This window comes from Bradyrhizobium sp. NP1, assembly GCF_030378205.1.
Classification (GTDB): domain Bacteria; phylum Pseudomonadota; class Alphaproteobacteria; order Rhizobiales; family Xanthobacteraceae; genus Bradyrhizobium.
In genome coordinates, this window is record NZ_CP127385.1 from 281,268 (window position 1) to 1,195,522 (window position 914,255).

Genomic DNA, 914,255 nt, shown 5'->3' on the forward strand with positions numbered 1-914,255 from the left:
TCTTGAAAAGGCGCGAATCAGCCAGGGGCGGCAAAAACTGTTGTAAAATCAGGATTTAGTCCCAGTGCGCCGCTCGGCGGCAGTAGTGTCCCGGTTCTCCCATTGGCCTTCCGTTGCAAGCTCGCGCATTCGCTTTTTGCGGCGTTGATTCTCGCGGCAACAGGCGCCGCCTGTCAAATCCGGGCGCCAGCGCGGCGGATTTGACGTTCGCTATCCCCCGCCGCGGGGATGCGAATACTAGAGGCGGACCAGCCGGGCGGCGTAGAAGCCGTCGAGCCCGCCAAGGCGCGGGTCCTCGTTCGGCAAATGGCAAGGCAAGGTGCGCAGATCGCCGCCCGCCGTGATGATCGAGGCCAGGCCTGCCACCTCGCCGGCCTCGATCGGCGCCCGCCGCAACGAGGATTCGCTCGAAAGCAACGCGGCAATGACTTGCTCGCCCTCCTCGGGTTCCAGTGAACAGGTGCAGTAGACCAGCGTGCCGCCGGGCTTGAGCAGCGTGACCGCCTTGCGCAGCAGGCGCTGCTGCAAGGTGGTCAGGGCCGTGAAGTCGGATTCCTGCCTGAGCCACGCAACATCCGGATGACGGCGGATCGTCCCGGTCGAGGTGCAGGGCGCGTCGACCAGCACGCCGTCGAAACCTTCGCCATTTCCTTGCGCGTCGCCCTGCCATTCGACGGCGTCGGCGACGATGGTCTCGGCGGGAAGCGCGAGCCGCGCCAGGTTTTCGCGCAAGCGCGCCACGCGCGCCGGCGAACGATCGATCGCGGTCACGCGCGCGCCGGCCAGCGCAAGCTGCGCGGTCTTGCCGCCCGGCGCGGCGCAGAGGTCGGCGATGCGCTTGCCGCTGACGTCGCCGAACAGGCGCGTCGGCAGCGCCGCGGCGGCGTCCTGCACCCACCACTGGCCTTCGCCAAATCCGGGCAGCATGGTCACCGAACCCGACAGCAGCGTGCGCACCGTGCCGGTCGGCAAGACCTCGCCGTGCAGGCGGGCGGCCCATTGCGCGGGGTCCGATTTCACGGTGACGTCGAGCGAGGGCTCATGCGCAAGCGCGAGCGCCATCTCGCGCGCGGTGGCCTCGCCATAATGCGCGGTCCAGCGCTGCAGCATCCACGGCGGGATGTCGAGGGCCTGTGGCTTCAGCTCGTCGATGATCGCGCGGCCCTCGCGCGCGCAGCGGCGCAGCACGGCGTTGACGAGGCCGGCATATTTGGCCGCGCGCCGGTCCGATTGCACGAGACGCACCGAGAGGTCGACCGCGGCATGATCAGGCACGTCCATCCACAGGATCTGCGCGGCGCCGATCAGCAGCGCGCTCTGCGCGCGCGGCGCGTCGGTCGGAACACCGCGGTCGAGCAGCCGCGCCAGCAGTGCGCCAAGCGTGCCGAGCCGCCGCAGCACGGTCGCGACCATCCGGCGCATCAGCGCGCGGTCGCGATCGGCGAGCGACTTCAGCGCGGGATGGGCGGCTGCGCCGTCGAGCTGGTCGTCAAGCGTGCGACGCCGATGCAGGACGCCATCCAGAATGTCCGCCGCGACCCGCCGCGCCGCAAGACCAGGCACTTCGGATGGGCGGGCAAATCGCTGAGCAGGCATGACGCGGGAAAGTCTCTGAGAGGGAAAAGCGCGCGGCGCTAGTTTCGAAAGAACACTAGCAAATTCCTGGTGCTGGTGTGGTGATTCGGAAGTTCTCTTGACGAATTCGCGGCACAGGCGAAGAGAACTGCGGAACCACCACAGCAGGCGCTGTGGGCTGGAAACGCAGCTTTGGCATGCGAATATGCCAAATATAAGAATCGTCTCTTCCGATTCCAGCACCGTGCTACGATCTAGATGACGAAAGCGCCACGACGCATGGGAGGTTGCCGTGACTGATGACCCCGCAGCACCAACGATGCAAGCCGCGCGCAAGCCGCTTTCGCCGGCGGCCCAGCGTGCGCTTGCGGAAGCCGAGGCGCGTCGGAAGGCCGCAGCCGCCGAGGCGAAGCCGATGCAGAAGGAGTTTCAGGGACCGAAGGGCCCGGAACCCACACGCTATGGCGACTGGGAGAGCAAGGGCATCGCCTCGGATTTCTGAAACCGCGCGACTTGCCGCCGCGACAAAATGAAAAGAGCCGCGCAGCGCGCGGCTCTTTCGATCTCAAGTTCCGGCGTGCCGGATCAGCGCGTGACGACGACCGTCGTGCCGACCGAGACGCGCTGATAGAGGTCGGAAATATCCGTGTTCAGCATGCGGATGCAGCCATAGGAAACGAAGCCGCCGACCGAGCCGGGCACGTTGGTGCCATGGATCGCATATTCGCCGCCGGCCAGCGTCATCGCGGCGACGCCCATCGGGTTCTTCGGCGAGCCGCCGGGGATCACGTCGGGCATGAACGGCTTGTCGCGCTTGACCTCGGCGGGCGGCGACCAGGCCGGGTTGCGATACTTGCCGTCGATCTGCGTGGTGCCGGCCCACTGCTTGCCGGACTTGCCGACGCCGACCGGGTAGCGCATCGCGTGCCCGTCATCGAGAATGAGATACAGGTGCCGTTCGTTGGTCCTCACCACGATCGTGCCCGGCGAATAATCGCCGGTCCGCATGGTGACCAGTTCCGGGCTGGCCTCGGCCGCACCCGCCATCATCAGGCTTGCCCCCAAGGTGGCCGCGAGCGCCACCGCGATCCTCATCGACATTGCCTTCTCCGTTTCACCTCGTCTCGCCCCCCAACGGAGCGTCAGTTCATGTAAAGCCGGCCGAAGCCGGACTGCCCAAGTCGGTCGTCCAAGTCGGTCATCTAGTTCAGCCGTCCGGGCATTTTTAACCGCAGGCGCTAACCGGATGGTTTCCGCAACGCGTGCCCGGTCTCATTTGGCAGCGGGGAACAAAGGAAATGTCGCAATCAAAGTAAATGACCTGAAAACAACACCCGCGGCGAAAAAAGCCGCGGTCCGCGTTCGGCCGCCATCAGGCGCCAAAACCGCCGCAAAGCGGGGATTGCGCGCGCGAGCGGGCATTCACATTTTCAAGAGCTGGATTTGAAACAGCCGATGCTCGAAGGGCGCGCCTCGCGTGCGAGCGCGCGCCCAGCGAATCATACGCCAGAGCCGGACTACTACGCCGAAGCGCCCTTCTTGTTCTGGCGGTTCTTCACGAGATCGTCGACCACGGCGGGATCGGCCAGCGTCGAGGTGTCGCCGAGGCTCGACGGCTCGTCCTCGGCAATCTTGCGCAGGATGCGGCGCATGATCTTGCCGGAGCGTGTCTTGGGCAGGCCCGGCGCGAACTGGATCAGGTCGGGGGACGCGATCGGCCCGATGTCCTTGCGGACCCAGGCGACCAGCTCCTTGCGCAGCGCCTCGGTCGGCTCCTTGCCCGCCATCAGCGTGACATAGGCATAGATGCCCTGGCCCTTGATGTCGTGGGGATAGCCGACCACGGCGGCTTCGGAGACCGCCTCATGCGCCACCAGCGAGCTCTCGACCTCGGCGGTGCCCATGCGATGGCCGGACACGTTGATGACGTCGTCGACGCGTCCGGTGATCCAGTAATAGCCGTCGGCGTCGCGGCGGCAGCCGTCGCCGGTGAAGTATTTGCCCTTGTAGGTCGAGAAATAGGTCTGCTCGAAGCGGACGTGATCGCCATAAACCGTGCGCATCATTCCCGGCCAGGGCCTGGTGATGCAGAGATTGCCGCTTGTCTCGCCTTGCAGCGTCTTGCCGTCGGCGTCGACAATTTCCGGCACCACGCCGAAGAACGGCCGTGTCGCCGAGCCGGGCTTGAGCTTGGTCGCGCCGGGCAGCGGCGTGATCAGGATGCCGCCGGTCTCGGTCTGCCACCAGGTGTCGACGATCGGGCAGCGGCTGTCGCCGACCACGCGGTAGTACCACTCCCAGGCTTCCGGATTGATCGGCTCGCCGACCGATCCGAGCAGCCGCAGGCTTTGGCGGGAGGTCTTCTTCACCGGCTCGTCGCCGCCCTGCATCAGTGCGCGGATCGCGGTCGGCGCGGTGTAGAAGATGTTGACCTTGTGCTTGTCGACGACGTTCCAGAAGCGCGAATTGTCCGGATAGTTCGGCACGCCCTCGAACATCAACGTGGTGGCGCCGTTGGCGAGCGGCCCATAGAGGATGTAGCTGTGGCCGGTGACCCAGCCGACGTCGGCGGTGCACCAGTAGACGTCGCCGTCATGATAGTCGAAGACGTATTGATGCGTCATCGCGGCGAATACGAGATAGCCGCCGGTGGTGTGCAGCACGCCCTTGGGCTGGCCGGTCGAGCCCGAGGTGTAGAGGATGAACAGCGGGTCCTCTGCGTGCATGTGCTCGACCGGGCATTCGGCGGTCACCACCTTGGCCGCCTCGTGGTACCAGAGATCGCGCGACGGCTTCATGTCGACATTGGCGCCGGTGCGCCGGACCACGACAACCCAGTCGACGCCGTCGACCTTGGCGAGCGCCGCGTCGACATTGGCCTTTAGCGGCACCTTGCGACCGCCGCGCAGGCCCTCATCCGCGGTGATGACCACCTTGGACTGGCAGTCCTCGATGCGCTGGGCGAGGCTGTCAGGCGAGAAGCCGGCGAACACCACCGAGTGAATCGCCCCGATGCGCGCGCAGGCCAGCATCGCGTAGGCTGCTTCCGGAATCATCGGCAGGTAGATGGTAACGCGGTCACCCTTCTTGACGTTGCGGGTGCGCAGGATGTTGGCCATCCGGCAGACCTCGTCATGCAGCTGCTTGTAGGTGATGTGCTTCGACTGCGAGGGGTCGTCGCCTTCCCAGATGATTGCGGTCTGATTGCCGCGCGTATGCAGGTGGCGGTCGATGCAGTTCCAGGCGGCGTTGAGCACGCCGTCCTCGAAATATTTGATCGAAATATTGCCCGGGGCGAACGACCAGTTCTCGATCTTGTGCGGGGCCTTCATCCAGTCGAGGCGCTTGGCCTGCTCGGCCCAGAAGCCGTTGGGGTCCGACACCGAGCGGGCATACATCTCGCGGTACTTGGCGTCGTCGACGAAGGCGCGCTTCGCCCAGTCAGCGGATACGTCGTAAACTTTCTCGGACATCGTCCCCTCCACTCAACCGCAAGCCGCGCACCGATGCAGGAACTACAAATCGGCGCCACCAGGCCCGACCGCGTTGTGATTGTTGGCCTCGATTATGCGTCGCCCGGCATCTCCGAAACAAGGCGGACCTTGGTCGGCTTTGCCCGCTCGCGTGTCCTTTGCGTTTACCGTCGCGGTCACAATCGCGTTTTGATCCAACCCAAAATCAACGTTATTGGGCGAATAGGTGCCATGAAAGGTATCTAATAACCGCGACCGTAAGATTTCGGACTCGCCATGCCGGCCTTGACCCCCTAAATGGCCACCCCGAGCCCCCGGAGGGCGGCCGGAACGAAGCCGCGTCAGACGGCATTACCGGAAAAGACACGGAGCAAGGCGTTTTCGACCATGGTGGATCAGCAGAATATCGTGGCTACGCGGCCCGTTTCCGCCGATCCTGCCGTGGCACTGGCACAGGCGCTGGGGCAATGGCCCAAAACGCCGGCCGAGAAACCGCAGCTTGCCGGCAAGACCTCCGTCGAGGAACTGGCCCACGAACTCGGCCTGAAGCTCGGCGATCAGAACAAGCTCACCATCCGCCGCATCCGGCGGGGCAAGGGCTATTCCTTCGTTCGCGCCAATGGCGCCCATATCCGCGATGCCCGCACCATCCGCCGCCTGCACGCCATGGCGGTGCCGCCGGCCTATGTCGAGGTGCGCTACTCGCCCGATCCGAGCTCGCATCTGCAGGCGGTGGGACGCGATGCCGCAGGCCGCCTGCAATACCGCTATCACGCCGACTGGGAGAAGGTGCGCGAGCAGCGCAAGGCGCATCGGCTCGCGAAACTCGTGGCGGCGCTGCCGAAGATCCGGCGCAAGGTGTCGGCGAATCTCTCCGGTGACGAGCCGACCCGCGAATTCGCACTGTCTGCCGTGATCGAGCTGATCGCGCGCACCGCGATCCGGCCCGGCAACGAATCCTATGCGCGGCTGAACGGCACCCGTGGGGCCACCACGCTGCTGAAATCCAACGTCATGCTGGAAGACGACAGCGTCGTGCTGACCTTCAAGGCGAAGGGCGGCAAGGCGGTGCGCAAGGAATGCGACGCCGCCAAGCTGGTGCGCGCGATCGCCATTCTGCGCACCCTGCCCGGCCGGCGCATGTTCCAGTACCGCGACAATTCCGGCACCGTCCGCACGGTCTCGACCACGACGGTGAACGGCTTCCTGCGCGAGATCGCCGGCATCAAGATTTCGCTGAAGGATTTCCGCACCCTGATGGCTTCCGCCGTGGTGCTGGAGTCGCTGTCGCGGATTTCACCGGCGAAGAGCGCGCGCGGCCGTAAGAGGCAGGTGCTGGAAGCGATCCGCGCCGCCGCCGACCAGCTGTCGAACACGCCCGCAATCTGCCGCAAGAGCTACGTGCACGACACCATCGTCACCGCGTTCGAGGACGGCATCCTCGAGCGTTTTGCGGAAACGATGAAGGGCCAGCGGACACCCAACAAGCGCGAGCAGCTTCTGGCGCAGGTCGTTACCGCGGCCGCAGCGGTGTAGCCGTCGCGCGGAACATCTTGCAAGGCCGGACGTTCGGCCCTGATGCCGGAATACTTCTTCAACATCGAGAACGGACATCCGTCGCAAGACGAAGTGGGTGACGTCCTGAAGGACGACCAGGCGGCCTGGCAGGAGGCGATGCGCCGGGCCCGCGAGATCGAAGATGTGTTGCGGCCTGGCGGGGCATGGCAACTGGAAGTGCGGACCCGAGACGGGCCTCTGTTTCGCGTCAGGATAACGACGGAATGGGTGCGATAAGGCGCGGCGCGGTCAGGCCAGCTTCGGGTAGACGCCGCTCAGCACTTCATCAAAATAACGCCTCAGCCACGCGTTGCAGTCGCATGACCTGGCATAGAGCCCATGGCGATCACGCACGACGATTGATCCACGGCGTGTCTCGAGTATCCCAGCAGCCTTGAACGCCTGGAGCACGCGGCTGGCATAGCTGCGCCCCACCCCCAGCATGGTCGCGAGCTGCTCATGCGTGAGGGGAACGGATTTTTCGCCGGTCCGCTCCATCGTCGCGAGAATCCACTTGGCCGCCCTCTGCTCGATGGAATGCGCCGCGTTGCAGGCGGTGCTTTGGAAAGCCTGCGCCAGCACGCAGTCGGCGTACCGCGCAAAGACTTCAAGGAACGATTGCGATTGACGCCTTGCCGCCTCGAATTTGCTGGCTCGCAATCGGTAGAACGGGCCGCCGACCTTCACGACGATGCGCGCCTGGGCCAGCCGGCTGCGGTTGGCAGCGCCGCCGATGACGCCTTCACGGCCGACGAGCAGGGCCTGAACGTCGCGTCCATCCTCCAGCGAGAGGACGAACGACGCAAGGCTCGGCCCGGCCGGAAAATACAGCGTATCGAGCTCGTCGCCCGAATTGTACAGCAGTACGTTGGGCGCGAGATCGATCGGCTCGATCAGAGACGAAATCAATCCGTAGTCGCGGTTGGCGAGGTGGCGCAGCAAATTATTGGCCGGCCGTTCGCTTGAGCCGACCAGCTTTCTTGGAAAGCGCGTTTTGACCAAACCCCGATCCCCATCCCCTTTCCCTGGCGCGGAAAGGGAATGCCAACTGTAGTGATTCGGCCGCACGCGTCGGTTCCAAAGTGGACACAACGCCATTTCGCGGAATTCAGTCCGGGTGCGCCGGGTGAAGAGCATGCCGCGCAGCGGCCGGTTCCTGGGCCGCGCGGCTCCGGCGACCGACCACGAGATCGATCCGCTCGCTCGGCGCGCTCCGGCTATTTCCTGTTTCGGCTCTTGCGCTCGGTCGCCGGTGTCAGCGGCGGTATGTCCTCGGCCATCTGGATGCAGGTGAGGAGATCGAGATAGCCTTTTGTGCCGAGCGCGCGGGCTTCGCTTTGGCAGCGCGTGCGAATCGCAGGTGATGTCGATCCCCACACCGCATCCAGCCTCTGCCTGGCATCCTTTTCATCGCGGACGCAATCGGGCACGGGCTGTGCCTCGGGAAGCTGCATCAGCCTGTCCTGTGCCGACCTGCCTTTGCACAGCGCGTCCACGTTCACTTCCGGCAGGCGGTCGGAAACCGGTGTCAATGGGGCGCCGAGCAGTGTCATCGAAAGCAGTGCGACCTTCATGCAAACCTCCTCCGTTGAGGGGTACGACGAAGTATATAGGCGTTCCGCGTTGCCGATGGTTCCCGGTGGTCGATCACAATCGGGGGGCGTCGGTCGCGGGCCGAGCTACAGCCCGCCCATCTTGCAGACGAGCTTCCATTCCTCCGCCGTGACGGGCTGAACCGAGAGGCGCGAATATTTTACCAGCGCCATGGCGGCGAGCTTCTTCTCCGCCTTGATCGCGGCCATCGTCACCGGCTTCGGCATCGCCTTGTCGGCCTTGATGTCGACGCAGACGAATTTTCCGGTCTTGTCGGTCGGATCGGGATAGGCCTCTTTGATAATCTCGGCGATCCCGACGATGTCCTTGCCCTCGTTGGAATGATAGAAGAACGCCTTGTCACCCTTCTTCATGTTCACGAGGTTCTGCCGCGCGGTGAAGTTGCGCACGCCGGTCCAGGCCTCGCCCTTGGCGCCTTTCGCCGCCTGCTGGTCCCACGACCAGCTCGACGGTTCGGATTTCACCAGCCAGTAATTCATCGTGCCACCACGCGCCCTGTTTGCCAGCCGCCATATCAAGACAGGGATCGCGGCGGCGTCAAGCGTCGCTAGGTCGTGTTGAACGCGAGCGACGAAATCCGGCGCGCGGCGAAATCGAGGAAGGCGCGGATCCGCGGCGCCAGTAGCCGGGCGCTGGGATAGACGAGGTGGATCGGGATCGGCGCCGGCTCGTAGGCTTTCAGCAGGCGCACCAGCGATCCGCGCGCGATGTCGTCGGCAACCTGGTAGGACAGCGCGCGCGTCAGCCCCATACCCTGCCGCGCCAGCAGGATCGCGGCCTCGGCCCGGTTCACCTCGAGCCGGCTCGGCACGCCGACCTTGCGCGGCTTGCGATCCCTGCCCTGAAAGATCCAGGCCGCGGGATTGGCATGATTGACGAATGACACCGCGGCATGGCGAGCGAGCTGCTCCGGCGTCCGCGGGGTGCCGTGTCTGCGCAGATAGTCGGGGCTTGCCACCACGACCCGGCGCAGCATGCCGACGCGCTTGCACACCAGCGAGGAGTTTTCCAGGTGCCCGATGCGCATCGCGACGTCGATCCGTTCCTCGACCAGATCGACCAGCCGGTCCTCCAGCGTCATCCGCACCGTGATCTCGGGATGCGCGTCGAGGAAGTCGCGCACGACCGGCGCGACGTGACGGTTGCCGAACGAGATCGGCGCGGACAAATGGATCGGCCCGCGCAGCCGGCCGCCCTCGCCGACCGCGTAGCGAATCGCCTCGTCGAAATCGCCGAGCAGGCGGCGCGCCTGTTCGACCAGCCGTGCGCCGCTGTCGGTGAGCGACAATTTCCGCGTCGTCCGCTGCAACAGGCGCGTGCCGAGCCGCTGCTCCAGCTCGGCGATGATCCGCGTCGCCGAGGAGGGCGAACGCGCGAACTTTCGTCCGCCGGCGGCGAAGCTGCCGGCATCGACGATGGCGAGGAAAAGGCGGAGCTGGTCCAGGTGATCCACGCGCGGCTCCATTCTGCTGAAATTCAGAATAATCCATGCCGCAGATGACGCATTGTGCCGATCAACGATGTCGTGATTTCTCCATGCCGGGGAAGGCAAGGAAGCATCATGCGCACCAGTCGCCGAAACCTGCTCGCCGCCGGCATCGCCGCCGCGTCGCTTGCCGCGCCGGCGGTGCGCGGCCTTGCCGGCCGCCGCACCGCGATCAAGGCGGTCGCCTTCGACGGCTTTCCGATCATCGATCCGCGCCCGGTGTTCGCGAAGGCCGAAGAGCTCTTTCCGGGCAAGGGCGAGGCGCTGAGCCAGATCTGGCGGACGCGGCAGTTCGAATACACCTGGCTGCGCACGCTCGGCGCTCGCTACGCCGATTTCTGGCAGGTCACCGAGGAAGCGCTGTTGTTCGCGGCGAAGGCGCTGAAGCTGCAACCGGGCGTCGCCGAGCGCGCGCAGTTGATGCAGTCCTATCTCGCGCTGCAAGCCTGGCCCGACGTGCGGCCGGCGCTGATCATGTTGCGCGATGCCGGCATTCGCATGGCGTTTCTCTCCAACCTCACCGCGGCGATGCTGGATGCGGCGGTGAAGAATTCCGGTCTCGAGGGCTTTTTCGAAGGCCACCTCACCACCGACAGGGTGCAGGCGTTCAAGCCCGATCCGCGCGCCTACCGGATGGCGCTGGACGCGTTCAGGCTCGACAAGGAGCAGATCGCCTTTGCGGCGTTTGCCGGCTGGGACGCGGCCGGCGCCAAATGGTTCGGCTATCCGACCTTCTGGGTCAATCGCGCCGGTGCCGCCGGCGAAGAACTCGGCGTGGCCGCGGACGGTGTCGGTGCGGGCCTCGGCGATCTCGTCGACTTCGTGCTGGGCTGAGGCCGTATCACTCTTCCGCCTTGAACGGCCGCGTCAAGAGGCCTTCGATCGCGGCTTCGATGGTGATGGCGCCGGAAAGGATCGCCGCGACCGCCTGCGACACCGGCATGTCGACCTTGCGCGCGGCCGCAAGCTCCCCCAGCACGGGGGCGGTGAATTCGCCTTCCGCAAGCTTGCCGGCCGGCTTCGGCTCGCCGCGCCCGAGCGCAAGCCCGAGCGCGAAATTGCGGGACTGCGGCGACGAGCACGACAGGATCAGATCGCCGAGCCCGGAGAGGCCGACCAGGGTTTCCGAGCGCGCACCGAGCGCGCGGCCGAACCGCGCCAGCTCGGCAAAGCCGCGCGTGGTCAGCGCCGCCTGCGCGGACGCGCCCAGTTGCCGCCCGACCACGATGCCGGCCGCGATCGCCAGCACGTTCTTCGCGGCGCCGCCGATCTCGACGCCGCGGACGTCGGAGGTGTGATAGGGCCGGAACGTCGCCGAGCCCAGCGCCTGCACGAGCCCGGCGGCGAGAGCCTCATCATGCGCGGCAAGCGTCACCGCGGTCGGCAAGCCCAGCGCGACATCGTCGGCAAAGCTCGGACCGGACAGGATCGCGGGCACCGCGTGCGGCGCCGCCTCAGTGATGATCTCGGTCATGAATTTGTGCGTGCCGCGCTCGATGCCCTTGGCGCAGGCGACGACGGGCGTGTCCTTCGAAAGATGCGGGCCGAGCGCAAGCAGGGCGGCGCGCAGATGCTGCGCGGGCGTCACGACGAGGATGATGTCGGCGCCGCCCGCCAGCGCGATGTCGTTGGTGACGGCAATGCCGGGCGCAAGCGTCGCGCCGGGCAGTCGCGGATTTATCCGGCTGGTCGCAATCCGTGCCGCATGCGCCGCATCGCGCGCATAGAGCGTGACATCGCGCCCGGCGCGCGCAGCGACCGTCGCCAGCGCGGTGCCCCAGGCGCCGGCCCCGATCACGCCGATGGACTGGAATGATGACATCGGTCAAAAACCTGCGCGCGTGTTCGCATAACCCGCCGGCGCGCTCGCGTTGGCATCGAGCAGCCAGCGCGCCCGCGGCGGCGCGTCCATCGTATCGGTGAGTCCGAGCGCAAGCCGCTCCGCGCCCGCCCAGGCGATCATCGCGCCATTGTCGGTGCACAGCGCCGGCGGCGGGATGATCAGCGTGGTCTCGGCTTTCGCCGCGACATCCTGCAGCGCGCTGCGGATCGCCTGGTTGGCCGCGACACCGCCGGCGGCGACCAGCGCGCGGGGCGCGCCGAACCGTTCGCGGAACAGTCTTACGCCGACGCTCAGGCGGTCGGCGGTCGATTCCAGCACCGCGGCCTGAAAACTGGCGCAGAGGTCGCGGACGTCCTGCGCTTCGAGCGGCATCAATCGGCTCACCTCGTTGCGCACCGCCGTCTTCAGACCCGAGAGCGAGAAATTGGCATCGGCGCGGCCGAGCATCGGCCGCGGCAAGGCAAAGCGCGCGGGATCGCCGCCCGCGGCCGCACGCTCGACTTCCGGGCCGCCCGGATAGGGCAGCGCGAGCATCTTCGCCACCTTGTCGAAGGCCTCGCCGATCGCGTCGTCGACGGTCGTGCCGAGCCGGACGTACTGCCCGACGCCGGTCACGGCGACGATCTGGGTGTGGCCGCCGGAGGCAAGGAACAGGCAATAGGGAAATGCGAGCGCGCAGGTGAGCCGCGGCGTCAGCGCATGCGCCTCCAGATGGTTCACCGCGATCAGCGGCGTGTCGTGCACCATGGCGATCGCCTTCGCCGTGGTCAGCCCGACGATGACGCCGCCGATCAGCCCGGGACCGGCCGCAGCCGCGACGGCGGACAGTTCGGCATAGCCGACACCGGCCTCCTTCATCGCTGATGCGACGAGGCGGTCGAGCACGTCGACATGCGCGCGCGCGGCGATCTCCGGCACCACGCCGCCGAAGCGGGCGTGTTCCGCGATCTGCGAGCGCACGATGTTGGACAGGATGCGGCCCGATCCGTCCGCCTGGCGCTCGACCACGGCGGCGGCGGTTTCGTCGCAGGTGGTTTCGATGCCTAACACCAGAATCGGTCTGTCGCTGTCCAATTTTGCGCCCTTGCCTTAGCGTCTAAAACGGCGTTTCCCTGTTTCGGTAGCATTGCCGGGTCGCCAAGCGCAATCGGCCAGCTTTGTCCTTCTGTTGCCTGCGGAGCCCCTGGATTTCATGGCCATCCTGATCACCCGCCCGCAGCCCGATGCCGATGCCACCGCCGCGCGGCTGCGCGCGCGCGGGCTCCAGGTTCTGCTGGCGCCGGTGCTGCGCTTCGAGGCGCTCGCGCTGCCCCAGGAGGCCGAAGAGGACTGCGATGCCGTGATCGTCACCTCGGCCAACGCGCTCCGCGCCATCAAGCCGCAGCTTGTCGACAGCCGGCTGACCAGGCGGCCGCTGTTTGCGGTCGGCGGCCACACCGCGGAAGCGGCGCGGGAGGCGGGTTTCACCAAGGTGTTTTCGGCCGAGGGTGACGCCGTGCGGCTGCGCGACCTGCTGCTCGCCCGGGTGCAGGCGAAGGCGCTGAAGAAATCGAGCGTGCTGCTCTATCTTGCTGGCGCGGACCTGTCGCGCGATCTCGCCGGCGAATTGGGCGAGCGCGGCTTCACCGTCGTCACGCAGACGACATACCGCATGGTGCCGGTGGCAAAGCTGCCGCGCGAAACCTGCGAGGCCTTTGTCGCGAACGCGATCGAGGCCGTGCTGCATTATTCCCGGCGCGGCGCGCGGGCGTTCCTGGATGCCGCCCGCGCCGAGGGCGTGGAGATTTCCGCGCTCGCGATCCCGCATGGCTGCATCTCGGAGGCAGTCGCCGCCGTGCTGCGCGAGGCCGGCGCCACGCAGGTCATGGTCGCGGCCGCGCCGGATGAAAATGCCTTGTTTGAGACGCTTCGGCGTGCTTTGCGCTCCGGATTGGCGTAAGACGGCGGCCGGAATCGGCTGACCAAAAATGGGCCGCCCGGAACGATTAGGGAACCGCGATGGTCGATGACAATTCGCAGGACACGAAGGCCACGCCCGAGGCGGCGCGCGCCAAGCGGACGCCGCCAACCATCGATCTCGAGGCGACCGACGTCTCCACGCAGGCGCCGGCGACCCAGGCCGCGCAGCGAGAAGAGGCCGCGCCGCGCGAAGAAGCCGCACAGCGAACGGAAGGCGCACAGCGCGAAGAAGCCGCGGCCGAGGCGGCGGCGGCGAGCGAGGTGGAGAGCTCCCGAGACGACGTGCCGCAGGCATCTGCGGAAGGACCGGCTTCGATCCCGCCTTCAGCGCCGCCTTCCTCGATCTCGCCTTCTTCGATCTCACCTTGGGTGATCGCGCCATTTTCCGGCGCGGTTGCCGCCGCGCTGGTGATCGCGGTCGGCTGGATGCTGGGCTGGCCGCAAGTGCAGGTTGTGCCGGCCGCGCCGCCGATCAACCCGGCCGCGATCGACGATCTCGGCAAGCGCGTGGCAAGCCTCGAGAGCAGGCTCGCCAAGCCGGCAACCGATACCGCGGCTGCGGCGCGGCTCGATGCGCTGGACAAATCGGTTGCCGCGTTGCGCGGCGACGTCGCCAATCTGCGCACGCAGTCGGAGAAGCTCGCCACCGTCGCCAGGCCTGCCGACGCCTCGGCCGATCTTTCTGCCCTCAATGAGCGTATCGGCCAGCTCGAGCGCACCAGCCGCACGCAGAGCGCGGCGCCGGAGAAGAATGCCGAGAGCAAGCCGGCCGACGACTTGCCGCTGCGGCGGCTGGTCGCGGCCGCCCTGCTCGATATCACCGTGCAGCAGGGCCATCCTTTCGCGGCGCTGCTCGCTTCCGCCAGGGCGCTCGCGCCCAATCCGGATGCGCTGAAGCCGCTCGACGCCTTTGCCGCAACCGGCGTGCCGAACCCGTTCCAGCTCAACCGCGAGCTCTTGGCGCTGATCCCGAAGCTGACGCCTTCAGCGGGAAGCACCAGCCCCGAGTCCGGACTGATCGATCGCCTGCAGGCCGGCGCCTCCAAGCTCGTGCGTATCGAGCGCACGGACGCGACCGGCAACGACCGCAACGCCGTCGTGGCGCGCGCCACCGCGGCCGCCCTGCGCAACGATTCCGCCGAGGCGCGCCGCGAATTGCTGACGCTGCCGCCGGCCGACCGCGCGCCTGCGCAGGCCTGGATCGACAAGGCCGACGCCCGCGATGCGGCGCTGTCGGTCTCACGCAATTTCGCCTCCGAAGCGATGGCGGCGCTCGCAAAGCCGGAACAGTAGGGTTTCCATGGTCCGGATAATCCTGTTCCTGGTGCTGATCGCGCTCGCGGCGGCGGGCGCGGCCTGGATGGCCGACCAGACCGGCGACATCGTGCTGTCGTGGGGCGGCTACCGCATCTCGGCCACGCTGCCGGTGTTCGCGCTCGGGCTCGGCATCCTCGTGGCTGCAGCCATCATCGTCTGGTCGATCATCACGATGCTGTGGCGCATGCCGCGGCGCATCCGGCACGGTCGGCGCGAACGTCGCGCCGCGCGCGGCCGCAACGCCATCACGCAAGGGCTGCTCGCGGTCGGCCATGGCGATGCGTCGGCCGCCCGCCAGCATGCCGAAATGGCGCGCCGCCATGCCGGCCATGATCCGCTGGCGCTGCTGTTGCATGCGCAGTCGGCGCAACTCGACGGCGACCGCGATGGCGCGCGAGCGGCTTTCCGCGCGATGGCCGAGCGCGACGACACCCGCCTGCTCGGCCTGCGTGGCCTGTTCATCGAGGCGCAACGCGCCGACGACGCGGTGGCCGCGGTCATGATCGCGGAAGAGGCGCTGAAGCTCGCGCCGTCCTCGCCCTGGGCCTCGCATGCGGTGCTCGGCTTCTGCTGCGCCAAGGGCGACTGGAACGGTGCGCTGCGCATCCTCGACAACAACCAGACGGCCGGGCTGATCGACAAGGCGACCTATCGCCGTCAGCGCGGCGTGCTGCTCGCGGCGCGCGCGCTCGACCTCGAGACGGTCGATCGCGACCTCTCTCGCGAGAGCGTGATGGAAGCCGTGAAGCTTGCGCCGACGCTGGTGCCGGCCGCGGTGCTCGCCGCGAAATATGAGAGCGAGGCGCATCAGGTGCGGCGCGCGATGCGCCTGGTCGAGGCGGCGTGGCTTGCCGAACCGCATCCCGATCTCGCGGACGCCTACGCGCATGTGCGGCTCGGGGATTCCGCGAAGGCGCGCCTGGTGCGTCTGGAGACGCTGGCCGCGAAGACGCCGGGCCATATCGAGGGGGCGCTGGCGATCGCGCGTGCCGCGATCGATGCGTCCGAATTCGGCCGCGCTCGCGCCGCGCTGGCGCCGTTTACCGACAATCCGACGCAGCGCGTGGCGCTGCTGATGGCCGAGATCGAGCGCAGCGAGCACGGCGACAGTGGCCGTGCGCGGGCCTGGACGCTGCGCGCGGTGCGCGCCCGCCATGATCCGGCCTGGACTGCGGACGGTTATGTCAGCGACCGCTGGCGGCCGGTGTCGCCGGTTACCGGCCGGCTCGATGCGTTCCGCTGGCAGACCCCGGTCGCAAGCCTGCCGTCCGACCAGGCCGGTGCGATCGAGCCCGCGCCGTCGGAGGACGCGCGGCTGGCGCCGCCGGCCGCGCCCAGCGCGCTCGCGCCCAGCGAGGGTCTCGCCGAGCCGCCGCGCGAGGTCGAGGAGGCGCCAAAGCCGGCGGAAGCGCCGCCCGCCCCTGCCCCGGCCGAGCCCGCGTCCGTGCCGCCGCCTGCCGCCGCGCCACCTGCCGCAGCCGAATCGCCGCAGCCTCTGTTCCGCGCCCGCGCCGATCTTGCCAAGCCGGCGGCGCCGATTCCGGCGGTGATTCCGATCATCCGCCCGCCCGACGATCCCGGGATCGACGAGGAAGCGCCTCCGGACGAGTTTTCCGAGCAAATCGCGCCGGCCAAGGCGCAGGCCGGCGGCTGGCGCGGGTTCCTGACCCGCTGGGGCGGCTGATCGCGGACGGCCGGCGGGCGTTTTCCTTGCCAAGGTTCGCCACGCCCGGTATCAGGTGGCCCGCGCCGGATGTTTTCCGCACCGCGCCCGGTCGCCGCAATAGCTCAGTTGGTAGAGCACGTCATTCGTAATGACGGGGTCGGGGGTTCGAGTCCCTCTTGCGGCACCACCATATCACGCTGAAATCACTGACAAATTACTGCGCGATTTCAAGTGAGCTGGGCGCTCGGCTTTGTCAGCGAGAAGACTGCGAGAAGCCGCCACTGAATCTTTCGAGGCGTGCTCCGTTCGATCTTTCCAGACACACACAGGGACTCGGCTCCAATACTTGGCGATGCCGTTCCTACGCGCGTCTGCCTTGAAGGCGCGGCTGGTCGATCCATATTTTGGCGACCGGCACCAAGGAGATCAACGTGCTTACGCTCGACAATCTGCCGAACACTGTCCCCTCCAAACATCATGACAATGACCTTGGAGGGGCGCCTAACGCCGCCGATGGGTCTATCCGGAGCGACCGGTGCCCGGGCGAGCGCAGCGCCTACTTTGTCACGTGGCCCGCGCATGAGGGCACTCGCTTCGTGCCTGTTAGGGTCGGCACCGAAGAGCTGGCGCGCATTTCGGGCGAGACGTTCGTGATCAACAGCGAGAAGATCACGGCCGCGCTGGTGAAGCACCGCGCCCTCATCGAGCAGCGCGCTAACGAAAGGCTCGCGGCGCAGCCCGGCGCCAGCGAGATCACACTAGACATCGGCAGCCTCGGCTAAGGTCGTTACACTTGGCTCGCGTCCTACGCTGACTAGCGCCAAGCTGAAAACATAAAGGCTCCCAGATCGGGAGCCTTTTGCATTACATGCCCGGAATGCCCAGCTTTTGTAGCTCGCTCTTGATGTAGCCCTTTGCGATTTCCTTCACAAATTCGAAGGTCCAGCTCCCGACCTTATCGGTGGCCTCTTTCGTCTTGTGCCAAATTTTGGGATCACGAACCGCATCGAGATAGTCATGCCCCTGCCACGACAGCCGCGTGAACGTAATACCGATCATGGGTTGCGAGTCAGAAACCTCGACCAAACCGCGCTCCTGCAACAGCTGCAGATGATAGGCGATGTCCTCTTCGGAATAGCCCTCGACTGCAATACGCGGATCGTTCGGCTGGATTGTTTCCGCGCCGGACATTTCCATCGGCAGGGCTTCGAGCTTCAGAAGCAGCTCCCTCACCAATCCAAGATCGCGCTTCATCCGTTGCTCCTGTCATTCGTCGTAAACGAGCCGGTGCAGCCGATCTAGCGACAAGTTCAGCCGTTCTATGTGATCGCAAATCTGCCCGGCTCTGTATTGCTGCTCTTCGTTCGTCAGCTCTTCGTTCAGGAACAACTTTATTTCGTTCCTGATATTCTGCTTCCCGAAATCCTCGTGGTTGAGAACGTCGTCAATGGCTCTGGCGATCGCGCCGCCGCCGAGCTTGTTCCGTAGCTTCTTCAGCAAGACGATAGCGGCCGTGGCTTCGTCCGCGCTGTTGCGAAGTTTGCTGCGAAGCGATTTGTAGGTTTGTGACGTTCCTTTGCCATCAGCAAACACTCGCAACTGTTCCAGCACGCCGTCTTTCCAGAACCGCAGCCTCCCGGATTGTTTCGCCGCGCCTCGTTCGTCACGTGTGGCCCACAGCCCCATGACAAACTTCAACAGCGCATTCACCTCTGCCTTGTCAGGCTCAGGCATTTCTAACCCCCCTTAAAATCCGACTTTCCGGGGATTGCACCATAGCTACCCGACAACTTACAAGTTTTAAGCCGCTTAAACGGGAGGTTTTCGTGGGACGGATCACTATCGCTGCTATTGTTCTCGCATTTCTACCGGGCGGCATGGCCGCATCCGCGGCTTCCCTGAACTCCTGCGCGAACCTCGACATCCTGGGCACCTACGATCGAAGCGGGCTTCAAGAAAGCGACTACGGCATCTCGGCCGTTGGGACGTTTAGGATACAGAACGAGCCGGACGAGAACTCGCAGCCCAACTTCAACCTCACCATGGTCAACTGCGATAAGCAGACCGATGAGAACGGCCGACAATCCCTTACATGCCACGTCGCAAAGGTCGTCACCTGGGCCAAGGAAGAGAAGCCCAATACCGACAATCCCAACTGCTCTCTCGATCTAGACATGGCCGACTACACCATGCACCAGCTCCAGAAAGGCGTATTAGTCGGCGCCGAAGATTCCACCAACTGCTTTCAAAGCATGCTCACGATCGATCGGAACACGAAGCGTGTGTACATGAATTTCACAAGAACGAAGTACGCGGACAACTTCGATAAGATAAAGCCGGGCACTTGCGGTCAACCGCCACGAACGCAGGTCTTGATGAACTGCACCTATTGGGCGAGGTCCCGCAAGAATGGTGCGACACCGTCACGCTACTGCGACTTCAGCGGAGCGGGAGACAAATAAACGCCGCCGTTCTCTCCCGAGCGGTCGAACGCATTCGAGCGGCCGCACCACAAGAAGGTCTGGACCGAGGCGCGCATCATCAGCGAGCTGCATCGCCACGGCATCTACTGGTAAGCGCGGAAAAAACAAAGGCGCCCTGCGGATTTTGTCCGAGGGCGCCTTTGTCGTCTGTTCCTGGCTTGCGGGCGTTATTGCGAAACCGTCTGCACCACGCTGGAGACCGGGCGTGAGGAGACGGCTGCCGGCACCTTCAATTCCTTCATCAGCGCCTCGTCATATTCGGGCAGACTCGCAAACTGCGTCTTCGCCTTGATCTGCACCACCTTGTAACCGCCGGCCTTGAGCTGCCGCAGCAGCGTCGGCAACGCTTCGGCCGTGTGCTTCTGGAAGTCGTGCATCAGGATGATGCCCTTGCCGGTCTTCTCCAGCTTGCCCATCACGGTCTGCACGATCTTCTCGGGCGTGCTGGTCTTGCGGAAATCGAAGGAGTCGAGATCGCAGGAGAACATCGCGATGTTGCGAGAGCCGAGATAGGCAATGGTCGCCTGGTTTTGCTGGAGCTGCGGGAAACGGAAGAACGGCGCCGGATTGGTGCCGAGCGCGAACTTGACCGCGCTGAAACCCTTCTCGATCTCGTCCTTCGCCTGCTGCTCCGTCATCTTCTTCGAGTTGAGATTGGCGTGCGACCAGGTGTGCGCACCCACGGTGTGGCCGGCGGCCAGCACCTGGCGCAGGATCTCGGGATGATAGGTCGCGTGCTTGCCGATCGAGAAGAACAGGCCCTTGGTGCACTCCTCGTCGAGCGCCTTCAGCACGGCGGGCGTGTTGCCTGGCCAGGGGCCGTCGTCGAAGGTCAGCACCACCTCCTTGTCCTGCAGGAAGTCGAGCTGCTTGAATTGTTCGAAGCCGAAGCCCGGTCCTCCCGTGGTGTCGATCTCGACCACGCGGGAAACGCCGAGCGCGTCCGGGTTGGCGCAGGCCGCCGTCCTGGGAGCGACCGGCGCGGCGGCGGGGGCAGGCGCCGGCGCGCTCTCTGCGACCATCTGCCGGCCCGAGAGCGATGCGGTGACCGCGACGTCGTCCTTCGGCATCAGCCTGGCTGCGGCCGGCGACAGGGGATCGGATTTTCTGGCGGCGACGGTCTGGGGGGCCGCCGCATCGGCGCGCGGCGCCGCTGTCCAGAACCACACGCCGGCGATCACGACCGCCGCAACAATACTGGCCAGCATCAGGCCCAACGCACTACGCATCGCCACTCTTTCCCGAGAAAACGCAACCGACTGAATTTTCGTGCCCGACCATTAATGCGAAGGAAGTGTTAACGCCCTCCCAACACGGCCTGCTTTTGTGACGGGAATCCAAAGGGTCGCATTTATGTGACGGGTATCACACCGCCTCTTCACTGTGTGACGGGCCTCACAGTCGCAACCGGCGTTCGGCTGCATCGTAGCTCCCATCAGAACACGCCGCGCCTTCGCGCTAGCCGAGGTCGCCAAGCAAGGGAGCCTCAGATGACCACGTCCTTCTCCAGCACTGTCCGCCGAGCCGGCTTGATCCTGGCTTTCGCCGCTTCGCTGTCGGCACTGTCCTCCACCGCGAGCTTCGCCTTCTCGTCCGAAGCGCAGCAGATGTGCACCGGCGACGCGTTCCGCCTGTGCAGCTCGGAAATCCCCAACATTCCGAAGATCACTGCCTGCATGTTCAAGCACCGCACCGAGCTCTCCGCCGGCTGCCGCGCGGTGATGGACCGCGATCTCGCCGCGCAGCGCGGCAAGAAGCTCGCCACATCAGACGGCGCCAACTGATCTCGCGGCTGCTCTCATCGAGGCGGCGCAGGCTGAATGGCCTTGCGCCGCCTTGCGTTATCCCCATGTCATGCTGCCCAAATCGGGTGCGGATGCTAGGATCGCAGCGCCTGAATGCCGCTTGTTGCGTTCAATGCCGGAAAGAGACGTGATTATGACCAGGTTTCTACTCGCCATCCCGCTCGTTGCGATGATGGCTCTCGCGGCCCATGCCCAGACCGGACACGACGCCTGCGCGCGCGATGTCAGCCGCTTCTGCCGCGCCCACATGAATGAGGGCGATCAGGTCGTGCTGGCCTGCCTGAAGCAACACCGCGCCCGGCTGTCCAAGGCCTGCGACAAGATCCTGACCGAGCACGGGCAGTGACGCGCCAGCGTCATTCCGGAGCGCGAAGGAAATGAGCGCATCCGGAATCTCGAGATTCCGGGTCTGATGCTGACGCACCATCCCGGAATGACCGAACGAAAAGTTACGTGCTGCTGCCGGCGGCGCTGGCGACGACCGGCAGCACCTCTGACGTGGCGCGGTCGGGCGTCTCTTCCTTCCAGCGCACCGATCCGAACGGCCGCTCCAGCATGCGGCGGATGCGGATCGGATCAGGCCCGATGTGGAAGGCCATCGCCCGCTGATGCAGCTCCCGCTCGTCGCGGGTCGCGCGGTTGCGCTGGCGCAGGTAATCTAGCCAGGTCGGACAGTGATAGCGCTCGGTCCACAGTTCCGGCTCGGCGATGTCGCGCGCGATCGACCAGCCATAGGCGCCGTTGCGCTGCCGGGAAAGCTGCACGTCCTGCATCACATTGTGGAAGGCGCGGGCGTTTTCCTGCGCGACGCGGTATTCGATCTCGACCACCAGCGGCCCGCTGCGCCCCGAGAGTGACAGCCGCACCTCGGGATCGGCGAGCAGTTCGGCGGCCTCGTTGCGACCGCCGACAGGGGGCATCCGCAGCCACAGCCCGATCAGGGGCGAGATCAGCATCAGCGCGGCCGAGGCCAGCAGCGCGGTTTCGACGCCGGCGACATTGGTGAGGTGGCCCCAGCCCCAGCTTCCGATCGCGATGCCGCCGGAGATCGAGGCCTGGAAGGCGGCAAGCGAGCGGCCCGCGACCCAGCGCGGCGCCGAGAGCTGCACGCCGATGTTGAACAGCGCGACCGCGAGCATCCACACCGCGCCGGCCAGCACCAGCGCCGCCGCCGTCAGCACCGGCTCGCGGCTCAGCGCGACGCCCGCGATCGCAAAGCCCATCGAGATCGCGCAGGCGCGCACCGCGGCTTCGCCGCTCAGGCGCTTGCGGATTTCGCTGATATTGAGCGCGCCGAACACGGCGCCCATGCCGAAGGCGCCGAGCATGATGCCGTAGGTCTGCGCGCCGCCATGCAACAGGTCGCGCGCCACCAGCGGCATCAGCGCCGAGATCGAGCCGCCGATCAGGCCGGTGACCAGCGTGCGCAACAGCACGATCTTGATCGGCGGCGAGTTGCCGATATAGCGCACGCCCGAGACAATGGCGCGGTTGAGCCGTTCGCGCGGCAGGCGCGACGGCTCGTGGACCCGCTCCCACAGGAACATGACGATCAGGAGCGGCAGATAGAGCAGCGCGTTGGCCGCGAATGCCGCGACCGCGCCGGCGGTGGCCACGATGACACCGCCGATTGCAGGTCCGAAGCTGCGGGCGATGTTGTAGCTGATGCCGTTGAGCGCGACCGCCGACGGCAGGACTTCCGCCGGCACCTGCTCGCTGACCGAGGACTGCCAGGCCGGGCCGAACAGCGCCATGCCGCTGCCGACGACGAAGCACAGCGCAAGCAGGATGTTCGGGGTGACGAGGCCGAACCAGGACAGCAACGCCAGCGCGGTGGCGCCCGACAGCGAGATCGCCAGCGACACCAGCGCCACGATGCGCCGGTCGTGCATGTCCGCGATCGCGCCCGCCGGCATCGAGATCAGCATCACCGGCAGCATCAGCGCGGTCTGCACCAGCGCCACCTTGTCGGCGTCGTCAGTCATCTGCGTCATCGCCCAGGCCGCGCCGACGCCCTGGATCAACAAGCCGAGATTGGAGAGCAGGCTCGCTAGCCAGATGCGCCGGAACACCCCATATCGCAGCGGCGCGGCGACCCCGTCGGCGGCGAAAATCGAGCGTTTCGGCTGGTCGGTCATGGGCGGTTCCGTTGGCCTGCCGTAGGAGGCGGCGAATCCAACAAATGCCCGCGAAAGCCATGGCCTGTCCAGTACTTAAGCCGCCATCAATAAGGCCAAAGCACCGCTAAAATACGGACCCGCGGGCACTGCTTGTGCCGGGGGAAAATGCACACCAATCGTGAGGGCCTCACGTGAGCATCGCCGAAGTCCATGACGCACCGCCGCCTGCCCGGGCGCCGCTGGTGCCGCCGAGCCCGCCCCGCGCGCCGGAAACCATGGGCTTCTTCACCCAGATCAGAACGATGCGCGTGAGCGCGATCGCAACCTGGAGCCAGCGCGCCTACGAGGCCGATATCCTGCAGGGCGGCTTTCTCGGCCGCAGCAGCTTCATCTTCAACACGCCGGACGCGATCCGGCACGTGCTGGTCGACAATTACGAAAACTACCGGCGCACGCCGGTGGGCTATCGCGTGCTGCGGCCGATGCTGGGCGAAGGGCTCCTGATCGCCGAGGGGCGCGCATGGAAGCATCAGCGCCGCACGCTGGCGCCGGCCTTCACGCCGCGCGCGGTGTCGACGCTGGTGCCGCACATGATCGCGGTGACCGACGAAACCGTCGCCGAGCTGAAGCGAATGACCAGCCGCCCGATCGACCTGCGCGAGACCATGCAGCGCATGACGCTGGAGATCGCCGGACGCACGATGTTCTCCTTCGAGATGGACCGCCACGGCGCGACATTGCGCGACTTCGTGATGGAGTACGCCGACACGCTCGCAGCTCCGCATCTGCTCGACGTGGTGCTGCCGTTGTCCTGGCCGAGCCCGCGGGATTTCGGCCGGGCGCGCTTCCGCAAGCGCTGGACGCGCTTCGTCGCCATGCTGATGGCCGAGCGGCGCGCGAGCGGCAAGACCGAGGGCGCGCCGCCGCGCGACCTGTTCGACCTGATGGACACCGCGCGCGACCCCGAGACCGGCGCGGCCTTCAGCGAGACGCAGCTCGGCGACGAGGTCGCGACCATGATCCTCGCCGGCCACGAGACCACGGCGACCGCGCTGTTCTGGACGCTGTATCTGCTGGCGCTCGATCCTGCGACCCAGCAGCAGGTCGCCGACGAGGTGAAGGGGGTCGCGGCTGCGGGCGCGCTCGACATCGAGCGGCTGAAGCTCACCCGCGCCGTGATCGACGAGACCATGCGGCTCTATCCGCCGGCCTTCCTGATCGCGCGCGCGGCGATCGGGCCCGACACCGTGGCCGGGCGGACGATCCGCAAGGGCGACGTGATCCTGATTGCCCCGTGGATCCTGCATCGGCATGAAAAGCTCTGGCGCGAGCCCAATGCCTTCATCCCCGCGCGCTTCATGCCGGGCGCGCCGCCGCCCGACCGCTTCGCCTATCTGCCGTTCGGCGTCGGCCCGCGGGTCTGCATCGGCGCGCATTTCGCGCTGGTCGAGGCGACCATCGCGCTGGCCAAGCTGATCGCGAATTTCCGGGTCGATCTCCTGGACAAGGAACCGGTCGTGCCGGTCGGCGTCGTCACCACCCAGCCCGACCGGTCACCCATGTTTACCCTCACATCGCGCTAGTGCCGCCGATCTAAAGTTCCTGCACCGGGTGGGGCGAGATGGTCTCAGGAACGTCAGATCGAAAGCGGCACTGGAATCATAGATTTGCGAGTGCCCTTTGCTTTCCGAAGTTCGTGCACGAACTCGCGGCGATGCATCGCGAACTTCGGAAAGCGGGCACTAGGCCGCCGATCGAAGGACTGGCTGGTGCGAAGAAAAAACGTCAAGATAGTGCGCTAGAATTTGATCGGCTCGGGGCCGGGCCCCTATGGGCATTGCGGCCCCTGCCGGGTGATCCCATCTAATTGCTTGGCATGAGCGACATACAGGCCCAGATCTCGGTATTGAAGCAGACGGCCGATCCGGCGGTCGCCGAAGCCATTTCGCGCCTGATCGCAAACGGCGAGGACCACGAGCTCAACCGCATCAACGTGCTGGATTTTTCAAAGCGGGCCGGCCTCGACGAGGAGCAGGCGATCTCGGGCTTCCTGCACGCATCGCGGATGGGCCTGTTCGATCTCACCTGGAACGTGCTGTGCCCTGGCTGCGGCGGCGTGCTGGATGCGCATTCGACCCTCAAATCGCTCCGCCATGACGACTATCACTGCGGGCTGTGCGCCTGCGGCTATGAGGCCTCCGTCGACGAGCAGGTCGAGGTCGCCTTCACCGTCAGCCCGCGCGTCCGGCGCATTGCCGCGCATGATCCGCACAGCCTGCCGCTGTGGGAATATTTCAAGCAGGTGTTCTGGAGCTCGGGCATCGATCTCAACAAGGATTCGTTTGCCGCGCTGACCGACGAAGTCACGCTGGATGCGCTCGAGCTGCCGGCCGGCGAGAAGGCCGTGCTGTCGCTGCAACTGCCGTCCGAGTTCATCATCGTGTTCGAGCCGGTGACGCACGCGGCGCATTTCATCGACGTGCAGGGCGAGCCGACCAAGGAGCGCCAGCAATTGTCGCTGGTCTACAACAAGGCGCATCCGCCGACCGGCAACATGACGCTGCGCCCCGGACCGTTGCGGCTGTCGCTCGACAACCAGGCCGACGTGCGCGTGCTGCCGTCCGTCTTCATCGCAGGCGACGCGCTGCATCGGCTTTTGGGCAAGCGCCGGCCGTTCCTCACCGCGAAGCGGATGCTGTCGAACCAGACGTTCCGCGACGTCTTCAAGGCCGACAACCTCAATGTCGATCAGCGCCTCAAGATCACCTCGCTGACCTTCCTGTTCACCGACCTGAAGGGCTCGACTGCGCTCTATGAGCGGGTCGGCGACCTCGCCGCGTTCGATCTGGTGCGCGCGCATTTCCGGGCCCTGCTGGAGATCATCTCCTCGGAGAAGGGCGCCGTGGTGAAGACCATCGGCGATGCCGTGATGGCGACCTTCATCCGGCCCGAACATGCGATCGTTGCGGGCCTGCGCATGCGCGCGGCGATGGAGAAGCTCAACGCCGAGCGCGGCACCACCGATCTCGTGGTCAAGATCGGGATTCACGAGGGGCCGTGTCTTGCGGTGATGCTCAACGAGCGGCAGGACTATTTTGGCCAGACCGTCAACATCGCGGCCCGCGTGCAGAGCCTGTCGACCGCGCAGGAGATGCACATTACCGGTCCTGTGATCGATGCCCCTGCGGTTGCCGAAATCCTCGACCGCGAAGCGATCAGGCCGATCCCGAAGGAAGCGGCGCTGCGCGGGATCGCCGACAAGGTGCTGGTCTACGAGATACCTTGATCTTTTAGGCACGAGCGACCATTGCCGATCGGTAATTTCAGCGCGGCCGTGTTCCGATTGCGCTTGCGGGCTTTTCCACTCATATATCCACGTGTGGCGTGGATCTGGCGTTCGCGCCCTACCCGTCATCGATGTTAGAATCGGACCATCAGGGCCGCCGCGACGGACGGCCCGTATCATCTGGCAGGAAGCGATGCTCGACGGACTCCGCCAATTCATTGCCGACGTCGTTTCGCCGCACGGCAACCGCGCCTTCGACGATGCCGGCTATCGGCTGGCGGCGACCGCGCTCCTGATCCACGTGATCTCGCTCGACGGCGAGCCGTCGGCGGCCGAGAAGCGCAAGCTGCACAGCCTGATCGAGAGTCACTTCGGCCTCGATCGCGGCGCAGCCGACCAGCTCATCGCTTCGGCGACGCTGGTTGAAGGCGAAGCGGTCGACCTCTACCATTTCACCAGCGTCATCATGCGCGAAGTCGACGAGCCCGGCCGCATCCGCATCGTCGAGATGATGTGGGAGCTGGTCTATGCCGACGGCCAGGTCAGCGAGTTCGAGGACAATGTGGTGTGGCGCGCCGCCGACCTGCTCGCGGTGTCCTCGCGCGACCGGATCGAGCTCAAGCATCGTGTTGCTGCCGCGCGCCAGCCGTCCGAGAGCTGAGCCTCTGCGCCGGGCCGTCTTTTCGGCTCGTTACGCCTGAATAACCAAACTTTAATGTTCGGGGTCGCGGGGCGCCGGGACACGCGAAAAATCAGGCATTCCAAGGCGGTTATGCCGGTTTACCCACCATGAGATGCCCGGGGGCGGCTTGCCTCGGGGTGCACGCCTATGCTCTCGTGCCGCCGCAATCGGATATTTCCCTGTTGATTTAAGAGCGGCAGATCGTGACGGAACGTGTGACGCTGATTACCGGTGCCTCATCGGGTATAGGCGCGGAGTTGGCGCGTGTTTTCGCGGCCCACGGTCACCGCGTGGCGATTGCTGCGCGACGTTTTGATCGCCTGACGGCGCTTGCGGCCGAGCTCGGCAGCGCCGGTGGTGGGCCGCCCATCGTGATCGCTTGCGACCTCGGACAACCCGGTGCCTGCGACAAAATCGCCGCCGAGCTCGACGCCCAGGGCGTGGAAGTCGAATATCTCGTCAACAATGCCGGCTATGGCGTGTTCGGCGAAGCGATCAAGAAGGACCGCGCCGAGCAGCTCGGCATGATCGACGTCAACATCCGCGCGCTCACCGACCTGTCGCTGCGCTTCGCAAGCAGCCTGATCCGCCATCGCGGCGGCATTCTCAATGTCGGCTCGGTCGCGGGCTTCCTGCCCGGTCCCGGAATGGCCGTGTACTACGCCTCGAAGGCTTACGTGGTGTCGTTCAGCGAGGCGTTGCGCGCCGAGCTTGCTCGAAGCGGCGTCCGCGTCACCGCGCTCTGTCCGGGTCCGGTGCCGACCGAGTTCCAGGACCGCGCCGGCTTCCAGCCGGGTTTCGACTCGGCCGTGCTCAATGTCTCGCCAGCCAAGGTCGCCAAATTGGGCTATCGCGGGCTGATGGCGAACAAGCGCATCGTGCTGCCGGGCTGGGGCATCCGGCTCGTGCCGTTCCTGCTGCGGCTGTTTCCGCGCGGCTTCATCCTTGCCGCCGTCGCCGGCTTTCAATTGCGCAAGCGCTGACCGTCGCGCGGCCTGCGTCTGGCCCGCGACTTGCTTCGCACCTCCGTGTGCGCGAGCTCACGGGCCGTTAACGCTCCGTTAGCTAAAATACGGCTCAAATTGCCAAGCGAAATCCAATGTCGTTCCGGTCAAACAGGAATATTGGACAAACCGTCGTGCCCTTTCCGGTACGGCAGCCGGCTGCGCCTTCGCATCAGGCCGGCCGGCTGCCGGTCCTGATCGTGCTGCACCAGGAAAGCTCGACGCCGGGCCGGATCGGCAACGTGCTGCGGGCGCTTGGCTATCGGCTCGATGTCCGCCGCCCGCGCTTCGGCGATGGACTGCCGGAAACCCTCGATGGCCACGCCGGCGCGGTCATCTTCGGCGGTCCGATGAGCGCCAATGATGCCGACGACTACATTCGTACCGAGATCGACTGGATCGAAATTCCACTGCGCGAGCAGCGGCCGTTTCTTGGCATCTGCCTCGGCGCGCAGATGCTGGCGCGGCAGCTCGGCGCACCTGTCGCGCCGCATCCGGCAGGAATGACCCAGATCGGCTACTACCCGATCCGCCCCACCGCGGCCGGGCGGCGTCTCTGCGCCAACTGGCCGGCCCGCGTCTATCACTGGCACCGGGAGGGTTTCGCGCTGCCTTGCGGCGCCGAGCTTCTGGCCGAAGGCGACGATTTTCCGGTCCAGGCGTTTCGCGCCGGCGACGCGTTCGGGCTGCAGTTTCATCCCGACGTGACGCTGGCGATGATGCACGGCTGGACCACGCGTGGCGAGATGGACTTGCCCGGCGCGCAGCCGCGCCACCTGCACTTCGAGGGCCGCGCGGTGCATGATGCGGCCGAACGCGCCTGGCTTGCCGAATTCATCGACAATTGGCTGCGTCTGATGCCGCTGTCGGTGATGTCGCAGGCGGCGGAGTAACGGCTTCACAGCCGCGGCGAATTGCCAAGGCGGATCTTTGGCAAGGCTGATCTGTGGAGAGAGCCCGTCTTCGCCCCTATCGACGTCGACGCGCTACGCCGCGCCGCCCGCTTCGCCTTTCAACGCTTGTGGGTTGTGCCACGCGAAGCCCGAAGGGCGAAGCGTGGTGGAGCCAGGCGGGATCGAACCGCCGACCTCATCATTGCGAACGATGCGCTCTCCCAGCTGAGCTATGGCCCCATCGCGGCCGCTTATGCTGGAAAGCGGCCGACAAACGGGGTCATTTACCGTCCGGCCCAAGGTCAAGTCAAGAACGCGGGCACGCGGTTTTCGCGATCATTTGCCCGCCAGTTCCCTTGTTTGGAAGGGGGGGAACCGATATCTACGCGGAAGGCCCATTTCGCGACCGAAACCCCCCTCGAGCCCTCATGCGCGCCCTCCTCGATATCATCCTCATCGTCCTCGATCTCTACATCTGGCTGTTGATCGCTGCTGCGATCCTGTCCTGGTTGATCGCCTTCAACGTGGTCAACACGCGCAACCAGTTCGTCTCGGCGGTCGCGGAGTTTCTCTACCGGATCACCGAGCCGGTGCTGGCGCCGATCCGCTCGGTGCTGCCCAATCTCGGCGGCCTCGATATCTCGCCGATCATCCTGATCCTGATCATCATGTTCATCCAGCGGGTGATCACCTATTACGTCTATCCGAGCGTGTTCTGATCGGCTGCGGACGGTCGATGCTGCGCTCGACGCTTCGATCGACGTTTCCCTGGCGCTACTCGGCCGGCGGCATCAGCGTGGCGTTACGGGTGACGCCGCGCGGCGGCCGTGACGATATCGACGGGATCGAGACCCTGGCCGACGGCCGCAGCGTGGTGAAGATCCGCGTGCGCGCGCTGGCCGAAGGCGGCGAGGCCAATCGCGCGGTGATGGAGCTTTTGGCGAAATCGCTGGGCGTGCCCAAGGCGCGGGTGAGGCTGCTGTCGGGTGCGACCTCGCGGATCAAGCAGGTCGCGGTCGACGGCGACCCCACGGCGCTCGGCGAGGCCTTGCGCGTTCTGACTGCGAAGGAGTGAGATGACCGCCAAGATCATCGATGGAAAAGCGATCGCCGCCGAGCTGCGCGCCCGCGCCGCCGGCGAGGTGGCGCGGGTCAGGCGCGAGCACGGCCTGACCCCGGGGCTTGCCGTCGTGCTGGTCGGCAACGATCCCGCCAGCGAAGTCTACGTCCGCAGCAAGCACAAGCAGACGCAGGACGCCGGCATGGCCTCCTTCGAGCACAAGCTGCCGGCCGACGTGCCGCAGGCCGAGCTGCTGGCGCTGATCGACAGGCTCAACCGCGACCGAAACGTGCACGGCATCCTGGTGCAGCTGCCGCTGCCGAAATCGCTTCACACCGAAACCATCATCAACGCGATCGATCCGGCAAAGGACGTCGACGGCCTGCATCCGCACAATGCCGGGCGGCTCGCCGGCGGCTTTGCGGCGCTGGCGCCGTGCACCCCGCTCGGCTGCATCATCCTGAGCAAGAGCGTGCACGCCTCGCTGGAAGGCATGAACGCGATCGTGATCGGCCGCTCCAACCTGGTCGGCCGCCCTCTCCTGCAGCTCCTGCTCAATGAAAACGCCACGGTGACGATCGCGCATTCGCGCTCGCGCGACCTGCCCGCGCTCACCGCGCGCGCCGACCTCGTGTATGCCGCGGTCGGCAAGCCGGAGATGGTGCGCGGCGACTGGATCAAGCCCGGCGCCACCGTGATCGACGTCGGCATCAACCGGATTCCCGCGGCCGACGGCAAGACGCGGCTGGTCGGCGACGTCGCCTTTGCCGAAGCATCCCAGATCGCAGGCGCGATCACCCCGGTCCCGGGTGGCGTCGGCCAGATGACGGTGGCGTGCCTTCTGGTGAATACGCTGCGCGCAGCCTGCGCGATCGCGGGCGTGCCGAAGCCCGCGGTGTGAGTTTGCCTTCCCGCTCTCCCCGTTCCTGCGCGGAGAGCTGAGGAGCCGCGGCCCCTACCCTTTCCTCGCCCGCGCGATGCCTTCCTCGATCAGCCGGTGCGCGTCTTCAGCGGGGCCCCAGCGCAGCACCTTCACCCATTTGCCCTGCTCGAGATCCTTGTAGTGCTCGAAGAAGTGCTGGATCTGCGCCAGCGTGATGTCGGGCAGGTCGCTGTAGCTCTTCACCTTGTCGTAGCGCTGGGTCAGTTTCGACGAGGGCACCGCGATGATCTTCTCGTCGCCGCCGGCCTCGTCCTCCATCAGCAGCACACCGACCGGCCGCACGCTGATGACGGCGCCCGGCACGATGGCGCGGGTGTTGGCGACCAGCACGTCGCAGGGATCGCCGTCGTTGGACAGCGTATGCGGGATGAAGCCGTAATTGCCGGGATAGCGCATCGCCGTATAGAGGAAGCGGTCGACCACCAGCGTGCCCGCTTCCTTGTTCATCTCGTACTTGATCGGCTCGCCGCCGACCGGCACCTCGATGATGACATTGACCTCGCGCGGCGGATCGATCCCGATCGGGATGGCGTCAATGCGCATGGCTGGCTCCGTACAGCTTGAGAGCTAGAGAGAGCGTCTGGACGCCGAAGGGTCGGTCAGTTCGTCCAGGCGAAGGCGACCTTGTCGAGCGACTTGGGCCCGAACTTCTCGGAAGAGCGCGCCACCATGCGGCCGCCAAGCGCGCGATAAAACTCCGTCGCCGGATCGTTGTCGGAGAGCGCCCAGACCACCATGCTCTTCAGCCCGCTCTGCAGCAGGTCGCGCTTGGCTGCAGCGAACAGCCGGCGGCCGAAGCCGAGGCCCTGAAACTCGGGGCGCAGATAAAGCTCATAGATCTCGCCGTCGAAGTGCAGGCTGCGGGCGCGGTTGCGGCCGTAATTGGCATAGCCTGCGATCTTGTCGCCGAACACCAGCACGCTGACGCGGCTGCCCTTGCGGATCGCGCTGTCCCACCAATGCGGGCCGCGGCGGTTGATCAGCTTTTCCAGTTCGGCGCCGGGGATGATGCCCTGATAGGCCGAGCGCCAGGCTTCGTCATGGGTCGACGCCACCGCTGCTGCGTCAGCGGGCTTGGCCGGCCGGACTTCGATCAGGGTAGTGCTCATGGTTGCCAATCAAAGCAAGTCGTCGGGCTCGCTTCAAGGTCTATCCTTAATTATCGATTAACCTGTGGACTTTTTGCATCAGTTTTTGGGGTCGGATGTACCGAAAAAGGACAGAACGTCACCCGTGGCGGTCAGGGCCGCAGCCGACAGATGTGCAAGACATCAGCACCAATCTGCACGCGCGGTTTTTCTCTCACGGAAATATGCGCTGGATTTGATTCGCCGTGCGGTGTCTGGTCACGAAATCCTTGCAGGGCCCTGGGGGCCTCCCGATCCATGAACTTGTTCACAATTCGCCTTTTGGTGGTCTGTCTAGGTCTTGTCGCGCCAGCCGTGCTGGCGCAGCCGCCGCTCGGCCCGGCGGGTGCCGAAGGCGCGCCGGATCGCGAACAGCCCTGGCTGGTGCCGACGCCGGATGCCGCGACGCCGGCGCATGCAATGCTGTTCCGCCCGCCGGGCGAAGGGCCGTTTCGCCTTGCGTTGATCGCGCATGCGACGACTCAGAACGTGTTGCGACGCGCGCAAATGCCGCAGCCGGAATATCGCCCGCTTGCGGCGTACCTCGTCGCCCGCGGCTTCGCCGTGCTGGTGCCGGAACGGCTCGGCCATGGCGCAACCGGCGGCCCTTACCTGGAGGACCAGGGCGGCTGCGACGAGGCGGACTATGCGCGCGCCGGCCGCGCTACCGCGGAGCAGATCGCCGTGGCGCTGAAGTTTGCGCTCGCGCAGCCCTTCATTCGAAACGACGGCGCGGTGATTATCGGCCATTCCGGCGGCGGCTGGGGCGCGCTGGCGCTTGCCGGCGAGGACACGAAAGGGATCGCTGCGATCATTGCATTTGCGCCGGGGCGCGGTGGCCATGCCAACGATATGGAAAACCGCGTCTGCGCGCCGCATACGCTGCTTGCCGCGGCGGGCGAATTCGGCCGCGCGGCGCGCGTGCCGGTGACCTGGCTGGTCGCGGCCAACGACACATATTTTTCGCCTGACCTGTCGAGGCGGCTTGCGGACGCTTTTCGCGCAGCCGGCGGCAAGCTCGATTTCCGCATGCTGGGCGCTTCGGGGAGCGAAGGCCATTGGCTCGCCGAAACGGAAAGCGGCGTGATGCTTGCCGATGGCGCGCTCGATAGCGCGTTGCGCCTGGGCCAGCCGGCGGCGGCGAAAAAGCGATGACGGGATGAGCCCTGATGAGCCGATGGCCCGACGATGATGTAATCCTCTATGACGGCGTCTGCGTGTTCTGCTCGCGCTGGATCCGCTTCGTGATGACCCGCGACACTGTGGCGCGCTTCCGCTTCACCCAGATCCAGTCGGCCTACGGCACGCGCCTCGCGCAGGCCTTCGGCATCGATCCCGCTGATCCCGACACCAACGCCGTGATCCATGGCGGCATCGCTTACTTCAAATCCGATGGCGCGCTCACCGTGCTGTCGAGCCTGCCGGGCTGGCGCTGGACGCGCGCCCTGTTCGCGGTGCCAAGGCCGCTGCGCAACGCGGTCTATAACCTCGTCGCGAAGAACCGCTACCGGATCTTCGGCAAGTACGAGACATGCTTCGTGCCGGATGCCGACATGCGGGCGAGGGTGATGGAGTAGGGAGATGCGGTAAGGTCGCCTATCAAGTTTGTGTTGACGACACAAACTTCATAAACTCTTTCAAATTCATAAGCCATCTTTGCTGAGTTGGTTTGTACGTTTCGTGCAAGGAACTCGGCAAGACAAGCTGCAATTGCTTGGCCTTCATTTCCGACGTCTGACTTTCGGATATTCCAGGCTCCAAGGTGAAGAGATGCTTGCGCTCGATACGCTTTGCTTCAGAGAGCACCTGACGCCATCTATCCTTGCAGGTGGATTTTGAACCAAGCATCACCAGCTTCGAGGCCGGAAACTTCGAGTTTACGTACTCGGCAGTCCCGGGGAAAAGAAAGTCGGGCTTGTTGTTGTTCTCCGTCGTGGAGCCGCGCTGAAATCTAAGGGAATTTGACTTGAATACAGCGGCCAAGTGGTGCTCAAGCGCAAAACCTACCCTCGACTTTCTTCGATTTTGGACACTCAACGAAAAGCTTACGAACTCGTCGACGTCCGCTTTCCTGCCCCTCATAAATCCTTGTTGAATTCGTTGGCCTACGATGTAGCGTTCGAGCGTGCGGAACAAGCGTTCCTCAAATTCGATCCAGGTCGCTAACGCATGGTCTGGATCAGCCTTAGGGTCGGTTTTGGGAGAATGCTTCCTGGCGAACTCTGAGAAATCCGCTGTCAACGGAAATTCAGGGCCGAACTGTTTGAGGAGAGGATCCAGCCATTCGTCCTCTGTGAGGATCGCCTCAATACCTACCAGTTCAAGAATATAGCGGGCGGTGAATGATAGTTCTTGGCCACGTTCGCGCCTGAGGTCGCGCTTGCTTGTATCAAAGCGGTCGCTCTTAGCCTTGAGTCCAAAAAGCCAAAAAAGCTGCTGCTCTGTGGCGCTGCCGCTGGCGCAACTGACTGCAAGCAAAGGGCCTTTCTTTGGCAAGCAAAAGAAAAGTGTGTCACCGGCACGAGCTCTTCGTACGACTTCCTCGGCGGCCGCCGGATAATACAATCTGTATTCCGGCTCTCTATGAGGCTGATTTTTGCGGCTGTTATACCAAGTGCCTTCGAGGTCGAACCGTGCAGGGGGCGAATCGTCTTCCAGCCAAATATAGGTGACAGGAATTTTTTGCTTATTATCTGGCGAGCCGAGAAATTCTCGGAATGCGTCCACTCCCTGATACTCATGTCCTCGCGAAGTTTCGGGGTCCACCTCAGTTCCGGCCAAGGTCTTTGCAGCTGCTCCAATAAAATATTCGGACAAATAGCCGCTTTTCATTTCGTGACCGTTCCCCGCAGCTCTATGCATTTTCGTTGCGAGCAGAGCCAGCAGGATATCTTGCCAGTGAGCAAGTCGGCTGGGATTGCTTCGCGGCCCTTGAGAGCGCACTCCCACACGAGACCGATGCGCCAGTTCGTTCCAAGAAGAGCGGCAAGCGCTGCCGCGTCAACCATTCGATTCCGCTCGATCTTCTTTCGCCAGAATTCCTTTCGAGTTTTCGGCCATTTGAACAGATGACAACCATGCCCGTGCCAGAAGCATCCGTGCACGAAGATTACCGCCCGGTGCTTGGGGAAGACAAGGTCCGGCTTTCCCGGTAGGCGTTTGTCGTGAAGGAGATAGCGGAAGCCTCTCGCATGGAGGCCTCGCCGGATGATCATTTCGGGCTTTGTGTTCTTGCCGCGGATGCCAGCCATCATCCGGCTTCGGACCTCGGCCGAAACAACGTCAGCCATAGACGAAGGCCTGGTCCTTCTCCCGAACGAAGGGAAGCTCGGGTTGTCTTGCGGGTTTCTTGATCGCCCGATGCTCGACAGCTGCAAGGATGTGTGGCTTCATCAGTTCGGCCACCGCTTTCACGACCGGGACCACAACAGCGTTGCCGAATTGCTTGTAGGCCTGCGTGTCCGATACAGGGATACGGTAGTCCGACCCGTCGACGTGCTGGAAGCCCATGAGGCGTGCACACTCGCGCGGGGTTAGCCGTCGCGGTCGCTTGTTCGACTGTGCGATCAGCACCTCCGATCCGTCCTTGAAATATCGAGCCGAGAGCGTGCGCGCCACATCGCCTGGCCCGAACAGGCTATAGCCAAACCCGTTGCCCTTTGCCTGGTGCTTTTCCTTGTAGTCTTTCAAATAGTTCCAAAGATGTGCCGTTAACGTGTACTTCGGATCAACGCTTTCGTTAGGATCCAGGATTGATCGCAACTTCGGGCCCTCTTCGGGGACGGGTAGTTGATCGAAATCAAACTTGCTACTCTTGCGAAATCCGACAATGAAAATGCGCTCGCGCTTCTGAGGGACCCACGGCGCCGAGCTGATGACGCGATGGTGGACTTCGTAGCCGAGCTCGTTTCGCAGAACATTGACGATTGTCGCAAACGTTCGTCCTTTGTCGTGGCGTTGAAGGTTTTTCACGTTCTCCAGCAAAAATGCCGAAGGCTGATGATAAGCAATGATCTGCGCGAGATCGAAGAACAACGTTCCTTGCGTGTCGCAGAGAAAGCCATGTGGCCGTCCCAGTGCGTTCTTCTTGGACACGCCTGCGATCGAGAATGGCTGACATGGGAAGCCGGCCAGCAGAACGTCATGCGCCGGGATCAGAGACGGATCCTTCGAAAACTCCCGGATGTCGCCAGCTATCGGGTGATCGCTACCGAAATTCTCGCGATAGGTCATCTGGCTGTATTTGTCCCATTCGGACGTGAAAACACACTGGCCCCTAATGGCATCGAAGCCCAAACGTAGGCCGCCAATTCCTGCGAACAGATCAATGAACTTGAACGCTGCGGGCTTCGGTCGCTTTTCCGGCAGTTTCGCAAGATGCTCCTGAAGCCATTTGATTGCGATTGGAGACGGGCGCGACTCGCCATTCTCGTATCGAATGATGGTGCGTTCTGTGACCCCTAACAGGTTAGCCGTTTCGCTCCGGGATAGTCCTGTCTTGAGCCGAAGTTCCTCGAACTCAACCGAATGATGGGAGCGGGCCATACGACATTCCTCGCTGGGACGACAATTGACAACCTGTCAGCGATTCTTCCCAGAAAGTATAGTTGTTCATGGTATGTTCCGTCAAATCTCAACTGTCTCGGACGGCCGCCAGCACTTCCTTGGCCGCGCGCTCGCCACTGTCCCGTGCGCCGTGGGCGGTGGAGAAGAAGTGCGGCGAGGTGGCCTCGCCCGCGAAGAACAGTCTGCCGTCCACGGGGGTGGCGAGCATGGCCCGCTTTCCCGCGTGGCCGGGCAGGGCGTGCGAATAGGAGCCGCGCGCGAACGGATCATGCGCCCAGCGCGACTCCTTCAGCGGCTTCAGCTTGCGCCTGATGTCGTTGCCCAGGAACGAGACGATCTCGTCGATCGCGTATGCCGCGATCGCGCCGTCGCCCTTGTCCTCCAGCGCTCTTGCAAAACGGCCGCCGAAAAAGCCCTCGATGCAGGGCTGGCCGAACGGGCGCAGATGATAGGTGCCCATCTCGGTGCGCATGGTGGCGCCGCGCAGATTGCCTTCCTTGGGCAGCGCTTCGGGCTCCTCCAGCGCCAGCGTCACCTTGTCGGCGAGGCCGAGCGGCAGCGCGGCCGCGGCATCGACCTTGGCCGGCAGCGCGGGCGAGAAGCGGATCGCCTGATCCGCGATCAGATTGGTCGGCACGGTGACGATGACCTTGCGCGCGGTCAGCGTGCCCCGTGATGTCCCGATGCGGATGTCCTGGCCTGAATAATCGATCAGGGTGACGTTGCAGGAAAGCGCCAGCGGGCAGGGCGCGCCATAGGCCGCGATCAGCGCACCATAGCCGCGGCGCACCCGCCAGTTGATGTTGGTGTCCACATAGGCGTCGAGATCGAGGATCGAGACCTGGTCGAGCTCGCTGCCGTTCACATAGGTCGAGATCGCGTCGATCATCGGATTCCAGCGGTTGCCGGGCTCCAGACAGCGGCTTGCCGGCGTATCGCGGCCGCTGCGCGCCGCCTGCTCGACACGATCATAGAACGCCTCGAGCGCCCGCATGTACTCGTCGCGCTCCTTTTGCGGAAACGCCTTGCCATAGGCGCGCTCGCGCCAGGGCGGCAGCGTCTTGTCGACCGCGAAGCCGAGATGCGCGGCGATCGGCACGAAGGAATTCTTGTCCGCCGAATGCAGCCAGCCGCAGCCGAGGTCGAACACCACGTCGGGCGCAGCCTGGATCGTATGCGCGCGGCCGCCGACGCGCTCGCGCGCCTCGAGCACGATGAGCGACAGGCCGGAATCCTTCAGGGCGTTGGCGGCGCCGAGGCCCGCGGCGCCTGCGCCGACGATGGCGACGTCAACGGAGGAGGGGAGGGAGACCATGACTCGGCTCTAGCACGTTCGGCGGTGCGCCTGAAGTCGCCACCAGTTTAGCCGTCATCACCCGCCTTGTGCGCAACCGCGCACTGGAGCGGGTGATCCAGTATTCCAGAGACAGCGGTGATCGAGCCGATAGGCCGCGGCGTACTGGATGCCCCGCATCCGCGGGGCATGAAAGGATTACGCCACTGCTTCCCTGGCCTTTTCGGCGCGCTTGCGGTCGTTGGGATCGAGGAACTTCTTGCGCAGGCGGATCGATTTCGGCGTCACCTCGACGAGCTCGTCGTCCTCGATATAGGCGAGCGCCTTTTCCAGCGTCATCTTGATCGGCGGCGTCAGACGCACCGCCTCGTCCTTCGAGGTGGTGCGGATGTTGGTGAGCTGCTTGCCCTTGAGCACGTTGATCTCGAGATCGTTGTCGCGGGTATGCTCGCCGACGATCATGCCCTTGTAGACCTTCCAGCCGGGCTCGATCATCATCGGCCCGCGGTCTTCCAGCTTGAACATGGCATAGGCGACCGCCTCGCCTTGCTCGTTGGAGATGAGGACGCCGTTGCGGCGACCCTGGATCTCGCCCTTGTAGGGCGAGTAGCCATGGAACAGGCGGTTCATGATCGCGGTGCCGCGGGTATCGGTGAGCAGTTCGCCCTGGTAGCCGATCAGGCCGCGGGTCGGCGCGTAGAACACCAGCCGCAGCCGGTGGCCGCCGGAGGGCCGCATCTCGATCATCTCGGCCTTGCGCTCGCTCATCTTCTGCACGACGACGCCGGAATGCTCCTCGTCGACGTCGATCACGACCTCCTCGATCGGCTCCAGCGTCTGGCTCGTCGCCTCGTCCTTCTTGTAGACGACGCGCGGACGCGACACCGAGAGCTCGAAGCCCTCGCGGCGCATGGTCTCGATCAGGATCGCGAGCTGCAACTCGCCGCGGCCAGCGACTTCCATGGAATCCTTGTCGGCGGCTTCCGTGACGCGCAGCGCGACATTGCCCTCGGCCTCGCGCAACAGGCGGTCGCGGATCATGCGGCTCGTGACCTTGTCGCCTTCGGTGCCGGCGAGCGGCGAGTTGTTGACGATGAACGACATCGACACGGTCGGCGGATCGATCGGCTGCGCGGGAAGCGGCGTCTCGACGGAGGGATCGCAGAAGGTATCGGCCACCGTGCCCTTGGTGAGGCCCGCGATGGCGATGATGTCGCCGGCTTCGGCTTCCTCCAGCGGCACGCGCTCGATGCCGCGGAAGGCGAGGATCTTGGTCAGCCGGCCCTGCTCGATCAGCTTGCCGTCGGCGGAAAGCACCTTCACCTGCTGGTTCGGCTTGATGCTGCCCGAGGTGATGCGGCCGGTGATGATGCGGCCGAGATAGGGGTTGGCTTCGAGGATGGTGCCGATCATGCGGAAGGGACCGGCCTCGACCTGCGGCGGCGGCACGTGGCGCTGGATCAGGTCGAACAGCGGCTGCATGCCGGCCTCTTTCGGGCCTTCCGGGCTTTCCGCCATCCAGCCCTGCTTGGCCGATCCGTAGAGAATCGGGAAATCGAGCTGCTCGTCGGTGGCATCCAGCGCCGCGAACAGGTCGAACACCTCGTTGATGACCTCCTGCGGACGCGCGTCGGGACGGTCGACCTTGTTGATGACGACGATCGGCTTCAGGCCGACCTTCAGCGCCTTCGACACCACGAACTTGGTCTGCGGCAGCGGGCCTTCCGCGGCGTCGACCAGCACCAGCGCGCCGTCGACCATGTTGAGGATGCGCTCGACCTCGCCGCCGAAATCGGCGTGGCCGGGCGTATCGACGATGTTGATGCGGGTGTCCTTCCACTGCACCGAGGCGGCCTTGGCGAGGATGGTGATGCCGCGCTCGCGCTCCAGGTCGTTGGAGTCCATGGCGCGCTCGGCGACCTTCTGGTTCTCGCGGAACGTGCCCGATTGCTGCAGCAGGCGGTCGACGAGGGTGGTCTTGCCGTGGTCGACGTGGGCGATGATGGCGACGTTACGAAGGTTCATGGCGATTTCTTCGGGTCAGTTCTTGGGGTCAATTCTTGCTTCAACAGACAATGGGTTTGACGCGATCACACGGGATAACCGGGATCTTTGCCTCGCAGATGACGCCTATAACCCTGAATTTTGCGGGCCCTTGCGACCCAAAAAGCAAGCCCGGCCAAAGGGACCGGGCACAGCTTCGCTCGTTGCGCTGCAATATAGTCAGAAAACGCTAAAAAACAATGGCTTGTTTGCCAGCCTAGGTCCCTATTTTCACTGCCCCGGCAAGCGATTTTGCGGGTCTCGGCCACCTTTTTGCGGCCGCGCTTGCAGGCGCTGCCTTACGCCGTCGCCGCTTCCTCCGTCGGATAGACCCCGCGCAGCACCTCCTCGAAATGGTTCTTCACCGATTCGTTGCAGAGGCAGGCGCGGATCTTCAGCGCGTCGGGATTGCGCACCAGGATCGAGCCGCGTCTCGTTTCCAGGATGCCTTCCGCCTTGAAGGACTGTATCACCCGGCTGGTATAGCTGCGTCCCACCCCGAGCAGGGTCGCAAGCTGCTCGTGGGTCAGCGGCACGCTGCCGTCGCCGTTGCGCTCCATCGCCGAGATGATCCATTTCGCGGTGCGCTGCTCGATGGAATGGATCGCGTTGCAGGCGGTCGACTGGAAGATCTGCGCCAGCATGCAGTCGGCATAGCGCGCGAATACGTTGCGCAAGGTGTTCGACTTCACCTTGGCGGCGTCGAGCTTGCCGACCGATAGGCGGACGAAGGGTCCGCCGAACTTGACCACGATGCGGGTGTAGGCCGGCAGATAACCCTGGCTGACGATGCCGCCGATCGCGCCCTCGCGGCCGACCAGGATTGTCTCGACGTCGCGGCCGTCCTCGTTCGGAACGAGATAGGTGGCAAGGCTCGGCCCGCACGGGAAATGCACGACGTCGACATTGTCGCCGGGATTGTAGAGCAGGTCCTCGGCCTGAGCCTCTACGCGCGCCAGTTGCGGCTCGATCAGGCTGTAGTCGGCGGCGCTCAGCCAGCGCAGCAAATTGTTGTAAGGGCGATCACCAAGTTTCGAGATGTTGGATTGTCCTGCGATCATTGGAAAACACTCCCCCTGCCGCCGACAAGCATAGCTGTCAGCAGCCGGAACTTATGTTCACAAGTGCACAGACAAAGAGAACGGCGATGTGGTGCTTAGGTTCCCAGACCGAGCCTCGCAAAGTGCGCCCGATCAGCGGGCCCCTTTGCCGACCCGAGAGCCCCCGAGACCATGCAAGCCTCCTCTGCCGGTGCCCTGCCGGATGACGTCTTGATCGTCGAGGATGACCCGATCATCGCCCTCGACTTCGAAGACAGGATTCTCGGCTTCGGCGTCAAGGCCGTGCGCACCGCCGGCAACGTTGCCCGCGCGCTCGTCGTGATTGCCGAACGTCCGCCCGGCTTTGCGCTGCTCGACGTCGGCCTTGTCGGCGAAAACAGTTTAGCCATTGCCGCGCGGCTCGACGCCCTGAAAATCCCGTTCGCGTTCGTGACCGGCTATGGCGCCGACACAAAGATCCCGCCGGCCTTCGCGAGACGGCCGCGATTGCCTAAACCCTGCTCGTCGGACGCGCTGCTCGCCGTGCTGCAACGCCACGCTGTGCGCGGGGGCTAGGACAGGCCCGAAAGGCATTGGAAGTGCCGCGCTCTCCCCCGCCGCGGAGAGGGCAAGCGAACGTGCGGGTCGCCCTAAACCAGCTTCGGATCGAGCGTGGTCGACCATAGCGCGACGTCGGCGCGGTCGCGCAGCGTCACCGTCATCTGGCCAGACGCGCCGTCGATCTTCACATGGCCGAAGAACTGCATGCCGGCCGACGGCGGCAGGTTCTGCTTGTCGAGGCCCGGCGCCTTGATGAAGCGCACTTCGGGGCCGAACGTGTTGTCGAGCTCGTTCGGACCGAACGTGCCGGCATGCAGCGGGCCTGAGACGAATTCCCAGAACGGCTCGAAATCCTGGAATTGCGCCTTGTCCGGGTTGTAGTAGTGCGCCGCCGCGTAATGCACATCGGCGGTGAGCCAGACCGTGTTGTGGATCGGCGCGGTCTTGATGAAGCGCAGGATGTCGGCGATCTCGAGCTCGCGGCCGCGCGGCGGGCCGTCGCCTTGCGCGAACGCCTCCGAGCCCTTCCTGTTCGTCGCATCGTCATAGACGATGAGCGAGAGCGGCATGTCGGAAGCGATCACCTTCCAGGTGGCGCGCGAGTTCAGAAGCTCGCGCTTCAGCCAGGCCATCTGGTCGGGGCCGAGGAAATAGGCGTCGGGACCGTAAGCCGTCTGCTGGTTCGGCCCGTTGGGCCCGCGGTAGCTGCGCTCGTCGAGCATGAAGACGTCGAGATGCGGGCCGTAGCTCAGCGTGCGGTAGACCCGGCCCGGTTCCACGATGCTTTCACGCATCGGGTACATCTCGTGGAAGGCGCGCGCGGCGCGCGCCGCGAGCAGCGCGATGTTGCGCTCCTTGTAGGCCGCGGGCAGGTCCTTCGAGGCCGACCAGTTGTTGGTAACCTCGTGGTCGTCCCATTGCACGAAGATCGGCACCTCGGCGTTGAAGGCGCGCAGGTTTTCGTCGAGGAAATTGTACTTGTGGGCGGCGCGGAACTCATCCAGCGTCTCGGCCACCTTGGCCTTTTCGGGGATGGTGAGGTTCTTCCACAGCTTGCCGTCGGCGAGCGTCACTTCCGAGGGAATGACGCCATCGGCATAGATGGTGTCGCCGGAATGCAGGAAGAAATCCGGCCGGTGCTTCTTCATCGCCGAGAAGCTGAACATACCGCCGTCGTCGGCGTTGATGCCCCAGCCCTGGCCTGCGACGTCGCCGCCCCAGACGAAGGAAACGTCGCGCCGGTCGGCGGGCGCGGTGCGGAAGCGGCCGACCACCGGCTCGCTCATGATCTCGACATGCGAGAGATCGCGAAAACGCACGCGATAGAAAATGTCCTGACCGCCCGGCAGGTTGTCCACCAGCATCTTGGCGGTGAAATCGCTCTCGGGCAGGGCCGCGATCGGCGGCAGCGCGCGGGCATCCTTGAAGGACTCGGTGGTCGCGACCTCGATCAGCATCTGCGAGGGGCGGTCGGCGCGCGCCCACACCACGCCGCCATCGGCGCCGACGTCGCCGGACTGCACGCCGTGGGTGATCGCCGGCCGATCGGCAGCGCGCGACAGATAGGGCATTGCGATGGCGCTGATGCCGCTCGCGGCCGCGGTGGAGAGGAAGCGCCGGCGCGTGACGCCGTGCAGCTTCTGGCGGGGAATTCGGCAAGAAATTCGGCAAGAAATTCGGATCGTCATGCGAGCCTCCGTCACCGGCAGGATGCGCCGAGGGTGCCGAAAGACCTAGAAAGATTATGTGACGCCGCGATTACAGCAAACGATTGTTCACGCGCGCCCGCGGGCGCAAAGCCTCAAAGATGGGCAAGGATGTTGAGCAGGCGGCCAAAGGGATCTCGAACGTAGAACCGCCTGACGCCCCACGGCTCGGAGGCCGGGCCATATTCGATCGCAACGCCCTTGTCGGTCATCCGGCGATAGACGGAATCGAGATCGTCGACCTCGATCGAGAGGTCGGGCACGGCGGTGCCGGATCCGCCTTCCGTCGCCACGCTGAGCTGCGGCGTCATCGTCGCTTCGGAGGCAAAGGTCATGATCCAGCCGTGATCCATGACGAGGTCGAGCCCGAGCAGATCGCCATAAAAGGCTTTTGCCCGGCCGAGGTCGGATGCGGCGATGTTGGCGACGATGCGCTTGACGGCCATGCCTGGCGTTTCTCCCTAACCGGCTCGCGGCACCGAACCGATCCGCAAACGCGCCCCCTGAAGCGGGAGCGAATGCCGGAATCGGACCACTAGGTGCCGGTGGCGCGGAACGGGGCGCCCGGTGTGGCTCGCAGGTTCTGCGACAGGCTGAGCAGGAGCGCCTTGCGGTCGGCGACCGCGTTGTGGAACTGCTCGAGCGCGATGTTGAAGGCGGTGAGCGCGCCATCGTCGATCGCGCCATGGTCGTAGCACAACAGCGTATCGCGCAGGATGGTGTCGGCTTCGTCCTGCATCTGGTCGAGCTCTTCGGCGGTCTCGGAGCGCCGCGCGGCGGGGATCATCTCGAGCAGGCGTTCGCGCAGATGGGTGTTGCTGTCGCGCTCGTCCTTCTTCAGGTAACCGGCGAACCAGGCGCCGATCGAGCCCATCGCCGACAGCGCCATCAGGCCCCACCAGATGTAATCGCTGTAGCGGTCGAGGAAGGTCTTTTCCTCGCCGTCGACGAAGGCCGCCGCACCCGGATGCACGGGGATCGCGGCATCCTTGTCGGTGTCGGGCGTCTCGATCTTGGCCGCCAGCGGGAATTCGGTCAGCAATTGCTGGCGCACCGCGAACAGCTGGCGCGCGAAGGTAGCAATCGTAGCGTCCGAAATTCCTTTGCGCGCCACAATGTGGTGGGCGAAGCTGATGGTCTTCACGTCGTCGTCGGGCCGGTCGGGCGAGCCGCCGAAGGCGCCGGCCGGGATTTCCGCGGCCTCGTAGACCGGATGGTTCTGTGCGATCGCTTCCGCCGTATCGACGGCGAGGAATGTCGGCGTGCCACCGTCCCTGGTCGATGCCGCGATCGCATCCGCCGTGATCTTGCTGTTGACGGGGCCGGCGGCGAGATAGGCATCGGCGCGCTGGTTGCGGATCGCCTCCGCCGCTTCCGTCGCGGGGAACTGCACGATCTCCACCTTGTTCGGATCGACGCCGTATTGCTGCAGGATCACCTTGAGCAGGTTGACATTGGCCTGGGTGCGGCCGACCACGCCGACGCGACGGCCGGCGAGCTGCGAAACCTTGGTGATCTTCGCGCCCTTCTTGCCTTTGCCGCGCGGCGGCACCCAGAGCACGGCGACGTTCTTGCGCAGCGTTGCGACCGCCTGCGCGTTCTTCGGCACGTCGAGGTCGCCGCGGACGATGGCGAGATCGACCTTGCCCTCGGCGAGGTCCTGCGCGCTTACGGTTGCGCTCTCGGTCTGCACCGGCCGGAGGCGGACATAGCCGCGGGACTGGGCGAAGGCCTGCGTCAGCGCCTGCACGACCTTGACGTCATCGCTGTTGGGCGGGCCGACCGCGATGCGCAGGGTGACGGGGCGTATCGCGAAGTAGTAGCCGCCGGCGAGCGCGCCGATGATCGCGAGCAGGCCGGCCACGGTGATGAGCATCGCCCGCCGCGCCGCCGAGCGGCGCGAGGTCGAAGGCAAAACGTCGGCAGGTTCGGGGCCGCTCGTCATCGATCTGGCAAACAACCGCTTCAGGCTCGGTTTCATCGTCCCAAATGTAGGGCCGTGCAATAGTCTAGCAAATTCCGGGATAAAGCGGGATTACAAGCCCGTCATGGTTACCGGGAGGCGGAACAGGACCCGGAACCGGCTGCAAATGTTAGGATAGGGGGCAAACCAGCCCAAAACAGGAGGCGATCATGGCCGGACGTCTGTCAGGGGAGATGCGGAAAGCGGCGCTACAAGGCGTTCCCGGCTGGTCGGAAACGCCGGGGCGGGACGCCATCGGACGGACCTTCACCTTCAGCGATTTCAACGAGGCCTTCGGCTTCATGGCGCGCGTGGCGCTGGTCGCCGAGAAGAGCAACCATCACCCGGAATGGCGAAACGTTTACAAGACCGTAGAGGTGGTGCTGTCGACCCACGATGCCGGCGGGCTGACCTCGCGCGACATCGAGCTGGCGAAGGCGATGAACGCGATCGCCGCTCAGCTCGGCATGTCCTGATCGGGCGGGCTCGAGCCTTGCGGCGCGGCGGCGACATCCCCAACTGCCAGGGCGGCGGCTCCGCAAATGATGCGAATGTCAGAACCGGGACACTAGCGCGTGCTGCGGCGATCTGCCGCCGGCGGGGAAGGGAGCAATGGCTTCAGAACACAGCGTAGGCTTCGAGCCGGCCGACCGGCTCGCCGAGGACCGCGAGAGCGTGCGCCGCCGCTTCTGGATCAAGTTCAAGCGCGTGGTGGCGCACCTGCCGTTCGCGGAAGATCTGCTCGCCGCCTATTACTGCGCCTTCGACCGGCAGACGCCGCGGCATGTGCAGGCGGCGCTGCTCGGCGCCATCGCCTATTTCATCCTGCCGTTCGATTTCATTCCTGACATGCTGCCGGTGCTCGGTTTCACCGACGATGCGGCGGTGCTGGCAACTGCGATCCGGCTGGTCGCGAGCCACATCACGCCGGATCATCACGCCGCCGCGCGCGCCGCGCTCAAGCGCGGCCTCGATGCGGAAAGCGAAGCGGGATCGCGGTGACGCAGCGAGTTCAGGACAGCGACCATCCGGTCATCCGCTGGCTGATGACGGAGGCGCGCAGGCATGCCGAGCCGAACGCATTCCTGGAGGCGTTTGCGCAAGCGCTTCGCGACGCCGGCGTCGATGTGGCGCGCATCACCACGGGCGTGCCGATCCTGCATCCGCAGATCTTCTCCTTCAGCGGCCTGTGGGAGCTCGGCAAGGGCACCAGCGAGCGGCTGTATCGCGCCGGATCGGCGACGTCACCGACGCTGCTCAACAGCCCGATCCGCATCGCGTATGACGGCGGCGGTCCGGTGCGCTGCGATCTCGCGGCGCCCGCGCGCGAGGGCGAGTTTCCGATCCTCGCCGACCTGCGCAGCGAGGGCTATACCGACTATGTCGTCCATGCTGTGCCGTTCGCCGACGGCAGTCACAAGGCGCTGTCGTTCGCCACGCGGCGTCTAGGCGGCTTCACGGCCGCCGACCTCGCGCTGTTCCAGGCGATGATCCCGGCGGTCGCCTTCAATCTCGAGGTCCAGGCGCTGCGCCGCACCGCGCGCACCTTGCTCGACACCTATGTCGGCAGGCAATCCGGCGGCCGCGTGCTCGACGGCCAGATCCAGCGCGGCAGCGGCGAGACCATTCGCGCGGTGATCTGGCTCTGCGACTTGCGCGGCTTCACGAAACTTTCCGAGGCGCTGCCGCGCGACGCGCTGATCGACCTGCTCAACGCCTATTTCGGCCCGATGTGCGATGCGGTTGCCGCGGCGGGCGGCGAGATCCTGAAATTCATCGGCGATGCGATGCTGGCGATCTTTCCGATCGGCGGCGACGTCGGAGCGACATGCCGCGCCGCGCTGGCGGCCGCCGATCGCGCGCAGGCGCAGCTTTCCGAGGAGAACGGCAGGCGTGCGCAGGCCGGCCTGCCGCGCATCGAATACGGCATCGCGCTGCATCTCGGCGACGTCATGTACGGCAATATCGGCAGCGACACCCGGCTCGATTTCACGGTGATCGGGCCGGCGGTCAACCTGACTGCGCGCATCGAATCGATGTGTCGCGAGCTCGGACAGCAGGTGCTGCTGTCGTCCGATTTCGTGCGCGAGGGCGGCATCGCCGCGCGCCCGCTCGGCACCTTCGCGCTGAAGGGCGTCGCGGCCGCGCAGGAGATCTTTGCCGCGGCCGGCTAAAGCGCGATGAGATCAGGCTGAATCGTCATCGCGCTTTAGATTCTTGATCGAGCATGATCTCCGCGCAAACGCGTTCCGCGTTTGTCGCGAGGGAAAACGGCTACACACTTTTCCGGATCATGCTCTAGTTCTTCTCCCGCGAGCGTGCGGGCGCGGGCGAGGGCGCCGGGGCTTGCGCCTGCGAAGCCTGCGCATTGCGCTGGGCCTCCCAGGCCTGGAACTGCCTGAACAGCGCTTCCTTGTCGGACTCGGATTGCACCTTCGCCGCGGCGGCCGGGTTCTGCTGCAGGAAGGTGTCGAAGCGTTCGCGCGCCAAGGGCTGCAAATTGTTGCGGTCGAGCCATTGCTGCGCCGCCGGCAGCCGGTTCCAGCCCTGCAGCGGCGCCGACAGCGAAACTTCCTTCCACTTGGGATGGAACGGCGGCTTCTGGAAGGTCGGGAACTTGCCGAAGAAGGCGTCGACGAACGCTGCCAGCTTGCGATAGCGGTCGCTGTTGGGCGCCCAGTTGTAGGCCGCGAGCACGGCGGGCACCGCGATGGTGTCGACCTTCTCGCCCTCGGCGATCAGGTTCGGATAGTCCTTCGCGGTCATGGTCGCCGGCAGGTAGTCGCCCTGCAGCGGCTTGGCGTAGTCGACCGTGACGAGGTGGAAGCGGCCGTCATTGGTGAAGGTCGAGACCGACTTGTACGGCTTGCCGCCGACCACGATCACCGCGTCGACCTCGCCGGTCTTCAGCTTCTCCATCGCGATGCGCTGCTCGATATAGACGAAGTTCGCCTTCAGCCCGAGCCGCTCGAACACGGTGAGCGCGGTGACGAAGGTGCCGCCATTGGGCAGGTCGACGCTGACGGTCTTGCCGGCGAGCTCCTTCAGCTCGCGCACCGATTTCGGGGCGATGACCTGCATCTCCTCGTTGTAGAGCTTGGTCACGTAGGTGAACTGCTTCTTGATGTCCTTGGCGAAGCCCTTGCGCTCGAGATAGTCGAGCGTGTCGGCGCGCACGATGCCGAGGTCGACGCCCTGCAGGAACAGGATGTCGGCGACGCTCTGCACGGATCCGCGCCCGACGATGGGAAGTACGCGCAACTTGTTTCCATCGTCGAGCACGGAAGCGAGATCGGCCCCGAACTGCACATAGGTGCCGCCAATCGTGCCGGAAATCAGCGTCACGGTATTGGCGTTCAGCGCCTGTTTTGTCTGCGCCGATCCGAACTGGAAGATGGCCTTGAGGCTTTCGCTCACCTTGGCCGGATCATATTCGCTCTCTTCGGCGCGCGCGGCGAAGCCGCACGCAAGCAACACGGCAGCAAGTGCCAGTCCGATCAGACGTCGCATGTTATCCCCACTTGAAAGCGATTCAGTTTTGCATCTGGCTGAGGCGGCGCTGCGCTTCGGCCGAGCCGAGCTGCATCGCGCGCTGGTACCAGCTCTTCGCCAGGGCGAGATCAGGCACGATGTTGCGCGCGTCCTGGGTGCCAAGCACGACGGGGTCGTAGGTCTGCGCCAGCAGCAGCGCCGCGCCCGCGTCCTGTGCGTCGGCGGCGCGCTCGAGCAAGAGCCGCGCCGGCGGGATGTCGCCGGCGGCGAGCAGGCCCTTGGCGCGGCTCATCAGCGTGGCGAGTTCGTCGGGATCGAGCCTGCGCACCTGCGGCACCTGCGGCGCGGTCACGGTCGGCGCCGCCGCCACGACCGGCGGCGCTGCGGCCGGCGCGCGGTTCTGCAGCGCGCTCTGGTAGGCGTTGGTGATTTCGTCGCGGCTGGGCGCCATCGCGATCGCGACATTGCGGCCGGCCGGCGGCTGTACGTTCGGGGTCTGCGCGCCCTGCGCCGGCGCGGCCTGCGGCGATGCGCCGGCGGTCTGGCTCGCCGGTCCCGACAGCCGCGTTGGATCCTTGAGCTGGATATCCTTCGCCGTCAGCTGGACCGAGTCCGGCTGCGCGGCGGCGGACGGTCCGGGCAGCACCGCGGCGAACGATGCCTTGGCGTCGACCACGATGCCGCGCATGTCGTCCGAGGTGAACAGCGCGAACAGCACGGCGACCGCAGCGGCGCCGATCACGCTCGCCAGGATCTTGGTGGACAGGGAGAACCTGCGGGCCTTCAGGGGAGCGCCGAACTCGGTCGGGTCCGGATCGCCATCGGGATCGGTGAGGAAGAGGGGGATCGAGTGGTCCCGCGACGAGCGCCCGAAACGATAGGCTCCGAGCGGCGCACCATTGGTGTCCTCATCATAGGCTTCGACTTCGGTTTCGTACGACCGAAATTGTGATGGCTCCATGGTGATGCTCCCCGCAACTGACGCAACATCAGAGCTGCCCCAACAATGCTTCTTGTTATTATTTTTAAAGCCGTAGGCGCCCCGCTACTGGCGCCATAAGTCGCAGGTTGAATCGGCCTAAAAGACGACTACGGCGGGCGTGAATTGGGAGAGATTTGGGTATGATTGCGGCGCGGGCGCGGAAGACACCTGTAAATTTTATGGATCGGGAATGACGCTGCGCGGCGGCGCAGCGCGAGAAGTTGAATTCCTACAAGCACTAACGACGCGCGCATGCGCGCATGCGCACGCATGACGGAATGATGACGTCTCATTCCGGCACAGCGGGCGCGCGCCGGTCGAACGAGGCGACAAGAAGGTCAGGGATGCAGGATCACCTTGCCCATCGCCTTGCGGGTGGCGAGCACCTTCATCGCTTCGGCGGTCTCGGCCAGCGGGAAGGTGCGGTCGACATGGGAGGAGATCTTGCCCTCCGCGGTCCACTGCACGAGCTTCTCGAGGTTGGCGCGGTTCTTGTCGGGGTTGAGGCGCGCCCAATGGCCCCAGAACACGCCGCGGATATCGCAACCCTTGAGCAGCGCGAGGTTGAGCGGCATCTTCGGGATGTCGCCGGCGGCAAATCCGATCACCAGGAAGCGGCCGCCCCAGGCGATCGAGCGCAGCGCGGCTTCCGCGTAACTGCCGCCGACCGGATCGAAGATGATGTCGACGCCCTTGCCGTCGGTCAGCCGCCGCAGGCCTTCCTTCAAATCTTCCTTGGCGTAGTTCAACCCGAGCTCGGCGCCGTGCGCCTTGGCAAATCCGATCTTCTCCTCCGACGAGGCGCAGGCGATCACCTTCAGCCCCATCAGCCGGCCGAGCTCGCAAGCCGCAAGCCCGGTGCCGCCGGCGGCGCCCAGCACCGCCAGCGTCTCGCCCGGCTTCGGGCTCGCGCGGTCTTCCAGCGCATGCAGCGCGGTGCCGTAGATGATGATGATGCCGGCGGCGCGATCGAAATCGAGCGCGTCGGGAATCCTGACGATGGCATTGGCCGGCAGCGCGATCTTCTCGCGCGCGCCGTTATGGCCGCAGGATGCCACCACGCGGTCGCCGGCCTTCAGGCCGGTGACGCCGGCCCCGACGCTTTCGATCACGCCGGCGACTTCGGCGGCCGGCGAGAACGGGAACGGCGGCTTGATCTGGTACTTGCCCTGGATCATCAGGAGGTCGAAGAAATTCAGCGCCGCTGCCTTGATGCGGATCACCGCCTCACCCGGTCCGGCCACGGGATCGGGAACGTCTGCCAGCACGAGCTCGTCAGGCTGGCAGTATTGCGAGCAGAGAATGGCTTTCATGGACGCACCTCGTCGGTAAGCGGGACTTCTGGTTTCATGCCGGATTTGGGCTCGCCCGACAATCGAAACAGACTATGAATGTCAGGATCGGACCACGCGCGGAAGGAATCAAACGATGTTTGAAAAGGGCCTGCTGGCGGGCAAGCGCATCCTGGTCACCGGTGGTGGCAGCGGGCTCGGCGCCGCCATGGGCCAACGCTTCCTCGCGCTCGGCGCCGAGCTCGTCATCTGCGGCCGCAGGCTCGAGCGGCTGGAGGAGGCCGCCGCCGGCATGCGCGCGGCGACCGGCGGCAAGGTGACCGCGATCCGCTGCGACATCCGCGACGGCGCTTCGGTCGATGCCATGATGACCGCGATCTGGCAGGAGGCGCCGCTCGACGTGCTGGTCAACAACGCGGCCGCAACCTTCATCGCGCAAACCGAGCTGCTGTCCTTTCGGGCCGTGGACGCCATCCTCGCGCCGACCCTGCACGGCACGATGTACTGCACGCTGGCCGCCGGCCGCCGGTGGATCGAGGGCAAGCACAAGGGCGTCGTGCTCTCGATCCTCTCCACATCGACCATCACCGGGCGCGCCTTCACCGTGCCGTCGGCGATGGCGAAGTCGGCCATCCTCGCCATGACCAGGAGCCTCGCGGTCGAATGGGGACCGAAGGGCGTGCGCACGGTCGCGATCGCGCCCGGCAGTTTTCCGACCGAGGGTGCCACGGGCCAGCTGCGGCCCGATGGCCGCGACGAGGGGTGGGCGAAGCGCAACCCGCTCGGCCGCACCGGCGAGCACCGGGAGCTGGCCGACCTCGCGAGCTTCCTGATCTCGGATGGCGCGGCCTACATCAACGGCGAGATGGTCGTGCAGGACGGCGGCGCGCATCTGCGCAGTTCCGGCGCAGAGGATCTGTTGCACTGGACCGACGCGCAATGGGAACGGTTGCGGGCGGCGCGGGCGAAGGACTGATCGCCGCAGCCGGAGGCAGCGCAGGCGAAGGACTGATCGCCGCAGCCGGAGGCAGCGCAGGCGCGCTTCCCAAGCCGGACTTTCCCGGCTATCCATCGCGCTGTGCATTGTGGCCGCGGGCCATCTTCCAGTCACAATGATGCGGGAACCAACCAAATCATGTTTCGGCGGGTGCTGGCGGCTTTGACGGCGGGGTTGTTGGTGTGCGGGGCGGTGAGCCTCGCGCACGCCCAGGGTGCGCCGCCCAAAGCCCCGAAGGCTGCGCCCGCCAAGCCGGAGCCGGTCAAGCCGCCGGCGGCAGCGACAGGCGGCGCCGAGCCGACCCTGCTCGGCCAGTTCGGCGGCTGGGGCGCCTATACGGCGACGCCGAGCGGCAAGAAGGTGTGCTTCGCGCTGGCCAAGCCGACCGCCTCGAAGACCAACCCGCCAAACCGGCCGCGTGACCCCGCCTATGCCTTCGTCTCGACGCGGCCTGCGGAGAAGGTCTTCAACGAAGTCTCGATCATGATCGGCTACACGCTGAAGCCCGGCTCCGAATCGACGCTCGCCGTCGGCGGCGCGACCTACGCAATGTATACCCAGGGCGACGGGCTCTGGATCAAGAACGCGGCGGAAGAGGAGCGGATGGTGGAAGCCATGCGCAAGTCGGCCGATGCGGTGGTCAAGGGCGTCTCCGCCAAGGGCACCGAGACGGTCGACACCTTTTCGCTAAAGGGGCTGGCCCAGGCGCTCGACAAGATCGCGCAGGATTGCCGGCGCTAGCGTGGTCGCAATCGCAGCCGCAATTATTATATAAACAGGTTCCAGGCGCCGGCACCGTCGTGGCCCGGCGTGACGGCGCAAGATCGCAGCAATCAGGCTCATCGAATGCAATCGACTGTGGACCCACGGAACGTTTCGCTGCCGCTCGAGAAGACGCCGCTCGAAACCTATGTGCCGCCGGCAAAGCCGTCGCTGATCGGTCTGTCGCGCGAGCAACTGGCCGAGCGGCTCGGCGACATCGGCGTGCCCGCGCGTCAGCGCAAGATGCGCGTGCAGCAGCTCTGGCACTGGATCTACTTCCGCGGCGCCGAAGACTTCGACGCGATGACGTCGGTCTCGAAGGAGACGCGCGCCCAGCTCGCGGCGCATTTCACCGTGGCGCGGCCGGAGGTCGTCGCCGAGCAGGTCTCCAGCGACGGCACGCGCAAATGGCTGTTGCGGCTGCCGAGCGGCGAAAAGCTCGAGAGGCCGCACGAGGTCGAATGCGTCTACATCCCGGAGACCGATCGCGGCACGCTGTGCGTCTCCTCCCAGGTCGGCTGCACGCTGAACTGCGCGTTCTGCCACACCGGCACGCAGCGGCTGGTGCGCAACCTCACCGCCGGCGAGATCGTCGGCCAGGTGATGGTGGCGCGTGACCGCCTCAACGACTGGGCCGACCGCGAGACGCCGGCCGGCAACCGCCTCGTCACCAACGTCGTGATGATGGGCATGGGCGAGCCGCTCTACAATTTCGACGCGGTGCGCGATGCGCTGTTGATCGTGTCCGACAATGAAGGCATCGGCATCTCCCGCCGCCGCATCACGCTGTCGACCTCGGGCGTGGTGCCGAACATCATCCGCGCTGGCGAGGAGATCGGCGTGATGCTCGCGATCTCGCTGCATGCGGTGCGTGACGAATTGCGCAACGAACTCGTGCCGCTGAACCGAAAATATCCGATAGAGCAGCTCTTGCAGGCCTGCCGCGACTATCCGGGCGCCTCCAACGCGCGCCGCATCACCTTCGAATATGTGATGCTCAAGGGCGTCAACGATTCGCTCGACGATGCCAAGCTGCTGGTGAAGCTGCTCAAGGGCATTCCGGCGAAGATCAATCTGATTCCATTCAACCCCTGGCCCGGCACGGCCTACGAATGCTCGGACTGGGACCAGATCGAGAAATTCTCCGAGTACATCTTCAATGCCGGCTATTCCTCGCCGGTGCGCACGCCGCGCGGCCGCGACATCCTCGCGGCCTGCGGGCAGCTGAAATCCGAAACCGAAAAACTGTCGGCGCGCGAGCGGCAGGCGCTGCGCGCCATGGCGATGACGGACTGAGCGTGGCCAGGATGACCGACCTCGTCATGGCCGGGACAAGCCAGGGCGTGACGCCGCACAGCCTGGCGCTGCGGCTTCCCAAAGATGGAAATCCTGCATGGCGCTGATCGGCCGCATCGTGGTCATCCTCGTCGCGTTCCTCATCGCCTGCTTTGCGGCGGGCATGATCGTGGTCGCTGCGATCCTGTTTCCGGAGTTCTCCGATCTCGGCGCGGGTCCGGTCGATGACGGCGCATTGAACGTCATCCTGGGCTTCGGCTTCATCTTCGTTTCCGGCTTTGCGCTGTTGCCGGCGATGATCGTCGCCGCGATCACCGAGGCATTTTCCATCCGCAGCCTGCTCGCCTATGCCGTCGGCGGCGGCCTGGTCGGGCTTGCCTGCTATCTCGGCCTCGTGCCGTTCGACACCGATACGCTGCAGTTCGAGGGCATCGTGCGGCGGCATCTGGAGATCATGACCGGCGCCGGCATCGTCGCCGGGCTGGTCTACTGGATGATCGCCGGCCGCAACGCCGGCGCATGGCGCGAACCGCCGCGGTCGCTCAAGCCTCCGCCGCCGCTGCCGTCGAACACGCCGCAGCCGCCATCGCTGTGAGACTCCGTGTACGCAGTTCTCCCCCTCCAGGGGAGGGTGAGTCGCCGCCCGAGCCTTCCCTTGATCGCCACCCTCCGCTAAACCGCGAGCCATGAACCGGACCGGGCTTTTCATCGCGCTGTCGCTGTCGCTCATCGTCGGACTCGTGTTCGGGATCTATCCCGAGCTCGACCTCAAGCTTGCCGCGCTGTTTTATGATCCCGCCACGCGATCCTTCCCGCTTAAGCTCGACCACCTCGCGGCCTTCACGCGCGACGCCGCGATGTGGATCGCCTGGGCGCTCGCGCTGCCCGCGATCGTCGCGTTGGTCGTCAAGCTGATCCGCCCCGATCGGCCGCTCCTGATGTCGGGACGGGCGATGCTGTTCCTGCTGCTGACGCTCGCGATGTCGGCCGGCGTGCTCACCAATCTCGGCTTCAAGAGCCATTGGGGCCGGCCGCGCCCGGTGCAGGTGACCGAGTTCTCGGGCGAGCTGCCCTTCGTGCCGTGGTGGGATCCGCGCGGGAAGTGCGGGCGGAACTGCTCGTTCTTCTCGGGCGAGGGTGCCACCGCGTTCTGGACGCTGGCGCCGGCCGCGCTCGCGCCGCCGGCCTGGCGTCCGCTCGCCTACGCGGCGGCGACCGTGTTCGGCGTCGCGACCAGCGCGCTGCGCATGGCGTTCGGCGGCCACTTCTTCACCGATGTCGCAATCGCCGGCCTGGTGACGTTCCTGGTGATCTGGCTCGCCCATGGCGCGATCTACCGCTGGCAGCGGACGCGGCTTTCGGATGCTGCGATCGACGCCGCGCTGACGCGGTTCGCCTGGCCTGGCTACCGGATGCGGCAGCGCTGGCGCGGGCGCGAGGTAGGCCCGAGGCCCGCGACGTGAGCGACTTCAGCCACCATTAAACGCGTGCCCGGCGGCGCGAAATTTGATATTCGCGCACTTGAGCGGCAAACCACACCAGAATTCCGACCGATTGGATGCTTCATGAGTACGATCCTGAAAAGCCTTCCCAAGGGGGAAAAAGTCGGCATCGCTTTCTCGGGCGGCCTCGACACCAGCGCGGCGCTGCTGTGGATGAAGCAAAAAGGCGCCCGCGTCTTTGCCTATACCGCCAATCTCGGCCAGCCTGACGAGGCCGATTACGACGAGATTCCGCGCAAGGCGCTCGAGTTCGGCGCCGAAAAAGCCCGGCTGGTGGATTGCCGCACGCAGCTGGTCCACGAGGGGATTGCCGCCATCCAGTCCGGCGCCTTCCACGTCTCGACCGGCGGCATCGCCTACTTCAACACCACGCCGCTCGGTCGCGCCGTGACCGGCACGATGCTGGTGTCGGCCATGAAGGAGGACGGCGTCAACATCTGGGGCGATGGCTCGACCTACAAGGGCAACGATATCGAGCGGTTCTATCGCTACGGCCTTTTGACCAATCCGAGCTTGCGGATCTACAAGCCCTGGCTCGATCAGCAGTTCATCGACGAGCTTGGCGGCCGCGCGGAAATGTCGGCGTTCATGACCGCCAACGGCTTCGCCTACAAGATGAGTGCCGAGAAGGCCTACTCGACCGACAGCAATGTCCTCGGCGCGACCCACGAGGCCAAGGATCTCGAGCGGCTGGACAGCGGCATCAAGATCGTCAACCCGATCATGGGCGTGCCGTTTTGGCGCGACGACTGCGCCGTCAAGGCCGAGAAGGTCGCGGTGCGGTTTGTCGAGGGCCAGCCCGTCGCGCTGAACGGGCAGACGTTCGCCGACCCGGTGGCGCTGTTGCTCGAGGCAAACGCCATCGGCGGCCGGCATGGCCTTGGCATGAGCGACCAGATCGAGAACCGGATCATCGAGGCCAAGAGCCGCGGCATCTACGAAGCGCCCGGCATGGCGCTGCTGCACATCGCCTATGAACGCCTGGTTACCGGGATCCACAACGAGGACACCATCGAGCAATACCGGGTCTCTGGCCTGCGGCTTGGCCGATTGCTCTACCAGGGACGCTGGTTCGATTCGCAGGCCCTGATGCTGCGCGAAACGGCCCAGCGCTGGGTGGCGCGCGCCATCACCGGTGAGGTGACGCTCGAGCTGCGCCGCGGCAACGACTACTCGATCCTGAACACCGAAAGCCCCAACCTGACCTATCAGCCGGAGCGGCTGAGCATGGAGAAGGTGGAGGATGCGGCGTTCACGCCGGCGGACCGGATCGGCCAGCTCACGATGCGCAACCTCGACATCGCCGATACCCGCGACAAGCTGAAGCTCTACACGGATACGGGCCTGCTGGCCGCCGGCGAAGGTGCCTACATCCCGAGGCTCGACAGCGACAAGGGCTGAACCCGCGCGGCGCGCTCGGCGACATCTCCGCCGCGAAACGCGACCAAGAAAAAAATGGCCGGGATTGCTCCCGGCCATTTTCACTGGCTCTTGCCTCAGCGCGGCGGCGCGATGCCGGGCGGGGGCGGCGGCAGCGAGGCGGTGCCGCCATTCAGCAGCGGGGTGATGCGGCGGACGGTGACGCGCCGGTTGATACGGCTCGGTCCGTCGGTCTGCTCCTTCAGGTACTGCCTGCCGTAGCCCTGCGAGGTCAGGTTCTCCGCGGGCACACCGAACTGCTGGGTTAGCAATTCGGCTGCGGACTGGGCACGACGGTCCGACAATGACAGGTTGTCGACGTCGTTGCCGACCGCGTCGGTGTGGCCCTCGATCAGGAACACCTCGCGCGGGTTGCGCTGGATCGCGCGGTTGAGGCCGTCCGCGATCACCTGCAACTTCGCGGCCTGATCGGGCGGGATGACCCACGAGCCGGTATCGAAGGTGATGGTGTTGACGTCGATGCTCGGCATCCGCATGCGGACGTTCGGGCTGTAGCGGATCTCGTCCAGTGAATAGCGCCGTTCGATCCGTTCCACCGGCGGCGCCTCCATGGTGTCGTAAATCACCTGCGGCTCGGCCTCGTCCGCATCGACGATGTAGCGGTCATAGGGGATGTTGACCACCGGCGGCGGCACGTCGACATAGAAGCCGCCGACCGCGCGCGGATCGCGATAGCTGTTGTCGATGATGATGATCTCGCGGCCCGCCGGGTCGCGGCGGACCCGCCGCAACAGCTGACCGTCGCGGCCGACCACGGTGATGATCTCGCTGCCGTCAGGACGGATCACGACGGTGCGCGTTTCGCCGCCGATGGTCTCGGTGCGGATATCGCGCGCACCATAGCGGAAGCGATACAGATCGTCGCCGCGGACATACTCCTGCCCGCCAGGGTCGCGGATGATGATGCGGTCCGGCTCGGTGTAGATGGTGCGGCCGCCTTCGACGACCTCCTGCCGGTGGCTGCGGAGGTCGGAGATGGTCGAGCCGATCACTACGCCGGCCACCACGCCGGCACCGACCGCGGCGCCGACGGCGAGCGGCGTCAGGTTGTCATGCCGTGGCGGTGGCGGCAGCGGTGCGGTGACCGTCGGCGCGGTTCGGAACGCCGGCGTAACCGTCGGCGCGGCGTATTGCGCCTTGTCGGCCGGTGGCGTCGCGGCAGCCGAGCCCGGGACAACGGTCGGCGCTTGCGCGTTCGGACGACCCGCGGGTGCCGCGGCCCCGCCTGGCAAAGGCGATCCGGTTGGCGCGGGGGTCGCGCCCGGCGCGGGCTGCGTGGCGGTCGGGGCCTGGGTGCTCGGACGACCCGCGGGTGCCGCGGCCCCGCCTGGCAAAGGCGATCCGGTTGGCGCCGGTGTCGCACCGGGCGTGGGCTGCGTGGCGGTCGGGGCTTGGGTGCTCGGACGACCCGCAGGTGCCGCGGCCCCGCCTGGCAAAGGCGATCCGGTTGGCGCCGGTGTTGCACCGGGCGTGGGCTGCGTGGCGGTCGGGGTCTGGGTGCTCGGACGACCCGCAGGTGCCGCGGCCCCGCCTGGCAAAGGCGATCCGGTTGGCGCCGGTGTCGCGCCGGGCGTGGGCTGCGTGGCGGTCGGGGCCTGGGTGCTCGGACGACCCGCAGGTGCCGCGGCCCCGCCTGGCAAAGGCGATCCGGTTGGCGCGGGGGTCGCGCCCGGCGCGGGCTGCGTGGCGGTCGGGGCCTGGGTGCTCGGACGGCCCCCAGGTGCTGTGGCTCCTCCGAGCGAAGGCGATGCGGTCGGTGCCGGCGTGGGAGCCGTGGTCGCCGGCGCCATTGTGCCTGGACGGCCGCCGCCTGCCGGTGGTTGCGGCGATTGCTGCGTCTGCGGCGGGGTCGTCGGCTGGCCCGGTCGCTCGCGAAGTTGCTCCCTTTCGCGGAGCTGCTCGCGCTGCTCCTTCATCATCTGGCCGGACGGCGGCATGGGCGGACCCTTCGGCGCGCCTTGCGCCGGGCCTGCGGCCGGCGGAGTCGGAGTATGCGTCGGCGCGGGCGCAGGGGGCGGCGGCGGGGTGTGCGGCGCTGCGGCCGGCGGCGCGGGAGGCGCTGCATGCGGAGGCGGCGGCGGGGGTGGTGGAGGTGTCGGACGGGTCGGGGCTGCCGGCGGCGCTGAAGGATGCGGCGGAGCCGCGGCCGGGGGCGGCGCGGGCGGAGCAGGTTGTTTGGGCGGCGGGGCCGCGGCGGGCGGTGGTGCCTTCGGGGCGGCGGCGGGCGGCGGTCCCTTCGGTGCTCCCGGCGGCTGCTTCGGCTTTCCGTCCGGTCCGACTTCGCCCTGTGGCGCGGCCGCCTGTGCCACGACAAGTGGCGCTCCTTGCGCATGGGATGGCGCGCTTGCAAAGGGCATTGCCGAAAGAGCAGTCGTGGCAAGCAGCACGAGACGAAGTTTGGTCATGGTGATGTCGGTCCTTGGGAAATCCTTGGCAATCGAAATTGCCTGGCGAGAGGTCGCGACTAACAGCCAGCCGTGGGGCTGGATTGTGGCGGGTTACACACGCAAAACGCTATTCGAATCACCCAGTCGGTTCCGTGAACCCGTCGTTCATGGCGCATTCAGGCCGCGCTTTCAAACCGCGATTTTCGCTGTTTCACGGCGCAAACGGGGCGAAGGTGGCGCGCGACCCAGGCGAAATGTCGCACCATCATCCGTCGTCCGTCGCCGGATTGGGTGTGCGCGGGCCGTTCGGGCCTCGCGTGGGCAATTCCTCCGGCGTCTTCCCCGGCAGCTCGTCGGGTCTCGGCGGTTCGCCGGGCTCGCGCACCGGCGGTGGAATGTCGGGTCGCGGGTTGCCAGGCGGGCTTTCCGGCGGCGGCTCGGTCGGGGTGCCCGGTGTCGTCGGCGGTACTTCCGGTGGTTCGATCGGCATCGCGGTCAACGATGCCGGCGCGCCGAAGTTCCGCGCGTGAGCCTAGTCGGGCCGGTGGCAGACGGCCTCGATATTGTGGCCGTCCGGATCGCGCACGAAGGCGCCGTAATAATGCGCGTGGTAATGCGGGCGAATTCCGGGCGGGCCGTTGTCGCGGCCGCCCGCGGCGATCGCGGCCTTGTAGAAGGCGTCCACCGTGGCGCGGTCCTTGGCGAGAATCGCGACGTGCATCGGCCGGCCCGCTTCAGGCTCGCCGCCGATCCAGAAATCCGGCTTGCCGTCGGCGCCGAAACCTGCGGCCGGCCCTCCGCCGGTCAGCTCCGCGGGGACCTCCATCACGAGGCCATAATCGAGCGGCGCCAGCGCCTGCAGGTAAAACGCCTTCGAGCGCTCGTAGTCGGAGACGGGAAAGCCGATATGGTCGATCATCGAACGCTCCTGACGGGAAAACTAGCCGCGCACCAACAGCGTGTTGCTGCGCGTCCGGCCACCTTCCGCGTAGCCTCGCGCGCGCATGTCGGCGATGCAGTCGTCGCGCCATTCGTCGCGCGACAGATGTTCGATCACGACCGCGCGCGGCCACAGCGTCTGCGGCGCTTCCTTGAAGAAGCCGGTCAGCACGCGATCCTCGAAACCCTCGACGTCGATCTTGAGCGAATCGACTTTTGCGGTTCCGGCATCGGCAAGGATGCGTGACAGCCGCCATGACGGCACCCTGATGGCGCCAGCGCCGGCCGCAGCCGTGACGATATGGCTGGCGCCCAGATTGTCGCCATCGGTCTCGATCATCAGCTCGCCATCCTCGGGGCCGGCCGCCGCGGCCACCAGATTGACCTGGGTGAAGCCGGACGCCTTGTTGTTGAAGGCCAGCCGCGCGAACGTCACCGGATGCGGCTCGACCGCGATCACCTTGCCGCTGCGCCCGACATGGCGCGCCAGCGCCAGCGCATAGGTGCCGACATTGGCGCCGATGTCGACGAAGACGCCGCCCGTGGGCGTGTGCTCGCGCAGGAATTCCAGCTCTTCGAGATTGTAATCGGGATTGAACAGGGCGCCGCGTTCGGTCGCGCTGCCCTGGTGATAGAAGCGGAACGAGGCACCCTGATATTCGACGTCGACCGGACCGCCGCGGAACAGGTTGACGAGCCGCGACATGGTCGGGCGGAACGCGCCGCGCTTCAGCCGCGTGCGCTGGGCCAGCGAGATCAGCGCGGCCTGGGCCGCATTCGGCGCCAGCGCGCCGAATGGCGGTGGCGCGGAATCATGGTCGGGGGTCACGCGGTATCCTCATCTCGCTCTCCGTCGGGAGAGGTGCGGTCCGCGCCGCGCGATGCGCCGCGCCGGGCCGGCAGACCTTATAGTCGAGATGGAATGCGAGTTCATCCCCCGATTCCGTCGCCTTGAAGGCAGCGCGCGTCAGGCCGCTTTGGGCGGCGGCGCTTTGCGATGACGCAGGAAGCGGCTGAGCAGCCGCCTTTTGCCCTTGCGCGGGATCAGGTCGACGTCGCTGACGAGCTTGGCGCCGCCCTTGCGCCGCTCCAGCACGATCTTGCGGCTGTGAAAGGCTTCCAGTTCCGTGCGGTGCGCGACGCTGACGATGGTCGCCCTGGCAAGCTCGCGGGTGACCATGTCCATCATCCGGTCCTGGCTCTTCTCATCCAGTGCCGAGGTCGCCTCGTCCAGCACGACGATGTCGGGGTTGTGCAACAGCAGGCGCGCAAAGGCGAGGCGCTGCTTCTCGCCGCCCGACAGCGTCTGGTCCCACGGCGCCTCTTCCTCGATCTTCTCCTTCAGGTGATCGAGACCGACCTTGTGCAGCGCTTCGCCGATCTCCTGCATTGTCCAGTCCTCCGCCGCGCCGGGATAGGCGACCGCGCGCCGCAAGGTGCCCGACGGCACATAGGGCCGCTGCGGCAGCATGAACAGGCGCCGGTCGGGATGGAAGTTGACGCTGCCGTCGCCCCATGGCCAGAGCCCGGCGATCGCGCGCACCAGCGTGCTCTTGCCGGTGCCGGATTCGCCGGCGACCAGCAGCCGCTCGCCGGGCTCGATCACCACTTCGGTCTCGCCGACCACGGCGGTGCCGTCATCGAGCGTGACCGAGAGGTCGCGCAGCTCGAGCATCGCCTCGCCCTCGGTCTCGCCATGCTTGATGCGCCCGATGCCGTCGCCGCGCTCGGCGCGCTCAAGCGCATCGAGCGACATCATCAGCGAGGCGATGCGGCGGGCGCAGGCGTTCCAGTCGGCAAGGCGCGGGTAGTTGTCGACCAGCCAGCCGAACGCGCTTTGCACGATGGTGAAGGCGGACGCCGCCTGCATCACCTGGCCGAGCGTCATCGAGCCATCCAGGAATTTCGGCGCGCACAACAGGATCGGCACCACCGGCGCGATCAGGCTCGATCCCTGCGACACCAGGGTGGTGCGCATGTGCTGGCCGGCGAGTCGCGCCCATTGCCGCAGCACGCGGGTGAAGTTCTCGTCGATGCCGCCGCGCTCCTCCTCCTCGCCGCCGAGCAGCGCGATGCTTTCGCCGTTTTCGCGCACCCGTGTCAGCGTGTAGCGGAATTCGGCCTCGGCCTGATTCTTGTCCTCGGATATCTGCACGAACCGGCGGCCGATGATCATGATCGAGCCGGAGGCGATCGCGGCGTAGAGCACGGCGGCGATGACGAGAAAGCCCGGGACCGTGACCGTCGATCCGCCGAGCGTGATCGTGAGCGCCCCGCCGATGGTCCAGAGCACGACGATGAAGGTGGAAGCCGACAGGAAGGCCGAGGTGACGCCGGCCATGAAATCCACGGGCGAGTCGGTCGCGATGCGCAGATCCTCGGCGATCCGGTATTCGGGGTTCTTGTGGTCACCGCCGACCAGATTGAGCTGGTAGTAGCGGCCGCTGGCCAGCCAGCGCGAGATGACCGAATGGGTCAGCCAGGCACGCCAGCGCCGCTGGATGCCCATCCGCACGAACACCTGCGCGACCGCAAGCGCAACGCTGCCGATCGCGAGCGGGAAGAACAGCGCGGTGAGATGGAAGACGGTCGCCGCGTCGCGCTTCTCGATGGCGTCGAAGATGGCGCGGTTCCAGACGTTGATGCCGTATTGGAAGCCGACATTGGCGACGATCAGCGCGCAAAGGCCGATCGAGAACAGCCACGCCAGCCGGTCGCCGCTCCGGCCCCAATAGCCGCGCGCGCTGATCCAGAACCGTTTCAAAAGATAGGCTTTGCGCGCCTCCTCGGCCTCTTCCGGCGTCATCGCCGGATCGGGTTCGACGATTTCCGGTGGCGGCGGCTCGACATGGTCGCCGTCCTCCGCGACGACCTCGACGAACTCGCTTTGCTTCGCCTTTCGCTTCGCTTCTGGTTCGCGCTTTTCGGATGTGGTTGCCGGGCTGCCCATGAAGCGCCAACGCGAAGGGAATTCAAAAGGTTCCCGCCGGGTTCCGCGGTCGACTATTCGGCGGCGCCGTCCTCGACCTGCCGCATCCGGCTCGCCCGGTGCAGGGCGCGCGAGAGCTGGTCTGCCGAATACGGCTTTTGCAGCAGCTCGAAGCCATAGCTGCCGCTCCGCGCCAGCGTATGGCTGTAGCCGCTGGTCAGCACGATCGGGATGTCCAGGTTGCGGCGGCGGATTTCCTGCGCGAGATCCAGTCCGGTCATGCCCGGCATCACGACGTCGGAGAACACCACGTCGAAGCGGCGGGGATCGCGCGCCAGCTCGGTGAGTGCGTCGACGGCATTGTCGACCAGCATCGTGGCATAGCCGAGCTCGGCCAGCGCGTCGGTCGCGGAACGGCCGACCTCGATATTGTCCTCCACCACCAGCACCGACATGCCGTCGCCGCCGAGCGGCGGCGCCTCGTCGGCGGTCAGCCGCTGCGGCGCCTCGATGCCGGGGACGCGCGGCAGATAGAGGGTGAAGGTGGTACCGCGGCCGATCTCGCTTTCGACGATCACCTCGCCGCCCGACTGCTTGGCAAAGCCGAATACCTGCGACAGGCCGAGACCGGTGCCCTGGCCGACTTCCTTAGTGGTGAAGAACGGCTCGAAGATGCGGCCATGAAGCTCCGGCGGGATGCCGACGCCGCTGTCCCGCACCGAGACCGCGACAAAGCCGTGCGGACTCACGGGATGCGCCGCCGGGCCCGGGATCGCGGATGCGGCGGCCACCATGATCGCGAGCTCGCCTTCGCCGCTCATGGCGTCACGGGCATTGACCGTCAAGTTGATCAGCGCGGTCTCGAACTGGCCGGCATCGGCATAGATGAAGCAGCTCTCCTCCGGCACGCGAACGACGACCCGGATCGGCGAGCCCATCAACGTCGCGAGCATGTCGCGCAGCGCCTCCACCCCCTTGCCGACGTCGAACAGCTCGGGCTTCAGCGTCTGCCGCCGCGCAAAGGCGAGCAGTTGCGCGGTCAGCTTGGCGGCTCGGTCGACGGTGTTGGCGATCGCGCCGATGTAGCGCTGCCGGCGCTCCTCAGCCAGATTGGGCCGCTGCAGGAGATCGACCGAGGAGCGGATCACGGTGAGCAGATTGTTGAAATCATGCGCCACGCCGCCGGTGAGCTGGCCGAGTGCCTCCAGCCGCTGGCCGTGCTTGAGCGCCTCCTCGGCCTCGTGCCGCCGCGCCGCCTCGGCATAGAGCCTTTGCGTCCGCCGCAGCGCCAGCGCGAGCAGCCCGAACACCAGCACAGTCGCCGGCACGCCGACGATCAGATACTGGCTCACCGTGGCGAGCCAGCGCGAACGGATCGCCCCGGTCTCAAGCCCGGCGCTGACATAGATCGGATATTCGGCGAGCCGCTGGTAGCCGACGCGCCGCTCGATGCCGTCGGCCGGCGAGGTCAGGGTGATGATGCCGCCCTTCGGGCTTGCCGAGATCTTTCGACCGACCGGACCGTTGCGATCGAGGCGGAGGTTGCGTTCGGCGGACGGATAGCGCGCCAGCACGGTGCCGTCGGTGAGGCCGAGCGCGAAGAAGCTGCCGGCGTCGCGCCCGATCCTGGCATAGAAATTTTCGAAATATTCGGGGAGCACGGAGGCCTGCACCACACCGATGAAGCGGCCGTCCTCGCTCGGGCGGCGCCGGCTGACGCTGAAAAATGCCGCGCCCTGATAGGGCAGGCGCGGCGTGAGCGTGGCGCCGATGAAGGTGCCGACCTCGCCCGAGGCATGCGCCTTGAAGTAGTCCCGATCCGAGAAATCGACCGCCGGCGCGGGATCGAGCAGGCTGTTGGCGAGCGCTGCGCCGCGCGCATCGAAGATCCAGATCGACTTCATCTGCGGCATCGTCTCGACCAGCTGCTTCAGCCGGGCATGCAGGGCGCCCTGGCGCGCGCGGATTTCCTGGTCGGAAAGCCCGCGGACCATCTCGTTGGCTTCCGACAGGCTGCGGTCGATGGTCTCGAACACCTTGAGCGCATGCTCATGCGCGACGTCGAGCGTACGCGCGATCTCGCGGTCGGCGGTATCGCTGGTCGAGAGGTAGGAGACGGTCGAGGCGAAGATGAAAAGCGCAAGGGGCAGCGCCAGCGATGCTGCCATCATCCACTGCAGCAGTCTCAGCGAATTGCGTTGCTCGGTCTGCACGGCGCTCCGGCTCCGAAGCGGACCTTACTTCAAACCTTCGCGATGAATAAAGCGCCCGCGCACAGGGAATATTTTGCTTTGCGCGTGGAGAACGGGGGCAATGCCCCGCATTGGGACAGCCGCCGCGGGGTCGGGCGGCCGATGGCCGGAACGGGGCCGGCCATCGGGAAGGGCAAAAGCTACATCTGGCGCTCGACCAGCTTCAGCTTGAGCTCGGCGATGGCTTCCGAGGGGTTGAGACCCTTCGGGCAGGCCTTGGCGCAGTTCATGATGGTATGGCAGCGGTACAAGCGGAACGGGTCTTCGAGATCGTCGAGTCGCTCGCCCGTCGCTTCATCGCGCGAATCTTTGACCCAGCGCGTCGCCTGCAGGAGCGCGGCCGGACCCAGGAAACGCTCGCTGTTCCACCAATAGCTCGGGCAGGAGGTCGAGCAGCAGGCGCAGAGGATGCACTCGTAAAGGCCGTCGAGCTTCTCGCGGTCCTCGTGGCTCTGCCTCCACTCCTTCTGCGGCGTCGGCGATTTGGTCTTCAGCCATGGCTCGATCGAGGCATATTGGGCGTAGAAATTGGTGAGGTCGGGCACCAGGTCCTTGATCACGGGCTGGTGCGGCAGCGGGTTGATCTTGACCGCGCCATCCCTCACGTCGTGCATCGATTTGGTGCAGGCCAGCGTGTTCTGGCCGTCGATGTTCATGGCGCAGGAACCGCATACGCCCTCGCGGCAGGAGCGGCGGAAGGTCAGCGTCGGATCGATGTGGTTCTTGATCCAGATCAGGCCGTCCAGCACCATCGGCCCGCAATCGTTGATGTCGACGTAGTAGGTGTCGACACCCGGGTTCTTGCCGTCGTCCGGATTCCAGCGATAGACGCGGAATTCGCGCGTCTCGGTGGCGCCGGCCGGCTTCGGCCAGGTCTTGCCGCCGGATATCCTCGAATTCTTCGGAAGTGCGAATTCAACCATCTTAGGGAACCTTCGCTGTCGCCGTTGCTAGTACACCCGCGCCTTCGGCGGGATGTACTGCACGTCATTGGTCATGGTGTAGTCGTGCACCGGGCGATAGTCGATCCTGGTCTTGCCGCTCTCGTCGAGCCACGCCAGCGTGTGCTTCATCCAGTTCTTGTCGTCGCGTGCCGGAAAATCCTCGCGCGCATGGGCGCCGCGGCTCTCGGTCCGGTTCGCCGCCGAATCCATCGTGACCACCGCCTGCGCGATCAGGTTGTCGAACTCCAGCGTCTCGACCAGGTCCGAATTCCAGATCAGCGAGCGGTCGGAAACCGAGATGTCGGAGACGCCGCTGTACACCTTGTGGATCAGGTTCTGCCCTTCGTGCAGCACCTCGCCGGTGCGGAACACCGCGCAGTTGTTCTGCATCACGTGCTGCATGCCCTCGCGCAGCTTCGCGGTCGGCGTGCCGCCGGACGCATGGCGGAAATGGTCGAGCCGGCCGATCGCCATCTCGGCCGAGTTCGCCGGCAGTTCCGGCTGCTTGGCGTTGGCGGAGAGCTTCTCGGCGAGCCGCAACGCCGCGGCGCGGCCGAACACCACGAGGTCGATCAGCGAGTTGGAGCCGAGCCGGTTGGCGCCATGCACGGAGACGCAGGAGGCTTCGCCGATCGCCATCAGGCCCGGCACGACAGCATTGTCGTCGCCGTTCTTCTTGGTCAGCACCTCGGCGTGATAGTTGGTCGGGATGCCGCCCATGTTGTAGTGCACTGTCGGCACGATCGGGATCGGCTCGCGGGTCACGTCGACATTGGCGAAGATCTTCGCCGATTCGGAAATGCCGGGCAGCCGCTCGTGCAGCACCTTGGGATCGAGATGGTCGAGATGCAGGAAGATGTGGTCCTGCTTCTTGCCGACGCCGCGGCCCTCGCGGATCTCGATGGTCATCGCGCGCGAGACCACGTCGCGCGAGGCGAGGTCCTTGGCCGAGGGCGCGTAGCGCTCCATGAAGCGCTCGCCTTCGGAATTGACGAGATAGCCGCCTTCGCCGCGCGCGCCTTCGGTGACGAGGCAGCCCGAGCCGTAGATGCCGGTCGGGTGGAACTGGACGAATTCCATGTCCTGCAGCGGCAGGCCTGCGCGCAGCGCCATCGCCCCGCCGTCGCCGGTGCAGGTATGCGCCGAGGTGCAGGAGGCATAGGCGCGGCCGTAGCCGCCGGTGGCCAGGATCGTGGTCTGCGCGCGGAAACGGTGCACCGTGCCGTCGTCGAGCTTGAGCGCGATCACGCCGCGGCAGGCGCCCTGATCATCCATGATCAGGTCGATGGCGAAGAACTCGATGTAGAATTCGGCCGAATGGCGCAGCGCCTGGCCGTACATCGTGTGCAGCATGGCGTGGCCGGTACGGTCGGCGGCGGCGCAGGTGCGCTGCGCCTGGGCCTTGCCGTAGTCGATGGTCATGCCGCCGAACGGCCGCTGATAGATCTTGCCGTCTTCGGTGCGCGAGAACGGCACGCCCCAATGTTCGAGCTCGTAGACCGCTTCCGGCGCGTTGCGCACCATGTATTCGATCGCGTCCTGGTCGCCGAGCCAGTCCGACCCCTTGACGGTGTCGTACATGTGCCAGCGCCAGTTGTCCGGGTGCATGTTGCCGAGCGCGGCGGAGATGCCGCCCTGCGCTGCGACCGTGTGCGAGCGGGTCGGAAACACCTTGGTGATGCAGGCGGTGCGCAAGCCGGCCTCGCTGCAGCCGACCACCGCACGCAGGCCTGCGCCGCCGGCGCCGACCACGACGACGTCGTAGGTGTGGTCCTCGATCGGATAGGCTTTTCCGTTGGTGGCCGGGCCACCGCCGCCATTGGCGGCCTTGCCGTTACCATCAGCGGCCATAACTCATACTCCCGACGACAGTTTGAGGATGGCGTAGATCGAGGCCAGCGCCACCGCGATCGAGAAGAAATTGTTGGCCATGATGGCGGCAAGTTTCAGCTTCTCGTTGTGAACATAGTCCTCGATCACCACCTGCATGCCGATCTTCATGTGCCAGGTGCTGGCGACGATGAAGAGCAGCAGGATCAAGGCGATCGGCACCGAGCCGAGGATCTGGGCCGCGCCCGCCTGGTTGCGGCCCATCAGCATCAGCACGACCACCACCATGGGCACGATCAGAAGCGTCATCGCCACCGCGGTCAGGCGCTGGCGCCAGAAATCGCCCGTGCCCGAATGCGAAGCGCCGAGCGCGCGCACGCGGCCGAGCGGCGTGCGCATCGAGTTCGAGGTGTTCGGCGTGCTCATCGTCCGCCTCCGATCACGTAGGCCGCGATCCACACCAGGACGGTCAGCGAAATCCCGCCGATCAGCGCGCCCCAGGTCAAGGCCTCCCGTTCATTGGCCTTGAAGCCGTAGCCGAGGTCCCAGACGAAATGCCTGATGCCGCTGAGCAGGTGATGCAGCAGCGCCCAAGTGTAGCCGAACACGATCAGCCGGCCGATGAAACTGGACGTGAAGGCCTGCACATGCGCGTAGGCGCTGGGGCCGGAGGCCGCCGCGATCAGCCACCAGGCCAGCAGCAGCGTGCCGAAATACAGTGCAATGCCGGTGGCGCGATGGACGATGGAGAGCGCCATCGTCAGCGTCCAGCGGTAAGTTTGCAGATGTGGCGAAAGCGGTCGTTCGATCCTGGCGGTCATGGCGGCTTTTGCTGGTGCGGCCCGCGGAGGGGCGGCTTCGGGGATCGCGAATTTAGGGTGAGCCTTATTTACGGAGTCGAAAGAGTCAGCGCAACGATCAAATGCCGCGAAAACGAACCGGCGTTCACTACTAGAGGGCCGATCGGGCCAAGTCATCAGCGGGTTGGTATACCAGGCGGGTCGAGCCTTCGCAAAAGTCGAATCGTCATTCTGTTATTGCGATAGGCTCGTTCGCATTCCCGAATGGACTGGCGTTTCGCCACTGTGCAGCCAGGTAGTCGACAAAGGCCCGTGTCTTGCGCGAAGCAGGCCGCGACGGCTGAAACAGCAGGTGCAGCGGGGCCGGGGGACGCTCGTATTCGGCAAGCACCCGCGCGAGGCTTCCCGCGGCGAGATCGCGTGCCACCTGCCAGGACGGCGCTCGTGCCAGACCAGCACCGTCCCGCGCGGCTGTCACCAGCGCTTCGAGGCTGTTCACCCAGAGCTTACCGGCCATGCGAATTTTGCGGCCACTTTTCGTGCCGTCGGCAAAGCGCCATTCGGCCACGCCGGGCGTCTCGGAAAACAGCAGGCAATCATGGCGGGCGAGATCGCCCGGCACGGTGGGCGTGCCGCGCCGCGCCAGATAGGCCGGCGAGCCGCAGACGATCATCTGCACCGTGCCGAGCTTGCGCGCCACGATCGCAGAGTCCGGCAGGTGGCCGATCCGCAGCGCGAGCTGGACGTCTTCCTCGATCATGTCGACCTCGCGGTCGACCAGCAGCAGATCGACCGAGAGCGAAGGATGGCGGCGCAGGAATTCGGCAAGCAGCGGCGCCAGCAACTGCCGCCCCATCAGCGTCGGCGCGCTGATCCGGATCCGCCCGGCGGGCTGGTCGCCATCGCGCGACAGCGCGGCCTCGACCTCGCTGATCTCGCCCAGGATCGCCTTGGCGCGCTCGTAGAACAGGCGGCCGTCGTCGGTCAGCGCGAGGTGGCGTGTGGTGCGCAGCAGAAGCCGCGTGCCAAGCCGCTCTTCCAGTGCTGAAATCTGGCGGCTGACCGCGGTGAGCGAGCTCGGCAGCGAGCGCGCCGCGGCCGACAGGCTGCCCTGCTCGACCACCCGCACGAAGGTTGCCATCGCTGCAAGCCGGTCCACTCGCTACTCTTCCGCCAAACGCAAGATAGTATCACAGATAGCGATAATACTCCCTGACAGCGCAAGGATCTATGATCGTAAGCTCCAGGCAAAAGAGGGTATGCGAGATGGCCCGGGCCAATCATCCGAAGCAGACGCGGCGCGCCCGGGCTGTCGACCAGCTGGTGCTGCTGCTGACGTTTTCGCTGGGCGGACTTGCTGCCGACTGCTTCGCCCTGCGGCTTCAGGGCGCCGGCGCATGGCTGATCCCTGCCGAATTCGCCTTGATTGTCGGTGCGCCTGCGTTAGCAGCGTTGGCTGCGCTGTCGTGCCGTGGCAGCGGATCCCGATGAAAGCGCGGCTGGGGGAACCATCGTGACCGGGCTCGGCCTGTCCGAAATCGTCGAACTGGCGCTGCTTCTCGTTGCAGTCGGCGCGCTCTCAGGCTTTCTCGCCGGCCTGTTCGGGATCGGCGGCGGCGCGGTCCTTGTGCCGGTGTTCTACGAATGCTTCCGGCTCGTCGGTGTGCCGCTCGAAGTGCGCATGCCGCTTTGCGTCGGCACCTCGCTCGCGGTGATCATCCCGACCTCCATCGCCGCGTTTCGCGCCCAGTACCGCCGCGGCGCCGTGGACATGGCGGTCTTGCGGCGCTGGTGGCTGCCGGTGCTTCTCGGCGTGCTGGTCGGCAGCATCACCGCGCGTTACGCGCCGGAGCGGCTGTTCAAATATGTGTTCGTCGCGGTGGCGTGGTCGTCGGCGGCGCGGCTGCTGCTGGCGCGGACGGGCTGGAAGCTCGGCGAGGACCTTCCGCGCGGCGTCCTGATGCGAGTCTACGGCCTCGTGATCGGCCTGCTCTCGACCCTGATGGGCGTCGGCGGCGGCCTGTTCGGCAATCTCGTCATGATGTTCTACAGCCGGCCGATCCACCAGGCGATCGGGACATCCTCCGCGCTTGCCGTGCTGATCTCGATTCCGGGTGCGCTCGGCTACGTCTATGCCGGCTGGCCGGTGGCCGCGCGCTTTCCTGACGTCGGTGCGCTGCGTCTGCCGTTTGCGCTCGGCTACGTCTCGCTGATCGGCGCCGTGCTGGCGATGCCGACGACGCTGGTCACCGCCCCGCTCGGCGTGAAATGCGCGCATGCGCTGTCGAAGCGGCAGCTCGAGATCGCCTTCGGCCTCTATCTCCTGATTGTCGGCGGTCGCTTTGTGGTAAGTCTGATCTCCGGGCAATAGCGGATCGCAGCGGCGCGTGCGCGCCGCGCGGAATTTTCCGGAGAGGGCCAGAATGAGGCGACGCGAGTTGATCACGCTGCTCGGTGGGGTCGCGCTCGCATCGTCGATGGCTCCCTTGGCGCTCCGTGCGCAGCCTGCCTCCATGCCCGTGGTCGGCTATCTCGGTAGCGGTTCTGCGGACGATCAGAAGAATCTGGTGGCGGCGACGCTGCAGGGCCTGAAAGAGGCAGGCTTCACGGCGGGCCAGAACGTCAGCGTCGAATTTCGCTGGGCTGACGGGCGCTACGATCGCCTGCCGGCGCTTGCCGAGGAACTGGTCAAGCGGCCGGTCGCGCTGATCATCGCCGCCGGCGGCAGCGATCCCGGCCGCGCCGCGAAGGCCGCGACCTCGACCATTCCGATCGTGTTCATCACCGCGGCCGATCCGGTCAAGACCGGCCTTGTCAGCGGGCTCAACCGCGGCGAAGGCAACGTCACCGGCATCAGCATGATCGGCTCGACGCTGGAAGCCAAGCGGGTCGAGCTTCTGCACGAAATGCTGCCGCGAGTTGAGGCGATCGGGGTGATGATCAATCCCGGCTATCCGGCCGCGAAGGTGCAGGCGCAGGAGGTGGAGGAGGCGCGGGCGCGGCTTGGTCTGCGCACGGTCGTGGTGAACGCCGGCACCGCTTCCGAGCTCGATGCGGCGTTCGCGCGCTTTGCCGAGGAGAAGGTCGGCGCCGCGCTGGCCTGCAACGATCCGTTCTACGGCTCGATGCGCGATCAGATCGCCGCACTGGCGCTGCGCTACCGCCTGCCGTCGATGTCTTTCCGCCGCGAATATGCCGAGGCCGGGGGCCTGCTCAGCTATGGACCGCATTTCGCCGAAGGCTATCGGCAGACCGGCGTCTATGCCGGGCGGATCCTGGCCGGCGCAAGGCCTGCCGATCTTCCCGTCATGCAGCCGACGAAATTCGAGCTGGTCGTCAATCTGAAGACCGCGCGGGCGATCGGGCTCGCCATTTCCGAATCGTTCCTGCTGCGCGCCGATGACGTGATCGAATGAGTTGAAGTCCGCGGGGGCTGGTCCGCGGCAGCCGCGGAAGGATTGCGCGAGATGTGGCGCTCCCCCGTCACTTCCCGCCGTAAATATCCTTGTAGGTCTCGCGCAGAATATTCTTCTGCACCTTGCCCATGGTGTTGCGCGGCAACTCGTCGACGACGAAGACGCGCTTGGGCATCTTGAACTTGGCGAGCCGCCCGTCGAGTGCCTTCAGGAGGCTGGCCTCGCTGACGCCGGCGCCCTTGTTGCAGACCACCACCGCCGTGACACCCTCGCCGAAATCGGCATGCGGCACGCCGATCACGGCGGATTCGACGATGCCCGGCATGGCGTCGATCTCGCTTTCGATCTCTTTCGGGTAGACGTTGAAGCCGCCCGAGATCACGAGGTCCTTGCCGCGGCCGAGAATGTGCACATAGCCCTGGGTGTCGATCTTGCCGAGGTCGCCGGTGATGAAGAAGCCATCGCCGCGGAATTCGGACTTGGTCTTCTCCGGCATCCGCCAGTAGCCGCGGAACACGTTGGGACCCTTGACCTCGATCATGCCGATTTCCTCGCGCGGCAGTTCCTTGCCGGTCTCGGGATCGGTGACACGGACGGAGACGCCCGGCAGGGGATGGCCGACCGCGCCGGGGACGCGATCGCCGTCATAGGGGTTCGAGGTGTTCATGTTGGTTTCGGTCATGCCGTAGCGTTCGAGCACGGCGTGGCCGGTGCGCGCGGCCCATTCGCGATGGGTGTCGGCGAGCAGCGGTGCCGAGCCCGAGATGAACAGGCGCATGTGCTGCGTCGTCTCACGCGACAGCGCCGGGTTCTGCAAAAGCCGTGTGTAAAAGGTCGGGACGCCCATCAGCACGGTGGCGCGCGCCATCAGCTTGATGATGAGGTCCGGATCGAATTTCGGCAGGAAGATCATCGAAGCGCGCGCGAACAGTGTCACGTTGCTCGCCACGAACAGGCCGTGGGTGTGGTAGATCGGCAGCGCGTGGATCAGCACGTCGTCTTTGGTGAAGCGCCAATAGTCGACCAGCGTCAGCGAGTTCGAGGCAAGATTGTCGTGGCTCAGCATCGCGCCCTTGGACCGCCCCGTGGTCCCCGACGTGTAGAGGATGGCCGCGAGATCGTCGTTGCCGCGCGCAACCGTTGCGAATTCCGTCGGCGCCTTGTCGGCAGCTGATGTCAGCGAGCCCTGGCCGCTCGCATCCAGCGTTTCGACCCTGCCGCCGACCTTCGCCGCGATTGTGCCGATGCCTTCCGCCTTGGCGGGATCGCAGACCACCAGCGACGGCTCGGCGTCGCTGATGAAATAGTCGAGCTCGTTCAGCGTATAGGCGGTGTTGAGCGGCAGATAGACCGCGCCGGCGCGCACCGCCGCGAGATAGAGCACGAGGCCCGGGACCGATTTTTCGGTCTGCGCCGCGACGCGGTCGCCCGGCTTGACGCCGCGCGCAACCAGCACATTCGCCATCTGCCCGGTGCGCGCGATCAGCTCGGCATAGCTGATGCGCTTGCCGTCATGGGTTTCGATGGCGAGCCGGTTCGGATCATCGAGCTGATCGAACAGGCGTGAAAACAGGTTGGCGTTGGCGGCTGGCTTCATGCAACATTCCCGCAAGGGCCTGAATTGGAGGGCTGGATTAGCAAAAACGCCCCTCACAAGGCAACGGAGACGGTGGGCATGACAAATGGCGGCAAACGCGTGGCCTGGGTGACCGGCGGCGGCAGCGGGATCGGGGAGGCCGGCGCTGAAGCGCTCGCAAGCGACGGCTGGACGGTGATCGTCTCGGGCCGGCGCAAGGAGGAATTGGACCGGGTGGTGGCGAACATCACCAAAACGGGCGGCAGGGCCGAGGCGATGCCGCTCGACGTCAGCGTCGCCGCCGACTGCGCCAAGGTTGCCGACGCGATCGTGGCCAAACATGGTCGCATCGATCTCCTGGTCAACAGCGCCGGTGTCAACGTGCCGAAGCGAAGCTGGGCCGACATGGAACTGGAAGGCTGGGACAAGCTCGTCGACATCAACCTCAACGGCGTCCTCTATTGCATGCGCGCGGTGCTGCCGGCCATGCGCAGGCAGAAGGACGGTTCGATCATCAACGTCGCGTCCTGGGCCGGCCGCCACGTCTCGAAGATGCCGGGCCCGGCCTACACCACGACCAAGCATGCGGTGCTGGCGTTGACCCATTCCTTCAACATGGACGAATGCGTCAATGGCTTGCGCGCCTGCTGCCTGTCGCCGGGGGAGGTCGCGACCCCGATCCTGAAGCTTCGGCCGGTTGTGCCTTCGGCAGAGGAGCAGGCCAGGATGCTGCAGCCGGAGGACTGCGGACGTACCATCGCTTTTGTCGCGAGCCTGCCGCCGCGGGTCTGCGTCAACGAGATCCTGATCAGCCCGACCCATAATCGCGGTTTCATTCAGACGCCGGCGAACAGGGATTAGCCCCTTACCTTCCCCCTTACGGGAGAGGGTGGGAGATTCCCGGCATGCGCCGGGACGACAGCGCAGCGCGTACACACGGTCGCGGCCCGCCAAAGTTTCAGGCATCACAAAGAATTTTTGTTCGAAACCGCCTCCCGAAACCTCCCGTAGCTCGCTGCGACGACGACGCCAGGCGATCACGCAAGCGCCGTTGTTGCCACCCATCGCCGGCGGCTGTTCGCCGGCAGCTCAGTTCATTCGGGAGATGATCCATGTCGAAGCGTATTGCACTTCTGTCGGCCGCCGCACTCGGCGCGCTGGCGCTCACCGCCACCATCGCACTGCCTGTCAGCGCGCAGGAAAAGACCGTGATGGTCGGGGGTGCTGCGATGTTCCCCTCGAAGAACATCATCCAGAACGCCGTCAACTCGAAGGACCACACCACGCTGGTTGCCGCGGTGAAGGCGGCCGGCCTCGTCGGCACGCTGGAGGGCAGGGGCCCGTTCACTGTGTTCGCGCCGACCAACGCCGCGTTCGGCAAGCTGCCGGCCGGCACCGTCGACAACCTGGTCAAGCCGGAGAACAAGGCGACCCTGACAAAGATCCTGACCTACCACGTCGTGCCCGGCAAGCTCGAGGCCTCGGACCTCACCGACGGCAAGATGCTCAAGACCGTCGAAGGCGAAGAGCTGACCGTGAAGCGTTCGGGCGACAAGGTGATGATCGTGGACGCCAAGGGCGGTTCCTCGACCGTGACGATCTCCAACGTCAACCAGTCGAACGGCGTCATCCACGTGGTCGACACCGTGCTGATGCCGGCGTCCTGAGCCCGGCCCGCTGCCGTCTGGTCCCCCGCGGGACACGGTCCCGGACGGGGGCGCGCAGGGAAGCGAGCCGGTCGCAACCGGCTCGCTTTTTTGTGACCGCAAAAGAACCCGCGGCATGAATGTCGGGGCATGGGGTTTGAGTAACGAAACCACCTTTTGCGGCGTATAATCGCCAAAGCAGTCGAGAACGGAGCCGCCATGTCCAGCCTTGCAGCCGCCGAAAGCCACGCCACGCGCGAGCCGGCCAGGGTGATTCAGCCCGCCTGGGTGCGGACCATGCACTGGATCAACGCGTTCGCGATGATCCTGATGATCATGTCGGGCTGGCAGATCTACAACGCCTCGCCGCTGTTTGATTTCCGCTTCTCGTCCAACATCACGCTCGGCGGCTGGCTCGGCGGCGCGCTGCTCTGGCATTTCGCCGCGATGTGGCTGCTCGTGATCAACGGCCTCGTATATTTCATCGTGGGGCTGGCCACCGGCCGCTTCCGCAGAAAACTGCTGCCGATCACGCCTGGCGGCGTGCTGTCCGATCTGAAGGCCGCGCTGACCTTCAAGCTGTCGCATGACGACCTTGCGAAGTATAATTACGTGCAGAAGGTGCTCTATGCCGGCATCCTGCTGGTCGGCGTCGTCATCGTGCTGTCGGGCCTGTCGATGTGGAAGCCGGTGCAGCTCCATTGGCTGGTGTCGCTGTTCGGCGGCTACGACGTGGCACGCTTCGTCCATTTCGTCTGCATGTCGCTGATCGTCGCGTTCCTGATCGTCCATGTCGTGCTGGCGCTGCTCGTGCCCAGGAGCCTGCGCGCGATGATCATCGGCCGCTGACCGAAACCGAGGATATCCATCATGGCCCGCAAGCGTTCCCTCCTCATTCCCGGTGTCGACAAGCGCCTCCTTATCAAGGATGCGATCAAGGTGATGCCGGACCTGTCGCGCCGGCGCTTCCTCACGGGCGGCGCGAGCCTTGGCGCGCTGACCCTGCTCGCGGGCTGCGACGTGGTCGATTCCTCTTCCGCCGAGGAGGTGCTGAAGAAAGTCTCGAAATTCAACGACGCGGTGCAGGCCTGGATGTTCAATCCCGACGCGCTGGCGCCGGAATTCCCGGAGAGCGCGATCACCAGGCCGTTCCCGTTCAACGCCTATTACGATCTCGACGATGCGCCTGAAATCGACGGCAAAGACTGGAAGCTCGAGGTGCGCGGCCTCGTCGACAACAAGAAGTCCTGGACGCTGGAGGAGCTCTACAAGCTGCCGCAGGTCAAGCAGGTCACGCGCCACATCTGCGTCGAGGGCTGGAGCGCGATCGGAAGCTGGACCGGCACGCCGCTGCGCGATTTCCTGAAGCTGATAGGCGCCGACACTCGCGCCAATTATGTCTGGTTCCAGTGCGCCGACCGCGAGGGTTACAACTCGCCGCTCGACATGCGCACGGCGCTGCATCCGCAGACCCAGATGACGTTCAAGTTCGCCGACGATATCCTGCCGCGCGCCTACGGCTATCCGATGAAGATCCGCGTGCCGACCAAGCTCGGCTTCAAGAATCCGAAATATGTGATCTCGATGGAGGTCACCAACGACTACAAGGGCGGCTACTGGGAAGACCAGGGCTACAACTCGTTCAGCGGAAACTGACGCGTAGCGTCATCCTGGGCAAGCGACAGCGCCGCGGGCTATGCGACCTTCAGCTTCCGCTGCAGCGCGGTCAGGATCGCGCCGGCGACCAGCATCGCGGCGGAAACATTCAAGGCATAGGAAAGGCTGCCGAGCGCGTCGGTGATGGCGCCGACCGCGACCGGCCCGAGCGTCTGGCCGATGCCGAACGCGATCGTCATCGCCGCGATCCCGGCCGGCCAGGCCGAAGGTGGCGCGTTAAGGCGCACGAAGGCAGTGGTCGAGCCGACCACGGCGAAGAACGCGATTCCGAACATGAAGGCGGAGACCGCCAGCAGCGCCATCGAATGGCCGAATACCGGCAAGGCCGCGCCGGCCGCATTGACGACGAGGATGATGGTGGTCGCAAGTCCGCCGCGGTCGAGCGCGAGCACGCGCCGCCACACCCACGGCGTCGGCAGCGCGCTGATGCCGATCAGGCCCCAGAACAGGCTTTGCGCCGCCGCGCCGCCGCCGCCGTCGCGCACATAGGCGATCATGAAGGTCATGTAGGCGATGTAGCCGGCGCCGAACAGGAAATAACCCGCGAGATAGGGCAGCGTGCGCAGGATCGGAAACCCATTTCTCGCCACGCCGTCGATGCGTGCGCCATCGCCAAGCGGCGTCGTCATCAGCGGCAGAATCAGGACGGCGGTGAGCAGCGTCATCGCCCACCAGACGATCCACCACGAGCCCGGGCCGCAGGCCTGGAGCAGGAAAGGCGCGATCAGCCCGGAGGCGAGGATGCCGATCCCCGGGCCGGCATAGAACAGGCTGAGCAGGAAGTTCGCCCGCTCGGGCCGCGACTGCGCGATGCTGGCCGCAAGCGCACCGCCGCCGACGAAGCCGATCGCGGCTCCGAGGCCGGCCAGAAGCCGCGCAAAGCTCAATACGATGAAATTGCCGGAGACGGCGCACAGCGCGAGCGAGATGACGGCCGCGATCGTTCCCCAGCGCAGGCTCGCGGCGAGCCCAAAGCGGCGGATGACGGCCGAGGCGGCGAGCGCGCCGACGAGATAGCCGACCGCGTTGATCGTGTTCATGAAGCCGGCTGCCGAGTAGGACCAGCCGAGCGAATCGCGCATGTCGGGCAGCACCAGCGAATAGGCGAAGCGCCCGATGCCGAGGCCGATGGTCGGTGCCAGCGACAGGATCAGGATCAGCCGCGCGGGATGCGCGTAAGTCGGTGGCGGGGAGGGGGCTCTCACGCAATGCTCCGAGTACAGATGCATTGTGGCAGGCAGCGCCGGATTTGCCCAGCATGCAATCGGCAATGGTGTGTTGCCGATCGCGCAACGGGCGCTAGTGGTCCGATTCTAACATTCGCCTCCCATCTGGGAGGCGCGCTTGCGAATGTTAGAATCAAAGGACCACTAGCAAATTGTCTTAATGCTAGTGGAGCTTTGGATTTGACGTTCGCATAAGGGAATCGCGGCAAATGGGCAGCGAACGTCAAATCCGCTCCACTAGCTCACCAGCACCAGCACGACGCCAACCACCGTCAGCATCGTGCCGACGACGATGCGGCCGGTGATCGTAATATGTCGTAGCATGATCGCGCTGAGCACCAATGTGACGAGCGGGTATACCGCAACTAAAGGTGCCACCAGCGTCACCGGCCCGTTGCGCACGGCGAAAAACAGCGTCAGCGCGCTCAGGCCGTTACTGATGCCGGTGACGGCGAACCAGAGCCGGCCGGACCACGGCGCCTGCTCGATGAAGCTTCCCTTGCGCACGCGCTGCACGGCCAGCACGACAATCGACGACATGACGTAGCCGATTAGGCTGCCCCAGAGCGGGCTCGGCCAGATCTGGAGCGCGAGCTTGGCGATCGGCGGCACGATGCCGCGCACCAGCGCGCTCGCGAGCGGCAGCAACAGCGCCCAGCTTCGCCAGTGGCCGAGGTCGCGCGGCCGCGTCACGCTGATCACCACGGCGCCGATCACCGCGATGACCATGCCTGCCAGCTGCGAGGTCCGCAGCGGCTCGTGCAGCAGGGCGACCGCGAGCGCCACCGCGAACAGCGGCGCGAGGTTGCCGAGCGTCGAGGTGATCACCGGCCCCAGCGCGCGGTTGGAGGCGAAGGTCAGGAAGGTCAGCGCGGCCGGGAAGAACAGGCCGATCGCGGCGAAGAGCGGCAAGCCACGCCAGACCACCGGCTCGCCGGCGAGAAGCAGCGGCGACAGCAGGATGAACAGGAGCGTGAAGGAGGGAACGCTGATCGAGGCGCCGGACAGCGGCTCGACCGAACGCAGCCCAAGCTGGGCGGTGACCACCCCGGCCCCGAGGAAAAAGGCGGAGGCAAAGGCGAACAGGATGGCTGAGGTCATGCGGTCCGTCTTGCTTGCCTTCTTCGGGGGGCGGCTTGTGCCAAAAACGGTCCGATTTCAGCCCAGCGCCAGCGCCTTGCCAATCCGCCTCCGGCGCATTAGCACTCCGCGCGCGACGAATAAGGAAACAGACCATGGCGACCCACAAGCTCCTGCTGCTCCCCGGCGATGGCATCGGCCCCGAAGTGATGACCGAGGTCAAGCGCCTGATCGACTGGCTCAACGACAAGGGCATCGCCCGCTTCGAGGCCGAGCAAGGGCTGGTCGGCGGTACCGCCTATGACGCGCACAAGGTTGCCGTCACCGACGAGACCATGGCCAAGGCCAAGGCGGCGGACGCGGTGATCTTCGGCGCGGTCGGCGGGCCGAAATGGGACAGCGTGCCCTATGAGGCGCGGCCCGAGGCCGGCCTGCTGCGGCTGCGCAAGGATCTCGGCCTGTTCGCCAATTTGCGGCCGGCGGTCTGCTACCCGGCGCTGGCGGAAGCCTCCAGCCTCAAGCGCGAGGTGGTCGAGGGCCTCGACATCATGATCGTGCGCGAGCTCACCGGCGGCGTCTATTTCGGCGAGCCGAAGACCATCACCGATCTCGGCAACGGCCAGAAGCGCGCCGTCGACACCCAGGTCTACGACACCTACGAGATCGAGCGCATCGCGTGCGTTGCCTTCGACCTCGCGCGCAAGCGGCGCAACAAGGTCACCTCGATGGAAAAGCGCAACGTCATGAAGTCGGGCGTGCTCTGGAACGAGGTGGTGACCCAGGTTCATGCGCGCGAATACAAGGACGTCACGCTGGAGCACCAGCTCGCGGATTCCGGCGGCATGAATCTCGTGAAATATCCGAAGCAGTTCGACGTCATCGTCACCGACAATCTGTTCGGCGACATGCTGTCCGACATCGCCGCGATGCTGACCGGCTCGCTCGGCATGCTGCCGTCGGCCTCGCTCGGCGAGGTCGATGCCAAGACGAAAAAGCGCAAGGCGCTGTACGAGCCGGTGCACGGCTCCGCCCCTGATATCGCGGGCAAGGGCCTTGCCAATCCGATCGCGATGCTCGCCTCGTTCGGCATGGCGCTGCGCTACTCCTTCGACATGGGCGCGCTCGCAGACCAACTCGACGCGGCGATCGCCGCCGTGCTGGCGAACGGTTTGCGCACCGCCGACATCAAGTCTGACGGCACGACGCAGGTATCGACGCGCGAGATGGGCGAGGCGATCCTGAAGGAGCTCCAGAAGCTGCACGGCTGAGCCGAGCGTCTCGCGAAGCAAAAATGAGAATGGCCGGGACAAGCCCGGCCATTCTTGTATCGATCGCTTGCGTCAGCGCTAGTAGAGCGGGAACCTCTGCGGATACCATCCGCCCAAATCGGACGGCGTGCTGAGCGGCTGCCGGTCGATCGGGCGGTTGTTGTTCTCACGCCCGAACGACGGGTACCCGATGTCCGGCGGAAAGGCATAGTCCTGGAATTTGCGATCGCCCGGCAGCACCTCGGTACCGGCGTCGAGCCAGGAGCGTTTGCTCACATAGATGCGGGTACGCGGCCCCTGCTGATAGGAGACGTTGGGGCCGCTCTGGCGGTAGACGCGGTTGTCGCGCCGGTCGGCATCGCGCGGCGACTGTGCGTTGGCACTTGCGGCAAAGCTCGCCGCCACCACGGCGCCTGCCGTCAACAGCAGCGCGAGCTTGCTCGCGGCAGCGAATTTCCAGGTCATCACGTCCATCCTCATGGGCTTGCTGATTGGGCTTGCCCAATCGATTTGCCGCCATCTTACCCGGCGCGGGCGCAAGATCACTATGTCCAATGCGCCACACCACGTCATATAATGCGGCGCCGATCGCTAAAGTTACATCAAAACAGGGCATTAAGCCGTGTCCGGGCGGGCTTGCGGGGGCCGCAGCCGCTACAAGGCGCCACGCAGATGCGGGTCGTCGGCGCCGGTCACCCAATCCGCCGAAAGCATCGGCGCCGCAGCCGGCGCGCAGGCGGCGCGCTTGAGCTCGGCGCGGGCGAACATTTCCGCAAGTTTCGGGTCATTGCCTGACGTCAGCAGCATCAGCCGGTTCAGCGTGCAGGCGATCGCCGCGCGCTGCGCCGGCAGGCCAGCCTGGCGGCACGAGAAGCCCGCGATCTGCAGATCGGGCGCCTCGAAACGCTTGACGAAGCCGACGCAGGCAGGCGCCGCCTCCGCTTCGTCCGTTCGCCTGAACAGCGCGACCTGGCCGAACTTGCTGTCGACCACGCCGGCGGGCTCGAGCGCAGCCCCGTTGGGCACCATTCGCGCCGCCACCGCGGCCCGCGGCGGAGTGGAGCGGTCGAATTCCCCGCCCATGCGGTAAAGTTCGAGCTCGCCGAGCGGCCTGTCGGCCTCGCCGGTCCAGCGGAAGATGTCCTTGCGGCCGCCGGCGGGGTGCCGAAGGATAGTGTAACTCGCTGATTTCTCGAAAAGATCAAGCGAGGTGACGGCGAATGCCGGATGCGAGCGGTCAGCCACGGCCCAGCCGGCGTCGGCTGCCGGCTCGGCAGCGATCACATCGATCCAATGGTTGAAGGCATAGAGCGCGAGGATGCCGACGAGCCCCAGCGTCCCCATATAGGCGACGAGGCGCGCGAGCGTCGCCACGACTTCGTCGGTGAAACTGGTCAGGGCGGGGTGGATCCGGTCCCTAGAATGGAAATTGGCCCGTTCTGGCCCAAAGGAACGCATCAAAACGCCTGAACGCGTGCTACCGTTGCCGCTGCCGTTGCCGTTGTCTTGGCGGTGGTTCTCGCATAGAAGCGCTGCCGCTTCCCTTTCCGCTATCAGCGGCGAAACGGCATTTTTCCTCGGAGAGTGAACGATGGGTTACAAAGTCGCGGTGGTCGGAGCGACCGGCAATGTCGGGCGCGAAATGCTTGCGATCCTCGACGAGCGCAAGTTCCCCGCCGACGAGGTCGTGGCGCTGGCCTCGCGTCGCAGCGTCGGCGTCGAGGTCTCCTATGGCGACCGCACGCTCAAGGTCAAAGCCCTCGAACACTATGATTTCTCCGACGTCGACATCTGCCTGATGTCGGCGGGCGGCTCCGTATCGAAGGAATGGTCGCCGAAGATCGGCGCCGCCGGCGCGGTCGTGATCGACAATTCGTCGGCCTGGCGCATGGATCCGGACGTGCCGCTGATCGTGCCGGAGGTGAATGCGGACGCGGCCGCGGGCTTCACGAAGAGGAACATCATCGCCAACCCGAACTGCTCGACCGCGCAGCTCGTGGTGGCGCTGAAGCCGCTGCATGATGCCGCCACCATCAAGCGCGTCGTGGTCTCGACCTATCAATCGGTGTCGGGCGCCGGCAAGGACGCGATGGACGAATTGTTCTCGCAGACCAAGGCGGTCTACACCAACGACGAGCTGGTCAACAAGAAATTCCCCAAGCGCATCGCCTTCAACGTGATCCCGCAAATCGACGTCTTCATGGAGGACGGCTACACCAAGGAAGAGTGGAAGATGATGGCGGAGACCAAGAAGATCCTTGATCCCAAGATCAGGCTTACCGCGACCTGCGTGCGGGTGCCGGTGTTCGTCGGCCATTCGGAAGCCGTCAATGTCGAGTTCGAGAAGCCGATCACGCCGGACGAGGCGCGCGACATCCTGCGCTCGGCGCCGGGCTGCCTCGTGATCGACAAGCACGAGCCGGGCGGCTACGTCACGCCCTACGAGGCGGCTGGCGAGGACGCGACCTATATCAGCCGCATCCGTGATGACGCCACGGTCGAGAACGGGATCGCGTTCTGGTGCGTCTCCGACAATCTGCGCAAGGGTGCGGCGCTGAACGCGATTCAGATCGCGGAAGTGCTGATCAACCGCAAGCTGATCAGCGCCAAGAAAAAGGCGGCGTGAGCTGGCTCTAGCAATCGGTACGTTTCATGACCGAACAGCCGGTGGCCGATCGGCCGGATCCTGCGCTCAAGCGCGTCGAGAGGGGCTTTGAGAGCCTGATCTTCAACAGCCGCTGGCTGATGGCGCCGTTCTATTTCGGCCTCGTCGTGAGCCTCGCCGTGCTGCTGCTGAAATTCTGCATGATGCTGTGGGAGTTCGTCGTGCATGCGCCGGGCTCGAAGGAGTCCGACATCATCCTCGGCGTGCTCAGCCTGATCGACGTGTCGCTGACCGGCAATCTGATCGTGATCGTGGTGTTCTCCGGCTACGAGAACTTCGTCTCCAAGATCGACGGCAGCGGCCATCCCGACTGGCCGGACTGGATGACCAAGGTCAATTTCGGCGGGTTGAAGCAGAAGCTGCTTGCCTCGATCGTCGCGATCTCGGCGATCCAGGTGCTGAAGGCCTTCATGAACATCGACACCGTGTTCGAGCCGAGCAAGCTCGCCTGGCTGGTCGGCGTGCACCTGGTGTTCGTGATCTCGGCCTTCATGCTCGCGATCTCCGACCGCTGGGCCGGCGGCGATCACGGGGGTGAGTAGCGAACAGGGAATAGCGAATTGAGAGCAGGGAATAGCGATTCCGCTATTCGCTACTTGCCCAGTTCCCGAACGCTCAAGAATTCCTTGGTCTCGCGGTCGAGCACGAACAGCGAGCCCTCGGCGACGCCGAAATAGGCGCCGTGCAGCTTCGTCTCGCCCCGCTGCACGCGTTCCCGCACGAACGGGAAGGTCGTCAGGTTTTCCAGGCTGCGGAACACGGCCGCCTTCTCGATGCGGACGGTGAAGTCCTGCATGCTCTCGTGGTTGCGCTGCTCGACCACCTCGCCCGGCTTGATGAACATCGCCATCCAGCGGCCGATGAAGTCGCCCGGCGACAGCGGCTCGATCTTGTCGATGAAGGCGCGGATGCCGCCGCACTGGGCATGGCCGAGCACCACGATATGCTTCACCTTGAGCACGTTGACGGCGTATTCCAGCGCCGCCGAGACGCCGTGCGCGCCGCCGTCGGGCTCATAGACCGGAACCAGATTGGCGACGTTGCGCATCACGAACAATTCGCCGGGGCCGGCATCGAAGATCACTTCCGGTGATACCCGGGAATCGCAGCAACCGATCACCATGACTTCCGGCGACTGCCCCCGCACCGACAATTCGCGGTAGCGGGTCTGCTCGGTCGGGAGCCGTTGCGAGGCGAAGGTGCGGTAGCCGTCGATCAGCCGCTGCGGAAACGATATCATGCCCCCTGCTAATCACATGGCAATGACCGGAACAAGGCTTCCGCGTAACAGTTCGAAGTGTTATCGCCAGAGTTCCGAAGAGCCCAAGCCTCCAGAGCTCAATCTCCGGAGCCCAAGCTCCGCAAGACCAAAGGGAGCCGCCATGACCCGCCCGCGCCGCAGCCTCCTGTTCATGCCGGGATCGAACGCCCGCGCACTCGAAAAGGCGCGCAACCTGGCCGCCGACGTGCTGATCCTCGACCTCGAGGATTCGGTCGCCCCCGACACCAAGGCCAAGGCGCGCGACCAGATTGCGGAGGCCATTGCCGCCAAGGGGTTTGGCAAGCGCGAGATCTGGATCCGCACCAACAGCCTGGATGCGCCTTGGTGGAACGACGACGTCGCCATGGCCGGCAAGGCCGGCCCTGACGGAATCCTGGTGCCGAAGGTTTCCAGCCCCGAGGACCTCCTGGCGATCGGCGGCCGGCTCGGCGAGATCGGGGCCGCTTCCTCGATCAGGGTCTTTGCGATGATCGAGACCGCGCGCGGGGTGCTCGACGCCGACAAGCTCGCTGGCGCCTCGCGCGATCCCAGGACGCGGCTCGCCGGCTTCGTGTTCGGCCCCAACGACATATCGCGGGAGACGCGGATCAGGATGCAGCCGGGCCGCGCGGCCATGATCCCGATGATCTCCCGCTGCGTGCTGGCGGCGCGCGCGTTTGGGCTGGAGATCTTCGACGGACCCTACAGTGATTTCGCCAATGTCGACGGCTTTGCGCTGGAATGCGCCCAGGCCCGCGATCTCGGCTTCGACGGCAAGACGCTGATCCATCCGAACCAGATCCAGGCCTGCAACGCCATCTTCACGCCGCCGGCAGAGGAGATCGCCCGGGCGCGGCGCATCATCGCGGAATTCGAAAAGGCCGAGAACGCATCGCGCGGCGCAATCCAGATCGACGGCCAGATGGTGGAGCGCCTGCATGCCGAGATGGCGCGGCGCACGATCGCGATCGCGGATGCGATCGAAAAGATGGCGAGCTGAGCCGGCTATCTATTCCCGCAGGAGTGCGGTCAGGCGCTTCTCGCTGTCGGCGGGCTCGCCGATGAGTGCGATCGTCGACGCGTTGGGACAGTAGTCCTCGTAGTGCTCCGCCGAGGTGCCGGCGATGATGTCGTGGTCGCATCGTACCTTGTGAGCGCATATGGCGCAGACGCGTTCCATGTCGCGCAGGATCAGCGCTTGCGTGCGCGCCAGACCCTCCTCATCGAGGCCGAGCGCGGCAAGCAGTTTCGGCAACTCGTCGGCGGCATGCGGCCCCTGCCACACCAGCTCGCCGAGTTCGCCGGGCGTGACCCTGAGCTCGCTGGCGATGCGGTCGAAATCGGCGCGGTCGATCTGGCGCATTTCGTTGAGCTCGCGCCGGTGCTTCAGCCATCGGGCGAACGTCTCGGTCAGCATCTGCACCACGGGATAGGGCTTGCTCTGCGCGGTCATGGGACACCTCCGGTCGGCAGCACCGGCACATTGGATCACCCGGTCGCCGGCACCGCGTTGCGCTGGATCAAATTCGCAGGCCGACGCTGCCGCCTATCGTGCGCCGAACTTTTCGGCGGCCCAGGCATAAAGGCTGCCCGGAACGGGCGCCGAATTGCCGCGGCCCTTGGGCGAGATATGCAGTCCGATCACGGCGGGATCGGCGAGCAGCGGGGCAAAATCGCTGTTCTCGAAAAACAGCCTGGGCTCGGCGTGCACGGCATAGAAGCTGCGCTTCGGCAGCGCGTTGTTCAGCGCGCCGGTGCGCCGGGCGAGTGCGGTGAGCGAGGCCGGTCCGAAGATCGCGATGCGCAAGTCGCAGACGCGGCTCGATCCGCCGGTGAGGCGGCGCAGCCCAAGGATGACGCGATGCCGCAGCGCCAGCCAGTCCGGCGCAAGCTCGTCCTGCGCCATCAGCCTTTCGAAGGCGATGACGATGGGATGATCAGCGGGCAGGTACAGCACGGAATTGCCGAGCTGGCGCGGCCGTTCCCAGGCAAAGTACGGCTTTGCCGGATCGATCTCGACCGGCTTCACCAGCAGCACGTCGGCGTCGAGCCACAGCCCGGCGCGCAGCGCCATCAGCCGCATGCGGAAGAAGTCGGAAAATTGCAGGATGGTCCAGTCGCGCCAGGAGCCGTCGGGCTCGGCGGGACGCAGCTTCTGCGCGAAGGCGCGCGGCAGGATCGCTTCGGCATCGGCATTGCCGACGCCGTCGGGCAGACCGGCCATCGGATCGAAGCTGTAGACGGTGACCTTGTGCCCGGCGGCGACCTGCGAGCGCAGGCACAGCAGCCGCAGGCGATCGAGCCGGCCGTGCCAGAAGGTGACGACGTCGGGCAACATGCGTCACCTAGAGCGCGACGGCCGCCATCGCGCTGTTTCAGGCCCAGGCGCGCTCGCGCTTGGCCTTTGCCTCGTAATCGTCGATCGACGATTTCTTTTCCATGGTGAGGCCGATGTCGTCGAGGCCGTTCAGCAGGCAATGCTTGCGGAACGGATCGATCTCGAACTTCACCTTGCCGCCGTCGGGGCCGCGGATCTCCTGATTGGCGAGATCGATCGTGAGCGTCGCATTGGCGCCGCGCTCGGCATCGTCGAACAGCTTGTCGAGATCGGCCTGCGAGACGCGGATCGGCAAAATGCCGTTCTTGAAGCAGTTGTTGTAGAAGATGTCGCCGAACGAGGTCGAGATCACGCAGCGGATGCCGAAATCGAGCAGTGCCCACGGCGCATGCTCGCGGCTCGAGCCGCAGCCGAAATTGTCGCCGGCGACCAGGATCCTGGACTTGCGATAGGCCGGCTTGTTGAGGATGAAATCCGGATTCTCGCTGCCGTCGTCCTTGTAGCGCTGCTCGGAGAACAGCCCCTTGCCAAGGCCGGTGCGCTTGATGGTCTTGAGGTACTGCTTGGGGATGATCATGTCGGTGTCGACATTGATGATCTTCAAGGGCGCCGCAACGCCTTCCAGCGTGGTGAACTTGTCCATCGTTCGCGCTTCCGGTTGAGAAACTACTATCAGGAGAGGTGTTTATCGCGCCGGAGACCGCAAGTCCAAGGTCAATTGCGCATAAGAGAGCGGCGCTTTTGCCCGAAACAGCGCCGAAATCAGTCCGCGTCGGCCTCGATCCGCGCCATGTCGCCGTCGGACAGCCCGAAATGGTGGCCGATTTCGTGGACCAGCACGTGGCGCACGATATGGCCGAGCGTCTCCTCATGCTCGGCCCAGTAGTCGAGGATCGGCCGGCGATAGAGCCAGATCATGTTGGGCAGGCGGGCGACGTCGCCATGGCTCTGCAGCGGCAGGCCGGTGCCCCGGAACAGGCCGAGCAGGTCGAATTCGCTCTCGCAGCCCATTTCGTCGAGCACTTCGTCGGTCGGAAAATCCTCGACGCGAACGATCACACCCTCGCACAGCTCGCGAAAGCGCCTCGGCAGGCGTTCGAAAATCTCGTGCGCCATCGTCTCCATGTCGGCGAGGGAGGGCGCTTTCCGGTCTTGCCACATGCCATCCTCTTAGCGCGGGTTTCGCCGTCATGCCTATCGCATTTACGAAGAGTTGACGCGGCTTTTGAAAACGGAGACGGTGCGGTCCCTCGAAAAGGTGTGGGTGGGCGCAATGACGGGTATCAGGACGGCAGCGATCGTGGTTGCGGTTGCAGGGGTGTTCTCGCTGCCGGCTACGGGCGCGAGGGCGCAAAACGCGCCGGCCGGAATTCGCCTCGCCCAGGCGGTGCCGCCCGATGCCGCGCCGCGTCCGGTGCGCCGGCCGCCGACCCGGCTGCGCGTCCACCCGCGTTACGAAGAGCCGTGGCGCGACGAGGTCTACCCGAGCTACAACCCAGGGCCGAACGCGGTGCGCGAATGCAGCACCGCCTATGTGCAGGAATACCGCCCGAGCGGTACCGTCATCGTGCCGCGCGTCAGCTGCTACTGGCGCCGCGGCTGATCGAGCCGCCCGCGCCGCCAGACGAGCAACGCCGCGCCGAACAGAACGACGGAAGCGCCATAGACCAGCAGCGCCATCGCAAGTTTCGTGGGGCGGTTTGCGGGAGCCGTGTTGTTCTCGTTCGGCGAAACGGGGGCACTCCAATCTTCAGCCCCTTTTGCGCCAGCGCCGTCGAGAATTCTAAGGAGTTCCGGGCCCCCTGCCGTTTCAGCGGGGCAATTGCTTTGGCGGTAACGGCTGAGGATTCAGTGCATTGGGCCGTTCCTTTGGTGGCAACGGTTGCGGGTTCAGCGCGTTAAGCCGCTCCTTTGGCGGCAGTGGCTGCGGATTCAATGCGTTGGGCCGTTCCTTTGGCGGTAACGGCTGCGGATTCAGCGCCTTCACGCCGGAATCCCCGCGTGCTTGCCCGCCGACAATGATGATCGCTTTGCCGGACACGGGATCGCGCTCAATTGACCGCGGAGCCGGCGCATTCCGTAGCGGCTTGTTGTCGGCCAAGGCTGCCGGAAGCGCGAAGAAAAGACTGGCGCAGGCGAGGGCCGCAAGGCCGATTGGCCCCGCGTGCTTTCTGGCTATGGAGCGAACTCTGGCGGTCATTTGACGGTCCCTTTCACAAACATGGGCGCCCATCTTGGCTGCTTGGCCGCCGGTTCGCGTCAACCATGTGGTGGAGGTGCTTTTGCGGCTTCGACAGGCTGTTGCCGTTGTCGAACAATCGCCAGAGCGACAGGAAACAGGTCAGTCGAACGGATCAAAGTCTTCCATGAGCACGCGCACCAGTTGTGCCTGCCGTTTCGTGTCGGTCTTTTCGAAGATGCGGATGAGATGGGTTCTGACCGTGGCGATAGATATTCCTAGGCGTGCAGCCACAGCTATACGGCCTCCACCATCTGCAATTTCCAGCGCCACTGCCGCTTCTGTCGGAGTAAGGCCCCATCGGGTTGCCGCGCGGCGCTGGCGTCGGCACCGTTCTTCACGAAGGTCGATGACAAGCAGGAACGCGGCAGGAGGCACGAGGCCAAAATTGAGTGACGCGGCTGTGACTGGCTCCGGCACCGGCATGGCGAGCACGCGCAGGCCCGGACCGCCATCTGCCGCTGCTATTTCCACCGGCGAGCATGGCCGTTGGAGGGTTCGTCGGGCGCTGGCATTGATCGCGTGGGCGAGTGCTCGCGCATCTCGCAGCCGGCGGGCCCTGAGCCGGCCTGCCTTTGTGAAAAGCCCTTCCGCCCGCGCGAGGGTAGCCTGTGCGGGATCGTTGGCGAAGACCACGCCGCCGCTACTGTCGAGCGCTATCACGCCAGTGTTGAGGCGTGCTAGCGCGCCTGACGCGCAAGCCTCCGCCAACGTGTGACCTGTCAGCCTTTCGCCGACACGCAGCGCCATTTCCACATGCGGTGTCAATGCGCGCATGGCCGAGATGGCTTCGGAGCCAAAATCCGGCCGTCCTCGAAGCCGGCCGACGGCGAGATAGAAGCGTCGCTGGCGCGCACTGGCCGGCGCGGACACCACGCCGTAGAAAGCGCCGGCTGGACGCACAACCTCGTGATAGAAGACTGACTCTGCAAACTCACGATCGGGCATCATCGCCGAACTCAGTACCACTGCACCGGTCGGCAGCTTGTCCGCCCACCGCGGCAGCGTGGTCAACGGGACTCCTTGGGCGAACGGGATGGCGATGTCCGTGGGTCCGCTGGCAGCGATCAGGTTGCTGTTGCCGGTTTCAGTGTCGTGGTGGAACAGGAAACAATGCTCGCCATCTACTGCTGCGGCGACTTGGGAGAGTGCTGCCGTCCAGTCACCGCCCAGAAGTGGCGTTTCGTGGATTTTGTTCACGGCGGTCAGTAGTCTTTCAGCAGGCGCCAACCTTCTCCCCCGATATTCAACAAGAACGAGGGAGAAGACTACGGAATCAATTTCTTTCGGTCCAGACAACCGTGAGGCCGCAAACACTGGTGGGTTACGGTTCGCAGAAGACGCGCGCTCTTTTTTGATGCGCACCGCTGGTGGGTACGCTCTTTACCGCGTGAAAGCCCGCAGTGCCGATCCGACAGATGGAGCGGGCTCGTGGACATGCGTCACCCGCCCGGTCGAAACGCCTTGCAGCCGTCTTCGAAAATGTCGAATCGCTTGTGGCAGATGTCGATGCGCGGCGCTTCATCTGCGCCGTCCCTGACTTGGTCGATCCGCCAATAGACCGGCTCGGGCTGGCCCACGTCGAATTCGGCGCGGCCCTCGCAATAGCGCGAAGCGGCAATGTAGGTCGTCGCCGTCGCATGGCGATTGGCTGAGGCTGGCGGGCGTCCGAGCAAAACCTCCCGCGGGTTTAGGCTCACCATCTTACGTCGAGGTGGGGCCATCTGTTCGGCGTTCTTGAAGTGCTCATGAATTTGACTGAGCACTCTATTGTCGGTGCATGGGAGCGGATCGGAGGCAAGGGCCGGCGTCGCAAAGAGGATCGTCGCGGCAAGTGTCAGAGCCTTGACGCTAAGGCCGGGAATACCGTTGCCTTCAAACATTCCGCGAAAGGAATTTGTCGAGCCACCGCGATGAGGTCGATGGACCTTGGCCGAACTCATTTTCCTGGAATCCGTTCTGTGCATTGCATGCCTTCGCCACCGATTTGCGTACCGCCAGCTATCGCCATGGGAGAATTGCCAAAACGGGACCGAGTCCGGAACGCGCCAGGTACACTATCAGGGAGCAAAGTCCGCTGCGCATCAACCATCTGGTCGATGCATGCACGTTTCACTTCCCGGGGTCTGATCCATAGCCCTCCCGGATTCGCCAGTGCCTGCCGCGACATGGTTGAACGCAATTGCGCCGAATCTGATCGCAAGGCGGGCCATGATCATCTCCGATGATTCGATCAAGACAAAATGCGCGCGCGTGACGCGGGTTTTTGCCGCGCCTGAAATGATCAGGAGGGTCGGAACTGGAATACGTCACGGGCATTGACGTTCCCGGCGCAGCATCTCACTCACCTTACCTCGCTCATTCCAAATCTTGCTCTGCGTCGCGACGAAACGGCGGATCGTTCGATCCGCCGAATGGCTGCTGGCGTGAGATATCGGGGGATTCTCAGGAGAACATCATGCATGTGACGAAAGTTCTGGGTCTTGCGGCGGTCGGCGCGCTGCTCACGATCGCCGCACCGTCGGAACGGGCACAGGCCTTGTCGCTGATCAATCCGGGCGCGGCCGCGCAGGTCCAGGACGATTCCAGGCTCGGCACCACCGAGGTGCGTTGGCATCGCCACCACCACGCGGGCCGCTGGCATCCCCGTCGCGGACATCGCTGGCACCGTCATCACCGCCGCTGGTGATCGACGCGAGGCAGGCCCGCTCATCAGGCGGGCCTGTTTTTGCATCGGGCGTGGCTGGGGTCAGTGGCCAAAACCGTTCGCCAGCAGCACAGTGGCCTGCGCGCCCGCTTTGCGGTCCTTTGAAATCTCCAGATAATCCGGCGAGTCCGCAAACGCGTGGAACTGCGCCTCGTCCGGAAACGACATCAGCACGACCTTGTCGCGGTCCCAGCTTCCTTCGACCACGCGCGGATGTTCGTCCGCCGACAACAGGCGTCCGCCGAAATTCCGGAACACGTCGAAAAACCGGGCCTGGTAGCGATCATACGCCGCGCGATCCGTCATCTTGAGCTGCACGATCACATAGACCGTCATCGTTTCTCTCCCTCTCGCGAGGCGCGACGTCGCTACAGTTTGTGTGCGCAACGCCAATTGATGCGATTCCACCATCCATCATTCGCGTCGTCCGCATTATTGTAATGCAGGGAGCGATGACAAATGAAGATGCGGAAAGCGGGTCTTTTCCGGCCCTGAGTTTTCGCGCCTGCATTATTGGGCTCACATGAAATGCAAAGGGCGCCCGAGGGCGCCCTTTGCATGTCCGTCTCGCGACGCCAGCGTCAGACCCAGTCCTTGATCTTCCAGGACCGCATCTTCCACGGCGTCAGGTTTTCCAGCCGCCATCGTGCGAAGCGCGCCGGGGGCCAGTTGCTCAGCGCCTTCTCTTCTTTCTCAGGGGTGGGCGCGATGACGCGGGGCGCGGCGCGGCGGCGGTTCTGCCGCGTCGCCTCGCTGATCATGTCGATGAATTCCGGCTTGTTGGCCATGGCAGCGGTCCTCGCGAAAGCCTTGCGTTTCGCTAGCACCAGTCTGCGCCTTGCTGCTTAACGAGGCGTTGCCAAAGCGCGATGGCTTTGAATCATCATCGCGCTTTTGGCTGCTTCGCGCTTATGGTTTGCGGGTGGCCTCCGCGCAAACGCGTTCCGCGTTTGTCGCGAGGGAAACCGGTTCCCGCTCTTCCGGGTCATGCGCTATCGCCACTCCCTGACGTCGACGAAGTGGCCGGCGATCGCGGCGGCCGCGGCCATCGCGGGCGAGACCAGGTGGGTGCGGCCCTTGAAGCCCTGCCGGCCCTCGAAATTGCGGTTCGAGGTCGAGGCGCAACGCTCCTCCGGCTTCAGCTTGTCCGGGTTCATCGCAAGGCACATCGAGCAGCCCGGCTCGCGCCACTCGAAGCCGGCCTTGATGAAGATTTTGTCGAGGCCCTCGGCTTCCGCCTGCTCCTTCACGATGCCCGAGCCGGGCACGATCATGGCGTTGACGTGGGCGCTCACCGTCTTGCCCTCGGCGATCTTGGCTGCCGCCCGCAGATCCTCGATGCGGCCGTTGGTGCAGGAGCCGATGAAGACGCGATCGAGCTTGATGTCGGTGATCTTCGTTCCCGGCGTCAGGCCCATATATTTCAGCGCGCGATGCTTGGAGAGCCGCTTGGCCTCGTCCGCGATCTTGTCGGGATCGGGTACGGCACCGGTGATCGAGATGACGTCCTCGGGTGAGGTGCCCCAGGTCACGATCGGCGGCAGCTTTGCCGCGTCCAGCCGGATCTCATGGTCGAAACGCGCGGCGTCATCGGAGCGCAGCGTTTCCCAGTAGCGCATCGCCGCATCCCAGGCGGCGCCCTGCGGCGCCTTGGGGCGGCCGCGCAGGAAGTCGAACGCCTTCTGGTCGGGTGCGACCAGGCCGGCGCGCGCACCGCCTTCGATCGACATGTTGCACACCGTCATGCGGCCTTCCATCGACAGCGCGCGGATCGCCTCGCCGGCATATTCCAGCACATAGCCGGTGCCGCCGGCGGTGCCGATCTCGCCGATGATGGCGAGGATGATGTCCTTGGCGGTGACGCCTTCCGGCAATTTGCCGTCGACGACCGCGCGCATGTTCTTGGCCTTCTTCTGGATCAGCGTCTGGGTCGCCAGCACATGCTCGACCTCAGAGGTGCCGATGCCGTGCGCGAGCGCGCCGAACGCGCCATGGGTCGAGGTGTGGCTGTCGCCGCAGACGATGGTGGTGCCGGGCAGGGTAAAGCCCTGCTCCGGGCCGATCACATGGACGATGCCCTGGCGCTTGTCGAACTCGTTGTAATATTCGATGCCGAATTCCTTGGCGTTCTCCGCCAGCGCCTTGATCTGCTCGATGCTCTCAGGATCGGGATTGGGCTTCTTGCGATCGGTGGTGGGAACGTTGTGGTCGACGACCGCGAGCGTCTTTTCCGGCGCACGCACCTTGCGATGCGTGGTGCGCAGGCCTTCGAAAGCCTGCGGCGAGGTCACCTCATGCACGAGATGGCGGTCGATATAGATCAGGCAGGTGCCATCCTCGGCTTCGTGCACCAGGTGATCGTTCCAGATCTTGTCGTACAGTGTTGTCGGTTTGGACATGAGCTTCAGCTCCGAAAGAAGTTTGGCTTGGACGGTGAGGCGCGAAGGCGCGCCGGCAACAAGGAGAGCGCTGCGTCAGAACGCGCGCGTAAGTTCCGCGGTCGCCGAGGTCGCGAACCGTCCGAAGAAGCGGCCGGGCAGGCGGCAGCGATCGTCAATCACGACGCGCCGGCACAGCATGCTGGTCTGATCCAGAACCATTCGATATTTCTAACACAGCCGTCGGGCGCGCGACAATCGAGCGGTCGGCGGCCCTGATCCCAAATCGTCATTGCCGGGCTTGACCCGGCAATCCATTGTTCTCGAGCAAAAGCCCTTTATCGATGGATGCGCGGGTCAAGCCCGCGGATGACGAGTCGAGCGCTACGGCATCCATAAGATAGGGTGGCGCAACAAAAAAAGCGCGGAGCATGCCCCGCGCTTTTCGAAAAGTTGAAAACTGTCGCGAAATCACTCGCCGACGGCGGTCGGGCGATCCTGCTTCTCCACGATGCGAGCGGATTTGCCGCGGAGGTTGCGCAGATAATAGAGCTTGGCGCGGCGCACCTTGCCGCGACGCACGACCTTGATCGAGTCGATCATCGGAGAGAGCAGCGGGAACACGCGCTCCACGCCCTCGCCGTAGGAGATCTTGCGCACGGTGAAGCTCTCGTTGATGCCGCCGCCGGAGCGGCCGATGCAGACGCCTTCATAGGCCTGCACGCGGGTGCGGTCGCCTTCGACCACCTTCACGTTGACGATGACGGTATCGCCAGGCGCGAAATCCGGGATTTGCTTGCCGGCCGACATCTTGTCGAATTGCTCTTTCTCGAGCTGCTGGATGAGGTTCATTGCAATCTCCATCGGCGGCGCGCCCAGCCGAACCGGGGGCTCGCGCTTGATCCTGCCGTCACTTGCGGAATTGGGCGCTCCTATACGGCATAGCGGCGCGCTTGTCACCCATCTGTCTTGCTTTTTGGCGGTTTTTGGCTGGCGCGCGCTGCCCAGAGGTCCGGGCGCCGCGCCTTTGTCAGGGCCTCGGCCTCGGCCTTGCGCCAGGCCGCGACCTTGGCGTGGTCGCCGGAAACGAGGATTTCCGGGATGGGGTGGCCCTCGAAGACCTGCGGGCGCGTATATTGGGGGTATTCCAGTAAGGAACCGGCAAAGCTCTCCTCCAGGCCGGATTCCTGCTTGCCCATGACCCCCGGCAACAGCCGGACGCACGCGTCGATCACGGCGAACGCCGCGATTTCGCCGCCGGAGAGCACGTAGTCGCCGATCGACACCTCCTCCAGCTGCCGGGCGTCGATGACCCGCTGGTCGACCCCCTCGAAACGGCCGCAGATGATCAGCGGGCCGGGGCCGGCGGCGAGTTCCGCAACCCGCGACTGGGTCAATGGCCGACCGCGCGGGCTCATCAGGAGGCGGGGGCGATCCGGTGTGGTTCCGGCCGCGTCGATGGCGGCCGCCAGCACGTCGGCGCGCAGCACCATGCCGGGGCCGCCGCCGGCGGGCGTATCGTCGACACTGCGGTGACGGTCGGTCGCGGACTCCCTGATGTCGCGGACCTCGAGGTCCCACACGCCGGACGCCAGCGCCCGTCCCGCCAGGCTCGCGCCAAGCGGGCCCGGAAACATGTCGGGGAACAGGGTCAGCACGGTCGCGCGCCAGGCAATCGCCTGCGGGGTCTCAGGTCGTGAGCTCGTCATGGCCACAAACTGGCCTGCCGGGCCTCCGTGGTCAAACCGGACCTCAGGTCGAGCCCGCCTGCTTCGGCTCTGCCGCGAGCGAAGGTGCAAGCACGATGGCGATCGGGAAGATCGCAAGCGCCGTGATGGCTGTCGCGACAGTGGCGGCGCCCGCGCCGAACGCGTCGCCGACGAGGCCGTAGAGAATCGGCGAGAGCGCACCCGATCCGATCGTCCCGGTGTAGAACAGCGCAAAGGCGTGCTCCGTGCGATGGGCGGGCGCGAGTTCCGGCACGGTGCCGTAGAGAACGGACGACGTGCCGTTGAGCATCACGCCGAGCAGCGGCAGCAGCACCATTGCGGGGCCAAGCGGCAGCGCGAGCACCGCAAGAATGCCGATCGCGGTGCCGCCTTCGGTCAGCAGCACCGTGCGCAGCACGCCGGCGCGCGCACCCAGCCAGCCGCAGACGAACTTGCCTGCGGCGCCGCCGACGAACACCAGCGCGAGCGCAAAGCCCGTCGTCGGCAGCGAAGCGCCTTTCGCATGCAGCAGAAACGGCAGGAATGTCAGCAGGCCCATGCGTACCGCGGTATCGAGCACGCCAATCGAAAACAGCAGCCAGAAGCCGCCGCGTCCGCCGGCCGAACGGCGGGAGGACGACGCCTCTTCGGTCCGCGCCCTGCCGACCGGCGGCATCAGCGCGCCGATCGCAATCGCCACACACAGTCCGACCAGCGCCAGCACGAGCAGCGCATGCCGCCATGGCATGATGATCAGAAGCAGCGACGTCAGCGCCGGCAACGCCGCCTTGCCCAGATCGCCCGAGAAATTGTAGATGCCGAGCGGTCCTCTGGCCGCGGTGCCGAAAGCCCGGGCGACTGCGGCAGACGCAATCGGATGCTGGGTGCTTGAACCGGCGCCGGACACCGCGAGCGCAAGGCCGAGCCCCACGACGCCGCCTGACAGGCCGGCGATCACGTAGCCAAATGCAGCCAGCGCGGTTCCGAGCATCAGAACCGTCTTGCCGTCGATCCGCCCGGCGAGCCATCCGACCGGAATCTGCAGTCCCGCCATGGCTCCGGCATAGAGTGCGCGCATCAACGCCAGCAGGCTGTAGCTGAGCGCGAACTCGCTCTGCCAGATCGGCAGCAGCACATAGATCAGGTCGGTATAGCCGTCGTGGAGCGCATGGTTGAGGCCGGTGATCGCGAGCGTGCGTCTGGCGTGGGGCTGGGTGGCGCTGCCTTGCTCGCCCGCCGTCAGTTCGCTCATCTGGCCGTGCCCCCCGCGGTCACCCGGCGTGAGTCGCGCAGCGATAAAAATTTTAATGTAGAGGGAGCGATCATTTCCGGATTCCGACATTGGCTGGCCAGAATCCTATATGAAGTGCTTTGCCCGACTGTCACAAACCAGTAATAATCACCCATGCGTTAGAAAAATTAACTTATCAAGATGCCCCAGCGACGCCGAGAACTGCCACCACTCAATGCCGTCAGGGCGTTCGAAGCCGCGGCCCGGCACGGCAGCTTCAAGGAAGCGGCCAGCGAGCTTGGCGTCACCCAGGGCGCGATCAGTCAGCAGGTCCGCCTGCTGGAGAACTGGCTCGGTCAGCCGCCGCTGTTCCAGCGCATGACGCGGCGTGTGGTGCTGACGGCGAGCGGCGCGGCGCTGCTCGCCGACGTCGGCCCCGCGCTGGACCGGATCGCCGCAGCCGTGCGGCAGCACGCCGGTCATGCCGGCAAGCCGCCTGCCGCGGTGGTCCAGGTCAATGCGCTCGCAACCTTCAGCCTGCGCTGGCTGTTGCCGCGGATGACGCGGTTTCGCGCCGAATACCCCGACATCGAGGTGCGTCTGACCACGTCGAGCGATCCGGTGGACGCGCTCTCGGATTCTTTCGATATCGTGATCCGCGGCGGCCCGGACACGTTCCACGGCTTCGTGTCGCGGCCTTTGCTCGCCGAGCGCCGGTTGCCGGTGTGCAATCCCTCGCTCCTCGTCGAACGGCCATTGACGGAAGTCGCCGATCTCGCCCGGCACACGCTGCTGCATGTCACGTCGATGCCGCGGCTGTGGCGCGACTGGCTCGCGACGGCGGGACAGGCCGGGCTGGAGCCCAGCGCCTCGCTGACATTCGATCACTTCTATCTCACCATCCAGGCGGCGATCGACGGCCTCGGCGTCGCCATGGGGCCGACCGCGCTGGTCGCCGATGATGTTGCGGCCGGGCGTCTGGTCGCGCCGTTTCCAAAGGTGAGCCTGCCGGCGCGAACCTATTTCGCCTATCTGCCGGAGACGCATCGCCCGGATTCTCCGAGCGTCGCGTTCTGCGACTGGCTGGAAGCGCTGGGGCGCGAGACAATGGTGCCGGACGGATAGCCGGCGCAATCGTCCAGCCGCTCAGGGCGCGACCGCGGTGAGATCGAGGCCCTGCATCAGCGCCGCCGCCTCGACCGCGCGACGGAAGTCGGCGAGCGGGAAGGTCGTGACCGCGATCTTCTTCAGCTCGAGCAGGCCGTCGGCGACGAGCCGCGCGAGCTCGCCGGGCGCGGTGCGCTCATACATGAACTGGCCGACCACCTCCCAGTCGTTCGCCAGCATCTCGCGGAACGACAATTCCAGCGGCACCTCGGCGCTGCCCATCAGCACCAGCCGTCCGCCGCGCTTCAGCGTCCGCAAGCTCGACAGCGTCGTCGACGTGCTCTTGGCGGCGCCGAGCAAATCGAGCGCGACGTCGGCGCCGCCGCCGGCGGCGTGGCGGATGATGGCCGGGTCTTTCGCGGCATCGCCTGACACGACGGCGGGAATCACGCGCGAACCGAAGGCATCGCGCAGGCCTTCGAGCGCCTCGCGCTTGCGGCCGACCGCCACCACACGGCCCGCGCCGAGCGCGACCGCGAGCATCACCGCGCCCGAGCCGAAATAGCCGGTCGCACCGTTGATGATGATGGTGTCGCCGCCGCGCAAGCCGGTGCGCTGCAGGCCGCCGAACGGAACGATCAGTTTTGCAAGCCCGAGCAGCTCTGTCGCCGGACGATCATCGAGCGCGGCAAGTGGCGTGACGCAGGCCGCCGGCCAGTGCGCGATTTCCGCGAACACGCCGTCGCGCCAGCGCGCCTGCAGCGCCAGCGCCGCATCGCTGGTCACGGTCGCGGTGAGCCCGATCAGGATCTGTGGCTGCTCGCGGTCCGGCACGTCGCCGCGCAGATGCGGGCTCAGGAAGACGCGGTCGCCCGGCGCGACATGCGTGACGGTGTCGCCGACCGCGACCACCCGCGCGATCGCATTGGTGCCGGGCACGAAAGGCATCGGGGGCAGGCTGTAGGGCACCGCGCCCGACAGCACGCGGCCCATATAGGACAGCACCATGCCGGCCTCGATCCTCACCACCACGCCGTCGGGCGCGGGGTTTGGCGTCTCGACGTCGTCGAAGCGGAGGTCGTTATGGGCGTGCAGCCGCCAGGCCTTGTGGGTGCTTGTCATTGTGATCATTCCAGTGCGACGTCGTTCCGGACAAGCGCGCCAGCGCGAGTCGGGATCCGTAATCGCCCATGTTAATGCTGCACGAAGCTAGGGCAACATCCGGAACGGCAACAAAGACGCGTGATGATGGGTCCCGCTTTCGCGGGGACGACGTTTCGACGGAGCACGCGACATCGCGAGTCACGCCGCGTCCGGCGCGTCGCCCTCGATCTCCTCGGGCAGCTCGATCACAACGCGTCCGCCGGCGAGATCGACCGTCGGCACCACGGCGTTGGAGAACGGCAGCAGCAGGGTTGCGCCGGCGGGCGGGGCGATCTCGATGATATCGCCGGCGCCGAAATTGTGGATCGCGACCACGCGGCCGAGCGGGGCATCCGCGGTCGTGACTGCGGCAAGCCCGATCAGGTCGGCGTGGTAATATTCGTCGTCATCGGTGGCGGGCAATTTCTCGCGCGCGACATAGAGCTCGAGGCCATTGAGACGCTCGGCCGCCTCGCGCGTGGTGATGTCCTTGAAGGTCGCGACCAGATGGTCCCTGGCCTCGCGTGCCTGCGCCAGTTCGAACTGGCGCGAGCCGTCCCTGGTCGAGAGCGGCCCGTAGCGCTTCACCGCGAACGGGTCCTCGGTGAAGGTCCACAGCTTCACCGCGCCGCGCACACCATGCGCGGCGCCGATCCGGGCGACGCAGATCCTTCTGTCTGCCGCGTCGTCAGGGCTGTTCGACTTGCCCACCCGCGAAATGCGGTCTTACGCCGGCTTGGCGGCGGCTTCGGCCTGCGCCTTGCGTTCCTTGCGCGGCACGGCCTTCTGCGGGTTCTTGCGCGCTTCGCGCTTCTTGACGCCGGCGGCGTCGAGGAAGCGCATCACACGGTCGGACGGCTGCGCGCCCTTGGCGAGCCAGGACTTCACCTTGTCCATGTCGAGCTTGAGGCGTTCCTGGTTGTCCTTCGGCAGCAGCGGGTTGAAATGGCCGAGACGCTCGATGAAGCGGCCGTCGCGCGGAAAACGCGAGTCGGCGGCGACCACATGGTAGACCGGGCGCTTCTTGGTGCCGGCACGGGCGAGACGGATCACGACGGGCATTCAGTTTTCTCCTTCAAAAGCCTGTTCGCTGTTCAATTGATTTCGGTGTCACTTCTTCTTGCCGGGAAAGCCGAGACCGGGCAGCGTCGGCTTGCCGGACATGCCGGTGAGCCCCGGCAGGTTCGGCAGCCCGCCGCGCAAGCTCGGCGGAAGATCCTTCGGCAGCGCCGGCATGCCGCCTTGTGGCAGACCGCCGGGCATCTTTTCGGCGAGCGCCTTCAACTGCTCCGGCGTCGGCGCCGGCGTGCTGCCGCCAAATCCCATCGCCTGCGCGATGCCGGCAAGCGGTCCGCGCTTGCCCGAGCTCATCGCCTTCATCATGTCGGCCATGTTCCGGTGCATCTTGAGCAGCTTGTTGACCTGCTCGACGTTCTGGCCGGCGCCGGCGGCGATGCGCTTCTTGCGGCTCGCCTTGAGGATGTCGGGGCTCTTGCGCTCCTGGCGCGTCATCGAATCGATGATCGCGACCTGGCGCTTGATGATCCTGTCGTCGATCCCGGCGGCGGCAATCTGGTTCTTCATCTTCGCGATGCCGGGCATCATGCCCATAAGGCCCGAGATGCCGCCCATCTGCGCCATCTGCAGCAGCTGCTCGCGCATGTCGTTGAGGTCGAACTGACCCTTGCGCATCTTCTCGGCGGCGCGCGCGGCTTTCTCCGCGTCGATATTGGCCGCGGCCTTCTCGACCAGCGAGACGATGTCGCCCATGCCGAGGATGCGGCCCGCGATACGCGCGGGGTGGAAATCCTCCAGCGCATCGGTCTTTTCGCCGGTGCCGATCAGCTTGATCGGCTTGCCGGTGACCGCGCGCATTGACAGCGCGGCGCCGCCGCGGCCGTCGCCGTCGACGCGCGTCAGCACGATGCCGGTGAGCCCGACGCGGCTGTCGAACGAGCGCGCGAGGTTGACGGCGTCCTGGCCGGTCAGGGAGTCCGCGACCAGCAGCACTTCATGCGGGTCGGCGGTGGTTTTGATCTCGGCCGCCTCCGCCATCATCTCTTCGTCGAGCGTGGTGCGGCCGGCAGTGTCGAGCAGCACGACGTCGTAGCCGCCGATCTTGCCGGCTTCGAGCGCGCGCCGCGCGATCTGCGGCGGCTTCTGGCCTTCGACGATCGGCAGCGTCGGAATGTCGAGGTCGCGGCCGAGCACGGCGAGCTGCTCCATCGCGGCCGGGCGATAGACGTCGAGCGAAGCCATCAGCACCTTGCGCTTGTCGCGCTGGGTCAGGCGGCGGGCGAGCTTCGCGGTGGTCGTGGTCTTGCCGGAGCCCTGCAGGCCGACCATCATGATCGCGACCGGCGGCACCGCATTGAGATCGATGGTGTGACCTTCGGAGCCAAGGGTGGCGACCAGTTCGTCATGGACGATCTTGACCACCATCTGGCCGGGCGTGACCGACTTGACGACGGTGGCGCCGACCGCCTGTTCCCGGACGCGCTCGGTAAAGCTTCTCACGACGTCGAGCGCGACGTCAGCCTCAAGCAGCGCGCGGCGCACCTCGCGCATCGCGGCGTCGACGTCGGCCTCCGACAGGGAACCGCGTCCCGTGAGCCGGTCGAGAATGCCGCCAAGCCGTTCCGACAGATTGTCGAACAATGCCTTCGTCCTTTGCCTATCAAGGCAGTCGCTTCACTAACCAACGTCATGCCCCGCGAAGGCGGGGCATCCAGTACGCCGCAGCATTTCGGCCCAAACCGATCTGCTCTGGGATACCGGATCACCCGCTCCAGTGCGCAATTGCGCACAAGGCGGGTGATGACGACTTATGTCTCCCGGCGCCGAACGCCAGGACGATACTCCAAACACGTTTGCGCCCGAGGGCGCACAGCGCTGTCGGGCGTTGACCTCCGGCCTCCAGGACCGGGCGGTGGCTCGAAAAGATAAGACCTTTCCGATTGAAGTGGCGCGGTTAAATAGCCGGATCAGCGAAAAGTCAAGCAAACTCGCCGTAAAGCGCGGATTTTTGAGGGTTCCCAGCCCCTTGCCGTATCAGCGATTTTGGGGCCAATCGGGGCATGATTATCAGCCGCCGTCGCCTGCTGGGGCTGGTCGCCGGTGCGGCCGCCCTGATTGGCGTGCCTTCCTTCTGGTTCTCCCGCATGAAAACCTATTCCGGGCCGGTTTCCGACCATTTCGACGGCTTGCGCTTCTTCGATCCCGACGGTTCCCCACCCAAGTCGCTGCGCGAGGTGCTGCGCTGGCAGCTCGGCTCCGGACGGCAGCGCACCGACTGGCCTGTGTGGGTGCCGAGCCCCTATGCCGATACTCCGCCGGCACGCGTCGACGGCGCGCGGGTGCGGCTGTCCTTTGTCGGGCATGCGAGCTGGCTCTTGCAGACCGCCGGCCTCAATATCCTGATCGATCCGGTGTGGTCGGAGCGCGCCTCGCCGGTCGCCTTCGCCGGGCCCAAACGTCACAACGATCCCGGTATCGCGTTCGACGCGCTGCCGGAGATCGACGTCGCGCTGGTATCGCATGGCCATTACGACCATCTCGACGTCGCGACGCTGTCGAGGCTTGCCGCCAAATTCTCGCCGCGCGTGGTCACGCCGCTCGGCAACGACGTCACGATGCGCGAGGCGGATGGGGCGATCCGCGCGGAAGCGTTCGACTGGAACGCCCGCGTCGAGCTCGGTCCTGGCGTGGCTGTGACGCTGGTGGCGACGCGGCACTGGTCGGCGCGCGGCCTGTTCGACCGCAACAAGGCGCTGTGGGCGAGTTTCGTCCTGGAGACGCCGGCGGGAAAACTCTACGTCGTCTGCGATTCCGGTTACGGCGACGGCGGGCATTTCCGCCGCGTCGCCGCAGCGCATGGGCCCTTGAGGCTCGCGATCCTGCCGATCGGCGCCTATGAGCCGCGCTGGTTCATGCGCGACCAGCACATGAACCCGCAGGATGCGGTGAAGGCGCTGTTCGATTGCGGCGCAGCGCAGGCGCTCGCCCATCACCACGGCACCTTCCAGCTCACCGACGAGGCGATCGACGCGCCGGTCATCGCGCTTGGCGAAGCACTGGACGAGGCGAAGGTCGCGCGCGAGCGCTTCGTGGCGCTGAAGCCGGGACAGGTTTACGAAATCTAACGGCGCCGCGGACGGGGGCTCGGCTTCACCTCTTCCACGGGGGGGAGGTGAAGAGCGTTGGCGGAAGCTGCGGCTACGGCCCCGCCTGCTTGATCGCCCAGGTCACGTTCACGCTGACCGACAGCGTCTCTTCGCCCTGCGCCACCGGCGTGGGCGCAAATCCGGATGCGGCCACCTTGGCGCGGAACATCGGCTGGGGAGCTGAGCCGAGCTCAGCGATGCTCAGGGGCGCGCCCAGCGTGACGCCGGCGGCCTTGGCGTAGATCTCGGCCTTGCGCCGCGCGTCGGCGATCGCCCTTTCGCGGGCGTCGTCCAGAAGCTTCGAGGCTTGCGACACCGAGAAGCTGAGCCCGCCGATGTCATTGGCTCCGGCGCCGACCAGCGTGTCGATGATGCCGGCGACCTTGGTGACGTCGCGCAGCCTGATGGTCACGTGGTTGCTGGCGTGGTAGCCGACGATGCTCGGCGGCGCCGTGGGGGACGATGCGTTGCGGTTGGCGAATTGCGGCTGCAGCGACAGCCGCGAGGTCTGGTAGTCCTTTTCCTCGATGCCCGCGCCCTTCAGCGCCAGCAGCACCTTGCCCATCGTCGCGTTGTTGGCGTCGGCGGCCTCCCGCGCGGTCTTGGCGTCGGTGGTGACGCCGGCGTCGAGCTGCGCCTGATCGGGCGCCACCGACACGGTGGCCTCGCCGGTCACGGAGATCGCCGGCGGCAGATCGGTGGGCACTTGGGCGAGGGCGGGCGCGGTGAGGAGGGATGCGAGCAGGGTGCCGGCAACGGGAAGGCGAAATTTCATGGGGCTCACTTCAGGGGCACATAGACGTTGATCACGAGCTTGTCTTCGGCGGTCTTCAGGGGATCGGTGAGATATTCCTCGATGAAGGTATCCTTGGCTTCGAGCTTCTTGTCGTCGAGGTGATTGGTGATCGCCTCATAGGTGTTGTCCATGTTGTCGTAGGAACCGCGATGGACGAATTTGAGCGCCTTGCCTTCGGGCGACTTGCCCATGCTGGTGTCCTTGCCGAGATTCTTCGGCTCCTGCTCGACCGGAATTTCGGCGAGATAGGTGAAGCCGGTGTCGTCGGTCGAGGTGTAGACGATCATGGCATTGCCCGCTGGCTTGATGCCCTGCTTGTCGAGCAGCGCGTTGAGCGACTTGAACGACTCGATCAGGGTGTCGAAGGCGGAATCCCAGTTGGCGGTGCCGCGGTGGATCACGACCTTCTTGGCTTCCAGCGTGGTCTGCTCGCCGAAGGGATCGGCGGCCTGCACCGGTGCGGTCGAGGGGCTGGGGGCCGCGGCCGAGGGTGAGGCGGCCGGCGCCGGGCTTGCGGCGGGGGCCGGCGTCGCCGACGGGGCGGGCGTGGGCGATGCCGCCGGCGACGGCGTGGCGCTGGGCGCCGGGCTCGCCGATGGCGGCGGCGACTGCGCCCATCCGGCCGGCAGCGAAAGCCAGATCGCGACGGCCGGGATCAGGGCGGCCATGGCAAGTCGGGGGAAGAAAGCGCTGCTCATCCAATGTTCTCCATGGCCAATTCTTCTGTCCCGGGCGAGTTGCAAGCTTAACACGCGGCCTTGATTTTCGTCCCATGACAGATCGGTCATCTGCTCCGCGCACCGGCTATGGACTTGCAGCAATCCTGCGGCACCAATCGTCGGGGGCCTACTTCCACGAACCGCGGAAAGCAAGGGCGCCAGCAAATTCATGATTCCAGTGCCGCTTTCGATTTGACGTTCCTGCATTGGTTGCCTCGAGTCCGAAACAGGAACGTCAAACCGGCGGCACTGGTCAATCCCGCATCATTCGCCATATAAGGCAGGCAGAAATTGGATATTTTCATGAGCGCGCTTGCCAACCACGCCTTCGCCAAGATGAACGGCATCGGCAACGAGATCGTTGTCGTGGACATGCGCGATTCCAAGGCCGTCGTCACCTCCGACGACGCGCGCGCCGTGGCTTCGCCCGCCGGTGTGCCTTACGACCAGCTCATGGTGCTGCAACCGCCCCGGCTTGCCGGCACCGAGGCCTTCATCCGCATCTACAACAATGACGGCTCGGAAGCCGGCGCCTGCGGCAATGGCATGCGCTGCGTGGTGCGGCGGCTGTTCGAGGAGACCGGCCAGGCCGCGGCCACCTTCGAGACTCGCGCCGGCCTGTTGAACTGCTGGCAGGGACCGGCGGCGGACCTCTACACGGTCGACATGGGAGCGCCGAAATTTTCCTGGCAGGACATTCCGCTGGCGGAGGAGTTTCGCGACACCCGTTACATCGAGCTGCAGATCGGCCCGATCGACGCGCCGGTCCTGCATTCGCCGTCCGCCGTCAGCATGGGCAATCCGCACGCGATCTTCTGGGTCGACGACGTCAACGCCTACGATCTCGCGCGTTTCGGGCCGCTCTTGGAGAACCATCCGATCTTCCCGGAGCGCGCCAACATCACGCTCGCCCATATCGTCGACCGCGACCACATCACGATCCGCACCTGGGAGCGCGGCGCCGGCCTCACCAAGGCCTGCGGCTCGGCGGCCTGCGCCACGGCGGTGGCGGCGGCGCGGCTCAAGCGCGCCAACCGCATCGTGCAGATCACGCTGCCCGGCGGCGACCTCTCGATCGAGTGGCGCGAGCGCGACGATCACGTGCTGATGACGGGCACCGCGACCTTCGAATATGAAGGCCGCTTCGATCCGGCACTGTTCGCGATCTGACCATGGCCATCGACGTCGTCACCTTCGGCTGTCGCCTCAACGCCTACGAATCCGAGGTGATTGCGCGCGAGGCGGCGGATGCGGGGCTGACCGAGGCGATCATCGTCAATAGCTGCGCCGTCACCAACGAGGCGGTGGCGCAGGCGCGGCAGTCGATCCGGCGCTTGAAGCGCGATCGGCCAAAGGCGCGCATCGTCGTCACCGGCTGCGCCGCGCAGACGCAAGGCGCGGTGTTTGCCGAAATGGCCGAGGTCGATCGTGTCGTCGGCAATGACGACAAGATGCGCGGCGAGACCTGGCGCGCGACGCGGGAGGCGCTTGCAGCTCCCGGAGGCGGCAAGATAGCCGTCAGCGACATCATGGCCGTCGCCGAGCTGCCGCGGCAGAAGGTGGTGGCTTTTCAGCGTGGCCTGCCGCGGGCCTTCGTGCAGGTGCAGAACGGCTGCGACCATCGCTGCACCTTCTGCATCATTCCGTTCGGTCGCGGCAACTCGCGCTCGGTGCCGATGGCCGACGTCGTCGACGAGGTCAGGGCGCTGGTCGCGCATGGCCATGCCGAGGTCGTGCTGACCGGAGTCGATCTCACGAGCTTTGGAGCGGACCTCGCCGAGGCGCCGAGGCTCGGCGCGCTGGTCAAGCGCATCCTGCGCGAGGTGCCCGAGCTGAAGCGGCTGCGCCTCTCGTCGATCGACTCGGTCGAGGTGGACGATGACCTGCTCGACGTCATCGCCGGCGATGCGCGGCTGTTGCCGCATCTGCATCTGTCGCTGCAGGCGGGTGACGATCTTGTCCTCAAGCGGATGAAGCGCCGGCATACGCGCAAGGATGCGATCGCATTCTGCGCGCAGGTGAAGCGGCTGCGGCCGGACATCGCGCTCGGCGCCGACATCATCGCGGGCTTTCCGACCGAGACGGAAGGCATGTTCGCCCGTTCGCTCGATCTGGTCGGGGAATGCGATCTCACCTTGCTGCACGTCTTTCCCTATTCGCCGCGGCCGGGCACGCCGGCGGCGCGCATGCCGCAGGTCGTTGGCGGCGCGATCAAGGAGCGGGCGCGGCGCTTGCGCGCGGCGGGCGAGGCGGCGCTGCAAAGGCGGCTGGCGTCCGAGGTCGGCGCAACGCGCGAGGTGCTGATCGAGAGCGCGACGGTCGGCCGCACCGAGCATTTTCTGCCCGTGGCGATTGCCGGCGAGAACCCGGGCACGGTGAAGCGGGTGAAGATCGCGGGCCATGATGGCGCGCGGTTGACGGTGTGAGAGACCTGTCGTCGCCCGGCTTGACCGGGCGACCCAGTACGCCGCGGCCTCTCGATCGATCACGACTGATTCTGGAGTACTGGATCATCCGCTTTCGCGGATGATGACGACGGAGTTCGTGGAACGGCCGCGCCGCGCGCCTCACTCCCCGTTCCACCCGCATGCCCGCAGCCGCTCCTGCATATGTTCCGGCGGCGGCGCCACCACGCGCACCGGCTCCTTGTTCCTGGAAATCGGGATGCCGATCTGGCGCGAATGCAGGTGCAGGCGCGGCTCGCCGAAGCGCGGCCCGTTGCCATAGATGTTGTCGCCGACGATCGGCCAGCCCGAGGCGGATGCGTGCACGCGCAATTGATGCGTGCGGCCGGTAACCGGTTCCATGGCAAGCCAGGCGAGACCCTCGCCGCGGCCCAGCACCTTCCAATGCGTGATCGCCGCCTGGCCGTCCGGGTCCGGCTTCTGCCACCAGCCGCGCTCGGCATTCATGCGGCCAAGCGCAAGCTCGATGGTGCCTTCGTCCTCGCGCGGCCCGCCCTCGACCACGGCCCAATAGGTCTTGGCAATCTTGCCGTGCTTGAACAGCAGGCCGAGGGAAGCAGTTGCCTTGCGATGGCGCCCAAGAACCAGGCAGCCGGAGGTGTCCTTGTCCAGCCGATGCGCGAGCACCGGCGGACGCGGCAACCCGAACCGCAGCGCATCGAAGGAAGTTTCCAGATTGGGGCCGCCCTTGGGCCCGCGATGCACCGGAAGGCCGGCCGGCTTGTCGATCACCAGCATCAGCCCGTCGCGATGGAGCACGCGCGCCTGGATTTCCGCCGCGGTCAATGCGGGGACCTCGATCGGTCGGTCAAGACTATCGTTCATGGCTCGAAACGGCTAACACACCGGCGCCATGAACGATACCACTGCGGGAACCCCGAAACAGAGCTGGTGGCAGCGCCTGAAAGGCGGCCTGAAGCGGACCTCGAGTTCGATCGGGACCGCCGTCACGGATCTCGTCACCAAGCGCAAGCTCGACCGCGCCATGCTGGACGAGATCGAGGACGTGCTGTTGCGCGCCGATCTTGGAACCGCGGTCGCCGCGCGGATCGCGGAGGCGGTCGGCGCCGGCCGCTACGACAAGGCGATCACGGCGGACGAGGTGAAGGAGGTGGTGTCGAGCGAGGTCGAGAAGGTGCTCGCGCCGGTCGCGCTGCCGCTCGTCATCGACGCGGCGCGAAAGCCCTTTGTCATTCTCGTGGTCGGCGTCAACGGCTCCGGCAAGACCACGACGATCGGCAAGCTTGCGGCACGTTTTTCCGCGGAGGGCCGCAGCGTGATGCTGGCGGCCGGCGACACCTTCCGCGCCGCCGCGATCGAGCAGCTCAAGGTCTGGGGTGAACGCACCAAGACTCCGGTGATTGCGGGCGCCCAGGGCTCGGATTCCGCAAGCCTCGCCTTCAACGCGCTGTCGGCCGCGAGCGAGCAGAAACGCGACGTGCTGCTGATCGACACCGCAGGGAGACTGCAGAACAAGGCCGAGCTGATGAACGAGCTCGAAAAAGTGGTCCGCGTCATCCGAAAGATCGACGCGTCGGCGCCGCATGCGGTGCTATTGGTGCTCGACGCCACCGTCGGGCAGAACGCGCTGTCGCAGGTCGAGGCATTCCACCGCACCGCAGGGGTCACCGGCCTCGTGATGACCAAGCTCGATGGCACCGCGCGCGGCGGTATTTTGGTGGCGCTGTCGGAGAAGTTCAAGCTGCCGGTGCATTTCATCGGCGTCGGCGAAAGCGTCGAGGACCTTTCGCCCTTCACCGCGCGCGATTTTGCCCGCGCGGTCGCGGGGATGGAATCGTAGGTTTTTTCTTGTCATGCCCCGCGAAAGCGGGGCATCCAGTACGCCGCGGCGCTGAACGCGACTGAGAGATTTCGGCGTACTGGATCATCCGCGGATGATGACCACAACACAGGGTATCAAATGGACAAGACCCAGCCGCACCCGTTGTTCAAGCTTGCGACCGAGCTTGGCCCGCTGATCGTCTTCTTCGTGGCGAACGCGAAATACCAGCTCTTCGTGGCGACCGGCGCCTTCATGGTCGCGATCGTCGCGTCGATGGTCGCATCCTACGTGGTGACGCGCCACGTGCCGATCATGGCGCTGGTCACCGGCGCGATCGTGCTGGTGTTCGGCACGCTCACCCTGGTGCTGCACGACGAAACCTTCATCAAGGTCAAGCCGACCATCATCTATGGCCTGTTCGCGGCCGTGCTCGGCGGCGGGCTGTTGTTCGGCCGCTCCTTCATCGCGCTATTGTTCGACCAGATGTTCAACTTGACGCCGCAGGGCTGGCGCATCCTCACCGCGCGCTGGGCGCTGTTCTTCCTGGGGATGGCTGTTCTCAACGAGATCGTCTGGCGCACCCAGAGCACCGATTTCTGGGTCGCGTTCAAGGCGTTCGGCGTGATCCCCATCACGATGATATTTGCGATCGCGCAGATGCCGCTGACCAAGCGTTATCATGTCGAGCCGGTGTCGCTGGAGCGAAGCGAGGCGGAAGCGGGCGATGTGAGCCAGGGGTGAGGCTAAAGTGCGATGAGATCAGGTTGAATCGTCATCGCGCTTCAGGTTCTTGATTGAGCATGATCTCCGCGCAAACGCGTTCCGCGTTTGTCGCGAGGGAAAACCGCTACACACTCTTCCGGATCATGCTCTAGGAGCCCGCCTTCAGCGCCTTGTCGATCTCGGCCTTCAGCACGGCCTCGATATTGTCCGGCGTGATCGGGCCGACCAGCTTGAACAGGATGGTGCCCTCGCGGCCGATGACGAAGGTCTCCGGCACGCCGTAGACGCCCCATTCGATCGCGGCGCGGCCGTTGCCGTCGACACCGACGATGCCGAACGGGTTGCCGTAGCGGCCGAGGAAACGCCGCGCATTGTCGGGCGCGTCCTTGTAGTTGATGCCGATGAGCTGCAGCCGCTTGTCCTTGGCAAGCTCGGTCAACAGCGGCGCCTCGTCATGGCAGGGCACGCACCACGACGCCCAGACATTGACGATGCTGACCTTGCCCTTGAGCGTGGCGGGATCGAGCCCCGGCACGGCAGCGCCGTTGCTGGTGAGGCCTTCGAGCGCCGGCAGCGCGGTCTGCGGCGCCGGCCGGCCGATCAGCGCGGATGGAATCCGCGAGGGGTCGCCACTGCCGAGCCGCAGCCAGAACAGCACCGCAAGGGCGGCGAACACCAGGAGCGGCAGCGCCATCAGCCAGGGCCGGCGCGGCGGCGGCGACGTCTGAGCCTCGGTCATTTCATGTCCATGGTGCTGCGACGGGATCGCCTGACCACGCCGCTTTCCTCCAGCTCGCGCAGCCGCAGCCGCTGCTGCCGATAGTCGACCGCGATCCAGCCGATCAGGATCAGCACCATGGCGGCGACCATTGCATAGGCGGCAACGATGAAGGCGGCATAGGGGCCGAGCGAGGTCATGTTGCGGCGGACTCCCTCAGCTCGGCCGCGCCCGGCAGGCTCTGGCTCGCCTGCAGCATCTGCAGGCCGCGCACGCGGCGGCGCAGGATCTCGTTGCGCATCGCCGCCATCAAGAGCGTCACGAACAGCAGCGAGAACGCAACCGCCATCACCAGAAGCGGGACCAGGAAGGCGCTGTCGAGCGCGGAGCCGCCGAGCCGCAGCACCGACGCCGGCTGGTGCAGCGTGTTCCACCAGTCGACGGAAAACTTGATGATCGGGATGTTGATGGCGCCGACCAGCGTCAGCACCGCGGCGGCGCGTGCCGCGCGCGAGGGATCTTCCACCGCGCGCCACAGCGCGATCAGGCCGAGATACATCAAAAACAGGATCAGCACCGAGGTCATCCGCGCGTCCCATTCCCAATAGGTGCCCCACATCGGCCGGCCCCACAGCGATCCCGTCACCAGCGCAAGGAAGGTGAAGACGGCGCCGATCGGGGCGGCGGCCTTGGCGGCGACGTCGGCGAGTGGATGACGCCAGACCAGCGTGCCCAGCGCGGCCACGCTCATCACGCTCCAGACGAACATCGACAGCCATGCATTCGGCACATGGATGAACATGATCTTCACGGTCGCGCCCTGCTGATAGTCGTCGGGCGCCATCGCCGACTGATAGAGGCCGAGCGCCAGCAGGATCGCCGTCGCGCCCGCAAGCCACGGCAGCATGCGCGCGGTCAGCGTGAGGAATTTGGAAGGATTGGCGAGGTCGATCAGCGTCATGGCACCCTGATAGTCTGCGGCTCGGCGGCAGGCAATCTACTAGTGCCCGCTTTCCGAAGTTCGTGATCTATCGCTGCGAGTTCGTGCGCGAACTTCGGAAAGCAAAGGGCACTAGCAAATCTATGATTCTAGTGCCGCTTTCGATCTGAAGTTCCTAACGGATGATCGCAGCGGGCGGCGTAGGAACTTCAGATCGGCGGCACTAGAAAATCTCACGCGAAAGTTGATCGGCCTCAATCGCGCGTTCCAAAGTTTGTCAGTCGCCGCGGCACTGCACTAGTCCAGTCCGTGGCGCAGGCTCGCGCCGGCCGCCAGCGGGCCGACCACGAAGGAGACCAGCGACAGCGCGCACAGGATCGAGAATGGCGCGCCGAAGGCGAGCGGTTCCGTGATCGCGGCCTGCGACGCCGCAACGCCGAAGATCAGCACCGGGATCGACAGCGGCAGCACCAGCACCGCCAGCAGGAGGCCGCCGCGATGCATGGTCACCGCGAGCGCGGCCCCGATCATGCCGGTGAAGGTCAAGGCCGGCGTTCCCGCCAGCAGCGTCAGCGCCACGGCGCCGGTGGCACGCGCGTCGAGATTGAGCAAAAGACCGAGCGCCGGCGTTGCCACGATCAGGGGCAGGCCGGCGGCGAGCCAGTGCGCCAGCGCCTTGGCGGCGCAGGCAAGTTCCAGCGGGGTGCGGCTCATCGCGATCAGGTCGAGCGAGCCGTCGTCATGGTCGGCGGTGAACAGCCGGTCCAGCGTGAGCAGGCTCGCCAGCAGCGCACCCAGCCAGAGGATCGCAGGCCCGAGCCGCGCCAGGAGCGCAAGATCGGGCCCGAGCGCGAACGGCATCAGCACCACGACCGCCAGGAAGAACAGGACGCCGATCAGGGCGCCGCCGCCGATGCGCAGCGCAATCCTGATGTCGCGGCGGATCAGGGCGGCGAGCGCGGTCATGCCGCACCCCCGATTCGCAATTCACGCGCCGCGATGCCGAGTGGCCCATGGGTCGCCGCGACGATCAGGCCTCCGCGGGCGAGGTGATCGCGCATCAGGCCGGTGACGAGGTCCTGGCCGACGGCATCGAGGGCGGTCGTCGGCTCGTCGAGGAGCCAGATCGGGCGCTTGACCGTGAGCAGCCGGGCGAGCGACAGCCGCCGCCGCTGGCCGGCCGACAGGAATGCGGCCGGCAGGTGCGCGGCATGGCCGAGGCCGACCGCGGCGAGGTTTTTTGTGGCGTCGGTCGCTTCGCCGCCCAGGAAATCGCGCCAGAAGACGAGGTTTTCCGCGACGCTGAGCGCCGGTTTCAGCGCGTCGCGGTGGCCGAGATAATGCGCCTGCTCGGGCAATGTCAGCTCGGCCTCTCCGCCCTCGAGGCGGATCGCCCCCGCGGCCGGCACCAAGAGGCCCGCGATCAGCCGCAGCAGCGAGGTCTTGCCCGACCCGTTGTGGCCGGTGACCGCCAGCGCCTCGCCGGCGGAAGCCTCGAAATCGAGGCTGGAAAACACCTCGCGGCCGCCCCGCACACACCGGATCCCGCGTCCTGAGAGCCGCATCCTGTCCCTTCAGAGCCCTGCAAAATGTGGGGCTAGCGCATCAGAATTTGTGGGTCGCACTGTGCGGCAGCTCGATTGTCGGTGTGGCGGCGGGTTTGGAAAGGTTCTATAAGCCCGGAACTTGATGCAGCACATGCTTTGCGGCTGCAAGCCATCAGGCCAACCCCCGCCGACGGTGTTATAATACCCTTTGCCGGGTATAGCTCAATTGGGATTTCCACATGACCTCGCTCGACAGCTTCAAATGCCAGAAGACCCTCAAGGTTGGCGGCAAAACCTACGTCTATTACAGCCTGCCCGCCGCCGAGAAGAACGGTCTGAAGGGAATTTCCAAGCTTCCTTATTCGATGAAAGTGCTCTTGGAAAACCTGCTGCGCAATGAAGACGGGCGCACGGTCAAGAAGGAAGACATCCAGGCGGTCGCGAAGTGGTTGAAGAAGCGCACGCTCGAGCACGAAATCGCGTTCCGCCCGGCGCGGGTGCTGATGCAGGACTTCACCGGGGTGCCGGCGGTGGTCGATCTCGCCGCGATGCGCAACGCCATGCAGGCGCTCGGCGGCGATGCCGAGAAGATCAATCCGCTGGTGCCGGTCGACCTCGTCATCGACCACAGCGTGATCGTGAACTTCTTCGGCGACAACAAGGCCTTCGCCAAGAACGTGGTCGAGGAATACAAGCAGAACCAGGAGCGCTACGAATTTCTGAAGTGGGGCCAGAAGGCGTTCTCGAACTTCTCCGTCGTGCCGCCCGGCACCGGCATCTGCCACCAGGTCAACCTCGAATATCTCGCGCAGACCGTCTGGTCGAAGAAGCAGAAGATGACGGTCGGCAAGAAGACCGGCACCTTCGAGGTCGCATATCCGGATTCGCTTGTCGGCACCGATTCGCACACGACGATGGTGAACGGCCTCGCCGTGCTCGGCTGGGGCGTCGGCGGCATCGAGGCCGAAGCCTGCATGCTCGGTCAGCCGCTGTCGATGCTGCTGCCTGACGTCGTCGGCTTCAAGCTGAAGGGCCAGCTCAAGGAAGGCGTCACCGCGACCGACCTCGTGCTGACCGTGACGCAGATGCTGCGCAAGCTCGGCGTGGTCGGCAAGTTCGTCGAGTTCTTCGGCCCCGGCCTCGATCATCTCTCGGTGGCGGACAAGGCCACTATCGGCAACATGGCGCCGGAATATGGCGCGACCTGCGGCTTCTTCCCCGTCGACGCCGCGACCATCGATTACCTGAAGACCTCGGGCCGCAAGTCGGATCGCGTCGCGCTGGTTGCCGCCTACGCCAAGGCGCAAGGGTTGTTCCGCACCAGCAAGTCGGCCGATCCCGTCTTCACCGAAACCCTCACGCTCGACCTCGGCGACGTCGTGCCGTCGATGGCCGGGCCGAAGCGCCCGGAGGGCCGCGTCGCGCTGCCCGCGGTGTCGGAAGGTTTCGCCGCCGCGATGGCGAGCGAGTACAAGAAGGCGACCGAGGCGTCGCAGCGCTATGCCGTTGAGGGCCGCGCTTTCGATCTCGGCCATGGCGACGTCGTGATCGCCGCGATCACCTCCTGCACCAACACCTCGAACCCGAGCGTCTTGATCGGTGCCGGCCTGCTTGCGCGCAAGGCCGCCGCGAAGGGATTGAAGGCAAAACCCTGGGTGAAAACCTCGCTCGCGCCGGGCAGCCAGGTGGTCGCCGAATATCTCGCCAATTCGGGGCTGCAGAGCGATCTCGACAAGGTCGGCTTCAACCTGATCGGCTTCGGCTGCACGACCTGCATCGGCAATTCCGGGCCGCTGCCGGAAGAGATTTCGAAATCGATCAACGACAACGGCATCGTCGCAGCGGCGGTGCTGTCGGGTAATCGCAATTTCGAGGGTCGCGTCAGCCCGGACGTGCAGGCGAACTATCTCGCCTCGCCCCCGCTGGTCGTGGCGCATGCGCTTGCGGGCTCGGTAACGAAGAATCTCGCCACCGAGCCGCTCGGCGAGGGCAAGGACGGCAAGCCGGTCTACCTCAAGGACATCTGGCCGACGGCGAAGGAGATCAATGCCTTCGTGAAGAAGTACGTCACCGCCACGATCTTCAAGAAGAAATACGCCGACGTGTTCAAGGGCGACACCAATTGGCGCAAGATCAAGACCACCGACAGCGAGACCTATCGCTGGAATATGTCGTCGACCTATGTGCAGAACCCGCCCTATTTCGAGGGCATGAAGAAAGAGCCCGAGCCGGTCAACGACATCGTCGATGCCCGTATCCTCGCGATGTTCGGTGACAAGATCACCACCGACCACATCTCGCCGGCCGGCTCGATCAAGCTGACCTCGCCCGCGGGCAAGTTCCTGAGCGAGCATCAGGTGCGTCCGGCCGACTTCAACCAGTACGGCACGCGCCGCGGCAACCATGAAGTGATGATGCGCGGCACCTTCGCCAACATCCGCATCAAGAACTTCATGCTGAAGGGCGCCGACGGCAACATCCCGGAAGGCGGCTTCACGAAGCACTGGCCCGACGGCGAGCAGATGCCGATCTACGACGCCGCAATGAAGTACCAGGCCGAGGGCGTGCCGCTGGTCGTGTTCGCCGGCGCCGAATACGGCAACGGCTCGTCGCGCGACTGGGCCGCGAAGGGCACCCGCCTGCTCGGCGTGCGCGCCGTGGTCTGCCAGAGCTTCGAGCGCATCCACCGCTCCAACCTGGTCGGCATGGGCGTGCTGCCGTTGACCTTCGAGGAGGGCACCTCCTGGCAGTCGATCGGATTGAAGGGCGACGAGACCGTGACGATCCGCGGCCTGCAGGGCGACCTGAAGCCGCGCCAAAAGCTGACGGCCGAGATCGTTTCCGCCGACGGCACGCTGCAGCGTGTGCCGCTGCTCTGCCGCATCGATACGCTCGACGAGCTCGACTACTATCGAAACGGCGGCATCCTGCATTATGTGCTGCGCAAACTCGCGGCCTAGCTCCTCAAAACGAGGCGAATGTCAGACCCGGGACACTAGCGCGAATTTGTGATCGGCGGCTCACCGCGAAGTGAGTAGCGAGCCCATCGAAGGCGGCCTATCAAGGGCCGCCTTTGCGCGTCTGGAGCAGGGTTTTCGCGTTAGAATCCCTGCTCCGTACGACTACGGATACCAATCGTAAACCCTAACGGCGATATGGCCGGCGGTGCCGTGCAGCAATGACAGGGATGATGGCTAGCAAGCGTATTTCGTTGTGGTCCGGCGCGCTCAGTGTCTGCGCGATCATCGCAATCATTCGTCCGGCCGAGGCCGATCCGCGCGCCGTCGTCGAGCTGTTCACCTCGCAAGGCTGCTCGTCCTGTCCGCCCGCCGACAAGATCATCGGAGAGCTCGCCAAGGATCCTTCCGTCATCGCGCTGAGCATGCCGATCGACTATTGGGACTATCTCGGCTGGAAGGACACGCTGGCCGACAAGCGCTTCTCGGCGCGGCAGCGGGCCTATTCGCAGATGCGCGGCGATCGTGAGGTCTACACGCCGCAGGCGGTTATCAACGGTTCGGTGCATGTGGTCGGCAGCGACCGTGCCGGCATCGAGGGCGCGATCAGCGACACCAGCAAGAGCAACGGCGTGATGTCGGTGCCGGTGACGATGTCGATCTCCGGAAAGGACATCAACGTCTCGATTGCCGCGAGCGAGGGCTTGGCGGCGAGCCATGGCGAGGTGTGGATCTGCTCGATCTCGAAGGCGGTGCCGATCGCGATCGAGCGCGGCGAAAATCGCGGCCACGAGATCACCTATCACAACGTGGTCCGCAACCTGGTCAAGATCGGCGACTGGAACGGTGGCTCCGGAAGCTGGACGGTGCCGCTGGAAAACATTTCCCGCGACGGCGTCGACGCCGCGGCCGTCTATATCCAGGACGGCAGCCGCGACCGGCCCGGGCCGATGCTCGGTGCCGCCTTCACCTCCCTGCACTGATTCGCTCCCGCATTCATCCTGGCGCGCCGCGCGGCTTGCGCGAGCTGCGTTTGTTTGCGTGATGGCTGGCGGAGCGCGATGCGCAAGCGCGCTTGCGCCAAGCTGCGCCGGCCGCGATGTAATGCTTGCTGAAAAAAGAAAAGGACCAACTCGCGTTGGCCCTCTGGAGGATGTTTTGTGCGACAGGCCCGGCTCCGACAATCCCGGGGGGCTGGGGGCTGAGGAATCCGGAACCGAAAGAACCGGGCCAACGCACACTCGCTTTATTGCAAGTTAGGACGGCGGGCGCTTGGCGGAAGTGGGGCGGCATTATGATTCCGCTAACGATCACGTGACGGTCTAAGATGAAGTAGTTTCACGCAAAATCGCGCTCCCGCATCGGGATTTGTTTTCACATGGTCCGCGATTCGAGCCCGAGGGCGTGGCTGCGGAGCCCTGTTGTCCATCCCCGAATCACGTGCGTGCAGGCCTCGCCGAATCATGCCCTCGCCCCTCGTTCGGATCGGACAATTCGCCGCGTCCGCCTGGGCCCATTCGATTGGCGCCCCCTTGCAGCCACCCGCGGTTGGCGCGATCATGTCAGCGACATGACAGGAGGCGCTCCATGAATCTGACCTCGGAGGATGCCGACCCCAGCGAGAGTCGCGCAGCGGCACGTGTTGCCGCTGCGGGGAGCGTGCCAAACCGCGTGACGTTCAACCGGCTCGAGCTCAATCGGATCCTCAATCTCTACGGCCGCATGGTCGCCGACGGCGAATGGCGCGATTACGCCATCGACTTCCTGAAGGACCGCGCCGTGTTCTCCATCTTCCGCCGCGCTTCCGAAGTCCCGATCTACCGGATCGAGAAGGATCCGCGGCTCGCGCGCAAGCAGGGCATGTATAGCGTGATCTCGGCGACCGGGCTGATCCTGCGCCGCGGCCACGAGCTGGACCGCGTGCTGCTCGCGATCGACCGCAAGCTGGCGCTGGTCTAGGAGTCGGAAGGAATCGTCGTGGCGCCTTCGCCGAGCGCGAGCTGCATCATCACGGTGTCGAGCCAGCGGCCGAACTTGAGACCGACGCTCGGATGCGTGCCGATCATCTGAAACCCGCATCGCGCATGCACGCCGATCGATCCGGCATTGGCGGAATCGCCGATGACGGCGATCATCTGGCGAAAGCCGAGGGCCTCGCATTCGGCGATCAGGCGCTTCAATAGCTGCTGCCCGACGCCGCGGCGGTGGACGGCGGGATCGAGATAGATCGAGTTCTCGACCGTGAAGCGGTAGGCCGGCCGCGGCCGGTAGGCGCCAGCATAGGCGTAGCCGGCAATGCTGCCCTCGAGCAGGGCGACGAGATAGGGGTAGCCGCCGTCCGCCAGCGCCCGGAAGCGGCGTGTCATTTCCGCAAGGTCCGGCGGCACCAGCTCGAAGGTCGCGGTGCCCTTGCGTACGGCGTGGTCGTAGATCGCAGTGATGGCGGGGAGATCCGCCTCGGTGGCGGGCCTGATTTCGGGTGCGGACATGGCTTTGAGGATAGCAGCGGCGCGGCGCCGATCAACGCTTCTCCACAAGCCTGCGGACGTGCCGCCCAAGCAAAAGCCCCGGCCGCAAGGCCGGGGCTCCATTGGTCCGCCTACTACGGGAGGCTCCGGTCAGTCTCGCTGACCGAGGAGCTGCAGGAGCAGCGTGAACAGGTTGATGAAGTTCAGGTAGAGCGACAGCGCGCCGGTGATCGCCGCACGTTCCGCTACCTCGCCGCCGGCCGAGGCGTAGCCGTAGATGTAGTCGTTCTTCAGCCGCTGGGTGTCCCAGGCGGTGAGGCCGGCGAAGATGAAGACGCCGATGATCGAGACGAAGAACTGCAGCGCGGAGCTTGCCAGGAACAGGTTCACCAGGCTCGCGATGATCAGGCCGAACAGGCCCATCAGCAGGAACGAGCCGAGCCCGGTCATGTCACGCCGCGTGGTGTAGCCGTAGAGGCTGAGCGCGCCGAACGAGGCCGCCGTGATGAAGAACACCCGCACGATCGAGGTGTGGGTGTACACCAGGAAGATCGAGGACAGCGAAACGCCCATCAGCGCCGAGAACACCCAGAACAGCATCTGGGCGGTCGACGGAGCGAGGCGGTTGATGCCGGCCGAGATCACGAACACCATGGCGAGCGGCGCCAGGATGAACAGCCATTTCAGCGGGCTCACGAACATCGCGTAGCCGAACGGGGTCAGGAACGCGTTGCCGATCTTGGCGGCAGCACCCGACGGGTCGTTGGTCACCGCCGCCATGTAGATGCCGAGCGCGGCCAGGCCCGTGATGGCCAGGCCGATCGTCATGTAGTTGTAGATGCGCAGCATGTATGCGCGCAGGCCGGCATCGACCGTCGCGGCGTCAACGCGCCCGGCGGCCCGGCCGAAAGGAGAAGCGTAGTTACGGTCTAGGTCCGACATGGTCGAATTCCCGTTGGTTTGTCCGGCGGAGCGCAAGGGCTTTGCGGCGCCGGCATGAAATCTATCTCAGACGGTCCAGTTTGCAGACATTAATTTTGCGTCATCAAGCCGGCGTCTGAACCCATGCTCCATGTGGGAGACTAGCACATCCGCTGCAAGCTTTCCCGCGCGGCTGAATGTCGCTCTGAGGCCCGACTTTACGAGCCAAAACGCCGCATTAGTCCAGTGGCAGGGCACGCCCCGGGAACGCTCAATTTGTCACAAATTGCGCAGCACGGCGGCGGGTTTCTGGTTCAACGCCAGCCAGGTGCCGGCCAGCCCCAGCCCCACGGTGACGAGCAGAGCGGCGACCACGACAACGGCCGCGCTGCCGGCCTGCCAGACGAAGCTCAGCGTCATCAGCCGGGTCACGATCAGATAGGCCGAAAGCGAGCCCGCGATCACCCCGAACACCGCGGTGGCGAGCCCGATCATCAGGTACTCGAGGGCGTAGGCGCCGAGCAGGCGGGCGCGGGTGGCGCCGAGCGTCTTGAGGATGACCGCGTCGTAGACACGGTGGCGGTGGCCGGCGGCCAGCGCCCCGCCCAGCACCAGGATCGCCGAAATCAGCGTCACGGCGCTGGCGCCGCGGATCGCCAGCACGAGATTGGTGACGACGGAGCCGATCGTTTCCATCACCTCGCGCACCCGCACGCTCGTCACCATCGGGAAGGCGTCGGCGACCGCCTTGATGATGCGGGCATCAGTGCCGGCATCGGGGCGGGCTTCGGTCAGGGTCGCGATGTGGGTGTGCGGGGCGCCCTTGAAGGCATTGGGCGAGAACACCAGCACGAAATTGATGCCGAGCCCCTGCCAGTCGATGTTGCGCAAATTGGCGATCCGCGCCGGGATGTCGCGGCCAAGCACGTTGACGACGACCTCGTCGCCGATCGAGAGCCGCAGGCCGTCGGCGATCTTCTTCTCCATGGACACCAGCGGCGGGCCGGCATAGTCGGCGCCCCACCATGCGCCCTCGACCACCTTGGAGCCATTCGGGATCTCGCCGGTGTAGGTCAGCCCGCGGTCGCTCTGCAGCACCCACTCGGCATCGGTCGTGGGTTTCAGCTCCTCCGCCTTGACGCCGCGCGCGGCGACGATCCGCCCGCGCAGCATCGGCACGTCCTCGATCGTGGCGTCCGCTATCGTCTGCTTCAGGAAGGTGTCGAACCGCGCGGCGTCGCCTGCGGGAATGTCGATGAAGTAGAACGAGGGGGCGCGCTCCGGCAGCGCGGCCAGGAACTGCCGGCGCAGATTGCCGTCGATCTGGGTGATCGTGACCAGCACCGCGAGCCCAAGTCCCAGCGACAGCACCACCGACGGGGTCAGCGCGCCCGGCCGGTGGATGTTGGCGATCGCAAGCCGCAGCATGGTGAAGCGCGTGCGCGGCAGGCGGCGGGCAATCGCCATCAGCAGCGCGGCGACCGCTCGCAGCAGCGCGAACACCAGGATCGAGGCGACGACGAAGATCGCGGCCGTGCGCCGGTCATAGGCGAGCCCGATCACCACGGCGACCAGCAGCGCAATCACCAGCGCCATCAGTGCCAGATAAGGCCAGCGGGGGCGATGCCACGCCGCCGCAACCGCCTCGCGGAACAGCGCCGCGACCGGCACGTCATGCACGCGGCCGAGCGGCCACAGGCCGAAGGCGAGCGCGGTCAGGAGGCCATAGACGAAGGACAGCGCCAGTTCGTCCGGATGCAGCGCCGGCACCACCGGCAGCGGCAGCAGGTTGCCGAAGGCCCCGACGATGGCAAAGGGCAGCGCCGCGCCGACCGCCAGCCCGATGACCGAGCCGATGCCGGCGAGCACGACCACCTGTGTCAGATAGATCGAAAACACCGCCCGTCCGGTGGCGCCGAGCGCCTTGTAGGCGGCGATGACGTCGCGCCGGCGGTCGATATGGCTCTTCACCGCATTGGCGACCCCGACGCCGCCGACCAGCAGCGCCGCGAGCCCGACCAGCGTCAGGAACTGGGTGAAGCGGTTGATGGTGCGTTCAAGCTGCGGCGAGGCGTTGCCGCGGCTGCGGATCTCCCATCCGGCTTCGGGCAGCGTGGCGCGGGCATCGTCGATCAGTGCGGTCATCGCGCGCTCGCCGCTTGCACTGTCGGGCAGCTTCACGCGGTAGCTCCAGCGCACGAGGCTGCCCGGCTGCACCAGGCCGGTGGCCTTGAGCGCTGCCTGGCTGACCAAAAAGCGCGGACCGAAGCCGACACCGCCCGCCAGCTTGTCCGGCTCGGCATCGACGGCGCTGCGGATCTGGAAGGTGGCGTTGCCGATGCTGACGCGGTCGCCGACCTTGAGCTCGAGCCGCGCCAGCAGCGTCGGGTCGGCCGCCGCGCCAAACGCGGTGCCGCTCGAATCCTGGCGCTCGGCAAGCAGGTCGGCGACCGGCAGTTTCGGCGCCAGCGACAGTTCGCCGAGCAGGGGATAGGCCGCGTCGATGGCCTTCATCTCGACCAGCGCGACGCGGCCGTCGGCGGCGCGCGCCATCGCGCGCATGGTGGCCGCGGCCGACAGCTCGCCATGCGCACGCAGGAACGCGATCTCCTGCGGCTTCGCTTCGCGCTGGAACAGCACGAAAGCGACGTCGCCGCCGAGCAGCGTGCGGCCTTCTCGCGCCAGCCCCTCGCTCAGGCTGGCGGCGACCGAGCCGACGCCGGCGATCGCCATCACGCCGAGCGCGATGCAGGCGATGAAGACGTAGAAGCCGCGCAGGCCGCCGCGCAGCTCGCGCAACGCATAGCGCAGCGGCAATGAGGCGGTGTGGCCGCGGTCGAGGCGTTCGGCGATGACGCTCATCGTGCGGGGCGTCGCGGCGGCGTTTCGCTGTCGATCCGCCCGGAGCGCAGTCGCACCACGCGGTCGCAACGCTGGGCGAGCGATTGGTCGTGGGTCACCAGCACCAGCGTCATGCCGCGCTCGTCATGCTTGGCGAACAGGAGATCGACGATCTGCTTGCCGGTGGTCTCGTCGAGATTGCCGGTCGGCTCGTCGGCGACGAGGATCGCGGGGTCGGGCGCCAGCGCGCGCGCCAGCGCGACGCGCTGCTGCTCGCCGCCGGAAAGCTGCGTCGGGTAATGATGCAGACGGTCGCCGAGCCCGACCGATTGCAATTCCGCGGCGGCGCGTGCCGCCGCATCAGCGGCGCCGGCAAGCTCCAGCGGCACCGCGACGTTCTCCAGCGCCGTCATGGTCGGGATCAAATGGAAGGACTGGAACACGATGCCGACCTGCCGCCCGCGGAAGCGCGCCAGCGCGTCCTCGTCGAGGGCATTGAAAGGCGTGCCGTTGACCACCACCTCTCCGCTGTCGGGTCGTTCCAGTCCCGCCATCACCATCAGCAGGGTCGACTTCCCAGAACCGGACGGCCCGATCAGGCCGAGCGCTTCACCCGATGCGACACGAAGGCTGATATCCTTCAGGATATGGACACGCGCGGCGCCGGCGCCGAGCGACAGATTGATGTTCGAGATCGAAATGGTGTCCGGCTCGGTGCCGGTCAAAGACGAGGATTCGATGAGGCTGTCCATGGTTGCGTCATATGGCACTTCGGCGCCCCGGGTCGAGGGCTTCAGGCGTCTGTTCGCGCACATGCTCGTGTTGACGGTCGCGTTGATGACGGCGTTGGGCGCGTCAACGCCCGCGATGGCGGCGGCGTCCCGGCCGATCAAGATGGTGGTGCTCGGCGATTCCCTGAGCGCCGGGCTTGGTCTTTCGGGCCCCGAGGCGTTTCCGGCGCGGCTGCAAAAGGCATTGAAAGCCAAGGGGATAGATGTCGATATGGTCAATGCCGGGGTGTCCGGCGACACCGCCTCTGGCGGCCGCGACCGGCTTGACTGGTCAGTGCCGGAGGGAACCGAGGCTGTTATCGTCGAGCTCGGCGCCAATGATGCCTTGCGCGGCCTCGATCCCGCGGTGACGCGCGCGGCCTTGAGCGACATCGTGGCGCGGCTGAAGGCGCGCAAGATCGCGGTGATGCTGTGCGGGATGCTGGCGCCGCCGAACTACGGCAGCGACTACGCCGCGCGCTTCAACGCGATCTATCCGGATCTCGCCAAATCCTTCGGCGTGCCGCTTTACCCGTTCTTCCTCGAGGGCGTCGCCGCCGACAAGAAGCTCAACCAGGCCGACGGCATCCATCCGACCGCCGAAGGCGTCGACATCATCGTCAGGAACGTGCTGCCTACGGTCGAGGCATTTCTCGGATCGATCGGTGGGCAGCGCAGTTGAAACAACAGGCGGGATTTTCCCCGCATTATCCCGGAGGTTTCCGATCCGTTAACGTGTCGTGCTTCGCAGAGTCATATAAGTCGGGTAAAAAATAGAAGCCGGTGATTCGTCACCGGGCCTTGTTAAGGGGCCTTGACCGGTTCAGCCGGTCGCGCCCAAGCATCGGGAGTCCGAACGATGCCGCGTTTGTTCACTGGACTGGAAATCCCGGCCGAGGTCGGGCACACGCTTTCCGGCTTGCGGGGTGGCCTCCCCGGCGCCCGCTGGATCGATCCCGAAAATTATCACGTCACCCTGCGCTTCATCGGCGACATCGACGGCATTTCCGCCAACGAGATCGCCTCGATGCTGTTCCGGGTCAACCGCAAGCCGTTCGAGGTCACCGTGCAGGGCCTGTCGAGCTTCGGCGGCCGCAAGCCGCGCGCGGTGGTCGCCAACATCGCGCCGAGCCGGCCGCTGATCGAGCTGCAGGCCGAGCTCGAGCGGATGATGCAGCGGATCGGGCTCGATCCCGAGGGGCGCAAGTTCACGCCGCATGTGACGCTGGCGCGGCTGCATGATGCGTCGAGCCAGGATGTCGCCGACTACCTTTCGGTGCGCGGCTATTTCCCGAGCAAGGTGTTCACCGCCGAGCGCTTCGTGCTGTTCTCCTCGCGCGCCTCGACCGGCGGCGGACCCTATGTGATCGAGGACGCCTACGCGCTCTGTGCGTGAGACTATCACCGCTGTCATCGCCCGGCTCGACCGGGCGATCCAGTATTCCAGGACGGCTCGGCCTTGATTGAGAAGCTGCGGCGTACTGGATGCCCCGCTTTCGCGGGGCATGACGTCTTCGGTGGAACGGGACAGTATCGCGCATACCCCATAGCCGCATTCACGGCTTGCAATTTTTCCGCGGCTGGGCCGTAAACGGGGCCATGCTTTCGACCGCTGAATCCTCCTTTCTCTCCCACTATTACGCGCTCGTGTCTTCCGGCGCGATCGAGCGCGATCCGGCGCAGGCCGAGGTCGCCGCGGCCTTTGCCGCGCTGGAGACACGGCTGGCGACCTACAAGCCCGCGCGCAAGCAGGGCCTGCTGGGCCGGCTGTTCGGCGACAAGAACGGCGGGCCGCCGCATGGGCTTTACGTTCACGGCGAGGTCGGGCGCGGCAAGACCATGCTGATGGACCTGTTCTTCCAGCAGAGCGTCGTCGAGCACAAGCGCCGCGCGCATTTCCACGAATTCATGGCCGACGTGCACGAGCGCGTCCACAACTACCGGCGCAGCATCGCGCGCGGCGAGCTTGCGGACGCGGATGTGATTGCGCTCACCGCCCAGGCGATCTTCGAGGAAGCCTGGCTGCTCTGCTTCGACGAATTCCACGTCACCGACATCGCGGACGCGATGATCCTCGGCCGGCTGTTCGCAAAACTGTTCGAGCTCGGCACCGTGGTGGTCGCGACCTCCAACGTCGCCCCCGACGATCTCTACAAGGGCGGGCTGAACCGGGCGCTGTTCCTGCCCTTCATCGCGCAGATCGAGGAACACATGGAGGTGCTGCGGCTCGATGCGCGCACCGATTTCCGGCTGGAGAAGCTCGCCGGCGTCAAGATGTGGCTGGTGCCTGCGGACCGCGTGGCGGATGCCGCGCTCGACAAGGCCTGGGTGAAGCTGAGCGGCAACGCCCCCTGCAAGCCGCGCGACATTTCGATCAAGGGCCGCACCCTGCGCGTGCCCTGCTCGTCGCATGGCGTGGCGCGGTTTTCCTTCGCCGATCTCTGCGAGCAGCCGCTCGGGGCTTCCGATTATCTCCGGCTTGCGCGCGACTACCACACCATCCTGGTCGACCATATTCCAGTGATGGACTTTCCCCAGCGCAACGCCGCCAAGCGCTTCATCACCCTGATCGACGCGCTCTATGACAATGCGGTGAAGCTGATGGCCTCGGCTGAGGCCGAGCCGGTCGCGCTGTACCGCGCCACCGAGGGGTTCGAGGCCAACGAGTTCAAGCGGACGGCCTCGCGCCTGATCGAGATGAGCTCGGAATCCTATTTGGCGCTGCCGCATGGGCACAAGGATTCGGCCGCGAGCGGCTCGACCACCGGGCTCGTGGAAACCTGATCGAGCCGAGATCGCGATCCGGCCCTTTCATCTCCTGAAACGACCGGCTGCTCGCGCATGAGATCGCCGGGCCAGGCTGGCGGCATGCCCTGACCGAAAATGCGGCAAGGCCGTCAATCAGGCGCGGGCGCGACTTGAACCGGTGAGGCGAAAGGGCTAACCAAACGCATCTTTTCCACCTCTCTTCCCGGCTCGGGTCACAAGGACACAACGGGTTCAAAGGAAACCACTCCCATGGCGCGCGACAAGATTGCTCTGATTGGCTCCGGCCAGATCGGCGGAACATTGGCTCACCTCGTCGGCTTGAAGGAGCTCGGCGATGTCGTGATGTTCGATATCGCTGAAGGCGTGCCGCAGGGTAAAGCGCTGGATATCGCCCAATCCTCTCCGGTCGACGGCTTCGATGCCGCCTTCACCGGCGCCAATTCCTACGAGGCGCTCGACAACGCCAAGGTCTGCATCGTCACCGCCGGCGTGCCGCGCAAGCCCGGCATGAGCCGCGACGACCTGCTCAGCATCAATCTCAAGGTGATGGAACAGGTCGGCGCCGGCATCAAGAAATACGCGCCCGACGCCTTCGTCATCTGCATCACCAATCCGCTCGACGCCATGGTGTGGGCGCTGCAGAAGGCCTCCGGCATGCCGCACAAGAAGGTGGTCGGCATGGCGGGCGTGCTGGATTCGGCGCGCTTTCGCTATTTCCTCGCCGACGAGTTCAACGTCTCGGTCGAGGACGTCACCGCCTTCGTGCTCGGCGGCCATGGCGACACCATGGTGCCGCTGGTGCGCTACTCCACCGTCGCCGGCATCCCGCTGCCCGACCTCGTCAAGATGGGCTGGACCTCGCAGGCGCGCCTCGACGAGATCGTCGACCGCACCCGCAATGGCGGCGCCGAGATCGTCAACCTCCTCAAGACCGGCTCGGCCTATTATGCGCCGGCCGCCTCCGCGATCGCGATGGCCGAGAGCTATCTGCGCGACAAGAAGCGCGTGATGCCCTGCGCCGCCTACCTCAACGGCGAATATGGCGTGAAGGACATGTATGTCGGCGTGCCCGTCGTGATCGGCTCGAAGGGCGTGGAGCGCATCGTCGAGATCGACCTCGCCGGCAAGGAGCGCGAGGGCTTCGACAAGTCGGTCGGCGCGGTCCAGGGTCTGGTCGACGCCTGCAAGAAGATCGCGCCGGATCTTCTCGGTCGCTGATTTCGTTCGGTTTTCGGTCGGAGACGGCTCTCGCCCGGCTCCGACCCTTGCAGTTTTTGTGGTATATGGTATGCCAGCTTCAAAAGAAGCCGGCACGATCGCCGCACGAGGTTTGGGGAGCGTCCTGAATGAATATCCATGAATACCAGGCCAAGGCGCTGCTGAACGAGTTCGGGGTTCCGATCTCGAAGGGCGTGCCCGTGCTCAAGGCCGAAGACGCCGAAGCCGCCGCCAAGGCGCTGCCGGGTCCGGTCTGGGTGGTGAAGAGCCAGATCCACGCCGGCGGCCGCGGCAAGGGCAAGTTCAAGGAAGCATCCGCCGGCGACAAGGGCGGCGTGCGCATCGCCAAGTCGCTCGCCGATGTCGCGCAGTTCGCCAGGCAGATGCTGGGCGCAACGCTGGTGACGGTGCAGACCGGGCCGCATGGCAAGCAGGTCAACCGCCTCTACATCGAGGACGGTTCCGACATCGACAAGGAGTTCTATCTCTCGCTCCTGGTCAACCGCGAGACCTCGGAAGTCTCCTTCGTGGTTTCGACCGAAGGCGGCGTCAACATCGAGGATGTCGCGCATAACACGCCGGAAAAGATCGTGAGCTTCTCGGTCGACCCCGCAACCGGCATCATGCCGCATCACGGCCGCACGGTCGCAACGGCGCTGAAGCTGTCCGGCGATCTCGCCAGACAGGCCGAGAAGCTGACGAGCCAGCTCTATGCCGCCTTCGTCGCCAAGGACATGGCGATGCTGGAGATCAATCCGCTTGTGGTGACCAGGCAGGGCCAGCTCCGCGTGCTGGACGCGAAGGTGTCGTTCGACGACAACGCCTTGTTCCGCCATCCCGACGTCGCCGCGCTGCGCGACGAGACCGAGGAAGACGCCAAGGAGATCGAGGCGTCGAAATACGACCTCAACTACGTTGCGCTCGACGGCACCATCGGCTGCATGGTCAATGGCGCGGGCCTGGCGATGGCGACGATGGATATCATCAAGCTCTACGGCATGGAGCCCGCCAACTTCCTCGACGTCGGCGGCGGCGCCACCGTGGAAAAGGTGGCTGCGGCCTTCAAGATCATCACGTCCGATCCCAACGTGAAAGGCATCCTGGTCAACATCTTCGGCGGCATCATGAGATGCGACGTGATCGCGGAAGGCGTGGTCGCCGCGGTGAAGCAGGTCGGGCTGAAAGTGCCGCTGGTGGTGCGGCTCGAAGGCACCAATGTCGAGCAGGGCAAGAAGATCATCCGCGAATCCGGCCTCAACGTGGTGCCGGCAGACAATCTCGACGACGCCGCACAGAAGATCGTGAAAGCCGTCAAGGGAGGCTGACGATGGCCGAGGACCATCTCGCTGCGCCGACACCGCTACCAGAGCACAGGAAGCTTGCAGTGTTCGCCGGCGAATGGAACGGCGAGGAGACGGTGTTCCCGTCGCGCTGGGTCGCCGGCGGTCCCGCCACCTCCCATGTGGTCGCGCGCATCGACCTCAACGGCTTGTATCTGATCCAGGACACCCGCCAGACGCGCGACGGCAAGGAAAGCTTCGCCACCCACGCGCTCTTCACCTACGACCGCGAAGACCGGCTCTACAAACTGTTCTGGCATGATTCCCTTGGATATTACCCGCCATCGCCCGCCTCCGGCGGCTGGGCGGGCAAGGTGCTGACGCTGGTGCGCGGCTCGCTGCGCGGCAATGCGCGCCACGTCTACGAAGTCGTCGACGACGACACCTATACCATGAAGATCCAGTTCTCGCCCGACGCGGAAGGATGGTCCGACGTGCTTACCGGCATCTACCGGCGCATCCACTAGTTTACACTCGTTCGAAAGCAGCCTGTCCCATGTCCATCCTGATCGACAAGAACACCCGCGTTATCTGCCAGGGTTTCACCGGCAAGAACGGCACCTTCCACTCGGAAGCCGCCATCGCCTACGGCACCAAGATGGTCGGCGGCGTCTCGCCGGGCAAAGGCGGATCGAAGCATCTCGACCTGCCGGTGTTCGACACCGTCGCCGAGGCCCGCGAGAAGACCGGCGCCGATGCGTCCGTGATCTACGTGCCGCCGCCGGGCGCCGCTGACGCGATCTGCGAGGCGATCGATGCGGAAATCCCGCTGATCGTCTGCATCACCGAAGGCATTCCGGTGCTCGACATGGTTCGCGTGAAGCGCTCGCTGTCGGGCTCGAAGTCGCGCCTGATCGGGCCGAACTGCCCGGGCGTGATGACCGCCGGCGAGTGCAAGATCGGCATCATGCCGGCGAACATCTTCAAGCCGGGCTCGGTCGGCATCGTCTCCCGCTCGGGCACGCTGACCTATGAGGCGGTGTTCCAGACCACCCAGGAGGGTCTCGGTCAGACCACCGCGGTCGGCATCGGCGGCGATCCGGTCAAGGGCACCGAATTCATCGATGTGCTGGAAATGTTCCTGGGTGATCCAAAGACCACCTCGATCATCATGATCGGCGAGATCGGCGGCTCGGCCGAGGAGGACGCCGCCCAGTTCATCAAGGACGAGGCCAAGCGCGGCCGCAAGAAGCCGATGGTCGGCTTCATCGCCGGCGTCACGGCACCCCCCGGCCGGCGCATGGGCCATGCCGGCGCGATCATCTCCGGCGGCAAGGGCGATGCCGGTTCCAAGACCGCGGCCATGGAATCGGCCGGAATCACCGTTTCCCCGTCCCCGGCCCGCCTCGGGCATACCCTCGCAGAAAAACTGAAAGCTTAATTCAGTCCTTGGTTCTTTTCGGCGCGAACATTCGCCCCAAATAGGGTAAAGGGTTCGCAATCAGGCTGGTCTGCCGGGATCGGCCATAAGCGCCGCTTCGCTTGAAGCGCGAACCGAATCGCCAGGACCCCAGCATGTCTCGTCAGGACGCGAACGCCGCCTTTGCCCTTTCCTCGTTTTTGCAGGGCACCAACGCCGCCTACATTGATGAGATCTACGCCCGCTACGAGAAAGACCCGAACTCCGTCGATGCGGAGTGGCAGGAATTCTTCAAGAGCCTGAAGGATCGGCCCGAGGACGTCCTCAAGAATGCGGAAGGGCCGTCCTGGGAGCGCGACAACTGGCCGCTCGCCCCGCAGGACGAGCTGACGTCCGCGCTCGACGGCAACTGGGTCGAGGCCGAGAAGGCGGTCGGCGGGAAGCTCGCGGCCAAGGCCAAGGACAAGGGCGCCGAAATCACCGCGGCCGAGCTGCATCAGGCAACGCGCGATTCGGTGCGAGCGCTGATGCTGATCCGCGCCTATCGCATGCGCGGCCATTTCCACGCCAAGCTCGACCCGCTCGGCATCGAGGCGCCGCGCGACCGCGAGGAGCTCGATCCCCGCACCTATGGCTTCACCGAGGCCGACTACGACCGCAAGATCTTCCTCGATCACGTGCTCGGCCTGGAATACGGCTCGCTGCGCGAGATCGTCGCGATCTGCGAGCGCACCTACTGCCAGACGCTCGGCGTCGAGTTCATGCACATCTCGAATGCCGCGCAGAAGGCCTGGATCCAGGAGCGCATCGAGGGCCCGGACAAGGAGATCAGCTTCACCCGCGAGGGCCGCCGCGCCATCCTCAACAAGCTGGTCGAGGCCGAGGGTTTCGAGAAATTCTGCGACGTCAAATTCACCGGCACCAAGCGCTTCGGTCTCGACGGCGCCGAATCGCTGATCCCGGCGCTGGAGCAGATCATCAAGCGCGGCGGCAATCTCGGCGTGAAGGAGATCGTGGTCGGCATGCCGCATCGCGGCCGTCTCAACGTGCTCACGCAGGTGATGGCCAAGCCGCACCGCGCGCTGTTCCACGAATTCAAGGGCGGCTCGGCCAACCCCGAGGACGTCGAGGGCTCCGGCGACGTCAAATATCACCTCGGCGCCTCCTCCGACCGCGAGTTCGACGGCAACCGCATCCATCTGTCGCTGACCGCCAACCCTTCGCATCTGGAGATCGTCGATCCCGTGGTGCTCGGCAAGGTGCGCGCCAAGCAGGACCAGCACGGCGATCCGCCGGACCAGCGCATCTCGGTGCTGCCGCTGCTGATGCATGGTGACGCCGCCTTCGCCGGCCAGGGCGTCGTGGCCGAATGCTTCAGCCTGTCGGACCTGAAGGGCTATCGCACCGGCGGCTCGCTGCATTTCATCGTCAACAACCAGATCGGCTTCACCACCTATCCGCGCTATTCGCGTTCCTCGCCCTATCCGTCCGACGTGGCGAAGATGATCGACGCGCCGATCTTCCACGTGAACGGCGACGATCCGGAGGCCGCGGTGTTCGCCGCCAAGGTCGCGATCGAATTCCGCCAGAAGTTCCACAAGCCCGTCGTCATCGACATGTTCTGCTACCGCAGGCATGGCCATAACGAGGGCGACGAGCCGGCCTTCACCCAGCCGGTGATGTACAAGAAGATTGCCGCGCATCCCTCGACGCTCGATATCTACGCCAAGCGGCTGATCGCCGACGGCGTCGTGACCGAGGGCGAGGTCGAGAAGGCCAAGGCCGACTGGCGCTCGCGGCTCGATGCCGAGTTCGAGGCCGGCGTCGGCTACAAGCCGAACAAGGCCGACTGGCTCGACGGCAAATGGGCCGGCTTCAAGATCGCCGACCAGGAGGAGGACGCGCGGCGCGGCGTCACCGGCGTCGACATCGCGGTTCTCAAGGACATCGGCCGCAAGATCACCAAGGTGCCGGACGGCTTCCGCGTCCATCGTACCATCCAGCGCTTCCTGGAAAACCGTGCCAAGGCCATCGACAATGGCGTCGGCATCGACTGGGCGACCGGCGAGGCGCTGGCGTTCTGCTCGCTGCTGCAGGAAGGCCATCATGTGCGGCTGTCCGGCCAGGACTCCGAGCGCGGCACCTTCTCGCAGCGCCATTCGGTCCTGATCGACCAGGAGGACGAGAGCCGCTACACGCCGTTCAACCATCTCGGCGGCGACCAGGGCCATTACGAGGTCATCAACTCGCTGCTGTCGGAAGAGGCCGTGCTCGGCTTCGAATACGGTTATTCGCTGGCCGAGCCCAATGCGCTCGCGATGTGGGAAGCGCAGTTCGGCGATTTCGCCAACGGCGCGCAGGTCGTGTTCGACCAGTTCATCTCCTCGGGCGAGCGCAAATGGCTGCGCATGTCGGGCCTCGTCTGCCTGCTGCCGCATGGCTATGAGGGCCAGGGGCCGGAGCATTCCTCGGCGCGGCTCGAGCGCTATTTGCAGCTCTGCGCCGAAGACAACATGCAGGTGGTCTATCCGACCACGCCGGCCAACTATTTTCACGCACTGCGCCGTCAGCTGCATCGCGAGATCAGGAAGCCGCTGATCATGATGACGCCGAAGTCGCTGCTGCGCCACAAGCGCGCGGTCTCCCGGCTCGACGAGCTTGGCAAGGACGCCACGTTCCATCGCATCCTCTATGATGACGCGCAGATGCTGCCCGACGAGAAGATCAAGCTCGTGCCCGACGGGAAGATTCGCCGCGTCGTGCTGTGCTCGGGCAAGGTCTATTACGACCTCTACGAGGAGCGCGAGAAACGCGGCATCGACGACGTCTACATCATGCGCATCGAGCAGCTCTATCCGGTGCCGCTGAAGGCGCTGGTCGTGGAGCTTTCCCGCTTCAAGAGCGCCGAGATCGTCTGGTGCCAGGAGGAGCCGCGCAATATGGGCGCTTGGCACTTCATCGAGCCCTATCTCGAATGGGTGCTCAACCAGATCAACGCCCCCAACAAGCGTCCGCGCTACGCCGGTCGCGCCGCGGCTGCCGCAACTGCCACCGGGTTGATGTCAAAGCATCTGGCGCAGCTCCGCGCGCTGCTCGACGACGCATTGAACTGATCACTTGCCATCCGTCATGCCCCGCGAAAGCGGGGCATCCAGTACCCGGTGCCGTTCCACCCGATCACGACCGTTCCGGCGTACTGGATCGCCCGCCTTCGTGGGCGATGACCGTCAAATTTCGATTGAGGAAACAGACCATGACTGAAATTCGAGTTCCGACGCTCGGCGAGTCCGTGACCGAGGCCACCATCGGCCGCTGGTTCAAGAAGGCAGGGGACGCCGTCGCGGTCGACGAACCGCTGGTCGAGCTCGAGACCGACAAGGTCACGATCGAGGTGCCGGCACCCTCCGCCGGCGTGCTCGGAGAGATCGCGGCCAAGGACGGCGACACTGTTGCGGTCGGTGCGCTGCTCGGCCAGATCAATGACGGCGCGGCGCCCGCCGCGAGACCTGCGGCGGCGCCGGCAAAGCCCGCGGCCGCTGCCCCGCCGGCCGCCGCCGCTGCGCCCGCGCCGGCTGCGGCGCCCAAGGCGCCGCCGGTGGACGCTCCGCTCGCGCCCTCGGTGCGCAAGCTCTCCGCCGAAAGCGGCATCGATGCCTCGACCGTGCCGGGCTCCGGCAAGGATGGACGCGTGACCAAGGGCGACATGCTTGCCGCGATCGAGCGCGCCGCGTCAGCGCCGACGCCGGTCAGCCAGCCGGCCGCGGCGGTGCAGGTCCGCGCGCCGTCGCCGGCGGACGATGCCGCGCGCGAGGAGCGCGTGAAGATGACGCGGCTGCGCCAGACCATCGCGCGCCGTCTGAAGGAAGTGCAGAACACCGCCGCCATGCTGACGACCTTCAACGAGGTCGACATGACCAACGTCATGGCGCTGCGCGCGCACTACAAGGACGCGTTCGAGAAGAAGCACGGCGTCAAGCTCGGCTTCATGGGCTTCTTCACCAAGGCCTGCGTGCAGGCCTTGAAGGACATTCCGGCCGTCAACGCCGAGATCGACGGCACCGACCTGATCTACAAGAACTACTACCACATCGGCATCGCCGTCGGCACCGACAAGGGCCTCGTGGTGCCCGTGGTTCGCGACTGCGACCAGAAATCGATCGCCGACATCGAGAAGGCGATCGCCGATTACGGCCGCCGCGCCCGCGACGGCCAGCTCAAGATCGAGGAGTTGCAGGGCGGCACCTTCACCATCACCAATGGCGGCATCTACGGTTCGCTGATGTCGACGCCGATCCTGAACGCGCCGCAATCCGGCATCCTCGGCATGCACAAGATCCAGGAGCGCCCGATGGCGATCGGCGGCAAGGTCGAGATCCGCCCGATGATGTATCTGGCGCTGTCCTACGATCACCGCGTCATCGACGGCAAGGAAGCGGTGACCTTCCTGGTGCGCGTCAAGGAAAGCCTCGAGGATCCGGCCCGGCTCGTGCTCGACCTGTAAGGGCGGGGCGGGCATGCCGTTTGATTCGAAAGACAGGGTCGCCGTCATCACCGGCGGCAGCCGCGGCATCGGCCGGGCCACTGCGCTCGCCGCCGCGGCGCGCGGCTTTCGGATCGTGGTCGGCTATGCGGCGAACCAGGCCGCGGCCGACGAAGTCGTCGCAACCATCGAAGCAAAGAACGGCAAGGCCATCGCGGTGAAGTGCGACGTGGCCGAGGAAAAGGACATCCTCGCGCTGTTTGAGGCCGCGGACAAGTTCGGCGCGCTGGCCGCGCTCGTCAACAATGCCGGCATCGTCGGCGAGACCGCGCGCGTCGACGAGATGAGTGCCGAGCGCATCCAGCGCATGATGGCGGTCAACGTCACCGGCAGCATTTTGTGTGCGCGCGAAGCCGTCAAGCGCATGTCGACGCGTCATGGCGGCAAGGGCGGGGTGATCGTCAATCTATCCTCGGTCGCGGCCAAGCTCGGCTCGCCCAACACCTATGTCGACTATGCCGCTTCCAAGGGCGCGATCGATTCATTCACCGTCGGCCTCGGCCATGAGGTCGCCGGCGAGGGCATTCGCGTTGCGGCTATCCGTCCCGGGCTGATCGACACCGACATCCACGGATCCGGCGGCGATCCCGACCGCGCCCACCGGCTCGCGCCCAGCGTCCCGATGAAGCGGGTCGGCACCGCGGAAGAAATCGCCAACGCCATCGTCTGGCTGATGTCGGACGAGGCGTCGTACGTCACCAGCGCCATCCTGGATGTGTCGGGCGGGCGCTAAGAGCTGTCACAGAGCTAGGTTACAGGATTTTCCATCATGGCTTACGATCTCGTCATCATCGGCACCGGCCCCGGCGGCTACGTCTGCGCGGTCCGCGCAGCGCAACTCGGCATGAAGGTCGCCGTGGTCGAGAAGAACGAGCTCGGCGGCACCTGCCTCAATGTCGGCTGCATGCCGTCGAAGGCGCTGCTGCATGCCTCGGAGATGTTCGAGGAAGCCGGTCACTCCTTCGCCAAGATGGGCGTCGTCGTTCCCGCGCCGAAGCTCGATCTGCCGTCCATGATGAAGTTCAAGCAGCAGGGCATCGACGGCAACGTCAAGGGCGTCGAGTTCCTGATGAAGAAGAACAAGATCGACGTGATCCACGGCAGCGGGCGGATCGTCTCCGCCGGCAAGGTCGAGGTTTCAGCCGACGGCAAGACGCAAACTGTCGAGACCAGGAACATCGTGATCGCGACCGGCTCCGACATCGCGCGGCTCAAGGGCATCGAGATCGACGAGAAACGCATCGTGTCGTCGACCGGCGCGCTGTCGCTCGACAAGGTGCCCGGAAGACTCCTGATCGTCGGCGCCGGCGTGATCGGGCTCGAGCTCGGCTCGGTGTGGCAGCGGCTCGGCGCGCAGGTCGCCGTGGTCGAGTTCCTCGATCGCATCCTGCCTGGCATGGACGGCGAGATCGCGCGGCAATTCCAGCGCCTGCTCGAAAAGCAGGGTTTTGCGTTCAAGCTCGGGTCGAAGGTCACCAGCGTCGACACCTCGGGCAAGATGTTGCAGGTGAAGGTCGAGCCGGCCGCGGGCGGCGCGGCCGAGACGCTGGAAGCCGATGTCGTGCTGGTCTGCATCGGCCGCGTGCCCTACACCGAAGGGCTCGGGCTGAAGGAAGCCGGTGTCGCACTCGACAGCCGCGGCCGCGTGGAGATCGACGGGCATTTCGCAACCAATGTGCCGGGCATCTATGCGATCGGCGACGTCGTCGCGGGTCCGATGCTGGCGCACAAGGCCGAGGACGAGGGCGTTGCCTGCGCCGAGATTCTGGCGGGGCAGGCCGGCCACGTGAATTACGATGTTATACCAGGCGTCGTGTATACCACGCCGGAGGTCTCTGCCGTTGGCAAGACCGAGGAGGAGCTGAAGCAGGAAGGCATCGCCTACACCGTCGGAAAATTTCCGTTCACCGCCAATGGTCGTTCCAAGGTCAATCAGACCACCGATGGATTCGTGAAGGTTCTCGCAGATGCGAAGACCGATCGCGTGCTTGGCGTACACATTATCGGCATCGAAGCCGGCGAAATGATTCATGAGGCCGCAGTCCTGATGGAATTTGGCGGCGCCGCCGAAGACCTGGCGCGGACCTGCCACGCCCATCCGACGCGATCGGAAGCGATCAAGGAAGCGGCGCTTGCGGTTGGCAAGCGCGCGATCCATATGTGATCGACGCCCGGCTGCCGGCATGATTCGGAAGACCGCTTTTCCGACAAGATCATGCCCGAGACAGAAGGAGGCCGGGTCGGGACAAGATATGCTGCGCCGTCTGCTACAGCCGCTCTGGATCCTGCTTGCGATCATCTTCCTGATCGAAGCATGGTTGTGGGACCATCTCGAGCCGATCGTGGCCTGGGTGGTGTCGTTGATCCCGCTGCGCGCATTCAAGCAGTGGCTCGCCGAGCGGGTCGACACGCTGCCGCCGGCGATGACGCTGATCGTCTTCATCGTGCCCGTATTGCCGCTGTTTCCGCTCAAGCTGGTCGGGGTGTGGCTGCTCATGCACGAGTACTGGCTGAGCGCCGTCTTCACCATCCTGTTCGCGAAGCTCGTCGGCGTCGGCGTCACCGCCTTCATCTTCGACGTCACCCGGCCGAAGCTTCTGGAGATGGCGTGGTTCGAGAAGCTCTATGACTTCGTGATCGCGCTGCGGGCCAAGGCCAAGGAGCTGGTCGATCCGGTCAAGCAGAGGATTCTTGAGCTGATGCATGGCGACGGCTGGTCGTCACGCATGCTGCGGCTGATCCAGCGCTTCCGCAAGAGCGTGCAGCAGGCGCGCTGATCGCGGTGCCATCCCGCCTCAATGCAGATGCAAGAGATGCGGCATGAACAGGCCGAGCGCGGTCATGCCGAGCCCTGCCAGCATCAAGAGGCCCGAGACCCAGGCCAGCACCGCCATGCCCGTGATGATGGTCGCCGATGCCAGCACAATGCCGATCTGGAACGCGGCCGAAGCCAGCTCGAAATGATGATATTTCGCGGTGGCCTCGTCGCGCTCATGCTCGGCATGCTTGGCGCGCTCGGCGAGCTGCTCGGTGCCCTCGCCGGTCTCCGGCTCGGAGCGGTAGCGCGCCGCGGTCTTCTGCCAGTCGTCGATCTGCTTTTGCAGCGCGGCCTTGGTGGCGTCGTCGGTGGCGGCCGCAAGGCCCAGTCTGCCCTGGTCGGCCGCGGTCTGCACCGTGGTGCGGCGGATGCTCTTGGCCTGGAAGAAGGCCCACAGGTTCGAGGCCTCGACGTTCTTGCTGATCGATTCGGTCTGCGCGCCCTTGCCGAGGGTCTCCGACAGCGCGAGGAAAAGCGCAATGACGGCGATCAGAAGCGCGATCTTCCTGTTCTCGCCGGAAGCATGCTCGGCGTGCTCCGCTTGCTCCATGCTTTCATGTGCGCTCATCAATCCCTCCTGCCAGTTCCGAAAGATACGATTGCCGAACAATGTTTTCGGCGCAAGAGGGCAGGCGAAGGTGACAACAGGATGTCAGGGCCTGACCCCGAACGTTCAGGCCGCCGCCGTTCAGTTGCGGTTCAGTTTCAGGAGCGCGGATGCGTGTTGCGATAGACCTCGAGGAGCCGCTCGCTGTCGATCCCGGTATAGACCTGGGTGGTCGAGAGCGAGGAATGTCCGAGCAGCTCCTGGATCGCGCGCAAGTCGCCGCCGCGGGACAACAGATGGGTCGCAAAGGAATGTCGCAGCGCGTGCGGCGTCGCACTGTCCGGCAGGCCGAGCGCGCCGCGCATCCGCTCCATCGCAAGCTGGATGATGCGCGGACTGAGCGGCCCGCCGCGCGCGCCGACGAAGATCGGCGCTTCCGGTGCCAGGCCATGCGGGCACATCGCGACATAGTCGGCGATCAGCGCCAGCACGTTCTGCAGCACCGGTACCATCCGCGTCTTGTTGCCTTTGCCGGTGACGACGAGCACGTCGCCTTCGCCGGGCTTCGGCACGTCGCGGCGCTTGAGGCCCAGCGCCTCGGAGATGCGCAGGCCCGAGCCATAGAGCAGCGCCATCACCGCGGCGTCGCGCGCCAGCACCCATTGTTCGCGGGTTTCGCCGGCGCGCTCGTCGGCGTCAGCGAGGCGTCTGGCGGCTTCGATGTGGATCGGCTTCGGCAGGCTCTTTCCGACCTTCGGCGCGCGGATCGCGGACAGCGCGCCGAGCTTTCCCCGGCCTTCGCGTTCCAGGAAACGGCCGAACGAGCGCAGGCCCGCCAGCGCCCGCATCAACGAGCGTCCGCCGATGTTGTCGGCCCGCCGCATTGCCATGAAGGCTCGGATGTCGCTCGCCTCCAGCAGCGAGAACCGCGCCAGCGTCACCCGCGCGCCCCAATGCTCGCAGAGAAAGTCCAGGCACTGCCTGAGGTCGCGGGCATAGGCTTCCAGCGTCTTCGGCGACAGCCTGCGCTCGGCGCGCAGATGCGACAGCCAGCGCGCCATCTCGGCCGAGACGGTTTCGTCGGCGCTTTCGAGTTCAACCGGTTGAACCGCGGTGGCTGATCGGGTCATGCTGGCTCGAGGGCGGCTGATTCCGCTCCGTTATATCGCACCCCCTTCGTTTAGCCTTCGCTAACTTGCCCGCCGATGGATCACACGACGCGCCAGGCCTCCTCTTCCGCTTCGTCGACCGGCATGGTCGACGTGCTGGTTCCGGTCGCGCTCGACCAGACCTATTCCTACCGCGTGCCGCGCGGCATGGTGCTGAAGGCGGGCGACGTGGTCGCGGTGCCGCTGGGACCCCGCGAGGTGGTGGGCGTGGTCTGGGCCGAGGACGCAAAGCCCGACCCGCGGCTGCACAACCGCCTGAAGGACGTCGGCGAGAAGCTCGACGTCCCTCCCTTGAAGGGGGAACTGCGCGCGCTCGTCGACTGGGTCGCCAACTACACGCTCTCGGCGCGCGGCATGGTGCTGCGCATGACGCTGCGCATGGGCGAGAATCTCGGCCCCGAGCGGACGCGGGCCGGCGTGCGGCTGGTGGGCCAAGCGCCGCGGCGGCTGACGCCGGCGCGGCGGCGCGTGATCGACGTGCTGTCGGACGGCCTGCTGCACGGCAAGGCCGATGCGGCACGCGAGGCCGGCGTCTCCATCGGCGTGATCGACGGCCTCGTCGACGAAGGCACACTCGCGGTCGAGGCGCTGCCGCCGGCGCCGCCGCCGCCACCGCCCGATCCGCAATTCGCCCAGCCCGAGTTCACCCGCGAGCAGCGCAGCGCGGTCGATGCGGTGCGCGCGCTCGCCGCCAACGGCAGCTTTCATGTCGCGCTGCTCGACGGCGTCACCGGCTCGGGCAAGACCGAGGTCTATTTCGAGGCGGTGGCGGAGACGATCCGGCGCGGCAGGCAATCGCTGATCCTGATGCCGGAGATCGCGCTCACCGGCCAGTTCCTCGATCGCTTCACGCAGCGCTTCGGCGTGCGGCCGATCGAATGGCACTCGGAACTCACGCCGCGCACCAGGCAGCGCAACTGGGCGGCGATCGCGGCCGGCGAGGCGCCGGTCGTGGTCGGTGCGCGCTCGGCGCTGTTCATGCCCTACGCCAATCTCGGCCTGATCGTGGTCGATGAGGAGCACGACCAGGCCTACAAGCAGGACGACGGCGCGCATTATCACGCCCGTGACATGGCGGTGGTGCGCGCGCATATCGCGAAAATCCCGATTATCCTCGCCTCCGCCACGCCTTCGGTGGAAACCGAAGTCAATGCGCGCAAGGGGCGCTATCAGCGCGTGCTGCTGCCGGCGCGGTTCGGCGGGCAGCAGATGCCGCATATCGAGGCGATCGACCTGCGCCGCGAGATGCCGCCGCGCGGCCGCTTCATCTCGCCAAAACTGGCCGAGGAGATCACCCGCGCGGTCGAGCGGCGCGAGCAGGCGCTGTTGTTCCTCAACCGCCGCGGCTACGCGCCGCTGACGCTATGCCGTGCCTGCGGCCACCGCTTCGCCTGCACCATCTGCGACGCCTGGCTGGTCGACCACCGCTTTCGCCAGCGCCTGGTCTGCCATCACTGCGGCTTCTCGATGCCGCGCCCGGAAGTCTGCCCGCATTGCGCTGCCGAGCAGTCGCTGGTCGCGGTCGGTCCCGGTGTCGAGCGGTTGCAGGAGGAGGCGGCCAACCTGTTTCCGGGCGCCCGCACCATGGTGCTGTCGAGCGATCTCATCACCTCGATCGAGACCATGCGCAGCGAGCTGAACGAGATCGCCGAAGGCCGCGTCGACATCATCATCGGCACCCAGCTGGTGGCGAAAGGCCATCACTTCCCGCGGCTCAACCTGGTCGGCGTCGTCGATGCGGATCTGGGCCTCAGCAATGGCGATCCGCGCGCGGCGGAACGCACCTGGCAGCTCCTCAACCAAGTGGTCGGGCGCGCCGGTCGCGATCAGGGTCGTGGCGTCGGCTATTTGCAGACCCACCAGCCAGATCATCCCGTGATGAAGGCGCTCGTCGCCTGCGACCGCGAGGCCTTCTACGCCACCGAGATCGAGTTGCGCGAGCGCACGCTCTATCCGCCGTTCGGACGGCTCGCGAGCCTGATTGTCTCCGCCGGCGACCGTGCGAGCGCCGAAGGCTTTGCGCGCCGCCTCGTCGCCGTTGCTCCGCGCGAGGAAGAGGTACAGGTGCTGGGGCCCGCGGAAGCGCCGCTGGCGGTCATCAAGGGCCGCTATCGCTTCCGCCTGCTGCTGAAATCGCTGCGCGGCTTCGATCTGTCGGACTATCTGCGGCGCTGGCTTGCCGGCGGTCCCAAGCCCAAGGGCAACCTCAAGCTCGAGGTCGACGTCGACCCGCAGAGTTTCCTCTAGAGCGTTTTCGAGCGAAGTGGGTACCGGTTCGCGTGAAGAAAACGCGTCGAAACTAGAATCTGGAGCATCGGTTCTGATTCCATCAGAACCGAACATGCTCTGGGGCACACAACAGGGCCTGCCGTCATTGGCGACGGCAGGCCAGTTTATCGCGCCCGTCAATCGGGCTCGTCCGCCTGGGCGGACGCAACGATCGATCATGCTGGGCGGATGGAACGCGTCGCTTGGGCGGACGCTTTAGGAGACGACCTCGGCGGTGACGCGGCCGACGCCGACACCGGTGAGGCCGACGGCGCGCGCGGCGGCGGTCGAGAGGTCGAGAACTCGGCCGCGGATGAAGGGGCCGCGGTCATTGACGGTGACGACGACGGTGCGGTCGCCATGGGTGACGCGGAGCTTGGTGCCGAACGGCAGCGAGCGGTGAGCGCAGGTCAGCTTGTTCTGGTCAAAGCGCTGGCCCGAGGCGGTCTTGCTGCCGGACTCGTTGCCATAGAACGACGCCATGCCCGAGAAGCTGCGGCCGGTGCCGGAACCCGACATTATCGACGCATTGGCGTCGCGCCACTGGCCGGCGGCGCGGCTTTCGGCCGCGACGTGACGGCCGTGGTGATGGTGGTGATAGGCATGGTGGTGATGCCGGGATTTGGCCGACGCCGCGGTGGCGGTTCCCCCGACGAACAAAGTTGCGGCAACAACAGCAAGCGCCGTGCGCGACCGGGTTAGCTTTCCCGGTGCCGTCTTCTTGGATTTCAGCATTCAAAGACCCTCAGATAGTATTGCCACATAGGTGGCAAATGGAACCCCCGTCCCGGTGCAGTGGTCGCCGTTTGGTGACGCAATGAGGCGTGAATTGGGCAGTATTTCCTGTTTGTCTCGTGCTGAAATATCTTGTTACCTGATAAGGTATATGAACAAAGGTTCCGTAATCTTGGGCGTTAACGAATTTTTAACGACGTCGTTACTTTGAAGTACTTAAAATTGAAGTCGTCGCCGGGCTCCGCGAGGTCTTCGTCAAGTAATGGCCGGCATCAAGGACCCGTGCGGTTCCAGGAAAATTGCCGCATCGCAGCATGGGTCCCATGCAGGAATGGGTGGAACGGCTTTGGCGCTGCCTCGGGGCGCGGAAGCGGCCTGCCGCGCGCCAAGGGACACCAAGGGACACCAAGGGCGCCAACGGACACCAAGGTCGAAATTCAACTGAGGGGTTGGGCCGCGAACGAAGGCGGCCTGCGTGCCGGCGTGGCCTGCGCCATCGCGTCGCTTCGCGCGCGGCGTCATGTTGCACCTGCGCGTACGCTATGTTAGCAAAGCCGCGATTTTTTTGATCCCGGCACTCCTCAGCGTCGGTCGAAAATCGAAGTCCCGCTTGAATTCCAAGGGCTTGAATCGCTAGGCGCCGCGATCGCGGCGATGGTTTTTCCCTTGCGAATTTGACAGCTAAAAGAGCGAATTGTGGCTGCTGAAGATCCGTCCGTTTCGGGAGTGTCCGGCCGTTATGCAACGGCCCTGTTCGAACTGGCCCGCGAGCAGAAATCAGTTGACGCAGTGAAGGCCGACCTCGATCGGTTCGAGGCCATGCTCAACGACAGCGCCGATCTGAAGCGTCTGGTGCGCAGCCCGGTATTTTCCGCCGAGGCGCAGCAGAAGGCGCTCTCCGCGGTGCTCGACAAGGCCGGAATTTCCGGCATTTCCGCCAACTTCCTGAAAGTGCTCACCGCCAACCGGCGGCTGTTCGCGATCGCCGACGTGATCCGCGCCTTCCGAGCGCTGGTCGCCAAGTTCAAGGGCGAGGCGACGGCCGACGTCACGGTGGCGGAGGCGCTTTCGGAAAAGAATCTCGACGCCTTGAAGGTCGCACTGAAGTCGGTGACCGGCAAGGACGTCGCGCTCAACGTGAAAGTCGATCCTGCGATCATCGGCGGCCTTGTCGTCAAGCTGGGCAGCCGCATGGTCGATAGTTCGCTTCGCACCAAACTCAATTCGATCAAGCACGCGATGAAAGAGGCAGGCTGATGGACATCCGCGCCGCGGAAATTTCCGCGATCCTCAAGGACCAGATCAAGAATTTTGGCCAGGAGGCCGAGGTCTCCGAAGTTGGGCAGGTGTTGTCCGTCGGCGACGGCATCGCCCGCGTCTACGGTCTGGACAACGTCCAGGCCGGCGAGATGGTCGAGTTCGAGAACGGCACGCGCGGCATGGCGCTCAATCTCGAGACCGACAATGTCGGCATCGTCATCTTCGGCGCCGACCGTGAGATCAAGGAAGGCCAGACGGTGAAGCGCACCCGCGCCATCGTCGACGCGCCGGTCGGCAAGGGCCTGCTTGGCCGCGTCGTCGACGCGCTCGGCAATCCGATCGACGGCAAGGGTCCGATCCAGGCGGTCGAGCGCAAGCGCGTCGACGTCAAGGCGCCCGGCATCATTCCGCGCAAGTCGGTGCACGAGCCGATGGCGACCGGACTCAAGGCGATCGACGCGCTGATTCCGATCGGCCGCGGCCAGCGCGAGCTGATCATCGGCGACCGCCAGACCGGCAAGACCGCGATCGCGCTCGACACCATCCTGAACCAGAAGCCGCTGAACGCCACCGGCGACGAGAAGATCAAGCTGTACTGCGTCTACGTCGCGGTCGGCCAGAAGCGCTCCACCGTGGCGCAGTTCGTCAAGGTGCTCGAAGAGCAGGGCGCGCTGGAATATTCCGTGATCGTCGCCGCGACCGCCTCGGACCCGGCGCCGATGCAGTACATCGCGCCGTTCACCGGCTGCACCATGGGCGAGTATTTCCGCGACAACGGCATGCACGCGGTCATCATCTATGATGACTTGTCCAAGCAGGCCGTCGCCTACCGCCAGATGTCGCTGCTGCTGCGCCGTCCGCCGGGCCGCGAAGCCTATCCGGGCGACGTGTTCTATCTGCATTCGCGCCTTCTGGAGCGCGCCGCCAAGCTCAACGACACGCAGGGCGCCGGCTCGCTCACCGCGCTGCCCGTGATCGAGACCCAGGCCAACGACGTGTCGGCCTACATTCCGACCAACGTGATCTCGATCACCGACGGCCAGATCTTCCTCGAGACCGACCTGTTCTTCCAGGGTATCCGGCCCGCGGTGAACGTCGGCCTGTCGGTGTCGCGCGTCGGATCGTCGGCGCAGACCAAGGCGATGAAGAAGGTCGCCGGCAAGATCAAGGGCGAGCTCGCGCAGTACCGCGAAATGGCGGCGTTCGCGCAGTTCGGTTCCGACCTCGACGCTGCGACCCAGCGCCTGCTCAATCGCGGCTCGCGCCTGACCGAGCTCCTCAAGCAGCCGCAGTTCTCGCCGCTGAAGATGGAAGAGCAGGTCTGCGTGATCTGGGCCGGCACCAACGGCTATCTCGATCCGCTGCCGCTCAACAAGGTGCGCGCCTTCGAGGACGGCCTGTTGTCGCTGCTGCGCGGCAAGAACGTCGAGATCCTCAATTCGATCCGCGATACCCGCGATCTCTCCGACGACACCGCCGCCAAGCTGAAGTCGGTGGTCGAAGGGTTCGCGAAGACGCTCGCCTGAACAAACGCATCGCCCGGCACCGGCCGGGCGTGACGAACGGAGGCTTGCGGTCTGATCGACGGGATCGGACCGCCGGGGTGAATCAAGAATGGCGTCACTGAAAGACATGCGGGTCCGCATCGCCTCCACCAAGGCGACGCAGAAGATCACCAAGGCCATGCAGATGGTCGCGGCCTCCAAGCTGCGCCGCGCGCAGAGCGCCGCGGAAGCCGCGCGCCCCTATGCGGAGAAGATGGCGGCGGTGATCTCCAATATCGCTACGGCTGCGGCGGCCTCACCCGGCGCGCCGGCGCTGCTCAGCGGCACCGGCCGCGATCAGGTGCATCTGTTCCTGGTCTGCACCGGCGAGCGCGGCCTTTCCGGCCCCTTCAACTCCTCGATCGTGCGGCTCGCGCGCGAGCGCGCGCAGGCGCTGCTTGCCGAGGGCAAGGAGGTCAAGTTCTTCTGCGTCGGCCGCAAGGGCTACGAGCAGCTCCGCCGCCAGTTCGAAAAGCAGATCGTCGAACATCTCGACCTGCGCGGCGTGCGTCAGCTGGCCTTCGGCAATGCCGAGGACATCGCCGGCAAGGTGCTCGCCCGCTTCGACGCCGGCGAGTTCGACGTCTGTACGCTGTTCTACTCGCGCTTCAGGTCCGTGATCGCGCAGGTGCCGACCGCGCAGCGGATCATTCCGCTCGTGGTGGAGGAAGCCGGCGCCGGCAACGGCAACGGTGCGTCGACTGCTTACGAATACGAGCCGGAGGAGGACGAGATCCTCACCCGCCTGTTGCCGCGCAACCTCGCGGTGCAGATCTTCCGGGCACTGCTCGAGAACAACGCCTCGTTCTACGGCGCGCAGATGACGGCGATGGACAATGCCACCCGCAACGCCGGTGAAATGATCCGCAAGCAGACGTTGATCTACAACCGCACCCGTCAGGCGATGATCACGAAGGAACTGATCGAGATCATCTCCGGCGCCGAGGCAGTCTGAGGGAGGACGACATGGCATACGTCACATCGGCTACCACCAAGGGCGGACGCAACGGGCGGGCGATGCTCGACAATGGCGCTCTCGCGCTGGCGATGGCGCTGCCGAAGGATCTGGGCGGCGCCGGCGATGGCCACAATCCGGAGCAGCTGTTCGCGCTCGGTTATTCCGCCTGCTTCGGCCAGGCGATCCTCGTGGTCGCCAAGAAGCACGGCATCGACGGCCAGGCGGCGAAGGTCACCACCGACGTGACGTTGAATACCGATGGCGGCTTCTCGCTCGCCGTCGAATTGAAGGTTTCGATCCCCGGCGCCGACAAGGCCAAGGTGCAGGCGGTGGTCGAGGAAGCTCACACGGTGTGCCCCTATTCGAAGGCCACCAAAGGCAACATCCCGGTCAAGCTGACCGTGGTCTAATTCGGATCGAAGGAGAGAGCGTAAATGGCTACAGCAGCCAACCAGATCGGTCGCGTGACGCAGGTGATGGGCGCCGTGGTCGACGTCCAGTTCGAAGGCCAATTGCCGGCCATTCTCAATTCGCTCGAGACCAAGAACGGCGGCAGCCGTCTCGTGCTCGAAGTGGCGCAGCATCTCGGCGAATCGACCGTGCGCACCATCGCGATGGACACCACCGAGGGTCTGGTGCGCGGCCAGGAAGTCACCGACACCGGCCAGCCGATCGAGGTGCCGGTCGGCCCCGGCACGCTCGGCCGCATCATGAACGTGGTCGGCGAGCCCGTCGATGAGGCCGGTCCGATCAAGGCGGAAGCCAAGCGCGGCATCCACCAGCCGGCGCCTGCATACACCGAGCAGTCCACCGAGGCCGAGATTCTCGTCACCGGCATCAAGGTCGTCGACCTGCTCGCGCCCTACGCCAAGGGCGGCAAGATCGGCCTGTTCGGCGGCGCCGGCGTCGGCAAGACCGTGCTGATTCAGGAGCTGATCAACAACGTCGCCAAGGCCCACGGTGGTTATTCGGTGTTTGCCGGCGTCGGCGAGCGGACCCGCGAGGGCAACGACCTCTATCACGAGTTCATCGAGTCCGGCGTCAACAAGAAGGGTGGTGGCGAAGGCTCGAAATGCGCGCTGGTGTACGGCCAGATGAACGAGCCGCCGGGCGCCCGCGCCCGCGTCGGCCTCTCCGGGCTGACGGTCGCCGAATATTTCCGCGACCAGGGCCAGGACGTGCTGTTCTTCGTCGACAACATCTTCCGCTTCACCCAGGCCGGCTCCGAAGTGTCGGCGCTACTCGGCCGTATTCCTTCGGCGGTCGGCTATCAGCCGACCCTTGCCACCGACATGGGCGCGCTGCAGGAGCGCATCACCACCACGACCAAGGGTTCGATCACCTCGGTGCAGGCGATCTACGTTCCGGCCGACGACTTGACCGACCCGGCGCCCGCCACCTCGTTCGCGCATCTGGACGCCACCACCGTGCTCTCGCGCGGCATTGCCGAAAAGGGCATCTATCCGGCGGTCGACCCGCTCGACTCCACCTCGCGCATGCTCTCGCCGCTCGTCGTCGGCGAGGAGCACTACAACACCGCGCGCATGGTCCAGCAGGTGCTGCAGCGCTACAAGTCGCTGCAGGACATCATCGCCATTCTCGGCATGGACGAGTTGTCGGAAGACGACAAGCTGACGGTGGCGCGCGCCCGCAAGATCGAGCGCTTCCTGTCGCAGCCGTTCCACGTCGCCGAAGTCTTCACCGGCTCGCCCGGCAAGTTCGTCGAGCTCGCCGACACCATCAAGGGCTTCCGCGACCTGTGCCAGGGCAAGTACGACCACCTGCCGGAAGCCGCCTTCTACATGGTCGGCACCATCGAAGAGGCGGTCGAGAAGGGCAAGAAGCTCGCCGCCGAAGCGGCGTAAGCATTGGCATGTCGTCATTGCCGGACTTGATCCGGCAATCCATCAAAATGTCCTAGCTGATGGACCCGCGGGTCAAGCCGCGGGTGACAGCGGAAAGAACGGAAAGTCCATGGCCACCTTCCACTTCGATCTCGTCTCCCCCGAAAAGCTCGCCTTCTCCGGCGAGGTCGATCAGGTCGACATTCCCGGCGCGGAAGGGGATTTCGGCGTGCTGGCGGGGCATGCGCCCGTCATCGCGGCGATCCGGCCCGGCATCCTGACGGTGACGGCCGGCAGCGAGCGTCAGAAGATCATCGTGCTCGGCGGGCTCGCCGAGGTTTCCGAAAAGGGCCTCACGGTGCTTGCCGACGTCGCGACCTCGATCGAGGAGCTCGACCGTGCGCGGTTTGCCGAGACGATCTCTGAGATGGAAGAGAAGCTCAAGGAGCATGAAGGCTCCGAGCTCGATAACGCCCTCGAGCGGCTGGATCACTTCAAGAGCATCCAGCAGGAGCTGACCAGCACCGCGATGCACTAGCTGGAGCCTTACCGGTTCTGACTGAATCAGAACCGGACCCTGGAGCGAGCTGGCCCTTCTTCGAATCGCAATCTCGCTCCATTTTTTGTTTGAGCATGATCTCCGCGCAGGCGCGTCCCACTGGTGTCGCGACTGAAAAGCGGTGTCCACTTTTCCGGATCATGCTCCAATATCCTGTTTTGACGCGCTTCCTTTGTGCGAACCCGCACCTGCCCCGAATCACGTTGCAAAGCTCGCGCCCGTTGCGAGCTTTTGATTCGTCGCTGCAGCCCCGAACTCGGCGATGTCCGCGTTGAGGGTGCAATCCCCGACGGCGCATCCCGAACTTCCGTGTCATCGCCCGCCGTCAGCCCGGTGCGTTCCTCCACCAGTACGTGACCCCGTTCTGCAAGCCTGCGGACGTCGTGTTCGGGCGCCGCCTCACGCCGGCGTTCGTCGTCAGCTCGGCTGGCGTTGCGGTCCCCCGCGCCTTGCGCCCTCCGATGGAGGGAGTATTTGCTGATATCGGCACCAAAAGAAGAGATATTCAAAAATATGGCTTGAAATATTAAAAAACTAAATGTACAGCTAAAGAAATTGAATTGGAGATGCCCCCTTTGCCGCCGAGAAAAGCAGAAGACTGGCAAGCCCTTACCGGACTTACCCAGGGACGATCCTTCGTTGTCGAACGGGTTCGTCTGCTGGAGTCCGGCATTGCGATCGAAGGCGCATTCGATCTGCCCCAGCTTGCTCGCCTGTCGGCGGAAGATCAGATCTTCGTGGCGGCCTTCCTGCGCAGCCACGGTTCGATCAAGGAAATGGAGACGGTGTTTGGCGTCAGCTATCCCACCGTGAAAGCGCGCCTGAACCGCATCGCAAGCGCGCTCGAATTCGTCGATCTCGATCCCAAGCCTCCGCATGCCGACGTGATCGAGCGTTTGAAGCGCGGCGAGATCACGGCCGACGAGGCGATCAAAATTCTGGAGGGACAAAAATGATGCAGTTGCACGAACCGGCCAGCAAGCGGAGTACGGACCAGTTCGCCGTCCGGCCATTGCGAGGGGTTGCCGCGCCGAGGCGCTTTCGCCTGTGGCTGCCGCTCACGCCGCTCCTGATATTGCTGTCGCCCCTTTTGCTGCTGGCGCTCTTCGTCGCCGCCTTTCTGCCGTACCCCTTCGGGGTCAATCCAACCCACGTCGTGATCGAGGGCGTCCGCACTTTGCTGGCGCTGCACGGCACCCGTGTCGAGGTCCAAAGTCCGGACGCCCTGATCCTCATCAATATCTTTTAGGAGAATGCCCATGACGGAAAATCGTCGCTCCATTCTGCAGATGCTGTCCGAAAACAAGATCACGCTCGACCAAGCCGATCGTCTGATTGCGGCGCTCGATCAAGGGCACGCCGATGCCCCGCAAAGCTCGGATCCGCGCGCCGCCGGCTACGGCCGGCCGCGTTCGAAATACCTGCGCGTCGTCGTCGACACCGACGAGGATGATGGCGGCCCGACCAAGGTCAATGTCCGCGTGCCGATGCAATTGCTGCGCGCCGGCGTGAGACTCGCCAGCATCATCCCGCCGCAGGCCCGCGACAAGGTGAATGCCGCCATGGCCGAGAACGGCGTGCCTTTCGATATCAATGCGCTGAAGCCGGAAAACCTTGAGGAGTTGGTCGAGCAGCTCAACGACCTCACGGTCGATGTCGACCAGGAACGTACCAAGGTCCGGATTTTTTGCGAATAGATGTGCGCGGTCCGGGCCAGCTGGCCGCAAGTCCGGTCATGACAATGATCCGATTCATTCCAATCGGATCATGGTCAATGCTGCTCGTACATTCCGCGCCGGACTCGCCAAAATCCGAATCGATGCAGCGTCTCCAACGGTATGACGGGCGCTGAACACGGTTGCGCCAGGCGGCATCTGGCGGCATTGTGCGCCGGCAGATCGTGGTCCGGGGCTGGCCCTCATGAAGCGCAAGATCGCGGCGATTTTCGCGGCCGACATTGCCGGCTACTCGCGGCTCGTCGCCGAGGACGAAGAAGAGACGCTGCGCCGGCTCGCTGCCTATCGCGCCGTGGTCGACGATTTCATTGCGAAAGCAGGCGGGCGGATCTTCAACACCGCCGGTGACGCGGTGCTGGCCGAGTTTCCCAGCGCGGTTGAAGCCGTGCGCTGCGCGATCGACATCCAGGAAAGCCTGCGTACCCGCAACATGGCCTATCCGCCAAGCCGGCAGATGAGCTTCCGTATCGGCATCACCATCGGCGACGTGGTCGAGCGCGACGGCGACCTGCTTGGCGACGGTGTCAACATCGCGGCGCGGCTGGAAGGGCTCGCCGAGGTCGGCGGCATCTGCGTGTCGCGCGCGGTGCACGAGCAGGTCGCCAACAAGCTGTCGGTGCACTTCGCCGATATCGGCGAGCAGGAGGTGAAGAACATCCCGACGCCGGTGCACGCCTATATGGTCGCGATGCGGCGCGAGGACGGCAGCTACGCCGCGCCGCAGGTGAAGAAGCCGATGACGAAGGCGGCCGCCGCGGCGCCGAGCTGGGCCTGGCCGCTCGCGGTCACCGTGGTGTGCCTGGTCGCGATCGGCGTGGCGGGCTTCCTCTATTTCACCCGGCTCGAGATGACCGCGACAAAGCAGCCCGCGTCCACGGCGACGGGGGTCGCCCAGTCGGCCACGGCCGCAGCGGTCCCTTCATCGACGCCCGCGCCCGCGCCTTCACAAGCCGCGTCGTCGCCGGGGCGATTCCCGGCGGATAGCGTTCCCTTCGTCACCGACCGGGCCCGCCTTGTGCTCGCCAGCGACTATGCGCCGGCGGCAGATTTCAAGGCGCTGGCGCTCAACCTCAATGGCGTGACCGGTTTCGTCGCCGGGCAGAAGAGCGAGGAGGAAGCCAGGGCTGCCGCGCTCGACCAGTGCCAGAAGCGCGCCGATGCGACCCAGTCGCCGCGCCGCTGCGAGATCTACGCGGTCGGCAACACCGTGGTGTATCAGCACGGCAAGCCGCCGATGCCGCCGCAGCCCTGGATCAGACATGATGCCTCGATCGAGCGTCCCTTCGTCGGCAAGGACCTGCCGCTGGCGCGTGATCCCGGCCGCTCGCGCGTCGAAAACCTCTATCCGAATGGGCGCAAGGCGCGATCGATTGCGCTCGGCCCCGGTGGGCAATTCTTCTTCTACACCGGCGCCGACACCATCGAGGAATCGGCGCGCCGCACGCTCGAATCCTGCGGCGCGATCGCGGGCGTCGCCTGCATGATCGTGGCGGCCGACGACATGTTCGTTGTTCCGATTCCGGCCACGATGCGCACGGTCGGCTTGTTCCACGCCGCCAACAATGGCTCGATCGTGGCCGACGAACGCGACGAGGTCACGCGCCGGCTCGCCGAGGCATCGTCGGGCTGGACGGCGGTCGCGGTCGGCGCCGCCGGCCGCCCGGGGCTCGGCCTCAAGGCTGCCGACGAGCAGAAGGCGGTCAACGACGCGCTTGCCAATTGCGTCAAACGCGACAGCGATTGTCATGTCATCGCGATCGGCCCGTTCGCGGTCGGGCCGAACTAGGTCCGTTCCGTGAAAAGATGCGCCTTCTGACTCCCTCCCCCTGAAAGGGGGAGGGCTGGGGAGGGGGGCTTGTCGCACATGAGCGGACAAATTGATCCCTTCCCGGTTTGCTCTCGCGAGCAAACCGACCTCCCCTTTTCAAGGGGAGGTTAAGAACATCGCTCACCCCGTAAACCGCGCAAATTGCTCCGCCACCGTCCGATAGACCTTGCGGCGGAACGGCACGACCAGATCGGCGACGCGCGAAAGCTGCTCCCAGCGCCAGGCATCGAATTCCGCGGGCTGGCCGTTGCGCGGGCTGAGCGGATCGATCTCGTCGTCGCGTCCCGTGAAGCGCAGCGCGAACCATTTCTGGCGCTGGCCGCGGAATTTCGCCAGCCGATGCGAGGGTGGCCCGTCATAGGGCGGGAATTCGTAAGCGAGCCAGTCGGTCTCGCCGAGATAATCGGCCTTGCGAACGCCGGTCTCCTCCCAGAGCTCGCGGAAGGCGGCCTCGCGCAGATCCTCGCCCTCATCGACGCCGCCCTGCGGCATCTGCCATTCCAGGCCGGGCAGCACGATCTCGGGCCCGTCGTCGCGGAAGCGGTGGCCGATCAGCACGCGGCCGTCCGCGTTGAACAGCGCGATCCCGACATTGCGACGATAAGGCTTTTCGGCAGTCATGGCATCCGCTGAAACGAGTTTGCGCGGACAGACTATAGAGAGCGACCTGAGCCGAGTCAGCCACGCATGTCCGGCGGATGCATGAACCTGACGGCGGGTTATGCGCGGCTACGCCGTGCGATTGATCTGGGTTGCCGTCGATGTCGCGAGCGCATCTGTCTGCACGAGCTGGATCGATCCGCTCGTGAAATCGATCGCGATGGTGACGGAGCCCGAATGCACGGCGGCCGCGCTCTTCGAGATCGAGCTTGCGCCCGACGTCGCGGTCACGCTCGCGGCGGCTGCATCGTTCTGCGTGAAGGTGACATATTCCACATTCCCGACCTGGGAAGACTGGGCGCTCAGGCCGGGCCGCAGACCCTGGAAGCCGGATATTTCGCTGCTCATGCCGCTACGCTTGTCGAAAAAGCTCACGCCGTTCGGCCCGTTGATGGCCGTGCTGAAAGAACCGGTCGTGGCATTCGCCGATACTGAAATCGCGAAGCCGCCGAGGTTCACCTGCTTCGAAAAGCTCGTGGCCGGTTGCACCGGCGCGGCGTCGTCCGGTCCGCTCAGCTGCGCCTGGCTGGCGGTCAGCTTCTGGAAGGCCACGTCGACGCCGCTCGCGGCGCCGTTGCCGGTCGCCGGCTGCGCGGCGTTGCTGCCGTTGCCCTGCTCCCCTGCAACGAACGACCGTAGCCGCTCGGCCACGTCCTGATCGGCGTTGGCCCTGGCCAGAATGGCCTTCACCTTGTCGGAGAGCTGGATTTGCGGCGCGGGCCCACGGTCGGTGCCGGCCGCTGCCGACGCGGGCGGAGAGGAAGTGTCGCTCGGTGCTGGAGAGGCGGCCCGGATCAGGGCCGAAATGTCGTTGCCGTAGGACGACGCAGTTCCAATCGCGCTCATGGCTGTCTTCCGTTCTGCCGGGTTTATGGGCGAGTCGCGCGCCGCAGAGTTTCCGCAGACAGTGTGAACAGATCGTTGCCAACGGGCGCGGATCGGCGCCCCTGCGACAATCGATCACCGGGAGCCGGCGAGCCTGGAAAATTCCTTGACCACGCGCTCATAGACCGGGCGCTTGAACGGCACGATCAGCTGCGGGAGGTTCTTCATCGGCTCCCAGCGCCAGCTCACGAATTCGGCCTTGTGGCCGCCGCCACCGGGATTGGCGACGTTGATCTCGTCGTCGGCGCCGGTGAAGCGCAGCGCGAACCATTTCTGGCGCTGCCCGCGGTAGCGCCCTTTCCAGGCGCGCCCGGCCACGGTGCGCGGAATGTCATAGATCAGCCAGTCCGCGATCTCGCCGAGCTTCTCGACCGAGCGGACGCTGGTCTCCTCGTAGAGCTCGCGCTTGGCGGCCTCCCAGGTGTTCTCGCCCGGATCGACCCCGCCCTGCGGCATCTGCCAGACATGGGATTCGTCGACATGCTCGATGCCGCCGGCGCGGCGTCCGATGAAGACCAGCCCGTCCGTGTTGAGCAGCATCACGCCGACGCAGGTTCGGTAGGGCAGGTCTTCGTAGCGCGCCATTCCGTCAGTGCCTCGTGCTGGTCCGCTCCAAACCGGTCTGTCTGGGCCGCGGGCAAAAATCCCGGTAGCCGATTGATCCTTAGCTGGATTTTGATTTCAGCATCGCGGTTGTCAATGGCACAAGCATGATGCCCCGGCCTTCCAGGCCCTTGATCCAGGCGCCGATCCGCTCGATCGAGACCGGCAGCGCGGAGGCCGTTCCGAGCGCGACGCCGCGCTCCCGGGCGAGGCTTTCGAGCTTGGCCAGCGCCCGCTCGATCTCGGCCGCGGTCGGCACCGCATCGATGGCGACGTCGCCCTTGGCGAAGGGCAGCGCCTGGCCCGATGCCAGCAGCGGGGCGACGCTGCGCGGCGAGGAGCCGTCGTCGAAATAGCCGAGGCCGCGCTTGGCGGCTTCGCGGATCACCGGCTGCATCACGGCGTCGGTCGCCACAAAGCGCGCGCCCATGAAGTTGGCGATCCCGGCATAGCCCTGGAAGCGGCTCAAATGCCAATACAGCCGGTCGAGATTCTGCTCGGGCCCCAGCGTTGCCAGCAGCGTCTGCGGTCCGGGATCGTTGTCGGGGTAGTCGAACGGCTCCATCGGGATCTGCAGGAAGATCTCGTGGCGCTGCGCCCGCGCCCGCTCGGCGAGCTTGCCGGGGTCGGAGCCATAGGGCGTGAACGCCAGCGTCACCGCCGACGGCAGCTTCATGATGGCGTCGGTGGTCTTGGCGGCACCGACGCCGAGCCCGCCGATCACGATGGCGACCGCGGGCATCTTGGCGGCGCGGGCGCGGTCGGCCTCGGCGGCATAGGCGGTGAACGGCTTCAGCCCGTCGGCCATGATCGGGATCATGCCGTAGCGCGATTTCTCCAGCAGGCGCTGGTCGATGCCGGCCATCATGGCAGGCGCCGCCGCTTGATCGGCTTCGGCCTTCTCGGCGCCGCCGATCACCACGTCCTGCCGCTTGCCGCTGGAGCCGTCGATGATGGTGACGGTCTTCTGATCGCCCTTGGGCTCGCTGGCCTGCGGCGTCGCCTTGGTCTCGCTGGCGGCTGGCGCGGCCTCCGGCTTGCCCTGGTCGGGTGTGCCCTTCTGGCGGATGGCAACCCGGGCCATCGGCTCGCCGCCGAGCGGGTCGTCACTGAAGATGGCAAAGCCGGCAAAGGCGACCAGGAACAGGCCGAGCACCACGGCGAGGGCCTGCATGGCCGTAAAGGGCAGCCGGAACCGACGCTTCCGGGGCGCCGTGTCCTGTCCGAGCGGGGTGCTCAGGTCGTCGGCCGTGTCAGTCATGAACCCTTCCCGAATCACCGTCGAAGATAGCACGGCAGGAAACGGCGGCAGCCCCGGCAATTGCCGGAACCGGACCACGGCGGCCCGGCGCAAACAAAAAGGGCGGCCAAACGGCCGCCCTTTCTTATCGCTCAGGCAATGGCGCTCAGTTGGCCGCCTTGTTGGCGGGCTTGTCGACCTGCGCCTTGTCACCGGTTGCCGGCGTCGCGGGGGTCGGCGTCGAAGCGCTCGCCTTGATGCCGTGCAGGAGGTCGTCGGCCATCTTCAGCGCCTTGTCGTCCTTGGCATCCGGCGGCACGTAGGATTGCGAGCCGGTCTTCTCGTCGCCATCGGACTTCAGGTGGCCGCGCAGCGAGGCCTCGCCCTTGGTGTCGGTGCGCGCCTTCAGCTCTTCCGGCACGTCCTGCAGCACCTCGATGTCGGGCACGATGCCCTTGGCCTGGATCGAGCGGCCGGACGGCGTGTAGTAGCGTGCCGTGGTCAGCCGCAGCGCGCCGTTGCCGCTGCCGAGCGGGATGATGGTCTGCACCGAGCCCTTGCCGAACGAGCGCGTGCCGACCAGGGTGGCGCGCTTGTGGTCCTGCAGCGCGCCGGCGACGATTTCCGACGCCGAGGCCGAGCCGCCATTGATCAGCACGATGACCGGCTTGCCCTTGGTCAGGTCGCCCGGATGGGCGGAGCGGCGCTGGGTTTCCTCGGCGTTGCGGCCGCGGGTCGAGACGATCTCGCCGCGCTCCAGGAAGGCGTCGGAGACCGTGACGGCCTCTTCGAGCAGGCCGCCGGGATTGTTGCGGAGATCGATGATGTAGCCCTTCAGCTTGTCGCCGATCTGGCTCGAGAGATTGGCGACCTCCTTCTTCAGGCCCTCGGTGGTCTGCTCGTTGAAGGTGGTGATGCGGATATAGGCGATGTCGTCGGCCTCGACGCGCGCGCGCACCGAACGGACGCGGATGTTGTCGCGCACCAGCGTGACGTCGATCGGGTTGTCCTGGCCCTTGCGGACGATCTTCAGCTTGATCTTGGTGTTGACCGGCCCGCGCATCTTCTCGACGGCCTGGTTCAGCGTCAGGCCCTGCACCTGCTCGTCATCCAGCATGGTGATGATGTCGTTGGCCATGATGCCGGCCTTGGAGGCGGGCGTGTCGTCGATCGGCGAGACGACCTTGATCAGGCCGTCTTCCATCGTGACCTCGATGCCCAGCCCGCCGAACTCGCCGCGGGTCTGCACCTGCATGTCGCGGAAGCTCTTGGCGTCCATGTAGCTCGAATGCGGGTCGAGGCCGGCCAGCATGCCGGAGATCGCGGACTCCACCAGCTTCGAATCGTCGGGCTTCTCGACATAGTCGCTGCGCACCCGTTCGAACACGTCGCCGAACAGATTGAGCTGACGGTAGGTGTCGGAGGTCGCGGCGCGCGCGCTCGAACCCATCAGCACGGCGCGCGGCTGGGTCACGAAGAGCGTCAATGCCGCGCCGGTGGCGGCGCTAAGGAGGATTACTGAAGTCTTGCGCATCATCCGCGAACCTTCTCGCCTTCATTTGCGGCCCACCATGGGCCTGGATCGATTGGAGTGCCGTCCTTACGGAACTCGACATAGAGCACTGGCTGGCTCGCATTAGCCGCGAGAATAGACGCAACCTGAGAGGTCGTCCCCATGGTCGCCACCGGCTCCCCAGCAAGCACGAATTGACCGATGCTGACCGAAATGCGCTCCATCCCGGCGATCAGCACATGATACCCGCCCCCGGCATTGAGGATCAAGAGTTGTCCATAGCTCCGGAATGGACCGGCGTAAACAACCCAGCCGTCACAAGGTGTTGTGACCTGCGCACCGGGTTTCGTTGCCAAAGAAATGCCTTTTTCTATGCCGCCCGCGCCGTCGGAATTGCCGAAATCCCGCAGCCTGGTGCCGTTAACCGGCAGTGCAAATAAGCCCTTGGCGGAGGCAAAGGCAATCGCCGGGCTTTTACGGGCGGGGTCCTTGAAGGCCGCCATGTTCGGCTTGCCGTCGACGGCGGCCGGCGCCCCCTTGAGGCTTGCGGTCGCCGCCGCCCGCGCGGCGCTCTTCAGGTCCTGCTCCATCTTGGCGATCAGGCCCTGCAGATTGTCGACCTGCTTCGACAGCGCCACCGCGCGCGTGGCTTCCGTATCGAGATCCTTTTCAATGCCGGCCTGCTGACGCTGCCGCTCGTCAACCAGCGCGGCGAGCCGGGTCTGGTCGCTCTGCAGCTTGTCACGGTCGGTTGCCAGGCGGTCGCGCTCGGCGGCGATGGTCTTGCGCAGGCCGATCAGTTCGCCGAGGTCGGCGGCAAGCTTCTCAGCGCGCGTGCGCAGCTCCGGAACCACGGCCCCGAGCAGCATCGCGGTGCGTAGCGATTGCAGCGCATCCTCGGGGCGTACCAGGAGCGCCGGCGGGGTGCGGCGGCCGGCACGCTGCAGCGCCGCCAGCACCTCCACGATCTCGGAGCGGCGCGCCTCCAGCGCGGTTCGCGCCTGCTGCTCGCGCCCGTCGAGGACGCGCAGGCGCGCCTCGGCGTCGCTGATCCGGGTCTCGACGCCGCGCACCTGGGCCGCGACGTCGATCAATTGCTGGTTGAACTTGCTGCGGTCCTGCCCGACCGCGGCGATCTCGGCCTTGAACTTGGCCTGCGCCTCGGCGGCGTTCTTCTGCTGCAGCCGCGCGGCCTCGAGCTCCTGCTCGCGCTGGCGGATCACGTCAGGCGAAATGGCGGACGCGGGCGCGGCGGTGGGCGTCGCGTTTTGTGCGGCGGCCTGTGAGGTGACGGCAGCGAGGGGGACCGTGGTCAGCAGGAGAGCGGGAAACGCAGCGCAAGCAAGCCGGCCCATGGCATCGGGAGCGAACCGGAAGCGCCGCGCTGACCGCATCGATCGTCCTGCTCTCTGGCTCGCGTTCTCTAGGCGCGGTGATAGGGATGGCCGGCGAGGATGGTCGCGGCCCGATATAGCTGTTCAAAAAGCATGACGCGCACCATCTGGTGCGGCCAGGTCGCCGCGCCGAAGGCGATGGTGAGGCTCGCCCTACGCCGCAATTCGGGCGAAAGTCCGTCCGCGCCGCCAATGGCGAAAATCGCGTTATTGGTCCCGCCGTCGCGCCAGCGGGCGAGATAGCGGGAAAATGCTGCGCTGTCGACGTTCTCGCCGCGCTCGTCGAGCGTCACCAGCACCGATTTCTCCGGGATCGCCGCCGCGATTGCCGTGGCTTCTTCGGTCATCCGCGTCGCCGCGTCGCGCGCGCGGCTTTCCGCAATTTCATGAATCTCCAGGCCGCGAAAGCCGAGCTTGCGGCCGATCTCTTCGAAGCGCTCGCGATAGCGATCGGCGAGCTCCCGTTCGGGACCCTGTTTCAACCGGCCGATGGCGATGACGACGATGCGCACACGCATACCCTAGCATGCGCTCCGCCGATTCTCATCGGCACCGAGAGGCCTAGTTCGCCTTCGCCGCGGTCGGGCCTTGAGTCCACAACCTCTCGAGGTTGTAGAATTCGCGGACCTCGGGTCTGAACACGTGCACGATCACGTCGCCGGAATCGATCAGCACCCAGTCGCAGTTGGGCAAGCCCTCGACATGGAGGCTCTTGATGCCGTTTTCCTTCAGCGTCTTGGTGACGTTTTCCGCGATCGCGCCGACGTGCCGGTTGGCCCGGCCCGTGGTGATGATCATGTAGTCGGAAAATGCCGATTTGCCGCGAAGGTCGATGGTGACCGTTTCTTCCGCCTTCATATCTTCGAGGCGGGAGAGGATCATATTCAGCGTCTTGTCGGCGTCGGGTTGCGCCTTCAAGGCCGCAGCTTGGGTCGATGTTTTACGCGCGGTCTTAGACACCTTGGGTAAAACAGACTTGGACAATACAGATGTGGCCAGGGACCATTCCTTTCACTGTATCGCGGGCGGCCGAATCCTTGCCGCCCGGCTACCATACTACGCATGTGGGGTTAAAGGTTTCAATATTCCAGAGATTGATCGCTTTAGCCCCGCATTCAGCTGCCCGTGCGCCAGCTCCCGTCCGGGTTCCGCAGGCCTGACGACGACAGGTTCATTTTCAATCCGGTGAGGAATACCCAGGCCGGCGGAGGCAAATCGGCAAGCCGCCCGGCCTCGTTCTCGGGGATGCGGTAGGGCGCGAGCGCCTGCGCCGCAGGTGCGGCGAGAGCGCGGAAACTTTGCGGCGGGCGATCGATCACGGCGATCGGCATCTGGCCGGCGATGCGCTGCCAATGCTGCCAGCGATGGAATTGCGCGAGGTTGTCGGCGCCCATGATCCATACGAAGCGCAGGCCCGAAAGACGCCGGCGCAAATAGTTGACCGTGTCGACAGTGTAGCGGGTTCCGATGACGGATTCGAGACAGGTCACGTCGATCCGCGGATCGTCCGCGAGCGCGTGGGCGGCATCGCTGCGCGCCTGCAACTCGTGCAGCGCGCCGTTGTCCTTGAGCGGATTGCCGGGGGTGACCAGCCACCACACGCGGTCGAGCCTCAGCCGCTTGAGCGCGAACAGGCTGATGGCGCGGTGGGCGAGGTGCGGCGGGTTGAACGAGCCGCCGAGCAGCCCGATGCGCATCCCGTCGGTGTGGAGCGGAATGGCCTTGGCGACGACGGGCGCTTCTTTCAACGGAGCCACCGCGGAGCTTCGCCTGAAAACGCTGCCGGGATCACGGACGCGTCTGTCCGGTGCCGTGAACGCGGTATTTGAAGCTCGTCAGTTGCTCGGCGCCGACCGGGCCGCGGGCGTGGAATTTGCCGGTGGCGATGCCGATCTCGGCGCCGAAGCCGAACTCGCCGCCATCTGCGAACTGCGTCGAGGCGTTGTGCAGCACGATCGCGGAATCCACCTCGTTGAGGAATTTTTGTGCAGCCTTGGCGTCTTTCGCCACGATCGCGTCGGTGTGGTGCGAGCCGTGGTCGCGGATATGGGCGATGGCCGCATCGACGCCGTCGACGACGCGCGCCGCGATGATGGCATCGAGATATTCCGTGTCCCAGTCTTCCTCGGCTGCCGGCTTGACGCGCGTATCGGCGCGCTGCGCGGCCTCGTCGCCGCGCACCTCGCAGCCCGCGTCGATCAGCATGTCGATCAGCGGCTTGAGATTGCTGTCGGCGCCCGCGCGGTCGACCAGCAGCGTTTCGGCCGCGCCGCAGACGCCGGTGCGCCGCATCTTGGCGTTCAGCACGATCGACTTCGCCATGTCGAGATCGGCGGAGCGGTCGACATAGACGTGGTTGACGCCCTCGAGATGCGCGAACACCGGCACGCGCGCTTCCGCCTCGACGCGGGCGACGAGGCTCTTGCCGCCGCGCGGCACGATCACGTCGATCGCACCGTTCAGTCCGGTCAGCAAGAGCCCCACCGCCGCGCGGTCGCGAGTCGGAACCAGGGTGATGGAAGCTTCGGGCAGGCCCGCTTCGCGCAGGCCCTGCGCCAGGCATTGATGGATCGCGCGGCAGGAGCGGAAGCTGTCGGAGCCGCCGCGCAGGATCACGGCGTTGCCGGATTTCAGGCACAGCACGCCGGCATCGGCCGCGACATTGGGGCGGCTTTCGAAGATCACCGCGACCACGCCGAGCGGCACACGGACGCGCTCGATGGTCATGCCGTTGGGGCGCTGCCAGCTCGCGGTGACGACGCCGACCGGATCGGGGATTTCGCGCACGGTTGCGATGCCGTCGGCCATCGCATCGATCCGTGCCGGCGTCAGCGTCAGGCGATCGATGAGGGCGCCAGTGGTGCCGGCGGCGCGCGCCTCGGCGACATCCTCGGCATTGGCTGCGAGGATCGCGTCCGCATGCTGTCGGATCGCGCGCTCCATGGCTTGCAGCGCCCGGTCCTTCTGCTCGGGCGGGGCGAGCGACAGCACCCGTGCGGCGGCGCGCGCGTTCGTCGCGAGCTCGGTCATCAGGGCCGTCAGGTCGGCATCGCCTTCAATGGCCTTCAGGGGCGCGGTCATGTCGTGGTGCCTTGTTAAGGTCATGTCCTAGCACGGAAATCGCACGCTTGGCGAGCCGCGGACCGGCATGGCAGGGCCGCGCATCCTCGGCCAATGGCCGACCGGGCCCCGCGGTTTGACGGCCAAAGACGCCGTTCGACCGCGGCTGCGGGGGTCGGACTTACCCCGCCTTGGTGTGGCGCGGACCGATCACGAGGTCATCGCGGTGGATCATCTCGGCGCGGCCGGAAATGCCGAGGATCGCCATCACGTCCGGCGAGGATCGGCCCTTGATCTTCTCGGCGTCCTCGGCGTCGTAGGCGACGAGGCCGCGTCCGACCTCGTGGGTGTCGGGGCCGCGCACCACCACAGCATCGCCGCGGGCGAACTGGCCCTCGACGCGGATCACGCCGGCCGGCAGCAGGCTTTTGCCCGCGCGCAGTGCCGAGACCGCGCCGGCATCGATGGTCAGCGTGCCCTTCGGCTCCAGCGAGCCCGCGATCCAGCGCTTTCGCGCCGTCACGGGGTTTGCGGGGGTCAGGAACCAGGTGCAGCGTCCGCCGCCGGCGATCGCCCTCAACGGATGCTCGATCTTGCCCGAGGCGATCAGCATATGCGTGCCGCCGGTGGTCGCGATCTTCGCCGCCTCGATCTTGGTGCGCATGCCGCCACGCGACAATTCGGATTCCGCCTCGCCCGCCATCGCCTCGATCCCGGCGGTGATGCTTTCGACCACCGGCACCAGCTTCGCATCGGGATTGCTTCCGGGCGGGGCGTCGTAGAGCCCGTCGATGTCGGAGAGCAGGATCAAGAGGTCGGCGCTCGCCATGGTGGCGACGCGGGCGGCAAGCCGGTCGTTGTCGCCATAGCGGATTTCGGTGGTGGCGACCGTGTCGTTCTCGTTGATCACGGGCACCGCGCGCCACTCCAGAAGCTTGGCGATGGTCGAGCGCGCGTTGAGATAGCGGCGGCGCTCCTCGGTGTCCTGCAGCGTCACCAGGATCTGGCCCGCGCCGATGCCGCGGGCACCCAGCACTTCCGACCAGATCCGCGCCAGCGCGATCTGTCCGACGGCGGCCGCGCCCTGGCTCTCTTCCAGCTTCAGGGCGCCGCGCGGCAGCTTGAGGCGGCTGCGGCCGAGCGCGATCGAGCCGGAGGAGACGATCAAGACCTCGCGGCCCTCGCGGTGCAATTCGGCGATGTCGTCGGCGAGCGCGGCGAGCCAGGACGAGCGCACGTCGCCGGCCTGCGAATCGATCAACAGCGAGGAGCCGACCTTGACGACGATGCGGCGGAATTTCTTGAGCGAAGGACGGGCCATGGTGGCAGGAGAAGAGATGGTTTGGCTGGGAGCGTCAGTGTCTAGCATCCGCGTTCGGCGGCAGCTAGCGCCGAGCTTGGTTCATTGCGGCGGCTTCGGCCGGTTTACGGCCATTGGGGGAGGCTCACGGCGTGGCCGGCGCCCACGGTTCGTCGCTGCCCTTCGCCTTGGCCGTGACGGGAGCCTCGCCGATCACCTGCACCAGCGCGCGCAGGGCTTCCTTGACGCCTTCACCGGTCGCGCCCGACACCAGCAGCGGCGTCTTCTTCGCGGCGCGTTTCAGGCGCTCCTTCTGCTTCTTCAGCGTCTCGGCGTCGACCGCGTCGATCTTGTTGAGCGCGACGATCTCGATTTTGTCGGCAAGCTGGCCGCCATAGGCCTCGAGCTCGGTCCGCACCGTCTTGTAGGCCTTTCCGGCATGTTCGGTCGTCGCATCGACGAGATGCAGCAGCACGCGGCAGCGCTCGACATGGCCGAGGAAGCGGTCGCCGAGCCCTGCGCCCTCATGCGCGCCCTCGATCAGGCCGGGGATGTCGGCGAGCACGAATTCGCGCCCGTCCACATTCACCACGCCAAGCTGCGGATGCAGCGTGGTGAAGGGGTAGTCAGCGATCTTCGGCTTGGCCGCGCTGACCTTGCTGAGGAAGGTGGATTTGCCGGCGTTCGGCAGGCCAACGAGACCGGCGTCGGCGATCAGCTTCAGCCGCAGCCAGATCCAGCGCTCATCGCCCGGCTGCCCGGGATTGGCATGGCGTGGCGCGCGGTTGGTCGAGGACTTGAAATGCGCATTGCCGAAGCCGCCATTGCCGCCTGATGCGAGCACGAACTTCTCGCCGAGCTTGGTGAAGTCGTGGATCAGCGTCTCCCTGTCCTCGTCGAACACCTGCGTGCCGACAGGCACCTTCAGCACCACCGGCTTGCCATTGGCGCCATGGCGGTCCTTGCCCATGCCGTTGACGCCCTTCTCGGCCTTGAAGTGCTGCTGGTAGCGGTAGTCGATCAGCGTGTTCAGCCCGTCGACCGCCTCGATGACGACGTCGCCGCCGCGTCCGCCATTGCCGCCGGAAGGGCCGCCGAACTCGATGAACTTCTCGCGCCGGAACGCGACGCAGCCGTTGCCGCCGTCGCCGGAGCGGACATAGACCTTGGCTTCGTCGAGGAATTTCATGCCTGCTTAGGTAAGCCAGCGGCGGCGGCACGGCAACCCGGGCGGCGATGGAACATCGCGGAAAGCCTTAATTTTCGGCCTTTTTTGCGGGCCGGCGCGATATTCGGCGGCTCGGTCTGATATAGTTTGCCCAAGACGCATCGGGGCGGGGATCGAATGGAGCGGCGCGCGGTTCTCCGGCTTGTCGGCGGCGCGGCGTTATGGCCGCATCTGGCGCACGCCGATCCGCGGCCGCATCGGATCGCCTTCGCGCATTCCGGCATTGCCGCCGACAGCCTGACCGAGAGCGGCGGGCCATTCTGGGTGCGGCGCTTCTACGAGACCCTGCGCAAGCTCGGCGACGTCGAGGGCGGCAACCTGGTCGTCGAGCGGTTTTCGGCGGAGGGGCATTCCGAGCGCTTCGTGCCGGTTGTGGCCGAGGTCGTCGGCCGCAAGCCCGACGTGATCGTCGCCAACCTCAACGATTTCGTCAAAACCTTCATGGCGGCGACCACCAGCATCCCGATCGTTGCAATCACCGGCGATCCCATTGCGACCGGCATGGTGACGAGCCTGGCGCGGCCCGGCGGCAATCTGACCGGTGTCAGCATCAACGCGGGAATCGAAATCTATGCCAAGCGGCTGCAGCTTCTCAGAGAGGCCGTGCCTTCGGCTGCGCACATCGGCCACCTGCTGTCGGGCTCATGGGACAATGGCGGCGCCGCGCTCGGCGAGGCGGCGGTGCGTCTCGGCATACCGGTGACGCCGTTCTTCATGCCGGTCGTGAACGAAGCGGAGCTCGGCCGCACCTTCGCCGACATCGCGCAGCAAAAGATCGACGGCATCGTTGTCGATGAGGGCGGCAGCTTCCTCGCGCTGCGCGCCATGATCGTGGCACTCGCGGCCAAACACCGCGTCCCGGTCATCTACCCCTATCGCGACTATGTGGATGAGGGCGGGCTGATGGCGTTCGCGCCCGACCTCGGCGAGCTTGCCGAACGCATGGCGAGCGACGTGCACCAGATCTTCAACGGCACGAAGGCCGGCGACATCCCGTTCTATCAGCCGAGCAAATTCCAGCTTCTCTTCAACCTGAAGACGGCGAAGGCGATCGGCCTCGACCTCTCTGCCAACCTGATTGCGCGCGCCGACGAGGTGATCGAATGAGGCGGTGCCGAATACCTGCAGCCGTCATGCGCGGGCCTGACCCGCGCATCCATCAGGAGAGCGAATCTTTTTGAAATGATGGATTGCCGGGTCGAGCCCGGCAATGACGGAGAGAGCTAGCCAGGTCTTCTGCGGATCAGGAATTTCTGCAATCCCTCCAGCACCAGCTCGCGGCGCTGGTTGAACACGGTGCTGCGCAGGGCGACGACCCCGGTCGTGCGGCCGGGCACGAGTTCGCTGACCTCGAGTGCCGGATAGATCGTGTCGTCGGCATAGACGGGTTTCAGGAAACGGCTCGACTGTTCGAGGAAGCCGACCAGCGATTCCTCGACCAGGAAAGGAAACAGCCCGGCGCCGGGTGCGGTGTGGATCAGCGTCTGGAAACCGTGGGCGAGCAGGTTCGGCATGCCGCGGGCGCGGCAATATTCGACGTCGTAATGCACCGGATGGGTGTCGCCGCTCGCGGTCTGGAACGCGGCGAATATCGCCGGTGTCATGGTGCGGCTCGGAATGGTGAAGCGCTCGCCGAGCACGAAATCCTCGAACCAGCGCTGCTTGGCCACCATGCGATGCGTGGATGGATCGAATTGGGTCATACCGCTCTCGTAGGCGATTTCGGTCAATTCATCGGTAACGCGGCACAGCCGCTGCGGCAATTGATACAAACCGTCATGCCCGGGCTTGTCGCGGGCATCCACGTCGTTAAAACGGTGCGGCGCCAAGGCGTGGATGGCCGGGCCAGGCCCGGCCATGACGAAAGAGCAAGAGAAAAGCGCCGCATCCGCCGATGAGCCTCCTAGCCAAATTTTCCGCCGGCGCCGACGACCGCTCCGCCCGCCTTGCCGGCATCGGCCTGATGCTGCTCGCGATCTTCATGTTCTGCATGGGCGACGCGATCGGAAAATTCATGGTCGCGACCTATTCGGTGGGGCAATTGCTGCTGTTGCGCGCCTGCGCCGCCTTTGCCGTGCTGTCGCCGATCATCTGGCGTCAGCGCGCGCAATTCCGCAATCTCGAGCGGCCGCGCCTGCAGCTCCTGCGCGTGCTGTTGTCCTCGCTCGAGGTCGCGGCGTTCTTCCTCGCCACCGTCTATCTGCCGCTTGCCGACGTCACCACCTATTACCTCGCCTGCCCGATCTTCGTCACCGCGCTGTCGGCGATCGTGCTGCGCGAGCGCGTCGGCTGGCGGCGCTGGAGCGCGATCCTGATCGGCTTCTGCGGTGTGCTGATCGCGCTGCGACCCTCGACCCAGACGATAAGCTGGCCGGCGCTGATCGCGCTCGGCGGCAGCTTTTCATTTTCCGTGTTGTTGCTGATCACGCGCTCGCTGCGCGCGACCCCCGATGTGGTGATGGCCTCGGCGCAATTCGCCGGCACCTTCCTGCTCGGCGCGGTGATGGCGCCGTTCGGCTGGGTCACGCCCGACGCGGGCAGCCTCGCGCTGTTCGCGCTCGCCGGCTGCATCGCGGTCGGCGCGCTGCTCTGCGTCAACCGCTCGCTGAAGCTCGCGCCGGCGAGCGTCGTCGTTCCCTATCAATATTCGATGATCGTGTGGGCGGTCCTGTTCGGCTTCGCGGTGTTCGGCGACGTGCCGTCACCCGCCACCATTGCCGGCGCCGCCATCATCATCGGCGCCGGGCTCTACATCTTCCTGCGTGAGCGCAGCATGGGACGCGAGGACACCGGCGTCAGCGCGCCGGGGTAACCACTATCGCGCTTTTCGCGTCGAGCTGGTCCAGTTCTTCAGCGACGACCAGACGCCGCGAGAGAGGCGGAAGCGGTCGACCGGGCTCGACGAGCCCAGCGCCTCGAAGCGGTGCAGCTCGACGCCGGTCCACTGGAAGCCGCACTTCTCGAGGATGTTGCGCGAGCCGGGATTGCTGACGCGGGCACCGGCATGGAGCTGGTCGACGTCGAACTCCTCGAAATAATAGTCGATCACCGCGCGCGCGGCCTCGGTGCCAAAGCCCTGGCCCCAATGCTCGACGCCAAGCCAGTAGCCGAGCTCGGCGATATCAGCCTCGCGCCAGTTAATGCCGACCATGCCGAGCGGCATGTGGTTGCTCTCGATCAGAAACGCGATTTCGCGCCGGTCGGCGGCCGTGGCACGCACGAATTCAACCGCATGATCCTGGTGGTAGGGATGCGGCAGGCGGCGCGTATTCTCCGCGATGCGGCGATCGTTGGCGAGCCGCGTGATCGCTTTTACGTCCGCGAGCGTCGGCCGACGCAACGTCAGCCGGTCGGTCTCGAGGACGCAGCTACTTGCCTCGTGCAAGGTCGGGGGTGAGATATCCTGCAGCATGTCGGACTCCATCAGCATCAAAATCAAAAGGGGAGGCCGGTTTCCCGCCTCCCCTCTGGAGTCCTTCCATGAACTCCGCCGGTTCAACAGGATCCGGCGGACTTGGATTTTTTGTCCACCGTCACTCGGCCGCAACATCCGTCATCGGGCGAACCGATATGAACGTACGGCCGTTGGCTTTGGCATGAAACTCGACGTGACCCTCGATCTTCGCGAAGAGAGTATGGTCGGTGCCCATGCCGACATTAAGGCCGGGATGCCAGGTGGTGCCGCGCTGACGCGCAATGATGTTGCCGGGAATCACGCGCTCGCCGCCGAACGCCTTCAGGCCCAGGCGCTTCCCCTTGGAATCACGCCCGTTTCGCGATGAACCGCCTGCTTTTTTGTGAGCCATGGCCCGTCTCCAAACTTGTCCGTATCTCTAGATCAATTCCTTGACGGAATCATCTCACTTTTTGTCACGCGAAATTTTCCGCGTCTTACGCCTTGTCGCCGTCGCCCTTGGCCTTTTTCGCCGCCGGCTTGGCCGCAGCCTTGCTCGTTGCGGCCTTGGCGCGCGGTTTCGCCGCAGCCTTGGTCTCGGTCTTGGCCGCCGCCTTCTTGGCGGGCGCCTTCTTCGCCTTCGGCGAATCGTCTTCGCCCTCGGCGACCTTTGCGACCTTTTCCCTCTTCGGCCGCGGACCGATCGTCGGCTTGGCGTTGTCGGCGAGGATCTCGGTGATGCGAAGCACCGTGATCTCGTCGCGATAGCCGCGCTTGCGGCGCGAATTCTTGCGGCGACGCTTCTTGAACGCGATCACCTTTGGGCCGCGCTTGTGCTGCAGCACCTCGGCCGCAACGGAAGCACCCGCTACCGTGGGCGCGCCGAGCACCGGCGTATCGGCGCCGAGCACGAGAACTTCGCCAAGCTGCACGATCGTGCCGACGTCGCCGGCGATCTTGCCAATCTCGAGTACATCATCCGGAACGACACGGTACTGCCGGCCGCCGGTCTTGATGACTGCGAACATCGTTTGATTCCTTCGTGTTCGATCCCGTCCTCGGACCAGGTCCGGGCCGGCTTTTTGTTCAGTCGTTATGGATTTCCGAGTTTCGCGCGGGATGCGGGAGTGACCCCGGCCGATTCCACGCAAAAACAAGCGGCGCGAGAAATCCCGCGCCGGATGGAGCGGACTTATAGCGGCTGAACGGCGGGAGTCAAGGCAAACGGAGCGAAAAACCGGCCAAAACTGAGGGGTTTGGCTGACTTTGCGGCCTCCGGACCCCTTCGCCTGGGCCTGGGGCGGCCTGAAACAAAAGGGTTCCACGGCCGTTGTCACCCAAGCATTCCACGGGTCAGGGGTCCAGATGGCCGAAGATGTCATTACCACCACGGGCATCGCCCGCCACGGCGCGGCGCGCCTGCCTTCAGTCGACGTTGATGGTTTCAATATCGAACTGAAGGACGAGGAGGGTTTTCTCGGCGACCGCGCCTCCAAGGGCGCATTCCGGAAGATCCTCGACCACTGGCGCAAGCCGCTGCGCAAGACCGGCAAGGACCCCTTCGGCGACGAGCCCTCCGACGAGATCAGCAAGAAGACGCTGGACGAGATACTGGTCGGCGACGACACTGAGGCTTCCGCCGTGGTCCACAGCGCGATCGAGGAATTCGCGCAGGAGCTCGCCTATGTGACGCGGCGGTTTTTGAAGACCAAGGCCTGGGCGAAGACCGAGCGCATCATCGTTGGCGGCGGCTTTCGCGAGAGCCGGCTCGGCGAGCTTGCGATCGCGCGCACCGAAATCATCCTCAAGGCGGAGGATTTCAAGGGCGACCTGCAGCCGATCCGCTTCCACCCGGACGAAGCGGCGCTGATCGGCGCGCTGCATCTGGCCCCGTCCTGGATCTTCGAGGGCCATGACAGCATCCTTGCCGTCGACATCGGCGGCACCAACATCCGCTGCGGCGTCGTCGATACCCGCTGGAAGAAGGCGCCGGATCTTTCGAAGGCGACGGTGTGGAAATCCGATCTATGGCGCCATGCCGATGACGAGCCGACCCGCGAGGGCGCGGTCAAGCGGCTGGTCAAGATGTTGAAGGGGCTGATCGAGCTCGCGGAGACGGACGGGCTGAAGCTCGCACCCTTTATCGGCATCGCCTGTCCCGGCGTGATCAACGAGGACGGCTCGATCGCGAAAGGTGCGCAGAACCTGCCGGGAAACTGGGAGAGCAGCAAGTTCAACCTGCCCGCGAGCCTTGCCGAAGCGATCCCCGAGATCGGCGGTCACGATACCGCGGTCGTGATGCACAATGACGGCGTGGTGCAGGGGCTTTCCGAGGTGCCGTTCATGCAGGACGTCGAGCGCTGGGGCGTCTTGACCATCGGCACCGGGCTCGGCAACGCGCGCTTCACCAACCGGCACAAGGAGAACGGCAAGAAGAAGGATCGTGACGAAAAGGAGAAAGACAAGGAAAAGGAAAAAGAGAAGGAAAAAGAGAGGGCAAAATAGCTCAGGCCGCGTTCGGCTGGCGCGCGCCGGGTCCGGGGTGCACATGCACTCCCTTGGGGTCGAGCGGTTCGCCGCATTCCGAGCAGACCATGACAGGATCGAACAGCTTGCCGCATTTCCTGTGCTCGTGAAGCAACGGCCGGCCGCGCGAATCCACCATGTGGACGTTGCCCCAGTTCACGATCGCCATGATGATCGGGTAGAGGTCGAGCCCCTTCTGGGTCAGGATGTATTCATAGCGCTTCGGTGAATCCTGGTAGGGAATCCGCCGCAGCACGCCGAAGCGCACCAGCTTCTTCAGCCGTTCGGCGAGCAGGTGCCGCGTGATGCCGAGCGAGGTCTGGAACGCCTCGAAGCGCCGCTTGCGCAGGAAGCATTCGCGCAGGATGAGCAGGGTCCAGCGGTCGCCGATGACAGCGACGGTGCGTGCGAGCGAGCACGGCTCCTCCTCGAGCGCATCCCATTTCATCTTCATCTCCAGTCACTTGGGCGGACCGCGATCGGGACCCGATTCCTCATAATTCTAAATCGGAACTGATGCCCCTTCAACCGGCCTCGTTCTGAAATTATTATACGGCCGAAAGAGCGAGATTGACAGTTCTAAAAAAGAACTATAGGCATTCCAAATAGCCCGCGTTCACCGCCCGGCCCGAGGGATCAAGCCATGGCAAACCAGCTCAAGGTGGAATTCCATTTCGATTTCGGCAGCCCGAACGCCTATCTCGCCGCTCTCGTGCTGCCTGCGATCGAGGCGCGCACCGGCGTCAAGTTCGACTACGTGCCGGTGCTGCTTGGCGGCGTCTACAAGGCGACCGGCAACAAGTCGCCGGGCGAGACGCTGCGCGGCATCAAGAACAAGCCGGAATTCCAGCAGCTGGAGACGCAGCGCTTCATCCGCCGCCACGACATCACGACCTTCAAGTTCAACCCGTTTTTCCCGGTCAACACCTTGATGCTGATGCGCGGCGCGGTCGCCGCGCAGTTCGAGGGCGTGTTCGAGCCGTATTTCCGCGCCGGCTATCATCACATGTGGGAAGCGCCGAAGAAGATGGACGACCCCGCGGTGTTTCGGGACGCCTTCATCGCATCGGGGCTCGACGTCGACCGCCTGATCGCGCGTGCGCAGCAGGACGACGTCAAGAAGAAGCTGATCGACAACACCGGCGACGCGGTCGAGCGCGGCGAGTTCGGCTCGCCCACCTTCTTCGTCGGCAATGAGATGTTCTTCGGCAAGGACCAGCTCCGCGACGTCGAGGAGGAGATCGTGGCGCAGAGCCGTGGCGCTACCGGCAGGACGGCCTGATCCGGATAAAGCCGTGTGCGCGCTGCGGCGGAGCCCCGAGATGCGACCGATCGAAATCACACCAGCCGAGATCCTCGAAGGCCTGCCCGGCCGCATTCATGCGGTGATCGACGCCCACGTCGCCGCGGCGCCGGATCGCACGGCCCTGATCGAGGATGAGGAAAGCCTGAGCTACCGCGAGCTCGACCGCGCCGTGCGCGGCACTGCGGCTGCGCTCGCGGCGCTCGGCATCCGGGGCGGCGATCGCGTCATGATCGTGAGCGAGAACTGCATCGCGCTCGCCTGCCTCCTGTTCGCGGCAAGCCGGCTCGACGCCTGGGCGATCGTCGCCAATCCGCGGCTGTCGCCGCGCGAGCTCGACCAGATCCGCGAGCACAGCGGCGCGCGCCGCATCTTCTTCACGGCTGATGTTTCGGCGGAAGCGGCCGCCCATGCGCAGCGCTATGACGCCGCGATCCGCGATGTCGGCCCGCTGTTCGGCATCGGCGTCTCGGCGCTCAATGAAGCGGCCGTGGCCGAGTCGGTCGAGCCCGATGGCGGCAGGCAGGTCGCGGTGCTGATCTACACGTCGGGCACGACAGGGACGCCGAAGGGCGTGATGCTGACGCATCGCAATCTGCTGGTCAGCGCCGGGACGACCGCGGCGGTCCGCCGGATGACGCCGGACGACGTGCAATATTGCGTGCTGCCGATCTCGCACATCGTCGGCATCTCGCTCCTCATCATGAGCCTGATGACCGGCGCGCAGGTGCGGCTCGCTGCCCGGTACGACACCGCCGCGCTCGCGAAGGCGATCGCGGAAGAGGGCGTCACCATCGTCAATGGCGTGCCCGCGACCTATCAAAGGCTGCTGGAGTACAAGCGCCTCGCAGGGTTGGCGACGCTCGCGCGCGGCGCGCTGCGCCTGATCGCGGTCGCAGGCGCGCCGCTCGATCCCGACCTGAAGACGCGGGTCGAGGCCGAGCTCCACCTGCCGCTGCTCAACGGTTACGGCATCACCGAATGCGCGCCGGGGATTTCCGGCGTCCGCATCGATCACCCGCGACCCGACCATGGCGTCGGTCCCTTGCTGCCCGGCATTGAGGCGCGGCTGGCTGCTCGCGACGGCGCGCGCGTCGCAGGCGGCGAAGTCGGCGAACTCCATGTGCGCGGGCCCAATGTGATGCGCGGCTATTACCGCGCGCCGGAGCTCACCGCCAAGGCGATCGATGCGGATGGCTGGTTCAACACCGGCGATCTCGCCCGTTTCGAGGGTGATTGCCTGTTCATCGTCGGACGCACCAAGGAAATGATCATCCGTTCCGGCTTCAACGTCTATCCCGCCGAGATCGAGGCGGTGATCGCGAGCCACGACGCCGTCGTGCAATGCGCGGTGGTCGGCCGGCCGGTCGAGGGAAACGAGGAAGTGGTTGCGTTCGTGCAATTGCTCAAGGGCTCGCGTGCCGGCCCGCAGGAATTGATGGCGCATATCGCGCCGCAGCTCACCTCCTACAAGCGGCCGTCGGAGATCATCGTGCTCGATGCGTTGCCGGCGACCTCCACGGGGAAAATCCTCAAGCACAAGCTTGCCGAATCGCTGCGCGGCGCTTGAGCAACAACCTTCTCGCGGCTGGAATGCACCATCGCTCGACCTGACGGATCTGGAGGCAACCATGCAAAAGCGAAATGCGACCGCAGCCGTGATCGGCGCCGGCGACTATATCGGCGGCGGGATCGCCAAGAAATTCGCGTCCGAAGGCTTTACGGTGTTCGCCGGACGGCGCAACGGCGACAAGCTCGCGCCGCTGGTCAAGGAGATCGAGGCTGCAGGCGGCGAGGTCCATGCGCGCTCGCTCGATGCGCGCAAGGAAGAGGAGATCACCGCCTTCCTCAACGATGCCGACAAGCACGCGCCACTCGAAGTCTGCATCTTCAATGTCGGCGCCAATGTCAATTTCCCGATTCTCGATACCACCGAGCGGGTGTTCCGCAAGGTCTGGGAGATGGCCTGCTATTCCGGTTTCCTGGCGGGGCGCGAGGCGGCGCGGCTGATGCTGCCGCGGGGCAGGGGCAATATCTTCTTCACCGGCGCCACCGCTTCCTTGCGTGGCGGTTCGGGCTATGCGGCTTTTGCCTCCGCCAAGTTCGGCCTGCGCGCGGTGGCGCAGGCGATGGCGCGCGAGCTCGGTCCGAAGCACATCCATGTCGCGCATCTGATCATCGATGCCGGCGTCGATACCGAATGGGTGCGGCAGCGGCGGCTGGAGGCGCTGGGGCCGAATGCGCTCGACGACCCCGATCTCCTGATGCCCCCGGATTCCGTCGCCGATTCCTACTGGCAGCTCTACCAGCAGCCCCAGAGCGCCTGGACATTCGAGCTTGAAATCCGCCCCTTTGGTGAGAAATGGTGAGGGTGCCGGTCTGGCGGCAGCGATAACGGGAGGACCATGTGAAGACAGCGATCACCGAACTGTTCGGCATCCAGCATCCGATCATCCAGGGCGGCATGCATTTTGTCGGCTTTGCCGAGCTGGCATCGGCCGTCTCCAATGCCGGCGGGCTCGGCATCATCACCGGCCTCACGCAGAAGACGCCGGAGCTGCTGGCGAAGGAGATCGCGCGCTGCCGCGACATGACCGACAAGCCGTTCGGCGTAAACCTGACCTTCCTGCCGACCTTCGCGGCGCCGCCTTACCCTGAATATATCCGCGCCATCGTCGAGGGCGGGGTGAAGATCGTCGAGACCGCCGGCCGCAGTCCGGAAGCCTACATGCCGGCACTGAAGGCGGCCGGCATCAAGGTGATCCACAAATGCACCTCGGTGCGGCATTCGCTGAAGGCCGAGAGGATCGGCTGCGACGCGGTCTCGGTCGATGGCTTTGAATGCGGCGGCCATCCCGGCGAGGACGATATCCCGAACATGATCCTGTTGCCGCGCGCGGCGGAGGAATTGAAGATTCCGTTCGTCGCCTCCGGCGGCATGGCGGATGCGCGCAGCCTGGTCGCGGCGCTGGCGCTCGGCGCGTCCGGCATGAACATGGGCACGCGCTTCATCGCGACCAGGGAAGCGCCGGTGCATGACAATGTGAAGCAGGCGCTGGTCAAGGCGTCCGAGCTCGACACCCGCCTGATCATGCGCGCACTGCGCAACACCGAGCGCGTGCTCGACAACGCCAATGTCGACCGCCTGCTCGAAATCGAGCGCGAGAAGGGGACGAGCCTCAAGATCGAGGACATCCACGACCAGGTCGCCGGCATCTATCCCAAGGTGATGATCGAGGGCGACATGGATGCGGGCGCCTGGAGCTGCGGCATGGTGGTCGGGCTGATCCACGACATTCCGAGCGCGAAGGAGCTGATCGACCGCATCATGGCGGACGCGGACCGCATCATCCGAACCCGCCTGATGGGCTTTCTCGACGGCTCCGTGGGATCGCAGTTGCGCGCGGCCGCTTCGTGAGCACCGCCGGGTCTCGGGCGTGAGGTCAAAGCGGAGCGACGTTCCAGGGAGCAACCAATGCGCAACGCCGGCAGCTATCAGTACCCGCAGATGGACTCGGTCGTCTACGGCAAGCCCGCCGCCGAGGCGTTGCGCGAGGAGGCCGAGCGTCTCGGCGCCCATCGCGTCTTCCTGATCGCAAGCCGCACGCTGAACACGCAGACCGACGAGATCGAGAAGATCCGAGCCGGCCTTGGCGATCGATATGCCGCGACCTTCGATGGCGTCCCGCAGCACACCACGCGCGAGGTGGTGGTCGAGGTGGCGTCGCAGGCAAAGCAGGCGGCCGCCGACCTCGTCGTCGCGGTCGGCGGCGGCTCGGTGGTCGATGCGGCGAAGATCGTGCTGATGTGCATGGAGCACGATATCTTCGAGCAGGACGGGCTCGACGGCTTCGAGACCACCCCGGAGCGCCGCTTCGGCGCATTCCGCAATCCGAAGGTCCGCATGATTGCGATCCCGAGCACGCTGTCCGGCGGTGAGTACAATTCCGGCGCGCTGGTGACCGACGCGCGTCGCAAGCTCAAGCAGATATTCAATCATCCGATGATGATGCCGCGCACCATCATCCTCGATCCCGCCATCACCCGATATACGCCGGAACCGTTGTGGCTCGGCTCCGGCACGCGCGCGATGGACCACGGCATCGAGGCGATCTGCTCGATCCGCGGCAACGCGCTGGTCGACAACGTCTGCCTTGCCGGGCTGCGCTATCTCCATGATGGTCTGCTGCGGAGCAGGGAAAATCCCGACGACGCGCAGGCGCGCATCGACTGCCAGCTCGGATCTTGGCTGTCGGCGTTTGGTCTGCAGGCGCGCGTTCCGATGGGCGCGAGCCACGCCATCGGCCATGTGCTCGGCGGCACCTGCGACGTGCCGCATTATTTCTGCACGGCGGTGATGATGCCGAGCGTGCTGCGCTACAATCGGCCTGCGACCGAACAGGCGCAACGGCGGATTGCGGAAGCGCTGGGCTCGCCGGGCATCGAGGCGAGCGAAGCGTTTGCCGGCTTCATCGCCAGGCTCGGCCTGCCGCGGCGGCTTTCCGATGTCGGCGTGCGCGAGGATCGCTTCGCCTTGATCGGCAACAACGCGATGCTCTCGATCTTCACGCGGTCCAACCCGCAGCCGATCCGCGCGGCGGACGACGTCGTCGAAATCCTGAAACTCGCGGCGTAAGGCGGCAAGGTTAACGGTTCCGTCGTAACCTTGATAGGTTAGGTTAAAATCGCAATCGCGTTGCGGCTGCCGCACTGCGCGCTACCGTCGTTTCGTCGCATCAACCTGACCGGCGAAGCCGCCCTTCCCCGGCCAGCATTTCAATGACGCGGCACGGGACCGCCAGTTTTTACCGCGTCTGGCGGTCCCACCAGCCGCGCATCGCTTTTCATCCATGACAGCGAAAAGGCGCGCGCCTTCAGCGCCAGCCGATCCGCGTGAAGAAGCGCGCGATCTCCTCCGCCGCGCGGCCGGGATCTTCCCGATGCGGAAAATGCCCGACGCCGGCAAGCATCGAAAGGTCGAGGTCGGCGAAGGTCTCGTGCAGGCGATCGGTCCAGGCATAGGGAAACAGCGGATCGTGCTCGGCCCAGCGCACGCAGGTCGGCACGGTGATCGGCGGAAGCGGCGGCACTTCGTCCTTCATCATCGCGACGCGTCCGGCATGGGCCGCCCGGTAGTGCGCAAAGCCGCCTGCGAGGTTGCCGGGCTTGAGGAAATTGTCGGTGAAGCCGTCGAGCACGTCGTCGAAGGCGTGCTTTTGATACGACCAGTCTTTCAGGAAGTGCCCGATATAGAGACGGCAGCTCTCGCGCGTCGCGCCGACCAGCGCGGGCGCCATCGCCATCTGGTGGAAGGATTGATACCAGATGTGGTTGAGCCGGTCCGGCGCGCCCATGCGCGCGCCAATGCCTGGATAGACGAAGTCGAAGAAGAACAGCCCCTTGATTCGATTGGACGCGCCGCGCGCGAGCGGCTGCATGGCCGCGCCGCCAACATCATGGCCGACGATGCCGGCGGCCTCGATGCCGAGCGCGTCCATCAGCGCCAGCATGTCGCTCGCATGCTGGTCCGGACCGTAGGGGCCGTCCGGCTTGTCGCTGTCGCCGAAGCCGCGCAGGTCGGGCGCCAACAGCGTGAAGCGGTCGGCGAGATGCTGCATCACCGGTTCCCAGGTCAGCCAGAATTCCGGCCAGCCATGCAGGAGCAGCAGCGGTGCACCGCTCCCGGTTCGCGCAACATGGAATGCGGCGCCGTTGGCGCGGATGGTCAGATGCTCCATGGCGGGCTCCCTTCGCTTCCCGTGGCTTTCCGTGCGTTGATTTTCCTCACCAAATTCTGGCCGCGATGAGCGGAAATCTCCATTCACCGCCTTGTGTCATCAGCCATCCTCGCCTAGAACACGGCCCCGACCACCGGGGGTAGCCCCGATTTGGCGCCTTGGAGAGGTGGCAGAGTGGTTGAATGCACCGCACTCGAAATGCGGCATAGGTGCAAGCCTATCGGGGGTTCGAATCCCTCCCTCTCCGCCAGTCCTTCGCGCAGCTGAGACCTGTCGAGCACCTGAGAGAGGGGCAGGACTCAAGGCAAGGCCATCAAGCGCAAGCTGCTGCGCCGCCGTGCCCCATTGACCCCATCCCGGCACGTCGACCCTCGAAAGCCCGATCGCTCACGAATTTTTCCGCCAGTTGCGCCGTCCCGTAATGGAGCCGGGCAAATCTCCCCGAACCCGACGAACTGGTTGGCGGTAGTTGCGCGACACCGACATGCCCGACCTCGCGAAGGGGGCGACATGAAATTGCGACCTGTATCCCTCCTCAGTCGGCCCCTTGCACTGGCTGTCAAGTATAATATGATCATCGTCATATAAGGCGTGCCCGCCGGTGCGGGCCCCGGGGATGGTCGCTGTGAAACAGCCCTCAAGGTGAGGGCCGCCCGCGGTTTGGCCGGTAATAGTTGCAGTATCCGCCCCGTGCGGATTCTGTGGCGACTTGGAAAATTCGATGAAGAAGCAGCGTCTGCCTCCGCTCAATGCGCTGCGTGCTTTCGAGGCAACGGCCAAGCATCTGTCCGTCAAGAAGGCGGCCGAGGAATTGTACGTCAGTGCGGGCGCAGTCAGCCAAATGCTGAAAGCGCTCGAACTGCATCTGGGGGTGACGCTCTTCAAGCGAGTCAATCGCGGCATCCTCCTCACCGATGCGGGCGCGGAATATCTCCCGGCCATCCGCAACGCGTTTCGGCAGATCGCAGAAGCGACGTCCTCCCTTGCCACCGCTTCGGGCGCAGGAACACTGAAAATCAGCACGACGGCGGCGTTCGCCTCGTCCTGGCTGGTGCCTCGCCTCAAGCACTTCCAGGAGCAATACCCGGAAATCGACCTGCAGGTGCAGACCGGCCAGGCGCTGGCTGACTTTGCGCGAGGCGGGGTCGATCTCGCCGTGCGGCATGGCCTTGGACGTTATCCGAACCTGCGCAGCGAGCGTCTTTTCGCGATCGAGGTCGTCCCGGTCGCTTCGCCCGAGCTGGTCGCCGAGCTCGGGCTTCCTGCCGAGCCGTCGGCGCTCGCGCGCTGGCCACACGTCCACGATGCCGGACGCAGGGATTGGCAGCTCTGGCTGGAGGCGCAGGGCGTGCCCATGACTGGTCCGCCCCGCGGACCGGCCTTCGACGACTCTGGCCTGCTGCTTGCGGCCGTGCGCGACGGGCAGGGCGCAGGCCTGTTGCCGGCGGCGATCGTCGCGCAGGACCTCGCCCGCGGCCGCCTCGTCAAGCTCGCCGAGATCGTCTGGCCCGAGGCATTCGCCTATTATTTGGTTTATCCCGAATCCAACGGCGAGCTGCCGAAAGTCGCGGCTTTTCGCTCGTGGATTCTCGATGTGGCTACGGACGAGAACCTCGCTGCGTGAAAACCTCTGTGCTTCGCCGATCGCTGGCGCTCGCCTTGAGCGCCCGTTCGCGATGCCGGCGCAGCTTCACACGAGCTAACGCGAACGTTTAGAAATTCTCCGTTGTCAATCGGCGACCACGAAACGACTGTGCGGCCAACAAAATCCGAGACAGGGAGGTTGGATTGCACGCGCTTCGTCAAAATCTATCGACAGCTCCAGACATCAAGGCCGCTCCGCTCCAGGCTTATCGGCATCGGCCGGTTCGCTTCATTGAACTGTGGCGTCCGGTCGACGACTGGAGCCTGAAGGTCTACGGCATCAATGCCGATCAGGCACGCAACACCGGAGCGACGATCCTGGATGCGCAGCTTCTGGCCGCGGCCAAGAGCGTGATCGCCGGAACACTTCGACGCCAGGAATTCGCAAGCGAGAGCATCCACAAGGCCGGCTACGTCATCCTGCACCAGGGCGTGCTCGGCAACTGGCTCCTGCTCGACTGGTGGTCGCACCATATCCTCTGGAATCAGCTCCTGTTCAGGTCTGAGACCGTCAAGGCGCCAACCTTCACGCCGGTGACGAACGGCATCACCGGCTGCGTCTGGGAGATCGGCCTCATGGCGTTCGAGCGCGACGCCTGGGTTCGTCTGGTTCTGCAGGCGGGCGAAGCGGTCTCGCGCGGAGAGGCACTCAAGGCCTATTTCGCCACGACCTTCAACGGCGACATCTAGGCATCGGCCATCGCCGTCCCAGCGGCGAACCCGATTTTTGCGGCTTTGGGAAAACAGGAGTTGGAGAGAACATGTCATCGATCGCAGTGGCAAACGAAGCAGCGTCGCACGTCCTGACCGAGCAGGACGCGGCCACGATCCTGCGGCGCTATCAGGAGCTCTGGAATCGCGCAGCGCTCGACGAGCTGATGGAAGGATTTACCGACGACATCGTCGTGGAGTTCGCGGACCTGCCGACGATCCGCGGCAGGAGTGAATTGGAGAAAGTGCTGCGCGCCCGCCTCGCCCGACAGAAGGGCTATCGTCTCACAAAGGCGGTTCGCTTCGTGTCGCAGGCGACGATTGTCGGCTCGTGGACGGCCGACTGGACCGACAGCACGACCGGACGCCAGATGAAGGGCAGAGGCATCGAGTTCATCGAGATGCGAGGCAGCAAGTGCGCGCGCTGGGAAGCCACGTTCAACGCGTGGGATGCGGAGGCACCGGTGCGCTCGATGTTCACCTAGGTCGCCGAACAGGCGGCCGATTTCCGGCAAATTGTTTCGATCGGAACAGGCCCGGGGCGAGGACGCGGCGTGCGTCCGCGCGCCGAGCCTTGATCGAGCGCGAGATTTCGGGTTTCAGACGGGAGCAGTCTTTCAATGCAAGAGAGCATCGGTCCGGACATTGCGGACGGCGCCGCCAGAGCGGCCCGACATCGCTTCAGGCGTGGTTCGGCGTTCGCCGGAGGCCTGCTGCTGATCTATTTCACATTCATCTCGTTTATCGGATTTGCGCCGCAGCTTGCCGGCGCCCTGCTGCAGCCCGGCTTGAGCGTCGCCTTGCTTCTCGGCGTCGCGGTGATCCTGTTCATGTGTGTCCTGAGTTTTGCCTACGCCGCGACGACCAATGCCGACGATCGGGCGATCGCGGAGCTGGAGCGATGAACACGGCGGAAGGCTTCGCACAAATCTCGATCGTGCTGTTCCTGGCGATCGTCGGGGCAACGCTTGTCGTCACCTATTGGGCGTTCCGGAAGTCTGCCGGCGTGGAGTCCTTCCTCACCGCGGAGAACCGCATCACGGGCTTCCAGAACTCGCTGGCGCTCGCCGGAGACTATCTCAGTGCCGCAAGCTTCCTCGGCATTGCGGGCATGGTCTCCCTGTCCGGCTTCGACGGCCTGGTTTATTCCGCCGCCGCGCTGGTGGGCTGGCCGATCATGCTGTTCCTGATCGCGGAGAACATGCGCCGGCTCGGCCGATACACGTTTGCCGATGTGGTCGCTTACCGGTTTCGGCAGGCGCCGGTACGAATTGCCGCCGGGCTCACGACGCTGATCATCATCGCGTTCTACACGATCGTGCAGATGGTTGGCGGCGGCTACCTGATCAGGCTTCTGTTCGATCTCGACTACGAGCTCGCCGAGCTGATCGTGGGCGTCGTCATGCTGGCTTACGTCCTGTTCGGCGGCATGCTCGCGACGACATGGGTGCAGATCATCAAGGCCGTGTTGCTGCTCGCCGGTGCGACGGGGCTGGCTGTTCTGGTGCTGGCCCAGTTCGGCTTCAATCCGGTCGAGCTGTTCCGGTCGGCGGCGGAGAGCTACGGCGAAGGCGTGCTCGGCCCCGGACGCTTCCTGCCGAACCCATGGGACACGGTGTCGCTCGCATTGGGCTACGTCTTCGGCGTGGCGGCGCTGCCGCATGTCCTGATGCGTTTCTATACCGTGCCCGACACAAGGCAGGCCCGTCTCTCCGTCGTCTTTGCAACCGGGTGGATCGGCTACTTCTACCTGCTGACCTTCGTCCTCGGATTCGGCGCGATGACGCTGGTCGGAATGGACGCGATCAAGGTCGTCGACAAGGGCGGCAACATGGCCGCGCCGCTGCTGGCTGCTGTGGTCGGCGGGGCCGGATACATGGCGTTCATCTCGGCGGTGGCATTCGCAACGGTGCTCGCCGTGGTCGCCGGACTGACGCTTGCGGGGGCGGCCGCCGTTTCGCACGACCTCTGGACCATCGTCATCAGGAAGGGTGCCGCTTCGCCGAAGGAGCAGATGCTGGTCGCGCGACTGACCGCGATCGGGCTCGCCGTTCTTGCGGTCGCATTCGGCATCCTCTTCAAGGAACAGAACGTCGGCTTCATGGCGGGGCTGGCGATCGCCATCGCCGCCGCGGCGAATTTCCCCGCACTGGTCCTCGCCCTGTTCTGGCGCAACTGCACGACGCAGGGAATCGTCGCCAGCGTCGTGACAGGATGCCTGAGCTCGATCCTTCTCATCTGTCTTTCGCCGACCGTGCAGATCGACATCCTGCACCACGCGGAGGCCTACTTTCCGCTGCGAAATCCCGGCCTGCTGGCGATTCCCCTGTCTTTCGTGGTCGGGGTCGTGACTTCAATCTGCACGCGCGACCGGCAGGCGCGAGAGCGGTTCGATGAAATGCAGTCCGTCGGTGCGGGGAATAGTCCGCGGATGGCCGGTGTCGTCGCGGGCCCCGCCGATCGGGCGAGGACAGTCACCTGATGCACTCCCGTCGGTCGTCGCGTTCCGCTCGGCTGGCAGCTATGTTCAAAATTGCCTCGCCAGCTCTACCGCCTGTCTCTTTCCGGCGTCGATCATGTCCACCGCGCGGCCGTCCCAACTGTGTTCGACGGTAAGATTTACGACACTGCGAACGCCTATGAACCGCAGCCAAAATTCAACGTAACCGCTGAGATATTCGAAGCCTGGCTGAGAGACAGTTTTGAAGCCGGCCGCGTCGCTTTGTCCCCTGACATACGCAACGAAAGCCTTATCAATGCTCAATGACGGCCCATAGAACTCTCCGTCGAACGTAAACAGCATGTTTCTTTGACAAGACAGATCAATCAGCTGCTTGAGTTTGTAAGGGACAGAGAAATTCCACATCGGCACGCCCAGGACGATGCGGTCCGCCCGTTGGAAGCGTGAGGCCAGCTCTCTGATCTTTTCCCATGTTGCCGCTTCGACTGGCGTCATCGATTCGCCGGAGACACCCTTGTATTTTGCGTCGATTGCTTCCGCGTCGAACTCGGGAAGTTGCTCTTGCCAGATATCCAACCTGTCAATTGTGACGTCGCGAACGCGCTCTTTATATTCCGAGAGGAATGCATTGACGACAGCGGTGGACGCAGATTTTTCCTTTCGCGGCGAGGTCACTATGTTCAAGATATTCATTTTCGTTGCCCTTCTCACGTAGGATGTACAGATCTCAAGCTATTCCGGCCGAGCTCAACCCGTGGAGACATCTGCGGCAGGCTCAGCCGCGTGGCCTGATCGACGCAGCAGGAAAGCGCGGGAGATTCGGTTCCACCTCGTGCAAGACGAACAGGATGTCCTGAGGCGCGAGGTGCAGGCGCTCGCCGAACAGTCTGACCGCTTGGTCCGCAAGGGTGGCGGCGGTTGCTGTCGGCCTCCCGCTGGAGATGACGACCTCAACGACCATGAACCGATCGGTTCTGTCCGTTGCGTAGTCGGGGAAGCGGGGATCTACCAGGAGGTCATCCCGGTCGACCTCGAGAAAGCGGTGAAAGCGGTCGGCTCGGTGATAGCCGGCAGCCACCCGAGCTTCCAACATTGCCTCCGATAAGCGGGACTTGTCGGTTGCGCTGAGGCCGCGCCGGACGGTGAATGTTACAAAAGGCATCTCCAGTCTCCACGGTTTAGGATGTACCAACTGCGTTGATGCGCTGAGTGAGCGCCCGCCTTGGCCCAAGCCTGATCTCATCTCGCTCCAATAAGAGGCGCGCAGCGCGGCGATCCACCCTGCGCGCCCCTTCAGCGCGGACTCACGAGAGGAGCGTGGCCCCGAAGCCAATCTCGACCTTCATCAGTTTGGAGACAGGGCAACCGGTCTTTGCTTTTGCGGCGATTGACTGAAACGCGGCCTGGTTGATTCCTGGTATCTTCGCGGTGACGGTGAGATGGACTGAGGTGATGGAAAAGCCGTCGCCGTCCTTGTCGATGACAACTTCCGATTTGCTGTCGATTTGCTCCGGCACGAAGTGCGCCATGCCGAGTAGTCTAACGAACGACATGGTGAAGCAGGCGGCGTGAGCCGCCCCAAGCAGTTCCTCCGGATTGGTGCCCGGGTTTTCACCGTAGCGGCTGAAGAGCGTGTACGGATAGGTTTCCAGCGCACGGCTCTCGGTCGAGACCGAGCCCTTGCCTTCTCGTAGGTCGCCGTTCCAGGTGGCAGATCCAAAGCGTCTCATGGCTCCTTGCTCCTTTCGTGCTGTGCATGTGCTGGATTCGTCAGGCTTGCTGGCCGGCCGCTTCCAGGATCAGCCGCGCAATTTCGTCGGGGTGGGAGATCAGCGAGAGATGGCTCGCCCTCACCTCGATGGTTTTCGCGCCCATTCGCTTGGCCATGAAGCGTTCGAGATCCGCATTGATGGTGCGGTCTTCGGTTGAGACTGCGTAGTAGCTCGGCTTCGAGCGCCACGCCGCGTGCGTGGTCTTGCCCGTGAGCAGAGCCTTGTGGAACGGCTCCTGCACGGCGTAAAGCACTCTGGCCTTCGCCTCCGGCAGGTCGCCGGCGAAATCGCGCAGGAAAGCCTCCTCGGAAAGCCGTCCTTCATCGCCATCGAAGACGATGCCGGCGCTCGCGGGCGGCGTCGGATAGGTCTTGGCCAGCGCCGTGTAATCCTCGTTCGCATCCGGCGCCCGCGCCGCCACGTAGACCAGCGCCGAAACGTTCGGATGCATGCCCGCCTCCGTGACGATCATGCCGGAAAAGGAATGGCCGACCAGAACGGTCGGGCCATCCTGGCGCGCCAGCACGCGCTCGGCGGAAGCGACCGCTTCGGGCAGCGTCGTCAGCGGGTTTTGCACGGCGGTGGCATTGAGTCCCGCCGCCTGCAGCCGTGCGATCACCTCCGACCAGCACGATCCGTCGGCAAACAGACCATGCACGAGCACGACGTTGCGGGCCTTCGCTGGCGTTGAGTTTGCGGCCATGCCACGTGCGGAGATCAGCGAAGCTGCAGCACCGGTCACGAGGGCGGCGGAAAAAGCGCGTCTGTTGATCATCATGATATCTCTTCCTTCAAAGGATAGGTGAGAATGTCTGGTTGCATGGCGTGGCGGCGCAGAGCGGCGCCGGACGCCTGAGATTCCGATATCGTGTCGCCGTTCACCGCCTTTCTGTCGCCCTGCCCTGCATGGGCTCAAGCTTTGAGCAGCGTGTCGACCTCGGGCGAACGCACGATGGTCCCGTCACGCACGAAGGCGTCGTGGTTGTCCTCGATGCTGTCGTGGTCGTAGAGATAGTTGACCATGATGCCGAAGGATTCCTGGATGCCGCGTGGCGCGTTGTTGCCGAGCCAGTTGACACGTTCGAGCCGCGCGCCGTTGCCGAGGTGAAAGCGCGCTACCGGGTCGATGCGTATCGAGGGTCGCCGCGTCAGATAGCGGGCGCAAAGCCGCAGCAAGGGCGCGCGTAGCTTCTCGCTCCGCGCCGGGTCATGCCACCAGCCGTCGCGTTCGAGTTCGGGCAACAACGCGGCGTCGGGATCGCTTCCTTCCGCAAGCCGCTGCATGAGCCAGCGCCGGAAGCCCGGCACCGGCGACAGGGTGGAGAAGCGCGTTAGTTGCGGAAACTCCGCCTGCAGCTCTTCGACCACCTGCTTGATCAGGAAATTGCCGAACGATATGCCGCGCAGGCCGTCCTGGCAGTTGGAGATCGAATAGAAAATCGCGGTGTCGGCGCGCGCAGCCTGCATCCGTGCGGCCTCTTCATCCGTCTCGAGTGCGAGCAGCGGCGGCATGGCTGTGGCCAAGCCCTGCACCAGTGCGACTTCGACGAAGATCAGCGGCTCGCCGGGAAGTGCCGGATGGAAGAATGCGAAGCAGCGGCGGTCGGGCGCGAGACGCCGCCGCAAATCATCCCAGCCCTTGATCTCATGCACCGCCTCGTAGGCAATCAGTTTTTCCAGCACCGCTGCCGGTGACTGCCAGTCGATGCGCCGCAGCTCGAGAAAGCCGCGGTTGAACCAGGAGGCGAAGAGATGCTTGAGGTCGGCATCGAGCAGCTTCAACTCCGGCTCGTCGTGCAGACGCGCGGTGAGTTCGCTGCGCATCGCGATGAGCGCGCCGGTGCCGCCGGGCGCCATGTTCATGCGCCGCAGCAGCTCCTGCCGGGGCGGATCGGCGGCCCGCGCGAGAGCGGCTGCGGCTTCCGCCGTGCCATCGGCGAGATAGCGCTCCGCCGCCGCGCGCAGCGCCGCTCTATCGGGCTGAAACTCCGTCGCAAGATAGCGCTGGAAGCTGTGCCGGTCGTCTGCATCGAGAGCGCGCAGAACGTGGTGAAGTTCGCGGGAGACCTGCGCGCCGGACGCCTCGCTGCGTTCCGATTGCAGTGTCGCCGCGAGCTGTTTCGCGCGATCGACCGGCGCGGGATTCGCGTTCGACAGGCCGCTTGAGGTTTGCATCTTCTGGCTCATGGTTGTCTCCCGTCTTCAACCGTGGAGGACTGTGGCGGGGCGGAATCTCGCCGGCGGCACGTAAAGTCCGCCTGACGCCGTCACGAGGTCCTCGATGGTTTGGGCCGCGAGCCAGTCGCGGGTTGCGGTGCTGACGTCGATGCCGAGATCGGAGGGGAACATCGCGATGCCGCGGCGACGCAGGACGTCGGTTATTTCGGACGACTGTCGCTTGCCGAACTCGGTATCGCCGGCGACGGCGCGCAATGCCGCTTCGCGTTCCTGCGGCGATCGGCAACGCAAAAGGTTGGCCACGCCACGTTCGGTCACGACGTGGGTGACGTCGTCGCCATAGATCATCACCGGCGGTAGCGCGAAACCGGCCGAGGCTGCGAGGTCGAACGCGTCGAGCCGGTCGACAAAGCTCGGTGCGCCATTCGGCTGATGGGTCTGAACCATCTGCACCACGAGCTTGCGTCCGCGCAGGCTCTCGCCCGCTTCCTGGCCGGCGCGCAGCCAGGTGGGACTGTCGTGGCGGCGGCCGCGTGGGTCGGCACCCATGTTCGGCGCGCCGCCGAAGCCCGTGATGCGGCCCTTGGTAGCCGTCGAGCTATTGCCCTGCGCGTCGATCTGCAGCGTGCCGCCAATGAAGAGGTCGCAGGCATATTGACCGGCGGCCTGGGCGAGCGCGCGGTTGGACCGCAGATTGCCGTCGGCGCCAACCGGGAATATATCGGCGCGGCTCGAGACATAGCGTTCCATACCCAGCTCGGAGCCGAAGCAATAGACGCTGTCGACGAAGCCGGCTTCGATCGCGGGGATCAGGGTCGGGTGCGGGTTGAGCACGAAATGCCTGGCGACCTTCCCCTTCAGCCCGCGCTGCGCGGCGTAGGTTGGCAGGATCAGCTCGATCGCCGCGGTTGCATAGCCGATGCCGTGATTGAGCCGTCGCACCTGGTAGGGCTCGTAGACGGCAGCGATCGCCATCATCGCCATCAGCACGTTCTCGTTCCTGATCTTGGCGGGATCGCGCGTGAACAGCGGATCGATCAGATACGGCTTCGGGCTCGGCACGACGACATCGATCCAGTCGCCGGGTACGTCGACCCGCGGCAGGCGGTCCACGATCTCGTTGACCTGCGCGACCACGATGCCGCCGCGGAACGCCGTCGCCTCGGTGATGGTCGGCGTGTCTTCGGTGTTGGGGCCGGTGTAAAGGTTGCCGTTGCGATCGGCCTTGTCGGCGACGATCAGCGCCACCCGTGGCGTCAAGTCCACCAGCATGCGGGCGTAGAGTTCGAGATAGGTGTGGATGGCGCCGATCCTGACCGCGTTCGCAGCGACGAGTTCGGCAAGCTTGCGGCTTTGCGGCCCCGCATAGGAGAAATCCAGGCGGTTCGCGATACCGCGCTCGAACACGGCGAGATGGTCGGGCAGCGCCAGCACAGACTGCACCATGTGCAGGTCGTGCACCCGCGCAGGATCCACCTTCGCCAGGGCTGAGGCGAGAAAATCCGCCTGCTTCTGATTGTCGCCTTCGATCGTCACCCGGTCGCCGGGTTCGATAATTGCCTCGAGCAGCCGCGTGGCGAGATCGGCGGGGCAGACTTTTCCGTTCGTGCCTCTGAGCGCGGCAACCCGCGCGAGACGGGAAGCGCGATCCGTTCCGCGTCGTACCGTGTCCAACATGATGGACCTCCTTCGCTGTCCTTGAAGCGAGAGGTAGGAGGCCGTCATTGATTATAGGAGCGATATTTTATAATATGATTGATCGCAAAACAGGATCAATCGCATGCTGGATTTCGAGCTGTTGCGCGCCTTCGTTGCCGTCGCTGATTGCGGCGGCTTCCACCGTGCCGCGGAGCGGCTCAACCTGACCCAGTCGACGGTGAGCCAGCAGATCAAGCGGCTTGAGCTCGAGACCAAACGGCCCTTGTTCCGGCGGACCACGCGTAGTGTCGCACTGACCGACGATGGCGAGATGCTGCTCGGCGACGCGCGGCGCCTGTTGCAGCTCGAGGAAGCGGCCCGTCATCGACTGGCGGCGCCGCGGCTGTCTGGTACCGTGCGTCTTGGCGTGGTCGAGGAGGTCGCCGGCGGCTCGCTGCCTTCGGCGCTCGGCCGCTTCGCCACGCTCAATCCGGGCGTGAAGCTCGAGGTGCAGATCGGCGTCAGCGCGGAGTTGATCGAGCAACTCAATGCGGGGCGGCTTGACGTCGTGTTCGCGAAGCGCCCGGTCGGAACCTCGAAAGGGCGTCTGGTGTGGCGTGAGCCGCTGGTCTGGGCCGCGGCCGAGACGTTTGACCTTGTTCGTGGTGCGGCGCTGCCGCTGGCCCTGTATCGCGAGCGATCGGTTTCTCGCGAGATTGCGCTCGCCGCGCTCAATGACAAGGAGGTGATCTGGGAGATCGTCTATACCAGCCCCAGTTTGACAGGCGTGCGCGCGGCGGCGCTCGCGGGCCTCGCCATCACTCCGCTTCCCGTCAGCGCGCTGATCGCGGGCTTGCGCATTCTCGGTGCGGAGGAGGGGCTGCCGCCTCTTCCTGACCTTGAGTTCGCGATCTACGAGAAGGCGCGGCCCGACAAGGCCGCCGCGGCACTTGCTGCGGTTCTGCTGACGCTTGCACAGGGACCCTCACGCCCGGCGATCTGAGATGAACCGGCACTGCAATCGTCGAGAGCCGGCTGTGGGACAATCGCGTCCTTGCGGGGACGCCCGGCTCTGGCACGAAGCGGTCATTCAACAAAATTGGCGATGTCGGTTATGTGGCATCGACGGAAGTCCGGCAACCCGGCATCCCTTTTGAATTTGCCGGCGTTCAGGCTGCATTCACTGACCACGGTCCACGCTCGGCGTAGGAATCCGCGAGCCCGCAGCCGGAGCCATCATTCAGCCTGATAGGCGGCTATCCTGTCGCCCGCGACTGATCAAGCCAAGGAGCCATCACAATGAAGCCCCTTCGATCATCGCTTTTCGCGCTCATGCTGGGCGCGGCCATCCCTGCGCATCTGATCGTGCCGGCCCACGCCCAGGTCGCGGTCGATGTCAGCGTCGAGATCGCGCCGCCGCCGCTTCCCTATTACGAGCAGCCGATCATTCCGGCGGAGGGCTATATCTGGGTGCCGGGCTACTGGGCCTGGGATCCGGCCGAGGGTGACTACTACTGGGTGCCCGGCACCTGGGTCGAGCCGCCGCAGCCCGAGCTGTTATGGACGCCGGCCTATTGGGGCTGGGTCGGCGGCCGCTACCTCTTCCATCCCGGCTATTGGGGACGCGAGGTCGGCTTCTACGGCGGCATCGACTATGGCTACGGCTACACCGGCGAAGGCTATTACGGCGGTCGCTGGGACCGCGGCGTGTTCTTCTACAACCGCACCGTCAACAACGTCACCAATGTGAGGATCACCAACGTCTACAATCAGACGGTGGTCGTCAACAACACCGTCAATCGCGTCAGCTTCAACGGCGGCAATGGCGGCACCACGGTGCGGCCGACGCCGCAGCAGGAAGCCGTCGCCCGCGAGCGCCATGTCGAGGCGACGCCTGTGCAGCGCCAGCATGTCGAGGCCGCGAGCAAGGACCGCGCGCTGTTTGCCAAGCAAAACCACGGCGAGCCCGCGGTGGCGGCGACGCCGCGCGCCGGCACGCTGCAAGGCGAAGGCGTCACGCGCGCGAGCCGCACACCGGTCGGGCCTGCGACTGCGCCCAACCGCGAGCCGGGCCGCACCGAGCAGCCGTCGCCTCAGGGGCATGAACTGCCGCGTCCGGGCCAGGACCTGCCGCGCCCGGCGGAAGCAGGCAAGGAACTTCCGAAGGCGGAAGGGCGTCCACCGGCCGAAGAGCCGCGTCGTCTGCCGCAGCAAATGCCGAAGGGGGAACCCGCGCGTCCGGCCGAGATCAATCGCGAGGCGCCAAAGGTAGCGCCGGGGCGTCCGGCTGAAATGAACCGCGAGCCGTCGCGGGTCGAGCCGCGACCCGAGCCGAGGGTCGAGCCGCGCCGGCCCGAGGAACGGCCGATGGCACCCGCGCCGAGAGTCGAAGAGCGGCGGCCACCGTCGCCTCCGCCGCAGGCCGCACGGCCGCCCGCCGAGCCGCCGCGCATGGCGCCGCCGCCGCGGCCCGCCGCACCGCCGCCGCGTCCACCGGCCCGCGAGGAAGAGAAGCGCTAGAGCATGATCCGGAAAAGTGTGTAGCGGTTTTCCCTCGCGACAAACGCGGAACGCGTTTGCGTGGAGATCATGCTCAATCAAGAACCTAAAGCGCGATGACGATTCAACCCGGGACATGCGCAACGCCTGTCCGCACGGCTTATTGAGCGAGCAGATCCTGCCAGTCAGCGGGCACCTTTCCACGCGGCCCGGGGACCGGCTGATCCGGGGGATGCGATGAAGGGGGACGCAGCTCAGGGCCGGCGAAGAACTCGTTCGTCCGGTAATCGTAGAACCACTCCTCGCCGGGCTCGAAGCTGCAGATGACCGGATGACCGGTTGCCCGAAAGTGCTTCGTGGCGTGCTGGTTCGGCGAGTTGTCGCAGCACCCGACATGCCCGCATTCGGCGCAGCGACGCAGATGCAGCCACCATTTGCCTGTTCTCAGGCATTCCGCGCAACCCGTGCCGCTCGGCTCCGCATCGAGATTGATGCCTCTGTCGCTGGACGTCATGGCTGGCCTCCTAGTTCGGTCATGAGCGATGATAGCGTCATTCGCGTCCGCCGGCCATGGAGACGGCGCCGCCAGCACGCAGCGTGTCGGTGTCGATCCCGCGACACCATCGGCCAACGAAAATTTCGTTACCCGGATGCACTTCATTGTGAAGCGGCGGCCCGCCGCCCCCGCGTAACGGTCCGCGCGGCTCTCGCGTAGGAGCTGTCACGAACGCAGTGCGCAGCGATGCACTGCGATGATCTTGTCGAGGGAAGAAGTGGTTCACATGAAACCGTCGTTCAACATCGCCGAGAGAGGCGAGGGGTCTTACGCCCTGCTGGCGATCCTGCGCTGGGTCATCGTCGTGATCTTCGTGTCGTTCGGCATGCAGAAGTTCACGCTGCAGTCGGCCCAGGGCATCGTCCAGTTCATCAGCAACAGTCCGTTCATCTCCTGGCTGTCGGTATTCGGCTTAAGGGGCGAAGCCTATGTGCTCGGTGTCGCCGAGCTCGGCATCGCGGCGCTGCTTGTGGCGGGCGCGTTCAGCCCGATCCTGTCGGCCGCCGGTGCGCTGATGGGGGTGATCACCTTTGCGATCACCTGGTCGTTCTTCTTCACGACGCCGGGCGTCGTGCAATGGAGCTGGTCGACCGACCCGATGGCCTGGAATCTGGCCGGCGAGTTCATCTTCAAGGATATCGTTCTGCTCTGCGTCTGTGCGGTGCTGTTGCTGGCCTCGCTGCCGCGGCGCCACCGCGCTTTGGCGTGAAAAGAGAGCCGCGGGTCGCTCGACCCGCGGTCCGTATCATGCACGAGGCGGCGCCGGCCGTGCTCGCTCAGTCTTCCCGCTCGAAATGCGGCGGCGAGAAGTAGCCGGGCGGGAAGTGGAGCTGGAAGCGGCCGATCGAACGGTAGTCGCCCAGATTGTTGCTGGGCTGCGGCGTGTTGTAGCCGGCGAACACGATCGTCACGGTCCGCTCGTCGGTATAGACGGCTTGCGGATCATAGGCGCGGCCGGAGAAGAAGTTCGTGGTGAAGCCTTCGCCCGGCGGCACGAACGGCGCGACCTGCGCCGCGGTCAACGCGTCGGCGCCGCCCGCGTTTACCAGCGGCGCGTTCAGCGGATATTTGCGCGGGCCTGCCGGATCGACCACCATGTCGGTGGACAGGATCGGATTGTCGAAGCCGCGCACCACATGCCACTTCAGAAGGTCCTGCGCCGAGCGAACCGGACCGTCGGTCTCGGCGTAACCGATGAAGTGGAAGCCGTCGGAGTCGTTGTCGAGGCAGTTGCCGGCGCCGAAGAACATGCCGTAACGGCCGTCCGCGATGCGCAGGATGCTGCCGCTGCCGAGCCAGCGGATGCCGTTGAGCGCGACCGTGGTCGGGTCCTGCAGGCCGTTCGCCGCACCCGCATCGGTGAAGTTGATGCCGTCGGTCGTGGTGGCGACGCGGATCGTGATCACGTCGTGGTTCGTCTTGCGCGGCTTCTTGTTGACCAGGTTGGTCAGGGCGAAGGCGGGCGTCGACGGGCACACCTGGCTCGGCGGGAAGCCGGCGTCGCCCGGCGTCAGGCTCTTGGCCACATAGATGACCGCGGTCTTGTCCTCCATGTGCACCGCGCCGAGGATCGCGTCCGGCGTGACGAGGCCGGCGGTCGTGGTGGCGCTGGCTTCCAGTTTCGGATAGCCGGCGGAGCCGAGCGGGCTGACATAGCCGAAATCAGGCAGGCCGCGCAGCGGCTCTTCGGATTCGCGATGCAGGCGGTGGACGACAAGCTGGTCGCTGTCGATATGGCCGTTGGCGCGGTTCAGATGATAGATGTGCTGGGTGCCCTTGACGCGAAGGACGAAGGCGTGGCCGAGGCCGTTGTCGGCGGCGTTGGCGTTCGACGAGCCGTACGGCGTCTTCTGGCCGTTGACGTTCACGTTCAGATTGTCGGGATCGGTCGCATCGAACGGGCAGTAGGGATTGAGCGCCAGCGCCTTGCCGGTGAAGATCCAGCTCTCGCCCCAGTCGGTCGAGATCGCCGACACCGTCGCCTCTTCCTGGTTGCGCGGACGATAGTCGAAGAAGCCTTCGAGCACGTCGCCGCGACGGCGCACGAACGGGAAATAATAGGGCTGCATCACGCTTCGCTCGTGATTGATCGTGTGCTCGCCGTTCACCGCGCACAAGTCCGCATAGGGCGTGCCCGACAGCGCGGGATTATAGGGCGGCGTCAGCCCGGCCGCCGGCACGATGCCGGAGGCATCATGGTGGAAATGCCGGCCCGCTTCATGCAGCGTCCACGGTCCGCGGTGAATCGACGATTGCCTGAGGCTGTTCGGAACGTAGGAAATCGTGGGGTCTGCGGCCGCCGCCGATGCGGCGGCAAGCAGTGCAATGGCGGCTGCCGTGCCAAGGCGCAAGCTTGTCATCATGAAAAATCCTTCGGGGAGTTGCGTGACGCCACGGCGAGACTTCGCCGAGCAGGGCGCTTCCTAGCAGCCACGACCCACGGGCCTGTGACAGTTTGTCGTAGCCGCCGTCTTGTCCACGCAAAGTGCGGCGTCAGCGCCTCGATGTCGTCAAATCTTCATCGCTTTATCGCGCCTGCTTCACACCGTCGTCAAACGCGAGCCGCGCGTGCCCGACGGCGCGAATGCCGCAGTCATCCTTCCGAAAATGGCCATCGACTATTTCAGTGATCGCTGGTCGCGGTCACCATGGGAAATAGGCGCCAGATCACGCAGCGGAACCCGCCCCGGCGTGAAGGTCGCGCGCGAAACATGGGCCGCCGGTCCCGCCGAACACGGCCCTCAATCACGGAATATCACCACCCTGATTTGCTTCGTTCACATTTCGTTTTGTCCCGCTAGACACGGTCGGCCCGTGCCCTACTTGCCCTGCCAAGAGAGCCATCTGCCAGAGCCATCTGCCCATTGTCGTCGACGGGCAGGTCGTCGGCGGCGTTGGCGCCAGCTTCGACGCCGCGGACCATGACGCGGAGATTGCGCGCACGGGCCTTGCGGCACCGACGCCGCAAGACAGCGGCGCGATCGATCGCGGCAGGCGGCGCTCTGCAGCGGTCCCGGAGGGTCGTCGAACCAATGCGTGTACGCTTAGAAGGAAAACTCACATGTCGTCAGAGAACCAGTTGCCCGATCAAAATCACCGACCTGCCGCCGCGCAAGCCGACAGCGAAACGCGCGGCGCGGATAGCCGTGCCTTAATGACACGGTGTGCCGTGAGCGCATGCGTCGCTATCGTCTCGACGCTGCTTTTTGTAGGGTCGCAGGCCGCCTGGGCGCAGAGCGCCGGCGCGTCGGCGGCCAATTCAGCCGCTTCGGAGCTGACGGCCGTGGATTACAATTTCGTGGCCGAGGCCAATCTCGGTGCGCCCTTTCAGATCGACTCAGGGCGGGTTGCCGAAGCAAAGGCGACCACCGGCAGCATTCGCGATTATGCTCATCTGATGGTGGTCACCCACATCCCGGTCGTCGATGCCCTCAACAAGATCCTTCAGCAGAGGCATATCAGCGCTCCCGCCAACACGCTGCTGGATGGCGCCTATCACGCCATGGTCGCGTCACTGAAGGCCGACGATGGCGCCGCGCTGGATCGCGACTATGTCGAGGGCCAGGTTGAATATCAGAAGGGTAACGCGGCCCTGTTCCGGAACGAGATCCAGAACGGTTACGACCCGCAGCTCAAGGAATTTGCGCGGGCGACATTGCCGAAGATCGAAGACCATCTGCAGCGCGCCCTGGTGCTGGCCAGGGATGCCAAGCTCGGCAAGGCTGCGTCGGGCTGAATTGTCCAGCGCGGGGCGCCGGCGCGCTCAAAAGCGAAAGCGCACGCCAACGGTTGGATCGATGTTGTTGCGCTGGAGGAAGCCGAAGGCCAGGCCGCCATTCACCTGGTTGAACATCACGCCGAAATAGGCATCCCATTTCGGCGCAAACCGCCAATCGACCGCAGCGGAAATCGCGTCATAGGTCCCGGCGCATTGCGCATGCTGGCTGCCGAAGCACGGAGCCGGCCCGCCGGCGGCGGTGCCGAAATAGGAATTCTGGATGTAGTGGTAGTAGCCGCCGATCACGTCGAGCTGGTCGGTCACGGCGTATTTCGTGCCGATCCACATCACCTGCAGGATCTTGTTGCCGAGCCCGTTCACGCCGAAGGCTGCATTGTTGATGTTGGTGTTGTTGAACGCGGTGCAGCCCGCGCAAATGAAGTTGCCTGAGACATCCGTGAAAGCGGCCTGCGGATCGTTGGGCGCGGAATAGCGGATATATTCGTAGCCGGCGAACAGCTTCAGCGCGCCGGCCGTATATTTGGCGACGAACATGCCGGCATCGTTGTTGGAAATTGTCGCGGTCAGGGTCTGCGGCAGGAACGGCGGGATGGGAGTGCCGAACGCGTCATTGCTGCCCGGCGCGAGCCCGATCGCCGCGGAATCGCGCACATGGCTGAAGATGGCATCGACCGCGAGCACGCCCCTGCCCCAGGTCGGGATGTCGGCGCCGACGCCGAACTGATAGGCGCCGTTGGAGCCGTTGTTCTCGGCATAGCCGCCGACCTGCCACAGCGCAGCCATCCGGAAATTGTTGAAATTGACCCGGTATTTCACCGAGGTCGAATGCCTGCAGTTTTCGGTGTTGCCGCCGCCGCAGGTTATTCCCTGGAAGCCGATCGGCGAGAAGGCATAGGAGGCGCCGAACGGATCGTAGTCGAACACCGCATCCAGCGTCAGCGAGTTCTGTCGGAAGAAGGTCAGCGTTCCGTAAGTGGGCGAGCTGACGCCGACATAGCCCTGGCCGTTGTAAAACTGGCCCGCGCGACTCGAACTGGCGAAGGCGGTTTGCTGGTTTTGCGGGATGCCGGCGTTCGCGGCAACCGATCCCGGCCCGTCCGAGAGCCGCAGCGAATAGGGGTCGAAGCCGGCGTCCAGATCGAATACGACGGAAAAGTCTCCGCCGATCGATTCCTTTCCCTTGATGCCGATCGTGGAGTTGCTCAATGCGTTGGGCGCAAGGCTCCATTGCGCGGACCTGTTCTGCTTCTGGATCACGTAGGAGGCGCCGACCGCGGATCGCGAGTCGAACGGCGCGCCGTGGCTCTGCCAGCCGCCGCCCATGTCGACGATGCCGAACAGCGTGATGCCGTGCCAGGTGAGCTGGCAGTTGGTCGTGATGAAGTCTTCGGGATTGGCGCATGGAGGCGGCGTGGCCGCCAGATCCGTCGCCGCTGCCGGCGTCTTGGTCGGCAGGGCGTCGGCGGCCCACGCATCCACGGCGGTCAGGAGGGCGACGGCTGCGAAAAGCAACGTGACACAAAAACCACGCCTTGCCACGAGAAAGCTCCCTGTGACCGGGAATCAGGCCGATATTCAAGCCTGCCTCGCTGATTAGTTGCTCGCAAGCAACGTTTGCCCGCGCCTCCCGCGCACCAAGAAAATTTTCGTGACCGTGATCGCCGCGCCACTATTGGAACCCGAGGCGTTCCGGCGGCTTTTGCGCTGACGCAAACCTTACGCCGGTTCCTGCGACTAATCTGCGTCAAGATCGTTTGTTGCTTTGGACCGTGTGGGAGCGCGCGTATGAAGAAGGACGATGTGACATGTTCCGAATGCGGGGCCGGCTTTCGCCGGCTCGAATTGTCATCTGAGCCTGGAAACAAGGGCGAATACCGCTGCCCGGCCTGCGGCGAGGTTCTGGAGGTGTTCGACGGAAGCCATTTCGTTGCGTACCGCCTCACGATCGAGCCTTGCGCGCGCGCAATGAAAGACTAGACGCCGGGGCAGCCGCGGGCCCCATCGAGGGAACCAACCAGGCGGATTCCGGCGTCCGTCAGCGCCTTCGCGCCGCGAAGCGTGCGCGCAAGGCGCTCGCGAAAGCGTCCGCCACCGGCTCGAGCCGGCCGAGCGGATGGCTGCGGATCATCACCACGTCGAGATGCATCTGATGTCCGCGCAGCGAGAGGCTGCGCAGCGCCTTGTTGCGCGGATGCCGCGCGACCGAGCGGCGGGTGGCGAGCGCAAGCCCGAGCCCGCGCGCCACCAGCGATAGCTGCAGGTTCTCGTCCCTGACCTCGGAGTGCTCGCCGAGCGCGAGGCTCTCGCGCTGCAGCGCCGCGTCCAGCACCTCGCGCGTGCCGGTTCCCTTCGGCTTGACGATCCAGGGCAGGCGCGCGAGCGCGGCGAGTGTCGGCCGTCCACCGATCGCGGAACCCTTTGCGGCGACGAAGACAAGCGGCTCGCGTCCGACGATCGCCCCCCTGACCTCGACCGGCAGCGGCAGGTCCGGCCGGGTCGGAATCACCGCGATGTCGAGGCCGCCCTGCCGCACCATCTCGATCAGCGCGGGGTGCCAGTCGGTCCGCAGGCTGATCGAGACATTCGGAAAGTCCTGCCCGATGCCGTGCACGCAGGCGGCGATCTCGTCGTCGGCCAGCACATAGCCGACGCCGATGCGAAAGTTTCCGGACGGTGGATGGTCCGGCGCGAGGCCGGCCTTGAGGTCGGCGACATCGCGCAGGATCGCGCGGCAGCGCTGCAACAGCGCGCGGCCGGCCGGTGTGATCGCGGGCGGCTTGGTCCGCCGGTCGAGCAGCGCGGTGCCGAGCTGCTGTTCGAGCCGCTGCAGCTGACGCGTCACCGCCGACTGCGTCAGGTTGAGCCGCGCCGCCGTGGCCTGCACGGTGCCGGCATCGGTGAAGGCGACGAAGGCGCGCATCTCGCTGAGCATGATTGCCGTTCCGGAATAATCATCATGAGTATTATTCGCTTTGAACATAGCGGCGCAGGCGGCAGGATGGCAACCGCCGTCAGCCGGTGAGGTCAATCCGGTCAAACGCCGGCGGAAAGGCTATTGCGATGCTCGTTCAGGTCGCGTTGAAAAGGTTGACGAACGCGCCACCGCGGATCGCCTCGGTCGTCGAGGCCGCGATCGAGCAGGCGCTGCCGGAGGAGACGGCGTTCTGCTTCGTCCAGGGGGCGCTCGAAGGCGAGGCAGGGGTGCAAGCCGCCCCTGGCGGCCCGCATCTCGCGGTTCTGATCCATGCCGGGCGGGGCTATGCGGCGCGCGACAAGCGGCGCCTGTTCGGGCGCATTCTCGACGGGCTCGAGTGTGAACTGGCGATCGCGCGCGCAGATGTCGTGATCGGCATCGTCGAGACGCCCGCTGTCAACTGGTCGGCAGGTTATGCCGAGCGGCAATGGCTGGAAGGGTTGAGCTACCGCCTGCCCTGACAAGGGGTTCGTGGCGCCTCACGGTCTTGTGCGAGAACAGCGCAACGCAGGCCTGCCGCAGCCAGCGGTGGCCGGCGTCGCGGTGGTAGCGCTCGTGCCAATATTGCGCGACCATGATCGGCGGCATCGACAGCGGGGGGCGGAAGGCGACGAGCCTGAGCCGTTCCTTGAGCGCTTCGGCGAGATTGGATGGAATGGTGGCGATGCCGTCGCTGCCGGCGGCGACCAGCGCCGCGGCGATGAAGCTCGGCAGTTTCAAGAGCACGCGCTCGGGCGCGATCGCGGCTTCGATGCTCTGCTGCGCGATCTGATGCGCGGCATGTCCGGTTTCCGAGGCGGTGACGAGGATGTGCTGCGCGGCGCGGAATTCGCCTGGCCGCGCGAGGTGGTCGCGCCTGGGATGGTTGCGCCGCGCCACGCTGGTGTAGCCGTCGGTGTAGAGAAGCTGACGGCGCAGGTCGCGCGGCGCCTTTGCATAGGCGCCGAGCGCGAGGTCGGCTTCGCCGGTCGAGAGCCGTGCCTCGAAATGACGGGAGTCGAGCGGCAGCGCCTCGAGCTTCAGCCTCGGTCCGCTGGCCGCCAGATGCGCGGTCACGGCGGGGAGGAACAGCAGCATGCCGACGTCGCTGACCAGCAGCCGGAACAGGCGGCTGGAAAGGCGCGGGTCGAACGGCGCATGCTCGGGATCGAGCAGGCCCCTGGCGCCGCTCAGGAGATTGTTCAGGGGCGCGAGCAGCTCTGCGGCCTTGGGCGTCGGCCGCATCATTTGCCCGTCGCGCACCAGCAAGGGATCGTCGAGCTGGGCCCGCAGCCGCGCCAACGCCTTGCTCAAGGTCGGTTGCGTGACGCCCAGCCGCGCGGCCGCCCGGGTCAGGCTGCCTTCGCCCAGCATCGCCTGCAGCAAATGCAGGTCGCGAAGCTGCAGGTCGAGATAATTCCCGTTGGGCATGGACGTCATTCCCGATTAGGCATCGCGGCATCGTGGTCCGCGCTCTAGGCTTGGTCAAGGCCGCCGGCGACGCATCGCGGGCCAGCGAAGGAAGACATCAAGGGGACGAAGACGTCACAGGAACAAGGAGCGGACCATGCCGAAATTCAAGATCGAGCCGCATTTCCGGTTGCAGGAATGGGTCGCCGAGGAAAAGGGCTATTTCCGCGACGAAGGTCTCGACTACGAGTTCAAGGAATTCATCCGGTCGAGCGACGGGGCGCACCACGCCACCCACGGGCAGAGCGGCGCTTTCCAGAGCATCGAGAAGGGCCGCGAATCCAACATCACCTGCGCCTGCCATTGGACCGTCAACGTCGCCGCCTCGCGCGGCCACACCAAACTGTTCGCGGATGCCTATTCGGTGGCGCCATCGGGCATCTTTGTCGCGGCGGACGGCGCGATCGCCTCGCCCGCCGATCTCGCGCACGTGCCGATCTCGGTCGGCTACCAGTCGGGCAGCCACTACGCGACCATCCAGGCGCTGGAGGGTTACCTTTCGCGCGAGGAGATCAACCTGTCGTTCGACGAGGGCATGCTGTTCAGCCGCATGGAGGCGTTCTTCGAGGGCGGGACGAAGGCCGCGACGCTGTTCGGCGGTCCCTATTACTTTGCCGAGCAGCTCGGCTACCGCAAGATCATCGACACCACCTTCATGATCGGCGCGATGGTCAACGGCGATCCCGACATGGAAGACGTGCGGCGCTACTTCCAGGCGCTGCGCCGCGCCCAGCGCGACATCGATCTGCGGCCAGAGCTCTATACGCATTACTACAAGATGGAATTCCCCGAACGCTTCCACGCTCGAATGGATACGCGGCGCTGGGGCCCGGGCGAGCGCATCGTGTTCGAGCCTTACAGCCGCCAGGTCTTCGAACGCTCCTTCGGCTGGATCGCCGAGCACGGCATCTTCGAGCCCGGCAGCATGGGCGCGGGCGACTACGACAAGGCGGTGGTCTCGCTCAGTGCCGGCTGATGCAGCCACGCGCGGCTGCGGTTCGGCCCCGTGCGCGGCGCGCGGGGCTGAACCGGGTTTTCTTGCGAGAAGCGGTTACTGCGCGATCGCCTTGTCGTGCGCGGCAAGCCCGACCGCCTTGTAGTCGTAGGTCGGATAGAACTCGGTGCGATAGGCGCCCCAGGCCATGGTCTCGAAGATGCGGTTGACCTCGCGCAGCCGCGAGGCCGGCAGGCGCAGCGTCACCACCTGGCCGATCCCCATCATCACATACCAGCTCACCACTTCGACGCCGGCGGGCGGAAACGCCTTGTAGTAGCCCTGCCGCTCGAGCTGCGCGTTGAGTTCGCCGAGCGGACGCGACTGGTCGTGCTTGAGGAAGATCGTGAGCATCACTGCGTTGTCGGGTGTCGGCGTCGCCGCGTCGGTCGGCGTGGTCTGTGTCCGTGCCGATGAGGTCAGGGTCAGGCCTCCGGCCAGTACGGCCATCGCCAGCAACAATCCGCGTCTGCCACGCATCGCTATTCTCCCTTGGGAATGTCCCCCGCCTCCAGGGTCTTTTTAGGCGATCATTGCGACAGAACGCCTGCCTGTAAACGCCGAACCGTCTTCGCGGTGCCGGCGATCAGAGAGGAGCTGCCCAATCTTGTCGCAGCGCGATTGTGAGACAGCTCACAAGGGATTGGTGGCCGCGGCGCTATGGATGGGGACGGCAGGGCCAGTCAGCTTCGAGGGCCGGGCGATGAACATGCGGCGAATGGCGTATTGGTGGTTCAGGTTCGTCGTCTCGGGCCGCTTCATCGCGACGTTCTTCAACCTGCGGCGCACACGGAGCCTCGAGAGCTCGGTCCGGCAGCCCGGTGAAGCGGCCGAATCGAGCGCCGCTAGCTCTGGCCGATCAGCTTGAGGCAGGAATTCACGGAATGGCTCACCGCGTCGCGCCCGCGCCATGCCAGATGGCCGAGGCGGCGCATCAGCGACCCGCCGCCGCGCAGGCTGCGCGATCCCAGCACGTGGCCGACCTCGGGCGGGAAGCGGCTCACCTCGGATTCGATCAGCGCGGCGATGCTGTCCATCAGGTGGCGCAGGCGCCGACCCCAGTCGGAATCGTCGAGCTCGTTGATCCGGGTCTGCAACGCGTATTCGGCCTCATAGATCGCGACCAGGATCTCGCGCGCCACCAGCACGCGGTTCCGGCGCAGCGCCATGCGCAGCGTCGAACGCGCATCCTCGATCTGGTCGAGCGCCATCGAGACGGTGATGGCATAGGGCGTCGTGGCGATGTCGGCCGCTTTCTTGCTGGCGGCCGCCCGGGTCGCCAGGAAGATCAGTTGCCACGGCGTCTTCAGCCGCCTGGCGACCATCGCGAGCCCGAACGGCAGCGCGTCGGCATGCTCCTTCTTCAGGCCGTTCAGCAGCGTTCCGACCTTGCCCTGGATCGCCTCGTCGAAATTGTCGATCTTCACCGGCAGCGCCGCGTCGAATTTCGTCAGCGTCTCGCGCGCACGCAGCACGATCATCATCTTGGTGAGGTCGCGATAGGCTGATTGTGCGGCCGTGTAGGTCGCGAGCTTGGCGCGCGTCTGCTCGGCGCTGTCAGGCGAGGCGAGCGCGTTCTCCAGATATTTGACGACCTTGGTCTGGAAGGTCGCTGCCGCCTTGCGCAGCTCCTTCGGCTTGTCGGAGGTGGCGAGCTTGCCGACCTCGTCGACATAGTCGCGCGCCATCGTCGGCAGATCGCGGATGATCCACTCCCAGATCGGCAGCAGCGAGCCGCGCGGTATCCTGCCGGCATTGTCGTGCTCGGGCGCGCCATCGACCAGCACCGGCTCGAGCGGCGCGAAGAACAGGCGCGCGGGATCGCTGATGCGGCTCTGGCTGCTGCCGTCCTTGCGGAATTCGGCGCGCAGCTTGGCCTGGATGTCGCTGGAGCCCGAGATCTCGACGCCGCAATGTTCGAGCCGCTCCAGCTCCGCGAGCAGACAACTCCGCGTCAGCGGACTGAGCCGCTGCAGGAAGTCCCAGATCCGCTCGGTTTGCTTCATGGCGCGCGAGGTCCGCAGCTCGATGGCGACCGGGAGTGGTCGGCCGATGCGTGGAGGCATTTGCGCGCTCCCAACCGCAACAGCAGCCAACGGTAATTTCGTAAATATTGGCTTTAGCCGTACCGTAAAAATACGGAATGCAGGCGACCTCGCGCGCACCGGATGGAGCGGCAGGGCGGTCAACAGGCGGGCTCGCCGAGGGCGCGGCGGCACGGGAACACCGTAATCTTACTGGGCACGAATTTAACTGCGGATCCGCCTCAGTTCCGTTAAACAACTGAGATGCCGCACGAAAAGCGCTTGCCCGATTCGACCGTCGCGAAGTGGATCGAATCCGGCACGCCTCTCAGCGAGGCAGACCTTGCCAATTTGCCGCTCGCCGTGCCGCTCACCGGTGAAACCGCCGCGGCGATCCTGCGCGAGCTCAACGGGCCGCTGACGGCACTGTTGCTCTATATGGGCGAAATCAAGCTGCACAGCCGGCGACTGATCGAGGCCGACGGCGATCGCAGCTATTTGCAGCAGATCATCGAGAATGCGCTGCAGCAAACCATGCGTGTCTGTGCCTTTGTCGAGCGGCTTTCCGGGGCGCAGCTTGGGGCGGCGCGTCCCGCTGCAACCGGCGATGACGATCGCAATGTTCCGCGCGCAGCACCGGCATCAGTCGCCGGCCGCAAGCCGCTCACCCGGCGCGAGCGCGAGGTCTTGAAGCTGATCAGCGAGGGGCACACCAACAAGCAGGGCGCCTTGCGCATGCGCATCAGCCCGCGAACCTTCGAGAGCCATCGCGCCGAGGTGATGCGCAAGCTCGGCGCGCGCAATACTGCGGATCTGGTCCGCGCGGCGCTGCTCTACCGCGAGGATTGAGGGCCCGCGGTCGGCCGGCGGTCGATGCGCAGCGGTCCGCGACGGCTTGACGATTTCAGCAATAATCTTCGGCGAACAGGCGTTCGGGCGGCACGAGCCGTGCGCTCGACGGCGGGGTTTGCTTCGGCGCGCTCGGAACGATCGTGATGGTCCAGCGCGGCGGAATGCTCGCGTTCATCTCCCGCACGGATCGAACATAGCCTGTCACGGTGGCGCCGCCGCTCCTGACCGTGGTGGTCCTGCCGTTGAACTGAGCGATACGGAAACGACGGGCTTCCTTCTGGTCGGCCGTCTCGAACGTGAACATGATGCTCTCCTGTGGCGGCGGCATCATCGTCATTCATGGTTAGCCATGTATGAAAATCACCAGCCGTAGAAGTACGGCCGCAATCGTCCGCGGGGGGCCGGCTCATGGCGTCGGCAGCCGCCGCCGATACGCGGTCTGACGGCCTCGTGGCATTCCCAGGCGGAGCGCCGCAGCGCCGCGCTGATGATCTCGATATGTCCGCGGCAAGCTCGTGCGGATCAGAAGGTTGCGCATGGCTGCACTGCGATCGGCCACAAGGCGGAACTCCGCGAGGTCCCACTATGCGGCAGGAACACCTGCGAGGGAACCGCGCCGGCTTCGATCAGCATCGCGTTCCCGGCGCTTGAGATGCGGCTGCAGCGCGCGGAAATCGGTGTCGCAGAGCGCTTGCAGCAGGTGGTTGGGCGGACGCTTCGACATCGTTGTATTTTCGCAAGTATGCAATTCGGATAAAGCCTATACATTGTACCGGGCAGACACGCGGGTCGCTTTGCAGCCGAAATGGGATTACGCAGCGATTCACCGCAGCAATCATGAGCGGAGGGAAGCATGCCGCGTATTCTCGTCGTCGATGACGATCCGCTGGTCTGCAGCGCGGTCCAACTCTGCCTGGAGCGTCAGGATTTCGAAGTTGTGATCGCTGATGGCGGGGAAGCGGGACTGCGCGCGCTTGAGGGCCAAGCCTTCGACCTGATGCTGGTCGACATCTTCATGCCGCACATGCGTGGCTTCGAGTCGATCAGGATCTTTCACGAACGCGCCCCGGCGGTTCCGCTGGTGGCGATGTCCGGCTACGCCTTCGCCAGTCTCAATGCGCCGGCGCCCGATTTCCTGAAGATGGCGCTCGAGCTCGGCGCGTCGCGATGCCTGCGCAAGCCGTTCACGCCGGCGGCGCTGCTGATGGCGGTGAGGGAGTGCCTGTCGGAGACGGACGCGCGCGGGCAGCGCGACGCCGGCTGAGCGGAGCCGCGCCGCCTCGCACGTGCGCATGCCGGTCTGCCGCGCCGGTAGGCCCCGGGCCGGTGCGTCGATCCTCCGTTGCTGCCGTAGTTGTACGGACCGCGGCTTAACCAGTCGGTAGGGTTAAGTGTGCAGGGTGGCCGGCGCGCTGCACATGTAACCGTGCAGCGGTTCTAGTTGCGTCTGTCCAGAAGGATATGAGTATGACCGGCATTGTGCTTTCGGCCTCGGTTCGCCAGAACCTGCTTTCGCTGCAGTCCACCGCTTCGCTGCTTGCTACCACTCAGAATGACCTCGCCACCGGCAACAAGGTCAATTCGGCCCTCGACAACCCCACCAACTTCTTCACCGCCCAGTCACTGAACAACCGCGCCAGCGACATCGGCAACCTGCTCGACGGCATCGGCAACGGCGTCCAGGTGCTGCAGGCCGCCAATAGCGGCATCACCTCGCTGCAGAGCCTCGTCGACAGCGCCAAGTCGATCGCCAACCAGGTGCTGCAGAGCCCGCTCGGCTACTCCGCCAAGTCCAGCATCACCTCGGCCGCCATCACCGGCGCCACCGCCAACAACCTGCTCGGCACCACCGGCACCAACGCCACCGTGACCGGCACCGCCGTCAACAACAACCTGACCTCGGCCGTCGCCATCACCAGCGCCACCACGCTGTCGGGCGCCGCCAACACCGACTCGCTGTCGTCAGCCATCTCCACCGGCGACACCCTGGTCGTCAACGGCACCACCTTCTCCTTCGTTGCCGGCTCGACCTCCACGGGCACCAATATCGGCGTCGGCGACACCGTTGCCCACCTGCTCTCCGCGATCGATACGGTGACCGGCGCCACCACCGCCTCCAGCGTCAACAGCGGCAAGATCACGCTGTCCACCGGCACCAGCCAGAACCTGGTGATCTCCGGCACCGCGCTTGGCAAGCTCGGCTTGACCGCCGGCACCACCAATGTCGGGCCGCCCGCCTTGTCCGGCGAGACCTTGACGATCAACCCCACGGGCGGGGGAACGGCGACCTCGATCACCTTCGGCACCGGCAACGGCCAGGTCTCGACGCTGAACGGATTGAACGCGGCGCTGGCCGGCAACAATCTGCAGGCGACGATCGATGCCGCGACCGGCAAGATCAGCATCACCACGACCAACGACGAGGCATCCTCGACGATCGGCACGATCGGCGGCTCGGCGACCTTGAGCGGCGCGGCCTTCAACGGGTTGACCCCGGCGGCGCCGGTGGCCGATCCGAACTCGCAGGCGCAGCGTGCGAGCCTGGTCGCGCAGTACAACAACGTGCTGGCGCAGATCAACACCACGGCGCAGGACGCCTCGTTCAACGGCGTCAACCTGCTGAACGGCGACACGCTGAAGCTCGTGTTCAACGAGACCGGCAAGTCGACGCTGAGCATCTCCGGCGTGACCTTCAACGCCGTTGGCCTTGGGCTGTCGACGCTGACGGCAGGCACCGACTTCCTGGACAACGCCTCGGCCAATAAGGCGCTGACCACGCTGACGACGGCCTCCTCGACGCTGCGCTCGGAAGCTTCGACGCTGGGTTCGAACCTGTCGATCGTGCAGATCCGCCAGGACTTCTCCAAGAACCTGATCAACGTGCTGCAGACCGGTTCGTCGAACCTGACGCTCGCCGACACCAACGAGGAAGCGGCCAACAGCCAGGCGCTGTCGACCCGCCAGTCGATCGCGGTCTCGGCGCTGTCGCTCGCCAACCAGGCCCAGGCCAGCGTGCTGCAGCTGCTGCGCTAAACCGCATAATATTGAATCGAAAGCCAAACGGCGGGGGAAACCCCGCCGTTTTTGCGTTGGCCGCACCGTGCGCGCCCCTCCGTATTTCCACGGACCATGAAATTAACGGAAATGAACAAGCCGGGCCGCTATCGCTTAGCCGAGGCGCAATCCGTCCGCCGCATGAGATCGGCAAGGAGGGTCAAACATGAAAACATGCCTCGTGGTCGACGATTCCCGTGTCGTGCGAAAGATCGCCCGGCAGATCCTGGAGAAACTCGATTTCGCGATCATCGAAGCCGCCGATGGCGAGCAGGCGCTGCAAGCCTGCAGGGATGCCCTGCCGGACGCCATCCTGCTCGACTGGAACATGCCCGTGATGGATGGCTACGAATTTCTCGGCCGTCTGCGCGACCTGCCAGGCGGCGAGGGGCCGAAGGTGGTGTTCTGCACCACCGAAAACAACATCGAACATATCTCGCTGGCGCTGCGCGCGGGTGCCGACGAGTACATCATGAAGCCGTTCGACAAGGAAATCGTCGCCGCGAAATTCATGGAAGTCGGCTTGCTGCAATCCGCCGGCCCGTCCGCCTGAATCCGAAGCGTTTGCGTCAAGAGAGGCCGTCGTGATCCCGTCCGACTATGAGTATCTGCGCAAGTTTCTCAAGGAACGTTCCGGTCTCGATTTGTCGGATGACAAGCAGTACCTGATCGAGAGCCGCCTGCTTCCGCTCGCGCGCAAGTCCGGCCTGCCCGGGATCGGCGAGCTGGTGCAGGCGATCCGCGGCGGCGCCGCGCCGCTCGCAGGCCAGGCGGTCGAAGCCATGACCACCAACGAGACGTTCTTCTTCCGCGACAAGGCGCCGTTCGACCATTTCCGCGAGCTGATCATGCCGGAGTTGTTGCGGGCGCGCACATCCCGCAAGAGCATCCGGATCTGGTGTGCTGCATCTTCGACCGGCCAGGAGCCCTATTCGCTCGCGATGTGCATCAAGGAGATGGGGCTGGCCATGGCCGGGTTCCGCGTCGAGATCGTCGCGACCGACCTCTCCGAGGGCGTGCTCGAAAAGTCGAAGGCGGGCCTGTACAGCCAGTTCGAGGTGCAGCGCGGCCTGCCGATCCAGCTTCTCGTCAAATACTTCAAGCAGAGCGGCGAGCTGTGGCAGATCAGCCCGGATATCCGCGCGATGGTCCATCACCGGCGTTTCAATCTGCTGCACGACTTCACGCAACTCGGCACGTTCGACGTGATCTTCTGTCGCAACGTGCTGATCTATTTCGATCAGCCGACCAAGGACAACATCTTCCGACGGCTTGCCGGAACCATCGAGCGCGACGGTTTCCTGGTGCTCGGCGCGGCCGAGACGGTGGTGGGCCTGACCGGGGCGTTCGAGCCGCAGCCGGAACGCCGCGGCGTCTATCGGCCGAGCGCGACGCAGTCGGCAAGGCTGGCGGGCAAGCCCGCGGCCGCGCCGCAACTGGCAGCGCTGGCGGGGATCTAAGTGATGGCGGAGGACGGCAAGATTCTCGACCGCGTGACCTTCAGCCGCGGCTACGACGTTTGCATCATGGCCATCGACGGCACCTGGCGGCGCAATTGCCAGCTCAACGCGATCTCCGACAACGACGCCATGCTGAGCGTCGAGGGTTCGATCCAGGGACTCAATCTGAAGGAGTTCTTCCTGCTGCTGTCGTCGACCGGCCTTGCCTATCGTCGCTGCGAATTGATCAAGGTCAACGGCGCGGAGATGGACGTTCAGTTTCTGAAAGCCCGGCAGGGAAAGCGGAAGGTGCGCGAGGCCGACGCATAACGCGCGCGTGAGCACGGCGTGAGCGGCTGATGGAGATAATTGTGCCCCGGCGGCGGTGGCCGGCCACCGGCGCGACCGGCCTTGACGTCGGATTCACGCGGTTCCCGCGTTCCTCAGGAAATGCAGTGCGGCGGTGAGGCGCTCGTCCGACATCTTCAACGCTGCGTGAGCCTTCTCGTAAGGCAGCGTGAGATCATCAAGCACGAAGACGTCGGCCGGTTCCTCGGCAGCCGCGGCTTCGCGCGCAATAGTCATTTCGACCAATGCGAGGCTGGCCTGCACGCGGCCGACCAGAGAGGTCAGATCGGCGACCACCGATCGGTGGCTGGCATCTGGCCGTCCATCCGCCGGCTCGGTCGATTTGTCTCGCTTTTCTTGCATCGATGCGCTCCGATCTCGCGTTGTATGGCGTGCGTTGCTACTTGTGCGTTAAGTCGTGCTCCCGTACAAATACGGACACGCCGAATTCCGCACGGCGAGCGGGTCGGCAGTGCGTCTGATTTTCGCTGTCTATGGGCGGTGGCACATGGCCGAAAAAGCAGCCTCGCGTGGTGAGGTCTTCGTCGTCGACGATGATCCTGCGGTTCGCGACACCCTATCCCTGGTGCTGAAGGCGGCGGGCTATGATGTGATTTGCTTTGCGGACGGCGCGGCGTTGCTCGCGGTGGCAAGGAGCCGAACCCCGGCCTGCATCCTGCTCGACGTGCACATTCCCGGCAAATCCGGTCTCGACATCCTGAAGGAACTGCACGGCGAGGAGTATCCGGCGCCGATCTTCATCATCTCCGGACAGGGCGACATCCCGATGGCGGTCAGCGCCATCAAGCACGGCGCGCTTGATTTCGTCGAGAAGCCGTTTCGCGGTAGCGAGATCGTGATGCGTCTCAATGAGGCGATCACCGCCTATCAGCGCCGCCAGCAGGAAGCCGCGATGCCGAAAGTCGCGTCGCTGCATTTTCCGGGACGCGAGCCGTTGACGCGGCGCGAGCGCGAGGTGCTGGAACAGTTCACCGCCGGCGCGTCGAACAAGGAAGCCGGCCGCCAGCTCGGCATCAGCCCGCGCACCATCGAGGACCACCGCGCCAACATCATGAAGAAGCTCGGCGCCCGCAACGCCGCCGACCTGATCCGAATCGTGATGACTGCCCAGCGCGCCTGAGGGCGCGTCGCGCTCACTCCGCGAACGGCCGCTTCGGCGCTTCGAGGCAGCCTTTGACCGCGGCAAGCAGATCCGCCGGCTTGAACGGCTTCGGCAGGCTTGCGATCGCCCCGAGCCGCGTCGCTATTTTCAGGAAATCGGGCGCCGTCGCCGGATCCCAGGACAGCGGCCGGCCGGATACCATCAGGATCGGAAGCTGCGGCCGGCGTTCGAGGATGTGGCGCATCGTCTCCAGCCCGTCCATTCCCGGCATGAAGATATCGAGGATGAGCAGGTCGAACGGCTCGGCCTCGCATAGCGCAAGGCCGCGCGATCCGTCGTCGGCCGCCACCACGCGATGGCCGGCACGCTCCAGCACGATCCGGATGGTGGCCTGCACCGCCGGCTCGTCGTCCACGATCAGGATATCCGCCAACGCCAATTTTCTCCGGGGTCGTCCCATCGCCGGCAGGTTGCAGCATTGCACTGAAACCGGCGACGCGCGCAAGCGCGAACGCGTTCGACCATCGTCGCGTTGCCAAGTTCGCGGACTTTGCTTTCCTGTACAAGCTGCCGGGCAGACGCATGCCACCGCCGAGGGGTGCGCGATTTGGCTTCGATGGCGCCAGCTGCGAACGCTCGCGCTCCCCTCATGATGCAGCGCACCAGGAGCCGCGCCTCACCCCGCACCGCCGGGCTTGCCCGCTTCCAACCCCTGTGGGATGACGCCTGCTAAAGCATGATCCGGAAAAGTGGGTACCGGTTTTCCGAAGAAGATCATGCTCAATAAAGAGCTAAAGTGTGATGGCGATTTGAAGCCATCGCGCTTTAGGCCCTCGACGATGACGGATTCCGCCATGACGAAAAAGAAAGACCCGCAGACGCTGCGCAGCGCGCGCTGGTTCGCGCCCGACGATCTCCGCTCCTTCGGTCACCGCTCGCGCGCCATGCAGATGGGCTATGCGCCGGAAGAGTGGAAGGACCGCCCGGTGATCGCGATCCTCAACACCTGGTCGGACGCGCAGCCCTGCCACATGCATTTCAAATCGCGGGTCGACGACGTCAAGCGCGGCGTCCTGATGGCCGGCGGCTTCCCGCTCGAGCTGCCGGCGCTGTCGCTGTCGGAGTCGCTGTTGAAGCCGACCACCATGCTCTATCGCAACCTGCTGGCGATGGACGCCGAGGAATTGCTGCGCGGCCATCCCGTCGATGGCGTCGTGCTGATGGGCGGCTGCGACAAGACCACGCCGGCGCTGCTGCTTGGCGCCACCAGCATGAACCTGCCGACGATCTATTTGCCGGCCGGCCCGATGCTGCGCGGCAACTGGAAGGGCAGGACGCTCGGCTCCGGCTCGGACGCCTGGAAATATTGGGACGAGCGGCGCGCCGGAAAAATTTCCGAAAGGGACTGGGTCGATGTTGAGGCCGGCATCGCGCGCAGCTACGGCACCTGCATGACCATGGGTACCGCCTCGACCATGACGGCGATCGCGGAGGCGATCGGCATGAGTCTGCCCGGCGCCTCGTCCGTCCCGGCGGCGGACGCCGGCCACATCCGCATGGCCTCCGAATGCGGCCGCCGCATCGTCGAGATGGTGTGGGAGGACCTCACGCCGCGGAAGATCCAGACCAGAAAGGCCTTCGAGAACGCGATCACGGTCGCGATGGCGATGGGCTGCTCGACCAACGCGATCATTCATCTGATCGCGCAGGCGCGCCGGGCCGGGTGCGACATCTCGCTCGACGATTTCGAGAAGGCGAGCCGCAAGGTGCCCGTGATCGCCAATGTCCGGCCCTCCGGCGACAAATATCTGATGGAAGACTTCTTCTATGCCGGCGGCCTGCCGGGCCTGATGAGCCGCATCCGGGATCATCTTCATCTCGATTGCCTCACCGTCACGGGCAAGCCGGTTGGCGACAACATCGCGCACGCCGAGGTCCATGACGACGACGTGATCCGCACCGTGGACAACCCGATCTACCGGGAAGGCGCGCTCGCCGTGCTCAAGGGCAACCTCGCGCCGGATGGCTGCGTCATCAAGCCGTCGGCTTGCGATCCGCGCTTCCTCAGGCATACCGGGCCGGCGCTGGTATTCGACGATTATCCGTCGATGAAGAAGGCGATCGACGATCCCGATCTCGACGTATCAGCCGATCACGTACTGATCCTGCGCAATGCCGGGCCGCAGGGCGGGCCCGGCATGCCGGAATGGGGCATGCTGCCGATCCCGACAAAGCTCGTGAAGCAGGGCGTGCGCGACATGGTGCGGATTTCGGATGCGCGGATGAGCGGCACCAGCTACGGCGCCTGCATCCTGCATGTCGCGCCGGAATCCTTCATCGGCGGGCCGCTGGCGCTGGTGCGGAATGGCGACCGCATCATGCTCGACGTCGCTTCGCGCAGCATCAATCTCGACGTGCCGGAGGCCGAGCTCGCAAAACGCCGTGCCGAGTGGACGCCGCCGGAGCGACGCTACGAGCGCGGCTATGGCTGGATGTTCTCGCGCCACATCCGGCAGGCCAATGACGGCTGCGATTTCGATTTCCTCGAAACCGGCTTTGGCAAGCCAGTGGAAGAACCGTCGATTTATTAACCGCCCGTCATTCCGGGGCGCGCGCAGCGCGAACCCGGAACCTCGAGATTCCGGGTTCGCTTCGCGCCCCGGAATGACAGCAGGATCAGCCAAATGTCAAAACTCAGCGACGCCACCCGCAACAAACTGAAGACCGTGTCGACCGCGACGGTCGCGACCGCGCTCTACAAGCGCGGCTTCCGCATCCAGTGCATCCAGGATGTCCACCCCTTGAGTCCCGATCAACCGACCATGGTGGGGGAAGCCTTCACGCTGCGCTACATGCCCGCGCGCGAAGACCTCAACAAGCTCGAGGTGTTCCGCGACCGGTCGCATCCGCAGCGCAAGGCGATCGAGGATTGCCCGCCCGGCGCGGTGCTGGTCATGGACAGCCGGAAAGATGCCCGCGCCGCTTCCGCCGGCGCGATCCTGGTGACGCGCTTGAAGCAGCGGGGCTGTGCCGGCGTCGTCACCGATGGCGGCTTTCGCGATGCGGCGGAGATCGCCAGGCTCGGCTTTCCCGCCTTTCACCATCGGCCGAGTGCGCCCACCAATCTGACGCTGCACCAGGCGATCGAGATCAACTGCCCGATTGCTTGCGGCGACGCGCCGGTGTTTCCCGGCGACGTCATCCTCGGCGACAGCGATGGGGTGATCGTGATCCCCGCGCATCTCGCGGACGAGATCGCGGATGAGACCTTCGAGATGACGGCGTTCGAGGATTTCGTCACCGAGGAGGTGCGCAAGGGCCGCGGCATTTTCGGACTCTATCCCGCCACCGACGAGCAGACGCTGAAGGATTTTGCCGAGTGGCGGAAGAAGATGGGAAGGTGATACTTACTTCACCTCTCCCCGCGTGCGGGGAGAGGGAGAACTCACACCTCGCCCCGTTCCGCCATCCCGACCGCCCACAGCGCAAACGCATAGACGATCGCGACCTCGTCGAGCCGGTCGAACCGCCCCGACGCGCCGCCATGGCCCGCGCCCATGTTGGTGCGCAGCGCGACCGGGCCGCCGCCGGTCATGGTGGCGCGCAGCCGCGCGATCCATTTCGCCGGCTCCCAATAGGTGACGCGCGGATCGGCGAGCCCGCCCATCGCGAGGATGGCCGGGTAGCTTTTGGCCGCGACATTGTCGTAGGGCGAGTAGGAGAGGATGGTGCGGAAATCCTTCTCGCTCTGGATCGGATTGCCCCACTCCGGCCATTCCGGTGGCGTCAGCGGCAGCGAATCGTCCAGCATGGTGTTGAGCACGTCGACGAACGGCACTTCGGCGACGATGCCGCCGAACAACTCGCCCGCCCGGTTGGCGACTGCGCCCATCAGCATGCCGCCGGCGCTGCCGCCATGGGCGACGAGGCGCTTTTCGCTGGTATAGCCGGCATCGATCAGCGCACGGGCGCAGGCCGCGAAATCATCGAAGGTGTTGGTCTTCTTGTCGCGCTTGCCGTCGAGATACCAGCCCCAGCCCTTGTCGGTGCCGCCCCTGACATGCGCGATGGCGTAGGTGAAGCCGCGATCGACCAGCGACAGGCGGTTGGCGTTGAAGGACGCCGGCATCGCGACGCCATAGGAGCCGTAGCCATAGAGCAGCAGCGGCGCCTTGCCGTCGCGCGTGAAGTCGCGCCGGTGCAACAGCGAGACCGGCACCTCGGCGCCGTCATGGGACTTCGCCATGATCCGCGTGGTGACGTAGTCGGAAGGGTTGTGTCCGGAAGGGATCTCCTGCCGCTTGCGCAAGGTACGCGTGCGCTTGGCCATGTCGTAGTCGTAGACTTCGAGCGGCGTCGTCATCGAGGAATAGGAGAAGCGCAAATTCGTCGTCTCGAATTCGTAGGAGCCGAGCGTATCGAGCGAATAGGCGGCCTCGTCAAAGGCGATGGCGTGCTCCTCGCCCGTCCTGAGATCGCGGATGACGATGGAGGGCAGCGCATTGGCGCGCTCCAGCCGCACCATGTATCCCGAATAGAGGTCGTGATCGATCACATAGATGCCGGGGCGATAGGGAATCAGGTCGCGCCAGTTCTTGCGTTCGGGCGAGCGAAGCGGCGCGGTGACGATCTTGAAATCGATCGCGTTGTCGGCATTGGTGAGGATGAACAGCTCTTCGCCGCGGTCGGCGATTGCATATTGCACGCCGGTCTCGCGCGGCGCGATCAGCCGCGGCGGTGCGTCGGGATTTTCGAGATCGATGATGCGCTGCTCCGATGTCTCGTGGTCGCCGCCGGCGATCACGCAGAAGCGGCCGCTGGTCGACTCATGCAGATGGGTGAACCAGCCGGGGTCCTTTTCCTCGTAGACGAGGATGTCGTCCGATTGCAGCGTGGCGAGGCGATGGCGCCAGACCTGCATCGGGCGGTGGTTGTCGTCGAGCTTGACATAGAAGAAGCTCTTGCAGTCCGCGCTCCACACCACGCCTCCGTCGGTTTCCTCGACGAGGTCGTCGTGGTCCTTCTTGCCCTCCCAGTCGCGCACGCGGATCGAGAAATATTCCGAGCCCTTGGTGTCGGCGCTCCAGGCCACGAGGCGATGATCCGGCGAATGGCGGCTGCCGCCGAACTTGAAATAGTCGTGGCCTTTCGCAAGCTCGTCGCCGTCGAGCGCGATGGTCGCCTCGCCGCCGTCGCGCGGCATGCGCGCAAACAGCTCGTGCTGGCCGCCCTCGCGGAATTTGCGGAAATAGGCGAACGGGCCATCCGGCGATGGCACGCTGGAATCGTCCTCCTTGATGCGGCCGCGCATTTCCGCAACCAGCTTCTTCTGCAGGGCAGCGGTATGGCCGAGCAGGCCTTCGGTAAAGGCGTTCTCGGCCTCCAGGTATTTGCGGATGTCGGGATCGAGCACCGCGGGATCGTGCAGAACCTCCTGCCAGTTCGGGTCCTTCAGCCAGGCGTAATCATCCGTGATCGTGATGCCGTGGCGGCTGAAGGAATGCGGCCGGCGCGGCGCGACGGGTACCGGGGTCTGTTTTTGCAGGGTTTCTGTCACGTTGGTTCTCGTCTTTTCCCGCTTGCTCTCAGCCGGCCTGATATGGGCTCAAACCGCGGAAATTGCCAGAGCGCGGGGCGGGCGGGTCAGTTGTTCCGCAGTCGCGCACCCGCATTGGCGCCGAACATCGGAATGCGGTTCACCGCCAGCACCACCACGAAGGTGATCACCAGCATGGCGATGCCGAGCACGGCGATGGCGGCGAGGTCGCCGCTTTCGTTGAGATCGTAGATCAGGACCGAGATCACCTTGGTCTGCGAGGTGAACAGCACGATTGCGGCGGACAGCTCGCGCATCACGCCGATGAAGATGAAGCACCAGGTCGCGATCACGCCGGTGCGCAGCAGCGGCGCGGTGATCTGCACCAGCGAGCGCAGCCGGGTGGCGCCGAGGATGCGGCTTGCGTCTTCCAGCTCGGGGTGGATGGTCGTGAACGCCGCCTGCAATTGCTGATAGGCGGAGGGCAGGTTGATGGTGAGGAACGCGATCAGGAGGATCCACAGCGTGCCGTAGAGCACGAAGGGTGGCCGCGTGTAGCTTAGGAACAGTCCGACGCCGAGCACGATGCCGGGCACGGCGACGGGTGCGGTGGCGAGGAAGCCGAGCGCGCGCCAGCCGGCAATCACACGCCGCGTCGTCACATAGGCAATGATGAGCGCGAGCGCCGTGCCGATGGTCGCGGTCGCGGCGCCCAGGATCACGGTGTTCTTCAGTGCCAGCCCGGTCGACGACAATTCGGTGAAGACGAAGACGATGTTGTGCAGGGTCAGTGTCGAAGGCGTCGCGAGCGTGGTGGCGTTCGGCGAGAACGCGGCGTTGAGCAGCGCGAAATAGGGCAGGAACACCGGGCTGAGCAGCAGCAGGAGGCAGAACGCCAGCGCGGCCCACCGCCACGCCTTCAACTCGACGCGGCGGGGCGCGCCATATTTGCCGCCGACCACCGAGTAGCCGCGGCGTCCGAGGATGAATTTCTGCGCCTGCAGGAGCAGGATGGTGAGGAGCAGCAGCGGCACCGCGGCGGCCGCGGCCAGCTCCAGCTTCGGCGGATACTGGAACAGGCTCCAGATCTTCGTGGTCATGGTGTGGAAGCCGGCCGGCAGCGCCAGGATCGCCGGCGAGCCGAACAGCGTCATCGCCTGCAGGAAGGCGATCAGCGCACCCGCCACCAGCGCCGGCAACGCCAGCGGAATGGTCACGCGCCGCGCCGTGGTCCAAGCCTTGCCGCCGAGGATCGCGGAAGCGTCCTCCAGTTCGCCCGGCATGGTGTCGAGCGCGTTCGCAACCAGCACGAACACAAAAGGAAAGGTGTAGCAGGAGATCACGAAGACGATCCCCGCCATCGAATAGATGTTGAAGAGATAGGTGTCGGACTCCGCGCCCGTCAGCGTCCGGTAGAGCTGATTGAGCAGGCCCGAGTTCGGTGCGGCGAGCAGCTCCCAGGCGACCGCGCCGAGGAAGGGCGGCGTCACGAAGGAAGCCGTCACCAGCGCACGGATGATCTGCCGCCCGGGCATGTCGGTGCGCGACACCAGCCAGCTGAGGGGAGCAGCGACCACGCAGCAGATCACGGCCGAGCTCACGGCGATGATCGCGGTCGTTGCCAGCGGATCGAGGAAGTCGGGATCGGTGAACAGCGTGACGAAGTTTTGCAGCGTGAAGTGCCGCGCCTTGTCGGTGAGGCTGAACACGCCCAGCCACGACATGGGTAGCGCAATCAGGATGATCAGGCAGGCGGCCACCAGCCAAAGCACCGGCTTTGTGAAGTCGATGCGGGGTTTTGCAGGCCGCTCTGTTATCTGGATTGTTGTCATCTCGTCGCCTTCGATCCAGAGCTCGCGCAATGTCTCTGACTCCCTCCCCCTGAAAGGGGGAGGGGGGCAGCCGAGACGATACACGGTGACCCCCTCCCGTCGCTTTGCGACGACCTCCCCCTTTCAGGGGGAAGTTAAGAACGTCCGGTCGCACGGCTGTCTACATTCCTCACACCCGAAACAGCTTCGCATAACGCGCCTTGATCTCCTCGGCGGCAGCCTCGACGCCTGCCGGGTCCTCCTGCATCAGCTTGATGTCGGAAAGCTTGCGCCGGCCGGGCTTCGAGGTGACCTGCGCATGGACGGAATATTGCGCGGTGAAGTCGGTGAGGAACTGCTGGGTTTCGCGCGTGTGCAGCCAGGCCTGCAGCAGCCGCGCGGCGCTCGGATGCGGCGCGGAGGCAAAGACGCCTGTCGGTCCCGAGACGGTCGGCGTGCCCTCCGTCGGATAGACCGGCTCGACCGGCTGGCCTGCTTCCTTCAGCAGCACGACATTATATTCATTGCCGTCGGCCATGACGCCGCGCTCGCCGAGCGCGAGCTTTTTCGGCGGATCGGTCGAGGACTGCACCTGCATCACGCGCTGTTTCGCCAGCTTCTCGTAATAGCCCCAGCCGAGCGCCCTTATCGTCTGGAAGGTCGCGGTCATGATGGTGCCGCTATAGGCGGGATGGCCCTTCACCATCTTGCCTGCCCATTTGGGATCGAGCAGGTCGGCGAAGCTCTTCGGCGCCTCCTCCGGCTTCACGAGGCTGGTGTTGTAGGCGATCGAGGACAGCCATATCCTCGTGGTCGCGAACATGCCGTCGGCGTCGCGATAGTTGTCGGCAAAGAATTTCGCGACGTCCTCCGGGACGAACGGCGCGAGCCATCCGCTCTTCTTCCACGGAATGAAGTGCGAGGCGTCGGCGCTGTTGACGACGTCGGCGGCGTGGATGTCGGAGGCAAATTCCTGCGCGATGCGCTGGAACAGCCGCTCGGAGCCGGCACGCTCGATCTGCACGGCGACGCCGGGATAGGCCGCCTCGAACGCCTTGCCGAGCTTCTCGCCGATCGGCAGGTCCATCGCCGAGTAGAGCACGACCCGGCCTTCCTTCTTCGCGGCCTCGACAAGCTCCGGCGTGATCGCGACCGGCGGCGGCGCCTCTGCGCGCGCAGGTTCGGCGAACACGGTGCCGAGCGCGAGCGCGCCTGCGCCCTTCAGCACATCACGCCGCGACAGCTTTTTCTTCATCACGCGCTCCCCTCTCAGCGGCTCAGCGCCCGGCAGCGCTCCGGCGGCAGCGTCAGCCAGACCTCGCTGCCTTTGGAGACCGCGGTTTCCGGCGCCGTCGTCACCCGCAGCGTCGTGCCGTCGGCGCTCTCGACCAGGGTGTCGCGGCTGGCGCCGAGATAGACCTGCCGCATCACGACGGCCTTTACCGTGTTGCTCGGGTCGGCCGGCGCCGACGTCGCAAGCTTGATGTCGTGCTGGCGGATCGCGACCGCCGCCGCCTGGCCCGCGGACAGTTTCGCGCCGACCACGCGCATGGTCGTGCCGGCAAAGCCGATGTGATCGGCGTCGCGCGCCGTGCCCTTGATGACATTCGCGGCACCGATGAAGCGTGCGACGAATTCCGATTGCGGGCGGTCGTAGATGTCCTCGGGGCTCCCGAGCTGGTCGATCTTGCCGCCATTCATGACCGCGATCAGGTCGGCGGTGGTCATTGCTTCCGACTGGTCGTGGGTGACGTAGACCGTCGTGTAGCGGTATTCGTCGTGCAGCCGCCGGATCTCGAAGCGCATCTCCTCGCGCAAATTCGCGTCCAGGTTCGACAGCGGCTCGTCGAGCAGCAGCGTCTGCGGCTCGACGATCAGCGCGCGCGCCAGCGCCACGCGCTGCTGCTGGCCGCCGGACAGCTCGCCGGGATAGCGTGCGGCGAGCGGCTGCAGTTTCGTGGTGGCGAGGATCGCGTCCAGCTTCCTTGCGATGGTGTCGCGGTCGAGCTTGCGCAGCTTGAGGCCGTAGGTGATGTTGTCCGCCACCGTCATGTGCGGCCACAGCGCGTAGCTCTGGAAGATCATCGACATCTTGCGGCTCTCGGGCGGCAGGGTGCGCGCCTTCGAGGACACCACGCGATCGCCGACATGGATCTCGCCGTCGGACGGCTCGAGGAAACCGGCAATCAGCCGCAAGGTGGTGGTCTTGCCGCAGCCGGAAGGGCCGAGCAGGCAGACCAGCTGGCCGTGGTCGATTGTCAGCGAGACCTGGTCGACGACCGCAAGCGCGCCAAAGCGCTTGGTCAGGCCGCGCAATTCAACCGACGCCACTCAGATCCTCCCGCGCTTATTTTCTTGGAGCCCGAGTATAAGCACTAAAAGTGATGAGGGGAAAAGGTCTGGGGAACCTCGTCCTTCGTAGGATGGGTTGAGCAACGCGAAACCCATCGCGCGTTGGCATCTGCAGGATGGGTTTCGCTTGCGCTCAACCCATCCTACGGCGCCGCTTCGAAAGCCGGGCTAAGGCTTCACACTTTCGCCGAGCCAGTCGATCGCGGCCTCCACGCCGCCCCTGCCGTGGGGGATGTCGAGCGCGTTGAGGGCGACCTCGATCACCCCGAGCGTCCCCAAAATCATCGGCGCGTTGACATGGCCCATATGGGCGATGCGGAACGCCTTGCCTTGCAGCTCGCCGATGCCGACGCCGAGCACCACGCCGCATTTCTCCTTGCAGTAGCGCAGCAGCTTCACCGGATCGTGGTCGCTGCCGACCAGCACGGTCGTCACCGTGTTCGAGCGCTCGGCGGCTTCCGGGATGTTGAAGCCGAGGGCCTGCCCCTCTGCCCACACGGACACCGCGCGGCGGACCGCCTCGCCAAGCAGGCGGTGGCGTTCGAAGGCGGCAGGCAAGCCTTCGGCGAACAGCATGTCGATCGCCTGGCGCAGCGCGAACAACAGATGCACCGGCGCGGTGCCGGCATATTTGCGGTAGTGCTCGGTGCCCTCGCGCTCGGTCCAGTCCCAGTAGGGCGTGCGCAGATTGGCCTTCTTGTGCGCTTCCCGCGCGCGCTCGTTGGCGGCGACGAAGCCGAGCCCCGGCGGCGTCATCAGGCCTTTCTGCGAGCCGGACATCGCGACGTCGATGCCCCATTGATCCATCTCGAACGGCATGCAGCCAAGCGAGGCCACGGTGTCGACCATGAACAGCGCGGGATGGCCGGTCGCCTTGATCGTCTTGCCGATCGCCGCGATGTCGTTACAGGCGCCGGAGGCGGTGTCGACCTGCACGGCGAGGATCGCCTTGATGCTGTGGCCCTTGTCTGCGCGCAGCCGCGCTTCCACCGCTTCGGGCCGGATTGCGCGGCGCCAGTCGCCCTTGAGCACCTCGACCTCGGCGCCCATCGCGCTCGCGGCCGCGCCCCAGTTGATCGCAAAGCGCCCGCTTTCGAGCACCAGCACCTTGTCGCCGCGCGACAGCACGTTGGAAAGGGTCGCCTCCCAGGCGCCATGGCCGTTGGCGATGTAGATGTAGGATTTGCCCCTGGTCGCGAACAGTCTTGACAGGTCCCGCAGCAGGCTGTCGGTCAGATTGACCATCTGCTCGGAATAGATGTCGAGCGCCGGGCGGTGCATCGCCTGCAGCACCTCGTCGGGCATGGTGGTCGGCCCCGGGATCGCCAGGAACTCGCGGCCCGCACGAACGGTCATGTGGTGATTTTCCTTGTTGGGCACGTCATGGATGCAATCTATCGGTACAAATTTCAAGCGGAGGAAGTGCCTATCTGGCATTCGTAAAAGGAGCTCGCCCGCAAAATCCTGCGCATGTCAGGGCCGGGGGGCCAGCGTCTGCGTGATGCTGCGCCAGATCTGGTCCTTCAGCGCGGTGGCCGGCGGGCTCGGGATGATCGTCACGCTGCCGGTCTGCTTCTTGCAGTCCGCGACCAGCCGCAGGACCCAGACCTCGCCGTCGGTGAAATAGGGATCGCCGCCGCCATTGCGCCCGGTCAGCGTCAGCCCGACGCCCGTCACCTGATATTTGGCGGTCACCATGCCCGCGGTCTCGAGGTCACGCGCAAGCTGCTCGCGCTCGGCGTCGATGTCGGGATCGATATGGTGGGTGATGGCGCCGGTGAAATGGCTGACGCCGACGCCCTTGTCGAAGGTCGCATCACCGAGCCAGACCGGGCGGTTCTCCTGGCCGTGATCCAGCACCTTCCAGAACCGCACATGGTGGCGGCGGTCGGCGCTCTTGCCGGCCGGCTTCTCGAAGGCGAGGTCCTCGCGCCGGTCCAGATAATAGAGCGGGCTCACCGGCGCATCCGGATAGGCTCGGTCGAGCAGCACGCTTCCTGCGATCTCGATCGAGGAGCGGAACGTCACGGGATCGGCGGGAAACCAGCCCGCGGCGTTCATCGCGCACAGCACCTCCTTCTCGTCGCCGATCAAGCCGACATTGATGGCGTCGCCGGGAATCCCCTGCGCAGTGCGCGTCACCATCGGAAGACTCGCGAGACCCTTCTGGTGCTCGTAGTGGGTCCAGAATGCGGGCAGCACGAGATAGGCGATGAGCGTGTAGACGAAGACGATCGCGATCAGGCTCGACAGCACGCGCGCGAGCCTTGCGTTTTCGCGGGCGTTTTCACGGGCATCAAGTTGGTGGTCGCTCACGGTCGGCACAGGCGCTTCTGCTCCCTCTCCCCGCTTGCGGGGAGAGGGCTGGGGTGAGGGGGCATCTCCACAGGCCACGCACGTGGAAAGTCCCCCTCACCCGCATCGCTGACGCGATGCGACCTCTCCCCGCAAGCGGGGCGAGGTGAACGAGCCCGCGGACGAACCGATTTAATCAAACGCAATCGCGCCTCAGTCTGACAATCCCCACCCTCTCACCGCCGGGTCTCGCGGCAGCCGGCGGCCTCGGCCTCCTCGACCGAGCAGAACCAGCGCGTGCCCTTTGAGATCTTCATCTTGATCTGCGCGTACCAGCGGCTGGTCGGCTGGTGATAGATGCATTCGCCCGCGCTGTTGACGTTGCCCTTGATGGTGCAGTCGGGCGACGGCGCGACCGGGCCTGACGCCGAGGCGAGCAGGATCGCGTGGGAATTTTCCGGCGGCTTGGTGGCGCCGAGGATCGCGGTCTTCTTGTTGCGCACGCGCCAGTCCCATGGCGCGATGAAGGCGCCCTGCCACATGCCGGCCTGCGCCTCGCGCGCGGCCTTCTCGTCGGCCGAGTAGTCGTGGGAATAGCGCGTATACGCCAGCGCCCAGCCGCTTTGCACCAGCCATTTCTGGATGTCCTCGCCCTCGACCTCGCAGCGCGCCACGCTGCGGCCGCGGCGGTCGGTGCGCTGCACGTGGCAGGTCCAGCTCTTGCCGTCGACATGCTTGATCAGCTCGTCGCGCGCGGCGATCCCGCAGGTCCAGCGCTCGCCCTGCTTGTTGAGGCAGAGCTGGTCGACCGAGGGCGCGTCGACGCCGCCGAGCCGGATGCGGGCATTGCCGATGTGGATCTGGTCGCCGTCGCGGATCTTCGGCACGCCGGTGATGTCGGCGGCATGCGCCGCCGGTGCCGCGAGCAGGCATGATGCAGCAAGTAGGCAGGTCGTCGGTTTCATCGGCACTCCCCAGGGCCCATCGCCGGCGAATTTTGCGGGCAATTTCGCTTCTCTGCCAGCCTTCACCAATGCGTGAACTTTCAACTTCCCGTCATTGCCTCGTCGTTTTTCGCTCCTCGCAATGATGGTTGCCGCTGCGCGCTATGCACGCTGCGCCATCATGCGCCCGCGCGCCAGTGCCAGGCCCATCAGCACGAAGGCCGAGGTGACTTCCGCGCCCCCGACCAGGATGCGGGTCGGGGTCTTCATCTTGTTCCACTCATAGGCCTTGAACGGGCCGTGGCGGCCGCCTTCGCCGAGCTGGCTGACGATGCAATGAAGCGCCGGCGTGAAGGTCTCGACATCCGCGCCGAGATGGCTGAGCGCGATCAGCGCGAGCGCCGCGTCGAACACGTTCATCTCGCGCGCGACGATCTCCTCCTCGACATAGGCGAGCACGCGGATGCGGATGAAATCGAAGCTGCCATGCGGATCGATCGCGGCGCGCGCGGCATGCGGCAGCGCCATGAACGCCGCGTAGCAGCGGCCGAAATAGGCGGAATAGAGCTCCGGCAAATAATAGATGTGCGAGCGCGGATTCCTGAACGCGCCGCTTTCGGCCAGCCGGCGCTGGAAGCCGATGATGCGCTGGACCGTCTGTAGCCGCTGCGGCGTCTTCAGGACCTTCCAGCGCTCGAGGTTGCGGAAGGAGACTTCCAGCACATCGAGGTTGAGCGTGGGATCGAGGTCGTTGCCGTACGGCCGCTCGCCGGCAAGGCTGTCGATCCAGGTGGCGATGCCGCCTTCATAGTCGATGTTGTCGTTGAGCGGCACCGTCACGCGCGGCTCGTTGTCGCCTTCGCGCACCTGGTAGCCGGCGTAGAAGTCGAGCAGCGGCTGCTCCAGCACGGGATCGGTCGAGCCGGCCTGGGTGGCGGCCGAGAAGGCGCAGGCCGTGGTGTCGCAGTCGGGCACGTAGACGCCGAAGCCGAGATCCTGCTTGATCTGGGCGAAGAAGCGGGAAAAGCGCGGATGCGGCAGCGGCGCCAGCGCGGTGACGACGTCGAAGCGCCGGCCATCGTCGCTGCGCACCTCCTCGCGGCTGATGCGCAGGCAGAAATCCACCATGTCCGTGATCGCGAGGCGCGCGGCCTCCGCTTCGCCCGACGACGCCAGCCCGCTCTCGATGTAGCCGAGCAGCGCCTCGGTGAAGAAGGCGTCGTAATAGGCCGAGCGGTGGCGGATCTGCATCGGCTCCCACATCGGCTCGGCGATGCCGCGCCACGGCGGATTGATGAGCCGGCCGGCCGCCGAGCGGGCGATGAAGACGCGCGCGAGGTTGAACAAGAGCGTCGAGTTCTTGTAGCCGCGCGACTGCAGGCCCGTCAGCGCCATCAGGAATTCGCGGCCGCGCAGATCGGGATCGCCGATCAGGTTGAAGGCGGCATAGGTCGGGATGAAGCCGTTCTTCTTGTATGAGCGCAGCAGGTGCGCGGCGCAGGTCCGGATCACGGCTTCGATGCGTGCGAGCGGCGGGGCGGCCGCGCCATCGGCCAGCGGCGGAGGCTGCGGGTGGTCGAGCGCGATGGTGTCGATGAGATCGGCGACCGGCCGGCCGACCGCCTCCCAGTCCGGCGTCGCCTGGTCGCGGGCAAGCGCCAGCGCGGCGCGCAAGCCGCTCAGACGGGCCGGCTCGGCGAGTTCGGGCAGCCCGGCCCGGCGCAGGATGGTCCGCAAAGCGGGGTTGCCGAGCGCGGTCCGGTAGAATTTCGAAAGGTGCGCGTCGCCACCCTGGTGGTGCAGCAGGATGGGGTCACAGACGTCGAAAAGCGACGGCCCCTCTTTCCGCATCGTCAGTGCCCGGTAGGTGGCACCGGCGAAACCGTGAAAACTCATGGGAAGTGTCTTTCCGCGCGACGTCTTTGAAGCGCGCGCAGGGCGGGGCCGCCCGGTGAGGCTCAAAAGAGTAGGTTCAAAAGCTACACCCGTGGCCGGGAATTACAAATGTGACGTCCGTCACGGCACGGATCGTTAACTTTGCGGCGGGATTGGGCGACCGGATGGAACCCTTTTGGCTCGGTCGTCCTGCCGGAAGAGAGGAAAATCTTAACGTAATTTCAATGGCTTGAACGGCATCCAGATTGCTTGTTGCGGGATCGGCCGGGGGAGGTTAAGGGTTTGTTTGTTGCGGCGCCGCAAATTGAGCGCATTTCGACGACACACCCCTGCAACCCCTCAAACCTAAGTGACGTTGACGCGACCAATAGGGCCCGCGCCTGTGACCAGGATTGATTGTGATGAACCTGAGTAAGCTTTGCCTGTCCCGCCGTTCGCTTGCCATCGCCGCCGCGCTGGCCGGAACGGTGTCGCTCGTCATCGGCGCGCATGCCGCGCTGAGCCTGCGGGCGCTGGATGCCGCGAAGGCGGTCTCGACCGAGCAGGCGGCAGATGCCGCGAGCCGCCCGTCGCGGATCGCGCTCGTCATCGGCAATGGTCACTACCCCGATGCCAACATCCCCCTGGTCCAGCCGGTCAACGATGCGCGGGCGCTGTCCGGTGCGCTGCGCCGCGACGGCTTCGACGTCGACATGGTGGAGGATGCGACCCGCGACGACATGGTGCGCGCGGTCGAGCGCATGAAGTCGAAGATCAGGCCGGATTCCGTGGTCATGCTGTTCTTCGGCGGCTATGGCGTGCAGGTCGGCCGCGAGAGCTACATGATCCCGGTCGACGCCACGATCTGGAAGGAGAGCGACGTCCGCCGCGGCGGCGTCTCCATCGAGTCCGTGCTGTCCACGATGAAGGAGCAGGGCGCCCGCGCCAAGCTGGTCGTGGTCGACGCCTCGCGCCGCAATCCCTATGAGCGGCGCTTCCGCGCCTTCTCCCATGGGCTGGCGCCGATCAACGCGCCCGACAATGCGCTGATCCTGTCGTCGGCGACGCCGGGCAAGGTGATCGACGATGCCAAGGGCGACAACTCGGCGCTGGTCGCCGAGCTCTTGAGCAATCTGTCCGCGCAGGCCGGCGGCGCCGAAGCCGTGTTCAACAAGACCCGCGTTGCGATCTCGCGCGCCTCCGAAGGCGAGCAGGTGCCCTCGGTCTCCTCCTCGCTGCTGGAAGACGTCCGCCTCGGCGCCAACGGCGGCTGAGCGCCGACCGATCGGTCATCGTCCGCGAAAGCGGACGATCGAGTACGCCGCGGCGGTCGGGGTTGACCCGGCTCTCTAGCCGCCGGCGATACCGGCAAAGAGATCATCCCAATTTGGATTGTGCTCTTCAATCAGGCGAATCTTCCACGCCCGATTCCACTTCTTGAGTCGCTTTTCGCGTCTGATCGCGTTCTCGGGGTCGTCGAACTGCTCAAAGTAGACGAGCCTCACGACGTCATATTTTCCCGTGAAGCTCTTGGGCGTCCTTAGCCGATGTTCCGCGACGCGACGGGCAAGGTCGTTGGTGACGCCGATATAAAGCGTTCCTCCGATTTTGCTGGCGAGAATGTAGACGTAGAGGTTGCGCGCTCCCATCGGTCGCCGCTGGAATACTGGACGCCCCGCATGCGCGGGGCATGACGACGCGGTGAGGCCCACGCCTACTTCGCTTCCGCGCTCGCCATGATCGGCCGCACCGCATCGCCCTCGCGCAGGATTGCGCCGGCGCGCGCCACCACGACGTCGCCTTCAGCGAGCCCTTCGCGGATCTCGATATCGCTGCCGGACAACAGCCCGACCTCGACCCGCTTGGTCTCGACCCGCTGCCGCCGCACCACCTGCACCACGGTGCCGCCGTTGCTGTAGAGCACGGCGGTGAGCGGCACGGTGACGCCGCAGCTCTGCCCGGTCTTGATCAGCGCGCGGCCATAGGAATTGACCAAAAGCCGCCGGTTGGTGGTGAGCGATATGAAGGCCTGGCCGAGCTGGCTGTCGGGCTGCACGGTCGGCGCCACGCGGCGCACCTTGCCCTCGATATAGCCGGCGCCGGGGATGCGGACGTCGGCGGTCTGGTTGGCGGCAAGGCGCGTGACATCCTGGGTCGGCACCAGCCCGACGAGGTCGTATTCGTTGCGGGCGATGATCGTGAACAGCGCCTCGCCGCGCGCCGACGCCAGCGCGCCGATGGTTGCCGTCGACGAGGCGATCAGGCCGGCGACGGGTGCGGCGACCTGAACCGAGCCGCCCTCCGGCAGCGTCAGCCGGGCCAGCGTCTGGCCCGCGGTGACGGTGTCCCCGGCATCGGCCATCACCTCGGCGACCTTCAGCCCCGGCCGCTCGGGCCGCACCGCGGTCTCGTCGCGCGCGATGATGATGCCGGAGACCTCGACGATGTTGTTGAAGCAGGATTTTGCCGCCTTCAGCACCGTCACCGCCGGCCCCTTCGGCGCGTCTTCCTCGGCGGCGCGGGCGGGGAGGGCGGCGGCGCAGAGCAGGGTGGCGGCGAGGCAAGCCGAGCGGAAGAAAGAAACGTCGCGCGCGCTGAAAGGGGTCATCAGGCATTTCCGTGCGGTTCTATGGGTATTTGGATAGCAGATGGACGGAGGGGGGCAAAGCCGGAATGGCGTGATGCGGTGTCACAGCGGGGCGTCAATAAGCGTCGATCGAAGCCAGGTCGCTCTGCACCGGGAGACGAATTTTCGAAAGCGCTTCAACGCGATTCTACCCGTCCAGTCCTCATGCGAAAAATAATCCGCTTGTCGCGTCGGGCAAATCAGTGGCTTTGATCGGCGCGTCCCGCCTCCACAAGAGGGGCGTATCGCGATCGTCACGGACGTAGGAAGCGGGATGCGATGGACGCGGCGGTGTTGAAAGACGAGTAACACCTGCGCGGACGGCGAAGTCGTGTGGTCCTGGCGCCCCGACGCTGGCGCTAAGCTTGCGGATGGCGACGTCGGCCCTGTCGGGTCCGACGCGCCGAGATCCCGCAGGCGACGGTGGCAAGAAAGCCCGGTCACCGGGGAGAGCACGAAGCAAACCGTTAAAACCATTCGCGCAGGGAAGGCCGGCATGATCCGGTCAAGCCTGTGGTGACTAACTCGTGTGCTTTCCATTTTTTGCACGCGAGGCTGCGGGTGCGACCAGCATCCGGCTTTCCCTGCGCCCTCTATTCTCCGAGGGACAAGAATTTCGCATCGCTCGGGCGCGAAACGCGTCGCGGGGATGATGCTGCACACCCTCCGTTGTTTGAAAATCGAATCCGGCAACACGCGGCTCGCGCACGCGCCTGTCATCGCCCGCGAAAGCGGGCGATCCAGTATTCCGAGAATCCTGTGATGAACCGAGAGGCCGCGGCGTACTGGATACCCCGCATGCGCGGGGTATGACGACTGAGGGCGTCAACCCGCTGCGCTTACTTCCGCCTTCGCGCCGCTGCCGACGACGCATCGACGACGTTGTCGACCTCTTCGCGCCAGCGCAGGATCTCCATCGCCAGCACCGGGTGATTAAAACCCTTGAGCTGGAGATCGTCGAGCGGTCGCGCGTCGACCCACGGCTCGACCATGCCATAGACCCGGCGCGAGACCACGATCTGCCCGGCATTGGCCTCGTCGCACAGCCGCGAGGCGAGGTTGGTGACGCTGCCGATCGCGGCATATTCCAGCCGCTGCTCGAAGCCGATCTGGCCGAGCGTCGCATAGCCGAGCGCAATCCCGAGCCCAAATCCCAGGCTGTGTCCGCGGTTCTTCCACTTCTCGGTCAGGAGCCCGATCCTGTCGCGCATCTCGCAAGCCATCTTCACCGCGCGCTTGGTGTGGTCGGGAAATTGAATCGGCGCGTTGAACAGCACCATCACGCCGTCGCCGGCATAGCGGTCGAGCGTGCCTTCGTAGCGGAAGATCAGTTCGCCGAGCGCAGCGTGATATTCGCGCAGCACGTTCATCGCCTCTTCCGGCTCGGTTGCCTCCGTGAATGCGGTGAAGCCGCGCAGGTCGCAGAACACGACGGTGACCTCGCGGCGGTGGCTGTCGAGCAGCGCGTCATGGCCGTCGGAGGAGGCGATCAGCTGCGCGACCTGCGGCGCGAGGAAGCGCTCCAGCCGCCTGATGCGCTCGATCTCGGCAAGCTGCGTCTCGACGCGCTCCTCCAGCGACCTGTTCCAGTCCTTGAGCTCAACGGTCTGCGCCTGCAACTGGCTCGCCTGCTGCTGCACGGTGGCGGCCGCCGCGGCGAGCTCACGGCCCTTGTGGTCGACCTCGGTGAAGAGGCGCGCGTTGCGCATCGCGAGCACTGCCTGGTGCGCGAAGGTGCGCATCAGGCCAATCAGGCTCAGTGGGAAGTCGCCGGCGGCGCGGTGCAGCACGACGAGAGAGCCGAGCACGCCCTGCTGGTCGACCAGCGGCACCACCAGCACGGCGCGGAAGCCGGCTTCAGGCGCGACGTCGCGCAGCAGTGTGTCGGCGGCGGCATCGAGATCGGCGATCGCGATCGGCTCGCCCCTGGCGGCGGCCTGCCCGAGCAGGCTCGCATCCGCCTCGATGGTGCGGTGGTCGCCCTGCGCTTCGCGGTCGATACCGTTGGCCTCGACCAGCGTGAACTGGCGCGCGGCTGCATCATAGCCATAGATCAAGACGGCGTCGGCATGGGTGATCTCGAGCGCACGGGCCGCGATCGTCGGCAGCACCGCGTCGAGGTCGAGCGAGGAGGCGACTGCGCGGCCGACCTCTTCCAGCACCTTCAGCTCGTTGATCGACTGCGCAAGGTCGCGGGTGCGCTCCTCGACCTTGGATTCCAGCCCCGCATAGGTCTCCTGCAGCTGGCCCGCCATGCTGTTGAACTGGTCGGAGAGCTCTTCCAGCTCATCCTTGGTCTTGATGTCGATGCGGTGACTGAAATCGCCGGCGCCCAGCCGTCGCGCGCCGGTGCGCAGCGCTTCGATCGGAATCAGCATGCGCCGCGCCAGCAGCGTGCCGGCCGATATCGCGATCAAAAGGCCAAGCCCGATCAGGAGCGCGATGCGCACGAGCTGGTCGCGGATCGGCGCCAAGGCCTGCGCGGTCGGCTGCTCGAACAGCACGGTCCAGCCGAGCTTCGGCACCGCGCCGGAGGCGGCCAGCACGGCGTGGCCGTCGCTATCGGTGCCGGAGGAGGGCGCTCGGCCGCTCGATGCAAGCAGGCTTGCGACCTGCGGCAGCTTCGCGAGGTCCTTGGCGAGGTCGGGGCCTTTCGAGGAGCTCGCCAGCACCTTGCCTCTGGCGTCGACCACATAGGCAAACGCGTTCCTGCCGACCTGGGCGTCGGACAGGAAGTCGGAGAGGAAGCGCAGGTCGATCTCGGCGACGGTGACGCCGGCATTGAAGCCGGAATGGGCGACCGCGATCGACATCAGCGGCCGGTCGCCCTTGAAGGTGGCCGGCTGATAGCTGACGCCGCGCGCCACGGTCTCGGTGAAGCCGAGGTCGCGCGAGAAGTCGGCGTTGCTCGCGACCGCGACCTGGGTGCGCGACAGGCGGAGCTGCTCGCGGCCCTGGCCGTTGAGCTGCGACAGCTGGCTGATCGCGGAGACCTGGTTGAGCAGCTGGGCATAGTCGGCGCGGCGCTGGTCCAGCGTCACGACGCTGGCGCGGGTCACCCAGCTGATCTGCCGCTCCAGCTCGGCGACCGACTGCTCGATGCGCTTGGCCACGGCCTCCGCCTTCTCGGCCATGGCGTCGGTCAGCGTGGCCTTGGTGGCGCGGTAGCTGATCCAGGTCTCGGTCGCGCCGTTCACCGCGAGCACGAACACGACGAGGCCGACGAGGGAGACGACATATTTGGCGAACAGGCCCTCGCGCAGGAACCAGATCGTCTGTTTGACCCCGCTCATCCGCTTCCTCTGCGCCAATGCCCTCAAGCCATGCGCATGCCATGCCGCCGGAAGCCGCCGCGGCAGGCCCCTGCGGGCACGGGTTTAGCACAGATCGGACGGGACCGGCGGGCCCCCAGCGACGTGATTGGCGCCGGAAGCGACGTGGTTAAGGACTACCCTGATGGGAGTACGGCTATTGCCGGTTGAACAATTGCCTGAGCACATCGTTCATCGGCTGGCTCTCCTGCTGCGCCGGGGGTTCGGCGGGCTGGTCGGTCCGCGGCTGCGAAGGCTGAGCTTGCGGCGTGGGCGGGGCACCTTGCGGCGGCGCCGGGATGCTGCGGTCACGGCCGCTTCCCGTGCTGCCGCCGAGGCCCTGGATCAGATTGCCGATGGCGCCGCCGAGGGTGCCTAGCGCGTCCGATCCGCTGCCGCTGCCCTGGTTGGTGCCGCTGCCGCCCTGCGACTGGTTGCCGCCGAGCCCGCCCAGCCCGCCGAGCAGGCGATCGAGGCCGGCGCCGCCCGCACCGAACAGGCCCTTGCCCATCTCGCGCAGCTTGGCATAGGCGGCATCGGGATTGTCCAGCATGCCCTGCATATCCGGATAGATGCGCGGTTCGGACCACGAGCCGTCGATCATCACGGGAATGCCGAAGGCGACCGGATCGGAGGTGCGGCCCTGCCCCTGCGTCGTCAGCACGAGCTTCGGCTCGACGCGAAAGGCCATCAGCTTGGTGCCGAGATCGACGGTGCCCGCGCCGGTCACCTTGACCAGCGGGCCGACCAGGTTGAGGTCGGTGGTCTGCGCCTGGCCGCGCTCGATGCGGAACGAGGCCGACAGCTGCGAAAGATCGGTCGCCTCTTCGCGCGACTCCTGCCAGCCGGACAGCGTGCCCGTGGTCAGCGAGCGGATCATCTGCGCGACATTGAGGCCGCGGATCGCGCCGTCCTGCAGGTTGATGAAGGCGGTGCCGGACAGGTTCGACAGGATCGCGCGCTGGCTCGTGCCGTTGGAGCGCACCGCGATCTTGGCCTGCATCCTGCCGTCGAGCCGGTCGAAATCGGCAAGGCTGCGCAACAACGGCAGCGCGCGCACGCCGACGAAATCGGCATGCATCGCGTAGCTCGGCTCGGTTCGCGAGGCGTCGATGATGGCTTCGCCGGTGACGTTGCCGCCATAGGCGCCGAGATTGGAGACGGAGGTCTTCAGCACGCCGCCGGCGAGCGCGGCGTCGATCACGGCCGGGGCGAAATGCGAATCGCCGATGTTGAGCTCGGCGGCGGAAATGCGCGCCTGGGCGTCGACGTAATTCAGCCCGATCAGGCTGATGGGCGCGTTGCTCCAGGGCTGGTTGATCGGCGATGCCGGCGTCTTCGACACCGCAACGTCGAGCTTCTTGAAATCGAGGTCGAGCTTGACCAGCGGCTTGCTTGCGCCATCGACCGAGGCCCAGCCGTTGAAGGCGGCATCGCCGAGCGTGCCGCTGATGGCGTTGATCATCACGACCGAGCCGCTCAGCCGCGCCTCGGCCTTGCCGGTCAGCGGAGCCTGCAACAGGTCGGGCGCGTCGAGGGTGAATTCGAGCGGAACGGTCTGCCGTTCGCCTGGGCTCGCCGGCAGAGCGGCCTTGATGTCGTATTTCAGCGCCCCGCTGCCGGCGCGCGCGTTGCCGCTCGCCGCAAGCTTGCGGTCGGCGCCGAGCGTGGCGTGGGCATTGATGGCGTCGATGCGGTTCTCGACGCGGTCGCGCGCATTGGAAAACACCACCGCGCCGTCGGTGATGGTGATGCGGTCGATCGCAAACCCGTCGAGACCCGCGCCGGACGCAGTGGACTTGCTCGTTGCGGCATCACGCAGGCGATCGCGCAGCAGTGGCACCGACAAGACAGGGCGCCTGATCGCGAGTTCCCGGATCTCGGGATGGCCCGACCACAGGCTCGACAGCGCCACGCCCGCCTCGATGCTGTCGATGGAAAGCCGGCTCGACGTCTCGCGCTCCTTCGGGTCCTTCAGCGTGACGTCGCCCATGGTCACGGTGAACGACGGCCACAGGCTGATCCGGGTCGCGCCCGCGATCGCGATGCGGTAGCCGGTCGCGCGCTCGACGCGGTCGGCGATCGCCGAGCTCAGGAAGCCGGAGGGGATGCCGATGATCAGCAGCAGCACCAGGATGACAAGGACGGCAGCGGCGGCGGTGCCGGCGATTTTCAATGCTCTCATGTCGACGTTCCAACCGCATGGTTCCGCCGGCGCAAACGCCAGCCGAACCGATCGATCGAGCTTATCCGCAAAGCGGAGGCCGCTCAAAAACGCTCAAAAATAAACAGGGGGTGCTGCAAACAACTGTGACTTATGACACACTTCTGGCATTGCGGAATCCTGTAAATCGAATTTTGAACATTGAAGGTATTGCCATGAGCAAGCAGGCCGAATTTGCGGTCATTTTGAAGATGAATGCGATGTTCGCGGATCTCGGCGCGGACGAATTGCAGCGGATCGCGAACCTTTGCCACACCCAGCATCTCGCGGCCGGCGAGGTGCTGTTCCAGAAAGGCGACGCCGGCGATGCCCTGTTCGGCATTCGCCGCGGCCAGATCCGGATCGAGACCGGTGCCGCCGACGGCAGCCGTCTGACGCTGAATTTCATGGGGCCGGGCGATCTGTTCGGCGAGGTCGCCGTCCTCGACGGACAGAACCGCACCGCGGACGCGAGTGCGGCCGAAGCGACCGAACTGTTCGTGCTGCGGCGCGAGGATTTCCTGGCTTTCCTCGAGCGCGAGCCCAAGGTCGCGATCAGGATCATCATGCTGCTGTGCCAGCGTATCCGCTGGCAGAGCGAGCGGATGGAGGAATCGGTTCTGCAGCCGCTGCCGATCCGCCTGGCGCGACGGCTCTGTGCGCTCGCGGCCGATTTCGGCTCGGAGGTGCATATCTCGCAGGAGCAGCTCGGCGTGTTCGTTGGCGCCGCGCGCGAAAGCGTCAACCGTCAGCTCCAGACCTGGCGCAGGGACGGCATTCTGGACCTGCAGCGCGGCCGCATCCTGCTGCAGAACCTGAACCGGCTGACCGCAATCGCCCGCAACGAATAGCCCAGGTGGCGCCGACGGCCTGCCGCGCCTGATGCGAAAGTAGGCAGGGACTGGCATACCAATAAGCTTGCGTGCCACCGTGAAGCGGTCATATCGTACCCCGCAACCAGACGGGGGAACTCGCAATGACAACAACGGCGGTGGATACGCGTCGGTCGGTGGCATCGACGCGCTGGATACAGCTTGTGCTCGGTTTGATCGCCATGATGTCGATCTCCAGCCCGCAATATGTCTGGACGCTGTTCACCAAGCCGTTCCAGGACTCGATCGGCGTTCCGCTCTCGGCGATCCAGGTCACCTTCACCATCCTAATCGTGCTGCAGACCTGGTTGTCGCCGGTACAGGGCTATCTCATCGACCGCTTCGGCCCGCGAATCCTGATCGCCGTCGGCTGCCTGCTGTCCGGTCTCGGCTGGGTCACCTCCGCTTACGTCAACAGTCTGATCGGCCTCTATCTCACCTATGGCCTGTTCTGCGGGATCGGAACCGGCATCGTCTATATCGGCATCATCGGGCTGATGGTGCGCTGGTTTCCGGATCGCCGCGGGCTTGCGACCGGCGTCGTCGCCGCCGGCTACGGCTTTGGCGCGATACTGACCACGTTCCCGATCGACACCATGATGAAGGACGCGGGCTATCAGCACACGCTGCTGGTGTTCGGCATCATCCTCGGGCTGATTGGAGCTGCGGCGGCGCTTGCCATGCGCATGCCGGGCGAGGGCGATACCTTGCCGGCCGCGCCGGCCACGGCCGTGCAGACCGGCACGCCGCCGGACCAGATGCTGCGCAACAGGATCTTCTGGCTGATGTTCGTCATGATGACCATGATGTCGACCGGCGGCCTCATGGTGATCTCGCAATTCGCGGCGTTCTCGCGCGACTTCGGCACCTCCAATGTCGTGGTGTTTGGTCTCGCCGCGCTGCCGCTCGCGCTCACGGTTGATCGGCTGACCAACGGACTGACGCGGCCGTTCTTCGGCTGGGTCTCGGACCGGATCGGCCGCGAGAACACCATGGGCATCGCGTTCCTGCTCGAGGCCGCTTCCGTCACGATGATGGTGCTGTTCCGCGAGAACGCGCTCGCCTTCGTCATCCTGTCGGGCGTGGTGTTCTTCGGCTGGGGCGAGATCTTCTCGCTGTTCCCTTCGACGCTGACCGATACCTTCGGCGAGAAATACGCCACCACCAATTACGGCTTTCTCTACATCGCGCAAGGCGTGGGATCGATCCTCGGCGGCCCGCTCGCCGCACTGTTGCGCGAGCAGACCGGAAGCTGGATGCCGGTGTTCGCGATCATCATCGCGATGGACGCGCTGACCGGGCTTCTTGCGCTTGGCGTGCTCAAGCCGATGCGGCACGCCTATATGGCCAAGCCCGGGCGCTGACCCGCGGCCGCGAGGCGATCCGCGAACCGGTTCGCTATTCGGCGGCCGGCGCGATCGTCGATGCGGATTGGGCTGGCGGCGCCGGCGGCGGCTTGTGCTGGTCGTCGCCATGGTCGGCGCTCGAGACGATCAACCTTCGGCCGAGGTGCCAGATCAGCGAGCCGAGATCGTCCATCACCATGAACATCGCCGGCACGAACACCAGCGACAGGACGGTGGAGAACAGGAGCCCGCCGATCACGGCGAGCGCCATCGGTGAGCGGAACTCGCCGCCTGCGCCAAACGCCAGCGCGCTCGGCATCATGCCGGCCACCATCGCCACCGTGGTCATCACGATCGGCCGCGCCCGCTTCTGGCCGGCGTCGATCATCGCTTCCTCGCGCGGCTTGCCGGCGCGGATGGATTCGATCGCGAATTCCACCAGCATGATCGCGTTCTTGGTGACGATGCCCATCAACATCAGGATGCCGATCCACACCGGCGTGGTGAGCTGCTTGCCGGTGAGCAGCAGCGCGGCGATGGCGCCACCGATCGACAGCGGCAGCGAGAACAGGATGGTGATCGGCTGCAGGAACGTGCCGAACAGCAGCACCAGCACCGCATAGACCATCATCAGGCCGGCGGTGATCGCGGTGGCAAAGCCTTCCGACAATTCGTTGAGGCTCTCGGCGTCGCCCGACGGGCTCACCTTGACGCCCTTCGGCAGGCTCTTCATGACCGGCAAGTCGTAGATCTTCTTGGTGGCGTCGCCGAGCGCCGCCGAGCCGACGAGATCGGCGGCGACGGTCGCCTGCCGCTCGCGGTCGTAGCGGTTGATGCTGGTCGGCCCCTGGTCGAGCTTGATGTCGGCGATGACCGAGAGCGGCACGCCGCCCTTCTCGCCGTGCTCGCCGAGCGGCACCCGCAACTGCTCGAGCGTCTTCAGGTCGCTGCGCGCAGCGTCCTCGAGCTGGACCCGGATCGGCACCAGGCGGTCGCCGGCGTCGAACTTGGCGAGCGCGGGGCCGACGTCGCCGATGGTGGCGACGCGGATGGTCTGCGACAGGCTCTCGGTGGAGACGCCAAGTCGGGTCGCGAAATCGGCACGCGGCCGGATGCGCAGCTCAGGCCGGTCGAGCGAGACCTCCGAGATCACGTTGGAGATGGTCGGAATTCGCTTCATCTGGGTCGCGAGTTCGCTCGCGACGTTGTTGACGATGTTGCTGTCGGCGCCGGTAACGACCAGCGAGATCGCGCGCAGGCCATTCTCGTCAAGGAACCAGTAGCGGATGTCGGGAACGTCCTCGAGCTCCTTGCTGACCTCGAGCTCGAGCTGGCGCTGGGTGATCTTGCGTTCGGCCTTCGGCGTGTAGTTGATGATCAGCGCGGCGCGGCGAACCTCCTGCGTTCCCGGCGGCACGCGGCCGCCGTCGACGAATATGCTCTTCACCTCCGGCCGCTTGCGCAGCCGCGCCACGATATCCTCCGTGACCTTCTCGGTCTGGGCGAGCTGCGAGCCCGGCGGCAGCTCCATCGCGAGCAGCGAGCGCGCGGTGTCCTGCGCCGGCAGGAAGCCCTGCGGCAACAGCTTGATGCTCCAGATCGAGGCGGCAAAGATGGCGAGGCCGATCAGGACCGTGATGAAGTGATGGTGCACCGACCAGGTGACGAGCTTCGTATAGGCCCTCAGCAGGCGGCCGGGCTGCGGCTCGTCGTGCGGATGATCCTTCATGAAATAGGCGGCGAGCATCGGCGTGACGAAGCGCGCGGCGAGCAACGAGAAGAACACCTGCACCGAAACCGTGATGCCGAACTGCTTGAAGAACTGCCCGGCGATGCCCGACATGAAGCTCGCGGGCGCGAAGATCGCGATGATCGTGAGCGAGATCGCGATCACGGCAAGCCCGATCTCGTCAGCCGCCTCAAGCGCGGCGCGGTAGGGCGACTTGCCCATCCGCATGTGACGGACGATGTTCTCGATCTCGACGATGGCGTCGTCGACCAGGATGCCGGTCGACAGGGTGATCGCGAGGAACGAGACGAGGTTGAGCGAGAATCCCAGGATGTCCATCATCCAGAACGCCGGGAAGATCGACAGCGGCAGCGAGATCGCGGCGATGATGGTGGCGCGGATGTCGCGCAGGAACAGAAGCACGATGACGACGGCGAGGAAGGCGCCCTCGAACAGGGTCGAGATCGCGGCTTCGTAGTTGCCCTTGGTGAAGTCGACCGAGGTGTCGATCAGCTTCAGGTCGACGTCGGGATAGGCGGCCTTCAGCGCGTCGATGCGCTTCTGCACGAGGCCCGCCACCACCACGTCGGAGGCGCCCTTGGAGCGCTTGATGCCGAGCGCGACCACCGGCTCGCCGTTGAAGCGGGCGAAGGTGCGACGGTCGGCGATGGTATCGGTGACGGTGCCGAGGTCGTCGAGGCGAACCTCGCCGCCGCCGAACAGCGCGATCATGGTGCCGGCGAGATCGTTCAGCGTCTTGGCGCCGGCCAGCGTGCGGATCGCCTGGTCGTTCTTGCCGATCTCGGCGCGGCCGCCGGCGAGGTCGACATTGGTGCCGCGCAGGCTCTGGCTGACATTGACGGCGGTCAGCCCCGCGGCCTGCAGCCGATCGGGATCGAGCGACACCAGGATTTCGCGCTCGACACCGCCGATGCGCTCGACCTGCGCCACGCCGCGCACGCCCTGCAGCGCGCGCTTGACGACGTCGTCGACGAAATAAGAGAGCTGCTCGGGCGTCTTGCCCGGCGAGATCGCCGCATAGGTCACGATCGGCAGGCCGATGACGTCGACACGCTGGATCAGCGGCTCGTTGACGTTCTGCGGCAGGTTGGCGCGCACACGGGTGACCGCGTCCTTGACGTCATTGAGCGCGCGGTCGGTGTTGGTCTCCAGCGCGAACTGGATCGTGGTCACCGACAGGCCGTCGGTGATCGAGGAGGAAATATGCCTTACGCCCTCGACGCCGGAGACGCCGTCTTCGATCGTCTTGGTGACCTGGGATTCAAGCTCGGATGGCGCCGCGCCGAACTGCGAGACGGCAACCGAGATCACCGGGATGTCGGCCGAGGGCAGCCGCGTCACCGCGAGCTTGGTGAAGGAGACCCAGCCCAGCACCAGAAGGATGATCGAGAAGACGACCGACGGGAGCGGGTTGCGGATCGACCATGCCGAAATATTGAGCGCCATCAGCGTACCCGTCGATCGATTTCATCGGCGAACACCGTCTTGATCTGGTCGCCGTCATGCAGCGAAGAGCCGGCGTCGGCCACGACGACTTCGCCGACTTCCAGACCTTCGAGGATTTCGATGTTGGTGTCAGACACCAGCCCGACCCGCACCCGTCGCGTCTCGACGGTGTTGCCCTTCACCACCTGCACCGTGAGATGGTCGATCGCGGTGCGCGGCACCGCGACGCCGCAAGAGCGCTTGGCGTCGATATTGGCGCGGGCGAACATGCCGACCTTCAGCGAGGGATTGTTGGTCAGCGAGATCCTGACATGGCCGAGCTGCGTGGTGCGGTCGATCTGCGGCGAGACCACGCGGACCCGGCCGACCAGGTCCGGCGCGTTGTCGCGGCTGACGCGCGCCGTCGCGCCGGGGTTCAGCTTGAGCATGTGCGCCGCCGGCACCTCGGCGTCGAGCTCGATTTCGTTGTTGATCGCGATCCGGAACATCGGTCCGGCCTGCGGCGAGGCGGGCGCTCCGACGATGGTCTTGACCTCGGTGACGAGGCCAGCGGCGGGCGCGCGCAGCGAGACCGGCGCGTTGGGCCGCTGTGGTGGCGGGCTCAGCCGCGCCATTTCCTGGTTGTCGGTGACGGTGTCGCCTTCGCGGACGAACAGGTCGGTGACCCGGGAGCCCTCCTGATCGGCCCCGACCACGGCCTCGCGGCGCGGCACGATGAAGCCGGTCACCCGCACCAGGTCGGAAAAACAGGCATTGGTCGATTTGGTGACGACCACCTGGGCCTGGCCCGACGTATCCTTTTCCTCGGGGCGCGGGCGATGCTCGAGCCACCAGAGGCCCGCCGCAACGGCAAGGAAGAACGCCACGCCCCCCGCAGGCTTGAGGTATCCGGAGAAGTTCATCGCCCGATCAACCAAGACCTTCCACAACAGGAAACAGGGACGTGGCGGCCCGCATTGATGCGGCGCGCATGGTCCCCGAAATGAACGAACGTCCCGCAGGCGAGCGGGACGCGTGATCGCGACGATACTTTACCCTGCGTCACGGCCGTCACAAGCGTGTTTACTTGGACGCGGTCGCCTTGTTTTCCATGTTCACCACCTGCACGCGGCGGTTCGCCTCCGCCATCGGCTGGCTCGGATCCTTCAGTTTGGTTTTGCCATATCCGACGGTGACGAGGTCGGGCGAAGCGATGTGGAAATTGTCCACCAGGTAGCGCTTGACTGCGTCGGCGCGCCGCTCCGACAGATCCTGGTTGTAGTTGTCGCTGCCGGCGGCATCGGTATGGCCGGCGACGATGAACGTCGAGCCTTTCAGGTCGGGATTGGTCAGCGCCCGTCCCAGCGCCTGCACCGAACGAACTGATTTCTGGCTGATATTGGCCGAGTTGTAGTCGAAGGTGATTTCCAGGTCGATATTCGGCTTGGCCTTGGCGATGGTGGCGATTTCCTCGCGCTCCGACGTCGTCAGCGAGCGCGTGGCGCGGCCGCGGATCGAGCTGACGAACTGGGTCTCGGCGGCGCTCGGCGCGGGGTCGGATTGCGGTCCAACCGACAGCCCGCGGGTCAGCGGCTTCTTGGCCGGCGCCAGCGCCTTGATGATCTGGTCCTCGGTGACGTCGTCGGCGGCCACGGCCCTGGTCATGCCAAACGACAAGGTCGCACCGAGCATCACGATCGACACAATCGCGGTGAGAGTTGTCCCAGACATTCGTGACATTGCCAGTCCCTCCTGCGCTGCCCCGCGCGTTGAAAAAAATGATCCAAAAAGCCGCGACCGGTGCCGACACCGGAGCCCATTTCGCGATGTCACTCTATTTGTCTGCGGCGTCCGCTGCTGGTTCGACGGGCAGGGCGCCGACGGCCTAAAAAACTCAACGGACCCCGTAACTTTCGAACTCCTGGACGATATTCGGGTCCATGGCCTTGGCGTTGGCAATATCCAGATTGCCTTCGGAAACCGAGCCGTTGCGCTGCTTGGCAAGGCCGCGTCCGTACAGGGAGGAGGTCAGCCGCGGGTTGATCTTCAGCGCCGCGTCGAAATCAGTGATGGCGTTCTTGGTCATGCCCGCCTTCAGGTTGACCAGGCCGCGGCTGTCCAGCGCATCGACGAAGTTCGGCCGCAGCCGCAGCGCCTCGTTGCAATCCTTCAGCGCCGCCTGCAGGTCACCGGTCACGGTCCTGACCCAGCAGCGGTTGTTGAGCGCCTCGACGTCGCGCGGGTTGATCCGCAGCGTGTCGTCGAAATCCTTCATCGCGAGGGTATACGCGCCCTTGCTGGCATAGACCTGGCCGCGTCGGTAGAGCGCGCTGACGTCGTCGGGATTTTCGCTGATCTTGGCGGTCAGGCTCTTGATGGTCGGATCATCCGCGAGCGCGGGCGCGCTGGCGGGAGGCGTGGGGGCATTGCCGCTATTGCTCGGCGGCGGCTGGACCGGCGGCACGGCTGCCTCGACCTGCGGTTTCGGCTGCGTGACGTCGGCCGGCGGCTTGGACGGCGCCGCGTCGGCCGGCGGCTTGGCAGGCGTCGCCGCGGTCTGGGGCGGCAGAGCCGGAGGTTGCGGAGGCGCCGGGGGCCGCGGCGGGTCAGCCTGCGGAGAGTTGCTGGCGACGGTCGGTCCCGGGCGGGAACCGCCGGAACCGGGGATGAAGGAGAAATCCTCCGCCAGCGAAGAGGAAATCCACGGCACCTGCTCGCTGCGCGAGGCGCGGGTGACGCCGACCCGGGTGCGGTTGAGCGTCTCTTCCGCCATCAGATCGGGTACGCGGATTTCCTTGAGCAGCTCCTGCACGAACAGGCTGTGGTCGCCGCCATTGTCGGAGATCACCGACGACAGCGCCGCCGAATACATCACCAGCGTTCCGTTGGGTGCAATGACGGGCGCAAGCCCTGCGGAGAAGCTGCGGAAGCGCCGCTCGAACGGATTACGCCTGGAGGCGTCGATCAGCGCGATCTTGACGCCGGCGCCACGGTTGTTGATCTCGCCCAGGACCGCCTCGAGGCTGAAGCCGTCGCGGCGGACATCCGCCTCGGTCCAGATCTGCGCATCGACCGGGATCAGGTAGCTCTGCCGGCTCGACTGCACGCCGAAGCCGGAAAAAAAGATCAGGGCGACCGAGCCCGGCTTGATCTTGCCGTACAGGCGATCGAAGGCGCGGCGCATCCCGTCGCCCGTGAGGTTCTCGCCGATCTCGACAGTGAAGCCGTCGCGCTTGAGCTCGTCGGCGACGTCGCGGGCGTCGTTGATCGGCTCCTTCAACGGGGTGTCCGCGTCGGGATATTTTGCATTGCCGATGACGAGCGCATAGCGGTCCCCGGCTGCCTGGGACGGGATGGTCGGGGTAATCGCGAAAATCAGCGTAAGGAGCAGTGCAAGGCGAGTTTTCATACCACGGCTATCCAGCAGCCCAACAGGCGCCGAAACCAGCTCGCGCCGCGGCGACCTTACTCTAGCGGAACGGCATTATCAAACCGGCCTCCGGCACCGTCAACCGCTCGCGAAGTCGTTGTTATCGCGACAATTAACCGCGATGTGACACGCCTGTTGCGGGAATAAAAGGAGGCCGGACAGCCGCGTCGGACGCGGCCGCGCGCGCCACCTTTTCGCGGCCGCAGCAGCGACCATCCGCGAGCCGCCGTCATGCGATTGTTCCCTCGCGTCCTCGCTGCCGTCTGTCGGGCCGGCCGCTCGCCGCGCGCGGTTTGACGTCCGCCCGTTGCGGTGGCTTGGTGCCGGGCTGCCGACGCCAACAGGACAACGGTGACGACGATGGGAAACGCCTACGAAATCTATGCCATCCGCTACGCGACGATGTCGCCGCGGACGCCGCATCTGAACTTTCTGGTGCCCGATCCGCACGAGACCACGGCGCAGGATCTCGACTATTTCGTCTGGCTGATCCGCGGAGGCGGCCGCGACATCCTGGTCGACACCGGCTTCACCGCGGAGGAGGCGGCGAGGCGTGCGCGCAAGCTGACGCTTGACCCGATCGAGGCGCTGGAGCGCTTCGGCGTCGCTGCCGGCAGCATTCGCGATATCGTGGTCACGCATCTGCACTACGACCACGCCGGCAATCTCGACCGCTTCCCCAACGCGCGCTTTCACCTGCAGGATCGCGAGATGAGCTATGCGACCGGCCGCTGCATGTGCAATGGCGTGCTGCGCCATCCGTTCTCGGTCGAGCACGTCACCCAGATGGTGTGTCACGTCTATAGCGAGCGCGTCACCTTCCATTCCGGCGACGGCGAGGTCGCGCCCGGCGTTACCTTGCACCGGGTCGGCGGCCATTCCGATGGTTTGCAGGTGGTGCGGGTCGAGACGGCGCGGGGGCCCGTGGTGCTTGCGTCCGACGCGGCGCACTACTACGCGAACCTGCACAAGAAGAGCCCGTTCCCCATCGTCTACAATGTCGGCGACATGGCGCAGGGCTGGGAGATCGTCGAGCGGCTCGCCGGCCATCCCGACCGCTTCATCCCCGGCCACGACCCGATCGTGAGCGAGATCTATCCGCGCGCGAGCGACAAGGTCGATGCCTTCGCGCTGCATCTGGCGCCGTCGCGCTCGTTCGCGAAATAACCGCGGCTAGATTCGCAACAGCGCGGCGGGGCGCGCCTCGCGGTACTGCGCGGCAAGGCGGATGGCTGCGTTGGGCGCGCCGAAGCCGGAATAGCTCCTGCGCTGAACGATCTCGAAGAAGAAGCGTTCGTCGAACACGCGCGTATAAGCCTGGAAGAATTCGCCGCTCGCGTCGCGATCGTAGAGGATGTGATTGTCCCGCAGGGCGCTGGCCATTCCCGGCGCGAAGTCGTATTTCGCCTCCAGATCGTCATAGTAGTTGCCGGGGATGTCGAGCAGCGCCGCGCCGCGAGCACGGATGCGTGCAACCGTCGCGAAGATGTCGCTCGAGGTGAACGCGATATGCTGGACGCCGGAGCCAAGATGTTCGGAAATGAAGCGCGCCGATGACGTGCGCGTCGCGGTCGATCCATTGAGCACGATGCGCACGCTTGCATCCGAATTGATGAAGGCCTGGCTCTGAACGAGCCCGACGGGATCGGCAACCTCGTGCTGCGGCAGGCGTTCAAGGTCAAGAACGCCGCCATAGAACAGCGCCCAGGACAGCATGTCACCATGCGGCATCGATTGCGAAATATGGTCGACGGCGGTGAGCGAGTTCGCCGCTGGCTCGGCTGCGACAGCCTCGAAATCCCGGTTCCAGTTCTCGCCGTCGCCGCGAACGAAATAGAGCAGGCTGCCGCCGACCCCGCGGATCGAGGGAATTTCCAGTTCGTCCGGTCCGACCGGCTGTCGGAACAGCGCGGCCTTCAAGGTCTCGGCGCGCGACATGACGGCGGTGGGATCGTCGACCTTCATGGCGATGGCGCAGACGCCCGAGCCGTGGGTGACGTAATGGGAGCGGGCAAAGCCGGTCTGCTCATAGTTGACCACGAGATCGATATCGCCCTGCGACCAATGTTCGACGCTCTTGCTGCGGTGCCTGCCGGTCAGCGCAAAGCCGAGTTGCGACAGAAGATTGGTCAGTTCTTCGCCGTGCGTGCGGTCGACGGCAAATTCCACGAAACCCATGCCGCGGGTTTTCGTGCGCGGCGGGACCCTTGCCGATGATGGCGCGTGGGCGTCTTCCAGCAGCGCGAGCGAGCGGTAGCCGTCGATGGCGACGTTGGAGGCGAGCCCTGCGCGAAACGCGTCATTGAAGATTTCCAGCGACAGCGGGCCGCAATAGCCGGTCGCCGCAAGTGCGTCCATGAAATCGCCGACCGGCAGGTCGCCCTGCCCGGGGAACGAGCGGTGATGCCTGCTCCAGGACAGCACGTCGAGCTCGAGCTGCGGCGCGTCGGCAAGCTGAACCAGGAAGATGCGATCGCCGGGAATCGAAGCGATCGCCGAGAGCGGGAAACGTGGCGCGAGGGTGTGGAAGCTGTCGAGCACAAGGCCGACATTGGGATGGTCGGCGCGCCGCACGATTTCCCAGGCGTCGCGATAATCGCTGACGTGCCTCCCCCAGGCGAGCGCCTCGAAGCCGACCCGAAGTCCGCGCGCTTTCGCGCGCTCGCCAAGCTCGCGAAAGTCGGCGGCGGCGCGGTCGATGCCGCCGAGCGCGGCCGGCGAGACGTTGCTGCAAACCAGCAGAAGGTCGGTGCCCAGCTCGCGCATCAGGTCGAATTTGCGCATCGCGCGCACAAGATTGCGCGCGCGCTGCGGCTCGGGCATGCCCTCGAAGTCGCGGAACGGCTGGTACGCACAGATCGAAAGCCCGAGATCGCGACAGAGCGCGGCGACGTCGCGCGGCCGGCCGTCGAAGGCCAGCAGGTCGTTCTCGAAAATCTCGACCGCGTCGAATTTGGCGGCGGCAATGGCGCGCAGCTTCTCTTCGAGAGTTCCGCTGAGCGAGACGGTCGCGATCGCCCGTGTCACCATCGAATCATCCCCGAACTAGTAGTGGATCTTCGCCACCGCGCGCAGCTCGTCGGCCGTCGTGGTGGAAAAGCCGAAAAACTCCAGATACGCCGGAATTTGCTCGAACAGCATGTCGGTGCCGACCTGGACTTCGCAATCGCGCTGGCGCACGGCGGCAAGGAACGGCGTGATCTCCTGCTTCATCACGACTTCGCCGACCAGCGTGTTGGGCGAGATCCGGGCAACATCCATCGGCAGCGGGTCGCCCGCGTTCATGCCGAGCGGGGTGGCGTTGACGACGATGTCGAACCCGGCCGGATCGCTGGACCCGACGATGACCTTCAAATTCGGGTAGTGCGCGCGGATCCGCTCCGCCAGTCCCGTCATCGAAGGGGCATGGGCGTCGTAGAGCGCGATTTCCCGGACGCCGGCCTTGGCAAAGGACGCGGCGATCGCCGATCCGACGCCGCCATTGCCGACCACCAGCACGCGTGCCGGGGCGAGCGCGCGTCCCTTGCGCAGGACGCTGCGCACAAAACCCTCGCCATCGAACATGTCGCCGATCAATCGTCCGTCGGGGTCGAGGCGCACGGCATTGCACGCGCCCGCCACCTTCGCGGAGACGGATGCCTCGTCGAGCAATGCCATGGTCGCGACCTTGTGCGGCATCGTCACCAGCGCGCCGATAATGTTGCTCAGCCGGAACAGCGGCCTGAAGAAGGATGCGTAGTCGTCCGCCTTGCATCCCATCGGCACGACCACGGCGTTGATGCCGCGCTTCTCGAACCAGGGATTGTAGATCATCGGCGCCTTGAACGACCCTGTCGGATAGCCGATATGCGCGATGAGTTTGGTGTAGCCGTCGATCATAGAGCGTTCATTCAGCGCTGTTTGCGGTTGCTAGCTGTTTGCGGTTGTTAGCTGCTTGCGAGTGACGGCGCCGGGCCGCCGGTGTCCGGCTCGCTCCGGGCGCGCAGGCGATCATATTCGTCCTTGGGCAGCGGCGTCGCGTCGGGATTGCCGAGGTCGTTCAGGCGCAATCGGTAGGTTTCGCGCGCCGAGAAGGCTGCGATCGCGGCGATTGCGGCAACGCCGAGCGTGATGGCGCCGATCTTCAGCGGGATGCCGGTCGAGCCCGGAGGGGCCACGGCCGTGAACAGTGCCGGCAGGAAGGCGCTGATCGCGGTGCCGATATTCTGGCCGATCGCCATCGCGGACACCCGATAGCGGGTGCGGAACAGCTCCGGGTAGAACGCCGGGAATACGGCGTTGTAGCCCTGATAGACTATTCCCCACATCAGGAGCGAGGCGATGATCGCCATCCAGACGTCGTGGATGCTGATGGCATAGAGATAGGCGAACGACAGCAGCGCGGCGACCAGCGAGCCGATGATCATCGGCGGACGGCGGCCGATCCGGTCGGACAGCGCGCCGACGAATGGAATGAACAGCACGGCGAGGATATTCCCGGCCACGGGGATCCAGAGATAGATCTCCTTCGCAAAGCCGATGCCGTAGGCCGGCTGCACCGCGTAGGCCGCGCCGAAGATGGCCGCGACGACGGGGATGACGTTCATCAGCGCCATGCAAGCCACGCGCAGGATGTCGGCCCAGCTGCTCCTGAAGGCCTCGATGATCGGCGTCCGGGCGACCTTGCCCTCTTCCTCGGCCCGCTCGAAGGCCGGGGTCTCGTTGACCTCGCGGCGGATGATGTAAGCGGCGACGATGACGACGATGCTCATCAGGAACGGGATGCGCCAGCCCCAACTGTTGAAGGCTTCGCTCGGCAGATAGGCCGCGAGCGGCAGGAACACGGCGGCGGCAAAGATCTGGCCGGCCTGCACGCCCTGCAGGCTGAAGCTCGCATAGTAGCCACGCCGGCCGAACGGCGCATGTTCGAGGATCATGGAGCTCGCGCCAGAGATTTCGCCGGCCACCGCAAAGCCCTGGATCAGGCGCAGCGCAACCAGCAGGATCGGCGCCCAGATGCCGACCTGCTGGTAGGTCGGCAGCACGCCGACCAGCATGGTCGACGCCCCCATCACGAACATGCAGAGCAGGAGCACGTTGCGCCGCCCATGGGTGTCGCCCCAATGGCCGAGCACGAAGGCGCCGATCGGACGGGCGACATAGCCGACGCCGTAGGTCGCGAGCGACGCGATGATCGCAACGGTGGGATTCTGGGATGGGAAGAAGATCTGCGGGAACACCAGCGAGGCCGCGGTCGCATAGATGAAGAAGTCATAATATTCGAGCGCGGAACCGATCCATCCGCTCGCCGCCGCCCGCTTCGACTGGCGCAGATGCATTGGATGACTAGCCAATTCGGTCATGTTTGCTTCCTCCAGCGCTTGTTGTCGGCAGCCCTTCGACGGGCCTTTTATTTGCGATGGACCAGACCATATCGCCGTGACCGGCTAACACAATTACTCATTTATGCGACGAACTTAACCTCATGTTATTTTGCGGGCGACGCGCCTTTTGCCCCGGTCCGACCGCTTCCATCTCCGCGCGCAGGCAGGCGATGAAATGCGTCGCGTAAGGCGAAAGCGGCGCGCCGCGCTTGATCGCGATGAAGGTGTCGAACCGCGTTGGCTCCGTGATCTCCAGGATGCGCACGCCGGGGATGTTGCCATGCGCGACCGAAAACTGGTCGATCACGGCAATCCCGAGCCGTGCCTGCACCAGCGAGCAGACTGTATTGCCGAAGCGCGCGCGGATCGTGATGTCATAGGGCAGTTTGTTGCGCGCAAACAATTCCGCCATGATGCGTCCATAGGGATCGGTCGGCTCGATTCCGATCAGCGGAAACCGCGTCATCTCGGCCGCCGAGATTTTCCTGCGTTCGGCGAGCGCGTGGCCTTCCGGCACGATGCAGAACAGCCGGCCGGAGGCGAGCGGCAGGAAATCGAGCGCGGGATGATCGAGCCGGTAGCTGATCGCGGCGCAGTCGCCCTTGCCGAGCAGGAGGTAGTCGATCGCCTCTTCGATCTTCAGGATGTTGATGTCCATCCTCAGGTCGGGATAGCGGCGCCGCGTCTTCTCCACCGCGCGCGGCACCATCACCTGTGCGATGCTGGGCACCGAGCCGATCCGAAGCTCCGACAGGTCACCGCGGCCGATCTTGCCGATGACGTCGGTCAGATCATCGACCTTCTTGTAGACCGCGTTGATCTGCTCGAAGATGAGTTGCGCATCCGCCGTCGGGAAATAGCGGCCGTTCTGCCGCGTGAAGAAACGGATGCCGAGCGAGCGCTCGGTATATTTGATCAGACGGCTGATGCCCGGCGCCGAGACGTTGAGAAGTTTTGCCGCGCCGCTGATCGTGCCCGAGATCATCACGGCGCGAACCACTTCGATCTGTCGGAGCGTCATCATCGCCCGTCAGGATAACGCAACAGCCGGGTTGCTCAATACGCCTCTTTCTCGTCCGCCTCCCTGCTGGTCTGGACGAGGCCGAGGCTTTTCTCGACCTTGCCGAGCAGGCGGGCGAATTCCTTGCGCTCCTGTGCCGAGAGGCAGGTCAGGATCTCCCGCTCCTTGCGCAGGAGCCGCGGGATCAGGTCTTCATAGAGGATGCGGCCCTTGCGTGTCAGGCGCAGGCGGAACTCGCGGCGGTCGGCCTCGTTCTCGACCCGCTCGATGACCTCGCGTTCCAGCAGCGCGGTGACGGCGCGGCTGATGGTCGATTTGTGCGTGCGCGTGCAGTGCGAAATGTACTGCGCGCTGCAAGGTTCGCGGCGGAAACCGAGCGTCGCCAGCACCCGCCATTCCGGAATGTCGAGGCCGTAGCGCGCGGCGTATTCGATCGACAGTGCGGCCGAGACCTCGGCCGCGAGCCGGTTGAGGCGGAACGGCACGAAGCCGAACAGGTCCAGCCGCTCTTCGTCGTCGCGTTCGTCGCGCCCCGGATCGATCGCAGCCGCGGACCGGGCCCGGGACGGCGCTCTCGGCAGGGCCCTTGACGAATCTTTTGGCAATTCCTTTGGCAAAGAATCGCTCCGAATTGAGTTGACGGCCGGGCGGGTCCGGCTAAAATAGTTGCAAGTGAGACTAATTTAGCAGACCCGCTTCGTCCTGACCAGAGCCTTGAGGTTTTCGCGCATGGCGCAGGCCAACGATAAGGCAAAGACCCAGTTCGGCTATCGCCGTCACCCCGATCAGGACCGCGCCGCGGCCGCCGTCGCGGAGCACGCGATCGTGGTGATCGGGGCAGGTCCGATAGGGCTGTCGCTGGCGATCGATCTCGCGCAACGCGGCCAGTCCGTGGTGCTGCTCGACGATGCCGACCGTATCGGCGAGGGCTCGCGCGCGATCTGCTTCTCCAAGCGCTCGCTGGAATTCTGGGACCGGCTCGGGGTCGGCGACCGCATGGTCGACAAGGGCGTGGTGTGGAGCGTCGGAAGAATCTTCCACGGCGATTCCCAGCTCTACCAGTTCAACCTGCTGCCGGAGGAGGGACACAAGCGGCCGGCCTTCATCAACCTGCAGCAGTTCTATGCCGAGGCCTATCTGGTCGACCGGGTCGAGGAGCTGCCGGCGATCTCGTTGCGCTGGCGCAACAAGGTCGTCGGGCTCGAGCAGCGCAACGATTACGTCGCGCTGACGGTCGCGACGCCGGACGGGGCGTACCGCCTGCACGCCTCGTATGTCATCGCCTGCGACGGCGCCCGTTCCTCGCTGCGGCAGATGGTGGGTGCGGATTTCGCCGGCCAGGTGTTCGAGGACCAGTTCCTGATCGCCGACGTGAAGATGAGCGCGGCGTTCCCGACCGAGCGCTGGTTCTGGTTCGATCCGCCGTTCCATGCCGGCCGTTCCGCGCTGCTGCATCGCCAGCCCGACGATGTCTGGCGCATCGACCTGCAGCTCAATCGCGACGCCGATCCGATCGCCGAGAAGCGGCCGGAGAACGTGCGGCCGCGCATCGCGCGCATGCTCGGCCACGACAAGTTCGAGTTCGAGTGGATCTCGCTCTACAAGTTCCAGTGCCGGCGGATGGATCGCTTCATCCATGGCCGGGTGATCTTCGCCGGCGATTCGGCGCATCAGGTCTCGCCGTTCGGCGCGCGCGGCGCCAATTCGGGCCTGGAAGATGCGGAGAACCTCGCCTGGAAGCTCGATCGCGTGCTGTGCAAGGCCTCGCCGGCGAGCCTGCTCGAAACCTACCACATCGAGCGCAGCGCGGCGGCCGACGAGAACATCCGCGAATCCACCCGCTCGACCGATTTCATGGCGCCCGCCACGCCGCAGGAGGCGCGGCTGCGGCGCGCGGTGCTGTCGCTCGCCAAGGAAACCGAGTTCGGCAAGCGCATGGTCAATGGCGGCCGCCTCTCGGTGCCCTCGGTCTATGAGACGCCGCTGTCGACGGCCGATGCCGATGCCTGGGAAGGCGGGCCGCGGCCGGGCACCTCGATGCCCGATGCGCCGGTCGCGAGCCGCTCCGGCAACGTCACGTTCCTGACCGACGCGTTCATCGCGCAAGGAACCGGCTTTGCGCTGCTCGAGTTTGGAAACGGGGTGGCGGTCGATCGGCCCGAGGACCTCGGCGCGATCCGCATCGGTGACGATGACGGGCTGGTCGATGCGCAAGGCGTGGCGTGCGCCCGCTACGACGCCGCGCCGGGCAGCGCCTATCTGCTGCGGCCGGACGGCTATGTCGCGGCGCGTTTCCGCAAGCCCACCCGCGCGGCGCTCGAAGCGGCGCTGGCGCGCGCCGCGGGCCTGCAGTGAGGGTTTCGGTCATGGCGCTGTCCACACGTTCCAATTTCGCAAAGCCCGATGACGCCTTCCGCGCCATCGTGGAAGCGCACCGGGGCCTGAGCGAGGCGGAGAGCGCCGATTTCGATGCGGCGCTGCTCCTGATCCTTGCCAACCATATCGGGGACATCGGCGTGCTCAATGAGGCGCTCGCGCTCGCCAGGCGCGGGATGCTCGATGCGCGGCAGCAGCAGCAGCAGCAGCAGCAACAGCAACAGCAACAGCAACAGCAATACGACGAAGGGTTCTTGTGATGGCGAAGGGTTTTGCGTCCACCGGCGATCTCGCCGAAAAGAAGGTGACCTTTTCCGAGATCGGTCCCGATCTCTATGCCTTCACCGCCGAGGGCGATCCGAACTCTGCCGTCATTGTCGGCGAGGACGGCTGCCTCGTGTTCGACGCGCAGGCGACGCCGGCGATGGCGAGCAAGGTGATCGAGCGTGTGAAGAAGGTCACCGACAAGCCGATCAAATATGTCGTGCTGTCGCATTACCACGCGGTGCGCGTGCTCGGGGCCTCGGCCTACAAGGCGCAGGCCATCGTCGCCTCGCAGGAGACCTATCGGCTTGTCGCCGAGCGAGGCAAGCAGGACTGGGATTCCGAATATGGCCGCTTTCCCCGCCTGTTCCAGGACGCGCAGAGCATCCCCGGCCTGACCTGGCCGACGCTGACCTTCGAAGGCCAGATGTCGCTCTATCTTGGCAAGCGCGAGGTGCGGCTGATGCAGCTCGGCGCCGGCCACACCTCGGGCGACATCGTCGCCTGGGTGCCCGATGCCGAGGTGATGTTTTCCGGCGACCTGATCGAATACCACTCCGCCTGCTACTGCGGCGATGCGCATTTGCGCGAATGGCCGGCGACGCTGAACGAGATCCGCGCCTTCAATCCCAAGGCGATTGCGCCCGGCCGCGGCGACGCGCTGAAGGGGCTTGCCACCACGCGCGAGGCGATCGCGATGACGCGCGACTTCGTCACGACCCTCTATAACGCGGCCGAGCAGTCGGTCGCCAAGGGCCGCAGCCTGAAGGACACGATGGCGGCGACGCGGGCGGTGATGGACCCGAAATTTTCGAGCTTTGCGATCTACGAGCACTGCCTGCCGTTCAACGTGTCCCGGGCCTTCGACGAAGCTTCGGGGATCGACGATCCCGTGATCTGGACCGCCGAGCGCGACCGCGAAATGTGGACCGCCCTGCAAGGAGGATGACCATGAACATCAACACCTCGCCTGACATGATCGTGAAAAGCTCCGCCCAGGTGACGCCGGGTTACATGTCCGGCTTCGGCAACAGTTTCGAGACCGAGGCGCTGCCCGGCGCGCTGCCGATCGGGCGCAACTCGCCGCAGCGCGCAGCCTACGGCCTCTATGCCGAGCAGCTCTCCGGCTCGCCCTTCACGGCGCCGCGCGGCACCAATGAGCGTTCCTGGCTCTACCGCATCCGCCCATCGGTGAAGCATTCGGGGCGGTTCGCCAAGGTCGACGCCGGCCTGTGGCGCTCGGCGCCCTGCCATGAATACGACCTGCCGATCGCGCAACTGCGCTGGGATCCGACGCCGCTGCCGAAGGAAGAGGTGACGCTGCTTCAGGGCATTCGCACCATGACCACCGCGGGCGACGTCAACGCCCAGGCCGGCATGGCCGCGCACGTCTTCCTGATCACCAAATCGATGGTCGATCAGCATTTCTACAATGCCGACGGCGAGATGATGTTCGTGCTGCAGCAGGGCAATGTCCGCTTCGTCACGGAATTCGGCCGCATCGACGCCGAGCCGGGCGAGATCGTCGTGATCCCGCGCGGGGTGAAATTCCGCGCCGAGATCCCGTCTGGTCCGGCGCGGGGTTATCTCTGCGAGAACTATGGCGGCGCCTTCACGCTGCCGGAGCGCGGTCCGATCGGCGCCAACTGTCTCGCCAATGCGCGCGACTTCCTGACGCCCGTCGCCTGGTATGAGGACAAGGACACGCCGACCGAGCTTTACGTGAAATGGGGTGGCTCGCTGTTCAGGGCCGAGCTGCCGCATTCGCCGATCGACGTCGTCGCCTGGCATGGCAACTACGCACCGTACAAATATGACTTGCGCCATTTCTCGCCGGTCGGGGCGATCAGCTTCGATCATCCCGATCCCTCGATCTTCACGGTGCTGACCTCGCCGTCGGAGACCGCGGGCACCGCCAATATCGATTTCGTGATCTTCCCGGAGCGCTGGGCGGTCGCGGAAAACACCTTCCGTCCGCCCTGGTATCACATGAACATCATGTCGGAGTTCATGGGCCTGGTTTATGGCGTCTATGACGCCAAGCCGCAGGGCTTCACGCCCGGCGGCATGAGCCTGCACAATTGCATGCTGCCCCATGGTCCCGACCGCGACGCCTTCGATCATGCGACCAACGGCGAGCTGAAGCCGGTGAAGCTTTCGGGCACGCTCGCCTTCATGTTCGAGACCCGCTATCCGCAGCGCGTCACCCAATATGCCGCCACCGCGGCGACGCTGCAGGATGACTACGCCGACTGCTGGAAGGGCCTCGAGAAGCGGTTCGATCCGAAGAAGCCGTAAGCGCATTGGTCATCGCCGGGCTTGACCCGGCGATCCATCACTCTTCAAAGATTGCCCTTAAAGATGGATGCCCGGCTCAAGCCCGGGCATGACGACTGGAGAATCAATTGCCACATCCCAACGACCCAAAACTCCGTTCCTTCGTTCCGGTCGACCCGGCCTCGCACTTCCCGATCCAGAACCTGCCCTACGGCGTGTTCTCCGCGCGGGACGGGCTCGCGCCACGTGTTGGCGTTGCGATCGGCGACCACGTGCTCGACCTCTGGGAGCTGGCGCAGGATTGCCGCTTCGACCTCGTCGAGCCCGCGGTGTTTGCCGCTTCCAGCCTCAATCCCTTCATGGCGCTGGGGCCGCAGGTCTGGTCGAAGACGCGCGCGCGGATCAGCGAGCTGTTGCGCGCCGACCATCCGGAGCTGCGCGACAACGACGATTTGCGCAAGCGCGCGCTGGTGCCGATGAAGGACGTGAAGCTGCATCTGCCGATCACGGTCTCGGGCTACACCGATTTCTATGCGTCGAAGGAACACGCCACCAATGTCGGCGTCATGTTCCGCGGCAAGGACAACGCGCTGCAGCCGAACTGGCTGCACATGCCGATCGGCTATAACGGCCGCGCCTCCACCGTCGTCGTGTCGGGCACCAGGGTGCGCCGCCCGCGCGGCCAGTTGAAGCCGCCGAATGTCGAATTGCCGAGCTTCGGGCCGTGCAAGCGGCTCGACTTCGAGCTGGAGATGGGCGTCGTCGTCGGACAGCCGTCGAAAATGGGCGAGATGCTGACCGAGCAGCAGGCGGAGGCGATGATCTTCGGCTTCGTGATCCTCAACGACTGGAGTGCGCGCGACATCCAGCAATGGGAGTATGTGCCGCTGGGGCCGTTCCAGGCCAAGGCGTTTGCGACCTCGATCAGCCCGTGGGTGGTCACGCGCGAGGCGCTGGAGCCGTTCCGCCTCAACGGTCCTGAACAGGCGCCGGCGCCGCTGCCCTATCTGCGCCAGACCAAGCCCAACAATTACGACATCGAGCTCGAGGTCGACCTGCGCGCCGGCGAGATGAATGAGGCGAAGATCATCTGCCAGACCAACTTCAAATACATGTACTGGTCCTCGGTGCAGCAGCTCGTGCACCACGCTTCCTCGGGCTGCGCGATGAATGTCGGGGACCTCTTAGGGTCCGGCACCATCTCGGGACCGGAGAAACACCAGCGCGGCAGCCTGCTCGAAATAAGCTGGAACGGCACCGAGCCGGCCGATCTCGGCGGCGGCGTGAAGCGCTCCTTCCTCGAAGACGGCGATTCGCTTCAGATGTCCGGCTGGTGCCAGGGCGACGGCTACCGCGTCGGCTTTGGCGCGGTCGAGGGCACGATCGCGCCGGCCGAGTGATTGCTCTTAACCTCCCCTTGAAAGGGGAGGTCGATTTGCGTGTCAGCGCAAATCGGGAGGGGATGACTTGACGGTGGTCGACCCCCACCCCAACCCTCCCCCTTGCAGGGCGAGGGAGCAGAGCTGCTGCGCTAAACTCTCACCGCTCCTCGGGCCGGATATCCCTGATCCGCGCCACATGCGCGGCGATGTCGTCGAGCGGATATTTCAAATGCACGCGCTTGTCTGACGGCAGCTGTTTTGAGACGCACGCGCCTGACCGCCATTCCCGCGACGGGCGGATCGGACGCGGCACGAAACCGCCGCCGCAATTCGGGCAAACATTGTTGAGTCTGGTCTCGACACAGTCGGCGCAGAACGTGCATTCGTAGGAGCAGATGCGCGCCTCGGTCGCCTGCGGCGGCAAGTCCTTGTCGCAATATTCGCAGTTCGGTCGCAGTTGCAGGGCCATGATACTCTCCGGCGCTAACGAAGAATGATCGCAAGTCGTGGCAGCGTTTCGAATGACGAAATTCCCTCGAATTGGGCCACCACCCTTTCTCTGCCGTGCGAGGCGAAGCGGAGCGGTCAGTCTTGCAGAACGCGCAGTGGCAGCTTCGCGCTCTCCTTCAGCCGGTCCAGCACGATCGATGAGCGCACATGCGCCACGCTCTGGTGCGGCATCAGCACCTCGTTGACGAGATCGGACAGGCCTTTGAGGTCACGCAGCACCACCTTCAGCACATAGTCGGCGTCGCCGGTCAGCGAATAGGCCTCCTGGATTTCGTCGACGCGATTGACCAGCGCGCGAAACTTCTTGGCGTTGTCGGGCGAGTGGGTCGCGAGCGTGACGTGGATGAAGCCGACGAGGCCAAAGCCGAGCGCTTCGCCCGCGAGGTCGGCGTGATAGCCCGCGATCACCTTTTCCTGCTCCAGCCGCATCCGTCGCCTGGAGCACTGCGAGGCCGACAGGCCGATGCGCTCGGCGAGCTGCTGGTTGGTCAGCCGGCCGTCGTCCTGCAGCGCGGCCAGCATCTTGAGGTCGAAGGCGTCAACCGAGATCATGCGTAAAATACCAGTTATGTGCACGAAACGTGCATAATATAGCCTAAAGTGATCCCATTTGCACACACTTTGCGCGTCCGATGGCTCAGAATTCTCCAAAGCAAGGGAGATTCGCCATGGGTCCGTTTCCGCACGACGCGCCGGCCGCCACGATCACCGCCGACAACCCGATGGGCACCGACGGTTTCGAGTTCGTCGAATATGCCCACCCCGATCCGCAACAGCTGCATGCGCTGTTCAAGCTGATGGGTTACATCGCGGTCGCGCGGCACAAGAGCAAGAAGATCACGGTCTACCGCCAGGGCGACATCAACTATCTCGTCAACGAGGAGCCGGGTACGCACGGTTTCGACTTCGTCGCCGCGCACGGACCGTGCGCGCCATCGATGGCGTTTCGCGTCGTCGATGCCAGGCGTGCCTATGAGCGCGCGATCGCGCTCGGCGCCGAGCCCGCAGAAATCTCCTCGGGCGAGAAGACGCTGGACGTTCCCGCCATCAAGGGCATCGGCGGCAGTCTTCTGTATTTCGTCGATCGCTATGGCGCCAACGGCTCGGCCTACGACGTGGAGTACGAGTGGCTGGGGGCGCGCGACCCACGCCCTGCGGGCGCCGGGCTCTATTACATCGATCATTTGACCCACAACGTCCATCGCGGCCGCATGGATGTGTGGACCGGCTTCTACGCAAAACTGTTCAACTTCCGCCAGATCCGCTTCTTCGACATCGAGGGCCGCGCCTCCGGCCTGTTCTCGCGGGCGCTGACCAGCCCCGACGGCAAGATCCGGATTCCGATCAACGAGGATGCCGGCGACTCCGGGCAGATCGAGGAATATCTCAAGGTCTATCGCGGCGAGGGCATCCAGCACATCGCCTGCGGCGCGCAGGATATCTATCGCACCATCGAGACGCTGCGTACGGCCGGCCTGCCTTTCATGCCGTCGCCGCCGGATACCTATTACGAAAAGATCGATGCCCGCTTGCCCAAGCACGGCGAGGACCTCGCGCGGCTGCAGAAGAACGGCATCCTGATCGACGGCGAGGGCGTCGTCGCGGGCGGCCACACCAAGGTTCTCTTGCAGATATTCTCGGCGAACGCGATCGGGCCGATCTTCTTCGAGTTCATCGAGCGCAAGGGCGATGACGGATTCGGCGAGGGCAACTTCAAGGCGCTGTTCGAATCGATCGAGGAAGACCAGATCCGCCGTGGCGTGCTGAAGGCCGATCGCGCGGCGTAGCGCGCCGTCGTCCCGGCCAGCATCGTAGGGTGGGCTAAGCGAAGCGAGCCCACCGCCTTGCCGATACGCCGAGATCATATGGTGGGCACGGCGCAACTGCGCCTTTGCCCACCCTACAATTCTTGCATCAGACTCTACCGTCCCGCCTTCCACGCGTCGATCACGCCGGTGATGTCGGCCGCCGTCGCCTCGCGGATCGTCGACGGCGTGCGCGAGAAGCGCGGCGCCGGCGCCGGCTGCGTCACGCCATGGCGCTCGACGAAGACGCCTCGCGCCGCCATGTGCGGATGATCAGGGGCTTCCTTCATGGTGAGAACCGGCGCAAAGCAGATGTCGGTGCCCTCCATGATCGTGCACCAGTCGTCGCGGGTCTTGCGCTTGAAGACTTCGGTGAGCTTCTCGCGCAGCGTCGGCCATGCCTTGCGGTCCATCTGGGCGTCGAACGCGGCGTCCGAAAGCCCGGCGTGCTCGCGCAGCAATCGATAGAATTGCGGCTCGATCGAGCCGATCGAGATGAAACGGCCGCAGGCGCATTCGTAGACGCCGTAGAAATGGGCGCCGCCATCGAGAAAATTGCTCTCGCGGCCGCCGTCCCATCGTCCCATCGCAGCGAGATCGAAAAACATCGCGAGCAATGACGCAGCACCGTCGCACATCGCGGCGTCCACCACCTGGCCCTTGCCGGATTTCGACGCTTCCAGCAGCGCCGCGAGCACGCCGACCACGAGATAGAGCGCGCCGCCGCCGAAATCGCCCACCAGATTGAGCGGCGGTATAGGTCTTTCCTTCGGCCCGATCGCCGCCAGCGCACCGGTCAGGGAGATGTAGTTGATGTCGTGGCCGGCGGCCTGCGCCAGCGGGCCTTCCTGGCCCCAGCCGGTCATGCGGCCGTAGACGAGCTTCGGGTTTCGCGCGAGCACGACGTCGGGACCGAGGCCCAGTCGCTCCATCACGCCGGGCCGAAAGCCTTCGATCAGTGCATCGGCGTTCGCCAGCAGCTCCAGCGCCTGCGCCACCGCGGCCTTGTCCTTCAGGTCGAGCTCGATCACCTTGCGGCCGCGGCCAGCGACCGACTTCAGGTTCTTCCCGGCGCGGACGCGATCGAGCGTGACGACTTCCGCGCCCATGTCGGCCAGCAGCATGCAGGCGAACGGGCCGGGACCGATGCCGGCGAATTCGACGATGCGGAAGCCGGTCAGCGGGCCAGCGCTGCGGGTTTGCGATTGCGGGGCCGATTTGTCGAGCACGGTCTTTTTCCTGACAGCGTTTCCTGGCGGTCCAATTCTAACATTCGCTCCCCACTTTGGGAGCCACGTTTGCGAATGTTAGAATCAAAGGACCACCAGCAGATTATAATTGCTAGTGAAGTCCTGGACTTGACGTTCGCATGAGCGGACTGCGGCAAATGGATAGCGAACGTCAAATCCGCTCCACTAGGGTGAAATTGTCCCGCCAAGCGGCAACGGGGGCAAGCGCCTTTTGCGACAGAATATGACCCAAAAACGAAAGGCGGCGCGCATCGCTGCGCGCCACCACCGGCGGAACTTGCGTCGAGTGGCTATCCGGCCGCGGCGACCGCGCGCTGCGCCATCACCTTGATCAGGTTGGCGCGATAGGCCGCGGAGCCGTGGATGTCGCTCAGCAGGCCGTTGGCGTCGATCTTCACATTGTCGAGCGCGGATGCCGACCAGTTCGACTTTAGCGCGTTTTCGATCGCGCCAACCCGAACTACGCCATCCTGCGACGCGCCGGTCGCGGCGACGCGAACGTCGCCCGACTTGGTCTTGGCGACGAACACGCCGGTCAGCGCGAAGCGCGAGGCGGGATGCGGAAACTTGGCATAGGCCGCCTTGGCCGGAATCGGGAACGACACGGCGGTGATGATCTCGCCATCCTCGAGGGCGGTGGAAAAAAGCCCCTTGAAGAAATCGTCGGCCGCGATCGAGCGCTTGTTGGTCTTGATGGTGGCGCCGAGCGCGAGCACCGCCGCAGGGTAATCGGCCGCCGGATCATTGTTGGCAAGCGAGCCGCCGATGGTGCCGCGGTGGCGCACCGCGGGATCGCCGATATGGGAGGCGAGCGCGGCAACCGCGGCGATCGCCTTCTGGGCGGCCGCGCTCTGCGCCACGTCATAATGCGTGGTCGCGGCCCTGATCGTCAGCGCATCTCCGGACGCCTCGACCCCGATCAATTCCTTGATCCGGCCAAGATCGATGACGTCGGACGGCGAGGCCAGCCGCTGCTTCATCACGGGAAGCAGCGTGTGACCGCCGGCGAGATACTTCGCTTCCTTGCCCTTGGCGAACAGCGCCGCCGCTTCGTCGACGGAGGCGGCGCGATGATAGGTCGTCTCATACATGGTGGTGCTCCCTGGACGCTGCGCATATCGCAGCCGTTGCACTTTCTTTTTCGCCCCCCTGAAAGGGGGAGGTCGATTTGCGAAGCAAATCGGGCGGGGGTCAATTTGTCTGTCGGACCCCCTCCCTGACCCTCCCCCTTGCAGGGGGAGGGAAAGCACTCAGGCGCCGGCGTGGATCGCCTGCCAGACGCGGTCCGGCGTCGCCGGCATTTCCAGCCTGTTGTGTCCGATGGCGTCCGTGATGGCGTTGATCACGGCTGCCGAAGCGCCGATCGCACCGGCCTCGCCGCAGCCCTTGATGCCGAGCGGATTGCCTGGACACAGCGTCGTGGTGTGCGAGAGCTTGAACGACGGCAGGTCGTCGGCACGCGGCATGGTGTAGTCCATGAACGAGGCCGTGACCGGCTGGCCGTTGCCGTCATAGACCGCGTGCTCCAAGAGCGCCTGTCCGATGCCCTGCGCGAGCCCGCCATGGACCTGGCCCTCGACGATCATCGGGTTGATGAGCCGGCCGAAATCGTCGGCCGCCACGAAGTTGACGAACGAGGTCTTGCCGGTTGCGGGATCGACCTCGAGCTCGCAGACATAGGCGCCGGCCGGGAAGGTGAAGTTGGTCGGATCGTAGAAGGCGGTCTCCTTCAGGCCGGGCTCCATCCCGTCGGGCAGATTGTGCGCGGTATAGGCCGCGAGCGCGACCATCGGGAAGGCGATCTTCTTGTCGGTGCCCGCCACCTTGAACTCGCCGTTCTCGATGACGATGTCGCCTTCGGAGGCCTCCAGCGCATGGGCTGCGATCCTCTTCGCCTTGGCCTCCATCTTCTCCATCGCCTTCAGGATCGCGGTCAGGCCGACCGCGGCCGATCGCGAGCCATAGGTGCCCATGCCGAACTGCACCTTGTCGGTGTCGCCATGGACGATCGAGATCTGATCGATGGGGATGCCGAGCCGGTCGGCGACAAGCTGGCAGAACGTGGTCTCATGGCCCTGGCCATGGCTGTGCGATCCCGTGAGGATCTCGATGGTGCCGACCGGGTTGACGCGCACCTCGGCGGATTCCCACAGGCCGACGCCTGCGCCGAGGCTGCCGACCGCCTTCGACGGCGCGATGCCGCAGGCCTCGATGTAGCAGGAGACGCCGATGCCGCGCAGCTTGCCGTCCTTCATGGCCTTGTCCTTGCGCGCGGTGAAGCCGGCATAGTCGATCGCCTTCATCGCGGCGTCGAGCGAGGCGTTAAAGTCACCGGCGTCGTAGGTCATGATGACGGGCGTCTGGTAGGGGAACTGGGTGATGAAGTTCTTCCGGCGCAGCTCGCACGGATCGACCTTCAACTGCCGCGCCGCCGTCTCCATCATCCGTTCGATCAGGTAGCTCGCCTCGGGGCGCCCGGCGCCGCGATAGGCGTCGACCGGGGTCGTGTTGGTGTAGACGGTGATCACCTCGGCATGGATCGCCGGGATCAGATATTGTCCGGACAGCAGCGTCGCATAGAGATAGGTCGGCACCGAGGACGAGAACAGCGACATGTAGGCGCCGAGATTGGCGTAGGTCTTCACCCGCAGGCCGAGGATCTTGTTGTCCTTGTCAAAGGCCATCTCCGCCTTGGTCAGGTGATCGCGGCCGTGCGCATCGGTGAGGAAGGCTTCCGAGCGGTCGCCGGTCCATTTCACGGGACGGCTGACCTTCTTTGAGGCCCAAAGCGCCACCATCTCCTCGGGGTAGATGTAGATCTTGGAGCCGAAGCCGCCGCCGACGTCGGGGGCGATCACGCGCAGCTTGTTCTCGGGCGCGATATTGTAGAACGCCGACAGCACCAGACGCGCGACATGCGGGTTCTGCGAGGTCGTGTACAGCGTGAAATGCTCCTCCGCCGGATCGAAGCTCGCGATCGCCGCGCGCGGCTCCATCGCGTTCGGCACCAGGCGGTTGTTGGTGAGCTCGAGCGTCACCAGGTTCGCCGCCTTGGAAAACGCGGCGTTGACCGCCGCCTCGTCGCCGAGCGTCCAGTCGTAGATCACGTTGCCCGGCGCCTCCGGGTGCAGTTGCGGCGCGCCCGGCTTGATCGCGGCGCGGATGTCGGCGACCACAGGCAGTTCCTCGTAGTCCACGACCACGGCCTCGGCCGCGTCGCGGGCCTGGTTCTTGCTCTCGGCGATCACGACCGCGACCGCCTGGCCGACGAAGCGCACGGTTTCCGGCGCCATCGCCGGCCACGCGCCCATCTTCATCGGCGTGCCGTCCTTCGAGGTGATGGCCCAGCCGCAGATCAGGTTGCCGATCTTGTCGGCGACGAGCTCGCTGCCGGTCAGTACCGCAACCACGCCCGGCATCTTCATCGCAGCCGACGAATCGACGCGCTTCACCTTGGCGTGCGCATGCGGGCTGCGCACGAAATGGGCATAGGTCATGCCGACCATCTTGACGTCGTCGACGTAGCGGCCCTTGCCGGTGATGAAACGCCTGTCTTCCTTGCGCACGACGCTTGCGCCAATGCCTTCAACGCCCATGTCCTAGTCCTCCCTCGCGGAGATCGGTTGCCCGCCTGCTTCCATCGAAGCAAAGGCGGTTTGAAGTTGGGATGCGGCGGCGCGCTATTCGGCCGCCTGCGCGACCTTCATGCGCGATGCCGCATCCAGCACCGCCTTGACGATGTTGTGGTAGCCGGTGCAGCGGCAGATATTGCCTTCGAGCTCGTGGCGAACGGTCGCCTCGTCGAGCTTGCCGCCATAGCGATGGACGATATCGATCGCCGACATGATCATCCCCGGCGTGCAGTAGCCGCACTGCAGGCCGTGATTGTCGCGGAACGCGGCCTGCATCGGATGCAGTTCCTCGCCCCTGGCAATCCCCTCGATGGTGGTGACGCTGCAGCCGGCGGCCTGTCCGGCCAGCACCGTGCAGGATTTCACCGCGCGACCGTCGATATGCACCACGCAGGCGCCGCACTGGCTGGTGTCGCAGCCGACATGGGTGCCGGTGAGGTTGAGATTTTCACGCAGCAGATGGACCAGCAGCGTGCGGTCCTCGACATCGACCGACACCGCCTTGCCGTTTACCGTCAGTTTGATCGTGGACACGCTTACCTCCCGGGATGTTCTTGGTTGTGCCGATTAGATGCAGCGGTGCGGAACTTTGCAACTGGGATTTTTGTCACTGACCCGCCCCGGCCTTCGTCAGCCTGTCGTCAGCGAGGGGGCCGAGATTTATTCCCGGAGCAAAGCCTGCCGTCCGGCGGCCGCGGACCGTCGCACGGCAGGTGTCGTCGGCGATCACGCCTTGCGATCTGCGCCGCCGGCCGCAACCTGCGGGTGAAAGTTTACTTCGTTTTATCCATTCTACCGTAGTTTTACGCACGCAGAGATTGGGTGCGCCCGCGCCCCGCTCTGGGCTGGGTTCGACCAGGAACATTCGGGGGTTGGGGTGGGAAAGTCCGTGGGTGTGGGGTCGCGGTGGCTGAGGCTGCCGACCCTGCGGTTTCGTGGCAAGGTTCTGGCCGGTTTCGGCGTCGTGCTCGCCATTTCCGCCGCCAGCATGGGGTTCGCCTATCTCGGCTTCGAGCGGGTTTCGGACGGGGTCGCCGCCTATCGCAACAGCGTCGCCGAGGCTGATCTGGCGCGCAATATCGATCGTGAGCTGATCTCCTACCGCTCGGCCGCGCGCTATTACATCCTGACCGGCAGGGAAGAGGACGCGGCGTCCGCGCTTGCCGCGGAAAAGAGCCTGAAGGAGGCGATCGACCAGGCGCTCAGCGATGCCCGCGACCGCGCGCGCCGGGAAAGCGTCAGGAAGCTGGCGGACGAATTCAAGAATTTCGTCTCGACCTTCGCCGACATCATCAGGGTCAAGCGCGAGAGCGCCCAGCTCGTGCAGAACCAGCTCAGCCGCGGCGGCAACATGTTCCGCTACAAGCTCGACGACATCGCCGGCACCGCCTCCGAGACCGAGTCCCAGGCGATCGAGTTCGGCGCCAAGCAGGTCACGGCGCAGTTCCAGGCGGCGAGCGCACTCGCCAACACTTTCGCCATCAACTCGGACAAGACCGTCGCCAACAGCGCATTGGCGCGGCTCAAATTCGTCGGGAATTCGCTGGCGGCAATCTCCGCGACCGACGAGAAGCTTGCCGCCGGGCTGAAGGAGGCGACAAAACTGCTCGACGAATACAGGCAGGCCCTGAGCACGCTGATCGAGAACACCCAGACGATCGAGGATCTCGTCACCCAGATGTCGGGCGCGGCCGGCGCGATCATGCAGGGTGCGAGCACGATGAAGGCCGACCTCGTGGCCGACCAGCGGCGGCTGGAGGCGGAATCGGACGCGATCATCGCGGCAACCGAGCGGCTGATCATCATGCTGGCGGCCGGCGGCTTCCTGCTTGGCGGCGTGCTCGCTTTGCTGTTGGGACGGGGCATCTCGCGGCCGATGATCGCGATGTGCAAGGCCATGCACGAGCTCGCCGGCGGCAAGTTCGACGTCGTGCTGCCCGGGCTCGGGCGCAAGGACGAGATCGGCGAGATGGCCCGCGCCGTCGAGGAGTTCAAGCTGCAGGCGATCGCCAAGGCCGAGCGCGATGCCGCGGCGCAGGACGCCCACAACAAGGAGGCGGGCGCCGCGCGCCGCGCCGAGCTCATCCGTTTTGCCGACGATTTCGAGTCGACCGTCGGCAGCATCGTCTCCAACGTGTCGGCGTCCGCAGTCCAGCTCGAATCCGCCGCCGGTACCCTGACGCGTACCGCGGAAACCACGCAGAACCTGTCGAGCGAGGTTGCCGGCGCGTCGGAGGAAGCTTCCGCCAGCATGCAGTCGGTCGCGACCGCGACCGAGGAATTGTCGGCCTCCGTCGACGATATCGGCAAGCGGGTGCGCGATTCCAGCCGGATCGCGGAAGCCGCCGTGGTGCAGGCGCAACAGACCGACGAGCGGATCGGCAAACTGTCCTGCGCGGCGCAGGAGATCGGCGACGTCGTCAAGCTGATCACGGCGATCGCGGAGCAGACCAACCTGCTGGCGCTGAACGCGACCATCGAGGCGGCACGCGCCGGCGACGCCGGTCGCGGCTTTGCGGTGGTCGCCTCGGAGGTCAAGTCGCTGGCGAGCCAGACCGCGAGGGCGACCGAAGAGATCTCGAACCACATCTCCGGCATGCAGGACGCGACGCGCGAATCGGTCACCGCGATCAAGGCGATCGGCAGCACGATCGGGCAGATCTCGGCCATCGCCACCTCGATCTCCGAAGCGGTGGCGCAGCAGAGCTCGGCGACCCAGGAGATCGCCCGCAGCGTTCAGAACGTGGCCCAGGGCACGCAGCAGAGCGCCGCCAGCATCATGCAGGTCAACCGTGGCGCCACCGAAACCGGATCGGCCTCGGAGGACGTGCTGAGCTCCGCGAGCACGCTGTCGACCGAGAGCACGCGGCTGCGCGCCGAGCTCGACCGCTTCATGGCGACGATCCGCGCGGCGTAGGCCGCGTGGCTCAAACCCTGCCTGCTTACGCCCTGCCGAACTGATGCTTCAGCTCGACCTTGGCGCGTTCCAGTCGCGCGCGCTCGGTTGCCGGCAGGGATTTGCCGGCCCGGTTGATATAGAAGATCAGCATCGACAGTGCCGAGCGATAGGCGCCGGCCTTGCGGCGCGTGCTGCGTTCCGCCGACCGCTTCAGCGAGGCCGCGATCTTCCGGGCGCTGGTCTGCTTGAACACGCCGCGCTCGAGGTCAAGCGCGTCGCTCTCGCGCGTCACCCGCTGCGACCAGCGTTTGGGTCCGGTTTTTCGCGCGCTTTTGCGCGTCGTTCGTCGCGCATTCTTGCGCGGCGCCTTGCGTCGTTCCGCCATGGGCTGCTCCTGCGCTGCAGGCGAAGAACGTCAGGCCCGCGGGCAGGGTTCCCGAGGCGTGGCGTTGGAACCCGCTCCGAGGGCGAGCGTTAACGGGTCTGGCAGGCATAGCGGCTTCCGCCCCGCGGGCGGATAGCCCTCGAACCGCAAACCCCCCGCCGCCTCGCATCGGTCCGATCACATGGAGTTGCAGCACAATCCGGCATTGAGTCTCGGCGCCGCTGTCGCTGCGCCCAAGGAGCGCGCCGACGAGCGGGTGATCGAGACCACGATCCCCGCGCGGCTCGACAGCCTCGCCTGGAGCGGCTTTCACACCCGCGTGGTGCTGGCGCTCGGCATCACCTGGGTGCTCGACGGGCTGGAAGTGACGCTGGCCGGCGCGCTGTCCGGCGCGCTGAAGCAGAGCCCGATGCTGCATTTCACCAATTTGGAGCTCGGCGTCGCCAACAGCGCCTATCTCGCCGGCGCCGTGCTCGGCGCGCTCGGCTTCGGCTGGCTCACCGATCGCATCGGGCGCAAGAAGCTGTTCTTCATCACGCTCGCCGTCTACCTATCCGCGACCGCCGCCACCGCATTGTCCTGGAGCGTCGCGAGCTACGCGCTGTTCCGCTTTATCACCGGCGCCGGCATCGGCGGCGAATACACCGCGATCAATTCCACCATCCAGGAGCTGGTGCCCGCACGCTATCGCGGCTGGACCGACCTCCTGATCAACGGCAGCTTCTGGATCGGCGCCGCGATCGGCGCCGTAAGCGCCATTGTGCTGCTCGATCCAGCGGTCACCGGCCCCGATGTCGGCTGGCGGCTCGCCTATTTCACCGGCGCGGGCCTCGGCCTGATCGTCTTCGTGATGCGGATGTGGATTCCGGAAAGTCCGCGCTGGCTGATGATCCATGGTCATCCCGACGAGGCGCACGCCATCGTCGCAGACATCGAGCGGTCGGTCATCGGCCACGCCCAGGATCCGCGCACGCGCGACTGGCCCAAGATACGCCTGCGGATGCGCAACCACACGCCGCTCTCGGAGGTCGCGCACACGTTGTTCGTGACCTATCGGCAGCGTGCGCTGGTCGGCCTCGTGCTGATGTCGGCGCAGGCGTTTTTCTACAATGCGATCTTCTTCACCTTTGCGCTGGTGCTCACCGATTTCTACGGCATCGGCACCGACCAGGTCGGCTGGTACATCCTGCCCTTTGCCGCCGGCAATTTCTTAGGTCCGCTGCTGCTCGGCCGCCTGTTCGACACCATGGGCCGTCGGATCATGATCACCTTCACCTACGGCATCTCCGGCCTGTTGCTCGCGCTGTCGGGATATCTGTTCTCGATCGGCGCGCTGAGCGCGCAGGGCCAGACCGTCGCCTGGATGATAATCTTCTTCTTTGCCTCGCCGGCGGCAAGCTCGGCCTATCTCACCGTGAGCGAGAATTTCCCGCTGGAGGTGCGCGCGCTTGCAATTGCGCTGTTCTATGCGATCGGTACCGGAATAGGCGGCGTCGCCGGCCCTGCGCTGTTCGGCGCGCTGATCGACAGCGGGTCGCGCGCCAGCGTTTTCGCAGGCTACCTGTTCGGGGCGGCGCTGATGATCGCGGCGGCGGCGGTTGCCTGGGCCTACGCGGTCGCGGCCGAGCGCAAATCACTGGAATCGGTTGCACGGCCGCTCGCCTTTTTGGAGTAGAGTGTCATGACCGAAGAACTCGCCGAGTTGCCCGTGGCTGACGATCTCATGCCGGAACAGGACGAAGCGCCGGAAGCCGTTCCGGTGCCGCATCTGCTCGTGCCGCATCTCAACACGACGGCGATCCTGCTCGACATCGACGGCACGCTGCTCGACCTGATGCCGACGCCGCGCGAGGTCTGGGTCCCGCCGGGGCTGACGCAGACGCTGGGCGGCCTGCTGCAGCGGACGTCGGGTGCGCTGGCGCTGGTGAGCGGCCGTTCGCTAAACGACATCGACCTGATCTTCGCGCCGGAAGAATATCCGGCCGTAGGCGGCCATGGCGCCGAGATGCGCCTGAACCGCGAGGGCGAGGCGGCTGCCACGCACGCGCCGCCGCTCGACAAGGAGTTGAAGCGCCGCCTGGCCGCGATCGCGAAGCTCAGTCCCGGTATCCTGCTCGAGGACAAGGGCTACTCGCTGGCGCTGCATTATCGGCTCGCCCCGCATGCGGAGAAGGCGATCTATGAGGCGGTGTCGCTGATCCGGGCCGACCTGCCGACCGCGCCAATCGAGGTGTTGCCCGGCAAGGCGGTCTGCGAGATCAAGCATTCCGGCTTCACCAAGGCGAGCGGCGTGCGCGAATTGATGACGCATGCGCCGTTCCGCGGCCGTCGCCCGCTTTTCATCGGCGACGACGTCACCGACGAATCAGTTTTTGCGATCATGCCTGACTTCGACGGCCTCGCATTCTCGGTCGGCCGTCGCGTCAAGGGCGTGGCGGGGCATTTCGACGAGCCGGAAGACGTGCGGCAGTTCCTTGCGCGCCTGCTTGCGGATGCCAGTGGCCCGACTCCATTCGCCTGACGAATCGCCGCAACGTCGGCAGCGGATGTCGAATCCACCGCTGGCGCCACCGCGAGGCCATAATCGATTCGGCTTTTTCTTGATTTTTCACGGCTTCATCGGGGCGCGCAAAATTTTGCGCGCGTTTCGCGTTGTTCCCGCAACGATTTTTGTATTCAGAAGAGAAGTTCGGGTTCCGCTGCGCGCGGCCCGATTTTGGTTTCAATTCGCCCGGAGACTTAAAGGAACCATATTGATGAATGCCAGTTAAACACGACGCCCGTCAGGAGGGGACCTGTGAACCTCGTCGTTGTCTCGAATCGTGTCACACGCGGCAAAGCCAATGAGCCGATGACCGGCGGCTTGGCGGCTGCGCTGCTTCCGGTCGTGGAAAATTCCGGCGCGATCTGGGTGGGTTCCTCCGGCCGTGTGCGCGAGGGTTCCCAAAAGGAACCGTTCGCCGAGGTCGAGGCGCTGGGCAGCGGCGCGCTCGCGATGCTCGACCTGCCGGCCGCCCATTATGGCGGCTACTACGAGGGCTTCGCCAATTCGGCGCTGTGGCCGGCGCTGCATTCGCGCAGCGATCTGATTCGCGTCTCGAACGGCGATTATCTCTCCTATCGCGAGGTCAACGCCTTCATGGCGCGGGCGCTGTTGCGCTTCCGCAAGCCAGATGTCGCGTTCTGGGTGCAGGACTATCACTTCCTTGCGCTCGGCGCGGAGCTGCGCGAGCTCGGTGTCACCGAGCCGGTCGGCTTCTTCCTGCATACGCCCTGGCCCGCGCAGGCGGTGATCGAAGGCGTGCCGCATCATCGCGAGCTGATCGGGGCGATGCTGGCCTATGACCTGATCGGTTTCCAGACCGAGGAAGACTGCCGCAATTTCGTGAGCTATGTCCGCGCTGATCTTGGCCTCGAGGTTCGCAACGGCGTGGTGATCTCGCACCATGGCCGCACCCGGCTCGACGTGTTCCCGATCGGGATCGACGCGGAGAAATTCGCTGCGGCTGCCGCGCGGGCGGTATCGCACCCGGACGTGTCACGGCTGCGGCGCAGCCTGAACGGCGAGAAGCTCGCGATCGGCGTCGACCGGCTCGACTATTCCAAGGGCCTCGTCAACCGCATCGTGGCGTTCGACCGGATGTGGACCGAGCAGCCGCATCTGGCGCGCGCGGTATCGCTGTTGCAGATCGCGACGCCCTCGCGCGGCGGCATCGAAGCCTATGGCAATCTGCAGAGCGAGGTCGCCAAGCTCGTCAGCGACGTCAATGGCCGCCATGGCGAGGTGGACTGGACGCCGATCCGCTACCTCAACAAGGGCTACAGCCAGGCGGTGCTTGCCGGCCTCTACCGCACCGCGCAGGTCGGCGTGGTGACGCCGCTGCATGACGGCATGAACCTGGTGGCCAAGGAATATGTCGCCGCGCAAAACCCGGCCGATCCCGGCGTGCTGGTGTTGTCGAAATTCGCCGGCGCCGCGAACGAGCTCGACACCGCGCTGCTGGTCAATCCGCACGACGTCGACGGCATGGCGCGCGCGCTCGCGATGGCGCTGGCGATGCCGTTGACCGAACGGCGGATGCGCTGGGAGGCGATGATGGCGAAGCTGCGCGCGCACACCATCGATCACTGGCTCGCCGATTTCGTCGCGGCGCTGGAGGGGTGCAAGTCCACGAGGACGATCGCCGATCCGCGGCTGGTGGAATCGCGCGCCTTCTGGCGTCCGCGCACGGCCAGCGGCGGCAATTCCCCGAAGCGTCAATTGCAATAGGGCACACCGTCAAGCCGGGCAGCGCGTCTGCGCGCTCGGGTTTTCCATGGGCACCATGCCCTTGCCCTGGCCGACGAACACGCCCGGCCCCACCACCACAGACGATTTGTTGCCGATGATGACGCTGGGATGTTGCGAGGCGATGCTCGATCGCGTGCCGTCCGCCCAGATGATCGCGTCACCGGCGAAGGCGCCGCGCCGGCCGTCGTCGCAAGTGACGTCGGTGCCCTGACGCGTGCAGTGCTGGGCCATAGCCGGCGCGGCAAGGCCCGCGACAAGCACCGTGGCCAGGATCGAAACTGCCGTCCGCTGGATGATGACCATGCCGCGCTCCCGCCCTGCCTCGAGGAATCCTTGAATCGTCGTGTGTCGCGTCACTTTGGTTCAAGCGCCTGATGGTGTCGAGCGGAGCGCCGACGAAGGTAATTCTCGTTAAGAATCAGTAAGTTGAGGAAATGTCAGGGGCGGTGGTCGCAGTCCCTTGCCAAATGCATTCCGGCCCTTCATGAGAGGGGCCGCCGGAGAGATGGCCGAGTGGCTTAAGGCGCACGCTTGGAAAGCGTGTGTGCGGGAAACCGTACCGTGGGTTCGAATCCCACTCTCTCCGCCAACCCCATTCCAGCTCCATCGCCGTATAGGGCGCATTATCCCTCGAAATCCCGTTGTTTTCGCGCCGGCTTCCACTGCAGGGTGTCCCGGAGAATCGGTCAAAAAGGCTTCAAGCGGGCATGGAGAATGGATTTTTCTCCACACCCTTTGTACCTCTTTCAAGCGGTATATCGCCGATACTCTAACTCCGGCAATGACTTTGGGCGTCGTCGTTTCGAATCCCTATCCCTCAACCAACTCAAAATCCGCCGTCTGCGAGTTCGATACCTGCTTGCGCAGCCATCCACTCCGGCGTTTAGTCTTGACACCCGGAACTGCGGGGCTTCGCGAATTCGTTTCCGTCTCCGCACTTCCAATTCGCGGGGCCGGGAGCGTGAATTGCCGAAAGTCTCCGACCAATTCCGCGAAAACTCCCGTTTTGGGAGACTTAGGCCGGAGACTTTGGTTCGATCAGCCACTGCGTGGTGATCGACGCAGTCCGTTCTTGGAATGGTAAGCTTTCCACAAAAGCTTATCAGCCCGATAGTGGAATGATGCTAGGTTGCGACAGCTCGTCAGGCTCCTAACCTGAAGGTCATAGGTTCAAATCCTATGCCCGCAACCAATCCCTTGCCGCGCCCCAATTACCGCTTAAATAAAGGCCTCGCGCCGCGAATATTGCTCGCGCGCACAATACCCAATTCAGAAAATGGATTCCCGGGGCGGGATGCCTTGACCGACACACTTGAACAAAAATCGGCCTCTACCGAACTGACCGGCGGCGCGGGGTTTACATACGAAGACACGGTCGTCGCCTATTACCTCGCGCATCTGCTCCGGAACGAGCGCGCGGCAGGCCAGTCTGGCATTGTCACCAGCGTCGCTGTTCAGCGGCAAGGCCACGGCCATCCCATGGATGATGTCATCGTTGGTCTCGACCATGCCGGTACGAATAAATCGCTCGAACTTCAGGTTAAGCGCTCCGTCACCATCAGCGGCGCCGATCAGAAATACAAAGAGATCGTCACGGCGGCTGTGAAGACGCAAGCTGCCGCTACCTTCATCAAAAACTCGGACGCGAGTGGATTTGTCGTCGAGCATGTCACGGACTCGACCTTCCGCAGCCTTTCACGGCTGATCGCCAGAGCAAAGGCGAGCCCAGACGCCAAAGACTTCGAACATTATTTCGCGCCGGGCGGCACGGCGGGTGCTGACGACAAGGGACTGCGCGAAGCGTTGTTGCCCCTTACCGGGGCGGCCAATCTGGAGGAGGAAGTCAACTTCTACCGGAATTTCGCCGCGCTCCATCTGGCTGGGCTGGAAGATGGCGGTGCGCTCCGCCTAGAGATCGTCAATCGTCTGCAAGAAATCGTCGCGGATAATGTCGACGGTCAGGACATTCTTCTTTTTGACCGCCTCTGCCGCATCGCGCGCGAAGGCGCGGCGAACGCCGCCAAATGGACGCGTTCGTCCCTGCTCGCCCAACTGAAGGGCTCGGTGCGGCTGAAAATTACACCGAACTTCAGCGACGACATCAAGCGGCTGAATGCCGCCTCGCTCGATGCGCTCAACGATGTGTCCGAAACGGTCGATGACGTTCATGTCGCGCGCGACGGTTTGCAAGAGAAAGTCGCGAAGCAGCTGGAGAAGCATCGCGTTGTTTCCATCGGCGGCCTGCCGGGTTGCGGCAAATCTGCCGTTCTGAAGCACTTCGCAGCCAACGCCGCGAAGTGGGGCCCGATCCTCTTTCTCAAGAATGACCGGCTACTTGGAACGAGCTGGACGACATTCGCGACAGCGCTCGGTCTGCGCCACGCCAGCGCGTCCGATCTTCTCGCCGAAATCGGTTCTTCAGGTACGCCCATCCTTTTTATCGATGGCATCGATCGTATCCGGCCAGACCAGCAACACATCATCACCGATCTCATCCGCGCCATGGAGGCCGACCCGAACCTCCAGCACTGGAAGGTTCTCGCGAGCTCGCGCGATCAAGGTCTCGAAGCCTACCGGAATTGGTTTCCCCGGCAGTTTTACACCGCGAACGGCATGGGCAGCGTTTCGGTGAAGGGGTTCTCTGAAGAAGAGGCGGAGCGACTAGCTAAATCGAAGCCCAATCTGGGCCGCCTTCTATTCAGTCCCAGCCAAGCCGTGGAGCAGATCGCGCGCCGTCCGTTTTTTGCGTCCGTGCTTGCCAAAGCCATTGCGCAAGACGCCGAACCGAAGACCGAAGCCGATCTGATCAACGCGTGGTGGCTGCGCGCCGGACATGACGCCATGGCCGAAACGGTGCCGCAACGCCAGCGCGCGCTCATCGACCTTGCTGAAAAAGGCGTGCGTAATCTCGGCAAGGAGATCTTGGTCCGCGATCTTAAGCCGGAGACCGTCGCTCAACTGACTGCGTTGGAGGCGGATAACATCATTCGTCTTGAGCGCGCAGGCGCGATGGTTTCATTCACGCACGATATCTTCTTTGAGTGGGTTTTCTTCCGGCTGCTCATCGAGCTCGGCGACACATGGCCTTCGGCGCTTTCCGCCGCCGGCGAACCGCCATTGCTCGGTCGCGTGGTGGGTTTGCTGGCTCAAGACGCGCTCACCGAACCCGGACGTTGGACCGCCGGATTGGCCCAGCTGGAAAGCTCTTCTTTGCGCGCCCAGTGGAAGCGCGAATGGCTCACGGCGCCGCCCTTCACGAACACATTCGAGAAGGCCATCGACGAGTTCACGCAGCGTGTCGAAGCCGACGACTTCGCTTTGTGCGAAAAGCTGTTCGTGTGGTTTCAGGCGCAGCACACCGTGCCGAGCCCCATGATCATGCAAGGGGCGATCAAGATTGAAGGCATGGACTCCATTCGCTTGGCCGATCTACTTGGATGGCCTTCTGACGGTGAAGCATGGGGACGCCTTATTGACTGGATCATCGCGCGTCATGACAGGCTCCCACCGCGTCTTTTCCCGCAAGCGCTCGAGGTTTTAGGGGTTTGGCAGAACGCGCTATCGGACATTAAGAACAAACGCTCGAAGGGCATTCTGGCGACGTGCAGTTCGTGGCTCGTCGATCTCGAAGCGGAAATCTACGCCGAAGGCTATGCGCGCCCGCGCAGCAAATGGGACGTCCTCGGCCACGAAGCGCAGAAGAGTCTCGCGACCGGGTTGCGTAACATGCTTCTCCGATCCGCCCGAAGCTATCCCGAGTTCGCGGTCGCTCTTTTTGAACGCGCCGCCAACAATGAGCACATGCTGCGGCCCGCATTTGACGATCTGATGGGCTTTACGCCGGTCATGGCGGAAGTTGCGCCGGAGGCGGTTGAAAAGGTCGCTGAAGCCAAGCTCGTGCAAGAATTGCCGCAGGACGAGTATGACCGGCTCCGCCGCGAAGAAGCTGAACAAGCAAAGTGGCGCGAAGAGATCAGGGCAATTCCGGAGGAGAAGCGCACGCGCCATCAACAGATGGCGTTGTCGTCGGTCCACTTTCCGACGAGCATGTCCGACTTCCGATTGGATGACGTCGGCCTCGACGCCCACAATCATTATTTCCACCCTTCATCGGCGCTGCACGAACCGTTCGCCAGCCTGCTCGCGAAGAGCCCCGCCGTTGGCCTTCGCTTCATCAAGAAACTTACGAACCACGCGACCGCCGGCTGGCGTCAAGTCCATAAGCTCAGCCGCCGCAAACACGGCACGCCGATTCCTGTTGTCCTAGACTTCCCGTGGGGCAAGCAGGAGTTCTGGGGTGACTGGCACGTATTCGGCTGGGGTCTTGGTATGCTGGGCTCCGAACTGCTCCAGTGTGCCTATCTGTCGCTTGCCTATTGGGCCTTCAAGGAGATCGAGAAAGGCCGCTCCACCAGCGACGTGATCAAGGAAATCCTCGAAGGCAGCGAGTGCTATGCCACGCTGGGCCTTTGCCTACGCCTTGCCATCGAGACGTTCGAAGTTTCTGAAACGACGCTGCCCATCGTCACGTGCCAGCGATTGTGGGAGCATGATATGGCGCGGCTCATTCAAGAGCCGCAGAAGGACGTCGACCTTTTCGGGTTCGGTTTCCTCACGAAATTGACGGGTGAAAAAGCGAAGGCGAAAGCGTTCCTCGAAAGCCGCGAATACCGCAAACACGATGTGCATGAACTGGCGATGCATTTTGCCATCAGCAGCGACACGAGCCTGCGGGATCGCTTCAAGAAGGCGCTGGCGGCGTTCCCGGAAAACCTACCGTTCGAGCTCGAAGAAGAACGCGAACACCCGAAGGTGGCGCATCAATTGAAGGAGAAGGCCGAGCTTTGGTCCGGCCTTGGCAATATCGAGAATTATCGGCGCTACGAAATGCAGGGCGATCAAGTTGCCATCGGCTATGAGCCGCCGAAACCGCTGCCCGAAGCCACGCAACAGAAGGCCGCCAAGGCCTCAGAGTCCTTGGGCCAAACGCATGTACTGAATTGGGCCATGAAATCCTTGAATGAAGGCAAGCCTGCCGAGGGCTGGTCGTTAGATAAGGCAGTCGAATACGCCAAGAAGCACGACCGCAACGACCTCTTCGACGAGCGCGCCGATGTTGGGCCCCACGCGGTCCAAAGCGGCGTCTCCGCTATCGCCGCGTGCGTTATCCGATATGCCGATAAAGATTCGGCGGATCGGCCATGGGCGTGGAATGTGATGGACCGCGTTCTGAAGATGCGCGAGCCCGGGGATTATCGGGGGTCGAAGATTCCGTGGCATCCGTCCTTTCATCTTATTTCCGCGCTGTTCCACGACCGCAAGAGTGGCGCGTCCCGTTCGGAATCGTCAGCCAGCCTCATTGAGCTTGCGAGCCATACGAACGAAGATGTGCAGCTCATGGCTTTCCAAGCCCTCTTTTTGGACCCGGACCCGCATGTGAAGTGGGTAGCCGTGCACTTCGCGTTCGACCTCGCGCATTACATCGATCCCATTCAGAACGAGACGACCTTTGAGCGCGATGACACGGAAGATCGCGACGCACGCAAGGCCGCTGTGGCGAAGGCGTTGAATGCCCTTGGTGTTGAAGCCGAGACGGGCTTCGAGCCGTTGCCACCGGCATGGGTGAAGGCACCGAAGCGCAACAGAGGTGAAGGAGATTATTGGACCGACCCCAAGCGCTCGTTTGACGGGCAATATGCCGCCAAGCTCTTCGCGCACTTTCCGCTTGAAGAGTGGTGCCGGTCAGATGTTTACCGCGCGAAAATCGGACCGCTCCTCGTCGATCTTGCGCGCTGGACGGCCGACCGGCTGATGCCATCGTGGGACGATAAGAAGCGCCGCGACAAACAAACGAATTTGTTCGAATGGGACCGCGCCTTAGGCACCATGTTCGCGGGCGTCTTACCGTTTTTCGATCTGCAATGGATTCGCGAGCACTTTCTTAAACCGTTCTCGCAGGACGACGAAGAGGCGTTGCGCGTGCTTGCAGAGTTCGCGGACAGCACTGTTAGACGGCATGTCCTGGAGGCCAAAGGCATCCCCGCCAATGCACTGCCCGTCCTCCACGACTGTGTGCAGCGCGTGATCGACGACAGAACGTTTAACCCGAACGGTTACCGTGCGGGGGAAGTGCACGGCTATGACATGCCGATCCTCATCAAGGCGCTTCTGTTTGTGAACATCGAAGCCGAATGTCCGGGCGCAGCGCGGTTCGTCAACGGCGATTGGAGTGACATCGCGGTCATCATCCCGCTCGTCACGAAGCTCATGAAAGCGACCGGCTGGTCAACCTTCGTCATGCAAAACTACCTGACCCTGTGCGAGAAAGCCGGGGCATCATACGCCCTTGATGCGTTTATCGATCAGTCCGGGGCGGCATTGGACTCTATCGAATACGCAAAAGGCAGTTGGGTCGGGACATCACTGCCTGCGCGGCTCGCGGCAATCATCCAGTGCCTCGCAGAAGCGAACTACCCCCTCGAAGTTAATCGTGCACGCGGCCTCTTAAGGCTTCTCGACGCGCTGATCGACCTTGGCGACCGGCGTAGCGCGGCGCTTGAACAAGACGAGGCATTTCGTCGTGTTCAAGGGTCAGTTCGTTGAGCCTCATCTAAAATTAGGTGACAGCGTTCTATTATAATCATAATTTTTGCAGAGAATAACGTCTAGAGTCCGGACAAAGGTAGCTTAAGTCCGCAGCTCTGGATCGTCTGAATGGTGCGTGTCGCTCGTCTCGCTCGGCCTGTTCAGGTGGGGCGGCGACTTCATGACGACTTCTTGAGTTGGGCGGCATGTTCCATAACATTCGAACCGCGAATCTCAGGTGCGCTTGAGGAAGAGGGCTTCCTGCTTCTGCCATTCGACGGGGAATGGCTTGAGGAGCTTCGCGAGATCTAAGCCATCCGGCAGTCGCCCCAACAGGATCGCTTCGCTAATGGTGGGCGACAGCAAAGTCAGGCGCAGGACGCGGCCGAGATAGGCCTCGTTGATTTTTTCTGCTTTTGCGAGATCGCGTACGCTTGCAAACAATTTTCCTTCGAGCATGCCACGCCAGCGGTGGGCGCGTACGAGCGCCTTAACAACCGTGCTATCGACGCGGGCTGGAGGCGGCGACCAGGGCGCCGCGTTTGCCGGTGTAACGACCTTCTTCCGACCTCCAGTTCGCCGCATCGAGATCGGTATGCTGATAATCATCGTGCGGCCATCTTGGCTTAGCTTGGGTCGTTCGACCGCGCCCACCGTAATTGTGATGGGCTTCATCATTCGGCGGCCTGCTGAAATTTAGTGGGTGCTAGCAGTTCGCCGTGGAGTGAGGTCAGGCCCTCTATCTTCAAGGTTATGTCCAGGCGGTCAGGACGCACATCGACGCGTTGCACTAAGAGTTCGACGATACGGGCTTGCTCAGCTGGAAAAAGCTCCTCCCAGAGTTCTTCGAACTGAGTGAGGGCAGAGCGAACTTCAGCTTCTGATACCTCGCGGCCGAGCTTCTGGGCGGCGCGCCAGGTTTGAACGATCACCTCGGGGGTCCGTATGAGGTGGCGAACCTGCTCCAGAACGATGCGCTCAATTTCGGCAGCTGGCACCAGCCGTACCGGGCAGTCGGCCCCACCCCCACGCTTCATGGCCGTCTGGCTGATGTAGTAGCGATAAAGCCTCCCGCCTTTGCGGGTATGGGTCGGCGACATAGCGGCGCCATCAGGTCCGAAGAGCAGGCCTTTAAGGGGAGCGGGGATCTGGGCCCTGGCATTGCCCGACCGCTTGCGTGGGCTAACTTTGAGGATGGCATGGACTTGATCCCATAGCGCGTGGTCGGTGATCGCCTCATGTTCGCCGGGATAAGAGGTGCCCTTGTGGACCGCCTCGCCGATATACACGCGATTGTTCAGGAGCTTGTAGAGGACGCCCTTGTCCAACACGTGGCCGTAGCGATTGGTTGCGCCGGCAGCGACCAGCTCGCGGGCCAGGAGGGTCGCGGATTTCAGCTGGACGAACCTTCGAAAGATCGACCGTACCCGCTCCGCGTCTTCTTCGTGGATGATCAGCTTCCGATCGCGGACTTCGTAGCCAAGCGGCGTCCAACCGCCCATCCAGATCCCCTTCTTGCGGGAGGAGGCGACCTTGTCGCGGATACGTTCCCCGATAAGCTCCCGCTCGAACTGCGCAAAGGTCACCAGGATGTTCAGGGCCATGCGGCCCATGGCGTCCTTGGTATTGAACGACTGGGTCACTGATACGAAGGTGACGCCTTGCCGCTCGAACAGCTCGACGAGATTGAGGAAGTCGAGCATGGACCGGGAAAGTCGGTCGATCTTGTAAACGACAACCACGTCGATCCTGCCGGCCTTGACATCGGCGAGCAGCCTCTTCAAGGCCGGCCGCTCCAGGGTGCCTCCAGAAAAGCCGCCGTCGTCATAGTGGTCGCCGACCAAGATCCACGCCTCGGCCCTTTGGCTGGCGACATAGGCCTCACAGGACTCCCTCTGCGCATCAAGCGAGTTGAAGTCCATGTCGAGGCCTTCCTCGCTGGACTTGCGCGTGTACACGGCACAACGCAGTTTCCGGGCGGGCCCGCGCATGTCGTTAGAGGCCGAGTGCCGGACGTCGGGGCGGTCACGGTCGACACCGCGGTGATGGCGGGAGCGGGAAGGGCTCATTTCCCAGCCTGTGAGGTTTTGAGGCCAAAGAACACCCAGCCATTCCATTTGGTCCCAGTGATCTCACGGGCGACCGAGGACAGCGATTTATACGGACGTCCCAGGTACTCAAAATCGTTGGTTCGCACAGCGACGCAGTGCTCGACGCCTTCCCATTCCCGGATCAGCTTGGTCCCCGCAACCGGGCGAAGCATTGGGCGCGCCTTGCGTTCGGCCGGGTCCTGGTCGGCATATTGCTTGGCCATTGCCTTGAGCCGATCCAGGGTCTCCCGGGAAAGCGCGCCATAGGCCAATTCCTGGATGCGGTAGGCGAGTCGGCTTTCCAGGAAGCGGCGGTTGTAGGCGGGGGGCTCCGTGTCAAACAGCTCGCGCCAGCGGGCCTTCAGAACGGCAGCCGGGGCGCCCCTTAGGGCCACCAATTGGGCCAAAACCGAGTCCTTCACGCCCCATCCCCTTTCTCTAGGATGGGTTCATGACCGCTCCGATCGACCAAACAGTGAAGCAAACTTTCTCCGTCAGATCGGAAACTTTCACTGGACTTCCGGGCCCTCAGGCGCACTAGGGCAACCGCCAACAATTCGGCAATTTCCGAAATTCGATCCGCCACCGGCATGCTGCCGGCAGTAACGCTCATTGCCGTTCAGCCCCAGCCGGGGATCCGCCGCAACCAGTGAGCCAAGTGTCGATTTCGCTCTTGTAATAGTAGATTAGTCTCCGACCGCACCGATGATACGGAGGACCCTCATTTCGCATTCGCCATTTCGCCAAGGTTGAACGGCTAAGCTGCAAATATTTGGCGGCCTCGCTCGCCCATAGCCTGTCACGTGGATTATCGATCGTCATGACACACCCTGTCGCCTCTGATTCTCCGTGGCGACAGTGTGAAGATCTAAGTTCCTCTACATCAGGGTAAAAAAAGGAAGGTATTTGTACCCGGCTTCCGCTCCTGCAGCCCCTGAAGGCCCAGGCTCTTCAGAAAAGGATCGTCAAACCAAGCCCCTATAGCGTGCGAAGGATCTTTAAGGGCTTTCTCCACTTTCTTATAGCTTCTGCGGACACCATGAGCGGTAACGTGTGCGTCCCGACCTTTAAGCAAGATAGCGGCGCACTCAAAGGTGTCCTGTTTCAACCATTCATCGCGCTTCTTATGACTCCTCATAAAACCAACTGTCACTTTGCGCTTACGACAGGCGTTCAGAGCGGCATCGTCTTGCCTGGCCCGCGAGCGAATTCTTCGCACTTCCATGACTGCGTCCCAACGTTCGGTGTCTTTTAGGTCTTGATGGAAACGTGCAAGGAAGCTTGCATTCGAACCCCGCCTGCTCGTTTTCTCCCGCTTCAATAACTCGATCATGAGTGAGGCTGCCGCCGCACAAGCCATTCAGGCGGGCAGACTTGATGCGTCGCGCAGTAGTCCATCGCGCGTGCTGTCGCGACTTCTTTGTGCTCGGTCATCCTCCTGAACTTGTCGAGTTCCCGCAAATCGAATTCCAAAAGCCCCTGATCGGCGTCGCAGCATCGTCTCATCGCTAGCCCCTGTCGAATCATTTGATGAGCCAGGAGTCTAAGCGCTTTTCGCCAAAAGGTAGCAGCAATGGCAGCTGGAAAACGCTGATCACCAACTTCCATTGCGAATTTTCACGTGAAACGTTTCGTTCTGCGTAGTCCTCAGGGTATTCATTGCTCAAACTCAAACGATCTTTTCTTCGCCTATCGAGCGCAAGACAGATCGAATCAGCTCGCTCTTCCTGACCCGCGAGAAGCGTCTTGGCCTGGGTGCAACCTCGCTTTTGGAAACAAACTGATTTCTGATCCAAGCAAAGCAATCTTGGTCACAATGTCATGTCTGTATCGCTCATGCGATAATCCCACCGCAATAAACGAAAGGGATGATCGTGGAAGCGCGGCCGAATGTCGGAGCCGACTATGGACAAAAGCGGAGCGTCTCTCGGAGTGACGTCCTCCAGAATGAGCCGCTAGCCGATCGAGTAAGCCGAATGAAGCGTCGATGGCTCAAGCGCGTAATGTTCGACCGCGCTGTCGGTTCATCTGAGAAGTGCTTCGCTTATCTCGTAGTTGACCGTCTAAATTGTGTGACGCTGGATTGTTGGCCCAGTCAGAAATTGATCGCGGATCAATTCGGATGGAGCATAAAAACGGTCCATAGGGTGGCGCTTGCCCTGGAAAGGCGGGGCTATCTGCGCATCATCCGAAATACCAAAGGCTCATATCGATACACGCCCGTGTTTCTGCCAGAGGATCAGGACAGATCTGTCAGCGCCTTGAGACAAAACTATCCGCCAGTGCCGGACAAGAATGTCGACGAATCCTTCTTAAGTATCCTCAATAATCAATCCTCCCCAAGCGCCGGCGTATCGGAGTTCGGCAAAGCTTCGAGGAGATTTGCTGCTTCCAGATACGACAACAACCAGCGCGGCCGTTACGAGACAGAACTTGCCAAAAGGCTTGGCAATGGTGGCTTCGAGATCCTGGAGCGGCTTGCCGATCATGACGATGCGATCGTTGAAAGGCTTTGTCGCGCTCTTGCAGATGCCGAATTGGGCGAGCGTGAACTTGCAGCCGCTCGTTTGGCCTCGCAGCAGATGCCCAGAAAGCGGAGGGCGAACTGATGCATGGTCAAGTTCAACGTGTATGCCATCGTTTGCGTGAAGAAGAGTCCCATGACATATCAGTCGTCGGGAGATCTCCGACCAACGGTGGCGATATTGCGTCGGAGTGGAAGCGCTTTGGAATCGCCATGAGAGGGAGGGCGGCCAGCCTGCGAGAGGGTAGGGGGTTTAATTCCTTCGGAAGAGGCGGCCCATTTACCGCACCTGGTCTCATGCGCAGATTTTTTTTGGGTCCCCAAACTTTTGAATTTTTTTCTCGAAATCAAAGTTTTCAAACGTCCCGGCAGCGAATTCCTTCGACGAAACAAAACTCATCGATCGGACCAGCCCCCGCTTTCGACCATTTATTTCTGACCATCCCCCGGCGGTCGCATCCGAAAAATTGTCGCGAAATTCCCGGGGGGGGGGAGGGTTGCCATGAACTGTAGGGGGACGGCATGAACCAAGTCGGATTGGACAGCGAAGAGCCCGCAAAAGATGAGCTTCGCATCGAATATTGGCCGATCGAGCGATTGATCCCGTCGGCACGTAACGCGCGTACTCACAGCACGTCGCAAATCGCTGAGATTGCGGGCAGCATCCGGACATTTGGCTTCACGAACCCGCTGCTGGTTGGCGAGAGCGCGGACATCGTTGCCGGCCACGGTCGACTTGCGGCTGCGCGGCTCCTGGGTTTGGCCGAGGTACCGGTCATACCTCTGCGAGGGCTCAATGAAGTCGAACGCCGGATGCTCATGCTTGCCGACAATCGCATTGCGCTGAACGCCGGGTGGAATCTGGAAATGCTCAAGCTGGAGCTCACAGATCTCAGCAAACTTGGCGCGGATTTGAAAGGTCTCGGCTTCAACGAGCACGAACTCGAGAGAGCACTAGGCGGATCGGCAGGATTGGTCCCCGAGGATGCAGTGCCGGAGTTGACCGAAGCCGGGGTGTCCAAGACAGGCGATATCTGGCTCCTCGGTCCTCACCGTATCGGCTGTGGCGATTCGACGGACGCTGCCTTCGTGTCCTCTGTTATGGGCGATGGTCTGCCGAACCTGATGGTGACTGATCCTCCCTACGGCGTAGAATACGATCCAGCCTGGCGGCACCGGCGAGGCCTCAATCACTCTGCCAAGAAAGACAAAATCCAAAACGACGAGATTGCGGATTGGACGCTGGCCTGGAATTTGTTCCCGGGAGAAATCGCCTACATCTGGCACGGGGCCCTACGCTCAACGATTGTCGCCGAAAGCCTGTTCAAGGCAGGCTTCACGATTCGTACTCAGATCGTCTGGGCAAAGGAACGACTGGTCATGAGCCAGGGAGATTATCACTGGCAACATGAGCCATGTTGGTATGCCGTACGAAAGCACGGCAATTGGACAGGCGACCGAAAGCAAACAACGCTTTGGAACATCCCGACTTCGGGCCAGGACGCTGAAACCAAGCACGCCACGCAAAAGCCGGTCGAATGCATGCGGAGGCCAATGCTGAACAATTCGAGCCCCGGCCAAGCGGTGTATGAGCCGTTCCTGGGGAGCGGCACGACATTGATCGCTGCCCAATCGTGCAACCGCGTTTGCCTCGCGCTGGAGATCGATCCCCTGTTTGTCGACCTGGCCATTCGCCGATGGCAAGCCTTTACGGGCGAAAAGGCCATACGCGAAACTGATGGCGCGGCTTTCGATGCCCTCGTTGCGAGGCCCCATCCACAGCAATCCGATTCGTCCTCTTCGCTGGATCAAACCTTCTGATGCGCGGTCGCCCTCCGAAACCAACGAGGATCAAGGCTTTGACAGGCAACCCAGGAAAGCGCCCGCTGAACATGCACGAGCCTCGACCCGAACCAGCCTTACCGGATTGTCCTCCGGAACTCAGCCCGACTGCCCAACGCGAATGGGTCCGGCTAACGGCGGAACTGGCAAAGCTCAATCTCATAACCAAGCTTGACCGCGGGGCGCTCGCTACCTATTGCGGCGCCTACGCGATGTGGGCGGAGGCAACGGAGCAAATCAACAAATATGGGGCTATGGTGAAGTCTCCGACTGGCTTTCCAATTCAATCCCCGTATCTCGCGATCGCCAATCGGCAGGCTGAGATCATGATGCGCATCGCGTCCGAGTTCGGGTTCACCCCTGCAAGCCGAAGCCGAATTTCCGCGCCGCCACCCGATCAACTTCCACTATTCGAAGGCCCAGGCGAGGCCTCTGACCCTTAGCTCAAGCATACGTCCGGTTTGGGGATATTCAGGATTCTTCGAGGGCAGTCTCCTTTCCAGACCGACGTCGGCTTTGTGGATAAATGCGGACCCATTCGGTCCGACCTGGTACTTCCGCTTGTGGCCCTAACCGGACCTCTCCCGATCCGCGCCTGCACGGCCCTAGAAATTCAGCGTCGAGCGAAGGGCGATGACCCACGCGTTCGGTCGGAGCTTGCCATCGGGGTTAAGGACGCCGCCACCCGGCTGGATGATGTATTGGAGTTCGGGTTGCAGCGTCCACCACGGTCTCAGTTTTGCTTGATACATCATCTCGATCATCGTTTCGCTGCTGCGCACCGGAAAGAAGAAGTTTCCGAACAGTGCGGTATCGGCATCCAGCCCGCGCGCGTTGTCGCCGATGTGCGCATAGGCAAAGGCAATGCCGACCTTGTCGTCGGGACGCCCCGACATCGGGCCTTTGTAAAGCAGGCCGCCGTCGGCATAGAAGTTGATCAGGTTGCGGTCGTTGGGAACGCCGCCCGCGCGAAGGAATGCGGAAAGGCCTTGGTCGTCGGTGCCGGGAACGCGGTAGAGCGTCTGATCGATCACGCCGTAGACGCCGTAATCGCCGGTGTGCTCCAGCGGGATGCCGGTAGATTGCGGGCTCGCCAGCGAAAGCCCGGTGATGTCGAAGCGCGGATCGCCGAAATGCGAGCTGGTGTGGTACCAAGCCCCAATGCGGTAGGCGCCCGGAAGCCCTGGCGCGTCCTTGCCCTGATTGGGCAAATAGCTCGCCTCTGCGATAACAAAGGCGCCCCCGCTAAAGCTGAAGACCGTTCCAGTGGGGAGCGGAACCGCTTGATTGGAGCCGTTGCCACCGCTGGGATCGCCGCTGAAGACAGCAGCTTGCAGCATTATATCGTCGCGCGGCTTCACGCGCACGCGAATGCCCGGGGCGGGCAAGGGATAGGCAGGTCCCGAGGCCGGCAGGTTGGCGGCCAGAAAAGTGGGCCAGCTGATGCCATTGTTGATGAAGTTGGACGCCGTATCGCTCTGCAGGAACTGGCTGTCGCCCAACATCAGCCCGGCGCGGACGGACCAGAGGTCGCCGGGGGCGTTGTGCTCGTACCAGAGCGCATACAGCCGCGCGACCGGTCCAGCCTCGAGATTCGATACTGCCAGAATGTTGCCGAGATAGGTCGAACTGAAGAACGGACCATGGGTGACAAGGCCGTGGATGTGGATTCGGTCACCCTCCCACCCTAAAAGCTTTTGCAAGTCGAGGTCGACCTGCGGCTGGAAGATACCGATCGCGACCGCGCCGGTCTTGATCCCGCCGCTGACGTTGGCCAGCAAATCGTTGGTGTAGCTAAAGGTGAAGGTGACGCCGAGGCGCTCAAGATAAGACCGCGTGCCACCCCAATCGCCCGTCAAGTATGACTGGCCCGGCGTAGCCGGATTGTCCGATCGCTGCGCTTGTGCCCAAGCCTTCGTCCCCAGTTCGTTGAATGGGCCAAGCCAACAAAGCACGCCCGCCGCCAACGCCCATCGACGCTGGCCGATAGTCGGCATGACCCGGCTCCAGGAATTCATGACCCGGCTCTCCCGGCTTCAAGAACTCATCGGACACGAACGTGATCGGTTATTCAGACGATTGTGCGGCCGTTGCGCAGAGCGCTGCAAGCGGACAGGTCGGGGCTGTTGCCAGAAACGGTCGTCAATGAGCGGCGTGACGACGGAAACGGATCGTCAAGTGGCAATGCCCTGATATCTGAACTCCGTCATCATGCCGGTGGCCTGGTGGTAGAGATTGTGACAGTGGAACGGCCATCGCCCTGGATTGTCGGCGTCGAAAGCGATCCGGACACGGCCCATCGGCATGACCAGAACAGTGTCGCGGACGGCTCCCTGCATCGGCCGACCGTCGATCGCGATCACCTGGAACGCATGGCCATGCAGATGCATCGGATGCGCCATCATCGAGCGGTTGACCAGATCGATCTCGACACGCTGCCCTTTGCCCAGCATGAGCGGCGTAACCTGCGGCCAATACTCTCCGTTCATGGACCATGCATAAGGCTTCATTCCGCCGCCGAGAGCAATCGTATGGATGGTATCCGCTGGGCGCGGCGGCAGCGGTTGCACCGCTGCAAGGCGGGCCTCCAGCGAATGGTCGACCGGCGGCGCGGTTTGCGCGCTCTCCGCGATCCGCGGTATGCGCGCCCCGGTCGTGGCGAGGATGATGCCGGTCTGCCGACCGTCGCCTTCCAATCGCGCAAGTATCGGAAACGCGCCGACCTCTGGCAGATCGATCAGGATGTCAAGGCGCTGGGCCATTGCAATCGGGAAGCGGCTGCCCGCGACCGGATGCACGGGCTGGCCGTCGGTCGCGACCACCCGGCCGACGAGGTCGCCGAGATCGACCCAGAACTGGCTCGAGGACGCGCCGTTGATGACGCGGAGCCGGATTCGGCCGCCACGCTCGACGCGCACGACCTCCGGATCGGCGAGCGTTCGATCGTTGGCGAGGAAGGCGTCGTAATGAACGTCATTTAAATCCATTCGCATGCCGCCCGGCCCCGACATGGCCATTGCCGGCATGTCCATTCCTGACATGCCCGGGTCGGGCGAGGCAGCTATGTTGCTCATGCTTGCATATCGCGCATTGCTGCCGACCGTGCGACCTGGAGCCTCCGCCATCTTTTGCAGCATGGCCTGTATCGCGGCTACGTTCGTGCCGGTGAGGCCGGCGAGCACGTCCTCCGGCGTTCGGAAGGTGAAGTCGTGCAGCATGAGGACGACTTCCTGCCGGTCTTCGCGAAGCGCCGCGGCGTCATGAACGATGAGCGGCGCGGTCATCAGACTCTGCTCCTGCATGTCCTGATGCGAATGCATCCAAAACGTGCCCGGAATCGGAGCGTAGTCGTAGGCTTGAATCGCACCGTTCGCGATCGGTGGGCTCTCCGGCCACGGAAAGCCGTCCTGCGTCCAGGGCGGAAGCTGCCCATGCCAATGCACAAGGGTGCGCGTGCCGGTCTCGTTCGCGAGGTCCACGCGGAACCGTTCGCCGGGGTCGAGGCGAAGCCCGGGACGGCCATCCGGACCGATAAGCCCGAACACCTTGGCAGGCCGACCATTCACATCAATAATACGCGTTCCGGCGACGAGCCGTTTCCCAGGAGAGGCTGCAGCGCGTCCCGCGCCCGGGAGAATGGGTAGGGCCGCGGCGGCGAGCGCCGCCTTCAGAAAGCGACGCCGGGAGAAGGGATCGACTCGCAAACGCGAGTCTTGGCCCGCCGCGGCGGCAACTGGATGATTGGGAACAGGGGCGTCCTGCACAAGCATGTCATCGACTCCATCTCGCTACGATACCCCCATGGGGTATCTGAGGCGCCCAGGAGACGACAACAACACTTCATGCCATCACCATCGCTTGAAGGAGATCGAGCGCGACACTGGCTCCAAACTATTCGGGAGGTCTGACGTTGTGGTCTGATCTTGCCAGGGATCGCTTCGAGCAGGTCGAGTTACTCCTGCACGAGCTCGCCATGGCATCTGCCATGGGAGGGGAGGATGGGCTTCACGCTGTCTGCATCGTGTTGTGGCCGGAGTTCGAATCTCTTTAGGGGCGCCGCTCGCGAAGGAGCATTCGCTCCTGCTGTCTGGCTTTTGGAGGTTCCATCGCCGTGGCGCGCTGACAAGGCGTTCGCGGGCAATCTTAGGGAAGTTCACGAAGTTTTGCGTCAATCTTCTCGTGATCTTAGCCCTCTTCCATATCCGCGTTCCCTACTTCGCTTTTTGGGGGCAACACACTAAGACGCACAGCCGCATGCGCAAACACGTGTGAAATCATTCTGGTTTCCCACATAGAAACCGAGAAGCAGGATGCCGCTGCCAGACCCCGCCAAGGCCGGGCGTCGTCAAGTCTGAGGCGGATAACCGCTAGGAGGAACGACAGGAGTGTCTATGCGGGATCAAAATGCGCCGCCGTCTCGCCTGACGCGGCGAGGAGCGCTGCGCGGGTTGGGTGTCGCCGGTCTCTCGCTCATGTCCTCGCGGGCATTTGCGCAACAAACGGTCGACCTGCATGTGCCCGGCGGACCGAGCACGCGCTTCATCACAACATCCTATCCGCAAAAGGGCCGAATGATCCTGCAGCGCTCGAGCCCGCCGTGGCTTGAGACACCGTTTGAAGTTTTCGACAAGGGCGTCTTCACGCCAAACGATCAACACTATGTCAGCTGGCACTGGGCGACCTTTCCCGGTGACGTCAACGTAGACAGCTATCGCCTGACCGTGCGCGGTCATGTCAATCAGAACCTATCGCTGTCGCTTACTGATATTTTGCACAGCTTTCCGAGAGTGGAGATCGCTGCGGTAAATCAATGCGCCGGAAATTCGAGGCTTTACGCCACGCCACGCGTCGCGGGCGCTCAATGGGCAAACGGCGGGATGAGCAATGCGCTCTGGACCGGCGTGCGGCTCAGGGACGTGCTTGATCGTGCCGGCGTAAGAGCGGGCGCCATACAGGTTCGCTTTGGCGGTCTGGACGAGCCAGTGATGTCGGGCGCGCCGAAATTTTTGAAATCGATCACCATCGATCACGCTCGCGATGGCGAGGTGATGATCGGATTTGGCATGAACGGCGAGCAGCTTCCATTGTTGAACGGATTCCCGCTGCGCCTCGTTGTACCAGGTTGGTGCGCAGTCTACTGGGTCAAGATGCTGAACGACATCGAAGTGCTGGATCGGCCTGACACCAACTACTGGACGGCGACTGGCTACCGTGTGCCCGATACGCCGCACAACACCGTCGAGCCCGGCGAGGCCGGCGCCAAATTGGTGCCGGTGACCCGCAATGCTCCGCGATCATTCATCACCAACATCTGCGACGGCGACAAGTTATCAGCGGGGTCACCAACATCGGCGCGCGGCATCGCCTTCGGCGGCGATTGCGGTGTCGCCCGCGTCGATCTGTCGATCGATGGTGGCAAGAGCTGGCAGCCGACCCAGCTTGGTGCCGATCAAGGCAAATACGGCTTTCGGCCATGGCAGGCGCAGTTCACGTTGCCGGCGCGTGGTCCGCACACGCTTATGATTCGTTGCACTAATACGAACAACGAGGCGCAGCCCGACTTCCGCGTCTGGAATCCGGCCGGCTACATGTTTAACACCATCGAGACCACTCACGTGGTCGCGACCTGAAGAGGCCAGGGATGTTGCGTGCAATTCTGCCGATGATCGCCGCCTTGGGCCTTGCCCTGTCGCTCTATCCAGTCCAGGCGGCAAGCATCACCGCGTTGAAGTCGCTGAAGCTGGATGTCCCCACCAGCGACGCCATGTTTCCGCCGGGTCCGGGATCGGATGCCATGAACAACAATTGTCTCGCCTGCCACTCCGCCGATCACGTGTTGAACCAGCCCTCGCTTTCCAGAGAGGCCTGGCAGGAAGTGGTGAACAAGATGATCACGGCCTACCGGGCTCCGGTGAGCCCTGAAGACGCCAAGGCCATTGTCGACTATCTGGCTCGCACTAAAGGGACCTCATGAATCGGCAGACCGGCCTGCAAGCTACGCGAACAGATGCGGGGCCATACCGGCACCCTTTAGACAACCCGCCCTTCTGCATCTCAGGCGAGGCTGTGGGCGCGCTGCCTTCGACGAACCAAACGACGCTGGTCAATTGCTTCGGTGCATGAATCCGGAGGTGGCCCTTCGCGACATATTATGCCACCACGCCAGCTTGATCCTAACGGGACAAAGACGGACGTTGCCTTCGTCGCGTCTCGCCAACAGGCTTATAAGTACACGGCCTAATTGAGATACGCAGGCATGACGACCGACGAAACTGACCTTAAATCCTTGATGCTTGCCAGTCTCGACGGCCACGCGGCTTCGCACCGCGCGCTGTTGGGCCAATTGAGCGGCCGATTGAGGGCCTATTACCGGGGCAAGCTTGCCAGAATTGGGAGAGGTGCGGCAGATGCAGAGGATTTGGTTCAGGAGGCGATATTGGCAATCCACCTGAAGCGACATACCTACGACCCGGCCGAGCCTTTGACGCCGTGGGTGCATGCAATAGCGCGCTACAAGTTGATCGACTTCCTGCGTCGGACCCGCACGTCGCCTGCCGATGTGCCAATCGACGAGGCCGACACCATCGCGGCGAACGACGACAATTCAGACGTCGAGAGCAGCTTCGACGTCAGGAGGCTGATGGAGCAGCTGCCGAAAAACATGCGATATTCCATCGAGGCCGTGAAGCTGGAGGGATTGAGCATAGCTGAAGCAGCAAAGCGATGCGGCATCTCGGAATCGGGGGTCAAAATGAGCATTCACCGAGGGCTCAAGACGCTGGCTGCCATGATTGCCCGGGAATCACAAGCATGAAGACGGATGAGCTGGTCACCCTCCTCGGCACAAACCTTGAGCCGGTCGATCGCAGGTCGATCGCGCGGACGCTTTATGTTGCCCTCGCCGCGGGTTCGATTGTTGCCTTGGGTCTTTCCCTCATTGGCCTGGGCGTGCGCTCGGATCTCACAACGGCCCGCGCCTTCATTTTTCTCGTTATCAAGCTCGCTTTCGCATTCGGGATCGTCGGTCTCGCGCTAGTTTACCTGACAAAACTGGCGCGTCCGGGTGGGGAGCGAAAAACTCGGTCACTCCTGGTCACTATGCCGTTCCTGGTCATCGTGGCGCTTGCCGGGATCAGCCTGGCGCTGTCGCCCAGCTCGCACTGGGAAAAGATGATCGTGGGCGATCAATGGTTGGAGTGCCTGATCTCCATACCGATCATTGCGATAGTTCCCTTCACGATCTCTATGTGGGTCGTGCGAAGAGCTGCGCCGACGGACCTTGCTCGTGCAGGTGCTTTCGCCGGTCTCGCCGCAGGCGGGATGAGCGCAATGGCATATGCGCTTCACTGCACCGACGACTCATTGCCGTTCATTGCGGTTTGGTATGGCGGCACGATCGTGCTGTGCATCCTGGCAGGCGCCATATTGGGACCGCGGCTTTTGCGTTGGTAGTGGGATATGCCTGGCTTCACGTCAGCGTGAGTCTGTGACCGCCAGAGAATTCGCTCCGAACTCATCATTAGAAGCGCAATCACGCTCTTCGAACAAATGATGGAGCCGGATCATGCTAAAGAATAGCCTTCTCACGCTTTCGCTTCTGTTGCCGCTGACGGCGATATCTGCAACAGCGAACGCGGGTGCGACGATCACAGCCACGCGCCATTGGGCTAGGCAGAGCGTGCAAGACAGAACTACAAGTGCGCGAAGCAATTTTAATTCTGCATTCGCCTACGATCAAACAGCGTCACGTTTGCAACCCGTAACCGTCTTCAACGAAGGTGGGTCCGCGTGGCGTTATCAGGGAGGCCCACACCCGCGGTGATGTTCACCAGGAGGAATAGTTTGAGGCACAATGCGCGTCCTTTCTGCAAAAGCGCATTGTGCCGCTTCGAAGTGGGGGACGAGGCGACCAGAAAGAGTGCGACCGAGCTTAGGGCAGCCGGATTGCTTCCCAAGCCCATCGATTTCGACCTCCTGCGCCCGGAGATCGACCAGCGCCTAGAGGGAGCTACCTAGTCCGCTTGTGGCCCTTTTGCGACATGCTGACCGCCATAACGAATGTCCGCGTTCGAGGGGAAAGCGGAAAACATATGCTCGCACTGAGTTCTTCTCTGTTTGACTCATAGGCGACATCGGTCGCGCAATTTTGCTGTGATGCACAACACAACCCTCGTTCTGGTAGCGTGTAGCCCTTGGTCGGGGGGAAATCCCATGAGGCGGCGGGATTCATTGCGACCCTTGTGAGCACGATCGCCGCATGGCCGTTTGCGGGCCTCGCTCAGACTGCGTCAAAAGTGTATCGCATCGGGATCCTCAGTACCGATGGACCCGTCGACGCGAAGAGCATTTTTGACGCGATGCTGCGTGCTTTAGCGAGTCACGGCTACATACCCGATCGCAATATGGCGCCCGAAATCCGCGCTAGCGGGATCCACTCTGAACAGCTGCCACAGCTTGCCAAGGATCTCGTGGCGAGCAACGTTGACGTGATCCTTACCTTCAGCTTTCCGGCAGCCATGGCCGCCAAGAACGCCGTGCGGCAAACCCGTTGGACCGGCCGAAAGGAAGCCGGAATGGGTCCGGCGGAGGCACTTTTCATCGCACAACTCGTGGTGTTGCTAGTCGGGCGCCGAAAACGCCAACTGAAGACTTCAGGTGGGCTTTGGGAAGGTCAGTCGCGCCTCAAAGCCGCCGCGACGACCGATCGCAGGAGACATGAGCGTTAGGCTGCCGCCGATCTGCTTCATGACGCTGTCGACAATTGCGAGCCCAAGGCCGCCCCCTGCGCCGACTGCGCATCCACGCACGAAGGGTTTCTTCAGAGTTTCGAGGGTCTCTGATGGAATGGCGGCGCCGCCGTTAAGCAGGCGGATCTGCCGGTCGCGGCCGATGACGATCTCGATCGGCTCATCGGGAGCGCCATAACGGACGGCGTTCTCGATCAGGTTGCGCAGTGTTATACCGAGAACATCCAATTCCCCCTGTACGATAAATTCGTCTGGACATTCGGCGGTCACGACGAGTCTGTCGCCCACGTCCTCGCGTCGGCGAAACTCATCGACCAAGACTTGTAAGACGGTCAATATATCAATGCGTTCACGCAGCGTCGCGACGCCTGCTCCGGCCCGGGACAGCTGCAGCAATTTTTCGGCAAGGCTGCTGAGCCCTTTTATCTGGTTGACGATTCGCGCCGCGCGCCCTCCATGCGGCGTCCCGGCGAGCTGCGCCGATAGCAGCTGCATCTGCGCCAGCACGGCCGCGATCGGGGTCCGCAGCTCGTGCGCGCTGTTCGCCGCGAATTGGCGTTCGGTAGCCAAAGCACGCTCCAGTCGCTCCAGGAGCCGGTTCACTGCCCCCTCGATCGGAGCGAGCTCGGTGGGCAGGCCCATATCTGGAATCTGCGACAGATTGGAGCCGTCGCGACGGCCGATCTCGCTCCGGAGCCGGTCCAGCGATCGCATGCTCCGGAGCACCGCCCAGCGGATCAAGAACCAGGACAGCGGCAAGAACAGCAATAGCGGCCCGACCGTAAGTGCGACGGCTCGCCGCAGCGACTCGGAGCGGTGCATGGCAGGCTCGCCAACCTCGATGAAATAGTCATCGACAGCCGCCGGCTGAGAATAGACCCGGTACTGCGGGACGTCGTGAAAGCCGGCCTGGCGCGGCACCGGAAACGGCGTCTCGGGCGCGTTCTCGGAACGCATGACGATCTCGCCGGCCGGACCGACGATCTGATAAGCCAGGGCTCTTGCATCCATGGTTGCGACCAGGCGCTTGGCCATCTGCTGCATGGCCTGCGGTTGCTGGACGGCATCGTAGGTGGCGGGCAGCAGCCGCTGTGCGACCTCCTCGATCGCGTCATCGAGCCTCTCGTGGACCTCGAATACCGTCAGCATGCCCGCGGCGACGCTGCCCAGCAGCCACAGCCCCGCCATCGACGAGGCCAACATCCAGATCAGCCGTGAGACCAGACTCTTGCCCGCCACGCCCTAGTCTCCCAAACGGTAGCCGAGACCGCGTATCGTGCGAATGAAATCTCGCCCGAGCTTGCGGCGGATGCGGCTGACATAAACTTCGATGGTGTTGCTTTCGATTTCCTCGCCGAAGGCGTACAGCGCATCCTCGATCTGTTCCTTCGATATCGTCGATTGCCGTCTTCGCCCCAGAACTTCTATCACCGCCCACTCCCGAGCGCTCAGTTCGACCGGCCGCCCCTCCAATCGTGCGATCTTCGCTTCCCACTCCAGTTCGACCGGGCCGACCTGAAGCACCGGCACTGATTTGCCGAAATACCGGCGGCTGACGGCGTCCAGACGCGCGTTCACTTCGTCGAGGTCGAACGGCTTGACGATGTAATCGTCGGCGCCCGCCTTAAGTCCTTCGATCCGGTCACTGACGAGGTCGCGCGCGGTGAGGATGACGACCGGCAGCGCATCGCCACGGCGGCGAAGTTTGCGCAGGAAATCCAGGCCGCGCCCATCCGGCAGGTGCAGATCAAGCAGCAGCGCGTCGTAGGGTACTGTGCGCACAGCGTGCTCAGCCGGTTCCAGCCTTTCGAACCAGTCGACGGCGTGTCCTGCCGCGCGGACATGCTCCTGCACAGCCGATCCGAGATGCGGCTCGTCCTCAATCAGCAAGATTCGCATGGGTCCGCTCACTATCCTCGTGAAGCGTTGTTGAAGGAAAAAGCTGAAGCCAACCTGAACGCCAGGGAGATAAGCTTCAGGCCCACGTCAGAAAAGCCCGCTAACGATGCCGATCAACGGTTTTCTTCGGAGCGGGAAATGATCCATACAAGCCTGTCACGCACAGCTCACGCATTCGCGATCAATGGGTCGGAGGCCGGTCATGGCCTTTTGCCTCTTCGTCGGGCATTGCCGCTTACGCAACGCCGATTGCTCCTCAGTGTCGCGACGATCGCTATCGCCGTAGCCGCGGGATTTGCGGCGGGCCGCTCGTTGCCGTCCGCATCGACCGCCGTGCCCGTGAGCGCCCCGGCGGCAGTTGCCGCCGATCCGGAGCTGCCGGCCACAATCACTCTCTCCGAGCCGAAGCTCGCGAACCTGCAATTGCAGATCGGGCAGGCGAAGTCCGGTCCGCTGGTTCGTGCCGTGTCGGCGACGGGTAGCGTCGGCTACGATCAGCTCCACCTTGCCCGCATCAGGCCCATGGCGCGCGGCCGGATCGAGGCGCTCGATGTAAACGCCGGCGATCGGGTCGTAGCAGGTCAGCGGTTGGCAGTCCTCGACAATTTCGACCTCAGTGCCGCCCATAGCAGGGTTCTGAGCGCCGAGGCTGCGCTCAGTCAGGCACAAGCGCAACTCAGAGCGGCAAATGCTGCTTACGACCGCGCGACAAACCTTATTCGCAACGACCTCGTGACGCAGGCCGAGGTCGAGGCTCGGCGCGCCACCGTCGCCACCATGGAAGCCGATCTCCGCACCAAGCAAGCCGAGTTGCAGCAGTACCAGGAGGAAGAGGCGCGGCTCTTGCCGGTGCGGGCCGCCACCGCAGACGCAAACCCCTCCAGCGATCAGCCGACGCTCGGCTCGCGGGGCGCCATTGTCGCGCCACTCGCCGGCGTGGTTGATTCGGTCTCCGTTGCTAAAGGGGAAATCATCGATCCGTCGACGTCGATATTGACCGTGTCAGACCTCTCGACCGTTTGGGTCCAGGCCGACGTAGCGGAGAGGGATCTCGGCGCGGTCAAGGTGGGCGATGCGGTCGAGGTGAGAGTGAGTGCCTTTCCAGGTCGCGTTTTTACCGGCCGTGTCACTTACATCCCCGACCAGATCGAGACGGCGACGGGGATGGCCAAGGTGCGCTGCGAGATCCCCAACCCGGACGGTGCGCTGCGCGTCAATATGTTCGCGACCGTCACCATCCTCTCACCGCAGGGCGGCGACGCTGTCTTGGTGCCGAGCGAAAGCCTGCAGGAAGTCAACGGGCAGAGCGTCGTGTTCATTCCGACAGGAGATCGCCAGTTCGCCTGGCGTGCGGTTCGTGCCGGCCCGGTCGCAAACGGAAAGACCCAGATCGCGAGCGGGCTCGCGGCTGGCACCCCGGTCGTCGGCGAGGGCAGCTATTGGCTCAAGGCGGCTCTGATGCAGTCCACCATTCCGGACCAGGGCTGAGGGAGACATCACCGTGATCAACAGGATCGTCGATGCCGCCCTCGGCAACCGAATGGTCGTGCTCATCCTCATCGCCGGGCTTGTCGCAGCCGGTCTTTTGAGCATGCAGCGCCTGCCGTTTGACGCCGATCCGGATATCTCGCCGCTGCAGGTGCTGGTGACGACCCAGGCTCCGGGTTTGGCCCCGCCGGACGTGGAGCGTTCGATCACCATGCCGATCGAGCTGGCCTTGCAGGGTCTGCCGGGCATGATGAGCTACCGTTCGATCTCGCGCTATGGGCTGTCCGTCGTGTATGTGAAGTTCGCCGACGGCGGCGACATCCTGACCGACCGCACGCTGGTTGCGCAGCGGCTGAGCCAGACAGCGCTGCCCGCAGAGGCAGGAACGCCCAGGCTCGGGCCGCTGTCCGACGGCCTCTCCGAGATCTACCAGTTCAGGGTCGAGGGCAAGAACTACTCGCTCATGCAGTTGCGCTCGATCTTGGATTGGCAGGTCGCACCGCAGCTCAAGCAGGTCCCGGGCATCACGGAGGTGAACGTCAACGGTGGCGAACTCAAGACCTACGAGGTGCGCGTCGGCGAGAGCGCATTGACGCGATTTGGCCTGTCGATCGAGGACATCTACAACGCGGTGGCGCAGAACAACCGCGCTACCGGCGGTGCGACGATCGCGCACAACGGCGAGCAGGCTGTCATCCGCGGCGAAGGACTGCTGGAATCGATCGGCGACATCGGCAATATCGTGCTGCGCACCGCAGCGGGCGGTTCGCCGCTATACGTCACGAACGTCGCCGAGGTGGTGGAGGCGCCGATGCCGCGGCTCGGTGCGGTGACCAGCCAAGGCAACGGCCAGGCGGTGGTGGGCGTCGCACTCATGACGCTGGGCGAGAACACGCGCGTGGTCGCGCAGCGGCTCGGCACCGCCGTGGAACAGATCAACAAGACGCTGCCGCCCGGTGTCAGCATCGCTCCCTATTACAATCGCGCCGATCTGATCGATCGCGTTCTGGAGACGGTGGCCCACAACCTGGCTGAGGGCGCCTTCCTGGTCATCGCCGTCCTGTTGTTGCTGCTGGGCAATTTCCGCGCGGCCATCATCGTGGCGCTGGCTATCCCGCTCTCGATGCTGGCCGCCGTCACCGCGATGTATTTCACCGGACTGTCGGGCAACCTGATGAGCCTCGGCGCCATCGATTTTGGCCTCCTGGTCGACGGGGCGGTGGTGATGATCGAGAACATCGTGCGCCGCCGCGCCGAGGCGCCCTCCGTTCCCGCGGCGCAGGTGGTGCGCGAGGCCGCGCACGATGTGGCCCGACCGGTCGCCTTCGCCGTCGCGATCATCACGTTGATCTATCTGCCGATCCTCAGCCTGCAGGGCGTCGAGGGCAAGATGTTCCGCCCGATGGCGCTGACGGTAATGTTCGCGCTAGTCGCATCGCTGGTGCTGACGCTTACGCTGATGCCGGTGCTCGCTTCGTTCTTCCTGCGTAAGCCGATCGCCGAACGGGACAGCCGCATCATCGGAGTCGCCCGCCGCGGTTATGCGCCCGTGCTCGCGAGGACGACGCGCCATCCCGGAATCACCATTCTCGTGGCCGCCGTGATGCTGGGCGGCGCGCTCGCGATCGGCTCCAACTTCGGCGCGGAGTTCCTGCCTCGCCTGGAGGAAGGCGCGCTAACCGTCACCACGACCAAGCTGCCCGGCATCTCGCTCGAATCCGCGATCGCCACCCAGACCATGGTGGAGAAGACGTTGAAGAAATTCCCCGAGGTAGAGACCGTTGTTACACTTGGGGGCAGTTCGGAAATCCCAACCGACCCCATGGGGGTCGAGCAAAGCGACACCTTCATCATTCTCAAGCCGAAGCCGGAATGGCGGACCGCGCAGACGGAGGCGGGGCTGATCGAAGCCTACAAGGAGGCTCTGGATCAGAGCGTGCCCGGCATTACGCAAAGCTGGGCGCAACCAATCGAAATGCGCATGGACGACCTCTTGCAGGGCGTGATGGCAGACCTTGCCATCGTCATCCACGGGACCGACACGGCTACGCTCCGCGACCTTGGCGACCGGGTGGCGCGCGTGGTCTCAAGCGTCCCCGGGGCGGCCGACGTGCAGGCAAAACAATCGGTTGGCCAGCCCTATCTCCGCGTCATCGTCAATCGCGGCGAGATAGCGCGCCGCGGGTTCAATGCGACCCAGGTGCTGGACCTCGTCGAAGCGCTGGGCGGACGCACTGTCGGCACCATGAAGGACGGCGACGAGCGATATAATATCCGCGTCCGGCTCGCCTCGCAGGACCGTGACAGCATCGAACATATCCGGGCGCTGCGTGTGAACAACGGTGCCGGCGTTTCGGTTGCCCTCGGCGATCTGGCCGATATCCGCTGGGAGCCAGGTCCTGCCCAGATCGAACGCGAGCAGGGCAAGCGCATCATCAAGGTGCAGGCTAACGTGCGTGCGCGGCCGCTCGCAAGCTTCGTGGCCGACGCGCAACAGGCGGTTGCAGCTCAGGTCCATCTGCCGCCGGGCTATACGATCTCCTGGGGTGGGAGCTTCCAGAATCTGCAGGAGGGCATGGCGCGGTTGTCGACCGTCCTGCCGGTGGCGCTCGCCGTCATCTTCCTGCTGCTCTATCTGATGTTCGGCAGCGCGCGGCTCGCGACGCTGATCTTCTTCAATGTACCGTTTGCGGCCGTCGGCGGGATCTTCGCTCTGGCGCTGCGAGGCATGCCATTCAGCATCTCGGCCGCGGTCGGCTTCATCGCCTTGTTCGGCATTGCCATTCTGAATGGCGTCGTGATGGTCAGCTATATGGAGGAACGGCGCAAGGAAGGGCTCACTGCTGCAGCAGCGGCTTGGCAAGCTGCAATGACGCGGCTCCGCCCGGTGCTGATGACGGCGACCGTTGCCAGCCTCGGCTTCCTGCCGATGGCACTTTCGACGAACTCCGGCGCCGAAGTGCAGCGCCCGCTCGCCACGGTCGTCATCGGTGGCCTGATCAGTGCCACCTTACTTACGTTGCTGGTGCTCCCTGCGCTCTATCCCTGGTTCGGCCGTTTGCGGCACTCCGTTCGCGTCGCCGCAGACTATTCGTCGTATGCGCCGCGGCCGGCAGAGTGACGACACTCTTGCCAGGTATTCATCCTGACAATCAGCTGACAATGCCGGTCAGTTTGCCGACGGCTCATATGAGCTATCAATCGCGCCTGAGCCGGTCACCCCTTGACCTGCGTCAACGGCCACCGACCGGCCGGTCATTATCAGTTCAGATGGAGAGTTCACTATGCGTGTTCGAAACTCGACGCAAGATTATGGCGCGATCGCAATGGCGCTACATTGGGCAGTCGTCGTCCTAGTCTTGGGCGCATGGCTCATTGGGCAGTTCGGAGACGAACTGCCTCGAGGAGCGATTCCTGATAGCGGCCTGTTCGTTCATATGTCACTCGGCCTCGCCATCATCGGCCTCGTCATCGCTCGCCTGTTCTGGCGTCTAAGCGATCCGCCCCCCCCGCCAGAAAAGTCTCCGCTCGGCGCGTGGGGCGAGTGGGCGAGCAAAGCCATTCACTATCTGATCTACGTGGTGCTCATTGCGGTGCCGATTGCAGGAATCGTGGTGCAGTTTGCGCGGGGGCATGCGCTGCCGATTTTTGGCCTGCTCGAAATCGCGTCGCCGTGGCCTGCTGATCACGTCTTTGCGCACGATATCAAGGAAGTTCACGAAATACTCGCCAACGGCATGCTTGCACTGATCGGCCTTCGGCGCTCGCCCATCACTACATTTTCCGGGATCGGACGCTGTTGCGGATGCTGCCTGTCACACGGTCTTGAGCCCTTTGGGGCAGCTAGCTGCGAGCCGATCGGCCATTCGAGATCATCATGCCTGCCACGCCGCACATCGAGAAGCATTTCACGGCATTGGAATCGGTGCGCGATGTGGTGATCGGCATGGCCGATGGTCTGACCGTGCCGTTTGCACTCGCGGCCGGCCTTTCGGCCGCGGTGGTCAGCACGGATTGTCATTGTCACCGCTGCCCGTGTCGTTTGCAGATTGTGAGCCCTTGCTATGCTGACAACCTCGCTGAGCTCAACGCTGAGTCCGGATCATTTGAAAAGGCTTGCGGAGCCCGCCCCGACGCAGTCATGCGCACGCGCGCGACCGAGGTCCGCTTTGAAGGGCAAAAGCGATTGTCCAGGAGGGTTGGGGCTGGTCAAAACTCGAACAGCGCGCCCGTGGTGGTCACCGTACCTCGGTATTTGTCATCGGTCACGGCGGCACCGCCCTTCTCAAATCAGCCCAGTCGCCTTCTTCCAGACCGAACACCAAACTGGCGCTCTGCCAACGGTATCCAATCTGACCGCCAACCACCCCGCTGATCTCGCGATTTCCTGATCGCACTTGCTGAAGGCTTCCGGATTCTCGAATCCAATCGAAGACCCTGCTTCCGCGCCTCGGCCTGAACGATATCGGCGCGCTGCCACGCGGAAAGCTTCGTACCGTCGCAAGAGCAGAAGGGGTAAAATCCCCTAGGTCCACACCGAGGAGCAACAACATGAAGCAACACATCCCCGACGAACTTTCCACCAGGTTGATCGACCGGAGTTCCTTCGTGATCATGGGCAACGCGATGCCGCCCCGAGATCCTGATGAAAACGAAGTAGACGAGGAGGAAGAAGAGGAAGAGGACCTCGCCGACGAACCGCCGCTCGTGCGCGAGCCGGACGAAGACTAGACTAGCCTGTAGTTGACAGTCGGCGTTATAGTATCTCCCATGAATTGGGATGCGAAAGACGTAGCGCTGCTCAAAAAACTCTGGGCCGTAGGACGGAGCGCCGCGCAGATCGCCCGCCGTCTAGGGTGTAGCCGTAACGCGGTCTGCGGCAGGCTAACTCGTTTGGGCCTGAAGCGTGGTCACAAGCCGCCAACAGCAAAACCCAAGATAAGGCCGGTCCCGAAGCGAAAGCCGGCGTGGTCGGCCGCCTGTGCCCGCCCGGCGGCAAAGAAGGTGTCGCGGAAGACGGTTGGGAGGCAGCCTGAGGAATTCAGCAAGCGCCAGCTTTACGCCATGCTAGCTGAAGCGGTCAGGAATACGGGCTAACGGGCCCACCCGCGACATCGTTGCGGCGCTGCCTCCGACCGGTTCGACCCGTACAGCACGACTGTGGTTGAACCTACGCGAACTGTCTCCGTTCACTCGGAACACGCATCTAGTCAACGTTCAAACGGAGTCTCCCATGTCCCCAACTACTGCAGCGAAGGACCACGTTTATAAGGTCCTAGAACTTGTTGGATCTTCCGAGAAAAGCATCGAGGATGCCATTCAGAATGCGATTTCTCGCGCGTCGAAGACCATTCGCGAGATGAAATGGTTTGAAGTCTCGGAGACCAGGGGGCACATCGAAAAAGGGTCCGTTCGCCATTACCGGGTCACGTTGCGCGTCGGATTTACACTAGACGACTAGCCTTAGGCTGCGTCGAGATAGCCGATGCATACGATCTACTGAATCGGGCCGGCTTTTCTACGACCCAGGTGTGGTCAAAACTTTAGGCTCCCATCCCTGTCGACTGGCTCCCTGGCTCATGCGCAAAAAGTTGCAACTAAATACAAAAAGCCCACCGAGAAAATTTTCGAGGTCCGGTATCGGGGGTGAAGCCGACGTTGATCGAAATGGGGAATGTCTGGTTTTGACCCTCCTCGGACTTCCTGGCATGTCCGCTCAATGTCCGCCGGAGAAACGAGAAGCGAGATGCTCGGCGCGAGTCTGTCAGCCAAGCGGTCACATTGGCACGGGGTGGAGGGCAAGCTCGATATTCGGACAAGTCACATCTTGACGGCATTCGCGAAGAGCATGTCACCCCACTCGTACAAAGGCCGCATAAAGTCAGATTGGGTGTGGATTGCTCGACCTTTGCGATCGCGCCATTTTCGTCCGTAGGTATCGAACGGAAAGTGTCGCATGTAGTATTCGCAGGTCTCTTCCCAATGGTCGACCGACAACGACTTACCATAGTGCTGGCAATAGAGACCGGTCGCCACGCGTTCTACGCCGCCCGGCTCTCGCGCATGGTGCTTCGCGAAGATGACCTCCAGCCGGTTTCGCCACAACATCAGAATGTCTCGCCGTTCCGGGCCGAAGAAACGACGAAAGTCCAACAGTTCGCGATCGGCTTGATAGGGTGCATGATCGCCAGGGGTCATATAGGCGTCGAACAGTTGAACCCGCACGCCGTCGTATTCGTTAGAATGCGTTCCTTCCATGAATCCGCGTAGATCTCCGGTAACGCGCTCATCCGCATCGAAGCAAAACATCCAGTCGAACTGCAACAGCTCGCGTGCCGTCTGCAGCAAAAGTCCGCGATGTCGACCCTCGGCAATCCGGCGTGCCTCGATGTCCGTTTCCCACGACCGATTTGCCACAATCACAGCGACTTTTGGGTGTCCGCCAAGAATCTCCAGCGTTCGATCCGTACTCGCGTCATCATAGGCGACTATCGCATCGACGTGCTTGCTAACGTATTCCAGTGTGTCTCGGAGAATAAGCGCTTCATTGCGAACGCGGGTGATTCCGATCAAAAAATGCTTATGACCCAATAGGCTTGTGTTGCAAGCAACGATTTGTTCGCCGTCGCGGAGCTGCCAACTATTCGTGTCCGGCATGATCGCCACCACCTAGCTGCGATAAGGAATTGGCACCAATGATGGTGGGCGGGCGCAGTAACGGCAAGGGTTAAGAATCGTAGGGCCAATGTTGCCGGCGGGACGCCGCCAACGAGAGATTGCAGAAAATCAACCCCGCGGCGCTGTTGGGCGAGGCGTCCAAAATGGAATGTCGCCTGTTGGCCTATAGCGTCGACATTCGAACGTCTTCTTTCCCGCCACTTATGGCGTCTATCAGCGCGGTCATGGGCCATGCAGGAGCGGCCCCAACGTCAGCGTCCTCTTCGTCCAAAGCTCGGACGAAGTTGCCGGGCGGTCCTCGCCGGGGTCTCGGCCTCAGTCAAATCGGACGCCAAATGCCCGCGCTGCTTAGCTTTACATTTCTGGATCTGAAATGCGGGTCAGCATCTTCACGTGCGGTCCCGCCCGTTTGAAGATCGGCTCCCAAAAGGCATAGGCCTTCTCGGCGAAACTCGCGCTTATGCTGAACTTCGTGAGCGCCCCCCGATATGCGGCCTGTCGCCGGCAGCCCTGCCCCTCGACAAGGTGCCAGATGAATTGAGCGACCTGGCGCGCGTACGTGCTCGGACGACCTCGGTGGTTGGGTACGATCTCAAGCCGCATGGTCCCGGTGTCGCGCGTCTCCGGTTCGGTGATATTGGCAAGCCAGTTGAAGATTGATGGATCAATGCTCGCGGCATAGCCGTCGCGCTTGAGCTGCTGATTGATCATAGAGAACGCGCTGGCGGCTTCTCTGAAGCATTCGCTCAGGATGAAGTTCGCCTGATTCTCCAGCTTGCCGCTCTGAAGATCGTCCAGCAATCTGACCGCCTCGTCAGTGAGCCGCCGCATGTATCGCGGTTGCGGCTGCCCTGCGGTGTCGGCTGGTTCCTTCTGCACAATCAATCCGACCGCATCCGCGCGGAACTCCGTTGCGACTTCTTTGAGAACGGTCAAAAAATTGCTTTCAAGACTGGAGCCGCCGGTGTCTTTCGACGCCGCTTCGCTTCCCACCCCTGCCTCTACGAGGTCCTTTGCATGGTCCAACGCAGCATTCAGGCTGGCTTTGATGTTTTCAAAAGCTCTGTTTTGATAGTCCTTGGCAATCTTCCCCATCATCTCGGTGGTAGTGTCGGAATCTAGGAGTTCGTCCTTGCGCGGCGCCGCCGCATTCCGAGATTCAAGCACCGCAACGGGACTCGGAGCCATCGCTTGCCTTGCAAGGATTGTTTGATCAGACGTCTTCTCGCCTGTGTGCTCCGATCGCGGATTGGAAGCAGCAATCCCGCTGGACAACACAAACAGGCCATCGTCAACGGCTCGGCTCGCCGCCGCGGTAAGCTCCACGAGCGAGCGTCGCGCACAGCGCGTATGGCTAGCACGCCGCCGTTTTTGCGTGTGGATCATGATCTAACGACCCCTCGACAAGCTTTTTCAAGACCCAGCGCCACAGCTCACGAACTTCCTCCGAGGCTCTTCCCTCTTGTGCAAACTCGGTCACGCCCAATCCCGTCCCCAGCGCGTCCTGGTGGTCGTTGCGCTGTCCGACGTAGGGAAGCGCTAGCACGCCGAGCGAATTGAGCGAAGTTGCAGCTTCGCTCAAACGGCAGCCCCGCGGTGGCGTCTGATTGAGGACGAACGCAAATCGGCGCTTGAACCTACGAATAGCAATCAGCGTCGGTACTGCAGCTTCGATGTCGGCGGGACTCGGACGCGTCGGGATCAGGCAAAGATCGGCCTTCGTGATGGCGTGCGTGGCCAGCGCATTGTTCGTGGCGGCAGTATCGATGATCGCAAGCCAGATCCCCTCAGCTTCGAGGCGGACCAGCGCCCTTTCTATCTCGGCAGGATCGGCGACCCGAACGACCCGTGGAAAGGGATTGCCGCGCCGCTCCTTCCATTTTGAAATCGTGCCTTGTGGATCAGCCTCGACAAATGCGACGCGCTCCCCGTTCTCCATTGCCGCGACTGCAAGTCCGACGGCCAGCGTGCTCTTGCCGCTCCCGCCTTTTTGGGTGACCAGAGCAAGGACGTACATCTCCTGTGCATCCTCGATAAACAACTACATGAAACCCACGTGTCGTCGAAAAAATTGGGCCTACTAATCGATTGACCTACCACTCCCCATCGTGAATCGCATCAAGAGCGAGCGTGGAACTCACAACCAAATCGACGCCCCAGCCACTAACACCAGGGCGCCCAGCCTGTCCCTCACGGGCTTCCGGTTGGTCATCGCTGACCACGCCGTGGGGCTTCCCGTGTTTCGTGCGCTTTCCTTGTGCACATGCCGCCGCCACTACCCCGGCACAGCGTCTGAACGTATCCTTCGCTCATTTCATCCAGACTTATCAGTCTTCCCCGAAAGGGTTGTCGGGTCGACCTGTGCATTGTCCTTTTCGAGGATTGCTCGGCGTTCACTCGCGTTGCGGCCTGCACACTCGCGCTGTCACCAATTCGCGACACGCTAATCGAAGGCTTCAGCCACTTCGTTACCTCCATGACTGCTCCGATTGCTTCCGGCTGGAGCGATTGCCGGGTGGGGCTTGCACCCACTGGAAAGCGCCGCCTTTGCACGGCGCACACCCACAGCGGACCTCGGACATTCGGTCGCATTCTCTTCTGGCTGAGACAGCCATGGGAGCTATCGCGAATTGCGGCTGATCCGTTATGATGCTGTTCTCTATGCAGAGCCGACCAATGGCTGCGCATGAACGAGAAAGACCTGCCGGGAGGAAGAGCCATGTGGCACCTCATTCGGTCCCGCTCCGAGCTGCAAAGGCAAGTAACCGAACTCGTTGAACAGCAGGCGGCAATCTCGGAGGTGCTGCGCGCCGTTGCGAACTCGCCCCACGACTTGCAGCCAATCTTGGACACGATCCTCATCAATGCCGCGCGCCTCTGCCGAACCACGTTCGGCGGTTTCGTCCTCTTCGAGGGAAAAGACTATCGGACAGTTGCGCGAATAGGTCCGAACCCGGTTTATGCCGAGCGGAGGCCGTTAGGCTCGTACGACCAGTACGCGGGCAATCCCCTCCTCGTGCAACTCAACGAAAGCAGGTCGCCAGTCCACATTGCTGACTTGGCAGCCGATCAGGCTTATCTTCGGCGCAACCCTCTCGTCGTGGATCTGGTCGAATTGGCGCACGTTCGGACGTGCCTGCTCCTGCCTTTGCTCAAGGACGATGAGCTAATCGGGGCGCTCGGGATGACCCGCGAGCAGGTGCAGCCGTTCACGGACAGACAGATTGACTTGGTTAGGGACTTCGCTGCGCAAGCCACCATTGCCTTGGAGAGCACCCGTCGCGAGCGGCAATATCGCGAGATGCAGAGCGAACTGGCGCATGCCAACCGCGTCGCTACCATGGGCCAGCTCACCGCCTCGATTGCTCATGAAGTCAAGCAGCCCATTGCGACGGTACGCATGAACGCCGCTGCTGCACTGCGGTTTTTAGACAAAAGCCCACCCGATGTGGCGGAGGTGAGGGAGGCGCTCACCTGCATTGTGAACGACGCCGATCGAACCAGCGACATCGTCGACCGGATCGGGTCTCTCATCAAAAAAGCGCCACCCGGAAGGAGGTCGTGGACCTCAATGCGGCGATCCTGGAGGTGACCGCCCTAACCCGCAGCGAAGCGGTCAAGACCGGCATCACGGTGGGCACGCATCTGGCGGGCGAGTTGCCACGCATCCAATGCGATCGGGTGCAACTGCAACAAGTGACGTTGAACTTGATCGTCAATGGCATCCAGTCGATGAGTAGCGTTGAGGACGGCAACCGCGAGTTACACATCAGCACCGTGAGTATCGAGCCGGAGGGCGTGTGCGTCGCGGTGCGGGATACCGGCCATGGAGCCTGCCGCGTCTCTTTGAACCCTTCTACACGACGAAGCCCGACCGCATGGGCATGGGCCTCTCGATCTGCCGCTCGATTATCGAACCCCATGGTGGTGCGAGCCGCGGGGCGCTCTCTTTCAGTTTACGATCCGCGCTGACTGAGCCGCCATCCGTGATCGATGTCGCTTATTGGCCCATCGCGACGGATTTGGCAGGTCTCGCTCAGGTCTCCTTTCGCAGGCAGAGCTGACATGATTTACTCGCCGAGCGTTACGGCTCGTGACCCATCTGCGGGCCGGCCGTTCCGGGTCGTGGCCAATAACTAATTTCCCCCACAAGGTGTTATAGTCCTGCCGGTAGCCCGTGCTTGGCTTGGGACATATGAAGCGGCCTGACTTGCTCGGCCGCGTGGCGGCCGAGCACCTGCCGCCGCGATGAGGTGCCTACTGCTAATGAGGTGCTAGCGAAGATGTTAACCTCCGGAGCAAAGACACATCGGGTGTGCGCCACATCCCTCGCGGCACTATTGCTCCTATCGTATATTTTCGCGGTAGTTGCTGCGCGGGCCGTCGAGGAAGACACTGGCGTCGGTCCACCGCCCGCGCTGGCGCCGGGGCAGGCACCGCCTCTGCCCAAGCCGGGCCCGTTAGCCGAGCCCCGTTTATCAACTCAGGTCGGCTTCCCCACGGTTTTGACCAACTATGTTATCTCGCCGTCCACGCTCAGACCTGCCAGAGTCGCATTGGGTCAGAAGCTGTTCTTCGAGCCTCGGCTCTCTGGCGACGGCACGGTCGCCTGCGCCACCTGCCACGATCCGGCGCGGGCCTTCACCGACGGCAGGCCCGTGTCAGTTGGCATCCATGGCCGCGTCGGCCAGCGCAACGCCCCAACCGTGTTGAATGCGCTCTATAACAAGACGCAATTCTGGGACGGCCGGGTCAATACGCTCGAGCAGCAGGCTGCGCTGCCGATCACAAATCCGTTCGAGATGGGCTCGGCCAGTATCGGCGATGCCGTGTCCAGGATCAACGGCGACAAGGACTATCAGACTCAATTCATGCAGGCCTTCGGCCGGGACGTGAACGAGCAGGATATGCTGAGCGCTATTGCAGCCTACGAACAGACGTTGGCTTCCTTCGATTCTCCCTTCGACCATTTTATCGCCGGAGACGCCAACGCCGTCAGCGACTCGGCCAAGCGCGGATGGGAATTGTTCCACGGTAAGGCTCGTTGCCACCTCTGCCACGCTTTGACGGACAATCAGCTGGATACAACCCTCTTCATGGATAGCGATTTTCACAACATTGGCATCGGCATCCTCCGACATCACGTAGCCCCTTTGGCGCAGCAGGCAGAGCGCGAGCTGGCGCAAGGACATCTTGCGGCTATCGATACCGCAGCGATCACGAGCGAGATGTCGGTCCTCGGGCGCTTCCTCGTGACGAGAAAGGAGAGTGATATCGCGTCGTTCAAGACGCCGGGCCTGCGAAATGTTCTCGTGACCGGGCCCTACTTCCACGACGGGTCGATGCAAACGCTGTGGGATGTAATGGATCATTACAACAAGGGTGATGGGATCACTAACCCCTGGCTCGACAAGGACATGCAGCCGTTGGCGCTGACGGAGCCGGAGATCGATGACGTGGTAGCGTTTCTTGCCTCACTGACAAGCCAGCAATACAAGGTAATCGCGGACCAGGAATATGCACGGCAACTCGCTCTATCCAAAGTGAGCCGCCCTCAGCGGGATGCGGCGCGGGCTTTCGGCCCGAAGCCGAAGCAGCCTGAGCCGCCCCCCTTCTAAATGTATTCGGCTGGCTTGCAGTGACCCTTGCGCGACGGGGCTAAACCACCGCGCAAGAGCCCTCTCATGTGCAGATGCTATGAGTGGAGTGAGCTGCGCTCAATCTGTTGCGCTTTTGCTGGATACCTCGGTGAGCCTTCTTGAATGTGAGATCGCATAGGAGGAGGAGCGGAAGCTCAGGATCGGATCATTGGTTGGTTCGATACCATCGGCCATCAGCATGGGATCGAAATTGATGTTGTAGGCTCCCGATATCTGATCCGGCGACGAGGAGGTCAGCGTCAACGTACCTGCCCTGATCTCACGCCTCTCTGACGGCCAGAGAATTGTCGGATCGTCTTCCGGATCGCCGGGTTCGCCGATCGTCACAATCATGTGCCAACGAACGGGGCCTTGCTCCAAGCGAACACGAAAGGCCTCATCGAGAAAATCATGCGGCTTCCGCGCCAGCTGTGCGTCCGTCAGCGTCTTCTCGCCGTCTTCCGGCATGAAGCGCCAGCGCACGTTCGTTGACCGTTCATTGTGGTCGATGAAGCGGAAGGTATGTATCCCATAGAAAGCAGTATTGGCGTAGCTCGCGGGAGGATTGTTCGTCTCCAGGAAATGAAACTGCGCGGCTTGGTCGGGATGCTGTTTCATGAAGGCAGCAAGCTTGCCGGGATCGGCTTTGCCCGTGTGCACGTCCTTGGCGAGCGCCAGGAACTTGTCGAGAAAGGTGGACGGCGTTCTTGCGAAGAACATCGGGGTATGAATCATCGTCATGTGCTGCAAGGCTCCGCCCTTGAGCCGAAATTCGAGCCCGATCCCACGCGGGCTGCGCTCGGAATCGGATGCTGACGGATCGCCCCCGGCGGTCGAGAACCTGCCGATCACCTCGATCCTGTCCCCGGCAAACAGCCCCGACCGCGAGAGATCTGCAGCCTCCTTGGTCCCGACGAAGTAGCCGACGGCACCCAATCCCTTCGTATGATTTCGCCTTTTGCCTTCGTGCCGACCGTACGCTCCCTCCAGCGCGTCGTTCACGGCCACAGCAGTAAGCTCCTCTCCGCCCTCAGCCGCGACCGGCAACGGGGCCTCGCCGGCACTTGCCTGACGCGGTTGGAGGGCATTTACGACAGATCCAAGAGAAAGCCCGCCAACGCCGGCGAGTAAGCTTCTACGCGAGGTAAACATTGTTCGTCACTCCATGGTGTGTGATTGAGATTGGCTTGATGAGCCCACCGTGCGTGGTCTCCACAGGTGGTTGTTGCGGTGTGACGCGTGGAGACGCGTCCTATTCCATCGCGTCGCGCGAGATTCTCGATCAGCGAAACGCAACTCTGAAAAAACGTAGTGATCGCAAACGCGCGGCTTGATCACATGCCCGTTAGCGCAGGATTATTCGTTCGCCGCACGTACAGATTGGAGTTGATCAAACAGAGTGGCCAACACGAGGAAGAAGAGGGTATGAGCTAGCGCGCACCAAGCCATCCCAGCCAACGTGAAGGCCAATCCCTACCGCTCCCACTCCGCGGTGGAGTTCAAACGGACAACGCGATCGAGCAAGGAGCCGCGGACCATGTTCGTGATCCGCCCTCAGGTGGCGCTACCCAGCGCAGAGTATCAGGCATCCGGGGAAAAACGCGACCTTAGATGGGTCTGCCGCCTGCATATTTTCTATCGGCACGCGGATTGCGGAATCGAACGGTTGAATAGCGCCGCATCACCCAGCTTGCAATCGGCCAAGTTCGTTATCCGATAAGTCGCTTGCGAAGTCGGTTCCCCAACGGGCGTCTCGTGCCTTTTTCGGAATCTTGAAATGAAATTTAATTGGGCTGGCTCGTTGGTAGCTTACATGGCCGTCAATTCACCCGAGCATTCGGATAGTCCCAATATGAAGCTCGTTTCCGACGACGAAGGCAGTGCAGTTTGGCAATTCTCGACGGAGCGCCGTGCGCGCCGAAAAAGCGGGGCCTTTTTCGAAAGAGCCGCCGGGCAGAAATTGCCCAGTCGTCGCGATCCATCCTTTCGTGACTGCAAGTAATCCCAAATATCCGGCTGTCTCGCGCGATCAGCCACGATCCGCGCGATTGGTAAGTTTCGCTGTGCGACCTACCTCGATGGTGTCATGTCCCGATAAACGAAAATAGGCCGCTCGAATGTGGATCGTTCAAATCGCGCTGAGGCGCCCTTACACATTTATTGTGCTGGCGGTCGTCATCGCGATTTCCGGCTCGCTCGCGGCGCTGCGTACACCGATCGATATATTCCCAAGCATCGACATTCCCGTCGTCAGCGTCGTCTGGACATACAACGGGATTCCGCCAAAGGACATGGCCGATCGGGTCATCTACTACTACGAACGTCAGCTGACAGCGCAAGTCAGCAACATCGAGCACATCGAGTCGCAATCGCTCAACGGCTACGGGACCGTCAAGATTTACTTCCAGAAAGGTGTCAACATCGGGTCAGCGCTTGCGCAAGTGTCGTCCGCCGCACAGACCGTTCTCAAGCTGTTGCCGGCCGGCACCACCCCACCCTATGTGCTCAGTTACAACGCGTCGAGCGTTCCGATCCTTCAATTGGCCCTATCGAGCAAGAAACTGCCCGAAGACAAGCTCTTCGACCTCGGGCAGAATTCCATTCGGCCGCAACTCGCGACTGTCAAAGGCGCCGCCCTGCCGTCACCATACGGCGGAAAAATCCTCCAGGCGCAGGTCGACCTCGATCAGCAGGCGATGCAGGCCAATCATGTGTCGGCCGACGACGTGGTCAACGCCATCTCGGCACAAAATCTCGTGCTTCCCGCCGGCACGGAGAAGATCGGCAAGTTCGAGTGGAGCGTGGCGCTGAATTCCAGCCCGACGATCGTGGACCGGATCAACGATCTCCCGGTGAAGAAGGTCAACGGCACGGTTATCTACGTTCGCGACGTGGCGTATGCTCATGAGGGCTCGCCGCCGCAAACGAACCTCGTTACCATCAACGGCGCACGGGCCGTGCTGATGTCGATCCTGAGCGCAGGTGGCGCGTCGACCCTCGACATCATCTCCGGAGTCAAGGCGCAGCTGCCCAGGATCATGGCTGGGTTGCCGGCCGGCCTCCATCTTCATGCCGTCGGGGATCAAGCGCCGTTTGTCCGGGCCGCGATCACCGGCGTGGTGCGCGAAGGCGCCATAGCCGCAGCCCTGACCGCGCTGATGATCCTGCTGTTCCTCGGCAGCTGGCGGTCGACCCTGATCATCGCGGTTTCCATCCCGCTGGCGGTGCTGGGCGCCGTCGGAACTCTATCGGCGATCGGCGAGACGTTCAACGTCATGACGCTCGGCGGACTCGCGCTCGCGGTCGGCATTCTCGTCGACGACGGAACCGTGACGATCGAGAACATCAACTGGCATCTCGAACAAGGCAAAATGGTCGAACCTGCCATTCTTGCTGGCGCCCAGGAGATCGTGGTGCCGGCCTTCGTATCGCTGCTTTGCATCTGCATCGTGTTCGTACCGATGTTCCAGCTCGGCGGAGTCGCCGGTTACCTGTTCAGGCCGCTGGCCGAGGCGGTCATTTTCGCCCTGCTGTTTTCGTTCCTGCTGTCGCGCACGTTGGTGCCTACGCTCGCCAGCTACCTGCTGCGGCCGCATGCTTCAGGTCATGGCGACGCTCAGACCGGCAGCGCACGTGCGCCATCGCGTAGCCGCAATCCGCTGAAGCGCTTCCAGGCCGGATTCGAGCGTCGGTTCGAGCGGGTGCGCGAGGTCTATCGTGGTCTCCTGGCGATGGCGATCAGCCGTCCGAAAGCCTTCGTCGCCGTATTCCTGGCGTGTGTTCTGCTGTCGTTGGGGCTGGCCCCCTTCCTCGGCCAGAATTTCTTTCCGTCCGTCGACTCGGGAACCATCCTCATGCACGTACGCGCCCAGGTTGGCACGCGGATCGAGGAGACCGCGCGCCTGTGCGACCTGGTCGAGCGGAGCATTCGCCAGACGATCCCGGCGGATCAGATCGATACGATCACGGCCAATATCGGGTTGCCCATCAGCGGCATTAACGTCGCCTACGGCAACACCGGGACGATCGGTCCCGAGGATGCGGACGTTCTGATTTCGCTCAAGAAGAACCACTCGCCGACCGCTTCCTACGTCAAGACCTTGCGGACCCTGCTGCCGAACAAATTCCCCGGCACGACCTTCGCCTTTCTGCCGGCCGACATCGTTGCCCAGATCCTCAATTTCGGTCAGCCGGCGCCCATCGATCTGCAAGTGACCGGACCGAAGCAGGAGGCCAACTATGCCTACGCGACCGCGCTCCTCAGCCGCATTCGCAAGATCCCGGGCATCGCCGACCCGCGCATCCAGCAATCCCAGAGCTACCCCCAGATCAATGTCGCGACCGATCGAACCCTGGCGGACGAGGTGGGGATCACTCAGCGCGACGTCGCAAACAGCCTGCTCACCACGCTATCCGGCAGCGGACAGGTGAAGCCGAATTTCTGGCTCAACAATGCAAACGGCGTGACATACCCGATCGTGGTCCAGATGCCACAGTATCGCGTGGACACCATGTCGGAACTCGACAATGTACCCGTGACATCGTCGAAGACAGAAACGCCGCAGTATCTCGGCGGGCTTGCCAACACGACAATCGGTCCAAGCGCCGCGGTCATATCGCACTACAACGCCCAGCCGGTGATCGACATCTACGCCGCCGTGCAAGGCCGCGACCTCGGTGCTGTCGCCTCTGATATTCAACGCATTCTGCGGGATACGAAGAGGGACGTCCCGCCCGGCTCCTATGTGGCGGTGCGCGGACAGGTCCATACGATGACCACCGCCTACCATCAGCTGTATTTCGGCCTCATCGGCGCGATCGTGCTGGTCTACCTGGTGATCGTGGTCAATTTCCAGTCATGGCTCGATCCATTCATCATCATCACTGCTTTGCCCGGCGCGCTCGCCGGCATCGTGTGGATGCTGTTTGCCACCGGCACCACGCTGTCGGTTCCTGCCCTGACCGGCGCCCTGATGTGCATGGGCGTTGCGACAGCGAACAGCGTCTTGCTCGTCAGCTTCGCGCGCGAGAAGCTGCACGAGGGCTATCAGGCCAAGGCCGCGGCTCTCGAGGCGGGCTTCACGCGCTTTCGTCCGGTCCTCATGACCGCTCTGGCAATGATCATCGGCATGTTGCCGATGTCTCTCGCCTTGGGCGACGGCGGCGAACAGAACGCTCCGCTCGGGCGCGCGGTCATCGGGGGTCTGCTGGTCGCGACCTTCTGCACGCTATTCCTCGTTCCCACCGTGTTCAGCCTGTTGCACTCGCGTCGCGGTCGCGCGCCCACTGAAAAATCCGATCCCATCGCAGCAACACCCGCGCCCTGAGCTGGAGCATAGCCATGTCAGACCACCACGATCAGCGTTCGGAGGAAGTTGCGCAGCTCCCTCGCTTGCGCAAAAGGCTCGGCTCTTTGGGCTTTGCCGCTGCCGCCGCTGCGTTGGTCGTCGCGACATGGGGGATCTTCAGCAGGGATGAACATGCGAGGGCGGTCGCGACATGGACGCAGGCGGCGGCGATTCCGACCGTCGCGATCGTGCATCCCAAGCAGGACACGGCAGACCCAGAGCTCGTTTTGCCCGGCGATGTCCAGGCATGGTACTCAGCGCCCGTCTATGCGCGGGTCAACGGGTACCTCAAGATGTGGTATTTCGACTACGGCGCCCGGGTCAAAAAAGGACAAGTCCTTGCCGAGATCGAGACACCGGAAATCGACGCTCAGTTCTCCGCAGCCAAGGCCAAGCTGAGATCGGCGGAAGCGGTGATCAAGGTCAGGGACGCCGAAGCGCACTTCGCCGATACCACCTTCGCGCGTTGGCGCGATGCACCCAAAGGCGTCGTTTCGGTGCAGGAGCAGCAGTCGAAACAGGCGGACTACCAGAGCGCGGTTGCGCGCCTCGACGCGGCGCGCGCCGATGTTGCAGTCGCTCAGGCCGAGGTCGACCGGCTGCAAGCGCTGGAGAGCTTCAAGCAAGTGACGGCGCCATTCGATGGTGTCGTGACCGCGCGCGAGACCGACATCGGCGCGCTCATCAACGCCGGGAGCGGGATCGCTGGCGGAAGCGGCCCCGAGTTGTTCCGCGTCGCGGACGTCCACAAAATGCGTGTCTACGCAAAGGTTCCGCAGCGGATGGCGAGTTCCATTCCTGTCGGCATGAAGGCTCAGCTCCACCTCCCGCAATATCCTGACAAGGTCTTCACGGCGACCGTCACGAACACGTCAAGCGCGATCGATGTGACCTCGCGAACCTTGCTCGTGGAGATGCACGCGGAAAATCCGGACGGGCTGTTGCAGCCCGGCACCTTCGCCGAGGTTCACTGGAGCCTTCCGAGTAATCCCGATCTTATCCGCATTCCGACGAGCGCATTACTGTTCAGGCAGCATGGTCTGGAAGTCGCTGTGGTCGGGCCCGAAGACAAGGTCGTTCTGAAGCATGTCACCCTCGGACGAAATCTGGATACCGAGGTTGAAGTTCTGCGGGGCCTCTCGCCTTCCGACCGCGTCGTCGACAGTCCCCCGGATGCGCTTGCAAGCGACGATGTCGTGCGGATCGCGGGCAACCAAACTCCCGGTAACGACGAAACTGCCCTTCGCTGAAATGAGCGCAAGCTTGCACGGGGCGAGCTTCCGCCCTGTGGCGTTGCGGCAACATGCCCACGAAAACGGCCTCAGCGCCTAGAAATAGGGGCAGGGCATGGTAGTTTCACGATGAGGGTCGCAGCAGAGGATAAAGCGGAAAGCGCGCTTCTATTGCGCAGAGGGCGAGGGAGTTGGGGTGGGCGGCCGCTAACCGATCGGTGCGGTGGCCCGCTCCGATGGGGAGATTCGCCCGATGCGGAAACGCTGGCTCTCACTCCTCGCGGCCGCCGCGGCCGGCCTTTCGGGCTGTGCGGTCGGCCCGGACTATCAACCGCCCGACATTTCGGTACCGAGGAGCTTCGGAGCAGCTTCGAAGATATCGAGCTATGCAGGGCCGCCAACGGCTGTGACGTCAAGCAGCCGGTGGTGGCAGAACCTCAACGATCGGCGGCTGAATGCGCTCGTCGAGCGGGCAGTCGCGTCCAATCTGGATATCGAAGCGGCGCTGACGCGTGTGCAAAGGGCGCGGACCGAGGAAATCGTCGCGTTCAATTCCCTCCTCCCCAAGGTGGGCATCAGCGCCGGCATCGCGGCAGGTACAGGCACCGACCTCACCAAGGGACGCGTTGCCGATTCACTTCGAGCGGGCTCGAACGCGACCGGTCTGCAAGCGCTGTCGCGGATCGCCGGTTTCGACGGCGGATGGGAGCTCGACCTTTTCGGGAAATATCGGCGTCTTCTCGAGGCGGCACACGGTGATACCGAAGCGCTGGACGAGATGCGCCATGCGGTTCTGATTACCGTCATCGCCGACGTCGTTCGCAACTATGTCGAGCTTCGTGCGCTTCAATCCCGTCTGGAAACGCTGCGGAGCGATGTGACGGCCGCGCAGAAGGTGCGAGATGTGGTGCAGACGCGGTATGATCAGGGCTTGACGAATGAACTCGACGTCGCTCAGGCCAAGCGGGAATTAGCGACTCTTGAATCAAGGCTGCCTGAGTTGACCGCGGGAATCAACGCCGCCGAAAATCGGATGGCGGTGCTGCTTGGCACCTATTCGGGAGCAATCGTTCCGGAATTGCGACGGCCCGGAAGAGTTCCCCACATTCCCGAACGCCTGGGGTCCGGAACGCCCCTCGACCTGCTGCGGCGGCGGCCCGATATCCGGCAAGCCGAACGTGAAGTCGCCGCGGCGAACGCGCGGATTGGCGCGTCCATCGCCGACCTCTTTCCCACCGTTGCCGTCACCGCCGGTTTTGGAGCGCAGGGCGGGCCGCTGCTGCAAAACAGCGCGCCGCCAATTCATGGTCCGATCTGGTCGATCGGGCCGAGCGGCTACTTGCCTTTCCTCGATTTCGGACGCCTGGATGCGCTCATCGATGCGCAGGAACTGCGAACGGACGAACTCCTGCTGAAATACAAGAAGACCATCCTTGTAGCGGTCGCGGAGGTGGACGATGCAATCAAGGGATATCGGGCAGCGCGACAAACGTTAAGGGATGTGGAAACCGCGCTTGCAGAAAGTCGCCATGCGCTCGATCTCGCCACGGGACGTTATGAACGCGGGCTGACCGAATTTCTGAACGTCGTGGATGCCGAACGGCAGCTATACACAAGGGAAGACGAGAGGATCGTTGCCCAGGAGGCGGTCGCCTTGCAGTTTGTCTTATTATACAAGGCGCTCGGCGGCGGTTGGGAGCGCTATGATCTGCTGCCGCCGATCCGCCAGCCCGATCCGGCGATCGTCGCGATGTTCCGCCGACTATCGAACCAATGGCAGTAGCGAACTTGGCTGTCGGATCAGCGACATTGCTCGGTTTGGCAGCATAGGCGTGTCGGCAACTCCGAGGGCCCGGCCGCCAGCAAGCCGCCTGCTCCATTCCCAAGGGGCCTATCTCGGCGAGCCTCCTGCTTCATCAGCGGTCAGAGTTCGGCTCGGCACATCTCCTCACCCGTGAAACGAGCAACTCGGAGAAATTCAGCCTTTGTTAGCGTCGAGGGATTTGCTTTGTTATCGCCTTCGCTGTCTTAGCGGGCATCGAACTGGTCCTCGGCTTCTTGGAGCTTTGCTTGTTTCGATCGGAAGAACTGGCGCGTGGGTCGCCTTGATCCAGAAGTTCGAGCGGACACAACAATCACGAAGACCGCCTATCACGGCGCCACCGAGCTTGGCCAGTTCCACATCCGATCTACGCGGTGTTGCGGCAGAGCCACAGACAATGATTTTGTTCACGAGCCGCGCCTAGACTAAAGCGAGTCAATTGCGGCGCACGCCGCCAAGAGGCAGGCTTAGCCACGAGCAGGGGGTGCTGATCGCCAGGGGCTTCCTCATGGCAAAGCTTGCTGTTTTTGCCGCGTTCCTCCTCGCAGCTGTTGGCGGCTCATACACCGTGGATGCGTCGGCCGCTGACGACATGCCGACAAAGGCACCGTCAGCCACGACGCCTTCGACAGCCGCGCCGCCTCCATGCGCCGACCCCGCAGATTTCATCACCACCAACTGTCAACTCACCTGGCATGGCATCACGCTCTTCGGCGCTGTGGACATGGGGTTTGGCTGGCAAAGCCACGGCGCGCCTTTTGACCCGCTATCCGCTGTCACTTCCTCATACCTGATCCAGAAACAGAACCAGGGATCAATGTGGACCCGTGCAGCCAACGCGATGAGCAACTCATTCATTGGCATCAAAGGAACCGAGCCGATCGGCGGGGACTTTTCTGTCGTGTTCGATCTCGATGCCGGTTTCGACCCCTACTCCCTGCGCCTCTCGAATGGACCGGGATCAATTGCCGCGATGAATGGCGTTCCCCAAAATCTGCAAGACTCCTACTCCGACTCGAGCCGGGCGGGCCAGTTTTACGACGGCCAAGGTTACGTCGGCATCAGTTCTCCGACCTATGGCACACTGACTGTTTTCCGACAGAACTCACTGACCTTGGATGCCGTCTTCGACTACGATCCGTTTGGCGCCTCCTACGCCTTCTCACCAATCGGCTTTCAAGGAATAACCTGCGGCGGCGGTAATACCCAAAACTGCAGAAACTCAACGTCGCTGAAATATCGAATCAACATCGACCACTTCCGGGCAGCGGCGCTGTGGCAGTTCGGCGGCTACGGCGAGAACAACGCCTCCAATGGAGCATACCAGTTTCAAGTCGGCGCCGATATCCCGACGTGGGGCAAAGATGTGCTCTCGGTCGACGCCATCTACAGCCATGTCAGAGATTCCGTGGCGCTCGCCCTTGCGCCTGGAAGCAATAACGCCTTTGGGATGCCGATCCCCCCGTTCTTGCCGCAGACGCTGACGGCGACGATCTCCGACAATACCGCCGCGATGTTCGTAGCCAAATACACGACCGGGGCGCTGAAACTGTATGCCGGTTACGAATACATTCGATATACGGCGCCGAGCGATCCACAGACTGCCTTCACCGATATCGCGGGAACCTTTCTTTGCCAGGGCTGCGAGGCGTTCAACAACACGAATATCAACAATACGGCCTTTGGTATGAACGGCCTTGGTAACAAGGTCTTACAGGTCATGTGGACCGGTGCGAAATACGCCGTCACGGATAACTTGGATGTGATCGGTGCTTATTACCATTACATTCAGAATTCCTGGTTCGGCACCGCCACTGGGGGGCCCGCCTTCTGCTCCGATAGCTCGCACCCGCAATGCGCCGGGACGTACGATGCGATTTCTGTCGCAGTGGATTGGAGATTTGCGCCAAAGTGGGATCTCTATTTTGGCATGATGTTCAACCAGGTGCATGGCGGGTTGGGCTCCGGCTTCTTCCAGCACAGCAACATCGATCCAACAGTCGGGGCACGCTTCCGCTTCTGACGGCGAAGGCGTGGATCATGTCGTGTGCCAAAGCAATGTCGAAAGTCTCGCGATGAGATGTAGGAAAAGAAGCCAGAACCAGTAGTTGCAGAAAAAGTCTGGGCCTGCTGCTGGGGTGGGCGGCCGCTACCTGGTCGGTGCGGTGGCCCGCTCCGATGGGGAGATTCGCCCGATGCGGAAACGCTGACTCTCACTCCTCGCGGCCGCCGCGGCCGGCCTTTCGGGCTGTGCGGTCGGCCCGGACTATCAACCGCCCGACATTTCGGTACCGAGGAGCTTCGGAGCAGCTTCGAAGATATCGAGCTATGCAGGGCCGCCAACGGCTGTGACGTCAAGCAGCCGGTGGTGGCAGAACCTCAACGATCGGCGGCTGAATGCGCTCGTCGAGCGGGCAGTCGCGTCCAATCTGGATATCGAAGCGGCGCTGACGCGTGTGCAAAGGGCGCGGACCGAGGAAATCGTCGCGTTCAATTCCCTCCTCCCCAAGGTGGGCATCAGCGCCGGCATCGCGGCAGGTACAGGCACCGACCTCACCAAGGGACGCGTTGCCGATTCACTTCGAGCGGGCTCGAACGCGACCGGTCTGCAAGCGCTGTCGCGGATCGCCGGTTTCGACGGCGGATGGGAGCTCGACCTTTTCGGGAAATATCGGCGTCTTCTCGAGGCGGCACACGGTGATACCGAAGCGCTGGACGAGATGCGCCATGCGGTTCTGATTACCGTCATCGCCGACGTCGTTCGCAACTATGTCGAGCTTCGTGCGCTTCAATCCCGTCTGGAAACGCTGCGGAGCGATGTGACGGCCGCGCAGAAGGTGCGAGATGTGGTGCAGACGCGGTATGATCAGGGCTTGACGAATGAACTCGACGTCGCTCAGGCCAAGCGGGAATTAGCGACTCTTGAATCAAGGCTGCCTGAGTTGACCGCGGGAATCAACGCCGCCGAAAATCGGATGGCGGTGCTGCTTGGCACCTATTCGGGAGCAATCGTTCCGGAATTGCGACGGCCCGGAAGAGTTCCCCACATTCCCGAACGCCTGGGGTCCAGATAGTCCGCGCGTCCCGATGAAGAGCCTGCGCGTTGCCGCAGTGAACATAGGAGCACGATTATGAAGTTCGTGTTGGTGAACGAACGAACACTCCCTGGAGGATCAAAATGCGTCCATTGTGGAAAAGCGATAACAGTCGGCTATCTTCGGGACCTGTCTTCTCGGCTGCCGTATTGCGACCAGGCTTGCTTTATCGAGGGAAACATCCAAAGCACGCTGACGATTTTCCGCTTAGGTACAGGTTATCGATAAGTTATCCTTGCAGCTTCGTCAGTTGATAACTTTCGCCGAAACCCTAGCCGCCTCGGGGCACCAGCATCGGTGGTGACATCGCGGCCGGACGAGAACTCGCAGGGCATAGCGTCGTCCTTTTGTGATCAGTTCGATGTCGGGCGGGTCGATGTTTTCGATAAAGCCTGCCGCTGTGACTCAGGAGCTTCCCCGAGACGAACGAGCATACGTTTGATCCTTGGCAGCATTAATCGCCCTAGCTTGTGGAGTAAGGTGACATAAAGCAGGGCAGCTCATTCCGAGCCTCGGTCAGAGAGTGTCACAACGACATGCGTGGCTTATGCAGCAGGAGAAGATATCATGTTCGATATGGCCAACCTCAAGAACCTTAAGGAACTGGACGAAGGAAATCCGCAGGCGATGAAGGCTTTTTGGGCCTTCGACAAGGCCGTATTCCAGGAAGGCGAAGTCTCCGTACTGAACAAGCAGCTGATGGCCGTTGCGGTCGCGCTCACCACGCAGTGCCCTTATTGCATCGAAATTCATGCCAAAGAGGCGCGAAAGGCTGGAGCAACCGACGCCCAACTCGCCGAAACGGCTGTTGTTGCTGCCGCCATTCGCGCAGGCGGCGCGATCACGCACGCCGCACATTTGTTTGGTCCATCAGAGTGAGGGCTGGCCGCACCGGGTTAGAATGAATTACGCGTCCGGAAGTGATGGGGACGTCGCCGCTGTGCAGCCTCGAGGCGCGTTCGATGCCATACGGCCCTAGCACCGGCGGCCTTCACACCTCAGGAGCGGATTTGCAAAGGCGAAAACTTGGCAAACAGAAAACTTAGAGTCAGGCCAATTGCTACCAGGCTGTCAGGCGCAGCTTCGTTCGCGCCAGCATCAAGTCCCGTCGCCCCGGGAAGCCCATGAAGCCGGAGGAAACCGCAATGTCGCTTCAACCCAAGCTCCATACTTCCCACGCCGGTTCCGCGTTTCGGGGTCGATACCCAGGCGCATGCAGGTTTCGCTTCGCGATCTTTCCTTCATTCGCAAGACGCTCATCTCGCTGGCGATAATTTTGTCGATCTTTTGGGTTAGCGTTGCGCTGGCGCAGCATCAAACAGGCACACACCGCGTCCGCGTACCGGCGGCCGAGAGCGACGAGCAGGGGTTTGTCGTCGATAGCGAGCTGGCACTAAGCAAAATGAGCCTGGATATTCCTGTCGATTCAACGGGAGACGTCGATCGCGACTTCGTCGCCATTATGATGCCCCACCACCAAGGAGCCATCGACGTGGGACGCGCCGAGCTCAAATGCGGTCGCAATGAAGACGTTCGACGCATCGCGCAAAGCATTATTGCAGAGCGAGAGAGCGAGATGTCGGCCATGCGTGCGGCTGTTGGACAGCTAGTACCTGCGGAGAGCAGCGGCATGCCGATAACGTCCGAGCGCCCGCCCAGCACGGGCATTCAGGAGAAGTAGATGAACGCGCGTCCGCCAGGTAATTCCTGTCGACGACAGGCCGTGCTGTGCTTACGAAATGTTGTTGGCAGGAGACATAAGCGACACGCGACGCGAGATACCAAATGCGCCGCGGTCGTCGTTTGTGTCAACTCGCAATCATAACGTCCCAATCGAATACTCGAGATCTGCGCGCACTGGATGATATTGCTTCAACGCAATGTTCCGAAAACGCGTCCAACAATCACGTGAGAACCATCAGAGGCCAGCGCGGGGAATTCCGGAAGAGCGATTGATACGATCTGGCATATCGTTGAGCGTCGCAGCCATTCATGATCTAAAGTCAGCTTCGTACAGTCACTCCGCAGTTGTTGCTCAACGCAACACAAGGAGTGTCTCCATGTCATATCTTCCTGTTCCTACTCACAATCCGTCCGCGACTTCACTCAAGACGATAGCCGCAGCTGCTGTTGTTTTGGTTCTGGCAAGCAGTCCGGTGTTCGCGCAGGCCGCTATGCAGGAGCCTGGCGCGTTCTCATTCTATCATCCCTATCTCGATGTGTTGAATGGAGGCGCACCTACCCCCGCTGCCAGGTTGATTTTGGAACCGCCGGCCGTCATACGGGCGTATGCCGCGAGGGAGAGCGGCATCTACTCCGCGCGTGCACAGCGACGTCGATCCTACAGGCGATAAGAATGCGGCGCCGTTTGAGTGCTTACTGGCCAGTCGTTTGACCAAGGAATAAACGGCTGAGCGATCTATGCTAAAGCGGGCCGGAACAGCGCACCCGACCGCACGAGGAGCCCGCAATGGCACTCAAAATCGAAGACTATGCAATGATCGGCGATTGCAAGACCGCAGCCCTGGTCGGCCGGAACGGTTCGATCGATTGGCTCTGCTGGCCAAGATTCGATTCAGCCGCATGTTTCGCTTCCCTACTCGGCGAATGCGAAAACGGGCGATGGCTCATTACTCCAAAAGAAGAGCCGATCGCGGTGTCGCGACGCTACCGCTCCGGAACTCTAGTCCTTGAAACAGAATTTCGCACCAAGAGCGGTCGAGCGACGCTAGTCGACTTCATGATACCCGGTGACGGCGCTCATCTCGTGCGCATTCTTGTCGGTCAGCAAGGCCGGGTCGATTTTCGCAGCGAATTTGTGGTGCGCTTCAACTATGGGGCGACGGTGCCGTGGGTCAACCGTCTGGATGACGGCGGCATCAGCGCGATCGCCGGTCCAGAGCGTGTGGTCCTGCGCACCCCAGCCGCACTCTTTGGCGAGGATCTGAAAACAGTTGGTGAGTTCGCGATCGAGGCCGGTCAGTCAATCCCGTTCGTGCTCTCATACGGGCCGTCGTTTCAAAATCACCCGCCGGAAGTCGATGCCTTCGATGCGCTGGAGCGGACGCAAGCATTCTGGCGGAAATGGAGCGATCGGTGTCCAGAGGTCGGACCCTGGACCGAAGCGGTCAAACGTTCGCTGATTACATTGAAGGCTTTGACCTTCGCGCCGACGGGGGGAATTGTCGCCGCTCCCACCACCTCGCTGCCGGAGCTTATCGGGGGCGTGCGGAATTGGGATTATCGCTATTGCTGGTTACGCGATGCGACCTTCACGTTGCTGGCCCTCATGTACCTCGGATACTACGACGAAGCGCGGGCATGGCGAGACTGGCTCATTCGCGCGGTTGCAGGCAGTCCGGAGCAGGTGCAGATCGTCTACGGAGTAGGAGGCGAGCGCTGGCTCCCGGAGCTGACCGTTCCATGGCTCGCCGGCTACGAAAAATCCGGACCAGTACGCATCGGAAACGCCGCTTACGATCAGCTTCAGCTTGACGTTCTCGGCGAGGTCGCCGACGCGCTGTTTCAGGCCGGAAAAGTGGGAATAGGCCTGACCGAACGTGGCCGCGCGCTGCGACCCATCCTGTTGGAGTATCTCGCGAGGGTCTGGCGCGATCCGGATGAAGGCATTTGGGAGGTTCGCGGCGGTCCACAGCATTTCGTCCATTCGAAGGTCATGGCCTGGGTCGCGTTCGATCGTGCCGCACACGGTTTCGCCGCCGAAGAAGCATCCGAAGCCGCTCGACATTGGCGGGTGGTCGCAGACGAAATCCACGCCGAGGTGTGCGAGCGCGGGTTCGATCCTGATCTCGACAGTTTCGTGCAGACGTTCGGCTCGAAGCGGCTCGATGCCAGCTTGCTGCTGATCCCGCTTGTCGGCTTTCTGCCGCCTACCGATCCGCGCGTGAAGGGCACGCTTCGAGCGATCGAGGAGAAGCTGCTGGTCGGAGGCGAGTTCGTTCTGCGGTACGAACCGGAGAATCCCGGAGACGGCCTGCCGGCCGGAGAAGGAGCCTTTTTGGTGTGCAGCTTCTGGCTCGTCGACAACTACATCCTGCAAGGGCGGTATGCAGAAGCCTGCGAACTCTTCGATCGATTGTTGTTACGCTGCAACGATGTGGGTCTGCTTGCCGAAGAGTTCGACCCTGGCGCCGGCCGTATGCTGGGAAATTTTCCGCAGGCCTACAGCCATGTTGGCTTGATCAACTGTGCCTTGAATCTTAGCCGCAAAAGGTGCCCCGCCGAGGAGCGCGCAGAGACGCGGCCGCCAGAAACGGTCGCGACGGGACAGATATAACGGCCTAGCCCAGGTTCGGTCAGAGGTCATGAGCAATGGTCGAACCCATGAAGCCGTCCTTCCGATTTATCCTTGACGGCGAACGTGCCGGCGGTCGTCGTGTTGCTCTTCTCAAAGGAGACGATGCCCGTGCGCCGATGTTCGCGACGATTGGACCAGAGAGCCAGCCACCTCTGTGCGAGCGCCCAGCAGCAGTAGGTTGCTGCTCACCTCCTGTGCCAATCGGTTTAGGCATCTACGAGCTCACTTTCCTCGATGGACGCGTATCCGCCCGACTGGCGCCGGATCACCTGCGGCGGTTGCCCGTAGGCGCGGAGAACGGCACGTCGCATTCGGTTGCGATCACCGAATCCGGTCTGTTGCGCGACAACGTCAAGGGTGTGGTTGGTATCCTCCAACAGCGCGCGCGCCCCTTCGAGGCGGAGGTTCTGGACCGCTTTGGCCGGTGTCTGGCCGGTTTCAACCTGGAAGGCGCGGCTGAACTGGCGCGGTGAGAGATGCGCGACCTCGGCAAGATTTTCCACGCTCAGCCGGCTGGCAAGATTGCGCCGAGCGTAGGTAAGTACTGTCTGAATCCGGTCGGATTTCGGTTCTAGTTCGAGGAGCGAGGAGAACTGCGACTGACCGCCGGCCCGACGATGGTACAGCACAAGCCTTCGCGAAACAGTGCGCGCCGCTTCAAGGCCAAGATCCTCTTCGATCAGAGCAAGCGCAAGATCGATACCGGCAGTCATGCCGGCTGAAGTCCACACCGGTCCGTCAGCGATGAAGATCCGGTCCTCTTCGACCCGCGCTTTCGGATAGCGCGCCCGAAGCTCGGCGGCGCGAACCCAATGGGTTGTCGCACGCCGCCCGTCGAGAAGCCTGCTTCCGCGAGGACAAATGCAGCGTGGCAGGTTGCAGCGATCCGGCGGCAATGAGTCCGCGCATGGCGGATGAACTCGATCATCTCGGGGGACGCATCCACCATGCTCGCACCCACCTACGCAAAAGAACGCGGTTGGCGCAACGTTCGGCTGCTGTCCTCACGCAACAATACCTTTAATCGCGACTACCATGCGGAAACATCGGACGGCGTGCAACTTGCGGTCCTGCATGTGTTCGCACGCGATCAGGACGGGATCCGCCACCACTGGGCGAGCGAGGGGATATTCAAGCGCGGCGACACTAGTCCCCTCGACCCCGTCTGGGCAATCTACGGCGTTCTCGATTTGACGCGCGAGGGACGCGGAGACAACGCTGCCTACCCCAACCTGCAGTACTAGGAAGTCTTCGATTCCCGCCGGTTTCCGTTCAGGGGGCTCTGTAACCGGGTCGCTCGGAACCCAGTGCGCAACGGCGATGCATGCTGCGCCGCCATCGCCTTGAACATACGCTCGCACCAAGATCCAGCAGCCACACTCCGGCAAGGCGAACGTACTGCTCGCGTTGGTGGCGCTCGCCTAACCCGGCTCCGGGCTCGCGGATCCGCTCACTCAGGGCGTTCGACTGGGGCGTGGCGCGATGTCGGACGTTGCCATGGGCTCCTGGGGTCTGCCGTTTGGCTGGCTGCCAGCCGCGGCTGGCTGTGGGCCGGTATAGCCATCTCCGGTCTGACCGGGGGCGTCGGGTGCGCCGGCCCCTTTTCCAAAGGACCTAATCTGCCTGGGCCCCTAGACTACTCTGGGCTACGTGGAGAAGGTTCGATCCCAGTTCCTCTCCCTCCGCCAGCGAGCTGTTCGCCACTGTTCGCAAGCGTACATGTCATTCAAAATAAGCCAGCAGAATAAGGGGTTTCTCGGCTTTACACGGCCGCACGCGTCCGCCAGAATCCGCAAATCACTTGTGGGTAAGGTTGGGGTAGGACGTGGCGAGAACGGTCGGAAAGCTTACAGCGCTGAAGGTCTCGCGGCTCGCTGAGCCGGGCATGTACCCCGATGGCGGCGGCCTATATTTGCAGGTGACGGGGGCCGGGGCGAAGTCCTGGATTTACCGGTTTTCACTGCACGGGCGCGCTCGCGAGATGGGCCTGGGATCGCTGAACGCCATATCGCTGGCGGATGCCCGGCTGGCGGCAGCAGCGTGCCGACGCCAGCGCCAGGAGGGCGTCGACCCGATCGAAGCAAGAAATATCGAGCAGGCACGTGCGCGTTTGGACGCCGCTAAATCTGCGACGTTTGAGTATTGCGCCGAAAGGTACATTGCCGCCCATGAAACAAGCTGGCGCAACGGAAAGCACCGCGCGCAATGGAAGTCGACGCTCTCAACTTACGTCTATCCGGTCTTCGGCTCCCTTCCTGTCGGTGCGGTTGATACCGCCCTTGTCAGCAAGGTTGTCGAGCCGCTGTGGAGCACCAAGCCGGAAACGGCAAGCCGAGTGCGGGGCCGGGTTGAAAGCGTGTTGGATTGGGCGAAGGTCAACGGTTTCCGGCAAGGCGAGAACCCCGCAAGGTGGAAAGGGCATCTGGAATTTGTGTTGCCGAAGCGATCCAAGGTAAAGCGCGTCAAGCACCACCCTGCTTTGCCCTACGATGAAATCCCGGCCTTCATGGCGGAGTTGCGCGAGCGCGAAGGGCAGAGCGCCAGGGCGCTGGAATTCCTGGTGCTCACCGCCGCCCGTACCGAAGCCACCATCGGCGCGCTACACAGCGAAGTCGACTTCAACGAAAGAGTGTGGACGGTGCCGCCGGACCGTGCGGGCACGAAGATGATGGAGGAAGACCCCAAGCCCCGCCGCGTCCTGCTATCCGATCGTGCGATCAAGCTACTGAAGTCTTTGCCGCGGGAGGAAGGAAACCCGTATCTGTTCATCGGCGGGAACGTTGGGAAGCCGCTCAGCAACATGGCCATGCTGGAATTGATGCGCGAAATGCGCCCTGGCTTCGTACCGCACGGCCTGCGCAGCACCTTCAAGGATTGGTGCGCCGAAACGACCAACTATCCCAATGAGGTTTCTGAGGCGGCGCTATGGCACGCTGTAGCCGACAAGGTGGAGGCCGCGTATCGGCGCGGCGATCTCTTCGAGAAGCGACGCCGGTTGATGGCTGAATGGGCCAAGTACTGCACGGGGCAGGGCGCGGTGAAGCGGGGGACAGTCGTTCGAATCCGCGCCGCCGGCTAGCGGTGCGCCGGCCGGCCAGCGTCGGCGAAACACCCCCCTCGATTTTTTCCGGCGGGGCAGAACGAAATCTCGCTGCCCCACACCTTCAGTCGTTCCGAAAATTTTTCCGGCTGCCGAGTCCGTGCCCCCCAAAAAATTTTTGAAATTTTGCAAGCCTCAAGTTTTCGGAGCGTTAGTTCGCGGCCTCAACCTGTGGATAAGAGCGGTTGACGGGCAACGACCCCCCTTACGATCCCTGGCATAATGGGAGATCGTTCAATGGCGAAACGCAAAAGCCCTACCGACTGGCAAGGGATTGCGAAGGTTATCATGGCTATCGCTGCGCTAGTCGCTGCGTTCGGGCCCTACTTTGAGCAAACGTTGAAAATTTGGAGAGGTGGCGGCTAACCAAAAGGTGGGCCCGCTATCCAATGCCGCGAGGGCTGGGTGAAGCCCACGGAGGCCCCAAAGCTAGGCCACACGCGCGAATTAAGATCAGCACAGGTGAAGGGTTTGAGATCGACCAGCCTTACCGGAAGCTCCGCCAACACCGGTAGCGTCGCCCACAACAACGTGCAGCCGCTGCCACGATCGAAACCATCAGCGGTCTCTATATTCAGCCCATATCTGCCATTGCTTGACGGCGGCGCCTTCGGTTCGGTCTTCGGCGCTGTGCCGCGTTCCCTCGTAGTATCCGGTGGCAACCCAAACCGATTTTGATTTCTGACGCGTGCTTACGGCGTAAGGTTTGCCGAAAACGCTCACCATGGTTGGCCCTAGTGGGGTAGATACGGGAACAATTCCGGCGGCCGCCGCCCGCAAGGCCTCAAGCGGCTGAGCGCTCGGAACGACAAAGTCCTTTGGCATTTCGACGAATACGTCTCGCGTGGACAACTTCATTAATCCGGCGAAATGACGCTTCCGTCTTGGGACCGCTTTCTCTGCATGTTGGCAGATTGCATGCAGCGTGACCGGTTGGAAAAAAAGCTCTAGGTCGGAAAGTTTCGCCAAAATCAATTCCGCCCGACGAATTAGGCCGTCGATTTCGGTCCTAATTAGGCCTATGGAGGCGGCGACCCTTTGAGCGTCGCCAGTCAGCGACATCGTGACGGCGGCAGTGGCATTCATCAACCGATCAAACTCGGCGCGGACGTCAGCGGGGGGCAAGCATAGGTGCTTAGGCATTGGAGCGCCCTCAATCCGTGCACCATTGGCCCGTTGTAGTGTTTCGAATACCCAAGGCATGTGATCCCGTAGGCGGTCGCTAACGGTAGAAAATGCTTGCAACACGTTCGATGAGGAAATGCGGTCGAGCCAATCGGCGAACTGTGCGATCGAACTGCGCATCTCTCGCACACGTCGCAGCGCATCCCGGCGACCGATAGCCGCTTCGAAATCCGCGGTGTATTTGTCGAAATCCTCATCGTAGATTGTTTTGGCGCAAATCCAACCCACCATGAACCGAGCGCCGTCGACATTCATCACGAAGCCCGCCTTGTGCTTATGGCTGCCGTGTACGCAGGCGAATTCGGGAACATCCATGCCCCGGAGATCGTATTTGAATTCGACATGCGCGTCTGCGTAGTTAGCTGGAACCTGTGTTACCAAGCCTTCGAGTACTTGCGGGTTGTCGATTTCAAGATCAAGATCGATCAGCCGATCATCGCTAACGCCGGCCCAGTGGCTGGGTTTGCCAGAAGTCTTCGCCTTCGTTTCAGGCATCAAATCCTCGCGTTAATTTGGATCGTTCGATTGATCAACATTGAACTCCAGCTTCAACGGTAAATCCGTCATCGCATAGTGGATGAACTGATCACCTAAAGCCGTTAGCTCGTACTGCTCCTCATCATCAAATGCAGACTTCATTGGCTTAATGGTGCCCTTCGGACTGGGCGGCGCTTTGCGTTTTGCGAGAAACTGCCCGCTGTAATCCGTCTCTCGATGCTGCCGGGTGATGCCTCCCATGCTCAGATCGCGGATGATGAGCCGGAACAGGTCAGCATCGGACGAGTCTTCGCGAACGGGCTGGCGACCGAGCTTGCGCCAGATGCCGCCGCGTGTGATGCCAGCGCTGTTAAATATCGCCCCGATTACCAAAAAGTGCAGCTCGGAATAGTCGCTGATCCAGTCAAGGAACAATTTCACGACGTCATCGCTGGCGATAGTCGTTCCCGCGGCGTTCGACAGGATGTTCCGTATATAAATCCGCTTCTGCTCACTCTCGGTGCCCGCCCAGTCGCGGAACGCCTTGCGCAGCAACGCTTGATACGCTGGGCTCTTGATCCGCTCCGATACCTTTTCATCGTTCATATCGATGCGGGCGGTGATTTCGAGGATTGTCTGTTCCTTCTCGCGCATCTCCGCCTGCAGCATTGCGATCATGTGGTGCAGGAACTCATTGACCCGGTTCTGATCCCGCTCCGACCAGGCACTTGCAGCAGCCGCAAGAACTCCGCCAGCGAATGGAATCGCGCCACTTGCGACATTCAGGATCATGCGCGTGAGACCACTGCCTTTGCCTCCCTTCGGGAGCTCGGGCACGCCCTTCAATCCGTCGTCTTCCATAGATCGCGCTTTCTAGTTGTTCACGCGGAAGCTCCGACCCTTATCGCGGGCGTCTTCGGCTTCGATCTGTGCCTTTCGCTGGCTTGCGGCCTGCTGTACGGCCTGTTCGAGTTGCGGTTTCGCGCTTTCGTATTCTCTGCGCAGGATCTCCAAATTATGTTCGACTTGCTTCTTGAATTCCTGAACCTTTGCCTCCGCGTTGTCGTCGTCCGGCACGCCGATCGTCACCGCGTTACGCCCGATTGTTGCTCGATTGGACAAGAATGTCCTGGATGACGGCGCAATTCGCAACGTCTCTGCCTCGCCCACGAACGGAATGCTGACGTCTAGCCAAGTCATCTTGACCGTGCGGACGTCGCCCCACATGTCCTGCCGCCGCGTTTCCTCACTTCGGCGCTTCGCTGTAATCTCACCTTCAAAGCGTGCAACGTCGATTTTGTACTTGTCGACGATTCCCTGCAGCACGCCGCCCAATGACGGGTCCTTGAACAAGTTACGGCTGAGCTTCCTTACTTCTTCGACGGCGGCTTGGGTCTGGTGTTGCCAAACCGCATAAAACGACTTCTGAAACAGTACTTCTTCCATTTTGTGTGCCTCACTATCGCGATGCCGCACCCGCGCCCGGGTTGAATTTCAAGTCGCAACTTCTGATTCGCGGGGCGCGTAGCACTCTACCCGATTCTCTGCCAGTTTCTCTATTTGTTCGGCTAAGATTTAACCCGCTTCCACAGTCGGTGCGCGTCCGCTCAGGAGCGTCGTGGCGCTTGGACTGTCGCGCGCGCCACGGCTACGGAGATCGGTTCTCGCAGCAGCCAACGCAGAACGTCGAAGAGAGAGGGCTTAAGGAACGGGGCGGGCTTCGGATGTTTTTAAACCGAGCTCCACCAAGCGGCGTATGGCCTCGGAGCGACTTGAGACTTCGTTCTTCGTCGCCCAAGCATCGATCTTGCCGGTAAGGTCCTCTGGCAACCGAACAGCAGAAACTGGGTCATGACCTGTCGCCGGCCGCCCACGCGATTTTTTGTTTACACTAATTGACTTCTTCATATTTCTTGTTTACACAAAATAAGCGCGATGGAAAAGTAGAAAGTACCAGCCTGCGCCCCATTCATTCATCCGGAGCCTTAAGATGCTGGCGCTTTCGCCTGAAGCTGAGAATATCGAGCCCGCCCCCACCACGTGCAGCGGCGGCGCATTTGGCGACCCATGCCATCTGTGGGTAGCGATCAATCAGGCGCTCGGTGACATTGACGATTGGGCGGAGCGTTACACGCGCTGCACGTTCGCTGACCGCGAGCGTGGCACGGCGCTCTTGGTCGAAAAGGTCGGCAATGATCGGCTCCGGGTTTGCCGGCAGAAACAGCGCGCGACGCTGGGCCTTCAGAACGCGGCTGTGTGGTTTCTTACGCTTGACGCTGGTACCGTGTGCGACGTGACGTTTGACGGCGCGTCGGCCGATATCGAGGCCATGGAAGAGCTTGCGGACTTGCTGTGGGCTTTCCACCGTCTCGCCGTTGAAGACCGGGTGCCTGTGCTGAGAGAGTGAGCATGGAGAACAGCGGTGATGCTTCAGCGGCTCAGAGGGCGTCCTCTGAGCCGCGACGGACCTACACGGTGCGGGAAGCGGCAGCGATCTTGGGTGTTGGCGCTGCAACTCTCTACCGCGCTATCGAACGCAAAGAGGTGCCTTTCATCGGCATTGGAAGGCGCCGGCTGATTCCGCGCGTTTGGGTCGACCAGCAGGTTGAAAAGACGGCTTGAGCGCGAAGGCGGCTGCCGCGGTGAGCGTCTAAGCCTCACAGATCGTGCATCCCACAAAAATATTTTTGCTGCCACCTCCGAAATTTGCGCCTCCAAGCAACATCAGAATTGCTCAGGCGAATTTTGAAAGCGTGGCCGCTGACAGTTGAGTTAAAGTAAAGTTTCGTCGTCGCCACGGCTTGGTTCGGCGCGTGGCACGTTGACAGGACAAGCGCGCCGATGTTTGTTCTCGTCCGCCCGTACACCATGCTGTCGGCAATAGCGCTGCGCGATCAAGCGATCGGCGCCCCCGGACCAATCCAAATGCTGCCCATCACCGTAACCGTAAACGACGCCTGTAAGGTGTCGGGCCTCGGCCGCACGAAACTTTACGAAGCGATCAAAAAAAATGAGCTCGCTGTCTGTAAAGTGGGAACCCGCACGCTCATCAAATACGATCAACTGAAAACCTGGCTCGACAGCAAGACTGTGGCAAAGGTGGCCTGAGAGCCGAGCCGAATGACTTCCGGAAACCATCGGGCGCCTGCCCGGCGTACCGCCAGAGAACGTGGAGGGTGCGTTGGTGGGCTTGCCTTAGATGCGCTCAACATAGCTGCGCGAAGTACGCCGGGTCGTATGGCGCTAGAAATAGCTGCGGCCACAGACCATAATTGGTTCGCTCAGCATCCGTCGCGCGCTACATATGTGCGCACCGTGCTGGACGGTGAGTTTGCTGACGCGGCGCCGGCAGCGGATTGGATTGTAGCGGTCAGAAAGTTGAGCGACGGCGACTTCGCGCGAGCCTACTTCCCTTGCCCTGACAATTTGACTGAGCCAACCGCACGCGTTCTCGCGCTGCTGGTCGACGGGGTGTTTGAACGGATATCGGAGCGCCGCAGCGTGGCGACCGCCTGAGCGCGCCCCAACAACTGTACTGAAGGAAAGGAATTCATAGGGAGACTTTTGGACCACCAGCAAAAAAGCGACGGCGATAGGCCGCTACTCTCCGACAAGAGCGGCTTCAGAAAATGGGCGGAAGCTGGCTTCCTGTCTGATCTCTTGCCGATCATCCCGCCGCACGCGAAGATTTCCTCGGGCTCACAGGTCAAAGACCGGCACCGCGGCAAAACCCCCGGAGTGCGGAATTCGGACGGCACATGGTCGGGGCTCGGTGGCAAATGGCCCGAAGAGCGGTTTTCAACCGTAGCCGAATGTAAAAAATATATCCTGTGGGGCGCCAGCGTCGGGCTACAGGGCCGCAAGTTTCCAGGGCTCGATATCGACGTTGAGAGCGAAGCGATGGCCGGCGCAATCGAGAGCCTGGCCCTTGAGCATTTCGGAATGGCGCCCGTGCGCGTGCGCGAAGGCTCACCGCGGCGCCTCATGGTGTACCGCGTCGCCGAAGGGCACGACACCATTCGAAAGACGCGCTTGGCGTGGAAAGACGCGCAGGGCGTGAAGCACGCCGCCGAGCTCCTGGCGTTCGGCCAACAGTATGTTGTTGAGGGCCCGCACCCGAAGGGCGGCGCGTACCTCTGGCGCCACAACGAAAGCCCGTGCGACTGCGGACCGGCGGAGCTCGCGGAAATCACCAGCGACGCAATCGACGGATTTTTCACGGCGCTGCGGGGGCTGGTGCATAAAAAGGGGTGGGGCGAAATCCAGAAAGGCGCGCTTGCCGGTTCGGGCGTGCCGAGCACGCGCAAGGGTTTGGACGACGCGTCGCTGTGGGCCTCAAAACCGTCGCTGGTGCTTGAAGCGTTGCAGGTATGGCCGAACAGCCCCGACACGCTGCCGTCTCACGACGACTTCGTGACTGCGCTAGCGGCGATCAAGGCGGCCCTCGGGCCGAAGCGGGAAGACTACTATTCGGACGTTCTGGCATGGGCAATGAACAACGACAGCATTCGCCCCGACTACGTGCGCAAGCGCTGGGATAGCATCAACGACGCGGCGCTTGGCGCGGCCTGGCTGTTTGCCACGGCCAAGGCAACGGGCAAATTCGACGGCGAAGCGCAAGAGGATTTTGACGAAGACGGCGATGCGATGATTGCGCAGACGCCGCTTGAAAAGATGATTTCGCGCTATGTGTGGGTTCAGCAGCTAGAACGCTATATCGAATTGGAGACGGGCGCCGCGCTTTCGGGCCGCGCGCTTAACGCTGCCAACGTTCAGATTGCGGCTTTCGGAAACACGGGCGTGAAGAGCGCGGAAGCGCATTTCCAGAACGCGCGCGGCGCGAAGAAAGCGCAGATTGCCACGTTCCGCCCTGGGCGTCCTGTGCTCATCGAAGATGAAAACCAAAGCGGTGTAAAGGTGCGCGCGGTGAACCTCTGGCGCCCCTCGCCCGTCGCGCCGCTTGAGGGCGTGACAGACGAAATGGTGGCGCCGTGGCTTGAGCACGTCACCAAGCTTTTCGGTGAGCCTGGCGACCCCGCGCGCGAGCACTTCCTAAATTTCTTCGGCTTCGTGATGCAGCACCCGGGCGTAAAGATCAACCACGCGCCCGTCATTCTGGGAAACCAGGGCGTAGGTAAAGACACGGTGATAGCGCCTGTGCTGCGAGCGGCCGGCCGACACAACGTCTCTTTGGTGAAGCCGCAGGAGCTCGCGAGCGAATTCACGCAGTTCCTTCAGGCGCAGATTATTGTGGTTTCGGAAATGATGAACTTCGCAAAGCGGGAGATTTACAACCAGCTTAAAGACTGGATCGCCGCGCCACCCGACCACGTGGTGATCAACAAGAAAAACCAGCAGCCGTTCGCCATCCCGAATACACAGACATGGATTTTCTTCACCAACTATGACGACGCCATCGCGCTGGACCCGGACGACCGCCGGTTTTGGGTGCATCGCTGCCATCTTGAAGAGCCGCTCCCGGAAACCTACTACACGGCCTTTTATCGCTGGATCAACGAAGAGCAGGGCGCCGCAAAGGTGGCCGGCTGGCTGAAGAGCCGCGACGTATCCACGTTCAATCCCGGTGCCCGGCCGCCGACAACGGATGCAAAGCAGCAGATGTTGGACCGGGCCCAGCCTCCTGCGCTTAGATGGTTGCGCGCCCAATTCGGCGAAGGCGAGCCTATGCACGGGCGCACGATTATCACCGCGGAAGGCCTCATCACCGTTGCCCGAGAAGACTTTGCAGCCCCCGACGGGATCGACCGCCATGCGGTCGCGGCGCTGAAGGCGGAGGGGTTCAAGGCAGTGCGCCGCGTCAGGATAGGTTCGAAAGTCCGGCAGGTGTGGGCGAAGGGCAGCGCAGATTTGCTGGCGCAGTTACCGCCCGAGCGGCTCCGTGAGCGCCTTGAAGCCGAAGGCTCACAGACGGAAAGGACCGGAGCATGACTGCCGTCGCGGGTATGAAATTATATCGACCGGAGTTGAGTTTTTGTAAGTCGATGCCGCTCGGGCTTCATTTTGTGCGGGCATGTTCTGCCTCTGTGTGGGCGAGCCCTCACAGCGTAAGAGTCTATGTTGCAAGCACAATCCATGCTTCTGTTCCGGTGTTCCGGCTATTTTTCAAGTCAGTGATAGAAGCAAATAGGAGGGTATATAGGCCGGGCCGCTCCGCGGCTGTGATGGCTGACGAAACCCGAGTGCGGATTTTGCCCTCACACCGGAACAGCCTCAAAACGCGGCGTGCTAACACGCCCGAACACGCCGGGTGCTCGGCATGAATGAAGTCGCCGAGAGAGACACAGGCGGGCGGTGGCTACCCGGCTTCACGCCCAACCCCAGCGGCCGGCCCAAGATCGTAGAAGAGATCAAGAGCCTTGCGCGCCAACACGCTCCAGAGGCGTTCAAGCGCGTCTGCGAGCTCGTTGGGAGCGAGGATGAGCGGACGGCGCTCGCCGCGGCTCAAGAAATTCTGAACCGCGCGTATGGGCGCCCGACGCAGGCGATCGAACAGACGGTGGAGTACCCGGACATCAAGCAACTCTACTTGCAGGCCGTGCAGCTTGCGAACGGCCATAACGCCAAGGTGGTGGAAGGCCGGACTATTGATGGAGAGATCGAATGGTGAAGCTGTCTGCCACGTCTAACGGCGTTCCGTTCGAATTCTACTTTCGCGACCCGGTCAAGCGGTCTCTGCAAGACGCTATTGCAAATCTTGGCCCTGCCGGGATGGCAGAGCTTGAAGCGGAGATTGATCGCCAGCTTGCTGAAGGTATTGCCCAGGCAGAGGCGCGCCGGCCGGGCGCTCTCGCACTCGCGCTTGCCTCACTGGTCGAGGGAGGTAGTAGCCATGCCTATTCCATCCACCCCGGGATGACTAACGGAACAGATTTGCTGCGCGAGCGCATGGAGGCGAGGGGCGCTCGTTATGACGATGGGCGTACCGCAAAGGCGGTGTGGCCGGAAATCCGCGATCAAGTCTTGGTGCAGGTTACGCTCTACTTCGCGCGCATCGCCACAGGGGAGCGATTTGCCAGGAGACCGAGCGCCCATTCTGCGCGAGGCCACCGGATAGTTGAAAAGCTGTGGTTCATGCTGCGTGCTCTCGACCGGGCTGCGCCCGATCCAACAGGGTATTTCGACCGTTCGATTTACGATGCGCGGCCGGAGTTTCGAAAGTGAAGATGCCCCCCGACATCGCAACACCGGACTTGGATCGTATTCGCATCACACCGTCGCGCGCCATTGCGCACGTGCTTGCTCAATTGAGTCTTGAAGAGCTCGCAGCCTATGAAATGCGAGTTATTGATGTGACCGCCGAAGAGATATCGAGCCACGAACGGAAAGCGCCCGGATATCTGGCAAGCAGGATCATTGCGCAGGTCGATGAGCGCCCGCTTCTGGCGTGTGCGGTTCCTGCGTACGTGGTAGGCGGTAGGGAGTTTCTTAGTGGCGGAGAAGGCATTGATTGGCCGGATGCACGCGAGGAAGCCGCGGCGCAGATGAGACTCTGTTTCTCGCGGATTGCAGCGGGGCACCGGCCGCATGTGGTCGGCCACCCAAGACACGACGTCCGAGTATTGAAGTTGGTGCAGGCATTCTGGTTTTCTTTTTGGATCAAACAACAGGCCGCCCTTGCCCGCGACAACTGAATGAGCAAGTGCACTTGCTCGAATTGGCGTCTGCTTCCTCAAGGCAGGAAGAGACCTAGGCGCCGCTAACATAGGAGACCAGGACTAAGAAACACAGAATGGCTGATACCTTCACCGCGTTCCTGAACATGACGCTGCCGGAAATCGGCGCGTCAGACGACACGTGGGGCGATAAGCTCAACGACAATCTTGATATAATCGATGCACTGTGCGGCCCCTCGGGCGAAGGAACGCTCATCACCCGGGACGCCAACGACGACGCGCTTGTCACTGGCGTGAGCCTGAAAAAGGCCGCCGGCAACGCGCGGCTAATCAAGATCAGGTCGGCGGACTTGTTGCGCTGGGATATCGGCGCCGACGCCACCGCGGAGGGTGGCAGCAACGCCGGCTCGCTCTTCAAGATCAACCGCTATGACGATCTTGGCTCGCTGCTCGGAACCTCGCTCACGATCGCGCGCGACACGGGGGCCGTGACGTTTGAGGTTACGCCGAAGGTTGGCGGTAACGACGTGATCCACAAGGGCAACATTTCGAATATCCCGCTGCCGATCGGCACGCCAATCCCGTGGCTGCTAGATACGCTGCCGTCGTCGGGCTATCTATGGATGAATGGTCAAACCGTATCCCGCACGGTCTACTCTGATTTGTTCACTTTGCTGGGGGTCAAGTTTGGGGTCGGCGACGGTTCTACAACATTTGGGCTGCCCGATTGGCGCGAAGTCGTCCCCGTCGGCAAGAGCACGATGGGCGGGTTGAGCGCACGCGGCCTTGTTACCCATTTGACGCTCACCGATCCGGCCGCCGCGCCGGTTGGCGAAGCGAAGCACGTCATGGCAACTGGTGAGCTCATCGAGCACGATCATGCCGTGTACCTGAAGGACAACCAGCACACGCATGGAGTGTCTGGTGGAACCATCGCTGGTACAGGCTCCTACGCATACTCAGCGAACAACATCGCTGGGCCGCAAGGCACTGCGACCATCGTCATCAACAACGCGTCGTCCAACATCACCATCGGTTCTGTCAGCGGCACGGCCAACGACAACAAGACGGCAAAGGCTGGCAGCGCAACGCCGGCGGGAATGAACGTGATGCAGCCTTCCACGGTCTGCAATTGGATCATCAAAGCGCTGGCATGACGCTCGACGGCTGAAGAAGGCCCGGCGCGTCGCGCCCATCCGTAGGCCTGACCGCGGGTCCACGAACCAGCAGTCGCTTTTGCTTCAGGTTTCATTTAGCCTCGCCTGGCATTCCGTTTGGCGAGGTCTCCCATGGATACTCTCGGTCAATTGCTAGAAAAACGTATTGAGGCCGAATTTGGCTGGGTACGTCGGACTGAAATCACAGTGCGGGCGTTGGCGTGTCTCGCAGTTTTCCTTGCCGGCTTGGCCCTAGCGATCGGAGCGTGGCAGCCGACGCCCGAACGCGCGCTCCAATGGACGCTGGCGCTCACGTTTTTGTGGACGAGCGCGCATTTGCTGCGATCAATTGTCGGGGGCTTGGCTTCACTGAACGAAGCGAAATCGGAGCGGCTTCGTGGGTAGATTTGTGGGTAGTTCCGTAAAATCGCCGAAAATGTAAATATCATCAATCAATTAAAACGGACACTCTCTCCGCCACTATAAATAAGCTCGCCGTACCTCGAGCTTGGAAAACTGCAAAAATCCCGCGGAATTTGCTCGGCTCTTCGTCCCGGAGAATTTGGCTGGCCGCCTCAGTTGCTCTCGATCGGCGCTGGAGAATGGATTTTTCTCCAAAGCCTTCGTACCGTTTCAGTTAGTCCGACACCTGATTTTGTTGAAATTAGAACGGATTCCAGGCCGCGCGTTTTGAATCCCTCTCCCTGAACCGACAGCATCAGACTACGGTGTGGGATATGCGATCGTTCCGGGCGCGCGATATATGCGCAATTTGGCATCCGGCAGCAGCTTCTATGAAGCGCTACGCGGATGCCAAGTTGTGTGCCGGACATCACCTCGTCGCACCATTAAACTTGATGTGCCGGCTCGGCCGGAGACATCTCAGGTTCCAGAACGGTGGCGGTGTCGACTTCGTCAGTATCCTCGAGCCCGCCTCAGCTCGCGACTCTGAAGTCGAAAGCACCTTCGGGCGAGCAGTGGATTCACGAAATCAAATACGACGGCTACCGGGTCCAGATTCATCTGAACCGCGGAAAGAAGAACGCGTATACGCGCAACGGCCTCGACTGGACGAAACGGTTTTCCACCATTGCCGGCGCGTTCGATATTCCTGGGCGGGCGATCATCGATGGCGAGGTGGTGGTCGTCCGCGATGGCCGAACTAATTTCTCCGAATTGCAGGCGGAACTGGCCGCAGGTCGCCAGGATCGTCTGGAGTACTACGTGTTTGATCTGCTATGGCTCGATGGCGAGGACCTCCGAAAAAGGCCGCAGCTTGAGCGCAAACGTCTGTTGCGAGAACTGTTCGATGAGCACAGCATCGAGCAGCCGATCCATTTCAGCGAGTATCTCATTGGCGATGGCCAAAGAATGTTCGAGCACGCCGCCAGGCTGAACTTTGAAGGCATCATCTCAAAGCGAACGGATGCACGGTATCGGTCAGACCGGAACGAGGCCTGGTTCGAAATCAAAACGGTCCAGAGGGGCGAATTTCCCGTGGTCGGATTCGTCAAAGACCCTTCGGGCGTTGCTGCGCTCTATCTCGGCAAGCGGGAAGGCAAAGAGCTCATCTATATGGGCAAGGTCGGGACGGGATGGAATCGAACGATCTCCGCTCAAATCCGCAAGCAGCTCGAGACTGTCGTTAGCCTCAGATCCAAGTTCACGAAACCGGTCCGCAAACTAAAAGCGACCTGGGTCGAGCCGTATTTCGTTGCCGAGATCGAATATCGCGATATCACGTGGGAAGGGCTGTTACGGGTCCTTTAAAGGGCTGTCGAAGCGTTAGGCGTGGAGACGGATGCGCGGCGGATCGGCCATTGGCCGGGTTATTCCATAAACGCCTAGTTTGCGAACGCGTCAGGTAAACAGAACCTGGTCGGGAGTTTGCCAGCCCGCGGCTGATGTTCCCGCATTGCACTTCCCCTCCGAATCCCTGATTCTCAAGGCGAGGGGCGATTCGTGCTTCAAGCTGCGATAACATATCTGGAAGGACTGAACCCGGAGCAGCGACGCGCCGTCGAGCATGGCGTGCGGCAAAACGAGACGGTCGGACCGCCCCTCCTGATTATCGCCGGTGCTGGATCCGGCAAAACCAACACGCTGGCCCATCGGGTTGCGCACCTGATCGTCAACGGTGCCGATCCTCGCCGCGTCTTGCTGATGACTTTCTCTCGCCGCGCCGCTGCAGAAATGGCCCGCCGGGTCGAGCGGATTGCGCGCAAGGTCCTGGGCGACAATTCGTCTGTCCTGACCGATGCCCTCGTTTGGGCGGGCACGTTTCACGGCATTGGTGCTCGCCTATTGCGGGAATACTCGGAACGGATCGGCCTAGATACCGCCTTCACCATACACGATCGCGAGGATTCTGCTGATCTGATGAACCTGGTTCGACATGAGCAGGGATTTTCGAAGACCGAACGTCGCTTTCCGGCCAAGGGCACATGCCTTGCGATCTATTCCCGATGCGTGAATGCGGAAAAGCCGCTTGAGCAGGTGCTGGGCCAGTCCTTCCCCTGGTGCGCCAGCTGGGCAGCTGAACTGAAGCAGCTTTTTGCAGCCTACGTCGCGGCGAAGCAGGCTCAGCAGGTGCTCGACTACGATGATCTGCTTTTGTATTGGGCCCAGTTGATGTCTGAAGCTGCGTTTGCGCAGGAAATTGGCAGCCGCTTTGATCATGTCCTGGTCGATGAGTATCAGGACACCAATCGCGTTCAATCAACGATTCTGCTGGCGCTAAAGAATGATGGCGAAGGTCTGACGGTCGTCGGCGACGATGCGCAGTCGATCTACTCATTCCGTGCCGCGACCGTGCGCAACATTCTCGACTTCCCCGATCAGTTCTCGCCGCGCGCCGAAATCATCACACTGGACCGAAACTACCGCTCGACCCAGCCGATCCTGGCTGCGGCCAATGGCGTGATCGGGCTCGCAAAAGAACGCTTTACAAAAAACCTCTGGACCGATCGTGTGTCATCACAAAAGCCGCAGCTTGTTGCGCTGCGCGACGAGGCGGACCAGGCCCGTTACGTGGTCGAGCAGGTTTTGGCCAATCGAGAACAGGGCTGTCTGTTAAAGCAGCAGGCTGTGTTGTTCCGCACGTCCTCGCACAGTGGCTCGCTCGAAATCGAGCTGACCCGCCGCAACATTCCTTTCGTGAAATTCGGCGGGCTGAAGTTCCTGGAGGGCGCCCACGTCAAGGATGTTCTGGCCATCCTGCGCTTGGTCGAGAATCCGCGGGACCGCATCGCGGGCTTTCGGACCCTCCATCTGCTTCCGGGCGTGGGGCCTTCCTCGGCGCAGCGCGTTCTCGACAGGATGGCCGATTCCCCTGATCCGTTGGCGGTGCTGATTGATATGCCGCCGCCGGCGCGCGCCGGCGATGACTGGCTCACCTTTGTCGAGGCGGTTGCGAATCTTCGCGTCTCGCGATGGCCGAGTGATCTCGAACTCGCCCGCGCGTGGTATCAGCCGCATCTAGAGCGCATTCATGAAGATGCAGAAGTTCGACACGCCGATCTGATCCAGCTCGAGCAGATTGCAAGCGGCTATCCTTCGCGTGAACGTTTCTTGACCGAACTGACACTCGATCCGCCGGACACGACCAGCGATCAGGCCGGCGTTCCGTTGCTCGACGAAGACTTTTTGATCCTGTCCACGATCCATTCGGCGAAAGGCCAGGAATGGAAATCCGTCTATGTTCTTAACGTCGTCGACGGCTGCATCCCGTCCGATCTTGGCGCCGGCACCACTGAGGAACTGGAGGAAGAGCGACGTCTGCTCTACGTTGCGATGACTCGCGCCAAGGACGATCTGCATCTCCTGGTCCCGCAGCGCTTTTTTGTTCGTGGCCAGAATGCGCAAGGCGATCGTCACCTCTATGCTTCGCGAACGCGGTTCATTCCTGAGGTGCTATTGCCGCTGTTCGAGAGGTGCAGCTGGCCGAAGCCGGCTGGAGCTATGAGCGTAACCGGAGGTCGGGTTGCCCCTCGCATCGATATCGCTGCGCGTATGCGAGAGAGGTGGCGTTAGCGGTTATCACCGGCTCGGGTGGGCCGAAGGCCTACTTCTTCCATAATCTCTGATCAGCGAATGATGGTTGCCGCGTAACCGCGCTAACTAAGATGGGATCCTGTCGGCTCCCGTTTGAAGGCGTTAGCGGTGGCTCGCCGTCGGCGCGCTCAGGGGCGCATGATCAGAAGTGCTGCCGGGTTCAAACCGGAGCGTTAAACCAGCAGCCGAGGCCGTCGTACTTGCGGCGCTAGTTCCTGCCTGGGAACTCTCAAAAGAGTGCCCTTGTCCTATTGCTGCCGTAAGCCGCTGACATGGTGCGCGCAAAGCAAGGTCAAGAGAGATGCCATACACAATTTTTTTCAGCACGATGAACACGCAACCCGTTTCGGCCGCCGATGCCAAGACGGCTGTTGAGGCGCTCGCGATCATCGGCGCCCTCCAAAGGAGGAGCGAGGAGATCAAGTTCATAACCTCACCTCATGAAGGCGAGATCGGTGTCGAGATGCTTCGGGTTTTGGCAAAGGAGGAAGAAGAGGAGCTGCCCGCGAGCGCTTGATTCGTAGTTTCTAGGAGGCACAGGGATGGCAGAAGTGCCCAACTCTGTGCGATCCGAAGGCCTCCGGAGGACTACAGCTTCGGGGGGCCACATAGCGAACGGCTCGCGCTGTAACGCGATGAGGCTGTCGAGCGGGCGATCAGACTGCTCGAATTTCTAATGTAAGGTTTGGAGGCGTGCGCCGAGCTTTGCTGGGTTGCAATAGCTATCAATCCCGCTCCACCAGCTGGGCTGGGGGCCATTGGTAGCCGCGGGGCGCGAGCCAGAGGCCAACAAGATCACTTGGGTGCAGGGGTAGCGCGCGGTATGCGCAAGGCCCTGTCTTTGACGAACTCAACCGGAAACTGCAGCTACCCTGACCTATCAGCCCCAGCAACATCGATATTCCGCCGCTGTCTCAGCAAATGGGGTTGGCACTGTTGAAGCGATGCATACGGTCATGCGAACACTCGAAAGACTTGGGATTTTGTTGGCGTGTGTCTACGTCGCCTGGCTGGTCTTTATCGACCCGAGCTACTTGGCGTTCAATGATGACGAGCCGCTCCTGATGGCTACGCTCGCTGTCAGCATCGCAGCCACCTTATCTGGCGCGGCCTGCGCGGCCTACTCGGCTTGGACCAAATAACCTGAAGGCGGGCGGCACTGATCAGCCTACGCCTGCGACAATTGTTTTCTCCCAGACTTGCCCCGTCGCAAATGGCGGGCTCTCTGGGCGGCGGGCCCGGCTAAATCACACTCGCCGCGCAAAACCCGATCGCCACGGCGGCGCGATCAAGGCGATCGGGGTGACGATCGACCTCGTCAGTGGAATAACAACCTCGATCTCGTCCGCGGTCGAGCAGTAGGACGCTGCAACTAAAAGCATTGCAACGGGCGTGCAGGCTGCCGCCCAAAGTATTCTCAACGTCTCCGAAAATGTCGAGCGTGTAGCCAAGACTGCGCGGGAGACTGGAACGACGTCAGGCTTGATGCTCAAATCAACCCAGGAACTTCCAGATATGAGCTCTCACCTCAAGAACGGCTGCCGTATGTGGTGCCAACAGTATCCGCCAGAAACGGACTACCGGTTTGGGACCTGCCGCCGACACTGAGGCATGACGGCCTTAACGTCGCCCGTCAAAACGTCTTTGTGACCTTGCTCAATTGGGGTGGACGATCCGGGTCAAACCCCCATTCTCGAGCGAGACGTTCAATTGCGCGATAAGCTGGAACCAACATGGCGATCGCGTCAGTTGCGGGGTCGTCGTCCCCGAGCCACGGCAGCGTGCTGCGCGGACCGCCGCACAGATGCACCGCAATCCCGCTCTCGCGCAACTCCGTCGCGAGTGCATCTACTGTGGCAGCAGTTTCATCCCTCAGGCGCATCATGATCACCGGTGTTCTCGATGACAACGCCGCGCGAGGCCCGTGTTGCAGCTCGGCAGCGCTGAATCCAAGAGCGGGCAACCGCAGGATTTCGGCAAGCTTCAGTGCAATTTCGCGAGCCGACCCCAGGCCAAAACCTCGTGAAGCGACAAATACGGCGGATGCTCCGGCGAGATCGTCGGACATTTCGCGCCAGTCCAGCGAGAGCGCGCGGCGAACGCGCTCTGGTAGTCGGTCGAGCGCCGACCTGAGCGCTGCATCATCGGCCAATTCCGCAATGAGTTCAGCGGCTGCTGTCATCGAGCCGATCACCGTCTTGGTCGCGGCGACGGAATGTTCAGGGCCCGCTCCGATTGGCACCACGAACTCGGCGGCTTCCGCTACAGGAGAGGGCGTCGTATTGACAATCGCAACAGTGCGAGCACCCGCGGCTCGCGCAGACTCCGTTGCTGCGACCAGATCGGGGCTGCGCCCTGATTGCGAGATCACGAGGAACAGGGCATTTCGCAAACTCAGCGGCTTGCGAAACGCCGTGCTCACCGAAGGAGCGCTGGCCGAAACCGGCAGGCCGAGCCGCGTTTCAATGAGGTAGCGGACGAACACCCCAGCGTGGCCGGAACTTCCGCGACCGCAAAAGACGGCGAGCGGCGCCGCTCCAATATCCAGGCGTCTTGCAACGTCGGCGATGGCATGGCGTCTGCGGAGGATTTGCGAGACGACATCGGGGCTTTCGCAAGTCTCTCGCATCATCGCGGAAAAAGTAGGTCCAATGTCGCTCACGGGCTGCCTATTCAACTCCAGGCCAGACTGTCAGGCCGCTCCGTTCCTCAGCTGAGATCGTCAAATACACGACGGAGGTTGCCTTTGTGGTTCGCAAGGATGCTCGCAGCTTCCGTCACCTCATATCCCAGTACCACGAGGGCAGCCATCTTGATATCCCCATCGGTCTGCGCGAGCGCAGAAGCAGCTTGCGCTTCGCTGCAGCCGGCAATACGGGCAACCATAGCCTCCGCGCGACGCTTCAGCTTCGCGTTCGTCACCTGCATGTTGACCATCATGCCGCGATAGACGCGGCCGAGGCGCAGCATGATGCCGGTCGAGATCAGGTTGAGCACGACTTTCTGCGCGGTGCCCGCTTTCATCCGGGTCGATCCGGCGATCAATTCTGGTCCCGTCTCGACCATCACCGGATACTTCGCTGATGTAAGCAGCGCAGTGCCGTGATTGTTGGCCACGCCTATGGTGACCGCGCGGGACATGCCTGCCTGCTGGAGCGCAGTGACGGTAAACGGGGTCGTGCCACTGGCGGCCACCGCGATCACCACGTCGTGCGGCGAGAGGCGCGCAGCATCGATTTGCTTGACTGCATCGGCGACGTCGTCTTCGGCACCTTCGACGCTGGCGACGAATGCACTCTCCCCGCCGGCGATGATGAAGTGGACACGCTCTTGGGGCCAAGCAAAGGTCGGCGTCAACTCCGCCCCGTCCTGCACGGCAACCCGGCCAGAGGTGCCGGCGCCAACATAGATCAGACGGCCGCGATCGCCGAGCGCTTCGGTTGCTGCGTTTGCTGCCTCGGTAATGGCAGGGAGGGCTCTCCCCACGGCGGCAACAGCAGCGAGCTGACCTTCCCACATCGCTTCCATCGCTGACGGCATTGACCACGCGTCGAGATCAGCAAAGCGAGGGTCCACTTCTTCGGTTGCCATCGAATGATCCGCTCATCTCACGGGCTTGAAGCGCGGACTTGGCCGCCTCCGACCGCCGCCGCGCCCGCCGTCACCATCACTTTCCAACGCAAGAACTCGGTTGCGGGTCCATGGAAGCTTGTGCTCGCCGGTTCAAACCTCTGGACCCTATCGCTCCGCGAGCTTGGTCACGACCCGTTTGGATAGTACAATAGCACGAGTGGAAAAACGTCATGGATTATTCCAACCCCTTCACCATCGCCGCGCGGCAACTGTTCGATGGGACCTCGATGCGAGGGCCTTCCCTGATCACGGTTTCAAAGGGTCTTATCGAGAGTGTAGGCCAGGGAGACGCGTCATCGCCCGCGACAATCGCGCTTCCCGCGGATGCAATCCTCGCGCCCGGCCTCATAGATATCCAGATTAATGGCGGTGGCGGCGTTCTCCTCAATGATGAGCCAACCGAAGAAGGCGTGCGCCGCATCGTCGAGGCTCACCGCCGGACGGGAACGACCGGCTGCCTACCAACCTTGATCACCGATCGCACAGAGGTGATGGAGCGCCTCGCTGCGGTGGCACTGGCATCAGTGCAAATCCCTGGCGTACTCGGGTTTCACCTGGAAGGCCCTGCACTCAACAAGGCTCGCAAAGGCATTCATCTCGAATCCGAAATTCGCTCGCCGAGCAGACGCGATCTTGCCGCGATGCACAGTATCAGCAAATGCGGTCGCTCTCTGGTGACCCTGGCTCCGGAATGCGTGCCGGAATCCCTGATCGATAATTTCACCCACGCGGGAGTTCGCGTGGCGGCCGGTCATAGCGACGCGACCGCAATCCAAATCACGCAGGCTGCGGATCGTGGTCTTACCGGCATCACGCACCTTTTCAATGCGATGTCCCAACTCACCGCCCGCGAGCCAGGCGTAGTTGGGGCCGCCCTTGACGACGAGCGGCTATTTGCCGGGATTATTTGCGACGGCATTCACGTTGACCCTGCCAGTTTGCGCGTTGCAATGCGCTGCAAAGGACGCGACCGCTTAATGTTAATCACTGACGCGATGCCACTGATCGGCACGGATCAGCAGCACTTTCTGCTGCAGGGCCGACGCATTACGCTGCAAGGAGATCGCCTGACCGGTCCCGGCGGTACACTCGCCGGCGCCCATTTGACGATGATGAAGGCGGTGCGTAACGCAGTCACACTGCTCGGGTTAAGCATTGCTGATGCTTTGACGATGGCCTCTCGCACACCTGCAACGTTCCTCGGGCTAGAAACCGTACTAGGGGCAATCGCGCCTGGTTATCGCGCCGATCTTGTTGCGTTCCACAGCAACTTTGAGGTCATTGACACATGGGTAGCTGGAACGAGCTTAGCTGGACCAAACATTATTGATTAAAGAGCATGGACTTAGATGGCTAACCAAGGGTTTCTGGCATGCACCTGAGGCCTGACCGGCGCTCCGCCAATGGCGGACTCCTGTCATAACCGCCGGCAAGGTGATCGGCATCGCCTATGTTGGCATCCCCACAGCTCAGCTGGACAACATGTTGTCGCAGGCCCCGTGGGCCATGGCCATCGCAGCCGCCGTTGCTGCTTTGCTGGTGCTCGGGATCACCATGTTGATGGTCCGCCGTGTCACCAAGCCGCTCAGGGCCGTGACGGAGTCCTTGACTATACTCGCCGAAGGTAGAACGGACGTTGAGGTCCAGCACGCCGATCGCCACGGCGAAGTCGGCGCAATCGCGAGAACCCTCGACGTTTTCAAGAATAATCGGCTAGAGCGCCGGCAACTTGAGGTCGAACGCATCAGCGCTGAAAAATGCGCCATGGATCACCGCAAGGCCGAACTCAATAGGTTTGTGGAAAGCTTCCGAACCGAGATCGGCGGCATCATCGAGCGGGTGCTCAGTTCTTCGACAAAATTCAAAAACGATGCGCGGCAGCTCGCGATGACCGCGCGTTCGACAGCAAATATGTCGGACAAATCTGCCGTGGGCAGTAGAGAAGCCTCGGAGCATGTTCGTAGCATTGCTACCGCTTCGAACGAGCTATCCGAATCGATCGTAGAGATCAGCCGCCGAGTTCAGGAATCGAACAGTGTTACGGCCGAGGCTGTCAAGCAAGCCGAGACATCGGACAAACGGATGGCTGACCTATCAGCCGCGGGAAATAGGATCGGTGATGTCGTCAAGCTCATCACATCGATTGCGGAGCAGACCAACCTCCTTGCGCTCAACGCAACGATCGAGGGCGCGGAATGCGAAGCCACCGCGCTGGCAGGCAAGCGGAGCATTCGGTTTCGGGCGGTGCTTCGGAAGCTGGTAGCGGCGTAAGCGCGCGTCAGACCCGTCCGTTGACCGGCAGCAGCGCGCCGGTGACGGCACTGGCGGCGTCGCTTGCCAGGAAAAGGATAACATCGGCGAGTTCCTTCGGCGCGACCCATTTGGCGGGATCGGCCTTCGGCATGCTGGCGCGGTTTGCCGCGGTATCGATGATCGAGGGCAGCACCGCGTTCACGGTGATCTTGCCTTTCAGCTCGGCAGCAAGTGACTCCGTCAGCTTGTGCACGCCCGCCTTCGACGCCGCATAAGGACCCATGCCGGAGCCGGCCTGCAGTGCGCCCATCGCGCCGATATTGACGATGCGGGCCGCCCGCGAGTTGAGAAGATGCGGGATCGCCGCGCGCGAGGCGTTCAGCGCTGTCTCGACATTGAGAGTGTACATGCGCTGCCAGGCGTTGAGATCGCCGTCGGCAATAGTCTCGAAGGTAAATCCGCCGGCAATATTGATCAGCGCGTCGATCGCGCCGAAATGAGCGGCGGCGGCATCGATCGCTTTTTTCGCCTGTGCTTCATCAGTCAAGTCGATGCGGCCGAGTTCGATCCGTTCGGCTGTTGCCGCGAGCTGCGACGCAGCATGATCGATACCAGCCACTCTCGCACCCCGCGAAAGGGCTTCCTCGGCGACCACCTTGCCAAGCGCGCCCAGCGCACCGGTGATGACAGCGACTTTACCCTTCATGGTGGTCTCCGCGCGAATGAGAATGAATCGAGGCCGCAGCCATATGGTTAGGAGGATCAAGCGCGCCTGTAATGTCGAAACATGATCAGTTCCACCTTACGCTCATCATCGTCCACTGGCGGACGCCGATTTGTTCATGGCGGTCGACGGATTTCCGATCATCGCGGATCTTCGGAAGGTGGCTTTGACGCGCCGCTAATTCTCCTTGTGCGTCGCGCATTGACGCAGGGGTCCGCCATTGGCTCCTCACCATGTCCGCTTACCCCAGACATGCTCACGTCACGCATCACGTCTTCCACTTGATCATCGTCTGCAGGACGCTCATTGGGCGGCCGGAGTAGGGCGGCTGAAATAGCATTTGGATCGGCGACAGAGGGCCCTGGTAGAAGACCGGGCGCAATTTTGAAAAGGTGTTGAACCCCTCGCGCGCGTGGTAATGGCCCATGCCGCTCGCCCCGACCCCACCGAATGGCAGGTCGTGCTGGCCGACGTGCAGGAGAGCTTCATTGACCGATACGCCACCCGACATGACCCGCGAGATGTAGAAGTCGCGCAGCTCGGCATTGTGAGTGAATGGATAGATTGCCAACGGGCGGTCGTGACTATTGATATAGTCGGCGACCTCCTGCCGATCTGCATACGTCTTGATCGGCAAGATCGGGCCAAAGATCTCGCGCTGCATGACAATCATGTCTTCCGTCGGATTTAGCACGAGATGCGGTGCAAATTTGCGACGCTTCGCGTCCGGAATCTGCTGTTCCGCGAGATTGACCAGGACCGCGCCCTTTGTGCGGGCATCCTCCAGCGTCGCCTGCAGCCGCGTGAAAGACCGTTCATCGATGATCGACGTGTAGTCCTGGCCGTTGATGTCCGGGAAGCGGTCGGCAAACAGTCGCCGGCAATGGCGGACGAACTCGTCCTCACTTCCTTTGGGCAGAAACATGTAGTCGACATTCGTACAGATCTGACCGGCATTGAACATCTTCACCCAGAGAATGCGCTCCGCCGCTGTTTTGACCGGGAAGTCAGGCCCAACAATCGCAGGTGCCTTGCCGCCCAGTTCAAGCGTGACAGGGGTGAGGTTGCGGGCCGCGTTGGCCATGACCGAGCGACCGGTAGCACCGGATCCCGTGAACAACAGATGGTCGAAGGGCAATGACGAGAATCCCGGTCCTCGTCCGCCGCCATCCTCGAAAAAGGCAAGCTTCTCGATCGGAAAATACTTTGGGGAAACGCGCATCAGAACCTGGGCGAGCGCTTTTGAATTTTCCGACATCTTGACCATCGCTCGATTGCCGGCCGCCAGAATCGCTGCGAGCGGGCAGAAGCTGAGATTGAGCGGAAAATTCCAGGGAACGATGACCCCGACAACGCCGAGCGGCTGCGGGATGACACGATTTCGCGCGAGCGGATAGGTCATGAAGTCGACGTGTCTACGCTCCGGCTTCATCCACTTCTTCAAATGTTTGACTGCGTCGGCGACGGTCTCCAGGACAACGAAATATTCCGCAAACAGGGTCTCGAATTCAGACCGGTTGCCGTAGTCGGCGTTGATCGCTGCGACCAAATTGTCCTTGTTGTCTTTCAGGAGACGCGTCAGCGATCTCAAATCAGCAATGCGCTGAGCATAGGATGGCTCCGGCGCCGCCAGATAAGCCGCGCGCTGCTTGTCAAAGCAGGACTGAAATTCAGTGGGAATGTCGATCGAATGGGAATTGACGGGCACGTTCATGATGTTCCCTTTCTCTTGGTTTTCGCGTGTCCCCCAAGCGAAATAACGAGGGCGCGCGCGTGACCGTGACTTTATCAACTCCAAGTTAGTGCATGCTTGCGTTCGCATGAACGGAGCCGGGCCTTTCATCCATGATCCGCTTGATAGCGTGAGTGCAGCGGCCGCACTGGGCGCTGCATCCGAGGCAGGCATACACCTCGCTCATACGGGGCCGTCGCTCCTCTTTTGCGACCACTGACCGCACCTGATGGTCGCTGAACACATTGCAAGAACAGACGATCATCGCCTTCTCCTAACCAATACCAATGAGTGGGATGAAGACCGCCACAAGCGCGGTGCTCCACCCAACCGCAAGCATGATAGTTTCCATTCGGGTCATCTCGGCGTGGCCAAGAGGCCGCTCGCGGACTAGATGGTTACGCATTTTAGCTCCTTCCGAGGCATCGCGAACGCCTGCTGCTGCGCCTCGATTACGCTACCCACACGGGGGGCAACCAGCACGTCGAACCTGGCGCGGTCGTTCATGCGGCCTCCTGTTTAGCTTCGGTCTGTAGGTCGGCTTCGGTGAAGCCATAGCCGCCGGAGCGCAGCGCCGAATGCTCGCGCTTGGAGTGGACCAGCGGGTAGAACATCTGCGTCGTCCAGCGCTCCGGGCCAAACAGGATGTCGTCCTGCAGGCCGACCTTGGCCGGATATTTGCGTGTGATATGCGCGGTGCCGAACAGCACGTCCCAGAAGAACAGCAGGTTGCCGAAGTTGCCCTTGTAGTGGCCGATGCCATCTTCGTTGGTGAGCGCGTGGTGCGCGCGGTGCGTGGCCGGCGTGGAGATGGTGCGCTCCAGCACCCACATCAGCGGATGCAGCGCGCGGATGCGGTACAGCGGCGCGTCCCACGCCCAGGCGCAGTGCGCGCCCAGGATGATCGCCAGCTTGATCACCAGGTACGCCGCATAGATCGGGCCGAAACCAAGATACACCGCCACGCCGCCGATCCACAGGCCCGGCATCATCAGGTAGTAGAAGAAGTTGTTGCGGTAGGTAATGCGCACGCTCATGTAGGCTGCGCTGTGGTGCGCGCGGTGCAGCGGCCATAGCAGCGGCGTGTGCGAGGCGCGGTGCCAGAGGTACTGCGTGAGGTCATCGCCGATCAGCAGCAGGCCGGCCATGGCCCACCACGGCAGGTTGGCCCAGGCGTTGTGCTGCGCGGGCATGAGCCAGTTGCACAGCGCGTTGCTGCCCAGGAGTGCGATCGGCTGGGTGATGGCGATCAGGCTGACGAACATCAGCACCTCCAGCCAGGTGTCGTTGGCTGTCGCGTTGTCTTGCACGGTGGTCTGATAGCGCCGGGTGATAAACTCCATGGCGGCAAAGCCCAGGATGCAGGCGCCGATCAGGAGGTATTGCAGTTGCGAGCTCATGTGGGCGTCTCCTATCGCTCTCATGTTTTTTATCGTGAGAACGATTTTAGGAGTGCCATCACAATGCGTCCAATGCATAATTCGTATCATTCTGATGCATGGAGCGCATTACGATGGATCTGCGCCGCCTGAGCCACGTCGTCACCCTTGCCGACACCCTGCACTTCGCCCGCGCCGCCGAAGCCGCCCATCTGAGCCAGCCGGCCTTCAGCCGCAGCATCCAGGCCATCGAGAGCGACTTGGGTATCCGCCTGTTCGACCGCGACGTTGGTGAGGTCCGCCCCACCCCGGCCGGCGAATTCGTCATCGAGCGGGCGCGCAAGCTGCTGTTCGAGGCACGTTGCCTGCAGCGCGACGTGGATCTTTACCGCGACAGCCAGCTCGGCGACACGGCCTTCGGTGTAGGGCCGCTGTTGACGGCCACCCTGATGCCACGCGCGCTTGTGGCGCTGCGCCGCCAGCACCCGCAGGTGGCGCTGCGCATGGAGGTCGGCAACTGGGTGCAGTTGCTGGAGAGCCTGCGTACCGAGAACATCGAGTTCTTTGCCGCCGATGTGCGCGACGTGCCCAGGGATGCCGCGCTGGACATCCAGCTGATCGGGGGGCAACCGGCCAACCTGTATGTGCGGGCAGGCCATCCGCTGGCTGGGCGCGAGCATACGCTGCAGGAAGTCTGGGCGTACGGTCTTGCGGTACCTACGCTGCTGAGCCCCTCAACGGTTGAACTGGCCGCCCTGCTCGGCCTGCCTGAGGGCCAGGAGGCCACCATTGCGCTCGAGTGCGACAACTACGGCATGCTCAAGACAGTCGCGCTCACCACGGATACCGTTCTGGGTGCGACGGACGCGGCGGTACGGGAGGAGCTAGAATCCGGCGCGCTCGTCCGGCTTGTCGTGCAGGGCTGGCTGTCGCCGCCGTCGAGCACGGGCATCGTGCGTTTGCGAGGGAGAACCTCGTCGCCGGCAGCCAAGGCAGCCATTGCAGCGATTTTGCGGGCCGCGGGCGAGATCAACGTGTAGGCGCCTTACAGCACCCGTCGCATGGTCCGGTGCGGAAGGCCGGCCTCTTCATACTCCTAAGACGACTGTCTTCTTACCAAAGCCAACCCCGTCGTCGGTTTGCATTACATCTCATCAGCAGGCTCTACGAACGCGCCTATCATCGTCACCATCAATCTTGCTTTCGGCGAATGGCCCAACGTGTTCGGCGACGCCAAGATGACCACCGCACTGCTCGACCGCTTGACCCATCACTGCGACATCGTCGAGACCGGCAACGACAGCTGGCGATTCAAAAGCCGCGACGACGACCAAGCAACCTATTCTATCAATGGCGGATCGGCGGGATTTGCTTTTAGCCCGAAAGGTCGAGGATCTGAGGCGAAAGGTGTTCGAGTTGGCGGCTATTGTCGGCGAGCCTCATGATTACGATCCAGATCTCGAGGAGTAACTCCCGCCGGGCTCGCCGGTCTGGCCAATCGGGGGGCTCCGTATGAGCTTGGCCGAGTGCCGGACACAAGTGTTGCGCCCGTTTGGCTGAACGGAATTGGTTGGCCGCCGGGCGCAGCAGGCTGGGGCCTCAGCCGAGGCCCGCAAAGGTCTACACGCGCGAAACCAACGCTGTCGCCCGAGATATCTCCAAAAGACACATGCCAGATGGTGTTCGGATAGCGCCCATGCTTGTAAGCATTCCGATTGCCCTTCGGTGCACCCGGCGAAGGGCCACCGTGCATTCGGCATCTACCGTTCGCCATCGCGGGCGACTGGCAAGGCTTCCCGCTCCGAGTTATCGCTCCGCAACGTTTCGCCCGGTGCACATCCATGTACGATTTCAATCAATTTAACGGCCCCGCTTAGGTCGAGCCCGATTGCATCATCGGAACAGCGTCAGCCGCTTCTCAGAGACCTTGCCGCGACGGAAATTTCCGCCGCTGGAACCAAAGTCCCACCGCGTTATTGCCTCTTAAACAATGGAGGAACATCATGATTTCCAAACGTCTTGCAATAGCATTGCTGGCCACCGCGTGGATGACCGGTGCGGCGTCGGCGCAAACAGCCACAAACCAAGCGGATTCCACTACCAGTGCTACCACGCACAAGGAGGGTGAATGGCGCGCGTCCAAGCTCGCCGGCATCGATGTGTACAATGAAGCAAACGAGAAGATCGGCGACATCAACGAGGTGATTTTAGATAGGTCAGGCAAAGTGGCCAATGTCATTTTAGGGGTCGGCGGCGTTCTCGGCTTGGGCGAGCACTACGTGGCAGTCGGCTTCGATAAGCTGAAGTGGGTAGACCAGCCGGTGACGTCGACAACTGCCTCAACAACGTCTGCACCGGCGAACGCGCCTGCCACTACTTCCGCTCGAGACGCCACTACGCAAACCACCACCGGTGCCGCGACTACCACCACGACAACCACCACAACCAGCGCCAGTAAGCATTGGTATCCCGATCACGCGGTGTATAACGCCACCAAGGATGAATTGAAGGCCATGCCGGAGTTTAAATACTAACTTTTGACATCGATCCAAAAGCCGCCCTCACGGGGGCGGTTTTTGTTTGTATGGCCCGGCGCATCTTCTTTTTTGCAACGATCGATTGGGAGTCATAACCCGCCGACCGGAAAGCAACTTATCCCTCGCGAGTACCTCTTGGTAAGGGAATGTCCATCGTGCAGACAAGGCCATCCGGCCTGTAGTCGAGATGTATGGTGCCTTCCAGGCCATGCTCGATCACCCCCGATCCAAATCCCTTATGTGCCGGTGTCGTGACGGGGGGACCATCTTTCTCCTTCCAGTTCAGGAGAAGCCGCTGTCCTGTCGGTGTGGTCTCCATCGTCCACTCTATCAGGATTGATCCCGCCGCGTTGGACAATGCACCGTATTTCACGGCATTCGTCGCGAGCTCGTTGAACACAATGCCAAGGGCCAAGGTTGATTTTGGCGGGAAGCGCATGTTCTCACCCGTGACAGCAATACGATCCGCCCGCCCCCTGAGACCCCGAATGGCTCCAATGCATCGTGAATGATATCGAGCAGTCCTGCACCTTCCCATTTTTCACGGGTTAATAGGTCGTGCGAGCGGGAGAGCGCAAACAGTCGGGACTCGATGGATTCCCGGATGACTTTGGGATCGGAAGTCGTTCGCAATGTCTGCCAAACAATCGATTGTACCGTTGAAAGGGTGTTCTTTACGCGATGGTTCAACTCGTCGATGAGCATCTTTAACCGGGCTTCATCCTCCTTATGTTCGGTAAGATCGACGAACGATGCAAAATATTGAACGATGTCACCGCCCTCATCACGAACCGGGCTGATGAAGACAGCGGCCCAGAACTCGCCTCCATCCTTGCGACGGTAAAGGACTTCAGCTCCGCTGCTCGACGAACCTTCGAACGCCCGCGAGCGACATCGACATTGCAGCGGTGAGTAGTCCGAAAGTGCTTGACCTCAACGGCCGATTAGAGAAGCGGACATGCGTTGGACCGGACACCTCGTGGTATTGGCTCGCCATTCAGACCAGGTGCTAAATGCCATTTTGTTGATGGCGCATCGGCAGGATCGGCTTTTAGGCGGCAAGGTAGAGAATCTGAGGCGAAAGGTTTTGGAGTTAGCGGCCATCGTCGGGGAGCCTGATCCGGATGAATAACCCGGCTCCGGGCTCGCGGATCCGCTCAATCAGGGCGTTCGACAGGGGCGTGGCGCGATGTCGGACGTTGCCGCGAGCTCCTAGGGTCTGCCGTTTGGCCGGCTGCCAGCCGCGGCAGGCCGTGGACCGGTATAGCCATCTGCGGCCGACCGGGGGCGTCGGGTGCGCCGGCCCCTTTTCCAAAGGCCCCATCCGCCTGGGTCCCCTGGACTACTCTGGGCTACATGGAGAAGGTTCGATCCCAGTTCCTCTCCCTCCGCCAGCCGGCCGAGGCGTGCCGTACTTTCAAGTGCAAATGAGCGCCGTAGTGTTGCCTGGCAAAAGACTGGGTGTGGAAGTCGTTCGATACTGCCAGCAAACCCTACAGCGCCGAAGAGGTTCGTAAAGGGCTTCCGCCGGGCGCTGTGTAGAGCGGCGGTCCCTCAACCGACCTTGATGAGATTCTGATTGGGCAGCGGGCCACCGGGAAATTGCGCGAGCTTGCCGCCGACCGCGAGCGATCCGAGATCAATTCCGACGAAGCCGATTTGCTCGATAAGCGCGGCCACTTCCGCTTTCGCGGCGCTGTCGTTGCCCGAATAGAACAACACGCGCCGGCCGCCGTCCGACCGCGGATCCCCGGCAAGCACTTCTGCGCGGAGATGATTGAACGCCTTGACCACGCGTGCTCCGGGCGCGAGGTCGGCAACGACCTCGCTCGATGCGCGGCCTTTCAGATCGACCGGCTTGAATAGCGGCGCCTCGATCGGATTATTGGCATCGATCAGGATGCGGCTGGACCATTCCGGCAGGCCCGCCAGCGCTGCCGGCAATTTGGTCCAGTTGACGGCGACGAAGACGATGTCGGCGCGTGCGGCCTGCTCACGGGTGCCGGCCCTGATCGAGGGACCGAGCTCGCGGACCAGTTCTTTCAGCGAGTCCGGGCCGCGGCTGTTGGAGATGATCGCCTCGATGCCTGAACGGGCCAGCGTGCGAGCGAAGGCTGTGCCGATCGCGCCTGAGCCAATGATGCCGATGGTCATGGGATGTTCCTTTCGGGGTTGAATTGAATAACGATTGGGATCAGGAGCGCGTCGCCGCCGTAGGCGGCCAGGCGCCGAGTTGCTGCATGAGAGAGAACAGATTGGCCACGCCCCAGTGCTCGGTGATCTTGCCGTCGCGCACGCTCATCACGTCCACGGTCTCAAATTGGATTTTGCGACCGGTTGGCGCGATGCCGAAGAACTCGCCTTTGTGCGTGCCGTGGTAAGTCTTGTAGGTCGTCACCCGATCACCGTCGGCAAGCTGCCAGTGGATGTCGGCGTGGAAGTCCGGAAAGGCAGCACGCAGAACGTTGTAAAGTTCAAGTGCGCCGGCCTTGTCCGGCGTGCGTCCCGGCTGCGGCGTATGGTCGATAAAGTCGTCGGCGAACAATTCGTCGAACACCTTGAAATTCCCGCCGCCTTGCACTTCCTCGGTGTTTCGGCGAACCACCGCCTTCGCAGCTTCGCTCGCGCTAATCTTCGTCATGGGTGTCGCTCCAAATTTGAGGCTGCCGCCTTGCCTTCGCGCCGTGTTTTCAGGGCCCAAAGGCCGCGCTTTCTGCGGTGGATAATGGCGCGAAATTCACCTAAGATTAGCCAGGAATAAGTTGAATCATTTTCAAGCATCCGTTGAAGGCGCCTCTGGAAACCCTTGCCAACCTCGAATCCTTCGTCCGCAGCGCCGAAACTGCCAGTTTCTCGGACGCGGCGCGGCGCCTCGGCCTCACGCCAGCGGCGGTCAGCCGGAATGTGGCGATGCTGGAGCGCAATCTCGGCGCCCGGCTGTTTCACAGGAGTACACGCAAGCTGACGCTCACCGACGCTGGAGAGCGCTTCCTCCTCGCCATCAGGGACAATCTGGAGGGGCTCCAGCAGGCGATTTCGGGAATCGCGACGGACGGGGGAGAGCCGGCGGGCGTGCTCAAGGTGAGCATGGGTCTCAACTTCGGTGCGGATTACATCCTTCCGCTGTTGCCACCGTTCCTGGCCCGCTATCCCGGCATTCGACCCGATTGGCAATTCACGACACGTCAGATCGATTTGATCGCTGATGGATATGATGCCGCGATTGGAGGCGGCATTGAATGGACGCCGGGCGTCGTCTCTCGCGCGCTTGCGCCGCTACATCTCATTGCGGTCGCCGCGCCGGAATATCTCAAGAACCGCACATTGCCGGCCGACCCCACCGGGCTTCAGGCCTTCGAAGGAATCGCATGGCGCTCATCGCGCACGGGTCGGATTCGCGAACGCATAATGCGCAACGCGGCGGGCAGCGAAATTCCAGTGAAATTAGCGGAGACGATTGTCTTCGACGATCCGGAAGCGTCGTGCCGCGCAGCCCTGCTTGGCCTCGGTGTGACATTGATCGCGATGTGTCATGCGTTGCCGCATCTGGAGCGTGGTGCGCTCGTGCGCCTCGTACCCCACTGGTACATCGACGGCGGCCCGATCTCCATCTATTACGCGAGCCGCACGCTGCTGCCCGCGAAGACCCGCGTCTTCGTCGATTTTGTCGTTGAAGCATTCAAGCGTGACCGTCTGGCCGAACGCTTCGCCGGTAGCTTGGGCTAGTTTTCAATTTGCAGAATTCGAGGCGGGATATTGTGGCAGGATGGCAAAGTTGGGCCAACCGTGTCCTCGTCGGAACGTCGAGGAAGCGAAAGCCATAAAGATCAAAGCCGCTCTGCACTGTGCCGAATGTATCGCGTCCGGGCGTTCAACCAGAGAGGAGCTGTCAGCCCTTGGTGATCAGCGGCGTCTGCGAAGCTGGCTTCCAGAGCGGGATGATCAAGCGAAACCAGCCGCGCGCGTCCCGGCCGCCGTAGTAATGTTCGCACACCTCCGACAAGACCAAGAAGACAAGACTAAAATTGTCCCTTGCATGTTCCGATGCGATGAGCCCGCCTGCCCCAAGATTTCGGCTGGTGCAATGGCGCTCCGCTCGCTAGGCCGAAGGCCGTTTACGCCTTGGCCAGGTATCTCTGCTATCGATTTGGTTCCGGAAATCTTATAATTTCTTGGCGGCTGCGTCAGGTGTGCGCAGAAAAGGGAATGCGATGTTGTTGCGGAATCTTGTCCTGCGCTGGATGGAGCGAAATCAGAAATTGACCTGTCCGCGTTGCGCGCAGCCGGCTTCATCCGAGACCTTCAGAAGCGGACGATATCTGTTGGCCCAGGAGGAGCTGGTTTGCGACCGGTGCCACGAGACCAGTCTTGTCGCGCTGTGGCGCTATCATGGATTGCTCCGCGCCACCGCCGGTTCTTTGCCCTTGGCAAGCTGACGCCTCCGGAACAAGCCTGCTCCGGCCTTGGCTCGCTGGCACCTCTGCTCGGGCACAACGAGATCGCTCCTAGATAGCGAACATCCGCTCTCCCTGGATCGTCAACAACGTCAGGACGCCGGTTGCGTAGGCGCCCGTATCGATATTGATCCGGTTCGCGCGAATATCGGGGCTGGAAACCGGCGTGTGGCCGTGGACGACAAACTTGCCAAAATCTTCCTCGCTTCGAAGAAACTCATCGCGAATCCACAGCAGATCTCGTTCGTGCTGTCGTCGCAACGGCACGCCGGGTTTCACGCCCGCATGTGCAAAGAAAAAGTCGCCACACAGAAAGCTGGATCTCAGGTTGCAGAAGAAGCGCCGATGGTGATCCGGCATGCCGCGCAGAAGCGCCTGGACCAGTTCGTTCTGCTCGTCGGGCGCCGGATTGATCGATGGCGTCAACCCGTATGACATCAAGGTCTGGATGCCGCCGAGCTCCTTCCAGGCGCCAAGTCGACTGGCGTCCTGGAGCACCTCGAACAGAAACGCTTCGTGGTTGCCCTTGAGAAAAACGGATTCGTGGCGGTGGCTGCGCTCGATCAGCAGGTCGATGGTTTCTCGCGAGGCTGGGCCGCGGTCGATGTAGTCGCCGAGAAACACGTGCAAGGCGCGGACCGCAGCCGTTCGCGACATATGAAGGTCGATCGCCGCGAACACGTCTTGAAGCTGTCGCGCGCAACCATGGATATCACCGATTGCGTAGATGCGGATTCCGTTGGGAAGTTTCGGCCTGAAATTGCCGTTCGGCGCTATTTCCGGCATGGAAGTTCCTCGTTCCACGGTTTCAGACAAATCAGATTCGCGATTGAACTATGGCGATCTTTTGTAACGCGCCACGTAGCGCCGTCGACTGAGGCGAAGAAGCGCATGCTGTTCATGTAGCTGTCGCGCGCGATGGAACTTTGGTGCTCGTTTGAGGCAAGCGTGATTCTTTTTTCTCGTGACGGCTTCAAATGATCGCGATCGCGCGATGCGCAAAAATTAGGCGAGTAGCTCAAACGTGGTGAATGCCGCTCTGAATCAGCGGCTCTCGTGTCGTTTCACAACTCACGTGGCGGTTCACAAGATGAATCGACTCTGCAGCGTATGAGTGCTCCGCACAATCTTCCACGCTGCGCCGCACTATCACCACGGATCGCGTTTTAAATTGTTTTTGTTCGAATCTGCGCGGGGCACCGAGGGACGCAGGACAGTCGGCAACGAAGAAGGTCCAGCGCATGAAAACTCAATTGGAACATCGAAAGAGTATTCGTCAACGTTTGACCCGAAGTCGGTGCAGCCGGCAGGCATTAAGACACGCAGCACGAATTCAGAACGGAGGTGCGAATGGCGCTTCCTGCTGAATCAAAACGACGCGAAGAGCCGAGCTATCGCGGCGCCACCGCTGCTCGCTTTGCCCCGGCCATTTCGTCGTGGGCCAACGTATCAAATCTTCGTGTCACCGATAGCGCGCCCGGCGAACTGCACGAACAAGAGCGGCCGGCGCAGCGGCTGCAGGTTCCCTGCGCGGCAGTGGGAGCGCTGTTTGCGTTGGCTGATGGCGCTTCGATTGCGTTGGCGGGCCTGCTGGGATCGGGCGGCTATCAGCACTTCATCTCGCACGCGCCGTGGAACCTCAATCTTCATATTGGGGCCGGCATCACCGGCGCGGTGCTTTATATGCTCATCAGCCGTTCCTCGGGCTTCTACGAGATTTCAACCGTCTTCTCCGCCCGGCCAAACAAGTCGAGCATCGTCTGGCAATGGTTCCTGACCAGTCTGCTGCTCGCATTGCTGGCATTTCTGCTTCGGGTCGGACCGGACTTCTCGCGAGGTTCGATCATTTGTTTCGCCGTGCTCGCGCTGCCCCTGCTGTGGGCCTCGCGCAGCCTCATGAAGCAAGCGTTGGCCGTGGCGGTGAGACAAGGGCGGGTGCAGGGCCGACGCGTCGTCCTTGTTGGACTGCGCGATGAGCTTGCGGCCATCAGCCAGGCCGACATGCTTCGCCGCTTCGGCCTGACCGAAGTGGCGCGCATCTCGTTTCCCCATAGTGGCAACTGGTCGCTGGCGGCCAGCAAGGGCATCCTGACGTCACTGGACCGGGCCATGTCGGTTGCGCGAGATCGCGGAGCCGACGAGATCGTTCTCGCGCTGTGCTGGAACGACATCAGATGCATCGACCTCATCCGCGAGCGGCTTCGTAACTCCCCACTGCCGGTTCAGCTTCTGCCCGATCGAAAGATCAGCAACCTGGTCGGGAATCCCAGCTTCTCGGTCAGTGCGTCCTTCGCGATCGGGGTCCAGCGGGCGCCGCTGGCTCTCTCCGAGCAGCTCGCCAAGCGGCTCTTCGACATTATGGTTGCGAGCGTCGCGTTGACCGTGCTGGCGCCGGTGATCCTGGTGACGGCGTTGGCGATCAGGCTGGATACAAGGGGACCGGTGCTGTTCCGGCAGCAGCGCAGCGGCTTCAACGCGAAGCGGTTCCAGATCCTCAAGTTCCGGACCATGACGGTGATGGAAGATGGCGACAGGGTCATCCAGGCAACCCGCCACGATCCGCGCATCAGCAGGTTCGGCGCCTTGTTGCGCGCAAGCAGCATCGATGAGTTGCCGCAGCTCTTCAACGTTCTTCGCGGCGACATGTCGCTGATCGGCCCGCGTCCCCATGCGCTTGCTCATGACAGCTACTACAGCAGGCTGTTGTCGGAATATGCATTCCGACATCACGTCAAGCCCGGAATAACGGGCTGGGCGCAAGTCCACGGCTATCGTGGCGGCACCGCGGAGGTCGAGCTCATGCGCAGACGTCTCGACTTCGACCTTTGGTACATCAACAACTGGAGCTTGGCGCTCGATCTGTTGATTCTGTTCCGAACGTTCGCGGAAGTGATGCGTCCCCGGAACGCGTATTGAGCCAAGCGGGCTGGGCCGTTCGTTCGTGCCTCCGGTTAAGCGGCGGCCGGGCGGCGCCAGCGTCATTCAGAGACATGGCAGGTCGAAATGCGTATCGTGCATGTGGTGCGCCAGTTCTATCCGGCGGTCGGCGGGTTCGAGAGCTTCGTCTATGAGCTGGCGACGCGGCAGGTCAGCGATGGCCACCTCGTGCGCGTCGTCACGCTCGATCGACTGTTCAAAGGCGTCCATCCCGGAACGCTGCCCGCCCGCGAGCGGGTGGCGGGAGTGGAGATCGTGCGGATTCCCTTCTTCGGATCTTCGCGCTATCCGATCGCGCCGTCAGTCTTGAAACATCTCGGCGATGCCGACATCGTTCACGTGCACGCAATCGATTTCTTCTTTGACTTCCTCGCCTGGACCAGGCCATTGCACCGCAAGCGGCTCGTGGTCTCGACCCATGGCGGTTTCTTTCACACCTCCTTCGCGGCGCGACTGAAGCGCATCTATTTCTCGACCGTCACGCGCGCATCGATGATGTGGTATCACGGCGTCGCTGCGGTGAGCGTTGCTGACCAGAGCCAGTTTTGCCGCATCAGGCCGCGTGGTCTGGTCTGCATCGAAAACGGGGCGAATATCTCGAAGTTCGAGAATGCGGCGTCGCGTGATCCCGTCAAATCGATGATCTGGATCGGGAGGTTCTCCCAGAACAAGCGGCTTGACCGCCTGATCCATTTCTTTGCTGCGCTGCTGCGCCGTGACCCGGACTGGCGATTGACCGTCGCGGGCCGGCCGTGGGATTTCGGGGTCGAGCAGCTCCAGGATTGGGCCAGCGCCGCGAATATCGAGCACGCGTTGACCATCGTCGAGGCGCCCGATGATGCCGAGATCAAACGGCTGGTCCAAGGCTGTTCGGTCGTCGCAAGTTCGTCCGACTATGAAGGATTCGGCATCGCGCCAATCGAAGGCATGTCGGCGGGCCTGTTCCCGCTCCTGAGCGACATTGCTCCGTTTCAGCGGCTTGTCGCCAACAGCGGCGTCGGCACGAACCTGAACTTCGACGAGCCAGGCGCGGCCGCTGCCGATTTTCTGGAGCGCTGGAAGGAAGTGAGCGACAACTATTCGTCGATGCGGAAGACGGCGATCGATGCCGCCTCCCGCTACGGCTGGGAGCACGTGTCCGGCCGTTATCAATCCCTCTACGCCGACGCGCTGGGCGCCAGGCGCCGCACCATCCTTGATGTCCCGTTCTTTGTCGGCACGCAGGCCGAGGCAGTCGAGAGGATCGACGCGGAATACAGCCAGGGCAAGTCGACCATCGTTGCCTTTGCCAACGCCAACGCGCTCAACGTCGCTTCGAGGAATGAGAAGTTTTGCGCGCTTTTGAAGCGCTCTCTGGTGATGAATGACGGCATTGGCGTGGACGCGGCAAGTCGCATTCTGTTCGGATCGAGCTTTCCGCAGAACCTGAACGGCACCGACTTCACTCCGTATTTCTTCAAGAACACCCGCAACAATTACCGGATATTCTTTCTGGGCAGTTCTTCGGGGGTTGCCGAGCGCGCGGCGCGCAGGCTGATCGAGATGTGCGGCCGGCATCAGATAGCCGGCTGCCAGAACGGCTATTCGCGCGCCGGCGACGCCGTGGCGATCCGCGCGAAGATCATCGCATCGGGCGCCGACGTCGTGCTGGTGGCCATGGGCAACCCGCTACAGGAAATGTGGCTGGCGGAAAATCTCGATGCCACCGGTTGCCGGCTCGGCTTCGGTGTCGGCGCGTTGTTCGACTTCCTGGCGGGCGAGGTGTCGCGCGCACCGCCGTGGGTTCGCGCGGCGCGGGTCGAATGGGTCTATCGCCTGCTCCTTGAGCCAGGGCGGCTGTGGCGCCGTTATATCCTCGGCAACCCGATCTTCCTGATGCGGGTCGTGGGTCAATGGTGGTCCGGGGCAAGGGTATGAACGCATGTCGGATGGCGTGATGCAATCGTCGAGAATCCCGAAGATCCTGCACTATTGCTTTGGCTTCTCGCCCGATTTCGGCGGCAAGCCGCTGAGCCTGACGCACTACGTCTGCATCAGGAGCGCCGTCGAACGGCTGCGGCCGGATGCGGCCTTTCTGTACTACGAGTTCGAACCGCGTGGCCCCTGGTGGAACAAGGTTCGCGAGCTGGTCAAGCCGGTGCGCATCAAGGCGCCGCGCGAGATTTTCGGGCGGCCGGTCGACCATCCGGCCCATCGCGCCGACATCACGCGATTGGAGAAGCTCATTGAGCAGGGCGGCATCTACCTGGACACCGATGTCTTCGTTCACAGGAGCTTCGACCACCTCCTGTCGAACTCGACGGTGCTGGGCCGAGAGGGCGATGAGGCACACAACAAGCTTTGTAATGCCGTGATCCTGGCCGAGCCCGACGCGCCCTTCCTGGTGCGATGGCGCGAGCAATATCGCGATTTTCGCGGCAGCGGACGCGGCCGATTCTGGAACGAGCATTCGGTGCAGCGGCCGGCGGCGCTGGCAGAGCGCTACCCGGGCGAGATCACGGTCCTGTCCAATCGGGCGTTCTTCTGGCCGTTGTTCTTTGCAGAGGATCTCAAGTCCATTTTCCGTTCGACGGACGAGATCGTGAGCGACGACACGCTGGCCACGCACCTCTGGGAGAACAAGGCGTGGAGACGGTATCTCGAGCTGTTGACCCCGGGCAAGATCAGGAAGCGCGACAGCAACTTCAACCGATGGGCGCGTCCCATGGTCGCCGACCTCGAGGATGATTTCGGTTCCTTGACGACCCGGCAGCATGTCCAAAATCTGATTGGCCGGCTGGAGGACACGCGCGTCGAACTGTCAATGAGATTGCCGAACCTTCCGGGAAGGATAAGGCGCATGTTGCGGGCTAGTCCGTAGCCGTTGGCGCACCCGGACGTCGCCTGCGTCCCTCCCGCAGGACGTCGAGGTCGTGCTTCAACCGGCTAGAGCGTTTTCGAGCGAAGTGCGTACCGGCTCGTGCGAAGAGAACGCGTCACAACGGGAATCTGGAGCATCGGTTCTGATTCCATCAGAACCGAACATGCTCTAGTGTGGCGGTTCAGAAGTCCGCACCATTGTCGCCGCGCGTTCGTCATGCGGACTTCTGAACCAAGCCACGCTAGTTAAAAAAGTTGCTAGTGTCCCTTCGATTCCGAAGTTCGCAAACGAGGGGCCGCAGAATGATGCGAACTTCGGAATCGGGACACTAGACGTTTGCCGGCGGCTCGCCGATGAGCTTTGCGTGTGCTGATCTTGAGAGCAGGATCTCGCCAACCGTCTCTGTGATCTTTCTAAGCGTCGAGCGGTCGAAGATGGCGAGCGCGCCGACATAGATGACCGCGCCGAAAGGACACAGGATCGCAAGGCGGGCGATTGGGCCAGGTCCGCTCAAGATGCCGCCGAGCAGCCGAACGGCGATCAGCATGATGATGGCTGAGGCTAAAGCTGGCAGCACCCGCAGCAGCCAATCACTGAAGCTGACGGTGGTAACGCGCGAGCACAACCAGGCGGAAAACGGCAAGGTCACGACATAGGGCAGCACGAAGGGGGCGGCGAGATAGGCGTTGCCAAGGCGATAGAGGCCAACGAATCCCAGAACCGCCAGGATCGTGTAGGCGGCCGAAACGTAGAAGGTCCAGATCGGCCGTCCCCGAACCGCAAATACGGCGTCGTTGCAGGCGAGCAGGGCGGCCGCCACGCCGCCGGCGGCCAGCCATTGCAAGATCGGCGCGGCAGCAGCCCACCGCGAGCCGAACAGAAGGGTGATGACATCGTCCGCAACGGCGGCGACCCCGAGGAACAGCGGCGCGCAGACGGCACAAACGATGCCGTTCGCTTGAGAGAGCACCCGACGAAGACGCTCCGGCTCGCGCTGCGCATCGGCCAGAGTGGGCAACGCAATGCCATTGATCGGGGCCGAAGCAACGAGCTGCATGGCGAGCCGCAGCCGTTTGGCGACGCTGTAGAGGCCGGTATTGGCGGGCCCGAAGAAATAAGCGACCAGCAGGGTGTCGCAGTTCTGGCTCAATATGCCAAGGAATCCTCCCGGAGTGGTTTGTCCCACGAACCGAAAGATTTCGCCGGCCGCGGATTTCGAGATCGAAAAAACGGGCTTCCACGGACAGGCACCCCAGAGGGCAACGAGCGCGGTGAGGTACGTCACCACTTGCTGGGCAACGAGCGCTTCGATCCCGTAGCCGCGCGCCGCCAGCGCTATTCCGACGCCGCCGCCGGCGATCGCCGCAGCGATTGACCTGATCGCGAGCAAGCGGAATTGAAAGTGCCGGAACATCCAGCACTCATGGGTGCGCGCCAGCCCCATGATCAGGATGACGATTGCCATCTCCCGCATGGTGGTGGCGAATCCGGAAATTTCGAACATCCGCTGCAGGAGATCTGCTGTGGCCTCGAGCACCAGAAACGACAGCAAGGAAAACGCGATCGTCATCCAGAACGCCGTGGTGTACTCGAGATGATCTGCCTCCGGCTTGCGGATCACGGCGTAGCCGAAATTGTCGATCAGCAGCGATTTGGTCGTGTGCAGAATGACAATGCAGATGCTGATGATGCCGAATTCCGACGGGCTGACGAATCGCGCGATGACGCCGAAAACCAGCAGGGATGCTCCCTGCACCGCGAACATCTCGGCGGCGATCCAGGCAGCGCCGCCCGCAGCGCGGCGAGCGAGCGATTGGTGTGGGGTGGACTGCGGATCGACCATTATGGCAGTGCGTTCTCGTCCGGTGTTTGTGCCCGTGTCGTCAGGATAGACCTGGCGAAAACTGGAAGGCCGAATTTGACGGATCTAACCCGGATGTCGCTCGATCGCTCGGCGCTGCCGATCAACTCGCGCTAACGGCCGAGGCCGAAGCCTGGTTCCGGATCAGGAACGTTCTTATCCAGCCGCGGCTGTGAGCATCGCTCGCATGGTCTGAGGATTGAGCTTCCAGGATCAGTTCCACGTTCAAGTTAAACGGCGGCCGATCGAGGTAGACAGCGGACCCGGAAAACAGCCGAGTGAACGGGCCGTGGACCTTGTCGGCGTTTGCGGTCACGAAGTCCGCCGCCGCAAGCTGGTGTTCGGTGATGATCACGAAGGGAAACTGGTTCAGCTTGGCCAGAATGGCGAAAATTTGAGCATTTGATAAATGCTGAAGCACCTGCCGGATGAGGCACAACTGAGCGGCGGGCAACGGTTCCGATCCCGCGGCGTCCAGGCACATGAACTCGCGCGACGCGCTGGCATAACACGTGTTGTTGCGCTCGATCACCGAAGGGGCCACGTCGATGCCGAGATACTTCTCGCAAGCGATCTTTCTGCCGACGCGATAGTCGCCGCATCCGATGTCGAGAACCGAGCCGATCCGGTTCGATTGAATGAACTCATTGACAGTGGATACGTATCGCTCCACCGCTGTTCCGATCGAGCCGCTGCCGGAAAATGCTTCGCCGGAATCTCCTCCCCACTTGTTCCTGCGATAAATGTCGTCGAACACGTCGCGGGCATCGCGGGCACGATCTTGCGATTCGGTGCTGCGAATCATGGCGGAAACCCGCCATTCGCTCCAACGGGAGGTGATTGCTGCCGGAAGCACCGACCTTGCAAGCTGCTTTGCCGAATGGAACTTTTGTGCGAACATCTTGGCTTCCATCAAAAGATATTTGGCCGGAGTTGCGTCGACGTCGTTCGGGCTGCTCTATGGCGGGAAACTAGCAACGCGCGATTTTCGTAGCAACCCACCGTCGCAATACCAGCATTTGAACGAGACGAGACAATGGCGCTTTCCTTCTCCCGCGGAGTCAGTTCGAGCTGAAAGCGGCTGCTGCGGCCAGGTTGCCGGGCAGTGTATGCCCCTCTAGCGAAATTGTGATTGTCTGGCCTGGCTGATCCTCATCGCCGAAGATGCGATCGGGTGCGCCGCGAAGTTGCCGTCATGCTGCAACATGGTCCATACTAAAAAGCAATCGCCAATCCCCGATGGGATCGAGCCCAATCACTGCGACGGAGCTATCTGATGCTGCTTCCCGGCGAGCTCGGCTTTTTGGCTCCCACCGTCGTCGACGATCTTGTGCGACTCGGCACGGCCAATGACGGAGGCTATGTCATCTCGCGAACTATCATTCGCGAGTGCGACTGCCTCGTTTCCATGGGAATAAACGAGAACTGGAGTTTCGACGCGGCTCTGAAATCCGAGCGACCCGATCTCCGAATTCAAGCCTACGACCACACGATTTCGAACGCCGTCTTTGTCAAGAAGCTGGCGCGATCGACCGTCAAACTATGCCTTGGCCGATCTGATCTCGACGAAGTGAGAGCGCAAGCTCGATTGATAGCGGCCTACAACGCTTTCTTTAAGGGAAACGCCATCCATTTTCGGGAACGAGTTAACGACAAGAAGGTCGAGGGTTACGATGCCGACATTGAGACGATCCTCAAGCGCGCGAAATCAGGACGGATCTTTGTCAAGATGGATATCGAAGGCGCCGAGTATCTCGTAATTGACGACCTTTTGCGGCGCTCGAATCAAATCGTCGGCATGGCGATAGAATTCCATGAGACTGAAGGGCGCCGATCGGCTTTCAACTCCGCCGTCGCAGACATTCAGGAGCAGTTTGAATTGATCCATATCCATGCCAACAATTGGGGCGGAGTGGCCGAAGACGGGCTACCCGACTTTCTCGAGCTGTCATTTCTCAGAAAGGATTTCTGCTTTGGACGGGAGAAGCGACGGCTTTTTCCAGTGCCGGAACTGGACCAACCCAACAATCCACGGCGAGTTGATCACTCGTTTGAATTCGCGTGACGGAAAGATTGTGCACGGCGAGGTCAGCGTCAGCGGGTCTCGAGGGAAGCGGCCACAGCCTTGGGCGGGCGCTTGCCGCCGATGAGCGCGCGCAACGGCGTCTCAAACCCCCAATATGAAATGTAGGCTGCCGCATAGGTGAGGGCGGCGGAGCAGGCCACGGCGGTGAGAACCGCGACCTCCGATCTGCCGAAGAGTCTGGGGAAGATGAACGAGATCACGACGGTCGCGATCACCGTGTGAAGCATATAGATCGAGTAAGTGAGATAGCCGCGGCTGCTGATCGGCGTCCACGAAGCAAAGCTACGGCGCCCGGTCAGATCGCAGACGAAGGCGCAAACCACCACCACATATACGCACGCCAACATCAAATAGTGGTTGGGAAGAAAGGCGATCAATCCAAGAAAGCACAGCATTGCGATCAGGGTCACAGGGCTGGCGCTGGCGCGCAGAAGGCCAGGCCTCGCCAATCTGTCGCGATGGGCCCATAACCAGACACCGAACGCAAAACTCGGTACCGCGCGCAATGCACCGAACCGCCAGTTCAACTCCGTCAATGGCACGCCGACGATCTGATGACTGAGCGCAATTGCCAGCAGCAACAGCGCGACGCAGGCAAGAAGGCCGACGCCGAATCCGCGCACGACGAGAAACAGGATGAGCGGAAAACAGAGATAAACGAAGAATTCGGCACTGATCGACCAGCTCACATAGTTATATGAAATCACGCCCGAAGGCGACCAGGCGTGAATCATCAGCAGGTTTGGAATGATTTCGCCGGCATTGTATTTTTCGACATTCTCCGGCGCGACATGGCCGGCCGCAATAAGCGCGCCGATCGTCACGTAGAATGCCAGCGTCAGAAAATGCAGCGGATAGAGCCGGGCTATGCGTTTTCGCACGAAGCCGGAATAGGTCGCGAGATCGTGGACCCGGCCTTGATAGATCATCGCAATGACGATGCCGGAGATGACGAAGAAAAGATCGACAGCAAGCTGAAGGCCGCCCGTCGGTAGATGGAGGTAACGAAGATAATGGTCGGCAACGATCAGCACGCTGGCGATCAGTCGGAGTCCTTCCAGGTTCGGGAGCGATCGGCCCTCGGGCAAAGTCACCACGTTGCGTGCTCCTTCCAGTTCCAATCGCAGAAAAGCCAGACTGGAGTGCTTCCGTCGCCTATCGGTTATGAGACGAAATGAGCGAGGGTGTGACGAAGTGCGTCCGACCAGTTCAACAAGCCGACAAAGAATTGCGCAGCTCGTCTTGAGCTCGCGACGGTGGGAACCGGAGCGACGATCGTTTTCGGAACTGTGAGGCGAGAAATTCGGTGATTGCTGGAACCATTATTGCGGACGATTCAGCCTTGCGCGAGCGGTCGCAGGGCTGGTGCGCATTTCTGGTGATCGGTGCCGTCCTGCTGTTCAATTTCGCTCTCTGCTTTGTGAACACGAATGTCACGGCGGTTTCCAATCTACACGTGATTGGTTCGGAGCTTGTAATTCTCACCCTGACGTTCGCAATCAGTTATGCCGGCGCGTCCGTCGGCGAGACCTGCTTCCTGGCGCTGCTGATTCTTTATCTGACCTTCCTGGCCTTGATGCGCGGCATTGGTTCGAATGACGGAACCGATGTGAAGGTCGTGAGGGACTTCCTGATTCCTGTCGCGTTCTTCGGTCTGGGAAGAAAGATCTCGCTGGAGGACGCCGATCGCATCGTGCGCTGGTCTGTGGTCGTGGTCCTCGTCGTCGGGTTCTTCGAGTATTTCTTTCTCGATGTCTTCCTGAAATACTTCAACGTGATCGGCTTCTATATCGCGCGCGGCACCGTCCCCGATATCGAATCGGCCCGAATTGCATCGGGCGGCCTGATGGTCAGCGGAGTGCGGCCCGAGGGCCAGGGGCGCGAGTTGCTGCCGTGGTTGCTCGGTTCGCATCGCGTGTCTTCGATATTCCTGGAACCATCCAGCCTCGGGAACTTCGGAATTATCGTCGCGTTATGGGCGGTGCTGCGGTCCAGGATCGACGGCAGGTTCTGGTGGGGATTGCTGCTGCTGGGACTGGCCTGCATCGTTCTTGCGGATACGCGTTTTGCCGCGACCTTCCTTGCCCTCGGCATTCTGATCGCTCTTCTGCCGCCGAGCGTCGGAACTCCTCTCACGGCCGCAATGCCATTTGTAGCCGTTCTGCTTCTGCTTACGGTCGTATCGCCGGCCGACTTGTCTTCCAACGATACGGAGGGCCGTCTCGCCTATGCGGCCTTCGTGCTGCGCGGTTTCACTGTCCTGAACTGGACGGGACTTGCCGAGTCATCGCTGCAAACATTCGATGCCGGCTACGGCTACCTGTTTTCGCAGGTCGGCATTTTCGGCGTGCTGGCGCTGTGGTTCTGCTTCATGTCCTTGTCAGGACGGAGCAGGTATTTCTACGCGCTAAGAAATGCGATCGGCGCCTATCTGGCGACCCTGTTTCTGATTTCCCAATCGCAGATGACGATCAAGACAGCGGCGCTGCTGTGGCTTTTGCTCGGCGCGGCGGCCGCATTTGAGACCGCCAGCGGAGGACGACAGCAACAGGATGATTGGCGAAGGGGGAGCAGAGGTCCGCTCGAGTTGGCGCCGCGCCGGACAAAGTCGCCCGCTTTCGCGCGGAGATCATAGCTCAAGGCTCGGATATCTGCTCGGCACGGTTCCAACCGCTGGACCGGTGAACTTTTGGCGGTTCACGAGTTTAATGAAGAACGCGATGTGAAAGATCGCGCCCTTCACGCCGCTGCGCTCGCGGCGAATCGTCAAGAATACGCAATGGATCGATCGGATGTTTGCCGCTCACATTCACGATCAGCGATTGAGATCGCCGGCTGCCAAGCGCGCCTCCCAATATGCGCTGCCGAACGAATTTCTCAGGACCGCGGCCAACGAGCGGCAGGCAGGTTGGGCGATGGCTTTTGGTAAACGAATCTGCGCGGTGTATGCGCTCGCCACGGTGCTGGCGCTCTCGTACGGGAGCGTGGCTGCCCAGCAGGTCGCCACGCCACTGCCGCTTGTTGGCATCAATTTTGCCGGTTCGTCATTCGGGCCGGAGAAAATCCCGGGCCGGGTCGGCTGGGACTATTTCTATCCGAACGCCGATAGCATCGGCTACTTCGCGGGCAAGGGCGCGAATGTCGTTCGCCTCTGTGTGCTGTGGGAGCGCGTTCAGCCACAGTTGCGATCCGACCTGAACGAGCCGGAAATGAAGCTGATCGACGACGTCATCGCGAAGGCTCGGGCGAGGGGTGTGCGGGTCCTGATCGACATCCACAATTATGCGGCCTTCGCGGGAAGCCGAATCGGAAGCGAGAAGGTCTCGGTTCAGGATTTCGCGGATCTCTGGCGACGGCTGGCGTCAAGATATCGTGACGACCACAGTGTCATCTTCGGCTTGATGAACGAGCCGGTCAAACTGGCGACAGAAACGTGGCTGGATGCGACCAATGCGGCAATCGGCGAGATCCGGACGGCCGGCGCCGACAACATGATCATGGTTCCCGGCAATGGCTGGTCCTCGGCGCGCGACTGGTTCCGCGCTTCCTATGGGTCGCCGAATGCGTCGGTCATGCCGCGAACGAATGACCCGCGGAACAACTTTGTCTACGAGGTTCACCAATATTTCGACTCCGACGCTTCGGGAACCCATCCCGCCTGCATTGATGCGGCGTCGGCAACCGCGGCCCTTGCTCCGTTCACCGACTGGGCGCGGAAGAATGGCCGCAAGGCGTTTCTCGGTGAGTTTGGCGTCGGTCCGGATCCCAATTGCCTGGAGGCGCTGCGGCGGGTGCTGCAGTTCATGCAGGACAATCGCGATGTGTGGACGGGATGGACCTATTGGGCGGCGGGTCCTTGGGCGAAAGACTACTTCACCAATATCGAGCCGGATGGCGCGGCGGACCGTCCTCAAATGGCGGTGCTTGAAAGATTCATGACGCGCGCCGCGAGGAACCAGTCGAAGTGAGCGCCTGCCTGAATTTTGTGCCACGGCCTGTTCGGCGCGCTCAAGCCCGATCTTCGCCGGTGACCAAAATGTGGGCGCTGCAAATTTCGTCTTGCTGCGTCTGCGATGCTGCCCGATCGCATACGATCTCGTCGGGCGATTGTACGAACGTTCCTGGCAGTTCATTTTCCCGTTATCGGATGCGCTGCCTGTCTTGATGGCCCTGCCGCCGCCAAATTGAGTTGGCACGACATCGGCGACCATTACCTTAACCTCCGGCAGGTTCGTGACCGCGATGCTGATGCGGCGGCCGGCGATGAGAGAAGTGGAGCCCGATGTATCTGCGTGATCAGGAGGCGCCAACCGTTCTGGTATCGCTGGTGGTGTGCACGCTCGGCGAACGGCGTGCGCAGCTGGAGCGATTGCTGGACTCGCTCGGGCGTCAGGAGTTCAAGTCGTTCGAAGTCATTCTGGTCGACCAAAATCGGTCCGGGCTCCTCGATGACATCGTGCAATCGAGAGGGCGGGAGCTCTCTCTCAAGCACGTCAGATCGAATCGGGGTCTTTCGTTGGCTCGCAACGTCGGTCTGCGTCATGCGAGCGGCGAGGTTGTCGGCTTTCCGGATGACGATTGCTGGTATCTCACGGACACGTTGTCGCTGGTCGCGGATTTTTTCGATCGAAACCCCGGGATCGATATTCTGCTCGGCAGAACGATCGACCAGTTTGGCTCGCCCTCGCTGAGCCCGACGAGGAAGGACAGCGGCGCCGTCAACAAGCGCAACATCTGGACGTCGGGCAACTCGAACACGCTCTTTGTCCGAGCAGGCGCGATACCGGACAATGGCGGGTTTGACGAAGAGATCGGCGTCGGTGCATCGACCCGCTTTCAATCCGGAGAAGAAACCGATTTCGTGCTGAGCTTGATGGAAAATGAAGCGCGTGCCGTCTACAGCTTCGACCTGAAGATCTGCCATGAGCAAGTGGAAGATGCCGGCGTCGCGCGCACGTTGAGGCGTGCCTGGAACTACTCGCAGGGCTTCGGCTACGTTCTAAAAAAGCACAATTTTGGCCGCACATATCTGGCCTACCGGCTGGCTCGATCGATTGTTCGCGCCGGCCTCGCCATCATCGAGCTGCAACCGATCTATGGCCTGTCGCGCTTGGTTTGGGGCGCCGGCACGTTGGTCGGATATGTCGCCGCAAACCCCAGGGGATAGGCGGATGCGTTGGCAGGGCGCAGCGGTTCTGGTGCCGATCGTGTTCCTCTCGCGCGTCGTGTTCGCACAAGGGATTTTGGGCAGCGATCCGGCCAGCGGAAAGCATCTCGATCTTGCGGGCAAACCCTGCCTCGAGAGCAGCGGCAGTGCGACCCCTCTCGCGTCAAATCCGAGAATTCAGAACCATCTGGTCAGCCTCAACAATCACTGTCCCAATCCGATCAAGGCGAAGGTTTGCTACTACAAGACCGATGAGTGCATGGATGTCGATGTGCCCGGGCATTCGCGCCGGGAACAGGTCCTCGGCGTGTTCCCGGCGATCCAGCTGTTCCGCTACGAGGTCAAGGAACAATTCTAACTGCGACCGCGCGGAACATCCGGAAGACCTTGGCATTGTTCTCTCCCTTGCCCTCCATGGCAGGGACTACAATTACGGCAGTCAGAAATTGAAGATTACGACGCCTTCTCAAGGGCGCGGTAGACGGAAACAACCTGAGGAGCGGAATGGCGCGAAGGATTGCCGTGGATGAGGGAAGCCTCATTTGCCGGCAATACGTCGCGTTGCTTTGGCCGGGACGTATGAGCTTTTTGCGCCTTCAGCGGCGGCGGATGACGCGGTCGCAGAATGCCGGAGCTCAGCGCCCTACTTAGTGATGTTCAACTCGACCGCACCGACAGAGCGCATGCTGCAAATACCGAATGTCAAGCCGATAACCGAGTTCAGTATCCAGCGGCCGACGGCAACGTCGCCGGCGGAGCTCGTTGGCGCGCTCGTCGGTCTGGTGCGGCGGCGGCTCGGTATCATCGCGACTCTGTTCGGCCTGAGCCTGCTTTGCGGTCTCGTCTATCTTGCTCTCGCTCCGCCCAGGTTCCTGGCGGAAGCCGAATTGCTCATCGACACAAAAAAATCCGAACCTTTCCCTCGGCAGCAGGCGACGGCCGCGGAGCTCACGATGGATTCGGCGGCGGTCGACAGCCAGATTCAGGTGCTGAAATCGGAAGGTGTCGCGGCCACGGTCGTCAAGGATCTTCACCTCACGGCCGATCCGGAGTTCGTTGGAGCAAAGCCTGGGCTTTTTGGGACCATCCTGGGATACCTGGGGGCGCAGCGCCCGCCGTCCGAATCCGAGCTGGAGCGGCGCGCGCGAGCCGTTTTCGAGAACGGCCTCGCCGCGCGGCGCCTCGGGACCACTTACGTCATTCAGGTCGGATTCCTCTCGCTGAACCCGGAGCGCGCCGCCCAGATCGCGAATGCGACGGCGGACGCCTATATCGTCGATCAGCTCCAGGCCAAATATGAAGCGACACGCCGGGCGAGCACCTGGCTGCAGGAAAGAATACAGGAGCTGCGGCAGCAGGCGTCGACGGCAGAAAACGCCGTGCTCGACTTCAAGAAGGCAAACAACATCGTCGACACCGGCGGTCGCCTGATCAACGAGCAGCAGCTTGCCGAACTGAACAGCCAGCTCGTGACGGCCCAGTCGGCCGCCGCCGAAGCCAAGGCTCGTCTTGATCGGATCAGCGAGATCACCAAGAAGGATGTTTCCGATATCGACAATATCCTGCGTTCCCCCGATCCCGCAGTCGCGGATGCGCTCCATAACGACGTCATCAACAAGCTGCGCAGTGAATTTCTCGAGATCGCCAACAAGGAAGGGCTCTACTCGGCGCAGCTTGGCCGCAATCATTTGCTCGTCGTCAATCTGCGCAATCAGATGTTCGAGATTCGCCGCTCGATCATGGATGAGCTGAAGCGCATAGCCGAGACCTTCAAGAGCGACTACCAGATTGCGATCACACGCGAGCAAAGCATTGAAAAGAATCTGGCGAACGCCGTATCGCAAAATCAGACGACCAATCAGGCACAGGTCAAGCTGAAGGATCTTGACAGCAACGCGCAGACCTATCGCACGCTGCATGACATGTTTGTGCAGCGGTATATGGAATCGCTGCAGCAGCAATCATTTCCATTCACGGAAGCGCGCGTCATCACGCATGCGGTCAAGCCGCTGACGAAGAACCGTCCGAATTCCATGCTGGTGATGGCGGCGGCCTCGGTGGGGGGACTATTGCTGGCCTTCGGCGCCGCGCTCCTGATCGATATTTCGGAAGGCGGCTTCCGGACCAGCGAACAGGTCGAGCAGGAGTTGCAGACGAGCTGCCTGACGATCGTTCCCGCGATCAAGGCCAAGATCGACGCGCCGTTGCCGGGTTCCGAGAGAAAGAAAGGCCGTTCCTGGCGGCGGCCAGAGCCAAAGGGTGTTCTTTCCGGCGTCATCAGCAACCCGTTCTCCCGGTTCGCCGAGGCGTTTCGCGGCGTCAAGGTCGCTATCGATCTGTTCTCGCTCGCCAGGCCAAACAACAAGGCGATCGGCATCACCTCGACCTATCCGGGCGAAGGAAAGTCGTCCGTCGCGGCGAATCTGGCGCGCCTCATCGCACATGCCGGCGGCAAGGCGATCCTGCTGGATTGCGATCTTCGCAACCCCTCGTTGACGCATTCGCTCGCGCCTGGAGCCGAGGTCGGATTGCTCGACGTGATTTCAGGAAAGGCTTCATTGCGAGACGCTGTCTGGCACGATCCCGCGACGTCGTTGGCGTTCTTGCCGATGATCGCCAAGGCGCGGCTGCCTCACTCAAATGAAATCCTGGCATCTCCCGGCATGAAGAAGCTGATCGAGTCGCTTCGCGAGGTCTACGACTATGTGCTTGTTGACCTGCCGCCGCTAAACCCCGTCGTCGACGTGCGCTCCACCAGCCAGATCATCGATTCCTATCTTTTCGTCATCGAATGGGGGCAAACCGGCGTCGATGCCGTGCGGCGTGCTCTCGGATCTGCGCCACTGGTCTATGAAAGCCTGATCGGGGTCATTCTCAACAAGGCCGACCTGGACGCGATACGTCGTTACTCGCGCGGAGCAGGCGATAACTACAAGAATGAGTATTTCGAGCGCTATGGATTCAAGGATTGATCCGACGGCGAGTTAGCTCGGGAGGTGGATAGCTCGTCGAATTTCAATTGGCGCGATTGCGAACAGATAACCCCTCAACAACGGCGCGAGATGTTCATGACGGCCAATATAAACTCAAACCGTTCGGATGCGGCGCTCGGCGGGCCAGCAGGCCACGCGGAGAGGCGGCTGCGCGACCGACTATTCGCGATTGCATGGGCCATTTCCGTCGCCGGCGCGACCTTCGGCTGGCTCTATTTCCTGGAGCGCGCGATCTCATACTCGCTGAATTGGCTGTATTAGCCGCCACACCCGGCTCGCGCCGCTCCCGGATCTATGCCGCTGCGCGGCCGTCGTCTTCCTGGAGACCGCGCGAGCATCCACGCGCATGGGCGCCGCGGGCTTCCGCGCATCATGCCCGATCGTCCGCACCGCGTTAATATTACGCCTTAACCAATAGTTAAGTATGCATTTGCAGGCGCCAAAGCGCGGGCCTAGCGTCCCCGGGCGGCTGCTCATTAACCAACCAGTGGTGCGTGCCATGACGTACAGAATGCACGGGGTGCTTGTCGCCTCTCTCGGCGCTGTCGCGCTGTTGTTTTCCGCGAACGAGACCTTCGCCGCGCAGCAAGGCGTGCGGGGCGCGTTCGCTTCGACGCGCCCGATGCCTCATGCTCGCGGCGTCCACGCGTTCCGGCATAACCGCAGAAATCAGGGCGCGATTTTCTGGCCCGGCTACGATGACTTCTCTGACGGGTCCTTCGGGCCGTCGGGCGGCGAACCCGCGCTGGGCGCTCCGCAGCCCTCGGGCGACGTCCGCTACACCTCTACATATGATGTTCCCTGGGATTGGGCCCATCGATTCCCGCCCAATGTCACTCCGTCGGATAAGCCCTACGTGTCGAGCTGCCCGGTGGAGACGGTAACGCTGACCGGGCGCGATGGCGCGGACAAGACCATCAACGTCATCCGCTGCTACTGAGCCCGCGTTCGGCCTGAACGGGCGCCGGGGCGGATTGCGCAAGCCCCTGTTGCGCGCGTCCGCGCATGCCCGTCCAATCGCAGGCGTGACGGCTCTTGACGCGCGAGGCGATCCTGCTCTTGTCTCGAATGGCCGATCAAACAGCCTCGATGACCAAGCCGCGATGGCAAGACCTGAAGCGCCGACCACCGACCGCACCGGCCAGATCTATCGGGCGCTTCGCCACGCCATCATGGAGCAGGCACTAGCACCCGGCGCCAAGCTGCCGGAGGACGCGATCGGCGAGCGGTTCGGCGCGAGCCGCACCATCGTCCGCCATGCGCTCGGCCAGCTTGCGGCCGAAGGCCTGGTGGAGCTGCGCCGCAACCGCGGCGCGGTCGTCGCGACGCCGGCCTGGGAAGAGGCGCGGGATATTTTCGATATCCGCCTTGGCCTCGAGCGGCTGGTGATGTCGCGTCTCGCCGGGCGCCTTGATGCGAAGCAGATCGCGCAGTTGAGGGCCCATGTCGCCGACGAAGAGCGGGCGCGCGGCGAAAACGAGCCGCTGTCGATCCGGCTCGCAACCGAATTCCATATCGTGCTTGCGAACATGACCGGAAGTGCTTCGATCGCCCGCTATGTCAGCGAGGTGTCGTCCCGCTTCGGATTGATCCTTGCGCTCTACAGCCGGCCGCATTCCTCCGAATGCGCGGTCAGCGAGCATCGCGCCGTGATCGATGCGCTGGTGGAGGGCGATGCCGAAGCCGCGATCAAGGTGATGGAGGGCCATCTCGAAGCGGTGGCGAACCGTGCGTTGATCATGCCCTCGAGCCGCAGGAATCGCGAACTCGGCGATATCCTCGACAGCTATGCCGACGACGCGGGCACGGCGCCCGCCCAGCCAAAGCGCTAGGCGACGACTTCAGGCCTCGATGCCCCTGTGCGTCAAGATGCGCTCGGCGCTGTCGTTCCAGACATCCATGCGCGTGATCTTGCCGCCGCGGACCACGAAACGGTCGATATAGCGGTTGTCCTTGAAGGCGGTGCCGTCGGGCCATTCGCCATAGAGCGTGCCGATCGAGTAGACGATGGTCTCCTCGCTTCCCGGCACGACGTCGAAGCGGTCCATGGCCTTTTTCACCCAGCGGTAGCGCTTGGCGTTGAAGCCGATCGAGCCGCTTGGGTGATCGAAGGTGCGGCCGCCGGTGAAGGTGAGCTTGAAGTCGCTTGCGATGAAGCTCGCCGCGCGTTCGGCGTCGGGCTTCATCGAGGCTTCGAGAAACGCGCGCACGATCGCGACGTCGTCGTCGGTGTTGGCCGAAAATGCTGGTGCGGCGGCCGGCATGGTGGTCTCCTTCAGGTTCGTACCCCCAAGGATGCGCAGGGGGACGCCTTCGTCAAAGCAAAAATCGTATGCACAAGTGCATACAATTTGGACAGTTTTGCGCGCACGGGTATAGTGATCCAGGGGCTAACCAATAAGCTATTGAAATAGCGACAATAATTGTTGAGCGTCCTTGGCATGACGCTTGCCAAGGGCTTTTCGTCAACGGAGGAGAACCCAATGGCTGCAAGCATTCGATCCCTGTCGCGGCGCGCGCTTCTGCTCGGCGCTGCCCTTCTCGTTTCCCTGCCGGCTTCGGCCGAGGACACCATCAAGTTCGGACTGGTCGCGGCCATGTCCGGCCAGTCGGCCAAATCGGGCGAGGCCATCGTGCGCGGGCTGTCGCTCGCGATGGACGAGATCAACGCGCAGGGCGGCGTGCTCGGCAAGAAGCTCGAGCTTGTCGTGCGCGACGACGAAAGCAATCCGGCCAAGGGCGTGGTCGCTGCGCGCGAGCTGGTTCAGCGCGAAAAGGTGGCGGCGATGTTCGGCGGCCTCGATACGCCGGTGTCGATGGCGATCGTGCCGTTCGCCAACCAGAACAAGGTGCCGTTCATCGGCGTCTGGGCGGCCGGCACCGCGATCACCCGCAACGGCGCGGCCGACAATTACGTGTTCCGCGTTTCCGCCGTCGACGCGTTGGTCGACAAGGCGCTGGTCGACTACGCGGTGAAGAAATACGCGATCAAGAAGCCCGGCATGATCCTGATCAACAATCCCTGGGGCGAATCGAACGAGGGCGGGCTGAAGGCGGCGCTCGCAGACAAGGGCCTGCCTTTCGCCGGCGTCGAGAAATTCCAGGACGCCGACGTCGATGTCGTCCCGCAGCTCGCCCGCCTGAAGGAGGCGGGCGCCGACGCGCTGTTCCTGGTGGCGAATGTCGCGCCGGCCTCGCAGGTGGTGAAGTCGCTCGACCGCATGGGCTGGAACGTGCCTGTGATTTCGCATTGGGGGCCGGCCGGCGGTCGCTTCACCGAGCTCGCCGGCCCGAGCGCGGCCAAGGTTCATTTCATCCAGACCTTCAGCTTCGCCGGCACGATGTCGCCGAAGGCCGAAGCCGTGTTCGCGGCGCTCAAGAAAAAATATCCTGAAGTGAAGACGCTCGCCGACGTCACGCCCGCGGTCGGCATCGCCAACGCCTACGACGCGATGCACCTGACGGCGCTCGCGGTCGCCAAGGCCGGCTCGACCGACGGCACCAAGGTCCGCGACGGCTTTTTGGCTATCGACCACTATGATGGCCTGATCAAGAGCTATGACAAGCCGTTCTCCGGCGAGAACCATGATGCGCTGTCGGCAGGCGACTATATCTTCACGCATTTCGTCGATGGCGAGATCGTGCCGCTGACCAACTAACCTTGCTTCCGCGGGACGCCATGATCGGTATCCCGCGGACAAGAAGGCAGCCTCGATGTTGTTGTTCTCGGCAATCGTCAGCGGCGTCGCCGTGGGGAGCATGTACGGCCTGATCGCGCTCGGCTATCACGTCACCTACGTCGTCTCCAACACGGTCAATTTCGCACAGGGCTCCTCGGTGATGCTGGGCGCCGTGCTCGCCTATGTGCTGTCGGTCCGGCTCGGCCTGCCGATACCGCTGGCGATCGCGCTGGCGCTTCTGCTCTGCGCTCTGTTCGGCCTCGTCGTCGAGCGGACCCTGGTGCGGCCGTTTGCCGAGCGCGGATCGAACGCCTGGCTGATGGCGACGGTCGCGGGCGGCATCGTCGTCGATAATCTCGCGCTGTTCACCTTCGGCAAGGAGCCGCGCGGCTTTCCCTCGTTCCTCGCGCAGAAGCCGATCGAGATTTGGGGCACCGGGGTCTTCCCGCTGCAGCTTGTGATCCCGGTGGTCGGGCTCGGCATCGCGCTCGCCCTGCAATTCGCGTTTCAGCGCACCGCCCGCGGCAAGGCGCTTCTCGCAGTGGTGCAGAACAAGCGCGCGGCGCAGCTCATGGGCATCAATGTGCGCAGCGCCATCGCCTTTTCCTTCGCCTTCTCGACGGCGTTGGCCGGACTCGCCGGCATTTTGATCGCGCCGCTGTTCAGCGTGCAGTCGGACATGGGCACGCTGTTCGGCATCAAGGCGTTCGCTGCCGCTATCCTCGGCGGCATCGGCTCGGCCTGGGGCGTCATGCTCGCCGGAATCCTGTACGGCCTGATCGAGGCGCTGGTCACTTCCTTTGCCGGCTCGAGCTACACCCAGATCGCAGCCTTTGCGGTCGTCATCGCGGCGCTTGCGATCCGCCCCAACGGCCTGCTCGGCCGCGCCGGAACGAGGAAGGTGTAGCGCGATGCGTGGTCGCCCGCTGCCTTCAATCGAAACCGTCGCGATCGCGGGCCTCGCAGCCGCGGCGATCGCGGTGGCGCTGGTCTCGGAAAGCTATACGCATTTCATCCTCGCGCTGGTCGCGCTGACGGCCGTCGTCGGCGTCGGACTGAACGTGCTGCTCGGCCTGAGCGGCCAGGTTTCACTTGGCCATGTCGGCTTCTACGCCATCGGCGCCTATGTCTCGGCCATCCTGATGACGAAGGGCGTCAGCTTCTGGCTCGCTTTGCCGCTCGCCGGCATCCTGGCCGGCCTGATCGGCGCGCTCTTGGCGATGCCGGCGCTGCGGGTGGCCGGGCCTTATCTGGCGATGATCACCATCGCCTTTGCCTTTATCGTGCAGCACGGCACCATCGAATGGAAATCGCTGACCGGCGGGCAGAACGGCCTGATGAGTTTCGCGCCGCCGACCCTGTTCGGCCGGCCCTTCGCGGAGCGGGAGAATGCAATCCTGGCCGTCCTGCTCGCGGCCGCCTCGCTCTACATGTACCGGTGGCTCGCGGCGAGCGCCTGGGGCCGGGCGATGATCGCGGTGCGCGACAGCGAGACAGCGGCGCGATCGATCGGGCTCAATCCGGTGACGATCAAGACCGCTTCCTTTGCGATCTCGGCACTGCTGGCCGGGCTCGCGGGTGCCGTCTATTCGCCATTGATGATGTTCGTCGCGCCGGATTCCTTTCCATTCTCGCAATCGATCCTGTTCCTGCTCGCTGTCATCGTCGGTGGCGCCGGATCGCTGTTCGGGCCGGTCGTGGGCGCTGCGATCACGGTGCTGCTGCCGGAATTGTTGTCGCAGCTTGCCGAATACCGGCTGCTGTTCGTCGGTGCGCTGCTCCTGACGGTGCTCTGGCTCGCGCCTGAGGGCGTGATCGGCCTGTTCGCCCGCTTGCTGCCGAAATGGCCGGCGAAGGCCGAGGCGGAGCCTCCGCCGGCCGATCTCGAAAAATTCCTCGCTGGCGCCGTTTCATCTGATGACCTGACGGTGACGGGAATCGGCATCGCTTTCGGCGGCGTCAAGGCCGCGACCGATGTCAGCTTCGCGGCCCCTCCACGCCGTATCACCAGCCTGATCGGGCCAAACGGCGCCGGCAAATCGACCGTGCTCAACCTGGTCGGCGGTTTCTACCGGCCCGACACCGGCAGCGTGCGGCGCGGCAGCGTCGAGCTCGCCGGTGCGCCCGCCTGGCGCGTTGCCCGCAACGGCATCGCGCGCACCTACCAGACCACGCAGTTGTTTGGCGCCATGACGGTGCTCGACAATATCCTGATCGCCCTGCGTCGCGGCCGCCTCGGCAATCCCGTCGTCGCGCTCGCAGGGCGCGACGACGAGCGGCTCGCAAGGGCATTGCTGGCCTTCGTCGGCTACCACGGCCGCACCGATGTCGAGGCGCGCCACCTCGCCCATGTCGATCTGAGGCTGGTCGAGATCGCCCGCGCACTGGCGACGCGGCCCGCCGTGCTGCTGCTGGACGAGCCGGCCGCCGGCCTGATGCGATCGGACAAGGACGATCTCGGCCGCCTCCTGAAGAAGATCGCGTCCAGCGGCGTCGCGGTCATCCTGGTCGAGCACGACATGCAACTCGTGATGGACATCTCCGACCACATTGTGGTGCTCGATGCCGGGGTGGTGATCGCATCCGGCGATCCTGCCAGTGTTCGCAACGATCCGCTGGTGCTGAAAGCCTATCTCGGTGCCCGCGACATGCAGCCGCGGCAACGCCAGGCGGAGCGGCACGCGCCGTCCGGCGAGATCGTGCTGTCCTGCCTGAAGCTCACAGCCGGATATGGCGGGGTCCCGGTCCTGCAGGAGTTGTCGCTGGAGGTGCGCGCAGGCGAGATGGTGGCGCTGCTTGGCGCCAACGGCGCCGGCAAGTCGACGACCATGCTGGCGATGAGCGGACTGCTGCGCCCCGTGAATGGCTCGATCATCCTCGACGATGCGCGCATCGACGCTCTACCGGCCTATCTGATCGCGGCACGCGGGCTGGCGCTGGTGCCCGAGGGGCGCCAGCTCTTCAGCGAGCTTTCCGTCATCGACAACATCCTGCTCGGCGCGCATACGCGCTCCGATCCCGGTCTTCGCAGCGAGGCGGAAGCGATCCTGAAGCGGTTTCCGCGGCTGCGCGACCGGATCAACAGCCGGGCCGGTCTGCTCTCCGGCGGTGAGCAGCAGATGGTCGCGATCGCGCGCGGCCTGATGGCGAAGCCGCGCATCCTGCTGCTCGACGAGCCGTCGCTGGGGCTCGCGCCGGCGATGATCGACGAATTGTTCGCGGTCCTTGCCGACCTGCGCGACGAGGGCGTCACCATCCTGCTCGTGGATCAGATGGCGGCGCTGGCGCTCAAGGTCGCCGACCGCGGCTATGTCCTGGAAACCGGCAGGATCGTTCACGGCGATTCGGCCGAGGCGTTGGCGCATGATCCGGCGCTGGAAGCGGCTTATCTCGGCAGGAAGGAAGCGGTGAATTGACGACATCCGGTGATTTCATCCTGCGCAACGCCGTGCTCGCCGGGCGCGGCGGGCACACTTTCGATATTGCGATCCGTGACGGCAGGATCGCCGAGATCGCGGCCACGATCGAATCGGCTGCGCGCGCCGAGGATCTCGGCGGCTCTCTCGTTCTGCCCGGCTTCGTCGACAGCCATATCCATCTCGACAAGTCCTGTATTCTCGACCGCTGCAGGATTTCGCAGGGCACGTTGCAGGAGGCGATCAGCCAGGTTGCTGCCGCCAAGCGCGACTTCACCGAGGAAGATGTCTATGCGCGCGCCGCCCGCACACTGGAGAAAGCGATCCTGCAGGGGACGACAGCCATGCGCACCCATGTCGAGGTCGATGCCCGGATCGGCCTCACTAGCTTCAACGCGATCAGGAAGCTGAAGGCCGACTATGCCTGGGCGATCGATCTCGAACTGTGCGTGTTCCCGCAGGAAGGCCTCATCAACGATCCCGGCACGGAGGAGATGCTGGCTGCCGCCTGCGAGCAGGGCGCCGACCTGATCGGCGGCTGCCCCTACGCCGACAGCGACCGTGCGGGGCATATCGATCGCATCTTCAAGCTCGCCAGGCGCTTCGATCTCGACATCGATTTTCATCTCGATTTCGACCTCGATCCGTCCTGGACCGATATGGCGGAGGTTTGTCGCCAGGCCGACGCGCATCGCTATGGCGGCCGGGTCGCAATCGGCCACGTGACAAAGTTGTCGGCGATGCCGCCCGCCGAGTTCGAAGCCTGGGGCAAGCGTCTCGCCGCGGCCGGCGTCGCGGTCACCGTGCTGCCGTCGACCGACCTGTTCCTGACCGGGCGCGACCACGACCACAACGTCCCGCGCGGCGTCACGCACGCGCACAAGCTCAGTGCCCATGGCGTGACCTGCTCGCTCGCGACTAACAATGTGCTCAATCCGTTTACGCCGTTCGGCGACTGCTCGCTGATCCGTATTGCCAACCTCTACGCCAATGTTGCGCAGCTCGGCGATGCGCCCTCGCTCTGCTCCTGCCTCGACATGGTGACGAGCGGTCCGGCAAAGCTGATGAACGTCGCGCACTATGGCCTCGATGTCGGCAACCCCGCCGACCTTGTCGTGATAGACTGCCGGGAGGCGGCATCGGCGGTCGCCGAGATCGTTGCGCCGATGTCGGCCTACAAACGCGGCCGGCTCAGCTTCACCCGCGCGCGGCCAACGCTCAACCGGCCGGGCCTGGGCGCGCGGCCGCCTCTCCTGCGCTCGACCTGACGGACGCTTCGCGCCGGACGGCACAGCAAGGGGACTACAGATCGAGCCGGAGCTGAGCACGAACGGCGGGATAGACGATCGCGCCGTTGTCGTCCGGCCGGGCAAAGGGCGTGAGCCTTCCATCCTCGCGCCTGCTTGCGTCGACCAGATGCACGACCGGATGCCCCTGCGCGATCAGATAGTCGGCGATGATCTGCCGGTGGCAGTCGCTCCACATTTTTTCGGCGCACATCACCGCTGTCCGCGGCTCGAGCACGCGATGCAAACGGTCGAGCGCCGCCTGAAAGGCGCTCGTCATCGCATAGTCGGCGTAGTTGCGCAAAAATCCCACCGGCCAGCCGTCATTGGGACTTGAGGCTTGCGCCTCCGTGTTGTCGCGATAACCACCGAGCTCGGGGAAATGGTGATAGGCGACGCCGATCGCGTTGAGCCCATCGCGCAGCGCGCCGATGTTGAACTGCGGATGCCGCCGCGAGGCGGGGAAGCGGCGCACGTCGATCAACAGGCGAATGTCGGCCGAGCGCAGCACGTCGATGAATTCGGCAAGCGACCGGTTGGAGTGTCCGATCGTGAAGACGGGCTCGCGCGTCATGACGCCGAAATCTGCAGCCTGTTCACGGCGGCGCTGACGGACTGGAACAGCTCGTCGACCAGCCGCGGCGCGCGGAACCGATAGAGCCGCGCCAGCACCAGGTTCTGCGGCCGGTCGAGATCGGCGAGCGGCCGCGAGATCAGCCGACCGTGGCCTTCGACGTGGTAGGGCGGCACGAAGTTGAGCAGCGCATAGCCAAAGCCGTTGGCGACGAGGCTGCGTACCATCTCGAACGACGCGGTGCGATAGGCAATCGTCGGGCTCAGGCCCCTGGCGCCGAACAGCGACAGGAAATAGTCACGCGTCCGCGGCTGGTCGAGCAGCACCATGGGTTCACCGACGAGATCGGCGAGCGAGCAGGTCTGGCTCTCGGCCAGCCGATGGCCGGCCGGCAGCACCACCTGCACCGGCATCGGACGCAGCGGTGTCACCTGCAGCGTGGTCGGAATGTCGTAGTCATAGATGATGATGAGATCGAAGCCGCCGCCATGCAGCGCGTCCAGCAGCGCTTCGTGCTTGTCCTCGCGCCAGCGCAGCTGAATCTCGGGATGGTTGTCGGCGAGCTCCTTCAGCAGCACCGGCAGAAGGTAGGGGGCGATGGTGGCGAGGCAGCCGATATTGAGCCGGCCGGCCGCCTTGGTGGCGCCGCGCTGCGCGATCGATTCGATCTCGCGCGCGTGCAGAAGGATGTTGCGCGCGTGCGCCGCGAGGTCCTGTCCGGCTGCGGTCAGCACCAGCCCGCGCGCGTGGCGGCGGATGAAGAGCTGAATCTGCAAAAACTCCTCCACCTGCGCGATGGCGGTGGAAATGGAGGCGGAGGACACGTTGAGGGTTTCGGCGGCGCGCAGCACGCTTTCATGGTTCGCGGTTGCAAGGAAATAGGTGAGCTGCCGCAGCGTGAGTTTCGGTACGGTCTCGCCGACTTCCAGCTTGTCCTGATATTTGTCGGCGCTCACAGACCCTCCCTCTTCAGTTCGCTCTGTTCTGCCCGCACCAATGCGGCACTGCAACGTGGATTGCTCATCATTGGTGCAAGGGCCTGCGGCTCCTTTCGGCATTCCGGTCAAACACCAGTGTCCCGGTTCTGACATTCGTATCATGTTGCGGCGAGCTCGCTTACGAATGTCAGAACCAAAGGGACACTAGCAAAATCAAGGCTTTCTAGTGTGGTTTGGATTTGACATTCGCTTTGATCGCCCGCCGAAATACTGAAGCGAATGTCAAATCCACCACACTAGGCGGTTTGGAAAAACCTAATCCGCTTGGCAAGTAATTATAATTGGCAGAACCAGGGCCCGACGCAATAGTCGCTCTGCCCAGGAATTCAAAGCCTGTGTGCGGCGCATCGACGCCGCCGGGCAGGGAGTGAGCGATGGTTGCGCAAAAGCAGTTTTTGACGACGGCCTATGGCGGCTATCTCCAGCAGGAGGTTCCGAGCGAAAACATCGAGCTGACCCATGTCGAGAAGGGCTCTCCGGCGGGCGAGCTGCTGCGCCGCTATTGGCAGCCGATCGCGCTCACCTCCGAGCTTGGCGAAGTCCCGCTCGGCTTCCGGATGTTCGGCGAGGACCTCGTCGTGTTCCGCACCACCAGCGGCGAATACGGCATCCTCGATCGCCACTGCAGCCATCGCGGCACCTCGCTCGAATTCGGCCTGCCGACCGAGAACGGCCTGCGCTGCTGCTACCATGGCTGGCTGTTCGGCGTGGACGGCCGCGTGTTGGAAACCCCCGGCGATCCGCCCGGCAGCGCCCTGAAGGACCGCCTGTTCCACGGTGCCTATCCGGCCCGCGAATACAAGGGCCTGATCTTCGGCTATTTCGGTCCGCCCGCGAGCATCCCCGAATTCCCGCTCTACGACAGCTACGAATATCCCGGCGACAAGCTCGTCCCCTATTGCATCACCTATCCCTGCAACTGGCTGCAGGTGCAGGAAAACGTCATGGACCCCGCACATGCGGTGTTCCTGCACACCCGCGTCACCTTTTCCCACTTCTCCGACACCTGGGGTGAGCTCCCGGTGATGGATTTCGTGGAGACGCCGACCGGCATGATCTATGTCACGACGCGGCGCTGGAAGGACAAGGTCTGGGTCCGCTCCAACGACATCCTGCTGCCCAACCTCGCGCAGGTCGGGCATATCTGGGAGGACGGCCAGGACGCCAAGCCGTTCGCCCGGGTCGGCATCACGCGATGGACCACGCCGATCGACAACACAACCTGCAAGGTGATCGGCTGGCGGCATTTCCATCCCGAGGTCAACCCGCGCGGCATCGGCAAGGAGGAAGAGTGCGGCGTCGAGAAGGTCGACTTCTACGGCCAGGGCGTCGGCAAGTCGTTCGAGGAGCGCCAGCGCCTGCCCGGCGACTATGATGCGATCGTCTCGCAGCGCTCGATTGCGCGCCACAGCCTGGAGCATCTCACCTATTGCGACAAGGGCGTGGTCATGCTGCGCCGCCTGCTGCGCCGCGACATCCGGAAGATTGCGGCCGGCGAGGAGGTGCCCACCTCGACGCTGAGATCGGGCGGGCTGATCCCGACCTATTGCCATGACACCGTGCTCTCGGTCCCGCAGATCGCGGGAATCGATGACCTCGAGCTGCAGGAAGAGATCGGCCGCCGCGTCACCGAGATCATTCTCGAGGGCGACCACCACACCTCCGACGATCGCGTCGCGGCGGTCCGCAACCTGCTTCTCGAATATGAGCAGTCGGTCGTCGCGCAGGCGGCGGCGTAACTCAACATCAACATCGCGAGGCAAGCGTGACGAGCAAGAGTCCCATCCACCCGGGCAAGGTCGACTGGACCGGCGAGAATCCCGGCATCTACCTGAAGAACGAGCAGGACGGCCCCTGGACCGGGCTGATGTGCTTCTTCCGCATCTTCTATTCGCCGCACGGCATGGGCACCGGCATCGTCGTGCTGGACAAGCCAGGCGTCGAGCAGGGCTATCCTTCGGTCGCCAATTTCTGCATCAGCGACAACGAGAAGCTGGCGCGTTTCCTGGTCGACGAGTTCTTCTCGAAATTCGCCTCCTTCCGCGTCTCGCCCGGCATTCGTGCGCTCACCCATCTGCCGTTGACCGAGGCGCGGCGCGAGGGCTCGACGCTGTCGACCTATTCCGAGATCGTGCGCGCCAAGGATCTCGAAGTGGTCGCCACCTGGAAGAAGCTCGGCGAACCCTACGCGGTCGACATGCCGCCGGAGAACGGCCCGACCAAGCTGCACGAGATGTACAGCCTGTTCCTCGACGCCGCCGACGGCTCGGTCACGATCAACGGCCGGCCGCTCGAGGGCAAGGTGGTGCAGCGCGATTTCGCCGGCACGCGGAAGAGCACGGCCTTCCTGGCCTTCTCCGAGTCGTGGATGAGAGCCTGATCAGCGAGAGGCCAGATGTCCGACGCCCTGCAATTCCTTATCAGTGGACTGGTGGTCGGCAGCATTTATGGCCTGATCGGCGTCGGCTTCACCTGCATCTATAACGTCACCGGCATCGTCAATTTCGCACAGGGCGATTTCGCGATGGTCGGCGCGATGAGCGCGATCGCGCTCCAGAGCGCCGGCGCGCCGCTGTGGCTCGCGATCATCCTCGCGATCCTGATCACCTGTGTGGTCGCAGCCGTGATCGAGCGCGGCGCTGTGCAGCCCGTGCGCGGCGACGTGATGCGCGGCATCATCGTCACCATCGGCGTCGGCGTCGTGTTGCAGGGGCTCGCCGCCATCATCTGGGGAACAGACGCGCAGCCGTTGCCGGCTTTCTCGGGCGAGAAGCTGATCCGCTTCTTCGGTGCGACGCTGGTGCCGCAGTCGCTCTGGGTGCTGGGCACGGCCGTCGTCGCCATGGTCGCGCTCGACCTGCTGTTTCGGCGCACGTATCTCGGCCAGATGTTCCGCGCCTGTGCGATGAATCCGTTCGCCGCGCGCCTCGTCGGCATGAAGGTCGAGACCATGAGCCTGGTCGGCTTCCTGATGTCGGGCGCGCTCGGCGCGATTGCCGGCATCGTGGTGGCGCCTATTGCGCTGACGCAATACGACACCGGGCTGCAGCTCGGCATCAAGGGGTTCGTCGCCTGCATCGTCGGCGGCTTCGGCGGCCCGGTGGGTGCCGCGGCGGGCGGCCTCGTGCTCGGTATCCTCGAAGCCTTCGCGACCGGCTATGTCTCCTCCGGCTACAAGAACGCGATCGCCTTCACGCTCTTGCTCGGCTTCCTCTTGTTCCGGCCCGGCGGCCTGCTCGGCGAATATGAACGGGTGCGCGGATGAAGCATTGGCGCATCCTCGCGCTTGTCGTCGTGCTCGCGCTCTGCCTGCTGACAAGGAGCAGCTATCTCGCGAACCTCCTGATCGTGATCGCCTTGCAGGCGATGCCGGCGATCGGGCTTGCGCTGATCGCGGGCTATACGGGGCAGATCTCGCTCGGCCACGCCGCCTTCTATGGGCTTGGTGCCTATGGCGCGGCGCTGATCGGCAAGTGGTTCGGCGTTCCCGCCTGGCTGGACGTGATCCTGGCCACCGCCATCGTCGCCGCGCTCGGCTGGGCGATCGGCTGGCTGGTGTTCCGCCTCAAAGGCCACTACCTCGCGATGGCGACGCTCGCCTTCGGCATCATCGTGCAGGTCGGCCTCGTCGAGCTGCACGACGTCACCGGCGGGCCGAACGGGCTCACCGGCATCGCGCCGCTCGCGCTGTTCGGCCGCGCGCTGGATAGCGATTTCGCCTTCCTGCCGGCGGTCTGGGTCGTCACCATCGCGCTCATCATCGCTTCGGAGAACATGATCGCTTCCCCGACGGGGCTGGCGATGCGCGCGATTGCCGAGAGCGAGAATGTGGCGCGCTCGGTCGGCAACGACGTGCAGTCAGTCAAGCGCATGGTCATGATGATGAGCGGGCTCTGCTGCGCGCTCGGCGGCGGGCTGTACGCGCATTATGTCGGCTATCTCAGCCCGGGCCCGTTCGACGTCGGTTTCTCGGTGCGGCTGCTGCTGATGGTCGCGGTCGGCGGTTTCGCCGACGTGTGGGGCGTGCTGTTCGGTGTCGCCTTCATCACCCTGCTCGGCGAGGTCCTCAAGCCACTCGGCGCCTATGATGTCGTCGCCTACGGCGTGCTGCTCGTGGTCAGCGTGGTCTATTTCCCGCGCGGCCTCCTGCGCGGGCTGACCGATCTCGCCAGCCGCGGCCTTGGACGGCTCAGGGAAGGACGCGCCGGATGACCACGCCCCTGCTGTCGGTCGACGGCGTATCCGTGAGTTTTGGCGCGTTCCGCGCGCTGACCGATGTCAGCTTCAGCCTCCAGGCGAACGAGCTGGTGGCGCTGATCGGCCCCAACGGCGCCGGCAAGACGACACTGCTCAACGTCCTCGCCGGCAATATCACCCCGCGCAGCGGCAGCGTGCGCTTCGGGGGCGAGGACATCACCGGCGCTCCGCCGCATCGCATCGTTGCGCGCGGACTGGCGCGGACGTTCCAGGCCGCCGAGCCGTTCCAGCGCCTGACGGTACGCGAAAACGTCATGGTCGGCGGCGTGGCCGACCATCCCGTCAGCCTGTTCTCCTCGCTGCTCGGGCGCGGGCGCGCACTGCTCGAGGACGGCGCGCTCCGCCGCGAGGCCGATGCGCATCTGGCGACCGTTGGCCTGCTCGAACTCGCCGACCAGCCGGCCGCGATCCTCACTGCCGGCCAGCGCCGGCTGCTCTCCATCGCGCGGATCCTGGCCTCGGGCACCGAACTATTGGTGCTCGACGAGCCCGGCGCCGGTCTCAACGACAATGAGAAGCGCGCGCTCGGCGACATCATCCTGCAGCTCTCGGACGCCGGCAAGACCATCCTCTTCATCGACCATGACATGCCGCTGGTGAGCCGCATCGCGCGCCGCATCATGGTGCTGGATCAGGGCCGCCTGATCGCCAATGGCGAGCCGGCTGCCGTCCGCTCCGACCCCCGCGTGCTGGAAGCCTATCTCGGCCAGCGCCATGTGACGCCGGTGCGGGTTGCGACGGCAAGCCCGCGCGTGCGCACCCCACTGCTGCAGATCTCCGAGCTCAGCGTCAATTATGGCGGGCTCACCGCACTCGACCGCGTCTCGCTCGACGTCGGCGAGGGAGAGATCGTGACGCTGGTCGGCGCCAATGGCGCCGGCAAGAGCAGCCTGCTGCGCGCGATCGCCGGCGTCGAGGCCTCGCGCGCCGGCGGCATGATCTTTGCCGGCAAGGATATGCGCGGCGTGTCCGCGGATCGCGCGGTCGCCGGCGGCATCAGCCTCGTGCCGGAGGGCCGCGCGCTGTTCTCCTCGCTCACGGTGCTGGAAAATCTCGCGGCCGGGCGCTACGCGCGGCGGCGTGCCGAGGGCTTTCGCCATGTCATCTGGCGCAGCAAGGCGGAACGCGAGCGGTTCGAGGAGCGGCTTGCGTTCGTCTACCGGCTCTTTCCGGTGCTGAAGGAACGCGCGCATCAGCTCGCAGGCACGCTGAGCGGCGGGCAGGGCCAGATGCTCGCGGTCGGCCGCGCGCTGATGGGGGATCCGCGCCTTCTGATGCTCGACGAGCCGTCGCTCGGCCTTGCGCCGCAGGTGCTGACCGAGATCCTGCGTTGCGTCGAGACGCTGCGCGACCAGGGCCTGACCATCCTCCTGGTCGAGCAGAACGTCACCGCCGCGCTGTCGATCGCCGATCGTGGCTATGTGCTTGCTCAGGGCCGCGTGGTGACGCAGGGCACGGGGCGCGCGCTGCTCGACGACAACAGCATCACCGAAGCCTATCTCGGCTCGGATGATGCGGCCTGCGCGCCGGCAAGCCCGCGTCTTGCGGTGATGTGAGGGGAATGCCGTGACTTCCATGACCAGCCTCAGCGAGCATCCCGTAAAGACCGAGCTGCATCCGGCAGACCGGAAGGCCTTGCAGCGCATGCATGCGGTGCGGCCGGTGTGGCGCGGCGTGACGCTTGCGCGCGACGTGATCGCCTTTCCGGAGCGCGCGATCCTGCATGCCGGGCCGCCGGTCCGTGCCGGCGCGATCGTGCAGCCGCTGGCCAACAGTGCCATCATGGCGATCCTTTACGAGGGTTGGGCGGCGGACGCGGAGACCGCCGCGGCGATGCTCGACCGAGGCGAGGTGCGGCTTCTGCCGGCGCAGGACCACCGCGCCATGGTGTCGCTCGCCGCCGTGCTGTCGCCGAACATGGCCGCGCAGATCGTCGCCGATGCGAACAACCCGGACAACACGGTGTTCGCGCCGCTGAACGGCGGCATGACCGCGGCGCAGCGGCTCGGCCTCTCGGGCCGGCATATCCTGTCGCATCTGCGCTGGATCAACGGCAATCTCGCCGCGACCCTGGAAATCATCGTCGATCACGATATCCCGCTGATCGAGATCGCCGATGCGGCGCTGGTCGAGGGCGACGACTGCCATTCCCGCACGGCGGACGCCACGCGCCGGCTGATCCAGCTCATTGCCCCGCGGCTCGGCGGCGACACGCCGGAGCGGCGCTTCCTCGACAAGGCGTCGGGCTTCTTCCTCAATCTCTGGATGGCCGCGGTGAAATGCATCGCCGCGGCCGGCGAGGGTGAGGCAAGCAGCCTCGTCACCGCGCTCGGCGGCAACGGCGTCGACGTCGGAGTGAAGCTTGGCGGCAGCGCCGGCCGCTGGTTCGTCGCGACCGCTGCGCCGCCGTCGGGCAGCTTGCAGCCGGGCTATGGCGACAACGACAGGCTGGGTGCGATCGGCGACAGCGCGCTGGTCGACGCCATGGGCTTTGGCGCGATGACCGCGGTCTCGCTGCCCGGCGGCGCCGAAGCATCCGAGCTGCCGGCGGGCCTGCTGCCGCTGGCACATCCCGCGTTCCCGCGAACCAGGATTCACGTGGGCATGCCGGCGCGCGGCGTCGTCGCGCTCGGGGCAGCGCCCAGCGTCGTGCTCGGCATTCTCGATCGCCATGGCAAGGCCGGGCGCATCGGCGGCGGCATCTACCATCCGCCGCTCAGCCTGTTCGCCACCGCCACCGCAGCACTGAACTGACTTCAACCGAGGAGAGGGCCGACCATGAGTATCAGGACCATATTGGCGCCGCTGTTGTTCGCAGCCACGCTGTCGGCAGCACAGGCGCAAGAGACGATCAAGATCGGCGGTCTCCTCGAGACGTCGGGACCGATCGCCTCGCTCGGTCAGCCTGGCCTCGACGGCGCGATGCTCGCGGTCGAGCAGATCAACGCCAAGGGCGGCATCGGTGGGCGCAAGCTCGAGCTGATCAACCTCAACACCGAGGGCGACAACACCAAGACGGTGACCGCCGCCAAGCGTCTCCTGGAGCAGAACGACGTGGTCGCGCTGGTCGGGCCGATGAACTCCGGTTCGTCCTATGCCGTCATCGATACCGTGCAGCGCGCCTCCACCGCGATAATCTCGAACGGCGGCTCGCGCGGCATCGTGCTGCCGCCGCAGGACAAGAAATGGATATTTCTCGCGCCGCTCACCGACGTGCTGGTGCAGAGCGTGATGATGAACGACATGAAGCGGCGCGGCGTCAAGAACGTCGCGCTGCTGAACGCCGATTCCCCGTTCGGCACCAGCGGCCGCGAGCAGCTCGAGAAGAACGCGGCGTCCTTTGGGCTCACCATCGTCGCCCAGCAGGCCTATGGCAATGACGACAAGGACATGACGCCGCAATTGACCAAGATCCGCAGCGCCAATCCGGACGCCGTGATCGTCTGGGCGACCGGCCCCGGCCAGGCGATCGCGGTCAAGAACTACCGGCAGCTCGGCATCTCCGCGCCGCTCTATTTGTCGCATGCCGCCAACGACTTCAATTTCCTGCGGCTGGCCGGCGGGTCCGCCGATGACATCCTGATTCCGTCCTCGAAGATCTATGTGATCGATTCGCTGAAGGACTCCGATCCGCAGAAGCAGGCGCTGTCGTCCTTCGTGCGCGACTATCAGGCGAAATACGGCAAGCCGCCGGCGACCTTTGCGGGCAACGCCTATGACGCCGTGAACATGATCGCCGAGGCGATCAAGAAAGCCGGTCCTGATCGCGCCAAGATCCGCGACGCCATCGAGGGCCTGAAGGATCATGTCGGCGTCACCGCGGTCTATTCCTACGCGCCGGACGATCATTTCGGCGCCAAAGCCGACAGCGTGGTGCTCTTGACCGTGAAGGACGGAAAATTCGCCCTGGCCCAGTGAGGGCCTGCGCGAAGAGCGGAGCGGAACGATGCCCAAGATCGACCTGACATTTGCGGACGGCGATCGCGTCCGCATCGAGGCGAAGAGCGGGGAGACGATCCTCAAGGCCGCGCGCCGCGCCGGCATCCAGCTTTCTTCCGACTGCGAGGTGGGCGATTGCCAGACCTGCCGCGCGACCTGCCTTGCCGGCGAAATCGAGTATGACGAGCTGGCCACGATTTCGCTGACGCAGGCCGAGGTCGATGGCGGCGAAATCCTGCCCTGCGTGGCGATGGCCGCCGGTGATCTCGCGGTCCGTCTGCCTTACGAGCGCAGCCGGCTCATCGCGGCAAAGCGGTTCTCCATCAAGGTCGAGGAGATCAGGCGCCTCAGCGCATCGGTCGTGGGGCTCATCGGCCGCATGGTCGGCCCGGTGCCGCTGAAATTCCTTCCCGGTCAGTATGCCAATCTGCAGGTGCCGGGCACCACGGAATGGCGTTCCTACTCGATGGCGAACGCCCCAGGTGACGCAAGGCTGCTCGAATTCCACGTCCGGCTGCTCGATGACGGCGTGATGTCGCGCTATCTCGCGGAACGGGCGGTACCTGGCGACACGATCCAGTGCGTCGGCCCGCAGGGCTCCTTTTACCTGCGCGGTGGCATGCGCCGCATGCTGATGGTCGCGGGCGGTACCGGCATCGCGCCGATGGCGTCGATGCTGCGCCAGATGATAGCTGCACGCGAGCCGCGGCCGGTGACGTTATGCTTCGGCGTCACCGAGGCAACCGACCTGTTTCTGGTTGAGGAATTGAAGCAGATGGCGAGCTCGTTCCCGCAATTCGATCTGCGGATTGCGGTGGCGAAGGGGGTGTCGAACCCCGGTGTCCACACCGGTTTTGTCACCGATCTGATCGGGGCCGAAAGCCTTGCAGACGCCGACGTCTATCTCTGCGGGCCGCCTGCCATGACGGACCGGGCGCGCGAGATTGCGACCGGGCTTGGCGCGGTGCCGGCGGCGATCTTCTCCGAACGCTTCCTGCCGAGCGCGCGCAGCGATGCCCCGGCCAGGGCCGAGGCATTCAGCGGATAAGGAAGTGTGGACGAGCGTCGCTAGGCGTCGGCGTACTTCAGCGCCGTGGCGACGCTGACGATCGGCATGTTTCGCCGCGCCGCTGCTTCCAGCGCCCGGCGCAGGAGCTGGGGCGTGCATCCGTACGGGCTCGGCTGCTCCGTGACGTCGTGGCTATAGAAGATCAGCCAGCCGCCGGAAGCCAGCGCCTCGTCGAACACCCGCTCGACCCCTTGCGCGTCGAGATGCGGCTCGATCAGCGGGGTGGCGCGCAGGAAATGCAGGTCGATGTGGCCCGCATTGACGCCGGGGATGATGCCGCGCGAGGAGCGGAACATGCGCTTGAGCTGGCCTTTGCGGAACACCGAGCCGACGCCGTAAGGATAGGCGAAGTTCTCGATCTCGATCGAGGGATCGAGCGTGTGCAGATAGCGCCGGTTGGTCTCGGCTTCCTCGGCGAGCGCGGCGGCGTCGAGATCGACGGCCGGTCGGTGCGAGAAGGTGTGGCAGGCGATTTCGTGCCCGCAGCGATGCAGCGCGACGATGCCGTCAGGCGTGACGCCGTCCCAGTGTCCCGACCAGCGATTCACCAGGCCGCCGGAGACGTAGAACGTGCCGCGACCGCCGAATTCCTCCAGCATCGGCGCGCCGACACTGGCGGCGCTCTGGGGAATGTCGTCGAAGGTGAAGCTGACCATCGGCCGCCCGGCCGGCCAGCGGTGCGTCACGGCGCGCAGGTGGCGGGCGAGCCGGTTGTTGACACGTGTCGTGAAGGCGGACCACATCGCTGACGTCACCCCGGTTTCAGCGTGCCGGCATCGCGACAGCGGTGCGTTGCGCGAGATGATCGAGCCAGTTCGCGAAGATCACGGATGCCGTCGAGCCCGCGCCGATATCGGCGCGAAGCGTCAAGCCCGGCAGTTCCGCCGCAAGCATCGGATCGCGATCCTTGCGCGCGCGCGTCTCGAAATGCGCAAGCACCGCTTCCGTGGCGTCGTCGAAATAGCAGGTGGGAATCGCCGGATAGGTCTCGCGCTCGCCGGCGAGAAAGCGTGCGACGTCGCGCATGTATTCACGCTGCAGCGACAGCGCGTCATATTCCGGATGGCCCTGGAAGAAGACGAAACGGCTCTGCCATTGCTTCACGAAGATATCGACGCCGGCCTCGCCCGAGCGCGTCAGCACGCGATAGCCGCGTGCCGCAAGCTCGCTTTCGCGCAGGCCATTGAAGCGCGAATGCGAAACCTTCGCCGGCGAGGCAAGCCCGCTGGTCAGCCAGTCGCGCTCCACCCTGGCGCAGTCATAGACGCCTGAGCATTTCGCTCCGAGCGGATGGCGCTCGATGCCGTCGAGATGCAGCACGGCGGCATGCGCGGCGAGGCAGGACCAGATGGTGGATCGCGTGTGGGTCTTGGCCCAGTCGACGATCCCGGTCAGCTCGCGCCAGAATGGCTCTTCCGGCAACGTCGCAGCGTTCGGCTCGGCGCCGGTGACGATCAGGCCATCCAGGGGCAGGCGATCGAGGTCGGCGATGTCGCAATAGTCGTCGTCGATATGGGATTGCGCGGCTTTCGACCGCCGGACCGAAGGCAGCGAGAAGCAACGGAAGCGGACCGCGGTGCCGCCGGCGGCGGCCTGCAGCAGCCGCATGAACTGGCGCTCGGTCGCCTTCAGCGCGCTGTCGGGCATGTTGTTGATCAGCCCGATCGTGAGCTCGGTGGCGCGTGCGGACTCCTCCTGGCCCGGCACCAGCGCCGGGCTTGCGATCCGCTTCTGCTTGTCGAACAGCAGCGTCATGTCGGGCTGTCCGGTTACTCGGCGGCCTGCAGGCGCCGTTGCGACGGGCAGGCCTTGGCCAGCGCCTGGTCGATGTCCTCGATGATGTCGTCGGCGTGCTCGATGCCGATCGACAGGCGAATGGTCTCGGGCATCACGCCGGCCTTGCGCTGCTCCTCAGGCGACATCTGGCGATGCGTGGTCGAGGCGGGATGGCAGGCGAGCGATTTCGCGTCGCCGATATTGACAAGCCGCGTGATCAGCTTGAGCTCGTCGTAGAAGGTCTTGCCGGCTTCCATGCCGCCCTTGATGCCGAAGGTGAACAGCGAGGAGGCGCGGCCGTCGAGATATTTCTGCACCAGCGCGTAATAAGGACTGTTGGTAAAGCCGGCATAGTTGACCCAGGCGACCCGCGGATCGCTGCGCAGGAAGTCGGCGACCTTGCGCGCGTTCTCGACATGCCGCTCGACGCGAAGCGCCACGGTCTCGATGCCCTGCAGCAGCAGGAAGGCGTTGAATGGCGACAACACCGCGCCCATGGTACGCGCATAGACGCTGCGCGCGCGCTGGATGAAGGCGCTGTTGCCGAAATGCTCGGTGTAGACGAGGCCGTGATAGGATTCATCGGGTTTGCTGAAGGTCGGGAAACGTTCGGCGTGCTTCGCCCACGGGAAGCGGCCGCTGTCGACGAGCGCGCCGCCGAGTGTCGTGCCGTGGCCGCCGAGGAATTTGGTCAGGGAGTGGACGGCGATGTCGGCGCCGTAGTCGAACGGCTTGAGCAGGATCGGGGTCGCGACCGTGTTGTCGACGACGAGCGGCACGCCGTGCTTGTGCGCGACCTTCGCGAGCGCCTCGATGTCGCAGACGTTGCCGGCGGGATTGCCGATGGTTTCCGCGAACACCGCCTTGGTGTTCTCGTCGATCAGCCGCTCGATTGCGTCCGCGCTGTCGTTCTCGGCAAAGCGCCCGGCGATGCCCTGGCGCGGCAGAACGTGTGCGAGCAGGGTATGCGTCGTGCCGTAAAGCTGCGGCACCGAGACGATGTTGCCGCCGGTATCGGCAAGATTGACGAAGGCGAAATGCAGCGCCGCCTGGCCGGTGCCGACGGCGAGCGCGCCGACGCCGCCTTCCAGCTCGCTGATGCGCTTCTCCAGCACCGCGGTGGTCGGGTTGGCGATCCGGCTGTAACGGAAGCCTTCGGTTTCAAGATTGAAGAGCGCCGCGCCATGGTCGGCGCTGTCGAAGGCATAGGCGACGGTCTGATAGATCGGAACGGCGACGGATTTGGTCGTGGGATCGGGTTCGTAGCCGGCGTGAATAGCGATCGTTTCGTTGCGCATCGGCGACCTCCACGGTGGCGGCAGCATCTTCTTTTGATGCTTTTCTTCGCCGCTGCCTTGTTAGAGGCGGCCCTTAAAGCGAGCAATAATTCGCGCAAAGATTGACGAAATAACCCTAATGGATCGCGCCTGATTAGCCAAAATTTGAATCAGTATGTTTAAGGCGCTTTCATCGCTCCGCGATGCGCCTGACCTGCTCGCCGATCTGCATCAGGACGAGCTTCGCCTGTGGCAGGATCGCGCCCATGGCGTGGAAATTGTGAACCATCCCGTCGTGGCAGGTGTGTTCGACGATGACTCCAGCGGCGAGCAGCTTGCTCGCATAGGCGTTGCCCTCGTCGCGGACGGGGTCGAACTCGGCGGTATGGATGATCGCGGCGGGCAGGCCTTTGACCCTGCTGGCGCGCAGCGGCGAGATCCTTGCATCCGCCGGATCAGTTCCTTCCGGCAGGTAATCGGCGAGGTCGGCTTCCAGCGTCGCCTGGTCGATCAGGGGGTCCTCGGCGAAGGCCTCGCGCGAGGGCGAGGTTTCCTCGAAATCGAGCACCGGGCAGATCAGGCATTGCGCCAGGATGTCAGGCGCGGCGTTGTCGAGCGCATATTGGCAAACCACGGCGGCGAGCGTAGCTCCGGCGGAATCGCCGCCCACGATCAGCCGCGCCGCATCGATGCCGAGGGAGGCCGCATTCTTGGCAACGAATTCGGTCGCGGCGATCGCGTCCTCGATCGCCGCAGGAAACTTGTGCTCGGGTGCGAGCCGATATTCGACCGAAACCAGCCGGCAGCCGGTCGCTTCCGCCAGCGCGGCCGCGACGCGGTCATGCGTCTCGATGCTGCCGGCGACCATGCCGCCACCGTGAAAGAACACGAAGCCCGGCGCGGTTTCGCCTTCGTCCACGGCCGGCGCGTAGAGCCGGTAGGCGATCGGGCCGCCGGGGCCGGGCAGCGTGCCGTCGGTGGCTGCCACATTGGCCTCGGTCCGGGCAAATTGCATCAGTTTCGCGAGCGATTGACGGCGCTCTTCGATGGTCGGCCGGATGCGCGATGGCGGTGCGGCCGCGGCCATCATGGTCAAAAGGCGCTTGGCGAGGGGATCGAGCGGCATGATCTTGGTCTATCAATTGTAAACGCCACACTACCCCCAATTCCTGCCGAAAGGAATTCCTAGGAAATTGGGACAATAGTTGCCCCACATACGGCAATTTCGCCGGCGCCGCCCGCGGACGACATCATGGCCACAATCGCAAAGCCCGTCAGCTATTCGCAAAGCTGGACCTTTTTTGAAGGTGAATGGCACGAGGGCAATGTGCCCATCATGGGTCCGCGGACGCATGCGGCCTGGCTCGGCTCGGTGGTTTTCGACGGCGCGCGCGCCTTCGAAGGTGCAGCACCCGATCTCGATCGGCATTGCGAACGGGTCAACTGGTCGGCAACGAATTTCAGGCTGAAGCCGATGGTCGATACCGACACCTGGATCGGGCTCGCCCGCGAGGGCATCGCGCGCTTCAAGCCGAACGCCGAGCTTTACATCCGTCCGATGTATTGGGCGCAGAACGGCTCGGGCGGCGGGGTGCTGTTCGACCCCGAGACCACCAACTGGTGCCTGTGCGTCTACGAGGCGCCGATGCCGCAGCCGACCGGGAATGCGATCACGCTGTCGCCGTTCCGCCGGCCGACGATGGAATGCGCGCCGGTCGATGCCAAGGCGGCGTGCCTCTATCCGAACAATTCGCGCGCGCTGATCGAAGCGGCTTCGCGCGGCTTCAACAACTGCCTGATGCTGGACATGCTCGGAAATGTCGCCGAGTTCGGCAATGCCAACGTCTTCATGGCCAAAGACGGCGTGGTCCATACGCCGGCGCCGAACGGGACCTTTCTCAACGGCATCACGCGCCAGCGCGTAATCAGCCTGTTGCGCGGCGACGGCGTCACCGTGGTCGAGAAGGCGCTGACTTACGCAGATTTCCTCGCCGCCGACGAGATCTTCTCCACCGGCAATTTCGCCAAGGTCGCGCCCGTCATCCGCATCGACGATCGGCAGCTCCAGCCCGGGTCGTTCTACACAAGGGCGCGCAAGCTCTACTGGGATTTTGCGCACGCGAGAAAGCTCGCGGCGTAATCGATCGCGCCCGGCGCGAATTACGGCCCGTACAGCACGAGCTCCGTGTCGGCGAGATCGCCGAGGCGTGGGCGATGCGGTCCCCTGAAATATTTCCGGCCGCGCTTTTCGGTGTAGAGGCCGACGAGACCGGGCACCCTGCCGTTCGAATCCACGAGCACCGAGACCTTGCCGCGGCGAAGCAGCAGGCGGCCGATCGCGCCGGCGCAGGCAACGAATTCGCTCATGTCACGGCAATAGACCAGCTGCATCGCCGGTGGCGCGATCCAGCCGCGGCGGATGCGCATCGCGAGCAGCACGAACGGAAAAGCGCGCCCGTCCCCTGTCCGGCACACCAGGCTGAGGCAGCCGTAGCGCGCATGTCGCACCAGCAATGCCGCTTCGTCGTCGGCGAGGTCCTCGATGCTGCGGGTGTCGGCCGAAACGATCTCCACCGTCATTCGGTGACGGCGCGCGAAAAGCGGGACCGAAAAGAACAGTCCCCTGCAATAGGCGGAAAATCCCTGCGTCTCGATGATCGGCCAGGTCCAGGTCGCCGGGCTGATGTTGAAATAGGTGACGTGCTTGTGCCGCTGCGCGATCTTGGTCAGCATCGGTGCGTAGTTGCGGAACGCCGGCTCGACATACCAGCTCGAGAGGTTGCAGCGGATCGCGGTCTCGCCGCTATGCGCTTGCGCGGTATAGAGCAGCAGCAGCACGCCGATCGGCATGCCCTCGCTCTCCAGCATGTAGCCGAAACGCGGATAGCCGTCCGGCACGTCGCGGACGGCTTGGCGGCGCAAACCGGCCGTCCAGTAGTCGCGCGGGCGGCCGAAGAAGCCGCGCGTCAAGAGATCCGCGATGCCCTCAAGGTCGGATTCGCGGATTTCGCGGCATCGCGTCTTGAGTGGGAGCGCGTTCACCGCCAGCCTTCGATGTGAGCGTCGGCGCTCGCATGCACGGCAAGGCCGAGCATCTCGCGCACCTTGATAGGCCATTTCGCAGGCTCGGTGCCGTGGGTCGCGAACATCGCCACCGCCAGGCGGTCCATGCCGAAGGCGACGCAGCCGGTATGGGCCGGCTCGCCGTGAGCATCGGTGATGCCCCAGGTGGTGCCGAAATGGTCGCGATGATAGTTGAAGCTCATGCACGCGGTGGGCTGCTCTTCCGATCGCAGCGGCACCAGCAGCTCGAACTTGAGCGACTGCTGCTTCTGGCTCACCGCCTTCATCTGGCCGACGCGGCCGAAGAAGGGATCGCTCGCCTGGTCGACCTTGAATGTCAGGCCGAGGTCGCGCGCGATCGCCTGCGCACGCGCCATCCAGCGCTCGCGGAAGGTGGAGACGTCGTCGGGGCTGCCGATGCAGACATATTCGCGCATCCGGAACGACTGCAGGCGGTCGAGATGGCGCGAGGGCTCGCGGCGGAAGCAGTCGGCTGCGACGTCGAAGCGCAGGCCGCCAGCCGGCAACGGGCCGCGGCTCGCTGCGATCGGGTAGACCGGATAACAGGCGGCGGGTGAGAGCACGAGGTCGGCGGGCGACAGCGACGTGGTCCAGTCGCCGCCGGCGTCAAAACGCGCGACCGCCGAGTGGATCTCGCGCTCGGTGCCGTGCAGGCCGCAGACGCAGCCAAGCAGGTTGGGGAAGCTCTTGAGGTAGCCGGACTTCTCGAGCTGCGCTCGGCTCATCACCGGCGGGAAGCGCATCACCTCGGTCCCGGCTTCGCGATGCCGCGTGATCAGCGCCGCGAGCCGCTCGACCACGTCTTCATACAGCGCGGTACGGGCGTAGACGCCGTCGCTGCCCATCCGGTGGAACAGGATGTCGGCGAGATGATCCAGCGGATCGGCGGGCGCGAGCTCGGGCGATTCGGTGCGGATGACGACGTTCATGTCTGGCCTTCCCATTTCTTGCTGATTTTCTTCAGTCTTGTTGTCAGTCGCGCAGGCTCGCGGGCACGCCACTCATCAGCGTCGCGGTCGCGATATTGGCGAGGATGCGGTCGTTGTTGATCATCAGCGGCGCCGAGAGCGCGTCGCGCAGGTGACGGCCGACGCTGAAATCGCCGTCATTGCGATAGCCCGAAAGGCCGCAGGCGCGCATCGCATGCATCACGGTCTCGACGGCGAGCTCGGACGCCTCGACCTTGAGGAGGTTGATCGAGGACTGGAAATCGAGCGCGGCGAGCGCGCGCTCGTCATATTCGCGCGACGCATAGTTATCCATGTTCGCGGTGATCGTGGCGCGCAGTTTCGCAAGCGACATCTTCGCCGCGGTGAAGTGCGCAGCGCCCGGCGGCATCTGTCCACCGGCGCCACGTGCCGCTTTCCGGATGAAGAGCTGCGCGCGCTCGACCGCGGCGGCCGCAATGCCGGCCCACACCGACGCCCAGCACAGATGCGCGACCGGCGTCATGGTCTGGGCGTGGATCTTGTCATAGCTTTCCGGGAACACGCGCTCGGCCGGCGCTTTCGCCTTCAATTCAAAGCCGGCGCTGCAGGTGCCGCGCATGCCGAGCGTCTCCCAGCCCTGCGAGCGAACGAGCGTGTAGTCTTCCTTGGTGAGCGCGACCAGCACCTGGTCGGAGGCGGCGGCGTCGTTGGCGCGGCGGGCGATGGTGAGGATGCCGTCGGCTTCCGCGCCGTAGGAGATCACGGTAGCGTTGCGGTTGAGCGAGATCTCGCCGTCATCGCGTTCGACCGCGGCGGCGCTGGAGCGGACATTGCCGCCGTTCTGGCCTTCGGTGGTGGAGGAAGCGAGCAGCATCTGCTCGGCCGCCACGCGCCGCATCAGCGCCTCGTGCCAGCGGCTGCCGGTGCCGTGGCGCACCAGGCAGGCGACCTTGGTCTGATGCATGGCGAAGATCATCGCGGCCGAGGAACAGGCGCGCCCCATTGCGTAGCAGACCTCGGTGACGTCGAAGATCGATGCGCCGAAGCCGCCGAACTCGACCGGGATCTGCATGCCGAGCAGCTTCTGCTCGCGCGCCGCATCGATCGCAGCTTTCGGAAAACGCGCCAGGCGATCGACCTCTTCGGCTTCAGCGGCCGCAGCGGTCGCGACCGCCGTCGTGCGCTTCAGGAAGGCGGCGCCCCGGTCGAGCAGCAATCGTTCTGAGTTTTCCCGCGTTGCTTGATCGCGAAGGCTGGCTTCCTGGACGTTCATGGCTAACGACCTCCGGTTCGCGGATGTAGCGAAGCGGCGGGGAGTGACCCCGATGCCACCTCGGTCATCCATCAGTTCGGTTTAGGTCAAAGGGTAGGGATTTGATTCAAATGCGTCGATGAAATTCAGGGTAAACAGGTCCGCTTTCAAAATGAACGGTTAACCCAACCTTCCCCGATACCCCGGGATTTCTCCGCGCGTGTTAGCGTTAAAGACCGAACGCGCGCCTGGACGAACGCCGGTCACTGTTTTTAAAAGCTTCGCCCGCTATAACGACGCGCCTTGCAGCGATCGATTCAGTCGTATCACCGTTGTCAGGTGAGATGCCGGTGCGAACGCAGGAAGGGTAAAGAGAGATGCAGGTCGTTGACGTCGACGTTCGAGATCGCATCCTTGTCCTCGTCAAGGCGATCCTTGAGCAGAACGCCATCGTCGCCGACGTTGCGCCGGACTCGCGGCTTGTCGATGTCGGGCTCACGTCGATGGACATGGTCAGCCTGATGCTCGGCGTCGAAGCCGAGTTCGACCTCACCATTCCGCAGGATCAGATCACGCCGGAGAATTTCCAGTCGATCGAGACGCTGGAGCGGCTGATCGCAAGCCAGGTGCAGCCGGTCGGCGCCGCGTGACCGAAGGCGCTCTCTCCGGTTCCAAATCGCCCGCAAAAATGCGATAGCTCTCTCCACGAGTGGAGCGGATTTGACGTTCGCTACCCGTTTGCCACGATTCCATCATGCGAACGTCAAATCCAAAGCTCCACTCGCATCAATATTTCCTAGTGTCCCGTTGGTTCTGACATTCGTAAGAGAACTCGCTGCAACATGATACGAATGTCAGAACCGGGACACTAGCGTGGAGCGGGCATGGCAAAAGCAGTTCTGGGCATCATCGGCGGCTCCGGCATCTACGACCTGCCGGGCCTCGAGAACGCGCGCGAGGAAGCGATCGAGAGCCCCTGGGGCGAGCCGTCGGCGCCGCTGCGCCGCGGCAGCATCGCGGGCTTGCCGATCGTGTTCCTGCCCCGCCACGACAAGGGCCATCGGCTGTCACCCTCCGACATCAACTATCGCGCCAATATCGATGTGCTCAAGCGTGCCGGCGTCACCGACCTGGTCTCGCTGTCCGCCTGCGGCTCGTTCCGGCAGGAGCTGCCGCCCGGAACCTTTGTCCTGGTCGACCAGTTCGTCGACCGCACGCACAAGCGCGAGAGCTCGTTTTTCGGCAAGGGCTGCGTCGCCCATGTCTCGATGGCGCATCCGGTGTCGCCGCGGCTGCGCATCCATCTTGCCGCTGCGGCCGAGGCGACCGGGCTTTCCGTCGCGCATGCCGGCACCTATGTCTGCATCGAGGGACCGCAATTCTCGACCAATGCCGAGAGCATGACCTACAAGAATCTCGGCTATTCGGTGATCGGCATGACCAACATGCCCGAGGCCAAGCTCGCGCGGGAGGCCGAGATCTGCTACGCCACGGTCGCCATGGTGACCGATTTCGATTGCTGGCATCCCGATCATGATGCGGTCACGGTTCAGGATATCATCCGCGTGCTGGGCTCGAACGCGGACAAGGCCAAGGCACTGGTGGCGCGGCTTGCCCAGGACTTCCCCCGCCAGCATGAGCCGTGTCCGATCGGCTCGGACCGCGCGCTCGACACCGCATTGATCACGGCGCCGGAAGCACGCGATCCCGGATTGTTGAAGAAGCTCGATGCGGTGGCAGGAAGAGTGCTCCGCGTTTAGCGAGGAGGCCAGGAGCGAGCGCTGCCATGAAGGTCGACGGCAAGCATTTCCGCACAATCTGGCTGGCGCCTGACGGGGTCACCGTCGAGGCGATCGATCAGCGTCGGCTGCCGCATGAATTCGTCATCGTTTCGTTGAACACTGTGGAAGAGGCGGCGGAAGCGATCCGCTCGATGCTGGTGCGCGGCGCGCCGCTGATTGGGGCGGCCGCGGCCTATGGCATGGCGCTCGCGATGCGCGCCGATGCGTCCGACGCGGGAATCGAGCGCGCCTGCCGGATGCTGCTCGCGACGCGCCCGACCGCGGTCAACCTGCGCTGGGCGCTGGATGAGATGCGCCGCCTGTTGCAGCCATTGCCGCAGCCGGACCGCGTGGCCGCGGCCTATGCGCGGGCGCGCGAGATTGCCGATGAGGACGTCGCCATCAACAAGGCGATCGGTCGCAACGGGCTTGCCCTGATCGAGGCGGCCGCCGCGCGCAAGCGGCCGGGCGAGGCCGTCAACGTGCTGACCCACTGCAATGCCGGCTGGCTTGCCACCGTCGACTGGGGCACCGCCACGGCACCGATCTACACGGCACATGACCGTGGCATCGGCGTCCATGTTTTCGTGGACGAGACGCGGCCGCGCAACCAGGGCGCTTCGCTTACCGCCTGGGAACTCGGCCATCACGGCGTGCCGCATACGGTAATTGCGGACAACACCGGCGGGCATCTGATGCAGCAGGGCATGGTCGATCTCGTCATCGTCGGCACCGACCGCGTCGCCGCCAACGGCGATGTCTGCAACAAGATCGGCACCTATCTGAAGGCGCTCGCGGCGTTCGACAACAAGGTGCCGTTCTATGTCGCATTGCCGTCGCCGACGATCGATTTTTCGCTGAGTGAAGGCGTTGGCCGCGTCCCGATCGAGCAGCGCGGGCCCGAGGAGGTCACGCACATGACCGGCCGCACCGCGGACGGGCGGATCGAGACGGTGCGGATCGTGCCGGAAGGCTCAGCCGTCGCGAACTACGCCTTCGACGTCACGCCGGCGCGGCTCGTCTCCGGGCTGATCACCGAGCGCGGCGTGCTGACGGCAGCGCGTAATGCGCTGGCTGCCGCCTTTGCGGAGCGCGGCGCGAAGGCAGCCGAATAATATCAGGCCGAGGCGTCGAGCAGGCCGCGCAGATAGCCGACGGAGAAGGCGGCCACACCGGCGCCGTCGGGCACATAGTCGAACGGCTCGACAGCGATCGTCCCGGCATAGCGGTTGCGCTTCAGCGCAGCGAGGATGGGAGCGAACTGCATCTCGCCCTGGCCCGGACCGCGCCGGTTCGGGTCGTTGACCTGGATATGTGCGACGAGGCCGGTCGGCAGCCAGCGGTCGATCAGCGCGGCGACGGATTCGCTTTCGGCGAGGCCGGCGGCGCTGCAATCGATCATGGTGCGCAGGTTCGGATGATCGATCGAGCGCACCAGTTCGGCGCCTTCCGCGACCGTGTTCACCAGCTCCGTCTCGCGCTTCGACAGCGGCTCGATGCAGTAGGTGACGCCGGTGCGCGCCGCGACGAGCGCGATCTGCGCCAGCGCGTCCCGCAGGCGGCCGAGTGCGGTGGCATGCGTCTCGCCGGCCGCGATCTGCCGCTGCTTCGGCGAGCCGTGCACGAGCACGTGGCCGCCCAGTTCCGCGCACAGGCCGGTGAGGCGGGTCATCACCTCGATCGTGCGGGCGCGGACGCTTGCGTCGGGATCGGTCAGCGACAGCCCTTCGGGCTTGACCAGCAGCCAGTGCAGCCCGGTGACGGCAAGCCCGAAGCTTTCGATGGTGGTGCGGATTTTCGCAGCCTGCACGGACGTGATCCGCTCCGGCGTGTCGCTCAGGGTGAACGGCGCGACCTCCAGCCCGTCATAGCCGAGGCTGGCGGCGTAGTCGCATTGCCGCTCCAGCGGCATGTCGGCGATCACCTCGTTGCACAGCGCGATCCGCATCGGGAAAACTCCGCTCACGCCGTCCGCGAGGTCAGGCGCTGGATCTGCCGGCTGACGGCGCCGGTGATATTGGTGACGAACGCCTTGAACGCCGGGATATAGAGCAGCAGGATCAGGATGGTCACGGTGGCGAACGCGATGCTGATCGGGCGGGTGAAGAACGGCACCAGGCTGCCGTCGGAGAGCACCAGCCCGCGGCGCAGGCTCTTGTCGAGCAGCCCGCCGAGCACGAGCCCCAGCACGAACGGCGCCATCTGGTAGCCGCGCCGGCGCAGGAAGAACGCGCCGATGCCGATCGCCATCATGCAGTAGATGTCGAACAGGCGCGAGGCGCTGGCGAACGCGCCGACCGTGCAGAGCAGGAAGATGATCGGCATCAGCACGGTGCGCCTGATCTTGAGCACCAGCAGCAGGGGCCGGATCAGGAACAGGCCGAACACCAGGATGCTGACGGTCGCAAGCGAGGTCATCGCCACCACGTCATAGATGAACTGCGGATGCTCGATCATCAGCATCGGGCCCGGCTGGATGCCGTGGATGATCATCGCAGCCATCAGCACGGCCGATGGCGCCGAGCCGGGAATGCCGAGCGCCAGCGCCGGAATGATGTGGCCGGGCACCGAGGACATATCGCCGGTCTCCGCCGCCATCAGCCCGTCGATCGATCCCTTGCCGAACTGATCGCGCTCCTTGCTCACGGTCTTGGCGGCGGCATAGGACATCCAGGCGCCGGCGTCCTCGCCGACGCCCGGCATCAGGCCGGTCAGCACGCCGATCACGCCCGAGCGCAGCACGGTGCGCCAGTATTGAAAAACCTCGCGGAACCGTGGCAGCACGGAATCGCGCATCTCGACCATTTTGCGCTCGACGGGATCGGCGAGCGTGGTCAGGACCTCGGCGAAGCCGAAGGCCCCGACCAGCGCCGGGATCAGCGCGATGCCGCCGGAGAGCTGATTCCAGCCGAAGGTGAAGCGGTCGAAGGCGTAAAGCCCTTCCTGGCCGATCTGCGCCACGAACAGGCCGAGCGTGCCCATCAGCCAGCCCTTCAGGGGATCGTTGCCGACGATGCTGCCGGACATCGCGACGCCCAGCAGCGCAAGCCAGAAGAATTCGTAGGCGCCGAACGACAGCGAAACCTCCGCAAGCAGCGGCGTGAAGGCGGCAAGGCACAAGACGCCGAACAGCGTGCCGCTGAAGGCACCCGAGGTCGCAATCCCGATGGCGCGGCCGGCCTCGCCGCGCAGCGCCAGCGCGTGACCGTCGGCGCAGGATGCGGCGTTCGCCGCGGTGCCGGGGATATTGAGCAGGATCGCGGTGCGCGAACCGCCATAGAGCGTGCCGACATAGGAGCAGATCAGGATCAGGATGGCGTCGTTCGGCGCCATCTTGATGGTCATGGTCGTGAGCAGCGCGATGCAGAGCGTCGCCGACAGTCCCGGCAGGCAGCCGACGATGATGCCGAGCAGCGCCCCGCCGAGCCCATAGGCCAGCGAATAGGGATTCAGGATGCTGAGATAGGCTTGACCGAATTCGGAAAGACCCGACAGCATGGCGTATCCAAAAACCGTTAGGGCAGGCGAACCAGGAAGATGTCCTGGAACACGATGGTGACAGCGAAACCGGCACCGAGGCCGATCGCGATGGCGGTGGCGATCCGGCGCAACGTCAGGCGTTCGCCGGAGGCGCGGCGCTGCTGATATTGCAGCGAGAGAATGGCGGCGGCGACGAAGATGGCCGAGGCGAGCCAGAACGGCAGCCCATGCCCGACGAGACCGACGCCGAAGGCGAGGCAAAGCGCAAGCACCAGCACGATGCGCTTCTGCTCGGCGCGATTGGCAGGCGGACCGCTTGCGGCAAACAGATGGGCGCGCCAGCTTCGCGCCGCCAGCAGCGCGCCGAGGATCGTCATGGCGATGCCGAGCAGGCCCGGCAACAGGCCGGGGATGGTGTAGGGATTGATGTCCTGGTTCGCGAGCCGGTCCATCGTCACCGAGCCGATCAGGATCGCGATCCCGAGCGCCATCCAGCCGAGCGCGGAGAGGAAATCGTCACGCAGGGTGACGAGATCCTCCTCGCCCGGGTTTGAAGCGGGCCGAACCTGTTCAGGCGAAGACATCGGCATCACCAGCAGGGTGGAGGCGGCCGTCAAAGGTGGATGGTTCGCTAGCCGTGGTCATGATCAGGGTTTTGCAATACCGACCGTGTCGGGCGAAACCTTGGCCTTGCCGCTGTCGAACAGCAGCCAGGCGTTGGCCTGCACGGCGGGGAACACGGCCTTTTGCGCCGCCTCGCCGGATGACGGCGCGAACAGCGCGCCGCGCGAGGTTGCGTACTTCTTCACCGCCTCGTTGTTGGCGATGTTCTCCTTCCAGACCTTCTCGACCGTGGCGATCACCTCGTCCGGCACGCCCTTCGGAATGAAGATGCCGAAATAATTGGTCGGCGCGGTGAAGCCGGGAATCGTGTCCGACAGCGGCGGAATCTTGCCATAGCCTTCCAGCTCCAGCGGCTTGTCGCTGACGGTGGCGAGCGGCCTCAAGCGCTTGCCGCGGATCATGTCGGCCTGCTCGACCGCAAGCTGGGTGGTGACCTCGGCTTCGCCGGAAACCGTGGCGACGACGGCCGGGTTGCCGCCGTCATAGGTGACATGGCGGTATTTCACGCCGGTGACCTTCGCGATCAGCTCCATCGCATTGTGGCCGGCCGAGGTGACGCCGGCGGTCGCGACCGAAATCTTGCCGGGCTGCGCCTTCATGGCGTCGAGCAGCTCCTTGGCGTTTTGATAGGGCGCGCGCGCATTGACGCCGATCACCTGCACATTGGCGATCGAGAGAAACAGGTGCCAATCCTTGATCGAGGTGTCGAGCGAGCCCAGCGTCTGGTAGGCGCCGAGATCCTGCGCGGCGCCCGCCGTCCAGGTGTAGCCGTCCTTGGCCGCTTCGAGCGCGCTGCGGGTTCCGATCGACCCCGATGCGCCGGGCTGGTTGACGATCACGATGGTCTGGCCGAGCGACTTCTCCATCTCGCCGGCCACCAGCCGGGTGATCTGGTCGGTCGAGCCGCCCGCCGCCCACGGCACGATCAGATTGATGGGACGGGCCGGCTTCCAGTCCGCCGCGCGCGCCGGCAAGGCCAGAAGGGCACAGCTTGCCGCCAACAGAACAGCCCCGAACCGAATGCTCACGCGTTTTCCTCCATCTGGTTAGTTGATTAGCGGGGATTGTATGCGCAACAGGGGGCCCCGCGCAAATGCGGCGCGTGCATCCGCAGGCGGTGACGTATGCGTGCTACTTTTGGCTTAGCCGTAGGGGTGAAGGGCGGGCGGCGCGCAGCTATCGGAGCGCGAGCCCGGTCGCGGCTTCGAGCTCCGCAAGGGCCTGTGCGGCGCTCGTCACCTTGATCGTGGTCATGCCCATCTCGCGCGCGGGCTTCAAATTGACGCCGAGATCGTCGAGGTAGACGCAGGCTCCCGGATCGACCTGTAACGCATCCGTCATCATCCGGTAGATGCGCGGATCGGGCTTGCGCAACCCGATCTTGGCGGATTCGATGACGTGGTCGAACAGCGCCATCACGTCAGCGACATAGAGCGAGCGACCGCTCGTGCTGCCGATCGCATTGGCCGGCAAATTGTTGGTGATGCAGCCGGTCTTGAAGCTCGCTTTCACCCGCTTCAGCGCCTCGACCATCTCCGGCCGCAGGTCGCCCTGCAAGAGCGGCAAGACGTCCCGGCCACGCACCTCCGCGCCGAGCGCGAGCGACTCCACGGCAAACAATTTGTCGAAGGCCTCGATATCGACCTCGGCGCGCTCGAACTTCGCCCAGGCATTTTCGAGGTGGTTGGCGGCGTTGGTGCGACGGATGATGTCGGCGGGCAGCCCGCGTTCGGCCTCGAAGCGCGCGAACGCCTCGAACGGCGAGGTCGTCAGCACGCCGCCAAAATCCCAGATCACCGCCTCGATCATCTTGCCCTCTGCCAAACCTGTGCGACCGAAGAAATCGCTAGCACGCTGCGATGTCACGAGCCAGCCCGCCGCTTTGGCTTGGCGCGGCTGCCGCAACCCGCTATCTCTTGCCGCGATGAAACGGTCGCTTGCCTGTCTTGCCGCATTCGCGGTGCTGTCTGCCGGTCCTGCCCACGCCATCGTCGGCGGCGCGCCGGCCGCGACCGACGGGATCGGCGGCTCGGTCGTCACCATCGTCGGCTCGCGCGGCAATTTCTGCTCGGGCGCCTTGATCGCGCCGACCCTGGTGCTGACTGTCGCGCATTGCGTGCAGCCCGGCGCCGACTACAAGATCGTGGAATATGACGCCAACCGGCAGCCGCAATTGCGCGACGTCAAAAGCGTCGCCATCCATCCCGGCTTCAGCATGCAGACCATGCTCGCCCATCGCGCCACCGCCGACGTCGCGCTGCTCGCGCTGAAGGTGCCGGCAAAGGAGAAGAGCGCCGAGCTCGGCGTGCCGCAGCTGCCCATTGCGTCGGGCGGAAAATTCACCATCGCCGGCATCGGGGTCACCGTGCGTGGCGACGGCAAGAGCGGCGGGATTGTCCGCTCCGCACCCCTCGTTGCGACTGGCAAGCCAGGAACATTGCAGATCCGTCTGGTTGATCCCGCAGGCCAGGGAACGCGCGAGGGGTTAGGCGCCTGCACCGGCGATTCCGGGGCGCCGGTGTTCGAGGAACAGCCGTCGGGCGCTGTCATCATCGGTGTCGTGAGCTGGTCGACCGGCCCGAACGGCGCAAGCGGCTGCGGCGGGATGACCGGCGTCACGCCGCTCACGCTCTACCGCGACTGGATTGTCAAGATCGCGCGGCAGTGGGGCCTTGCGCTGTAGGTGGTCCAGTGTCCGGTGCTGACATCAGCATCATGTCGCAGCGAGATCTCTTACGAACGAAAAACTCGGATGGCGACTTCCGTCCCGGACGGACCTCAATCAGCCGGTCGGTGCCTTGCCGCTGTAAAGCGCCAATTGAGCGTCGAAAGCCCGCTTGTAAGCGGGCCGCGCTTCGCCGCGGGCGACATAGGCGGCCAGATTCGGATATTCGTCCAGAATGCCCGAAGATTTCAACCTGAGCAGCACCGACACCATCATCAGGTCGCCCGCGCTGAACCCACCATCGAGCCAGTCGGCACTGCCAAGGCGAGCGGAAAGTTGCTTCAACCGGTCGCGGACGCGATCCATGACCAAGGGCAGGCGCTCCTTGCTCCAGGGCTTGTCGCCCTCCAGAAGCCTGGCGGTTGCGAGTTCAAGGATCGCCGGCTCCACGGTGTTGAGCGCGGCAAACATCCATGTGACCGCGCGCGCCCGGGCATTGGCGTCGTCGGGCAGCAGGCCCGCATGACCCTCGGCGATATGAAATACGATCGCTCCTGTCTCGAACAGGGCGAGATCGCCTTCCTCGTAGGTCGGAATCTGGCCGAAAGGATGAAGCGCCAGGTGCGCGGGCTCCTTCATCGCGCGGAACGAAACGAGGCGAACCTCGTAGGGTTGGCCGACTTCTTCAAGCGCCCAGCGAACGCGCGTATCGCGCGCCAGCCCCTTGCCGCCATCGGGTGACCGTTCAAAGGCGGTAATGATGATGGTCATCGTGAGGCTCCTCCCTGGCGCTGCGATCGTCTCCTGGGAACTTCAGATCGAAAGCGGCACTGGAATCATGGGTTTGCCAGTGTCCTTTGCTTTCCGAGGTTCGTGCAAGAGATCGCAGCGATGTATCACGAACTTCGGCAAGCGGGCATTGGTGAGGGTTGACCTTCGCGCCGCCTGCGGGTGAATTAATGGTCGCGCACGATCCGAACGAGTGCCAGCGTTTTCCCGAGCGGATCATGTTTCAAACAGGAATCGAACGCGCGACGGTGATCGCGCTTTTCGGATCGCCAGAAGGCCGCCATGAACGTCACCGTCCGCAACGCTTCCACCCCGACGACATCGGAACATTTCGACGTCCTGATCGTCGGCGCCGGCATTTCGGGCATCGGCAGCGCCTATCATCTGACGAAACAGCTTCCCGATATACGCTTCGTCATCCTGGAGACGCAGGAAAGCTTTGGCGGCACCTGGGTGACCCACCGCTATCCCGGCATCCGCTCCGACAGCGACCTGCATACCTTCGGCTACAGCTTCAAGCCCTGGACCGGTCCGCCGATCGCGACTGCGGCCGAGATCCTCGCCTATATGGGCGAGGTGATCGAGGAGAACGACCTCGCCAGGCACATCCGCTATCACCACCGCATTGTATCCGCGCGCTGGTCGAGCGAGAGCAATCGGTGGACCATCGAGGCGACCCGGCTCGACACCGGGGAGACGGTGATCCTCACCGCCAATTTCTTCTGGATGTGCCAGGGCTATTACCGCCACACGGAGGGCTATACGCCGGAATGGCCGGGCATGAAGGATTTTGCCGGCCGCATCGTCCATCCGCAGACCTGGCCCGACGATCTCGTCCTGAAGGACAAGAAGGTCGTGGTGATCGGCTCCGGCGCGACGGCGGCGACGCTGATCCCGAACATCGCCGACGACTGCGCCGAGGTCGTGATGCTGCAGCGCTCGCCGACCTATTTCAGGACCGGCCGCAATGCGATCGAGCTCGCCGAGCAGTTGCGCCAGCTTCAGGTCAACGAGGAATGGATCCACGAGATCGTGCGGCGCAAGATCCTGTTCGAGCAGGACACGTTCACGCGCCGCTGCTTCGCCGAGCCGGAGAAGGTCAAGCAGGAGCTGCTCGGCGCGATCCGCGCGGAGCTGGGCGCCGACTATGACATCGACACACATTTCACGCCGAGCTACCGCCCGTGGCGCCAGCGCATCGCCTTCGTGCCGGACGCCGACCTGTTTCGTGCCATCAAGAGCGGCAGGGCCTCCGTCGTCACCGACGAGATCGAGCGCTTCACGAGCGGCGGAATCCTGCTGAAGTCAGGCAAGCAGCTCGACGCCGACATCATCGTCACCGCCACCGGCTTCAATCTCAATGTGCTCGGCGACATCGATTTCGTGATCGACGGCAAGCCGCTCGATTTCGCCGACACCGTGACCTATCGCGGCATGATGTTCACGGGGATTCCGAACATGGCCTGGGTGTTCGGCTATTTCCGCGCAAGCTGGACGCTGCGCACCGACCTGGTCGCCGAATTCGTCTGCCGCCTGCTCGCCCACATGAAGCAGACCGGCGCCGGCCGCGTCGAGGTCGCGCTGCGACCGGAAGACCACAACATGCCACTGCTGTCCTGGATCGATCCGGACAATTTCAATCCGAATTATCTTATGCGCGAGATGCACCGCCTGCCTAGGCGCGGCGACAAGGCCGAGTGGCAGCACACCCAGGACTATTGGGCGGAGAAGGACGAATTCCCCGCGATCGACCTCAACGACAAGGCGTTCGTCTACGGGTGAGGCCGGTCACTGCCGCTTCTGCCGCCGCGGCGGCGCGGATGCTGCTTCGCCCGGCGCGCCGAGCTTGGCGGCCATCTGGTTGGCGGCCTGGCTGACGTCGAGCAGGGTGCGCCGGCTCTCCTCCATCAACACGCCCGAGCGCTTGTTGAAGCTGTCGGCGAGCTCGCGGATCGTCTTCACCTTCTCGAACAATTCCTCACCCCGGCCGTCGGCCATGCCCGGCAGCACGTCGTCGATCCGGTTGAAGACGCGGTCGATGCCGGCAAAGGCGTCGTCGGCCTTGGCGAAGATGCTGTCGATCGCCTCGCCCTTGCTCTTCAGCGAAGCCGTGTAGCTCTCGAAGGAAAGCATGGCGTCGCGGATCAGGGTGCCGTTGTTGACCAGGATGCGGTCGACATTGTGCAGGGAGTCGCGGATCGATTCGACATCCTGCAGGTTGGCGTTCAGCACCGGCACGCCGTCCTTATCGAGCGGCACCGGCGGGGCCGCCGGCGCGCCGCCCACCAGCGAGATCGCGGCGACCCCGGTCAGCCCCTGGAACTCGATGCCGGCCACCGTGTCCTTGCGGAGCGGCGCGGCATTGTCCAGCATCACCTCGGCGACGACCCTCTTTGGGCTCTCCAGCTTGATCGACCGGATTTCGCCGGCCTGGATGCCGTCGAAATTGACGGCGCCACCCTTGCGCAGGCCCAGCGCCGAGCCACCCTCGAACACGATGCGCAAGGGGCTGTGCTGCTGGGTGCCGCGGATCTTCTGGATCGTCAGCCAGCCGACGAAAACCACGGCGATCGCCGCGAGCGTCGTGGTTCCGATCATCACATTGCTGGCGCGCATCCTGATCCTTAAGTCATCCCCGGCATCGCGACGACGCGGCAGTGAATCCGGCCGCGCGAGGCGCGCGATTGTACGGCGAAAGCGCTTTAAGCGAAAGGCTAGTGTCCCGAATCCGATGTTCGCACGGTCTTGCGGCGGGCACTTTGCGAACTTCGGATTCGAAGGACACTAGCAACCATATGATTCTAGTGTGGCTTTGGTTCAGAAGTCCGCATGAAGAATGCGTGGGCCAAAATGATGCGGACTTCTGAACCGCCACACTAGTGCCCGGCTGCATGGCGGGCGGCCGTATTGTTGAGCACGATCAGCGCGTCGACGGCGACACCGGTTTTGGCATTGATCAGGAACGGGTTGACGTCGATGGAAGCGATGCGGTTGCCGGCATCCGCGATCAGGTTGGAAAGGCCGACCAGCGCCTTGACCGCGGACGCCTCATGCAGCGGCGGCTTGCCGCGATAGCCTCCGATCTTCACGCCGGCCTTGGTGCGGCCGATCAGCTTCCTGGCTTCTGCCGCATCGAGCGGCGCGCCGGCCAGCGCAACATCCTTCATCAGCTCGATATCGACGCCGCCGGTGCCGAACAGCACCACCGGCCCCATCTCGGCGTCGAAGGAGGCGCCGACCACGAGCTCGAGATCGGCCTTGACCTGCTGCGCGATCAGGATGCCGTCGAGCTTCGGCTTGCCCTTCAGCTTCTTTACCCGCGCGGTGATCGTCTCGAACGCCTTCTTCACGTCAGCGGGGGTGGTGAGGTTCAGCATCACACCGCCGATGTCGGATTTGTGCAGGATCTCGGCGCTGACCACCTTGGCGACGACGGGAAAGCCGATTTGCTTCGCGATCCTGACAGCTTCCGCCGCCGTCTGCGCGATCGCCTCCTTCGAGATCGGGATGCCGTAGGCTTTCAAGAGCTTCTTGGAGGCGATCTCGTCCAGTGCGGCGCCGTTCGCCGACCTCAGCGCCCTTTCCAGCACGGCGCGCGCGGAAGGTTTCGAGCTCGAGACGATGTCGGGCACTTCCTTGGGCAGCGCCGCATAGTCGATCAGCGACTTGATGGCGCCCACCGCACGGTCCATGCCCTGCAGCACGGCGATGTGAGGCAGCGACTTGCGCAGGCTCTTGGTGAATTCGGTAAAGCCGATCGACATCGCGCTGATGTAGATCACGGGCTTGGCCGCCTTGCCGGCCATCTCGTTGACGATGCGCAGGTTGCGCTCGCGCAGCTCGTGCGGCGCCTTCGGCAATTCAGCGTCGATGATGACGATATCGGTATCGGGATCGTCGATCATGATCTGGATCGACTTCATGTAGACGGAGGGATCGACGACGGCGGCGAAGCCCGCATCAAGCGGATTGCCGACGATCGAGCCGGGCCCGAGCATTTTGGCGAGCTGCTCGCTCGCATGGCGGCTCAGCGGCGCGAAGTTCAGCCCGGCGGAATAGAAGGCGTCGATCAGAAGCCCGCGCTTGCCGCCGGACAGTGTGACGGCAGCGAGCCGGTTGCCCTTGGGCAGCGTGGCATGCACGAAGCATTCGGTGGTCTCGATCAGCTCGTCGAGGCCGCGCACCCGGATCACGCCCTCGCGCGTCGAGATCGCATCGAAGGTTTCGATCGATCCCGCAAGCGCGCCGGTATGCGCCATGGCGGCGGCGCGGCCGCCTTCGGAGGCGCCGAGCTTGAGCGCGATGATCGGCTTGCCGGCGGCGCGAGCGGCCTTGCAGGCGTCGCGGAACGCCTTGGTGTCGCGCACGCCTTCGAGATAGAGCACGATCACGCGGATGCTCGGATCGGCGGCGAAATAGGTCATCAGGTCGGTGGTCTCGAGCCCGGCCTCGTTGCCTGTCGTCACCATGTAGCCGACGCCGACGCCACGATCCTCCAGCGCCTGGCGGATCGCCATCACGATCGCGCCGGACTGGCCGGCGATGGCGACCGCGCCCGCTTCCATGGTGACGATGCGATCGTCGATATTGGTGAAGAGATTTTCGCCGGCGCTTAAGTTGCCGAGGCAGTTCGGACCGGTGACCGCGAGTCCGGTTTCGTGTATCGCGGCTTGCAGCTCGGCCGCGAGCCTCAGGCTTTCCTCATCCTGCAATTCGGAGAAACCCGACGTCACGATGGTCGCCGAGCGCGCGCCCGCCGCGGCCGCGTCGCGGATCACCTGCGCCGCAAAGCGCGCCGGCACCAGCACCAGCACGTGGTCGGGCTGTTCCGGCAGGCTGGCAAAATCCTTGTAGCAGGGCACGCCCCACACCGTGTCGCGCCTGGCGTTGATCGGATAGAGCCCGCCGGCATATTTGTACTTGATCAGGTTGTTCCAGATCCGCTCGGCATAGTTGCCCGGCTTGTCGGTGGCGCCGACCAGCACGATGTTGCGCGGATGCAGCATCGCGTGAACGCCCTTGATGGTGCGGCTCGCGTCCGATGGCGGCGACCATTTGGCCGGTGAAGCAGACGCAGCGACGGCACAGGCTTCGCTGACTTGGGCTTCCATGGACGCATCCTCACTCTGGTTTGTTTCTTTGCTTGTTCTTTGTGTTTGTTCTTTCCGCGCCGCGGCATATCGCGACGATGCGCGTCCCGCGACTTTTCCATTATGAGCAGTTGGCTGCGCCTGGCAACCGACGGCTTTCGCGGAGCGTCTATGCCCGCAAACCCGGACGCGCCGGCGAAGCGATGCCGGCGAGCAGCACCGCGAGGATGCCGGTCAGGAAAATGCCGTCGAACGTGCCGGCGCCGCCGATCGAGGCGACGGGCGCACCGAGGCCGCCGATCTTGTCGAGATTGAGGAGATCGGCGCCGACAAGTGTTCCCATCGAGCCGCCGATATAGGCGAGCGGCGCGGCATATTCGCGCGACAGGATGAAGGCGAGAATGGCGGTCACCACGACCGGCGCGAGCACGGGGACCGCGATGCCGACGCCCCGCACCGGCGTCGCCATGGCATGGATGATCGCGGCGACCACCACGATCGCGATCGCGGCCTTCAGCCAAAGCTCGTAGCGCAGCACCAGATAAGTCGACATCAGTGTCGGGATCACGGCGCCGCCGACATTGACGGCAAGCACGGTGCCGGGCCATGCCGTCACCAGCGGCACCACGTAGCGCATGCCGAAGAAATCAACGACCTCGCCGGACATCACCTGCTTGTCCGGCAGGACGGTGATTGGAATGTTGAAGTAGCTGCCGATCAGCGAGCCGAACAGCAGCAGCAGTGCCGCGCCAGGCCCGACGCCCAGCTTCATGTAGGCGTAGCGCAAAATGCGGAGCTGGATCAGGATGATCAGCCCGATGAAGACGAAGACGAGGAGGGAGAACAGTCCCGGCGTCAGCGGGAGGTAGTGAACCTGCGAATCCATGATCGTGCGCACTGTTTGGGCCGGCTTCGTGGCCATCGAGTGCCTGGAATGTAAGGGCAAAGCGCAGGGAATGAAAGTGCAGGGCCGCGATTTGCCGCGACGATCCTTTCGTCACGACGACGGTGCATCGTTATCTGGGAAAGACAGCGAGAACGATCGGCATCCTCGCCATGGTGCCGTACGGCCAGGTGAGCAACTTGGCCCCGTTGTCGTCGGCCTGCAGTTCCCATTGGCCGGATGCTCGTCGCTCAAAGCCATTGAGCGAGATTCCCTGACAAGCCACCGGCCCGCCGTCGAGGTTGAGCGCCGAGGTCAGGTCGAGCGGCGCGTCGCGCAAGAACTCGGCGAGGCGGCTCAGCGAAAAGAACGCGTCGGTCGTGGTCCCCAGCACGATCCATCCCGACTTGTCCTGGCCGACAAAGCTGCGGTTGGCGAGCCAGCGGCTCTTCGGAACGGGATGCCGCTCCGGATTTTTGGAGACGAGAAGCGGATACGACACCATCGCGTTGTCGGCGCCGGAAAGCGCGGAGCGCCAGTCTTCGTCCGCCAGATCGCGGATGCCGACCGAGTTCGCCGATGCGACGAAAGCCCCCGCCTTGGCGTCATATTTCTCGGGTCCGAGCCGCGTCCCGTTGCTCACCAGCGGCGTATCGGGCGTGCCCTGGCGCGAGTAGTAGCTTCCGTTGATGACGAGGGCGGCGCCAAGCGATGTCATCCACTGATCGAGGGTCTTGTTCTTTGCCGGGGCATTACGCACCTCGAATCGGAAGCTGGCCGGGTCGATACGCGCCAGCAGGATGCGGTCGACCTCACCGCTCTCAGCGAGAACCGGAAGCTCGGCCGTCTCGAAGCCGGGAGCGATCTGCCGCCATTCGAAGCGTCCGGGTCTGACGGGCGGAGCGCCTTGCAGCGCCAGCCGCATCGACGGCGAGATGCGTGCGTCATCGTTCTTGACGCTGATCCAATATGTCCCGCCATGCTTGACCAGGACGCCAAATCCACGTGGACCGGCGTAGACCCACAGGCCGCCGGCCGCGGTCATGATAGCAATGATTGCGACGATCAGCGCAGCCCTCAAGATTCCTGGAACCCGCAACAATGTGAGATCTCCGGTATGGGTAATGTTGGTTCAAGTTCGAGCAGCCGTCGCTCCGATCAGGGTCGCGTGCAGCAGATAGCGCTCCGGGCCCGAGGTCAGCGCGTCGAACGGCCAGCAGGTGGACAGGATCAGCTCATGGCCGCCGCCGGCCGGATCGATGCCGGATTTGTCGAAACGCACGACCGATGCCGCATCCGCGCGGTAACGGAACGTCCTGCCGTCGCTGCGCGTGACGTCGATCTCGTCGCCGATCGCGACGTCCTTCAGGAAACGGAAATGCGTGTCACGATGCGCGGAATAGACGGCGATGCCGCGTTCGCCGGCATCCGCCGTTCCCTCGACATGGCCGGGGCCGAAGGCGAGCGCCTGGCCGCTCGAGCCCGCAAGCACGATCGCGCTGGCGCCGATCCGCTTGACCTCGATCCGCGCCACCGGCCAGGTGTCGGCCCACGACCACGGCTTGGTCGGATGGCCGGTCGCAATCGTCTCTTCGAAGGCGTGTTCGAGCAGCACCTGCGCGAGCAGCGCCTTGGCATGGATATAGGCGCCCTGGCCGAACAGGATGAGGCCGATGAGGCTGAGGAGAAGAGGGAGAGCCAAACGGGGCATTGTGGTTCTCGATGACTTCGTCATTCCCGGGCATTGTGTCGGTATCGAACAATGCTGCGCAATTGCGCAGCTGTGGTCTGGTCCTTCGGACCATCACGGAAGGACGGTGAAGGAACGATCGCGCGCGCGGCACTTGGGGGGCGATGGCCGCGCGCGCTTTGTGAGGGAGGAGATGGGGGCGTCTCCTCCCTTCATCCGCGTCAACCTGGGGAGAGTTGACGACGGTTGAACACGAAGAGGATCAGGCCGAGCGCGAGCAGGATTGCGCCCGCGATCATCTTCAATTCTGCATCGGTTGCGGTTTTCGGCAGCGTGATCGTGATCGGCGCCGGTGTCGCGACCGGCCGCTTCAGCGCGACCGGCAGCAGGTGCGCATCGCCGTCCGGACGCTGGGCACGGCGCTCGGTCGGCGGCGCGGGCAGCGGCTGTCGTTCGCCGAACACCTTTGCGAAGTCCCAGCCGGCGGGCAGGTTGAGCGGCAGCTCGGCAAGCTTCAACGGCGCGCCGTCGGGGCGGCTTGGCGTCTTGTCGATTGCGACGAGGCTCGTCAGCCTCGTCACGAGCTGATGCTCCAGCGCGAGCGCCAGGATCGCCTTGTCGGCTTCTTCGGGCGCCATCTGCCGCGTGGTGCGCGCGACTTCGGCGTCGCTGATCTTGCGCCGCGCCCACAGCTTTGACAGGCCCTTGCCTTCGGCGGCGTTGGCAAGCGGCAGCGTCACGCTCCACGGCCGGTCGCCGAGCTTGCCCTTGATCTCGACGGAGCCCGCGAGCTTGTCGAGCCTTGCGGCCAGCACCAGCGGCTCGCCGCGATAGATGTCGGGCATCACGCTCGGGGTGATGTCGGCAGTCGCCGCGGTGAACTTGGCGGACAGGCCGGTCACGGCGGGATTTTCCAGCTTTTCGAACAGGCCGCGCATGCGTTCCTCGACCTGCTCGACCGAGCCGATATGGGTGAAGGCGCCGCGGCCGAGCTCGGCGGCACGCGTCATCAGATAGGTGTTCGGCGCCGAGCCGATCCCGACCATGAACACGCGGGAGCGGCCACGCATCGCCGTGATGGTCTCGAACAATTGCTGCTCGTTGCCGATGGCGCCGTCGGTGAGGAACACGACCTGCCGCACGGTGCCGGCGTCGCTGTCGCGGTCCGTCAGCGCGGCGCGCATCGGCGGGATCATCTCGGTGCCGCCGGCGGCCTGCAGCGCGCTGACGAAGGCGGTCGCGCTGGCGAGGTGACTGGCATCCGCCGAGACCGGTGTCGGAAACAGCACGTCCATGCTGTGGTCGAAGCGGATCACGTTGAAGCGGTCGGTCGGCTGCAGACGGCCGAGCGCGTAAAGGAGGCTCGCCTTGGCCTGTACGATCGAGGTGCCACCCATCGAGCCGGAATTGTCGATCACGAAGATCACCTCGCGGGCGAGCTGCTTGCGCTGGGCCTCGTCGACCGCAGGCGGCGTGACGAAGGCGAGCAGATAATCGGCGTCGCCGACATGCTCGCGGAACAGGCCGACGGAGGGCGCGGTCTCCGCCAGAGGCTTCCAGGCCAGCTCGAAGTCGCGATCGGCCGGCACCACGCCGTCGGCGAGCCGGATCAGGCGCGTCGCCTCGTCAGGGTTTTCGATTCTGACCTGATGATGATGGCTCTTCACCTCGCCGAGCGGGAAGCCGGCGTTCAGATGAACGGTGATTGCGGTCGGATTGACCGGCTGGTTCTGCGCGGGGTCGAGCACTGGCGGGGCGATGCGATCGCGGTCGGGCACGGGATCGGACTTGATCGCGCCCCAGCCGCCGCCATCGGCGCGCAAATCGACGCTTTGCACGATCGGCGCCGGATTGTAGCGCGGGCCGACCACCATCGGCACGCGCAGCGAGAACTCGCCGCCGGACTGGTGCACCGGCTCCTGATATTCGATCTGCACCAGCACGGTCTCGCCGGGGCCGATATTGGCGACCGAATTGGTGAAGATGTTCGGCCGCTCCTGCTCGGTGAGCGCGGCCCGCTGCCCGTTCCGCTTGGCTTCCTCGTAAGCCACGCGTGCCTGCTGCCGCTCCCTGATGTCGCCGACGATGACACGCTCGCCGACCACCATCTTCAGCGTATCGACCGCGCCGCCTTCGGGCAGCGGATAGACATAGGTGGCCTCGACAAAGTCCTGTGTCGGGTTGCGGAACAGCTGCGTGACGCGGGCGCGCACCGTCGGCCCGGCCACGGTGAGGTCGACGTCGATGCCGAGCCGGATCGCCTCCGCATAACCGTCACCGGTCTTGAACAGCAGCGAGCCGGAGCGGGCATCAGCCGGCTTGACCAGCTTCAGCACCGCGGGATGCGCGGTTTCCGCCGACCAGACCGGCTCGAAGCTCAGGAACAGCGCCGCGAAGCTGACGATGCCGACGGCGACGCCCTGCACGACCAGAAACAGCAGCAGGGTCACGATCCGTGACAGGATCGTGGGGTTTTCGATCTCGAATTCATCTGGGGTGGTCATCGCATCTTGCTCCTGACGGCGCTGGAATGGCCGGAACTGTGCGGAAACGCCCCGAATGGCGCGAGCGGATTGATCAGCCTTGTTTGGCCGCGTGCCGCTGGGCCACGCCGCGGTGGATGCGGCTTTGTGCGGTTTTGTGCTGGATTGTGCGGTCTGTTAGACTGGTGCCCAATTTGCAGGGGTGACCATGTCCGCGCCGGACAAGCAGCTTTCCGACGAGCAGAGCCGGCAGATCGCCGAGACCATCCGTGAGGAGCTCGCCCGCCGCCGCGTGTCGCGGCAGACGCTGGCCGAGCAGGCCAAGCTCAGCCTTTCGACCCTGGAAAAGGTGCTGGGTGGCCGCCGCCCCTTCACGCTTGCGACCATGGTGCGGCTCGAGCAGGCGCTCGGCATCTCCTTGCGCAAGGCGCTGGATGCCGCGCCGGCGGCCGCGGTCGCCGTCAATGGCGATGTCGCGCCGGACAGTCTCGGCGCCTATTCGCGTCGTGCGGTGTCCTGGCTCGAAGGCGTCTACCTGACGCTGCGCCCGTCATTCGGCGACAGGGAGGCGATCTATGCCTACCGCACCGAGATCGCCTGGGACCCGGCGGCGTCGTCGCTGGTTTTCCGCGAGGGAGAACGGCAGGACGCCGCCTACACGCAATGGGGCGAGGTCGCGGTGCCCAACCAGTCGGGCTTCATCTATCTCGTCACCAACCGGCATGGCCAGCACCGCCTGATCACGGTGTCGCGCCCGACCATCGCGGGCGAGATGTATGGCATCATCACCACGCTGCTCGCCGGGCGCGGCTCGCTGCTGACGCCGATCGCGGCCCCGATCGCGTTCCTGCCGATCAAGAACATCCCGCAGCCCAGCGTGGGGCGTGTCTCGTCCACCGATGCCAATTTCGCCGTATATCGCGAGCACCTGCGTCGCACCACCGACGAGCCCTTTGCGATGTTCCTGCAGGGGTAGTTCAGTCCGTCATTCCGGGACGCGCGCCAGCGCGCACCCGAAATCTCGATCCCTCATCTCTAGATTCCGGGTCTGCGCCTTGCGGCGCATCCCGGAATGACGCCGGGCCTAGCCGCCCGTCTCGGCGCTGATGATGTCGCCGAACAGCTCCCACTTGCCGCCTTTGAACTGCATCATCTTGAGCTGCTCGATCGGGGCGAAGTCGGTGGCGCTGGTGTTGACCTTGATGCCGGGGATCAGGGTGTCGGGCGCGAAGTCCTTCAGGCTGGCCGCCTGCTTCATCACGTTCTCGCGCGTCAGGTCATCGGCGCACTGCTTCAGCACCTGCACCATGGTCTGCGCCGCGGCATAGCCATAGACCAGGTTGCTGTCGGAGACGTTGGCGCCCGGCATGTATTTCTCGGCGAAGGCCATGAACTTCTTCATGCCCTCGTCGTCCTTCCACTGCGGATCGGAGGCGTCCTTCAGGTAGCCGGCCGACAGCACGCCTTCGGAGGCGTCCAGCCCGGCGGGCTTCATCACCGAGCCAATGGAAATGGAAACGTCGGTCATCACATGCATCGGCTTCCATTCCAGCTCCGCCATCTTCTTGATGGCCTGGGCTGCGAATTTCGGCGTCGAGATGTTGACGAAGACGTCGGCGCCGGTGCCCTTCAGCTTGACGATATGGGAATCGATCGAGGGCTCGGTGGTCTCGTAGCTTTCCTCCGCGACGATCAGGCTGGAGGCTTTGGCACCGAAGATGTCCTTGAGGCCGGCAACGTAGTCCTTGCCGAAATCGTCATTGGCATAGAACACCGCGACCTTGGCGTTCGGCTTCTCCTTGAGAATGTATTTTGCGAAGATCCGCGCCTCGACGCGGTAGCTGGGCTGGAAGCCCATGGTCCAGGGGAACTCCTTCGGGTCGTTCCACTTGCTGGCGCCGGTGGCCAGGAACAGCTGCGGCACCTTCTTGGCGTTGTGATACTTCTGCACCGCGGTCTGGGTCGGCGTGCCCAGCGCATTGAACACCAGGAGCACCTCGTCGCTCTCGATCAACTTGCGCACCTGTTCCACCGTCTTCGGCGGCGAGTACCCGTCGTCATAGGAGATGAAGTTGATCTTGCGCCCGTTCACGCCGCCGGCGTCGTTGACCATCTTGAAATAGGCTTCCTCGGTCTTGCCGATCACGCCATAGGCGGACGCAGGCCCGCTATAGGCTTCGACATTGCCGATCTTGATCTCGGTGTCGGACGCGCCGGTGTCGTATTTCTTTTGCGCGAGCGCGCCCTGGGTTGCCGCCAAGGTGAAGGCGGCAGCGGCGAGCAAGGTGAGTTTCTTGTTATTCATCAAAGGACCCTTTTTGTTGTGATGGATGGAGTGGCAGTCAGGAGGCTTTGGCCTGTTCATTGGCCTGGGCGAGATCGGCCGCGGAGGCAACCGAGAAGGTCTTGCGCAGGGTCGGCTTGTGGATCTTGCCGGTGGCGTTGCGCGGCAGCACGTCGATGAAGCGGATCACCCGCGGGCATTTGAAGCGCGCGAGATTAGCCGCGCAGTGCGCCGCGATGTCGGCTTCGGTGATGGATTGCCCGGGTCTGATCGCGACGATCGCCATGCCGACCTCGCCCCATTGCGGATCCGGGATGCCGATCACGGCGGCCTCCGCGATCGCGGTGAGCTGGTGCAGCACGTTCTCCACCTCGGCCGGATAGACGTTCTCGCCGCCGGAGATGTACATGTCCTTCCAGCGGTCGACGATGTAATAGAAACCTTCCTCGTCGACGCGCGTGGCGTCGCCCGTGTGCAGCCAGCCGTCGGTGAAGGATGACTGGTTGGCGTCCGGCCGGTTCCAGTAGCCGGGCGTGATGTTCGGCCCCTTCACCCAGAGCTCGCCGAGTTCTCCCACACCGGCATCGCTGCCGTCGGGGCGGACGATGCGTATTTCGGTGTGCAGCACCGGCTTGCCGGCCGAGCCTGCCTTGCGCGCGGCGTCCTCGCGGTCGAGCACCATCACCGCAGGCGAGGTTTCGGTCATGCCATAGCCCTGCTGCAGCGCCACGCCGCGGGCTTCCCACACTTTGAGCAGCGGCACCGGCATCGGCGCGCCGCCGACGATCAGGCGGCTGAAGTCGGCCCTCTCGAAATCCGGATGCTGCGCGATGAACTGGTAGATCGCGGGCACGCCGAAGAACGCGTTGAGGCCCCACGCCGGATCGCTGATCAGCCGCAACGCGACGCCGGGATCGAACACGCGCATGATCAGCACGGTGCCGCCGGCGTGCAGCACCGGGTTGGTGTAGCAATTGAGCCCGCCGGTGTGGAACAGCGGCAGCACGGTGAGCTGTACGGACGAGGGCGAGATATAGGCCGGGCCGCCGAGATTGACGCAGTTCCAGAACGTCATGCCGTGGGTGATGATCGCACCCTTCGGCTGGCCGGTGGTGCCCGAGGTGTACATGATGGTCGAGATGTCATCGAGCGTGACGGGCTCGATCCGCTCCAGCGGCGTCGCCGCCGCGATGGCGGCCTCGTAGGAATAGCCTTCGCCGAACAGCAGCACGCTCTCGGTCTTGCAGAGCTTTGCTACTGCCAGCGCAGTGTCGGCCAGATCGGCGTCATGGATCATCACCTTCGGCGCGGCGTCGCCGACGATGAACTGCAGCTCGGGTACGGTGAGACGGGTGTTGAGCGGCACGAACACCGCGCCCAGCCTGCCACAGGCGAACTGCACCTCCAGCGTGTCGGTCGTGTTCAGCGCCAGCACCGCGACGCGGTCGCCGCGCCCGACCTTGAGCCAGTCGCGCAAATGCGTGGCAAGCCGTGCGATCCGCGCATCGAACTCGGCGTAGCTGAAACGGCGTTCGCTCGCGAGATCGATCGCGGCGATCTTGTCCGGCGTGCGCCGGGCGTGATGCGCAATCCAGTCGTAATGGCGGACGGTCACGATTTCCTCCGTGATCGGCGGTCTGTCGCCGCCTGTCGCTTTGCGCAGCATGCCGAAGTCCCTGGTGTGGCGGATTCGACGTTCCTATCAGTGCTGCGGCGAATCCCTCATAGGAACGTCAAATCCCAAGCCACACTAGAGCCAGCACGAGTTTTGTGCATGTGCTAAGGTTGTCTTGCGTTGAGTGGCTGGCGGGCGGCTGGCTGGGAAAGCGTCACAGTGTATGCCCTGATTCCAGCGACTGGACGCAAGTGGGGCCTGCCGGTTCGCTTCATCCTGTGCGGCATAGCACAATGAGAGCCGAGCCCATGAACAGCCCGTTTTATACCGCCGAGCACGAGGCCTATCGCGAGGTGGTGCGCCGTTTCGTGGAGCGGGAGATCGAGCCCTTTGCCCATCAATGGGACGAGGCCGGCGAATTCCCGCGCGCGCTCTACGAAAAGGCCGCCGGAATCGGCTTGCTGGGCCTCGGCTTTCCCGAGGAATATGGCGGCACGCCCGCCGACCAGTTCATGAAGATCGTAGCTTCCCAGGAACTGGCCCGCGCCGGTGCGGGAGGGGTCAATGCCAGCCTGATGAGCCACACCATCGGCTCGCCGCCGATCGCGCGCGCGGCCCGGCCTGAGATCAAGGCGCGGGTGCTGCCGCAGGTGCTCTCCGGCCGGAAGATCTCCGCGCTCGCGATCACCGAGCCCGGCGGCGGCTCTGATGTTGCGAACCTGCGCACCCGCGCCCGCCGCGACGGCGACCACTATGTCGTCTCGGGCGAGAAGACCTTCATCACCTCAGGCATGCGCGCCGACTATATCACGGTCGCGGTGCGGACCGGCGGCCAAGGCGCCGGCGGCGTCAGCCTGCTCCTGATCGAGGGGGACACCCCGGGCCTGTCACGCACCAAGCTGAAGAAGATGGGCTGGTGGGCCTCGGATACGGCAACGCTGCATTTCGACGACTGCCGCGTGCCGGCCGAAAACCTGATCGGCGAGGAGGGGCACGGCTTCAGGCTGATCATGCAGAACTTCAACAGCGAGCGCATCGGCATGGCGGCGAGCTGCACCGCCTATGCCCGCGTCTGCCTCGAAGAAGCGATCGCCTATGCGAAGGAACGCAAGACCTTTGGCAAGCCGATCGCGCAGCACCAGGTGATCCGCCACAAGCTGGTCGACATGGCGCAGCGCGTGGCGGCGTCGCAGGCGATGCTGGAAATGCTGGCCTGGCGGCTGGAGCAGGGCGAAAGCCCGGTTGCGGAAATCTGCATGATGAAGAACCAGGCGACGCAGACGATGGCGTTCTGCGCCTCGGAAGCGGTGCAGATCTTTGGCGGCGCCGGCTTCATGCGCGGCGTCAAGGTCGAGCGCATCTACCGCGAGGTCAAGGTCAATGCGATCGGCGGCGGCACCGAGGAGATCATGAAGGATCTGGCCTCAAGGCAGATGGGCTTGTGACCTCGGCTTCGCACCGGGCTATGGTGCAGACAGATGGCCGCCTGCCCTGTGTGGGCGCAGCAACAGGAGCGCAACCATGATCACGCTTTACCATTGCCATGCGGCGCGCTCGTTTCGTCCGCTCTGGATGCTGGAGGAGATGGGGCTCGCCTACGAGCTCAAAATGCTGCCGTTTCCGCCGCGGGTGTTCGCCAAGGATTATCTCGCCATCAACCCGCTCGGCACCATCCCCTACATGATCGACGGCGAGACCCGCATGACGGAGTCGTCGGGCATCTGCCATTATCTCGGCACCCGGCATGGTCCGACGCCGCTGATCGTCGGCCTCGATGAGCCCGCCTATGGCACCTTCCTGAACTGGATGTATTTTTCGGATGCGACACTGACCTTTCCGCAGACGCTGGTGCTGCGCTACGCCCAGCTCGAGCCCGAGGAACGCCGCAATCCGCAGGTCGCTGCCGACTACGCCAAATGGTTCCAGGGCCGGCTGCGCGCGGTGGAAACGGCCATCGCCAATGCCGAGACGCTGTGCGCCGGCCGCTTCACCGCTGCCGACATCGTGATCGGCTACGCATTGCGTCTCGCGGAAAATATCGGCCTTTCCAGTGATTTCGGCCCAAATGTCGCGGCCTATTGGGGCCGCCTGCAGGCGCGCGACGGTTTTGTGCGGGCGGTTGCGGCCGAACGCCGCGCAGGCGCCGAGCAGAACGTGAAACCGTGGCGGGAGCGCTGACCTTCTCGTTGCGAGGCGATGAGAGGTATAGACCGATCGGGATTTGCGCTATGCTTCCCTTCGCGCAGCGGCCGCAGAGCCGCGCCGAGGAGGGACGACCATGAGCAACAGAACGAATGGTTCCGGTCATCTGATGCTGATCACCCCGGAGCGCGTCTTCTATGTCGGGCTGCTTGGTCGGCCGCGGCAACGCTGCTCCGGTGCGTTTCATGTCTATGTCGCGATCGAGGGGGCCTTCCATCACGTCGCCGAGGACGGCCGCGAGACTTCAGGTGAACTCGTCGTCGTGCAGCCGAATGTGCGTCACACCATCACCAGCGACTATCGCTCGGTGATCTGCTTCATGATCGAGCCGGAAAGCGTGCCGGATGGCGCGTTCGAGGCGCTCGCGCGGCGTCTCGCCGAGCAGGGCGAGCTTTTCGCGCGCCGCATTCGCGCGGCCTATGCGCGCTTCCTGGAGCAGCCCCGCGAGGGCATCACCAGCGCCGAGCTCGACGGGATGTGCCTTGGCGAGCCGCTGCCGCAGCGCGCGCTCGACCCGCGCGTGGCGCGCGCGATCGCGCAGATCATGCGGTTCTCCGGCGAGCCGGCGACCGCAGAGGCCTGCGCGACGGAGGCGGGGCTCTCCGCCTCGCGCTTCCTGCATCTGTTCAAGCAGGAGACCGGAATCTCGTTCCGCGCTTTCCGGGCCTGGAAGCGGGCGCGTCATCTCCTGCATTTCGCCAACCAGGACCTCAACCTCGCGCATCTCGCGCAGGACATCGGCTATCCCGATTCCACGCATTTCAGCCATTCGATCCGCCGCTTCTACGGCCTGAAGCCGCGCGCGATCTTTTCCGGGTCGCGCGACCTCGCGATCTATCGCGGTCGACAGCCGGCCCAACCCGATAGCGCATGGACGCAAGAAGCGTCGTGACGGCCTCCCGCATGATCCCGCGGAGCCTCTTCCGCGAGAATGATCCATGGGCGACAAGGCCGTCATCACCTGCGCACTGAACGGCGTCCTGACCGATCCGAAGCAGCATCATGTGCCGGTGACGCCGGAACAGATGGCGCGCGAGGCGAAGGCCGCCTTTGACGCCGGCGCCAGCATCATGCACATCCATCTGCGCCAGCAGGCGCCGAACAAGGGTCATCTGCCGTCCTGGGAGGTTTCGGTCTCCCGCGACATCCAGCAGGCGATCCGCGAAGCCTGCCCCGGCGTGATCATCAATCACACCTCGGGCGTGTCGGGTCCGGATTATGCCGGCGCGCTCGCCTGCATCCGCGAGACGAAACCCGAGATCGCGGCCTGCAACGCCGGCTCGCTGAATTATCTCAAGGTCAAGGCCGACAACACCTGGGCGTGGCCGCCGATGCTGTTCGACAACCCGGTCGGCAAGGTGAAGGACTATCTCGATGTCATGAATGCCGTCGACACCATTCCCGAATTCGAATGCTTCGACGTCGGCATCGTGCGCTGCGTCAACATGTACCGGCAGACCGGCATGTATGGCGGGCCGCTCGAATACAATTTCGTGATGGGCGTTGCCTCCGGCATGCCGGCCGATCCCGAGCTGCTGCCGATCCTTCTGAAGCTGAAGGAGAAGGACGCGCATTGGCAGGTCACCGCGATTGGCCGCGGCGAGATCTGGCCGCTGCACCAGCGCTGCGCCGAGCTCGGCGGCCATTTGCGCACCGGGCTCGAGGATGCGTTCTATCTTGCCGACGGCACCAAGGTGACGTCGAACGGCCAGCTCATCGAGGCGATCGCGGCCTGCGCACGCCGCGCCGGGCGCGAGATCGCGTCGCCTTCCGAAGCGCGGAAGATTTTTGGGACCAGGCGTTAGGGCCGCCACATGGCCGTCATTGAAAACACGATCTCGCCCGGCGGCGACGCTTTCAAGGCCAACCGCGACGGCATGCTGGCCCTGATCGCGCGCATGCGCGCGCTGGAACAGCGCACGCGCGAGGCGTCCGCTGCCGCCAAGGACCGCTTTCACAAGCGCGGCCAGCTTCTGCCGCGCGAGCGCGTGGCGCTGGTGCTCGATCCCGGCAGCCCCTTCATCGAGCTCGCGACGCTCGCCGGCTACCGGTTCGACGTTGCCGATCTCGACAAGAGCGTGCCGGGCGGTGGCGTGATCGCCGGCATCGGCTTCGTCTCCGGCATCCGCTGCATGGTGAGCGCCAACGATGCCGGCATCGATGCCGGCGCGCTGCAGCCGTTTGGCCTCGACAAGACGCTCCGCGTGCAGGAGCTCGCGCTGGAGAACAAGCTGCCTTACTTGCAGCTTGTCGAAAGCGCCGGCGCCAACCTGTTGCGCTACCGCGTCGAGGATTTCGTGCGCGGCGGCAACATCTTCCGCAATCTGGCGCGGCTGTCGGCGGCGGGCTTGCCCGTCGTCACCGTGACGCACGGATCGTCCACCGCGGGCGGTGCCTACCAGACCGGCCTGTCGGACTACATCGTGATGGTGCGCGGCCGCACCCGCGCCTTCCTCGCCGGTCCGCCGCTGCTCAAGGCCGCCACGGGGGAGATCGCCACCGAAGAAGAGCTTGGCGGCGCCGAGATGCATACGAGCATATCGGGCCTTGGTGACTATCTGGCGGAGGACGACCGCGACGCGCTCCGGATCGCGCGCGAGATCATGGCCGCGATGCAATGGGACCGGCCGCGCGTCAGCGCGGCGCAGTCCAAGCCGCCGCGCTATGATGCGGAGGAGCTGCTCGGCATCATGCCGATGGACCATAAGCGGCCCGTCGACATGCGGCAGGCGATCGCCCGCTTTGTCGACGATTCCGATTTCACCGAATTCTCTCCGAGCTACGGCCCCGCTACCGTCTGCGGCCATGCCCGCATCGAGGGGCAGGCGATCGGGATCATCACCAATAATGGTCCGCTCGATGTGCCCGGCGCCAACAAGGCCACGCACTTCATCCAGGTCTGCTGCCAGACCCGCACGCCGCTGCTCTACATGAACAACACCACCGGCTACATGGTCGGCCGCGCCTATGAGGAAGCCGGCATGATCAAGCACGGCTCGAAGATGATCCAGGCGGTGACCTCGGCCACGGTGCCGCAGATCACGCTCTATTGCGGCGCCTCGTTCGGCGCCGGCAATTACGGCATGTGCGGCCGCGGCTTCCATCCGCGCTTCTGCTTCTCCTGGCCCAACGCGAAGACTGCCGTGATGGGCGGCGAGCAGGCGGCCGAGACCATGGCGATCGTGACCGAAGCGGCCGCCGCACGCCGCGGCAAGCCGATCGAGAAGGACAAGCTCGAGGCCATGAAGGCGCAGATAACGGGCGTGTTCGATGGCCAGATGGATGTGTTCGCAACCAGCGCGCGTCTGCTCGACGACGGCGTTATCGACCCGCGTGACACCCGCAAGATCCTGGCCGAGGTGCTCGCGATCTGCCGCGAGGCGGAGGCGCGCCAGCCGCAGTCCATGCAGTTCTCGGTGGCGCGGCCATGAGCGGCGAGGCGGTCCGGCGCACGCCGTTCTTCAAGGTGCTGGTCGCCAATCGCGGCGAGATCGCGCGGCGCATCACGCGCAGCGCGCGGCGGCTTGGGCTTGGCGTGGTCGCGGTCTATTCCGATGCCGATCGCGATAGTTTGCATGTGCGCGAAGCGGATGTCGCGGTGCGCATCGGCGGAGCGCGGCCGACCGAATCCTATCTCAATATCGAAGCGATCATCGCCGCGGCAAAGGCGAGCGGCGCCGGCGCGGTGCATCCCGGCTACGGCTTCCTCGCCGAGAATGCGGACTTCGCTCAGGCCTGCCGTGATGCGGGCCTCGTGTTTATCGGCCCGTCGCCGGAGGCGATCCGCGCGATGGGGCACAAGGCCGGCGCCAAGGAGATCATGAAGAAGGCCGGCGTGCCCTGCGTGCCCGGTTATCAGGGCGCCGACCAGGGCGATGCGACCATGCTCGCGGAAGCCAGGAAGATCGGCTTCCCCGTGATGATCAAGGCGGTCGCGGGCGGCGGCGGCCGCGGCATGCGGCTGGTCGCGAGCGAGGCCGATTTTGCCGACGCGCTGCGCAGCGCGCGTTCGGAGGCGAAGGCCGCGTTCGGTGACGGCACCGTCATTCTCGAGCGGGCGATCCAAAATCCCCGCCATGTCGAGATCCAGGTGCTGGGCGATCGCTACGGCCACGCGGTCCATCTCGGCGAGCGTGACTGCTCGGTGCAACGGCGGCACCAGAAGCTGATCGAGGAGGCGCCGTCTCCGGCGGTGTCGGCCGAATTGCGTGCGAAAATGGGTGCGGTCGCGGTCAACGCCGCGAAATCGATCGGCTATGAGGGCGCCGGCACGCTGGAATTCCTGCTCGACGAGAGTGGCGCGTTCTATTTCATGGAGATGAACACCCGCCTGCAGGTCGAGCATCCCGTCACCGAGGCGATCACCGGACTCGATCTCGTCGAATGGCAGTTCCGGATCGCGCGCGGCGAGCAGCTCGTCTTGCGCCAGGAAGACATCGGGTTTTCCGGACACGCGATTGAGGTGCGGCTCTGTGCGGAGGATGCCGACCACGACTTCATGCCGCAATCGGGCACGATGGCGCGCTGGCAGATGCCATCAGGCGTGCGCATCGAGCATGCACTGGAATCGGGCATGGATATCCCGCCGTTCTACGATTCCATGATCGCGAAGGTCATCAGCCACGGCGCGACGCGTGAGGAAGCGAGAGGAAAACTGATCTGCGCGCTGGAGCAGATGGTCGCTTTTGGCGTGACCACCAACCAGTCATTTCTCATCGCGGCCTTGCGGCACCCGGCTTTCGCGCAGGGCAAGGCAACGACAGCGTTCATCGACGGCCATCGCGAGGCACTGACGACGCAGAAGACCTCTGCGGCCGACGTCGCGCTGGCGGCGCTGCTGCTCCATGTCAGCCATCCCGATGCGACGCCGTGGCGCGGGGGACGGTCGCTGGCTGCGACGTTTCCGATGCCGATGCGCTTTGCGATCGGCGATCACACCCACGAGGCCGAGGTCTGCCGCGAGCGTGACGGCTTCTATGCCGTCGAGACCAATGGAAACCGGGTTTCATTGGAGATCGACGCGCTCGATCGCGAAGCGATCCGTTTTCGCGCCGATGGCCTGATGGAAGCCGTGAGATTCTGGCGCGATGGCGACCGCCTCCACGTCCTGCATCGCGGCGTCGTGTTGGCGGTCCGCGATCTCACGCTGGCCGCGCCGGAGAGCACCACTGCCAGCGGCGGTGACGGCAAGGTACGCGCCGCGCTGAACGGCCGGGTCGTCGCGGTGCTGGTGAAGCCGGGCGACCGCGTCGAAGTCGGCGCGCCAGTGATGACGCTGGAAGCGATGAAGATGGAGCATGTGCATCGGGCGGGGATCGCCGGCACGGTCATCGCGATCGACGTCGCCGAGGGCGAGCAGGTGACCGCGGGCAAGATCGTGGTCGAGATCGCGGCGGAAACGCAGCCGATCTAACCCCTGTCATTCCGGGATGGTGCGCTAGCACCAGACCCGGAATCTCGAGATTCCGGGTTCGCCGCTGCCGCGGCCCCCCGGAATGACGGAATCAGCCCTCGCGACCCGTGCCGTCGTTGAGCCAGCACGCGACCTGGTGGCCGCTGCCTGCCTCGCGCAGCAGCGGCCGCTCCGTCTTGCAGCGGTCGAGCGCGTAGCGGCAGCGAGTGTGGAAAGCGCAGCCCGAAGGCGGATTGACCGGGCTCGGCACGTCGCCGTCGACCATCGGCGTCAGGCGCTTCACCTTTGGGTTGGCCACCGGCACCGAGGCCAGCAGCGCCTGCGTATAGGGATGACGCGGGTTGCGAAACAGCTCGTCCTTGGTGGCGATCTCGACGATGCGGCCGAGATACATCACCGCGACACGGTGGCTGATATGGGCGACGACCGCGAGATCATGCGCAATGAAGAGGTAGGAGAAGCCGTGTTTGCGTTGCAGATCGATCAAGAGGTTGATCACCTGCGCCTGGATCGAGACGTCGAGCGCGGAGACCGGTTCGTCGCAGACGATCAGTTCGGGCCCGAGCGCGAGCGCGCGCGCGATGCAGATGCGCTGGCGCTGGCCGCCGGAAAACTGGTGCGGATAGTTCTTCATCTGGTCGGGCCGCAAGCCCACCTGCTGGAACAGCTCGGCGACCCGCGCCTGCTTCGCCGGGCCGGAAGCGAGCCCATGGACCTCGAGCGGTTCGCCGACGATGTCGCCCGCCGTCATGCGCGGGTTGAGCGAGGCGAACGGGTCCTGGAACACGATCTGCATCGAGCGGCGATGCCCCCGCATCTCGCGCTTGCCGAGATGGGTGATGTCCAGCCCCTTGAGACGGATGCTGCCCGAGGTCGGCTCGACCAGCCGCAGCACGCTGCGCGCCACCGTCGACTTGCCGCAGCCGGATTCGCCGACCAGCCCGAGCGTTTCGCCCGGTGCAAGCGCAAAGCTCACGCCGTCGACCGCGTGCACGGTGCCGACGCGGCGGCGCAGCACGCCGCCGCGCACCGGGTAATGCTTGACGAGGTCGGTGATCTCCAGGAGCGGGCGCGCCTCGGTCATCGCGCGGCTCCCATTTCTGCGGCGCGCCAGCATGCGGCCCAGTGGCCCCCGCCCCAGTCCTCGAGCGGCGGATATTCCTTCCGGCAGCGCTCCAGCGCGTAGGCGCAGCGCGGCGCAAAGGCACATCCCTGCGGCAGGCGCGTCAGCGGCGGCACGGTGCCGGGAATTTCGGCAAGCCGCGCCTCAGCCTTGACGCCGGATGCGGGTAGCACGGGGATCGAGGCCATCAGGCCGCGCGTGTAGGGGTGGCGGGGATGGGCGAACAGCGCCTCGACATCGGCCTCCTCGACCTTCCTGCCGGCATACATCACGATCACGCGCTGCGCGGTCTGCGCGACCACGCCGAGGTCGTGGGTGATCAGGATCAGTCCCATGCCCAGTTCCTGCTGCAGCTCGACCACGAGCGCGAGGATCTGCGCCTGGATGGTCACGTCGAGCGCGGTGGTCGGCTCGTCCGCGATCAGCAGCGCCGGCCGGCACGCCATCGCCATCGCGATCATCGCGCGCTGGCGCATGCCGCCTGAAAGCTGGTGCGGATATTCCAGCGCGCGCCGCGCCGGTTCAGGGATGCGCACCAGGCGCAGCATCTCGACAGTCCGATTCCAGGCTTCCCGCCGCGGCACCTCGCGATGCAGCCGCACCGCTTCGGTGATCTGGTCGCCGATCCGCATCACGGGATTGAGCGAGGTCATCGGCTCCTGAAAGATCATGGAGATGCGGTTGCCCCTGATCTGCCGCATCCTGGCCTCATCCAGCGCGAGCAGGTCGATGCCTTCGAGCAAAACCTCGCCCCCGACGATGCGGCCGGGCGGATCGGGCACCAGCCGCATGATCGAGAGCGCGCTGACGCTCTTGCCGCAGCCGGATTCGCCGACGATCGCCAGCGTCTCGCCGCGGCGCACCTCGAAGGAGAGATCGTCCACGGCACGAAACAGCCCCGAATTGGTGAAGAACACCGTCTTGAGGTTCTTCACCTCCAGCACCGCGGTTTGCGCTTTCGCCTCGCTCATCAGCCGCGCTGCCTCGGATCGAGGATGTCGCGCAGCGCGTCGCCGAACAAATTGGTACCGAAAACCGCGAGGCTGATCGCAATGCCCGGAAAGATCACGAGCCACGGCGCGGTGCGGACGTATTCGGCGGCCGATTCCGACAGCATGCGTCCCCAGGACGGGTAGGGCTCGGGAATGCCGAGCCCGAGGAACGACAGCGATGCCTCGGTGAGGATGGTCGAGCCGAGCTGGGCGGTCGCAAGCACGATCAAGGGCGCCAGCGTGTTGGGCAGCACATGGCGCAGCACGATCCGCGTCTCGCTCATGCCGATCGATTTCGCGGCTTCCACGAACGGTAGCTCGCGCAGCGCCAGCGTATTGGCGCGGATCACGCGCGAAACCGTCGGGATCAGGGGGATCGCGATCGCGATGATCACGTTCGGCAGCGACGGGCCGAGCGCTGCGGTCATCACCAGCGCCAGCACCAGCAGCGGCAGCGACTGCAGGATGTCGGTGATGCGCTGGAACACGAGATCGACCCAGCCGGAGAGATAGCCGGAGACGAGGCCGATGATGACGCCGATCGAGGAGCCGAGCGCGGTCGAGCCGATGCCGACCGCGAGCGAAATCCGCGCGCCGTGCACGATGCGGGCCCAGACGTCGCGGCCGAAGGAATCGGTGCCCATCCAGTGCCGCGCGTCGGGACGGGCGAGCGCGTGCGCGGAATCGACGGTGAAGGGGTCATAGCGGCTAATCAGGTCGGCAAACAGCGCGGTCAACACGAAGATCACCATGATCGCGAGCCCCGCGGTGCCCAGCAGATGGCGGCGGGCGAGGAAACCGATCCGGCTCAGGCCGCCCTTTGCGTGGGCTCCGGCGCGCCTTAATTCGCTTTCATAGTCGATCGCAGCCACGCAACGCTCCTATTCGGTGTAGCGGATGCGCGGATCGAACACCGCGTAGAGCATGTCGACGGTGAAATTCGCCAACACCACGACGACCGCGATGAACATCACGAGGTTCTGCACGATCGGATAGTCGCGCCAGCGGATCGCCTCCACCAGGAAGCGGGCGACGCCGGGAACGTTGAACACGGTTTCGGTGACGATCAGCCCGCCGATCAGGAACGCGGCCTCGATGCCGACCACGGTGATGACAGGCAGGATCGCGTTCTTCAGCGCGTGATGGAAGTTGACGGATGCCTCGGAGGCGCCCTTGGCGCGCGCGGTGCGGATATAGTCCTGGCGCAGGATCTCCAGCATCGAGGAGCGCGTGATGCGCATGGTCAGCGCCGAGCTGCGGAACGCCACCGCCAGCGACGGCAGCGCATAGGTCGTAAACATCTCGCCGAACGTCTGCGGGTTCGGGTTGAAGATCGGCATGTTGCCGAACATCGCAACCGACGCCATCAGGATCAGCAGGCCGAGCCAGAACGACGGCAGCGACAGCCCGGATAGGCTGACGACGCGCAGGGCGTAATCGAGCTTCGAGCCCTGCTTGACCGCGCTGATGACCCCCAAGGGAATGCCGATCGAGGCCGAGAACAGTAGCGCCAGCCCGGCGAGGCGCGCGGTGATGGGAATCCGCGGCAGGATCTCCTGCAGCGCGGGTTTTTCGGAGACGTAGGAATAGCCGAGGTCGCCGTGCAGGAGCCCCCAGATCCAGCTCAGATATTGCACGACCAGCGGCTTGTCGATGCCGAGCTCGCGCTCGAGATTGGCCTTGTCGGCGGGGTCGACGAAGCCCGCCGCGTCGAACAGGATGTCGACGATGTTGCCGGGTACGACGCGCAGCAGGAAGAAGATGACGATCGAGATCCCGATCAGGGTCACGAGCATCAGAGCGAGGCGCCGCACGATATAGGCAAACACCGCCTTCTCCCCGTTGAGCGATTAACATGCTCTAGCAATCTGGATGCAGCTGCCAGAACTACGGAAGTGTGCTCCCTCTCCCCGCAACCGGGGTTTACCCCGGTTGCGTATCCTTAATCTGCGCAAGTCGGGCAGGCCCGACTTGCGTGGGAGAGGGTTGGGGGGAGGGGTTACGGTCTCTCGTCGACCTCGAAGCCCCTCACCCGATTTGCTTTGCAAATCGACCTCTCCCCGTCGGGGAGAGGTGAACTCGGTCCGCGGACAGACGGGAGCAAAGCCATCTCCCTTGGCAACGGCCTACTTGTCCAGCCACACATCCTCGTAACGATAGCCGTTGTAGGAGCTGTTCACCATCACCGTGATGCCCTTGACATAGGGATGCCAGCAGGAGCCGGTGCGGGCGTGGAAGATGATCGGCCGCGCCACGTCCTCCTGCAGCTTCTTGTCGATCTCCCATACCAGCTTCTTGCGCTTGTTGAGGTCGGTTTCCTGCGACTGCTCGTCGAACAGCTTTTCGATCTCCTTGTTGCAGTAGTTGGTGTAGTTGCGCTCGGAACCGCAGGAATAGTTCTCGTAGAAGGACTGGTCGGGATCGTCGACGGCGTTCCCGGTCAGGTTCAGCCCGAGCGCGTAATCCTTGCGCGCGACCTTCGGGAACCATTGCGCGGTGTCGACGACTTCGAGCTCGGCGTCGATGTAAATGGTCTTGAGCTGGTCGATCAGGATCACCGCGGGGTCGCGGTAGACGGGGATGTTGCGGGTCGAGACCTTGATCGCGAGGTGCTTGTCCGGGCCGTAGCCCGCCTTCTGCATCAGCTTCTTGGCTTGCTCGCGGTTGGCGTTGATGTCGGGACCGTAGCCGGGAATGGATTCCAGCATCTCCTTCGGCATCGCCCACAACCCGGCCGGCGCCGGCAGCATGGTGCCGCCGATGTCGCCCTGGCCCTCGAACATGATCGAGATGAAGGCCTTGCGGTCGAGCGCGAGCGCCAGCGCCCGACGGATGTCGAGATTGTCGAACGGCGGCGAGGACGAGTTGATGATGACGTTGGTCGAGACGTTGTTGGGCTCGACCACGCACACGGCATTGGGCGCCTGCGACTTGACGTCCTTCAGGAGCGGGATCGACACTTCGGTCGGGAACGTCATGTCGAACTTGCCGGCGACGAAGGCCAGGATCGCGGTCGAGCGGTTCGGAATGATGGTGAACTCGATGCCGTCGAGATGCGGCAGCCCCTTCTTGAAGTAGTCGGGGTTGCGGACGAGCTTGATCGACTCGTTGGCCTTGAACTCGACGAACTTGAACGGCCCGGTGCCGATCGGATGGGTGCGCATCTCGGCCGGCGAGACATGGCAGGGATAGACCGGCGTATAGCCGGAGGCGAGCAGCGCCAGCAGCGACGGCTGCGGCCGCTTCAGGTGGAAGGATGCCTCGTAGTCGCCATTGACCGTGACCTCGTTGACCTGCTCGTACCAGGCCTTGCGCGGGTTCTGGCGGAATTTCTGCGGCGACTTGCCCATCAGCATGTCGAAGGTGCATTTGACGTCGGCCGCGGTGAACGGCTTGCCGTCATGCCACTTGACGCCCTGGCGCAGCTTGAAGGTCAGGGTCTTGTTGTCGCCGCTCCAGGCCCAGCTCTCGGCGAGGTCAGGGACGATCGTATCGATGCTGTTCTGCGCCACGTTCTGGTTGTAGATCACCAAATTGTTGAACACCGGCATGAAGGGCACGTTGACCGAATAGGTCGCGCCCTCGTGGATCGAGGCGCTGCCGGGACTGTCGCGGTGATAGATTCTCAAAATTCCGCCCTGCTTGGGCTCGCCCGCATGCGCGGCGATCGGGATCGCCAGCAATGCCAATGCCGCCGCGGCGAAGGCCCGCAGGTTCCGCATCCTCTCCTCCCGGTTTTCGGCGCCTTTTTGCGCCATTGGTGCAAACGATAGCCAGCGCCGGCTACCGCGGCAACCGGCAAGGCCTGCGTCCGCATTGGCAATTCGGCTGACTTGCCCTTGTGCGACGGAAAGGCGCAGGCCTGGTCGCGAGACGTTCGGCGTCAACCAGTGGTCCGATTCTAACATTCGCTCCTCACTTTGGGAGGCACGTTTGCGAATGTTAGAATCAAAGGACCACCGGCAAATTTTCGATGCTGGTGGAGCTTTGGATTTGACGTTCACATAAGGGAACTGCGGCAAATGGGTTGCGAACGTCAAATCCGCTCCACCAGTGTCACACGATCCGCGAGGTCTTGTTGCCCCAGTAGCGGTCGCGCAACAGGCGCTTGTAGAGCTTGCCGGTCGGCAGCCGCGGCAGCTCTTTCTCGAAATCGACCGAGCGCGGCACCTTCTGCCGCGCCAGCGATTGGCCGCAGAAGACGATCAGCTCCTCGGCCAGCGCTGTGTCCGGCGCAATGCCCGGCATCGGCTGCACCACCGCCTTCACCTCCTCGCCAAGATCGGCATTGGGGACGCCGAACACCGCGGCGTCCGCGACCTTCGGATGGGTGATCAGCAGGTTCTCGCATTCCTGCGGATAGATGTTCACCCCGCCGGAGATGATCATGAAGGTCGCGCGGTCGGTGAGGTAGAGATAGCCGTCATCGTCGACATAGCCGACGTCGCCGACCGTGCTCATGCTGCCGTCGGGCGAGCGGGCCTCCTTGGTCTTGGCCGGGTCGTTGAAATATTCAAAGGCCGAGGCGGTCTTGAACCAGACCGTGCCCGGCGTGCCGTTCGGGCAGCGCTTCAGGTTCTCATCGAGGATGTGGAGGTCACCGAGCAGCACCTTGCCCACCGTGCCGCGATGGGCGAGCCACTCCTCGCTGTTGCAGGCGGTGAAGCCCAGGCCCTCGGTCGCGCCATAATATTCGTGAATGATCGGCCCCCACCATTTGATGATGTCGTCCTTGACCAGCGCCGGGCAGGGCGCGGCGGCATGGATCGCGATCTCGAGCGAGGAGAGGTCGTAACGGTTACGAACCTCCTCCGGCAGCTTCAGCATGCGCGAGAACATGGTCGGGACGAGCTGGGTGTGGGTGATGCCCCATTTCCCGATCAGCGAGAGATAGTGCTCGGGGTCGAACCTCTCCATGATGATCACGGTGCCGCCCATCCGGATCGTCAGGTTGACGGCTGCCTGCGGCGCCGAATGATAGAGCGGCGCCGGCGACAGATAGATCATGCCCTCGCGGTAGTGCCAGAGCCTGAGCAGAAAATCGAACAGCGGCAGGTTTTGCGAAGATGGTTGCTCCGGCAGCGGCCGCAGGATCCCTTTCGGCCGTCCCGTCGTGCCCGACGAATAAAGCATCGCGGTGCCGACGGATTCGTCCGCGATCGGGGTTTTCGGCAGCCCCGCAGTCGCCGCTTCAAGGCCCACGATTCGATCGCTCTCGGTCCCGCCATCGGCGACGATGCAGAGCTCGACGTGAGGGCATTCCTTCAGCGCCTCGCGCGCGACGTCGAGTTTTGCCACCGACGTGATCAGGATGCGCGACTGGCTGTTGTTGACGATATAGGCGAGCTCGCCAGGCGTCAGGTAGGAGTTGACGCAGGTGAAATAGAGGCCTGAGCGTTCGCCGGCGCCGCAGCACTCGAGGTAGCGGCTGTTGTTCTCCATGAAGATCGCGTAGTGGTCGAGCCGCCTCAAGCCGCGCTGGCGAAACAGATGCGCCAGGCAGTTGCTGCGCTGATCGAGCTCGCGGTAGGTCACCGTCTCGCCGGTGCCGGCCATGATGAAGGCGGGCTGCAGCGGGCGCAGATAGGCGTGCTTGCCGGTGTACATCGTACCGCGTTCTCCCTCGTTGGCCACGGAGGGATGTCGCGCATGCCAGGTTGCTTGCGTGCGCCCGTTCTCCCCCGTGGCAATCTTCTTGCTTTGCAGGCGAGGTTAGCGGAGGAAGTTTCGGGCGTCATGCACGAAGATCAAGGGCATAGGCGAAGCTGAAGCGCTGCGGCGGGACCACCTCGGCGAAATCCGCGACGCGCGGCGCTGATGCACGGCGGGCCGCGCCGGATCGATCCCGGCTTCGAGCTCGAGCTGCGCGACAGCGGCTGATGCTTGACTTCATAAAATGAAGTTAGTACTACTCTATATATAGTAGATTGAAACTTCACGGGGGCTTCATGACCATGGTCCAGTCGCAACGCGCGCCGTCCAACCGCGGTTTCTGGCTCGGCGTTGCCGCCTATCTGGTCCCGACATTCCCAATCGCCTATGTGTGGCACCTCGTTGCGTTCGCGCCGCTCTATGAATCGCTCGACATCTATCGCCCCGAGCCGATTATCGCCTTTGGCTTCGCGTCCATGCTGATCCAGGGCCTGATCTTTTCATGGGCCTATCCGCGGCTGTTCGCCGGCCGCGGCAGCGAGATCTGGCGTCCCGGGCTGGCCTACGGGGCGGGGCTCGCGGTCCTGTCATGGTCGTTCACGACGCTGGCAGTTGCCGCCAAGAACGTCATGGGCTCGGTGCCGACTTTCATGGAGCTGGAGACCGGCTTCACGTTGCTGCAGTTTGCGGTGGTCGGGCCGCTGATCGCCCTTGCGCACAAGACCTGATCCGCGACACGGCTTTGCAAGCGAGACGGAGTGGCTATGGCAAACTATGTGATCGCCTACCGCGGCGGCAGAAAATTCGAGACTCCGCAGGAAGGGGCCTCGTACATGGCGAGATGGAAGGCCTGGATGGACAGTCTGGGTGACGCCATCGTCGATCCCGGCGTGCCGCTCGGAACAGGCAGGCTGATCACGTCGGCCGGGGTATCCGAGCCGGGACCGGACAGGTTCACCGGATTCTCGATCGTGGCGGCCGACGGCATCGAAGCAGCCGTGCAAATGGCCAGCCGGTGTCCGCACCTTGATCACGGGAGCATCGAGGTCGCCGAGGCAATGGCGATGAAGATGCGCTGAATTCGCTGCGGACGCGGTTGACTATGGCGCGCGCGTCCGCCACTTCGGTCTGAATGAGCGGAACACGGTATACGCAGTTCTGTGCGCTTGCGAGGGCGGCGGAAATCATCGGGGAGCGCTGGACGCTTCTGATCATACGCGAGCTTTTGCTTGGTCCGACGCGGTTCGGTGATCTGGCCGCGCGGCTTGACGGCGTCAGCCCCGCGCTGCTGACGGGGAGACTGAACGCACTCGTGGAAAGCGGCGTGATCCGGCGCGCAACGCTGCCGGCCCCGTTCAACGCCCAGGTTTACGAACTCACCGAGACTGGGCGCGCGCTCCAGCCCGCGATCCGCGAGCTGATCCGCTGGGGCGGCCGGTTTCTCTTTCCGATGCGCCAGGACGATACTTTCCAGCCGGATTGGGTATTGCTCGCGCTCGACGCGATCGCGCGGCGTGAACCGACGCCCGCCTGCCGCATCGGGTTGCGCGTACCGCATCCAGGCGGGGTCGCGGTCTTCATCATCGAGGGCGGCGCCGAAGGCACGCGGATTGCGAAGGGCGAGATCGAAGGCCCGACAATCGAGACGCCGTTCGACGTTCTTTTGCAAATCCTTGCCCGAAAACTGCCGCTCGATGATGCGATCGAGAGCGGTCGGGTCCGTATCGAAGGGAGCTTGCGCACGCTCGGAAAGTTGCCGCATCTGTTCGATCTGGCAACCGCGCGCGATGCGCGGTCCGGATAAGCCAGCAGTGCTGCCGAGCAGTCGTCGCGTCGGCCTGCCACGCGTCGACCGGCGCGGTTGCGCGGTGGCCGCGCGCGATGTCAAGGGCCGGCGCCGGGTGCCGGGCCCAACAATTTTGCTTGATCAGGCCCGGCTCTTGCAGAGACTTGTAGCCAACCTCAACTCATCCTGCCCAGATGGCCGGTAGCGTCGGCGCGCGCAACCGCGGCAGATACGCGAAGGGGACAGTGACGTGAGCGCGAGCAATCCATCGGCACGCCGGGGTCGGGGCGTCTTGTTTGATTTCCGTCCGCTTGGCCGTTTCGCGCTGGCCGCGATACTGGCGACGGGCCTTGCCGCGTGTGGTGAGAAGCCGCAGCAGCAGGCCGCGGCGCCGGTGCCGCCGGTGACGGTGGCGCAGCCGCTCAAGCGCACCGTTACCGACTGGGACGAATTCACAGGGCGCTTCGAAGCGATCGAGGAGGTCCAGGTCCGCGCCCGGGTCGGCGGCTTCGTCACCAATGTCGAGTTCAAGGACGGCGACATGGTCCATACCGGCGACCTGCTCTATTTGATAGACTCCCGCCCGTTCGAGGCCGTCGCGGCGCAGGCCGACGGCCAGCTCGCGGACGCCCGCGCCAAGGCGGAACTCGCCAAGCGCGAGCTCGACCGTGGCCTGAACCTGGTCCAGACCAGCGCCGTCTCCGAACAGGTCGTCGACCAGCGCCGTCAGGCGCTGCAGGCGGCGAAAGCCGCGGAGATACAGGCCGAAGGCGCACTGAAGGCCGCCAACCTCAACATCGAGTTCACCCATGTGGTGGCGCCGATCTCCGGGCGGGTCAGCCGCCATCTCGTTAGCATCGGCAATCTGGTATCCGGCAGCGACAATGGCACGTCCACGCTGCTCACCACCATCGTCTCGCTCGATCCGATCTACATCTATTTCGACGTCGACGAGGCGACCTATCTGAAGAACAACAAGCTCTGGTTCGAGGGCAAGCGTCCGAGCTCGCGCGATACGCCCAATCCGGTGCAGGTGGCGCTGACAGGCGAGACAAAACCCTCGCATGAGGGCAAGATGGATTTCCTCGACAACCGCCTCGACGTCTCGACCGGAACGCTGCGCAGCCGCGCGGTCGTTCCCAACCACGACCTGTCGATCCTGCCGGGCCAGTTCGGCCGCGTCCGCCTGATCGGCAGCTCGCCTTACGAGGCGCTCCTGATCCCCGATACCGCTGTCGCCACCGACCAGTCGCGCAAGATTGTGTTCGTGGTCAAGGACGACGACACCGTGGAGGCAAGGCCGGTTGTGCTCGGCCCGCTCGACGACGGCCTGCGCATCATTCGCGAAGGGTTGAAGCCGGAAGACCGCGTCATCGTCGACGGCATTCAGCGCGCGCGGGTCGGCGCCAAGGTCGCTCCGCATCCCGCCGCCGGCAGCAAGCCATGAATCTCGGCCGCCTTTCCGTCAACCAGCCGATCCTGGCGATGGTGCTGTCCATCGTGCTTCTGATCGTGGGCGCGATCGCCTACACCACGCTGCCGGTCGCCGAATATCCGGAAGTGGTGCCGCCGACGGTGGTGGTGACCGCGCAATATCCCGGCGCCTCGGCACAGACCATCTCCGACACGGTCGCCGCCCCCATCGAGCAGCAGATCAACGGCGTCGAGGACATGCTGTACATGTACAGCCAGGCCACCTCGAACGGCCAGCTCACCATCACGATCACCTTCAAGCTCGGCACCGATCTCGACAAGGCGCAGGTGCTGGTGCAGAACCGCGTCGCGATCGCGCAGCCGCAGCTGCCTGACGAGGTGCAGCGCAACGGCGTCGTCACGCGCAAGAACTCGCCCGACATCCTGATGGTCGTGTTCATGCTGTCGCCCGACGGCAGCCTGGACCAGCTCTATATCTCCAACTACGCGCTGCTCCAGGTCCGTGACCAGTTGCTGCGGCTCGACGGCATCGGGGACATCCAGATGTTCGGCGCGCGCGACTATTCGATGCGGGTGTGGCTCGATCCCGACAAGATCACGACGCTCGGCATGACGGCCGGCGACGTGGTGGCCGCGATCCGGGCCCAGAACCTGCAGATCACCGGCGGCCAGATCGCGAGTCCGCCGATCTCCGATCGCGCCTTCCAGCCGAACCTGACATTCACCGGGCGGCTGAAGGACATCGCCCAGTTCGAGGACATCGTGGTCAAGGCCGGCGGGGAGGGCCGCACCGTGCGACTGCGCGACGTGGCGCGGGTCGAGCTCGGCGCGCTCGACTATTCCACCAACAGCTTCATGCTGCGCAAGACCGCGGTCGCGCTGCTGGTGACCCAGCGCCCCGGCTCGAATGCGCTCGCCACCGCCAAGGGCATCTCGGACACCATGGCCAAGCTGAAGGCCAGCTTCCCGAAAGGGCTTGACTACAATATCGGCTATAATCCGACCGAGTTCATCGCCCAGTCCATCAAGGAGCTGATCAAGACCATCTACGAGGCGATGATCCTCGTCGTCATCGTGGTGCTGGTGTTCCTGCAGGGATGGCGGCCGGCGATCATCCCGATCGTCGCGATCCCGGTGTCGCTGGTCGGCACCTTCGCGGCGATGGCCGCGCTCGGCTACGCCATCAACAATCTGACGCTGTTCGGCCTCGTGCTCGCGGTCGGCATCGTGGTCGACGACGCCATCGTCGTGGTCGAGAATGTCGAACGCCATCTCGGGCACGGCATGAGCCGGCGCGACGCCGCGCTCAAGACGATGGAGGAGGTCGGCGGCGCGCTGGTCTCGATCGCGCTGGTGTTGTGCGCGGTGTTCGTGCCGACCGCGTTCCTCGGCGGCATCTCGGGCCAGTTCTTCCAGCAATTCGCCGTCACCATTGCGGTCGCGACCGCGATCTCGTGCTTCTGCTCGCTGACGCTGTCGCCGGCGCTGGCCTCGCAGATCCTCGTGCCGCACGAGGAGAAGCGGCCGCCTGCAGCCTGGAACGTGATCGGCCGGGCCTGGGAGGCCTTTACCGGCGTCTTCAACCGCGGCTTCGACTGGGCATCCCATTCGTACGGCAGCATTGCGGGCTTCGTGATCCGCCACCGCGTGGTGATGCTGCTGGTCTATGTAGTGCTGATCGGCAGCGCCGGCTGGCTGCTCGCCAGCACCTCACAGGGTTATATCCCGGCGCAGGATCGCGGCTACGTGATCATCTCGGCGCAATTGCCGGGCGCGGCCTCGCTGGCGCGCACCACCGAGATCGTCCGGCGGATCGAGGGCATCGCGCTCGACACGCCCGGCGTCATCCGCGTCGCCGCCTTTGCCGGTTTTTCCGGCGCGACGCGGACGCAGGCGAGCAACGCGGCGGCGCTGTTTCCGGTGTTCGACGAGCCTGAGGTGCGCCTGAAGAAAGGTCTGACGGCCGCCGCCATCACCGCCGAGTTGCGCAAGCGGCTGTCCGCGATCCAGGGCGCCTTCATTATCGTGATCCCGCCGCCGCCGATCCCCGGCATCGGCACCGGGGGCGGCTTCACCATGCGGATCCAGGACCGGCAGGGCCGCGGGCCCGAGCTGCTGGCGGCCGCGACCGACGAGCTTGTCGCCGGGGCGCGCAAGTCGCCCGGGCTCACCTCGGTGTTCTCGCCGTTCTCGGCCAACACGCCGCAGGTGTTCGTCGACATCGACCGCATCAAGGCGCAGAAGCTCGGCGTGCCGATCCAGAACGTCAACGAGGCGATCGAGACCTATTTCGGCTCGACCTACGTCAACGACTTCAACCTGTTTGGCCGCACCTATCACGTCACGGCGCAGGCCGATCTGCACTTCCGGAAGGAGAGGGCCGATCTCGCGCGGCTGCGCACCCGCAATGCCAATGGCGACATGGTGATGCTCGGCAGCGTGGTGGATTTCCGCGACATCTCCGGGCCCGATCGCGTCGCACGCTACAATCTCTATCCGGCTGCCGAACTGCAGGGCGAGACGGTGCCCGGCACCAGCTCGGCGACCGGCATCGCGATCATGAAGAAGCTCGCCGACGAGACGCTGCCGACCGGCTTCGCCTATGAATGGACCGACCTGTCCTACCAGCAGGTCACCGGCGGCAACGCCGGCCTCTACGTCTTCCCGATCTGCGTGCTGTTCGTCTACCTGGTGCTGGCCGCGCAATATGGCAGCTGGAGCCTGCCCTTTGCGGTGATCCTGATCGTGCCGATGTGTCTCTTCGCCGCGACCATCGGGGTGCGCATCATGGGGCAGGATGTCAACATCCTCACCCAGATCGGTTTCGTGGTGCTGGTCGGGCTCGCCGCCAAGAACGCGATCCTGATCGTCGAGTTCGCCCGCGACATCGAGCTTGAGGGTAGGCCGCGGCTTGAGGCCGTGATCGAGGCCTGCCGCCTGCGGCTGCGGCCGATCCTGATGACGTCCTTTGCCTTCATCCTCGGCGTGCTGCCGCTGGTGGTCTCCACCGGCTCGGGCTCGGAGATGCGGCAGGCGGTCGGGGTCGCCGTGTTCTTCGGCATGCTCGGCGTCACGCTGTTCGGCCTGATCTTCACGCCGATCTTCTACATCGTGGTCCGCAATCTCGCCGACCGCTCCACGGCGGCACAGAAGCCGAAGCAGGAAGCCGCCGCCTGAGGCGTGCCGGCTTCCTGCCTAAGCCCCCAATACTATTGGCCTATCTGAAATAGATGGGCAGCGGGCGGGTTATAAAATATAGCTTTGCGCATCACGAAACTGCTGGAGGCATCAATGAAAAAGGGTTGGCTGGCGCTGGTCGCCGCGGGCGGTCTCTTCTCGGCGCTGCCTGCGTCGGCGCAGGGCGTCAAGATCGGCATTCTGAACGATCAGTCGGGCGTCTATGCCGACTACGGCGGCAAATATTCGCTCGAGGCCGCCAGGATGGCGGTCGAGGATTTCGGCGGCGAGGTGCTCGGCCACAAGATCGAGATCGTCACCGCCGACCATCAGAACAAGCCCGATCTGGCGACCTCGATCGCGCGCCGCTGGTATGACGTCGAGGGCGTCGACATGATCACCGAGCTGACGACGTCGTCCGTTGCGCTCGCGGTCCAGGATCTTTCCAAGGAAAAGAAGAAGATCGACATCGTGGTGGGCGCCGCGACCTCGCGACTGACCGGCGATGCCTGCACGCCCTATGGCTTCCACTGGGCCTATGACACTCATGCGCTGGCGGTCGGCACCGGCGGCGCGCTGACCAGAGCCGGCGGCGACACCTGGTTCTTCCTCACCGCGGATTACGCCTTCGGCTATGCGCTGGAAAAGGACACCACCGAAATCGTCACCGCCAATGGCGGCAAGGTGGTCGGCTCGGTCCGCATTCCCCTGAACTCGTCGGACTTCTCCTCGTTCCTGCTGCAGGCGCAGAGCTCGAAGGCCAAGATCGTCGGCCTCGCCAACGCGGGCCTCGACACCACGAACTCCATCAAGCAGGCCGCCGAATTCGGCATCGTGTCCGGCGGCCAGAAGCTCGCCGGCCTTCTCATGACGCTCGCGGAGGTGCACGGCCTCGGCCTGCAGGCGGCGCAGGGTCTCGTGCTCACCGAAGGCTTCTACTGGGACCTCAACGACAAGGCGCGCGCCTTCGGCGAGCGCTTCCTGAAGCGCACCGGGCGGATGCCGAGCATGATCCATGCCGGCACCTATTCGTCGACGCTGAGCTACCTGAAGGCTGTGAAGGCCGCCGGCACCAAGGATTCGGATGCGGTCGCCAAGAAGCTGAAGGAGCTTCCGGTGGACGACGCCTTTGCACAAGGCAAGGTGCAGGAGAACGGTCGCATGGTCCACGACATGTATCTGTTCGAGGTCAAGAAGCCTTCGGAGTCCAAGAAGGAGTGGGACTACTACAAGCTGCTCGCGACCGTGCCGGGCGACAAGGCGTTCCCCTCGGCCAAGGACAGCGGCTGCCCGCTGACGAAGTGAGCGCAGCGTCGCCCCGGTTAAAGCCGGGGCGACGGCATCCTACCCCTGCACGATCCGCCACACGACGGCGCCGAGCGCGCCGATCCACAGCGCGATCGATGACAGCGCCTGGATCGCGAAGCCCGGGCTGCGGCGCGCGGCTGCCTGCATATAGCCGATCATGTAGATGACGCGGCCGATGATCCAGACGAGGCCGAGGCCTCCCGCAACGGCGTCGCCGACATAGATCGCGAACAGCCACAGCGCCGGCAGGAAGATCGGCAGCCATTCCAGCGCGTTGATCTGCACGCGGTACACGCGCTCGAAGTCCGGATTGCCCACGATCGCCGGCGCCTTGATGCCGTATCGCCGCCGCGCGCGGGCCACCATGATGCCGGTTGCCAAACAATAGAGACCCGTCAGCAGGGTGACGAGCGCGGTGAAGTGATACATTGCGAATTTTCCCCTCGTTGCAGACTGTCGTCGGTCAATAGCCGGTCATCTCCAGATAGCCCACGCCGGTGTGGCTGCCCGAAAAATGAATCGGTCCTTCCCAATAGGAATATGCGGTGCCCATCCAGCTCTTTGGATTGAGCGCCACGCAGTCGACCGATAGCGCGAGGGCGGGAATCTCGACACGCCAGGCAACCGGCAGCGTGCGGTCGGCGACCCTCGCCGGCGCGCCCGGCGTCATCGTGATGTCCGATGGCGCAAGCAGCCGCGTAGAGCCGTCGGGCCGGATCCAGTTGCCGGAAGCGTAATGATGGCCATCGCGCTGGCGCATCCGGTACAGCATCAGCTTCTCGCCCGAGGTAAGGTGCAGCGCGAACCAGTCCCAACCGGTCTGGTCGGAGGCGAGCGGCTGGCTGCTCCATTCGCGGTCCATCCAGGCCTTCCCAGTCACCTCGACCGGACGGTCATCGAAGGTGAGACGGCCCGCCACGTCGAAGAAGGGCTGGCTGTAGTAGTAGGACGCCTGCTCGCGTTCGGATTTCCGGCTGTAGCCGGCGTCGCCCTGCAGCACCAGCTTCTGGTCCGCGATGAGGCGCAGCACGTAGGAGAAATCGCGGCTCGTGGCCTCCAGAGCCAGCGGCGCGAGCGTCAGGTCGTCGGTTGCCTCCGAGCCGCGCAGGGCCCACGCATCGATCCACGCCGCAAAGGGCTTTGCGGTCACGCCGGCCTGGCCGATGCCGCCGCGGGCGAACGTCTCGCCGAAACGGTGCGTGGTCGCCGAGGTGGCGGCGATGTGCCCCATCCAGACCTGCTGATTGGCCCAGCCTTCGGTCGCGCCGCCCGGCTGCATCGCCTGGCGAAACAGCGTCCACTGCACGCCGAAGGACGCGCCGCTGGCGTCGGTGAGATTGGCGGTGATGTACCACCACTCGATGCGGAAATCGGGATGCGGTCCGTGATCGGCCGGAAAGGAAAAGCTCCTGCCGGGAACGACCGGCGCAAATCCGCTTGCGCTCTGGTCGAGCCCGGCAAAGCCCTGGGCGCCGGCCCTGCGTGTCAGCGCGAGCAGCGCGAGGCCGCCGGCAAAGCCGCGGCGGGATATCGTCGCTTCAGCGCTCATTGGCGAACACCTTCGCAAGATCGGCGGGTTGCATCCGCGCCAGCCTGATCATCGGCAGCAGCGCGGCGACGAGCGCGGCGAGCATCGCGACCCCAAGCAGCCTAGCAAGCTGCAGCGGGAAGACATCGAACGGCAGCCGCCAGCCGAACGCCTTCACGTTGACGATCGCGATCAGGCACCAGGCGACGGCGAGCCCGAGCGGCAGCGCGAACAGCGATGTGATCAGCGCGGCCGACAGGGTCTTTGCCAGCTCGATCGCCGCGAGGTGACGCCGCGTGATGCCGATTGCCCAGAGCGGCGCAAGCTGCGGCAGGCGCGAGCTGGCGAGCGTCAACAGGCTGGTCAACAGCGCAATGCCGGCAACCGCGAGCGTGAAGGTGTTGAGTGCGGCCGTCACCGCAAAGGTGCGGTTGAAGATCCGCATCGATTCCGCCTTTACGGTGAGCTGGTCGGTGACGCTGCGGTCGTCGAGCGCGAACTTCTGCTGCAGGTCGGCGATCAGCGCGGGAATCGCGGCCGGCCAGACCCGCAAGCCGAGCCGGGTTTGCGGCGTGGCGGGGAAATGGCGGATCAGGGCACCGACATTGACGGTCACCTGTCCCTTGGGATTGCCGTAATCGGCATAGATGCCGATCACCTGCAGCGGCCAGTCGCCGGCCGGCGTCGGCAGCGCGATGCGGTCGCCGAGCGCGAGCCTCATGCGCCGCGCCAGTTGCTCGCTGACAAAGGCGGCGTCACCCGGACGCAGGCGAACCCACGCGTTGGGCGCCGTCTCCAGCAGCGGCCAGTTGTCGCGATAGGTCGCGTGATCGGGCAGTCCGAGCAGCTCGACCGGCGCGCCGTCTGCTTGCGTCTCGGCGCGCGCGCCGGGCAGGATCGCGCGCACCTCGGGTCGGTCGGCGAGCCAGGCCTTGATCGCGCCCGCCTGGGCGTTGTCGGCCGCGCTGACATAGACGTCGGCGGCAAGCCGGCCATCGAGCCAGACCGCAAAGGTGCGGCTGAAGGTCTCCACCATGGTGCCGACGCCGACATTGACCGCGAGCGCGAGCAGTAGCGCCATCAGCGCCAGCGACAGGCCGGAGAGCTGCTGGCGGCTATCGGCCCAGAACCATGACGTGAGCGGGCGCCGCGCGTGGCGCTGGCCGAAGCCGAGCAGCAGCTCGAGGATCGCGGGCAGGATCAGCGCGGCGCCGAGCAGGAACGCCGCCAGCAGCGCAAAGCCGGCGAGCAGCGAATCGCCAAAGGCGAGCAGCCCGCCCGCCACCGCGAACACGATCAGCGCACTTGCGCTCTGCAGCACCAGCCAGCGGCGCTGCGCCTGGTGCCAGGCCTGCGGCTGCGCGGTCGCGAGCACCGGCATGCGGATCGCCTTCGCAAGCGAGGTCGCGGCGGCGGCAAGCGCGCCCAGGACGCTGATCGCGATCCCGGCAAGCCACCAGGCGGGCTTCAGCGTCAATTCGCCGGGCACCTCTGCGCCATAGAGCCCGCGCAGGGAGGCGGCGACGTCGGGCAACAGCGCCGCTGCGATCAGGTAGCCGCAGATGAGGCCGACAAGGCCGGCGGCGAGCGCGACGGAAACGAGTTCGAGCACCAGCACGGCGTTGAGGAGGCGTGCCGACACGCCGCAGGCGCGCAACGTGCGCAGGATCGGCAGCCGCTGCTCATAGGCGAGCCCGATCGCGGAATTGACGATGAACAGCCCGACGAAGAACGACAACAGGCCGAAGGCGGTGAGGTTGAGGTGGAAGCTGTCGGTCAGCCGCTCGAGATCGGTCGCGGCATCCGGCTCGACCAGGCGCAGCCGGTCGCCCGCAATGCGTTCCAGCGCGGCGTGTGGCGCTTTCGCCCTGCCGATCAGCAGCCGCGAGATCTGGTCGGGGCGGTTCAGGAGTTTTTGCGCAATTCCGATGTCGACCACCAGCACGCCGGGCACGAGCTGTGGCTGGACATGCAGAGGCGGCAGCCGCGCGCCGCTCGCGATCGCTGGCGTCGCGCCCTCGTTGAGCTGCAGATCCGCCAGCGTTTCCGGCGCGAGCAGCGTCTGTCCCGGCGGGATGATGAAGGCCTGCAGCCCCTCACGCCCGACGGTCGGCGCATCGCCGACCTCGCCTGGCAGCGTCACCGGCTCGATCCCGAGCAGGCGGAAGGCACGGCCGTTGATCTGCACACGTCCTTCCACGACCGGGGAGACCGGCCAGCCGGCGCGGCGCAGGTCGACGAACAGCTGTTGCGGGACGGTGGCGCCGCTCGTCGGCGCCAGCATCGCCGTGCGCGCGCCGCCGAACGTCGCCGCGGCGCGCTCATAGGAAAGGCGGGCCTGCTGGTTCAACGCCTGCACGCCGCTCCACAGCGCGGTCGCCGCGATCAGCCCGATCACGAGCGTGGCGAGCTGCATCGGATGCCGGCGCCAGTGGCTGAGCAGCACCGCGAGAATCCAGATGGCGCGCATCACGCCACCACCCCGGCATGCAGCGTGACCCGGCGGTCCAGCGTCGCGGCCAGCCGCGCGCTGTGGGTCACCATCAGGAAGCCGCAGCCGCTGCGCGCCACCAGGTCGCGCGTCAGCGCCAGCACCTCGTCGGCGGTCGCCTCGTCGAGGTTGCCGGTCGGCTCGTCGGCGAGCAGCAGCACGGGCTTGACCGCCAGCGCCCGGCCGATCGCGACTCGCTGCTGCTGGCCGCCCGACAATTGCTCGGGATAACGCTTCAGGAGGCGCGCAAGGCCGAGCCGCTCGACGAGCTCGCCGTGCCAGGCCGCGTCATGACGGCCGGCGATGCGCGACTGCAGCGCCAGATTGTCCTCGACCGAAAGGCTCGGCACCAGATTGAATTGCTGGAAGACCAGGCCGAGCCGGTCGCGCCGCAGCGCCGCACGGCCGGCGTCGGACAATGCGGAGACCGCATCGTCGCCGATCCTGATCTCCCCGCCGTCAGGTGAATCGAGGCCGGCGATGAGATGCAGCAGCGTGCTCTTGCCGCTGCCGGATTCGCCCGACAGCGCGACGCGCTCGCCGGCGGCGAGATCGAGATTGACGCCGCGCAGCACGGCGACGTCTTCGCCGGCCGTGCGATAGGTCTTGGTCAGGTTGCGAACGCTCAGCACGGCACCTTATTACTTGCCGGCCAGCGGCCTGCGAAGCCCTTCGGGGTCGTACGCTGCCTTCAAAACATCGTCAGGGGCCGGTTTTTCGGCACCGGGAGGTTGCGCCGTACTGGTCTGGTCCAAAATGCCCAGTTGCGCTGGCTGTAATCCCATGGCTAGCATCGCACCAAGCCGGTCTGGCGGGACCGGAAGACGGCACAAGACGAAACGGGGGAAACACGATGACCGCGCAAGCGACGCCGAAGGGCGCCTGGAGAATCACGTTTCTCCTGTTCCTGTTCATGCTGGTGAACTTCGCCGACAAGATCGTGGTCGGGCTTGCCGGCGTGCCGATCATGACCGAGCTCAAGCTGGAGCCGGAGCAGTTCGGCCTGCTCGGCTCCTCGTTCTTCTTCCTGTTCTCGATCGCAGCGATCGTGGTCGGCTTCATCGTCAACCGCGTCGAGACCCGCTGGGTGCTGCTGGTGCTCGCGCTGATCTGGGCGCTGGCGCAGTTTCCGATGGTGGGCACGGTCGGCTTCACCACGCTCCTGATCTGCCGCATCATCCTCGGCGCCGGCGAGGGACCGGCCTTCTCGGTAGCGGCGCATTCGATCTACAAATGGTTTCCCGACGAGAAGCGGACGCTGCCCACCGCGATCCTGTCGCAGGGCTCGGCCTTCGGGGTGATCATCGCGGTGCCGGCGCTGAACTGGGTGATCGTCAATCATAGCTGGCACTATGCCTTCGGCGCGCTCGGCGTGGTCGGCCTGCTCTGGGTCGTGGCCTGGTTCGTGCTCGGCAAGGAAGGGCCGCTGACGATGAGCCATGCGGCCGCCGCCAACGAGGTGCGGATTCCCTATTTCCAGCTTCTGACCTCGCGTACCTTCGTCGGCTGCTGCGCGGCGACCTTCGGCGCCTATTGGGCGCTGTCGCTGGGCCTGACCTGGTTCACGCCGTTCATCGTCAAGGGGCTTGGCTTCTCGCAGCAACAGGCCGGCTGGGTCTCGATCATGCCCTGGGTGTTCGGCGCCACGGTCGTGATCTTCACCGGCTGGTTCTCGCAGCTGCTGATGGCGCGCGGCGTGTCGACCCGCGGCGCGCGCGGCGTGCTGGGCGCGGCCCCGCTCATCCTCGGCGGCCTGATCATCGCCATGCTTCCGCATGTCGAGGGCTCGGGTCTGCAGATCGCGCTCCTCGTGCTCGGCAGCGGGCTGTGCGGATCGATCTACGTGGTCTGCCCGCCGATGCTCGGAGAGTTCACGCCGGTGTCGCAGCGCGGCGCCGTGCTCGCAATCTATGGCGCGATCTATACGCTCGCCGGCATGATCGCCCCGTCGGTGATGGGCAGCGTCATCCAGCGCGCGACCACGACACTCGACGGTTACATGATGGGCTTCACCATCAATGCCGTGATCCTGGTCGTCTCAGGCCTGCTCGGCCTGCTCCTGCTCTGGCCCAACACCGAGCGCGCGCGCCTGACCGGGCAGGAGGAGACGCGGCCGAAATTCGCCTGATCGCGGCCTGCATCCGCAACGGACGCGCCGGTACCGGCGCGCCTGTCCCGCTCGTGACGTCAGCGAGCGAACACGCCGATCCGCGTCCCCGTGAAGCTTCCGACCCAGATGGCCTCGCCGACTTCAAGCGCGCCGGTGGCGCCGCCGAAGCCTGATTCTGCCGCCGCATGCTCGTCTGTCTCGATTAGCGGCGTGATGTCGAGACTATCTGGATCGAGCCGCGCCACCTTGAAGGCGAGCGGGCAGCGCTCGCCGCGAGCGACGCAACCGAACAGCGCCTCGGGGCGGGCGCGCTGACCGGCCAGCAGCAGGTGCCCGTCGGCCGTCCAGCGCAGATTGTCCGGCAGGAAGTCGGTCTCCGCACTTGCGACTGGCGCGCCGTCGGCGCCGAGCCGCCAGACCCGCCGTGCGGCCCACTCGCATACGATCACCGATGCGCCATCGGCCGACGCGGCGATGCCGTTGGCGCCGGAGAGTTGCAGCGCGCCGAAGCGGCTCCAGCCTGTTGACGTCGACCAGCGCCAGACCTGCCCCGTCTTTTCCGCTTGCGCGAATTTTTCCACGAAGGCGGAGTCGGTGGGGTCGAACATGCTGGTCATGACGAAGCCTGCATCGGGCAGATAGGCCACCGCGTTGGCCGAGGTCCGCGGCGGCTGCACGATCCGGTCGCCGCTTGCGATCACCGGACCATCGTCACGCATTTCGATCACCAGGCGGGCAATCGCTTCGCCGCCGCCATGGTCCACCACAAGCAGCTCAAACCGCCCGGGAGCAAGCCGTCGCGCGGCGATGCCATGTGGGTCGAAGACGTCGCGGCTTACGCGTCCGGCTTCGGCGGCAGCCTCCCAGCGCAGCTCGCTCGCCTCGTCCTGCCTTTCGCCATCCACGACGAAGAGCCGGCCCGGACGTTGGCCTGAGCGCATGCCGCTGACGATGATCCATGAGGTCCGGGGCAGGGCGACCAGATCCTCGGGATTATGGACGTGGTGGATGAAGCTGGCTGGCCGGTCCGGCGGTGTGCTCGCGGTCATGACTGGATTTCCTTCGGGTTTCCGGGGTGACCGAAGGATAGATTGTCCGTAATCCAGCATCATGATGCCAAAAGGCGTGACATTGACGACTAAATTTCGCTAATCTGGCGCGATGGAGGGTCTTCGCTCACTGGAAATATTCATCGCCGTGGCCGAGACCCTGAGCTTTGCCGAGGCGGCGCGACGCCTTGGGCTATCGCCGTCCGCGACCGGCAAGGCGATCGGCGCGCTGGAGGCGCGGCTTCGCGTGCGCCTGTTCAACCGCACCACAAGGCGGGTCAGCCTGACGGCGGAGGGTGAACTGCTGCTGGCGCGGGCCCGCCGCTGGCAGGACGACTGGCGCGAGACGCAGGCGCTGCTGTCGCAATCGGCGGCGGAGCCGCAAGGCTGGCTGCGCGTCAGTCTCCCGGCGGCCGGCTATCGGTTGCTTGCCCCGCATCTGGCGGACTTCGCGCACGCGTTCCCGCATATCCGGCTCGATCTCGATCTCGACGACCGGATCAAGGATGTGGTGGCGGAAGGTTTTGATGTCGCCATCCGCAGCGGCGTGCTGCCCGATTCGTCGCTGATGTCGCGCAAGCTCGGCACGTTCCGTTTCGGGCTGTGCGCCTCGCCCGACTATCTGGCGTGGTATGGTGAACCCGGTGACGCCGCCGCCCTCGCCACGCACCAGCTCATTCGCTTTCGTCATCCCGGCACGCAGGTGCTGCAGGCCTGGCGGCTGGCCGATGGCGCCGCCGCCGATCTCGATCGTGCGCCGTCGCGCATGGTCTGCACCAATATCGAGGCGGTGCGCGCAGCCGCGATTGCCGGCCTCGGTATCGCCTGGATGGCGGACTTCCTGATCGGCGACGCGCTTGAGTCGGGCGAACTCGTCACCGTGCTGCCGGCTTGCGCGAGCGAAGGCGCTTTCTGGCTGCTCTGGCCGCAGGGCCAGCACGCCGCGCCGCGGCTGCGCGCCTTCCTTGACTTCGTGACGCGCCGGCTGCTCGCGGCGCCGCCAGCGCGCTGACATCTACTGATTCAGGATCGGAAAATCCTTGACCGGCTTGCGGCCGGGCAGCGAGCGCAGGAAGGCGTGGATGTCGGCGGCGTCCTTGTCGGAGAGCACGTCGGCGGAGAACGACGGCATGTCGTTCGGCGCCTCGCGCAGGAAGGCGATGAAGGATTCCACCGGCAGATCGATCTGCGCGAGCGAAGGCGTCGGATAGTTGAACGTGCCGCCCTGTCCGGCGCGGCCGTGGCATTCGAAGCAGCCGTCGGCGAGGTAGACCCGCTTGCCGTTGGCGGGATCGCCGGCCGGAGTGTCATCGGCGCGTGCTGCGGTGAGCCCGAAGGCCGCGAGCACCATCGCCGCGAGCAGGGCGACCCCCAGCGGCTGCGTCCGGGATGCCGTGCGGCTTTTCATCGTCATCCCCTTCATCAGCGCTGATCCATCACCACGTCGAGCACCGCCGGCTGCCCGCTCTTGACCATCGCGATGGCGCGCTTCAACGCCGGCGCGAGATCGTTCGGGTTGCTGATCGGGCCTTCGCCATAGACGCCAAAGCCCTTGGCGATGGTCGCGTAGTCGACGAACGGGTCCTTGATGGTGGTACCGATGTCGGCACTGGTGATGCCGCGGCCGTGGCGCGCCGCCATCGCCTGCAGATACATGTATTCCTGGTGATAGGCGCGGTTGTTGTGCACGATGTAGAGCATCGGGATCTTGTGGTGCGCAGCCGTCCACAGCGTCGCCGGCACGAACATGAAATCACCGTCGCCGCCGATCGCGACCGTCAGCCGGCCGTGCCGTTTGTTGGCGAGCGCGGCGCCCAGCGACGCCGGCAGCGTGTAGCCGACGCCGCCGCCGCCGGAGCCGCCGTTCCACTGGTAGGGCTTGTCGAAATTCCACAGCCGGTGCGGCCACGCGAGGCGGATCGAGGTGCCGACCAGCGACCAGTCCTCATCCTTGATCTGGTTGTAGAGCTCGGCGCACAGCCGCGCCGAGGTGATCGGGCTCGAATCCCAGCCGATCGTCGCATCCGACCGCGCCTGCTCGATCGTCGCGTTCTTGGCGGCGGCGAGCTTCTTGCCGCGCGCCTCGAAGGCGCTCTTGCGGCCCTCGTCGAGGAGGCGCTTCACCTGCTCGGTCAGCGCCGGCAGGCTTGCCTCGGCGTCGCCGGCGATGTCGAGGTCGACTTCCTGGTAGCGGCCGAGGTCCTGGTAGTTCGCCTTCATGTAGAGGCCGCGGGTGCCGAGGGTGACGATCTTGGCGGTGTTCTTGTAGCGCGGCTCGGAGGTGCGCATGATGCGGTCGTGGAATTCGGCCAGCGTGCCCCACAATTCGTTGAGCTCCAGCGCCAGGATCACATCGGCCGACGCGATGATCGAGCGGCGGAACGACTGGTTCAGCGGGTGGCGCGAGGGGAAATTCATCCGCCCGAAATTGTCGATGACGGCGCATTGCAGGGTCTCGGCCAGCTCGACCAGCCGCGGCATGCCGGCCGGCGTGCGCGCCATGCGGTCGCAGAGGATGACGGGATTTTCCGCCTCCACCAGCATCTTGGCGAGTTGCGCCAGCGCGGCACTGTCACCCTGCGGCGGCGTCGCGCGGGTCAGCTTCGGGATGCGCAGCGCGTCGCGGTTCTCGATCGGGTTTTCCTGCAGCTCGGCGTCGAGCGACAGCATCACCGGCGCCATCGGCGGGGTGACGGAAATCTTGTAGGCGCGCACCGCCGATTCCGCGAAATGCTGCAGCGAGGTCGGCTGGTCGTCCCACTTGACGAAATCGCGGGTCAGCGCCGCCGGGTCGATCGCCGAATGCGGCCACTCGGCGCCGGGGGCGCGCTTGTTGGCCTCGATGATGTTGCCGCCCATCACGATGACAGGCACGCGATCGCACCAGGCGTTGTACATCGCCATGCTGGCATGCTGCAGCCCGACCACGCCGTGGCAGATCATGGCGAGCGGCTTGCCTTCGATCTTGGCGTAGCCCTGGCCCATATGCACCGCGATCTCCTCGTGCGGGCAGGTGAGGATTTCGGGCTTGGTGTTGCCGCCGTAATTGACGATCGCCTCGTGCAGGCCGCGGAAGCTGGAAGCGCAATTCATCGCGAGGTAGTCGATGTCGAGCGTCTTGAGCACGTCGACCATGAAGTCGCCGCCGCTCGTGGTCTGATAGACCGGATCGGCCGGCGGCGGCATCGCATCGGCGGCCGCGAGTTTTGGCCCGGGCACTTCGGCCTTGGGACGCGGTTCGGGAGAAGGCGCCAAGGTCGTGTTGGCGGATGCCGGCGTTGCCAGCGCGGCTGCGCCCGCGATGCCGGCGCCTTTGAGAAAATTGCGACGGCCAATTTCAGGCGCGCCACCGCGCGCGGAGCTGCTGCGTTTGGACATGGCTTCCTCCCCGGGGGAATTGCAAAAGGAATTGCAACCAGATGTCGACGAGCTCTTGATTTTGGCGAAAGTCTCGCGTCGCCTCCCGCGGGCGTCAAGACGCGGATGTGTGAAGGCGTGCGCTGCGTTCGCCATGTGCGGCAAAACCGGCAGCGTTTTCAGCGCGGTCGGATCAAGCCCCTCCTTCCGCGCAAGGCTGATGCTCGCCGCGCGCAACCGGAGGGCGTGCGGCGGCGCTTTGCCAGAGCGCTTTCGAGCGCAGCGGGCACCGGTTCACGTGAAGAAAGCGCGTCAAAACAAGAATCCAGAGCATCGGCTCTGATTTCATCAGAGCGATGCTCTAGGTGTGAGCTTTCAGGAGGTTGTCCATCCGGTCCTGAGCGAGGAAGCTGAAGTTGTCGAAGCTTTAGCCGATCCTGCGGAGGGCCGAATGGACGTCCATAAGAATGCGCCTCTGACGCCGAAAGGTCGAGAGGCCATGGTGCGCAGTGTGGTGGAGGGAGGCCTTACGAAGGCCGCAGCCGCGTTCCAGTTCAACATTACAGCGAAGACGGTTGCCAAGTGGGTCAATCGTTTCCGCGCGGAGGGCGTGGCTGGGTTGCGTGATCGCTCCTCAAGGCCCCTTTCATTGCCGAGCCAAACCGTGCCGGCCACATGCGCTGCGGTCGAGGCGTTGCGCCGGCAGCGCCACACCGGCAAGCAGATCGCGGCCGAGCTCGGCATCTCTCCGGCGACCGTCAGTCGCATCTTGCAGCGGTTGGGATTGAACCGATTGCGCGACCTGGAACCGACGGAGCCGGTGCGACGCTATGAACGCGAACATCCGGGCGAGTTGATCCACATCGACATCAAAAAGCTCGGCAAGTTCAACCGGGTGGGCCATCGCATCACCGGCGACCGAACCGGCCAGAGCGCCTTGCGGGCCCGCGGCGAAGGGCCCGGCTGGGAGTACGTCCATGTCTGCATCGACGATGCTTCCCGGATCGCCTTCAGCAAGGTCATGAAGAACGAGCGGCAGGGCTGCGCCGTGGCTTTCCTGAAGGCCGCGATCACCTACTACGCGAGCCTGGGCGTCAAGGTCGAGCGGGTGATGACCGACAACGGTTCCTGCTACAAATCTTTTGCTTTCCGCAAAGCCTGCAAGCGTCTCGGCCTCAAGCACATCCGCACCAGGCCCTACACGCCGAAAACCAACGGCAAGGCCGAGCGCTTCATTCAGACCAGCCTGCGTGAGTGGGCCTATGCCCGCGCCTACAACACCTCAAAAGAACGGGCTGCCGAACTGCCAAGATGGCTTCACCGATACAACTGGCACCGGCCTCATGGCAGTATCGGCTCGATGCCACCGATTAGCAGACTCGTCCTAACCAGGAACAACCTGTTGAGGCTCCACATCTAGGGCTGCGGCGCTTTGGCCTTGCGCGGCTCGGTGAACGGCGTCAGCACCACGGTGACGATCATGAAGGCGGCGGACAGGCCGAACACCCAGTGCGGCATGTTCTGGTCCATGATCCATCCGAACAACAGCGGGCTTGCCATCGCGGCGAAGTTGAAGCCGGTGGAGACGATGCCGAAGGCGCGGCCGGCGGCATCCGCGGGCGCTGCGTTGCGCACCAGCATGTCGCGCGAGGGCGCGATCATGCCGCTGAGGAAGCCGCCCAGCGTCATCGTCGCCACCAGGGTGATCGCGGGCAGCGTCACATAGGCGACCACGGCCACGATGATGCCGTTGGCGGCGAAGCAGACCGCGGCAACCTGGCCGTGGCGCTGCGTGTGGTCGGCCAGATAGCCGCCGACCAGCACGCCGACGGCGCTGGCGCCGAGATAGGCCGTCAGCGCCATGTTGGCGATCGAGAATGTCGCGCCATAGCCGCCCATCAGCGCCACCACGCCGAAATTGCTGATGCCTGCGGTCGAAAGCCCGAGCAGCGTGAAGAAGGCGGTCAGCACCATCAGCGCCGGCGTGATGACGCCGCCTTGGCTCTTGTATTCGCCGCTATCCTCGCGCTGGGCGCGGGCGTCCGGCACGGCCAGAACGATCAAGAGCAGCGCGATCAGCGGACCCAGCGCCCCGCATGCGATCAGCGCGGCCTGGCCGCCGCCGACGGTGACCAGCGCGGCGACGAGGGCGGGCGCCACGGCAAAGCCGAGATAGCCGGCAAAGGTGTGGATGCCGAAGGCGCGGCCCATCCGCGCCTCGTCGGTATGCGCCGACAGAATGGCGTAGTCGGCCGGATGATAGACGCCGTTGGCGATGCCAAGCAGCACGCCGCAGATGATCAAATTGGCATAGCTGAGGTGGATGCCGAGCAGGATCAGGCCCATGCCGCCGATGCAGAGGCCAAGCAGCAGGATCTTGCGGGCGCCGGCATGGTCGACGAGATAGCCGAGCGGCGCCTGGATCACGGCGGACACCACGCCGAACACGGTCAGCGCCACGCCCAGCTCGACATAGCCGACGCCGAGCCGCTCCTTCAGGAACGGAAACAGCATCGGCAGCACCAGCATGTGGAAATGGCTGAGCCAGTGCGCGACCGAAATTCCGGTCAGCGTGCGCAGCGCGCTGTCGGTTTTCGCTTGTTGTGGCGCGGCGAGGATGTCGACCATTGGCTATTCCGGCTCAACCCAGGGGTGTTCGAGGCTGTTGAAAGGAGGCTAGGATGGTTGCCAAAATATCGGGCAGGGCGGTTACTTGTCCATGAATGCCGCTGCATGGCAGCCCCGGTGAAACTACTGGACCGACTTGCCTTTTCGTCCGATTGTCATTTCCGGCCAAAGGATTTCGATGCGGCTGCGGGTGCTCCTGTCGGAAGGTTCCAGCACCTCGGCGCGGGAGGCGGTCACGGTGCTCGGCCTTGCCGGCCATCACGTCGAAATCTGCGATCCCAGCCCCTGGTGCCTGGCGCGGTTCTCGTCCTTTGTGCGGAAATTCCATCACTGCCCGGGGCTGCGGGACGATCCGGCCGGTTATCTCGGCTTTATCCTGAAATTGCTGGCGAGCGGCCGTTTCGACGTGCTGCTGCCGACCCATGAGCAGGGTTTTTTGTTCGCGCGGGTCCGCGACCGGATTCCCGCCGATGTTCACGTCGCATTGCCGGATTTCGCCAGTTATCGCACCGCGCTGAGCAAGGCGGGATTTTGCCGCCTGCTCGACGAACTCGCTTTGCCGCAGCCCCAGACCAGCATCGTCGCGTCGGAAGCCGCCTTGCGCGCGGCGGCGCGCCTTCCTTGCGTTTTGAAAACGGCCATCGGCACCGCAAGCCGCGGCATCTGGTTCGTGCAAGACCAGTCCGAGCTCGATCGCGCCGTGCGGGAATTGAACGCAAGCGGCTCTCTCGCCGATGGCGTGCTGGTGCAGGACTTCATCGCCGGCACGACGGAGAAGGCGCAGGGCGTGTTCTGTCGCGGCAGGCTGGTCGGCTTTCACGCCTTTCGCCGGCTAGCCCCGGGTGCAGGCGGCGGCGAAGCGATCAAGGAAAGCGTCGCGCGGCCGCACGCTCGCGCGATGCTTGCGAGAATCGGCGCGCACCTCGCCTGGCACGGCGGGCTCTCGGTCGACTACCTCATGCCGGAAGCCGGGGCCAGGCCGCTCCTGATCGATTGCAACCCGCGCGTGGTCGAGCCGATGAGCGCGTATCTCGCCGGCACCGATCTGATCACGCCGCTGCTGGGGATCTCGCTCGGGGAAACGCCGGATGCGCTGCCTGAAAGCCGCGCGGGTGTGAAGACCCGCCTTGCGATGCAGGCGCTGCTCGGCTGTGCCGCGCATGGCGGCTCGCGGCGGGAGTTGCTGCGCGCCTGCGGCCGGCTGATGGCCGAAAGTGGTCCCTACGAGAACACCTTCGAGGAGCTGACGCCGGTGCGGCTGGACTGGCTCGGCGCGGTGCCGCTGTCGGCGACCGCGCTCCTGCTGCTTGCCAGCCCGTCGGCCGCACAGCGCCTCGCACGCTCCGGTTTCGGCGCCCATCTGCTCGATCGCGAAAGCATCGCTCGGATCGAGCGCGACGATTTCGCGGCGGCACTATAGCGGCTCGTCGTCGGTGCCGTAGCGGTCGCGCTTGGGGGTGGCGATGTCGCCGTCTTCGTAATCGTCGTCGCTATCGGCCGGCGGAGGCGGCGGCTTCTTCGCCTTGTCCTTCACCTTGGCCGGCGGTTTGTCTTTCTTGCCCGGGTTGCCCATTGATCTTCCCTGACCACAGATTTGCGGGAACTCTATCGCAATGACGGCAGCATGAGCACCGGTTTCTGAAAAACGATTGCGCTAACTCAACCCCGCGACGTCCGCACGCGCAAAAGCCACGTTACGCCATGGCGCGGTCAGCGCCTTCATCCTTGCAGTACCGGGCCGCCGGCCTTCTTCCAGGCGTCGATGCCGCCGGCAATATGCGCGGCGTTGGCAAGCCCCGCGTCCTTGGCCGCGGCCACCGCCATCGCCGAGCGTTCGCCGAAGGCGCAGAAGAACACGATGCGGCGTCCGGTTGCGTTGGCCATCTCGCGCAGCATGCCGCCGGGCTTCAGGCCTTCCTCGATCGTCGGGTAGGGCGCGTGCAACGCGCCTTCCAGCGTGCCGTATTTTGAGCGCTCGCTGCTCTCGCGCAGATCGACCAGCAGGATATCGGGCCGGCCCAGGCTCTCGATCGCCTGGCGTGCGTTCAGCGACAGGCCCTGCTTGTCCAGCTCCTCCTGGTGCAGGCCGACATGCATGTTGGCGGGCACCGCGACGTCCATCATCTTCGGGTTGGACAGCTTCAGGTTCGCCATCAGCTCGATATATTCGTCGACCGAGTGCACCTGCAGCCGCGGATTGTAGCGCTTCTCTTCCCCGATGGTGGAAACGGTGTCGCCCTTGTAGTCGTGCGCCGGGAACACCAGCGTCTCCTCGGGCAGCTTCAGCAGGCGGTTGAAGATCGATTCATACTGCGCACGCGAGCTGCCGTTCTGGAAATCGGTGCGCCCGGTGCCGCGGATCAAGAGCGTGTCGCCGGTGAAGACGCGATCGCCCATCAGGTAGCTGTAGGAATCGTCGGTATGTCCCGGCGTGTACATGACGTCGAGCGCCATGCCCTCGATCGTCACGCGGTCGCCGTCGGAAACCCGCATCGACACCACGTCGGCCTTGCTCTGGTCGCCCATGATGGTGATGCAATGGGTGCGGTCGCGCAGCTCGCCGAGCCCGGTGATGTGGTCGGCATGCAGATGCGTGTCGATCGCCTTCACCAGCTTGAGGTCGAGCTCGCGCAGCAGCTGGCAATAGCGGTCGGCCTTTTCCAGCACCGGATCGATGATCAGCGCCTCGCCGCCGGCGCGGCTGGCGAGCAGATAGCTATAGGTTCCGGACACGCTGTCGAACAGCTGGCGAAAGATCATGGCAGGCCTCGCCGGGTTTTGAGTAGCGACTTTATCATCTCAGGGCCGGACATAGCTCCAGCTCTGCTCCTGCAATTCCATCAGGTGGACGACGCCCGAAGGCACCACGGTGGCTTCGGGCAGGATGGCGACCGCGTGCCCTTCGCGCTTTTCCATCGCGGTCTTGGTGACGTTGCAGGCGGAGAACTGGATCTTGCCGGGGAACACCATGTCCTTCAGCCGCCTCACGCGGTCCTGCACCGGCGAGGCGTCGGCCCGCAGCATGGTGAGCCCGGGGCCATAGGTGACGATGTCGATGTCGACGTCCTCGTTCTTGCCGCGGTAATATTCGATCACGTTGGTGGCGTTGTTCAGCACCTGGTTCATCACGTCGGGATCGTTCTGGTCGACGTGGAAGGCGACGTGATGGGCCTTGCCTTCGGCCGCAGGCGCACGCGTCGCAAAAGCATGCGACAGCAGGATTGCGGCAGCGAGACTGACGATAGCGCGGTGCATTGCAACATTCCTTCCGGGTTTGCCGATTATACAAGTTTTCGGTCGATGCAAGTATCGGCTGGCGGTCGATACTGATCGTTACGCCAGCTGGCCTTGGCCCTCTCCTTGACCCTATCCCTGGCCGGCAATTCCCGGATTGCCGTCGACGCCCTTCAGCGTCACGCCGGGCGCGGCGCGGTTCGGCGGCCGGCCGGCGCGGAGGTGCTTGGCCACCACATCCCAGACCGGCGTGCCGTTCTGCTCGTTGACCGAGGCCCAGCCGGTGACCTTGTAGCGCTTGTTTGCCTCGAGTGGGCGGCCGTTTGCCAGTTTCAGCTCCGAAATCCGGCGGCCGATCGCTTCATTGGGCGCGCAGGCGTAAGTGAGCCCGCCGACCCGGACCATGTCGCCGCCCTGCTGATAATAGGGATCGGGATTGAACAGATTGTCGCAGACGTCTTCCATCACGTCCTTGATCTGGGCGCCGGTCATCGCTTGCGAATAGGTTTCGCCATAGGTGATCGCAGTTTCGGCCAGCACGTCCTCCATGGTCAGCGCCTGGCCGGCGAGCATCGTGGTGCCCCAGCGGAAGCCCGGCGACAGCGCGATCTCGCCGTCGAGCTCGGCGAGCAGCGCGTCGCAGATCATCTGGTCCACGGGACCGGAGAAATTGCCGCGGCGGTAGAGCAGGTGATCGGCGGTGGCAAGCTTGTCGCTCCACGATACGGTAAGCGAGCTGCGCAGCTTGTCGATCAGCGCGGTCATCCCCTGATCCGGCTTCAGCAGCTCGGAGAACACCGGCAATAGCCGGTAGCGCAGGTCGACGACCTTGCCCTTGGCGAGCTCGAGGTCGAGGACGCCGAGGAATTTTCCATTCGAGCCGGCATTGGTGACCAGCGTGTTGCCGCCGGCGTTCTTCACCGTGACCGGCTGCGGCACGGCGTCGTGGGTGTGGCCGCCGAGGATGATGTCGATGCCCGTGACGCGGCTGGCGAGCTTGAGGTCGACGTCCATGCCGTTGTGCGACAACAGCAGCACCGCGTCGGCCTTGTCGTTGCCGCGCAGGCTGTCGACGAGCTTCTGCAGCTCCTCCTCGCGGATGCCGAATTTCCAGTCCGGCGTGAAGCGCTTCGGATGGGCGATCGGCACATAGGGAAAGGCCTGCCCGATCACGGCGACGCGGTAGCCGCCGACCTCCTTGATCGTGGCCGGCTTGAACACGCGGCCCGAGGCGGGATCGAACGCCTTGGCGTCGTTGAACGCCGCCTCTTCGGTCAGGAACACGTTCTGCGCCAGGAACTCGCCCTTGAAGCGCGCGAGGTTGTCGCGCAGCGTGGCCTCGCCATAGGTGAATTCCCAGTGGCCGGTCATCGCATCGACGCCGAGCAGGTTCGTCGCCTCCACCATGTCGGCGCCGCGCATGGTGTTGGCGAGTCCCGAGCCCTGCCAGCTATCGCCGCCATCGAGCAGCAGCGAACGGTTGGGTCCGACATCGCCGCGCAGCCGGTCGATCAGCGTCTTCAGATAGGCGTAGCCGCCGAGCTTGCCGAAGCGCTGCGCCGACTTCTCGAATTCGATGCAGGTGAAGGCATAGGCGTCCGCGCTGTCGGCCCTTATGCCGTACCGGTTGAGGAAGGCACGGCCAACCAGGTGCGGCGGCCTTCCTTCCATCTCGCCGATACCGATATTGACGCCGGGTTCGCGGAAATAGATCGGCAGCAGCTGCGCGTGGGTGTCGGTGAGATGCAGGATGCGCGCATTGCCGAAGCGCTCGACGTCGTAGACGCCGCCCTCGGCCGCGCGGCCAAGCCGCGGCAGGCCGGCTGCGAGCGCGGCGGTGCCGGCCGTTTTCAGAAAATCGCGCCGGCGGATTTGCATGGGGATCTCTCCGCGCCGCCTTTCAGCGGATCTCCATGTCCTTCCAGCGCGCTTTCTCGCTGGTCGCCTGGAAGATCGACGCCTTCGCCTGCGCCTCGGCCTCCTTCGCCTGCGCGATGGCCTGATCGAAATCGCCGGAAGCGCCCGCCTTCTTCGCCGCCGCCAGCGCCGCTTCGGTGGTGGTCCATCGGTTGCGCAAGGTTCCCGCTTCCTTCTCGGCCGCTTCGGCAGCGGCGAGCGCCGCCTTGAACTCAGCCTCAGTGGCGGCCAACACGGCCGTCGCGCCGATGGTCAGCAGCCCCGCGGCCAGCAGCAAAGCCGGCAAACCTGTCGCGAGCATGGCCTTGCCGGAACGCCGCTTGCGGTTCTCGATCAGGCTCATGGCCGCGCTCCCGGGCCGGAAATCGGCAGGCCGTTGCTCATGTAGGAGAGATAATATTCGAGGTCGCGATATTCCTCGTCCTGCGCGTTGAGCGGCACGGCGCGGGTCTGGCTGTTGCAGGTCAGGAAGCGGCGGCTGGTCGTGCCCATGCCGCTCCATTCGGAGCGGTAGATCGGCATGGCGTTGAGGATGCCGAGTGCGGGGGCCAGCACCTCGGCGCGGATGCGCTCGCCCGGGCTCTGCACATGGCAGTTCGCGCAGGAGAAGTTGAGCTGGCCGCGGCGCGTGTAGAAATATTCCTTGCCCTTCTGGTAGGCGGCGAGCGCGCGCGGATCGTTCGGGATCGTGATGTTCATCGGCTTGCCGCGCGAGGTGAAGGCCATATAGGCGGTGAGCGAGGCCATCTCGTCCTTCACGTAGGAGAAGGGCGCTTCGCCATTGGCCTCGCGGCAGCGGTTGAGCGCGAGCTCGAGCGTGACGACCTGGCCTTCCTTCTCGTCGAAATAGGGATAGTTCTGGCGGATGCCGATGCCCTTGTCCGGAAAGCAGTCGCCATAGGTCTTGCCGTTCTTGAACGGCGTCGAAAACATCTCCTTGCCGGCCTCCAGCGAAAATTCGTAGGGCGGGAACTGCTCCTTCTCCTCCCACTGCCGGTGCAGGTCGGCATCCATGGAGTAGGGTCCGTTGACGAACTCCTGCGAGGTCACCTTGGGAAACTTGTCGGTGAAGTACTTCTGGAACACTTTCGCGTCGCGCGCCGGATCGACCGCGTCAGTGGCGCGCGAAGAGGTCGGCGCTGCGAGCACCAAAGCCGCTGAAGCGAAGAGGATTGCGAGCCGCATGCGCATTGCCCGGATCTTCTATTGGATCTTGGCCGTCGTGGAGTCGCGCTCGCCCTTGTTGTCGACCCAGCTGATCTTGAGGTCGTCACCCTTCTTGGCGCCCTTGAAAGCGAACTTCACGTAGGGATCCTTGGAGACCGCCGCGCCCCAGTCGGCGACGAAAACCTGCTTGCTGTCATGCTCGAAGGTCAGTTGCTGGATGAAATGCGGCGGAATGAGGTCGCCCTTGGCGTCCTTGACGAAGCCGGAATCCATCGGGTGCTGGATCAGGGTCTGCACCTCGGTAATGTCGCCATTGGCAATGGCGCGCACGCGAATGGTCGATGGCATCGTTTTTCTCCAACTCTATGTCTGGCGCATGATCGTTGCGGAAAACCCGGCTCCGCCTTTCGATCACACGCACGCCTATCCGCCGCAGCCGCCGACTGTGACCTTGACTTCCTTGGTAGCGCTGTAGAGCTTGCCGCCGGCTTCCACGATCGCGATCACGTTGCAGGTCTTGGCCATCTTCAGCCGGTTGGCGACCGCCGGCAGCGTGCCTTCCGGTATTCGGTAATGCGCCGCCAGCGCGTTGGGATTTTCGCTGGCCAGGAACGCGATCGAGGTCACGCCGTCGAGCGTGGTGGTGACGGAAATCGGCACCACGCCGCCGTTCTCGGCGATCTCGGGCGCATCGAGCTTGACCTTGTCGGAGGCTTCCGCGGTCCGGCCATAGAGCGCCTTGATCGCGTCGGCGTCGCCCTTCTGCTTGAAGGCTGCCTCCGGATAGGGATCGTTGGCGGCAGCAAGCACCGCCGGTGCGGCGATGCTGATGCCGAGGCCCGCCAGCGCCACGAGGCCCGCGCCCTGCAGGATCAGGCGGCGCGTCGCCGGAAAGCCGTTGTCTCTCTTCATCGAAACATCTCCTGGCGCGTTACAGCGTCTGCAGGAAATCAACGACGGCGTTGATCTCCTGCTCGGTGAGGATGCGGTTGCGGCCGAATGGCGGCATCACGGTCAGCGGGTTGCGCTTGGTCTCGTCGGTGACGATGGCGACGAGATCGTTGCGATCGGGGTATTTGCTCTTGATGTCGGCGAGCGGTGGTCCGATCGTGCCCGGCAGATCGCCGCCCTTGATGACGTGGCAGGTCAGGCAATTGCCCTTGCCGCGGTCGAACGCGATCTTCTGTCCCTCGGCGGCGGCCGATTGCGCCTGCGCGGAGCCGGCTGCCGCGATGCCGATCACCAGCGTCAGTGCCGGGATCAGGCCGGGCTTCGCCAAAAGTGGTTTGGTCAAAGGCGTTTCCTGCAAATCGATGGCCGTTTACTGATTACTTCGCTTGCATGGTGTCGAGCGGTCCGGTCGTGCGCGGTGTCAGGTTACGGCCCTCCGCCGTCGAGCTGACCTTGACGTCGGCCGGATCGGCGCAGCCGTTCATGCAGGGCTTGGCGGCGGTATCCGGCCTTGGATCGGTCCAGATGAAGCTGTCGCGATTGCGCATTTTGACCTTCGGCAAACTGTCCCGGTCGGCGATGAAATCATCGGAAACGGCGTCGTTCAGGTTCAGTATATAAGCGGTCAAAGCATAAACGTCATCCGATGACAATGAGTGCGGCGTCGGCATCGGCATGGCGCGGTTAATGTAGTCCCACAGCGTCGGCGCGAACGGCCAGTAGCTGCCGACCGTAGGCTCCGGGCGGTCGTCCCTGAGCGTCCCGACCCCGCCGGCGAGTTTTGGAAACCGGCCTTCGCCTTCGCCGAAAGTTCCATGACAGAGCGCGCATTGCTCGGCATAGACCTCCGAACCGCGCTGCACCGTGCCCTTGCCGGGCGGCAGCCCCTCGCCATCGTCGCCGCGGACGTCGATGTTCCAGCCCGCGATCTGCTCGGGCGTCGCCCTCTCGCCATAGCCGTAATGGCCGGGCTCTGCCGCATGCGCGAAGGGAGCGGCGGCGATGCCGACCGCCGCGCAAAGCAGGCGCACAGCGTCACGCAAGCTGGACATCGAACACGCTTCCGTCTGACTTGACCTGCCAGGTCTGGATCGAATTGTTGTGGTAGACCGAGTTGGTGCCGCGCAGCTTTCGCAGTTGCGCAATCGTCGGCTGCACATAGCCGGTCTCGTCGATGACGCGTGACTCGAGCAGCGCCGGCCGGCCGTCCCAGTGCCAAGGCATGGTGAATTTGGTCAGCGCCTTCGACAGCACCGGCTCGTGCAGCCGCGCGCTCTGCCAGTTGATGCCGCCGTCGGTGGAGACGTCGACCCGCTTGACCTTGCCGGTGCCGGTCCATGCCAGCCCGCGGATTTCATAGAGGCCCGGGCTTTGAAGCGGCTTTTCGGGGCAGGGGAAGATAATGACGGATTTGGCGTCGATCAGCCAGGTGAAGCCGCGCGAGGTGCCGTCCGGCATCAGGTCGGTATATTTGGAGGTCTCCTCGCGGGAATACCACGGCTTCTCGCCGAGCTTGATCCGCCTCAGCCATTTGATGTTGACGTTGCCTTCCCAGCCGGGGACCACGAGCCGCAGCGGATAGCCCTGCTCGGGGCGCAGCGCCTCGCCGTTCTGGGCGTAGACCACGAGGCAATCGTCGAGGCACTTGTCGAGCGGCAGGCTGCGGTTCATGTGCGCGCCGTCGGCGCCCTCGACCATCACCCACTTCGCGTCCTTCTTGACGCCGACCTCTTCGAGCAGCGTCGAGAGCTTGACGCCGGTCCACTCCGCGCAACCGATCATGCCGTGATTGAACTGCAGCGAATTGATCTGCGCGGCGCGCCATTCCATGCCGCCATTGGCCGGGCACTCGATGAAGTGGATGCGCGACACCTGCGGAAAGCGCATGATGTCCTTCATCGAAAGGATCAGCGGCCGCTCGACCAGGCCGTGGATCATCAGCCGGTGCTGCGCCGGATCGATGTCCGGCCGCCCCGCATGGTGGCGCTCGAAGAACAGACCGTTCGGCGTGATGATGCCCTGCAGCTCCTGCAGCGGCGAGAAGCTGACGGAGGATTCGGTGCCGGCAGTGAGCCAGGGCACGTTGCGCCTGATCACGCCGGCCTCGGCGTCCGCCGGCCTGCCATAGGGCCGGTCGACCACGCCGGCGCCGAGCGATTGCGACCATGGCGCGTCGGCCGGCGGGGAGGCCGGCTCGGGCGTGCCCGCCTTTGCGCCGAAGGCGAGGCTGCCGGTCAGCGCAGCACTGATGCCCAGAAATGCGCGGCGGGCAAGCCGGGCGGGCGGGCCGCCAGACTCCGGCAGTAAATCCATGCTGTCCTGGCGCTCAGGCCGCATGTTTCCTTCCCCTTGCGGCGACCTTGCCGCATCATTTGTTCTTTTTTCTCAGCTATCGGCATTTACTAATTTAGTCAATGCTAAACCAGTGTGGTCGCACCCGAGCGCAGCGGCAGATGTGCTAGATGTGCTCCGCGCCGTGACGGTGCGACCGGGACGGCGATCGGAACTGGTGATCGGAACTGGTGATCGGACTTGGCGACCGGACTTGGCGACCGGATTTGACGATCGGGAATTGGATTGATGCGAGCAGCCGCAGTCACAGCGAGAAAAATGCCGGCCGGCTTCGGTGCCGATGCCGCGGCCGATCTGAAGAAACTGACCAGGCAGGCTGGCGAAGCCGCGCAGCTTCTGAAATTGCTCGGCAACGAGAAGCGGCTTCTGATCCTCTGCTTTCTCGCCGCGCGCGGCGAGATGACGGTGGGCGAAATCGTCGGCGTCGTGAAGTTGAGCCAGTCCGCGCTGTCGCAGCATCTCGGCAGGCTGCGAAGCGACGGCCTGGTGGCGTTCCGGCGGACGTCGCAGACGCTGCACTACCGTGTCACCGATGCCCGCGCGCTGCGGCTGTTGCAGGTGCTCAAGGAGATCTACTGCAGCGACCTGAAGTGAGGCGTATCATGGCTGACTATGTCGTCGAATTCGGCAAGGACACGCCGCCTCTGCCGGATGGCCGGCTGGATGCGGCCGCCTTTCATCGCAACCACGTGCCGATCTGGGCCGTGCTCGAACGCTTCCTTGCCGGCCAGAGTGGCGACGTGCTGGAGGCCGGCAGCGGCACCGGGCAGCATGTCATCTTCTTCGCCCGTCAGTCACCCGACATCGTCTGGTGGCCGAGCGACTTCAACGACAATCACCTGAAAAGCATCGCCGCCTGGCGGGCGCATGCGGGCCTTGACAATGTTCGCCCGCCCTTGTCGATCGATCTCTCCGATCCCGCGTGGCCGAGTGCGATGCGCGAGGCTGGCGGGCCGCGGGATCTGGCGGCGATCTTCTGCGCCAACGTCATCCATATCGCGCCCTGGCGCGTGGCGGAGGGCCTGTTCGCCGGCGCGGGCAGCGGCTTGCGCGCCGACGGCTGGCTCCTGCTTTACGGGCCGTTCAAGCGGGACGGCAAGCACACCGCGCTCAGCAATGCGGTGTTCGACACCAGCCTGCGCGCGCAGGATGCCGAATGGGGCGTGCGCGACGTCGGCGACCTCGAGCGGCTCGCGGCGGGCGCAGGGCTCGTCCTGCGCGAGATTGTCGAGATGCCCGCCAATAACCTGATTCTCGCCTTTCGTCGCCAGCGCGCGGATGACGTCAGCGCATGACCCGCGCGCGCCTGCGTCGGTTGATCGCATAGCCTCGCCCCGCCATAGTGCCGGAATGATCGGCCGGGCGAAGCGATGATCGACGTGACTGCAGGCGGGGAGATAGCGGACGATGCGCGGGCACGCGCCAATGTCGTTCGGCTCGCGATGGCGCAGGCGCTGGCGGGGGCGAATTCCGCCGTCATCTTCGCCACCGGCTCGATCATCGGCGCAACGATCGCGCCCGACATCTCGCTTGCGACCGTGCCGCTCTCGATGTTCGTGCTGGGGCTCGCGGTCGGCACGCTGCCGACCGGTGCGATTGCGCGGCGCTATGGCCGGCGCGTCGCCTTCATCATCGGCACGGCTTGCGGCGTGCTGACCGGCCTGCTCGGCTGCTTCGCCATCCTGCACGGGATGTTCTGGCTGTTCTGCGGCGCGACCTTCCTCGGCGGCCTCTACGGCGCGGTGTCGCAATCCTACCGCTTCGCGGCGGCCGACGGCGCCAGCGCCGCGTTCCGTCCCAAAGCGCTGTCCTGGGTGATGGCGGGCGGCGTGTTCGCCGGCGTGTTCGGGCCGCAGCTCGTGCAGTGGACCATGGATTTCTGGCCGCCTTATTTGTTCGCCTTCAGCTTCGTGGCGCAGGCCGTGGTCGCGCTGGTGGCGATGGCGATTCTCGCCGGCGTCGATGCGCCGACGCCCGCACCGGCCGATCTGCATGGCGGCCGGCCGCTTGCCGAGATCGCGCGCCAGCCGCCCTTCATCGCCGCCGCGCTGTGCGGCATCATCGCCTATCCCATGATGAACCTGGTGATGACCTCGGCGCCGCTCGCCATGAAGATGTGCGGGCTCACGGTCGCCGATTCCAATTTCGGCATCCAGTGGCACATCGTGGCGATGTACGGGCCGAGCTTCTTCACCGGCGCCCTGATCGCCCGCTTCGGCGCGCCGGCGGTGGTGGCGCTCGGGCTGATCCTCGAAGCGGTGGCCGCGATGATCGGGCTGTCGGGCGTCACCGCGCCGCATTTCTGGGCGACGCTGGTCGTGCTGGGCCTGGGATGGAATTTCGGCTTCGTCGGCGCCTCCGCCCTGGTGCTGGAGACGCATCGGCCGAGCGAGCGCAACAAGGTGCAGGCGTTCAACGATTTCCTGGTGTTCGGGATGATGGCGATCGGCTCGTTCTCTTCCGGGCAGCTGCTGGCGAATTACGGCTGGAACGCCGTCAACCTTGTGGTGTTTCCGCCGGTCCTGCTCGGGCTTGCCGTGCTGTCCTTTTCGTCGTTCGCCAAAAGGCGAGCGCGGCTGGTGGAGCGGATTTGACGTTCGCACCCCGCCGGCCTGCGAATGTTGGAATTGGACCACTAGCCGCGATCGACGAAATGCCCGATCCCAGCATCTGACACTTCTGGCTGAAACAGTCGCAAGGAGCCTCCCATGCCCACGCGCGCCCGTCTCGATGAGTTCATCGCCGTCGTCGAATCCGGCGACCATGCCGGCGCGATCGAGCGCTTCTACACCGAGGACGCCAGCATGCAGGAGAACACGGCGGAGCCGCGCCTTGGCCGCGACAATCTGGTCGCCCGCGAACGCGCCGTGCTCGAGCGCACGCCCACCGTCTATTCCAAGGCGGTCGCTTCCGTGCTCGACGGCGACCGCGTCGCCATCCACTGGAATTTCGAGCTCACCGACAAGGAAGGCAAGACGCGCCGCTTCGACGAGGTCGCGTTCCAGGAATGGCGCGGCGACCGCATTTTCCGCGAGCGCTTCTTCTACGACCCGACCAAGGTGAACGCTTGACGCCGTCTGCCGACAGTTCGGCGGCGGTCGAAGCGTTTTGGCGGCGATGCTGCTAGCCTCGCGGTCATGGACGCCTTGAGCCCCGCAACTCTCAATGAAAGCTCGCTCCGCTATCCGGGCTGGCGCATCGTTGCAGTCTGCTTCCTGCTCGCGACCTTCGGCTGGGGGCTCGGTTTCTACGGCCAGAGCGTCTATGTCGCCGAGCTGCAGCGGCTGCGCGGCTGGCCGGCGTCGCTGATCTCGTCGGGCACCACCTTCTTCTATCTGTTTGGCGCGGCGCTGGTCGTCTTCGTCAGCGAGGCGATCCGCAAACTCGGTCCGCGCAACTGCCTGCTGATGGGGTGCGTGGCGCTGGCGCTGGCCGCGCTCGCGATCGGTCATGCCAGCGCGCCGTGGCAGCTCTATGCCGCGGATGCCGTGCTGGCGTTCGGCTGGGCCGGCACCAGCCTCGGCATCATCACCAACACGCTCGGCCTGTGGTTCGACCACAAGCGCGGCATGGCGATCAGCCTGGCGCTGAATGGCGCGAGCTTCGGCGGCATCATCGGCGTGCCGCTTCTGGTGCTCGCGATTGCCCAATTCGGCTTTTCCGGCGCCATGACGGCGGCCGCGATCGCGATTCTCGCCGTCATGGTGCCGGTGATCCTGCTCTGTGTCGGCGCGCCGCCGGCGCTGCATCCGGTCGTCGCCGCGCGCGCGGCCGATGCGCCGTCGGCAAGGCAGATCCGTGCTCACGCGTTGCGCGACATCGGATTCCTGTCGGTGACGACGGCGTTCGCGCTGGTGCTGTTCGCGCAGGTCGGCTTCATCGTCCATTTGATCGCGTTCCTCGATCCGGTGATCGGGCGCGAGAAGGCGGCGACCGCGATCGCGCTTCTGACCGCGATGGCGGTGGTCGGCCGCGTCTCGTTCTCCTTCGTGATCGATCGCCTCAACCAGCGCCTTGCCTCCGCGCTGTCGTTCGCAAGCCAGGCCTGCGCGCTTCTCGTCATCATCAACCTGCGCAGCGACGTCGCGTTGATCGCGGCTTGCGCGCTGTTCGGCTTTTCCGTCGGCAATCTGATCACGCTGCCGTCGCTGATCGTGCAGCGCGAATTCGACAAGCGCGCGTTCGGCGTGCTGGTCAGCCTGCTCACCGCGATCAACCAGGTCACCTACGCGTTCGGCCCGGGCGTGGTCGGGCTGCTGCGCGATCTCTCCGGCGGCTATGCGCTGCCGTTCTATGGCTGCATCGCGCTCGAGCTGACCGCGGCGGTGCTGATCATGATTCGCGGACGCGTTAGCTAGGCGCGCGCCGCGCCCGCGTCGTCTTCTTCCTTTCACCGATCACGCCTGAAGCCGCGGCCCGCAGCAGGCGGCGGAAGGTCGGGCATTCCATGTGGCTCGGCGCGGGACAGACCGCAGCGTGGCGCAGCCCGTCGCGCATCGCGTTGAGCTTGCGGATGGTCCGCTCCAGCTCGTCGGCCTTGGCCGTGAGCATCCTGCGGTCGATCCGCGGCCGGCCGTCGGGGGCGAACATGCGTGCGATCTCATCGAGCGTGAAGCCCGCGGCGCGGCCGAGCGCGATCAGCGCCAGCCGCTCCAGCACGCTGGCATCGAACAGGCGGCGCATGCCGCGCCGACCGATCGAGGCGATCAGCCCCTTTTCCTCATAGAACCGCAGCGTCGAGGCCGGCACGCCGGCGCGCTGCGCCACCTCGACGATATCAAGGTCCTTCATGGCTCTTGACCTCAAGTTCACTTGAACTGGCAGGATGCGGCATCCGATGCATGAAGGCAAGCGAGAGGAGAAGACGATGGAGCTCACGCGCGAGAGTGATGATGAGCAGGCGGCCCTTTGGAATGGCCCGGCCGGCCGCGCCTGGGTCGAGACGCAGGACCTGCTCGACCATATGTTCGGGCCGTTGCAGGACCGGCTGGTCGAGGCGGCGTCGCTGCAATCCACGAGCCGCGCGCTCGACGTCGGCTGCGGCACCGGAAGCCTGACGCTTGCCGTCGGGCGGCTGATCGGCGCCAGCGGGCGCTGTACCGGCATCGACATTTCCCATCCAATGATCGTCGCCGCAAAAGCCCGCGCCGAACGGGAAGGGGTGGCGGCAAGCTTCATCTGCGCCGATGCGCAGGCGCACGGCTTTGCGCCCGCAAGCTTCGACAGGATCGTGTCGCGGCTCGGCGTCATGTTCTTCAAGGACCCGGTGCGAGCGTTCGCGAACCTGCGGTGCGCTGCGACGTCAGGCGCCGAGCTTCGCTTTGTCGCCTGGCGCAGCGCGGCTGAAAACCCGTTCATGACCACGGCCGAGCGCGCCGCGGCGCCGCTGCTGCCCGATCTTCCCGCGCGACGGCCGGATGGCCCGGGACAGTTCGCCTTCGCGGACCCGCAGCGGATCGGCGCGATCTTGCAGGCGGGCGGCTGGGCCGGGATCGACATCGTCGCGGTCGATGTGGTCTGTACCTTTCCGGCGGCGGAGCTCGATCGTTATCTCACGAGGCTTGGTCCCGTCGGCGTGGTTCTCGAGACGGCCGACGCGCGAACCCGTTCGCGCGCGATCGACTCGGTGCGGCCGGCCTTTGACGCATATGTGCACGGCGACGAGGTTCGATACACCGCCGCCTGCTGGATGGTGGGCGCGCACGCCGCATCCGCGCTGGCGGGAGCACGGCATGCTTGACGTGGCGGACTATCTCCTGCAGGCCTGCCTGATCGGCGCCGGCGCGACGCTCGTGATGGATTTCTGGACCGTCGTGCGTCGCAAGCTGTTCGGCGTTCCAGCGCTGGACTATGCGTTGGTCGGGCGCTGGCTGCTTCATCTTGCGTGCGGGCGGTTTCGCCATGATCCCATCGCGGCGTCGCCGCAGGTCAGGGGCGAGCGCCTGTTCGGCTGGACCGCGCACTATCTGATCGGCATCGCGTTCGCCGGCGTGCTGCTGGCGGCCTGGGGCCTCGACTGGGCGCGCCAGCCCACAATCGCGCCCGCGCTGATCACAGGCGTCGGCAGCGTCGCCGCGCCGTTCTTGATCATGCAGCCGGCCATGGGGGCAGGTTTCGCGGCGAGCCGCACGCCGCGTCCGGCGCTCGCGCGGCTGCACAGCCTCGTCACGCACGCGATATTCGGTTTCGGCCTGTACGCGGCGGGCTGGCTCGTCAGCCTGTTGGGGCTATTGCGTGGAGCGTAAGCGACGACCCCGCTCCGCTCACATTCGCAATGATGATGAAAGCTACACGTCTCGCTGCCTGAGCAGGTCTTCCAGATCAAGCCGCTTCGTGAACATCGCAAGCGCCCCGTCGGCGCTGCGCGGCCATTGCTCCCTGGGCCGGTCCCAATAGAGCTCGACGCCGTTCTCGTCGGAATCGCGCAGGTAGAGTGCTTCGCTCACGCCGTGGTCGCTGGCGCCATCGAGCGGAATGCCGGCGCTCAGCACGCGGTGCAGCGCATCGGCGAGCGCCGCCCGCGTCGGGTAGACGATCGCGGTGTGGTAGAGCCCGGTCGTTCCCGGCGGCGGCGGATGGCCGCCCTTGCTCTCCCAGGTGTTGAGCCCGATGTGATGATGATAGCCGCCGGCCGAGATGAACGCCGCGCTGGAACCCATCTTCTGCATCAGCTCGAAGCCGAGCACGCCGCAATAGAAGGAAAGCGCGCGGTCGAGGTCGGCGACCTTGAGATGCACGTGCCCGATGCGGGTGCCTGAGATGATGGGCGGGTTTTGCGGCATGCGGGTCTCCGTCGTCGGATCACCGCAATCTATGTGCTGCACTGGCAATACGATACGGGCCGATCCGGAAATCCAGGGTTTCTGAAAATGGCCGCTGGCCTTCACCTCGCCCCGCGTGCGGGGAGAGGTCGGATCGCATCGTTAGATGCGATCCGGGTGAGGGGGATTCTCCGCGAGCTCAAATACGTCGAAGGGCCCCTCACCCCAACCCTCTCCCCGTAAGAACGGGGAGAGGGGGAACGGCCAGCGGTGATCCTGACCGTTGCGCCCTGCCTTACGCCAGCTCCGACACTTCCCCATCGGGCAGCGGAAACTCGAAGGTGTTCAGCGTCATCGACACCATGGTGTAGTAGCCGCACAGCCCGATCACCTCGACCACGCCGCGCTCGCCGAGCACCTTCACCGCCTCGTCGTAGAGGCCCTTGGCGACGCCATGGCCCTCATGCAGCGATTTGGCGAGGTCGTAGATCATCTTCGCCTTGGGGTCGTCGAAGGCGGGCGTGCGGCGGTCGCGGATGTCGTCGATCACCTTGGGATCGAGCCCGCCCTTCAGCGCGAGCCGCTTGTGCGCGTACCATTCGTAATGCGAGGCCCAGTGCCGCGCCGTCACCAGGATCGCGATCTCCGAAAGCTTCGCCGGAAAGATGGTGTCGTAGCGCACGAATTCGCCGAGCCGCGTCGCGTGCTTGGCCATGCCGGGGCTGTTGAGCCAGGCCATCATCGGCGGCGGCGCCGAGCCGCGTTTTCCCGCCACCGCCTCGTCATAGATCTGTTTTTGATCGGCGCTCATTTCGCCAGGCGAAAGCAGCTTCAGGCGCATGGCCGTTTCCTCTTTCTTTTCAATCGTTCGGGCGGCGAAACTATACAGGATCGCCTCGCCCTGGCTACCGGCGCGGCGGCAGGGCTCCGTGCAAGAGAACTGTTGAATTCCACGAGGCGCGGCTTAAGGTCGGCACAACGATCTTGACACTGGAAACACCGCCGGGAAACACACCCAGGAAACACACCCATGGCCGATCTCGAAAAATTCCGCCTGGAAACGCGCGCCTGGCTCGAGGCCAATTGCCCGCCTGAAATGCGCAAGCCCATGACCTCGGACGAGGACACTTTCTGGGGCGGTCGCAACACCAAATTCTCATCCGAGCCGCAGCGCGTCTGGTTCGAGCGCATGCGCGACAAGGGTTGGACCGTGCCGGACTGGCCGAAGCAATATGGCGGCGGCGGGCTCGACGCCGCCGAAACCAAGGTGTTGCGCGAGGAGATGGCGGCAATCGGTGCGCGCTCGCCGCTGTCGAGCTTCGGCATCTGGATGCTGGGCCCCGCGCTTCTGAAATACGGCAGCGAGGCGCAGAAGAAGGAGCACCTGCCAAAGATCGCGGCCGGGCTGATCCGCTGGTGCCAGGGCTATTCCGAGCCGAATGCCGGCTCCGACCTCGCCTCGCTGCAGACCCGCGCGGTAAGCGACGGCGACGACTTCATCATCAACGGCCAGAAGATCTGGACGTCCTATGCGAACTATGCCGACTGGATCTTCTGCCTGGTGCGTACCGATCCCGCTGCGAAGAAGCATGACGGCATCAGCTTCATCCTGTTCGACATGGCATCAAAGGGCGTCTCGACAAAGCCGATCCTTTTGATCTCCGGCCGCTCGCCGTTCTGCGAGACCTTCTTCGACAACGTGCGGGTGCCGAAGTCGCACGTCGTCGGCCAGATCAATCGCGGCTGGGATGTCGCGAAATACCTGCTGCAGCATGAGCGCGCGATGATCTCGGGGCTCGGCGAGCGCGGCGTCTCGCGCCCGCTCGGCCAGATTGCCGCCGACAGCGTCGGCGCCGACGAGCAGGGCCGGCTGGAAGACCCGATCCTGCGCGGCCAGATCGCGAGCTTCGAGATCGACGAGGCGGCGCTGGCGGCTGCGGCCGAGCGCATGATCGATCTTTCGAAGGCGGGCCAGGGGCATCCCGCGTTCTCCTCGGCGATGAAATATTACGGCACCGAGCTCAACAAGCGCCGCTACGAGATCCTGATGTCGGCGGGCGGCATCGATGCGCTGGAATGGGAGAGCGAGCGCTCCAAGGGCGGCGCGCGGCCGCGCGCCTGGTTGCGCACCAAGGCCAATTCGATCGAGGGCGGCACGTCAGAGGTGATGCTCGGCATCGTCGCCAAGCGCATCCTCGATCTGCCGGGGGCGTAGCTTCCGTCGTTCCGGGGCGGCGCGAAGCGGCGAACCCGGAACCTCGAGATTCCGGGTCCGCGTCTGCGACGCGTCCCGGAATGACCAATCAGAAATTCCCGCTACCGATACCGGAAACCCACCCATGTCCCTCGTCCTCACAGAAGAACAATCCATGCTGCGCGACAGCGCGCGCGGGCTCATCTCCGACAAGGCGCCGGTCTCGCATCTGCGCCACCTGCGTGACGCCAAGGACGCTACCGGCTTCTCGCGCGAGCTCTGGAAGGAGTTTGCCGAGATGGGCTTTGCCGGCCTCTTGGTGCCGGAAGAGTTCGGCGGCTCGGGTCTCGGCTGCGTCGAGGCCGGCGTTGTCATGGAAGAGATCGGCCGCAATCTGACGCCCTCGCCGTTCCTGTCGACCGCGGTGCTGGCGGCGTCCGCGCTGTCGCGCGGCGGCAGCACGGCGCAGAAATCAGAGCATCTGCCGAAGATCTCGGCCGGCCAGCTGCTCGCCGCGCTCGCGGTCGATGAAGGGGCAAAACATCGCCCGCTGCAGACCGCGATGCAGGCGGTGCGTTCCGGCAACGGCTTCAGGCTGAGTGGCGCCAAGGCGCTGGTGGTCGACGGCCATGTCGCCGATCTCCTGATCGTCGCGGCGCGCAGCGCGGGCAGTGCCGGCGAGCGCGATGGCTTGACGCTGTTTCTGGTCGATCCCAAGGCCAGGGGCCTCTCGACCGAGCGCACCATCATGGTCGACTCGCACAACGCGGCCCGCATCGACTTCGACAATGTCGAGGTCAATGCCGACGCCGTGCTCGGCGAGGTCGATCAGGGTCATGCGCTGCTCGAGGGCGTTCTCAACATCGGCCGCGGCGCGGTCGCCTCCGAAATGGTGGGCCTGAGCGAGGAGGTGTTCGGCCGCACGGTGTCGTACCTGAAGGAGCGCAAGCAGTTCGGCCGCGCGATCGGCGAATTCCAGGCGCTGCAGCACCGCGCCGCCCAGCTCTATATCGACATCGAGATCACGCGCGCCGCCGTGCTGAAGGCGTTGCAGGCGCTCGACGGCGATCTTGCCAATGCAGCCGCGGCGGTTGCGGTGGCGAAGGCGCGCGCAGGCTCAACCGCGACGCGCGCCGTGCAGGAAGGCGTGCAGATGCATGGCGGCATGGGCATGACCGACCAGTTCGACATCGGCTTTTTTATGAAGCGGGCGCGGGTCTGCGAAGAACTGTTTGGCGATGCCAATTTCCATGCCGACCAGCTCGCGCGGGCAAGGGGATATTGATCCTTACCCTCCAGGGGAGGGTGGAGAGAAGTGCTGTAGATCGTAGATGGGTTGAGCGTAGCGAAACCCATCGGAGGAAGCGACAGCGTGATGGGCTTCGCGTCGTTCAGCCCATGCTGCGCCCCGTCGATGAGCCGCGCGTGACAACGGCGAGGCCGGGTTTGCCGGTCACTCCGCCACCTCGACGATCATCTCCACCTCGACGGCATTGTTGAAGGGAAGGCCGGCCATTCCGACCGCAGATCGCGCGTGTTTGCCGGCCGCATCGCCGAAAACCTGCACCATCAAATCGGAAAATCCGTTGATGACCTTCGGTTGGTCGCCGAAGCCGTCGGCCGAGTTGACCATCCCAAAAACTTTGACCACGCGCTTCACGCGATCGAGACTGCCGAGCGCGGTGCGCACCTTCGCCAGCATGATCAGCCCGACCTGGCGCGCGGTGTCATAGCCTTCCTGCACGGTGAGGTCCTTGCCCACCTTGCCCTTGTATTTCCAGTCAGCCGCCGGCGTATTTCCCGCGAGGAACAGCAGGTTGCCGACCCGTACCGCGTCGACATAGTTGGCGACCGGAGGCGGGACGGCCGGCAGCGTGATGTTCAGCTCCTTCAGCCGGGCTTCGGCGGAAGCCGAGCCCTGCGCCAGAGCGTCCGCCGGAACAGCAATCCACATCATCAGTCCGAGCGCACACAGGCATGCCCATGAGCTCAGTCTCGTCGCGCCGTTTACGTAAGTCATGTGCCGCCTCCATCAGGATACTTCGCAGTTCTCAAATGACGGTAGCAGTCGCGAGCCAATAATCGCCGCACGTACCCGCTTTGGACGTTGGCGGCTGCTCCAGCAACAAAAAATCTACGCTACTCGCGGGTGCAAATGAAGGGCCGATTGCCGCGCGCGAATCAGTGACCGATCGGGCAGGCACTTTCGCTTGACAACGTCACCCCGCCGCGTCTCACATCTCGCCGCGTTCATCTGCGCGGACTCTTCCCTCCGGGGAAGGGCACGATTCCGAATTCTCACCTGAAGACCGAGGGTCGAGTGAACCGGAGGAATCGCCATGCTGGATCGTCGGACATTCTGTGCGCTTGCGGCCGGCGCGTTCGCGGCGCCGCGTATCGCCCGGGGGCAGGACATGACCCGCAAGGTGTTCTTCTATGTCAGTCTTGGACCGGCACTGAGGCTCTACCGGATCGACGCCGACGCGGCGACCCTGAGCCAGGGCGGCGCGGTGATGCTGCCCCAAAGGGTCCAGTATGCCTGGCCGCATCCGTCGGCTCCGTTCCTGTATGTCGTGTCGAGCAATGGCGGGCCGGGTATCAAGGGCGACAAGAATTTTCTGAGCGCGCTCCGGATCGATCCCGGCAGCGGAGACCTGAGGGAGCACGGACAAGCGGCCGCGCTGCGCTGGCGGCCGATCCACGTTTCGGTCGATCACGCCGGCGCCTTTGCGCTTGTCGCCTATAACGACCCGAGCGGCGTATCGGTGCACCGGATCAACGCGGATGGCACCGTCGGCGACGAGGTCGCGCAGGCCGCATCGCTCGATTGCGGAATCTTCGCGCACCAGATCCGCGTCACGCCCGACAACGCCGCCGCGATCCTGGTGTGTCGCGGCAACGACGCGGCCAAGGGCAAGGGGGAAGATCCCGGCTCCCTGAAGCTGTTCAGCTTCAGGGACGGCCAGCTCGCCAACCGGGTGTCGGTCGCGCCGAACGGCGGTTACGGCTTCGGGCCGCGTCATCTCGATTTTCACCCCGGCCTGTCGTTCGTCTACGTGTCGCGCGAGCGCGAGAACAAGCTCGATGTCTACCGGCTTTCGAACGGCGTGCTCGAGTCCGCGCCGCTCTTCGTGAAGGATACGCTGGCGGAGCCCACCAATATCCGCTCGCGCCAGGCCGCTTGCACGCTTCATGTGCATCCGAACGGCCGCTTCCTCTATCTCGCCAATCGCGCCTTCGATGCCGTCAAGGTCGATGGCAAGGACGTGTTTCCCGGCGGAGAAAACAACATCGCGGTGTTCGCCATCGATCAGGCGACCGGCGAGCCGAGGCTGATCCAGAACGAGGACGTCCGTGGCATCTACCCGCGGACCTTCGCGCTCGATCCGGGCGCCAGAATGCTGGTTGCCACCAATGTCGAGCCCAGGCTGGCGCGTGACGGCGCCGGCACGAAGACCGTGCCAGCGAACATCGCGACGTTCAAAGTCGGAGCCGACGGCAAGCTCACCTTCGCCCACAGCTACGAGGTGGATACAGGCGGCGATCAGCAGTTCTGGAGCGGGATGGTGACGCTGGGCTAGCGATCGAGCGGGGTGCGGGCTGCCAGCCAGGATCAGTATTTCGCGACGATGGGACCGCCGAAGGTGTAGTTCACCCGAACCGTCCCGATGTCGACGCCCTGGGATATGTTGTCGCTGCGTCCAACGGCGGTCGGGATCGGCGGGAAGGAGACGCTGTTGCGGCCCATGAACAGGTGATCGTACTCGACCGCCACCGACCAGTTCGGGGCAAAGCCGAATTCGATGCCGGTTCCGACGGCACCGCCCCAGCGGGTTTCGCTCGCCTGGTTGAACACGGCGCCGGTGCCGGTGAAGAAGGAAGTGTACTTGTTGTCGGTGACCGCGCCGCCGCCCTTCAGGTACCAGAGCACGTTGTTCCAGGCATATCCGACCTGACCGGTGAACAGACCGAAGGCGTCGATCTTGGTCTGGTTCATGTAGGGAATGATCGCAGTCCGGCTGCTGTTCGATCCCTTCAGATTCGCCCAGTCGCCCTGCGCTTCCAGCCCGAACACCCAGTTGGTCATCTGCCAGCGATAGCCGACCTGACCGCCGACCACGCCTCCGGTCGCGTCGTGGCAACCTTCCGAACTCGGAAACACCGGAGCGCCAGCAACGCTGGTGATGGTGTAGCAGTCGTGGCTCGAGCCGCCGCCGCCGTTGAGACCGATATAGAAGCCGCCCCAGTTATAGATGGGCGCGACCATCGGAGGTGCCTTGGTGTAAGGCCGCGCAGCGAGGTCCGCAGCCGATGCCGCGCCCGCAAAGCCGGCGATCGCAACCAGTCCAGTCCCAACAATTGCAAAACGACGCATTTCCAGTCCCCAGGGCATGATCGATGTGGCATGATCGATGTGCGTGGACGCGTTTTGCCATGGGAAGATTGCATGCGACAGACTGGCGCAGCCTAAGGTTGCCTTTTTTGGCGGGTCTGTTGCGGAAAAGTCTCACCGTCTTCCGGCCGACCAAGCTCGCCTGACGGACGGATCAGCGCGAGTTTTGCTTCGGACTTGTCGTGCGCGCAAAAATGAAATTCGCGAGCCGATTCAAACTGATTTGGGCCGTCCAGTCCTTTGCCAAAAAATAATTCGCTTGTTGCGTCGGGCAAATCAGTGGCTTCACTCGGCGCGTCCTGCACCGAGTGAGGGGCGTACGCGTCGTCACGAACGTTGGCGCAGGATGCGATGGACGTGATGGCGTCGCCAGACGAGCGGCGTTCACTCGCGGACGGCGAAGTCGTGTGGTCCTGGCATCCCGACGCTGATGCCAAGTTCGCGAGAGGCAAGCTCTCGCGGGCGACGGTGGCAAGAAAGCCCGGTCACCGGGGAGAGCACGAAGGAAACCGTAAAACCATCGCGCAGGGAGAGCCGGATGTTGTGGCCAAACCTGTGGTGACTAACTCGTGTGCTTTCTTCACTTGCACGCGAGGCTGCGGGTGCGGTCAGCGCCCGGCTTTCCCTGCGCCCTCTGTCTTCGGGGGACAATGATGCCGCAACGCTCGGGCGCGAACGCGCCGCGAGAAGGCGGAGGCGTGGCCGGCTGTTTGAGAAATGAAAACGAAAATTTGCGCCGCGGTCATCGCCCGGCTTGACCGGGCGATCCAGTACGCCGTGGCTTCACCGCATCATTCCGCCGTCTCTGGAATACTGGATCACCCGCTTGCGCGGGTGATGACAGTCATCGGTCGAGAAGGGCGCGTGCGCCTTCACCTGATCGGCGGGGCGTACTGGATGCCGCCGGCATTCCAGAGCTGGTTCAGCCCGCGCGGGATGTGCAGCTTCGACTCGGCGCCGACATTGCGCTCATAGACCTCGCCGTAATTGCCGACATGGCGGATGATGCGCACGGCCCAGTCCTTGGTGAGCCCAAGATCCTCGCCATAGGTGCCCTCGTTGCCGACCAGCCGCATCACGTCCGGCTTCTTCGACTTCAGCGCCTCGTCGATGTTCTTCGAGGTGACGCCGAGCTCCTCCGCGTTGATCATCGCGTACAGCGTCCACTTCACGATCATCATCCAGTCGTCGTCGCGCTGGCGCACCACCGGCGCGAGCGGCTCCTTGGAGATGACCTCCGGCAGGATGATGTGATCGTTCGGCTTCGCCATGTTGAGCCGCAGCGCGTAGAGCTGGGAGACGTCGGCGGTGAAGGTGTCGCACTTGCCGGAATCATAGGCCTTTATGACCTCCTCCAGCTTGGGAAACTTCATCTCCTCGTATTTCATGTTGTTGGTGCGGAAATAGTCCGCGAGGTTGAGCAGCGTGGTGGTGCCGTCCTGCACGCAGACCTTGCTGTTGTTGAGGTCGAGCGCGGTCTCGATGTTGCGCGAGCGCGGCAGCATGAAGCCCTGGCCGTCGTAATAGGCGACCGCGGGGAAATAGAGGTCGTAGTTCTCCTCGCGCGCCATGCTCCAGGTCGAGTTACGCGAGAGGATGTCCACCTTGCGGCTCTGCAGTTCCTTGAAACGCTCGCTGGCGTCGAGCGGGATGAACTTGGCCTTGCTCGGATCGTCGAAGATCGCGGCGGCGACCGCGCGGCAGAAATCGACGTCGAAGCCGCTCCAGATGCCCTTGTCATCGGGCGCCGAGAAGCCGGGCAGCCCGGCATTGACGCCGCACAGCACCTCGCCGCGGCGGATCGTGCGCTTCAGGGTGCGGGTGTCGTAGCGTTCATAGGCGACGGCGGCGGCTGCAACCAGGACGGCAACCGCGAGCCCGATCGTGAGCCCGCCTCGAAATGTACGCATGGTGATTTCTCGCTGAAATGGGGAAGGGGAGAGCGACGCGGCCGGAAAAGCCGGAGCCTAGAGCTCCGGCTTCTGCCTCACGACGACCTTGGTGCCGACGGGAACGCGGTCATAGAGGTCGGCGACGTCATTGTTCACCAGGCGGAAGCAGCCCGAGGAGACCTTGGTGCCGATCGTGTCCGGGCGGTTGGTGCCGTGGATGCGGTAGACCGTGGTGCCCAGATACATCGCGCGCGCGCCGAGCGGATTGCCCGGGCCGCCCGCCATGAAGCGCGGCAGATAGGGCTGGCGCGCGATCATCTCCGGCGGCGGTGTCCAGTCCGGCCATTCCTTCTTGTTGGTGATGTTCAAGAGCCCCTGCCACTGGAAGCCGTCGCGTCCAACCCCGATGCCGTAGCGGATGGCGCGGCCGCCGGGTTGCACCAGATAGAGGTGGCGCTCGGATGTCGAGATGATGATGGTGCCCGGCGGTTCAGTGGTCCGGTAGTAGACCACCTGCTTCTGCCATTCCGGATCGAGCTCGTAGGAATCGTCGGCAATGAGGCCCGGCTCGTCGCCGCGGTCGGGCTGTTGCGCAAAGCCATGCGAAGGCGCGGCGGCGATACCGATCGCGGCAAGCAGCATCCAGATCAGGCGGCGCGGTTGCATCATGGACAAGTTCTCCCGGGGCATGCGGCGCATGAGCCGCGCGGGTGTCGGCGCGTTCATGCTGGGTTCCCATCAAATCTCAGGGCCATCTTGATGGCAAGTTCAAGGCAGAGGAAAGCAAAAAAGCCTTGGTACACTGTCACTTAGCGTTCATGTGGAAAATCTGCCCCCGCCTCATTTCGCCACCAGCCAGAGCCTTAAGCCGAACGAGAGCAGGGCGACCGTGCCGACCCCCACAAGCCACAGGCCGGCAAACCACAGAAGACGCCGCCCGAGCGGCGGCCCGGCGCGTCGTTCGGCCATCAATGATATCCGTGTCCGGGGCGCACCTTGCCGCGGAACACCCAATAGGCCCAGCCGGTATAGGCGAGGATCAGCGGGATCAGCACGGCAACGCCGACCAGCATGAAGAGCTGGCTGTTCTCGGGCGCCGCCGCCTGCCAGATCGTGATGCTCTGCGGCACGATGTACGGATACATGCTGATGCCGAGCCCGGCATAGGAGAGCGCGAACAGGGCCAGCGTCTGGAAGAACGGCTGGTTGTCGCGCTTGTTGGCGAGGCTGCGGAGCAGCAGGAAGGTCACCGCCGCGACCGCCAGCGGCACCGGCGCCGTGACGATGATGTTCGGCCAGGTGAACCAGCGCTGCGCGTACTGGATGTGGAGGAAGGGGGTGGCGATGCTGACTGCGACGATGGCCCCGAGCATCGCGAACAGCAGCGACCACGACAGCGCATAAGCCTTCTCGCGCAGGTCGCCTTCCGTCTTCATCACCAGCCAGGTCGCGCCGAGCAGCGCATAGCCGATGACGAGGGCTGCGCCGGTCAGCACGCTGAATGGCGTCAGCCAGTCCCACCAGCCGCCGGCATAATGCCGTCCCTCGACATGGATGCCCTGCAGGACGGCGCCGAGCGCAATCCCCTGCGCCAGCGCCGCAAGCCAGGAGCCGCCGGCAAAGGCGAGGTCCCAGCGGTTGCGGGTCGCCTGCGTCGTGCGCCAGCGGAATTCGAAGGCGACGCCGCGGAAGATCAGGCCGACCAGCATCGCGATGACAGGCGTATAGAGCGCGGGCATCAGCACCGCATAGGCGAGCGGAAACGCCGCCATCAGCCCGCCGCCGCCGAGCACGAGCCAGGTCTCGTTGCCGTCCCACACGGGTGCGACGCTGTTCATGATCACGTCGCGGTCTGCCTTGGCGGGAAAGGCCGGGAACAGGATGCCGAGCCCGAGGTCGAAACCGTCCATCACCACATAGACGAACACGGCAAAGGCGATGATGAAGGCCCAGAGCGTGGCGAGGGAGGCGGCGGTCATGAGGCGGCCCCTTGGGTAGCCGGCGTGATGCCGGCGGCGCGCGCCGGCACGTCGCTCGGTGGGCCCGCTTCGCCCGGATGTGGCGGCTGCGCCATCAGGCGGAGGATGTAGACGATGCCGGCGATGAACACGACGAAATACACGATGACGAAGGCGAGCAGCGACGAGCCGACCGCGGGCGCGGCGAGCGGCGAGGCCGCATCCGCCGTACGCAGCAGGCCGAACACGGTGAAGGGCTGGCGCCCGGTCTCGGTGGTGATCCAGCCCGCAAGCACGGCGATGAAGCCGGCAGGCCCCATCATCGTGGCAAAGACATGCAGCGCCCGCGAGCGGTAGAGCGCGCCGCGCACGCGCATCAGGAGGCTCAAAAGGCCGAGCGCCGCGATCAGGAAGCCGAGGCCGACCATGATGCGGAACGACCAGAAGGTGATCGGCACCGGCGGCCAGTTTTCGCGCGGCACGGTGTCGAGGCCGTTAAGCGGCGCATCGAGCGAATGCTTCAGCACCAGCGAGGACAGCTTTGGAATCTCGATCGCATAGTCGACCCGGGCCGCACTCTGGTTCGGCAGGCCGAACAGGATCAGCGGCGCGCCGTCCTTGTGGCTCTGGTAATGGCCTTCCATCGCCATCACCTTGGCCGGCTGGTGCTCCAGCGTGTTGAGCCCGTGCTGGTCGCCGGCCAGAATCTGGATCGGGCCGACGATGGTGGCCATCCACATCGCCATCGAGAACATCACGCGCGCGCCGGCAAGATGCTGGTCGCGCAACAGATGAAAGGCGCCGACGGCGCCGACCACGAGCGCGGTGGTCAGATACGCCGCGAGCACCATGTGCACGAGGCGGTAGGGGAAGGACGGGTTGAAGATCACCTTCCACCAGTCGGCCGCGATGAACTGGCCTTCGGCGTTGACGGCGTAGCCCGCGGGCGTCTGCATCCAGGAATTGGCCGAGAGAATCCAGAACGCGGAGATCAGCGTGCCGATCGCAACCATCAATGTGGCGAGGAAATGCAGTTTTGGCCCGACCCGCTGCAGGCCGAACAGCATGACGCCAAGGAAGCCCGCCTCGAGGAAGAACGCGGTCAGCACCTCATAGGCCATCAGCGGGCCGATCACCGGGCCGGTCTTGTCGGCGAAGGCCGACCAGTTGGTGCCGAACTGGTAGGACATCACGATGCCCGACACCACGCCCATGCCGAACACCACCGCGAAGATCTTCAGCCAGTAATTGAACAGGTTGATGAAGACCTCGCGTCCGGTCGCGAGCCACAATGCCTCGAGCACAGCGAGATAGCTCGCAAGCCCGATCGTGAAGGCAGGAAAGATGATGTGGAACGACATCGTGAAGGCGAATTGCGCCCGCGCGATCGTGACCGCATCAAAATTGTCGAACATGCGTCACCCCGTCGCCGCGATATTCCTCGCGGAACCTATCACACCGGACGGGGCGGCGATATCGCGGTGCCGGGACGCAGCTCAGCTATTGGCGTTGAGCAAGCGGGCGACGGTGCGGTCGATGTCCTCGTAGCGGCCCTCGCCATCGTGGTGGAAGACGATGCGTCCGCTCTGATCGATCACATATTGCGCCGGCCAGTACTGGTTGCGGTAGGCGTCCCAGGTCTTCGAATCATTGTCCTGGGCGACCGGATAGGTAATGCCGTGCCGCTTCAACGCCGCCTGTACATTGGCCGCCGACCGCTCGAACGGAAATTCCGGGGTGTGGACGCCGATCACCACCAGGCCGCGGTCGCGATATTTCGCGTAGAGCGCGGTGACATGCGGCAGCGTGTTGACGCAGTTGACGCAGCCATAGGTCCAGAAATCGACCAGCACCACCTTGCCGCGCAAGCCCGCCATGGTGAGCGGCGCCGAATTGAACCAGTTGCTGATCCCGGCAAAATCCGGTGCGGTATCCTGTGCGGCCGCGATCGCGATCGGCGCGACCTTCGATGTGGCTTCGCCGGCAATGCCCGGTATCGCGGTGGTGGTCAGGCACAAAGTGACGGTCGCGGCAAGCGTGGCGAGCGAGCGTATCGTCATGGAGGTCTCCATTGTCGGGGTGGGTTACAGGCCGAACTGGCCGCTTGGATAAAGTGCGGTGAGCCAAGCCACGAGCAGCGTGTCGTACTGGAAGTAGGAGGCGACGGCGAAGGCGACGACGACGGTGCCGAAGGCCTGCTGCAGGCGCGGCGAAATCCGTGCAAGGCTGCGCACGCGGCTGGTCGCGGCCTGGCCGCCATAGGCGATCGCGAGCATCGGCAGCGCCGCGCCCATCGCGTAGACCACGAGCAGCAGGGCGGCCCATCTGGCATCGTGCGATGTCGCAATGACGGTCAGGATCGAGCCCAGCACCGGCCCCGCGCAGGGCGTCCAGACCAGGCCCAGCGTGGCCCCGAGCAGCAATCCGCTGGTTCGGCCCTGGCCGGGCGCGCCGAGGGCGGCGGTGCTGCCGTTGATGAGGGGGCCTGCGCGAAGCGACAGCCATTCGAACGGCCTTGGAAAGATCATCAACAGCCCGAAAAGGAGCAGCAGCCACGTCGCCGCGGTGCGCAGCGTGTTCGGATCAAAGTCGAAGCTGCGGGTGATCGCGCTCAGACCGAGCGCGACGAACGAGAACGAGATGACGAAGCCGAGCGCGATCATCGCCGGCCTGATCCGGTCGGTTTGGCCGACGGATGCGCCGAGCAGGATCGGCAGGACCGGAAGTGTGCAGGGTGCGGCGATGGTGGCGATGCCTGCCAGCAGAGCGAGAACGAGGTTGAGCATCGAAAAGGCTTCCCAGCGGTTCGATGCATTGTTCGAAAAGCAGCTGTGCCGCGTTACATCTGTCACGCTCTTGTGAGAGAGCGAGTTCGCCACAAACGGAAAACGACCCGGAGGGGGGCATCCCGTCCGGGTCGCTGGAGGTCCTTGGGAGGTTTGAAAATCGCTGACCCGCGAGACGGTGAGGCTCACCGGCCAATGATCAATTCATAACAGATGAGTTTTTCCGCCTGATGTCGTCGCGCGTTTCAATTGTTTCGTCGTCATTAATGCCCCGGAAACCATCCGGCTTACGCCGCCAGGCTGTTGACGCCAGCGCAGCGCAGCAGGTCGGCCAGTTGCTTGCGGGCGTAGAACATGCGGGTCTTCACCGTGCTCTGGGGGATGCCGATGATTGCGCCGGCCTCCTCGACCGACTTCTCATGGTAATAGACCAGGGTGATGATCTCGCGGTGCGCCGGCGACAGTTTCGCGACGCAGGCGCGCAGGATCTTGCTGGTGTCGCGGCGGTCGAGCGAGGTTTCGGGCGTGTCGGCCTCGTCGGCGATCTGCCGGACGTCTTCCTGGTCGATGTCCTCGTGGCGGCGCTGGCGCAGCGCGGTCAGCGCCTTGAAGCGCGAGATCGACAGCAGCCAGGTCGACACCTGGGAGCGCCCCTCGAACTGCCTGGCGGTGCGCCAGACGTCCAGGAAAACCTGGCTGACCAGGTCTTCGGCGACGGTCACGTCCCGCACGATGCGCAGGATGAAGCGGTAAACCCGCACATTGTGCCGGCAGTAAAGGTTATGCATCGCAGTACGGTCGCCGTTGGCAATGCGCTCCAGCAACATTTCGTCCGAGGTCGCCTGAGCAGTGATGATGCTCTGGCGGGCTGCGGCGTTGATGGCGATCACGTTCGGCATTTGACAGCTCCCACTGGCGCCGCTGGCGCGGCGTTGTCGTTGCTGCAAAGTGTTAATGAGCCATCGTTTCCGGACGTCTGCACGAAAAGCGGAAAATGGTTTCGTGGCGGACGGAATTGTTTCGTCGCGGCCGTCGCGACGAAACATTCGAGGTAAAAATGTGAGCTATTTCAACGATCGCCGGCTGGAGGTAGTGCCGGACGGGCCGGACTTCCCGGCCCCGGAACAAATCGCGGGCTGCGCGAATCAGGCCTTTTCGCCGGCCGGCGAGAACAGATAGCCGCCGCCGCGGATGGTGCGGATCACGGCCGGCTTGGTCGGGTCCGGCTCGATCTTGCGGCGGATGCGCATGATCCGCAGGTCCACGGCGCGGTCGAAGGCCTCGGCATCGCGGGCATTGGCGAGTTCGAGCAGCCGCTCGCGCGACAGCACCCGTTTCGGATTGGCCGCGAATACCTTCAGGAGGCCGAATTCGGACGCGGTCAGCGGGTGCTCGTTGCCCTCGTCGTCGCGCAGCGCCTGGGCCTCGAGGTCGAGCCATTTGGTGCCGAAGCGCACCAGCTGGTCCTTTTTCGGGGCGTCCTCGGCAGCGGCTGCGACCGCCCTGGCGGGCGAGCTTCGCCGCAACACCGAGCGGATGCGCGCCATCAATTCGCGCAGCTCGCAGGGTTTTGCGACATAGTCGTCGGCCCCGAGCTCGAGCCCGACCACGCGGTCGATCGGGCTTGCGGTCGCCGTCAGCATGATGACGGGGACGTTGGTGCGGCTCTTGAGGTCGCGGATGATCGACAGCCCGTCTTCCTCGGGCATGTTGAGGTCGAGCACCACGAGGTCGGGGGCGGTACCCGCCGCGATCGCGGCGCGCAGGCTGTTGCCGCCGTCGCAGAGCGTGACGGCGAAGCCGTGCATCTTGAGATAATCGCCGACCATTTCGCGGGCCGGCGCCTCGTCATCGACGATGATGATGTGCTGGCTTTGGGTCATGGCATCTCGGTTGCGGGCAGAGTGATGGTGAAGGTCGATCCCTGGCCGGGGCCGGCGCTGTTGGCCGCGACCTGGCCGCCATGCATGTCGATGATGCGCTTGACGATGGAAAGGCCGAGACCGGTCGAGCTTTCGCCGGCGGTGGGTTTTGCCGACAGCCGCTGGAAGCGCCCGAACAGGCGCCCGAGGTCCTCCGGCGAAAGCCCGGCGCCTTCGTCGGCGATGCGGATGATGGTGTTGTCGCCGTCATGGGTGACCAGGACGGCGATCTTGCCGCCGATCGGGCTGTATTTGATGGCGTTGGAGACGAGGTTGTCGATCGACTCCCTGATCCGGTCGGTGTCGCACATGGTGACGACGTTGGGCGGCGCGGAGACCGTGATGGTCTGCTGCTTGTTGACCGCAAGCGGCCGGTTGGCCTCGGCGACCTCGCTGACCAGCGCCGCGATGTCGACCGGCTCGCGACGGATGGTGATATCGAAGGCGTCCGCCATCGCGTCGGAAATCAGGTGGTCGACCATGGTGGTCAGCCGCTTGGTGGCGTCGCGGATGTGATCGACCTGCGCGGTGACGTTCTCCTTCGGCGAGCTGGCGCCGATCAGCTCGGTCAGCATCTCGGTGCGGCCGAGGATGACGCCGAGCGGGTTCTTCAGGTCGTGGGCGACGGTGCCAAGGATCTCGTTCTTGAAGCCGTTGGCCCGCTGCAGCCGCAGCCATTGCTGCGACAGCCTGCGGTTGGCCTGGATCAGCGCGCGGGTGCGCTGGGCCACGCGTTCCTCGAGCTGGGCGTTGGCCTCGTTGAGCTTCTGGTAGAGGATGACGTTGTCGAACGCGATCGAAAGCCGGCTGGAGAAGATCTCGACCAGCGCGCGGTCGGTCTCCGACAGCGGACGCTCCGCCTGCAGCAGCACCACGACCTCGCGGCCCGACCCGGTGCGCAGATAAAGCACGCTGCGGTGGTCGGCGAACTCGTTCTTGCGGCGCGAGAACGCGGCCTCCACCATCTGCCGCAGGTCGGCATCGAGCGCCTTCGAGCTGGTCTGGCCGATGAAACGGCTGTAGCAGCCGCTCCCCGCCAGCACGGAGAAGTCGCCGTCGTCCTTGCCGCCCTCGTCGCGCAGCACCAGGATGCCGGCGCAATCGACGTTGAGCAGCGAGGCGAGCTGGGTCAGCACGCCCTCGGCGAGCCGCTGCATCGACTTGAAGTCGTACAGGGTCGAGGCGGCGTCGATGATGATCTCGAGCCCGCGCCGCGTCTGCACCATGCGTTCGAGCTGCTGGTAGCTGCGTAACGCCGCGGTCAGCGAGGTGAACAGCTTGTCGGCGGTCAGCTCGGTCTTCGCCTTGTAGTCGTTGATGTCGTACTGGACGATGATGCGCCGCTCCGGCGCCTGGCCGGGCTGCCCGGTGCGCAGGATGATGCGGACGGTCTCGTTCCTGATCTCGTTGCGGATGTATTCCACGAGATCGAGGCCGGCGACGTCGGTCTCCATGATGACGTCGAGCAGCACCGCGGCGATATCGGGGTGCTGGCGCATCAAGGCGCGGCCCTCGGCGGCCGAATAGGCGGAGAGGATCTCCAGCGTCGCGCCGTTGAGGCTGTAGTCGCTCAGCGCAAAGCGCGTGCCCTCGTGCACGGCGTGATCGTCGTCGATGACGGCGATCTTCCATTTGCGGGCGGACGAATCCTCCGGAGTGGCTCCGGTGTCGTCGATCAGGTGGAGGACATCGTCCTGTTCGGCCATTGAGCGGTTCCGTCGGCGAGGGTCTCTGCGGTCGAGGCGCCGCCCTTGGCGACCCGGGGCATGATAATGCGAAACGTGGTGCCTTGTCCCAGCCTTGACTCGAGCATCATCCGGCCGCCGAGCTGCTGGGTGACCAGATTGTAGACGATATGCAGGCCGAGCCCGGTACCGCCCTCGTTGCGCCGCGTCGTAAAGAACGGGTCGAACGCCTGGCGCTGCACGTCCGGGCTCATTCCGGCGCCGTCGTCGGCGAAGATGATCTCGACATCGTCCTGGCCGCGTGGCCGCGCCGAGATCGAGATCGCGCCGGACCGGCCGTCGGCGAAGGCGTGGTTGACGGCGTTGAGGAACAGGTTGGTCAGGATCTGGCCATATGAGCCGGGATAACCGTCGATCATGAGGCCTTCGGGCACGTCGAGCGTGAGCGAGATCGGCGCGCGCTTGAGCACCGGCCGCAGGCTCGCGATGATCTGGTCGGTGGCCTCGGCCAGGTTGAACTGGCGCCGCTCCGCGTGCGAGCGGTCGACCGCGACCTGCTTGAACGACTGGATCAGCTCGCCGGCGCGGTGCAGGTTGGAAACCAGCTGCTGCGAGGCATCGCGCGAGGTGCGGACGAACTCCTCGAGCTGCGAGCGGCGCAGCCCGCCATCGGAGCGCAGCTCCGTCTCGAACATCTCGGCGCGGCGGGCGAAGCTCGATGCCACTGTCAGGCTGATGCCGATCGGATTGTTGACCTCGTGGGCGACGCCGGCGACCAGGCCGCCGAGCGCGGCGAGCCGCTCGGCATCGATCAGGTTCTGCTGCGCGGTGTTGAGCTCGAACAGCGCGCTTTCGGCCCGCTCCTTGGAGGCGCGCAGCTCGTCCTCGGTCTTGCGCTTGGCGATGGCGTTCTCACGGAACACCTCCACCGCGCGCGCCATCGCGCCGACCTCGTCGCGCGCGGCGGTGCCCTGCACCTGGCGGTCGTAGTCGCCGGAGGTGATGGCGCGCATCGCCGTCATGATCTGCTGCAGCGGCAGGCGGATCGAGAGCGCGATCAGGACGCCGGCGGTCAGGATGATGCCGAGGAAGATCACGGCGATCGACAGCACCCGCCGCGATATGTCGGCGAGCGTGCGATCGAAGGTCTCCTGCGCCTTCTGCTCGCGCTGGCGCATCTTCACCGAGAGGTCGTCGATCGCGGCGATCGCCTCGGCCTGGCTCGCGTCGATGGTGTTGCGCAACAGGTCGGTGCGGCTGGAAAGCTGCTCGGAGAGCTTGGCAAGCCCCTGGCGCAGCGCCGCGGTGCGCGTGCCCAGCTTCTGCAGCGCCATGCGCTGCAGGTCGTTGTCGGCAAGATCGCTCATCACCGGGATGGTCTTCTCGATGGTCTCGGTGTTGCGGCGGGCATCCTCGGCGGACGCTGTCGCCAGCGACAGGTAGTAGGCGTTGGCAGCCACCAGCATCGCCGTGAAGGCCTCGCGGGACTTGCCGAGCGAAGGCCAGATCAGCGCGTCGCGGTGACCGGTTGCGCCCTCGATGATGGAATAGAGCCCGGCCATGTCGCGGGCCGGGCCCAGCACTTCCTGCTCATAGGTCCTGGTGATCGTCGCCTGCACGCTGCGCAGGTCGCCGAACCCGTTGAGGAAGCGATTGGTGACGCGCTCGAGCTCCTCCACCGACCCCGACAGCATCGGATCGGTCGAGGCGCGCGTGGTCAGCGTGCCCAGCACGGCCTCGCGCAGCAGGAGGATTTCGGCGAACAGCTCCGGGCTCGGCTGGTTGATGTAGCGGTGGATCAGGTTCTGCAGCCGCGAGGTTTCGCTCTCGAGCAGCGCCAGGATCTTGTCGGACTCGCGGACCTGCCGCACGTCCTCCCAGGCCGAGCCGAGCACTTGGGCGCCGTTGTAGATCATTGCCGCCAGCACGATGACGACGGCCGAGTTCAGCGCCGCGATCGACAGGATGCGCCAACGGATCGGCACGGCGCGCAACAGCCCGACGATACGCGCACGGATGCGCGTGGCGAGGCTCGCCGGTCGTTCCGCAATGTCATTCGGTCCGGGCGCTGCCAAGGCCAGAGTCACTCCACCTTGCGAATGCGGTCGATCAGCCGAGCGGCAGCCGGATCACGCTGCGCCTTCTCGTAGATCGCGGCCATCGCCGCCTCGAAGGGCTTGCGGTCGAAATCCTTCACGACCGTCACGCCGAGGGCCTCGGCCTGCCGGCGCGATTGATCCTCGAGATCCTTCCATTTCTCGCGCATGAAGCGGCTGGAACGTACCGCGCTCTCGCGAAAGATCCGGCGATCCTCGGGCGAAAGGCTCGCCCACGCCTTGTGCGACATCACCAGCACCTCCGGGCTCATCGTGTGCTCGGTGAGCGTGTAGTAGCCGGCATGCCTGTAGTGACCGGTCGTGACGTAAGATGGCCAGTTGTTCTCGGCGCCGTCAATCAAATGGGTCGCCAGCCCGGTGGACACCTGACCATAGGGCAGCTGGACTGGCTCGGCACCGAGCGAGCGGATCATGTCGGCCATCAATTCCGATTGTTGCACACGGATTCGCAAGCCCTTGATGTCGGCGAGCGAGCGGATCGGCCGCACGCTGTCGTAAAGCGACCTTGCGCCGGAATCATAGAACGCAAGGCCGACAAAGCCATAAGGTTCGAAACTGTCCAGGATCTCGCTGCCGATCGGTCCGTCGAGAACCCTCTGCTGATGCTCGATGGAGCGAAACAGGAACGGCATCGCCAAAACGTTGGTCGCTGGCACGAAGGTCCCGATCAGCGCCACGTTGGTGCGATTGATGTCGATCGCGCCGGCGCGGGTCTGCTCGATGGTTTCCTTCTCTTCGCCGAGCTGGTGCGAATGAAACACCCGGATCTGGTGCCGCCCGCCGGTCCGCTCCGCGATCAGGCGACCCATATAGTGCAGCGCCTGTACCGTCGGATAGTCTTCATTCTGGGTGTCGGCGGCGCGAAACTCGCGCGCAATCGCACCTGTCGCGATGGCCGTCAAAAACAGCGCAACGGCAAGTGTAAGCGTCCGCGGAAGGTTGGCGCGGTACAAAGGCAACTTGATCCCCTTCGTGATGGAGTCTATGGCGGGAGGAAAAGGTTCAAGGATTTCTGGCTTCCGCGGGAAAGGCGCTATTGTGCCGACCCCGGGGTGATCGTCAATGGCGGGAAAGCACGGCCGTTTGGGCCAGATTGTGCGGCCGCAACAATGACAGGGCCGAAGGATGCGATCCCGCCGAGGTTGTGGCCGACGGGAATAGGCTGATGGAGAGGCCGGTGTTGAGGTTTTTGCGCGTTGCCGCCGCCGCGGCACTGTTCTTTGTCGTTTCGCCGGCCTGCGCCGCGACCGACATCAATTGGTGGCATGCCATGTCGGGCCAGCTCGGCAAGCAGGTCGACAGGCTTGCCGCCGACTTCAATGCCTCGCAGTCCGAATACCGGATCGTCCCGAGCTACAAGGGCAGCTACACCGAGACCGTGACGGCAGCGATCTTCGCGTTTCGTTCGCGCAGCCAGCCCGCCATCGTCCAGGTCAACGAGATCGCCACCTCGACCATGACCGCGGCGAAAGGCGCGATCTATCCGGTCTATGAACTGATGCGCGACCAGCAGGAGGCGTTTTCGCCGCAGGCCTATCTCCCGGCCGTGACCGGCTACTACGCCGACATGGCCGGCAACCTGCTGTCGTTCCCGTTCAATGCCTCGACCCCGATCCTCTATTACAACAAGAAGCTGTTCCGCGACGCCGGGCTCGATCCGGAAACGCCGCCGAAGACCTGGCCCGAGCTTGGCGAGGCGGCCAAGCGTCTGCGCAAGGCCGGCGCGCCATGCGGTTTCACCACTTCCTGGCCTTCCTGGATCAATGTCGAGAATTTCTCCGCCTTCCACAACCTGCCGATCTCGACCCGGTCGAACGGCTTTGGCGGGCTCGATGCCGTGCTCGTATTCAACAATCCCTTCGTGGTGCGGCATATCGCGCAGCTTGCGGAATGGCAGGCGACGAAAGAGTTCGACTATAGCGGTCGTGGCCAATCGGCCGAGCCGCGCTTCCAGAACGGCGAATGCGGCATCTTCATCGGCTCGTCGGCGACGCGCGCCGACATCAAGGCCAATTCCAAGTTCGAGGTCGGCTACGGCATGCTGCCCTACTGGCCCGATATTGCGGGAGCGCCGCAAAACAGCATCATCGGCGGCGCGACGCTGTGGGTGCTGCGCGACCGCCCGCGAGAGGAATACAAAGGCGTCGCGAAATTCTTTGCCTTCCTGTCGAAGCCGGAAGTGCAGGCCGCCTGGCATCAGAACACCGGCTATCTGCCGATCACGCGCGCCGCGTTCGAGCTGACCCGCGCGCAGGGCTTCTACGACCGCAATCCCGGCACGGCGATCTCGATCGAGCAGATGACGCTGAAGCCGCCGACCGACAATTCCAGGGGCGTGCGGCTCGGCTCGTTCGTGCTGATTCGCGACGTCATCGACGACGAGCTCGAGCAGGCGTTTTCGGGCAAGAAGTCGGCGCAGGCGGCAATGGATTCCGCGGTCGAGCGGGGCAACAAGCTGCTGCGCCAGTTCGAGCGAGCGAGCCCGGAGCGTTAGCGTTCGCTTAATAAAGCGGCGTCGGAGAAAGGCTGCATCCAAAACAGGCAAATGCGCGCCTTTGTATGCAAGCGCCGCATTCGCGGCGTGGCATCAGATGTTGGCATTCATAAGATAATTCATAGCGTTACGCGACGATTAAGCTGTCGTTAAGCTCTGGCACGAACCTTGCGAAGCCGGCTCCAAGCACGTTTTCCGTAGCGTTGGAGCAGCTGATGAAGCGCCGCGACTTCCTGAAATCCGTCTCCGGGCTTGCCGCCGGCGCCATGCTGCCGGCGCCTGCGATCTGGTCGCCCGCCAAGGCCGATGCGCGGTCCGAGACGCTGCTGATCGTCTCCGAGGGCGGCCCCAACAATCTCGACATCCACGGCGTCGGCACCAACGTGCCCGGCTATGAAGTGTCGTGGAATTGCTACGACCGGCTGATCAGCCACGAGATGAAGAGCGGCCCGGGCGGCGTCCCCTATTACGACCGCGACAAGTTCAAGGGCGAGCTCGCCGACGACATGAACGTCGGTGACATGTCGGCCACCTTCAAGCTGAAGAAGAACGCCAAATTCCATGACGGCACGCCGGTCACGGCGAAGGACGTCAAATGGTCGCTCGACCGCGCTGTCTCCGTCGGCGGCTTCCCGACCTTCCAGATGAGCGCGGGCTCGCTCACCAAGCCCGAGCAGTTCGTCGTCGTCGACGACTATACCGTGAGGGTCGACTTCCTGAAGAAGGACCGTCTCACGATTCCCGACCTCGCCGTCATCGTGCCCTGCGTGGTGAATTCCGAGCTCGTGAAGAAGAATGCGTCCGAGAAGGATCCCTGGGGCCTCGAATTCACCAAGCAGCAGACCGCGGGCTCCGGCGCCTACAGAGTGACGAAATGGACCGCCGGCACCGAAGTGGTGATGGAGCGCAACGACGCGTGGGTCGGCGGTCCGCTGCCCAAGGTGAAGCGCGTGATCTGGCGGATGGTGCCGCAGGCCGGCAACCGCCGCGCGCTGCTCGAGCGGGGCGACGCCGACATCTCCTACGAGCTGCCGAACAAGGATTTCCAGGAGATGAAGGCGGTCGGCAAGCTCGACATCGTGTCGCTGCCGTTCTCGAACGGCATCCAGTACATCGGCATGAACGTCACCAGGCCTCCGTTCGACAATCTGAAGGTAAGGCAGGCGATGGCCTACGCCATGCCCTACCAGAAGATCATGGACGCGGTGCTGTTCGGGCTCGCCAACCCGATGTACGGCGCCCCGGCGGAGAAGCCGACCGAGGTCGCCTGGCCGCAGCCGACCAAATATTTCACCGACATCGAGAAGGCCAGGGCGCTGATGGCGGAAGCCGGCTACGCCAACGGCTTCGAGACCACGCTGTCCTTCGACCTCAACTTCGCGCAGGTCAACGAGCCGCTCTGCGTGCTGGTGCAGGAAAGTCTCGCCCAGCTCGGCATCAAGACCACGATCAACAAGGTGCCGGGATCGAACTGGCGCACCGAGCTCAACAAGAAGGAGATGCCGCTCTTCACCAACGTGTTCTCGGGCTGGCTCGATTATCCCGAATACTTCTTCTACTGGTGCTATCACGGCAACAATTCCGTCTTCAACACCATGAGCTACAAGTCGGCCGAGATGGATCGGCTGATCGACGGCGCGCGCAACGCTGCGGCGATCGGCGACAAGGCGGCCTACGAGTCCGACGTCAAGGGCTTCGCCGATCTCGCCTTCGCCGACATCCCGCGCATCCCGCTCTACCAGCCCTTCGTCAACGTCGCGATGCAGAAGAACGTCTCGGGCTATCAATACTGGTTCCATCGACGGCTCGACTACCGCGCGCTGGTGAAGGGGTGAAACATAGCGGGGGCTAGCGCGTCATGCTGACCATGATCGGCAAGCGGCTGATGTTCGCGATCCCGAGCCTGATCGGCGTCGTGGTCGTGACCTTCCTGCTGACCCGCGCGCTGCCCGGCGATCCCGCCGCCTATTTCGCCGGTCCCGCCGCGACGAAAGAGGCGATCGAGCAGATCAGGAAGAAGCTCGGCTTCGACAAGCCGCTGATCGAGCAGTTCTTCCGCTACACCAATGATCTCGCCCATGGCGATCTCGGGACATCGCTGACCACAGGCCAGCCGGTGTCGACCGAGATCCGCAACCGCCTGCCGGCCTCGGCCGAGCTGACACTGCTCGGGCTCCTGGTATCGATCGCGATCGCGCTGCCGCTCGGCGTGCTCGCCGCCACGCGCCCCGGCTCGCTGATCGACCATCTGTGCCGCATCACCACCACCGCCGGCGTCTCGCTGCCGGTGTTCTTTACCGGGCTCGTGCTGGTCTACGTGTTCTATTTCCGGCTCGGCTGGGCGCCGGCGCCGCTCGGCCGGCTCGACGTGTTCTACAGCGCGCCGCCGACCGTGACCGGCTTCTACCTGATCGACACGCTGATCGCGCGCGATTTCGAGGCGTTCCGTTCGGCGCTGAGCCAGCTCCTATTGCCCGCCGCGACGCTTGCGATCTTCTCGCTGGCGCCGATCGCGCGCATGACGCGCGCCTCGATGCTTTCGGTGCTCGCCTCCGACTTCGTGCGCACCGCGCGCGCCAGCGGGCTGTCGCCCGGCACCGTCGTCGTCACCTACGCTTTCCGCAACGCCATGCTGCCGGTCATCACCACGCTCTCGATGGTGTTCTCCTTCCTGCTCGGCGCCAATGTGCTGGTGGAGAAGGTCTTTGCCTGGCCCGGCATCGGCTCCTACGCGGTGGAAGCGCTGATCGCCTCGGACTTCGCGCCGGTGCAAGGTTTCGTGCTGACCATGGCGGTCATGTATGTGCTGCTCAATCTCGCGATCGACATCCTCTATGGCGTGATCGATCCGCGCGTGCGGCTGGAGGGATAGGCCATGAGCAGCGTCGCCCCGACGATCGAGCCTGCCGCACCCGCGCGCAGCACCGGGCTTGCCGCCACGCTCGAGCATGCGCGCTACGTGCTCGGCGAGAACCGCGTTACGGCCTTCGCCTTCGTCCTCCTGATCATCATTCTGCTGGCCGCAATCCTCGGACCCTATGTCGTACCTTACGATCCGCTGGCCTCCGACACGGCGCGGGCGCTGAGACCGCCGTCGTCGGCGCACTGGTTCGGCACCGACCAGCTGGGCCGCGACATCTTCAGCCGCGTCATCGTCGCGACGAGGCTCGATGCCTTCATTGCGGTCGCTTCGGTCGCGCTCGTCTTCCTGATGGGTGGGCTGGCCGGCGTCGCCGCCGGCTATTTCGGCGGCTGGACCGATCGGATCGTCGGCCGCATCGCCGACACCATCATGGCGTTTCCGCTGTTCGTGCTGGCGATGGGCATCGTGGCGGCGCTCGGCAACACCGTGCAGAACATCATCCTGGCGACCGCGATCGTGAACTTCCCGCTCTATGCGCGCGTGGCCCGTGCCGAGGCCAATGTCCGCCGCAATGCCGGCTTCGTGCAGGCCGCGCGCCTCTCCGGCAATGGCGAGTTCCGCATCCTGCTCGGCCACATCCTGCCCAACATCATGCCGATCATGATCGTGCAGATGTCGCTGACGATGGGCTACGCCATCCTCAACGCCGCCGGCCTGTCCTTCATCGGGCTCGGCGTGCGGCCGCCGACCGCTGAATGGGGCATCATGGTCGCCGAAGGCGCGGGCTTCATGGTGTCGGGCGAATGGTGGATCGCACTGTTTCCGGGGCTTGCGCTGATGATCGCGGTGTTCTGCTTCAATCTGCTCGGCGACGGCCTGCGCGACATCGTCGATCCGCAGCGGAGGACCTGAGCGATGGTTGCGCGGCCTTTGCTCGACGTGCGCGACCTTACGGTCGAATTCTCCACCCGGCGCGGCATCGTCAAAGCGGTGCAGCATGTCGATATCACGGTGGCCAAGGGCGAGACGCTTGGCATCGTCGGCGAATCCGGCTCCGGCAAGTCGGTCACCTCCTACGCGGTGATGCGGATCCTCGACCGCGCCGGAAGGATCGCCGAAGGCTCGGTGATGTTCTCCGGGATCGACGTGCGCGCGGCCGGCGAGGACGAGATGCGTGACCTGCGCGGCCGCGAGATCTCGATGATCTTCCAGAACCCGCGCGCCGCGCTCAATCCGATCCGCAAAGTGGGCGCCCAGATCGAGGATGTGCTGCGCCAGCACGTGCAGGCAGCGGCCCAGGACCGCGGCGAGAAGGCGATCGAGGCGCTGGAGCAGGTGCGGATCGCCCGGCCGCGCGAGCGCTACCATGCCTATCCGTTCGAGCTGTCGGGCGGCATGTGTCAGCGCGTGGTGATCGCGCTGGCGCTCGCCTGCAATCCGCAGCTTCTGATCGCGGACGAGCCGACCACCGGTCTCGACGTCACCACGCAGAAGGCGGTGATGGACCTGGTGGTCGAGCTGACGCGCCGGCGCAGCATGTCGACAATCCTGATCACGCATGACCTCGGACTTGCGGCGGCCTATTGCGATCGCGTCGTGGTGATGGAGAAGGGCCGCGTGGTCGAGACCGCGAAATCGGCCGATATCTTTGCCAATCCGCAGCACCCTTACACGCGCAAGCTGATGCGCGCGACGCCGCGGATCGGCGTTTCCCTGCGCGATCTGCTGCCGGAGGATGAAGCCGCTGCTCAGTCCGTCATGGCCGGGCTTGACGCGGCCATCCATCACTCTTCGAAAGATTCCTCTGAGACGATGGACCCCCGGGTCAAGCCCGGGGGTGACGAGAATACCAAGCCGCTGCTGCTGGTCGACAAGCTGGTGAAGGAATATCCGCGCCAGGGCGCGACCGCGACGCTGACGAAACTGTTCGGGCGCAAGCCGCCGATCGAGCCGGAAGCCTTCCGTGCCGTCGACGGCATCAGCTTCACCGTCGGCCACGGCGAGAGCGTGGGCCTGGTCGGCGAGTCCGGCTGCGGCAAGTCGACGACCTCGATGATGGTGATGCGGCTGCTCGACCAGACTTCGGGCCGCATCCTGTTCGACGGCCACGAGATCGGCGCCATCATGCCGCATGCCTTCGCGCGGCTTGCCCTGCGCAGCCAGATCCAGATGGTGTTCCAGGATCCGACCGACAGCCTCAATCCGCGCTTCACGGCGGCGCGGGCGATTGCCGATCCGCTGATCCAGCTTGGCGACGTCAAGGGACGCGACCGCTTGCGCGCGCGCTGCGAGGAGCTGGCCGACCTGGTCGGCCTGCCGCTCAATCTGCTCGATCGCTTTCCGCATCAATTGTCCGGCGGCCAGAAGGCGCGCGTCGGGATCGCGCGCGCCATTGCGCTCCATCCGAAGCTCGTGATCCTGGACGAGCCGACCGCGGCGCTCGATGTCTCGGTGCAGGCAGTGGTGCTGAACCTGCTGCAGCAGCTCAAGCACTCGCTCGGCATGAGCTACCTTTTCGTCTCGCACGATCTCAACGTCGTGCGGCTGCTATGCGATCGTGTCATAGTGATGCGTGCGGGGCGCATCGTCGAGCAGGGAACGGCGGAGGAGGTGCTTGGCAATCCCCGGGAAGCCTATACAAAAGAGCTGCTGACGGCGATTCCGCATCCGCCGCTGCCGACCAGCGAACAACAATCGATGGGCGCGACATGACGGCCAGGACCGCCGATTTGAAGTCCGCCACACGGGCTTCCACGTATCAAGGAGGCGGACTTCAAATCGAAAGCGGTACTGGAATCATGAGATTGCCGGTACCCTTTGCTTTCCGGAGTTCGCAAAGGAGGATGCCGCAGTGACAAACGAAGTTCGGAAAGCGGGTAGCGATCCGCTGGATGACTATATCGAGGCCGCGGCGAAAGCCCTCGGGCTCACGATCGAGGAGGCGTGGCGACCGGCGGTGCGGACGAGCCTCGAGGTGTCGCTGAGGCAGGCGCGGCTGGTCGACGAGTTCCCGCTGCCAGACGAAGCCGAGCCGGCCAGTGTCTTCACCGCGTGACGCCATGGCATCCGGGTTCGACCGGCTGACCGCCGCGGAAATCGCAACCGCCGTGGCCGGCCATCGAATGTCGGCCGAGGCCGTCACCGAGGCGGCGCTGGCGCGGATCGCGCGGTACAATCCGGTCCTCAACGCCTTCACCGACGTCACCGCGGATCGTGCGCGGGCCAGGGCCCGCGCCGTCGATGCCGCGATTGCCGAAGGCAAGCAGCCGGGTGCGCTCGCCGGCGTTCCCTTCGCGGTGAAGAACCTGTTCGACGTGAAGGGGCTCTCGACCCGCGCCGGCTCGAAGATCAACCGTGACCGGCGGCCGTCCGCGCGCGATGCGACGCTGATCGAGCGCCTGGAAGCGGCTGGCGCCGTGCTGGTCGGCGCGCTCAACATGGGCGAATACGCCTACGACTTCACCGGCGAGAACGCCCATGACGGCCCCTCGCGCAATCCGCACGACACGACGCGGGTCAGCGGCGGCTCGTCCGGCGGCTCCGGCAGCGCGGTCGGCGGACGCCTCGTGCCGATCGCGCTCGGCTCCGATACCAACGGTTCGATCCGCGTGCCGTCCTCGTTCTGCGGCATTTTCGGCCTGAAGCCGACCTATGGCCGGCTGTCGCGCGCCCGCTCGTTCCCATTCGTGATGAGTCTCGATCATCTCGGCCCGTTCGCGCGTTCGGTCGCCGACCTCGCGATCGCCTATGACGCGATGCAGGGGCCGGACGCGGCCGATGCCGCCTGCACGACGCGCCCGGTCGAGGCGGTCACGCCGCAGCTTGCGCGGGGCGTCGAGGGCTTGCGCATCGCGGTTGCCGGCGGCTATTTCCAGAAAAACCTCGTCCCGGAGGCAATCGAGGCCGTCGCGCTCGTCGCCAGGGCACTCGGCGCGACGCAGACCGTCGAAATCCCGGAAGCCGCGCGCGCCCGGGCCGCTGCCTTTGTCATCACGACCACGGAAGGAGCCTCGCTGCATCTCGACCGCTTGCGCAACCGGCCGCATGATTTCGATCCCGCGGTGCGCGATCGCCTGCTCTCGGGCGCGATGATCCCGGCGCCGCTGGTCGATCGCGCGCAGAAATTCCGCCGCTGGTATCGCGCGCGCGTGCTGGAGCTGTTCAAGAGCGTCGACGTGATCCTGGCGCCGGCGACGCCCTGCTCCGCGCCGAAAATCGGACAGGCGACCTTTACGCTCGACGGCGTCGAGATGCCCGTGCGCCCCAATATCGGCCTGCACACCCAGCCGATCTCCTTCATCGGCCTGCCCGTCGTCGCGGTGCCGGTGCCGCTCGAGCCGATGCCGATCGGCGTGCAGATCATCGCTGCACCCTGGCGCGAGGACATCGCCTTGCGCGTGGCGTGCGCACTGGAACAGATGGACGTGGTGTCGGCGCCGCCGCCGCGGGGGATTTGACCATGGAAATCGACCTTCCCGACGTCGTGGCGGAGGTGACGGCACAGTTCCAGCGCTACGAGCAGGCGCTGGTGACCAACGACGTCGCCGTGCTCGACGAGTTGTTCCGCAATGATCCGCGTACGCTGCGCTATGGCATCGGCGAGAACCTCTACGGCTACGGCGCGATATCGTCGTTCCGCGCCGCGCGCTCGCCGGTCGGGCTGATGCGCAGGACCGCGCGCACCGTGATCACGACCTATGGGCGTGACGTCGCGGTGGCCTCCACGCTGTTCTATCGCGACAGCGCGCCGGGCAAGGTCGGCCGGCAGATGCAGACCTGGGCCAGGTTTCCCGAAGGCTGGCGCATCGTCGCCGCCCATGTCAGCGTCATCGACGAGCACAAGGACCCGAAGGCATGAGCCTCGACGACCTCCCGGCCGAGGCGGCGACGGGCATTGCCGGAGAGACAGTGCGCCGTGTCGATCGTGCGCCGCCCTCCTTGCAGAAGGTCACGCGCGCGGAGGAACTGCGATTGCAGCTCGCGGACGAGATCGTGCGCGGCACCCTGCCGCCCGGCGCGCCGCTCGACGAGACCGAGATCGCGCGGCGCTTCAGCGTGTCGCGCACGCCGGTACGCGAGGCGCTGCGCCAGCTCGCGGCAAGCGGCCTGGTGGAGGCGCGGGCGCATCGCGGCGCCGTGGTGGCGCGGCCCACGCTCGAACGGCTGACCGAAATGTTCGAGGCGATGGCGGAGCTGGAGGCGCTGTGCGCGGGGCTTGCCGCGGAGCGCATGTCACCGATCGAACGGCGGCGGCTCGAGGCGGTTCACGAGGAATTGCGCATGCTGAGCCATGCCGGCAATCCCGAGCGCTTTCACGAGGTCAACGAGCGCTTCCACAGCGCGATCTATGCCGGCGCGCGTAACGGCTATATCGCGGAAATGACGCTGGCGACCCGGGTGCGGGTGCAGCCGTTCCGCCGCGCCCAGTTCCGCAACCTTGGCCGGCTCGCCAAGTCCCATGCCGAACATGACCGCGTCGTGGTCGCGATCCTGCGCGGCGACCGCCTCGGCGCGGCCGGCGCGATGCGCGCGCATATCGAATTCGTCCGCGGCGAATACGAGATCTACGCGGTATCGGTCTAACGCGCACCACATTCCGAGACGCGCAAAAATGCGCTCCTCACCATGAGGCGCTATTCCGCCGCCTGTGCCATGAAGGCACGCCAGCCGCCAAAGGCCGATATGTCGCGCGCGCCTTCGAGCGCGGCGGGCTCGGCGAGAAAGCCCTTCACGCTGTGGCCGTCGGCGAGCCTGATGGTGCCGATCGAAAGCGGCGGCGGGATCGCGGCGACGAAGCGGCCGAATGCGTCGGCCGACAGCGACCACACTTCCAGCGCGATCGCCGCGCCACGGCCGGCCTCGATGCGCACCATGCCGGGCTTCGGCGGTGTCGTCGACAGCGCGAAGAGCCGGTAGTCCGGCGCGGTCGCGGTCTCCTCCAGCAATCTTGCGCCGAGCGCGCGCAATTCGCCGTTGAGCGCCATGCCGGAAAGATGCGCGCCGACCACGGCGATCGGGATTTCGTTCGCCTCGGCGCTCTCGCTTACATCCGCAAGCGGCGGCTGCGGCTGGCCCGTGGCGCCGAGCGCAAGCCCGCTGCCGGCGTGGAAGACGCGGCCGATGCTCGCAAGCATGGCGTCGCGTCCGCCCGGCGCCAGCAGCGTGATGCCGAAGGGGATGCCGTCGGAGCGCATTGCTGACGGCAGCGCGAGGCCGCAGAGGTCGAGCAGGTTGACGAAGTTGGTGTAGGTGCCGAGCCGGCTGTTGAGCTCGATCGGGTTGGCGAGCACCTGCGCGGTCGAATAGACGGTGGGCGCGGTCGGCAGCACCATCGCATCGATCTCGGCGAAGGTGCGCGCGGCGACCTGGCGCAGCGCCTGTAGCCGGTAGAGCGCGGCAAAGGTATCGGCGGCGCTGATCCGGCTGCCGGCAACCGTGATCTCGCGCGTCACCGGGTGGATCGCTTCGGGAGCGGAGGCGAGCAGATCGCGGATTACGAGGTAGCGCTCGGCGACCCAGGGCCCCTCGTAGAGCAGCCGCGCGGTCTCGTAGAAGGGCTCGAGATCGAAGGCGACGAGTTCGGCGCCGAGCGACCTCAAGCGCTCGATCGCCTCGCCATAGGCTGCCTCCGACTTCGTGTCGCCGAAGAAGAGCAACTGGCCGTTGCGGGGAATGCCGAGCCTGGGCTTGTTCGGCAGCGCCGTGAGATAGCCAAGCGGCCGGTCGCGCGAAAACGGATCGGCGGCATCGGGCGCCGCCATCGCCTCCAGCGCGAGCATCGCGTCGTCGACCGTGAGCGAGAAGAGCGAGACGCAGTCGAGTGTGCGGCAGGCCGGCACCACGCCCGTGGTGGAGACCAGCCCGAGGCTCGGCTTCAGCCCGACGATATTGTTGAGCATCGCCGGCACGCGGCCCGAGCCGGCGGTGTCGGTGCCGAGCGACAGCGGCACCAGCCCTGCGGCAACCGCGACGGCCGAGCCCGAACTCGATCCGCCCGGAATGAGATCGGCGCGAACAGGGTTTTTCGGAATGCCGTAGGGCGAGCGCACGCCGACGAGCCCGGTCGCGAACTGGTCGAGATTGGTCTTGCCGATGATGATGGCGCCCGCCGCGCGCAGCCGCGCCACCGCGGTCGCATCGCGCGCGGGCCGGTAGGAGAAGGCGGGGCAGGCCGCGGTGGTTGGCAGGCCCGCGACGTCGATATTGTCCTTCACCGCGACCGGCACGCCGAACAGCGGCAGCGATGCCGCCTTTGTGCCGGAGAGCGCCTCGGCTTCGGCGAGCACTTCCTTCTCGTCGCGCAAGGCGATGAAGATGGCGGGATCGCCATGCGCTAGGATGCGCCGATAGCTGCGCGCCATCGTCTCGGCCGGCGAGGTGGCCCCTGCACGATGGGCGGCGACGATCGCGGCGACGGTTTCGGTCAAGGCGTGCCTCTTGGCTGGCCGGAGGGTTCAACGGGCCTCGGGCGACAAATTCTAGCCCGTTTCGCTGCAAGCGATGTGCCATTGTGTACAGGATCGATGCTGGCCGGAACGCCGATCAAGCCAAATAATATCAATGGCTTGGCTCAGCACTGACGAGCCGTGCGGAGATTTCCGGCCGCGCGCTGCCAACTTTTTGAGCAGCACCGGCAAGAGCGTCGCAGGCGCGCGACAGGCGTTGCCGCGCTGCGCGGTTCTCGCGTAGAGAGCAAAAGGCCCTTCAACGAAAGCGGCCTTCGCGAGGAAACCCCATGACCCCTGTCGCCGCGGCCCACGACGATTCCGCCGTGCTGTTCGCCAAGCCCGATATATCGGCCGAGCATCGTCCTGACGGCAGCACCGTCGTCCGATCCCGGACGCCGCTGCGCGCCCACGCGCGCTGCGCCGGCGACTGGCTGGAGCATTGGGCGCGGCGCACGCCGGACAAGGTCTTTCTCGCCGAGCGCGCAAGTGTCGATGCGCCCTGGACGACGGTTTCCTATGCGGATGCGATGCGCCGGGTGCGGTCGCTCGGTGCCTGGATGCTCGCGCAGGGCCTGAGCGCCGATCATCCGCTCGCGATCCTTTCCGACAACAGCATCGATCACGCGCTGCTGACGCTTGCCGCGATGCATGTCGGCGTGCCGGCTGCCGCGATCTCGCCGGCCTATTCGCTGATGTCCAAAGATTTCGACAAGCTGAAGAGCATGATCCGCCTGCTCGAGCCCGGCGCGATCTATGTGTCGAGCGTGACGTCATTTGCAGCGGCGCTCGCCGCGATCGCACCGCTGCATGCGGCGAAGCTCGTCAGCGGCGATGCGCAGGACGCCGAGGCGATTTCGTTCGCGGCGATTGCGGCAACGTCGGAGACGCCTGAGGTCGAAACAGCCTTCGCACGCGTGACGCCGGACACGATCGCAAAATTCCTGTTCACCTCGGGTTCGACCGGCACGCCGAAGGCTGTGATCAACACGCAGCGCATGCTGACCTCGAGCCAGGAGGCCAAGGCACAGACCTGGGCCTTCCTCGAAAACGCGGGCGACGCGCTCGTGATCCTCGACTGGCTGCCCTGGAGCCACACGTTTGGCGCCAACCACAATTTCAATCTGGTGCTGCGCAACGGCGGCACGCTCTACATCGACGGCGGCAAGCCGGCGCCGGGGCTGTTCGCGACCTCGCTCGCCAATCTCCGCAGCATCCGCCCGACGATCTATTTCAACGTGCCGCGCGGCTTCGACATGCTGATCGCAGCGTTGCGCGAGGACGAGGACCTTCGCCGCAAATTCTTCACCGAGGTGAGGCTTGCGTTCTATGCCGGCGCGGCGCTGCCGCAGAACCTCTGGGACGCGCTCAACGAGCTCTCGCACAAGACCATCGGCCGCGCGCTGCCGATGGTCTCGGCCTGGGGTTCGACTGAAACCTCGCCGCTCGCGACCGACTGCCACTTCCAGGCCGAACGCTCGGGCAATATCGGCGTGCCCATCCCCGGCACCGAGCTGAAGCTCGTGCGCGCCGGCGACAAGCTCGAGGTGCGCGTGCGCGGCCCCAACATCACGCCCGGCTACTGGAAGGCGGCCGAGCTCACGGCGCAGGCCTTCGACGAGGAAGGATTTTACCGGATCGGCGATGCCGTGAAGTTTGCCGATCCGGCGCGGCCGGAACTTGGCTTGTTCTTCGACGGCCGCGTCGCGGAGGATTTCAAGCTCAGTTCGGGAACCTGGGTCAATGTCGGCAGCCTTCGCGTCGCCGGCATCGCCGCGCTCGCGCCGCTGGCGCAGGACATCGTGGTCGCCGGCCATGGCGGCGATGCCGTGCATTTCCTGATCTTTCCGAACCTGGCGGCCTGCCGCGCGCATGCAGGTCTTGCCGAGCAGGCGGATGTTCGCGCGGTGATCGCGCATCCAAAAGTGCGCGACGCGATCGCGCAGGGGCTCGCGGGTCTGAAGGCGCGGGCTCCGCATTCGTCCGCTCACGCCACGCGCGCGCTGCTGCTTGCCGAGCCTCCGTCGGTCGATGGCGGCGAGATCACGGACAAGGGCTACATCAACCAGCGCGCGGTGCTGACGCGCCGTTCCGAGGCGGTGGCGCGGCTCTGTGATGACGCGTCAAGCGAATGGATCGGCTGCGCCAGCTGAGCTGGTCATGGCCGAGCTTGTGCCGGGCATCCACGCCTATGCCCGCATCAAGAAAGAAGTGGATGGCCGGGACATAGGCGAGCGGAAGCGACGCCGTCCTCGGGACGGCCATGCCCGACCATGACGAAACGTGAAGCTCACTTCGTCACCTTGCTGCTGCCCTGCGTGATCAGGCGCGCGGCGCGCTGGTCGCGCAGATAGATCCAGAGCCAGCTCAGTGCGACGCTCAACCGATGGCGAAGGCCGATCAGGAAATAGATGTGGGCGATGCCCCAGATCCACCAGGCGAGCGCGCCGCGCAGCTTGATGCGGCCGAAATCGATCACCGCCTGCCGCTTGCCGATCTGGGCCAGGCTGCCGGCGTGGCTGTAGCGGAACGGCGGCAGCTTTTCGCCGCGCAGCCGCGCCTTGATCACCGCCGCGACATAGCGGCCCTCCTGCTTGGCCGCCGGCGCAATTCCGGGCACCGGCTTGCCGTTCCAGGCGTCGATCGTCACGGTGTCGCCGACGGCGAAAATGTCGGGATGGCCGGGCACGGTCAGATCAGGCTCGACCTGCACGCGCCCGGCGCGGTCGGCCGGCGCATCGAGCCATTCCGCCGCCGGCGAGGCGCGCACGCCGGCGGCCCAGATGATGGTCCGTGCCTCCAGCTTTTGGCCGCCATAGACCACGCCGTCGGCGCTGCATTCGGTGACCGGCTTGCCCAGCACGACCTCGACGCCGATCTTTTCCAGCGATTTCTGGGCATAGGTCGCAAGGTCATCGTCGAAGCCGGCGAGCACGCGCGGGCCGGCCTCGATCAGCACGACGCGCGCCTTCTGCGTGTCGATATTGCGGAAGTCGGGCCGCAGCGTGTGCTGCGCCAGTTCTGCAATGGTGCCGGCGAGCTCGACGCCGGTCGGTCCTGCGCCGATGATGACGAAGGTCAACAGCGCGGCGCGGCGCTCGGGATCACTCTCGCGCTCGGCGCGCTCGAAGGCGACGAGGATGCGCCGTCGCAGCGTGGTGGCATCCTCCAGTGTCTTCAGGCCCGGCGCGAACGGCTCCCACTCGTCATGGCCGAAATAGGCGTGGCGGGCGCCGGTGGCGAGCACCAGCGTATCGTAGGCGAGCGAATCGCCGTCATCGAACAGCACCCGCTTGCCAGCCGCATCGACACCGCAGACGGTGGCGAACAGCGTCGTTACCTCTCGCCGGCCGCGCAGGAGGTAGCGCACCGGCCAGGCGATCTCGGAGGTGGCGAGCGAGGCGGTCGCGACCTGATATAGCAGCGGCTGGAACAAATGGTGGTTGCGGCGGTCGATCACGGTGATCTTCACCGGCGCGCCGGCAAGGCCGAAGGCCGTTTCGAGGCCGCCGAAACCGGCGCCGACGATGACCACGTGATGGGGATTTGCCGGCGCCGTCGTTGTCATGAGAACCCGTGTCGCTGTTCTGATCGCTCCGTCCATGGATTATGTAGTCCTCCGCACCCGGGAACCAAGCAGCAATTTCCGATCGGGCGATCGCGAATGCCGATCGCCGTCAGGCCTGTTGCGGCTTTGGCAGGTCCTTGGGCTGATCGGCGGGCCTGGGCTGAACGGCGACCGGCTGACGCGCCGGAATGAAGCAGCCGGCCAGTGCCGCAAGCAGCGAGAGCGCCGCCGCGACGCTCATCGCCGCGGCGAATCCGGAACCGAAATGAGCGCCCGAGTCGGTGGCGCCGTTCGCGGAGAATACCGCAACCAATAGCGCAATGCCGAACAGGCCGCCGAGGAAGCGGCCCATGTTGAAGATGCCAGATGCCTTGCCCATCTCGGTCAGCGCGACCGCGCCGAGCACGGCGTTCTGCGCCGCGGGCATTGCCACGGAGACGCCGACGCCGGCGACAACGAGCGGCACGATCATGGCGGGATAGCTGGCGCCTGCCGTTACCTCCATCGCGATCCAGCCGAGTCCGGCGGCCTGCATCACGAGCCCCGCGACCACCAGCCGGCGTTCACCGAGCTTCTGCACCATCGCGCCGGCGATCGGGGCGGTCAGGAACAGCGTCGACGTCCATGGCAAGAGGCGCAGTCCCGCGCCAAGCGGGCCGAAGCCGAGCGCGCCTTGCAAATATTGCGGCAACAGGAACAGTACGCCGTACATCGCGGCATAAAACAGCAGGCTTGCGGCAATGCCTGAGGCGAAGGGGCGGGACGCGAACAGCCGCATCGGGATCATCGGCGCGGCTGCGCGCGTCTCGTAGGCGACAAAGGCCAACGTAAACAGCACGCCGGCGGCGAGCGCGCCGATCACTTCCGTGCTCGCCCAGCCGATCGGGTTGCCGCGGATCAGGCCCCAGACCAGCGCCAGCGCCGCGACCGCAACCAGCGAGAGGCCGATCATGTCGAGCTTCGCCGGAGGCCCGAAGCTTTCCTGCACACGGCGCAGGACAAACCCGATCAGCAACGCGCCGATCGGTAGGTTGATCCAGAAGATGGCGCGCCAGCCTATGGCCTCGGTCAAGAAACCGCCGACCGCGGGGCCGATGATCAGGGCGCACCCGGTGATGCCGCTGAAAATGCCGAGCGCGCGGGCGCGCTCTTCCTTCGCGAAGGCGCCGCTCAGGATCGCCATCGCGAGCGGCATCACCAGCGCCGCGCCGGCGCCTTGCGCGGCGCGGCTTGCGATCAGCCAAACCGCGGTCTGTGCCAAAGCGCAGGCAACGGATGCAAGGACGAACAATGCAATTCCAACCGCAAACATGCGCCGGCGGCCGAACCGGTCGCCGACGGCCGCCCCGGTCAGCAGCAGCACCGCGAAGGTCAGGTTGAAGGCGTTGACCGCCCATTGCAGCGTTTCGACGGACGAGCCGAGCTCGGCGCGAATGGAGGCAAAGGCCGTGGTGATGACCATCGCATCCAGCGCCATCATGAAGGAGGCAGCCGAGGTCAAGCCCAGCACCCAGTTTTTGGCCGTTCGATCGTTGGTTCCTTGCATCGCCGCTCTCCGCGTCCATGACGGAGCGCGCCAGCCGCGCCCCTTTGTGATGAGACGAAGCGGATGGCACTGGGGATTCGGCCAAAGATTTTTTGTTTTCCGACGAATCCTTTCGCCGGTGTCGAACGTCTTGGAGGCGAGATCACAAGCCGATGGAGACGACGATGAGGCGCACCTTGATCCGCTACAAGACCAAACCCGAGGCCTCCGACCGCAATGCCGCGCTGATTGCGGCCGTATTTGCCGAACTAAAGGCTGCCAAGCCGGACGGCGTGCGCTATCTTTCGCTGCGGCTCGAGGACGATACCTTCATCCACATTGTCGAGACCGACGCCGAGGACGGAACCAGCCCGATACCGAAGCTCGCGGCATTTGCCGCGTTCCAGGATGGCATCCGTGATCGCTGCGCCGAGCCTCCGCTGGTACGCGCGGTGGGCATCGTCGGAAACTACCGCATGTTCAATGAGCCGTGAGGACGAGTGTCGCCGGTGCCCGTTTCAAATACAGACGATATCGAGCCGCTCCTGATCACGATGCGGCCGAGGCTGCATCGCTATTGCGCGCGCATGGTCGGCTCGGTCATCGACGGCGAGGACGTGCTGCAGGACGCGCTGATCAAGGTCGTCGAGGCGCGGCCGGCGGCAGGCGCCATCGAGAACCCGGAAGGCTGGCTGTTTCGGATCGCGCACAACACGGCGCTGGATTTCCTGCGCCGCCGCAGCCGGCTCGAGGCGCTCCGCTCGGACGAGGAGGTCGAGATGGTCGCCGATCACCTCGATGATGTCGCAAGCCGCGAGATCGCAAGCGCAAGCCTGCGCACCTTCATGCGCCTGCCTGTCGCCCAGCGCGCCAGCGTGATCCTGATGGATGTGCTCGGCTGCTCGCTGCTGGAGATCTGCGAGATCATGGACTATTCGCTGCCGGCGGCGAAAGCAGCCTTGCATCGCGGGCGGGCGCAACTGCGTGAGTTGGCGGAGGAGGCGGACGATGCGCCGCGTCCTGCGCTGTCGGAGGCCGATCGCGCACGGCTGTCAGCCTATGTCGCCTCCTTCAACGCGCGCGATTTCGACGCCATCCGCGCCATGATCGCCGACGACGTCAGGCTCGACCTCGTCAGCAAGACGCGCCTGCGGGGCAGGGACGAAGTGTCGTCGCGCTATCTCGGAAACTATTCCAGGGCCAGCGACTGGCACCTGGTTCCGGGGATGGTGGAAGACCGCCCGGCCATCCTGGTGTTCGATCCGGATGATCCCAACGGGGGGCCGAAATATTTCATGCTGCTGTCCTGGGAGGCCGGCAAGGTCGCGACCATCAGGGATTTTCGCCACGCCCCCTACATCGTCGAGAGCGCCGACTATCGCGTCTGAGGAGAAGCAGCCGGCGGCCAGTCCAGCGAAGCCTCGATGACCAGAGCCGTCCGCCGGTAGTGCTCGGCCAGGTGACGAACCGCGGCTTCGCTTCGGCGCAGCGTGGCGTCCATGATCTCCTGATGCTCGGCGGATACGTCGCGCCGCTGCTTGCCCGGGGCCCGGCCGATCAGGCTCGGCAGCCGATAGCGCTGCGTCTCGACATAAAGCTGGTCGGCAAGCTCGAGCAGGCGCGGCGATCCGCAATCGGCGATCAGCGCCCGATGGAAATGATGATGCCGCTCCTCCATCGCGAATATGTCGGCGGCATCGAGCTTGCCCGCGCTTCGCGACTGCCGTTCGACCTGCAGCGTCAGCGCATGGAAGGCGGCGACAATGCCGGCCTCCCAGTCGTCGTCGCCGTCGCGCATCGAGCGGCGCAGCGCCTCGCTTTCGATCAGGATGCGGGTTTCGGTCGCATCCCTCATCTCCTCGCGCGACAGCGGCGCGACGGAAAAGCCGCGCAGCGCCGTCGAGAGCACCAGCCGCTCGGACTGCAGCCGCATCAAGGCCTCGCGCAGCGGCGAAAAGCTGAACCCGTAGCGCTGGCGCAGCGCTTCCAGCCGCAATGGCTTCCCGGCATCCAGGTTGCCTGCGACGATGTCGGCGCGCAAACGTTGATAGGCCGCTTCGCCCAGGGTCGCGGGCTCCGCCGTTCCCTCGCTGCCGATCCGGCGCTCTCCTGCCGCGTTTGCCACTGCCTGACCCCCTGCCTCATGCCATGTTCGATAGAAGTGATTTCTTTCGAAAATTTTGCCTTGCGTCGTCTATATAACTTATTTTATATGTCGGGACAATATCGGGAGAGGGCCATGGCAACAGGGCGCCAGGAAAAAAAGCAGGAAAAAAAGCAGGAAAAAAATCGGGAGAACCATCGGGAGAACGTTGCCGGGCGGGCCAATGTCGAGGACACCCCGGAGCTGCTCGCCTATTACGACGAGCTGGAAAATCTGGACGCGGGCGCGCTTTGGACCGTCGCCAACAAGATCGAGCCCTGGCAGCCTAAATCGTCGTCCGTTCCGGTGCTCTGGCGTTACCAGGACCTGCGCGCGCATGTGCTGCGCTCGGTCGGGCTGGTGTCGCCGGAAAAGGCCGGCCGGCGCGTCATCTATCTCAACAATCCCGGACGCCGCGAGCACGCGGCCGCGGTGGGCTGGCTCTATTCGGGCCTGCAGGTGATGCATCCGGGCGAGGTCGCGTCCGCCCACGCCCATTCCGCCTCGGCGCTGCGCTTCATCATGGAAGGCGAGGGCGCCTACACCATCGTCGACGGGCATAAGCTTACCCTTGGCGCCAACGATTTCGTGCTGACGCCGAACGGCACCTGGCACGAGCATGGCGTTGCCAGCGACGGCACGCCCTGCATCTGGCAGGACGGCCTCGACATTCCCCTGGTGAATGCGCTGGAGGCCAACTTCTACGCCGTTCATCCCAACATGCAGCAGGACGTCGGCTATCCCGTCGACGACATGGCGCACAGCTGGGGCAATCCGGGCCTGCGGCCGGCGGGCGAGCAATGGACGCGCGGATATTCGCCGCTTTTGAAATACGAGTGGGCGCCGACCTACGAGGCGCTCGAGCGTTACGCCAAATCGACCGACGGTTCGCCCTATGACGGCGTGCTGATGAACTATGTGAACCCGGCGACCGGCGGACCCGTGATGCAGACGATCGGCGCATCGATGCAGATGCTGCGGCCGGGCGAGGCCACGCGCGCCCATCGCCACACCGGCAGCTTCATCTACCAGGTCGCCAAGGGCGCCGGCTACTCGATCATCGACGGCAAGCGTTTCGACTGGAAGGAGCGCGACATCTTCTGCGTTCCGTCCTGGGCCTGGCATGAGCACGCCAACGCCTCGGCAAGCGAGGACGCCTGCCTGTTCACCTTCAACGATCTCCCGGTCATGCAGTCGCTCGGGCTGTACCGGGAGGAAGCGTTCGGCGACAACGAAGGGCGCCAGCCGCTCGCATCCTAGGAATCGAACAATGCGTCTCGTTACCTACCGTGGCAACGTCGAGGCCGCGGCCCGCCTCGGTGCCGTCGTCGGCGATCTGGTCGTGGATGTCGAAGACATCGGCGCGCACGCCGGTATCTCGCTTCCCCACTCGATGCTCGACTTCATCGATCTGGGATTGCCCGCGCGCGCGGCACTGAAGAAAGTCCTCGACGATTGCAGCGGCAGCTGGCCGGTCGGCGCCGCGCTGCCGCTTGCGAATGTCAGGCTGCTCGCGCCGATTCCGCGCCCGCGCAAGAACATCTTCGGCATCGGGCTGAACTATGTCGAGCACGTCGCGGAATCCTCGCGCACGCTGGATACCGCAAAGGAATTGCCGAAGCAGCCGGTGATTTTTTCCAAGCCGCCGACCAGCGTGATCGGTCCCGACGACGCCATCCAGCACGACCGCAAAGTCACCCAGCAGCTCGACTGGGAAGTCGAGCTTGCAGTCGTGATGGGACGAACCGCGCGCAAGGTGCCGGAAGCGGACGCGCTCGACTTCGTGTTCGGCTATAGCGTGATGATCGACGTCTCGGCGCGCGACAATCGCCGCGCCGGCCAGTGGATCTATTCCAAGGGACAGGACACCTACGCGCCGTTCGGTCCGTGCATCGTCACGGCAGACGAGATTGCCGATCCGCACGGCCTCGATCTCTGGCTCACGGTCAATGGCGTCGAGAAGCAACGCTCCAACACGCGCCACATGCTGTTCAAGGTGCCGCTGCTGATCTCCGACATCTCGGCCGCGATCACGCTGGAAGCGGGCGACATCATCGCCACTGGCACGCCCGATGGCGTGGGCGCCGGGCGAAACCCGCAGGAATGGCTCTGGCCGGGCGACGTCGTGGAGGCGGAAGTGACCGGGATCGGCCGGCTGCGCCATCCCGTTGTGGCCATCTGAAGCGCGCCACGGCGCAACACGATCGAAAAGAGGGGCATGTGGGGTCAGCTTTGTTCTTCGACATGGAAGCCCTTGAGGCGCAAAGCCGCTACAAGATCCTCACCGCGACCGTGACGCCGCGTCCGATCGCCTGGGTGACGACACGTTCCGAAAAAGGCGTCGTCAACGCGGCCCCGTTCTCGTTCTTCAACGTGCTGGGGCACGAGCCGCCGACGGTCGCGCTCGGGCTTCTCGCGGGCGAGGGCCGTTTCAAGGATACCGCGGCCAACATTCTCGAGACCGGCGAGTTCGTGGTGAACCTCGTTTCCGAGGCGAATGCCGAGGCCATGAACGTCACCTGCATCGATGCGCCTTCCGATGTCGATGAACTCACGCTCGCCGGCCTGACCGCTGTTGCCTCGCGCGCGATAGGTGCGCCGCGGATCGCGGAATCGCCGGTGTCGTTCGAGTGCCGCGTTCTGGCGTCGCTGGTGACCGGGCCGCGCCAGACCATGGTCGTCGGGCGCGTCATTGGTGCGCATATCGACGGGGCGCTCGTTCAGGACCGGGAACGCTGCTACATCGACACGAAGGCGTTGCGCTTGATCGCCCGCATGCATGGCAGCGGCTGGTACGCCCGCAGCACGGATCTGTTTCAGATGGACCGGCCGAAATGGGCCGACTGGCAGCGCGATGGTTCGACGGACCAGCCTCAGCCGGGTCCGCCGTCGTGAACGCGATCGCAAATGACGGGTGGGGAAGCTCATGGAGCAGGCGCGCACGGCCCGCTGCTGCGACATCAGGCGCCCGAAAAACCGGCACTATATTTCTTGCCATTCTCGCTTCTGGCGAACTATGGTGCAGGCGTCTTCAGCGACATGGGCCGAAGGTTCTAAGCCGGACCATCGCTTCATGCTTGCTGCGGAGCTGAGATTTCGCGCACAAAACGGCAAGTCCAACGGGCAGTTATCCCGGCCGGACAGGTTGGGTTGAGGTAACGAGGAGGGGAAACCAAGATGAGGACGGCATTCTGGCTGGCGGGCGCAACCGCTCTGGCGCTGGCGGGGCCCGCATGGGCGGGCGACACCATCAAGATCGGCTTTGTCTCGACCTTCAGCGGGCCGACCGCGGTCATCGGCAACGACATGCGCAATTCCTTCGAGCTCGCGCTCGACCATCTCGGTCGCAAGATGGGCGGCAAGCCGGTCGAGGTGATCTACGAGGACGACCAGCAGAAGCCCGACGTCGGCAAGCAGAAGACCGAGAAGCTGGTGCAGTCCGACAAGGTGGATTTCATCGCCGGCTACATCTGGTCGAACGTGCTCTTGGCCTCGCTGAAAACAGCGGTCGACTCGCAGACCTTCCTGATCTCGGCCAATGCCGGGCCGTCGCAGCTCGCGGGCGAACTGTGCTCGCCTTACGTGTTCTCGACCTCCTGGCAGAACGACCAGACGCCGCAGGCCGTTGGCCTCTACATGAACCAGAAGGGCGTGAAGTCGGTGTTCCTGATCGGCCCGAACTATGCCGCGGGCAAGGACATGCTCGCCGGGCTCAAGAGCACCTTCAAGGGCCAGGTGGTCGGCGAGGAATATACGGTCTGGCCGAGCCAGCTCGACTTTTCCGCCGAGCTGACGAAAGCGCGCAACTCGGGCGCGGAGTCGATCTTCGTGTTCTATCCGGGTGCTGCCGGCGTGCAGTTCCTCAACCAGTACGTCCAGGCCGGCATCAAGGAGAAGATGCCGCTCTACACCGCCTTCACCATCGACGAATTGTCGCTGCCGCTGCAGAAGGAAAACGCGCTCGGCGTTCCCGGCGCCCAGGAGTGGGTCAACGACCTGCCGAATGACCAGAACAAGAAGTTCGTCGCGGACTACCGCAAGAAATATCCGGGACTGCGCCCGACCTATTACGGCGCGCAGGCCTATGACGCGGCGCAGCTCATCGACAGCGCGGTGATCGCGGTCAAGGGCGATACCTCCAAGAAGGACGCGATGAAGGCCGAGATGGAGAAGGCCAACTTCAAGTCGCTGCGCGGTCCGTTCAAGTTCGGCAACAACCACATCCCGATCCAGAACTTCTACCTGCAGGACGTGGTCAAGGATGCCGACGGCCAGCTCTCGCTGAAGACGGTCGCCACCATCGTCAAGGACGATCAGGACCGCTTCCACGACAAATGCCCGATGAAGTAGTGCGGAACTTGCTTTAAGCTTAAAATATTTGCTAGATGGGCGGCAGCGGTTCGCCGGCTGCCGCCTTCTTGCTGTCGTTGAGTCTGATGTAGGGGCGCATGCTTCTCGTCGTCGAACAAGTCTTGAACGGATTGCAGTTCGGGCTCCTGCTGTTCCTTTTGGCGGCGGGGCTGACGCTGGTGTTCGGCATCATGGACCTCGTCAACCTCGCGCACGGCTCGCTCTACATGATGGGCGCCTATTTTGCCGCGACCTTCGTGGCCTGGACCGGCAATTTCCTGCTCGGTGCGTTGCTCGCGCTCGGCGCCACGCTGCTGCTCGGCATCGTGCTGGAATTCACGGCGCTCAGGCACCTCTATGGCCGCGACCATCTCGACCATGTGCTGGCGACCTTCGGGCTGATCCTGTTCTTCAATGAGGCCGTGCGGCTGATCTGGGGCCCAGCGGGCCTGGCGCTGCCGCTGCCCGCCTGGCTCACGGTGCCGGTGCAGATCATGCCCGGCATCCACTACCCCGCCTATCGGCTCGCGATCATCGTGGTCGCGCTTCTCGTGGCGCTCCTGCTTTATCTCGGCGTGATGCGCACGCGCATCGGCATGCTGATCCGCGCCGGCGCCTCCAACCGCGAGATGATCGGCGCGCTCGGCATCAACATCAAGCTGCTCTACACGCTGGTGTTCGGCCTTGGCGCCGCGCTTGCCGGCCTCGCCGGGCTGATGCAGGCGCCGATCCTCACCGTGCAGATCGGGATGGGCGAGAACATCCTCATCCTCGCCTTCGTCATCATCGTGATCGGCGGCATCGGCTCGATCCGCGGCGCGTTCCTGGCCGCGATCTTCGTCGGCCTGATCGATACGCTCGGCCGTGCCTTCCTGCCCAATCTGCTGCGGCAGGTGCTGAGCGGGGCCGCGGCCTCGACCGCCGCGCCCGCGCTGTCCTCGATGCTGATCTATCTCGTGATGGCGATCGTGCTGGTGCTGCGGCCGGAGGGGCTGTTTCCGGCCAGCCGCCGATGAAGCGCGCGCTCGACCTTCGTACCATCGTCGCCGGGCTGCTGATCGCCGGCCTCGTCCTGCTCCCGGTCTATTCATATCTCACCGGCAGCGTATTCGTGCTGACACTGTTTACGCGCATCGTGATCCTGGCGCTGGCGGCGGCTAGCCTCAACCTCATCATGGGCTTTGGCGGCATGATGAGCTTCGGCCACGCCGCCTATCTCGGCATCGGCGGCTACGCCGTCGGCATCCTGGCGCAGGAAGGCATCGGCTCCGGCTTCATCCAGTTTCCGGTGGCGCTGGCGGCATCGGCGGTCTATGCGCTCGTCATCGGCGCGCTGTCTCTGCGGACCCGCGGCGTCTATTTCATCATGATCACGCTGGCCTTCGCGCAGATGGCCTATTACGTCGCCTCGGGGCTCGCGCGCTATGGCGGCGACGACGGGCTGACCATCTACAAGCGCAGCGATTTCGCGGGCCTGATCAACCTCTCCAACCGCACCCAGTTCTACTATCTCTGCCTCGCCTGCCTGTTCGGCGTGATGATCCTGATCTGGCGCATCGTCAATTCGCGCTTCGGCCTTGTCGTGCAGGGCCTGCGCTCCAACGAGCAGCGCATGCAGGCGATCGGCTTTCCCGGGACCCGCTATCGGCTCACCTGCTTCGTGATCGCCGGCACGATGTGCGGGCTGGCCGGCGCACTGCTCGCCAACAACACCGATTTCATCAGTCCCGCCGTGATGTACTGGACCCGCTCCGGCGACCTCATGGTGATGGTGATCCTCGGCGGCATGGGCACGCTGGTCGGGCCGGTGCTCGGCGCGGTGGTCTATCTCGTGCTGGAAGAACTGCTGTCGCAGGTCACCGAATTCTGGGCGCTGATCATGGGGCCGCTGCTGCTTCTGATCGTGCTGTTCGGGCGCGGCGGCATCATGGGGCTGCTAGGGAGGTTTTCCCGTGGCTGAGCCGCTATTATGCGTGAAGGACCTGGTGCGCCGCTTCGGCGGCATCACCGCGACCGACCGAGTCTGCCTCGATGTCGCGCAAGGCGAGCTGCACGCCATCATCGGGCCGAACGGCGCCGGCAAGACCACGCTGATCAGCCAGCTCACCGGGCATCTCGCCCCGCATGCGGGCAGCATTCGTCTCGGTGGCCGCGACATTACCTTTCTTCCGGCCTATCGCCGCAGCGTGCTTGGGCTCGCGCGCTCGTTCCAGATCACCTCGCTGTTGCCCGACTTCACCGCCGCCGACAACGTCGCGCTCGCAGCGCAAGCGCATGAGGGGCACTCCTTCTCCTTCTGGCGCAACGCCCGCAAGGAAAGCGGGTTGCGCGGGCAGGCGGAGGCGGCGCTGGCGCGGGTCGGCTTGAGCGACCGCGCCAATGTGCCGGTGTCAAAACTCAGCCATGGCGAGCAGCGCGAGCTCGAGCTTGCGGTGGCGCTTGCGACGCGGCCGCAACTATTGCTGCTGGACGAGCCGATGGCGGGCCTGGGCGTCACCGAATCCGCGCGCATGGTCAAGTTGCTGCAGGAGCTGCGCAAGGAAGTGACCATCGTGCTGGTCGAGCACGACATGGAGGCAGTGTTCGCGCTCGCCGACCGCATCTCGGTTCTGGTCTATGGCCGCGTGATCGCCTCCGGCGTGCCGTCGGCGATCCGGCAGAACGACGAGGTCAAGCGCGCCTATCTCGGCGACCAGCATGTGGTGACCGCGCATGGCTGAAAACATGGCTGAGAACACGAAGAACGCTGGACCCGCCGCGTTGCTCGCGGTCGAGGGCATCGAGACCTGCTATGGCCTGAGCCAGGTGCTCTTTGGCCTGTCGTTGTCGATCAATGCCGGCGAGATGGTCTCGCTGATGGGTCGCAACGGCATGGGCAAGACCACGACGATCCGCTCCATCATGGGCCTGACGCCGGCGCGGTCGGGCGCGATCCGATTCGCCGGCGTGGAAGCGCGCGGGCTGCCGTCCTACCGGATCGCCAAGCTCGGCATCGGGCTCGTACCCGAAGGCCGCCAGATCTTTCCCAACCTCACGGTCAGGGAAAACCTCGTGGCGGCGGCGGCCAACCGGCTCGGCGCGCGCGATCCATGGACGCTCGAGAAGATCCACGCGCTGTTTCCGCGGCTCGCCGAGCGCGGCGGCAACATGGGCAACACGCTCTCCGGCGGCGAGCAGCAGATGCTCGCGATCGGGCGGGCGCTGATGACCAACCCGAAGCTCTTGATTCTCGACGAGGCGACCGAGGGGCTGGCGCCGCTGATCCGCGAAGAGATCTGGAATTGCCTGTCGATGCTGAAGGCGCGCGGACAGTCGGTGCTGGTCATCGACAAGAACATCGAGCACCTGACGCGGATCTGCGACCGCCACTACATCATCGAGCGGGGCCGCGCGGTGTGGAGCGGGACCTCGGCGCAATTGATGGCCGAGCCTGATCTGCAGCACCGCTATCTCGGGATCTAGAGCGTTTTTGAGCGAAGTGGATACCGGTTCGCGTGAAGAAAACGCGTCAAAACAAGAATCTAGAGCATCGGTTCTGATTCCATCAGAACCGATGCTCTAGCGGCGCAGCTTGCGCCGCATGACGTAGCGGCGGCTGCCGGCGCGACCGATCATCTCGAAGCCGGCAGCCTCAAAGGCCGGCACATAGCCCATGAAGCGGTAGCTCGGCGAACCCGGCGCGACCGGATAGGCCTCGAGCACCTTGGCGCCGCGCCTGCGCGCCTGTTTGACCGCAGCCTCGATGAGCTGCGGCACAAGATCCTGTCCGCGCAGGTCGCGGCGGATGAAGAAGCAGGCGAGCGACCAGACATCTTCGGGATGCTCGCCCGCGATCTCGGCGCCCCCGAGCGGGCGATAGGTCGAGCGCGGCGCGATCGAGCACCACGCGACCGGTTCATCGTCGAGATAGCCCAATAGCCCGATCGGCACGGCCATATCGACCCGCCGCTTGATCGCAGCCTTGCGCGCCGCGCCCTTCTGTTTGGCCTCCGCGCCTTTGGCTCGCCAGGCCATGCACCAGCAATAGCCGGGACCGCCGCGGGACTCGAACAGGCGCTCGAAGTCGGCCCAGCGGCGTTGATCGACCTCGTGGAAGCTGAGCTTGGTCATTGCAAAGGGTCAGGGGTGGGCGACGGCGTGCGGGTCGGGTGCGCCGGGCGGAGAAAGCCATTTCCTGCCGGCACGCTTAGGTTTAGAACTGTCATTGTTTCATTTGGTTGATCGTACTCGAACTGCCGGCGCATGAGAACCGAACCCGTAGCACATCGCAGTCGCAGGCTCTGGAAAGGCGCGCTGCTCGTGCTCGTGCTGCTGCCGCTCGTGCCGGAGATCCTGATCCTCGCGGCGAGCGCCTATGCCGCGGCGTCGGGCTGCGAGGTCCAATCGACGGTTGCCTGCGCGGTCGGGCCGCCCTCGGTCACCAACGTCATCCGTGGCTCGCTGCAGGTCGCCGCGGTCATCGGCAAGGAATTCGCCGACGACAATGTCGTCCTGGTCTGGCTCGCGCTCTGCTACGTGCTGATCGTGCTCGGCTGGACGCGGCTTTCCAGCCGTCTGCTGCTGGCGCTGGGCACCAGCCTGATCCTTGCGATCCTGCCCTATTTCGGACCGATCCTGGCGATCGGACCGCTTGCCAATCCCAAGTGCAATCCCAACGAGGGCGGAATTCCGCCCGAATGCATGATCTATGGCGGCAATGTCGGCGAGCCGGCCCATGAAGCCGTGCGGCTGGGCTGGAAGTTCTTCTACGGCGCGCCGGTTGCGATCGCCGCCTTCGTCGTATTCGCGCTCGCCGTCACGGCTATGCATTTTGCTGCGAAGCGGCGCCAAAGCTCGGCGGCAGCGCAGGACCGTTCCATTTAGCCCGCTTGCCGGCGGATCACGCACGACATCACGCGCAATCGGCCTTCGGCTCAACTTGTCACGGTCGGGTGATTGTGATCTCATACACGTATAAATTGAGCGCTCTTTGCGGAGATATTGGCCATGGGCACGCTTTTGCGGTCGATTTTCCCAGGCATCATGATGGCTGCATCGTTGCTGATGACGGATCCGGGTCCGGCGGCGGCGCAGTCCGGGACCGACGGCGGACAAGCCATCAAGGCGTCCTTTGTCTACAAGTTCGCCAGATACTACGCCCCTTACGCGATCCAGGCCGCCGCGGCCTACCTGCCGCCCGACCAGCTCGACGCCCTGAAGCAGAAATGGGATCAGGACAACTATGGGGCGGACGTGACGTTCGCGGTCGCGAGCCTGCAAACGGACGATCAGGTCGCCAAGAGCGCGCGGGACGCGTTCAAGAACTGGCAGTATCAGTTCGGCAGCGACCGCTACCTCGACTGCCTCGACTGGAACGATGCCGACTGCAAGCGCGAGTGGGACAAGAGAGGCTGGAGCTTCGGCCAGGGACCGGCCTATCAGGTCTGGGCCCGCACCCGTTTCCCTCATTCCGGCAACGACGTCTGCACGGAGGTCAGCATCGCCTTTCGCGGGACGGTGGGCCTGAACCGGTGGGATTGGGTTTCGAATGCCGACCGGTACTACACGCCCTATGACGACTACTATTATCAGCTCCGGCGCAACATCAACGCCATCGTCAAGCAGATCACGAATCTCGATTGCTACCGCCGCGCCGTCCGCAAGCCGCAGATCGTCTCGACCGGCCACTCGCTGGGCGGCGGGCTTGCGCAGTTCGCGGCGCTGGCCAACAAGCCGAGCGGGCCGCGCATCACCAAGGTGTTCGCGTTCGATCCATCGCCCGTCACCGGCGCGCATCTTCTGACCGAGGACGTGCGCAGGACAAACGCCAAGGGACTGACGGTCGACCGCATCTACCAGGAGGGCGAGGTGCTTTCCTATGCCCGCGGTATCGTCGAGGAGTTTCCGCCGGCAGGGAAGACCTGCGATCCCTTTGTCCGCACTGTCAGGGTCGATGCGCTGCCCTCCGGCGGCGCGGTCGATCTGCATGCGATCAGGCCGCTCGCCGTGCAGCTCGTCCGGCTGTCCTATGACGACAACACGCCGCTCGCTTACCGGCCGCCGGATGCGCCGGCCAACTGCGACGTTCGCTACCTGGCACCATCCACGGAGGACGGCACGGTCGTCGCCAGCGCTGGCGGTGCGTCCCGCCGGGCGCTTCTGGCATCGAACCGCAGGCGTGGGGAAAGCGCGGCGCGGTTCGCCGCGTCCCGTCAGGATGCGATAGCCTCCAGCGATCCGATCATGCGGCCGGCGGAGGTGACGCTACCTGTGGCGACCGCGCGGCCAGTCACCTTGCGGAGCAAACGGATCCGGGCGGCGTCGGCGCGGGCCGCCGGGTCGACGTAGCAAGGCTGCCGGTCGATCCGGCAGGATTTGCGGTCGCGGCGTCGCATGCCGCGCCCGGTCCCTATTTCTCGAACGGAATATACTTCTGGTACTGCTTCGGCACCGAGCTGCGGTAGCGCGAGGGCACCGTGCCGGTCTCGATCGAATGGCTGATCTCCTGCCGCCGGGTCATCCGCTTTCCGGCGTTCTTCTTTTTCGTGCCAGTGCCCTTGTCGTCCGTCGCCGCCGACTTCTCGGTGGTCGCCGCCGGCTTGTCGGGTGTCGTGGTGGCCTGGGAAGGAGCCGGCGTCGGCGGCGGCGTCGTGGCCTGAGCGGGAGCCGGCGCCGTCGGTGCGGTCGTGGCCTGCGGAGCTGCCGGCGGTGGCGTTGTGGCAGCGGGGGCCGGGGTCTCAGCCGGCGCCGCTGCGGGCGCCTCTGGTTGCGCCGGCGGTGCCGCAGCCGGCGGCTGTGCCGGCGCGGCCGGCGCTTCGTTGCTCGGCGCGTTCTGGGCAAGCAGCGTGCCCGGCAGGCTCATGAAGATGGCCGCGGCGGTCGCGATCAGCGAAACTCTCCTCATCCGAAACTCCCTTAACTCAGCGTGGCCCCGTCATCTTTCAAGCCTACACTATTTCGGATTTTGGCGCCGCTTTGTGGCGCCGGCCAGGGCGGGATGGCTTTGCAGGTCTCAAAACATCCCGAAATATTCACGCTGTTCCCAGTCGGAAACTTCCGCCTGGAAGCGTTCGATCTCCGCATTCTTGATGTGGACGTAATAGTCGATGAACTCTGCGCCGAATTCCTGGCGGAAGAACGGATCGTCCCTCAAGGCGAGCACCGCCTCGCGCAGGCTCTTCGGCAGCAGCGTCGCGTTGGTCTCATAGGGCGTATCGGCCGACGGGCCGGGGTCGAGCTTGCGGTCAACGCCGTCGAGGCCGGCGAGGATTTGGGACGCCATGTAGAGATAGGGATTGGCGGCGGGCTCGCCGACCCGGTTCTCCAGCCGCGTGGCGGCATCGCCACTGCCGAGCAGGCGGATCATCACGCCGCGGTTGTCGCGGCCCCAGATCGCGCGATCCGGCGCCAGCGAATAGGAGCGGTAGCGCTTGTAGCCGTTGATGGTCGGCGTCGTGAACACGGTCGCGGCGCGCGCGTGCTCCAGGAGGCCCGCCATGTAGGCGCGTCCGAAGCTGGAAAGCCCGTCACGGTCGTCCTTGCCGGCAAAAGCGTTCTCGCCGGTCGCCCGCGAGACGATCGACTGATGCAGGTGCCAGCCGGACGCGAACACGTTCGGCACTTTCGGCCGGCACATGAAGGTCGCGTGGTAGCCGTGCCGCTGCGCGATCTGCTTGGCCGCCGCGCGGAACAGCACCATGTTGTCGGCGGGCTCCAGCCCCTTGGTCGGCGCGAAGGTGAATTCGCACTGGCTCGGCCCGAACTCGACCTCGACCGAGCGCAAGGGTAGCCCCAGCGCGAGCACGTCGCGCCTGATGACGTCGAGCGCCGGCGCCATCTGGTCGTAGCGCTGCTCGGTCAGATATTGGTAGCCCTGCGAGATCAGGCTGACCGACGGCGGCGAGCCCGGCTGCGTCGCGTCCTCGGGCGCGAGCTTCTCGTCGTTGAGCTTGAAGATGTGGAATTCGACCTCGAGGCCCGCGACGAAATCGAGGCCGCGGCTTGCCAGCCTGTCGAGCATGTTGCGATAGAGCTGCCGGGTCGAGAACGGCACCGGGCGTCCATTACCGAAATAGATGTCGCAGAGCAGCCATCCGGTGTGCGGCGCCCAGGGCAGCACGCGGAAGGTCAGGGGATCGGGCACCATCAGGAAATCGGCGCCGCCTTCCATCTCCTTCATGCCCATCCCGCCGCCGGCGGTGAACACCGGGAACACCGTGCGGTGCGAGGTGTCCTTGGCCAGCATCGTGGTGGTGATGGAGCAGCCGCTTTCGAGCGAGGCCAGCGCTTCGGAGGCGATCAGCGTCTTGCCGCGCAGGATGCCGTGCTGATCCGGGAACGACAGCCGGATCACCTCCAACTGCTGTTCCTCGACGATGCGGCGCAGCCGCGCTGCGGCCTCTTTCTGCTCGTCCGACCAGAGCGCGTGACGCGCGACGAAGCTCACTATGTGTCCCCCTGTTGAGCGACAGCCACAATCTGACACTCGTCATGCGCGGCCTTGGCCCGCGCATCCATCAGGAAAAATTCTTTCAAGACGATGGATTGCCGGGTCAAGCCCGGCAATGACCGACGGAGAGGGTCGCGTGCCAAACCCATCACTCCGCCGCCGAGAGACGGCCGACCTTGTCGGCGATCGCTTCCGGCACGGGCGCCGCCCATGGCGCGCCGCGGCGGCGCCTGACGTCGACCTCCATCCAGAAGGCTTCCCAGCCGCGCGTCGGCCCGATGCCGTCCATCGTGGCCGGGCCCTGGATGCTCCGCGCATGCGCCGCGTCGAGCACCATGAACGGCGTCTCGCCCTTCACGGCCTTGTCGATCTCCTGGCGCAGGAGGCGGCGATACTGCACGATCGCCTTGTCGGCGGTGCCTAGATGCTCCCTGGTGCGATCCTGGATCGGACCCATCGATTCCACCGCCCACTGGTCGTGGACGTTGATGTCGCTGCCCATGCCGGTATAGGTCGCCGTCGTCTGCTCGTGCGGATCGAAGCCGTAATCGTTGGCCTTGTTCTTGCGCGACTTGTAGTCCGGCAGCTCGTAGAGTTCGAGCCGCTGCGCGCGCATCTTCCGCTTGTCGACCGGCGTCGTATAGCTGGTGAAGATCGCGTACCAGTAGCAGTTCTCGTCATCGACAGGCACATGCCACTGCGTGATCGTCATCTCCGTGCTCATCGGGATGACGAAGCCGTGCGGGAACAGCTGGTTGGTGACGCGCACATGGGTGCGCTCCTCGTCGATCTCGCGCAGCGCGATCAGCCGCAGGCCGTATTCGGTCGCTTCCACATTGATGATGGGGCGGTCATATTCGCGCAGGATCTTCGTCATCGGCATCTCGCTGCCGGCGGACGCGCCGCGGAACTGCTTGCCGTAGGCGCTGGCCGTGTCCTCGTCCTCGAAGAAGCGGTGCAGGAAGGATGCATGCGAGGGATCGATGCCGACCTCGAGCGCCTGCAGCCAGTTGCAGTTGATGTGGCCCTTGAACGCGAAGGTGTGGCTGTCGGGCGCCACGAAGGCGTCGATCTCGGGAAAGGCGGGCGGAGTGCCCTCGCCGAGATAGGCCCAGAGGATGCCGCTCCTTTCCACCACGGGGTAGGAACGCTGCTTGATGCCCTGGCAGAGTTTTGAGCCCTTCGGCTCGGCCGGTGTCTCCAGGCACTGGCCTGATGTGTCGAACAGCCAGCCATGGAAGGCGCAGCGCAGGCCGCCGCCTTCGAGACGTCCGAAGGCGAGATCGGCGCCGCGATGCGCGCAGTGCCGCTCGATCAGGCCGTAGCGCCCCTGCTCGTCGCGGAACAATACGAGGTTCTCGCCGAGCAGCTTCACGGGGCGGACCGCGCGCGGTGCTTCCAATTCGTCGACCAGCGCCGCCGGCTGCCAGTACATCCGCATCAGCTTCCCGCAAGGGTCTTTCGCTCCGGTGCGGGTGATCAGGTCGTTCTGCTCCTGGCTCATCATGGCGGATGACCTCCCTCTGGACGGATGCAGTTTGTTCGTCTATTGAACATTTGTTCAATATATTATCAGAGCCGCTGTCGATCGCAAGCGCCACTTTATCACCGGACGGGACACCCCATGCCCAAGCTGAAGCGCGAAGAAAGCTCGCCGCGCGCCACCGATTTCGTCGAAAGCCTCGATCGCGGCCTGCGGCTGCTCAAGGTGTTCGGCGAGAGCACGGCGCCGATGAGCCTGAGCGAGATTGCACGCGCCGCTGATCTGCCTCGGGCGACTGCGCGGCGCATCCTCTTCACGCTGCAACATGGCGGCTACGTCTCCGGCGACGGCAAGCTGTTCGCGCTGACGCCGCAGGTGCTCACGCTCGCGGCGTCATACCTGCGCTCGAGCCAGGTGGTGAGCGTGCTGCAGCCGGTGCTAGACCAAGTCGCAAGCGAAGCGCAGGAGATCTCCTCGCTCGCGGTGCTCGACGGCGACGACGTCGTGTTCATCGCGCGCGGCAGCCCGGCGCGGGTGTTTTCCGCCGGGATCGACATCGGCTACCGGCTGCCGGCTTTCTGCACCTCGGTCGGCCGCGCCATGCTCGGAAAGTACGATGATCCCGAGCTCGCGAAGCGATTGACTGCGATGCGGCGCGAGGCGCTGACGCCGCAGACGGTCACCGATGCGAAGCGCCTCGTCGCCACCATCGCCGCCGACCGGAGCCAAGGCTATTCACTGGTCGACCGCGAGGCGGAGCCGCACTTCCGCTCGATCTCGGTGCCGGTGCGCCGCTATGACGATGCGATCGTCGCCGCCATCAACATGGGCGCGCATGTCGACCGGGTGTCGAAGGAGCAGATGATCAAACGCTTCCTGCCGCTGCTCGCGCGAGGGGCGGAGCAGGTGAAGAGTCAGCTTCTTTAGCCGCGTGAAATTCGGCGCTACACCGCCGCCGTGCGCAGGCCGAACGCCGGCGCATCGCGCTCGATCATCGGCTTCACCGCCTCGATCAGCCGGGCGGCGGCGTTGTCCACCGAAAGCCCGGCGGTGTCGACCACGGTGGAGGCGCGCGCATAGAGCGGCTCGCGGCTCAAGAGGATGTTGCGCAATTCGGCCATCGCCGAGCGATCGTCGGCCATCGGCCGCAGGTCGCCCTGGCGGCGCACCCGCGCCATGTGCTCCTCCGGCTCGGCCTTCAGCCAGATCGTGTAGAACGACGACAGGATCAGGTCGAAGGTCAAAGGCTCGGAGACGATGCCGCCGCCGGTCGCCAGCACCATCGGCTCCTTGCGCGCCAGAAGTTGCTTGAGCGCGACCTGCTCCATGCGCCGAAAGCCTTCCTGGCCATAGAGTGCGATGATCTCGGCGACCGACAGCCCGTTCTGCTGCTCGATCTCCTTGTTGAGCTCGACGAAACTCCAGCCAATCTTCTTCGCCAGCATGCGGCCGAGCGTCGACTTGCCGGCGCCGCGCAGGCCGATCAGCGCGATGCCGGAAAACGACTGCCGGTGCGCAATCGCCTCGCTGCCCGCCAGCATGTCCTTGGCGCGCGCGATCTGCGCGGGCGTCGCTTTTCGCAGGAGATCGCGGATCACCTGCCAGTCCGGCGCGGGATCAGATGCCGGAATGAGATCTTCGAGATGCGCGCCCATGGCGTTGGAGACGCGGCGCAGCAGCACGATCGAGACATTGCCGCGGCCGGCTTCAAGCTGGGCGATATAGCGTTCGGAAATCCCGGAGACTTTTGCGAGCACCTTGCGCGACATTCCGCGCAACGCGCGCATGGTGCGGACACGCTGGCCGAGCTGTTCGAGGAAAGAGGATTCGGGGTCGCCTGCTTCGCTCATGTTCCGGAAACATAATGCCGGAGAGGATTGACAGCAAGCGCGGCCAGTGGCTTTCTATGAATTATAATTCTTAAAGGTTGGGGAGAAACCACGTGAGCGGCGTTGGCGACGGGACCGGTTCCTACAATGCGGTGACCTGGCTGCTCGACCGCAATGTCAGCGAGGGACGCGGCAACAAGCTTGCCTTCACCGACACCGTTTCCGAGCTCACCTATGGCGGGCTGCAGAAAGAGACATATCGCCTCGCCAACCTGTTGCGCCGTCTTGGCGTGCGCCGCGAGGAGCGCGTGGCGATGATCATGCTCGACACCATCGACTTTCCGATCGTGTTTCTCGGTGCGATCCGCGCCGGCGTGGTGCCGGTGCCGCTCAACACGCTGCTGACGTCCGATCAATATGCCTATGTGCTCGCGGACTGCCGCGCGCGTGTCCTGTTCATCTCGGAAGCGCTGCTGCCGGTCGTCAAAGACATGGTCGGCCGCATGCCCGACCTCGAGCATGTCGTGGTCGCGGGCCAGAACGCGCACGGCCACAAGAAGCTTTCCGACGAGCTGGCGCGCGAGAGCGATTCCTTCGCAACCGTCGCGACCCACGCCGACGAGCCGGCGTTCTGGCTCTATTCCTCCGGCTCGACCGGCATGCCGAAGGGCGTGCGCCACCTGCACTCCAATCTGCAGGCGACCGCCGAGACCTATGCGAAGCAGGTGCTCGGCATCCGCGAGGATGATGTCGGCTTGTCGGCCGCAAAGCTGTTCTTCGCCTACGGGCTCGGCAATGCGCTGACCTTCCCGATGTCGGTCGGCGCCACCACGGTGCTCAACACCGAGCGCCCGACGCCGGCGACGATGTTCGCGCTGATGAACAAGTACAATCCGACGATCTTCTTCGGTGTGCCGACGCTGTTCGCGGCGATGCTCAACGACGAGGCCCTGAAAGGGGCCGCCGCCGGCAGCCGTCTGCGCGTCTGCACGTCCGCCGGCGAGGCGCTTCCGGAGTCTGTCGGCAATGCCTGGAAGGCGCGGTTTGGCGTCGACATCCTCGACGGTGTCGGCTCGACCGAGCTGCTGCACATCTTTCTGTCGAACGCACCCGGCGACATCAAGTATGGCTCATCAGGCAAGCCCGTGCCGGGCTACAGGGTGCGGCTCGTCAATGAGGCGGGCGCCGACGTCCCGGATGGCGAGGTCGGCGAGCTCCTGGTCGATGCGCCCTCGGCCGGCGAAGGCTACTGGAACCAGCGCAGCAAGAGTCGCAGGACCTTCGAGGGCCACTGGACCCGTACCGGCGACAAATACATCCGCGATGCTGATGGCCGTTACACCTTCTGCGGTCGCGGCGACGACATGTTCAAGGTGTCCGGCATCTGGGTCTCGCCGTTCGAGGTCGAGAGCGCGCTGATCACCCATCCCGCCGTGCTCGAGGCCGCCGTGGTGCCGGAAGCCGACGCCGAAGGGTTGTTGAAGCCGAAGGCCTTCGTGGTGCTGCGCGCGGGCGCGGCGACCGGCGGGCTCAATGACGCGCTGAAGGAGCACGTGAAGCAGAAGATCGGCCCGTGGAAATATCCGCGCTGGATCGACGTGGTGGAATCGCTGCCGAAGACCGCGACCGGCAAGATCCAGCGCTTCAAGCTGCGCGATGGCGCACCCCATTAAGTCGTCATGAATGGGACAAGCCCTGGCATGACAAATAAAAATAAAGAGTGGCGGGATGGCACCTCAATCTTCCGGCTTCTTGCACATCGGCGACGCCGATCTCGAATACCGCATGATCGGCCCGCCGCCGGATCGCGCCCCGACCCTCGTGCTGCTGCATGAGGGCCTGGGCAGCGCCGCGCTGTGGGGTGACTTCCCGGAAAAGCTGCAGGCGAGAACCGGCGCCGGCGTGTTCGCCTATTCGCGCGCGGGCTATGGCGCCTCGTCTGCGGTCACGCTGCCGCGCCCGCTCGACTACATGCACCGCGAGGCGCGCGACGTGCTGCCGAAGCTGCTCGATGCCATCGGCTTTCGCCGCGGGCTTCTCGTCGGCCATTCCGACGGCGCCTCGATCGCGGCGATCTATGCCGGCAGTCATCAGGATCATCGCGTACAGGGGATCGTGCTGATCGCGCCGCATTTCATCGTCGAGGACATCTCCGTCGCCTCGATCGCGAAGATCAAGCAGACTTACGAGACCACTGACCTGAAGGCGAAGCTCGCGCGCTGGCACAAGGACGTCGACAACGCCTTCTATGGCTGGAACGGCGCCTGGCTCGATCCAGAATTCCGGGCGTGGGACATCAGCGAATATCTCGCCTACATCCGCATTCCCGTCGCGATCGTCCAAGGTATGGATGATGAGTATGGTACGATGCGCCAGGTCGAGGTCGCCCGCGAGGAATGCTATTGTCCTGTCGACGTGACTGAGATCCCGGCGGCGGGACATCAGCCGCATCGCGAGGCGCCCGCGGCAACGCTGGACGCGATCGCGGATTTCGCCGACGCCGTATTGCGCTAGTGTCCCGGACCCGAAGTCCGCATCATTTCGCGGCGGGTTTCCGTTGTGAAGGTCGGAAAGGGCACTGGCAAAGATTTTATTGATGCTCGCGGAGCGTTGGATTTTGACGTTCGCCATGCAAGGAATCGCGGCGCGTGGGTAGCGAACGTCAGACCCGCTCGGCGACGAGGGCGCGTGGCCCCGACGGGATCGCGTTGCGATGATCCCGCCGCGATCAGGAACCGGCCTGCCGATGCCGCGCTGGGCCTATGTGCCGGGCGAGACCGATGAGGCCAGTGCCGACTACGACACGCTGGCGCAAGCCAAGCTGCTGGTGCCGCCGCGCTTCGGCGGCTATGTCCCGGCGCGCCACCCGGCGCTGCGCTACGGCCTCTCGCTCAATGACCACGGCTATTTCTGGGAAGCGCAGGAAGTGCTGGAGGCGGTGTAGGCGGCGGCGCCGCAGGGCGGGCGCGAGCGCATCCTGCTGCGCGCCTGCATCCAGATCGCCAACGCCAATCTGCGGCTGCGCGTGCAGCGGCCGCACGCCGCGGCGCGGCTGTTGCGCGAGGCCTTGCAGGAATTGCATGCGCTCGGCATCCGCAACCGCACCGCGCCCGGCGATGGTTTTGCCGATGGCTTTCCTGCCGAAGCGCTCGCCGATCTCGTGCATGGCCGGCTGGAAAAGCCCCTGCTTTCAAAGGCCGACTGGATCCCGATCGGCCCGGTTTCCCGAACATGAAACAAAATGCATGATGGAGCGTTCTGGGCTAGACTCTGCCCAGAACATGCATTATATTGCATCAATCTGATCAGAACAAAACTCGAAACAGGCGCAAGGGTGGCTCATGGCCGGTGAAGATCGTGCCCTCGCAGGCGGGGCGAAACACATCGATTTTCAAACCGATCCGTCCCGCTACCGGCACTGGAAGCTCGACGTGGCCGGCGATGCCGCGACGCTGACCATGGACGTCGACGAGAACGCAGGCCTGTTCGAAGGCTATCAGCTCAAGCTCAATTCCTACGATCTCGGCGTCGACATCGAGCTGGCGGACGCCGTGCAGCGGCTGCGCTTCGAGCATCCGGAAGTGAAGGTCGTGGTGGTTCGCTCGGGCAAGAACCGGGTGTTCTGCGCCGGCGCCAATATCCGCATGCTCGCGGGCGCGACGCACGCCCACAAGGTCAATTTCTGCAAGTTCACCAACGAGACCCGCAACGGCATCGAGGATTCATCCGAAAATTCCGGCCAGCGCTACATCACCCTGGTGAGCGGCGCTGCGGCCGGCGGCGGCTATGAACTGGCGCTCGCGACCGACCACATCATGCTTGCCGATGACGGCTCGTCGTCGGTGGCGCTGCCCGAAGTGCCGCTGCTTGCGGTGCTGCCCGGCACCGGCGGGCTGACGCGCGTCGTCGACAAGCGCAAGGTGCGCCGCGACCACGCCGATTTCTTCTGCACCACCGAGGAAGGCGTCAAGGGCAAGCGGGCTGTCGCCTGGCGCCTGGTCGACGAGATCGCGCCCGCCAGCAAGCTCGAGGCGAAGCTCACCGAGCGGGTGAAGGAATTTTCGTCAGTCTCGCCGCGCAATGCCACGGGCCAGGGCATCAAGCTCACGCCGCTCGCGCGCACCATCGACGACAATGGCGTCCGCTACGGCCTCGTCAGTGTCGACATCGATCGCGAGGGGCGGATCGCGACCGTTGCGATCAAGGCGCCGGAAGCGCCTCCGCCGGCCGACATCGACGGCATGGTGAAGCAGGGCGCGTCGTTCTGGTCGCTTCAGGTCGCCCGCGAGCTCGACGATGCCATCCTGCATCTGCGGCTCAACGAGCTCGGCATCGCGATGATCGTGTTCAAGTCGCATGGCGATCCGGCCCAGGTGCTCGCCCATGACGCGTTCATGGAGCAACACAAGGCGCATTGGCTGGTCAACGAAATCAGGCATTACTGGAAGCGCGTTCTGAAGCGCATCGACGTCACCTCGCGCACGCTGGTGACGCTGGTCGAGCCCGGCTCCTGTTTTGCCGGCACGCTGGCCGAACTCGTGTTTGCCGCCGACCGCTCCTACATGCTGATCGGCTCGCGCGAGGGCGACAACCGCCCGCCGCCCTCGATCGAATTGACCGCGATGAATTTCGGGCCCTATCCGATGAGCCACGGCCTGACGCGGCTGGCCTCGCGCTTCCAGGCCGATCCGGCTGATCTTGAACGCGCGCGTGCTGCGATCGGCAAACCGCTCGACGCGGAGGAGGCCGAGGAGCTTGGCCTTGTCACCTTTGCATTGGATGATATCGACTGGGACGACGAGATCCGCGTGTTCTTCGAGGAGCGCGCATCGTTCTCGCCGGACAGCCTCACCGGCATGGAGGCGAACCTGCGCTTCGTCGGGCCCGAGACGATGGAATCGAAAATCTTCGCGCGGCTGACCGCCTGGCAGAACTGGATCTTCCAGCGTCCCAACGCGGTCGGCGAGGACGGCGCGCTGCGTCGCTACGGCACCGGCCAGAAGGCGCAGTTCGACATGACGAGGGTTTGAGAGAGCGCATGGTGGTTAGCGAGTAGCGAATGGCTTCTTTTCCATTCGCTACTCCCTGTTCGCCATTCGCCAGCCAGGGAGCACGGCGATGAATGTTATGAATGTGGACTACAGCACGAAGATTCCGAACAACGTGAATCTCGCCGACGACCGCCAGGTGCTCAAGGCGCTGGAGGGCTGGCATCCCGGCTATATCGACTGGTGGCATGACATGGGGCCCGAGGGCTTCCAGCAGTCGCTGGTGTATCTGCGCACCGCCTATTCGGTCGATCCGCGCGGCTGGGCCAAGTTCGACTATGTGAAGATGCCCGACTACCGCTGGGGTATCCTGCTCGCGCCGCAGGAAGAAAATCGCGTCATCCCGTTCGGCGAGCATTATGGCAAGCCGGCGTGGCAGGAGGTGCCGGGCGAATACCGCGCCATGCTGCGCCGCCTGATCGTGATCCAGGGCGACACCGAGCCCGCTTCCGTGGAGCAGCAGCGCCATCTCGGCAAGACCGCGCCCTCGCTCTACGACATGCGCAACCTGTTCCAGGTCAATGTCGAGGAGGGCCGCCACCTTTGGGCGATGGTCTACCTCTTGCAGAAATATTTCGGTCGCGACGGCCGCGAGGAGGCCGACGAATTGCTGCGCCGCCGTTCCGGCGATGCCGATTCACCGCGCATGCTTGGCGCCTTCAACGAGGAGACGCCGGACTGGCTGTCGTTCTTCATGTTCACCTATTTCACCGACCGCGACGGCAAGATGCAGCTGCACTCGCTGGCGCAGTCGGGCTTCGATCCCTTGTCGCGCACCTGCCGCTTCATGCTCACCGAAGAGGCGCACCACATGTTCGTCGGCGAGACCGGCATCACACGCGTGGTGCAGCGGACCTGCGAGGCGATGCGCGAGGCCGGGATCACCGATCCGACGGATATCGCGAAGGTGCGGGCGCTTGGCGTCATCGATCTTCCGACCATCCAGAAGAAATTGAACCTGCACTACTCGCTGTCGCTCGACCTGTTCGGCTCGGAAGTGTCGACCAATGCCGCGAACGCCTTCAACGCCGGCATCAAGGGCCGCTATCGCGAGACCCAGATCGAGGACGATCACCAGCTCAAGAATTCCACCTATCCGGTGCTCAAGCTGGTCGACGGCGTCGTCAAGCGCGTCGACGAGCCGGCGCTGACCGCGCTCAACATGCGGCTGCGCGACGACTACACCCAGGACTGCGTCAAGGGCCTGCTGCGCTGGAACAAGGTCATCTCGACCGCGGACTACGACTTCAAGCTTATGCTGCCGAACGTCGCCTTCCATCGTGCGATCGGTGAGTTCAAGGACGTGCATGCCACGCCGGACGGCGTCCTGGTCGATGACGCGACCTGGGCGAAGCGCAAGCACGAGTGGCTGCCCTCCACGGCGGACGGCGACTTCATCGCCTCGCTGATGACGCCGGTCACCGAGATCGGGGAGTTCGCGTCATGGATTTCGCCGCCCAAGGTCGGCATCGACAACAAGCCGGGCGATTTCGAATATGTGAAGATCGAGACGTGACTCCTGAGAGTTCGCAATAGCAAAGACTGTCATCACCCGCAAAAGCGGGTGATCCAGTATTCCAGAGAAGTCAGCAAGGACCGAGAGGCCGCGGCGTACTAGATGCCCCGGACAAGCCGGGGCATGACAGCGAGGGAACTGCGGCCGCCCCTGCTTACCCCGCGATCTCCAGCCCGGCGCTGGCGTACACCACGCCGCCGTCGACGGCGATCGTGTTGCCGACGACATAGTCGCCGGCGCGCGAGGCAAGATAGATCGCAGCCCCCGCCATATCCTCGTCGGTGCCGACGCGCCGCGCCGGAACGCGCTTGGCGACTTCGTCGGCATGATCGCGCGCGGCCCGGTTCATGTCCGACTTGAACGCGCCCGGCGCAATCGCCGTGACGTTGATGTGGTCCTTGATCAGTCGGGTCGCCATCCGCCGCGTCAGATGGATCACCGCGGCCTTGCTGGCGGCATAGGAATAGGTCTCCATCGGATTGACGAAGATGCCGTCGATCGAGGCGATGTTGATCACCTTGGCCGGCCGCTCGGCGCTGGCGGCAGCGCGCAAGGGCTTGGCCAGCGCCTTGGTCAGGAAGAACAACGACTTGACGTTCAGGTTCATGACCTTGTCCCAGCCGCCTTCCGGGAATTCGTCGAAATCCGCTCCCCAGGCTGCGCCGGCATTGTTGACCAGGATGTCAAGCTTCGGCTCGATCTTGATGATCTCGGCGGCAAGCTTTTCGCAGCCTTCGACCGTCGAGATATCGATCGGCAGCGCGATGCACTGGCCGCCATATTCGGCCGAAAGCTCCTTCGCGGTGGCCTCGCACGGCCCAGCCTTGCGGGCGGTGATGTAGACCCGCGCCGCTCCTTGCGCGAGGAAACCTGCCGCGATCATCCTGCCGATGCCGCGCGAGCCGCCCGTCACCAGCGCGACGCGGTCTTTCAGCGAAAACAGATCCTTCATGCGCTCCTCCCATGAATTTTGCCTATGGTTCTGGAAGGGACGAGAGGATGAGTCAAGGAAAGCTGTTGTGGCCGTCGTCCTGGCGAAAGCCAGGACCCATAACCACGGTCCGATGTTCCTTCTACGGACTCGTGGCCCCAACCGGCGAGCGCCTGCGGCTTGGCCGGGACGATGGCTATCTACGCCGCGTCGACGCGGCGAAAACCGTTCCACATCGCGGTTGCGGCCCCCGAGGTCAGAACGGGGAGGATGCGCGCATCCTGGTAGTTGCCGTTGAGCGAGACGCGCGGCAGCGCGGTCAGGTGATCGGCGCTTTCGCGGAACATCATGCCGGGCCGTGTCGTCACCGCGGTCTTGAAGCCTGCCGCGCGCGCCAATGCGAATTCGCGTTGGCCCGCCGCGATCCGGTCGCCATAGGGATAGGCAAGATGGGTGACGGAGCGTCCGAGCGCGGTCTCGATCCGTGCCCGGCTCTGTGCCATCTCTTCCATGGCGACCGCTTCGCTCTGTCCGGCGAGGTTGCAATGGGTGATGGTATGCGCGCCGATGCCGACGAGGGCTTCCCGCGCAAACGGCTTCAATTCGTCCCAGGAGAGGCAGAGCTCGCGGCAGATCGCGGCTTCGTCGATGCCGTGGCGTGCGCACAGCGCGCCGATCTCGCGCCTCAGGTCGGCCTCGGTGGGCAGCGCACGCAGCCAGTCGTGCAGGCGGTCATAGGCGGCCTGCTTGGCAGCCGGCGTCGTCGCGTCGAGCCGCGTCGGCGCGCCGGCGAAACCGATCTCGATGGCGGACGCCTTCGCGATCGCCCTTTCGAGGGCGATCCACCACAGCCGGCCGCTGCCTTCGGCAAAGTCGCTTGCGACATAGACGGTGAAGGGTGCGTCAAATTCGCGCATCACGGGCAGCGCGAAATCGCGGTTGTCACGGTAGCCGTCATCGAAGGTGAAACTGGCGAAACGGCGCGAGAAATCCCGCTCGACCAGGCGCCGATGCACTTCGTCCATGGTGACGATGTCGATGTCGCGGGATCGCAGATGGGCGAGCACCACGCGGAGGAATTCGGGTGTGACTTCCAGATGGCGGTTGGGCTGGAATGCCATCTCGCGCGCGGGACGCACGTGATGCAGCATGAAAACGGCGCCGACGCCGGCAAAGATCGGCCGCAGCAGGTGATGCGCGCCGCTGAAATACAGCGCGCCCAACCCGGCGCGGATGACAGCGTTGCGAAACTGCTTCATTGCGGGAAGTTAGGGGTCCGTTAGGTGTTATCGTGACGTTAGCGAAAGACCGCTGAACAAAGGGTTAGCCGCGGGGCAGGGCGGCGCCCGCGCATGCCTGCCATTTCCAGTTTGACAGCCCAGCAAGGGTTTGTTTTCTCTCACCTTCCTTACCCAGCAGGATGTCGAATGCACGGACCCTTCAGGTGGAGCAGCAAATGGTGGCCGGGTGTAGTTCCCCTTGCCGTTCTCTGGGTGGTCGCCTGCTGGACCAACACCGTCCCGGTGGAATCCGAGCTCGCCGGCCAGAGCACGGCGGCGCTGAAGGATATCGTGCTTAACAAGACCAGGGTGACGGTGGCCGGACGCGACGTGGCGCTGTCGGCGGAGGCGTTTTCCGGGGATGGCCGTCACAGTGCGGTGGCGGCCGTTGAAGCCGTGCCCGGCGTGCGGCTGGTCAATGACGAGACCCAGCTCGTGCCGGAGGCAAAACCCTTCGTCTGGACGGCCGAGCGCGACGTCGTCCGGGTCACGCTGTCGGGCAGCGCGCCGCTGCCGGCCAGCAAGGCCAAGCTGCTCGATGCCGCGCGCGCCGCGCTCGGCGGCGTCGAGGTCGTCGACCAGATGGGGCTCGCGCGCGGAGCGCCGCCGCGCTTCGAGGGCGCCGCGCTGCTCTTGATCGACCAGATCGGCAAGTTGAAGGACGGCAAGATCGCGATCGCCGACGACAAGGTGACGCTGTCGGGTATGGCGCGGGAGCTCGGCGGACGCGAGGCGATTGCGGCGGCGCTGAAGAACCTGCCGGAAGGCTTTGCGGTCGCCGCCAACGAGATCAAGGCGCCGCCTTACGTCTTCCAGGCCTACAAGGATCCGGTCGCGGTGACGCTGACCCTGTCCGGCTATGTGCCTGACAATAACGCCCATGCCGCGATCGCGGCCGCGGCCGAGCGCAAATTCTTCAACGAAAAGGTGGTCGACAACCTCAAGGCCAGCCTGGGGGCGCCATCGGGGTTTGCCGCCGCGGTGGTGCCGGCGCTCGGGGCGCTGTCGCGGCTGTCGACCGGCACGCTCGTGGTGTCGGATCGCGAAGTGAAGCTCTCGGGCGACGCGCTTTACGACGCGGCCGGCAGCCAGATCAGGGGCAGCCTCGGCAAGGAGTTTCCGCAAGGCTGGCAGTACAAGGCGGACATTTCGGTGAAGCCGGCTTCCGCGCCGGTCGACGCCACCGTGTGCCAGCAGCTGTTTTCGGAACTGTTGTCGAAGGGCAAGATCCGCTTTGAATCCGGACGCGCCGACATCTCGGCCGACTCCGCCGGGCTGCTCGATCGCCTGGTCGAGATCGCGGCGCGGTGCCCGGCGGCCGGCATCGAGATCGCCGGGCATACCGATGCCGATGGTGACGATGCCTCCAACAAGGCGCTGTCGGAGAAGCGCGCGCAGGCGGTGGCGGACTATCTGGTCAAGGCCGGCCTGCCGGCGGACCGCTTTACGGCGGTGGGCTATGGCAGCAGCCAGCCGGTGGCATCGAACGACACCGATGAGGGCAAGGCGGAGAACCGCCGCATCGAATTCGTGGTGAGGTGAGGCGATGGCATTTCTCGCGACGTTTCACTGGGGTTTCCTGCTGGGGGCTTTCCTGATCGGGCTGGCCGCCGGATGGATCGCGGTCGTGCATCGCGGGCAGGGCGTCTCGAAGGTGCTGGCGCGCTGGCTCGCCGCAGTCGCCGTGGTGCTGGTCGCCGCTTCGCTGGCGCGCATCGTTCCCGGCCGTCCCGGTTACTGGCTCGATCTCGGCTTGATCCTGTTCGCCTGCTATCTGGTCGGCTGCACGATGGGTTCGGCGTTGCGCGGCTGGGTGGTTTCGCGCAGCCGGCCGGCGGTCTGAGGCTTTCACCCATTTCAAGCTGATTTTCCAAGGGCTTGGCTGCGAGCTATTTTCTGTATTGACAATCAATACGTACGTACGTATTGATCGCGCATGCCCAAGCCATCCCTGAAAGACACCATCATCGACGCCGGCCTTCAGGCCATGTTCCGCACCGGCTATCACGGCACCAGCGTGCGCGACATCACCGCCGCCGCCGGCGCGCCGCAGGGCTCCTTCACCAACCATTTCCGCTCCAAGGAAGCGTTCGCCGGCGAAGTGCTGGAGCGCTATTTCACCTATACGCGCGGCCTCGTCGCCGAAGCGCTCGGCAATGCCTCGCTTCAGCCCCGCGCGCGGCTGAAGCGCTATCTCGACATCATCACTGGCAAGCTCGAAGGCGACGGCTTTGCCCGCGGCTGCCTGATCGGCGATCTCAGCCTGGAAGCATCCGGCAGCAGCGAGGCGTTGCGCACGCGCCTTGCCGCGATCTTCGCCGAATGGCGCGCGCCGTTCGCGGCCTGCATCGGCGAGGCGCAGCGCGCGGGCGAGATCGCCTCCGATTTTCCGGCCGACGATCTCGCCGATTTCCTGCTGGCGTCGTGGCAGGGCGCGATCCTGCGCATGAAGGTCGAGCGCAGCGCGGCGCCGCTGGAGCGTTTCAAGACCATCGCATTCCAAACCGTGTTCAGGGAGCCAACATGAGCAAGCAAGCCGACATCACCCTTCGCCACCACGTCCTGCTCGGAACCAGCATGGCCTATCGTGAAACGGGCCAGGCCGAGGCACCCGTCGCGCTGTTCCTGCACGGCAATCCGACCTCGTCCTATATCTGGCGCAACATCATGCCGCTGGTCGCGCCGGTTGCCCGCTGCGTCGCGCCCGATCTGATCGGCTTCGGCCAGTCGGGCAAGCCCGATATCGCCTATCGCTTCGCCGACCAGGCACACTATCTCGACGCGCTGATCGACGATCTCGGCATCAATTCGGCCTATCTCGTGGCGCAGGACTGGGGCACGGCGCTCGCCTTTCATCTCGCCGCCCGCCGGCCGGACTTCGTGCGCGGGCTCGCCTTCATGGAGTTCATCCGGCCGATGCCGCAATGGTCGGATTTTCACCAGCAGGAAATGGCGCGCGAAACCTTCCGCAAGCTCAGGACTGCGGGCGAAGGCGAGGCGATGGTGCTGGACGGCAATGCGTTCGTCGAACGTGTGTTGCCGGGCTCGATCCTGCGCAAGCTCAGCGAGGCGGAGATGGAAGCCTATCGCGCCCCGTTCAAAACCCGCGACAGCCGCCGTCCGACGCTGGCGCTGCCGCGCGAGCTGCCGATCGCCGGCGAGCCCGCCGACGTCTGGCGCGCGCTCGAAGCGGCGCACGCAGCGCTCGCCGCATCGACCTATCCAAAACTCTTGTTCGTCGGCGAGCCGGGCGCGCTGGTATCGCCGGATTTCGCAAGCCGCTTCGTGGCCGGCCTGCACAACGCCGCCCTCATTCACCTGGGGCCCGGCCTGCATTATCTGCAGGAGGATCATCCCGAAGCGATCGGCCGTTCGGTCGCAGGCTGGATCGCCGGCATCGAGGCGGCGCGTGGCCGGCCGCACCGGCAAGCCGCCTGATCCGGTCTTTTTTGGGGAGATTGCAATGGTGGTGCCGGCCTCGATCACATGGACGGAAGACCTGGCCGGCATCGATTGGGAAGAGGCTTCCGCCCTCTATCGCGTGGCCCCGCTCGGCAACAAGCCGGCGTCCGACCTTCGCCTGGTGTTCGAAAACAGCATGTTTCGCGCCTTCGCCTTCGATTCCGGTCGGCTGGTGGGCGCGGGGCGGGCGCTCGCCGACGGCCGCGATTGCTCCTACATCTGCGACATCGCGGTGCATCCGAGCCATCAGGGGCAGGGGCTCGGCAAGGCGATCGTCGGCCGCCTGGTCGGCCTGTCGGCATCGCACCGCAAGATCATCCTGTATGCGGTGCCGGGCAAGGAATCCTTTTACGAAAGCTTCGGTTTTCGCCGCATGGCGACCGCCATGGCGATCTTTGACGATCCCGCCAGGGCCGAGGCCGGCGGCTACCTGATCCGGGCGCAAGGCGCCGGGTGAGGACCGGGCCTGCGGCGGGAAGACGCCGGCCGGATCATCAAACCTTCATTGCCGCATGCGCACAATATTGCCCAAGATTCGGCCTCCGCCGAACGATGTGGCAAAAGATGTATTCTGCCGCCGCGCAAGGACACCGTATAATCCCGTAATATGTTGAACGACCGCGTTTTATTCTCATCCTGCGAATTCCACTCCGGCTCAAAACGCGCTACCACAGGGCCCCGGGGAGCAGGCGCAATGAGCCGGCGTCGAGGATCGCCCATCTGTTGGCGTCGCTGGATTGAGGTGTAGATGCTGGAAGCCATACGCGGGGCGATCTCATTGCTGCGACAGAAGCAAATCCTGCACAAACTCGGGGTCGCCATCAGCGTGACCGTGATCGGGATCGCCTGCTATGTGCTCTATCACATGCTCCGCGGCATCGACACGTTCGAGGTCATCGAAGCGATCAAGGGTACCGACCTGCGCCAGATCGCGCTCGCGGCGCTGTTCGTGGCGGCCGGATATTTCACGCTGACCTTCTACGATCTGTTCGCGGTGCGGGCGATTGGCCATCGCAACGTGCCCTATCGCGTCAACGCGCTCGCCGCCTTCACCAGCTACTCGATCGGCCACAATGTCGGCGCCAGCGTCTTCACCGGCGGCGCGGTGCGCTACCGCATCTACTCGAACTGGGGCCTCAACGCGATCGACGTCGCCAAGATCTGCTTCCTCGCCGGCCTGACCTTCTGGCTCGGCAACGCGGCGGTGCTCGGGCTCGGCATCGCCTATCATCCTGAAGCCGCCGCTTCGATCGATCAGCTGCCGCCCTGGCTCAACCGCACCGTTGCGATCGCGATCATCCTCGCGCTCGCCGGCTATGTGGCCTGGGTCTGGAGCCAGCCCCGGGTGGTGGGCCGCGGCCCGTGGACCGTGGTGCTGCCGGGCGGCCCGATGACGCTGCTGCAGATCGCGATCGGGATCATCGATCTCAGCTTTTGCGCGCTCGCGATGTATGTGCTGGTTCCGGACGAGCCCAATCTCGGCTTTGTCGTGGTCGCCGTCATCTTCGTGTCGGCGACGCTGCTCGGCTTCGCCAGTCACTCGCCGGGCGGCCTCGGGGTGTTCGACGCGGCGATGCTGGTCGGCCTGTGGCAAATGGACCGGGAGGACCTCCTTGCCGGTATGCTGTTGTTCCGCCTGCTCTATTATATTGCGCCCTTCGTCATATCTGTAATCTTGCTGACGTTTCGGGAGGTTATCCTCGGCGCTCGATCGAAGCGTCTGCGTCAGGCGGCGCTCAAGCTTGACCCCGGATCTGCGCCAGAGGCTGCTTACGTAAGGGAACGCAGCGACGGCGGCGCCTGAGTTGCGGACCTGACCTTGCGGACCTCACTTGGCGGACCTGACTGGCGGAAAAGGGCCCGATGGCGATAGACGCTCCCACATCCTCTCCCCCGTCGTTCTCGCCGTGGTCGGATCGGCTGCGGCATTCCGCGATCATCCTGCTTGCCGCCGCGCTCGCGCTCTCGGTGGTGGTTGCGCTCGGCGAATTGTCGCCGATCCGCGCTGCCGCGGTGTTCATCTGCATCGCCGCCGCGGCGCTGGTGCCCTGGCGGCTGCACAATGCCGCGACCTCCCGCGAGGACGTTCGCGGCGTCAATCCGGTCGAGACGGCGGCGGTTGCCGCCGTGGTCGCCGGCATGCCGGATCCCGCGGTGCTGCTGGACCGGGCCGGCCGCGTCATCCACCTCAACGTCGCCGCGGCCCAGCTCGCGCCGGCGCTGCGGCGGCACGAGCTCGCGCAATTCGCGCTGCGCTCGCCGGAGATCATCAACGCGCTGCGCGAGGCGATCGCCACGTCCGAGCCGCGGCGGGCGATGTATCACGATCACGCGCCGGTCGACCGCTGGATGGAGCTGATCATCTCGCCGGTTCCGGTACCGACGCTGTTCGGCGGCACCGACAAATGCATGCTGTTGACCTTCCACGACCAGACGCCGCTGCGCCGGGTCGAGGAAATGCGCGCCGATTTCGTCGCCAATGCCAGCCACGAGCTGCGCACGCCGCTCGCCGCGCTCTCCGGCTTCATCGACACGCTGCAGGGCCAGGCCAAGGACGACGCCAAGGCGCGCGAGCGTTTTCTCGGCATCATGCATGCGCAGGCAACCCGCATGGCGCGCCTGATCGACGATCTCTTGTCGCTGTCGCGGGTGGAACTGTCGGCCCATGTCCGCCCCGATACCCAGGTCGACATCGTGCCGATCATCCGCCAGGTCGCCGATGGTCTCGAGCCGCTCGCGCGCGAGCGGCAGGTCGTGGTCGAGACCGACCTGCCGGAGGCGCCGGTCGTGATCGCCGGCGATCGCGAGGAACTGCTCCGCCTGTTCGAGAACCTGATCGAGAACGCGCTGAAATACGGCGCTTCCGGCGGCCGGGTGATCGTGTCGCTGTCCTCGGCCGTTTCCGGCGAAGGCACGCCGGAGGTGCGGGTGATGGTGCGCGATTTCGGCCCCGGCATCGCGCCGGAACATCTGCCGCGGCTCACCGAGCGCTTCTATCGGGTCGATGTCGGCGACAGCCGTGCGCAGGGTGGAACCGGACTCGGTTTATCGCTGGTGAAACATATTCTTAACCGTCACCGCGGCCGTCTTTTGATCGAAAGCCTGCCGCGGCACGGCGCCACCTTTACCGCCTGTTTCCCCCAGATACGGACCCCCGCGGTAGCGCAAAGCTGATATTTTTCAGCTGTTTAGTGCTGTCATCCAAGTGTCATCTAACCTTCGTAAAACGAGCACCGACCGCTCCTAAACGGACCGGCGTGAGCGCGATCGGGCGTGCCAGACGCTTCGCTCACCAGATGGAGATCAGCATGAATTTCGTCAAAGCAATCGTCGCCGCCGGCTTGGTCGCCGCTTCGACCTCGGCGTTCGCCGCCGACATCACCGGCGCGGGTGCGACGTTCCCATTCCCGATCTATTCGAAATGGGCGGATGCCTACAAAAAGGAAACCGGCAACGGTCTGAACTATCAGTCGATCGGCTCCGGCGGTGGCATCAAGCAGATCCAGGCCAAGACCGTCACCTTCGGCGCCACCGACATGCCGCTGAAGGCCGACCAGCTCGAGAAGGATGGCCTCGCGCAGTGGCCGATGGTGATGGGCGCGATCGTTCCGGTGGTCAACATCGAGGGCGTGAAGCCCGGTGAGATGGTGTTCGACGGCGAGACGCTCGCCAATGTCTATCTCGGCAAGATCACCAAGTGGGACGATCCCGCGATCAAGAAGCTCAATCCGAACGTGAAGCTGCCGTCCGAGGCCATCACCGTTGTGCGCCGTTCCGACGGCTCCGGCACGACCTTCAACTTCACCGATTATCTCTCCAAGGTCAGCGCCGACTGGAAGAGCAAGGTTGGCGAGGGCACGGCGGTCGAGTGGCCGACCGGTGTCGGCGCCAAGGGCAATGAAGGCGTCTCCGGCAACGTCGGCCAGACCAAGAACTCGATCGGCTATGTCGAGTACGCCTATGCCAAGCAGAACAAGCTGGTCTACACCGCGATGGTCAACAAGGCCGGCAAGTCCGTGCAGCCGACGGTCGAGACCTTCCAGGCGGCCGCCGCGAACGCCGACTGGACGCATGCGCCCGGCTACTACGTCATCCTGACCGATCAGCCCGGCGACAAGTCCTGGCCGATCACCGCCTCGACCTTCATCCTGATGCACAAGGATGCGACCGACAAGGCGGCCTCGCAGGAAGCCATCAAGTTCTTCCGCTGGGCGTTCAAGAACGGCGGCAAGATGGCCGAGGAGCTCGACTACATTCCGATGCCGGCCAACGTCGTCGATCTGATCGAGAAGACCTGGTCGTCGGATATCAAGAGCTAAAGGCCTGCTCCTCCCCTGGCCAGGGGAGGCCCGGTCTTCAGGTACAGGGGCGCGGGCGGCTCGAACCACCCGCGTCGCCTTCTTCAAGAGAAGGCGCAAACGAAAGAGAAACCGGACCCAGCCAAACGCGGCCCGGATCGCGTAAGCTGCTAGAGACCAGGGGATTGGCGTGGCAGAGATGGCCGTTGAAAGCGACGCGTTGCAAGCCGCCGGGCCTTACGATCGCGCCAAGGCACTCAGTGCCTTCAAGCTCGGCGACATCACCTTCTATTGGATCACCCGCGCTTCGGCGATTTCGGTGCTGCTCATCCTTGGCGGCATCATCCTGTCGCTGATCGTCGGTGCCTGGCCCGCGATGCGGGAATATGGCGTGAGCTTCCTGACCACGCAGCGCTGGGCGCCCTCGGCCGACCCGCCGGTGCTGGGCGCGCTCGGGCCGATCTACGGCACGCTGGTGACTTCCTTCATCGCGATGCTGATCGCCATTCCCGTCGGCCTCGGCATCGCGATCTTCCTCACCGAGCTCTGCCCGCAATGGCTGCGCCGCCCGATCGGCATTGCGATCGAGCTGCTCGCCGGCATCCCCTCGATCATCTACGGCATGTGGGGCTTCTTCGTGCTCGGGCCGTTCCTGGCCTACACCTTCCAGCCGGCGATGATCCACCTGTTCGACGGCGTGCCGGTGCTAGGAGCGATTTTCGCCGGCCCGCCGTCCTATCTCAGCCTGTTCAACGCGGCGCTGATTCTCGCGATCATGGTGCTGCCGTTCATCACCGCGATCTCGGTCGACGTGTTCCGCACCGTGCCGCCGGTGCTGAAGGAGGCCGCCTACGGCGTCGGCTGCACCACCTGGGAGGTCGTGCGCAGCGTGGTCATTCCCTATACCCGCGTCGGCGTCATCGGCGGCATCATGCTGGCGCTCGGTCGCGCGCTCGGCGAGACCATGGCGGTGACCTTCATCATCGGCAATTCGTTCCGCATCACCGGATCGATCTTCTCGCCGGGCACCACGATCTCGGCGGCGATCGCCAGCGAGTTCGCCGAAAGCGACGGCCTGCATCAATCGGGCCTGATCCTTCTCGGCCTGCTGCTGTTCGTGCTGACCTTCATCGTGCTTGCCGCCGCGCGGCTGATGCTGCTGCGCCTGGAAAAGAAGGCGGGGAACTAGCGCCATGGCCCTCAACTCGATCTATGCGCGCCGCCGCCGCCGGGACATCATCGTCCGCGGGCTGTGCGTCTGCGCGGCGCTGTTCGGCGTCACCTGGCTCGCGCTGATCCTGTTCACGCTGTTCTATAACGGCATCGCCGGCCTCAACCTGCAGGTCTTCACCGAGAACACGCCGCCGCCCGGCTCGACCGAAGGCGGCCTGCTCAACGCCATCACCGGCTCGATCATCATGACCGGGATCGGGGTCGGGATCGGCGCGCCGCTCGGCCTGTTCGCCGGCACCTACCTCGCCGAATATGGCCGCAACGACCGCCTCACCTCGGTGATCCGCTTCATCAACGACATCCTGCTCAGCGCGCCGTCGATCATCATCGGTCTCTTCATCTACGGCGCGGTGGTGGTGCCGATGAAAGGCTTCTCGGCGATCGCGGGCTCGCTCGCGCTTGCGGTGATCGTGATCCCGGTCGTGCTGCGCACCACCGAGGACATGCTCCTGCTGGTGCCGAACCCGCTGCGGGAAGCCGCGAGCGCGCTCGGGCTGCCGCGCTCGCTGGTGATCAAGAGGATCGCCTACCGCGCGGCGCGAAGCGGCCTGATCACCGGCGTGCTGCTCGCGACCGCACGCGTCGCCGGCGAAACCGCGCCGCTGCTGTTCACCGCGCTGTCCAACCAGTTCTTCAGCCTGAGCCTGACCAAGACGATGGCCAACCTGCCGGTGACCATCAACAACTTCGTGCAGAGCCCGTATGCCTACTGGAAGCAACTCGCATGGAGCGGGGCCCTGCTGATCACACTGACCGTGCTCGCGCTGAATATCGGCGCGCGCATCCTGGGCGCCGAGAGGAGCGCAAAATGAACGATCTTTCTGTATCCATGAGTACCGCAAGCTCGCACGGCCATTCGGTGCCGCTGCCGGAGGCGCCCGCCAAGGTGACCGCTCGCAACCTCAATTTCTACTATGGCGAGAACCACGCGCTGAAGAACATCAACCTGACGCTCGGCACCAACAGGGTGACGGCATTCATCGGTCCCTCCGGTTGCGGCAAGTCGACGCTGTTGCGCATCTTCAACCGGATGTACGACCTCTACCCGGGCCAGCGCGCCAGTGGGCAGTTGATGCTCGACCAGACCAATATCCTGGACCCCCGGCTCGACCTCAACCTGTTGCGCGCGCGGGTCGGCATGGTGTTCCAGAAGCCGACGCCGTTCCCGATGACCATCTACGAGAACATCGCCTTCGGCATCCGCCTCTACGAGCGGATTTCCAAGTCCGAGATGGACGACCGGGTCGAGAAGGCGCTGCGCGGCGGCGCGCTCTGGAACGAGGTCAAGGACAAGCTGAACGCCAGCGGATTGAGCCTGTCCGGCGGCCAGCAGCAGCGGCTTTGCATCGCCCGCACGGTGGCGGTGCGGCCGGAGGTGATCCTGTTCGACGAGCCGTGCTCGGCGCTCGATCCGATCTCCACCGCCAAGGTCGAGGAGCTGATCCAGGAACTGTCCGAGCAGTACACGATCGCGATCGTCACTCACAACATGCAGCAGGCGGCGCGCGTCTCCGACAAGACCGCCTTCATGTATCTCGGCGAGCTGATCGAGTTCGACGAGACCAGCAAGATCTTCACCTCGCCGAGCGATCGGCGTACCCAGGACTACATCACCGGCCGCTTCGGCTGACACGCTGACCGCGGAGGATTTTGACACATGGCTTCTGAACACACCGCCAAGGCTTTCGACAGCGACCTGCAGGAACTCACCCGCCTGGTAGCGGAGATGGGCGGCCTCGCCGAACGCATGATCGTCGAATCCGTCGACGCGTTGGTGCGCCACGACATCGCGCTCGGCCAGCGCGTGGTCGCGGCCGACCTCGAGATCGACAACATGCAGCGCCTGATCGAGGAGCGCGCGGTGCTGACCATCGCGCGGCGCCAGCCGATGGCGGTCGACCTGCGCGAGATCGTCGGCGCCATGCGGGTGGCGATCGACCTCGAGCGGATCGGCGACCTCGCCAAGAACATGGGCAAGCGCGTCGCCGCGCTGGAAAGCGATTTCCATCCCTTGAAGCTGATCCGCGGATTGGAGCACATGACCGACCTCGTTCAGCAGCAGGTCAAGAGCGTGCTCGACGCCTATGCGGCGCACGATTTGCCGGCGGCGATGAGCGTATGGAAGGGCGACGAGGAGGTCGACGCCATCTGCACCTCGCTGTTCCGCGAACTGCTCACCTACATGATGGAAGATCCGCGCAACATCTCGTTCTGCATTCACCTGATGTTCTGCGCCAAGAACATCGAGCGGATCGGCGACCATGCGACCAATATCGCGGAAACCGTGTTCTACATGATCGAAGGCCAGCAGATTCTCGACAAGCGTCCGAAGGGTGACATGACGACCTTCGCTGCCACGATTCCGGGCAACAATTAAGCCGCGGGGCGAAGCAGCGGATCAGGCCACGGCTCAAGCCAATGGAGAAGACCTAGCCATGAGCGCGCGCATACTGGTGGTGGAGGATGAGGAGGCGCTGACCACGCTGTTGCGCTACAACCTCGAGGCAGACGGCTACGAGGTCGAGACGGTGGCGCGCGGTGACGATGCCGACACGCGAATGAAGGAACGCGTTCCCGACCTGATCGTGCTGGACTGGATGCTGCCGGGCCTGTCCGGCATCGAGCTGTGCCGGCGCCTGCGGGCGCGGCCCGAGACCAAGCAGCTTCCGATCATCATGTTGACCGCGCGCGGCGAGGAGAGCGAGCGCGTCCGCGGGCTTGCGACCGGCGCCGACGACTACATCGTCAAGCCGTTCTCGGTGCCGGAACTCCTGGCGCGCGTGAAAGGCCTGCTGCGTCGTGCGAGCCCCGAACGGCTCGCAACCGTGCTCGCCTATGGTGACATCGAGCTCGATCGCGAGAAGCGCCGCGTGGCGCGATCCGGCCGTCCGATCGATCTCGGCCCGACCGAGTATCGCCTGCTCGAATTCTTCCTCGAGCACCCGGGCCGGGTGTTTTCCCGCGAGCAGCTGCTCGACAGCGTCTGGGGCCGCGACATCTATATCGACGAGCGCACCGTCGACGTGCATATCGGCCGCCTGCGCAAGCTGCTCAATCCGGGCCGCGAGCAGGATCCGATCCGCACCGTCCGCGGCGCCGGCTACGCGCTCGACGACCGCTTCGCCAAAGCCGCGGAGTGATCGCCGTCGTCCCGCGAACGCGCGCGTTGATAGGCTCCGCGCGGGCCGCGACCCATAACCGCAGGTCTTGATTGCTTGGACGAGCTGCATCGACAGCTCGAAATGACCACGTGGTTCAGTGGTTCGGAGTCCCCGCCTTCGCGGGGACGACATCCGCCGGCGAGCGAGCCTACCTCGAATTCGGCTTGGTCGACGGCCGCCTTCGATCGGCGGCGGGCTGATAGGCGACCCGCGAGTGATGTGCGCAATAGGGCAGTCCGGCAAGCGCCTTGCCGCCGCAGAAGAAGAAGTCGGGGCTGGCGGGATCGCCGACCGGCCAATGGCAGGTGGCCTCGTTCAATTCGAGCAGCGACAGCCGCTGGCTCATCGGCACCACGTTGTCATAGGCGATCGGATCGGGCTCGAGCTCGACCTCGAAGGCGTGCGCGAGCGCCGTGTTGCCGCGCGAGACCGGGCGCGATACCCGCATCATGTGCTGGGCGGGGCGCGCCTTGCGCTGGCGTGGCGCCGCCGACGATGGACTCTTGGCGCGGCCCGAAAGGCCGAGCCGATGCACCTTGCCGATCACCGCGTTGCGCGTCACGTTTCCGAGCTCGGCGGCGATCTGGCTCGCCGACAGGCCGGCCTCCCAGAGTTTCTTCAACTGCTCGACGCGCTCGTCGGACCAGGTCAATACCGTCATCACGCTCTTCCCTTCGCGTAGCGCCGGCCGCTTGCCAGGCGGTGCTGCGATGCCAAAAAAAATCCCTGCGCGCAGAATCCCTTAACCCTCGCCGGGCCGATCAGGCGCGCCCGGACGTTTACGCGAACCGTTAACACTCTTGAGGGTCAGAACCGCCGCACGAGATGTCGTATCCGACGGCCCAAACGCTACAATATGGCGTGACTCGGGCGCAAGAGTCCCCGGCCACGACGTCCACATGTTCCGTTACTTATGCATTTGATTTTGTCTTTTCCACCACACCGCAATGTTACGGGCGGCACAGGCCCCGCGCAGCCTGCGCCTGACGGCATTGACACCCATCTCTGCGCGCCTAGAATGCTTCTACGTGCCGCCCTGAAAAGGCGGCACGTTTTGTTTTCTGCTGTTGATGCGGCCGCGCCAATGCGCGCATCATCATTGTTCTCGAACGCTCAAGTGACCGCCATGACCAACAGCGCCACGTCGCATCTGCTTCCGGTTTTCGCCAGGGTCGACCTCGGCTTCGAACGCGGCGAAGGCTGCTGGCTGGTCGCGACCAACGGCGAGCGCTATCTCGATTTCACCTCGGGCGTCGCGGTCAACGCGCTCGGCCACGCGCATCCGCATCTGGTCAAGGCGCTGCAGGAGCAGGCGACGAAACTCTGGCACATGTCGAACCTGTTCAAGAGCCCCGATGGCGAGAAGCTCGCCGCGCGGCTGTGCGATGAGAGCTTCGCCGACCTCGTGTTCTTCTGCAATTCCGGCGCGGAAGCGATGGAGGGCGTGATCAAGCTGGTGCGCCACTATCACTTCTCCAAGGGCCATCCCGAGCGCTACCGCATCATCACCTTCGAGGGCGCCTTCCACGGCCGCACGCTCGCGACGCTCGCCGCCACCGGCTCCGCCAAATATCTCGAAGGTTTTGGGCCGCCGGTTGACGGCTTCGACCAGGTGCCGCATGGCGACATCGAGGCGGTGAAGAAGGCGATCGGTCCCCACACCGCCGGCATCCTGATCGAGCCCGTGCAAGGCGAAGGCGGCGTGCGCTCGGCGCCGATGGCCTTCTTCAAGGCGCTGCGCCAGCTCTGCGACGAGCGCGGCCTTCTGCTCGCCTTCGACGAGGTGCAGACCGGCATGGGCCGCACCGGCGAGCTGTTCGCCTACAAGCGGCTCGGCGTTACCCCTGACGTGATGTCGCTCGCCAAGGCGCTCGGCGGCGGTTTTCCGATTGGCGCGGTGCTGGCGAGCGCGGAGGCCGCCTCCGGCATGGCGCCGGGCTCGCACGGCTCGACCTTCGGCGGCAATCCGCTGGCGATCGCAGCCGCCAATGCCGTGCTCGACGTCATGCTCAAGCCCGGCTTCTTCGCGCATGTGCAGAAGATGTCGCTGCTGCTGAAGCAGAAGCTCGCTTCCGTCGTCGACCGTTATCCGACCGTGCTCTCGGAAGTGCGCGGCGAGGGCCTCTTGATCGGCGTCAAGGCGGTGGTGCCCTCGGGCGATCTCGTCACGCGCTTGCGCGAGCAGAAGCTCCTGACTGTCGGCGCCGGCGACAACGTCGTCCGCTTCCTCGCGCCGCTGATCGTGAGCGAAGCGGAGATCGAGCAGTCCGTGCAATGCCTGGAGCGCGCCTGCGCGGCGCTTGCAGGCGGCGCGAATAAGGCGGCAGCGCAATGAAGACGCCGCGTCATTTCCTCGACATCAGCGAGCTGCCGCTCTCCGAGCTCAGGCGGGTGCTCGCCGCCTCCAGCGCCATGAAGGCAAAGCTCAAGGCGCATGAGAAGGGCACCAGGCCGCTCGACGGCAAGGTGCTCGCGATGATCTTCGAGAAGCCCTCGACGCGCACCCGCGTCTCCTTCGACGTCGGCATGCGGCAGCTCGGCGGCGAAGCGATCATGCTGACGGGTCAGGAGATGCAGCTCGGCCGCGGCGAGACCATCGCCGACACCGCGCGCGTGCTGTCGCGCTACGTCGACGCCATCATGATCCGCATCCTCAACCACGACGCGCTGCTGGAACTTGCCGCGCACGCCACGGTGCCGGTCATCAACGGGCTGACGCGGCGCTCGCACCCCTGCCAGGTGATGGCCGACGTGATGACCTTCGAGGAGCATCGCGGGTCGATCGAAGGCAAGACCGTGGCCTGGACCGGCGACGACAACAACGTGCTGGCGTCGTGGGCGCATGCGGCCGAGCGCTTCAAGTTCAAGCTCAATGTCGCGACCCCGCCGCAGCTTGCGCCGAACAAGACGATGCGCGACTGGATCAAGGCCACCGACGCGCCGATCGTGCTCGGCAACGATCCGGAAGCCGCGGTGCGCGGCGCTGACTGCGTCGTCACCGACACCTGGGTGTCGATGGGCGACAAGGACGGCGAGCACCGCCACAATCTGCTGCAGCCCTACCAGGTCAACGCCAAGCTGATGTCGCTCGCCAAGCCCGATGCGCTGTTCATGCATTGCCTGCCGGCCCATCGCGGCGAAGAGGTCACCGACGAGGTGATCGACGGGCCGCAATCGGTGGTGTTCGACGAGGCCGAAAACCGCCTGCATGCGCAAAAGGGCATCCTGGCCTGGTGTTTTGACGTGGCCGGGTAGGATTATCCGGTCGTGTCGTCCTGGCTTCCGCCAGGACGCGCGCGTTCCCTCGTTCGCGCATCATGGCCGACATGCTCTGCCGCAGCCGCCGACGGCTGTGGTCATGGGTCCGGGCGTTCGACGGGAGGACTGTCAAGCCCTTTTGTTTCGTCGCGAGCGACCCCAGATAGGCGCCATGGTTTCACAATCTCCCGACACCAAAAGCTCGCCGCAGAGCCCGATCCGGGCGCCGTCGGCGGTTCCGCTGGACGACACCGTGCTGCCCTTCGAGGTCGCGCCGCTCGACCTGCGCGGCCGCCTGACGAGGCTCGGCCCGCTGCTCGACGACATCCTCACCAAGCATGATTACCCCGCGCCGGTCGGCAAGCTGTTGGGCGAAGCGATCGTGCTGACGACGCTGCTCGCCACGTCCCTGAAATTCGAGGGCCGCTTCCTGCTGCAGACCCAGACCGACGGTCCGGTGTCGTTCCTGATCGTGGACTTCCAGGCGCCGGACCGGTTGCGCGCCTATGCGCGCTTCGACCGGGCCCGCCTCAAGGACGGCCTCACGTCGGGCGCGCTGCTCGGCAAGGGCCATCTCGCCATGACCATCGATCGCGGTCCCACCATGAGCCGCTATCAGGGTCTGGTCGCGCTCGACGGCGGCAGCCTCGAGGATGCCGCCCACGAATATTTCCTGCGCTCCGAGCAGATCCCGACCCGTGTGCGGCTCGCGGTCGGCGAGGAATGGCGCGAAGGCGGCGAGCATCGCTGGCGCGCCGGCGGCATGCTGGTGCAGTTCCTGCCGAAGGCGCCGGAGCGCGCGCGGCAGGCCGACCTCCATCCCGGCGATGCGCCGGAAGGCACCGCCCCCCATGTGGTCGCGGAGGACGACGCCTGGGTCGAAGGCAAGTCGCTGGCTTCAACCGTCGAAGACATCGAGCTGATCGATCCTGATCTGTCGGGCGAGCGGCTGTTGTACCGGCTGTTTCACGAGCGCGGCGTCCGGGTATTCGCGCCGCTGCCGCTGAAGGCGCAATGCTCCTGCTCCCGCGACGCGGTGTCCGCGATGCTCAAGAGCTTCGCGCCGAAGGACCGTGCCGAGATGGTCAAGGACGGCAAGGTGGTCGTGACCTGCGAGTTCTGCTCCTCGGTCTACGAGTTCACCCCGCACGAGGCCGGCGCGGAAGAGGGCGCGGCGTAGCTCTTTTATCCCTCCCCCTTGCGGGGAGGGTGGCATGTCGAGAGCGAAGCGAACGACATGACGGGTGGGGTGAGCCACGGCGTGCAGGCGCATTTGCCCCCTGCGCGCGCTCACAAGAAAGAAGATCAGCGAGTTTGCGGCTCCAGATTCCCCGATGCGCAATTGCGCATCTGAGGCTCGCGATAAGCGCGCCCCGGGATGACGCGCTTATCGCGCGTCAATTCAGCACGCGCTTGCCGTCGGGTCTGTCGAGCGAAAAGGTCGGCACGTCGATCTCGAAGCGCTCGCCGCTCTCGCTGACCATCTGATAGCGGCCGGTCATGAAGCCGGACGCAGTCGTCAGCGGGACACCGGAGGTGTATTCGAAGCGCTCGCCCGGCGCCAGCACCGGCTGCTCGCCGACCACGCCCTCGCCACGCACCTCCTGCTGGCGGCCGGATGCATCCGTGATGATCCAGTGCCGGGTGCGCAACTGCACCGTTTCCTCGCCGGCGTTGGTGATCACGATCGTGTAGGACCAGAAATAACGCGAATTCTCGATCGACGAGCGCTCCGGCATGAAATTAGGCTCGACGGTGACTTCGATCTGGCGGGTAACGGCGCGATACATGCCGCCATCTTAGCCGAAAATAGTTGTCGGAACCAATTGCCGCGGCGTCGTTGCGCCAATCGCGCTTTCAACACAGTTCCGTCCTAAGTCGCGCGCATCCGACCCCTGCGAGTTCGCAACCAGTGGAGCGGATTTGACGTTCGCTACCCATTTGCCGCGGTTCCCTTATGCGAACGTCAAATCCAAAGCTCCACTAGAATTAATATCTGGCTAGTGGTCCTTCGATTCTGACATTCGCAAAACGTGCCTCCTCAAGTGGGATGCGAATGTCAGAATCGGACCACTAGGCTTGTAAGCCACGGGCCGATATTATGTTTTCTGCCTGTGGCGAATGGCCGCTATGTGGTGAGAGATGACGTCCATTGCTGATCAAGTCGGCGCCGTGCCGATTACCGGAACGCAGGAAGTCGCCGCGCGCGAAACCGTCGCCGCGCCCGCGATCACCATGCCTGTGGTCAGCGAGCGCGAGCTCAGGCTCGACCTGTTCCGGGGGCTCGCGCTCTGGCTGATCTTCATCGACCACCTGCCGCCGAACATTCTCACCTGGTTCACGATCCGCAATTACGGCTTTTCCGACGCCACCGAGATCTTCATCTTCATCTCCGGCTACACCGCCGCCTTCGTCTACGGCCGCGCCATGATGGAGTCGGGCTTCGTGGTGGCGACCGCGCGCATCCTGCGCCGGGTCTGGCAGATCTACGTCGCCCATGTCTTCCTGTTCACGATCTTCCTCGCCGAGATTTCCTACGTCGCGACCAGCTTCGAGAACCCGCTCTACACCGAAGAGATGGGCATCATGGATTTCCTGAAGCAGCCCGACGTCACCATCGTGCAGGCGCTCTTGCTGCGCTTCCGGCCCGTCAACATGGACGTGCTGCCGCTCTACATCGTGCTGATGCTGTTTCTGCCCGTGATACTGGCGCTGATGCGCTGGAAGACCGATCTCACGCTCGGGCTGTCGGTGCTGCTCTATGCCGTCACCTGGGAATATGATCTCTATCTGTCGGCTTATCCGAACGGCTTCTGGGCCTTCAATCCGTTCGCCTGGCAGCTCCTGTTCGTGTTCGGCGCCTGGTGCGCGCTCGGCGGCGCGCAGCGGATGACACGCATCCTCGCTTCGCCGGTGACGCTGTGGATTTGTGCGGCGTATCTGGTCTTTGCCTTCTTCGTTACCATGACCTGGTACTTCCCGCAGCTCAATCACCTGATGCCGCGCCGGCTCGAGCAATGGATGTATCCGATCAACAAGACCGACCTCGACGTGCTGCGCTTTGCGCATTTCCTGGCGCTTGCGGCGATCACGGTGCGCTTCCTGCGCAAGGATTGGCCGGGGCTGAAATCGCCCTGGCTCCGGCCGATGATCCTGTGCGGCCAGCATTCGCTCGAGATCTTCTGCCTTGGCGTGTTCCTCGCCTTTGCCGGCCACTTCATCCTGGCCGAAGTCACCGGCGGTGCTGCGCTGCACGCGTTGATCAGCGTCGTCGGGATCCTCATCATGTGCGCGATGGCCTGGGTGATTTCGTGGTACAAGCGCGTGGCCGACAAGAGCGCTCCGCGAAAGGGCGGCATCGGCAACGCTGATATGGCGGGGGGAAGTCTATGAGGGCGCGGGCTATCATTGGCCTGATGGTGCTGGGCGGTTGCCTGTTCGCCGCGCCGCTGCACGCCCAGGAAAAGGGCCAGGACAACAGCCAGGCAAGCAGCCAGGACGAGGACAAGGGCAAGCCGCAGGAAAGCAGGCCGGTCTGCGATGTGCCGGCCTATCTGCTCACGACCGAAAGCGCGCTGCCCAAGGTGGCGGCTGCGGTGAAGGACGGCCAGCCGCTCAACGTGCTGGTGGTCGGCAGCCGCTCCTCCACCATCAGCGCTTCCGAGGCGAGCGCCTATCCGGCGCGCCTGGAGGCCGCGCTGAAGCAGGCGCTGCCGCAGATCACGGTTAATCTCTCCGTAGAACTACAGGTCAAGAAGACCGCGGAGGAGACGGCCAGCGGCTTTGCCAAGCTGATGGACGACAAGAGGCCTACTTTGGTCATCTGGCAGACCGGCACCGTCGATGCTATGCGATCGATTGATCCCGATGATTTTCGCAACGCAGTCACCGAAGGCGTTGTTGCGTTGCAAAAGGCGGGTGCCGACGTGGTCCTGATGAACCTGCAATACAGTCCGCGAACCGAGACGATGATCTCCGTGCCGCCCTATCTCGACAATATGCGCGTGGTGGCGCAGGAGCACGACGTGCCCTTGTTCGATCGCTTTGGCATCATGCGGCAATGGAACGACCAGGGCGACTTCGACCTGTTCAGCGCCTCGCGCGGGCTCGACCTTGCCAAGCGCGTCCATGATTGCCTGGCCCGCGCATTGTCGAAATTTGTCATCGACGCGTCGCATCTCGCGCCGACGCAGCAGCAGAATTAGGAATTTTGGTTAATGAGATCGATGCGTTTTCACGGCCCTTTTTCCTTAGGCTCGACGCTGGCGCTGCCGCTGGTTGCAGCGCTTGCGGTGCTGCCGGGCGCGGTGTCGCCGGTCCGCGCACAAGGCCCGGCACGGGCGGCAACCGAGGGCGCAGCGCCGGTGTCGCAGCCGCACGCCTCGTCTGAGAGCACGAAGTCGCAGACCGTGGCCGCAAACCCTGCCGACAAGGCGGCCACGCCGGAGCAGAGGACCCTGACAGCCAAGGCGATCGACAAGGTGAAGCAGGTCGCCAAATCCGCGAGCGACATTTTCAACCGCGTGCCGTGCCTGCCGCCGAAAGGCGGCGCCGGCACGACCGGGTCGCTGCCGCATGTCGCGGCCAAGCTCGCCGCCGGCGAGCCGGTGGTGATCATCGCCTTCGGCTCGTCATCGACCGTGGGCTACGGCACCAGCGCGCCGGAATTCACCTATCCCAATCGGCTGGCTGCCCAGTTGCACCGGCAATATCCGACGGCCGACATCACCGTCATCAACCGCGGCCAGGGCGGCGAGGACGCGCCCGAGATGATGAAGCGGCTGCAGACCTCGGTGATCGACATGCATCCGGACCTCGTGATCTGGCAGGTCGGCACCAACGCCGTGCTGCGCGATCTCGATCCGGGCGAGACCGCCAAGCTCGTGGAGGAAGGCGTCGCACGCATCCAGGCCGCCGGCAGCGACGTCGTGCTGGTCGATCCGCAATATTCGCCGAAGGTCACCGAGCGCGCCGAGAGCGCGAACAAGATGGTGAAGCTGCTCAGCCGCATCGCGGCGCTGCGCCATGTCGGCATCTTCCCGCGCTTCGACGTGATGCGCGACTGGCACGAGCGGCAGTCCATCCCGATCGACGAATTCGTCATCGCCGACGGCTTGCACATGAACGACTGGGGCTATGCCTGCTTCGCGCAACTGCTCGGCGACGACATCATCCGCTCGGTCGGCCAGATCAAGCTCGGCGTCGCCGTGCCGTCCAACGTGCAGACCTATCGGCCGATGTGAGGCTCTCGCTGCTTACCCTCCCCCTCGAGGGGGAGGGTGAAGCCGTCACGCCTTCTCGAGCGCCGCCGTGAGATCCTCGATCAGGTCGTCGGGATGCTCGAGCCCGGTCGAGAAGCGGATGAAGCCCTCGGAAATGCCGAGCTCGGCGCGCGCCTCGATCGACAGCCGCTGGTGCGTCGTCGTTGCCGGATGGGTGACGAGGCTCTTGGCGTCGCCGAGATTGTTCGAGATGCGCGCGATCTTGAGCGCGTTGAGGACGCGGAAGGCCGCGGGCTTGCCGCCCTTCACCTCGAAGCCGACCAGCGTCGAGCCGGCGCGCATCTGCTTTTTCACGAGCGCGGCTTGCGGATGGTCGGCGCGGCCCGGATAGATCAGGCGCGAGATATTCGGATGGTTCGCGAGCACGTCCGCGATCTTGCCCGCGGACTCGGTCTGCGCGCGCACGCGTACCGCGAGCGTCTCCAGCCCCTTCAGCAGCACCCAGGCGTTGAACGGTGACAGCGACGGACCGGTCTGGCGCATGAAATTGTGCAGGTGCTCGGCGATGAACGCTTCCGACGACAGGATCATGCCGCCGAGGCAGCGGCCCTGGCCGTCGATGTGCTTGGTCGCGGAATAGACCACGACGTCGGCGCCGAGCGCGAGCGGGCTCTGCCAGATCGGCGTTGCGAACACGTTGTCGACGATCAGCCGCGCGCCGGCGGCATGCGCGATCTCGGCGATCGCGGAGATGTCGAGCACGTCGAGCGTCGGATTGGTCGGGCTCTCCAGGAAGAAGCTCCTGGTGTTCGGGCGCACCGCGCGCTTCCATTGGTCGAGATCGAGGCCGTCGACCAGCGTGGACGCGATGCCATAGCGCGGCAGCAGGTCCTCCACCACATAGCGGCAGGAGCCGAACAGCGCCTTGGAGGCCACGACGTGATCGCCGGCCTTGAGCGGCGCCAGCACCGCGGTCGTCACCGCCGCCATGCCGGTCGCGGTCGAGCGGCCGGCCTCGGCGCCTTCGAGCTCGATCATGCGGCGCTCGAACATCGCGATCGTCGGGTTCGAGTAGCGCGAATAGATGTAGCCGGGGTCCTCGCCCTTGAAGCGCGCCTCGCACTGCTCCGCGCTGTCGTAGACATAGCCCTGGGTCAGGAACAGGCCCTCCGAGGTCTCGCCGAATTCGGAGCGCAGCGTGCCGGCGTGGACCAGGCGGGTTTCGGGACGGTAGCGGGTTTTGGCCGCCGGAGCGGTAGACTGGGACATCGGACCTCCATCGCGGCCATGGAACAACGGCCACAAAAAAACCGGCCTGGGAAAACTCCTCAAGGCCGGGATCACACGTGTCCCCGGCCTGTTTAGCGATTTATTTAACGTGGCTGCAAGCCGGCCGGCTCAAATCACCACGGGATAAGTCATGCTCATATTCGCCCCTGACCTTTCCGTCAAGACGGGGTTCGGATAACCGGTAAAAGGGCATATTTTCGGAGTTTGGATGACGTCGGGGCCACCGCCCAAGGACCAGATCGTGTCGTTTTCGCTTCCTACCCACGCCAACGGCATTTTGCCGGATCGCATGATCGCGGCGATGGCGGACGATGGCCTGATCCTGCCGGCCTATCCCTTTGTCGAGAGCCAGATCCAGCCGGCGAGCCTCGATCTGCGTCTCGGCGACATCGCCTATCGGGTGCGCGCCAGCTTCCTGCCGGGGCCGGGCGCGACCGTGGCCGAGCGCATCGACGAGTTGAAGCTGCACGAGATATCGCTCTCGGATGGCGCGGTGCTGGAGACCAATTGCGTCTACATCGTGCCGCTGCTCGAAAGCCTGGCGCTGCCGCCGAAGATCGTCGCTGCCGCCAACCCGAAGAGCTCGACCGGCCGGCTCGACGTCTTCACCCGCGTGATCGCCGACGGCACGCGTCGCTTCGACATGATTGGCGCGGGCTATCACGGGCCGCTCTACGCCGAGATCAGCCCGAAGACATTTCCGGTGTTGCTGCGCGAAGGATCGCGGCTGTCGCAGGTGCGCTTCCGCACCGGCGAAGCGATCCTCAGTGCCGACGAGCTCGACGCGCTGCATGGCGCCGAGCGGCTGGTCGATCGCGATGATGCCGATCTGGCCGGCGGCGTGGCGCTGTCGGTCGATCTCTCCGGCGAAAAGGCGAACGGCTTCGTCGGCTACCGCGCCAAGCGTCACACCGGCGTGGTCGATGTCGACCGCCGCGCCGGCTATGCGGTGGACGAATTCTGGGAGGCGATCCCCGCGCGGCCCGATCGCAGCCTGATCCTCGATCCCGGCGAGTTTTACATCCTGGCGTCAAAGGAAGCCGTGCAGGTGCCGCCGGATTACGCCGCCGAGATGGTGCCGTTCGATCCGCTGGTCGGCGAATTCCGCGTGCACTATGCCGGCTTCTTCGATCCCGGCTTCGGCTATGCGGGCGCTGGCGGCGAGGGCGCACGCGCGGTGCTGGAGGTGCGCTCGCGCGAGGTGCCGTTCATCCTGGAGCACGGCCAGATCGTCGGCCGCCTCGTCTATGAGAAGATGCTGGCGCGTCCCGACGCGATGTATGGCCAGCGCATCGGCTCGAACTATCAGGCGCAGGGGCTGAAGCTTTCCAAGCACTTTCGGGTGTAGCCGGCGATGCGGCGGCAGGCGCGGTTCGCTCTCAGCACGCTGATTGCCCTCGCGCTGACATCAGCCGCCGCGCAGACCGAAGCGCCGAAGCAGGCGCCGACGCCGGCGCAGATGGCCGAATACCGTGCCAGGCTCGCGGAATATGACGCGGCACAAGCGCAATACGGCAAGCTTGCCGATCCCTATTGGGCGCAGGTCAAGGCCAAGCGCGCCGCGCGCACCGCCAAGCGGCGGGCGCATCGCGCGATCACGCTCGACGACTATGTGCTGACGCAGCCGCCCGACTATACCGGGCCGAAGAAGCCGGTCGATCCGTCCGGCGCGAAGGCGCCCGTGCCCGTGGTCGCCGATTTCCTGCGCCATGCTGCCGAGCAGTTCGAGTTCGTGCCGACGCGCCCTGCGAGCGAGATTGATTTCAAGCGCGCCTATGCGCGCGTTGCCGCGGCAGCCGGGCTGACCAGGGATCAGGCGGTGCGCATCTATGGTTTCGAGGCCGGCGGCAACGGCAAATATGACGTGCAGGCGGGTCTCGAATATGACACGCCCGGCGCTGCCGCGATCACCACTGCGCTCGGCTACAATCAGCTCCTGTCCACCAACAGCGTCGAGCTGCTGGCCGAGCAGGGCCGTCAGCTCATCGAGGCGCTGAAGAAGCGCGCGGCCTCGCTCTCCGGCGAACCAAAAAGCCGATTGGAGAACAAGATCGCGATCCTGCAGAAGATGGTCGCGTTCTCGCGAAGCGTGCCCGACGACTGGAATCTGCACGAGCGGCTGGCCGGAACGCCGAAAGGTCTCGGCATTCACGCGCTCAACCTCGACATCGACATCGGCCCGCTGTTGCAGACCCAGAAGCTGCTCAACTCGGTCGTCTTTGCCAAACAGCGCGGCTATCAGGCGCCGTTGACCGCGGCGGAGCTGGAGATGATGAATCTCACCGGCGACGGCAACGGTTTTGACATGATCGCGATGCCGCAGGAGTTGCGTGCCAGGGTGCCGACCTCGAACTTTTTCAACCGTTCGGGCTACGAGCACAATCCGGTCGCGAAGCGCAACAATGTGGTATCAAAACTCCTGTCGGCAACCGACGCGGTGATGGACCGCGAAAGCCAGCTTCCGGGTGCGAAGGATCTCGCCGTGGCGTTTTAGGAGGGCTGCATGGACAAGGCGCAAGAGGCGCAATGGTCGAGATGGCGCAGCGTCGCCGATCTCTACCATGCCGTCTTTACCGGCCTCATCCTCATGGTGGTGACGCGACGCGGCACGCCTGATGCCGCCGAATTCGTCTTCCGCGTGTTCCGCCGCCAGCAGCAGGAGCGTTTCCTGCCCGGCCTCGACAAGCTCGGCCTCTCGAAGCTGCCTCCGGCGGTTGCGGCTGCACAATACCATTATCTCTCCAACTGGATCGGCGGCGTGCATGTCGAATACATGCATGAGAGTGACCGCAAGGCCTGGATCCGCTATCCGCCGCCGCGCTGGATCTGGAAGGGCACCGCGATCTGCGGCGTGGCGGGCGAGGTGTCGCGCGCGATGCTGCGCGGCTGGCACGCCAATAACGGCGCAGCCCTCGGCGATCTCAGGCTCGGCTTCGTCTGCACCAAGCAGAGCGTCGACGGGCAAGACGGCCTCGAGGGCTACTATTACCAGTACGACCATCCGCTCGAATTGGACGCGCGGCTTGCCTTCGCGCGCCACGAGGAGGCGCCGCGCTTCGATCCGGCGGCCGCACCAGCGTTGCCGATCGAGAGCTGGCCGAAGCCGCGGCTGGAGAAGGCCTATCGCAACTATGCGATGGAGTATGTGAAGACGGCGGCGCCCGTGATGGTGCAGCTGTTCGGGCCTGAAGACGCTGGCTACCTCCTGCATCTCACCGGCAAGCTGATCGGCATGCAGTATTTCGACGAGGTCGCGCCCGCTTTAGGCGGCCGTCGCGGCGGCGCGCCGGAGTTTGCGACCTTCCTGCAGGCGCTGCTCGCGGCGCAGGACGACGCGGCGGAGCTGGCGCAGTCCGAAGGCCGGTTCATGCTCACGCAGCAGAGCTGGAAGCTGATGGCCGACGTCGGTGACACCCATCCGGCCTGCGCGCGCGTGCTCGACGGCCTGTTCGAGGGCCTTGCCGCAGGTTGCGGACGTCACATCGCGGTGGATCGCGCGCCATCCCCTGGTGGCCGGCCACCCTTCGTCTGGTCGATCGGCTGAATTCCTGTGACCTGCAATCGCGCGGGGTGCCAATGCGCGGCGCGCGCAAGCGAAAGGCCGCGACCATGCTAGGAAGCGCCGGTGATACCGGATCAGCCGGTGTCTCGGGGGAGAGAGATGTCCGATCTCGGCGTCGCGGAAATTCCGGTTGACGAAAATGAGCGTCCGCTGCCGCCGCCACTGGCGCGGCTGGCGAACGCGCTGGTCGACGGGCCTATCCTGCGCACGCTGCTGCGGCTCGCCTGGCCGAATGCCATCTCGCTTGTTTCCGGCACCTGCGTCGTCATTGCCGAGACCTCCTATATCGGCAGGCTCGGCGTCGAGTCGCTGGCGGCGATGGCGCTGGTCTTCCCCTGCGTGATCCTCACCATGACCACCTCGGGCGGCGCGATGGGCGGCGGGGTGTCGTCAGCCATTGCGCGCGCGCTCGGCGCTGGCGACACCGAGCGCGCCTCGGTCCTCGCCGCGCACGCCCTGTTGATCGGCATCGGCTTCGGCCTGACCTTCATGCTCGGCATGCTGATCTTCGGGCCGGCGCTGCTGCAACTGCTCGGCGGCCGTGGCGCGGTGCTGACGCAGGCGATCGCCTACACGCAAATCTTTTTCGGCGGCGCCGTCGTGATCTGGCTGATGAACACCATGGCCGGCGTGCTGCGCGGCACCGGCAACATGAAACTGCCGTCGCTGATGCTCCTGATCTCCGCGATCTGCCAGATCGTGCTCGGCGGCACGCTCGGGCTCGGCCTCGGGCCCGTGCCGCAATTCGGCATGCGCGGCGTGGCGGCCGGCTCGTTGATGGCCTATCTGATCAGCCTGTCGGTGATGGGCTGGTACCTGTTTTCCGGCCGGGCCCGCGTCGTTCCCAAGCTCCGGGGCTTGCGCATCCGGCGCGCGATGTTTCTCGACATTCTCAAGGTCGGCTTCATTTCCTGCTTCTCTCCGCTGCAATCGGTGCTGTCGATTTCCATCCTCACCCACATGCTGGCGGGCTTCGGCCCGGCCGTGCTGGCGGGTTACGGCATCGGCGCGCGGCTTGAGTTCATGCTCACCTCGGTGTCGTTCGCGGTCGGGATTGCCTCGGTGCCGATGGTCGGCATGGCGATCGGCGCGGGGCGGATTGCGCGTGCGCGGCGCATCGCCTGGACCGGGGGGCTGCTGTCCTTCGTATCGCTCGGCGCGATCGGCAGCGTGTTCGCGGTGTTTCCGGAGCTCTGGGTCAATTTCTTCAGCGACAATCCGGATGTGCGCGCGGCGAGCAACCAATATCTGTCGACCGCCGCGCCGATGTACGCCTTCATCGGATTGGCGATGTCGATGTATTTTTCATCGCAGGGCGCGGCCAAGATGTTCGGGCCGGTGCTGGCGCAAACGGCCCGGCTCGCCTTCATCGGCATCGGCGGCTGGTGGCTGTCGAGCCATGACGCCTCGGCGGGCAGCTTCTTCATGCTGGTGGCGGCCTCGATGGTCGTGCTCGGCACGCTCTCCTGCGCCAGCGTGATCTTCACGCGGTGGGGTCCGAAGCGCGCCACGACCCGCGCCGTGCGACCGGCGCTGTCAGCGGCCGCCGAGTAGCGTCCGGCCGCAAGAATCGATGCTCTAGTGGCGGCGGTGACGGCGATGGCCGCCTCCCGCATTCGCCATCCGCATCAGCGGACCGATCATGCCCATGATGTCGCTGATGTTGGCGCTACCCATCATGCCCATCATGTCGCCGCCGCCGAAGCCTCCCGGCGTGCCGTAGCCGCCCAATCCGCCGCCGGCCATCGTCCCGCCAAATCCGCCGCCGTTTTCCATCATGCGGCTCATCATCGGGCCCATGGTCTGCATCAGCATGGCAAAGCGGCGCTTGCCCATCTTGGCCTTCATCATCTCCAGCATCGGCGCCATCCGGGTCATCATGTCGCCGCCGCCACCACTGCCGCCATCGAAGCCGGCGAACTGCGCCCGGGCTGGCGAACCCGTCAGCGTGAACAGCAGCAGCACGGTGGCTGCCTGACAAATCACCTTGTCCGCACCCGTCATGGTCTTGCTCCTCGCGTGCGCGGCTTTCGCGGAAGGCGAAGCCGACCGGACGCACGCGAGCAAGGCTTAAGGACGATGCGATCTGTCCTCCGTGAGAAAAGTCACACTACGGAAGGCGCGGCGTGCGTTCTTGGCTGGGCGCGTTCCGCAAGCGCTTTCCGCATCGCGAGAGCGGCCTGCTCCATCTGGCCGTCGATATAGGGCGCGATTGCGTGCGGCAGCACGTCGACGGTCCAGACCAGCCGGCACTTCGCCTCGCCATCGGCGATCACCTGCACCGAGGCGCTGTGCTGGGTGATGCGCTCGCTGATCACGGCATAGACCAGCCGTCGCCGCGTCTCGTCGCAATCGACCAGCAGCTCGCGCACCGTCGTGCCGTTGGCGAAGGAGACGATGCGCGCTTCGCCGTCGAGCTTCGTGTCCAGCACGAAGCCCGGCACCAGCCGGGTATGCAGCGCGCCGAAATCGGCCACCGCGTCCCACACCGCCGAGGCCGGCGCCTCGAGCGAAATGTCCTTGTGAATGGATGCCATGGTGCGCTCCTTCAGGTGCAAACCGCCTCGACATTGTTGCCGTCGGGATCGATCAGGAACGCGGCATAGTAGGTCGGGCTGTAGTCCTTGCGCGGACCCGCGCCGCCATTGTCGCGTCCACCGGCCTTCAGCCCTTCGGCATGGAATTTCTGGATCGCCGCATGATCGGAAGCGCGGAAGGCGATATGGGCGCCCTCGCCGCGCGGGCCGTCATGCTGATAGAGCCACAGCGCCGGCTCGCCCTTCGGCCCGATGCCGGCATAGCCCTTGTCGCGCGTGCACAGTCCATGGCCGAGCGGCGCCAGCGCGGCCAGATAGAAGCGCACGCTGGCATCGAGGTCGCCGACCTTCAATCCGATGTGATCGTACATAGCAAGTCTCCATGAAAGCGCGCCATCGAGGCGCGCGAGGTGGAGACGACGCTACTTAATTGAGCGCCAGCCGTTCTTGGAAAATCTTGCGGCTGCCCCGCGAGGCCTGGCGGAACTTGAGCGGCGAGACGCCGGCGGCGCGGCGGAACGTGCGGACGAAGTTGGAGAGGTCGCCAAAGCCGACGTCATAGGCGATGTCGGTGATGGAACGCTCCTCGTCCGCGAGCAGTCGCGCCGCATGGCGCAGCCGCGAGCGCACCAGATATTGATGCGGGGTGACCCCGAGCACGCTTGCGAACAGCCGCAGGAAATGGAACGCGCTGAGCTCGGCCCGGCTCGCCGCCTGGTCGAGATCGATCTCGTCTTTCGAATGCGCGTCGATCCACAGCGCCGTTTCCACCGCGCGGCGGCGGTCGCGCGCGGTGACCGGCTGTTGCTTGCGTGCGCGCCCCGAGACGACCTCGACGAAGCGGCCGGCCAGCGCCTGTCCGATCTCGTCGAGCCCGAGATCGCTGCGGCCTTCGGCTGCGGCCTGCCCCAGCTCGCCGAGCACCATCAGTTCGGGCAGCGGCGGCAGGGCGCCGACCCGCCAGGTCTCGGCGTCTCCGCCGATCGCATCGGCCAGTTCCGGCGTCACCGTGAACGACAGGCACTCGTCGCCGCAGACATGGTCATGGGTGCAGACATATTCGTCGCCGGGATGGCCGACCAGCACCGATCCCGCCACCAGCTCGAACAGGCGGCCGCGGCAGTGGCAGCCGAAACTGCCCTTGCGCACATAGGAAATCGAGTGGCCGCGATGCTCTTCGGCAAACGGCTTGTCGTGCGGTCCGAACGTGCAGCGGAAATCCAGCACGGTCAGGGAAGGGGTCTGCAGCAGCAGCGTCGCGCTCATGCGCGAGAATCTAGTGCTCCGATTCCGAAGTTCGCAAGCCCCCCGGGGCATTCTCTGATGCGAACTTCGGAATCAAAGGAGCCCTAGCAAAAATATCATTCTAGTGCGGCGAATTTGAAGTTGACCAGCCCAGCCGCAAAACTGACAGGAACTTCAAATTCGCCGCACTAGTGAGGCGGCCGCGGCGGCGCAACGGGCAGGAGCGCGTCGAACAGGGTCCTGCTGTGCCCTGGCTGGGCACCCTCGATCGAGAGCAGATGACGCTTGGAGATGGTGCCGCCATAGGGCGATATCTTGTCGGCGTAGTGGCCGGCCTCGAGCACGCGATGGCAGGGTACGATGACCATGAAGGGGTTCTTGCCGATCGCCTGCGCCACCGAATGCGAGGCGCCGGAGGCGCCGAGCCTTGTTGCGATCTCGCCATAGGTGCGGGTTTCGCCGCGCGGGATGGCGCGCGTCAGGGCATAGACCCGCTGGTTGAACGGATGAACCCCGGTCATGTCGAGCGCGACGTCGGCGAGCTCACCGTGCTGGCCGCGCAAGGCGCCCGCGATGCCTTCGATCGCGATATCGGCGTTCGGCGACGGACGGCTTTCACGCGCATCGGGATAGAGGTGAAACACGCGGCGCCGAGTGTCGATCTCGCGCGCCTCCGGCAGCTGCACGGCAACGATTCCGGCATCGTTCCAGACGATGCCGCAGCGGCCGACGGCCGTGTCGAATATCGTGTAACCACGCCCCATACGCCACCCAACCCCGGTGGCATCATAACACTGTCATGAAGGAGCGCATCCGGAATCTTGAAAATCGGTTAAGAGGGGTGATGGATGCGCTGCGAGCGCGCCTCGTAGGCGGCGGCCTCGGTCGCCGGCAGCCGCTCGAGGCGCACCGGCACATGCTTGTGGTAGGGCGTCGCCGCGATCGGGTCGCAGTTTCCGCTGTCGGTCAGCGCATTGACGCGCGGGCCGTTGCTCAATCGCTCACCGTCGGCGGCGGGGTAGGCCTGGCCGTAACCGTGCGGCAGCGCGAGCTGGCCGGGGCGCATGCTGTCGTCGGCCTTGCAGCGCACCACGACGCGCCCGCGCGCCGATTGCACCGCGACCCATTCGCCGTCATTGGCGCCGAGCGAACGAAGGTCTTTTGCGTTGATCAGTAGCGCACCGTCGGGGTCGTCGCGCCGCCAGGCGGGGTCGCGAAATATCTGGTTGGCGTTGAACATGCGCCGCTGGCCAGCGGCCAGCACGAAGGGATAATCCGGTGCGGGACCCGCTGCCGCGGGGTCGAGCCGGCCGAGCCACTCCAGCATCGCCGGGATGGCGAGATGGACCTTGCGGTCGGGGTGGCTGATCAGCGACCAGACCTCGTCATAGGCGTGTTCGGTGATGGCAACCCCGCTTCGGCCGCCGACAACGGCGTCGAACAGCGCGTCGCCGAGCGCTTCGTCCGCGACCTTGCCGTCCAGGCCGAGCGCGCGCCGCACCGCTTGCGGCGAGCGCTTGGCGCAGGCGAGTGCCGCCGGCCACAGCGCGGCAGCGGCGGCCGTGCCGTCCGGCAGCGTCGGCCCCAGCGTGTTGTAGAGCAGGAGCGCGCCGAGCGGCGCCGATGACGGGTTCGCCCCCATGAAGGCGCGGAACGCGGCGGCGAAACTACCGCGCGAAGCCTGTGCCGCTTCCCGCAACGGCGCCAGCGCATTGTCGCCGGGGAGCAAGCCCAGCGCGCGGGCGAGCCGGGTGTAGATTTCCGGCTCCGCAAGGGTGCCGGGCAGTGGCGGCACGACGGCGGCGCGCACCTGGAAGAAGTTTTTCGGAAATTCGAAATTGAACAGGGTGAATTCGGTCTTCTCGAATTGCGAGCAGGCCGGCAGCACGTAATGCGCCAGCCGCGCCGTCTCGGTCATGGCGACGTCGACCACGACGCAGAGGTCGAGCGCGGCCAGCGCCTTCTCGACGTCAGCCGTGTTCGCGGCGGTGTTGGCCGGGTTGGAGCTGTCGATCCATACCGCGCGCAGGCGGTCGGGATGCTCGCTCAGCACGGCCTGCGGAAACAGATTGGGCGGCAGCAGCCCCGCGATCACCTCGGTGTCGATGGCGGCGAATTTTTGGTTCGGCGAATTGCCCCACAGCGGCTGCAGCCAGCTATGGAGCTGGTTGGTGCCTTGCCGGCCGAAGCTGCCGGTCAGCACGATCAGCAGCTTTTCCAGGTAGGAATTGAGCGTGGAATGAACGCCCTGCTGGATGCCGAGCTCGACCCGCACGGTCATCGCCTTGGCCTGCATGATCATGTCGACGCAGCGCTCGACCTGGTCGAGCGGCACGTCGGCGGCCTCCGCCCAGCGCTCGACGGGGACGCGCGTGAGCGCCTCTCTCACCGCATCAAATCCAATCGCATGTGCTGCGAGGAAGTCGTGATCGAGGCCGTCGCGGCGCACCAGCAGCGCCAGGATCGCCGCCAGCAGGAACGCGTCCGTCCCCGGCCGCAAGCCCAGATGCAGATCCGCCATCTCGGCGGTCTCGGTGCGGCGCGGATCGATCACGATCAGCTTGCGGTCGGGGTCTTTCCTGATCCGGTTCAGATGGTCGCGCGCATTGGGAAAGCCGTGGGCGATCCACGGATTGGCGCCGATCACAAGCAGCAAGTCGCAATGATGCACGTCCTCGGCGGTGTGGCAGGTCTGGCTGCCGAACAAATGGCCGTTGATCCAGAAGTCGCCGGTCTTCTCCTGCGACAGCGCGTTGAAGACGTGGCGCGAGCCGAGCGCGCGCAGCAGCGCATTGGCATAGGCGCCCCCGGCGTGGTTGCCCTGTCCGCCGCCGCCATAGAGCGCGAGGCTCTTTCCGCCGTGGCGCTCGACCACCGCGCGCAGGCGGCCTGCGATCTCCGTTATCGCGGTGTCCCAGTCGATCGGCTCGAACGTGCCGTCGGCGCGCCGGCGCAGCGGCGTGGTCAAGCGGTCCCTGTGATGGGCGTAGAACGGAATCCGCGCCGCCTTGTTGCAGAGATAGCCTTCCGACTTCGGATTGTCGCGGTCGCCGCGCACCTTGGTGATGCGCTCGCCGTCGATCATGACCTCGATGCCGCAATTGACGTAGCAGAGATTGCAGGCGGTCTTGCGCCACTGTTGGCTCGACATCGAAGGGCTCCATCGTTCGCGGTCGTGCCATGTTATATGATGATCGTCATAGAAACAATCGGCGTCGCACCAGGGGGAAGCGGGTCGGGCGAGAAAGCCGCCGGCAGTCCGCGCCGCCGGCTGCGGGCGAATGACGACGCGCGCGAGCGCCGCCCGAGGCGGTTCCCTCAATTCATTGACAATCAAAGCGGAACTGTAATACCGCTAGGCCCCAGCGCGGGCGTAGTTCAATGGCAGAACGGCAGCTTCCCAAGCTGCATACGAGGGTTCGATTCCCTTCGCCCGCTCCAACAAATCGCTCGGAATCCCTCTGTTCGTGCTGGTCTCACGGTCTGCGCCGTGACGGACGCGTAAGCCCTTACGATGTCCAGGACATCGGCCGCCGCGCAAAGGTCTCGCGCGGCAAGCAAAAGCCCCGGCAGGCCGGGGCTTCAACTCAAGGCAGAGTCAGTGAAGATCAGTACTTCGCGACGACGGGGGTCGGGCTGAAGCGATAATTGATGCCGACCCTCCCGATGTCGTATTCGTGCCGGTAGCGATAGGTGAGGAAATCGCCCGAGGCCGGGAAGAAGTCCGTCACGGTCGAACTGCCGAGGTCGATGTGGAGGTACTCGCCCTTCACGGACCAGTTGCCGATGAAGCCCCATTCAAAGCCGGCTCCGGCGGCCCACCCGGTCCGCGTCGCGCCGACTGAACCGCTGCCGAACGGCGGCGGAGGCACGGTCTGCGAGGTCCCGCTGTCGGTCGTCCCTCCGTAAGCGAATCCGCCGGTTCCGTAGAGCAGGAAGTTGTTCCAGGCGTAGCCGACGCGACCGCGCACGGTGCCAAACCAGTCAAGTGAGGTAAGGCCGGTGTTGATCGTCGGAAAAAGCGGCGGTGCCACTACGGCAGGATGGAAGATCGTAACCGACTGCCTGATCCCGGACGCCTGGAGATCGGTCTCCAAGCCGAAGACAATCTGATTGATTTGCCAGTTGTAGCCCGCCTGGCCTCCGCCCACCACGCCGCTGGGCGACAGGTTCAGGTTGCGCGGGATCGTGCCGCCAGCCACGGCGGTAGGAATGGCAATGCCTCCGGAGGTGGCAATGAGGTCACCGGTACCGCGCTCCCAGCCTCCGCCGACGTTCGCGCCGATGTAGAAGCCGGTCCAATTGTAGATGGCCAAAGCTGGCGGAGGCATGGCCTTGACTGGCATGTCCGCGGCGAATGCGTTGCCGGCTGCGCCGATCAAAAGTGCGGAGGCCGCTAGCGATGCAACAGGCCATCTCATGAAATGCTACTCCAAAAATACAGAATCGAAACTGGAAATTCCGCCAAGACGGTAGCTCCTTACAGCGCGCATTGACTACACGAATCGGATTTTCCAGAGCTCCGAGGAAAATTTTCGCGATCATTGTTGCCGTCATGCCACGCAAACGCGTCTCGCGCATTTCGCTTGTGGACTTCCGAGCCGGCCTTCGCATCGCTCTCAAAAGAATGGCAGAAGGGCTGACGAAACCCGCTGCGCCCCGCCGCCCGGTTCCCGAGCGGTTGTCGCCGTGCCGGCATACACTCTCCATCGTATGGCCATGCTTTGGTCAAATCTGCACTCAGTGATCGCGCTGGTGGAAATGCAACCGCCCTTCTCGGGCGACTTGGACGGCAAAGGGGACGCCAATGAATTCCACAGTGAACCCTGAAGTACCCAAACCCGACGATGTCCTGGTCTCGCGCGCGGATGAACGGCTCGCGCACGCCTACGAACAGATCGCGCGCGCCGACGAGCAGCTGGCGCGTGTAACTGAACAGCTCTCGAGGATGGAGCACGATGCCGCGCGCCATCCTTCGGCTGTCCTGGCTTCCTCCGCCCTGGGCCGCCAACCGTCGCGCGGCAGGTCGGCGCTGCGTGGCTTGATCGGCTTGCTGCTGGCAGCGTGCGTCTTTTCCGCTGCTTTCGTTTTGCAGTCGTCCAACAGCGATGCGGCCAAGCTGATGATCGCCCGATGGATGCCGCAGCTCATTTTGACTTCACCTTTGCGGCTGGAAAAAGCGGAGGCTGCCGCGCAGCCGAGCCCATTGGGCGGCGTCCAGCTGGCCGCGGCCGAGTCAACGTCTGCGCAACCAACGGCTTCAGCCCAGACCACACCGCAGGACGTCGCCCCGGCAGCCGCCCCGCTGGCTGCCGAGTTGGCGCAATTGCGCGAGACGATCGCACGCGACCAGGCAAACCTCGAGCAAAGGCTCGATGAGCTCAAGGCGGGCCAGGAGCAAATGACACGCCTTATCGCCAAGGCTTCCGAACAAATCCAGCAGCCCAGGATGTCGGCGCCTCCGCCGCCGCCGAGTGCCGCGCAGGCACGCAAGCCCGTGCACACGCTCCCCTCGCCGCAAGCAAGAGCGCAGCCGCGCCCTCCGGCGCAGCCGCAGCAGCAGGAACGGTAGTCGTCATCGGCTGCCGTGCGCTGCTTGTTGCGGGCGACCGGGTGCCGGGTTAGCCTGCCAATCGCGGGTAAGCCGACAAGGGTGGCCGGGCGATGACGGTAAAGGGTTCGGATCTTCTCGTTGCGGCGCTCGAGAATGAAGGCGTCGACCGCATCTTCGGCGTGCCGGGAGAAGAAAACCTCGATTTCCTGGAGTCGCTGCGCCGCTCAAAGATCGAGTTCGTGCTGACACGGCATGAACAGGCCGCGGCCTTCATGGCCGCGACGCATGGCCGGTTGACCGGCAAGCCGGGCGTCTGCCTGTCGACGCTGGGGCCGGGCGCCCTCAATCTCTCGACCGGGGCGGCCTACGCGCTGCTCGGCGCGATGCCGATGATCATGATCACCGGGCAGAAGCCGATCATGAGCAGCCGGCAGGCACGGTTTCAGATCGTCGACGTCGTCGCGAGCATGAAGCCCCTGACCAAGCTCGCGCGGCAGATCGTGAGCGCCGCGAGCATCCCGACCGTGGTGCGCGACGCCTTCCGCGCAGCGATGGAGGAGCGCCCCGGTCCGGTGCATCTCGAGCTTCCCGAGGATATCGCGGGCGAGAAGGTAGCGCCGGTCCCCGTCGTTCCGATCCATCCGATCGAGATCCCCGTCGCCAATCGCGCCGCGCTCGATCGCGCCGCCGACATGTTGCAGCAGGCGAAGCGTCCGCTGATCATGATGGGCGCCGCGACCAGCCGTCCGCGATCCACGCATGGAATCGCGAGCTTCGTCCGGCGAACGCAAATTCCGTTCTTCACCACCCAGATGGGGAAGGGGACCGTCCCGGGCGGGACCAACCTCTACATGGGCACAGCGGCGCTGTCCGAGCGCGACTATGTCCATGAGGCGATCGATGCGGCCGACCTGATCGTCGCGATCGGGCACGACCCGGTCGAGAAGCCGCCCTTCATCATGGGCCCCGGCGGCCCGCGCGTCATCCACGTCAGCTACACGCCGGCCACCGTCGAGCAGGTCTATTTTCCCGACGCCGAGGTCGTCGGTGATGTCGGGCCGAGCCTCGAACTCCTGGCCGATCGTGTCGAAGGCAGGCTGCCGCATGCCGGCGCGCTGCTCGCCATGCGCGAGCATATCCTTTCACGGATCGCCGACCGCGCCACCGAAGCGCGCTGGCCGCCGACGCCGCAGCGCATCGTCCACGACGTCAGGCAGGTGATGCCGGAGAACGGCATCGTCGCGCTCGACAACGGCATGTACAAGATCTGGTTCGCGCGCAACTATCGCACGCGCGTCGCCAATACGCTGCTGCTCGACAATGCGCTCGCGACCATGGGCGCCGGCCTGCCCTCGGCGATGATGGCCGCGATGCTCTACCCGGATCGCCGGGTGCTCGCGGTCTGCGGCGATGGCGGGTTCATGATGAACAGCCAGGAGATGGAGACCGCGGTTCGGCTGAAGCTCAATCTGGTCGTGCTGGTGCTCGAGGACGATGCCTACGGCATGATCCGCTGGAAGCAGGCGGTCGACCATTTCGCCGATTTCGGCCTCACCTTCGGCAATCCCGATTTCGCGAAGTATGGCAACTCCTATGGCGCAAAGGGGGGCCGCATCTCCTCGATCGAGAGCTTCGTCCCGACCCTCGATGCAGCCTTCGAGAGCGGCGGCGTGCATCTGATCTCGATCCCGATCGACTATTCCGAGAACGTGCGGGTGCTGGTCGAGGAGCTGCAGGGGCGCGGGATGGGGCGGCCGTGAGCGCGCGCTCTGTTTTCCCACCCCGACGCGCGTGAGCGAGTGACGGGGAGGGATGAAAGCCTGACCGGCAAGTTGCTCCAGCCGCGACTTTCGATACGTCCTGTTAACCTCGCCTTGACCAATGGCTGATTAACTCCGGATACGGCAGTGTGTGTGCTGCCCGGCGTATTGTGAGAGTAGCGTATGAAGCCCGCCCGCCTTATCGTTCTGGCGATCGCCCTGGTTGCGGGCGCCATTGCCGCCTATCTCGCCAGCGGGTCGGACAGCAAGCCGCCGCCGCAAGCCGTGGCGCAGCTCCCCACCATCGACGTCCTCGTCGCCAAGGGCGAAATCGCGCTCGGCCAGACCGTCGCGCCCGAGGATGTGCAGTGGCAGACCTGGACCGACTCGACCGCGAGCGGCAATTTCATTCGCCGCAACGATCGCCCCGATGCGCTGACGCAGATCGTGGGCTCGATCGCGCGCGCGCCGTTCATCGCGGGCGAGCCGATCCGCGAGCAGAAGCTGGTCAAGGCGTCGGGCTCCGGCTTCATGGCCGCGATCCTGCCGTCGGGCATGCGCGCGGTCTCGACCGAGATATCAGCCGAAAACGGCGCGGGCGGCTTCATCCTGCCGAACGATCGCGTCGATGTCGTGCTGTCGCGCCGTGACAAGATTCCCGGGGTCGGCGACGAACCGCCGAAGGAGGTGATTACCTCCGACATCATCCTGACCAATATCCGCGTGCTGGCGATCGACCAGGCGCCGAAGGAAAAAGAGGGCCAGAACGCGGTGCTCGGCAAGACCGCGACGCTCGAATTGTCGCCCTCGGCCGTCGAAATCCTGGCGAAGTCGCGCATGTCCGGCACGTTGTCGCTGGCGCTGCGCAGCATCGCCGATGCCAAGAAGACCGGCGTGGTCGCCAGCAACGATGGCGACAAGCGCATCACCGTGTTCCGCGGTGCCGGCCTGCCGGAAGTGTTCAATTGCGATCCGTACTGCACCAAGCGCTGAGGCGCGCGCTCGCACGCCACGTCGCATAACCAGAGCATCGATGGCCGGCCGCCTGCGCGGCCGGCCATGTCGCGTCAGGCACCCTGCGGGACCTGGTCCAGGAAGCCGGTGATGCTGCGGATGCGGCCCTCCTTCAGCTCGGCGAAATCCGTGCCCTTGATCGGGCTGTCGACGCCGTCGGGCCCGAGGCCCCAGGAAAAGCGCAGGTGATCGCCGAAGCCGCTCGGCTCGCCGATCAGCTTGAACCTGAAATCCGGAAAGCGCTGCTGCACGCCGGCGATCAGCGCGTCGACTTCCTCATGTCCGTTGCCGCGCATCAGCGGATCGGCATAGTGCGCGTCAGCAGTCCATTCCTGACTCAGGATCTCGCGGCGGCGGCTGGCCGTCCGCTCGTTCCACAGGTCGATATAGCGGCTGGCAATCCTGGTGAGGTCGGTCATGACGTGTCTCCTTCTTGAAGCGCCGGGTCGATCGGCTGGTCGACTATCGGGCCTCAAGGTGCGGAGATCGATTACGTCGGAGGTCAAGGCGCGCGTTACGGCTCGACCTTGAGCGTCGCCGTCATGTTCGGATGGAAACGGCAATAATAGTCGACGGTCCCGGCCTTCTTCAGCACGATCGTCGCCGACTTCTTCGGCGCCAGGGTGACGTCGAAGTCGCCGTTGCGCGCGGTGGCAGTATGGGCAAACACGTCCTTGTTGACCCATTCGACGGTGTCGCCGACCCTGGCGGAAACCTGCGCCGGCGAGACCACCAGGTTTTCCATTGAAATCTGGATCGTTGCGGCGCGGGCCGGAGCCGCTGCCGCGCAGATCAACAACACCACTGCGGCCGCGGAGTGCGTGAGGCGCATATCGCAATCCCCAGTTTCTATTTGAGGTCGGCCGCGACATGCTCGGCGTGCTGCTGATGACCCTGGAATATCTTCAGGCCCGTCTGCAGCAGGCTCTTCAGTTCCGGGTTGCTCGCGGACGGGATGAGCTGCGTTTCCAGCGCGCCGTTGACGGCCTTGTGGTAGGCAATTTCGTTGGCGACGTAGGCCTTGTCGAAGGCTGCGCCGCTGAGCTTGCCGAGCTCGGCGAGCTTGTCGGCCGCCTGCTTCGACAGCGCCTTGCTCGTGTCGTTGTCCTCGGGCGTGACCTTCAGCTTGTTGACCAGGTCGAGCGCCTGCTTGTTGACGGCCTCATGATCGCGCACCATGTCTTCCGCGAACGCCTTGACCTCCTTGTTGCTGGCCTTGCCCAGCGCCTGCTTGGCGGCGACGATGTCGATCACGCCGGCGGTGTAGGCGATATGGGCGATCTGCGGATCGGTCGGCTTGCTGTCGGCTGGCTTGGCGCCTTGCGCCAGCGCTGCGCTGCTTAGAAGGCAGATGGCGGCGATCGCCGCGCTCAATCGGAGAAACATGGTTGACGCTCCTGTGGCGCGCGCCCCCGCGATCCGGGGGCGCATATGGGTTGCACAGGGGTTTGATGGCGCGGCAGCGCAGAGGTTCCCGAAAAAATTCAGTTGAAGCCGAGCCGTTCCAGAACCGCCGCGGTCAGGCGCTCGCAGCGCCGGCCGGCGAACGGGAACGCCTCCATCACGATGGGGCCGATCTTGCTCTCGACATTGTCGCGCAGCAGGACGCGGGCGCGATGCAGGCGCGTCTTCACCGTTTCCGGCTTCACACCGAGCAGGTCGGCCGTCTCCTCGACATTCAGTCCCTCGATCACGCGGCTGATGAAGACGAGGCGGAAGGCTTCCGGCAATTCGTCGATTGCGCGCTCGACGACCTGCCGGATCTGGCGCTGAGCCATGGACTTTTCCGGATCATCGTGTGCTGCGAGGGGAAACCGGATGATCTGCGCCTCCATGGGGCGGTCGGCCAGCGACGTCCATTCGGCGATTGAGCGTTGCCGCCTGAGCCGCCCCAGCGCTTCGTTGATCGCGATCCGTGCCAGCCAGGTCGCCAGGCTGGAATCGCCGCGAAAGCTCTCGATATGCGTGAACGCCTTGATGTACGTCTCCTGCACCACATCTTCGGCTTCGCCGTCGTCGCGCAGGATGCCCCGCGCCAGCCGATAGAGCCTGCGGTTGTTGGCAGCGATGACGGCGCGAACAGCCGTCTCGTCGCGGGCAAGCACCCGCTGGACAAGGTCGGCGTCACCGGCGGTCGCTCCGGCAGGGCGTGGTGCCCGTTGCATGGTGGTTGTCTGCCTTCTGCGTTGCCGAGTATGCCAGGATTGGATGCGGCAAACGCGGCCAGGTTCCCGGCCGCGGCAAAAAAATTTCAGCCCGGCGGCATATCGGTCGGCGCAGCCACCTCGCCGCGGGCATGCGCTTCCAGCGCGTCGAGGAAGCAGCGCACCTTCGCCGGCACGAACTGGCGTGCGGGCAAGAGCGCATGCACGTTGAGCGGCTCGCAGACGTGGTCGGGCAAAATCCGGCGCAGCCGCCCGGCCTGCACAGCGGCGGCCGTGAAGCTTGCGGTCACCCGCAACACGCCGTGGCCGGCGAGCGCAGCCTCGAGGCGAATATGCGCGTTCGAGCTGACGAGCCGGGCCTTCTCGACCGCGAGATGCTCGACGGCGCCGCCCGGCGCGGTGACCGCCCACGGCGTGTCGGTTGGACCGGCCAGCAGCGGAAAATGCGCGAGATCCGCAACCGTGCGCGGCTCGCCCAGGCGGTCGAGCAGCGCGGGCGCAGCGAACAGGCCGCGCTCCAGCGAGAACACCCGGCGGATCACGATCGCGGCGGAAGGCAGCGGCGCCTCCAGCATCGCGAACACGATGTCGTAGTTCTCAGCCACCGGATTGACCACCTCGTGCTCGACATCGATGCGGATGGTGAGCTCCGGATAGCGGCTCATCAGCGCGCAGGCGACCGGCCCCGCATGATGCGCGCCGAATTCGTAGGGCGACTTGATGCGCAACGTGCCGGCGATGGCGCTGCTCATCGCGAGCGCTTCGCTGCGGGTGTCGTGCAGCGCGGTAAACAGCGGCCGCACCCGGCGGTAGATGGTGTCGCCGGCATCGGTCAGCCGCAGGTGACGCGTGGTGCGCTCGATTAGCCGCAGGCCGAGATGGCTTTCCAGCCGCTGCACCGCAGCACTGAGGCTCGACTTGGGATGGCCGAGCACGCGGGCGGCGGCGCTGTAGCCGCCGTGCTCGACAACCTCGCAGAACAGCTCCCAGTCGCGCCAATCCATCAGCGATTGTCCATGGGCCGGTACAGTGTGTCCAGAGCGATCGGGTTCTCCCGTCGATGCCTTTGACCTAAAACGGAGGCAAAGCACACAGGGAGGACGGCATGAGCGACGACGGAATCTTTCTCTGGAACGCCTGGTACGTTGCGGCCTTAAATCAGGAGCTGATCGACGGCAAGATGGTGGCGCGCACCATCCTGGAGCGGCCGATCGTGATCTATCGCGGCGCGAGCGGGAAGGTCGTCGCGCTCGACGATCGGTGCTGCCACCGCGCGGCGCCGCTGTCGATGGGCCGGATCGAGGGCGACGACATCCGCTGCATGTATCACGGCATGAAGTTCGAGCCTTCCGGCAGGTGCATCCAGATTCCGGGCCAGGAGGCGATCCCGGCAAAGCTCGGCGTGCGCAGCTATCCCTGCGTCGAGCGCTACAACATGATCTTCATCTGGACTGGCGATCCCGAGAAGGCCGATCCGAACCTGATCGTCGACTATCCGCCGCTCGCCGATCCCAAATGGCGAGGCCTGCCCGGCTACATGCACTACAAGGCCAATTGGCTCCTGATCGTCGATAACCTCTCCGATTTTGCGCATCTCGCCTTCGTGCACACCAACACGCTCGGCGGCTCCGAGGAATACGCGTTCAAGACCAAGCCGGTCGCGATCGAGAAACTAGAGGATGGCTTTCGCGTCGAGCGCTGGCATCTGGGCGCCGAGCCGCCGCCCTATCACCGCAAGGTCATTCCGAACAAGACCGATCCTGTCGACCGCCGCAACATCGGCCGCATGATCATTCCCGGCATCTTCACGCTTGACACCACCTTCGCGCCGGCAGGGCAGGGCGCGGAAAAGGGCGTGCAGGTGCCGGGCACGCGGCAGTACCGCAACGCGCAGTTCATGACGCCGGAGACGCGCAGCACCACGCACTTCTTCTGGAACTACATGCACGATTTCGACATCGACAATCCGAACATCGCGCTGTCGCTGCGCCACTCGCTCGAGGAAGGTTTCAACGAGGACAAGGCGATCATCGAGGCGCAGCAGAAGGTGTTCGACGCCGATCCGAACTACCAGCTGCTCGCGATCGGGGCCGATGCGCCGCTCACCTATTTCCGCTGGGCCCTGGGGCGGAAGATCGAGGCGGAGAAGACCGCCGCGCGCGCCGCGTGAGCGGAGGGATGCCGGGGCGCCTGCCGCGCCGGCGTTCCGGCAAGCTTACGATCGTTCCCGCGCGCAGGCGAATATTTTGCCGGTCGCGCGCGCTCTCCATCCGCGTTCCCCGGAACAGGACCGTGGCATCCCGCATTGTTGGCGCGAGGGCAGCCATTGGAGGATGAGAGACATGAAGTTGGCAATTGCATTGGTCGCGGCCGCGGGCATTGGACTTGCGATCCCGGCAGCGAACGCGGAAGAAGCGCAGGTCGGCGTGGGCGTCGGCCCGGTCGGCGCCGGCGTGACGGTCGGCCAGTCGCATGAGCACGAGCGCGACCGCACCACCGTGATCAAGCGCGAGCACGAGGAGCCGGGCGAACGCACCACCATCATCAAGAAGGAGCGCGAGGAGCCCGCCGACCACGTCATCGTCAAGGAGCGCGACCGCTACTGACGGCGACCATCGTTGAACTGAAGAGCCCCGCGCAAGCCGCGGGGCTTTTTCTTGCGGCGGTCGTCAGGTCACGCTCTTCGCGGCGGCGCGCCCGGCGTTGCGGCCCGAGAACAGGCAGCCGCCGAGGAAGGTGCCTTCCAATGAGCGGTAGCCGTGCATGCCGCCGCCGCCGAAGCCGGAGGCCTCGCCCGCGGCATAGAGCCCGGCGATGATCTTGCCGTCGTTTCCGAACACGCGTCCGTCGAGATCGGTCTCGAAGCCGCCGAGCGTCTTGCGGGTGAGGATGTTGAGCTTCACCGCGATCAGCGGCCCGTGCGCGGGATCGAGGATCCGGTGCGGGCGCGCGGTGCGGATCAGGCGGTCGCCGATATAGCGGCGCGCATTGTGCAGGTTCATCACCTGCGCGTCCTTGACGTAGGCGTTTGCGATCTCGCGGTCGCGCGCCTCGATCTGCGCCCTGATGTGGTCGTGGTTGAGCAGATTGTCGCCGGAGAGCGCGTTCATCGCGCTGACGAGGTCGGCGAGATTGTCGCGCACGATGAAATCGGCGCCGTGCTGCTTGAACGCCTCCACCGGCGCCGGCGCGCCCTTGTTGGTCGCGCGCTTGAGCGTCATGCGCCAGCTTTTTCCGGTGAGGTCCGGGTTCTGCTCGGAGCCGGAGAGCGCGAACTCCTTCTTGATGATGCTCTGCGTCAGCACGAACCAGGAATAATCGTAGCCGGTCGACATGATGTATTGGAGCTGGCCGAGCGTGTCGGAGCCTGGAAACAGCGGCGCGGGCAGCCGTGTGCCGCGGGCGTCGAACCACATCGACGATGGTCCCGGCAAGATGCGGATGCCATGGCGCGGCCAGATGGGGCTCCAGTTCCTGATGCCCTCGACATAATGCCACATGCGGTCGCGGTTGATCAGGCGCGCGCCGGCGCCTTCCGTGATGCCGATCATGCGGCCGTCGACATGTTCGGGCACGCCGGAGATCATGAATTTCGGCGGAGCGCCGAGCCGCTGCGGCCAGTTCTGGCGCACCAGGTCGTGGTTGCCGCCGATGCCTCCCGAGGCGACGATCACGGCCTGCGCGCGCAGGCTGAATTGGCCGACCACGGTGCGCGACGAGCTCTGTCCGCGCTCGACCGGACTCGGCTCCAGGATTGCGCCGCTGACGCCGTCGACCGCGCCGTTCGTGATCGACAGCGCATCGACGCGGTGGCGGAAGCGGAAGGAGAGGCGGCCGCTGGCTTCGGCAGCGCGCGCGCGGCGCTCGAACGGCTCGACGATTCCGGGCCCGGTGCCCCAGGTGACATGAAAGCGCGGCACCGAATTGCCGTGGCCCATCGCGTCATAGCCGCCGCGCTCGGCCCAGCCGACGACCGGAAAGATGCGATGCCCCATCGCGCGCAGCCAGCTCCGCTTCTCGCCGGTGGCGAAGCCGACATAAGCCTCGGCCCAGCGCCGCGGCCACAGGTCGTCGTCGCGGTCGAAGCCCGCAGTGCCCATCCAGTCCTGCAGCGCCAGCTCGTAGCTGTCCTTGATGCTGAGCCGCCGCTGCTCGACGCTGTCGACCAGGAACAGGCCGCCGAACGACCAGAACGCCTGGCCGCCCAGGCTTTGCGCGCCCTCCTGCTCGACCACGATCACGCGCCTGCCGGCGTCGGCGATCTCGGTCGCCGCCACCAGGCCCGCGAGCCCGCCGCCCACGACAATCACGTCCGCTTCGTCGGCCATCGCACCCCGCCCCCGCAATCTTGCGGGAATTGAAACCCGTGGGCCGACAACGGGTCAACGTCAAAGCCTCAATTTGACGCGGTTTCTTTGCACAAGCGCCCGACGCAAGCTGTGGTTGAGCGCTGCGACGTCCGGCCGGCATGCAAAACATTAACTGTTCCGGTTCGGACCTTTCTCGTGGGTGCAGTGCAGCCGGCCGGCAACACTCGATTTGAATTTCTTTTGAGCGAGCATCTCTGCCTAGACAAAACCGCGAAGTCGAAAGACCTTTAAGCCGTCTTGCATCACTCAAGACGACCAGATTCGGGTTCGACGACAGAATTTGCACTGGGGCAGGGAAATGAAGTTCGTGACGGCGTTGCTCGCGGCGGTTCTCTTGCTGGCGGGCGTGGGGGCTAGCCATGCGGTGGTCAGGATCGCGGATGATCGCGGCGGCCGGATCGGAACCTATGTCGACAAATATCAGGGGCTGCGAACGTCGGGCGAAACCGTAATCATCGACGGGCTTTGCGCCTCCGCCTGCACCATCGTGCTCGGCGCCGTCCCCCACGACAAGATCTGCGTCACCTCGCACGCGCTGCTCGGGTTCCACGCCGCCTGGGATTTCGGCGCCAATGGCCGCGCCGTCACCAACCCCGAAGCAACCCAGATGCTGTATTCGATGTATCCGTCGCAGGTCCGGCGCTGGATCACGGCGCGCGGCGGGCTGACGCCACGGATGATCTTCCTGAAGGGCCGCGAGCTGCAGACCATGTACAAGCCCTGCTACCTCGACGCCCAGGCTTCCACGAACAAGACGCACTAGGCGCGATGGCGTGAGGCCGCTGGCCTCGCCGGGCTGGCGCATTCCATCAGGATGACGTGATTAAGGCGCGGTGCGTGGCGCTTGCCCGTGCGCGGAACTGGCCTTATTTCAAGGTCATGACCTTCTCCCCGTCCCATCCGGCGCTGCCATCGTCCCGCCCCGCGGGCGGGCTACGGACGGCCGTGATCTGGGGCGGCGCGGCCCTCGGCGGCCTCCTGTTGGTCGGGACGGCGGCGCTCTGGTTCCACTATGGCTCGGCGGTCTTTTTCGAGACCATCGCCGCTGGCGTGTCCGCCTGCTTCTGACCGGAAAGGGAAATTTCAGGAAATGGCTAACAGTTCCCGCCCGCTCGTGATCGTTGCCAGCTTCGCGGCAAGCCTCGTGGTTGGCCTCGCCGTGGTGCTGTGGGCGTTCGGCGGGGTGCGCGGGGTGACCGCGCCGGCCGCGATCGGCGGCCCGTTCCAGTTGACCGACCAGGCCGGCCAGACCGTGACCGAAAAGGCCCTGCAGGGCCGCCCGACCCTGATCTTCTTCGGCTTCACCCATTGCCCGGATGTCTGCCCGACCTCGCTGTTCGAGATTTCCGAGGTGCTGCGGGCCATGGGCAAGGATGCCGACCTGGTCAACGCCTATTTCATCTCGGTCGACCCCGAGCGCGACACGCCTGCCGCGGTGAAGGACTATTTGTCGAGCTTCGATCCGCACCTGAAGGGCCTGACCGGCGATCCCGCGGCGATCGCCAAGATCACGACCGAATACCGCGTCTATGCCAAGAAGGTCCCGCTGAAAGACGGCGACTACACCATGGATCACACCGCGCTGATCTATCTGATGGATCGCGACGGCCGGTTCGTCGCCCCCTTCAACCTGAAGCGAACGCCCGAGGAGGCCGCCAGCGACCTCAAGCGGTATCTCTGACCTTGCTTCAGGGCGCCGCGCATGATCCGGAAAAGTGGGCACCGGTTTTCCGAAAAGATCATGCGCAAACAGCAAGCTAATGTGTGATCGCGCTTTGACTTGAAGCCATCGCGCTCTGACCCCGGGCACAAACGGCCCTCGCGTTCCCGGCCCCATGGTCTATAAGGCCGGGTCAAACAAGTTCGATCCCGATTGCCCATGGCCCTGTCCGCCGTCGTCGATTCCTGTCGCGCCCTGCTGTTCGCCGCCCTCACCGGAATGGTGGGGCTCGCGGTCGCGCCCGCGGTGGCGCAGACGCCGCCGAGGCCCGCGGTGGAAGCCGCACCGCAGGCCGTGCCCGGGTTCTGGGACCCGCGGCGCCGGCCCGAGCGGCCGGACCTGTCGCGCATCACGGTGATCCGCTTCCTGACCGAGACGGACTATCCGCCGTTCAACTTCACCGGCCCCGACGGCAACCCGGCCGGCTTCAATGTCGACCTCGCGCGCGCGCTGTGCGAGGAGATCAAGGTCACCTGCACCATCCAGATGCGCCGCTTCGAGACCATGCTGGATGCGCTTACGAGCAACCGGGGCGATGCGATCATCGCCTCGATGGCGGTGACGCCGCAGTTGCGCGGCCGCGTCGATTTCACCGATCCCTATTACCGCGTGCCGGCGCGCTTCGTGTCGCGGCGCGATGCCGTGATGCCGGAGGTGCGTCCCGAATATCTCGAAGGCAAGAAGGTCGGCGTGATCGGCGGCTCCGCCCACGAAGCCTACCTCAAGGCGATGTTCACCGACGCCGAGATCCGCAGCTATGCCAATGACGACGCGCTGCGGCTGGGCTTAAGGCGGGGCGAGGTCGATTTCATCTTCGGCGATGCGATCTCGCTCGCCTTCTGGATCAACGGCACCGATTCCGCCGACTGCTGTGCCTTCTCCGGCGGACCGTTCATCGAAAGCCGCTTCTTCGGCGAGGGCGTCAGCATCGCCGTGCGCAAGGGCAACGACCTGCTCCGGCAGACCCTGAACTGGGCGCTGTTCCGGGTCTGGGAAAAGGGCAAATACACCGACCTGTGGCTGCGCTATTTTTCGGTGAGCCCGTTTTAGGAATTTGACGGGATATCGTAGGGTGGGCAAAGCGTAGCGTGCCCACCCTGGCTGCGATGGTGGGCACGGCGCAAGCGCGCCTTTGCCCACCCTACAAGTCCATACTACGCATTTGACTTCTGATCCTCGGAGAACTCTTCTCAAAATGTCCACGATCGAACTTTCAGCGAGCCCGAGCGACCTGCGGTCGCTTGCCGAGCAATCCAACGCCTGGCCGTTCGAGCAGGCGAAGGCGATTGTCGCGCGGCTGAAAAAGAAACCGAAGGACGAGGTGCTGTTCGAGACCGGCTACGGCCCTTCCGGCCTGCCGCATATCGGCACCTTCGGCGAGGTCGCGCGCACCACCATGGTGCGCCACGCCTTCCGCGTGCTCACCGAGGACAAGATCAAGACGCGGCTGCTCGCCTTCTCCGACGACATGGACGGGTTGCGCAAGGTGCCGGACAACGTGCCGAACCGCGAAATGCTGGAGCAGCATCTCGGCAGGCCCTTGACGCGGGTGCCCGATCCGTTCGGCACCCATGAGAGCTTCGGCGCGCACAACAATGCGCGGCTGCGCGCCTTCCTCGACGCCTTCGGCTTCGACTACGAGTTCGCGAGCTCGACCGACTACTACACTTCGGGCCGCTTCGACGCGGCGCTGCTGCGCATGCTGGAGCGGATCGACAAGGTGATGGCGATCATGCTGCCGTCGCTTCGCGAAGAACGCGCGGCGAGCTATTCGCCGTTCCTCCCGATCAGCCCGCGCACCGGCCAGGTGCTCTACGTGCCGGTGTCGGCGCATGACGCCAAGGCCGGTACAATCACCTATGAAGACCCCGAGACGAAACAGCCCGTGACGACGCCTGTCACCGGCGGCCATTGCAAGCTGCAATGGAAGCCGGACTGGGCGATGCGCTGGTTCGCGCTCGGTGTCGACTACGAAATGGCCGGCAAGGACCTGATCGACTCTGTGAAGCTTTCGGGCAAGATCTGTTCGGCGCTCGGCGGCACGCCGCCGGAAGGCTTCAATTACGAGCTCTTCCTCGACGAAAACGGCCAGAAGATCTCGAAGTCGAAGGGCAACGGGCTCACCATCGACGAATGGTTGCGCTACGCCTCGCCGGAATCGCTGTCGCTGTTCATGTATCGCGAGCCGAAGGCTGCGAAGCGGCTCTATTTCGACGTGATCCCGCGCCACGTCGACGAGTACCAGCAGTTTCTGGACGCGTTTCCGCGCCAGGACGGCAAGCAGCAGCTCGCCAATCCGGTCTGGCACATCCATTCGGGGCGACCGCCCAAGGCCGACATGCCCGTCACCTTCCAGCTGCTGTTGACGCTGGTGTCGTCGTCGAATGCGGAGAATGCATCCACGCTGTGGGGCTTCATCGGGCGCTACCGTCCGGGCGTGACGCCGGCCTCGCACCCGAAGCTCGATGCGATGGTGAACTACGCCATCAACTACTATCGCGACTTCGTGGCGCCGACGAAAAAATTCCGCGAGCCCACCGACGGCGAGCGCGCCGCGCTGCAGGACCTGCGCGATGCGCTGTCGAACCTGCCGCCGGGCGCGAGCGCGGAGGAGATCCAGGACGTGGTCTACGAGATCGGCCGCCGCGAGCCGTTCCTCGATCCGGTGAAGAAGGGCAAGGACGGCAAGCCGGGCGTCTCGCTCGACTGGTTCAACATGCTCTACCAGGTGCTGCTCGGCCAGGAGAAGGGCCCGCGCTTCGGCTCCTTCGTCGCGGTCTATGGCGTCGCCAACGCGGTCGCCATGATCGACGGCGCGCTGGCGCGCTCGGCGTAGGGCGCATCGCGATCCGTCTTGCGGATCGTCATGCGCGGGCTTGACCCGCGCATCCATCTCAATTTGCAATAAAGGCATCCCGTTTTGATGGATTGCCGGGTCAAGCCCGGCAATGACGATCGGTGCGAACCGCGCTACAATGCGCGGCAATAATGAATATCCGCAGGGAGATCGCTCAAATGCAGTTCAGGGTTTCGCCCAAGACGCTGTCCGAGTGCAGCACGGAAGAGTGGCAGGCGCGGGTCGATCTCGCCGCCGCCCATCGCCTTGCCGTCATGCACGGATTCAACGAGGGCATCTTCAATCACCTGACCTTCGTGGTGCCCGGCCGCAGCGACCGCTACTACCAGATCCCGTTCGGCATGCACTGGTCGGAAGTGACGGCGTCCTCGTTCATGGAGGTCGGCATCGACGATGGCCTTGTGAAGAGTGGCACGGGCGACGTCGAGCGCTCCTGCTATTGCATCCACGCGCCGATCCACAAGGCGCTGCCGCAGGCGAAAGCGGTGTTTCACACCCATATGCCCTATGCCAGCGCGCTGACCCGGCTGGAGGATCCCTGCATCAAGGAGATCGGCCAGACCGAGGTCGGCATGATCAACGAGATCGCCTATGACGACGAATATACCGGGCCCGCGCTCGATCCGGCGGAGGGCGCGCGGCTGGCGCGGGTGATCGGCGACAAGACCGTGCTTTTCATGGCCAATCACGGCATCTCCACCGTCGGCGAGACCATCGCCGAGGCCTATGACCGGCTTTATTACATCGAGCGCGCCGCGCAGGTGCAGATCTACGCGATGTGGACCGGCCAGCCGCTGAAGAAGCTTCCCGCACCGGTGGTGGAAAAGACCAAGCGCGATATTGGCGGCAACAGCCTGTACCAGCCGGGGCCCGCGCAGCGGCATTTCGATGCGCTCAAACGTAGCCTCGACCGCAAGGAACCGGACTACGCCTCGTAGGGAAGGCTCCCAGGCAAGGCCCCCCAAGGCAAGGCTCCCAGGGAAGATTGGGGGCCGATCCCGCCGATTTTCCTCGAATGACCGGCCTCGTGGCTGAGGCGCCGCTTTGCGGCTCCGCCACGGGGCATTTTGTTGCTTTGGCGCCGATCTATCCGGTGCAAGGTACGCCACACGCCCTTGAGTTGGGCTTTTCCCGCCGATACGGTCCCGCCTGAAAAGCCCAAGAGACTCAACGATCAAGCAGGCCAGTCGTGTCCAGGATCTACAAAATCTGCCCCGCTTCCGCCTGGCGGGAAGCCGAGCGGCAAGGCGTCTTTCGGGGCAGCGCCGACGATGCGCGCGACGGCTTCATCCATTTCTCGACCGCGGCCCAGGTCGCGGAAACCGCGCGAAAGCACTTTTTTGGCCAGGCCGGCCTGTTCCTGGTCGAGGTCGAGGCGGATGCGCTGGGCGGAGCGCTGAAATGGGAGCGCTCGCGCAACGACGACCTGTTTCCGCATCTCTATGGCGATCTCGATCTCGGCGCGGTCCGCCGTGTGCTGAACCTGCATACGCGCGCCGACGGATCGCACGAGATCCCGGAGCTTGCGCCGTGATCCGCGCCTTCGACGCCTTCTCGCTGCCGCTGCTGCGCTGGTTCGACGCGGAGGACGCGCATCGGCTCGCCATCAGCGGGCTGAAGCTTCTGCCGCCGCTGCGGCCGCGACCGGATGATCCCAAGCTCGCGGTGCGCGCCTTCGGGCTCAACTTCCCGAACCCGGTCGGCATGGCCGCGGGCTTCGACAAGAGCGGCGAGGTGCCGGACGCGCTGCTGCGGCTCGGCTTCGGCTTCGTCGAGGTCGGCTCGGTGACGCCGCGGCCTCAGAGCGGCAATCCCCGGCCGCGGCTGTTTCGGCTCGAGCGCGACGAGGCCGTGATCAACCGCATGGGCTTCAACAATGACGGCGCCGATCTCGTGCTGCGCCGGCTCGCCGCGCGCGCCCGGCTTCCCGGTATCGTCGGCGTCAATGTCGGAGCGAACAGGGATTCCGCCGACCGCACCGCCGACTACGTCAAGCTGATCGAGACCTTTGCACCGGTCGCGAGCTATTTCACCGTCAACGTGTCTTCGCCGAACACGCCGGGCCTGCGCGATCTGCAGCATGCCGCGGCGCTCGATGATCTCTTGGCGAAGGTGATCGACGCGCGCGAGCAGGTGCGCACCAAGGCCGGCGACTCACCCGTGCTGCTCAAGATCGCTCCCGATCTCAGCCTTGCCGAGCTCGACGACGTCGTGCAGGTGGCGCGCTCGCGCCGGGTCGACGGCATGATCGTCGCCAACACCACCCTGGCGCGGCCCGCGACCCTGCGCGAGCAGACCCGCGCCAAGGAGCAGGGCGGGCTGTCCGGACGGCCGCTGTTCCGGCTGTCGACGCGGATGGTGGCCGAAACCTATGTGCGTGTCGAAGGCGCGTTTCCGCTGATCGGCGTCGGCGGCATCGACTCCGGCGGTGCGGCGCTGACCAAGATCCGCGCCGGCGCCAGCCTGGTCCAGCTCTATTCGTCGCTGGTCTACAAGGGCCTTGGCCTGGTCGACGACATCAAGCGCGATCTCGCATCCACGCTGCTGCGCACCGGGCGGGATTCGCTGTCCGAAATCGTTGGCGCCGATGCCGCCTCGATCACGGCCGAGGACTGGCCGGTCTAGCCGGCGCGAATGACGCCCGGAACAGCGCCGGGTAGCGCGCGCCCTGCAGGCCGCCGCGCGCCGCATAGAAGGCGAGCATCGCCCACCACAGGCCGATATTGCCAAGCCCGCGCAGCACGAACCAGGTAGCGAAGAAGATTGCCAGCGACGCCATCATCAGGTTGCGCATGTCGCGCGCCCAGGTCGCGCCGATATAGACGCCGTCGAAGCCGAAGGCGAATACTGACGGCAGCGGTGCCAGGACGACGAAGACGAGATAGTCGCGCGCGCCGCGTCGCACCGCTTCGCTCGCCGTCATCAAGTCGATCAGGGCGGGCCCGAACAGCGCGAAGACAGCGGCGACCACCAGCGCAAAGCCGAAGCCCCAGAGGATCACGAGCCGCGTTGCATCGGCAAAGCCATGGCGGTCGCGCGCGCCAAAGCTGCGGCCGCAGAGCTGTTCAGCGGCATTGGCAAGGCCGTCGAGGAAGAAGGCGCTGATCAGCAGGAAATTGTTCAGTACCGCGTTCGCTGCGAGCGTGACGTCGCCTGATCGCGCGCCTTGTGCGGTGAAGAACAGGAATGCGGTGATCAGCGCCGCGGTGCGGATCATGATGTCGCGGTTGACCGCGAGCATGCGCATCAGCTTGGCGCGGTCGAACAGCCGCGCACGGGCAACCGACAGGCCGCCTTCCGACAGCCGTCTTGCCATCGCTGTGCCGAGCAGAAGGCCTGTGGCCTCCGCGATCACGGCGGCGATCGCCGCGCCCGCGATGCCCCAATCGAATACCAGCACGAGCACGATTGTCGCGGCCACGTTGATGAGGTTGATCGCGATCTGCAGCACCAGCGCCCGTTTCGCGCGCGCCTGGCCGATCAGCCAGCCCAGCACGACGTAGTTGGAGAGCGCGAGCGGCGCCGCCCAGATGCGGATGATGAAATAGGCCCTGGCGGCGCGCGTGACCGCCTCGCTGCCGCCCATCGCGTCGAGCAGGATCGCGGCGAGCGGGACCTGGAGGACGATCAGGGCCGATCCGATCAGGCCTGCGACGATGAAGCCGCGCACCAGGATGGCCGGCAGCTCTGCGGGCTCGCCCGCGCCGAGCGATTGCGCGGCAAAGGCGACCGTGCTCATGCGCAGGAAGGCAAACAGCCAGAACAGGCAGTCGAAGATCACCGAGGCCATCGCCACGCCGCCGAGCAGCGCGGCATCGCCGAGCCGCCCGATCGCCGTCGTCGAGACGATGCCGATCAGCGGCGTGGTCAGGTTCGCGACCATCGCCGGGCCCGCGATGGCAAAGACCTCTGACGTCGTGACCTTGATGCGGAATTTTCCGGGAGTTTGTTCCACTGGCTCTAAATCGGCGGTCCTGGTGCGCCCGCTTGCCCTTATCGTCGTCCGGTCACCGGTGCCATGTTTTCCGGCCCCGCACTAGTACCCGCTTTCCGAAGTTCGTGAGTCTTTGCGGCACGCCTTTTACGAACTTCGGCAAGCAAAGGGTACCAGCAAGTTTATGATTCTAGGACCGCTTTCGATTTGAAGTCCGCCTCGTCGTTTCGTGGAAGCCCGTGTGGCGGACTTCAAATCGGCGGTACTAGAGGTCGACAGTCATGCCGTCATGCGCAGTGGCATGGCCGATGGTGCCGAGCCGTCCCAGCATGTCGTCGCTCATATGAGTGAGGATCAGCCGCTTTGGCGCGATCTCGGCGAGATGGGCTTCGAGCGCGGCAAGGCTCAGGTGATTTTTGACCGCCTTGTCATAGGTATATGCCTCGGCGATGAACAGGTCGGCGTCGCGCGCCAGCGGCACCAGTGTCTCGGTCCATTCGGTGTCGGCGCTGTAGGCGATGACGCGGCCTTCGGCCTCGATCCGGTAACCGAGAAACGGTCCACCGGATTCGCCATGCACGACCGGAAACGGCGTAACGCGGACCGCCCCGAATTGATGCGTCGATCCCGGCGCGAGCGCGAGCACCGACAGATCGAATTTCGGTTTGGTTTTCGAGGAATGCTCGAACATTGTCTCCATCGCCTGCGCAAGCCGCGTCTCGATGCCTTGCGGTCCGGCGATGACGAGGGGGCGGTTGCGGCGGCTGAACTGCGCGTCGAGCAGGAGGAAGGGCAGCCCGGCGAAATGGTCGCCATGGAAATGCGTGATCAGGATCAGGTCGATCGGCTCGCGGGCGATGCCGAGCCGCTTCATCGCCGGCAATGACGTGGCGCCGCAATCGATCAGGAAATTGACGCGGTCGCCTGTGACATGAAAGCAGGTGTTGTTGCGGCCGCCCGAGCCGAACGCGTCGCCGCAGCCGACAAAGCGCAACTGCATCGGGCGCGACCCGCCGCGAAAGGCTAGCGGCCGCGCGGCGCGCTGAACAGCCGCGACAGCAACCAGACCGGCACCACGATCACCGCGCCGAGCAGGAAATAGCGCCACAGCCCGTTGATGGCGTCGAAGCCGAGATCCCACAGCCGCTGGAACAGCAGGCGGATGCTGTGCAGGATATTCCAGGGGTCGAAGCCGATCGCCGCCAGCACCACGCCGACCAGGATCGACAGCAGGATCAGCCGGAACGCCACTGAGAGCGGCGAGCCGCCGAGAAAGCGGTACAGGCCGTCATTACTTGCCGGCAGGTCTCTCACGTCGTTGGCCATCGCCCAAACTCCCCGCGGGATTCGTGCCGATAATACACCGGCAGCGAGCAGATGGGGAACCCGCTACCTAGCACCAGAGCTTACCAAAACTTTATTTGTCTCGGCCTTGAGCAGCTTTTCCAGCGTTTCCAGCCGGTCGGCCTCGCGCGGCGGTTTGTCCCAGCGCAGCCGGTTGATGCGGGGAAAACGCATCGCGACGCCCGACTTGTGCCGCGGCGAGCGCTGCAGGCCCTCGAAGGCGACCTCCAGCACGAGGCCCTTGTCGGGCTCGTGCACGACATGGCGAACGGGGCCGAACTTTTCCACCGTGTTGCGGCGGACGAAGCGGTCGATCTGTAACAGCTCCTCGTCGGTGAAGCCGAAATAGGCCTTGCCCACCGGCACCAGCTCGTCGCCGGCCTCGCCCGGCGTCCACACCCCGAACGTGTAGTCGGAATAATAGGACGAGCGCTTGCCGTGGCCGCGCTGCGCGTACATCAGCACGGCATCGATGATGTGCGGGTCGCGCTTCCATTTCCACCACTGTCCCTTCGGCCGGCCCGGGGAGTAGGGCGCATCGCGCCGCTTCAGCATCACGCCTTCGACCGCCTCGGCGTCGTCGCCCGCGCCGGCCTGGGCCGGATCGGCGCGCGCCGCCTTCAGCGCTTCCCAGCTCTCGAAGGCAATGGTCGGCGACAGGTCTATTCTGGCGTCGCCGAGTTTCTTCACGAAGGCTTCGAGCCTTTCGCGGCGTTCGGCAAAGGGCAGCTCGCGCAGGTCATTGTCGGCATCGCCGAGCAGGTCGTAGGCGCGCAGGTGGATCGGGTAGTCCTTTGTCAGCTTGGGCGAGACGACCTTGCGGTTGAGCCGCTGCTGCAGCACATTGAAGCTCTGCACACGGCCCTCGCGCATCACCAGTAGCTCGCCGTCGATGGCGCCCGGCAGGTGCAGCGACGGCAAGAGGTCCGGAAAGCTTTTGGTGATGTCCTCGCCGGTGCGCGAATAAAGCCGTGCCTGCATCATGCCGTTCGGATCAAGCCCCGCGACCGCCTGCACGCGGATACCGTCCCACTTCCATTCGGCGATATAGTCGGCGGCATCGAGCGCCGCGAAATCCGCGTCCTCGATCGCGTGCGCCAGCATGACGGGACGGAACGGCGCGGGATCGCGGTTGACCGGCTTGTCGCCGCGGCCTTCCAGCCAGGCAAACAGCTCGAGATAGGGTGGGGTGAGCCCCGGCCAGATCAGCTCGATCTCGTGCGGGTCCTTGTCGCCGTGGGCTGCGGCCGCGGTCTTGGCGAGGCGCGCCGAGACGCCGATCCGCATCGCGCCGGTGACGAGCTTCAAGAGCGCCCAGCGCCCGGTTTCGTCGAGCTCGTCGAGCCAGCGCGCGAGCTGCCGCGGCATCTCGGTCTTGCCGAGCGTGCGCAGTGTCGTGACCACATCTGTCAGCGTGGGCGGCGGCGGATTGTTGTGGCCCGACGCAAGCGGCGCCTTCGGCCACATCAGCGCGACGGTTTCGGAGAGATCGCCGACATAGTCGTAGGACAGCGCGAACAGCGTGGGATCGGTGCGCGCCATGATCAGGTCGCGGATCAGCCCCGGCTTCGCGTGCTTGAACGACAGCGCACCCGTCAGCGCGGCCAGCGCATAGCCGCGGTCGGGGTCCTCGGTCTTGCGGAAATAATCTGACATCAGCCGCAGCTTGTTGTTGCGGCCGGGCTCGTAGGCGAGGCGGTCGAGCAGCTCGGCGAAGCGGTTCATGCCTCACCCTCATCAGCTGCGAGCGTCTCGCTTTCCTCCTCGTCGCCATAGCCGACGAGGTCGAGCGGCCGCGCGCGCAAGCCCTGCGACTGGCACCAATGCACCAGCGCGTCCTCCTGGCCGTGGGTGACCCAGACCTCGCCGGCGCCGGTCGCGGCAATGGTCGAGGTCAGGCCGTCCCAGTCGGCATGGTCGGAAATGACCAGCGGCAGCTCGACGCCGCGCTGGCGCGCCCGCGCCCGCACCCGCATCCAGCCGGAGGCGAAGGCGGTGACGGGATCGGGAAAACGGCGCGTCCAGATGTCGGACGTCGCCGTCGGCGGCGCCAGCGTGATGGTGCCGGCAAGATCGGCCTTCTTCACGCCGCGCACGGCGCGAAGCTCGCCGAGCGCGGCGCCGCGGCTTTCGTAGTAGCGCGTGATCTTTTCCATCGCGCCGTGCAGGTAGATCGGCGCGTCGTACCCGGCCTCGCGGATCAGCGCGATCACGCGCTGCGCCTTGCCCAGCGAATAGGCGCCGACCAGATGCGCGCGTTCCGGAAACAGCGCAACAGACGCCAGCAGTTTCTTCACCTCGTCGCCGGCGTTGCCGTGACGGAATACCGGCAATCCAAACGTCGCCTCGGTGATGAACACGTCGCACGGCACAAGCTCGAAGGGCGCGCAGGTCGGATCGCGCACATCCTTGTAGTCGCCGGAGGCGACGATGCAGGTCTCCTTGCAGGACACGGCGATCTGCGCCGAGCCCAGCACGTGGCCGGCAGGATGGAATTTCAGCGTGACGTCACCGAGCCGGATTTCCTCGCCATAGGCGACCGCCTGCGTCGTGCCGGCGAAGTTTTCGCCGTAGCGCAGCCGCATGATGTCGAGCGTCTCCTGCGTCGCCAGCACCGCGCCATGGCCGGCCCGGGCATGGTCGGAATGGCCATGGGTGATCACCGCCCGCGCCACCGGGCGCACCGGATCGATATGGAAGCCGCCCGGTTTGCAGAGGAGGCCGGCGGGCGTGGGGCTAAGGATCTCCTGCGGTCGCATGCTGCCGTATATAAGCCGGCGCAAGGCTGTTTTCAGGTGTCATGCGTGGGCTTGACCCGCGCATCCATCTTTCGGAAGTTTCCTTGTTTGATGGATTGCCGGGGGCCCTTGGGACGAAGACGCGCTTCGCGCTCTTGCCCGGCAATGATGGAGTGGTTCCCGCAAGATGCCCGCGCGCCTGTTCCTGTCCTCCGGCGACCTTCTGGCCGACCGCCGTTTTGAATTCGCGCGCGATTTGCAGTTGAAGGGCGATCTCGCCGCCGCCGCCGACCTGCTCGAGCAGGCTACCGAACTGGCGCCGAATTTTGCCACCGCCTGGTTCACGCTCGGCGAGATCAGGCAGGCGCTCGGCGCGAACGATGCGGCGATCGAGGCCTTTCGCCGGGCGCGCGCCGCCGATGCCACGGATCGCCATGGCGCCGGTCTCTGGCTGATGCGGCTCGGCGCCGAGCCGGTCTCGGGCATGCCGTCCGGCTACGTGCAGGCGCTGTTCGATCAATATGCGCCGCGCTTCGAGGCCGCGCTGGTCGACGATCTCGACTATCGCGGCCCGGCGCTCCTGTTCAAGGCGGTGCTGTCGGTGCGGCATGCGGCGAAGAAGCCGTGTTTCTTCAGGCGCGCGATCGATCTCGGCTGCGGCACCGGCCTTGCCGCGACCGCCTTTGCCAAGGAGGTCGACCATTTCATCGGCATCGATCTGTCGCCGAGGATGATCGAGCAGGCCCGCGCAGGCGGGCTCTATGCCGAGCTCGAGCTCGAAGACATGGTGCAGGGCTTGCGACGCCGCCCCGATGCCAGCGCCGATCTCATCCTCGCGGCCGATGCCATGGTCTATGTGTCGGATCTCGCGCCGGTGCTCGCCGAGGCCGCGCGCGTGCTTGTGCCCGGCGGTCTGTTTGCCTTCACCGCGGAAACGCATGACGGCGACGACGTCATGGTCGGCGCCGGCCTGCGCTACGCCCACAGCCCGGCTTGCGTGCGCGATGCGGTCGCCACCGCCACCCTGGCCATGCCGTATCTTGAAGTTGCATCCGCGCGCAACGAGAGCGATCTCCCGGTGCCGGGCCTCGTCGTGGTCGCCGCAAAGGCTTGACGGCGCCAAGGCCTGATAGCGTCAAGGCCGCCCTCGACGAAGCGGCCGGGAGCGCTTAGCTGTTGGGCGTGTCGCGCCGTAACCAGCCCGAGCTGCCGTTCGAGATCCCAGCGCCGCTGCCGGACCGTTTTCAGAAATGGTTCGCCTCGCGTGGCTGGGCGCCGCGCGCGCATCAATTGGCTTTGCTGGAAAAGGCCCGCGACAACCGGTCCGCGCTCCTGATCGCGCCGACCGGCGCCGGCAAGACACTTGCCGGCTTCCTGCCGACGCTGGTGGAGTTGAGTGATGATCCTCACCTCCCCCTGAAAGGGGGATGGCCTGGCCCCGGCTTGAGCCGAGCCCGGCACGCGGAGCGTGCCGGGAGGGAGTCTTCTCTGGTTGCGTCGCTCGGTGACCCCCACCCGTTGCTCGGTGACCCCCACTCGTTGCTCGGTGACCCCCACCCCAACCCTCCCCCTTTCAGGGGGAGAGAGTTAGAGGAGCGCGCGGGAGACGGAGAGACCCATATGGCCGGAGCCCCGCAGCGCGTCGTCTCGACGGGTCGCTCCGTCAAGCGCACCGGCGGCCTGCACACGCTCTACATCTCGCCGTTGAAGGCGCTCGCAGTCGACATCGCGCGCAATCTGGAGGCGCCGATCGCCGAGATGGGGCTTCCGATCAAGGTCGAGACCCGCACCGGTGACACGCCGGTGTCGCGACGGCAAAGGCAGCGCCGCTATCCCCCCGACATCCTGCTCACGACGCCCGAGCAGCTCGCGCTGCTGCTTGCGTCGGACGATGCGCCCTATCTGTTTTCCTCGCTCAAGCGCCTCGTGCTCGACGAGCTGCATGCGCTCGTCACCTCCAAGCGCGGCGATCTGTTGTCGCTCGGTCTCGCCCGGCTGTGGCGGCTTGCGCCCGAGATGCGCACGATCGGGCTGTCGGCAACCGTCGCCGAGCCGGAGCAGCTCGCGCGCTTCCTGGTGCCGCAGCCGGACGGCAAGCCCGTCTCCGCCGACATCGTGCTCGCCGGCGGCGCCGCGCCGCCGGTGGTCGAGATGCTGGACACAAGGGAGCGTCTGCCGTGGGCCGGCCATACCGCGCGCCACGCATTGGCCGAGATCTACGACCTGATCAAGCGCAACAAGACCACGCTCGTCTTCGTCAACACCCGCAGCCAGGCCGAGATGCTGTTTCAGGAGCTCTGGCGCATGAACGACGATGGCCTGGCGATCGCGCTGCATCACGGCTCGCTCGATGTCGCCCAGCGCCGCAAGGTCGAGGACGCGATGGCGGCGGGCCGGTTGCGCGGCGTGGTCTGCACCTCCTCGCTCGATCTTGGCGTCGACTGGGGCGACGTCGATCTCGTCATCAATATCGGCGCGCCGAAGGGCGCCTCGCGCCTGATGCAGCGCATCGGCCGCGCCAATCACCGTCTCGACGAGGCTTCGCGGGCCGTTCTCGTCCCCGCGAACCGCTTCGAGGTGCTGGAGTGCCGCGTCGCCATCGACGCGGTCGCGGAGAATGCGCAGGACACCCCGCCGTTGCGCACCGGCGCGCTCGACGTGCTGGCGCAGCACGTGCTGGGCTGCGCCTGCGGCGAGCCGTTCCTCTCCGACGAGCTGTTTGCCGAGGTGCGCACCGCCGCGCCCTATGCCGAGCTTGCGCGCGCCGATTTCGACGACGTCGTCGATTTCGTCGCGACCGGCGGCTACGCGCTGAAAACCTATGAGCGTTTCGCCCGCATCAAGCAGGACAAGCAGGGGCGCTGGCGCGTCGCCAATCCCAAGGTGCGGCAGAGCTATCGGCTCAACGTCGGCACCATCGTCGAAGAACCCATGTTGAAGGTGAAGCTGGTGCGCTCGCGTGGCAGCGGCACCGGCTCGACGGGCGCGATCGCGCGCGGCGGCCGCATGCTGGGCGAGATCGAGGAATATTTCATCGAGGGACTGGTCGTCGGCGACACCTTCGTGTTCGGCGGCGAGATCGTGCGCTACGAGGCGCTGGTCGAGGACCAGGTCTATGTCTCGCGCACCAATGACAAGGACGCGAAAGTGCCGTCCTACATGGGCGGCAAGTTTCCCCTGTCGACCTATCTCGCAGAGCGCGTCCGCAACCTGCTCGACGATCGCCGCGCCTGGGGCGCGCTGCCGGAGCAGGTGCGCGACTGGCTCTCGCTGCAGCGGGATTTCTCCCGCGTGCCGGCGGCGCGCGAGCTTCTGGTCGAAACCTTTCCGCGCGCCAGCAAGTATTATCTCGTCTGCTATCCGTTCGAGGGGCGGCTCGCGCACCAGACGCTCGGCATGCTCTTGACGCGCCGGCTGGAGCGCGCCCGCGCCCGGCCGCTCGGTTTCGTCGCCAACGAATACGCGCTCGCGATCTGGGGCATCGGCGATACCTCCTTCATGATCCGCAACGGCAAGCTCGATCTCGCCGCGCTGTTCGATCCGGACATGCTGGGCGACGATCTGGAAGCATGGCTCGCCGAGTCCGCGCTGATGAAGCGGATGTTCCGCAGCTGCGCGCTGATCTCGGGCCTGATCGCGCGGCGCTTCACCGACGAGGAAAAGAGCCGCCGCCAGGTGCTGTTTTCCACCGATCTGATCTACGACGTCCTGCGCAAGCACCAGGCCGATCATGTGCTGTTGCGCGCTGCGCGGGCGGACGCGGCGGCGGGCCTGCTCGATCTGCGCCGGCTCGGTGATATGCTTGCCCGCATCAAGGGGCGAATCACCCACCGGGAACTCGACCATGTTTCGCCGCTCGCCGTGCCCGTGATGCTGGAAATCGGCCGCGAGTCAGTTTATGGCGAAGCATCCGATGAGCTTCTGGCGGAGGCCGCCGACGAGCTCATCAAGGAAGCGATGGGATAGCAAAACGTGACGGCGCACGCGCGAGCTTCGGAGGATGATCGGGTCTCGCGCGTTTCGGCGGTCACGGTTGCCGGCGTCACGCTGATCGCTGATATCTCCGGCGCGCTGGTCTGGGAAGAGCAGGGCCTGCTCGTCGTCTCCGACCTGCATCTTGAAAAGGGTTCGAGCTTCGCGGCGCGTGGCGTGCTGCTGCCGCCCTACGACACCGCGGCGACGCTGGGCCGGCTCGCTGCTGTCATCTCCCGCCATGATCCGCGCATGGTGATCGCGCTCGGCGACAGCTTTCACGACAGGACCGCGCATGAGCGCCTGTCGGAAACCGATCGCGACGCGATCGGCGCCCTGCAGGCGCGGCGCGACTGGATCTGGATCGCGGGCAACCACGATCCGGCGCTGCCGCCAGACCTTGGCGGCGTGGTCGCAAGCGAGGTCGCAATCGGCCCCATCATGTTCCGTCATGAACCGACCGGTGCGGCCGGCGAGATCGCCGGCCATCTGCATCCCAAGGCCCGCGTCGCGGCCCGCGGCCGCTCGATGGAGCGGCGCTGCTTTGCGAGCGATGGCGAGCGCGCCGTGATGCCGGCCTTCGGCGCCTATAGCGGGGGCCTCTCCATCCGCGATGCGGCGTTCGCGAGGATCTTTTCGTCGCTTTCCTTCATGGCGCATCTGCTCGGCGACCGCCGCCTGCACGCCATCGCCGCGTCGCGCTGCTGTTGAGGAAGTGCCGTCGAGCTCCCCTTCACCTCTCCCCGGCGGGGAGAGGTGACAAAGCGTTCGCATCCTCACGCCGCCTTCGCCTGCACGTTGTCGCAGAATTCCGCCAGCCGTTCAGCGAGCCGCAGCGTTGCCGGGGTCGCCTGCGGCGAGGCGAGCAGTGCGAGCTCGGTCTTATCGATCGGCGCAAAGCCGTCCTTCGCCGTCAGCACGCGATGGTCGGACAGAATCGCCATCTCCGAGAGAATGCTGAGCCCCATGCCGGCCGCGACCGCCGCCTGGATGCCGGCAAGGCTCGACGACGAATAGGCCATGTGCCAGGAGCGGCCCGCGGCCTCCAGCGCGTGGATGGCGCGGGCGCGGTAGAGGCAGCCTCCCGGAAATCCGATCAGCGGCACCGAGCCGGTCGAGAGGTCGCGCGGCCGCGTCTTGCTCGTCACCCAGTGCACGCGTTCCGGCCAGCTGGCGATGCCGCCCTTTTCGCCGGCGTCGCGCTTGAACAGCGCGAGATCGAGATGGCCGAATTCGAGCTCGCGGCGCAGCGTCAGGCTCTGGTCGGAGCGCACGTCGAGCCGCAGATTCGGATGCGAGCGCGAGAATGTCGCGAGCAGCCGGGCCAGCCGTGAGGCGGCGAAATCCTCGGGGATGCCGAGCCGCACCGCGCCCTGATAATCCGGCCGCGCCACCACGTCGCGCGCCTCTTCCGCGAGTGCAAGCAGCCGCCGCGCGTAGGACAACAGCCGTTCGCCGGCTTCCGTCGGCGTCACGTCCTTGCCGGTGCGGATCAAAAGCAGCTGGCCGAGATCGTCCTCCAGCCGCTTGATCTGCTGGCTCACCGTCGATTGGGTGCGATGGACGCGCTCGCCGGCGCGGGTGAAGCCGCCGGCGTCAATCACCGAGACGAAACTGCGCAACAGTTCGAGGTCGAGCATGACGTCACCTTCGAGAGCGTCATTAAGAAATCCACTGCATTTCAGTCTATCATTTAATTTCCAAATGGCAACCGCCGGACCTAGATGGAAGGGGCAAAGGAGACTTCCATGTCACTCGCCCCGTCGATCGCGGTGCCCCGCCCCCGATTGAATCTGCTGCCGCTCTATATTGTCGTATTCTGCCTGCTCTGGAGCTTCGCCTTCGTCGCCGGCAAGATCGCCGTCACCGATTGCCCGCCCCTGATCCTGCTCACGGCGCGTTTTTCGCTTGCGGGTCTCTTGATCCTCGGCATTTCCGCTCTTCGCGGCGAGAAGTGGTCGATGACCTGGCGCGACGCCGCGATCTTCGCCGTGATCGGTCTTGCCAACAACGCCCTCTATCTCGGCCTCGGCTATACCGGGCTGAAATCGGTCTCCGCCGGCCTCGGCGGCCTGATCGTTTCCGCCAATCCGGTGTTCACCGCGGCGCTCGCCGCGCTCTTCCTCGGCGAGGAGTTGAGCTGGCGCAAGGTTGCCGGGCTCCTGCTCGGCGTTGCCGGCGTTGCCTTCATCGTCTGGCACCGGATCGCGGTCGGGACCGACAGCGCCGATGGCATCGTCTTCACGCTTGCATCACTCGCCTCGATCGTCGCCGGCACCATCCTGTTCAAGCTCCTGGCGCCAAAGGGCAGCCTGTGGCTCGGCAACGGCATCCAGAACATCGCCGGCGGGCTGGCGCTGCTGCCCTTCGCGCTGCTGTTTGCCGACGTGCACGAGATCGTGCCGAGCCGCGGCCTGGTCGGCGCCTTCGCCTTCCTGGTGCTGGGCGGATCGATCCTCGCCTACCTGCTCTGGTTTCATCTCCTGAAAGTGTGTGGTGCGACCGCCGCAAGCTCCTATCATTTCCTGATGCCGCCGCTCGGCATGCTGTTCGCTTTCCTCGTGCTCGGCGAGCATGTCGAATTCCGCGACCTGCTCGGAATCATCCCGGTCGCGCTCGGAATCTATCTGGTGACGCGTCCGTCGGCCGCGACGCAAGGGAGCAAGGCATGACGCTTTCGATGACACTAGTGGTCCGATTCTAACATTCGCTCCCCGCTCCGGGAGGCACTTTTGCGAATGTCAAAATCAAAGGTGTCGGAGTATTGGAGCCGCCCCGGTCGGAGCGCGAGTGGAACCGCCATCACGAAGGAGAGAGGTTGTGATCTAGATCACCTCTTGAATGGGCAGAGGCGTGGTAGTGACGGAACATAGTGAAGATCCAACGAGGGTTTCGATCATGCCCTCCGTACTCGACCTGCTTTACCACCAATATTGTCGCGCCCGCCTCGCTGAAATGCGGAAGCAGCTTCTGCTTCGTTCCAAGGGCGATGAAGTTCCAGAAGCGAATTGCGCCAAGCGAAGTGATGGCCCAGACGATCAGCCAGACGAGGTCGCAGATCGACCCTGGCCTGCTGGCGATGCATGAACTTTTTCATCCCTGCATCGACAGAACTAGATGAGCGATGAGTTGCCCCTGAGCCGTCGCCCTCCTGGACATTTAGTCGGTCTCTTTTTGGACGTGTAAGCCCTGGCGTCGGTTGGGTTGCGATGAGACGGCGAGATTTCATTGCACTTGCAGGTGGTGCGATGATGTGGTCGCGGCTGGCGCGCGCGCAACAGCCGGCAAAGGTCTATCGCATCTTCTGGGTTTCCACTGAGCCGCAACCCGATCCATTCCTGGATGGATTCCGCGAAGGGTTGCGTGAGCGGGGCTACACCGAGGGAAAAGATGTCGTCTTTGAGCTGCACTACGCGGCCGGCGATCCCGCCGCGCTGCGGCAGGTGGTATCCGAATTGAAGCGGGGCAACATAGACCTCGCGGTGTCGAGCGGTCCGGCAACCCGGGCGATGACGGCCGTGACGGAAGTTCCCGTGCTGTTTGCCCTCAGCGGCGACCCGGTCGAACTGGGTATCGTCAAAAGCCTGGGGGAACCCGGCGGCAATTTCACGGGCAGCACGTTCCTTTCGCTCGAGCTCGCCGGAAAGAGAGTTGAGCTGCTCAAGGACATTTTTCCAGGGCTTCGAACGCTCGCCGTCCTGTCGAACACGAATCATCCGGGAGAACAGTCGGAATGGCGCACCACCAGGCAGGTCACGCAGGCGCTGGGCGCTGATCCGATCTATGTTCCTTTCGCGGGCGCTCGTGAACTGGACAAGGCGCTTGAGGCGGCGAGCAAGGCGCGCGCGGACGCCATGCTGGTCTTTCCAGACGCCGTGACGATGGTGCATCGAGCCAGGCTTGCCGAGTTTGCCATAGCGCAGCGTCTGCCCTCGATGTTCGGGTGGAGCGAGTATTGCGATGCCGGCGGACTTCTGAGCTATGGCGCCAATCAACGCGCAACATATTTCTCGCTCGCCACCTATGCCGACCGGATCTTGCGTGGCGAAAAGCCGGCCGATCTTCCGGTCGAGCGGCCGACAAAATTCGAACTCGTCGTCAATCTCAAGACGGCCAGGACCCTCGGCGTCGAGCGAGCCATATCCTCCATCCTGTTCCGCGCCAACAAGGTGATCGAATGAGGTCGCCCGGCCTGGAAGGGAATGCTCGTTGTCCTGACCGCATCGCTTTTCCGCAAGCGCGTCGGCGGCGTTCCCTGTTCCGAAGATATTTCTTCACGCTGTTCGTCGCAGTCGTCGTGCCACTTGTGCTCGGCGCCGTCAGCGAGGCGTGGTTTGGCTATCGAGATCAGCGCCTCCAGCTCAACGAGCTTCTCAAGGCAGAGGCACGGTCGGCGGCCGATCGAATTCAAACCTTTGTCGATGGAATAGGCGACCAGATCGGCTGGGTCGTGCAGTTTCCATGGGCCGAAGGCGATGACAATTCGCACAAGATCGATGCCGAGCGTCTTCTGCAGCAGGTCCCCGCGATCGTCTCGATCACGCTCGTTGACCAAACCGGGACCGAACGCATCTTTGTCTCCAGATTGGGTCTGAACAGGATCGGCCGGGGCGCGGATCTGGCGCAGGATCCAGCGGTGCGCGGTGCGCGCGCCAGCGAGGTCTGGTACGGCTCCGTTCGATATCGGCGCGATTCCGAGCCCTACATGGTGATTGCGGTCGCCGGAAATCGGGCGGCAGACGGAGTTGCCATCGCCGAGATCAATCTGAAAATGATCTGGGACGTCATAGCAGGAATCAAGATCGGCAACACCGGCCGTGCCTTTGTCATCGACGATTCCGGGCGCCTGATTGCCCACCCGGACATCAGTCTGGTCCTGCGAGGCGGCGCCGGCTCACCCGCTTTCAATCGACTCAAATCCGTCGTCAACGCCGCGAATGGATCGGCGGTGGTGACGACGGGCGATGCTGGCAACGCCGTCGTCGCCGCCTCGGTACCTGCGGCCAATGTGGGCTGGACGGTGATCGCGCAGCAGCCTGTTTCCGAGGCACTCGCATCGATCCGCGCGACGCTGTGGCGTGCTCTGGCTCTGATCCTCGTCGGCACATTTTTCGCCGCTGCGCTCGCCTATTGGCTTGCACACCGCATGTCGGGACCGATCCGGCAACTCGAGGACGGAGTTCACCGGATCGGCGCTGGCCAATTCGACCATCGCATCGCGATATCGAGCGGCGACGAACTGGAGCAGTTGGCAAATCGCTTCAACGAGATGGCGGCAGAACTGACCATCTCCAAGGACAAATCCGAGCGCATCAATCGTCTGAAGCGATTCCTGGCGCCGCAAGTGGCGGAATTGGTTGAGCAGTCCGATGAGCGCATGCTGGAAGGACAGCGGCGTGAGGTCGTTGCGATCTTCGGCGATCTGCGCGGTTTCACCTCTTTCTCCGCCCGGGCCGCGCCTGATGCGATCATGGCGTTGCTTTCGGAATACTACGAAGCCATTGGTGCCGTCGTCACCCGTCATGAAGCGACGCTGACCGGCTTCGGCGGCGACGGGGTGATGGTTCTTGTCAATGCGCCGGTCGCGCGGGCGAATCCGGCGCTCCGCGCAGTTCAGGTCGCGATCGACATGCAGGCGGCCGTGCAATCTCTTGTCATCGGCTGGCGTGCCAAAGGTCATGCGGTCGGCTTCGGCGTGGGTATCGCCATGGGGCCGGCGATCGTCGGAACCGTCGGCTACGAGGGCCGGATCGACTACACCGCGATCGGAAGCGTCGTCAATCTGGCGTCACGGCTTTGTGGCTCGGCGAAGGACGGGCAGATTCTCGTCGACCCGACTGTCGCCGAAGGCCTGAAGGACCGCGTTGCGATCGAGCCCCTCGGCAGGCGCATGATCAAGGGCTATGACCACCCGCTGCAGATCTTCGCGGTTGATCTGCGCCAGCCGCATTCTCAGGAGCGAAAGCCCGGCCTGCCTGACCATGCGGCCGCCGAGGAAGTGCGAGGGAGCGCGTAACCTCCGGCGAAGGAGCTTGGCCCGCGCCGCCCGCACTGATCGAGTGCGCGGCTGCTCCTCGCAATGACGCGGCTCAATCCTTCCGGAACACGATCGAGGCCATCCAGCCGCTCATCAGCGCCATCGCCACGGTGGCAAGTCCGTAGATGAAGCCGTTCGACCGCGCATTGGTGGCGACGAACTGCTCGAAGCCGACCTTGACGATCTCGAATGCGGTCTCGGTGCGCGCCACCAGCGTCCCGCGCGAGAACAGCTTGATCTCGACGTCATAGGTGCCGATCGGCACCTCGGCGGGCAGCGGAATGCCGGTGCGGAACAGCGTCGGCGTCAGGAAGGTCACGGCCGCGGTGTCCTCGCGGTAGAGCCCGTGCTGCTTGCGCAGGCGCACGAAGGCGCTGCGGAAGGCGTCGTTCGGCACCACGTCGGCGTAGTCGGTGCCGACGCGCTGCGTCAGCAGCACGTTGTTGAGCCCGAGCTGCTGGCGCCGCTCGACCTCGGGCGAGGCGATGTCGTCGAACGGGCGGTTGGAAAACAGCGCCAGATAGCTCGGCACCTGCAGGAACTGGCGGTAGTCGGTGTTGATCCAGATGCCGAAACGGCGCTCCTTGCGCCGTGTCACCATGTCGGCGCGCGGCCCCATCACGGTCACGACGAGGTCGTAAGTCGTGCGGTCGGCCGGGGTCGCGCCGTCCTTCTCCACCGAGCCGAACAGCACGAGCTCCTCGCCGGAATAGTTCGGCGTCACGGTGACGCGGTGGTTGGAGACCGAGACGATCAGCCGCTCGGCGCGGGCCGGCTCGCCGGCACAGGCGATGCCGATCAGCACGAGGCTCGCGATCAGGACCAGCCGCGCCGTCATCCCGCCCCTCCGGTCTCGCGGATGGTGAAGAGCTCGTCGGGACGGATCACGAGCTCGATCGCAAAGCGGACGCCGACCGCGAGCACCAGAAGCCCGAGCAGCAGCCGCAACTGCTCGCCGCGGATCTTCTGGCCGGCGCGCGCGCCGAACTGCGCGCCGGTGACGCCGCCGACCATCAGGATCAGCGCCAGCACGATGTCGACCAGGTGGTTGGTGGCGGCGTGCAGCAGGGTCGCGAACGCCATGGTGACGAGGGTGAGCACCATCGAGGTGCCGATCACCGTCGAGGTCGGGACCCGCAACAGATAGATCATGATCGGCACCAGGATGAAGCCGCCGCCGATGCCCATGATGGCGCCGATGAAGCCGATGACGATACCGACCACGACGATCGGGATCACCGACAAATAGATCTTGGAGCGCTTGAACCGCATCTTCAGCGGCAGGCCGTGGATCCAGCCGTGGCTGCGGCGTGGCGGCAGCACGCCGGCCCGCGTGCGCATCATCGCCCGCAGGCCTTCCCAGAACATCAGCCCGCCGACGGTGGTGAGCAGCGCGACATAGGACAGCGCGATCATCAGGTCGAGCTGGCCGAGCGCGCGCAATTGCGTGAAGGTCCACACCCCGAGCGCGGTGCCGACGCTGCCGCCGGTCAACAGCACCAGCGCAAGCGCGGGGTCGATGGCGCGTCGCCGCCAATAGGAGATCGCCCCGGAAAAGGACGAGGCCGCGATGTGGCTGGCGACGGAGGCGACCGCGACCGCCGGCGCGATGCCGATGAAGATCAAGAGCGGCGTCATCAGGAAGCCGCCGCCGATGCCGAACATGCCCGACACGAAGCCGACGGCCGCACCCATCGCGAGGATCAGGAAGATGTTGACGGGGATGTCGGCGATCGGAAGGTAAAGTTGCACGGCCGTTCGCTTCTGGAAGGTTGAGCCTTTGGAAAGAGGCCGAAGCCGCTCCCGGCTCGCATTATCGATGGCGTTCGCTTTTCTCGATGGGCACTTGCCGGCCGCGCGTTCCGAATTCCCGCGACAGGCGCCGGGAAATGCGGATCGATTTGCCGCGCCCCTGCATAACCGAAAACGGCTGCCAGCGGGACTGGAGAATCCGCCCCGCGCGCGGTTTTTTGCCGTCCGCGGCCGGGCATCTGCCGGCTTGGTGAATGATTTGGATTAATGCGGCCGCGTTCGCGGGGGCTCAGGGCCTGCCGACGGGATCGGTGATGAGGTTCATCGCCAGCGCCTCCTTTGTGTCGAGCCAGCGCACGTCCCTGGTCTGCGACATCGCCTCCACGACGGCGGAGGAGACGCCCATCTTCGTGAAATAGCCGAGCACCAGCCCTGCGGTGCGCTGCGTCTCGGCCACGGGATCGCCGACCGTTGCGGTCGACACAAAGCGATGGACGCCCAGCAGCGAGCCTGCCACGCCATAGCGCGGCTTGCCGCCGGCATAGACCAGCACGCACGCGCTCGCGCAGTAAGCCGGCCTGACACGGCCGGTGGCGTCGGTGGTGCCGACAGCCGTCGCGAGGCCGCGCGACCTGATGATTTCACCCATGATGGCGGCCTGCGCGAGATCGCCGCCGGGAGAGGAAAGCAGCACGGTCTCGCCCGGTGCGAGATGGGCCTCGTTGAGCTGCTCGCGCAGCCAGCCGGCCGCCGCCGGGCCGATCGTGCCGCGGATCGCGAGGGCGCGCCGGCCGCGGCCCGAGCCGTCGAGGTCGGCGCTGCCGATCAACGACGCGCCAAGGCTCGGCGAAAAATACTGGTCCTTCCAGTAGGCCCAGGCTTCCGGCCGCGATAAATCCCTGTAGGCTCGGATGCCGAGGCTGCTCATCAGGAGCACGAAAAAGGCGATCGACCACAACCATCGCCTGTTCGTGCTGTGGGTTGCGGAACGCGAAGAGGCAGGCGGCGGATTGGCCGGCGCGCGGGGCGGCGCCACCCACGGTCCCGTCGGCGATCGCGCGGGTCGGCCTGCCGAGTCCTGGCCATCATCGACAGACACTTCGATCCTCTCAGAACGAGCCGCGCGCTGACGCCTTCATCTAGAGCATTTTCAGTTCTTATTGAATCAGAACCGGTGCTCAAGGTTCTTATTTTGACGCGTTTTCTTCACGCGAACCGGTGCCCACTTCGCTCGAAAACGCTATAGCGCGTGCCGTTCTGGAGGTATAGGCGGTCGGCGCCTTGCGCCAAATCACCGAGCGATCAAATCAACGCGCTGCGCGCTTGGTCGCGGCCGGCTTGGCGGCGGCTTTGGCCGCGGTCGCCGGCGCGTTGTCCCAGCCGCCCGGCGGGGTCCCGACATTGACGGCATCGGCGGGCTGCACCTCGGCCGTGAAGGTCTGGATCGCGAGCTTGGCCGCGGCCAGCGACTGCGCGTCGAGGCGCTTGGCCACGTCGTCGCGCTTGCCGGCGGCGTCCGCGTCGCCCTGCGCCGCGGCGAGGCTGAACCATTTGAAGGATTCCGCGAGGTTCTGCTCGACGCCGATGCCGCGGGCATAGAGGATGCCGAGATTGTACTGGCTGTCGGCGACGCCGCGATCGGCCGCCTTGCGGAACCATTGCGCCGCGCTCTTGTAGTTGGCGCCCTTGCCGCCGCCATCGGCGTCCAGCACCGCGAGATTGTGCATCGCCTTGGCGTTGCCGCGCTCCGCGGCCTGCAGATAGTAGCGGCGGGCGAGATCGGAATCCTTGGCGACGCCGAGGCCCTTCTCGTAGAGCGTGCCAAGCCGGAAGATCGCGGGCACGACGCCGGCCTGCGCGGCGCGGTCGTACCATTTCGCGGCTTCGTCGAAATTGACGGCAATGCCCTTGCCCTCGGCGAAGCGCACGGCGATCTCATAGGCCGCGGCCGGATCGCCCTTCAGCGCGGCGCCGCGCAGCTTCGGGCCGGCGATCGTTTCCGGCAGTTGCTCGGACGGCGGGACCTGCACCGCGGCTGACCGGCCGGCGGCGCCGGGCGCCACCGGCGCCGGAACGGCGCTTGTGATGTCGTAGGACGGGTCTGACGGCAGCGACGGCATCGCGACCTGCGTGCCGTCGAGCATGTTCGGCGCAATGCTGTTGTTCGACTGCTTGCCGAGCGGGGTCGGCGAGGTCATCGAGGGACCGCCGGGTGTCTGAGCGGGCGGATTGTCCGCGGGTGCCGGCGCGGCTTGCGGCGGCTCGCTCGACCGCTCCATGGCGGGCGGCTGCGGCGCGGGACCGGCGTCGAGGAGGCCCATGGCGAGCTTGAAGGCGCCGAGCACGATCACGACCACGCTCGCGCCGACCAGCAGCGAGCGGATCTTCGCGGTGACGGTGGAGGACCCCTGGGCGCCGGACTTCTTGTCGGCGGTCTTCGCGGAGCCGCGGCCGCCCTTTTCGGAGGCGGATTGCGCGGCGGCCGCCTGCGCGGCGCGGCGCGCAGCCGCTATGAAGCTCGAGGACGAAACCGGCTCGCGCGGCGCCGCCGGGATCTCGCTGATCGCGCTTTCGGACGCGGCGATGCGCGCCGACGGCGTGGCGGCGCGGCCGTTCGGCCGCGTGCCCGGTTCGAGCGGATGATCCGGCGGCAATTCGGGCGCGAGCGCCGCGCGGGGCGGCGCATGCGGCTCGAGGATCTCGCTGATGGCGCGCGGGGGCACGGGCGGCACCGCCGGCGGCGAGGCCGGCTCGGCGGCATGAAATTCGCGCGGCGCCGCGTCGAACGCGACCTCCTTGAACGTCGTCTCCTTGGCGACGGGATTGGGCAGTTCAGGCCTCGGCTGCGGCAGGCTTTGAGCCGAAAAGCCTTGAGGCGAAAAGCCTTGGGCCGCAAAGCCTTGAGTCGAAGCGCCCTGGGCCGGCATCGCGCGCGGCGCCATCGGCGGCTCGTCAACGGCAGCGGGCGCGGCCGGCGGCGTCGGCGTGGCGCGCACGGTGCGCAGCTCGCCTTCGATCATTGCGAGGCGATCCACGACATGGCCCAGCGTGTTGTGGACGGTTTCGAGCGAATCCTGGGTGCGGCGATCGGTTTCCGACTGCGAGAAGCGCATATCGGACAGCTCGCGCTTCATCATGTCGACGATGCCGGGGTCCATCGATGGCGGCGCCATCGCGCCGCGGTCGTTCTGGGCCAGCGCCGCCACGGTCGCGTGCTGGTTCTCCAGATGGCGCAGGATGTCCTGCAGCCCGTCCTCGACCCGGCCCAGATTGCCGGCGCGATGATCGCTGGCAGCTTCCAGCCGTTCCAGGAGGTAGGCGACGCGCTGCTCGAGATGGGTCAGCGCGGCGCTGCTGTCGTTGCCGACCGGCATGCGGTCGAGCCGGTCGGACAGCGCGCGCAGCGCGCCCTCGATATGCTCGGAACGGTCGTCGACGGCCGGCCGCTCGCGGTTCTCCAGTGTCGAGGTCAGCGCGGCGATGCGCTGCTCCAGCATCGCAAAGGCATCGTTGTTATGGCCAGCCTGCGCCAGCTGCTCGACCTTGGCCGACAATATGCGCACGTCGTCGGACAACCGCGCCAGCGCGTCGTTGGAGGCGACGTTGGAGACGATGGCGCGAAGTGCTGCGATCGCGCCCTCGAGCTGCTGCACCGTGCCGGGGTCGTCGTTGGCGCGCAGGATCAGGTCGAGCTTGGCGCCGAGGTTGCGGATCGCCTCGTCATAGCCGGCGAGCTGTTCGGCCGGCGTCAGCGAGCGCAGCACCTCGCGGATTTCATTGAGCGCGCGCTCGATGCCGGCGAGCGCCTGGCCGTCGGTGCCGTTCTGCCTGGTGTCGTCGATGCGGCGGGCGAGCGAGCGGACCTCGCTCTCGATCGATTCGATCGCGCGGCGCGGCATCGCCTCGGTGATGGCGTGGCGGATCTCCGAAAGCTCGCTGCGGAATGCGGCGATCGACTGTTCGAGGTGGTCGGGGCGCTGCAGCGCCTCGATCTGGCTCGTGATCTTGAACAGGTGCCGCTCGAGCGACGAGAAATCCGGCCCTTGCGGCGCGGGGGACGCCACGGGCGCGGCGGGCGCGGTCGGCGGGGCGGAGCGCGGCGACATCTGGCGCGGCGGGCCGTCGAGCTCGCTCTGGCGCGCCGCGATTTCCGCGATCGCGGAATCGAAGGAGTCGGGGCTCAGCGGCGGCGAGGGGCGATAGACCTGGCTCGCCGCGCGCTCGACCATTTCGGACTGGCGCTGCTGCCTGTCCTGCTGTCTGTCTTGCTGTCTGTCCTGGGGTGCGACGGCCGGCTTGGCGGCTTGCGGATTGGAGATCTGCGACAGCCGTGCGTCGAGCCGCGAGATCGCATCGTTGAGCTGGCGGGCGACGCCATGGTCGGGCCGGGCGGCCTCGCTGCGGGGCTGGCTGCGGGAAATCTGCTCGATCTGCCGGGTGATCGAATCGAGCCGCTGGTGGATATCGGCGACCTCGCGCGCTTCTCGGCCGGTGCCGCGCCGCGCATCGGCGGCTTGCCGGAAATCCGGCGCCGCCTCGCCGATCGCCGAGCTGAGCCATTCGTTCAGCGACATCCCGGATCGGCGCGCGGCGGCTTCGGCCCGCTCGCGCAAGGATGGGTCGATACCGTCAACACTCCACGATACGCGCGAATTCATGCTCTGGTCCGGTTCCGCCGATTACCGGCGCTCCACCTGCGCCCTCAGCCTCCCCGCGCGTCCCATTGAAAAGACAATTCGATGCGCCGCGGGTTGTCTGCCTCAGTTCCCGACTTTTTCGCGTTACGGTAAATAAGCCGTTAAGGAATTGGACCGGCGTCACTTTTTAACGCGATCCGGCAGCTTTTTGGCCGCCTCGCCCCGGCGCAATCAGTCCTGTGGCTCGCCCGCGCCTTCACGGACCGAGGTGACCTCGCCGTCGGCGGTGCGGCGTGTCAGGGTGTCGAGCGCCTCCTCGCACCACTCCACCACGGCGCGCTCGTGGCGCAAGCCCAGGTGCAGCGCGAGCAGCTTGCCGGTGTCGTCGAGCGAGACGGCCCCTTGCGGAAAGCGCTTCGTCAGCACCCGCTCATAGCGGGCGAGGCGGTCGCGGTGATGTTCCAGCCGCGCCATCAGGTCGGCGCGCATTGGCTCGATGTCGACGGCCTCGAGCGCGCACAGCCGCACCAGCATGTCGTCCTTGATCGAGGGCGGTGTCGAGGGCCGCGCAGCCCAGTGCCGCAGCGCCGCCCGGCCTTCGGCGGTCAGCCTGTAGACCAGCTTGTTGGGCTTGCCCGACTGCACCACTTCGCGCGCCTGGACATGGCCGCGGTCGCGCAGCCGGGTCAGCTCGCGGTAGATCTGCTGGTGGTCGGCCTTCCAGAAGAAGCCGATCGAGGAATCGAAGGTCTTGGCGAGCTCGTAGCCCGTCATCGGCCGTTCGGTCAGGCAGACCAGGATCGCGTCGCCAAGCGCCACGCCAAACCCTCCCGCGTCAGGCCATTTGCAGCATCGTGCTTGACTTTATGCATAGAGTTGCATATGCGTCAATATGCATACGGCGGAACGAAGCAGGCGAAGCCGCCCGCTTGCGCCAGCGCAATGAGGCTCGCGCCTCAGCCTGTCACCGTGGCGCAGCCGCAAACAGGCGCAACAGTGCCGCGAACGGGCGCAACAACAAAGGAGCGTGTGCGATGACGATGCGCGGGCTCGACGGATGGTACGCCTACATGAAGTCGCACGACAGTGCGGCCCTGGCTGACCTGCTGCACCCGGATGCGGTGTTCGAAAGCCCCGTCGTGCACACGCCGCAAGCCGGCCGCCCCATCACCCTCAAATATCTGACGAGCGCGGCCAAGGTGCTGGGCGGTCCCGGCTTTTCCTATGTCGGCGAGTGGCGTAGCGACGAAGGCGCGGTGCTCGAATTCGTAACCGAGATCGACGGCATCAAGCTCAACGGCGTCGACATCATTCGCTTTGACGCTGACGGCCGCATCACGCATTTCAAGGTCATGGTGCGCCCGCTGAAGGCGATCAACCTGTTGCACCGGTTGATGGGCGAACAGCTGGCGAAGGGTTGAGCGTTCTTGTCACAGCCTGTTGATGGGTGTCTCGCCTGTCGAAGAAGGCTAGTGTGGTGGTTCGGAAGTTCTCTTCATTTGTGCCGCTCGTTCACCAAGAGAACTTCCGAACCGAAACCACACTAGAATTGTATGTTTGCTAGTGTCCTTTTCGGACCCGAAGTTCGCAAAAGAAGCCCGCCGCGAAATGATGCGAACTTCGAGTCCGGGACACTAGACTTGATCGAAAATTGAAGATTGTGCCGCAGGATGTCCGCCTGCAGGCAAGCCGGGAGAACGACATGCCGATCTACAAAGCCCCAGTCGAAGACGTCAATTTCCTGCTCAACGACGTCTTCCAGATCGACCGCTACGACAACCTTCCCGGCTTCTCGGATGCTTCCGCCGACGTGCGCGAGGCGATCCTGGGCGAGGCCGCCAAGCTCGCCGAGGAGGTGTTGCAGCCGCTCAACCGGACCGGCGATCTCGAAGGCTGCGTGCGCCGCGACGACGGCAGCGTCACCACGCCGAAGGGTTTCAAGGAAGCGTTCAGGCAGGTCGCCGAAGGCGGCTGGCTCGGCCTGTCGGCGCCGACGGAATTCGGCGGGCAGGGGCTTCCGGTGACGCTCTCGCAGGCGGTCAACGAATTCCAGATCTCCGCCAACATGGCGTTCTCGATGTATGGCGGGCTCACCATGGGCGCGACCGCGGCGCTTCTGGTGCACGGCACGCCGGAGCAGAAGAAGACCTATGTGCCGAAGATGGTGGCCGGCGAATGGACCGGCACCATGAACCTCACCGAACCGCAATGCGGCACCGATCTCGGCCTCTTGCGCACCAAGGCGGTGCGGCAGGCGGACGGCAGCTTCAGGATCACCGGCACCAAGATCTTCATCTCCGCCGGCGAGCACGACATGGCGGACAACATCATCCATCTGGTGCTCGCGCGCATCGAGGGCGCGCCTGGCGGCATCAAGGGCGTGTCGCTGTTCGTGGTGCCGAAATTCCTGGTCAAGCCGGACGGATCGGTCGGCGCCCGCAACGGCGTCACCTGCGGGTCGATCGAGCACAAGATGGGCATTCACGGCAATTCCACCTGCGTGATGAACTACGACAACGCCACCGGCTGGCTGATCGGCGAAGAGAACAAGGGCATGCAGGGCATGTTCGTGATGATGAACGAGGCCCGGCTCGGGGTGGCCGTGCAGGGCCTCGCGCAGTCCGAGGTCGCCTATCAGAACGCCGCGGCCTATGCGCGCGAGCGCCAGCAGGGCCGTGCGCTGACCGGCGCCAAGGCGCCCGACAAGCCGGCCGATCCGATCATCGTGCATCCGGACATCCGCCGCACGCTGCTCTCGATCCGCGCCTTCAACGAGGCCGCGCGCGCCTTCGTGATCTGGACCGCGCTCAAGAGCGACGTCGCCCACCGCTCCGGCGATGCCAAGGACCGCCTGGCCGCCGACGATCACATGGGGCTGATGACGCCGATCCTCAAAGGCTTCCTCACCGACACCGGCTTCGCCAACGCGGTGCAGGCACAGCAGGTCTATGGCGGCCACGGCTACATCGCCGAGCAGGGCATGGAGCAGTTCGTGCGCGATGCGCGCATCGCCATGATCTATGAGGGCGCCAACGGCATCCAGGCGCTCGACCTGGTCGGCCGCAAGCTGCCGCGCGACGGCGGGCGGGCCATCATGGCGTTCTTCGGCGAGGTGATGGCTTTCGCCAAGGAACACGGCAGCGACGAAGCCATGAAGCCCTATGTCGGCCCGCTCTCCGCCGCGCTCGGCCATCTGCAGCAGGCGACCACCTGGCTGATGCAGAATGCGCTGACCAAGCCCGACAATGCGGGCGCGGCCGCCACCGACTACCTGCACCTGTTCGGCTTCGTGACGCTGGGCTATATGTGGGCGCAAATGGCCAAGGTCGCGCTCGACAAGATTGCGTCCACCGGCGCCACGCCCTATCTGTCGACCAAGCTGGTGACCGGCCGCTTCTTCATGGAGCGGATGTTGCCGGAGACTGCACTTCGCCTCGCGCGCGTCCAGAGCGGATGCGCCACCACCATGGAACTTGCGGCGGACGCGTTCTGAAGTAGGCTGCTTCCCCCGCTTTGCGCGATGCGCTATTAGATGATGATCATCATTTCAGGAGGGCGTCATGCCTGAAGCCTATATCTACGATCACGTTCGCACGCCGCGCGGCCGCGGCAAGGCAGATGGCGCGCTGCACGAGGTCACGGCGCTGCGGCTTGCCACCGTGCCGCTCGAGGCGCTCAAGGAGCGCAACAACCTGCCCGAGGATACCGTCGACGACGTCGTGCTCGGCGTGGTCGATCCGGTCGGCGAGGCGGGAAGCGACATCGCCCGTTTCGCCGCGATCAAGGCGGGGCTGGGCGAGGCCGTGCCGGGCGTGCAGATCTCCCGCTTCTGCGCCTCGGGGCTCGATGCGGTCAATTTCGCCGCCGCCCAGATCATGAGCGGACAGCATGAGCTCGTTATCGGCGGCGGCGCCGAATCGATGAGCCGGGTCGGCATCGGCTCCTCCGGCGGCGCCTGGCCGATGGACCCCGCGATCGCGGTGCCCGCCTATTTCATGCCGCAGGGCGTCTCGGCGGATTTGATCGCCACCAAATACGGCTTCTCGCGCGACGACGTCGACGCCTATGCGGTGCAGAGCCAGCAGCGCGCCGGCAAGGCCTGGGAAGAGGGCCGCTTCAACAAGTCGGTGGTGCCGGTCAAGGACGTCAACGGGCTCACCATCCTGGCCAGGGACGAGCACATGCGCCCGACCACGACGATGCAGTCGCTGGCGCAGTTGCAGCCGTCCTTCGTGCAGATCGCGCAGATGGGCGGTTTTGACGCGGTCGCGGTGCAGTCGCATCCCGAGGTCGAGCGCATCAACCATGTCCATCATGCCGGCAACTCGTCCGGCATCGTCGACGGCGCCGGCGCAGTCCTGCTCGGCAGCAAGGAGGCCGGCGCGAAGCACGGCCTGAAGCCGCGGGCAAAAATCCGCGCCTTCGCCAATATCGGCTCCGAGCCCGCGATGATGCTGACCGGCCCGGTCGACGTCACCGAAAAGCTGTTCAAGCGCTCCGGGATGAACAAGTCCGACATCGACCTGTTCGAGCTCAACGAGGCCTTTGCCTCGGTGGTGCTGCGCTACATCCAGGCCTTCGACATCGACAACGCCAAGATCAACGTCAATGGCGGCGCGATCGCGCTCGGCCATCCGCTCGGGGCGACCGGCGCGATGATCCTCGGCACCGTGCTCGACGAGCTGGAGCGCACCAACAAGTCGACCGCGCTGGTCACGCTGTGCATCGGCGGCGGCATGGGCACCGCGACCATCATCGAGCGGGTTTAAGCGTCGTAGGGTGGGTTAGCCGACTACGTCCACCGTGGCTCAACGAGCGAAGGCGGAAGGCGTAACCCACCATGGTCCGGCGAAAGAAGTGGTGGGTTACGCTTCGCTAACCCACCCTACGAAATCCAGACAACCGCGGCGCCGATCCGGCAGCCGGCATCGAGGGAGCACCACATGGCCTTCAAGAATTTCAAAGTCGAAACCGATGCCGACGGCATCGCGCTCGTCACCTGGGATATTCCCGGCCGTTCGATGAACGTGCTGGACGAGACCTCGATCAGCGAGATCGAGGCGATCATCAAGCAGACCTCCGCTGACGCCAATGTGAAGGGCGTGGTCATCACCTCCAGCAAGGAGGCGTTCTGCGCCGGCGCCGACCTCTCGATGATGGAGGGATACAGCCGCTCCTATGCGCAGCTCCTGAAGGACAAGGGCGAGGTCGCCGCCAACCAGGCGCTGTTCGAGCAGAGCCGGCGCTTCTCGCTGGCGTTCCGTGCCATCGAGACCTCGGGCAAGCCGTGGGTCGCCGCCATCAACGGGCTCGCGGTCGGCGGCGGTTTCGAGATCACGCTGTCGTGCCACTACCGCGTCGCTGCCGATAACCCGAAGACGCGCCTCGGCCTGCCCGAGATCAAGGTCGGCCTGTTCCCGGGCGCCGGCGGCACCCAGCGCGTGCCGCGCATCGTGCCGCCGCAGGATGCGATGCAGATCCTGCTCAAGGGCGATGCGATGACGCTCGATCGCGCCAAGGCGCTGAAGCTGGTCGACGCCGTGGTGCCGGCAGCCGACCTGATCAAGGCCGCCAAGGACTGGATCAAGGGCGGCGGCAAGGCCGTCGCGCCCTGGGACGAGAAGGGCTTCAAGCTGCCGGGCGGCCCGGTCTACTCCAAGGCCGGCATGATGATGTTCCCGGCGGGCAATGCGATCTATCGCCGCGAGACCTACGACAATTATCCGGCGGCGCGTGCCGTCATGAGCTGCGTCTATGAGGGCCTGCAATTGCCCATGGATGCGGCGCTGCGGGTGGAATCGCGCTACTTCAGCGAGGTGCTGCGCTCCAACGAGGCGGCGGCGATGATCCGCTCGCTGTTCCTGTCGATGCAGGAATTGAACAAGGGCGCACGGCGCCCGCAAAACGTGCCGCCGACCAAGGTGAAGAAGCTCGCCGTGATCGGCGCCGGGTTCATGGGCGCGAGCATCGGCTACGTTTCGGCGCGCGCCGGCATCGAGGTGGTGCTGATCGACCGCGACCAGCCGAGCGCCGACAAGGGCAAGGCGCATGCGCAAAGCGTGATCGACGACCTCATCAAGAAGGGGCGCGCCAAGGAAAGCGACCGCGACACGATTATGGGCCGCATCAGCGCGACCGCCGATTACAACGCGCTGAAGGACTGCGACCTGATCATCGAGGCCGTGTTCGAAGACCGCAAGGTGAAGTCCGAGACCTTCGCCAAGGCCCAGCCGCTCCTGAAGGACGGCGCGATCTTCGCCTCCAACACCTCGACGCTGCCGATCAATTCGCTTGCCGAGGAGTTCAAGGACCAGGCCAAGTTCATCGGCATCCACTTCTTCTCGCCGGTCGAGAAGATGATGCTGGTCGAGATCATCCTCGGCAAGAACACCGGCGACGTCGCGCTCGCCACCGCGCTCGACTATGTCCGCACCATCGGCAAGACGCCGATTGTCGTGAACGATTCCCGCGGCTTCTTCGCCAACCGCTGCGTGCTGCGCTTCACCGCGGAAGGCCTGGAGATGCTGATGGAAGGCGTGCCGCCGGCGATGATCGAGAACGCCGCCAAGATGGCCGGCATGCCGGTCGGTCCGCTGTCGCTGTCGGATGAAGTGGCGCTCGACCTCGTGCTCAAGATCATGAAGGCGACCGAGGCCGATCTCGGGGCGAATGCCATCGACCAGGCGCAGAAGAAGCTGCTGGTCGAGATGGTCGAGAAGCAGGGCCGCTTCGGCCGCAAGAACGGCAAGGGCTTTTACGACTACCCGGAGAAGGGCAAGGGCCAGAAGAGCCTGTGGGCCGGCCTCGCCGCGCTGCAGCCCAAGCATCTCGACCCCGATACGCTCGATGTCGAGGAATTGAAGCAGCGCTTCCTGGCGGTGCAGGCGGTGGAAGCCGCGCGCACGGTCGAGGACCATGTCATCACCGACATGCGCGAGGCCGATGTCGGCTCGATCCTGGGGTTCGGCTTCGCGCCGTTCACCGGCGGCACGCTGTCCTATATCGATTTCATGGGCACGAAGAAGTTCGTCGAGCTGTGCCGCAAGCTCGAGTCCAAATACGGCTCGCGCTTCGCTCCGCCCAAGCTGCTCCTCGATTTGGCGGCCAAGGGCGAAACCTTCTATGGCCGCTTCCCGCCGAAGAAGCAGGCCGCGGCTTGATCCTTTGTTCTCCCTCCCCCTGAAAGGGGGAGGGTTGGGGAGGGGGTCATGTGGTCCCCTCCCGCTTTGCTCGTGCCGAGCAAAGCGACCTCCCCTTTTCAAGGGGAGGTTGGAGCGGTCATTACGCCGCCTTCTGTGCTTCCTTGGCGACCGCTTCCTGCACCTTGGGCCGCGCCGCGACGCGGGCCTTGTAGGCCATCAGGTTGGGAAACCCTGACAGGTCCATCTTGTGGCCGTCGGCCCAGCGAAGCATCGTGTAGAGATAACCGTCGGCGACCGTGAACTGCTTGCCCATCAGGTAGTCGCGTCCGGCAAGCTGACTGTCGATATATTTGAACTTGCCCATCAACCGGTCCCGGAAGAAGGTCTTCGCCTCGTCCGGGATCGCCGGCTGGAACAGCGGGCTGAAATTCTTGTGCAGCTCGGTGGTGATGAAATTGAGCCATTCCTGCAGCTTGTAGCGCTCGACCGTGTCGCGGGCGGGTGCGAGATTCTTGGTGGCGGCGGCCCTGTCGGCGATCATCTGCACGATGACGGGGCCCTCGGTGACGACCTCGCCGCTGTCCAGGCCGAGGGCGGGCACCTGGCCCTTCGGATTGATCTTCAGGTAGTCGTCGCCGTTTTCCAGCTTCTTGGCGCGGACGTCGACCTTGACGAGCTCATAGGGCAGGCCGGCTTCCAGCAGCGCGATATGGGGCGACAGCGAGCAGGCGCCGGGGGAGTAATACAGCTTCATGGGATTTCCTCCTTGAGGTCATTGGGCTGGGGCCGCGGGATGACTAAATGCACCTGCATGGAATAGTCAAGATTGATGCAGATGCATTTATTGCGTATTGCGGTACACTGTATGGTGAAAGCACGGACCTCGCACGGGCCCCATCATGAAGCGTAGACCATCGACCGAGGCGACCGCCGCCTGGATCCGCCTGATGCGGGTGCAGAGCCGCGTGCTGGACGCCGTCGAGCAGGATTTGAAGAAGGCCGGCTTCCCGCCGCTTGCCTGGTATGACGCGCTGCTCGAATTGTCGCGGGCGCCGGCGGGCGAATTGCGGCCGGTCGAACTGGAGCGGCAGATGCTGATCCCGCAATACTCGACCTCGCGGCTGATCGACCGCCTGGTCGACGAGGGGCTGGCGGCGCGCCGCGAATGCAAGATCGACAAGCGTGGCCAGTTCGTCGAGATCACGGAAGCCGGGCGCGAGCTGCAGAAGCGGATGTGGGGCGCCTATTCGGCGGCGATCGAACGACACGTCGGATCGAAACTGTCCGACATCGACGCCGCCAGACTGTGCAGCCTGCTCGATCGTCTCGGCTGCTCCTGCGGCGAGCTGCAGCCGCAGGCGGCAGCCGAGGGCGCCGCCGCCCGATGAGCCCGCTACTACTTCACCCCCAGTCCGCGCGCCGAGAGGCTCGCGGACAGTCCCTTCACCGCGCGCGATCGGTCGAAGCGCTCTTGATCCGGAACTGACATGGCGCGAGACCAGATCGACATGACGCCGCTGAAGTCGCGGGACGAGCTCGTCGCGTGGCTGGAGGCCGGCGTAAAACCTCCTTCCGAATTCCGCATCGGCACCGAGCACGAGAAGACGCCGTTCACGCTTCTCGAGCACCGGCCGGTGCCCTATGAGGGCGCGCGTGGCATCGGCGCGCTGCTCGAGGGCATGCAGCTCCTGCTCGGCTGGGAGCCGATCATGGAGCGCGGCAACATCATCGGCCTCTACGACGTCACCGGCGGCGGCGCGATCTCGCTCGAGCCCGGCGGGCAGTTCGAGCTGTCGGGCGCGCCGGTCGAGACCGTGCATCAGACGCAGGCCGAGCTGATGGCGCATCTGGCCCAGGTGCGCGAGATCGCGGGCCCGCTCGGCATCGGCTTCCTCGGGCTCGGCATGACGCCGTCGTGGTCGCGGGCGGAAATCCCCGTGATGCCGAAGGGCCGCTACAAGATCATGACCGACTACATGCCGAAGGTAGGCGCCTACGGCCTCGACATGATGTACCGGACCTGCACGGTGCAGACCAATCTCGACTTCTCCTCCGAAGCCGACATGGTCAAGAAGCTGCGCGTCTCGCTGGCGCTGCAGCCGGCCGCGACCGCGCTGTTCGCCAATTCGCCCTTCACGGAAGGTGCGCCCAATGGATTCCTGTCGTTTCGTTCCGAGATCTGGCGCGACACCGACAACGCGCGGGCCGGCATGCTGCCGTTCGCCTTCGAGGACGGCATGGGGTTCGAACGCTATGTCGACTACGCGCTCGACGTACCCATGTACTTCGTCAAGCGCGGCGATGCCTATATCGACGTGTCCGGCTCCTCGTTCCGCGCCTTTTTCGACGGCAAGAACGAAAAGCTGCCGGGCGAGCGTCCGACGCTGTCGGACTGGGCCAACCATCTCTCGACGATCTTTCCGGAGGTGCGGCTGAAGCGCTATCTGGAAATGCGTGGCGCCGACGGCGCACCCTGGGCGCGGCTTCCGGCGCTGCCGGCGTTCTGGGTCGGCCTCCTGTACGACAACACCAGCCTCGATGCCGCCTGGGACCTCGTGCGGAATTGGACCGCGCAGGAGCGGCAGGCGCTGCGCGACGACGTGCCGCGGCTCGGCTTCAAGGCCAGGATCAGAGACCGCTACCTGTTCGAAATCGCCAAGGAATGCCTGGCGCTGTCCTATGCGGGCCTGCGCCGGCGCGGCAACATCGATCACGTCGGTCGCGACGAGACGCGGTATCTCGAACCGCTCGAGCGCATCATCGATTGCGGCAAGACGCCGGCCGAGGAGCTGCTGGACAAATTCCATGGCCCTTGGGGCGGGTCGGTCGAGCCGGCCTATTCGGAATATGCTTTCTAAAATGTAATGCAGCCGAAGGGTTGGGACGGCGCCAATGGGCGCCGGCTTTTTTGCGAAAAGATCACGCCGAATCAAAAGGCTGTGGCGCGGGCGATGGGTCGCAGGCGCGCCGCAGCCGCGATGGCTGGCCGTTCATCCGCCGTACAGGTTCATGGCGATCAAATGACGGTCCAAAAAAGTGCGGCGTATCCAAAGAGTTGGAAGCGAAAGCGGTCTTGATGCGGAAGAGCCGCCTGTTCGGGGCATGTCTGGGGTTGCTGTTGTTCGTCGCTGCCGCCGTCGGCGCGCGGCCGGCGCTGGCGCAGGCCAATTTCGATCGCCCGGGCGGCGACTACCTGAACTCGCCCGTGGCGTCCGGCGATCCGGCCGACTGCGCGTTGATCTGCGAGCGTGACCGCCGCTGCCGGGCCTGGACCTTTGCCTATCCGACCGACATCGCGGTCGGCGCGGTGTGCTGGCTGAAGAGCAACGTGCCGCCCCGCGTGCAGGACAATTGCTGCGTCTCCGGGGTGCGCGGCGCCGGCGTGGTCGAGCCGCGCAGCGTTGCGGTCGAGACCTCGATCGACCGCTTCGGCGGCGACTACAAGAATTTCGAGCTGAAGTCCGGCGAGGGCGACGAGGACTGCAAGGCGGCCTGTGTCGGCGACAACAAGTGCCGCGCCTGGACCTATGCGCGGCCCGGCTATGTCGGCAGGCAGGCGCATTGCTTCCTGAAGAAGGAGATCAAGCCGCCGCGGCGCAAAGCGGGATTCATTTCCGGCGTGGTACGGTAGCGATCGCCGACCGTGCTCGGCCGGCAGGCCCGAGGGGCGTCGGCGATGGCATGTCACTTCCATTCTATCCGGCCTATGCTTGCCGAATTAGCCTGACCGAGGCCAGATGAATCGCGATGACGACGAACCTCCGATACGATTACGTTGGCGATCAAAGGTTGTCCGAGGGTGCCGATTGGATCGGCACGTTTCGCGGCCTGCGAACGCATTTCCACGAAGAGATCCAGGTCTCGGTCTCTATCTTCGGGCTTCGCCGCTACATGCTGGGAAACAGCCTGGTTGGCCTGGAGCCGGGGGATGTCCTGATCGTCCCCGCGCAAGTGGTCCATAGTGCGCTTCCCACGTCATATCGCGACACGCGATCGACCGAGTTCTTCCTGATCGCATCGAAACTGCCCGATGCCGCGCGTTCGCTGATCGTCGGTTCAAACTATCTGGTACTGTCGGCGCCCTGGGCCTTGCAGCTGGCGCGAGACGATCTGCCCGGCGCCATCGCGAGCGCGGTGTCGGCGCTCGGGGGCGATTCCCAGGCCATCCTGCGACGAGAGGCCGCGAGGCCCGCCGAATCCCTCGACCTTCGTCTGGTTGACGAATCCCAGAGCGTGGCGTCCCGGGCGATGGAGCTCGGACTGTCACGAGAGGGCTACATCCGCAGATTTGTCCGGCGCTTCGGCATGCCGCCTCACGCCCATCGGCTGGCCGGCAGGCTGAACGAAGGACGGGAACTGCTTCGCCGCGGCCTGTCGATTGCGGACGTTGCGCACGCCACCGGCTTCAGCGACCAAAGCCATTTCGGCCGGCATTTTCTTCAATCGTTCGGCGCGACGCCTGGACAATTCAAGTCGGCACACGTGACGCGCTAAAGCGTTTTTGAGCGAAAGCCTGCCCCGGACTTGATCCGGGGTGGGCGCCGGTTCGCGTGAAGAGAGCGCGTCGGTTCTGATTCAATCAGAACCGCCACACCAGGCCGATCACCTTCATTCTATCCGGCATTTCGATCTCCGTGCTTGAGGTGCGCGCGGAGGTGTCGCTTGTCGGTGCAGGAAATTCTGCTGATCGCGGCGTCGGGTTTCGCGGCGGGTCTCTTGAACGCCGTCGCCGGCGGCGGGACCGTTTTCACCTACTCGGCCCTGCTGGCAGCGGGGATTTCGCCGGTGCAGTCGAACGCGACCAGCGCGGTCGCGGTGTTCCTGGGGTCCGTTGCGTCCGTTATCGCCGACCGGCGGCATTTTGCGCTCGCATCAGGCCGCCTGGCTTTGCTCGCAGGTTTTTCCGTCCTTGGCGGCGGCGTGGGCGCCGGCCTCATGCTGTGGTCCGGCGATCGAATCTTCGCATGCGTCGTGCCGTGGCTTGTCCTGCTGGCGACCCTGGTCTTTGCGGTCTCTGCCAGGTTGAGATTGCTGGTTGGCGCGGTGAGCGGGCGGAAAGGGGGGCCCTGGACGTCGACGGTGGTTCAGGGCGTTGTCTCGGTCTACGGAGGATATTTCAGCGCGGGCGTGGGCGTCATGATGCTGGCCTCGCTTTCGCTGACCGAGGGAGGCGCGCATTCGCAGGTGAATGCGGCGAAGAACTTTCTCTCCATTGTCCTGCAATCGGCCGCGGTCGTCGTGTTCATGGCGTCCGGGGTCGTGAGAATGGAGCCGCTTGCGATCGCCGCCGCAGCCTGCGTGGTGGGCGGTTGGCTGGGTGTTCTGGTGGCCAGATCGATCCCGGAGTTGATCGTCCGGAGCATCGTGATCGGCTCCGGGTTCGTTCTGGCGGCCTGGCTGTTCCTGGGTCAGGGACGTTAGAGCGTTTTCGAGCGAGGCGCGGTCGGCCCGGCGAGAAGTTCGAAGACCTACGTCCCTTCCTTTTCGAAATCGCTGATCTGGGCGGCCAGCGTCGCCACGATCTCGGCAAGCGGTTGCGTGCCGTTGATCAACGTGGTGGCGCTGAAGGACACGCGCGGCATTGGCGGGCTGGTTTGGACGATTTTCAGGGCGCCGTCTTCAATCTCTTTTTTGTAGCAGCGTGTGGGAAGGAGCGTAATGCCCATTCCGGCGACCGCGAGCGATGCCGCCACGCTCAAGCTCTTGCATGTGTCGAATCGCTTGAAAACGACCTCTTCGGACTGAAACCATTCATCGATCGACCGATGATGGAAGGACTCCTGCGACAGCGTGATGATTGGCCACGCCACGATTTCCTTTGGTGAAATCGGGCCATTCGGCAAAGGCAGCGACGGGCTCGCCATCCAATAGAAATCCAGACATCCAAGGTCCCTTGACCTGAACAGGCTTTCACTGGGGCGACCGGGAGCAAGAACCAGGTCGAGCGAGCCGATCTTCAACTGCTCGATCAAGGTATGGGTCAGCCCCTCATCCATCTCTATGCTGACCTTGGGATAGATTTCCCGCATCGTTTTGATCAGCCGTGGCAGCCACGTTACCGAAATGACTTCGGCTACGCCGACGCGCAGCTCTCCCGAAATATTTTCCGGAGCGACGACAACGGAGCGGATCTCCATTTCAATCTGGATCATTTTTTCCGCCAGCGGCAGCAGGGCGCGCCCTTTGGCGGTCAAGCGGAGACTGCGCTGGCTGCGTTCTCTCTCGAACAACGAAACGCCGAGAAATCGCTCGAGCTCCTGGATACGCATCGATACGGTCGATTGTGTCGACCGCAGGCGATCGGAGGCCGCCACGAAGCTTCCGAGCTTTGCACTCCAGAAGAATGTCTCGAGCTGCCTTAGGTTCAATTTGCTTCTTCAAGAAAGCTGGAGCGAGCGTACCAATATTATTCGTTTGGACTGAAGGGGTCCAGACCATATCGTTTTGCGCATGATGAATGCGCCAGTAAGCATCAATCCTTCCGCGGGACATCAACCCACACGCACGAAATATCTTGTGCGGGTTCAGGCGATGAAGGACGAAGCTGCCGGCATTCGCTGTTTCGATCTTGTCTCGCCGAATGGCGAAACGCTTCCGCCGTTTACCGCAGGTGCACACATCGATGTCCACCTCTCGGATAGCCTGGTGCGTCAATACTCGCTGTCCAATTCGCCGGGCGAGCGGGAAAGGTATCGAATTGCGGTCCTGCTTGAAGCGGACGGCCGCGGCGGCTCGCTTGCAATGCACAAAATCCGCGAGGGAGACCTGATCGAGATTTCAGGGCCCCGCAATCATTTTGCGCTCGCGGGTCCGGAGACCAGCCTTCATCTGCTGCTGGCCGGAGGAATTGGCGTCACGCCGATGATGTCGATGATCCCCGAGCTGGAGGCGCGCGGCGCGAACTACGTCCTTCACTACTGCACGCGAACGCCGGAAAAAACGGCGTTTCTCGGCGAACTTGCATCACGCATCGCGGCGAAAACCGTTCACGTCCATCACGACAATGGCGATCCCTCACAGGGATTGGACATCAAGGGCCTGGTCAGCAGCTATGTGCCGGGGATGCATCTCTATTTCTGCGGCCCGCCCGGATTTATGGCTGAAATCAAGAAGCACGTCGGCGCATGGCCTCCGCACGCCGTTCATTTCGAGCATTTTTCGGCTCCCGACGCCGACGATGATCGCGAGAACTTTCCATTCAAGGTCGTCGTCCGCAAGACCGGCCAGGTCTTCGATGTTTCAGCGACCGAGTCGATCGTCGATGTGCTGCGCGCGCACGGCTACAGAATCGAGACCGACTGTCGCGAAGGGTTCTGCGGGACTTGCATTACACGATACGTCGAGGGGTCGCCCGAGCATCGCGATTGCGTGCTCAGCGAGTCGGAACGCCAGAAATACCTGATGATCTGTTGCGCGCGTGCCAGGAGCCCGTCGCTCACGCTCGAACTTTAGGAACACATTTTCGTACAACCGGAGAAATGCAATGAACGCAATGAGCACCAGCAACAACCAGGCGCTCGCGACCTATGCCTGCGTCGAGAATTGTTGGTACGTGATCGGCGCGGCCGCGGATTTCCCCGTGGAGAAACTCGCGGGGCACGTCGTCGCAAAGAAGCCGATCGTGACCTGGCGGACCAAGCACGGCCAGGTCGTCGCCTATGACGACAGATGCGCGCACAAGCGATTTCCGCTGTCGAAGGGCCGCTTGATGTCGGATGGCACGCTCGAGTGCGCCTATCATGGTCTGCGATACGACATGACGGGCAAGTGCGTGATGATCCCGTCGCACCCGACGGGTCCGATCTCTCCGCAAGCGGTGGTTCGTCCGTATCCGATAGTCGAACAGGACGGATTGGTCTGGCTGTGGCCCGGCGATCCCGCGCTTTCCGCCACGCGCAAGCCGCCGCGGCTGCCCGAGATAGGATCCGACGACTGGAAAACCGAAATCATCGGTCCGATGAAGATTCCGGCCAACTACCTTCTGTTGATCGAGAACCTTCTGGACATCACCCATTTCTATCCCCTGCACGATGGAAACATCGGAGACATCGAGAACAGCCGAATTCCCGTCGATCTCGAAGAGGGCGAGGAAGACGGAAATCGCTACGCGATGACCGTCCGCAAGGTGACCAACTACAAGCAACCGCCCTATCTGGTGGACTGGTTTCACTACGATGTCGTCGACAGGCATCACACCCATTGCATGATGAGTCCCGGCATCACGCGCGTCGTCATGCGCAACGCGCCCGTTGGGCAGCTCGCTGCCAGAGCCGAGCCGGGGGAATTTCCGGGGTCGATGGCGCTGAACGGTCAGGAGCGCGGCTACGTGCTGGTCCACGCGCACACGCCGGTCGATGAGAACAATCATCTGTGGTGGGCGCTCATCAATGTGCCCGCGCACCACATGTCCAAGGAAGACCCGGGCAAGCAGACCGCGACCCGAATTGCGGAGATGTTTCCGAACGTCGTGGAGGAGGACAAGTTCGCCCTGATCGAGCAGCAGCGGATGTTTGCGTATCCTGAAGACGGATATCAGGAGGTGTTCTTGAAGCCGGACCTCGCGATCCGGCGCGCCCGAGTCATCTTTCAGGATTTGATGCGCGAGCAGGAAGGCGGGATTCACAGCGTGGCGGCGGAGTAGACGGTGGTGGGCGCCGACGCTTCAGAAGACAAACGCGACGGGCCGCTTGCCGGCCTGCGCGTCCTCGAGATCTGCCAGATCGCTGCGGGTCCTTTCGCCGGCTCGTTGCTGGCGGATCTCGGCGCAGACGTCGTGAAGATCGAAAACCCGGACGGCGGCGACAATATGCGGGGGTGGCCGCCGCTGACCGCGGGCGAAGGGGGCGAGATCTACAGCGAGAATTTCGCTTCGGTCAATCGAAACAAACGGTCGGTTTGCGCCGATTTGAAGGATGCGGAAGGTATCGCGCTGGTCAGGAAACTGGCCGGAAGATGCGACGTCCTGATCGAGAATTTTCGACCAGGCGTGCTTGCCCGGCTGGGGCTCGGTCCTGACGACGTCAGGACCGAAAATCCGAAACTCATCTACTGCTCGATTTCCGGCTATGGCCAGGAGGGGCCGTACTCCAGGAAGGGCGCCTTCGACGTGGCCGTTCAGGGCATGAGCGGCTTGATGAGCGTGACCGGAATAGAGGGCGAACCGCCCGTCAAATGCGGGGTCCCCGTCGGCGATTTTTGCGCGGGATTGTATGCCTCTTACGCCATTCTCGCGGCTGTCGTGAAGGCGCGAGATACGGGCGCCGGCAGCTATATCGACTGTTCGATGCTCGGTGCTCTGCTCGGCGTATCCGCGTTGCAGACCAGTGAATATTTCGGAACCGGATCGCCGGGCAAGCGATTGGGATCTGCCCATCCCCGCAATGCGCCATATCAGGCGTTCCAGGCCAGCGACACCCACTTCATCGTGGCCGCAGGCAACGACGTGTTGTGGCGGGAAGTCTGCCTGGCGGTCGGGAAGTCGGACCTCGCGGAAGACGAACGATTCAGGAGTCAGCCGGATCGCGCCCGCAGGCAGATTGAGCTCGCCGAGATTCTGCAGCGAGAGTTCAGGAAGAAGACTGCGGCCGAATGGCTGGACGAGATGGACAGGAGGGGCGTGCCATGTGCTCCGATCAACTCGTTCCAGGACATCCTTTCCGATCCACATGTCCTGACGATGGACCTGGTCAAGCCGCTGATGCTTCCGAACGGCGCGAGGACGCGAACGGTCGGCTTCCCGCTCAAGATCAGCGACTATTCCTTTTCCGTCTACCGATCCCCTCCGTTGCTCGGCGAACACACGGATGAAGTCGTGGCCGAATGGCTGGAGACGGATTCGACGCCAATCAAAAAGACATCTGCATGATGCGCGAACGAAGGGCCGCGTCTCGAAGGTCTCGACCTTGAAGCACTCATGAATCGCCATCGCTTTGCCGGAACGGAGGATATCAAACAGTCATTACACAAGGGCTTTCGACCGACGCCGCATCAATGCGGCCAACAAACCATACAATACAATCACAGGGAGGGACGTAATGAGCGTGGCTAGGAACGAAATCGACATCGACACGCAACGACATGCGCGGCGGGCTGTAATCGCCTCGACCGTGGGTTCGATGATAGAGTGGTACGACTTCTACATCTACGGCCTCGTCGCCGCGACCGTTCTGGGGAAGCTGTTCTTTCCCCAGGCCGATCCCTATTCAGCAACTCTTCTCTCGTTGTCGACGTTTTTCGTCGGGTTCGCCATTCGGCCGATCGGAGCTGCATTCTTCGGTCATTTCGGCGATCGCATCGGTCGCAAGGGTACGCTTGTCGCGACGCTGCTGCTGATGGGAGCGAGCACCGTTCTGGTCGGCCTGGTGCCGACATACGACAAGATCGGTATCTGGGGCGCGGTCGCGCTCACGATCCTGCGCTTGCTCCAGGGCTTCGGAGTTGGAGGTGAGTGGGGCGGCGCCGTGGCTGTCGCGACAGAATGGAAGTCTCTCGACAAGAAACGCGGATTTGCCGGCAGCTGGCCCCAGTTCGGATCGCCGCTGGGGCTTCTTTTGGCGCTGCTGGTGCTTTCCACCGTCAGTCACTGGAGCACGACCGAGTGGTTCGAGACGATAGGTTGGCGCATTCCCTTCCTTTTCAGCATCGTCCTGATCGGCGTCGGCTTCTATATCCGCGTCGGCGTTCACGAGACGCCCGCCTACAAGGACATGGAGCGCAAGAGAACGATCGAGAAGGCGCCGGTTTCGGTCGCGATCAGGAAATACTGGCCTGAGATCCTGCTCGTCTGCGGCGTGCGCTCCGGCCAGCACGCCGCATTCTATCTGTTCTCGACTTTCGTGCTGTCGTATGGCGTCGGTACCCTGCACATCTCGCGAGACTTCCTGTTCAATGCGCTTCTGCTCGCATGCGCGGTCTCGTTGATCAGCGTGCCGACGTTCGGCTATCTTTCCGACATCATCGGCCGGCGGTCGCTCTACATCATCGGCGCGGTTACGCTGGGGATTTTCGTCTTCCCTTACTACGCGATGTTGAACTCGGGGAATTCGGCGATCATCGTCCTGGCAATCGTGCTGTCGATCGTCGTTCACGATATCTCCTATGGTCCGCAGCCGGCCTTCATCGCCGAAGCGTTCCCACCGGAGGTGAGATACAGCGGTTCGTCTCTCGGATATCAGCTCTCATCGATTACGGCGGGAGGGCCGGCGCCGCTGATCGCGACCTATCTGTTCCACGAATACGGGACCATCCTGGCCGTGAGCGTCTATCTTGCGGTGCTCGCCTCCATCGCAGCGATCTGCGCGATCTTCCTTCCGGACAGCTATCGGCACAACTACAACGCAGCCGTGGTTGCTTCGCAGGCAGCGGCCCCGATGGAGGTCGACGTGGCCGTCTCGCCTTCGCCAGTGCCTACGCGATAAGGCTCACGAGACGCCGCTCCGGGCCGGATGTGCTGTCCTCTGGAGCGGCGTCTTCGGATGCCTCGCGCCTTCGCGGGGGATCGTTAACTGCAGGACCCGGATCTTGGATGACAGCCACTTCTGATGAACTAGCGGTTGAAATGGACGGGACGACGCTGCACCTGACATTGTCGCGTCGGACACGTTCGAATGCGCTCAGTCCTACTCTCGTCGAAACATTGATCGACGTTCTGAACGAGGCCCCGACCAAGGGTGTCGAACTGGCGGTCTTCCGCGGAGAAGGTGGCAATTTCTGCTCGGGTTTCGATCTCGCCGATCTCGAAAGCCTGTCCGACGGTGATCTTCTGCTCAGACTTGTCAGAATCGAGCATTTCCTGCAGTGCGTCGCTCACGCGCCGTTCATGACGCTCGCTCTGGCACATGGAAGCGTGATCGGAGCAGGGTGTGATCTGTTTTGTGCCTGTTCGGAACGCGTCGCCGCGCCTGATGCCGTCTTTCGGATGCCCGGCTGGCGTTTTGGAATAGCGCTCGGCACGAGACGGCTGGTTCGCACCATCGGCGCAGCGGCCGCTCGCTCCATTCTCGCCAGCAGTCGCATGTTCAATGCGGACGAAGCGCAAAAAATCGGGTTGTCGACGTCGACAGTCGGGCGTGAAGACTGGCCGCAGACCATCGGACGTTCCAGGGAAGTCGCTGCATCGTTGGAGCCGATTTCGCGATCCATGCTTCTGGCCTTGACCGCGACCGATACTCGTGCAGCCGACATGGCGTCCCTTGTCGAAAGCGCCAGCCGCCCCGGGCTCAAGGCTCGCATTCAGCGCTACCGTTCGGCGGAACGCTCCCTTCGGCGGTGAGGAAGTCCCTGCCTTCGGCTCGTCGCTGTCGGATGGACATGCGCGCGCCTTCATCCGCTCTACGCGCTGGCATCAAAGTTCTTTACCGCCGCTTTCGACGCCAGCTCGCGCCAGCGCCGGCGCAGATAAGGCTCGACCACCGCGCGCTTCGCTTTCGAGAGGCGGATCAGCACGATCGGATAGTCGCGGTAGTGATCGGTGAAGTAGAAAACCTTCGGATCGCGCTCGACCAGCATGGCGCGCTCATCGGGCGGAACGGACGGCAGCACGAGGCTGTCGCCGTCCTCCTTGAGCCGTACCAGCATCTTCTTGCGCACTTTCAGCGCCACCGTGCCGTAGGAGCTGCCGTCCTCGACCTCCGGCCACGCCAGCGCGAGCTTTCTGACGTCGTCGAAGGTCATGGCTGTTTCGTTTGGAGGAGATTCGCAGGGTGGGCAAAGCGACTCCGTCCGCCGTGGCACAGCGAGCGGAGGCGGAAGCGTGCCCACCGAAATGATTTCCGCGCATTCTGGTGGGCATGGCGCGAATGCGCCTTTGCCCACCCTGCGCGGCTACTCACTTCAATGCACCGCGGTGAAGAAGCGCGCGAGCCGCAGGCCCGCGGGCCAGTTCCAGAGCGGCTGGTGACGCATGCCGAGATCCCAGGAGCCGACCACCGCGTCCGCGCGGCCAATCAGATTGTCCATCGGCAGCAGCCCGACGCCGCCGTCGCGCACGGAGACGCGGCTGTCGGCGGAGTTGTCGCGGTTGTCGCCGAGCACGAACAGCTTTCCGGGCGGCACGGTCACTTCCGGCGTGTTGTCGAGCCGGCCATTGTCGTGGATCTTGAAGATCGCGTGGCTCACGCCGTTCGGCAGCGTCTCGATAAAGCGATAGGCGCGCTCGGCATTGCCGGTATCGTCCTCGGCCGCGCCGACCCCGTCGGGTTTCAGCGACGCCGGATGGTCGTTGATGAAGAGCTGGCCCTGGCGCATCTGGATGCGATCACCGGGCAGGCCGACGACGCGCTTGACCCAGGCCTGCGCGCGGTCGCCCGGCCAGCGGAACACGACCACGTCGCCGCGCCGGGGCGTGCCCTCGAACACCCGGCCGCTCTGCGGCAGGTTGATCTGGATCGGCAGCGAGGAAGTACCGTAGCCGTAGGGGTATTTCGACGCCAGCAGCGCGTCGCCGATCAGCAGCGTCGGCTCCATCGAGCCGGACGGCACGTAGAACGGCTCGGCGAGCGCGCCCTTGGCGATGAACACGGCGAGCACCACCGCGCCCAGCTGCAGCGCCTGCGCGCGCCAGCCGCTGGACGATTTCGCCTTTGTTGCTTCGACTTCCACGCTCATGCGCCGGTACCTCCGACCGTGATCCGCTCCATCCGCAGCGTCGGCTGGCCGACGCCGACCGGCACGCCCTGGCCGTTCTTGCCACAGGTGCCGATGCCGCTATCAAGCGCCAGATCGTTGCCGATCATGGTGATCCGATGCAGGTCGGTCGGGCCGTTGCCGATCAGCATCGCGCCCTTGAGCGCCGGGCCGAGCTTGCCGTTCTCGATCTTGTAGGCCTCGGTGCATTGGAAGACATATTTGCCCGAGGTGATGTCGACCTGCCCGCCGCCGAAGTTCGCGGCATAGATGCCGTTCTTCACCGAAGCGATGATCTCGGCGGGGTCGCGCGCTCCCGCCAGCATGTAGGTATTGGTCATGCGCGGCATCGGCACGTGGGCATAGTCCTGCCGGCGGCCGTTGCCGGTCGGCTTCATGTTCATCAGCCGCGCGTTCTGGCGATCCTGCATGTAGCCGACCAGGATGCCGTCCTCGATCAGCACGGTGCGGTTGGTCGGCGTGCCCTCGTCGTCGATCGACAGCGAGCCGCGGCGCGCCGCCATGGTGCCGTCGTCGATCACGGTGACGCCCCTGGCTGCGACCTGCTGGCCCATCAGGCCGGCAAAGGCGGAGGTCTTCTTGCGGTTGAAATCGCCTTCCAGCCCGTGGCCGACCGCCTCATGCAGCATTACGCCGGGCCATCCCGCGCCAAGCACCACGTCCATCTCGCCGGCAGGCGCCGGCACCGATTCCAGGTTGACCAGCGCCTCGCGCAGCGCGCCGTCGGCGGCATCGCGCCAGGCCTTGGTCTCGATGAAGCGGGCATAGCCCTCGCGGCCGCCATAGCCCTTCGAGCCGCTCTCCTGGCGGTCACCCTGGCCTGCGACCACGGAGACATTGACCCGCACCAGCGGGCGGATGTCGCGATAGCTTTCGCCGTCGGGGCGCAGGATTTCCACCACCTGCCAGGTGGCGCCCAGGCTCACCGAGACCTGGCGGACGCGCGGGTCCTTGTCGCGCAGATAGGCGTCGATCTCGGCGAGCAGCTTGACCTTGCTTTCGAAGCCGGGCGCCTCCAGCGGGTTGTCGTCGCCGTAGAGCTTGACGTTGGTATGGGTGGGCGCGGCCGCGAACGAGCCGGCATAGCCGCCGCGCACGGCATGAACCGCATCCGCGGCGCGGATCAGCGCCGGCAGCGACACGTCGGAAGAATGGGCATAGCCGACGGCGTCGTCCTTGACCGCGCGCAGGCCGAAACCCTGGCTGGTGTCATAGGTCGCCTGCTTCAGCCTGCCGTTGTCGAACATTAACGCTTCGCTCTGGCTGTATTCGAGAAACAATTCGCCGTCGTCGGCGCCCGACAGCCCGCGCGCCATCTCGCGACGCACGGCGTCACGGTCGAGATTGGCGCGCTCAAGCAGGGAAGTGGTGGCGGGATCGGTCATGAAAACTCCAGCGCGAATGGTTTCCGTTGCTCGTCGCCCCCGCTGACGCAGGGCCCCACCACGGGCCGCCATGATCTTAGCCGAACAGGCGGCCGGTTCATCTTACAACCCAGTAACCCGTGGTTTTGGGGGGTCCGGCGCACGCTCACCTCGCGTAGCCGGGGCGACGGGGAACAAGATAGTCATGATCGCGACAAAAGGGAGGTCTTTCGCGCCCCCGGTGCGCGCTTCTCACGGCAGCTTGTCGAAGCCTTCCGCAAGCCCGTTGAGGCTCAAGGGGAAGCCGATGCCCTCCTCGGGGGTCTCGAAGATGATGAAGGTCGCGGTTTTCGCCGCCTTGAGCTGCCCGAGCAGCTTTTCGTCCATCACCACCTCCGCAACGCAGCCATTGGGCAGGCAGCGCACGAAGCCGGCGCGGCCGACATCCTGGTTGTCGAGCTTCAGGCCGAGGCCGGAGGGCAGCAGCACGCCGAGCGGCGCCACCACCCGCATCAGCCGGCTCTTCTGGTCGGCGGTCTTCAGCATGATGACAGTCAGGCCCGCATTGGAGCGGTCCTCGGCTACCACGCTCTGGATCAGGGCGCATTGCTCGGCCTGCGCGCCCGGCGGGGTGTCGCAGCGGATCTGCCAATCGCCATGCACCGAGCGCACGGCTCCCTGCGCCCGGGCACTGCCGGCCAGGCCCAGGGTGAGGCCCAAGGCGAGAGCAAAGGCGAGGGCAACACCGAGCGCGAGCGCCAGCAGGCCGGTCCACAGCCAGCTCGGGCCGCGGGTCGGCACAGCCGCGTCGATCGCGACGATTTTGGCACGGTATCTTGAAGCACCCATCCGGGTCGGTTCCTTAGACCTGTTGCTGGCCGTCATTTCTCCAGAACAATCGACTGATATGGCAATGGCGGCGTCTTGAAGGCGGCCGGTGCAAGCTTTCGAGGCCCCGTTCTCCGAGCCATTCCGGTGCCAAGGCAGGCAACCCCCGACAGGCGAATCAGGTTCCTGTGGAGCGCTCGCGCTGTGCCTACATCGGGCAATCCCCCTGTCAAGCGGGCCGGGGCGCGTCGAGCAGCGCTTTTGCTTGATTTCGCGGGAAATTGCGCGGTCCGTGTCGGTGCGGGCGCCGGCCACCGCAGCGCCCCACTACTGCATTGCGAGAGCCGGAGAATTATGGTTTGAGAGGCTGGATTTCGGCGTTCTTGCGATCTGGCCCAGGTGCCCCGCGATGGTGCACCTCAAGCCTGTTTGCCAAGGGGCGGATCGGCAGCATTCCCGTCAGGCGGAATGCTCTGGGGATTGTGACTTAAGGGAGCGCGAGCGGCATGAAGCTGTCGATGGGCCAGATGGGCGCCCGGTGCTTGGGAATGGTTTTGGGGTTGGCGGCGGCCGGGGTGGCCCTGGCCTTGGGCGGAACGGCGTCAGCCGAGCTCGGGCAGCCGGCGCCGTGGGAATTCAAGCTGCAGCAGGCGGCCTCGCCAGTGATGGAAAACATCGTCTGGTTCCACAACTTCCTGCTCGTGATCATCACCGTGATCACGCTGTTCGTGCTGGGGCTGCTGGTCGCGGTGGTGATGAAGTTCAACGCCCGCGCCAACCCGGTGCCCTCGCGCACCACGCACAACACCCTGATCGAGGTGGCCTGGACGCTGATCCCGGTGCTGATCCTGGTGGCGATCGCGGTGCCCTCGTTCCGCCTGCTGTTCCTCGAGCTCGACGTGCCGAAGGCCGACCTCACCATCAAGGCCACCGGCAAGCAGTGGTACTGGTCCTACGCCTATCCCGATAACGGCAAGTTCGAGTTCGATTCGCTGATGGCGCAGGACAAGCAGCCGCGGCTGCTCGGCGTCGACAACGAGATGGTCGTACCGGTCAACAAGGTGATCCGGGTGCAGACCACCGGCGCCGACGTCATCCACTCCTTCGCGGTGCCGGCCTTCGGCATCAAGATCGACGCCATTCCCGGCCGTCTGAACGAGACCTGGTTCAAGGCGACCACGACCGGCATGTTCTACGGCCAGTGCTCCGAGCTGTGCGGCAAGGACCACGCCTTCATGCCGATCGCGGTCCGGGTGGTCAGCGATCAGGAATTCGCCACCTGGGTCGAGGCGGCGAAGAAGAAGTTCGCGAGCGCGCCCGGCAACACCGTTGCCTCGGCGGCGAACGCGGCGCAGTAGGCCCGCAGGGCTTTCGCGCAACCGGACAAGGGCGAGGGGACCGTTCGCGGTCCCAAGGGGACTGCAAGGCAGGATTTGAAGATGGCAACGAACGTAGCGACGCACGGCGATCACGCTCATGACGATCACGCCCACGATCATCCGACCGGATGGCGGCGTTTCGTCTATTCGACGAACCACAAGGACATCGGCACGATGTACCTGGTGTTCGCGATCATCGCGGGCATCATCGGCGCGGCGATGTCGATCGCGATCCGCGCCGAGCTGATGTATCCGGGCGTCCAGATCTTCCACGAGTCCCACATCTACAACGTGTTCGTGACCAGCCACGGCCTCATCATGATCTTCTTCATGGTGATGCCGGCGATGATCGGCGGCTTCGGCAACTGGTTCGTGCCGCTGATGATCGGCGCGCCCGACATGGCGTTCCCGCGCATGAACAACATCTCGTTCTGGCTGCTGCCGGCCTCCTTCGCGCTGCTCCTGATCTCGACCTTCGTCGAGGGCGAGCCCGGCGCCAACGGCGTCGGCGCCGGCTGGACCATGTACGCGCCGCTGTCGACCTCGGGCCATCCGGGACCGGCGGTCGACTTCGCGATCCTGTCGCTGCACCTTGCCGGTGCGTCCTCGATCCTCGGCGCCATCAACTTCATCACCACGATCTTCAACATGCGCGCGCCCGGCATGACCTTGCACAAGATGCCGCTGTTCGTGTGGTCGATCCTGGTCACCGTGTTCCTGCTGTTGCTGTCGCTGCCGGTGCTGGCGGGCGCCATCACCATGCTTCTGACCGACCGCAATTTCGGCACCACCTTCTTCTCGGCCGACGGCGGTGGCGACCCCGTGCTGTTCCAGCACCTGTTCTGGTTCTTCGGCCATCCCGAAGTGTACATCCTGATCCTGCCGGGCTTCGGCATGATCAGCCAGATCGTCTCGACCTTCTCGCGCAAGCCCGTGTTCGGCTATCTCGGCATGGCCTACGCCATGGTCGCGATCGGCGGCATCGGCTTCGTGGTGTGGGCGCACCACATGTACACGGTCGGCATGAGCTCGGCGACGCAGGCCTATTTCGTCGCCGCCACCATGGTGATCGCGGTGCCCACCGGCGTGAAGATCTTCTCCTGGATCGCCACGATGTGGGGTGGCTCGATCGAGTTCAAGACGCCGATGCTGTGGGCGATCGGCTTCATCTTCCTGTTCACGGTCGGCGGCGTCACCGGCGTCGTGCTGGCGAATGCCGGCGTCGACCGCGTGCTGCAGGACACCTATTACGTGGTCGCGCACTTCCACTACGTGCTGTCGCTCGGCGCCGTGTTCGCGATCTTCGCCGGCTGGTACTACTGGTTCCCGAAGATGACGGGCTACATGTACAACGAGACGATCGGCAAGGCGCACTTCTGGTTCACCTTCATCGGCGTGAATCTCGTTTTCTTCCCGCAGCACTTCCTCGGCCTCTCCGGCATGCCGCGCCGCTATGTCGACTATCCGGATGCCTTCGCCGGCTGGAACCTGGTGTCGTCGATCGGCTCCTACATCTCCGGCTTCGGCGTCCTGATCTTCATCTACGGCCTGATCGACGCCTTCGTGCGCAAGCAGCAGGCGGCGGACAATCCGTGGGGCGCCGGCGCCACTACGCTGGAATGGACGCTGTCCTCGCCGCCGCCGTTCCACCAGTTCGAGACGCTGCCGCGCGTGAAGTAAGCAGTTAAGCGCGGCGCCTTGACCGGCGCCGCGTCGGTTCAGGGAGCATGATCCGGAAAAGCGGCAACCGGTTTTCCGAAAAGATCATGCTCAAGAAGGAGCGAGCATGATTCGATCCGGGTCGATCGAGTCGTGTTCCAGCAAGCGAGAAGCCTCTTGTCGGTCGTCGATCACAACGCCATCGCGCTCAGCCCCCGGATCTCGGAGGCCGAAGTCGCCGACTACATCCAGCTCCTGAAGCCGCGGGTGATGTCGCTGGTGATCTTCACCGCGCTGGTCGGCCTCGTGCTGGCGCCGGGCCATTTCCATCCCGTGCTGGCGATCACCTCGCTGCTCTGCATCGCAGTCGGCGCCGGCGCCTCCGGCGCGCTCAACATGGCTCTGGAAGGCGACATCGACGCCAAGATGTCGCGCACCGCCAACCGCCCGATCCCGCGCGGCCGCATCACCCGGCCCGAGGCGATGGCCTTCGGCTCGACGCTCGCCTTCTTCTCGGTGATGACGCTCGGCATCCTGGTCAACTGGGTTGCAGGCAGCCTGCTCGCCTTCACCATCTTCTTCTATGTCGTGATCTACACGCTGTGGCTGAAGCGCCGGACTGCGCAGAACATCGTGATCGGCGGCGCTGCCGGCTCGCTGCCGCCGGTCGTGGCCTGGACGGCCGCCACCGGCTCACTGTCGGTCGAGCCGCTGCTGTTGTTCCTGATCATCTTCTTCTGGACGCCGCCGCATTTCTGGGCGCTGGCGCTGTTCCGCTCCGACGACTATGCCCGCGCCGGCGTGCCGATGCTGCCGGTGGTCGCCGGCCCCGACGCGACGCGGCTGCAGATCCTGCTCTACACCATCGTGCTGGTCGCGGTTGCCGCCGCGCCCTGGCCGCTCGGCTATTTCGACGCCGTCTATGGCGTGGCCTCGCTGGTGCTGGGCGCCGGCATGCTGGCGCTTGCGATCAACGTCTACCGACGCCGCGAGCGAAGCGAATCGCTGCGCGCGACGCGCAAGCTGTTTGCCTTTTCGATCCTTTATCTGTTCGCGCTGTTCGCGACCCTGCTCGCCGAGGTCGTGGTTCGCGCCGTCATTCCTTTGGTCGGGTAAGGGGGCGCATGCGAACCGAATGGCCGACAAGCAGGAGCCAGATGGAATCGTCCTCACCGAGGCGCAGAAGCGGAGCCGCCGCCAGCGGTCGATCGCGATTGCGCTCGCGCTCGGCGTGCTGGTCGTCTTGTTTTTCGCGGTCACCATCGTCAAGGGGCCGGCCGTCCTGAACCGGCCCATGTGACAGGGATAGTGTGATTGAGATGAACGAAAAGCCCTCAAGCCACCACAGCAAGGCCCGCCGCCTCACCCGCGATGCGCTGGTGGCGTCGATCTGCGGCGCCGTGGTGGCATTGATGGTGGGCGCGTCCTACGCCGCCGTTCCCTTCTACAACTGGTTCTGCCGCGCCACCGGCTTCAACGGCACCACGCAGGTCGCGAGCTCGGCGCCGTCGGCCGCGCCGCTGTCGCGCAGGATCGCGGTGCGCTTCGATTCCAACGTCGCGCCCGGCCTGCCCTGGAAGTTCGAGCCGGAGCAGACCGAGATCGAGGTCAATATCGGCCAGGTGGTGACCGTCTATTACACCGTGACCAACCAGTCGGCGCGGACCACGACCGGGCAGGCGGCCTACAACGTCGCGCCGCTCACGGTCGGCGCCTACTTCCAGAAGATCAACTGCTTCTGCTTCACCGAGCAGACTTTTGCGCCGGGCGAGAAGCGCGAGATGCCGGTCGTGTTCTATGTCGACCCGGCGATCACGGGCGATGCCGACAATGACGGGCTGAACACCATCACCCTGTCCTACACCTTCTATCCCGTGCGCGACGCGCAACCGAAGCCGGTCGCCGCGGGCGAGACCGACAAACGCAAAGGCAATCTTTGAGGCTCAAGGGCAACCACCGGGGGGCGATCCCGGGATCGTTTTGGGGAATTAAGTGCCGAACTGACCGGCACCGCTAACGGAGAGAGAGACCGCAATGGCTACGGCGCAAGTCAAGCATCACGACTACCACCTCGTCGATCCGAGCCCCTGGCCGGTGGTCGGCTCGATCTCGGCCTTCGTGATGGCCGTCGGCGCGATCTCGTGGATGCACCATCTATTCTCGGCCGCACCGATCGTGTTCGGCGCCGGCACCATCGGCGTGCTCTACACCATGGCGAGCTGGTGGGGCGACGTCATCAAGGAGGCGCAGTACAAGGGCGACCACACCCGCGTGGTGCAGATCAGCCACCGCTACGGCATGATCCTGTTCATCGCTTCCGAAGTGATGTTCTTCGTCGCCTGGTTCTGGGCCTTCTTCAATTCCGCGCTGTTCCCGGCCGACGCCGTCCACGCCACCCGCGACGCGATCTTCGGCTGCGGCGCCGGCACGGCGGCCGGCGCCTGCAACGTGCCCGGCACCTGGCCGCCGAAGGGCATCGAGACCTTCGATCCCTGGCACCTGCCGCTGTTGAACACGCTGATCCTGCTCACCTCGGGCACCACGGTCACCTGGGCGCACCACGCGCTGCTCGAGGGCGACCGCAAGGGCCTGAAATACGGCCTGATCCTCACCATCCTGCTCGGCGCCACCTTCACCTGCGTGCAGGCCTATGAGTACAGCCACGCGGCGTTCTCCTTCGCCGGCAACATCTACGGCGCGACCTTCTTCATGGCGACCGGCTTCCACGGCTTCCACGTGCTGGTCGGCACCGTGTTCCTGATCGTGTGCCTGGCGCGCGCCTATGCCGGCCACTTCACGCCGAAGCAGCACCTCGGCTTCGAATTCGCCGCCTGGTACTGGCACTTCGTCGACGTGGTGTGGCTGTTCCTGTTCGTCTGCATCTATGTCTGGGGGCATGGCGCGGAAGCCATGGCCCACGCCGCGCACTGATCCGAACCGGTCGGTGGTAGAAGAGGGCGGCCGCAACGGCCGCCCTTTTTTCTTCGCCACAAGGGAGAAAGAAAGGATCGCGCATGACGGACCATCCTCAAGCCAGCGTTTTCCAGAGCGCGATGCGTGGGCTGGCCTGCCGCTGCCCGCGCTGCGGCCAGGGCAAGCTCTATGCCGGCTTTCTAACCTTAAGGCCGCGCTGCGAGGCCTGTGGTCTCGACTACGCCTTCATCGACACCGGCGACGGCCCCGCGATCTTCATCATCATGCTTGCAGGCGCCATCGTGGTCGCGGCCGCGCTGATCGTCGAGGTGAAGTATCAACCGCCGCTTTGGCTGCATGCGGCGCTGTGGCTGCCGCTGATCGTGGTGACCACGCTTTTGCCGTTGCGCGCGATGAAGTCGCTGCTGATCGCGCTGCAATTCCACCACAAGGCCGCGGAGGGCCAGCTCATCAACCGCGAGCCGAAATGAACGGGCAGCCCGAGCGCCAGCGCCGGACGGCGGGTTTTGCCGCGTTTACGTTTGTCATGCTGGCCGTGTTCGTCGGCCTTGGCATCTGGCAGCTCGAGCGCCGCGTCGAAAAGCACGCGCTGATTTCGGCACTCACGGAGCGTCTTGCCGCCGAGCCTTCGCCACTGCCGCCGGCCTCGCGCTGGGCGACGCTGCACGCCGACGCCGACGAATTTCGCCGCGTGCGGTTTGAGGCCGCCTACGCGCGGCTGCCGGACGCGATGGTCTACAGCGCCGGGTCCGCCGTGCGCGAGGATATCAGCGGCCCCGGCACCTGGGCCTTCCTGCCGGCGCGGCTTCCCACCGGCGAGGTCGTCGTGGTCAATGCCGGTTTCGTCGCCAACACCATGCAGGACCGCGAGGTCGAGAATCGCGCGGTGACAAGGCTCGTCACCGGCACGCCGGCGATGCTGACCGGCTATCTGCGTTTCCCCGAGAGCGCAGGGCTGCTGACGCCGGCACCGAGCCTCGAGAAGCGGCTGTGGTTTGTCCGCGATCATCTGGCGATGGCGCATGCGCTCGGCTGGGGTTCGGTCGCGCCGTTCTACATCGACCTGGAAAGCCCGGTGCCCGACAACGGCATTCCGAAGCCGGGCCCGCTCTCGGTGCATCTGCGCGACGAGCACATGCAATATGCCGTCACCTGGTTTTCGCTCGCCGCGGTGGTCGCGGTCGCATTTTTGCTATGGTGGCGGCGGCGAGCGGTGGCTTGAGGGAATGGCGATGCGGATGACGGCGAGAGCATGGCTGAATGGCAGGGCCTCCGGCATCGCCGTGGCTTTGCTGCTGCTGCCCGCAGTGGTGCTCGCCCAGGATGCGTCTCAAAAAGCCGCCACGCAGCCGGCCGCATCGGCAAAAGTTTCCTGGCAAATGACCACCGAATACCCGCAGTCCAATATTTCCGGCGTCGGGCTCACCACCTTCGCAAGGCTCGTCGCGGCGCGGACCGACGGCTTCGTCACGGTGACGGCATCGTTCGACAACGCGCTAAAGATCTCCTCCGGCGAGATGCTGCGCGCCACGGAGACGGGGCGGATCAGCGGCGGCGATGCCTTTGCCGGGCCGCTGGAGGCCTCCGACCCGATCTTCGGCCTCGCGTCGCTACCCTTCGTCGTGCAGTCGGTCGAGGCGGCGCGCACGGTCAATGCGAAAGCGCGTCCGCTCTACGAAAAGGCGCTCGCCGCGCACGGCTCGAAACTTCTCTACATGACGATCTGGCCGTCGACCGGCCTGTGGTCGGAGCGCGCGCTCGTCAGCACCGATGATCTCCGTACCCTGGCGGTGAGGACCTATGACTACAATTCGGCCGAGGTGATGCGCGCGGCCGGCGCGCGCGCCGACTATCTGCCGTTCAACGACGCGATCGCCAAGGTCAGGGATCATCAGCTCAACGCGATCCTCACCTCGGGCGACGGTGGCGCGGGACGCAAGCTCTGGGACTATCTCAGGCATTTCACGCCGATCAACTACGCGGTCCCGATCTCGCTCGCCTTCATCAGGACCGACGCGTTCCAGGCGCTGCCGAACGACGTCCAGGCCGAGGTCATGGCCGCGGCGGCGGAGACGGAGAAAAGCCAGTTCGATCTGCTGGCCAACCGCACGGCGGAGAATTACGCGCAGATGCGCGCGAACGGCGTAACCATTGCCGACTCGGTGCCGTCGTCGATCGCAACCGCGCTTCGCGAGGCCGCTCACGCCCCGGTCGACGCCTGGAAGGCCAAAGTGGGCGCGGAAGCCGCCGCCATCGTGGATGGGGCAGGGCGGCACTAGTGTGGTGGTTCGGAAGTTCGCTTCGTTAGTTCGCCTAGGAGGTTGCCGCGAAACGATGCGAACTTCGGGTCCGGGACACTAGCGCGCGCACCCCTAAATCGAGCTTGATTGCTGCTCGACGTCCGATATGCGCCGATAGCGGACCCCATTCGGCACCGCAGCAAAACGACGCTGAGGGCCAAATCCGGACTTCCGGGGGAGTAGACTTTCAATGCGAGCTGCCAACGGGACGTGCTGAAGTCTCCCGAATTGCAATGGCGGCGGGTGCCGACGGCGGGCGAGCATTCCGGAATTCAATCGAAATCGATTTGCTGGTTCGACGCGCACCCGAAAGGAGGACCACGCGTCGCAATCCTGCCGACCATGACGGCGGCACCGATCACGTCGGCGGGGCGCTTCTCGCCTTTAGGGCCTCGGGGCATGTCTACTTACCTTCCGCCATCGCATTATAGACCTTCAGCACCGCCTCACTGAGGCTCATGAAGGGCTGCCCCTCACAAACCTTCTTGACCTCTGCGACAATGCCGTCACCATCGGTGCGCGACCCGACCATACGGTTCTGGGTGTTGTGGATATTAAGGCCTGTCCAATTGCCGTATATCCAAGCTTCACCTTCGCCGCTCGTTGCGGGGGATGACTGCCAATAGGAACAGCTCTTCAGCCCAATGCCAATAATATAGGTCGGGGCGCCCTCGGCTGAGGCCAAGCAACCAGGGTAGCAAGTCAGGCAAACGCCTGCAATTAAGGACAACCTAATCATCTCCCAAGAATGATGCTTAGGTGAAGGTCCCATGACTAATACCCGAATAAAGATAGCCGAACGCGCCACCAAGCCGTCACGCCCAAAATGAATTGAGTCGGGAGGCGAATGTGAGTCCAAAAATTGAAGCGCATGGGGCAAGCCAAGGACGCCGCTATGGTGCCGAAATGCCATCGTATTGACGCTTGCTACTATCGAAGTTCTCTTCCGCGGCACGATCTATGAACGGCCAAAATCAACGGCAAATCAAAAACCGGCTGAGTGAGGCGGTCGCCGCGAGCGGGACCCGGACGGTGGAGCTCAAGTAATGCTCAGAGGCGCAAAAGGGTGAGAAGCGGCCTGTTGATGGCGGCCAATGTCGCATATGGGTCATTCGCTATAGGGCGACCCGGCTGCAAGTTCAGCCATGTCCGCTGTGACGCCGAAACCGGAGGTCAATCCGAATTTGGCTGCGCGCTAATGAGGCCCACACGACTCGACGCCGTCCGTTCAAGCGCGAAGCGTCCGAAATCGAGGCAATCGCGTCGTTTCGGAAGGCGCGCGGATGTGCGAGTCTTGGCTTGCCGTGCTTTGAGTCCGTTTAGGGAGCGAGGCCATCCATTGGCACGAAGCCCGCCCCTCGCAACGCACCCGGCGATGCCGATGATCGAGGGCGCCGGCGATCAACGCAGCGCGATCCTGGCGTCCCCACCGACGCCCTTGAGCTCTGCGCAGCTGGAAGTATCATGAGCCGTTGCTCGTTGATTTGCCTTTGTGGCAAGGAGGCCGAGGCATGAGGATAATCACCGCAGCGTTCGCTCTCGGAACGGCCCTGGTGCTGTCTAACCTGGGGACGTTTGGTTCCGCAGCCCATGCGCAGGAAGCCCAACCACGGCAGAGGCTTGTCGTCAGGGTGCCTGTCGTAAGGCCAACTCCTTGGGATTATTATATTGTTCCGCGATATCGTTATCGCCCTGAGGACGACCGGGTCGATCCGTGCGGCCCGCCCGTCGTCCCGGTGATACGCTATGGGGCTCAAGAGGCAACGGTCCCGTTGTGGTTGAGTGAGGCTTTGGGTCTTGGTCGTATCCACGGTGTGTCCTGGCCATGCGCAGGGCCAATGCGCCATTGAGCAGAAGATTTCAGCTTGTCGCCACAAGCCGAAACTGGTGTGCGCGCGCTGGAACGGTTTGACAGAACCGCGGTCTAACGCATGATCCGGAAAAGTGTGTAGCGGTTTTCCGAAAAGATCATGTGCAAACAAAGAGCTAAAGCGCGATGACGATTCATCCCAATCTCATCGCGCTTTGGTGACGCAAGCCGTTTTCGTGATCGTGGCCGAAACTCACATCAGGTGGGGGCCGGTGCCCTCTGCTGCCTCCAGCACGGCCGCTCGCCATTCGCGTTTGACCGGAAGAATTGGCGGCATTGGCGCTACGTTCGGCTCTGCGGTCGGCGCCGCGACGGACTCGATGTTTTCGGTTCGAGACGCTCTACGCATGAACAGATTGTAGATCATCCATTGCGCGCGATTCCGCTTGCCGCGGAAAGGAAAACGGCTAGCGATCGACGGCGTTGAATAAAATCCCGCATAGGCGCTGTCCTGACCGACGCGAAGCTCGTCCGCCAACATTCCGCCCGGGCGATACACCACGTGGCCCTGATCGTACATCGTCCAGTCGAATGAAACGATGCGACCGGCCTTCTTCATCTCGTACCAGGTCAGCGTTCCCGGATACGGTGTCAGCACCGAATAGGCACAGGCGTCGTATTTGGCCGCAATGTTGAACTTCACGGTATCGTCAAAGACAGAAGTATTGTCGCCATCAAACCCGAACATGAACAAGCCGAACACCATTATTCCGTATGAATGAATCTTCTCCACCAGGGCCAGGAAATTTTCGGGGTGATTGACATGCTTGTGCACGCTTTTCAGCGTGTCGCGCGAGATCGATTCGAATCCGATGCTCAGCATCGTGCAGCCGCTCTCGGCGGCGAGCTCGAGCATGCGGTCATCATAGGCAAGCTTCGAGGTAACGCCGGCCTGCCATCGAATGCCGCGCCCCTTCAAGGCTCGCATAACTTCTTTTGGACGTTCGGGGGTACCAAAGAAGTCGGCATCGTTCACGGAGATGGTGCGCGCGCCACAGTTCTCCATTTCATGGATAACTTCATCGACCGGACGGTATCGAAACTTGAGTCCATTCATCAGCGGCTCAGCACAGAATGTGCAGCCTTGATGGCAGCCGCGTGAAGTCTGGACAAAAGTGCGGTTCACGTAACGGCTTTTCTTTAGCAGATCGTAACGTGGCATCTTCAAGCCAACCATCGGATGCAGCTTGTCGGACTTGTAGGTCCCACGCATCGTACCCTGCTCCAGATCGTCGAGCAGTTTGTCGATCACGAGTTCGACCTCCCCGATCACAACCGCATCCGCATGCTGTAGAGCCTCTTTGGGCATGAAGCTGGGATGTACGCCTCCCATCGCCACCGGTACGCCCTTGGCGCGGAACCGATCTGCGATTTGATATCCACGATTGACGTAGCTGGTCATCGCGGAAATTCCGACGAGATCGACTTTCAGATCGAAGTCGATCTCTTCGATGTTCTCGTCCGTGAGCACCACCTGATACTGGTCTTTTGGAATGCAGGCGGCGACGGCCAGCAGACCAGCAAGAGGAGAATATAGCGCTCGATTGAAATAGATCGGGCGCGTCGTTAGCGAGTCGGTCTTCGGATTGATGAGGTGGATGAGGCGAGTACGCACTGGAACCTCCTGCTGCACGATCCGATCCTTGGCACCACGCGCGGCGATTCAGGTGAGGTGCTACCCGACCTCCACCACCAACTAAACGCAGTGCCGGGAGTCCATCTTCGCATTCCTCGAAAGCGAGTACGTCCTTGGCATTCCAGGTTCGATACTCAAGCCTGAAAACAAGAAAGGTTCCAGAACAATTCCCCAAAAACATGATGGGAGCGGCCGTTTCGGGCGTTGCGCGCCTGGGTTCGGTCGCTCCCGGCGCATGCCGGCACTGGTGAGCCGAATGGCCCGTCAAGGGCTGTCGGCTAGCAAGGTCGCACGCGCGCCAGGCACGTCTTCGAAGGCTCCAAGATACTTCGTTGCCTGCGGATCACCTTCCAGCAACCCCATAAGAACGCCTATTTGTGGCTTGAAAGCAGCGGAATGGCAGCCGTTCGCCACCCGGCGACCTGGACAAACTATTCGATCACCTCGTCAGCGAACGCGAGCAAAGTCGCCGAAACCTTTGATGCAGAGCACTTTTGCGGCCCTCTGATTGATCGCGATCTTGAATTTGGTGGGCCATAACGGGCAGACCGGCCGGCTTTTCGCCGTTCAGAATCCGGCCGGCGTAGATACCTACTTGACGATATCCGTCCAAACATCAGCCACCATTGCGCCCGATTGTCCCAAGCTCGGGGTGCTGGTCGAGCCGACACCCTGTCGGCGCATACAGCACCTGGTGCAAAGTCCCGAACCCGCGCTCACTTTGGGTTGGTTGATCTGAGTTATGTGCCGCTAATAGCAAGGTTGCGCCATGCTGAAACACTTGCTCAATAGTGTTATTGGTCACGTTGCCGGTCTCAGCGATGCGCAACTTGAACAAATTGAGCAGTCATTGCCGGCGACCAAGGCGCTGATCGAGCTTCTCAGTAAGGCACATCCGATCATCGAACAGGCACAAACGCTCTATAACGAAGCGCAGCCACTGATCGAGCAAGCCGGGAAAGAGTGGCAAACGGTCGGCCCTGCCGCGCAAATCCTGATTGATGTGATCTCACATCATCTCAACAAAGGCAGTTCGACGGCGGAGGCCACGGAGGCAGTGCGCGCGGCGCTCGGCGGGTCAATAGAGAACGTCGCACGCGATCGTGGGATGGACCGAGCAATGAACCGCGTGACCGTGTTTGGGGGCACTGGCTTTGTTGGTCGTCGCATCGTGCGCCAGTTGAGCGGCTCCGCCGTTACGGTGCGCGCAGCATCACGGCGTCCCGCGGGGGTCGAGGGCGATAACGTGGAACACTTCGTCGCCGATGCGCATGACGAGCGCTCGGTAGAGGCCGCTGTTGCCGGTGCCGACGGCGTCGTCAACGCGATCAGCCTATACGTCGAGCATCGAGGCGACACATTTCACTCGGTGCACGTCGAAGCGGCCGCCAGCATCGCTAGGGTGGCGCGGCGGGCCGGGATCAAACGGTTTGTGCACCTATCAGGAATAGGCGCCGACGCGGCCTCGCCCTCGCCCTATATTCGCAGTCGCGGCCAAGGAGAAGCAGCCGTGCAAGCCGCATTCCCTGGCGCAGTCGTTATCCGCTCGGCGGTAATGTTCGCGCCGGACGACGCCTTTCTCACGACAATTCTTGGGCTGCTTCGAACCTTGCCGGCTTATCCGCTATTCGGCGACGGCAGAACGAGGCTTCAGCCGGTGTATGTGGGCGACGTCGCCGCAGCGATCGCAAAAGTCCTGCAGCAAACACAGAGACCCTATCCTATCTACGAATTGGGTGGTCCCCGCGTTTACTCATACGAGGAGTTGCTGCGGACGATTGCGCGTGCCGCAGGATTACGGCCGATGCTGGTGCGAATACCCTTTGCTTTCTGGAATGCCGTCGCTGGTTTCGCTGAGATCCTGCCGCACCCGCCGCTCACGCGCAATCAGGTCGAGCTTATGCAGATCGACACAACGGCCTCGGACAACCGGCCGGGATTTGGCCTGCTCGGAATTTCACCGCGATCGCTCGAACAAGAACTCGAAGCGATGCTCAAGCATACGAACGAGGAAACTCAAAACGCAAAAGAGGTTCGCGCCAAGCAGAGGTGATGAGACTTCGGTGCCGCGACACCCGCGACAGTATCAACGATGTGCCGGAACTCGCCGGTAAGCCACCGCGGTTATGGCCGGTTTGGGTCATTCGCTGCAGGAGCAAGCCAGCGGCAAGTTCAGCTATGTCCGCTGCGACGCCGAAAGCGGAGGTCCATGAATTTGGCTGCGCGCTAATGAGGTCCACACTGCTCGCCGCCGTCCCTTTAGGCACAAAAACGTCCGAAATCGAGGCCAATGCGCCGTTTCGAAGCGCCCGCGGATATGCGAGTCTCGCGCAGGCAAGTCCGGAGGCGGATCGACATGGCGGATTCATCGCGCACGGCTCTCATCGTCGTGGATGTGCAGCGCGCGTTCGACGAGTGGGAGGCGGCCGGAAAGCGTCGCAACAATCCCGATGCGGTGATGCGGATCGCCGATCTGCTCGGGGCGTTCAGGCATCGTGCCGCGCCGATCTTCCACATCCGTCATGAAGGCACCAAGCCGAACTCGTCCTTTTTGCCCGACCGCAGCGGCTATGCGGTCAGGGACGAGGCCCGCGAGCGCGCAGGCGAACCCGTCATCGTCAAACGGGTCAACAGCGCCTTCATCGGCACCGATCTCGAGGCGCGGCTGCGCGCGGCCGATATCACGCGGCTCGTGATCTGCGGCGCCACCACCAATCACTGCGTCGAGACCACGACGCGGATGGCCGGCAATCTCGGCTTCGACGCGCGTCTCGTGCGCGACGCCACCTGGACTTTCGACCGTATCGGCCCCGACGGTGACGCGCATGCGGCCGAGGCCATCCACGCCATGACGCTCGCGAACCTCAACGGCGAGTTCGCCACCATCGTGACGTCGGCGGAGGCGATCGCGGCGCTTGCCGGCTAGCGCGCACGCACGTAAACGCGCTCGCCGCTTGCCGGATGAAACCAGACCACAAGCGTCTCGCCGGAGGTCGGATCGACGAAGCGCTCGTCGGTCTTGACCCATTCCGGCCCCGGCGGAGCATCGAGTGGCGTGCGCTTGTAGCCGCCCTTCCGGAACAGGAGCCAGATCAATACGACGAATGCAATGCCGCCGAGCCAGATGGCGAGCCCGGTCATGCCACAGGCTCAATCACCGCGGCTGTGCCATAGGCCACGATCTCGCTCATCGTGTTGCCGATCTCGGCGCTGTCGAAGCGCATCATCAGGATGGCATTGGCGCCCATGGCGCTGGCGTTCTGCACCAGCCGATCCAGCGCATGGCGGCGCGCTTCCTCCAGCATCTGGGTATATTCGTGTATCTCGCCTCCCACGATCGAGCGAAGCCCTGCCACGAGGTTACCGCCGATTCCTCTGCTGCGGACGACCACGCCGAAGCATTGCCCCAGCATCCGGATCGTTCGGTGCCCGGTCACGTTCTCCGTTGTTACCACGATCAATTGCGCCTCCCGCTCAGATTGATTTCTCGTTTGGTATAACCCTAGCTCAAGACCGTTCGATGCGGGTAGGACCCGCGCGTCCCCGTCTGATCAGTGGGCCGATCAATTTGATTTTGACATGGCGCTGATCTTGCCATCTCGAATTGCGGCTAAATCACATGCGCCGAAAAACCAATTTCGCGAGGCGATTCAACGTGATTTGGGTCGTCCAGTCCTTGCGCGAAAAATATTCCGCTTGGTTTGTCGGGCAAATCAGTGGCTTCAATCGGCGCGTCCCGCCTCCGCCAGGAGGGGCGTTTCGCGATCGTCACGAACGTTGGGTGCGGGATGCGATGGACGCGATGATGCCACGAGACGAACGGCATCACGCGGACGGCGAAGTCGTGTGGTCCTGATCCCCCGACGCTGGGATCAAGTTTGTGAAACGACAATTCGCAAATGACGGTGGCAAGAAAGCCCGGTCACCGGGGAGAGCACGAAGGAAACCGTTAAAACCACTCGCGCAGGGGATGCCGGTGATTGCGGCTGTACCTGTGGTGACTAACTCGTGTGCTTTTCTTTGCTGCACGCGAGGCTGCGGGTGCGCCAAGACACCCGGCATTCCCTGCGCCCTCCGTTTTCGAGGACGCGATGTGAGGCAAAACCCGGACGCGATCCGCCGCGGGAATGTGCAGTCATATCTCACGGTCATGCCCGGCGCATGCGGGGCATCCAGTACGCCGCGGCCACTCACGGACGTCTCTGGAATACTGGGTCGCCCGGTCGAGCCGGGCGACGACAGCTGCGAGGAAGCCAGAACAAGCCCTTTCCCCTCGATGGCAAAACGCTCTATGGTGCCGCCCTTGGGCTCCGTTGCGTCGGAGCAAAGAGATCAATCAAATCAAGGGCTTGGATCGTTGGCCGGCCTTTGGAGGGCGGCTTGGCGCGGTATGTTTCCACACGGGGCGAGGCTCCGGAACTCTCGTTCTGCGACGTGATGCTGACCGGGCTCGCGCGCGACGGCGGCCTTTACGTGCCGCAGGCCTGGCCGAAGCTTGCGCCCGAAACCATCGCCGGCTTCTTCGGCCGGCCGTACTGGGAGGTCGCGGTCGACATCATCAGGCCCTTCGTCGGTGGCGAGATTTCCGACGCCGATCTCGGACGCATGGCGAACGAGGCCTATGCCACCTTCCGCCATCCCGCCGTTGTGCCGCTGCGCCAGGTCGGCCCGCACCAGTTCCTGCTCGAGCTGTTTCATGGGCCGACGCTCGCCTTCAAGGACGTGGCGATGCAGCTGTTGTCGCGCCTGATGGACCACGTGCTGGAAAAGCGCGGCGAGCGCACCACCATCGTGGTCGCAACCTCGGGCGACACCGGCGGCGCCGCGGTGGAAGCCTTCGCGGGCCTTTCCAATGTCGACCTCATCGTGCTGTTCCCGCATGGACGCATCTCCGACGTGCAGCGGCGGATGATGACGACGACGGCCGCCGGCAATGTCCACGCGCTCGCGATCGAAGGCACCTTCGACGACTGCCAGGCGATCGTGAAGGCAATGTTCAATCACCACGCCTTCCGCGACGAGGTTTCACTGTCCGGCGTCAACTCCATCAACTGGGCGCGCATTGTCGCGCAAGTGGTCTATTACTTCACCTCCGCAGTCGCGCTCGGCGCGCCGGCCCGTCCGGTCGACTTCACCGTGCCGACGGGCAATTTCGGCGACATCTTCGCCGGCTATGTCGCCAAGCGCATGGGCCTGGCCGTGCGCTGGCTGCGCATCGCGGCCAACGTCAACGACATCCTGCCGCGCACGCTGAAGACCGGCATCTACGAGGTGCGCGAGGTGCACGCGACCACCTCGCCCTCGATGGACATCCAGGTCTCCTCGAATTTCGAGCGCCTGCTGTTCGAGGCGTCAGGCCGCGACGCCGCCGCGATCCGCCGGCTGATGGGATCGTTGAAGCAGTCCGGCCGCTTCGTGCTGCCGGATGCGATGCTGGCTGCGATCCGCGAGGAGTTCGATGCCGGCCGCGCCGACGAGACCGAGACGGCGGCCGCGATCCGTGCCGCCTGGCGCGAGGCCGGCGATCTCGTCGATCCGCACACGGCGGTCGCGCTTGCGGTCGCCGACCGCGACTACCCGGATTCGAGGATCCCCAACATCGTGCTGTCGACTGCGCATGCCGCCAAATTCCCCGATGCGGTGGAAGCCGCCTGCGGCGTGCGGCCGCCGCTGCCGGCGTGGCTCGACGGGCTGATGACCAGGCAGGAACAGCTCACAGTGATGAAGAACGACCAGGGCGAGGTCGAGCGCTACGTCAAATCGGTCAGTCGGGCTGCGAAGCAGGCCAAGCAGGGAGTTGCCGGATGAGCGTCGAAATCACGAAGCTGCCGTCCGGACTCACGATCGTCACCGACACCATGCCGCATCTGGAAACCGCCTCGCTCGGGGTGTGGACCGGCGTCGGCGGCCGCGACGAGAAGCCGAACGAGCACGGCATCTCGCACCTCCTGGAGCACATGGCATTCAAGGGCACGGCCAACCGCTCGTCACGCGAGATCGTCGAGGAGATCGAGGCGGTCGGCGGCGACCTCAATGCCGGCACCTCGACCGAGACCACCGCCTATTATGCGCGGGTGCTGAAGGCGGACGTGCCGCTCGCGCTCGACGTGCTCTCCGACATCCTCGCCAACCCCTCCTTCGTGCCCGACGAGCTCGAGCGCGAGAAGAACGTCATCGTGCAGGAGATTGGCGCTGCGCAGGACACGCCCGACGACGTGGTGTTCGAGCATCTCAACGAGCTCTGCTATCCCGACCAGCCGATGGGCCGTTCGCTGCTCGGCACGCCGAAGACCTTGAAGCGGTTCGACCGCGACATGCTGCGCGGCTATCTCGCCATGCATTACCGCGGGCCCGAGATGGTGGTGGCGGCGGCCGGCGCCGTCGACCACAGGCGCGTGGTCGAGGAGGCGGCGCAGCGCTTTTCGAGCTTCGACGCGCAGCCGGCGCCGAAGCCGCAGGCGGCCCGGTTCGGCAAGGGCGGCTCGCGCGTGGTGCATCGCGAGCTCGAGCAGGCGCATCTGACGCTGGCGCTGGAGGGCGTGCCGCAGACCGACCCGTCGCTGTTCTCGCTGCAGGTGTTCACCAACACGCTCGGCGGCGGCATGTCCTCGCGGCTGTTCCAGGAGGTGCGCGAGAAGCGCGGCCTGTGCTACTCGATCTATGCGTTTCACGCGCCCTACACCGACACCGGCTTCTTCGGCCTCTACACCGGCACCGATCCGGCGGACGCGCCCGAGATGATGGAAGTCGTGGTCGACGTCATCAATGATGCCGTGGAGACCCTCACCGAGGCCGAGATCGCGCGCGCCAAGGCGCAGATGAAGGCGGGGCTGTTGATGGCGCTGGAAAGCTGCTCGTCGCGGGCCGAACAGCTCGCGCGCCATGTGCTCGCCTATGGAAGGCCGCAGACGGTGGAGGAACTGGTGGCGCGGATCGACGCGGTGAGCGTCGAATCGACGCGCAGCGCGGCGCGCGCGCTTTTGGCCCGCAGCCATCCCGCGGTGGTCGCACTCGGCAGCGGAAGAGGGCTGGACACCGCGGTCGCTTTTGCGGAAGGATTGACGCGGCCGACCGTCAGGTCGCGGTTGCATTAGGATGTCGCGGTTGTACTAGGATCGCGGCAAGGAGCCCCGGGGAGCATCTCATGGCCCTGTTTCGTTTGCCATCCGCTGGCCCCGCCGCGCTCGCGCCGCGCGGCAACGGCCTGCTGCTGCGCTCTCCATTGATGTCCGACTACCTGCAATGGGCGCATTTGCGGGATTCGAGCCGCGACTACCTGACGCCGTGGGAGCCGATCTGGCCGTCGGACGATCTCACCCGCTCCGGGTTCCGGCGCCGGCTGCGCCGCTATGCCGAGGACATCGCCGCCGACCGCTCCTATCCGTTCATCATCTTCCGCGAGGCCGACGGGGTCATGATCGGCGGCATCACGCTCGCCAATGTCCGTCGCGGCATCGTGCAGGCCGGCACCATCGGCTACTGGATCGGCGAGCCGCATGCCAGCCGCGGCTACATGACCGCGGCGCTGCGGGTGCTGCTGCCGACCCTGTTCGGCGAGCTCAATTTGCATCGCATCGAGGCGGCCTGCATCCCCTCCAATTCGCCCTCGATCCGGGTGCTGGAGAAATGCGGTTTCACGCGTGAGGGGCTGGCGCGGCGCTATCTCTGCATCAATGGCGTCTGGCAGGACCACCTGCTGTTTGGCCTGCTGCACGAGGATTTTCGCGGCTGATGAACACAGGAAGATGCCTTGTCTGGTGTCTTGCCAAGGGGCTCTTTGGCAAGGGGCTCTTTGGCAAGGGGCTTGCCGGCGCCTTGGGTTCGCCGTCATCGGCCTGTTATAAGGCCGGGAACTGGCGGTCGGCTTGAGCAGGTCAAGGACGATGGGTGACAAGGCGCATATGAAAATCGTGGGCGTAGCCGCCCTCTCGCTGGCGTTGGCGGGCGGCCTCGCGGCCCCTCCGGCGGCGGCGCAGTCGCTCACCGACCGTTTCAAGAGCCTGTTCGGCGGCAAGTCGGACGAGCCGCCGCCGCAGGCGCCGGCGGTTTCGTCCGAGCCGCAGGCGGAAGACAACTGCCCGCCGGTCTCGATCCGCGCCGGCGCCTCGACCTATGCGGTGGGCGCGCAGGGCAAGGCCGCGGTCGGCAACGACTTGCGCTACCAGGCCTCGATCGCCAAGACCGCGCGCGACTGCACCAAGGCCAATGGCGAGATTACCGCCCGAATCGGCATCCAGGGCCGGGTCATTGCCGGGCCGGCCGGCGCGCCGGCCTCGGTCGAGATCCCCCTGCGCGTCGCCGTGGTGCAGGGCGGCGTGACGGAGAAGGTGATCGCCACCAAGGCCTACCGCACCACGGTCGAGATGTCGGAGGACGGCAGCGTGCCGTTCACGATGGTGATCGACGATCTGGTCTATCCCGCCCCGGCGGGCGCGGTTGCCGATTCCTACATCTTCTATCTCGGCTTCGACCCGCAGGCGCTGGCGCCCGAGCCCAAGGCCAAGCCCTCGAAAAAGAAGAAGCCGTGAGGCTGTCGCGGCTTTGCCGGCGCCGCCGGCGGCCATGAAAAAAACCCGGCGCGGAAGCCTGCGCCGGGTTTTTTGGAGAGGGAGTCGGCCCTGGTCGAGCTTCTCAGTTCAGCTTGGCCTTGACCTCGTCGATGCCCCTGGCAAGCAGCTTGTCGGCCACCTCGCCTTTCACCGACTGCGACAGGATGGTGGAAGCGGCCTGGATCGCCGCCTCCGCCGCCGCGGCGCGGACATCGGCGAGCGCCTGGGCCTCGGCCAGCGCGATCTTGCCCTCGGCGGTCTTGGTGCGGCGGGCGACGAAGTCTTCCATCCGCGCCTTGGCCTCCGTGGCGATGCGCTCGGCATCGGCCCTGGCGTTGGTGATGATGTCCTGCGCTTCGCGCTCGGCGCTGGCGCGCCGGTCCTTGTACTCGGCGAGCAGCTTGGCGGCCTCTTCCTTTATCCGCTTCGCGTCGTCGAGCTCGGCCTTGATCCGCGCGCTGCGATGATCGAGCGCGGTCAGCATCGTGCGATGGACACCGAGATAGGCGAACACGCCCATCAGGATGACGAATGCAACCGCAACCCAAAACTCCGGCTCGGCGAACATCAGACCTGTCCCTTCAAGGAAGCGTCGACCGCCGCGTCGACGGACTTGCCGTCCGGCGCGATCCCGACCAGCCGCTGCACGATCGTGCCGGCGGCGTCGGCGGCGATGCCGCGGACATTGCTCATTGCCGCGCTGCGGGTCGCCGCGATGGATTTCTCGGCGTCCGCAAGCTTGGCCGCGAGCTTCTGTTCCAGCGACTTGCGCTCGGCTTCGGCGGCCGCGTTGAGCTTTTCACGGGTCTCGCTGCCGATGGCCTGCGCCCGCGAGCGCGCCGCGGCGAGCTCGCTTTCATAGGCCTTCAGCGCTGCGTCGGACTCGTCCTTCAGCTTCTGCGCCTGCGCGAGGTCGCCGTCGATCGCGTTTTGGCGCGCATCGATGATGCCGCCGACCCGCGGCAACGCGATCCGCGAGACGATCAGATAGAGCGCGACAAAGGCGACCGCCAGCGACACCAGCTGGGAGGCGAAGGTGGACGAATCGAACGGCGGAAATCCGCCGCCGTGGCCACCATCGGCCTCGGTGTGGGCGCCCGTCTTCGGGCCCTTTGCTGCGCCATGACTCTCAGCCATGGGTTTCTCCTGTTGCTGTCAGGCGCGCCGCCTCGGCTCGAGGCGGCGCGAAGGGGCAGCTCAGAGCGGAACGAACAGCAGGAGCAGCGCGATCAGCAGCGAGAAGATGCCGAGCGCTTCGGTCACGGCGAAGCCGAAGATCAGGTTGCCGAACTGACCCTGCGCGGCGGACGGATTGCGTACCGCCGCGGCAAGGTAGTTGCCGAAAATGACGCCCACGCCGACGCCCGCACCGCCCATGCCGATGCACGCGATGCCCGCGCCGATAAGTTTTGCTGCTGCCGGTTCCATTTTAGCTCCTTAGGAAAAAGACGAAGGGTGGGTGGAAATTCCCCGGACCGCTTAGTGTCCCGGATGAATGGCGTCGTTGAGGTAGATGCAGGTCAGGATCGCGAACACATAGGCCTGCAGGAACGCGACCAGGATCTCGAGCGCGTAGATCGCGACGGTGAGCGCGAGCGGCATCACCCCTCCGACCCAGCCGATGGCGCCGAGCGAGACGCCGAGCATCGCGACGAACCCCGCGAACACTTTCAGCGCGATGTGGCCGGCCAGCATGTTGGCGAACAGACGCACGCTGTGCGAGACCGGCCGCAGGAAGAACGACAGGATCTCGATGAACATGACCAGCGGCAGGATGTAGATCGGAACGCCCGACGGCACGAAGATGCCGAAAAACTTCAGGCCGTTCTTGTAGAGGCCGTAGATCAGGACGGTGAAGAACACCAGCAGCGCCAAGGCCGCGGTGACGATGATGTGGCTCGAAACCGTGAAGGTGTAGGGAATGATGCCGACCAGGTTCGAAACGCAGATGAACATGAACAGCGAGAATACCAGCGGGAAGAACTTCATGCCTTCCGCGCCGGCGGTGCTGCGGATCGTCGAGGCGACGAATTCATAGGTGATTTCGGCGACCGACTGCAGCCGCCCGGGAACCAGTTGCCGACCGCTCGCCAGCATCAGCGCGCCGATCAGACCGACGGCCACGAACATGTAGAGCGAGGCATTGGTGAAGGCGATCGTGTGATTGCCGATATGGCCGATCGTGAAGAGGGGCTCGATGTTGAACTGATGAATCGGGTCGATTTTCATCCGCGCGGCCTTGGTTCGCCGGCCTTTGCCGGCAATCGAATTGCAAACGTCTCTACTTCCCGCCAGCGCTCAGTGCCTGCCTCGAGCCACGCCCGCAGACCTCACCACGTTGACCACGCCGGCGACGAAGCCGAGCAGAAAAAACACGATGAGTCCCCACGGCGACGTCGACAGCCAATGGTCGATGCCCCAGCCGATCACTCCCCCGACAACGACGCCGGCGATCAACTCCGAGGAAAGCTGGAAACCGCGCGCCATGGCCGATGCCCTGGCAGCCCCGTTTCCGCTTTCATGGGCGGTTTGATCAGTCCTGAGCTGGCGGCTGCCGCGAATTTCGGACAACCGCTGGTCGAGACTTCCGAGCCTTGCGGAAAGCGCAGCTTCGTCGGACTTGTCGCGATCCCCATTCTCACTATCGTCCGTGCCTTCAGCCATGCTGCAGAGCCCCGAAACGAAGCGGGTGAATGAAAATAACGCCCGTCGCCCTTAAAAGCCGCGCGGACCATACTGACCACGTCCAACCAAGTCAAGATTGCGGCTCTACTACCTAAAACCTTGACCTGATTGCGAAAATTGTGCGCGCCGGCAGCTGGCCGCGATGCTGCCGCCGCATCGCACAGCGCAGCGGCATGGAATCGATCCGGTCACCTGCCGACGGCCGTTCCGGCCGTGTCGCGGCCGGCCCCGGTGCGGTCCGTCGCGAGCGAGGACAGCGGCGATTTTTCGCACCGGGTGGTCCCATCGCAAGGCGGGACGCGCGGCTTTCCGTCGCGTCGGCAGTCTGTGGCAGGGCCGCTGCCGGATCGAACGTCCGCTTTCATGCGTTGAAGGTGAGCCGTGCGCCGCAGGGAGCGCAGGTATAGGATCGGGGAAGGGTTTTGCGGAGCAACGTCATGAGCACACCGTCCTCGAAGTTTCCCGCCGCTCTCGTCGCGGTGGTCGCGGTGGCCTGCTGTGTGACGGCGAGCGCGATGCGCGCCGAAGAGGGGCTGCCGGACAATGAGAACGGCCGCTATACGCTGTCGCTCGTGACCGGCGGCGTGATGCGGCTCGATACCCGCACCGGCGCGGTGTCGAGTTGCACCAATTCCGAGCAGGGGTGGGCCTGCTATGTGGTGCCGGACGAGCGCGCGGCGTTCGATGCCGAGATCGGCCGGCTGCAGGCGGAAAACCAAAAGCTGAAGGCGCGGCTCGCGGAGCACGATTCCACGGTAACCGGCAAGATCGACGAGCCGCTGCCGAAATCCGACCCGCTGAACAAGGCCGAGCCGAAGGTAGCCGACGGCGCGCGCAAGATCGAGATTCCGTTGCCGAGCGACCAGGATGTCGACCGCGTGATGTCGTTCCTGGAACGCGCGTGGCGGCGGCTGATGGAGATGGCCAACCGGGTGCAGAAGGATGTCTCCGGCAAGATTTGAGACACGCTCGTGAATTCGATCTCGCGTTCCGCGCCCTCGATCGTCGGTGCGACCCGCATCGCCTCGTCGCAGCTCGTGGTCCAGACCCGCGGCCGCGGCTTTGCCGATCTGACAGGCGAGGTCACGGCTTTCGTGCGCGAGATCGGCGCGAAGGAGGGGGCGTTGACGCTGTTCATCCGCCATACCTCGGCGTCGCTGACGATCCAGGAAAATGCCGATCCGACCGTGCTTGAGGACCTCACGACGGCGCTGGCGCGGCTGGCGCCGGAAAATGCCGGGTGGCGCCATGACACCGAAGGTCCCGACGACATGCCGGCGCATGTCAAAACGATGCTGACGGCGACCTCGCTGCACGTGCCTGTCATCGGCGGCAGGCTCGCGCTCGGCACCTGGCAGGCGATCTACCTGATCGAGCACCGCGCCCGCCCGCACCGGCGCGAAATCGTCTTGCAGTTCACGGGCGGCACTGAATGACAAACCGGCCGCGGATTGCTCCGCGGCCGGTTGTGTTGCGAGAAGCGTTTGCGCCGGGCGGCGGCCGCCCGGCGATTCCTCAGGTCGACTTGATGTCGACGTCCTTGGTTTCCGGCAGGAAGAAGAAGCCGACCACCGCGGTGATCGCGGCGAAGATGATCGGATACCAGAGACCGGAATAGATATCGCCGGTCGAGGCCACGATCGCGAAGGCGGTTGCCGGCAGCAATCCGCCGAACCATCCGTTGCCGATGTGATAGGGCAGCGACATCGAGGTATAGCGGATCTTGGTCGGGAACAGTTCGACCAGCATCGCCGCGATCGGCCCGTACACCATGGTGACGAAGATCACCAGGATGAAGAGCAGTCCGATGATCGCAGCCACTTGTGGACGGAAGATGTCGAATGGGTTGGACATCTTCACGATGCCGGCGTCTCCCGCCTTCGGATAGCCGGCGGCGGCAACGGCCGCAGCGACGGCCGGGTTGCCGGCCTTGGCGTCGGTGTACGGCACTTCCTTGCCGTTCACCGTCACCTTGACCCCTGAACCTGCAGGTGCTGCGACGGTCGAATACTTGACCGACGACTGCGCCAGGAAGGCACGGGCGGTGTCGCAGGGCGCGGTGAACACGCGGGTGCCGACCGGGTTGAACAGGTCGCCGCAGCCTGCGGGATCGGCCACCACCTCCACCTTGGTCGCTTCGATCGCCTTCTCCAGCGCCGGGTTGGCGTTGGTGGTGATCATGCGGAAGATCGGGAAGAAGGTCAGCGCCGCGATCAGGCAGCCGCCAAGGATGATCGGCTTGCGTCCGATCTTGTCCGACAAGATGCCGAACACGATGAAGAAGCCGGTGCCGAACAATAGCGACCACGCGATCAGGAGGTTGGCGGTATAGCCGTCGACCTTCAGGATCGATTGCAGGAAGAACAGCGCGTAGAACTGGCCGGTGTACCAGACCACGCCCTGGCCCATGGTGCCGCCGAGCAGCGCCAGCAGCACGAGCTTGCCATTGCTCCAGTTGGCGAAGGCTTCGGTCAGCGGCGCTTTCGAACTCTTGCCCTCATCCTTCATCTTCTGGAAGATCGGCGATTCATTGAGGCGGAGCCGGATCCACACCGAAATGCCGAGCAGCAGCACCGATACCAGGAACGGAATGCGCCAGCCCCACACCGCGAAGTCGGCTTCGCCGATCGCGGTGCGGGTGAACAGGATCACCAGCAGCGACAGGAACAGGCCGAGCGTCGCGGTGGTCTGGATGAACGAGGTGTAGTAGCCGCGCTTGCCGTTCGGCGCGTGTTCGGCGACATAGGTCGCCGCTCCGCCATATTCGCCGCCGAGCGCCAGGCCCTGCGCCAGGCGCAAGGCGATCAGGATCACCGGCGCGGCAAAGCCGATCGTGGCCGCGTTCGGCAACAGGCCGACGATGAAGGTCGATAGACCCATGATCAGGATGGTGACGAGGAAGGTGTATTTGCGGCCAACGATGTCGCCGATCCGGCCGAACACGATGGCGCCAAACGGGCGGACCAGGAAGCCGGCGGCGAAGGCGAGCAGCGCGAAGATATCGCGGGTTGCCGGCGGATAGGCCGAGAAGAATTGCGCGCCGATGATTCCGGCGAGCGAGCCGTAGAGGTAGAAGTCATACCATTCGAAGACGGTACCTAGTGACGAAGCGAGGATCACGAAGCGTTCGTCCTTCGTCATCCCTCCCGCACCGGTATGAGTTGCAACCATCGTAGACATCTGGATTTCGCTCCCCGAAAACGTTGATGCAAAGCAATCCCCATCCGGACTCTGCCGGATCCACCCTGGGGTTCGCCCCAAGGTAACATCGCTGTGAAGGCCCGCCATATAAGACTTTTGGCCTTTTCCGCACGCGTCGCGTGCAATTGGTAGCGATCAACCGCAGGCCGGCGGCGCCGTGCTATTGCGGCGCACAAGGCGTTGGATTAACTGCGTTTTTGCAAACATACGCAAACATACATTGTGTGCTTGCATGCCACGTTTCGGAAGGGGAGAATCCAATTCCCTTTGGGCTCGTGAGTTGCGCGATCCTGCCGGCCGTCACAGCATTCAGAAGGAATAAATGACTGCAGCCAGCACCCGTCTCGTAATCGCCGACGACCACCCGCTGTTCCGCGACGCTCTGCGGCAGGCCGTCACCGGAGTCGTGCCCCAGGCGAAGATCGATGAGGCCGGTTCGTTCCAGGACCTGACGGCGCTGCTCGAGCAGGATTCCGACGTCGACCTGATCCTGCTCGACCTTTCGATGCCGGGCATCTCGGGCTTCTCGGGGCTGATCTATCTGCGCGCGCAATATCCGGCCGTGCCGGTGGTGATCGTGTCCGCGAGCGATGACAGCGGCACGATCCGCCGCTCGCTCGACTTCGGCGCTTCCGGCTTCATCCCAAAACGCTTCGGCGTCGAAACGCTGCGCGATGCGATCCTCAAGGTGATGGAGGGTGACGTCTGGGTGCCGCCGGACACCGACCTGTCGTCGGCCGCCGATCCCGAAATGACGCGGCTGCGCGACCGCCTGGTGACGCTGACCCCGCAGCAGGTGCGGGTCCTGATGATGCTGTCGGAGGGCCTGCTCAACAAGCAGATCGCCTATGAGCTCGGCGTCTCCGAGGCGACCATCAAGGCGCACGTCTCGGCGATCCTGCAGAAGCTCGGCGTCGAGAGCCGGACGCAGGCGGTGATCGCCGCCGCCAAGATCGCCGGCGGCCAGTGGCGCCAGGCCACGCCGACGACCTGACCTCAGGCGGCCGGCGTGATTCGGTACGCGCAGCGCCGCGCACCGGCAAGGATGTGATCGACGCGCTCGATCATGACGTCGGTGCCCAGCACAGCGCGAAACACGGCAAGCTCGGAACGGCAAAGGCCCTGACAGGCCGCCGCCGCCGCGCAGATCGGGCAGTGGTTCTCCACCAGAAGAAAGCCGTCTGCGTCCTTGACCACGCTCGCCATGTAGCCTTCCTGGCTCCGGATCCGGGCGAGCGCTGAGAGTTTCTGTCGAAGCGAGCCCCGCGTTCCGACCGCCTTGCGGTAGTCGGCAATGCTGGCGCGTTCGCGATGCGCGATCAGCGTTTCCAGACCGCGCTCGCCAAACACCTCGTGCATCGACCGCAGCAGATCCAGCGTGAGGTCGGAATGGCGGTCGGGGAAGCGCCCGTGGCCGCGCGCTGTCAAACGCCAATACTTCCGCGGCCGTCCGCGCCCTTCACGCTGATCGTCGCTCTCGACGAGGCCCGCCGCTTCGAGCTTGAGGAGGTGCTGACGCGCGCCGGCAGGGGTGATGTCGAGGCGCGCGCCGACACCGGCGGCGGTCTGTGGGCCGCGCGCCTTCAGTTGGAACAGGATGCGATCCTGGCTGCGGGTGTCGTCTTGACTCACGGGCATATTTTAGAAACAAGATGCTATTTAAAATAACATGATTTCTGTCGCGGGCAACTGCCGGAGCGTCAGTCCGGAAGGAGGCTTCCGCCATGAAGCAGGATGTGGTCCGGGAGGGGTGGCGGTCGCTCCTCAAGCGGGAATGGATTCCGACGCTCACCATCCTGCTCGGCGGCGTGCTGCTGCAATCCATGAACGTGCTGATGTTGACAACGGTGTTGCCGTCAATCGTCGGCGAACTCGGCGGCGTCACAATGCTGAGTTGGCCGACCACCGCCTACCTGGCTTCCTCCATTGTTGCGGCAAGCTGTGTCGGCGTCCTCTCGACTGCGCTTGGCGCTCGGCGGGTCTATTGCGTGGGGGTTGCGATCTTCGGTATGGGCGCTGCGCTGTGTTCGCTGGCGCCGGCGATGGGTTGGATCGCGGCCGGCCGGCTGATCCAGGGATTCGGCGGCGGTCTGGAGGCCGCCGTCGCCTATGTGCTGGTCCGGGGCACGTTCCCGGAGCACATGTGGTCGCGAACGATCGCGCTGATGTCGACGAGCTGGAGCATGTCGGTGCTGATCGGCCCGCTGGTCGGCGGGACGTTTGCCCATTTCGCCAGCTGGCGTGGTGCCTTTGTCGCCAGCGCCGCGACCGCCGTGGTGCTGGCGACCGCAGCCTTCTTCGTCCTCTCGCCGGTCACGGCGGCGCGGCCCGCTTCGTCGGCGCGCGTGCCTCTCGGCCGTGTTGCGCTGATCTGCCTTGCTATCGCCGCGACGTCGGTCACCTCTGCTGTCGGATCGTCATTCTTGAAGCTTGGCCTGATCGTCACGGCGATCGCCTCGTTTGTCGCGATGCTGCGGCTTGATCGTCTGGCATCGCCCCGGCTGCTGCCAAGCGACGCGTTCTCCTGGCGCACGAGCACCGGCGTCGGTCTGTGGCTCGCGCTGCTGCTCTGCATCAACTTCAGTCCGCTGCAGATCTACGTGCCGATGTTCCTGCAGCAATTGCATGGCTTCGATCCGCTCTCGGCCGGCTTCACCGTCGCGAGTGCCTCGCTGGGCTGGAGCGCCGCCTCGCTTCTGACGGCCGGAGTGTCGGCCCGCTGGGCGGACCGCCTGATGTTGATCGGTCCTGCGATCATGGGGGCGAGTCTTGCCGCGATCGGGCTGCTCGGTCCGAACGGCGCGGCGCCCGTTGTGCTGCTGGTCGTGGCGATCGCTATGCTGGGTGCCGGTATCGGCCAGTGCTGGCCGCTCGTCGCGCATCGCATCATGGACAGCGCCAAGGCGGGCGATGAAGTGGTTGCGGCCTCATCGGTGCCGACCATCCAGCAAATGGGCTTTGCGTTTGGCGCCGCGATCGCGGGATTGATCGCAAGTGCCAGCGGCCTGTCAGCCGCGACCGCGGATGCAACGATGGTGCAGGCCGCCTTCTGGGTGTCCGCGAGCTTCGTGGTGTCGGCCATGCTCGCCCTTGCGGCCGGGCTCCGCCTGCGTGCGCTGCGCAAGGCTCAAGCCGGCCTGTCGTAAGGCTTATTCCGCCGCGACCATCTGCTGGCTGCGCCATTGTCCGATCAGCGCGCGCAGCGAGGCCGGTTTGACCGGCTTGTTGAGCACGGCGATCTTCTCGTCACGCGCGGCAAGGCGCACATGCGGGCTGCGGTCGGCCGTGATCAGGATTGCCGGGATCGTCTCGCCGAACCGGCGGCGGATTTCGCGGATCGCGGCGACCCCATTGCCGCGGTCGAGATGATAATCGACCAGCAGTCCCGTGACCCGTCCGCCGGCGGCCTCGATCGCCTCCATCGCGGCCTCGGGCTCGCTGACCGCGATCACCTCGGCGTCCCAGGCCGTGAGCAGCGTCCGCATGCCGTCGAGGATCGCCGCGTCGTTCTCGATGCATACGATCAGCGCGCCGCTCATCGGCGCGCGCGCCAAGGGCGTCGCGCTGGTGACGGCGGCGGTGTGATTGACGCCCTTCGCGGTCGGCACGGTCACCGAGAACACCGAGCCGCCCCCTGAATTGGCGTCGATCGCGATGCCGTGGTTGAGCACGCGTGCCAGCCGCTCGACGATGGACAGACCGAGCCCCAGCCCGCGCGCGATCCGCGCGCCCTGCTCGAGGCGATGGAACTCCTTGAAGATCTCGCCGCGCTTGAGGATCGGAATGCCGACGCCGGTATCGTAGACGCCGATCTGCAAGGACTGGCCGCGCCGCCGGCAGCCGACCAGGACGCGGCCCTGCGGGGTGTATTTGATGGCGTTGGAGATGAAGTTCTGCAGCAGCCTGCGCAGCAGCGAGCGATCGGATTTGACCGGCAGCGAGCAGGGCACGAAGGTGAGCGCAAGGCCCTTGGCGCGCGCGATCGGCGCGAACTCGATCTCGAGCGAGCGCATCAGGTCGCCGATCTTGAAGCTGGAGATCGACGGCGTCATGGCGCCGGCATCGAGCCTGGAAATGTCGAGCAGCGCGCCAAGGATCTCCTCGATCGCCTCCAGCGAATCGTCGATGTTCTCGACCAGGCGCGAATCCTCGCCGCCCTTCTGCCGCTCGACCAGGCTCGTGACATAGAGCCGCGCCGCGTTGAGCGGCTGCAGGATGTCGTGGCTCGCCGCCGCGAGGAAGCGCGTCTTTGAGATGTTGGCGTCCTCGGCGGCGCTCTTCGCCAGCGCAAGCTCGGTGTTGAGGCGGGTCAGCTCCTCGGTGCGGTCGCGGACGCGCTTCTCCAGCGTCGCGTTCGCCCGCTCCAGCGCCTCGGCTGCCTCGAAGCTCGGCGTCACGTCGGAGAAGGTGATGACGAGGCTGCCGCCGGGCATGCGGTTGGCGCGCACCTCGATGACGAGATGGCGGTCCGGCAGGCGCTCCAGATAGGGCTCGCCCTCGGTGGTGTAGGCGGCGAGGCGCCGCTCCAGCACGGCTTCGCCGTCGCCGGGATCGGCGTTCCTCACCGCCATGAATTCCAGGATCTCCTGCAACGGCATGCCGAGCTGCACCAGTTGTGGCGGCAGTCCCAGCAATTCACCGAACTGCCGGTTGGAGCAGATCAGCTGCAGGTCGGCGTCGAACACGACGATGCCCTGGCGGACGTGGTTGAGCGCCGTCTGCAGGATTTCGCGGTTGAAGTGCAGCGCGGCGTGGGAATCGTCGAGCAGCTTCAGCGCGGCCTTGGCCGAGACGGTGCGCTTGCGCAACAGCAGCGACATCACGAGCCGCGAGGAGGCCGCGCCGATCGAGGACGCGATCAGGTGTTCGGCATGCTGCAGCAGCTCGAAATCGGCGGGCGCGGCCGGATCGAGCCGGATATGGCGGCTGGTCGCAAACGCCTCGAAGGACTGCCGTGCGCGGTCGGGACCGAGATATTGCGCGACCGTGGTCTGGATGTCCTGCACGGTGACCGTGGTGCGCCAGCGGCGGAAGGTCGGCGCGATCGGCGCCAGCGTGTTCGGCACGAACAGGTCGGCCTGCACCAGCTCGATCGAGGACGGCCGGCGCGACAGCGAGAGCAGCACATAGGTCACGAGGTTGAGCGCGAGCGACCACAGGACGCCGTGCAACAGCGGCGACAGGTCGGCGCCGAACAGCGCCTGCGGCCGCAGCGCCTCGATGCCGAACGGGCCGTGCTGGAGCAGCATCAGCCCTTCCGTGCTGCTGTCGAGGAAGCTCGGCAGGAACAGCGTGTAGACCCACACGGCGAAGCCGACCAGCATGCCGCCCATCGCGCCGCGCGCGGTGGCGCGGCGCCAGAACAGCCCCCCGAAGAAGGCCGGCGCGAGCTGCGCGATCGCCGCGAACGACAACAGGCCGATCGCCGCGAGCTGGGTGTTGCCGAGCGCGCGGTAGTAGAAATAGGCCATCACCATGATGGCGAAGATCGCGACCCGGCGGGACTTCAGCAGGAAGTCGCCGAAATCGGCGCCCTCATGCGCGTTGCCGCCGCGCTGCAGCACCAGCGGCACCACGATGTCGTTGGAGACCATCACCGAGAGCGCGACGCATTCCACCATCACCATGGCGGTCGCAGCCGACAGGCCGCCGACGAACACGGCAAGGCTGAGCCAGGTGGCGTCGACCTCGATCGGCAGCGCCAGCACATACATGTCGCTGTCGACGGCGCCGAACGGGAAGGTGACGAGGCCTGCCAGCGCAATCGGGATCACGAACAGGTTGATGGCGACGAGATAGAGCGGAAACAGCCAGCGCGCGCGGCTGATCTCGGCGTCGCTGGAATTCTCCACCGCACTGACGTGGAACTGCCGCGGCAAGAGCACGATGGCGAAGAACGCGAGCGCCACCATGCACAGGAAGTTGCCGACCGAAGGCGAGTAGTCGAGCACACGGACCGCCTCGGGGGTCTTCAGCGCGCGCTGGATCAGTTCGTGCGGATCGAACATCCAGAAGGTGACGAAGGCGCCGGCAGCGAGGAAGGCCACGAGCTTCACGATCGATTCGGTGGCGACCGCGAGCATCAGGCCGTGCTGATGCTCGGTGGCGTCGGTATGCCGGGTTCCGAACAGCACGGCGAAGGCGGCCATCGCCAGCGTCACCATCAGCGCGATGTCGCCGACGATCGGGATGTGGGAGACCGCCTGGTCCTCGCTCAGGATGGTTTCGAGCGACGAGGCCGCCGCCTTGAGCTGCAGCGCGATATAGGGCACCGAGCCAATGATCGCGATCAGCGCCACGGTGGCGGCGACCGCCTGGCTCTTGCCGTAGCGCGCCGCGATGAAGTCGGCGATCGAGGTGATGCGCTGCGACTTGGCGAGCTGGATCACGCGGCGGAACAGCGGCGTGCACAGCCCGATCATCACGATCGGGCCGATATAGATGGCGAGGAAGTCGACGGAGGTGCGGCTGGCGAATCCGACCGAGCCGAAGAAGGTCCAGGACGTGCAGTAGATCGCGAGCGACAGCGGGTAGATCCAGCCGCTCGCGCGCTCGCGCTGGACCTGCGAGCGGCGGTCGCCATGGCTCGCAACCAGGAACAGGAACCCGATGTAGCCGAACGCGGCTGCGATCACGCCCCAATCATGCAGCATCGCTGCCTGGCTCCTTGTGCCGCCGCCCCGAAAAACTCCGTTTGGCTGAAATCTAACGCCTCGCGCGCGCAGGCAACAGCCAAATTCCCGTTTATTTTCGGGAATTTGGATCGTCGTTAAGGCGGTGTGGGAGCGCGCCTATTCGGCTGCCAGCGACTTGCGCTTCAGGGGCAGGCCAAGCTGTTCCCAGACCTGCAGCAGCGCCTCGGCGAGGCCGTCGATCAGGCCGTCGTCATGGTAGGGCGAGGGCGTGATGCGCAGCCGCTCGGTACCCTTGGCGACCGTCGGATAGTTGATCGGCTGGATGTAGATGCCGTGCTGCTCGAGCAGCAGGTCGGAAGCGCGCTTGCACTTCTCGGGGTCGCCGACGAACAGCGGCACGATATGGGTTTCGCTCGACATCACCGGCAGGCCGGCCGAAGTCAGGATCGCCTTGACGCGGGCGGCGCGATCCTGGTGGCGCTCGCGCTCCCAGTTCGAGGTCTTCAGGTGACGGATCGCGGCGGTTGCGGCCGAGCAGATCGGCGGCGGCAGCGCGGTGGTGAAGATGAAGCCCGGCGCGTAGGATCGCACGGCGTCGATGATCTCGGCGCTGGCCGCGATATAGCCGCCGAGGCAGCCAAAGGCTTTCGCGAGCGTGCCTTCGAGCACGTCGATGCGGTGCATCACCCCGTCGCGCTCGGCGACGCCGCCGCCGCGCGGGCCGTACATGCCGACCGCGTGAACCTCGTCGACATAGGTCATGGCGCCGTAGCGCTCGGCAAGGTCGCAGATCTTCGCCAGCGGCGCGATGTCGCCGTCCATGGAATAGAGGCTTTCGCAGGCGATCAGCTTCGGCCGGTCGGCCGGAATGGCGCGCAGCAGCTCCTCCAGGTGAGCCATGTCGCTGTGGCGGAAAATGATCCGCTCGCAGCCGGCCTGGCGGACGCCCTCGATCATCGAATTGTGGTTGAGCGCATCCGACAGGATGACGCAGTTCGGAATGAGTTTTGCGATGGTCGCGATGCCGGTCTGGTTCGAGACATAACCCGAGGTGAACAGCAGGGCTGCTTCCTTGCCGTGCAGGTCGGCGAGTTCGGCTTCGAGCTGCACCAGCGGATGATGGGTGCCGGCGATGTTGCGGGTGCCGCCGGCGCCGGTGCCGACGCGGGTCGCGGTCTCGACCATGGCGCCGACCACCTTGGGGTGCTGGCCCATGCCGAGATAGTCGTTGGAGCACCAGATCACGACATCGCGGCGCCCTTGCGGGGAATGCCATAACGCATGGGGAAAGCGGCCTGCGATCCGCTCCAGGTCGGCGAAGACGCGATAGCGCCGCTCGTCATGCAGGCGGTTGAGGGCATTGTGAAAAAAGCTGCTGTAATCCATCGCGGAACCCAGGGAACCCCTTAAGCGGCGGGTCCCTTTTTAGAGCCTTTCCAGCTTTGCTGTCGAGCCGGAATCCCAACCCCGCTAAGCCGTTGACGGATGAAAGGGATACCCGAAACGAGGGGCTGCGGGTTGACAAGGATCAACGGGCGAGATGCGCGCTCACGTGGTCTTGAAGCGCAGCACGCCGTCCTGCTCGCTCGCGGTCAACCTGCCCTCGACCAGCATGTAGTTGACATGGGCGATCAGTTCGCCGGCCGCGAAAGCCCGCGGCCAATTACCATCTGCCTGGCGCGTGCGGCGGCCTTTCGGACGTGGCCATCGCAGTCATCTGCGAACGATGACAGGGCCGGTAGGATCTTAGGGCCGCCAAAGGCCTCGGCCAGTTCGCAGGCCCATGTACGATGCCGTGGAAGTGCGTCTACGCAAAGGGCATCGAAAAGCACCTGCCAATTGTCAGCATGGGGGTTCTGTCTTAGGGTCCAGGCGGCTTCCCTGCGAACGCCAATTTCGGGGTCTTCCTTGTAGATTTCGAAGACCAGCTGAAAATCAGCGTCAGTCCAAATCTTAGCCAAAGCGCGAAGTGCGCTCTCTCGCATGGACGCCGCTGGCTCTGCCAGCAATGGCCGCACCAGGTCGTGCGCTTCGACCAACTTCCATTGTTCGATGACCTCGCAAGCTGTACGCCTGACGTAGTCAGAAGGGTCACGAACGGTGTCCAAAACGCTTGCGATGAGCTCACGACCGCGTTTGTGCTTGCCGATGACTTCCAAAGCGGTTCGCCGTAGAAATTGATCGCTCGCTCCAGACAACCTACGAAGAGCGTCCAGGGCCTCGTCATCGTCGCGCGAGACCAGTCTACGAATAGCCTCATGCGTTATTGGTGGTTCTGGTTTGGCGGACAGCTTGCTCGCCTCTTGGAAATCAGGTGGTGCGAAATCGCAAAACGCCGTCCTGCTCGCTCGCGGTCAACCTGCCCTCGACCAGCATGTAGTTGACATGGGCGATCAGTTCGCCGGCCGCGAAGCCCATCTGGTGCGGGTCCAGCGCATGGCGGTGGAACACCACCGGCACGAGTTCCTTGGAGGTTTGCGCCGTATCGCGGCAGGCATCCGCGATCATCCGGCAACGCTCCTCGTGATGGTCGGCGAGCTGCTTGATGCGGGTCTTCAGCCCGTAGAACGGCACGCCATGGCCGGGCAGCACCAGCGCGTCATAGGGCAGCGTGGTGGTGAGGCTCGCGAGCGAGGCCAGATATTCGCCGAGCGAGTTCTGGTCGGGCTCGACCGCCCACACGCTGACATTGGGCGAGATCTTGCTCAGCACCTGGTCGGCGGAGAGGAACAGCTTGTCGGCCGCGCAGTACAGCATCACCTGGTCCAGTGCGTGGCCGCCGCCGGTGATGACCTTGAAGCGCCGCGTGCCGATCGAGATCTCGTCGCCATGCGAGATGCGCCGGTAGGACGCCGGCAGCACCGAGACCCGTTTCAGATAGTCCTGGCCGCGGCCGAGCAGCAGGTCGGTCAGGCCCTCGTCCATGCCGTGGCGACGGAAGAACAGCCGCTGGGCGTCGAGGCGCTCCTCGGTGCCGCGGTTCTGGTGATAGACCGACTGCAGATATTCCACCTGCGACATGTGCAGCGCGCAGCCGAAGCGCTCGATCACCCAGCCCGCGAGGCCGACATGGTCGGGGTGCGAATGGGTGACGATCAGCCGGCTGACGTTCACGCCCTTGAGCGGACCGTCGAACAGCGCGGTCCAGGCGGCGATCGATTCCTCGTTGCCGAAGCCGGAATCGACCATGGTCCAGCCGTCGCCGTCGGCGAGCAGGTAGATGTTCACATGGTTGAGGCGGAACGGCAGCTTCAGCCGCACCCACAGCACGCCCGGCATCACCTCGACGACCTGGTCGGGACCGGGATGGTTCTCCCAGGGGTATCGCAATGCCTCCGCCGAGGACTGCGCGCTGTCTGTCTTCGAATGCATGGTATCGGCTTAGCTGCACCGGCCGCGCAGCGCCAGCCGAAAAAGGCATGTCAGGGCATCATCCCCCGTTCACAGCGAATCGGACGGGAGCCGGAGGGGCGGATTTTCCGGGTCCCGGAACGGGACAGGAGCATGATCCGGAAAAGTGTGCACCGGTTTTCCCTCGCGACCAACGCGGAACGCGTTTGCGCGGAGATCATGCTCAATCAAAAACCGAAAGCGCGATGACGATTCAACCTAATCTCATCGTGCTTTAGGCCGCGCGGATGTTGGTGAGGAACGCGTCGATCTCCCCGCGCAGCGTGTCGGCCTCGCGGCGCAGCGCCTCGGAGGCGCCGAGCACGTCGGAGGCGGCGCGGCCGGCCTCGGAAGATGCCGCGGCAACGCCGACGATGTTGCTGGAGACGTCCTTGGTGCCGGCGGCGGCATGCTGGATGTTGCGGGCGATCTCGCGGGTCGCCGCGCTCTGCTCCTCGACCGCGGCGGCGATCGCCGTGGTCACCTGGTTGATCTCGCCGATGGTGCCGCCGATGTTCCTGATGGCGCCGACCGCCGACGTCGTCACCTGCTGCATGCTGGCGATCTGGGCGCGGATCTCGTCGGTCGCCTTGGCGGTCTGGTTGGCGAGGTTCTTCACCTCGGCCGCGACCACGGCAAAGCCGCGGCCGGCTTCGCCGGCGCGCGCCGCCTCGATGGTGGCGTTGAGCGCGAGCAGATTGGTCTGCGAGGCGATCACCTGGATCAGGTCGACCACGACCGAGATGCGGCCCGCATTGTCGGCCAGCCCCTGCACCGTGGTGTCGGTGGCGCTTGCCTCCTCCACCGCCTTGCCGGCGACCGCGGCCGAGGTGACGACCTGGCGGCCGATCTCTGCTATCGACGACGACAGCTCTTCGGTGCCGGTCGATACCGTCTGCACGTTGACCGAGGTCTCTTCCGCCGCGGACGCCACCGCGCTCACCAGGGCGCTCGACTGGTCGGCGGTCGCCGCCATGCTCTGCGCCGTGGTCTGCATCGAATCGGCGGACTGCTGCAGATTGTCGAGCGCGGCGCGCACGGTGCGCTCGAACTCGACGATGCGCGCCTCCATGCGCGAGGCGCGCTCAGCCTTGGCGGCGCGGTCCTTGTCCTGCGCGGCGGAGAGCGCGCGGCCCTCGATCATGCTCTCGCGGAACACCTGCAGCGCGTTTGCCATCGAGGCGATCTCGTCGTGCTGGTGGCTCTGATAGATCTCCGATTCGAGGTCGCCGTCCGACAACAGCTGCATCGAGCGCTGCAGGCTCTTGATCCGCCGCAGGATGTTGCCGCCGACGTAGCGCCACACGAACAGGATCGAGCCGAGCAGGGTCGACGCCCCGAGCGCGATCATCACCAGCGTCGCCAGGGAAATCTCCTTGCGCGCCTGGAAGGTCGAGGTGTTGGTGTCGCCCTGCACGCCGTCGACGAGCTGCTGCACGCTGATGCCGAGCCCGACGTTGAGCTTGCGCGTCTCCTCCAGCACGGTCTGGCCGTAGTCGCTGGCGTCGAGCTCCTTCTGGCGCACCTTGAAGATGCGGTTCTTGCCCTCGCCGAGCGCGAGCAGCTTCATCGCGGCCTCGCCGAGCGCGCGGTTGCTGCTGTTCTTCGGCAGCAGCTCGAGGTTCGACTTGACCTGCGCCTCGGTCTCCTTGAACTGCTTCTCGATCGCGTCCAGCGTGTCGCTGTTGTTGGCCGAGAGCGCCGCGGTCATGTCGGCTGCGGCCAGGTTGCCGTTCGCGATCACGTTGCCGAGCTGCTCGACCATGCGCGCCGCCTCCGTCGCGTCGTCGGCGGAAAGATTGGCGGAGCCGAGGATGGCGTTGAGCTGGGTCTGGACGTCGAGCATCGCGGGGCTCGCGGCGGCGACGAAGGCGGCCTGCGCCGCGCGCAGCGCCGCGTAGCGCCGGTCATGCTCGGCGGCGGCCTCCAGCCGCTCGCGGGCGGCCGACACCAGGCTTTTGGTCGCCTCGTCGATGCTCTTGACCGTTTCGCCGAGCGCCGCGGCGACGTTCCTGTCGGCGCCGAGCTCGATGATCTCGCCGAGCTTGTCCAGCGTGCCCTTCTGGATCTCCTCGATCTTCTTGACGCGCTCATTCAGCGCGTCCGCGCCCGGCGCGGCGAGCAGCGCCGGTCCCTGGGCGGCGAGGCCGGCGCTCTGCGCCGACAATTGCAGGCTGGCCGCAAGGCGGGGGATATCGCGCCCGGAGAGGTCGAGCATGGTCTCGCCGATATGGCGCAGCTCAAGGCCGGCGCCGGCGGAAATGATGATGGCCATGCCGGCGATGACGGCGAAGGCGGCGAACAGGCTGCCCCTGACGCCCCATTGCGGCCTCAGGAAGCCAAACCAGCCGGATTTGCCCGCGCTCTTTCGTCCCGCCATGGCCTTCTGCCTCCAAAGCTGCCGATCGTCCTGATCGGCCGGGCCGGCAGTATCGCGTTACCTGGTTAAAAAGTTGGGAAAGTGCCGGGCCTCCAAACAAAAAGGCCGGCGTGACGCCGGCCTTTCCGCAATTTTCTGGGTGATCGCGCCGATTAAGTGCTGCGATCGGTCTTTGTCTCAATACTTGGCGACGACCGGGCCACCCCAGTTGAAGCGGTAGTTGATGCCGGCCTTGATGGTGTGGTCGTCGGTGGTGAAGCGGCCGAACGGCGCCAGCGCGCCCGGAACGACGAAGTTCGAGTCGCCGAAGTTGTAGTACTGGTATTCGACCTTGGCCGACCAGTTCTGGGCGAACATGTATTCGAGGCCGGCGCCGACGGTGTAGCCGTCGCGATGGTTGCCGTTGATCGCGAACGCGGTCGGCGCACCGAGGAAGGTCACGGTCTCGTTGTTGTCGGAGAAGGCGTAGCCGCCCTTCACGTAGAGCAGGGCCGGACCCCAGGTGTAGCCGACGCGGCCGGTGACCGAGCCGATGCCACGCTGGTTGTTGTTGTAGGCGAAGCCGTTCGGGAAGATCGCGCCGACATTGCCGGAGAGCCAGCTGTACTGGCCTTCGACGCCGAGCACCCAGTTCGGGGCGAACTGCCAGTCGTAGCCGGCCTGCACGCCGCCGAGGAAGCGGCCGTTCGAGTTGCTGCCGGTGGTCAGGCCGTTGAAGTTGTTGCTCGACGAGAACGCGCCACCGAGATGGCCGCCGATATAGAAGCCGGTCCAGTTGTAGATCGGCGCCGCATAGGCGGGAGCCTTGTTGTAGTAGGGAGCGCGTGCGCCGAGGTCGGCAGCAAGTGCTGGCACGGTCGCGCCGAGAGCGACGAGCGCCACAGTAGCGAGCAGAATCTTCTTCATTGGTCTTGTCTCCAAAGGATCATTCCAGAGGCGCCGCTTCCCGCGTGCCGTCCATGGCGCGCAATTAGACAGAATTTGAATAAAAAGCTGTCACCTCAGGGCCACACCAAGCCGTAACCCAACATATTGAGGAACAAGTATTTTCCGTGCTTAATGGGGCCTTAATGAAAGCTAAAAGAAGCCTTAATTTGGAAAGGCCCGCACGGACGCCGCGGTAACATCGTCCTAGCGCATGATCCGGAAAAGTGTGCAGCGGCTTTCCCTCGCGACAAACGCGGAACGCGTTTGCGCGGAGATCATGCGCAAACGACAAGCTACAGCGCGATGGTGCTTCGACCTGATGCCGTTGCGCTTTAGCCAAGCCGGCGGCGCACTTCGTCACGCATGTTCGCGCGAAACGCCGCGCGCCGCGCGGGGCGATCCTGCTCGCGCACGTCATGGCGGTCGAAGATGTTGAAATTGTCCAGGATCGGATAGCGCTCGCTCGCCATGGCGAGAATGCGGAGCAATTCCGCCGCCGTCCCGCTCGGGCCAGAGATTTCCCAGCGGCGAATGGTGTCGGGGCCGTCGGCCGCGGGCAGACCGCACAGCTTCGCCATGTCGGTGGCCGACAGGGTGCGGCCGATCGCCTCGCTCAAATCCAATCGAAGCTGCTTCAGTTCGGCGCCTGTCATCCGAATCGGTTTCCGTTGTCGTGCAGCGACGAACTGTGAAGCTCCGCGACGGTTTCGCGGAGGATCACGCTCGCCTCATCATCTATTCCACTCTCTGCCATGCTTGCGCGAGAACGACCAGGAGTGGTTCGCTCGAGCAGGATGGCACGCCCGTCCTTGATGGAAAGTAATGATATTCTGCGACGTTACGACAGCGACATTCGAGTTTCCATTCCGATGACTGAAGAAGAGCAAATCGCTCGGACGAGCGCGCCTGTCACAGTGGGTAGCCTCGTCGAAGACTTATGCGCGTTGGGGCTTCGGGCCGGCGACCTCGTGCTCGTTCACGCGTCGCTCAGTTCGCTTGGTTGGGTCAACGGAGGTCCCGTCGCCGCCATCCAGGCCTTGCTCCGGATAGCAGGCGAGGGCGGTACCATCGTCATGCCGGCGCAGTCGGCTAACCTCACAAATCCCGACAATTGGAGGGCGCCATCCGTTCCCGAAGCGTGGCGGAACACGATCCGCGACACCATGCCAGTCTACGACCCGCATATTACGCCGACACGAGATATGGGATGCATCGCGGAGCTGTTTCGCTGCTGGCCTGGAGCTGTTCGCAGCGATCACCCCTCAACTTCGTTTGCAGCGGTTGGCCCGTTGGCGGCGCAGGTTGTGAGTGGTCACAAATTGGACGACCCGCTGGGCGCAAGCTCTCCCCTGGGCACGCTCTACAGGCTCGGGGCGAAGGTCCTTCTGATGGGTGTCGATTTCGACAAATGTACCGCGTTACACCTCGCGGAGCAGATGGTATGGGCAGACCGACCCAAACTGCAGGAAGGTGCGCCGCTTTTGATTGACGGCAAGAGGCAGTGGGTTTCGTTCGACGTTCCGCGTCTGATGGATAGCGAACACTTCGTTCCGGTCGGGGTCAGCGCGTTGCAGGCAGGGATGGCTGCGATCGGTCCGCTGGGTGAGGGCCGGGGTGTCCTCGTCGACATGCGGCGGCTCGTCGAGCATGCCGTCAGCATCTGGTCATCAAGGCCAGACCCCGCGTCAGCTAAAGACGGCGAGCGCGGCTAAGCGAACGTGACGCAGCAATGCTTTCGCCGCTTCGCGAGAATCGCCCTTGATGCCGGCGAAAGGCTCAACATGTTCAGTAAGTTGATGATGTCGCAGGGACATTGCTGGTGCTGCCGGACAGGATTGAACTGTCGACCTCTCCCTTACCAAGGGAGTGCTCTACCACTGAGCTACGGCAGCAGACGTGAGGCTTCACGAGAATCGGGCCCAAAGGGGCTCCACACGGCGGCCGATCCTTGCCACAAGGTGCTAGGCTGCGCAAGCAGGTAGCGGTCCCGGAAGGCGGCCGCAAATCAGGCCCCGACTGCAGCTGGGAGCCTCCATTTCCCGGGGGTCTGTTTTGCGAATTGGGTTCCGCACGGGCTTGGCGGCGAGCTGCCCGGATGGGCGATTGCCGGGTGCGTGGAACACGCGATGGCTGGCGCCCCCGGGCCGGGTCATCCTCCGCGGCAAAACGCGACGATGATGGACAAGACACCAATGGGCAAGAACGACAACAACGAGGGTCAGTCACAGCGAAAGGACTCGCGACAGGACCGGTTGAAGCTGGCCTTGCGCGAGAACCTGAAGCGGCGAAAATCGCAGGCACGCGAACGCGAGCAAGGCGGCATGCCTTCGAACGATCACGAAACACCCCTAGAAGGGAAGGCCGGCGACAAGCCAGGCCGATAGGGCGTGCGCCTGATCTAAAGACGAGAGGCGGGGATGGCAGTCGAAAGCAGGACGGCAGGCGCGAGCGGCGCGGTTTCGGTGCGGGTTTTTTCGCGGCCCGAGCAGACATTTCCGACGCTGACGCCGGCTGAAATCGCGCGCATGCGCCGTTTCGGCGAGATCAGGACGTTCAAGCACGGTGAATGCCTGTTCGAGACCGGAAAGCCCGGGCGCGGCATGTTCGTGGTACTGTCGGGCCACGTCGCGATCACCGAGCGCGACGGCCTCGGCCATGTCACGCCCGTCGTCGATCAGGGGCCGGGCCAATTCATCGCCGAGAGCGGGCAGCTTTCGGGGCGCGTCGCGCTGGTCGACGGTCACGCCGAGGGCGACGTCGAGACGCTGCTGATTCCACCGGACAAGCTGCGTGCGCTGCTGGTTGCCGAGGCCGATCTCGGCGAGCGCATCATGCGCGCGCTGATCCTGCGGCGGGTCAATTTGATCCAGGGTGGCGTCGGCGGCCCGGTCCTGATCGGCCCGTCCGATTCGACCGGCGTGGCGCGCCTGCAGAGCTTCCTCACCCGCAACGGCTTTCCACACCATCTGCTCGATCCCGAGCGCGACCGCGACGCGGCCGACCTGATCGCACGCTATTCGCCCGCGCCGTCGGATTGGCCGCTGGCGGTCATCGCCGACGGCACGGTGCTGCGCAATCCGAGCGAGGGCGAGCTCGCCCGCGCGCTCGGCATGATCGGACCGCGCGGCGACAAGACCTATGATGTCGCGATCGTGGGCTGTGGTCCGGCCGGGCTTGCCACCGCCGTCTATGCAGCTTCCGAAGGCCTTTCGGTCGCCGTCCTCGACACCCGCGCCTTCGGCGGCCAGGCCGGCGCCAGCGCGCGCATCGAGAACTATCTCGGCTTTCCCACCGGCATTTCCGGCCAGGCGCTGGCGGGGCGCGCCTTCACGCAGGCGCAGAAGTTCGGCGCCGACATCATGATCCCGATGAGCGTGAAATCGCTCGACTGCTCGCGCAACGACGGCGCCTTCGCGCTGACGCTGGATTGCGGCACGCCCTTGCGCTCGCGCTCGGTCGTGATCGCGAGCGGCGCGCGCTACCGGCGGCCCGACATCGAAAACCTCGACAGGTTCGAGGGCCGCGGCGTCTGGTACTGGGCCTCGCCGGTGGAGGCGCGGCTGTGCGCGCAGCAGGAGGTGGCGCTGGTGGGCGCCGGCAATTCCGCAGGGCAGGCGGCGGTGTTCCTGTCGGGGCATGCGCGCAAGGTCACCATGATCATCCGCGGCGGAGGCCTGGGCGCCAGCATGTCGCGCTACCTCATCGAGCGCATCGAGGCGACGCCGAACATCGAGCTGATCTTCAACGCCGAGGTGGTGGCGCTGGAAGGCGGCGAGCAGGCTTCGCTCGAGCGCATCCGGTGGAAAAGCCGGCTGTCGCCCGAGCTATTCACGAGCGAGGTTCGCAACCTGTTCCTGTTCGTTGGCGCCGATCCCGCTACCGGCTGGCTCGACGGTTGCGGCGTTTCGGTCGATCGCGGCGGCTTTGTGCTGACCGGCATGGGTGATGGCGTCAGCGCAGGGCGGCCGGCGGGATCGCTCGAGACGAGCGTGCCCGGCGTGTTTGCCGTGGGCGACGTCCGCTCGGGCTCGGTCAAGCGGGTTGGCGGCGCGATCGGCGAAGGCGCGCAGGTGGTGGCGGCGCTGCACGGCTTTCTCGGCGACGCCGCCAAGCCTGTGCTCTGACTGCCGCGGTCGAGGCGCTTGCCCGCTGCGCGCCACGCTTTTTCAAAGATGGTTCAACCCTTTATCGCACGAGGCTTGCAGGGGTGACGTCAAGGGTGACGTCCGCTCGAAAATTGCGCGTTCGGTTCGCCATGGTGTTTTCAACCAGTTCTGGCGCTTGCGCGCTGTGGCAATTTGCCGGGTCACGCCGTAGCATGCACGACGTCTCAATGGGGAGCGCACACCATGATCCTGGGTATGAGCCTGGCTACCTTCACGATGGTCCATGTGATCATCAGCCTGATCGCGATCGCCTCTGGCTTCATCGTCATGTTCGGCATGCTGGGTGGAAAATGGATGCCGGGACTGACCGCGATCTTCCTCCTGTTCACGATCCTGACCAGCGCCACCGGCTTCCTGTTTCCGTTCACCGAGCTACTGCCTTCGCACATGGTCGGTATCCTCTCGCTGGTGCTGCTCGCGATCGCCTGTCTCGCACTCTATGCGATGAAGCTCGCCGGTCCGTGGCTCTGGATCTATGTGCTGACGGCGCTGGTCTCGCTCTATCTCAACGTCTTCGTGCTGGTGATCCAGGCGTTCCTCAAGGTCCCGGCGCTGCATGCGCTGGCGCCCAGCGTGCCGCCGAGCGAGCCGCCCTTCGCCGTGGTGCAGGTCGTCGTGCTGGTATTCTTCGCGGTCGTGATCATCGGCGTGTGGCGGCGCTTTCGTCCTGCAATGCTCGCCTGAACGGGCTCGCCGCGGACCGTCCCCAGGTTTGCGGTGCCGCTTGCCTGACGCAGACGGCTAGTGGAGCGGATTTGACGTTCGCTACCCTCGCCGCGATTCCTTGATGCGAACGTCAAATCCAAAGCTCCACTAGAAGCGACAATCTGGTAGTGGTCCTTTTGATTCTAACATTCGCAAAAGAGCCAGCCGCAATGGGATGCGAATGTTAGAATCGGGCCACTACCCCATCAAATAGCCGCAAAGTTGCCGGCTTCTGCCGCCAACCCGACCTCTTCTGCCTGCCCAGTTTCAGGAATCCGCAATGGATCGCATTCGCATCACCGGCGGCCACAAGCTCAACGGCACCATCCCGATTTCCGGTGCCAAGAATGCCGCGCTTCCCCTGATGATCGCGGGCCTGCTCACGGAAGAGACGCTCATCCTCGACAACGTGCCGCGGCTCGCCGACGTCGCGCAGTTGCAGCGCATCCTCGGCAATCACGGCGTCGACATCACCGCGCAGGGCAAGCGCGTCGGTGACCGCGCATATCAGGGCCAGACCCTGCATATCTCCGCTGCCGACGTCATCGATACCACGGCCCCCTACGAGCTGGTGTCGCGCATGCGCGCGAGTTTCTGGGTGATCGCGCCGCTGCTGGCGCGGATGCATGAGGCGCGGGTGTCGCTGCCGGGCGGCTGCGCCATCGGCACGCGGCCGGTGGATCTGCTCATCATGGCGCTGGAGCAGCTCGGCGCCGACATCTCGATCGATGCCGGCTATGTGGTTGCCAAGGCGCCCGGCGGGCTCAAGGGCAACGCGATCGATTTTCCCAAGGTGACGGTCAGCGGCACCCATGTCGCCCTGATGGCAGCGACCCTCGCCAGGGGCACGACCGTGATCGACAATGCCGCCTGCGAGCCGGAGGTCGCCGACGTCGCCGCGTGCCTCAACAAGATGGGCGCCCGGATATCGGGCGCGGGCACGCCGCGCATCGTGGTCGAGGGTGTCGATCAGCTCCATGGCGCCCGTCACACCGTGCTGCCGGACCGCATCGAGGCCGGCACCTATGCGATGGCGGTGGCGATGACCGGTGGCGACGTGCAGCTCTTGGGAGCGCGCTCCGAGCTTTTGCAATCGGCGCTCGACGTGCTGACGCAGGCCGGCGTCGAGATCGCCGTGAATGGCGATGGCATCCGGGTCGCCCGCAACGGCGCAGGGCTGCGCCCGGTCACGGTTTCGACCGCGCCATTCCCGGGCTTTCCCACCGACCTGCAGGCGCAGCTCATGGCGCTGATGGTCAATGCAGAGGGTTCCTCGCGGATCACCGAGACGATCTTCGAGAACCGCTTCATGCATGTGCAGGAACTGGCGCGGTTCGGCGCCAGGATATCGCTCGACGGCGAGACCGCCACCATCCACGGCGTCGACAGGCTGCGCGGCGCTCCGGTCATGGCGACCGACCTGCGCGCCTCGGTTTCGCTCGTCATCGCCGGGCTTGCGGCCGAGGGCGAGACCATGGTCAACCGCGTCTATCATCTCGACCGCGGGTTCGAGCGTCTGGAGGAAAAACTGTCGGCGTGCGGGGCGTCGATCCAGCGCATCAGCGACTGAACGTGCCATCGAGCCTGTCATGCCGGATCCCGCTCCCCTCAAGCTGATCGCGCTCGATGCCGACGATCTCGCCATCGTCTCGGCGCATGTGCAGGATGCGCGGGTGCAGACCCGCGACATCATCTGGCGGCAGGCCGAGAAGCGGCTGGTGGTCGGCATGAACCGGCTCGACTGGGAGCAGACGCTGACCGGGGAAACCACGCCGCGCCGCCTGGTGTCGGCGTTGCGGTTCGACCGGGTGCTCGCCTGCAAGGCGCGCAACATCGACCTCAAATCGCCGGAAACCGTGCTCGACCTGATCGGGATCGAATTCCATGAGGAGGATGCGCCGGGCGGCAGCGCGCTGCTCCTGTTCGCGCAGGGCGGGGCGCTGCGGCTTGATGTCGAATGCCTGGAATGCGAGCTGACGGACCTCGGGCCGGACGATCTCGGTACCGCCGATCCGGATGACGGGCTGGACGATTAACCATCCGCTTCGTCCCGGCGAATGCCGGGGCGGTGGCGCCTCGCCGGGCCGGCGCAGTTCCGAGGGTTGACGACGACTGGCCGGCGCGCCATGCAGGAGGAAACGATTTCGGCCGGGCGCGGGTTCTGTCCGCAAGGCTGGTGACCGCCTCTCGCCGAACAGGCGTTACGCATTTTCAACAAGAAGCCGCCAATGCCCCTTCGACTGGACCGCAGCAGCGCCGATTTCGACGAGCGATTCGGACAATTTCTCGCGGCAAAGCGGGAAGTCTCCGCCGACGTCGAGGCGGCCGTGCGCACGATCGTCGATGACGTTGCCCGGCGCGGCGACGCGGCGCTGATCGAGGCAACCAGGCGGTTCGACCGGCTGGCGCTCGAGGCCGGCGGCTTGCGGGTGTCGGCAGCCGAGATCGAGGCGGCGGTCAAGGCCTGCGATCCCAAGACCCTGGAGGCGCTCGAATTCGCGCGCGATCGCATCGAGAGCTTCCACGTCAGGCAAATGCCGAAGGATGAGCGGTTCACCGACTCCCTCGGGGTCGAGCTCGGCTGGCGCTGGAGCGCGATCGATGCGGTCGGGCTCTACGTTCCCGGTGGCACCGCGGCCTATCCGTCCTCGGTGCTGATGAACGCGGTGCCGGCCAGGGTCGCCGGCGTCGCGCGGGTGGTGATGGTGGTGCCGGCGCCCGACGGCAGGCTCAATCCGCTGGTGCTGGCGGCGGCGCATCTCGCCGGCGTTTCCGAGATCTATCGCGTCGGCGGCGCGCAGGCGGTGGCCGCGCTCGCCTACGGCACCGCGACGATCGCGCCGGTGGCCAAGATCGTCGGACCCGGCAATGCCTATGTCGCCGCCGCCAAGCGGCTGGTGTTCGGCAAGGTCGGCATCGACATGATCGCCGGCCCCTCCGAGGTGCTGGTCGTTGCCGACGACACCGGCAATGCTGGCTGGATCGCCGCCGATCTTCTGGCGCAGGCCGAGCATGATGCGAGCGCGCAGTCGATCCTGATCACCGATTCGGAGCGCCTCGCTTCCGAGGTCGAGCGCGCGGTCACGGCGCAACTCGCGACGCTGCCGCGCGCCGAGATCGCCGCCGCCTCCTGGAACGATTTCGGCGCCATCATCCTGGTCGAGAAGCTCGCGGATGCGGTGCCGCTCGCGAACGCCATCGCCGCCGAGCATCTGGAGATCATGACGCGCGATCCGGATCGGCTGGCGGCGCAAATCCGCAACGCCGGCGCGATCTTCCTGGGCCCCCATACGCCGGAGGCGATCGGCGACTATGTCGGCGGCTCCAACCACGTGCTGCCGACGGCGCGCTCGGCGCGGTTCTCCTCGGGGCTCGGCGTGCTCGACTTCATGAAGCGGACCTCGATCCTGAAATGCGGCCCCGACCAGTTGCGTGCGCTCGGACCTTCGGCGATGACGTTGGGCAAGGCCGAGGGACTGGAAGCCCATTCGCGCTCGGTTGGAATGCGCCTCAATCTCCCATGAGCAAGCCGCCCGCACCGGATGACTCCAGCAATCGCATCGTCGCGGTGACGCTCGACGAGGAGTCGATCGGCCGTTCCGGGCCCGACATCGAGCATGAGCGCGCGATCGCGATCTACGACCTGATCGAGCAGAACCTGTTCGCGCCCGACGCGGCCGATGGCATCGGTCCCTTCACGCTGCATCTCGGCATCACCGGCAACCGGCTGATGTTCGACATCCGCCGCGAGGACGGCACGCCAGTGGTGGCGCATCTTTTGTCGCTGACGCCGTTTCGCCGCATCGTCAAAGACTATTTCATGATCTGCGACAGCTACTACCAGGCGATCCGCACCGCGACGCCCGACAAGATCGAGGCGATCGACATGGGCCGGCGCGGCATCCATGACGAGGGATCGCGCACGCTGCAGGAACGGCTGAAGGGCAAGGTGCGGGTCGATTTCGAGACCGCGCGGCGCCTGTTCACGCTGATCACCGTGCTGCACTGGAAGGGCTGACCTTCGATGGATGCGCCTCACCGCGCGCGCAATCCTCAAGCCGTGTTGTTCGCCTGCGGCATGAACAGCGTCCGTTCGCCGATGGCGGAAAGCCTGCTGCAGCATATGTTCCCGCATGCGCTCTACGTCAAATCAGCAGGCGTCAGGAAGGGCGAGCTCGATCCGTTCGCGGTCGCGGTCATGGCCGAGCTCGGCCAGGACATATCCGGCCACAAGCCGACCACCTTCGAGGAACTGGAGGACTGGGAGGGGCTGAATTTCGACCTCATCATCACGCTGTCGCCGGAGGCGCACCACAAGGCGCTGGATCTGACGCGAACGGTCGCCGCCGATGTCGAATACTGGCCGACGCATGATCCGACCGGCACGGAAGGCACCCGCGAGCAGAAGCTTGCCGCCTATCGCGAGGTCTGCGACGGGCTGTTGCTGCGCATCCGCCGCCGCTTTGCCAAGGTCGTGGCCGCGGGCGGGTAACGCGCTCTCGTCTGTGCCGAGAGACTGAGTTGGTGCCGCGGCCTCACCTGTGCTCCCTCCCCCTGAAGGGGGCAGGGACGGGGAGGGGGTCAGCTTCACGCTGACCGTTTCCACGAGTGTCGGTTCGATCCCCTCCCGCTTTGCGCCTCGCAGCGCAAAGCGACCTACCCTTTTCAAGGGGAGGTTGGAAGCGTCGAATCCAACGCGATAGCGGCGGTCCAGTTGACATAATCCTGTAACACCCGCGCCTCGAAAGCGGCCACAACGGGTTGTGGAACGGGGTGCCATCCGATACGTTCCGCGCGCCGCTCACCCCGCCGATTCTTCACCCAAATTCCCCATGCTTGGCCGCCCCAAATTCGTTCTTGCTTCCGGTTCGCCACGGCGCCTGGCGCTGCTCAACCAGGCTGGGATCGAGCCGGATGCGCTGCGCCCGGCCGACGTCGACGAGACGCCGCGGCGGGGCGAGCTGCCGCGGGCCTGCGCCAACCGCCTGGCGCGGGCGAAGGCGGATGCCGCGCTGAAATCGGTGCAGCTCGACGACGAGCTGCGCGGCGCCTACATCCTCGCCGCCGACACCGTGGTCGCGGTCGGCCGGCGTATCCTGCCCAAGGCCAATCTGGTCGACGAGGCCTCGCAATGTCTGCGGCTGCTCTCGGGCCGCAACCATCGCGTCTACACCGCGATCTGCGTGGTGACGCCAAAGGAAAGCTTTCGCCAGCGCCTGGTGGAAACCCGCGTGCGCTTCAAGCGCCTCTCCGAGGACGACATTCAGGCCTATGTCGGCTCCGGCGAATGGCGCGGCAAGGCCGGTGGCTACGCCGTGCAGGGCATCGCCGGTTCCTTCGTGGTGAAGATGGTCGGCTCCTACACCAACGTCGTGGGGCTGCCCCTCTATGAATCCACCGCGCTGCTGTCAGGCGAAGGTTTTCCGATCCGCTTCGGCTGGCTCAGCGCCGTCAATGCCGGCTGAGCCGGGCCCGGCATTGGTGTAGGCTCGGGACAAGATGGCTGACGATCCAGGCAAGCATGTCCCGGCCGCACCCGGCCCGCGCAATAAGAGCCCGACGGCAAAATCCTGCCCGATCTGCGGCAAGCCGGCGTCGCATGCGACACGCCCGTTCTGTTCCGCGCGCTGCCGCAGCGTCGACCTGAATCGCTGGCTTTCCGGCTCCTATGTCGTGCCGGGCGCCCCCGATGACGCCGACGACGTGGAATAGGCGTGGTTTTCGAATGGCTTGGGATATCGGCTGCGCCGGTGCGCCGCGGTGGCCTTAGGCCATGGACAGCGCCGCTTGGGGCCACTATAAACCGCCCGCTCGGTTGGGCCTTGGGCTCAGGCGGGATGCCCAGGTAGCTCAGTTGGTAGAGCATGCGACTGAAAATCGCAGTGTCGGTGGTTCGATTCCGCCCCTGGGCACCATGCCGGCTTTTGCGAGCCTCGTTTTCGACCTGAAGTGACGTCCGGGCCGGCCCGCGGATCAGCGAGAGGCCGCCGGAAACCTGTCCAGTTATGCCGCGGCAGGAGGCCCGAACGATCTGGTCAGCGCGTCAGCGAGTCCGAGCCGGGTTGCATCCCCCACCCAAGCCACATAGCCGTCGGGCCGAATTAACACCGCGGTCGGAGCAGCAACCGTCCCGATTGCCGGAAGCTCCCACGCGCCGACGTATTTGGCGTCGATCATTTGGACCCGGTCCGCCCATGGAGCGATGTCGAAGCCTCCGGGCTCACCGAGGTTGAGCAGCACCGGCCGGGCATCGTGCAGCAGGGCGAACACTCGCCGCGGGCCGTTGGCGGTGTCGAGGTCGAGATCGGGCATGCGGCGCCCGAGCAGCGGGTGTCCCTCGCCAAGGTCGTAGTGAATGTCCAGCCCGGACAGCATCGCAGCAAATCGCTTGCGAGGCTCCTGCATGCCGAGGAGCTCGGCCATTGTGTCGCGCAATGCCCTGGTGTGTTCGTCTTCGCGGCGAAGCGCGACGGCGGCCATCGTGTTGCGCAACACCCGGGCAGCGACCGGGTGACGCTCGGCGTGATAGGTGTCCAGCAGGCTCTCCGGCGCTGTCCGCTTGACCACCTGGGCCAGCTTCCATCCCAGATTCACCGCATCCTGCACACCGGTCTGAAGGCCCTGTCCACCGTCGGGCGGATGTATGTGCGCGGCGTCCCCGGCCACCAGCACCCGTCCCTTGCGGTAGGCTTCGGCCTGCCGGGTGGCATCGGTAAACCGGGAGATCCAGGTGGGACTGTGTATCCCGTAATCGGTTCCGTAGACGGCGATCAGCGCCTCGCTGAGATCGGCCAAGGTGGGCTCGCCGGTGGCTCCGACCTGCCGCTCGGTCACCAGAATTCCCACCGGTCCCCGATCCGCGTAGACCACCTTGCCGTCGCGAATCTCGTATTCCACCCTACCCAGGGAATGAATGCCGAGGGCGTCACGGTGGATGCCCCATTCCGCCGGCGTCTCGGCCAGCTCGGCCTCGGCGATCAGGCTGCTGGTGGTCGGATCCGATCCCGGGAACGCGATGCCGGCTACTTTACGGATCAGACTGCGTCCGCCGTCGCAACCGACGAGATATTGCGCCCGCAGCGACCCGCCGTCACCGAGCGCGACGTCGACGCCGGAGTCATCCTGTGCGAAGCCCGTCACCTCGATGCCGCGATAGATGGGCACCGCCAGTTCACCGATCCACCCGGCGAGGATGCGCTCGATATGGTTTTGCCGCAGCCCGAGCCCGTAAGGGTGCCGGGTCGGAAAGTCGCTGATGTCCAGCCGATTCCCCGCGAACCCGGCAACCTGCGCCTTCTGCCCCTCAGAGAGGAAGCGATCGGCAATTCCGCGCTGATCGAGGACCTCGATGGTCCGCGAGTGCAGACCGCCTGCGCGCGAGCCGGCAAGGTCCTGGCTGGTGCGCCGCTCGACAATGGCAACGTCGACCTTCGCCAACGCCAACTCGCCTGCCAACACCAATCCGGTGGGACCTGCTCCGACGATCAATACTGCATGGTCGGCCGCACTTCCCGTCGTTTCCGCGGCGGCGACCAACTCGGCCGCGCGCGAACCGCACGTCGACAACAGCACGGACATTTCTTGTCACTCCGTAGGTTTCTCGCTTCGGTCGGCTTTTCTACGGGATGACGCGGGTCTTGAAGCAAGCCCGTTGCGCGCCACATATTAGAGTGGGGAGAGACGGGTATTCTTTTCTCGGCCCCGGTGCCGTTCGTCCTTTCTGAGGCGATTCCGCCGCAGCTTCAATGAAGCTGTCCCCTCACGTTCCTGCCGAAGCTATGCGCTGCTCGCGCTCTCGATCGCACGCAACGACCGATCGATCCGGCGCGGCTGCGACGGAGCGCGAGCTGAATACGACACGCGCGCCATATCGACGGCGGCCGCTCGCGGGAAGGCGCGTGTTCAAGATCTGATCGCGATGCATGGTTCGAGGTCGCGCGTCGCGCTGCGCGTGCATGCTGCTGCGCACTGCCGTGGTTTGCGCATACCGGGCCGACGCAGGCGCGAGGCTGCGAGAACAGGTCCAACCTGTAAGGCAGGTGTAAGGGCAGTGGGCTAGGAAAGCTCGATCGTGACCGACGAGAAGATCGCCGGCCCCGCGGCAAGCTGCATGACCTTCGCGTGCAGCATCTGCCCCATCGATCGCGCCGCTCAAGCCAGGCTTCGCCCGGGACGCCACAATCATGCAAGCTCAGTCGCTTGATTAAGTCGCTCCTCGCCTTTGGACTGACGCGCAGCGCCATCGTCGTGCTCGGCGTTATCGTGTTCTGCGCGGCCGGGCTCGTGGCTTTCACGAAGCTCAACATCGAGGCCTATCCGAACCCGGCGCCCGTGATCCTCGAGATCACCGCGCAGGCGCCCGGCCTTTCCGCCGAGGAGATGGAGAAGTACTACACCATCCCGATGGAGGTCGGCCTCTATCCGACGCCCGGCGTCGTCAACATCCGCTCCACCTCGTTCTATGGCCTGTCGTTCGTCCGCGTCACCTTCAAATACGGCACCGACTATTTCTTTGCCCTCACCCAGGCCTCGATCAGCCTGCAGCAGAACGTCAACCTGCCCGGCAATCTGGTGCCGACGATCCAGTCGTCGAGCCTGGTCGGCGAGATCTACCGCTACCAGATCGTCGGTCCGCCGCATTTCGGCCTGACCAATCTGCGGACGGTGCAGGACTATATCGTCACCCGCCGCCTGCTCACGATTCCCGGCGTGGCCCAGATCAACTCCTGGGGCGGCACCACCAAGCAGTTCAACGTCGATGCCGACCTTGAGAAGCTCGAGGCCTACAACATCACGGGGCCTCAGCTCATCAGCGCGCTCGGCAACGCCAACATCAATGTCGGCGGTCGCGAGATTTCGATCGGCCAGCAGTCGGTCAACATCCGCGGCATCGGCCTCGTCGACTCCGGCGGCGCGGACGACGCCACCAAGGGCTATCGCGTGCGGGACGTCGAGAACGTTGTCCTCACGCAGTCGAACGGCCTTCCGATCCAGGTCAAGGATGTTGCGACCGTCTCGGTGGGCTACGTGCCGCGGCTCGGCATTGCCGGCCGCGACAACCAGGACGATATCGTGGCGGCCATCGTCGTGATGCGGCGCACCGAGCACACCAACGACATCATTCCGCGCGTCGAGGCCGAGGTCGAAAGGCTCAACAGCGACGGCAGCCTGCCGCCCGGGGTCAGGATCGTGCCGTATTACGACCGCAGCTCGCTGGTCGGCGTGACCACCCGCACGGTGCTGCACAACCTGATCTTCGGCTGCCTGCTGGTGTTCCTGATCCAGTGGGTCTTTCTCGGCGACCTGCGCAGCGCCGTGATCGTGAGCGCCAACATTCCGCTCGCCCTGTTCTTCGCCATCATCCTTCTGGTGCTGCAGGGTGAGGACGCCAACCTGCTGTCGCTCGGCGCGGTCGATTTCGGCATCATCGTCGATTCCGCCGTGATCATGATGGAGAACATCTACCGCAATTTCCAGTCGACGCCCGAGCACCGGCGGACGCTGCTGCAGCAGCTCGGCGAAGGCTATTGGGGTCCCGATCCGACCTCCGCCGTCGGGCCCAACGCCCCACGCTGGCCGACGCGGCTGCGCATTATCTTCGCGAGCGCCATGCAGGTTGACAAGGCGGTCTTCTTCACGGCGGCGATCACGGTGACCGCGTTCGTGCCGCTGTTCACGATGCAGGGCGTCGAGGGTCAGATCTTCGGGCCGATGGCGCGCACCTACGGCTATGCACTCGCCGGGGCGCTGTTGTCGACCTTCACCGTCACGCCAGTGCTGGCGTCGCTGCTGCTTCCGAAGGAAGTGCAGGAAGTGGAAACGCGGATCGTCCGCTCGCTCCGCGCGGCCTACACGCCGGTGCTGCGCTGGGCGCTCGCCAATCTGCGCGCCGCCGTCATCCTCGGGATTGTCTTCCTTGCCCTCAGCGTGGGCGCGGCAACCCGGCTCGGCAGCGAATTCCTCCCCGCGCTCGAGGAAGGCAATTTCTGGATCAGGGCCTCGCTTCCGCCCACCGTCTCGCTGGACGCGGGCACCGATGCCACGCGCAAGATGCGCGAAATCCTGCTGCGGCATCCCGAGGTCATCACCGTGGTGTCGCAGCACGGCCGTCCCGACAATGGCAGCGACGCCTCGCCCTTCTCCAATGTCGAGCTGTTCGCGCCGCTCAAGCCGTTCGACGAATGGCCCGCCAATTTGACGAAGGAGAAGCTCACCGAGGAGCTCCAGCGCGAACTCACCGACGAGCTGCCCGGCGTCAACTTCAACTTCTCGCAATATATCCAGGACAATGTCGAGGAGGCGCTGTCGGGTGTGAAGGGCGCCAACTCTGTCAAGATCGTCGGCCCCAACCTCGACGTGCTGGAGCGGCTTGCGAGCCAGGCGATGGCCGAGATGACCAGGATCCGCGGCGTCGCCGACCTCGGCATTTTCCATCTGGAGGGCCAGCCCAACCTCAACATCAGGATCGACCGCGAGAAGGCCGCGCGCTACGGCCTCAACACCGGCGACATCAACGCGGTGGTGCAGGCGGCGCTGGGCGGCACCAACGCCACCACCATTCTCGAAGGCGACCGGCAGTTTGCGCTGGCGGTCCGGCTCGAGCCCAAATACCGCAGCAGCATCGACGCGATCCGTACCGTCAAGGTCGCCTACCAGACGCCGTCCGGCATCAATGCCTACATTCCCTTGAGCGAGCTCGCCGACATCTCGCTCGATACCGGCGCCTCCTTCATCTATCGCGAGCGCAGCCAGCGCTACATCCCGATCAAGTTCAGCGTCCGCGGTCGCGACCTCGGCAGCACGGTCGCCGAGGCCCAGGAGCGCGTGGCGAACGCGGTGAAGCTGCCCAACGGCTACCAGATCATCTGGGCCGGCGAGTTCGACAATCTGCAAGCCGCGAAGAAGCGCCTGATGGTGGTGGTGCCGATCACGTTGCTGCTGATCCTCGTGCTGCTATACGGCCTGTTCAACTCCTGGCGCGACAGCCTGCTCGCGGTTGCCGGCATTCCGTTTGCGATCGGCGGCGGCCTGATCGCGCTTTATTTCGCCGGGCTCGACTTCAGCGTCTCCGCCGCGATCGGCTTCATCTCGCTGTTCGGCGTCGCCGTCATGGATGGCATCCTCAACATCACCTATTTCCGCGAGCTCAGGGCGCAGGGCATGACGGTCGCCGAAGCGGTGTTTCGCGGTGCCGAGCAGCGCATGCGACCGATGTTGATGACGGCTCTTTCCGCAGGCGTGGGACTGTTCCCGGCAGCCATCTCGCACGGCATCGGCAGCCAGGTGCAGCGGCCGCTGGCGACGGTGGTGGTCGGAGGTATGTTCATCGGTCCGCTGCTCCTCCTGGTGGTTGCGCCTGCGCTGCGCCGAATTTTCCTTGCACGAGACGCAACCCCAGTCGCAGACGATACCGAAGCGCCTGCTCCGGCCGATGGGCAAGGCGAAGCCGGGACAACGCCGTGAAGGTCTGACGTGTTGCGCCCGGTGCCCGATGGCTGGGGCGCCGATCGATTCCGCCGTCGAGCGCTGCAACCCAGAGCGACAGAGGCGATATCTGGTTGTGAGAGCACAACGGGCTCGGGCACGCGCGCAGCGCGCCAGACCCGTGCGTCAGGTGGGCAAGCCGATACGGCGCAAAAGGTCCTTGAATCGCGTATCGGTCCGGATCGGGTCGAATGCGGGCCGCAGCAGGATCGATGGATTGAATCCGGCGCCATAGGCCTTGTTGAGCCAGGCGAATGCCGTGTCGCGATCTCCAAGCCCGACATGGACAAGGGCAATGTGTGCCTCCGGCGACGGGTAGGTTGCGCTCTGTGCCTCCATGTCCCGCGCGATCCTGGCGGCCTCTGCCTTGCGGCCGGAAGCCGCATAGGCGTAGGCGAGGTTGGAATCGAGCACGCTGCTGTGCCCGGAGATGTCGATGGCCTTCTGGAATTCCGCAATCGCCTGGTCGAATTGATGCAATTGCGCCAGCGCCTGCCCGAGCTCGAAATGGCCGACGGCAAATCGCGGATCAAGCTCGAGCGTCCTGCCGATCAATTCGATCGCGGCGTCGAAGTCGTGGTTGATGCACAGGGCATCCGCGATATCGGCGCCGACGATCAGCGAGAGCGGATCGAGGCTTTGCGCGCGCCTGAGCTCCGCGATCGCTTCCGCGTTCTTGCCCATCAGCATGAGATGCCATGCGTACCAGTGGTGCGCCGTGGCATAACCGGGATTGAGATGGATGGCGGTTTCGAACTCGGAGCCGGCGACATCCCAATTCCAGCCGTAGAGATCGAGCGCGAAGGCGAGCGAGGCGTGCGCTTCGCCGAGCGTGTTGTCGAGCTCCAGCGCCCGCGTCGCAGCCTCGACAGCCTTGGGAAAGGCCTCCCGGCTGGAGAGAACGCCATACTCCCAGTCGCCCGCCAGCGCATAGGCATCGGCGAGACCCGAATAGGCCTCGGCATAGCTCCGATCGGTTTCGATGGCCTGGCGGAAATATCGAATGGCCGTTCTGAGGTCGTCTCCGGTGCGCTTGTTGAGGAAAAAACGTCCCTTGAGATAGTTCTCGTAGGCGAGGGGATCGACGACGCCAGCGCGATCGAGCGCGGCCTGTTCGCCGTGGCTCAAGGTGGCCTGCACCTCGTGCGCGACGGCGCGGGCAACCTGAGCCTGGAGCGTCAGCGAGTCGCGAACGTCTCCCTCATAACTGTTTGCCCAGATATGCTTGTCGTCGGGCACGTGGACCAGCTCGGCCGATATTCGCACGTGCGTGCCGGAACGCGTCACGGTGCCTTCGACGACGGCGTCGACGTCAAGCTCGCGGGCAATCGTGGCGAGCGACTTGCTGGCGCCCTTGTAGGCCATCGCGGAGGTGCGCGAGATCACCCGGAGCGAACTGACCTTCCCGAGCTGCGTGATCAGCTCCGCCGTCATTCCGTCCGCCAGGAAGTCCTGCGAGCCATCGTCCGACATGTTGACGAGCGGCAAGACCGCGAGTGAATGCGCGGCCTGCGCTCTCGGTGACCAGAGATGGAGACAGGCCAGGAGTGCGGCCATCGACAGCAGCGTCAATCCCATCCACGCGGCCGGCTTTCGCAGGGTGCCGCCGGCGCCGGGCGCATGATCGGGGGCCGGCGCAGCGTTGGTCGCGGGATCTGCCACGAACGCCCTGGCCGCGCGATCGTCGATCACGGCGACGTCGGCAAGGAAGCGATAGCCGCGGCGCGCGACGGTTTCGACAAAGCGCGGGTTTTCCGCGGAATCGCCAAGTGCCTCGCGGATCTTGCTGACGGCCTTGTTGAGCCCGTGGTCGTAGTCGACAATCGTCCGCGGCCAGAGCAGGCCCTGAAGCTCCTCGCGCGTCACGACTTCGCCGGGCCGCTGCAGCAGGGCCGAGAGCAACTGGAACGGCTGCTCCTGCAGGCGCACCCGCCGGCCGTTCTTGGTCAGCTCACCGCTCCTCGGATCGGCTTCGAAGACCCCAAACCTCGCGCGTCTGGCGAGTAGCGAGGCGTGGGTCATGGCGCATCATTCCTCTCGAACCGGCGGGTGCAGCCGCGCCCGCGCGCCGACGGGCGGGGGAGTTCTCGTCGTAAGCCGCTCATTTCGTTTTGCATTTCAGGGGACCGCGATTCCAGCAAAACGGCATCCGCGTTCCATTGAAGCGTGCGCCGCCTTGGTCCAGACGATCCGCGCGTCCGGGGCTTCGGACGATCGCTCCGGCAATCGGGATAAGACAATCGCATCGGGTAGCGCGAGGCTGCGAATGCATAACGGTATCAATTCGGGAAATGGGCACGTGCACATGCTCGATGCGGCCTACAATTTTGCGCGGTTTCTGAGCCGTGATGCCGGTACGGCACAAGACATCGTCCACGCGGCATTCCTTCACTGCCGGCGCGGATCCGACGCCGGCCGAAACGGTCGGGCCCGGCTGCTCAAAATCGTGCGCGATTGCTACCGGACGTGGCTGACCGCCCGCCGGCGAACGCATCGGCAGAACTGTGGACCCGCGGGGAAGCCGTTATCAGTTGCCGTTGCGTCATCCATCCTCCGTTCGGATGACGACAGGGGCGGGGCCGCCGGCCTAGCCGATTCGGATCCGGGCGCGGTGCGCCTGGCCATCGAAACGATGCCGCGACGGCTCCGCGAGGTTCTGGTGCTGCGCGAGATCGAGGCGCTGTCCTACAGGGAGATCGCCGAGGTGACGTCGCTGCAGACGAGCGAAATCATGTCGCGGCTGGTTCGCGCGCGGCGGATGCTGGCGCGGTCGCTCGATCGCGGCCCATCCGCCCGCAGCCGAAGCACGCGGGCGAGCTACTCGGCGGCAAGCAGCGGGCTCGAAAATCCAGCGGCAAGCTTGACGAGGTCCGCCTGACGACTGGTGCCGGTCTTGGCGAACACCCGTTTCAAATGGGTCTTGACCGTCGTCTCGGCGATGCCGAGGGATTGCGCGACTTCCGAAACGCCGGTGAACTCGACGATCGCGAAGAGGACCCGGGTCTCGCTCGGCGTCAGGCCGAAGGTGCGCGCGAGCAGATCATGGGAGGATGGCACGGCCAGCGCTGCCTTCTGCACGAACAGCGCCGCAACCGCCCCGGATGGCCGCTGCATGCCGTCCCGCATCACGGACGCTAGCGGAAGCACATGGCCGACGTAGCGTTCGCCGTCATGGGCGGCCAGCAGCAGGGAACGGTCCCTGGCGGCGGCCGCCGCGCGGCTGCCGTCCGCGAAAATTCCACGCAACACATTATTGAGCTGGACGTCCCTGGTGCTCAGCCGGCCGCCGAGCCTGCGCAGGAAATCGTCTGTCTCCAACATTCGGTGACCGGCCGCATTGGCGTGGACGATACGGCAGGCTGCGTCGAGAAGGAAAATGCCGGCGGCAAGACCGTTCAGCGTTTCGGCGAACTCGGCCGCCTCCGCAAGTCTTGCTTCGATCGCCCTGTTGATCATCAGCGCGCGATTGGCGTGAGGCACGATGAGCGCGATGCGCGGCGCATTTCCTTGTCGACCATCCGCTTGCCCGAGAGGACGGTCATGAGGACCGGGCGGCTGGACGGTGACTTTTCCAGCACGACGTTGGCCGCATCGATGCTGCCCTGAGGCTTCAGCCATTCCTGGTAAAATCGTCCGTGCCGGTACTCGTCGTAATCGACCAGATCCGGAATGCTGGCAACCTTTCCGTAGCCTGGCAGCGTGGAGAGAGGATCGAACCGGCAATAGGTCTCCGAATAGCGGCTGATATAATCGGGATCGGCGCCGCAATAGTAATGCGTCAGGCCGAACTTGCTGATCGAATCCTTCGAAAACAGCCCGCAGGCATTGCCGCCGACGAAATCCCTGATCTTGACGACGACGTCATTCCACAAGGCGGGCTCCATGCCCGCGTCGTAGATGGTCTCGATGACATCCGAAAGCGCGCTCATTGCGGGCATGAACCCATCCATCAGGCAGCTGTTGCACGTCGGCCGCAGGCTATCATTCTATAGAAACCCCGCGGGCAAGAAAATTCCCGCCTCGGGTCATTCCCGAAGCCCGCGACCCCCTGCTTTTCCGCAAGCGTCGACATGATCCCGCCGATGATCGCATTGGTCAGCGCGCCGGCATCGACGACGATCGCGTCGCCGGGTGAGGCGTGCGAGCCGCGAAATGCCGATTTCAGGTTGGTGAGGCCGGCATCGCGTCGCGCCAGCTTCGATCGCGCATCGAGGGGCGGCGGTGCAGGCGCTGGTCGAGCAGGCCGCGCGCCCGGGCAAGGTCGCCACTCTTCATCAGGGCGACGATGAAGGTGTCCTCGATCAGCTCGCGCTGCGCATGGCTGCCGCCGATCCGCGCCACCTCGTTGAGAACAGGGGCGAGCGAGCCGACGCAAGCCGCGAAATCCGCATCCGCGAAGGCGCGCATGGCACGGCAGATCGCCGGCACCACGGCGCCTGCGGCGAGCCTGCCATCGGCGAGCCGCTGCTCGATCACGGCCAGCCGCGCCTGCAGCGCCGCGTGGTTATGCGTTGCGGCTGACAACAGCGCCATGTGCACGTCGGCAAAGGGCAGGCTCGATTTCGGAAAGCTGTTCTGCGCCGATGCGTCGGCCTCGCGCCACAGCTCGCCGGGAACGGCATGGCCGTAAGCCGAAAGCCGCCACAAGAGCGAAGCGCCGTCGGTGACAGCATTGAGCGGCGGCGCCTGGGTTGCCGCGGGCTGCAGCACGTCGGCATAGATCGCGAGCGCGCTTTGCGCGTCGCCGCGCTCCAGCGCGCCGAGCGCCTGGTGCCAGCGGATGTGGCCGTGCAGGATCCCCGAGCGCGGATAGATCGGAATCCATTCCTCGACCAGCGCGTCGGCGTCCGCAATCGAGCCGTCCTCGAACATCGCGTGCAGCAGCGCATGCGCGCCATGCGCATTCTCGCGGCGCAAGCCCAGCGCGCGCTCGGTCAGCGCGCGGCCCTTGGCGACGGCGCCGTTCTCGGTCAGCGACCAGCCGTGATAGGTGAGGAACCACCAGTCCTCGCCATAGTGATGCGCGAGGTGGTCGCACAGGTCCTGCCGTGCCCGGTCGTGATCGGCCATGCCGGAAAAGGCGAACAGCCCGAAGGCGCCGAGCGGCAGCGACATCACCACCGCATCGCGCGGCCAGGCGTCGAGATGTTTCAGCGCGCAAGCAAGTGCCGCGGGGACCTGTCCCTCGATCGCGAGCGCCAGCGTCTCGACATGGCTCCTCTCACGCGCCTCGCCGAGCCGCGCGACCACCTCGCGCGCCAGCGCTGCCTTCGCCCGTGCCGCATCGCCCTGCTGGTAGAACGAATGGATGCGTCCGCGGCCGATATGAGCGAGCGCGAAATCGGGATCGGCGGTGGCAGCGCGATCGAATGCTTCCGCCGCGCCCGGCCAGCCCGCGAGCATCCGGTCGACGCCGTCGCGATAGGCTGCCGCGGCATCGAACGACGTGGTGGAAATTGGAAGCCCGTACCGATCCTGGTGTGACATCGCTGTCCCGGCCGCTGTCTGGATTTTACGAGTGGCGTTGCCAGGGGCGGATCGTAACCGGGTCGCCGGAAGGTTGAAACACGCACGAAGGCGCAATTCTCGGCCTTGGCCCCAGCTGGGGACAAGCCGAGGGCGCGGCGAGCGGCCTTTTTCGGAGATCTTCGGACACGCCGATCAACCCGCGCGCGTTGGCGAAACGCGCGCAGCGCCCCTCTTCGGTCATGATTCCATATTCAACCATTGGATGCAAATAAAAATAATGTCGCTTTCCCCGCTTGCCATTCGCGGGGCGGCCCGCTTGGATCGCTGCGGGGAATGCCGCGCAGGGCGGAGCCGCGAGCGTCGCCGAGCTTGCGAGCTTCAAGTCGAAGGGCATCACCTCAAACTGATCTCTTCTTTTTTGAGCAAGTCATTTTTCATCGGGAGGTTCTTATGGCCGATCCTGTCGCTTCCGGAGATATTCTGGGTGCTGTGCTGCTGTCGGGGTTGATGGGGGTGCTGGGCCAGGGCATCAGGGCCGCGGTCGGCCTGAAGAGCGCCGGGCGGCTTTCCGGACAGCCGGACCAGCAGACCTCGTTCAGCACGGCTTACTTCTTCCTGAGCCTGATGATCGGATTCATCGCCGGCATCCTCGCCGGTCTCGCGGTGGGACTGAACAACCTGCTCAAGATCGATCCTGACAACGTGAAGGTCCTGCTCGGCATTGCGCTATCGGGCTATGCCGGCGCGGACTTCATCGAGAATTCGATGTCGATCGTCATTCCGGCAGGCGGGGCGCCTGCCGCTCCTGCGCCAGTCCAGCCGGCAGCGCCGCCGGCGGTCGCTCCGCCGCCGCCCGCCGCGGCGCCCGAGGTGGCCGCGCTCAACACCCATGCGCTGGCCTTGTCGAATGCCGTGCAGCAACTGTCGGCCATCTCCCAGCATGTCGCCGCCGTTCCCGCGCCCGCGATCATCACCGGCACGGTCCCGAACTTCGGACCCGCGCTGGCCCGCGTGGCGGCGGGGATCGACCGGGCGAAGTGGGAGCCGGCGCTGACCCAGGCTTTCCAGAAATTTTCCCTGACCAACAACCAGCGCGTGGCTGCCGCGATCGGGCAGTTCATGGTGGAGGCCGGCGAAACGTTCAATGAGGTGATCGAAAACATGAACTACAGCGCTGCGCGCATGATGCAGGTCTGGCCCTCGACCTTCAAGACGGAGGCGGACGCGGCGCCCTATGCCCATCAGCCGGAGAAGCTCGGCAACTTCATCTATGCCAACAAGCTCGGCAACGGGAACGAGGCGTCGGGCGACGGCTATCGATTCCGCGGCCGTGGCCTGATCCAGCTCACCGGTCGGGACGAGTACAACCAGTTCGGCGCGGCGATCGGCATGACCGCGGAGCAGGTTTCCACCTATTGCGAAACGGCCGAGGGCGCCGCGATGTCCGGCTGCTGGTATCTCTCATCGCGCGGGTGCCTGCCCTTCGCCGACAGATGGAATCTGGCGGAGATCACCCTCCGGGTAAACGGGCGCAAGATGCAGGATCACGCACGGCGGGTGAAATACTCGAACGCCATGCTGGCCGCGCTCAACAATCAATAGCGGTTCGCGCTCCGCCTGCTGTCGGCCGGACCCGCGGTGCGCTGCCGCGGCGCGTCGCGCGGGAGGTGACGGCCGTCATCCCGTCCGCGCTTTCCGTCCCTCGATCGGATAGGCCGGGTCGTTGAAGCCCGGGGTCGAGGGATGGCCCGACACCACGAGGCGGTCGATCAGCGCCTCGTCGTCGGCGGTGAAGCGATAGTCGAGCGCGCGGACATAATCGTCCCATTGCGCCTCGGTGCGGGGGCCGGCAATCACGGAACTGACGAAGGACGAGTTCAGCACCCATGACACCGCGAACTGGCCGGCCGTGATGCCCTTCGCTTCCGCGTGGTGCTTGATCACCTCGGCGAGTTTCAGCGATTCCGGCCGCCATTCCGTCTGCATCATCCGCGTGTCGTTGCGGCCGGCGCGGCTGTCCTTGTCGGGTGCGGCATCGACCTTGTATTTGCCGGTGAGCACGCCGCGCGCCAAGGGGCTGTAGGGCACGATGCCGAGCCCGTAATAGCCGCAGGCGGGAAAGTGCTCGACCTCCGGCATCCGGTTCATCGCGTTGTAGTAGGGCTGGCTTGCGACCGGGCGATCGATGCCGAGCCGGTCGCAGATATTGCAGATCTCGGCGACGCGCCAGGCGCGGTAGTTGGAGACGCCGAAATAGCGCACCTTGCCGGCGCGGATCAGCTCGCCGATGGCGCGCACCGTCTCCTCCAGCGGCGTCGCATGATCTTCCTTGTGCAGGTAGTAGATGTCGATGAAGTCGGTGCCGAGGCGCTTGAGGCTTTCATCGGCAGCGGCGAGCACCCAGCGCCGCGACAGCCCGCCGCGGTTGGGGTCGTCGCCCATCGGGTTGGCAAGCTTGGTGGCAAGCACCCAGGCCTGTCGGTTGTTGGCGATCGCGCGCCCGACCGCCTGCTCGGACTTGCCGCCATTGTAGACGTCGGCGGTGTCGATGAAGTTGATGCCGGCCTCACGCGCTTTCGCGATGATCCGCGTTGCGGTCGCTTCATCGGTCGGGCCGCCGAACATCATGGTGCCCAGGCAGATCGGCGAAACCTTCAGGCCGCTGCGGCCGAGCTGGCGATATTGCATCGAAATCCCCGAGGATGTGGTGGCGTCACCATAGCGATTGGCCGCCGTCATTGCGAGCGCCAGCGAAGCAATCCAGAAAAAGTGAGCAGGAAGGCTGGATTGCTTCGGAGCTATCGCTCCTCGCAATGACTGTGGCTACTCGCTCTTGAGGATCTTGAACACGCCGTTCGCCATGGCGATGCAGCGGGCCTCCACCGTGATCTCGGTGGTCATGAAGATCAGGCTGCGGGTCGAGCGCACCACGCGCGGCCGCGAGATCAGGATTTCGCCGATCTTGCCCGCCTCGACGAAATGCATGTCGAGCTGCACGGTGGCCAGCATCGGTTTTCCCGTGACGAAGCGTGCGGTCATGCCACAGGTGCGGTCGGCGAAGGTCATCAGCACGCCGCCCTGCACCAGCCCGCGGCGGTTGTGATGCTTGTGCTCGGTCGGCAACGCAAACTCATGGCCGCCGTCGCGCTCGCGCTGCCACAGCGGCCCGACCAGCTCGATGAAGCCGGTCCCCTCGACGATCTTCCAGCCGTCGGATTTGAGCCGTGCCGCAGCCTTGTCGATCATTCTGCGCTTCCCATTGCAGGCTTCTCGTCATTTCATCAAGTGCCGAGATCGTGTAGTCAAGCACCATGAGGCGGTTCGACGATGCCACGAGGCGGAATATCGCCGCGCGCTGCGCGGCGTTTGCACGCGCGTCCGCCGATCCTGCGCTGGCCGCGCTGAAACCTGCCGCGGTCGCGATCGCGCTCACCGCCTCCAGGGAGGGTCTCGATGAGACCGCACTGCTCCTGACGCTGCGCGCCGCGTCCTTGCGCGCCCATCGCGGGCAGTGGGCGCTGCCGGGCGGCCGCTGCGACGTCGGCGAGACGCCGGTCGATGCGGCGCTGCGCGAGCTGGAGGAAGAGTTGGGGCTGAAGCTCGCGGCCAATGCCGTGCTCGGCCTGCTCGACGCCTATCCGACCCGCTCCGGCTATCTCGTCACGCCCGTCGTGGTGTGGGCGGCGGCCGGCGCGCCGGTGCGGCCGAATCCGGCGGAAGTCGCGTCGGTGCATGCCGTCGGGCTTGATGCGATCGAGCGCGCCGACGCGTTCGATTTCGTCTCGATTCCGGAAAGCACGCGGCGGGTGATCCGCTTTCACCATGACGGGCATTTGATCCACGCGCCCACCGCGGCGATGATCTACCAGTTCCGCGAGGTGCTGGCGGGCCGCGATACCCGCGTTGCCGAGCTGGAGCAGCCGGTATTTGCCTGGAAATAGCGGCATTCTGCGGGGCTGACTTGCGCGCTGCGCTTGCTAAAACAAGCGCATGTCCAGCCCATCGATTCGCCTCAGGTTCCCGATCGTCGCGCTCGCCTGGCTGCTCGCCGCGCCATGCGCGCATGCGCAAGTTGCACGGGAACCGCCGCGCGCGACATTTGATGCGATGGCGCAAGCGGCCTCGCCGCAGGCGATCGCGGAATACCGCCGCAAGCTCGCCGAATACCAGGAAGTGCGCGGCGCCTTCGAGGCGGAAGCCGGCGCCTACTGGAATGCCGTCGCCGAGAAGCGGCGCGGCCGCAACGCCAAGCGGCGCGAGCGGGCGCCGATCACGCTCGATGACTACGTCTTGACGCAACCGCCGGTCTATACCGGGCCGAGGCGGCCGGTGAACCCGGAGCCGGAGGAAGGCAAGCCGCGCCCGCGCAAAACCATTCCCGTCGTCGCCGATTTGCTGCAGGCGGCCCAGCAGCATTTCCAGTGGACGCCGCAGAAGCCTTCGAGCGAGATCGAGTTCAAGCGCGTCTATGCGCGCTACGCCGCGGCCGCCGGGCTGACACGCGAGCAGGCGGTGCGGGTCTATTCGTTCGAGACCGGGGGCAACGGCAATTATGACATGCAGTCGGGCCTGCGCAGCGGCCGCGCGATCTCGACCGCGATCGGCTACAACCAGCTCCTGACCACCAACAGCGTCGAGCTGCTCGCCGAAATGGGCCCCGAATTCATCCGCGCGCTGACCGATCGGGCGGCGCAGTTTTCGGGCCCGCAGCGCAAGGCGATGGACTACAAGCTCGCGGTGCTGAAGAAGATGGTCGCCTATGCGCGCTCCGTGCCGGACGACTGGTCGGCGCACGAGAAGCTTGCGGACACCGAGCAGGGCTGGGCGCTGCACGCCATGGTGCTCGACATCGACGTCGGTCCGATGCTGCAGACCCACAAGCTGCTGACGTCGGTCTTGTTTGCGCGCGCCAAGGGCTATACGCGCCCGCTGACCGCGGCCGAGCTCGAGATGATGAACCTCACCGGAGACGGCACCGGGCTCGACATGGTGACGATGCCGCAAGCGATGCGCGAGCAGGTGCCGACCTCGAATTTCTTCCAGCGCGGCGGCTACGAGCGCAACCCGGTCGCAAGCCGCCACAACACGGTGGCGAAGCTGCTCGCGGTCACCGACAGCCGGATGGATTCAAACTCAAGCCTGCCGGGCGCCCGGGACCTGGCGGCGTCGTTTTAGATTTCAGCCATTGACTCGATCACCCTCTCCCATAAGGGGAGAGGGTACATCGGCGTAAGCGTGGGCCGCGGAAGCTCAATTCGAGCCGAACATGAACTTGCCGTTGCCCTCGAGATAGGGGCCGCTGCGCATATAGAGCTGGCCGTTCTGGCCGATGAAGAACAGCGTGCCCTTCGGCACCTTCTTGGCGCCCTTCAGGAGCAGCCCGGCATTGTTGGTCCCCATCTTGTAGGCGAAGGTCTTGCCCTCCTTGTCATAGGCATAGCCCATGTCGGAGTTGAGCTCCCACGGCGTGGGCGCTGCGGCTTGCGCCAGCGCCGGCGTGGCCAGCACGCTCAGCGCGGCTGCGATCAAAAAGTGCCTGTAAAATCCCGTCATCTCATCCTCCCCAATGACATCTTGAACAAATCACGAACGCCGCGTCAATCGATTAGCCCCCGGTTGCGATCAGGCGGCCGGACGCGGGCAGCATAAGACTTTGTGATTTCCCGCGTCCACCGTCGCGACTATGTTCCGGATTCGGTCTAGTGTGGTGGTTCAGAAATTCGCTTCATTTTATCGGCGAGTGCGTCAAGCGAATTTCTGAACCAAACCACACTGGAATTTCAAGATTCCTAGTGTCCTTCGAATCCGAAGTTCGCCTAAGAGGTTGCTGCGAAATAATGCGAACTTCGGATTCGGGACACTAGAGCTCGGGGCTTATAACAAGTCATGGGGATGATTCGGATGAACCACGTCATTAAAATCTGTTCAGGTGCTGCGTTTGCGCTGGTGACGCTGGCCTCCGTTGTCCATGCCGACGAGTTCAGGCTCTCCAACAACCAGCGGATTTCCTGCAGCCGCGGCCTTTCCGCCGGCAAGCTTAACACCGCGACCTGCAAATCCTACGCCTACCTGTTCAACGCCAAGACGTCGGAATATTTCCGCTGCCAGGTCTCGCTGGCGCTGACCCGTGACAACAAGGAAGTCATCAACGTGCAGGCCGACGGCGGCTGCAGCAAGAAGCCACGTATCTTCGATAATGATTCCAGCTACGCTTTCGATGCCGCCGAGACCGAGCCGCCGAACACCAACTCCTTCTTCGGCCAGGGCGGCTATTCGATCTGGGCGGCCGACACGACCGCGCAGAAGGTGCGCGGCTGCATCACGATCTCCTCGGGGCTCGGCTCCGACATCTCCAAATGCATTGACATGAACTTCCAGTGACGGCGCCGGCGGCAGCAGGCGCCGAGGGGGCGCGGCTGCGTCCGGCGGCGCTGTGCCGCTCCTGGCTGTTCCTCGAAGGCGCCAACGAGCGCGTGCTGATTGATGCCCCGGCGTCCGGCGCCGACGTCCTGATCCAGGAGCTCGAGGATTTCACGCCGCCGGCATTGCGTGCGCAGGCGCGGCAGATCGCAACCGAGCTTTATGCTGCCTGGCGCGCGGCGGGAGCGGTTGCTGCGGTGCGCGTCAACCCGCTCGACGGCGACGGCATGGACGATCTCGCCGCGGTCATGCGCGGCCGGCCCGACATCGTTGCGCTGCCCAAGGTCGCCGAGCCCTGCCACATCGTCCGCCTCGACGAGGCGGTGACGCGGTTCGAGCGCGACTATGGCATTCCGCAAGGCGCGACCGCGCTGCTGCCGAACATCGAATTCGCGCGCGGCCTGGTTCAGACGGACGGGATCGCGAAAGCCAGCCCGCGCGTGACCGCGTGCCTCCTGGCCGCCGAAGACCTCGCCGCCGATCTCGGTGCGGAGCGCGCGCCGGATGGCGTTGAGCTGGCCTATTGCCGGCAGCGTTTCGTCGTCGAATGCGTGGCAAGCGGCGTGGTCGCGGTGGATTGTCCCTATACCTGGAGCGACGCCGAGGGCGTGGCGTGCGACACGCGCTGGGCGCGGCGGCTCGGCTATGTCGCCAAAAGTCTGGTCGACCCCGGCCATGCCGGCATCGTCAACGGCATTCTCTCGCCTGACGACGAGGAGCTCGATCGCGCGCGAAAGATCGTCACGGCCTTCGAGACGGCGCGGGCGAGAGGCGAGGCCCGGGTCGAGTTCGACGGCTCGCTGGTCGAGGTGCCGACCTATGCCAACGCCAGGCGCCTTATCGCACGCGGCGAGGCGATACGGGCGTGGGCGCAGGGGTCCTGTGAGTCGCGATCGTCACCGCGGCAGGGTGAGCCCCTCCCCGCAAGGGGGAGGGGAGACGACAGAGTTCGCTCGTCGATTTGAGCAAAATCGTCGCGCCTCAGTGCCCCATCCGCGCCGAGGCCGGATGGCCCGGCACCTTGAAGCGCTTGCCGGTGTCGGTGACCTTGCCGCCATTCACCTTCAGGATCGAGAAGTCCTGGCTGAGGAAGTTGCCGACCAGGATGTACTTGCCGTCGGGCGTGAACACCGCTGCTTCCGGCAGACCGCCGACCTCGATGTCCTGGGTCTTCGTCACCTTCTTGCCGTCGATCTTCAACACCGAGATGCTGCCGTTCTTCTGGTAGAAGAACGCGTTCTTCATGTTGGAGCCGCGCAGGATCACGGAGACCGCGAGGTCGCCCTTCGGGCTGATCGCAAGACCCTCCGGCCCGTCGCCGACCACCACACGGTCGATGATGCGCGGCGGATTGGCCTCGAGGTCGATCACGCTTGCGGTATCGACGCTGCCGTCGGATGAGCCGGCGCCGCCATTGTCCGAGGTCAGCGCGATCTTTCCGTTGGGCGCGACCACGATGTTGTAGGGCCATTGACCCGTCGGCAGATCGATCTTGTTGTAGGTCACCTTGCCGCCGGCGACGTCGAGCATCGAGACCTTGTGCGCAGGGAAGCGCGCCGCGAGCGCGCGCTTGCCGTCCGGCGTGAACACCACATGCGCGACGCTGTCGGGCATCGATACCGTATCGGTGATCTTGACGTCGGTGCCGTTGACCGAAAGCACGCTGATCGAGTTGTCGGCGCGGTTGGCGACCAGCGCCATCTTGCCGTCGGGGCTGAAGCTCAGGCCCGAGGGCTGCTTGCCGCCGGTGATCGTTGCCGCCAGCTTCGGCGGGTTGGCCTTCATGTCGATGACATAGATCTTGCTGTCGGGCACCTGCTTCAGGGCATCGCCGTCCTTGGTGGCATCGACGGAATCGGCGACCAGCGCCACCGTGCCGCTCGGATCGATGTCGACGTTGACCGGCGGGCCGACCACCGAGTTCTTCAGGGGCAGGGTGGCGACGGTCTTGGGGTTTTCCGGGTCGGCGAGATCGACGATCAGAACCTGGTCCTTGCCGGGTGCGGCAAGAACGGTCTTGCCGTCGGCATCCCAAGAGACCTTTTCGTCGAGCCCGACGATCATGAACGGCTTGGCTGCGGCCGAATGAAGCAGGCCGGAGCCGGCGAGCATGACCGCTCCCAGCGACAATCCAACGAGACGGTTGACAAGCATGTGAGGCGTTCTCCCGATAGTGCCGGCTTCCGGGGCCGGCTTCGCGGGTACCAGATTACGCACAGAAGCAGGGTCTTACCAGTAAGGATGGGTTGACCGGGGAGCTCGGTCCGGACAATTTCGCCGGCTAAATTTGGGGAGTATCTGGCGCATGATTTCGAAAATGGTTGCCGCTGCCGTTGCAGCGGCGGCGATGGCTTTTTCCGCACCCGCGCAGGCCGAAGGCTTCATCAACGTGCTGACCGGCGGAACGTCGGGGGTCTATTATCCGCTCGGAGTCGCGATCGGCAAAATCTACGGCGACAAGATCGCAGGCGTGAAGACGCAGGTGCAGGCGACCAAGGCGTCGGTCGAGAACCTGATCCTGCTGCAGCAGGGCCGCGGCGAACTCGCCTTCACGCTCGGCGATTCCCTGAAATCGGCATGGGAAGGCGACGAGGAGGCGGGCTTCAAGAAGAAGCTCGACAAGCTGCGCACCATCGCTGCGATCTATCCGAACTACATCCAGATCGTGGCGACATCAGACAGCGGCATCAAGACGCTCGCCGACCTCAAGGGCAAGAGCCTTTCCGTCGGCGCCCCGAAGTCGGGCACCGAGCTCAATTCGCGCGCGATCCTCGCCGCCGCCGGCATGACCTACAAGGACATCGGCAAGGTCGAATATCTGCCGTTCGCCGAATCCGTCGACCTGATGAAGAACCGGCAGCTCAACGCCACCCTGCAATCGGCAGGGCTCGGCGTCGCCTCGCTGAAGGACCTCTCGACCGCGACCGACATCACCGTGGTCTCGGTGCCGAAGCCGATCGTCGACAAGATCGGGCCGCCCTTCATCGCAGTGACGATCCCCGCCAACACCTATAATGGCCAGGACAAGGACGTTCCGACCGCAGCCGTCGTGAACTACCTCGTCTCGAGCTCCGACGTCTCCGACGATCTCGCCTATCAGATGACCAAGCTGATCTTCGAATCGCTGCCGGAGCTCGCCAACGCGCATGCCGCCGGCAAGGAGATCAAGCTGGAGACGGCGGCGTCCGGCAGCCCGGTGCCGCTGCATCCCGGCGCGATCCGCTATTACAAGGAAAAGGGCTTGGTGAAGTAGCGCCGTCATGCCCGGGCCTGTCCCGGGCATCCACGCCTTGAATTTCGCATGGATCAAAGACGTGGATGGCAGGGACAAACCCGGCCATGACGTATCTCCAGGAATTGCGCCGGTGATATATAACGCCGCGGGCACGGGGAAACGAGTCGATGCAGCAAAGCGGGAGCGAGACGCCGATCAAGGTCGAGTTCGACAATTTCGAGCACGGCTTTCCGGAAGGTTTTGGCCCCGGATGGTGGGGGCGTCTCGCCTACGCGATCGGCATCCTGTTTGCGGCCTTCCAGCTCGTGGTCGCCGCCTGGAACGTGCTGCCGAGCCAGGTCGTGCGCGGCGTCCATGTCGGCTTCCTGATCCTTCTGACCTTCGGCCTGATCGGCAACTTCACCGCGAAGAGCAATGTCGGCCGCGCCGCGGGCTGGCTGATCGGCGCCGCCGGCTTTGCCTGCGGCATCTACCAATGGATCTTCTATGCCGACCTGATCGCGCGTGACGGCGATCCGACCACGCTCGACCTTGCCGTCGGCACGCTGCTCGCGATCCTGATCTTCGAGGGCACGCGGCGGCTGATGGGCCTCGCGCTGCCCCTGATGTGCGGCGCCTGCCTGCTCTACTGGTTCTTCGGCCAGTATCTGCCGGCGCCGCTCAATCACCGCGGCTATGATTTCGACCAGGTGATCAGCCATCTCTCCTACGGCACCGAGGGCTTCTACGGCGTGCCGATCTATGTGTCGGCGACCTACATCTTCCTGTTCATCCTGTTCGGCTCGTTCCTCGAACGCGCCGGCATGATCCAGCTTTTCACCGACGTTTCGCTCGGCCTGTTCGGCCGCACCCGCGGCGGCCCGGCCAAGGTCGCGGTGTTCGCCTCGGGCATGATGGGCACGATCTCCGGCTCCGGCGTCGCCAATGTGGTCACCGTCGGCCAGTTCACGATTCCCCTGATGATCAGGTTCGGCTACCGCCGCGCCTTTGCCGCCGGCGTCGAGGCCACCGCCTCGATGGGCGGCCAGATCATGCCGCCTGTGATGGGCGCGGTCGCCTTCATCATGGCCGAGACGCTCGGGGTCGATTACTCCGTGATCGTCAAGGCGGCGGTGATCCCGGCGATCCTCTATTTCGCCTCCGCTTTCTGGATGGTGCATCTGGAGGCCGGCAAGCACGGCCTCGTCGGCATGAAGCGGTCGGAAATCCCGAGCGCCTGGAAGGCGCTGGTGGCGCGCTGGTATCTCGTCCTGCCGCTCGCCGCGCTGGTCTACATGCTGTTCGAGGGGTTCACGCCGCTTTATGCAGGCAGCATGGGGCTTGCGCTCACGGTGGCGCTGATCCTCGGCGCCAGCATCACGCTCGGCTTCCCCTCCAACGCGCTGCGCTACCTGTTCTGGCTCGGCCTTGCGCTCGTGGTCGGCGCGCTCTCCCGCAACGGGCTCGAGATCATGCCGGTCGCCGGCGTCGTGTTCGCGCTGGTGCTGCTCGCCGCGATCACGCGGGGCGGCCGCGCCACCTTGAAGGCCTGTCGCGATTCGCTTGCCGACAGCGCGAAATCCGCGCTGACCGTCGGCATGGCCTGTGCCATCGTCGGCGTCATCATCGGCATGATGACGCAGACTGGCGTCGGCACCATCTTCGGCAGCTGGGTGATCGGGCTCGGCGAGAAGAGCCTGTTCCTCGCGCTGGTCATGACCATGGTGCTGTCGATCCTGCTCGGCACCGGCATCCCGACGATACCGACCTACATCATCACCGCCGCGCTCGCCGCGCCTGCGCTGGCCAAGCTCGGCGTGCCCCTGATCGAAAGCCACATGTTCGCGTTCTACTACGGCATCATGGCCGATCTCTCGCCGCCGGTCGCGCTCGCAGCACTTGCCGCGGCCCCGATCGCCAGGGAGAATCCCGACAAGATCGGCTGGGAGGCGATGCGGATCGCGCTCGCCGGCTATGTCATTCCCTTCATCTTCGTCTACTCACCAGCGCTGATGCTGCAGCCCGGCGATCCGATGGCGGCGACGCTCGGCTTCTACGGCGCGGTCGCGCTCGCGACCTTCAAGGCGCTGGTTGCGATCGGCCTGTTCGGCATGGTCGCGATCGGCTTCCTGTTCGCGCGGATGACATGGGCGGAGCGCGCGGTTGGGCTCGCGTCAGCGCTCTGCCTGCTCGGCGATTTCGCCTTCAGCGATACGGTCGGATTCGCGCTGACCGCGGCGCTGGTGCTGTGGCAATGGCGCCAGCGCGCGCGGCTTGCGGTGGCTGCGGCTTGAGCCTGTGCCTCGTCTCCAGCGGCGTCGTCAAGGCGCTGTCGGTTGCGGCTTTCACGCTGGCCTGGACGCATTCGATCGAGAAGACCGCGTGGCAGGAAGACTGGCAGGTCACGCCTTCGGGGCTCGAACTGGTCACAGCCCGCATCAAGGGCTTTGGTGCCGGCATGGAGCCGCCGGCCGACGCGCGTCTCGTCGACGGCTGGTTTGAATGGCACCCGAAGCCGGCAGTGATGCCGCAGGTGGTGCTCGGCAATTCCGGCGCCGCCGGCGAATGGCGGCTATGCGTCGATGGCGGTTGCCGCACGCTTTCGCAACTTTTCGAACATCCGATCGGTGCTAACGTCACCGTCATGAGCGCGTGCAACGATCCCTAACTTGTCCCGAGCGACGCGCGATCGGGAACGCGGTCGGAAGGTATAACATATGCCTCCAAAAACTTGGCCTACATCTGTCAATGAGCTTGCTCAGTTGTTTCACGCTGCTCTGATTGCCTTGGTGCCAATTGCTGACAAGGCCCATATGCAATGGAGAGAGCCAAATAACTACGACGATTGGGATACAATCGCCGCTGCGATATATGAGTCCATTGTGTCTCGTTCGCTTGAGGCGTCGTCTGAATGGAAGGAATTTCTTCCAATCCCTGAGTACGATATGAGAATCGATGGCTATTCAGATAACAGCTTTCTAACACCGAAGGACGAGCCCGGCGCGTGTGCCTTCATTTGCTATATGACAGCGTCTTCTCCATTCGATACCTGTCTCTTTGGGCGACTAAACGCATCCGGTGCGGCGGTTAGCTTTGAACATCGAAGAGCTGACCTTGTGGAATTTGTCCTCGCAGGGCGGTCCGCCGATAAGCTCTTGATAGTGGATTCGCTTCGAGTTCTTCTTTGAGAACGAACGAGTTAGCAAATCCATGGGTACTCTGCTCAAGCTACTTCCACTCTGGTCCGCTGAACAGACTGCAGTGCAAAACAGAGGGAGAACGCGATGGATCGGCTCAAGGGAAAGGTCGCGATGGTGGTCGGCGGCGGCTCGATCGGGCCGGGCTGGGGCAACGGCAAGGCGACCGCGGTGACCTTTGCGCGCGAGGGCGCGAGCGTGTTCTGCGTCGACCGCAATGGCGCTGCCGCCGAGGAGACGGTGAAGATCATCACCGGCGAAGGCGGCAAGGCGACCGCGTTCACGGCCGACGTCGCGCGCGCCGCCGAGGTCGAGGCGATGGTGGCGGCCTGCGTGAAGGCCCATGGCCGTATCGACGTGCTCGACAACAATGTCGGGATCGCCGAGATGGGCAGCGTCGTCGACGTCAGTGAGGCGGAATGGGACCGCGTGTTCGCGGTCAACCTGAAGAGCGCCTATCTCGCGATGAAGCACGTGATCCCGATCATGGCGAAGCAGGGCGGCGGCTCGATCATCAACATCTCCTCGATCGCCTCGATCCGCCATCTCGGCATCTCCTACGTGTCCTACGGCACGACCAAGGCGGCGATGAACCAGATGACGAAGACCACCGCGGTCGAGTTCGCCCCTCAAAATGTCCGCGTCAACGCGATCCTGCCCGGATTGATGAAGACCCCGATGGTCGAGCATTCCGCGGGCCTGGCCGCGAGCTATGCCAAGGGCGACGTCGAGGCGATGTGGCGCGCCCGCGACGCCCAGGTGCCGCTGGGGCACATGGGCGATGCCTGGGACGTCGCCAATGCAGCGCTGTTCCTTGCTTCCGACGAATCGAAATACGTCACCGGCATCGAGCTCGTGGTCGATGGCGGCATCACCTGCCGGGCGGTTTAGGTTTTGTCGCCCTGGGGCGACACTTGCCTACTGCGCCAGCGCGAAGATGCCGCCGGCGAACGTATGCCACGCCGCCGTCGTGCTGACCGGCCAGTTCAAGAGCTTGATCGCGACCAGCACCAGCCCGCCGACCACATAGACCGGATGCGGTTTGCCGCGCGCGCGCCAGTCGTGCACGATGGCAACCACCAGCAGAAGATAGGCGACGAAGGCCGGCGCGATCGTCACGGCGACCGGCGGAGGACCGGGTGGTCCCGGCGGCGCCAGGAAGGTCAGGAACCAGCGCGCCACCGCCGCATCCAGGATGGAGATGCCGGCAAGCAGCATCAGGCGCTTGTGCGTCTCGGGCCTGCGCGCATTGGCGACAGCAAGCGCAAAGACGACGGCGAAAAACGCGATCCCGCTGAGCGGCACGATGGAAAAGGCGATGCCGGCGTCGGTCTGGCCGACGGCCGCCGACCGCTTCATCACATTGACCGAGACCAGGAAGCCCATGATGGTCATGGCGGTCGCAAGCGACACGCCGATCATGCCGATGTCGCGATGGCTGACGATGCGGCCCGAGGCCGCAAGCCAGCTCTGCAACACGAAGAACAGGCTCCAGGCGAAGAACAGCACCCCATGGGCATGGATCACGGGTGTTGCCGAGAACGAACGCTGGGCCAGGGGCAGCCAGTAGGTCGGGGCAAAGCCCAGGAAAGCGACGGCCGCGCAGGCCAGCGCCATATGGAAATAAAAATAGCGCGCAGCGGCAATGGCAGCGGCGCTCGTGCGACGGTCATCAGTCAAGGTCGTCATGTCCTTTGAGTCTGCGCAGGCCGCGCCGGGTTCAATTCATTTTCCGGCCGATCCCGAGGTCCGATGCGGCCGTTCACGGTTATCCAGCGCAGCATCCGTTCTGCGTGTATGATTGCCGCAAAGATGCCGCCGTTGCCATGGCAGATCGGCGGCCTCGACTCAGGGACCTTGTCAACTCTGTCCGATGCGCGTTGCTCCGACGATCGTGATGCTGGGCGGCCTTTTGGCCGCGCTCGTGCCGCTGACGCGGCCGGAGGCGGTCCGCGCCACCGGCACCGAGCTGGTGAAGGAGCCGCTGGTCGATCCCGCACCCTGTACCGCCGCGGCGACGAGCCGCGACGACGAGCGGATCATCGCCGCCTGCGGAGTGCTGGTCGACAATGACCGGACCCAGCGCGCCGACCGCGTCACCGCATTGACCGCCCGTGCCGCCGCCTTCGCCCGCAAGGACATGGTCGACCGCGCCATCGGCGACTACGACGCGCTGCTGCGGCTCGAGCCGCAGCTTGCGGATGCCTACAGCGCCCGCGGCGAGCTCTGGCGCCGCAAGGGCGAGCGCGCCAGGGCGCTTCGGGATTTTGGTGCGGCGGTGAAGCTCAACCCGGACCATGCCGTAGCGCGGAGCAACTACCAGTCGCTGTCGCTGGAACTGGAACGGATCGGCGCGCTGATGGCGGTCGCCGGCAAGCCGAGCTTCAATTGCGCCGCCGCGCGGCGAAAGGTAGAGAAGGCGATCTGCGCCAGTCCGGAGCTTGCCGATCTCGACCGCGAGATCAATGCGCTCAACACCAAGGTGGTGCGCGAGGCGGCATCGTCCGATCCGCGCGCGGGCCGCGTCCTGCAGCGCGAGCAGGACGAATTCATCGCACGCCGCAACGCCTCCTTCGGCCAGGGCGGCTACGACCTGCGCGGCGCCCTGCGCGAGCGGCTCGACCGTCTGCAGGCGATCGACCGGAAATAGGTACCGATCGGCCGCCCTTTAGGCCAAAGACGGAGCGCCTTTCGGCTTGAAACTGGCCGGCCCAGCGTGACAATCCGGCTTCGGAGAAGGCGGCCGGCATTGATCCGGATCATGGCGGGGCGGCAGTCGGCCATGCTCAGGACAATAAAAGGCACAGGCGGGAGCGAACCATGACCATCCACGAGAAGAACCGGTATCACGAGGTCCATGCCCGCTCGCTGAAGGACCCGATCGGATTCTGGGGCGAGGCGGCGCGTGAGATCGACTGGATCGAGCCGGCAAGGAAGGTGTTCGATCCCGCGCTCGGCATCTATGGCCGCTGGTTCGCCGGCGGTGTGGTCAACACCTGCTACAACGCGCTCGATCGCCATGTTGCCGGCGGTCGCGCGGCGCAGGTGGCGCTGATCCACGATTCGCCGCTGACCGGCACGATCAGCAAGTTCACCTATGCCGAGCTCCTCAAGGAGGTGCAGGCGCTTGCCGCCATCATGCAGGATTTTGGCGTCGCCAAGGGCGACCGCGTCATCCTCTACATGCCGATGGTGCCGGAGGCGGTGGTGGCGATGCTGGCCTGCGCGCGGATCGGGGCGGTGCACAGCGTCGTGTTCGGCGGCTTTGCGGCCAAGGAGCTTGCCACCCGCATCGATGACGCCAGGCCGAAGCTCATTCTTTCGGCAAGCTGCGGGCTCGAGCCCGGTCGCATCGTGCACTACAAGCCGCTGCTCGACGAGGCGATCCGGCTCGCCTCGGCCAAGCCCGAAGCCTGCATCATCCTGCAGCGCGAGCAAGAGACCTGCGACCTGATTGCCGGGCGCGACCATGACTGGGCGAGCCTGCGCGACAAGGCGCTTGCCGCCGGCAAGGCCGCGCCTTGCGTGCCCGTTCTTGCAACCGACCCGCTCTATATCCTCTACACCTCGGGTACGACGGGCATCCCGAAGGGCGTGGTGCGCGACAATGGCGGGCATCTCGTTTCGTTGAAATGGTCGATGTTCAACCTCTACGGCGTCAAGCCCGGCGAGATCTGGTGGTGCGGCTCCGACATCGGCTGGGTGGTCGGTCACAGCTACATCGTCTACGGTCCGCTGATCCATGGCGCGACCTCGATCATGTATGAGGGCAAGCCGGTGGGCACGCCTGATGCGGGTGCGTTCTGGCGCGTGATCAGCGAGCACCAGGCGATGGCCTTCTTCACGGCGCCGACCGCGTTCCGCGCCATCAAGAAGGAAGACCCGGAAGGCAAGTTCATCCGCAAATACGATCTCTCGAAATTCCGCACGCTGTTCCTCGCCGGAGAGCGCGCCGATCCGCCGACGGTGGAATGGGCGGAGGCCCAGCTCAAGGTGCCCGTCATCGACCATTGGTGGCAGACCGAGACCGGCTGGTGCATCGCCGGCAACCCGGTGGGTCTGGGGATGCTGCCGGTCAAGCACGGCTCGCCCACGGTGCCGATGCCGGGCTATCAGGTCGACGTGGTCGACGAGGCGGCAAAGCCGCTGCCGGCAAACACCATGGGCTCGATCGTGATCAAGCTGCCGATGCCGCCGGGCTGCCTGCCGACGCTGTGGCAGCAGGACGAGCGCTTCGGGGAAGCCTATCTGAGCGAGTTTCCCGGCTACTACAAAACCTCCGACGCCGGCTACAAGGATGAGGACGGCTATGTCTTCGTGATGGGCCGCACCGACGACATCATCAATGTTGCCGGCCACCGGCTTTCCACCGGCGGCATGGAGGAGATCCTCGCCTCGCATCCGGACGTTGCCGAATGCGCGGTTCTCGGCATCCATGACGCGATCAAGGGCGAGGTGCCCTGCGGCTTCCTGGTGCTGAAGGCGGGCGTGACCCGATCACCGGCGGAGGTGGAAAAGGAGATCGTCGCGCTGGTGCGCGACAAGCTCGGCCCCGTTGCCGCCTTCAAGCTCGCGATCACGGTGGGGCGGCTGCCCAAGACGCGCTCGGGCAAGATCCTGCGCGGCACCATCAAGAAGATCGCGGATGGCGAGCCCTGGACCATGCCCGCGACCATCGAGGACCCCAAGGTGCTCGACGAGATCGGAGATGCTCTGAAAGGCAGGGTGTGACGGGCCGCTCAGTCCGACTTACAATCCCCGCAATTGGCTCTTTGAACGGGCGGCGTATTTACCTCTCCCACAAGGGGGAGGGGTACGCGCCCGCAACTCGCGAAAGCTGCAAATGAAGACGTTCCGCCTCGTCTCGATCACCTTGCTGGCAGCCCCGTTGCTCGCGGGTTGCCTTGAGCGTGGCGAGCCGCCGCCCGTGCAAAGCACCCTGGCGGAGGACGACGACACCTTCTGCCGCGCCAACGGCAAGTACACGCCGACCTCGCCCGAATATGTCTATTGCCGGAGGGACCGCGACGCCCAGCGCAACCAGGCGCAGGCCCGCGCCGACCGTCGCCAGCGCGACCTCGGCGACTATATGATGAGCCACCCGGAGCGTCCCCAATAGGCTGCTGCTGGCGGTTCGGAAGCAATCTTCACTTGTGCCGCGGAGGCCCGCATGGACGAAGACGTGTTCAACGGCAGTTTGCGCCGGTTTCTGAAAAAGGTCGGCATCACCTCGCAGCGCGAGATCGAGAAGGCGGTGCGCGACGCGCTCGCCCAGGGCCGCATCAAGGGCCATGAGAAGTTGCCGGCCAAGATAGTTCTCACGGTCGGCGGCGTCAGCCTCTCGCACGAAATCGACGACGAGATCGAGCTCGGCTGACGACACGGCGACCGTCAACAACCCGATTTCGGTTTCCGGTCAGGCGAATATTGATCCGTGGCTCGTCGGCGCCGGCGTGGTCGTTAGCGCGCCAGGCCGTCGACCATGAAGCCGATCGCGACCACCAGCAGCGCGCCGGCGGCGGAGCTGCCTATTCCTGGTCGGGCTTCTTGCCGCCGATGGTCTTGAGCTTGGCGAACACGGCGTCGACATTGAGGTCGTCGCTCTTCTTCTCGGCGACGTCGAGGTCGGGTTCCTTGCGGGTGGTCTCGGACGCCGGCAGCAGCGTGGCGCCGCCATAGGCTGCCTGCGCCGGCTTCTCCTTGGCCGCGCGCTGCACCTCGAAATCGAGCTCGATCTGCGAGCACAGGCCGAGCGTCACCGGGTCCATCGGCGTCAGCGTCGAGGCGTTCCAGTGGGTGCGGTCGCGCACGCTCGCGATCGTGCTCTTGGTGGTGCCGACCAGCCGCATGATCTGGGCGTCCTTCAATTCGGGGTGGTTGCGCACCAGCCACAGGATCGCGCTCGGCCGTTCATGGCGGCGCGACACCGGGGTATAGCGCGGGCCCTTGCGCTTGGCGGCGGGCGGCAGCACCACCTTGCTCTCGCCGAGCTTGAGCCGGTAATTCGGGTCCTTCTCGCCCCTTTCGATCTCGTCGCGGGTTAGCTGCCCGGTCGAAATCGGGTCCATGCCCTTGATGCCCTGGGCGGCGTCGCCGTCGGCAATGGCGCGGACCTCGAGCGGGTGCATCTTGGTGAAGTCGGCCACCTGGTCGAAGCTCAGCGCGGTATTGTCGAGCAGCCAGACGGCAGTTGCCTTCGGCATCAGCGGTGCGTTGCTCATGGCAAATCTCCTTTGTGCTCCGCCCACCCTCTGGAGGCGGAGCCGGTAGTCATCAGCGATGACGGGAATTACCCCTATATAAGCCCCGACCGGCCCCTGGCGCAATCCTCGACCTTGCCTTCCGGTGCGAAAGTGCCTTGACACGGCTCGAAAGCAGTCCCAATTCCTAGCCCAGCTGACCGTCCCTGGCCCGCCGGTGAGGGGTGATTCGGTCCAGAGATCGCTCCATGCCAGCCAAACCAGACCTCAGAATCGTGCTTTGCTCGCCGCGGGGCTTTTGCGCCGGGGTGGTTCGGGCCATCGACACCGTGGAACGGGCGCTCGCCATCTATGGCGCCCCGGTCTATGTCCGGCACGAGATCGTTCACAATAAATACGTCGTCGACAGCCTGAAGAAAAAGGGCGCGATTTTCGTCGAGGAACTCGCTGAGATCCCCGAGAATACCACCGCGCCGGTGGTGTTTTCCGCCCACGGGGTTCCCAAGTCGGTTCCCGCCGAGGCGCAGACCCGCAACCTGTTCTCGCTGGACGCCACCTGCCCGCTGGTGACCAAGGTCCACCGCGAGGCGGCCATCCACTTCAAGCGCGGCCGGGAGATCCTCCTGATCGGCCATTCCCACCACCCCGAGGTGGTCGGCACGCTGGGCCAGCTCCCGCAGGGCGCAGTGACCCTGATCGAGACCGCCGAGGACGCCAAGACCTTCGCGCCGAAGGATCCCAACAACCTCGCCTTCGTCACGCAAACGACGCTGTCGATCGACGACACCGCCGAGATCGTGGCGATGCTGAAGGAGCGGTTTCCGAACATCTCCGGTCCGCACAAGGAAGACATCTGCTACGCCACCACCAACCGCCAGCTCGCGGTGAAGAAGGTGGCGCCGGTGGTCGACGCGTTGATCGTGGTCGGCGCGCCGAACTCGTCGAACTCGCAGCGGCTGCGCGAGGTTGCCGAGCGCGAGGGCTGTCCCATTGCCGTCTTGGCGCAGCGCGCCGGCGACATCGACTGGGAGCGGTTCACGGGCATCAGCAGCCTCGGCATCACCGCGGGCGCTTCCGCGCCGGAGGTGATCGTCGAGGAGATCATGGGCGCGTTTGCCGAGCGCTTCACGCTGCATGTGGAGACGGTCTCGGCCGCGGAGGAGAACGAGTTCTTCCCGCTGCCGCGCTCGTTGCGTCCCGAAGCCGCCGCCGAGTAGTTCACCACATGGCGGTCTATACCGACGTCGCCGCCGAAGACCTCGCGGAATTCCTCAAAGGCTATGACATCGGCGAACTGCTCTCCTACAAGGGCATCGCCGAGGGCGTGGAGAATTCCAACTTCCTGGTCCACACCAGCCAGGGCTCCTTCATCCTGACGCTCTACGAGAAGCGGGTCGCGGTCGGCGATCTGCCCTATTTCCTGACCTTGATGGCGCACCTCGCCGAGCGCGGCGTGCGCTGCCCGCAGCCCGCGAAGAACCGCAAGGGCGAGGTCTATTCGACCCTCGCCGGCCGGCCGGCCGCGATCATCAACTTCCTCGAAGGCATGTGGCCGCGCCGCCCCAACGCCACGCATTGCGCCGCCGTCGGCGAGGCGCTCGCCAGGATGCATCTTGCCGGCCAGGATTTTCCGCTGTTCCGCAAGAACCCGCTGTCGGTTGCCGGCTGGCGACCGCTGTTCGCGCTTTCGGCTGCGCGTTCCGACAGCGTGCAGGCAGGTCTTTCCGACTTCATCGCGCGCGAGCTCGACGAGCTGGAGGCGCATTGGCCGACTGATCTACCCAACGGGGTCATCCATGCCGACCTGTTTCCCGACAATGTCTTCTTTCTCGGTGACAGGCTGTCGGGCCTGATCGATTTTCCGTTCTCCTGCAACGACATCCTCGCCTATGACGTCGCGATCTGCCTGAACGCCTGGTGTTTCGAGCCGGATCACTCCTTCAACGTCACCAAGGCGCGCGCACTGCTGAACGGTTACGGCCGCGAGCGGCCGCTGTCGGGGGCCGAGCAGGCGGCGTTGCCGCTGCTCGCGCGCGGCGCCGCGATGCGCTTTCTGCTGACGCGGCTGGTCGATTTCCTCAACGTGCCGCCGGGTGCGCTGGTCAAACCCAAGGACCCGCTGGAATATGTCCGCAAGCTTCGCTTCCATCAGGGCGTCAAGTCGCTCGGCGATTACGGCGTGACGCCGTCCGGATGTACGGCGTGAGTGAAAGACCTCATGTCACGGTTTTCACCGACGGCGCCTGCTCCGGCAATCCGGGGCCGGGCGGCTGGGGCGCGATCCTGAGGTTCGGCGAGGTCGAGAAGGAATTGAAGGGTGGCGAGGCGCACACCACCAACAACCGCATGGAGTTGATGGCGGCGATCTCGGCGCTGGAAGCGCTGAAGAAGCCCTGCGTGGTCGACATCACCACCGACAGCCAGTATGTGCGCCAGGGCATCACCGCCTGGATCCATGGCTGGAAGAGGAACGGCTGGCGCACCGCCGACAAGAAGCCGGTGAAGAACGCCGAGTTGTGGCAGCGGCTCGACGCCGCGCTGAAGCCGCATGAGGTGCGCTGGCACTGGATCAAGGGCCATGCCGGCCACGACGAGAACGAGCGCGCCGATCAACTGGCGCGCGACGGCGTCGCCATGGCGAGGCTGAAGCAGCGGGTGAGCGATTCGTAGGGTGGGTTGAGCAACGCGAAACCCACCTACGATTTTCCGGGGCACCTCGTAGGGTGGGCAAAGCGAAGCGTGCCCACCACCGCGGGTACCGAAGAGTGATTGGTGGGCACGGCGCGATGCGCCTTTGCCCACCCTACGTTCTCGGACAGTCCTTACAGTTGCGCCAGCAGTGTGTCGCCGCCGGAGACCTCGACCTTGCCCGGCGCGGGCTCGAGGTTGAGCTTCTTCACCACACCGTCCTCGACCAGCATCGAATAGCGCTTGGAGCGGATGCCGAGCCCGTTGCCGGAGGCGTCGAGCTCCATGCCGATCGCCTTGGCGAAGTCGGCGTTGCCGTCGGCGAGGAAGACCGCCTCGTCGCGCTGGTCGGTGTCGCGCTTCCAGGCGTTCATGACGAAGGCGTCGTTGACCGAGACGATCGCGATCGTGTTCACGCCCTTGTCCTTGATCGCATAGGCGTTGAGGAAAATGCTCGGCAGGTGCATCTTGTGGCAGGTGCCGGTGTAGGCACCCGGGACGGCGAACAGCGCGACCTTCTTGCCCTTGAAGATGTCGTCGGTGGTTTTGACCTGCGGACCCTCCGCGGTCATCACGCGGAATTTGGTCTCGGGCAGCTTGTCGCCAACTTTGATGGTCATCGTCAATTCTCCTGCAATGAGCGGCGGCCGGTTTTAGACCGCGACGGCCGCCGGCACAATATTCGCAACGCCCCAAACGGCAACGCAAGCGTGCGTTCACCGTTGCGTCATCACCCGGAAAACCCGCCCTGGTCCAGAAAGGCCTGCTCGTCGGGCGTGGTGGGGCGGCCGAGCACGCGGTTGCGATGCGGGAAACGGCCGAACCGGGCGATGATCGCGGCATGGTCCTCGGCGTATTGGAGGTTCTCCGCGCTGCCTTCCTTGCGAAAGAGATCGACGCAGCGGAGCTGGTCGGCGAGATGCTCCGAATGCATGAAAGGCAGATAGAGAAACTCGCGCAAATCGTCCGCGACCCGCGCATCCGTGCCGCGCTCAAGCGCGCGGGTTGCGACCTCGCGGGCCAGCACGTCGCTCGCATAGGTCCTGGGATCGCCGCGGAACATGTTGCGGGGGAATTGGTCGAGCAGGATGGTGAGCGCGAGTGCGCCGTCGTCATCGTCCTCCCAAGACGACAATCCGCCCGCGGCGGCCCGTTCCCAGAGCGCAAGAAACCGGGCGCGGATTTCAGCGTCGAAGGCGTCGTCGCGGGCGTACCAGCGGGCGCGCCCGGCCCCGCGCCAGAATGAAAGCACGTCGGCCGGCGTGACGTCGCGCGCACCCGTCATGGTGCCATGCTCGCGCAGCGGCGGGCGTTACGCCGCCGCCTTCTTCTCGTCGCGGAGCTCGCGGCGCAGGATCTTGCCGACATTGGTCTTGGGCAGATCGGTCCTGAACTCGATCTGCTTTGGCACCTTGTAGCCGGTGAGCTGCTCATGGCAGTACTTGATGACGTCCTCGGCGGTGAGGTTCGGATCCTTCTTGACGATGAAGGCTTTCACCGCCTCGCCGGATTTGGCGTCGGGCACGCCGATCACGGCGCATTCCAGCACGCCCGGATGGGTCGCGATCACGTCCTCGATCTCGTTCGGATAGACGTTGAAGCCCGACACCAGGATCATGTCCTTCTTGCGGTCGACGATCTTGATGTAGCCGTCCTCGCTCATCACGCCGATGTCGCCGGTGCGGAAATAGCCGTCCGCCGTCATCACGCGCGCGGTCTCGTCGGGTCGGTTCCAGTAGCCGGCCATCACCTGCGGTCCCTTGGCGCAGATCTCGCCGGGCTCGCCGATCGGCACCTCCTTGCCGTCGTCGTCGCGGATGGAGATGTAGGTCGAGGGCACGGGAATGCCGATCGCGCCGGTGTAGCGGTCGATATCGGCGGGGTTGCAGGTCAGGGTCGGCGAGGTCTCCGACAGGCCGTAGCCTTCCGACAACGCGCAGCCGGTCACCTTCAGCCACTTCTCGGCCACCGCCTTCTGCGTCGCCATGCCGCCGCCGAAGGAAGTCTTGAGCCTGGAGAAGTCGAGCTTGTCGAAGCCCGGCGTATTGAGCAGGCCGTTGTAGAGCGTGTTCACCGCCGGGAAGGAGTTGACCTGATACTTCGACAATTCCTTGACGAAGCCCGCCATGTCGCGCGGGTTCGGGATCAGCAGGTTGACGCCGCCGGCCCGCACCGCGAGCAGGTAGCAGGCGGTCAGCGCGAAGATGTGGTACAGCGGCAGCGCGCAGACGATGAAGAGCTGCTCGACATGCGGCGGCTTCTTCAGCGCCGGCTGCAGCCAGGCGTCGTTCTGCAGCACATTGGCGAGGATGTTGCGGTGGAGCAGGGTGGCGCCCTTGGAGACGCCCGTGGTGCCGCCGGTATATTGCAGGAAGGCGACGTCGTCGGGCGCCAGCTTCGGCTTGCTGAACTTGAGCGCGCGGCCGGCGGCGAGCGCGTCGTTGAAGGAGACCGCGCCGGGAAGCGAATAGGCGGGCACCATCTTCTTCACCCGCCGCACCACGAGGTTGACGATCACGCCCTTGAAGCCGAGCAGGTCGCCCATGCTGCCGATGATGACGTGCTTGACCGCCGTGTTGGGCAGCACCTTCTGCACGGTGGTTGCGAAATTCTCCAGCACGACGATCGCTTCAGCGCCGGAATCCTTGAGCTGGTGCTCGAGCTCGCGCGGGGTGTAGAGCGGGTTGACGTTGACGACCGCATAGCCGGCGCGCAGCACCGCCGCGGTCGCGACCGGATATTGCAGCACGTTCGGCATCATCAGCGCGACGCGCGCGCCCTTCTGCAGACCCTTGCTCTGCAGGTAGGCGCCGATCGCCTGCGACATCTCGTCGAGGTCGCGGTAGGTGATCGACTTGTCCATGCAGATGAAGGCCTTGCGGTCGGCGAACTTCGCAAAGCTTTCTTCCAACAGCTCGACCAGCGACGCATATTGCGTCACGTCGATGTCGGTGGGCACGCCGGCCGGATATTGCTTGAGCCAGATCCGCTCCATGGTCCTTCCCCCGTTACGTTTTCGGCCCGCCCCTCGAGACCGGGCCGGGACGGCTTTTGAGGCAGTATTGGGCCATGCGGCCGCCCATGGCAAGCCGGCCGGAGCTGCCACCGGCCGCGTCAAGGGAGCGCGGCGGCGCAGTGAGGGAAGCGAAAAATCAGGGAATCGAGCGGGGCGCGGCTCGCCTCAGCCCGCCGGCTTGCCGCTATCGGTGGCCTTGGGCTTGGCGGGCTTGGCCGCGTTTGTCGCCGCGTTCTTCGTCGCGTTCTTGGGCTTCGCCGGCTTGGCATCGCCGACGGCGGGCTTCGCCGCTGCGGCGTCGGGCTTGACGCTCGCATGCCGGACGCGCTTGGCGTCGGCCTTCGCATCGGGCTTCACGTCAGCCTTGGCGCCGGCCTTGGCGCCGGCCTTGGAATCGGACTTGGCATCCGACTTGGCCTCGGCCACGCGGTCGGACTTCTTGGCTGCGACGCGCGATCGCTTGCCGCGCTTGGCAGTCTGCTGCTTCTCGGCATCGGCCGCGACCGCCGCGATCAGCGCCGCCCCGGTGCGGGTCGGCCCGGTATAGACCACGACAGGCTCGCTCGCCGCCGGTGCCGCCGCCAGCAGTTCGGAAGGCTTCGGCAGCGGCGCCTGCAGGCCGGCCGCGAAGAAGGTCACCCCGGTTTCGCCGCTCGTCGAGGCGTTGCCATTGCTCGCCACGAGGCCTGCATCATCCTCATCGCTGGCGGGACGCTTGTGCTTGCCGCCGCACATCTCGTCGCGCAGGTTTGGCGGCGAGGTGTCGAGCGGCGCCAGGTTGTTGACCGTGCCGAGCGAGGGCTTCAGCCATGCCAGTCCGGTGCTGGCGAAGCCGCGGTCGAGGAGCTGCGCGGCGCGCACCGCGCGCATGGTGCCGGAGGAGGCGCCGAGCACCACCGCGATCAGGCGCCTGTTGTCGCGCGTCGCCGAGGCCACGAGGTTGTAGCCGGAGGCGCAGATGAAGCCGGTCTTGAAGCCGTCGGCGCCGGGATAGCGGCCGATCAGCTTGTTGAAATTCTGCGTGATGCGGTGCCCGAAGCGGATCGCGGGGATGTGCACGAAATATTCGTACTCCGGCAGGTCGTGCAGGATCGCGCGCGCCAGGATCGCGAGGTCGCGCGCCGAGGTGATCTGGCCGTCGGCGGGCAGTCCGTTCGGATTGACATAGCTCGTCTGCGTCATGCCGAGCTTTTGCGCGGTATCGTTCATCATCGCGGAAAAACCGTCGATCGAACCGCCGACGCCTTCGGCGAGCACCACGGCCATATCGTTGGCCGACTTGACCAGCATCATCTTCAGCGCGTTGTCGACGGTGACCTGCGTGCCCGGCCGGAAGCCCATCTTCGACGGCGACTGGGAGGCCGCGGTCGGCGACACCGTCAACAGCGTATCCAGCGTGATCTTGCCGTCCTTGACCGCCTTGAGCGTGACATAGGCCGTCATCAGCTTGGTGACCGAGGCGGGATACCACGGCACCGTCGCGTTCTCGGCCTCGAGCACCTTTCCTGAGTCGGCTTCGATCAAAAGCCGCGCTTCGGCATGGCCGGCCCGCGGCGCGGCGCAGGCCAGCGCGGCAATGGCGGCGAACCAGATGAGCGGCGACCTGCGGAGCAGCAAGAAGGAAAGATGCACTATTCCTGATCCGGTCCTTGTGAAGACCGCCTTGGAGTCAAGGAGGTCGTCATCGTGTGACGTTCGGCTTTCAAGCGTGTCTGGCGCCGCTTATTGCGGCCGATGCAAACCTATACCGGCTTGCGCATCGAGAACAGGGGCTTGGTACGCCAAATTCCCGGATGAAATTAGGCTGAATTTCGACGATACGCGCAAATCGGTTCACAACTTGACGTCAGCTTTCGCACCGTGCGGCCGCTGCGGCTCGGCCTCCTTGGCGTGCACCATGAACTGGGCTCGCGCCAGTTCCGCAAAATGACCGCCTTTCGCCACCAGTTCGTCGAAAGTTCCACTTTCGATCACGCGGCCGTTCTCGAACACCAGGATGCGCGTTGCCTTGCGGATCGTCGACAGCCGATGCGCGATCACAAAGGTGGTGCGGCCCTTCATCACCTCGTCGAGCGCGGCGTTGACCTTGGCCTCGGTGATCGCGTCGAGCGCGCTGGTCGCCTCGTCCAGGATCAGGATCGGCGGGTCCTTCAGGAGCGCGCGCGCGATCGACAGCCGCTGCCGCTCGCCGCCGGACAGCATGCGCCCGCGCTCGCCGACCTGGGTGTCGAACTTCCTCTCGCTGCGCTCGACGAATTCCAGCGCCTGGGCGCGGGCACAGGCCGCGCGCAGCTCGGCGTCGGTGGCCTCGGGCTTGCCGACCCGCAGGTTGCTCGCGATCGAACGGTTGAACAGGAGCGCCTCCTGGAACACCACGCCGATGTTCCGCCGCAGCGCCGCGAGCTTCAGCCCGCGCACGTCCATGCCGTCGATCCGGATGAAGCCGGATTGCGGATCGAAGGCGCGGTGCAGCAGCGCGATCGCCGTCGACTTGCCGGCGCCGGTCGGCCCGACCAGCGCGATGGTCTCGCCGGGCAGCACGGTGAAGGAGATGTCCTCGACCGCCGGACGCTTGCCGTCATAGGAGAACGAGACGTCGCTGAACTCGACCAGGCCGGACAGCCGCCCGACCTCGATCGCGTCGGGCCGGTCGCGCACCGCGGGCACCGCGTCCAGCACGTTGAAGAATTCGGCCAGCCGCGGCGCCTCCATGAACACGCTGTTGATGAAGCTCACGACCTGTTCGAGCTTCTGGATCAGCATGGTGGCGAAGCTCACGAACATCACGATCTCGCCGACCGTGGTGAGGCCGCGGGCGTGCAGCGCGATGCCGACGGTGAAGATCGCGAGAACCGTGATGGTGGTGGAGGCGCGGGTGATCACGGTGACCAGCGCCCACCACGACAGCACCGGCATCTGAACCGCGAGCAGCTGGTCGGCGACGAATCGCAACCCCTGTACCTCGGCGTCGATGCGCACGAAGCTCTGCACCAGCGCCACGTTGCCGAGCGCGTCGGAGGCGCGCGCCGACAGGTCGCTGTAGTGCTCCTCGACCTCGCTCTGCATGCCGTAGGTCTTGCGCACCACGAGGGTGGTCAGGACCGTGAACACCACGCAGAGCAGGAACAGCAGGATGGCGAGCCGCCAGTTGATGTAGAGCGAGAGCGGCAGCAGCACCACCACCGACATCAGCGCGGCGAAATGCTCGCGGAAGAAACCGAGCCAGAGCCGCCACAGCGAGTCGGTGCCGTTGAGCATCACCTTCATCAGCCGGCCCGAATGGGTGCCGGCATGGAAGGTCAGCGGCAGCTGCATGATGTGCTCGAAATAGCCGGCCAGCACCACCTGGCGCTGGCGGTGCGCCAGGCGGTCGGCGTGCAGCGCCACCGCCGCGCCGCAAACGATCGTGAACAGGCCGAACGCCACCCAGGCGAGCAGCAGCGGCCAGGGCGAGGCGGTGCCGCCGGCCGTCGGCTTGCCGGAGAGCATGTCGATGATGCGGCCGAACAGCACCGGTTCGGCGAACTGCGCAGCCGCGAGCAGCAGGTTGGCGACGGCGAGTATCCAGCCGAGTCGCGCTTCCTTGCCGAGCAGTTCGAGGACGCGGGTATAGAGCCGAAGCAGAGACATGATCCGGAAAAACTTAAGCCAAATCCCAAGGAAACCCCAAGGAGACCCCAGAGCCGCCATCTAATCAGGGATTGTCGCGGAGATACAGCGTCATGATCGCCCCGCGCGCCGCCGGCGGGAGCGAAAGCGCAAAGCGTGCGCTCAGTTGATCAGGCGGCCGCCGACCGGCGGCAGGAAGGAATCGTCGAATATGTCCGATGCCTGCGGGCGCTTCCTGAACTTGTAATCCTCGGCGATCTGGTCGATGGCGCGCTCGAGCCGCGCCGGGTCGAGGCCGCCGAGCCCGTTGCGCCGCACCTCGCCGGTCAGGATGTTGTCGGTGAGCACGGTCTTGAGCCGCTCGAGCTCGAGCTCGCGCGATCCGCCGTCCATCCGGCTCACCACCTCGTCGACGGCGCGCCCGGGCTCCTTGATGGTGAGATTGACGCCCGCGATCACCGCGCGCACGAAGCCGCGCACCGCCTCGGGCTTGGCGGCGGCGAAAGCCGGATTGACGATCACCGCAAAGCCGTAGGCCTCGCAGCCATAGTCGGCATAGCGCAGCACCGCGAGGTCGTCAGCCGGCACGCCGCGATCCCTCAAATTGACGCCGGCGAGATAGGAGAAGCCGGAGACCGCATCGACCTGGCCGGCGGAGAGGATCGGCTCGCGCACCGCCGCGCTGATCTTGTTCAGCCGGACCTTGGCGATGGCGATGCCGTTCTGCCGCGCCAGCGCCGGCCACATCCGGGTCGAGAAATCGCTGTCGGCGACGCCCACCGTCTTGCCCTCGAGATCGGAGAGCGCCCGCACGCCGCGGCTCTTGCGGGCGATGAAGGCGTAGGGCGCCTTGTTGAAAAACATGAACACGGCCTTGATCGGCGGCGCGTTGGGCTGGTCGCGGAAGCGGATCAACTCGTTGATGTCGACGAGCGCAAGATCGCTTGCGCCGGAAGCGACGCGCGCGATCGCATCCGGGGACTTGCCGGCCATGTGGTTCGAGACGGCGAGCCCTTCGCCGGCGAACAGGCCGCGGCTCTGCGCCAAGACGAAGGGCGCCATGCTGGCGTCGAGCGGGCGATCGAAGGCGAGCTCGACCGCGACTGGCGCCCTGGCGCTTTCGGCGGCAATGCCCCGGCCGGCAAAGGCCAGCCCGAGCAGGCCGAGCAGCGCAGCCAAAGCGAGGCGGGTGTTGAGACTTCTTTTGACGCGCATCTGACTATGCCGGGCCGGGCGGGGCCTTGCGGGCGACCCGGTCATGTCCGTTCGATGACATCGGGTTGATGGCATCTGGTGCCTGCGGCGGGCGCATTCTGGCCGATCGAACCTGAACGGTCCATGAGCGGCGCCAGCCGCGCCATTGCGTCACAGGGGCTGCGGACGGCCGTTCAGCTTGTATTCGGGGAAGGGAACCCAAGATGAACATCAGGGGTTAGTACCCCAGGGCCGAAAGCCCATGAGCAGGAGGATTTGCAATGTTTGGCCGGAAAGGTGTGTTTTCGTCGTTGGGCCGCGCAACCGCGCTGACGACGGTTGCGGCGCTGGCGGTGACCACGGCTGAGCCGGCCTTCGCGGGCTCGGCAGGCGCAGGAAAGGGCACGGTCGCAGCGTCCAAGGCGAGCGATGCCACCGACTTCAGCGCCCGGCGCCGTGTCGTCCATCGCTACCGCGGCAATGGTGGCGCCGCAGCGGCGGCCGCTTTCGCCGGCATCGTCGGCACCGGGCTTGCGATCGCCGCAACCCAGAACCGCCGCGCCTATTACGACGACTATTATGGCGGTCCGGCCTATTACGGCGGCCCCGGTTATTACGGTGGTGGCCCGGGTTACTACGGTGGTGGCCCGGTCGACGGCCCGTATTACGGGTACCGAGGCTGGTAAAGTGCTTAAGAGAAGCTTGATCCGCCGGTTGCCATACGCGGCCGGCGGATTGCCATTTTTTAAGCCAATGCGTTAACGCGCTGCGCACGGCTTTGGATTACGTTAGGACATCATGAGTGATTCGCTCGAACGGCTTTATCGCGCAGTGCTCGCGGCCCGGGATCTCGACCCGGCGACGTCGCGTACCGCACGGCTGTTCCAGCGCGGTCCCACCAAGATGGCCAAGAAGCTCGCCGAAGAGGCGATCGAGGTCGTGATCGACGCCGTCAATGCCGACGCCGACGCGGTGGTGCGCGAGAGCGCCGACCTGCTCTACAATCTGACGGTGCTGTGGGCGGCGTCCGGCGTGCGTCCCGACGACGTCTGGCGCGAGATGGCGCGGCGCGAGAATATGCTCGGGATCGCCGAGAAGCTGCCGAAAACGGCCGTCAAGGTGCCGCCCAAGGCCGCCGCACCGCGGCTCGCCCGGCGACCAATTGTCGCGCTCGACGGCCGCGCCTTGCGCAAGCGCCACTGAGCTTTCTCGCCCCCCGAAGTGGCAATGCGCTTCATCTAGATCGCTGCTGCCGCTGAACCGCCCCTTGTAAAAGGGGAGGTCGCTTTGCTCCGTCAGGAGCAAAGCGGGAGGGGATCAGGGCTTTTTGCTGGCGATCGCGAGTTCCCATCCTTCCTGTGGTGGATCGGACCCCCGCCCCCAACCCTCCTCCTTGCGCGGGGCGGGCGCCGCGAAATCGCAAGCCAATTTCATTGGCTTCCTGCCATGGACAAATTCGTCCCGGGGTGGTTCATCGCGCCCATGCTCAAACGGATTTACGACTGGTGTGTGGCCGCCGCGGACAAGCCCTACGCGCTCTGGATCCTCGGAGCCGTGGCTTTCGCGGAAAGCTCGTTCTTTCCGGTGCCCCCCGACATCATGCTGCTGCCGATGTCGCTGGCGCGGCCGAAGCGCGCCTGGCTCTATGCCTCGGTCTGCACCGCGGCGTCCGTGCTGGGCGGCGTGCTCGGCTATGCCATCGGCGCGCTGCTCTATGACTCGGTCGGGCACTGGCTGATCACGCTCTACGGGCTCGGCGACAAGGTCGAGGCGTTCCGCACTTCGTATGCCGAGTGGGGTGCCTGGATCATCCTGCTCAAGGGCCTGACGCCGATCCCCTACAAGCTCGTCACGATCACTTCGGGATTTGCCGGCTATAACATCTGGCTGTTCGTCCTGTTCTCGATCATCACCCGCGGCGGGCGCTTCTTCATCGCCGCGGTGCTGCTCAACCGCTATGGCGAATGGATCCGCGTCAGGGTCGAGCAGAATCTGGGGCTCGCCGTTGCGACGCTCGCCGTCGTGCTGGTGGGCGGCTTCGTCGTTGCCTTTCGACTGATCTAGAGCCGCGGGCGGAATGCTTTGCGTGGTCACACCGTTCGGCTACGCTTGTTCCGCATGATGGACTGGCTCGACAGGTTGTTGTTGCGTTTGCTTGCGCCGGTCGCATCGGCTCTCGCCGCGCTGTTGCTCGTTGCGATGGTCGCGGTCGCCGCTTGGGCGCAGACCCCGTCACCGCAACCCTCGCTCGGTCTCCAGGAGCAGCCGGCCCAGCAGGGATCGCCACAGCAGAACGCGCCGGGGCCGCAGCCGTCCCCGGCGCCGTCGCAGAGCCCGGGCCTGATCGACGAGATGGGCAAGCTGTTCGAGAAGTCGCTCTCGGTCCTGCCGAAGATCAAGAGCCCGAGCGAGACGCTCGACGACCTCAACGCGCGAGCCAAGGATGCGGGCGAAGCCATCTCCAACCTCGCCAAGCCCGCGAGCATGGCGACGGGACGCATTGCCTGTCCGCTGTCGGCCAACGGCGCGCCGGACTGCAAGCCGGCGGCCGACCGGCTGTGCCAGAGCAAGGGCTACAAGGAGGGCAACAGCCTTTCGACCGACGCCGTCGAAAGCTGCTCGGCCAAGGTCCTGATCCCCGGCCGGACGCGCAAGCCAGGCGACTGCCGCACCGACAGCTACGTCACCCGCGCGCTTTGCCAGTAGGGCGCTGGACCGTGCAAGGTTGCGTGGCGATCGCGCAGCGGCCGGGATCATCTTGCCGAGCAGCCGACGGCGTGCATCAGAAAAATTCCGCGCGGCGGATGAATGAAGACGACCGTCTTCACGCAAGACAGGTCGCGCCCGGTTGCGCGATTGCCTTCTTGGGATGATGTCTGGCATCCTGACTCCAGTGCGTCGCAACATGCCAGGCACGAAAGGAAGCTTGACCTATGTCCATGCCTGCCTTGTTTAAGGGCCGCCTCTCGATCCCGGTGATCGGCGCGCCATTGTTCATCATCTCGGTGCCCGATCTCGTGATCGCGCAATGCAAGGCCGGCGTCGTCGGCGCCTTTCCGGCGCTGAACGCGCGGCCGCCGGGGCTGCTCGATGAATGGCTGGCGCGGATCAAGCAGGAGCTTGCGGCCCACGACAAGGCGCATCCGAAAAAACCTTCGGCGCCGTTCGCGGTCAACCAGATCGTGCACAAGTCCAACAACCGCCTCGAGCACGACCTTGCGCTTTGCGAGAAGCACAAGGTGCCGATGATCATCTCGTCGCTCGGCGCGCGCGAGGAACTCAACCAGGCCGTCCATCAATGGGGCGGCATCGTCTTTCACGACGTGATCAACCAGAAGTTCGCGCACAAGGCGATCGAGAAGGGCGCCGACGGGCTGATCCTGGTGGCGGCCGGCGCCGGCGGCCATGCCGGCGTGATCTCGCCGCTCGCCTTCGTCGCCGAGACGCGCGCCTGGTTCGACGGACCGATCGCGCTGTCGGGCGCGATCGGCAACGGCCGCGCGATCCGCGCCGCGCGCATCCTCGGCGCCGACTTCGCCTATATCGGCTCGGCCTTCATCGCGACCAGGGAGGCCAACGCGGTCGATCGCTACAAGGAGATGATCACGGCCTCGTCGGCCGAGGACATCGTCTACTCAAATCTCTTCACCGGCGTGCACGGCAACTACCTGAAGCCGTCGATCGTGGCCGCCGGCATGAATCCGGAAAACCTGCCGACCTCGGATCCCTCGAAGATGAGCTTCGGCACCGATTCGTCCGGCGAGCGCGCCAAGCCGAAAGCCTGGAAGGACATCTGGGGAAGCGGGCAGGGCGTCGGCAGCGTCGGCGGAATCGTGCCGGCCGCCGAGCTGATCGCGCGCTTCAAGCGCGAATATGACGCGGCCGTCGATCAGCCGCTGTGAGCGTGGACCTGTCCTCGGACTCGATCCGCCTCTCCCCGCAAGCGGGAAGAGGCGGGAAAACCGCTACTCCAGGTCGATCGACTGGTATTTTCCGTTCTCGTCGATCGCGGTGCCCCAGATCTTGTGCGAGGCCTGGTGCTCGCCGCGGCCGAAATTGAGCGCGGTGCCGAGGCCCAGATCGAGGTTGCGGGTGTTTTCCAGAACGTCGATCAGCTTTTCGGTGTCGAGCTGCGGCCCGGCTCGCCGCAAGCCGTTGATCAGGACGTTGGCGGCGACATAGCCCTCGAGCGACACGTAGTCCGCCTGCTCGCCCGGGAAATACTTGGCGAGCGCGTTCTTGTATTCCATCACCGCGCTGGAATAGCCGCCCACCGCGGGCACCACCTGCGTCACGATGGTGCCGCTGGCATAACGCGGCCCGAGCAGCATCAACTCCTCGGCGAGCGATGTGCTGCCGACGAACGAGACGTTGGTGTAGACCATGCCCGGATAGGCGTCCTTGGTCCTCTCGATGAACTTGGCGGCGGCGCGATAGGTCGCGACCATCACCACGGCGCGGACTGCGAGCTTCTGCGCCTTGAGCTGGGCGATCGCCTCGTCGACGTCGACGGTGTTGCGCTTGTAGTTCAGCCGCAGGATGGCCGAGTCGTTGAGGCCGAGCGCGCGATAGGCCTTGGCGACGCCGGCAAAGCCCGCATCTCCGTAGGCGTCCTGCTGGGCGAACACCGCGATCTGGCGCGGCTGCAGCCGCCTGATCTTGATCAGGTAGTGCACGACGGCCGCGGTCTCCTCCGCATAGCTGGCGCGGTAGTTGAACACGTAGCGGTCCGGCGGATCGTTACGCAGCACATTGGCGCCGGTGAAGGCGCCGAAGAACAGCGTGCGCCGCTCCAGCGCAAAGGGCAGCGCGACGGCCGCGGTCGGTGTGCCGACATTGCCGATGAAGCCGAACACCTGGTCCTTGTCGTAGAGCTGCTTCATGGCGTCGAGCGTGCGCGCCGGCTCGTAGCCGTCGTCGGCCGAGACCAGCCGCAGCATGCGGCCTTCGATGCCGCCGGCATCGTTGACGCGGTTGAAGGCGGCGTCGATGCCGAGCTTCATCTGCCGTCCCAGCTCCTTGGAGGGACCGGAGAACGGCGCGGCGATGCCGAAGCGGATTTCGTTGGCGGTGATGCCGCGCACGACGGGCGCGGTGGCGGCCGGCGGGATAGGCGCCTGCGGCGCGGTGGCGGCTGTTGCGGCCGAGGGCCCGATCACGCCGGCGAGCGAGGGCGCCGTCCCGGCCAGCGACTGCTCGAGGTCGGTGAGCTGCCGCTCGGCGGTGCGGCAATCGCTGCGGCCCGAGGTCACCGCGCTGCGGCCGTCGGCGACGTAGCCGTCGAACAGCCGCGAAAGGGTGTCGCGCTCGGCCTCGTTGGTGGCGGTCTCCTTGATCACGGCCTGGAACTTGTCCGCGATCGTCTGGATGCGCGGCCGCCCGATGTCGCGGCAGGCGAGCGCCGAGCCGACGATCGGCCCGACCCGGCTCGCGAGGTCGCGCACGACGGTCGTGTTGTCGCCGGGAGCGGCACCCACGCTGGTGGCGAACATTGCGCCAAGCAGCACGGCCGCCCAGCGGCCGCGCATGCTCCGCACCGTCTTGTTGTTGGCCCGGATCTCAAGCATCGTCCCAGCTCCCGTATTCGACGTCATTGCGATGTGTCGGTCGTGCCGGCCTTCTGTCGCCACTGCACGAACTGCTGCAGCAGCTTCTCGGACTCCTCATGGGTCGCCGGCTGCTGGTTGGCCTGGGCTGCGGTCAGAACGCCGCGGAACTCGGCGAGGGCGCTTGCGGAAGGGGCTTCGGTCGCCGGCGCTGGCGGCGCCTTCATCGATTGCACAGCCGCGGCAAACGACGCGGCGTCCGTCTCCTGCGAGGCGTGCACCATGTACACGAAGAACAGCGCCGCCAGCGCGGAGACGCCGATGGCTGCGGCGCCGAACAGCGCCTTGCTGCGGCCGCTGCGAGCGAGCGTCGCCGGTTGCGGCACGATCTCGGGGTCGAGCGAGCGGCGCAACGACTGGTAGACCGCGTTTTCCAGCGAGGCATCGAGCGATGTCGGCGGCATGATCGGCCGCGTATCGCGACCAGCCTCGGCGAACGAAGAGAGCGACGGCTCGGTTCTTTCGCGCAATCGACGCGGGGCATAATGCAAGGGATCGTTCGGGGTCGTCGGTCCCTGCTCACTCAAAGCACTCATACGCTACTCCTCTGACGCTCTACGGCTGTGGAATGTGCGGGCTTGTTCTTGTGGTTGATTGCGTCGCCTCGACGAAGCAGGCGATCGCGCGCAGAACCATCCGCGGGCGGCGTGGACGAATCCTGCTCGGAAGGCCGGCCGCAGCACGCGCCGGCAGGGTCCGCATCAATGTCCATGTCGCGCCGCGAGCACCTGCGCGCGGCTCCGCCTTCCCCGACGATTCCATTGCCCATCTCCGGCAAACGGCCACTTGCCCCAGCGGCTGCGACATTCTGCGCAAGAACGTCACCGATATGTGATGGAACGACGAGGCGACTTTATTAAGTCCGATTCTGGGCGGAACTGAGTTGAGTTTTTGTCTCGTAGCAACCCGAACGCCCGTCCCCGGGCGGTTCCGGATTTTTCCGCACAATATTAACCCGGATTAACCGGACATTAACCCGGCGTTAACCATCGCTGCCGACTTTTAACCTTTGGATAAGAAAGGCTGAGTCGATCGCCATGGACGCAAACGCCGAGACCGCCCGCCAACCGGTTCGCCTGCGCGGACGCTCCTATGTCGCCTTCGTGTTCTCGCCGGTCGTGCCGATCGTGGAATGGCTCGCCGAGATCGACGCGACGCTCGCCCGCTCGCCCGGCTTTTTCATCGGCAAGCCTGTGGTGCTCGACCTTGGCGCGGTCGAACTCAGCCGTGCCGCGGTCCAGCACCTGATCCTCAGCCTGGAGAAGCGCAACATCCGCATCCTCGGCGTCGAGGGCGTCGAGCCTGCGGTGCTCAGTTCGACCATGCCGCCGCTTTTGACCGGCGGGCGACATTGCGCGATCCGCGAGGCCGAGCCGGAGAAGCCGGAGCTCAAGCAGCCTCCGAACTCGCTGTTGCTCAACAGCCCGGTCCGTTCCGGCCAGTCCATCTTCTTTCCCGACGGCGACGTCACCATCCTCGGCTCGGTCGGCTCGGGCGCGGAGATCGTGGCCGGCGGCTCCATTCACGTCTACGGGACGCTGCGCGGCCGCGCCATGGCGGGCGTCAACGGCAACGCGTCGGCGCGGATCTACTGCCAGAAGATCGAGGCCGAGCTACTGGCGATCGATGGTTATTACCAGACGGCGGAAGAACTGGATGCAAGCCTGCGCAACCGGCCGGCGCAGGCGTGGCTTGAAGGCGACGTCATGCGGATCACGCCGCTCAACTGAACTTAAGCGTAAATCGAACTTAAGCGTAAAAGGAGATTTTCAGATGGCCAAAGTGCTGGTTGTGACGTCGGGCAAGGGCGGAGTCGGAAAGACCACTTCCACGGCTGCGCTCGGCGCGGCGCTGGCGCAGGCAGGCAAGAAGGTCGTGGTGGTCGATTTCGATGTCGGCCTGCGCAACCTCGACCTCGTGCTTGGCGCCGAGCGGCGCGTGGTGTTCGACCTGATCAACGTGGTGCAGGGCGTGGCCAAGCTGCCGCAGGCGCTGATCCGCGACAAGCGGCTGGAGAATCTCTGGCTGTTGCCGGCCTCGCAAACCCGCGACAAGGATGCGCTGACCGAGGAGGGCATCAGCCGCGTCATCGCCGAATTGCGCCCGAACTTCGACTACATCCTCTGCGACAGCCCGGCCGGCATCGAGCGCGGCGCCACGCTCGCGATGCGCTTCGCCGACGAGGCCATCATCGTCACCAACCCCGAGGTGTCCTCGGTGCGCGATTCCGATCGCATCATCGGCATGCTCGATTCGAAGACCGTGAAGGCCGAGCGCGGCGAGCGCGTCGCAAAGCACGTCCTGATCACCCGCTACGATCCGGCGCGAGCGGCGCGCGGCGAGATGCTCTCGATCGACGACGTATTGGAAATCCTGGCAACACCCCTGCTCGGCATCATCCCGGAAAGCCAGGACGTGCTGCGCGCCTCCAATGTCGGCTCGCCGGTGACACTCAACAGCCCGGCAAGCTCGCCGGCGCGGGCCTACACCGACGCCACACGCCGCCTGCTCGGCGAAACCGTGGCGATGACCGTGCCGGCCCAGCGGGTCGGCCTGATGAACCGGCTACTGGGTCGGAGGGCTGCATGAAGCTCTTGCGATTTTTCAGCGGCCGCCCCGCCAGCGCGAGCGTCGCGCGCGAGCGGCTGCAGATCCTGCTCGCGCATGAGCGGGGATTGTTGGGCCAGCCCGACCTCGTGTTGCGGCTGCGGGAAGAAATCCTCGCCGCGGTGTCGCGGCACGTTGCGCTCGATCCCGACAAGGTTATTGTCAGGCTCGACCGCGGCGAGCATGTCTCGACGCTGGAAGTCGACATCGAAGTCCCCAACGCACCGGCGCTCGCGGCGGCCGGTTGAGGAAATCGGAAGCCACCCCGACTGACATGACGGAGTGATGGAAAGCGTCTTTCGCGTCGACGGCGAGCGCATCATCGCAAGCCCCGCCGCCGGCGGGCCGTGGGATCCGCGCATGCAGCACGGCGCGGCGCCGTCGGCGCTCGTGGTGTGGGCGGCGGAGGCTCTTGCGACCCCGGTGCCGATGCGGATCGCGCGTCTCACCGTCGACCTCATGCGCCCCGTCCCGGTCGCGCCGCTGACCTGGCGGAGCGAGGTGCTGCGGGAGGGGCGCAAGATCCAGCTTTGCAGCGTTAAGCTCCTTTCCGACGATGTCGTCGTGGCGGTCGCGACCGTACTCAAGGTGCGGGCGCAGGCGGTGAAGCTTCCTTCCGAGGTTTTAGGTCCCGCGGTCACGCTGCCTGGTCCCGAGCACGCGCCCGAAGAGCTCGGCCATGCCGCATCGAGCCCGTTCGTCGCCTGCGTCTCGATGCGGGCGGCGCGCGGCCATTTCGGCGTGCCGGGGCCGGCCGCAATCTGGTTTCGCCTCGATCGCCCGCTGATCGAGGGCTTTGCGGTCTCGCAGGCCGTGCGCGCGGCGGTCGCGGCCGATTTCGGCAATGGCGTCGCCCCGGCGCTCGATTTCAGAAAATGGACCTTCATCAACGCCGACCTCACCGTCAGTCTCGCGCGTGAACCGGTTGGCGAATGGATTCTGGTCGACGCCGAGAGCTGGATCGGGCCCGACGGGGCAGGGCTCGTGATGTCGCGGCTTGCCGACACGCGCGGCTATTTCGGCCGCGCCGTGCAGAGCCTCGTCATCGAGCCGCGATGAGCCTCGCGACATCGCCACTTTTTGGCTAGTCTTGCGCGTCCCGGGCTTAAGACCGATCATGAGCCGACCTTCGCTTCCCCTGACCGGCGGTTGCTCCTGCGGCGCGATCCGCTACGAGGTCGCGGCGTTTCCGCTCCTGCTCTACGCCTGCAACTGCACCGACTGCCAGACCGCGTCCGGCAGTGCGTTCGCGCTCAACATGCCGGTCGCAACCAGCAGCCTGCGTATCGTCAATGGCGAGCCGAAAGCCTGGCAGCATCGCTCGCCACGCGGCGTCGCCGTGGTGTCGTGGTTCTGCGCCGATTGCGGCGGGCGCATCTATGGCGAGCGCGCGGGCCGGCCCGAAGTGATGAATATCCGCGCCGGCACGCTCGACGACACCAGATGGCTGACGCCGGTCGCGCACATGTTCATGAAGAGCGCGCAGGGCTGGGTTCGGCCGGCCGATGGCGCGGAGAGCTTCGAAACCGGTCCGGAGGATTTCACGCCGCTGGCACGGAAGTGGCGCGCGCTGTGGCCGGAATTCTTTCCGCCCGTTGCATGATGCGGTAAAGCGCGCGCGATTTTGCTGACTTAACGCGGCATTAACCATCACGTCCCAAGAATTCGCGAGGTCGGGGCTGCGCGCCAAGGGGGCGCGCCGCCGGGACGCGAATGAAGGGGATGCGCCATGGAGCTTGACGCGTTTGTTGCAAAAACGACGGCCTCGCTGGACGAGATCAGGATCCGGGTGACCCACGCGCTGCAGCGCCATCCGCTTTGCCGCAGCGTGCAGTTCGACATCATCAGCGTGCCGCGCACTTCTCGCGGCGGCAACTGGACGGTCAGCCTGCGCTCGGTCGAGCCGCGCGCGGTGTGGGAGGCTTCCGACATCGTGGCCGACATCCAGGAAGCCTATGATCTTGTGGCTGCGGCCTGATTTCGGCCGCTGGACCCCTTTTTCACCGCTAATTTTATGTCCCCCGCCGTGCCGGACGGCACGGTTAAGCCTTAATTGCCATTCACTTTTCCGCCTGTTCGCGCCCGGGGGGCGATACGGGCGCACTGGGGAGTTGGGTTTGACTAGGACCATCACGATCCTCGCGCTGGGCTGCCTGCTGCTGGCGGGCGCCGCGGTGACTACCATCCTCGGCCGCGACAGCGTGCCGGCGGCCCTGGTCGGCATGACGACGCCGACCGTCAACGCTCCCGTTGTCAGTAACCGCGAAGGCAAGGCCGACCGGCTTGCCGTGGCGGTGCGGCTCGCGACCGCTGCCGTCGAGCAACCGCCGGCGACCACCGCGAGCTTCAGCGAACCGCTGCGCCAGGCCTATGCCGCCACCACGCCCGCCGACATCGAGGCGGCGAAAGCGGTGTCCCCGCAGCCGGAGCCCCCGGCGATGGCCACCGTCCCTGCGGAGCCCGTCGCGCCTGCCGCCCCGCCCAAGCCGAAGGCGGCCGCCAAGCCGCAGCCGCAAAAATCCTACGCGCTGCTCAGCGACGGCCAGATCGCCGGCATCAAGGAGCGGTTGAAGCTTTCCGCTTCGCAGGAATATTACTGGCCGGCGGTTGAGAGCGCGCTGCGCGCCGTCGCGCGCAAGATCCACGCAACCAAGCAGGCCGATCCGGCGGCCAGTACGCCGCCGATCGATCCTGAATCGCCCGAGGTCCAGCAGCTCAAATCTGCGGCGATGCCGCTGCTGTTCCAGTTGCGCGAGGACCAGAAGGAAGAGGTCCGGCGCCTCGCCCGCATCATCGGGCTGGAGCAGGTCGCTTCCGCGATCTAGCGCATGATCCGGAAAAGTCGGTACCGGTTTTCCCTCGCGACAAACGCGGAACGCGTTGTGCGGAGATCATGCGCAAAAAATAACCGCGATCGCGATTCGATCTGAAAGCCATCGCGCCTTGGCCGCGCCGATCGCGACGCGGCCTTTGCCGAGGATCACTGCTTCTTCCATGGCGTGTTGCCGGCCGCGGTCGCGGCGGCGAACACGCCCTGCTCGTATTCGATGAAGGCGCCGACCATGGCGCGGTAGGCGGCCTCCGCCACCTTGGGCGACAGCCCGTTCGCTTCGGCGAGCGTCATCGCCTTGCGAACCACGGCTTCCGCGCGCTCGGGCGCCTCCACCTGTGCCGGATTTTCCTTGAAGCGCGCGGCCTCGTGCACATAGCGGCCACGCTCTGCCATCAGCCGCACGATCTCGCGGTCGAGCCGGTCGATATTGTCGCGCACCTCGCGGAGCGTCTTGCAGCAGGCGCCGTTGTCGACGGTCGGGCTGCCCCATAGCGCGGGCCGCGTCGTCGACGGCTCCTCGGCATGTGCCGCCGCTGCACCCAGCACGAAAGCCGCGATAACAACCAATCGCATCGTGTCGTTCCTCCGTCATTGACGGCGGCCAGCACAGCAACGGAGCGGCCGCCGGCGAAAGCACGCGACAGGCAACGACAAGTTCCTGATGCGGGGGCCGCGCCGTGCCCGGAACATCGACTTGCGCCGGAACATCGATCGCGTTGGCACGTTGCCGGCCAAGCAAGGAGCCAGCCATGCGCACCTCGACAGCGTTTCTCGCGGGAGCAGCAACCGTTGTTGTTGCGATCGTCGCCGGCGTCGGTGGCGGCCTGTTGATGGCCAATATCGTCAGCCCGCACACGCCCAGGCAGGGCATCGAGATGAGCAGGCTCGAGCGGCGGATGTCGAGCGAGCCGATTGCGGCGTCACCCGGCGGGCCCACGCAGCCCGTGCCTTACCTCGCCGAAACGCAGGCGCCGCCGCTCACCGCCGCAGTCCCGGCCCAGCCGACCGCTTCACAGCAGACGTCGCCGCAAGCCGCGTCTGCCGATTCCAGCACCGGTTCGCCGGAAAAGTCGCGGGACGTGGCGAACCAATCACCGCAGGAAGCCGCCAAGGGCGAGCCGGTCGGTCAGCCGGTGCCCGAGCACGTGGCGCGGAGCGAACGCGACAAGGTCGCCCAGCCGCAAGACGCTTTGGCCAGGGCGCGTGACGCCGAGGTCAGGCGCAGCGCCGAGCGCCGGCGCGGCGAGCGTCACCAACAATGGGCGGATCGGCGCCGCGGCGATCCGCGCCAGGATGTGCAGCGCCGTATGCCGGAATTGCGCGATGTCGAGGAGAGGGTCCGCCAGGATTCCGAGCCGCGCTTCTTCCAGGTCGAGCCGATCGACAGCCCGCGGGTCCGGTTTTTTGGTGCGGGCGATGACTAGTGAAGTGGCTTTGACGTTCGCTACCGTCTGCCGCGATGGGATGCGAATGTTGGAATCGGACCGCTAGCAGCCGCTTCCTGCGGAGGTTCCGATCAATCTTGGCCGATGCCGAGCCGCGGCCTCGCGCGCCGCAACGCTTCGGGAGCGAATCCCGCGTAGATCGGAACCAGTGCGCACCGCGTCGAGTTGACTCATTGGGTCGGCTCCCCACCGCTGGCCCAGCACGGTCCCGCCTCCAAGCCCCCCAATAGCCCTGGGTGGGGCCGTGCTCTGGGGGGCACGCCGCGAGATCATCTGTCCGCAGCAGAAGCGTCGCATCCGTTCAAGTCAACACGCGCAACGTGCCTGCCGTGCCGACCGGCTATCCGTGACGGGCGGTCAGGGGACCGCGCAGCCACGGTCGGGCTGATCTTGCGATGCGAAGCTTCGGGATCGATCGCTTCTTCAAAAGCTGCTTCAGCCAATCGGTCATCTCGTCGGTCCGGCGTTGCTCCGCCTTTCGCCAGATCTCCGCAAAATCATCTTTGTTAGTCTGCTTTTGCATGGCCTTTCCCCTCGTCGTGAATCGGGAAACGCACGGCAACAAATCATTTCAAAAAATCACTTCGCTGGATGGGTAGTGCGGTGTGTGATGTCCGGGCGCATCGCGTGTGGCGGCGGGCCTGCGACGGTCCAGACCACCAGCGCGACCAGCGCCACCGTTGCGATGGTCGGTACCACGACCGGCTTTCGAGCATTCATGGTCGCTGTCCTAGGCTTGCTTGCGCATCTGGCCCAGGCACGTCAGGCAATATTCGCGGTAGATCAAATTGATCAGGGCCGACATGATAAATCCCCTCCGTTGGCCGTGAACCATTAGCCTGGTCCTCGACGGTTTCCGGCCATTTTCCTCGACTGTCGAAAATGGCTTCATGCGGCGCGGCTTTGGTTTCGTCGCGCAGGGCAGGACGAAGCAATTTTCACGCCGCTGTGAGCGCAGCGCGGCTGGCGCCGGCGAGCACTGCCCGGCTCATGAGCTTCTGCCTATTGCGTGAGCAGAACAGCGGCGCGATGGCACGCTTCTCAGTTCGAGACGTGCAGGACTGTCACCGATCGCATCTGGCGGTCCGGCGTCTGGAACTCGATGGCCTGGCCGATCGACAGTCCGATCAGCGCGGCACCGACCGGGGTCAGGACCGAGATGCGGTTGTGGTCGATGTCGGCCTCGTGCGGATAGACCAGCACGACCTCGCGGACGCCGCCGGTTCGTTCGTCGCGATAGCCGACGCGTGAGCCCATGCGAACGACGCCGGCAAGGTCGGCATCGTCAGGCGCCACGCTCGCACGATCCATCTCGCGCGCCAGGAAATGGGCGACGGGCGGGAAAATCTCCATGCTGGAATTGGCCAGCGCGCTGAGGCGGCGCGCGTCATCGCTCGTGACAATGATGGGTGGCAGCACCGGCTCGTGGTTCGCTGCGTGTCCGTTCTTGCTCATGACATTCTCTCTCTCTGTCTCTTTGGCGCGTCAGGCGGCGGATGGTCCGGGGTCGTCGTCGAAGGTTTCTCGTTGCGCGGTGAGCGGTGCGCGAAACAGCGGAACGACATTCGGCTGCGTCAGGCTCACGCTGTCGAGGCGAACGACGTGCGGGCGGCGGCCGACCGAAAACGGCATCTGGCTTCCGCTTTTCAGCCCGATCAGCGCCGCGCCCAATGGCGACATCACCGAGACCTGGGTTTTGTCGCACCTGTAGTCCCTGGGGTAGACCAGTTGCCTGGTCTCGTACGGCAAGCCCCAGTCGACCCAGAATGTCGCCCACGATCCCATGGTGACGATCGATGCGAGCGCACCCGCATCGTCAGGCACGGTTTCGGCGCGGCTGATTTCCGCGAGCAGGAACAGCCCGTCGATGTCGCCTTGGGCGGCGGCAACGAGTGCGATGGTTTCCAGGCGGCGATGATCCGACGCCGAAATCGAAAGTTCTGGCAGAGCGCAGTGATGCACGGCACGCCTCCTTCGAGCATGATCCGGAAAAGTGGGCACGGGTTTTTCGAAAAAGTTCAGCAAGCAAAACCGGCTCCCGGGACGGAAGCCGTGAAGCTGATCGGTGATGGTGAAGCTAGCCCGGACGGCGCGCAGCTCGGCCGCCCGGCTAAATGCCTGCGTGCAGGCGCCCGGCGCGCAAACAAAGCCGCGCGATGCGCGGATCGATGTCGACAATGCGGATCATGACAGGATGAACGTAGCCCCGATCGCGCGCGCCGCCATTGCGACCAAAGCGCACAGGAGCAGCGAGCGTTCTCTCGCCAGGCAAGAGCGCCAGCCGAAGACCGCAATCGTCACTTCACCAGCGTGAGCAGCGGCTTTCCTTTTTCGACGACGTAGGTGGCGAGCTCGCTCGCGGTGTCGCCGCCGACATTCCTTGCGGCATGAATCGTCCCGGCCGGGATGAAGAGGACGTCGCCGGCCTTCAGCGTCACCGGTTGCTTGCCCTCGATCTGATATTCCAGCGTGCCTGCGAGTACATAGATGATCTCTTCGCCGGGGTGCGTATGTCTGCCGAAAGCCACGCCCGGCCCGATGTCGACGCGCACCTGGACGGCCTCGCGTCCGGGGGCGCTGAGATCGTGTTGCTGCAGGTCGGTGCGCTTGATGCCCGTCATCTCGGTCTGCTGGGCTCGCACGACGTGCTGTGTCAGGACGCCTCCGACGATCAGCACGGTCGTTACCGTGGCTCGCATTGTCTTCATCAGGGTGTGGCTCATATCGATCTCCCTGGATTTGTGGGCTTCGGCGGATAGCGCGGACCGCAAGCCGCTATGATGTCCGCAACGCGTCCTCATTTGGCGATCCAGAGCTTCAGGAGCTGGTCCAAAGAAACCGGGCCGGCGCCGGCGGTGATGAAATAGACCAATATCAGCACGTACATCACCTCCGGCAGGTAAAGCCAATCGTCGAGGCGATCCGCAAAGTCGATTGGTCGATAGCCCGCAACCACCCTTGGCGCGTTGGTCCAGAGCGCGACGAGACAGATCGTGACAAGGCCAAGGGCCGCCAGCGGCGTCAGAAATCCGAACGCGACGCCCAGGCCGCCAAAGAACTCAACGCTCGGCACGAACCATTGCATGATGCCGATGTACGAGATGCCGCTGGCCCGGAGCGTTGCCACGAATGCCGCGTGCCTTTCAGCGTTGACAACCTTGTGTGCTCCGGAGAAGACGAAGAACGCCCCAAGCGCGATGCGCATGGCTGTGATTGCGAACAATGTTCCGCCAACGCCATTGAGCAAGAGCTCTCGCATCGCCAAACACCTTTACTGGACTACTCGACAGCTGGCGGTTCGGCCGGCATGTTGCGCCGGGGCGCTGCCCGAGCCGGAAGATGATGTTCGTGGCCGCTGCTCACGACGGCAGCGCTTTGCCGGCCTGTTCGCGCGCGATGTAGTCGGCATACCAGTCCGGCCAATCCTCGTCGTGCCGGCCGAGCCGCTTCTCGTGCTCGCCATGCGCGGCTGCGGCACGTCGCAACGCGGCTGCGAGTTCGGTCGACGAGGCGAAGCTCGTGTCCGCATCCACGCGTCCGGGCAATCGCGTGGTGACCTCCTGGAACAGCCAGCTATTGCCGTCCGGATCCTTGAAGGTGGCGAACGATGCGTAGCTCTGGCGCGCCGGGTCCACGCCCCTGATTGGACCTTCCCCGACGCCCGCGCGGTGGTAGACCTCGCTCACCTCCACACCGCGATCGACAAGATCGGCGCGGGCGGCCTCGACGTCGGATACGACCAGATACAGCGCCTGTGCGGAGCCCGGCGCGGCCGACGTCAATCCCTTGCCGAAATGAATCGAGCATGACGAGCCCGGCGGCGTGAACTGCACGACCCTGAACGCGTCACCCTTGACGAAATCGGCGTCGAGCCGCCAGCCGAGACCGCCGTAGAAGCGCTTGGCGCGATCGACATCCGAAACCGGGATGACGACGACCTCGAGCTTCATGTCGATCGTCTGCGCTTTCGGGGACCTGGTTGCGGTTTCACGGGGCGCGCCAGAAGCGGTGCTCATGTCGAACGTCCTGAGTTTGGGTTCACCGAATGGGTGCACCGTTACATTCGCGCAAATCGGCGGAAATAGCCCGTTAGACGTTGCAAGATTCTGTTATGTCTGCTCGTGGCGGCTGGCCTGCGCGAGCGGTCGGGCAGCGAAGCCGGCGCGACGCATTGCCATCGGGCAGTGAGCCACGACGTCCGTAGGTTCTCTATTCTCAAGCGAAATCAGTGTGATGACCGGCTATCGCGGTCGCTTTGTCGTCGCCATGCGCCAGGGGCCAGTCAGGCGCGGGCGGGCGGATGGCGGGGCACGCGCTCGCAACGTTTAACAACACCTAACGCGCCAACCGCCCGGCTTGGGTGCAGATTGACGCTGCAAAACTGATGCAAACGTAGATGGCCGGCCGGCGGAGCCTCCGAAAGAGGAGTATGGTCATGACGAAATACACGCTCGTTGCAGTCGTCGCCTTGCTATCGCTCGTGAACGCGCGGTTCGCGTGGGCGCAAGCCGCCATCCAGGAGCCTGGCGCATATGCGTTCTACCACCCCGATGGCGACGTCCTGCATGCCGGATCTGGTGTTCAGGGAGCGCGCGGCGTCCCCGACTCAATGGCATTGATACGCGGCGATGGATTCACGCGTGTCGATGGCACAGCGCCGCGCCGGCACCGCTTCAGCGGACACCGCTGAAATTCACAATCGCGGCACCGTTCGCCTCTCGGCAAAGTGATTTTATGATACTCATCATTGCATTGATCGTCCGAGCATCGCGACTACCTCGCTGGTAGGTCAATCCCCGACGAGGGAGTAGTTCGATGACGAAGCGGGCACAGAAAGCAAAGTATCACCGCTACCAACTCGTGCACGGCGACGATGGCGATTTCATCGCCTATCAGCGCGATCTCGGCAACGGCGTCTGGCAGACGTATTCGACGTGGCTCGTCCCGCGCGCGAACTGCAACTAGTGTCCCGGACCCGAAATTCGCATCATTTTCCGCTGGCCTCTGTTGTCAGCTTCGGGTCCGAAAGCACATCCGCAAATCCGAGATTCCAGTGTGGTGGCTCGAAAGTTCTGTTGATGAACTTGAGGCAAAAAAGAAGAGAACCTCCGAGCCATCACACTGGCCGCAGCCTTTTGTTGTTTCCGGCAACCGCTGGTGAAGGAAGAGAACGATGTCGGTGGTGATGCGCGCGATCCGGAGCGGGGGCTACCGTGCCTTGCAAGGTCTCCTTGATCTGATCATGGCACCGTATTTCGCGCCGCCGCAGGCTGCATGGTCTGTGGCAGTAGATAGGGCATACCGTCGTCGGTATGGCGAATCGCGACGTCGACCTCGAATATCCGTCGAATGATATCCGCCGCGACGACCTTACGGCAGTCGCCATCGGCGGCCACTCTGCCCTGATGCAGGATGATGATCCTGTCGGCGAAGCGCATGGCGAGGTTGAGGTCGTGCAGGATCGCGATCACGGCGGTGCCGTTGTTGGCGCGGCGCCGCGCGGCTTCCACGAGATCGATCTGGTGCCGCAGGTCGAGGTTGGAGGTCGGCTCGTCCAATAGCAGCAACCCCGGACCGCGAAGCGCCTCGCCGCAGGCGAGCTGCACCAGCACGCGGGCGAAGTGCGCGCGTTGCTGCTCGCCGCCGGACAGCGTCGGCAATTGTCGATGCCGGAAACGCTCCAGGCCCACCTCGCGCAGCGCATCCTCGACGAGGGGTCGTGCGGCGGCGCGCCCGCGCGTGCCGGCGCCCATCTCGACGATTTCCTCCACCGTGAAGGGGAAGGTGACGCTGACATGCTGCGACAGCATGGCGCGACGCAGCGCGAGTTCGCGCGGCGAATAGGCACCGATGTCGCGCGACCCGAGCCGTACGCTGCCGCCGGTCGGACGCAGATCGCCGGAGAGCATGCGCAGCAGCGTCGACTTGCCGGCGCCGTTGGGGCCTGCGATCGCGACCATCTCGCCGCCGTCGATCTTGAGGTCGACGGCATCGACCAGCCTTGCGCCGCCGACGGTCATCGAGGCGAGCTGCGCCTGCAGGATCGCGCTCATAACCCGGCGAGGCCCCGTTGCCGCAACAGGATGATCAGGAAGAACGGCGCGCCGATCGCGGCGGTCAGGATGCCGATCGGCATTTCCGCCGGCGCCACGATGGTGCGCGCCAGCGTGTCGGCGCCGGTCATCAGGATCGCGCCGAGCAGGGCGGAGGCCGGCAGCAGCAGCCGGTGCGCCGGGCCGATCGCGAGCCGCAGCAGGTGCGGCACCACGATGCCGACGAATCCCACCACGCCGCAGACCGAGACCGCGACGCCGGTCATCGCCGATACCAGCACGATCGAGATTCGCTTCAGCCGCTCGACATTGACGCCGCTGTGAAACGCCTCGGCCTCGCCGAGCACCAGCACGTCGAGCCCGCGCGCGACCGAAAGGCACGCGACCAGCGCCACCGCCAGCACCGGCGCCAGCGTCGCCGCCTTCGGCCAGGTTGCCCCGCTCAGCGAGCCGAGCAGCCAGAACGTGATGTCGCGAAGCTGGCGGTCGTCGGCAACGAAGACGAGCAGCCCGATGCCGGCGTTGGCGATCGCCGCAATCGCAAGGCCCGCCAACAGGAAGATCGCGATCGAGGTTCGTCCCGCGCGGCTGGCGATGGCGTAGAGGATCATGGTCGTGGCCAGCGAGCCGGCGAAGGCCGCGAGCGGCAACAGCTCGTTCTGCATGAAATAGAGGCTGTTGCCGATCCGGCTGTCGGTGAACACGATCGCCGCTGCTGCCGCGAACGCGCCGCCGGAGGAGACGCCGACCAGCGCGGGATCTGCCAGGGGATTGCGAAACAACCCCTGCATCACCGCACCCGAAACCGCGAGCAATCCGCCGACCATCGCAGCCGCGGCGATCCGGGGAATCCGGATCGACCACAGCACGAGCTGGTCGCGCGCCGTCAGTGGATCGGCTTGATCGGCCGACAGGCCCAGCGCCGCGGGAAGCCGCCCCAAGGGAATGCCTGCCGCGCCCATGGTGAGCGCGACCGTTACCGCGCCCGCGAGCAGGATCGGCAGGCCGATGACAATGAGCGGGCCGGCCGGCCGCAGCGACCGGGCCGGACGTCGCACGCCGTCTGCCACGACGCTCATCGCCGGCAATCGACGTTGAGCGTAGCGGAAGCAAGCGTCGCGGCCTGCGGCGCCAGCGCCGGATAGAGCTTCAGTGCGAGGTCGCGCGCTGCGGCGGCGGTGCGCGGCCCGAAGCCGAGCAGATAAAGGCCTTCCATTGAGATGAAGGCCTTGTTGCTGGCTGCCGGCGTCAGCGCGAAGGCGGGATGCGCGTAGACGGCCTCCGCCTCGACCGAATCCTGCCCGCGCGCAATCGAAAGCACCACGTCCGGCCTGGCCGCCACGATCGCCTCGTCATTGACGATCTTGTAGCCGTCATAGCCGTCGATCGCGTTGAAGGCGCCGGCAAGGCTGATGATCTCGTTGGCCGCGGTATTGCGGCCTGCGGCCATGACGCGGCCGTTCAGCAGCGACATCACGAACATCACCCGCACCGGCTTTGCCACTCTGCCGCGCAATTCGCGCAGCTGGGCCAGGTCGCTGGCCACCGCCCCGGCCAGGCACTCGGCGCGCGGTTCGGCGCCCATGGCGCGGCCGACCAGCCGGATCTTGTCGAGCAGCCCCTGTTCGGAGAACGTCTCGGGCACCAGCACCAGCGGCGTCCTCGCTGCGTCCAGCACCTCGATCGCTTCCTTCGGTCCCGATCCCTGCATCGCCAGCACCAGCGACGGGTTGAGCCCGAGCACGCCCTCGGCGGAGAGCTGGCGCATGTAGCCGACATTGGGTTTGTCGTGCAGCGCGGCTTCGGGATACAGACTCGTGGAATCGACGCCGGCGATGCGGTCCTCGAAACCGAGCGCATAGAGGATCTCGGTGATCGCGCCGCCGATCGCGACGACCCGCGCGGGATTGTCGATCCCGATGTCGCGGTCGCGCGCATCATGGACCGTAATGCCTGCCGCTTGCGCGACGCCGGCCGCCGCGATGGCAAGCAGCGGCAACAGCCTGCGGCAAATTGTCATGCGGTGCGTCACTTTGTCAGGATCAGCTTGTTTTGCGAGGTCAACCGCAGGCGATAGGCGTCTTCGCCATGGGCGATGATGATCTCGCGCTCCGACGCGAACAGGTCGCGGCTCTCGATCCGGTTGCCGGTCATCACAAGCGAACGCGTTGCAACAGTGGGATTATCTGCGTGCTTTGCTGCGCCGCCGACATTGTTTCCGGAAGTCGTCGCCATCTTTGTCGCTGTGCCCCAAGGTTTTCCGCGATCGCGCTTGTATAATTCGATCGAGACGCAATCCAATCGCCGCAAGTTTACAATCGCTATAAAGAGCGAGGCGCGCGTGTTGACCGTCTCGGGATCGGAACGTAACCAATGCCGACACGACGCGAGCCGAAGACTTGCGCCGTGAACAAGTTGATAGCCAGCAAGCTGCCGCACCTGTTGCGGCGCCGCCAGCCGAACCAAGAAGCACATCATCAGGTTGGGGCAGTATGGCTTTCGGGGCTAGGCATTCGCGCGCCTTGGTTTTGGTCGCGTCCACATTTTCCTCCGCATTGGTGTTTCCAACGCCGGCTGCGACGCAGACCGCGGACGTGGTCGGCCAGCCCGAGCAGAAGAAGCAGAAGCAGGCGAAGCGCAAGTCGGCAGCGCAGGACGCGCAGTCGACGTCATCGGCGATGAATGCGCGCGCGCAGATCGGCGGCACACCGGTGCAGTCGCTCGATACCATCACGGTTGCGGCCTCGAAGACCGAAGAACGCGCGGTCGATGCGCTGGCGCCGGTCTCCGCGGTGACGCTGGAGCAGATCCAGGGCCTTCAGCCGAACCGCATGTCCGACATCTTCTACGCCGTGCCCGGCGTGTCGTTCCAGGAGCGCGGCGACGATCCCGCGACGGTCATCAACGTGCGCGGCCTGCAGGATTTCGGCCGCGTGGCGGTGGTTGTCGACGGCGCGCGGCAGAACTATCAGCGCACCGGGCATAACGCCAACGGCTCGTTCTTCCTCGATCCCGAGTTGATCGGCGGCGTCGACGTCGTGCGCGGCCCGACCGCGAATATCTACGGCTCCGGCGCGATCGGCGGCGTGGTGTCGTTCCGCACCAAGGACATCAACGACGTGGTGCGCCCGGGCGAGCGCTGGGGCGTCGACATGACCGGCTCCTACGGTAGCAACAGCAGCCGTGGGCTCGGTTCGATCTTCGGCGGCGTGCGCGCCAGCCCTGACGTCGACATGTTCGGCGGCGCCGTCTATCGCACGCAGGGCAATTACAAGGACGGCAACGGGACCGAGATCGGCAATACCGGCAACGACATCGCCGCCGGCGTGATGAAGCTCACCGTGCGTCCCGCCGACGGCCATGAGATCAAGTTCGGCGGCGTTTTCCAAGACTACCAGTACAGCATCGGCCAGTTCAACCGCGGCCCCGTGGCGACGGCCGCGCAGCGTGCGCTCTTTCAGGGTTCGTCGGTCTACGCTTCCGACGCCAAGAACTATAGCGGCACCATCACCTGGAAGTACGCGAAGCCCGATGACATGTGGTGGGACTGGAGCGCGACCGTCTACGGCAACCGCACCGACAACGACCAGGTCAAGACCTACCACAGCGGCACGACGCCCTCCGCGTACTGCGGCGGCGGATTTGGCAACAACGTCTCCGGCTGCGTCGGCGACCGCCGCAGCTATCTGCTCGACACCATCGGTACCGACGTCAACAACACCACACGCTTCAATGTCGGCGATTGGCGCAACGCGCTGACCTACGGCTTTGACGTGTTCAACGACAAGGTGAACACGTCGGACAGCCGCGGCAATTCCAACATCACGACGCCGGGCGGCGAGCGTACGGTGTCGGGCGGCTTCGCGCAGTTGAAGAACAATTATTCGACCTGGCTCGAGATCGTCAGCGCCATCCGCTACGACCGCTACGATCTCGACTCGGCCGCGGTCTCGACCGGTGGCGACCGCTTTTCGCCGAAGATCACCGTCGGCGTGACGCCGGTCGCAGGCCTCACGCCCTATGTCAGCTATGCCGAGGGTTATCGTGCGCCCTCGATCACGGAAACATTGATCGCCGGTGAGCACGCCACGGGCGGCGGACCTGCGTTCTTCCCCTGTCCGGGCGGGACCGCCGGCCTGTTCTGCTTCCTGCCGAACCCGAACCTGCGGCCGGAGGTCGGCAAGAACAAGGAAGCCGGTATCAACCTGAAGTATGACGGCATCTTCGCCGCCAGCGACTCCTTCCGCGGCAAGTTCAACGTATTCCGCAACGACGTCGACGACTATATCGATCTGGTCGGGTCCACGCCGATCTCGCCGATCCTGATCGTGTACCCCGGCTTGTACAGCCAATTCTATCAGTACCAGAACGTCGCGCACGCCAGGATCGAGGGCGTCGAGTGGGAGACGATGTACGACGCAGGCCTGTGGTACGTCGGCCTCTCCGATCACGTGATGCGCGGCAAGAACACGCAGACCAACATCGGGCTTGCCACCATCACGCCACGCAAGGTGACGACGACGGCCGGCCTGCGGCTGCTCGATCGCCAGCTGATTCTGGCCGCGCAGTGGTCGTCCTTTGCCGGCAATACCGACCTGCCGGCGGGCTATCTGCCTTCGACGTCCTACGAGCTGGTCAATCTCTACCTGACCTGGAACGCGACAAAGGACATCACCTTCACCGCGTCGATCGACAATCTGCTCAACCAGTATTACCGGCCCTATGCGATCCCCGGCAGCGGCGCTGACAGCACCACGCAGAACGACGTGCTGTGGTCGAGCCCGGGACCGGGTCGGGTCTACAAGGCCGGCCTGAAGATTCATTTTGGCGGAGCGTAATCACGATAACGACGTTTCAACCAGGTCGCCCCCGGGCCGCGCTGATGCCCCAGCGCGGCTTTGGCGCGTTTCACAACAACCCACAGGACAAGGAGAGTTTCGATGTTTATCGCGATGAACAGGTTCCAGGTGAAGAGGGGGGCTGAGCAGGCCTTCGAGACGGTCTGGGCCACGCGGGAATCCTATCTCGGCAAGATGCCGGGCTTTGTCGAGTTTCACCTGCTGCGTGGCCCCGTCGCCGACGATCACACGCTTTATTCGACGCACACGACCTGGGCCGACAAGGCCGCATTCGAGGCCTGGACCCGTTCGGAGGAATTCCGCCGCGCCCATGCCCGTGCCGACAACAGGACGGGCGACAGCCTCTATCTCGGTCACCCGAAGTTCGAGGGCTTCGAAGTGATCCAGAGCGAGCGCAAGGCGGCCGCGGCGTGAGGAGAGTGCGATGCTGAGTACCGAGCTTGCCGAGCTGAAGGCGCAGATGGTGGAAAACCCCGGCGCGGTGATCGAGGACGTCGCGCGCCAGCGCAACGTCACGCCGCGCGCGGTGATCGAGGCGCTGCCGCCGGAAATGGTGCGGATCGGCGCGGGCGGTGGATTCGCCACGGCGATGCAGGATATCGCGCAGTGGGGCGAGGTGACGCTGATCGTCCACACCGACGACGCGATCTTCGAATTCACCGGCGCGATTCCGCCCGGCGAGATCGGCCGCGGCTATTTCAACCTGATGCAGCCGAAGGGCCTGCACGGGCATCTGCGGCACGAGCGCTGCGGCGCCATCGCCTTCGTCGAACGGCCCTTCATGGGCAAGCAGTCGGCCTTCGCCGCCTTCCTCAATGTCGACGGCGGCATCATGTTCAAGGTGTTCGTCGGGCGCGACGAGACGCGCGCGCTGCGGGCGGATCAGCTTGCAAGATTCAGGGCGCTGGCGGAGCGGCTCACGTCGGCCGGCGCCGCATAGCTTCTCCGATGCGGGAGACAACCATGCAACATGGAGTGCCTCGCTGGATGGCGGCGGCGGTTGCCGCCGCGGTGGCATGGCTGCCCGGTGCGGCGCTCGCCGCGGCCGACAACGCGCTGCTGCCGCGCAACCTGTCGCCGTGGGGCATGTTCCTGGGCGCCGACATCGTCGTGAAGGCGGTGATGATCGGGCTTGCCTTCGCCTCGCTCGTCACCTGGACGGTATGGCTTGCCAAGACCATCGAGCTTGGTCGCCAGACCGGGCTCGCAAAACGCCGCCTCGGCCTGCTCGAAAGCGACACCAATTTGGCCGAGGTCGAACATGTCAGCCGGGGCGACGACGCCGTGGCGCAGATCATCCAGTCGGCGGCGCGTGAGACCAGCCTGTCCCGCGGCATCGTCGACGACGGCCTGAAGGAGCGCATCGCACTGCGGCTGGAGCGGGTGGAAGCAGCGATGTCGCGGCGGATCGCGCGCGGCACCGGCGTGCTTGCGACAATCGGCGCCACCGCGCCCTTCGTCGGCCTGTTCGGCACGGTGTGGGGCATCATGAATGCCTTCATCGGCATTTCCGAGGCGCACACCACCAATCTCGCCGTGGTCGCGCCGGGCATCGCGGAGGCACTCCTTGCGACTGCGTTGGGGCTGATGGCGGCGATTCCGGCGGTCGTGATCTACAATCATCTGGCGCGTTCGATCGCGGCCTATCGGGCGCTGCTCGGCGACGCCTCGGCGCAGGTGCTGCTCCTGGTCAGCCGCCAGCGCGATACCGGCGCCTTCGCGCTGGCACGGGCGGCGGAGTAGACGATGGCGATCAGGACCGGCGCGCGTGGCGCTGCCGACGATCTGGCGGAGGTGCACGAGATCAACGTCACGCCGTTCATCGACGTGATGCTGGTGCTGCTCATCATCTTCATGGTGGCGGCTCCCCTTGCCACCGTCGATCTCGGTGTCGACCTTCCCGCGAGCGCGGTCGAGCCGCAGCCGCGGCCCGACAAGCCGGTGTTTGTCACGGTGAAGCCGGACCTTTCGGTCGCGGTCGGCGAGGATGTCATCGCGCGCGAGACGCTCGCGGCCGCGCTCGATGCCGCGACCAAAGGAAGCCGTGACGAGCGCATTTATCTGCGCGCCGACAAGGCGGTCAGCTATGGCGACCTGATGGAAGTGATGAACCTGCTGCGCAACGCCGGATACCTGAAGGTCGCGCTCGTCGGGCTCGACGGCCGAAACCTGTGAACGCCTATGCCCTGCACGCTGCGACCGACAACGCGCTCGCACCGCGCTGGGCCGGCTCGGCCGCGGCCGTCGTGGGCTTGCATGCCGCGCTGGTCGCGCTCGCCATCACCTGGTATCGGCAGCCGCCCGTGCCGGGCGTCAGCCTGCCTGTGATCATGGTGGACATGTCGCCGGTGTCGTCGGCGCCGCAGCCGACGCGGCTCGACCTTGCGCCGGGGCCCGTCATGCAGGAGGCAGATGCTTCGCCGCCGCCGGAGGCCGCGAGGTCCGAGGCCGTGCAGGAGCAGGTTGCGCCGACGCCGCCACAGCTCAAGCCTGAGGTCGAGGCACCCCCCGAGCACAAGCGAGCCACGCCCGAAAAGCCGGAGCCCGCGCAGGTCGTGCCCGATCGCAAGCCCGCGCCGGCAAAGCCGAAGGCGATCCGCCCCGACGCCCGCAAGCCGACGGAAGCGCCGCCGGCGCCACGCACCACGGCCTCGCCGAAAGCCGAACGGCAGGCGCAGGCCGCGTCCGCGGCAAGCAGCGGCGCATCGGCCGCGGCGATCGCGTCCTACAATCAACTGGTTGCCGCGCATCTGCAGCGCTTCAAGCAGTATCCGCCGGCAGCGAAGGCCGCAGGCCAGCAAGGGGTCGCGCGGCTGAGCTTCAGCCTCGGCCGCGGCGGGCAGGTGCTGGCCGGCCATCTCGGCGGATCATCCGGACATGCGGCGCTTGATGCCGAGACGCTCGCCATGCTGCGCCGGGCGCAGCCGTTCCCGGCCTTTCCGCCCGAGCTGAAGCAATCCTCGATGAGCTTCAGCGTCCCGGTCGCGTTCTCGATCCGCTAGCGCTTTGCTCGCGCGATCCCGGTGACGCTTCGGATCATGCAGAGCGTCGCTTTGCGATCAGCTTGCAGAAGGCTCCGACCAGAGGCGAGTCGTCCTGGCTGGAGCGCAGAAGCCAGATCGACGTCATGGCGCCGACGGCATCGAGCGGACGGCTGACGACGGATTCATGGTGCAGTTGGCACATCGCCTCGGGAACGACCGCGATCCCGAGTCCGGCGGCGACCAGTCCCGTGATGGTCGCGTTGCCGTTGGCAAGCTGGCCGATGCGCGGCTCGAATCCTGCGGAGCGGCACAGCACGAGAACCTGGTGCGGCAAGGTTCTTCCCATGCGGTCGCCGTAAAAAACAAAGGGTTCCTGCGCCAGTTCGCCGATCAGGATCTTGCGGCGTTTCGCCAACGGGTGATCGCTCCTCATGATCACGCGGAACGGTTCCTGCGACAGCTCGGTTGCCCGCAGTTCCGGGGGAAGAACGGGCGCCGCGGCGCTGCGGATGATGGCGACCTGCTCCCGCCCTTCCAGCAGCCCCTGGGTTTGTTGGTGGCTCTCAATCTCATTGAGGACGAGCTGGACGTCGGGAAAGCTTCGACGAAACGTCAGGATCGCATCGCCGATCTGGGCAAGGAGCGGCGCTGACGGGAACATGCCGATGCGAAGCTCGCCGAGCTCGCCCCGCTGGGCGCGCGTCGCAACCGATATCGCGCGATCGGCGCGCTCCAGGGTGGCGCGAGCTTCGGCGAGAAACAGAAGCCCTGCCTGCGTGAGCTCGACGCGCCGATTGGTGCGGTTGAACAGGCGCACGCGCAGCAGGTCTTCCAGGATCTTGATCTGCTGGCTGAGCGGCGGCTGCGAGATTCCGAGCCGTGCGGCCGCGCGCCCGAAATGCAGCTCCTCGGCGAGCGTGACGAAGTAGCGGAGGTGGCGGAGCTCCATTCGCAACTCATATCAAACGAGTTCCAATCAATATTGGACGATATCAATCGGTCATGTCAATTTTTTGCGAAATCACGCTGGGCTGCCTTGCCGAAAGCCCTCGAACGGGTGCGTGGAGAAACGGATCGCGGAATGTCCGATCGCAAGCCTGAGATTTTTGATCCGATCACGCTTGAGGTCTATTGGAGCCGCCTGATCTCGATTGCGGACGAGGCGGCGACCGGGCTGCTCCGCACGGCGTTCTCCACCATCGTGCGCGAATCCAATGATTACGGCACCGTGCTCATGGATCGCAACGGGGACAGTGTATCGGAGAACACCGGCGGCATAGCCTCGTTCTCCTGCATCCTGCCGCGCACCACCAAGGCGTTTCTCGCCAAGTTTCCGATCGAGTCCTGGCGGCCGGGCGACGCGGTGGTCACCAACGATCCCTGGCTTGCGACGGGGCATTTGCCGGATTTCACCGTCGTAACTCCGATCTTTCATCGCGGGAAAATCGTCGGATTCGCCGGCTGCATCGCGCATTCGCCCGATGTCGGCGGGGCGCTCTGGTCTGCGGATTGTCGCGAGCTGTTCGAGGAAGGAATCCGCATCCTTCCGATCCATCTCATCCGTGCCGGCAAGTGGAACGCGGATCTGGTCGATCTGATCTCCGCGAACGTCCGCGTTCCGCGTCAGGTCCTGGGTGACCTCGAGGCGCAGGTCGTTTCGAACGAAGTGTCCGTCCGCCGCGTTGTCGAATTTCTCGAGGATAGCGGCCTTTCGGATCTCCGGGGCTTGTCCGCCGAGCTCCAGGCGCGCACCGATCGCGCGATGCGCCGCGCCATCGCCGCGGTTCCGGACGGCACCTACAAGGCCGAGATCGAAGCCGACGGATTCGATGAACTGACGACTCGCATCGCGTGCACCGTGACGGTCAGCGGCGAGACGATGCATATCGACTACGAAGGCACGTCCGCCCAAATCGATCGCGGCATCAACTGCGTGCTGAACTATACGCATGCCTATTCGGTCTATCCGATCAAGTGCATCCTTGATCCGTTCACGCCCCGCAACGAAGGCTCCTATCGCGCGATCACGGTGAGCGCGCCGGAGAGATCGATCCTCAATCCGGTGTACCCCGCACCGTGCAGCGCCAGGCAGTTGACGGGCCATCTGCTCGCAGGCGCGATCTACCGCGCGCTCGAACCCGTGCTGCACGACAAGATCATCGCCGATTGCGGGGGCGCGCCCACCATGCGCGCCCTGTTCAGCGGCGTCAGCCACGACGACCAGCGGTTCTCGCAGGTGTTGTTCGCCAGCGGCGGCATGGGCGCGGCGCCGCACAAGGACGGTCTGCCGACCACGGCGTTTCCGACGAATGTCGGCGCCGGCAGCATCGAGGCCTACGAAAGCGTTGCGCCGCTCGTGGTCTGGAAGAAGCGGCTGCGCACCGACAGCGGCGGTCCCGGCACATTCCGCGGAGGTCTCGGCCAGGAGGTCGAGATCGAGGTGCGTGCCGGCCGGCCCGTGCGGCTCTCATTGCTGTCCGATCGCCATCGGCACCCGCCCTACGGCGTTCGCGGCGGCATGCATGGCGCGCCGTCCGTGATCACGCTCGACGACGGCGTCAAGCCGCATCCGAAATCCCGAACGTCGGTCGATCCGGGCCGTCGGGTCACGCTGCTTTACGCCGGCGGAGGCGGCTACGGGAATCCCAGGCTGCGCAGCCGCGAAGCGGTGAAATCCGATCTTCGCGACGGCTATATCTCGCCCGCCGCCGCCAGGCGCGATTACGGACTGGAGTGAGCATGGCTGCGAAAACGCGCACGGCGCGCATCGGCGTCGACGTCGGCGGCACCTTCACCGATCTCGTGCTGCACGATCCGGCCAGCGACCTGGTCCATGTCGGAAAGCTGCTCACCACGCCCGATGATCCGAGCGCGGCGATCATTGCGGGAATCTCCCGCATGCTGCAGGAGACCGGGCTGCGGTCCTCGGATCTGCACAGCGTCGTGCATGGCACGACCCTGATCACCAACACCATCATCGAGCGCACCGGCGGGACGATCGGCCTGCTGACGACGGAGGGCTTTCGCGACACGATCGAGATCGGCCGCGAGACCCGCTACGATCTCTACGACCTGTTCCTCGAAATGCCGCCGACCCTCGTTCCGCGATACCGCCGCCTTGAGATATCGGAGCGGATCGATGCGGACGGCAAGGTCCTGCTGAAGCTGGACGAGGATGCGGTGGCGTCCGCGGCGCGGCAGCTGGTTGAACGCGAGCGCTGCGAGGCGCTGGCGATCGCCTTCATGCACTCCTATCGCTCGCCCGGGCACGAGCGGCGCGCAGCGGAGATCGTGCGGCGGCTGTATCCGGCGCTGCCGCTGTCGCTCTCGGCCGACGTCGCTCCGGAAATCCGCGAATATGAGCGGACGAGCACCGCCTGCGCCAACGCCTACGTCCAGCCGTTGACGCAACGCTACCTCGACAGGCTCGAGGCGGAGCTCGGCAAGCTCGGCTTTCTCGGCCATCTCTACGTGATGCTCTCGGGCGGCGGCATCACGACGGTTCGGGAAGCCAAGGAATACCCCATTCGCTTGATCGAGTCGGGTCCAGCCGCAGGCGCGATGGCAGCCTCTTTCCTCGCGCGGCTCGCCGGGCTCGATCGCGTGGTTTCCTTCGACATGGGCGGCACCACGGCCAAGATGTGCCTGGTCGAGAATGGCGCGCCGGATCACAAGTTCAACTTCGAGGCGGGCCGCGTGCGGCGCTTTCAGAAGGGGTCCGGCCTGCCGCTCAAGGTGTCGGTGGTCGATATGATCGAGATCGGCGCCGGCGGCGGCAGTCTGGCGCATGTCGACGCAACGTCGGGGCTGATGAAGGTGGGTCCGCGCAGCGCCGGGGCCAAGCCCGGGCCGGTCTGCTACGGGCGAGGCGGCACGCAGCCGACCGTAACGGATGCCGATCTTGTGCTCGGCAGGCTCGACCCTTCCTACTTCCTGGGTGGCGAGCTGAAGCTCGATCTGGAGCGCGTCCGTGGGGTCTTCGCCGACAAGCTTGCCTCGCAGATCAATGTCGAATCGCAGGACGCGGCACTCGGTGTGCAGCGGATCGTCGATGAGACGATGGCGGCCGCCACGCGCATGCATCTGGCGGAAAAGGGAAGGGATCCCCGCCAGTATACGATCATTGCGTTCGGCGGTGCCGGGCCGGTGCATGCCTGGAACCTCGCCCGGTTGCTGAAGGTCGGAAGGGTCGTCGTGCCGCTCGGTGCCGGCGTCGCCTCGGCGCTCGGCTTTCTGGTCGCTCCTCCGGCGACCGACATGGTGCGCAGTTACGTAGCGCGGCTGGAGCGCGTCGACTGGTCGCACGTCAATGCGATGTTGTCGGAGATGGAGACGATCGGACGCAACCTGCTGACCGAAGCGGGCGCTGATCCGAAGCGGATCACCTACACGCCGACGGCAGACATGCGTTATGTCGGCCAGGGTTTTGAAGTCCCCGTGCGGCTCCCGTCGCTGTCGCTGTCCGCCGCGGATCTCCCCGCCATCAGGGAGAACTTCTTCGCGAGCTATCGAACGCATTTCGGACGCCTGATCGAGGACGCGTCGATCGAAGCGCTCAGCTGGCGTCTGGCCTGCGTTGCGCCCAACACCGACATTCGCATCAGTGCGAGCCCGTCGCAGAGCGGCGCGAGCAGGAATGCGCGCCGCGGCCAGCGCCCTGTGCTGTTCGAGGGGCACGGCTGGCAGACATGTCCCGTCTACGACCGGTATGCGCTCGGCGCGGGCACGACTTTTCCAGGGCCGGCATTGATCGAGGAGCGTGAATCGACATGCGTTGTCGGTCCAGGATCGCAGGTCAGGGTGGATGAGATGAAGAATCTGGTGATCGAGCTCGGTTGATCCGGCCGCAACGATCGTTGCCGGGACAATCGGGCCGTCGCCTGGCGGAGTTGAGCAAGGGAGCGGGCAAATTCCAGACGCGGACGCTTCAGGCGTTCGGAAATCGTGCGGCGAAATACGAGGGCAAACGAAGCGCTTCAACGACTTCGCCGACCGCTGCGGGCAATCCGCCGTCCGGATCGCAACAGGGGAAGCTACTATGTCTGCGCATGTTGGAATTCCTCGCCGCCGTGTGTCCGGCTGGCTCGCCGCGGCAGCGGTCCTCCCGCTTTTCCCCGCGCATCTCCGGGCCGCGCAAGAAGGCTATCCCAACCGGCTGATCAGGATCATCGTGCCCTGGCCCGCCGGCGCCATTACCGACATGACGGCCCGCCTGCTTGCCAATCAGTGGGTGGCGGAATTCGACCAGACCGTCGTCGTCGAAAACAAGCCGGGCGCCTCGGGCACGATCGGCCACACCGCGGTCGCGCACTCTGCGGCCGATGGTTATACGGTCCTGTTCGCAACCAACAGCACTTACGCGGTGGCGCCGAGCATCCTGCCGTCGCTGCCCTATGACAACGACAAGGCGTTCGCGCCGGTCGGATTGGTGTTGCGGTCTCCGCAGATGCTTTGCGTCCACCCGAGCGTGCCGGCGAACTCGGTGCCGGAGTTTTTGGACTATGTCCGCAACCGCAAGACGAACGACGTGAACTTCGCTTCCGCCGGGCCGGGCAGCACGAGCCACATGGCGATGGAGCTGCTGATGTCGATGACCCACATCCGCATGCAGCACGTTCCGTATCGGGGAGGCGCGCCCTCATTGCAGGCTGTCATCGCGGGCGAGACGAGCGTCGCATTCGTCGATTTGTCCACGGCCATTTCGGCGGCCGACGGCGGTCTGCTGCGGATGCTGGGCGCCAGCACGACGGAACGAGCCGCGCTGCGGCCAAACGTGCCGGCGATCGCCGAGACCGTGCCCGGATTCCAGTCGACAACGGACGTCGCCTTGTTCGTGCCGGCCGGGACGCCGGACGCCGTCATTCATCGGCTCAATGCCGCGATGAAGAACGCGTTCAAGTCTCCGGAGGTGACCAGGCCGCTGCTGCAGGCGGGGCTGATCCTCGTCGCGGGCTCGCCGGAGGAGTTTCCGCAGTATTTCGCCGAGGAATGCGGGAAATGGCGCAAGCTGATCGAGGCGCAGAACATCAGGTTGCAGTGAAAAACGGACGAGGTCGGGGCGTCCGGCAGAACCGCGCGCCATAACGTCAATTCGCTTACAGGGAGCTTCACCGTGCCACTTCTCTCCGCCGCGTTGTCGCGTATCAAGCCGTCGCCAACCAATTTCGCGTCGGACCGGGCGCGCAGGCTGAAAGCCGAAGGCCGCGACATTGTCGCAGTCAGCTCCGGCGAGCCCGATTTTGAGACGCCCGAAAACGTACGGGCGGCTGCGAACGCGGCGATTGCGCGCGGATACACGAAATATACGCCGGTTGCCGGAATCCCGCAGCTGCGCGAGGCCGTTGTCCGCAAGTTCAAGCGCGAGAACCAGCTCGAATATCAGACCTCGCAGATCATCGTTTCGACCGGCGGCAAGCAGGTCGTCGCCAATGCGCTGCTGGCGACGGTGGATCCTGGCGACGAGGTCATCATCCCGGCGCCTTACTGGGTTTCGTATCCGGAGCTGGTTCAGTTCTGTGGCGGGACGCCGGTCGCCGTGACGGCCAATGTCGCCGACGGCTTCAAGCTGCGGCCGGAAGCGCTCGAGGCTGCTATCACGCCGAAGACGAAGTGGCTGATCATGAACTCGCCGTGCAATCCGTCCGGGGCGGTCTACAGCCATGATGAGCTCAAGGCGCTCGCCGAAGTCCTGAAGCGCCACCGGCAGGTGTGGATTCTCACCGACGACATCTACGAGCACCTGGTCTACGGCGATTTCAAATTTGCCACGCTGGCCCAGGTCGAGCCCGAGCTCTACGAGCGAACCCTGACCGTCAACGGGGTCTCCAAGGCCTATGCGATGACCGGCTGGCGGATCGGATATGCCGGAGGCCCGCCGCAGCTCATAAAGGCGATGGAGACGATCCAGAGCCAGACGACGTCGGGTACCAGCTCCGTCTCGCAATGGGCCGCAGTCGAGGCGCTCACCGGCCCCCAGGATTTCCTGGATGGTCGTCGCAAGGCTTTCGAGCAGCGCCGCGACCTCGTGGTATCGATGCTCAACCAGGCCCGCGGTATTCAATGCCCGACTCCCGACGGCGCGTTTTACGTCTATCCGTCCTGCGCCGGCGTGCTTGGAAAGCGGTTGGCCGACGGCCGGACCATCAAGACCGACGAGGATTTCGTTCTGGCGCTGCTGGAGAGCGAGGGCGTCGCCGTGGTGCACGGGTCGGCATTCGGTTGTGGACCGAACTTCCGGATTTCCTACGCGGCATCCATGGACCTGCTCGATGAAGCCTGCCGCCGCATTCAACGATTTTGCGCCGGCCTCAGATAGGGATCGCGCGAATTCCTCAAAGGACACACCCTTTTTCAGCTGCCGGCTGCCAGGGAGCTTCCTGCGAAGTGAGGCCCCGCGCTCCGTGCGCCTGGAAATGCCGGTCGAAAAGAGTCCCGTGATCAGCCGCTCATTCGCTTCCGGCCGAAGCCGGCCCGCGCAAGAGGCGTCAATCGCGCTGCGAATTTGCATGTTGCGGGCCTGTGAATTCATTGGTATACAATCGCGTACAAGACAGCGAGGCTGGCAGCTGACCGATGCGCTGCGCTTCGGGCCAGCCGGGAGATGGAGATGGAGCAGCAAGGGAGCGCTGAGAGCCGGTGGCAGGATGACCTCTACGATCTCCTGCGGGAGGGTGGCGTCACGCTGTTCTCCTACGTGCCCGACGCCGGCCACAAGGTCGCGATCGAGCGTGCGTTGGCCGATCCCGGCGCGATCGCGGTTCCGCTGACGACCGAGCAGGAGGGCGTGGCGCTGGCGGCGGGCGCGCATCTCGGCGGCGCGAGGTCGGTGTTGCTGATGCAGAGCAGCGGCACCGGCAACTGCACCAACATGCTGTCGCTGATCGCGAACGGGCTGTTTCCGTTTCTCGCCGTCATCACCATGCGCGGCGATTTCGGCGAAGCCAATCCCTGGCAATATGCCATGGGACAGGCCGTCCAGCCCACGCTGGAAGCGATGGGCGTCATCTGCCTGCGGGCCGAAACTCCTGCCGATGTCGCGCCGGCGACCACTGCCGCGCTGTCCATGGCTTTCACCGCGGAGCGGCCGGTCGCCATTCTGCTGTCTCAGCGCCTGATTGGCGCCAAGGCGTTCTAGCTTCAGGGCATGTCGATGACCAGTACAAGGAAGATATCGTCAGGCCTCGATCGGAGCGAAGTCATTCCGAAGCTGTTCGGCGATCCCAGCGATTTCCTGATCATCGCCGGCCTGGCCGGAGCGGCAAAGGACATCGGCGCGCTCGCCAGGGAAGCGCCGAATACGTTCCTGTTTGGCGGAGCCATGGGCGGGGCCACGATGACGGGGCTCGGCCTTGCACTTGCCCAGCCGGATCGGCGCGTCGTGGTGGTGACCGGTGACGGCGACCTCCTGATGAGCATCGGGTCGCTCGCGACCATCGGCATCATGAAGCCGAAGAACCTCGCGGTCGTCTGCGTCGACAACGAACTTTATGGCGAAACAGGCAGCCAGGCCACGCATACCGGCCAGGGCGTCGATTTGCGGGTCGTCGCGAGCGGATGCGGCATTCCCGTCACGCATGAAGTGACGAACGAGGCCGACATTGCCCAGGCCGCCCGCCTGCTGCGGCAGTCCAACTCTCCAGTCTTCATCCTGCTGAAGGTCAACGGCAATCCGCCCCCACCCTATCGTCGCAACTGGCATGCCCATGAGAGCAAGAGCGCTTTCCGCCACGCGCTTCTCGGTAAACGCTGACATTCGAAGCGCGCCGCGGGCTCGAAAGCCCGCCCCGCCCTGATGCAGCCAGAAGGACCCCATTCCATGTCATCTTCAGAATTCGATGTGATCGTCGTCGGCGCCGGCAATGCGGCTTTCTGCGCTGCCGTCGCGGCGCGCGAATCCGGCGCCCGCGTCTTGGTGCTGGAACGAGCGCCGGAAGCAGAAAGCGGCGGCAACAGCCGCTTTACGGCAGGTGCCATCCGCTTCGCCTATCGCGGCGTCGAGGACCTCAAGGCCGTCATGCCCGACCTGACCGAGAACGAGATCGCCAATACCGATTTCGGCACCTACACGACCGATCAATTCTACGACGACATGTTCCGGGTCACGCGTTACCGCACCGATCCGGCGCTCTGTGAGCGGCTGGTGACATCCTCGTTCGAGACCATGAAATGGCTCCGCGCCAAGGGAATTCGCTTCGCACCGATCTATGGCCGGCAGGCATTCAAGGTCGATGGCCGCTTCAAGTTCTGGGGCGGCCTCACGGTCGAGGCGCTGGGCGGCGGCCCCGGCCTGATCCAGCAGCTGACCGAAATCGCCGGCAAGCAGGGCATCGTCGTCCGCTACAATAGCCGGGCGATCAATCTGCTGCACGACGGTCACAGGGTGCAGGGCGTCAGAGTGAAGGAGGGCGGCAGCATCCGGGAGCTTCGCGCCTCCGCGGTCGTTCTCGCCAGCGGCGGTTTCGAATCCAACACCGAGTGGCGCACCCGCTATCTCGGGCCCGGCTGGGAGACGGCAAAGGTTCGCGGCACGCGCTTCAATACCGGCGACGGCATCCGGATGGCGCTCGATATCGGCGCTTCGCCTTATGGCAATTGGTCGGGCTGCCATGCCGTCGGCTGGGACTACAACGCGCCGGAATTCGGCGATCTCTCGGTCGGCGATAATTTTCAGAAGCACTCCTATCCCTGGGGCATCATGGTCAATGCCACCGGCCGTCGCTTCGTCGATGAGGGAGCGGATTTCCGCAACTACACCTATGCGAAGTACGGCCGTGTCATCCTCGAACAGCCCGATCAATTTGCCTGGCAGATATTCGACCAGAAGGTGATCCACCTTCTGCGCGACGAATATCGCATCAAGCGGGTGACCAAGGTGAGCGCTGATACGCTCGAGCAGCTTGCCGACAAGCTGGACGGCGTCGACCGCGTCGCATTCCTCGACGAGATCAACCGCTACAACCGAGCTGTGCGGACCGACATTACGTTCAATCCGAACGTCAAGGACGGCCGCTGCACCGACGGCCTGGCCATCCCGAAGTCGAACTGGGCCAACAGGATCGATACCGGTCCTTTCGAGGCCTATCAGGTCGGCTGCGGCATCACCTTCACTTTCGGCGGTTTGCGGATCGATGCTGACACCGGCCAGGTATTCGACACCGATCTGGCTCCCATCCCAGGGCTCTATGCCGCCGGAGAGCTGGTTGGCGGGCTGTTCTTCTTCAACTACCCCGGTGGCACGGGACTGATCTCGGGCAGCGTTTTCGGCCGCGTGGCCGGCACGTCCGCCGGCGCCGCGGTCACGGCTCCAGCCGCAAGCAGATAAAGTTTGAACGCCTCACGATTGAAGTCGAAAATGTAGAATGGCCTTATTCGGCAGTACCCAACGGGTCAGCTGATGTTTGCTCCCTTCGAGGATAGCGCAGGCTTGCCGAATGTTTATCGCCATGTCGCTGAGCCTTGCGCGGCGGCATTCGGGAGAATGCGATCGGGCCGCGCGAGCAGCGATCGACGAGCGGCAGCGCGTGCGCTCGGTCCGCGACAGGCCCGATGGGGACAACTCCGATGTTGCACTTGCGCAAGGGACCCGCGAAATCCAAATGTATACAATGATGTATCATTCCCCGCGCACCCTGCAATTTTCAACCGGGAAAAGGTGAGGATCCATGGCGGGTCCAGGCAAGAAAAAGGCGCAGCCCAAGGGGGTCGAAGACCACAATCTTTCACGCGCCGATTTTGTCTACCAGCAATTGCGCCTTGGAATCCGCTCCGGCGATTTCCGCCCAGGGGACCGGATGCGCGAAGCTGATCTCGCGGCCAGGCTCAATGTCAGCCGTACGCCGATCCGCGAAGCCATCCGCCGCCTGGCCTCGGAGGGGCTTCTGGAAGTCGCCGCATCGCGCGGCGTGATGATTATCCAGCTTGATAAGCAGCAGGTGCGCGAACTCTATGCCTTGCGCGAAACGCTGGAAGGGACGGCGGCAAGGCTCGCGGCCCAGCATGCTTCGGCCGACGAAATTTCGGAGATGCGTGAACTGCTGGCGCGGCCCGGGAATACCAACAAGAGCCCGGATGTCGTCGCCAAGTTCAATCATGCGTTTCATCGGGCGATCCACGACGCGGCCCATAACCGCTACCTTGCGCACGCCCTGGAGCATTTGTCCGACTCGCTCGCTCTGCTGCCCGGGACGACGTTCGAGATGCCCGGCCGGGCGGCAAGCGCGCATGCCGAGCACCTTGCGATTCTCGCCGCGATCGAAAAACGCGATCCGGAACAAGCCGAGCGTCTTGCCCGGAGCCACATCCAGATGGCCGGCAAGACGCGCATGCGCATGATGTTCGATGCGGTATGACCGGCTTGCCGCGCGCGGTTCTGGTTCGTGATTTGAGCCTGCCGCCTCAGTCCGGAATCAGGACGATCTTGCCGAAGAAGTCGCGCGCCTCCATCAGGCTCTCCGCCTCCGCCAGTTTCGACATCGGAAACGTCCTGATCTCGGGCAGCGCCAGCCTGCCTTCGGCGACGCCGCGCATGCCCTGCTCGACATCCTCCTTCAGGTAACCGTTCGATCCGATGATCCGAAGCTCCCGCTGCCAGATGTAGCGGATGTCCTCCCTGGGATCGAAGCCTGCGGTCGCCCCGCAGGTCAGCAGCTTGCCGTAGCGCTTCAAGGCGCGAAGCGACGGCACCCAGGTCTCGCCGCCCGTGAAGTTCACGCAGACGTCGACGCCCTTCTTTCCGCTGATCGCCCAGGCCTGCCGGGAGAAATCCTCCCTGCTGTAGTTGATCGTGTAGTCGGCGCCGAGCTGCTGCAGACGCGCGCATTTTTCATCCGAGCCGGCGCAGGCGATCACCCGGGCGCCATGCGCCCTGGCCAGCTGGACGGTTGCCGTGCCGACGCCGCCGCTCGCGCCCAGCACGAGCAGGAGATCGTCCTTCTGCAGGCCGCCATTGGCATGCAGCATCCGGTTCGCGGTGCCGAAATTGGCAGGGACGCACGCGGCCCGTTCGAACGAGAGGCGACGGTCGAGCGAGATCACGAACTGATGCTGCACCCGGACGAGTTCGGCCATCCCGCCCTGCACCTCCTCGCCGACCATCCCTTCGTCGGTCATCGGATCGACCAGCACGGCATCCCCGATCTCGAAGCCCTCGACGCCGGCCCCGACCGCCGCGACGGTGCCCGCGATGTCGCCACCCGAAATGAAAGGCAGCTTGACCGGCAGGCCGGGTATTCCGCGACGTACGAAAATATCGAAGTGGTTGAGGCCGCACGCCTTGACGCGCACCAGGACGTCGCCCGGCCGCACCTCTGGATCGGGAAACTCGCGGTACACGATGTTTTCGACGCCACCATGCGCTTCGATCACTGCAGCCTTCATGGGACCTTCTTTCGTTGCATGTTGATGGTCCGGCGGCGCGCTGCGCTGCTCAGGCGAGAGAGTCCCTTGCGGGCTGCGGACGGAAGCGGACAGGTGCGGGACGAATGACGCCGTTGGCGGCGTCCTCCACCAGCCGCCGCTTGAGCACTTTTCCGCTTGCGGTGAGCGGGAAGTGGTCGAGCTGGACGAAGTATTCGGGCATGTCGTATTTCGACAGGCCCATCGCATCGAGATGCGCGAGGATTTCGGATGGCGGCATCTCGCGCGGCTCCTTCATGACAAGCGCCAGACATACCTTCTCGCCGAGGCGCGGGTCCGCGACCGGAAACGCGGCTGCCTTCAGGACGGACGGGTGGCGCATGGCGAGGTCCTCGATGCGTGCGGGATGGATGTTGTGGCCGCCGCGAATGATCAGGTCCTTCTTGCGGCCGACGATGCGCAAATTGCCATGCCGGTCCATCTCGCCAAGGTCGCCGGTCATGAACCAGCCGGACCGGTTGAAGGATCGCTCGGTGCCGATCTGGTCGTCGAAATAGCCGAGCATCAGGCAGCAGCCGCGGCCACCGAGCTCGCCGGTCTCTCCGATCTCCAGCTCGCGATCCGGATTTTCCGGGTCCCACACCTTCAATTCGAAGCCGTCGCAGGAGCGCCCGCAGCTGTTGATGATGATTTCGGGCGGATCGTCCGGCCGCGTATATTGAAACGAGCAGTTCTCGGTCATGCCGTAGCAGCTCTGCGGCGTTATTCCGAGCGCCAGCAGGGCGCGGACGGTCGCTGCAGGGATCGGCGATCCCGCGAGCTGGAACGAGGAGACATCGCCGATCCGCGTCAAGCCGCGCTTGTGCACCTCAGTGAGAAGGTCGATGGCGTGGGTCGGCACGCCGATCAGGTAGGTGGCGCCTGTCTCGATGATGCGATCGAGCGTTCGCCGGCCGTCGAGCGGCGAGTGGACCACGAGCTCACCGCCGCAAGCCAGCGCCGTGACGAGTGCGACCGTGCCCATGTTGTGGCTCATCGGGCTCAGCGTGTAGATCACGGTTTTGGCGTCAAAGCCGAAGTCGCTGACGATCGCCCGTCCGTTCGACAGCAGCGTGTTGTCGGAGTGCATCACGCCCTTGGGAAGGCCCGTCGTGCCCGAGGTGAAGGCGAGATACATCACGCGATCGGGGCTGGACGAAAAGCCTAGGCCGCCGGATTCGCGCACACTAAGCTCGCCGCATCGCTTCGCCGGATTGCCGCTCAATTCATTCGCCGCCAGCGGTGGCAGCCGATAGGTCTTCTTGAGACTTGGCAGGCCGGACAGCAGGGCAAAAATGTCGTGGCGGTCGGAATCCGCGCCATGGCCCGGTTGTCCGAAGAAAGCGGCTGCGGAGACGCGCTCGAGCAGGATGCGGATTTCGGCGCAGGTATAGTCGCGATGCAGCGACGGATTGCAGACATAGCCCATCCGCGAGCAGGCGAGCAGGACCAGCACGGATTCCGCGCGGCTCGGCAGCCAGATCGACACGCGGTCGCCCTGGCGCAGCCCGGCGGCGTGAAGATCGGCCGCGATCGTGTCGACCCATTGCAGCGCCTCGCGGTAGGTGAGGCGGCTCTCGGTGTCGCGGATCGCGTGGTGCTCGGGCTGAATCTCGGCCCAGTGCCGCAGCCTCATATAAAGGGTGCTGGGCTGCCAATGGCCTTTCTCGTAGAACGACCTGGCCTGATCGAGATCGAGGAGCGAGAGGGTCCGCGCCATTTCCTGCTTCCACGCGAGATGCTTGAGATCGTCGTTGTCGTTCCTGCCCGGCGTCGGCGGCGCACGCGCTCGGAGGTCAATGAGATCAGATCTTGTTCAGCGAAGGCCGGCTGCCCTCGCCGCTGTCGAACCAGGTGTACGGCTCGTGGCGGGCCGCGGTGAACGGTATCGTAACGTCCGTGCCCGCGGGATAGGCCGAAATCGTTCGGTTGCGGCCGTGCAGACGATAGGCGTAATCGGACGGCAGCAATCCGTAGCCGTCCTCGTTCAGGGCGGCTGCCGCATGCACCGGCCAGTTGCTGTCGGCCAGTGCTTCGCGGGCGATCGCGATGAGATCGGCATCGCCGGCCTGCAGGATGGAATCGGCGTGATGGGGGTCGACGATCAGGCCGACCGCCATGGTCTTGATCTTCGCGGTGCTTCTGATGTGGGAGGCGTAGGCGACGTGGTAGCCGGGCACGCGCGGGATCAGCGGAAACGCGCTGTCGCCCTGGATGCCGCCGGACGAGCAGTCGATCACGTCGATGCCGATCTGCTTGAGCGCCGTCGCGAGCGCGACGCTGTCGTCGACGTCCCAGATGCCGCCCTTGCCGTCCACGACCGAGCAGCGAAAGAACACGGGCAGGTCGGCCGGCCATGCCGAACGCACGGCTTCGGCGACCTCGAGCGCGAAACGCATGCGGCCGGCCCGGTCGCCGCCATAGGCATCGGTACGATGGTTTGTCACCGGCGAAAGGAACTGGTGGATCAGATAGCCATGTGCGCCATGGATTTCGCAGATGTCGAATCCCGCCTGCAGCGCGCGCCTGGCCGCCTCGGTCCACGCGTTCAACACGGTTGCGATGTCGCTCAGGCTCATCGCGGCAGGCGTGTGGGCGTCGGGCGAGACCGGAATGGCGCTCGGTGCGATGCCGATCCAGGGCGGACGGTCCGCGGTCGAATTTGCGGCGGTGAGTGGCGCCCAGTTCTGCATGGCGCCGTGGCTTGAGGCCTTTCGGCCGGAATGGCCGAGCTGAATGGCGGGGATCGATCCGAGCGACCGGATGAAATCGGTGATGCGCCGGTATTGCGCGATATGTCGGTCATCATAGATGCCGGCGCAATCGTGGGTCTTTCGACCGCGTTCTTCCACGGCGGTTTCGTCGCCGAACACGATCGCAGCGCCCGCCATCGCGAATTTGCCGAGATGAACCAGGTGCCAGTCGGTCGGGCCTCCGGCGACCGATCGATACTGGCACATCGGCGAGATCACGATCCGGTTTCTGGCCGTCAGCCCGCGCAACTGGATCGGGCTGAACAGCAGGGATTTTGCCGCTGGCCTCGGCAGGCTGGTTTCAGACATGGGACGCTCTTCGTTCGTTCAGACCGGCACTTGCATCGTCGTATCCAGCCGCCTCCGTACGCTTTGGCGCGTCGCCGCGCATGATCTCTCTCGGAGCGCCGGGATCGACGTTTCGGATCACGCCTCAGGCGGACATCTTGTGACTGACAAGCTTGGTGATCGTGTAGTGGCCAAGGCCCTCGACGCCGCCCTCACGGCCGTAACCGCTGTCCTTGACGCCGCCGAACGGCGTCTCGGCATACGAGGCCGTGAAATGGTTGATGGCGAGATTGCCGCACTCGATCGTCTGGGCGATCATCTCGGCCGTGTCGGTTGAATCGGTGAAGGCGTAGGCGGCGAGGCCATAAGGGAGCGAGTTGGCCTTCCGCACGGCTTCCCCGACGTCGCGCACCCTCGCCAGCAAGGCCAGCGGACCAAACGGCTCCTCGTTCATGGCCCGCGCGTCGTCAGGGACATCGCCCAGCACGGTGAGCGGATAGTAGTAGCCGTGATTGCCGAGCCGGCTGCCGCCGGCGAGCACCTTGGCGCCCTTGGCGACGGCATCGCTCACCAGCGCATCGATCGTTTCGAGCCGCCGCGCGTTGACGAGAGGGCCCATCGCACAGGATTCATCGAGGCCTTCGCCGACCTTCACTTTCCGCGCGCCCGCCGCGAACGCCTCGGCGAATTCCGCATAGACCGGTTCCTCGACGAAGAACCGCGTCGGCGCAACGCAGACCTGGCCGGCATTGCGCGACTTGCCGGTAACCGAGGCCGTGGCGGCCTTCTTGACGTTGGCGTCGGCACAAATGATCACCGGCGCATGCCCGCCCAGCTCCATGATCGCGGGCTTCATGTGGCGTCCGGCAAGCTCGGCCAGCCGCTTGCCGACGGCCACCGACCCCGTGAACGTCACCAGGCGCACGGTCGGGTGTGGGATCAGGTAGTCCGAGATTTCCGCCGGCCGGCCGTAGACGAGGTTGATGACGCCCTCGGGGAGGCCGGCGTCGGCGAAAGCCTGCACAAGCATCATGGCGCCGGCGGGCGTCTCCTCCGAGGCCTTGATGATGATCGAGCAGCCGGCGGCGAGCGCGCCGCCGATCTTGCGGGCCGGCGAGCTGAACGGAAAATTCCAGGGCGAGAACGCCGCAACCACGCCGATCGGCTCGCGCGTCACCAGGAAGCGCATCCCGGGTTCGGTGGGAATCACGCGCCCATAGGTGCGGCGTCCCTCGCTCGCGTCCCATTCGAGAATATCGCAGCCGCGCTCGACCTCGAGCCGCGACTGCAGGATCGGCTTGCCTTGTTCAAGCGTCATGGCATGCGCAATCGCATCGATGTTCTGGCGCGCGAGCAGGCTCGCCTTCTCGATGATCTGCTCCCGCTTCGCGGGCGACATGCGCCGCCAGGTGCGAAACCCCTTTTCCGCGGCGGCAAGGGCGTCGTCGAGATCGCGGCGGGTGGCCTGTGGCAGCACCCCCAGCACCGCCTCGTTCGACGGATTGACGATCGGCATGTCGCCGTCGCGTTCGCGCCACTGGCCGTCGATGAACAGTTTGATTTTTGGATAGTTGGGCATGCGCGCCATTTCCGATGCTATCGACCGGCCGAAAATTCATGCGGTCGTTGACTGACACTAATATGGTATACCATCATATCTGAAAGTCAAAAGTCCGTGGTCGAGACAAATGCGCCGGCCCGGGGCCGGCGATGGCGAGCGCGCGCGGACGGCTAGGCGGTCGCCCGCGACTTCGGCTTGGCGGCAATTCTGCCGCGCTCGACCGCGGTCTGCTCGGCGTCCGCGCGATAGGCCTCCTGGGCCGCCTCCGCCGCCTTGCGAATATGCAGCTCGCTCGCGGCCTGCGCCGCCTTCTCGTCGCGGCGTCTGATCGCGGCGACCAGCCTCCGCTTTTCAATGACGCTGACGGCGGCGCGTTTCGGCTGGCTCAGCGAGATCGACCGCAGCCGCATCAGGCGATGGTGCTGGGAGGCGAGGAATTCTGCGAGCAGCTCGTTGCCGGTCGCGTTCAGCATCACCTCGTAGAAGCGGCGGACGCAATCCACCTGCTTGCGGAGGTTGTGCTGCGCCTGCGCCCGAGCCATCTCGTCGACGATGGCTTCGAGCTCTTCGATCTGCCTGGCGGTGGCGCGGCGCGCGCAAAGCCGCGCAGCAAGGCCTTCCAGCGCTTCGCGTATTTCATAGGTCTGCCGTGCCTGCTCGAAGGTGAGGGCGGCAACCGTCGGCCCCTTGTAGGGCGGGTTGACGACCCAGCCTTCGGCTTCGAGCTGCCGCAGGATCTCACGAACGACAGTGCGGCTCACGCCGAGCAGGTCGCAGAGCTGGCGTTCGATCAGCCGGGTGTGGGGCGGAAACTCGCCCTCGATGATCGCGGTGCGCAGCTTCTCCAGGGCCAGCACGCGAAGCGTCGGCGTCGTTCGCTGCACCGACAGCGAGCTGCGCAGCCGCTCGTGATCGGTCGGATCGAGTCTGATCGGCTCCGCGTCGATCGCGGCGCGGCTGCCTAAAGCGATCCTGCCCTTGTCGTGGCTCTTCGTTCGCGAAGTCATCGGTTTATCCTGCGTGTGGGATCGCGACGCGTCGCTGTTCCAGCGGTGTTCGGAAACCGGTCGTAATTTTCCGCTTGCGCTGAACGCATCTCGATCGTAGGCTTCTAATATGGTATACCATAATCGGGAAAAACGCTCTCGTCGATAATTAATTGCTCCGCAAAGGGCAATCGGGTGGGGAAAGAACAAGAAATGCAGCTGGCGTTCGATATCGGTGGCACCTTCACCGACTTTGCGTTGCGAGACACCGACAGCGGCCTGGTGAGGATATGGAAGGTCCCGACCACGCCGCGGGCTCCCGCCAAGGCGGTGACCGATGATCTCGAGGTCCGGCGCGGCGACGGAGGATTCGACGGCCGCGTCATCGCCGACGTCTTTCATGCCACCACCATCGCCACCAATGCGATCCTCGAGCGCAAGGGCAGCCGGGTGGCGCTCATCACGACGGAGGGATTCCGCGACGTCCTGCTGCTCGGGCGGCAGAAGCGCTACGACACCAATAATCTGCATCTCGACAAGCCGGTGCCGCTGGCGCCGCGTTCGGACATTTTCGAGATCAGGGAGCGGCTGGCGCCGGATGGCTCGGTCGTCGAGCCGCTGGCCGAGGCCGATGTCGCGGCGCTGGCAAGCCGGATTGCGGCCGCCAGGTTCGATGCGGTCGCGGTGGTGCTGCTGCACGCCTACGCCAATCCGAAACACGAGCAGCGGGTCGGCGAAATCCTTCGCAAGCACCTGCCGGGAATGGTCATCTCGCTGTCCTCGGTGGTTTCACCGAAGTTTCGCGAATATGAGCGAACCAGCACGACGGTCGCCAACGCCTATGTGGCGCCGCTCGTCGACAGCTACCTCACCTCGCTCGAGGGTTCGTTGCGGAAGCTGGAAGTATCGGCAGGCCTTTCGGTGATGCAGTCCAATGGCGGGCTCGTCTCGGCGGAGCTGGCGCGTTCCTTCCCCGTGCGCATCGTGGAATCAGGGCCCGCCGCCGGCGTGCTGATGTGCGCGGAGGTCGGCAAGGAAGAGGGCTTCGATCACGTCCTAACCTTCGACATGGGCGGTACGACAGCCAAGCTCGGTGCGATCGACGGCGGCGTGCCGGCGATCACGCCGACCTTCGAGGTCGATGCGGTCAACTACAAGAAGGGCAGCGGGCTGCCGCTCAACATCACCGCGATCGAGCTGCTGGAGATCGGCGCCGGCGGAGGCAGCATCGCGCGGACCAAGATGGGGCTGATCACGGTCGGCCCCGACAGCGCCGGCGCCGAGCCTGGCCCGATCTGTTACGGCCGAGGCGGCACCAGCCCGACGATCACCGATGCCAATCTGGTGCTCGGCTATCTCAATCCGGATTTCTTCAACGGCGGCGCGATGCAGCTCGATCCGCGCGGGGGTGCGCGCGCGATTGCCGCCGATGTCGGCGAGCCGCTGGGCCTGACGCTCGAGGAGGCCGCCTGGGGCATCCACTCCGTCGCCAACGCCAACATGGAGCGCGCGATGCGGATCGTGTCGATCGAGCGTGGTCGCGATCCCCGCCGCTACGCGCTCGTGGCGTTCGGAGGAGCGGGGCCGCTGCATGCCTGCCGGCTGGCGCGCGCGCTGGAGGTGCCGCGGGTCATCGTGCCGCGCGGCGCCGGCGTCGGATCCGCGCTCGGCCTCCTGGTGGCCGAGCAGAAGATGGACATGGGGCTGACCCGCGTCGTGAAGCTGGACGGCCAGGCCGGCCGCGAGATTTCGGACATCTTCCGCGAGCTCGAACAGCGCGTGAGCGTCCAGGTCGAGCGCATGCGCCACGGCGGGACGATCCGGATCATGCGAAGCGCATCGATCCACCACGTCGGCCAGGGATACGAGATCCGCGTCGATCTTCCGGCGGGCGAGATCGGTCCCGACTATGAGCGCGCGGTGCGGGACGCGTTCTACGCGGCCTACAAGCGGGAATATGGCTACACCGACAATGAGGCGGCGATCGAGGTCACGGACTGGTATGTGCTCGCGAGCGTGGTGCGGGACGGCAAGGCTCCGGCGCTGCAGCTCGAAGGCACGACGGCGACCACCGATCCGGTGGTCGGCGAGCGCAAGGCGTACTTCCCCGAGCTTGGCGGCCTCGTTTCCTGCAAGGTGATCAATCGCTACGCGCTGCAGGCCCATCACAAGTTCGAAGGTCCGGCGCTGGTCGAGGAAAAGGAGTCGACCACGGTGGTGCTGCCGGGCGACGTCGTTTCGGTGACGAGCTCGGGCAACCTCATGATCGTGATCGGAGGCGCCAAGTGAACCGCCAAGTGAACCGCCAAGCAATTGATCAGGCAGATCGGCCGATGAACCACAGCGCCAGCAACACCTCGCGCATCGATCCGGTGACCCTCACGGTGGTCTGGAACAGCCTCGTCTCCATTGCCGACGAGATGGGCGGCGCGCTGCGCCGCACCGCCTTCTCCGAGGCGGTGCGCGAGGGCGAGGATTTCTCGACCGGACTGTTCGATGGAAAAGGGCGTCTGATCGCCCAGGGCAATTTCACGCCCGGCCACCTCGGCGCGATGCCCTATGCGGTCGAGAACGTGCTCAAATACATTCCCCCCGAGACCCTGAGCCCGGGGGACACGCTCTGCACCAACGACTCCTTCCTGGGCGGCTCGCACTTTCCCGATTTCTACCTGGTCACGCCGGTCTTTCTTGACGACTCGATCATCGGCTACGTCGTCAACACGGCGCATCATGTCGATGTCGGCGGCGCGCATCCGGGCTCCGAGGCGGTCCAGGGCGTCAAGGAGTCCTTTGCGGAAGGCATTCGCGTGCTGCCGGTCAAGATCATCCGCAAGGGAGAATTCGACACCGATATCCTGCGCATCATCCTCGGCAATGTGCGGTTGCCGGAAAAGGTGCGTGGCGACCTGTTCGCCCAGCGCAATGCCAATCACGTCGGGGCCGAGCGGCTTCGCAAGCTGATATCCACCCAGGGGCGCGGCCAGTTCGATGCGATCGTCGACGAGATCCTGAACCGCTCGGAAGCCCGCGCGCGCGAACTCCTCGCGGCGCTGCCGCAGGGCACCTTCAGCTTCGACGACCAGCTCGACGATTACGGCCCGGGCACCGAGCCGATCGGCGTCTGCGTCGACGTGACGCTGGACAAGGAAGGAGCCACGGTCGATTTCTCCCGCAGCAGCGATCAGGTGCCGGCCGGCATCAACTGCTACATCAACTACACCCGCGCCTATGGCAGCTTCGCCATGCGCATCTTCGCCAAGATCGACGTTCCCAACAATGCGGGCGTCGAGCGCGTGATCAAGGTGGTGGCGCGCGAGGGGAGCTTCTTCAACGCGCGCTTTCCGGCCGCCAGCGGCGGCCGCGCCTCGGTGCAGGTTCGCATCTTCGACGCCATCAACGGCGCGATGTCCAAGGCCGTCCCGGAGCGGGCGATGGGCGCGTTCAGCCACTGGGGCAATCCCAAGATCGGCGGCGTCGACGAGCGGACCGGCCAGCGCTGGATCATGTACGACCTCATTTTCGGCGGTTATGGCGGCCGCTCCAGCAAGGACGGCGTGGAGGGTCTCGCGCCGGTGATGAACTGCGCCAATGTGCCGGTCGAGGTGCACGAGACCAACAATCCGATCCGCATTCACCGCCTGCAGGCGATTCCCGACAGCTGCGGCGCCGGCCTCTATCGCGGCGGATGCGGCACTCGAAAAGACGTTGAGATCCTCTGCGAGGACGCAACGGTGGTGTTGCTGGGAGATCGCCACGCCAAGCCGCCTTACGGCCTGTTCGGCGGCGGGTCGGGCGCGCCGGCGCAGACGCTGCTTATCCGCAACGGCATCACCGAAAGCCTCGGCTCCAAGGAAATTCGCGCCTTGCGCCGCGGCGACATCATCAGCTTTCGCCTGGCGGGGGCGGGTGGCTACGGCGATCCGGCGGAACGGTCGCGCGCCCAGCTGCGCCGCGACGTCGCCGACGGCTACATCAGCGCCGAAAAAGCCCGCGAGCTCTACGGCGCAAGCGAAGGAGAGCTGGCCTAGCGGCCGTCAAGAAGCCGGCGTGCGCCGGTTGGCCGGTCGCACGGCGTCTCAACAATAAACAGCTAGTCGAGGGAAACGTCATGAAGATGCTTAGAGTGGGGCTGCTGGCAGCGGCGGGATACCTTGCCGTGTCGGGCGTGGCTGCTGCAGCGGAAGATTTGCCGATCGGGGCGATCGGCAGTCTCTCCGGCGGCGCGACCGACTGGGGCGTGGCGACGCAGAGAGGCGTGCAGCTTGCGATCGACGAGGTCAACGCGGCCGGCGGCCTGAAGGTCGGCGACAAGACCTATACGCCGCGCCTGATCATCTATGACGACACCTATTCCGGACAGGGCGGCTCGACCGCCGCGACTCGCCTCGTCAGCGCCGACAAGGTCAAGTATGTGCTTGGACCGATCGGCACGCCGGCGGTGCTGGGTGCGTTGTCGGTGACGAGCCCGGCGAAGGTGCTGGTAATGTCCGACGGCTTCTCGCCGAAGATCCTGACGCCGGAGAGCGCCTACAACTACCGCATTTCCGCCACCACCAAGGAGTTCGGGCCGCCGATCATCGCCTGGCTGAAGCAGCAGTATCCGTCCGCCAAGAAGGTCGCCCTGATCGCTCCCTCGGACGCGATCGGCCAGCAGGTGGTTCCGATTCTCGAAGCCGCCTACAAGGCGGCGGGCTTCGAGGTGGCATTCAGCGAAAAATACGAGCGCGGCGTATCGGACTTCTCGCCATTGCTGACGCGGATGATGACCCAGGATGTCGACGTCCTGGACCTTAATTCGAACGCCCCGGCCGAATCCGGGCTGCTGCTGAAACAGGTCCGCCAGCTCGGGTTCAAGGGGCAGATCGTCCAGATCGGCGGTCCCTCGATCGAGGAAAACATGGCGGTCGCGGGCCCGCTGGCCGAGGGCTTCATCTCGTTCAACTTCTTCGATCCGGACAATCCGCTGGGCAAGAAATTCTACGACGCCTATTCCAAGAAATACGGTCCGGCCATGAGCACATGGTCCCCGGTCATGTACAACGGAGCGCGCATCCTGCTGGAAGCGATCAGCCGCAGCGGCTCGCTCGACGTCGACAAGATCAAGGAGACCTTTGCCAAGATGGAGGACTACGACACGGTCTTCGGCAAGGTGAAATGGGGCGGCCGGGAGACCTATGGCATCGACCACCAGCTGATGATCGACTTCATCATCCAGCAGGTCAAGGACGGCAAGATCGTGAACATCGCCAAGGTCTCGGCCAAATAGGCTTTCGTCTGAAACTTGTCCTGCGCCAGGTGGGGAGCAAGAACCCGGCATGATGTCTTGGGCTGTCCTGAGCCAGATCGTTCTCAACGGGCTCAATTTGAGCGCCATCTATATCCTGATGGCGCTCGGCTTCACCCTCATTTTCGGAATCATGCGCATCGTGAACTTCGCCCACGGCGAGTTCGCGATGCTCGGCGGCTTCCTCGTGCTCTACGGCATTCAGTATTTTCACGTCTCGCCGTTGCTGGCGCTTCCGCTGTGCGCGCTGTTGGTCGGCACGCTGTCGCTGGGGTTGGAGCGGATCGTGTTGCGGCCGTTCTATCAGCGTGAATATCAGGGCATGATCGCGACCCTTGGCCTGTCGACCATGATGACCTATCTGGGCGTGATCTTTTTCGGGGTCAATCAGCGCTCGATCCCGCCGACCTATTCCGAGATTTTCGTGCTCGGTCCGGTCAGGCTTCCGGCCGATCGGTTGATCGTGCTCGCGATCGTGGCCGTCACGCTCACGGCCTTCTTTCTCTTCATGCGCTTCACGAAGGCGGGCCTGGCGATGCGGGTGGTCGCCCAGGATATCGATACCGCGCAGGTGCAGGGCATCAACGCGCACGCCTATTACCGCGCGGCGTTCTTCGTCGCCACCGCGCTTGCGGGTCTCGCCGGCGGGTTGTTGGGGCAGCTTTATTCGTTGTCGCCTTTCATGGGCGCTTCCCCCATCGTCAAGGCGTTCATCGTCGTCATTCTCGGCGGCCTCGGGAGCATTCCGGGCGCAGCCGTCGGCGGGTTGGTGCTGGGGATGTCGGAGAGCGCCCTGACGACCTATTACGGCGCGTCGGTGGCGCAGTTCGCCTCCTACGCCGTGATCATGCTGGTGCTGGTGCTCCGGCCCCAGGGATTGCTCGGACGCGCAGAGCGGGTTGCATGACGATCGAAGCCACGACGCCACACGCCACGACTTTGCATTTGCGGCCGATCCGCGCGATGCCCGCGGTCCTCGTTGCCGTTGCGGCGGCGCTGGTGCCGCCGCTCGCCGGCGAGACGTTCCTGCTCTACATCGCGACGCTGGTCGGCCTTTATGCCATCGGCGCCATGAGCATCCACTTGATCTTCCGGGTCGGGCAGTTCTCGCTCGGGCAGGCTGCGTTTCTCGGGATCGGCGGCTACACCAGTGCGCTTCTGACGACCGGCCTTCATTTGTCCTGGTGGCTGTCGCTTGTCGCGGGCGCGGCGCTGTCTGCCGCCATCGGCGCCATCGTCGGGCCCGTCGTGCTGCGCCTGAAGGGCGTCTATTTCGTGCTCTTCACGTTCACCTTCGGCGAGTTCGTCCGCCAGATCTTCGTGGACTGGACCTCCGTCACGGGGGGCTCCGAAGGCATTGCGGGGATCGCCGCGCCTCAGTCGTTCAGCTCGCCGACCGGCTTCTATTATCTCGTTCTCGCCTTCGCGCTGCTGACGGCCGCGGTCTGCGGCCGCCTCCTGATGTCGCAGTTCGGCGACGCCGTCGATGCCATCCGCGAAAGCGAAAGCCTCGCCCAGAGCAATGGCATTCCGGTGTTCAGGGTGAAGATCATCGTGTTCGTGATCTCCTGCGCGTTTCTCGGTGTCCAGGGGTCGCTGCAGGCGAGCTTCGTCCACTATATCTCGCCGCTCTCCTACGGCTTTCCGGAATCGCTGAAGCTCGTCGTGATCAACGTCATCGGCGGCCTCAACACGCTCTGGGGTCCGGTGCTCGGTTCGGTGTTCATCGTCGCGCTGCCGGAGCTGCTGCGCAACTGGGTCGATTATCAGTGGGTGCTGTACGGCCTGGCGCTGATCCTCCTGATGCGTTACCTGCCGGGTGGACTCTGCGATATCGGCGTGTTGCTGCGGAGCTGGCGCGAGCCGGCCGGGCGGGATCGGTCATGACGGCGCTGCTCGAGGTCGACAGGATCAGCAAGAGCTTTCGCGCGCTGCGCGCCGTGACCGCCCTGCGCTTCAGCGTGGCGCAGGGCGAGATTCTCGGCATGATCGGACCGAACGGCGCCGGCAAGACCACCGCCGTGAACCTGGTGTCCGGCACGATCGTTCCCGACACCGGACGCGTCCGCTTCGGCGGCGAGGATATCACCGGCAAGCCGACCCACGCGCTCGTCGCAAGGGGGCTCGTGCGCACGTTCCAGTCGACCACCATCTATGGCAACCGGACGGTCTGGCAGAACGTGCTGCGCGGGGCGTTCAGCCGCGGCTACAAGGGCTTCTGGAGTACGATGATCGGCTCGCCGGCGCACAGGGACGCCATGCGTTCGGCGAGCGGGGATGCCGAACGCCTGCTCGGCGAGCTGGGCCTGCGCGAATGCCGCGACGACCTCGCCGGCAGCCTGCCTTACGGGCGGCAGAAGGCGCTCGGCCTTGCGATTGCGCTTGCGAGCGGGCCGCGGATGATCCTGCTCGACGAGCCGGCCGCGGGCTTGAGCTCGGAGGAGGCCGACCGCGTCGCCGATGTCATCAAGGAGATCAATGGCAATGGCGTGACGGTGATGGTGATCGACCACAACATGCGGTTCATCTCCCGGCTGTGTGACCGGGTCGTGGTGCTGCATCACGGCACGGAGCTTTGCGTGGGCACGCCGGCCGACGTCATCCGCAATCCGCAAGTGATCGAAGCCTATCTCGGGTCTGAACATGAGCCTGCTTGAAATCCGGGAGCTCGTCGCGGTCTACGGCAATGTGCGGGCGACGCACGGCATTTCGGTCACGGTCGAGGAACACGAGATTCTGGCGCTGGTCGGCTCGAACGGGGCCGGCAAGAGCAGCACGCTGAAGGCCGTGATGGGGCTGGTGCAGATCGCCTCCGGCACGATCCGCCTTGATGGCGAGGACATCTCGGGGCGGCCGCCTTATTCGATGGCCAGGCGCGGCATCGCCTTCTCGCCGGAGGGGCGCCGGGTCTTCGTCGAGACCAGCGTGCATGAAAACCTGCTGGCGGGCGCGCATGTCCTCAAGGCTGCCGCCGCGACCGAGCGGCTCGAACAGATCCTGACCTATTTTCCCAGGCTTCGGGAGCGGCTGAAGCAGGCCGCCGGCAGCTTGAGCGGCGGCGAGCAGCAGATGCTCGCGATCGGTCGCGCGCTGATGTCGCGGCCGCGGCTATTGCTTCTGGACGAGCCTTCGCTCGGCCTTGCGCCGGTGATGGTTCAGAGGATCGGCGAGCTGATCCGGGAGATCCAGTCGCGGGAGCGGCTGGCCGTGGTGCTGGCCGAGCAGAACGCCAATTGGGCGCTCAAGCTCGCCGACCGCGGCCTTGCCATCGAGGTCGGCCGGGTCAGGTTCGAGGGCGCCTCGAGAGAACTTCGCGACAACGCCGAGATCAGGCGCGCCTTTCTGGGAGCCTGATCGCCGCGTTGCTGTAGACCAACGAGTTGATGCGTCACGGAAAGGCCGAACCGGCCCTGACAATAAGAAGAGGAGTTAACGTGCCCCAGCTTTCAAACAGCCTTCACGTCAGAGACGTCGCCAGTCTTGTTCACCCGCAGACCAACCTGCGCAAGCACGTCGAAAGCGGGCCGCGCATCTTCACCCGCGGCGAAGGCATCCACGTCTACGACGACGCCGGAAAGAAATATCTCGAAGCCGCCGCCGGACTGTGGTGCGCCTCGCTCGGCTTCGGCAACGAGCGGCTGGCCAAGGTCGCCTACAACCAGATGCGGGATATCGGCTACTACCACATCTATCGACACGCCTCGCATGGGCCGGCGATCGAGCTGGCCGAGAAGTTGCTCGAGATCGCGCCGGTGCCGATGTCCAAGGTCGTGTTCCAGTGCTCGGGATCGGAGGCCAACGACACCGCCGTCAAGCTGGTCTGGTATTACTGGAACGCCGTCGGTAAGCCGCAGAAGAAGAAGATCATCGCGCGGATGGCGAGCTATCACGGCTCGACCTGCGCCTCGGTGAGCCTGACCGGCAAGCCCGAGATGCATGCCGATTTCAACCTGCCGTTCCCGAACTTCCTGCACACCGAATTTCCGCACTACTACCGCTTTGCCGCCGAGGGCGAGACCGAGGAGCAGTATTCCGCGCGGATGGCCGCGGCGCTCGAACAGCTCATCCTGAAGGAGGGGCCCGAGACGATCGCCGCGTTTTGGGCCGAGCCGGTGATGGGCGCGGGCGGCGCGGTGTTGCCGCCTGCCGGCTACTTCAAGCGGATCCAGGACGTCTTGAGGAAATACGACATCCTGTTCGTGGCCGACGAGGTGATCTGCGGCTTCGGCCGGACCGGCAACATGTGGGGATCGCAGACCTTCGACATGCAGCCGGACATGATCTCCTGCGCCAAGGCCCTGTCCGCGGGGCTTATCCCGATTTCGGCGCTGCTGATCAACGAGCGGGTCTTCCAGGCGATGCTCACAGAGAGCGACAGGCAGGGCAGCTTCGCGCACGGATATACCTATGCCGGCCATCCGGTCGCCGCGGCGGTGGCGCTCGAAACGCTCAAGATCTATGACGAGCTCGGCATCGTCGATCACGTCAGGCGGATGGAAAAGCCGTTCCTCGCCGGCCTGCACAGCTTGCGCGATCATCCCCTGGTCGGCAGCGCCGAAGGCATCGGCCTGATCGGCGGCATCGAGATCGTGCAGGACAAGGCGAGCCGAAAGCCATTTCCGGCCGAGCAGCAGATTCCGACGAAGATCGATGCGAAGATCCGCGAGCGCGGCGTGATCCTGCGGTTGATCGGCAACCGGCTTGCCTTCTCGCCGCCGCTGATCATCGACGAAGCCCAGATCGGAGACATGTTCGACCGCATCGGGGACGCGCTGCGGGAATTCCGTTAGCGGGCGCCCGAGTTTTTCGCAAATCTGCCCTCTGGGCGGCCGGCGACCCCCGAAGAGATTGCCAGCACTGTCGCCTTCCTGGTGTCGGATCTTTCCTCCTATGCCAGCGGGACGGTCGTGAATGTCGATGGTGGGCTGTCCGGGCGTCGATCCTTCATTTGATCAAGGTTTGGGAGTGACTGCATCGCCATCGAGGATCCTTAAGACGGCTTCGTTGCAGCTTCGGCCGCCGGCTTTCCGGTTCGGATCGCGCATAGCGTCTATTCCCGCGATGAAGAGTTTTCCATCGCGCTGCTCAACGTCGATGATGTGACCGGATCGTCCGGAGCCTGACGTCATTTACTCCGCAAGCTCGAGACCGGTATCAAGACCGCGCAAAGCTCGCCGAGCTCCTCTGACCGCGTGGGACCTTAATAGCCTGTGGCTAATATAAGATAGATACCGCATTAAACGACTGTACAACCAGAGCGAGGATTCTGCCGAGGATGCATTTTGACTACGCTCGGCGTCCAGAATTAAGGCAATTTCAATCAGAATTTGGAACCTTGACCTTCGCTAAATCACACCGCGATGTTCTCGCGTCTCCCCTCCCTGATAGGAATTTCAGATGTTCTCGTCGGTCAAAGGTCGAATTGTCGTCGGCTTTGGCGTCGTGATCGCGCTCCTGATCGCAGCCACCATCGCAGACCTCATATTGGTGTCGGGCATCAGTTCCGACTTCGATCAGTTTCAGTCCGCGTTCAACCGAAAGTCGCGGGCGGTCGACATCGATCTCGTCATGACGAAGGTGAGAGTGCGCGTGAACCAGTGGCTGCGCAGCCCGGGCACCGCCAGCTTCGCGCAGCAGGCTGACCAGCTTCTGGCGCAGGATTTGGCACTGATGGCCGAGGCTGAAAAGAGCGTGAAGACCGAGAAGGAAAAGCAGACACTGGCCGAGATGGATCGGGCACTGAAGGCCTATATCGAGAGCTGGCATGTGATCCAGGGCCTTTATGCCGAGGAAGCCAAGGTTTATGAAGAGCAGCTCATTGCACCGAGCGCGGTGATCCGCTCCAATCTTGCCAAGCTGCGCGACGACGACGCGCTCGATCCGACGACGAGCCGCTTGATCGCGGAAGCCCGCGACGATTTCATGGCTTCCGAATCACTTGCCTTCCAGTATCGCGGCGCTCTGAAACAGAGCGATGCCGATCAGCTGAAGAGCCAGATCAGCCATGCGCTGGCAACGCTGGAAAGAGTCGCGCCGAAGGCGGGTGCCGGCAATGCCGACCTGCTCAAGAAGACGGTGCAGGCCATCGGCGCGTGGCGCGATGGTTTCGAAAATGCGGTCAAGGTGGCGCAGACCCGCATCACCCGGCTCGGCTCCTGGACCACCAAGGAAGGTGACGTCATGGCCGCAGGCTCTGACGTGCTGCGTCTTGAGGGCACTAAGGCCACCGACGAGACCCAGGCGAGCGTGGTCGCGACCATCGCCCGCGTCGGTCTCGTGATGATGGTGATGAGCGGCCTGATCGTGCTGATCGGGATCGGGCTGAGTTGGGGCCTCGCCCGCTCGATTACGCGCCCGATCGTCAATATGGTCGGCGTGCTGAAGAAGCTCGCTGCGCATGACCACAGTTTCGAGATCCCCGATACCAACCGGCGCGATGAGATTGGCCAAATGGCCGCGGCCGCGCAAGTGTTCAAGGACGGCATGATTGAGGCGGATCGCCTGCGTGCCGAACGAGCCGAAGTCGACGCGCAGACCGCAACGCGACGCAAGGCCGACATGAGTCGCCTCGCCGATCATTTCGAGGCTGCCGTCGGCAAAGTCATCGAAACCGTCTCCGCCGCCTCGAACGAACTGGAAGCCTCTGCCGCGACGCTGACGGCGACCGCCGCTCGCGGCCAGGAACTAACCTCGATCGTGGCCGGCGCTTCGGAAGAGGCCTCCGCCAACGTTCAGTCGGTGGCATCAGCGACCGAGCAGATGTCGTCGTCAGTGGGAGAGATCAGCCGCCAGGTTCAGGAATCCGCAAATATCGCCCGGGAAGCCGTCGATCAGACGCGCCAGACCAACGAACACGTGGCACTGCTCGCGAGCGCGGCTTCGCGAATCGGCGATGTCGTCGAGTTGATCAACACGATTGCTGGCCAGACCAATTTGCTGGCGCTCAACGCTACCATCGAAGCCGCGCGCGCCGGCGAAGCCGGTCGTGGCTTTGCGGTAGTGGCCTCCGAAGTGAAGGCGCTCGCCGAACAGACGGCGAAGGCAACCGGGGAGATCAGCCAGCAGATCGCGGGCATCCAGAATGCCACGAACCTTTCGGTCGACGCCATCAAGGCGATAAGCAGCACTATCGGTCGGATGTCGGAGATCTGTTCGACAATTGCTTCCGCTGTTGAGGAGCAGGGCGCCGCAACGAAGGAAATTTCCCGCAACGTGCAGCAGGCGGCCCACGGTACCAAGGAAGTGAGCGCCAACATTTTGGACGTTCAGCAGGGCGCCAGCCGGACCGAAACGGCCTCTTCGCAGGTGCTGACGGCAGCGAAGTCACTTTCGTCCGAGAGCGGTCGGTTAAAATCGGAAGTCGAAATTTTCCTCAAGACGGTCCGTGCAGCTTAGCACGCAACTCATCTGCAGTGCCCGTGCGAGGCTGTTCGCACGGGCTGATGACGTCCCCGCGTTGGTGCCTGGTTCCGCTCTGTCGGCTTCATCGCCGTATTCCAGCCGGCCACCTTCAAGGGCCCCACAGGTGCGACGCGTGATCCCGCGAGATAGCGGCCGACGGTAACGATTGTCGACGACATGGGGCGTGGGGCAGTAGAAGGCCGTAGCTCCGCCAATGTTGCGGAGTCACGAAACGTCCTCGCGGATTAGAGTCTCGGAGTTTCGCGAGGGAGTTGTGGATGATGCCCCGCCCGTCTCTCAAGCAGAAGAGGATTTTACAGCTCGTGCGGTTGGCAAGCGTGCCCGCGGAACGGGCCCCTGGGCGGCGTGGCCGTCGCGCGTCCTTCCGCGACCCGACGGGGCCGGCCTGATGGCATTGGCTCCATCATAGCCAAGAGCGAATATACGATAGTCTATGCATATTTGACCGATCGGATGCCGTAGCGCTCCATGCTCCCTGCAAATAGGGGAGCACAGTGCCTGAAAGCAGTTTTTCGAACGCGAGCGCGCCTGGCATCGGCCCAAATCCCCCCGGGCCACTGGTGCCGAATGGCATCCCCGGCATCGTGATCACCCGGCTCTCCCCGAGAATCCAAGGCCGGCAAGCGCAGTCTGCCGGACACCCCTGCCCAAAGGCGCCAGTCGGACCATCATGATGAGTTTGGTCGCGGACGCATGGGGCTTTGCTGGACGCCTGTTTAGGTGGGAAGACGCGGCCGAACCACGCAAGACGCGACCGGTCGCGCAACGTAATCCGCTCGCCATGCTTTCGGGGCCGGCGGAGGTGGTCGACACATCGCCAGTCGTTGCCGATGAGGTGAAATACACGACCTGCTACATGTGCGCCTGCCGTTGTGGCATCAAGGTCCACATCAAGGACGGGCGCATCCGCTACATCGAAGGAAACAAGGACCATCCCGTTAATCGCGGTGTACTATGCGGCAAGGGCTCCGCGGGAATCATGCAGCAATATTCCCCCGCGAAGCTTCGCAAACCGCTGCTCCGCACCGGCGAGCGTGGTGCCGGTGAGTTCAAGGAAATCGAGTGGGAGGAGGCGCTTGGCCTTGCGACCAAGTGGCTCGGCGACATCCGTCGAACCGAGCCCAAGAAGCTCGCATTCTTTACCGGACGAGACCAGAGTCAGTCGCTTACCGGCTGGTGGGCAGCGCAGTTCGGCACACCGAATTTTGCGGCGCACGGTGGCTTTTGCTCTGTCAACATGGCGGCCGCCGGCCTCTATTCGATCGGTGGCGCATTCTGGGAGTTCGGTGAACCAGACTGGGACCACACCAAATACTTCATGATGTTCGGCGTCGCCGAAGACCATGACTCCAACCCGATCAAGATCGGCCTTGCCAAGCTCAAGGAGCGTGGCGTCAAGTTCATGTCGATCAACCCGGTCAAGACCGGCTATTCCGCGATCGCGGATGAGTGGATCGGCATCCGGCCCGGCACAGACGGACTCTTCATCTTTGCATTGATCCACTGCCTGCTCGAGATGGACGCCGTCGATCTCGACTTTCTCGTCCGTTACACCAACGCGACCTGGCTTGTCGTGCAGAATCCCGCCGGAGCCGACGACGGGCTGTTCGCGCGCGACGCTGATAACGCGCCACTCGCGTGGGACAGCACGACAGGCACGGCGGTGCCGGCGAGCAGAACGAATTTCTCACCGGCGATTGTCGGAACCTTCAAGCTCGAGGACGGCCGCATTGTCACGCCCTCGTTCCAGCTCCTCGCGAACCGTTACATGAGCGATGAGTTCGCGCCCGAGGCGGTCGCGGAGCGCTGTGGCGTGGCGGCGGAGCGCATCAGGCGCATCGCCGGCGAACTCGCGGAGGTCTTCCATAACCCGGTTGTGATCGACCAGCCCTGGACTGATTGGGCTGGCCGTCGCCACGACAAGATGGTCGGCCGTCCGATTGCGATGCATGCCATGCGTGGTATCTCGGCCCACTCGAACGGCTTCCATACCTGCCGCGCACTTCACGTTCTGCAAATGCTGCTCGGCGCAGTCGATACGCCGGGATCGTGGCGTTACAAGGCTCCGTATCCGAAGCCGCCGCCGGGCGGTCCGCGGCCCGCGGGCAAGGTCAGCGCTCCCGATACCCCGCTCGGCGGCATGCCTCTCGGTTTCACCATGGGTCCGGAGGATCTGCTGGTCGACGAGAAGGGTGCGCCAACTCGCCTTGACAAGGCCTATTCCTGGGAAGCGCCACTCTCCGCGCACGGCCTGATGCACATGGCTGTCCACAACGCCTGGGCGGGCGATCCTTATCCAATCGATGTGCTGTTCATGTACATGGCGAACATGGCGTGGAACTCGTCCATGAACACGGCTGGCACCATGAAAATGCTGACCGACAAAAACGAGGACGGCACCTACAAGATCCCGAAGATCATCTATTCGGACGCATATGCGTCCGAGATGGTGTCCTACGCCGACCTCGTGCTGCCGGACACGACTTATCTCGAGCGCTGGGACTGCATCTCGTTGCTCGACCGGCCGATCGGAAGCGCGCATGGGCCGGCCGATGCGATCCGCCATCCGGTGCTGAAGCCCGACCGTGACGTCAGGCCTTTCCAGGATGTGCTGATCGAACTTGGTGGCCGCCTCGGTCTTCCCGGTTTCGTGAAGGAAGACGGCTCACCGAAATATCCCGGCGGTTATCCTGATTACATAGTCAATCACGAGCGCAGGCCCGGCATCGGTCCATTGGCCGGCTTCCGGGGCGAGGATGGCGAGACGCCGGGCAAGGGCGCTCCCAACAAGAAGCAGCTCGATCGCTACGTTGCCAACAAGAGCTTCTGGCGCCACGAGTTGCCGCACGACGAGGTCTATTTCAAGCACGGCAACAAGAAGTATCTCGAGCATGCCGTTCAACTCGGTATGATCGACAGCGCCAATCAGATCATCCTGCAGCTCTACTGCGAGCCGCTCCAGAAATTCCGCCTGGCGGCCGAAGGACATGGCGATGTCCAGCCGCCGGAGCGCGATCGCGAACGGGTCAGAACCTATTTCGATCCGCTGCCGATCTGGTATCCGCCGCTGGAAGAGCAGGCTGTGTCGACGCGCGATTTTCCGCTCTCGGCAATTACGCAACGGCCAATGGCGATGTACCATTCGTGGCACTCGCAGAACGCCTGGCTGCGTCAGATCTTCTCGAAGAACTTCCTCTATATGAACCGTGAAACCGCGAGCAAGCTCAACCTTGCGGACGGCGATTTCGCTTGGGTGACGAGCAACCACAGCCGTATCCGCGTTCCTGTCCGGACGATGGAGGGAGTAAACCCTCACACGGTCTGGACGTGGAATGCGATTGGCAAGCGCAAGGGTGCGTGGAACCTCCCGGCTGACGCTCCCGAAGGCAAGGAAGGCTTTCTGCTCAACCACGTCATTTCCGAATTGCTCCCGGAGAAGAACGGCTACCGCTACTCGAACTCCGACCCCGTGACCGGACAGGCGGCGTGGTACGACGTGCGCGTGCACGTCGAGAAAGCGGTCAATTGCGAACAGGCCCCTCTGCCGGACTTCCCGCTACTCAAATGTCCCCCGAATATGCCGCCGCACACCGACGTCCTGCGTTACGACGCGGACGGCCGCGAGCGTCCATGGGATGCACGCACCAAATACAAATCATCAGGAGCCGGGTCGTGACCAGCCTGCCAGAACCTGTCCCGGGCCAGAAGAAGCTTGGCCTCGTCATTGATCTCGACACCTGTGTCGGTTGCCACGCCTGTGCGGTGAACTGCAAGGAATGGAATGCAAGCGGTCACTCGGGGCCTCTGAGCGACTTCCAGAGCAGTTCCGACGGTGTGTGGTTCAACCGTGTTCACACCTATGAAGCGGGCGAGGGTGAAGACTCCCGAACCGTGAATTTTCCGCGCTCCTGCCTGCATTGCGAGGAGCCCGCCTGCGTCACGGTCTGCCCAACCGGTGCGTCGTACAAGCGATCCGAGGACGGCATCGTGCTCGTCAATGCCGACACTTGCATCGGTTGCAAGCTCTGCTCCTGGGCTTGCCCCTATGGCGCCCGCGAGTTCGACGAGGGTGACGGCGTGATGAAGAAATGCACGCTCTGTGTCGACAAGATCTATAATGAGAATCTGCCAGAGGCAGACCGGGTGCCGGCCTGCGTCTCGACCTGTCCGGCGCATGCCCGCCATTTTGGCGATCTCGGCGATCCGAACTCCGACGTGTCGCGCCTCGTCGCTGCGCGTGGCGGCTACGAACTGATGCCGGAACTCGGCTACAAGCCGGTCAACCGCTACCTACCCCCGAGGTCGCGCAAGAACGGCTCGTCCTGCGGATCGCACGATCAGATTTCGCTGGTCGATCTTGCGGCGAAGAAGGCGGTGCCGGAGGGCAAGGGCGCGGCCTTCCTCCGGTGGACCGATCGCATTCTCTCACGTTGAGGCGGTCAGATGCATCCGGCGCTATCCGTCATCATCTTCACCACTGCCTCTGGCGCAGGCTATGGCCTGTTCGTCTGGTATGGCTTGATGTCGGCTTTTTTTGAAATATCCGGCGGGCGGATCGTTGCCCTCGTCGTGCTGCCGCTCTCGCTGGTGCTGGTGACGGTGGGGCTTCTGTCTTCGACCTTTCATCTCGGCCGGCCTGAGCGCGCCTGGCGCGCCTTGTCGCAGTGGCGCACGTCCTGGCTCTCGCGCGAGGGCGTCTGCTCCTTCGTGACCTATGCACCGGCCGGGCTGCTCACGCTCGCCTGGATCGTCTCGCCGGCGCCTGGAGCCATCGCGACGGCGTTCGGGCTCGCCTTGGCCTGCGCATCGCTCGTTACGATCTACTGTACGGCCATGATCTATTCCTCGCTCAAGACCGTGCATCAGTGGTGCAACCCTTACGTCGTACCGAACTATCTCGCGCTAGGTCTTTACAGTGGTGCACTTCTACTCGCCGCAACGCTGCATGTGCTTGGTCACGGTTCAGAGGGTGTCGATATGGTCGCACTGATCGCGGGCATCGCTGCTTTCGCCGGCAAAATAAGCTACTGGCGATTCATAGCGACAACGAGGCATCTGAGCGATCCGGGAAGCGCGACCGGTCTGGGCCATCTAGGGAAGATCCGCCTGTTCGAGGCGCCGCACACGGAAGAGAACTACCTGATGCGCGAGATGGGTTTCACCATCGCGCGCAAGCACGCAGAACGGCTTCGCACGATTTCGCTGCTCGCTCTGTTCGCCGCTCCGCTCGCGCTGATGCTGACGGCAATTCTAGCAGGCGGCGTCGCCGCTGCTGTCGCGGCGGTGCTGGCGGTCTTGCTCGCGGCCGTCGGCGTTCTCGTGGAGCGCTGGCTGTTCTTCGCCGAAGCCCGCCATGTCGTGACGCTGTTCTACGGTGCGCAAGCCGCCTAGCCCCTGCTCAGAGATCAGGTTCCGGTTCATTGCAACATTTGGCGCGGTTAATAAATTCACTACCATTCCGCAATTGGCCACGGGCCGATTCGCGGACCATTCGTGCTGACCTGCTAGCGGGCTTGACGGGGGCCATCGTTGTGCTGCCACAAGGTGTGGCGTTCGCGACAATTGCCGGCATGCCACCCCAGTACGGCTTGTACGCCAGTATCGTGCCGACGATCATAGCGGCGCTATTCGGATCTTCCTGGCATCTGGTCGCCGGCCCTAGCACAACCGCGTCGCTGGTGCTGGCCGCGTCCCTGTCGTCCTTCGCGATGCCGGGATCTGTCGACTACGTCAAGTTGGCCATGACACTCGCGGTCATGGCAGGCCTCATCGAACTTGCGCTCGGTCTTTTCAAGATGGGCGTGATCGTGAATTTTATTTCGCATTCGGTAGTGGTCGGGTATACGGCCGGCGTTGGCATATTGATCATCGCGACCCAGTTGAAAAATTTCTTTGGCCTGGACGTTGAGAACAGTCACGAGTTTATCACCGCAATTTACGACGTAGTTCGGACATTGCCGACCATGTCGGTCGCGACGACTGCAGTAGCGCTTGCAACTCTTGGCGCGGGAATCCTGTCGCGTCGGTACATGCCGAGAATTCCTTACATGTTGCCGGCAATTGCGATTGGCGGTGTAACTGCTGCGGCGATCAACGCCGCAAGTCCGGGGGCTATCGCCACGGTTGGCGCAATGCCTGCACAGCTCCCGCCGCTGTCCGCGCCGAGTTTCGATCCCCACGTTTGGCGGCTGCTGATTCCGACCGCTCTGGCGGTCGCCATTTCTGCGTTGAATGAAGTCGTGTCGATTTCGCGAGCGCTGGCGATACGTTCCGAGCAGCATCTCGACATCAATCAGGAATTCGTTGGCCAGGGGCTTGCCAACATCATCGGTTCATTTTTTTCCGGATATGTCGTGTCGGGGTCGTTCAATCGTAGCGCGTTAAACTATGAGTCGGGGGCGCGAACGCCCCTGGCGGCTGTTTCGGCAAGCCTTGTGCTGGTCGCCTTGCTGCTCGCTGCGGCACCGGCGGCCGCCTACTTGCCGAAGGCTGCAATGGCGGCGTCGCTTGTCTTGATTGGATGGGGGCTGATCGACCAGAGAAGCATCCGTCACATCTGGACGACCAGCTATTCGGAGCGGTGGATCCTTGTTGTCTCCATTTTCACCGCATTGTTTGTGCACATTCAGATCGCAATCCTGGCCGGCGTCGCATTGTCGCTCTTGATGTTTCTCTACCGCACGTCAAGGCCGCCGCTCAGGCCGAGAGTGCCGGATCCCGCGACTCCCAATCGGAAATTTACCGACGCGCGACCGGATCTGCCTGAATGCCCACAGGTGCGCGTGCTTCGTCTGGATGGATCGCTGTATTTCGGCGCGGTCTCCAGTTTTCGGGAATCGCTGCGGAACCTGGAAAGGGAGACGCCGGGCTGCAAGCAGATCGCGATAGTGATGACTGGTGCGAACTTTATCGATCTCGCGGGCGCCGAGGCGCTCGCACTGGAGGCAAGAAAAATCAAGGCGCGTGGCGGTAGTCTATACCTTATTCGCGTCAAGGAGTCCGTGATGGGATTTTTGAAGAAGGGCGGATATCTCAAGGACTTTGGAGACAATCGCATCTTCTGGTCGAAGACAAACGCCTTTCAGGAAATCTTCCAGGGCGTTGATCGCGCGATCTGTCGCACTTGTGATCGTCGCGTCTTCCTGGAATGCGATCAGTTCGCCGAAGAGGGCAGATCGATCGATGGCGACACGGCGGTCAAGCAGCTTCCGTCGTCCCGTATTGCCCAGGTATCTCTTGCAGGCCAGGTGGCTCGAGAGTGAATCGCTACTTGCGTCACGGTGCGATCAAAACGCGATAGCCGACTGCAACGAATCTCTGGCAGGCACTGAATCGCGCCGCAGGGTTTTGGGGCGAGCTAAAGAAGCTTCTCGATCTTGCGCCGAAGGCTGCCAGACAAGCGTGATATGCTGCAGTCCGGGATGTAGCCGGTCACCGGGAGCTCAGATCTAGACGGCTGTAAAGCTTTCCTTGGCAGGACCTTGAGCCCGTGGTGCCGTCGCCCCGCTCGACGCCGGGTTCGACGCGCGGAAATTCGCCAGCAGCGGGGCGTAATTAGGCAGGTGACAAGTGAGTGTGTCGAGCGACGTGGGTCCGTCTCTCGTCCGGCGCGTATGACCCGCTCTCTTGGCCGCAAATTGTCATCTTGTTCGGTAATCGCGATCATCATAGCCGAGGGCGAATATAAGATAGCTTGTGCATATTTGACGGAGGGTGTGCGGTAGCGCTCCATGGCGGTGCAACTGAAAGCGGGCTGAGCGGCGCAAAGCGCTGCCGGGTTGTTCACCACTCCCGAAACAGCCTCGTGATTGAGGGGAAGTGGGCTATGGCTGATGCACCGGCACGGAAAAAGGTCACCATCAACACATTGATGGCGAAGATGAAGAAGGGCGAGCCGATCACGCAGCTCGCCGCGTATGATTATCGCACTGCGGTAGTCGCCGACCGCCTTGGCATGGACATCCTGTGCGTCTCGGATACCGGCGGCATGATCCTGTTCGGCCACAAGAGCACGGTCTCGGTGAGCTTCGACGAGGTCATGATGATGTCGAAGGCGATCGACCGCGGCTCGAAATACGGCCTGCGCATGGTGGACATGCCTTATTGGAGCTTCCACGTCTCGCCGGAGCAGGCGGTGGCCAATGCCGGCCGCTTTGTGCACGAAGCCAATGCCGAAGTGATGAAATGCGAAGGCAACAAGCATCACGCCAGGAATATCGAAGCGATCGTGCGCGCCGGGATCCCGGTACAGGGCCATATCGGCATCACGCCGATGCGGATGCCGCAGCTTGGCGGGTTTGTCGCGCAAGGCAAGACGGCCAGGCGAGCCAAGGAAATGGTCGAGGACGCCAGGGCGATGGTTGACGCCGGCTGCTTCTCGATCCTGTGCGAAGTGACGACGTCTGAGGTTGCCGAATATCTGGCGCAGACGCTGCCGGTGCCGGTCATCAGCCTGGGCGCGGGAAACCGCGCGCACGGCGTGCATATCATCTCTTCGGACCTCTTCCATCTCTGGGAGGAGCATGTGCCGCGCCATTCGCGCATCTACACCGATCTGATTCCGATCATGGAAGACGTCATCTCCCGATACATGAGCGACGTTGTGAACCGCGCTTATCCGGCTGAGAAGGAAACGGTCTTCATGAACCCCGAAGAGTGTCTGCTCTTCGCACAGGAGATGAAGTGGGAACGTAAGGTCGACGAGCTGCGGTCAGCGACCAAAAAGACCGCTTGATCCCATGCCAGTGCACGCTCGTTGATCGGAACTCCAATGCCGGCCTCACAACATCAGTCGCCAAAATCTGACATCGAGATTTCGCAGTCAGCCACCAAACGGCGAATCCTGGACATCGCCAAAGAAAAACTGGGTATTGCGGCGGAGAACCTTGAACCATACGGCCACTACAAGGCCAAGGTTTCGATGGACTACGTCAAGTCTCTCAAGGACAGGCCAAACGGCAAGCTGATCCTGGTGACAGCAATCACGCCGACGCCGGCCGGCGAGGGCAAGACCACGACCACAGTCGGCCTTACGGACGCGCTCAACCACATCGGCAAGAAGGCGATGCTCTGCCTTCGCGAACCGTCGCTTGGTCCATCCTTCGGCATGAAGGGCGGGGCTGCTGGAGGTGGATATGCCCAAGTAATTCCAATGGAGGACATAAATCTCCATTTCACCGGCGACTTTCATGCCATTACCTCGGCCCATAATCTGTTGTCGGCATTGATTGATAACCACATCTATTGGGGCAATCCGCTCGGTATCGACAGCCGGCGGGTCGCTTGGCGCCGCGTTATCGATATGAACGACCGCGCCCTGCGCGAGATCGTCTGCTCGCTCGGTGGCGCCACCAACGGCTACGCGCGCGAGGCGGGATTCGACATCACTGTCGCGTCCGAGGTCATGGCGATCTTTTGTCTCGCCAAAGACCTCGATGATCTGAGGGAACGGCTCGGTAATGTCATTGTCGCCTATACCCGCGACCGTAAACCGATCCGCGGCAGGGATATCAAGGCGCACGGTGCCATGACAGCCCTTCTGAAGGAGGCCATTGCGCCAAATCTGGTGCAGACGCTGGAAGGCACGCCTGCCTTCATCCACGGTGGTCCATTTGCCAACATTGCCCATGGCTGCAATTCGGTCGTCGCCACCACCACTGCGCTCAAGCTCGCCGACTATGTAGTAACGGAAGCGGGCTTCGGTGCCGATCTCGGCGCGGAGAAGTTCATCGATATCAAGTGCCGCAAGGCGGATCTGGAGCCGTCCTGCGTCGTCATCGTCGCCACCATCCGAGCGCTCAAGATGCACGGCGGCGTCAAAAAGGAAGATCTCAAGAAGGAAGATCTTTCAGCGCTGAACGCAGGCATCAGCAATTTACGCCGCCACGTCGAGAACGTGAAGAAGTTCGGCTTACCTGCGGTGATCTCGATCAACCGTTTCTCGGCCGATACTGACGCCGAGATTGCTCTGGTCAAGGAGAAGTGCGAGTCGCTCGGCGTCGAGGCGGTGATGGCTGATCATTGGGCCTTGGGCGGTCCGGGGGCCGCCGATGTCGCCAAGGCAGTAGTCAAGGCGATCGATTCCGGCAACGGAAAGCTCAAGTTGCTTTATCCGGACGAGATGCCGCTCTTCGAAAAGATCGAAACCATTGCACGCGAAATATACCGCGCAAAGGACGTCGTTGCTGACAAGTCGGTCAAGGACCAGCTCAAGGCCTGGGAGGACATGGGTTTCCGCAGACTCCCGGTCTGTATCGCCAAGACTCAGTACAGCTTCTCGACCAATCCGGACGCCAAGGGTGCTCCGGTCGAACATACAATCAATGTGCGGGAAGTGCGGCTTTCGGCTGGCGCCGAATTCGTCGTAGCAGTTTGCGGTGAGATCATGACAATGCCGGGCCTCCCCAAGCTGCCTGCAGCCGACTCGATTGATGTCGGCGCCGACGGCCGAATCGTTGGTCTATTTTGATCGGGACGGGATCCGGCACGCTGAAACCCATCTTCGAAATGCCGAGCGCATCAACATCATTGCTGTACGCGAGAAGCAGCGGCTTCAGCCAGATTCCCCTGCACTTGGCCAAGCTGTCTGACCGCTCGCGCCGTCGACGCTGAGCCAAACGTCCAGCCTCGGTCAAACGTGAGTTATTGAGCAAAGTCCCTGGCGGGGCTTGACCGGCAGGTTGCCAAAGGGCTCATTGAGGCGGCTGGCTTATTTTGCGGCGACCAGTGTGTTCGTATCGCTCGTCGAAGCCGGCTTTGTCACTTGATGCCGTCGTTCGCAGGACCCAATTGTATTGTAAAGCAGCATGGACACAGTCATAGGGCCTACTCCGCCGGGCACGGGCGTGATGTAGGATGCCTTTGCCGCAACGCCGTCGAAATCGACGTCGCCGACGAGGGTGCCGTCCTTGAGACGATTGATACCCACGTCGATAACCACGGCGCCGGTGCGAACCATCTGCGGAAGAATAAGCTTCGGCTTTCCGGCGGCTACAATCAGAATGTCAGCCAGGATCGTGAATTGCGCCAAGTCCCTCGTCTTGGCGTGGCAAATGCTGACAGTCGCTTCGTGCTGCATCAGCATCAATGCCATTGGCTTGCCCACTATATTGCTCGCCCCTACAACGACGACATTTTTGCCCTCGATCGGGATGCGCTCGTGTTCAAGTAGTTTCACGACTCCAAAGGGAGTGCAGGGCGGGAATACCGTTCCGCCGGCTACGAGCCCTCCCACGTTGTAGAGATGAAATCCATCCACGTCCTTCTCGACGGAGATCGCATGCAATATTTTTGCGATATCGAACGAAGGCGGCAGCGGAAGCTGGACAAGAATACCGTGAATGGACGGATCGTCGTTGAGAACCCCGATTCTTTCGATAACCGATCGCTGGTTTACGTCAGGTGGAAAACGAACTTCGACCGAACGAATTCCAACGTCTCTGCACGCGCGAATCTTGTTTCGTACATAGATCTCCGATGCGGGATCCGATCCAACGAGTATTACTGCCAGGCCCGGCGGCGTCGCGCCTCGAGCTACAATACGCTTCACGCGCTCGCGGCAGTCGTTGCGGATCTCGGCTGCAACTGCGTTGCCATTGATTATAGTTGCCGTCACGAAGATATTCTTTCGGTTGAGTCGATTGTTTTTCGCGGTCTCGATGCGGGCCTACGCCAGCTTGTCATTCTCTATTGACGCGTTTTGAGTAAGCTTCAACGAAGTCCGCGGCGGCCTTGCTGCCCCGGACGAAAGACTTCATGGCCTCCTCGTGCAGCAGCGCGAGGGCCTGCATCTTTATTGCATTGGCCTCGTCGCTTTCCGTGATGTTTTCGACGTTGCGGGGACGAGGCAAATTGACCTCGATCGACGCGCGGACCTCGGTCGGGATATTGGTCATGATCAGAATGCGATCGGCAAGATAGATCGCCTCGTCGATGTCGGTTGTTACGAAGAAGGTCGTACGTCCGAATTCGCTGTAGAGATTCGCGTAGTATTCCTGCATCAGTCGCTTAGTCATGGCGTCGAGCCCGCGGAATGGCTCGTCGAGGATCATGACGTTCGGTTCGTTGATCATCGCGCGGGCAAGCTCCGCCCGTCGTTGCATCCCACCCGAAAGTTGCGATGGATATTTCTTGCGGAACGCAGAGAGGCCGACCTTCTGCAACAGCATCTCCGCATGCTCGCGCATCTCAGGAGTGTCCTGTCCACGGGCGCGCGGGCCGTACATGATGTTGTCGTAGGTCGACATCCACGGAAACAGCGCCGTCTCCTGGAACACGACGAGGCGATCGACGCCAGGTCCCGTCATGGGCTTGCCGTCAACGGTAATGGTGCCGCTTGTGGGGCGTTCGAAACCGGCAAGGAGGCGAATCAATGTGCTCTTGCCGCATCCGGACGGACCAATCATCACCGTCAACTTGCCACGCTCGAGCGTGAAATTGCAGTTGCGGATGACCTGCTTTGCGAATCGTTCGGCTCCATAGGATTTGCTGACGCCTCGAACGCTGATTTCGCTGCCGAGGGAACGTACGCTGTTTGCGTCGAGTGAGGAAATTGCTGTCATTTGCTGCATTGGGGTCGGACCGTCTTTCAGCCTTCGTTGAGCCAGGGAGTTGCCCACGTACCCGCCTTTCGCAGCACTGCGCTGGAGATATAACCGGCGATCCCGATGCTGATCATGCCGGCGACGATTTGGGTGTATGATCCGCCGACATAAGAATTCCAGATGAAGAAGCCGAGCCCTCCGCCGGCGCCGCTTCCTCCGCCGGAGATCATTTCGGCGGCCACGACCACCGCCCAGGTTATGCCGACGCCGACGGTCGCACCGACGGCCATTGAGGGCAGTGTTGCGGGCAGGATGATGCGTCTGAAAATGTCCCAGGTCGATGAGCCCATCGATCGAGCGGCCTGAAAGTAGCGGACGTCAATTGACTGCGCGCCGCCGACAACGTTGATCACGATCGTGAAGAAAGCGCCGAGGAACGTGACGAACGCGATCGAAAGTTCTTGAGTGGGCCAGAAGATGATCGATGCTGGTACCCATGCGAGCGGGGGGATCGGTCGCAGCACTTCAAAAACCGGAAACGTGATCCCATAGAAGGTCCTGCTGACCGCCATCGCGAGGCCGAGCGGAATGCCAACCAGCATGGCGGCAAAAAATCCCTCGAATACGCGCAATGTGCTCAGAAATGCGCTCTGCCAGAAACTCGGGTCCTGAACGAGCTTGAACAGTTCCTGCAGCACTGCCACCGGCGGCGGAATCTTGGATATCCAGGGCAACGCGAAGCCGAGCCAGCTTGAAGAGCGCGAGCCCGCCTCCCAGAAGATCAGGAAGGCAACGATAGCGACGACGCCGCGCCAAAAATCTTCACCGGCCAGAAATCCGCCGATCTTCGACGCAGTGGCAACGCCCCAATTCATCTCAGCGTTCCTTCTCACCGGCGGCAAATGCCTTGATTGCTTCTTCGTGGACCGCGGCTGCCGTTTCATCCATGAACTCGCGGAAGCGTTTCGTCGTCAGGACGCTGTAGTCACGCGGATGCGGAATATCGATGTCGAGAATTTTCTTCGGCCGGCAGGGTCTGCTAGTCATGATCACGACGCGGTGGCCGAGAAAAATTGCCTCCTCGAGATCGTGCGTAATGAAGAAGATCGTCACGCGGTTCCTGTAGAAAATCTCGAGCAGGGATTCGTGCATCACCGACTTGGTGAGCGAGTCGAGCGCGCGATAGGGTTCGTCGAGCAACAGGATCTTGGGATCCGTCATCAGCGCGCGAACGATTTCCACGCGACGCCGGACGCCTGACGAGATTTCACCCGGATAGTCATTCTCGATGTCGCGCAATCCGGCATCCGCCATCATGCTTCGGGCTTTATCGTAAGCTTCGGCCTTGGTCATGATTCCCTGCATGACGGGTCCAAACGCCACATTTTCGATATTTGTCTTCCATGGAAACAGGGCGCCGTTCTGGAAGACAACGATACGGTCCGGGCCGGGATCGGCCTTCGGTTTACCCGGGCCGCACAGCATCTGGTCGTCGAGATAGATGCTGCCGGACGACAGGCTATGAAAGCCGGCAATCGCATTGAGAAGGGTCGTTTTGCCGCAGCCGGAAGGGCCGACGACGACCGTGATTTCGCCCGCGGGAACGTCGAACGTGCAGTGGTCAACGGCGAGGACACCAGCGCCCTGCTTGCCGTACGTCTTGACGGCGTCAACGATGCGGACGCCGCCTGTCCGCGCAGTTGCGGGATGGGCCTTGGCTGATCGGAGCTGCGCGTCGGGCGTGCTCAGGCTTGTCGACGGTTGGGCGGTCACTTGTCTGCTCCGAGTGCGAGTTCTCGGGTACGCCACTGCATCATATGGTCGCCAAGCAGACGGATCGCGGCACTGGTGGTGTATCCTACGATCCCAAGCGTCGCCATTCCGATGATGATCGTGGGATAGCGGACCATGGTGTAGGAGGTGTTGATGACGTAGCCGAGGCCGTATTGTCCGGAAACCATTTCGCCGGCCACGAGAGAAAACCAGGCGACGCCGATTGAGATCTGCAACCCGGTAAAGATGAAGGGCAGCGCCGCCGGAACAATAACGTGACGAAAGACCTGCCAGCGCTTTGCGCCGAGGCAACTCGCTGCGCGAATGTAGGATTCGTCGATCGATTCAACGCCGAGCATGGTGTTGAGAGCGGTGGCATAAAACGATGCCAGGAAGGTCAGAAAAATGACGGGTGTTTCCGATCCCTGAAACATAACGATCGCGAGTGGCACCCAAGCCAGCGGCGGCACCGGTCGTAGCAATTCAAAAACCGGAAAGACATATTGTTTGAATCGTTTCGACCATCCGAGAAACAGTCCAAGCGGCACGCCGATCGCCGTTGCGAGAAAGAATGCTATCGCAATACGCCGGGTGCTTACCCAGATATGAAGGTAGTATTCGGGGAGGAATACTGACAATCCGTAGGTAGGATTCTCGCTGAGCCATTCATGCATGACCTCGGTCGGCCCTGGCATTTCGGCGAAGCGGGGGAGTTTCCAAACCTCGACGGCAACGTACCAGAAGCCGAGAAACAGGATGAAGCCGGTCAACATCAGGTAGGGCCGCGGACTTCGCAACCAAAGCGAAAACCGATACATGGCGACGGCAAGGGGGGTCTGCTTCCGGGAAGCCTGACCACCAGCCTGCCCCGCGCCAAGGCTTCGAACGTCGGACGCCATTGCTTCGCTCATCTTGCCGCCTGTCCTGTATGACTCGCTCTCGTTCGTGTCGGCGCTGGCGATAATTTCGTCTCGCGCCTGCTCCATGGGGTGCTAAGTCAGCTGTTAAAGAAGCCGCTCCGCGGCAGATTTCATTTCCCCGTGTACATCTCGGTCGGAAGCGCTTTGACTTCCCCCACAGGCGCCGTCAGGTTGTGTGCCTTGAGAATGTCCGCGGTGAACTGAGGCACGACCGCCTCGGGCCGGATCTCTGACTGGATGCTCTTGATCTCGACCAGGAACTTCGAGGCCTTCTGGATCAGTTCGTTCGCCTCGGGCGTAAACCCGTAAGGCAGCGTAATGCGGATATCGGTGCCACCCTCGGATTTCGGGGTCTGTCCGAAGGCAGACGCCCAGAGCGCCTTCTCGGTGAAGCCCGTGGTCTGGCCTGCTGCCATCTTTGCGATATCCATCGCGTTCTTGGCGTCAGCGAAGTAGAGAACGGCGTCGAGTTCGGCCTCAAGCCACCCCTTGACGACATCGGGCCGTTGCTCGATCAGCGCTTGCGGCATCACCAGGAAGCCGCCATCGCGCTCGTTGACCGACGCTCCAGACGCGATCCTGCGTGCCAGTCCCTCCTGGACAAGACGCGACGCCGTCGGTTCCCAGATCACGGCGGCGTCCAGCTTGCCGGCCCGGAAGCCGCTGGTAATGACCTCGATGCTCTGGTTCAGGTATTCGGACGGCGTGATCTTCCGTTCCTTGAATACCGCTTGTGCGAAGCGGTCGGTACAGCTTCCCTTCGGCACTGCGACAATCTTGCCGTCCAGCCACTTCAACCCCTCATCAGGCGTCGCGAAATGGGGCGCGTCGTTGCGGGCCAGAAAAATGTTGCATTGGTCGAGCCCGAGGCCGAGCACGGAAACAATACGGACGTCGCGGACTTCCGGATGGCTGGTGGAAACGATCCCAGGCATGTCGCCGACGTAACCGACGTCGACCTTTCCAGCCAACATCCCGTTGACGATGATCGCGCCCTGCAGGCCGATCTGAAAGGTGACAGTGGAGCCCTTCGGCAGGTATTTCTCGTAGAATTTCTTGTCCCGCATGATCAAGCCGGACCATGACTCTGTGTAGTAGGGCTGATAGCCGATCACGAGTTCGATCGGATCGCCCGGCTTGCCGTAGGACTTCGATGCCGCGGCGCCGGCAATGCGGGTGCCAGCGAGAATTGTTACGATCGAACATAGGACAGCGAGGACCAAGCCAAGCGTCCATGTTGATGTTGTGGAGCCTCTGCCGACTTTGCGCTTGTGCTTCATTGCACCCCCCCGTGTCTCTTTATGACGCATCGAAACTCTTGCGGTTTCTTCAGATCTTCGCGGATAACTTCAGGTTGTTGTATCCATATTGCACGTGTCGATCTCGCGCAGAGCTCCAAACTGGACGTTAGCATGCCAGCACGGTTCATTTGGGACAAAATCGTTCTTCCAAATGAGTCGATAGAGCAGACCTATGATTGGACTCGGGAAACCCACACAATTGAGCCAAAACGAGCTGGTATCCCACGCCCCTCACCTAAAGCTCAGTCTATTGTTAGATAATCAGCTTCGATTGAGGTCCATCTAGCGTCGATGGCACCACGGCACGTAATGTACGCCGCAGTAAGGTCGGCCGGACCTTTTTCACAGGAGCGAGCGCCGTGGCAGCCAAAAACCATGCCCAATGGCTTTCAGAGCCCAAATTGAAGGCCAATGAATGGGTGGATAGTCGTATCTATTCCGACCCGCAGATCTATGAGGAAGAGATCGAAAAGATCTTCTCGAAGACCTGGATTCCCGTGTGCCACGAGTCCGAGCTGCCCAAGGCATACGACTTTCGAACCATGTCGATTGCGCGCGAGCCCGTGATCGTATGTCGCGGTCCCGACAATGAAGTGCGCGCGTTTCTCAACGTCTGCCCGCATCGCGGCATGATCATCGAGCGCCGGCCGGCCGGCAGCTTCCTCGAGGGGCAGCCGTCAGGAAATCCCAAGCGCATGACCTGCATGTTCCATGCCTGGCAATACGACATGCGCGGCAACTGCGTCTACATCAGCCGCGAAAAGGAAGGCTTTCAGGATCGCTTGTGCAAGGAAGACGTCGGCCTGCGCCGGCTGCGCTGCGAAGTGAAGTTCGGCGGCTTCGTCTGGGTCAATCTTGACGACAATCCGAAGGTGTCTCTCGAGGATTGGGCCGCGCCTGCCTTTGGCTGCCTGCGCAAGACGCTGGACGCCGAGCCGCTGGAGGTTTTTCACTACCACAAGGCGATCGTGAACGCGAACTACAAGCTCTGGCACGACACCAATTGCGAATTCTATCACGACTTCATGCATTACCATAACCGCGTCACCGGCTTTAACGACGCGTACTTCGCCCGCAAGAACGAATCGTTCGAGCACGGCCACATTGTCGTCGGCACATTCGAGGTCAATTACGAGAAGTACGAAGGCTTCGACAGCCGTGCGGCGCTCTCGTTCCCGCATCTGCCTCCCAATCAATGGTACATGATCGACATGTTCCCGGGCATGAACTTCAACCTGCGCGGTTCGGCACTGCGCTGCGACATCGTGACGCCGCTTGGTCCGGACAAGGTCATGATCGAATTCCGCGGCCTCGGGCTCAAGCGCGATACTTCGGAGGAGCGGCAGACCCGTATCAATCACCACAATTCGATCTGGGGGCCGTTCGGCCGCAATCTGCATGAAGATCTCATCGGCGTGCAGGGGCAGGGCACGACTATGCAGACCGGTTCGGAGCCGCGGCGAATTCTTCACGGTCGCCACGAGAACCAGACGATCCACGACGAGAACGGCATGCGGCACTATTACGAAGAGTGGGGCCGCTGGATGAATCGAATGCCGAACCATCCCGAACAACCGTATGCCGAGGCTGTCTCGGTGGCGGCGGAGTAGCTAACGAGACTTCCGCCCGGCCGGGTAGATGCCCTGGTCGGAAGCCGGCGCGCGGCCGCGCGCCTGCGCAGCTGTCAGGCTTTGACTCAATGGGGATTTGCTGTGGACGTATACGCTCTCGTTCGTGACGCCGTTTATCGGTCGAGCCTTCTGCTCGACCGGCAGGATTGGGACGGTTGGCTATCCCTTTGCGACGAAAAGTTTCAATATGCCATCCGTGCCTGGAGCCCGGAAATAAACAAGGACCTGACTTATCTCGCACATGACCTGAAAGGTCTTGCGAGCATGATCAAGCTGCTGCCGAAGCATAATACCGATCATTCGCCTTTGACCCGGCACACGTCGCTCTACACCGTCGATGTCGATGAAGCGGCGCAGTCGGCCAAGGCGATCAGTTCCGTCGTCGTCTTTCAAAACCTCCTTGATGGTATCAACTCTCACATCGATGCTGGCGAGAGCCGCTTGTTCCTGGTCGGAAAGTATATCGACACCTTGAAGGTCGACGGTGGCAAGGCGAGCTTTCTCAGTCGCGAGGTGCGGATCGAAAATCGTCGGCTGGACAAGGGTTCGCACTGGCCGATTTGATGGCGTTTGCCGGAGCGCGAAACGCTGCGCCGCGCCTATGCAAGGGTGAAAGAAGCTAGAGATGACGTGGAAACGCATATGCGGGTCGGACGATGTTGCCGCGAATACGGTCAGGAAGTTTGACGTCGAGGGCATTCCGGTCCTCCTGGTCAATTACGGCGCCGGCTACCGCGCCATCCCGCCGGTCTGCCCGCATATGGAAGAGCCGCTGGAAGAATCCGGCGTCGTCGTGCGCTGCATCCTGACCTGCACCAAGCATCTGTGGGCCTGGAAACTCGATACGCTCGAAATGCAGGGTGAGACTGAAAAGCCCCTCAAGGCCTACGAGCTCAAGCACGAGGATGGGTTGATCCTCGTCAATATCGAAGAGGAGTTGGTGTACGAATTCGAGACCGAGGATGACGACGACGACTTTTTCAAATAGCTGCTCCAGCCATGCCCGTCCTCGGTAGCAGATGAAGATAACAATCCAGAGCAAGAGCGGCGAAACGACTATCGATTGCGGAGATAGCGAGGCGATTCTACATGCCGGGCTTCGGCAGGGCATTGGTCTTCCCTATGAATGTGCGACCGGCACCTGCGGAACCTGCCGTGCGCGCGTAGCGGCGGGCGATGTCGAGGTGCGCTGGAAGGAGGCTCCCGGCGGCGCAAGGCTCAAGCCGGAAAAAGGCGACATCCTGATGTGTCAGACGATCGCGAGTTCAGATTGCGTCCTTAAGGTCCCGTCGGAAATCGGCGCGATGGACACGCCCCCCGCGCTGCGTCGCGGGATCATTCGCAATATTCGAAAAGTCACGAGGGACGTGGCCCGGTTCGATGTCGACCTTTCGGCACCGATGAGTTTCGAGGCCGGGCAATTCGTCGTTATCGATTGCCCCGACGTGACGGGGGGACGGGCCTATTCGATGGTCAACTTCGATACGGAGGTGCACCGGATAGAGCTGGTCGTCAAACGTAAGCCTGGCGGCCGCTTCACCGACTGGCTATTCGACGGTCCGCAGGGCGATCCGGAAGTGGCCGTCTTCGGTCCACTTGGACGCGCAGTCTTTCGTCCGGGCGAGGGCAAGGACATCGTTAGCATTGCCGGTGGATCGGGGATCGCCGGAATCATGTCCATCCTCGAATGCGCAGTTCAGGCGGATTACTTCAGCGAGCACAAGGGCTCGGTATTTTTTGGCGTGCGGACGCTGCAGGATGCATTCTACCTTGAGACGCTCGCGCGGTACGTCGTCGATTCGCATGGGAATCTCGACGTCACGATCGCGCTGTCGGACGAAGCTGCGATGACACCATTTCACGCCGATTATCCATCACTGCGGCTTGAGAGCGGTTTCGTTCACGAGGTCGCCGGCAAGGCGATTGCCGACGGGGCCGGGGACGCGATCGCCTTTGTCGCGGGGCCGCCGGTCATGGTCGACGGCGCGATCCGGCGGCTACTTGCTTGCGGCATGACGAGCCGGGACATTCGATATGACAAGTTCAGCTAGGACGGCCGCAAGACCGTTGATCGATTCCGCAGCATGGCAGTCGGTCCGGCCGCTCGATCTCGATGCGCTTGCGCGGGCGAGGGTGGAGACGATCAATCTCCTGCAATGGCTGGCCAGGATCGAGAACAGCTATCTGCCGGCACGCTTGCTGGAAGAGCGCATTTGCCTCGAGTACCGGCCAGTCTCTGCAACTTTCGTCACCAAGCCTTTCGACGGGAATCTGACCCTCGCACTTTATTTGCCGTCGCTGGAACTGCAGTTTCACAAGGACACCAAGGCGGTGCCACACGTCTTTGATCCCGAAGAACGCTCGCCGGCGGAGGTCGAGGCGTGGCTGCTGGTTGAACTGCTGCATCACGGTGTCGATCGCGCGAAGTTCTCGAAGAAATTGCCTCATCATGTCCCCGATCTGATGACCGGCGATGCCAACGATCACTCTCCGCAATCGTGCCAAAAGGGCCTGACGCAGCTGACGGCCTGGTTTCGGAAAGCCGCGGCGATCCTTGATGCGGCGGCCTGGAGGGAAGGCGATAAGCAAGCCTCCATCATCTGCCGGCCACAGACGCTCGCTCTTCGCGCGTCGCATGTCGAGTCCGGAGGGCTGGACGTCGGATTTACCCCGGGCGATGCCGAGAACCCGGAGCCATATTTTTATCGGGAGCATCCGGCAAAGAACGGAGCGGGAAGGGGGCGGGCACGATTGATCCTCACAGCGTCCGAAATGCTTGCCGCCAGCGATCCCGCCGCAATGGCATTTGCCTTCTTGACAACGGGAACGGCGTGACGCCCGCAGGGTTCGGGCCGCGACGCAGGTCACGCCCTGGACTGTCGTGGTGTCGTCTCCGGTCGATCATAGATGCCATCGTGACTGCCTTCGAGGCGCTTACGCAACTCGCCGGACTTGTTCATTTTGCGCACGACGGAAACGAATGCCGCCGCCATGGGCAGCATGATTTCTCCCTCGGTCCAGAACAAGCCGACCTCCTGACTGACAATCGGGTCGACCAGAGGAAGCGCGCGCGTCCCGGGATGAAGCCCGGGTGCGTGGACGAAATGCGACGGGATGATCGTGCAGAGTTCGGTGAATTGAACCTGGAACATCAAGTGCAAAATCGATTCGGATTCGACCCTTGCCTCTGGCGCGCACCCGATGCTGGCAAACACCTGATCGACAAACCGGCGTTCATGCATCGAGGGACGCAGCATCGCCAATGGGTACTCTGCGGCCTCTTTCCACGTGATCGTTTTTCGATTCTGGTATCTTGCCGTATCAGGGACGAGAAGGCTCAACTGCTCCCGGTAGACCGAGAGCGTGTTCTTGCGCCCGAGATCTGCCTTGTCGAGATACGTCATCGCGACGTCGAGCGTGAAATTGTTGAGTCCAAGCTTCATCGCCTCGTTACCGATGAATTGAACGTCGACGCGCAGGCTGGGATATTTTTCCCGCAAGTCCTGCAGCAGAAACGGCAGCACCGGCGACATCGACGGCATCACGCCCATGCGAAGATGCCCGGTGAGGTTCTGCTTCATGGTCTCGATCTCTTTGCGCATCGCGTCGCAGTGAGCGAGCACAGCGCGAGACCATATCGCAACGCGGTCACCCTCTGCCGTCAGTCCCTGAAAGCGCTGGCCGCGACCGCGCAAGAAGATCGGTACACCGAGTTCGTATTCAAGCTGCCTTATCCCGCTGGAAAGACTCGGTTGCGTGACGTTGCAACGCTGGGCAGCGCGCCCGAAGTGACGTTCTTCTGCAACTGCAACCAGATAGCGAAACTGTCTAAGGAACATTTCGACTCACTCAATGAGACGTCGGGACGTGAATCGAGATTAGCGGAAATTCAAAAATAAACGAGAAATCGTTGGAGTATTGATTGTGCGATGCACAATCAGGTTGTGCTGGAATGATCGCGACGCGTTTCGTGCAAGGTGGGGGGCATCGTTGGGTATTCAAGAACTAATCTGGATCGTGCTTCTCGGGCTTACGTCCGGCTTGATGATTGGATGCATAGGAATTGGCGGTGTTATTCTCGTTCCTGCACTCGTTTTTTTTGCCGGCGTTCCAATTCAGGTCAGCATTCCGGCGGCGATGATGGCGTACATCCCGGCAGGTCTGATCGCGACGGCGGTTTTTGCTCACAACAAGTCGATCCGGTGGGGCACGGCTGCATGGCTGTGCGCCGGTGCGACACCGACGGCGTTTGCCGGGGCATGGGCCGTAAGCGTGATTAATCCTGTGTTGCTGGAAGCGTGCCTTGGTCTGCTCGCGGTTTCTTCGGGGCTCAACTCGCTGAGGGCGCAAGCCGCGACTGATGCAAAGGGGTATGCTGTTTCCAACGCTGTGCTTCTCCCCGTCGGAGCTCTGACCGGCTTCCTGTCATCCATCAGCGGCACGGGGGGACCGCTGGTGCTGGTCCCGATCCTCATGTCAATGAGAGTACCGGTGCTCGTGGCCGTCGGACTCAGTCAAGTCATCCAGTTACCGGTTGCGATCGTGGCGACGCTCGGAAACTTTTTGTACGGACAACTCGATCTGCAGCTCGGCGGAACGCTCGGGTTGTCCCTGACTGTCGGATCCTGGTGCGGGGCGAAGCTTGCCCATGTTGCGCCGCGTGCAAGCTTGCGCTGGATCGTCTCGGCCGTGCTGGCTGTTGTAGGGGTTTTCATTCTTGGAAACGTGGTTTGGCGGCTGATGTGACGCTGGCGATGGCCCTGGAAGAATTTGAGCTGACATACGACTTTGGCGATCCCGTACTTGAGGCAATGATATGCCGAGCGGATTGCGCGCTTTTCGATTTCTCGTTCTTGGAATGTGCGCGGATTACGGGCGATCGCGCCGGTGAAGTCGTAGAGACATTCACCGGAAGATCGATGGCTACGCTGCAGGAGGGGCGTATTTACTATGCCTTGCGCGTCCTTTCCGACGGTCGGGTGATTGCCGATTTGACCGTGTGGAAGACCGGGCCAAATTCCTTCGAGGTCATGAGCGGCCGCCGGGAAGACATTTCGGACCTGCTCTCTCGTTCCGGGCCGGAAGCCGTCGTCGTCGATTTGACGGCCGATAGAGCCGTTTTTGCGGTCCAGGGCCCGGGCTCGCTGCATGCACTGCGCAAGCTCGGCGATGTTGGCCGCGTGGGGCAGCTCCAGTATTTTGCTTTCGACCAGGCCTCACTCGCGGCCATTCCTTGCCGGATCGGCCGGCTCGGATACACCGGAGAAGCCGGGTTCGAGATCATTGCAGGCCGTCGCCATGCGCACGATCTCTGGGATGCGCTGTCCCCCCACGTGCGACCTGCCGGGTTCGTTGCGGCCGATATCTTGCGCATCGAGGCAGGGTTTGTTCTGTTCAGCAACGAGTTTCGGTTGCCCGTCTCACCCGCGGAAATCGGCCTGGCAGGATTTGGCCGGCTCATCGATCCGCCGCCGCCTGAGATCAAGCTTGTTTCGTTCCTTGCCGACGCGGACATTCAGGGATGGCCCTGGCGGCCGCCGGCCGACCTGCGGCGGCCGTCTGCGCCGGGTGAGATTGCGATAACCTCAGCCTGCACGAGCGTCGTGGCTGGCGGCATTCTTGGCCTGGGCTACGTGCTTGCCGGCACCTTGCCGAGCAGCCCGCTGCACGATCCGGCGGGTATCTTCCGCAATATCCGTCTGACGTCCAAACCGCTCTATGACACCCAGAAGCGCCGTCCTCGCGCCCCATGGCCGGGCTCTGGCGGGTGAGTGCGAGCAAGGGGTCCATCATAGCCGAGGGCGAATATAAGATAGCTTGTGCATATTTGACGGAGGGTGTGCGGTAGCGCTCCATGGCGGTGCAACTGAAAGCGGGCTGAGCGGCGCAAAGCGCTGCCGGGTTGTTCACCACTCCCGAAACAGCCTCGTGATTGAGGGGAAGTGGGCTATGGCTGATGCACCGGCACGGAAAAAGGTCACCATCAACACATTGATGGCGAAGATGAAGAAGGGCGAGCCGATCACGCAGCTCGCCGCGTATGATTATCGCACTGCGGTAGTCGCCGACCGCCTTGGCATGGACATCCTGTGCGTCTCGGATACCGGCGGCATGATCCTGTTCGGCCACAAGAGCACGGTCTCGGTGAGCTTCGACGAGGTCATGATGATGTCGAAGGCGATCGACCGCGGCTCGAAATACGGCCTGCGCATGGTGGACATGCCTTATTGGAGCTTCCACGTCTCGCCGGAGCAGGCGGTGGCCAATGCCGGCCGCTTTGTGCACGAAGCCAATGCCGAAGTGATGAAATGCGAAGGCAACAAGCATCACGCCAGGAATATCGAAGCGATCGTGCGCGCCGGGATCCCGGTACAGGGCCATATCGGCATCACGCCGATGCGGATGCCGCAGCTTGGCGGGTTTGTCGCGCAAGGCAAGACGGCCAGGCGAGCCAAGGAAATGGTCGAGGACGCCAGGGCGATGGTTGACGCCGGCTGCTTCTCGATCCTGTGCGAAGTGACGACGTCTGAGGTTGCCGAATATCTGGCGCAGACGCTGCCGGTCCCGGTCATCAGCCTGGGCGCGGGAAACCGCGCGCACGGCGTGCACATCATCTCTTCGGACCTCTTCCATCTTTGGGAGGAGCATGTGCCGCGGCATTCGCGCATCTACACCGATCTGATTCCGATCATGGAAGACGTCATCTCCCGATACATGAGCGACGTTGTGAACCGCGCTTATCCGGCCGAGAAGGAAACGGTCTTCATGAACCCCGAAGAGTGTCTGCTCTTTGCACAGGAGATGAAGTGGGAACGTAAGGTCGACGAGCTGCGGTCAGCGACCAAAAAAACCGCTTGATCAGAGGCGGTTCATGTCAGCGGACGGCGTTATGCAGCAGCCGGATGTGACGCATTGGCGAAAGTCGGAGAGAGACCGGCTCATCAAGGAGCGCCTCGCGCTCAGCGTCAATACGCGAAAGCAAAACTCCGATCGCATCGCAGAGCTGCTCGACTTGGCGATTGGCGATGTATCCGGGCGCGTCGTGAGCGGATATTGGCCGTTTCGCGGCGAACCGGATTTGCGCGAATGGCTCGAGCGCCTGGAATCTCGCGGTAGCCGATGTGCGTTGCCGGTAGTGGTCAAAGCGCGAGCGCCTCTGGTGTTCCGCGTATGGCGATCGGGCGACAAGTTGGAGCGTGGTGTGTTGGATATTCCGGTGCCGGCTGCCGGAGAAGAGGTTTGCCCGGATGTCGTGATCGCGCCCCTCGTTGGATATGACCGCGGCGGGTACAGGCTCGGATATGGCGGCGGGTTTTTCGACAGAACACTTGCCGCTATGCGAAAGCGGCCACTGATTATCGGTGTGGGATACAGCCAGTCCGAAATACAGACGATCTACCCAGAGCTGCACGATATCCCGATGGACAAGATTGTTACCGAAATTGGGATCGTTACCCGCTCGGCCGGCTGATACGCGCGCCCGCTCTGCGGGTGAGTATTCAACACGGGAGAAGGCGACAGCTTCTACAGGCCAGGCGATTGGCATTGGAAATTTGATGACGCTGGAATCTCGCGCGCAGCAAGAGTCGATGTCAAACTCCGCCGCTTCATTGATGCGTGTTTTTTCCACGGAAGTCGTGCGGCCGAATCAACGGGAACTGGATGCGCTAGGCGATATCCTTCCCCGCACGACACAAATCTTTGTTGCCTCTCCACCGGGGCACCCGTACTCGCGGTTGGTAGAGACGGCAAGATTGGTTCACAGAGCCGGATTCGAGCCAATTCCGCATGTTGCTGCCCGAAGCTACGAATCTTTGGAAGCCCTGGACGACTTTATTGCGCGGATATGCGGTGAAGCCGGTGTGAGAAGGGTTTTGGTCATTGGGGGCGATGTGGATCGCCCGGCGGGTCCTTTCCCGGAGGCCAATGCTGTCATCGAGAGTGACCTCTTGCAGCACCATGGAATTCAGGAGGTGGCAGTCTCCGCATATCCGGACGGTCATCCGAAGCTTAGCGATGAGAGTTTGACCATCGCCCTGCGACGAAAGCTGAAGTCGCTAGCGGAGCGAAATCTAAGGGCCAAGATTGTCTCTCAATTCTGTTTCGAAGCGGATCGTATCGCGGCGTGGGTGAAATCGCTGCGAATGGCCGACATCAATGTGCCGATCAGCGTCGGTCTCGCAGGGCCGACGAGCATCAGAAAGTTGGCTCGTTTTGCTCTCATGTGTGGCGTACGTAATTCCTTCAAAGCGGCCCTTGCCGGAAAAGCGAGGTCGCTCCTGGGCGAAACGTCGCCGGGCCAGATCATTCGCCATCTCGGGATGGTCTATGATCCATCTATGCTGGGACAAATATCCATTCATTTTTTCTCATACGGCGGTCTGCTCCGAACGGCGAAGTGGGCAACGGAGTTTCAAGCGCGCTTCGCTGACGGTCGATCGCCCGGCATGCGAGCGCGAGTGGATAAAGGGAGTAGGGATTTCGCGAGAGTTAGCGAACCAAGGCAATGACGTTGATCGCTAGATGTAGCAATCGGCGCCAGGTGGATCAGTATCTCAAGGAGAGACGATCATGAGTTATAATCTGCCGGTTCAATACGACGAAAAAGCAAGGCGCATGGCTGAAGAGATCATTTCAGTTGAGGCGCGACAACTTCTGCGCCGTAGGCGCGAGGAAGAGAATTGCGACTGCCGGGACGGAATGTTTCCAACCTCGATAGTTGCCAATCGGCGCAAGTTTCTGTTTGCTGCCGGCTCGCTTGCCGGCGTTGTCAGCTCATCCACTTTTGCCGCGGCCGCAGAACCCAAGGCGCCTCCCGGCGCGGTTCATTTCGATGTACCTGAGGATTCGACCAAAGAGCAGGGTCGAGCTGTCGCCGCCGATGGCGGTTATGGTTCGCGCTCTCAGTTCGAAACGGAACTGCGCTGGCGCTTCCCGACACCAAATGACATTACCTCCTGGAGCATGACGCCACTCGACAAGATGCTCGGGAATCTCACGCCTTCGGGCCTTCATTTCGAACGACACCACGGCGGTATCCCGACAATCGATCCCGCCAAGCACATGTTGATCGTCCATGGAATGGTCGACATTGCGAAGAAGTTCTCCATGGCCGATCTGAAACGCTTCCCGTCGGTCACCCGCAAGCATTTCATTGAATGCTCGGGCAACGGATTGACCGAGTGGAATAAGCCGACCTTGAAGACGGTGCAGGGCACGCATGGTCTGCTTAGCACGTCTGAATGGACGGGCGTCCAATTCTCCACGATTGCGCGAGAGCTTGGTCTCAAGGATGGAGCGGCTTGGGTGTTGGCCGAAGGTGCCGATGCGGCGGTGATGACACGTAGTATTCCAATGGAGAAGATGCTGAAGGACGCAGTCATCGCCTACGGCCAGAATGGCGAGGCTCTGCGACCAGAGCAGGGCTATCCGATCAGGCTTTTGCTGCCGGGGTATGAAGGGAATACGCACATCAAATGGTTGCGTCGCCTGGAGGTAAGCGACAAGCCGTTCATGACCCGCGAGGAAACGTCGAAGTACACCGATTTGCTCGCCGACGGGAAGGCCCGCATGTTCAGCTTGGACATGGACGCAAAATCCGTCATCACGTTTCCGTCGGGCGATATGAAGCTGCCTGGAGCCGGCTTCTACGACATCCAAGGGTTCGCCTGGAGCGGGCGTGGCCGTGTTCGGTCGGTGGACGTATCGACCGACGGGGGTAAGACTTGGTATCCCGCTCGTCTTGAGTCGGTTCCAGAGCCGATGTGCACGGTCCGCTTCAGTTTTCCGTGGGTTTGGGACGGCAGGCCTGCCATCCTGCAAAGCCGATCTACCGACGAAACCGGCTACGTGCAGCCGACCTTGAAGCAATTGATCGCCATTCGGGGATCGAACGGTCCTTTCGGGTCGGTCTATCATCTCAACGCCATTCAGAGCTGGGCCGTCAACGAAGCCGGAGATGTGTCAAATGTTCACGCCTGAAAAAATGCTGGGCGGCCTGCTTCTTGCGGCTTTCATGTCCTCCACGGCCTTCGCGCAATCAGTGTCGAACCGTTACGGATTTGGAGCTGAAATCGGACCCCAGGATCTGGCGAAATATTTCGCCATTGCGCCCGATGGTCGTGGTCTGCCGCCAGGCGGCGGCACAGCAGCGGCCGGGGCAAAAGTGTTTGCCGAGAATTGCGCCGCCTGCCACGGTGACAAGCTGCAGGGAAATCCCGAGAAAGGCATTGGCGGCGATCGGCTGCTCGGTGGTCGAGGCACGCTCGCAACCACGATGCCGATCAAGACTGTCGAAAGTTACTGGCCTTACGCGACAACGTTGTTCGACTACGTGAAACGGGCAATGCCCTTTAGCGCCCCCGGCTCTCTCTCCGACGACGATGTCTACAGCGTCGTAGCCTATATTCTCTCGGAAGCCAAAATCATCAAACCGACAGATGCGATCAATGCCCAAACCCTGCCCAAGGTCGGGATGCCAAATCGCGACGGATTTATTCCCGACGTCCGGCCCGAGTTGCAGCTCTACCGTTAGGCCGGCATGTCTTCAATTGAGTACAATTCAGATCTGCTCGAGGTGCTGAAGCGTCTCGATCGATTGACCGATTGGGAGAGGGCGTCGCGTAGATCGATGCGCGTGGGGCTCGAGCCCATTCTCGATCTGAGTGGACGTCTTGGAAACCCTCATCGAATGCTTCGATCGATCCACGTTACAGGCACTAAAGGCAAAGGATCGGTGTCTGCACTGATTGAAGCAGGGCTTTTGAAGGCGGGGCTGCGGGTCGGCGCCTATCGCTCACCACACGTTGAACTCATTACTGAGCGTATAAGCCTGTTGGGACGTCCTGTTGACGAGGTGCAACTGGCACGGGCCTTGGAGATCGTACTCGATGTCTATGAGGATATCAAAGAGACCGCGACCCCCGCTGCGTCCGCGACGTGGTTTGACGTAGTCACGTGTGCTGCGTTTTGGATCTTCGGTCGAGCCAACCTGGACTGGGCCGTTGTTGAGGTTGGGATAGGCGGCCGGCTGGACTCGACTAACATTGTGAACGCAGAGGTGGCTGTTGTGACCAATGTGGAGCTGGAGCACACGGAGGTGCTCGGCTCCACTCGGGAGGCAATTGCTTTTGAGAAGGTTGGCATCCTGAAAGAGGGAGCTCTGCTGATCACTACACTGGTGCCGGACGATCCTGCGGGCGCTGTCGTGCACGAAAGGGCCCGCGAACTTGGGGCGAAAGTGGTTCGAACTGACCTTCCATCGAGCGCTGGGATCGAGGACGTCAACACCAGGTTGGCCAGCCTTGTCCTTGAGCATGTTGGTAGCCTGGCCCCGGATTGCGCGTCCCGTAATGAGGGCAGGGTACCGGTGGGGGCTTGGCTGTTGGATGAAGGAACTCGCGCCAACGCACGGCTGCCGGGTCGGATGGAGCGCTTTGATGTCCTTATCCGGTCCCGCCAAGTGCCGATCATCCTTGATGGAGCTCACGTTCCCTTCAATCTCGATCTGGTGTTGCGCGATTTGCGATCGCAGCCTGAACTTTCCGGGAAGTGCGTGGCTGTCGTCGCGATTGGGATCGACAAGGATGCGCCCGGGCTTCTCTCTGTGCTATCGCAGCATGCAGATTTCATAATTCTAACGATGCTAAGCCACAGCCGAAGCTGTTCAATGACCAGTCTCCATCTACTGGCAACGTCTCTTGGCATTCCGAGCCAAGTGGAGCCTGACCCGAGCCGAGCGCTGGACGAAGTCCTTCGACGCGCGGCCAATATGGGCGGTTGGGCCCTGGTCACGGGGTCAATGTATCTCGTCGGTGCCCTGCGCAGAGAAATTGCAGTCGGTACCTCATTGATCTGATGTGCGACTAAAGATCGGGGCCGCACTCAGGGTGCTGCCTGGCAAATGGATCGAGAGCCGGCGACGGCATCACGAAATATGCGGACGATCGTTCAAGAGCTGGCTCAACGGCATCGTTCGTGGCTTGCGGGGCCAGACATTCGATCAGCCCGCGCACCAGATTGTCTTCCAGGACTATCTAGAAGCAGTTTGGACAACCCAAGAACGGCGCGACCAACTCGTCGGCCGCATCAGCACCATGGCTGCCGATTGGACTACGGGACCCCTCGTGGAAGCGTTGCGCGGATTGCGCGGGCTTGATCTCATTTCAGCCGCAACATTTGTCGCCGCGATCGGCGATCTGGCTCGCTTCGAGAGTGCTCGCCATTTGATGGCGTATCTCGGCCTGGTGCCTTCGGAGCAGTCGAGTGGTGAGCGGATCCGGCGTGGTGGTATCACTAAAACCGGCAACAGCGAGGCTCGGCGCATGCTCATCGAGGTCGCCTGGAGCTATCGCTATCCGCCTCGCGAATTCGCGCAGGCTGCGATCAAAGGGACAGGGACAGATATGGCAGAAAATCGACCTGGCGGCGGCGCATCATTCCGGATCAGACTTCCGCTGGAAGGGATTGTTGGCTGACCAACGAGACTTTCGGACTCGACAAAAAGCCCCGGACGATGCCGGGGCTTCAGTTGGCCGGAGATCAGGGAGATCAGTATCTCGCCACGACCGGGTTGCCCCAGTTGAAGTGGTAGTTGATGCGGGCCGTGACCATATCAATGTCTGACCTCGTATTGACTGTGAGGGAGGTGATAGGCGCCAGCCCCGGCGTCACGAACGTTCTGTTATCGCTCTCGCTAAAAATATGGTCGTATTCTATGCCGGCGCTCCAATTCGGCGCGAAGCCGTACTCCCAGCCAACGCCGACCGTCCCACCCCAACGTGTCCGTTCTGCCGAGGCCAATCCGACGCCCGTAGCGTTGTTAAAGAGATCCCACCGCTGGTTGGCCACCGCAGCGCCGCCCTTCACATAAAACAGGGAGGCATTCCATGCGTAGCCAATTTGACCCGTGAAGAGACCCAATCCATCGACCGTGGACCTCCAGGTATCTAAGGGAAAGAAGAGGCTGGTGCGCGAAGTCCGGATATTGGCCCAGTCCCCCTGAGCCTCAAGTCCGAACACCCACGACGATGGCGTCTGCCAACGATAACCTATCTGGCCACCGACCACTCCACCCGAGGCATCCCGGCAACCTTCAGCTTCGGCGGCGGCGACCCCGCTAACCGCAGTGATATTGATGCACTGACTGCTCCAGGCACCTCCGCCGTTCGCGCCGATATAGAAGCCGCTCCAGTTGTAGATCGGAGCCACGATCGGGGGTGGTGGCGCCTTGACCGCCATGTCAGCGGCCGACGCCGGAGCCGCCATCCCCAATGCAACCAAACCAACGCTAGCCAGCACAAGCATCTTCATCGCAATTTCTCCATGTGTCCCACGATAAAAGCGCGCCCCAACGCCCTTGCATTTGATTCCAAATTCCAAACGCACTTTAAGCGTGTGCGCTCTAGGGCCCCGTACCAAAATGGCAACATACAAGAACAATCAGTGGAATCAGACGCCAGGGTCATGATTTATGTATGTGTTGCTGACCTTTTCCGTGAACATCGGCCAACATTGCTGAACGCGAGCGGACTCGGGTTAGCCGGAACGAACATCGCCTCGCAGAAGCATCGGCCCGCAGGCGCGATAGATCGGTCGCTGGTTCGGCATCGTCGAACTGTTGTGCAAGCCGCCTGTCAAGCATGACCGGAACGGGACGGACCGAGACGCGACCCGGAAGTAGCCACAATTCTGCCTGCTACTTTTTCTGCTCCTGAGCGCTATCCGGCTCCGCGTTTTCTTGTTCTTCCGCCTGTCCGAGCCAGGAAGGGATGCTTCTCGAAGGGATCAGTTGTCTCGGCAAATGAGGGTTGATAGTGCCGGCATAGACAGTCAGTCCCTCATCGAACTTTGCTCGTGCGAAGTCCCTGGCTTCCTTTTCAGTCTCAAATCTTCTGGTTGCACGAGGGCTTCGCCTTCGAGGCAATACACCGCGTTTCTGCACCTCGAACGTCACGTACCAGGTATACGGCATCTGTCACCCCGGGATGACGCGCCGAGACTTTGCCGAACGCGCACTCGCCGCTACCAATGTTCGCAGCCGCTCGGTCCCCTCACGCGGACCGGGCTCAGCGACAGGATCTAGTAGCAAGGTGGGTTGGGATAGTATCCGCAGCTTGGGGCATTATAACTTCCGTAGGCTCCATAGGCAGCAGCGCCGACGGCAGCAGCGCCAACGCCTACCGCCACGCCACGGCGTACGGCTGCGCCACGGTAAACACCGCCACGGTAAGCCCCGCCGCGATAGACGCCTGCGTGATGAACGCCAGCGCGGCCAACGCCGACGCGCCCACCGCCGCGATAGGCGAACGCATCAGTTGAAATCATGGCAATGCACGCGATACCGACGATAATGGATGCAGTCAGCAAGAAGGTCGTTCGAGGTGACATGATTGCTCTCCTTCCACAGTTGCCAAAAAAGCGTATTCCTCTAGTCGCCGGGCTAGATTTATCTGCGACGGGTTGCGCTGGGGAGCCACAACCTTCTACCAAGCGTTGCGCCTTGTGTCATTGCCGCGTTGATTTAGATCAACACAGATACTTTGGAACCGCGGTGCATCAGAACAATTCACCAGATCCGCGTGAGGGGTTCTGACCATGAGCGAAATGATCAAAGCGGAAGTGCTCTCCCGTCGAAAGGCTCTTTCTCTTTTGGGCCTGGTTGCTGCGTTTAATCTCGCAGCATCTTCTACGGTGCTGACCGTATCCGAGGCCGAGGCCCAGACTGCTGGTATGGAGCGGCGTCAGGAGCGACGTGCCGGACGCACGGAGCGGCGTCAGGAACGGCGTACAGGACGCACGGAACGGCGTCAGGAACGGCGTACAGGACGCACGGAGCGGCGCGAGCAACGACGGAACTGAGCGAAGCGCATTGGATCGAGCGGTGCTGGAAATTCCAGACGTCGATCGAGTCGCATGGGCAAACACGGCAGTATTCCACTGACATTCATTGATGGTTCGACAATCGATCAATGCTTGCCAGATGGAACCATGGTGGGGGGATGGAGCGACCAATGCCCCTCGCGCGATATTTCTACTACGTTGGCGGAGTGTTGCTCGCGCTGCTGTTTATTGCGGATGCATATCTTCCGAAATTGCCGGTTGCGCACAGGGTCGATAAGGTTTCTTACAACATCCACATTCACTCCGATCGGAAATGGCCGGAGCGCATTGTCTACGACACCAGCCTCCCGATCATTACCCCCGCGCAGATCGCGAACATCGAGGAAAGCGCTGCGGCCCCGCCAACAATCGCGCAGGCTAAGGCGCAGGTGCGGGAAGCATTTGCGCAACTGCAACCGCCGGACGCCAACCAGCTACAATCATCCGATTCAAAAAAGCGAGAACCGAAGCTGAAGCGCCAACGTAAAATTGCAAAGAGACGCGTGGCGCCGCCAGCGGTCCTCGTGGCCCGGCAACAACAATTTGGCTGGTTTGGCTATTGGTGAGGAGCAGCTTAAACCCGCTGATATCGCAACTTTCTTCAGTGCTTCGTTTTCCAGGTACCGCCGAGGCCCTGGGAATCTCTGACACGGCCAAGCGCCAGATCCTCGGCGGAAACTACATCGCGACTGCCGCTGAATGGATCAAGCGCGGTCCCGCAACCGTCCGAGCTCGCTCAAGGGCCTTTTCTTTAAACAAGGCGGCGGCTAGTGGACGCGGGCTTTATAGTCGCTTGTCTGCTTCGCTCACTCGTTGGAAGGAATTCTCGCCTCAGTTTCGAGCACGAACGTCTGCTGAGAAAGGTACGTCCTGCAGCGATAGCGAGTACGACGGACCGTCCCGCGACGCATAGAAGACAGTTTGCGGAAATCTCAATCGCGCCTAGTCGTGCCAGCTCGATGGCCCCGCTTTAGGCGGAGGCTTGCCGCTCTCAAGCGCTGTATTTCTTCATCAGTTGTATTAATTTTTTTTTCGAGCTGAGTGGTCTTGGCCTCTTTTGGCGCATCATTGCTGCGCAGCTTGTCGAGCACTTTGCCGACGGATAGTTTACTTATTTCAGCCATCGTAGTCGCAAAGGCACATTCGAACACACTAGCTAATATGCCTTCATTGAATCACAGGCTAGAAAGCCTGCAACTACTCGCCTGTGGATTGAAGCGCGGAATCGAACCAAGACTGGATTGGATGGGTAGGACAGGCAGTTCGGCTTGGTCGCTACCCACCGACGCCCTTAGTTATCGAGAGCTGGCACCACAGAGTGCGCCAAACACGGCATCGAACCACCGACGTATTTTGGGCGGAAAGTTCTGGTGCCCTGGCCGGCGTCCAAAAAGACCACTAAGGAGCTGATAAATCACAACTTTATTGTTAGCAAAAACCGAGAATACCACCAGCTATACCAAGCCAATGTTTCACAATTTCGGTTCGAATCCGCTTTGGGCTGAGCTTGCGAGATCAGGAACTATTCTCGTCAATTCCCTGTGAGACAACCTTGGCGAGGATTCGCGAAAGTCTCCGGCCATAGCCAGAGATATTCCCGTTTTCAGGAGACTTTCATTGGAGACTTCGTTCGATCGCCAGGGTGGCAGACGAAGTTCCGGCTGGGCAGCGCCCTGGACGAGGCTCCTTTCATTTGTCGCCACGACGTCAGCTGCTGATCTGGAGCGGACGTCATGGGCCAGATGAGATCCCTAACGGACCTAGTGCCGTGCCCGGCCTCAGATAAGGGCTCTTTTGAGTGAGCGTGGGATCGTGTAGTCTTCTCTCAAAGCTGCTCTTCAAGACGGGATGTGCCGACGTTTCCGTTAGGGCCAAAAAAGGGCAGCGGGGATGCAGTCGGCAAGCATCGCACTCTCCTAAACCGACAATACTTTTTGTGCCGGTCTCTCACTGAGCATTCGCGGTGCGCGCGGCGCACGGCGATGATTGCGCGAAACTGCTACTTCGAGCGCAACGAGGGAACGTCATGAGACCATATTTTGGAACGTTCGTCGCAGCACTGTTGGCAAGCACATTTGCCACGGCGGCCTGGGCGCAAGGCCTCGGCCGTGTGCACTTCGAGACCTCGTGCACGCCGCAGGCGCAGGAGAAATTCGATCGCGGCCTGGCGATGGTGCATTCATTCTTCTATCCAAACAGCGTCCAGGCCTTCACCGAAGCCGCTGCCGCCGATCCGCAATGCGCGATCGCCTACTGGGGCATCGCGATCAGCCACCGTCCCAACCCGCTGATTCTGCCGCTGACCGCCACCGTTTTGAAGAACGGGTCGGAGGCGGTGGAGAAGGGTAAAGCGATCGGCGCCAAGACTGACCGCGAGCGCGACTGGCTCGAGGCGATCGAGCCTTACTACAAGGACTACGACAAGATCGATCAAACCCAGCGCGGACTCGCCTACGAAAAGGCGATGGAAGCGCTGATGCGTAAATATCCCGATGATCTGGAGGCGGCCATTTTCTACGCGCTCGCTCTCAATGAGACCGCGCTGCACAGCGACAAAACCTTTGCCAATCAGCTCAAGGCCGGGGCGATCCTGGAAAAGGTCGAGGCTCAACTGCCGGACCATCCGGGTGTGCTGCACTATCTGATCCACACTTACGATTACCCAACGCTGGCCCAACGCGGGCTTGATGCCGCCAACAGATATGCCGAGGTTGCACCTGCGGCTCAGCATGCCCAGCATATGCCATCGCATACTTACTCCATGCTCGGGATGTGGGCACAATCGGTCGCATCGAACACGAAATCGCGCGAGATTGCCGAGGCACAAGCAGCCAAGCTCTGGCCGGGGGCGGCACATCCAGGCGAGCCGCACCATCTGGACTTTATGGAATACGCCCTCCTGCAATTAGGACAGGAGCGACCTGCAAAGCAGGTACGCGACGACAGCAACGCGATAAAAAAGCTCGGGTTTGAATACTTCGCAAGCTATACCGCGCTTGCGGCCGTGCCGGCACGCTTTGCGTTGGAACGTCAGGCATGGAAGGAAGCGGCTGGGCTTGAGCCGAGGGGAAGCCAATTTCCACAGGCCGAGGCAATCACTCATTTCGCTCGCGCCATGGGATCGGCACGTAGCGGCGACCTGGCCGGTGCAGAGCGCGACGTCGACAATCTGAAGGTGATTCGTGCCACGCTGGAAAACGCGAGTCAGTCTTATTGGGCCTCGCAGGTCGAAATCCAGATGTTGGCTGCATCGGCCTGGATTGCGCAAGCAAAGGGGGAAAAGGGGACGGCGCTGAAACTCATGCGCGCGGCGGCGGACCTTGAGGACGACAGCGAAAAGCACATCGCGATGGAGAACCGGCTGTATCCGATGCGCGAACTGTTGGGCGATTTGCTACTGGAACAGCAACAGCCAGGACTAGCGCTAACGGAATACGAGACTTCGCTGGTATCAACGCCCAACCGTCTGCGGGGACTGTACGGCGCAGCCAAGGCCGCGAAGGCCGCAAATCAACCGGAAAAAGCCAAGACATATTTCCGGAAGCTTGCCGAGATGACCAAGGACGCCGATACCGATCGGGTGGAAATCAGCGAGGCCAGATCCTCGATGCAGCAGTGAACTGCCGACGAGAGAATGAGAGAACCGCTGCCGGCCCGCACTGTCCGGCAACCGACCGACGGCACAACGATCCATGACGCGATCAATCCTCATCGCCGCCGTTGCTGGGCTGCTGACTGCAGTGCCGGCCTCGTACTTCTTGATCGCACCTGCCCGCCAAGTGCAGACCGCAACGTCGGCCAGCCCGGACAATGCAGCGTTCAGGATAGCCAATGCGCCCGAAGCCTGGCCGATCTGCTCGACAATGGCAGCGATGCTGGAGACGCCGGATTGGGCAGCGCTCGATCCCGATTTCGCGGCAGGCAAGCGAGCAATCGGCGCCGGCGACTGGGAAGGAGCGATCAAGTCGCTCACGAAAGCGGGCCTTCGCGACGCCCGCAATGCGGATATCCAGAACTACCTTGGCTATGCCTTTCGCCGGCTGCGGCAGTTCGATCCGGCGATGCTGCACTATCAGCAGGCTCTGACCCTCAATCCTCGGCACCGCAGCGCGCACGAGCACCTCGGTGAGGCCTATTTGGCGCAGGGTGATCTAGCGAAGGCCAAAGAGCATCTCGCGGCTCTGGAGCAAATCTGTTTTATCTCCTGCGATGAATATGACGATCTAGCGCGGGCAATCGCAGGGTACAACAAACTCTCGAACGGCTGATCGACTCTCGAGGCTGGTCCGCGCGTCGGCAAATAGATCGAATTCTCTACTCATCGATTCACTTGGAAGCCTTTGGCTTGCGACATTTTGATCTCCGCTTACGCGGGTAAAGCAGGCTTGGGAAAGGCGAGTCTGAAATGTCTACTTGTGGGCCCTGAGCCGTCGATTGGCCTTCTCTGAGGAACGTCGGCTCTCGGATGAGGAGCTAGGGCAAGCGTGGTTAATGCAAGGTAACCCCACTCAGAAGAGGAGCTAAGATCTCCCAGGGTCTAATCCAAGGAGCAACAACATGCCCTCACAAATCCCCGAGGAACTTTCCATCAGGATAGACTGGAGTCCCTTCACGATCATGGGCAACATGATGCCGCCCCGAGATCCTGATGAAGAGGACGAAGAGGACGAAGAGGACGAGGACGAACAAGAGGACCGCGGCGACGAACCGCCGGTCGTGCGCGAGCCCGACGAGGATTAACCGAGCTTTCTCTCTGGCCTCCCGCGCGGGCGATTGATAGACGCAAAGGTCTCCAAGCCTCAGTTCGGCGGAAAAGAGCCGAAATTCCACAACGCTCTTCCTGATTTGGACAAGCAAAGCCGACTGACGGAGACGAGGTGATGGACGAGATCTACAAGAAATTGGCCGACGCACGTTGGCTCGAAAAAATAGTTCGGTCTCAGGGGTGAAGCCGAAACTGCGGACTTGGCTTTTTGACCCACAGCCAACTTTAGAGATAACCTATCGAGTGAACCTACTCAGCACTGGACTTCATTATCATCTGCGCAAGCAACTTCAGCGCGCCGGCTTGCTTCAGGATTAACTCACATTGTTTTGGAGCTTGCGCGCTCGATAGCTTGATGAACTCTGCGACCGTTGTCGTGCCGGACAATTCCCGCGCGTACTCTAACGTCATGATCACATTCGCCTTCATCAATTCGAGTGCCTCGGCGCGGAAATCCTCTGTGGCTCCTTCGAGGACCGTCAAAAAATTGCTTTCAAGGCTAGGACCGTCGCCGTCTTTCGATGCGGCCGGCTCCACGAAGTCCTTCGCAAGGTCCAATGCAGCATTCAGGCTGACTTTGATGTTTTCAAAAGCTCTATTCCGATAGTCCTTGGCAATCTTCACTATCATTTCTGCGGAGCTGTCGGAATCGACGAGTCCGCCCCTGCGCGACGCTGCCGCACTCGGAGATTTAGGCGCCGCAACTTGGATCGGAGCCGTCGCTTGCCCTGCAACGACTGTGGGGTCGGACGTGTTCGCTGCCTGCTCCAATCGCGGCTGATCGTCCGGGGAAGCGGTCATCAGGCTACCAGACGTCGCAAGCAAGCCATTATCAATGGCACGGCTCGCCGCTGCGGTAAGCTCTACCAGCGAGCGACGCGCGGGGCGCGTATCGCTAACCGGCCACCCTGTTCGCGTGTTGCTCATGATCAAACGACCCCTCGACGAGTTTTTTCAGAACCCAGCGCCACAGTTCACGAATTTCCTCCGAGGCTCTTCCCTCGTGCGCAAACTCGGTCACGCCTAACCCTGCTCCGAGTGCGTCCTGGTGGTCGTTGCGCTGTCCGACATAGGGAAGCGCGAGTACGCCGAGCGAATTGAGCGACGTTGCAGCTTCAGTCAAGCGGCAGCCCCGCGGTGGCGTCTGATTGAGGACGAAGGCAAATCGGCGTTTGAGCCTGCGAATAGCGATGATCGTCGGTATTGCGGCTTCGATGTCGGCTGGGCTCGGACGAGCCGGGATCAGGCAAAGATCGGCCCTGGCGATGGCGTGCATGGCCAGCGCGTTGCTCGTGGCGGCGGTATCGACGATCGCGAGCCAGATCCCCTCGGCCTCGAGGCGCGATAGTGCCCGCTCGATTTCGGCGGGATCGGCGACCCGATCGACGCGCGGATAGGGCCTGCCGCGCCGCTCTTTCCATTTCGATATCGTGCCCTGTGGATCCGCCTCGACGAATGCGACGCGCTCATTGGTCTCCATCCCCGCGACTGCAAGTCCGACGGCTAGCGTGCTCTTGCCGCTCCCGCCTTTTTGCGTGACCAGAGCAAGGACGTACATGTCCGCGCATCCCTGGATGACAACAACGTGACGACGCAGAACTAATCGTACAAATGGAGCCTACCAAACGCGAAGCGTACCACTCCATATCGTGAGTCGCGTCAAGCGTGAGCGTGGAACTCACAACAAATCCATACTGCCCACGGAAACAGCTCTCCTTCAATCTTTCCGTTGGCACGATTAGCGGCGCGGCCTGTCTCTTCGCCGAGCTGCCCCTAGTCCGAGCTGCGCTGTGGAGCGCAACGTCGTCCAACCTAAACGTGACGAAGAGCGGCACTCTTTCGGGAGACTTTCATTGGAGACTTCGTTCGATCGCCACTGCCTGCGAGGGTGGCAGGTGAGCTGGGCAAACCGCCGTGTGACGAAGGTCCCTTCAATTTGTCGACCCTAATGACAGTGTAGAAATTCGGATGCGGAGCTCGAGGCTCAAATGCGGTCGTCACGCGCCTGCTTATTCATGCCGCCTGCGCCTTGAGAATTTGGTGTCGAAACGGCTGAGCGGAACCTACCGTGCCGGACGGTCGGAGGACTGGTGAAAAACTGCAAGCACCACTCCTTACACGCGTAAACGAGTCGGTGTCCTAAGCACGTGGCAAGGCCTGCGTTAGCCGACGGGGACATCAAGGCGGCGCAACCTATCGCTTGAATTGAAGCATCTTGGGGATGCCTTTGCCACTTCCAAACCTCCGGTTCCGTCGGCACGGGCGATCCTGTCGTTTGTCGCTCAATGACGGCGCAGGTGATTAAGGCCGAGATATGTTGACGTCCGATCACCGCGTTCGCCCGCCAGAACAGGCACCAACGCCACGGCGCCTCCGCGCCTCGCAAGAGGGCACGGAGCGATGTGCGGCCTTGCCTGGATCGAACCGGTGCCGGTTCAATGATGGGCCGCTACCCCCTTCACGCATCCGGCGCAGCAAACTGGCCGACATCACCCAGGCTGATCATGCCGACCATCCGCTTGCTCTTGTTGATCACAGGCAGCCTGCGGATCTCCAGCGCCTCCATGTGGTGAACTGCCTTCGCCAGGTCGTCGTCGTCCCGGCAGCAGTGAATGCCTTCCGTCATGACATCCCGCGCCGTCGCGCGCGCCGCCTCGACCCCGGCGCACTGACAGATCGCTTCGCCATTATGCCTCGTCAGTCGTGCACGCTGAAGCGCCCATGCGGTGCATTGGCTGTCAGGCGCGCGAACTGCGCATGACTCAAATGAAGAAGCGTCTCGTGATCGCCGGCTTCGATATAGACTTCCGGTTGCGCCTCGATGCTGTCGTCGACAACAAGATCGAGCCCGTAGCACCTGCCCACGGCCGGTACAGCTCCGTGAGCGCAATCTGCGAAGAGTCGATTGATCTCGGTTTCGTTGGCCATCTCGATGTTTTCGCCGAGCCTTTCCCGCAAATCCGGTAGTGTGAGGTGGTGCGATGCAGGCACGACGGCGAGCGTATAGCCGCCGTCGTGCCGCAAGACGACCGCCTTGGCGAGGCGGTCGCCCGAGATATGGCATGCCTCCGCCGTACGTGTGGAAGACATGGTGAGATCGTGTGGAATCTCGTTGTACTGGATGTTCTCGGCAGCCAGATATCGATGGAGTGTCGGAGCAATGGACATCGCGTGACCTCCAATACGGTAAGCAGCCATCCACCGTGGGGTCTACCCGGCCGCACGATGAGCGGTCGCGTGGTTCTCTTGTTCCGGACCCGAAGTTCGCATCATATTGCGGGCGTTGCAATTCGTCATTCGCCGCGAGGCCGCCAAAATCTGTTCACGCGCGGCTCGACAGCCTTGCTTACCTTCTTATCCCGCCCGGCCTTCGAGCCGATTGACGCGACGCTAGCCAAGCCACGCTAGATCGGCGGGATCTTCGTGTTGCTCGGGTTGGTGTGCCAGATGATGCCATCGATCACCAGCGTCCGGACCGTGTTGATATGAGCGACCGTGATGTCGCGGGCACGCGCCTTGTCGTTCTTCAACAGCGCCTCGATCAGCCCATCGTTTTCACGGTTGAGCTCCTCGGGCCGCTCGCGCAGCACGAAGCCGAGATGCAGCAGGCGGGTCATCTCCGTCGATGATCGGCGATAGTGCGGCCGCAAGCGAAACCGATCGGGAAGGTTGATGCCGCAGGCCTAGGACCGAGGTATGGAGGTTGGCCGGCTTCGGGCAGTCGATGATGACGTGTGGTCCCGGCCGTTGGTCGGGAGGCTGCAGCTATTTCGCCATGACACGCGAGCTGAGCGGGCGGAGACCGCCGGGCGCACGCAGCCTGCCCGCGAAGCTTCAATGTCACCGGGCTGCCAGAAACGCGGCGAGGGCGGCGTCGAACTCTTCGGGCTTTTCGGCGTGCGGGACGTGACCGGCGTCCGTGATTTCGACCAGCTTGCCGTCGGGAAGATCCTTGAGAGCCTCGCGGCCGAGCATCGGCCAGTTGCCGAGCGGTTTGATCGCCTCGGGTGAAGCGTAGCGGCGGAAGAACACGCTGCGGTCGCTTTGACCGATCACGAGAAGCACCGGCATTTTCAACAGGCGATACTCATGGCGGATCGGCTCGTTGAAGATCATGTCGTAGGTCAGCGCCGATGCGCGCGCCCATCGCGGATACTCCGGGCTTTGCAGCACGCGCGAAAAGGTCTCGAAATAGTGCTGCGCTATCGGCGGCCAGCCAACGAAGAAGGCTGCCATGAAAGTGCGTAAACTCTGTGGCGTCTGCGCCATCTCGGTCTTGACCAGCGTCTCGATCGGCTGCGGCGGGATGGCGCTGCGATAGTCTTCGAGGCCGATCGGGTTCTCCAGCGCCAACACCAGTGTCGTCTCCGGATAGTTGCGCGCGAAATAGACCGCGAGCATGCCGCCAAAGGAATGGCCGACGACCGCCGCTTGGGTAACCCCGAGACTGTCGAGCAGCGCCTTGGTGTTGCGCGCCAGAGTATCGAAATGATAGCGGATGTCAGGCTTCGAGGATTTGCCGAAGCCGATCTGGTCCGGTGCAATGACGCGATAGCCCAGGCCGGTCAGTGTTGCGATTGTATGTCCCCAATAGTCACCGGAAAAACTCTTGCCATGCAGCAATAAGGCGGTCTTGCCGTTCGGCGCCACGGTTGGCGTCACATCCATATAAGCCATGCGCAACGGCTGGCCCTCAAGGGTGAGATCCAGATAGCGCACCGGGTAGGGATATTCGATACCTTCAAGACCGATGCCAAGCGGCGGCACGGCAGCCGATTGAGAGGGAGGCGCCGATGCAGGAGGCGATTGCGCTCTGGCAGCGCTGCTCAGCGGCGAGGCCAACGCGAGGGCGGCCAGGATGGCTAGGATAGCATTTTGCATCTGATGTCCCTCCAATTCTGATGATTTCGTGTCAGCCGACAGTGAATCTTTCAACGGCACGAGGCGGTGCGGCCACGAGCCCCTCGCGCCCGTGCGGCAAGGTGAATTCGAGCGTGGGGCCGGCGGGCACGATCCCGCTTGGATTGATCGAGCGATGGCTCTCGTAGTAGTGCCGCTTGATATGTTCAAGATTCACCGTCTCGGCGACGCCGGGCCACTGGTAGATGTCGCGGGTATAGGCCGACAAATTCGGATAATCGACCAGACGCCGGATGTTGCACTTGAAGTGGCCAACATAGACCGCGTCAAAACGGATCAGTGTCGTGAACAAGCGGATGTCGGCTTCGGTCAGGCTGTCGCTAACCAGGAACCGCCGATCGGCGAGCCGCTTCTCGAGCCAGTCTAGCGTGTCAAACAGCGGACCAACCGCTTCTTCGTAGGCGGCCTGTGTGGTCGCGAAACCGGCCTTGTAGACGCCGTTGTTGAGCGTGTCGTAGATGCGGGCGTTGACCGCATCGATGTCGCTGCGCAGCGTTTCCGGGTAATAGTCGGACCTTGCCCCGATCGCGTCGAACGCCGAGTTCAGCATGCGGATGATCTCGGAGGATTCGTTGTTGACGATGGTTCGGGTGTGCTTGTCCCACAACACGGGAACGGTGACGCGACCGGTATAGTAGGGATCCGCGGCGGTGTAGATCTCGCGCATCAACCCGGCGTGGTAGACTGTATCCGGTATGACGCCGGCGCCGTCGGCGAAAGTCCAGCCGTCATCGAGCATCAACCAGTGCACGACCGAGATCGAGATCGTGTCCTCGAGCCCTTTCAGCGAGCGCATGATCAGCGTGCGGTGCGCCCATGGACAGGCAAGGCTGACATAGAGATGGTAGCGGCCTGCCTCGGCCTTGAAGCCACCCACGCCGCTCGGGCCGGCGCTGCCGTCGGCCGTTATCCAGTTGCGGAATGCTGCATCCTTGCGCACAAAGTGGCCGTGGGTCGACCTGGTGTCGTACCAGACGTCTCGCCATTGACCTTCGACCAGCAGTCCCATGTCAGCCTCCTCAAAACGACGTTTTGCAACTTGCTCAGGTGCGGGTGATGGAAAGGCCGCCATCGACCAGCGACGCGGTACCGCTGACGAATGCAGAGTCGTCAGATGCCAAATAGAGTACCGACCGCGCGACTTCCTCCGGTCGCCCCACGCGCTTCAGTGCATGCAGATTGGTGATGAAGGCCGTCTTGTCGGGCGTGTCGTTCATCTCCCGATACATGTCAGTCTCGATCGCGCCGGGCAGGATCGCGTTGACCCTGACATTCTGCGGTCCGAATTCCGCAGCCAGCGTCTGTGTCAGTCCAATCAGACCCGACTTGCTCGCGGCATAAGCGGCGACGCCGGGGAACGAGGAACTGTAGCCGACAAAGGTAGAGGTGAAGATCACGGAGCCGCCACCGTGCTTGACCATCTCGGCGATCTGATGCTTGGCGCCGAGAAACGAGCCGGTGAGATTAATGGCGATGGCATCGTTCCAGCCGGCTTCGGAAACACTGGTCGAAGGCCCACCCTCGCCCAGGGTGCCGGCGTTGTTGAAAGCGACGTCCAGCCTGCCGAATGTCTTGACGGCTAACGCGACGATCGCCTGGGCATAGGCTTCGTGGCGCACGTCGCCAGCGAGCGCCACCGCCGTGCCGCCGCCAGCCTTGATCTCGGCCACGAGAGTCGCAAGCTCGGATTCGCGCCGTGCGCCGACGACAACCTTGGCGCCTTCGGCCGCAAACAGCTTCGCCGTGGCCCGGCCGATGCCGGAGCTTGCGCCGGTAACAATGGCGACCTTGTCTTGCAGGCGTCCCGTACCCTTGGTCATATTCGTCGTCCTCCTCTTTCAGCCGCGACAACCGCGGCTCGTACATGAATAGGTAGACCCACCAAAGACTTGGAAAAAGGCACGGAAACTGGTTGGATCATTCATCTTTTATGAATGATGAGGCCAGCTATGGACCGACTTCGGGCATTTGAAGTGTTTGTGGCCGTGGTTGCTCAGGGAGGCTTCACCCGCGCCGCGGACAAGCTCGACACCTCACCCGCCAATGTGACTCGCTACGTCAACGACCTGGAGGAAGCCCTCGGCGTCCGACTGCTCAACCGCACGTCGCGCCGACTGTCGCTGACGGAAACCGGCAAGACCCTCTATGATCGTGCGCTCTCGATCCTCGAAGACGTCGCCGAAGCAGAGGCGGTCACCTCGTCTTCGGCGCTCCAGCCGCGCGGCCGGCTGCGGGTCAACGTGCCGGTGAGCTTCGGCATCCTGCATCTGGCGCCGCTGTGGCCACGCTTCCTGGCGCACTATCCGGATATCCAGCTGGACATTAGCCTTGCCGATCGCGTCGTGGATCTGGTGGAGGAGGGCTACGACCTCGCGATCCGCATCTCTCGCGCCGGATCGCCGAGCCTCGTCAGCCGCAAGCTGGCAACGTCGCAGAACGTCGTTTGCGCATCGCCCGACTACATTGCCCGGCACGGTGCTCCGCAAGCGCCCGAGGATCTCACGCATCACGTTTGCATCGGTTACACCTACTCGGCGACCGGCGACGAGTGGGGGTTGATAGACGATGCGGGCAGGGCCCATAAGGTCGCGGTGTCGACGTCGCTGCAAACCAACAATGGCGACACCGTGCGCGCGGCAGCCCTGGCGGGACTCGGCATCATCTGGCAGCCGACATTTCTGATCGGCGACGATCTACGGCGTGGCCGATTGGTTCGTCTGCTGCCCGGCTATCGCATGTCGGAGATTGACGTGCTGGCTGTCTATCCAAGCCGCCGTCATGTTAGCGCGAGGGTGCGCGTCATGGTGGACTTCCTCGTCGAGGCATTCCGCGGCCCGCCGCCCTGGGATTGAAGGGCGTTCGACATGCGCAGCGGCCGGGACCTCGCCGTCACGATTTCCTCCGCTTCGAATCCCGGCTGCCTTCGGGCAGTGGGAGCTTTTTTGTCTATTAACGCCGCTTCGCTTAGGTCTTTGAGAGCGGTGAGGGAGCAAGTGAATCGGGGAGGCGCGCTGCAGCGGCCGATGCTTCGCAGGGTTAGTGATCGCGCTCGGGCAATCGTGACTTCCGCCGATCGTCGCGCCGAGGGTTCAATTCGCGGAATGTTGGATTTGGAATGTCCGTATGGCGAACCTAGCTTCAAGTCGGCGGCTCTTCGCTTTGAACACCAATTCGGATCATCGGGCCCAACCCGCATTTCAGCCCAATAGCGTCGTTTCTCGTTCGCCTCTTCGCAGCAAAGTGCTAAAATCCAGTTTGTCCTGAACGATTGAATGACATCGCGGGAGCTCACCGCCCTCGTCGGCGCCCAGTTCAGCTCGTTGGAACAAGGAAAAAGAGCGCAGGCTCTGGCCATCGGCAAGAGGGAGGACATCATGCTCGACAAAGCCCCGAACGGAAAAGTGTCTGATTTGCTCAAGACGCTCGATAAGGCGCTCTCCGCCGGCGAGTTGGAGCACGCTGTCGATCTCTTTCAGACGGACTGCTACTGGCGCGACCTCGTGACCTTCACCTGGAACATCAAGACGATGGAGGGCAAGGAACAGGTTCGCGATATGCTCAAGGCGCGGCTCGCCGATACGAAGCCATCGAACTGGAAAATCGCCGATGGTGAGGACGCCTCTGAAGCGGATGGAATTACGGAGAGCTGGATACAATTCGAAACCGGAGTCGCGCGCGGCTTTGGCCATCTGCGACTGAAGGACGGCCGGATCTGGACGTTGCTGACGACGATGAGCGAACTCAAGGGGCACGAAGAGCCAGTTGGCTTCGACCGTCCGATGGGGGCAAAACACGGCGCCGAACGTAATCGAAAGACATGGAAGGAAGAACGCGAGGCGGAAGCTGCTGAACTCGGCTACTCGCGTCAGCCCTATTGCGTCATTGTTGGTGGCGGTCAGGGCGGCATCGCACTCGGAGCCCGGTTGCGCCAGCTCAATGTGCCGACGATCATCGTCGAAAAGAACGAAAGGCCAGGCGACAGCTGGCGCAAGCGTTACAAGTCACTCTGCCTACATGACCCGGTTTGGTATGATCATCTGCCCTATCTGCCGTTTCCCCGGAACTGGCCGGTCTTCTCGCCGAAGGACAAGATCGGGGACTGGCTCGAAATGTATACAAAGGTGATGGAGCTCAATTACTGGGGCTCAACCGAATGCAAGAAGGCGTCTTACGACGAGAAGAGTCGCGAATGGACCGTTATCGTGCAGCGCGACGGCGAGGAAGTCGTCCTCAAGCCAAAGCAGCTCGTACTTGCGACGGGAATGTCAGCCAAGCCCAATATACCAAAATTCGAAGGCATGGACATCTTCAAGGGCGATCAGCACCATTCGTCGCAGCATCCGGGGCCGGACAAATACAAGAACAAGAAAGCCGTTGTGATCGGCTCGAATAATTCCGCACATGATATTTGTGCCGCGCTTTGGGAAGTCGGAGCGGACGTTACCATGGTTCAGCGCTCTACGACCCACGTTGTAAAGTCGGGCTCGCTGATGGAGCTCGGATTGGCCTCGCTTTACTCCGAACAGGCGGTCCAGTCTGGAATGACGACGGCCAAAGCCGACCTGATCTTTGCTTCACTGCCTTACAAGATTCTGCACGAGTTCCAGATCCCGGTTTATAACGCGATCAGGGAACGCGATGCCGATTACTACAAACGCCTCGAGAAGGCAGGCTTCCTGCTCGATTATGGTGACGACGATTCCGGTTTGTTCATGAAATACCTGCGGCGTGGATCCGGATACTACATCGACGTCGGTGCTTCGGAATTGGTAGCCAATGGCAGCATCAAGCTAAAGAGCGGCGTCGATGTCAAAAAGCTCACGGAACATTCCGTCATCTTGAGCGATGGGGCCGAGCTGCCGGCCGATCTCGTCGTTTACGCCACAGGCTACGGTTCGATGAACGGCTGGGCCGCGGACCTGATCTCCAGAGAGGTCGCCGACAAGGTGGGCAAGGTCTGGGGACTAGGCTCGAATACGACCAAAGATCCCGGCCCATGGGAAGGTGAGCAGCGAAACATGTGGAAGCCGACGCAGCAGGAGGGGCTTTGGTTTCATGGCGGTAACCTGCACCAGTCGCGCCACTATTCGCAGTTTCTGTCCCTCCAGTTGAAGGCGCGAATGGAACACATTCCCACACCGGTTTACGGTCTTCAGAAGGTCCACCATCTTGCCTGAGGCGGCGTGTGTCTTCGGGTTATCTAGATTTCGATAACAACTTCGTAACGACTAGAAAACGCGGCGGCTCCTTTTTCGCGGAATTATGGAATGTCCGCTCTCGGAGGCGGAGCAGACGTCGCTTGAGCATCGGCCAATGTCCGCTCATGACCCAAAGCAGACATTGAGCGAGTCGGTCCCACCCACGCGGGGTCACTTGAAGCGTGTGGAAATGTTCTCGATTGGTTGCTTAGAGTCCATAGCAATATGGCGAACTTGACCCTTAGCCGCGTCAAGTGCCTGCCGCAGATCAATCGTGCGAATTGACTGATCGTTGTATGTTTTGAACGACCAGGTCAGATCCTTAAGGTCGGCCACGCTCGACCACACTGTATAGTCGGTATGAAGTTCACCTTCATGTTCCTCCCGTACCACGCCAACGGGAATGTCGAATGCATTCAGAATGTGAAACGCCTTCAGCACCGCATCCTTGTTTGTTTCTGCGGGAATAGCGCTCTGCGAGTAAGCGACAGCGCGCACAAATCGCGATGGCGGTGTGGCGTCGCCGGGCAGCCCCAACATGCCGGAACCCTGACCGAACTGCGTAAGTTTCATGCCTTTGAGGTCGACTGCGGGTGCGTTCTTAGCCATCAAGTTCAAATAGTTTCGGAGATTGGTGGTGTGCCATTCGAAGTTCGGTGAGTTGGTCAGAACGCCGAGTGGGTTGTCGAAAGACTTGAGAGTCTTGTCCAACGGTTCGATGACGATCGACTTGCCTGAGCGGTCATAGACGATGAAATGCACCGGGGCCGGTTGCTTTATGGCCTCGACCATCACTGGCACGAGGACCACGTCCTTCAGCGCTGTCTTAACTTCATCGACAGTCGCGAAGTTTCCTAAAATCCAGTTGCCCAATTCATGCGGCGCCATGGCCCGCGATTTGTTTTCCGGCATTGCCTCGGGGTAGCTGGCATAGCCCGGGAAATATAGTAACCCCACCGCCAAGCCTTGATCATTGATGCCATCGACAATCACCGGCAGCCCAACGACCGTCGCACCCACCATGCCGTATTTGGTTTTGTAGGTGATCCCTTTTCCGCCAGTCGGCAGGCTGCCCGAAATTTCGGTGCCTGCGGGAACGACAACAACGTCCGATTTGACGTCAAAGCCAAACTCCATCGTACGACCGTAGACGACGCCGCCATCTTTGGCGACAAGTCGAAATGCCGTGCAGGCTTGCGCCGTCGGCGCGGTGATGAGGCTCGTTATTAGAAGAGCTATTGCTAGATGGCGCATATGAAATTCCTCCACCAGCAGTGAGTAGAGGAGCCTGGACCTAATAACGCCAGTAGCGGAGCGGCAGTAAACCGCTCCTCTCAGTCAACTTAAGGTGAGATTGATCGGTCTAGGCCGCGTTCGAACACAACGCAATGTCCGCTATTGGCCCGTTAGAGACACGCCAAGGGGCAGTGAGAACGTCTGCTTATCGGGATAGAGCGGAAATGACCGAGGCGCGGTCAAAGCGACGCCGCCTTTGACCCAACTGAAACACTAACGCGGTTGAGCCGCTAAGATGCGATCCACAGAGCTAGGCTAGGAAACTAACTTAAATTGGCGCGCGGCAGGTTTTGTCTTCCTCAGTGCTGCCGCGCCGCGCTGGCGTTTACCGCTGATGCCCGAGTCCAATCCCGAGATGTAGTGCCTTCTGGCGTAGCGCACCAATTGTGCGTTTTGTCTCTTTAGATATTTTGGCGACCGGTGTCCTCGCTTTCGAATGTGCCTTGAGTTCCTTGATGTCGGCCTTCGTCCATTCGCGACGCAATGCTTTGCCGTTCTTCTTTGCCTTCGTAACTTTCAACTTGTTAGCTCCTTGTTTGAAGAGGCCGCGTACTAGCACATCGCAGGGCAGAGGCAACCAAGCACAAGGTAATTCGCGCCGTTCCCTTCGTCTTGTTGGACTTTCCGTATGACCGCTTGTGGCCTCTTTGAGACATGCCGAATGCATCGAGCAATGTCCGAGTTCGAGGGCAAAGCGGAATACATATGCTTGCACTGAGTTCTTCTCAGTTTGACCCGCAACAGACATTCGACCTGGTTGTAGTATAACTAACGTCTACGGCTTGGATCGACCCGTTTCGTTGATCGCTGCGAGCGTTTCTCGCACTTGATTCTCGGCATAGGCGACGGCATCCCCAAGGGGCAGCGCTAGGCCGCGGCTCGCGGCCTCGTCGAATGCCTTGTCGCCCGACGCGGTTCGAACATGCGCCGATGCCGCTGCGGTCACAATTGCCCACCGGCCTCGTTCAACGAATTCTTCGAGGTATCCCCTATCGGACCCTTCGCGCGAACGTCGAATGTGCGCGCTCCCACCTCCGGCGGCATCGGCTCCAGCCACGGCGCAGCCATCAACGTTTCACGAGCATCGGATAGACCCTGCGCCCAACGTGTCTCCATTGTCTGGCGGTCGAATTCGTAGTCCTTTGATTGTCCTAGCGCGAGTTCCGGACGGTAAATCAGTTCAACAATGTCCATGGTGGTCACGCAGCGGAATTCATCGAGCAAGGCGGTTTCCGGGCCGCTCCTCAGATCGTCGGGCAGCTTCTCCCAAAGCATGTTGATGCTGTGGCGCAGATCGTGCTGCCGCCGCAATGTGTCGGTAACCGCCCGCGTTCGGCTGGAATAGCGGATGTCCTTGTCCCGCTCGCCCACCTCGTTCAAATTCCTGGGCAGGGCGCCGCGGGCCGGAAAAAGATCCACCTGGAAGATGAGATGGCTGCGGCGCGGGTAATACTCGATCACGTGTTGGAGCGGCGTATTGGATACCAGTCCGCCGTCCCAATAGTGCTCGCCATCGATTTCCACGGAGGGAAAGCCCGGCGGCAGCGCGCCGCTCGCAAGGACGTGCTCCGGCCGGATCTCGATCTCCGCATTGTCGAAGTATACGAAATTGCCTGTCCGGACGTTTACGGCTCCGACGCTGAAGCGAATTTCCCTGGAATTGATGCGGTCGAAATCCACCAGCCGCTCCAATGTGGATTTGAGCGAGTTCGTGTCGTAGTAGCTGGTCGGCGTGCGGCCGAACCACCAGTCGGCAGGCTTTCGCGGTGCGAAGAAGTTTGTCTGACCGAGAAGCAGCGCATGCATCGCGCTAATCTGCTTTGCAAGGTCGAAGGGCAGACCCGCGCCATTGAAGAGACCGGAAATCGGTACGGCCCATCTCGCGGGCGTCGTGATCGCGCGCCAGAACTCACGCAGTTTTTCGACGCGCGTTTCAGGTGAGTTGCCGGCGATCAAAGCGGCATTGATTGCGCCGATCGAGATCCCGGCCACCCAGTCAGGCTTGTAGTCCGACGAGGCAAGCGCCTCGTAAACGCCGGCTTGATAGCTTCCGAGGGCGCCCCCGCCTTGCAAGACAAGTGCAACCTTCTTCGTGTACGATCCTGGCCGCTTCATTGTCCGTCCTCTGTTTTGATCGACAGAATTCTCCGGGGTGCGCGCCCAGGCGAACTCCCGGTCGGGACCCCAACCAAATTCGAGCTAGTTATCAATCTCGAAGCCGCCAAGGCGCTCGGCCTCACGATACCGGAATCGTTCCTGCCGCGCTGCGCGCCGACTAGGTGATCGAATAAGTGCGCCAGCCGCAAGCTGGTGCGATCCAGCCGGTGAAAGTCCGGCCCAAGTAAGGGGTAGCGCCTGCTTGGTAACGAGTGTTGCGTGGTCACTGGCGACAGTGACTGCGAAGCGTACGCAGTGATTGCGTGGGATATGGGATTGAGCCACGAAAGATCAGATGTCGCAGGGGCCGAGGGTTTCTATTCGCTCGAAGGCAACATGTACGGCACCGTTATGCGAGGTGCTGACGCTCTGCCGGGGTCCAAGGCCACATCACGTGCAAAAGGATCGCATCGGAAGCTGGGAGATCTCTGGTCTGACCGGAACGGTGTTTGCCGGTACCGGCCCGCGTCGGGAAGGTGAGGAGCCGTAGCCGATGATGAAGGGGCCCGAGAAGTCTGACTCTGTCATAGTAGCTGTGAAGCTGCCGAACAAAGCGGAAGGGCCTTCGGCGCGGGCTCTGGGGGAGCCCGTGGGGATTGGGACTAGGTTGGAATGCGGGCCAACGAGAAAAGGCCGGCGGGCGTTACACCACCGACCTCGTTCTTGCGACTGCCGGCTTAGGTCGTCCGGTTCCGCCGCATTTCTGCGAGAACCTAATATCGCGTCCGACCATCGGCAAGCACCGCCACGCTCGTGTGATCGTGCGTGATCGTTTTGACATCCCGGAAGCGTGACCAATAACATTGATGAGCAAGTGTTTCAGCATAGCGCAACGTTGCTATTTGCGACGCAATAACACCATGTCGGCGAATGTCCGCTGATAGGCGAATAGCGGGATCCCGCGCGAACAAGCTGAACTACGTCGCATAAGACATTCACACTTCATTAACGTGGGCTTCACGCCACCATGACTTTGCCGCCTCCCACCGTCTGAATAGTCTCGAACCCCTCGAACTGCGGGTGCTCAAGATAGAGCGGCTTGTTATCGCCGGCTTTGTGATGCGCCGCGCGGAAAGCGTCGGACTTTGTCCATGCTTCAAAGGTGGCGCGGTTCTTCCACACCGTATGTGACGCATACAGCGTGTGGTCCTCTGCTTCAGGACCTTTGAGAAGGTGGAACTCCACAAAGCCCGGCACTTTGTCGAGATGGCTGTCGCGCGACAACCAGACGTTCTCGAAAGCAGCTTCCGACCCCTTGATCACTTTGAAGCGGTTCATTGCGATGAACATCTAATGTCTCCTGTTGTCGTGTTCGAGCCGTCTACCGATGATAGCGCAATCAAGCTATCGACAAATATTTGAAAATCGAAAAGGTAGAATGCTCTCCCGCGGGTGGGGGTGAGCAACCGTCAAGCCTACGCTGGCAACAATGATCCCCCGCTGAACTGCGAAGCATCGTCCATCATGAGAAATCCTGTCTCAAGGTGGCACCAATTCTCTCCAGCGCCCAATCAACTTGATCGTTGGTGATCACAAGGGGCGGGGCAATGCGGATCGTGTGTCCATGTGTGTCCTTGGCAAGGATGCCCCTCCCCTGCAGGGCCTCACAGTAACGACGTGCAGCGCCTGCTTCTGGGTAAAGTTCGACTGCCAGCATTAGCCCGCGTCCGCGCACCTCGCGGATCGTGTTGGCGCGGATGCTCCTGAGGCCATCGAGAAACCGCGCACCCTGGACGGCGGCGTTCTCAATCATTCCTTCCTCGACAAGCGCGCGCAAAGCTGCCCGCGCCACCGCGCAGGCGAGCGGGTTGCCGCCAAAGGTTGAGCCATGCTGACCGGGTTTCAGGGTGCCCAGCACTTCGTTATTAGAAAGGACGGCGGACACCGGATAAAAGCCCCCGGATAACGCTTTGCCGAGTAGCGTGACATCTGCCTCGATGCCATCGTGTTGCTCAGCGAGCAACTTGCCGGTACGGCCGAGTCCGGTTTGGATCTCATCGAGGATCAGCATCACGTCGTGCGCGGTGCAGAGCTCGCGTACCCTTTTGAAATAGCCGGGCGACGGGAGGATGACGCCAGCTTCTCCCTGGATTGGCTCGACGAGGAAGCCGACCGTGCTCGGCGTTATCGCCTCCTCCAACGCCTTGGCGTCGCCGAAGGGTATGATCTTGAAGCCCGGCGCGAATGGTCCGAAATGCTCACGTGCGGCCGTGTCGGTGCTGAAGCCGATGATACCGAGGGTGCGTCCGTGGAAGTTGTCAGCGCAAACGATGATCTCGGCTTGCCCATCCGGCACGCCCTTCACTTCGTATCCCCATTTGCGCACGGCCTTGATCGCGCTCTCCACCGCCTCGGCACCGCTATTCATGGGCAGTATCTTGTGGGAACCGGTGAGCTCTGCGATCTGTTCGTAGAAGGAGGCCAGTTGGTCGTTGTGGAATGCGCGGGAAGTCAAAGTCAGCTTGCCCGCCTGTTCCACTATCGCGGCCAGAATCTTCGGATGGCAGTGCCCCTGGTTCACCGCCGAATAGGCTGAGAGGCAATCGAGATAACGGTTGCCTTGCGTATCCCACACCCAGACGCCTTCGCCGCGCGACAGAACAACGCCTAGCGGATCGTAATTCTGGGCGCCAAAACGCGCTTCCGTTGCGATGAAGTCAGTTGCCGGTCGACCCATCTTTCGACACTCTAGTTGGAGCGAGCAACACCAATTGGGTCTCCAATCGCTTTTATCATAACCTCGGCCTGCGCCATAGGCCAGGATCAGTGGCATCGCAGTGCATGCGGCAGCTCACGAGATGTCACAATCACAGGCTGGCGAAGTCCTCGTATCGCGCGTCGTTACCGATCTCGTGGCGGGTGCGCCGTCTTCGCTGCATCGAGCGCCTTGGCACTCACTGCGTTGAACGACAGGCCGGGCGGCAGCATCAGTCATCGATACCGACTTTCTTAGTCGACCGTTGTTAGACGCAACCATCATTGGCGTGCCACAGTTCAACCGCACACTTGGACGGGGCGCAGGCGATGGATACGTGTTACCTCGTCGTGCGCAACGTTTTCGAGGCCCCTTCGAGCCATGGGTATCGAGGAGTCACGACGTGATCGAAGATACGTTTCAGAAGCTCCGCGAGAAGTTGTTTTTCTGCGGAACTCAGGACGCTCATCGCATCGTCAACGATGGCCAGAAAGAGAGGTGGCAGGCTGTCGTAGATCTTTTGCCCCTCGCGTGTGAGGCGCACGTCGACGATGCGTGCATTGTCGGGGCGTTTTGTTCGCAACGCGTAGCCCCTATTTTCCAATTGGTCGACAATGCGGCTGACCACGGATTGCTCGATGACGGTGTCGCGTGAGATTTCACCTACGCTCGCCGATTTTCGGGCATCTAGCATTTGCATGATCCGAAATTGTTGCACTGTGAGATCGAGAGGCCGCAGGTGCTCAAGAAGCCTCAGATTAAGAATGTTTATGAGGCGGCTCAGATAATGAGGCAGGTAGCCGCGCATACTCGGCGGCTCCTGCATATTTTCGCTCAAGTCAGCAGTGCGTTTGCGGATGCGGCTCATCAGCCTACTCCAATTCAACAAACCATTGTTCGGGTATAGGAATATACATATGTTTTCATCGAAAACTATGGGGCATTACAGTTAAGCACTGCCCTGGCTGGTGGGGCTGGGGCCAATTGGTGGTGAAACCTCTCTCCACCTCGGTGAAAGGCATTCCATAGCAGGTGGCTCGACGCGAGAAGGGCGCGAACCCAAACCATGGCTCGTCGCGCTACTCGGTCGGGGACTATACAAGCTCTACGTTCGAAAGGCCGGTCGGCGCCGATGGGCTGCGCGAACGGCACAAAGGCCCGCGGCGGGTCTATCTTCGTGGGCCGACAAATCGGCTTGAGCTATCAATGCAAGTTCAAACGGCATGACGAGCGGGGTCAGTTCCTGCGGACGCTGGAAGGCATCGTTGCGGTTCTGAAGAAGCCTGGAGCGGCACCAGAGTAAGTCACGACCATGATTTGGTATGTCCTCGATCGGAAGGCTTGTCGGCGCTGAAGGAGATCGGCGTTGTCACGAAAGCGGCGTGCGCGGCTGCGTCGATGCCTGCGAACATCCTTTCGTAGGTCCTGCGTATCGTAAGCCAGATACGGTCGAATACTGCCCGGCCCTCATCGGTTATCCAAACGCGCGATGCGCGGTCGTCGGCCCGAGCTTCAAGATCGTCACGTAGGAGGGATTTGTAGCCTCCCATGATCCGATTCATCAGATAGGGCGCGACGTGCCGTAGCCCGATCTCGCCGAGCGAATCTCGTGCGGATCGTTATCGGCGGCATTTCCGCCGTCGTTCATGCCTGCTCCTTCCGCAATTCTCTATCGGCACAGGTACCGTCTCCAGACGGACGGTCCCTTTGACAACCTTTGATCATTCAAAGATTGAAATGAGGGTCGGCACTCGGTCGTTCACGGGATATCTACTTTCTTGGAGGCGCTCACCGACCACTTTTAGTGGGGCCGTTTATTGAAATCGCGCCCACAACTCACCCTGCCGATCTGCTCGCGCGAGAAGGCTCTCGGATTGGTATCTCTTGGCGCAATCGAAACACACAAAAACATGCAAATTCATTCGATTAGAGCGCCCCAGAAGTGCCAAGAACTTGCTTTTGTCCATAGAAGCTCATTTTCGTTGACAGGTTGTAAGAAATACATATGATTTTACATGTAGCGAGATCCACGACGCAGTGCGAGGGACTTAAATGGCTGAGCGGTCGTTTGCCAGAGAGGTCGAGGATTTGAGGCTCGGAGACGGGCATATCTTTAGGGGCGAAGGTATTCTCGCGATCAGCAAAGCACTGCTGCAGTCTGGAGTATCCTACGTTGGCGGATACCAAGGTTCGCCGATCTCGCATCTGATGGACGTTTTAGTCGATGCGAAGGACGTCATGGAAGATCTCGGCGTCCATTTCGAATCGTCGGCGTCAGAGGCCGCAGCCGCCGCGATGTTGTCGGCCTCGGTTATGTATCCTTTGCGAGGGGCCGTCACCTGGAAATCGACTGCCGGCACAAATGTCGCTTCTGATGCGCTGTCGAATCTCTCTTCGGGGGGCGTTACGGGTGGCGCCCTCGTCATCATCGGCGAGGACTACGGCGAAGGCTCGTCGATCATGCAGGAGCGCAGCTATGCTTTTGCGATGAAATCGCAGATATGGCTCCTCAATCCGCGCCCCAATCTTCCCTCGATCGTTGAGGCCGTTGAAGTCGGCTTCGAGCTTTCTGAAGCGTCCAACACACCGGTCATGTTGCAGGTCGGTATCCGCAGTTGCCATGTGCATGGCCAGTTCACGGCAAAGAACAACAAGCGACCTGCCTATACGCTCAAGCAAGCGCTCGAGAATCCAGTTCGGGACGTTAATCGTATTGTGCTGCCTCCTGCGTCTTTTCATCACGAGAAGCAAAAACATGAGAAGCGTTGGCCTGCGGCGGTCGAGTTCATCAAGAGCCGGAGGCTCAACGAATTCTTCGGGCCCTCAGATGGCGAAGTGGGCATCATTATGGTCGGCGGCGTGTACAACGGCGTCATGCGGGCCCTCCAGCAACTCGGTCTTGCTGACGTCTACGGCAACTCGGTTATCCCCCTCTGTGTCCTTAACGTCGCCTACCCGTTGATCGACGATCAGATGGCGGAGTTCTGTGCAAATAAGAAAGCCGTCCTCATAATCGAGGAGGGCGCGCCGGAATACATCGAGCAGTCACTGAATACGATACTTCGGCGCCGCGACATCCAGACCATGGTGACAGGGAAGGGTGTGTTGCCGATGGGCGGCGAATACACCCCGCCCGTCCTCATGAATGGCATCAACGCCTTTCTCGAATCCTACCAACCCCTTCTTCTCAGAAACCGCCCGCCGCTTCCCGATGCGACCCCGGTCCTCGCCGATCCAAGGGTGAGGGCACTCGCGGATGTGGTGCCGGCGCGCCCTGCGGGCTTCTGCATCGGGTGTCCAGAGCGACCGATCTTCGCTGCGATGAAACTCGTCGAGAAGGAACTCGGCGAACATCACGTGTCCGCCGACATCGGCTGCCATCTCTTCTCGATCCTGCCGCCGTTCAACATCGGCAGCACGACCATGGGCTACGGTCTGGGTCCAGCTTCCGCGTCTGCTTTCAACGTCGACGCCGGAAAACGTTCCATCTCCGTGATGGGTGACGGCGGCTTCTGGCACAACGGCCTCGCGAGTTCGGTCGGCAACGCCGTTTTCAACAAGCATGACGGCGTCATCCTTGTTGTCGACAACTATTATTCTGCAGCAACCGGAGGGCAGGACCTCCTGTCGTCCCGCGCCCTCAACTCCCGCCGGAAGACCAACAACTCAATCGTCAACGCCGTCCGCGGGATTGGCGCGACGTGGGTGCGCCAAATCGATTGGACCTACGATGTCGTTAAGATGCGGGCCACGCTGCGCGAGGCGCTTACGACGAAGGAAAAGGGCCCCAAGATCATCGTAGCGTCGTCGGAGTGCATGCTGAACAAGCAGCGCCGCGTGAAGCCTCAGTTCGCCATCGACGTCAAGGCAGGAAGGCGGATGGTGAAGGAGCGCTTCGGCGTGGACGAGGAGGTCTGCACTGGCGATCACGCCTGCATCAGACTATCCGGATGCCCGTCCCTTTCGGTCAAGCATACTGAGGATCCATTGAGGGACGATCCGGTGGCGGCGATCGACAATAGCTGCGTGGGTTGCGGAAACTGCGGCGAGGTTTCCGAAGCCGCGGTTCTCTGCCCTTCGTTTTACCGCGCCGACATCATTCACAACCCGACCGGTTGGGACCGCTTCTTGTATCGGATCCGCAGCGCGGTGATCGGGTGGATGCAGGGCCGCCGCCGTGGCGGCCGGATCGTCTTTGTGGACTGAGGAGGCGAAGATCGACGCGAAAATGGCCATTTCCAGCCGCCTCTCGACGGTGAGGCCCGTCAGCATCGCCATCCTCGCGATGGGTGGCCAGGGCGGGGGCGTGTTGGCCGACTGGATCGTGGCGCTGGCGGAGTCGCAGGGCTGGGTGGCGCAGTCGACGTCCGTTCCCGGTGTCGCCCAGCGCACCGGCGCAACCCTCTACTATGTCGAGATGTTGCAGGCCCGCGACGGGGCGCAGCCGATATTGTCGCTAATGCCAACGCCGGGCGACGTCGACGTAGTAATCGCGGCAGAATTCATGGAGGCTGGCCGTTCCGTGATGCGGGGCCTTGTCGCTCCCGACAAGACAGTTCTGATCGCGTCGACGCACCGTTCCTTCGCCGTCGGCGAGAAGGAGCAGCCAGGTGACGGCATCGGCGATCTCGAGGTGGTGGTCGATGCGACGGATTTCGCCGCCAAAAGAACGATTGCGTTCGATATGGAGTCGCTCGCGCTCAGCAGCGGGAGCGTGATCTCGGCCGCTCTGTTTGGTGCGCTCGCGGCTGCCGACGTGCTACCCTTCGCAAAAGCGGCATTCGAAGCAGCGATCCTCGCAGGAGGGAAGGGCGCTGATGCCAGTATCAGCGCCTTCAACGCCGCGCACGAGCGCACACGACACAGACCCAGGGACGAGGTAAGGGCGGCGCCGGTCAAGCGTTTCGACGAGTTGCCCGAACGAGCCGGGCACCCGGTCCTCGATCGTCTAGCGAACCGCATTCGGGAATTTCCCGAAGCCGTTCACGGCTTTCTCTTCGCCGGCGTCAAAAGGCTTACCGAGTTTCAAGATCCGGCCTACGCAGGTGAGTATCTCGACCGGATCGAAGCACTGTATGCGCGCGATCGCGAGAGCGGCGGCGAAGCGAAGGGCTATGCATTCACGCTGCAGGCGGCGAAATACACCGCGGTGGCTATGGCGTTTGACGACGTCATCCGCGTCGCCGAGATCAAAGTCAGAGCTTCGCGTTTCGAAAGGGTGCGCAAAGAGGTTGGCGCGAAGAAGGACCAGATTGTCTACACGACCGAGTACATGCACCCTCGCATGGAGGAAGTGTGCGGAGCGTTACCGAGGCGGCTCGGTCGTTGGATAGAAGCGCGACCGCGGCTGTTCACCCGACTCGACGCGCTGGTCAATAGAGGTCGGCGCGTTCGGACCGGTACTCTCTTCTGGTTCACGGGCCTGTACATCGTTTCCGGAATGCGCAGGTGGCGTCGGGGGACGCTTCGATACCAACAGGAGACGAGTCATCGTGAGGCGTGGCTTGGGTCGGCGTCGGATATCCTGGCGAAGAATTACGATCTCGCCGTCGAGGTGCTGTGCTGCCGCCGGCTGATTAAAGGGTATTCGGACACGTATGCGCGGGGGCATTCGAAGTTCGACACGGTTATGTCCGCACTGCCGATGCTGGTCGACCGCGAGGATGGAGCGGCCTGGCTTAGGCGTTTGCGTCAGGCCGCTCTCCTTGACGAAAGCGGAGTCGCTCTTGATGGCGCAATGAAAACCGTTGCGACGATCTGAGGCCATATGTGGAAAGCAGTTTGCGTTCACTTGTTCGATGTCCGGAAGCGGAGGGCGACCGGGGCGTTAGTAGAGTTTAGGAAGACGATCGATGAGCATGCCTGGAAAATTTGGCTGTGACGGCAACGGATTCGGTCCGGATTTCAGGGATTGACGTCAACCACGAAGTGACCGAAGCGCGAAGTCAGCTCGCGCATGCCGTCGATTCCACCCGCTTTCTCATCGAAATGACAGATCGAATTGTGACGACGGCGTCAAGCTCGACGAATCGTTGCCTCGTGTGTAATCCGCGACGTCGAACGAACCTGCTCGCTTTGAACGCAAAGATTACCGCTTTGAATCAAGCCAGGGGTACCGAGGTGTTGCAAGGTGATCAAAGATGCGCTCCAGGAATTCCTCAAGAAGGACCTTTTCTGCGGTGCTCAGGACGCCCGTCGCATCGTCAACTATGGCCATAGAGAGCGGCGGTATCCCTCCGTAGATCTTTTGCCCCTCGTGCGTTAGGCGTACATCAACGATACGCGCATTGTCAGCGCGTTTGGCTCGCGAAGCGTAGCCGCGGTTTTCTAACTGGCCGACGATACGGCTGACCACAGATTGCTCAATGACTGTGTCGCGCGAGATCTCACCGACGCTCGCCGATTTTCGCGCGTCGAGCATTTGCATGATTCGGAATTGTTGCACCGTGAGGTCGAGAGGCCGCAAGTGTTCGAGGAGCCGCAGATTGAGAATGTTCATGAGGCGGCTGAGATAGTGCGGCAGGTACCCGCGCATGCTCCGCGGTTCTTGGGTGCGGCCTTCCGGCTCGGCCGCGGCGGCGTGATTGCGGCTCATGGGGTAACTCCCAGTGGGATGAAGTGTTTAGTACGAATGTACATATGTTTATCATCGAAAGAGCCGCACCTTTTTCTTGCGAGGAGCAGAAGCGCAAATCGTTTCCTGGGGGAACAAGCCCGCAAAACCAATGCGGAGGGCGCTCCGACAAGGTTCCCCGCCTCCAGGTAAAAACTATTGACAGCGAAATTGCAACAGCATATGTAAATACATGTAAAGGCACCCTGCATGTGCCTTTCGGGTGGTGCCTAGCGATTTTCGTCGGCAACTCGCCTAGGCCTTTATTGAAGAGGGACATTATGGAGCGCAATCAACCTTCGGGACGAGCTGTAGCTGCATTTGCCATGACCCATACGCCGGGCCTTGGAAATGGGCTGGAAGATCCTCCTAAGGAGCAAGTCGAGCGTTTAATGGCGGGATTCGCCGAAGCGCGGGCAATCCTCGACGAGGCGCGTCCCGAACTTGTGATCGGGTTGATCAACGATCATTTCGACATGTTCGGTCTGGACAACATGCCGACGTTTTCAATCGGCATCGCCGATGATCATTGGGGCCCGCCCGCCAGTGCCGAAAACTGGCTCCAAATGAAGCGCGGACGTATCGCGGGAAACGCGGACTATGCGGCTGATATCTATCGCGAGGCTGTGAATAGCGGATTTGACCTGTATCGCTCCGGCTCGGTGGAGCTCGTCCACAACATGCTGATGCCTTTCAAATTCCTGCGTCCGGAGCGCGATCTCCCAATCGTTCCGATTTTCACCAACTGTCTCGCACCGCCACTCCCGAGCATGGCCCGATGCTATGCCTTGGGAGAAGTGATCGGTCGAGTGATCGCGCGTCGGCCGGAGCGCGTCGCCTTGATCGCTAGTGGCGGCATCTCGCACTGGCCGCCGTTCGCCAAAGAGGACGGCCCAGAGGATGATGAGCTCAATCGGCGAATGCTTAAGGTGCAGCGGGTTGGACCGGGTGGTCGTGAGCTGGATCCGGGCGTACGAGACCTCATTCACAAACGCGAAGCCGAGATGGCTGCGTCCGGGCGCAACCTGATCAATGTCGAGTGGGACAAGGAAGTTCTGGCCGCGTTCGAACGCGGCGACAAGAAGTCGCTCCTCGAAATGACCTATGAGGAAATCGAGAGGGATGGCGGCAATGGTGGCCACGAGATCGCAATGTGGGTGATGATGATGGGCGCGCTCAACGGAGCTCCAAGCCGCACTATTGTCTACGAGGCGGTTAAGGAGTGGATGGGTGGGGTTGGCTTGATATCCTACGATCGCCGGTTGTCATTGTGAGCAGCTAAGTACGAGCGGGTCGAGCAAGCCGCTCGTGGGCGCAAATGCATAAGCAAGGTTTATTGTGGAGGATGGTCATGAAATCTGCGAACTACTACGAGGTTAGCGTCTCGGATATCGAGCGCTATGAAGCGGATGGTGTCGTCTGTTTGAGAGGGGTGCTTGATCCCAGCCGGATTGCTGAACTAGAAGACGCCATGGAAGACGTACTTGCGCACCCTGGGCCACAGGCTCGCGCTGGCAAATTCGCCTACGACACGTTTATGTGGACGCGTAACCAGGCGTTCTGGAAGCTGCAGGCGGATTCCGCAATTCCGTCCATAACGGCGCAATTGATGCGCTCAAGCGTGTCTCATCTGATGGCCGACGTCATGTTTGCCAAAGAGCAGAATACCCCTGATCCGACGCCGTGGCATCAAGATCAGCCGTATGGCTGGTATGACGGAACGCAAGTGTGCTCGGTATGGATACCCCTTGACCGAGTGACGCTGGAGAGCGGTGCTCTTGAATACGTTCGCGGTTCGCATCGTGCGGGGATTTGGTACCGTCCCGTTGGCTTCACGACCGGCGAGAATGAGAACACGGACGAATTCGCCCCAATGCCAGATATCGAGGCAAATAGGGCGGACTATGATATCGTGCATTTTGATCTTGAACCTGGTGATGCTCTCTTCCATAACCTGCTGGTGCTTCATGGCGCGCCAGGAAATTCCTCGTCTGACCGGCGACGACGGGCGATCGCGTTTCGATACGCCGGTGACGATGCCAAATACGCTGTGCGCAGTGTCGGACCCAAGCCAATCTGGGATCCCGGAATCCGCCACGGAGACCGTTTCGGCTGCGATCTCTTTCCGCAAGTCTGGCCGTCGACCGGAAATGTTCCAAGATTTTGGGAGCGTCCTTCAAGCTGATGCGGAAGGCGTCACACGTGTAACGCGTTGCTGAAAATCAAGTTACCTGGCTCTGTTCGGTCCTTGAGTGCGATTGCAAAAAGGCCCTCTCGTACCGCCCCCCTTTTAGGCGGTCAATGAGAGGGCTATTAACGCGTGCGAAGCGTCGATCTGGACCCGCTTGTCCTATCAAGTTGCTCGCTGTCCGCTAGCTCAACCGGATTGCTGTGGGAGAGCCCAGAGCTAGGGGCTTCTTTGGGCTGGCAAGAGGCCGATCAGAAACAGGACAGGCGAACCAACAAGCTCGCCGTCCGATCCACGGAGCAATCTCCAATACGGGGAGGCATCATCCAATCTGGAGCATCCAGTCGCGCACCGTGCGATTCCATTCGCCGTGAGCATGCCGACAACGTTCGTTGACCTCAAAATGGTCGGCGTCTTGGATTCTCAGGACGGTGCACGCTATTTTCCGTTGCTTCATCTTGGCAGCCATCTCCTCCGCTTGCTTAATCAATCTCGGGAAGTCGTCGCTTCCGTATGTTACGAGGAAGGGCGGAGACTGGTGCGTAAGAAAGAGAATGGGACTTGCCGCTTCCGCATCGTGTGAATTGGAAAGGAAGAGTTCGCTCATACGCGTCTCCGATCTATCGGTTGTTGAACCGGGGATACGCAGATCAAACGACCCGCTGATCGGCAAACAACCTTTGATCACAGCCGGAGGAAGGTCGCGGGCCGCGAGGCGATCGTGACGCAGTGCGGTCAAGGCCGCCAGATGGCCTCCGGCGGAATGACCTCCGACGAATATCCGTTCCGGGTCGCCGCCGTATTCGCCGATACTCCTGTACACCCAGGCCACAGCATCGCAACAATCCTCGAACGGGCCAGGAAACCGGCATGCCGGCGCGAGACGGTAGTTCGCAGTAACGAAGATCGCCGGATACGCCAGCGCGGGAGGTGCCATGAAGCCCATCCACTCCTTGGTGCCGTTCGTCCATGCACCGCCATGAAAGAAAACAACAACGGGCAGCTTCGCGCCTTTTGCGTTCGCAGGCGTATATACATCCAACTTTTGCCAATAGTCTTTGCCATAGGCTACGTCGACCGTGACCCGTTCGCGGGCCTGTACTTCCCTCGTCCACGCCATGCAGCGTTCGGCGTATCCTTTGGCTGCGGGATGAATGAGGGGAGGGAGCTCAGGAAGATCATCAAATGACATGCTCAATAGGTTCCAGTTGGGCGATGATTGGCAGCTCTCATGCGCTGGGCCACCAGCCAGGACGATCGGCCAGCGAGCGACAGTGCAGCATCCCGCACAATTGGCGGAAATGTTGTTATGCGGCTGTAAAGGGACGAAATTGTCTGGGTCCTGTCGATCAACGCTCGTTCGCGTCGCTCCCAGAGCATTAAGCCCTGCTCAATAGTCGAACTTTCCTGCAAGGCGACCGCTAGTCCAAGCGCGCTCATCATCGCGCAGCCACCGCCTTGCCCGAGATTCGGTGCTTGGGCATGGGCAGCATCACCGATGATGGCGACACGCCCGCGTGACCATCGCCGAAGTTTCACGGCTTCAAACTGATCCCACCGACCTTCAGCGCCTACTCGGTCGAACAAGGCCGCAAGGTGGGGGAAAGAACCCTTCCAGACATCTTTGCGAAGCGGGATAGTCTTGGCTGCTTCATCCGTAGCGAGCGCCGTCAACGCAAGGTAGAGCTTGGTCTCACTGCATGGCGTGTAGAGCACCCTTCGCGTGCCCGACCAATATTCGACGTATTTCTTTCCCGCCTCGGTCTCGCGCTCCAGCGGTGTACGCTCAATCATCAGACGAATTGCGCCATCAGCTAACCTCCTGCGAGCCTTCAGCAGGCCAGACTGGTCGCGAATCCTCGAGTTGACGCCGTCGGCGGCAATCACGAGGTCTGCTTCGGCTCGATCTCCGCCTGCGAGCAAGGCGGTACCGTCGTGCGTGGCGCCGATCACCTCCGAGCCGAACAGCACCTTCGCGCCAGCGCTCGTCGCGGCGCGCAATAACGCCGTCAGCAACTGTTGACGGACGATCGAGACCACTCGAAGTCCGGAACTTCCGCCCCATCGTGTACTCGCGACGACTTGATTCTTGTCGTTTCGGGTCTCGCGCATAAACCCGCGATGGCAGCCGTCGAGCGCCTTGTCATACGCATCCAATGCCTCAAGAACCCGCAGGCCATTTTCCCAGATGTAAATGCCGGCGCCGCTTTCACGGAGCGTCGCGCTGCGTTCGTGAATACGAACTCTCCATCCGCGCTGCGCCAAAGCAATCGCAACGGTAAGGCCGGCGATCCCGGCTCCGGCAATTTCGGCTCTCTTCAACATCTGCTCCGTCATCAGTTTCAAAGCACGCTGTGAGTTCCGGTGGATGCAGTGTGCGGGGGCTGATCAGAATACTGTTGCAATCGCGTTATCGATACTATAATGTGCAAACACATATGCAATGACAAATTTCAAGGGTTAGGAGACTCGGTGCGAAAAGGTGGCTTAGCTGCGTCTTGCTGCAACGATGGGGCCCTCATCGGTTGCCGCTCTGGGGTTGCCGCAGACTCTGACAGCCGGACGATAGGTCCGTATCGCCCGTCGTACGAAGACTCGAGCCGGTCGGTGTGTCTTCGTTGTATCCTGGAACGAGGTCCTGCTAATTCGCTCTCCAAGAGGTGCCGCAATGTCAGTCAGACACGCTGAAATTGTGGGGGCGGGCCTTGCCGGCCTTACGGCAGCCGCCGCGCTATGTGCGCGCGGTTGGACCGTCCGTGTTCATGAGCGGGCTGCTGAAATGCGTGCCGTCGGTTCCGGGCTATCGATTTTCGAGAATGGACTCCGGGTGCTCAAAGCGATCGGAGCCGAAGAGGATGCCATCCGTCAGGCGCGTCGCGGCTTGGAGCGTGAGACTCGGGACGCCCAAGGTCGAACGACGTCCAATGTCAGATATGCGACCCGGATGTACGAGGTCACCCGCGAGCAGGTCTTGGCCGCATTGGCAAATGCTGCCGAGCGTGCCGGCGCAGAAATCGTCACAAGCTCCGAGGTGGTCTCCGTCGATAAGCGTGGCGCTATCACTCTTGCGACCGGAGCTACGATCAAGGCCGATCTCGTAATCGCCGCTGACGGCGTGCATTCGCGAATGCGCGACAGGCTTGGAGTGCCTTGCCACCGAAAATGGCTCGCTGATGGCGCCATTCGCATCATGATCCCCAGAACTCCCGCCGAAGTCGCGTCGCCGGACGGCGCGAAGAATATCGAATATTGGTCGGGTCACCGGCGTGTACTAGTCGCAGCATGTAGCGAAACTGAGCTTTATGTCGCGCTCACGACATTGGATCGAGACTATGCAGCAAAATCGATCCCGATCGATAAGGGCCTCTGGAAGGCGTCCTTCCCGTGCCTCGAGGGGCTCATCGACAGGCTCGACGGTGACGCGCGATGGGATCGGTTCCAGGTCGTCAAGCTTCCACATTGGTCTCGGGGGCGCGTTGCTATTCTTGGCGACGCCGCGCATGCGATGGCGCCCAATCTCGGTCAAGGAGGGGCGTGCGCGATGATGAACGCGCTCGGTCTCGCGGTTGCGCTCGATGAGGAGTCCAACGTTCCGGATGCATTGAATCTCTGGGAAAGAAGAGAGCGGCCACTGACGGATCATACCCAGCGTCTCTCCACATTCTACAGCGCGTTAACCACATGGCCGGGCCTCGCAAGGTCGGCTGCGTTTGCGCTGATCGCGAGATCGAGCTGGCTTCGCGCGCAATATCTGCGGACGGCTCTGTGCACCCCGACGGGGACAGTCGAGCCTGTAGGGTTGAAATCCCGGCAGCCCGGATAGTTGCAGATTGCGCCTCATTCTGGAGAGGGGACCATAATGACCGTAACGCGGCGGCGCCTTCTTGCAACGGCGACTCTCGGAGTTGCATCTTCAGTTTTCAAAGGCGTCCGCCTAGCGCGCGCTGCTGACGACGTGCTGCGCGTGGTTATTCATTCGCCTCTGCGAATAATCGACCCGATCGTCACCATCGCACGCAACACCCAGATGCATGGCTATATGGTGTACGACACCCTGTTTAGCCTGGACTCAAAACGCGTACCCCGGCCTCAGATGGTCGATACATACACCGTCACTGAGGACGGAAAGACCTTTGTATTCAAATTGCGTCCAAGTCTGAGATTTCATGACGGCGCACCCGTAACGTCTCGCGACGTCATCGCTTCGCTTCAGCGGTGGGGCAAGAAGGATGGCTTGGGGCGAATGCTGATGGAGGCGAGCGAGCTGACCGCGATCGAGGACGATCGCTTTCAGCTCAAGTTAACCAAGCCGTTCGGCATGGTGCTGGAAGCGCTCGGCAAGCCAGGCACCTACGCTCCGTTCATCATGCCCGCGCGCATCGCAAGTGCTAGTCCAGACGTTGCGATCAAGGATGCAACCGGCTCCGGCCCCTACATCTTCAAGCAAGATGAGTGGGTGCCAGGCAGCAAGTCGGTCTATGTGCGTAACCCGCACTGGGTCTCCCGGTCCGAGCCTCCTGATTTCCTCTCGGGCGCAAAAATCCCGAAAATCCAACGCGTGGAATGGGTCTCGTTCCCGGATCCGAATGTGGCGCTCTCCGCGCTCCAGACGGGGGAAATCGACTATTTCGAATACCCGCCGCTGGACCTCGTGGGGATCGTCCAAGAACGCAGGGATCTGAAGTTGGTGAAGGTCGATCCCTGGGGCGCTCAAGGCTGGATTCGACCGAACAGCTTGCATCCTCCGTTCAATAACCCGAAGGCTCGCCAGGCACTGCTGCATCTGGTTGATCAGAACCAGTATATGCAGACGTTGGGGGTGCCCCGCGACATGTATTATCAGCATTGTGGCGCGATATTCCTCTGTGGCACGCCGCTCGAAACTGACGTCGGTGCGTCTGACTATCTCACGCCAAACGCGAAGCTCGCGCGCTCATTGCTCGAGGAGGCGGGCTACAATGGTGAGAAGCTCGTTGTCTTGCATCCGACGGATATCCCCGACATGGATGCAGCAACCACCGTGACGGCCCAGAGCCTCCGCAAGATCGGTGTCAACGTTGATCTGCAAGCGATGGCTTGGGGCACGCTGTTGGGCAGGCGGTTAAAACGCGAGGCCCCCGCCCAAGGAGGATGGAATCTCTATCACACGCTCGATTTCAGTTTTAACATCGATACGCCGATGGCGAACAGCTTTCTCGTGTCAAGCTGCGACGATGCAGGTCCGGGGTGGCCGTGTGACGCGGAAATCGAGACGTTGCGCTTCGCGTGGGCAAAGGAACCGGATGCTGCAAAGCGATTGGATGTCGCGAAGCAAATCCAACGGCGGTTCTACCAGACGGTGCCGTACGTTCCATGGGGCCAGTTCTCGCGACCGGTTGCTACGCGTGCATCGGTTCAGAACATCGGAGCAACGTTTATCCCGGTGTTCTGGAACTTGACAAAAACGTGAATTAGCGAATCGAGCGGGCAAACCTGCAATGATCCGATATGTCATCCGCAGAATACTGGCGACGATACCGGTTATGGGAGTGGTCGCGCTGTTCGTGTTCCTGCTGCTGCATCTTACGCCTGAGGACCCAGCGGCGATGATTGCTGGAGATCTGGCGACCCCAGCGGAGGTCGCGCGTATCCGCACTCAACTGGGGCTGGACGGCTCGATCGTCACTCAATTTGTCGATTGGCTCTTTCGAATTCTTCGCGGCGATCTCGGTGTATCGATCTTTTCGGGGACGCCGGTTAGTCGAATGATCGGACAGCGGATCGAGCCCACATTGTCGTTGGCCCTTTCGACAATGATCTTTTCAGTCCTTGTTGCCGTACCTATCGGTGTTTGGGCGGCCTGGAAAAAAGGACAATGGATCGATCGCGCCGTCATGGCACTCACGGTTGCGTCCTTCTCTCTGCCTGCGTTCTTGGTCGGATACATTCTGGTCGTCGTGTTGTCGTTGCGTTTGCAACTGTTGCCGGTGCAAGGCTTCGCAAGTCTGGGAGAGGGCATCTGGCCGTTCGTCAGCCATCTCATCCTGCCAACTGTAACACTCAGCTTGGTATTCATCGCCTTTCTTGCCCGCATGACGCGTGCAACCTTGATCGAAGTGCTAAGTCAGGAATACATTCTTGTTGCGAATGCCAAGGGCCTCGGCACCGCCCGCATCCTGCTTTTGCACGCGCTCAAGAACGCGGCCATCCCGATCGTCACGACGATAGGTGGCGGCCTTGCGCTTGTGATTGGCGGCGCCGTCGTTACGGAAAGCGTATTTGCGATACCGGGGCTCGGCCGGCTCACTGTCGATTCCATCCTTCATCGAGACTATCCGGTTATTCAGGGGATCACGCTGGTATTTTCGGCGACGTACGTCATGCTCAATTTGGCGATTGATCTAACCTACACGCTGTTCGACCCCAGAATAAAATACCAGGCGGATTGAGACATGGCGGAAATATCTGGTGGTTCGATCCGAGCTCAAGCGACGTGGCAAGTGCCGGATCTGATGGCATTCGTTCGCCGCTATCCGGCTATCTCGATCGGTTTTGTCCTCATGCTGGTCTTGGCGACACTGTCGATCGCAGCTCCCGTGTTGTCGCCTTACGATCCGCTTGATATTTCCCCTGGACAACGATTGCGGCCGCCTTCCTTCCTGCATCTTTTCGGTACGGATGCGCTCGGTCGCGACGTGTTCAGCCGAACCCTTTGGGGCGGACGCGTTTCGCTGCTGGTCGGCGTCACGGTCGCTGCCGCAAGCGTATTAATAGGTCTCGTCGTCGGTGTTCTAAGCGGCTATATCCGAGCGTTCGATTTCGTCGTCATGCGCATCATGGATGGACTGATGGCGATCCCGGCGATTCTCGTCGCGGTTGCGATTGCGACCATGACGAAGGGCAGCATCGGCGCCATCATCGTCTCCATCTCAATCGCCGAGATCCCACGGGTGGTGAGGTTGGTTCGTTCGCTCGTACTGGGGGTTCGAGAGCAATCCTATATCGAGGCCGCGAAGGCCATTGGAACCCCTACCCCTTACGTTATCATTCGGCATATCTTGCCAAATATCGTGTCCCCCTTGATCGTTCAGGCTACCTACATCTGCGCCTCCGCGGTCATCGTCGAGGCTTATCTAAGCTTTCTTGGCGCAGGCACGCCGCCCGATACCCCAAGCTGGGGCAACATCATGGCCGAAGGACGCGCCGTGGTGCAATTAGGCTTCTGGGTCATTCTCTATCCGGGTCTCTTTCTGGCTGCGACGGTGTTGTCGATCAACATGCTTGGTGACGGTCTGCGGGACCTATTGGATCCGCACGTCGGTCGCCGAATTTGAGGGAAGCGACATTGATCGATCCAGCTACGCTCTCACCCGCAGGAAACGTGGCAAACCTCCTCGAGGTACAGAACCTGCATGTGCATTTCCCGACTCGCGCGGGTGTGGTGCAGGCGGTCAACGGTGCCTCGTACCATCTGGCTGCGGGCGAAACGCTTGGTATCGTTGGGGAGAGCGGCTGCGGCAAGAGCGTTACCGCGCTGTCAATCCTGGGACTGATCGGTGCTCGATCGGGTCGGATTGTCGAAGGCGCTATTCGCTTCAATGGTTGCGATCTTCTGGCGCTCACGAAAGGCGAAATGCGCCGTGTCCGCGGCAATCAGATATCGATGATTTTCCAGGATCCGATGACGTCCCTCAATCCTGTCCTTACAATCGGCCAACAGATCGTCGAGGCCATCAAGCTTCACCAGAGCGTCAGCTCCCTGGAGGCTCGTGAGCGCGCTGCCGAGATGCTGAACGTAGTCCACATATCGGAGCCACGACGCAGGCTTGATGAATATCCGCACCAACTGTCGGGAGGGATGCGCCAGCGCGCGATGATCGCCATGGCATTGGCCTGTAATCCGAAGGTTCTGATCGCCGATGAGCCGACCACGGCGTTGGACGTGACCATACAGTCACAGGTGTTGCAGCTTATTGTGGAGCTGCAGAAACGCCTCTCCATGTCGGTGGTATTGATTACACATGATCTCGGCGTGATCGCCGAAACCGCCCACCGAGTTGCCGTCATGTATGCAGGCCGCGTGGTCGAGGAGGCCTCAGTGTGGGAGCTTTTCAAGCACCCCCTGCATCCCTACACGCGTGGGCTGCTCAACTCGATGCCGAAGCTTGCTCGTAGCGGTGCCGCCGCCGGACGTCTGGCCGAGATTCCAGGTATGGTGCCGTCGTTACGGGAGCCAATCTTGGGCTGCAGCTTTGCGCCACGCTGTGGACTGGTGACGGCTCGCTGCAGGAAGGAAGTGCCTCCGATGCAGATTCGATCTACGGGGCATCGCGTGTCGTGTTGGGTCACGGGCGACGGTGGAGCGCGCGGCGATGTCTGACAAATCAACGAATCCGCTGCTCTCGGTTCGCGGCCTTACAAAAAAATATCCACTTCGCGGTAATTCACGACGCTACATCTTTGCCGTGGACGACATATCGTTCGATATTTGGTCCGGCGAGACGCTTGGGCTGGTCGGCGAGAGCGGCTGTGGGAAGTCGACAGCAGGCCGCAGCATTCTACGGCTTATCGAACCAACCGGGGGCCGCGTTCAATTCGACGGCGTTGATGTTCCGACGTTGGACAAGAAAGGGCTTCGAGAAGTCCGTAGGAAGATGCAAATCATCTTCCAGGATCCCTATGCGTCACTTAATCCGCGCATGCCAGTCGGAGATGCTGTCGGAGAGCCCCTTCGCAACTTTGGTGTCGGGAATGCGAAGGCACGGCAGGAGCGCGTGGCGGATCTCTTTGCGCGCGTTGGCCTGCGGACAGACTTCATGAGTAAACTACCGCACGAGTTCTCGGGTGGACAGCGGCAGCGGCTAGGCATTGCTCGAGCCTTGAGTCTTGATCCGACCCTTATCGTAGCTGACGAGCCGGTCTCTGCCCTCGACGTATCCGTGCAAGCGCAGGTTATTAACCTTCTGATGGATATTCAGCGGGAGCGCCATCTCGCTTACTTGTTCATTGCCCACGATCTTGCGGTCGTACAGCATGTGAGCCACCGGGTTGCGATTATGTATCTCGGCAAGATCGTTGAACTTGCCGAGACACAGGCCCTCTTCGGCGCACCCCTACATCCGTACACCGAGGCGTTATTGGCCGCGGTACCAAACCCAGATCCTGACGCAACACGACTGGCATCTCGTGCTACCGGTGAGATACCAAGTCCGATCGACCGTCCCTCGGGATGCCATTTCCATACCCGCTGCCCTTACGTGACCGAGGTGTGCAGGAGCATTCCACCGTCACTGCGAGCGGTGCGCCCTGGCCACTATGTCGCCTGTCATCTGAAAGAACCGGCGACCACCGGAGCCAGTGATCTGATCCTGAGCGCGCCGAATGAGTATCACTAAGCTTCAGACTGGCACGGGATTGGCGCTGTCGAGCGAGACGGCGTTAGCAATACCGTCGTGGTATCTGTCGATGCAACAGCCGCAGCAGCGTGAAAAGATTGCGCATCTTCTTAGATTGTTTTCTTCGGCACGAAAGCACCCAGGACTGACTTCGGACGAGGTCCTTGTGTTTTTCGCGATTGGTTACCTAAGTCTGTCGATGTCAAAGAATGTCGTCTTGATGCGATCGGTCAGATTTGTTGATGTTGCGTCGGCACTCGGCATTCCCAAGGAAACGGTTCGTCGCAAGACAATGAGATTGGTGGATATTGATTATGTGAGCGCTTCGCGCAACGGAATCGCCATCAAGCAGTTCGATGTATGGTTCCGGATGTTCGAGCGCGCGATAATCTAGCGTGATGGCGGCGGAGCGTTTTATCCGACGAGGAATCGTGCCTCGACGCGCGTGATGTCATTTTGCGATAGATCAGCATCTTTGCCGACCGTCGGATATCGAGCGGGCGGTTAATCGATCGGCCTGTTGCCGATCGCTATTCGTTTTCCTGTCGGGAGAGTGCTGATCCGGCGCGAAGTGTCACAAATTTGATACGACCCGAGATATTTGGATTTGCAGGCTCAACTTGGGACTTCGGGCCCACAATCGATATCCGAGTCGGGATTGAATTGACCTCATCTACAACGGTGGGGTCGGACCATGAATATTCGTAACTACAAATCGCGAGCGGCGATAGTTTCACTGATGGCATTTTGTGCCGTCGAGAGCGCAAGTGCCGCTGACTTGCCTGCATTGCCGGTAAAAGCGCCGACGCTCGTTGACAGCCCATTCTTTACGGTGAATGACAACCGGGTCACTATCGCATATCAGTTCAACGCGGTCTCCCCTGGTGTTACCGACAACACTTCCAAGCAGATCTATGCCTTTACTCACTTCGATGCATGGAAGTATGGCACCAATTTCTTCAACGTAATTCTACTCAAATCGGATCACAACGATCCCGCTGCTCCGTGCGGTAATTTCCTGGCGCCGATGTCTGGCTGCGCGGGTGCGACTGAAATATACGGCCAAGTTCGGAGCACGCTGGGGTTCAATCAAATATTCAACACGCATGCGTTTACCATGGGGCCGCTGCGTAACGTCTCGTTCATGTTCGGTGGCGACGGTGAAACCGAGAACCTATATCTCGCGCCTGCCAAGAAGGACGTCGTGGCCGGTCTCGAGTTTGCCCTCGATCTTCCCTACAAAGGCTACTTCAATATCAGCCCCCTCTATTATCAGGAATGGGGCCACAGCACCTTCTCCACGCCCGGCTTCATGCGGCCCCCCTTTACGGGCCTGCCCGACGGAAACTTGCACTACAATGCGACTTGGGCCGTCGAAATGAACTACTATATGGATCTCGGGTTTCTGCCTCCCAACTTGCAGTATTTTGCGATCAGCGGCCGTGCCGGGATCTACGGGCCCAAGGGAAACGGGGCATACGGCAATTACACTCTCTCCACCGTCAACACCGCTACCGAAATCATTAGCGAGCCGATCCGGCTGACGTTGGACGTATCGAAATTGATCTGGGGCGAGAAGTACAGCCACTTCCTGGAGACATGGGTGGCGTATCGATACCGGCAGAACAAGTTCGGCCTTGACGACAGCAATAAGGCGAATCTGGTTTGCTTCACCGCTGCCGGCGTCAACAACCACACTTGTACAGAAAAGTCGCTCTATACGGGCGTCACGATGAAGTTCTAAGTGACTTCGGAGATCGCGCCGCCAGTGCGGCGCGATCTTCCGAAGCGGCCCTTTTCCCAATCGTCAACCGTCCTGTCCAGTTAGAGCATGGTCACCTCACGTTGAACGAAATAGTTGGCGCATTCCTTCGGTGCGGAGGTGGTTAGCAGGGCGCCGATACGCTTGTAGGCTTCTTAATTCTCTACGGTTGAACCAATCGATAGTTCCCTGATTGTGTTCCTCGAACCGTGTGTGGCTTATCAGTAATGAAAAGTCGTTCGGCATTGCAGGTACATCGGCGAACAGCTTCTTCGCTGTTCCGTGTCAATTGGTTGAGCTCGTCAAGAGCTGCACCCGGCTGAGCAACCTTGGCTAGGCCAAGGGCTTGGGTAGTGAAGAGCATTCCCATCGGGCGCATTCCCGGGTGCTTGAGGTTGTCGAAGACAGCGCGCTCTGACGGCGAGACCCCTGAAGGCAGGGATAGAGCTGAGCGGGGTAGTTGCGTCAGCATTGACGGAACCTGTTGAGTGCATCCCGAGCGGTCTGTTCGGCGTGCCCACTTTTGTTTTCATTGGAACTGTCATGAAATCACTCGTTAGGCACGAAGGAGAGGCGGCGATGTCTTCTCCGCCGTGGCCGGCGTTGACCGTCCGCTGGATGCGGGCGAGACCGGGCCACGGCAAGATCAGCGTGAACACCCGTTCCGGCCAAAGCCTTCACGACCAGGCGCTCGTCGTTCACCACGTTGTTGACGGAGAAGTAATTGATGCCCGTTGGGCTCGAAGTTTTCTACAACCTGCTTGAATCTGTCCGAAACGAAGACCTATCTTCCGCTATTGGTGAATCGGGGGAGCGCCATGCCAACGAAATCGCGTCACCAGACATGCGGCAGTAAATAAGCGCAATTTCAACCCCGCTGCGCCGATACCCTACATTTTTCGATATCTGGCCCCAATGGGGCCTCGCGCCTGGTAAAGCAATGCTTCCTGCCTATGCCGCTGGCAAAGGGTGAGGCTTATCATTCGGCGCAATCCTTGAGGAACGTATACTCAAGAGCAGGAACAGAGTGATGGCCGAGAGTTGAACGGTCCAGACAACACTAGGTGGGACCAACTCCCAAGATCGCAGCAAGAGCAATCCGCCTGGGAAAAAGCAGGTCGAAAATCCTGCCACAATAATTAGGTATCCAGTAGGACGAGTCAGCCGCTCCAAGGTAAGAGCCAGGACCGCAAATAATGCGCAAAATACGACCGTCCAAACGAACCACAGCGCGGCGGACTTAACGTCGCCAAACCAGGTCATTTGTACGGCCGTTATCGCGGCAGAGACTAGCGCAGCCCACCCGCAGAACCACCCCAAATTGCTAGCTGACAGCCCTGTGAAGCTTGCAACACCAAAGTACAAGAACGTGACCCCGAACAAGAGTTCACCTGCGGCCACCAACAAGATCTCAGTCTTTTCCGGGCCGGTAAAATCGTGCAGCGGCCACACAAGTTGATATGTGATAGCCAGAAAGAATAATCCAACGAGAGTGTTAAGAGGCGAAGAACTTCGCGCGTCTACGACTCCCAAAAACGATAGACCGTTCAGAATGTAGGCTGCGCCGGCGAAAAAAAGCCCCAGGTGGATCATCGGAGTCACTCCTATTGCGCTTACTTCGTAGTACAAAGTCAGGAGTATCGCGGGACAATACCGTAGGATTGGTCCGCTTGCAGAATTATGATTAGTGCCACTTGCGAGAATGTCGTGGCCAGTTTTTGTTCGCGGAAGAAACACGTGCACTTGCCTTAAATGTTGTACCCAGCTGCGCTTCGACCCGCAAAATTTGCAGCCGAGGCCGGACACTGGATTCTGGAAGCACGGAGCGCGTCTCATTGCAGCCCGCGTGTCCTCAATGATGGCCCCAAGCGAAGTGTGCAACATACGCGTCCCGCGTGCGATCGCCTCCGGTCATGGGCTTTCCTTCGCTTTGCCAATTTGCAGTCGGCGCACGGCCCGCCACGGCCTGCCATCAATAGCGGCTAGCCCGATGCCAATAAGAGCCATGCCGGCCACATGCTTCGGCAACAGGCTTTCATCCAGGAAAAGGACGCCTAGGATGATCGCGCTGGCGGGGATCAGGAACGTCACCAGCAGCAGGTTGGTCGCTCCGGCCGTAGAGAGAATCTGGAAATAGAGGATATAAGCGAACGCTGTCGAAATCGCCGCCACGCCGATCAGCGCGCCGGCCGCCGCCATGCTCGGGGTGTCGAGGGTCCACGGCCGGTCGATCGCGAGCATGAGGGGAATGAGCAGGGCGCTCGACGCAATCACCTGCCCGATGGCGGTCGCTATGGGCGTGACGCCCATCGTCCTGAACCGGCGCCCGTAGATGCCGGCAAACGCATAGGACACCGCACCGGCGAGACACAGCAACTGCGCCACGACGTTGGTACCAAGTTCTCGCAAGGCGTCGAAACCGATCATGACGGCGACGCCGGCAAAACCGATGACGACACCCGACAACTTGCCTCCGGCCATCTTCTCGTCGCTGGTCAGTACGTGCGCGAAGATGACGGTAAAGAGCGGTGTGGAAGCATTCAGGATCGAGGCGACTGTGGAGGCCACATACTGCTGGCCCCACACGATCAGCGAAAAGGGAACGGCGTTGTTCAGCAAGCCCATGCCGAAAAACGCCGTCCAGACCCGCACATCCGTCGGCATCCGCTCGCCCTTAAACTTCAATATCAGAAGTAGTATGAGCGCAGCCAAGACGACGCGGGAAACGACCACCGTGAAGACCGCCAGTTCACGAACCGCCACGGCATTGAAGAAGAACGAGCCGCCCCACACCGACGCGAGAGCGATCAGCATCGTCCACTCCTGCGCGGTCATTGGTCGGCTTAACGATGAAGGGGGAGGCATTCTATTTTCTTCCTTGGACAAAGTGATCGAGATCACCTTTGTCCAAGGAATGTAGGCGCATTTGCCCACCCGGCTATCCATTTGTTGCTTCCAAATTTCCCTGTCGAGGAGCAGAACTGGATGAAGCCGAACATATCGCAAAGTGCTCAAATCGCTGAAAGCGGCCGAACGCTGCAACGAACCCCTCATAGCGCTCCCTAGCCTCGACGCGCACAGCGTCTGCAGCAGGCCCCCACAAGGCCGGCGTTGTGGTGAGTTAGACGCGTAAGCAAAGCTAACGCGGCGTTCACGTGTTGGAATTCCAAACAACCTCGCTGCGGCGAGCATACTGCGGGAGCACTGGCGACGCCGCTCCCGAGCGAAGCCCCGAGTTATGGGCCGGCGGCCGCGAGCAGCATGTCCGCGATCCGGACAAGCTTGCCTCGTCCAACCTCTGCGGCATGAATCCTCTTCAAGGATTGCTGCCGTACAACCCTCAATTTGCGAGCTTCGAGGAGACGATACAGCCCTTCCGAGCCGGACGGTGCCACCGCCTTGGGACCAATATCAAGGATCGACTGGGCGACGACCACGGCATCAGGTTTGTTCGTGCCGATTACTCCGCTCGGTCCGCGGCCGAGCCATCCGACGGCAAACAATTGGTCGCCGACCTGTCCGCCTTGGTTTGGTACGATCATTCTGGCGGCATCGAAGGGGACACCCAAAATGGCGGAACTGCGATAGCCTATCGCGGTGACGACAAGTCCGCAGGAAATGCTGCTGGCTATGCCTTGAGTGGAATTGAGCGTGAGCTTTTCGACATACTCCCGTCCCTCGATGCGAACCGGCGAACTACCGAAAATGAAGTTGATGCGTTTCGGCGCCGCTTTCGAATCGTTCTGCGAGAATTCGAGAAAGAGGTCCCAAATGCGCTTCTGCTGCTTGTTCGCGCTGGCCTGGGGCCCTCCTTCAAACATCGCGGGGTCGGTGACGGCGACCACACCTTCGAGCGTTTTTAACTCACGCAATTCGGGATAGGAGAATTTTGCCTGGTGCGGCTTTCCCCGCCCGACGATATAGACGTCTTCGACGGCGGACGTCCGGAGCATCTCGACGGCATGTTGCGCTATATCAGTTTTCCGAAGGCGATCGATAGGGCTGGACAAGATTCGGGCAATGTCTAAAGCCACGTTGCCCATGCCAATGATTGCGACGCGTTTCGTATGGAGTTTCGGGGCTAGGTCGGCGTGGTCCGGGTGCCCGTTGTACCAACTCACCAAGCGCGCCGAGCCGAAGACGTTCGGCAAATTCTCACCCGGGATGCCGAGCTTGGCGTCGTTCGAAGCGCCCGTGGCGAGCACGATCGCATCGTAGCGTTCTCGGAGTTCGTCGATCGAGACGTCGCGACCGACCTCGACGTTTCCGAAAAAAGAAACGCGGGGATCTTCTAGCGTCTGCCCCATTTTCTCGGTCACCCGTTTGGTGACCGCGTGGTCAGGCGCAACACCGTACCTCACGAGCCCGAATGGAACGGGGAGCCTCTCGATGACGGCGACTTCGACGTTACGTCCGGACTCGAGCAGCGCCTCTGCGGTAAACAGCGCAGACGGTCCAGAGCCGACGATAGCGATTGAGAGTCGGCGTTCTCCGGTTGATTTCGGCATAGATCGTACCGTTTTTTATCGCGCCGTTGTGCGTCAGGGCTGAGGACTGACTAACGTGTGGCCGGAGTCGGATCGAACTCGGTTTCCAGCTTGTTTTCCACGCCCTTCCAATTCTCAGCGTCGGCCGGCGGCTCGCCTCTTTGCGACGCTTTAATTTTGGGCCATACGGCAGCGTATTTCTCGTTGAAGTCCTTCCAGCGGTCGTTTGTGTCGTCCACATCTGGAATAATCGCCTCTGTCGGGCAAACCGGCTCGCAACTTCCACAGTCGATACATTCGGATTGATTGATTACTAGCATGTTGGTGCCTTCGTAGAAGCAGTCGACCGGGCATACGGTCGTACACTCCATGTATTTGCACTTGATGCAGGCTTCGGTCACAACATAGGCCATCTTCGCACCCAGTCTCCCATTGTGTCTAAAACCTAGCCGGAGAAAGCGGCCTTCCTGAAGTGCCGCCCAGCGGGGAAATGGTGGGTCCACGCGCATTATTTGGTTCGGGCGAAATGGCTTGAGGCCGCAGGCCACGCAGCCTCGGCACACTTGACCGAGCACAAGTCCACTGATCTCAACTGACCCTATGCCGGTCTGCGGCTGTGGCTCTATTCGGCCGCGTGGGTGATGCACACGGCTTGAACCGACCGAAGCACCGTCGCGCACGACTGCTCGGACGATCGGCCTCTGGCCTGCTACAGCTGGTGCCGGACGGCCGCTCTTTAGTGCAGATTCGCAAATCGCCACTTCATCCGGACGATGGTCGCAGGACACCGCTTTCGGGCCTACATGTGTGCACTCTGATGGTTAGTCGGCCAGTGGAGCGGCAGGTCACTCTAGACGCATCAAGCAGAGTGCAACGTGCCGAATTTGGCCCCGCATTACGCGACGCTTACCGACCGCGGCTTGGACGAGAAAAGGACTTTGTCCGTTTCAAGGTTGCGCGAATAGTCTAATTCGCCCGAATGCCGGTCAGTCTCTTTTTTCGTGACCGTGGGGTTTTCCGCTCAATCGTGGGTTTGGCAGTCTCTCGAGCCAAAAGAATATTCTTTCGATCGACGCCCCAACGATAGCCGCTGAGATCCCCATCCCGTCGAACTATTCGATGGCACGGGATCGCAACCGCAATCTTATTTGCAGCGCATGCCCGGGCAACAGCGCGGGTCGCACGAGGCTTGCCTATCATCTGAGCAACATCGCCGTACGTCCGAGTTTGTCCAGCGGGTATTTCGCGCAAGGCGTGCCAAACCTTTTGCTGAAATGCCGTGCCCCTAATATCGAGAGGAAGATCAAGGCCGCGACCAGGCTCATCGAGAAACTGGATAACCTTCTCGATTGTGGCAGCAAACTCGCGGCCGGCCTGCTTGATTTCGGCCTGTGGGAATGAGCTCCTTAACTGTTTAGCCAAGCGATCGGAACTCGCGTCGAATTCGATGCTACAGATCCCACGTTCAGTGGCGGCCACAAGCACCCAACCTAGATAGCAACGCGCTAACGAGTAGTGGATGGTTTCTCCATGCGACCCGCTCCGAAATGCGGTCGGCGTCATTCCAAGACGCTCGGCCGCCGCCTCGTACGCGCGGCTGCTCGAATTGTATCCCGCATCGTAAATCGCAGTCGTGACACTTCCAGCCGTGGTTAGGGTGGATCGAAAGCGCTTCATACGCGCCGCACGTGCATATTGCTTAGGTGTAACGCCTGTGACCAGTTTGAACAGCCTGTGAAAGTGCCATGGGCTGAGCTCGGCTTCGGCTGCCAGTTCTCCCAAGCGTGGCTCACCCTCCGGGGCCTCGATGCGTCGACAAGCGCGTTCAATGATCGCGGCTCGAATATCGGTCGGCGCGGTGGACTGCGGGTTGCATCGTTTACAGGCTCTGAAGCCTGCGGCCTCTGCAGCAGAACAAGTCGGAAAGAAGCTAACATTTTCACGGCGAGGCAGGCGAGATGGACAACTCGGTCGGCAGTAGATGCCGGTCGTGTTGACGCCGTAGACTAACAGGCCGTCCAGGCGGGGGTCGCGGTGCAGGACCGCATTCCAATGTTGCTTCTGCAATTCCAATTGTAGGGGCATTCTTAACCTCCAGGAGGGCTCAGTTGTCTGGACGCGATCCGCCGAACTCCCTCATGATTACAGTCTGAACCGCGCTCAGAATCTTTAGGATGCGTCCACCGATGCAAGCAAGGTGAGACTACCCCGGGTCTCCGCCTCCAGCTGACTCAAAGACGCGGATCAGTCGACTTCCGTCGTGAAAGTGCCGGCTCCAACTCAGGCTCATCACCCCAACTCCGGACCAACTTCTATAGAGGTGTCACGCACACGGATGCTTGGCATAATCCGCTTCGCATCAGTCAGTTTGTTATGCCCATTGTTCGGGCGTAGTCCCGCGAACAAAACTGATCAGCTTCCTATTTAAGTCGTCTCGGACCAAACCGCTCGCGCATGGAAGTCGTCGAAAATCACTGCACGTTATCAGATGCAGCTTCACATTCTACTCTATTGTCGTGGAACACGGCCCCTCCGCCCATATCGGAATCACGTTCGGCCACAGTCGCATTAACTGTTGAGCTTCCGCGCTCCAGTGATGGCCACGCTCCCTTCGTGGAGGCAAGCAGGCCAGGCCGTACTCCATCAGTGAGTTCTGCGACGGCAAAGAATGCGCCACGATCATTGAAGACACGTACGGGAGTCCCCGCCGTGATGCCCCTGGAAGCTGCGTCCACTGGATGTATCAACACCTTCGTGGACCCTTGTCGCTTCGAATGCCCAGGCGAGTTCGCAAAAATGGAGTTGAGCTGGTAGTGCTTGGCCGCTGCAATCAATGCTAATGGGTACTTGCGCGCTAGCTCGGTGTTTCGTTGCGCAGCCTCATAAGGGGGCGTGTACCCTGCGATGGGATCTAATCCCCGGGTGGCCATTGTTTCACTGTAAAACTCCAGTCGCCCCGATGGAGTGGGAAAATCGTGCGAGAACGGGAGAAAGGGGTCCGACACGTTGAGTCGGACCCAGCCGTCACGCTTAAGGCGCTCCAGCGTTATCCCTTCCAATGAGGAATCCCCAGATGCGAGAACTTGTCGGGCCATTTCCTCATCGCTGTCATATAGACAAGCTTCTTTGAGGCCCAGGCGCCGCGCTAATCGACGAAAAACTTCGCTCGCCGACAAACACTGTCCCGGGGGTGGCACAGCGGGCTCATTCCAACTGATGTAGATGTGACCATACGTGTTGTGAAGATCGGCGTGCTCAAGTTGGCTTGTGCAAGGGAGTATCACGTCCGCGAACTGAGCCGTATCAGTCATGAACTGATCGAGAGCCACGGTGAATAGATCTGGTCTGCTTAGCCCAGCCCGAATCTTTCCCTGGGCCGGGGCACTTGCCAGGGGATTGGATGCATATAGAAACAACGCTTTCACCGGAGGATCTGATACGTCGAGGAGACCTTCGCCTAGGCGGGTCATACTCAGGCTTCGTGTGCCCGGCCGGCGCAAATCGTCACGATGTAGTGCACCCCAGTTTCCTTTAAAAAAACCACGAGTGTCATAGGCCGCACCTCCACCAGGGTGCCGCCAGTCGCCGGTCACACCAGGGATACACATAATTGTCCGGACGGCCATACCTCCGCCGCCGTGCCGCTGTACGCCCATTAGCATCCGAATTGCGGTCGGACGCGTCCTCGCAAGACGCTCTCCGAGCTGCCATATCGTGGCTTCCGGTACGCCCGTCTCTTCTGCCACTCGCGATGGTGGCCACTGCAAAATGCGATCCCGGAACGCCTCCCATCCGAGGGTGTGTCGTTCGATGAATTCACGATCCTCCGCTCCAAGCGACACTACAACGTGGAGCAGGCCAAGCGCTAAAGCTGCGTCCGTGCCCGGTATAAGGGAAATATGTTCGTCGGCTTGCTCAGCTGTTCGTGTCTTAATCGGATCGATTACGACGAGATGCGCGCCGTCTGCCTTGGCCGTCTGAACAACCCTCCACAAATGGTGGTTGGAAGAGAGTGTATTGGTACCCCAGAGGATAATGAGTTTTGCGTATCGAATCGTCTCCGGATCCATCCCCATTCTGTTGTCACCGAGTGTGTATCCGGTACCAACGCCTCCGCTGATCGTGCAAATGGTCATTACATGTTGGCTCGTGCTAAGCACATTCCATAGACGACGACCGGCCCCCGCTAGCCCTTGCAGCATGCCGAAGCTGCCGCAACCGTAGTACGGCCAGATTGCCTCGGCGCCATACTCGGCGATTATCTGTGAGAACCGCTCCGCAATTATATCCAAAGCGCGGTCCCACGCTATTGGATGGAAACTGCCTGCACCTTTCGGGCCGACTCTTAAAAGAGGTTGCAGAAGGCGTTGGGGATGCTGCGTATGTGCAGCATAGTTGTTCATCTTGGCGCAAAGCGCCCCACGCGTATAGGGGTGGTTCTCATCGCCTCTCACCCGAACCGGCTTATCGTTCTCCACAGTGACGATCCAGGCGCACGTGTCGGGGCAGTCCATGGGACAGACGCCCCTGACTTCTCTTTTTACCGTCGTCTCCATGATTCCCTCCAGTCGAGGTCCATCTGAGAATGAAGCTATACGGTGGTTTGGCAGCTTAAAAGCATCACTGCAGAGCAAGAGTATGGTGCCAGTGGCAGACAAAGACGAATTAGACAGCAAGAAATGGGATGCGCCAGACTGGAAACTCGGACTTGCTTATTGGCACTACGTGCGGGCCTCGAAAGGGCGCGTAATCCAGTCCACTGTGTTCCGCTTTAGGAGCGTGTCTTCGTGTTATTCTCTCTGCAACTGGACAAGAATGACCAGACGACCCTTCAGGCGCAGATTTTCAGCCAGCTTCGCGCGCTCATCCTTTCTGGCCGTGTTCGACCAGGCGCTATCCTTCCCGCAACGCGAGTGCTCGCGCGACAGCATGGGATTTCGCGCAACACGGCAACGCAGGTCTATGACCGACTGGTTAGCGAAGGTTATGTGGAGACGGTACGCGGCTCTGGAACGCGAGTTAGTCTCAGTCTCCCCGAAACCAGACTGCAGGCCCCTTCAATTGAAAAGCAACCCAAAACGTTCGGACATCAGAATGAGCTTGCCGGAGCTGTGCCGAAAGCACCGTTGGTGTTTCGTGGAACACAGCCACAATTACCAGAAACGGGTCTCTCGCGGGCTCGGATTGATTTTTGGCCAGGCAGACCCAATCGCCACCTTTTCCCTGTGAGGATCTGGCGCAAATTGCTCACCGAGCACCTCACGAACGCAGGCGCTAGCCTTTCCGAATATGGTGACCCTGCGGGCGCACCTTCATTGCGTGAGGCGATTGCCGATCATCTCAGATTTGCCCGCGGGATGAACGTGGTATCTGACCAAGTGGTTGTCACAGGCGGGAGTCAAGAAGCGCTCAATATAATCTCTCGCCTGTTCCTTCAGCCTGGCACCCCGGTGGTGGTAGAAAATCCGTGCTATCAAGGTGCCGCGCTCACATTCGCGAGCTATGGCGCGAGCCTCGAACCACTCGGTCTGGACCAGGATGGTATTCTTGTTGATCGTCTCCGCGGGCGGCGCGCACGGCTTGCGTATGTCACTCCCTCTCATCAATTTCCCACAGGAGTAACACTACCGCTTGACCGGCGCTTGCTTCTACTGAACTGGGCACGGCAGGTCGGCGCCTATATCGTCGAGGATGACTACAATAGTGATTACAGATATTCCGGCCCGCCACTGGTTGCGCTAGCCGGCCTCGAGCCGGCCGGGGAAAGCGTCATCTATCTCGGCACGTTGTCGAAGTCGCTCGGCGCCGGCCTTCGCACTGGATTTCTCGTGGTGCCAGCGCCGCTGATCGGCCCTGCACGTGCGGTCAAGGCGCTCCTTAATTTCGGTCATCCATGGCTCGAGCAAGTGACAGCCGCAAGTTTCATCTCGAGCGGCGCGTACCAGCGCCATCTTCGCAAGATATTGCGAATATGCCGCGAAGTGCGCGACTGCCTGCTTTACAATCTCACACATACTTTTGGTGGGAACCTGAGTCTTTCAGGAGCAGACGGCGGTATGCACGTTATGTGGCGACTACCGTCTGACTTCCCGTCCGCCGATCAATTTGCAGCAGCGACTCGCGGGTATGGTACGCATATTCACACAACCGCGTCGGCTGGAGCGGTCGACTTTGACTCAGAGATAGGACGCCGCGGTGTAGTACTAGGGTACACCGCTCTTACCGAGACTGAAATATGTGCGGGGGTAACGGCGATGGCCCGCGCGCTTGATGATCTTACTGCGAGCTCTAATCGCCCCAATTGCGCCGGCCAAGCCAAATCAATCCGCGCACCTGAGCAACGCGACGGAGTCTGTTCAGCCCAACCCCGCTATGAGAGTTGAATCGGCTGCAGTCAAAGTCGTCGCGCCTCGGCGGCAGACTTGATTGCCTCCGACCTTTGGAATTTCCAGATCAAGCTAAGTAACTGTTACCGTCCAACGGACAAACGCATCCGGAATGCCGGATCACTCATCGTTTGAGTGAACGGACACATTGAATGCGGATTCTACAAGGCTGGAGCGGTCTAGGTTATCTCATCGTCCCGTCGCACACGCGGTGCACCGATACAATCTTCGTTTACTAAATTACCAGGGCGCTTCGTTATGGCGTCACGTCGTTGTTTAGAGGTGGCGCAATCCACATATTTCACTGTCTTCTTCCTACGTCAATCGACGTCGTGAAAGCATTTCTGGTCCTTCCAGCCCAATAATGGACCCATCCGAAAAAATCGGATTGGCTCTTCTTGCAAACCCCTTGCGTGCTTAGAGTTGGTGAAGACGCTCCTCTGCTCGGAAGGCGTTACTCAATTTGATGGAGAATCCTGTGGGGAAACTAGCGACAGTGGAAGGCAATATGACCCAACTCACGACTGAAGACGCGCAAGCTATCTTGCGTCGGAATGAGGTGCTGTTTAGTCGCGCCGATCTACCCGCCATTCTTGGAGGATTCCATAACGACGTTATCGTCAAATTCGCTGACATCCCGGAGATCCGTGGCAAGGCCGCTCTTGAGAAATTTCTCGCGGCGCGCTTTGCGCGGCAAAAAGGATACCGCCTTCGTAAGGCGCTCCGAGCATTTGAGCCGCAGTCTGGTACTATCGTTGGTACTTGGACAGGGGAATGGGAGGACGGCCGAACGGGTAAGGCGATGCGCGGTCGGGGTACCGAAATTCTCATCGTCCGAGATGGACTATGTGTCGAGTGGGATGCAACCTTCAATATGTGGGAGGATGGTGCAGGCCCAGCCACGACTCTTCTGTGAGGCCAAGGATGGGTAAGTTAAAGCCACCTCCTGATGGCGCCGAACAGAACGCTGTAGGCGCCACTAGGCCAAAGTACGAGCTAAGGTCGATTCGGTTTATCGAGCTTTGGCAGTGTAATGGGTACGAGGTAAAGATCTATGGGATCAATCCCGAACGGCCAAAGTCTGAAGAATTGGTAGTTGCGCCGGATTTTGTGAAAGCAGCGAAGTCAATCGCCGCAAATAAGATCGCCAATGAATTGCCAGAAGTTACAGACCATCCGAAAGCCGCCTTTCTCGTACTGCACGATGGCCGGCTTGCTCGTTGGGTTCTGGTTGATATATGGCGCGACTGGATACTGTTAAACCACTTCCTGTATCGCGCCAAGGTTGGCTCTTCTGATGGATTTCATCTCGTTACGGATGGTCTGAATGCATGCACCTGGGAGCTGCGCGTTGTTGCATTTGAGCGAGACGCATGGGTCACCCAGGTTCTAAGCCGCCCCAAGAGTCCTGACTTGCATGGGTACCTTAATTCTCAACTCAACGAAGACTCGTGAAGGGAAGCCTGCTCAGTTCGCAACTGTTCAGTTGCCTTAACAGAAGCATTGAAGCTGCCGTGGGTCTGCCTCTTCGTTGAACGCCATTCTAGACCGCCCGTCGGGACTATTCTCCAACGTATGTGGTTCAGATGAATGGCCGAGTGCCAACTTCTGGATTGCATAACGGAACGTTTATGTGCGCCTCGGCCATGAGGAACGTGTCGCTTCCGGCGAAGGTCGCTCTATCTGAGGGTTTGACGACAAGTCTAGCCTTAAAGGTCGCGTTTCTATGCAGTAAGCGGTGTTCCTGCTACCACCTCCTTGACGAAGCGGTGATTTTGCGAGGCTGCGGTTGTTTCCGCCTGCTAGGCTTGGAAGCGGAGGAACGCGCGATGTTAAGTTTAAGCCACTCGGGTCCGGCCTTCAAAAACATCTCAGGTGCGAGTGTCTTACGCGCTGGCTCCAGTTGTCATTCTAAAAGACCAGTGATTCGGAACGATAGGAAGAATATTGTGGAGGAGGGAAAAGATCGTCCCGAAAAGCGGCTCTCTTGTCTCGATCAATTGGAACGCACCGATGGCTCTCTTCTGAAACGGGACCGCGCGAAGCTACAGGCCAAGAACACCCGATTAAAGGAATATTGGTCAGGCTTAATAGCGGGATGTCACCGAAAATCGCGGCATTCTATCCCTGCCTTGCTAAGCTCAACGACCGATACGGAGGCTTGGCCCGCCGACATGGTGGTTCGCCTGCCGGGTCGCCCCGACAAGTACAATCACGAGCTCATGTCTTGGAAGTGGCGTCCTCAAAGCGTCGCTTATGCTCCTCAAGCGCGGTCAGCCATCCACCCAGGACGACCTAGTGGAGGCTGTCGCCGGATACGTCGCTGCTTTTCTCTCGAGTCTGCGACGAACTAAAAACAGGCCTCGTTCTCAAGCCACGATTTTGAGAGATTGACTGCGGTACGGTCGGTGAAGATTGATCGATGTCCCGGTTTGGATGACCGTTGGCGATCCTGGTTAGGACGTCGGAGAGATAAGCGAGCGGGTCGATGTCGTTGCGGTCGCATATCTCGCTTAGGGATGCGATGGCCGCCAAGTGTTCGGCCCCACCGTCGGATCCGGCAAAAGCGCGTTCTTGCGGTTGAGCTTGGTGGGACGGATCGATCGTTGGACCGTATCGTTGTCGCGTTCAACGCAGCCTTCTATCCTGCCAGCGGGAGTCGCCGAGTTCGCTCTTTTGGCCGATGAGAACGAGGCTGGCGCGCAGCCAAGCCTCGAAGGCATCGGCGAGTTGCCTGCTTTCGTGGTGTCGCACGAGGCGGCGCTCCTCGGAACTGCGGCAGCGGATCTCCTTCTCGATCGCGATAGAGTGCTTCGGCGCCTCACTTGCGATTGGTGCAGGGCCGACATTGAAAATGGCGGCGTTGCCTGCGTCGGGGAAAGAACATTTCCTTCGAGTAAACCTTGGCCCATCATGTTTTTCTTCAACTGGCCCTTTCCCGATGAGGAGGCAATTGCTGCAACAAGCAGTAAGAGGGAAGGCAAACGAATGCTGATGCATGTGCTGGCGCAAGAACTAGCGGCGAGCCGGTCGAACAAAGCGCAGCGCCGCGTGGTCAGATCAATTTATGAGGGGGATTCGGTGAAGCGCTACGTTCAGCGGACTGTTTTGGGCCTTGCGATGCTGATTTGTCTGCTCGATCAAAGATCGGGTTTTGCGATAGCAGCGTCGACCCAAGAAAAGATAAAGGTCGGATTCGTATTTTTTCTCTCGGGGCCTGGAGCCGCCTACGGAACGCACGCTCGCGATGGAGCAAAGCTGATCGTAGAGTCGCTGAACGAGGGCAAAGTTCCCACGCCTTACGATAAGGTAGGCTTCAACGGCGTCCAGATTGAGCCAGTATGGGTCGACGAGGCCGGTGGCGCTCAAAAACAACTTGCCGAGTATCGGCGACTTGTTGAACGAGAGCAGGTAGAGATGGTCATCGGATACAACTCAAGCGCAGATTGTAATGCTATCGCGCCAGTCGCCGAAGAGCTAGCCGTACTAACCAATTTCTTTCATTGCGGTAACCCGCAGCTCTTCGAAGAAATCGTGACCAAACCGGAATATTCCGTCCGTACGGCACCACAAGGGACGATGGATAACGTCGGAGCCGCTCGATACGTTCTCGATCGTATGCCGGATGTCAAGGCCGTTGCCGGTATCAATCAGAATTACTCTTGGGGGCAAGACAATTGGGCGGAGTTTAAGGCCGCGATGATCGCCTTGAAGCCCGGCATAGTCTTTAAGAATGAGCAATTTCCCAACCTCGGAGCGGGTGAATATGGCGCCGAAATCAGTGCGCTGTTGAGTGCCCCGGTAGACGTCGTCTATTCAAGCTTCTGGGGCGGTGATGCTGACGCATTTGCGCTCCAGGCGAAGGTCCGGGGGCTCCCGCAGAAGTCGAAAATCGTCATGACTATCGGCACCGGAACAGTCGACTCTCTGGGGGAAAATGCGATCATCGGATCGTTTCTTGGCGCTCGCGGTCCCCACGGCTACCTTGCCAAGAGCTCGCCTTTGTCAGATTGGTTCCTCCGCGAATATCAAGCGACTTATAGACGTTTTCCTCCCGTGGGCGCTTATGTTGCGGCACAAGCAATTCTTGGGATCAAGGCTGCCTACGAAAAGGCAGCCGCAGCTAGTGCTAAGCCGGGAAAACAAAAGAACGAAAATGTCGTCGCGGCGCTACGCGGCCTGGTATTTGAAACGGCAAGTGGTTACCCGATAACGATGGCTTTGGCCAACGGTCACCAGGCTATTCAGGACATCGCGTACGGTACTTTCGCCGGGTGGGACAAGGAAAAGAACGCTGCGATCTTTCGCGATATAAAGGTGTACCCCGCGGCCTGCGTAAATCCGCCGGAAGGCGTGCGCGCGGTTGACTGGATCAAGTCCGGCTTCAAGGGCGCAAAGTGCTGACACTCCCACCGCATGCAACGATCGGCTAGCGGGTCGCAGTTGATCAAAGGTGTTGGCCAGCTCGGAAAACTACCGCAGTAGGCATCCGTCGCCGCACGTCCTGACATTTGCGTTCAATGGCAGCTCGCTATGGCGAGCCTAGTCGCTCTTCTCAATGCGGTGAAACAGTTCATATGTTCAGATTCTGCGAGATCGATATGGATAAAACTCCTGCGCATGGCCTGGTAGTCGCTGTGGCTCGGAAGGCCGCGCTGAGTCCCCGCTTTCCAGCGGTGACACTGCTGGAAGTCCCCACTTTGACCGATCTGACTGCGAAGGTCGAGATCGATGTAGACGTCCGTCTGACCTAACCGGCGCGCGTGCCACGTAGGCTGCCGACGACAAGGTCGATAGTGCAGTCTCTAACGCCCCCGGCGCCTTGCCATGGAGTACCGAAATTGCTGAGCCATTCCACAACGATTATCATCGATGGCATATCATACGCAGCTTGGCTCTTCACGATTAGTATCGGCCTTACACTTGTGTTCGGCGTGCTGAGGATCCTTAACATTGCTCATGGTGGCTTCTATTCCTTTGGTGCGTACGCCGCCGCTTACGCGATTGGAATTGCGGGAGCGAATGGATTCGGAATGGCCGCCCAATTCGCATTCGCAGCCACGCTGGCGATCGTCATCGGAGTATTGATTGGAATTGTTGTCGAGCGGTCAGTCCTAAGGCAATTGTACCACCATCAGGAAGTGATGGTGTTGTTTGCAACATATGCGGTGTTTCTAATTCTGGAGGACGCGACGAAGCTAATCTGGGGCGGGCAATCCTTGTACGCAAATGGTCCACGGGATGCCCTCGGTCAGGTTCGGCTGGGTGAGCTGCTGTATCCCGTTTACGATGTGGTGCTTATTTTGGTTGCCTGCGTGCTCGCCTTCGCGGTCTCCTTCGCGCTCAATTCAACACGCGTAGGTCGATGCGTAACGGCGGTCGTATTCGATCGAGAACTAAGCGCATCGATGGGGATCAACGTAAATAGGATTATGATGGGCACGTTTCTCGTAGGTGCAGCACTCGGATCGTTCGCTGGTGCGATAACGGCGCCAAAGATCGCCGTCAGTTCCGGAATAGGAGTCGAGGTAATCGTCTTGGCGTTCGCGGTGGTGGTTATCGGTGGCCTTGGAAGCATTGGTGGAGCGGCTGTCGGCGCAATCATTGTCGGTCTTGCCCGGGCAACGACCGCGCATCTCTTTCCTCAAATCGAGCTCTTCGCGGTTTATGCCGCGATGGCGGCAGTCTTGGCGGTCAAGCCACACGGGCTATTTGCGCGACCGGAGGCACGCCGGATATGATCAAGTGGAAGCTTGACACTACGATCGCCACACTCCTCGTCCTTGGGATAGTCATTTCGTGCGGCGTTTGGTGGATACCAGGGTGGATCCGATATATCGGACAAGTGGCGGCGTCATCCGCGCTGGCATCGCTCGGCGTAATGGTTCTGCTTCGTGCCGGATTGCTTTCATTCGGCCAAGGACTCTTCTATTTCACTGGAGCCTACACTGCTGCCCTGCTTTACAGGCATTTGGGAGTTAGCGATGCCGTTGTGCTGATTGTTGCCGGCGGCCTTATTGCCGGCATTGTGGCGGTAGCTCTAGGGGGCTTCATCTCAACGTATCGCGGTATTTTTTTCGCGATGCTGACCTTGGCGATCTCTATGGTTGTATACGGTGTCGCTGTAAAGGTTAGTCTCTTCGGCGGCAGTGACGGCCTTAACATAGGCCCTATCTCGATGTTCGGTTTTCGTTTCCGGGGAGCGGCGTTTCAAGTCGCTCTGTTTCTCCTTTGCATCTGGACGACAGTCCTTCTGGGAATTGCTGTTCACTTGTTTCTTAGATCGCGCTTGGGCAAGGTCATCGAAGCCATAGAGGACAATGAAGTTCGTGTCGAATATTTAGGGCAATCGGTTCGCAACTCCGTGTATGCCGCGTATATCGTGGCAGGCGTCCTGGGCGGTACGGGGGGAGCTCTCGCAGGACTTTCTGCTCGTCATGTTGATCCTGGCTTCGCCTACTGGACGACTTCTGGCGATTTTGTCTTCGTCGTTATCCTGAGTGGTCAAGCGAGCGTGCTCAGTCCATTTGGCGGTGCGTTCGTTCTAGAGATCCTCCGTACGTTCGCCGCTGCGACGTTTCCAGATGAATGGCAGTTGGTTCTCGGCTCGATTATGCTTCTGATCGTATTGTTCATTCCGAACGGTCTTGGCCACGTGTTCGTAATGTTAAGAACACACTTAAACGGACGCAACCAAAGTGCCGAGATATCGTCCAGCAACCAGGAAACCGCCCAGCCATGAGTCTCGTACTAGAGTGCGTGGGTTTACAGAAGAACTTTGGGGGTTTTCGGGCCACTCAAGGCATTGATCTCTCTATCAGTCGCGGCGAAATTGTTGGCGTGATCGGAGCCAATGGGGCAGGTAAGACCACGCTACTGAACATCGTATCGGGCTATCTAAGACCAAGCGCTGGCCAGGTCCTTTTCCTTGGAGCCGACGTAACCGGTATGTCCCCGCGTTCGTTGGTACGCAGGGGGATTGCTCGATCCTTCCAAATTCCTCAACTTTTCGTTCGATCGACTGCACGCCAGAACATCATGTTGGCGCTCGCACTGCTTTGCGAACCGCGATCAGCGATGCTGCGAGGCTTTGACGATGAGCGTCTCGCGAGGTGCGCAGATAACATTCTAAACTCGTACGGGCTTGCTAGTCACGCGGGGTCAGTAGTGGACAAGCTGCCGCAAGGTGTTCGCAAGCTTCTTGATATTGCAATGGCGACTTGTGCCGAGCCGACCTTGCTGTTGCTTGACGAGCCGACTAGTGGCGTCAGCAGTGAGGAAAAGAATGATCTTATGAGAAGCTTGGCACGGCGCTTCAGCGTGGCCGGTATGACCGTGCTATTCATCGAACATGATATGGAAATTGTGCGTGAATATGCCTCGAGGGTAATCGCCCTTTATGACGGGCGGATCATATCCGATGGAACGGCAGACACCGTCTTCGCCGATGAGCAGGTAGTCCAACTCATTACCGGGCATCGCAACAAGAATGCAAGAAGCTAGCCATATGCTTAAATTGTCGCACGTGAGCGTAAAGATCGCCGGCGCGGAGGTTTTGCGCGACGTGTCTATGGACTTGCGGCCAAAGGCATTCGTCGCGTTAGTTGGTCGGAATGGTGCCGGCAAGACTACATTGATGCGTTCGGTTATGGGCTTGCTTCCGATTTCATCTGGTCAGATCTTCATTGACGGTCAAAACGCGACTTATCAGATGGCTTTCGCTCGCGCGAGGAATGGCATCGGCTATTTGCCCGAAGATCGTCGACTGGTGCCAGATTGGACAGTTGAACAGAATATTCGATTGCCTTCGTGGGCATCGCAAAAGGCAGATATTGAGCTCAAACTCGAGAGAATCTATTGGCAGATCCCCGAAGTCGCGCAATTTCGCCAACGCAAGGCGTTGGAGCTGAGCGGCGGTCAGCAGAAGCTCGTTGCCCTAGCTCGTGCTTTCATGGCCTCAAAAAACCTGCTAATTCTTGATGAGCCTTTTGAAGGGGTTGCTCCCGTACTAGTTCAGCGACTAGTCGAGATCCTATCTGATCTCCGGCGACAGAATGCATTGAGCGTCCTGATATCTGAATCGGACGGGACAAACAGCCAGCATCTCGTTGATTACAATTATGCCATCGAACGTGGTCGGGTAACTGTCTCTTAGATTCCGGCGAAAAAGCCCGGCCGATTGGCCGACCAGTCTGTTGAACCTTCTGGCAGTAGGCCGGTTGGTCCGGGAGGGACCGCTAAACAGTGGTCAAGAGATGCTAGCCTGAAACAAGTAGGTCAGTCAGTTCCCGAATGCGTGCTGTCACGACGTAAGCGTCGTTCTCAGGCCACGGCTTTGAGGTCCTGACGTCGATAGGCCCAGGGTAGGAGCCGATCGATCTCGCTGTTCGGATGATCGTTGACGATCCTCGTGAGGACGTCAGTCAGGTATGCGAGTGGGTCGACGGCATTCAGCTTACAGGTCTCGATCAGGGACGCGATGATGGCCCAATGCTCGGCGCCGCCGTCCGAGTCCCGTGCAGTTGTTGGATCGAAGCGGCAAATCCATCCGTCCAACCGACGCCGGCGAAATCTATCTGCGCCATGCGCGTCGTGCATTCGACGAACTGGAAGTCGCCGAGCGTGCCGTGCGCGATGTCGAGGACCTTTCGATCGGCGCACTCCGCATGGGCATCACGCCGACCTTTGCGCCCTATCTTGTCGGCCCGCTCGTCCGACGTTATCGCGACCGGTATCCGGCCATCGCGCTCTCCGTGGTGGAGATCGCGCAGCGAGAAATGGAGGTAGCGCTGGGTCCGGCGACCTCGATCTGGGTATCGCCTTCGGCAGCGTTCAGGCGGAAGACGTCGAGTGGACGCCGCTGCACGCCGAACGTCTCCTGCTTATCGTCGGCAGCCGTCACCCAAACGCCCGAACCGGGGCGTTCGATAGGTCCCTCGACGCTGGCGTCCCAGTCGTTTGCCTTGCTCGATCGATCCTTCGTCACGCGTGTTCTCGTCGACCAATACTTTGATTGCCGGAGCGTCCGGCCGCACGTTGCCGTCGAAGCGAACTCGATTTCCGTCATCGTGGAGATCGTTCGCAATACGGGCCTCGCGACCGTACTGCCGGAACAGGTCGCGCAGGCTCAAAGCGATCTCAGTCCATTGCATCTGGTGCCGGCGCTCGACCGAAGGCGCGTCGCCTTGCTTCGACGTCGCGGCGGCTATCGTAGCGCCGCCGCGCGTGCATTCGTCGATGTCGTTGAAGAATACGTCCGTGAGCTCGGCGATCAAGAGCCGGGCCGCGGAGCGCCAACCCTCGTATGAGCGTGCCGAACTATTTGATCGGCGGTTTCGGTAGCTTGGCTTCGCCAGGCTCCATGACGAACTTGTAGTCGTGAAGAAGGCGTCCATGCGAAGCAATGAACCGTTCGAATTGCGGGCGGCTCTCGTCAGCGGCAAAGGTCAATGCAGCGATTGGACCGTGGCCGTCGTGAATGGGCACGGTAAAGCCAAGCCGGATGCCGAATTGCGCGGCCTCATCGAGGAGTTGCTGCCCGGGTCTGGCAAACCCAGGGCGAGCACTCACAAAAAGAGACGGATCAGGCGCGTCCGATTTCCGCTATGCCGTCACCGGCGGCGCGAAGGCGGACATCGCCTGAGGTCCGAGGAGGGCCACAGGGCGGACATTCATCCCACGCCGACATGAGTGATGCTTCGGAATCTGAATTAAGAGCGAGAACGCTCCGGTTGTTTGATAATGAGTGCAGTTTCGGCGCGAATGATTTCCGCAACCTCTTCCTGACGATTGTCGTCAAGGCGGCTGGAAATCGCGACAACGCTGACGGCGAGGTCAGGAAGGACCGGTCGACCCTCCAAGGCGATGCCAACGCCCGTTACGCCCTCGGTAATATCGTTCCGATTCAGCGCATAACCGAGCGTACGGGTTCGTCTGACCATCATCCGCAATCTGGAAACGTCGAGTGTGCCATACCGCCGGAGCCGCTGTGCATTCGCCGAAACGATCGCATCAACTTCCTGATCGCTTAGCTGCGCGAGCAGCGCCAGTCCCCCGGCCGTCGAACCCAGCGGGCGTCTTGCTCCGATCTCAACGGTAAGCGCGCGGACCGGGTAGGAGCCTTCGAAACGGTCGATGCAAACTGAATCGAACGCGCTGCGGATTGTCAGAAACGCCGTATCGCCCGTTCGTGCGGCAATGCGTTCGAGTGCAGGAGCACAAACACCGCGTATGTCGAAATCAGGTGATGCCGCGAGACCCAGTTCGAACAGAGTCCGGCCGAGAAAATAACGGCGCGTCGACACTGCTTGGCGCACAAATCCTTCACGCATCAAGCCCTGCAACAGCCGGCGCACAGTGGGCCGCTCAAGCCCGACGGCCGCGACGAGTTCGGACAAGCGAAAGCCAACGGAATTCCGCGTGGCGATGACACGCAGAAGCGCCGCGGCCCGGCTGAGACTTTGTGTGCCGGGCACTTCTGAACCCGAGACGGGTGTATAGACGTTATCAGAGTCCATAATATAGACGCCTATTTGGTTCGAATAGCCTGATATTAGCTTGAAAACAAAATATCATGATCCGTATTCTAATGACGGAAGGGCACGTAAGTCCATTATATGGACTATATGTCATATCCAGTGAAATTCTCAAGGGGTATCTCTGAATGTCGCTCAAGCATCTCAATTACGACGTCGCGGTTATCGGTGGAGGCGCGGCGGGAATAGCGGCGGCCGTGGCCGCGGCCAAGAGCGGTTCGAAAACCATCCTGGTTGAAGCCGGCCCGATACTCGGTGGGGAATTGCTGAGCGGCATGTCGATCGATGGCGTTCTCAACGGACGCGGCGAATGGGTTGTGCGCGGCGTTGCCGACGAAATCTTCGAGGAGTGCCGGAAGATGGATGGCTTTATCGGCCCGCTCCACGACTATCGGCTGATCTGCTACATCTGTGTCGATCCGGAAATCATGAAGATCGCCGTCATGCGCGTGCTCGAGCGTTATGGCGTGACGCCGGCTCTGTACACCCAGGTGACCGATGTCGTTGCGCAGGACGGGGTCATCAAATCCGTCATCCTGACGCATAAAAATCAGCGAACGATCCTGTCCGCGAAATACTTCATCGATGCTTCGGGCGACGGCGATGTTGCGGCAATGGCTGGCGCCCCGACCGAGCTTTCCGATGAAAAGGGCGACCTCCAGCCGCTGTCGCTCATGTTCCGCATGTCTGGGGTGGAGAACGAGCCTTTGCTTCGCTTCGCGCGCGACAATGCGAACTCTCTTGCCGTCGGCGAAAGCGAAGCCGTGCGAGCAGGCCGCACCGACGAAGAACTTGCGCAGGCGATTTACGATCAGGGCGAGCCGACGATCTTCTTTCGCGGCAATGGACCGTTCCTCGGAGCCGCCATACAGCGCGGAGAGATGGCTGCGACCGCGCTCATCATGATCATGCCGACATCAAAAGCGCGCAAGGAAGTCTGCGTCAACGCCACGCGCGTTGCCGAGAATATCAACGGCATCAATGCACTCGACGTAAGCCGTGTTGTTTCGCGCCTGATGGAGCAGGTGTGGAATACTGCAAACTTCCTGAAAGCTCGTTGTCCTGGCTTCGAGAATGCGACTTTTGCCGGCATGGCGCCGCGCGTCGGCATTCGTGAAACGCGACGCGTGATGGGTGAATACGTTCTCAGTGCGGACGAAGCTGCCGGCGCGGTCAAGCAACGTGATGTGATCACCAAGGGTGCCCATCACATCGACATTCACCAGGACGGCTCGCGGCAGGTTCGCATTCCGATTGCTGATGGCGGATCTTACGATATTCCGTTCGGCTGCCTCATCCCGAAGAAAGTGAAAAACCTGATGACTGCCGGCCGGTGTATCTCGACTGACCGTACGGCCAACGGAACGACACGCATGATGGGACAGTCCCTCGGTACCGGACATGCGGCCGGCACGGCAGCTGCACTGTGCATTGATGCCGGATATGAGGACGTTCGTCAGCTTTCCGTTCCGCATCTGCAGAGCACCTTGCGCAGCCAGTCCGCCGTTCTTGAAGGAACGCACTGACGGGATAATCGCGATCTGTTGAACCTTCGGCCACCTGGATATTGCCCGTCAGGGGGACATCTCGGTGGCCGAAGCGACAAATGGGCCTTGAGCAGGAAGATACTGCGAACGCCAGTGACCTGGCTTGCGGGGACGCGCGGTCACTCAGATAAATGAAATTGCCAAAGAGCGCTAAAAGCTTACGGCGGGGAGGAACAAGGAATGCCTGAACACTTCATCATGCTGGCGATCGTTGGCGCATATATGCTCACGGTCGTTCTGATTGGCCTCCTTGCCAATCGATGGAATACGAACTCCTCGCTCTACATGGTCGCGGGAAAATCGTCAGGCGCGCTTGTGATCGGCACGGCACTGGCTTCTGAATTCTCGGGCCTTGGCGGAACAGTCGGAACCGCGGCGGATGCTTTCAAGAACGGGCTTGGCTCTAGTTTGAACATCATAACAGCCTCTGTCGGTTTCGCGATCTTTGCTTTCTTTGTTGCTCCAAAATTCAAGGCCATTGGTACCGATACTATCTCTTCCATCATCGGGTCCGTCTATGGATACGCAAACAAGAGACTTGCGTCGTTCCTGTTGATCATCACGATGCTGCTTGTCAGCGTCGGATTGTATGTTGGTGCTGCATCGACCCTGGCGCCCATTCTTGGAGTACCGCGTGTCACGGCGATCCTGGTTGTCGGAGTCGTTGGTGTGGTCGTTGTTGCGATCGGCGGAATGCGAGGCGTGCTATGGATCAACGTCCTGGACGTCGTCCTTATCGTCGTTGGTATTTTGACGTCGGCAATTGTTGGCATTGTTTATGTCGGGGGATTTTCCAGGCTGCATGCAGCCTTGCCGGCCGAGATGTTCGATATGACGAGTGTCGGCTGGTCGCAAATCTTAACCTGGCTTGTTGCAAACGTCACAGCCATTGTCGCCACGCAGTATGTCATACAGGTGCTAGCATCGAGCAGCAGCCCTCGCACGGCGAAGCACAGCAGCATTATCGCCGCCATCATTTTGGTGCCGCTCGGTCTTGGCGAGGCATTGGTGGGAATGTGCGCGGCTGTCGCTGCTCCACATATTCATCCGGCGGAGGCTTACGGCTGGTTCGCTTCGCAGTCGAATCCGTTTGTCGGCAGTCTGATGGTCATGGGACTTGGCGCGACTATGATGGGAACGTTATCGGCAGTGACACACGCGGCGACTGCGCTGGCGCTGAGAGATTTCTATGTGGGCCTTTTCAGGCCGAGCGCGTCGGATGGGGACGTATTGCGGTTCGCCCGGATTTCAAATGTTGTATTCTCTATCCTGCCACTCTTTCTCGCGATTTTCACGCCGACGCTGCTTTCATTGCTGTTCTTTGGCCGGGGATTACGCGGTACGCTCGGGGTGATCGTGCTGTGCGCGCTGTTTTTTCCGACTTCTCTGGGTACGAAGGCGGTTGCGGTCTGCATATCGGTGTCGATTGTGCTTTCGACCATATGGTATCTGCTCGGAGACCCGTTTGGCGTTAACAACGTCTTGGTCGCAGTCGGCATACCGACGGTGGTTGCAATCCTGTTCAGCTGCAGGAACAAGCTGAGAAGCTCACCGGTTCCAGTTGTGCAGTAGCTGTGGTACGGCGAAAGCGATTTCGATCAATAATTAAACGTCGGCTTCTGCCTATGTCCGCTTATGGTGTGCCGGCTCAACCGGTCGACGCAACACAGGCGTTAAATCTCTCTGCTGGGGTTTCAAATTGCAAGGTCTCACGTGGTCGCTCGTTTAGCTGACGAGCCACCTTGTTCAGATGGGCTTCACCCGTCGCTCGGCGCCCGCCGGCGCATCGAGTCATGGAAGAACTCTGGGCCATCGCCCTGCGCACCGACCTGCCGCAACTTGCCCAGCAGAAGGAAATTGAAGCTCGGTCCAATCTGAAGCCAGAGCGTCTCGATGATATCGAATCGTCACGCGAGATGGCGGACTTCATTACGTCCTGCAGCCCCTGCAGCTCGATCAGGTCTCTTGCTCCAACATTCTTTGCCGGCTTCCTCGGCAACTTCCTCATCCAGGATGACGCGTAGCTTTCTCAGTTCGTCGAACTTGGTGCGAGTCATCATCGAGACGGAGAAGGTCCGGCTCTCGCGAAGCTCCAGTGCCTTTCTGCGACCAGATGCTGCACCGCTTCCCGGATCGGCATCAGGCTCGTACCGAGTTCGCGCGCAGGGTTTACGGTATCACCCGGCATGAAGCGGTTTTGCGCGGAGGGATCGAGTGCTCAGATTTGTTCGTTTGTTGAAAAGTCTCAAAATATCGAAATTTTATTGACATCTGGGCCGCTGATATTTAGCTTCCATGGCGGTTGTGGAGCTGGTGAGTGGGGGGATGGCGGTGCTCCGGCGAGGTCGCGCCGCCTGAGGTTCTTGATCCCAGCAAGGCTGACGACTTCCCTGCCATCTCATGTAGTCAGCATTGACTCGTTGCGGTCGCGGGACACAAGGACTGGACGCGCCCACTATGTTGCTCGACGAGTTCGTTGTTCGCCATGTGCCAAACGTCATGCGCGGCTTGCCTGGTGCGGAGTCCAAGTACGGAGATAGTTTCAGCTGCCGTCTCAAAGGCTGCGCCGACCATCCGGCATGCATGCAGGTGTCAGCATCAGCATGATAGCAGCTGCTGGTCGCCGGTCCGCCAAGGCCATCGTCCTGTGTACCCTTCCGATGCATCCTGACGGGGTAGCTTTGCTTGAGCCGGTTGCGGAGGTGCGTGTGGCTCCCGAGCCATCCGGTGAGGCGCTGCGCCGCGTCTTGCCGGAGGCGGAGTTCCTTGTTGTCCGTACTCCGCTGCCAGCCGATCTGCTTGCAATGCCGCATCAGCTGCGGGGCATCGTGCGCCACGGAACCGGTCTGGACATGATTCCAGTTGCGGCTGCGACGCGGCAGGGCATTCCCGTAGCCAATGTTCCGGGCGCAAACGCTCAAGCCGTGGCGGAATACGTGGTTGGCAGCTTCTTCCAGCTTGCGCGCCGTTTTTCCGCTCTTGACCATACGCTGCGCAAGGCCGGCTGGCCCGCCTCACGCAAGTTGTCTGAAAACGCAATTGAGCTTGCCGGACGAACGGTTGGCATCATTGGCGTGGGGTATATTGGCAGTCGCATCGCGAGGATCTGTGACGCGGGGCTTGGCATGACCGTATTGGGCTATCAGCCGCGAACGACCGATTTTCCGGAGTATGTGAGAAGCGTTCAGATAGACGAGCTGCTCGCTCAAAGCGACTTCGTCACGCTCAATTGCCCGCTGTTGCCGGATACCCGTCACCTGATTGACGCGCGCCGAATTGGCCTGATGAAAAGGACGGCTTTTCTTGTAAATGCGGCGCGCGGCGAAATCGTCGACGAGAACGTCCTCGCGACGGCGCTGCGCGAGCATGCGATCGCTGGTGCTGCGGTGGACGTCTACGCCGAGCAGCCTTTGGCGCCGTCGCACCCGTTCCTGACCCTCGACAATGTCTTGCTCACTCCGCACGCAGCATCGCTCACTCGGGAGAGCGGACGGCAGATGAGCGTCGGCACCGCCCGGCGGCTTCTGCAGTTGATGAAGGGGGAGCGTCCGCTCAACCTCGTCAATCCGGAGGTTTGGGCGACATGGCCTTACCGTCTCTAATGCGGACCAGAAAAGATCGATTGTATGATGCGCCATCGTGCTTCTAGCCTGAAGATCGTTGACATAAGAGGCATCGCGACCTCCTTTCCGGTGCAGCAAAGCGTCACCCTGGGAATCGGACGGGCCGTCAAACGAGACGCGCTAATCGTGAAAGTCACGACAGAAAGCGATCTTGTTGGTTGGGGTGAATCGCATCACGGCCGGGCCCCTGGAGCGATTGCGCAGTTGATCAATACCACTCTTCGTCAACTCGTGCTCGGGATGGATGCCTCTGATGTCGTCGGGATCTGGAACCGCATCTACATTCGGCAGCTCATGAGCCACGGAATGGGTCAAGCCTGCGCCATGGCTATGAGCGGTCTTGACCAGGCCTTGTGGGATATCCGTGGCAAGGCCGTGGGCTGGCCGCTCTATCGGTTGCTTGGAGGAGCGGCTCGGCCTGTGCCAGCCTACGCCGGCGGCATCTCGCTGGGCTTTCAACCTTCGGGAGAACTCGTCGAGGAGGCGCTTGCGTTGAAGGAGCAGGGATATCGGGCCATTAAACTCCGTTTTGGTGATGGTGCTACCCGAGATATCGAGCGGCTCGTCGCCGTACACAAGGCGCTCGGTGATTCCATGTCGATCATGGTGGATGCGAACACCAGCTATACGATCGCGGACGTGAGAGCCGTGATGCCGGCAATGAGTGAACATGGCGTATTGTGGCTCGAAGAGCCATTCGCGCCGCACGATTATCGCAGCTATCGGACGGCGGCCACGCTTGGCGCGACGCCGTTGGCGGCAGGGGAAAACCACTTCACTCGCTTCGAGTTCAGCCGGCTGATAGAAGAGGGCGCGGTTCAGATCATCCAGCCTGATTTGTCGAAAGCAGGGGGGATCACTGAGGTCCAGCGGATCGCAGCAATGGCTTCGGCCGAGAAGCTGTCCATTAATCCCCATACGCTTGCAAGTGGTCTCAACATGGCAGCGAGCATCCACTGTCTTTGTGCAATCGATAATTCTGGCTACTTCGAGGCTGATGTGGCCAGGGAAAATCTCTTTCGCGACCAGTTGACCAGCGGGCTCGAAAAGCTCGATGCGGAGGGTTGTGTGCATCCTCCGGAAGGACCGGGGCTCGGTATCGAGGTGGATGAGGAGTTCTTGACTGCGCATCCATTGATCGACGGGCCCGCCTACGTGTAAGTCTCGTCGCCGCCTATTTGCGAGGGCTGTGCCAATGAGAGAGCCTGTTCGCGGTGGGGCGGCATTGATTCATCACTCTGGACCGGGTGAGAAGATGCGTTCAACGCAATATATGGACATCTCGTCGGAGTTCCTGTTGTCGGATAAGGCGCCGAAGACTTTGTCGGAGGCGGTTTACCTGCGCTTACGCCACGACATCCTGAGCGGCGAGTTGAAGCCGGGCACAAAGTTGCGGTTTGCCGATCTGACGAATCGTTACGGTGCTGCAATGGGAACGTTGCGCGAGTCCCTCTCTCGTTTGACGGCGGATCGACTCGTCGTTGCAGAAGGGCAAAGAGGCTTCCGTGTGCCTCCCATTTCGCTCAACGAACTTTGGGACATCACGCAACTGCGCATCGAAATCGAGACGGTCGCGTTATCCGAGTCCATCAAGGCCGGTACCTCCGATTGGGAAGCCGACGTTCTCGCTGCGCTTCATCGGCTTCTGAAGCTTGAGGGGCCGCGCAAGGCAAAGCCGGCTCTTCTCACCGAGAAGGGCGCATTTCTGCACAAGAGATTCCATATGTCGCTTGTAAACGCGAGCCCCTCGATTTGGCGGCTGCGTGTGATTGAGGTCCTCTATGACCAGTCGGAGCGCTATCGACGACTGCAGACTTCCTACCTTTCGGGCATGCTAAACTCCGCACAAGAGCATCAGGCCATGGCGGACGCGGCGATTTCTCGAGACACGAAGACGGCGACACGGCTGCTCAAAATTCATTTGTCAAAGACCGCAGAAATGTTGGCGTCACTAACCGAGTTGTGGGTGGAGCATTAGGCGTCAAAGGTTCGGCCAGTTCCGGAGACGCTTGAACCTCACAAGTTCAGCCCACGATCAGGTAAACCGACCGAGAGTTTGAGCGGTTCTGTCACCTCAACAAAGTCATCGAAAATATCGAAAATATAGAAAATATCGAAAATATGTTGACAGGGTGCGCCGTCTCGGTCCATGCTCTGTCGATAGGAGTTGATCGCGGAGACGTCGGGGGTGTCGAAAATGAAAATGGACCGTCGGACGCTGTTGCTGAGAAGCTCGGGAGCCATAGCTTCCGCCATCGCCTCGCCTTACGTCATCGGAGCTGCGCGCGCTGCAAGCAATGAGCTGGTGTTTGCCGGTTTCGGCGGCGATTATCAGGCAGGCCAGGCGAAGGCCTTCTTCGAGCCCTTCGAAAAGGAAACGGGCATCAAGGTTATCCAGACCACAGGTGTCGACCTCGCCAAGTTACAAGCGCAGGTCAAGTCGGACTCTCTCGAATGGGACGTGCTGTCTCTCCCGGACCGCCTGCGATATACGGCCGTGCACGACGGTTTGTTGATGCCGCTCGACTATGGCGTGATCGATGCCAAGAAGATCATGCCTCAGCTGGTGACTGAATATGCCGTAGGGGGAGTGACGATTCCAATGTTGCTTACCTACAGCACCAAGGACTTTTCCCCCGACAAGGCGCCTCGTACCTGGGCTGACTTTTGGAATGTTGAGGGGCTGCCCGGCCAGCGCGGAATGTACAATGGAGCCGTGTACACGCTGGAGTTTGCGCTCATCGCGGACGGCGTGCCAAAGGACAAGCTTTATCCGCTTGATGTGGACCGGGCGTTCAAGAGTCTCGACAAGATCAAGTCGAAGCTCGTGTGGTGGTCGCAGATGTCTCAGCCTGGGCCGTTACTGAAGAGCGGCGAGGTCAAGGTCACGCCCTGGGTGCGTTCGATCTCGTTCATGCTGGCTGGCGAGCCCATCGGCATCAGCTATGAAGGCGCGGCGTTGACGTTGGAGGCGTGGGTGGTGCCAAAGGGAACGAAGAAAGCGGCCAATGCGATGAAGTTCATCAACTTCGCGCTTCAGCCAAAAAACCAGGCTGAGCTCACGAAGTACATTGCCTACGGACCAACGCACGCCGATGCGATGCAGTTCGTCGATGCAAAAGTGAAGCCCTACCTCTCGTCCAATCCCGAAAACGCGGCAAAGGGGTTCCTGCTGAGCGGCGACTATTGGGGGCCTAATCTCGCCAAGCTGACCGAGCGCTGGAACGAGTGGCAATTGAAGTAGATGTGTGGATTGGAATAGACCGTGACCAGTATCGAAGACAAATTGCGAGAGCTGAACCTTGAGTTGCCTCAGCCGCCGAAGCCGGTCGGCAATTATCGGCCTGCACGTCGCGTTGGTAACCTGGTTTTCACGTCCGGCCAGACGGCGCGGCTGAATGGAGTACGTCGATACGTCGGCAAGGTGGGCAAGGAAGTGTCGCCGGGGGACGCCTATTTGTCCGCGCGCGATGCAGCGCTCAACTGTCTTGCTTGCGTAAAATCGGTGGTCGGCAGCCTCGATCGGGTCAGCGGCGTCGTGAAGGCGACCGGGTTCGTCAACTGTATCGAAGGCTTCGAGCGTCAACCGGATGTCATCAACGGGGCGTCCGACCTCATAGAGAAGCTTTGGGGTGAAGCCGGCGCGCATGCGCGGTCTGCGATCGGTGTCAACGCGCTGCCGTCCAATGTCTCGGTCGAACTTGAGTTGATTGTCGAAGTTGAATGAGCATGCGTCATGGGCGCGGAGCGGGAAGGCGATGGACGGCGCTTCGCTTGAGGTCAGCAACCTGATCAAGACCTTCGGCCGGGGTCGGGTCGTCGATGATGTTTCCTTTTCCCTGCCCGCAGGGGGACTTCTGACACTGCTCGGTCCTAGCGGCTCGGGTAAGACGACGACCATGCGCATGGTCGCCGGGTTTGAAACACCCACGTCCGGTGATGTGAGGGTGGATGGCGACAGCATCGTCGATCTATCCGCGCACCGTCGCAACATAGGGGTCGTCTTCCAACAGTACGCACTGTTTCCGCACCTGAGCGTATTTGAGAATGTTGCCTATCCCCTGGAGATGCGCCGGATCGGCCGTGCGCAGATAAAGCAGCGGGTCGAAGCTGCACTCGAGACGGTGCGTCTCGGCGGATTCGAAGCGCGTCGACCCAAACAGCTTTCCGGCGGTCAGCAGCAGCGCGTCGCACTCGCGCGAGCATTGGTCTTCCAGCCGCGACTTCTTCTCATGGATGAGCCGCTGGGTGCGCTCGACAAGCGGCTGCGCGAACTCATGCAGGTCGAGATCCGTCAGCTGCAGCAAAAGCTGGGGATCACGACGATCTCCGTTACGCACGATCAGGTCGAGGCACTCGTCATGTCCGATCTGGTTGCAGTGCTGGACGGTGGTCGATTGCAGCAGCTCGGACCGCCGCTGGAGGTTTATCAACGCCCCGCAAACCGCTTTGTCGCGGATTTCCTCGGGGAGTCGAATCTGCTCTCGGGCTCCTGCCAAACCGGCGCCGATGGCCAGGTTCGCTTCATATCGGCAAAGGGATTGGCAAGCGAGGTTGGCGGCGCCACGACTGTTGAGGGACCTGCGTGCGTGGTGATTCGGCCCGAGCACATCGTCATCGGTCGTGAGGCGGAACGGCTCCCGAACATCTGCCATGCGAAGATCCGCGATGCCCTCTATATCGGAGATCTCGTCAAATACCGCGTGGTGACGGAATCGGGCGAGGAGCTGACAGCCAAGGCGCTGGCCGGTGTCGCAATATCGTGGCGGGTGGGCGAGGAGGTACCAGTCGGATGGAGGTCGGAGCACTGCCTGACAGTTGCTCAATGACTTCCCTCTCACGCCACCATTTGGGTACGTGCGTGCTCCTTGGGCTGCCAGCATTGCTCCTGCTGGCTCTTTTCCTTGTCCCGCTTGCCAACGTTGTATGGGGGAGCCTCTTTACGCCGCACCTCACGTTCAGCAACTACGCGCGGATGGGCTCCTCATCCGTCTATTTGAATGTCTTCTGGCAGACACTGCAGATTGCCGTATTGACGACGGTGGCCTGCATCGCACTCGGATATCCGGCGGCACTTTTCCTGGCGCGGCAGAACGAGTCCTTGCGGAACGTTCTGATGCTTTGCGTGATCGTTCCCTTCTTCCTCAGCACGTTGGTCCGGAACTACATCTGGATCGCGCTGCTGCAGCGCTCCGGACTGGTGAATCGTTTGCTGCTGGAATGGGGTTTGATCAGCGAACCGCTACCCCTGATGTACAACAAATTCGGAGTGGTCCTGGTCATGACCAACATGCTGCTGCCTTACACAATCCTGCCGATTCTGAGCACCCTGCTTGCCATACCGTCATCTCTGTATGACGCGTCCGCGAGCCTGGGTGGCAATGCGCTCCGTACTTTCGTTCGTGTAACGCTGCCGCTCAGCCTGTCCGGCGTAGCCGCGGGAGGATTGCTCGTGTTCATCGTCTCGCTCGGATTTTTCATCACGCCGGCGCTGGTCGGCGGTCCGAAGCAGATGATGATTTCGAACCTGGTCGATTTCAACGTGAGGGAAGTGCTCAATTGGCCGTTCGCCTTTGCGCTCGCCAACGTGCTCTTGTGGGGTACGCTTGTCCTTTATTTTGTCTACGCGCGGCTCGTTGAGGGACGCCTCCCACGCGCGGGTTTCCTGTGACCGGCCGTATCGCACTTGGCATCGTGGGCGGCGCGGTGCTGCTGTTTTTGGTCGCCCCAATGTTCGCCGTGATCCCGATGTCGTTTGATTCATCGGGGCTGATGTCGCTGGTGCCAAACGATCCCGGGCTTGAGCAATATAGGCGTTTCTTTGCCAGCCCCGACTGGATGGAGGCGTTAGCGCGGTCCTTCCAGGTTGCGGCCGGGGCGACTGTCGTGGCAACGCTGGGTGGCGTTTCGGCGGCTCTTGGCGTGGCACGGCTGCCGGCGCGAGCGCGGCAGGTGGCCGAGGCCCTGCTGATCCTGCCGCGCGTCGTGCCGACCATAGTCTTCGCGGTCGCCGCCTACAGAATCTATCTTGAAATAGGTCTAGTCGGCAGTGTCGCGGGTCTCATCCTGGCGCACAGCGTGCTGGCGATGCCGTTCGTGGTGATTTTCGTTGGCAGCGCGCTGCGCGGACTCGACCCGTCGTTGACGGAGGCATCGTTGAGCCTGGGCGGCGGGCCATTGGTTACGTTTTTTCGCATCATCCTTCCGCAGATCCGCATGGCAGTATTGGGCGCCGCTCTGTTCGCCTTCAACGTTTCGTTCGACGAGGTCGTAGTAACGCTCTTCATCAGCGGCATCCGCAGCAAGACTTTGCCGATCAAGGTCTGGGATGCCATTCAATACGAGATCACGCCCATCCTGCCGGCGATCTCGGTCATGGTCATCTTGGCAACCCTGCTTCTTTTGACCCCGCTTCTGCTGTTTGGCCGCCGGGCTATGTCCCGGCTCTCGTGAGGATCCCGCATGTATTTCACCGGTTTTGCCTGTACGTCGTGTGACGCGACCTACGGCCCAAAGGAGGATTTGCTACTCTGCCCCAAGTGCAGCAACTTGCTCGAGGCAACCTATAACCTCGACGCAATGAAGCGGGAGCTCGATCGCGACGCGTTGAGGCGACGATCAGGCGGTGTTTGGGCCTGGCAAGATTTCCTGCCGATCGTCGATGCGGACGCGATAGTCTCGCTCGGAGAGGGCGGTACACCGATGTTGCGGTGCGACCGGCTCGCGCGACTGGTCGGGGTTCGTGAGCTTTGGGTCAAGTCGGACGCAGCCAATCCCACCGGTTCGCTGAAGGATCGTTCGATCACGGTTTCCGCGACCAAGGCCGTCGAGTTCGGCTATCACGTGCTGTCCTGCGATTCGACCGGTAACAAGGCTTCGTCAGTGGCGGCCTACGCCGCCCGCGCGGGCTTAGCTAGCGTGGTGTTCTGCCCCGAGGATACGCCCGTTCCGAAGGTGATGCAGTCGCTGTTCTTCGGCGCAAAGGTCATTCGTGTGCGCGGTCATTATGCCCAGATCAACGCGATGTATCGACGGCTGATCCATAGCGGACGGCTCAAGTGGTACGATTGCGGTACCGACAATCCCTATCGGTACGAGGGCAAGAAGACCTATGCCTACGAGATTGCGCGAGATTTGAGCTGGCAGTTGCCTGACCGCGTTATCCATCCGGCGAATGGAGGCATGTCGATTGCGAAGGCATGGAAGGGGTTCCGCGAACTGCATCGGCTGGGGTGGATCGACCGCCTCCCGAAGATGAGCGGTGTGCAGGCTGCGGCTTGTGATCCGATAGTGCGGTCCTGGCTCGCCCGCGATTCCACGGTGGCACCGATTGAGAAAAACCCGACAGTTGCGGGAGCACTCGCTGGAGCCGATCCCGGGATGCTGGGAGCGAGGGCGCTTGACGCAATCTATAACTCAGGGGGTGCAATGGTCGGCGTGGAGGACCCCGAGATTTTCGAAGCGATGAAACTTCTCGCCCTCGAAGGATTGTTCATAGAGCCAAGTGGCGCTGTCCCAATTGCCGGCCTGCGTCGACTCGTGGCAGGCGGCCAAGTTGATCCAGGCGAACGCGTCGTGTGTGTTGTCACAGGGTCAGGTTTCAAGGATTCCGATCGCATCGCCGAGCAGGTTGAGATTCCAATAGACGTCGTGGAAGGATACCAGGCGATGCTTGCTGCAGCCGAACAGGTTGGCTGACAGCCTCATGATGTGGTTGTCCATCTAGAATTCTAACAGCCGCAGCAACCGGGCCTCGTGACTGAGGGCGAACCGGTCAAATGGCCACCATCAGCGCGTGTCGGTATCGGTGGTTGCGCCTCCAGGATTTGAACCTGCCAGGGTTCGAACAGGCCGCGGCTTCCGGCTGGCCATAAGGATGCTTCCCAGCGTGCTAGCTACGCTGCCAGCCAAGAACAAAACAGGGCTCTCAAACCCCCGCAATCGTGCCAAGCACTCACGCCACCATACTAAGGACAAACAGCGGTTCGTCGTGTCGGTGATTGCGTATGATTCCCTCCCTAGGCACCAACGCCCCACTGCTACCTTCCGAGCTGCACCGGGCTGGTTAAGCGCGAGCTTCTAATGGATGCGATTGCAAAGCGATCCGCCGAACTCAATTTCTGAATCGGCGTAATACGCCGTTTACAGCACACCGTCTGCGGGCCCCTCGGCCGTTCCGAGATTTAGATAGAAATCTCAATCACATAGGGGTTCGCAGTTTCTGAGTGGCGCGCCATGCCGATAATCTGCGCTAGTTTACGATTTTGTACGATTGCGTATACTGGTTGGTCCGACGCGAAGACACAGGGGAGCCGTCGCGGCGGTACCGCTGCTGATGACGTCAGGCAGTGTACGGCAGAGTTGTCGCTTTTTCATATCAACGCAGATGCCGCGCTCGACGTTCATGACCAGCCGGTATCACTGACGCGATAGCGACCTTCCCAGCTCGGCACGCCATCTGATACCTTCTTGCGGGCGAGGCCTCCTTTGCGATCGGCGGCGCGTGCTTCCTCGGGCGTGAACTGATGCGCCTTGCCCTGCGCGTGCGCGGCGATGCCGCCCACACTCACTCCTCTTCCGCACGGTGCAGCAAGAAGCGCTTGTCGGTGATGAGCCTTGAGGCCTTCTGCAATGGCTCGTCGGGCTGCATGGCGTAATGGAAGTTCTGGTCGCGCGCATACACCTGTGCCTCCGCCAGCGCGATCACGCCGCCGTTGATTCCGGCAACGCCTTCCTCCGATACATCGACCTCGCCGTTCTTCAATTCGAACGCTCCCACCAGCGCTAGCCGTGGCGAGATGGTGAACCGTATCTCTGTTCCCCGAAGCCCCAGTCCAGGAGGGTAGAAGCCGCCGCGCCGCTTTGGGTCGGTCCAAAAGAGGCAGAATGGGTGGTCGGAGGTGATGAAGCCGCTGGAGTTTTCGGGCGCGCGAAGCAGGATCCACCCGCGCTGGAATATCAGCGGCAGGATCTTGTCGAAGACCCGCATCTCCTGGCCGACCTGGAAGGTGTTGTCGAGCGTCAGCTCGTACTGCCCGCCTTCGACAAACCGCTTCATCTCCTCATAAGAGGTCTTGTTGCTCTCCGGCAGTCCGCCAGCCTCTCTCACTTTCTTGACCTGGCTCTCGTACATCTCCTTCGAGGACAGCACCTGATCCATGATGAGCCGTGCGACCTGTTCGTGGCCGGAGCGTATGGTCTCCCGGAGGCGGGGATTACGCATCGCGGTCAGGCCAACAAGGTTGAGCAGAAATGCGCGGTCCTCTTCGTTGGCGAACGAGCGGGCGGCCACGATGCGTTGGAGCGCGTCGGCAAGCTGGGTCTCGAAGCCAGACATGGACTTTTCGAAGGCGTCGGCGTCCATGCCCTCCACGTCGATGGCATTGAAGTCACGCTGCGCGGCAACATTATCGATGCCGGCCTTGTAGACCTTCTTGCGCTCACGGTCGAACACGGTGAGCTGCGGGATCTTCTTGTGAGATACCGAGAAGAGCTTTAGATAGCACTGAGGCACATAATGGTGTTTACGCGCCGCCATGGCACGTGGCTCCAGCCGAGTCGGTGAGTGAGGGCCGCGTACATAACCCGTCCCACGGAAAAACACTATCTCGGGTGCTGGGTGCGGCAGTCCCTTTGGTTGTAGCTTTGCGGTTGCCCGAATTGACGCGGGAAGTGCTGCGGCTCATCCGCGACACGATCAACGACCTGCGCAAACCGCCGAAACCCCCAAAGAACAGGACCAAGACGTCGTGAAGATCGCAGGAAAGGAAGGCATGATCAATACGACCAAGAAGATCTCGGCACTGCGCCAGATCCTAGCGGCGCTCGAGCATTTCGAGAAGAAGAATTACGAGTGCGCCATCACGCTTGCGGCTGCAGGCGAGGGCCAGTGCAAGGAAAAAACGACGACGCACCTGTTCAGGCTTATCCGCGCGAAGTTCAGCGCGGATGAGACAAACGCCGTCATCAATTGGCTCAAGCACCCTTCAGGCCCGAACGCTGCGGAAATCACCGAGCAAGAAGTCGTGGTGACGCTCATACGCGCGATTCAGAAATTCGTCGGCACGTATGAAGAGGCGCACCAGAAGTTCAAGGACTTCAGCACTTGGTGCATCGCCAAGGGCTACACCAAAAAGGACTTCATCGAGCAGGCTAAGCCAAATGCCGCAGCTAAGGCTTAAGGTTTCTGAGGGTCGACGCAAAAGCTTCGGGCGGACACCAAAGCGCATAAGCGGAGCTGACACTATACCGACGGTCAGTGCCGCGGCGCCTTCCCCCACGTTGCCAAAGGAGCCACCAGCAAGCAAGGCTGCGCGCAGGCGCGGCCTCACACCCGGTCACCATCCCGGCGTAGCGCTGTAGGCTGCAAGCGGATGCTCAGGCCTGCGTACCGCGCTTGATCGGCATCACCTTCTCGGGATCGAGCCAGTGGTCGATCCGATCAGCCCAATGCTGCATCAGCTTCGTGCGCGAGCCGATCAGCGCGAGCGGTCCGTGCTTCTTGTGGAGCCCTTCCACTGTCGAATTATCGAGATGCGCGAGCTGCAGCTCGACGACATCGCCATCCCATGCCTTGGCGTCCTTGATCTCTTCGTGGTGAGACAGGGTCGAGAAGGTGGTCCGGAATCCGTGGGCGCAATGATCAGTCTTGGTGTCAATGCCAAGCAGCCGCAAGCGCTTGTTGAGCGTGTTGTTCGATAGCGGGGCGTCCTTCGAGCAGGAAAACGCGTACCGGCGATGGCCGGTCAGTTTCTGAACGCTGCGGAGGATTGCGAGTGCCTGCCGTGACAAAGGCACGACATGGTCCCAACCGGTCTTCATCTTGGCGGCTGGAATAGTCCAGCGTTCGGCGTCCCAATCGACCTCGCTCCACCCCATTTCATTGACCATGCCGGGGCGGGGAATGGTCAGCGCATCGAAGCGCAAGGCAAGGCCAACAACGTCACTAAACCTCGCTCTCGTCCAGGGTACGCTGATGAGTTTGAACACGCGCGTCACGTCGCGTGGTTCGGTGACGCCAGGACGCGGCGTCGAAATGTTGGCAATCATCTGCCCATTCAGATTGCGGAAGGGATTGTAGCCGTCGCCTTCGACATCGGCATAGTCGCAGATTTGCTCACCGATGCTGCGCACGCGGTCGCGGGTTTCCAGCTTTCCCTTGGCTTCGTATGAACGCAGGAAAGCGAGCACATCCGGACGCTTGATGTCCTGCCTGCACAGCTTGCCGAAGCGATCCTTGACGTAGCCGACGCGCAACTCAAGTACTTCGATGGTCTTGGGGTCGCGCACCGCGACGATCCTGCCGCGTTTAACTTTCTCCACCTTCTTCTTTGCGAGCCACTCGTCGGCCCATTGCTCGAAAGGCCGGGCGGCCGCCTGCCTGTGCTTGTCGAGCTGCTTCTCGGTGCTCGGGTCTTTGCCTTCCTTGAGCAGGTCCTTGGCCTTGTCGCGCTCGCGCCGCGCGTCGGCGAGCGAGAACGTGCCATCCTTGCCGTTGCCGTAAGGGCCGATGGAGTAGGTTTTCTGACGCCGGTGGAAGCGGTAGCCCATCCGCCAGAGCTTGGAGGCCGCGTTGCCGGGCCGGCTCTCGTCCGGCGTGACGAAGAGGTAGAGACCGCCGCCGGTCACGTCGGAAATCTTGGCGGGGCTCCACGCGCCCTTGTCGAATTTCGGTCGGGCGGCGCGGCAGTCGACGTCGGTCTTAATCTGCTTGGGGTTGGTACACGCGCCATCGTTCTTGCGGGCCATCTGCTCAATTCCCTTCGTTCGGAATAGCGAAAGTCGCCGTGAACGTTTGTTCTCCCGATACCAACAAAAATACCAACAAATCGGACGGCTGGGATCGGATGAGAACAAACGGTGACGAACACCGATGTACGCGGAAGGGCCTATTTTTCAAGGGTTTCCGAGCACGGCGCGGACGGTTGCGGACGCTTTGGAACGGGCTTGAACAGCCTAGTTGGTGCCCCTGGCCGGAATCGAACCAGCACTCCTTGCGGAACTCGATTTTGAGTCGAGCGCGTCTACCAGTTCCGCCACAGGGGCCTCCGGAGGCCGCCCGAAGGCACCCGCGAAGCCGGCGGAATATAGCCGGCGGCGCTTCCGGGTCAACCCGCGGGCATTTGATCGGACCTCGCCTCGACAGGCCGCCCACAGGGGGATAGGAGGCGTATAACCCGCTGTCTGACCGGAGAGAGCCTGTGACGCTGGATGCGACCGCAAACCCCGCTTCGGGCCACCTCGCCGCGGCGCCTGCGCAGAGCGCCGCGCTCGCGGTCATGGCGATCGCGGCGGCGGCGCTCGCCGGTGCCTGGTTCTTCCAGCTCGTGATCGAGCTTGTGCCCTGTCCGCTCTGCCTCGAGCAGCGCTATGCCTATTATTTCGCGGTGCCTTTCGCCGCCATCCTGGCGTTTGCGGCGGCCCGCGGCGCGCCGCGGCCGGTGCTGCTGGCAGGCCTCGCCATCCTGGTGCTGGCGGCGCTCGCCAATGCCGCGCTCGGCACCTATCACGCCGGCGTCGAGTGGAAGTTCTGGCAGGGGCCGACCGACTGCTCGGGCCCGGTCGGCAATCTCGGCAGCGCCGGCGATCTGCTCTCGCGCCTCGACACGGTCAAGGTGGTGCGCTGCGACGAGGTGCAGTGGCGCTTCCTCGGGCTGTCGCTCGCCGGCTACAACGTGCTGGTCTCGCTGCTGATGGCCGCGATCGCGGCGCTCGGCTTCGTGCGCACCGCGAAAGCCTGAAGCACGATCTCCAGGGAACGCGCAGCTTCGCTCGCCCGAATCCCTGGCCGGGCATTTTTTTGCCACGGTTCGAAGCGCTGATCTAAGTCCGCCTGCGTACAGGTCCGTCGCCATCGGCTCAAGCCGCCCAGGAGGCCCGATAGCCCTTTCGAAATTGCACGGGCGACCCCGGCACCTCTCTGAGAATTTTGAAGCGCTGCCCATGAAGGACTATCTGCTGGGACTGGATCTATCGATCTATCGCGCACTGAACGATTTTTGTGGCTGGAACGCCGTCCTTGACCGACTCGCGGTGCACGGTTCATCGATCGGCGGCGCCCTTTTCATGGGAATCATCGGGGCACTGTGGTTTTCGCCCGACAAGGAGGCGACCCATCGGCGTCAGACCATCATCATCATGCTGTTGGCCGTCGCGTTGTCGCTGATCCTCAATCGCGCCCTGTCCACCATGATGCCATTTCGCTATCGGCCCATGTACAGCGTGGGAGCCCATGCGCCGAGCTTCGAGTGGCATGCAGACCAGGAGAACTGGAGCAGCTTCCCGAGCGATAACGCCACCTATCTTTTTGCAATCGCTGCCGGGTTCTGGCTCATATCCCGGTGGGCCGGTCTGCTCTTTGCTGCGTTTGCAACCTACATAGCCGCATCGCGCGTCTTCCTTGGAATACATTTTCCGAGCGACGTGCTGGTCGGCGCGATCATCGGCATAGCGACGAGCATCGCGGTCAATCGCGAAGTCGTCAGGCAGGTCGTCGCGGGACGCCTTCTCGCGCTCGAGCCGCGATATCGCGCCCGGTTTTACTGCTTGTTGTTCATCGCACTCGCGGAAGTATCGGGCGGATTCCCGACGACAAGGCACATAGGCGTCGCCATCGTTCATCTGTTCGTGCCTTATGATGCAACCAGGGCGCATGGAAATCCGTCATGATCGGCCGCGCCTGATCGTCCAGCCTAATCGTCGACGTCATCCTGCGGCCGTCCGAACAGGTGGACGATGCCAGGGGTCGCGATCGTGACGAACACGAAGCGCGCAAGGTGGTGCGCGCCGACGAAGATAGGGTCGATGTGCAACGTCAGCGCCAGCGCCAGCATGGCGTCCATTGCGCCGGGCGCGAAGGCGACGATGATGTCGGCAAGCCGCACATGGGTGGTGAGGTAGATCATCGCGACGAAGATCGCCGAGATCATGATGGCGATGGCGAAGGAGCCGAGCCCGGCGGTGACGTGGCCGAGCAGCGTGCTGGCCCGCATCCGGGCAAAGCGGGTGCCGATCAGCGCGCCGATGCCGACCAGGGCTGCGCCGCGCATCCAGTTCGGTAGGCCGCCTTCGACGTAACCCGTGCCGTGCAGCACGCTGGAGGCGATCATCGCGCCGAACATCCAGCTCGCCGGAAACTTGACCAGCCGCAGCAGCAGCGACACGGCGAGTGATGCCACGATCAGCGCGGCGAGCTCGAGCGGCGAGGCGGTCGTGGTGACAAGCGCCGGCGCCGACGGTGTGGCGAGGCCCATGACCGCGAGCATCAGCGGCAGCGCGGCGGTCAGGATGATGACGCGGATGGTCTGCACCACGGCGATCGCCGGCACGTCGGCGCCACGCTCGGCGGCGAGGATGGTGATCTGCGACAGCGCGCCGGGACTCGCCGCAAGGAAGGCCGAGGTGCGGTCCCACTGATGGAAGCGCTGCAGATAGAAGCTCGAACCGAAGGTCGAGCAGAACGTCGCGAGCGCTAGCAGGCCGATGGTGACGGGATAGGCGCTGACATGCTGGATCAGCTGCCGCGAGGCTAGCGACCCCAGAGAAATGCCGAGCAGCACCAGCACGGATTGCGTCATCACCGGCGGCACCGCGAGCGGTCGCCCCGCAAGCGCGGCGATGCCGACCGCGACCATGGCGCCGGAGATCAGTCCGCCGGGAAGATCTGCCCAAAGAAACAGCAGGCCGCCGGCGGCGCCGATGACCACCGTTTCGAGTGCGCTGAAGATCCTGGCCGGGCTTGGAAGGGCTGGCGCCATCGATACGGGGCTTTGAGGCACGGCGCGTTATGGCAAATCCGGCAGGCCGGCACAAATGCTCTTATGCGATGCAGCATTGCGCGCGTTCGCCCGCCGATGCAGAACACCGCGACGCGCGCCGACACAAAAGCTCACAAAAAAGGGGTGGAGACCACCGGGGGATCCCCACCCTCGATCCTGCCCCGGGGGCGGGGCAGGGCGGCGGTGCTGGTGACTACTTCGCCTTTTCGGCGCCACCCGCGGCGGCGCCGGACTTGGCTTCCTTCATGCATTCGCGACGGAATTTCTTGCGCTCCTTGCCCTTCAGACCCTTGTCGTCGGCCTGCTTCGAGCAATCGAGCGACGCGGCAGAGCGCGGCTTTTCCATCTTCTTTTCGGTGGAGGCGGGGGCGGCCGCCGGCGCGGTCGACTGCGCATAGGCCGAGCCGACCAGCAGGAGGGAGGCAAAAGCGGCGGCGGCGGCCGTACGGGAGAGAATGGTCATCATGGAGGCACCTTGAACAATTGAAAGAGGCGCAAAGTCGGCCTGCGATGCTGAACCGTGGATGAATAAAGCGTTTCGGCGCGCAGGATATTTTCGCAAGCCCGATTGCGGCACTCCGTTGTCATGGCCTTGCGGCGCGCTAGGATGGGAACCCCACCTACGCCCTCCAGGGAGAGCAAGATGTCTGTTCAATCAAAATTATTGTGCGCCATTGCGTTGTCGGGCTTTGCCGCCTTTGCGGCCACGGCGCCGGCGCACGCCCTGACCACGCAGGAATGCAGTGCCAAATATCAGGAAGCCAAGAAGGCCGGCACGCTCAGCGGTCAGAAGTGGAATGATTTCCGCAAGGCGCAATGCGGCGCGGACGCAACGCCTGCCGCAGCTCCCGCCGCCGCCGCGCCCGCGCCGGCGGCGCCGAAGGAGGCCAAGAAGGAGGCCGCGCCGGCCGCAGCTCCCGCCATGCCTAGCGGTCCCGCCGTCTTCCCGAACGCGGTTGATTCGAAATACGCCAAGGAGTCCGCAGGCAAGGCGCGCATGCACACCTGCGTCGACCAGTACAACGCCAACAAGGCCACCGGCGGCAATGGCGGCCTGAAGTGGATCGAGAAGGGCGGCGGCTACTACAGCGAGTGCAACAAGCGGCTGAAGGGCGCCTGATCCCGGCTTGATGGGGCGGCCGCGCGCTTTCAAGCGGTGCGGCCGCTCCCGAGTGATCCTTGCCAGCCTTGCTCGATCGCTAATGCGCGATGAGATCAGGTTGAATCGTCATCGCGCTTTAGGTTCTTGATTGAGCATGATCTCCGCGCAAACGCGTTCCGCGTTTGTCGCGAGGGAAAACCGCTACACACTTTTCCGGATCATGCTCTAGTCCTGCTCGATCAGTTTTTCCGCGGAGCGCGCGATCAGTTGCGCGCGCCTGCGCTGGCCGCGTTCGAGGAACAGCAGGCTCTGGCCGAAGATGAAGCAGTAGAACAGGAACGCCTGCGCGTCCGCCTCGTCTGTCGCAAGCCCGCTGGCGCGATAGAGCTGGGCGACATTCTTCAGCCGCGCCGCGTCGACGACGGCCACCGCATGCGCCGCCGTCTCGTCCGAACGCGCCCATTGCCGGATCGCAAGCTCGATCGCCATGCCCTCGGTATTCATCCGCTCCGAGTAGAGCTTGATCAGCGATTTCAGTCGCTCGCGGGCGCTGATGCCCTCGAGGCTCGCCTGCTGCTCGATCGCGGCGATCCGCCCCGAAGTCCAGGCCTGCAGCATCGCCTGCAGCAGCGCAGCGCGGTCGCGGAAGCGCCGGTAGAAGCCGCCCTTGGTGACGCCCAGATTCTTGGCGAGCACCTCGACCCGCACGCCCTCGACGCCCGCCCGTGCCAGTTCTGCAAACCCGGCCTCGATCCAGGCGTCGCCCCTGCCGTCGCTCATGATTCGCTTCCCCGCTGATACGGTACCGTATTGCTAGCCTGCCGGCACTGTGATACGCTACCGTATCAAAGGCGATGGAACAGAAGCGAGACGGAACAGAAGCGGGACGGATCAAAAGCAGGGAGCGGTCGATGACGTCGGAAGCGACCTATCGCGGCACGGTCTATCCGTGGCAATGCGACCATATCGGGCACATGAACGTCATGTGGTATGTCGGCAAGTTCGATGAGGCGAGCTGGAATTTCCTCGCCCGCATCAAGCTGACCCCGGGCTATCTGCGCGCGCAGGGGCGCGGGCTCGCCGGCCTGCAGCAGAACATCACCTACCGGCGCGAACTGCTCGCCGGCGACGTCGTCGAGATCAGCAGCACCCTGCGCGAGATCCGCGACAAGACGGTCCGCTTCGTGCACGAAATGCGAAACGCCGAAACCGGCGAGGTCGCGGCGACCTGCGAGCTCACCGCCGTCTACATGGATCGTCACGTGCGAAAGGCGGCGTCATTCCCGGCCGAGATTCGAGAGGCGGCGATGGCCGCGCTCGCCACCGTCGAACCGGTGGCCTGAAGCATCATGCCTCGGTTCGAGCCAAAAAACCCCGATTACCGCGCCGTTGCGACCGCGACCTTCGGACGTCAGCAGGCGATGCGTTCGTTCGGCATCTCGATCGCCCACCTGGAGCCCGGCGAGATCGACCTCACGATGCCCTATTCGGCGGACTTCACCCAGCAGAACGGCTTCGTGCATGCCGGCGTCATCACCGCGGCGCTCGATACCGCCTGCGGCATCGCGGCCTTCAGCCTGATGCCCGATGGCGCCGACATCCTCACCGTGGAGTTCAAGACCAACCTCTTGGCGCCGGCGAAGGGCGAGCGGTTCATCTTCCGCGGCGCGGTCGTGAAGCCGGGGCGAACGCTGACGGTGTGCGAGGCGCGTGCCTATGCCGTGAGCGGCAGCGGCGAAAGCCTGATCGCGACCATGACCGGCACGCTGATGGCGATGCTGCCGCGAAATGGGTCGGCGGCGGCCTGAAGAGGCGGACATTGACAAGCGCCGTGCGGAGTACCCTGATTGGGCGGCTTTCGCGCGGAGATCGATCCATGATCGCAAGCCTCAGCCTGATCCTGCTTTGCCAGCTGATCGGCGAAGTCATCGTGCGCGGCCTCAACTGGCCGATGCCGGGCCCGGTGCTCGGGCTGATGTTTCTGCTGTTGCTGCTGCTGGCGCGCGATCGGTTCGCCCTCCTCGCGAGCGGCCCGCTGCGGGACGGTGGCGTCGAAAATGCCAGCCGGGTGCTGCTCGCGAACCTGTCGCTGATGTTCGTCCCGGCCGGTGTCGGCGTCGTGCAGAAGCTCGATCTGCTCGCCGAGCACGGCATCGCGATCATCGTCATTCTCGCGCTGTCGGTTGTCATCACCCTGCTCGCCACCGTCGCGACGTTCCTGCTCGTGAGCAGGTTCATGAGCGGCGGGGAGGGGGCGTCGTGAACGAAAACCCGTTCTCGCTCTGGGTCTATCTCGCGCAGTCGCCGCTGCTCTGGCTCACGGTGACGCTGTCGGTCTATGCGGTGGCCGATGCGGTGTCGCTGGCGACCCGGCGCCATCCGCTCGCCAATCCGGTGCTGCACTCGATCTGGATCATCGGCGCGTTCCTGCTTGTGACCGGAACGTCCTACACCACCTATTTCAGCGGCGCGCAGTTCGTGCACTTCCTGCTTGGCCCTGCGACGGTCGCGCTGGCCGTGCCGCTCTACGAGAACCGCAAGGTGGTGGCGGCCGCGATCCTGCCGATGCTGGTGGCGCTCGTCGTCGGTTCGGTCGCCGCGATCGTCTCCGTGGTGGCGCTGGCCGAAATCGCGGGCCTGCCGCGCGTGGTGATCCTGTCGCTGGCGCCGAAATCGGTCACCGCCGGCGTCGCCATGGGCATCAGCGAATCCCTCCATGCCGATCCCTCGCTGACCGCGGTCTCCACGGTGCTCACCGGCATCATGGGCGCGATCATCGTCACGCCCCTGATGAACCGCGCCGGAATCAACGATTTCAGGGCGCGCGGCTTTGCGGTCGGGATCGCCGCCCACGGCATCGGCACCGCCCGGGCGTTTCAGGTCGACGCGGTCGCCGGCGTGTTTTCCGGCATCGCGATGGGCCTCAACGCGCTGGTGACGTCACTTTTGGTGCCGCTCGCGGTCACGCTGCTGATTCGCTGATCCCCGCTGCAGTGCGGCCCTGTGCTCCCGGCATGGCGCGGAAGAGAAAATTCTTCTAGTGTCCCGCTGCAAAATAGAGCAATCCGGTTTGATCCTCTCCGCAACACAAAACATCCTGGGACTGGCTTCCGGCGCGCTGGTCGGGTTCTCGCTCGGCCTCGTCGGCGGCGGCGGCTCCATCCTGGCGGTGCCGCTGATGGTCTATGTCGTCGGCGTGCCGGAGCCGCATGTCGCGATCGGCACCAGCGCGATCGCGGTCGCGGCCAATGCCGCCCTCAATCTCTCCAACCATGCGCGCGGCGGCACGGTGATCTGGTCCTGCGCGCTGGTGTTCGCGGCGGCCGGCATCCTCGGGGCCTTCTGCGGCTCGATCCTCGGCAAGATGCTCGAGGGCCAGAAGCTGCTCGCGCTGTTCGCGCTGGTGATGCTGGTGATCGCGCTGCTGATGCTGAAGACGCGCGCGCGGACCGGCGCGCCCGACGTCAAGATGAGCCTCGCCAATTTGCCCGCGCTGGCCGGCCTGGGGCTTGCCACCGGCACCATGTCGGGCTTTTTCGGCATCGGCGGCGGCTTCCTGATCGTGCCGGCGCTGATGCTGGCGACCGGCATGCCGATCATGAATGCGGTCTCCTCTTCGCTGGTGGCGGTGACGGCCTTCGGCCTGACCACGGCGGCGAGCTATGCCTGGTCGGGGCTGGTGTCCTGGGGCCTGGCGGCGCTATTCATCGCCGGCGGCATCGGTGGCGGCCTCGCCGGCACCCGCTCGGCGCGCTATCTGTCGGAGCGGCGCGGCGCGCTGAACGTCGTCTTTGCTGCTGTCATCATCGCAGTGGCGGTCTATATGTTGCTGCGTAACATTTCGCTGCCCGGATCGTAGAGGCAGGAGAGGGTCTTTATGGAAACGGGTATGAAAGCAACAACGGACCAGCGGCCGGCGATCGGCCGCCGCCGCGTGCTCGGCCTGATCGGGCTTGGCGCGACCATCGGCCTGTCGCGGCGGGCCTTCGCGGCCACCGCCGATGACGACGAGGTGCTGACCGAAGCAAAGGTGCTGCGCGATCCTGATATTCCCGTCATGGGCAATCCGGACGGCAACATCACCATCGTCGAATGGTTCGACTACCAATGCCCGTATTGCCGCAAGATCGACCCCGAACTGCGCCAGGTGGTGCAGGACGACGGCAAGGTTCGGCTGGTGTCGAAGGACTGGCCGATCCTCGGTCCGGTCTCGGTGGTCGCGGCGCGGATGGCGCTCGCCTGCAAGTACCAGGACAAATACGAGCGCGCGCATGACGCGATGCTGTCGAGCAATTCGCGGCTGACCGAGGCGCGCATCGACGAATTGCTCAAGGGAGCCGACATCGACCTCGACCGCGCCAAGCGCGATCTCGCCGCCAACGCCAAAGCGATCGACGCCATCCTGGCGCGCAACAACGAGCAGGCCACCGCGTTCGGCTTCCGCGGCACGCCCTCCTTCATCGTCGGCAAGTTCCGCGTTCCCGGCGTGCTCACCATGGCGCAGTTCGAGCAGGTCATTGCCGACGCGCGCAAGGCCAAGATGAACTAGTGTGGTGTTCTCCTGATTGGTGCCGCGAGTTCTCTTGATTAGTGCCGCGAGTTCGCAGCGAAACTATTCTCGCGTTCACAGACCAGAAGCGCGACGCACGGGGCTATTGTCGCGCGCGAGCTTTGGCCCATGAATTCGACAACCGATTCGCTCTGCCGAACGGGCGCGATACCCTCCATGACTTAGGCAGCGCCGCCAATGCGTTTTGAGTAGCGCCGGCCGTTAGCCATCGGACCGGCGCAAAAACGGGTCCACGGACTCCGCTAACAGGGTCGCCAATTGAGCGGCGGCAGGCGTGGACTGCTTTTCGGGCGGCAACGAGCCGGCAGAATGGATCGCCAGTCCCGTACCAGCGGCAAGGGCAGCGATCGCAATCGCGGCAAGATATTCGATCCTCATGGCGATGGTCCCTCATCGGCCCCACGAACTAACCGGACACTCTCTGAAATGGTTCCAGAGCGGTGTTAACTCTGGCGCTGGAACGCCTGCTCGCGCGCCTGCAACATGGGGCCCGATGCCCCGATATTGCGCGCGGCAAGTTCCTCAATGTGTCGGCTTGGCGCAGAAGTCAGGGAACGAAAGCTCCGGTCAAGACTTTAGAAGAACGAGACCGTCGCTCGCCGTTAGCTACATGGCGGATGTCGCAGATAGCCAAAGGTTCCTATTGCTGCGCCCGCTTTTCTCAAAAAACAAGTGCTCGCGCAGATAGTCAAAAGCGGCGGTTCTCGGGTTCCGTTCAGAATTGCCAGCCGTGCTCGCAAGCGGGAGAGCGACGGGAGGGGTGGGCGCTAATGCTGGCGCTTTCTTACCCGAACGAGGCTTCGTTATGCGCAACCGTATTGACATGGACTCCAAACACAGCCGAGCAATCGTTCAAGAGATCGGAGAGAAACTACGCGCGCTCCTGAAAGAAGAGCCGGAACTCCCGGGGAGCCTCAGAGCGCAAATCGACCGGCTCCGCGAATCGGAAGAGCAGTCACCATCAATCATTCCAGCGGCTGAACGTTGGGACAAGCGTTACCGTTGAGCCGCTTTGGACAGCACAGAAGGCTCGGCCAAACATGGACGAGCAATGCCATCGGTGAAGCGCCGTGCGTCAAAGATCCTGAATGAGTACGGTACGGCGCAATCTGAATTGATCGGAAAAGCCGTCGTGCTTACTGACGGAAAGGCAGGCACGGTGGAGAACGTTTGGCTGGATGAATTGCACGGGCTTCGGATTTCCATCGCAGGTCATGATGGAAGATGGCCGGTCTCAACCATCAAGCTCGTGGAGCCCTAGACCTCGCATCGCTGCCCGGATCGCGCGCTGCTTTCAAAGCATTCCGGTCAGAATGAAAAACCCGACCTCGATCAGGAACGTGACGCTCATGACCGCGACCGTCAGGAACACGTCGCTCGCCGAGAGAGGGTCCATGAATGCCTCACATCTTGCGAAGCCCCGGGAGTAAATCATTCTGGCTGGAAAATGTTTCAGCTCCAAATGCAGATGGCGCGAATGCGAGCGGCAGGCCGGATCGGTCGGCAAATTATCGCGACGAAATCTTCACCCAGTCCTCATGGGCGCGCGTCTTCAATGCGCGCCAGTCGGCGGCGGCAACGTCCCAGTTCACGATGGTGCGGTTGGTCTGCGCGACCTCGCCGCTGGCGACGCTCGAGGTCTGCATGGAGTCGTGGACGTAGACGCCTAGTCCCAGCAGCAACGCGCCCAGGATCATTCCAAGAAACATCTGCATGGCGATCTCTCCGGTGACGGCTGACAACGCGCGCCCGTCAGGATGGTTCCGGGCGGAACGGTCAGGCGCGCGCCATCGATCCGCCATTCAGCCAGCGCAGAATTTCCACATTCATCTCGCGCGGATAGGCGTGGCTGAGGTCATCGAGCTCGCGATAGGTCACGCTGGCGCCGGCGGCCGACAGCGCCTCACGCGTGTGGCGGGCGACCTCGACCGGAAACATCCAGTCGAGCCGGCCATGCACGATGTGGATCGGCAGGCCGCGCAGCCGCTCCGCATCGGCCATCTGCGCCATCAGCGGATGGAAGGTGGCGGCAATCGGCGCCAGATGCGTGAAGGGCGAAGCATGCTCCAGTCCGGTGACATAGCAGAACGTGCCGCCGTCGCTCATGCCGGTCAAAAGCAGCCGCTCGGAATCGATCGTCCAGCGGCTGCGCACCGAATCAAGGATGCGCGCGAGATTGGGCGTGTCGGAATCCGCGCCCATCAGCGCCCAGGTCGGCCCGGTTGCGGTCGGCGTCACCAGGATCGCTCCCAGGCTGCGCGCGGCTCGCAGCCAGCTCCACAGGAAGGCGCGGCCGTTGCCGCTGCCGCCATGCAGCGCCATCACCAGCGGCCAGGCTCGATCGGGCGTGTAGTATTCCGGCACGTAGAGCGAAAAGCCGCCGCGGCTGCCGGGCTCGTTGTGGTCGTGGAAAATCCCGGTGTTGTCGTGCGCCGGCTGGGCGAGACGGCTCTGCAAGGCCGCGTCCTCGCGCAAGTCCGGTTCGAGGAAGAAGTCGCTGACGGGTGGAAATTTCGCGGTCAGCGGATAGAGCGCCTCCTGCGCGCGGGGCGCATAGCGCAGCGCGCGGAAGGCCGCGACGAGGTCGCCATTGCCCTGCTGCACGGCGCGCAGGCCGGCAAAGCCGGCCAGCACGGCGTCGCTCGCGCCGTCGAGCGCCGCGCGCACGGCGGCGAATTGTTCGGGCCATTCGCCAAGCCCGTCGCGCGCGGCGGTCAGCGCGTGCTCCGGCGTGCCGGCCGCTTGCATCAGGTCGTCGAAATCCGGCGGGTGCAGGTGCCGTGCGATGAAGGAGAGCGCCTCCAGCGATTGCAGAAGGGGTGGCAGCACGGCCACGATGCCGTCGACCACGGCCTCGCTCATGGCATGTCCCTTTTCCAGAGCGCCCGATCGCCGTTGCGAGGCTTTGTGATTTGTTTGGGCATGATCTCCGCGCAAACGCGTTCCGCGCTTGTTAGCTGAGGGAAAACCGGTGTCCACTTTTCCGGATCATGCGCTTGTCAGTGCAGCCGCGGTCCCTTGAGCAGCTTGGTGCGGTCGGTGGAGGCCAGCACCACGTCGAAGGTGACGCCCTCGTGATAGATCGTCAGCGGCACGTCGACGCCGGCCGCGCCCAGCGCCCACATCTTGCGGTAGAACTCGGCCTGGCTCGTGACCTTGTCGCCATTGACCGCGACGATGACGTCGCCGGCCTTCAGCTCGGCGCGCGCCGCGGGTCCGTTGTCGGAAAGCCCGATCACCACCACGCGGCCGTCGATCTCGGTCGAATACATGCCGAGCCAGGGCCGCGCCGGCTTGTTGACGCGCCCGAACTTGCGCAAGTCGTCGAGGACCGGCTTCAACAGGTCGATCGGCACGATCATGTTGACGTGCTCGGCCTTGCTGTCGCGCTCGCGCTCGAGCTGCAGCGAGCCGATGCCGATCAGCTCGCCGGCGGCGGAGATCAGGCCGGTGCCGCCCCAGTTCGGATGCGCCGGATGGGTGAACAGCGCATCCTCCAGCAGATATTCCCAATAGCCGGCGAATTCCTGCCGCGCCACGATCTGGCTCGCCACCGAGCGGGTACGCCCGCCGGCGCCGCCGAGCACCACGCGGTCGCCGACCTTCACCGCCGCGGAGGAGCCGAGCGGCAGCGGATCGACCTCGAGCTGCCCGAGCGCCTGAACCAGGCCGAAGCCGGTGATGGAATCGAATCCGAGCACGTGCCCCTCGACCGCGCGGCCGCTGTCGAGATGCAGCCATACGCTGTCCGCCTCGGTGATCAGATAGCCGATGGTCAGAATCAGGCCGTCGTCGATCACCACGCCATTGCCGGCGCGCTCGGTGCCGAGCGTCTCCGCGGTGAAGGCGTCGGACGGAATGATGGCGTGCAGCCCGACGATCGAGGCAAGCGCCCGATCGAGCTCGAAGCTGTAGTCGCCCGCGCGGGGCTGGTGTGCCGGCGGCACTCTCCATTCGGTCAAAGAGGGCATCGCAGCTCTCCTGTTCATTCGATGCTAGTTTCCCGGCCCCGAAGTTCGCGTCGATTCTCTTGCGAACCTGGGATGACCCGCCGGACTGCCGCGCCGGAATCCGCTTTGGCGTGAAGCGGCATCCGCGAAGCCTATCATTTTTGTTCCGATCCGCGCCAGCGTCCTCGCCGCCGCATTCAGCCGCGCGGACGCACCTGTCGGCGCGATCAGATCACGAGGCGCGTTCGCATCCTTTGCCGATCACCGGCCAGACGAACCAGGCTCCCGATGCGTAGAGGCTCCTGACCGTTTGCGGCCCGGTCCGGGCGGCGACATAGAACCGTCCTGCGCCGAGCAGATAGCCGTCCGATCCCGCGACTGCCGGTATCATCGTGACGGGCGCTCCGAACGCGACGACGGCGTCCGGCCGCACCGCGACGGCGGCGGTCGCCATGCCGGCGAACCAGATCGCGAGGACAGCCAGGAGGCCGAGAAGGGGGATGCCGTGGCCGAACGAGCGCTGCTCAGTAATCGTAGACATGCTCGAACCTCAATCCTGCGGCCTCGACGCGCTGCACGTTGTCGACCAGCGCGCGCACCGGCATATCGATTCCCATTCGCCGCGATCCGGGCATGGACTGGATCGGCAGGCCGAATATAGTCACGCCGCCGGGCATGGCCAGCGCCGTGCCGTCATCGGGGACGATAATTGTGACGAGGATGCGATGGTTGCCGGCGATCTCCAGCAGCGAAGCGCCTGGATGCCGGCCGAGTTCCCTGACGAAGGCGTCGAATTCGGCGTAGCGCGCCGTCTCCACCAGCACGCCGCGCTCGCTGGCGTTCCCGACCTCGCGGATCACGGTGACGCCCTTCATCGCCGCGAGCTCGGACGGCGATGATCCGCCGATCACGCTGCGGATGGTCAGCACCGCAGGGTCGTAGCCGGCGATGACGCCGATCAGGGAGGCGTAAGCCGCCTTCGCCGCATATTGCAGGGAAAGCGCGCCGCGGCGCTCGACCGCGCGGATCGAGGGGACGAACGGCGTCTCGCGCCAGAATGCCTTCAGCTTCCCGGCGAAGGGAAACTGATACCAGGGCACCTGGTAGAGGAAGGCCGAATATTCCTTGAGGAACGCCAGGTTGAAGGCGTCCTCCGCGGTCTTGCGGCCGCCCGCGCTCGATTCGGAGAGCGCGCCGATGGTCCGTTCATAGGCGCCCTGCAAGCCCATTTCGAGGGTGAAGCTGAAGCCGATGATGTAGTTGGTCGCCTTCTGGTCCGCGCTCGCAGCTCCCGATTGCGAGGCTTGCAGGGTGGCGTGGCAGAGGCTCGACCAGAAGCCGCGAATGCTCGCCAGATAGTCGAAGTCGGATTCCGAGGATCGCGCCGTGACGCCGCTCAGGTCGTTATAGGCGTGGACGATGTACCATTCCGGAAAGGTCAGGAAGCTGTCGCCTTGCGCGCGGGCATAGCCATCGTCGCTGATGTCGAAGGCCGAGGTGACGGCGGGCGGCGGCAGTTTTGACACGCAGGATCGCTCGACGCCGATAACGGTGCCGGCGATGCCGAGCCCGCCGGCGAGGACGAGCGCCCCGAGCGTGTAAAGCGCCTTCCGTAAGAAGCTCATGCCGGAACGCGCTCGCCGCGCCAGGGCGACCAGCCGACCGCCATGCCGAAGGCGCCGAGCCCGAGATGCGGCAGGCTGGAAAGCACCTTCACGGTCGGCGAGACGTCGCGGACGCCGTCAATGAAGATGCTGAGGTCGAGATAGCCGGACCCCGTGAAGACACCCATCACGCCGTCGAGGAAATACAGCGTGCCGAACACCTTCAGGAAGAACACGGCGCTGCGCCGCGACAGCGCCGAGGCCAGCGCCCACAGGCCCGAGGCCACGTGCAGCGCGTCCTTGTAGATGTCGAGACGGAACAGGCCGAACACGCGGCCCTCCGCGTCGATGAAGGCCGGGATGTAGTCGGTCGCCGCGGCGAACAAGAGGGCCAGGGCAAGCAAGACCGCGGCGATCCGATAGCGATCCATGGCAACATCCTTCATGCGAAATAAGTGTCCCACATCGCGTTGCGGAACATGAGGTTCGGATCGTAATGGCGTTTGGCGGCGACGAAGGCGGCCGCGGCCGGGTAGGCCTTCTCCACCTGGTCGCGCCGGGCGTGCAGGCGATAGGGAAGATAGAAGGCGCCGCCGATCGCGGTCACCCGGTCGATCAGCTTCTCGGTGGTCTCGATCATGTCGACTTCGCCTTCCGGCGAGATCTCCTGGGAGAACGACATCACGGCCGCGATGCGGCGCACCGGCGCGATCGCAAGCGTCGGCGTCCTGTCCTCGGCTACGTAGCGCAGCGTGACATTCAAGAATTCGGCCCGCGACTTCGGGATGATCTCGCGGCAGGCGGCGAGGAATTCGTTGAAGCGCTCCGGCGCCACGAAATATTCATGCAGGATGTCGGTGCGGCGCATGTCCTTCTGCGCCAGGTTGATCACGGGCTCCGCCATCAGCGAGTTGCGCGTGGCGCGGCTGCCCGTGATGGTGGGGCCGATCCGCGATTCCATGAACCAGCGCAGGTTTTTCGCGACCTCCCAGCCGGTCTGCGCGCGATAGATGTCGTTCTGCAGGCCCGTCAGCTTTCCTGAGCTCGCGACCGGCGGCAGCAACGATGGCTGCGCGGCAGCCGGCCGATAGGTCACCATCAGCGCGTCGTCGAAGAAGCTTTTCCGCGACACCGACAGCCGGCCATAGGCCATCGCGAGCGTGCGGTCGGTGTCGATGGCGTGGGTGAAGGCTTCCGCGAAGCGCTCGGGCGCCATCCGCTCGAAGCGCGGCTCGAGCAGCAGGTTCGGCGTCATCTCGACATCCAGCTCGACGATGATCCCGAACAGGCCGTAGCCGCCCATCGCAAGGCTGAACAATTCGGGGTTCTCGCTGCGCGAGCACTGCATCAGCGTGCCGTCCGCCAGCACCATCCGGATCGCCTTCACCGTCGAGCCGAACGGACCATGCGGCACCGGCCAGCCATGGGCGTTGACGCAGAAGGTGCTGCCGACGCCGAAATCGCTGTTGGACTGCATCACCGAAGGCGAGAAGCCGCGCGGGTCGAGGCTGCGGATGACGTCCGACCAGCGGTTGCCGGCCGTGGTGCGGTAGGTGTTCGTCGCCGTGTCGAGCTCGAGCGGTCCGCTTTCGAGCGTGATCGCGGTGCCGTCGCGCGGCAGGCTCTGGCCGCCCATCGAGTGCCGCGCCACCGAGGCCGCGACGGTCCGGCGCCCGGCTTGTGCCTCCTTCAGCTCGGCGCGGATGCGCGCGACCAGCTCGTCGGTGGCCGACTTCGAGATCGTGACGTGTTTGGCGACCGGCGTCGGATTGAGCCGGCTGACGTCGTTGAGGACGGTGCGTTGCGCGGAGCGCGCGGGCGACAGGCGCGAAAGGACGATCGTGGCGGCGGCCGCGCCCAGAAATCTTCTTCTTGATTGCATTTTCGCGGTCGCTTCCTCTGCGACAATGGGACCGGGCGCTTCCTGCCGGCAATGCACTTCGGGGCACCCGGCAGGCCACGCTATTGTATAGCCTATGCTTTCAGATTGAAGTTTGATTAAACCGGATGCGCATCTTTCTGCGATTGACACGGCTCTGGCGAAACGCTCGCATTTGATCATTCAGCGCCGGCGCATGATTCGAAATCGATCGCGTCATGATCGAGGTATGGCGGGGGAAACCGAATGAGCGACTGGCTGCACAATCTGCCGGTGCCGTTGATGGCGGCCGCCGTCTTTGGCTTTACCTATCTGCTTGCCGCCGTGCTCTTTGCTGCCGTGATGACGCTCGCGGCCGGTGGACGGGCCAAATCCTTCAAGGCGATTTCTCCGGGCATGTTGCCGGTGCTTGGCATCATCTTCGGCCTGTTCGTCGCGTTCATCGCCGCGCAGGTCTGGAACGACAGTGATCGCGCCAGTACCGCCGTAAGCCGCGAAGCCAGCGCGCTCAGGGGTGTCGTGCTGCTTGCTGCGGGCCTGCCCACAGAGCAGGGAGCGCGGCTGCAGAATCTCGTTCGCGGCTACATCGAGCAGGCCGCCACGGTGGAATGGCCGATGATGGCGCGCCAGGCGGCTTCGCTGCGGCCGGCGCCTGCCGGCCTCACCGAAGCGCTGCAACTCGTCATCGCCATGACGCCGCAAGGCGCGGGCCAGCAGACCGCGCAGCACGAGATCATTGCGGCGCTGGAGACCGCGCTGGATGCGCGCCGGCAGCGCATCATCATCAGCCACGCCGAGGTCAATTCGGTCAAATGGCTTTGCCTGTATTTGCAGGCGCTCTGCGCCCTGTTCGCGATCGGCCTCGTGCATTGCGACGATCGGCTCGCCGCCGGCATCGCGATGGGGCTGTTTGCAACCGGCGTAGCGGCGTCCGTGCTGCTGATCGCCGCGCATGATCGGCCGTTCACCGGCCAGATCTCGATCAGCCCGGAGCCGCTGCGGCAGGTCATGCCGGACGCAACGGCGAGCCGGTGAGGCAAGCTGCGCTTCAGCCGGGCGATCCGGCCGGTCGATTCCCGGAATAGCGCAGCAGCAGGCGATGCGTCGGATAGAAGATGATCGCGGGCAGGCCGACCAGCAGCATCGCGAACCACAGCGGGCCCGGCATGAAGCTCTGCGCGGCGGCGTCGCTCAGGCCAAACACGTAGTTGATGTTCGCGGGCAGGTTGGGATGCGTGGCGGGCGGCGGTGGCATCAGGAAGTAGCAGATCGACAGCAGCACCCACGCGGCCACGGTCCATACCGCAAACGCCCGGCGATCATAGCCGAGCCGCCAGACCAGCCAGGCCAGCACGA

General features: G+C 63.9%; 848 protein-coding genes, 8 tRNA genes, 11 pseudogenes and 1 riboswitch (1 of these 868 only partly in view). Of the genes and pseudogenes, 474 read left to right on the plus strand and 393 right to left on the minus strand.

Annotated elements, in window-relative coordinates:
* Window positions 1–237: 237 nt before the first annotated feature.
* Complete coding sequence (locus QOU61_RS01320) at window positions 238–1,596, minus strand: RsmB/NOP family class I SAM-dependent RNA methyltransferase (protein ID WP_289656352.1); 1,359 nt, start codon at window positions 1,594–1,596, stop codon at window positions 238–240.
* 298 nt (window positions 1,597–1,894) lie between these two features.
* Here QOU61_RS01320 and QOU61_RS01325 point away from each other — a divergent pair, with 298 nt between their 5' ends.
* A complete protein-coding gene (locus QOU61_RS01325) occupies window positions 1,895–2,077 on the plus strand; it encodes a DUF1674 domain-containing protein (protein WP_289662161.1) in 183 nt (60 codons plus the stop codon).
* A gap of 83 nt (window positions 2,078–2,160) precedes the next feature.
* On the opposite strand, the gene QOU61_RS01330 is transcribed toward QOU61_RS01325, so the two are convergent.
* The gene (locus QOU61_RS01330; RefSeq protein ID WP_289656353.1) at window positions 2,161–2,676 is read right to left on the minus strand and encodes a L,D-transpeptidase; all 516 of its coding nucleotides are present in this window, start codon (window positions 2,674–2,676) and stop codon (window positions 2,161–2,163) included.
* A gap of 419 nt (window positions 2,677–3,095) precedes the next feature.
* Window positions 3,096–5,048 (minus strand): acetate--CoA ligase, encoded by a 1,953-nt coding sequence (gene acs / locus QOU61_RS01335; protein WP_289656354.1) that lies wholly within the window; start codon window positions 5,046–5,048, stop codon window positions 3,096–3,098.
* Window positions 5,049–5,435: 387 nt separating this feature from the next.
* On the opposite strand from acs, the gene QOU61_RS01340 reads away from it, so the two are divergent.
* Window positions 5,436–6,584: a DNA topoisomerase IB gene (locus tag QOU61_RS01340; protein WP_289656355.1), complete on the plus strand. Its 1,149-nt coding sequence runs from the start codon at window positions 5,436–5,438 to the stop codon at window positions 6,582–6,584.
* Between the two features lie 42 nt (window positions 6,585–6,626).
* On the plus strand, window positions 6,627–6,842 hold the full coding sequence (locus QOU61_RS01345) for a DUF6894 family protein (RefSeq protein ID WP_289656356.1): 216 nt from the start codon (window positions 6,627–6,629) through the stop codon (window positions 6,840–6,842).
* A gap of 12 nt (window positions 6,843–6,854) precedes the next feature.
* Here the strand turns inward: QOU61_RS01345 and QOU61_RS01350 are convergent, their stop codons facing one another.
* The 4 genes from QOU61_RS01350 to QOU61_RS01365 all read right to left on the minus strand — a co-directional run bounded on the left by QOU61_RS01350 (window position 6,855) and on the right by QOU61_RS01365 (window position 9,672).
* The gene (locus QOU61_RS01350) at window positions 6,855–7,607 is read right to left on the minus strand and encodes a Crp/Fnr family transcriptional regulator (RefSeq protein ID WP_289656357.1); all 753 of its coding nucleotides are present in this window, start codon (window positions 7,605–7,607) and stop codon (window positions 6,855–6,857) included.
* A gap of 215 nt (window positions 7,608–7,822) precedes the next feature.
* Window positions 7,823–8,179, minus strand: coding sequence for a hypothetical protein (locus QOU61_RS01355; protein ID WP_289656358.1), 357 nt, complete (start codon window positions 8,177–8,179; stop codon window positions 7,823–7,825).
* Window positions 8,180–8,284: 105 nt separating this feature from the next.
* On the minus strand, window positions 8,285–8,698 hold the full coding sequence (locus QOU61_RS01360) for an EVE domain-containing protein (RefSeq protein ID WP_289656359.1): 414 nt from the start codon (window positions 8,696–8,698) through the stop codon (window positions 8,285–8,287).
* Between the two features lie 68 nt (window positions 8,699–8,766).
* Window positions 8,767–9,672 carry a LysR family transcriptional regulator gene (locus tag QOU61_RS01365; protein ID WP_289656360.1) on the minus strand — a complete coding sequence of 302 codons (906 nt, stop codon included), beginning with the start codon at window positions 9,670–9,672 and terminating at the stop codon, window positions 8,767–8,769.
* 108 nt (window positions 9,673–9,780) lie between these two features.
* Here QOU61_RS01365 and QOU61_RS01370 point away from each other — a divergent pair, with 108 nt between their 5' ends.
* Window positions 9,781–10,539: a haloacid dehalogenase type II gene (locus QOU61_RS01370; RefSeq protein ID WP_289656361.1), complete on the plus strand. Its 759-nt coding sequence runs from the start codon at window positions 9,781–9,783 to the stop codon at window positions 10,537–10,539.
* 7 nt (window positions 10,540–10,546) lie between these two features.
* Here the strand turns inward: QOU61_RS01370 and QOU61_RS01375 are convergent, their stop codons facing one another.
* Together QOU61_RS01375 and tsaD are read right to left on the minus strand one after the other, a co-directional pair.
* The gene (locus QOU61_RS01375; protein WP_289656362.1) at window positions 10,547–11,527 is read right to left on the minus strand and encodes an NAD(P)H-dependent glycerol-3-phosphate dehydrogenase; all 981 of its coding nucleotides are present in this window, start codon (window positions 11,525–11,527) and stop codon (window positions 10,547–10,549) included.
* 3 nt (window positions 11,528–11,530) lie between these two features.
* On the minus strand, window positions 11,531–12,604 hold the full coding sequence (gene tsaD, locus QOU61_RS01380; protein WP_289662162.1) for a tRNA (adenosine(37)-N6)-threonylcarbamoyltransferase complex transferase subunit TsaD: 1,074 nt from the start codon (window positions 12,602–12,604) through the stop codon (window positions 11,531–11,533).
* Between the two features lie 136 nt (window positions 12,605–12,740).
* On the opposite strand from tsaD, the gene QOU61_RS01385 reads away from it, so the two are divergent.
* From QOU61_RS01385 to QOU61_RS01405, 5 genes are all read left to right on the plus strand, one after another.
* On the plus strand, window positions 12,741–13,487 hold the full coding sequence (locus QOU61_RS01385; protein WP_289656363.1) for a uroporphyrinogen-III synthase: 747 nt from the start codon (window positions 12,741–12,743) through the stop codon (window positions 13,485–13,487).
* A 59-nt stretch (window positions 13,488–13,546) separates the two neighbouring features.
* Window positions 13,547–14,800 (plus strand): COG4223 family protein, encoded by a 1,254-nt coding sequence (locus tag QOU61_RS01390; protein ID WP_289656364.1) that lies wholly within the window; start codon window positions 13,547–13,549, stop codon window positions 14,798–14,800.
* Window positions 14,801–14,807: 7 nt separating this feature from the next.
* Window positions 14,808–16,508 carry a heme biosynthesis protein HemY gene (locus QOU61_RS01395; RefSeq protein WP_289656365.1) on the plus strand — a complete coding sequence of 567 codons (1,701 nt, stop codon included), beginning with the start codon at window positions 14,808–14,810 and terminating at the stop codon, window positions 16,506–16,508.
* A gap of 93 nt (window positions 16,509–16,601) precedes the next feature.
* Window positions 16,602–16,677 (plus strand) — tRNA-Thr (locus QOU61_RS01400).
* A gap of 244 nt (window positions 16,678–16,921) precedes the next feature.
* Window positions 16,922–17,272, plus strand: a complete 351-nt coding sequence (locus QOU61_RS01405) for a hypothetical protein (protein WP_289656366.1) — start codon at window positions 16,922–16,924, stop codon at window positions 17,270–17,272.
* A gap of 82 nt (window positions 17,273–17,354) precedes the next feature.
* Here QOU61_RS01405 and QOU61_RS01410 read toward each other — a convergent pair whose 3' ends face one another.
* The gene (locus QOU61_RS01410) at window positions 17,355–17,744 is read right to left on the minus strand and encodes a DUF2513 domain-containing protein (protein WP_289656367.1); all 390 of its coding nucleotides are present in this window, start codon (window positions 17,742–17,744) and stop codon (window positions 17,355–17,357) included.
* Between the two features lie 12 nt (window positions 17,745–17,756).
* Window positions 17,757–18,224, minus strand: coding sequence for a hypothetical protein (locus QOU61_RS01415; protein ID WP_289656368.1), 468 nt, complete (start codon window positions 18,222–18,224; stop codon window positions 17,757–17,759).
* Window positions 18,225–18,316: 92 nt separating this feature from the next.
* Between QOU61_RS01415 and QOU61_RS01420 the strand changes: the two genes are divergently transcribed.
* On the plus strand, window positions 18,317–18,952 hold the full coding sequence (locus tag QOU61_RS01420) for a hypothetical protein (protein ID WP_289656369.1): 636 nt from the start codon (window positions 18,317–18,319) through the stop codon (window positions 18,950–18,952).
* Window positions 18,953–19,140: 188 nt separating this feature from the next.
* Here QOU61_RS01420 and QOU61_RS01425 read toward each other — a convergent pair whose 3' ends face one another.
* A complete protein-coding gene (locus QOU61_RS01425; RefSeq protein WP_289656370.1) occupies window positions 19,141–20,202 on the minus strand; it encodes a polysaccharide deacetylase family protein in 1,062 nt (353 codons plus the stop codon).
* 261 nt (window positions 20,203–20,463) lie between these two features.
* On the opposite strand from QOU61_RS01425, the gene QOU61_RS01430 reads away from it, so the two are divergent.
* On the plus strand, window positions 20,464–20,757 hold the full coding sequence (locus QOU61_RS01430) for a hypothetical protein (protein WP_289656371.1): 294 nt from the start codon (window positions 20,464–20,466) through the stop codon (window positions 20,755–20,757).
* 154 nt (window positions 20,758–20,911) lie between these two features.
* Complete coding sequence (locus QOU61_RS01435) at window positions 20,912–21,124, plus strand: hypothetical protein (RefSeq protein WP_289656372.1); 213 nt, start codon at window positions 20,912–20,914, stop codon at window positions 21,122–21,124.
* Window positions 21,125–21,227: 103 nt separating this feature from the next.
* On the opposite strand, the gene QOU61_RS01440 is transcribed toward QOU61_RS01435, so the two are convergent.
* Window positions 21,228–22,916 carry an MFS transporter gene (locus QOU61_RS01440; protein WP_289656373.1) on the minus strand — a complete coding sequence of 563 codons (1,689 nt, stop codon included), beginning with the start codon at window positions 22,914–22,916 and terminating at the stop codon, window positions 21,228–21,230.
* A gap of 173 nt (window positions 22,917–23,089) precedes the next feature.
* On the opposite strand from QOU61_RS01440, the gene QOU61_RS01445 reads away from it, so the two are divergent.
* From QOU61_RS01445 to QOU61_RS01465, 5 genes are all read left to right on the plus strand, one after another.
* The gene (locus QOU61_RS01445) at window positions 23,090–24,481 is read left to right on the plus strand and encodes a cytochrome P450 (RefSeq protein ID WP_289656374.1); all 1,392 of its coding nucleotides are present in this window, start codon (window positions 23,090–23,092) and stop codon (window positions 24,479–24,481) included.
* Window positions 24,482–24,774: 293 nt separating this feature from the next.
* Window positions 24,775–26,184, plus strand: a complete 1,410-nt coding sequence (locus QOU61_RS01450) for an adenylate/guanylate cyclase domain-containing protein (RefSeq protein ID WP_289656375.1) — start codon at window positions 24,775–24,777, stop codon at window positions 26,182–26,184.
* A 193-nt stretch (window positions 26,185–26,377) separates the two neighbouring features.
* Complete coding sequence (locus QOU61_RS01455) at window positions 26,378–26,845, plus strand: tellurite resistance TerB family protein (RefSeq protein WP_289656376.1); 468 nt, start codon at window positions 26,378–26,380, stop codon at window positions 26,843–26,845.
* A gap of 224 nt (window positions 26,846–27,069) precedes the next feature.
* Window positions 27,070–27,849: an SDR family NAD(P)-dependent oxidoreductase gene (locus QOU61_RS01460; RefSeq protein WP_289656377.1), complete on the plus strand. Its 780-nt coding sequence runs from the start codon at window positions 27,070–27,072 to the stop codon at window positions 27,847–27,849.
* A gap of 116 nt (window positions 27,850–27,965) precedes the next feature.
* Entirely contained in the window at window positions 27,966–28,763 is a 798-nt protein-coding gene (locus tag QOU61_RS01465; protein WP_289656378.1) for a glutamine amidotransferase, read from the plus strand.
* 164 nt (window positions 28,764–28,927) lie between these two features.
* On the opposite strand, the gene QOU61_RS01470 is transcribed toward QOU61_RS01465, so the two are convergent.
* Window positions 28,928–29,003, minus strand: a tRNA-Ala gene (locus QOU61_RS01470).
* Window positions 29,004–29,191: 188 nt separating this feature from the next.
* On the opposite strand from QOU61_RS01470, the gene QOU61_RS01475 reads away from it, so the two are divergent.
* The 3 genes from QOU61_RS01475 to folD (QOU61_RS01485) are packed head-to-tail and all read left to right on the plus strand — an operon-like array spanning window position 29,192 to window position 30,724.
* On the plus strand, window positions 29,192–29,482 hold the full coding sequence (locus tag QOU61_RS01475) for a YggT family protein (RefSeq protein ID WP_289656379.1): 291 nt from the start codon (window positions 29,192–29,194) through the stop codon (window positions 29,480–29,482).
* 17 nt (window positions 29,483–29,499) lie between these two features.
* Window positions 29,500–29,838: a DUF167 domain-containing protein gene (locus QOU61_RS01480; RefSeq protein WP_289656380.1), complete on the plus strand. Its 339-nt coding sequence runs from the start codon at window positions 29,500–29,502 to the stop codon at window positions 29,836–29,838.
* Window position 29,839: 1 nt separating this feature from the next.
* Complete coding sequence (gene folD / locus QOU61_RS01485) at window positions 29,840–30,724, plus strand: bifunctional methylenetetrahydrofolate dehydrogenase/methenyltetrahydrofolate cyclohydrolase FolD (protein ID WP_289656381.1); 885 nt, start codon at window positions 29,840–29,842, stop codon at window positions 30,722–30,724.
* Between the two features lie 54 nt (window positions 30,725–30,778).
* On the opposite strand, the gene ppa is transcribed toward folD (QOU61_RS01485), so the two are convergent.
* Window positions 30,779–31,309 (minus strand): inorganic diphosphatase, encoded by a 531-nt coding sequence (gene ppa, locus QOU61_RS01490; protein WP_289656382.1) that lies wholly within the window; start codon window positions 31,307–31,309, stop codon window positions 30,779–30,781.
* Window positions 31,310–31,365: 56 nt separating this feature from the next.
* Entirely contained in the window at window positions 31,366–31,875 is a 510-nt protein-coding gene (locus tag QOU61_RS01495; protein WP_289656383.1) for a GNAT family N-acetyltransferase, read from the minus strand.
* A gap of 276 nt (window positions 31,876–32,151) precedes the next feature.
* Between QOU61_RS01495 and QOU61_RS01500 the strand changes: the two genes are divergently transcribed.
* The gene (locus QOU61_RS01500; protein WP_289656384.1) at window positions 32,152–33,048 is read left to right on the plus strand and encodes an alpha/beta hydrolase family protein; all 897 of its coding nucleotides are present in this window, start codon (window positions 32,152–32,154) and stop codon (window positions 33,046–33,048) included.
* A 14-nt stretch (window positions 33,049–33,062) separates the two neighbouring features.
* On the plus strand, window positions 33,063–33,470 hold the full coding sequence (locus QOU61_RS01505) for a thiol-disulfide oxidoreductase DCC family protein (RefSeq protein WP_289656385.1): 408 nt from the start codon (window positions 33,063–33,065) through the stop codon (window positions 33,468–33,470).
* Between the two features lie 22 nt (window positions 33,471–33,492).
* On the opposite strand, the gene QOU61_RS01510 is transcribed toward QOU61_RS01505, so the two are convergent.
* From QOU61_RS01510 to QOU61_RS01535, 6 genes are all read right to left on the minus strand, one after another.
* Complete coding sequence (locus QOU61_RS01510) at window positions 33,493–34,725, minus strand: type II restriction endonuclease (protein ID WP_289656386.1); 1,233 nt, start codon at window positions 34,723–34,725, stop codon at window positions 33,493–33,495.
* A complete protein-coding gene (locus QOU61_RS01515; RefSeq protein ID WP_289656387.1) occupies window positions 34,722–35,183 on the minus strand; it encodes a very short patch repair endonuclease in 462 nt (153 codons plus the stop codon). The genes QOU61_RS01510 and QOU61_RS01515 overlap by 4 nt, the downstream gene beginning before the upstream one ends.
* Window positions 35,176–36,438: a DNA (cytosine-5-)-methyltransferase gene (dcm, locus tag QOU61_RS01520; RefSeq protein WP_289656388.1), complete on the minus strand. Its 1,263-nt coding sequence runs from the start codon at window positions 36,436–36,438 to the stop codon at window positions 35,176–35,178. The genes QOU61_RS01515 and dcm overlap by 8 nt, the downstream gene beginning before the upstream one ends.
* An 88-nt stretch (window positions 36,439–36,526) precedes the next feature.
* Window positions 36,527–37,774 carry a flavin monoamine oxidase family protein gene (locus QOU61_RS01525; protein WP_289656389.1) on the minus strand — a complete coding sequence of 416 codons (1,248 nt, stop codon included), beginning with the start codon at window positions 37,772–37,774 and terminating at the stop codon, window positions 36,527–36,529.
* Between the two features lie 177 nt (window positions 37,775–37,951).
* A complete protein-coding gene (typA, locus tag QOU61_RS01530; protein WP_289656390.1) occupies window positions 37,952–39,778 on the minus strand; it encodes a translational GTPase TypA in 1,827 nt (608 codons plus the stop codon).
* A gap of 317 nt (window positions 39,779–40,095) precedes the next feature.
* Window positions 40,096–40,857, minus strand: a complete 762-nt coding sequence (locus tag QOU61_RS01535) for a Crp/Fnr family transcriptional regulator (protein ID WP_289656391.1) — start codon at window positions 40,855–40,857, stop codon at window positions 40,096–40,098.
* Between the two features lie 171 nt (window positions 40,858–41,028).
* Between QOU61_RS01535 and QOU61_RS01540 the strand changes: the two genes are divergently transcribed.
* Window positions 41,029–41,412 carry a response regulator gene (locus tag QOU61_RS01540; protein WP_289656392.1) on the plus strand — a complete coding sequence of 128 codons (384 nt, stop codon included), beginning with the start codon at window positions 41,029–41,031 and terminating at the stop codon, window positions 41,410–41,412.
* 74 nt (window positions 41,413–41,486) lie between these two features.
* Here QOU61_RS01540 and QOU61_RS01545 read toward each other — a convergent pair whose 3' ends face one another.
* The 3 genes from QOU61_RS01545 to QOU61_RS01555 all read right to left on the minus strand — a co-directional run bounded on the left by QOU61_RS01545 (window position 41,487) and on the right by QOU61_RS01555 (window position 44,979).
* Complete coding sequence (locus QOU61_RS01545) at window positions 41,487–43,085, minus strand: alkaline phosphatase D family protein (RefSeq protein WP_502876872.1); 1,599 nt, start codon at window positions 43,083–43,085, stop codon at window positions 41,487–41,489.
* 113 nt (window positions 43,086–43,198) lie between these two features.
* Window positions 43,199–43,549, minus strand: coding sequence for a VOC family protein (locus QOU61_RS01550; protein WP_289656393.1), 351 nt, complete (start codon window positions 43,547–43,549; stop codon window positions 43,199–43,201).
* Window positions 43,550–43,638: 89 nt separating this feature from the next.
* Window positions 43,639–44,979 carry a TAXI family TRAP transporter solute-binding subunit gene (locus QOU61_RS01555; protein ID WP_289662166.1) on the minus strand — a complete coding sequence of 447 codons (1,341 nt, stop codon included), beginning with the start codon at window positions 44,977–44,979 and terminating at the stop codon, window positions 43,639–43,641.
* A 257-nt stretch (window positions 44,980–45,236) separates the two neighbouring features.
* Between QOU61_RS01555 and QOU61_RS01560 the strand changes: the two genes are divergently transcribed.
* The 3 genes from QOU61_RS01560 (at window position 45,237) to QOU61_RS01570 (ending at window position 47,240) form a co-directional block, all read left to right on the plus strand.
* A complete protein-coding gene (locus QOU61_RS01560; RefSeq protein ID WP_289656394.1) occupies window positions 45,237–45,542 on the plus strand; it encodes a 4a-hydroxytetrahydrobiopterin dehydratase in 306 nt (101 codons plus the stop codon).
* Window positions 45,543–45,678: 136 nt separating this feature from the next.
* Complete coding sequence (locus QOU61_RS01565; RefSeq protein ID WP_289656395.1) at window positions 45,679–46,068, plus strand: YkvA family protein; 390 nt, start codon at window positions 45,679–45,681, stop codon at window positions 46,066–46,068.
* Window positions 46,065–47,240 (plus strand): adenylate/guanylate cyclase domain-containing protein, encoded by a 1,176-nt coding sequence (locus QOU61_RS01570; RefSeq protein WP_289656396.1) that lies wholly within the window; start codon window positions 46,065–46,067, stop codon window positions 47,238–47,240. Before QOU61_RS01565 ends, QOU61_RS01570 begins: the two co-directional genes overlap by 4 nt.
* A 124-nt stretch (window positions 47,241–47,364) precedes the next feature.
* On the opposite strand, the gene QOU61_RS01575 is transcribed toward QOU61_RS01570, so the two are convergent.
* From QOU61_RS01575 to QOU61_RS01585, 3 genes are all read right to left on the minus strand, one after another.
* Complete coding sequence (locus QOU61_RS01575) at window positions 47,365–48,576, minus strand: TAXI family TRAP transporter solute-binding subunit (protein ID WP_289656397.1); 1,212 nt, start codon at window positions 48,574–48,576, stop codon at window positions 47,365–47,367.
* Between the two features lie 22 nt (window positions 48,577–48,598).
* On the minus strand, window positions 48,599–49,519 hold the full coding sequence (locus tag QOU61_RS01580; RefSeq protein WP_289656398.1) for a hypothetical protein: 921 nt from the start codon (window positions 49,517–49,519) through the stop codon (window positions 48,599–48,601).
* Between the two features lie 359 nt (window positions 49,520–49,878).
* A complete protein-coding gene (locus QOU61_RS01585; protein ID WP_289656399.1) occupies window positions 49,879–50,853 on the minus strand; it encodes an NADPH:quinone oxidoreductase family protein in 975 nt (324 codons plus the stop codon).
* A gap of 115 nt (window positions 50,854–50,968) precedes the next feature.
* On the opposite strand from QOU61_RS01585, the gene QOU61_RS01590 reads away from it, so the two are divergent.
* The 6 genes from QOU61_RS01590 (at window position 50,969) to argG (ending at window position 56,790) form a co-directional block, all read left to right on the plus strand.
* Window positions 50,969–51,808 carry an SDR family oxidoreductase gene (locus QOU61_RS01590; RefSeq protein ID WP_289656400.1) on the plus strand — a complete coding sequence of 280 codons (840 nt, stop codon included), beginning with the start codon at window positions 50,969–50,971 and terminating at the stop codon, window positions 51,806–51,808.
* A gap of 159 nt (window positions 51,809–51,967) precedes the next feature.
* Window positions 51,968–52,570: an invasion associated locus B family protein gene (locus QOU61_RS01595; protein ID WP_289656401.1), complete on the plus strand. Its 603-nt coding sequence runs from the start codon at window positions 51,968–51,970 to the stop codon at window positions 52,568–52,570.
* A gap of 105 nt (window positions 52,571–52,675) precedes the next feature.
* The gene (gene rlmN, locus QOU61_RS01600; RefSeq protein ID WP_289656402.1) at window positions 52,676–53,887 is read left to right on the plus strand and encodes a dual-specificity RNA methyltransferase RlmN; all 1,212 of its coding nucleotides are present in this window, start codon (window positions 52,676–52,678) and stop codon (window positions 53,885–53,887) included.
* A 97-nt stretch (window positions 53,888–53,984) separates the two neighbouring features.
* Window positions 53,985–54,482: a hypothetical protein gene (locus QOU61_RS01605; RefSeq protein WP_289656403.1), complete on the plus strand. Its 498-nt coding sequence runs from the start codon at window positions 53,985–53,987 to the stop codon at window positions 54,480–54,482.
* A 91-nt stretch (window positions 54,483–54,573) separates the two neighbouring features.
* Window positions 54,574–55,350, plus strand: a complete 777-nt coding sequence (locus QOU61_RS01610; protein ID WP_289656404.1) for a phosphatase PAP2 family protein — start codon at window positions 54,574–54,576, stop codon at window positions 55,348–55,350.
* 102 nt (window positions 55,351–55,452) lie between these two features.
* Window positions 55,453–56,790 (plus strand): argininosuccinate synthase, encoded by a 1,338-nt coding sequence (gene argG / locus QOU61_RS01615; RefSeq protein ID WP_289656405.1) that lies wholly within the window; start codon window positions 55,453–55,455, stop codon window positions 56,788–56,790.
* Between the two features lie 95 nt (window positions 56,791–56,885).
* On the opposite strand, the gene QOU61_RS01620 is transcribed toward argG, so the two are convergent.
* The 11 genes from QOU61_RS01620 to QOU61_RS01670 form a co-directional block, all read right to left on the minus strand.
* Window positions 56,886–59,234, minus strand: a complete 2,349-nt coding sequence (locus QOU61_RS01620; RefSeq protein WP_289656406.1) for an OmpA family protein — start codon at window positions 59,232–59,234, stop codon at window positions 56,886–56,888.
* Window positions 59,235–59,481: 247 nt separating this feature from the next.
* Window positions 59,482–59,706, minus strand: a complete 225-nt coding sequence (locus QOU61_RS01625; protein ID WP_289656407.1) for a hypothetical protein — start codon at window positions 59,704–59,706, stop codon at window positions 59,482–59,484.
* A gap of 42 nt (window positions 59,707–59,748) precedes the next feature.
* Window positions 59,749–60,135 carry a VOC family protein gene (locus QOU61_RS01630; RefSeq protein ID WP_289656408.1) on the minus strand — a complete coding sequence of 129 codons (387 nt, stop codon included), beginning with the start codon at window positions 60,133–60,135 and terminating at the stop codon, window positions 59,749–59,751.
* A gap of 21 nt (window positions 60,136–60,156) precedes the next feature.
* Entirely contained in the window at window positions 60,157–60,984 is an 828-nt protein-coding gene (locus tag QOU61_RS01635) for an FkbM family methyltransferase (RefSeq protein WP_289656409.1), read from the minus strand.
* A gap of 138 nt (window positions 60,985–61,122) precedes the next feature.
* Window positions 61,123–63,105 (minus strand): ABC transporter ATP-binding protein/permease, encoded by a 1,983-nt coding sequence (locus QOU61_RS01640; protein ID WP_289656410.1) that lies wholly within the window; start codon window positions 63,103–63,105, stop codon window positions 61,123–61,125.
* Window positions 63,106–63,158: 53 nt separating this feature from the next.
* Window positions 63,159–65,297, minus strand: a complete 2,139-nt coding sequence (locus QOU61_RS01645; RefSeq protein ID WP_289656411.1) for a hybrid sensor histidine kinase/response regulator — start codon at window positions 65,295–65,297, stop codon at window positions 63,159–63,161.
* A 179-nt stretch (window positions 65,298–65,476) separates the two neighbouring features.
* Entirely contained in the window at window positions 65,477–66,259 is a 783-nt protein-coding gene (locus QOU61_RS01650) for a succinate dehydrogenase iron-sulfur subunit (protein WP_289656412.1), read from the minus strand.
* Window positions 66,260–66,286: 27 nt separating this feature from the next.
* Window positions 66,287–68,131, minus strand: coding sequence for a succinate dehydrogenase flavoprotein subunit (gene sdhA / locus QOU61_RS01655; protein WP_289656413.1), 1,845 nt, complete (start codon window positions 68,129–68,131; stop codon window positions 66,287–66,289).
* Between the two features lie 3 nt (window positions 68,132–68,134).
* Window positions 68,135–68,509 (minus strand): succinate dehydrogenase, hydrophobic membrane anchor protein, encoded by a 375-nt coding sequence (gene sdhD, locus QOU61_RS01660; RefSeq protein ID WP_502877005.1) that lies wholly within the window; start codon window positions 68,507–68,509, stop codon window positions 68,135–68,137.
* 23 nt (window positions 68,510–68,532) lie between these two features.
* Window positions 68,533–68,931: a succinate dehydrogenase, cytochrome b556 subunit gene (gene sdhC, locus QOU61_RS01665; RefSeq protein ID WP_289656415.1), complete on the minus strand. Its 399-nt coding sequence runs from the start codon at window positions 68,929–68,931 to the stop codon at window positions 68,533–68,535.
* Between the two features lie 205 nt (window positions 68,932–69,136).
* Window positions 69,137–70,069: a LysR family transcriptional regulator gene (locus QOU61_RS01670; protein WP_289656416.1), complete on the minus strand. Its 933-nt coding sequence runs from the start codon at window positions 70,067–70,069 to the stop codon at window positions 69,137–69,139.
* A gap of 107 nt (window positions 70,070–70,176) precedes the next feature.
* Here QOU61_RS01670 and QOU61_RS01675 point away from each other — a divergent pair, with 107 nt between their 5' ends.
* From QOU61_RS01675 to QOU61_RS01685, 3 genes are read left to right on the plus strand one after another with little or no spacing between them, the layout of a single operon-like run.
* On the plus strand, window positions 70,177–70,401 hold the full coding sequence (locus QOU61_RS01675) for a hypothetical protein (protein WP_289656417.1): 225 nt from the start codon (window positions 70,177–70,179) through the stop codon (window positions 70,399–70,401).
* 19 nt (window positions 70,402–70,420) lie between these two features.
* Window positions 70,421–71,281 carry a sulfite exporter TauE/SafE family protein gene (locus QOU61_RS01680; RefSeq protein ID WP_289662169.1) on the plus strand — a complete coding sequence of 287 codons (861 nt, stop codon included), beginning with the start codon at window positions 70,421–70,423 and terminating at the stop codon, window positions 71,279–71,281.
* 52 nt (window positions 71,282–71,333) lie between these two features.
* A complete protein-coding gene (locus QOU61_RS01685; protein WP_289656418.1) occupies window positions 71,334–72,326 on the plus strand; it encodes an ABC transporter substrate-binding protein in 993 nt (330 codons plus the stop codon).
* 67 nt (window positions 72,327–72,393) lie between these two features.
* Here QOU61_RS01685 and QOU61_RS01690 read toward each other — a convergent pair whose 3' ends face one another.
* Window positions 72,394–73,923: a malonate--CoA ligase gene (locus QOU61_RS01690; RefSeq protein WP_289656419.1), complete on the minus strand. Its 1,530-nt coding sequence runs from the start codon at window positions 73,921–73,923 to the stop codon at window positions 72,394–72,396.
* A 78-nt stretch (window positions 73,924–74,001) separates the two neighbouring features.
* Here QOU61_RS01690 and QOU61_RS01695 point away from each other — a divergent pair, with 78 nt between their 5' ends.
* From QOU61_RS01695 to QOU61_RS01710, 4 genes are all read left to right on the plus strand, one after another.
* The gene (locus tag QOU61_RS01695; protein WP_289656420.1) at window positions 74,002–74,763 is read left to right on the plus strand and encodes an SDR family oxidoreductase; all 762 of its coding nucleotides are present in this window, start codon (window positions 74,002–74,004) and stop codon (window positions 74,761–74,763) included.
* Window positions 74,764–75,014: 251 nt separating this feature from the next.
* Window positions 75,015–75,569 (plus strand): fasciclin domain-containing protein, encoded by a 555-nt coding sequence (locus tag QOU61_RS01700; protein ID WP_289656421.1) that lies wholly within the window; start codon window positions 75,015–75,017, stop codon window positions 75,567–75,569.
* Between the two features lie 198 nt (window positions 75,570–75,767).
* Window positions 75,768–76,397 (plus strand): cytochrome b/b6 domain-containing protein, encoded by a 630-nt coding sequence (locus QOU61_RS01705; protein WP_289656422.1) that lies wholly within the window; start codon window positions 75,768–75,770, stop codon window positions 76,395–76,397.
* A 21-nt stretch (window positions 76,398–76,418) separates the two neighbouring features.
* A complete protein-coding gene (locus QOU61_RS01710; protein WP_289656423.1) occupies window positions 76,419–77,204 on the plus strand; it encodes a molybdopterin-dependent oxidoreductase in 786 nt (261 codons plus the stop codon).
* A gap of 38 nt (window positions 77,205–77,242) precedes the next feature.
* Here QOU61_RS01710 and QOU61_RS01715 read toward each other — a convergent pair whose 3' ends face one another.
* Window positions 77,243–78,430, minus strand: coding sequence for a YbfB/YjiJ family MFS transporter (locus tag QOU61_RS01715; RefSeq protein ID WP_289656424.1), 1,188 nt, complete (start codon window positions 78,428–78,430; stop codon window positions 77,243–77,245).
* A 258-nt stretch (window positions 78,431–78,688) separates the two neighbouring features.
* Window positions 78,689–79,552 carry an EamA family transporter gene (locus QOU61_RS01720; RefSeq protein WP_289656425.1) on the minus strand — a complete coding sequence of 288 codons (864 nt, stop codon included), beginning with the start codon at window positions 79,550–79,552 and terminating at the stop codon, window positions 78,689–78,691.
* 134 nt (window positions 79,553–79,686) lie between these two features.
* Between QOU61_RS01720 and leuB the strand changes: the two genes are divergently transcribed.
* The gene (leuB, locus tag QOU61_RS01725) at window positions 79,687–80,799 is read left to right on the plus strand and encodes a 3-isopropylmalate dehydrogenase (protein WP_289656426.1); all 1,113 of its coding nucleotides are present in this window, start codon (window positions 79,687–79,689) and stop codon (window positions 80,797–80,799) included.
* 78 nt (window positions 80,800–80,877) lie between these two features.
* On the opposite strand, the gene QOU61_RS01730 is transcribed toward leuB, so the two are convergent.
* Window positions 80,878–81,264 (minus strand): hypothetical protein, encoded by a 387-nt coding sequence (locus QOU61_RS01730; RefSeq protein ID WP_289656427.1) that lies wholly within the window; start codon window positions 81,262–81,264, stop codon window positions 80,878–80,880.
* Between the two features lie 189 nt (window positions 81,265–81,453).
* Entirely contained in the window at window positions 81,454–82,257 is an 804-nt protein-coding gene (locus tag QOU61_RS01735; RefSeq protein WP_289656428.1) for a hypothetical protein, read from the minus strand.
* Window positions 82,258–82,390: 133 nt separating this feature from the next.
* On the opposite strand from QOU61_RS01735, the gene QOU61_RS01740 reads away from it, so the two are divergent.
* On the plus strand, window positions 82,391–83,425 hold the full coding sequence (locus QOU61_RS01740) for an aspartate-semialdehyde dehydrogenase (protein WP_289656429.1): 1,035 nt from the start codon (window positions 82,391–82,393) through the stop codon (window positions 83,423–83,425).
* A 26-nt stretch (window positions 83,426–83,451) separates the two neighbouring features.
* Window positions 83,452–84,006, plus strand: a complete 555-nt coding sequence (locus QOU61_RS01745; protein WP_289656430.1) for a TIGR00645 family protein — start codon at window positions 83,452–83,454, stop codon at window positions 84,004–84,006.
* Between the two features lie 50 nt (window positions 84,007–84,056).
* Here QOU61_RS01745 and QOU61_RS01750 read toward each other — a convergent pair whose 3' ends face one another.
* Window positions 84,057–84,704 carry a carbonic anhydrase gene (locus tag QOU61_RS01750; protein ID WP_289656431.1) on the minus strand — a complete coding sequence of 216 codons (648 nt, stop codon included), beginning with the start codon at window positions 84,702–84,704 and terminating at the stop codon, window positions 84,057–84,059.
* A gap of 142 nt (window positions 84,705–84,846) precedes the next feature.
* On the opposite strand from QOU61_RS01750, the gene QOU61_RS01755 reads away from it, so the two are divergent.
* Entirely contained in the window at window positions 84,847–85,725 is an 879-nt protein-coding gene (locus QOU61_RS01755; protein WP_289656432.1) for an HpcH/HpaI aldolase/citrate lyase family protein, read from the plus strand.
* Window positions 85,726–85,734: 9 nt separating this feature from the next.
* Here the strand turns inward: QOU61_RS01755 and QOU61_RS01760 are convergent, their stop codons facing one another.
* The 4 genes from QOU61_RS01760 to QOU61_RS01775 all read right to left on the minus strand — a co-directional run bounded on the left by QOU61_RS01760 (window position 85,735) and on the right by QOU61_RS01775 (window position 88,224).
* The gene (locus QOU61_RS01760) at window positions 85,735–86,178 is read right to left on the minus strand and encodes a hypothetical protein (RefSeq protein WP_289656433.1); all 444 of its coding nucleotides are present in this window, start codon (window positions 86,176–86,178) and stop codon (window positions 85,735–85,737) included.
* Between the two features lie 93 nt (window positions 86,179–86,271).
* Window positions 86,272–87,063, minus strand: coding sequence for a glycosyltransferase family 32 protein (locus tag QOU61_RS01765; RefSeq protein WP_289656434.1), 792 nt, complete (start codon window positions 87,061–87,063; stop codon window positions 86,272–86,274).
* A gap of 37 nt (window positions 87,064–87,100) precedes the next feature.
* Window positions 87,101–87,706, minus strand: a complete 606-nt coding sequence (leuD, locus tag QOU61_RS01770; protein WP_289656435.1) for a 3-isopropylmalate dehydratase small subunit — start codon at window positions 87,704–87,706, stop codon at window positions 87,101–87,103.
* Window positions 87,707–87,825: 119 nt separating this feature from the next.
* Window positions 87,826–88,224: a metallopeptidase family protein gene (locus QOU61_RS01775; protein ID WP_289656436.1), complete on the minus strand. Its 399-nt coding sequence runs from the start codon at window positions 88,222–88,224 to the stop codon at window positions 87,826–87,828.
* Window positions 88,225–88,336: 112 nt separating this feature from the next.
* Here QOU61_RS01775 and QOU61_RS01780 point away from each other — a divergent pair, with 112 nt between their 5' ends.
* On the plus strand, window positions 88,337–88,666 hold the full coding sequence (locus QOU61_RS01780; protein ID WP_289656437.1) for a hypothetical protein: 330 nt from the start codon (window positions 88,337–88,339) through the stop codon (window positions 88,664–88,666).
* Between the two features lie 207 nt (window positions 88,667–88,873).
* Here the strand turns inward: QOU61_RS01780 and QOU61_RS01785 are convergent, their stop codons facing one another.
* The 3 genes from QOU61_RS01785 to QOU61_RS01795 form a co-directional block, all read right to left on the minus strand.
* The gene (locus tag QOU61_RS01785; RefSeq protein ID WP_289656438.1) at window positions 88,874–89,263 is read right to left on the minus strand and encodes a hypothetical protein; all 390 of its coding nucleotides are present in this window, start codon (window positions 89,261–89,263) and stop codon (window positions 88,874–88,876) included.
* Window positions 89,264–89,404: 141 nt separating this feature from the next.
* Window positions 89,405–90,667, minus strand: coding sequence for a helix-turn-helix transcriptional regulator (locus tag QOU61_RS01790; RefSeq protein ID WP_289656439.1), 1,263 nt, complete (start codon window positions 90,665–90,667; stop codon window positions 89,405–89,407).
* A gap of 77 nt (window positions 90,668–90,744) precedes the next feature.
* Window positions 90,745–91,245 (minus strand): hypothetical protein, encoded by a 501-nt coding sequence (locus QOU61_RS01795; RefSeq protein ID WP_289656440.1) that lies wholly within the window; start codon window positions 91,243–91,245, stop codon window positions 90,745–90,747.
* A 515-nt stretch (window positions 91,246–91,760) separates the two neighbouring features.
* Between QOU61_RS01795 and QOU61_RS01800 the strand changes: the two genes are divergently transcribed.
* Entirely contained in the window at window positions 91,761–91,991 is a 231-nt protein-coding gene (locus QOU61_RS01800; RefSeq protein ID WP_289656441.1) for a hypothetical protein, read from the plus strand.
* A 60-nt stretch (window positions 91,992–92,051) separates the two neighbouring features.
* On the opposite strand, the gene QOU61_RS01805 is transcribed toward QOU61_RS01800, so the two are convergent.
* The 7 genes from QOU61_RS01805 to QOU61_RS01835 form a co-directional block, all read right to left on the minus strand.
* Window positions 92,052–92,345 (minus strand): DUF1330 domain-containing protein, encoded by a 294-nt coding sequence (locus QOU61_RS01805; RefSeq protein WP_289656442.1) that lies wholly within the window; start codon window positions 92,343–92,345, stop codon window positions 92,052–92,054.
* Between the two features lie 245 nt (window positions 92,346–92,590).
* Window positions 92,591–92,797 (minus strand): hypothetical protein, encoded by a 207-nt coding sequence (locus tag QOU61_RS01810; RefSeq protein WP_289656443.1) that lies wholly within the window; start codon window positions 92,795–92,797, stop codon window positions 92,591–92,593.
* Window positions 92,798–93,001: 204 nt separating this feature from the next.
* Window positions 93,002–94,408: a 3-isopropylmalate dehydratase large subunit gene (gene leuC / locus QOU61_RS01815; RefSeq protein ID WP_289656444.1), complete on the minus strand. Its 1,407-nt coding sequence runs from the start codon at window positions 94,406–94,408 to the stop codon at window positions 93,002–93,004.
* Window positions 94,409–94,483: 75 nt separating this feature from the next.
* Window positions 94,484–94,609: a hypothetical protein gene (locus QOU61_RS01820; RefSeq protein ID WP_289656445.1), complete on the minus strand. Its 126-nt coding sequence runs from the start codon at window positions 94,607–94,609 to the stop codon at window positions 94,484–94,486.
* A gap of 249 nt (window positions 94,610–94,858) precedes the next feature.
* On the minus strand, window positions 94,859–95,239 hold the full coding sequence (gene rplS / locus QOU61_RS01825; RefSeq protein ID WP_289656446.1) for a 50S ribosomal protein L19: 381 nt from the start codon (window positions 95,237–95,239) through the stop codon (window positions 94,859–94,861).
* Between the two features lie 104 nt (window positions 95,240–95,343).
* Window positions 95,344–96,096, minus strand: a complete 753-nt coding sequence (gene trmD / locus QOU61_RS01830) for a tRNA (guanosine(37)-N1)-methyltransferase TrmD (protein WP_289656447.1) — start codon at window positions 96,094–96,096, stop codon at window positions 95,344–95,346.
* Window positions 96,097–96,139: 43 nt separating this feature from the next.
* On the minus strand, window positions 96,140–97,348 hold the full coding sequence (locus tag QOU61_RS01835) for an MFS transporter (RefSeq protein ID WP_289656448.1): 1,209 nt from the start codon (window positions 97,346–97,348) through the stop codon (window positions 96,140–96,142).
* A 180-nt stretch (window positions 97,349–97,528) separates the two neighbouring features.
* Between QOU61_RS01835 and gcvA (QOU61_RS01840) the strand changes: the two genes are divergently transcribed.
* Window positions 97,529–98,452, plus strand: coding sequence for a transcriptional regulator GcvA (gcvA, locus tag QOU61_RS01840; RefSeq protein ID WP_289656449.1), 924 nt, complete (start codon window positions 97,529–97,531; stop codon window positions 98,450–98,452).
* Between the two features lie 21 nt (window positions 98,453–98,473).
* Here the strand turns inward: gcvA (QOU61_RS01840) and QOU61_RS01845 are convergent, their stop codons facing one another.
* The 4 genes from QOU61_RS01845 to ffh all read right to left on the minus strand — a co-directional run bounded on the left by QOU61_RS01845 (window position 98,474) and on the right by ffh (window position 102,235).
* Window positions 98,474–99,556, minus strand: a complete 1,083-nt coding sequence (locus QOU61_RS01845; protein ID WP_289656450.1) for a zinc-binding dehydrogenase — start codon at window positions 99,554–99,556, stop codon at window positions 98,474–98,476.
* Window positions 99,557–99,736: 180 nt separating this feature from the next.
* Window positions 99,737–100,288: a ribosome maturation factor RimM gene (rimM, locus tag QOU61_RS01850; protein ID WP_289656451.1), complete on the minus strand. Its 552-nt coding sequence runs from the start codon at window positions 100,286–100,288 to the stop codon at window positions 99,737–99,739.
* A 15-nt stretch (window positions 100,289–100,303) separates the two neighbouring features.
* On the minus strand, window positions 100,304–100,639 hold the full coding sequence (rpsP, locus tag QOU61_RS01855; RefSeq protein ID WP_289656452.1) for a 30S ribosomal protein S16: 336 nt from the start codon (window positions 100,637–100,639) through the stop codon (window positions 100,304–100,306).
* A gap of 48 nt (window positions 100,640–100,687) precedes the next feature.
* Window positions 100,688–102,235 (minus strand): signal recognition particle protein, encoded by a 1,548-nt coding sequence (ffh, locus tag QOU61_RS01860; RefSeq protein WP_289656453.1) that lies wholly within the window; start codon window positions 102,233–102,235, stop codon window positions 100,688–100,690.
* A gap of 419 nt (window positions 102,236–102,654) precedes the next feature.
* Between ffh and QOU61_RS01865 the strand changes: the two genes are divergently transcribed.
* Window positions 102,655–103,719, plus strand: coding sequence for an MBL fold metallo-hydrolase (locus QOU61_RS01865; RefSeq protein ID WP_289656454.1), 1,065 nt, complete (start codon window positions 102,655–102,657; stop codon window positions 103,717–103,719).
* 73 nt (window positions 103,720–103,792) lie between these two features.
* Here the strand turns inward: QOU61_RS01865 and QOU61_RS01870 are convergent, their stop codons facing one another.
* Both QOU61_RS01870 and QOU61_RS01875 read right to left on the minus strand, forming a co-directional pair.
* On the minus strand, window positions 103,793–104,515 hold the full coding sequence (locus QOU61_RS01870; RefSeq protein WP_289656455.1) for an SIMPL domain-containing protein: 723 nt from the start codon (window positions 104,513–104,515) through the stop codon (window positions 103,793–103,795).
* A gap of 5 nt (window positions 104,516–104,520) precedes the next feature.
* A complete protein-coding gene (locus QOU61_RS01875; protein ID WP_289656456.1) occupies window positions 104,521–105,234 on the minus strand; it encodes a GyrI-like domain-containing protein in 714 nt (237 codons plus the stop codon).
* 324 nt (window positions 105,235–105,558) lie between these two features.
* Here QOU61_RS01875 and dapF point away from each other — a divergent pair, with 324 nt between their 5' ends.
* Window positions 105,559–106,425 carry a diaminopimelate epimerase gene (gene dapF, locus QOU61_RS01880; RefSeq protein WP_289656457.1) on the plus strand — a complete coding sequence of 289 codons (867 nt, stop codon included), beginning with the start codon at window positions 105,559–105,561 and terminating at the stop codon, window positions 106,423–106,425.
* Window positions 106,426–106,427: 2 nt separating this feature from the next.
* Window positions 106,428–107,681 (plus strand): tRNA (N(6)-L-threonylcarbamoyladenosine(37)-C(2))-methylthiotransferase MtaB, encoded by a 1,254-nt coding sequence (gene mtaB / locus QOU61_RS01885; protein WP_289656458.1) that lies wholly within the window; start codon window positions 106,428–106,430, stop codon window positions 107,679–107,681.
* Window positions 107,682–107,822: 141 nt separating this feature from the next.
* On the opposite strand, the gene QOU61_RS01890 is transcribed toward mtaB, so the two are convergent.
* Window positions 107,823–108,545, minus strand: coding sequence for an RluA family pseudouridine synthase (locus tag QOU61_RS01890; protein ID WP_289656459.1), 723 nt, complete (start codon window positions 108,543–108,545; stop codon window positions 107,823–107,825).
* 28 nt (window positions 108,546–108,573) lie between these two features.
* Between QOU61_RS01890 and ftsY the strand changes: the two genes are divergently transcribed.
* Both ftsY and QOU61_RS01900 read left to right on the plus strand, forming a co-directional pair.
* Window positions 108,574–109,521: a signal recognition particle-docking protein FtsY gene (ftsY, locus tag QOU61_RS01895; protein ID WP_289656460.1), complete on the plus strand. Its 948-nt coding sequence runs from the start codon at window positions 108,574–108,576 to the stop codon at window positions 109,519–109,521.
* A 120-nt stretch (window positions 109,522–109,641) separates the two neighbouring features.
* Window positions 109,642–110,244: a septation protein A gene (locus QOU61_RS01900; RefSeq protein WP_289656461.1), complete on the plus strand. Its 603-nt coding sequence runs from the start codon at window positions 109,642–109,644 to the stop codon at window positions 110,242–110,244.
* A 130-nt stretch (window positions 110,245–110,374) separates the two neighbouring features.
* On the opposite strand, the gene QOU61_RS01905 is transcribed toward QOU61_RS01900, so the two are convergent.
* From QOU61_RS01905 to ccmA, 5 genes are all read right to left on the minus strand, one after another.
* Complete coding sequence (locus QOU61_RS01905) at window positions 110,375–110,965, minus strand: DsbE family thiol:disulfide interchange protein (protein WP_289656462.1); 591 nt, start codon at window positions 110,963–110,965, stop codon at window positions 110,375–110,377.
* Window positions 110,962–111,144 carry a heme exporter protein CcmD gene (ccmD, locus tag QOU61_RS01910; RefSeq protein ID WP_289656463.1) on the minus strand — a complete coding sequence of 61 codons (183 nt, stop codon included), beginning with the start codon at window positions 111,142–111,144 and terminating at the stop codon, window positions 110,962–110,964. The genes QOU61_RS01905 and ccmD overlap by 4 nt, the downstream gene beginning before the upstream one ends.
* A complete protein-coding gene (locus tag QOU61_RS01915; RefSeq protein WP_289656464.1) occupies window positions 111,141–111,905 on the minus strand; it encodes a heme ABC transporter permease in 765 nt (254 codons plus the stop codon). The genes ccmD and QOU61_RS01915 overlap by 4 nt, the downstream gene beginning before the upstream one ends.
* 276 nt (window positions 111,906–112,181) lie before the next feature.
* On the minus strand, window positions 112,182–112,850 hold the full coding sequence (gene ccmB / locus QOU61_RS01920) for a heme exporter protein CcmB (RefSeq protein WP_289656465.1): 669 nt from the start codon (window positions 112,848–112,850) through the stop codon (window positions 112,182–112,184).
* Entirely contained in the window at window positions 112,847–113,449 is a 603-nt protein-coding gene (gene ccmA, locus QOU61_RS01925; RefSeq protein WP_289656466.1) for a heme ABC exporter ATP-binding protein CcmA, read from the minus strand. Before ccmA ends, ccmB begins: the two co-directional genes overlap by 4 nt.
* 221 nt (window positions 113,450–113,670) lie before the next feature.
* Between ccmA and acnA the strand changes: the two genes are divergently transcribed.
* The 3 genes from acnA to QOU61_RS01940 all read left to right on the plus strand — a co-directional run bounded on the left by acnA (window position 113,671) and on the right by QOU61_RS01940 (window position 118,347).
* Window positions 113,671–116,391, plus strand: coding sequence for an aconitate hydratase AcnA (gene acnA / locus QOU61_RS01930; protein WP_289656467.1), 2,721 nt, complete (start codon window positions 113,671–113,673; stop codon window positions 116,389–116,391).
* 218 nt (window positions 116,392–116,609) lie between these two features.
* Window positions 116,610–117,371 (plus strand): DUF1223 domain-containing protein, encoded by a 762-nt coding sequence (locus QOU61_RS01935; protein ID WP_289656468.1) that lies wholly within the window; start codon window positions 116,610–116,612, stop codon window positions 117,369–117,371.
* A 604-nt stretch (window positions 117,372–117,975) separates the two neighbouring features.
* The gene (locus QOU61_RS01940; RefSeq protein WP_289656469.1) at window positions 117,976–118,347 is read left to right on the plus strand and encodes a DUF2794 domain-containing protein; all 372 of its coding nucleotides are present in this window, start codon (window positions 117,976–117,978) and stop codon (window positions 118,345–118,347) included.
* Here the strand turns inward: QOU61_RS01940 and QOU61_RS01945 are convergent.
* The 4 genes from QOU61_RS01945 to QOU61_RS01960 all read right to left on the minus strand — a co-directional run bounded on the left by QOU61_RS01945 (window position 118,344) and on the right by QOU61_RS01960 (window position 123,370).
* On the minus strand, window positions 118,344–118,877 hold the full coding sequence (locus QOU61_RS01945) for a GNAT family N-acetyltransferase (RefSeq protein WP_289656470.1): 534 nt from the start codon (window positions 118,875–118,877) through the stop codon (window positions 118,344–118,346). The genes QOU61_RS01940 and QOU61_RS01945 overlap by 4 nt on opposite strands.
* A 129-nt stretch (window positions 118,878–119,006) precedes the next feature.
* Window positions 119,007–119,798: a Bax inhibitor-1/YccA family protein gene (locus QOU61_RS01950; protein ID WP_289656471.1), complete on the minus strand. Its 792-nt coding sequence runs from the start codon at window positions 119,796–119,798 to the stop codon at window positions 119,007–119,009.
* Window positions 119,799–120,056: 258 nt separating this feature from the next.
* On the minus strand, window positions 120,057–122,639 hold the full coding sequence (locus QOU61_RS01955) for an ABC transporter permease (RefSeq protein ID WP_289656472.1): 2,583 nt from the start codon (window positions 122,637–122,639) through the stop codon (window positions 120,057–120,059).
* A complete protein-coding gene (locus tag QOU61_RS01960; protein WP_289656473.1) occupies window positions 122,636–123,370 on the minus strand; it encodes an ABC transporter ATP-binding protein in 735 nt (244 codons plus the stop codon). Before QOU61_RS01960 ends, QOU61_RS01955 begins: the two co-directional genes overlap by 4 nt.
* Here QOU61_RS01960 and QOU61_RS01965 point away from each other — a divergent pair.
* The 12 genes from QOU61_RS01965 to QOU61_RS02020 all read left to right on the plus strand — a co-directional run bounded on the left by QOU61_RS01965 (window position 123,369) and on the right by QOU61_RS02020 (window position 137,392).
* Entirely contained in the window at window positions 123,369–124,070 is a 702-nt protein-coding gene (locus tag QOU61_RS01965; protein ID WP_289656474.1) for an arylesterase, read from the plus strand. The genes QOU61_RS01960 and QOU61_RS01965 overlap by 2 nt on opposite strands.
* Before the next feature lie 177 nt (window positions 124,071–124,247).
* Window positions 124,248–124,784 carry an RNA 2',3'-cyclic phosphodiesterase gene (thpR, locus tag QOU61_RS01970; protein WP_289656475.1) on the plus strand — a complete coding sequence of 179 codons (537 nt, stop codon included), beginning with the start codon at window positions 124,248–124,250 and terminating at the stop codon, window positions 124,782–124,784.
* A 203-nt stretch (window positions 124,785–124,987) separates the two neighbouring features.
* Window positions 124,988–126,172, plus strand: coding sequence for a cell division protein ZapE (zapE, locus tag QOU61_RS01975; RefSeq protein ID WP_289656476.1), 1,185 nt, complete (start codon window positions 124,988–124,990; stop codon window positions 126,170–126,172).
* A gap of 234 nt (window positions 126,173–126,406) precedes the next feature.
* On the plus strand, window positions 126,407–127,375 hold the full coding sequence (mdh, locus tag QOU61_RS01980) for a malate dehydrogenase (protein WP_289656477.1): 969 nt from the start codon (window positions 126,407–126,409) through the stop codon (window positions 127,373–127,375).
* A 128-nt stretch (window positions 127,376–127,503) separates the two neighbouring features.
* On the plus strand, window positions 127,504–128,700 hold the full coding sequence (gene sucC / locus QOU61_RS01985; RefSeq protein ID WP_289656478.1) for an ADP-forming succinate--CoA ligase subunit beta: 1,197 nt from the start codon (window positions 127,504–127,506) through the stop codon (window positions 128,698–128,700).
* A 2-nt stretch (window positions 128,701–128,702) separates the two neighbouring features.
* Window positions 128,703–129,182: a DUF1579 family protein gene (locus QOU61_RS01990; protein WP_289656479.1), complete on the plus strand. Its 480-nt coding sequence runs from the start codon at window positions 128,703–128,705 to the stop codon at window positions 129,180–129,182.
* A 29-nt stretch (window positions 129,183–129,211) separates the two neighbouring features.
* Window positions 129,212–130,096 (plus strand): succinate--CoA ligase subunit alpha, encoded by an 885-nt coding sequence (sucD, locus tag QOU61_RS01995; RefSeq protein WP_289656480.1) that lies wholly within the window; start codon window positions 129,212–129,214, stop codon window positions 130,094–130,096.
* 134 nt (window positions 130,097–130,230) lie between these two features.
* A complete protein-coding gene (locus QOU61_RS02000; RefSeq protein WP_289656481.1) occupies window positions 130,231–133,188 on the plus strand; it encodes a 2-oxoglutarate dehydrogenase E1 component in 2,958 nt (985 codons plus the stop codon).
* A gap of 140 nt (window positions 133,189–133,328) precedes the next feature.
* The gene (gene odhB, locus QOU61_RS02005; RefSeq protein WP_289656482.1) at window positions 133,329–134,576 is read left to right on the plus strand and encodes a 2-oxoglutarate dehydrogenase complex dihydrolipoyllysine-residue succinyltransferase; all 1,248 of its coding nucleotides are present in this window, start codon (window positions 133,329–133,331) and stop codon (window positions 134,574–134,576) included.
* 13 nt (window positions 134,577–134,589) lie between these two features.
* Window positions 134,590–135,348 (plus strand): SDR family oxidoreductase, encoded by a 759-nt coding sequence (locus QOU61_RS02010; RefSeq protein WP_289656483.1) that lies wholly within the window; start codon window positions 134,590–134,592, stop codon window positions 135,346–135,348.
* Window positions 135,349–135,381: 33 nt separating this feature from the next.
* Complete coding sequence (lpdA, locus tag QOU61_RS02015; RefSeq protein ID WP_289662172.1) at window positions 135,382–136,779, plus strand: dihydrolipoyl dehydrogenase; 1,398 nt, start codon at window positions 135,382–135,384, stop codon at window positions 136,777–136,779.
* 88 nt (window positions 136,780–136,867) lie between these two features.
* A complete protein-coding gene (locus tag QOU61_RS02020) occupies window positions 136,868–137,392 on the plus strand; it encodes a hypothetical protein (RefSeq protein WP_289656484.1) in 525 nt (174 codons plus the stop codon).
* A gap of 18 nt (window positions 137,393–137,410) precedes the next feature.
* Here the strand turns inward: QOU61_RS02020 and QOU61_RS02025 are convergent, their stop codons facing one another.
* Window positions 137,411–138,001, minus strand: coding sequence for a DUF4337 domain-containing protein (locus tag QOU61_RS02025; protein ID WP_289656485.1), 591 nt, complete (start codon window positions 137,999–138,001; stop codon window positions 137,411–137,413).
* A gap of 137 nt (window positions 138,002–138,138) precedes the next feature.
* Window positions 138,139–139,110 carry a tyrosine recombinase XerC gene (locus tag QOU61_RS02030; protein WP_289656486.1) on the minus strand — a complete coding sequence of 324 codons (972 nt, stop codon included), beginning with the start codon at window positions 139,108–139,110 and terminating at the stop codon, window positions 138,139–138,141.
* Window positions 139,111–139,185: 75 nt separating this feature from the next.
* Between QOU61_RS02030 and QOU61_RS02035 the strand changes: the two genes are divergently transcribed.
* A complete protein-coding gene (locus tag QOU61_RS02035; protein ID WP_289656487.1) occupies window positions 139,186–141,396 on the plus strand; it encodes a primosomal protein N' in 2,211 nt (736 codons plus the stop codon).
* A gap of 237 nt (window positions 141,397–141,633) precedes the next feature.
* Here the strand turns inward: QOU61_RS02035 and QOU61_RS02040 are convergent, their stop codons facing one another.
* Window positions 141,634–142,152, minus strand: a complete 519-nt coding sequence (locus QOU61_RS02040; RefSeq protein ID WP_289656488.1) for a septal ring lytic transglycosylase RlpA family protein — start codon at window positions 142,150–142,152, stop codon at window positions 141,634–141,636.
* 696 nt (window positions 142,153–142,848) lie between these two features.
* Between QOU61_RS02040 and QOU61_RS02045 the strand changes: the two genes are divergently transcribed.
* The 10 genes from QOU61_RS02045 (at window position 142,849) to QOU61_RS02090 (ending at window position 151,839) form a co-directional block, all read left to right on the plus strand.
* Window positions 142,849–143,409, plus strand: a complete 561-nt coding sequence (locus QOU61_RS02045) for a F0F1 ATP synthase subunit delta (protein WP_289656489.1) — start codon at window positions 142,849–142,851, stop codon at window positions 143,407–143,409.
* Window positions 143,409–144,938, plus strand: coding sequence for a F0F1 ATP synthase subunit alpha (atpA, locus tag QOU61_RS02050; RefSeq protein ID WP_289656490.1), 1,530 nt, complete (start codon window positions 143,409–143,411; stop codon window positions 144,936–144,938). Before QOU61_RS02045 ends, atpA begins: the two co-directional genes overlap by 1 nt.
* 88 nt (window positions 144,939–145,026) lie before the next feature.
* Window positions 145,027–145,911 carry a F0F1 ATP synthase subunit gamma gene (locus QOU61_RS02055; protein ID WP_289656491.1) on the plus strand — a complete coding sequence of 295 codons (885 nt, stop codon included), beginning with the start codon at window positions 145,027–145,029 and terminating at the stop codon, window positions 145,909–145,911.
* A gap of 11 nt (window positions 145,912–145,922) precedes the next feature.
* The gene (locus tag QOU61_RS02060) at window positions 145,923–146,324 is read left to right on the plus strand and encodes an organic hydroperoxide resistance protein (protein ID WP_289656492.1); all 402 of its coding nucleotides are present in this window, start codon (window positions 145,923–145,925) and stop codon (window positions 146,322–146,324) included.
* Between the two features lie 24 nt (window positions 146,325–146,348).
* On the plus strand, window positions 146,349–147,779 hold the full coding sequence (gene atpD / locus QOU61_RS02065) for a F0F1 ATP synthase subunit beta (protein WP_289656493.1): 1,431 nt from the start codon (window positions 146,349–146,351) through the stop codon (window positions 147,777–147,779).
* A 109-nt stretch (window positions 147,780–147,888) separates the two neighbouring features.
* Complete coding sequence (locus tag QOU61_RS02070; RefSeq protein WP_289656494.1) at window positions 147,889–148,296, plus strand: F0F1 ATP synthase subunit epsilon; 408 nt, start codon at window positions 147,889–147,891, stop codon at window positions 148,294–148,296.
* A gap of 587 nt (window positions 148,297–148,883) precedes the next feature.
* Entirely contained in the window at window positions 148,884–149,273 is a 390-nt protein-coding gene (locus tag QOU61_RS02075) for a DUF2089 domain-containing protein (RefSeq protein WP_289656495.1), read from the plus strand.
* On the plus strand, window positions 149,270–149,566 hold the full coding sequence (locus tag QOU61_RS02080) for a hypothetical protein (protein ID WP_289656496.1): 297 nt from the start codon (window positions 149,270–149,272) through the stop codon (window positions 149,564–149,566). Before QOU61_RS02075 ends, QOU61_RS02080 begins: the two co-directional genes overlap by 4 nt.
* A 10-nt stretch (window positions 149,567–149,576) precedes the next feature.
* Entirely contained in the window at window positions 149,577–150,014 is a 438-nt protein-coding gene (locus QOU61_RS02085) for a hypothetical protein (protein WP_289656497.1), read from the plus strand.
* 223 nt (window positions 150,015–150,237) lie between these two features.
* Entirely contained in the window at window positions 150,238–151,839 is a 1,602-nt protein-coding gene (locus QOU61_RS02090) for an adenylate/guanylate cyclase domain-containing protein (RefSeq protein ID WP_289656498.1), read from the plus strand.
* A gap of 162 nt (window positions 151,840–152,001) precedes the next feature.
* Here QOU61_RS02090 and QOU61_RS02095 read toward each other — a convergent pair whose 3' ends face one another.
* The 12 genes from QOU61_RS02095 to obgE form a co-directional block, all read right to left on the minus strand.
* Window positions 152,002–152,502: an RNA pyrophosphohydrolase gene (locus QOU61_RS02095; RefSeq protein ID WP_289656499.1), complete on the minus strand. Its 501-nt coding sequence runs from the start codon at window positions 152,500–152,502 to the stop codon at window positions 152,002–152,004.
* 108 nt (window positions 152,503–152,610) lie between these two features.
* Window positions 152,611–153,387 carry a hypothetical protein gene (locus tag QOU61_RS02100; protein WP_289656500.1) on the minus strand — a complete coding sequence of 259 codons (777 nt, stop codon included), beginning with the start codon at window positions 153,385–153,387 and terminating at the stop codon, window positions 152,611–152,613.
* 114 nt (window positions 153,388–153,501) lie between these two features.
* Window positions 153,502–154,011 carry an RNA pyrophosphohydrolase gene (locus QOU61_RS02105; protein ID WP_289656501.1) on the minus strand — a complete coding sequence of 170 codons (510 nt, stop codon included), beginning with the start codon at window positions 154,009–154,011 and terminating at the stop codon, window positions 153,502–153,504.
* A 79-nt stretch (window positions 154,012–154,090) separates the two neighbouring features.
* Window positions 154,091–155,290, minus strand: a complete 1,200-nt coding sequence (locus tag QOU61_RS02110; RefSeq protein WP_289656502.1) for a divergent polysaccharide deacetylase family protein — start codon at window positions 155,288–155,290, stop codon at window positions 154,091–154,093.
* A 145-nt stretch (window positions 155,291–155,435) separates the two neighbouring features.
* Window positions 155,436–156,806 (minus strand): S41 family peptidase, encoded by a 1,371-nt coding sequence (locus QOU61_RS02115; RefSeq protein WP_289656503.1) that lies wholly within the window; start codon window positions 156,804–156,806, stop codon window positions 155,436–155,438.
* The gene (locus tag QOU61_RS02120; protein WP_289662174.1) at window positions 156,803–158,137 is read right to left on the minus strand and encodes a murein hydrolase activator EnvC family protein; all 1,335 of its coding nucleotides are present in this window, start codon (window positions 158,135–158,137) and stop codon (window positions 156,803–156,805) included. The genes QOU61_RS02115 and QOU61_RS02120 overlap by 4 nt, the downstream gene beginning before the upstream one ends.
* 68 nt (window positions 158,138–158,205) lie before the next feature.
* Window positions 158,206–158,688 carry a 23S rRNA (pseudouridine(1915)-N(3))-methyltransferase RlmH gene (gene rlmH, locus QOU61_RS02125; protein WP_289662176.1) on the minus strand — a complete coding sequence of 161 codons (483 nt, stop codon included), beginning with the start codon at window positions 158,686–158,688 and terminating at the stop codon, window positions 158,206–158,208.
* 49 nt (window positions 158,689–158,737) lie between these two features.
* Window positions 158,738–159,094: a ribosome silencing factor gene (rsfS, locus tag QOU61_RS02130; RefSeq protein WP_289656504.1), complete on the minus strand. Its 357-nt coding sequence runs from the start codon at window positions 159,092–159,094 to the stop codon at window positions 158,738–158,740.
* A 197-nt stretch (window positions 159,095–159,291) separates the two neighbouring features.
* Entirely contained in the window at window positions 159,292–159,873 is a 582-nt protein-coding gene (locus tag QOU61_RS02135) for a nicotinate-nucleotide adenylyltransferase (protein WP_289662178.1), read from the minus strand.
* Window positions 159,874–159,964: 91 nt separating this feature from the next.
* Window positions 159,965–161,257 carry a glutamate-5-semialdehyde dehydrogenase gene (locus tag QOU61_RS02140; RefSeq protein WP_289656505.1) on the minus strand — a complete coding sequence of 431 codons (1,293 nt, stop codon included), beginning with the start codon at window positions 161,255–161,257 and terminating at the stop codon, window positions 159,965–159,967.
* Window positions 161,258–161,417: 160 nt separating this feature from the next.
* Window positions 161,418–162,557, minus strand: coding sequence for a glutamate 5-kinase (gene proB, locus QOU61_RS02145; RefSeq protein ID WP_289656506.1), 1,140 nt, complete (start codon window positions 162,555–162,557; stop codon window positions 161,418–161,420).
* 124 nt (window positions 162,558–162,681) lie between these two features.
* A complete protein-coding gene (obgE, locus tag QOU61_RS02150; protein ID WP_289656507.1) occupies window positions 162,682–163,725 on the minus strand; it encodes a GTPase ObgE in 1,044 nt (347 codons plus the stop codon).
* 156 nt (window positions 163,726–163,881) lie between these two features.
* Between obgE and QOU61_RS02155 the strand changes: the two genes are divergently transcribed.
* Window positions 163,882–164,871, plus strand: a complete 990-nt coding sequence (locus QOU61_RS02155) for an ABC transporter substrate-binding protein (protein ID WP_289656508.1) — start codon at window positions 163,882–163,884, stop codon at window positions 164,869–164,871.
* Between the two features lie 116 nt (window positions 164,872–164,987).
* Here QOU61_RS02155 and QOU61_RS02160 read toward each other — a convergent pair whose 3' ends face one another.
* A complete protein-coding gene (locus QOU61_RS02160) occupies window positions 164,988–165,467 on the minus strand; it encodes a MaoC family dehydratase (RefSeq protein ID WP_289656509.1) in 480 nt (159 codons plus the stop codon).
* A 191-nt stretch (window positions 165,468–165,658) separates the two neighbouring features.
* Between QOU61_RS02160 and QOU61_RS02165 the strand changes: the two genes are divergently transcribed.
* Window positions 165,659–166,576, plus strand: coding sequence for a DMT family transporter (locus tag QOU61_RS02165; protein ID WP_289656510.1), 918 nt, complete (start codon window positions 165,659–165,661; stop codon window positions 166,574–166,576).
* Between the two features lie 3 nt (window positions 166,577–166,579).
* Here QOU61_RS02165 and QOU61_RS02170 read toward each other — a convergent pair whose 3' ends face one another.
* The 3 genes from QOU61_RS02170 to rplU all read right to left on the minus strand — a co-directional run bounded on the left by QOU61_RS02170 (window position 166,580) and on the right by rplU (window position 168,186).
* Window positions 166,580–167,176, minus strand: coding sequence for a GNAT family N-acetyltransferase (locus QOU61_RS02170; RefSeq protein ID WP_289656511.1), 597 nt, complete (start codon window positions 167,174–167,176; stop codon window positions 166,580–166,582).
* Between the two features lie 121 nt (window positions 167,177–167,297).
* Complete coding sequence (gene rpmA / locus QOU61_RS02175; RefSeq protein ID WP_289656512.1) at window positions 167,298–167,570, minus strand: 50S ribosomal protein L27; 273 nt, start codon at window positions 167,568–167,570, stop codon at window positions 167,298–167,300.
* 85 nt (window positions 167,571–167,655) lie between these two features.
* The gene (rplU, locus tag QOU61_RS02180; RefSeq protein WP_289656513.1) at window positions 167,656–168,186 is read right to left on the minus strand and encodes a 50S ribosomal protein L21; all 531 of its coding nucleotides are present in this window, start codon (window positions 168,184–168,186) and stop codon (window positions 167,656–167,658) included.
* 337 nt (window positions 168,187–168,523) lie between these two features.
* Here rplU and QOU61_RS02185 point away from each other — a divergent pair, with 337 nt between their 5' ends.
* Complete coding sequence (locus QOU61_RS02185; protein ID WP_289656514.1) at window positions 168,524–169,663, plus strand: ROK family protein; 1,140 nt, start codon at window positions 168,524–168,526, stop codon at window positions 169,661–169,663.
* A 1-nt stretch (window position 169,664) separates the two neighbouring features.
* Here the strand turns inward: QOU61_RS02185 and QOU61_RS02190 are convergent, their stop codons facing one another.
* Entirely contained in the window at window positions 169,665–170,132 is a 468-nt protein-coding gene (locus QOU61_RS02190; RefSeq protein WP_289656515.1) for a winged helix-turn-helix transcriptional regulator, read from the minus strand.
* A gap of 195 nt (window positions 170,133–170,327) precedes the next feature.
* Here QOU61_RS02190 and QOU61_RS02195 point away from each other — a divergent pair, with 195 nt between their 5' ends.
* The 5 genes from QOU61_RS02195 (at window position 170,328) to QOU61_RS02215 (ending at window position 175,623) form a co-directional block, all read left to right on the plus strand.
* Window positions 170,328–170,966, plus strand: a complete 639-nt coding sequence (locus tag QOU61_RS02195; RefSeq protein ID WP_289656516.1) for a 2-hydroxychromene-2-carboxylate isomerase — start codon at window positions 170,328–170,330, stop codon at window positions 170,964–170,966.
* Between the two features lie 40 nt (window positions 170,967–171,006).
* Window positions 171,007–172,557: a class I adenylate-forming enzyme family protein gene (locus QOU61_RS02200; protein ID WP_289656517.1), complete on the plus strand. Its 1,551-nt coding sequence runs from the start codon at window positions 171,007–171,009 to the stop codon at window positions 172,555–172,557.
* Window positions 172,558–172,618: 61 nt separating this feature from the next.
* Window positions 172,619–173,356, plus strand: a complete 738-nt coding sequence (locus QOU61_RS02205) for an SDR family oxidoreductase (protein WP_289656518.1) — start codon at window positions 172,619–172,621, stop codon at window positions 173,354–173,356.
* 38 nt (window positions 173,357–173,394) lie between these two features.
* Window positions 173,395–174,405: an NAD(P)H-dependent flavin oxidoreductase gene (locus QOU61_RS02210; protein ID WP_289656519.1), complete on the plus strand. Its 1,011-nt coding sequence runs from the start codon at window positions 173,395–173,397 to the stop codon at window positions 174,403–174,405.
* 57 nt (window positions 174,406–174,462) lie between these two features.
* On the plus strand, window positions 174,463–175,623 hold the full coding sequence (locus tag QOU61_RS02215) for an iron-containing alcohol dehydrogenase (RefSeq protein WP_289656520.1): 1,161 nt from the start codon (window positions 174,463–174,465) through the stop codon (window positions 175,621–175,623).
* Between the two features lie 238 nt (window positions 175,624–175,861).
* Here QOU61_RS02215 and QOU61_RS02220 read toward each other — a convergent pair whose 3' ends face one another.
* Window positions 175,862–176,725 (minus strand): alpha/beta fold hydrolase, encoded by an 864-nt coding sequence (locus QOU61_RS02220; protein ID WP_289656521.1) that lies wholly within the window; start codon window positions 176,723–176,725, stop codon window positions 175,862–175,864.
* A gap of 160 nt (window positions 176,726–176,885) precedes the next feature.
* Here QOU61_RS02220 and QOU61_RS02225 point away from each other — a divergent pair.
* The 6 genes from QOU61_RS02225 (at window position 176,886) to QOU61_RS02250 (ending at window position 181,562) form a co-directional block, all read left to right on the plus strand.
* Window positions 176,886–176,975, plus strand: a tRNA-Ser gene (locus QOU61_RS02225).
* A 471-nt stretch (window positions 176,976–177,446) separates the two neighbouring features.
* The gene (gene gcvA / locus QOU61_RS02230) at window positions 177,447–178,349 is read left to right on the plus strand and encodes a transcriptional regulator GcvA (RefSeq protein ID WP_289656522.1); all 903 of its coding nucleotides are present in this window, start codon (window positions 177,447–177,449) and stop codon (window positions 178,347–178,349) included.
* Between the two features lie 164 nt (window positions 178,350–178,513).
* Window positions 178,514–179,059 carry a hypothetical protein gene (locus QOU61_RS02235; protein ID WP_289656523.1) on the plus strand — a complete coding sequence of 182 codons (546 nt, stop codon included), beginning with the start codon at window positions 178,514–178,516 and terminating at the stop codon, window positions 179,057–179,059.
* 71 nt (window positions 179,060–179,130) lie between these two features.
* Window positions 179,131–179,565: a nuclear transport factor 2 family protein gene (locus QOU61_RS02240; protein WP_289656524.1), complete on the plus strand. Its 435-nt coding sequence runs from the start codon at window positions 179,131–179,133 to the stop codon at window positions 179,563–179,565.
* Between the two features lie 135 nt (window positions 179,566–179,700).
* Entirely contained in the window at window positions 179,701–179,985 is a 285-nt protein-coding gene (locus QOU61_RS02245) for a DUF485 domain-containing protein (RefSeq protein ID WP_289656525.1), read from the plus strand.
* Window positions 179,982–181,562, plus strand: coding sequence for a sodium:solute symporter family transporter (locus QOU61_RS02250; protein ID WP_289656526.1), 1,581 nt, complete (start codon window positions 179,982–179,984; stop codon window positions 181,560–181,562). The genes QOU61_RS02245 and QOU61_RS02250 overlap by 4 nt, the downstream gene beginning before the upstream one ends.
* 45 nt (window positions 181,563–181,607) lie before the next feature.
* Here QOU61_RS02250 and QOU61_RS02255 read toward each other — a convergent pair whose 3' ends face one another.
* The 6 genes from QOU61_RS02255 to mdcA form a co-directional block, all read right to left on the minus strand.
* Complete coding sequence (locus QOU61_RS02255) at window positions 181,608–182,234, minus strand: FMN-dependent NADH-azoreductase (RefSeq protein ID WP_289656527.1); 627 nt, start codon at window positions 182,232–182,234, stop codon at window positions 181,608–181,610.
* Between the two features lie 82 nt (window positions 182,235–182,316).
* Window positions 182,317–182,703 (minus strand): tautomerase family protein, encoded by a 387-nt coding sequence (locus QOU61_RS02260; protein WP_289656528.1) that lies wholly within the window; start codon window positions 182,701–182,703, stop codon window positions 182,317–182,319.
* A 142-nt stretch (window positions 182,704–182,845) separates the two neighbouring features.
* The gene (locus QOU61_RS02265; RefSeq protein WP_289656529.1) at window positions 182,846–183,271 is read right to left on the minus strand and encodes an OsmC family protein; all 426 of its coding nucleotides are present in this window, start codon (window positions 183,269–183,271) and stop codon (window positions 182,846–182,848) included.
* A gap of 40 nt (window positions 183,272–183,311) precedes the next feature.
* Window positions 183,312–184,091: an alpha/beta fold hydrolase gene (locus QOU61_RS02270; RefSeq protein ID WP_289656530.1), complete on the minus strand. Its 780-nt coding sequence runs from the start codon at window positions 184,089–184,091 to the stop codon at window positions 183,312–183,314.
* A gap of 134 nt (window positions 184,092–184,225) precedes the next feature.
* Window positions 184,226–185,500: a malonyl-CoA decarboxylase gene (locus QOU61_RS02275; RefSeq protein ID WP_289656531.1), complete on the minus strand. Its 1,275-nt coding sequence runs from the start codon at window positions 185,498–185,500 to the stop codon at window positions 184,226–184,228.
* A gap of 15 nt (window positions 185,501–185,515) precedes the next feature.
* Window positions 185,516–187,168: a malonate decarboxylase subunit alpha gene (mdcA, locus tag QOU61_RS02280; protein WP_289656532.1), complete on the minus strand. Its 1,653-nt coding sequence runs from the start codon at window positions 187,166–187,168 to the stop codon at window positions 185,516–185,518.
* 103 nt (window positions 187,169–187,271) lie between these two features.
* Here mdcA and QOU61_RS02285 point away from each other — a divergent pair, with 103 nt between their 5' ends.
* Together QOU61_RS02285 and QOU61_RS02290 are read left to right on the plus strand one after the other, a co-directional pair.
* Window positions 187,272–188,132 (plus strand): LysR substrate-binding domain-containing protein, encoded by an 861-nt coding sequence (locus QOU61_RS02285; RefSeq protein ID WP_289656533.1) that lies wholly within the window; start codon window positions 187,272–187,274, stop codon window positions 188,130–188,132.
* 296 nt (window positions 188,133–188,428) lie between these two features.
* Entirely contained in the window at window positions 188,429–189,649 is a 1,221-nt protein-coding gene (locus QOU61_RS02290) for a hypothetical protein (RefSeq protein ID WP_289656534.1), read from the plus strand.
* Window positions 189,650–189,788: 139 nt separating this feature from the next.
* Here QOU61_RS02290 and QOU61_RS02295 read toward each other — a convergent pair whose 3' ends face one another.
* Window positions 189,789–190,142, minus strand: coding sequence for a UBP-type zinc finger domain-containing protein (locus tag QOU61_RS02295; RefSeq protein WP_289656535.1), 354 nt, complete (start codon window positions 190,140–190,142; stop codon window positions 189,789–189,791).
* Between the two features lie 268 nt (window positions 190,143–190,410).
* Here QOU61_RS02295 and QOU61_RS02300 point away from each other — a divergent pair, with 268 nt between their 5' ends.
* Window positions 190,411–190,893 (plus strand): DUF417 family protein, encoded by a 483-nt coding sequence (locus tag QOU61_RS02300; RefSeq protein WP_289656536.1) that lies wholly within the window; start codon window positions 190,411–190,413, stop codon window positions 190,891–190,893.
* 67 nt (window positions 190,894–190,960) lie between these two features.
* On the opposite strand, the gene QOU61_RS02305 is transcribed toward QOU61_RS02300, so the two are convergent.
* Window positions 190,961–192,547, minus strand: a complete 1,587-nt coding sequence (locus tag QOU61_RS02305; RefSeq protein ID WP_289656537.1) for a hypothetical protein — start codon at window positions 192,545–192,547, stop codon at window positions 190,961–190,963.
* A gap of 698 nt (window positions 192,548–193,245) precedes the next feature.
* On the opposite strand from QOU61_RS02305, the gene QOU61_RS02310 reads away from it, so the two are divergent.
* Window positions 193,246–193,920, plus strand: coding sequence for a DUF4142 domain-containing protein (locus QOU61_RS02310; protein WP_289656538.1), 675 nt, complete (start codon window positions 193,246–193,248; stop codon window positions 193,918–193,920).
* 27 nt (window positions 193,921–193,947) lie between these two features.
* Here the strand turns inward: QOU61_RS02310 and QOU61_RS02315 are convergent, their stop codons facing one another.
* On the minus strand, window positions 193,948–195,462 hold the full coding sequence (locus QOU61_RS02315) for a porin (protein WP_289656539.1): 1,515 nt from the start codon (window positions 195,460–195,462) through the stop codon (window positions 193,948–193,950).
* A gap of 246 nt (window positions 195,463–195,708) precedes the next feature.
* On the opposite strand from QOU61_RS02315, the gene QOU61_RS02320 reads away from it, so the two are divergent.
* On the plus strand, window positions 195,709–195,900 hold the full coding sequence (locus QOU61_RS02320; RefSeq protein ID WP_289656540.1) for a hypothetical protein: 192 nt from the start codon (window positions 195,709–195,711) through the stop codon (window positions 195,898–195,900).
* A 58-nt stretch (window positions 195,901–195,958) separates the two neighbouring features.
* Here QOU61_RS02320 and QOU61_RS02325 read toward each other — a convergent pair whose 3' ends face one another.
* Window positions 195,959–196,855, minus strand: coding sequence for a LysR family transcriptional regulator (locus QOU61_RS02325; RefSeq protein WP_289656541.1), 897 nt, complete (start codon window positions 196,853–196,855; stop codon window positions 195,959–195,961).
* A gap of 128 nt (window positions 196,856–196,983) precedes the next feature.
* On the opposite strand from QOU61_RS02325, the gene QOU61_RS02330 reads away from it, so the two are divergent.
* Window positions 196,984–197,358, plus strand: a complete 375-nt coding sequence (locus tag QOU61_RS02330; protein WP_289656542.1) for a tautomerase family protein — start codon at window positions 196,984–196,986, stop codon at window positions 197,356–197,358.
* Here QOU61_RS02330 and QOU61_RS02335 read toward each other — a convergent pair.
* A complete protein-coding gene (locus QOU61_RS02335; protein WP_289656543.1) occupies window positions 197,294–198,307 on the minus strand; it encodes a LysR family transcriptional regulator in 1,014 nt (337 codons plus the stop codon). The genes QOU61_RS02330 and QOU61_RS02335 overlap by 65 nt on opposite strands.
* 136 nt (window positions 198,308–198,443) lie before the next feature.
* On the opposite strand from QOU61_RS02335, the gene QOU61_RS02340 reads away from it, so the two are divergent.
* Complete coding sequence (locus tag QOU61_RS02340; RefSeq protein ID WP_289656544.1) at window positions 198,444–199,322, plus strand: ABC transporter substrate-binding protein; 879 nt, start codon at window positions 198,444–198,446, stop codon at window positions 199,320–199,322.
* A 75-nt stretch (window positions 199,323–199,397) separates the two neighbouring features.
* Here QOU61_RS02340 and QOU61_RS02345 read toward each other — a convergent pair whose 3' ends face one another.
* The 3 genes from QOU61_RS02345 to QOU61_RS02355 all read right to left on the minus strand — a co-directional run bounded on the left by QOU61_RS02345 (window position 199,398) and on the right by QOU61_RS02355 (window position 201,346).
* Complete coding sequence (locus tag QOU61_RS02345) at window positions 199,398–199,820, minus strand: hypothetical protein (RefSeq protein ID WP_289656545.1); 423 nt, start codon at window positions 199,818–199,820, stop codon at window positions 199,398–199,400.
* Window positions 199,821–199,973: 153 nt separating this feature from the next.
* Entirely contained in the window at window positions 199,974–200,102 is a 129-nt protein-coding gene (locus QOU61_RS02350) for a hypothetical protein (RefSeq protein ID WP_289656546.1), read from the minus strand.
* Between the two features lie 83 nt (window positions 200,103–200,185).
* Complete coding sequence (locus tag QOU61_RS02355; protein ID WP_354142551.1) at window positions 200,186–201,346, minus strand: hypothetical protein; 1,161 nt, start codon at window positions 201,344–201,346, stop codon at window positions 200,186–200,188.
* A gap of 282 nt (window positions 201,347–201,628) precedes the next feature.
* On the opposite strand from QOU61_RS02355, the gene QOU61_RS02360 reads away from it, so the two are divergent.
* Window positions 201,629–202,213 (plus strand): helix-turn-helix transcriptional regulator, encoded by a 585-nt coding sequence (locus QOU61_RS02360; protein ID WP_502876873.1) that lies wholly within the window; start codon window positions 201,629–201,631, stop codon window positions 202,211–202,213.
* 55 nt (window positions 202,214–202,268) lie between these two features.
* Here the strand turns inward: QOU61_RS02360 and QOU61_RS02365 are convergent, their stop codons facing one another.
* The gene (locus QOU61_RS02365; protein ID WP_289656549.1) at window positions 202,269–202,520 is read right to left on the minus strand and encodes a hypothetical protein; all 252 of its coding nucleotides are present in this window, start codon (window positions 202,518–202,520) and stop codon (window positions 202,269–202,271) included.
* A 549-nt stretch (window positions 202,521–203,069) separates the two neighbouring features.
* Here QOU61_RS02365 and QOU61_RS02370 point away from each other — a divergent pair.
* From QOU61_RS02370 to QOU61_RS02390, 5 genes are all read left to right on the plus strand, one after another.
* The gene (locus QOU61_RS02370) at window positions 203,070–203,480 is read left to right on the plus strand and encodes a response regulator (protein WP_289656550.1); all 411 of its coding nucleotides are present in this window, start codon (window positions 203,070–203,072) and stop codon (window positions 203,478–203,480) included.
* Between the two features lie 203 nt (window positions 203,481–203,683).
* Window positions 203,684–205,249 (plus strand): flagellin N-terminal helical domain-containing protein, encoded by a 1,566-nt coding sequence (locus QOU61_RS02375; RefSeq protein WP_289656551.1) that lies wholly within the window; start codon window positions 203,684–203,686, stop codon window positions 205,247–205,249.
* A gap of 187 nt (window positions 205,250–205,436) precedes the next feature.
* The gene (locus QOU61_RS02380) at window positions 205,437–205,823 is read left to right on the plus strand and encodes a response regulator (protein ID WP_289656552.1); all 387 of its coding nucleotides are present in this window, start codon (window positions 205,437–205,439) and stop codon (window positions 205,821–205,823) included.
* Window positions 205,824–205,854: 31 nt separating this feature from the next.
* Window positions 205,855–206,730 carry a CheR family methyltransferase gene (locus tag QOU61_RS02385; protein WP_289656553.1) on the plus strand — a complete coding sequence of 292 codons (876 nt, stop codon included), beginning with the start codon at window positions 205,855–205,857 and terminating at the stop codon, window positions 206,728–206,730.
* Window positions 206,731–206,733: 3 nt separating this feature from the next.
* Window positions 206,734–207,039, plus strand: coding sequence for a PilZ domain-containing protein (locus tag QOU61_RS02390; RefSeq protein ID WP_289656554.1), 306 nt, complete (start codon window positions 206,734–206,736; stop codon window positions 207,037–207,039).
* Between the two features lie 93 nt (window positions 207,040–207,132).
* Here QOU61_RS02390 and QOU61_RS02395 read toward each other — a convergent pair whose 3' ends face one another.
* On the minus strand, window positions 207,133–207,420 hold the full coding sequence (locus QOU61_RS02395) for a hypothetical protein (RefSeq protein ID WP_289656555.1): 288 nt from the start codon (window positions 207,418–207,420) through the stop codon (window positions 207,133–207,135).
* A 145-nt stretch (window positions 207,421–207,565) separates the two neighbouring features.
* On the opposite strand from QOU61_RS02395, the gene QOU61_RS02400 reads away from it, so the two are divergent.
* Entirely contained in the window at window positions 207,566–208,198 is a 633-nt protein-coding gene (locus tag QOU61_RS02400) for a response regulator transcription factor (protein ID WP_289656556.1), read from the plus strand.
* 13 nt (window positions 208,199–208,211) lie between these two features.
* On the opposite strand, the gene QOU61_RS02405 is transcribed toward QOU61_RS02400, so the two are convergent.
* Window positions 208,212–208,613, minus strand: coding sequence for a response regulator (locus QOU61_RS02405; RefSeq protein ID WP_289656557.1), 402 nt, complete (start codon window positions 208,611–208,613; stop codon window positions 208,212–208,214).
* Between the two features lie 421 nt (window positions 208,614–209,034).
* Between QOU61_RS02405 and araD the strand changes: the two genes are divergently transcribed.
* Window positions 209,035–210,771, plus strand: a complete 1,737-nt coding sequence (gene araD, locus QOU61_RS02410) for an L-arabinonate dehydratase (protein ID WP_289656558.1) — start codon at window positions 209,035–209,037, stop codon at window positions 210,769–210,771.
* A gap of 93 nt (window positions 210,772–210,864) precedes the next feature.
* Entirely contained in the window at window positions 210,865–211,584 is a 720-nt protein-coding gene (locus QOU61_RS02415) for a ribonuclease activity regulator RraA (protein ID WP_289656559.1), read from the plus strand.
* Between the two features lie 41 nt (window positions 211,585–211,625).
* Here the strand turns inward: QOU61_RS02415 and QOU61_RS02420 are convergent, their stop codons facing one another.
* From QOU61_RS02420 to QOU61_RS02455, 8 genes are all read right to left on the minus strand, one after another.
* Window positions 211,626–213,737: a S9 family peptidase gene (locus QOU61_RS02420; RefSeq protein ID WP_289656560.1), complete on the minus strand. Its 2,112-nt coding sequence runs from the start codon at window positions 213,735–213,737 to the stop codon at window positions 211,626–211,628.
* Between the two features lie 86 nt (window positions 213,738–213,823).
* Window positions 213,824–215,578, minus strand: coding sequence for an ABC transporter permease (locus tag QOU61_RS02425; protein WP_289656561.1), 1,755 nt, complete (start codon window positions 215,576–215,578; stop codon window positions 213,824–213,826).
* 139 nt (window positions 215,579–215,717) lie between these two features.
* Complete coding sequence (locus QOU61_RS02430; RefSeq protein WP_289656562.1) at window positions 215,718–216,782, minus strand: ABC transporter substrate-binding protein; 1,065 nt, start codon at window positions 216,780–216,782, stop codon at window positions 215,718–215,720.
* A 14-nt stretch (window positions 216,783–216,796) separates the two neighbouring features.
* The gene (locus tag QOU61_RS02435) at window positions 216,797–217,858 is read right to left on the minus strand and encodes an ABC transporter ATP-binding protein (RefSeq protein WP_289656563.1); all 1,062 of its coding nucleotides are present in this window, start codon (window positions 217,856–217,858) and stop codon (window positions 216,797–216,799) included.
* A gap of 189 nt (window positions 217,859–218,047) precedes the next feature.
* On the minus strand, window positions 218,048–219,235 hold the full coding sequence (locus QOU61_RS02440; RefSeq protein ID WP_289656564.1) for a pyridoxal-phosphate-dependent aminotransferase family protein: 1,188 nt from the start codon (window positions 219,233–219,235) through the stop codon (window positions 218,048–218,050).
* Window positions 219,236–219,352: 117 nt separating this feature from the next.
* A complete protein-coding gene (locus QOU61_RS02445; RefSeq protein WP_502876874.1) occupies window positions 219,353–220,195 on the minus strand; it encodes an LssY C-terminal domain-containing protein in 843 nt (280 codons plus the stop codon).
* A 215-nt stretch (window positions 220,196–220,410) separates the two neighbouring features.
* Window positions 220,411–221,139, minus strand: a complete 729-nt coding sequence (locus tag QOU61_RS02450; protein WP_289656565.1) for a thermonuclease family protein — start codon at window positions 221,137–221,139, stop codon at window positions 220,411–220,413.
* A 141-nt stretch (window positions 221,140–221,280) separates the two neighbouring features.
* Entirely contained in the window at window positions 221,281–223,014 is a 1,734-nt protein-coding gene (locus QOU61_RS02455; RefSeq protein WP_289656566.1) for a hypothetical protein, read from the minus strand.
* Window positions 223,015–223,415: 401 nt separating this feature from the next.
* Here QOU61_RS02455 and QOU61_RS02460 point away from each other — a divergent pair, with 401 nt between their 5' ends.
* Entirely contained in the window at window positions 223,416–224,267 is an 852-nt protein-coding gene (locus QOU61_RS02460) for a caspase family protein (protein WP_289656567.1), read from the plus strand.
* Between the two features lie 75 nt (window positions 224,268–224,342).
* Here the strand turns inward: QOU61_RS02460 and QOU61_RS02465 are convergent, their stop codons facing one another.
* From QOU61_RS02465 to QOU61_RS02480, 4 genes are all read right to left on the minus strand, one after another.
* On the minus strand, window positions 224,343–224,642 hold the full coding sequence (locus tag QOU61_RS02465; protein WP_289662182.1) for a GIY-YIG nuclease family protein: 300 nt from the start codon (window positions 224,640–224,642) through the stop codon (window positions 224,343–224,345).
* 65 nt (window positions 224,643–224,707) lie between these two features.
* Complete coding sequence (locus QOU61_RS02470) at window positions 224,708–225,601, minus strand: efflux RND transporter periplasmic adaptor subunit (RefSeq protein ID WP_289656568.1); 894 nt, start codon at window positions 225,599–225,601, stop codon at window positions 224,708–224,710.
* 857 nt (window positions 225,602–226,458) lie between these two features.
* Window positions 226,459–228,912, minus strand: coding sequence for an adenylate/guanylate cyclase domain-containing protein (locus QOU61_RS02475; RefSeq protein WP_289656569.1), 2,454 nt, complete (start codon window positions 228,910–228,912; stop codon window positions 226,459–226,461).
* Between the two features lie 175 nt (window positions 228,913–229,087).
* Window positions 229,088–231,115, minus strand: a complete 2,028-nt coding sequence (locus QOU61_RS02480; RefSeq protein ID WP_289656570.1) for an AsmA family protein — start codon at window positions 231,113–231,115, stop codon at window positions 229,088–229,090.
* Window positions 231,116–231,309: 194 nt separating this feature from the next.
* Here QOU61_RS02480 and QOU61_RS02485 point away from each other — a divergent pair, with 194 nt between their 5' ends.
* Window positions 231,310–231,984, plus strand: a complete 675-nt coding sequence (locus QOU61_RS02485; RefSeq protein WP_289662184.1) for a Crp/Fnr family transcriptional regulator — start codon at window positions 231,310–231,312, stop codon at window positions 231,982–231,984.
* A gap of 125 nt (window positions 231,985–232,109) precedes the next feature.
* The gene (gene oxlT / locus QOU61_RS02490; RefSeq protein ID WP_289656571.1) at window positions 232,110–233,369 is read left to right on the plus strand and encodes an oxalate/formate MFS antiporter; all 1,260 of its coding nucleotides are present in this window, start codon (window positions 232,110–232,112) and stop codon (window positions 233,367–233,369) included.
* 34 nt (window positions 233,370–233,403) lie between these two features.
* Here oxlT and QOU61_RS02495 read toward each other — a convergent pair whose 3' ends face one another.
* The 4 genes from QOU61_RS02495 to QOU61_RS02510 form a co-directional block, all read right to left on the minus strand.
* A complete protein-coding gene (locus QOU61_RS02495; RefSeq protein ID WP_289656572.1) occupies window positions 233,404–236,547 on the minus strand; it encodes an efflux RND transporter permease subunit in 3,144 nt (1,047 codons plus the stop codon).
* Window positions 236,547–237,449, minus strand: a complete 903-nt coding sequence (locus QOU61_RS02500; RefSeq protein ID WP_289656573.1) for an efflux RND transporter periplasmic adaptor subunit — start codon at window positions 237,447–237,449, stop codon at window positions 236,547–236,549. Before QOU61_RS02500 ends, QOU61_RS02495 begins: the two co-directional genes overlap by 1 nt.
* Before the next feature lie 160 nt (window positions 237,450–237,609).
* Entirely contained in the window at window positions 237,610–238,257 is a 648-nt protein-coding gene (locus QOU61_RS02505; RefSeq protein WP_289662186.1) for an OmpA family protein, read from the minus strand.
* Between the two features lie 163 nt (window positions 238,258–238,420).
* A complete protein-coding gene (locus QOU61_RS02510) occupies window positions 238,421–239,935 on the minus strand; it encodes a caspase family protein (RefSeq protein WP_289656574.1) in 1,515 nt (504 codons plus the stop codon).
* 381 nt (window positions 239,936–240,316) lie between these two features.
* Between QOU61_RS02510 and QOU61_RS02515 the strand changes: the two genes are divergently transcribed.
* Window positions 240,317–241,123 carry an N-acyl homoserine lactonase family protein gene (locus tag QOU61_RS02515; protein WP_289656575.1) on the plus strand — a complete coding sequence of 269 codons (807 nt, stop codon included), beginning with the start codon at window positions 240,317–240,319 and terminating at the stop codon, window positions 241,121–241,123.
* A 6-nt stretch (window positions 241,124–241,129) separates the two neighbouring features.
* On the opposite strand, the gene QOU61_RS02520 is transcribed toward QOU61_RS02515, so the two are convergent.
* The 5 genes from QOU61_RS02520 to QOU61_RS02540 form a co-directional block, all read right to left on the minus strand.
* Window positions 241,130–242,986 (minus strand): bifunctional sugar phosphate isomerase/epimerase/4-hydroxyphenylpyruvate dioxygenase family protein, encoded by a 1,857-nt coding sequence (locus QOU61_RS02520; RefSeq protein ID WP_289656576.1) that lies wholly within the window; start codon window positions 242,984–242,986, stop codon window positions 241,130–241,132.
* A gap of 15 nt (window positions 242,987–243,001) precedes the next feature.
* Window positions 243,002–243,835 (minus strand): shikimate dehydrogenase family protein, encoded by an 834-nt coding sequence (locus tag QOU61_RS02525; RefSeq protein ID WP_289656577.1) that lies wholly within the window; start codon window positions 243,833–243,835, stop codon window positions 243,002–243,004.
* Between the two features lie 47 nt (window positions 243,836–243,882).
* Window positions 243,883–245,298 carry an MFS transporter gene (locus tag QOU61_RS02530; RefSeq protein WP_289656578.1) on the minus strand — a complete coding sequence of 472 codons (1,416 nt, stop codon included), beginning with the start codon at window positions 245,296–245,298 and terminating at the stop codon, window positions 243,883–243,885.
* 97 nt (window positions 245,299–245,395) lie between these two features.
* Window positions 245,396–246,343: a LysR family transcriptional regulator gene (locus QOU61_RS02535; RefSeq protein WP_289656579.1), complete on the minus strand. Its 948-nt coding sequence runs from the start codon at window positions 246,341–246,343 to the stop codon at window positions 245,396–245,398.
* A gap of 32 nt (window positions 246,344–246,375) precedes the next feature.
* Window positions 246,376–246,882, minus strand: a complete 507-nt coding sequence (locus tag QOU61_RS02540) for a MarR family winged helix-turn-helix transcriptional regulator (RefSeq protein WP_289662188.1) — start codon at window positions 246,880–246,882, stop codon at window positions 246,376–246,378.
* Between the two features lie 187 nt (window positions 246,883–247,069).
* Here QOU61_RS02540 and QOU61_RS02545 point away from each other — a divergent pair, with 187 nt between their 5' ends.
* The 5 genes from QOU61_RS02545 to fahA all read left to right on the plus strand — a co-directional run bounded on the left by QOU61_RS02545 (window position 247,070) and on the right by fahA (window position 252,657).
* Entirely contained in the window at window positions 247,070–248,695 is a 1,626-nt protein-coding gene (locus tag QOU61_RS02545; protein ID WP_289656580.1) for an FAD-dependent oxidoreductase, read from the plus strand.
* 11 nt (window positions 248,696–248,706) lie between these two features.
* Entirely contained in the window at window positions 248,707–248,976 is a 270-nt protein-coding gene (locus QOU61_RS02550) for a DUF2783 domain-containing protein (RefSeq protein ID WP_289656581.1), read from the plus strand.
* Complete coding sequence (locus QOU61_RS02555; RefSeq protein ID WP_289656582.1) at window positions 248,976–249,929, plus strand: MBL fold metallo-hydrolase; 954 nt, start codon at window positions 248,976–248,978, stop codon at window positions 249,927–249,929. The genes QOU61_RS02550 and QOU61_RS02555 overlap by 1 nt, the downstream gene beginning before the upstream one ends.
* A gap of 2 nt (window positions 249,930–249,931) precedes the next feature.
* Window positions 249,932–251,278 (plus strand): homogentisate 1,2-dioxygenase, encoded by a 1,347-nt coding sequence (hmgA, locus tag QOU61_RS02560; RefSeq protein ID WP_289656583.1) that lies wholly within the window; start codon window positions 249,932–249,934, stop codon window positions 251,276–251,278.
* 107 nt (window positions 251,279–251,385) lie between these two features.
* Window positions 251,386–252,657 (plus strand): fumarylacetoacetase, encoded by a 1,272-nt coding sequence (fahA, locus tag QOU61_RS02565; protein ID WP_289656584.1) that lies wholly within the window; start codon window positions 251,386–251,388, stop codon window positions 252,655–252,657.
* Between the two features lie 139 nt (window positions 252,658–252,796).
* Here fahA and QOU61_RS02570 read toward each other — a convergent pair whose 3' ends face one another.
* Together QOU61_RS02570 and QOU61_RS02575 are read right to left on the minus strand one after the other, a co-directional pair.
* Entirely contained in the window at window positions 252,797–253,108 is a 312-nt protein-coding gene (locus QOU61_RS02570; protein ID WP_289656585.1) for a DUF1272 domain-containing protein, read from the minus strand.
* A gap of 116 nt (window positions 253,109–253,224) precedes the next feature.
* Window positions 253,225–253,701 (minus strand): Lrp/AsnC family transcriptional regulator, encoded by a 477-nt coding sequence (locus tag QOU61_RS02575; RefSeq protein WP_289656586.1) that lies wholly within the window; start codon window positions 253,699–253,701, stop codon window positions 253,225–253,227.
* Window positions 253,702–253,817: 116 nt separating this feature from the next.
* Between QOU61_RS02575 and hppD the strand changes: the two genes are divergently transcribed.
* The gene (gene hppD, locus QOU61_RS02580; protein WP_289656587.1) at window positions 253,818–254,936 is read left to right on the plus strand and encodes a 4-hydroxyphenylpyruvate dioxygenase; all 1,119 of its coding nucleotides are present in this window, start codon (window positions 253,818–253,820) and stop codon (window positions 254,934–254,936) included.
* A gap of 134 nt (window positions 254,937–255,070) precedes the next feature.
* On the opposite strand, the gene QOU61_RS02585 is transcribed toward hppD, so the two are convergent.
* The 4 genes from QOU61_RS02585 to QOU61_RS02600 form a co-directional block, all read right to left on the minus strand.
* Entirely contained in the window at window positions 255,071–256,183 is a 1,113-nt protein-coding gene (locus tag QOU61_RS02585) for a CaiB/BaiF CoA transferase family protein (protein ID WP_289656588.1), read from the minus strand.
* 311 nt (window positions 256,184–256,494) lie between these two features.
* Window positions 256,495–257,295 (minus strand): FAD binding domain-containing protein, encoded by an 801-nt coding sequence (locus QOU61_RS02590; RefSeq protein WP_289656589.1) that lies wholly within the window; start codon window positions 257,293–257,295, stop codon window positions 256,495–256,497.
* Between the two features lie 159 nt (window positions 257,296–257,454).
* Window positions 257,455–259,800 (minus strand): xanthine dehydrogenase family protein molybdopterin-binding subunit, encoded by a 2,346-nt coding sequence (locus tag QOU61_RS02595; RefSeq protein WP_289656590.1) that lies wholly within the window; start codon window positions 259,798–259,800, stop codon window positions 257,455–257,457.
* A gap of 84 nt (window positions 259,801–259,884) precedes the next feature.
* On the minus strand, window positions 259,885–260,370 hold the full coding sequence (locus tag QOU61_RS02600) for a (2Fe-2S)-binding protein (protein ID WP_289656591.1): 486 nt from the start codon (window positions 260,368–260,370) through the stop codon (window positions 259,885–259,887).
* A gap of 355 nt (window positions 260,371–260,725) precedes the next feature.
* On the opposite strand from QOU61_RS02600, the gene QOU61_RS02605 reads away from it, so the two are divergent.
* Window positions 260,726–262,753 carry a methyl-accepting chemotaxis protein gene (locus tag QOU61_RS02605; RefSeq protein ID WP_289656592.1) on the plus strand — a complete coding sequence of 676 codons (2,028 nt, stop codon included), beginning with the start codon at window positions 260,726–260,728 and terminating at the stop codon, window positions 262,751–262,753.
* A gap of 25 nt (window positions 262,754–262,778) precedes the next feature.
* On the opposite strand, the gene QOU61_RS02610 is transcribed toward QOU61_RS02605, so the two are convergent.
* Window positions 262,779–263,120 carry a DUF3175 domain-containing protein gene (locus QOU61_RS02610; protein ID WP_289656593.1) on the minus strand — a complete coding sequence of 114 codons (342 nt, stop codon included), beginning with the start codon at window positions 263,118–263,120 and terminating at the stop codon, window positions 262,779–262,781.
* Window positions 263,121–263,301: 181 nt separating this feature from the next.
* Here QOU61_RS02610 and QOU61_RS02615 point away from each other — a divergent pair, with 181 nt between their 5' ends.
* From QOU61_RS02615 to QOU61_RS02625, 3 genes are all read left to right on the plus strand, one after another.
* Entirely contained in the window at window positions 263,302–264,795 is a 1,494-nt protein-coding gene (locus QOU61_RS02615; RefSeq protein WP_289656594.1) for an MFS transporter, read from the plus strand.
* A gap of 6 nt (window positions 264,796–264,801) precedes the next feature.
* A complete protein-coding gene (gene otsB / locus QOU61_RS02620; RefSeq protein ID WP_289656595.1) occupies window positions 264,802–265,641 on the plus strand; it encodes a trehalose-phosphatase in 840 nt (279 codons plus the stop codon).
* Window positions 265,642–265,917: 276 nt separating this feature from the next.
* Entirely contained in the window at window positions 265,918–267,390 is a 1,473-nt protein-coding gene (locus QOU61_RS02625; protein ID WP_289656596.1) for a trehalose-6-phosphate synthase, read from the plus strand.
* Here the strand turns inward: QOU61_RS02625 and QOU61_RS02630 are convergent.
* Window positions 267,378–267,714 (minus strand): annotated as a pseudogene (locus QOU61_RS02630) (hypothetical protein). The gene QOU61_RS02625 and the pseudogene QOU61_RS02630 sit on opposite strands and share 13 nt — an antisense overlap.
* Before the next feature lie 196 nt (window positions 267,715–267,910).
* On the opposite strand from QOU61_RS02630, the gene QOU61_RS02635 reads away from it, so the two are divergent.
* Window positions 267,911–268,000: transfer RNA gene (locus QOU61_RS02635), tRNA-Ser, on the plus strand.
* A gap of 710 nt (window positions 268,001–268,710) precedes the next feature.
* Window positions 268,711–274,014 (plus strand): NACHT domain-containing protein, encoded by a 5,304-nt coding sequence (locus QOU61_RS02640; protein WP_289656597.1) that lies wholly within the window; start codon window positions 268,711–268,713, stop codon window positions 274,012–274,014.
* Window positions 274,015–274,230: 216 nt separating this feature from the next.
* Here QOU61_RS02640 and QOU61_RS02645 read toward each other — a convergent pair whose 3' ends face one another.
* The 5 genes from QOU61_RS02645 to QOU61_RS02660 form a co-directional block, all read right to left on the minus strand.
* Window positions 274,231–274,674, minus strand: coding sequence for a hypothetical protein (locus tag QOU61_RS02645; RefSeq protein WP_289656598.1), 444 nt, complete (start codon window positions 274,672–274,674; stop codon window positions 274,231–274,233).
* On the minus strand, window positions 274,671–275,954 hold the full coding sequence (locus QOU61_RS02650) for a recombinase family protein (protein WP_354142501.1): 1,284 nt from the start codon (window positions 275,952–275,954) through the stop codon (window positions 274,671–274,673). The genes QOU61_RS02645 and QOU61_RS02650 overlap by 4 nt, the downstream gene beginning before the upstream one ends.
* Window positions 275,955–276,061: 107 nt before the next feature.
* The gene (locus QOU61_RS02655; protein ID WP_289656599.1) at window positions 276,062–276,508 is read right to left on the minus strand and encodes a DUF2924 domain-containing protein; all 447 of its coding nucleotides are present in this window, start codon (window positions 276,506–276,508) and stop codon (window positions 276,062–276,064) included.
* 187 nt (window positions 276,509–276,695) lie between these two features.
* Window positions 276,696–276,908, minus strand: coding sequence for a helix-turn-helix transcriptional regulator (locus QOU61_RS37145; RefSeq protein WP_354142502.1), 213 nt, complete (start codon window positions 276,906–276,908; stop codon window positions 276,696–276,698).
* Window positions 276,909–276,969: 61 nt separating this feature from the next.
* Entirely contained in the window at window positions 276,970–277,419 is a 450-nt protein-coding gene (locus tag QOU61_RS02660; protein WP_289656600.1) for a hypothetical protein, read from the minus strand.
* A gap of 643 nt (window positions 277,420–278,062) precedes the next feature.
* Between QOU61_RS02660 and QOU61_RS02665 the strand changes: the two genes are divergently transcribed.
* From QOU61_RS02665 to QOU61_RS02675, 3 genes are all read left to right on the plus strand, one after another.
* Complete coding sequence (locus tag QOU61_RS02665) at window positions 278,063–278,695, plus strand: LexA family transcriptional regulator (RefSeq protein WP_289656601.1); 633 nt, start codon at window positions 278,063–278,065, stop codon at window positions 278,693–278,695.
* Window positions 278,696–279,132: 437 nt separating this feature from the next.
* Window positions 279,133–280,431 carry a site-specific DNA-methyltransferase gene (locus QOU61_RS02670; protein ID WP_289656602.1) on the plus strand — a complete coding sequence of 433 codons (1,299 nt, stop codon included), beginning with the start codon at window positions 279,133–279,135 and terminating at the stop codon, window positions 280,429–280,431.
* Between the two features lie 71 nt (window positions 280,432–280,502).
* On the plus strand, window positions 280,503–280,895 hold the full coding sequence (locus QOU61_RS02675) for a phage terminase small subunit P27 family (RefSeq protein WP_289662196.1): 393 nt from the start codon (window positions 280,503–280,505) through the stop codon (window positions 280,893–280,895).
* Window positions 280,896–281,057: 162 nt separating this feature from the next.
* Here QOU61_RS02675 and QOU61_RS02680 read toward each other — a convergent pair whose 3' ends face one another.
* On the minus strand, window positions 281,058–282,470 hold the full coding sequence (locus QOU61_RS02680) for a carbohydrate porin (RefSeq protein WP_289656603.1): 1,413 nt from the start codon (window positions 282,468–282,470) through the stop codon (window positions 281,058–281,060).
* A gap of 156 nt (window positions 282,471–282,626) precedes the next feature.
* Window positions 282,627–284,222: a multicopper oxidase family protein gene (locus QOU61_RS02685; RefSeq protein ID WP_289656604.1), complete on the minus strand. Its 1,596-nt coding sequence runs from the start codon at window positions 284,220–284,222 to the stop codon at window positions 282,627–282,629.
* A 621-nt stretch (window positions 284,223–284,843) separates the two neighbouring features.
* Here QOU61_RS02685 and QOU61_RS02690 point away from each other — a divergent pair.
* The 5 genes from QOU61_RS02690 (at window position 284,844) to QOU61_RS02710 (ending at window position 289,178) form a co-directional block, all read left to right on the plus strand.
* On the plus strand, window positions 284,844–286,082 hold the full coding sequence (locus QOU61_RS02690) for a molybdopterin-dependent oxidoreductase (RefSeq protein ID WP_289656605.1): 1,239 nt from the start codon (window positions 284,844–284,846) through the stop codon (window positions 286,080–286,082).
* Window positions 286,083–286,093: 11 nt separating this feature from the next.
* Window positions 286,094–286,426 (plus strand): c-type cytochrome, encoded by a 333-nt coding sequence (locus QOU61_RS02695; RefSeq protein WP_289656606.1) that lies wholly within the window; start codon window positions 286,094–286,096, stop codon window positions 286,424–286,426.
* Between the two features lie 282 nt (window positions 286,427–286,708).
* Complete coding sequence (locus tag QOU61_RS02700) at window positions 286,709–287,266, plus strand: sigma-70 family RNA polymerase sigma factor (RefSeq protein ID WP_289656607.1); 558 nt, start codon at window positions 286,709–286,711, stop codon at window positions 287,264–287,266.
* Window positions 287,263–287,904, plus strand: coding sequence for an NrsF family protein (locus QOU61_RS02705; RefSeq protein WP_289656608.1), 642 nt, complete (start codon window positions 287,263–287,265; stop codon window positions 287,902–287,904). The genes QOU61_RS02700 and QOU61_RS02705 overlap by 4 nt, the downstream gene beginning before the upstream one ends.
* A gap of 788 nt (window positions 287,905–288,692) precedes the next feature.
* Window positions 288,693–289,178, plus strand: coding sequence for a type 1 periplasmic-binding domain-containing protein (locus tag QOU61_RS02710; protein WP_289656609.1), 486 nt, complete (start codon window positions 288,693–288,695; stop codon window positions 289,176–289,178).
* On the opposite strand, the gene QOU61_RS02715 is transcribed toward QOU61_RS02710, so the two are convergent.
* Together QOU61_RS02715 and QOU61_RS02720 are read right to left on the minus strand one after the other, a co-directional pair.
* On the minus strand, window positions 289,104–290,438 hold the full coding sequence (locus QOU61_RS02715) for an ATP-binding protein (protein WP_289656610.1): 1,335 nt from the start codon (window positions 290,436–290,438) through the stop codon (window positions 289,104–289,106). The two genes, QOU61_RS02710 and QOU61_RS02715, sit on opposite strands and share 75 nt — an antisense overlap.
* Window positions 290,439–290,441: 3 nt before the next feature.
* Window positions 290,442–291,098, minus strand: a complete 657-nt coding sequence (locus QOU61_RS02720) for a response regulator transcription factor (protein ID WP_289656611.1) — start codon at window positions 291,096–291,098, stop codon at window positions 290,442–290,444.
* Window positions 291,099–291,128: 30 nt separating this feature from the next.
* On the opposite strand from QOU61_RS02720, the gene QOU61_RS02725 reads away from it, so the two are divergent.
* The 7 genes and pseudogenes from QOU61_RS02725 (at window position 291,129) to QOU61_RS02755 (ending at window position 298,047) form a co-directional block, all read left to right on the plus strand.
* Window positions 291,129–292,586 (plus strand): efflux RND transporter periplasmic adaptor subunit, encoded by a 1,458-nt coding sequence (locus QOU61_RS02725; RefSeq protein ID WP_289656612.1) that lies wholly within the window; start codon window positions 291,129–291,131, stop codon window positions 292,584–292,586.
* A gap of 13 nt (window positions 292,587–292,599) precedes the next feature.
* Window positions 292,600–295,707 (plus strand): efflux RND transporter permease subunit, encoded by a 3,108-nt coding sequence (locus QOU61_RS02730; RefSeq protein WP_289656613.1) that lies wholly within the window; start codon window positions 292,600–292,602, stop codon window positions 295,705–295,707.
* 163 nt (window positions 295,708–295,870) lie between these two features.
* Window positions 295,871–296,415 (plus strand): annotated as a pseudogene (locus QOU61_RS02735) (cytochrome b).
* A gap of 48 nt (window positions 296,416–296,463) precedes the next feature.
* Window positions 296,464–296,598 (plus strand): annotated as a pseudogene (locus QOU61_RS02740) (VIT1/CCC1 transporter family protein); the annotation flags it as partial.
* A gap of 539 nt (window positions 296,599–297,137) precedes the next feature.
* Window positions 297,138–297,317, plus strand: coding sequence for a hypothetical protein (locus QOU61_RS02745; RefSeq protein WP_289656614.1), 180 nt, complete (start codon window positions 297,138–297,140; stop codon window positions 297,315–297,317).
* Between the two features lie 39 nt (window positions 297,318–297,356).
* Complete coding sequence (locus QOU61_RS02750; protein WP_289656615.1) at window positions 297,357–297,683, plus strand: GcrA family cell cycle regulator; 327 nt, start codon at window positions 297,357–297,359, stop codon at window positions 297,681–297,683.
* A gap of 136 nt (window positions 297,684–297,819) precedes the next feature.
* Complete coding sequence (locus QOU61_RS02755) at window positions 297,820–298,047, plus strand: dodecin (protein ID WP_289656616.1); 228 nt, start codon at window positions 297,820–297,822, stop codon at window positions 298,045–298,047.
* A gap of 359 nt (window positions 298,048–298,406) precedes the next feature.
* Here QOU61_RS02755 and QOU61_RS02760 read toward each other — a convergent pair whose 3' ends face one another.
* From QOU61_RS02760 to QOU61_RS02770, 3 genes are all read right to left on the minus strand, one after another.
* Window positions 298,407–299,243, minus strand: a complete 837-nt coding sequence (locus QOU61_RS02760; protein WP_289656617.1) for a glycosyltransferase — start codon at window positions 299,241–299,243, stop codon at window positions 298,407–298,409.
* Between the two features lie 375 nt (window positions 299,244–299,618).
* On the minus strand, window positions 299,619–300,650 hold the full coding sequence (locus tag QOU61_RS02765; protein WP_289656618.1) for a hypothetical protein: 1,032 nt from the start codon (window positions 300,648–300,650) through the stop codon (window positions 299,619–299,621).
* Window positions 300,619–301,305: a nucleotide-binding protein gene (locus tag QOU61_RS02770; RefSeq protein WP_289656619.1), complete on the minus strand. Its 687-nt coding sequence runs from the start codon at window positions 301,303–301,305 to the stop codon at window positions 300,619–300,621. Before QOU61_RS02770 ends, QOU61_RS02765 begins: the two co-directional genes overlap by 32 nt.
* 645 nt (window positions 301,306–301,950) lie before the next feature.
* Here QOU61_RS02770 and QOU61_RS02775 point away from each other — a divergent pair.
* From QOU61_RS02775 to QOU61_RS02785, 3 genes are all read left to right on the plus strand, one after another.
* Window positions 301,951–302,856 carry a GAF domain-containing protein gene (locus QOU61_RS02775; RefSeq protein ID WP_289656620.1) on the plus strand — a complete coding sequence of 302 codons (906 nt, stop codon included), beginning with the start codon at window positions 301,951–301,953 and terminating at the stop codon, window positions 302,854–302,856.
* A 208-nt stretch (window positions 302,857–303,064) separates the two neighbouring features.
* The gene (locus tag QOU61_RS37155) at window positions 303,065–303,328 is read left to right on the plus strand and encodes an ATP-binding protein (RefSeq protein ID WP_354142503.1); all 264 of its coding nucleotides are present in this window, start codon (window positions 303,065–303,067) and stop codon (window positions 303,326–303,328) included.
* Window positions 303,329–303,820: 492 nt separating this feature from the next.
* Window positions 303,821–304,882, plus strand: a complete 1,062-nt coding sequence (locus QOU61_RS02785; protein ID WP_289656622.1) for a cytochrome-c peroxidase — start codon at window positions 303,821–303,823, stop codon at window positions 304,880–304,882.
* Window positions 304,883–304,981: 99 nt separating this feature from the next.
* On the opposite strand, the gene QOU61_RS02790 is transcribed toward QOU61_RS02785, so the two are convergent.
* Complete coding sequence (locus QOU61_RS02790) at window positions 304,982–305,905, minus strand: catalase family peroxidase (RefSeq protein ID WP_289656623.1); 924 nt, start codon at window positions 305,903–305,905, stop codon at window positions 304,982–304,984.
* A gap of 1,115 nt (window positions 305,906–307,020) precedes the next feature.
* On the opposite strand from QOU61_RS02790, the gene QOU61_RS02795 reads away from it, so the two are divergent.
* From QOU61_RS02795 to QOU61_RS02830, 8 genes are all read left to right on the plus strand, one after another.
* Entirely contained in the window at window positions 307,021–310,230 is a 3,210-nt protein-coding gene (locus QOU61_RS02795) for an efflux RND transporter permease subunit (protein WP_289656624.1), read from the plus strand.
* A gap of 14 nt (window positions 310,231–310,244) precedes the next feature.
* On the plus strand, window positions 310,245–311,501 hold the full coding sequence (locus tag QOU61_RS02800; RefSeq protein WP_289656625.1) for an efflux RND transporter periplasmic adaptor subunit: 1,257 nt from the start codon (window positions 310,245–310,247) through the stop codon (window positions 311,499–311,501).
* Between the two features lie 235 nt (window positions 311,502–311,736).
* On the plus strand, window positions 311,737–313,266 hold the full coding sequence (locus QOU61_RS02805) for an efflux transporter outer membrane subunit (protein ID WP_289656626.1): 1,530 nt from the start codon (window positions 311,737–311,739) through the stop codon (window positions 313,264–313,266).
* 523 nt (window positions 313,267–313,789) lie between these two features.
* Window positions 313,790–315,328, plus strand: a complete 1,539-nt coding sequence (locus QOU61_RS02810; RefSeq protein ID WP_289656627.1) for a porin — start codon at window positions 313,790–313,792, stop codon at window positions 315,326–315,328.
* Between the two features lie 325 nt (window positions 315,329–315,653).
* Window positions 315,654–316,379 (plus strand): TolC family protein, encoded by a 726-nt coding sequence (locus tag QOU61_RS02815; RefSeq protein WP_289656628.1) that lies wholly within the window; start codon window positions 315,654–315,656, stop codon window positions 316,377–316,379.
* A 588-nt stretch (window positions 316,380–316,967) separates the two neighbouring features.
* A complete protein-coding gene (locus tag QOU61_RS02820) occupies window positions 316,968–317,279 on the plus strand; it encodes a carboxymuconolactone decarboxylase family protein (RefSeq protein WP_289656629.1) in 312 nt (103 codons plus the stop codon).
* Between the two features lie 334 nt (window positions 317,280–317,613).
* On the plus strand, window positions 317,614–318,081 hold the full coding sequence (locus QOU61_RS02825) for a DUF305 domain-containing protein (protein ID WP_289656630.1): 468 nt from the start codon (window positions 317,614–317,616) through the stop codon (window positions 318,079–318,081).
* Between the two features lie 789 nt (window positions 318,082–318,870).
* Complete coding sequence (locus tag QOU61_RS02830; RefSeq protein ID WP_289656631.1) at window positions 318,871–320,697, plus strand: glycoside hydrolase family 15 protein; 1,827 nt, start codon at window positions 318,871–318,873, stop codon at window positions 320,695–320,697.
* Between the two features lie 227 nt (window positions 320,698–320,924).
* Here the strand turns inward: QOU61_RS02830 and QOU61_RS02835 are convergent.
* Window positions 320,925–321,646 (minus strand): annotated as a pseudogene (locus QOU61_RS02835) (GlxA family transcriptional regulator); the annotation flags it as partial.
* Between the two features lie 19 nt (window positions 321,647–321,665).
* Here QOU61_RS02835 and QOU61_RS02840 point away from each other — a divergent pair.
* Window positions 321,666–321,962, plus strand: coding sequence for a DUF899 family protein (locus QOU61_RS02840; protein ID WP_502876875.1), 297 nt, complete (start codon window positions 321,666–321,668; stop codon window positions 321,960–321,962).
* Window positions 321,963–322,603: 641 nt separating this feature from the next.
* A complete protein-coding gene (locus tag QOU61_RS02845; RefSeq protein ID WP_289656632.1) occupies window positions 322,604–323,797 on the plus strand; it encodes a tyrosine-type recombinase/integrase in 1,194 nt (397 codons plus the stop codon).
* Between the two features lie 579 nt (window positions 323,798–324,376).
* On the opposite strand, the gene QOU61_RS02850 is transcribed toward QOU61_RS02845, so the two are convergent.
* The 4 genes from QOU61_RS02850 to QOU61_RS02865 all read right to left on the minus strand — a co-directional run bounded on the left by QOU61_RS02850 (window position 324,377) and on the right by QOU61_RS02865 (window position 327,388).
* Window positions 324,377–325,498, minus strand: coding sequence for a hypothetical protein (locus QOU61_RS02850; RefSeq protein ID WP_289656633.1), 1,122 nt, complete (start codon window positions 325,496–325,498; stop codon window positions 324,377–324,379).
* A gap of 12 nt (window positions 325,499–325,510) precedes the next feature.
* The gene (locus tag QOU61_RS02855) at window positions 325,511–326,341 is read right to left on the minus strand and encodes a hypothetical protein (RefSeq protein ID WP_289656634.1); all 831 of its coding nucleotides are present in this window, start codon (window positions 326,339–326,341) and stop codon (window positions 325,511–325,513) included.
* A 12-nt stretch (window positions 326,342–326,353) separates the two neighbouring features.
* Window positions 326,354–326,926: a hypothetical protein gene (locus tag QOU61_RS02860; RefSeq protein WP_289656635.1), complete on the minus strand. Its 573-nt coding sequence runs from the start codon at window positions 326,924–326,926 to the stop codon at window positions 326,354–326,356.
* 255 nt (window positions 326,927–327,181) lie between these two features.
* Window positions 327,182–327,388, minus strand: coding sequence for a ribbon-helix-helix domain-containing protein (locus QOU61_RS02865; RefSeq protein WP_289656636.1), 207 nt, complete (start codon window positions 327,386–327,388; stop codon window positions 327,182–327,184).
* Between the two features lie 82 nt (window positions 327,389–327,470).
* Between QOU61_RS02865 and QOU61_RS02870 the strand changes: the two genes are divergently transcribed.
* The 13 genes from QOU61_RS02870 to QOU61_RS02925 all read left to right on the plus strand — a co-directional run bounded on the left by QOU61_RS02870 (window position 327,471) and on the right by QOU61_RS02925 (window position 339,466).
* Window positions 327,471–327,887, plus strand: a complete 417-nt coding sequence (locus QOU61_RS02870) for a hypothetical protein (protein WP_289656637.1) — start codon at window positions 327,471–327,473, stop codon at window positions 327,885–327,887.
* Window positions 327,888–327,889: 2 nt separating this feature from the next.
* Entirely contained in the window at window positions 327,890–328,102 is a 213-nt protein-coding gene (locus tag QOU61_RS37160; protein WP_354142504.1) for a helix-turn-helix domain-containing protein, read from the plus strand.
* Window positions 328,103–328,321: 219 nt separating this feature from the next.
* Complete coding sequence (locus QOU61_RS02875; RefSeq protein ID WP_289656638.1) at window positions 328,322–328,588, plus strand: excisionase family DNA-binding protein; 267 nt, start codon at window positions 328,322–328,324, stop codon at window positions 328,586–328,588.
* A gap of 456 nt (window positions 328,589–329,044) precedes the next feature.
* Entirely contained in the window at window positions 329,045–331,429 is a 2,385-nt protein-coding gene (locus tag QOU61_RS02880; RefSeq protein WP_289656639.1) for a DUF5906 domain-containing protein, read from the plus strand.
* 328 nt (window positions 331,430–331,757) lie between these two features.
* A complete protein-coding gene (locus QOU61_RS02885) occupies window positions 331,758–332,108 on the plus strand; it encodes a hypothetical protein (RefSeq protein WP_289656640.1) in 351 nt (116 codons plus the stop codon).
* Entirely contained in the window at window positions 332,102–332,662 is a 561-nt protein-coding gene (locus QOU61_RS02890; RefSeq protein WP_289656641.1) for a hypothetical protein, read from the plus strand. Before QOU61_RS02885 ends, QOU61_RS02890 begins: the two co-directional genes overlap by 7 nt.
* On the plus strand, window positions 332,659–333,132 hold the full coding sequence (locus QOU61_RS02895) for a hypothetical protein (RefSeq protein ID WP_289656642.1): 474 nt from the start codon (window positions 332,659–332,661) through the stop codon (window positions 333,130–333,132). The genes QOU61_RS02890 and QOU61_RS02895 overlap by 4 nt, the downstream gene beginning before the upstream one ends.
* A 98-nt stretch (window positions 333,133–333,230) precedes the next feature.
* Window positions 333,231–334,271: a phage tail protein gene (locus QOU61_RS02900; RefSeq protein WP_289656643.1), complete on the plus strand. Its 1,041-nt coding sequence runs from the start codon at window positions 333,231–333,233 to the stop codon at window positions 334,269–334,271.
* 132 nt (window positions 334,272–334,403) lie between these two features.
* Complete coding sequence (locus tag QOU61_RS02905; RefSeq protein WP_289656644.1) at window positions 334,404–334,676, plus strand: hypothetical protein; 273 nt, start codon at window positions 334,404–334,406, stop codon at window positions 334,674–334,676.
* A gap of 492 nt (window positions 334,677–335,168) precedes the next feature.
* Window positions 335,169–336,041, plus strand: a complete 873-nt coding sequence (gene ligD / locus QOU61_RS02910; protein WP_289656645.1) for a non-homologous end-joining DNA ligase — start codon at window positions 335,169–335,171, stop codon at window positions 336,039–336,041.
* 192 nt (window positions 336,042–336,233) lie between these two features.
* On the plus strand, window positions 336,234–338,303 hold the full coding sequence (locus QOU61_RS02915) for an ATP-dependent helicase (protein WP_289656646.1): 2,070 nt from the start codon (window positions 336,234–336,236) through the stop codon (window positions 338,301–338,303).
* A 322-nt stretch (window positions 338,304–338,625) separates the two neighbouring features.
* Window positions 338,626–338,841 carry a hypothetical protein gene (locus QOU61_RS02920; protein ID WP_289656647.1) on the plus strand — a complete coding sequence of 72 codons (216 nt, stop codon included), beginning with the start codon at window positions 338,626–338,628 and terminating at the stop codon, window positions 338,839–338,841.
* Window positions 338,842–339,280: 439 nt separating this feature from the next.
* Entirely contained in the window at window positions 339,281–339,466 is a 186-nt protein-coding gene (locus QOU61_RS02925; RefSeq protein WP_289656648.1) for a hypothetical protein, read from the plus strand.
* A 491-nt stretch (window positions 339,467–339,957) separates the two neighbouring features.
* On the opposite strand, the gene QOU61_RS02930 is transcribed toward QOU61_RS02925, so the two are convergent.
* Window positions 339,958–340,986, minus strand: coding sequence for an SIS domain-containing protein (locus QOU61_RS02930; protein ID WP_502876876.1), 1,029 nt, complete (start codon window positions 340,984–340,986; stop codon window positions 339,958–339,960).
* A 47-nt stretch (window positions 340,987–341,033) separates the two neighbouring features.
* The gene (locus tag QOU61_RS02935) at window positions 341,034–341,915 is read right to left on the minus strand and encodes an N-acetylmuramic acid 6-phosphate etherase (RefSeq protein ID WP_289656649.1); all 882 of its coding nucleotides are present in this window, start codon (window positions 341,913–341,915) and stop codon (window positions 341,034–341,036) included.
* 212 nt (window positions 341,916–342,127) lie between these two features.
* On the opposite strand from QOU61_RS02935, the gene nagA reads away from it, so the two are divergent.
* A complete protein-coding gene (nagA, locus tag QOU61_RS02940) occupies window positions 342,128–343,291 on the plus strand; it encodes an N-acetylglucosamine-6-phosphate deacetylase (protein ID WP_289656650.1) in 1,164 nt (387 codons plus the stop codon).
* 100 nt (window positions 343,292–343,391) lie between these two features.
* A complete protein-coding gene (locus QOU61_RS02945; RefSeq protein ID WP_502876877.1) occupies window positions 343,392–344,228 on the plus strand; it encodes a methyl-accepting chemotaxis protein in 837 nt (278 codons plus the stop codon).
* 7 nt (window positions 344,229–344,235) lie between these two features.
* Here the strand turns inward: QOU61_RS02945 and fabG are convergent, their stop codons facing one another.
* The 4 genes from fabG to QOU61_RS02965 form a co-directional block, all read right to left on the minus strand.
* Window positions 344,236–344,916 (minus strand): 3-oxoacyl-ACP reductase FabG, encoded by a 681-nt coding sequence (fabG, locus tag QOU61_RS02950; protein ID WP_289656651.1) that lies wholly within the window; start codon window positions 344,914–344,916, stop codon window positions 344,236–344,238.
* A gap of 286 nt (window positions 344,917–345,202) precedes the next feature.
* Window positions 345,203–346,648, minus strand: coding sequence for a coniferyl aldehyde dehydrogenase (locus QOU61_RS02955; RefSeq protein ID WP_289656652.1), 1,446 nt, complete (start codon window positions 346,646–346,648; stop codon window positions 345,203–345,205).
* An 85-nt stretch (window positions 346,649–346,733) separates the two neighbouring features.
* Window positions 346,734–346,931 (minus strand): (2Fe-2S)-binding protein, encoded by a 198-nt coding sequence (locus tag QOU61_RS02960; protein WP_071909695.1) that lies wholly within the window; start codon window positions 346,929–346,931, stop codon window positions 346,734–346,736.
* Between the two features lie 238 nt (window positions 346,932–347,169).
* On the minus strand, window positions 347,170–348,066 hold the full coding sequence (locus QOU61_RS02965; protein ID WP_289656653.1) for a sterol desaturase family protein: 897 nt from the start codon (window positions 348,064–348,066) through the stop codon (window positions 347,170–347,172).
* Window positions 348,067–348,179: 113 nt separating this feature from the next.
* On the opposite strand from QOU61_RS02965, the gene QOU61_RS02970 reads away from it, so the two are divergent.
* Together QOU61_RS02970 and QOU61_RS37320 are read left to right on the plus strand one after the other, a co-directional pair.
* A complete protein-coding gene (locus tag QOU61_RS02970; RefSeq protein WP_289656654.1) occupies window positions 348,180–349,085 on the plus strand; it encodes a LysR family transcriptional regulator in 906 nt (301 codons plus the stop codon).
* A 104-nt stretch (window positions 349,086–349,189) separates the two neighbouring features.
* A pseudogene (locus QOU61_RS37320) lies at window positions 349,190–349,490 on the plus strand (ATP-binding protein); the annotation flags it as partial.
* Here the strand turns inward: QOU61_RS37320 and QOU61_RS02980 are convergent.
* Window positions 349,469–349,888 carry an HGGxSTG domain-containing protein gene (locus QOU61_RS02980; protein ID WP_289656655.1) on the minus strand — a complete coding sequence of 140 codons (420 nt, stop codon included), beginning with the start codon at window positions 349,886–349,888 and terminating at the stop codon, window positions 349,469–349,471. The pseudogene QOU61_RS37320 and the gene QOU61_RS02980 sit on opposite strands and share 22 nt — an antisense overlap.
* Window positions 349,889–350,048: 160 nt before the next feature.
* On the opposite strand from QOU61_RS02980, the gene QOU61_RS02985 reads away from it, so the two are divergent.
* The gene (locus QOU61_RS02985; protein ID WP_289656656.1) at window positions 350,049–350,579 is read left to right on the plus strand and encodes a PRC-barrel domain-containing protein; all 531 of its coding nucleotides are present in this window, start codon (window positions 350,049–350,051) and stop codon (window positions 350,577–350,579) included.
* Between the two features lie 118 nt (window positions 350,580–350,697).
* Here the strand turns inward: QOU61_RS02985 and QOU61_RS02990 are convergent, their stop codons facing one another.
* The 4 genes from QOU61_RS02990 to QOU61_RS03005 form a co-directional block, all read right to left on the minus strand.
* Window positions 350,698–351,021: a sensor histidine kinase gene (locus QOU61_RS02990; RefSeq protein ID WP_289656657.1), complete on the minus strand. Its 324-nt coding sequence runs from the start codon at window positions 351,019–351,021 to the stop codon at window positions 350,698–350,700.
* Entirely contained in the window at window positions 350,952–351,488 is a 537-nt protein-coding gene (locus QOU61_RS02995) for an HWE histidine kinase domain-containing protein (RefSeq protein ID WP_289662203.1), read from the minus strand. The genes QOU61_RS02990 and QOU61_RS02995 overlap by 70 nt, the downstream gene beginning before the upstream one ends.
* 648 nt (window positions 351,489–352,136) lie before the next feature.
* The gene (locus QOU61_RS03000; RefSeq protein ID WP_289656658.1) at window positions 352,137–352,736 is read right to left on the minus strand and encodes an NADPH-dependent F420 reductase; all 600 of its coding nucleotides are present in this window, start codon (window positions 352,734–352,736) and stop codon (window positions 352,137–352,139) included.
* A 40-nt stretch (window positions 352,737–352,776) separates the two neighbouring features.
* Window positions 352,777–353,223, minus strand: coding sequence for an ester cyclase (locus tag QOU61_RS03005; protein ID WP_289656659.1), 447 nt, complete (start codon window positions 353,221–353,223; stop codon window positions 352,777–352,779).
* A gap of 155 nt (window positions 353,224–353,378) precedes the next feature.
* Here QOU61_RS03005 and QOU61_RS03010 point away from each other — a divergent pair, with 155 nt between their 5' ends.
* Window positions 353,379–354,308, plus strand: a complete 930-nt coding sequence (locus QOU61_RS03010) for a LysR family transcriptional regulator (RefSeq protein WP_289662206.1) — start codon at window positions 353,379–353,381, stop codon at window positions 354,306–354,308.
* 779 nt (window positions 354,309–355,087) lie between these two features.
* Here the strand turns inward: QOU61_RS03010 and QOU61_RS03015 are convergent.
* Window positions 355,088–355,822, minus strand: a complete 735-nt coding sequence (locus tag QOU61_RS03015) for a metallophosphoesterase (RefSeq protein ID WP_289656660.1) — start codon at window positions 355,820–355,822, stop codon at window positions 355,088–355,090.
* Window positions 355,823–356,386: 564 nt separating this feature from the next.
* Between QOU61_RS03015 and QOU61_RS03020 the strand changes: the two genes are divergently transcribed.
* From QOU61_RS03020 to QOU61_RS03030, 3 genes are all read left to right on the plus strand, one after another.
* Window positions 356,387–357,952: an undecaprenyl-phosphate glucose phosphotransferase gene (locus QOU61_RS03020; protein WP_289656661.1), complete on the plus strand. Its 1,566-nt coding sequence runs from the start codon at window positions 356,387–356,389 to the stop codon at window positions 357,950–357,952.
* An 87-nt stretch (window positions 357,953–358,039) separates the two neighbouring features.
* A complete protein-coding gene (locus QOU61_RS03025) occupies window positions 358,040–359,890 on the plus strand; it encodes a WecB/TagA/CpsF family glycosyltransferase (RefSeq protein ID WP_289656662.1) in 1,851 nt (616 codons plus the stop codon).
* 19 nt (window positions 359,891–359,909) lie between these two features.
* Window positions 359,910–360,833: a glycosyltransferase family 32 protein gene (locus QOU61_RS03030; protein WP_289656663.1), complete on the plus strand. Its 924-nt coding sequence runs from the start codon at window positions 359,910–359,912 to the stop codon at window positions 360,831–360,833.
* Window positions 360,834–361,161: 328 nt separating this feature from the next.
* Here QOU61_RS03030 and QOU61_RS03035 read toward each other — a convergent pair whose 3' ends face one another.
* Complete coding sequence (locus QOU61_RS03035; RefSeq protein WP_354142505.1) at window positions 361,162–362,676, minus strand: oligosaccharide flippase family protein; 1,515 nt, start codon at window positions 362,674–362,676, stop codon at window positions 361,162–361,164.
* 121 nt (window positions 362,677–362,797) lie between these two features.
* Window positions 362,798–363,595 carry a class I SAM-dependent methyltransferase gene (locus tag QOU61_RS03040; protein WP_289656664.1) on the minus strand — a complete coding sequence of 266 codons (798 nt, stop codon included), beginning with the start codon at window positions 363,593–363,595 and terminating at the stop codon, window positions 362,798–362,800.
* A gap of 375 nt (window positions 363,596–363,970) precedes the next feature.
* Between QOU61_RS03040 and QOU61_RS03045 the strand changes: the two genes are divergently transcribed.
* Window positions 363,971–364,759, plus strand: coding sequence for an FkbM family methyltransferase (locus QOU61_RS03045; protein ID WP_289656665.1), 789 nt, complete (start codon window positions 363,971–363,973; stop codon window positions 364,757–364,759).
* A gap of 29 nt (window positions 364,760–364,788) precedes the next feature.
* Here the strand turns inward: QOU61_RS03045 and QOU61_RS03050 are convergent, their stop codons facing one another.
* The gene (locus tag QOU61_RS03050; protein ID WP_289656666.1) at window positions 364,789–365,877 is read right to left on the minus strand and encodes an acyltransferase family protein; all 1,089 of its coding nucleotides are present in this window, start codon (window positions 365,875–365,877) and stop codon (window positions 364,789–364,791) included.
* A 209-nt stretch (window positions 365,878–366,086) separates the two neighbouring features.
* Between QOU61_RS03050 and QOU61_RS03055 the strand changes: the two genes are divergently transcribed.
* From QOU61_RS03055 to QOU61_RS03090, 8 genes are all read left to right on the plus strand, one after another.
* Window positions 366,087–367,415, plus strand: coding sequence for a hypothetical protein (locus tag QOU61_RS03055; protein ID WP_289656667.1), 1,329 nt, complete (start codon window positions 366,087–366,089; stop codon window positions 367,413–367,415).
* A gap of 187 nt (window positions 367,416–367,602) precedes the next feature.
* On the plus strand, window positions 367,603–368,748 hold the full coding sequence (locus tag QOU61_RS03060) for a glycoside hydrolase family 5 protein (RefSeq protein ID WP_289656668.1): 1,146 nt from the start codon (window positions 367,603–367,605) through the stop codon (window positions 368,746–368,748).
* A gap of 314 nt (window positions 368,749–369,062) precedes the next feature.
* Window positions 369,063–369,947 (plus strand): glycosyltransferase family 2 protein, encoded by an 885-nt coding sequence (locus QOU61_RS03065; protein WP_289656669.1) that lies wholly within the window; start codon window positions 369,063–369,065, stop codon window positions 369,945–369,947.
* Between the two features lie 31 nt (window positions 369,948–369,978).
* The gene (locus tag QOU61_RS03070) at window positions 369,979–370,305 is read left to right on the plus strand and encodes a hypothetical protein (RefSeq protein WP_289656670.1); all 327 of its coding nucleotides are present in this window, start codon (window positions 369,979–369,981) and stop codon (window positions 370,303–370,305) included.
* A gap of 325 nt (window positions 370,306–370,630) precedes the next feature.
* Window positions 370,631–372,919, plus strand: coding sequence for a polysaccharide biosynthesis tyrosine autokinase (locus QOU61_RS03075; RefSeq protein WP_289656671.1), 2,289 nt, complete (start codon window positions 370,631–370,633; stop codon window positions 372,917–372,919).
* 96 nt (window positions 372,920–373,015) lie between these two features.
* Window positions 373,016–373,201 (plus strand): hypothetical protein, encoded by a 186-nt coding sequence (locus tag QOU61_RS03080; protein ID WP_289656672.1) that lies wholly within the window; start codon window positions 373,016–373,018, stop codon window positions 373,199–373,201.
* Window positions 373,202–373,439: 238 nt separating this feature from the next.
* On the plus strand, window positions 373,440–373,880 hold the full coding sequence (locus QOU61_RS03085) for a hypothetical protein (RefSeq protein ID WP_289656673.1): 441 nt from the start codon (window positions 373,440–373,442) through the stop codon (window positions 373,878–373,880).
* Between the two features lie 163 nt (window positions 373,881–374,043).
* Entirely contained in the window at window positions 374,044–374,772 is a 729-nt protein-coding gene (locus tag QOU61_RS03090; RefSeq protein ID WP_289656674.1) for a GntR family transcriptional regulator, read from the plus strand.
* Window positions 374,773–374,781: 9 nt separating this feature from the next.
* On the opposite strand, the gene QOU61_RS03095 is transcribed toward QOU61_RS03090, so the two are convergent.
* Window positions 374,782–375,204 (minus strand): nuclear transport factor 2-like protein, encoded by a 423-nt coding sequence (locus QOU61_RS03095; RefSeq protein ID WP_289656675.1) that lies wholly within the window; start codon window positions 375,202–375,204, stop codon window positions 374,782–374,784.
* A gap of 219 nt (window positions 375,205–375,423) precedes the next feature.
* Between QOU61_RS03095 and QOU61_RS03100 the strand changes: the two genes are divergently transcribed.
* Genes QOU61_RS03100 through QOU61_RS03115 form a run of 4 tightly spaced genes read left to right on the plus strand, consistent with a single transcriptional unit; the run spans window position 375,424 to window position 381,304 of the window.
* Entirely contained in the window at window positions 375,424–376,599 is a 1,176-nt protein-coding gene (locus QOU61_RS03100; RefSeq protein WP_289656676.1) for an ABC transporter substrate-binding protein, read from the plus strand.
* 55 nt (window positions 376,600–376,654) lie between these two features.
* Window positions 376,655–377,527 carry a branched-chain amino acid ABC transporter permease gene (locus QOU61_RS03105; RefSeq protein WP_502876878.1) on the plus strand — a complete coding sequence of 291 codons (873 nt, stop codon included), beginning with the start codon at window positions 376,655–376,657 and terminating at the stop codon, window positions 377,525–377,527.
* A 4-nt stretch (window positions 377,528–377,531) separates the two neighbouring features.
* On the plus strand, window positions 377,532–380,036 hold the full coding sequence (locus QOU61_RS03110) for a branched-chain amino acid ABC transporter ATP-binding protein/permease (protein WP_289662214.1): 2,505 nt from the start codon (window positions 377,532–377,534) through the stop codon (window positions 380,034–380,036).
* Window positions 380,033–381,304 carry an amidohydrolase family protein gene (locus QOU61_RS03115; protein WP_289656677.1) on the plus strand — a complete coding sequence of 424 codons (1,272 nt, stop codon included), beginning with the start codon at window positions 380,033–380,035 and terminating at the stop codon, window positions 381,302–381,304. Before QOU61_RS03110 ends, QOU61_RS03115 begins: the two co-directional genes overlap by 4 nt.
* Window positions 381,305–381,338: 34 nt before the next feature.
* Here the strand turns inward: QOU61_RS03115 and QOU61_RS03120 are convergent, their stop codons facing one another.
* Together QOU61_RS03120 and QOU61_RS03125 are read right to left on the minus strand one after the other, a co-directional pair.
* Window positions 381,339–381,896, minus strand: a complete 558-nt coding sequence (locus QOU61_RS03120) for a DUF488 domain-containing protein (RefSeq protein WP_289656678.1) — start codon at window positions 381,894–381,896, stop codon at window positions 381,339–381,341.
* Window positions 381,893–382,852: a LysR family transcriptional regulator gene (locus QOU61_RS03125; protein ID WP_289656679.1), complete on the minus strand. Its 960-nt coding sequence runs from the start codon at window positions 382,850–382,852 to the stop codon at window positions 381,893–381,895. Before QOU61_RS03125 ends, QOU61_RS03120 begins: the two co-directional genes overlap by 4 nt.
* Window positions 382,853–383,268: 416 nt before the next feature.
* On the opposite strand from QOU61_RS03125, the gene QOU61_RS03130 reads away from it, so the two are divergent.
* Genes QOU61_RS03130 through QOU61_RS03165 form a run of 8 tightly spaced genes read left to right on the plus strand, consistent with a single transcriptional unit; the run spans window position 383,269 to window position 392,138 of the window.
* Window positions 383,269–384,633, plus strand: coding sequence for an aromatic ring-hydroxylating dioxygenase subunit alpha (locus QOU61_RS03130; protein WP_289656680.1), 1,365 nt, complete (start codon window positions 383,269–383,271; stop codon window positions 384,631–384,633).
* A gap of 26 nt (window positions 384,634–384,659) precedes the next feature.
* Window positions 384,660–385,274 (plus strand): hypothetical protein, encoded by a 615-nt coding sequence (locus QOU61_RS03135; RefSeq protein WP_289656681.1) that lies wholly within the window; start codon window positions 384,660–384,662, stop codon window positions 385,272–385,274.
* Between the two features lie 15 nt (window positions 385,275–385,289).
* Entirely contained in the window at window positions 385,290–386,159 is an 870-nt protein-coding gene (locus tag QOU61_RS03140) for a branched-chain amino acid ABC transporter permease (protein WP_289656682.1), read from the plus strand.
* Window positions 386,156–387,106 carry a branched-chain amino acid ABC transporter permease gene (locus QOU61_RS03145; protein ID WP_289656683.1) on the plus strand — a complete coding sequence of 317 codons (951 nt, stop codon included), beginning with the start codon at window positions 386,156–386,158 and terminating at the stop codon, window positions 387,104–387,106. Before QOU61_RS03140 ends, QOU61_RS03145 begins: the two co-directional genes overlap by 4 nt.
* Entirely contained in the window at window positions 387,103–388,707 is a 1,605-nt protein-coding gene (locus QOU61_RS03150; RefSeq protein WP_289656684.1) for an ATP-binding cassette domain-containing protein, read from the plus strand. The genes QOU61_RS03145 and QOU61_RS03150 overlap by 4 nt, the downstream gene beginning before the upstream one ends.
* A 19-nt stretch (window positions 388,708–388,726) precedes the next feature.
* On the plus strand, window positions 388,727–389,905 hold the full coding sequence (locus QOU61_RS03155) for an oxamate carbamoyltransferase subunit AllG family protein (RefSeq protein WP_289656685.1): 1,179 nt from the start codon (window positions 388,727–388,729) through the stop codon (window positions 389,903–389,905).
* 24 nt (window positions 389,906–389,929) lie between these two features.
* Complete coding sequence (locus QOU61_RS03160) at window positions 389,930–391,069, plus strand: ABC transporter substrate-binding protein (protein ID WP_289656686.1); 1,140 nt, start codon at window positions 389,930–389,932, stop codon at window positions 391,067–391,069.
* A 28-nt stretch (window positions 391,070–391,097) separates the two neighbouring features.
* Entirely contained in the window at window positions 391,098–392,138 is a 1,041-nt protein-coding gene (locus QOU61_RS03165; protein WP_289656687.1) for an FAD-binding oxidoreductase, read from the plus strand.
* Window positions 392,139–392,158: 20 nt separating this feature from the next.
* Here the strand turns inward: QOU61_RS03165 and QOU61_RS03170 are convergent, their stop codons facing one another.
* The 4 genes from QOU61_RS03170 to QOU61_RS03185 all read right to left on the minus strand — a co-directional run bounded on the left by QOU61_RS03170 (window position 392,159) and on the right by QOU61_RS03185 (window position 396,338).
* The gene (locus QOU61_RS03170) at window positions 392,159–392,914 is read right to left on the minus strand and encodes a polysaccharide deacetylase family protein (protein WP_289656688.1); all 756 of its coding nucleotides are present in this window, start codon (window positions 392,912–392,914) and stop codon (window positions 392,159–392,161) included.
* A 7-nt stretch (window positions 392,915–392,921) separates the two neighbouring features.
* The gene (gene metA, locus QOU61_RS03175; RefSeq protein ID WP_289656689.1) at window positions 392,922–393,914 is read right to left on the minus strand and encodes a homoserine O-succinyltransferase MetA; all 993 of its coding nucleotides are present in this window, start codon (window positions 393,912–393,914) and stop codon (window positions 392,922–392,924) included.
* A gap of 14 nt (window positions 393,915–393,928) precedes the next feature.
* The gene (locus QOU61_RS03180; protein ID WP_289656690.1) at window positions 393,929–395,233 is read right to left on the minus strand and encodes an O-acetylhomoserine aminocarboxypropyltransferase/cysteine synthase family protein; all 1,305 of its coding nucleotides are present in this window, start codon (window positions 395,231–395,233) and stop codon (window positions 393,929–393,931) included.
* Between the two features lie 169 nt (window positions 395,234–395,402).
* A complete protein-coding gene (locus QOU61_RS03185; protein WP_289656691.1) occupies window positions 395,403–396,338 on the minus strand; it encodes an alpha/beta hydrolase in 936 nt (311 codons plus the stop codon).
* Between the two features lie 126 nt (window positions 396,339–396,464).
* Between QOU61_RS03185 and QOU61_RS03190 the strand changes: the two genes are divergently transcribed.
* On the plus strand, window positions 396,465–397,352 hold the full coding sequence (locus tag QOU61_RS03190) for a branched-chain amino acid aminotransferase (RefSeq protein ID WP_289656692.1): 888 nt from the start codon (window positions 396,465–396,467) through the stop codon (window positions 397,350–397,352).
* Window positions 397,353–397,372: 20 nt separating this feature from the next.
* Here the strand turns inward: QOU61_RS03190 and QOU61_RS03195 are convergent, their stop codons facing one another.
* The 3 genes from QOU61_RS03195 to QOU61_RS03205 are packed head-to-tail and all read right to left on the minus strand — an operon-like array spanning window position 397,373 to window position 400,498.
* Entirely contained in the window at window positions 397,373–398,254 is an 882-nt protein-coding gene (locus QOU61_RS03195; protein ID WP_289656693.1) for an acyl-CoA acyltransferase, read from the minus strand.
* Window positions 398,251–399,225 carry an amino acid--[acyl-carrier-protein] ligase gene (locus tag QOU61_RS03200; RefSeq protein WP_289656694.1) on the minus strand — a complete coding sequence of 325 codons (975 nt, stop codon included), beginning with the start codon at window positions 399,223–399,225 and terminating at the stop codon, window positions 398,251–398,253. The genes QOU61_RS03195 and QOU61_RS03200 overlap by 4 nt, the downstream gene beginning before the upstream one ends.
* Window positions 399,226–399,268: 43 nt before the next feature.
* A complete protein-coding gene (locus tag QOU61_RS03205) occupies window positions 399,269–400,498 on the minus strand; it encodes an acyl-CoA dehydrogenase family protein (protein ID WP_289656695.1) in 1,230 nt (409 codons plus the stop codon).
* Window positions 400,499–400,854: 356 nt separating this feature from the next.
* Here QOU61_RS03205 and QOU61_RS03210 point away from each other — a divergent pair, with 356 nt between their 5' ends.
* The 3 genes from QOU61_RS03210 to mtnA all read left to right on the plus strand — a co-directional run bounded on the left by QOU61_RS03210 (window position 400,855) and on the right by mtnA (window position 403,373).
* Window positions 400,855–401,127 (plus strand): phosphopantetheine-binding protein, encoded by a 273-nt coding sequence (locus QOU61_RS03210; RefSeq protein ID WP_289656696.1) that lies wholly within the window; start codon window positions 400,855–400,857, stop codon window positions 401,125–401,127.
* 234 nt (window positions 401,128–401,361) lie between these two features.
* Window positions 401,362–402,237, plus strand: a complete 876-nt coding sequence (locus QOU61_RS03215) for an S-methyl-5'-thioadenosine phosphorylase (RefSeq protein WP_289656697.1) — start codon at window positions 401,362–401,364, stop codon at window positions 402,235–402,237.
* 26 nt (window positions 402,238–402,263) lie between these two features.
* The gene (mtnA, locus tag QOU61_RS03220; RefSeq protein ID WP_289656698.1) at window positions 402,264–403,373 is read left to right on the plus strand and encodes an S-methyl-5-thioribose-1-phosphate isomerase; all 1,110 of its coding nucleotides are present in this window, start codon (window positions 402,264–402,266) and stop codon (window positions 403,371–403,373) included.
* Window positions 403,374–403,375: 2 nt separating this feature from the next.
* On the opposite strand, the gene QOU61_RS03225 is transcribed toward mtnA, so the two are convergent.
* The 5 genes from QOU61_RS03225 to QOU61_RS03245 form a co-directional block, all read right to left on the minus strand.
* On the minus strand, window positions 403,376–404,206 hold the full coding sequence (locus QOU61_RS03225) for a sugar phosphate isomerase/epimerase family protein (protein WP_289656699.1): 831 nt from the start codon (window positions 404,204–404,206) through the stop codon (window positions 403,376–403,378).
* 14 nt (window positions 404,207–404,220) lie between these two features.
* Window positions 404,221–405,756 (minus strand): tripartite tricarboxylate transporter permease, encoded by a 1,536-nt coding sequence (locus tag QOU61_RS03230; protein WP_289656700.1) that lies wholly within the window; start codon window positions 405,754–405,756, stop codon window positions 404,221–404,223.
* 17 nt (window positions 405,757–405,773) lie between these two features.
* Window positions 405,774–406,322 (minus strand): tripartite tricarboxylate transporter TctB family protein, encoded by a 549-nt coding sequence (locus QOU61_RS03235; protein ID WP_289656701.1) that lies wholly within the window; start codon window positions 406,320–406,322, stop codon window positions 405,774–405,776.
* Between the two features lie 63 nt (window positions 406,323–406,385).
* Window positions 406,386–407,390 carry a Bug family tripartite tricarboxylate transporter substrate binding protein gene (locus tag QOU61_RS03240; RefSeq protein ID WP_289656702.1) on the minus strand — a complete coding sequence of 335 codons (1,005 nt, stop codon included), beginning with the start codon at window positions 407,388–407,390 and terminating at the stop codon, window positions 406,386–406,388.
* A 148-nt stretch (window positions 407,391–407,538) separates the two neighbouring features.
* Complete coding sequence (locus tag QOU61_RS03245) at window positions 407,539–408,171, minus strand: HAD-IA family hydrolase (RefSeq protein WP_289656703.1); 633 nt, start codon at window positions 408,169–408,171, stop codon at window positions 407,539–407,541.
* Between the two features lie 115 nt (window positions 408,172–408,286).
* Here QOU61_RS03245 and QOU61_RS03250 point away from each other — a divergent pair, with 115 nt between their 5' ends.
* Window positions 408,287–409,045 (plus strand): S1 family peptidase, encoded by a 759-nt coding sequence (locus QOU61_RS03250; protein WP_289656704.1) that lies wholly within the window; start codon window positions 408,287–408,289, stop codon window positions 409,043–409,045.
* Window positions 409,046–409,144: 99 nt separating this feature from the next.
* Here QOU61_RS03250 and QOU61_RS03255 read toward each other — a convergent pair whose 3' ends face one another.
* Window positions 409,145–409,798, minus strand: a complete 654-nt coding sequence (locus tag QOU61_RS03255; protein ID WP_289656705.1) for a glutathione S-transferase family protein — start codon at window positions 409,796–409,798, stop codon at window positions 409,145–409,147.
* A gap of 300 nt (window positions 409,799–410,098) precedes the next feature.
* Between QOU61_RS03255 and QOU61_RS03260 the strand changes: the two genes are divergently transcribed.
* Entirely contained in the window at window positions 410,099–411,598 is a 1,500-nt protein-coding gene (locus QOU61_RS03260) for a flavin-containing monooxygenase (protein WP_289656706.1), read from the plus strand.
* Window positions 411,599–411,604: 6 nt separating this feature from the next.
* Here QOU61_RS03260 and QOU61_RS03265 read toward each other — a convergent pair whose 3' ends face one another.
* The 6 genes from QOU61_RS03265 to QOU61_RS03290 all read right to left on the minus strand — a co-directional run bounded on the left by QOU61_RS03265 (window position 411,605) and on the right by QOU61_RS03290 (window position 419,983).
* The gene (locus QOU61_RS03265) at window positions 411,605–412,432 is read right to left on the minus strand and encodes an MlaD family protein (RefSeq protein WP_289656707.1); all 828 of its coding nucleotides are present in this window, start codon (window positions 412,430–412,432) and stop codon (window positions 411,605–411,607) included.
* Window positions 412,433–412,692: 260 nt separating this feature from the next.
* Window positions 412,693–414,927, minus strand: coding sequence for an acetate--CoA ligase family protein (locus tag QOU61_RS03270; protein WP_289656708.1), 2,235 nt, complete (start codon window positions 414,925–414,927; stop codon window positions 412,693–412,695).
* Between the two features lie 148 nt (window positions 414,928–415,075).
* Window positions 415,076–415,792, minus strand: a complete 717-nt coding sequence (locus tag QOU61_RS03275; protein ID WP_289656709.1) for a DUF1614 domain-containing protein — start codon at window positions 415,790–415,792, stop codon at window positions 415,076–415,078.
* 130 nt (window positions 415,793–415,922) lie between these two features.
* Window positions 415,923–416,834 carry a phosphodiester glycosidase family protein gene (locus QOU61_RS03280; protein WP_289656710.1) on the minus strand — a complete coding sequence of 304 codons (912 nt, stop codon included), beginning with the start codon at window positions 416,832–416,834 and terminating at the stop codon, window positions 415,923–415,925.
* An 87-nt stretch (window positions 416,835–416,921) separates the two neighbouring features.
* Window positions 416,922–417,500 carry a class GN sortase gene (locus tag QOU61_RS03285; RefSeq protein ID WP_289656711.1) on the minus strand — a complete coding sequence of 193 codons (579 nt, stop codon included), beginning with the start codon at window positions 417,498–417,500 and terminating at the stop codon, window positions 416,922–416,924.
* A 200-nt stretch (window positions 417,501–417,700) separates the two neighbouring features.
* Entirely contained in the window at window positions 417,701–419,983 is a 2,283-nt protein-coding gene (locus tag QOU61_RS03290) for a marine proteobacterial sortase target protein (protein ID WP_289656712.1), read from the minus strand.
* A gap of 187 nt (window positions 419,984–420,170) precedes the next feature.
* On the opposite strand from QOU61_RS03290, the gene QOU61_RS03295 reads away from it, so the two are divergent.
* Window positions 420,171–420,938 (plus strand): helix-turn-helix domain-containing protein, encoded by a 768-nt coding sequence (locus tag QOU61_RS03295; RefSeq protein ID WP_289656713.1) that lies wholly within the window; start codon window positions 420,171–420,173, stop codon window positions 420,936–420,938.
* Between the two features lie 108 nt (window positions 420,939–421,046).
* Here QOU61_RS03295 and QOU61_RS03300 read toward each other — a convergent pair whose 3' ends face one another.
* Both QOU61_RS03300 and QOU61_RS03305 read right to left on the minus strand, forming a co-directional pair.
* Window positions 421,047–422,267 (minus strand): ABC transporter substrate-binding protein, encoded by a 1,221-nt coding sequence (locus QOU61_RS03300; RefSeq protein WP_289656714.1) that lies wholly within the window; start codon window positions 422,265–422,267, stop codon window positions 421,047–421,049.
* 37 nt (window positions 422,268–422,304) lie between these two features.
* On the minus strand, window positions 422,305–423,861 hold the full coding sequence (locus QOU61_RS03305) for an acyl-CoA synthetase (RefSeq protein WP_289662218.1): 1,557 nt from the start codon (window positions 423,859–423,861) through the stop codon (window positions 422,305–422,307).
* A gap of 308 nt (window positions 423,862–424,169) precedes the next feature.
* Here QOU61_RS03305 and QOU61_RS03310 point away from each other — a divergent pair, with 308 nt between their 5' ends.
* The 6 genes from QOU61_RS03310 (at window position 424,170) to QOU61_RS03335 (ending at window position 431,476) form a co-directional block, all read left to right on the plus strand.
* Window positions 424,170–425,306 (plus strand): acyl-CoA dehydrogenase family protein, encoded by a 1,137-nt coding sequence (locus QOU61_RS03310; protein ID WP_289656715.1) that lies wholly within the window; start codon window positions 424,170–424,172, stop codon window positions 425,304–425,306.
* Window positions 425,307–425,382: 76 nt separating this feature from the next.
* Window positions 425,383–426,039 (plus strand): glutathione S-transferase family protein, encoded by a 657-nt coding sequence (locus tag QOU61_RS03315; RefSeq protein ID WP_289656716.1) that lies wholly within the window; start codon window positions 425,383–425,385, stop codon window positions 426,037–426,039.
* A gap of 100 nt (window positions 426,040–426,139) precedes the next feature.
* Window positions 426,140–426,955, plus strand: coding sequence for an AraC family transcriptional regulator (locus QOU61_RS03320; RefSeq protein WP_289656717.1), 816 nt, complete (start codon window positions 426,140–426,142; stop codon window positions 426,953–426,955).
* A 46-nt stretch (window positions 426,956–427,001) separates the two neighbouring features.
* On the plus strand, window positions 427,002–427,868 hold the full coding sequence (locus QOU61_RS03325; RefSeq protein ID WP_289656718.1) for a beta-keto acid cleavage family enzyme: 867 nt from the start codon (window positions 427,002–427,004) through the stop codon (window positions 427,866–427,868).
* Between the two features lie 9 nt (window positions 427,869–427,877).
* The gene (locus tag QOU61_RS03330; protein ID WP_289656719.1) at window positions 427,878–429,494 is read left to right on the plus strand and encodes an acyl-CoA carboxylase subunit beta; all 1,617 of its coding nucleotides are present in this window, start codon (window positions 427,878–427,880) and stop codon (window positions 429,492–429,494) included.
* Window positions 429,491–431,476, plus strand: a complete 1,986-nt coding sequence (locus QOU61_RS03335; RefSeq protein ID WP_289656720.1) for an acetyl/propionyl/methylcrotonyl-CoA carboxylase subunit alpha — start codon at window positions 429,491–429,493, stop codon at window positions 431,474–431,476. Before QOU61_RS03330 ends, QOU61_RS03335 begins: the two co-directional genes overlap by 4 nt.
* Before the next feature lie 91 nt (window positions 431,477–431,567).
* Here the strand turns inward: QOU61_RS03335 and QOU61_RS03340 are convergent, their stop codons facing one another.
* From QOU61_RS03340 to QOU61_RS03365, 6 genes are all read right to left on the minus strand, one after another.
* Complete coding sequence (locus QOU61_RS03340; RefSeq protein WP_289656721.1) at window positions 431,568–432,560, minus strand: ABC transporter ATP-binding protein; 993 nt, start codon at window positions 432,558–432,560, stop codon at window positions 431,568–431,570.
* On the minus strand, window positions 432,557–433,570 hold the full coding sequence (locus tag QOU61_RS03345; protein ID WP_289656722.1) for an ABC transporter ATP-binding protein: 1,014 nt from the start codon (window positions 433,568–433,570) through the stop codon (window positions 432,557–432,559). Before QOU61_RS03345 ends, QOU61_RS03340 begins: the two co-directional genes overlap by 4 nt.
* Window positions 433,570–434,463 (minus strand): ABC transporter permease, encoded by an 894-nt coding sequence (locus QOU61_RS03350; protein WP_289656723.1) that lies wholly within the window; start codon window positions 434,461–434,463, stop codon window positions 433,570–433,572. Before QOU61_RS03350 ends, QOU61_RS03345 begins: the two co-directional genes overlap by 1 nt.
* Before the next feature lie 9 nt (window positions 434,464–434,472).
* Window positions 434,473–435,420 (minus strand): ABC transporter permease, encoded by a 948-nt coding sequence (locus QOU61_RS03355; protein WP_289656724.1) that lies wholly within the window; start codon window positions 435,418–435,420, stop codon window positions 434,473–434,475.
* 297 nt (window positions 435,421–435,717) lie between these two features.
* On the minus strand, window positions 435,718–437,313 hold the full coding sequence (locus tag QOU61_RS03360) for an ABC transporter substrate-binding protein (RefSeq protein WP_289656725.1): 1,596 nt from the start codon (window positions 437,311–437,313) through the stop codon (window positions 435,718–435,720).
* Window positions 437,314–437,647: 334 nt separating this feature from the next.
* Complete coding sequence (locus tag QOU61_RS03365) at window positions 437,648–439,198, minus strand: AMP-binding protein (RefSeq protein WP_289656726.1); 1,551 nt, start codon at window positions 439,196–439,198, stop codon at window positions 437,648–437,650.
* Window positions 439,199–439,539: 341 nt separating this feature from the next.
* Here QOU61_RS03365 and QOU61_RS03370 point away from each other — a divergent pair, with 341 nt between their 5' ends.
* The 6 genes from QOU61_RS03370 (at window position 439,540) to QOU61_RS03395 (ending at window position 446,945) form a co-directional block, all read left to right on the plus strand.
* On the plus strand, window positions 439,540–439,971 hold the full coding sequence (locus QOU61_RS03370; protein WP_289656727.1) for a hypothetical protein: 432 nt from the start codon (window positions 439,540–439,542) through the stop codon (window positions 439,969–439,971).
* Between the two features lie 36 nt (window positions 439,972–440,007).
* Complete coding sequence (locus QOU61_RS03375) at window positions 440,008–440,322, plus strand: YciI family protein (RefSeq protein WP_289656728.1); 315 nt, start codon at window positions 440,008–440,010, stop codon at window positions 440,320–440,322.
* A 53-nt stretch (window positions 440,323–440,375) separates the two neighbouring features.
* Window positions 440,376–441,047 (plus strand): winged helix-turn-helix transcriptional regulator, encoded by a 672-nt coding sequence (locus tag QOU61_RS03380; RefSeq protein WP_289656729.1) that lies wholly within the window; start codon window positions 440,376–440,378, stop codon window positions 441,045–441,047.
* A gap of 274 nt (window positions 441,048–441,321) precedes the next feature.
* Window positions 441,322–442,476 carry an efflux RND transporter periplasmic adaptor subunit gene (locus QOU61_RS03385; protein WP_502876879.1) on the plus strand — a complete coding sequence of 385 codons (1,155 nt, stop codon included), beginning with the start codon at window positions 441,322–441,324 and terminating at the stop codon, window positions 442,474–442,476.
* Entirely contained in the window at window positions 442,473–445,640 is a 3,168-nt protein-coding gene (locus QOU61_RS03390; protein ID WP_289656730.1) for an efflux RND transporter permease subunit, read from the plus strand. Before QOU61_RS03385 ends, QOU61_RS03390 begins: the two co-directional genes overlap by 4 nt.
* Before the next feature lie 114 nt (window positions 445,641–445,754).
* On the plus strand, window positions 445,755–446,945 hold the full coding sequence (locus QOU61_RS03395; RefSeq protein ID WP_289656731.1) for an ABC transporter substrate-binding protein: 1,191 nt from the start codon (window positions 445,755–445,757) through the stop codon (window positions 446,943–446,945).
* Window positions 446,946–446,984: 39 nt separating this feature from the next.
* On the opposite strand, the gene QOU61_RS03400 is transcribed toward QOU61_RS03395, so the two are convergent.
* Genes QOU61_RS03400 through QOU61_RS03415 form a run of 4 tightly spaced genes read right to left on the minus strand, consistent with a single transcriptional unit; the run spans window position 446,985 to window position 451,599 of the window.
* On the minus strand, window positions 446,985–447,377 hold the full coding sequence (locus QOU61_RS03400; protein ID WP_289656732.1) for an MAPEG family protein: 393 nt from the start codon (window positions 447,375–447,377) through the stop codon (window positions 446,985–446,987).
* Between the two features lie 34 nt (window positions 447,378–447,411).
* Window positions 447,412–448,497: a lipocalin-like domain-containing protein gene (locus tag QOU61_RS03405; RefSeq protein ID WP_289656733.1), complete on the minus strand. Its 1,086-nt coding sequence runs from the start codon at window positions 448,495–448,497 to the stop codon at window positions 447,412–447,414.
* Window positions 448,487–450,949 carry an ABC transporter permease gene (locus QOU61_RS03410; RefSeq protein ID WP_289656734.1) on the minus strand — a complete coding sequence of 821 codons (2,463 nt, stop codon included), beginning with the start codon at window positions 450,947–450,949 and terminating at the stop codon, window positions 448,487–448,489. Before QOU61_RS03410 ends, QOU61_RS03405 begins: the two co-directional genes overlap by 11 nt.
* Entirely contained in the window at window positions 450,946–451,599 is a 654-nt protein-coding gene (locus QOU61_RS03415; protein WP_289656735.1) for an ABC transporter ATP-binding protein, read from the minus strand. The genes QOU61_RS03410 and QOU61_RS03415 overlap by 4 nt, the downstream gene beginning before the upstream one ends.
* A gap of 221 nt (window positions 451,600–451,820) precedes the next feature.
* On the opposite strand from QOU61_RS03415, the gene QOU61_RS03420 reads away from it, so the two are divergent.
* Window positions 451,821–453,095, plus strand: coding sequence for an MFS transporter (locus QOU61_RS03420; RefSeq protein WP_289656736.1), 1,275 nt, complete (start codon window positions 451,821–451,823; stop codon window positions 453,093–453,095).
* Between the two features lie 59 nt (window positions 453,096–453,154).
* Here the strand turns inward: QOU61_RS03420 and QOU61_RS03425 are convergent, their stop codons facing one another.
* Complete coding sequence (locus QOU61_RS03425; protein WP_289656737.1) at window positions 453,155–454,126, minus strand: SMP-30/gluconolactonase/LRE family protein; 972 nt, start codon at window positions 454,124–454,126, stop codon at window positions 453,155–453,157.
* Window positions 454,127–454,274: 148 nt separating this feature from the next.
* Here QOU61_RS03425 and QOU61_RS03430 point away from each other — a divergent pair, with 148 nt between their 5' ends.
* Window positions 454,275–455,138 (plus strand): LysR family transcriptional regulator, encoded by an 864-nt coding sequence (locus tag QOU61_RS03430; RefSeq protein WP_289656738.1) that lies wholly within the window; start codon window positions 454,275–454,277, stop codon window positions 455,136–455,138.
* Between the two features lie 3 nt (window positions 455,139–455,141).
* On the opposite strand, the gene QOU61_RS03435 is transcribed toward QOU61_RS03430, so the two are convergent.
* Entirely contained in the window at window positions 455,142–455,534 is a 393-nt protein-coding gene (locus tag QOU61_RS03435; protein ID WP_289656739.1) for a c-type cytochrome, read from the minus strand.
* Window positions 455,535–455,548: 14 nt separating this feature from the next.
* Entirely contained in the window at window positions 455,549–457,504 is a 1,956-nt protein-coding gene (locus tag QOU61_RS03440; RefSeq protein ID WP_289656740.1) for a thiamine pyrophosphate-binding protein, read from the minus strand.
* Between the two features lie 430 nt (window positions 457,505–457,934).
* On the opposite strand from QOU61_RS03440, the gene QOU61_RS03445 reads away from it, so the two are divergent.
* Window positions 457,935–458,903, plus strand: coding sequence for an IS481 family transposase (locus tag QOU61_RS03445; protein ID WP_289655581.1), 969 nt, complete (start codon window positions 457,935–457,937; stop codon window positions 458,901–458,903).
* Here the strand turns inward: QOU61_RS03445 and QOU61_RS03450 are convergent.
* Window positions 458,900–460,111 (minus strand): MFS transporter, encoded by a 1,212-nt coding sequence (locus tag QOU61_RS03450; RefSeq protein ID WP_289656741.1) that lies wholly within the window; start codon window positions 460,109–460,111, stop codon window positions 458,900–458,902. The genes QOU61_RS03445 and QOU61_RS03450 overlap by 4 nt on opposite strands.
* Window positions 460,112–460,289: 178 nt before the next feature.
* Between QOU61_RS03450 and QOU61_RS03455 the strand changes: the two genes are divergently transcribed.
* Window positions 460,290–461,531 (plus strand): ATP-grasp domain-containing protein, encoded by a 1,242-nt coding sequence (locus QOU61_RS03455; protein ID WP_289656742.1) that lies wholly within the window; start codon window positions 460,290–460,292, stop codon window positions 461,529–461,531.
* Here QOU61_RS03455 and QOU61_RS03460 read toward each other — a convergent pair.
* From QOU61_RS03460 to soxC (QOU61_RS03510), 11 genes are all read right to left on the minus strand, one after another.
* Complete coding sequence (locus QOU61_RS03460; protein ID WP_289656743.1) at window positions 461,526–461,684, minus strand: hypothetical protein; 159 nt, start codon at window positions 461,682–461,684, stop codon at window positions 461,526–461,528. The two genes, QOU61_RS03455 and QOU61_RS03460, sit on opposite strands and share 6 nt — an antisense overlap.
* A 146-nt stretch (window positions 461,685–461,830) precedes the next feature.
* The gene (locus QOU61_RS03465; RefSeq protein ID WP_289656744.1) at window positions 461,831–462,871 is read right to left on the minus strand and encodes an MBL fold metallo-hydrolase; all 1,041 of its coding nucleotides are present in this window, start codon (window positions 462,869–462,871) and stop codon (window positions 461,831–461,833) included.
* A 39-nt stretch (window positions 462,872–462,910) separates the two neighbouring features.
* Window positions 462,911–463,366, minus strand: coding sequence for a DsrE family protein (locus QOU61_RS03470; RefSeq protein WP_289656745.1), 456 nt, complete (start codon window positions 463,364–463,366; stop codon window positions 462,911–462,913).
* Between the two features lie 111 nt (window positions 463,367–463,477).
* A complete protein-coding gene (gene soxB, locus QOU61_RS03475) occupies window positions 463,478–465,223 on the minus strand; it encodes a thiosulfohydrolase SoxB (RefSeq protein ID WP_289656746.1) in 1,746 nt (581 codons plus the stop codon).
* Window positions 465,224–465,245: 22 nt separating this feature from the next.
* On the minus strand, window positions 465,246–465,563 hold the full coding sequence (locus QOU61_RS03480; protein WP_289662225.1) for a hypothetical protein: 318 nt from the start codon (window positions 465,561–465,563) through the stop codon (window positions 465,246–465,248).
* A gap of 38 nt (window positions 465,564–465,601) precedes the next feature.
* Window positions 465,602–466,453 carry a sulfur oxidation c-type cytochrome SoxA gene (gene soxA, locus QOU61_RS03485; protein ID WP_289656747.1) on the minus strand — a complete coding sequence of 284 codons (852 nt, stop codon included), beginning with the start codon at window positions 466,451–466,453 and terminating at the stop codon, window positions 465,602–465,604.
* Between the two features lie 12 nt (window positions 466,454–466,465).
* Window positions 466,466–466,777 carry a thiosulfate oxidation carrier complex protein SoxZ gene (soxZ, locus tag QOU61_RS03490; protein ID WP_289656748.1) on the minus strand — a complete coding sequence of 104 codons (312 nt, stop codon included), beginning with the start codon at window positions 466,775–466,777 and terminating at the stop codon, window positions 466,466–466,468.
* 75 nt (window positions 466,778–466,852) lie between these two features.
* Complete coding sequence (gene soxY, locus QOU61_RS03495; protein WP_289656749.1) at window positions 466,853–467,341, minus strand: thiosulfate oxidation carrier protein SoxY; 489 nt, start codon at window positions 467,339–467,341, stop codon at window positions 466,853–466,855.
* Between the two features lie 19 nt (window positions 467,342–467,360).
* A complete protein-coding gene (gene soxX / locus QOU61_RS03500; RefSeq protein WP_289662228.1) occupies window positions 467,361–467,693 on the minus strand; it encodes a sulfur oxidation c-type cytochrome SoxX in 333 nt (110 codons plus the stop codon).
* A gap of 64 nt (window positions 467,694–467,757) precedes the next feature.
* Entirely contained in the window at window positions 467,758–468,432 is a 675-nt protein-coding gene (locus QOU61_RS03505; protein ID WP_289656750.1) for a c-type cytochrome, read from the minus strand.
* A complete protein-coding gene (gene soxC, locus QOU61_RS03510) occupies window positions 468,416–469,693 on the minus strand; it encodes a sulfite dehydrogenase (protein ID WP_502877006.1) in 1,278 nt (425 codons plus the stop codon). Before soxC (QOU61_RS03510) ends, QOU61_RS03505 begins: the two co-directional genes overlap by 17 nt.
* Window positions 469,694–469,990: 297 nt before the next feature.
* On the opposite strand from soxC (QOU61_RS03510), the gene QOU61_RS03515 reads away from it, so the two are divergent.
* The 5 genes from QOU61_RS03515 (at window position 469,991) to QOU61_RS03535 (ending at window position 474,090) form a co-directional block, all read left to right on the plus strand.
* Window positions 469,991–470,326 (plus strand): ArsR/SmtB family transcription factor, encoded by a 336-nt coding sequence (locus QOU61_RS03515; protein WP_289662231.1) that lies wholly within the window; start codon window positions 469,991–469,993, stop codon window positions 470,324–470,326.
* Between the two features lie 8 nt (window positions 470,327–470,334).
* Window positions 470,335–471,027 carry a DUF938 domain-containing protein gene (locus QOU61_RS03520; protein ID WP_289656752.1) on the plus strand — a complete coding sequence of 231 codons (693 nt, stop codon included), beginning with the start codon at window positions 470,335–470,337 and terminating at the stop codon, window positions 471,025–471,027.
* A gap of 75 nt (window positions 471,028–471,102) precedes the next feature.
* Window positions 471,103–472,326 carry an MFS transporter gene (locus QOU61_RS03525; protein WP_289656753.1) on the plus strand — a complete coding sequence of 408 codons (1,224 nt, stop codon included), beginning with the start codon at window positions 471,103–471,105 and terminating at the stop codon, window positions 472,324–472,326.
* 114 nt (window positions 472,327–472,440) lie between these two features.
* Window positions 472,441–472,803, plus strand: coding sequence for a nuclear transport factor 2 family protein (locus QOU61_RS03530; protein ID WP_289656754.1), 363 nt, complete (start codon window positions 472,441–472,443; stop codon window positions 472,801–472,803).
* A gap of 66 nt (window positions 472,804–472,869) precedes the next feature.
* On the plus strand, window positions 472,870–474,090 hold the full coding sequence (locus QOU61_RS03535; RefSeq protein WP_289656755.1) for an MFS transporter: 1,221 nt from the start codon (window positions 472,870–472,872) through the stop codon (window positions 474,088–474,090).
* Here the strand turns inward: QOU61_RS03535 and QOU61_RS03540 are convergent.
* Window positions 474,083–474,523: a helix-turn-helix domain-containing protein gene (locus tag QOU61_RS03540; RefSeq protein ID WP_289656756.1), complete on the minus strand. Its 441-nt coding sequence runs from the start codon at window positions 474,521–474,523 to the stop codon at window positions 474,083–474,085. The genes QOU61_RS03535 and QOU61_RS03540 overlap by 8 nt on opposite strands.
* A gap of 76 nt (window positions 474,524–474,599) precedes the next feature.
* Here QOU61_RS03540 and QOU61_RS03545 point away from each other — a divergent pair, with 76 nt between their 5' ends.
* Both QOU61_RS03545 and QOU61_RS03550 read left to right on the plus strand, forming a co-directional pair.
* Complete coding sequence (locus QOU61_RS03545; protein ID WP_289656757.1) at window positions 474,600–475,472, plus strand: class I SAM-dependent methyltransferase; 873 nt, start codon at window positions 474,600–474,602, stop codon at window positions 475,470–475,472.
* Window positions 475,465–475,977, plus strand: a complete 513-nt coding sequence (locus tag QOU61_RS03550; protein WP_289656758.1) for a DUF2938 domain-containing protein — start codon at window positions 475,465–475,467, stop codon at window positions 475,975–475,977. Before QOU61_RS03545 ends, QOU61_RS03550 begins: the two co-directional genes overlap by 8 nt.
* Before the next feature lie 42 nt (window positions 475,978–476,019).
* Here QOU61_RS03550 and QOU61_RS03555 read toward each other — a convergent pair whose 3' ends face one another.
* Window positions 476,020–476,514, minus strand: a complete 495-nt coding sequence (locus QOU61_RS03555; protein ID WP_289656759.1) for a VOC family protein — start codon at window positions 476,512–476,514, stop codon at window positions 476,020–476,022.
* Between the two features lie 274 nt (window positions 476,515–476,788).
* Window positions 476,789–477,334, minus strand: a complete 546-nt coding sequence (locus tag QOU61_RS03560) for a carboxymuconolactone decarboxylase family protein (protein ID WP_289656760.1) — start codon at window positions 477,332–477,334, stop codon at window positions 476,789–476,791.
* 189 nt (window positions 477,335–477,523) lie between these two features.
* Here QOU61_RS03560 and QOU61_RS03565 point away from each other — a divergent pair, with 189 nt between their 5' ends.
* Both QOU61_RS03565 and QOU61_RS03570 read left to right on the plus strand, forming a co-directional pair.
* Window positions 477,524–478,708 (plus strand): acyl-CoA dehydrogenase family protein, encoded by a 1,185-nt coding sequence (locus QOU61_RS03565; protein ID WP_289656761.1) that lies wholly within the window; start codon window positions 477,524–477,526, stop codon window positions 478,706–478,708.
* Between the two features lie 124 nt (window positions 478,709–478,832).
* A complete protein-coding gene (locus QOU61_RS03570) occupies window positions 478,833–479,972 on the plus strand; it encodes an acyl-CoA dehydrogenase family protein (protein WP_289656762.1) in 1,140 nt (379 codons plus the stop codon).
* Between the two features lie 168 nt (window positions 479,973–480,140).
* Here QOU61_RS03570 and QOU61_RS03575 read toward each other — a convergent pair whose 3' ends face one another.
* Entirely contained in the window at window positions 480,141–480,641 is a 501-nt protein-coding gene (locus QOU61_RS03575) for a RidA family protein (protein ID WP_289662233.1), read from the minus strand.
* A 385-nt stretch (window positions 480,642–481,026) separates the two neighbouring features.
* Between QOU61_RS03575 and QOU61_RS03580 the strand changes: the two genes are divergently transcribed.
* Window positions 481,027–482,268 (plus strand): lactonase family protein, encoded by a 1,242-nt coding sequence (locus tag QOU61_RS03580; RefSeq protein WP_289656763.1) that lies wholly within the window; start codon window positions 481,027–481,029, stop codon window positions 482,266–482,268.
* Window positions 482,269–482,300: 32 nt separating this feature from the next.
* On the opposite strand, the gene QOU61_RS03585 is transcribed toward QOU61_RS03580, so the two are convergent.
* The 13 genes from QOU61_RS03585 to QOU61_RS03645 form a co-directional block, all read right to left on the minus strand.
* The gene (locus QOU61_RS03585) at window positions 482,301–483,062 is read right to left on the minus strand and encodes an outer membrane protein (RefSeq protein WP_289656764.1); all 762 of its coding nucleotides are present in this window, start codon (window positions 483,060–483,062) and stop codon (window positions 482,301–482,303) included.
* Window positions 483,063–483,952: 890 nt separating this feature from the next.
* Window positions 483,953–484,990 (minus strand): amino acid ABC transporter substrate-binding protein, encoded by a 1,038-nt coding sequence (locus QOU61_RS03590; protein WP_289656765.1) that lies wholly within the window; start codon window positions 484,988–484,990, stop codon window positions 483,953–483,955.
* 57 nt (window positions 484,991–485,047) lie between these two features.
* Complete coding sequence (locus tag QOU61_RS03595; protein WP_502876880.1) at window positions 485,048–485,641, minus strand: L,D-transpeptidase; 594 nt, start codon at window positions 485,639–485,641, stop codon at window positions 485,048–485,050.
* 171 nt (window positions 485,642–485,812) lie between these two features.
* On the minus strand, window positions 485,813–485,941 hold the full coding sequence (locus QOU61_RS03600; protein ID WP_289656766.1) for a DUF2474 domain-containing protein: 129 nt from the start codon (window positions 485,939–485,941) through the stop codon (window positions 485,813–485,815).
* On the minus strand, window positions 485,941–486,951 hold the full coding sequence (gene cydB / locus QOU61_RS03605) for a cytochrome d ubiquinol oxidase subunit II (RefSeq protein WP_289656767.1): 1,011 nt from the start codon (window positions 486,949–486,951) through the stop codon (window positions 485,941–485,943). The genes QOU61_RS03600 and cydB overlap by 1 nt, the downstream gene beginning before the upstream one ends.
* A complete protein-coding gene (locus QOU61_RS03610; protein ID WP_289656768.1) occupies window positions 486,948–488,345 on the minus strand; it encodes a cytochrome ubiquinol oxidase subunit I in 1,398 nt (465 codons plus the stop codon). Before QOU61_RS03610 ends, cydB begins: the two co-directional genes overlap by 4 nt.
* Window positions 488,346–488,426: 81 nt before the next feature.
* Window positions 488,427–488,990 (minus strand): thioredoxin family protein, encoded by a 564-nt coding sequence (locus QOU61_RS03615; RefSeq protein WP_289656769.1) that lies wholly within the window; start codon window positions 488,988–488,990, stop codon window positions 488,427–488,429.
* Between the two features lie 24 nt (window positions 488,991–489,014).
* Window positions 489,015–489,716, minus strand: coding sequence for a cytochrome c biogenesis CcdA family protein (locus tag QOU61_RS03620; RefSeq protein WP_289656770.1), 702 nt, complete (start codon window positions 489,714–489,716; stop codon window positions 489,015–489,017).
* 287 nt (window positions 489,717–490,003) lie between these two features.
* A complete protein-coding gene (locus QOU61_RS03625) occupies window positions 490,004–490,615 on the minus strand; it encodes a sigma-70 family RNA polymerase sigma factor (RefSeq protein WP_289656771.1) in 612 nt (203 codons plus the stop codon).
* Window positions 490,616–490,861: 246 nt separating this feature from the next.
* Window positions 490,862–491,599, minus strand: coding sequence for a response regulator (locus QOU61_RS03630; RefSeq protein WP_289656772.1), 738 nt, complete (start codon window positions 491,597–491,599; stop codon window positions 490,862–490,864).
* Window positions 491,596–493,344 (minus strand): ATP-binding response regulator, encoded by a 1,749-nt coding sequence (locus QOU61_RS03635; RefSeq protein WP_289656773.1) that lies wholly within the window; start codon window positions 493,342–493,344, stop codon window positions 491,596–491,598. The genes QOU61_RS03630 and QOU61_RS03635 overlap by 4 nt, the downstream gene beginning before the upstream one ends.
* Window positions 493,314–495,251 (minus strand): sensor histidine kinase, encoded by a 1,938-nt coding sequence (locus QOU61_RS03640; protein ID WP_502877007.1) that lies wholly within the window; start codon window positions 495,249–495,251, stop codon window positions 493,314–493,316. The genes QOU61_RS03635 and QOU61_RS03640 overlap by 31 nt, the downstream gene beginning before the upstream one ends.
* A gap of 155 nt (window positions 495,252–495,406) precedes the next feature.
* Window positions 495,407–496,399 carry a TRAP transporter substrate-binding protein gene (locus QOU61_RS03645; RefSeq protein ID WP_289656775.1) on the minus strand — a complete coding sequence of 331 codons (993 nt, stop codon included), beginning with the start codon at window positions 496,397–496,399 and terminating at the stop codon, window positions 495,407–495,409.
* A gap of 206 nt (window positions 496,400–496,605) precedes the next feature.
* Here QOU61_RS03645 and ugpB point away from each other — a divergent pair, with 206 nt between their 5' ends.
* The 9 genes from ugpB to QOU61_RS03690 all read left to right on the plus strand — a co-directional run bounded on the left by ugpB (window position 496,606) and on the right by QOU61_RS03690 (window position 506,380).
* A complete protein-coding gene (gene ugpB / locus QOU61_RS03650; protein WP_289656776.1) occupies window positions 496,606–497,934 on the plus strand; it encodes a sn-glycerol-3-phosphate ABC transporter substrate-binding protein UgpB in 1,329 nt (442 codons plus the stop codon).
* Window positions 497,935–498,149: 215 nt separating this feature from the next.
* The gene (locus QOU61_RS03655) at window positions 498,150–499,769 is read left to right on the plus strand and encodes an ABC transporter substrate-binding protein (protein WP_289656777.1); all 1,620 of its coding nucleotides are present in this window, start codon (window positions 498,150–498,152) and stop codon (window positions 499,767–499,769) included.
* 23 nt (window positions 499,770–499,792) lie between these two features.
* The gene (locus QOU61_RS03660) at window positions 499,793–500,806 is read left to right on the plus strand and encodes an ABC transporter permease (protein WP_289656778.1); all 1,014 of its coding nucleotides are present in this window, start codon (window positions 499,793–499,795) and stop codon (window positions 500,804–500,806) included.
* 3 nt (window positions 500,807–500,809) lie between these two features.
* Complete coding sequence (locus QOU61_RS03665; RefSeq protein ID WP_289656779.1) at window positions 500,810–501,709, plus strand: ABC transporter permease; 900 nt, start codon at window positions 500,810–500,812, stop codon at window positions 501,707–501,709.
* Window positions 501,710–501,712: 3 nt separating this feature from the next.
* On the plus strand, window positions 501,713–503,509 hold the full coding sequence (locus tag QOU61_RS03670) for a dipeptide ABC transporter ATP-binding protein (RefSeq protein WP_289656780.1): 1,797 nt from the start codon (window positions 501,713–501,715) through the stop codon (window positions 503,507–503,509).
* A gap of 139 nt (window positions 503,510–503,648) precedes the next feature.
* Window positions 503,649–503,852, plus strand: a complete 204-nt coding sequence (locus tag QOU61_RS03675) for a DUF4089 domain-containing protein (RefSeq protein WP_289656781.1) — start codon at window positions 503,649–503,651, stop codon at window positions 503,850–503,852.
* Between the two features lie 4 nt (window positions 503,853–503,856).
* On the plus strand, window positions 503,857–505,254 hold the full coding sequence (locus tag QOU61_RS03680) for an AtzE family amidohydrolase (RefSeq protein ID WP_289662237.1): 1,398 nt from the start codon (window positions 503,857–503,859) through the stop codon (window positions 505,252–505,254).
* Window positions 505,255–505,256: 2 nt separating this feature from the next.
* The gene (gene hpxZ, locus QOU61_RS03685; RefSeq protein ID WP_289656782.1) at window positions 505,257–505,655 is read left to right on the plus strand and encodes an oxalurate catabolism protein HpxZ; all 399 of its coding nucleotides are present in this window, start codon (window positions 505,257–505,259) and stop codon (window positions 505,653–505,655) included.
* Complete coding sequence (locus tag QOU61_RS03690; protein ID WP_289656783.1) at window positions 505,652–506,380, plus strand: GntR family transcriptional regulator; 729 nt, start codon at window positions 505,652–505,654, stop codon at window positions 506,378–506,380. The genes hpxZ and QOU61_RS03690 overlap by 4 nt, the downstream gene beginning before the upstream one ends.
* Before the next feature lie 50 nt (window positions 506,381–506,430).
* Here QOU61_RS03690 and atzF read toward each other — a convergent pair whose 3' ends face one another.
* Window positions 506,431–508,224, minus strand: a complete 1,794-nt coding sequence (atzF, locus tag QOU61_RS03695) for an allophanate hydrolase (RefSeq protein ID WP_289656784.1) — start codon at window positions 508,222–508,224, stop codon at window positions 506,431–506,433.
* Window positions 508,225–508,532: 308 nt separating this feature from the next.
* Here atzF and QOU61_RS03700 point away from each other — a divergent pair, with 308 nt between their 5' ends.
* Window positions 508,533–510,395 carry a feruloyl-CoA synthase gene (locus tag QOU61_RS03700; protein WP_289656785.1) on the plus strand — a complete coding sequence of 621 codons (1,863 nt, stop codon included), beginning with the start codon at window positions 508,533–508,535 and terminating at the stop codon, window positions 510,393–510,395.
* Between the two features lie 137 nt (window positions 510,396–510,532).
* Here the strand turns inward: QOU61_RS03700 and QOU61_RS03705 are convergent, their stop codons facing one another.
* Window positions 510,533–511,810 carry an NAD(P)/FAD-dependent oxidoreductase gene (locus QOU61_RS03705; RefSeq protein WP_289656786.1) on the minus strand — a complete coding sequence of 426 codons (1,278 nt, stop codon included), beginning with the start codon at window positions 511,808–511,810 and terminating at the stop codon, window positions 510,533–510,535.
* 109 nt (window positions 511,811–511,919) lie between these two features.
* Entirely contained in the window at window positions 511,920–513,356 is a 1,437-nt protein-coding gene (locus tag QOU61_RS03710) for an MFS transporter (RefSeq protein WP_289656787.1), read from the minus strand.
* Window positions 513,357–513,520: 164 nt separating this feature from the next.
* Between QOU61_RS03710 and QOU61_RS03715 the strand changes: the two genes are divergently transcribed.
* Together QOU61_RS03715 and QOU61_RS03720 are read left to right on the plus strand one after the other, a co-directional pair.
* Entirely contained in the window at window positions 513,521–513,829 is a 309-nt protein-coding gene (locus tag QOU61_RS03715) for a hypothetical protein (protein ID WP_289656788.1), read from the plus strand.
* A gap of 60 nt (window positions 513,830–513,889) precedes the next feature.
* On the plus strand, window positions 513,890–514,723 hold the full coding sequence (locus QOU61_RS03720) for a sigma-70 family RNA polymerase sigma factor (protein WP_502877008.1): 834 nt from the start codon (window positions 513,890–513,892) through the stop codon (window positions 514,721–514,723).
* Here the strand turns inward: QOU61_RS03720 and QOU61_RS03725 are convergent.
* Window positions 514,711–515,460: a GntR family transcriptional regulator gene (locus QOU61_RS03725; RefSeq protein ID WP_289656790.1), complete on the minus strand. Its 750-nt coding sequence runs from the start codon at window positions 515,458–515,460 to the stop codon at window positions 514,711–514,713. The two genes, QOU61_RS03720 and QOU61_RS03725, sit on opposite strands and share 13 nt — an antisense overlap.
* A gap of 114 nt (window positions 515,461–515,574) precedes the next feature.
* Between QOU61_RS03725 and QOU61_RS03730 the strand changes: the two genes are divergently transcribed.
* The 8 genes from QOU61_RS03730 (at window position 515,575) to QOU61_RS03765 (ending at window position 523,290) form a co-directional block, all read left to right on the plus strand.
* On the plus strand, window positions 515,575–516,738 hold the full coding sequence (locus QOU61_RS03730; protein WP_289656791.1) for a cupin domain-containing protein: 1,164 nt from the start codon (window positions 515,575–515,577) through the stop codon (window positions 516,736–516,738).
* A 10-nt stretch (window positions 516,739–516,748) separates the two neighbouring features.
* Complete coding sequence (locus QOU61_RS03735; RefSeq protein WP_289656792.1) at window positions 516,749–517,660, plus strand: fumarylacetoacetate hydrolase family protein; 912 nt, start codon at window positions 516,749–516,751, stop codon at window positions 517,658–517,660.
* A 38-nt stretch (window positions 517,661–517,698) separates the two neighbouring features.
* Entirely contained in the window at window positions 517,699–518,373 is a 675-nt protein-coding gene (locus tag QOU61_RS03740; protein ID WP_354142507.1) for a flavin reductase family protein, read from the plus strand.
* 282 nt (window positions 518,374–518,655) lie between these two features.
* Window positions 518,656–519,828: an ABC transporter substrate-binding protein gene (locus tag QOU61_RS03745; RefSeq protein ID WP_289656793.1), complete on the plus strand. Its 1,173-nt coding sequence runs from the start codon at window positions 518,656–518,658 to the stop codon at window positions 519,826–519,828.
* 98 nt (window positions 519,829–519,926) lie between these two features.
* Complete coding sequence (locus QOU61_RS03750; RefSeq protein ID WP_289656794.1) at window positions 519,927–520,844, plus strand: branched-chain amino acid ABC transporter permease; 918 nt, start codon at window positions 519,927–519,929, stop codon at window positions 520,842–520,844.
* Complete coding sequence (locus tag QOU61_RS03755) at window positions 520,841–521,788, plus strand: branched-chain amino acid ABC transporter permease (RefSeq protein WP_289656795.1); 948 nt, start codon at window positions 520,841–520,843, stop codon at window positions 521,786–521,788. The genes QOU61_RS03750 and QOU61_RS03755 overlap by 4 nt, the downstream gene beginning before the upstream one ends.
* On the plus strand, window positions 521,781–522,548 hold the full coding sequence (locus QOU61_RS03760) for an ABC transporter ATP-binding protein (RefSeq protein ID WP_289656796.1): 768 nt from the start codon (window positions 521,781–521,783) through the stop codon (window positions 522,546–522,548). The genes QOU61_RS03755 and QOU61_RS03760 overlap by 8 nt, the downstream gene beginning before the upstream one ends.
* Window positions 522,549–522,552: 4 nt before the next feature.
* On the plus strand, window positions 522,553–523,290 hold the full coding sequence (locus tag QOU61_RS03765) for an ABC transporter ATP-binding protein (protein ID WP_289656797.1): 738 nt from the start codon (window positions 522,553–522,555) through the stop codon (window positions 523,288–523,290).
* 96 nt (window positions 523,291–523,386) lie between these two features.
* Here the strand turns inward: QOU61_RS03765 and QOU61_RS03770 are convergent, their stop codons facing one another.
* Entirely contained in the window at window positions 523,387–523,938 is a 552-nt protein-coding gene (locus QOU61_RS03770; protein ID WP_289656798.1) for a GNAT family N-acetyltransferase, read from the minus strand.
* A 132-nt stretch (window positions 523,939–524,070) separates the two neighbouring features.
* Here QOU61_RS03770 and QOU61_RS03775 point away from each other — a divergent pair, with 132 nt between their 5' ends.
* Window positions 524,071–524,691 carry a hypothetical protein gene (locus QOU61_RS03775; protein WP_289656799.1) on the plus strand — a complete coding sequence of 207 codons (621 nt, stop codon included), beginning with the start codon at window positions 524,071–524,073 and terminating at the stop codon, window positions 524,689–524,691.
* 123 nt (window positions 524,692–524,814) lie between these two features.
* Window positions 524,815–526,155 carry a lipase family protein gene (locus QOU61_RS03780; RefSeq protein ID WP_289656800.1) on the plus strand — a complete coding sequence of 447 codons (1,341 nt, stop codon included), beginning with the start codon at window positions 524,815–524,817 and terminating at the stop codon, window positions 526,153–526,155.
* Window positions 526,156–526,216: 61 nt separating this feature from the next.
* On the opposite strand, the gene QOU61_RS37165 is transcribed toward QOU61_RS03780, so the two are convergent.
* The 3 genes from QOU61_RS37165 to QOU61_RS03795 all read right to left on the minus strand — a co-directional run bounded on the left by QOU61_RS37165 (window position 526,217) and on the right by QOU61_RS03795 (window position 529,763).
* A complete protein-coding gene (locus tag QOU61_RS37165; RefSeq protein ID WP_354142508.1) occupies window positions 526,217–526,711 on the minus strand; it encodes a hypothetical protein in 495 nt (164 codons plus the stop codon).
* Window positions 526,712–526,819: 108 nt separating this feature from the next.
* A complete protein-coding gene (locus QOU61_RS03790) occupies window positions 526,820–528,253 on the minus strand; it encodes a glutamine synthetase family protein (protein WP_289656801.1) in 1,434 nt (477 codons plus the stop codon).
* A 151-nt stretch (window positions 528,254–528,404) separates the two neighbouring features.
* Window positions 528,405–529,763: an aromatic ring-hydroxylating dioxygenase subunit alpha gene (locus QOU61_RS03795; RefSeq protein WP_289656802.1), complete on the minus strand. Its 1,359-nt coding sequence runs from the start codon at window positions 529,761–529,763 to the stop codon at window positions 528,405–528,407.
* Window positions 529,764–529,880: 117 nt separating this feature from the next.
* On the opposite strand from QOU61_RS03795, the gene QOU61_RS03800 reads away from it, so the two are divergent.
* The gene (locus tag QOU61_RS03800) at window positions 529,881–530,666 is read left to right on the plus strand and encodes an IclR family transcriptional regulator domain-containing protein (RefSeq protein ID WP_289656803.1); all 786 of its coding nucleotides are present in this window, start codon (window positions 529,881–529,883) and stop codon (window positions 530,664–530,666) included.
* A gap of 17 nt (window positions 530,667–530,683) precedes the next feature.
* On the opposite strand, the gene QOU61_RS03805 is transcribed toward QOU61_RS03800, so the two are convergent.
* Complete coding sequence (locus tag QOU61_RS03805; RefSeq protein WP_289656804.1) at window positions 530,684–531,589, minus strand: helix-turn-helix transcriptional regulator; 906 nt, start codon at window positions 531,587–531,589, stop codon at window positions 530,684–530,686.
* 92 nt (window positions 531,590–531,681) lie between these two features.
* On the opposite strand from QOU61_RS03805, the gene QOU61_RS03810 reads away from it, so the two are divergent.
* The 6 genes from QOU61_RS03810 to boxB all read left to right on the plus strand — a co-directional run bounded on the left by QOU61_RS03810 (window position 531,682) and on the right by boxB (window position 538,132).
* Window positions 531,682–533,241, plus strand: coding sequence for a benzoate-CoA ligase family protein (locus tag QOU61_RS03810; protein ID WP_289656805.1), 1,560 nt, complete (start codon window positions 531,682–531,684; stop codon window positions 533,239–533,241).
* 55 nt (window positions 533,242–533,296) lie between these two features.
* Window positions 533,297–534,082, plus strand: coding sequence for an alpha/beta fold hydrolase (locus tag QOU61_RS03815; protein WP_289656806.1), 786 nt, complete (start codon window positions 533,297–533,299; stop codon window positions 534,080–534,082).
* 199 nt (window positions 534,083–534,281) lie between these two features.
* Window positions 534,282–534,512 (plus strand): DUF309 domain-containing protein, encoded by a 231-nt coding sequence (locus tag QOU61_RS03820; RefSeq protein WP_289656807.1) that lies wholly within the window; start codon window positions 534,282–534,284, stop codon window positions 534,510–534,512.
* A gap of 81 nt (window positions 534,513–534,593) precedes the next feature.
* Window positions 534,594–534,803: a hypothetical protein gene (locus QOU61_RS03825; RefSeq protein ID WP_289656808.1), complete on the plus strand. Its 210-nt coding sequence runs from the start codon at window positions 534,594–534,596 to the stop codon at window positions 534,801–534,803.
* Window positions 534,804–534,909: 106 nt separating this feature from the next.
* Window positions 534,910–536,598: a 2,3-epoxybenzoyl-CoA dihydrolase gene (gene boxC / locus QOU61_RS03830; protein ID WP_289656809.1), complete on the plus strand. Its 1,689-nt coding sequence runs from the start codon at window positions 534,910–534,912 to the stop codon at window positions 536,596–536,598.
* Window positions 536,599–536,695: 97 nt separating this feature from the next.
* Window positions 536,696–538,132 carry a benzoyl-CoA 2,3-epoxidase subunit BoxB gene (gene boxB / locus QOU61_RS03835; RefSeq protein WP_289662241.1) on the plus strand — a complete coding sequence of 479 codons (1,437 nt, stop codon included), beginning with the start codon at window positions 536,696–536,698 and terminating at the stop codon, window positions 538,130–538,132.
* 154 nt (window positions 538,133–538,286) lie between these two features.
* Here boxB and QOU61_RS03840 read toward each other — a convergent pair whose 3' ends face one another.
* Together QOU61_RS03840 and QOU61_RS03845 are read right to left on the minus strand one after the other, a co-directional pair.
* Complete coding sequence (locus QOU61_RS03840; RefSeq protein ID WP_289656810.1) at window positions 538,287–539,084, minus strand: SDR family oxidoreductase; 798 nt, start codon at window positions 539,082–539,084, stop codon at window positions 538,287–538,289.
* A 179-nt stretch (window positions 539,085–539,263) separates the two neighbouring features.
* Entirely contained in the window at window positions 539,264–540,322 is a 1,059-nt protein-coding gene (locus tag QOU61_RS03845; RefSeq protein ID WP_289656811.1) for a polysaccharide deacetylase family protein, read from the minus strand.
* A 168-nt stretch (window positions 540,323–540,490) separates the two neighbouring features.
* On the opposite strand from QOU61_RS03845, the gene QOU61_RS03850 reads away from it, so the two are divergent.
* The 13 genes from QOU61_RS03850 (at window position 540,491) to phoB (ending at window position 552,476) form a co-directional block, all read left to right on the plus strand.
* The gene (locus QOU61_RS03850) at window positions 540,491–541,885 is read left to right on the plus strand and encodes an OmpA family protein (RefSeq protein ID WP_289656812.1); all 1,395 of its coding nucleotides are present in this window, start codon (window positions 540,491–540,493) and stop codon (window positions 541,883–541,885) included.
* Window positions 541,886–541,889: 4 nt separating this feature from the next.
* Complete coding sequence (locus tag QOU61_RS03855; RefSeq protein ID WP_289656813.1) at window positions 541,890–542,186, plus strand: hypothetical protein; 297 nt, start codon at window positions 541,890–541,892, stop codon at window positions 542,184–542,186.
* A 93-nt stretch (window positions 542,187–542,279) separates the two neighbouring features.
* A complete protein-coding gene (locus tag QOU61_RS03860; protein WP_289656814.1) occupies window positions 542,280–542,870 on the plus strand; it encodes a TetR/AcrR family transcriptional regulator in 591 nt (196 codons plus the stop codon).
* Window positions 542,867–543,781, plus strand: a complete 915-nt coding sequence (locus QOU61_RS03865) for a haloalkane dehalogenase (RefSeq protein WP_289656815.1) — start codon at window positions 542,867–542,869, stop codon at window positions 543,779–543,781. Before QOU61_RS03860 ends, QOU61_RS03865 begins: the two co-directional genes overlap by 4 nt.
* Window positions 543,782–543,806: 25 nt before the next feature.
* A complete protein-coding gene (locus tag QOU61_RS03870) occupies window positions 543,807–544,262 on the plus strand; it encodes a GNAT family N-acetyltransferase (protein WP_289656816.1) in 456 nt (151 codons plus the stop codon).
* A gap of 291 nt (window positions 544,263–544,553) precedes the next feature.
* On the plus strand, window positions 544,554–545,609 hold the full coding sequence (locus QOU61_RS03875) for a lysylphosphatidylglycerol synthase domain-containing protein (RefSeq protein ID WP_289656817.1): 1,056 nt from the start codon (window positions 544,554–544,556) through the stop codon (window positions 545,607–545,609).
* Window positions 545,610–545,668: 59 nt separating this feature from the next.
* A complete protein-coding gene (locus QOU61_RS03880; RefSeq protein ID WP_289656818.1) occupies window positions 545,669–546,979 on the plus strand; it encodes an ATP-binding protein in 1,311 nt (436 codons plus the stop codon).
* Window positions 546,980–547,113: 134 nt separating this feature from the next.
* Entirely contained in the window at window positions 547,114–548,124 is a 1,011-nt protein-coding gene (gene pstS, locus QOU61_RS03885; RefSeq protein ID WP_289656819.1) for a phosphate ABC transporter substrate-binding protein PstS, read from the plus strand.
* A 178-nt stretch (window positions 548,125–548,302) separates the two neighbouring features.
* On the plus strand, window positions 548,303–549,292 hold the full coding sequence (pstC, locus tag QOU61_RS03890; protein WP_289662243.1) for a phosphate ABC transporter permease subunit PstC: 990 nt from the start codon (window positions 548,303–548,305) through the stop codon (window positions 549,290–549,292).
* A gap of 4 nt (window positions 549,293–549,296) precedes the next feature.
* Window positions 549,297–550,148, plus strand: a complete 852-nt coding sequence (pstA, locus tag QOU61_RS03895; RefSeq protein WP_289656820.1) for a phosphate ABC transporter permease PstA — start codon at window positions 549,297–549,299, stop codon at window positions 550,146–550,148.
* Complete coding sequence (gene pstB, locus QOU61_RS03900; protein WP_289656821.1) at window positions 550,145–550,966, plus strand: phosphate ABC transporter ATP-binding protein PstB; 822 nt, start codon at window positions 550,145–550,147, stop codon at window positions 550,964–550,966. The genes pstA and pstB overlap by 4 nt, the downstream gene beginning before the upstream one ends.
* A gap of 27 nt (window positions 550,967–550,993) precedes the next feature.
* Window positions 550,994–551,713 (plus strand): phosphate signaling complex protein PhoU, encoded by a 720-nt coding sequence (phoU, locus tag QOU61_RS03905; RefSeq protein WP_289656822.1) that lies wholly within the window; start codon window positions 550,994–550,996, stop codon window positions 551,711–551,713.
* Between the two features lie 58 nt (window positions 551,714–551,771).
* Window positions 551,772–552,476 carry a phosphate regulon transcriptional regulator PhoB gene (gene phoB / locus QOU61_RS03910; protein WP_289656823.1) on the plus strand — a complete coding sequence of 235 codons (705 nt, stop codon included), beginning with the start codon at window positions 551,772–551,774 and terminating at the stop codon, window positions 552,474–552,476.
* A 169-nt stretch (window positions 552,477–552,645) separates the two neighbouring features.
* Here the strand turns inward: phoB and QOU61_RS03915 are convergent, their stop codons facing one another.
* Entirely contained in the window at window positions 552,646–553,158 is a 513-nt protein-coding gene (locus QOU61_RS03915; RefSeq protein ID WP_289656824.1) for a GcrA family cell cycle regulator, read from the minus strand.
* Between the two features lie 465 nt (window positions 553,159–553,623).
* Between QOU61_RS03915 and QOU61_RS03920 the strand changes: the two genes are divergently transcribed.
* From QOU61_RS03920 to QOU61_RS03930, 3 genes are all read left to right on the plus strand, one after another.
* Window positions 553,624–554,832, plus strand: a complete 1,209-nt coding sequence (locus QOU61_RS03920) for an aspartate aminotransferase family protein (protein ID WP_289656825.1) — start codon at window positions 553,624–553,626, stop codon at window positions 554,830–554,832.
* Window positions 554,829–555,752: an ornithine carbamoyltransferase gene (gene argF, locus QOU61_RS03925; RefSeq protein WP_289656826.1), complete on the plus strand. Its 924-nt coding sequence runs from the start codon at window positions 554,829–554,831 to the stop codon at window positions 555,750–555,752. The genes QOU61_RS03920 and argF overlap by 4 nt, the downstream gene beginning before the upstream one ends.
* Window positions 555,753–555,927: 175 nt before the next feature.
* Entirely contained in the window at window positions 555,928–556,935 is a 1,008-nt protein-coding gene (locus QOU61_RS03930; protein WP_289656827.1) for an Hsp33 family molecular chaperone, read from the plus strand.
* A gap of 217 nt (window positions 556,936–557,152) precedes the next feature.
* Here QOU61_RS03930 and apaG read toward each other — a convergent pair whose 3' ends face one another.
* Window positions 557,153–557,545, minus strand: coding sequence for a Co2+/Mg2+ efflux facilitator ApaG/CorD (gene apaG, locus QOU61_RS03935; protein WP_289656828.1), 393 nt, complete (start codon window positions 557,543–557,545; stop codon window positions 557,153–557,155).
* A 352-nt stretch (window positions 557,546–557,897) separates the two neighbouring features.
* Here apaG and QOU61_RS03940 point away from each other — a divergent pair, with 352 nt between their 5' ends.
* From QOU61_RS03940 to QOU61_RS03950, 3 genes are read left to right on the plus strand one after another with little or no spacing between them, the layout of a single operon-like run.
* On the plus strand, window positions 557,898–559,148 hold the full coding sequence (locus tag QOU61_RS03940; RefSeq protein WP_289656829.1) for an OpgC domain-containing protein: 1,251 nt from the start codon (window positions 557,898–557,900) through the stop codon (window positions 559,146–559,148).
* A complete protein-coding gene (locus QOU61_RS03945; protein WP_289656830.1) occupies window positions 559,145–559,960 on the plus strand; it encodes an SGNH/GDSL hydrolase family protein in 816 nt (271 codons plus the stop codon). Before QOU61_RS03940 ends, QOU61_RS03945 begins: the two co-directional genes overlap by 4 nt.
* Before the next feature lie 12 nt (window positions 559,961–559,972).
* Window positions 559,973–560,998 (plus strand): GDSL-type esterase/lipase family protein, encoded by a 1,026-nt coding sequence (locus QOU61_RS03950; protein ID WP_289656831.1) that lies wholly within the window; start codon window positions 559,973–559,975, stop codon window positions 560,996–560,998.
* Between the two features lie 45 nt (window positions 560,999–561,043).
* Here QOU61_RS03950 and QOU61_RS03955 read toward each other — a convergent pair whose 3' ends face one another.
* Window positions 561,044–562,246, minus strand: a complete 1,203-nt coding sequence (locus tag QOU61_RS03955) for an O-succinylhomoserine sulfhydrylase (protein ID WP_289656832.1) — start codon at window positions 562,244–562,246, stop codon at window positions 561,044–561,046.
* A gap of 71 nt (window positions 562,247–562,317) precedes the next feature.
* A riboswitch (SAM riboswitch) is annotated at window positions 562,318–562,397 on the minus strand.
* A gap of 78 nt (window positions 562,398–562,475) precedes the next feature.
* Here QOU61_RS03955 and QOU61_RS03960 point away from each other — a divergent pair.
* The 4 genes from QOU61_RS03960 to QOU61_RS03975 all read left to right on the plus strand — a co-directional run bounded on the left by QOU61_RS03960 (window position 562,476) and on the right by QOU61_RS03975 (window position 567,383).
* Window positions 562,476–563,615 carry a 2'-deoxycytidine 5'-triphosphate deaminase gene (locus QOU61_RS03960; protein WP_502876881.1) on the plus strand — a complete coding sequence of 380 codons (1,140 nt, stop codon included), beginning with the start codon at window positions 562,476–562,478 and terminating at the stop codon, window positions 563,613–563,615.
* 6 nt (window positions 563,616–563,621) lie between these two features.
* On the plus strand, window positions 563,622–564,761 hold the full coding sequence (locus QOU61_RS03965; protein WP_289656833.1) for an invasion associated locus B family protein: 1,140 nt from the start codon (window positions 563,622–563,624) through the stop codon (window positions 564,759–564,761).
* A gap of 9 nt (window positions 564,762–564,770) precedes the next feature.
* A complete protein-coding gene (locus QOU61_RS03970; RefSeq protein ID WP_289656834.1) occupies window positions 564,771–565,811 on the plus strand; it encodes a hypothetical protein in 1,041 nt (346 codons plus the stop codon).
* Window positions 565,812–565,928: 117 nt separating this feature from the next.
* The gene (locus tag QOU61_RS03975; RefSeq protein WP_289656835.1) at window positions 565,929–567,383 is read left to right on the plus strand and encodes an MATE family efflux transporter; all 1,455 of its coding nucleotides are present in this window, start codon (window positions 565,929–565,931) and stop codon (window positions 567,381–567,383) included.
* 24 nt (window positions 567,384–567,407) lie between these two features.
* On the opposite strand, the gene QOU61_RS03980 is transcribed toward QOU61_RS03975, so the two are convergent.
* The 6 genes from QOU61_RS03980 to QOU61_RS04005 form a co-directional block, all read right to left on the minus strand.
* On the minus strand, window positions 567,408–567,833 hold the full coding sequence (locus tag QOU61_RS03980; RefSeq protein ID WP_289656836.1) for a hypothetical protein: 426 nt from the start codon (window positions 567,831–567,833) through the stop codon (window positions 567,408–567,410).
* 101 nt (window positions 567,834–567,934) lie between these two features.
* Window positions 567,935–568,366: an SRPBCC family protein gene (locus QOU61_RS03985; protein ID WP_289656837.1), complete on the minus strand. Its 432-nt coding sequence runs from the start codon at window positions 568,364–568,366 to the stop codon at window positions 567,935–567,937.
* Window positions 568,367–568,377: 11 nt separating this feature from the next.
* Entirely contained in the window at window positions 568,378–568,737 is a 360-nt protein-coding gene (locus QOU61_RS03990; protein ID WP_289656838.1) for a VOC family protein, read from the minus strand.
* Window positions 568,738–568,792: 55 nt separating this feature from the next.
* Entirely contained in the window at window positions 568,793–569,632 is an 840-nt protein-coding gene (locus QOU61_RS03995) for a helix-turn-helix transcriptional regulator (RefSeq protein WP_289656839.1), read from the minus strand.
* Between the two features lie 167 nt (window positions 569,633–569,799).
* Complete coding sequence (locus tag QOU61_RS04000; RefSeq protein WP_289656840.1) at window positions 569,800–570,375, minus strand: methylated-DNA--[protein]-cysteine S-methyltransferase; 576 nt, start codon at window positions 570,373–570,375, stop codon at window positions 569,800–569,802.
* 68 nt (window positions 570,376–570,443) lie between these two features.
* A complete protein-coding gene (locus tag QOU61_RS04005; RefSeq protein WP_289656841.1) occupies window positions 570,444–572,762 on the minus strand; it encodes a molybdopterin-dependent oxidoreductase in 2,319 nt (772 codons plus the stop codon).
* A gap of 216 nt (window positions 572,763–572,978) precedes the next feature.
* Here QOU61_RS04005 and QOU61_RS04010 point away from each other — a divergent pair.
* A tRNA-Gly gene (locus QOU61_RS04010) sits at window positions 572,979–573,052 on the plus strand.
* Window positions 573,053–573,219: 167 nt separating this feature from the next.
* Here QOU61_RS04010 and QOU61_RS04015 read toward each other — a convergent pair.
* Window positions 573,220–574,032: an outer membrane protein gene (locus QOU61_RS04015; protein ID WP_289656842.1), complete on the minus strand. Its 813-nt coding sequence runs from the start codon at window positions 574,030–574,032 to the stop codon at window positions 573,220–573,222.
* A 386-nt stretch (window positions 574,033–574,418) separates the two neighbouring features.
* On the opposite strand from QOU61_RS04015, the gene QOU61_RS04020 reads away from it, so the two are divergent.
* The 3 genes from QOU61_RS04020 to cpaB all read left to right on the plus strand — a co-directional run bounded on the left by QOU61_RS04020 (window position 574,419) and on the right by cpaB (window position 577,918).
* Window positions 574,419–575,183 (plus strand): hypothetical protein, encoded by a 765-nt coding sequence (locus tag QOU61_RS04020; protein WP_289656843.1) that lies wholly within the window; start codon window positions 574,419–574,421, stop codon window positions 575,181–575,183.
* A gap of 92 nt (window positions 575,184–575,275) precedes the next feature.
* A complete protein-coding gene (locus QOU61_RS04025) occupies window positions 575,276–576,925 on the plus strand; it encodes an acetolactate synthase large subunit (RefSeq protein WP_289656844.1) in 1,650 nt (549 codons plus the stop codon).
* Window positions 576,926–577,108: 183 nt separating this feature from the next.
* Window positions 577,109–577,918: a Flp pilus assembly protein CpaB gene (cpaB, locus tag QOU61_RS04030; protein WP_289656845.1), complete on the plus strand. Its 810-nt coding sequence runs from the start codon at window positions 577,109–577,111 to the stop codon at window positions 577,916–577,918.
* 74 nt (window positions 577,919–577,992) lie between these two features.
* Here the strand turns inward: cpaB and QOU61_RS04035 are convergent, their stop codons facing one another.
* From QOU61_RS04035 to QOU61_RS04055, 5 genes are all read right to left on the minus strand, one after another.
* Entirely contained in the window at window positions 577,993–578,358 is a 366-nt protein-coding gene (locus QOU61_RS04035; protein WP_289656846.1) for a nuclear transport factor 2 family protein, read from the minus strand.
* 95 nt (window positions 578,359–578,453) lie between these two features.
* A complete protein-coding gene (locus QOU61_RS04040) occupies window positions 578,454–578,771 on the minus strand; it encodes a cupredoxin domain-containing protein (RefSeq protein ID WP_289656847.1) in 318 nt (105 codons plus the stop codon).
* Window positions 578,772–578,788: 17 nt separating this feature from the next.
* Complete coding sequence (locus QOU61_RS04045) at window positions 578,789–579,325, minus strand: DUF4142 domain-containing protein (RefSeq protein WP_289656848.1); 537 nt, start codon at window positions 579,323–579,325, stop codon at window positions 578,789–578,791.
* A gap of 98 nt (window positions 579,326–579,423) precedes the next feature.
* Window positions 579,424–580,104, minus strand: a complete 681-nt coding sequence (locus tag QOU61_RS04050; RefSeq protein ID WP_289656849.1) for an RNA polymerase sigma factor — start codon at window positions 580,102–580,104, stop codon at window positions 579,424–579,426.
* Window positions 580,105–580,190: 86 nt separating this feature from the next.
* On the minus strand, window positions 580,191–581,108 hold the full coding sequence (locus QOU61_RS04055; RefSeq protein WP_289656850.1) for a LysR family transcriptional regulator: 918 nt from the start codon (window positions 581,106–581,108) through the stop codon (window positions 580,191–580,193).
* Window positions 581,109–581,209: 101 nt separating this feature from the next.
* Between QOU61_RS04055 and QOU61_RS04060 the strand changes: the two genes are divergently transcribed.
* Window positions 581,210–582,274, plus strand: coding sequence for an aromatic ring-hydroxylating dioxygenase subunit alpha (locus tag QOU61_RS04060; protein WP_289656851.1), 1,065 nt, complete (start codon window positions 581,210–581,212; stop codon window positions 582,272–582,274).
* A 172-nt stretch (window positions 582,275–582,446) separates the two neighbouring features.
* On the plus strand, window positions 582,447–582,710 hold the full coding sequence (locus tag QOU61_RS04065; protein WP_289656852.1) for a hypothetical protein: 264 nt from the start codon (window positions 582,447–582,449) through the stop codon (window positions 582,708–582,710).
* 63 nt (window positions 582,711–582,773) lie between these two features.
* Here the strand turns inward: QOU61_RS04065 and QOU61_RS04070 are convergent, their stop codons facing one another.
* A complete protein-coding gene (locus QOU61_RS04070; protein ID WP_289656853.1) occupies window positions 582,774–584,432 on the minus strand; it encodes an FAD-binding dehydrogenase in 1,659 nt (552 codons plus the stop codon).
* 340 nt (window positions 584,433–584,772) lie between these two features.
* Between QOU61_RS04070 and QOU61_RS04075 the strand changes: the two genes are divergently transcribed.
* From QOU61_RS04075 to QOU61_RS04110, 8 genes are all read left to right on the plus strand, one after another.
* Window positions 584,773–585,237, plus strand: coding sequence for a Clp protease/crotonase-like domain-containing protein (locus QOU61_RS04075; protein ID WP_289656854.1), 465 nt, complete (start codon window positions 584,773–584,775; stop codon window positions 585,235–585,237).
* A 56-nt stretch (window positions 585,238–585,293) separates the two neighbouring features.
* Window positions 585,294–585,542 carry a hypothetical protein gene (locus QOU61_RS04080; protein ID WP_289656855.1) on the plus strand — a complete coding sequence of 83 codons (249 nt, stop codon included), beginning with the start codon at window positions 585,294–585,296 and terminating at the stop codon, window positions 585,540–585,542.
* A gap of 22 nt (window positions 585,543–585,564) precedes the next feature.
* On the plus strand, window positions 585,565–586,155 hold the full coding sequence (locus QOU61_RS04085) for an SCO family protein (RefSeq protein ID WP_289656856.1): 591 nt from the start codon (window positions 585,565–585,567) through the stop codon (window positions 586,153–586,155).
* 198 nt (window positions 586,156–586,353) lie between these two features.
* Window positions 586,354–587,244 carry an ABC transporter substrate-binding protein gene (locus QOU61_RS04090; protein WP_502876882.1) on the plus strand — a complete coding sequence of 297 codons (891 nt, stop codon included), beginning with the start codon at window positions 586,354–586,356 and terminating at the stop codon, window positions 587,242–587,244.
* A gap of 145 nt (window positions 587,245–587,389) precedes the next feature.
* Window positions 587,390–589,030: a lysine--tRNA ligase gene (locus tag QOU61_RS04095; RefSeq protein WP_289656857.1), complete on the plus strand. Its 1,641-nt coding sequence runs from the start codon at window positions 587,390–587,392 to the stop codon at window positions 589,028–589,030.
* A 179-nt stretch (window positions 589,031–589,209) separates the two neighbouring features.
* A complete protein-coding gene (locus tag QOU61_RS04100) occupies window positions 589,210–589,989 on the plus strand; it encodes a class II aldolase/adducin family protein (RefSeq protein ID WP_289656858.1) in 780 nt (259 codons plus the stop codon).
* A 251-nt stretch (window positions 589,990–590,240) separates the two neighbouring features.
* Complete coding sequence (locus QOU61_RS04105) at window positions 590,241–590,585, plus strand: DUF952 domain-containing protein (RefSeq protein ID WP_289656859.1); 345 nt, start codon at window positions 590,241–590,243, stop codon at window positions 590,583–590,585.
* A complete protein-coding gene (locus QOU61_RS04110) occupies window positions 590,582–591,676 on the plus strand; it encodes a quinone-dependent dihydroorotate dehydrogenase (RefSeq protein WP_289656860.1) in 1,095 nt (364 codons plus the stop codon). Before QOU61_RS04105 ends, QOU61_RS04110 begins: the two co-directional genes overlap by 4 nt.
* Here the strand turns inward: QOU61_RS04110 and QOU61_RS04115 are convergent.
* From QOU61_RS04115 to QOU61_RS04135, 5 genes are all read right to left on the minus strand, one after another.
* Window positions 591,651–592,934: an MATE family efflux transporter gene (locus tag QOU61_RS04115; protein WP_289662249.1), complete on the minus strand. Its 1,284-nt coding sequence runs from the start codon at window positions 592,932–592,934 to the stop codon at window positions 591,651–591,653. The genes QOU61_RS04110 and QOU61_RS04115 overlap by 26 nt on opposite strands.
* A gap of 316 nt (window positions 592,935–593,250) precedes the next feature.
* On the minus strand, window positions 593,251–593,985 hold the full coding sequence (locus QOU61_RS04120) for an MBL fold metallo-hydrolase (protein WP_289656861.1): 735 nt from the start codon (window positions 593,983–593,985) through the stop codon (window positions 593,251–593,253).
* A gap of 23 nt (window positions 593,986–594,008) precedes the next feature.
* Window positions 594,009–594,311, minus strand: a complete 303-nt coding sequence (locus QOU61_RS04125) for a DUF6460 domain-containing protein (protein WP_289656862.1) — start codon at window positions 594,309–594,311, stop codon at window positions 594,009–594,011.
* A 63-nt stretch (window positions 594,312–594,374) separates the two neighbouring features.
* Window positions 594,375–596,054: a cisplatin damage response ATP-dependent DNA ligase gene (locus tag QOU61_RS04130; RefSeq protein WP_289656863.1), complete on the minus strand. Its 1,680-nt coding sequence runs from the start codon at window positions 596,052–596,054 to the stop codon at window positions 594,375–594,377.
* Window positions 596,051–597,088 carry a ligase-associated DNA damage response exonuclease gene (locus QOU61_RS04135; protein ID WP_289662251.1) on the minus strand — a complete coding sequence of 346 codons (1,038 nt, stop codon included), beginning with the start codon at window positions 597,086–597,088 and terminating at the stop codon, window positions 596,051–596,053. The genes QOU61_RS04130 and QOU61_RS04135 overlap by 4 nt, the downstream gene beginning before the upstream one ends.
* A gap of 166 nt (window positions 597,089–597,254) precedes the next feature.
* On the opposite strand from QOU61_RS04135, the gene QOU61_RS04140 reads away from it, so the two are divergent.
* The 3 genes from QOU61_RS04140 to pdeM all read left to right on the plus strand — a co-directional run bounded on the left by QOU61_RS04140 (window position 597,255) and on the right by pdeM (window position 601,750).
* Window positions 597,255–598,181 (plus strand): class I SAM-dependent DNA methyltransferase, encoded by a 927-nt coding sequence (locus QOU61_RS04140; RefSeq protein ID WP_289656864.1) that lies wholly within the window; start codon window positions 597,255–597,257, stop codon window positions 598,179–598,181.
* A 68-nt stretch (window positions 598,182–598,249) separates the two neighbouring features.
* Window positions 598,250–601,033 carry a ligase-associated DNA damage response DEXH box helicase gene (locus QOU61_RS04145; RefSeq protein WP_289656865.1) on the plus strand — a complete coding sequence of 928 codons (2,784 nt, stop codon included), beginning with the start codon at window positions 598,250–598,252 and terminating at the stop codon, window positions 601,031–601,033.
* 6 nt (window positions 601,034–601,039) lie between these two features.
* Window positions 601,040–601,750, plus strand: coding sequence for a ligase-associated DNA damage response endonuclease PdeM (pdeM, locus tag QOU61_RS04150; RefSeq protein ID WP_289656866.1), 711 nt, complete (start codon window positions 601,040–601,042; stop codon window positions 601,748–601,750).
* 65 nt (window positions 601,751–601,815) lie between these two features.
* Here the strand turns inward: pdeM and QOU61_RS04155 are convergent, their stop codons facing one another.
* A complete protein-coding gene (locus tag QOU61_RS04155) occupies window positions 601,816–602,679 on the minus strand; it encodes a LysR substrate-binding domain-containing protein (RefSeq protein WP_289656867.1) in 864 nt (287 codons plus the stop codon).
* 108 nt (window positions 602,680–602,787) lie between these two features.
* Here QOU61_RS04155 and QOU61_RS04160 point away from each other — a divergent pair, with 108 nt between their 5' ends.
* From QOU61_RS04160 to QOU61_RS04170, 3 genes are all read left to right on the plus strand, one after another.
* On the plus strand, window positions 602,788–603,711 hold the full coding sequence (locus QOU61_RS04160; protein ID WP_289656868.1) for a DMT family transporter: 924 nt from the start codon (window positions 602,788–602,790) through the stop codon (window positions 603,709–603,711).
* A 537-nt stretch (window positions 603,712–604,248) separates the two neighbouring features.
* Complete coding sequence (locus QOU61_RS04165; RefSeq protein WP_289656869.1) at window positions 604,249–605,220, plus strand: ABC transporter substrate-binding protein; 972 nt, start codon at window positions 604,249–604,251, stop codon at window positions 605,218–605,220.
* The gene (locus QOU61_RS04170; RefSeq protein ID WP_289656870.1) at window positions 605,217–607,055 is read left to right on the plus strand and encodes a cache domain-containing protein; all 1,839 of its coding nucleotides are present in this window, start codon (window positions 605,217–605,219) and stop codon (window positions 607,053–607,055) included. Before QOU61_RS04165 ends, QOU61_RS04170 begins: the two co-directional genes overlap by 4 nt.
* Before the next feature lie 73 nt (window positions 607,056–607,128).
* Here the strand turns inward: QOU61_RS04170 and QOU61_RS04175 are convergent, their stop codons facing one another.
* The 5 genes from QOU61_RS04175 to QOU61_RS04195 all read right to left on the minus strand — a co-directional run bounded on the left by QOU61_RS04175 (window position 607,129) and on the right by QOU61_RS04195 (window position 614,284).
* Window positions 607,129–607,914 (minus strand): TIGR02186 family protein, encoded by a 786-nt coding sequence (locus QOU61_RS04175; protein ID WP_289656871.1) that lies wholly within the window; start codon window positions 607,912–607,914, stop codon window positions 607,129–607,131.
* The gene (locus tag QOU61_RS04180) at window positions 607,911–608,828 is read right to left on the minus strand and encodes a sulfite exporter TauE/SafE family protein (RefSeq protein WP_289656872.1); all 918 of its coding nucleotides are present in this window, start codon (window positions 608,826–608,828) and stop codon (window positions 607,911–607,913) included. The genes QOU61_RS04175 and QOU61_RS04180 overlap by 4 nt, the downstream gene beginning before the upstream one ends.
* A 289-nt stretch (window positions 608,829–609,117) precedes the next feature.
* Window positions 609,118–609,756, minus strand: coding sequence for a COG3904 family protein (locus QOU61_RS04185; RefSeq protein ID WP_289656873.1), 639 nt, complete (start codon window positions 609,754–609,756; stop codon window positions 609,118–609,120).
* A gap of 379 nt (window positions 609,757–610,135) precedes the next feature.
* Entirely contained in the window at window positions 610,136–613,486 is a 3,351-nt protein-coding gene (locus QOU61_RS04190; RefSeq protein WP_289656874.1) for a tetratricopeptide repeat protein, read from the minus strand.
* A gap of 210 nt (window positions 613,487–613,696) precedes the next feature.
* A complete protein-coding gene (locus QOU61_RS04195; protein WP_289656875.1) occupies window positions 613,697–614,284 on the minus strand; it encodes a PadR family transcriptional regulator in 588 nt (195 codons plus the stop codon).
* A 215-nt stretch (window positions 614,285–614,499) separates the two neighbouring features.
* Here QOU61_RS04195 and QOU61_RS04200 point away from each other — a divergent pair, with 215 nt between their 5' ends.
* The 4 genes from QOU61_RS04200 (at window position 614,500) to QOU61_RS04215 (ending at window position 620,625) form a co-directional block, all read left to right on the plus strand.
* Window positions 614,500–614,886: a nuclear transport factor 2 family protein gene (locus QOU61_RS04200; protein WP_289656876.1), complete on the plus strand. Its 387-nt coding sequence runs from the start codon at window positions 614,500–614,502 to the stop codon at window positions 614,884–614,886.
* A gap of 281 nt (window positions 614,887–615,167) precedes the next feature.
* On the plus strand, window positions 615,168–616,958 hold the full coding sequence (locus tag QOU61_RS04205; protein ID WP_289656877.1) for an acyl-CoA dehydrogenase C-terminal domain-containing protein: 1,791 nt from the start codon (window positions 615,168–615,170) through the stop codon (window positions 616,956–616,958).
* Between the two features lie 67 nt (window positions 616,959–617,025).
* Window positions 617,026–618,234, plus strand: coding sequence for an acetyl-CoA C-acetyltransferase (locus QOU61_RS04210; protein WP_289656878.1), 1,209 nt, complete (start codon window positions 617,026–617,028; stop codon window positions 618,232–618,234).
* A gap of 174 nt (window positions 618,235–618,408) precedes the next feature.
* Window positions 618,409–620,625 (plus strand): 3-hydroxyacyl-CoA dehydrogenase NAD-binding domain-containing protein, encoded by a 2,217-nt coding sequence (locus tag QOU61_RS04215; RefSeq protein WP_289656879.1) that lies wholly within the window; start codon window positions 618,409–618,411, stop codon window positions 620,623–620,625.
* A 121-nt stretch (window positions 620,626–620,746) separates the two neighbouring features.
* On the opposite strand, the gene gstA is transcribed toward QOU61_RS04215, so the two are convergent.
* Entirely contained in the window at window positions 620,747–621,361 is a 615-nt protein-coding gene (gene gstA, locus QOU61_RS04220; RefSeq protein ID WP_289656881.1) for a glutathione transferase GstA, read from the minus strand.
* A gap of 145 nt (window positions 621,362–621,506) precedes the next feature.
* On the opposite strand from gstA, the gene QOU61_RS04225 reads away from it, so the two are divergent.
* The 5 genes from QOU61_RS04225 (at window position 621,507) to QOU61_RS04245 (ending at window position 626,028) form a co-directional block, all read left to right on the plus strand.
* Window positions 621,507–621,995, plus strand: coding sequence for a MarR family winged helix-turn-helix transcriptional regulator (locus QOU61_RS04225; RefSeq protein ID WP_289656882.1), 489 nt, complete (start codon window positions 621,507–621,509; stop codon window positions 621,993–621,995).
* Window positions 621,996–622,094: 99 nt separating this feature from the next.
* Window positions 622,095–623,465, plus strand: a complete 1,371-nt coding sequence (locus QOU61_RS04230; RefSeq protein WP_289656883.1) for a glutamate--cysteine ligase — start codon at window positions 622,095–622,097, stop codon at window positions 623,463–623,465.
* Between the two features lie 218 nt (window positions 623,466–623,683).
* Window positions 623,684–624,238, plus strand: coding sequence for a PAN domain-containing protein (locus QOU61_RS04235; protein WP_289656884.1), 555 nt, complete (start codon window positions 623,684–623,686; stop codon window positions 624,236–624,238).
* 116 nt (window positions 624,239–624,354) lie between these two features.
* Complete coding sequence (locus QOU61_RS04240) at window positions 624,355–625,101, plus strand: helix-turn-helix domain-containing protein (RefSeq protein WP_289656885.1); 747 nt, start codon at window positions 624,355–624,357, stop codon at window positions 625,099–625,101.
* Between the two features lie 174 nt (window positions 625,102–625,275).
* The gene (locus tag QOU61_RS04245) at window positions 625,276–626,028 is read left to right on the plus strand and encodes a sulfite exporter TauE/SafE family protein (protein ID WP_289662253.1); all 753 of its coding nucleotides are present in this window, start codon (window positions 625,276–625,278) and stop codon (window positions 626,026–626,028) included.
* Window positions 626,029–626,075: 47 nt separating this feature from the next.
* Here QOU61_RS04245 and QOU61_RS04250 read toward each other — a convergent pair whose 3' ends face one another.
* The gene (locus tag QOU61_RS04250) at window positions 626,076–626,921 is read right to left on the minus strand and encodes a LysR family transcriptional regulator (protein WP_289656886.1); all 846 of its coding nucleotides are present in this window, start codon (window positions 626,919–626,921) and stop codon (window positions 626,076–626,078) included.
* A gap of 217 nt (window positions 626,922–627,138) precedes the next feature.
* Between QOU61_RS04250 and QOU61_RS04255 the strand changes: the two genes are divergently transcribed.
* From QOU61_RS04255 to QOU61_RS04275, 5 genes are all read left to right on the plus strand, one after another.
* Window positions 627,139–628,059, plus strand: a complete 921-nt coding sequence (locus QOU61_RS04255; protein ID WP_289656887.1) for a PDR/VanB family oxidoreductase — start codon at window positions 627,139–627,141, stop codon at window positions 628,057–628,059.
* A gap of 31 nt (window positions 628,060–628,090) precedes the next feature.
* Window positions 628,091–629,248 (plus strand): Rieske 2Fe-2S domain-containing protein, encoded by a 1,158-nt coding sequence (locus QOU61_RS04260; RefSeq protein ID WP_289656888.1) that lies wholly within the window; start codon window positions 628,091–628,093, stop codon window positions 629,246–629,248.
* 105 nt (window positions 629,249–629,353) lie between these two features.
* Window positions 629,354–630,472 carry a CaiB/BaiF CoA transferase family protein gene (locus QOU61_RS04265; RefSeq protein WP_289656889.1) on the plus strand — a complete coding sequence of 373 codons (1,119 nt, stop codon included), beginning with the start codon at window positions 629,354–629,356 and terminating at the stop codon, window positions 630,470–630,472.
* Window positions 630,473–630,641: 169 nt separating this feature from the next.
* A complete protein-coding gene (locus QOU61_RS04270) occupies window positions 630,642–632,024 on the plus strand; it encodes an MFS transporter (protein WP_289656890.1) in 1,383 nt (460 codons plus the stop codon).
* A 107-nt stretch (window positions 632,025–632,131) separates the two neighbouring features.
* Window positions 632,132–632,878, plus strand: a complete 747-nt coding sequence (locus QOU61_RS04275) for an enoyl-CoA hydratase/isomerase family protein (protein WP_289656891.1) — start codon at window positions 632,132–632,134, stop codon at window positions 632,876–632,878.
* 59 nt (window positions 632,879–632,937) lie between these two features.
* On the opposite strand, the gene QOU61_RS04280 is transcribed toward QOU61_RS04275, so the two are convergent.
* The 4 genes from QOU61_RS04280 to QOU61_RS04295 all read right to left on the minus strand — a co-directional run bounded on the left by QOU61_RS04280 (window position 632,938) and on the right by QOU61_RS04295 (window position 636,464).
* Window positions 632,938–633,279 (minus strand): MmcQ/YjbR family DNA-binding protein, encoded by a 342-nt coding sequence (locus QOU61_RS04280; RefSeq protein WP_289656892.1) that lies wholly within the window; start codon window positions 633,277–633,279, stop codon window positions 632,938–632,940.
* Between the two features lie 159 nt (window positions 633,280–633,438).
* Window positions 633,439–634,212, minus strand: coding sequence for a signal peptidase I (lepB, locus tag QOU61_RS04285; protein WP_289656893.1), 774 nt, complete (start codon window positions 634,210–634,212; stop codon window positions 633,439–633,441).
* Window positions 634,209–635,636: a metalloprotease TldD gene (gene tldD / locus QOU61_RS04290; RefSeq protein ID WP_289656894.1), complete on the minus strand. Its 1,428-nt coding sequence runs from the start codon at window positions 635,634–635,636 to the stop codon at window positions 634,209–634,211. Before tldD ends, lepB begins: the two co-directional genes overlap by 4 nt.
* A gap of 231 nt (window positions 635,637–635,867) precedes the next feature.
* Complete coding sequence (locus tag QOU61_RS04295; protein ID WP_289656895.1) at window positions 635,868–636,464, minus strand: invasion associated locus B family protein; 597 nt, start codon at window positions 636,462–636,464, stop codon at window positions 635,868–635,870.
* A 485-nt stretch (window positions 636,465–636,949) separates the two neighbouring features.
* Here QOU61_RS04295 and coxB point away from each other — a divergent pair, with 485 nt between their 5' ends.
* The 9 genes from coxB (at window position 636,950) to QOU61_RS04340 (ending at window position 644,694) form a co-directional block, all read left to right on the plus strand.
* On the plus strand, window positions 636,950–637,801 hold the full coding sequence (gene coxB, locus QOU61_RS04300) for a cytochrome c oxidase subunit II (protein ID WP_289656896.1): 852 nt from the start codon (window positions 636,950–636,952) through the stop codon (window positions 637,799–637,801).
* 81 nt (window positions 637,802–637,882) lie between these two features.
* The gene (ctaD, locus tag QOU61_RS04305; RefSeq protein WP_289656897.1) at window positions 637,883–639,502 is read left to right on the plus strand and encodes a cytochrome c oxidase subunit I; all 1,620 of its coding nucleotides are present in this window, start codon (window positions 637,883–637,885) and stop codon (window positions 639,500–639,502) included.
* Window positions 639,503–639,658: 156 nt separating this feature from the next.
* Window positions 639,659–640,597: a heme o synthase gene (locus tag QOU61_RS04310; RefSeq protein WP_289656898.1), complete on the plus strand. Its 939-nt coding sequence runs from the start codon at window positions 639,659–639,661 to the stop codon at window positions 640,595–640,597.
* A gap of 19 nt (window positions 640,598–640,616) precedes the next feature.
* The gene (locus QOU61_RS04315; RefSeq protein WP_289656899.1) at window positions 640,617–640,781 is read left to right on the plus strand and encodes a cytochrome c oxidase system small membrane protein; all 165 of its coding nucleotides are present in this window, start codon (window positions 640,617–640,619) and stop codon (window positions 640,779–640,781) included.
* Window positions 640,782–640,800: 19 nt separating this feature from the next.
* On the plus strand, window positions 640,801–641,421 hold the full coding sequence (locus QOU61_RS04320; RefSeq protein ID WP_289656900.1) for a cytochrome c oxidase assembly protein: 621 nt from the start codon (window positions 640,801–640,803) through the stop codon (window positions 641,419–641,421).
* A gap of 94 nt (window positions 641,422–641,515) precedes the next feature.
* Entirely contained in the window at window positions 641,516–642,412 is an 897-nt protein-coding gene (locus QOU61_RS04325; protein ID WP_289656901.1) for a cytochrome c oxidase subunit 3, read from the plus strand.
* 83 nt (window positions 642,413–642,495) lie between these two features.
* Complete coding sequence (locus QOU61_RS04330; protein WP_289656902.1) at window positions 642,496–642,885, plus strand: DUF983 domain-containing protein; 390 nt, start codon at window positions 642,496–642,498, stop codon at window positions 642,883–642,885.
* Window positions 642,882–643,637: an SURF1 family protein gene (locus QOU61_RS04335; protein ID WP_289656903.1), complete on the plus strand. Its 756-nt coding sequence runs from the start codon at window positions 642,882–642,884 to the stop codon at window positions 643,635–643,637. The genes QOU61_RS04330 and QOU61_RS04335 overlap by 4 nt, the downstream gene beginning before the upstream one ends.
* A gap of 16 nt (window positions 643,638–643,653) precedes the next feature.
* Entirely contained in the window at window positions 643,654–644,694 is a 1,041-nt protein-coding gene (locus QOU61_RS04340; protein ID WP_289656904.1) for a TRAP transporter substrate-binding protein, read from the plus strand.
* Between the two features lie 424 nt (window positions 644,695–645,118).
* On the opposite strand, the gene QOU61_RS04345 is transcribed toward QOU61_RS04340, so the two are convergent.
* Window positions 645,119–645,445 carry a hypothetical protein gene (locus tag QOU61_RS04345; protein WP_289656905.1) on the minus strand — a complete coding sequence of 109 codons (327 nt, stop codon included), beginning with the start codon at window positions 645,443–645,445 and terminating at the stop codon, window positions 645,119–645,121.
* A gap of 1,333 nt (window positions 645,446–646,778) precedes the next feature.
* Window positions 646,779–648,200 carry a B12-binding domain-containing radical SAM protein gene (locus QOU61_RS04350; protein WP_289656906.1) on the minus strand — a complete coding sequence of 474 codons (1,422 nt, stop codon included), beginning with the start codon at window positions 648,198–648,200 and terminating at the stop codon, window positions 646,779–646,781.
* A gap of 790 nt (window positions 648,201–648,990) precedes the next feature.
* Here QOU61_RS04350 and QOU61_RS04355 point away from each other — a divergent pair.
* Together QOU61_RS04355 and QOU61_RS04360 are read left to right on the plus strand one after the other, a co-directional pair.
* Window positions 648,991–650,274 carry a complex I NDUFA9 subunit family protein gene (locus QOU61_RS04355; protein WP_289656907.1) on the plus strand — a complete coding sequence of 428 codons (1,284 nt, stop codon included), beginning with the start codon at window positions 648,991–648,993 and terminating at the stop codon, window positions 650,272–650,274.
* 303 nt (window positions 650,275–650,577) lie between these two features.
* On the plus strand, window positions 650,578–651,147 hold the full coding sequence (locus QOU61_RS04360; RefSeq protein WP_289656908.1) for a cysteine hydrolase family protein: 570 nt from the start codon (window positions 650,578–650,580) through the stop codon (window positions 651,145–651,147).
* On the opposite strand, the gene QOU61_RS04365 is transcribed toward QOU61_RS04360, so the two are convergent.
* The gene (locus tag QOU61_RS04365) at window positions 651,144–651,362 is read right to left on the minus strand and encodes a hypothetical protein (RefSeq protein WP_289656909.1); all 219 of its coding nucleotides are present in this window, start codon (window positions 651,360–651,362) and stop codon (window positions 651,144–651,146) included. The two genes, QOU61_RS04360 and QOU61_RS04365, sit on opposite strands and share 4 nt — an antisense overlap.
* Window positions 651,359–651,682, minus strand: a complete 324-nt coding sequence (locus QOU61_RS04370; RefSeq protein ID WP_289656910.1) for a heavy metal-binding domain-containing protein — start codon at window positions 651,680–651,682, stop codon at window positions 651,359–651,361. The genes QOU61_RS04365 and QOU61_RS04370 overlap by 4 nt, the downstream gene beginning before the upstream one ends.
* A 919-nt stretch (window positions 651,683–652,601) precedes the next feature.
* On the opposite strand from QOU61_RS04370, the gene thrC reads away from it, so the two are divergent.
* From thrC to QOU61_RS04390, 4 genes are all read left to right on the plus strand, one after another.
* The gene (thrC, locus tag QOU61_RS04375; protein WP_289656911.1) at window positions 652,602–654,029 is read left to right on the plus strand and encodes a threonine synthase; all 1,428 of its coding nucleotides are present in this window, start codon (window positions 652,602–652,604) and stop codon (window positions 654,027–654,029) included.
* The gene (locus tag QOU61_RS04380; protein WP_289656912.1) at window positions 654,026–655,315 is read left to right on the plus strand and encodes a M16 family metallopeptidase; all 1,290 of its coding nucleotides are present in this window, start codon (window positions 654,026–654,028) and stop codon (window positions 655,313–655,315) included. The genes thrC and QOU61_RS04380 overlap by 4 nt, the downstream gene beginning before the upstream one ends.
* A 50-nt stretch (window positions 655,316–655,365) precedes the next feature.
* Window positions 655,366–655,953: a GNAT family N-acetyltransferase gene (locus tag QOU61_RS04385; protein WP_289656913.1), complete on the plus strand. Its 588-nt coding sequence runs from the start codon at window positions 655,366–655,368 to the stop codon at window positions 655,951–655,953.
* A 169-nt stretch (window positions 655,954–656,122) separates the two neighbouring features.
* Window positions 656,123–656,749 carry a hypothetical protein gene (locus QOU61_RS04390; protein WP_289656914.1) on the plus strand — a complete coding sequence of 209 codons (627 nt, stop codon included), beginning with the start codon at window positions 656,123–656,125 and terminating at the stop codon, window positions 656,747–656,749.
* Window positions 656,750–656,852: 103 nt separating this feature from the next.
* Here QOU61_RS04390 and QOU61_RS04395 read toward each other — a convergent pair whose 3' ends face one another.
* The 5 genes from QOU61_RS04395 to QOU61_RS04415 all read right to left on the minus strand — a co-directional run bounded on the left by QOU61_RS04395 (window position 656,853) and on the right by QOU61_RS04415 (window position 659,434).
* Complete coding sequence (locus QOU61_RS04395) at window positions 656,853–657,338, minus strand: F0F1 ATP synthase subunit B family protein (protein WP_289656915.1); 486 nt, start codon at window positions 657,336–657,338, stop codon at window positions 656,853–656,855.
* Window positions 657,338–657,907: a F0F1 ATP synthase subunit B gene (locus QOU61_RS04400; RefSeq protein ID WP_289656916.1), complete on the minus strand. Its 570-nt coding sequence runs from the start codon at window positions 657,905–657,907 to the stop codon at window positions 657,338–657,340. The genes QOU61_RS04395 and QOU61_RS04400 overlap by 1 nt, the downstream gene beginning before the upstream one ends.
* A gap of 60 nt (window positions 657,908–657,967) precedes the next feature.
* Window positions 657,968–658,198 carry a F0F1 ATP synthase subunit C gene (locus QOU61_RS04405; protein WP_027537362.1) on the minus strand — a complete coding sequence of 77 codons (231 nt, stop codon included), beginning with the start codon at window positions 658,196–658,198 and terminating at the stop codon, window positions 657,968–657,970.
* Window positions 658,199–658,249: 51 nt separating this feature from the next.
* Window positions 658,250–658,999 (minus strand): F0F1 ATP synthase subunit A, encoded by a 750-nt coding sequence (locus tag QOU61_RS04410; protein ID WP_289656917.1) that lies wholly within the window; start codon window positions 658,997–658,999, stop codon window positions 658,250–658,252.
* A gap of 69 nt (window positions 659,000–659,068) precedes the next feature.
* On the minus strand, window positions 659,069–659,434 hold the full coding sequence (locus QOU61_RS04415; protein WP_289656918.1) for an AtpZ/AtpI family protein: 366 nt from the start codon (window positions 659,432–659,434) through the stop codon (window positions 659,069–659,071).
* A gap of 458 nt (window positions 659,435–659,892) precedes the next feature.
* Between QOU61_RS04415 and QOU61_RS04420 the strand changes: the two genes are divergently transcribed.
* Both QOU61_RS04420 and QOU61_RS04425 read left to right on the plus strand, forming a co-directional pair.
* Window positions 659,893–660,417: a hypothetical protein gene (locus tag QOU61_RS04420; protein WP_289656919.1), complete on the plus strand. Its 525-nt coding sequence runs from the start codon at window positions 659,893–659,895 to the stop codon at window positions 660,415–660,417.
* A 9-nt stretch (window positions 660,418–660,426) separates the two neighbouring features.
* Window positions 660,427–660,891, plus strand: coding sequence for a secondary thiamine-phosphate synthase enzyme YjbQ (locus QOU61_RS04425; RefSeq protein WP_289656920.1), 465 nt, complete (start codon window positions 660,427–660,429; stop codon window positions 660,889–660,891).
* 79 nt (window positions 660,892–660,970) lie between these two features.
* On the opposite strand, the gene QOU61_RS04430 is transcribed toward QOU61_RS04425, so the two are convergent.
* Window positions 660,971–662,596, minus strand: coding sequence for an MFS transporter (locus QOU61_RS04430; protein WP_289656921.1), 1,626 nt, complete (start codon window positions 662,594–662,596; stop codon window positions 660,971–660,973).
* A gap of 382 nt (window positions 662,597–662,978) precedes the next feature.
* Here QOU61_RS04430 and QOU61_RS04435 point away from each other — a divergent pair, with 382 nt between their 5' ends.
* Window positions 662,979–663,650 (plus strand): response regulator, encoded by a 672-nt coding sequence (locus QOU61_RS04435; RefSeq protein ID WP_289656922.1) that lies wholly within the window; start codon window positions 662,979–662,981, stop codon window positions 663,648–663,650.
* Between the two features lie 2 nt (window positions 663,651–663,652).
* Here the strand turns inward: QOU61_RS04435 and QOU61_RS04440 are convergent, their stop codons facing one another.
* Window positions 663,653–664,294, minus strand: a complete 642-nt coding sequence (locus QOU61_RS04440) for a helix-turn-helix transcriptional regulator (protein WP_502876883.1) — start codon at window positions 664,292–664,294, stop codon at window positions 663,653–663,655.
* Between the two features lie 86 nt (window positions 664,295–664,380).
* On the opposite strand from QOU61_RS04440, the gene QOU61_RS04445 reads away from it, so the two are divergent.
* Window positions 664,381–665,802: an MFS transporter gene (locus QOU61_RS04445; protein ID WP_289656924.1), complete on the plus strand. Its 1,422-nt coding sequence runs from the start codon at window positions 664,381–664,383 to the stop codon at window positions 665,800–665,802.
* Between the two features lie 3 nt (window positions 665,803–665,805).
* On the opposite strand, the gene QOU61_RS04450 is transcribed toward QOU61_RS04445, so the two are convergent.
* The 8 genes and pseudogenes from QOU61_RS04450 to QOU61_RS04480 form a co-directional block, all read right to left on the minus strand.
* Window positions 665,806–669,309 carry a PAS domain-containing hybrid sensor histidine kinase/response regulator gene (locus QOU61_RS04450; RefSeq protein WP_289656925.1) on the minus strand — a complete coding sequence of 1,168 codons (3,504 nt, stop codon included), beginning with the start codon at window positions 669,307–669,309 and terminating at the stop codon, window positions 665,806–665,808.
* 138 nt (window positions 669,310–669,447) lie between these two features.
* On the minus strand, window positions 669,448–670,677 hold the full coding sequence (hemA, locus tag QOU61_RS04455; RefSeq protein ID WP_289656926.1) for a 5-aminolevulinate synthase: 1,230 nt from the start codon (window positions 670,675–670,677) through the stop codon (window positions 669,448–669,450).
* Between the two features lie 162 nt (window positions 670,678–670,839).
* Window positions 670,840–670,941 (minus strand): annotated as a pseudogene (locus QOU61_RS37325) (MBL fold metallo-hydrolase); the annotation flags it as partial.
* Window positions 670,923–671,489, minus strand: coding sequence for a HEAT repeat domain-containing protein (locus tag QOU61_RS04460; RefSeq protein WP_502876884.1), 567 nt, complete (start codon window positions 671,487–671,489; stop codon window positions 670,923–670,925). The gene QOU61_RS04460 and the pseudogene QOU61_RS37325, both read right to left, overlap by 19 nt.
* A gap of 112 nt (window positions 671,490–671,601) precedes the next feature.
* The gene (locus QOU61_RS04465; protein ID WP_289656928.1) at window positions 671,602–672,663 is read right to left on the minus strand and encodes an MBL fold metallo-hydrolase; all 1,062 of its coding nucleotides are present in this window, start codon (window positions 672,661–672,663) and stop codon (window positions 671,602–671,604) included.
* A 253-nt stretch (window positions 672,664–672,916) separates the two neighbouring features.
* Window positions 672,917–675,061 (minus strand): methyl-accepting chemotaxis protein, encoded by a 2,145-nt coding sequence (locus QOU61_RS04470; protein ID WP_289656929.1) that lies wholly within the window; start codon window positions 675,059–675,061, stop codon window positions 672,917–672,919.
* A 177-nt stretch (window positions 675,062–675,238) separates the two neighbouring features.
* Window positions 675,239–675,967, minus strand: coding sequence for an outer membrane protein (locus tag QOU61_RS04475; RefSeq protein WP_289656930.1), 729 nt, complete (start codon window positions 675,965–675,967; stop codon window positions 675,239–675,241).
* A gap of 353 nt (window positions 675,968–676,320) precedes the next feature.
* On the minus strand, window positions 676,321–676,611 hold the full coding sequence (locus QOU61_RS04480) for a helix-turn-helix domain-containing protein (RefSeq protein ID WP_289656931.1): 291 nt from the start codon (window positions 676,609–676,611) through the stop codon (window positions 676,321–676,323).
* A 189-nt stretch (window positions 676,612–676,800) separates the two neighbouring features.
* On the opposite strand from QOU61_RS04480, the gene QOU61_RS04490 reads away from it, so the two are divergent.
* Window positions 676,801–677,700 carry an AAC(3) family N-acetyltransferase gene (locus tag QOU61_RS04490; RefSeq protein ID WP_289662255.1) on the plus strand — a complete coding sequence of 300 codons (900 nt, stop codon included), beginning with the start codon at window positions 676,801–676,803 and terminating at the stop codon, window positions 677,698–677,700.
* A 105-nt stretch (window positions 677,701–677,805) separates the two neighbouring features.
* On the opposite strand, the gene QOU61_RS04495 is transcribed toward QOU61_RS04490, so the two are convergent.
* Window positions 677,806–677,880: transfer RNA gene (locus QOU61_RS04495), tRNA-Thr, on the minus strand.
* A 282-nt stretch (window positions 677,881–678,162) separates the two neighbouring features.
* Here QOU61_RS04495 and QOU61_RS04500 point away from each other — a divergent pair.
* The 11 genes from QOU61_RS04500 (at window position 678,163) to QOU61_RS04550 (ending at window position 686,774) form a co-directional block, all read left to right on the plus strand.
* Window positions 678,163–678,372 carry a hypothetical protein gene (locus tag QOU61_RS04500; RefSeq protein ID WP_289656933.1) on the plus strand — a complete coding sequence of 70 codons (210 nt, stop codon included), beginning with the start codon at window positions 678,163–678,165 and terminating at the stop codon, window positions 678,370–678,372.
* 33 nt (window positions 678,373–678,405) lie between these two features.
* On the plus strand, window positions 678,406–680,112 hold the full coding sequence (locus QOU61_RS04505; protein ID WP_289656934.1) for an FAD-dependent oxidoreductase: 1,707 nt from the start codon (window positions 678,406–678,408) through the stop codon (window positions 680,110–680,112).
* A gap of 225 nt (window positions 680,113–680,337) precedes the next feature.
* Window positions 680,338–680,838 carry a hypothetical protein gene (locus tag QOU61_RS04510; RefSeq protein ID WP_289656935.1) on the plus strand — a complete coding sequence of 167 codons (501 nt, stop codon included), beginning with the start codon at window positions 680,338–680,340 and terminating at the stop codon, window positions 680,836–680,838.
* Window positions 680,839–681,139: 301 nt separating this feature from the next.
* On the plus strand, window positions 681,140–682,429 hold the full coding sequence (gene murA, locus QOU61_RS04515; protein WP_289656936.1) for a UDP-N-acetylglucosamine 1-carboxyvinyltransferase: 1,290 nt from the start codon (window positions 681,140–681,142) through the stop codon (window positions 682,427–682,429).
* Window positions 682,430–682,448: 19 nt separating this feature from the next.
* On the plus strand, window positions 682,449–682,895 hold the full coding sequence (locus QOU61_RS04520; RefSeq protein WP_289656937.1) for a DUF2948 family protein: 447 nt from the start codon (window positions 682,449–682,451) through the stop codon (window positions 682,893–682,895).
* Window positions 682,896–683,087: 192 nt separating this feature from the next.
* Window positions 683,088–684,383: a histidinol dehydrogenase gene (hisD, locus tag QOU61_RS04525; protein ID WP_289656938.1), complete on the plus strand. Its 1,296-nt coding sequence runs from the start codon at window positions 683,088–683,090 to the stop codon at window positions 684,381–684,383.
* Window positions 684,380–684,877: a UPF0262 family protein gene (locus tag QOU61_RS04530; protein ID WP_289656939.1), complete on the plus strand. Its 498-nt coding sequence runs from the start codon at window positions 684,380–684,382 to the stop codon at window positions 684,875–684,877. The genes hisD and QOU61_RS04530 overlap by 4 nt, the downstream gene beginning before the upstream one ends.
* A gap of 6 nt (window positions 684,878–684,883) precedes the next feature.
* Complete coding sequence (locus QOU61_RS04535; RefSeq protein ID WP_289656940.1) at window positions 684,884–685,351, plus strand: arsenate-mycothiol transferase ArsC; 468 nt, start codon at window positions 684,884–684,886, stop codon at window positions 685,349–685,351.
* A 340-nt stretch (window positions 685,352–685,691) separates the two neighbouring features.
* Entirely contained in the window at window positions 685,692–686,324 is a 633-nt protein-coding gene (locus QOU61_RS04540) for a Maf-like protein (RefSeq protein ID WP_289656941.1), read from the plus strand.
* Between the two features lie 34 nt (window positions 686,325–686,358).
* Window positions 686,359–686,571 carry a DNA gyrase inhibitor YacG gene (gene yacG / locus QOU61_RS04545; RefSeq protein WP_289656942.1) on the plus strand — a complete coding sequence of 71 codons (213 nt, stop codon included), beginning with the start codon at window positions 686,359–686,361 and terminating at the stop codon, window positions 686,569–686,571.
* Between the two features lie 127 nt (window positions 686,572–686,698).
* Window positions 686,699–686,774 (plus strand) — tRNA-Phe (locus tag QOU61_RS04550).
* 88 nt (window positions 686,775–686,862) lie between these two features.
* Here QOU61_RS04550 and QOU61_RS04555 read toward each other — a convergent pair.
* Complete coding sequence (locus tag QOU61_RS04555; RefSeq protein ID WP_289656943.1) at window positions 686,863–688,437, minus strand: FAD-dependent monooxygenase; 1,575 nt, start codon at window positions 688,435–688,437, stop codon at window positions 686,863–686,865.
* Between the two features lie 621 nt (window positions 688,438–689,058).
* Here QOU61_RS04555 and QOU61_RS04560 point away from each other — a divergent pair.
* Entirely contained in the window at window positions 689,059–692,322 is a 3,264-nt protein-coding gene (locus QOU61_RS04560) for an efflux RND transporter permease subunit (protein WP_289656944.1), read from the plus strand.
* Window positions 692,323–692,469: 147 nt separating this feature from the next.
* Here QOU61_RS04560 and QOU61_RS04565 read toward each other — a convergent pair whose 3' ends face one another.
* Entirely contained in the window at window positions 692,470–694,365 is a 1,896-nt protein-coding gene (locus QOU61_RS04565; protein WP_289656945.1) for a tetratricopeptide repeat protein, read from the minus strand.
* Between the two features lie 283 nt (window positions 694,366–694,648).
* Between QOU61_RS04565 and QOU61_RS04570 the strand changes: the two genes are divergently transcribed.
* On the plus strand, window positions 694,649–695,221 hold the full coding sequence (locus QOU61_RS04570; protein ID WP_289662256.1) for a sigma factor-like helix-turn-helix DNA-binding protein: 573 nt from the start codon (window positions 694,649–694,651) through the stop codon (window positions 695,219–695,221).
* Here QOU61_RS04570 and QOU61_RS04575 read toward each other — a convergent pair.
* A pseudogene (locus tag QOU61_RS04575) lies at window positions 695,161–696,281 on the minus strand (helix-turn-helix transcriptional regulator). The gene QOU61_RS04570 and the pseudogene QOU61_RS04575 overlap by 61 nt on opposite strands.
* A 223-nt stretch (window positions 696,282–696,504) precedes the next feature.
* A complete protein-coding gene (locus QOU61_RS04585) occupies window positions 696,505–697,830 on the minus strand; it encodes a tetratricopeptide repeat protein (protein ID WP_289656946.1) in 1,326 nt (441 codons plus the stop codon).
* A gap of 432 nt (window positions 697,831–698,262) precedes the next feature.
* Between QOU61_RS04585 and QOU61_RS04590 the strand changes: the two genes are divergently transcribed.
* On the plus strand, window positions 698,263–699,414 hold the full coding sequence (locus QOU61_RS04590; protein ID WP_289656947.1) for a glycoside hydrolase family 19 protein: 1,152 nt from the start codon (window positions 698,263–698,265) through the stop codon (window positions 699,412–699,414).
* A 75-nt stretch (window positions 699,415–699,489) separates the two neighbouring features.
* On the opposite strand, the gene QOU61_RS04595 is transcribed toward QOU61_RS04590, so the two are convergent.
* The gene (locus QOU61_RS04595; protein ID WP_289662258.1) at window positions 699,490–700,500 is read right to left on the minus strand and encodes an aldo/keto reductase; all 1,011 of its coding nucleotides are present in this window, start codon (window positions 700,498–700,500) and stop codon (window positions 699,490–699,492) included.
* A 135-nt stretch (window positions 700,501–700,635) separates the two neighbouring features.
* A complete protein-coding gene (locus QOU61_RS04600) occupies window positions 700,636–701,058 on the minus strand; it encodes a PaaI family thioesterase (protein WP_289656948.1) in 423 nt (140 codons plus the stop codon).
* A gap of 65 nt (window positions 701,059–701,123) precedes the next feature.
* Between QOU61_RS04600 and QOU61_RS04605 the strand changes: the two genes are divergently transcribed.
* Both QOU61_RS04605 and QOU61_RS04610 read left to right on the plus strand, forming a co-directional pair.
* Entirely contained in the window at window positions 701,124–701,753 is a 630-nt protein-coding gene (locus QOU61_RS04605) for an NUDIX hydrolase (RefSeq protein WP_289656949.1), read from the plus strand.
* 49 nt (window positions 701,754–701,802) lie between these two features.
* Window positions 701,803–702,987 (plus strand): hypothetical protein, encoded by a 1,185-nt coding sequence (locus QOU61_RS04610; protein ID WP_289656950.1) that lies wholly within the window; start codon window positions 701,803–701,805, stop codon window positions 702,985–702,987.
* Window positions 702,988–703,062: 75 nt separating this feature from the next.
* Here the strand turns inward: QOU61_RS04610 and QOU61_RS04615 are convergent, their stop codons facing one another.
* Window positions 703,063–703,365 carry a hypothetical protein gene (locus QOU61_RS04615; RefSeq protein ID WP_289656951.1) on the minus strand — a complete coding sequence of 101 codons (303 nt, stop codon included), beginning with the start codon at window positions 703,363–703,365 and terminating at the stop codon, window positions 703,063–703,065.
* A gap of 348 nt (window positions 703,366–703,713) precedes the next feature.
* On the opposite strand from QOU61_RS04615, the gene QOU61_RS04620 reads away from it, so the two are divergent.
* A complete protein-coding gene (locus QOU61_RS04620; protein ID WP_289656952.1) occupies window positions 703,714–704,193 on the plus strand; it encodes a hypothetical protein in 480 nt (159 codons plus the stop codon).
* Window positions 704,190–705,197 (plus strand): HpcH/HpaI aldolase/citrate lyase family protein, encoded by a 1,008-nt coding sequence (locus QOU61_RS04625; protein ID WP_289656953.1) that lies wholly within the window; start codon window positions 704,190–704,192, stop codon window positions 705,195–705,197. The genes QOU61_RS04620 and QOU61_RS04625 overlap by 4 nt, the downstream gene beginning before the upstream one ends.
* A gap of 16 nt (window positions 705,198–705,213) precedes the next feature.
* Here QOU61_RS04625 and QOU61_RS04630 read toward each other — a convergent pair whose 3' ends face one another.
* Window positions 705,214–706,386 (minus strand): choice-of-anchor I domain-containing protein, encoded by a 1,173-nt coding sequence (locus QOU61_RS04630; RefSeq protein ID WP_289656954.1) that lies wholly within the window; start codon window positions 706,384–706,386, stop codon window positions 705,214–705,216.
* 151 nt (window positions 706,387–706,537) lie between these two features.
* Between QOU61_RS04630 and QOU61_RS04635 the strand changes: the two genes are divergently transcribed.
* The 4 genes from QOU61_RS04635 to QOU61_RS04650 all read left to right on the plus strand — a co-directional run bounded on the left by QOU61_RS04635 (window position 706,538) and on the right by QOU61_RS04650 (window position 711,534).
* Window positions 706,538–707,485, plus strand: a complete 948-nt coding sequence (locus QOU61_RS04635) for a TAXI family TRAP transporter solute-binding subunit (protein ID WP_289656955.1) — start codon at window positions 706,538–706,540, stop codon at window positions 707,483–707,485.
* A 149-nt stretch (window positions 707,486–707,634) separates the two neighbouring features.
* Window positions 707,635–709,740 carry a TRAP transporter permease gene (locus tag QOU61_RS04640; protein WP_289656956.1) on the plus strand — a complete coding sequence of 702 codons (2,106 nt, stop codon included), beginning with the start codon at window positions 707,635–707,637 and terminating at the stop codon, window positions 709,738–709,740.
* Entirely contained in the window at window positions 709,701–710,114 is a 414-nt protein-coding gene (locus QOU61_RS04645; RefSeq protein WP_502876885.1) for a DUF1850 domain-containing protein, read from the plus strand. Before QOU61_RS04640 ends, QOU61_RS04645 begins: the two co-directional genes overlap by 40 nt.
* 616 nt (window positions 710,115–710,730) lie before the next feature.
* On the plus strand, window positions 710,731–711,534 hold the full coding sequence (locus QOU61_RS04650) for an SDR family NAD(P)-dependent oxidoreductase (RefSeq protein ID WP_289656958.1): 804 nt from the start codon (window positions 710,731–710,733) through the stop codon (window positions 711,532–711,534).
* 27 nt (window positions 711,535–711,561) lie between these two features.
* On the opposite strand, the gene QOU61_RS04655 is transcribed toward QOU61_RS04650, so the two are convergent.
* Entirely contained in the window at window positions 711,562–712,332 is a 771-nt protein-coding gene (locus QOU61_RS04655; RefSeq protein WP_289656959.1) for a hypothetical protein, read from the minus strand.
* Between the two features lie 184 nt (window positions 712,333–712,516).
* Between QOU61_RS04655 and QOU61_RS04660 the strand changes: the two genes are divergently transcribed.
* The 4 genes from QOU61_RS04660 to QOU61_RS04675 all read left to right on the plus strand — a co-directional run bounded on the left by QOU61_RS04660 (window position 712,517) and on the right by QOU61_RS04675 (window position 716,020).
* Complete coding sequence (locus QOU61_RS04660) at window positions 712,517–713,293, plus strand: tetratricopeptide repeat protein (RefSeq protein ID WP_289656960.1); 777 nt, start codon at window positions 712,517–712,519, stop codon at window positions 713,291–713,293.
* A 170-nt stretch (window positions 713,294–713,463) separates the two neighbouring features.
* Window positions 713,464–715,374: a propionyl-CoA synthetase gene (locus QOU61_RS04665; RefSeq protein WP_289656961.1), complete on the plus strand. Its 1,911-nt coding sequence runs from the start codon at window positions 713,464–713,466 to the stop codon at window positions 715,372–715,374.
* 112 nt (window positions 715,375–715,486) lie between these two features.
* Entirely contained in the window at window positions 715,487–715,762 is a 276-nt protein-coding gene (locus tag QOU61_RS04670; protein WP_289656962.1) for a hypothetical protein, read from the plus strand.
* A 51-nt stretch (window positions 715,763–715,813) separates the two neighbouring features.
* Window positions 715,814–716,020, plus strand: coding sequence for a DUF6494 family protein (locus QOU61_RS04675; RefSeq protein ID WP_289656963.1), 207 nt, complete (start codon window positions 715,814–715,816; stop codon window positions 716,018–716,020).
* 151 nt (window positions 716,021–716,171) lie between these two features.
* On the opposite strand, the gene QOU61_RS04680 is transcribed toward QOU61_RS04675, so the two are convergent.
* The gene (locus tag QOU61_RS04680) at window positions 716,172–716,864 is read right to left on the minus strand and encodes a DUF1013 domain-containing protein (RefSeq protein ID WP_289656964.1); all 693 of its coding nucleotides are present in this window, start codon (window positions 716,862–716,864) and stop codon (window positions 716,172–716,174) included.
* 227 nt (window positions 716,865–717,091) lie between these two features.
* On the opposite strand from QOU61_RS04680, the gene ispH reads away from it, so the two are divergent.
* Genes ispH through rnhA form a run of 3 tightly spaced genes read left to right on the plus strand, consistent with a single transcriptional unit; the run spans window position 717,092 to window position 719,513 of the window.
* Entirely contained in the window at window positions 717,092–718,060 is a 969-nt protein-coding gene (gene ispH, locus QOU61_RS04685; protein WP_289656965.1) for a 4-hydroxy-3-methylbut-2-enyl diphosphate reductase, read from the plus strand.
* Window positions 718,061–718,068: 8 nt separating this feature from the next.
* Window positions 718,069–719,049 (plus strand): homoserine kinase, encoded by a 981-nt coding sequence (locus QOU61_RS04690; RefSeq protein WP_289656966.1) that lies wholly within the window; start codon window positions 718,069–718,071, stop codon window positions 719,047–719,049.
* Window positions 719,037–719,513 carry a ribonuclease HI gene (rnhA, locus tag QOU61_RS04695; protein WP_289656967.1) on the plus strand — a complete coding sequence of 159 codons (477 nt, stop codon included), beginning with the start codon at window positions 719,037–719,039 and terminating at the stop codon, window positions 719,511–719,513. Before QOU61_RS04690 ends, rnhA begins: the two co-directional genes overlap by 13 nt.
* Before the next feature lie 152 nt (window positions 719,514–719,665).
* Here rnhA and QOU61_RS04700 read toward each other — a convergent pair whose 3' ends face one another.
* The 6 genes from QOU61_RS04700 to QOU61_RS04725 all read right to left on the minus strand — a co-directional run bounded on the left by QOU61_RS04700 (window position 719,666) and on the right by QOU61_RS04725 (window position 727,371).
* On the minus strand, window positions 719,666–720,151 hold the full coding sequence (locus QOU61_RS04700; protein WP_289656968.1) for a peroxiredoxin: 486 nt from the start codon (window positions 720,149–720,151) through the stop codon (window positions 719,666–719,668).
* A gap of 110 nt (window positions 720,152–720,261) precedes the next feature.
* Window positions 720,262–720,816, minus strand: coding sequence for a DUF924 family protein (locus QOU61_RS04705; RefSeq protein WP_289656969.1), 555 nt, complete (start codon window positions 720,814–720,816; stop codon window positions 720,262–720,264).
* 27 nt (window positions 720,817–720,843) lie between these two features.
* Window positions 720,844–722,526 (minus strand): long-chain fatty acid--CoA ligase, encoded by a 1,683-nt coding sequence (locus QOU61_RS04710; RefSeq protein ID WP_289656970.1) that lies wholly within the window; start codon window positions 722,524–722,526, stop codon window positions 720,844–720,846.
* Between the two features lie 186 nt (window positions 722,527–722,712).
* A complete protein-coding gene (locus QOU61_RS04715; RefSeq protein ID WP_289656971.1) occupies window positions 722,713–724,179 on the minus strand; it encodes a D-alanyl-D-alanine carboxypeptidase family protein in 1,467 nt (488 codons plus the stop codon).
* A 201-nt stretch (window positions 724,180–724,380) separates the two neighbouring features.
* On the minus strand, window positions 724,381–726,177 hold the full coding sequence (locus tag QOU61_RS04720) for a glucan ABC transporter ATP-binding protein/ permease (RefSeq protein ID WP_289656972.1): 1,797 nt from the start codon (window positions 726,175–726,177) through the stop codon (window positions 724,381–724,383).
* 141 nt (window positions 726,178–726,318) lie between these two features.
* Complete coding sequence (locus tag QOU61_RS04725; protein ID WP_289656973.1) at window positions 726,319–727,371, minus strand: ABC transporter substrate-binding protein; 1,053 nt, start codon at window positions 727,369–727,371, stop codon at window positions 726,319–726,321.
* A 260-nt stretch (window positions 727,372–727,631) separates the two neighbouring features.
* On the opposite strand from QOU61_RS04725, the gene QOU61_RS04730 reads away from it, so the two are divergent.
* The 5 genes from QOU61_RS04730 to QOU61_RS04750 all read left to right on the plus strand — a co-directional run bounded on the left by QOU61_RS04730 (window position 727,632) and on the right by QOU61_RS04750 (window position 731,252).
* Window positions 727,632–728,036 carry a hypothetical protein gene (locus tag QOU61_RS04730; protein WP_289656974.1) on the plus strand — a complete coding sequence of 135 codons (405 nt, stop codon included), beginning with the start codon at window positions 727,632–727,634 and terminating at the stop codon, window positions 728,034–728,036.
* A 112-nt stretch (window positions 728,037–728,148) separates the two neighbouring features.
* Entirely contained in the window at window positions 728,149–728,553 is a 405-nt protein-coding gene (gene hisE, locus QOU61_RS04735; RefSeq protein ID WP_289656975.1) for a phosphoribosyl-ATP diphosphatase, read from the plus strand.
* Between the two features lie 279 nt (window positions 728,554–728,832).
* A complete protein-coding gene (locus tag QOU61_RS04740; protein ID WP_289662261.1) occupies window positions 728,833–729,414 on the plus strand; it encodes a YqaA family protein in 582 nt (193 codons plus the stop codon).
* Window positions 729,415–729,471: 57 nt separating this feature from the next.
* Window positions 729,472–730,056: a hypothetical protein gene (locus tag QOU61_RS04745; RefSeq protein ID WP_502877009.1), complete on the plus strand. Its 585-nt coding sequence runs from the start codon at window positions 729,472–729,474 to the stop codon at window positions 730,054–730,056.
* A 227-nt stretch (window positions 730,057–730,283) separates the two neighbouring features.
* Window positions 730,284–731,252, plus strand: coding sequence for an NAD(P)H-dependent flavin oxidoreductase (locus tag QOU61_RS04750; RefSeq protein ID WP_289656976.1), 969 nt, complete (start codon window positions 730,284–730,286; stop codon window positions 731,250–731,252).
* Between the two features lie 63 nt (window positions 731,253–731,315).
* Here the strand turns inward: QOU61_RS04750 and QOU61_RS04755 are convergent, their stop codons facing one another.
* Both QOU61_RS04755 and QOU61_RS04760 read right to left on the minus strand, forming a co-directional pair.
* The gene (locus QOU61_RS04755) at window positions 731,316–732,917 is read right to left on the minus strand and encodes an ABC transporter substrate-binding protein (protein WP_502876886.1); all 1,602 of its coding nucleotides are present in this window, start codon (window positions 732,915–732,917) and stop codon (window positions 731,316–731,318) included.
* Window positions 732,918–732,940: 23 nt separating this feature from the next.
* Window positions 732,941–733,492 carry a hypothetical protein gene (locus QOU61_RS04760; protein ID WP_289656977.1) on the minus strand — a complete coding sequence of 184 codons (552 nt, stop codon included), beginning with the start codon at window positions 733,490–733,492 and terminating at the stop codon, window positions 732,941–732,943.
* 501 nt (window positions 733,493–733,993) lie between these two features.
* Between QOU61_RS04760 and minC the strand changes: the two genes are divergently transcribed.
* The 7 genes from minC to QOU61_RS04795 all read left to right on the plus strand — a co-directional run bounded on the left by minC (window position 733,994) and on the right by QOU61_RS04795 (window position 738,388).
* Complete coding sequence (gene minC, locus QOU61_RS04765; RefSeq protein WP_289656978.1) at window positions 733,994–734,686, plus strand: septum site-determining protein MinC; 693 nt, start codon at window positions 733,994–733,996, stop codon at window positions 734,684–734,686.
* A 43-nt stretch (window positions 734,687–734,729) separates the two neighbouring features.
* On the plus strand, window positions 734,730–735,545 hold the full coding sequence (minD, locus tag QOU61_RS04770; protein ID WP_289656979.1) for a septum site-determining protein MinD: 816 nt from the start codon (window positions 734,730–734,732) through the stop codon (window positions 735,543–735,545).
* Window positions 735,542–735,811 (plus strand): cell division topological specificity factor MinE, encoded by a 270-nt coding sequence (gene minE, locus QOU61_RS04775; protein ID WP_289656980.1) that lies wholly within the window; start codon window positions 735,542–735,544, stop codon window positions 735,809–735,811. Before minD ends, minE begins: the two co-directional genes overlap by 4 nt.
* Before the next feature lie 37 nt (window positions 735,812–735,848).
* Entirely contained in the window at window positions 735,849–736,622 is a 774-nt protein-coding gene (locus QOU61_RS04780) for a thioesterase family protein (protein WP_289656981.1), read from the plus strand.
* 58 nt (window positions 736,623–736,680) lie between these two features.
* Window positions 736,681–737,166 carry a GFA family protein gene (locus QOU61_RS04785; protein ID WP_289656982.1) on the plus strand — a complete coding sequence of 162 codons (486 nt, stop codon included), beginning with the start codon at window positions 736,681–736,683 and terminating at the stop codon, window positions 737,164–737,166.
* 126 nt (window positions 737,167–737,292) lie between these two features.
* Complete coding sequence (locus QOU61_RS04790) at window positions 737,293–737,541, plus strand: hypothetical protein (RefSeq protein ID WP_289656983.1); 249 nt, start codon at window positions 737,293–737,295, stop codon at window positions 737,539–737,541.
* A gap of 139 nt (window positions 737,542–737,680) precedes the next feature.
* On the plus strand, window positions 737,681–738,388 hold the full coding sequence (locus QOU61_RS04795) for a hypothetical protein (RefSeq protein WP_289656984.1): 708 nt from the start codon (window positions 737,681–737,683) through the stop codon (window positions 738,386–738,388).
* A gap of 155 nt (window positions 738,389–738,543) precedes the next feature.
* Here the strand turns inward: QOU61_RS04795 and QOU61_RS04800 are convergent, their stop codons facing one another.
* Window positions 738,544–738,969, minus strand: a complete 426-nt coding sequence (locus QOU61_RS04800; protein WP_289656985.1) for a chorismate mutase — start codon at window positions 738,967–738,969, stop codon at window positions 738,544–738,546.
* Between the two features lie 176 nt (window positions 738,970–739,145).
* On the opposite strand from QOU61_RS04800, the gene QOU61_RS04805 reads away from it, so the two are divergent.
* Window positions 739,146–739,820: a hypothetical protein gene (locus tag QOU61_RS04805; protein WP_289656986.1), complete on the plus strand. Its 675-nt coding sequence runs from the start codon at window positions 739,146–739,148 to the stop codon at window positions 739,818–739,820.
* A 600-nt stretch (window positions 739,821–740,420) separates the two neighbouring features.
* Here QOU61_RS04805 and QOU61_RS04810 read toward each other — a convergent pair.
* From QOU61_RS04810 to QOU61_RS04835, 6 genes are all read right to left on the minus strand, one after another.
* Window positions 740,421–740,561, minus strand: coding sequence for a hypothetical protein (locus tag QOU61_RS04810; protein WP_289656987.1), 141 nt, complete (start codon window positions 740,559–740,561; stop codon window positions 740,421–740,423).
* Window positions 740,562–740,882: 321 nt separating this feature from the next.
* Window positions 740,883–741,296 (minus strand): nucleoside diphosphate kinase regulator, encoded by a 414-nt coding sequence (gene rnk, locus QOU61_RS04815; protein ID WP_289656988.1) that lies wholly within the window; start codon window positions 741,294–741,296, stop codon window positions 740,883–740,885.
* 30 nt (window positions 741,297–741,326) lie between these two features.
* Window positions 741,327–741,803 (minus strand): GreA/GreB family elongation factor, encoded by a 477-nt coding sequence (locus QOU61_RS04820; protein WP_289656989.1) that lies wholly within the window; start codon window positions 741,801–741,803, stop codon window positions 741,327–741,329.
* A 335-nt stretch (window positions 741,804–742,138) separates the two neighbouring features.
* The gene (locus tag QOU61_RS04825) at window positions 742,139–742,549 is read right to left on the minus strand and encodes a cupin domain-containing protein (RefSeq protein WP_289662267.1); all 411 of its coding nucleotides are present in this window, start codon (window positions 742,547–742,549) and stop codon (window positions 742,139–742,141) included.
* 89 nt (window positions 742,550–742,638) lie between these two features.
* Window positions 742,639–743,046 (minus strand): DoxX family protein, encoded by a 408-nt coding sequence (locus QOU61_RS04830; RefSeq protein WP_289656990.1) that lies wholly within the window; start codon window positions 743,044–743,046, stop codon window positions 742,639–742,641.
* A 154-nt stretch (window positions 743,047–743,200) separates the two neighbouring features.
* Window positions 743,201–743,857, minus strand: a complete 657-nt coding sequence (locus tag QOU61_RS04835) for a VOC family protein (protein WP_289656991.1) — start codon at window positions 743,855–743,857, stop codon at window positions 743,201–743,203.
* A gap of 419 nt (window positions 743,858–744,276) precedes the next feature.
* On the opposite strand from QOU61_RS04835, the gene QOU61_RS04840 reads away from it, so the two are divergent.
* On the plus strand, window positions 744,277–744,531 hold the full coding sequence (locus tag QOU61_RS04840) for a hypothetical protein (RefSeq protein ID WP_289656992.1): 255 nt from the start codon (window positions 744,277–744,279) through the stop codon (window positions 744,529–744,531).
* A gap of 125 nt (window positions 744,532–744,656) precedes the next feature.
* A complete protein-coding gene (locus tag QOU61_RS04845; protein ID WP_289656993.1) occupies window positions 744,657–744,806 on the plus strand; it encodes a hypothetical protein in 150 nt (49 codons plus the stop codon).
* 275 nt (window positions 744,807–745,081) lie between these two features.
* Here QOU61_RS04845 and QOU61_RS04850 read toward each other — a convergent pair whose 3' ends face one another.
* From QOU61_RS04850 to QOU61_RS04865, 4 genes are read right to left on the minus strand one after another with little or no spacing between them, the layout of a single operon-like run.
* A complete protein-coding gene (locus QOU61_RS04850) occupies window positions 745,082–745,894 on the minus strand; it encodes a heme ABC transporter ATP-binding protein (RefSeq protein WP_289656994.1) in 813 nt (270 codons plus the stop codon).
* Complete coding sequence (locus QOU61_RS04855; protein WP_289656995.1) at window positions 745,891–746,973, minus strand: FecCD family ABC transporter permease; 1,083 nt, start codon at window positions 746,971–746,973, stop codon at window positions 745,891–745,893. Before QOU61_RS04855 ends, QOU61_RS04850 begins: the two co-directional genes overlap by 4 nt.
* Entirely contained in the window at window positions 746,970–747,914 is a 945-nt protein-coding gene (locus QOU61_RS04860) for a heme/hemin ABC transporter substrate-binding protein (RefSeq protein WP_289656996.1), read from the minus strand. Before QOU61_RS04860 ends, QOU61_RS04855 begins: the two co-directional genes overlap by 4 nt.
* Before the next feature lie 8 nt (window positions 747,915–747,922).
* A complete protein-coding gene (locus QOU61_RS04865) occupies window positions 747,923–748,129 on the minus strand; it encodes a hemin uptake protein HemP (protein ID WP_289662269.1) in 207 nt (68 codons plus the stop codon).
* A gap of 257 nt (window positions 748,130–748,386) precedes the next feature.
* Here QOU61_RS04865 and QOU61_RS04870 point away from each other — a divergent pair, with 257 nt between their 5' ends.
* From QOU61_RS04870 to QOU61_RS04895, 6 genes are all read left to right on the plus strand, one after another.
* Window positions 748,387–750,732 (plus strand): TonB-dependent hemoglobin/transferrin/lactoferrin family receptor, encoded by a 2,346-nt coding sequence (locus tag QOU61_RS04870; RefSeq protein WP_289656997.1) that lies wholly within the window; start codon window positions 748,387–748,389, stop codon window positions 750,730–750,732.
* Between the two features lie 102 nt (window positions 750,733–750,834).
* Window positions 750,835–751,167, plus strand: a complete 333-nt coding sequence (gene hmuQ, locus QOU61_RS04875) for a heme-degrading protein HmuQ (protein ID WP_289656998.1) — start codon at window positions 750,835–750,837, stop codon at window positions 751,165–751,167.
* Between the two features lie 10 nt (window positions 751,168–751,177).
* A complete protein-coding gene (hutX, locus tag QOU61_RS04880; RefSeq protein WP_289656999.1) occupies window positions 751,178–751,693 on the plus strand; it encodes a heme utilization cystosolic carrier protein HutX in 516 nt (171 codons plus the stop codon).
* Between the two features lie 23 nt (window positions 751,694–751,716).
* A complete protein-coding gene (exbB, locus tag QOU61_RS04885; RefSeq protein WP_289657000.1) occupies window positions 751,717–752,496 on the plus strand; it encodes a tonB-system energizer ExbB in 780 nt (259 codons plus the stop codon).
* 3 nt (window positions 752,497–752,499) lie between these two features.
* The gene (exbD, locus tag QOU61_RS04890) at window positions 752,500–752,928 is read left to right on the plus strand and encodes a TonB system transport protein ExbD (protein WP_289657001.1); all 429 of its coding nucleotides are present in this window, start codon (window positions 752,500–752,502) and stop codon (window positions 752,926–752,928) included.
* Complete coding sequence (locus tag QOU61_RS04895) at window positions 752,925–753,755, plus strand: energy transducer TonB family protein (RefSeq protein WP_289657002.1); 831 nt, start codon at window positions 752,925–752,927, stop codon at window positions 753,753–753,755. Before exbD ends, QOU61_RS04895 begins: the two co-directional genes overlap by 4 nt.
* A 34-nt stretch (window positions 753,756–753,789) precedes the next feature.
* On the opposite strand, the gene QOU61_RS04900 is transcribed toward QOU61_RS04895, so the two are convergent.
* The gene (locus QOU61_RS04900) at window positions 753,790–754,686 is read right to left on the minus strand and encodes a LysR substrate-binding domain-containing protein (protein ID WP_289657003.1); all 897 of its coding nucleotides are present in this window, start codon (window positions 754,684–754,686) and stop codon (window positions 753,790–753,792) included.
* Between the two features lie 132 nt (window positions 754,687–754,818).
* Between QOU61_RS04900 and QOU61_RS04905 the strand changes: the two genes are divergently transcribed.
* The 8 genes from QOU61_RS04905 to QOU61_RS04940 all read left to right on the plus strand — a co-directional run bounded on the left by QOU61_RS04905 (window position 754,819) and on the right by QOU61_RS04940 (window position 765,085).
* A complete protein-coding gene (locus tag QOU61_RS04905) occupies window positions 754,819–756,474 on the plus strand; it encodes a hydantoinase B/oxoprolinase family protein (RefSeq protein WP_289657004.1) in 1,656 nt (551 codons plus the stop codon).
* A 2-nt stretch (window positions 756,475–756,476) separates the two neighbouring features.
* Window positions 756,477–758,576: a hydantoinase/oxoprolinase family protein gene (locus QOU61_RS04910; RefSeq protein WP_289657005.1), complete on the plus strand. Its 2,100-nt coding sequence runs from the start codon at window positions 756,477–756,479 to the stop codon at window positions 758,574–758,576.
* A gap of 199 nt (window positions 758,577–758,775) precedes the next feature.
* The gene (locus tag QOU61_RS04915; protein WP_289657006.1) at window positions 758,776–759,777 is read left to right on the plus strand and encodes a Bug family tripartite tricarboxylate transporter substrate binding protein; all 1,002 of its coding nucleotides are present in this window, start codon (window positions 758,776–758,778) and stop codon (window positions 759,775–759,777) included.
* Window positions 759,778–759,849: 72 nt separating this feature from the next.
* Window positions 759,850–761,052, plus strand: a complete 1,203-nt coding sequence (locus QOU61_RS04920) for a pyridoxal phosphate-dependent aminotransferase (protein WP_289657007.1) — start codon at window positions 759,850–759,852, stop codon at window positions 761,050–761,052.
* A gap of 291 nt (window positions 761,053–761,343) precedes the next feature.
* Complete coding sequence (locus tag QOU61_RS04925) at window positions 761,344–761,871, plus strand: phosphonopyruvate decarboxylase (RefSeq protein ID WP_289657008.1); 528 nt, start codon at window positions 761,344–761,346, stop codon at window positions 761,869–761,871.
* 15 nt (window positions 761,872–761,886) lie between these two features.
* Window positions 761,887–762,486, plus strand: a complete 600-nt coding sequence (locus QOU61_RS04930) for a thiamine pyrophosphate-dependent enzyme (protein WP_289657009.1) — start codon at window positions 761,887–761,889, stop codon at window positions 762,484–762,486.
* Window positions 762,487–762,552: 66 nt separating this feature from the next.
* Complete coding sequence (gene tcuA, locus QOU61_RS04935; protein ID WP_289657010.1) at window positions 762,553–764,058, plus strand: FAD-dependent tricarballylate dehydrogenase TcuA; 1,506 nt, start codon at window positions 762,553–762,555, stop codon at window positions 764,056–764,058.
* A 340-nt stretch (window positions 764,059–764,398) separates the two neighbouring features.
* The gene (locus tag QOU61_RS04940) at window positions 764,399–765,085 is read left to right on the plus strand and encodes a GntR family transcriptional regulator (RefSeq protein WP_289657011.1); all 687 of its coding nucleotides are present in this window, start codon (window positions 764,399–764,401) and stop codon (window positions 765,083–765,085) included.
* Window positions 765,086–765,131: 46 nt separating this feature from the next.
* Here QOU61_RS04940 and QOU61_RS04945 read toward each other — a convergent pair whose 3' ends face one another.
* From QOU61_RS04945 to QOU61_RS04965, 5 genes are all read right to left on the minus strand, one after another.
* The gene (locus QOU61_RS04945; protein WP_289657012.1) at window positions 765,132–766,112 is read right to left on the minus strand and encodes a zinc-binding dehydrogenase; all 981 of its coding nucleotides are present in this window, start codon (window positions 766,110–766,112) and stop codon (window positions 765,132–765,134) included.
* A gap of 49 nt (window positions 766,113–766,161) precedes the next feature.
* On the minus strand, window positions 766,162–767,850 hold the full coding sequence (locus QOU61_RS04950) for a class I adenylate-forming enzyme family protein (RefSeq protein ID WP_289657013.1): 1,689 nt from the start codon (window positions 767,848–767,850) through the stop codon (window positions 766,162–766,164).
* Between the two features lie 85 nt (window positions 767,851–767,935).
* The gene (locus QOU61_RS04955; protein WP_289657014.1) at window positions 767,936–769,192 is read right to left on the minus strand and encodes an NADH:flavin oxidoreductase/NADH oxidase; all 1,257 of its coding nucleotides are present in this window, start codon (window positions 769,190–769,192) and stop codon (window positions 767,936–767,938) included.
* 124 nt (window positions 769,193–769,316) lie between these two features.
* Complete coding sequence (locus QOU61_RS04960) at window positions 769,317–770,750, minus strand: NAD-dependent succinate-semialdehyde dehydrogenase (protein ID WP_289657015.1); 1,434 nt, start codon at window positions 770,748–770,750, stop codon at window positions 769,317–769,319.
* Between the two features lie 152 nt (window positions 770,751–770,902).
* Window positions 770,903–771,739 (minus strand): GntR family transcriptional regulator, encoded by an 837-nt coding sequence (locus tag QOU61_RS04965; protein ID WP_289657016.1) that lies wholly within the window; start codon window positions 771,737–771,739, stop codon window positions 770,903–770,905.
* 192 nt (window positions 771,740–771,931) lie between these two features.
* Here QOU61_RS04965 and QOU61_RS04970 point away from each other — a divergent pair, with 192 nt between their 5' ends.
* The 16 genes and pseudogenes from QOU61_RS04970 to QOU61_RS05045 all read left to right on the plus strand — a co-directional run bounded on the left by QOU61_RS04970 (window position 771,932) and on the right by QOU61_RS05045 (window position 794,892).
* Window positions 771,932–774,007 carry a hydantoinase/oxoprolinase family protein gene (locus QOU61_RS04970; protein WP_289657017.1) on the plus strand — a complete coding sequence of 692 codons (2,076 nt, stop codon included), beginning with the start codon at window positions 771,932–771,934 and terminating at the stop codon, window positions 774,005–774,007.
* 44 nt (window positions 774,008–774,051) lie between these two features.
* Window positions 774,052–775,746 carry a hydantoinase B/oxoprolinase family protein gene (locus QOU61_RS04975; protein ID WP_289657018.1) on the plus strand — a complete coding sequence of 565 codons (1,695 nt, stop codon included), beginning with the start codon at window positions 774,052–774,054 and terminating at the stop codon, window positions 775,744–775,746.
* 80 nt (window positions 775,747–775,826) lie between these two features.
* Window positions 775,827–776,984, plus strand: coding sequence for an ABC transporter substrate-binding protein (locus QOU61_RS04980; protein ID WP_289657019.1), 1,158 nt, complete (start codon window positions 775,827–775,829; stop codon window positions 776,982–776,984).
* A gap of 49 nt (window positions 776,985–777,033) precedes the next feature.
* On the plus strand, window positions 777,034–777,909 hold the full coding sequence (locus tag QOU61_RS04985) for a branched-chain amino acid ABC transporter permease (protein WP_289657020.1): 876 nt from the start codon (window positions 777,034–777,036) through the stop codon (window positions 777,907–777,909).
* Entirely contained in the window at window positions 777,906–778,889 is a 984-nt protein-coding gene (locus QOU61_RS04990) for a branched-chain amino acid ABC transporter permease (RefSeq protein WP_289657021.1), read from the plus strand. The genes QOU61_RS04985 and QOU61_RS04990 overlap by 4 nt, the downstream gene beginning before the upstream one ends.
* Window positions 778,886–779,659, plus strand: a complete 774-nt coding sequence (locus QOU61_RS04995) for an ABC transporter ATP-binding protein (protein WP_289657022.1) — start codon at window positions 778,886–778,888, stop codon at window positions 779,657–779,659. The genes QOU61_RS04990 and QOU61_RS04995 overlap by 4 nt, the downstream gene beginning before the upstream one ends.
* Window positions 779,646–780,356, plus strand: a complete 711-nt coding sequence (locus tag QOU61_RS05000) for an ABC transporter ATP-binding protein (RefSeq protein WP_289657023.1) — start codon at window positions 779,646–779,648, stop codon at window positions 780,354–780,356. Before QOU61_RS04995 ends, QOU61_RS05000 begins: the two co-directional genes overlap by 14 nt.
* 80 nt (window positions 780,357–780,436) lie before the next feature.
* Window positions 780,437–781,792 (plus strand): aminotransferase, encoded by a 1,356-nt coding sequence (locus tag QOU61_RS05005; RefSeq protein ID WP_289657024.1) that lies wholly within the window; start codon window positions 780,437–780,439, stop codon window positions 781,790–781,792.
* 57 nt (window positions 781,793–781,849) lie between these two features.
* The gene (locus tag QOU61_RS05010) at window positions 781,850–781,954 is read left to right on the plus strand and encodes a hypothetical protein (protein WP_289662271.1); all 105 of its coding nucleotides are present in this window, start codon (window positions 781,850–781,852) and stop codon (window positions 781,952–781,954) included.
* A 1,342-nt stretch (window positions 781,955–783,296) separates the two neighbouring features.
* Window positions 783,297–784,397: pseudogene (locus QOU61_RS37330) on the plus strand (methyl-accepting chemotaxis protein); the annotation flags it as partial.
* A gap of 697 nt (window positions 784,398–785,094) precedes the next feature.
* The gene (locus tag QOU61_RS05020) at window positions 785,095–788,100 is read left to right on the plus strand and encodes a molybdopterin oxidoreductase family protein (RefSeq protein ID WP_502876887.1); all 3,006 of its coding nucleotides are present in this window, start codon (window positions 785,095–785,097) and stop codon (window positions 788,098–788,100) included.
* The gene (locus tag QOU61_RS05025) at window positions 788,097–788,858 is read left to right on the plus strand and encodes a 4Fe-4S dicluster domain-containing protein (protein WP_289657027.1); all 762 of its coding nucleotides are present in this window, start codon (window positions 788,097–788,099) and stop codon (window positions 788,856–788,858) included. The genes QOU61_RS05020 and QOU61_RS05025 overlap by 4 nt, the downstream gene beginning before the upstream one ends.
* A 9-nt stretch (window positions 788,859–788,867) precedes the next feature.
* Window positions 788,868–789,815, plus strand: coding sequence for a dimethyl sulfoxide reductase anchor subunit family protein (locus tag QOU61_RS05030; RefSeq protein WP_289657028.1), 948 nt, complete (start codon window positions 788,868–788,870; stop codon window positions 789,813–789,815).
* Window positions 789,816–789,937: 122 nt separating this feature from the next.
* Window positions 789,938–791,686 carry a SulP family inorganic anion transporter gene (locus QOU61_RS05035; RefSeq protein WP_289657029.1) on the plus strand — a complete coding sequence of 583 codons (1,749 nt, stop codon included), beginning with the start codon at window positions 789,938–789,940 and terminating at the stop codon, window positions 791,684–791,686.
* A 563-nt stretch (window positions 791,687–792,249) separates the two neighbouring features.
* Window positions 792,250–793,158, plus strand: a complete 909-nt coding sequence (gene panB, locus QOU61_RS05040) for a 3-methyl-2-oxobutanoate hydroxymethyltransferase (RefSeq protein ID WP_289657030.1) — start codon at window positions 792,250–792,252, stop codon at window positions 793,156–793,158.
* A gap of 36 nt (window positions 793,159–793,194) precedes the next feature.
* Window positions 793,195–794,892 carry a formate--tetrahydrofolate ligase gene (locus tag QOU61_RS05045; protein WP_289657031.1) on the plus strand — a complete coding sequence of 566 codons (1,698 nt, stop codon included), beginning with the start codon at window positions 793,195–793,197 and terminating at the stop codon, window positions 794,890–794,892.
* A 240-nt stretch (window positions 794,893–795,132) separates the two neighbouring features.
* Here QOU61_RS05045 and folD (QOU61_RS05050) read toward each other — a convergent pair whose 3' ends face one another.
* From folD (QOU61_RS05050) to QOU61_RS05075, 6 genes are all read right to left on the minus strand, one after another.
* Window positions 795,133–796,038 carry a bifunctional methylenetetrahydrofolate dehydrogenase/methenyltetrahydrofolate cyclohydrolase FolD gene (folD, locus tag QOU61_RS05050; protein WP_289657032.1) on the minus strand — a complete coding sequence of 302 codons (906 nt, stop codon included), beginning with the start codon at window positions 796,036–796,038 and terminating at the stop codon, window positions 795,133–795,135.
* Window positions 796,039–796,102: 64 nt separating this feature from the next.
* Entirely contained in the window at window positions 796,103–796,984 is an 882-nt protein-coding gene (locus QOU61_RS05055; RefSeq protein ID WP_289657033.1) for an ABC transporter ATP-binding protein, read from the minus strand.
* A gap of 26 nt (window positions 796,985–797,010) precedes the next feature.
* Window positions 797,011–797,910, minus strand: a complete 900-nt coding sequence (locus QOU61_RS05060) for an ABC transporter permease (RefSeq protein WP_289657034.1) — start codon at window positions 797,908–797,910, stop codon at window positions 797,011–797,013.
* Window positions 797,843–798,739 (minus strand): ABC transporter ATP-binding protein, encoded by an 897-nt coding sequence (locus tag QOU61_RS05065; RefSeq protein WP_289657035.1) that lies wholly within the window; start codon window positions 798,737–798,739, stop codon window positions 797,843–797,845. Before QOU61_RS05065 ends, QOU61_RS05060 begins: the two co-directional genes overlap by 68 nt.
* Window positions 798,736–799,725: an ABC transporter permease gene (locus tag QOU61_RS05070; RefSeq protein WP_289657036.1), complete on the minus strand. Its 990-nt coding sequence runs from the start codon at window positions 799,723–799,725 to the stop codon at window positions 798,736–798,738. The genes QOU61_RS05065 and QOU61_RS05070 overlap by 4 nt, the downstream gene beginning before the upstream one ends.
* Before the next feature lie 44 nt (window positions 799,726–799,769).
* Entirely contained in the window at window positions 799,770–800,939 is a 1,170-nt protein-coding gene (locus QOU61_RS05075) for an ABC transporter substrate-binding protein (RefSeq protein ID WP_289657037.1), read from the minus strand.
* 380 nt (window positions 800,940–801,319) lie between these two features.
* Here QOU61_RS05075 and QOU61_RS05080 point away from each other — a divergent pair, with 380 nt between their 5' ends.
* From QOU61_RS05080 to QOU61_RS05100, 5 genes are all read left to right on the plus strand, one after another.
* Window positions 801,320–802,570, plus strand: coding sequence for an aromatic ring-hydroxylating oxygenase subunit alpha (locus tag QOU61_RS05080; protein ID WP_289657038.1), 1,251 nt, complete (start codon window positions 801,320–801,322; stop codon window positions 802,568–802,570).
* Between the two features lie 102 nt (window positions 802,571–802,672).
* Complete coding sequence (locus QOU61_RS05085; protein WP_289657039.1) at window positions 802,673–803,155, plus strand: aromatic-ring-hydroxylating dioxygenase subunit beta; 483 nt, start codon at window positions 802,673–802,675, stop codon at window positions 803,153–803,155.
* Window positions 803,156–803,216: 61 nt separating this feature from the next.
* On the plus strand, window positions 803,217–803,579 hold the full coding sequence (locus tag QOU61_RS05090) for a Rieske 2Fe-2S domain-containing protein (RefSeq protein WP_289657040.1): 363 nt from the start codon (window positions 803,217–803,219) through the stop codon (window positions 803,577–803,579).
* A gap of 31 nt (window positions 803,580–803,610) precedes the next feature.
* Entirely contained in the window at window positions 803,611–804,642 is a 1,032-nt protein-coding gene (locus tag QOU61_RS05095; RefSeq protein WP_289657041.1) for a 2Fe-2S iron-sulfur cluster-binding protein, read from the plus strand.
* Between the two features lie 16 nt (window positions 804,643–804,658).
* Window positions 804,659–805,426, plus strand: a complete 768-nt coding sequence (locus QOU61_RS05100) for a hypothetical protein (protein WP_289657042.1) — start codon at window positions 804,659–804,661, stop codon at window positions 805,424–805,426.
* Window positions 805,427–805,455: 29 nt separating this feature from the next.
* On the opposite strand, the gene QOU61_RS05105 is transcribed toward QOU61_RS05100, so the two are convergent.
* Window positions 805,456–806,430 carry a LysR substrate-binding domain-containing protein gene (locus QOU61_RS05105; protein ID WP_289657043.1) on the minus strand — a complete coding sequence of 325 codons (975 nt, stop codon included), beginning with the start codon at window positions 806,428–806,430 and terminating at the stop codon, window positions 805,456–805,458.
* Window positions 806,431–806,581: 151 nt separating this feature from the next.
* Here QOU61_RS05105 and QOU61_RS05110 point away from each other — a divergent pair, with 151 nt between their 5' ends.
* The 9 genes from QOU61_RS05110 to QOU61_RS05150 all read left to right on the plus strand — a co-directional run bounded on the left by QOU61_RS05110 (window position 806,582) and on the right by QOU61_RS05150 (window position 815,067).
* The gene (locus QOU61_RS05110; RefSeq protein ID WP_354142510.1) at window positions 806,582–807,337 is read left to right on the plus strand and encodes a sulfite exporter TauE/SafE family protein; all 756 of its coding nucleotides are present in this window, start codon (window positions 806,582–806,584) and stop codon (window positions 807,335–807,337) included.
* Window positions 807,322–808,362: a hypothetical protein gene (locus tag QOU61_RS05115; RefSeq protein ID WP_289657045.1), complete on the plus strand. Its 1,041-nt coding sequence runs from the start codon at window positions 807,322–807,324 to the stop codon at window positions 808,360–808,362. Before QOU61_RS05110 ends, QOU61_RS05115 begins: the two co-directional genes overlap by 16 nt.
* A 178-nt stretch (window positions 808,363–808,540) precedes the next feature.
* Window positions 808,541–809,449: a 3-methyl-2-oxobutanoate hydroxymethyltransferase gene (gene panB / locus QOU61_RS05120; RefSeq protein ID WP_289657030.1), complete on the plus strand. Its 909-nt coding sequence runs from the start codon at window positions 808,541–808,543 to the stop codon at window positions 809,447–809,449.
* Window positions 809,450–809,462: 13 nt separating this feature from the next.
* Window positions 809,463–810,062, plus strand: coding sequence for a 5-formyltetrahydrofolate cyclo-ligase (locus QOU61_RS05125; RefSeq protein WP_289657046.1), 600 nt, complete (start codon window positions 809,463–809,465; stop codon window positions 810,060–810,062).
* A gap of 85 nt (window positions 810,063–810,147) precedes the next feature.
* Complete coding sequence (locus QOU61_RS05130; RefSeq protein ID WP_289657047.1) at window positions 810,148–811,101, plus strand: methylenetetrahydrofolate reductase; 954 nt, start codon at window positions 810,148–810,150, stop codon at window positions 811,099–811,101.
* Window positions 811,102–811,291: 190 nt separating this feature from the next.
* Window positions 811,292–812,572, plus strand: a complete 1,281-nt coding sequence (soxC, locus tag QOU61_RS05135; RefSeq protein WP_289662273.1) for a sulfite dehydrogenase — start codon at window positions 811,292–811,294, stop codon at window positions 812,570–812,572.
* Entirely contained in the window at window positions 812,559–813,125 is a 567-nt protein-coding gene (locus tag QOU61_RS05140; protein ID WP_289657048.1) for a c-type cytochrome, read from the plus strand. Before soxC (QOU61_RS05135) ends, QOU61_RS05140 begins: the two co-directional genes overlap by 14 nt.
* 6 nt (window positions 813,126–813,131) lie before the next feature.
* Complete coding sequence (locus QOU61_RS05145; RefSeq protein WP_289657049.1) at window positions 813,132–814,448, plus strand: bifunctional folylpolyglutamate synthase/dihydrofolate synthase; 1,317 nt, start codon at window positions 813,132–813,134, stop codon at window positions 814,446–814,448.
* A 1-nt stretch (window position 814,449) separates the two neighbouring features.
* Window positions 814,450–815,067, plus strand: coding sequence for a transposase (locus QOU61_RS05150; protein ID WP_289657050.1), 618 nt, complete (start codon window positions 814,450–814,452; stop codon window positions 815,065–815,067).
* 73 nt (window positions 815,068–815,140) lie between these two features.
* On the opposite strand, the gene QOU61_RS05155 is transcribed toward QOU61_RS05150, so the two are convergent.
* Both QOU61_RS05155 and QOU61_RS05160 read right to left on the minus strand, forming a co-directional pair.
* A complete protein-coding gene (locus QOU61_RS05155) occupies window positions 815,141–815,902 on the minus strand; it encodes an outer membrane protein (protein ID WP_289657051.1) in 762 nt (253 codons plus the stop codon).
* An 866-nt stretch (window positions 815,903–816,768) separates the two neighbouring features.
* On the minus strand, window positions 816,769–816,903 hold the full coding sequence (locus QOU61_RS05160; protein ID WP_289657052.1) for a hypothetical protein: 135 nt from the start codon (window positions 816,901–816,903) through the stop codon (window positions 816,769–816,771).
* 283 nt (window positions 816,904–817,186) lie between these two features.
* Here QOU61_RS05160 and QOU61_RS05165 point away from each other — a divergent pair, with 283 nt between their 5' ends.
* Both QOU61_RS05165 and QOU61_RS05170 read left to right on the plus strand, forming a co-directional pair.
* Entirely contained in the window at window positions 817,187–817,450 is a 264-nt protein-coding gene (locus QOU61_RS05165; RefSeq protein ID WP_289657053.1) for a hypothetical protein, read from the plus strand.
* 152 nt (window positions 817,451–817,602) lie between these two features.
* Window positions 817,603–818,037: a hypothetical protein gene (locus QOU61_RS05170; RefSeq protein WP_289657054.1), complete on the plus strand. Its 435-nt coding sequence runs from the start codon at window positions 817,603–817,605 to the stop codon at window positions 818,035–818,037.
* Between the two features lie 366 nt (window positions 818,038–818,403).
* Here QOU61_RS05170 and QOU61_RS05175 read toward each other — a convergent pair whose 3' ends face one another.
* A complete protein-coding gene (locus QOU61_RS05175; RefSeq protein WP_289657055.1) occupies window positions 818,404–818,595 on the minus strand; it encodes a hypothetical protein in 192 nt (63 codons plus the stop codon).
* A 902-nt stretch (window positions 818,596–819,497) separates the two neighbouring features.
* On the opposite strand from QOU61_RS05175, the gene QOU61_RS05180 reads away from it, so the two are divergent.
* The 3 genes from QOU61_RS05180 (at window position 819,498) to QOU61_RS05190 (ending at window position 822,211) form a co-directional block, all read left to right on the plus strand.
* Window positions 819,498–821,090: a hypothetical protein gene (locus QOU61_RS05180; RefSeq protein WP_289657056.1), complete on the plus strand. Its 1,593-nt coding sequence runs from the start codon at window positions 819,498–819,500 to the stop codon at window positions 821,088–821,090.
* Window positions 821,091–821,163: 73 nt separating this feature from the next.
* Window positions 821,164–821,739, plus strand: a complete 576-nt coding sequence (locus tag QOU61_RS05185) for a tetratricopeptide repeat protein (RefSeq protein ID WP_289657057.1) — start codon at window positions 821,164–821,166, stop codon at window positions 821,737–821,739.
* A 289-nt stretch (window positions 821,740–822,028) separates the two neighbouring features.
* Window positions 822,029–822,211 (plus strand): hypothetical protein, encoded by a 183-nt coding sequence (locus tag QOU61_RS05190; RefSeq protein ID WP_289657058.1) that lies wholly within the window; start codon window positions 822,029–822,031, stop codon window positions 822,209–822,211.
* Window positions 822,212–822,485: 274 nt separating this feature from the next.
* On the opposite strand, the gene QOU61_RS05195 is transcribed toward QOU61_RS05190, so the two are convergent.
* The 8 genes and pseudogenes from QOU61_RS05195 to QOU61_RS05230 form a co-directional block, all read right to left on the minus strand.
* Window positions 822,486–823,163: a hypothetical protein gene (locus QOU61_RS05195; protein WP_289657059.1), complete on the minus strand. Its 678-nt coding sequence runs from the start codon at window positions 823,161–823,163 to the stop codon at window positions 822,486–822,488.
* Window positions 823,132–823,794, minus strand: coding sequence for a nucleotide-binding protein (locus QOU61_RS05200; protein ID WP_289657060.1), 663 nt, complete (start codon window positions 823,792–823,794; stop codon window positions 823,132–823,134). Before QOU61_RS05200 ends, QOU61_RS05195 begins: the two co-directional genes overlap by 32 nt.
* Before the next feature lie 877 nt (window positions 823,795–824,671).
* A pseudogene (locus QOU61_RS05205) lies at window positions 824,672–824,892 on the minus strand (CBS domain-containing protein); the annotation flags it as partial.
* Between the two features lie 41 nt (window positions 824,893–824,933).
* Window positions 824,934–825,404 carry an aminoacyl-tRNA deacylase gene (locus QOU61_RS05210; protein WP_289657063.1) on the minus strand — a complete coding sequence of 157 codons (471 nt, stop codon included), beginning with the start codon at window positions 825,402–825,404 and terminating at the stop codon, window positions 824,934–824,936.
* A 236-nt stretch (window positions 825,405–825,640) separates the two neighbouring features.
* A complete protein-coding gene (locus QOU61_RS05215) occupies window positions 825,641–825,853 on the minus strand; it encodes a GntR family transcriptional regulator (protein WP_289657064.1) in 213 nt (70 codons plus the stop codon).
* A 223-nt stretch (window positions 825,854–826,076) separates the two neighbouring features.
* Entirely contained in the window at window positions 826,077–827,177 is a 1,101-nt protein-coding gene (locus QOU61_RS05220; RefSeq protein ID WP_289657065.1) for an alpha/beta fold hydrolase, read from the minus strand.
* Complete coding sequence (locus QOU61_RS05225) at window positions 827,149–828,165, minus strand: glutathione S-transferase family protein (RefSeq protein WP_289657066.1); 1,017 nt, start codon at window positions 828,163–828,165, stop codon at window positions 827,149–827,151. The genes QOU61_RS05220 and QOU61_RS05225 overlap by 29 nt, the downstream gene beginning before the upstream one ends.
* Window positions 828,166–828,199: 34 nt before the next feature.
* Window positions 828,200–828,976 carry an SDR family oxidoreductase gene (locus QOU61_RS05230; RefSeq protein ID WP_289657067.1) on the minus strand — a complete coding sequence of 259 codons (777 nt, stop codon included), beginning with the start codon at window positions 828,974–828,976 and terminating at the stop codon, window positions 828,200–828,202.
* A 129-nt stretch (window positions 828,977–829,105) separates the two neighbouring features.
* Between QOU61_RS05230 and QOU61_RS05235 the strand changes: the two genes are divergently transcribed.
* Both QOU61_RS05235 and QOU61_RS05240 read left to right on the plus strand, forming a co-directional pair.
* A complete protein-coding gene (locus QOU61_RS05235; RefSeq protein ID WP_289657068.1) occupies window positions 829,106–830,008 on the plus strand; it encodes a LysR family transcriptional regulator in 903 nt (300 codons plus the stop codon).
* Between the two features lie 522 nt (window positions 830,009–830,530).
* Window positions 830,531–832,333 carry an NAD(P)/FAD-dependent oxidoreductase gene (locus QOU61_RS05240; RefSeq protein ID WP_289662276.1) on the plus strand — a complete coding sequence of 601 codons (1,803 nt, stop codon included), beginning with the start codon at window positions 830,531–830,533 and terminating at the stop codon, window positions 832,331–832,333.
* A gap of 192 nt (window positions 832,334–832,525) precedes the next feature.
* Here QOU61_RS05240 and QOU61_RS05245 read toward each other — a convergent pair whose 3' ends face one another.
* The 3 genes from QOU61_RS05245 to QOU61_RS05255 all read right to left on the minus strand — a co-directional run bounded on the left by QOU61_RS05245 (window position 832,526) and on the right by QOU61_RS05255 (window position 835,765).
* Window positions 832,526–833,608, minus strand: a complete 1,083-nt coding sequence (locus tag QOU61_RS05245; RefSeq protein ID WP_289657069.1) for a linear amide C-N hydrolase — start codon at window positions 833,606–833,608, stop codon at window positions 832,526–832,528.
* A gap of 367 nt (window positions 833,609–833,975) precedes the next feature.
* A complete protein-coding gene (locus QOU61_RS05250) occupies window positions 833,976–834,170 on the minus strand; it encodes a hypothetical protein (RefSeq protein WP_289657070.1) in 195 nt (64 codons plus the stop codon).
* A gap of 422 nt (window positions 834,171–834,592) precedes the next feature.
* A complete protein-coding gene (locus QOU61_RS05255; protein WP_289657071.1) occupies window positions 834,593–835,765 on the minus strand; it encodes a patatin-like phospholipase family protein in 1,173 nt (390 codons plus the stop codon).
* A gap of 15 nt (window positions 835,766–835,780) precedes the next feature.
* Here QOU61_RS05255 and QOU61_RS05260 point away from each other — a divergent pair, with 15 nt between their 5' ends.
* Window positions 835,781–835,933, plus strand: a complete 153-nt coding sequence (locus tag QOU61_RS05260; protein WP_289657072.1) for an ABC transporter substrate binding protein — start codon at window positions 835,781–835,783, stop codon at window positions 835,931–835,933.
* Between the two features lie 831 nt (window positions 835,934–836,764).
* Here QOU61_RS05260 and hmuQ (QOU61_RS05265) read toward each other — a convergent pair.
* The 3 genes from hmuQ (QOU61_RS05265) to QOU61_RS05275 all read right to left on the minus strand — a co-directional run bounded on the left by hmuQ (QOU61_RS05265) (window position 836,765) and on the right by QOU61_RS05275 (window position 839,370).
* Window positions 836,765–837,097 carry a heme-degrading protein HmuQ gene (hmuQ, locus tag QOU61_RS05265; protein WP_289657073.1) on the minus strand — a complete coding sequence of 111 codons (333 nt, stop codon included), beginning with the start codon at window positions 837,095–837,097 and terminating at the stop codon, window positions 836,765–836,767.
* 172 nt (window positions 837,098–837,269) lie between these two features.
* Window positions 837,270–838,484 (minus strand): ornithine--oxo-acid transaminase, encoded by a 1,215-nt coding sequence (rocD, locus tag QOU61_RS05270; protein WP_289657074.1) that lies wholly within the window; start codon window positions 838,482–838,484, stop codon window positions 837,270–837,272.
* 358 nt (window positions 838,485–838,842) lie between these two features.
* Window positions 838,843–839,370, minus strand: a complete 528-nt coding sequence (locus QOU61_RS05275; RefSeq protein WP_289657075.1) for a MarR family winged helix-turn-helix transcriptional regulator — start codon at window positions 839,368–839,370, stop codon at window positions 838,843–838,845.
* A 1,184-nt stretch (window positions 839,371–840,554) separates the two neighbouring features.
* On the opposite strand from QOU61_RS05275, the gene QOU61_RS05280 reads away from it, so the two are divergent.
* On the plus strand, window positions 840,555–842,708 hold the full coding sequence (locus tag QOU61_RS05280; protein WP_289657076.1) for a ferredoxin family protein: 2,154 nt from the start codon (window positions 840,555–840,557) through the stop codon (window positions 842,706–842,708).
* Window positions 842,709–842,730: 22 nt separating this feature from the next.
* The gene (locus tag QOU61_RS05285; RefSeq protein WP_289662278.1) at window positions 842,731–844,263 is read left to right on the plus strand and encodes an indolepyruvate oxidoreductase subunit beta family protein; all 1,533 of its coding nucleotides are present in this window, start codon (window positions 842,731–842,733) and stop codon (window positions 844,261–844,263) included.
* A gap of 327 nt (window positions 844,264–844,590) precedes the next feature.
* Here QOU61_RS05285 and QOU61_RS05290 read toward each other — a convergent pair whose 3' ends face one another.
* Entirely contained in the window at window positions 844,591–845,097 is a 507-nt protein-coding gene (locus tag QOU61_RS05290; RefSeq protein WP_289657077.1) for a MarR family winged helix-turn-helix transcriptional regulator, read from the minus strand.
* 44 nt (window positions 845,098–845,141) lie between these two features.
* On the opposite strand from QOU61_RS05290, the gene QOU61_RS05295 reads away from it, so the two are divergent.
* A complete protein-coding gene (locus QOU61_RS05295; RefSeq protein ID WP_289657078.1) occupies window positions 845,142–846,389 on the plus strand; it encodes a DODA-type extradiol aromatic ring-opening family dioxygenase in 1,248 nt (415 codons plus the stop codon).
* Window positions 846,390–846,466: 77 nt separating this feature from the next.
* Window positions 846,467–847,300 carry a phytanoyl-CoA dioxygenase family protein gene (locus tag QOU61_RS05300; protein WP_289657079.1) on the plus strand — a complete coding sequence of 278 codons (834 nt, stop codon included), beginning with the start codon at window positions 846,467–846,469 and terminating at the stop codon, window positions 847,298–847,300.
* Between the two features lie 325 nt (window positions 847,301–847,625).
* Here the strand turns inward: QOU61_RS05300 and QOU61_RS05305 are convergent, their stop codons facing one another.
* Together QOU61_RS05305 and QOU61_RS05310 are read right to left on the minus strand one after the other, a co-directional pair.
* On the minus strand, window positions 847,626–848,495 hold the full coding sequence (locus tag QOU61_RS05305) for an alpha/beta hydrolase (RefSeq protein ID WP_289657080.1): 870 nt from the start codon (window positions 848,493–848,495) through the stop codon (window positions 847,626–847,628).
* A 2-nt stretch (window positions 848,496–848,497) separates the two neighbouring features.
* Entirely contained in the window at window positions 848,498–849,640 is a 1,143-nt protein-coding gene (locus tag QOU61_RS05310) for an FAD-dependent oxidoreductase (protein ID WP_289657081.1), read from the minus strand.
* Between the two features lie 331 nt (window positions 849,641–849,971).
* Here QOU61_RS05310 and QOU61_RS05315 point away from each other — a divergent pair, with 331 nt between their 5' ends.
* The 8 genes from QOU61_RS05315 (at window position 849,972) to QOU61_RS05350 (ending at window position 858,421) form a co-directional block, all read left to right on the plus strand.
* A complete protein-coding gene (locus QOU61_RS05315; RefSeq protein ID WP_289657082.1) occupies window positions 849,972–851,126 on the plus strand; it encodes an FAD-dependent oxidoreductase in 1,155 nt (384 codons plus the stop codon).
* A gap of 36 nt (window positions 851,127–851,162) precedes the next feature.
* A complete protein-coding gene (locus tag QOU61_RS05320; RefSeq protein ID WP_289657083.1) occupies window positions 851,163–852,752 on the plus strand; it encodes an ABC transporter substrate-binding protein in 1,590 nt (529 codons plus the stop codon).
* Between the two features lie 28 nt (window positions 852,753–852,780).
* A complete protein-coding gene (locus QOU61_RS05325) occupies window positions 852,781–853,731 on the plus strand; it encodes an ABC transporter permease (protein WP_289657084.1) in 951 nt (316 codons plus the stop codon).
* Between the two features lie 3 nt (window positions 853,732–853,734).
* A complete protein-coding gene (locus tag QOU61_RS05330; RefSeq protein WP_289657085.1) occupies window positions 853,735–854,616 on the plus strand; it encodes an ABC transporter permease in 882 nt (293 codons plus the stop codon).
* Between the two features lie 11 nt (window positions 854,617–854,627).
* Window positions 854,628–855,662 carry an ABC transporter ATP-binding protein gene (locus QOU61_RS05335; protein ID WP_289657086.1) on the plus strand — a complete coding sequence of 345 codons (1,035 nt, stop codon included), beginning with the start codon at window positions 854,628–854,630 and terminating at the stop codon, window positions 855,660–855,662.
* Window positions 855,655–856,677, plus strand: a complete 1,023-nt coding sequence (locus QOU61_RS05340) for an ABC transporter ATP-binding protein (RefSeq protein ID WP_289657087.1) — start codon at window positions 855,655–855,657, stop codon at window positions 856,675–856,677. The genes QOU61_RS05335 and QOU61_RS05340 overlap by 8 nt, the downstream gene beginning before the upstream one ends.
* A complete protein-coding gene (locus QOU61_RS05345) occupies window positions 856,664–857,071 on the plus strand; it encodes a hypothetical protein (RefSeq protein WP_289657088.1) in 408 nt (135 codons plus the stop codon). Before QOU61_RS05340 ends, QOU61_RS05345 begins: the two co-directional genes overlap by 14 nt.
* A 300-nt stretch (window positions 857,072–857,371) precedes the next feature.
* Window positions 857,372–858,421, plus strand: coding sequence for a hypothetical protein (locus tag QOU61_RS05350; RefSeq protein ID WP_289657089.1), 1,050 nt, complete (start codon window positions 857,372–857,374; stop codon window positions 858,419–858,421).
* 969 nt (window positions 858,422–859,390) lie between these two features.
* Here the strand turns inward: QOU61_RS05350 and QOU61_RS37170 are convergent.
* The 6 genes from QOU61_RS37170 to QOU61_RS05380 form a co-directional block, all read right to left on the minus strand.
* Window positions 859,391–860,323, minus strand: coding sequence for an AmiS/UreI family transporter (locus QOU61_RS37170; protein ID WP_354142511.1), 933 nt, complete (start codon window positions 860,321–860,323; stop codon window positions 859,391–859,393).
* A 27-nt stretch (window positions 860,324–860,350) separates the two neighbouring features.
* Entirely contained in the window at window positions 860,351–861,253 is a 903-nt protein-coding gene (locus tag QOU61_RS05355; protein WP_354142512.1) for a DMT family transporter, read from the minus strand.
* A gap of 422 nt (window positions 861,254–861,675) precedes the next feature.
* A complete protein-coding gene (locus QOU61_RS05365; protein WP_289657090.1) occupies window positions 861,676–862,947 on the minus strand; it encodes an FAD-dependent oxidoreductase in 1,272 nt (423 codons plus the stop codon).
* 50 nt (window positions 862,948–862,997) lie between these two features.
* The gene (locus QOU61_RS05370) at window positions 862,998–863,339 is read right to left on the minus strand and encodes a ferredoxin family protein (protein ID WP_289657091.1); all 342 of its coding nucleotides are present in this window, start codon (window positions 863,337–863,339) and stop codon (window positions 862,998–863,000) included.
* Window positions 863,340–863,892: 553 nt separating this feature from the next.
* Entirely contained in the window at window positions 863,893–865,011 is a 1,119-nt protein-coding gene (gene ada, locus QOU61_RS05375; RefSeq protein WP_289657092.1) for a bifunctional DNA-binding transcriptional regulator/O6-methylguanine-DNA methyltransferase Ada, read from the minus strand.
* Between the two features lie 386 nt (window positions 865,012–865,397).
* On the minus strand, window positions 865,398–867,482 hold the full coding sequence (locus tag QOU61_RS05380; protein ID WP_289657093.1) for a molybdopterin-containing oxidoreductase family protein: 2,085 nt from the start codon (window positions 867,480–867,482) through the stop codon (window positions 865,398–865,400).
* A 231-nt stretch (window positions 867,483–867,713) separates the two neighbouring features.
* Between QOU61_RS05380 and pdxR the strand changes: the two genes are divergently transcribed.
* From pdxR to QOU61_RS05395, 3 genes are all read left to right on the plus strand, one after another.
* A complete protein-coding gene (pdxR, locus tag QOU61_RS05385; RefSeq protein WP_289657094.1) occupies window positions 867,714–869,309 on the plus strand; it encodes a MocR-like pyridoxine biosynthesis transcription factor PdxR in 1,596 nt (531 codons plus the stop codon).
* Between the two features lie 511 nt (window positions 869,310–869,820).
* The gene (locus QOU61_RS05390) at window positions 869,821–870,228 is read left to right on the plus strand and encodes a nuclear transport factor 2 family protein (protein WP_289657095.1); all 408 of its coding nucleotides are present in this window, start codon (window positions 869,821–869,823) and stop codon (window positions 870,226–870,228) included.
* 8 nt (window positions 870,229–870,236) lie between these two features.
* On the plus strand, window positions 870,237–870,767 hold the full coding sequence (locus QOU61_RS05395; protein ID WP_289657096.1) for a hypothetical protein: 531 nt from the start codon (window positions 870,237–870,239) through the stop codon (window positions 870,765–870,767).
* Between the two features lie 951 nt (window positions 870,768–871,718).
* On the opposite strand, the pseudogene QOU61_RS05400 reads toward QOU61_RS05395, so the two are convergent.
* A pseudogene (locus tag QOU61_RS05400) lies at window positions 871,719–872,156 on the minus strand (IS66 family transposase); the annotation flags it as partial.
* 276 nt (window positions 872,157–872,432) lie between these two features.
* Here QOU61_RS05400 and QOU61_RS05405 point away from each other — a divergent pair.
* The 5 genes from QOU61_RS05405 (at window position 872,433) to QOU61_RS05425 (ending at window position 877,467) form a co-directional block, all read left to right on the plus strand.
* On the plus strand, window positions 872,433–873,716 hold the full coding sequence (locus QOU61_RS05405) for an ABC transporter substrate-binding protein (RefSeq protein WP_289662282.1): 1,284 nt from the start codon (window positions 872,433–872,435) through the stop codon (window positions 873,714–873,716).
* Between the two features lie 437 nt (window positions 873,717–874,153).
* Complete coding sequence (locus QOU61_RS05410) at window positions 874,154–875,053, plus strand: branched-chain amino acid ABC transporter permease (RefSeq protein ID WP_289657097.1); 900 nt, start codon at window positions 874,154–874,156, stop codon at window positions 875,051–875,053.
* Window positions 875,050–876,054 carry a branched-chain amino acid ABC transporter permease gene (locus QOU61_RS05415; protein ID WP_289657098.1) on the plus strand — a complete coding sequence of 335 codons (1,005 nt, stop codon included), beginning with the start codon at window positions 875,050–875,052 and terminating at the stop codon, window positions 876,052–876,054. The genes QOU61_RS05410 and QOU61_RS05415 overlap by 4 nt, the downstream gene beginning before the upstream one ends.
* Entirely contained in the window at window positions 876,051–876,815 is a 765-nt protein-coding gene (locus QOU61_RS05420; protein ID WP_289657099.1) for an ABC transporter ATP-binding protein, read from the plus strand. Before QOU61_RS05415 ends, QOU61_RS05420 begins: the two co-directional genes overlap by 4 nt.
* 4 nt (window positions 876,816–876,819) lie before the next feature.
* Window positions 876,820–877,467, plus strand: a complete 648-nt coding sequence (locus QOU61_RS05425) for an ATP-binding cassette domain-containing protein (RefSeq protein ID WP_289657100.1) — start codon at window positions 876,820–876,822, stop codon at window positions 877,465–877,467.
* A gap of 167 nt (window positions 877,468–877,634) precedes the next feature.
* On the opposite strand, the pseudogene QOU61_RS05430 reads toward QOU61_RS05425, so the two are convergent.
* Window positions 877,635–877,823: pseudogene (locus tag QOU61_RS05430) on the minus strand (transposase domain-containing protein); the annotation flags it as partial.
* 5 nt (window positions 877,824–877,828) lie between these two features.
* On the opposite strand from QOU61_RS05430, the gene QOU61_RS05435 reads away from it, so the two are divergent.
* Entirely contained in the window at window positions 877,829–878,620 is a 792-nt protein-coding gene (locus tag QOU61_RS05435) for a LysR substrate-binding domain-containing protein (protein ID WP_289657101.1), read from the plus strand.
* Between the two features lie 10 nt (window positions 878,621–878,630).
* On the opposite strand, the gene QOU61_RS05440 is transcribed toward QOU61_RS05435, so the two are convergent.
* Window positions 878,631–878,882 carry an autoinducer binding domain-containing protein gene (locus QOU61_RS05440; RefSeq protein ID WP_354142513.1) on the minus strand — a complete coding sequence of 84 codons (252 nt, stop codon included), beginning with the start codon at window positions 878,880–878,882 and terminating at the stop codon, window positions 878,631–878,633.
* Window positions 878,883–879,022: 140 nt separating this feature from the next.
* Entirely contained in the window at window positions 879,023–879,829 is an 807-nt protein-coding gene (locus tag QOU61_RS05445; RefSeq protein ID WP_289657102.1) for an IclR family transcriptional regulator, read from the minus strand.
* 146 nt (window positions 879,830–879,975) lie between these two features.
* Between QOU61_RS05445 and QOU61_RS05450 the strand changes: the two genes are divergently transcribed.
* The 12 genes from QOU61_RS05450 to QOU61_RS05505 all read left to right on the plus strand — a co-directional run bounded on the left by QOU61_RS05450 (window position 879,976) and on the right by QOU61_RS05505 (window position 892,715).
* Complete coding sequence (locus tag QOU61_RS05450) at window positions 879,976–881,373, plus strand: FAD-dependent oxidoreductase (protein WP_289657103.1); 1,398 nt, start codon at window positions 879,976–879,978, stop codon at window positions 881,371–881,373.
* A gap of 201 nt (window positions 881,374–881,574) precedes the next feature.
* Window positions 881,575–882,966 carry a sodium:solute symporter family protein gene (locus QOU61_RS05455; protein WP_289657104.1) on the plus strand — a complete coding sequence of 464 codons (1,392 nt, stop codon included), beginning with the start codon at window positions 881,575–881,577 and terminating at the stop codon, window positions 882,964–882,966.
* Window positions 882,967–883,187: 221 nt separating this feature from the next.
* Window positions 883,188–883,418 carry a hypothetical protein gene (locus QOU61_RS05460; protein WP_289657105.1) on the plus strand — a complete coding sequence of 77 codons (231 nt, stop codon included), beginning with the start codon at window positions 883,188–883,190 and terminating at the stop codon, window positions 883,416–883,418.
* 684 nt (window positions 883,419–884,102) lie between these two features.
* Window positions 884,103–884,996: a hydroxyacid dehydrogenase gene (locus QOU61_RS05465; protein WP_354142514.1), complete on the plus strand. Its 894-nt coding sequence runs from the start codon at window positions 884,103–884,105 to the stop codon at window positions 884,994–884,996.
* 24 nt (window positions 884,997–885,020) lie between these two features.
* Window positions 885,021–886,178, plus strand: a complete 1,158-nt coding sequence (locus QOU61_RS05470; RefSeq protein ID WP_289657106.1) for a mandelate racemase/muconate lactonizing enzyme family protein — start codon at window positions 885,021–885,023, stop codon at window positions 886,176–886,178.
* A gap of 34 nt (window positions 886,179–886,212) precedes the next feature.
* Complete coding sequence (locus tag QOU61_RS05475; RefSeq protein ID WP_289657107.1) at window positions 886,213–886,995, plus strand: GntR family transcriptional regulator; 783 nt, start codon at window positions 886,213–886,215, stop codon at window positions 886,993–886,995.
* A 219-nt stretch (window positions 886,996–887,214) separates the two neighbouring features.
* On the plus strand, window positions 887,215–888,261 hold the full coding sequence (locus tag QOU61_RS05480) for an ABC transporter substrate-binding protein (protein ID WP_289662289.1): 1,047 nt from the start codon (window positions 887,215–887,217) through the stop codon (window positions 888,259–888,261).
* 21 nt (window positions 888,262–888,282) lie between these two features.
* Window positions 888,283–888,744 carry a RidA family protein gene (locus QOU61_RS05485; protein ID WP_289657108.1) on the plus strand — a complete coding sequence of 154 codons (462 nt, stop codon included), beginning with the start codon at window positions 888,283–888,285 and terminating at the stop codon, window positions 888,742–888,744.
* Window positions 888,745–888,775: 31 nt separating this feature from the next.
* Window positions 888,776–889,846: an ABC transporter ATP-binding protein gene (locus QOU61_RS05490; RefSeq protein ID WP_289657109.1), complete on the plus strand. Its 1,071-nt coding sequence runs from the start codon at window positions 888,776–888,778 to the stop codon at window positions 889,844–889,846.
* A 32-nt stretch (window positions 889,847–889,878) separates the two neighbouring features.
* The gene (locus QOU61_RS05495) at window positions 889,879–890,688 is read left to right on the plus strand and encodes an ABC transporter permease (RefSeq protein WP_289657110.1); all 810 of its coding nucleotides are present in this window, start codon (window positions 889,879–889,881) and stop codon (window positions 890,686–890,688) included.
* Entirely contained in the window at window positions 890,685–891,470 is a 786-nt protein-coding gene (locus tag QOU61_RS05500; protein ID WP_289657111.1) for an ABC transporter permease, read from the plus strand. Before QOU61_RS05495 ends, QOU61_RS05500 begins: the two co-directional genes overlap by 4 nt.
* Window positions 891,471–891,479: 9 nt before the next feature.
* Window positions 891,480–892,715 carry a threonine synthase gene (locus QOU61_RS05505; RefSeq protein WP_289657112.1) on the plus strand — a complete coding sequence of 412 codons (1,236 nt, stop codon included), beginning with the start codon at window positions 891,480–891,482 and terminating at the stop codon, window positions 892,713–892,715.
* 704 nt (window positions 892,716–893,419) lie between these two features.
* Here QOU61_RS05505 and QOU61_RS05510 read toward each other — a convergent pair.
* Together QOU61_RS05510 and QOU61_RS05515 are read right to left on the minus strand one after the other, a co-directional pair.
* Complete coding sequence (locus QOU61_RS05510; RefSeq protein ID WP_289657113.1) at window positions 893,420–893,581, minus strand: hypothetical protein; 162 nt, start codon at window positions 893,579–893,581, stop codon at window positions 893,420–893,422.
* 2 nt (window positions 893,582–893,583) lie between these two features.
* Window positions 893,584–894,555: a DUF4238 domain-containing protein gene (locus QOU61_RS05515; RefSeq protein WP_289657114.1), complete on the minus strand. Its 972-nt coding sequence runs from the start codon at window positions 894,553–894,555 to the stop codon at window positions 893,584–893,586.
* A 235-nt stretch (window positions 894,556–894,790) separates the two neighbouring features.
* On the opposite strand from QOU61_RS05515, the gene QOU61_RS05520 reads away from it, so the two are divergent.
* Window positions 894,791–895,198, plus strand: a complete 408-nt coding sequence (locus tag QOU61_RS05520; RefSeq protein ID WP_289657115.1) for a hypothetical protein — start codon at window positions 894,791–894,793, stop codon at window positions 895,196–895,198.
* A gap of 196 nt (window positions 895,199–895,394) precedes the next feature.
* Here QOU61_RS05520 and QOU61_RS05525 read toward each other — a convergent pair whose 3' ends face one another.
* Together QOU61_RS05525 and QOU61_RS05530 are read right to left on the minus strand one after the other, a co-directional pair.
* Window positions 895,395–896,765, minus strand: coding sequence for a tyrosine-type recombinase/integrase (locus QOU61_RS05525; RefSeq protein WP_289657116.1), 1,371 nt, complete (start codon window positions 896,763–896,765; stop codon window positions 895,395–895,397).
* A 212-nt stretch (window positions 896,766–896,977) separates the two neighbouring features.
* A tRNA-Leu gene (locus QOU61_RS05530) sits at window positions 896,978–897,062 on the minus strand.
* A 233-nt stretch (window positions 897,063–897,295) separates the two neighbouring features.
* On the opposite strand from QOU61_RS05530, the gene QOU61_RS05535 reads away from it, so the two are divergent.
* Entirely contained in the window at window positions 897,296–897,757 is a 462-nt protein-coding gene (locus QOU61_RS05535) for a disulfide bond formation protein B (protein ID WP_289662291.1), read from the plus strand.
* A gap of 202 nt (window positions 897,758–897,959) precedes the next feature.
* Window positions 897,960–898,685: a phosphatase PAP2 family protein gene (locus QOU61_RS05540; RefSeq protein ID WP_289657117.1), complete on the plus strand. Its 726-nt coding sequence runs from the start codon at window positions 897,960–897,962 to the stop codon at window positions 898,683–898,685.
* 23 nt (window positions 898,686–898,708) lie between these two features.
* On the opposite strand, the gene QOU61_RS05545 is transcribed toward QOU61_RS05540, so the two are convergent.
* Both QOU61_RS05545 and QOU61_RS05550 read right to left on the minus strand, forming a co-directional pair.
* A complete protein-coding gene (locus QOU61_RS05545) occupies window positions 898,709–899,773 on the minus strand; it encodes an AbrB family transcriptional regulator (RefSeq protein WP_289657118.1) in 1,065 nt (354 codons plus the stop codon).
* Window positions 899,774–899,987: 214 nt separating this feature from the next.
* Entirely contained in the window at window positions 899,988–900,257 is a 270-nt protein-coding gene (locus QOU61_RS05550; RefSeq protein ID WP_289657119.1) for a PsiF family protein, read from the minus strand.
* Between the two features lie 180 nt (window positions 900,258–900,437).
* Between QOU61_RS05550 and QOU61_RS05555 the strand changes: the two genes are divergently transcribed.
* Entirely contained in the window at window positions 900,438–900,914 is a 477-nt protein-coding gene (locus QOU61_RS05555) for a hypothetical protein (protein WP_289657120.1), read from the plus strand.
* A 207-nt stretch (window positions 900,915–901,121) separates the two neighbouring features.
* On the opposite strand, the gene QOU61_RS05560 is transcribed toward QOU61_RS05555, so the two are convergent.
* Complete coding sequence (locus QOU61_RS05560; protein WP_289657121.1) at window positions 901,122–901,676, minus strand: TetR/AcrR family transcriptional regulator; 555 nt, start codon at window positions 901,674–901,676, stop codon at window positions 901,122–901,124.
* Window positions 901,677–901,807: 131 nt separating this feature from the next.
* Here QOU61_RS05560 and QOU61_RS05565 point away from each other — a divergent pair, with 131 nt between their 5' ends.
* The 6 genes from QOU61_RS05565 to QOU61_RS05590 all read left to right on the plus strand — a co-directional run bounded on the left by QOU61_RS05565 (window position 901,808) and on the right by QOU61_RS05590 (window position 905,445).
* Window positions 901,808–902,239: an acyl-CoA thioesterase gene (locus tag QOU61_RS05565; protein ID WP_289657122.1), complete on the plus strand. Its 432-nt coding sequence runs from the start codon at window positions 901,808–901,810 to the stop codon at window positions 902,237–902,239.
* Between the two features lie 6 nt (window positions 902,240–902,245).
* Complete coding sequence (locus tag QOU61_RS05570; protein WP_289657123.1) at window positions 902,246–902,704, plus strand: PaaI family thioesterase; 459 nt, start codon at window positions 902,246–902,248, stop codon at window positions 902,702–902,704.
* Window positions 902,705–902,772: 68 nt separating this feature from the next.
* Entirely contained in the window at window positions 902,773–903,159 is a 387-nt protein-coding gene (locus tag QOU61_RS05575) for a CidA/LrgA family protein (RefSeq protein ID WP_289657124.1), read from the plus strand.
* The gene (locus QOU61_RS05580) at window positions 903,156–903,878 is read left to right on the plus strand and encodes an LrgB family protein (RefSeq protein ID WP_289657125.1); all 723 of its coding nucleotides are present in this window, start codon (window positions 903,156–903,158) and stop codon (window positions 903,876–903,878) included. The genes QOU61_RS05575 and QOU61_RS05580 overlap by 4 nt, the downstream gene beginning before the upstream one ends.
* Before the next feature lie 91 nt (window positions 903,879–903,969).
* Window positions 903,970–904,755 (plus strand): sulfite exporter TauE/SafE family protein, encoded by a 786-nt coding sequence (locus tag QOU61_RS05585; RefSeq protein WP_289662293.1) that lies wholly within the window; start codon window positions 903,970–903,972, stop codon window positions 904,753–904,755.
* A 30-nt stretch (window positions 904,756–904,785) separates the two neighbouring features.
* Window positions 904,786–905,445, plus strand: coding sequence for a DsbA family protein (locus tag QOU61_RS05590; RefSeq protein WP_289657126.1), 660 nt, complete (start codon window positions 904,786–904,788; stop codon window positions 905,443–905,445).
* A gap of 222 nt (window positions 905,446–905,667) precedes the next feature.
* Here the strand turns inward: QOU61_RS05590 and QOU61_RS05595 are convergent, their stop codons facing one another.
* On the minus strand, window positions 905,668–905,844 hold the full coding sequence (locus QOU61_RS05595; RefSeq protein ID WP_289657127.1) for a hypothetical protein: 177 nt from the start codon (window positions 905,842–905,844) through the stop codon (window positions 905,668–905,670).
* Between the two features lie 673 nt (window positions 905,845–906,517).
* On the opposite strand from QOU61_RS05595, the gene QOU61_RS05600 reads away from it, so the two are divergent.
* A complete protein-coding gene (locus QOU61_RS05600) occupies window positions 906,518–906,727 on the plus strand; it encodes a PRC-barrel domain-containing protein (RefSeq protein WP_289657128.1) in 210 nt (69 codons plus the stop codon).
* 247 nt (window positions 906,728–906,974) lie between these two features.
* Here QOU61_RS05600 and QOU61_RS05605 read toward each other — a convergent pair whose 3' ends face one another.
* The 7 genes from QOU61_RS05605 to QOU61_RS05635 all read right to left on the minus strand — a co-directional run bounded on the left by QOU61_RS05605 (window position 906,975) and on the right by QOU61_RS05635 (window position 912,902).
* On the minus strand, window positions 906,975–907,181 hold the full coding sequence (locus QOU61_RS05605; RefSeq protein ID WP_289657129.1) for a hypothetical protein: 207 nt from the start codon (window positions 907,179–907,181) through the stop codon (window positions 906,975–906,977).
* Between the two features lie 61 nt (window positions 907,182–907,242).
* The gene (locus QOU61_RS05610; protein ID WP_289657130.1) at window positions 907,243–908,328 is read right to left on the minus strand and encodes a carboxylesterase family protein; all 1,086 of its coding nucleotides are present in this window, start codon (window positions 908,326–908,328) and stop codon (window positions 907,243–907,245) included.
* A 137-nt stretch (window positions 908,329–908,465) separates the two neighbouring features.
* Window positions 908,466–909,437: a S1C family serine protease gene (locus QOU61_RS05615; RefSeq protein ID WP_289657131.1), complete on the minus strand. Its 972-nt coding sequence runs from the start codon at window positions 909,435–909,437 to the stop codon at window positions 908,466–908,468.
* A gap of 211 nt (window positions 909,438–909,648) precedes the next feature.
* Window positions 909,649–909,957, minus strand: coding sequence for a hypothetical protein (locus tag QOU61_RS05620; protein ID WP_289657132.1), 309 nt, complete (start codon window positions 909,955–909,957; stop codon window positions 909,649–909,651).
* Window positions 909,941–911,041 (minus strand): hypothetical protein, encoded by a 1,101-nt coding sequence (locus QOU61_RS05625; RefSeq protein ID WP_289657133.1) that lies wholly within the window; start codon window positions 911,039–911,041, stop codon window positions 909,941–909,943. The genes QOU61_RS05620 and QOU61_RS05625 overlap by 17 nt, the downstream gene beginning before the upstream one ends.
* Window positions 911,038–911,451: a DUF4383 domain-containing protein gene (locus tag QOU61_RS05630; protein WP_289657134.1), complete on the minus strand. Its 414-nt coding sequence runs from the start codon at window positions 911,449–911,451 to the stop codon at window positions 911,038–911,040. Before QOU61_RS05630 ends, QOU61_RS05625 begins: the two co-directional genes overlap by 4 nt.
* 11 nt (window positions 911,452–911,462) lie before the next feature.
* Window positions 911,463–912,902 (minus strand): FAD-binding oxidoreductase, encoded by a 1,440-nt coding sequence (locus tag QOU61_RS05635; RefSeq protein WP_289657135.1) that lies wholly within the window; start codon window positions 912,900–912,902, stop codon window positions 911,463–911,465.
* 243 nt (window positions 912,903–913,145) lie between these two features.
* Here QOU61_RS05635 and QOU61_RS05640 point away from each other — a divergent pair, with 243 nt between their 5' ends.
* On the plus strand, window positions 913,146–913,934 hold the full coding sequence (locus QOU61_RS05640; protein ID WP_289657136.1) for a bestrophin-like domain: 789 nt from the start codon (window positions 913,146–913,148) through the stop codon (window positions 913,932–913,934).
* Window positions 913,935–913,947: 13 nt separating this feature from the next.
* Here QOU61_RS05640 and QOU61_RS05645 read toward each other — a convergent pair whose 3' ends face one another.
* Window positions 913,948–914,255: the final stretch of a hypothetical protein gene (locus tag QOU61_RS05645; RefSeq protein ID WP_289657137.1), read on the minus strand. Its footprint extends 343 nt past the window's final position; only the last 308 of its 651 coding nucleotides appear in the window; the start codon falls outside the window, past its right edge; its stop codon occupies window positions 913,948–913,950.

Coding starts and splice junctions, on each gene's coding strand:
- QOU61_RS01320 (WP_289656352.1), bottom strand. CDS start 1,596: ATGCCTGCTCAGCGATTTGCCCGCCCATCCGAAGTGCCTGGTCTTGCG.
- QOU61_RS01325 (WP_289662161.1), top strand. CDS start 1,895: ATGCAAGCCGCGCGCAAGCCGCTTTCGCCGGCGGCCCAGCGTGCGCTT.
- QOU61_RS01330 (WP_289656353.1), bottom strand. CDS start 2,676: ATGTCGATGAGGATCGCGGTGGCGCTCGCGGCCACCTTGGGGGCAAGC.
- acs (WP_289656354.1), bottom strand. CDS start 5,048: ATGTCCGAGAAAGTTTACGACGTATCCGCTGACTGGGCGAAGCGCGCC.
- QOU61_RS01340 (WP_289656355.1), top strand. CDS start 5,436: ATGGTGGATCAGCAGAATATCGTGGCTACGCGGCCCGTTTCCGCCGAT.
- QOU61_RS01345 (WP_289656356.1), top strand. CDS start 6,627: ATGCCGGAATACTTCTTCAACATCGAGAACGGACATCCGTCGCAAGAC.
- QOU61_RS01355 (WP_289656358.1), bottom strand. CDS start 8,179: ATGAAGGTCGCACTGCTTTCGATGACACTGCTCGGCGCCCCATTGACA.
- QOU61_RS01360 (WP_289656359.1), bottom strand. CDS start 8,698: ATGAATTACTGGCTGGTGAAATCCGAACCGTCGAGCTGGTCGTGGGAC.
- QOU61_RS01370 (WP_289656361.1), top strand. CDS start 9,781: ATGCGCACCAGTCGCCGAAACCTGCTCGCCGCCGGCATCGCCGCCGCG.
- QOU61_RS01375 (WP_289656362.1), bottom strand. CDS start 11,527: ATGTCATCATTCCAGTCCATCGGCGTGATCGGGGCCGGCGCCTGGGGC.
- QOU61_RS01385 (WP_289656363.1), top strand. CDS start 12,741: ATGGCCATCCTGATCACCCGCCCGCAGCCCGATGCCGATGCCACCGCC.
- QOU61_RS01390 (WP_289656364.1), top strand. CDS start 13,547: ATGGTCGATGACAATTCGCAGGACACGAAGGCCACGCCCGAGGCGGCG.
- QOU61_RS01395 (WP_289656365.1), top strand. CDS start 14,808: ATGGTCCGGATAATCCTGTTCCTGGTGCTGATCGCGCTCGCGGCGGCG.
- QOU61_RS01410 (WP_289656367.1), bottom strand. CDS start 17,744: ATGAAGCGCGATCTTGGATTGGTGAGGGAGCTGCTTCTGAAGCTCGAA.
- QOU61_RS01415 (WP_289656368.1), bottom strand. CDS start 18,224: ATGCCTGAGCCTGACAAGGCAGAGGTGAATGCGCTGTTGAAGTTTGTC.
- QOU61_RS01425 (WP_289656370.1), bottom strand. CDS start 20,202: ATGCGTAGTGCGTTGGGCCTGATGCTGGCCAGTATTGTTGCGGCGGTC.
- QOU61_RS01430 (WP_289656371.1), top strand. CDS start 20,464: ATGACCACGTCCTTCTCCAGCACTGTCCGCCGAGCCGGCTTGATCCTG.
- QOU61_RS01435 (WP_289656372.1), top strand. CDS start 20,912: ATGACCAGGTTTCTACTCGCCATCCCGCTCGTTGCGATGATGGCTCTC.
- QOU61_RS01440 (WP_289656373.1), bottom strand. CDS start 22,916: ATGACCGACCAGCCGAAACGCTCGATTTTCGCCGCCGACGGGGTCGCC.
- QOU61_RS01450 (WP_289656375.1), top strand. CDS start 24,775: ATGAGCGACATACAGGCCCAGATCTCGGTATTGAAGCAGACGGCCGAT.
- QOU61_RS01455 (WP_289656376.1), top strand. CDS start 26,378: ATGCTCGACGGACTCCGCCAATTCATTGCCGACGTCGTTTCGCCGCAC.
- QOU61_RS01465 (WP_289656378.1), top strand. CDS start 27,966: ATGTCGTTCCGGTCAAACAGGAATATTGGACAAACCGTCGTGCCCTTT.
- QOU61_RS01475 (WP_289656379.1), top strand. CDS start 29,192: ATGCGCGCCCTCCTCGATATCATCCTCATCGTCCTCGATCTCTACATC.
- QOU61_RS01480 (WP_289656380.1), top strand. CDS start 29,500: ATGCTGCGCTCGACGCTTCGATCGACGTTTCCCTGGCGCTACTCGGCC.
- folD (WP_289656381.1), top strand. CDS start 29,840: ATGACCGCCAAGATCATCGATGGAAAAGCGATCGCCGCCGAGCTGCGC.
- ppa (WP_289656382.1), bottom strand. CDS start 31,309: ATGCGCATTGACGCCATCCCGATCGGGATCGATCCGCCGCGCGAGGTC.
- QOU61_RS01495 (WP_289656383.1), bottom strand. CDS start 31,875: ATGAGCACTACCCTGATCGAAGTCCGGCCGGCCAAGCCCGCTGACGCA.
- QOU61_RS01500 (WP_289656384.1), top strand. CDS start 32,152: ATGAACTTGTTCACAATTCGCCTTTTGGTGGTCTGTCTAGGTCTTGTC.
- QOU61_RS01505 (WP_289656385.1), top strand. CDS start 33,063: ATGAGCCGATGGCCCGACGATGATGTAATCCTCTATGACGGCGTCTGC.
- QOU61_RS01510 (WP_289656386.1), bottom strand. CDS start 34,725: ATGAAAAGCGGCTATTTGTCCGAATATTTTATTGGAGCAGCTGCAAAG.
- QOU61_RS01515 (WP_289656387.1), bottom strand. CDS start 35,183: ATGGCTGACGTTGTTTCGGCCGAGGTCCGAAGCCGGATGATGGCTGGC.
- dcm (WP_289656388.1), bottom strand. CDS start 36,438: ATGGCCCGCTCCCATCATTCGGTTGAGTTCGAGGAACTTCGGCTCAAG.
- QOU61_RS01525 (WP_289656389.1), bottom strand. CDS start 37,774: ATGGTCTCCCTCCCCTCCTCCGTTGACGTCGCCATCGTCGGCGCAGGC.
- typA (WP_289656390.1), bottom strand. CDS start 39,778: ATGAACCTTCGTAACGTCGCCATCATCGCCCACGTCGACCACGGCAAG.
- QOU61_RS01535 (WP_289656391.1), bottom strand. CDS start 40,857: ATGATCGCAGGACAATCCAACATCTCGAAACTTGGTGATCGCCCTTAC.
- QOU61_RS01540 (WP_289656392.1), top strand. CDS start 41,029: ATGCAAGCCTCCTCTGCCGGTGCCCTGCCGGATGACGTCTTGATCGTC.
- QOU61_RS01545 (WP_502876872.1), bottom strand. CDS start 43,085: ATGACGATCCGAATTTCTTGCCGAATTTCTTGCCGAATTCCCCGCCAG.
- QOU61_RS01550 (WP_289656393.1), bottom strand. CDS start 43,549: ATGGCCGTCAAGCGCATCGTCGCCAACATCGCCGCATCCGACCTCGGC.
- QOU61_RS01555 (WP_289662166.1), bottom strand. CDS start 44,979: ATGCTCATCACCGTGGCCGGCCTGCTCGCGATCATCGGCGCGCTCGCC.
- QOU61_RS01560 (WP_289656394.1), top strand. CDS start 45,237: ATGGCCGGACGTCTGTCAGGGGAGATGCGGAAAGCGGCGCTACAAGGC.
- QOU61_RS01565 (WP_289656395.1), top strand. CDS start 45,679: ATGGCTTCAGAACACAGCGTAGGCTTCGAGCCGGCCGACCGGCTCGCC.
- QOU61_RS01575 (WP_289656397.1), bottom strand. CDS start 48,576: ATGCGACGTCTGATCGGACTGGCACTTGCTGCCGTGTTGCTTGCGTGC.
- QOU61_RS01580 (WP_289656398.1), bottom strand. CDS start 49,519: ATGGAGCCATCACAATTTCGGTCGTACGAAACCGAAGTCGAAGCCTAT.
- QOU61_RS01585 (WP_289656399.1), bottom strand. CDS start 50,853: ATGAAAGCCATTCTCTGCTCGCAATACTGCCAGCCTGACGAGCTCGTG.
- QOU61_RS01590 (WP_289656400.1), top strand. CDS start 50,969: ATGTTTGAAAAGGGCCTGCTGGCGGGCAAGCGCATCCTGGTCACCGGT.
- QOU61_RS01595 (WP_289656401.1), top strand. CDS start 51,968: ATGTTTCGGCGGGTGCTGGCGGCTTTGACGGCGGGGTTGTTGGTGTGC.
- rlmN (WP_289656402.1), top strand. CDS start 52,676: ATGCAATCGACTGTGGACCCACGGAACGTTTCGCTGCCGCTCGAGAAG.
- QOU61_RS01605 (WP_289656403.1), top strand. CDS start 53,985: ATGGCGCTGATCGGCCGCATCGTGGTCATCCTCGTCGCGTTCCTCATC.
- QOU61_RS01610 (WP_289656404.1), top strand. CDS start 54,574: ATGAACCGGACCGGGCTTTTCATCGCGCTGTCGCTGTCGCTCATCGTC.
- argG (WP_289656405.1), top strand. CDS start 55,453: ATGAGTACGATCCTGAAAAGCCTTCCCAAGGGGGAAAAAGTCGGCATC.
- QOU61_RS01620 (WP_289656406.1), bottom strand. CDS start 59,234: ATGACCAAACTTCGTCTCGTGCTGCTTGCCACGACTGCTCTTTCGGCA.
- QOU61_RS01625 (WP_289656407.1), bottom strand. CDS start 59,706: ATGCCGATCGAACCACCGGAAGTACCGCCGACGACACCGGGCACCCCG.
- QOU61_RS01630 (WP_289656408.1), bottom strand. CDS start 60,135: ATGATCGACCATATCGGCTTTCCCGTCTCCGACTACGAGCGCTCGAAG.
- QOU61_RS01640 (WP_289656410.1), bottom strand. CDS start 63,105: ATGGGCAGCCCGGCAACCACATCCGAAAAGCGCGAACCAGAAGCGAAG.
- QOU61_RS01650 (WP_289656412.1), bottom strand. CDS start 66,259: ATGGTTGAATTCGCACTTCCGAAGAATTCGAGGATATCCGGCGGCAAG.
- sdhA (WP_289656413.1), bottom strand. CDS start 68,131: ATGGCCGCTGATGGTAACGGCAAGGCCGCCAATGGCGGCGGTGGCCCG.
- sdhD (WP_502877005.1), bottom strand. CDS start 68,509: ATGCGCACGCCGCTCGGCCGCGTGCGCGCGCTCGGCGCTTCGCATTCG.
- sdhC (WP_289656415.1), bottom strand. CDS start 68,931: ATGACCGCCAGGATCGAACGACCGCTTTCGCCACATCTGCAAACTTAC.
- QOU61_RS01675 (WP_289656417.1), top strand. CDS start 70,177: ATGGCCCGGGCCAATCATCCGAAGCAGACGCGGCGCGCCCGGGCTGTC.
- QOU61_RS01685 (WP_289656418.1), top strand. CDS start 71,334: ATGAGGCGACGCGAGTTGATCACGCTGCTCGGTGGGGTCGCGCTCGCA.
- QOU61_RS01690 (WP_289656419.1), bottom strand. CDS start 73,923: ATGAAGCCAGCCGCCAACGCCAACCTGTTTTCACGCCTGTTCGATCAG.
- QOU61_RS01695 (WP_289656420.1), top strand. CDS start 74,002: ATGACAAATGGCGGCAAACGCGTGGCCTGGGTGACCGGCGGCGGCAGC.
- QOU61_RS01700 (WP_289656421.1), top strand. CDS start 75,015: ATGTCGAAGCGTATTGCACTTCTGTCGGCCGCCGCACTCGGCGCGCTG.
- QOU61_RS01705 (WP_289656422.1), top strand. CDS start 75,768: ATGTCCAGCCTTGCAGCCGCCGAAAGCCACGCCACGCGCGAGCCGGCC.
- QOU61_RS01710 (WP_289656423.1), top strand. CDS start 76,419: ATGGCCCGCAAGCGTTCCCTCCTCATTCCCGGTGTCGACAAGCGCCTC.
- QOU61_RS01720 (WP_289656425.1), bottom strand. CDS start 79,552: ATGACCTCAGCCATCCTGTTCGCCTTTGCCTCCGCCTTTTTCCTCGGG.
- leuB (WP_289656426.1), top strand. CDS start 79,687: ATGGCGACCCACAAGCTCCTGCTGCTCCCCGGCGATGGCATCGGCCCC.
- QOU61_RS01730 (WP_289656427.1), bottom strand. CDS start 81,264: ATGACCTGGAAATTCGCTGCCGCGAGCAAGCTCGCGCTGCTGTTGACG.
- QOU61_RS01735 (WP_289656428.1), bottom strand. CDS start 82,257: ATGCGTTCCTTTGGGCCAGAACGGGCCAATTTCCATTCTAGGGACCGG.
- QOU61_RS01740 (WP_289656429.1), top strand. CDS start 82,391: ATGGGTTACAAAGTCGCGGTGGTCGGAGCGACCGGCAATGTCGGGCGC.
- QOU61_RS01745 (WP_289656430.1), top strand. CDS start 83,452: ATGACCGAACAGCCGGTGGCCGATCGGCCGGATCCTGCGCTCAAGCGC.
- QOU61_RS01750 (WP_289656431.1), bottom strand. CDS start 84,704: ATGATATCGTTTCCGCAGCGGCTGATCGACGGCTACCGCACCTTCGCC.
- QOU61_RS01755 (WP_289656432.1), top strand. CDS start 84,847: ATGACCCGCCCGCGCCGCAGCCTCCTGTTCATGCCGGGATCGAACGCC.
- QOU61_RS01760 (WP_289656433.1), bottom strand. CDS start 86,178: ATGACCGCGCAGAGCAAGCCCTATCCCGTGGTGCAGATGCTGACCGAG.
- QOU61_RS01765 (WP_289656434.1), bottom strand. CDS start 87,063: ATGTTGCCCGACGTCGTCACCTTCTGGCACGGCCGGCTCGATCGCCTG.
- leuD (WP_289656435.1), bottom strand. CDS start 87,706: ATGGACAAGTTCACCACGCTGGAAGGCGTTGCGGCGCCCTTGAAGATC.
- QOU61_RS01775 (WP_289656436.1), bottom strand. CDS start 88,224: ATGTGGCAAGACCGGAAAGCGCCCTCCCTCGCCGACATGGAGACGATG.
- QOU61_RS01780 (WP_289656437.1), top strand. CDS start 88,337: ATGACGGGTATCAGGACGGCAGCGATCGTGGTTGCGGTTGCAGGGGTG.
- QOU61_RS01785 (WP_289656438.1), bottom strand. CDS start 89,263: ATGACCGCCAGAGTTCGCTCCATAGCCAGAAAGCACGCGGGGCCAATC.
- QOU61_RS01795 (WP_289656440.1), bottom strand. CDS start 91,245: ATGAGTTCGGCCAAGGTCCATCGACCTCATCGCGGTGGCTCGACAAAT.
- QOU61_RS01800 (WP_289656441.1), top strand. CDS start 91,761: ATGCATGTGACGAAAGTTCTGGGTCTTGCGGCGGTCGGCGCGCTGCTC.
- QOU61_RS01805 (WP_289656442.1), bottom strand. CDS start 92,345: ATGACGGTCTATGTGATCGTGCAGCTCAAGATGACGGATCGCGCGGCG.
- QOU61_RS01810 (WP_289656443.1), bottom strand. CDS start 92,797: ATGGCCAACAAGCCGGAATTCATCGACATGATCAGCGAGGCGACGCGG.
- leuC (WP_289656444.1), bottom strand. CDS start 94,408: ATGTCCAAACCGACAACACTGTACGACAAGATCTGGAACGATCACCTG.
- QOU61_RS01820 (WP_289656445.1), bottom strand. CDS start 94,609: ATGGTTCTGGATCAGACCAGCATGCTGTGCCGGCGCGTCGTGATTGAC.
- rplS (WP_289656446.1), bottom strand. CDS start 95,239: ATGAACCTCATCCAGCAGCTCGAGAAAGAGCAATTCGACAAGATGTCG.
- trmD (WP_289656447.1), bottom strand. CDS start 96,096: ATGACGAGCTCACGACCTGAGACCCCGCAGGCGATTGCCTGGCGCGCG.
- QOU61_RS01835 (WP_289656448.1), bottom strand. CDS start 97,348: ATGAGCGAACTGACGGCGGGCGAGCAAGGCAGCGCCACCCAGCCCCAC.
- gcvA (WP_289656449.1), top strand. CDS start 97,529: ATGCCCCAGCGACGCCGAGAACTGCCACCACTCAATGCCGTCAGGGCG.
- QOU61_RS01845 (WP_289656450.1), bottom strand. CDS start 99,556: ATGACAAGCACCCACAAGGCCTGGCGGCTGCACGCCCATAACGACCTC.
- rpsP (WP_289656452.1), bottom strand. CDS start 100,639: ATGCCCGTCGTGATCCGTCTCGCCCGTGCCGGCACCAAGAAGCGCCCG.
- QOU61_RS01865 (WP_289656454.1), top strand. CDS start 102,655: ATGATTATCAGCCGCCGTCGCCTGCTGGGGCTGGTCGCCGGTGCGGCC.
- QOU61_RS01870 (WP_289656455.1), bottom strand. CDS start 104,515: ATGAAATTTCGCCTTCCCGTTGCCGGCACCCTGCTCGCATCCCTCCTC.
- QOU61_RS01875 (WP_289656456.1), bottom strand. CDS start 105,234: ATGAGCAGCGCTTTCTTCCCCCGACTTGCCATGGCCGCCCTGATCCCG.
- dapF (WP_289656457.1), top strand. CDS start 105,559: ATGAGCGCGCTTGCCAACCACGCCTTCGCCAAGATGAACGGCATCGGC.
- mtaB (WP_289656458.1), top strand. CDS start 106,428: ATGGCCATCGACGTCGTCACCTTCGGCTGTCGCCTCAACGCCTACGAA.
- QOU61_RS01890 (WP_289656459.1), bottom strand. CDS start 108,545: ATGAACGATAGTCTTGACCGACCGATCGAGGTCCCCGCATTGACCGCG.
- ftsY (WP_289656460.1), top strand. CDS start 108,574: ATGAACGATACCACTGCGGGAACCCCGAAACAGAGCTGGTGGCAGCGC.
- QOU61_RS01900 (WP_289656461.1), top strand. CDS start 109,642: ATGGACAAGACCCAGCCGCACCCGTTGTTCAAGCTTGCGACCGAGCTT.
- QOU61_RS01905 (WP_289656462.1), bottom strand. CDS start 110,965: ATGACCGAGGCTCAGACGTCGCCGCCGCCGCGCCGGCCCTGGCTGATG.
- ccmD (WP_289656463.1), bottom strand. CDS start 111,144: ATGACCTCGCTCGGCCCCTATGCCGCCTTCATCGTTGCCGCCTATGCA.
- QOU61_RS01915 (WP_289656464.1), bottom strand. CDS start 111,905: ATGACGCTGATCGACCTCGCCAATCCTTCCAAATTCCTCACGCTGACC.
- ccmB (WP_289656465.1), bottom strand. CDS start 112,850: ATGACCGCGCTCGCCGCCCTGATCCGCCGCGACATCAGGATTGCGCTG.
- ccmA (WP_289656466.1), bottom strand. CDS start 113,449: ATGCGGCTCTCAGGACGCGGGATCCGGTGTGTGCGGGGCGGCCGCGAG.
- acnA (WP_289656467.1), top strand. CDS start 113,671: ATGACCTCGCTCGACAGCTTCAAATGCCAGAAGACCCTCAAGGTTGGC.
- QOU61_RS01935 (WP_289656468.1), top strand. CDS start 116,610: ATGACAGGGATGATGGCTAGCAAGCGTATTTCGTTGTGGTCCGGCGCG.
- QOU61_RS01940 (WP_289656469.1), top strand. CDS start 117,976: ATGAATCTGACCTCGGAGGATGCCGACCCCAGCGAGAGTCGCGCAGCG.
- QOU61_RS01945 (WP_289656470.1), bottom strand. CDS start 118,877: ATGTCCGCACCCGAAATCAGGCCCGCCACCGAGGCGGATCTCCCCGCC.
- QOU61_RS01950 (WP_289656471.1), bottom strand. CDS start 119,798: ATGTCGGACCTAGACCGTAACTACGCTTCTCCTTTCGGCCGGGCCGCC.
- QOU61_RS01955 (WP_289656472.1), bottom strand. CDS start 122,639: ATGAGCGTCATCGCCGAACGCCTCGACCGCGGCCACACCGCCTCATTG.
- QOU61_RS01965 (WP_289656474.1), top strand. CDS start 123,369: ATGGTTGCGTCATATGGCACTTCGGCGCCCCGGGTCGAGGGCTTCAGG.
- QOU61_RS01960 (WP_289656473.1), bottom strand. CDS start 123,370: ATGGACAGCCTCATCGAATCCTCGTCTTTGACCGGCACCGAGCCGGAC.
- thpR (WP_289656475.1), top strand. CDS start 124,248: ATGCCGCGTTTGTTCACTGGACTGGAAATCCCGGCCGAGGTCGGGCAC.
- zapE (WP_289656476.1), top strand. CDS start 124,988: ATGCTTTCGACCGCTGAATCCTCCTTTCTCTCCCACTATTACGCGCTC.
- mdh (WP_289656477.1), top strand. CDS start 126,407: ATGGCGCGCGACAAGATTGCTCTGATTGGCTCCGGCCAGATCGGCGGA.
- sucC (WP_289656478.1), top strand. CDS start 127,504: ATGAATATCCATGAATACCAGGCCAAGGCGCTGCTGAACGAGTTCGGG.
- QOU61_RS01990 (WP_289656479.1), top strand. CDS start 128,703: ATGGCCGAGGACCATCTCGCTGCGCCGACACCGCTACCAGAGCACAGG.
- sucD (WP_289656480.1), top strand. CDS start 129,212: ATGTCCATCCTGATCGACAAGAACACCCGCGTTATCTGCCAGGGTTTC.
- QOU61_RS02000 (WP_289656481.1), top strand. CDS start 130,231: ATGTCTCGTCAGGACGCGAACGCCGCCTTTGCCCTTTCCTCGTTTTTG.
- odhB (WP_289656482.1), top strand. CDS start 133,329: ATGACTGAAATTCGAGTTCCGACGCTCGGCGAGTCCGTGACCGAGGCC.
- QOU61_RS02010 (WP_289656483.1), top strand. CDS start 134,590: ATGCCGTTTGATTCGAAAGACAGGGTCGCCGTCATCACCGGCGGCAGC.
- QOU61_RS02020 (WP_289656484.1), top strand. CDS start 136,868: ATGCTGCGCCGTCTGCTACAGCCGCTCTGGATCCTGCTTGCGATCATC.
- QOU61_RS02025 (WP_289656485.1), bottom strand. CDS start 138,001: ATGAGCGCACATGAAAGCATGGAGCAAGCGGAGCACGCCGAGCATGCT.
- QOU61_RS02030 (WP_289656486.1), bottom strand. CDS start 139,110: ATGACCCGATCAGCCACCGCGGTTCAACCGGTTGAACTCGAAAGCGCC.
- QOU61_RS02035 (WP_289656487.1), top strand. CDS start 139,186: ATGGATCACACGACGCGCCAGGCCTCCTCTTCCGCTTCGTCGACCGGC.
- QOU61_RS02040 (WP_289656488.1), bottom strand. CDS start 142,152: ATGCTGAAATCCAAGAAGACGGCACCGGGAAAGCTAACCCGGTCGCGC.
- atpA (WP_289656490.1), top strand. CDS start 143,409: ATGGACATCCGCGCCGCGGAAATTTCCGCGATCCTCAAGGACCAGATC.
- QOU61_RS02055 (WP_289656491.1), top strand. CDS start 145,027: ATGGCGTCACTGAAAGACATGCGGGTCCGCATCGCCTCCACCAAGGCG.
- QOU61_RS02060 (WP_289656492.1), top strand. CDS start 145,923: ATGGCATACGTCACATCGGCTACCACCAAGGGCGGACGCAACGGGCGG.
- atpD (WP_289656493.1), top strand. CDS start 146,349: ATGGCTACAGCAGCCAACCAGATCGGTCGCGTGACGCAGGTGATGGGC.
- QOU61_RS02070 (WP_289656494.1), top strand. CDS start 147,889: ATGGCCACCTTCCACTTCGATCTCGTCTCCCCCGAAAAGCTCGCCTTC.
- QOU61_RS02075 (WP_289656495.1), top strand. CDS start 148,884: ATGCCCCCTTTGCCGCCGAGAAAAGCAGAAGACTGGCAAGCCCTTACC.
- QOU61_RS02080 (WP_289656496.1), top strand. CDS start 149,270: ATGATGCAGTTGCACGAACCGGCCAGCAAGCGGAGTACGGACCAGTTC.
- QOU61_RS02085 (WP_289656497.1), top strand. CDS start 149,577: ATGACGGAAAATCGTCGCTCCATTCTGCAGATGCTGTCCGAAAACAAG.
- QOU61_RS02090 (WP_289656498.1), top strand. CDS start 150,238: ATGAAGCGCAAGATCGCGGCGATTTTCGCGGCCGACATTGCCGGCTAC.
- QOU61_RS02095 (WP_289656499.1), bottom strand. CDS start 152,502: ATGACTGCCGAAAAGCCTTATCGTCGCAATGTCGGGATCGCGCTGTTC.
- QOU61_RS02100 (WP_289656500.1), bottom strand. CDS start 153,387: ATGAGCGCGATTGGAACTGCGTCGTCCTACGGCAACGACATTTCGGCC.
- QOU61_RS02105 (WP_289656501.1), bottom strand. CDS start 154,011: ATGGCGCGCTACGAAGACCTGCCCTACCGAACCTGCGTCGGCGTGATG.
- QOU61_RS02110 (WP_289656502.1), bottom strand. CDS start 155,290: ATGACTGACACGGCCGACGACCTGAGCACCCCGCTCGGACAGGACACG.
- QOU61_RS02115 (WP_289656503.1), bottom strand. CDS start 156,806: ATGATGCGCAAGACTTCAGTAATCCTCCTTAGCGCCGCCACCGGCGCG.
- QOU61_RS02120 (WP_289662174.1), bottom strand. CDS start 158,137: ATGGGCCGGCTTGCTTGCGCTGCGTTTCCCGCTCTCCTGCTGACCACG.
- QOU61_RS02135 (WP_289662178.1), bottom strand. CDS start 159,873: ATGCGCATCGGGCTGCTCGGCGGCTCGTTCAACCCGCCGCACCTCGCC.
- QOU61_RS02140 (WP_289656505.1), bottom strand. CDS start 161,257: ATGACCGCGCCCCTGAAGGCCATTGAAGGCGATGCCGACCTGACGGCC.
- proB (WP_289656506.1), bottom strand. CDS start 162,557: ATGGCCCGTCCTTCGCTCAAGAAATTCCGCCGCATCGTCGTCAAGGTC.
- obgE (WP_289656507.1), bottom strand. CDS start 163,725: ATGAAATTCCTCGACGAAGCCAAGGTCTATGTCCGCTCCGGCGACGGC.
- QOU61_RS02155 (WP_289656508.1), top strand. CDS start 163,882: ATGGAGCGGCGCGCGGTTCTCCGGCTTGTCGGCGGCGCGGCGTTATGG.
- QOU61_RS02160 (WP_289656509.1), bottom strand. CDS start 165,467: ATGACCCAATTCGATCCATCCACGCATCGCATGGTGGCCAAGCAGCGC.
- QOU61_RS02165 (WP_289656510.1), top strand. CDS start 165,659: ATGAGCCTCCTAGCCAAATTTTCCGCCGGCGCCGACGACCGCTCCGCC.
- QOU61_RS02170 (WP_289656511.1), bottom strand. CDS start 167,176: ATGCTGCAGGATATCTCACCCCCGACCTTGCACGAGGCAAGTAGCTGC.
- rpmA (WP_289656512.1), bottom strand. CDS start 167,570: ATGGCTCACAAAAAAGCAGGCGGTTCATCGCGAAACGGGCGTGATTCC.
- rplU (WP_289656513.1), bottom strand. CDS start 168,186: ATGTTCGCAGTCATCAAGACCGGCGGCCGGCAGTACCGTGTCGTTCCG.
- QOU61_RS02185 (WP_289656514.1), top strand. CDS start 168,524: ATGGCCGAAGATGTCATTACCACCACGGGCATCGCCCGCCACGGCGCG.
- QOU61_RS02190 (WP_289656515.1), bottom strand. CDS start 170,132: ATGAAATGGGATGCGCTCGAGGAGGAGCCGTGCTCGCTCGCACGCACC.
- QOU61_RS02195 (WP_289656516.1), top strand. CDS start 170,328: ATGGCAAACCAGCTCAAGGTGGAATTCCATTTCGATTTCGGCAGCCCG.
- QOU61_RS02200 (WP_289656517.1), top strand. CDS start 171,007: ATGCGACCGATCGAAATCACACCAGCCGAGATCCTCGAAGGCCTGCCC.
- QOU61_RS02205 (WP_289656518.1), top strand. CDS start 172,619: ATGCAAAAGCGAAATGCGACCGCAGCCGTGATCGGCGCCGGCGACTAT.
- QOU61_RS02215 (WP_289656520.1), top strand. CDS start 174,463: ATGCGCAACGCCGGCAGCTATCAGTACCCGCAGATGGACTCGGTCGTC.
- QOU61_RS02220 (WP_289656521.1), bottom strand. CDS start 176,725: ATGGAGCATCTGACCATCCGCGCCAACGGCGCCGCATTCCATGTTGCG.
- gcvA (WP_289656522.1), top strand. CDS start 177,447: ATGAAGAAGCAGCGTCTGCCTCCGCTCAATGCGCTGCGTGCTTTCGAG.
- QOU61_RS02240 (WP_289656524.1), top strand. CDS start 179,131: ATGTCATCGATCGCAGTGGCAAACGAAGCAGCGTCGCACGTCCTGACC.
- QOU61_RS02245 (WP_289656525.1), top strand. CDS start 179,701: ATGCAAGAGAGCATCGGTCCGGACATTGCGGACGGCGCCGCCAGAGCG.
- QOU61_RS02250 (WP_289656526.1), top strand. CDS start 179,982: ATGAACACGGCGGAAGGCTTCGCACAAATCTCGATCGTGCTGTTCCTG.
- QOU61_RS02255 (WP_289656527.1), bottom strand. CDS start 182,234: ATGAATATCTTGAACATAGTGACCTCGCCGCGAAAGGAAAAATCTGCG.
- QOU61_RS02260 (WP_289656528.1), bottom strand. CDS start 182,703: ATGCCTTTTGTAACATTCACCGTCCGGCGCGGCCTCAGCGCAACCGAC.
- QOU61_RS02265 (WP_289656529.1), bottom strand. CDS start 183,271: ATGAGACGCTTTGGATCTGCCACCTGGAACGGCGACCTACGAGAAGGC.
- QOU61_RS02270 (WP_289656530.1), bottom strand. CDS start 184,091: ATGATGATCAACAGACGCGCTTTTTCCGCCGCCCTCGTGACCGGTGCT.
- QOU61_RS02275 (WP_289656531.1), bottom strand. CDS start 185,500: ATGAGCCAGAAGATGCAAACCTCAAGCGGCCTGTCGAACGCGAATCCC.
- mdcA (WP_289656532.1), bottom strand. CDS start 187,168: ATGTTGGACACGGTACGACGCGGAACGGATCGCGCTTCCCGTCTCGCG.
- QOU61_RS02285 (WP_289656533.1), top strand. CDS start 187,272: ATGCTGGATTTCGAGCTGTTGCGCGCCTTCGTTGCCGTCGCTGATTGC.
- QOU61_RS02290 (WP_289656534.1), top strand. CDS start 188,429: ATGAAGCCCCTTCGATCATCGCTTTTCGCGCTCATGCTGGGCGCGGCC.
- QOU61_RS02295 (WP_289656535.1), bottom strand. CDS start 190,142: ATGACGTCCAGCGACAGAGGCATCAATCTCGATGCGGAGCCGAGCGGC.
- QOU61_RS02300 (WP_289656536.1), top strand. CDS start 190,411: ATGAAACCGTCGTTCAACATCGCCGAGAGAGGCGAGGGGTCTTACGCC.
- QOU61_RS02305 (WP_289656537.1), bottom strand. CDS start 192,547: ATGATGACAAGCTTGCGCCTTGGCACGGCAGCCGCCATTGCACTGCTT.
- QOU61_RS02310 (WP_289656538.1), top strand. CDS start 193,246: ATGTCGTCAGAGAACCAGTTGCCCGATCAAAATCACCGACCTGCCGCC.
- QOU61_RS02320 (WP_289656540.1), top strand. CDS start 195,709: ATGAAGAAGGACGATGTGACATGTTCCGAATGCGGGGCCGGCTTTCGC.
- QOU61_RS02325 (WP_289656541.1), bottom strand. CDS start 196,855: ATGCTCAGCGAGATGCGCGCCTTCGTCGCCTTCACCGATGCCGGCACC.
- QOU61_RS02330 (WP_289656542.1), top strand. CDS start 196,984: ATGCTCGTTCAGGTCGCGTTGAAAAGGTTGACGAACGCGCCACCGCGG.
- QOU61_RS02335 (WP_289656543.1), bottom strand. CDS start 198,307: ATGCCCAACGGGAATTATCTCGACCTGCAGCTTCGCGACCTGCATTTG.
- QOU61_RS02340 (WP_289656544.1), top strand. CDS start 198,444: ATGCCGAAATTCAAGATCGAGCCGCATTTCCGGTTGCAGGAATGGGTC.
- QOU61_RS02345 (WP_289656545.1), bottom strand. CDS start 199,820: ATGCGTGGCAGACGCGGATTGTTGCTGGCGATGGCCGTACTGGCCGGA.
- QOU61_RS02350 (WP_289656546.1), bottom strand. CDS start 200,102: ATGAAGCGGCCCGAGACGACGAACCTGAACCACCAATACGCCATTCGC.
- QOU61_RS02355 (WP_354142551.1), bottom strand. CDS start 201,346: ATGAAGCAAACCGAGCGGATCTGGGACTTCCTGCAGCGGCTCAGTCCG.
- QOU61_RS02360 (WP_502876873.1), top strand. CDS start 201,629: ATGCCGCACGAAAAGCGCTTGCCCGATTCGACCGTCGCGAAGTGGATC.
- QOU61_RS02365 (WP_289656549.1), bottom strand. CDS start 202,520: ATGTTCACGTTCGAGACGGCCGACCAGAAGGAAGCCCGTCGTTTCCGT.
- QOU61_RS02370 (WP_289656550.1), top strand. CDS start 203,070: ATGCCGCGTATTCTCGTCGTCGATGACGATCCGCTGGTCTGCAGCGCG.
- QOU61_RS02375 (WP_289656551.1), top strand. CDS start 203,684: ATGACCGGCATTGTGCTTTCGGCCTCGGTTCGCCAGAACCTGCTTTCG.
- QOU61_RS02380 (WP_289656552.1), top strand. CDS start 205,437: ATGAAAACATGCCTCGTGGTCGACGATTCCCGTGTCGTGCGAAAGATC.
- QOU61_RS02390 (WP_289656554.1), top strand. CDS start 206,734: ATGGCGGAGGACGGCAAGATTCTCGACCGCGTGACCTTCAGCCGCGGC.
- QOU61_RS02395 (WP_289656555.1), bottom strand. CDS start 207,420: ATGCAAGAAAAGCGAGACAAATCGACCGAGCCGGCGGATGGACGGCCA.
- QOU61_RS02400 (WP_289656556.1), top strand. CDS start 207,566: ATGGCCGAAAAAGCAGCCTCGCGTGGTGAGGTCTTCGTCGTCGACGAT.
- araD (WP_289656558.1), top strand. CDS start 209,035: ATGACGAAAAAGAAAGACCCGCAGACGCTGCGCAGCGCGCGCTGGTTC.
- QOU61_RS02415 (WP_289656559.1), top strand. CDS start 210,865: ATGTCAAAACTCAGCGACGCCACCCGCAACAAACTGAAGACCGTGTCG.
- QOU61_RS02430 (WP_289656562.1), bottom strand. CDS start 216,782: ATGAAGAAAAAGCTGTCGCGGCGTGATGTGCTGAAGGGCGCAGGCGCG.
- QOU61_RS02440 (WP_289656564.1), bottom strand. CDS start 219,235: ATGACCGTTCGTGCGGGCCGCGAGTTCCTGGCGATCCCGGGGCCGACC.
- QOU61_RS02450 (WP_289656565.1), bottom strand. CDS start 221,139: ATGAAACCGACGACCTGCCTACTTGCTGCATCATGCCTGCTCGCGGCA.
- QOU61_RS02455 (WP_289656566.1), bottom strand. CDS start 223,014: ATGAGTTTTCACGGTTTCGCCGGTGCCACCTACCGGGCACTGACGATG.
- QOU61_RS02460 (WP_289656567.1), top strand. CDS start 223,416: ATGAACCTGAGTAAGCTTTGCCTGTCCCGCCGTTCGCTTGCCATCGCC.
- QOU61_RS02465 (WP_289662182.1), bottom strand. CDS start 224,642: ATGGGAGCGCGCAACCTCTACGTCTACATTCTCGCCAGCAAAATCGGA.
- QOU61_RS02470 (WP_289656568.1), bottom strand. CDS start 225,601: ATGACCCCTTTCAGCGCGCGCGACGTTTCTTTCTTCCGCTCGGCTTGC.
- QOU61_RS02475 (WP_289656569.1), bottom strand. CDS start 228,912: ATGAGCGGGGTCAAACAGACGATCTGGTTCCTGCGCGAGGGCCTGTTC.
- QOU61_RS02480 (WP_289656570.1), bottom strand. CDS start 231,115: ATGAGAGCATTGAAAATCGCCGGCACCGCCGCCGCTGCCGTCCTTGTC.
- QOU61_RS02485 (WP_289662184.1), top strand. CDS start 231,310: ATGAGCAAGCAGGCCGAATTTGCGGTCATTTTGAAGATGAATGCGATG.
- oxlT (WP_289656571.1), top strand. CDS start 232,110: ATGACAACAACGGCGGTGGATACGCGTCGGTCGGTGGCATCGACGCGC.
- QOU61_RS02495 (WP_289656572.1), bottom strand. CDS start 236,547: ATGGCGCTCAATATTTCGGCATGGTCGATCCGCAACCCGCTCCCGTCG.
- QOU61_RS02500 (WP_289656573.1), bottom strand. CDS start 237,449: ATGAACTTCTCCGGATACCTCAAGCCTGCGGGGGGCGTGGCGTTCTTC.
- QOU61_RS02505 (WP_289662186.1), bottom strand. CDS start 238,257: ATGTCTGGGACAACTCTCACCGCGATTGTGTCGATCGTGATGCTCGGT.
- QOU61_RS02510 (WP_289656574.1), bottom strand. CDS start 239,935: ATGAAAACTCGCCTTGCACTGCTCCTTACGCTGATTTTCGCGATTACC.
- QOU61_RS02515 (WP_289656575.1), top strand. CDS start 240,317: ATGGGAAACGCCTACGAAATCTATGCCATCCGCTACGCGACGATGTCG.
- QOU61_RS02520 (WP_289656576.1), bottom strand. CDS start 242,986: ATGGTGACACGGGCGATCGCGACCGTCTCGCTCAGCGGAACTCTCGAA.
- QOU61_RS02525 (WP_289656577.1), bottom strand. CDS start 243,835: ATGATCGACGGCTACACCAAACTCATCGCGCATATCGGCTATCCGACA.
- QOU61_RS02530 (WP_289656578.1), bottom strand. CDS start 245,298: ATGACCGAATTGGCTAGTCATCCAATGCATCTGCGCCAGTCGAAGCGG.
- QOU61_RS02535 (WP_289656579.1), bottom strand. CDS start 246,343: ATGATGACGCTCCGACAGATCGAAGTGGTTCGCGCCGTGATGATCTCG.
- QOU61_RS02545 (WP_289656580.1), top strand. CDS start 247,070: ATGGCGCAGGCCAACGATAAGGCAAAGACCCAGTTCGGCTATCGCCGT.
- QOU61_RS02550 (WP_289656581.1), top strand. CDS start 248,707: ATGGCGCTGTCCACACGTTCCAATTTCGCAAAGCCCGATGACGCCTTC.
- QOU61_RS02555 (WP_289656582.1), top strand. CDS start 248,976: ATGGCGAAGGGTTTTGCGTCCACCGGCGATCTCGCCGAAAAGAAGGTG.
- hmgA (WP_289656583.1), top strand. CDS start 249,932: ATGAACATCAACACCTCGCCTGACATGATCGTGAAAAGCTCCGCCCAG.
- QOU61_RS02570 (WP_289656585.1), bottom strand. CDS start 253,108: ATGGCCCTGCAACTGCGACCGAACTGCGAATATTGCGACAAGGACTTG.
- QOU61_RS02575 (WP_289656586.1), bottom strand. CDS start 253,701: ATGATCTCGGTTGACGCCTTCGACCTCAAGATGCTGGCCGCGCTGCAG.
- hppD (WP_289656587.1), top strand. CDS start 253,818: ATGGGTCCGTTTCCGCACGACGCGCCGGCCGCCACGATCACCGCCGAC.
- QOU61_RS02590 (WP_289656589.1), bottom strand. CDS start 257,295: ATGTATGAGACGACCTATCATCGCGCCGCCTCCGTCGACGAAGCGGCG.
- QOU61_RS02595 (WP_289656590.1), bottom strand. CDS start 259,800: ATGGGCGTTGAAGGCATTGGCGCAAGCGTCGTGCGCAAGGAAGACAGG.
- QOU61_RS02610 (WP_289656593.1), bottom strand. CDS start 263,120: ATGGCGGAACGACGCAAGGCGCCGCGCAAGAATGCGCGACGAACGACG.
- QOU61_RS02615 (WP_289656594.1), top strand. CDS start 263,302: ATGGAGTTGCAGCACAATCCGGCATTGAGTCTCGGCGCCGCTGTCGCT.
- otsB (WP_289656595.1), top strand. CDS start 264,802: ATGACCGAAGAACTCGCCGAGTTGCCCGTGGCTGACGATCTCATGCCG.
- QOU61_RS02645 (WP_289656598.1), bottom strand. CDS start 274,674: ATGATGAAGCCCATCACAATTACGGTGGGCGCGGTCGAACGACCCAAG.
- QOU61_RS37145 (WP_354142502.1), bottom strand. CDS start 276,908: ATGACGATCGATAATCCACGTGACAGGCTATGGGCGAGCGAGGCCGCC.
- QOU61_RS02660 (WP_289656600.1), bottom strand. CDS start 277,419: ATGATCGAGTTATTGAAGCGGGAGAAAACGAGCAGGCGGGGTTCGAAT.
- QOU61_RS02665 (WP_289656601.1), top strand. CDS start 278,063: ATGAAGCGTCGATGGCTCAAGCGCGTAATGTTCGACCGCGCTGTCGGT.
- QOU61_RS02670 (WP_289656602.1), top strand. CDS start 279,133: ATGAACCAAGTCGGATTGGACAGCGAAGAGCCCGCAAAAGATGAGCTT.
- QOU61_RS02675 (WP_289662196.1), top strand. CDS start 280,503: ATGCACGAGCCTCGACCCGAACCAGCCTTACCGGATTGTCCTCCGGAA.
- QOU61_RS02680 (WP_289656603.1), bottom strand. CDS start 282,470: ATGAATTCCTGGAGCCGGGTCATGCCGACTATCGGCCAGCGTCGATGG.
- QOU61_RS02685 (WP_289656604.1), bottom strand. CDS start 284,222: ATGCTTGTGCAGGACGCCCCTGTTCCCAATCATCCAGTTGCCGCCGCG.
- QOU61_RS02690 (WP_289656605.1), top strand. CDS start 284,844: ATGCGGGATCAAAATGCGCCGCCGTCTCGCCTGACGCGGCGAGGAGCG.
- QOU61_RS02695 (WP_289656606.1), top strand. CDS start 286,094: ATGTTGCGTGCAATTCTGCCGATGATCGCCGCCTTGGGCCTTGCCCTG.
- QOU61_RS02700 (WP_289656607.1), top strand. CDS start 286,709: ATGACGACCGACGAAACTGACCTTAAATCCTTGATGCTTGCCAGTCTC.
- QOU61_RS02705 (WP_289656608.1), top strand. CDS start 287,263: ATGAAGACGGATGAGCTGGTCACCCTCCTCGGCACAAACCTTGAGCCG.
- QOU61_RS02720 (WP_289656611.1), bottom strand. CDS start 291,098: ATGCGAATCTTGCTGATTGAGGACGAGCCGCATCTCGGATCGGCTGTG.
- QOU61_RS02745 (WP_289656614.1), top strand. CDS start 297,138: ATGAAGCAACACATCCCCGACGAACTTTCCACCAGGTTGATCGACCGG.
- QOU61_RS02750 (WP_289656615.1), top strand. CDS start 297,357: ATGAATTGGGATGCGAAAGACGTAGCGCTGCTCAAAAAACTCTGGGCC.
- QOU61_RS02755 (WP_289656616.1), top strand. CDS start 297,820: ATGTCCCCAACTACTGCAGCGAAGGACCACGTTTATAAGGTCCTAGAA.
- QOU61_RS02760 (WP_289656617.1), bottom strand. CDS start 299,243: ATGCCGGACACGAATAGTTGGCAGCTCCGCGACGGCGAACAAATCGTT.
- QOU61_RS02765 (WP_289656618.1), bottom strand. CDS start 300,650: ATGATCCACACGCAAAAACGGCGGCGTGCTAGCCATACGCGCTGTGCG.
- QOU61_RS02775 (WP_289656620.1), top strand. CDS start 301,951: ATGAACGAGAAAGACCTGCCGGGAGGAAGAGCCATGTGGCACCTCATT.
- QOU61_RS02795 (WP_289656624.1), top strand. CDS start 307,021: ATGTGGATCGTTCAAATCGCGCTGAGGCGCCCTTACACATTTATTGTG.
- QOU61_RS02800 (WP_289656625.1), top strand. CDS start 310,245: ATGTCAGACCACCACGATCAGCGTTCGGAGGAAGTTGCGCAGCTCCCT.
- QOU61_RS02805 (WP_289656626.1), top strand. CDS start 311,737: ATGCGGAAACGCTGGCTCTCACTCCTCGCGGCCGCCGCGGCCGGCCTT.
- QOU61_RS02820 (WP_289656629.1), top strand. CDS start 316,968: ATGTTCGATATGGCCAACCTCAAGAACCTTAAGGAACTGGACGAAGGA.
- QOU61_RS02825 (WP_289656630.1), top strand. CDS start 317,614: ATGCAGGTTTCGCTTCGCGATCTTTCCTTCATTCGCAAGACGCTCATC.
- QOU61_RS02830 (WP_289656631.1), top strand. CDS start 318,871: ATGGCACTCAAAATCGAAGACTATGCAATGATCGGCGATTGCAAGACC.
- QOU61_RS02840 (WP_502876875.1), top strand. CDS start 321,666: ATGCTCGCACCCACCTACGCAAAAGAACGCGGTTGGCGCAACGTTCGG.
- QOU61_RS02845 (WP_289656632.1), top strand. CDS start 322,604: ATGTACCCCGATGGCGGCGGCCTATATTTGCAGGTGACGGGGGCCGGG.
- QOU61_RS02850 (WP_289656633.1), bottom strand. CDS start 325,498: ATGCCTGAAACGAAGGCGAAGACTTCTGGCAAACCCAGCCACTGGGCC.
- QOU61_RS02855 (WP_289656634.1), bottom strand. CDS start 326,341: ATGGAAGACGACGGATTGAAGGGCGTGCCCGAGCTCCCGAAGGGAGGC.
- QOU61_RS02860 (WP_289656635.1), bottom strand. CDS start 326,926: ATGGAAGAAGTACTGTTTCAGAAGTCGTTTTATGCGGTTTGGCAACAC.
- QOU61_RS02865 (WP_289656636.1), bottom strand. CDS start 327,388: ATGAAGAAGTCAATTAGTGTAAACAAAAAATCGCGTGGGCGGCCGGCG.
- QOU61_RS02870 (WP_289656637.1), top strand. CDS start 327,471: ATGCTGGCGCTTTCGCCTGAAGCTGAGAATATCGAGCCCGCCCCCACC.
- QOU61_RS37160 (WP_354142504.1), top strand. CDS start 327,890: ATGGAGAACAGCGGTGATGCTTCAGCGGCTCAGAGGGCGTCCTCTGAG.
- QOU61_RS02875 (WP_289656638.1), top strand. CDS start 328,322: ATGTTTGTTCTCGTCCGCCCGTACACCATGCTGTCGGCAATAGCGCTG.
- QOU61_RS02885 (WP_289656640.1), top strand. CDS start 331,758: ATGAATGAAGTCGCCGAGAGAGACACAGGCGGGCGGTGGCTACCCGGC.
- QOU61_RS02890 (WP_289656641.1), top strand. CDS start 332,102: ATGGTGAAGCTGTCTGCCACGTCTAACGGCGTTCCGTTCGAATTCTAC.
- QOU61_RS02900 (WP_289656643.1), top strand. CDS start 333,231: ATGGCTGATACCTTCACCGCGTTCCTGAACATGACGCTGCCGGAAATC.
- QOU61_RS02905 (WP_289656644.1), top strand. CDS start 334,404: ATGGATACTCTCGGTCAATTGCTAGAAAAACGTATTGAGGCCGAATTT.
- QOU61_RS02920 (WP_289656647.1), top strand. CDS start 338,626: ATGCCATACACAATTTTTTTCAGCACGATGAACACGCAACCCGTTTCG.
- QOU61_RS02925 (WP_289656648.1), top strand. CDS start 339,281: ATGCGAACACTCGAAAGACTTGGGATTTTGTTGGCGTGTGTCTACGTC.
- QOU61_RS02935 (WP_289656649.1), bottom strand. CDS start 341,915: ATGGCAACCGAAGAAGTGGACCCTCGCTTTGCTGATCTCGACGCGTGG.
- nagA (WP_289656650.1), top strand. CDS start 342,128: ATGGATTATTCCAACCCCTTCACCATCGCCGCGCGGCAACTGTTCGAT.
- fabG (WP_289656651.1), bottom strand. CDS start 344,916: ATGAAGGGTAAAGTCGCTGTCATCACCGGTGCGCTGGGCGCGCTTGGC.
- QOU61_RS02955 (WP_289656652.1), bottom strand. CDS start 346,648: ATGAACGTGCCCGTCAATTCCCATTCGATCGACATTCCCACTGAATTT.
- QOU61_RS02960 (WP_071909695.1), bottom strand. CDS start 346,931: ATGATCGTCTGTTCTTGCAATGTGTTCAGCGACCATCAGGTGCGGTCA.
- QOU61_RS02965 (WP_289656653.1), bottom strand. CDS start 348,066: ATGAGCTCGCAACTGCAATACCTCCTGATCGGCGCCTGCATCCTGGGC.
- QOU61_RS02970 (WP_289656654.1), top strand. CDS start 348,180: ATGGATCTGCGCCGCCTGAGCCACGTCGTCACCCTTGCCGACACCCTG.
- QOU61_RS02980 (WP_289656655.1), bottom strand. CDS start 349,888: ATGGATGTGCACCGGGCGAAACGTTGCGGAGCGATAACTCGGAGCGGG.
- QOU61_RS02985 (WP_289656656.1), top strand. CDS start 350,049: ATGATTTCCAAACGTCTTGCAATAGCATTGCTGGCCACCGCGTGGATG.
- QOU61_RS02990 (WP_289656657.1), bottom strand. CDS start 351,021: ATGCGCTTCCCGCCAAAATCAACCTTGGCCCTTGGCATTGTGTTCAAC.
- QOU61_RS03000 (WP_289656658.1), bottom strand. CDS start 352,736: ATGACCATCGGCATCATTGGCTCAGGCGCGATCGGCACAGCCTTCGCT.
- QOU61_RS03005 (WP_289656659.1), bottom strand. CDS start 353,223: ATGACGAAGATTAGCGCGAGCGAAGCTGCGAAGGCGGTGGTTCGCCGA.
- QOU61_RS03015 (WP_289656660.1), bottom strand. CDS start 355,822: ATGCCGGAAATAGCGCCGAACGGCAATTTCAGGCCGAAACTTCCCAAC.
- QOU61_RS03020 (WP_289656661.1), top strand. CDS start 356,387: ATGGCGCTTCCTGCTGAATCAAAACGACGCGAAGAGCCGAGCTATCGC.
- QOU61_RS03025 (WP_289656662.1), top strand. CDS start 358,040: ATGCGTATCGTGCATGTGGTGCGCCAGTTCTATCCGGCGGTCGGCGGG.
- QOU61_RS03030 (WP_289656663.1), top strand. CDS start 359,910: ATGCAATCGTCGAGAATCCCGAAGATCCTGCACTATTGCTTTGGCTTC.
- QOU61_RS03035 (WP_354142505.1), bottom strand. CDS start 362,676: ATGGTCGATCCGCAGTCCACCCCACACCAATCGCTCGCTCGCCGCGCT.
- QOU61_RS03040 (WP_289656664.1), bottom strand. CDS start 363,595: ATGTTCGCACAAAAGTTCCATTCGGCAAAGCAGCTTGCAAGGTCGGTG.
- QOU61_RS03045 (WP_289656665.1), top strand. CDS start 363,971: ATGCTGCTTCCCGGCGAGCTCGGCTTTTTGGCTCCCACCGTCGTCGAC.
- QOU61_RS03065 (WP_289656669.1), top strand. CDS start 369,063: ATGTATCTGCGTGATCAGGAGGCGCCAACCGTTCTGGTATCGCTGGTG.
- QOU61_RS03075 (WP_289656671.1), top strand. CDS start 370,631: ATGCTGCAAATACCGAATGTCAAGCCGATAACCGAGTTCAGTATCCAG.
- QOU61_RS03080 (WP_289656672.1), top strand. CDS start 373,016: ATGACGGCCAATATAAACTCAAACCGTTCGGATGCGGCGCTCGGCGGG.
- QOU61_RS03085 (WP_289656673.1), top strand. CDS start 373,440: ATGACGTACAGAATGCACGGGGTGCTTGTCGCCTCTCTCGGCGCTGTC.
- QOU61_RS03090 (WP_289656674.1), top strand. CDS start 374,044: ATGGCAAGACCTGAAGCGCCGACCACCGACCGCACCGGCCAGATCTAT.
- QOU61_RS03095 (WP_289656675.1), bottom strand. CDS start 375,204: ATGCCGGCCGCCGCACCAGCATTTTCGGCCAACACCGACGACGACGTC.
- QOU61_RS03100 (WP_289656676.1), top strand. CDS start 375,424: ATGGCTGCAAGCATTCGATCCCTGTCGCGGCGCGCGCTTCTGCTCGGC.
- QOU61_RS03105 (WP_502876878.1), top strand. CDS start 376,655: ATGTTGTTGTTCTCGGCAATCGTCAGCGGCGTCGCCGTGGGGAGCATG.
- QOU61_RS03110 (WP_289662214.1), top strand. CDS start 377,532: ATGCGTGGTCGCCCGCTGCCTTCAATCGAAACCGTCGCGATCGCGGGC.
- QOU61_RS03120 (WP_289656678.1), bottom strand. CDS start 381,896: ATGACGCGCGAGCCCGTCTTCACGATCGGACACTCCAACCGGTCGCTT.
- QOU61_RS03130 (WP_289656680.1), top strand. CDS start 383,269: ATGGTTGCGCAAAAGCAGTTTTTGACGACGGCCTATGGCGGCTATCTC.
- QOU61_RS03140 (WP_289656682.1), top strand. CDS start 385,290: ATGTCCGACGCCCTGCAATTCCTTATCAGTGGACTGGTGGTCGGCAGC.
- QOU61_RS03145 (WP_289656683.1), top strand. CDS start 386,156: ATGAAGCATTGGCGCATCCTCGCGCTTGTCGTCGTGCTCGCGCTCTGC.
- QOU61_RS03150 (WP_289656684.1), top strand. CDS start 387,103: ATGACCACGCCCCTGCTGTCGGTCGACGGCGTATCCGTGAGTTTTGGC.
- QOU61_RS03155 (WP_289656685.1), top strand. CDS start 388,727: ATGACCAGCCTCAGCGAGCATCCCGTAAAGACCGAGCTGCATCCGGCA.
- QOU61_RS03160 (WP_289656686.1), top strand. CDS start 389,930: ATGAGTATCAGGACCATATTGGCGCCGCTGTTGTTCGCAGCCACGCTG.
- QOU61_RS03165 (WP_289656687.1), top strand. CDS start 391,098: ATGCCCAAGATCGACCTGACATTTGCGGACGGCGATCGCGTCCGCATC.
- metA (WP_289656689.1), bottom strand. CDS start 393,914: ATGACGCTGCTGTTCGACAAGCAGAAGCGGATCGCAAGCCCGGCGCTG.
- QOU61_RS03180 (WP_289656690.1), bottom strand. CDS start 395,233: ATGCGCAACGAAACGATCGCTATTCACGCCGGCTACGAACCCGATCCC.
- QOU61_RS03185 (WP_289656691.1), bottom strand. CDS start 396,338: ATGCCGCTCGATCCCCTCGCCAAGCGCCTTTTGACCATGATGGCCGCG.
- QOU61_RS03190 (WP_289656692.1), top strand. CDS start 396,465: ATGGCCACAATCGCAAAGCCCGTCAGCTATTCGCAAAGCTGGACCTTT.
- QOU61_RS03200 (WP_289656694.1), bottom strand. CDS start 399,225: ATGAACGTCGTCATCCGCACCGAATCGCCCGAGCTCGCGCCCGCCGAT.
- QOU61_RS03205 (WP_289656695.1), bottom strand. CDS start 400,498: ATGAACGTCCAGGAAGCCAGCCTTCGCGATCAAGCAACGCGGGAAAAC.
- QOU61_RS03210 (WP_289656696.1), top strand. CDS start 400,855: ATGCAGGTCGTTGACGTCGACGTTCGAGATCGCATCCTTGTCCTCGTC.
- QOU61_RS03215 (WP_289656697.1), top strand. CDS start 401,362: ATGGCAAAAGCAGTTCTGGGCATCATCGGCGGCTCCGGCATCTACGAC.
- mtnA (WP_289656698.1), top strand. CDS start 402,264: ATGAAGGTCGACGGCAAGCATTTCCGCACAATCTGGCTGGCGCCTGAC.
- QOU61_RS03225 (WP_289656699.1), bottom strand. CDS start 404,206: ATGCGGATCGCGCTGTGCAACGAGGTGATCGCCGACATGCCGCTGGAG.
- QOU61_RS03230 (WP_289656700.1), bottom strand. CDS start 405,756: ATGCTGTCGGGTCTTTCCGAATTCGGTCAAGCCTATCTCAGCATCCTG.
- QOU61_RS03235 (WP_289656701.1), bottom strand. CDS start 406,322: ATGTCTTCGCCTGAACAGGTTCGGCCCGCTTCAAACCCGGGCGAGGAG.
- QOU61_RS03245 (WP_289656703.1), bottom strand. CDS start 408,171: ATGATCGAGGCGGTGATCTGGGATTTTGGCGGCGTGCTGACGACCTCG.
- QOU61_RS03250 (WP_289656704.1), top strand. CDS start 408,287: ATGAAACGGTCGCTTGCCTGTCTTGCCGCATTCGCGGTGCTGTCTGCC.
- QOU61_RS03255 (WP_289656705.1), bottom strand. CDS start 409,798: ATGACCATCATCATTACCGCCTTTGAACGGTCACCCGATGGCGGCAAG.
- QOU61_RS03260 (WP_289656706.1), top strand. CDS start 410,099: ATGAACGTCACCGTCCGCAACGCTTCCACCCCGACGACATCGGAACAT.
- QOU61_RS03265 (WP_289656707.1), bottom strand. CDS start 412,432: ATGCGCGCCAGCAATGTGATGATCGGAACCACGACGCTCGCGGCGATC.
- QOU61_RS03270 (WP_289656708.1), bottom strand. CDS start 414,927: ATGGAAGCCCAAGTCAGCGAAGCCTGTGCCGTCGCTGCGTCTGCTTCA.
- QOU61_RS03275 (WP_289656709.1), bottom strand. CDS start 415,792: ATGGATTCGCAGGTTCACTACCTCCCGCTGACGCCGGGACTGTTCTCC.
- QOU61_RS03280 (WP_289656710.1), bottom strand. CDS start 416,834: ATGACCGCGGCCGGCGGCCTGTGGGTCTACGCCGGTCCACGTGGATTT.
- QOU61_RS03285 (WP_289656711.1), bottom strand. CDS start 417,500: ATGCCCCGTTTGGCTCTCCCTCTTCTCCTCAGCCTCATCGGCCTCATC.
- QOU61_RS03290 (WP_289656712.1), bottom strand. CDS start 419,983: ATGACCACCCCAGATGAATTCGAGATCGAAAACCCCACGATCCTGTCA.
- QOU61_RS03295 (WP_289656713.1), top strand. CDS start 420,171: ATGTCCGCGCCGGACAAGCAGCTTTCCGACGAGCAGAGCCGGCAGATC.
- QOU61_RS03300 (WP_289656714.1), bottom strand. CDS start 422,267: ATGAATAACAAGAAACTCACCTTGCTCGCCGCTGCCGCCTTCACCTTG.
- QOU61_RS03310 (WP_289656715.1), top strand. CDS start 424,170: ATGAACAGCCCGTTTTATACCGCCGAGCACGAGGCCTATCGCGAGGTG.
- QOU61_RS03315 (WP_289656716.1), top strand. CDS start 425,383: ATGATCACGCTTTACCATTGCCATGCGGCGCGCTCGTTTCGTCCGCTC.
- QOU61_RS03320 (WP_289656717.1), top strand. CDS start 426,140: ATGAGCAACAGAACGAATGGTTCCGGTCATCTGATGCTGATCACCCCG.
- QOU61_RS03325 (WP_289656718.1), top strand. CDS start 427,002: ATGGGCGACAAGGCCGTCATCACCTGCGCACTGAACGGCGTCCTGACC.
- QOU61_RS03330 (WP_289656719.1), top strand. CDS start 427,878: ATGGCCGTCATTGAAAACACGATCTCGCCCGGCGGCGACGCTTTCAAG.
- QOU61_RS03335 (WP_289656720.1), top strand. CDS start 429,491: ATGAGCGGCGAGGCGGTCCGGCGCACGCCGTTCTTCAAGGTGCTGGTC.
- QOU61_RS03340 (WP_289656721.1), bottom strand. CDS start 432,560: ATGACCGAGGCGCGCCCGCTCCTGGAGATCACCGACCTCGTCAAGCAT.
- QOU61_RS03345 (WP_289656722.1), bottom strand. CDS start 433,570: ATGAGCGAGGCGAAAGCGCAAACCGCGGTGCTGGAGGTGAAGAACCTC.
- QOU61_RS03360 (WP_289656725.1), bottom strand. CDS start 437,313: ATGCGGAACCTGCGGGCCTTCGCCGCGGCGGCATTGGCATTGCTGGCG.
- QOU61_RS03365 (WP_289656726.1), bottom strand. CDS start 439,198: ATGTACACCGGCAAGCACGCCTATCTGCGCCCGCTGCAGCCCGCCTTC.
- QOU61_RS03370 (WP_289656727.1), top strand. CDS start 439,540: ATGACCATGGTCCAGTCGCAACGCGCGCCGTCCAACCGCGGTTTCTGG.
- QOU61_RS03375 (WP_289656728.1), top strand. CDS start 440,008: ATGGCAAACTATGTGATCGCCTACCGCGGCGGCAGAAAATTCGAGACT.
- QOU61_RS03380 (WP_289656729.1), top strand. CDS start 440,376: ATGAGCGGAACACGGTATACGCAGTTCTGTGCGCTTGCGAGGGCGGCG.
- QOU61_RS03390 (WP_289656730.1), top strand. CDS start 442,473: ATGAATCTCGGCCGCCTTTCCGTCAACCAGCCGATCCTGGCGATGGTG.
- QOU61_RS03395 (WP_289656731.1), top strand. CDS start 445,755: ATGAAAAAGGGTTGGCTGGCGCTGGTCGCCGCGGGCGGTCTCTTCTCG.
- QOU61_RS03400 (WP_289656732.1), bottom strand. CDS start 447,377: ATGTATCACTTCACCGCGCTCGTCACCCTGCTGACGGGTCTCTATTGT.
- QOU61_RS03405 (WP_289656733.1), bottom strand. CDS start 448,497: ATGAGCGCTGAAGCGACGATATCCCGCCGCGGCTTTGCCGGCGGCCTC.
- QOU61_RS03420 (WP_289656736.1), top strand. CDS start 451,821: ATGACCGCGCAAGCGACGCCGAAGGGCGCCTGGAGAATCACGTTTCTC.
- QOU61_RS03425 (WP_289656737.1), bottom strand. CDS start 454,126: ATGACCGCGAGCACACCGCCGGACCGGCCAGCCAGCTTCATCCACCAC.
- QOU61_RS03435 (WP_289656739.1), bottom strand. CDS start 455,534: ATGAAAAGCCGCACGGCATCCCGGACGCAGCCGCTGGGGGTCGCCCTG.
- QOU61_RS03440 (WP_289656740.1), bottom strand. CDS start 457,504: ATGTCCAAACGCAGCAGCTCCGCGCGCGGTGGCGCGCCTGAAATTGGC.
- QOU61_RS03445 (WP_289655581.1), top strand. CDS start 457,935: ATGGACGTCCATAAGAATGCGCCTCTGACGCCGAAAGGTCGAGAGGCC.
- QOU61_RS03450 (WP_289656741.1), bottom strand. CDS start 460,111: ATGGTCGACATCCTCGCCGCGCCACAACAAGCGAAAACCGACAGCGCG.
- QOU61_RS03455 (WP_289656742.1), top strand. CDS start 460,290: ATGCGGCTGCGGGTGCTCCTGTCGGAAGGTTCCAGCACCTCGGCGCGG.
- QOU61_RS03460 (WP_289656743.1), bottom strand. CDS start 461,684: ATGGGCAACCCGGGCAAGAAAGACAAACCGCCGGCCAAGGTGAAGGAC.
- QOU61_RS03465 (WP_289656744.1), bottom strand. CDS start 462,871: ATGATCTTTCGCCAGCTGTTCGACAGCGTGTCCGGAACCTATAGCTAT.
- QOU61_RS03470 (WP_289656745.1), bottom strand. CDS start 463,366: ATGCACCGCGCTATCGTCAGTCTCGCTGCCGCAATCCTGCTGTCGCAT.
- soxB (WP_289656746.1), bottom strand. CDS start 465,223: ATGCAAATCCGCCGGCGCGATTTTCTGAAAACGGCCGGCACCGCCGCG.
- QOU61_RS03480 (WP_289662225.1), bottom strand. CDS start 465,563: ATGCTCGCGACAGGTTTGCCGGCTTTGCTGCTGGCCGCGGGGCTGCTG.
- soxA (WP_289656747.1), bottom strand. CDS start 466,453: ATGCGCATGCGGCTCGCAATCCTCTTCGCTTCAGCGGCTTTGGTGCTC.
- soxZ (WP_289656748.1), bottom strand. CDS start 466,777: ATGCCATCGACCATTCGCGTGCGCGCCATTGCCAATGGCGACATTACC.
- soxY (WP_289656749.1), bottom strand. CDS start 467,341: ATGAAGAGAGACAACGGCTTTCCGGCGACGCGCCGCCTGATCCTGCAG.
- QOU61_RS03505 (WP_289656750.1), bottom strand. CDS start 468,432: ATGTCCAGCTTGCGTGACGCTGTGCGCCTGCTTTGCGCGGCGGTCGGC.
- soxC (WP_502877006.1), bottom strand. CDS start 469,693: ATGGATTTACTGCCGGAGTCTGGCGGCCCGCCCGCCCGGCTTGCCCGC.
- QOU61_RS03515 (WP_289662231.1), top strand. CDS start 469,991: ATGCCGGCCGGCTTCGGTGCCGATGCCGCGGCCGATCTGAAGAAACTG.
- QOU61_RS03520 (WP_289656752.1), top strand. CDS start 470,335: ATGGCTGACTATGTCGTCGAATTCGGCAAGGACACGCCGCCTCTGCCG.
- QOU61_RS03525 (WP_289656753.1), top strand. CDS start 471,103: ATGATCGACGTGACTGCAGGCGGGGAGATAGCGGACGATGCGCGGGCA.
- QOU61_RS03530 (WP_289656754.1), top strand. CDS start 472,441: ATGCCCACGCGCGCCCGTCTCGATGAGTTCATCGCCGTCGTCGAATCC.
- QOU61_RS03535 (WP_289656755.1), top strand. CDS start 472,870: ATGGACGCCTTGAGCCCCGCAACTCTCAATGAAAGCTCGCTCCGCTAT.
- QOU61_RS03540 (WP_289656756.1), bottom strand. CDS start 474,523: ATGAAGGACCTTGATATCGTCGAGGTGGCGCAGCGCGCCGGCGTGCCG.
- QOU61_RS03545 (WP_289656757.1), top strand. CDS start 474,600: ATGGAGCTCACGCGCGAGAGTGATGATGAGCAGGCGGCCCTTTGGAAT.
- QOU61_RS03550 (WP_289656758.1), top strand. CDS start 475,465: ATGCTTGACGTGGCGGACTATCTCCTGCAGGCCTGCCTGATCGGCGCC.
- QOU61_RS03555 (WP_289656759.1), bottom strand. CDS start 476,514: ATGCCGCAAAACCCGCCCATCATCTCAGGCACCCGCATCGGGCACGTG.
- QOU61_RS03560 (WP_289656760.1), bottom strand. CDS start 477,334: ATGCGCCTGAAGCTGCTTTCGCCTGGCGAAATGAGCGCCGATCAAAAA.
- QOU61_RS03565 (WP_289656761.1), top strand. CDS start 477,524: ATGGCCGATCTCGAAAAATTCCGCCTGGAAACGCGCGCCTGGCTCGAG.
- QOU61_RS03570 (WP_289656762.1), top strand. CDS start 478,833: ATGTCCCTCGTCCTCACAGAAGAACAATCCATGCTGCGCGACAGCGCG.
- QOU61_RS03575 (WP_289662233.1), bottom strand. CDS start 480,641: ATGTGGATTGCTGTTCCGGCGGACGCTCTGGCGCAGGGCTCGGCTTCC.
- QOU61_RS03580 (WP_289656763.1), top strand. CDS start 481,027: ATGCTGGATCGTCGGACATTCTGTGCGCTTGCGGCCGGCGCGTTCGCG.
- QOU61_RS03585 (WP_289656764.1), bottom strand. CDS start 483,062: ATGCGTCGTTTTGCAATTGTTGGGACTGGACTGGTTGCGATCGCCGGC.
- QOU61_RS03590 (WP_289656765.1), bottom strand. CDS start 484,990: ATGCGTACATTTCGAGGCGGGCTCACGATCGGGCTCGCGGTTGCCGTC.
- QOU61_RS03595 (WP_502876880.1), bottom strand. CDS start 485,641: ATGATGCAACCGCGCCGCCTGATCTGGATGCTGCTTGCCGCGATCGGT.
- QOU61_RS03600 (WP_289656766.1), bottom strand. CDS start 485,941: ATGGCCGAACGACGCGCCGGGCCGCCGCTCGGGCGGCGTCTTCTGTGG.
- cydB (WP_289656767.1), bottom strand. CDS start 486,951: ATGACCGCCGCCTCCCTCGCCACGCTCTGGGCCTTCATCATCGCCTTT.
- QOU61_RS03610 (WP_289656768.1), bottom strand. CDS start 488,345: ATGTTCGACAATTTTGATGCGGTCACGATCGCGCGGGCGCAATTCGCC.
- QOU61_RS03615 (WP_289656769.1), bottom strand. CDS start 488,990: ATGACGATACGCTCGCTCGCCACGCTTGCCGCGACCGTCACTTTGTGC.
- QOU61_RS03620 (WP_289656770.1), bottom strand. CDS start 489,716: ATGCTCAACCTCGTTCTCGCTCTGCTGGCAGGCATCGCCACCATCGCC.
- QOU61_RS03625 (WP_289656771.1), bottom strand. CDS start 490,615: ATGCCGAACGTGATCGCCATCAACGCCGCAGCCCGCCAGAGCATCATC.
- QOU61_RS03630 (WP_289656772.1), bottom strand. CDS start 491,599: ATGACCCAAAGCCAGCACATCATCATCGTCGATGACGAGGCGCCGGCC.
- QOU61_RS03635 (WP_289656773.1), bottom strand. CDS start 493,344: ATGGCCGAACAGGACGATGTCCTCCACCTGATCGACGACACCGGAGCC.
- ugpB (WP_289656776.1), top strand. CDS start 496,606: ATGGAGAGGCCGGTGTTGAGGTTTTTGCGCGTTGCCGCCGCCGCGGCA.
- QOU61_RS03655 (WP_289656777.1), top strand. CDS start 498,150: ATGAAGCGCCGCGACTTCCTGAAATCCGTCTCCGGGCTTGCCGCCGGC.
- QOU61_RS03660 (WP_289656778.1), top strand. CDS start 499,793: ATGCTGACCATGATCGGCAAGCGGCTGATGTTCGCGATCCCGAGCCTG.
- QOU61_RS03665 (WP_289656779.1), top strand. CDS start 500,810: ATGAGCAGCGTCGCCCCGACGATCGAGCCTGCCGCACCCGCGCGCAGC.
- QOU61_RS03670 (WP_289656780.1), top strand. CDS start 501,713: ATGGTTGCGCGGCCTTTGCTCGACGTGCGCGACCTTACGGTCGAATTC.
- QOU61_RS03680 (WP_289662237.1), top strand. CDS start 503,857: ATGGCATCCGGGTTCGACCGGCTGACCGCCGCGGAAATCGCAACCGCC.
- hpxZ (WP_289656782.1), top strand. CDS start 505,257: ATGGAAATCGACCTTCCCGACGTCGTGGCGGAGGTGACGGCACAGTTC.
- QOU61_RS03690 (WP_289656783.1), top strand. CDS start 505,652: ATGAGCCTCGACGACCTCCCGGCCGAGGCGGCGACGGGCATTGCCGGA.
- QOU61_RS03700 (WP_289656785.1), top strand. CDS start 508,533: ATGACCCCTGTCGCCGCGGCCCACGACGATTCCGCCGTGCTGTTCGCC.
- QOU61_RS03705 (WP_289656786.1), bottom strand. CDS start 511,810: ATGACAACGACGGCGCCGGCAAATCCCCATCACGTGGTCATCGTCGGC.
- QOU61_RS03710 (WP_289656787.1), bottom strand. CDS start 513,356: ATGCAAGGAACCAACGATCGAACGGCCAAAAACTGGGTGCTGGGCTTG.
- QOU61_RS03715 (WP_289656788.1), top strand. CDS start 513,521: ATGAGGCGCACCTTGATCCGCTACAAGACCAAACCCGAGGCCTCCGAC.
- QOU61_RS03720 (WP_502877008.1), top strand. CDS start 513,890: ATGCGGCCGAGGCTGCATCGCTATTGCGCGCGCATGGTCGGCTCGGTC.
- QOU61_RS03730 (WP_289656791.1), top strand. CDS start 515,575: ATGGCAACAGGGCGCCAGGAAAAAAAGCAGGAAAAAAAGCAGGAAAAA.
- QOU61_RS03735 (WP_289656792.1), top strand. CDS start 516,749: ATGCGTCTCGTTACCTACCGTGGCAACGTCGAGGCCGCGGCCCGCCTC.
- QOU61_RS03745 (WP_289656793.1), top strand. CDS start 518,656: ATGAGGACGGCATTCTGGCTGGCGGGCGCAACCGCTCTGGCGCTGGCG.
- QOU61_RS03750 (WP_289656794.1), top strand. CDS start 519,927: ATGCTTCTCGTCGTCGAACAAGTCTTGAACGGATTGCAGTTCGGGCTC.
- QOU61_RS03755 (WP_289656795.1), top strand. CDS start 520,841: ATGAAGCGCGCGCTCGACCTTCGTACCATCGTCGCCGGGCTGCTGATC.
- QOU61_RS03765 (WP_289656797.1), top strand. CDS start 522,553: ATGGCTGAGAACACGAAGAACGCTGGACCCGCCGCGTTGCTCGCGGTC.
- QOU61_RS03770 (WP_289656798.1), bottom strand. CDS start 523,938: ATGACCAAGCTCAGCTTCCACGAGGTCGATCAACGCCGCTGGGCCGAC.
- QOU61_RS03775 (WP_289656799.1), top strand. CDS start 524,071: ATGAGAACCGAACCCGTAGCACATCGCAGTCGCAGGCTCTGGAAAGGC.
- QOU61_RS03780 (WP_289656800.1), top strand. CDS start 524,815: ATGGGCACGCTTTTGCGGTCGATTTTCCCAGGCATCATGATGGCTGCA.
- QOU61_RS37165 (WP_354142508.1), bottom strand. CDS start 526,711: ATGAGGAGAGTTTCGCTGATCGCGACCGCCGCGGCCATCTTCATGAGC.
- QOU61_RS03795 (WP_289656802.1), bottom strand. CDS start 529,763: ATGATGAGCCAGGAGCAGAACGACCTGATCACCCGCACCGGAGCGAAA.
- QOU61_RS03800 (WP_289656803.1), top strand. CDS start 529,881: ATGCCCAAGCTGAAGCGCGAAGAAAGCTCGCCGCGCGCCACCGATTTC.
- QOU61_RS03805 (WP_289656804.1), bottom strand. CDS start 531,589: ATGAGCGAAGCAGGCGACCCCGAATCCTCTTTCCTCGAACAGCTCGGC.
- QOU61_RS03815 (WP_289656806.1), top strand. CDS start 533,297: ATGGCACCTCAATCTTCCGGCTTCTTGCACATCGGCGACGCCGATCTC.
- QOU61_RS03820 (WP_289656807.1), top strand. CDS start 534,282: ATGATCCCGCCGCGATCAGGAACCGGCCTGCCGATGCCGCGCTGGGCC.
- boxC (WP_289656809.1), top strand. CDS start 534,910: ATGGCCGGTGAAGATCGTGCCCTCGCAGGCGGGGCGAAACACATCGAT.
- boxB (WP_289662241.1), top strand. CDS start 536,696: ATGAATGTGGACTACAGCACGAAGATTCCGAACAACGTGAATCTCGCC.
- QOU61_RS03840 (WP_289656810.1), bottom strand. CDS start 539,084: ATGAAGGATCTGTTTTCGCTGAAAGACCGCGTCGCGCTGGTGACGGGC.
- QOU61_RS03845 (WP_289656811.1), bottom strand. CDS start 540,322: ATGAAGCAGTTTCGCAACGCTGTCATCCGCGCCGGGTTGGGCGCGCTG.
- QOU61_RS03850 (WP_289656812.1), top strand. CDS start 540,491: ATGCACGGACCCTTCAGGTGGAGCAGCAAATGGTGGCCGGGTGTAGTT.
- QOU61_RS03855 (WP_289656813.1), top strand. CDS start 541,890: ATGGCATTTCTCGCGACGTTTCACTGGGGTTTCCTGCTGGGGGCTTTC.
- QOU61_RS03860 (WP_289656814.1), top strand. CDS start 542,280: ATGCCCAAGCCATCCCTGAAAGACACCATCATCGACGCCGGCCTTCAG.
- QOU61_RS03865 (WP_289656815.1), top strand. CDS start 542,867: ATGAGCAAGCAAGCCGACATCACCCTTCGCCACCACGTCCTGCTCGGA.
- QOU61_RS03870 (WP_289656816.1), top strand. CDS start 543,807: ATGGTGGTGCCGGCCTCGATCACATGGACGGAAGACCTGGCCGGCATC.
- QOU61_RS03875 (WP_289656817.1), top strand. CDS start 544,554: ATGCTGGAAGCCATACGCGGGGCGATCTCATTGCTGCGACAGAAGCAA.
- QOU61_RS03880 (WP_289656818.1), top strand. CDS start 545,669: ATGGCGATAGACGCTCCCACATCCTCTCCCCCGTCGTTCTCGCCGTGG.
- pstS (WP_289656819.1), top strand. CDS start 547,114: ATGAATTTCGTCAAAGCAATCGTCGCCGCCGGCTTGGTCGCCGCTTCG.
- pstC (WP_289662243.1), top strand. CDS start 548,303: ATGGCCGTTGAAAGCGACGCGTTGCAAGCCGCCGGGCCTTACGATCGC.
- pstA (WP_289656820.1), top strand. CDS start 549,297: ATGGCCCTCAACTCGATCTATGCGCGCCGCCGCCGCCGGGACATCATC.
- pstB (WP_289656821.1), top strand. CDS start 550,145: ATGAACGATCTTTCTGTATCCATGAGTACCGCAAGCTCGCACGGCCAT.
- phoU (WP_289656822.1), top strand. CDS start 550,994: ATGGCTTCTGAACACACCGCCAAGGCTTTCGACAGCGACCTGCAGGAA.
- phoB (WP_289656823.1), top strand. CDS start 551,772: ATGAGCGCGCGCATACTGGTGGTGGAGGATGAGGAGGCGCTGACCACG.
- QOU61_RS03915 (WP_289656824.1), bottom strand. CDS start 553,158: ATGACGGTATTGACCTGGTCCGACGAGCGCGTCGAGCAGTTGAAGAAA.
- QOU61_RS03920 (WP_289656825.1), top strand. CDS start 553,624: ATGACCAACAGCGCCACGTCGCATCTGCTTCCGGTTTTCGCCAGGGTC.
- argF (WP_289656826.1), top strand. CDS start 554,829: ATGAAGACGCCGCGTCATTTCCTCGACATCAGCGAGCTGCCGCTCTCC.
- QOU61_RS03930 (WP_289656827.1), top strand. CDS start 555,928: ATGGTTTCACAATCTCCCGACACCAAAAGCTCGCCGCAGAGCCCGATC.
- apaG (WP_289656828.1), bottom strand. CDS start 557,545: ATGTATCGCGCCGTTACCCGCCAGATCGAAGTCACCGTCGAGCCTAAT.
- QOU61_RS03940 (WP_289656829.1), top strand. CDS start 557,898: ATGACGTCCATTGCTGATCAAGTCGGCGCCGTGCCGATTACCGGAACG.
- QOU61_RS03945 (WP_289656830.1), top strand. CDS start 559,145: ATGAGGGCGCGGGCTATCATTGGCCTGATGGTGCTGGGCGGTTGCCTG.
- QOU61_RS03950 (WP_289656831.1), top strand. CDS start 559,973: ATGAGATCGATGCGTTTTCACGGCCCTTTTTCCTTAGGCTCGACGCTG.
- QOU61_RS03955 (WP_289656832.1), bottom strand. CDS start 562,246: ATGTCCCAGTCTACCGCTCCGGCGGCCAAAACCCGCTACCGTCCCGAA.
- QOU61_RS03960 (WP_502876881.1), top strand. CDS start 562,476: ATGACGTCGGGGCCACCGCCCAAGGACCAGATCGTGTCGTTTTCGCTT.
- QOU61_RS03965 (WP_289656833.1), top strand. CDS start 563,622: ATGCGGCGGCAGGCGCGGTTCGCTCTCAGCACGCTGATTGCCCTCGCG.
- QOU61_RS03970 (WP_289656834.1), top strand. CDS start 564,771: ATGGACAAGGCGCAAGAGGCGCAATGGTCGAGATGGCGCAGCGTCGCC.
- QOU61_RS03975 (WP_289656835.1), top strand. CDS start 565,929: ATGTCCGATCTCGGCGTCGCGGAAATTCCGGTTGACGAAAATGAGCGT.
- QOU61_RS03980 (WP_289656836.1), bottom strand. CDS start 567,833: ATGACGGGTGCGGACAAGGTGATTTGTCAGGCAGCCACCGTGCTGCTG.
- QOU61_RS03985 (WP_289656837.1), bottom strand. CDS start 568,366: ATGGCATCCATTCACAAGGACATTTCGCTCGAGGCGCCGGCCTCGGCG.
- QOU61_RS03990 (WP_289656838.1), bottom strand. CDS start 568,737: ATGTACGATCACATCGGATTGAAGGTCGGCGACCTCGATGCCAGCGTG.
- QOU61_RS03995 (WP_289656839.1), bottom strand. CDS start 569,632: ATGAGCGCGACGCTGCTGCTGCAGACCCCTTCCCTGACCGTGCTGGAT.
- QOU61_RS04000 (WP_289656840.1), bottom strand. CDS start 570,375: ATGGGGCGTGGTTACACGATATTCGACACGGCCGTCGGCCGCTGCGGC.
- QOU61_RS04005 (WP_289656841.1), bottom strand. CDS start 572,762: ATGTCGAGCCAACAGTGGCGCAAGACCGCCTGCAATCTCTGCTACGTC.
- QOU61_RS04015 (WP_289656842.1), bottom strand. CDS start 574,032: ATGAGATGGCCTGTTGCATCGCTAGCGGCCTCCGCACTTTTGATCGGC.
- QOU61_RS04020 (WP_289656843.1), top strand. CDS start 574,419: ATGAATTCCACAGTGAACCCTGAAGTACCCAAACCCGACGATGTCCTG.
- QOU61_RS04025 (WP_289656844.1), top strand. CDS start 575,276: ATGACGGTAAAGGGTTCGGATCTTCTCGTTGCGGCGCTCGAGAATGAA.
- cpaB (WP_289656845.1), top strand. CDS start 577,109: ATGAAGCCCGCCCGCCTTATCGTTCTGGCGATCGCCCTGGTTGCGGGC.
- QOU61_RS04035 (WP_289656846.1), bottom strand. CDS start 578,358: ATGACCGACCTCACCAGGATTGCCAGCCGCTATATCGACCTGTGGAAC.
- QOU61_RS04040 (WP_289656847.1), bottom strand. CDS start 578,771: ATGCGCCTCACGCACTCCGCGGCCGCAGTGGTGTTGTTGATCTGCGCG.
- QOU61_RS04045 (WP_289656848.1), bottom strand. CDS start 579,325: ATGTTTCTCCGATTGAGCGCGGCGATCGCCGCCATCTGCCTTCTAAGC.
- QOU61_RS04050 (WP_289656849.1), bottom strand. CDS start 580,104: ATGCAACGGGCACCACGCCCTGCCGGAGCGACCGCCGGTGACGCCGAC.
- QOU61_RS04055 (WP_289656850.1), bottom strand. CDS start 581,108: ATGGATTGGCGCGACTGGGAGCTGTTCTGCGAGGTTGTCGAGCACGGC.
- QOU61_RS04060 (WP_289656851.1), top strand. CDS start 581,210: ATGAGCGACGACGGAATCTTTCTCTGGAACGCCTGGTACGTTGCGGCC.
- QOU61_RS04065 (WP_289656852.1), top strand. CDS start 582,447: ATGAAGTTGGCAATTGCATTGGTCGCGGCCGCGGGCATTGGACTTGCG.
- QOU61_RS04070 (WP_289656853.1), bottom strand. CDS start 584,432: ATGGCCGACGAAGCGGACGTGATTGTCGTGGGCGGCGGGCTCGCGGGC.
- QOU61_RS04075 (WP_289656854.1), top strand. CDS start 584,773: ATGAAGTTCGTGACGGCGTTGCTCGCGGCGGTTCTCTTGCTGGCGGGC.
- QOU61_RS04085 (WP_289656856.1), top strand. CDS start 585,565: ATGGCTAACAGTTCCCGCCCGCTCGTGATCGTTGCCAGCTTCGCGGCA.
- QOU61_RS04090 (WP_502876882.1), top strand. CDS start 586,354: ATGGCCCTGTCCGCCGTCGTCGATTCCTGTCGCGCCCTGCTGTTCGCC.
- QOU61_RS04095 (WP_289656857.1), top strand. CDS start 587,390: ATGTCCACGATCGAACTTTCAGCGAGCCCGAGCGACCTGCGGTCGCTT.
- QOU61_RS04100 (WP_289656858.1), top strand. CDS start 589,210: ATGCAGTTCAGGGTTTCGCCCAAGACGCTGTCCGAGTGCAGCACGGAA.
- QOU61_RS04115 (WP_289662249.1), bottom strand. CDS start 592,934: ATGGTCGCGAACCTGACCACGCCGCTGATCGGCATCGTCTCGACGACG.
- QOU61_RS04120 (WP_289656861.1), bottom strand. CDS start 593,985: ATGCAGTTGCGCTTTGTCGGCTGCGGCGACGCGTTCGGCTCGGGCGGC.
- QOU61_RS04125 (WP_289656862.1), bottom strand. CDS start 594,311: ATGGCCAACGACGTGAGAGACCTGCCGGCAAGTAATGACGGCCTGTAC.
- QOU61_RS04130 (WP_289656863.1), bottom strand. CDS start 596,054: ATGAACCGCTTCGCCGAGCTGCTCGACCGCCTCGCCTACGAGCCCGGC.
- QOU61_RS04135 (WP_289662251.1), bottom strand. CDS start 597,088: ATGCGACCGCAGGAGATCCTTAGCCCCACGCCCGCCGGCCTCCTCTGC.
- QOU61_RS04140 (WP_289656864.1), top strand. CDS start 597,255: ATGCCCGCGCGCCTGTTCCTGTCCTCCGGCGACCTTCTGGCCGACCGC.
- QOU61_RS04155 (WP_289656867.1), bottom strand. CDS start 602,679: ATGCTCGACCTCGAACTGTTGCGCAGTTTCGTCTCGGTGATTGACGCC.
- QOU61_RS04160 (WP_289656868.1), top strand. CDS start 602,788: ATGTCACTCGCCCCGTCGATCGCGGTGCCCCGCCCCCGATTGAATCTG.
- QOU61_RS04165 (WP_289656869.1), top strand. CDS start 604,249: ATGAGACGGCGAGATTTCATTGCACTTGCAGGTGGTGCGATGATGTGG.
- QOU61_RS04170 (WP_289656870.1), top strand. CDS start 605,217: ATGAGGTCGCCCGGCCTGGAAGGGAATGCTCGTTGTCCTGACCGCATC.
- QOU61_RS04175 (WP_289656871.1), bottom strand. CDS start 607,914: ATGACGGCGCGGCTGGTCCTGATCGCGAGCCTCGTGCTGATCGGCATC.
- QOU61_RS04185 (WP_289656873.1), bottom strand. CDS start 609,756: ATGAGCAGCCTCGGCATCCGAGCCTACAGGGATTTATCGCGGCCGGAA.
- QOU61_RS04190 (WP_289656874.1), bottom strand. CDS start 613,486: ATGAATTCGCGCGTATCGTGGAGTGTTGACGGTATCGACCCATCCTTG.
- QOU61_RS04200 (WP_289656876.1), top strand. CDS start 614,500: ATGACGATGCGCGGGCTCGACGGATGGTACGCCTACATGAAGTCGCAC.
- QOU61_RS04205 (WP_289656877.1), top strand. CDS start 615,168: ATGCCGATCTACAAAGCCCCAGTCGAAGACGTCAATTTCCTGCTCAAC.
- QOU61_RS04210 (WP_289656878.1), top strand. CDS start 617,026: ATGCCTGAAGCCTATATCTACGATCACGTTCGCACGCCGCGCGGCCGC.
- QOU61_RS04215 (WP_289656879.1), top strand. CDS start 618,409: ATGGCCTTCAAGAATTTCAAAGTCGAAACCGATGCCGACGGCATCGCG.
- gstA (WP_289656881.1), bottom strand. CDS start 621,361: ATGAAGCTGTATTACTCCCCCGGCGCCTGCTCGCTGTCGCCCCATATC.
- QOU61_RS04225 (WP_289656882.1), top strand. CDS start 621,507: ATGAAGCGTAGACCATCGACCGAGGCGACCGCCGCCTGGATCCGCCTG.
- QOU61_RS04230 (WP_289656883.1), top strand. CDS start 622,095: ATGGCGCGAGACCAGATCGACATGACGCCGCTGAAGTCGCGGGACGAG.
- QOU61_RS04235 (WP_289656884.1), top strand. CDS start 623,684: ATGCGGAAGAGCCGCCTGTTCGGGGCATGTCTGGGGTTGCTGTTGTTC.
- QOU61_RS04240 (WP_289656885.1), top strand. CDS start 624,355: ATGACGACGAACCTCCGATACGATTACGTTGGCGATCAAAGGTTGTCC.
- QOU61_RS04255 (WP_289656887.1), top strand. CDS start 627,139: ATGAAGGACGAAGCTGCCGGCATTCGCTGTTTCGATCTTGTCTCGCCG.
- QOU61_RS04260 (WP_289656888.1), top strand. CDS start 628,091: ATGAACGCAATGAGCACCAGCAACAACCAGGCGCTCGCGACCTATGCC.
- QOU61_RS04270 (WP_289656890.1), top strand. CDS start 630,642: ATGAGCGTGGCTAGGAACGAAATCGACATCGACACGCAACGACATGCG.
- QOU61_RS04275 (WP_289656891.1), top strand. CDS start 632,132: ATGACAGCCACTTCTGATGAACTAGCGGTTGAAATGGACGGGACGACG.
- QOU61_RS04280 (WP_289656892.1), bottom strand. CDS start 633,279: ATGACCTTCGACGACGTCAGAAAGCTCGCGCTGGCGTGGCCGGAGGTC.
- lepB (WP_289656893.1), bottom strand. CDS start 634,212: ATGAGCGTGGAAGTCGAAGCAACAAAGGCGAAATCGTCCAGCGGCTGG.
- tldD (WP_289656894.1), bottom strand. CDS start 635,636: ATGACCGATCCCGCCACCACTTCCCTGCTTGAGCGCGCCAATCTCGAC.
- QOU61_RS04295 (WP_289656895.1), bottom strand. CDS start 636,464: ATGGGTGCTTCAAGATACCGTGCCAAAATCGTCGCGATCGACGCGGCT.
- coxB (WP_289656896.1), top strand. CDS start 636,950: ATGAAGCTGTCGATGGGCCAGATGGGCGCCCGGTGCTTGGGAATGGTT.
- ctaD (WP_289656897.1), top strand. CDS start 637,883: ATGGCAACGAACGTAGCGACGCACGGCGATCACGCTCATGACGATCAC.
- QOU61_RS04315 (WP_289656899.1), top strand. CDS start 640,617: ATGGCCGACAAGCAGGAGCCAGATGGAATCGTCCTCACCGAGGCGCAG.
- QOU61_RS04320 (WP_289656900.1), top strand. CDS start 640,801: ATGAACGAAAAGCCCTCAAGCCACCACAGCAAGGCCCGCCGCCTCACC.
- QOU61_RS04325 (WP_289656901.1), top strand. CDS start 641,516: ATGGCTACGGCGCAAGTCAAGCATCACGACTACCACCTCGTCGATCCG.
- QOU61_RS04330 (WP_289656902.1), top strand. CDS start 642,496: ATGACGGACCATCCTCAAGCCAGCGTTTTCCAGAGCGCGATGCGTGGG.
- QOU61_RS04335 (WP_289656903.1), top strand. CDS start 642,882: ATGAACGGGCAGCCCGAGCGCCAGCGCCGGACGGCGGGTTTTGCCGCG.
- QOU61_RS04340 (WP_289656904.1), top strand. CDS start 643,654: ATGACGGCGAGAGCATGGCTGAATGGCAGGGCCTCCGGCATCGCCGTG.
- QOU61_RS04355 (WP_289656907.1), top strand. CDS start 648,991: ATGCTGAAACACTTGCTCAATAGTGTTATTGGTCACGTTGCCGGTCTC.
- QOU61_RS04360 (WP_289656908.1), top strand. CDS start 650,578: ATGGCGGATTCATCGCGCACGGCTCTCATCGTCGTGGATGTGCAGCGC.
- QOU61_RS04365 (WP_289656909.1), bottom strand. CDS start 651,362: ATGACCGGGCTCGCCATCTGGCTCGGCGGCATTGCATTCGTCGTATTG.
- QOU61_RS04380 (WP_289656912.1), top strand. CDS start 654,026: ATGAGCGTCGAAATCACGAAGCTGCCGTCCGGACTCACGATCGTCACC.
- QOU61_RS04385 (WP_289656913.1), top strand. CDS start 655,366: ATGGCCCTGTTTCGTTTGCCATCCGCTGGCCCCGCCGCGCTCGCGCCG.
- QOU61_RS04390 (WP_289656914.1), top strand. CDS start 656,123: ATGAAAATCGTGGGCGTAGCCGCCCTCTCGCTGGCGTTGGCGGGCGGC.
- QOU61_RS04395 (WP_289656915.1), bottom strand. CDS start 657,338: ATGTTCGCCGAGCCGGAGTTTTGGGTTGCGGTTGCATTCGTCATCCTG.
- QOU61_RS04400 (WP_289656916.1), bottom strand. CDS start 657,907: ATGGCTGAGAGTCATGGCGCAGCAAAGGGCCCGAAGACGGGCGCCCAC.
- QOU61_RS04405 (WP_027537362.1), bottom strand. CDS start 658,198: ATGGAACCGGCAGCAGCAAAACTTATCGGCGCGGGCATCGCGTGCATC.
- QOU61_RS04410 (WP_289656917.1), bottom strand. CDS start 658,999: ATGAAAATCGACCCGATTCATCAGTTCAACATCGAGCCCCTCTTCACG.
- QOU61_RS04415 (WP_289656918.1), bottom strand. CDS start 659,434: ATGGCTGAAGGCACGGACGATAGTGAGAATGGGGATCGCGACAAGTCC.
- QOU61_RS04420 (WP_289656919.1), top strand. CDS start 659,893: ATGAGCACACCGTCCTCGAAGTTTCCCGCCGCTCTCGTCGCGGTGGTC.
- QOU61_RS04430 (WP_289656921.1), bottom strand. CDS start 662,596: ATGACGAAGGACGAACGCTTCGTGATCCTCGCTTCGTCACTAGGTACC.
- QOU61_RS04435 (WP_289656922.1), top strand. CDS start 662,979: ATGACTGCAGCCAGCACCCGTCTCGTAATCGCCGACGACCACCCGCTG.
- QOU61_RS04440 (WP_502876883.1), bottom strand. CDS start 664,294: ATGCCCGTGAGTCAAGACGACACCCGCAGCCAGGATCGCATCCTGTTC.
- QOU61_RS04445 (WP_289656924.1), top strand. CDS start 664,381: ATGAAGCAGGATGTGGTCCGGGAGGGGTGGCGGTCGCTCCTCAAGCGG.
- QOU61_RS04450 (WP_289656925.1), bottom strand. CDS start 669,309: ATGCTGCATGATTGGGGCGTGATCGCAGCCGCGTTCGGCTACATCGGG.
- hemA (WP_289656926.1), bottom strand. CDS start 670,677: ATGGATTACAGCAGCTTTTTTCACAATGCCCTCAACCGCCTGCATGAC.
- QOU61_RS04465 (WP_289656928.1), bottom strand. CDS start 672,663: ATGCATTCGAAGACAGACAGCGCGCAGTCCTCGGCGGAGGCATTGCGA.
- QOU61_RS04470 (WP_289656929.1), bottom strand. CDS start 675,061: ATGGCGGGACGAAAGAGCGCGGGCAAATCCGGCTGGTTTGGCTTCCTG.
- QOU61_RS04475 (WP_289656930.1), bottom strand. CDS start 675,967: ATGAAGAAGATTCTGCTCGCTACTGTGGCGCTCGTCGCTCTCGGCGCG.
- QOU61_RS04490 (WP_289662255.1), top strand. CDS start 676,801: ATGGAAAGTAATGATATTCTGCGACGTTACGACAGCGACATTCGAGTT.
- QOU61_RS04500 (WP_289656933.1), top strand. CDS start 678,163: ATGATGGACAAGACACCAATGGGCAAGAACGACAACAACGAGGGTCAG.
- QOU61_RS04505 (WP_289656934.1), top strand. CDS start 678,406: ATGGCAGTCGAAAGCAGGACGGCAGGCGCGAGCGGCGCGGTTTCGGTG.
- QOU61_RS04510 (WP_289656935.1), top strand. CDS start 680,338: ATGATCCTGGGTATGAGCCTGGCTACCTTCACGATGGTCCATGTGATC.
- murA (WP_289656936.1), top strand. CDS start 681,140: ATGGATCGCATTCGCATCACCGGCGGCCACAAGCTCAACGGCACCATC.
- QOU61_RS04520 (WP_289656937.1), top strand. CDS start 682,449: ATGCCGGATCCCGCTCCCCTCAAGCTGATCGCGCTCGATGCCGACGAT.
- hisD (WP_289656938.1), top strand. CDS start 683,088: ATGCCCCTTCGACTGGACCGCAGCAGCGCCGATTTCGACGAGCGATTC.
- QOU61_RS04530 (WP_289656939.1), top strand. CDS start 684,380: ATGAGCAAGCCGCCCGCACCGGATGACTCCAGCAATCGCATCGTCGCG.
- QOU61_RS04535 (WP_289656940.1), top strand. CDS start 684,884: ATGGATGCGCCTCACCGCGCGCGCAATCCTCAAGCCGTGTTGTTCGCC.
- QOU61_RS04540 (WP_289656941.1), top strand. CDS start 685,692: ATGCTTGGCCGCCCCAAATTCGTTCTTGCTTCCGGTTCGCCACGGCGC.
- yacG (WP_289656942.1), top strand. CDS start 686,359: ATGGCTGACGATCCAGGCAAGCATGTCCCGGCCGCACCCGGCCCGCGC.
- QOU61_RS04555 (WP_289656943.1), bottom strand. CDS start 688,437: ATGTCCGTGCTGTTGTCGACGTGCGGTTCGCGCGCGGCCGAGTTGGTC.
- QOU61_RS04565 (WP_289656945.1), bottom strand. CDS start 694,365: ATGACCCACGCCTCGCTACTCGCCAGACGCGCGAGGTTTGGGGTCTTC.
- QOU61_RS04570 (WP_289662256.1), top strand. CDS start 694,649: ATGCTCGATGCGGCCTACAATTTTGCGCGGTTTCTGAGCCGTGATGCC.
- QOU61_RS04585 (WP_289656946.1), bottom strand. CDS start 697,830: ATGTCACACCAGGATCGGTACGGGCTTCCAATTTCCACCACGTCGTTC.
- QOU61_RS04590 (WP_289656947.1), top strand. CDS start 698,263: ATGGCCGATCCTGTCGCTTCCGGAGATATTCTGGGTGCTGTGCTGCTG.
- QOU61_RS04595 (WP_289662258.1), bottom strand. CDS start 700,500: ATGCAATATCGCCAGCTCGGCCGCAGCGGCCTGAAGGTTTCGCCGATC.
- QOU61_RS04600 (WP_289656948.1), bottom strand. CDS start 701,058: ATGATCGACAAGGCTGCGGCACGGCTCAAATCCGACGGCTGGAAGATC.
- QOU61_RS04605 (WP_289656949.1), top strand. CDS start 701,124: ATGAGGCGGTTCGACGATGCCACGAGGCGGAATATCGCCGCGCGCTGC.
- QOU61_RS04610 (WP_289656950.1), top strand. CDS start 701,803: ATGTCCAGCCCATCGATTCGCCTCAGGTTCCCGATCGTCGCGCTCGCC.
- QOU61_RS04615 (WP_289656951.1), bottom strand. CDS start 703,365: ATGACGGGATTTTACAGGCACTTTTTGATCGCAGCCGCGCTGAGCGTG.
- QOU61_RS04620 (WP_289656952.1), top strand. CDS start 703,714: ATGAACCACGTCATTAAAATCTGTTCAGGTGCTGCGTTTGCGCTGGTG.
- QOU61_RS04630 (WP_289656954.1), bottom strand. CDS start 706,386: ATGCTTGTCAACCGTCTCGTTGGATTGTCGCTGGGAGCGGTCATGCTC.
- QOU61_RS04635 (WP_289656955.1), top strand. CDS start 706,538: ATGATTTCGAAAATGGTTGCCGCTGCCGTTGCAGCGGCGGCGATGGCT.
- QOU61_RS04640 (WP_289656956.1), top strand. CDS start 707,635: ATGCAGCAAAGCGGGAGCGAGACGCCGATCAAGGTCGAGTTCGACAAT.
- QOU61_RS04645 (WP_502876885.1), top strand. CDS start 709,701: ATGGCGCCAGCGCGCGCGGCTTGCGGTGGCTGCGGCTTGAGCCTGTGC.
- QOU61_RS04650 (WP_289656958.1), top strand. CDS start 710,731: ATGGATCGGCTCAAGGGAAAGGTCGCGATGGTGGTCGGCGGCGGCTCG.
- QOU61_RS04655 (WP_289656959.1), bottom strand. CDS start 712,332: ATGACGACCTTGACTGATGACCGTCGCACGAGCGCCGCTGCCATTGCC.
- QOU61_RS04660 (WP_289656960.1), top strand. CDS start 712,517: ATGCGCGTTGCTCCGACGATCGTGATGCTGGGCGGCCTTTTGGCCGCG.
- QOU61_RS04665 (WP_289656961.1), top strand. CDS start 713,464: ATGACCATCCACGAGAAGAACCGGTATCACGAGGTCCATGCCCGCTCG.
- QOU61_RS04670 (WP_289656962.1), top strand. CDS start 715,487: ATGAAGACGTTCCGCCTCGTCTCGATCACCTTGCTGGCAGCCCCGTTG.
- QOU61_RS04675 (WP_289656963.1), top strand. CDS start 715,814: ATGGACGAAGACGTGTTCAACGGCAGTTTGCGCCGGTTTCTGAAAAAG.
- QOU61_RS04680 (WP_289656964.1), bottom strand. CDS start 716,864: ATGAGCAACGCACCGCTGATGCCGAAGGCAACTGCCGTCTGGCTGCTC.
- ispH (WP_289656965.1), top strand. CDS start 717,092: ATGCCAGCCAAACCAGACCTCAGAATCGTGCTTTGCTCGCCGCGGGGC.
- QOU61_RS04690 (WP_289656966.1), top strand. CDS start 718,069: ATGGCGGTCTATACCGACGTCGCCGCCGAAGACCTCGCGGAATTCCTC.
- rnhA (WP_289656967.1), top strand. CDS start 719,037: ATGTACGGCGTGAGTGAAAGACCTCATGTCACGGTTTTCACCGACGGC.
- QOU61_RS04700 (WP_289656968.1), bottom strand. CDS start 720,151: ATGACCATCAAAGTTGGCGACAAGCTGCCCGAGACCAAATTCCGCGTG.
- QOU61_RS04705 (WP_289656969.1), bottom strand. CDS start 720,816: ATGACGGGTGCGCGCGACGTCACGCCGGCCGACGTGCTTTCATTCTGG.
- QOU61_RS04710 (WP_289656970.1), bottom strand. CDS start 722,526: ATGGAGCGGATCTGGCTCAAGCAATATCCGGCCGGCGTGCCCACCGAC.
- QOU61_RS04720 (WP_289656972.1), bottom strand. CDS start 726,177: ATGTCTCTGCTTCGGCTCTATACCCGCGTCCTCGAACTGCTCGGCAAG.
- QOU61_RS04725 (WP_289656973.1), bottom strand. CDS start 727,371: ATGCGCGTCAAAAGAAGTCTCAACACCCGCCTCGCTTTGGCTGCGCTG.
- QOU61_RS04730 (WP_289656974.1), top strand. CDS start 727,632: ATGTTTGGCCGGAAAGGTGTGTTTTCGTCGTTGGGCCGCGCAACCGCG.
- hisE (WP_289656975.1), top strand. CDS start 728,149: ATGAGTGATTCGCTCGAACGGCTTTATCGCGCAGTGCTCGCGGCCCGG.
- QOU61_RS04740 (WP_289662261.1), top strand. CDS start 728,833: ATGCTCAAACGGATTTACGACTGGTGTGTGGCCGCCGCGGACAAGCCC.
- QOU61_RS04745 (WP_502877009.1), top strand. CDS start 729,472: ATGGACTGGCTCGACAGGTTGTTGTTGCGTTTGCTTGCGCCGGTCGCA.
- QOU61_RS04750 (WP_289656976.1), top strand. CDS start 730,284: ATGTCCATGCCTGCCTTGTTTAAGGGCCGCCTCTCGATCCCGGTGATC.
- QOU61_RS04755 (WP_502876886.1), bottom strand. CDS start 732,917: ATGCTTGAGATCCGGGCCAACAACAAGACGGTGCGGAGCATGCGCGGC.
- QOU61_RS04760 (WP_289656977.1), bottom strand. CDS start 733,492: ATGAGTGCTTTGAGTGAGCAGGGACCGACGACCCCGAACGATCCCTTG.
- minC (WP_289656978.1), top strand. CDS start 733,994: ATGGACGCAAACGCCGAGACCGCCCGCCAACCGGTTCGCCTGCGCGGA.
- minD (WP_289656979.1), top strand. CDS start 734,730: ATGGCCAAAGTGCTGGTTGTGACGTCGGGCAAGGGCGGAGTCGGAAAG.
- minE (WP_289656980.1), top strand. CDS start 735,542: ATGAAGCTCTTGCGATTTTTCAGCGGCCGCCCCGCCAGCGCGAGCGTC.
- QOU61_RS04780 (WP_289656981.1), top strand. CDS start 735,849: ATGGAAAGCGTCTTTCGCGTCGACGGCGAGCGCATCATCGCAAGCCCC.
- QOU61_RS04785 (WP_289656982.1), top strand. CDS start 736,681: ATGAGCCGACCTTCGCTTCCCCTGACCGGCGGTTGCTCCTGCGGCGCG.
- QOU61_RS04790 (WP_289656983.1), top strand. CDS start 737,293: ATGGAGCTTGACGCGTTTGTTGCAAAAACGACGGCCTCGCTGGACGAG.
- QOU61_RS04800 (WP_289656985.1), bottom strand. CDS start 738,969: ATGCGATTGGTTGTTATCGCGGCTTTCGTGCTGGGTGCAGCGGCGGCA.
- QOU61_RS04805 (WP_289656986.1), top strand. CDS start 739,146: ATGCGCACCTCGACAGCGTTTCTCGCGGGAGCAGCAACCGTTGTTGTT.
- QOU61_RS04810 (WP_289656987.1), bottom strand. CDS start 740,561: ATGAATGCTCGAAAGCCGGTCGTGGTACCGACCATCGCAACGGTGGCG.
- rnk (WP_289656988.1), bottom strand. CDS start 741,296: ATGAGCAAGAACGGACACGCAGCGAACCACGAGCCGGTGCTGCCACCC.
- QOU61_RS04825 (WP_289662267.1), bottom strand. CDS start 742,549: ATGAAGACAATGCGAGCCACGGTAACGACCGTGCTGATCGTCGGAGGC.
- QOU61_RS04830 (WP_289656990.1), bottom strand. CDS start 743,046: ATGCGCATCGCGCTTGGGGCGTTCTTCGTCTTCTCCGGAGCACACAAG.
- QOU61_RS04835 (WP_289656991.1), bottom strand. CDS start 743,857: ATGAGCACCGCTTCTGGCGCGCCCCGTGAAACCGCAACCAGGTCCCCG.
- QOU61_RS04840 (WP_289656992.1), top strand. CDS start 744,277: ATGACGAAATACACGCTCGTTGCAGTCGTCGCCTTGCTATCGCTCGTG.
- QOU61_RS04845 (WP_289656993.1), top strand. CDS start 744,657: ATGACGAAGCGGGCACAGAAAGCAAAGTATCACCGCTACCAACTCGTG.
- QOU61_RS04850 (WP_289656994.1), bottom strand. CDS start 745,894: ATGAGCGCGATCCTGCAGGCGCAGCTCGCCTCGATGACCGTCGGCGGC.
- QOU61_RS04855 (WP_289656995.1), bottom strand. CDS start 746,973: ATGAGCGTCGTGGCAGACGGCGTGCGACGTCCGGCCCGGTCGCTGCGG.
- QOU61_RS04860 (WP_289656996.1), bottom strand. CDS start 747,914: ATGACAATTTGCCGCAGGCTGTTGCCGCTGCTTGCCATCGCGGCGGCC.
- QOU61_RS04865 (WP_289662269.1), bottom strand. CDS start 748,129: ATGGCGACGACTTCCGGAAACAATGTCGGCGGCGCAGCAAAGCACGCA.
- QOU61_RS04870 (WP_289656997.1), top strand. CDS start 748,387: ATGGCTTTCGGGGCTAGGCATTCGCGCGCCTTGGTTTTGGTCGCGTCC.
- hmuQ (WP_289656998.1), top strand. CDS start 750,835: ATGTTTATCGCGATGAACAGGTTCCAGGTGAAGAGGGGGGCTGAGCAG.
- hutX (WP_289656999.1), top strand. CDS start 751,178: ATGCTGAGTACCGAGCTTGCCGAGCTGAAGGCGCAGATGGTGGAAAAC.
- exbB (WP_289657000.1), top strand. CDS start 751,717: ATGCAACATGGAGTGCCTCGCTGGATGGCGGCGGCGGTTGCCGCCGCG.
- exbD (WP_289657001.1), top strand. CDS start 752,500: ATGGCGATCAGGACCGGCGCGCGTGGCGCTGCCGACGATCTGGCGGAG.
- QOU61_RS04900 (WP_289657003.1), bottom strand. CDS start 754,686: ATGGAGCTCCGCCACCTCCGCTACTTCGTCACGCTCGCCGAGGAGCTG.
- QOU61_RS04905 (WP_289657004.1), top strand. CDS start 754,819: ATGTCCGATCGCAAGCCTGAGATTTTTGATCCGATCACGCTTGAGGTC.
- QOU61_RS04910 (WP_289657005.1), top strand. CDS start 756,477: ATGGCTGCGAAAACGCGCACGGCGCGCATCGGCGTCGACGTCGGCGGC.
- QOU61_RS04915 (WP_289657006.1), top strand. CDS start 758,776: ATGTCTGCGCATGTTGGAATTCCTCGCCGCCGTGTGTCCGGCTGGCTC.
- QOU61_RS04925 (WP_289657008.1), top strand. CDS start 761,344: ATGGAGCAGCAAGGGAGCGCTGAGAGCCGGTGGCAGGATGACCTCTAC.
- QOU61_RS04930 (WP_289657009.1), top strand. CDS start 761,887: ATGACCAGTACAAGGAAGATATCGTCAGGCCTCGATCGGAGCGAAGTC.
- tcuA (WP_289657010.1), top strand. CDS start 762,553: ATGTCATCTTCAGAATTCGATGTGATCGTCGTCGGCGCCGGCAATGCG.
- QOU61_RS04940 (WP_289657011.1), top strand. CDS start 764,399: ATGGCGGGTCCAGGCAAGAAAAAGGCGCAGCCCAAGGGGGTCGAAGAC.
- QOU61_RS04945 (WP_289657012.1), bottom strand. CDS start 766,112: ATGAAGGCTGCAGTGATCGAAGCGCATGGTGGCGTCGAAAACATCGTG.
- QOU61_RS04950 (WP_289657013.1), bottom strand. CDS start 767,850: ATGGCGCGGACCCTCTCGCTCCTCGATCTCGATCAGGCCAGGTCGTTC.
- QOU61_RS04955 (WP_289657014.1), bottom strand. CDS start 769,192: ATGTCTGAAACCAGCCTGCCGAGGCCAGCGGCAAAATCCCTGCTGTTC.
- QOU61_RS04960 (WP_289657015.1), bottom strand. CDS start 770,750: ATGCCCAACTATCCAAAAATCAAACTGTTCATCGACGGCCAGTGGCGC.
- QOU61_RS04965 (WP_289657016.1), bottom strand. CDS start 771,739: ATGACTTCGCGAACGAAGAGCCACGACAAGGGCAGGATCGCTTTAGGC.
- QOU61_RS04970 (WP_289657017.1), top strand. CDS start 771,932: ATGCAGCTGGCGTTCGATATCGGTGGCACCTTCACCGACTTTGCGTTG.
- QOU61_RS04975 (WP_289657018.1), top strand. CDS start 774,052: ATGAACCACAGCGCCAGCAACACCTCGCGCATCGATCCGGTGACCCTC.
- QOU61_RS04980 (WP_289657019.1), top strand. CDS start 775,827: ATGAAGATGCTTAGAGTGGGGCTGCTGGCAGCGGCGGGATACCTTGCC.
- QOU61_RS04985 (WP_289657020.1), top strand. CDS start 777,034: ATGATGTCTTGGGCTGTCCTGAGCCAGATCGTTCTCAACGGGCTCAAT.
- QOU61_RS04990 (WP_289657021.1), top strand. CDS start 777,906: ATGACGATCGAAGCCACGACGCCACACGCCACGACTTTGCATTTGCGG.
- QOU61_RS04995 (WP_289657022.1), top strand. CDS start 778,886: ATGACGGCGCTGCTCGAGGTCGACAGGATCAGCAAGAGCTTTCGCGCG.
- QOU61_RS05000 (WP_289657023.1), top strand. CDS start 779,646: ATGAGCCTGCTTGAAATCCGGGAGCTCGTCGCGGTCTACGGCAATGTG.
- QOU61_RS05020 (WP_502876887.1), top strand. CDS start 785,095: ATGATGAGTTTGGTCGCGGACGCATGGGGCTTTGCTGGACGCCTGTTT.
- QOU61_RS05030 (WP_289657028.1), top strand. CDS start 788,868: ATGCATCCGGCGCTATCCGTCATCATCTTCACCACTGCCTCTGGCGCA.
- panB (WP_289657030.1), top strand. CDS start 792,250: ATGGCTGATGCACCGGCACGGAAAAAGGTCACCATCAACACATTGATG.
- QOU61_RS05045 (WP_289657031.1), top strand. CDS start 793,195: ATGCCGGCCTCACAACATCAGTCGCCAAAATCTGACATCGAGATTTCG.
- QOU61_RS05055 (WP_289657033.1), bottom strand. CDS start 796,984: ATGACAGCAATTTCCTCACTCGACGCAAACAGCGTACGTTCCCTCGGC.
- QOU61_RS05060 (WP_289657034.1), bottom strand. CDS start 797,910: ATGAAACGGCAGCCGCGGTCCACGAAGAAGCAATCAAGGCATTTGCCG.
- QOU61_RS05070 (WP_289657036.1), bottom strand. CDS start 799,725: ATGGAGCAGGCGCGAGACGAAATTATCGCCAGCGCCGACACGAACGAG.
- QOU61_RS05075 (WP_289657037.1), bottom strand. CDS start 800,939: ATGAAGCACAAGCGCAAAGTCGGCAGAGGCTCCACAACATCAACATGG.
- QOU61_RS05090 (WP_289657040.1), top strand. CDS start 803,217: ATGACGTGGAAACGCATATGCGGGTCGGACGATGTTGCCGCGAATACG.
- QOU61_RS05095 (WP_289657041.1), top strand. CDS start 803,611: ATGAAGATAACAATCCAGAGCAAGAGCGGCGAAACGACTATCGATTGC.
- QOU61_RS05105 (WP_289657043.1), bottom strand. CDS start 806,430: ATGTTCCTTAGACAGTTTCGCTATCTGGTTGCAGTTGCAGAAGAACGT.
- panB (WP_289657030.1), top strand. CDS start 808,541: ATGGCTGATGCACCGGCACGGAAAAAGGTCACCATCAACACATTGATG.
- QOU61_RS05125 (WP_289657046.1), top strand. CDS start 809,463: ATGTCAGCGGACGGCGTTATGCAGCAGCCGGATGTGACGCATTGGCGA.
- QOU61_RS05130 (WP_289657047.1), top strand. CDS start 810,148: ATGACGCTGGAATCTCGCGCGCAGCAAGAGTCGATGTCAAACTCCGCC.
- soxC (WP_289662273.1), top strand. CDS start 811,292: ATGTTTCCAACCTCGATAGTTGCCAATCGGCGCAAGTTTCTGTTTGCT.
- QOU61_RS05140 (WP_289657048.1), top strand. CDS start 812,559: ATGTTCACGCCTGAAAAAATGCTGGGCGGCCTGCTTCTTGCGGCTTTC.
- QOU61_RS05145 (WP_289657049.1), top strand. CDS start 813,132: ATGTCTTCAATTGAGTACAATTCAGATCTGCTCGAGGTGCTGAAGCGT.
- QOU61_RS05155 (WP_289657051.1), bottom strand. CDS start 815,902: ATGAAGATGCTTGTGCTGGCTAGCGTTGGTTTGGTTGCATTGGGGATG.
- QOU61_RS05160 (WP_289657052.1), bottom strand. CDS start 816,903: ATGCGTTCGCCTATCGCGGCGGTGGGCGCGTCGGCGTTGGCCGCGCTG.
- QOU61_RS05165 (WP_289657053.1), top strand. CDS start 817,187: ATGAGCGAAATGATCAAAGCGGAAGTGCTCTCCCGTCGAAAGGCTCTT.
- QOU61_RS05170 (WP_289657054.1), top strand. CDS start 817,603: ATGCCCCTCGCGCGATATTTCTACTACGTTGGCGGAGTGTTGCTCGCG.
- QOU61_RS05175 (WP_289657055.1), bottom strand. CDS start 818,595: ATGGCTGAAATAAGTAAACTATCCGTCGGCAAAGTGCTCGACAAGCTG.
- QOU61_RS05180 (WP_289657056.1), top strand. CDS start 819,498: ATGAGACCATATTTTGGAACGTTCGTCGCAGCACTGTTGGCAAGCACA.
- QOU61_RS05185 (WP_289657057.1), top strand. CDS start 821,164: ATGACGCGATCAATCCTCATCGCCGCCGTTGCTGGGCTGCTGACTGCA.
- QOU61_RS05190 (WP_289657058.1), top strand. CDS start 822,029: ATGCCCTCACAAATCCCCGAGGAACTTTCCATCAGGATAGACTGGAGT.
- QOU61_RS05195 (WP_289657059.1), bottom strand. CDS start 823,163: ATGAGCAACACGCGAACAGGGTGGCCGGTTAGCGATACGCGCCCCGCG.
- QOU61_RS05200 (WP_289657060.1), bottom strand. CDS start 823,794: ATGTACGTCCTTGCTCTGGTCACGCAAAAAGGCGGGAGCGGCAAGAGC.
- QOU61_RS05210 (WP_289657063.1), bottom strand. CDS start 825,404: ATGTCCATTGCTCCGACACTCCATCGATATCTGGCTGCCGAGAACATC.
- QOU61_RS05215 (WP_289657064.1), bottom strand. CDS start 825,853: ATGACCCGCCTGCTGCATCTCGGCTTCGTGCTGCGCGAGCGGCCCGAG.
- QOU61_RS05225 (WP_289657066.1), bottom strand. CDS start 828,165: ATGGGACTGCTGGTCGAAGGTCAATGGCGAGACGTCTGGTACGACACC.
- QOU61_RS05230 (WP_289657067.1), bottom strand. CDS start 828,976: ATGACCAAGGGTACGGGACGCCTGCAAGACAAGGTCGCCATTGTTACC.
- QOU61_RS05235 (WP_289657068.1), top strand. CDS start 829,106: ATGGACCGACTTCGGGCATTTGAAGTGTTTGTGGCCGTGGTTGCTCAG.
- QOU61_RS05240 (WP_289662276.1), top strand. CDS start 830,531: ATGCTCGACAAAGCCCCGAACGGAAAAGTGTCTGATTTGCTCAAGACG.
- QOU61_RS05245 (WP_289657069.1), bottom strand. CDS start 833,608: ATGCGCCATCTAGCAATAGCTCTTCTAATAACGAGCCTCATCACCGCG.
- QOU61_RS05255 (WP_289657071.1), bottom strand. CDS start 835,765: ATGAAGCGGCCAGGATCGTACACGAAGAAGGTTGCACTTGTCTTGCAA.
- hmuQ (WP_289657073.1), bottom strand. CDS start 837,097: ATGTTCATCGCAATGAACCGCTTCAAAGTGATCAAGGGGTCGGAAGCT.
- rocD (WP_289657074.1), bottom strand. CDS start 838,484: ATGGGTCGACCGGCAACTGACTTCATCGCAACGGAAGCGCGTTTTGGC.
- QOU61_RS05275 (WP_289657075.1), bottom strand. CDS start 839,370: ATGAGCCGCATCCGCAAACGCACTGCTGACTTGAGCGAAAATATGCAG.
- QOU61_RS05280 (WP_289657076.1), top strand. CDS start 840,555: ATGGCTGAGCGGTCGTTTGCCAGAGAGGTCGAGGATTTGAGGCTCGGA.
- QOU61_RS05285 (WP_289662278.1), top strand. CDS start 842,731: ATGGCCATTTCCAGCCGCCTCTCGACGGTGAGGCCCGTCAGCATCGCC.
- QOU61_RS05290 (WP_289657077.1), bottom strand. CDS start 845,097: ATGAGCCGCAATCACGCCGCCGCGGCCGAGCCGGAAGGCCGCACCCAA.
- QOU61_RS05295 (WP_289657078.1), top strand. CDS start 845,142: ATGTTTATCATCGAAAGAGCCGCACCTTTTTCTTGCGAGGAGCAGAAG.
- QOU61_RS05300 (WP_289657079.1), top strand. CDS start 846,467: ATGAAATCTGCGAACTACTACGAGGTTAGCGTCTCGGATATCGAGCGC.
- QOU61_RS05305 (WP_289657080.1), bottom strand. CDS start 848,495: ATGTCATTTGATGATCTTCCTGAGCTCCCTCCCCTCATTCATCCCGCA.
- QOU61_RS05310 (WP_289657081.1), bottom strand. CDS start 849,640: ATGACGGAGCAGATGTTGAAGAGAGCCGAAATTGCCGGAGCCGGGATC.
- QOU61_RS05315 (WP_289657082.1), top strand. CDS start 849,972: ATGTCAGTCAGACACGCTGAAATTGTGGGGGCGGGCCTTGCCGGCCTT.
- QOU61_RS05320 (WP_289657083.1), top strand. CDS start 851,163: ATGACCGTAACGCGGCGGCGCCTTCTTGCAACGGCGACTCTCGGAGTT.
- QOU61_RS05325 (WP_289657084.1), top strand. CDS start 852,781: ATGATCCGATATGTCATCCGCAGAATACTGGCGACGATACCGGTTATG.
- QOU61_RS05330 (WP_289657085.1), top strand. CDS start 853,735: ATGGCGGAAATATCTGGTGGTTCGATCCGAGCTCAAGCGACGTGGCAA.
- QOU61_RS05340 (WP_289657087.1), top strand. CDS start 855,655: ATGTCTGACAAATCAACGAATCCGCTGCTCTCGGTTCGCGGCCTTACA.
- QOU61_RS05345 (WP_289657088.1), top strand. CDS start 856,664: ATGAGTATCACTAAGCTTCAGACTGGCACGGGATTGGCGCTGTCGAGC.
- QOU61_RS05350 (WP_289657089.1), top strand. CDS start 857,372: ATGAATATTCGTAACTACAAATCGCGAGCGGCGATAGTTTCACTGATG.
- QOU61_RS37170 (WP_354142511.1), bottom strand. CDS start 860,323: ATGTTGCACACTTCGCTTGGGGCCATCATTGAGGACACGCGGGCTGCA.
- QOU61_RS05355 (WP_354142512.1), bottom strand. CDS start 861,253: ATGCTGATCGCTCTCGCGTCGGTGTGGGGCGGCTCGTTCTTCTTCAAT.
- QOU61_RS05365 (WP_289657090.1), bottom strand. CDS start 862,947: ATGCCGAAATCAACCGGAGAACGCCGACTCTCAATCGCTATCGTCGGC.
- QOU61_RS05370 (WP_289657091.1), bottom strand. CDS start 863,339: ATGGCCTATGTTGTGACCGAAGCCTGCATCAAGTGCAAATACATGGAG.
- ada (WP_289657092.1), bottom strand. CDS start 865,011: ATGCCCCTACAATTGGAATTGCAGAAGCAACATTGGAATGCGGTCCTG.
- QOU61_RS05380 (WP_289657093.1), bottom strand. CDS start 867,482: ATGGAGACGACGGTAAAAAGAGAAGTCAGGGGCGTCTGTCCCATGGAC.
- QOU61_RS05390 (WP_289657095.1), top strand. CDS start 869,821: ATGACCCAACTCACGACTGAAGACGCGCAAGCTATCTTGCGTCGGAAT.
- QOU61_RS05395 (WP_289657096.1), top strand. CDS start 870,237: ATGGGTAAGTTAAAGCCACCTCCTGATGGCGCCGAACAGAACGCTGTA.
- QOU61_RS05405 (WP_289662282.1), top strand. CDS start 872,433: ATGCTGATTTGTCTGCTCGATCAAAGATCGGGTTTTGCGATAGCAGCG.
- QOU61_RS05415 (WP_289657098.1), top strand. CDS start 875,050: ATGATCAAGTGGAAGCTTGACACTACGATCGCCACACTCCTCGTCCTT.
- QOU61_RS05420 (WP_289657099.1), top strand. CDS start 876,051: ATGAGTCTCGTACTAGAGTGCGTGGGTTTACAGAAGAACTTTGGGGGT.
- QOU61_RS05425 (WP_289657100.1), top strand. CDS start 876,820: ATGCTTAAATTGTCGCACGTGAGCGTAAAGATCGCCGGCGCGGAGGTT.
- QOU61_RS05445 (WP_289657102.1), bottom strand. CDS start 879,829: ATGGACTCTGATAACGTCTATACACCCGTCTCGGGTTCAGAAGTGCCC.
- QOU61_RS05450 (WP_289657103.1), top strand. CDS start 879,976: ATGTCGCTCAAGCATCTCAATTACGACGTCGCGGTTATCGGTGGAGGC.
- QOU61_RS05455 (WP_289657104.1), top strand. CDS start 881,575: ATGCCTGAACACTTCATCATGCTGGCGATCGTTGGCGCATATATGCTC.
- QOU61_RS05460 (WP_289657105.1), top strand. CDS start 883,188: ATGGAAGAACTCTGGGCCATCGCCCTGCGCACCGACCTGCCGCAACTT.
- QOU61_RS05470 (WP_289657106.1), top strand. CDS start 885,021: ATGATGCGCCATCGTGCTTCTAGCCTGAAGATCGTTGACATAAGAGGC.
- QOU61_RS05475 (WP_289657107.1), top strand. CDS start 886,213: ATGAGAGAGCCTGTTCGCGGTGGGGCGGCATTGATTCATCACTCTGGA.
- QOU61_RS05480 (WP_289662289.1), top strand. CDS start 887,215: ATGAAAATGGACCGTCGGACGCTGTTGCTGAGAAGCTCGGGAGCCATA.
- QOU61_RS05490 (WP_289657109.1), top strand. CDS start 888,776: ATGGACGGCGCTTCGCTTGAGGTCAGCAACCTGATCAAGACCTTCGGC.
- QOU61_RS05505 (WP_289657112.1), top strand. CDS start 891,480: ATGTATTTCACCGGTTTTGCCTGTACGTCGTGTGACGCGACCTACGGC.
- QOU61_RS05515 (WP_289657114.1), bottom strand. CDS start 894,555: ATGGCGGCGCGTAAACACCATTATGTGCCTCAGTGCTATCTAAAGCTC.
- QOU61_RS05520 (WP_289657115.1), top strand. CDS start 894,791: ATGATCAATACGACCAAGAAGATCTCGGCACTGCGCCAGATCCTAGCG.
- QOU61_RS05525 (WP_289657116.1), bottom strand. CDS start 896,765: ATGGCCCGCAAGAACGATGGCGCGTGTACCAACCCCAAGCAGATTAAG.
- QOU61_RS05535 (WP_289662291.1), top strand. CDS start 897,296: ATGGCGATCGCGGCGGCGGCGCTCGCCGGTGCCTGGTTCTTCCAGCTC.
- QOU61_RS05540 (WP_289657117.1), top strand. CDS start 897,960: ATGAAGGACTATCTGCTGGGACTGGATCTATCGATCTATCGCGCACTG.
- QOU61_RS05545 (WP_289657118.1), bottom strand. CDS start 899,773: ATGGCGCCAGCCCTTCCAAGCCCGGCCAGGATCTTCAGCGCACTCGAA.
- QOU61_RS05550 (WP_289657119.1), bottom strand. CDS start 900,257: ATGACCATTCTCTCCCGTACGGCCGCCGCCGCCGCTTTTGCCTCCCTC.
- QOU61_RS05555 (WP_289657120.1), top strand. CDS start 900,438: ATGTCTGTTCAATCAAAATTATTGTGCGCCATTGCGTTGTCGGGCTTT.
- QOU61_RS05560 (WP_289657121.1), bottom strand. CDS start 901,676: ATGAGCGACGGCAGGGGCGACGCCTGGATCGAGGCCGGGTTTGCAGAA.
- QOU61_RS05565 (WP_289657122.1), top strand. CDS start 901,808: ATGACGTCGGAAGCGACCTATCGCGGCACGGTCTATCCGTGGCAATGC.
- QOU61_RS05570 (WP_289657123.1), top strand. CDS start 902,246: ATGCCTCGGTTCGAGCCAAAAAACCCCGATTACCGCGCCGTTGCGACC.
- QOU61_RS05575 (WP_289657124.1), top strand. CDS start 902,773: ATGATCGCAAGCCTCAGCCTGATCCTGCTTTGCCAGCTGATCGGCGAA.
- QOU61_RS05590 (WP_289657126.1), top strand. CDS start 904,786: ATGAAAGCAACAACGGACCAGCGGCCGGCGATCGGCCGCCGCCGCGTG.
- QOU61_RS05595 (WP_289657127.1), bottom strand. CDS start 905,844: ATGAGGATCGAATATCTTGCCGCGATTGCGATCGCTGCCCTTGCCGCT.
- QOU61_RS05600 (WP_289657128.1), top strand. CDS start 906,518: ATGCCATCGGTGAAGCGCCGTGCGTCAAAGATCCTGAATGAGTACGGT.
- QOU61_RS05605 (WP_289657129.1), bottom strand. CDS start 907,181: ATGCAGATGTTTCTTGGAATGATCCTGGGCGCGTTGCTGCTGGGACTA.
- QOU61_RS05610 (WP_289657130.1), bottom strand. CDS start 908,328: ATGAGCGAGGCCGTGGTCGACGGCATCGTGGCCGTGCTGCCACCCCTT.
- QOU61_RS05615 (WP_289657131.1), bottom strand. CDS start 909,437: ATGCCCTCTTTGACCGAATGGAGAGTGCCGCCGGCACACCAGCCCCGC.
- QOU61_RS05620 (WP_289657132.1), bottom strand. CDS start 909,957: ATGTCTACGATTACTGAGCAGCGCTCGTTCGGCCACGGCATCCCCCTT.
- QOU61_RS05625 (WP_289657133.1), bottom strand. CDS start 911,041: ATGAGCTTCTTACGGAAGGCGCTTTACACGCTCGGGGCGCTCGTCCTC.
- QOU61_RS05630 (WP_289657134.1), bottom strand. CDS start 911,451: ATGGATCGCTATCGGATCGCCGCGGTCTTGCTTGCCCTGGCCCTCTTG.
- QOU61_RS05635 (WP_289657135.1), bottom strand. CDS start 912,902: ATGCAATCAAGAAGAAGATTTCTGGGCGCGGCCGCCGCCACGATCGTC.
- QOU61_RS05640 (WP_289657136.1), top strand. CDS start 913,146: ATGAGCGACTGGCTGCACAATCTGCCGGTGCCGTTGATGGCGGCCGCC.